820 protein-coding genes, 10 tRNA genes, 4 rRNA genes, 42 pseudogenes and 2 CRISPR repeat arrays (2 of these 878 running past the window's edge) are annotated in these 922,746 nt (G+C 39.6%); of the genes and pseudogenes, 423 read left to right on the top strand and 453 right to left on the bottom strand.

What is annotated here, in order from left to right; translation table 11 throughout:
• The 10 genes from MBUR_RS06050 to MBUR_RS06005 form a co-directional block, all read left to right on the top strand.
• Positions 1 to 472, top strand: partial view of a DNA-directed RNA polymerase subunit A' gene (locus tag MBUR_RS06050; protein ID WP_048063563.1) — the 3' end only. Its footprint begins 2,174 nt before the window's first position; only the last 472 of its 2,646 coding nucleotides appear in the window; its start codon lies beyond the left edge, outside the window; it ends in the stop codon at positions 470 to 472.
• Positions 472 to 1,632, top strand: coding sequence for a DNA-directed RNA polymerase subunit A'' (gene rpoA2 / locus MBUR_RS06045; RefSeq protein ID WP_011499245.1), 1,161 nt, complete (start codon positions 472 to 474; stop codon positions 1,630 to 1,632). The genes MBUR_RS06050 and rpoA2 overlap by 1 nt, the downstream gene beginning before the upstream one ends.
• Positions 1,633 to 1,722: 90 nt before the next feature.
• The gene (locus MBUR_RS06040) at positions 1,723 to 2,010 is read left to right on the top strand and encodes a 50S ribosomal protein L30e (RefSeq protein ID WP_011499244.1); all 288 of its coding nucleotides are present in this window, start codon (positions 1,723 to 1,725) and stop codon (positions 2,008 to 2,010) included.
• A gap of 16 nt (positions 2,011 to 2,026) precedes the next feature.
• The gene (locus tag MBUR_RS06035; protein WP_011499243.1) at positions 2,027 to 2,452 is read left to right on the top strand and encodes a NusA-like transcription termination signal-binding factor; all 426 of its coding nucleotides are present in this window, start codon (positions 2,027 to 2,029) and stop codon (positions 2,450 to 2,452) included.
• 77 nt (positions 2,453 to 2,529) lie between these two features.
• Positions 2,530 to 2,958 carry a 30S ribosomal protein S12 gene (locus MBUR_RS06030; protein WP_011499242.1) on the top strand — a complete coding sequence of 143 codons (429 nt, stop codon included), beginning with the start codon at positions 2,530 to 2,532 and terminating at the stop codon, positions 2,956 to 2,958.
• A 4-nt stretch (positions 2,959 to 2,962) separates the two neighbouring features.
• Positions 2,963 to 3,523 (top strand): 30S ribosomal protein S7, encoded by a 561-nt coding sequence (locus MBUR_RS06025; RefSeq protein ID WP_011499241.1) that lies wholly within the window; start codon positions 2,963 to 2,965, stop codon positions 3,521 to 3,523.
• Positions 3,524 to 3,571: 48 nt separating this feature from the next.
• Positions 3,572 to 5,764, top strand: coding sequence for an elongation factor EF-2 (locus MBUR_RS06020; protein ID WP_011499240.1), 2,193 nt, complete (start codon positions 3,572 to 3,574; stop codon positions 5,762 to 5,764).
• Between the two features lie 119 nt (positions 5,765 to 5,883).
• The gene (gene tuf / locus MBUR_RS06015; protein WP_048063277.1) at positions 5,884 to 7,155 is read left to right on the top strand and encodes a translation elongation factor EF-1 subunit alpha; all 1,272 of its coding nucleotides are present in this window, start codon (positions 5,884 to 5,886) and stop codon (positions 7,153 to 7,155) included.
• Positions 7,156 to 7,186: 31 nt separating this feature from the next.
• Positions 7,187 to 7,498: a 30S ribosomal protein S10 gene (gene rpsJ, locus MBUR_RS06010; RefSeq protein WP_011499238.1), complete on the top strand. Its 312-nt coding sequence runs from the start codon at positions 7,187 to 7,189 to the stop codon at positions 7,496 to 7,498.
• 177 nt (positions 7,499 to 7,675) lie between these two features.
• On the top strand, positions 7,676 to 7,870 hold the full coding sequence (locus tag MBUR_RS06005) for a winged helix-turn-helix domain-containing protein (protein ID WP_011499237.1): 195 nt from the start codon (positions 7,676 to 7,678) through the stop codon (positions 7,868 to 7,870).
• A gap of 169 nt (positions 7,871 to 8,039) precedes the next feature.
• Here MBUR_RS06005 and MBUR_RS06000 read toward each other — a convergent pair whose 3' ends face one another.
• Together MBUR_RS06000 and MBUR_RS12985 are read right to left on the bottom strand one after the other, a co-directional pair.
• A complete protein-coding gene (locus MBUR_RS06000; RefSeq protein ID WP_011498778.1) occupies positions 8,040 to 9,521 on the bottom strand; it encodes an IS66-like element ISMbu5 family transposase in 1,482 nt (493 codons plus the stop codon).
• A gap of 145 nt (positions 9,522 to 9,666) precedes the next feature.
• Entirely contained in the window at positions 9,667 to 11,190 is a 1,524-nt protein-coding gene (locus MBUR_RS12985; RefSeq protein ID WP_011499236.1) for a sensor histidine kinase, read from the bottom strand.
• Between the two features lie 432 nt (positions 11,191 to 11,622).
• On the opposite strand from MBUR_RS12985, the gene MBUR_RS05990 reads away from it, so the two are divergent.
• Positions 11,623 to 11,697: transfer RNA gene (locus MBUR_RS05990), tRNA-Arg, on the top strand.
• Positions 11,698 to 11,720: 23 nt separating this feature from the next.
• Here the strand turns inward: MBUR_RS05990 and MBUR_RS05985 are convergent.
• Positions 11,721 to 12,128: a hypothetical protein gene (locus tag MBUR_RS05985; protein ID WP_011499235.1), complete on the bottom strand. Its 408-nt coding sequence runs from the start codon at positions 12,126 to 12,128 to the stop codon at positions 11,721 to 11,723.
• Positions 12,129 to 12,492: 364 nt separating this feature from the next.
• Between MBUR_RS05985 and MBUR_RS13815 the strand changes: the two genes are divergently transcribed.
• Positions 12,493 to 12,645, top strand: a complete 153-nt coding sequence (locus MBUR_RS13815) for a hypothetical protein (RefSeq protein WP_157196659.1) — start codon at positions 12,493 to 12,495, stop codon at positions 12,643 to 12,645.
• 181 nt (positions 12,646 to 12,826) lie between these two features.
• Here the strand turns inward: MBUR_RS13815 and MBUR_RS05980 are convergent, their stop codons facing one another.
• From MBUR_RS05980 to MBUR_RS05965, 4 genes are all read right to left on the bottom strand, one after another.
• Entirely contained in the window at positions 12,827 to 13,009 is a 183-nt protein-coding gene (locus MBUR_RS05980; protein ID WP_048063276.1) for a hypothetical protein, read from the bottom strand.
• 40 nt (positions 13,010 to 13,049) lie between these two features.
• Positions 13,050 to 13,811, bottom strand: a complete 762-nt coding sequence (locus tag MBUR_RS05975; protein ID WP_011499233.1) for a hypothetical protein — start codon at positions 13,809 to 13,811, stop codon at positions 13,050 to 13,052.
• Positions 13,808 to 14,662 carry a DUF488 family protein gene (locus MBUR_RS05970; protein ID WP_011499232.1) on the bottom strand — a complete coding sequence of 285 codons (855 nt, stop codon included), beginning with the start codon at positions 14,660 to 14,662 and terminating at the stop codon, positions 13,808 to 13,810. Before MBUR_RS05970 ends, MBUR_RS05975 begins: the two co-directional genes overlap by 4 nt.
• Positions 14,663 to 14,817: 155 nt before the next feature.
• On the bottom strand, positions 14,818 to 15,345 hold the full coding sequence (locus tag MBUR_RS05965) for a hypothetical protein (protein ID WP_011499231.1): 528 nt from the start codon (positions 15,343 to 15,345) through the stop codon (positions 14,818 to 14,820).
• A gap of 81 nt (positions 15,346 to 15,426) precedes the next feature.
• Here MBUR_RS05965 and purB point away from each other — a divergent pair, with 81 nt between their 5' ends.
• Together purB and MBUR_RS05955 are read left to right on the top strand one after the other, a co-directional pair.
• Entirely contained in the window at positions 15,427 to 16,767 is a 1,341-nt protein-coding gene (gene purB / locus MBUR_RS05960; RefSeq protein ID WP_011499230.1) for an adenylosuccinate lyase, read from the top strand.
• Positions 16,768 to 16,776: 9 nt separating this feature from the next.
• A complete protein-coding gene (locus tag MBUR_RS05955; RefSeq protein WP_011499229.1) occupies positions 16,777 to 17,361 on the top strand; it encodes an FmdE family protein in 585 nt (194 codons plus the stop codon).
• A 47-nt stretch (positions 17,362 to 17,408) separates the two neighbouring features.
• Here the strand turns inward: MBUR_RS05955 and uvrA are convergent, their stop codons facing one another.
• Positions 17,409 to 20,234, bottom strand: coding sequence for an excinuclease ABC subunit UvrA (gene uvrA / locus MBUR_RS05950; protein ID WP_011499228.1), 2,826 nt, complete (start codon positions 20,232 to 20,234; stop codon positions 17,409 to 17,411).
• Between the two features lie 476 nt (positions 20,235 to 20,710).
• Between uvrA and MBUR_RS05945 the strand changes: the two genes are divergently transcribed.
• The 5 genes from MBUR_RS05945 to MBUR_RS14560 all read left to right on the top strand — a co-directional run bounded on the left by MBUR_RS05945 (position 20,711) and on the right by MBUR_RS14560 (position 25,476).
• Positions 20,711 to 21,760, top strand: a complete 1,050-nt coding sequence (locus MBUR_RS05945; protein WP_011499227.1) for a hypothetical protein — start codon at positions 20,711 to 20,713, stop codon at positions 21,758 to 21,760.
• Between the two features lie 2 nt (positions 21,761 to 21,762).
• Positions 21,763 to 22,488, top strand: a complete 726-nt coding sequence (locus MBUR_RS14120; RefSeq protein WP_011499226.1) for a hypothetical protein — start codon at positions 21,763 to 21,765, stop codon at positions 22,486 to 22,488.
• Positions 22,489 to 22,503: 15 nt separating this feature from the next.
• A complete protein-coding gene (locus MBUR_RS05935; protein ID WP_011499225.1) occupies positions 22,504 to 23,727 on the top strand; it encodes a PD40 domain-containing protein in 1,224 nt (407 codons plus the stop codon).
• A 21-nt stretch (positions 23,728 to 23,748) separates the two neighbouring features.
• Positions 23,749 to 24,999 carry a PD40 domain-containing protein gene (locus MBUR_RS05930; protein ID WP_011499224.1) on the top strand — a complete coding sequence of 417 codons (1,251 nt, stop codon included), beginning with the start codon at positions 23,749 to 23,751 and terminating at the stop codon, positions 24,997 to 24,999.
• Between the two features lie 351 nt (positions 25,000 to 25,350).
• A complete protein-coding gene (locus tag MBUR_RS14560; protein ID WP_269479037.1) occupies positions 25,351 to 25,476 on the top strand; it encodes a hypothetical protein in 126 nt (41 codons plus the stop codon).
• A 63-nt stretch (positions 25,477 to 25,539) separates the two neighbouring features.
• On the opposite strand, the gene MBUR_RS05925 is transcribed toward MBUR_RS14560, so the two are convergent.
• A complete protein-coding gene (locus MBUR_RS05925; RefSeq protein WP_011499223.1) occupies positions 25,540 to 26,388 on the bottom strand; it encodes a TatD family hydrolase in 849 nt (282 codons plus the stop codon).
• A gap of 163 nt (positions 26,389 to 26,551) precedes the next feature.
• Positions 26,552 to 26,686, bottom strand: a complete 135-nt coding sequence (locus MBUR_RS14115; RefSeq protein ID WP_198003804.1) for an ATP-binding protein — start codon at positions 26,684 to 26,686, stop codon at positions 26,552 to 26,554.
• A gap of 373 nt (positions 26,687 to 27,059) precedes the next feature.
• Here MBUR_RS14115 and MBUR_RS13455 point away from each other — a divergent pair.
• From MBUR_RS13455 to MBUR_RS05905, 3 genes and pseudogenes are all read left to right on the top strand, one after another.
• Positions 27,060 to 27,763, top strand: a pseudogene (locus MBUR_RS13455) (IS5 family transposase); the annotation flags it as partial.
• A 1-nt stretch (position 27,764) separates the two neighbouring features.
• Positions 27,765 to 28,346 carry a DUF134 domain-containing protein gene (locus tag MBUR_RS05910; protein ID WP_048063561.1) on the top strand — a complete coding sequence of 194 codons (582 nt, stop codon included), beginning with the start codon at positions 27,765 to 27,767 and terminating at the stop codon, positions 28,344 to 28,346.
• A 71-nt stretch (positions 28,347 to 28,417) separates the two neighbouring features.
• The gene (locus MBUR_RS05905) at positions 28,418 to 29,398 is read left to right on the top strand and encodes a radical SAM protein (protein WP_011499221.1); all 981 of its coding nucleotides are present in this window, start codon (positions 28,418 to 28,420) and stop codon (positions 29,396 to 29,398) included.
• Between the two features lie 263 nt (positions 29,399 to 29,661).
• Here MBUR_RS05905 and MBUR_RS12980 read toward each other — a convergent pair whose 3' ends face one another.
• The 5 genes from MBUR_RS12980 to MBUR_RS05880 form a co-directional block, all read right to left on the bottom strand.
• A complete protein-coding gene (locus MBUR_RS12980; RefSeq protein ID WP_011499220.1) occupies positions 29,662 to 31,173 on the bottom strand; it encodes a protease inhibitor I42 family protein in 1,512 nt (503 codons plus the stop codon).
• 20 nt (positions 31,174 to 31,193) lie between these two features.
• A complete protein-coding gene (locus MBUR_RS05895) occupies positions 31,194 to 31,523 on the bottom strand; it encodes a hypothetical protein (protein WP_011499219.1) in 330 nt (109 codons plus the stop codon).
• A gap of 34 nt (positions 31,524 to 31,557) precedes the next feature.
• Positions 31,558 to 32,040 (bottom strand): YbaY family lipoprotein, encoded by a 483-nt coding sequence (locus tag MBUR_RS05890; RefSeq protein ID WP_011499218.1) that lies wholly within the window; start codon positions 32,038 to 32,040, stop codon positions 31,558 to 31,560.
• 150 nt (positions 32,041 to 32,190) lie between these two features.
• Positions 32,191 to 32,988 carry an ABC transporter permease gene (locus MBUR_RS05885; protein ID WP_011499217.1) on the bottom strand — a complete coding sequence of 266 codons (798 nt, stop codon included), beginning with the start codon at positions 32,986 to 32,988 and terminating at the stop codon, positions 32,191 to 32,193.
• A complete protein-coding gene (locus tag MBUR_RS05880; RefSeq protein WP_011499216.1) occupies positions 32,989 to 33,618 on the bottom strand; it encodes an ABC transporter ATP-binding protein in 630 nt (209 codons plus the stop codon).
• A gap of 422 nt (positions 33,619 to 34,040) precedes the next feature.
• Here MBUR_RS05880 and MBUR_RS05875 point away from each other — a divergent pair, with 422 nt between their 5' ends.
• Positions 34,041 to 34,427, top strand: coding sequence for a TfoX/Sxy family protein (locus MBUR_RS05875; protein ID WP_011499215.1), 387 nt, complete (start codon positions 34,041 to 34,043; stop codon positions 34,425 to 34,427).
• A gap of 51 nt (positions 34,428 to 34,478) precedes the next feature.
• Here MBUR_RS05875 and MBUR_RS05870 read toward each other — a convergent pair whose 3' ends face one another.
• The 3 genes from MBUR_RS05870 to MBUR_RS05860 all read right to left on the bottom strand — a co-directional run bounded on the left by MBUR_RS05870 (position 34,479) and on the right by MBUR_RS05860 (position 38,600).
• Positions 34,479 to 37,526 (bottom strand): FAD-binding and (Fe-S)-binding domain-containing protein, encoded by a 3,048-nt coding sequence (locus MBUR_RS05870; RefSeq protein ID WP_011499214.1) that lies wholly within the window; start codon positions 37,524 to 37,526, stop codon positions 34,479 to 34,481.
• Between the two features lie 108 nt (positions 37,527 to 37,634).
• Positions 37,635 to 38,252: a 4Fe-4S binding protein gene (locus tag MBUR_RS05865; RefSeq protein WP_011499213.1), complete on the bottom strand. Its 618-nt coding sequence runs from the start codon at positions 38,250 to 38,252 to the stop codon at positions 37,635 to 37,637.
• Positions 38,253 to 38,600 (bottom strand): MarR family transcriptional regulator, encoded by a 348-nt coding sequence (locus MBUR_RS05860; protein WP_011499212.1) that lies wholly within the window; start codon positions 38,598 to 38,600, stop codon positions 38,253 to 38,255.
• Between the two features lie 522 nt (positions 38,601 to 39,122).
• Here MBUR_RS05860 and MBUR_RS14735 point away from each other — a divergent pair.
• The 3 genes and pseudogenes from MBUR_RS14735 to MBUR_RS14370 all read left to right on the top strand — a co-directional run bounded on the left by MBUR_RS14735 (position 39,123) and on the right by MBUR_RS14370 (position 40,388).
• The gene (locus MBUR_RS14735; RefSeq protein WP_083754996.1) at positions 39,123 to 39,326 is read left to right on the top strand and encodes a pentapeptide repeat-containing protein; all 204 of its coding nucleotides are present in this window, start codon (positions 39,123 to 39,125) and stop codon (positions 39,324 to 39,326) included.
• 24 nt (positions 39,327 to 39,350) lie between these two features.
• Positions 39,351 to 39,656: pseudogene (locus tag MBUR_RS14730) on the top strand (pentapeptide repeat-containing protein); the annotation flags it as partial.
• Between the two features lie 72 nt (positions 39,657 to 39,728).
• The gene (locus MBUR_RS14370; protein WP_011499211.1) at positions 39,729 to 40,388 is read left to right on the top strand and encodes a hypothetical protein; all 660 of its coding nucleotides are present in this window, start codon (positions 39,729 to 39,731) and stop codon (positions 40,386 to 40,388) included.
• 91 nt (positions 40,389 to 40,479) lie between these two features.
• Here MBUR_RS14370 and MBUR_RS13800 read toward each other — a convergent pair.
• Positions 40,480 to 40,611, bottom strand: a pseudogene (locus tag MBUR_RS13800) (ISH3 family transposase); the annotation flags it as partial.
• A 384-nt stretch (positions 40,612 to 40,995) separates the two neighbouring features.
• Here MBUR_RS13800 and acs (MBUR_RS05850) point away from each other — a divergent pair.
• The 6 genes from acs (MBUR_RS05850) to MBUR_RS05820 all read left to right on the top strand — a co-directional run bounded on the left by acs (MBUR_RS05850) (position 40,996) and on the right by MBUR_RS05820 (position 49,765).
• Positions 40,996 to 42,885: an acetate--CoA ligase gene (gene acs, locus MBUR_RS05850; RefSeq protein ID WP_011499209.1), complete on the top strand. Its 1,890-nt coding sequence runs from the start codon at positions 40,996 to 40,998 to the stop codon at positions 42,883 to 42,885.
• Between the two features lie 1,008 nt (positions 42,886 to 43,893).
• The gene (locus MBUR_RS05840; RefSeq protein WP_011499207.1) at positions 43,894 to 44,352 is read left to right on the top strand and encodes a pyridoxamine 5'-phosphate oxidase family protein; all 459 of its coding nucleotides are present in this window, start codon (positions 43,894 to 43,896) and stop codon (positions 44,350 to 44,352) included.
• A gap of 45 nt (positions 44,353 to 44,397) precedes the next feature.
• Positions 44,398 to 46,335 (top strand): hydantoinase/oxoprolinase family protein, encoded by a 1,938-nt coding sequence (locus tag MBUR_RS05835; RefSeq protein WP_011499206.1) that lies wholly within the window; start codon positions 44,398 to 44,400, stop codon positions 46,333 to 46,335.
• Positions 46,336 to 46,470: 135 nt separating this feature from the next.
• The gene (gene iorA / locus MBUR_RS05830; protein ID WP_011499205.1) at positions 46,471 to 48,276 is read left to right on the top strand and encodes an indolepyruvate ferredoxin oxidoreductase subunit alpha; all 1,806 of its coding nucleotides are present in this window, start codon (positions 46,471 to 46,473) and stop codon (positions 48,274 to 48,276) included.
• The gene (locus tag MBUR_RS05825; protein ID WP_011499204.1) at positions 48,273 to 48,863 is read left to right on the top strand and encodes an indolepyruvate oxidoreductase subunit beta; all 591 of its coding nucleotides are present in this window, start codon (positions 48,273 to 48,275) and stop codon (positions 48,861 to 48,863) included. Before iorA (MBUR_RS05830) ends, MBUR_RS05825 begins: the two co-directional genes overlap by 4 nt.
• Before the next feature lie 62 nt (positions 48,864 to 48,925).
• Positions 48,926 to 49,765: a DNA-3-methyladenine glycosylase family protein gene (locus tag MBUR_RS05820; protein ID WP_011499203.1), complete on the top strand. Its 840-nt coding sequence runs from the start codon at positions 48,926 to 48,928 to the stop codon at positions 49,763 to 49,765.
• Between the two features lie 25 nt (positions 49,766 to 49,790).
• On the opposite strand, the gene cca is transcribed toward MBUR_RS05820, so the two are convergent.
• From cca to cas6, 9 genes are all read right to left on the bottom strand, one after another.
• Complete coding sequence (cca, locus tag MBUR_RS05815; protein ID WP_011499202.1) at positions 49,791 to 51,131, bottom strand: CCA tRNA nucleotidyltransferase; 1,341 nt, start codon at positions 51,129 to 51,131, stop codon at positions 49,791 to 49,793.
• A 118-nt stretch (positions 51,132 to 51,249) separates the two neighbouring features.
• Positions 51,250 to 52,614: a CRISPR direct-repeat array (repeat unit 30 nt; unit sequence GTTTCAATCCCTCTAAGGTCTGATTTTAAC).
• A 192-nt stretch (positions 52,615 to 52,806) separates the two neighbouring features.
• The gene (gene cas2, locus MBUR_RS05810; protein WP_011499201.1) at positions 52,807 to 53,070 is read right to left on the bottom strand and encodes a CRISPR-associated endonuclease Cas2; all 264 of its coding nucleotides are present in this window, start codon (positions 53,068 to 53,070) and stop codon (positions 52,807 to 52,809) included.
• A gap of 1 nt (position 53,071) precedes the next feature.
• Complete coding sequence (gene cas1b, locus MBUR_RS05805; protein WP_011499200.1) at positions 53,072 to 54,073, bottom strand: type I-B CRISPR-associated endonuclease Cas1b; 1,002 nt, start codon at positions 54,071 to 54,073, stop codon at positions 53,072 to 53,074.
• Positions 54,074 to 54,115: 42 nt separating this feature from the next.
• A complete protein-coding gene (gene cas4, locus MBUR_RS05800; RefSeq protein WP_011499199.1) occupies positions 54,116 to 54,715 on the bottom strand; it encodes a CRISPR-associated protein Cas4 in 600 nt (199 codons plus the stop codon).
• Positions 54,716 to 54,820: 105 nt separating this feature from the next.
• On the bottom strand, positions 54,821 to 57,463 hold the full coding sequence (locus MBUR_RS05795) for a CRISPR-associated helicase/endonuclease Cas3 (protein ID WP_011499198.1): 2,643 nt from the start codon (positions 57,461 to 57,463) through the stop codon (positions 54,821 to 54,823).
• Positions 57,453 to 58,247, bottom strand: a complete 795-nt coding sequence (gene cas5, locus MBUR_RS05790) for a CRISPR-associated protein Cas5 (protein WP_011499197.1) — start codon at positions 58,245 to 58,247, stop codon at positions 57,453 to 57,455. The genes MBUR_RS05795 and cas5 overlap by 11 nt, the downstream gene beginning before the upstream one ends.
• On the bottom strand, positions 58,248 to 59,108 hold the full coding sequence (locus MBUR_RS05785; RefSeq protein WP_011499196.1) for a type I CRISPR-associated protein Cas7: 861 nt from the start codon (positions 59,106 to 59,108) through the stop codon (positions 58,248 to 58,250).
• A 24-nt stretch (positions 59,109 to 59,132) separates the two neighbouring features.
• Entirely contained in the window at positions 59,133 to 61,010 is a 1,878-nt protein-coding gene (locus tag MBUR_RS05780; RefSeq protein WP_011499195.1) for a hypothetical protein, read from the bottom strand.
• A gap of 45 nt (positions 61,011 to 61,055) precedes the next feature.
• Entirely contained in the window at positions 61,056 to 61,781 is a 726-nt protein-coding gene (cas6, locus tag MBUR_RS05775; RefSeq protein ID WP_011499194.1) for a CRISPR-associated endoribonuclease Cas6, read from the bottom strand.
• Between the two features lie 324 nt (positions 61,782 to 62,105).
• On the opposite strand from cas6, the gene MBUR_RS05770 reads away from it, so the two are divergent.
• The 3 genes from MBUR_RS05770 to MBUR_RS05760 all read left to right on the top strand — a co-directional run bounded on the left by MBUR_RS05770 (position 62,106) and on the right by MBUR_RS05760 (position 64,573).
• A complete protein-coding gene (locus MBUR_RS05770; protein WP_011499193.1) occupies positions 62,106 to 62,636 on the top strand; it encodes a ferritin in 531 nt (176 codons plus the stop codon).
• Between the two features lie 6 nt (positions 62,637 to 62,642).
• A complete protein-coding gene (locus MBUR_RS05765; protein ID WP_011499192.1) occupies positions 62,643 to 63,002 on the top strand; it encodes a carboxymuconolactone decarboxylase family protein in 360 nt (119 codons plus the stop codon).
• Positions 63,003 to 63,427: 425 nt separating this feature from the next.
• Entirely contained in the window at positions 63,428 to 64,573 is a 1,146-nt protein-coding gene (locus MBUR_RS05760) for a C39 family peptidase (RefSeq protein WP_011499191.1), read from the top strand.
• 192 nt (positions 64,574 to 64,765) lie between these two features.
• On the opposite strand, the gene MBUR_RS05755 is transcribed toward MBUR_RS05760, so the two are convergent.
• Positions 64,766 to 66,247: an IS66-like element ISMbu5 family transposase gene (locus MBUR_RS05755; protein WP_011498778.1), complete on the bottom strand. Its 1,482-nt coding sequence runs from the start codon at positions 66,245 to 66,247 to the stop codon at positions 64,766 to 64,768.
• A gap of 158 nt (positions 66,248 to 66,405) precedes the next feature.
• Here MBUR_RS05755 and MBUR_RS05750 point away from each other — a divergent pair, with 158 nt between their 5' ends.
• From MBUR_RS05750 to MBUR_RS05735, 4 genes are all read left to right on the top strand, one after another.
• Positions 66,406 to 67,941 carry a right-handed parallel beta-helix repeat-containing protein gene (locus MBUR_RS05750; protein ID WP_048063273.1) on the top strand — a complete coding sequence of 512 codons (1,536 nt, stop codon included), beginning with the start codon at positions 66,406 to 66,408 and terminating at the stop codon, positions 67,939 to 67,941.
• Positions 67,942 to 67,988: 47 nt separating this feature from the next.
• Positions 67,989 to 68,171 (top strand): hypothetical protein, encoded by a 183-nt coding sequence (locus tag MBUR_RS05745; RefSeq protein ID WP_048063272.1) that lies wholly within the window; start codon positions 67,989 to 67,991, stop codon positions 68,169 to 68,171.
• Positions 68,172 to 68,515: 344 nt separating this feature from the next.
• Positions 68,516 to 69,133: a hypothetical protein gene (locus tag MBUR_RS05740; protein ID WP_011499190.1), complete on the top strand. Its 618-nt coding sequence runs from the start codon at positions 68,516 to 68,518 to the stop codon at positions 69,131 to 69,133.
• Positions 69,134 to 69,224: 91 nt separating this feature from the next.
• On the top strand, positions 69,225 to 69,656 hold the full coding sequence (locus MBUR_RS05735) for a hypothetical protein (protein WP_011499189.1): 432 nt from the start codon (positions 69,225 to 69,227) through the stop codon (positions 69,654 to 69,656).
• A gap of 103 nt (positions 69,657 to 69,759) precedes the next feature.
• Here MBUR_RS05735 and MBUR_RS05730 read toward each other — a convergent pair whose 3' ends face one another.
• A complete protein-coding gene (locus MBUR_RS05730; RefSeq protein WP_011499188.1) occupies positions 69,760 to 70,572 on the bottom strand; it encodes a helix-turn-helix transcriptional regulator in 813 nt (270 codons plus the stop codon).
• 516 nt (positions 70,573 to 71,088) lie between these two features.
• Here MBUR_RS05730 and MBUR_RS05725 point away from each other — a divergent pair.
• From MBUR_RS05725 to MBUR_RS05705, 4 genes are all read left to right on the top strand, one after another.
• The gene (locus tag MBUR_RS05725) at positions 71,089 to 72,294 is read left to right on the top strand and encodes a C39 family peptidase (RefSeq protein WP_011499187.1); all 1,206 of its coding nucleotides are present in this window, start codon (positions 71,089 to 71,091) and stop codon (positions 72,292 to 72,294) included.
• Positions 72,295 to 72,529: 235 nt separating this feature from the next.
• Positions 72,530 to 73,777: a YncE family protein gene (locus MBUR_RS05720; protein WP_011499186.1), complete on the top strand. Its 1,248-nt coding sequence runs from the start codon at positions 72,530 to 72,532 to the stop codon at positions 73,775 to 73,777.
• A 692-nt stretch (positions 73,778 to 74,469) separates the two neighbouring features.
• Entirely contained in the window at positions 74,470 to 75,183 is a 714-nt protein-coding gene (locus MBUR_RS12975; protein WP_011499184.1) for a DUF6973 domain-containing protein, read from the top strand.
• 71 nt (positions 75,184 to 75,254) lie between these two features.
• A complete protein-coding gene (locus tag MBUR_RS05705; protein WP_011499183.1) occupies positions 75,255 to 75,788 on the top strand; it encodes a hypothetical protein in 534 nt (177 codons plus the stop codon).
• Between the two features lie 201 nt (positions 75,789 to 75,989).
• Here the strand turns inward: MBUR_RS05705 and ahbC are convergent.
• From ahbC to MBUR_RS05675, 6 genes and pseudogenes are all read right to left on the bottom strand, one after another.
• Positions 75,990 to 77,192: pseudogene (ahbC, locus tag MBUR_RS05700) on the bottom strand (12,18-didecarboxysiroheme deacetylase).
• Between the two features lie 39 nt (positions 77,193 to 77,231).
• Positions 77,232 to 78,032: a uroporphyrinogen-III synthase gene (locus tag MBUR_RS05695; RefSeq protein WP_011499182.1), complete on the bottom strand. Its 801-nt coding sequence runs from the start codon at positions 78,030 to 78,032 to the stop codon at positions 77,232 to 77,234.
• Between the two features lie 30 nt (positions 78,033 to 78,062).
• A complete protein-coding gene (cobA, locus tag MBUR_RS05690) occupies positions 78,063 to 78,815 on the bottom strand; it encodes a uroporphyrinogen-III C-methyltransferase (RefSeq protein WP_011499181.1) in 753 nt (250 codons plus the stop codon).
• 208 nt (positions 78,816 to 79,023) lie between these two features.
• Positions 79,024 to 79,422 (bottom strand): DUF1699 family protein, encoded by a 399-nt coding sequence (locus tag MBUR_RS05685; protein ID WP_011499180.1) that lies wholly within the window; start codon positions 79,420 to 79,422, stop codon positions 79,024 to 79,026.
• A gap of 104 nt (positions 79,423 to 79,526) precedes the next feature.
• Complete coding sequence (hisD, locus tag MBUR_RS05680) at positions 79,527 to 80,807, bottom strand: histidinol dehydrogenase (protein WP_011499179.1); 1,281 nt, start codon at positions 80,805 to 80,807, stop codon at positions 79,527 to 79,529.
• Positions 80,808 to 80,884: 77 nt separating this feature from the next.
• Complete coding sequence (locus tag MBUR_RS05675) at positions 80,885 to 83,167, bottom strand: ATP-dependent DNA helicase (RefSeq protein ID WP_011499178.1); 2,283 nt, start codon at positions 83,165 to 83,167, stop codon at positions 80,885 to 80,887.
• Positions 83,168 to 83,284: 117 nt separating this feature from the next.
• Here MBUR_RS05675 and nth point away from each other — a divergent pair, with 117 nt between their 5' ends.
• A complete protein-coding gene (gene nth / locus MBUR_RS05670; protein WP_048063270.1) occupies positions 83,285 to 83,896 on the top strand; it encodes an endonuclease III in 612 nt (203 codons plus the stop codon).
• A 60-nt stretch (positions 83,897 to 83,956) separates the two neighbouring features.
• On the opposite strand, the gene MBUR_RS05665 is transcribed toward nth, so the two are convergent.
• Positions 83,957 to 85,261, bottom strand: coding sequence for a TrpB-like pyridoxal phosphate-dependent enzyme (locus tag MBUR_RS05665; RefSeq protein ID WP_011499176.1), 1,305 nt, complete (start codon positions 85,259 to 85,261; stop codon positions 83,957 to 83,959).
• 183 nt (positions 85,262 to 85,444) lie between these two features.
• Positions 85,445 to 86,014 carry a hypothetical protein gene (locus MBUR_RS05660; protein WP_011499175.1) on the bottom strand — a complete coding sequence of 190 codons (570 nt, stop codon included), beginning with the start codon at positions 86,012 to 86,014 and terminating at the stop codon, positions 85,445 to 85,447.
• A 443-nt stretch (positions 86,015 to 86,457) separates the two neighbouring features.
• Between MBUR_RS05660 and hmgA the strand changes: the two genes are divergently transcribed.
• From hmgA to MBUR_RS05640, 3 genes are all read left to right on the top strand, one after another.
• On the top strand, positions 86,458 to 87,702 hold the full coding sequence (hmgA, locus tag MBUR_RS05655) for a hydroxymethylglutaryl-CoA reductase (NADPH) (protein WP_011499174.1): 1,245 nt from the start codon (positions 86,458 to 86,460) through the stop codon (positions 87,700 to 87,702).
• Positions 87,703 to 88,233: 531 nt separating this feature from the next.
• The gene (locus MBUR_RS05645; RefSeq protein ID WP_048063268.1) at positions 88,234 to 88,539 is read left to right on the top strand and encodes a hypothetical protein; all 306 of its coding nucleotides are present in this window, start codon (positions 88,234 to 88,236) and stop codon (positions 88,537 to 88,539) included.
• Positions 88,540 to 88,548: 9 nt separating this feature from the next.
• Positions 88,549 to 89,400 carry a right-handed parallel beta-helix repeat-containing protein gene (locus MBUR_RS05640; RefSeq protein ID WP_083754948.1) on the top strand — a complete coding sequence of 284 codons (852 nt, stop codon included), beginning with the start codon at positions 88,549 to 88,551 and terminating at the stop codon, positions 89,398 to 89,400.
• Between the two features lie 313 nt (positions 89,401 to 89,713).
• On the opposite strand, the gene MBUR_RS05635 is transcribed toward MBUR_RS05640, so the two are convergent.
• The 7 genes from MBUR_RS05635 to MBUR_RS05605 form a co-directional block, all read right to left on the bottom strand.
• Complete coding sequence (locus tag MBUR_RS05635; protein ID WP_011499173.1) at positions 89,714 to 90,502, bottom strand: ABC transporter ATP-binding protein; 789 nt, start codon at positions 90,500 to 90,502, stop codon at positions 89,714 to 89,716.
• A 1-nt stretch (position 90,503) separates the two neighbouring features.
• A complete protein-coding gene (locus MBUR_RS05630; RefSeq protein ID WP_011499172.1) occupies positions 90,504 to 91,625 on the bottom strand; it encodes a FecCD family ABC transporter permease in 1,122 nt (373 codons plus the stop codon).
• Between the two features lie 99 nt (positions 91,626 to 91,724).
• Positions 91,725 to 93,005, bottom strand: coding sequence for an ABC transporter substrate-binding protein (locus MBUR_RS05625; protein ID WP_011499171.1), 1,281 nt, complete (start codon positions 93,003 to 93,005; stop codon positions 91,725 to 91,727).
• Positions 93,002 to 93,616 (bottom strand): hypothetical protein, encoded by a 615-nt coding sequence (locus MBUR_RS05620; RefSeq protein ID WP_011499170.1) that lies wholly within the window; start codon positions 93,614 to 93,616, stop codon positions 93,002 to 93,004. The genes MBUR_RS05625 and MBUR_RS05620 overlap by 4 nt, the downstream gene beginning before the upstream one ends.
• Before the next feature lie 36 nt (positions 93,617 to 93,652).
• A complete protein-coding gene (locus tag MBUR_RS05615; RefSeq protein ID WP_011499169.1) occupies positions 93,653 to 94,417 on the bottom strand; it encodes an adenylyl-sulfate kinase in 765 nt (254 codons plus the stop codon).
• Positions 94,414 to 95,265, bottom strand: coding sequence for a class I SAM-dependent methyltransferase (locus tag MBUR_RS05610; protein WP_011499168.1), 852 nt, complete (start codon positions 95,263 to 95,265; stop codon positions 94,414 to 94,416). Before MBUR_RS05610 ends, MBUR_RS05615 begins: the two co-directional genes overlap by 4 nt.
• 41 nt (positions 95,266 to 95,306) lie before the next feature.
• Complete coding sequence (locus MBUR_RS05605) at positions 95,307 to 96,497, bottom strand: S-layer protein domain-containing protein (protein WP_011499167.1); 1,191 nt, start codon at positions 96,495 to 96,497, stop codon at positions 95,307 to 95,309.
• 545 nt (positions 96,498 to 97,042) lie between these two features.
• Between MBUR_RS05605 and MBUR_RS05600 the strand changes: the two genes are divergently transcribed.
• Complete coding sequence (locus MBUR_RS05600) at positions 97,043 to 97,249, top strand: hypothetical protein (protein ID WP_232222102.1); 207 nt, start codon at positions 97,043 to 97,045, stop codon at positions 97,247 to 97,249.
• Positions 97,250 to 97,517: 268 nt separating this feature from the next.
• On the opposite strand, the gene MBUR_RS05595 is transcribed toward MBUR_RS05600, so the two are convergent.
• The 4 genes from MBUR_RS05595 to MBUR_RS12970 all read right to left on the bottom strand — a co-directional run bounded on the left by MBUR_RS05595 (position 97,518) and on the right by MBUR_RS12970 (position 101,737).
• Positions 97,518 to 99,221, bottom strand: coding sequence for an ATP-dependent DNA ligase (locus tag MBUR_RS05595; protein WP_011499166.1), 1,704 nt, complete (start codon positions 99,219 to 99,221; stop codon positions 97,518 to 97,520).
• A 43-nt stretch (positions 99,222 to 99,264) separates the two neighbouring features.
• Positions 99,265 to 100,260, bottom strand: coding sequence for a homoserine dehydrogenase (locus MBUR_RS05590; RefSeq protein ID WP_011499165.1), 996 nt, complete (start codon positions 100,258 to 100,260; stop codon positions 99,265 to 99,267).
• A gap of 13 nt (positions 100,261 to 100,273) precedes the next feature.
• Complete coding sequence (locus MBUR_RS05585) at positions 100,274 to 100,780, bottom strand: amino acid-binding protein (RefSeq protein WP_011499164.1); 507 nt, start codon at positions 100,778 to 100,780, stop codon at positions 100,274 to 100,276.
• 84 nt (positions 100,781 to 100,864) lie between these two features.
• Positions 100,865 to 101,737 (bottom strand): helix-turn-helix transcriptional regulator, encoded by an 873-nt coding sequence (locus MBUR_RS12970; protein WP_011499163.1) that lies wholly within the window; start codon positions 101,735 to 101,737, stop codon positions 100,865 to 100,867.
• A 404-nt stretch (positions 101,738 to 102,141) separates the two neighbouring features.
• Here MBUR_RS12970 and MBUR_RS05575 point away from each other — a divergent pair, with 404 nt between their 5' ends.
• The 3 genes from MBUR_RS05575 to htpX all read left to right on the top strand — a co-directional run bounded on the left by MBUR_RS05575 (position 102,142) and on the right by htpX (position 105,038).
• Complete coding sequence (locus MBUR_RS05575; protein WP_011499162.1) at positions 102,142 to 103,557, top strand: hypothetical protein; 1,416 nt, start codon at positions 102,142 to 102,144, stop codon at positions 103,555 to 103,557.
• 2 nt (positions 103,558 to 103,559) lie between these two features.
• On the top strand, positions 103,560 to 103,814 hold the full coding sequence (locus MBUR_RS05570; protein ID WP_011499161.1) for a hypothetical protein: 255 nt from the start codon (positions 103,560 to 103,562) through the stop codon (positions 103,812 to 103,814).
• Between the two features lie 366 nt (positions 103,815 to 104,180).
• Positions 104,181 to 105,038 (top strand): zinc metalloprotease HtpX, encoded by an 858-nt coding sequence (gene htpX, locus MBUR_RS05565; protein WP_011499160.1) that lies wholly within the window; start codon positions 104,181 to 104,183, stop codon positions 105,036 to 105,038.
• Between the two features lie 4 nt (positions 105,039 to 105,042).
• Here htpX and MBUR_RS05560 read toward each other — a convergent pair whose 3' ends face one another.
• Positions 105,043 to 105,489 carry a DUF488 domain-containing protein gene (locus tag MBUR_RS05560; RefSeq protein ID WP_011499159.1) on the bottom strand — a complete coding sequence of 149 codons (447 nt, stop codon included), beginning with the start codon at positions 105,487 to 105,489 and terminating at the stop codon, positions 105,043 to 105,045.
• Positions 105,490 to 105,655: 166 nt separating this feature from the next.
• Positions 105,656 to 106,027, bottom strand: a complete 372-nt coding sequence (locus MBUR_RS05555) for a hypothetical protein (protein ID WP_052286213.1) — start codon at positions 106,025 to 106,027, stop codon at positions 105,656 to 105,658.
• Between the two features lie 370 nt (positions 106,028 to 106,397).
• Here MBUR_RS05555 and MBUR_RS05550 point away from each other — a divergent pair, with 370 nt between their 5' ends.
• The 3 genes from MBUR_RS05550 to MBUR_RS05540 are packed head-to-tail and all read left to right on the top strand — an operon-like array spanning position 106,398 to position 109,569.
• Complete coding sequence (locus tag MBUR_RS05550; RefSeq protein WP_011499157.1) at positions 106,398 to 107,051, top strand: thymidylate synthase; 654 nt, start codon at positions 106,398 to 106,400, stop codon at positions 107,049 to 107,051.
• The gene (gene aroA, locus MBUR_RS05545) at positions 107,052 to 108,335 is read left to right on the top strand and encodes a 3-phosphoshikimate 1-carboxyvinyltransferase (protein WP_011499156.1); all 1,284 of its coding nucleotides are present in this window, start codon (positions 107,052 to 107,054) and stop codon (positions 108,333 to 108,335) included.
• A gap of 34 nt (positions 108,336 to 108,369) precedes the next feature.
• Complete coding sequence (locus tag MBUR_RS05540; RefSeq protein ID WP_011499155.1) at positions 108,370 to 109,569, top strand: geranylgeranyl reductase family protein; 1,200 nt, start codon at positions 108,370 to 108,372, stop codon at positions 109,567 to 109,569.
• Positions 109,570 to 109,574: 5 nt separating this feature from the next.
• Here the strand turns inward: MBUR_RS05540 and MBUR_RS05535 are convergent, their stop codons facing one another.
• The gene (locus MBUR_RS05535) at positions 109,575 to 110,078 is read right to left on the bottom strand and encodes an amino acid-binding protein (RefSeq protein ID WP_011499154.1); all 504 of its coding nucleotides are present in this window, start codon (positions 110,076 to 110,078) and stop codon (positions 109,575 to 109,577) included.
• Between the two features lie 355 nt (positions 110,079 to 110,433).
• Between MBUR_RS05535 and MBUR_RS05530 the strand changes: the two genes are divergently transcribed.
• Positions 110,434 to 111,711, top strand: coding sequence for a homocitrate synthase/isopropylmalate synthase family protein (locus MBUR_RS05530; RefSeq protein ID WP_011499153.1), 1,278 nt, complete (start codon positions 110,434 to 110,436; stop codon positions 111,709 to 111,711).
• Between the two features lie 216 nt (positions 111,712 to 111,927).
• Entirely contained in the window at positions 111,928 to 113,115 is a 1,188-nt protein-coding gene (locus MBUR_RS05525) for a mechanosensitive ion channel family protein (RefSeq protein WP_011499152.1), read from the top strand.
• Positions 113,116 to 113,234: 119 nt separating this feature from the next.
• Here MBUR_RS05525 and MBUR_RS05520 read toward each other — a convergent pair whose 3' ends face one another.
• A complete protein-coding gene (locus MBUR_RS05520) occupies positions 113,235 to 114,248 on the bottom strand; it encodes an isocitrate/isopropylmalate dehydrogenase family protein (protein ID WP_011499151.1) in 1,014 nt (337 codons plus the stop codon).
• 248 nt (positions 114,249 to 114,496) lie between these two features.
• Between MBUR_RS05520 and MBUR_RS05515 the strand changes: the two genes are divergently transcribed.
• Positions 114,497 to 114,970, top strand: coding sequence for a hypothetical protein (locus MBUR_RS05515; RefSeq protein WP_011499150.1), 474 nt, complete (start codon positions 114,497 to 114,499; stop codon positions 114,968 to 114,970).
• 110 nt (positions 114,971 to 115,080) lie between these two features.
• On the opposite strand, the gene MBUR_RS05510 is transcribed toward MBUR_RS05515, so the two are convergent.
• From MBUR_RS05510 to MBUR_RS05495, 4 genes and pseudogenes are all read right to left on the bottom strand, one after another.
• The gene (locus MBUR_RS05510) at positions 115,081 to 115,317 is read right to left on the bottom strand and encodes a hypothetical protein (protein WP_011499149.1); all 237 of its coding nucleotides are present in this window, start codon (positions 115,315 to 115,317) and stop codon (positions 115,081 to 115,083) included.
• Between the two features lie 68 nt (positions 115,318 to 115,385).
• Positions 115,386 to 116,043, bottom strand: a pseudogene (locus MBUR_RS13440) (IS5 family transposase); the annotation flags it as partial.
• Positions 116,044 to 116,307: 264 nt separating this feature from the next.
• Positions 116,308 to 116,829, bottom strand: coding sequence for a gamma carbonic anhydrase family protein (locus MBUR_RS05500; protein WP_011499147.1), 522 nt, complete (start codon positions 116,827 to 116,829; stop codon positions 116,308 to 116,310).
• A gap of 27 nt (positions 116,830 to 116,856) precedes the next feature.
• Positions 116,857 to 117,186 (bottom strand): annotated as a pseudogene (locus MBUR_RS05495) (flavodoxin family protein); the annotation flags it as partial.
• 79 nt (positions 117,187 to 117,265) lie between these two features.
• Here MBUR_RS05495 and MBUR_RS05490 point away from each other — a divergent pair.
• Positions 117,266 to 118,390, top strand: coding sequence for an IS256-like element ISMbu6 family transposase (locus MBUR_RS05490; protein WP_011498484.1), 1,125 nt, complete (start codon positions 117,266 to 117,268; stop codon positions 118,388 to 118,390).
• Between the two features lie 32 nt (positions 118,391 to 118,422).
• On the opposite strand, the gene MBUR_RS05485 is transcribed toward MBUR_RS05490, so the two are convergent.
• The 5 genes from MBUR_RS05485 to MBUR_RS05465 form a co-directional block, all read right to left on the bottom strand.
• Positions 118,423 to 118,692, bottom strand: a complete 270-nt coding sequence (locus MBUR_RS05485; RefSeq protein ID WP_083754946.1) for a flavodoxin family protein — start codon at positions 118,690 to 118,692, stop codon at positions 118,423 to 118,425.
• Between the two features lie 18 nt (positions 118,693 to 118,710).
• Entirely contained in the window at positions 118,711 to 118,980 is a 270-nt protein-coding gene (locus MBUR_RS05480; RefSeq protein WP_011499146.1) for a ferritin family protein, read from the bottom strand.
• Between the two features lie 14 nt (positions 118,981 to 118,994).
• Entirely contained in the window at positions 118,995 to 119,228 is a 234-nt protein-coding gene (locus MBUR_RS05475) for a hypothetical protein (RefSeq protein ID WP_011499145.1), read from the bottom strand.
• 210 nt (positions 119,229 to 119,438) lie between these two features.
• A complete protein-coding gene (locus tag MBUR_RS05470) occupies positions 119,439 to 120,875 on the bottom strand; it encodes a TrkH family potassium uptake protein (protein WP_011499144.1) in 1,437 nt (478 codons plus the stop codon).
• 266 nt (positions 120,876 to 121,141) lie between these two features.
• The gene (locus MBUR_RS05465; RefSeq protein WP_011499143.1) at positions 121,142 to 121,792 is read right to left on the bottom strand and encodes a YggS family pyridoxal phosphate-dependent enzyme; all 651 of its coding nucleotides are present in this window, start codon (positions 121,790 to 121,792) and stop codon (positions 121,142 to 121,144) included.
• Positions 121,793 to 122,060: 268 nt separating this feature from the next.
• On the opposite strand from MBUR_RS05465, the gene MBUR_RS05460 reads away from it, so the two are divergent.
• Complete coding sequence (locus MBUR_RS05460; protein WP_011499142.1) at positions 122,061 to 122,693, top strand: hypothetical protein; 633 nt, start codon at positions 122,061 to 122,063, stop codon at positions 122,691 to 122,693.
• Positions 122,694 to 122,910: 217 nt separating this feature from the next.
• Here MBUR_RS05460 and MBUR_RS05455 read toward each other — a convergent pair whose 3' ends face one another.
• Positions 122,911 to 123,276, bottom strand: a complete 366-nt coding sequence (locus MBUR_RS05455; protein WP_011499141.1) for a VOC family protein — start codon at positions 123,274 to 123,276, stop codon at positions 122,911 to 122,913.
• A 126-nt stretch (positions 123,277 to 123,402) separates the two neighbouring features.
• Between MBUR_RS05455 and MBUR_RS14555 the strand changes: the two genes are divergently transcribed.
• On the top strand, positions 123,403 to 123,531 hold the full coding sequence (locus MBUR_RS14555) for a hypothetical protein (RefSeq protein ID WP_269479036.1): 129 nt from the start codon (positions 123,403 to 123,405) through the stop codon (positions 123,529 to 123,531).
• 143 nt (positions 123,532 to 123,674) lie between these two features.
• On the top strand, positions 123,675 to 124,370 hold the full coding sequence (locus MBUR_RS05450) for a 4Fe-4S binding protein (RefSeq protein ID WP_011499140.1): 696 nt from the start codon (positions 123,675 to 123,677) through the stop codon (positions 124,368 to 124,370).
• 462 nt (positions 124,371 to 124,832) lie between these two features.
• On the opposite strand, the gene MBUR_RS05445 is transcribed toward MBUR_RS05450, so the two are convergent.
• The 3 genes from MBUR_RS05445 to purD form a co-directional block, all read right to left on the bottom strand.
• A tRNA-Leu gene (locus MBUR_RS05445) sits at positions 124,833 to 124,920 on the bottom strand.
• Positions 124,921 to 125,279: 359 nt separating this feature from the next.
• Positions 125,280 to 126,185 (bottom strand): ornithine carbamoyltransferase, encoded by a 906-nt coding sequence (argF, locus tag MBUR_RS05440; RefSeq protein WP_011499139.1) that lies wholly within the window; start codon positions 126,183 to 126,185, stop codon positions 125,280 to 125,282.
• Positions 126,186 to 126,207: 22 nt separating this feature from the next.
• A complete protein-coding gene (gene purD, locus MBUR_RS05435) occupies positions 126,208 to 127,506 on the bottom strand; it encodes a phosphoribosylamine--glycine ligase (protein ID WP_011499138.1) in 1,299 nt (432 codons plus the stop codon).
• Between the two features lie 390 nt (positions 127,507 to 127,896).
• On the opposite strand from purD, the gene MBUR_RS05430 reads away from it, so the two are divergent.
• Positions 127,897 to 128,190 (top strand): hypothetical protein, encoded by a 294-nt coding sequence (locus MBUR_RS05430; RefSeq protein ID WP_157196658.1) that lies wholly within the window; start codon positions 127,897 to 127,899, stop codon positions 128,188 to 128,190.
• Positions 128,191 to 128,260: 70 nt separating this feature from the next.
• Here MBUR_RS05430 and MBUR_RS05425 read toward each other — a convergent pair whose 3' ends face one another.
• The 4 genes from MBUR_RS05425 to MBUR_RS05410 all read right to left on the bottom strand — a co-directional run bounded on the left by MBUR_RS05425 (position 128,261) and on the right by MBUR_RS05410 (position 131,607).
• Positions 128,261 to 128,575 (bottom strand): cupin domain-containing protein, encoded by a 315-nt coding sequence (locus tag MBUR_RS05425; RefSeq protein WP_011499136.1) that lies wholly within the window; start codon positions 128,573 to 128,575, stop codon positions 128,261 to 128,263.
• 66 nt (positions 128,576 to 128,641) lie between these two features.
• Positions 128,642 to 130,261 carry a hydroxylamine reductase gene (hcp, locus tag MBUR_RS05420; protein WP_011499135.1) on the bottom strand — a complete coding sequence of 540 codons (1,620 nt, stop codon included), beginning with the start codon at positions 130,259 to 130,261 and terminating at the stop codon, positions 128,642 to 128,644.
• A gap of 231 nt (positions 130,262 to 130,492) precedes the next feature.
• The gene (pyrE, locus tag MBUR_RS05415; RefSeq protein WP_011499134.1) at positions 130,493 to 131,041 is read right to left on the bottom strand and encodes an orotate phosphoribosyltransferase; all 549 of its coding nucleotides are present in this window, start codon (positions 131,039 to 131,041) and stop codon (positions 130,493 to 130,495) included.
• 17 nt (positions 131,042 to 131,058) lie between these two features.
• The gene (locus MBUR_RS05410) at positions 131,059 to 131,607 is read right to left on the bottom strand and encodes a CDP-2,3-bis-(O-geranylgeranyl)-sn-glycerol synthase (protein WP_269479040.1); all 549 of its coding nucleotides are present in this window, start codon (positions 131,605 to 131,607) and stop codon (positions 131,059 to 131,061) included.
• Positions 131,608 to 132,209: 602 nt separating this feature from the next.
• Here MBUR_RS05410 and MBUR_RS05405 point away from each other — a divergent pair.
• Entirely contained in the window at positions 132,210 to 132,785 is a 576-nt protein-coding gene (locus MBUR_RS05405) for a flavin reductase family protein (RefSeq protein WP_011499132.1), read from the top strand.
• 45 nt (positions 132,786 to 132,830) lie between these two features.
• Here MBUR_RS05405 and MBUR_RS05400 read toward each other — a convergent pair whose 3' ends face one another.
• The 6 genes from MBUR_RS05400 to MBUR_RS05380 form a co-directional block, all read right to left on the bottom strand.
• Positions 132,831 to 133,583, bottom strand: coding sequence for an ABC transporter ATP-binding protein (locus MBUR_RS05400; protein WP_011499131.1), 753 nt, complete (start codon positions 133,581 to 133,583; stop codon positions 132,831 to 132,833).
• Positions 133,583 to 134,674 carry a FecCD family ABC transporter permease gene (locus MBUR_RS05395; RefSeq protein ID WP_157196656.1) on the bottom strand — a complete coding sequence of 364 codons (1,092 nt, stop codon included), beginning with the start codon at positions 134,672 to 134,674 and terminating at the stop codon, positions 133,583 to 133,585. Before MBUR_RS05395 ends, MBUR_RS05400 begins: the two co-directional genes overlap by 1 nt.
• 77 nt (positions 134,675 to 134,751) lie before the next feature.
• Positions 134,752 to 135,876, bottom strand: a complete 1,125-nt coding sequence (locus MBUR_RS05390; protein ID WP_232222100.1) for an iron ABC transporter substrate-binding protein — start codon at positions 135,874 to 135,876, stop codon at positions 134,752 to 134,754.
• A gap of 590 nt (positions 135,877 to 136,466) precedes the next feature.
• Entirely contained in the window at positions 136,467 to 137,234 is a 768-nt protein-coding gene (locus tag MBUR_RS05385; protein ID WP_011499128.1) for a hypothetical protein, read from the bottom strand.
• Between the two features lie 17 nt (positions 137,235 to 137,251).
• Positions 137,252 to 137,491, bottom strand: coding sequence for a hypothetical protein (locus MBUR_RS12950; protein WP_157196655.1), 240 nt, complete (start codon positions 137,489 to 137,491; stop codon positions 137,252 to 137,254).
• Positions 137,492 to 137,504: 13 nt separating this feature from the next.
• Positions 137,505 to 137,789, bottom strand: coding sequence for a hypothetical protein (locus MBUR_RS05380; RefSeq protein ID WP_052286208.1), 285 nt, complete (start codon positions 137,787 to 137,789; stop codon positions 137,505 to 137,507).
• Between the two features lie 203 nt (positions 137,790 to 137,992).
• Here MBUR_RS05380 and MBUR_RS05375 point away from each other — a divergent pair, with 203 nt between their 5' ends.
• From MBUR_RS05375 to ccsA, 4 genes are all read left to right on the top strand, one after another.
• The gene (locus MBUR_RS05375) at positions 137,993 to 138,484 is read left to right on the top strand and encodes a rubrerythrin family protein (RefSeq protein ID WP_011499127.1); all 492 of its coding nucleotides are present in this window, start codon (positions 137,993 to 137,995) and stop codon (positions 138,482 to 138,484) included.
• A 182-nt stretch (positions 138,485 to 138,666) separates the two neighbouring features.
• Positions 138,667 to 139,200, top strand: a complete 534-nt coding sequence (locus MBUR_RS12945) for a cytochrome c-type biogenesis CcmF C-terminal domain-containing protein (RefSeq protein ID WP_052286207.1) — start codon at positions 138,667 to 138,669, stop codon at positions 139,198 to 139,200.
• Between the two features lie 36 nt (positions 139,201 to 139,236).
• Positions 139,237 to 139,653, top strand: a complete 417-nt coding sequence (locus MBUR_RS12940) for a hypothetical protein (RefSeq protein ID WP_052286206.1) — start codon at positions 139,237 to 139,239, stop codon at positions 139,651 to 139,653.
• Positions 139,650 to 140,747: a cytochrome c biogenesis protein CcsA gene (gene ccsA / locus MBUR_RS05365; protein ID WP_011499126.1), complete on the top strand. Its 1,098-nt coding sequence runs from the start codon at positions 139,650 to 139,652 to the stop codon at positions 140,745 to 140,747. Before MBUR_RS12940 ends, ccsA begins: the two co-directional genes overlap by 4 nt.
• Before the next feature lie 23 nt (positions 140,748 to 140,770).
• Here ccsA and alaXM read toward each other — a convergent pair whose 3' ends face one another.
• From alaXM to MBUR_RS05315, 10 genes are all read right to left on the bottom strand, one after another.
• Complete coding sequence (gene alaXM, locus MBUR_RS05360; protein WP_011499125.1) at positions 140,771 to 141,475, bottom strand: alanyl-tRNA editing protein AlaXM; 705 nt, start codon at positions 141,473 to 141,475, stop codon at positions 140,771 to 140,773.
• Between the two features lie 53 nt (positions 141,476 to 141,528).
• Positions 141,529 to 142,584, bottom strand: a complete 1,056-nt coding sequence (endA, locus tag MBUR_RS05355; RefSeq protein WP_011499124.1) for a tRNA-intron lyase — start codon at positions 142,582 to 142,584, stop codon at positions 141,529 to 141,531.
• Positions 142,581 to 144,050 carry a Ni-sirohydrochlorin a,c-diamide synthase gene (cfbB, locus tag MBUR_RS05350; RefSeq protein ID WP_011499123.1) on the bottom strand — a complete coding sequence of 490 codons (1,470 nt, stop codon included), beginning with the start codon at positions 144,048 to 144,050 and terminating at the stop codon, positions 142,581 to 142,583. Before cfbB ends, endA begins: the two co-directional genes overlap by 4 nt.
• Before the next feature lie 14 nt (positions 144,051 to 144,064).
• Positions 144,065 to 144,859 carry a Ni-sirohydrochlorin a,c-diamide reductive cyclase ATP-dependent reductase subunit gene (gene cfbC / locus MBUR_RS05345; protein ID WP_011499122.1) on the bottom strand — a complete coding sequence of 265 codons (795 nt, stop codon included), beginning with the start codon at positions 144,857 to 144,859 and terminating at the stop codon, positions 144,065 to 144,067.
• A gap of 16 nt (positions 144,860 to 144,875) precedes the next feature.
• Positions 144,876 to 145,988 carry a Ni-sirohydrochlorin a,c-diamide reductive cyclase catalytic subunit gene (gene cfbD, locus MBUR_RS05340; RefSeq protein ID WP_011499121.1) on the bottom strand — a complete coding sequence of 371 codons (1,113 nt, stop codon included), beginning with the start codon at positions 145,986 to 145,988 and terminating at the stop codon, positions 144,876 to 144,878.
• 53 nt (positions 145,989 to 146,041) lie between these two features.
• A complete protein-coding gene (cfbE, locus tag MBUR_RS05335) occupies positions 146,042 to 147,406 on the bottom strand; it encodes a coenzyme F430 synthase (protein ID WP_011499120.1) in 1,365 nt (454 codons plus the stop codon).
• 14 nt (positions 147,407 to 147,420) lie between these two features.
• Positions 147,421 to 147,816 carry a sirohydrochlorin nickelochelatase gene (cfbA, locus tag MBUR_RS05330; protein WP_011499119.1) on the bottom strand — a complete coding sequence of 132 codons (396 nt, stop codon included), beginning with the start codon at positions 147,814 to 147,816 and terminating at the stop codon, positions 147,421 to 147,423.
• A 377-nt stretch (positions 147,817 to 148,193) separates the two neighbouring features.
• On the bottom strand, positions 148,194 to 148,817 hold the full coding sequence (locus MBUR_RS05325; RefSeq protein ID WP_011499118.1) for a DUF2150 family protein: 624 nt from the start codon (positions 148,815 to 148,817) through the stop codon (positions 148,194 to 148,196).
• A gap of 76 nt (positions 148,818 to 148,893) precedes the next feature.
• The gene (locus tag MBUR_RS05320) at positions 148,894 to 149,346 is read right to left on the bottom strand and encodes a UPF0179 family protein (protein WP_011499117.1); all 453 of its coding nucleotides are present in this window, start codon (positions 149,344 to 149,346) and stop codon (positions 148,894 to 148,896) included.
• Positions 149,347 to 149,469: 123 nt separating this feature from the next.
• Complete coding sequence (locus MBUR_RS05315) at positions 149,470 to 150,543, bottom strand: NAD(P)-dependent glycerol-1-phosphate dehydrogenase (protein ID WP_011499116.1); 1,074 nt, start codon at positions 150,541 to 150,543, stop codon at positions 149,470 to 149,472.
• A gap of 92 nt (positions 150,544 to 150,635) precedes the next feature.
• Between MBUR_RS05315 and MBUR_RS05310 the strand changes: the two genes are divergently transcribed.
• The 5 genes from MBUR_RS05310 to MBUR_RS05290 all read left to right on the top strand — a co-directional run bounded on the left by MBUR_RS05310 (position 150,636) and on the right by MBUR_RS05290 (position 154,318).
• Entirely contained in the window at positions 150,636 to 151,487 is an 852-nt protein-coding gene (locus tag MBUR_RS05310) for a DUF63 family protein (protein ID WP_011499115.1), read from the top strand.
• Positions 151,451 to 152,140 (top strand): stage II sporulation protein M, encoded by a 690-nt coding sequence (locus MBUR_RS05305; RefSeq protein ID WP_157196654.1) that lies wholly within the window; start codon positions 151,451 to 151,453, stop codon positions 152,138 to 152,140. The genes MBUR_RS05310 and MBUR_RS05305 overlap by 37 nt, the downstream gene beginning before the upstream one ends.
• Before the next feature lie 98 nt (positions 152,141 to 152,238).
• Positions 152,239 to 153,396: a formate--phosphoribosylaminoimidazolecarboxamide ligase family protein gene (locus MBUR_RS05300; protein ID WP_011499113.1), complete on the top strand. Its 1,158-nt coding sequence runs from the start codon at positions 152,239 to 152,241 to the stop codon at positions 153,394 to 153,396.
• 210 nt (positions 153,397 to 153,606) lie between these two features.
• The gene (locus MBUR_RS05295) at positions 153,607 to 153,813 is read left to right on the top strand and encodes a DUF5371 family protein (protein WP_157196653.1); all 207 of its coding nucleotides are present in this window, start codon (positions 153,607 to 153,609) and stop codon (positions 153,811 to 153,813) included.
• 28 nt (positions 153,814 to 153,841) lie between these two features.
• Complete coding sequence (locus MBUR_RS05290; RefSeq protein ID WP_011499111.1) at positions 153,842 to 154,318, top strand: type IV pilin; 477 nt, start codon at positions 153,842 to 153,844, stop codon at positions 154,316 to 154,318.
• A gap of 85 nt (positions 154,319 to 154,403) precedes the next feature.
• Here MBUR_RS05290 and gatD read toward each other — a convergent pair whose 3' ends face one another.
• From gatD to MBUR_RS05235, 10 genes and pseudogenes are all read right to left on the bottom strand, one after another.
• Positions 154,404 to 155,651 carry a Glu-tRNA(Gln) amidotransferase subunit GatD gene (gene gatD, locus MBUR_RS05285; protein WP_011499110.1) on the bottom strand — a complete coding sequence of 416 codons (1,248 nt, stop codon included), beginning with the start codon at positions 155,649 to 155,651 and terminating at the stop codon, positions 154,404 to 154,406.
• A 31-nt stretch (positions 155,652 to 155,682) separates the two neighbouring features.
• On the bottom strand, positions 155,683 to 157,158 hold the full coding sequence (gene argH / locus MBUR_RS05280) for an argininosuccinate lyase (protein ID WP_011499109.1): 1,476 nt from the start codon (positions 157,156 to 157,158) through the stop codon (positions 155,683 to 155,685).
• Positions 157,159 to 157,289: 131 nt separating this feature from the next.
• Positions 157,290 to 159,185, bottom strand: coding sequence for a PAS domain S-box protein (locus tag MBUR_RS05275; protein ID WP_011499108.1), 1,896 nt, complete (start codon positions 159,183 to 159,185; stop codon positions 157,290 to 157,292).
• Between the two features lie 155 nt (positions 159,186 to 159,340).
• The gene (locus MBUR_RS05270) at positions 159,341 to 161,512 is read right to left on the bottom strand and encodes an ATP-binding protein (RefSeq protein ID WP_011499107.1); all 2,172 of its coding nucleotides are present in this window, start codon (positions 161,510 to 161,512) and stop codon (positions 159,341 to 159,343) included.
• Between the two features lie 69 nt (positions 161,513 to 161,581).
• Positions 161,582 to 162,264 (bottom strand): annotated as a pseudogene (locus tag MBUR_RS13435) (IS1 family transposase).
• Between the two features lie 352 nt (positions 162,265 to 162,616).
• Positions 162,617 to 164,056: a dicarboxylate/amino acid:cation symporter gene (locus MBUR_RS05255; RefSeq protein ID WP_011499106.1), complete on the bottom strand. Its 1,440-nt coding sequence runs from the start codon at positions 164,054 to 164,056 to the stop codon at positions 162,617 to 162,619.
• Between the two features lie 195 nt (positions 164,057 to 164,251).
• Positions 164,252 to 164,934 (bottom strand): annotated as a pseudogene (locus MBUR_RS13430) (IS1 family transposase).
• Between the two features lie 198 nt (positions 164,935 to 165,132).
• The gene (locus MBUR_RS05245; protein WP_011499105.1) at positions 165,133 to 165,960 is read right to left on the bottom strand and encodes a metal ABC transporter permease; all 828 of its coding nucleotides are present in this window, start codon (positions 165,958 to 165,960) and stop codon (positions 165,133 to 165,135) included.
• A 13-nt stretch (positions 165,961 to 165,973) separates the two neighbouring features.
• Positions 165,974 to 166,723 carry a metal ABC transporter ATP-binding protein gene (locus MBUR_RS05240; RefSeq protein ID WP_011499104.1) on the bottom strand — a complete coding sequence of 250 codons (750 nt, stop codon included), beginning with the start codon at positions 166,721 to 166,723 and terminating at the stop codon, positions 165,974 to 165,976.
• 12 nt (positions 166,724 to 166,735) lie between these two features.
• Positions 166,736 to 167,668 carry a metal ABC transporter solute-binding protein, Zn/Mn family gene (locus MBUR_RS05235; RefSeq protein ID WP_011499103.1) on the bottom strand — a complete coding sequence of 311 codons (933 nt, stop codon included), beginning with the start codon at positions 167,666 to 167,668 and terminating at the stop codon, positions 166,736 to 166,738.
• 302 nt (positions 167,669 to 167,970) lie between these two features.
• On the opposite strand from MBUR_RS05235, the gene budA reads away from it, so the two are divergent.
• Positions 167,971 to 168,798: an acetolactate decarboxylase gene (gene budA, locus MBUR_RS05230; protein WP_011499102.1), complete on the top strand. Its 828-nt coding sequence runs from the start codon at positions 167,971 to 167,973 to the stop codon at positions 168,796 to 168,798.
• 136 nt (positions 168,799 to 168,934) lie between these two features.
• Positions 168,935 to 170,092, top strand: coding sequence for an LL-diaminopimelate aminotransferase (locus MBUR_RS05225; RefSeq protein ID WP_011499101.1), 1,158 nt, complete (start codon positions 168,935 to 168,937; stop codon positions 170,090 to 170,092).
• A 159-nt stretch (positions 170,093 to 170,251) separates the two neighbouring features.
• Here the strand turns inward: MBUR_RS05225 and aroC are convergent, their stop codons facing one another.
• Together aroC and MBUR_RS05215 are read right to left on the bottom strand one after the other, a co-directional pair.
• On the bottom strand, positions 170,252 to 171,352 hold the full coding sequence (gene aroC, locus MBUR_RS05220) for a chorismate synthase (protein ID WP_011499100.1): 1,101 nt from the start codon (positions 171,350 to 171,352) through the stop codon (positions 170,252 to 170,254).
• A gap of 26 nt (positions 171,353 to 171,378) precedes the next feature.
• Positions 171,379 to 172,248, bottom strand: coding sequence for a cation diffusion facilitator family transporter (locus MBUR_RS05215; protein ID WP_011499099.1), 870 nt, complete (start codon positions 172,246 to 172,248; stop codon positions 171,379 to 171,381).
• Between the two features lie 146 nt (positions 172,249 to 172,394).
• Here MBUR_RS05215 and MBUR_RS05210 point away from each other — a divergent pair, with 146 nt between their 5' ends.
• Positions 172,395 to 173,180, top strand: a complete 786-nt coding sequence (locus tag MBUR_RS05210; protein WP_011499098.1) for an AAA family ATPase — start codon at positions 172,395 to 172,397, stop codon at positions 173,178 to 173,180.
• Complete coding sequence (locus MBUR_RS05205; protein WP_011499097.1) at positions 173,170 to 173,529, top strand: cupin domain-containing protein; 360 nt, start codon at positions 173,170 to 173,172, stop codon at positions 173,527 to 173,529. Before MBUR_RS05210 ends, MBUR_RS05205 begins: the two co-directional genes overlap by 11 nt.
• A gap of 23 nt (positions 173,530 to 173,552) precedes the next feature.
• Here MBUR_RS05205 and MBUR_RS05200 read toward each other — a convergent pair whose 3' ends face one another.
• Positions 173,553 to 174,128, bottom strand: coding sequence for a YbhB/YbcL family Raf kinase inhibitor-like protein (locus MBUR_RS05200; protein WP_011499096.1), 576 nt, complete (start codon positions 174,126 to 174,128; stop codon positions 173,553 to 173,555).
• 106 nt (positions 174,129 to 174,234) lie between these two features.
• On the opposite strand from MBUR_RS05200, the gene MBUR_RS05195 reads away from it, so the two are divergent.
• Positions 174,235 to 174,915, top strand: a complete 681-nt coding sequence (locus MBUR_RS05195) for a 4Fe-4S binding protein (protein WP_052286205.1) — start codon at positions 174,235 to 174,237, stop codon at positions 174,913 to 174,915.
• Positions 174,916 to 174,958: 43 nt separating this feature from the next.
• Here MBUR_RS05195 and MBUR_RS05190 read toward each other — a convergent pair whose 3' ends face one another.
• From MBUR_RS05190 to MBUR_RS05180, 3 genes are all read right to left on the bottom strand, one after another.
• Positions 174,959 to 175,330, bottom strand: coding sequence for a class II SORL domain-containing protein (locus MBUR_RS05190; protein WP_232222098.1), 372 nt, complete (start codon positions 175,328 to 175,330; stop codon positions 174,959 to 174,961).
• A 148-nt stretch (positions 175,331 to 175,478) separates the two neighbouring features.
• On the bottom strand, positions 175,479 to 176,516 hold the full coding sequence (mtaA, locus tag MBUR_RS05185) for a methylcobamide:CoM methyltransferase MtaA (RefSeq protein ID WP_011499093.1): 1,038 nt from the start codon (positions 176,514 to 176,516) through the stop codon (positions 175,479 to 175,481).
• A 306-nt stretch (positions 176,517 to 176,822) separates the two neighbouring features.
• Positions 176,823 to 178,163, bottom strand: a complete 1,341-nt coding sequence (locus MBUR_RS05180; protein ID WP_048063261.1) for a tripartite tricarboxylate transporter permease — start codon at positions 178,161 to 178,163, stop codon at positions 176,823 to 176,825.
• Between the two features lie 243 nt (positions 178,164 to 178,406).
• Between MBUR_RS05180 and MBUR_RS05175 the strand changes: the two genes are divergently transcribed.
• The gene (locus MBUR_RS05175) at positions 178,407 to 178,928 is read left to right on the top strand and encodes a DUF6141 family protein (protein WP_332244249.1); all 522 of its coding nucleotides are present in this window, start codon (positions 178,407 to 178,409) and stop codon (positions 178,926 to 178,928) included.
• Positions 178,929 to 178,967: 39 nt separating this feature from the next.
• Here MBUR_RS05175 and MBUR_RS12935 read toward each other — a convergent pair whose 3' ends face one another.
• The 4 genes from MBUR_RS12935 to acs (MBUR_RS05155) form a co-directional block, all read right to left on the bottom strand.
• Positions 178,968 to 179,822 carry an HD domain-containing protein gene (locus tag MBUR_RS12935; protein ID WP_011499090.1) on the bottom strand — a complete coding sequence of 285 codons (855 nt, stop codon included), beginning with the start codon at positions 179,820 to 179,822 and terminating at the stop codon, positions 178,968 to 178,970.
• Positions 179,823 to 179,976: 154 nt separating this feature from the next.
• Positions 179,977 to 181,086: an adenosylcobinamide amidohydrolase gene (locus tag MBUR_RS05165; protein WP_011499089.1), complete on the bottom strand. Its 1,110-nt coding sequence runs from the start codon at positions 181,084 to 181,086 to the stop codon at positions 179,977 to 179,979.
• 70 nt (positions 181,087 to 181,156) lie between these two features.
• Positions 181,157 to 181,804: an orotidine-5'-phosphate decarboxylase gene (pyrF, locus tag MBUR_RS05160; RefSeq protein ID WP_011499088.1), complete on the bottom strand. Its 648-nt coding sequence runs from the start codon at positions 181,802 to 181,804 to the stop codon at positions 181,157 to 181,159.
• 68 nt (positions 181,805 to 181,872) lie between these two features.
• Positions 181,873 to 183,822 carry an acetate--CoA ligase gene (gene acs / locus MBUR_RS05155; protein WP_011499087.1) on the bottom strand — a complete coding sequence of 650 codons (1,950 nt, stop codon included), beginning with the start codon at positions 183,820 to 183,822 and terminating at the stop codon, positions 181,873 to 181,875.
• Positions 183,823 to 183,947: 125 nt separating this feature from the next.
• On the opposite strand from acs (MBUR_RS05155), the gene MBUR_RS05150 reads away from it, so the two are divergent.
• On the top strand, positions 183,948 to 184,283 hold the full coding sequence (locus MBUR_RS05150) for an ATP-binding cassette domain-containing protein (RefSeq protein WP_232222082.1): 336 nt from the start codon (positions 183,948 to 183,950) through the stop codon (positions 184,281 to 184,283).
• A gap of 251 nt (positions 184,284 to 184,534) precedes the next feature.
• Here MBUR_RS05150 and MBUR_RS05145 read toward each other — a convergent pair whose 3' ends face one another.
• Entirely contained in the window at positions 184,535 to 184,984 is a 450-nt protein-coding gene (locus MBUR_RS05145; RefSeq protein ID WP_198003802.1) for a hypothetical protein, read from the bottom strand.
• 694 nt (positions 184,985 to 185,678) lie between these two features.
• On the opposite strand from MBUR_RS05145, the gene MBUR_RS05135 reads away from it, so the two are divergent.
• The 3 genes from MBUR_RS05135 (at position 185,679) to MBUR_RS05125 (ending at position 189,102) form a co-directional block, all read left to right on the top strand.
• Positions 185,679 to 186,161 (top strand): winged helix-turn-helix domain-containing protein, encoded by a 483-nt coding sequence (locus MBUR_RS05135; protein ID WP_011499084.1) that lies wholly within the window; start codon positions 185,679 to 185,681, stop codon positions 186,159 to 186,161.
• A complete protein-coding gene (locus MBUR_RS05130; protein ID WP_048063258.1) occupies positions 186,161 to 186,577 on the top strand; it encodes a hypothetical protein in 417 nt (138 codons plus the stop codon). Before MBUR_RS05135 ends, MBUR_RS05130 begins: the two co-directional genes overlap by 1 nt.
• Positions 186,578 to 187,083: 506 nt before the next feature.
• The gene (locus tag MBUR_RS05125; protein WP_011499083.1) at positions 187,084 to 189,102 is read left to right on the top strand and encodes a sodium-translocating pyrophosphatase; all 2,019 of its coding nucleotides are present in this window, start codon (positions 187,084 to 187,086) and stop codon (positions 189,100 to 189,102) included.
• 296 nt (positions 189,103 to 189,398) lie between these two features.
• On the opposite strand, the gene MBUR_RS05120 is transcribed toward MBUR_RS05125, so the two are convergent.
• A complete protein-coding gene (locus tag MBUR_RS05120) occupies positions 189,399 to 189,860 on the bottom strand; it encodes a DUF523 domain-containing protein (RefSeq protein WP_011499082.1) in 462 nt (153 codons plus the stop codon).
• Between the two features lie 226 nt (positions 189,861 to 190,086).
• On the opposite strand from MBUR_RS05120, the gene MBUR_RS05115 reads away from it, so the two are divergent.
• On the top strand, positions 190,087 to 190,992 hold the full coding sequence (locus tag MBUR_RS05115) for a hypothetical protein (protein WP_011499081.1): 906 nt from the start codon (positions 190,087 to 190,089) through the stop codon (positions 190,990 to 190,992).
• 53 nt (positions 190,993 to 191,045) lie between these two features.
• Here MBUR_RS05115 and MBUR_RS05110 read toward each other — a convergent pair whose 3' ends face one another.
• Entirely contained in the window at positions 191,046 to 191,954 is a 909-nt protein-coding gene (locus MBUR_RS05110; RefSeq protein ID WP_011499080.1) for a TIGR00269 family protein, read from the bottom strand.
• 550 nt (positions 191,955 to 192,504) lie between these two features.
• On the opposite strand from MBUR_RS05110, the gene MBUR_RS05105 reads away from it, so the two are divergent.
• From MBUR_RS05105 to MBUR_RS05095, 3 genes are all read left to right on the top strand, one after another.
• Complete coding sequence (locus tag MBUR_RS05105) at positions 192,505 to 193,293, top strand: HD domain-containing protein (protein ID WP_011499079.1); 789 nt, start codon at positions 192,505 to 192,507, stop codon at positions 193,291 to 193,293.
• Positions 193,294 to 193,961: 668 nt separating this feature from the next.
• Positions 193,962 to 194,444, top strand: coding sequence for a DNA-deoxyinosine glycosylase (locus MBUR_RS05100; RefSeq protein ID WP_011499078.1), 483 nt, complete (start codon positions 193,962 to 193,964; stop codon positions 194,442 to 194,444).
• A 182-nt stretch (positions 194,445 to 194,626) separates the two neighbouring features.
• Complete coding sequence (locus MBUR_RS05095; protein WP_011499077.1) at positions 194,627 to 195,232, top strand: hypothetical protein; 606 nt, start codon at positions 194,627 to 194,629, stop codon at positions 195,230 to 195,232.
• A gap of 341 nt (positions 195,233 to 195,573) precedes the next feature.
• Here MBUR_RS05095 and MBUR_RS05090 read toward each other — a convergent pair whose 3' ends face one another.
• From MBUR_RS05090 to MBUR_RS05070, 5 genes are all read right to left on the bottom strand, one after another.
• Positions 195,574 to 195,768 (bottom strand): hypothetical protein, encoded by a 195-nt coding sequence (locus MBUR_RS05090; protein WP_232222079.1) that lies wholly within the window; start codon positions 195,766 to 195,768, stop codon positions 195,574 to 195,576.
• A 299-nt stretch (positions 195,769 to 196,067) separates the two neighbouring features.
• Positions 196,068 to 196,361: a hypothetical protein gene (locus tag MBUR_RS05085; protein WP_011499076.1), complete on the bottom strand. Its 294-nt coding sequence runs from the start codon at positions 196,359 to 196,361 to the stop codon at positions 196,068 to 196,070.
• Between the two features lie 113 nt (positions 196,362 to 196,474).
• Positions 196,475 to 197,173 (bottom strand): ABC transporter ATP-binding protein, encoded by a 699-nt coding sequence (locus MBUR_RS05080; RefSeq protein ID WP_011499075.1) that lies wholly within the window; start codon positions 197,171 to 197,173, stop codon positions 196,475 to 196,477.
• A 1-nt stretch (position 197,174) separates the two neighbouring features.
• On the bottom strand, positions 197,175 to 198,383 hold the full coding sequence (locus MBUR_RS05075) for an ABC transporter permease (protein WP_011499074.1): 1,209 nt from the start codon (positions 198,381 to 198,383) through the stop codon (positions 197,175 to 197,177).
• 15 nt (positions 198,384 to 198,398) lie between these two features.
• On the bottom strand, positions 198,399 to 199,463 hold the full coding sequence (locus MBUR_RS05070; RefSeq protein WP_232222078.1) for a COG1361 S-layer family protein: 1,065 nt from the start codon (positions 199,461 to 199,463) through the stop codon (positions 198,399 to 198,401).
• A 515-nt stretch (positions 199,464 to 199,978) separates the two neighbouring features.
• Between MBUR_RS05070 and MBUR_RS05065 the strand changes: the two genes are divergently transcribed.
• From MBUR_RS05065 to MBUR_RS05045, 5 genes are all read left to right on the top strand, one after another.
• Positions 199,979 to 200,707, top strand: a complete 729-nt coding sequence (locus MBUR_RS05065; RefSeq protein WP_048063543.1) for an ABC transporter ATP-binding protein — start codon at positions 199,979 to 199,981, stop codon at positions 200,705 to 200,707.
• A gap of 12 nt (positions 200,708 to 200,719) precedes the next feature.
• Complete coding sequence (locus MBUR_RS05060) at positions 200,720 to 201,394, top strand: heme exporter protein CcmB (protein WP_011499071.1); 675 nt, start codon at positions 200,720 to 200,722, stop codon at positions 201,392 to 201,394.
• 63 nt (positions 201,395 to 201,457) lie between these two features.
• Positions 201,458 to 202,165 carry a cytochrome c biogenesis protein gene (locus MBUR_RS05055; protein WP_011499070.1) on the top strand — a complete coding sequence of 236 codons (708 nt, stop codon included), beginning with the start codon at positions 201,458 to 201,460 and terminating at the stop codon, positions 202,163 to 202,165.
• A gap of 55 nt (positions 202,166 to 202,220) precedes the next feature.
• Complete coding sequence (locus MBUR_RS05050) at positions 202,221 to 203,303, top strand: NADH:flavin oxidoreductase (protein WP_011499069.1); 1,083 nt, start codon at positions 202,221 to 202,223, stop codon at positions 203,301 to 203,303.
• Between the two features lie 71 nt (positions 203,304 to 203,374).
• Entirely contained in the window at positions 203,375 to 204,052 is a 678-nt protein-coding gene (locus MBUR_RS05045; protein WP_011499068.1) for a S4 domain-containing protein, read from the top strand.
• Positions 204,053 to 204,174: 122 nt separating this feature from the next.
• Here MBUR_RS05045 and MBUR_RS05040 read toward each other — a convergent pair whose 3' ends face one another.
• From MBUR_RS05040 to MBUR_RS13425, 4 genes are all read right to left on the bottom strand, one after another.
• Positions 204,175 to 205,161, bottom strand: coding sequence for a hypothetical protein (locus MBUR_RS05040; RefSeq protein ID WP_157196652.1), 987 nt, complete (start codon positions 205,159 to 205,161; stop codon positions 204,175 to 204,177).
• A gap of 139 nt (positions 205,162 to 205,300) precedes the next feature.
• Complete coding sequence (locus MBUR_RS05035) at positions 205,301 to 206,251, bottom strand: hypothetical protein (protein WP_011499066.1); 951 nt, start codon at positions 206,249 to 206,251, stop codon at positions 205,301 to 205,303.
• 2 nt (positions 206,252 to 206,253) lie between these two features.
• Complete coding sequence (locus MBUR_RS05030; RefSeq protein WP_157196651.1) at positions 206,254 to 207,024, bottom strand: hypothetical protein; 771 nt, start codon at positions 207,022 to 207,024, stop codon at positions 206,254 to 206,256.
• Between the two features lie 82 nt (positions 207,025 to 207,106).
• A protein-coding gene (locus MBUR_RS13425; RefSeq protein ID WP_157196650.1) for an IS1 family transposase occupies positions 207,107 to 207,789 on the bottom strand; the annotation gives its coding sequence in 2 pieces (ribosomal slippage) (positions 207,107 to 207,463 and positions 207,466 to 207,789; 681 coding nt in all).
• Between the two features lie 91 nt (positions 207,790 to 207,880).
• Here MBUR_RS13425 and MBUR_RS05015 point away from each other — a divergent pair.
• Both MBUR_RS05015 and MBUR_RS05010 read left to right on the top strand, forming a co-directional pair.
• Positions 207,881 to 208,195 carry a Sec-independent protein translocase subunit TatA/TatB gene (locus MBUR_RS05015; protein WP_011499064.1) on the top strand — a complete coding sequence of 105 codons (315 nt, stop codon included), beginning with the start codon at positions 207,881 to 207,883 and terminating at the stop codon, positions 208,193 to 208,195.
• Between the two features lie 157 nt (positions 208,196 to 208,352).
• Positions 208,353 to 208,934 (top strand): DUF2119 domain-containing protein, encoded by a 582-nt coding sequence (locus MBUR_RS05010; protein ID WP_011499063.1) that lies wholly within the window; start codon positions 208,353 to 208,355, stop codon positions 208,932 to 208,934.
• Between the two features lie 19 nt (positions 208,935 to 208,953).
• On the opposite strand, the gene thsA is transcribed toward MBUR_RS05010, so the two are convergent.
• The gene (gene thsA, locus MBUR_RS05005; RefSeq protein WP_011499062.1) at positions 208,954 to 210,567 is read right to left on the bottom strand and encodes a thermosome subunit alpha; all 1,614 of its coding nucleotides are present in this window, start codon (positions 210,565 to 210,567) and stop codon (positions 208,954 to 208,956) included.
• A 167-nt stretch (positions 210,568 to 210,734) separates the two neighbouring features.
• Between thsA and dph5 the strand changes: the two genes are divergently transcribed.
• From dph5 to MBUR_RS04980, 5 genes are all read left to right on the top strand, one after another.
• Positions 210,735 to 211,538, top strand: a complete 804-nt coding sequence (gene dph5 / locus MBUR_RS05000) for a diphthine synthase (protein WP_011499061.1) — start codon at positions 210,735 to 210,737, stop codon at positions 211,536 to 211,538.
• Positions 211,539 to 211,638: 100 nt separating this feature from the next.
• Entirely contained in the window at positions 211,639 to 213,312 is a 1,674-nt protein-coding gene (locus MBUR_RS04995; RefSeq protein WP_011499060.1) for a helicase HerA domain-containing protein, read from the top strand.
• A 48-nt stretch (positions 213,313 to 213,360) separates the two neighbouring features.
• Complete coding sequence (locus MBUR_RS04990; protein WP_011499059.1) at positions 213,361 to 213,642, top strand: DUF357 domain-containing protein; 282 nt, start codon at positions 213,361 to 213,363, stop codon at positions 213,640 to 213,642.
• Positions 213,643 to 213,718: 76 nt separating this feature from the next.
• Complete coding sequence (locus MBUR_RS04985) at positions 213,719 to 214,063, top strand: DUF555 domain-containing protein (RefSeq protein WP_011499058.1); 345 nt, start codon at positions 213,719 to 213,721, stop codon at positions 214,061 to 214,063.
• A gap of 13 nt (positions 214,064 to 214,076) precedes the next feature.
• The gene (locus tag MBUR_RS04980) at positions 214,077 to 214,979 is read left to right on the top strand and encodes a carbohydrate kinase family protein (protein WP_011499057.1); all 903 of its coding nucleotides are present in this window, start codon (positions 214,077 to 214,079) and stop codon (positions 214,977 to 214,979) included.
• Between the two features lie 187 nt (positions 214,980 to 215,166).
• Here MBUR_RS04980 and ppdK read toward each other — a convergent pair whose 3' ends face one another.
• Together ppdK and MBUR_RS04970 are read right to left on the bottom strand one after the other, a co-directional pair.
• Positions 215,167 to 217,821, bottom strand: coding sequence for a pyruvate, phosphate dikinase (ppdK, locus tag MBUR_RS04975; RefSeq protein WP_011499056.1), 2,655 nt, complete (start codon positions 217,819 to 217,821; stop codon positions 215,167 to 215,169).
• Between the two features lie 327 nt (positions 217,822 to 218,148).
• Positions 218,149 to 219,273 carry an IS256-like element ISMbu6 family transposase gene (locus MBUR_RS04970; RefSeq protein ID WP_011498484.1) on the bottom strand — a complete coding sequence of 375 codons (1,125 nt, stop codon included), beginning with the start codon at positions 219,271 to 219,273 and terminating at the stop codon, positions 218,149 to 218,151.
• A gap of 359 nt (positions 219,274 to 219,632) precedes the next feature.
• Here MBUR_RS04970 and MBUR_RS04965 point away from each other — a divergent pair, with 359 nt between their 5' ends.
• From MBUR_RS04965 to MBUR_RS13420, 7 genes are all read left to right on the top strand, one after another.
• Complete coding sequence (locus tag MBUR_RS04965; RefSeq protein WP_048063252.1) at positions 219,633 to 219,893, top strand: H/ACA ribonucleoprotein complex subunit GAR1; 261 nt, start codon at positions 219,633 to 219,635, stop codon at positions 219,891 to 219,893.
• Between the two features lie 69 nt (positions 219,894 to 219,962).
• Entirely contained in the window at positions 219,963 to 220,976 is a 1,014-nt protein-coding gene (locus tag MBUR_RS04960) for a transcription initiation factor IIB (RefSeq protein ID WP_011499054.1), read from the top strand.
• 100 nt (positions 220,977 to 221,076) lie between these two features.
• Positions 221,077 to 221,688 (top strand): LysE family transporter, encoded by a 612-nt coding sequence (locus MBUR_RS04955; protein ID WP_198003800.1) that lies wholly within the window; start codon positions 221,077 to 221,079, stop codon positions 221,686 to 221,688.
• On the top strand, positions 221,681 to 222,709 hold the full coding sequence (locus MBUR_RS04950; RefSeq protein ID WP_332244245.1) for a class I SAM-dependent methyltransferase: 1,029 nt from the start codon (positions 221,681 to 221,683) through the stop codon (positions 222,707 to 222,709). Before MBUR_RS04955 ends, MBUR_RS04950 begins: the two co-directional genes overlap by 8 nt.
• 52 nt (positions 222,710 to 222,761) lie before the next feature.
• A tRNA-Thr gene (locus tag MBUR_RS04945) sits at positions 222,762 to 222,833 on the top strand.
• Between the two features lie 283 nt (positions 222,834 to 223,116).
• The gene (locus tag MBUR_RS13795) at positions 223,117 to 223,281 is read left to right on the top strand and encodes a hypothetical protein (RefSeq protein WP_157196649.1); all 165 of its coding nucleotides are present in this window, start codon (positions 223,117 to 223,119) and stop codon (positions 223,279 to 223,281) included.
• 27 nt (positions 223,282 to 223,308) lie between these two features.
• Positions 223,309 to 223,476 (top strand): tyrosine-type recombinase/integrase, encoded by a 168-nt coding sequence (locus MBUR_RS13420; protein WP_083754945.1) that lies wholly within the window; start codon positions 223,309 to 223,311, stop codon positions 223,474 to 223,476.
• A 344-nt stretch (positions 223,477 to 223,820) separates the two neighbouring features.
• Here MBUR_RS13420 and MBUR_RS04940 read toward each other — a convergent pair whose 3' ends face one another.
• The 5 genes from MBUR_RS04940 to MBUR_RS12930 all read right to left on the bottom strand — a co-directional run bounded on the left by MBUR_RS04940 (position 223,821) and on the right by MBUR_RS12930 (position 230,670).
• The gene (locus tag MBUR_RS04940) at positions 223,821 to 224,507 is read right to left on the bottom strand and encodes a peroxiredoxin (RefSeq protein WP_011499051.1); all 687 of its coding nucleotides are present in this window, start codon (positions 224,505 to 224,507) and stop codon (positions 223,821 to 223,823) included.
• A 346-nt stretch (positions 224,508 to 224,853) separates the two neighbouring features.
• Positions 224,854 to 226,545 (bottom strand): sensor histidine kinase, encoded by a 1,692-nt coding sequence (locus tag MBUR_RS04935; RefSeq protein WP_011499050.1) that lies wholly within the window; start codon positions 226,543 to 226,545, stop codon positions 224,854 to 224,856.
• 6 nt (positions 226,546 to 226,551) lie between these two features.
• A complete protein-coding gene (locus MBUR_RS04930) occupies positions 226,552 to 227,598 on the bottom strand; it encodes a uroporphyrinogen decarboxylase family protein (protein ID WP_011499049.1) in 1,047 nt (348 codons plus the stop codon).
• Positions 227,595 to 228,239: a cobalamin B12-binding domain-containing protein gene (locus MBUR_RS04925; protein WP_011499048.1), complete on the bottom strand. Its 645-nt coding sequence runs from the start codon at positions 228,237 to 228,239 to the stop codon at positions 227,595 to 227,597. Before MBUR_RS04925 ends, MBUR_RS04930 begins: the two co-directional genes overlap by 4 nt.
• A 133-nt stretch (positions 228,240 to 228,372) precedes the next feature.
• Positions 228,373 to 230,670, bottom strand: a complete 2,298-nt coding sequence (locus tag MBUR_RS12930) for a PAS domain-containing sensor histidine kinase (RefSeq protein WP_011499047.1) — start codon at positions 230,668 to 230,670, stop codon at positions 228,373 to 228,375.
• A 442-nt stretch (positions 230,671 to 231,112) separates the two neighbouring features.
• Here MBUR_RS12930 and larA point away from each other — a divergent pair, with 442 nt between their 5' ends.
• From larA to MBUR_RS04895, 5 genes are all read left to right on the top strand, one after another.
• Positions 231,113 to 232,363, top strand: a complete 1,251-nt coding sequence (larA, locus tag MBUR_RS04915) for a nickel-dependent lactate racemase (protein WP_011499046.1) — start codon at positions 231,113 to 231,115, stop codon at positions 232,361 to 232,363.
• Positions 232,364 to 232,375: 12 nt separating this feature from the next.
• Positions 232,376 to 233,800 (top strand): FAD-binding oxidoreductase, encoded by a 1,425-nt coding sequence (locus MBUR_RS04910; protein ID WP_011499045.1) that lies wholly within the window; start codon positions 232,376 to 232,378, stop codon positions 233,798 to 233,800.
• Positions 233,801 to 234,898, top strand: coding sequence for a (Fe-S)-binding protein (locus MBUR_RS04905; RefSeq protein WP_011499044.1), 1,098 nt, complete (start codon positions 233,801 to 233,803; stop codon positions 234,896 to 234,898).
• Between the two features lie 262 nt (positions 234,899 to 235,160).
• Entirely contained in the window at positions 235,161 to 235,862 is a 702-nt protein-coding gene (locus MBUR_RS04900; RefSeq protein ID WP_011499043.1) for a PAS domain S-box protein, read from the top strand.
• A gap of 57 nt (positions 235,863 to 235,919) precedes the next feature.
• Positions 235,920 to 237,110 (top strand): PAS domain-containing sensor histidine kinase, encoded by a 1,191-nt coding sequence (locus MBUR_RS04895; protein WP_011499042.1) that lies wholly within the window; start codon positions 235,920 to 235,922, stop codon positions 237,108 to 237,110.
• Positions 237,111 to 237,112: 2 nt separating this feature from the next.
• Here MBUR_RS04895 and MBUR_RS04890 read toward each other — a convergent pair whose 3' ends face one another.
• From MBUR_RS04890 to MBUR_RS04875, 4 genes are all read right to left on the bottom strand, one after another.
• Positions 237,113 to 237,520, bottom strand: coding sequence for a fasciclin domain-containing protein (locus tag MBUR_RS04890; RefSeq protein WP_011499041.1), 408 nt, complete (start codon positions 237,518 to 237,520; stop codon positions 237,113 to 237,115).
• Positions 237,521 to 237,587: 67 nt separating this feature from the next.
• Positions 237,588 to 238,124 (bottom strand): KH domain-containing protein, encoded by a 537-nt coding sequence (locus MBUR_RS04885; RefSeq protein ID WP_011499040.1) that lies wholly within the window; start codon positions 238,122 to 238,124, stop codon positions 237,588 to 237,590.
• Positions 238,125 to 238,165: 41 nt separating this feature from the next.
• On the bottom strand, positions 238,166 to 238,960 hold the full coding sequence (locus tag MBUR_RS04880; RefSeq protein WP_011499039.1) for a serine protein kinase RIO: 795 nt from the start codon (positions 238,958 to 238,960) through the stop codon (positions 238,166 to 238,168).
• A 211-nt stretch (positions 238,961 to 239,171) separates the two neighbouring features.
• Positions 239,172 to 239,687 (bottom strand): ArsR family transcriptional regulator, encoded by a 516-nt coding sequence (locus tag MBUR_RS04875; protein ID WP_011499038.1) that lies wholly within the window; start codon positions 239,685 to 239,687, stop codon positions 239,172 to 239,174.
• Between the two features lie 368 nt (positions 239,688 to 240,055).
• On the opposite strand from MBUR_RS04875, the gene MBUR_RS04870 reads away from it, so the two are divergent.
• The 15 genes from MBUR_RS04870 (at position 240,056) to MBUR_RS04800 (ending at position 258,142) form a co-directional block, all read left to right on the top strand.
• Complete coding sequence (locus MBUR_RS04870) at positions 240,056 to 241,177, top strand: ISNCY-like element ISMbu11 family transposase (RefSeq protein WP_011499037.1); 1,122 nt, start codon at positions 240,056 to 240,058, stop codon at positions 241,175 to 241,177.
• 463 nt (positions 241,178 to 241,640) lie between these two features.
• Positions 241,641 to 243,116 (top strand): 16S ribosomal RNA (locus MBUR_RS04865).
• A 107-nt stretch (positions 243,117 to 243,223) separates the two neighbouring features.
• Positions 243,224 to 243,296, top strand: a tRNA-Ala gene (locus MBUR_RS04860).
• Positions 243,297 to 243,442: 146 nt separating this feature from the next.
• A 23S ribosomal RNA gene (locus MBUR_RS04855) occupies positions 243,443 to 246,370 on the top strand.
• A gap of 70 nt (positions 246,371 to 246,440) precedes the next feature.
• A 5S ribosomal RNA gene (gene rrf, locus MBUR_RS04850) occupies positions 246,441 to 246,561 on the top strand.
• 192 nt (positions 246,562 to 246,753) lie between these two features.
• Positions 246,754 to 246,825 (top strand) — tRNA-Cys (locus MBUR_RS04845).
• A 122-nt stretch (positions 246,826 to 246,947) separates the two neighbouring features.
• Positions 246,948 to 247,068: ribosomal RNA gene (gene rrf, locus MBUR_RS04840) — 5S ribosomal RNA — on the top strand.
• Together the 16S, 23S and 5S rRNA genes with 2 tRNA genes alongside form the textbook arrangement of a ribosomal RNA operon.
• 245 nt (positions 247,069 to 247,313) lie before the next feature.
• Positions 247,314 to 248,357, top strand: coding sequence for a permease (locus MBUR_RS04835; protein ID WP_011499036.1), 1,044 nt, complete (start codon positions 247,314 to 247,316; stop codon positions 248,355 to 248,357).
• A 38-nt stretch (positions 248,358 to 248,395) separates the two neighbouring features.
• The gene (locus tag MBUR_RS04830) at positions 248,396 to 248,629 is read left to right on the top strand and encodes a thioredoxin family protein (protein ID WP_011499035.1); all 234 of its coding nucleotides are present in this window, start codon (positions 248,396 to 248,398) and stop codon (positions 248,627 to 248,629) included.
• Positions 248,630 to 248,646: 17 nt separating this feature from the next.
• Positions 248,647 to 249,027, top strand: a complete 381-nt coding sequence (locus MBUR_RS04825; RefSeq protein ID WP_011499034.1) for a putative zinc-binding protein — start codon at positions 248,647 to 248,649, stop codon at positions 249,025 to 249,027.
• 100 nt (positions 249,028 to 249,127) lie between these two features.
• On the top strand, positions 249,128 to 250,579 hold the full coding sequence (tgtA, locus tag MBUR_RS04820; RefSeq protein WP_011499033.1) for a tRNA guanosine(15) transglycosylase TgtA: 1,452 nt from the start codon (positions 249,128 to 249,130) through the stop codon (positions 250,577 to 250,579).
• 54 nt (positions 250,580 to 250,633) lie between these two features.
• On the top strand, positions 250,634 to 251,575 hold the full coding sequence (locus MBUR_RS04815) for a UbiA prenyltransferase family protein (protein ID WP_011499032.1): 942 nt from the start codon (positions 250,634 to 250,636) through the stop codon (positions 251,573 to 251,575).
• Between the two features lie 15 nt (positions 251,576 to 251,590).
• The gene (locus MBUR_RS04810) at positions 251,591 to 252,748 is read left to right on the top strand and encodes an NAD(P)/FAD-dependent oxidoreductase (RefSeq protein WP_011499031.1); all 1,158 of its coding nucleotides are present in this window, start codon (positions 251,591 to 251,593) and stop codon (positions 252,746 to 252,748) included.
• Between the two features lie 4 nt (positions 252,749 to 252,752).
• Positions 252,753 to 253,898, top strand: coding sequence for a radical SAM protein (locus MBUR_RS04805; protein ID WP_011499030.1), 1,146 nt, complete (start codon positions 252,753 to 252,755; stop codon positions 253,896 to 253,898).
• Positions 253,899 to 254,086: 188 nt separating this feature from the next.
• On the top strand, positions 254,087 to 258,142 hold the full coding sequence (locus MBUR_RS04800) for a S8 family serine peptidase (RefSeq protein ID WP_011499029.1): 4,056 nt from the start codon (positions 254,087 to 254,089) through the stop codon (positions 258,140 to 258,142).
• A 187-nt stretch (positions 258,143 to 258,329) separates the two neighbouring features.
• On the opposite strand, the gene MBUR_RS04795 is transcribed toward MBUR_RS04800, so the two are convergent.
• The 6 genes from MBUR_RS04795 to MBUR_RS04770 all read right to left on the bottom strand — a co-directional run bounded on the left by MBUR_RS04795 (position 258,330) and on the right by MBUR_RS04770 (position 262,721).
• Positions 258,330 to 259,187, bottom strand: coding sequence for a coiled-coil protein (locus MBUR_RS04795; RefSeq protein ID WP_011499028.1), 858 nt, complete (start codon positions 259,185 to 259,187; stop codon positions 258,330 to 258,332).
• A gap of 71 nt (positions 259,188 to 259,258) precedes the next feature.
• Complete coding sequence (gene serB, locus MBUR_RS04790) at positions 259,259 to 259,876, bottom strand: phosphoserine phosphatase SerB (protein WP_048063537.1); 618 nt, start codon at positions 259,874 to 259,876, stop codon at positions 259,259 to 259,261.
• Between the two features lie 313 nt (positions 259,877 to 260,189).
• Positions 260,190 to 260,522 carry a P-II family nitrogen regulator gene (locus MBUR_RS04785; protein ID WP_011499026.1) on the bottom strand — a complete coding sequence of 111 codons (333 nt, stop codon included), beginning with the start codon at positions 260,520 to 260,522 and terminating at the stop codon, positions 260,190 to 260,192.
• 99 nt (positions 260,523 to 260,621) lie between these two features.
• The gene (locus MBUR_RS04780; RefSeq protein ID WP_232222075.1) at positions 260,622 to 261,245 is read right to left on the bottom strand and encodes an ammonium transporter; all 624 of its coding nucleotides are present in this window, start codon (positions 261,243 to 261,245) and stop codon (positions 260,622 to 260,624) included.
• A 185-nt stretch (positions 261,246 to 261,430) separates the two neighbouring features.
• Complete coding sequence (locus tag MBUR_RS14365) at positions 261,431 to 261,790, bottom strand: methyltransferase family protein (RefSeq protein ID WP_232222072.1); 360 nt, start codon at positions 261,788 to 261,790, stop codon at positions 261,431 to 261,433.
• A 481-nt stretch (positions 261,791 to 262,271) separates the two neighbouring features.
• Positions 262,272 to 262,721: a hypothetical protein gene (locus MBUR_RS04770; RefSeq protein WP_048063249.1), complete on the bottom strand. Its 450-nt coding sequence runs from the start codon at positions 262,719 to 262,721 to the stop codon at positions 262,272 to 262,274.
• Between the two features lie 321 nt (positions 262,722 to 263,042).
• Between MBUR_RS04770 and MBUR_RS04765 the strand changes: the two genes are divergently transcribed.
• From MBUR_RS04765 to MBUR_RS04755, 3 genes are all read left to right on the top strand, one after another.
• On the top strand, positions 263,043 to 264,782 hold the full coding sequence (locus MBUR_RS04765) for a hypothetical protein (RefSeq protein ID WP_011499023.1): 1,740 nt from the start codon (positions 263,043 to 263,045) through the stop codon (positions 264,780 to 264,782).
• Between the two features lie 540 nt (positions 264,783 to 265,322).
• Entirely contained in the window at positions 265,323 to 266,144 is an 822-nt protein-coding gene (locus tag MBUR_RS04760) for a F420-dependent methylenetetrahydromethanopterin dehydrogenase (RefSeq protein WP_011499022.1), read from the top strand.
• A 36-nt stretch (positions 266,145 to 266,180) separates the two neighbouring features.
• Positions 266,181 to 266,405 carry a hypothetical protein gene (locus MBUR_RS04755; protein WP_011499021.1) on the top strand — a complete coding sequence of 75 codons (225 nt, stop codon included), beginning with the start codon at positions 266,181 to 266,183 and terminating at the stop codon, positions 266,403 to 266,405.
• Between the two features lie 40 nt (positions 266,406 to 266,445).
• Here the strand turns inward: MBUR_RS04755 and MBUR_RS04750 are convergent, their stop codons facing one another.
• Positions 266,446 to 267,039, bottom strand: a complete 594-nt coding sequence (locus tag MBUR_RS04750; protein ID WP_011499020.1) for a pyruvate kinase alpha/beta domain-containing protein — start codon at positions 267,037 to 267,039, stop codon at positions 266,446 to 266,448.
• A gap of 170 nt (positions 267,040 to 267,209) precedes the next feature.
• Here MBUR_RS04750 and MBUR_RS04745 point away from each other — a divergent pair, with 170 nt between their 5' ends.
• Together MBUR_RS04745 and MBUR_RS04740 are read left to right on the top strand one after the other, a co-directional pair.
• Positions 267,210 to 267,956 (top strand): proteasome assembly chaperone family protein, encoded by a 747-nt coding sequence (locus MBUR_RS04745; RefSeq protein ID WP_011499019.1) that lies wholly within the window; start codon positions 267,210 to 267,212, stop codon positions 267,954 to 267,956.
• A gap of 6 nt (positions 267,957 to 267,962) precedes the next feature.
• Positions 267,963 to 268,352 (top strand): DUF473 domain-containing protein, encoded by a 390-nt coding sequence (locus tag MBUR_RS04740; protein WP_011499018.1) that lies wholly within the window; start codon positions 267,963 to 267,965, stop codon positions 268,350 to 268,352.
• A 1-nt stretch (position 268,353) separates the two neighbouring features.
• On the opposite strand, the gene MBUR_RS04735 is transcribed toward MBUR_RS04740, so the two are convergent.
• From MBUR_RS04735 to MBUR_RS04725, 3 genes are all read right to left on the bottom strand, one after another.
• On the bottom strand, positions 268,354 to 268,971 hold the full coding sequence (locus MBUR_RS04735) for a DUF169 domain-containing protein (RefSeq protein ID WP_011499017.1): 618 nt from the start codon (positions 268,969 to 268,971) through the stop codon (positions 268,354 to 268,356).
• Between the two features lie 20 nt (positions 268,972 to 268,991).
• Positions 268,992 to 270,611 carry an O-phosphoserine--tRNA ligase gene (gene sepS / locus MBUR_RS04730; protein ID WP_011499016.1) on the bottom strand — a complete coding sequence of 540 codons (1,620 nt, stop codon included), beginning with the start codon at positions 270,609 to 270,611 and terminating at the stop codon, positions 268,992 to 268,994.
• A gap of 216 nt (positions 270,612 to 270,827) precedes the next feature.
• A complete protein-coding gene (locus tag MBUR_RS04725; RefSeq protein WP_011499015.1) occupies positions 270,828 to 271,103 on the bottom strand; it encodes a UPF0147 family protein in 276 nt (91 codons plus the stop codon).
• A 113-nt stretch (positions 271,104 to 271,216) separates the two neighbouring features.
• Between MBUR_RS04725 and MBUR_RS04720 the strand changes: the two genes are divergently transcribed.
• Positions 271,217 to 271,693, top strand: coding sequence for an Sjogren's syndrome/scleroderma autoantigen 1 family protein (locus tag MBUR_RS04720; RefSeq protein WP_011499014.1), 477 nt, complete (start codon positions 271,217 to 271,219; stop codon positions 271,691 to 271,693).
• A 71-nt stretch (positions 271,694 to 271,764) separates the two neighbouring features.
• Here MBUR_RS04720 and MBUR_RS04715 read toward each other — a convergent pair whose 3' ends face one another.
• From MBUR_RS04715 to MBUR_RS04695, 5 genes are all read right to left on the bottom strand, one after another.
• Positions 271,765 to 274,041 carry a DEAD/DEAH box helicase gene (locus tag MBUR_RS04715; protein ID WP_048063536.1) on the bottom strand — a complete coding sequence of 759 codons (2,277 nt, stop codon included), beginning with the start codon at positions 274,039 to 274,041 and terminating at the stop codon, positions 271,765 to 271,767.
• Between the two features lie 79 nt (positions 274,042 to 274,120).
• Entirely contained in the window at positions 274,121 to 275,866 is a 1,746-nt protein-coding gene (gene glyS / locus MBUR_RS04710) for a glycine--tRNA ligase (protein ID WP_011499012.1), read from the bottom strand.
• Positions 275,867 to 277,110: 1,244 nt separating this feature from the next.
• Positions 277,111 to 278,052: an IS5-like element ISMbu1 family transposase gene (locus tag MBUR_RS04705; protein WP_011498552.1), complete on the bottom strand. Its 942-nt coding sequence runs from the start codon at positions 278,050 to 278,052 to the stop codon at positions 277,111 to 277,113.
• A gap of 496 nt (positions 278,053 to 278,548) precedes the next feature.
• Positions 278,549 to 279,340: a 2-amino-3,7-dideoxy-D-threo-hept-6-ulosonate synthase gene (locus MBUR_RS04700; RefSeq protein ID WP_011499011.1), complete on the bottom strand. Its 792-nt coding sequence runs from the start codon at positions 279,338 to 279,340 to the stop codon at positions 278,549 to 278,551.
• A gap of 81 nt (positions 279,341 to 279,421) precedes the next feature.
• On the bottom strand, positions 279,422 to 279,772 hold the full coding sequence (locus MBUR_RS04695; protein WP_269479039.1) for an ATP-binding protein: 351 nt from the start codon (positions 279,770 to 279,772) through the stop codon (positions 279,422 to 279,424).
• Positions 279,773 to 279,950: 178 nt separating this feature from the next.
• Here MBUR_RS04695 and MBUR_RS04690 point away from each other — a divergent pair, with 178 nt between their 5' ends.
• Positions 279,951 to 281,432 carry an IS66-like element ISMbu5 family transposase gene (locus tag MBUR_RS04690; RefSeq protein ID WP_011498778.1) on the top strand — a complete coding sequence of 494 codons (1,482 nt, stop codon included), beginning with the start codon at positions 279,951 to 279,953 and terminating at the stop codon, positions 281,430 to 281,432.
• Here the strand turns inward: MBUR_RS04690 and MBUR_RS12925 are convergent.
• Both MBUR_RS12925 and MBUR_RS12920 read right to left on the bottom strand, forming a co-directional pair.
• The gene (locus MBUR_RS12925) at positions 281,363 to 282,991 is read right to left on the bottom strand and encodes a hybrid sensor histidine kinase/response regulator (RefSeq protein ID WP_052286202.1); all 1,629 of its coding nucleotides are present in this window, start codon (positions 282,989 to 282,991) and stop codon (positions 281,363 to 281,365) included. The two genes, MBUR_RS04690 and MBUR_RS12925, sit on opposite strands and share 70 nt — an antisense overlap.
• Before the next feature lie 19 nt (positions 282,992 to 283,010).
• Positions 283,011 to 285,986 carry a histidine kinase dimerization/phosphoacceptor domain -containing protein gene (locus MBUR_RS12920; RefSeq protein WP_011499010.1) on the bottom strand — a complete coding sequence of 992 codons (2,976 nt, stop codon included), beginning with the start codon at positions 285,984 to 285,986 and terminating at the stop codon, positions 283,011 to 283,013.
• 78 nt (positions 285,987 to 286,064) lie between these two features.
• On the opposite strand from MBUR_RS12920, the gene MBUR_RS04675 reads away from it, so the two are divergent.
• Complete coding sequence (locus MBUR_RS04675) at positions 286,065 to 287,006, top strand: IS5-like element ISMbu1 family transposase (protein WP_011498552.1); 942 nt, start codon at positions 286,065 to 286,067, stop codon at positions 287,004 to 287,006.
• A 244-nt stretch (positions 287,007 to 287,250) separates the two neighbouring features.
• Here the strand turns inward: MBUR_RS04675 and MBUR_RS04670 are convergent, their stop codons facing one another.
• The 3 genes and pseudogenes from MBUR_RS04670 to MBUR_RS13415 form a co-directional block, all read right to left on the bottom strand.
• Entirely contained in the window at positions 287,251 to 288,453 is a 1,203-nt protein-coding gene (locus tag MBUR_RS04670) for an FIST signal transduction protein (protein WP_011499009.1), read from the bottom strand.
• Positions 288,454 to 288,937: 484 nt separating this feature from the next.
• Positions 288,938 to 289,450 (bottom strand): deoxyuridine 5'-triphosphate nucleotidohydrolase, encoded by a 513-nt coding sequence (locus MBUR_RS04665; RefSeq protein ID WP_011499008.1) that lies wholly within the window; start codon positions 289,448 to 289,450, stop codon positions 288,938 to 288,940.
• Positions 289,451 to 289,568: 118 nt separating this feature from the next.
• Positions 289,569 to 290,203: pseudogene (locus MBUR_RS13415) on the bottom strand (IS5 family transposase); the annotation flags it as partial.
• A 288-nt stretch (positions 290,204 to 290,491) separates the two neighbouring features.
• On the opposite strand from MBUR_RS13415, the gene trmY reads away from it, so the two are divergent.
• The 9 genes from trmY to MBUR_RS04620 all read left to right on the top strand — a co-directional run bounded on the left by trmY (position 290,492) and on the right by MBUR_RS04620 (position 299,647).
• Positions 290,492 to 291,100, top strand: a complete 609-nt coding sequence (trmY, locus tag MBUR_RS04660; RefSeq protein WP_011499007.1) for a tRNA (pseudouridine(54)-N(1))-methyltransferase TrmY — start codon at positions 290,492 to 290,494, stop codon at positions 291,098 to 291,100.
• Between the two features lie 23 nt (positions 291,101 to 291,123).
• The gene (locus MBUR_RS04655; RefSeq protein WP_048063246.1) at positions 291,124 to 292,416 is read left to right on the top strand and encodes a tRNA pseudouridine(54/55) synthase Pus10; all 1,293 of its coding nucleotides are present in this window, start codon (positions 291,124 to 291,126) and stop codon (positions 292,414 to 292,416) included.
• Positions 292,417 to 292,481: 65 nt separating this feature from the next.
• Positions 292,482 to 292,775, top strand: coding sequence for a 50S ribosomal protein L21e (locus tag MBUR_RS04650; protein WP_011499005.1), 294 nt, complete (start codon positions 292,482 to 292,484; stop codon positions 292,773 to 292,775).
• A gap of 150 nt (positions 292,776 to 292,925) precedes the next feature.
• Positions 292,926 to 293,279 (top strand): RNA polymerase Rpb4 family protein, encoded by a 354-nt coding sequence (locus tag MBUR_RS04645; protein WP_048063533.1) that lies wholly within the window; start codon positions 292,926 to 292,928, stop codon positions 293,277 to 293,279.
• Positions 293,280 to 293,357: 78 nt separating this feature from the next.
• Positions 293,358 to 293,954 carry a DUF655 domain-containing protein gene (locus MBUR_RS04640; RefSeq protein ID WP_011499003.1) on the top strand — a complete coding sequence of 199 codons (597 nt, stop codon included), beginning with the start codon at positions 293,358 to 293,360 and terminating at the stop codon, positions 293,952 to 293,954.
• A gap of 18 nt (positions 293,955 to 293,972) precedes the next feature.
• Entirely contained in the window at positions 293,973 to 294,785 is an 813-nt protein-coding gene (rsmA, locus tag MBUR_RS04635) for a 16S rRNA (adenine(1518)-N(6)/adenine(1519)-N(6))-dimethyltransferase RsmA (protein WP_011499002.1), read from the top strand.
• 4 nt (positions 294,786 to 294,789) lie between these two features.
• Entirely contained in the window at positions 294,790 to 295,398 is a 609-nt protein-coding gene (locus MBUR_RS04630) for a HemK2/MTQ2 family protein methyltransferase (RefSeq protein WP_011499001.1), read from the top strand.
• Positions 295,399 to 295,548: 150 nt separating this feature from the next.
• Entirely contained in the window at positions 295,549 to 297,474 is a 1,926-nt protein-coding gene (locus MBUR_RS04625) for a hydantoinase/oxoprolinase family protein (RefSeq protein ID WP_011499000.1), read from the top strand.
• Between the two features lie 241 nt (positions 297,475 to 297,715).
• The gene (locus tag MBUR_RS04620; RefSeq protein ID WP_011498999.1) at positions 297,716 to 299,647 is read left to right on the top strand and encodes a hydantoinase/oxoprolinase N-terminal domain-containing protein; all 1,932 of its coding nucleotides are present in this window, start codon (positions 297,716 to 297,718) and stop codon (positions 299,645 to 299,647) included.
• Positions 299,648 to 300,426: 779 nt separating this feature from the next.
• On the opposite strand, the pseudogene MBUR_RS04615 reads toward MBUR_RS04620, so the two are convergent.
• From MBUR_RS04615 to MBUR_RS04600, 5 genes and pseudogenes are all read right to left on the bottom strand, one after another.
• Positions 300,427 to 301,264: pseudogene (locus MBUR_RS04615) on the bottom strand (ISH3 family transposase); the annotation flags it as partial.
• On the bottom strand, positions 301,264 to 301,404 hold the full coding sequence (locus MBUR_RS13790) for a hypothetical protein (RefSeq protein ID WP_157196648.1): 141 nt from the start codon (positions 301,402 to 301,404) through the stop codon (positions 301,264 to 301,266). The gene MBUR_RS13790 and the pseudogene MBUR_RS04615, both read right to left, overlap by 1 nt.
• 288 nt (positions 301,405 to 301,692) lie before the next feature.
• A complete protein-coding gene (locus MBUR_RS04610) occupies positions 301,693 to 302,382 on the bottom strand; it encodes an ABC transporter ATP-binding protein (RefSeq protein WP_011498997.1) in 690 nt (229 codons plus the stop codon).
• Between the two features lie 2 nt (positions 302,383 to 302,384).
• A complete protein-coding gene (locus MBUR_RS04605; RefSeq protein WP_011498996.1) occupies positions 302,385 to 303,587 on the bottom strand; it encodes an ABC transporter permease in 1,203 nt (400 codons plus the stop codon).
• The gene (locus MBUR_RS04600) at positions 303,577 to 304,746 is read right to left on the bottom strand and encodes a COG1361 S-layer family protein (RefSeq protein ID WP_011498995.1); all 1,170 of its coding nucleotides are present in this window, start codon (positions 304,744 to 304,746) and stop codon (positions 303,577 to 303,579) included. Before MBUR_RS04600 ends, MBUR_RS04605 begins: the two co-directional genes overlap by 11 nt.
• A 1,113-nt stretch (positions 304,747 to 305,859) precedes the next feature.
• Between MBUR_RS04600 and MBUR_RS04595 the strand changes: the two genes are divergently transcribed.
• A complete protein-coding gene (locus MBUR_RS04595; protein ID WP_011498994.1) occupies positions 305,860 to 306,858 on the top strand; it encodes an ISH3 family transposase in 999 nt (332 codons plus the stop codon).
• 11 nt (positions 306,859 to 306,869) lie between these two features.
• Here MBUR_RS04595 and MBUR_RS14620 read toward each other — a convergent pair whose 3' ends face one another.
• Positions 306,870 to 307,079 (bottom strand): hypothetical protein, encoded by a 210-nt coding sequence (locus tag MBUR_RS14620; RefSeq protein WP_332244244.1) that lies wholly within the window; start codon positions 307,077 to 307,079, stop codon positions 306,870 to 306,872.
• 265 nt (positions 307,080 to 307,344) lie between these two features.
• Entirely contained in the window at positions 307,345 to 307,803 is a 459-nt protein-coding gene (locus MBUR_RS14355) for a hypothetical protein (protein WP_232222068.1), read from the bottom strand.
• Positions 307,804 to 307,878: 75 nt separating this feature from the next.
• Here MBUR_RS14355 and MBUR_RS14725 point away from each other — a divergent pair.
• The 4 genes and pseudogenes from MBUR_RS14725 to MBUR_RS04575 form a co-directional block, all read left to right on the top strand.
• Positions 307,879 to 307,989 (top strand): annotated as a pseudogene (locus MBUR_RS14725) (IS5/IS1182 family transposase); the annotation flags it as partial.
• 218 nt (positions 307,990 to 308,207) lie between these two features.
• Positions 308,208 to 308,579, top strand: a complete 372-nt coding sequence (locus MBUR_RS04585; RefSeq protein WP_011498993.1) for a VOC family protein — start codon at positions 308,208 to 308,210, stop codon at positions 308,577 to 308,579.
• Positions 308,580 to 308,623: 44 nt separating this feature from the next.
• A complete protein-coding gene (locus tag MBUR_RS04580) occupies positions 308,624 to 310,348 on the top strand; it encodes a 2-oxoacid:acceptor oxidoreductase subunit alpha (protein ID WP_011498992.1) in 1,725 nt (574 codons plus the stop codon).
• Between the two features lies 1 nt (position 310,349).
• A complete protein-coding gene (locus MBUR_RS04575; RefSeq protein WP_011498991.1) occupies positions 310,350 to 311,204 on the top strand; it encodes a 2-oxoacid:ferredoxin oxidoreductase subunit beta in 855 nt (284 codons plus the stop codon).
• Positions 311,205 to 311,231: 27 nt separating this feature from the next.
• On the opposite strand, the gene MBUR_RS04570 is transcribed toward MBUR_RS04575, so the two are convergent.
• On the bottom strand, positions 311,232 to 311,879 hold the full coding sequence (locus tag MBUR_RS04570; protein WP_011498990.1) for a LysE family transporter: 648 nt from the start codon (positions 311,877 to 311,879) through the stop codon (positions 311,232 to 311,234).
• A 106-nt stretch (positions 311,880 to 311,985) separates the two neighbouring features.
• Positions 311,986 to 312,819, bottom strand: coding sequence for a hypothetical protein (locus MBUR_RS04565; RefSeq protein ID WP_157196647.1), 834 nt, complete (start codon positions 312,817 to 312,819; stop codon positions 311,986 to 311,988).
• A 106-nt stretch (positions 312,820 to 312,925) separates the two neighbouring features.
• On the opposite strand from MBUR_RS04565, the gene MBUR_RS14550 reads away from it, so the two are divergent.
• Together MBUR_RS14550 and MBUR_RS14345 are read left to right on the top strand one after the other, a co-directional pair.
• Positions 312,926 to 313,057: a hypothetical protein gene (locus MBUR_RS14550; protein WP_269479035.1), complete on the top strand. Its 132-nt coding sequence runs from the start codon at positions 312,926 to 312,928 to the stop codon at positions 313,055 to 313,057.
• Positions 313,058 to 313,573: 516 nt separating this feature from the next.
• Positions 313,574 to 314,188 carry a PEF-CTERM sorting domain-containing protein gene (locus tag MBUR_RS14345; RefSeq protein ID WP_048063245.1) on the top strand — a complete coding sequence of 205 codons (615 nt, stop codon included), beginning with the start codon at positions 313,574 to 313,576 and terminating at the stop codon, positions 314,186 to 314,188.
• 194 nt (positions 314,189 to 314,382) lie between these two features.
• Here the strand turns inward: MBUR_RS14345 and MBUR_RS04555 are convergent, their stop codons facing one another.
• A complete protein-coding gene (locus tag MBUR_RS04555; protein ID WP_011498987.1) occupies positions 314,383 to 317,046 on the bottom strand; it encodes a cation-translocating P-type ATPase in 2,664 nt (887 codons plus the stop codon).
• Between the two features lie 309 nt (positions 317,047 to 317,355).
• Between MBUR_RS04555 and MBUR_RS04550 the strand changes: the two genes are divergently transcribed.
• Complete coding sequence (locus tag MBUR_RS04550; protein WP_198003798.1) at positions 317,356 to 324,966, top strand: PGF-pre-PGF domain-containing protein; 7,611 nt, start codon at positions 317,356 to 317,358, stop codon at positions 324,964 to 324,966.
• Between the two features lie 60 nt (positions 324,967 to 325,026).
• On the opposite strand, the gene MBUR_RS04545 is transcribed toward MBUR_RS04550, so the two are convergent.
• The 4 genes from MBUR_RS04545 to lonB all read right to left on the bottom strand — a co-directional run bounded on the left by MBUR_RS04545 (position 325,027) and on the right by lonB (position 330,575).
• Positions 325,027 to 325,848 (bottom strand): ATP-binding response regulator, encoded by an 822-nt coding sequence (locus MBUR_RS04545; RefSeq protein ID WP_011498985.1) that lies wholly within the window; start codon positions 325,846 to 325,848, stop codon positions 325,027 to 325,029.
• A gap of 177 nt (positions 325,849 to 326,025) precedes the next feature.
• Positions 326,026 to 327,336 carry a TldD/PmbA family protein gene (locus MBUR_RS04540; RefSeq protein ID WP_011498984.1) on the bottom strand — a complete coding sequence of 437 codons (1,311 nt, stop codon included), beginning with the start codon at positions 327,334 to 327,336 and terminating at the stop codon, positions 326,026 to 326,028.
• Between the two features lies 1 nt (position 327,337).
• Positions 327,338 to 328,669 carry a TldD/PmbA family protein gene (locus MBUR_RS04535; protein WP_011498983.1) on the bottom strand — a complete coding sequence of 444 codons (1,332 nt, stop codon included), beginning with the start codon at positions 328,667 to 328,669 and terminating at the stop codon, positions 327,338 to 327,340.
• Positions 328,662 to 330,575: an ATP-dependent protease LonB gene (gene lonB, locus MBUR_RS04530; RefSeq protein WP_011498982.1), complete on the bottom strand. Its 1,914-nt coding sequence runs from the start codon at positions 330,573 to 330,575 to the stop codon at positions 328,662 to 328,664. The genes MBUR_RS04535 and lonB overlap by 8 nt, the downstream gene beginning before the upstream one ends.
• A 370-nt stretch (positions 330,576 to 330,945) precedes the next feature.
• Between lonB and MBUR_RS04525 the strand changes: the two genes are divergently transcribed.
• Complete coding sequence (locus tag MBUR_RS04525) at positions 330,946 to 331,665, top strand: RAD55 family ATPase (RefSeq protein WP_011498981.1); 720 nt, start codon at positions 330,946 to 330,948, stop codon at positions 331,663 to 331,665.
• A 199-nt stretch (positions 331,666 to 331,864) separates the two neighbouring features.
• Positions 331,865 to 332,728 (top strand): methanogen output domain 1-containing protein, encoded by an 864-nt coding sequence (locus MBUR_RS04520; protein ID WP_048063531.1) that lies wholly within the window; start codon positions 331,865 to 331,867, stop codon positions 332,726 to 332,728.
• A gap of 45 nt (positions 332,729 to 332,773) precedes the next feature.
• On the opposite strand, the gene purE is transcribed toward MBUR_RS04520, so the two are convergent.
• From purE to MBUR_RS04480, 8 genes and pseudogenes are all read right to left on the bottom strand, one after another.
• Positions 332,774 to 333,163 carry a 5-(carboxyamino)imidazole ribonucleotide mutase gene (gene purE, locus MBUR_RS04515; protein ID WP_011498979.1) on the bottom strand — a complete coding sequence of 130 codons (390 nt, stop codon included), beginning with the start codon at positions 333,161 to 333,163 and terminating at the stop codon, positions 332,774 to 332,776.
• A 12-nt stretch (positions 333,164 to 333,175) separates the two neighbouring features.
• Positions 333,176 to 333,463, bottom strand: coding sequence for a chorismate mutase (locus MBUR_RS04510; RefSeq protein WP_011498978.1), 288 nt, complete (start codon positions 333,461 to 333,463; stop codon positions 333,176 to 333,178).
• Positions 333,464 to 333,478: 15 nt separating this feature from the next.
• Complete coding sequence (locus MBUR_RS04505; RefSeq protein WP_011498977.1) at positions 333,479 to 334,342, bottom strand: shikimate kinase; 864 nt, start codon at positions 334,340 to 334,342, stop codon at positions 333,479 to 333,481.
• A gap of 403 nt (positions 334,343 to 334,745) precedes the next feature.
• Positions 334,746 to 335,886: pseudogene (locus MBUR_RS13405) on the bottom strand (ISNCY family transposase); the annotation flags it as partial.
• Positions 335,887 to 336,548: 662 nt separating this feature from the next.
• Positions 336,549 to 337,733, bottom strand: a complete 1,185-nt coding sequence (locus MBUR_RS04495; RefSeq protein WP_011498976.1) for an argininosuccinate synthase — start codon at positions 337,731 to 337,733, stop codon at positions 336,549 to 336,551.
• A gap of 25 nt (positions 337,734 to 337,758) precedes the next feature.
• Positions 337,759 to 340,986, bottom strand: coding sequence for a carbamoyl-phosphate synthase large subunit (gene carB, locus MBUR_RS04490; RefSeq protein WP_011498975.1), 3,228 nt, complete (start codon positions 340,984 to 340,986; stop codon positions 337,759 to 337,761).
• A complete protein-coding gene (carA, locus tag MBUR_RS04485) occupies positions 340,986 to 342,083 on the bottom strand; it encodes a glutamine-hydrolyzing carbamoyl-phosphate synthase small subunit (protein WP_011498974.1) in 1,098 nt (365 codons plus the stop codon). Before carA ends, carB begins: the two co-directional genes overlap by 1 nt.
• Before the next feature lie 268 nt (positions 342,084 to 342,351).
• Entirely contained in the window at positions 342,352 to 343,473 is a 1,122-nt protein-coding gene (locus tag MBUR_RS04480; RefSeq protein WP_011498973.1) for an ISNCY-like element ISMbu11 family transposase, read from the bottom strand.
• 173 nt (positions 343,474 to 343,646) lie between these two features.
• Here MBUR_RS04480 and MBUR_RS04475 point away from each other — a divergent pair.
• Positions 343,647 to 344,771, top strand: a pseudogene (locus MBUR_RS04475) (ISH3 family transposase).
• A 202-nt stretch (positions 344,772 to 344,973) separates the two neighbouring features.
• On the opposite strand, the gene MBUR_RS04470 reads toward MBUR_RS04475, so the two are convergent.
• From MBUR_RS04470 to MBUR_RS04460, 3 genes are all read right to left on the bottom strand, one after another.
• A complete protein-coding gene (locus tag MBUR_RS04470) occupies positions 344,974 to 345,180 on the bottom strand; it encodes a hypothetical protein (RefSeq protein WP_048063240.1) in 207 nt (68 codons plus the stop codon).
• Between the two features lie 159 nt (positions 345,181 to 345,339).
• On the bottom strand, positions 345,340 to 345,858 hold the full coding sequence (locus MBUR_RS04465) for a pentapeptide repeat-containing protein (protein WP_048063530.1): 519 nt from the start codon (positions 345,856 to 345,858) through the stop codon (positions 345,340 to 345,342).
• A 147-nt stretch (positions 345,859 to 346,005) separates the two neighbouring features.
• Complete coding sequence (locus tag MBUR_RS04460; protein ID WP_011498970.1) at positions 346,006 to 347,487, bottom strand: IS66-like element ISMbu5 family transposase; 1,482 nt, start codon at positions 347,485 to 347,487, stop codon at positions 346,006 to 346,008.
• 631 nt (positions 347,488 to 348,118) lie between these two features.
• Between MBUR_RS04460 and MBUR_RS04450 the strand changes: the two genes are divergently transcribed.
• Positions 348,119 to 354,316 carry a cobaltochelatase subunit CobN gene (locus MBUR_RS04450; protein ID WP_011498969.1) on the top strand — a complete coding sequence of 2,066 codons (6,198 nt, stop codon included), beginning with the start codon at positions 348,119 to 348,121 and terminating at the stop codon, positions 354,314 to 354,316.
• A gap of 45 nt (positions 354,317 to 354,361) precedes the next feature.
• Here MBUR_RS04450 and MBUR_RS04445 read toward each other — a convergent pair whose 3' ends face one another.
• The 7 genes from MBUR_RS04445 to cdhA form a co-directional block, all read right to left on the bottom strand.
• A complete protein-coding gene (locus MBUR_RS04445; RefSeq protein WP_011498968.1) occupies positions 354,362 to 355,306 on the bottom strand; it encodes an alpha/beta hydrolase in 945 nt (314 codons plus the stop codon).
• Between the two features lie 71 nt (positions 355,307 to 355,377).
• On the bottom strand, positions 355,378 to 356,784 hold the full coding sequence (acsC, locus tag MBUR_RS04440) for an acetyl-CoA decarbonylase/synthase complex subunit gamma (protein ID WP_011498967.1): 1,407 nt from the start codon (positions 356,782 to 356,784) through the stop codon (positions 355,378 to 355,380).
• 3 nt (positions 356,785 to 356,787) lie between these two features.
• Entirely contained in the window at positions 356,788 to 358,107 is a 1,320-nt protein-coding gene (cdhD, locus tag MBUR_RS04435) for a CO dehydrogenase/acetyl-CoA synthase subunit delta (protein ID WP_011498966.1), read from the bottom strand.
• A gap of 40 nt (positions 358,108 to 358,147) precedes the next feature.
• A complete protein-coding gene (locus tag MBUR_RS04430; RefSeq protein WP_011498965.1) occupies positions 358,148 to 358,900 on the bottom strand; it encodes an AAA family ATPase in 753 nt (250 codons plus the stop codon).
• A gap of 12 nt (positions 358,901 to 358,912) precedes the next feature.
• Positions 358,913 to 360,325 carry a CO dehydrogenase/CO-methylating acetyl-CoA synthase complex subunit beta gene (gene cdhC, locus MBUR_RS04425; RefSeq protein ID WP_011498964.1) on the bottom strand — a complete coding sequence of 471 codons (1,413 nt, stop codon included), beginning with the start codon at positions 360,323 to 360,325 and terminating at the stop codon, positions 358,913 to 358,915.
• A 48-nt stretch (positions 360,326 to 360,373) separates the two neighbouring features.
• Entirely contained in the window at positions 360,374 to 360,889 is a 516-nt protein-coding gene (cdhB, locus tag MBUR_RS04420) for a CO dehydrogenase/acetyl-CoA synthase complex subunit epsilon (protein ID WP_011498963.1), read from the bottom strand.
• A gap of 2 nt (positions 360,890 to 360,891) precedes the next feature.
• Positions 360,892 to 363,300, bottom strand: a complete 2,409-nt coding sequence (gene cdhA / locus MBUR_RS04415; protein WP_011498962.1) for a CO dehydrogenase/acetyl-CoA synthase complex subunit alpha — start codon at positions 363,298 to 363,300, stop codon at positions 360,892 to 360,894.
• A gap of 393 nt (positions 363,301 to 363,693) precedes the next feature.
• Here cdhA and MBUR_RS04410 point away from each other — a divergent pair, with 393 nt between their 5' ends.
• The 3 genes from MBUR_RS04410 (at position 363,694) to MBUR_RS04400 (ending at position 365,740) form a co-directional block, all read left to right on the top strand.
• Positions 363,694 to 364,572: a rhomboid family intramembrane serine protease gene (locus tag MBUR_RS04410; protein ID WP_232222064.1), complete on the top strand. Its 879-nt coding sequence runs from the start codon at positions 363,694 to 363,696 to the stop codon at positions 364,570 to 364,572.
• 86 nt (positions 364,573 to 364,658) lie between these two features.
• On the top strand, positions 364,659 to 364,991 hold the full coding sequence (locus tag MBUR_RS04405; protein WP_011498960.1) for a hypothetical protein: 333 nt from the start codon (positions 364,659 to 364,661) through the stop codon (positions 364,989 to 364,991).
• A 197-nt stretch (positions 364,992 to 365,188) separates the two neighbouring features.
• Positions 365,189 to 365,740, top strand: coding sequence for a TIGR00288 family NYN domain-containing protein (locus MBUR_RS04400; protein WP_011498959.1), 552 nt, complete (start codon positions 365,189 to 365,191; stop codon positions 365,738 to 365,740).
• Between the two features lie 79 nt (positions 365,741 to 365,819).
• On the opposite strand, the gene MBUR_RS04395 is transcribed toward MBUR_RS04400, so the two are convergent.
• The 7 genes from MBUR_RS04395 to MBUR_RS04365 form a co-directional block, all read right to left on the bottom strand.
• Positions 365,820 to 366,989, bottom strand: coding sequence for a homocitrate synthase family protein (locus MBUR_RS04395; protein WP_011498958.1), 1,170 nt, complete (start codon positions 366,987 to 366,989; stop codon positions 365,820 to 365,822).
• 71 nt (positions 366,990 to 367,060) lie between these two features.
• On the bottom strand, positions 367,061 to 367,897 hold the full coding sequence (locus MBUR_RS04390) for an NAD(+)/NADH kinase (RefSeq protein ID WP_011498957.1): 837 nt from the start codon (positions 367,895 to 367,897) through the stop codon (positions 367,061 to 367,063).
• Between the two features lie 4 nt (positions 367,898 to 367,901).
• Complete coding sequence (locus MBUR_RS04385) at positions 367,902 to 368,702, bottom strand: bifunctional fructose-bisphosphatase/inositol-phosphate phosphatase (RefSeq protein ID WP_011498956.1); 801 nt, start codon at positions 368,700 to 368,702, stop codon at positions 367,902 to 367,904.
• Positions 368,703 to 368,723: 21 nt separating this feature from the next.
• Positions 368,724 to 369,731 (bottom strand): type II glyceraldehyde-3-phosphate dehydrogenase, encoded by a 1,008-nt coding sequence (locus tag MBUR_RS04380; RefSeq protein ID WP_011498955.1) that lies wholly within the window; start codon positions 369,729 to 369,731, stop codon positions 368,724 to 368,726.
• A gap of 143 nt (positions 369,732 to 369,874) precedes the next feature.
• The gene (locus MBUR_RS04375) at positions 369,875 to 370,063 is read right to left on the bottom strand and encodes a CooT family nickel-binding protein (RefSeq protein WP_011498954.1); all 189 of its coding nucleotides are present in this window, start codon (positions 370,061 to 370,063) and stop codon (positions 369,875 to 369,877) included.
• A gap of 130 nt (positions 370,064 to 370,193) precedes the next feature.
• Positions 370,194 to 371,069 (bottom strand): damage-control phosphatase ARMT1 family protein, encoded by an 876-nt coding sequence (locus tag MBUR_RS04370; protein WP_011498953.1) that lies wholly within the window; start codon positions 371,067 to 371,069, stop codon positions 370,194 to 370,196.
• Between the two features lie 338 nt (positions 371,070 to 371,407).
• Complete coding sequence (locus MBUR_RS04365; RefSeq protein ID WP_198003796.1) at positions 371,408 to 371,725, bottom strand: helix-turn-helix domain-containing protein; 318 nt, start codon at positions 371,723 to 371,725, stop codon at positions 371,408 to 371,410.
• A 255-nt stretch (positions 371,726 to 371,980) separates the two neighbouring features.
• Here MBUR_RS04365 and MBUR_RS04360 point away from each other — a divergent pair, with 255 nt between their 5' ends.
• From MBUR_RS04360 to MBUR_RS04255, 20 genes and pseudogenes are all read left to right on the top strand, one after another.
• Entirely contained in the window at positions 371,981 to 372,634 is a 654-nt protein-coding gene (locus MBUR_RS04360) for a methyltransferase cognate corrinoid protein (RefSeq protein ID WP_011498951.1), read from the top strand.
• Between the two features lie 17 nt (positions 372,635 to 372,651).
• A pseudogene (locus tag MBUR_RS13400) lies at positions 372,652 to 374,028 on the top strand (monomethylamine:corrinoid methyltransferase).
• A gap of 451 nt (positions 374,029 to 374,479) precedes the next feature.
• Positions 374,480 to 374,623, top strand: coding sequence for a hypothetical protein (locus MBUR_RS14340; protein WP_232222044.1), 144 nt, complete (start codon positions 374,480 to 374,482; stop codon positions 374,621 to 374,623).
• 306 nt (positions 374,624 to 374,929) lie between these two features.
• On the top strand, positions 374,930 to 375,715 hold the full coding sequence (locus MBUR_RS04340; protein WP_011498950.1) for a helix-turn-helix transcriptional regulator: 786 nt from the start codon (positions 374,930 to 374,932) through the stop codon (positions 375,713 to 375,715).
• Positions 375,716 to 375,731: 16 nt separating this feature from the next.
• The gene (locus tag MBUR_RS04335; RefSeq protein ID WP_011498949.1) at positions 375,732 to 376,514 is read left to right on the top strand and encodes a helix-turn-helix transcriptional regulator; all 783 of its coding nucleotides are present in this window, start codon (positions 375,732 to 375,734) and stop codon (positions 376,512 to 376,514) included.
• A gap of 33 nt (positions 376,515 to 376,547) precedes the next feature.
• Positions 376,548 to 378,731 carry a histidine kinase dimerization/phosphoacceptor domain -containing protein gene (locus tag MBUR_RS04330; protein ID WP_011498948.1) on the top strand — a complete coding sequence of 728 codons (2,184 nt, stop codon included), beginning with the start codon at positions 376,548 to 376,550 and terminating at the stop codon, positions 378,729 to 378,731.
• 12 nt (positions 378,732 to 378,743) lie between these two features.
• A complete protein-coding gene (locus MBUR_RS04325) occupies positions 378,744 to 379,151 on the top strand; it encodes a response regulator (RefSeq protein WP_011498947.1) in 408 nt (135 codons plus the stop codon).
• A 350-nt stretch (positions 379,152 to 379,501) separates the two neighbouring features.
• Positions 379,502 to 380,155 carry a methyltransferase cognate corrinoid protein gene (locus MBUR_RS04320; RefSeq protein ID WP_011498946.1) on the top strand — a complete coding sequence of 218 codons (654 nt, stop codon included), beginning with the start codon at positions 379,502 to 379,504 and terminating at the stop codon, positions 380,153 to 380,155.
• Positions 380,156 to 380,170: 15 nt separating this feature from the next.
• Positions 380,171 to 381,547, top strand: a pseudogene (locus MBUR_RS13390) (monomethylamine:corrinoid methyltransferase).
• 254 nt (positions 381,548 to 381,801) lie between these two features.
• Entirely contained in the window at positions 381,802 to 383,172 is a 1,371-nt protein-coding gene (locus tag MBUR_RS04305) for an APC family permease (protein ID WP_011498945.1), read from the top strand.
• Between the two features lie 15 nt (positions 383,173 to 383,187).
• Positions 383,188 to 383,457, top strand: a complete 270-nt coding sequence (locus MBUR_RS04300) for a hypothetical protein (RefSeq protein WP_011498944.1) — start codon at positions 383,188 to 383,190, stop codon at positions 383,455 to 383,457.
• A 13-nt stretch (positions 383,458 to 383,470) separates the two neighbouring features.
• Positions 383,471 to 383,719: a hypothetical protein gene (locus MBUR_RS04295; protein WP_011498943.1), complete on the top strand. Its 249-nt coding sequence runs from the start codon at positions 383,471 to 383,473 to the stop codon at positions 383,717 to 383,719.
• Positions 383,720 to 383,805: 86 nt separating this feature from the next.
• A complete protein-coding gene (locus MBUR_RS04290) occupies positions 383,806 to 384,279 on the top strand; it encodes a class II SORL domain-containing protein (RefSeq protein WP_157196646.1) in 474 nt (157 codons plus the stop codon).
• Between the two features lie 119 nt (positions 384,280 to 384,398).
• Complete coding sequence (locus MBUR_RS04285; RefSeq protein ID WP_011498941.1) at positions 384,399 to 384,803, top strand: response regulator; 405 nt, start codon at positions 384,399 to 384,401, stop codon at positions 384,801 to 384,803.
• Between the two features lie 98 nt (positions 384,804 to 384,901).
• Positions 384,902 to 385,426, top strand: a complete 525-nt coding sequence (locus MBUR_RS04280) for a VIT1/CCC1 transporter family protein (protein ID WP_011498940.1) — start codon at positions 384,902 to 384,904, stop codon at positions 385,424 to 385,426.
• A gap of 72 nt (positions 385,427 to 385,498) precedes the next feature.
• Positions 385,499 to 385,954, top strand: coding sequence for a universal stress protein (locus MBUR_RS04275; RefSeq protein ID WP_011498939.1), 456 nt, complete (start codon positions 385,499 to 385,501; stop codon positions 385,952 to 385,954).
• Between the two features lie 30 nt (positions 385,955 to 385,984).
• Positions 385,985 to 386,929: a calcium/sodium antiporter gene (locus tag MBUR_RS04270; RefSeq protein WP_011498938.1), complete on the top strand. Its 945-nt coding sequence runs from the start codon at positions 385,985 to 385,987 to the stop codon at positions 386,927 to 386,929.
• A 136-nt stretch (positions 386,930 to 387,065) separates the two neighbouring features.
• Entirely contained in the window at positions 387,066 to 387,482 is a 417-nt protein-coding gene (locus MBUR_RS04265) for a hypothetical protein (protein ID WP_011498937.1), read from the top strand.
• Between the two features lie 196 nt (positions 387,483 to 387,678).
• Entirely contained in the window at positions 387,679 to 387,957 is a 279-nt protein-coding gene (locus MBUR_RS04260) for an ACT domain-containing protein (RefSeq protein ID WP_011498936.1), read from the top strand.
• Between the two features lie 14 nt (positions 387,958 to 387,971).
• Positions 387,972 to 389,333 carry a PFL family protein gene (locus tag MBUR_RS04255; RefSeq protein ID WP_011498935.1) on the top strand — a complete coding sequence of 454 codons (1,362 nt, stop codon included), beginning with the start codon at positions 387,972 to 387,974 and terminating at the stop codon, positions 389,331 to 389,333.
• A gap of 21 nt (positions 389,334 to 389,354) precedes the next feature.
• Here MBUR_RS04255 and MBUR_RS04250 read toward each other — a convergent pair whose 3' ends face one another.
• Positions 389,355 to 389,876, bottom strand: coding sequence for a shikimate kinase (locus MBUR_RS04250; RefSeq protein WP_011498934.1), 522 nt, complete (start codon positions 389,874 to 389,876; stop codon positions 389,355 to 389,357).
• 197 nt (positions 389,877 to 390,073) lie between these two features.
• Here MBUR_RS04250 and MBUR_RS04245 point away from each other — a divergent pair, with 197 nt between their 5' ends.
• The 7 genes from MBUR_RS04245 to MBUR_RS04215 all read left to right on the top strand — a co-directional run bounded on the left by MBUR_RS04245 (position 390,074) and on the right by MBUR_RS04215 (position 397,623).
• Positions 390,074 to 390,301, top strand: coding sequence for a hypothetical protein (locus MBUR_RS04245; RefSeq protein ID WP_048063233.1), 228 nt, complete (start codon positions 390,074 to 390,076; stop codon positions 390,299 to 390,301).
• A 169-nt stretch (positions 390,302 to 390,470) separates the two neighbouring features.
• Positions 390,471 to 391,577: an MFS transporter gene (locus MBUR_RS04240; RefSeq protein WP_048063232.1), complete on the top strand. Its 1,107-nt coding sequence runs from the start codon at positions 390,471 to 390,473 to the stop codon at positions 391,575 to 391,577.
• Positions 391,578 to 391,717: 140 nt separating this feature from the next.
• Positions 391,718 to 392,332: a response regulator gene (locus MBUR_RS04235; protein ID WP_011498932.1), complete on the top strand. Its 615-nt coding sequence runs from the start codon at positions 391,718 to 391,720 to the stop codon at positions 392,330 to 392,332.
• A 24-nt stretch (positions 392,333 to 392,356) separates the two neighbouring features.
• The gene (locus MBUR_RS12915) at positions 392,357 to 393,358 is read left to right on the top strand and encodes a DUF835 domain-containing protein (RefSeq protein WP_011498931.1); all 1,002 of its coding nucleotides are present in this window, start codon (positions 392,357 to 392,359) and stop codon (positions 393,356 to 393,358) included.
• Between the two features lie 12 nt (positions 393,359 to 393,370).
• Positions 393,371 to 394,498: a hypothetical protein gene (locus MBUR_RS04225; RefSeq protein WP_011498930.1), complete on the top strand. Its 1,128-nt coding sequence runs from the start codon at positions 393,371 to 393,373 to the stop codon at positions 394,496 to 394,498.
• 62 nt (positions 394,499 to 394,560) lie between these two features.
• Positions 394,561 to 395,259, top strand: a complete 699-nt coding sequence (locus tag MBUR_RS04220) for an RAD55 family ATPase (protein ID WP_011498929.1) — start codon at positions 394,561 to 394,563, stop codon at positions 395,257 to 395,259.
• 678 nt (positions 395,260 to 395,937) lie between these two features.
• On the top strand, positions 395,938 to 397,623 hold the full coding sequence (locus MBUR_RS04215) for a PAS domain-containing sensor histidine kinase (protein WP_394295779.1): 1,686 nt from the start codon (positions 395,938 to 395,940) through the stop codon (positions 397,621 to 397,623).
• Between the two features lie 211 nt (positions 397,624 to 397,834).
• Here MBUR_RS04215 and MBUR_RS14545 read toward each other — a convergent pair whose 3' ends face one another.
• The 13 genes from MBUR_RS14545 to mtaA (MBUR_RS04150) all read right to left on the bottom strand — a co-directional run bounded on the left by MBUR_RS14545 (position 397,835) and on the right by mtaA (MBUR_RS04150) (position 414,998).
• Entirely contained in the window at positions 397,835 to 397,966 is a 132-nt protein-coding gene (locus MBUR_RS14545; protein ID WP_269479034.1) for a hypothetical protein, read from the bottom strand.
• 195 nt (positions 397,967 to 398,161) lie between these two features.
• Positions 398,162 to 399,307 carry a GTP-binding protein gene (locus tag MBUR_RS04205; RefSeq protein WP_011498926.1) on the bottom strand — a complete coding sequence of 382 codons (1,146 nt, stop codon included), beginning with the start codon at positions 399,305 to 399,307 and terminating at the stop codon, positions 398,162 to 398,164.
• Positions 399,308 to 399,452: 145 nt separating this feature from the next.
• Entirely contained in the window at positions 399,453 to 401,369 is a 1,917-nt protein-coding gene (locus tag MBUR_RS04200; protein ID WP_011498925.1) for a hydantoinase/oxoprolinase N-terminal domain-containing protein, read from the bottom strand.
• Positions 401,370 to 401,408: 39 nt separating this feature from the next.
• Positions 401,409 to 401,741 carry a cation transporter dimerization domain-containing protein gene (locus MBUR_RS04195; RefSeq protein ID WP_198003795.1) on the bottom strand — a complete coding sequence of 111 codons (333 nt, stop codon included), beginning with the start codon at positions 401,739 to 401,741 and terminating at the stop codon, positions 401,409 to 401,411.
• Between the two features lie 324 nt (positions 401,742 to 402,065).
• Positions 402,066 to 402,257, bottom strand: coding sequence for a hypothetical protein (locus MBUR_RS04190; RefSeq protein WP_048063229.1), 192 nt, complete (start codon positions 402,255 to 402,257; stop codon positions 402,066 to 402,068).
• Positions 402,258 to 402,366: 109 nt separating this feature from the next.
• Positions 402,367 to 402,921 (bottom strand): acetate uptake transporter, encoded by a 555-nt coding sequence (locus MBUR_RS04185; protein ID WP_048063523.1) that lies wholly within the window; start codon positions 402,919 to 402,921, stop codon positions 402,367 to 402,369.
• A 382-nt stretch (positions 402,922 to 403,303) separates the two neighbouring features.
• Positions 403,304 to 404,689 (bottom strand): methanol--corrinoid protein co-methyltransferase MtaB, encoded by a 1,386-nt coding sequence (gene mtaB, locus MBUR_RS04180; RefSeq protein WP_011498923.1) that lies wholly within the window; start codon positions 404,687 to 404,689, stop codon positions 403,304 to 403,306.
• Positions 404,690 to 404,702: 13 nt separating this feature from the next.
• Positions 404,703 to 405,473, bottom strand: coding sequence for a methanol--corrinoid protein MtaC (gene mtaC, locus MBUR_RS04175; protein ID WP_011498922.1), 771 nt, complete (start codon positions 405,471 to 405,473; stop codon positions 404,703 to 404,705).
• A 797-nt stretch (positions 405,474 to 406,270) separates the two neighbouring features.
• Positions 406,271 to 407,659, bottom strand: coding sequence for a methanol--corrinoid protein co-methyltransferase MtaB (mtaB, locus tag MBUR_RS04170; protein WP_011498921.1), 1,389 nt, complete (start codon positions 407,657 to 407,659; stop codon positions 406,271 to 406,273).
• Positions 407,660 to 407,665: 6 nt separating this feature from the next.
• On the bottom strand, positions 407,666 to 408,430 hold the full coding sequence (gene mtaC / locus MBUR_RS04165) for a methanol--corrinoid protein MtaC (RefSeq protein ID WP_011498920.1): 765 nt from the start codon (positions 408,428 to 408,430) through the stop codon (positions 407,666 to 407,668).
• A gap of 120 nt (positions 408,431 to 408,550) precedes the next feature.
• Entirely contained in the window at positions 408,551 to 411,901 is a 3,351-nt protein-coding gene (locus MBUR_RS12910; protein ID WP_011498919.1) for a PAS domain S-box protein, read from the bottom strand.
• Between the two features lie 326 nt (positions 411,902 to 412,227).
• Positions 412,228 to 413,835, bottom strand: coding sequence for a methylamine methyltransferase corrinoid protein reductive activase (locus tag MBUR_RS04155; RefSeq protein WP_011498918.1), 1,608 nt, complete (start codon positions 413,833 to 413,835; stop codon positions 412,228 to 412,230).
• Between the two features lie 146 nt (positions 413,836 to 413,981).
• Complete coding sequence (mtaA, locus tag MBUR_RS04150) at positions 413,982 to 414,998, bottom strand: methylcobamide:CoM methyltransferase MtaA (protein WP_011498917.1); 1,017 nt, start codon at positions 414,996 to 414,998, stop codon at positions 413,982 to 413,984.
• A 669-nt stretch (positions 414,999 to 415,667) separates the two neighbouring features.
• On the opposite strand from mtaA (MBUR_RS04150), the gene MBUR_RS04145 reads away from it, so the two are divergent.
• The 7 genes from MBUR_RS04145 to MBUR_RS04115 all read left to right on the top strand — a co-directional run bounded on the left by MBUR_RS04145 (position 415,668) and on the right by MBUR_RS04115 (position 425,290).
• On the top strand, positions 415,668 to 417,050 hold the full coding sequence (locus MBUR_RS04145) for a sulfatase-like hydrolase/transferase (protein WP_052286200.1): 1,383 nt from the start codon (positions 415,668 to 415,670) through the stop codon (positions 417,048 to 417,050).
• Between the two features lie 47 nt (positions 417,051 to 417,097).
• Positions 417,098 to 417,952 (top strand): prephenate dehydratase, encoded by an 855-nt coding sequence (gene pheA, locus MBUR_RS04140; RefSeq protein WP_011498915.1) that lies wholly within the window; start codon positions 417,098 to 417,100, stop codon positions 417,950 to 417,952.
• A gap of 59 nt (positions 417,953 to 418,011) precedes the next feature.
• Entirely contained in the window at positions 418,012 to 418,908 is an 897-nt protein-coding gene (locus MBUR_RS04135) for a DUF7502 family protein (RefSeq protein ID WP_011498914.1), read from the top strand.
• A 156-nt stretch (positions 418,909 to 419,064) separates the two neighbouring features.
• Positions 419,065 to 420,039, top strand: coding sequence for an AAA family ATPase (locus MBUR_RS04130; protein ID WP_011498913.1), 975 nt, complete (start codon positions 419,065 to 419,067; stop codon positions 420,037 to 420,039).
• A 60-nt stretch (positions 420,040 to 420,099) separates the two neighbouring features.
• Entirely contained in the window at positions 420,100 to 420,981 is an 882-nt protein-coding gene (locus MBUR_RS04125; RefSeq protein WP_011498912.1) for a DUF58 domain-containing protein, read from the top strand.
• Positions 420,981 to 422,852: a DUF7408 domain-containing protein gene (locus MBUR_RS04120; RefSeq protein WP_011498911.1), complete on the top strand. Its 1,872-nt coding sequence runs from the start codon at positions 420,981 to 420,983 to the stop codon at positions 422,850 to 422,852. Before MBUR_RS04125 ends, MBUR_RS04120 begins: the two co-directional genes overlap by 1 nt.
• Positions 422,849 to 425,290, top strand: a complete 2,442-nt coding sequence (locus tag MBUR_RS04115) for a VWA domain-containing protein (protein WP_011498910.1) — start codon at positions 422,849 to 422,851, stop codon at positions 425,288 to 425,290. Before MBUR_RS04120 ends, MBUR_RS04115 begins: the two co-directional genes overlap by 4 nt.
• 114 nt (positions 425,291 to 425,404) lie before the next feature.
• Here the strand turns inward: MBUR_RS04115 and MBUR_RS04110 are convergent, their stop codons facing one another.
• A complete protein-coding gene (locus MBUR_RS04110) occupies positions 425,405 to 426,520 on the bottom strand; it encodes an RNA-guided endonuclease InsQ/TnpB family protein (protein ID WP_232222041.1) in 1,116 nt (371 codons plus the stop codon).
• A gap of 376 nt (positions 426,521 to 426,896) precedes the next feature.
• Here MBUR_RS04110 and ppsA point away from each other — a divergent pair, with 376 nt between their 5' ends.
• Complete coding sequence (ppsA, locus tag MBUR_RS04105; protein ID WP_011498908.1) at positions 426,897 to 429,302, top strand: phosphoenolpyruvate synthase; 2,406 nt, start codon at positions 426,897 to 426,899, stop codon at positions 429,300 to 429,302.
• Between the two features lie 95 nt (positions 429,303 to 429,397).
• Here the strand turns inward: ppsA and MBUR_RS04100 are convergent, their stop codons facing one another.
• Genes MBUR_RS04100 through pscS form a run of 3 tightly spaced genes read right to left on the bottom strand, consistent with a single transcriptional unit; the run spans position 429,398 to position 433,552 of the window.
• Positions 429,398 to 430,864 (bottom strand): homoserine O-acetyltransferase MetX, encoded by a 1,467-nt coding sequence (locus tag MBUR_RS04100; RefSeq protein ID WP_011498907.1) that lies wholly within the window; start codon positions 430,862 to 430,864, stop codon positions 429,398 to 429,400.
• A 2-nt stretch (positions 430,865 to 430,866) separates the two neighbouring features.
• On the bottom strand, positions 430,867 to 432,162 hold the full coding sequence (locus tag MBUR_RS04095; protein ID WP_011498906.1) for an O-acetylhomoserine aminocarboxypropyltransferase/cysteine synthase family protein: 1,296 nt from the start codon (positions 432,160 to 432,162) through the stop codon (positions 430,867 to 430,869).
• Positions 432,163 to 432,172: 10 nt separating this feature from the next.
• Positions 432,173 to 433,552 (bottom strand): O-phospho-L-seryl-tRNA:Cys-tRNA synthase, encoded by a 1,380-nt coding sequence (gene pscS / locus MBUR_RS04090; RefSeq protein ID WP_011498905.1) that lies wholly within the window; start codon positions 433,550 to 433,552, stop codon positions 432,173 to 432,175.
• A 477-nt stretch (positions 433,553 to 434,029) separates the two neighbouring features.
• Between pscS and MBUR_RS04085 the strand changes: the two genes are divergently transcribed.
• Entirely contained in the window at positions 434,030 to 435,154 is a 1,125-nt protein-coding gene (locus MBUR_RS04085) for an ISH3 family transposase (protein ID WP_011498768.1), read from the top strand.
• Between the two features lie 43 nt (positions 435,155 to 435,197).
• Here the strand turns inward: MBUR_RS04085 and MBUR_RS13385 are convergent.
• Together MBUR_RS13385 and MBUR_RS04080 are read right to left on the bottom strand one after the other, a co-directional pair.
• Positions 435,198 to 435,777, bottom strand: a pseudogene (locus MBUR_RS13385) (IS5 family transposase); the annotation flags it as partial.
• Positions 435,778 to 435,863: 86 nt separating this feature from the next.
• Entirely contained in the window at positions 435,864 to 436,949 is a 1,086-nt protein-coding gene (locus MBUR_RS04080; RefSeq protein WP_011498903.1) for a PD-(D/E)XK nuclease family protein, read from the bottom strand.
• A gap of 255 nt (positions 436,950 to 437,204) precedes the next feature.
• Between MBUR_RS04080 and MBUR_RS04075 the strand changes: the two genes are divergently transcribed.
• The 7 genes from MBUR_RS04075 (at position 437,205) to MBUR_RS04045 (ending at position 443,533) form a co-directional block, all read left to right on the top strand.
• On the top strand, positions 437,205 to 437,825 hold the full coding sequence (locus MBUR_RS04075; protein ID WP_011498902.1) for a magnesium transporter: 621 nt from the start codon (positions 437,205 to 437,207) through the stop codon (positions 437,823 to 437,825).
• Entirely contained in the window at positions 437,822 to 438,382 is a 561-nt protein-coding gene (locus MBUR_RS04070; protein ID WP_011498901.1) for a magnesium transporter, read from the top strand. Before MBUR_RS04075 ends, MBUR_RS04070 begins: the two co-directional genes overlap by 4 nt.
• A 139-nt stretch (positions 438,383 to 438,521) precedes the next feature.
• Positions 438,522 to 439,727 carry a potassium channel family protein gene (locus MBUR_RS04065; RefSeq protein WP_048063228.1) on the top strand — a complete coding sequence of 402 codons (1,206 nt, stop codon included), beginning with the start codon at positions 438,522 to 438,524 and terminating at the stop codon, positions 439,725 to 439,727.
• A 488-nt stretch (positions 439,728 to 440,215) separates the two neighbouring features.
• Complete coding sequence (locus tag MBUR_RS04060) at positions 440,216 to 440,653, top strand: hypothetical protein (RefSeq protein ID WP_011498899.1); 438 nt, start codon at positions 440,216 to 440,218, stop codon at positions 440,651 to 440,653.
• A gap of 132 nt (positions 440,654 to 440,785) precedes the next feature.
• Complete coding sequence (locus MBUR_RS04055; RefSeq protein WP_011498898.1) at positions 440,786 to 441,535, top strand: phosphocholine cytidylyltransferase family protein; 750 nt, start codon at positions 440,786 to 440,788, stop codon at positions 441,533 to 441,535.
• 232 nt (positions 441,536 to 441,767) lie between these two features.
• Positions 441,768 to 442,883 carry a pyridoxal phosphate-dependent aminotransferase gene (locus tag MBUR_RS04050; RefSeq protein WP_011498897.1) on the top strand — a complete coding sequence of 372 codons (1,116 nt, stop codon included), beginning with the start codon at positions 441,768 to 441,770 and terminating at the stop codon, positions 442,881 to 442,883.
• A complete protein-coding gene (locus MBUR_RS04045; protein ID WP_011498896.1) occupies positions 442,883 to 443,533 on the top strand; it encodes a CDP-alcohol phosphatidyltransferase family protein in 651 nt (216 codons plus the stop codon). Before MBUR_RS04050 ends, MBUR_RS04045 begins: the two co-directional genes overlap by 1 nt.
• A gap of 244 nt (positions 443,534 to 443,777) precedes the next feature.
• On the opposite strand, the gene MBUR_RS04040 is transcribed toward MBUR_RS04045, so the two are convergent.
• Both MBUR_RS04040 and MBUR_RS13380 read right to left on the bottom strand, forming a co-directional pair.
• Positions 443,778 to 444,719 carry an IS5-like element ISMbu1 family transposase gene (locus MBUR_RS04040; RefSeq protein ID WP_011498312.1) on the bottom strand — a complete coding sequence of 314 codons (942 nt, stop codon included), beginning with the start codon at positions 444,717 to 444,719 and terminating at the stop codon, positions 443,778 to 443,780.
• Positions 444,720 to 444,849: 130 nt separating this feature from the next.
• Positions 444,850 to 444,990: a helix-turn-helix domain-containing protein gene (locus tag MBUR_RS13380; protein WP_083754940.1), complete on the bottom strand. Its 141-nt coding sequence runs from the start codon at positions 444,988 to 444,990 to the stop codon at positions 444,850 to 444,852.
• A gap of 126 nt (positions 444,991 to 445,116) precedes the next feature.
• Between MBUR_RS13380 and MBUR_RS04035 the strand changes: the two genes are divergently transcribed.
• Entirely contained in the window at positions 445,117 to 446,379 is a 1,263-nt protein-coding gene (locus MBUR_RS04035; protein WP_011498895.1) for a hypothetical protein, read from the top strand.
• Between the two features lie 219 nt (positions 446,380 to 446,598).
• On the opposite strand, the gene MBUR_RS14110 is transcribed toward MBUR_RS04035, so the two are convergent.
• Genes MBUR_RS14110 through MBUR_RS04000 form a run of 7 tightly spaced genes read right to left on the bottom strand, consistent with a single transcriptional unit; the run spans position 446,599 to position 450,492 of the window.
• The gene (locus MBUR_RS14110; RefSeq protein ID WP_011498894.1) at positions 446,599 to 446,817 is read right to left on the bottom strand and encodes a metal-dependent transcriptional regulator; all 219 of its coding nucleotides are present in this window, start codon (positions 446,815 to 446,817) and stop codon (positions 446,599 to 446,601) included.
• Positions 446,798 to 447,139 carry a hypothetical protein gene (locus MBUR_RS04025; protein WP_011498893.1) on the bottom strand — a complete coding sequence of 114 codons (342 nt, stop codon included), beginning with the start codon at positions 447,137 to 447,139 and terminating at the stop codon, positions 446,798 to 446,800. Before MBUR_RS04025 ends, MBUR_RS14110 begins: the two co-directional genes overlap by 20 nt.
• On the bottom strand, positions 447,136 to 447,468 hold the full coding sequence (locus MBUR_RS04020) for a FeoC-like transcriptional regulator (protein ID WP_011498892.1): 333 nt from the start codon (positions 447,466 to 447,468) through the stop codon (positions 447,136 to 447,138). The genes MBUR_RS04025 and MBUR_RS04020 overlap by 4 nt, the downstream gene beginning before the upstream one ends.
• A gap of 9 nt (positions 447,469 to 447,477) precedes the next feature.
• Positions 447,478 to 447,918 carry a hypothetical protein gene (locus MBUR_RS04015; protein WP_011498891.1) on the bottom strand — a complete coding sequence of 147 codons (441 nt, stop codon included), beginning with the start codon at positions 447,916 to 447,918 and terminating at the stop codon, positions 447,478 to 447,480.
• A gap of 21 nt (positions 447,919 to 447,939) precedes the next feature.
• Complete coding sequence (gene feoB, locus MBUR_RS04010; protein ID WP_011498890.1) at positions 447,940 to 450,006, bottom strand: ferrous iron transport protein B; 2,067 nt, start codon at positions 450,004 to 450,006, stop codon at positions 447,940 to 447,942.
• A 3-nt stretch (positions 450,007 to 450,009) separates the two neighbouring features.
• Entirely contained in the window at positions 450,010 to 450,237 is a 228-nt protein-coding gene (locus MBUR_RS04005; RefSeq protein ID WP_011498889.1) for a FeoA family protein, read from the bottom strand.
• Between the two features lie 6 nt (positions 450,238 to 450,243).
• Positions 450,244 to 450,492 (bottom strand): FeoA family protein, encoded by a 249-nt coding sequence (locus tag MBUR_RS04000; RefSeq protein ID WP_011498888.1) that lies wholly within the window; start codon positions 450,490 to 450,492, stop codon positions 450,244 to 450,246.
• Positions 450,493 to 450,714: 222 nt separating this feature from the next.
• Between MBUR_RS04000 and MBUR_RS03995 the strand changes: the two genes are divergently transcribed.
• From MBUR_RS03995 to MBUR_RS03985, 3 genes and pseudogenes are all read left to right on the top strand, one after another.
• Positions 450,715 to 451,206, top strand: coding sequence for a metal-dependent transcriptional regulator (locus MBUR_RS03995; RefSeq protein ID WP_011498887.1), 492 nt, complete (start codon positions 450,715 to 450,717; stop codon positions 451,204 to 451,206).
• A 466-nt stretch (positions 451,207 to 451,672) separates the two neighbouring features.
• Positions 451,673 to 451,861 carry a FeoA domain-containing protein gene (locus MBUR_RS03990; protein ID WP_011498886.1) on the top strand — a complete coding sequence of 63 codons (189 nt, stop codon included), beginning with the start codon at positions 451,673 to 451,675 and terminating at the stop codon, positions 451,859 to 451,861.
• Positions 451,862 to 451,892: 31 nt separating this feature from the next.
• Positions 451,893 to 452,790, top strand: a pseudogene (locus MBUR_RS03985) (IS5 family transposase); the annotation flags it as partial.
• Between the two features lie 169 nt (positions 452,791 to 452,959).
• Here MBUR_RS03985 and rpiA read toward each other — a convergent pair.
• Positions 452,960 to 453,655: a ribose 5-phosphate isomerase A gene (gene rpiA / locus MBUR_RS03980; protein ID WP_011498885.1), complete on the bottom strand. Its 696-nt coding sequence runs from the start codon at positions 453,653 to 453,655 to the stop codon at positions 452,960 to 452,962.
• 45 nt (positions 453,656 to 453,700) lie between these two features.
• Positions 453,701 to 455,032 (bottom strand): aspartate--tRNA(Asn) ligase, encoded by a 1,332-nt coding sequence (gene aspS, locus MBUR_RS03975; RefSeq protein WP_011498884.1) that lies wholly within the window; start codon positions 455,030 to 455,032, stop codon positions 453,701 to 453,703.
• 481 nt (positions 455,033 to 455,513) lie between these two features.
• Between aspS and MBUR_RS13370 the strand changes: the two genes are divergently transcribed.
• Complete coding sequence (locus MBUR_RS13370; RefSeq protein ID WP_083754939.1) at positions 455,514 to 455,693, top strand: UvrD-helicase domain-containing protein; 180 nt, start codon at positions 455,514 to 455,516, stop codon at positions 455,691 to 455,693.
• Here MBUR_RS13370 and MBUR_RS03970 read toward each other — a convergent pair.
• The 10 genes and pseudogenes from MBUR_RS03970 to MBUR_RS03925 all read right to left on the bottom strand — a co-directional run.
• Positions 455,665 to 456,087 (bottom strand): annotated as a pseudogene (locus tag MBUR_RS03970) (DUF6444 domain-containing protein); the annotation flags it as partial. The gene MBUR_RS13370 and the pseudogene MBUR_RS03970 sit on opposite strands and share 29 nt — an antisense overlap.
• Positions 456,088 to 456,490: 403 nt before the next feature.
• Positions 456,491 to 456,640 carry an SMR family transporter gene (locus MBUR_RS13365; RefSeq protein WP_269479038.1) on the bottom strand — a complete coding sequence of 50 codons (150 nt, stop codon included), beginning with the start codon at positions 456,638 to 456,640 and terminating at the stop codon, positions 456,491 to 456,493.
• A gap of 17 nt (positions 456,641 to 456,657) precedes the next feature.
• Positions 456,658 to 457,206: pseudogene (locus MBUR_RS14335) on the bottom strand (GNAT family N-acetyltransferase).
• A gap of 163 nt (positions 457,207 to 457,369) precedes the next feature.
• Entirely contained in the window at positions 457,370 to 457,975 is a 606-nt protein-coding gene (locus MBUR_RS03955; RefSeq protein WP_011498883.1) for a hypothetical protein, read from the bottom strand.
• A 233-nt stretch (positions 457,976 to 458,208) separates the two neighbouring features.
• On the bottom strand, positions 458,209 to 459,360 hold the full coding sequence (locus MBUR_RS12900) for a sensor histidine kinase (protein WP_011498882.1): 1,152 nt from the start codon (positions 459,358 to 459,360) through the stop codon (positions 458,209 to 458,211).
• Positions 459,361 to 459,553: 193 nt separating this feature from the next.
• The gene (locus tag MBUR_RS03945) at positions 459,554 to 461,044 is read right to left on the bottom strand and encodes a small ribosomal subunit Rsm22 family protein (RefSeq protein WP_011498881.1); all 1,491 of its coding nucleotides are present in this window, start codon (positions 461,042 to 461,044) and stop codon (positions 459,554 to 459,556) included.
• Positions 461,045 to 461,144: 100 nt separating this feature from the next.
• A pseudogene (locus MBUR_RS13360) lies at positions 461,145 to 461,517 on the bottom strand (transposase); the annotation flags it as partial.
• 72 nt (positions 461,518 to 461,589) lie between these two features.
• Positions 461,590 to 463,320, bottom strand: a complete 1,731-nt coding sequence (gene ltrA / locus MBUR_RS03935) for a group II intron reverse transcriptase/maturase (protein ID WP_011498880.1) — start codon at positions 463,318 to 463,320, stop codon at positions 461,590 to 461,592.
• 1,374 nt (positions 463,321 to 464,694) lie between these two features.
• Positions 464,695 to 464,871: pseudogene (locus tag MBUR_RS14720) on the bottom strand (IS5/IS1182 family transposase); the annotation flags it as partial.
• Between the two features lie 390 nt (positions 464,872 to 465,261).
• The gene (locus MBUR_RS03925; RefSeq protein ID WP_232222109.1) at positions 465,262 to 465,609 is read right to left on the bottom strand and encodes a hypothetical protein; all 348 of its coding nucleotides are present in this window, start codon (positions 465,607 to 465,609) and stop codon (positions 465,262 to 465,264) included.
• A 221-nt stretch (positions 465,610 to 465,830) separates the two neighbouring features.
• Between MBUR_RS03925 and iorA (MBUR_RS03920) the strand changes: the two genes are divergently transcribed.
• From iorA (MBUR_RS03920) to MBUR_RS03910, 3 genes are read left to right on the top strand one after another with little or no spacing between them, the layout of a single operon-like run.
• Positions 465,831 to 467,717, top strand: a complete 1,887-nt coding sequence (gene iorA, locus MBUR_RS03920) for an indolepyruvate ferredoxin oxidoreductase subunit alpha (protein WP_011498878.1) — start codon at positions 465,831 to 465,833, stop codon at positions 467,715 to 467,717.
• Positions 467,714 to 468,313, top strand: coding sequence for an indolepyruvate oxidoreductase subunit beta (locus MBUR_RS03915; RefSeq protein WP_011498877.1), 600 nt, complete (start codon positions 467,714 to 467,716; stop codon positions 468,311 to 468,313). The genes iorA (MBUR_RS03920) and MBUR_RS03915 overlap by 4 nt, the downstream gene beginning before the upstream one ends.
• Before the next feature lie 34 nt (positions 468,314 to 468,347).
• Positions 468,348 to 469,664 carry a phenylacetate--CoA ligase family protein gene (locus tag MBUR_RS03910; RefSeq protein WP_011498876.1) on the top strand — a complete coding sequence of 439 codons (1,317 nt, stop codon included), beginning with the start codon at positions 468,348 to 468,350 and terminating at the stop codon, positions 469,662 to 469,664.
• 202 nt (positions 469,665 to 469,866) lie between these two features.
• Here MBUR_RS03910 and MBUR_RS03905 read toward each other — a convergent pair whose 3' ends face one another.
• Positions 469,867 to 470,046 carry a hypothetical protein gene (locus tag MBUR_RS03905; RefSeq protein WP_048063224.1) on the bottom strand — a complete coding sequence of 60 codons (180 nt, stop codon included), beginning with the start codon at positions 470,044 to 470,046 and terminating at the stop codon, positions 469,867 to 469,869.
• 714 nt (positions 470,047 to 470,760) lie between these two features.
• Here MBUR_RS03905 and MBUR_RS03900 point away from each other — a divergent pair.
• A complete protein-coding gene (locus MBUR_RS03900; RefSeq protein ID WP_198003793.1) occupies positions 470,761 to 471,387 on the top strand; it encodes a DUF1614 domain-containing protein in 627 nt (208 codons plus the stop codon).
• On the opposite strand, the gene MBUR_RS03895 is transcribed toward MBUR_RS03900, so the two are convergent.
• From MBUR_RS03895 to MBUR_RS03885, 3 genes are all read right to left on the bottom strand, one after another.
• Positions 471,364 to 472,269 (bottom strand): RAD55 family ATPase, encoded by a 906-nt coding sequence (locus MBUR_RS03895; protein WP_011498874.1) that lies wholly within the window; start codon positions 472,267 to 472,269, stop codon positions 471,364 to 471,366. The two genes, MBUR_RS03900 and MBUR_RS03895, sit on opposite strands and share 24 nt — an antisense overlap.
• Before the next feature lie 70 nt (positions 472,270 to 472,339).
• Positions 472,340 to 473,707: a dihydroorotase gene (locus MBUR_RS03890; protein ID WP_011498873.1), complete on the bottom strand. Its 1,368-nt coding sequence runs from the start codon at positions 473,705 to 473,707 to the stop codon at positions 472,340 to 472,342.
• Positions 473,708 to 473,965: 258 nt separating this feature from the next.
• Positions 473,966 to 474,907 (bottom strand): IS5-like element ISMbu1 family transposase, encoded by a 942-nt coding sequence (locus MBUR_RS03885; RefSeq protein WP_011498552.1) that lies wholly within the window; start codon positions 474,905 to 474,907, stop codon positions 473,966 to 473,968.
• Between the two features lie 170 nt (positions 474,908 to 475,077).
• Between MBUR_RS03885 and MBUR_RS03880 the strand changes: the two genes are divergently transcribed.
• Positions 475,078 to 475,650 (top strand): acetate uptake transporter, encoded by a 573-nt coding sequence (locus MBUR_RS03880; RefSeq protein WP_011498872.1) that lies wholly within the window; start codon positions 475,078 to 475,080, stop codon positions 475,648 to 475,650.
• 189 nt (positions 475,651 to 475,839) lie between these two features.
• On the opposite strand, the gene MBUR_RS03875 is transcribed toward MBUR_RS03880, so the two are convergent.
• From MBUR_RS03875 to MBUR_RS03865, 3 genes are all read right to left on the bottom strand, one after another.
• Complete coding sequence (locus MBUR_RS03875; RefSeq protein ID WP_011498871.1) at positions 475,840 to 477,603, bottom strand: ATP-dependent helicase; 1,764 nt, start codon at positions 477,601 to 477,603, stop codon at positions 475,840 to 475,842.
• Positions 477,604 to 477,605: 2 nt separating this feature from the next.
• Entirely contained in the window at positions 477,606 to 479,390 is a 1,785-nt protein-coding gene (locus tag MBUR_RS03870; RefSeq protein ID WP_011498870.1) for an AAA family ATPase, read from the bottom strand.
• A 206-nt stretch (positions 479,391 to 479,596) separates the two neighbouring features.
• A complete protein-coding gene (locus MBUR_RS03865) occupies positions 479,597 to 479,842 on the bottom strand; it encodes a hypothetical protein (RefSeq protein ID WP_157196643.1) in 246 nt (81 codons plus the stop codon).
• A 227-nt stretch (positions 479,843 to 480,069) separates the two neighbouring features.
• Here MBUR_RS03865 and MBUR_RS03860 point away from each other — a divergent pair, with 227 nt between their 5' ends.
• From MBUR_RS03860 to MBUR_RS03835, 6 genes are all read left to right on the top strand, one after another.
• On the top strand, positions 480,070 to 480,927 hold the full coding sequence (locus MBUR_RS03860) for a PstS family phosphate ABC transporter substrate-binding protein (protein WP_011498869.1): 858 nt from the start codon (positions 480,070 to 480,072) through the stop codon (positions 480,925 to 480,927).
• A gap of 35 nt (positions 480,928 to 480,962) precedes the next feature.
• Positions 480,963 to 481,856 carry a phosphate ABC transporter permease subunit PstC gene (pstC, locus tag MBUR_RS03855; protein ID WP_011498868.1) on the top strand — a complete coding sequence of 298 codons (894 nt, stop codon included), beginning with the start codon at positions 480,963 to 480,965 and terminating at the stop codon, positions 481,854 to 481,856.
• The gene (gene pstA / locus MBUR_RS03850; protein ID WP_011498867.1) at positions 481,853 to 482,713 is read left to right on the top strand and encodes a phosphate ABC transporter permease PstA; all 861 of its coding nucleotides are present in this window, start codon (positions 481,853 to 481,855) and stop codon (positions 482,711 to 482,713) included. The genes pstC and pstA overlap by 4 nt, the downstream gene beginning before the upstream one ends.
• 22 nt (positions 482,714 to 482,735) lie before the next feature.
• A complete protein-coding gene (gene pstB, locus MBUR_RS03845; protein ID WP_011498866.1) occupies positions 482,736 to 483,503 on the top strand; it encodes a phosphate ABC transporter ATP-binding protein PstB in 768 nt (255 codons plus the stop codon).
• Between the two features lie 4 nt (positions 483,504 to 483,507).
• Positions 483,508 to 484,158 (top strand): phosphate signaling complex protein PhoU, encoded by a 651-nt coding sequence (gene phoU / locus MBUR_RS03840; RefSeq protein ID WP_011498865.1) that lies wholly within the window; start codon positions 483,508 to 483,510, stop codon positions 484,156 to 484,158.
• Between the two features lie 612 nt (positions 484,159 to 484,770).
• Positions 484,771 to 485,397, top strand: a complete 627-nt coding sequence (locus MBUR_RS03835; protein ID WP_011498864.1) for a YkgJ family cysteine cluster protein — start codon at positions 484,771 to 484,773, stop codon at positions 485,395 to 485,397.
• A 290-nt stretch (positions 485,398 to 485,687) separates the two neighbouring features.
• Here the strand turns inward: MBUR_RS03835 and MBUR_RS03830 are convergent, their stop codons facing one another.
• The 8 genes from MBUR_RS03830 to MBUR_RS14325 form a co-directional block, all read right to left on the bottom strand.
• The gene (locus tag MBUR_RS03830; RefSeq protein ID WP_048063220.1) at positions 485,688 to 486,296 is read right to left on the bottom strand and encodes a hypothetical protein; all 609 of its coding nucleotides are present in this window, start codon (positions 486,294 to 486,296) and stop codon (positions 485,688 to 485,690) included.
• Positions 486,297 to 486,329: 33 nt separating this feature from the next.
• Entirely contained in the window at positions 486,330 to 486,638 is a 309-nt protein-coding gene (locus tag MBUR_RS03825; RefSeq protein WP_011498863.1) for a hypothetical protein, read from the bottom strand.
• Positions 486,639 to 486,917: 279 nt separating this feature from the next.
• Complete coding sequence (locus tag MBUR_RS03820; protein WP_011498778.1) at positions 486,918 to 488,399, bottom strand: IS66-like element ISMbu5 family transposase; 1,482 nt, start codon at positions 488,397 to 488,399, stop codon at positions 486,918 to 486,920.
• Between the two features lie 120 nt (positions 488,400 to 488,519).
• Positions 488,520 to 489,389 (bottom strand): hypothetical protein, encoded by an 870-nt coding sequence (locus MBUR_RS03815; RefSeq protein ID WP_048063219.1) that lies wholly within the window; start codon positions 489,387 to 489,389, stop codon positions 488,520 to 488,522.
• 18 nt (positions 489,390 to 489,407) lie between these two features.
• Complete coding sequence (locus MBUR_RS12895) at positions 489,408 to 489,869, bottom strand: hypothetical protein (RefSeq protein ID WP_011498862.1); 462 nt, start codon at positions 489,867 to 489,869, stop codon at positions 489,408 to 489,410.
• A 93-nt stretch (positions 489,870 to 489,962) separates the two neighbouring features.
• A complete protein-coding gene (locus MBUR_RS03810) occupies positions 489,963 to 490,352 on the bottom strand; it encodes a hypothetical protein (protein ID WP_011498861.1) in 390 nt (129 codons plus the stop codon).
• A gap of 215 nt (positions 490,353 to 490,567) precedes the next feature.
• Positions 490,568 to 490,876: a BREX-1 system adenine-specific DNA-methyltransferase PglX gene (locus tag MBUR_RS14330; RefSeq protein ID WP_232222031.1), complete on the bottom strand. Its 309-nt coding sequence runs from the start codon at positions 490,874 to 490,876 to the stop codon at positions 490,568 to 490,570.
• A gap of 87 nt (positions 490,877 to 490,963) precedes the next feature.
• Complete coding sequence (locus tag MBUR_RS14325; RefSeq protein WP_052286196.1) at positions 490,964 to 491,338, bottom strand: hypothetical protein; 375 nt, start codon at positions 491,336 to 491,338, stop codon at positions 490,964 to 490,966.
• A 302-nt stretch (positions 491,339 to 491,640) separates the two neighbouring features.
• Here MBUR_RS14325 and MBUR_RS14320 point away from each other — a divergent pair, with 302 nt between their 5' ends.
• Both MBUR_RS14320 and MBUR_RS03800 read left to right on the top strand, forming a co-directional pair.
• Complete coding sequence (locus MBUR_RS14320) at positions 491,641 to 491,871, top strand: hypothetical protein (RefSeq protein WP_232222027.1); 231 nt, start codon at positions 491,641 to 491,643, stop codon at positions 491,869 to 491,871.
• Positions 491,872 to 491,887: 16 nt separating this feature from the next.
• A complete protein-coding gene (locus tag MBUR_RS03800) occupies positions 491,888 to 492,712 on the top strand; it encodes a hypothetical protein (RefSeq protein WP_232222019.1) in 825 nt (274 codons plus the stop codon).
• Positions 492,713 to 493,026: 314 nt separating this feature from the next.
• Here the strand turns inward: MBUR_RS03800 and MBUR_RS03790 are convergent, their stop codons facing one another.
• Together MBUR_RS03790 and gpgS are read right to left on the bottom strand one after the other, a co-directional pair.
• Entirely contained in the window at positions 493,027 to 494,148 is a 1,122-nt protein-coding gene (locus tag MBUR_RS03790) for an ISNCY-like element ISMbu11 family transposase (protein ID WP_048063217.1), read from the bottom strand.
• A 161-nt stretch (positions 494,149 to 494,309) separates the two neighbouring features.
• Positions 494,310 to 495,524, bottom strand: coding sequence for a glucosyl-3-phosphoglycerate synthase (gene gpgS / locus MBUR_RS03785; protein WP_011498860.1), 1,215 nt, complete (start codon positions 495,522 to 495,524; stop codon positions 494,310 to 494,312).
• A 237-nt stretch (positions 495,525 to 495,761) separates the two neighbouring features.
• On the opposite strand from gpgS, the gene mpgP reads away from it, so the two are divergent.
• Genes mpgP through MBUR_RS03770 form a run of 3 tightly spaced genes read left to right on the top strand, consistent with a single transcriptional unit; the run spans position 495,762 to position 498,370 of the window.
• Positions 495,762 to 496,580, top strand: a complete 819-nt coding sequence (gene mpgP / locus MBUR_RS03780) for a mannosyl-3-phosphoglycerate phosphatase (protein WP_011498859.1) — start codon at positions 495,762 to 495,764, stop codon at positions 496,578 to 496,580.
• Positions 496,581 to 496,610: 30 nt separating this feature from the next.
• Positions 496,611 to 497,141, top strand: a complete 531-nt coding sequence (locus MBUR_RS03775; RefSeq protein WP_011498858.1) for a hypothetical protein — start codon at positions 496,611 to 496,613, stop codon at positions 497,139 to 497,141.
• Between the two features lie 5 nt (positions 497,142 to 497,146).
• Complete coding sequence (locus tag MBUR_RS03770; RefSeq protein WP_011498857.1) at positions 497,147 to 498,370, top strand: glucoamylase; 1,224 nt, start codon at positions 497,147 to 497,149, stop codon at positions 498,368 to 498,370.
• Positions 498,371 to 498,513: 143 nt separating this feature from the next.
• Here MBUR_RS03770 and ade read toward each other — a convergent pair whose 3' ends face one another.
• The 17 genes from ade to MBUR_RS03680 form a co-directional block, all read right to left on the bottom strand.
• Positions 498,514 to 500,256 carry an adenine deaminase gene (ade, locus tag MBUR_RS03765; RefSeq protein ID WP_052286195.1) on the bottom strand — a complete coding sequence of 581 codons (1,743 nt, stop codon included), beginning with the start codon at positions 500,254 to 500,256 and terminating at the stop codon, positions 498,514 to 498,516.
• Positions 500,257 to 500,321: 65 nt separating this feature from the next.
• Positions 500,322 to 503,156: a DEAD/DEAH box helicase gene (locus MBUR_RS03760; RefSeq protein WP_011498855.1), complete on the bottom strand. Its 2,835-nt coding sequence runs from the start codon at positions 503,154 to 503,156 to the stop codon at positions 500,322 to 500,324.
• Complete coding sequence (locus tag MBUR_RS03755; protein WP_011498854.1) at positions 503,153 to 504,016, bottom strand: metallophosphoesterase; 864 nt, start codon at positions 504,014 to 504,016, stop codon at positions 503,153 to 503,155. The genes MBUR_RS03760 and MBUR_RS03755 overlap by 4 nt, the downstream gene beginning before the upstream one ends.
• A gap of 2 nt (positions 504,017 to 504,018) precedes the next feature.
• The gene (locus MBUR_RS03750) at positions 504,019 to 504,417 is read right to left on the bottom strand and encodes a hypothetical protein (protein WP_011498853.1); all 399 of its coding nucleotides are present in this window, start codon (positions 504,415 to 504,417) and stop codon (positions 504,019 to 504,021) included.
• A 546-nt stretch (positions 504,418 to 504,963) separates the two neighbouring features.
• The gene (locus tag MBUR_RS03745) at positions 504,964 to 505,644 is read right to left on the bottom strand and encodes a cohesin domain-containing protein (RefSeq protein ID WP_011498852.1); all 681 of its coding nucleotides are present in this window, start codon (positions 505,642 to 505,644) and stop codon (positions 504,964 to 504,966) included.
• A gap of 328 nt (positions 505,645 to 505,972) precedes the next feature.
• Positions 505,973 to 509,236, bottom strand: coding sequence for a putative Ig domain-containing protein (locus MBUR_RS14315; RefSeq protein ID WP_232222017.1), 3,264 nt, complete (start codon positions 509,234 to 509,236; stop codon positions 505,973 to 505,975).
• A gap of 497 nt (positions 509,237 to 509,733) precedes the next feature.
• On the bottom strand, positions 509,734 to 509,949 hold the full coding sequence (locus tag MBUR_RS03730) for a hypothetical protein (RefSeq protein WP_048063214.1): 216 nt from the start codon (positions 509,947 to 509,949) through the stop codon (positions 509,734 to 509,736).
• A gap of 431 nt (positions 509,950 to 510,380) precedes the next feature.
• Positions 510,381 to 511,817, bottom strand: a complete 1,437-nt coding sequence (locus MBUR_RS03725) for a flippase (protein WP_011498850.1) — start codon at positions 511,815 to 511,817, stop codon at positions 510,381 to 510,383.
• A 14-nt stretch (positions 511,818 to 511,831) separates the two neighbouring features.
• On the bottom strand, positions 511,832 to 512,953 hold the full coding sequence (locus tag MBUR_RS03720) for a glycosyltransferase family 4 protein (protein WP_011498849.1): 1,122 nt from the start codon (positions 512,951 to 512,953) through the stop codon (positions 511,832 to 511,834).
• A 144-nt stretch (positions 512,954 to 513,097) separates the two neighbouring features.
• Positions 513,098 to 514,141 (bottom strand): glycosyltransferase family 4 protein, encoded by a 1,044-nt coding sequence (locus MBUR_RS03715; RefSeq protein ID WP_232222012.1) that lies wholly within the window; start codon positions 514,139 to 514,141, stop codon positions 513,098 to 513,100.
• A gap of 117 nt (positions 514,142 to 514,258) precedes the next feature.
• Positions 514,259 to 515,374 (bottom strand): glycosyltransferase family 4 protein, encoded by a 1,116-nt coding sequence (locus MBUR_RS03710; protein ID WP_011498847.1) that lies wholly within the window; start codon positions 515,372 to 515,374, stop codon positions 514,259 to 514,261.
• A 5-nt stretch (positions 515,375 to 515,379) separates the two neighbouring features.
• Positions 515,380 to 516,933, bottom strand: coding sequence for a hypothetical protein (locus MBUR_RS03705; protein WP_011498846.1), 1,554 nt, complete (start codon positions 516,931 to 516,933; stop codon positions 515,380 to 515,382).
• Entirely contained in the window at positions 516,911 to 517,795 is an 885-nt protein-coding gene (locus MBUR_RS03700) for a glycosyltransferase family 2 protein (protein WP_011498845.1), read from the bottom strand. The genes MBUR_RS03705 and MBUR_RS03700 overlap by 23 nt, the downstream gene beginning before the upstream one ends.
• Before the next feature lie 105 nt (positions 517,796 to 517,900).
• The gene (locus MBUR_RS03695; protein ID WP_011498844.1) at positions 517,901 to 518,350 is read right to left on the bottom strand and encodes an acyltransferase; all 450 of its coding nucleotides are present in this window, start codon (positions 518,348 to 518,350) and stop codon (positions 517,901 to 517,903) included.
• Positions 518,351 to 518,396: 46 nt separating this feature from the next.
• Entirely contained in the window at positions 518,397 to 519,431 is a 1,035-nt protein-coding gene (locus tag MBUR_RS03690; protein WP_011498843.1) for a DUF354 domain-containing protein, read from the bottom strand.
• Positions 519,432 to 519,474: 43 nt separating this feature from the next.
• Positions 519,475 to 520,476, bottom strand: coding sequence for a lipid II:glycine glycyltransferase FemX (locus tag MBUR_RS03685; protein WP_011498842.1), 1,002 nt, complete (start codon positions 520,474 to 520,476; stop codon positions 519,475 to 519,477).
• A 15-nt stretch (positions 520,477 to 520,491) separates the two neighbouring features.
• Positions 520,492 to 521,292 carry a hypothetical protein gene (locus MBUR_RS03680; RefSeq protein WP_011498841.1) on the bottom strand — a complete coding sequence of 267 codons (801 nt, stop codon included), beginning with the start codon at positions 521,290 to 521,292 and terminating at the stop codon, positions 520,492 to 520,494.
• A gap of 281 nt (positions 521,293 to 521,573) precedes the next feature.
• Here MBUR_RS03680 and artC point away from each other — a divergent pair, with 281 nt between their 5' ends.
• Positions 521,574 to 522,407 (top strand): archaeosortase C, encoded by an 834-nt coding sequence (artC, locus tag MBUR_RS03675; protein ID WP_011498840.1) that lies wholly within the window; start codon positions 521,574 to 521,576, stop codon positions 522,405 to 522,407.
• A gap of 8 nt (positions 522,408 to 522,415) precedes the next feature.
• Here the strand turns inward: artC and MBUR_RS14105 are convergent, their stop codons facing one another.
• Together MBUR_RS14105 and MBUR_RS03665 are read right to left on the bottom strand one after the other, a co-directional pair.
• Complete coding sequence (locus tag MBUR_RS14105; protein WP_048063213.1) at positions 522,416 to 522,649, bottom strand: hypothetical protein; 234 nt, start codon at positions 522,647 to 522,649, stop codon at positions 522,416 to 522,418.
• Position 522,650: 1 nt separating this feature from the next.
• Entirely contained in the window at positions 522,651 to 523,466 is an 816-nt protein-coding gene (locus tag MBUR_RS03665; protein WP_048063212.1) for a M48 family metalloprotease, read from the bottom strand.
• A 614-nt stretch (positions 523,467 to 524,080) separates the two neighbouring features.
• On the opposite strand from MBUR_RS03665, the gene MBUR_RS03660 reads away from it, so the two are divergent.
• The 10 genes from MBUR_RS03660 (at position 524,081) to MBUR_RS03615 (ending at position 536,213) form a co-directional block, all read left to right on the top strand.
• Complete coding sequence (locus tag MBUR_RS03660; protein WP_011498838.1) at positions 524,081 to 526,405, top strand: DUF1616 domain-containing protein; 2,325 nt, start codon at positions 524,081 to 524,083, stop codon at positions 526,403 to 526,405.
• Positions 526,406 to 526,599: 194 nt separating this feature from the next.
• Positions 526,600 to 527,103: a PEF-CTERM sorting domain-containing protein gene (locus MBUR_RS03655; RefSeq protein WP_011498837.1), complete on the top strand. Its 504-nt coding sequence runs from the start codon at positions 526,600 to 526,602 to the stop codon at positions 527,101 to 527,103.
• 91 nt (positions 527,104 to 527,194) lie between these two features.
• Positions 527,195 to 527,731 carry a hypothetical protein gene (locus MBUR_RS03650; RefSeq protein ID WP_011498836.1) on the top strand — a complete coding sequence of 179 codons (537 nt, stop codon included), beginning with the start codon at positions 527,195 to 527,197 and terminating at the stop codon, positions 527,729 to 527,731.
• 115 nt (positions 527,732 to 527,846) lie between these two features.
• Entirely contained in the window at positions 527,847 to 528,899 is a 1,053-nt protein-coding gene (locus MBUR_RS03645; RefSeq protein WP_011498835.1) for a M42 family metallopeptidase, read from the top strand.
• 511 nt (positions 528,900 to 529,410) lie between these two features.
• On the top strand, positions 529,411 to 530,895 hold the full coding sequence (locus MBUR_RS03640) for a (R)-citramalate synthase (protein WP_083754935.1): 1,485 nt from the start codon (positions 529,411 to 529,413) through the stop codon (positions 530,893 to 530,895).
• Positions 530,896 to 531,041: 146 nt separating this feature from the next.
• Positions 531,042 to 532,733, top strand: a complete 1,692-nt coding sequence (locus MBUR_RS03635) for an acetolactate synthase large subunit (protein ID WP_011498833.1) — start codon at positions 531,042 to 531,044, stop codon at positions 532,731 to 532,733.
• The gene (gene ilvN / locus MBUR_RS03630; RefSeq protein ID WP_011498832.1) at positions 532,730 to 533,215 is read left to right on the top strand and encodes an acetolactate synthase small subunit; all 486 of its coding nucleotides are present in this window, start codon (positions 532,730 to 532,732) and stop codon (positions 533,213 to 533,215) included. Before MBUR_RS03635 ends, ilvN begins: the two co-directional genes overlap by 4 nt.
• Positions 533,216 to 533,258: 43 nt before the next feature.
• Positions 533,259 to 534,266, top strand: coding sequence for a ketol-acid reductoisomerase (ilvC, locus tag MBUR_RS03625; protein ID WP_011498831.1), 1,008 nt, complete (start codon positions 533,259 to 533,261; stop codon positions 534,264 to 534,266).
• A gap of 71 nt (positions 534,267 to 534,337) precedes the next feature.
• On the top strand, positions 534,338 to 534,871 hold the full coding sequence (locus MBUR_RS03620; RefSeq protein ID WP_011498830.1) for a nitroreductase family protein: 534 nt from the start codon (positions 534,338 to 534,340) through the stop codon (positions 534,869 to 534,871).
• A 499-nt stretch (positions 534,872 to 535,370) separates the two neighbouring features.
• Positions 535,371 to 536,213, top strand: coding sequence for a nuclease-related domain-containing protein (locus tag MBUR_RS03615; RefSeq protein ID WP_048063211.1), 843 nt, complete (start codon positions 535,371 to 535,373; stop codon positions 536,211 to 536,213).
• Between the two features lie 115 nt (positions 536,214 to 536,328).
• Here MBUR_RS03615 and MBUR_RS03610 read toward each other — a convergent pair whose 3' ends face one another.
• Positions 536,329 to 538,671: a DNA topoisomerase I gene (locus MBUR_RS03610; RefSeq protein ID WP_011498828.1), complete on the bottom strand. Its 2,343-nt coding sequence runs from the start codon at positions 538,669 to 538,671 to the stop codon at positions 536,329 to 536,331.
• Positions 538,672 to 538,821: 150 nt separating this feature from the next.
• Positions 538,822 to 539,268 (bottom strand): universal stress protein, encoded by a 447-nt coding sequence (locus MBUR_RS03605; RefSeq protein ID WP_011498827.1) that lies wholly within the window; start codon positions 539,266 to 539,268, stop codon positions 538,822 to 538,824.
• Positions 539,269 to 539,481: 213 nt separating this feature from the next.
• On the opposite strand from MBUR_RS03605, the gene thiC reads away from it, so the two are divergent.
• Complete coding sequence (gene thiC, locus MBUR_RS03600) at positions 539,482 to 540,771, top strand: phosphomethylpyrimidine synthase ThiC (RefSeq protein ID WP_011498826.1); 1,290 nt, start codon at positions 539,482 to 539,484, stop codon at positions 540,769 to 540,771.
• Positions 540,772 to 541,014: 243 nt separating this feature from the next.
• Here the strand turns inward: thiC and MBUR_RS03595 are convergent, their stop codons facing one another.
• Complete coding sequence (locus tag MBUR_RS03595; RefSeq protein ID WP_011498825.1) at positions 541,015 to 542,277, bottom strand: serpin family protein; 1,263 nt, start codon at positions 542,275 to 542,277, stop codon at positions 541,015 to 541,017.
• 173 nt (positions 542,278 to 542,450) lie between these two features.
• Here MBUR_RS03595 and MBUR_RS03590 point away from each other — a divergent pair, with 173 nt between their 5' ends.
• Genes MBUR_RS03590 through MBUR_RS12875 form a run of 5 tightly spaced genes read left to right on the top strand, consistent with a single transcriptional unit; the run spans position 542,451 to position 546,747 of the window.
• Positions 542,451 to 543,176 carry an ABC transporter ATP-binding protein gene (locus MBUR_RS03590; RefSeq protein ID WP_011498824.1) on the top strand — a complete coding sequence of 242 codons (726 nt, stop codon included), beginning with the start codon at positions 542,451 to 542,453 and terminating at the stop codon, positions 543,174 to 543,176.
• A 9-nt stretch (positions 543,177 to 543,185) separates the two neighbouring features.
• Positions 543,186 to 544,421: a COG1361 S-layer family protein gene (locus MBUR_RS03585; protein ID WP_011498823.1), complete on the top strand. Its 1,236-nt coding sequence runs from the start codon at positions 543,186 to 543,188 to the stop codon at positions 544,419 to 544,421.
• A 35-nt stretch (positions 544,422 to 544,456) separates the two neighbouring features.
• Positions 544,457 to 545,671, top strand: coding sequence for an ABC transporter permease (locus MBUR_RS03580; protein ID WP_011498822.1), 1,215 nt, complete (start codon positions 544,457 to 544,459; stop codon positions 545,669 to 545,671).
• 36 nt (positions 545,672 to 545,707) lie between these two features.
• The gene (locus MBUR_RS03575; RefSeq protein WP_011498821.1) at positions 545,708 to 545,932 is read left to right on the top strand and encodes a PLDc N-terminal domain-containing protein; all 225 of its coding nucleotides are present in this window, start codon (positions 545,708 to 545,710) and stop codon (positions 545,930 to 545,932) included.
• 59 nt (positions 545,933 to 545,991) lie between these two features.
• A complete protein-coding gene (locus tag MBUR_RS12875) occupies positions 545,992 to 546,747 on the top strand; it encodes a sensor domain-containing protein (RefSeq protein ID WP_011498820.1) in 756 nt (251 codons plus the stop codon).
• Between the two features lie 63 nt (positions 546,748 to 546,810).
• Here the strand turns inward: MBUR_RS12875 and MBUR_RS03565 are convergent, their stop codons facing one another.
• On the bottom strand, positions 546,811 to 547,092 hold the full coding sequence (locus MBUR_RS03565; RefSeq protein WP_011498819.1) for a MarR family transcriptional regulator: 282 nt from the start codon (positions 547,090 to 547,092) through the stop codon (positions 546,811 to 546,813).
• A 149-nt stretch (positions 547,093 to 547,241) separates the two neighbouring features.
• Between MBUR_RS03565 and MBUR_RS03560 the strand changes: the two genes are divergently transcribed.
• From MBUR_RS03560 to MBUR_RS03545, 4 genes are all read left to right on the top strand, one after another.
• Positions 547,242 to 547,754, top strand: coding sequence for a response regulator (locus MBUR_RS03560; protein ID WP_011498818.1), 513 nt, complete (start codon positions 547,242 to 547,244; stop codon positions 547,752 to 547,754).
• Between the two features lie 33 nt (positions 547,755 to 547,787).
• Positions 547,788 to 549,566: a sensor histidine kinase gene (locus tag MBUR_RS03555; protein WP_011498817.1), complete on the top strand. Its 1,779-nt coding sequence runs from the start codon at positions 547,788 to 547,790 to the stop codon at positions 549,564 to 549,566.
• Positions 549,567 to 549,575: 9 nt separating this feature from the next.
• On the top strand, positions 549,576 to 550,043 hold the full coding sequence (locus MBUR_RS03550) for a DUF3887 domain-containing protein (RefSeq protein ID WP_011498816.1): 468 nt from the start codon (positions 549,576 to 549,578) through the stop codon (positions 550,041 to 550,043).
• A 552-nt stretch (positions 550,044 to 550,595) separates the two neighbouring features.
• Positions 550,596 to 550,669: transfer RNA gene (locus tag MBUR_RS03545), tRNA-Val, on the top strand.
• Between the two features lie 210 nt (positions 550,670 to 550,879).
• Here MBUR_RS03545 and MBUR_RS03540 read toward each other — a convergent pair.
• Positions 550,880 to 551,533 carry a hypothetical protein gene (locus MBUR_RS03540; RefSeq protein ID WP_011498815.1) on the bottom strand — a complete coding sequence of 218 codons (654 nt, stop codon included), beginning with the start codon at positions 551,531 to 551,533 and terminating at the stop codon, positions 550,880 to 550,882.
• A gap of 826 nt (positions 551,534 to 552,359) precedes the next feature.
• On the opposite strand from MBUR_RS03540, the pseudogene MBUR_RS14715 reads away from it, so the two are divergent.
• The 3 genes and pseudogenes from MBUR_RS14715 to MBUR_RS13340 form a co-directional block, all read left to right on the top strand.
• Positions 552,360 to 552,536 (top strand): annotated as a pseudogene (locus tag MBUR_RS14715) (IS5/IS1182 family transposase); the annotation flags it as partial.
• A 1,374-nt stretch (positions 552,537 to 553,910) separates the two neighbouring features.
• Entirely contained in the window at positions 553,911 to 555,641 is a 1,731-nt protein-coding gene (gene ltrA, locus MBUR_RS03525) for a group II intron reverse transcriptase/maturase (protein ID WP_011498814.1), read from the top strand.
• 72 nt (positions 555,642 to 555,713) lie between these two features.
• Positions 555,714 to 556,108: pseudogene (locus MBUR_RS13340) on the top strand (transposase); the annotation flags it as partial.
• Between the two features lie 7 nt (positions 556,109 to 556,115).
• Here the strand turns inward: MBUR_RS13340 and MBUR_RS03520 are convergent.
• The 5 genes from MBUR_RS03520 to MBUR_RS03500 all read right to left on the bottom strand — a co-directional run bounded on the left by MBUR_RS03520 (position 556,116) and on the right by MBUR_RS03500 (position 560,392).
• Complete coding sequence (locus tag MBUR_RS03520) at positions 556,116 to 557,141, bottom strand: DUF21 domain-containing protein (RefSeq protein ID WP_011498812.1); 1,026 nt, start codon at positions 557,139 to 557,141, stop codon at positions 556,116 to 556,118.
• Between the two features lie 184 nt (positions 557,142 to 557,325).
• A complete protein-coding gene (locus MBUR_RS03515) occupies positions 557,326 to 558,372 on the bottom strand; it encodes a succinylglutamate desuccinylase/aspartoacylase family protein (protein ID WP_011498811.1) in 1,047 nt (348 codons plus the stop codon).
• A 3-nt stretch (positions 558,373 to 558,375) separates the two neighbouring features.
• Complete coding sequence (gene rimK, locus MBUR_RS03510; protein ID WP_011498810.1) at positions 558,376 to 559,281, bottom strand: 30S ribosomal protein S6--L-glutamate ligase; 906 nt, start codon at positions 559,279 to 559,281, stop codon at positions 558,376 to 558,378.
• Complete coding sequence (locus MBUR_RS03505; protein ID WP_011498809.1) at positions 559,278 to 559,760, bottom strand: ATP-dependent zinc protease family protein; 483 nt, start codon at positions 559,758 to 559,760, stop codon at positions 559,278 to 559,280. Before MBUR_RS03505 ends, rimK begins: the two co-directional genes overlap by 4 nt.
• Positions 559,761 to 560,059: 299 nt before the next feature.
• Positions 560,060 to 560,392, bottom strand: coding sequence for an META domain-containing protein (locus tag MBUR_RS03500; RefSeq protein WP_011498808.1), 333 nt, complete (start codon positions 560,390 to 560,392; stop codon positions 560,060 to 560,062).
• 273 nt (positions 560,393 to 560,665) lie between these two features.
• On the opposite strand from MBUR_RS03500, the gene MBUR_RS03495 reads away from it, so the two are divergent.
• Both MBUR_RS03495 and MBUR_RS03490 read left to right on the top strand, forming a co-directional pair.
• Positions 560,666 to 561,445: a TIGR00266 family protein gene (locus MBUR_RS03495; RefSeq protein WP_011498807.1), complete on the top strand. Its 780-nt coding sequence runs from the start codon at positions 560,666 to 560,668 to the stop codon at positions 561,443 to 561,445.
• A gap of 22 nt (positions 561,446 to 561,467) precedes the next feature.
• Positions 561,468 to 562,121, top strand: coding sequence for a metallophosphoesterase family protein (locus tag MBUR_RS03490; RefSeq protein WP_011498806.1), 654 nt, complete (start codon positions 561,468 to 561,470; stop codon positions 562,119 to 562,121).
• A gap of 45 nt (positions 562,122 to 562,166) precedes the next feature.
• Here the strand turns inward: MBUR_RS03490 and MBUR_RS03485 are convergent, their stop codons facing one another.
• Positions 562,167 to 562,919 carry an MBL fold metallo-hydrolase gene (locus MBUR_RS03485; protein ID WP_011498805.1) on the bottom strand — a complete coding sequence of 251 codons (753 nt, stop codon included), beginning with the start codon at positions 562,917 to 562,919 and terminating at the stop codon, positions 562,167 to 562,169.
• A gap of 184 nt (positions 562,920 to 563,103) precedes the next feature.
• On the opposite strand from MBUR_RS03485, the gene MBUR_RS03480 reads away from it, so the two are divergent.
• Positions 563,104 to 563,188: transfer RNA gene (locus MBUR_RS03480), tRNA-Leu, on the top strand.
• Positions 563,189 to 564,067: 879 nt separating this feature from the next.
• Positions 564,068 to 564,184: a tetratricopeptide repeat protein gene (locus MBUR_RS14100; protein WP_198003792.1), complete on the top strand. Its 117-nt coding sequence runs from the start codon at positions 564,068 to 564,070 to the stop codon at positions 564,182 to 564,184.
• Positions 564,185 to 564,239: 55 nt separating this feature from the next.
• Here the strand turns inward: MBUR_RS14100 and MBUR_RS03475 are convergent, their stop codons facing one another.
• The 4 genes and pseudogenes from MBUR_RS03475 to MBUR_RS03465 all read right to left on the bottom strand — a co-directional run.
• Positions 564,240 to 565,964, bottom strand: a complete 1,725-nt coding sequence (locus MBUR_RS03475) for a thiamine pyrophosphate-binding protein (protein WP_011498804.1) — start codon at positions 565,962 to 565,964, stop codon at positions 564,240 to 564,242.
• Positions 565,965 to 566,252: 288 nt separating this feature from the next.
• Positions 566,253 to 566,399, bottom strand: a complete 147-nt coding sequence (locus MBUR_RS13780; protein WP_157196642.1) for a hypothetical protein — start codon at positions 566,397 to 566,399, stop codon at positions 566,253 to 566,255.
• Positions 566,400 to 566,598: 199 nt separating this feature from the next.
• Positions 566,599 to 567,350, bottom strand: a pseudogene (locus MBUR_RS13335) (IS1634 family transposase); the annotation flags it as partial.
• A pseudogene (locus MBUR_RS03465) lies at positions 567,326 to 567,772 on the bottom strand (ISH3 family transposase); the annotation flags it as partial. The pseudogenes MBUR_RS03465 and MBUR_RS13335, both read right to left, overlap by 25 nt.
• Before the next feature lie 78 nt (positions 567,773 to 567,850).
• Here MBUR_RS03465 and MBUR_RS13330 point away from each other — a divergent pair.
• Positions 567,851 to 568,796, top strand: a pseudogene (locus MBUR_RS13330) (IS5 family transposase); the annotation flags it as partial.
• Positions 568,797 to 568,881: 85 nt separating this feature from the next.
• Here MBUR_RS13330 and MBUR_RS03450 read toward each other — a convergent pair.
• The 5 genes and pseudogenes from MBUR_RS03450 to MBUR_RS03435 form a co-directional block, all read right to left on the bottom strand.
• The gene (locus MBUR_RS03450; protein WP_048063207.1) at positions 568,882 to 569,109 is read right to left on the bottom strand and encodes a hypothetical protein; all 228 of its coding nucleotides are present in this window, start codon (positions 569,107 to 569,109) and stop codon (positions 568,882 to 568,884) included.
• Between the two features lie 99 nt (positions 569,110 to 569,208).
• On the bottom strand, positions 569,209 to 570,408 hold the full coding sequence (locus MBUR_RS03445; protein WP_011498802.1) for a UPF0228 family protein: 1,200 nt from the start codon (positions 570,406 to 570,408) through the stop codon (positions 569,209 to 569,211).
• Entirely contained in the window at positions 570,405 to 571,367 is a 963-nt protein-coding gene (locus MBUR_RS03440; RefSeq protein WP_198003790.1) for a HEAT repeat domain-containing protein, read from the bottom strand. Before MBUR_RS03440 ends, MBUR_RS03445 begins: the two co-directional genes overlap by 4 nt.
• Positions 571,368 to 571,625: 258 nt before the next feature.
• Positions 571,626 to 571,679, bottom strand: a pseudogene (locus MBUR_RS14710) (hypothetical protein); the annotation flags it as partial.
• 176 nt (positions 571,680 to 571,855) lie between these two features.
• The gene (locus tag MBUR_RS03435; RefSeq protein ID WP_157196641.1) at positions 571,856 to 572,164 is read right to left on the bottom strand and encodes a hypothetical protein; all 309 of its coding nucleotides are present in this window, start codon (positions 572,162 to 572,164) and stop codon (positions 571,856 to 571,858) included.
• 352 nt (positions 572,165 to 572,516) lie between these two features.
• Here MBUR_RS03435 and MBUR_RS03430 point away from each other — a divergent pair, with 352 nt between their 5' ends.
• From MBUR_RS03430 to MBUR_RS03390, 9 genes are all read left to right on the top strand, one after another.
• Positions 572,517 to 573,812: a COG1470 family protein gene (locus tag MBUR_RS03430; protein WP_011498800.1), complete on the top strand. Its 1,296-nt coding sequence runs from the start codon at positions 572,517 to 572,519 to the stop codon at positions 573,810 to 573,812.
• Positions 573,813 to 573,865: 53 nt separating this feature from the next.
• Positions 573,866 to 574,450 carry a hypothetical protein gene (locus MBUR_RS03425; RefSeq protein WP_011498799.1) on the top strand — a complete coding sequence of 195 codons (585 nt, stop codon included), beginning with the start codon at positions 573,866 to 573,868 and terminating at the stop codon, positions 574,448 to 574,450.
• Between the two features lie 14 nt (positions 574,451 to 574,464).
• Positions 574,465 to 575,670 (top strand): PLDc N-terminal domain-containing protein, encoded by a 1,206-nt coding sequence (locus MBUR_RS12860; protein WP_011498798.1) that lies wholly within the window; start codon positions 574,465 to 574,467, stop codon positions 575,668 to 575,670.
• Positions 575,671 to 575,934: 264 nt separating this feature from the next.
• Positions 575,935 to 576,207 (top strand): hypothetical protein, encoded by a 273-nt coding sequence (locus MBUR_RS03410; protein ID WP_011498797.1) that lies wholly within the window; start codon positions 575,935 to 575,937, stop codon positions 576,205 to 576,207.
• Positions 576,208 to 576,210: 3 nt separating this feature from the next.
• Positions 576,211 to 577,923, top strand: a complete 1,713-nt coding sequence (locus MBUR_RS03405) for a NosD domain-containing protein (RefSeq protein WP_011498796.1) — start codon at positions 576,211 to 576,213, stop codon at positions 577,921 to 577,923.
• A 16-nt stretch (positions 577,924 to 577,939) separates the two neighbouring features.
• Positions 577,940 to 578,077 (top strand): hypothetical protein, encoded by a 138-nt coding sequence (locus MBUR_RS13775; protein ID WP_157196640.1) that lies wholly within the window; start codon positions 577,940 to 577,942, stop codon positions 578,075 to 578,077.
• The gene (locus MBUR_RS03400; RefSeq protein WP_011498795.1) at positions 578,067 to 578,993 is read left to right on the top strand and encodes a hypothetical protein; all 927 of its coding nucleotides are present in this window, start codon (positions 578,067 to 578,069) and stop codon (positions 578,991 to 578,993) included. Before MBUR_RS13775 ends, MBUR_RS03400 begins: the two co-directional genes overlap by 11 nt.
• Positions 578,986 to 579,168 (top strand): hypothetical protein, encoded by a 183-nt coding sequence (locus MBUR_RS03395; protein ID WP_048063204.1) that lies wholly within the window; start codon positions 578,986 to 578,988, stop codon positions 579,166 to 579,168. The genes MBUR_RS03400 and MBUR_RS03395 overlap by 8 nt, the downstream gene beginning before the upstream one ends.
• Positions 579,165 to 581,516 carry a DUF3160 domain-containing protein gene (locus MBUR_RS03390; RefSeq protein WP_011498794.1) on the top strand — a complete coding sequence of 784 codons (2,352 nt, stop codon included), beginning with the start codon at positions 579,165 to 579,167 and terminating at the stop codon, positions 581,514 to 581,516. Before MBUR_RS03395 ends, MBUR_RS03390 begins: the two co-directional genes overlap by 4 nt.
• Before the next feature lie 203 nt (positions 581,517 to 581,719).
• Here MBUR_RS03390 and MBUR_RS03385 read toward each other — a convergent pair whose 3' ends face one another.
• The 7 genes from MBUR_RS03385 to MBUR_RS03355 all read right to left on the bottom strand — a co-directional run bounded on the left by MBUR_RS03385 (position 581,720) and on the right by MBUR_RS03355 (position 587,010).
• Positions 581,720 to 582,160, bottom strand: a complete 441-nt coding sequence (locus MBUR_RS03385) for a hypothetical protein (RefSeq protein ID WP_157196639.1) — start codon at positions 582,158 to 582,160, stop codon at positions 581,720 to 581,722.
• Positions 582,161 to 582,246: 86 nt separating this feature from the next.
• Positions 582,247 to 583,455 (bottom strand): ISL3-like element ISMbu4 family transposase, encoded by a 1,209-nt coding sequence (locus MBUR_RS03380; RefSeq protein WP_011498400.1) that lies wholly within the window; start codon positions 583,453 to 583,455, stop codon positions 582,247 to 582,249.
• 64 nt (positions 583,456 to 583,519) lie between these two features.
• Positions 583,520 to 583,834 (bottom strand): ATP-binding protein, encoded by a 315-nt coding sequence (locus MBUR_RS03375; RefSeq protein WP_048063203.1) that lies wholly within the window; start codon positions 583,832 to 583,834, stop codon positions 583,520 to 583,522.
• Complete coding sequence (locus MBUR_RS03370) at positions 583,834 to 584,073, bottom strand: hypothetical protein (RefSeq protein ID WP_157196638.1); 240 nt, start codon at positions 584,071 to 584,073, stop codon at positions 583,834 to 583,836. Before MBUR_RS03370 ends, MBUR_RS03375 begins: the two co-directional genes overlap by 1 nt.
• A gap of 274 nt (positions 584,074 to 584,347) precedes the next feature.
• Positions 584,348 to 585,985 (bottom strand): AMP-binding protein, encoded by a 1,638-nt coding sequence (locus tag MBUR_RS03365; RefSeq protein ID WP_048063201.1) that lies wholly within the window; start codon positions 585,983 to 585,985, stop codon positions 584,348 to 584,350.
• A 22-nt stretch (positions 585,986 to 586,007) separates the two neighbouring features.
• Positions 586,008 to 586,421, bottom strand: a complete 414-nt coding sequence (locus MBUR_RS03360) for an acyl-CoA thioesterase (RefSeq protein WP_011498792.1) — start codon at positions 586,419 to 586,421, stop codon at positions 586,008 to 586,010.
• 10 nt (positions 586,422 to 586,431) lie between these two features.
• A complete protein-coding gene (locus tag MBUR_RS03355) occupies positions 586,432 to 587,010 on the bottom strand; it encodes a helix-turn-helix domain-containing protein (protein ID WP_011498791.1) in 579 nt (192 codons plus the stop codon).
• A 145-nt stretch (positions 587,011 to 587,155) separates the two neighbouring features.
• On the opposite strand from MBUR_RS03355, the gene MBUR_RS12855 reads away from it, so the two are divergent.
• The 4 genes from MBUR_RS12855 to MBUR_RS03335 all read left to right on the top strand — a co-directional run bounded on the left by MBUR_RS12855 (position 587,156) and on the right by MBUR_RS03335 (position 590,235).
• Positions 587,156 to 587,620, top strand: a complete 465-nt coding sequence (locus MBUR_RS12855; RefSeq protein ID WP_011498790.1) for a hypothetical protein — start codon at positions 587,156 to 587,158, stop codon at positions 587,618 to 587,620.
• A 30-nt stretch (positions 587,621 to 587,650) separates the two neighbouring features.
• Positions 587,651 to 588,811 carry a tRNA (guanine(10)-N(2))-dimethyltransferase gene (locus tag MBUR_RS03345; RefSeq protein ID WP_048063495.1) on the top strand — a complete coding sequence of 387 codons (1,161 nt, stop codon included), beginning with the start codon at positions 587,651 to 587,653 and terminating at the stop codon, positions 588,809 to 588,811.
• 140 nt (positions 588,812 to 588,951) lie between these two features.
• Positions 588,952 to 589,521, top strand: coding sequence for a MarR family transcriptional regulator (locus tag MBUR_RS03340; RefSeq protein ID WP_232222001.1), 570 nt, complete (start codon positions 588,952 to 588,954; stop codon positions 589,519 to 589,521).
• A gap of 24 nt (positions 589,522 to 589,545) precedes the next feature.
• On the top strand, positions 589,546 to 590,235 hold the full coding sequence (locus MBUR_RS03335) for a DUF2110 family protein (protein ID WP_011498787.1): 690 nt from the start codon (positions 589,546 to 589,548) through the stop codon (positions 590,233 to 590,235).
• Positions 590,236 to 590,372: 137 nt separating this feature from the next.
• On the opposite strand, the gene MBUR_RS03330 is transcribed toward MBUR_RS03335, so the two are convergent.
• The gene (locus tag MBUR_RS03330) at positions 590,373 to 591,107 is read right to left on the bottom strand and encodes a V4R domain-containing protein (RefSeq protein WP_011498786.1); all 735 of its coding nucleotides are present in this window, start codon (positions 591,105 to 591,107) and stop codon (positions 590,373 to 590,375) included.
• Between the two features lie 223 nt (positions 591,108 to 591,330).
• Here MBUR_RS03330 and MBUR_RS03325 point away from each other — a divergent pair, with 223 nt between their 5' ends.
• Positions 591,331 to 592,344, top strand: coding sequence for a class I SAM-dependent methyltransferase (locus MBUR_RS03325; protein ID WP_011498785.1), 1,014 nt, complete (start codon positions 591,331 to 591,333; stop codon positions 592,342 to 592,344).
• Positions 592,345 to 592,450: 106 nt separating this feature from the next.
• On the opposite strand, the gene MBUR_RS03320 is transcribed toward MBUR_RS03325, so the two are convergent.
• The 4 genes from MBUR_RS03320 to MBUR_RS03305 all read right to left on the bottom strand — a co-directional run bounded on the left by MBUR_RS03320 (position 592,451) and on the right by MBUR_RS03305 (position 594,948).
• The gene (locus tag MBUR_RS03320; RefSeq protein ID WP_011498784.1) at positions 592,451 to 592,924 is read right to left on the bottom strand and encodes a DUF2124 domain-containing protein; all 474 of its coding nucleotides are present in this window, start codon (positions 592,922 to 592,924) and stop codon (positions 592,451 to 592,453) included.
• 58 nt (positions 592,925 to 592,982) lie between these two features.
• Entirely contained in the window at positions 592,983 to 593,945 is a 963-nt protein-coding gene (gene mch / locus MBUR_RS03315; RefSeq protein ID WP_011498783.1) for a methenyltetrahydromethanopterin cyclohydrolase, read from the bottom strand.
• 158 nt (positions 593,946 to 594,103) lie between these two features.
• On the bottom strand, positions 594,104 to 594,418 hold the full coding sequence (locus MBUR_RS03310; RefSeq protein ID WP_011498782.1) for a hypothetical protein: 315 nt from the start codon (positions 594,416 to 594,418) through the stop codon (positions 594,104 to 594,106).
• 110 nt (positions 594,419 to 594,528) lie between these two features.
• The gene (locus MBUR_RS03305) at positions 594,529 to 594,948 is read right to left on the bottom strand and encodes a class I SAM-dependent methyltransferase (protein WP_052286190.1); all 420 of its coding nucleotides are present in this window, start codon (positions 594,946 to 594,948) and stop codon (positions 594,529 to 594,531) included.
• Positions 594,949 to 595,282: 334 nt separating this feature from the next.
• On the opposite strand from MBUR_RS03305, the gene MBUR_RS03300 reads away from it, so the two are divergent.
• The 3 genes from MBUR_RS03300 (at position 595,283) to MBUR_RS03290 (ending at position 598,428) form a co-directional block, all read left to right on the top strand.
• Complete coding sequence (locus tag MBUR_RS03300) at positions 595,283 to 595,945, top strand: molybdopterin-dependent oxidoreductase (protein WP_048063199.1); 663 nt, start codon at positions 595,283 to 595,285, stop codon at positions 595,943 to 595,945.
• Between the two features lie 198 nt (positions 595,946 to 596,143).
• Positions 596,144 to 596,728: a PEF-CTERM sorting domain-containing protein gene (locus MBUR_RS03295; RefSeq protein ID WP_048063198.1), complete on the top strand. Its 585-nt coding sequence runs from the start codon at positions 596,144 to 596,146 to the stop codon at positions 596,726 to 596,728.
• 218 nt (positions 596,729 to 596,946) lie between these two features.
• Positions 596,947 to 598,428, top strand: a complete 1,482-nt coding sequence (locus tag MBUR_RS03290; protein WP_011498778.1) for an IS66-like element ISMbu5 family transposase — start codon at positions 596,947 to 596,949, stop codon at positions 598,426 to 598,428.
• Positions 598,429 to 598,869: 441 nt separating this feature from the next.
• Here MBUR_RS03290 and MBUR_RS03285 read toward each other — a convergent pair whose 3' ends face one another.
• Positions 598,870 to 599,502, bottom strand: a complete 633-nt coding sequence (locus MBUR_RS03285) for a mechanosensitive ion channel family protein (protein ID WP_198003788.1) — start codon at positions 599,500 to 599,502, stop codon at positions 598,870 to 598,872.
• A gap of 643 nt (positions 599,503 to 600,145) precedes the next feature.
• On the opposite strand from MBUR_RS03285, the gene corA reads away from it, so the two are divergent.
• The 4 genes from corA to MBUR_RS03265 all read left to right on the top strand — a co-directional run bounded on the left by corA (position 600,146) and on the right by MBUR_RS03265 (position 603,621).
• Positions 600,146 to 601,207: a magnesium/cobalt transporter CorA gene (gene corA / locus MBUR_RS03280; protein ID WP_011498776.1), complete on the top strand. Its 1,062-nt coding sequence runs from the start codon at positions 600,146 to 600,148 to the stop codon at positions 601,205 to 601,207.
• Positions 601,208 to 601,726: 519 nt separating this feature from the next.
• Positions 601,727 to 602,197, top strand: a complete 471-nt coding sequence (locus tag MBUR_RS03275) for a metal-binding protein (RefSeq protein WP_011498775.1) — start codon at positions 601,727 to 601,729, stop codon at positions 602,195 to 602,197.
• A 354-nt stretch (positions 602,198 to 602,551) separates the two neighbouring features.
• Positions 602,552 to 603,172 carry a VTT domain-containing protein gene (locus MBUR_RS03270; protein WP_011498774.1) on the top strand — a complete coding sequence of 207 codons (621 nt, stop codon included), beginning with the start codon at positions 602,552 to 602,554 and terminating at the stop codon, positions 603,170 to 603,172.
• Positions 603,173 to 603,273: 101 nt separating this feature from the next.
• Positions 603,274 to 603,621, top strand: coding sequence for a hypothetical protein (locus MBUR_RS03265; RefSeq protein WP_157196637.1), 348 nt, complete (start codon positions 603,274 to 603,276; stop codon positions 603,619 to 603,621).
• A gap of 227 nt (positions 603,622 to 603,848) precedes the next feature.
• Here the strand turns inward: MBUR_RS03265 and MBUR_RS03260 are convergent, their stop codons facing one another.
• A complete protein-coding gene (locus MBUR_RS03260; protein ID WP_048063197.1) occupies positions 603,849 to 604,085 on the bottom strand; it encodes a hypothetical protein in 237 nt (78 codons plus the stop codon).
• 84 nt (positions 604,086 to 604,169) lie between these two features.
• Between MBUR_RS03260 and MBUR_RS14540 the strand changes: the two genes are divergently transcribed.
• Positions 604,170 to 604,304 carry a hypothetical protein gene (locus tag MBUR_RS14540; RefSeq protein WP_269479033.1) on the top strand — a complete coding sequence of 45 codons (135 nt, stop codon included), beginning with the start codon at positions 604,170 to 604,172 and terminating at the stop codon, positions 604,302 to 604,304.
• A 126-nt stretch (positions 604,305 to 604,430) separates the two neighbouring features.
• Here MBUR_RS14540 and MBUR_RS03255 read toward each other — a convergent pair whose 3' ends face one another.
• The 3 genes from MBUR_RS03255 to MBUR_RS03245 all read right to left on the bottom strand — a co-directional run bounded on the left by MBUR_RS03255 (position 604,431) and on the right by MBUR_RS03245 (position 606,595).
• Positions 604,431 to 604,688 (bottom strand): hypothetical protein, encoded by a 258-nt coding sequence (locus MBUR_RS03255; RefSeq protein WP_011498771.1) that lies wholly within the window; start codon positions 604,686 to 604,688, stop codon positions 604,431 to 604,433.
• Between the two features lie 6 nt (positions 604,689 to 604,694).
• On the bottom strand, positions 604,695 to 605,084 hold the full coding sequence (locus tag MBUR_RS03250) for a hypothetical protein (RefSeq protein WP_048063196.1): 390 nt from the start codon (positions 605,082 to 605,084) through the stop codon (positions 604,695 to 604,697).
• Between the two features lie 140 nt (positions 605,085 to 605,224).
• The gene (locus MBUR_RS03245; protein WP_011498769.1) at positions 605,225 to 606,595 is read right to left on the bottom strand and encodes a PAS domain-containing sensor histidine kinase; all 1,371 of its coding nucleotides are present in this window, start codon (positions 606,593 to 606,595) and stop codon (positions 605,225 to 605,227) included.
• A 152-nt stretch (positions 606,596 to 606,747) separates the two neighbouring features.
• On the opposite strand from MBUR_RS03245, the gene MBUR_RS03240 reads away from it, so the two are divergent.
• The 3 genes from MBUR_RS03240 (at position 606,748) to MBUR_RS03230 (ending at position 610,411) form a co-directional block, all read left to right on the top strand.
• On the top strand, positions 606,748 to 607,872 hold the full coding sequence (locus MBUR_RS03240) for an ISH3 family transposase (RefSeq protein WP_011498768.1): 1,125 nt from the start codon (positions 606,748 to 606,750) through the stop codon (positions 607,870 to 607,872).
• A gap of 811 nt (positions 607,873 to 608,683) precedes the next feature.
• Positions 608,684 to 609,808, top strand: coding sequence for an IS256-like element ISMbu6 family transposase (locus tag MBUR_RS03235; RefSeq protein WP_011498767.1), 1,125 nt, complete (start codon positions 608,684 to 608,686; stop codon positions 609,806 to 609,808).
• A 189-nt stretch (positions 609,809 to 609,997) separates the two neighbouring features.
• Positions 609,998 to 610,411, top strand: a complete 414-nt coding sequence (locus tag MBUR_RS03230) for a DMT family transporter (protein ID WP_011498766.1) — start codon at positions 609,998 to 610,000, stop codon at positions 610,409 to 610,411.
• Between the two features lie 428 nt (positions 610,412 to 610,839).
• On the opposite strand, the gene MBUR_RS03225 is transcribed toward MBUR_RS03230, so the two are convergent.
• Genes MBUR_RS03225 through MBUR_RS03215 form a run of 3 tightly spaced genes read right to left on the bottom strand, consistent with a single transcriptional unit; the run spans position 610,840 to position 614,179 of the window.
• Entirely contained in the window at positions 610,840 to 612,147 is a 1,308-nt protein-coding gene (locus MBUR_RS03225) for an ABC transporter permease (protein WP_011498765.1), read from the bottom strand.
• A 26-nt stretch (positions 612,148 to 612,173) separates the two neighbouring features.
• Positions 612,174 to 613,433 carry a COG1361 S-layer family protein gene (locus MBUR_RS03220; protein ID WP_011498764.1) on the bottom strand — a complete coding sequence of 420 codons (1,260 nt, stop codon included), beginning with the start codon at positions 613,431 to 613,433 and terminating at the stop codon, positions 612,174 to 612,176.
• Positions 613,430 to 614,179, bottom strand: coding sequence for an ABC transporter ATP-binding protein (locus MBUR_RS03215; protein WP_048063490.1), 750 nt, complete (start codon positions 614,177 to 614,179; stop codon positions 613,430 to 613,432). The genes MBUR_RS03220 and MBUR_RS03215 overlap by 4 nt, the downstream gene beginning before the upstream one ends.
• A gap of 100 nt (positions 614,180 to 614,279) precedes the next feature.
• On the opposite strand from MBUR_RS03215, the gene MBUR_RS03210 reads away from it, so the two are divergent.
• The 4 genes from MBUR_RS03210 to MBUR_RS03195 all read left to right on the top strand — a co-directional run bounded on the left by MBUR_RS03210 (position 614,280) and on the right by MBUR_RS03195 (position 619,214).
• Entirely contained in the window at positions 614,280 to 615,056 is a 777-nt protein-coding gene (locus MBUR_RS03210; protein ID WP_011498762.1) for a hypothetical protein, read from the top strand.
• A complete protein-coding gene (locus MBUR_RS03205) occupies positions 615,053 to 615,334 on the top strand; it encodes a winged helix-turn-helix domain-containing protein (protein ID WP_011498761.1) in 282 nt (93 codons plus the stop codon). The genes MBUR_RS03210 and MBUR_RS03205 overlap by 4 nt, the downstream gene beginning before the upstream one ends.
• Positions 615,335 to 615,553: 219 nt before the next feature.
• Positions 615,554 to 615,850: a carboxymuconolactone decarboxylase family protein gene (locus tag MBUR_RS03200; RefSeq protein WP_011498760.1), complete on the top strand. Its 297-nt coding sequence runs from the start codon at positions 615,554 to 615,556 to the stop codon at positions 615,848 to 615,850.
• A gap of 286 nt (positions 615,851 to 616,136) precedes the next feature.
• Positions 616,137 to 619,214 carry a tetratricopeptide repeat protein gene (locus MBUR_RS03195; protein ID WP_048063195.1) on the top strand — a complete coding sequence of 1,026 codons (3,078 nt, stop codon included), beginning with the start codon at positions 616,137 to 616,139 and terminating at the stop codon, positions 619,212 to 619,214.
• A 124-nt stretch (positions 619,215 to 619,338) separates the two neighbouring features.
• Here the strand turns inward: MBUR_RS03195 and MBUR_RS03190 are convergent, their stop codons facing one another.
• On the bottom strand, positions 619,339 to 620,601 hold the full coding sequence (locus MBUR_RS03190) for a diaminopimelate decarboxylase (protein WP_011498758.1): 1,263 nt from the start codon (positions 620,599 to 620,601) through the stop codon (positions 619,339 to 619,341).
• Between the two features lie 194 nt (positions 620,602 to 620,795).
• On the opposite strand from MBUR_RS03190, the gene MBUR_RS03185 reads away from it, so the two are divergent.
• Positions 620,796 to 621,533, top strand: a complete 738-nt coding sequence (locus tag MBUR_RS03185) for an NAD-dependent protein deacylase (RefSeq protein ID WP_011498757.1) — start codon at positions 620,796 to 620,798, stop codon at positions 621,531 to 621,533.
• A gap of 53 nt (positions 621,534 to 621,586) precedes the next feature.
• Positions 621,587 to 622,999, top strand: a complete 1,413-nt coding sequence (locus tag MBUR_RS03180) for a TIGR00297 family protein (RefSeq protein WP_011498756.1) — start codon at positions 621,587 to 621,589, stop codon at positions 622,997 to 622,999.
• Positions 623,000 to 623,098: 99 nt separating this feature from the next.
• On the opposite strand, the gene MBUR_RS12850 is transcribed toward MBUR_RS03180, so the two are convergent.
• On the bottom strand, positions 623,099 to 624,247 hold the full coding sequence (locus tag MBUR_RS12850) for an ISNCY-like element ISMbu2 family transposase (RefSeq protein WP_011498755.1): 1,149 nt from the start codon (positions 624,245 to 624,247) through the stop codon (positions 623,099 to 623,101).
• A 121-nt stretch (positions 624,248 to 624,368) separates the two neighbouring features.
• Here MBUR_RS12850 and MBUR_RS03170 point away from each other — a divergent pair, with 121 nt between their 5' ends.
• Positions 624,369 to 624,773, top strand: coding sequence for a hypothetical protein (locus MBUR_RS03170; protein WP_011498754.1), 405 nt, complete (start codon positions 624,369 to 624,371; stop codon positions 624,771 to 624,773).
• A gap of 14 nt (positions 624,774 to 624,787) precedes the next feature.
• On the top strand, positions 624,788 to 625,195 hold the full coding sequence (locus tag MBUR_RS03165; RefSeq protein ID WP_011498753.1) for a Mov34/MPN/PAD-1 family protein: 408 nt from the start codon (positions 624,788 to 624,790) through the stop codon (positions 625,193 to 625,195).
• Positions 625,196 to 625,504: 309 nt separating this feature from the next.
• Here MBUR_RS03165 and MBUR_RS03160 read toward each other — a convergent pair whose 3' ends face one another.
• Positions 625,505 to 626,206 (bottom strand): DUF169 domain-containing protein, encoded by a 702-nt coding sequence (locus MBUR_RS03160; RefSeq protein WP_011498752.1) that lies wholly within the window; start codon positions 626,204 to 626,206, stop codon positions 625,505 to 625,507.
• A gap of 178 nt (positions 626,207 to 626,384) precedes the next feature.
• On the opposite strand from MBUR_RS03160, the gene MBUR_RS03155 reads away from it, so the two are divergent.
• The 7 genes from MBUR_RS03155 to MBUR_RS03125 all read left to right on the top strand — a co-directional run bounded on the left by MBUR_RS03155 (position 626,385) and on the right by MBUR_RS03125 (position 632,637).
• A complete protein-coding gene (locus MBUR_RS03155; RefSeq protein ID WP_011498751.1) occupies positions 626,385 to 626,846 on the top strand; it encodes a NifB/NifX family molybdenum-iron cluster-binding protein in 462 nt (153 codons plus the stop codon).
• A 23-nt stretch (positions 626,847 to 626,869) separates the two neighbouring features.
• Positions 626,870 to 627,241 (top strand): NifB/NifX family molybdenum-iron cluster-binding protein, encoded by a 372-nt coding sequence (locus tag MBUR_RS03150; protein WP_011498750.1) that lies wholly within the window; start codon positions 626,870 to 626,872, stop codon positions 627,239 to 627,241.
• Positions 627,242 to 627,276: 35 nt separating this feature from the next.
• Positions 627,277 to 629,196: a Coenzyme F420 hydrogenase/dehydrogenase, beta subunit C-terminal domain gene (locus MBUR_RS03145; RefSeq protein ID WP_011498749.1), complete on the top strand. Its 1,920-nt coding sequence runs from the start codon at positions 627,277 to 627,279 to the stop codon at positions 629,194 to 629,196.
• A gap of 63 nt (positions 629,197 to 629,259) precedes the next feature.
• Positions 629,260 to 630,495 (top strand): cation diffusion facilitator family transporter, encoded by a 1,236-nt coding sequence (locus tag MBUR_RS03140; RefSeq protein WP_011498748.1) that lies wholly within the window; start codon positions 629,260 to 629,262, stop codon positions 630,493 to 630,495.
• Between the two features lie 28 nt (positions 630,496 to 630,523).
• A complete protein-coding gene (locus MBUR_RS03135) occupies positions 630,524 to 631,378 on the top strand; it encodes an ATP-binding protein (RefSeq protein ID WP_011498747.1) in 855 nt (284 codons plus the stop codon).
• An 18-nt stretch (positions 631,379 to 631,396) separates the two neighbouring features.
• Positions 631,397 to 631,729: a CGGC domain-containing protein gene (locus tag MBUR_RS03130; RefSeq protein ID WP_011498746.1), complete on the top strand. Its 333-nt coding sequence runs from the start codon at positions 631,397 to 631,399 to the stop codon at positions 631,727 to 631,729.
• A 35-nt stretch (positions 631,730 to 631,764) separates the two neighbouring features.
• Entirely contained in the window at positions 631,765 to 632,637 is an 873-nt protein-coding gene (locus tag MBUR_RS03125) for a 4Fe-4S binding protein (protein ID WP_011498745.1), read from the top strand.
• Between the two features lie 39 nt (positions 632,638 to 632,676).
• Here MBUR_RS03125 and nadA read toward each other — a convergent pair whose 3' ends face one another.
• Entirely contained in the window at positions 632,677 to 633,597 is a 921-nt protein-coding gene (nadA, locus tag MBUR_RS03120) for a quinolinate synthase NadA (RefSeq protein WP_011498744.1), read from the bottom strand.
• Positions 633,598 to 633,831: 234 nt separating this feature from the next.
• Between nadA and MBUR_RS03115 the strand changes: the two genes are divergently transcribed.
• Both MBUR_RS03115 and MBUR_RS03110 read left to right on the top strand, forming a co-directional pair.
• Positions 633,832 to 634,035 (top strand): heavy-metal-associated domain-containing protein, encoded by a 204-nt coding sequence (locus MBUR_RS03115; RefSeq protein WP_011498743.1) that lies wholly within the window; start codon positions 633,832 to 633,834, stop codon positions 634,033 to 634,035.
• 85 nt (positions 634,036 to 634,120) lie between these two features.
• The gene (locus MBUR_RS03110; RefSeq protein ID WP_011498742.1) at positions 634,121 to 636,949 is read left to right on the top strand and encodes a heavy metal translocating P-type ATPase; all 2,829 of its coding nucleotides are present in this window, start codon (positions 634,121 to 634,123) and stop codon (positions 636,947 to 636,949) included.
• A gap of 101 nt (positions 636,950 to 637,050) precedes the next feature.
• Here MBUR_RS03110 and MBUR_RS03105 read toward each other — a convergent pair whose 3' ends face one another.
• Positions 637,051 to 637,533, bottom strand: coding sequence for an S-layer protein domain-containing protein (locus MBUR_RS03105; protein ID WP_011498741.1), 483 nt, complete (start codon positions 637,531 to 637,533; stop codon positions 637,051 to 637,053).
• Positions 637,534 to 637,824: 291 nt separating this feature from the next.
• Between MBUR_RS03105 and MBUR_RS03100 the strand changes: the two genes are divergently transcribed.
• The 10 genes from MBUR_RS03100 to ftsA all read left to right on the top strand — a co-directional run bounded on the left by MBUR_RS03100 (position 637,825) and on the right by ftsA (position 649,636).
• Positions 637,825 to 638,265, top strand: coding sequence for a hypothetical protein (locus tag MBUR_RS03100; protein ID WP_048063194.1), 441 nt, complete (start codon positions 637,825 to 637,827; stop codon positions 638,263 to 638,265).
• Positions 638,266 to 638,697: 432 nt separating this feature from the next.
• On the top strand, positions 638,698 to 640,089 hold the full coding sequence (locus MBUR_RS03095; RefSeq protein ID WP_011498740.1) for a COG1470 family protein: 1,392 nt from the start codon (positions 638,698 to 638,700) through the stop codon (positions 640,087 to 640,089).
• A gap of 174 nt (positions 640,090 to 640,263) precedes the next feature.
• Positions 640,264 to 640,818 carry a helix-turn-helix domain-containing protein gene (locus MBUR_RS03090; RefSeq protein ID WP_011498739.1) on the top strand — a complete coding sequence of 185 codons (555 nt, stop codon included), beginning with the start codon at positions 640,264 to 640,266 and terminating at the stop codon, positions 640,816 to 640,818.
• Between the two features lie 52 nt (positions 640,819 to 640,870).
• Entirely contained in the window at positions 640,871 to 642,475 is a 1,605-nt protein-coding gene (locus MBUR_RS03085) for an AMP-binding protein (RefSeq protein WP_011498738.1), read from the top strand.
• A 208-nt stretch (positions 642,476 to 642,683) separates the two neighbouring features.
• Entirely contained in the window at positions 642,684 to 642,905 is a 222-nt protein-coding gene (locus MBUR_RS03080; RefSeq protein ID WP_011498737.1) for a 4Fe-4S dicluster domain-containing protein, read from the top strand.
• Positions 642,906 to 642,927: 22 nt separating this feature from the next.
• Complete coding sequence (locus MBUR_RS03075; protein ID WP_011498736.1) at positions 642,928 to 643,989, top strand: 3-methyl-2-oxobutanoate dehydrogenase subunit VorB; 1,062 nt, start codon at positions 642,928 to 642,930, stop codon at positions 643,987 to 643,989.
• A 2-nt stretch (positions 643,990 to 643,991) separates the two neighbouring features.
• Complete coding sequence (locus MBUR_RS03070; protein ID WP_011498735.1) at positions 643,992 to 645,425, top strand: 2-oxoacid:acceptor oxidoreductase family protein; 1,434 nt, start codon at positions 643,992 to 643,994, stop codon at positions 645,423 to 645,425.
• A gap of 729 nt (positions 645,426 to 646,154) precedes the next feature.
• A complete protein-coding gene (locus MBUR_RS03065) occupies positions 646,155 to 646,346 on the top strand; it encodes a TRAM domain-containing protein (RefSeq protein WP_048063487.1) in 192 nt (63 codons plus the stop codon).
• Between the two features lie 289 nt (positions 646,347 to 646,635).
• On the top strand, positions 646,636 to 648,267 hold the full coding sequence (locus MBUR_RS03060; protein ID WP_048063192.1) for an ABC1 kinase family protein: 1,632 nt from the start codon (positions 646,636 to 646,638) through the stop codon (positions 648,265 to 648,267).
• Positions 648,268 to 648,280: 13 nt separating this feature from the next.
• Positions 648,281 to 649,636, top strand: a complete 1,356-nt coding sequence (gene ftsA, locus MBUR_RS03055) for a coenzyme F390 synthetase (RefSeq protein WP_011498732.1) — start codon at positions 648,281 to 648,283, stop codon at positions 649,634 to 649,636.
• 80 nt (positions 649,637 to 649,716) lie between these two features.
• On the opposite strand, the gene MBUR_RS03050 is transcribed toward ftsA, so the two are convergent.
• From MBUR_RS03050 to MBUR_RS03005, 10 genes are all read right to left on the bottom strand, one after another.
• On the bottom strand, positions 649,717 to 650,094 hold the full coding sequence (locus tag MBUR_RS03050) for a DUF5684 domain-containing protein (protein ID WP_048063191.1): 378 nt from the start codon (positions 650,092 to 650,094) through the stop codon (positions 649,717 to 649,719).
• 208 nt (positions 650,095 to 650,302) lie between these two features.
• Positions 650,303 to 650,482 carry a VOC family protein gene (locus MBUR_RS14095; RefSeq protein ID WP_048063190.1) on the bottom strand — a complete coding sequence of 60 codons (180 nt, stop codon included), beginning with the start codon at positions 650,480 to 650,482 and terminating at the stop codon, positions 650,303 to 650,305.
• Positions 650,483 to 650,509: 27 nt separating this feature from the next.
• A CRISPR array of direct repeats spans positions 650,510 to 654,442; the repeat unit is 29 nt; unit sequence CGGTTTATCCCCACATGCATGGGGAACTC.
• A gap of 105 nt (positions 654,443 to 654,547) precedes the next feature.
• Positions 654,548 to 654,829 (bottom strand): type I-E CRISPR-associated endoribonuclease Cas2e, encoded by a 282-nt coding sequence (cas2e, locus tag MBUR_RS03040; RefSeq protein WP_011498730.1) that lies wholly within the window; start codon positions 654,827 to 654,829, stop codon positions 654,548 to 654,550.
• Positions 654,810 to 655,721, bottom strand: a complete 912-nt coding sequence (gene cas1e / locus MBUR_RS03035; RefSeq protein WP_011498729.1) for a type I-E CRISPR-associated endonuclease Cas1e — start codon at positions 655,719 to 655,721, stop codon at positions 654,810 to 654,812. The genes cas2e and cas1e overlap by 20 nt, the downstream gene beginning before the upstream one ends.
• Before the next feature lie 12 nt (positions 655,722 to 655,733).
• Positions 655,734 to 656,408 (bottom strand): type I-E CRISPR-associated protein Cas6/Cse3/CasE, encoded by a 675-nt coding sequence (gene cas6e, locus MBUR_RS03030; protein WP_011498728.1) that lies wholly within the window; start codon positions 656,406 to 656,408, stop codon positions 655,734 to 655,736.
• A 9-nt stretch (positions 656,409 to 656,417) separates the two neighbouring features.
• Positions 656,418 to 657,152, bottom strand: a complete 735-nt coding sequence (gene cas5e, locus MBUR_RS03025; protein ID WP_011498727.1) for a type I-E CRISPR-associated protein Cas5/CasD — start codon at positions 657,150 to 657,152, stop codon at positions 656,418 to 656,420.
• 20 nt (positions 657,153 to 657,172) lie between these two features.
• Complete coding sequence (cas7e, locus tag MBUR_RS03020) at positions 657,173 to 658,276, bottom strand: type I-E CRISPR-associated protein Cas7/Cse4/CasC (protein ID WP_011498726.1); 1,104 nt, start codon at positions 658,274 to 658,276, stop codon at positions 657,173 to 657,175.
• A gap of 21 nt (positions 658,277 to 658,297) precedes the next feature.
• Positions 658,298 to 658,747 carry a type I-E CRISPR-associated protein Cse2/CasB gene (gene casB, locus MBUR_RS03015; protein ID WP_052286253.1) on the bottom strand — a complete coding sequence of 150 codons (450 nt, stop codon included), beginning with the start codon at positions 658,745 to 658,747 and terminating at the stop codon, positions 658,298 to 658,300.
• Between the two features lie 102 nt (positions 658,748 to 658,849).
• Positions 658,850 to 660,436, bottom strand: a complete 1,587-nt coding sequence (gene casA, locus MBUR_RS03010; RefSeq protein WP_011498724.1) for a type I-E CRISPR-associated protein Cse1/CasA — start codon at positions 660,434 to 660,436, stop codon at positions 658,850 to 658,852.
• 14 nt (positions 660,437 to 660,450) lie between these two features.
• Positions 660,451 to 663,216, bottom strand: a complete 2,766-nt coding sequence (locus tag MBUR_RS03005; RefSeq protein WP_011498723.1) for a CRISPR-associated helicase/endonuclease Cas3 — start codon at positions 663,214 to 663,216, stop codon at positions 660,451 to 660,453.
• Between the two features lie 602 nt (positions 663,217 to 663,818).
• Between MBUR_RS03005 and MBUR_RS03000 the strand changes: the two genes are divergently transcribed.
• Positions 663,819 to 664,544, top strand: a complete 726-nt coding sequence (locus MBUR_RS03000) for a DUF429 domain-containing protein (RefSeq protein WP_011498722.1) — start codon at positions 663,819 to 663,821, stop codon at positions 664,542 to 664,544.
• Positions 664,545 to 664,678: 134 nt separating this feature from the next.
• A complete protein-coding gene (locus MBUR_RS13770) occupies positions 664,679 to 664,816 on the top strand; it encodes a DNA alkylation repair protein (RefSeq protein WP_011498721.1) in 138 nt (45 codons plus the stop codon).
• 58 nt (positions 664,817 to 664,874) lie between these two features.
• Here the strand turns inward: MBUR_RS13770 and MBUR_RS02995 are convergent, their stop codons facing one another.
• On the bottom strand, positions 664,875 to 665,456 hold the full coding sequence (locus MBUR_RS02995) for a DNA-3-methyladenine glycosylase I (protein WP_011498720.1): 582 nt from the start codon (positions 665,454 to 665,456) through the stop codon (positions 664,875 to 664,877).
• Between the two features lie 68 nt (positions 665,457 to 665,524).
• On the opposite strand from MBUR_RS02995, the gene MBUR_RS13320 reads away from it, so the two are divergent.
• The 5 genes from MBUR_RS13320 (at position 665,525) to MBUR_RS02980 (ending at position 667,237) form a co-directional block, all read left to right on the top strand.
• The gene (locus tag MBUR_RS13320) at positions 665,525 to 665,866 is read left to right on the top strand and encodes a class I SAM-dependent methyltransferase (RefSeq protein ID WP_083754931.1); all 342 of its coding nucleotides are present in this window, start codon (positions 665,525 to 665,527) and stop codon (positions 665,864 to 665,866) included.
• A 12-nt stretch (positions 665,867 to 665,878) separates the two neighbouring features.
• Positions 665,879 to 666,088: a hypothetical protein gene (locus MBUR_RS13315; RefSeq protein WP_083754930.1), complete on the top strand. Its 210-nt coding sequence runs from the start codon at positions 665,879 to 665,881 to the stop codon at positions 666,086 to 666,088.
• Between the two features lie 117 nt (positions 666,089 to 666,205).
• Positions 666,206 to 666,538, top strand: coding sequence for a hypothetical protein (locus tag MBUR_RS14310; RefSeq protein ID WP_232221998.1), 333 nt, complete (start codon positions 666,206 to 666,208; stop codon positions 666,536 to 666,538).
• On the top strand, positions 666,480 to 666,911 hold the full coding sequence (locus MBUR_RS14305) for a SagB/ThcOx family dehydrogenase (protein WP_232221989.1): 432 nt from the start codon (positions 666,480 to 666,482) through the stop codon (positions 666,909 to 666,911). The genes MBUR_RS14310 and MBUR_RS14305 overlap by 59 nt, the downstream gene beginning before the upstream one ends.
• 65 nt (positions 666,912 to 666,976) lie before the next feature.
• A complete protein-coding gene (locus MBUR_RS02980; protein WP_011498719.1) occupies positions 666,977 to 667,237 on the top strand; it encodes a helix-hairpin-helix domain-containing protein in 261 nt (86 codons plus the stop codon).
• Between the two features lie 105 nt (positions 667,238 to 667,342).
• On the opposite strand, the gene MBUR_RS02975 is transcribed toward MBUR_RS02980, so the two are convergent.
• Positions 667,343 to 667,747, bottom strand: coding sequence for a pyridoxamine 5'-phosphate oxidase family protein (locus MBUR_RS02975; RefSeq protein ID WP_011498718.1), 405 nt, complete (start codon positions 667,745 to 667,747; stop codon positions 667,343 to 667,345).
• A gap of 151 nt (positions 667,748 to 667,898) precedes the next feature.
• Positions 667,899 to 669,020 carry an ISNCY-like element ISMbu11 family transposase gene (locus MBUR_RS02970; RefSeq protein ID WP_048063189.1) on the bottom strand — a complete coding sequence of 374 codons (1,122 nt, stop codon included), beginning with the start codon at positions 669,018 to 669,020 and terminating at the stop codon, positions 667,899 to 667,901.
• 1,092 nt (positions 669,021 to 670,112) lie between these two features.
• Between MBUR_RS02970 and MBUR_RS02965 the strand changes: the two genes are divergently transcribed.
• Together MBUR_RS02965 and MBUR_RS02960 are read left to right on the top strand one after the other, a co-directional pair.
• On the top strand, positions 670,113 to 671,054 hold the full coding sequence (locus MBUR_RS02965; RefSeq protein WP_011498312.1) for an IS5-like element ISMbu1 family transposase: 942 nt from the start codon (positions 670,113 to 670,115) through the stop codon (positions 671,052 to 671,054).
• Between the two features lie 439 nt (positions 671,055 to 671,493).
• Positions 671,494 to 672,273 (top strand): 4Fe-4S double cluster binding domain-containing protein, encoded by a 780-nt coding sequence (locus tag MBUR_RS02960; protein WP_011498716.1) that lies wholly within the window; start codon positions 671,494 to 671,496, stop codon positions 672,271 to 672,273.
• A gap of 59 nt (positions 672,274 to 672,332) precedes the next feature.
• Here MBUR_RS02960 and cas1 (MBUR_RS02955) read toward each other — a convergent pair whose 3' ends face one another.
• From cas1 (MBUR_RS02955) to MBUR_RS02945, 3 genes are read right to left on the bottom strand one after another with little or no spacing between them, the layout of a single operon-like run.
• A complete protein-coding gene (gene cas1 / locus MBUR_RS02955; RefSeq protein ID WP_011498715.1) occupies positions 672,333 to 673,538 on the bottom strand; it encodes a CRISPR-associated endonuclease Cas1 in 1,206 nt (401 codons plus the stop codon).
• Between the two features lie 6 nt (positions 673,539 to 673,544).
• On the bottom strand, positions 673,545 to 673,883 hold the full coding sequence (locus MBUR_RS02950) for a hypothetical protein (RefSeq protein ID WP_157196636.1): 339 nt from the start codon (positions 673,881 to 673,883) through the stop codon (positions 673,545 to 673,547).
• Between the two features lie 39 nt (positions 673,884 to 673,922).
• Positions 673,923 to 674,447 (bottom strand): hypothetical protein, encoded by a 525-nt coding sequence (locus MBUR_RS02945; RefSeq protein WP_048063187.1) that lies wholly within the window; start codon positions 674,445 to 674,447, stop codon positions 673,923 to 673,925.
• 61 nt (positions 674,448 to 674,508) lie between these two features.
• Here MBUR_RS02945 and MBUR_RS14090 point away from each other — a divergent pair, with 61 nt between their 5' ends.
• The 4 genes from MBUR_RS14090 to MBUR_RS02930 all read left to right on the top strand — a co-directional run bounded on the left by MBUR_RS14090 (position 674,509) and on the right by MBUR_RS02930 (position 678,370).
• Complete coding sequence (locus MBUR_RS14090; RefSeq protein ID WP_198003786.1) at positions 674,509 to 674,658, top strand: hypothetical protein; 150 nt, start codon at positions 674,509 to 674,511, stop codon at positions 674,656 to 674,658.
• A complete protein-coding gene (locus MBUR_RS02940) occupies positions 674,655 to 675,293 on the top strand; it encodes a hypothetical protein (protein WP_011498714.1) in 639 nt (212 codons plus the stop codon). Before MBUR_RS14090 ends, MBUR_RS02940 begins: the two co-directional genes overlap by 4 nt.
• A gap of 16 nt (positions 675,294 to 675,309) precedes the next feature.
• Entirely contained in the window at positions 675,310 to 675,513 is a 204-nt protein-coding gene (locus tag MBUR_RS14300) for a hypothetical protein (RefSeq protein ID WP_232221987.1), read from the top strand.
• Positions 675,514 to 675,895: 382 nt separating this feature from the next.
• Entirely contained in the window at positions 675,896 to 678,370 is a 2,475-nt protein-coding gene (locus MBUR_RS02930; protein ID WP_011498711.1) for a DNA-directed DNA polymerase B, read from the top strand.
• A gap of 6 nt (positions 678,371 to 678,376) precedes the next feature.
• Here MBUR_RS02930 and MBUR_RS02925 read toward each other — a convergent pair whose 3' ends face one another.
• The 5 genes from MBUR_RS02925 to MBUR_RS02905 all read right to left on the bottom strand — a co-directional run bounded on the left by MBUR_RS02925 (position 678,377) and on the right by MBUR_RS02905 (position 683,181).
• Positions 678,377 to 679,666: a HEPN domain-containing protein gene (locus MBUR_RS02925; protein ID WP_011498710.1), complete on the bottom strand. Its 1,290-nt coding sequence runs from the start codon at positions 679,664 to 679,666 to the stop codon at positions 678,377 to 678,379.
• A 238-nt stretch (positions 679,667 to 679,904) separates the two neighbouring features.
• Positions 679,905 to 680,405 carry a Shedu anti-phage system protein SduA domain-containing protein gene (locus MBUR_RS02920; protein WP_011498709.1) on the bottom strand — a complete coding sequence of 167 codons (501 nt, stop codon included), beginning with the start codon at positions 680,403 to 680,405 and terminating at the stop codon, positions 679,905 to 679,907.
• Between the two features lie 75 nt (positions 680,406 to 680,480).
• Positions 680,481 to 680,945: a hypothetical protein gene (locus MBUR_RS02915; RefSeq protein ID WP_157196635.1), complete on the bottom strand. Its 465-nt coding sequence runs from the start codon at positions 680,943 to 680,945 to the stop codon at positions 680,481 to 680,483.
• Between the two features lie 140 nt (positions 680,946 to 681,085).
• Complete coding sequence (gene cas1, locus MBUR_RS02910) at positions 681,086 to 682,282, bottom strand: CRISPR-associated endonuclease Cas1 (protein WP_011498707.1); 1,197 nt, start codon at positions 682,280 to 682,282, stop codon at positions 681,086 to 681,088.
• The gene (locus MBUR_RS02905; RefSeq protein ID WP_011498706.1) at positions 682,282 to 683,181 is read right to left on the bottom strand and encodes a hypothetical protein; all 900 of its coding nucleotides are present in this window, start codon (positions 683,179 to 683,181) and stop codon (positions 682,282 to 682,284) included. The genes cas1 (MBUR_RS02910) and MBUR_RS02905 overlap by 1 nt, the downstream gene beginning before the upstream one ends.
• A 134-nt stretch (positions 683,182 to 683,315) precedes the next feature.
• Between MBUR_RS02905 and MBUR_RS14085 the strand changes: the two genes are divergently transcribed.
• Genes MBUR_RS14085 through MBUR_RS02890 form a run of 4 tightly spaced genes read left to right on the top strand, consistent with a single transcriptional unit; the run spans position 683,316 to position 687,098 of the window.
• Positions 683,316 to 683,453, top strand: coding sequence for a hypothetical protein (locus tag MBUR_RS14085; protein WP_198003785.1), 138 nt, complete (start codon positions 683,316 to 683,318; stop codon positions 683,451 to 683,453).
• Entirely contained in the window at positions 683,450 to 684,091 is a 642-nt protein-coding gene (locus MBUR_RS02900) for a hypothetical protein (RefSeq protein WP_011498705.1), read from the top strand. The genes MBUR_RS14085 and MBUR_RS02900 overlap by 4 nt, the downstream gene beginning before the upstream one ends.
• A gap of 12 nt (positions 684,092 to 684,103) precedes the next feature.
• Entirely contained in the window at positions 684,104 to 684,436 is a 333-nt protein-coding gene (locus MBUR_RS02895) for an HNH endonuclease signature motif containing protein (protein ID WP_011498704.1), read from the top strand.
• Entirely contained in the window at positions 684,429 to 687,098 is a 2,670-nt protein-coding gene (locus tag MBUR_RS02890) for a DNA polymerase (RefSeq protein WP_011498703.1), read from the top strand. Before MBUR_RS02895 ends, MBUR_RS02890 begins: the two co-directional genes overlap by 8 nt.
• A gap of 325 nt (positions 687,099 to 687,423) precedes the next feature.
• Here MBUR_RS02890 and MBUR_RS02885 read toward each other — a convergent pair whose 3' ends face one another.
• The 3 genes from MBUR_RS02885 to MBUR_RS02875 all read right to left on the bottom strand — a co-directional run bounded on the left by MBUR_RS02885 (position 687,424) and on the right by MBUR_RS02875 (position 690,701).
• Positions 687,424 to 687,963 (bottom strand): hypothetical protein, encoded by a 540-nt coding sequence (locus tag MBUR_RS02885; RefSeq protein ID WP_198003783.1) that lies wholly within the window; start codon positions 687,961 to 687,963, stop codon positions 687,424 to 687,426.
• Positions 687,964 to 688,384: 421 nt separating this feature from the next.
• Positions 688,385 to 689,326, bottom strand: coding sequence for an IS5-like element ISMbu1 family transposase (locus tag MBUR_RS02880; protein ID WP_011498312.1), 942 nt, complete (start codon positions 689,324 to 689,326; stop codon positions 688,385 to 688,387).
• Between the two features lie 433 nt (positions 689,327 to 689,759).
• Positions 689,760 to 690,701, bottom strand: a complete 942-nt coding sequence (locus MBUR_RS02875) for an IS5-like element ISMbu1 family transposase (RefSeq protein WP_011498312.1) — start codon at positions 690,699 to 690,701, stop codon at positions 689,760 to 689,762.
• Between the two features lie 361 nt (positions 690,702 to 691,062).
• On the opposite strand from MBUR_RS02875, the gene MBUR_RS02870 reads away from it, so the two are divergent.
• On the top strand, positions 691,063 to 692,031 hold the full coding sequence (locus MBUR_RS02870; RefSeq protein ID WP_011498702.1) for a PIN domain-containing protein: 969 nt from the start codon (positions 691,063 to 691,065) through the stop codon (positions 692,029 to 692,031).
• A gap of 25 nt (positions 692,032 to 692,056) precedes the next feature.
• Here the strand turns inward: MBUR_RS02870 and MBUR_RS02865 are convergent, their stop codons facing one another.
• The 4 genes from MBUR_RS02865 to MBUR_RS14080 are packed head-to-tail and all read right to left on the bottom strand — an operon-like array spanning position 692,057 to position 695,855.
• Positions 692,057 to 694,729, bottom strand: coding sequence for a DNA polymerase (locus MBUR_RS02865; RefSeq protein ID WP_011498701.1), 2,673 nt, complete (start codon positions 694,727 to 694,729; stop codon positions 692,057 to 692,059).
• Positions 694,722 to 695,054 (bottom strand): HNH endonuclease signature motif containing protein, encoded by a 333-nt coding sequence (locus MBUR_RS02860; RefSeq protein WP_011498700.1) that lies wholly within the window; start codon positions 695,052 to 695,054, stop codon positions 694,722 to 694,724. Before MBUR_RS02860 ends, MBUR_RS02865 begins: the two co-directional genes overlap by 8 nt.
• A 16-nt stretch (positions 695,055 to 695,070) precedes the next feature.
• Positions 695,071 to 695,709 (bottom strand): hypothetical protein, encoded by a 639-nt coding sequence (locus MBUR_RS02855; protein ID WP_011498699.1) that lies wholly within the window; start codon positions 695,707 to 695,709, stop codon positions 695,071 to 695,073.
• On the bottom strand, positions 695,706 to 695,855 hold the full coding sequence (locus MBUR_RS14080) for a hypothetical protein (RefSeq protein WP_198003782.1): 150 nt from the start codon (positions 695,853 to 695,855) through the stop codon (positions 695,706 to 695,708). Before MBUR_RS14080 ends, MBUR_RS02855 begins: the two co-directional genes overlap by 4 nt.
• 61 nt (positions 695,856 to 695,916) lie before the next feature.
• Here MBUR_RS14080 and MBUR_RS02850 point away from each other — a divergent pair, with 61 nt between their 5' ends.
• A complete protein-coding gene (locus MBUR_RS02850) occupies positions 695,917 to 697,035 on the top strand; it encodes a hypothetical protein (RefSeq protein ID WP_011498698.1) in 1,119 nt (372 codons plus the stop codon).
• Positions 697,035 to 698,243 carry a CRISPR-associated endonuclease Cas1 gene (cas1, locus tag MBUR_RS02845; protein WP_011498697.1) on the top strand — a complete coding sequence of 403 codons (1,209 nt, stop codon included), beginning with the start codon at positions 697,035 to 697,037 and terminating at the stop codon, positions 698,241 to 698,243. Before MBUR_RS02850 ends, cas1 (MBUR_RS02845) begins: the two co-directional genes overlap by 1 nt.
• Before the next feature lie 70 nt (positions 698,244 to 698,313).
• Here the strand turns inward: cas1 (MBUR_RS02845) and MBUR_RS02840 are convergent, their stop codons facing one another.
• The 5 genes from MBUR_RS02840 to MBUR_RS02820 all read right to left on the bottom strand — a co-directional run bounded on the left by MBUR_RS02840 (position 698,314) and on the right by MBUR_RS02820 (position 701,915).
• Complete coding sequence (locus MBUR_RS02840) at positions 698,314 to 699,018, bottom strand: hypothetical protein (RefSeq protein ID WP_011498696.1); 705 nt, start codon at positions 699,016 to 699,018, stop codon at positions 698,314 to 698,316.
• 333 nt (positions 699,019 to 699,351) lie between these two features.
• Entirely contained in the window at positions 699,352 to 699,606 is a 255-nt protein-coding gene (locus MBUR_RS02835; RefSeq protein ID WP_048063183.1) for a helix-turn-helix domain-containing protein, read from the bottom strand.
• Positions 699,599 to 699,985 carry a recombinase family protein gene (locus MBUR_RS02830; protein WP_011498694.1) on the bottom strand — a complete coding sequence of 129 codons (387 nt, stop codon included), beginning with the start codon at positions 699,983 to 699,985 and terminating at the stop codon, positions 699,599 to 699,601. The genes MBUR_RS02835 and MBUR_RS02830 overlap by 8 nt, the downstream gene beginning before the upstream one ends.
• 265 nt (positions 699,986 to 700,250) lie before the next feature.
• Entirely contained in the window at positions 700,251 to 700,748 is a 498-nt protein-coding gene (locus MBUR_RS02825; RefSeq protein WP_011498693.1) for a hypothetical protein, read from the bottom strand.
• Between the two features lie 384 nt (positions 700,749 to 701,132).
• Positions 701,133 to 701,915: a hypothetical protein gene (locus MBUR_RS02820; protein ID WP_157196634.1), complete on the bottom strand. Its 783-nt coding sequence runs from the start codon at positions 701,913 to 701,915 to the stop codon at positions 701,133 to 701,135.
• Positions 701,916 to 702,146: 231 nt separating this feature from the next.
• Here MBUR_RS02820 and MBUR_RS13765 point away from each other — a divergent pair.
• Positions 702,147 to 702,302 (top strand): annotated as a pseudogene (locus tag MBUR_RS13765) (IS5/IS1182 family transposase); the annotation flags it as partial.
• A 317-nt stretch (positions 702,303 to 702,619) separates the two neighbouring features.
• Positions 702,620 to 702,799, top strand: a complete 180-nt coding sequence (locus tag MBUR_RS13760) for a hypothetical protein (protein ID WP_157196633.1) — start codon at positions 702,620 to 702,622, stop codon at positions 702,797 to 702,799.
• A gap of 85 nt (positions 702,800 to 702,884) precedes the next feature.
• Here the strand turns inward: MBUR_RS13760 and MBUR_RS02810 are convergent, their stop codons facing one another.
• From MBUR_RS02810 to MBUR_RS02800, 3 genes are all read right to left on the bottom strand, one after another.
• Positions 702,885 to 704,195, bottom strand: a complete 1,311-nt coding sequence (locus tag MBUR_RS02810; RefSeq protein WP_011498690.1) for a 4Fe-4S binding protein — start codon at positions 704,193 to 704,195, stop codon at positions 702,885 to 702,887.
• Entirely contained in the window at positions 704,188 to 706,548 is a 2,361-nt protein-coding gene (gene hdrA2 / locus MBUR_RS02805; protein WP_011498689.1) for a CoB-CoM heterodisulfide reductase HdrA2, read from the bottom strand. The genes MBUR_RS02810 and hdrA2 overlap by 8 nt, the downstream gene beginning before the upstream one ends.
• A gap of 100 nt (positions 706,549 to 706,648) precedes the next feature.
• Positions 706,649 to 706,939 (bottom strand): hypothetical protein, encoded by a 291-nt coding sequence (locus tag MBUR_RS02800; protein WP_011498688.1) that lies wholly within the window; start codon positions 706,937 to 706,939, stop codon positions 706,649 to 706,651.
• Between the two features lie 161 nt (positions 706,940 to 707,100).
• On the opposite strand from MBUR_RS02800, the gene MBUR_RS02795 reads away from it, so the two are divergent.
• The 4 genes and pseudogenes from MBUR_RS02795 to MBUR_RS02780 all read left to right on the top strand — a co-directional run bounded on the left by MBUR_RS02795 (position 707,101) and on the right by MBUR_RS02780 (position 711,586).
• Positions 707,101 to 707,177: transfer RNA gene (locus tag MBUR_RS02795), tRNA-Val, on the top strand.
• Between the two features lie 1,094 nt (positions 707,178 to 708,271).
• Positions 708,272 to 709,396: pseudogene (locus MBUR_RS02790) on the top strand (ISH3 family transposase).
• Positions 709,397 to 709,472: 76 nt separating this feature from the next.
• On the top strand, positions 709,473 to 710,930 hold the full coding sequence (locus MBUR_RS02785) for a TrkH family potassium uptake protein (RefSeq protein ID WP_011498687.1): 1,458 nt from the start codon (positions 709,473 to 709,475) through the stop codon (positions 710,928 to 710,930).
• On the top strand, positions 710,927 to 711,586 hold the full coding sequence (locus tag MBUR_RS02780; protein ID WP_011498686.1) for a potassium channel family protein: 660 nt from the start codon (positions 710,927 to 710,929) through the stop codon (positions 711,584 to 711,586). The genes MBUR_RS02785 and MBUR_RS02780 overlap by 4 nt, the downstream gene beginning before the upstream one ends.
• Positions 711,587 to 712,600: 1,014 nt before the next feature.
• On the opposite strand, the gene MBUR_RS02775 is transcribed toward MBUR_RS02780, so the two are convergent.
• The 3 genes from MBUR_RS02775 to MBUR_RS02765 all read right to left on the bottom strand — a co-directional run bounded on the left by MBUR_RS02775 (position 712,601) and on the right by MBUR_RS02765 (position 713,503).
• Positions 712,601 to 712,676: transfer RNA gene (locus MBUR_RS02775), tRNA-Gln, on the bottom strand.
• Between the two features lie 76 nt (positions 712,677 to 712,752).
• Complete coding sequence (locus tag MBUR_RS02770; protein ID WP_011498685.1) at positions 712,753 to 713,154, bottom strand: hypothetical protein; 402 nt, start codon at positions 713,152 to 713,154, stop codon at positions 712,753 to 712,755.
• A gap of 28 nt (positions 713,155 to 713,182) precedes the next feature.
• Entirely contained in the window at positions 713,183 to 713,503 is a 321-nt protein-coding gene (locus tag MBUR_RS02765; RefSeq protein WP_011498684.1) for a DUF2551 domain-containing protein, read from the bottom strand.
• A 115-nt stretch (positions 713,504 to 713,618) separates the two neighbouring features.
• On the opposite strand from MBUR_RS02765, the gene MBUR_RS02760 reads away from it, so the two are divergent.
• From MBUR_RS02760 to MBUR_RS02745, 6 genes are all read left to right on the top strand, one after another.
• Positions 713,619 to 714,134, top strand: a complete 516-nt coding sequence (locus MBUR_RS02760) for a hypothetical protein (RefSeq protein ID WP_011498683.1) — start codon at positions 713,619 to 713,621, stop codon at positions 714,132 to 714,134.
• A gap of 3,784 nt (positions 714,135 to 717,918) precedes the next feature.
• Positions 717,919 to 720,030, top strand: coding sequence for a thioredoxin domain-containing protein (locus MBUR_RS02755; RefSeq protein ID WP_011498682.1), 2,112 nt, complete (start codon positions 717,919 to 717,921; stop codon positions 720,028 to 720,030).
• Positions 720,031 to 720,087: 57 nt separating this feature from the next.
• Positions 720,088 to 720,216, top strand: a complete 129-nt coding sequence (locus MBUR_RS14535; RefSeq protein WP_269479032.1) for a hypothetical protein — start codon at positions 720,088 to 720,090, stop codon at positions 720,214 to 720,216.
• Positions 720,217 to 720,225: 9 nt separating this feature from the next.
• Positions 720,226 to 720,375 (top strand): TlpA family protein disulfide reductase, encoded by a 150-nt coding sequence (locus MBUR_RS13755; RefSeq protein ID WP_157196632.1) that lies wholly within the window; start codon positions 720,226 to 720,228, stop codon positions 720,373 to 720,375.
• Positions 720,362 to 720,601, top strand: coding sequence for a hypothetical protein (locus MBUR_RS02750; protein WP_011498681.1), 240 nt, complete (start codon positions 720,362 to 720,364; stop codon positions 720,599 to 720,601). Before MBUR_RS13755 ends, MBUR_RS02750 begins: the two co-directional genes overlap by 14 nt.
• Before the next feature lie 16 nt (positions 720,602 to 720,617).
• Positions 720,618 to 721,148, top strand: coding sequence for a DUF2115 domain-containing protein (locus MBUR_RS02745; protein ID WP_048063485.1), 531 nt, complete (start codon positions 720,618 to 720,620; stop codon positions 721,146 to 721,148).
• Here the strand turns inward: MBUR_RS02745 and MBUR_RS02740 are convergent.
• Positions 721,138 to 721,317: a hypothetical protein gene (locus MBUR_RS02740; RefSeq protein ID WP_011498679.1), complete on the bottom strand. Its 180-nt coding sequence runs from the start codon at positions 721,315 to 721,317 to the stop codon at positions 721,138 to 721,140. The genes MBUR_RS02745 and MBUR_RS02740 overlap by 11 nt on opposite strands.
• A 236-nt stretch (positions 721,318 to 721,553) precedes the next feature.
• Entirely contained in the window at positions 721,554 to 722,723 is a 1,170-nt protein-coding gene (gene tnpC, locus MBUR_RS02735; RefSeq protein WP_011498678.1) for an IS66 family transposase, read from the bottom strand.
• Between the two features lie 172 nt (positions 722,724 to 722,895).
• Between tnpC (MBUR_RS02735) and MBUR_RS13310 the strand changes: the two are divergent.
• Positions 722,896 to 723,861 (top strand): annotated as a pseudogene (locus tag MBUR_RS13310) (ISNCY-like element ISMbu2 family transposase); the annotation flags it as partial.
• Positions 723,862 to 724,050: 189 nt separating this feature from the next.
• Here the strand turns inward: MBUR_RS13310 and MBUR_RS02725 are convergent.
• A complete protein-coding gene (locus MBUR_RS02725; RefSeq protein WP_011498677.1) occupies positions 724,051 to 725,586 on the bottom strand; it encodes a thiamine pyrophosphate-dependent enzyme in 1,536 nt (511 codons plus the stop codon).
• Entirely contained in the window at positions 725,583 to 726,491 is a 909-nt protein-coding gene (gene mmp11, locus MBUR_RS02720) for a methanogenesis marker protein 11 (protein WP_011498676.1), read from the bottom strand. Before mmp11 ends, MBUR_RS02725 begins: the two co-directional genes overlap by 4 nt.
• Positions 726,492 to 726,654: 163 nt before the next feature.
• Here mmp11 and MBUR_RS02715 point away from each other — a divergent pair, with 163 nt between their 5' ends.
• Positions 726,655 to 727,776: an ISNCY-like element ISMbu11 family transposase gene (locus MBUR_RS02715; RefSeq protein ID WP_011498675.1), complete on the top strand. Its 1,122-nt coding sequence runs from the start codon at positions 726,655 to 726,657 to the stop codon at positions 727,774 to 727,776.
• A 76-nt stretch (positions 727,777 to 727,852) separates the two neighbouring features.
• On the opposite strand, the gene MBUR_RS14615 is transcribed toward MBUR_RS02715, so the two are convergent.
• From MBUR_RS14615 to MBUR_RS02670, 10 genes and pseudogenes are all read right to left on the bottom strand, one after another.
• Positions 727,853 to 727,963 (bottom strand): JAB domain-containing protein, encoded by a 111-nt coding sequence (locus MBUR_RS14615; RefSeq protein WP_332244240.1) that lies wholly within the window; start codon positions 727,961 to 727,963, stop codon positions 727,853 to 727,855.
• Between the two features lie 42 nt (positions 727,964 to 728,005).
• The gene (locus MBUR_RS02710; protein ID WP_048063181.1) at positions 728,006 to 728,377 is read right to left on the bottom strand and encodes a hypothetical protein; all 372 of its coding nucleotides are present in this window, start codon (positions 728,375 to 728,377) and stop codon (positions 728,006 to 728,008) included.
• Between the two features lie 668 nt (positions 728,378 to 729,045).
• Entirely contained in the window at positions 729,046 to 729,606 is a 561-nt protein-coding gene (locus MBUR_RS02705) for a hypothetical protein (protein ID WP_011498673.1), read from the bottom strand.
• A gap of 27 nt (positions 729,607 to 729,633) precedes the next feature.
• Positions 729,634 to 730,842 carry a C39 family peptidase gene (locus MBUR_RS02700; RefSeq protein ID WP_011498672.1) on the bottom strand — a complete coding sequence of 403 codons (1,209 nt, stop codon included), beginning with the start codon at positions 730,840 to 730,842 and terminating at the stop codon, positions 729,634 to 729,636.
• A 290-nt stretch (positions 730,843 to 731,132) separates the two neighbouring features.
• Entirely contained in the window at positions 731,133 to 731,396 is a 264-nt protein-coding gene (locus MBUR_RS02695; RefSeq protein ID WP_048063180.1) for a hypothetical protein, read from the bottom strand.
• Positions 731,397 to 731,443: 47 nt separating this feature from the next.
• Positions 731,444 to 732,568: pseudogene (locus MBUR_RS02690) on the bottom strand (ISH3 family transposase).
• A gap of 577 nt (positions 732,569 to 733,145) precedes the next feature.
• On the bottom strand, positions 733,146 to 734,381 hold the full coding sequence (locus MBUR_RS02685; protein ID WP_232221983.1) for a serpin family protein: 1,236 nt from the start codon (positions 734,379 to 734,381) through the stop codon (positions 733,146 to 733,148).
• A 586-nt stretch (positions 734,382 to 734,967) separates the two neighbouring features.
• Positions 734,968 to 735,324: an anaerobic ribonucleoside-triphosphate reductase gene (gene nrdD / locus MBUR_RS12840; protein WP_052286187.1), complete on the bottom strand. Its 357-nt coding sequence runs from the start codon at positions 735,322 to 735,324 to the stop codon at positions 734,968 to 734,970.
• A 483-nt stretch (positions 735,325 to 735,807) separates the two neighbouring features.
• Positions 735,808 to 736,446 carry a MarC family protein gene (locus MBUR_RS02675; protein WP_011498670.1) on the bottom strand — a complete coding sequence of 213 codons (639 nt, stop codon included), beginning with the start codon at positions 736,444 to 736,446 and terminating at the stop codon, positions 735,808 to 735,810.
• Positions 736,447 to 736,898: 452 nt separating this feature from the next.
• The gene (locus tag MBUR_RS02670) at positions 736,899 to 738,836 is read right to left on the bottom strand and encodes a glycoside hydrolase family 15 protein (protein WP_011498669.1); all 1,938 of its coding nucleotides are present in this window, start codon (positions 738,834 to 738,836) and stop codon (positions 736,899 to 736,901) included.
• Positions 738,837 to 739,401: 565 nt separating this feature from the next.
• Here MBUR_RS02670 and MBUR_RS02660 point away from each other — a divergent pair.
• The 3 genes from MBUR_RS02660 to MBUR_RS02650 all read left to right on the top strand — a co-directional run bounded on the left by MBUR_RS02660 (position 739,402) and on the right by MBUR_RS02650 (position 743,410).
• Positions 739,402 to 740,373 carry a glycosyltransferase family 4 protein gene (locus MBUR_RS02660; RefSeq protein WP_048063178.1) on the top strand — a complete coding sequence of 324 codons (972 nt, stop codon included), beginning with the start codon at positions 739,402 to 739,404 and terminating at the stop codon, positions 740,371 to 740,373.
• Between the two features lie 288 nt (positions 740,374 to 740,661).
• Positions 740,662 to 741,510 (top strand): EamA family transporter, encoded by an 849-nt coding sequence (locus tag MBUR_RS02655; protein WP_048063177.1) that lies wholly within the window; start codon positions 740,662 to 740,664, stop codon positions 741,508 to 741,510.
• Positions 741,511 to 741,895: 385 nt separating this feature from the next.
• Positions 741,896 to 743,410: a catalase gene (locus tag MBUR_RS02650; protein ID WP_011498667.1), complete on the top strand. Its 1,515-nt coding sequence runs from the start codon at positions 741,896 to 741,898 to the stop codon at positions 743,408 to 743,410.
• A 214-nt stretch (positions 743,411 to 743,624) separates the two neighbouring features.
• On the opposite strand, the gene MBUR_RS02645 is transcribed toward MBUR_RS02650, so the two are convergent.
• Together MBUR_RS02645 and MBUR_RS02640 are read right to left on the bottom strand one after the other, a co-directional pair.
• Entirely contained in the window at positions 743,625 to 744,077 is a 453-nt protein-coding gene (locus MBUR_RS02645; protein WP_011498666.1) for a hypothetical protein, read from the bottom strand.
• 418 nt (positions 744,078 to 744,495) lie between these two features.
• Positions 744,496 to 745,284, bottom strand: a complete 789-nt coding sequence (locus MBUR_RS02640; protein ID WP_011498664.1) for an NYN domain-containing protein — start codon at positions 745,282 to 745,284, stop codon at positions 744,496 to 744,498.
• A gap of 184 nt (positions 745,285 to 745,468) precedes the next feature.
• Here MBUR_RS02640 and MBUR_RS14530 point away from each other — a divergent pair, with 184 nt between their 5' ends.
• On the top strand, positions 745,469 to 745,594 hold the full coding sequence (locus tag MBUR_RS14530; protein WP_269479031.1) for a hypothetical protein: 126 nt from the start codon (positions 745,469 to 745,471) through the stop codon (positions 745,592 to 745,594).
• 17 nt (positions 745,595 to 745,611) lie between these two features.
• Positions 745,612 to 745,734: a hypothetical protein gene (locus tag MBUR_RS14525; protein WP_269479030.1), complete on the top strand. Its 123-nt coding sequence runs from the start codon at positions 745,612 to 745,614 to the stop codon at positions 745,732 to 745,734.
• An 85-nt stretch (positions 745,735 to 745,819) separates the two neighbouring features.
• Here the strand turns inward: MBUR_RS14525 and MBUR_RS02635 are convergent, their stop codons facing one another.
• A complete protein-coding gene (locus tag MBUR_RS02635) occupies positions 745,820 to 746,101 on the bottom strand; it encodes a hypothetical protein (RefSeq protein ID WP_048063176.1) in 282 nt (93 codons plus the stop codon).
• Positions 746,102 to 746,790: 689 nt separating this feature from the next.
• On the opposite strand from MBUR_RS02635, the gene MBUR_RS02630 reads away from it, so the two are divergent.
• Positions 746,791 to 747,777: a hypothetical protein gene (locus MBUR_RS02630; protein WP_011498662.1), complete on the top strand. Its 987-nt coding sequence runs from the start codon at positions 746,791 to 746,793 to the stop codon at positions 747,775 to 747,777.
• 265 nt (positions 747,778 to 748,042) lie between these two features.
• Here the strand turns inward: MBUR_RS02630 and MBUR_RS02625 are convergent, their stop codons facing one another.
• Positions 748,043 to 748,405, bottom strand: a complete 363-nt coding sequence (locus tag MBUR_RS02625; protein WP_011498661.1) for a hypothetical protein — start codon at positions 748,403 to 748,405, stop codon at positions 748,043 to 748,045.
• A 276-nt stretch (positions 748,406 to 748,681) separates the two neighbouring features.
• Here MBUR_RS02625 and MBUR_RS02615 point away from each other — a divergent pair, with 276 nt between their 5' ends.
• Positions 748,682 to 749,317 (top strand): CDGSH iron-sulfur domain-containing protein, encoded by a 636-nt coding sequence (locus MBUR_RS02615; RefSeq protein WP_011498660.1) that lies wholly within the window; start codon positions 748,682 to 748,684, stop codon positions 749,315 to 749,317.
• Positions 749,318 to 749,460: 143 nt separating this feature from the next.
• On the opposite strand, the gene ribC is transcribed toward MBUR_RS02615, so the two are convergent.
• The 5 genes from ribC to MBUR_RS13295 form a co-directional block, all read right to left on the bottom strand.
• Complete coding sequence (ribC, locus tag MBUR_RS02610) at positions 749,461 to 749,925, bottom strand: riboflavin synthase (protein WP_011498659.1); 465 nt, start codon at positions 749,923 to 749,925, stop codon at positions 749,461 to 749,463.
• Between the two features lie 15 nt (positions 749,926 to 749,940).
• Positions 749,941 to 751,083 carry a pyridoxal-phosphate-dependent aminotransferase family protein gene (locus MBUR_RS02605; RefSeq protein WP_011498658.1) on the bottom strand — a complete coding sequence of 381 codons (1,143 nt, stop codon included), beginning with the start codon at positions 751,081 to 751,083 and terminating at the stop codon, positions 749,941 to 749,943.
• Between the two features lie 331 nt (positions 751,084 to 751,414).
• A complete protein-coding gene (locus tag MBUR_RS14295; RefSeq protein ID WP_011498657.1) occupies positions 751,415 to 752,437 on the bottom strand; it encodes a PEF-CTERM sorting domain-containing protein in 1,023 nt (340 codons plus the stop codon).
• Between the two features lie 238 nt (positions 752,438 to 752,675).
• Positions 752,676 to 753,233, bottom strand: a complete 558-nt coding sequence (locus tag MBUR_RS02595) for a CBS domain-containing protein (protein ID WP_011498656.1) — start codon at positions 753,231 to 753,233, stop codon at positions 752,676 to 752,678.
• Positions 753,234 to 753,300: 67 nt separating this feature from the next.
• Complete coding sequence (locus tag MBUR_RS13295; protein WP_394295785.1) at positions 753,301 to 753,492, bottom strand: ATP-binding protein; 192 nt, start codon at positions 753,490 to 753,492, stop codon at positions 753,301 to 753,303.
• Between the two features lie 316 nt (positions 753,493 to 753,808).
• Between MBUR_RS13295 and MBUR_RS02590 the strand changes: the two genes are divergently transcribed.
• From MBUR_RS02590 to MBUR_RS14610, 5 genes and pseudogenes are all read left to right on the top strand, one after another.
• The gene (locus MBUR_RS02590) at positions 753,809 to 755,710 is read left to right on the top strand and encodes a sensor histidine kinase (protein WP_011498654.1); all 1,902 of its coding nucleotides are present in this window, start codon (positions 753,809 to 753,811) and stop codon (positions 755,708 to 755,710) included.
• 160 nt (positions 755,711 to 755,870) lie between these two features.
• On the top strand, positions 755,871 to 758,627 hold the full coding sequence (locus tag MBUR_RS02585) for a type I restriction-modification enzyme R subunit C-terminal domain-containing protein (RefSeq protein WP_011498653.1): 2,757 nt from the start codon (positions 755,871 to 755,873) through the stop codon (positions 758,625 to 758,627).
• A 160-nt stretch (positions 758,628 to 758,787) separates the two neighbouring features.
• Positions 758,788 to 760,305 (top strand): restriction endonuclease subunit S, encoded by a 1,518-nt coding sequence (locus tag MBUR_RS02580; protein WP_232221981.1) that lies wholly within the window; start codon positions 758,788 to 758,790, stop codon positions 760,303 to 760,305.
• Positions 760,302 to 761,753, top strand: a complete 1,452-nt coding sequence (locus MBUR_RS02575; protein WP_011498651.1) for an RNA-binding domain-containing protein — start codon at positions 760,302 to 760,304, stop codon at positions 761,751 to 761,753. The genes MBUR_RS02580 and MBUR_RS02575 overlap by 4 nt, the downstream gene beginning before the upstream one ends.
• Positions 761,746 to 763,237, top strand: a pseudogene (locus MBUR_RS14610) (N-6 DNA methylase). The gene MBUR_RS02575 and the pseudogene MBUR_RS14610 overlap by 8 nt, the downstream one beginning before the upstream one ends.
• Before the next feature lie 107 nt (positions 763,238 to 763,344).
• On the opposite strand, the gene MBUR_RS02565 reads toward MBUR_RS14610, so the two are convergent.
• On the bottom strand, positions 763,345 to 764,466 hold the full coding sequence (locus MBUR_RS02565; protein WP_011498650.1) for a hypothetical protein: 1,122 nt from the start codon (positions 764,464 to 764,466) through the stop codon (positions 763,345 to 763,347).
• A 440-nt stretch (positions 764,467 to 764,906) separates the two neighbouring features.
• On the opposite strand from MBUR_RS02565, the gene MBUR_RS02560 reads away from it, so the two are divergent.
• A complete protein-coding gene (locus tag MBUR_RS02560; RefSeq protein WP_011498649.1) occupies positions 764,907 to 765,752 on the top strand; it encodes a metallophosphoesterase family protein in 846 nt (281 codons plus the stop codon).
• Positions 765,753 to 766,378: 626 nt separating this feature from the next.
• Here MBUR_RS02560 and MBUR_RS02555 read toward each other — a convergent pair.
• From MBUR_RS02555 to MBUR_RS02545, 3 genes are all read right to left on the bottom strand, one after another.
• Positions 766,379 to 767,251: a glycine betaine ABC transporter substrate-binding protein gene (locus MBUR_RS02555; protein WP_011498648.1), complete on the bottom strand. Its 873-nt coding sequence runs from the start codon at positions 767,249 to 767,251 to the stop codon at positions 766,379 to 766,381.
• Positions 767,252 to 767,330: 79 nt separating this feature from the next.
• Positions 767,331 to 768,161, bottom strand: a complete 831-nt coding sequence (locus tag MBUR_RS02550) for an ABC transporter permease (RefSeq protein ID WP_011498647.1) — start codon at positions 768,159 to 768,161, stop codon at positions 767,331 to 767,333.
• Between the two features lie 3 nt (positions 768,162 to 768,164).
• Positions 768,165 to 769,241 carry a quaternary amine ABC transporter ATP-binding protein gene (locus MBUR_RS02545; RefSeq protein WP_083754928.1) on the bottom strand — a complete coding sequence of 359 codons (1,077 nt, stop codon included), beginning with the start codon at positions 769,239 to 769,241 and terminating at the stop codon, positions 768,165 to 768,167.
• Positions 769,242 to 769,967: 726 nt separating this feature from the next.
• Between MBUR_RS02545 and MBUR_RS02540 the strand changes: the two genes are divergently transcribed.
• The 8 genes from MBUR_RS02540 (at position 769,968) to MBUR_RS02500 (ending at position 777,905) form a co-directional block, all read left to right on the top strand.
• A complete protein-coding gene (locus MBUR_RS02540; protein WP_011498645.1) occupies positions 769,968 to 771,056 on the top strand; it encodes an ABC transporter substrate-binding protein in 1,089 nt (362 codons plus the stop codon).
• 47 nt (positions 771,057 to 771,103) lie between these two features.
• Entirely contained in the window at positions 771,104 to 771,760 is a 657-nt protein-coding gene (locus MBUR_RS02535; protein WP_011498644.1) for a class I SAM-dependent methyltransferase, read from the top strand.
• A 3-nt stretch (positions 771,761 to 771,763) separates the two neighbouring features.
• Entirely contained in the window at positions 771,764 to 773,506 is a 1,743-nt protein-coding gene (locus MBUR_RS02530; protein ID WP_011498643.1) for a radical SAM protein, read from the top strand.
• A gap of 37 nt (positions 773,507 to 773,543) precedes the next feature.
• Positions 773,544 to 774,608, top strand: a complete 1,065-nt coding sequence (locus tag MBUR_RS02525; protein ID WP_011498642.1) for a FecCD family ABC transporter permease — start codon at positions 773,544 to 773,546, stop codon at positions 774,606 to 774,608.
• Complete coding sequence (locus tag MBUR_RS02520; RefSeq protein WP_011498641.1) at positions 774,605 to 775,375, top strand: ABC transporter ATP-binding protein; 771 nt, start codon at positions 774,605 to 774,607, stop codon at positions 775,373 to 775,375. The genes MBUR_RS02525 and MBUR_RS02520 overlap by 4 nt, the downstream gene beginning before the upstream one ends.
• A gap of 377 nt (positions 775,376 to 775,752) precedes the next feature.
• Positions 775,753 to 776,028, top strand: a complete 276-nt coding sequence (locus MBUR_RS02515) for a DUF5830 family protein (RefSeq protein ID WP_011498640.1) — start codon at positions 775,753 to 775,755, stop codon at positions 776,026 to 776,028.
• 607 nt (positions 776,029 to 776,635) lie between these two features.
• The gene (locus MBUR_RS02505; protein WP_011498638.1) at positions 776,636 to 776,971 is read left to right on the top strand and encodes a DUF1622 domain-containing protein; all 336 of its coding nucleotides are present in this window, start codon (positions 776,636 to 776,638) and stop codon (positions 776,969 to 776,971) included.
• Positions 776,972 to 777,482: 511 nt separating this feature from the next.
• Positions 777,483 to 777,905, top strand: coding sequence for a hypothetical protein (locus MBUR_RS02500; protein ID WP_157196630.1), 423 nt, complete (start codon positions 777,483 to 777,485; stop codon positions 777,903 to 777,905).
• A 53-nt stretch (positions 777,906 to 777,958) separates the two neighbouring features.
• Here the strand turns inward: MBUR_RS02500 and MBUR_RS02495 are convergent, their stop codons facing one another.
• Complete coding sequence (locus tag MBUR_RS02495; protein ID WP_048063173.1) at positions 777,959 to 778,177, bottom strand: hypothetical protein; 219 nt, start codon at positions 778,175 to 778,177, stop codon at positions 777,959 to 777,961.
• 401 nt (positions 778,178 to 778,578) lie between these two features.
• Between MBUR_RS02495 and MBUR_RS02490 the strand changes: the two genes are divergently transcribed.
• From MBUR_RS02490 to MBUR_RS02465, 6 genes are all read left to right on the top strand, one after another.
• Positions 778,579 to 779,328: an ABC transporter ATP-binding protein gene (locus MBUR_RS02490; RefSeq protein WP_011498636.1), complete on the top strand. Its 750-nt coding sequence runs from the start codon at positions 778,579 to 778,581 to the stop codon at positions 779,326 to 779,328.
• Positions 779,307 to 780,530, top strand: a complete 1,224-nt coding sequence (locus tag MBUR_RS02485) for a SufB/SufD family protein (RefSeq protein ID WP_011498635.1) — start codon at positions 779,307 to 779,309, stop codon at positions 780,528 to 780,530. The genes MBUR_RS02490 and MBUR_RS02485 overlap by 22 nt, the downstream gene beginning before the upstream one ends.
• A gap of 205 nt (positions 780,531 to 780,735) precedes the next feature.
• Positions 780,736 to 781,662, top strand: a complete 927-nt coding sequence (locus tag MBUR_RS02480) for a glycine betaine ABC transporter substrate-binding protein (RefSeq protein ID WP_011498634.1) — start codon at positions 780,736 to 780,738, stop codon at positions 781,660 to 781,662.
• Positions 781,663 to 781,743: 81 nt separating this feature from the next.
• A complete protein-coding gene (locus MBUR_RS02475) occupies positions 781,744 to 782,874 on the top strand; it encodes an ABC transporter ATP-binding protein (RefSeq protein WP_011498633.1) in 1,131 nt (376 codons plus the stop codon).
• Positions 782,867 to 783,535: an ABC transporter permease gene (locus tag MBUR_RS02470; RefSeq protein ID WP_232221975.1), complete on the top strand. Its 669-nt coding sequence runs from the start codon at positions 782,867 to 782,869 to the stop codon at positions 783,533 to 783,535. The genes MBUR_RS02475 and MBUR_RS02470 overlap by 8 nt, the downstream gene beginning before the upstream one ends.
• Complete coding sequence (locus tag MBUR_RS02465) at positions 783,529 to 784,140, top strand: ABC transporter permease (protein ID WP_011498631.1); 612 nt, start codon at positions 783,529 to 783,531, stop codon at positions 784,138 to 784,140. Before MBUR_RS02470 ends, MBUR_RS02465 begins: the two co-directional genes overlap by 7 nt.
• Before the next feature lie 128 nt (positions 784,141 to 784,268).
• On the opposite strand, the gene MBUR_RS02460 is transcribed toward MBUR_RS02465, so the two are convergent.
• Entirely contained in the window at positions 784,269 to 785,036 is a 768-nt protein-coding gene (locus tag MBUR_RS02460; protein ID WP_011498630.1) for a hypothetical protein, read from the bottom strand.
• A gap of 309 nt (positions 785,037 to 785,345) precedes the next feature.
• Between MBUR_RS02460 and MBUR_RS02455 the strand changes: the two genes are divergently transcribed.
• The 6 genes from MBUR_RS02455 to MBUR_RS14075 all read left to right on the top strand — a co-directional run bounded on the left by MBUR_RS02455 (position 785,346) and on the right by MBUR_RS14075 (position 792,985).
• Entirely contained in the window at positions 785,346 to 788,165 is a 2,820-nt protein-coding gene (locus MBUR_RS02455) for a DEAD/DEAH box helicase (protein ID WP_232221973.1), read from the top strand.
• Positions 788,166 to 788,319: 154 nt separating this feature from the next.
• A complete protein-coding gene (locus MBUR_RS02450; RefSeq protein WP_011498628.1) occupies positions 788,320 to 790,026 on the top strand; it encodes a type I restriction-modification system subunit M in 1,707 nt (568 codons plus the stop codon).
• 41 nt (positions 790,027 to 790,067) lie between these two features.
• Entirely contained in the window at positions 790,068 to 791,495 is a 1,428-nt protein-coding gene (locus MBUR_RS02445; protein WP_011498627.1) for an RNA-binding domain-containing protein, read from the top strand.
• Positions 791,496 to 791,532: 37 nt separating this feature from the next.
• Positions 791,533 to 792,024, top strand: coding sequence for a toll/interleukin-1 receptor domain-containing protein (locus MBUR_RS02440; RefSeq protein WP_011498626.1), 492 nt, complete (start codon positions 791,533 to 791,535; stop codon positions 792,022 to 792,024).
• 31 nt (positions 792,025 to 792,055) lie between these two features.
• Entirely contained in the window at positions 792,056 to 792,433 is a 378-nt protein-coding gene (locus tag MBUR_RS12835; RefSeq protein ID WP_052286184.1) for a hypothetical protein, read from the top strand.
• Positions 792,434 to 792,589: 156 nt separating this feature from the next.
• Positions 792,590 to 792,985 carry a hypothetical protein gene (locus tag MBUR_RS14075; RefSeq protein ID WP_198003781.1) on the top strand — a complete coding sequence of 132 codons (396 nt, stop codon included), beginning with the start codon at positions 792,590 to 792,592 and terminating at the stop codon, positions 792,983 to 792,985.
• A gap of 61 nt (positions 792,986 to 793,046) precedes the next feature.
• Here the strand turns inward: MBUR_RS14075 and tnpC (MBUR_RS02430) are convergent, their stop codons facing one another.
• On the bottom strand, positions 793,047 to 794,216 hold the full coding sequence (gene tnpC / locus MBUR_RS02430; protein WP_011498625.1) for an IS66 family transposase: 1,170 nt from the start codon (positions 794,214 to 794,216) through the stop codon (positions 793,047 to 793,049).
• A gap of 144 nt (positions 794,217 to 794,360) precedes the next feature.
• Here tnpC (MBUR_RS02430) and MBUR_RS13750 point away from each other — a divergent pair.
• The 3 genes and pseudogenes from MBUR_RS13750 to MBUR_RS02425 form a co-directional block, all read left to right on the top strand.
• Positions 794,361 to 794,441, top strand: a pseudogene (locus tag MBUR_RS13750) (IS5/IS1182 family transposase); the annotation flags it as partial.
• Between the two features lie 213 nt (positions 794,442 to 794,654).
• Complete coding sequence (locus tag MBUR_RS13290) at positions 794,655 to 794,813, top strand: mechanosensitive ion channel family protein (RefSeq protein WP_083754927.1); 159 nt, start codon at positions 794,655 to 794,657, stop codon at positions 794,811 to 794,813.
• Positions 794,814 to 794,944: 131 nt separating this feature from the next.
• A complete protein-coding gene (locus MBUR_RS02425; RefSeq protein WP_011498624.1) occupies positions 794,945 to 795,379 on the top strand; it encodes a phosphate-starvation-inducible PsiE family protein in 435 nt (144 codons plus the stop codon).
• Positions 795,380 to 795,456: 77 nt separating this feature from the next.
• Here MBUR_RS02425 and MBUR_RS02420 read toward each other — a convergent pair whose 3' ends face one another.
• The gene (locus MBUR_RS02420) at positions 795,457 to 796,296 is read right to left on the bottom strand and encodes a mechanosensitive ion channel family protein (RefSeq protein ID WP_011498623.1); all 840 of its coding nucleotides are present in this window, start codon (positions 796,294 to 796,296) and stop codon (positions 795,457 to 795,459) included.
• The gene (locus MBUR_RS02415; protein ID WP_232221933.1) at positions 796,293 to 796,943 is read right to left on the bottom strand and encodes a DUF432 domain-containing protein; all 651 of its coding nucleotides are present in this window, start codon (positions 796,941 to 796,943) and stop codon (positions 796,293 to 796,295) included. The genes MBUR_RS02420 and MBUR_RS02415 overlap by 4 nt, the downstream gene beginning before the upstream one ends.
• Before the next feature lie 305 nt (positions 796,944 to 797,248).
• Here MBUR_RS02415 and MBUR_RS02410 point away from each other — a divergent pair, with 305 nt between their 5' ends.
• Both MBUR_RS02410 and MBUR_RS02405 read left to right on the top strand, forming a co-directional pair.
• Entirely contained in the window at positions 797,249 to 798,211 is a 963-nt protein-coding gene (locus MBUR_RS02410; protein ID WP_011498621.1) for a mechanosensitive ion channel family protein, read from the top strand.
• Positions 798,212 to 798,439: 228 nt separating this feature from the next.
• Entirely contained in the window at positions 798,440 to 798,655 is a 216-nt protein-coding gene (locus tag MBUR_RS02405) for a hypothetical protein (protein WP_011498620.1), read from the top strand.
• Positions 798,656 to 798,680: 25 nt separating this feature from the next.
• Here the strand turns inward: MBUR_RS02405 and MBUR_RS02400 are convergent, their stop codons facing one another.
• Together MBUR_RS02400 and MBUR_RS02395 are read right to left on the bottom strand one after the other, a co-directional pair.
• The gene (locus tag MBUR_RS02400) at positions 798,681 to 799,205 is read right to left on the bottom strand and encodes an O-acetyl-ADP-ribose deacetylase (RefSeq protein WP_011498619.1); all 525 of its coding nucleotides are present in this window, start codon (positions 799,203 to 799,205) and stop codon (positions 798,681 to 798,683) included.
• Between the two features lie 44 nt (positions 799,206 to 799,249).
• Complete coding sequence (locus tag MBUR_RS02395) at positions 799,250 to 800,506, bottom strand: GntP family permease (RefSeq protein WP_011498618.1); 1,257 nt, start codon at positions 800,504 to 800,506, stop codon at positions 799,250 to 799,252.
• A gap of 48 nt (positions 800,507 to 800,554) precedes the next feature.
• On the opposite strand from MBUR_RS02395, the gene MBUR_RS02390 reads away from it, so the two are divergent.
• Complete coding sequence (locus MBUR_RS02390; protein ID WP_011498617.1) at positions 800,555 to 801,640, top strand: (Fe-S)-binding protein; 1,086 nt, start codon at positions 800,555 to 800,557, stop codon at positions 801,638 to 801,640.
• A 38-nt stretch (positions 801,641 to 801,678) separates the two neighbouring features.
• On the opposite strand, the gene pyk is transcribed toward MBUR_RS02390, so the two are convergent.
• On the bottom strand, positions 801,679 to 803,112 hold the full coding sequence (gene pyk, locus MBUR_RS02385) for a pyruvate kinase (RefSeq protein WP_011498616.1): 1,434 nt from the start codon (positions 803,110 to 803,112) through the stop codon (positions 801,679 to 801,681).
• Positions 803,113 to 803,201: 89 nt separating this feature from the next.
• Positions 803,202 to 803,459: a hypothetical protein gene (locus tag MBUR_RS02380; protein ID WP_011498615.1), complete on the bottom strand. Its 258-nt coding sequence runs from the start codon at positions 803,457 to 803,459 to the stop codon at positions 803,202 to 803,204.
• 364 nt (positions 803,460 to 803,823) lie between these two features.
• Between MBUR_RS02380 and MBUR_RS02375 the strand changes: the two genes are divergently transcribed.
• Complete coding sequence (locus MBUR_RS02375; RefSeq protein WP_048063172.1) at positions 803,824 to 804,021, top strand: hypothetical protein; 198 nt, start codon at positions 803,824 to 803,826, stop codon at positions 804,019 to 804,021.
• Between the two features lie 205 nt (positions 804,022 to 804,226).
• A complete protein-coding gene (locus MBUR_RS02370; RefSeq protein WP_011498614.1) occupies positions 804,227 to 805,621 on the top strand; it encodes a multiheme c-type cytochrome in 1,395 nt (464 codons plus the stop codon).
• Positions 805,622 to 805,707: 86 nt separating this feature from the next.
• Here MBUR_RS02370 and MBUR_RS02365 read toward each other — a convergent pair whose 3' ends face one another.
• Together MBUR_RS02365 and MBUR_RS02360 are read right to left on the bottom strand one after the other, a co-directional pair.
• Positions 805,708 to 806,403, bottom strand: a complete 696-nt coding sequence (locus MBUR_RS02365; RefSeq protein WP_011498613.1) for a diphthine--ammonia ligase — start codon at positions 806,401 to 806,403, stop codon at positions 805,708 to 805,710.
• Between the two features lies 1 nt (position 806,404).
• Positions 806,405 to 807,880 (bottom strand): asparagine synthetase B family protein, encoded by a 1,476-nt coding sequence (locus tag MBUR_RS02360; protein WP_048063171.1) that lies wholly within the window; start codon positions 807,878 to 807,880, stop codon positions 806,405 to 806,407.
• A gap of 235 nt (positions 807,881 to 808,115) precedes the next feature.
• Between MBUR_RS02360 and MBUR_RS12825 the strand changes: the two genes are divergently transcribed.
• From MBUR_RS12825 to MBUR_RS02335, 5 genes are all read left to right on the top strand, one after another.
• Positions 808,116 to 808,733 (top strand): tetratricopeptide repeat protein, encoded by a 618-nt coding sequence (locus MBUR_RS12825; protein WP_011498611.1) that lies wholly within the window; start codon positions 808,116 to 808,118, stop codon positions 808,731 to 808,733.
• 66 nt (positions 808,734 to 808,799) lie between these two features.
• Positions 808,800 to 809,384, top strand: a complete 585-nt coding sequence (locus tag MBUR_RS02350) for a CDP-alcohol phosphatidyltransferase family protein (RefSeq protein WP_048063170.1) — start codon at positions 808,800 to 808,802, stop codon at positions 809,382 to 809,384.
• Positions 809,385 to 809,537: 153 nt separating this feature from the next.
• The gene (gene purS, locus MBUR_RS02345) at positions 809,538 to 809,786 is read left to right on the top strand and encodes a phosphoribosylformylglycinamidine synthase subunit PurS (RefSeq protein ID WP_011498609.1); all 249 of its coding nucleotides are present in this window, start codon (positions 809,538 to 809,540) and stop codon (positions 809,784 to 809,786) included.
• Positions 809,787 to 810,482, top strand: coding sequence for a phosphoribosylformylglycinamidine synthase subunit PurQ (gene purQ, locus MBUR_RS02340; RefSeq protein WP_011498608.1), 696 nt, complete (start codon positions 809,787 to 809,789; stop codon positions 810,480 to 810,482).
• Positions 810,483 to 811,047: 565 nt separating this feature from the next.
• Positions 811,048 to 812,169 (top strand): ISNCY-like element ISMbu11 family transposase, encoded by a 1,122-nt coding sequence (locus MBUR_RS02335; protein ID WP_011498606.1) that lies wholly within the window; start codon positions 811,048 to 811,050, stop codon positions 812,167 to 812,169.
• A gap of 88 nt (positions 812,170 to 812,257) precedes the next feature.
• Here MBUR_RS02335 and MBUR_RS02330 read toward each other — a convergent pair whose 3' ends face one another.
• Entirely contained in the window at positions 812,258 to 813,382 is a 1,125-nt protein-coding gene (locus MBUR_RS02330; protein WP_011498605.1) for an ISH3-like element ISMbu7 family transposase, read from the bottom strand.
• Positions 813,383 to 813,668: 286 nt separating this feature from the next.
• Between MBUR_RS02330 and thrC the strand changes: the two genes are divergently transcribed.
• Positions 813,669 to 815,012 (top strand): threonine synthase, encoded by a 1,344-nt coding sequence (gene thrC, locus MBUR_RS02325; protein WP_011498604.1) that lies wholly within the window; start codon positions 813,669 to 813,671, stop codon positions 815,010 to 815,012.
• 259 nt (positions 815,013 to 815,271) lie between these two features.
• Here thrC and eif1A read toward each other — a convergent pair whose 3' ends face one another.
• From eif1A to MBUR_RS14275, 4 genes are all read right to left on the bottom strand, one after another.
• Positions 815,272 to 815,592: a translation initiation factor eIF-1A gene (eif1A, locus tag MBUR_RS02320; RefSeq protein ID WP_011498603.1), complete on the bottom strand. Its 321-nt coding sequence runs from the start codon at positions 815,590 to 815,592 to the stop codon at positions 815,272 to 815,274.
• A 320-nt stretch (positions 815,593 to 815,912) separates the two neighbouring features.
• The gene (locus tag MBUR_RS02315; RefSeq protein WP_011498602.1) at positions 815,913 to 816,287 is read right to left on the bottom strand and encodes a hypothetical protein; all 375 of its coding nucleotides are present in this window, start codon (positions 816,285 to 816,287) and stop codon (positions 815,913 to 815,915) included.
• 50 nt (positions 816,288 to 816,337) lie between these two features.
• Positions 816,338 to 816,634, bottom strand: coding sequence for a pirin-like C-terminal cupin domain-containing protein (locus MBUR_RS14280; protein WP_232221932.1), 297 nt, complete (start codon positions 816,632 to 816,634; stop codon positions 816,338 to 816,340).
• A complete protein-coding gene (locus MBUR_RS14275; RefSeq protein WP_232221931.1) occupies positions 816,631 to 817,206 on the bottom strand; it encodes a pirin family protein in 576 nt (191 codons plus the stop codon). The genes MBUR_RS14280 and MBUR_RS14275 overlap by 4 nt, the downstream gene beginning before the upstream one ends.
• 257 nt (positions 817,207 to 817,463) lie before the next feature.
• Between MBUR_RS14275 and MBUR_RS02305 the strand changes: the two genes are divergently transcribed.
• On the top strand, positions 817,464 to 818,288 hold the full coding sequence (locus MBUR_RS02305; protein WP_011498601.1) for a nitroreductase family protein: 825 nt from the start codon (positions 817,464 to 817,466) through the stop codon (positions 818,286 to 818,288).
• Positions 818,289 to 818,343: 55 nt separating this feature from the next.
• Here the strand turns inward: MBUR_RS02305 and mtaA (MBUR_RS02300) are convergent, their stop codons facing one another.
• A complete protein-coding gene (gene mtaA, locus MBUR_RS02300) occupies positions 818,344 to 819,381 on the bottom strand; it encodes a methylcobamide:CoM methyltransferase MtaA (protein WP_048063169.1) in 1,038 nt (345 codons plus the stop codon).
• Between the two features lie 293 nt (positions 819,382 to 819,674).
• On the opposite strand from mtaA (MBUR_RS02300), the gene MBUR_RS02295 reads away from it, so the two are divergent.
• Entirely contained in the window at positions 819,675 to 819,869 is a 195-nt protein-coding gene (locus tag MBUR_RS02295) for a hypothetical protein (protein WP_048063168.1), read from the top strand.
• Between the two features lie 103 nt (positions 819,870 to 819,972).
• Positions 819,973 to 821,139 (top strand): annotated as a pseudogene (locus MBUR_RS02290) (IS91 family transposase).
• A gap of 112 nt (positions 821,140 to 821,251) precedes the next feature.
• Here the strand turns inward: MBUR_RS02290 and rnhB are convergent.
• From rnhB to MBUR_RS02275, 3 genes are read right to left on the bottom strand one after another with little or no spacing between them, the layout of a single operon-like run.
• The gene (gene rnhB / locus MBUR_RS02285) at positions 821,252 to 821,893 is read right to left on the bottom strand and encodes a ribonuclease HII (RefSeq protein ID WP_011498599.1); all 642 of its coding nucleotides are present in this window, start codon (positions 821,891 to 821,893) and stop codon (positions 821,252 to 821,254) included.
• 45 nt (positions 821,894 to 821,938) lie between these two features.
• Positions 821,939 to 824,089 (bottom strand): type II secretion system F family protein, encoded by a 2,151-nt coding sequence (locus tag MBUR_RS02280; RefSeq protein WP_011498598.1) that lies wholly within the window; start codon positions 824,087 to 824,089, stop codon positions 821,939 to 821,941.
• Between the two features lie 17 nt (positions 824,090 to 824,106).
• The gene (locus tag MBUR_RS02275; RefSeq protein WP_232221930.1) at positions 824,107 to 826,503 is read right to left on the bottom strand and encodes a type II/IV secretion system ATPase subunit; all 2,397 of its coding nucleotides are present in this window, start codon (positions 826,501 to 826,503) and stop codon (positions 824,107 to 824,109) included.
• A 217-nt stretch (positions 826,504 to 826,720) separates the two neighbouring features.
• On the opposite strand from MBUR_RS02275, the gene pheT reads away from it, so the two are divergent.
• The gene (pheT, locus tag MBUR_RS02270) at positions 826,721 to 828,343 is read left to right on the top strand and encodes a phenylalanine--tRNA ligase subunit beta (RefSeq protein ID WP_011498596.1); all 1,623 of its coding nucleotides are present in this window, start codon (positions 826,721 to 826,723) and stop codon (positions 828,341 to 828,343) included.
• A gap of 83 nt (positions 828,344 to 828,426) precedes the next feature.
• On the opposite strand, the gene MBUR_RS02265 is transcribed toward pheT, so the two are convergent.
• Positions 828,427 to 828,522: transfer RNA gene (locus MBUR_RS02265), tRNA-Arg, on the bottom strand.
• 245 nt (positions 828,523 to 828,767) lie between these two features.
• Here MBUR_RS02265 and MBUR_RS13285 point away from each other — a divergent pair.
• Positions 828,768 to 829,424: pseudogene (locus MBUR_RS13285) on the top strand (IS5 family transposase); the annotation flags it as partial.
• A 23-nt stretch (positions 829,425 to 829,447) separates the two neighbouring features.
• Here MBUR_RS13285 and MBUR_RS14270 read toward each other — a convergent pair.
• On the bottom strand, positions 829,448 to 830,188 hold the full coding sequence (locus MBUR_RS14270; RefSeq protein ID WP_011498594.1) for an endonuclease NucS domain-containing protein: 741 nt from the start codon (positions 830,186 to 830,188) through the stop codon (positions 829,448 to 829,450).
• Positions 830,189 to 830,506: 318 nt separating this feature from the next.
• Between MBUR_RS14270 and MBUR_RS02255 the strand changes: the two genes are divergently transcribed.
• Both MBUR_RS02255 and MBUR_RS02250 read left to right on the top strand, forming a co-directional pair.
• Positions 830,507 to 831,166 carry a hypothetical protein gene (locus MBUR_RS02255; RefSeq protein WP_332244260.1) on the top strand — a complete coding sequence of 220 codons (660 nt, stop codon included), beginning with the start codon at positions 830,507 to 830,509 and terminating at the stop codon, positions 831,164 to 831,166.
• Positions 831,167 to 831,454: 288 nt separating this feature from the next.
• Complete coding sequence (locus MBUR_RS02250) at positions 831,455 to 832,588, top strand: hypothetical protein (RefSeq protein ID WP_011498592.1); 1,134 nt, start codon at positions 831,455 to 831,457, stop codon at positions 832,586 to 832,588.
• Positions 832,589 to 832,717: 129 nt separating this feature from the next.
• On the opposite strand, the pseudogene MBUR_RS13740 reads toward MBUR_RS02250, so the two are convergent.
• A pseudogene (locus MBUR_RS13740) lies at positions 832,718 to 832,942 on the bottom strand (transposase); the annotation flags it as partial.
• A 207-nt stretch (positions 832,943 to 833,149) separates the two neighbouring features.
• On the opposite strand from MBUR_RS13740, the gene MBUR_RS02240 reads away from it, so the two are divergent.
• Complete coding sequence (locus tag MBUR_RS02240; protein WP_011498591.1) at positions 833,150 to 833,698, top strand: hypothetical protein; 549 nt, start codon at positions 833,150 to 833,152, stop codon at positions 833,696 to 833,698.
• A gap of 275 nt (positions 833,699 to 833,973) precedes the next feature.
• Here MBUR_RS02240 and MBUR_RS02235 read toward each other — a convergent pair whose 3' ends face one another.
• Positions 833,974 to 834,327 (bottom strand): hypothetical protein, encoded by a 354-nt coding sequence (locus MBUR_RS02235; protein WP_011498590.1) that lies wholly within the window; start codon positions 834,325 to 834,327, stop codon positions 833,974 to 833,976.
• Positions 834,328 to 835,162: 835 nt separating this feature from the next.
• Positions 835,163 to 835,294 carry a hypothetical protein gene (locus MBUR_RS14520; protein WP_269479029.1) on the bottom strand — a complete coding sequence of 44 codons (132 nt, stop codon included), beginning with the start codon at positions 835,292 to 835,294 and terminating at the stop codon, positions 835,163 to 835,165.
• Between the two features lie 265 nt (positions 835,295 to 835,559).
• On the opposite strand from MBUR_RS14520, the gene MBUR_RS13735 reads away from it, so the two are divergent.
• Positions 835,560 to 835,727: a hypothetical protein gene (locus MBUR_RS13735; RefSeq protein ID WP_157196627.1), complete on the top strand. Its 168-nt coding sequence runs from the start codon at positions 835,560 to 835,562 to the stop codon at positions 835,725 to 835,727.
• A 156-nt stretch (positions 835,728 to 835,883) separates the two neighbouring features.
• On the opposite strand, the gene MBUR_RS02225 is transcribed toward MBUR_RS13735, so the two are convergent.
• From MBUR_RS02225 to MBUR_RS02195, 7 genes are all read right to left on the bottom strand, one after another.
• Positions 835,884 to 837,866, bottom strand: a complete 1,983-nt coding sequence (locus MBUR_RS02225) for an amylo-alpha-1,6-glucosidase (protein ID WP_011498589.1) — start codon at positions 837,864 to 837,866, stop codon at positions 835,884 to 835,886.
• A 44-nt stretch (positions 837,867 to 837,910) separates the two neighbouring features.
• Positions 837,911 to 839,854 carry a glycoside hydrolase family 15 protein gene (locus tag MBUR_RS02220; RefSeq protein WP_011498588.1) on the bottom strand — a complete coding sequence of 648 codons (1,944 nt, stop codon included), beginning with the start codon at positions 839,852 to 839,854 and terminating at the stop codon, positions 837,911 to 837,913.
• Positions 839,855 to 839,876: 22 nt separating this feature from the next.
• The gene (locus MBUR_RS02215; RefSeq protein WP_011498587.1) at positions 839,877 to 841,079 is read right to left on the bottom strand and encodes a glycoside hydrolase family 57 protein; all 1,203 of its coding nucleotides are present in this window, start codon (positions 841,077 to 841,079) and stop codon (positions 839,877 to 839,879) included.
• Entirely contained in the window at positions 841,076 to 842,206 is a 1,131-nt protein-coding gene (locus MBUR_RS02210) for a glycoside hydrolase family 57 protein (RefSeq protein ID WP_011498586.1), read from the bottom strand. The genes MBUR_RS02215 and MBUR_RS02210 overlap by 4 nt, the downstream gene beginning before the upstream one ends.
• A 59-nt stretch (positions 842,207 to 842,265) precedes the next feature.
• Entirely contained in the window at positions 842,266 to 843,435 is a 1,170-nt protein-coding gene (locus tag MBUR_RS02205; RefSeq protein ID WP_011498585.1) for a glycosyltransferase family 4 protein, read from the bottom strand.
• Between the two features lie 61 nt (positions 843,436 to 843,496).
• On the bottom strand, positions 843,497 to 844,486 hold the full coding sequence (locus MBUR_RS02200) for a galactose-1-phosphate uridylyltransferase (protein WP_011498584.1): 990 nt from the start codon (positions 844,484 to 844,486) through the stop codon (positions 843,497 to 843,499).
• A gap of 75 nt (positions 844,487 to 844,561) precedes the next feature.
• Positions 844,562 to 846,367, bottom strand: a complete 1,806-nt coding sequence (locus MBUR_RS02195; protein ID WP_011498583.1) for a glycosyltransferase — start codon at positions 846,365 to 846,367, stop codon at positions 844,562 to 844,564.
• Positions 846,368 to 847,247: 880 nt separating this feature from the next.
• Between MBUR_RS02195 and MBUR_RS13730 the strand changes: the two genes are divergently transcribed.
• Complete coding sequence (locus tag MBUR_RS13730) at positions 847,248 to 847,415, top strand: hypothetical protein (protein WP_157196626.1); 168 nt, start codon at positions 847,248 to 847,250, stop codon at positions 847,413 to 847,415.
• Between the two features lie 416 nt (positions 847,416 to 847,831).
• Entirely contained in the window at positions 847,832 to 850,495 is a 2,664-nt protein-coding gene (locus tag MBUR_RS02190; RefSeq protein ID WP_048063164.1) for a cation-translocating P-type ATPase, read from the top strand.
• Between the two features lie 66 nt (positions 850,496 to 850,561).
• On the opposite strand, the gene MBUR_RS02185 is transcribed toward MBUR_RS02190, so the two are convergent.
• Positions 850,562 to 851,608, bottom strand: coding sequence for a calcium/sodium antiporter (locus tag MBUR_RS02185; protein ID WP_011498580.1), 1,047 nt, complete (start codon positions 851,606 to 851,608; stop codon positions 850,562 to 850,564).
• A gap of 152 nt (positions 851,609 to 851,760) precedes the next feature.
• Between MBUR_RS02185 and ribH the strand changes: the two genes are divergently transcribed.
• Positions 851,761 to 852,177, top strand: coding sequence for a 6,7-dimethyl-8-ribityllumazine synthase (gene ribH / locus MBUR_RS02180; RefSeq protein ID WP_011498579.1), 417 nt, complete (start codon positions 851,761 to 851,763; stop codon positions 852,175 to 852,177).
• Between the two features lie 49 nt (positions 852,178 to 852,226).
• Positions 852,227 to 853,369, top strand: coding sequence for a pyridoxal phosphate-dependent aminotransferase (locus MBUR_RS02175; RefSeq protein ID WP_011498578.1), 1,143 nt, complete (start codon positions 852,227 to 852,229; stop codon positions 853,367 to 853,369).
• Between the two features lie 38 nt (positions 853,370 to 853,407).
• Here the strand turns inward: MBUR_RS02175 and MBUR_RS02170 are convergent, their stop codons facing one another.
• The 4 genes from MBUR_RS02170 to MBUR_RS14605 all read right to left on the bottom strand — a co-directional run bounded on the left by MBUR_RS02170 (position 853,408) and on the right by MBUR_RS14605 (position 856,583).
• A complete protein-coding gene (locus MBUR_RS02170) occupies positions 853,408 to 853,839 on the bottom strand; it encodes an adenylyltransferase/cytidyltransferase family protein (protein ID WP_011498577.1) in 432 nt (143 codons plus the stop codon).
• 84 nt (positions 853,840 to 853,923) lie between these two features.
• Positions 853,924 to 854,733 carry a DUF1638 domain-containing protein gene (locus MBUR_RS02165; protein ID WP_011498576.1) on the bottom strand — a complete coding sequence of 270 codons (810 nt, stop codon included), beginning with the start codon at positions 854,731 to 854,733 and terminating at the stop codon, positions 853,924 to 853,926.
• A gap of 134 nt (positions 854,734 to 854,867) precedes the next feature.
• Entirely contained in the window at positions 854,868 to 856,460 is a 1,593-nt protein-coding gene (locus MBUR_RS02160) for a sodium:solute symporter family protein (RefSeq protein WP_011498575.1), read from the bottom strand.
• Between the two features lie 3 nt (positions 856,461 to 856,463).
• Complete coding sequence (locus MBUR_RS14605) at positions 856,464 to 856,583, bottom strand: symporter small accessory protein (protein ID WP_332244238.1); 120 nt, start codon at positions 856,581 to 856,583, stop codon at positions 856,464 to 856,466.
• A gap of 534 nt (positions 856,584 to 857,117) precedes the next feature.
• Between MBUR_RS14605 and MBUR_RS02155 the strand changes: the two genes are divergently transcribed.
• Positions 857,118 to 858,038 (top strand): mechanosensitive ion channel family protein, encoded by a 921-nt coding sequence (locus tag MBUR_RS02155; protein ID WP_011498573.1) that lies wholly within the window; start codon positions 857,118 to 857,120, stop codon positions 858,036 to 858,038.
• Positions 858,039 to 858,297: 259 nt separating this feature from the next.
• Here MBUR_RS02155 and pdxT read toward each other — a convergent pair whose 3' ends face one another.
• From pdxT to MBUR_RS12820, 5 genes are all read right to left on the bottom strand, one after another.
• Entirely contained in the window at positions 858,298 to 858,894 is a 597-nt protein-coding gene (gene pdxT, locus MBUR_RS02150; protein ID WP_011498572.1) for a pyridoxal 5'-phosphate synthase glutaminase subunit PdxT, read from the bottom strand.
• A 36-nt stretch (positions 858,895 to 858,930) separates the two neighbouring features.
• Positions 858,931 to 859,827, bottom strand: coding sequence for a pyridoxal 5'-phosphate synthase lyase subunit PdxS (gene pdxS / locus MBUR_RS02145; protein ID WP_011498571.1), 897 nt, complete (start codon positions 859,825 to 859,827; stop codon positions 858,931 to 858,933).
• A 67-nt stretch (positions 859,828 to 859,894) separates the two neighbouring features.
• Positions 859,895 to 862,387, bottom strand: a complete 2,493-nt coding sequence (gene gyrA, locus MBUR_RS02140) for a DNA gyrase subunit A (protein ID WP_011498570.1) — start codon at positions 862,385 to 862,387, stop codon at positions 859,895 to 859,897.
• A gap of 10 nt (positions 862,388 to 862,397) precedes the next feature.
• Positions 862,398 to 864,296, bottom strand: a complete 1,899-nt coding sequence (gene gyrB / locus MBUR_RS02135) for a DNA topoisomerase (ATP-hydrolyzing) subunit B (RefSeq protein WP_011498569.1) — start codon at positions 864,294 to 864,296, stop codon at positions 862,398 to 862,400.
• Positions 864,297 to 864,564: 268 nt separating this feature from the next.
• Positions 864,565 to 865,173, bottom strand: a complete 609-nt coding sequence (locus MBUR_RS12820; protein WP_011498568.1) for an ASCH domain-containing protein — start codon at positions 865,171 to 865,173, stop codon at positions 864,565 to 864,567.
• 508 nt (positions 865,174 to 865,681) lie between these two features.
• Between MBUR_RS12820 and MBUR_RS02125 the strand changes: the two are divergent.
• Together MBUR_RS02125 and MBUR_RS02120 are read left to right on the top strand one after the other, a co-directional pair.
• Positions 865,682 to 866,805 (top strand): annotated as a pseudogene (locus MBUR_RS02125) (ISH3-like element ISMbu7 family transposase).
• Between the two features lie 191 nt (positions 866,806 to 866,996).
• Entirely contained in the window at positions 866,997 to 867,929 is a 933-nt protein-coding gene (locus tag MBUR_RS02120; RefSeq protein ID WP_011498566.1) for a nucleoside recognition domain-containing protein, read from the top strand.
• A gap of 38 nt (positions 867,930 to 867,967) precedes the next feature.
• Here MBUR_RS02120 and MBUR_RS02115 read toward each other — a convergent pair whose 3' ends face one another.
• The gene (locus tag MBUR_RS02115) at positions 867,968 to 869,347 is read right to left on the bottom strand and encodes a hypothetical protein (protein ID WP_157196624.1); all 1,380 of its coding nucleotides are present in this window, start codon (positions 869,345 to 869,347) and stop codon (positions 867,968 to 867,970) included.
• 219 nt (positions 869,348 to 869,566) lie between these two features.
• On the opposite strand from MBUR_RS02115, the gene epsC reads away from it, so the two are divergent.
• The 4 genes from epsC to MBUR_RS02095 all read left to right on the top strand — a co-directional run bounded on the left by epsC (position 869,567) and on the right by MBUR_RS02095 (position 872,654).
• Positions 869,567 to 870,538, top strand: a complete 972-nt coding sequence (gene epsC, locus MBUR_RS02110) for a serine O-acetyltransferase EpsC (protein WP_052286182.1) — start codon at positions 869,567 to 869,569, stop codon at positions 870,536 to 870,538.
• Positions 870,539 to 870,589: 51 nt separating this feature from the next.
• Complete coding sequence (gene cysK / locus MBUR_RS02105; protein ID WP_011498563.1) at positions 870,590 to 871,519, top strand: cysteine synthase A; 930 nt, start codon at positions 870,590 to 870,592, stop codon at positions 871,517 to 871,519.
• Positions 871,520 to 871,619: 100 nt separating this feature from the next.
• Entirely contained in the window at positions 871,620 to 871,766 is a 147-nt protein-coding gene (locus MBUR_RS13725; RefSeq protein WP_157196623.1) for a hypothetical protein, read from the top strand.
• A 312-nt stretch (positions 871,767 to 872,078) separates the two neighbouring features.
• A complete protein-coding gene (locus MBUR_RS02095) occupies positions 872,079 to 872,654 on the top strand; it encodes a reprolysin-like metallopeptidase (protein ID WP_048063161.1) in 576 nt (191 codons plus the stop codon).
• A 101-nt stretch (positions 872,655 to 872,755) separates the two neighbouring features.
• Here MBUR_RS02095 and MBUR_RS13275 read toward each other — a convergent pair.
• From MBUR_RS13275 to MBUR_RS14600, 4 genes and pseudogenes are all read right to left on the bottom strand, one after another.
• Positions 872,756 to 873,438 (bottom strand): IS1 family transposase gene (locus tag MBUR_RS13275; RefSeq protein ID WP_157196622.1). Its coding sequence is split into 2 segments (ribosomal slippage): positions 872,756 to 873,115 and positions 873,118 to 873,438, totalling 681 coding nucleotides; the frame shifts between segments, so codons are not numbered across the junction.
• A gap of 36 nt (positions 873,439 to 873,474) precedes the next feature.
• Positions 873,475 to 873,891: a C39 family peptidase gene (locus tag MBUR_RS02080; protein WP_011498561.1), complete on the bottom strand. Its 417-nt coding sequence runs from the start codon at positions 873,889 to 873,891 to the stop codon at positions 873,475 to 873,477.
• Between the two features lie 692 nt (positions 873,892 to 874,583).
• Positions 874,584 to 875,048: pseudogene (locus tag MBUR_RS02075) on the bottom strand (sodium:solute symporter family protein); the annotation flags it as partial.
• Between the two features lie 3 nt (positions 875,049 to 875,051).
• On the bottom strand, positions 875,052 to 875,171 hold the full coding sequence (locus tag MBUR_RS14600) for a symporter small accessory protein (protein ID WP_332244237.1): 120 nt from the start codon (positions 875,169 to 875,171) through the stop codon (positions 875,052 to 875,054).
• 572 nt (positions 875,172 to 875,743) lie between these two features.
• On the opposite strand from MBUR_RS14600, the pseudogene MBUR_RS02070 reads away from it, so the two are divergent.
• Positions 875,744 to 876,972, top strand: a pseudogene (locus MBUR_RS02070) (ISL3 family transposase).
• A 373-nt stretch (positions 876,973 to 877,345) separates the two neighbouring features.
• The gene (locus MBUR_RS02060) at positions 877,346 to 877,948 is read left to right on the top strand and encodes a carboxymuconolactone decarboxylase family protein (RefSeq protein ID WP_011498558.1); all 603 of its coding nucleotides are present in this window, start codon (positions 877,346 to 877,348) and stop codon (positions 877,946 to 877,948) included.
• 126 nt (positions 877,949 to 878,074) lie between these two features.
• Here MBUR_RS02060 and MBUR_RS02055 read toward each other — a convergent pair whose 3' ends face one another.
• A complete protein-coding gene (locus MBUR_RS02055; protein WP_048063158.1) occupies positions 878,075 to 879,196 on the bottom strand; it encodes an ISNCY-like element ISMbu11 family transposase in 1,122 nt (373 codons plus the stop codon).
• 308 nt (positions 879,197 to 879,504) lie between these two features.
• On the opposite strand from MBUR_RS02055, the gene MBUR_RS02050 reads away from it, so the two are divergent.
• Positions 879,505 to 879,798: a hypothetical protein gene (locus MBUR_RS02050; RefSeq protein WP_011498556.1), complete on the top strand. Its 294-nt coding sequence runs from the start codon at positions 879,505 to 879,507 to the stop codon at positions 879,796 to 879,798.
• Between the two features lie 328 nt (positions 879,799 to 880,126).
• Here MBUR_RS02050 and MBUR_RS14705 read toward each other — a convergent pair whose 3' ends face one another.
• Entirely contained in the window at positions 880,127 to 880,348 is a 222-nt protein-coding gene (locus MBUR_RS14705; RefSeq protein WP_394295784.1) for a KTSC domain-containing protein, read from the bottom strand.
• Positions 880,349 to 880,861: 513 nt separating this feature from the next.
• On the opposite strand from MBUR_RS14705, the gene MBUR_RS02040 reads away from it, so the two are divergent.
• Both MBUR_RS02040 and tnpC (MBUR_RS02035) read left to right on the top strand, forming a co-directional pair.
• Positions 880,862 to 881,074: a hypothetical protein gene (locus MBUR_RS02040; RefSeq protein ID WP_048063156.1), complete on the top strand. Its 213-nt coding sequence runs from the start codon at positions 880,862 to 880,864 to the stop codon at positions 881,072 to 881,074.
• 59 nt (positions 881,075 to 881,133) lie between these two features.
• On the top strand, positions 881,134 to 882,303 hold the full coding sequence (gene tnpC / locus MBUR_RS02035) for an IS66 family transposase (RefSeq protein WP_011498555.1): 1,170 nt from the start codon (positions 881,134 to 881,136) through the stop codon (positions 882,301 to 882,303).
• A 296-nt stretch (positions 882,304 to 882,599) separates the two neighbouring features.
• Here the strand turns inward: tnpC (MBUR_RS02035) and MBUR_RS12810 are convergent, their stop codons facing one another.
• The 3 genes from MBUR_RS12810 to MBUR_RS02020 form a co-directional block, all read right to left on the bottom strand.
• On the bottom strand, positions 882,600 to 883,910 hold the full coding sequence (locus tag MBUR_RS12810) for a PAS domain-containing sensor histidine kinase (protein WP_011498554.1): 1,311 nt from the start codon (positions 883,908 to 883,910) through the stop codon (positions 882,600 to 882,602).
• A 15-nt stretch (positions 883,911 to 883,925) separates the two neighbouring features.
• Complete coding sequence (locus tag MBUR_RS02025) at positions 883,926 to 886,406, bottom strand: chemotaxis protein CheB (RefSeq protein ID WP_157196621.1); 2,481 nt, start codon at positions 886,404 to 886,406, stop codon at positions 883,926 to 883,928.
• Between the two features lie 267 nt (positions 886,407 to 886,673).
• The gene (locus tag MBUR_RS02020) at positions 886,674 to 887,615 is read right to left on the bottom strand and encodes an IS5-like element ISMbu1 family transposase (protein ID WP_011498552.1); all 942 of its coding nucleotides are present in this window, start codon (positions 887,613 to 887,615) and stop codon (positions 886,674 to 886,676) included.
• A gap of 452 nt (positions 887,616 to 888,067) precedes the next feature.
• Between MBUR_RS02020 and MBUR_RS02010 the strand changes: the two genes are divergently transcribed.
• Both MBUR_RS02010 and MBUR_RS02005 read left to right on the top strand, forming a co-directional pair.
• Positions 888,068 to 889,129, top strand: a complete 1,062-nt coding sequence (locus MBUR_RS02010; protein ID WP_011498551.1) for a glycosyltransferase family 2 protein — start codon at positions 888,068 to 888,070, stop codon at positions 889,127 to 889,129.
• A gap of 284 nt (positions 889,130 to 889,413) precedes the next feature.
• Entirely contained in the window at positions 889,414 to 890,178 is a 765-nt protein-coding gene (locus MBUR_RS02005; RefSeq protein WP_011498550.1) for a GTPase, read from the top strand.
• Positions 890,179 to 890,224: 46 nt separating this feature from the next.
• On the opposite strand, the gene MBUR_RS02000 is transcribed toward MBUR_RS02005, so the two are convergent.
• Complete coding sequence (locus tag MBUR_RS02000) at positions 890,225 to 890,422, bottom strand: YwbE family protein (RefSeq protein ID WP_011498549.1); 198 nt, start codon at positions 890,420 to 890,422, stop codon at positions 890,225 to 890,227.
• Between the two features lie 223 nt (positions 890,423 to 890,645).
• A complete protein-coding gene (locus MBUR_RS01995) occupies positions 890,646 to 892,184 on the bottom strand; it encodes a SulP family inorganic anion transporter (RefSeq protein ID WP_011498548.1) in 1,539 nt (512 codons plus the stop codon).
• Between the two features lie 457 nt (positions 892,185 to 892,641).
• Here MBUR_RS01995 and MBUR_RS14700 point away from each other — a divergent pair.
• Positions 892,642 to 892,860: pseudogene (locus tag MBUR_RS14700) on the top strand (hypothetical protein); the annotation flags it as partial.
• Between the two features lie 51 nt (positions 892,861 to 892,911).
• Here the strand turns inward: MBUR_RS14700 and MBUR_RS01990 are convergent.
• Positions 892,912 to 893,976 (bottom strand): TolB family protein, encoded by a 1,065-nt coding sequence (locus tag MBUR_RS01990; RefSeq protein WP_011498547.1) that lies wholly within the window; start codon positions 893,974 to 893,976, stop codon positions 892,912 to 892,914.
• A gap of 8 nt (positions 893,977 to 893,984) precedes the next feature.
• Positions 893,985 to 895,886: a Glu-tRNA(Gln) amidotransferase subunit GatE gene (gene gatE / locus MBUR_RS01985; RefSeq protein ID WP_011498546.1), complete on the bottom strand. Its 1,902-nt coding sequence runs from the start codon at positions 895,884 to 895,886 to the stop codon at positions 893,985 to 893,987.
• A gap of 1,059 nt (positions 895,887 to 896,945) precedes the next feature.
• Between gatE and MBUR_RS01975 the strand changes: the two genes are divergently transcribed.
• From MBUR_RS01975 to MBUR_RS01955, 5 genes and pseudogenes are all read left to right on the top strand, one after another.
• Complete coding sequence (locus MBUR_RS01975) at positions 896,946 to 897,929, top strand: ATP-binding cassette domain-containing protein (RefSeq protein ID WP_011498545.1); 984 nt, start codon at positions 896,946 to 896,948, stop codon at positions 897,927 to 897,929.
• Positions 897,930 to 897,933: 4 nt separating this feature from the next.
• A complete protein-coding gene (locus MBUR_RS01970; protein ID WP_011498544.1) occupies positions 897,934 to 898,683 on the top strand; it encodes an ABC transporter permease in 750 nt (249 codons plus the stop codon).
• Positions 898,684 to 898,851: 168 nt separating this feature from the next.
• A complete protein-coding gene (locus MBUR_RS01965; RefSeq protein WP_048063153.1) occupies positions 898,852 to 899,190 on the top strand; it encodes a winged helix-turn-helix domain-containing protein in 339 nt (112 codons plus the stop codon).
• A gap of 240 nt (positions 899,191 to 899,430) precedes the next feature.
• Positions 899,431 to 900,200 (top strand): annotated as a pseudogene (locus MBUR_RS13265) (hypothetical protein).
• Positions 900,201 to 900,498: 298 nt separating this feature from the next.
• Positions 900,499 to 900,906 (top strand): hypothetical protein, encoded by a 408-nt coding sequence (locus MBUR_RS01955; RefSeq protein WP_048063151.1) that lies wholly within the window; start codon positions 900,499 to 900,501, stop codon positions 900,904 to 900,906.
• Between the two features lie 67 nt (positions 900,907 to 900,973).
• Here the strand turns inward: MBUR_RS01955 and MBUR_RS14695 are convergent, their stop codons facing one another.
• The 3 genes and pseudogenes from MBUR_RS14695 to MBUR_RS14685 form a co-directional block, all read right to left on the bottom strand.
• Entirely contained in the window at positions 900,974 to 901,261 is a 288-nt protein-coding gene (locus MBUR_RS14695; protein ID WP_394295783.1) for a hypothetical protein, read from the bottom strand.
• Positions 901,262 to 901,562: 301 nt separating this feature from the next.
• Complete coding sequence (locus tag MBUR_RS14690) at positions 901,563 to 901,778, bottom strand: HNH endonuclease signature motif containing protein (protein ID WP_157196619.1); 216 nt, start codon at positions 901,776 to 901,778, stop codon at positions 901,563 to 901,565.
• 353 nt (positions 901,779 to 902,131) lie between these two features.
• A pseudogene (locus MBUR_RS14685) lies at positions 902,132 to 902,350 on the bottom strand (ATP-binding protein); the annotation flags it as partial.
• Here MBUR_RS14685 and MBUR_RS12800 point away from each other — a divergent pair.
• Positions 902,330 to 902,668 (top strand): hypothetical protein, encoded by a 339-nt coding sequence (locus MBUR_RS12800; RefSeq protein WP_157196618.1) that lies wholly within the window; start codon positions 902,330 to 902,332, stop codon positions 902,666 to 902,668. The pseudogene MBUR_RS14685 and the gene MBUR_RS12800 sit on opposite strands and share 21 nt — an antisense overlap.
• 32 nt (positions 902,669 to 902,700) lie before the next feature.
• Here the strand turns inward: MBUR_RS12800 and radC are convergent, their stop codons facing one another.
• Positions 902,701 to 903,390 (bottom strand): RadC family protein, encoded by a 690-nt coding sequence (gene radC, locus MBUR_RS01945; protein WP_011498539.1) that lies wholly within the window; start codon positions 903,388 to 903,390, stop codon positions 902,701 to 902,703.
• A gap of 131 nt (positions 903,391 to 903,521) precedes the next feature.
• Here radC and MBUR_RS01940 point away from each other — a divergent pair, with 131 nt between their 5' ends.
• The gene (locus tag MBUR_RS01940) at positions 903,522 to 904,346 is read left to right on the top strand and encodes a molybdopterin synthase (protein WP_048063150.1); all 825 of its coding nucleotides are present in this window, start codon (positions 903,522 to 903,524) and stop codon (positions 904,344 to 904,346) included.
• 84 nt (positions 904,347 to 904,430) lie between these two features.
• On the opposite strand, the gene MBUR_RS01935 is transcribed toward MBUR_RS01940, so the two are convergent.
• Positions 904,431 to 905,138 (bottom strand): sensor histidine kinase, encoded by a 708-nt coding sequence (locus tag MBUR_RS01935; RefSeq protein WP_011498537.1) that lies wholly within the window; start codon positions 905,136 to 905,138, stop codon positions 904,431 to 904,433.
• A 443-nt stretch (positions 905,139 to 905,581) separates the two neighbouring features.
• On the opposite strand from MBUR_RS01935, the gene MBUR_RS01925 reads away from it, so the two are divergent.
• Both MBUR_RS01925 and MBUR_RS01920 read left to right on the top strand, forming a co-directional pair.
• Positions 905,582 to 906,574, top strand: a complete 993-nt coding sequence (locus MBUR_RS01925; RefSeq protein WP_011498536.1) for an aspartate-semialdehyde dehydrogenase — start codon at positions 905,582 to 905,584, stop codon at positions 906,572 to 906,574.
• A 310-nt stretch (positions 906,575 to 906,884) separates the two neighbouring features.
• Positions 906,885 to 907,259, top strand: a complete 375-nt coding sequence (locus MBUR_RS01920; protein WP_011498535.1) for a hypothetical protein — start codon at positions 906,885 to 906,887, stop codon at positions 907,257 to 907,259.
• A gap of 79 nt (positions 907,260 to 907,338) precedes the next feature.
• Here MBUR_RS01920 and MBUR_RS01915 read toward each other — a convergent pair whose 3' ends face one another.
• Together MBUR_RS01915 and MBUR_RS14515 are read right to left on the bottom strand one after the other, a co-directional pair.
• Entirely contained in the window at positions 907,339 to 907,551 is a 213-nt protein-coding gene (locus MBUR_RS01915) for a MoaD/ThiS family protein (protein ID WP_011498534.1), read from the bottom strand.
• Complete coding sequence (locus tag MBUR_RS14515) at positions 907,548 to 907,673, bottom strand: hypothetical protein (RefSeq protein ID WP_269479028.1); 126 nt, start codon at positions 907,671 to 907,673, stop codon at positions 907,548 to 907,550. The genes MBUR_RS01915 and MBUR_RS14515 overlap by 4 nt, the downstream gene beginning before the upstream one ends.
• A gap of 139 nt (positions 907,674 to 907,812) precedes the next feature.
• Between MBUR_RS14515 and MBUR_RS01910 the strand changes: the two genes are divergently transcribed.
• The gene (locus MBUR_RS01910; RefSeq protein ID WP_011498533.1) at positions 907,813 to 908,454 is read left to right on the top strand and encodes an HAD family hydrolase; all 642 of its coding nucleotides are present in this window, start codon (positions 907,813 to 907,815) and stop codon (positions 908,452 to 908,454) included.
• A 3-nt stretch (positions 908,455 to 908,457) separates the two neighbouring features.
• Here the strand turns inward: MBUR_RS01910 and MBUR_RS01905 are convergent, their stop codons facing one another.
• From MBUR_RS01905 to MBUR_RS01870, 8 genes are all read right to left on the bottom strand, one after another.
• Positions 908,458 to 910,368, bottom strand: a complete 1,911-nt coding sequence (locus MBUR_RS01905) for a beta-CASP ribonuclease aCPSF1 (RefSeq protein ID WP_011498532.1) — start codon at positions 910,366 to 910,368, stop codon at positions 908,458 to 908,460.
• A 102-nt stretch (positions 910,369 to 910,470) separates the two neighbouring features.
• Entirely contained in the window at positions 910,471 to 911,103 is a 633-nt protein-coding gene (gene psmB / locus MBUR_RS01900; RefSeq protein ID WP_011498531.1) for an archaeal proteasome endopeptidase complex subunit beta, read from the bottom strand.
• A gap of 128 nt (positions 911,104 to 911,231) precedes the next feature.
• A complete protein-coding gene (locus MBUR_RS01895; RefSeq protein ID WP_011498530.1) occupies positions 911,232 to 911,738 on the bottom strand; it encodes a TIGR00295 family protein in 507 nt (168 codons plus the stop codon).
• Positions 911,739 to 911,740: 2 nt separating this feature from the next.
• Positions 911,741 to 912,238, bottom strand: a complete 498-nt coding sequence (locus MBUR_RS01890; RefSeq protein ID WP_011498529.1) for a transcription factor — start codon at positions 912,236 to 912,238, stop codon at positions 911,741 to 911,743.
• Between the two features lie 220 nt (positions 912,239 to 912,458).
• A complete protein-coding gene (locus MBUR_RS01885; protein ID WP_011498528.1) occupies positions 912,459 to 913,331 on the bottom strand; it encodes an ATP-grasp domain-containing protein in 873 nt (290 codons plus the stop codon).
• Positions 913,332 to 913,627: 296 nt separating this feature from the next.
• Positions 913,628 to 914,689, bottom strand: coding sequence for a 60S ribosomal export protein NMD3 (locus MBUR_RS01880; protein WP_011498527.1), 1,062 nt, complete (start codon positions 914,687 to 914,689; stop codon positions 913,628 to 913,630).
• A 126-nt stretch (positions 914,690 to 914,815) separates the two neighbouring features.
• Positions 914,816 to 916,042: an NAD(P)/FAD-dependent oxidoreductase gene (locus MBUR_RS01875; RefSeq protein WP_011498526.1), complete on the bottom strand. Its 1,227-nt coding sequence runs from the start codon at positions 916,040 to 916,042 to the stop codon at positions 914,816 to 914,818.
• Positions 916,043 to 916,876: 834 nt separating this feature from the next.
• Positions 916,877 to 917,254 (bottom strand): winged helix-turn-helix transcriptional regulator, encoded by a 378-nt coding sequence (locus tag MBUR_RS01870; protein WP_011498525.1) that lies wholly within the window; start codon positions 917,252 to 917,254, stop codon positions 916,877 to 916,879.
• A gap of 208 nt (positions 917,255 to 917,462) precedes the next feature.
• On the opposite strand from MBUR_RS01870, the gene fae reads away from it, so the two are divergent.
• Entirely contained in the window at positions 917,463 to 917,945 is a 483-nt protein-coding gene (fae, locus tag MBUR_RS01865) for a formaldehyde-activating enzyme (protein WP_011498524.1), read from the top strand.
• A gap of 93 nt (positions 917,946 to 918,038) precedes the next feature.
• Positions 918,039 to 918,617, top strand: coding sequence for a hypothetical protein (locus tag MBUR_RS01860; protein ID WP_011498523.1), 579 nt, complete (start codon positions 918,039 to 918,041; stop codon positions 918,615 to 918,617).
• Here MBUR_RS01860 and MBUR_RS01855 read toward each other — a convergent pair.
• The 5 genes from MBUR_RS01855 to MBUR_RS01835 all read right to left on the bottom strand — a co-directional run.
• Positions 918,577 to 919,743 (bottom strand): IS91-like element ISMbu9 family transposase, encoded by a 1,167-nt coding sequence (locus MBUR_RS01855; RefSeq protein WP_011498522.1) that lies wholly within the window; start codon positions 919,741 to 919,743, stop codon positions 918,577 to 918,579. The two genes, MBUR_RS01860 and MBUR_RS01855, sit on opposite strands and share 41 nt — an antisense overlap.
• A gap of 122 nt (positions 919,744 to 919,865) precedes the next feature.
• Positions 919,866 to 920,678: a CheR family methyltransferase gene (locus MBUR_RS01850; RefSeq protein WP_011498521.1), complete on the bottom strand. Its 813-nt coding sequence runs from the start codon at positions 920,676 to 920,678 to the stop codon at positions 919,866 to 919,868.
• On the bottom strand, positions 920,669 to 921,331 hold the full coding sequence (locus MBUR_RS01845; RefSeq protein ID WP_011498520.1) for a chemotaxis protein CheD: 663 nt from the start codon (positions 921,329 to 921,331) through the stop codon (positions 920,669 to 920,671). The genes MBUR_RS01850 and MBUR_RS01845 overlap by 10 nt, the downstream gene beginning before the upstream one ends.
• Entirely contained in the window at positions 921,328 to 921,930 is a 603-nt protein-coding gene (locus tag MBUR_RS01840) for a chemotaxis protein CheC (RefSeq protein ID WP_011498519.1), read from the bottom strand. The genes MBUR_RS01845 and MBUR_RS01840 overlap by 4 nt, the downstream gene beginning before the upstream one ends.
• A protein-coding gene (locus MBUR_RS01835) for a chemotaxis protein CheA (protein WP_011498518.1) crosses the window boundary here: on the bottom strand, positions 921,923 to 922,746 show its 3' end. It continues 1,870 nt past the right edge of the window; the window shows 824 of its 2,694 coding nt (coding positions 1,871–2,694); its start codon lies off the right edge, out of view; its stop codon occupies positions 921,923 to 921,925. Before MBUR_RS01835 ends, MBUR_RS01840 begins: the two co-directional genes overlap by 8 nt.

Raw genomic sequence — 922,746 nt, 5'->3', positions numbered from 1 at the left:
GGTTATAATGGCAAGGTCTGGTGCTCGTGGTTCTATTTTGAACTTGACACAGATGGCGGCTTGTGTCGGTCAGCAGGCGGTTCGTGGTGAGCGTATAAGAAGAGGTTATGCAGGAAGGACTCTCCCTCACTTCGATAAGGGTGACCTTGGTGCTGATGCTCACGGTTTCGTGAAAGCAAGTTACAAGAGCGGATTGAATCCTACTGAGTATTTCTTCCACGCAATTGGTGGTCGTGAAGGTCTTGTGGATACTGCGGTCCGTACTTCTCAGTCAGGTTACCTTCAGAGGCGTCTTGTGAATGCGCTGCAGGACCTTGAGGTGCAGTATGATGGTTCTGTGCGTGAGACGAGAGGTGTCATTGTACAATTCAAGTACGGTGAAGATGGTATCGACTCCACAAAGAGTGATTATAGTAAGCCTGAAGCAATACACCGTGTTGTCAGGTCTGTTACAGGTAAGGAGGTGGCATAATGTCCATCAGTGAAGCTACTATCGATTCTATGATAAGCGGTCTTCCGCTTCCAATGACGACACTTGCTACGTTAAGAAAGGATGTAGTTGGTGTCGGTGTCACGAAAAAAGAAATGGAAGAGATCATCGAACGTGTCATGGCAGACTACAATTATGCATGCGTTGAGCCATGTGAAGCGGTTGGTGTGGTCTCTGCACAGTCCATTGGTGAACCTGGCACTCAGATGACCATGCGTACTTTCCACTACGCTGGTGTGGCTGAGATCAACGTTACGTTGGGTTTGCCACGTCTTATCGAGATCGTGGATGCAAGGAAGACTCCAAGTACTCCGATGATGACCGTCGCTCTTGCTAAAGAGCACGCTGCAGACAGGGACTTCGCAAGGAAGGTTGCATGGGAGATCGAAGCTACTCATATCGAGCATCTGGCGGACGTTACGACCGATCTTGCTAACATGAACCTTATCCTCGATCTTAACGAGAAGATGCTCTTGCAGAGGGACATTGATGTTGATGCCATTGCTGAGAAACTCGCAGAGGGTCTTAAAGTAAATGTAAAGATCCCCAGTGAGGTTGCAAATCAGATCATTGTGATCCCGAAGGAACCTCTATACAGGGATCTGCTCCAGCTTGCCAAGAACATTCATGGTATCACTTTGAAAGGTATTGAGGGTATCAAGAGGGTAGTTATCAGAAAGGATGGTGATGAATACACTCTTTACACTGAAGGCTCCATGCTTAAGGAGATTCTCGAAGTCGAAGGTATAGACCTTTCAAGGACCTCTACTAACAATATTGGTGAGATCTATGAAGTGTTCGGCATTGAAGCTGCTCGTTTTGCCATCATTAAGGAAGCCAGTGACACTCTGCGTGAGCAGGGTCTTACTGTGGATATCCGCCACCTCATGCTTGTGTCGGACATCATGACTTGTGATGGAGAGGTAAAGCAGATCGGTCGTCACGGTATTTCCGGTGAGAAGGCCAGTGTGTTTGCCCGTGCAGCGTTCGAGGTTACTGTTAATCACTTGCTTGATGCCGGTATGCGCGGTGATATCGATGAACTTAATGGTGTTACTGAGAACATTATTGTCGGTCAGCCGATCAAGCTCGGTACTGGTGATGTTCACCTGGTTGCAAGAAATCCTCTCAAAAATCTTTAAGAGCATTGGGCTGCAACCAGAAAGTAGATATAAGGATTCAGATATTAGAATACAAATCTCAAATTGACAATATAGATGGGTTGATGTAAAATGGATATTAATATTGATAAAGCACTTATCAAAGTTATCAGGACAGGTACTGTTATCATGGGTGCGAACCGCACTATTGAGGCAGCAGTTAAAAACGAAGCAAAGATGGTAGTTCTTGCATCCAACTGCCCTGCAAACATAAGAGATCAGATAGAGGCAACCAGCGTACCTATTTTAAATTATGCTGGTACAGGTGTTGATCTAGGTCCTGTATGTGGTAAGGCATTTACCATTGCTACCATGGCAATCATGGATGCAGGCGAATCCGATATACTTGCAGTTATTTAATCAGGAGTTGTATCATTTGGGTGAGATCAGACTTTCAACAGAATGTATCAGATACATTGCACTGTTTGAAAGTGTGACTCACGCTTCTATTAAGGATTGCATTATCGATGACGATAGGGTCATTTATGTCGTAAATACTGGTGACATGGGTGCAGCTATTGGGAAATGTGGGGATAATCTCAATCGGGTGAAACTGTCCGTTGACAAACACATTGAACTCATCGAATATTCGGCCGAACCGGTTACATTTATAAAGAATGCTTTCGGTACTGTGTCTGTTAGGTCTGTCAGAATATCCAGTAAAGGCGATAAGAATATTGCCTATGTGGATGTGGCAGCAAATGAAAAAGGACTTGCTATAGGGCGTAACGGAAGCAATATCGATAAGATTAAAAGGGTAGTAGGTCGCCATCACTATATCGATGATGTCATCTTACAGTGAACTGCTGTTCACACAAATGATCAAATTCAACTGATTTATTACGAAAATTTACGGAAAATTAATTGGGAGGATAATATATGCCAAATGGAAAGTATGCAGCTCACAGACTTCAGCAGGTTCGCAAAGATGCTAGGTGGAAAGACACCGGGTACAGCAGGCGTACCTTAGGTCTGGATATTAAATCTGACCCTCTAAGTGGTGCGCCACAGGGTCGTGGAATAGTACTTGAGAAGGTAGGTGTCGAGGCAAAACAGCCTAACTCCGCTATCAGGAAATGTGTTAGGATCCAGTTGATCAAGAACGGTCGTCAGGCAACAGCTTTCTGTCCCGGTGATGGTGCTATCAATTTTATTGATGAGCACGATGAAGTGACCGTAGAAAGAATAGGTGGCCGTATGGGTGGTGCAATGGGTGATATTCCTGGCGTGCGCTTCAAGGTCATTGCTGTGAACAATGTATCATTGAGAGAAATGGTCATTGGCAGAAAGGAAAAACCAAGGAGATAATTCCATGTACAAGTTATTCGGAAAGTGGGACCTTACAGAGGTCGAAGTCGCTGACGCTGGTATCAAGAGATATGTCAACCTCGATCCTGTTATCGTGCCACATACATCAGGTAAACACGCAAGGCAGCAGTTCAACAAGTCCGACATTACAATCGTCGAGCGTCTTGTGAACAATGTAATGCGTAATGCACAGAACACCGGTAAGAAGCAGATCGCTCTTCGTATTGTGGATGAGGCTTTTGACATCGTTAACTCGAAGACAAAGAAGAATCCTGTTCAGGTTCTCGTAGAAGCTGTTTCAAATGCTGGTCCAAGGGAAGAAGTTGTCAGACTTAAATACGGTGGTATCTCTGTACCAAAGGCAGTTGATACAGCTCCACAGAGGCGTGTTGACCATGCATTGAGAAATATATCAATAGGTTCTAATCAGACAGCTTTCAAATCAAAGCGCTCTGCAGCAGAATGTCTTGCATCCGAGCTCATCGCAGCTTCTAACCGTGATGCAAAGTGCTTTTCCATCAACAGAAAGGATGGAAAGGAAAGAGTCGCAAAGGCAGCACGTTAATCGTGTTCCTTTTTTATTTTATATAATTATTCAATTGTAGGTTTTATCATGGGACGAAGGAAGAAAATGGTTGAGCGTGTTACAGCGCTGATGAGCAATCCATTAATGATCAGGAACATCGGTATTGTAGCTCACATCGATCACGGAAAAACAACTCTTTCAGATAACCTCCTCGCAGGCGCTGGGATGATCTCCAAGGAGCTCGCAGGCCGCCAGTTGTTCATGGATTCTGACGCAGAGGAGCAGGAAAGAGGTATCACGATCGACTCCTCTAACGTGTCAATGGTGCACGAATATGAGGGCAAGGAATATCTTATCAATCTTATTGACACACCTGGTCACGTTGACTTTGGTGGCGATGTAACCCGTGCAATGCGTGCAGTAGATGGCGCTGTAGTTGTCATCGATGCTGTTGAAGGTACAATGCCTCAGACCGAAACCGTTCTGAGACAGGCACTGAAAGAGCACGTAAAGCCGGTACTTTTCATTAACAAGGTAGACCGTCTTATCAACGAGTTGCAGGTCGATGATCAGGAGATGCAGATCAGGCTCGGAAAGCTCATCGATCACGTAAACAAGCTTATCAAAGGTATGAACGAAGAGCGCTATAACGCAGGCTGGAGAGTAGATGCAGCTGAGGGTACTGTAGCATTCGGTTCCGCTCTTTACAACTGGGCTATCAGTGTCCCTATGATGAAGAAGACCGGTGTAAGCTTTAGTGAAGTTTTCAATTACTGCCGTGAAGAAGACATGAAGTCACTTGCTGAAAAATGTCCACTCCACGAAGCAGTTAACGATATGGTTATCAGATTCCTTCCAAGTCCTATCGATGCACAGAAGGGCAGGGTCGGAGCTATCTGGCATGGTGACCATGAGTCCGGTATCGGTAAGCAGATGTCTGTTGCAGATGCCAAGGGAGATGTTGCTTTCATGGTAACTGATATTAGCATGGACCCACACGCAGGAGAAGTTTCAACAGGTAGACTTTTCAGCGGTTCACTTTCCCGTGGTATGGAAGTTTACGTTTCAGGTGCATCAAAGACGAACAGAATCCAGCAGGTCGGTGTTTTCATGGGCCCTGAGAGGCTTGAAGTTGATGCGATCCCTGCAGGTAACATTGCAGCGGTAACAGGTCTCAGGGATGCATTTGTAGGTGCCACAGTAACCACACTTGAAGGTATGGAGCCTTTCGAGAGCATCAAGCACGCAAGTGAACCTGTAGTTACTGTTGCAGTCGAAGCAAAGCACATGAAGGACCTTCCAAAGCTCGTTGAAGTTCTTCGCCAGGTCGCTAAAGAAGACCCAACACTCAAGATAACTCTTGATGAAGAGACCGGTGAGCACTTAATGGCTGGTATGGGTGAACTTCACCTTGAGGTCATTGCTCACAGGATCGAGCGTGACAAAGGTGTGGAGATCACAACAACACCTCCACTTGTCGTATATCGTGAGACCATCACAGGTACAGCAGGTCCTGTGGAAGGTAAATCCCCTAACAGGCACAACAGATTCTATGTTATCGTCGAGCCACTGGAGCCAGAAGTCCGTGAGCTTATACGCAATGACGAGATCTCCATGAGGATGCCTGAAGTTGAGAGAAGGGAGAAGCTCATGGCAGCAGGTCTTAATAAAGATGAAGCAAAGAAGATCGTAAATATCTTCGAGAGCAATGCTTATTTCGATATGACAAAGGGCATTCAGTACCTGAACGAAACAATGGAGCTTATCATTGAGGGATTCACCGAGGTCATGAAGGCTGGACCACTTTCCAAGGAACCATGCATGGGTGTCAAAGTAAAGCTCATGGATGCAAAACTCCATGAGGACGCTGTCCACAGAGGCCCTGCACAGGTAATTCCTGCATCAAGACAGGCAATCCAGGCTGCAATGCTTATGGCTGATGATACGCTCTTTGAACCATATCAGAAGGTATTCATCCAGGTCCCGCAGGAGCAGATGGGTGGAGCAACCAAGGAGATCCAGGGCCGTCGCGGTGTCATTATAGACATGACTTCCGAAGGGGATACAACCGTCATCGAGTCCAAAGCACCAGTTTCAGAGCTATTCGGATTCGCTGGTGATATCAGATCCGCAACAGAAGGTCGAGCAATGTGGAGTACAGAGTTCGCAGGTTTCGAACCACTTCCAATGAGTCTCATGACCGAAGTTGTTACAGGTATCCGCAAGCGAAAAGGACTCAAGGCAGCTTTGCCACAGGCAGAAGACTTTATGAGCATGTAAGGTGGATGTAAATCCATCTTTTTTCTACCTGAGACAATTCGCTGGAAAGGTTTAATAGTAGAAACAACCATTATGCTCAAAATTACAGATTATACCAATTAAAAATAAAGGAGAATATTATCATGGCTGATAAACCACATATGAACTTAGCAGTTATCGGACACGTTGACCACGGTAAATCAACATTTGTCGGAAGGTTGATGTTCGAGACAGGCGCAGTACCTGCACACCTTATCGAGAAATATAAGGCAGAAGCAAAAGAGAAGGGTAAGGAATCCTTCGCATTTGCATGGGTCATGGACACACTCAAGGAAGAGCGTGAGAGAGGAGTTACCATCGATATCTCACACAAGAGATTCGATACCGACAAGTACTACTTTACAGTAGTTGACTGCCCAGGCCACAGAGATTTCGTAAAGAACATGATCACTGGTGCTTCCCAGGCAGATGCAGCTGTTCTTGTAGTTGCAGCACCTGATGGGGTAATGGCACAGACAAAGGAGCACGTTTTCCTTTCCAGGACCCTTGGTATCAACCAGCTTATCGTTGCTATTAACAAGATGGACGCAGCTAAATACAGCGAGGACAGATACAACGAGGTCAAGAAAGAAGTATCACAGCTCCTCGGTATGGTAGGATTCAAGGCAGACGATGTCCCATTCATTCCAACTTCCGCATTCGAAGGCGACAACATAACAAAATCAAGCGCTAACACTCCATGGTACACTGGTCCAGCATTGCTTGAATGCCTCAATAATCTTACAGTGCCAAGTAAGCCAGATACACTTCCACTCCGTATCCCAGTACAGGATGCATACACCATTTCCGGTATCGGTACCGTTCCAGTAGGTAGGGTAGAGACCGGTATCATGAAAAAGGGCCAGAAGGTCACCTTCATGCCAAGCGGCGCAACTGGTGAGGTCAAGTCAATTGAGATGCACCACGAAGAATGGGATCAGGCTGTACCTGGTGACAACATCGGTTGGAACGTAAGAGGTATTGGAAAGAACGACGTCAGGAGAGGTGACGTATGTGGTCCTGCAGATAAGCCACCATCGGTAGCTGATGAGTTCACCGGACAGATCGTTGTCCTTCAGCACCCATCCGCTATCACAGTCGGATACACACCGGTATTCCACTGCCACACAGCTCAGACTGCCTGTACTCTCATGGCCATCAACAAGAAGTTGGATCCAAAGAGCGGTCAGGTCAAGGAAGAGAACCCAACCTACATCAAGGCTGGAGATGCAGCTATCGTTACGATCAAGCCAACAAGGCCAATGTGCATTGAGCCTGTAAGTGAGATTCCACAGCTCGGCAGATTCGCTATCCGTGATATGGGTATGACGATCGCTGCGGGCATGTGCATGAGTGTTACACAGAAGAAATAACACTCTTCACTTTTTTTTATAGGAGGAAAAAATGGCACAGAAAGCAAGAATACGATTATCAGGCACAAGTCCTGTAAACCTCGATGGTGTTTGCGACCAGGTGAAAGCCATTGCAAACCGCACTGGAGTAAGCATATCCGGTCCAGTTCCACTTCCAACAAAGAAGTTGGTAGTTCCTGTAAGGAAGAGCCCAAGTGGCGATGGTACAGCAACATGGGACCACTGGGAAATGCGTGTCCACAAAAGACTTATTGACATTGCAGCTGATGAGCGTGCACTTAGACAACTCATGAGGATTCAGGTTCCAAAAGATATCAGTATTGAGATCGTACTCCAGAATTGAGCACGATTGAAAAACGACTTGAATTAGTTACAGATATTTATCTGTAACATTTCTCCTCCTACTTTGCTTACTTCTCATTTTTTCTTACTTATTTAAGCTTATATTTTTATAGTAATAATTATAAAACAGTGTTTGTTGTTCTATATTCAAATGTTTAGCATTTGAGAGGTAATTATCATGACCAATGCTTTAGATACAAATGAAGAAATGATTTTAAAAGTTCTGGAAGATTCTGAAGAGCCATTAAGACCTGGCGATGTTGCAGAAGCTACTGGCATTGACAATAAGCTGGTTAGTAAATCACTCGCCAGTCTCAAGAAAAAAGGTCTTGTATGCTCTCCAAAAAGATGCTATTATGATATTACGAATTAAAAAATATTAATGTTACACGATTATTTGTGTAACATTTTTTAGTTATACTATCACTGATTCGATGGTTTTGTTGGAATTGCAAAAGTGAATGAGCTACCTTTTTCGTAACTATTCAGCCTACCTATAATCAATCCTGTATGACCAACCTTTACACAAAAAGATTAGAAGCTCAAACAATTGTTGGAATAAATGGCATTCCAGCAATTGCATTTCGAATTGCATCCATCACAGGAATCTGATTCTTCTTAACAGTAGAAATGTAACTTCTTACCCGCGAGAAAATTAATGCTCCTTGCATACTTCGGAATGTACCCGATATCTTCTGCTGTACTTTCATCATTCTCACATCCCTTTCTGCAAGATTATTCTCAAATGGAACTTTTAGATCATGCATAAACCTGAGAATATCATTTTTATAACCAATAAACCGATCCAGCAGATTTTTTGCTGTGGTTTGTTTAGTTCTTCCTCGCTTCTTTGATTTGGCTTGAAGTTGAGGATTTTCTTCTATCCCAATATGAATAATCTGGCCGTACCAATCTTCAAACTCTTTAATTCTCTCTGGTTTCATACAACCAGACATTCCTCGGATCTGGTCAACTGACTTTTTGACATCAATAAGTAGAATATTCATAGCTTTTGACCACAATTGATTATCGTTCTCGCTTACACTTGTTAATTCTCGCAATAGATGAGCATTACAGATCGAATGATCACAATCATATTTGTAATATGATTTCCAGAAATCATGAACTACTGTACCATTGAAATTTGGTAAGATTCCCATCGCATTCATTGCGTCAGAGCCTCTTTTTTGATGAGGATAATAACATGTCATTTTGTTTGTAGAAGCAACATGTAACCACTGTCGTTTTCCTTCTATCCTCATACCAGTTTCATCACAATTTATCACAGGAGATTCTATTAAGAAGTTCTTGATCTGCTGTTCGAAATCTTCAAGTTTTTCAAAACATGTCTTTTCTGCCCTGGCCAAAGTAGCGGGACTTATTTCACATCCACAAACATCAGCTAGCAATTCACAGCTGCGTTCATAAGGAAGTAATTGATAATCATGTAAGTAGACTGCTAATGATGCAAGACGCAAGCCATATTGCGTGGGTTGTTTAACCTTTTCTGAAAAAGTAGCTTTGTTCTTGCAACCGCAGTGAGGACAGGACTTGATTTCAGCACGATGTTCTGTTACTTGAAGTTTAATGGGAGGTATGTCAAATACTTGCCTTTTTTCATGATCTTTAACTTCTATATCTTCAAGCGATCTTTCACAATTGCTACATTTGTGTACTTTGTGAATTATAACTTCGTCAGGAACATCTACCATTCTGAGAGTAGTTCCAGGATGGTCTTTCTGACCACCTGGTTTCTTTCCACTCTTTTTTCGTCTGCTTTTTGTTTTTGGTTTCTCATTAATAAAAACATCAGTTGAAGGTGGTTTACTGCTGTTTCGGCTGTTTTTTTTGAGTTGCTCTTCCAATTTTTTAACTCGTTCTTCGAGTTCGGTTATTCTGGCAGCTTGTAGTTCTATGATCCTTTGTTGTTCAGCAATGATGTCGTACAATGTAGTGACAAGAGTGACAACTGCTTCGGGACCTTGTTCATAAACTGCTAGGATTTCTTTGCGTTTCGTGTTCATTCACCTCCTGTTTGGCAAAACCAATTGATTTTTTGGGTGTGAACTTAAATAGAATGCTACTACTTACTTTTTTCGTAAAAATCCATGTCAGAAGATGAAATAAATTGAGGTGGGGGGATTTTAGCACGCAAAGGTGGCTGAATAGTTACCCTTTTTCTAACTCACTTTTTATTGCAAGGCCACCGCCATGTAATTCTGCAATCTTTTTTATAATGTATAATCCTATTCCCAACCCACCGTAAACGCGGGTGGAAGAGGCATCCAGCTGATTAAATGGCTTGAATAACCTCTTGATATCTTCTTCTGTTATCCCTATTCCTCTATCTGTGACCTTGAATGCTATCATTTCATCAACAGACTCAAGACTTACTTCCACATGCTGGGTTTTATCTGAGAATTTAATAGCATTCTCTATTAGGTGAAGTACTGATTTTTCGACCTTGTTAATATCAACTATAATATTTTCGATGTTCGTTAATATCTCAAAAGATACCATTTCAGCTTGATCCGGAAGTTTTTCTTTGATATCTTCCTTTAAGTCCTCGATTAAGTCTCCAAGGCTGATGGTCTTATAGTTTATTTCAATATTTCCTGATTCGATCTTTGATATCTCGAGTATTGAATTGATAATTTCCAGAAGCTTTTTTCCACTTATAAAAATATTGTTCAGATATTTATCCTGTTTATCATTTAAATCTCCAAACTTTTTTTCAATAAGGATTTCCGAAAAACCTATAATTGCATTAAGAGGCGTTCTAAGCTCATGGCTCATATTTGCTATGAACTCACTCTTTGTCCGATTGGCATCTTCCGCCATATGCTTAGCATTTAATAGAGCTTCCTCCACCTGTTTACGTTCCGTAATGTCTTCTCCGGCCAGTATGTAGCCATTCGTGTTCCCATTCTCATCCTTCAATTGCGTGCATTTCCAGGAGCATAACTTATTCTGTTTTTCTTTTGTATTTATGGCACATTCAAATGGAGTCGATAAAGCATTTTCAGAACACGAAAATGTAAATGTTTGAGCTACAGAATCACGTATTTCTTCTGGAACTACCATTTCAAACCAGTTTCGATTGAGCAACTCATGTTCTTTATATCCCAGAAGTCCACAGGCTTTTTTATTTACAAGTGATATTCTGTGATCATTGTCAATGACGATTATCGCAACCCCTGCTACATCCAGATAATGCTGAGCTTTTTCTTTTTGTTTCATGAGCTCGAATTCGATCACCTTAAGTTGAGCAATATTAACCATTATTCCATTGATCCCAACAACCTTTCCATTCTTTAGAATACCTCTTGATGAAGTATGTACATAGGTTATGTTGCCTGTTTTTGATACTACTCTGAACATATACGGTTTGTGTTCACCTTCGAGGGTAAGGTCAATATCCTGAAGCAATCCTGGAAGATCATCTGGATGGATGTACTGCATAAAAGAAGTGCCCATTACTTCTTCCGCTCTGTACCCTGTAAAATCTTCAATAGCAGGGCTAATGTATGTGAAATTACCTTGTTCATTGATGCTGAATATAACATCATTGAGATTTTCAATGTGCAATTTATTGAACTCTTCTATCTCTTCTATTTTTTTGTTAGCAAGCTTGAGTTTTGTTCGGAGTTCATCAGCCTCATCGAGTTCATTTTCCTTTTTTGAGATCTCCATATTTGATACCGCTATGTTGCTTTCACTTATGATTATTTATTAGCACTATATGCAAATCTTAATATAAGTACCTTTAACTGTTTTTCATCGACTACATTTAATTAATACAATTCTATATTAATATGTTTTTAATACTTATTTTATGTCAATGAGATACTGTTAGGTGGATACATTACTCTTAATTTTAGTTTATGATCAAATTCCGGTGGCCATATTTTGGAATTTATCCAATTGGTTGTAGTGGAGAATCAATAAATTCAAAGTTCATTGATATTTTTGCTTTGACCCTTATCTAAACCTATTATTTAATATAGTTAATTTTACATGTAGTGATTATGTTCGGAATTATAAGCATTTTGTTGATCGGATGTCAATATGGTGTTGATCTTGTATCCGAATATTATTATTCAAAGCAATCCAAATTCATTTAATGGGCTCGTAGTGTAGTGGATATCATTTTAGCCTCCGGAGCTTAGAACCCGGGTTCGATTCCCGGCGGGCCCGCCACGGACTCTTTTTAGCATCTGGAATTATTTTCTATAAAGTTTTTCAAGATAACTTTTGATCCTGCAATAAATGAAGTTCCTGTATCCTGCGTTATCAGGGATATCGAATGTAACTATTCCTTCTACATTCCAGAATACATTTTTGACGAGCTTCTTCTCTTCCATATCATCCACAAAGAACCGGACTTTGCTAAAATCATCCACTGCCTGTCTCCAGTCCCCTGCTCTCATTTTAGACGAGTCTTTACTGCAAAGCACTTCAAATTGCTGTAATCCGAACGCATAGGTTTCAAACCATTGCCTGTCTTCCTTTGTCAGTGCAATGATCCCCTGTTTCGCATCATCTGTCATCTGTTTAACAAGTAGGTCTATGTCCTGACTTGTAAACTCATTCCTGTCAAGTTTCTTAAAGAACACATGTAATTTTTCCACAATTTTTCCCCCTACACTAAATAATTATGTTCCCTATCAGTAGATAAACATTCCCTTTATTTTTTCACAGATTATTGGCATCATATTGTTAAGTTGGCGGTATTATCCAGTTATATGGCAAAACTGGAATGAGAAGAATACACATTATCTCGAGTTGTCCTTATGTTGCCGCCTGGTTGGAAATACATCCACACAGGGGCGATTCAGATAGTTATGTGTGTGAATAAAGGCAATATCAAAAAAGGGCAACACATGCAATATATGGGCTGCCTTATGATCCTTAGAAGATTGGCTAAAAGTCCAGGTATTAATAAGAGGATTCATCCACATCTTTTCAGGCATTCAAGAGCGTCCTCTGGAGGATATGGCTCCAGAATATAAAGTGCCACCAGTAGATGAAGCTCCTGTAACCGGGGACAATGATACCCAGGATGAGGATGTTGTAAGCTCAAAGATGGTAGAGGACTTCCAGTTCAAACCGCAGACCATATTTCCAACCTCTCTCACATGTGCATGAGAGTCAAAGTTTTATCATTTTTAGAGGGGAAAATATGATTAATCTCGATTTCTCTTGGAGTTTTTGAAAGTCAATTTCGAGCATGTTCGAGCTGAATGTCTCAATAGTGAGACATAGTCCTTAAGAGTGTACCTAAGGGAACGGGGTAAAAAATGTTGTTGTTTTATTAATATGACAGGATTTATCTAAGATCTTCGACCGTTTCTTTGAATGAGCAGGAATCCCCATCCTCATATCCATTGCATGGTTTACCTGACAAACAGATATGACCGTTCTCAGTCATCCGATCAAATGTACACCATTCGTTTTGTGAGTGTACACACTTCCATTCACCTTTTAATGATCTCATGCGTTCTTCATCCATTTTATATCTCCCACATATTGCACAATGTCTTTTTTACGTTTCAGAATTCAAAAAGTTTTTTTTGTGATTTATCAATTTTGTCTGGATAAAAAATACCAATAATCATCCAAGTTTTGTATTGAAAATGAGTTCCTAGTATAAGATAAAGCTCTTTTTTTGCCATATAATCAATCATCTTGTACCTAATTTTTTCTTTAATTGATTTAGGATCTTTATCTTTTTGCATAATATTTCGCACTAATTCATTTATTTCCCAATCAAGAACTATTATTTTATGACCGTTGCAAGTTGTTTCTCCTTCACATTTGAATAGATATCGCACCTCAACAGGCATCTTTACTCTTTCTCTACCTTGAGCGGAATACTCTCCTGCCTGAGTAAAAAATGCTTGTTTATCCATAATATCTGTGCTATTAATTATGACTTCAACGTCTTCTATAATTGGTCGTACAATGCCTAAACTTGCATCCTCGACATTCAATTTTTCAATTGATGAGATGAGTGGGGCAATTCGATCTAAGACTTCTTCGTCATTAAGAGGAGAAAATAAATTTTTGTGACTGGAAGCTTTCCTGCTCTCCCTTCTCATATCGCTATCGGGATTGGTAATATTAACTTCAATTACATCTTTCTTTTTGAATTTAATCAAGCGATCCCCATAATTAAATCTAAAAGGATATAATCTGCGTAGCTCATTGTTTTGATTTACACCTGCAACACAAACAGTATGTCCATATCTTTTACTTTTTTCTGGAGTTGCGCGAACTAAAACCAGAACTTGCTCAATTGTATTTGGGTTCAAATATCTACGACCTCTATCCCTTTACTATTTGCAATTGATTTTGCAATAACACCTCTATGACACATATCTATATCAGCTTCAAAGCACATCATAGCAACTCTATTGCTTTGGCTCAATTCATAAATATAATCAAGGTGTTCTTTATTTCTTTTAAGTGTTGAATCAGCATATTCTTTAAATAAATTTTGGTAGTCTGTCATAGAATTTAATTCTTTTCGATCATCACTTTCTATGCCCAAATCTGGAATATGAATGTACTGTATACCTATTTTTTCAAGATAGGTACTTAATTTCTTTTTTGTAAAGCTAAACTTCATGCTAAAAGGATTTTTTCTGACATCAGCAAGAATATTTATGTTATTTTGAATTAACAAATTAAGAAATTGATCAATGTCCCTTCCTTCGTAACCAATTGAAAACAAGCCCGGAATCAACTGCTTTTCTTTGTTATCAACCAGCTTACTTTTCACGGTGAATTCTGGATATTTTTCATATACATATTCACGAATTTGTTTATCAGAACTAAATTTATTAGCAACTCTCCTAATTCGAAATATCGCTTTCCGTTCAGTTTTTGTTGATACGTCTTTTCCTTTTTCAGTTAACTCTAAGTGATGATCATTTTCTATAATTAATCCATCACTTTGAAGTTTTGTTATATCTGCATAGTATGCATTTGAAAAAGGTCCGTAATGATAAGGGAAAAAATGATAGAATTTTATTACTTTACCTATATTTTCTTCAACTGATAGTAAAAACAGATTTTTGACAATCATAAACTTCGTGGCATTGCCTCTTTCATTTAATCGATCTATTACAGATAGAAGTGCTCTTTGTTTATGGGTAATCATGGGCTTCACTCGTCTTCATAGTAATTAGTATTTCTGCTTGATATATATAGTTATGATGAGCTTGTTGAAAGTAATTTATAAATCAGCTCATTCCTAAGTTTTACATTTCATTCAAGAATGTCAAACTTAATTCACCGCTTTTCGATAGCTACCGCTCACCCAATCACCCGACTATACCTCATAGTATTGTGAGTAGACAGAACAGAAGCACGCTTGTTAATTCCAAGCTCCTTGAACTCCTTGTTAAGCTGTTCAGCTTCTCGGATGGTCTCAACGACTATCTTTTCAAACTTTGGATTTCTTGATTCCTTTTTCTTTATCGGTTTCAGGTTTTTCGTCCTGTCACGATAACGGCGAATCATACCGGAATCAATGAAATACTCTCCATTGATCTTCTTAAGACCTATATCCAGAGCTGTGACTATTGCAAGCAATGGGTCCCGGAGTTGTTCCCATACTGAACGTTTCTTGAAGAATACACAAGTATGGTAGCTTCTGCTAATGTCAATCAATCCTTGTTCTCTTAAAGAACTGATATAACGCCAGAGTGTACTTTTTTGAATGTCAAGGTTATCTAATATGTCCTGGAAGTCTGCACTTCCTTCGGATTGTAATCCGATGTATGCAAGGACCTTCAAGGCTCTGAAATGATTATCTTCCTGGGCTTCAAACTTGACAAACAAAGTCTATTTATGGGTTTGTTGTTTATTTACCCACTATAGTTCATTAGTAAATCAATTCCACATCAAAGGAGACCAAAAGACATGGCAATCCATCCTATCGAATACCGTTACGGTACTGACGAAATGAAATATGTCTGGAGCGAGGCAAACCGTCTTGAAAAGCTCTTAAAGACCGAAGCAGCACTCTCAAATGCCGAAGCAAAGATCGGTATGGTGCCTGCTGAAGCTGCAGCAGAGATCGAGAAAAGCATAGCTCATGTAAAGATCGAGAGAGTTGCTGAGATCGAGGATGAGATCCACCATGACATGATGGCCATTGTTATTGCTATTTCTGAGCAATGTACAGATGATGCTGCCAAGTGGGTACACTTTGGTGCAACTTCCAACGACATCCTGGACACAGCTACTGCTCTTCAGATGATGGATGCTGTTGCTATCCTTGAGGAAAAGACAAGAACACTTCTTGATGTACTGCTCACAAAAGCGGAAGAGCACAAGAACACTGTCTGTGCCGGCAGGACACACGGTCAGATCGGTGTGCCGACCACATACGGCCTGAGGTTTGCTATCTGGGCAAGTGAGGTCGCAAGGCACCTCGAACGCTTAGCACAGCTTACACCACGCCTTCTGGTAGGTCAGATGACAGGCGCTGTGGGTACACAGGCAGCATTCGGTAAAGATGGTATCGAGATCCAGGCACACGCAATGGAATATCTCGGTCTTGGCAGTGTTGATGTTTCAAATCAGATCATCCAGCGTGACCGCCACGCAGAATTCGTCATGTGGATGGCAAACACAGTAACCACCCTTGACAAGATCGCTGTGGAGATACGCACCCTCCAGAGAAGCGAGATCGCAGAAGTGGAGGAAAGCTTCCGCAAGAACCAGGTAGGTTCATCCACAATGCCTCACAAGAGGAACCCTATCAAATCAGAACAGATAAGTGGTCTAGCACGTATCGTTCGTTCAATGGTCGAGCCGGAACTTCTGAACAACACCCTCTGGGATGAACGTGACCTCACTAACTCCTCCTGCGAAAGGATAGTTTTCCCTGAAAGCTGTGTCCTTACAGACCATCTCTTAAAGCTCGCAATAGGCGTTATAGAGAATCTGAGATTCTATCCTGAGAACATCCGCAAGAACCTCGATCTCTTACGTGGTCTTAACATGGGTGAAGCTATCATGATCGATCTGGCAAAACGCGGTGTTGGCAGGCAGGAAGCTCATGAGATCGTGCGCAGTTCCGCAATGGAAGCCCACGAATCAGGAAAGCATCTCAAGGATGTCCTCCTCAGCAGACCGGACGTTACAAAGTATTTGAACGAATCTGAGATCAACGATCTTCTTGATCCTGACATGTACATCGGTACCGCAGTAGCTCAGGTCGAGAACGTTGTGGCAAAGCTCAGGGCTCAGTTATAAGGTGGTACAATGGATCTGAAAGACGCAATAGAGTTTCACGGTCACCTTTGTCCGGGACTGGTTATCGGTTACAGAATAGGCACCTATGCTGCTGAGCAGTTCAAGGACCGTTCAGAGGATGAAGAATTAGTAGTTGTCGTAGAGAACAAATCATGCTCTGTCGATGCTATACAGGTCATCAATGGTTGCACATTTGGAAAGGGCAATCTTGTCTTTAAAGACCTTGGCAAGCACGTCTACACTTTCTTCAAGAGAGGAGACCGCAATGCTCTGCGAATATCCGTAAATCCCCGTAAACGGAGCAACGATGAAAAGTACAATGAACTTTTCCCAAAGGTAAGAAATGGAACTGCCACCGCTGAGGAGCTTGAGGAGTTCAGAAAAAGACATGCTGAGAATGCCTATGCCATCCTCGACATTCCAGATGAGGATTTGTTCACCGTTACGAACGTTGAAACAGAACCGCCGGAAAAAGCAATGGTCTATCGTTCCATAGCATGCGCGGAATGTGGCGAGGAAGCCATGGAAACACGTCTGCGTGTAAAGGAAGGTAAGATTGTCTGCCTTTCATGCTTTGAAGGACATGATATCTGACCTGTGGGTCAGATATCAATTAAACTTCATTCCTTTCATTTTTCTCATTATTTCTTGAGTGCTTTTTTCAGGAACTCTCCTGTATAAGAGCCTTTGACCTTCGAGACCTTCTCAGGCGTTCCCTTTGCGATAACTTTGCCACCACGTTCCCCTCCTTCAGGTCCAAGATCGATGACCCAGTCAGCGGTCTTGATGACATCGAGATTGTGCTCGATCACAATAACGGTATTTCCTGTTTCCACCAATCTTTGAAGTACGTCAAGCAGTTTGTTCACGTCATCAAAATGAAGTCCTGTGGTCGGTTCATCAAGGATAAATACCGTTTTTCCGGTGGAACGGCGACTAAGTTCGGTCGCAAGCTTCACACGCTGGGCTTCTCCTCCAGATAACGTTGTTGAAGACTGTCCCAGTTTTATATATCCCAGGCCGACATCGAAAAGGGTTTGTAGCTTATTCCTTATCTTCGGTACATTCTCAAAGAATCCCAGGGCTTCCTCAACGGTCATATCAAGGACATCAGCGATATTTTTGTCCTTGTAATTCACTTCCAGTGTCTCATGGTTGTACCGTTTTCCGTGACATACCTCACACGGCACATAAACGTCAGGCAAAAAGTGCATCTCGATCGTTATGGTCCCGTCACCTGAACATGTCTCACATCTGCCGCCACGAACATTGAAGCTAAATCTTCCGGGCTTGTAGCCACGTGTCTTTGCCATCTTTGTCTGTGAGAACAGTTCTCGTATGGGTGTGAACAGATTGGTATATGTGGCGGGGTTTGAGCGCGGTGTTCGTCCTATTGGCGACTGGTCGATAGTGATGACCTTATCCACCAGTTCAAGACCTTTTATATCCTTATATTTGCCCGGTCTCTCGCGGGAACGATTCAATTTCTGTGACAGGACCTTGTTCAATGTCTCATTGATAAGCGTACTTTTTCCGGAACCTGATACTCCGGTAACACAGGTCATTACTCCAAGCGGGAAATCTACATCGATCCCCTTGAGATTGTTCTGTGAAGCCCCTACAATAACAAGTTTCCCTGTGGGTTCACGCCTTTTTTCCGGTATGGCGATCTCCAGTTTACCACTCATGTATTGTCCGGTACGTGAATCTGGATGGGCCATTATCTCTTCAGGAGTTCCTTCTGCGACTATCTCCCCACCGTGTATGCCTGCCCCTGGTCCCATGTCAACAACATGATCGCAGTTCATGATGGTCTCTTCATCATGCTCAACCACTATGACGGTATTTCCAATATCTCTCAGATGCTTTAACGTGTTAATGAGCCTGAGATTATCTCTCTGATGCAGACCGATACTCGGCTCGTCAAGAATGTACAGAACACCCATAAGGCTGGAGCCGATCTGTGTAGCAAGCCTTATCCTTTGGGCTTCTCCGCCCGACAGGGTGGCTGCTGAACGGCTCAGGGTAAGGTAATCAAGTCCCACATCCATCAGGAAGCCCAGTCTTGCCTTAATTTCCTTGAGTATGAGTCTCGCAATGGAATATTCGCGGGGTGTGAGCTTTGTTTCAAGTTCTTCGAAGAACAATAGGGCAATCTCCACGGACATACGGGTGACCTTGAGAATGTTCTGTTCATTAATAGTAACTGCAAGACTTGCGGGTTTTAGCCTGTCTCCATTGCAGGATGTGCAGGGTTTGGTGGTGATGTACTTTTTCAGGGTATCTTTTCTATTCTCGGATTCTGTGCTATTGTATATCTTTGATATATTGGCGATGACCCCATTGAACTTACCCTTGTGTTTCCACATCCCGCCGTTCTTACCGATGTGCACATAATCGATCAACCCGCTGGCACCGTTAAAGATTATATCCTTGTGCTCAGGTGCAAGGTCCTCAAAAGGCACATCCATGGAGAACCCATAGCGCTGCGCAATGGATCCCAGTGACTGCATGTAGTACCCATCTTTCTTGCCCCAATGTTCGATGGCTCCTTCATGCAATGAAAGGGTGGTGTCGGGTACGATAAGTTCAGGATCGAACTCCATGGAGGTTCCAAGGCCATGACATTCCTCGCATGCTCCCTGGGGGCTGTTGAACGAGAATGCCGATGGCTCCATGTCCTCAAAACCAATTTCACAATCGGTGCATGCCAGATTTTCACTGAAGACCATTTCCTCTTTGTCAAGCACATGAACTACCAGTGTGCCACCGCTTTTCTCCAGTGCGGTCTCAACGGCATCTGTCACTCTTTCCCGAATGTCGTCCTTTATTACGATCCTGTCCACTACGGCTTCGATATTGTGTTTGTTATAACGTCCCAGCCCAATTGTCTCTGCATCCTCAAGGGCTATTATCTCGCCATCGACCCTTGCACGTGCAAACCCTTCTGTACGAAGTTCGGCGAGCAATTTTTTGTATTCCCCCTTACGTTCCCGCACAAGAGGTGCAAGGATATGTATCTTAGAGCCTTCCTTTATCTTCAATATACTATCGACTATCTGGTCAACGCTTTGAGGTTCGATAGCCTTGCCACATTTAGGGCAGTGTCGTATTCCTATTCTTGCATAGAGCAACCTCAGGTAATCATATATCTCTGTGACAGTACCGACCGTGGAACGCGGATTCTTGCTGGTTGTTTTCTGTTCTATAGAAATTGCAGGGGAAAGCCCTTCGATGTATTCAACATCCGGTTTTTCCATGAGCCCTAGAAATTGCCTTGCATAAGCTGACAATGATTCCACGTATCGCCTCTGACCTTCTGCATAGATGGTATCAAAAGCAAGGGATGATTTTCCTGATCCGCTGAGTCCGGTTATGACTATCAGTTTATCACGCGGGAATGTAACGTCTACATTCTTGAGATTGTGCTCTTTAGCACCTTTTACGATTATATTTTTCAGGGACATGTTTTTGTGGGTATTTTTAGATTAAGTCGAATAAAAGATATTTGAGTGAGAGGATTAAAGGTTTGCTGTTGGGTTGAAATGTGATTGGAATTTAATCCGTACTTATGTACTTGAACATGTTGTCGCTTTGCAGTATATCATGTAACACGCGTTTAAGAGTGCTTTTTCCGATTTATCCCGAGATTCAGTTTCCATAAATTGTTAATAAAAGTCCTTTTCAACTTTTTTTCAAAAAATGCAAACATAAATCATATAGGAATTAAGAGTCAGTATGAGGAAAATCATGTAATTCTAATTAGTGTTACGCTGTATTATTGATGACATATCAAATCCGGTTTTAACATCTTGAAAACCGTCCTCCTTTTTATAGGATGTCACATTATGATCTAAAATGGTAACACACATAATCAAAAATTATAAATAGATTTGATATGTTTTTTTAGCCAATCAGTCAAATAAATTAGGGGGATCCTCATATGGATGAAAATCAAAATCAAATCTATGTCCTTGCATCGCCGTGTGAGCAAGGAAAAACTACAACAGCGCTTCTGCTTGAGAAAGAGTTCAAATCGAAAGGTCTGAAAGTGGCATGCCTGCAAACTATGAAAGGACAGTATGATGTTGGAACTTTTCTACAAAATGGATGCTACCATTATACTCTTCCCCTAGAGGCTGCCAAAAGTAAAGAAGCACTTGAACAATGGATACCTGAAGGATATGACAGGTATATCCTTGAAGTGACGCTTCCACATGGGCCAATTGGTGCCACATATATCGACCTGTTCCACAACATCAATGAAGTTGTTTCCTATGAGGTGAAAGATAACTGGAAAAAGTTTGTCTTAGGAATAAGTCCTACTTTTTCAGAATTCTGGGATCAAATTAATGAGAAGAATGTCCAGAATATTATCACAAAAGTTCCTTCAAAAATTGATTTCCCCTGTGTTGACACCTCTTTCAATCTCCATCATGCAGAAGAAATTGTATTTGATACAATTAACCCAAAAATGACATTCCCAAAAAGCGATAAAAAAGTAATTGCTGTCGGTGCTTTTCCAGCTGAATTCTGGGACATCTTCCCAAATCTGAAATGGTATGGGTATGAGTACCTAAAATTTATGAAAGATTACCGGAAAGAAAAATACGATCTCGCAATTGTTGGTTCCTGTCTTGATGAAAGTTTGAAATTGCTCTACAAACCGGCAAAAACCCCCGTGATATGTTATCAGCCATCATGTTATCTGGAAACAGCACCCAAATCTTGTGAAGACCCACATACTAGCGCACGTATGAAAAGTAATCCACACAATATATACCTAAAAATAAAGAAAGAACCTGTTGGAACTCCCATAGGAGAAGAGGGCTGTTTATATGAAGTTTACAACAATAAATTTTGGACACCGGATTGTGACATATGGTGGGAAAATCGAAATCATCCGATACTCAGTAAGGAGGATAATATGATATTTTGCAATGGTTGGATTTTACCACAATACCTGATTAAAGAAGGATACCTGGAGGTGTAATTATGGGAGGCGGAGGCACACCTGATCTTGAAATTACATTGATAAGTCCGGAATCACCGATTTCTAACTATGCTGGCGAATCAAGAACATTCAAAGCAAGTGTTAACCTGAATTGCAACGTTCTAAGGTGGAAGCTAGATGGTGTCGTGGTTCAGACAAACAATTATCCAACGGCAAATACTGATTATACCTACATCGACGATGCTGTATTTGGAAGCCATGAATTAAAAGTGGAGGCAGAGAAAGATGGCGTTGTAGTGTCAAAGTCGTGGATTTGGAACGTTGATGAAATAGCAGGTACTGGACAATCATCCCCTGATACCAATTCTGCTACAGAAAATGCATCAATTGAGATTGACAATTCAATTTTGTATCACAAATTTGATGGAACCTACTATATAGAAATTCATTGGTCATCGCTTGTATGTGAAGGATATAGAGCTCAAAACCATACTATTGTTACATCCTGCGATCAATCCTTGCAGTTTGTTATCACTTGGCAAGTAATTACATATCCAGAAGATCCTGAGCCAGCACACTTTGAAAGAGAAATTGAAGTACATAACTACTGTAATGGTGAAGGAATTGAGGTAATTGATTTGCCTTCACATTTTATGGATAGCTCTACAAGTGTAAGAATTAATCTAACTGCTGAGTGTCATGCGCTGATATATTGGATTCCAACAACACTTTCTGGTAGTGCATATGTTACTTGTGGCATAGATTAAATCTGCGGGGAATACATGTCAAATATTAGCTTGATTCTGATAATTTTAGTACTATTTGTCTCAATCACTCACGTAAGTGCAAATGAGACTATAGAGTTAACAGACGGAACCGAATCCAACGGATTTCCTCAATGGTCTCCTGATGGAGAAATGATAGTATATCACACACTTTCTGAGGTAGGAGCTATTGGAAACACAAAAACCTGGATGATGGACATCGATGGAAGCAACAAAACACAACTTACGTCCGGCAAATCATTAGGACCTCTTTTTTTAATCTCTGGTTTTAGTCCTACTGACAATCCATGGTCTCCTGATGGGGACAAACTCCTTTATGGCTCTCTGTTGGGAGTGGAAATTATTGGCGATATTCCAGTTTTTCTAAAAACCGACATACAGATTATGAATGCTGATGGAACAAGCAAAAATAAAGTTAAAGGCAGCTCAAATGCGGAATACTATGGTTGGGCTCAAAACACAACTAAAATATTCATGGTGGACAAATCCAAAAAGTTATGGCTCCTTAATCCCGATGGAACAGAAAAAGTCCTAATTACTCAGGGGGATGAAAATGATTCCCAGTTTTTGTGGCAACCTCATGGAAACAAAATAGTTTTTCGTTCAGATCGTGGTGGATATCCGGATATATGGGTAATGAATTACGATGGAACCGGAAAGTTACAATTATCCAATTCCGAGGAAAAGGAATTGGATATCAAATGGTCAATGGATGGTACAAAGATCGCATATGTTTCACCCAGTGTCCTTAATACTTCTAACCTTTCCACTTTTTTCAATTCATCGCATTCAATTTGGGTGATGAACTCTGATGGAAGTGATAAAAAAAAATTAACTGGCAGGCACGATAGGTGGGATGCACGGCCGGAATTCTCCCCGGATGGGGAAAAGATTGCATTTGATACCACGTACAAAAATGAGTCAGATCCGAAAATCATTGTAATGGACGTGGATGGGACAAATGAAACCGTTTTAGCGAAAGGATGGATGCCACAATGGTCCCCTATGGGTAACAAAATTGCTTTTACGGGAAAAAGTGGCAATAATTCAGTTGTATCAGTGATTGCTCTTGATGAAAAATTCAAATCTGAACCTGCAATTCCTATGGAATATGTACCAGAGGACATTCAACATCCAGAAGAAAAAACACCGGGATTTAGTGCTGTTATTGCAATGCTTTCGTTCTTTATGCTTGGTAAAAACATAAATAGAAGGAACTGATAGTTTCGTAAAGGTGTATTTATGAAAACAAAATTACTCCTGATCTTCTTTCTTTGCTTTTTTTCAGCCAACATTGTCAATGCAAGTGAAATATTGCAACTTACTGATGAAACAGAATCCATTGGATATCCCCAATGGTCTACTGATGGTGACAAAATCATTTACACATCATCAGATCTCGAAAACATAACGTCAGGAGATTGGGTTGTAGACTTTTGGATGATGGATGCTGATGGAAGTAACAAAATTCAACTCGCTTCTGGAGATAGTATGCTCGGACTTGGATATAATAGTCCTTTATCTCCTGATGGAACAAAACTCCTATTCGTTTCAAATGCTACAGGCAATCATGAACTTTGGATTATGGATATCGATGGTTCAGATAAAAGACAGTTAACTTATGGAGCACACCTTGAAAACAATCTGCTTGGTTTGGCGGGCAGATGGGGCATTTCATGGAGTCCAGGCAGTTCACAGATCGTTTATGTTTCTGCATCTTCTGAAAACAGGAATGTTTGGGAAACCGTAGAAATAAATGGCAAAAAAGAACAAATGTTCAACATTTCTAAAGTCTCTAAAGATTACGATATCTGGATTGTCGATCACGATGGTAGTAATAATCTAAAGCTCACCACCAGTAGAAAAGATAACATCGGGGCAACATGGAGATCAGATGGAGAAAAAATAGCTTTTGTATCAAATGAATCCGGCAATGGTGGAATCTGGATCATGAACAAAGACGGATCCGATAAAATACAACTTGTAGATGGATCTGCTTACAATATTGACTGGTCGCCTGATGGTACAAAAATAGTTTATGTAAAGGGAGATCATGAAAATTACACATCCAGCATATGGGTAATGGATACTGATGGTAGCAATAAAAAACCTCTTACCAATAATTCCAAGTATTTTGTATCACAGTCTTATCCAGACTGGTCGCCTGATGGAAGTAAAATTGTTTTCAATTCCGGGAACATTGGAGAATATGAAATCTGGATCATGAACAGTGATGGAACTGACCAGATTAGAATTGATGAAGGTTTGATGCCTCAGTGGTCACCCAAAGGGGATAAAATTGTAACTATGGCAATCAATGGTGACAAAATGGCAATATCAGTGATCAACCTTGATGTAGAACTTACATCTGCACCTTCAACAACTATGAAGTCTGAACCTGCATCTACTCCTGAGGATACACCTGGGTTTAGCACATTTATTGCAGTTCTCTCGATGTTCATGATTTTCAGAAATATGAAGAAAAGGATTTGAGATTTCGTAAAGGTGAATCTATGAAAACGAAAATACTCCTGATAATCTTTCTTTTTCTTATGGTGGGATGATTATATCCATGAAATTCCATAAAAACATCCCATTCATGCATACGATCTATCCTAATAACATTAAAATCACAGTCAAAAGGTTCATTAAATCTTTTTTCGACTTACTTATATCCCCTACTTTGTTGTGTGAGGGCTTAGATTTGAACTTCTCATACTCCTCGCACATTTATCGTTCTCTCATCTACTCATATCATGGTATACCCCTCTTCGAAAACAGTGCAATTAATCTTTCAATTTTTGCATAAGGAATGTGCTGATGAAATTGTTTTGTTTATAAACAATGACGGATGAATCGGATTTTCAGACATTTCTTGAGAATACAATCTGGGTCAGAACATGGGAAGAGGAAGAAGACGAGGAAGGAGAACTCTTATCTTATGAAGTTATGACATTTGAGGAAGCATGAATTTTGTCTAATCATAATGGCTTGGTTGTAATTGCTCCTGACAGGTCGTTGAACGATCTGCTTTTACAATTCGATCTCCACCTCATAGACCTCTTCCACATTCTCCTTGTGAATTTTCCAGAATAGTTCTTCCCCATACTCTTCTACCAGTTTCAATGTCCTTCGGGGAATGGTCTTTGGTCCAAGGACAGCTCCTGGTCTTTCAGGATCATCGATGTAATCGGTCTCCATCATGAAGCGAGTGCCCTGCTCAAGAGCTTCTTCAATGGCTCCTTTTCCTGCCAAGACACCCGGGAAGATGCCAAGCCTTTCACAGACATTAACAAGCGGTGGGGCGTAATGCTTGACCACTCTATTGAGCTGAATGCCGGTCCTTTTTGCTCTTTCAGTGATGTCTATCAGTTCCGGTTCCCCAACGCTTTCAGTATGCAACTGGATGGCACAACCGGCACCCTTTGCCAGTGTGAACCCATGTTCCATGATAGTATTGGATGCATCCCATATCTCTTCTGACACCGGGTAGTGCGGTCTTCCACTTTTAAGCCCCACTGCAAGCCCTTCTTCAACGTACTCTGAAGCGATCTCAAGCCCGCCTTTCATAAGCTCCACTGCCTTTTCAAGTTCCATACGTTCGTTCAGTTTGTTTATCTCCGCAGGATGAACTCCAAGGACCGGGAATGCTGTGACACCGGTCTCGTTGATCTGGTTGGCAAGGTCAACGGTCTCATCAAACACTATCTTGTAATCCTCCGGTCTTGTAACTTCCACTCCTATGGTCCACGTTGGTTTTGTTACAAGGATGATGTGAGTTCCGCCTGCATTCTGGAACTCTTTGACCGCTTTGAGTCCCTTTGCACGTGGGTCAATGTGCATGTGTTCATCGGTGATGGGAATCTTTGGAGATGTGTTCATGTGGTAGTTGATGTTTTTGAGGTTGAATAATGTTATTGTTTGTTTTGACCATGATCAAAGGTTTCTTTGGAATCGTAAATTTAAATATACTACATTTCCTTTCTTCACTCTCAACTTGAATATTTCCACCGTGTAATTCGATCAGTTGTTTAGATATGGAGAGTCAAAGTCCGGTCCCACCAAAATTTCTGCTAAGCGAAGAATCGACTTGTTTGAAAAGATCGAATATGATGCCAAGTTTATCATTCGGAATTCCAATACCATTGTCTTTTACATAAAACCCAAGTTTGACAGTCAAAATTAATATAAATTTTCTTAGTTTTGTTTGAATCGACAAAAATGTAAACCATGCTAAGAACATACGAAATAGTTCCTAATACCAATATATCCTTTCCGATTAGAACCATCCTGAGCGTTGAAAAACTGTATGTGCCCTTAATTTTCCCACTGTTTTGGTAAACACAATAAACATGGTATTGACATCAACAGTCTATTGAAAGCTCTTGTGAGCTATAAGCTCACAGACAATTTCAGTATCAAAAAAGGGCTCTGTAGAAATCCTCTTTTCTAACTTCGACTAAGCCACTCATTTTTACAATAATAAGTCCCATGTGATTGTTCTCCAACAAAAAAAATAAGGGGATGATTGTGTTTGTTCCAAATTATAAATCTGGAACACATTTCAGAAATTTGTTACTCGTACGTATTCTGTTGTTTTGGATACTATCTTTAGGAAAACACTTGACCGATTATATAAAAATAGAGATTCAATTGACATTAATGCAATTGATTCCACTGGGTTCACAAGTGGTTATTGTAGCAATTATTATTCCTGGCGAATTAAAAAGTGGAGGCGAAGTTACGTTAAAACTAGCATTTCAGTTGTTGTTAGTAAATTTGTAATCACTGGTTACAAGATATCTGGTAAATCTGTTCATGATGCAAAACATGCAAAGACATTGCTATTGCAATGTCATCGCAATAGGAGATCTATATATTATGTGATGGATAAAGCCTATGATTTTGAAAACATCCACGAATTAGCAAGGGGGAAACTTGGATCAATAGCAATTGTTCCACTAAGAAAACGTGAACGAAAGTGAATCAAAGAAAGATATCGTAATAACATGTTACGGGAATTCGATAGCAAGATATACTCTATGCGAAATTTGAGTGAAACGATGTTTTCGGTTTTGAAAAGAAAATATGGAGAAAACTTGCGTGCGAGAAAGTATAGAAATCAAGTAAATAAGTGAAGTTCAAAGTGATATTGCACAATCTTGACAGATTTATCAAGACTGTGTTTTTAGTTTGGATGAGGATTTCTACAAAGCCGAACGTTAAGTTTATGTATGTTATGCATTATAATGCATAATATGGGACGGCCAAGAAAACGAAAAATGGTTAATTTCGACTACAATACAAGGCATTTCAAGCCATCTGGCACTTGTCTGAAAGATATGGAAGAAGTGAACATAACCATTGATGAACTGGAAACCCTCAGACTGAGCACTCTTGAAAAAATGAAACAGGAAAATGCAGCTCAGACGATGCAAATACACCAGTCCACATTTCAAAGGACGCTCCAAAGAACATTGCAGAAAATAGCAGATGCATTAGTAAATGGAAAATCAATACGAGTAGAAGGAGGAGATTATACAATGCCAGGAAAGGATGGAACAGGACCTAGAGGTCAAGGACCGATAGGAGGACAGAATCAACCTAGAGGTCAAGGACCGATAGGAGGACAGAATCAAGGCAGAGGTCAAGGACCGATAGGAGGTCAGAATCAAGGCAGAGGGCAAAGGGGATTCCGTGCTGGTAACGGAAATAATGTTGTAGGAACAGGGGGTGTATGTAAATGTCCGAACTGCGGTTATGAACAAACTCACCAGCCAGGTACCCCTTGTGCTCAGGTAATCTGTCCCGAATGCGGAAAACCTATGATCCGAAAATGATTAAAACGGGCAATTAACGGCAGTTTCTACACAAAACAGAATCAAGGTAAACATCAACAAATGTGATCAAAATGAGCTCAAGGATCATCTACGGACCAATCCTTTCAAGAAGACTTGGAAGGTCGCTTGGAATTGATATCATTAAAAAAAGTGACTTCCGGAAGAACTGCAATTTCGATTGTGTCTACTGCCAGCTTGGACATGTGGACTGGAAAATATCGACACCATCAGAAGCAACAGATCTTGTAACAACTGAAGAAGTGATCGACAGCCTTGCTAATTATCACAAGAAAGTGGATGATCTTGATTACATAACATTTTCAGGGACATGTGAACCTACATTGAACCTGGAACTGGGTAACATGATCGAACAGATAAGGAACATAAGCAATGTTCCCATTTGTGTAATTACAAATTCATCACTCGTGAACAGAGAGGACGTCAGAAATAACCTTTCAAAGGCCGATCTTGTAGTCGCTACACTTGTGTCAGGAAATGAAGACACATTTCAGGCTATCAACAGACCTGCAGAAGGAATTGAACTTCAGGATATAATCAAAGGACTAAAACAACTGCAGAAAATGAAAGGTCCAAAGGTTGCCATAGAGATCATGCTGCTTGACTCAAATAATGGTTATCTTACAAACTCAAGCGATCCGGAAATCGATAAACAGATCGAAGTTCTCAAGTTCATCGATCCAGATGAGATAGAGATATTGACCATAAGCCGACCACCTGCTGAAGATTTTATCATCCCGGTAACTGAAACAAGGCTCAAAGAGATTGCACAGAAGTTCGATGAGGAACTTGGAAGGGAGAGGGTAAGGCTGGTACTCAAAGGTCTGAAAAGAAAGAGATCGAATATAGAACACGAGAACCTTACGGACGAGGTATATGATCTCATACTTCGGAGACCCTGTACATTTGATCAGGTAGTTCAATCTCTTGATATTGATAATGAAGAACTCTCCCCGACAATCGAAGGACTGGTGGATGATCAGAAGATCATCGGCATAAGCTCAGAGAATGGAACGTATTACCGGGCAGTATAACTAAAAAATAGTAAAAATGGGATGGAAATTACATCCCAATCTGTTCTTTTTCAGAACCATGTGTGCCAGTAGTATCCGTGCGTAATACCCGGTTTTTCGGTCATGGGGCATCATGGGGCAAATACAGCCTTTTTCCTTGTAATACAACTACTTTTCCAATTGCAGGGTAACAAAATGCTCCCATTACCCCCTATTTATCTTTTATACGATCTTTGGACCATTCATATGAATATCTTAGCTCCATTGAAAGTTAATTATAAATATCAAAGGACCTTGACCGTAAGGTCAAAAATCTGTTCATATCCAGTAATGTCAACCTTTTGTTTCATATTTATGGCAGAGATATTCTGTTCACCAGCTGCAATAGCCTCGATCTTCCACTCATGTTTTCCATAGAGGGAGCCCTTTGACTGTGGGATAAACTGGTCCCTTTTAAGCTGGAGCCCGTCCGTCAACGTCATGTTCCATGCATATGTATCCGCTGTAGATTCGAACAGTCTGATGAGCATCCACTCGCCTTGTTCAAGCTCGATCGCATCATCATAATAGTAGCCATCCACAACAAATGACGGATACAGTTCATTGTCACCTTCCACTATCAAGGTCATCTCAAAGTCGCTCGGAACAGATGTCTGGTCATTCCATGAATTGTATTCTAACATAATCGATTTCTCACCAATGGACGGAGTTTCAAAAGTCCATCCATAGACAGAATCATCGTCAACAGGGCTGTATGATGATGAATATCCATAGCCTTTTTCATTTAGGAACAGGTCATCTCTCCCGGAAAGATACCAGTACCCTTCCGAAGGTGCATCAAGATCGATACGCACAATACTTCCAGCATTAACCGATACAGTACTTCCATTATCCTCTTCTGTGAAAACATGGTCAGCTGGTATTTTCTCGATCTCAGGATAAATGAATTGGTCATCTTCTGTCGGAGCCATTCCCACAGAAAGTGCAGCTACCACAACACCAACAAGCATCAACGGCAGAATGTAGCGTTTTACGGACCTCTTTGTGGAACTGCTGGCATTGTCATAATAACATCCTTTTAACATCATCAAAATGACTGCAAAAAGACATCCCAGGAAGAACCAGAGCCCTATGTTATCTGAAAGGTTCGAAAAGAATGTCTGTATACTGTCCACTATCTGAGGACCAGCTGCTTCAGGAACTACCTTTGCAACTTCGCCCACGGCCTCATCAGAAGCAAGTGAAGGGGCCATATCCATTGGTGCATCACGGAGAACTTCAGATTCCATGGCAACATCCATCATTACAGGTTCGAAAGTACCCCCATTCTCTATTGGAACTGGTCTTGACAGATACTGAATACCTGCAGCACCAAGGAATGCAGCACCGATAACACCGATGTACTGTTGAAGCATACTAATTATGGAGGCCCTGCTGACATTCATATTCCCCGGAGCTACAATGATCAATTTCTGTACCGGTTCATAGAGCTTGACCTCACGCCCTTTGGCACTCCATTTGATCCTGTGTACCTTGATAAGGTCAGCTTCCAGCAAACTGTCAATGTTGTACTTGATAGTAGTAATGGAAAGACCGAGCTTTTTCGAGATATCCGTTGCAGACATCGGCTCTTCGGATAGAAGATCCAGTATCTTCAGGGATTTCTCATTGGAAAGCGTCTGAGTGATCTTCTTTGAATCTTCGTTGAGCGGAAGTACAACTATATTTTCCGAACTATCCTGATCCGTATCATCAGGTTCATTCTTGTTCTTATTTTCAACGTCTTTAGTGACCATATTTGCACCAGGGATTGATCTCATACAACCGTAGTATTGTCTTCAGAAGAGAATACAATGAACCTATTGGAAGGTCCGTAGATATATTTTTCCTCTTCCAGACCGGAGGATATGCTCTTTCTCTCTACAAGATCAGACTCTACCAGAGCCATGATCTTATTTTCAACATCCACAAAAGGAAGTCCGGTCTTTCGGGAAATCTGCCGGAGAGAAAGTGGATCTTCCGAAAGCACTTCCAGTATCTTGAAAGAACCCTCTTTTGAAAGTACTTCAGTTACAGTCCTTGACCCTTCAGCAATAGGAAGGATCAGGAATTTCTCGATGTTTACGGGATTTACTGCACAGTCCATAAAGATATTCCCCTTTTTACTTTAGATTTAATGATCAGATCATTTCCACATGAACATCAAGATCGTGCATGCCTGATTCTGTAGGTACAGGGTTGTGCCAGGTGCTGTAATAATCACCATTTGAGAGACTTCCATCCCCATTCACGTCCACATGGACTGAAAGGGAATAGGTCATTCTTTCATCAAGTTCAGGGTGATATATCAGATATGGTACTGTCTGAATATCATCTGCATCCATGGATACACTACTAATGAAGTTCTCGGAAATGGTCACAGAGGATACGTCCTGGAGGCTTACGTCCTCTACTTTCAGATAGATGGTGGCATTTGAGAAGGACTCTACAGGTTCATCAAAGATGATATTTCCCTGAACACCATCGCCTGTAAATGCTGGTCCACCTGCATCCACTCCAGTGTCAGCATCGGATTCCGTAGCGTTGTCAGTACAACCCATTGCAAACGCGGATGCAATGAGGATCAGTAATGTTACTCCTAATATGAGAGATCTATTTTTCATGATGATCGGTTCCTTATATTATCGATTTTATGAAGGTATAATATAAACAAATAGCTCGTAGATATAAAGTCTTTATTTAAGCTACAAAATAATTCGTAGCCTTAAGAAGCAAGAAATTCATCAAAAAAGAAAAGATAAATAATGGTATGTTCAGTCAATTGTTGACTTGAATATGTCTTCTTTAAGAATACCATAATCGTCAAAACTTGAACGGGTAGTCATGAATATACCAATGGTGACCGTCATCACAGTGGAAACATATATTCCGACCATTATGGCCATCTGGTACTTGATAGCAAGGATCGGGCTGGAGCCTGCAATTATCTGACCGGTCATCATTCCCGGCAATGAGACTATGCCTACAGTTGACATGCTTGCTATAGAAGGTTTTAATGCAAGCTTGATACTTTTTCGGGCATAGGGAAGTATGGCTTCAGACTTTTTCGCACCCAGTGACAAACTGTAGAGATAACGATTCTCGTTCCTCCTGATAGTATCATAAAAGTTGCTTATACTTACGAGATTGCCACGAAGGGAATTTCCAAGGAACATTCCGAATATGGGGATCAAATATCGGGCATCGAAAAGGTTCTCAAGGTTCACCACGAATGTATTGAAGTAAAGTAATATCAAAAAATTTCCTACTATAAATGAAAATATTGTTGGTAAAAGTAACTTCTTTATATCAAGTCCGATATCGTTTATTGTAGCATAGGTTGCCATGAGGATCATTACGAATAACCACAAAAGATTCACAATGGAATTGTTCAGATCAAATAACACTGTCAGGAAAAATCCCACGAAAATAAGTTGCAAGATCATCCTTGAAGCCGAAACAACGGTTTCGCGTATGATCCCAAGTTTAAGGTAGTGACTCACTAAAAGTGGAATTGCAAGCAAAAGAAAACATGCTACCAGGGCCAGATAGCTAATATCATAGGCTTCCATTCAAACACCCACCGGTACGACTCTGACATTTTCCTTATCCCACACATCATCATGGGAAATTATCACAAGTGTCCAATCTTTGCGTTCCAGAAAATAATTAGCGACCTTTTCCTTCAGTGCACTATCAAGAGATGAAGTGATCTCATCAAGCAAGTAAATATCCTTCCCAATGAGCACTGACATGATTATGCCTATTCTCTGCTTCTCGCCACCGGACAGGTCCTCAAAATCCATATCAAGAACGTCCTTCTCAAAACCCAGATAAACAAGAAGCCTTCTAAGTTTTATCAGGTCCAGTTTACCTTCATTGGATGAATAGGAAAAAACCTCCTCGATAAATTCATTAACAGACCCTTCATAGATATCAAGGTCCTGAGATACATAAGCAATCCTTTTTCTTGCATCCCATACAGTATTGGAATCAAGGAGCTTGTTATTATAATAAAGACTGCCACTTGTTTGATGGGCAAAACCAATGGCCATCTTCAAAAGTGTGGATTTGCCTGAACCTGACCTGCCTTTCAACAATATGCGATCTCCTTTTTTGATGTCAAGGTTGAAGTGAGACAAAACTTCCTTCTCGCCATACCTAAGAGAGATATCCTTATACTTCAAAAGTTCTGAATTCATTAGCTGTTAGATTCCTTCTGATGTGGAATAGGTTTATGAGAATATATTAATCAGAATAGCATGGTTATCCCTTAAGATACCATACAACTCCCTTTTAGTAAAGGATTTTGAATACTATTCCACACGAATGATATATGAAAGTATTTATTTAAAAATAATACTTTTTACATATTTATTAATAAATCGTTATTATTTTGTGTTATTTAAGATATTTCAAAATAACATGAATTGTTCCAAATACACAACATATATCTGACAGAAATAAAGGATAATAAGATTAAATTGGGCTTACTTAATTATAAATGTGGGATGTTTTAGCTTGAAAACAATAGCTTAATACCCTCCTGTGAAGAATACAAAATATTAAGGTCAAATAATTCCTGACGTTATCTATATATCTTATCTTCCTGATAGTTTTTAGTATGAGAAAATGGAAAAAGGCTTCTGAAGAACTTGGGGAACTGGTTGGGGAATACGTAGCAGAATACGATGCTGAGTTCAGGAAGATGTTCGGCAGTCCAGTTCATTTTGTGAAGGGAAACATGTTCGTGGGCGTTCATGGCGATGGCATAATGCTGCGCCTTAAAGAAGAGGACCAGCAAAAATTGTATGCTGAACACGATGAAGCAACACCTTTCACACCAAATGGCAGGCGAATGAGAGAATATGCAATCCTTCCACCATCTGTTTACGATGATGAGATGGAGTTAAGGAAATGGCTGGATATATCCTATACTTATGTGAGTTCACTTCCAAAAAAAGAGAAAAAGGAAAAAACTTCAAAGAAAACAAAAAGGACGAAAGATTGATGCGATCTGCATTATCCCCATCCTTTTTTATTCATATATTCCTGTTTTAACTTACATATCTTCCTTGATGTACTTGATCATCCTCGGAGTCAACAGCGGAACGATCTGTGGAAGCATGTTAGGCATCAGGTTCCCCATCGCTTCTGGCATGAGGTCAGGCATCTGTTCTCTCAGATCATCGGACATCTGAACACGCCTTCCCACAGCTTCGAGCATCTCTGGCATGACCTTTGGCATTATGCCTGGCAGAAGCATTGGCATCATGATAGGCATCATTGGCTTCATCATGAGGTCCATGCCTGGTACATACTTTACCATCTTCATCATACCACGCAGCGGAGCAGGCATTGCAGCCATCATCTCTGGAAGCAGCTCTACCATCAGGTCGGTCATGTTCTCAGGTCTTAGCAGATGGATCATCTGGTCGAACGTTAACCAGGCTGTGAGTGCAGCGTTTGTCGTGTCAGGTATATCATACCCAAGACTACGGGCAACCGTTGCCGAAAGATCCTGAACGTCCACCGGACTGCCACTGTTCTCGGCAGCTATCCTCAACTGTACCTGACAGCATGGACAGGCTGCAACCATGATCTCGGCACCGATATCCTCGGCTTCCTTCAGTCGCATGTTACCAACAACACTCGCAACTTCCGGATTAGCGACCAGTGTGAGCACTGAACCACAGCAATGACCGTTCTCCCTGTTGTGTTCCATTTCACGGAAATCAACGCCGGGTACTGCTTTAATAAGGTTTCTTGGGGGTTCGTAGATTCCGCCTGCACGACCCATGTGACATGCATCGTGTATGGTCACTACCTTATCGAGTGGCTTGACGAACTTCTCCGAAAGCACATCGAGCTTGTCCTCCAGCACCTGTGAATAGTGTTTGGCCTCGAAGTCGTATTCAATACCGAGCTTCTCCGCCCACTGGCGATAGAATGTGTCCCATACCAACCAGCATGCAGGACAGGAAGTGATAACGGTCTTAACACCTTTCTTCTTCATGTTCTCGATGTTCATCCTCATGATCTTTTCGAAAACATCCCACTTACCAGCTGCAAGCATAGGGATACCACAACATGACTCTTCCTTGCCGAGATATGTTATCTCCAGACCTGCATCTGTGAGCAGACGGACTGAAGCCTCAGCAATATCCTTCTCCACAAAGGATGCAGTACATCCTGCGAAGTAGGCGTATTCGGCCTTGTCCTTGATCTTTGGCTTAAGGTCTTCAGGGATCCATTCTTCCCTATTCTTAAGATATTCTCCCCAGATATTTCGCTCTTTGAGCAAACTGGAAGCCATTATCTCGAATGGCGGGATGGTCATCTTGCCACGGTTCAGTACCAGTTCTTTCCTCAGGGTCATCCAGGAATCATTTATTGGAAGGTCGAGCTGGCATCTGTGGTCACAAAGCTCACAGGTAGTACAGGCAAGGAAAGTGTCCACCTGCTCCTGTGTCATCTTGTCCCTGCCGGCGAGGTATTCCTTGATGAAGAACCACTTGCCTCTTGGAGACTGGGATTCCCAGCCACGACCGTAGTACTGGTCACATTCCTCGACACAATAACCACATTGAGCACAGGTGTAAGCATGAGAAACAATGTCGGCTTCAATGTCCTTCTGTTTAGTGAACTTCTCAACCCCGACACCACTACGGTTACCCACGAACCTCATCATTGGCTCGAATGCTTTTGATAATGTGATACCGGTCTTGAGAATTCCTTTACCCGTAATTGTTTCAGGGTTCATTATGTCAGCAGGATCGACCTGTTGTTTGAGGTCAAGCATCTTCTTGAGACGGTTACCATAGACCTTCTCTGCCTCTTTTGCAAAGTAAAGACCTGAAGCGTATATCCTTCCGCCGTTATCCTCAGCGATCTTGACGATACTGATACCCAGGGTGAAAGCGAGGTTGAACTTGAACGACCTTTCTGAGTGAGGTATGAAACAAAGCAGTATGACATTGCCGTCCTTTGCCACCATACCTTCCATAAGTACAGGAAGATCGATCTTCTGCTTGATCTCACTGACAACTTTGCCCACCTTGTCCAGAGGTACGATTATCTCTGCAGGAATAAAGGAAGGACCGAGCCTCTTTACCTTCATGGAACGGAACCATTCTCCAGCTTCATGTTTGGAGATGGCATCAGAAAGGACTTTTCCACCATTGCTGGTGATAATATTTTCAAGGGCACTAACATCCCTTGACTCAGGATAAATGAAGTTACAAATATATGACTTGGGTAATTCCGGTCTGTCCTCAACAACCGGTTCGCTATGATGGGTAGAAAACGGCATTTCATTTTTCATGCCTGCCCAATCGGGATTTATAAATGCAATAGACCACAGCGGCACTTTTGCTTCTTTTACCGCCTGGAGAGATTTCTGCATGGATGCCGGATCAGCAAATTCCGCAGAGATTATAGCGGTGTCTTCTTTGTTTCTTATATTAAGGGTGATCTGAGTGATGATGCCTATAGTTCCCATACTTCCAATGAGAGCATCCATTTCATCACCTGAGAAATCCCTGATCTCACCGTTTGGCAATACTGCCCTTGCAGAGATCATTGTATCCTGGGACCAGCCATATTCATAGCTGCCATAACCGATACCGTTCTGTGCAAGCCAGCCACCGACCGTTGCTGCCGGAGCACTTGAAGGCATGGAACATACAGAGAGGTTCTCTTTGTTGAGCTTTCTTTCAAGACGTTCCCAAATGATACCAGCTCCAACGGTAACTGTCATGTTCTCAGTATCGATGGACACAATGTCGTTCAGCAGATTAACGTCTGCAACGATACCACCTTTTGTAGGAATGACACCACCATAACCGGATGATGCACCTGCACGGGGGACGATAGGAATAGAATATTTTCGCGCGAATTCCATCAGTTTGACAATATCATCCTCGGTACGCAATTTTACAATCGCAGCAGGATCTGTATTGCCTAACATCATCTTTGCCATTGACGGCAACGCACCGACATCGTGACAATAGAAGTGTCTTTCTCTTTTGCTTAAGTTCACACGATCGCCAAATATGGCGGTAATTTCTTCCTGCTGAGAGGAATTCAGATCTGCTGTGTTTCTTGCCATATGTTCTCCCCCTTATAGGTTGGGTAGTCATTCAATATAAAATTATTAAGTGTAGTTAATGTAGATTCCAATTTAAAAAAAATGAAATTGGAAACCGATCATCTCCATTCAGAATGAAAGTGCATCTTTGGGACAAACGTCAATACATCGACCACATTTGATACAGTCCGGGTTGTTTCCGATATCACGAACTTCAAGTTCCATTGGGCAGACCTTTTCACAGAGTTTGCAGTCAACACATGCCTCATGGTCCATCTTAAGCTGGTATTTCTTACCGCCGATGATCCTCTGCATAGTTCCCATTGGACAAGCGTTGCACCAGGACCTTGTGTTGAAGTAGCTTCCAAGTAGTGTACCAATGATCGTGGTCGTAAGACACATTGAAACAAGGATGACACCGATGAGTTCGAAGGTGTTCTGTGCTGCAAATGTCACTGAGATGCGGTATATCATGAGGGTCATCATGAGAGTGAATGCAGGTATCCTTACCCACATGCTTGACAGGATCTTGGGGATCTTTCTTTTCTTTGAGATCTTGATGATACCGTAATCGAAGTAGCTCCCACGTGGACAGAGATTTCCACAGAACCAACGTCCTCTGAAGATGCTCGTTACGAACAATGTGCCCATGACGATTAGCATAAAGTAACCAAGTATCGGATACCAGAGACCGGCAATGGAAACGATCACTACCAATGAACCAAGATAAGGTGTTATTTTAAGCATTTACCAATCCTCCAGTTCCTGTTCTACTTTTGCCGCCCATTTGCTGACAATTCCCATAATCAGTTCCTTGATCTCTTTCTTGTTGTTGATTTTGTAAATGAATGAATAACCGCCCCCATCGAGATTGTTCTGTGATCGTGTAAGTATTTTCTTTTCATGCAGCTTCTTGACAGACCTCTGGACCGTTGAGAGATCGAGTTCCATATGAGTTGCTATACGTTCCGTTTTGCTCCAATTATCGGGTTCTTCAAAGAAGTACTCCAATACTTTCATGTCAGCCCTTGTCAGGTTCAGAGCACATTTTATCACATCTTTAATTTTGAATTCTTTACATGCGAAGTCTATCATTGAATCACCGCCATTAATTGTCAGTACTGCTACATTATCACAGCCTTATATAAGCGTGGTTAAGTACTGAGAAAGGAAGGATGGTTTTGGCAGTACCGTGGATAACTGTGGTGTTTTGGCAGTTTTTCAAATGCATTAGTTATTTAAATTTGAATTGAATTTATATAAAGTGCCTCAAAAAATAAGATTATGCATCAGGAAGTTATCCTAAAACAACTCATATTTTCCTTACTATTCTGAAGCCATATACCCCACTGAATATCTTAAATTAATGTCACAAAACCTGTTTTCGGTTTTTAAATCAACAAACATCAGGATGCTGAAAATTCCAATTTATAAAGAATCACTAGACCATAGCGAGATTTTTAAATAGTTAGAATCTTATAGATAATTGGGGGTATTGAAATAAACATTCAAGTTTATTTGGATTGTGATTGTGAAAAAAAGTCTTTAGAGACTAAACGCATCGAAAATAAAGATTAGTCCGAAACAGATGTAAATGGGTGTGATTTCTCAGATTACATTATTAAAAATGTAATCTTTTCTAAGGAAGGTCAGCAAGGTAGAATACTTGATAATGTTACATTCAAAGGCGCTCAACTTGAAAATGTAACATTTGACAATGCAATTATAAAAAACTGCAATCTTGATTCATCAAAGATTAAAAATGTAACATTTAGAGATGCTCAACTTGAAAATGTAACGTTTGAAAACGCAGATATATAGGACTGCAATTTTACTCTATCGAGTATTAAACATGTTGCATTTAAAGATATATACCTTGAAAATGTATCATTTGAGGGCACACATATCAAAGAATGTAACTATAGCCCATCACAAATATATGATGTTGTTTTTAAAAATGCTCAACTTGAAGATGTTACATTTGAAAAAGCACTATTAATAAACTGTAATTTTGATTTATCCATACTTAAAAATATTAATTTTAGAAGATGTAAACTAATTGAATCTAGATTTCGTAAGGCTAAGATTTCATGGAGTGATTTTAAATATTCTGATATTAATCTGGCAACATTTCAAGACTCAACTATTAAATATTGTGACTTTTACAGAACTCTTTTCAAGGGTGTAGTCGTTTTTCGATATTGTAAAATAAGCAATAGTAGCTTGCATTATACGTATTTTAGCGAAGGTGCAACTATAAGAAAAGAAAACCTTAAAGATGAAAGAATCCTACAGCAAGATGAAGATTCTTACAGAGACTTCCTGGAATATTCAAAAGAGAGTGGTATAAAAGGCAGAGATTGGAAGCCAGAAGAATCTTTAAATGACAGATTTACAGATGCAGAAGATATCTTTAGATATCTAAGTGGGTTTTGGCTAACTAAAGGTTATATGCAAGATTCCAATTGGGCTTATGTGCAAGCCAAAAGGATTGAGCGCGAACGATTGAAAAATGAATTAGAGATAAAGAAAAAAAACTCAAATTATATATCATATTATACAAAATTTAAGATTTCGTTCCAAATATTTTTGAGTTATCTTGCCGATATTTTATGTAAATATGGTGAAAGTTTGACAAGAATAACACGAACTTTATTTGCTACATTCCTACTTTTTGCCATCATCTATTACTTTGCGCTATCCTTAACATCCATTTACCAGGCATTATGGATAAGTTTTCAAAGAATGGTAACGATTAATCCCGAAGAATTGACAAATGTACCTAATCGAATTCAGTTTATTAGTCTATTACAAACAATAATAAGCATATTATTGATCGGATTACTTGGATTTATTTTAGGTAATAAAATAAGACATCAATAATTATAGAAATAGGTAGTAACAACAAGAATCATTAAATCCCTAAATTCAGTGCTTCACTAATATTTCCGCCCCCCCCATAAAATCCTCATATTCACCTAAAACACTTAACATTTAGCTTTGCTTTCAACTTTCTTCTCACCCATTCCACAATTAAATGAACAAACTGATCAAATCTAAACATATCATATTCAATCGTCTTTGGTCCTCTTTTTACTTCATGAAATACATTCTCAGTCCCCATCCTTGCAATGCCTATTGATTCTGGTTGTTGGGGTTTACATGATCAAAATGTTATTGGGAAAGTAAATCAAGTACATTTCCCCTGAAATTCTTTTTCAGCGTTCTTTTAAGGTCACGTTTTCTTCATTTCGATCCAGAGACCACAACAGGCATATACATCTTTCATTATTATTCGTGATGGATGGGAACTATTGACCTATGGTTTCATTATCTCTTCCTTATTTGGTTCCATGAACATCCATATCAACCGGCTTAATTTTTGCCTGGTGGAGTTTATTCTATGGTTCCAGAGATGAGTTCAATTGATCTGAAACTAGGTCAGGTCATGTGAAATATATAATGAATAATAGTTAGGAACAGATAGAACATGTCTGAAAAATTTGACGTTAAGCTGGATAGTAAAAGCTATTTTCCTGATCCATCGGTAAAGGAAAATTCCTGGATGCAGGATTATGAAAAGGTTTATAGTGAATCTCTCAAGGATCCTGAAAAACACTGGGAAAATGTTGCAGAGGAACTTGAATGGTTCGAAAAGTGGGACAAGGTGATGGAATGGGACCATCCCTATGCAAAATGGTTCACCAATGCCAAAATGAACATCACCCACAACTGCCTTGACCGCCATGTCTTCAATGGGAGAAGGAACAAAGTTGCAATGATCTGGGTAGGTGATAATGGAGAAGAACAGGTTATCACATATCGTCAGCTTTACCGCGATGTCATGAGATTTTCCAATGGTCTCAAATCTTTGGGCGTTGGGAAAGGTGACACGGTATGCATATACATGCCACAGGTCCCTGAGCAGATCGTGGCCATGCTGGCATGTGCACGTATCGGTGCGATCCATAGTGTCGTGTTCGGAGGCTTTGGTGCTAAAGCATTGCATTCCAGGATAAAGGATGCACAGGCAAAAGTCGTCATTACTGCAGATGCAAGCATTCGGCGTGGTAAGCGCATTGACCTGAAGTCCCTTGTGGATGAAGCTGTGGTTAATGCGTCATGCGTTGAGAAGATAGTGGTCCTGAGAAGAATGACACCTCAAATTGAACTCTTTTCTGAGATAGAGGTTGACTTCTATGAGATAATGGAAGATGTGGAGAAAGAGTGTGAGCCTGAAATAATGGATTCCGAGGACCCATTGTTCATTCTCTACACCAGCGGAACAACCGGTCCGGCCAAGGGGATAGTTCATACTTGCGGTGGCTACATGGTAGGCACATACTACACCACAAAGAACGTTTTAGACCTCAAGGATAATGATGTCCTGTGGTGTACTGCAGACCCTGGCTGGATCACGGGTCACAGCTACATTGTCTATGGTCCCCTTTCCATGGGTGCAACGATCCTCATTTCTGAGACAACACCTGACTACCCTGATCCGGGAGTCTGGTGGAGCATGATAGAGGAGTTTGATGTGAGCGTCTTCTATACGGCACCAACAGCGGTACGCATGTTCATGAGGATGGGAGAGGAATGGCCTGGGAAATACAATCTGAGTTCCCTGAGAATACTAGGTTCTGTTGGCGAACCACTGAACCCAGAAGCGTTCAAGTGGTATTATCGTGTGATCGGCAAAGAAAAATGCCCTGTTCTGGATACCTGGTGGCAGACGGAGACGGGTATGCACATGCTCACCACAGCGGTTGGAGAGCCCATGAAACCGGGATTCACAGGAAGACCTGTACCAGGTGTGGTTGTTGATGTTGTAGATGAGAATGGTGACCCGGTGCCTGCAGGAACAGGTGGTTTCCTTGTAATAAAGCAACCCTGGCCTTCCATGATGAGGACCGTTTATGGTAATGATGAAAGATATCGCCAGTATTGGACAACTATCAAGAATTACTACAGTGCAGGTGATCTTGCCGTAAAGGATGAGGATGGTTATATCATGATACAGGGACGTGCCGACGATGTCCTTATCGTTGCCGGTCACAATATTGGAAGTGCAGAGGTAGAGAGTGCACTTGTATCCCATGAAGCTGTGGCTGAAGCTGCTGTAATAGGAAAACCTGATCCTCTTAAAGGGGATTCCATCAAAGCTTTCGTCATACTTCGCATGGGCTTCAACTCATCCGATAAACTGAAGCTTGATCTTTTGTATCATGTAAGGATGAACCTGGGTCCAATTGCAATGCCTTCTGAGATCGAATTTGTTGACTCGCTGCCAAAAACCCGAAGCGGGAAGATCATGAGAAGGTTGCTTAAGGCACAGGAGCTTGGAATGGATCCTGGGGATGTGTCCTCATTGGAGGACTGAGTTCCTCCAGCCAGATCTTGCTTCTGGATTGTGAAACGAGGTGATGAGCGTACCTCATCACCTCACTGGCAGCAGATCTCCACAAAAATTAATCATTTGAGACAAGTTATTCTCATTGTTCAAAGCGTTCTCTTACATGAGCATTGAGAATAAACTGTTTACAACTCTCAGCAATACCAACTCTCTCGCTTCGTTCAGGCTTATGAGAAAGTAGACAACACCTGATCTTATTCCGATTTCATAATAATGAGTAGTATGACTTCAAAAGTATATTCGATAAGTTAATATAAGATTAATTGATTAGTGTATATTAAGAGCTATGTGTTATTCACGACTCCGGTGGTACGGTCTGAAAGCACGAACGCTGTGGTGGTGGTGGTTCGACTTAATATAATATTGGGAGTGGGGATGTCAATCCTCCTTCATCCCCTCTGTTTTTGAAAGCTTCAATTTCTGTCATAGATAAATTTAGGACGCTTCTTCAGGCATTAATATTTCTATTTCATATCAATTTTAGAGAAAGCTATCAATTACTTTCTTTATCCCTTAGTATTTAGACTATAATCCCCATTCCCCAACTCTGTCCTTCAGTTGTTTCAACGTACTCCTGTGTTCAATCCCCCCTTCCCGAACATCATCGAGAGTCAGACAAAGCACCCATTCATGAAATTTCTCAATATTCAAGTATAATCCAAACCTATCCCCTTCAGGCTTCTGCATATCAATATTGTTTGTCACCTTGCCATCAAATTTATGTTCTGGATGTTCCACATACTGCCTTATTGGTTCTGAACAATTGTCAAAATATAATAGTGATAGAGCATTAATCGCATCCCCCTTCTTTCAGATAAAGGTCTAAATTTGAATATATTTTTAAAATGGCATATATACTAACACTACTGGAAAAGGCACATGCCTTTGGAAAATACCAATAGCTTAGGTATATATAAAGAAAGAGAGTAATTTTCTTATTTGTAAAATTGTATTAGAGAAAGTGGATTTGGTATAATGGGTAAAAAAATAAGAGATAACAAAGCACTTGAAGACATACTTTTAGATGCACAATACCTAAGGTTGGGACTTTGTAGTAATGAAAAGCCTTACATCGTACCAATCTCATTCGGATACAAGGATAATACCATATATTTACATAGTTCCCGAAAAGGTACTAAGATCAACCTTATAAAACAAAATAAAAATGTTTGTTTTGAAGTGGATACTTTTTATGAAACTCTTCCATCAGATGAACCCTGTTCATATTATATGAAATACCAAAGCGTTGTAGGCTACGGAACTGCAACAATTCTGGAAGATGAAAAAGAAATAAAAGAAGGTCTTAAGATCATTATTGATCGCTACCACAATAAAGAATACAGTATTGATGATCTAGACGTCAAGGGAGTGGCAGTCATACGTATTGACATAGATGATTTGCATGGCAGACAATATGGAATGAATGATGAATAATCAGATAAAGCCAATTGTTTTTATGAAGAAGGAATGGGGGACAGTATGAAGTACGGACTTGGAATTGATGCCGGTGGCACATACACCGATGCTGTGATCGTGAGAGAAGACGATGGCAAAGTAATAGACAGTACAAAATCACCCACTACATATCCTGATCCACTTCCTGGAATTCAGAATGCTCTTGATTCTTTGAACCCTTCTTATTTGAATAATGTATCAAAGATCTCTGTATCTACAACTCTTGCAACAAACGCCGTTCTTGAAAATACTGTGTCGGAAAGATCATCAGGACATGATGTTGCACTTATCATGATAGGTGATGTAATTAAACCTACAGATTCTAAAATTCCTTACACCATTAATGTTCAGGGCGGTCATAGCTCAAATGGAATGGAGATCCATTCTTTAGACACTAAAAACATCAGGGATTTTATTCTCGAAACAAAGGACAAAGTAGCAGCTTTTGCGGTTTCTTCTCATTTCAGCATCAGGAATCCGGATCATGAACTAAAAACTAAAGAGATCATAGAAGAAATGACAGGATTGCCTGTAGTTTGTGGACATGAACTTTCGCAATCACTGGGATCCTATGAAAGAGGAGTAACAGCTTACATTGATGCCCAGTTGGTCCCCATTTCCACGAAATTCATGAATGCAGTGGTTTCAGAGATCGAAAGGCGTGGAATCGATGCTAAAATCATGATGCTAAAATGTGATGGTTCTGTTGTGGGTATTGTTGAGGCCCTCAAACATCCGATCGAATCTGTATTTACAGGACCGGCCGCAAGCCTCGTTGGTGCATCATATCTTTCAAAAATGAAAGATTGTATCGTCATCGATGTTGGCGGTACCAGTACTGATGTTGCAAAAGTGACTGATGGAATCCCAGAGATCACGGATGAAGGGGCTGTCGTTGGTGGATGGAAGACGAAAGTGAAAGCTATACGCATGGAAACTTCAGCAATGGGGGGCGATAGTCACATCTGGATCAAAAATGGAAGAATAAGTGTTGGACCACGCAGAGTTATCCCAATTTGTATGGCTGCAACAAAATGGCCTGCAATAAAGGAAAAATTAAAGAGAACATCTATTCCTTCAAAAATACAATTATGCGAAAATATACAGCCAACTAAATTCTATGTACGAGCAGGTCACAAAACCGACAGGATGAGCAAAACCGAAAAAAAATTGTTTGATCGCATCGGTGATGAGCCAACCTCAATCAATGAAATTTTCACTGATGGGCTGCCATCATCTGTATTTCTAGACCTTTTGATCAAGAAAAAAATTGTTCATGCAATTGGATTTACTCCAACCGATGCTTTACATGTTCTCGGGGATTATACGGAATGGGATTGTGAAGCTTCCAGAATTGCAGCCGGAATTTTATCCAAAATGACCCATTCAGATCACACAACATTTTGTGAGGAAATTAAAAATGTTTTTGGTGAAAATATGGCTGCTTATGTCATGTCATACCTGTTGAGAGAAATTGATCATGTCCATATCAAAAAAATAATTGAGAATAAAGATCAATACATCACAAAGTTCAAGGTAGGAGTGCCAGTGGTCTTACTTGGAGGTCCAGTTCAGGCTTACGTTGATAATATACGGGATGCAATTGATGCAGAGATTATTTTACCTGAATATGCAGAAGTTGGAAATGCTGTTGGTGCTATAGTAGGCAAAGTCACTAAGAGAGTTGAAATACTTATTCGTAACGTGTATGAGGGGAATAAATCAATCACAATGATGTTTACCCCTACCGGTAGAAAGCGATTCCGAACTTACTCCCAGGCTCTTGAGGAAGCAGACATTGAGGGAAATCGGCTTGTGATGGAGTACCTGAATAATTCCGGTCTTCAGATAGAGGATCATAAAATAGAGGTCATAAAACAGGATATCAAAATGAATGATGCCGATATTTTTCCGATGGAAACTAACCTTGTTTTCGTAGGGGTGGGAGATGTCGAAAATTGATAATTAAAAATATGAGATTATAATTACATATACAACAACGTACAACATCAGACATCCCAAAAAACAAGCTCCTGCCGGATCCCACCCACATATTTATTAATAATGCCTATTTATGAGAATGGCAGGAGATAAAATATGAGCACACGCGAGTATATGCTTGGGAACGTAGCGATCGCACGCGGTATCGTGGAAGGAGGAGGACGTGTCATTTCCGGATATCCGGGTACGCCTTCTTCTGAGATCGTCGATACGTTGTCCAAAATGAAGGAACGCGACTTTTATGTCGAATGGTCCGTTAATGAAAAAGTTGCAATGGAAGTTGCTGCAGGAGCTGGCATGACTGGTGTGCGTTCTGTAGTTACCATGAAACACGTAGGTCTGAACGTTGCAGCAGACCCTCTTATGACACTATCCTACATGGGAGTCAAGGGCGGAATGGTCGTCATTGTAGCTGACGATCCCGGATGTCACTCATCCCAGAATGAGCAGGATTCACGTATATATTCAGAATTCTCACTTATGCCATGTCTCGACCCTTCCACTCCACAGGAAGCAAAGGACATGATACCTTATGCCTTTGAGCTTTCCGAAAAGTTCGAGCTTCCGGTAATATTCAGACCGACCACCAGAATATCACACGGCAAGGCAGATATCGAACTTGGTGAGATCACTGACCACAGAGTGGAAGCCAAGTTCGAGAAGGACCCATCCCGCTGGGTAATGGTCCCAAGCAATGCGGTTGTCAGGCATCCACACCTTCTTTCAATACAGGATGGTATCCAGGAAGAGCTTGAGATATCTCCGTGGAACGAACTTACCATCAATGAGGCCTCCAGGATCGGAGTCATCGCAGCAGGTATCGCTTCGGTCTATGCAAAGGAAGCTATTGATAACCTTGGAGTATCTGCATCATACTTGAAGATCGGTGCATACCCGGTCCCTGAAGGACTTATCAAAAGGATGTACGAGCAGGTCGATACCGTTCTCGTCATCGAAGAACTTGAGCCTATTGTGGAAGACCGTTGCAAGATCATTGCAAAGGACATGGAAAGCAGCATTAAGATCATCGGAAAGACAGATGGTACTGTCCCAAGAGTTGGCGAACTTAATGTTGACCATTGTGTAAAGGCCATCGCAGATGTTTTCAAAATCGAATCCGGTCTGCCGGTGATCAAGGAGATCGAAATGGAACTGCCACTAAGGCCACCTGCAATGTGTGCAGGATGTTCACATAGGGCTACCTACTATGCAATGAAAAAGGTATTTGGCAAGAACGCGGTCTTCCCAGGTGATATTGGATGTTACACACTGGGCATACAGAATGGAACCGTGGACACCACCTTGTGTATGGGAGGAAGTATCACCGTTGCATCAGGCATCTATCACTCTGGCGAAAAGCAGCCTATCTGCTGTTCCATTGGAGATTCAACGTTCTTCCATACCGGAATGAACGGATTGCTCAATGCAGTATATAATAAGGCGAACATCACAGTTGCAATTCTGGACAACCGTATCACTGCAATGACCGGTCACCAGCCAAACCCCGGCATGGGACTGACATCTACAGGTGAGACCACAAAGGAGATCGACCTTGAGCAGCTCTGTCGCGGACTCGGTGCCGAGTTCGTCGAAGTTGTCGATTCCTTCGATGTGAACGCAACGGTCGAAGCATTCAAACGTGCAAAGGATTACGAAGGCACATCAGTGATAATATCAAAACAACCCTGTATCATCTACGCACGCAGAACCGGTATCAGGCTGACACCATTCAAAGTAGACCATGACAAGTGTGTAGGCTGTAGGATGTGTGTGAACCTTGGTTGCCCTGCAATTGAATTTGACAAAGAGAACAAGAAGTCTACGATCAATGCAACGTGTACCGGATGTGGACTGTGTGCAGAAGTATGTAAATTCGATGCGATAAAGGAGATTCAGAAATGAGCAGTAAAGCATCTAAGTTCGATCTCGTAATATCAGGTGTCGGAGGACAGGGAGCAATTCTCGCTTCAGACATCATCGGAAAGTCCGCAGTGCTTGAGAACTACGGAGTTCGTGCAGCGGAAACTCACGGAATGGCACAACGTGGCGGTTCAGTGGTCAACCATATACGTATAGGCTGTGACCTTGGGTCCATGATCCCTCTCAAAGGTGCAGACTGTCTTCTTGCACTGGAACCGGTAGAAGCACTACGCTATATAGATTCACTTGCAGACGATGGTGTTGTCATCATGAACACTGAAGCAGTTTATCCGGTTACAGTTAACACTGGAAAGGCAGAGTATCCTGATGTTGAAAGCATCGTAGCGGAACTCAAAAAGACCCACAGAGTAATCGCGTTCAACGCGACCGAGAAAGCGGCAGAGGCCGGAAGCAGACAGGCTATGAACGTGGTCCTTGTAGGTGCAGTCTCCAACTTCCTGCCCATCAAGACCGAAACACTACTGAACCGTGTAAAAGAGATGGTACCTCCAAAGACCATCGATACCAACGTGAAGGCCTTTGAGATGGGGAGAAGTATGGTCGAATAAGACCATAACTTCACATTTTATTTTTTCATATATTTACTATAACAAGTGGCAGTTGTTCACAGATGTACACAATCAAAACAGAAGATCTCAACCTTGAATATACACTGGACTGTGGTCAGGTATTCCGCTGGGACAGGGACGGTGACTGGTGGACAGGCGTTATCAATGGTGTTGTTGCACGCATAAGCCAGAGTCCAGAGACAGGTGACCTTCTGGTAGATTCCTCTCTTGATGAGGACTTTTTTCATAGGTATTTCAGACTGGATGATGACTTGCCGGCAATATTCAAACAGATAAACAAGGATGAGCACATGGATGTCGCCATCAGCAAATACAGAGGATTGCGACTTATACGCCAGGACCCCTGGGAATGTCTGATCTCCTACATGCTCGCAACCGCTTCGAACATCCCCCGTATAAAGAAGAACATATACATGCTGTCAGCACTCTTCGGGGAAGAACTTGAGAAAGGTCATTACAGTTTCCCAAAAGTTGAAGCTCTCGCAGCATCCAGTTGTGATGATCTTTGTGAATGCAAGATGGGATTTCGCACAGCAAGAATAATTAAAGCTGCGAATGCTGTCATCAATGGCGATATTGTGCTCGATGAACTGTTCAGTCTCGACTATGGCGAAGCCAAGAACGAACTGATGAAGCTGGAGGGTATCGGGGAAAAGGTGGCTGATTGCATACTGCTGTTCGCTTTTGCGAAAATGGAAGGGTTCCCTGTGGATACCCATGTCGAGAAGATAGTCAAGGCCTATTACGGAAACGACCCCTATTTTGAAGGCAATGCCACAAAAACAAAAATAGGAAAATGGGGAAGACACTATTTCGGTGAGTACTGTGGTTATGCTCAACAGTACCTGTTCTACCAGAAACGGCTTGAAGGCCTGGTCTAATTCCAGATATAAGTTTTGTTTCAGCTCACAACCAGCTTTTGAGGTAGCTTCTAAACCCATCTTCTTTCAGTTCAAGCACTTGCTCACCTTCGAGAATTTCAAAGCCCTCTTTTACACTTTTGGAAATGTGTTTTCCAAGGGAACAGTTCGCAAGTTCTTTTTTAAGAAGCTCTACAGCTGAGATATGCTTTCGTGGAATTTCAGCCACATAGAAACCATCCTTGATCGTAAATGAGTAAGCATCCTCATTGTCAACGTATTTGTCCCTGAACTTCTCGGCATGATCACGTACCCATACCGGAGGACCTCTGTGCATTTTGACATTCGGCAAAGTGCCTGACATAAGTTCCAGCATCACAACAGAATCCTCACCACTCCATTTTCCAGCTTTGAGTACGGTAAATTCGTTCTTATCGAGCATTGGGACCACCGAGTTCTCCATCTTAGCGAACTGGGGATAGAATATATCATCGACCACATCCGGTGTCTTGAAGACGATGGCCAGTAGTGAGGAACCTTTCTTTTCCAGCCGTTCAACTATCTCATTATCAGATATTGGTGGGATCAAAGATGAGAAGAACATGCTTTCGTCCGGATTGCAAAGGAAACTGCGAGCCATATCAACAAATGTGCAGAACTTGTCCAGAGAGAGTGCAGCCGCTACATTCCTTTTCGGGTCTGTGGGGTCTATGACGACCAGAGGGTCCTCGAACTTCAGTTTTCCGTGTTCCAGAATATCGAGAAGCAGACCCGGTCTCCAGTTAGATGCTGCTTCCAGTACCTTTTCGAATGAGCCGTAATTGATGACCAGAAGCTCGGTCAGATAGCCTGAAAATCCTTCGGTCTTGAGCTCTGAGCCATAAACTCCAGTCCCTCTCATGAACTGCTTGAGAAGCAGAACCTCATCCTCAAGACCGTTCAGATTTGCCTTGATAAACTCGTTGTGGAAAGGTGTCCTGTCCACTGCCGAAATAATAGAACTGGCACTGGAAACGCTATAACAAGGGACCAGATCCACATCGAAACCCTTGTATCGCATCTTCACGTATGGATGTTCAGCATAATGTTCATCCCAATGTTCCGCCTCCTTTGCCACCTGTCTGCCAACTGACAGACCATAGCTTTCAAGGTCTTCACGGCTGGTATCATCCGGAAATGTGATGAATATGTCAAGGTCATGTGTGCCGGATATCCAGGTACCTCTTGCAGCGGAGCCTACAAGCTGTGTTTTTACACCTACCAGACCGACCTTGAATGTAAGGCAATCTATCTTGTACATCAGCTCATCGGCCACTTTGGTCAGGTGTTCCCTTTCCTTTTCAGTTGGCTTTATCTTTTCCAGAATGCTTTTTTTGAGGGATTCCATGTTTGTTCTCTCGATAATCGTGTTCTTAGGGGTAATAGGTGGCTCAATATATATTTCAATTTCTCCAATTTCAATTTAGAACTGCGTAGAATATAAAATAATGTTAAAGTACAATGATATTTTAATCCCTCTAAGGTCTGATTTTAACATATGGCCCAATGCGCCGTCGGGGTCAACAAACATGTTTCAATCCCTCTAAGGTCTGATTTTAACGCCAACTGCATCGTCTGTCCTTGGTTGGATGTTAGTGGACGATTGAGAATCCCGTTTCAATCCCTCTAAGGTCTGATTTTAACCATTGAACTGTGGGCTAAAAGCGGAGAAGCAACATAGTTTCAATCCCTCTAAGGTCTGATTTTAACTATTATCTCAAATCCAATTCCAAAGTTTTATAATCTGTTTCAATCCCTCTAAGGTCTGATTTTAACTTGGAGGTAGCTCTGACCCGATAGATTGCATCGTCGTTTCAATCCCTCTAAGGTCTGATTTTAACAGTCCCACTTGAGATGTCCGAACCTGCCAATACATTGTTTCAATCCCTCTAAGGTCTGATTTTAACTATAATCTATCATGATTAATCATGTCCAGTGGAAGCGTTTCAATCCCTCTAAGGTCTGATTTTAACTTGCGTGTTGTGCATTTCTGTTATGGGAACGTGTGAGTTTCAATCCCTCTAAGGTCTGATTTTAACATTTAGCCACCAGCGCACCCAGAAGCGAAGTTGTGAGTTTCAATCCCTCTAAGGTCTGATTTTAACCACCATCCCAATTTCTAAAAGAGGTGTTCATGCTATGTTTCAATCCCTCTAAGGTCTGATTTTAACTCGAAAAGGACATTCACTACAATGAACATCACCACAGTTTCAATCCCTCTAAGGTCTGATTTTAACTTGGAGATGGTGATACCATTGAACTGTGGGCACAATCGTTTCAATCCCTCTAAGGTCTGATTTTAACCTAGGAAGGCTCGGTGGGAACAGATCGAAGAACTGCGTTTCAATCCCTCTAAGGTCTGATTTTAACCACTCATCAAATATACATTATACCCATATTTCCACGTTTCAATCCCTCTAAGGTCTGATTTTAACCAAGATGCTTATCTTTGCTACCTTGGTTTGACAGTTGTTTCAATCCCTCTAAGGTCTGATTTTAACATTTTGTCCACCCCTTGACACGGATTACGTCAGCGTGTTTCAATCCCTCTAAGGTCTGATTTTAACTTTGGATGTAGCGACAGCTACCTGATTCCCGTCAATGTTTCAATCCCTCTAAGGTCTGATTTTAACGTGACTGTGTGCTGCAAGTTCTGCTATTGTTAGCGCGGTTTCAATCCCTCTAAGGTCTGATTTTAACCATGACCCTAACCTCACATGTATTTCGGCATCGTAGTTTCAATCCCTCTAAGGTCTGATTTTAACTTGTATTCCCATATCGCACCTCGTTACAATTGCTACGTTTCAATCCCTCTAAGGTCTGATTTTAACCAAGCAAAAATATCCACATATTAAGAACATACATCTGATTTTAAAAAATCATAAATACAATTCTTGATTGCGATTATTCTTAATTATAGTCAGGTATTATACTATAAAAAACAACTCATTATAACCATAAAATAAAGACTTGTATTTGTGGATGTCTCATTTAGAAGAGACTATATAAAGATCCACGAAAAATTAGATAATTGTATCGATTTCAATGGGTCTGGTTCCTAATTCATCAAATTCAAGATACTTATAATCTTTTACCCGATAAATAAAAATGCTATCTTCGTCTTTATTTATGAGTTGTTTTAAATGAGATTGTATTTTAAAATACTCCGCTTTTGTAAGTTCCCCTTCCAAAACACTATTTTGAACCCAATTAAGATATTGCTTCAAGAAGATACGTACTTTGTTCAATCGTTCCACACCAACATCGTAGACAATTATCACATACATATTACCACCACATCACAAGAGGAACATATTCTTCGTCTTCAATCACATGCTTTGATAATTTATAAAGTTCCAGCCTAATTAGCCTTTTATAAGAAACATTTCGCTTTAACCCTTTGTGTTTAATAGTAGTACTTAATTTAGAATTATATTCTTGTAAGAATATCTTCTTGCCTTTTTCACTCAACAGCATATCACCGATCTCACCCATAAAACAATTATCATCTAACATATTCTTATTAACAAGTTTAAGAATAATTCGATCAATTATTATGGGCTTAAATATTTCGCTCACATCAAGAGCAAGAGAAAAACGTCGTTCAAAAGGTTCATGAAGATAAGAAATAGTTGGATTTAATTGAGTATTATAAATCTCAGAAAGAACAGTCGTATACATCAACGAATTTCCAAAACTAATAAGAGTATTCATTTTATTTCCAGGAGGACGTCTTGTTCTTGTCACAATTCTATAATCTTCCGGAAATATCTCATCCAATGCATTGTAATAGATATATCTCATACGCCCTTCAACATTCATCATTTTAGGAATGGAATCCGCATTTGGTAAGCGACTTAATTCCGATTCTATCGAACTAACATAGGAATTCATCGCATCTTGACAATCCTCCTTTGTTCTTGAATAATACTTTAAATTCTTAAGAATGTTACCACATGCACCTTCAATGAACTTTCCTGCCAAAAGCATCCTTTTTTCACTATCAAGATAATGAGATGCTTGATGAATTACAAGATCGCCACTAATGAGCGTCTCTCGTGGATACATGCTTCCTTCATAAAAACCATAATAATTAAAAAAATGTATCGGAATACCATTTTTTGAAAGGTATGAAACTACACCTGATGAAAAGGATAACTTACCGTATGCATAAATTGAATATATTTTATTGATAGGTAAAACTCTCTTCTCATCCTTATTCACAAAATAGACCGTATTTTCCTTTCTCTTTAAAATCCCATCCTGCAATATGTAATAATCTGCTCGCATTGGATTCTCCCCCATTCTAATATTTATAACCAAACCGCAATATCAATCATCATCCACTTCGCCACAAAAACAAAACTCAAAATATGCACACTTTGGACAAATACGTATGCGTTTAGGGTGTGGCATTCTGCCTGTGATAATCTTCTCGATATTTATGATATCATCCTCGATCTTCATTTCATCATCACTTGTTAGCACCACTTCCCGAGTCTGATTTAAAAGAGGATAATTCATAACCCCATATGAATCAATCCCCCTTTTCTTTAAATAATAAATATAGTAAAGCATTTGCTGTAAATGAGCATCTTCCATACTCTTAGTCTTTTTAATTTCATGCAATTCAAGAATATCATCACGTTTCTTCACAAAATCGATGCTGATCGTATTATCAATTGTAATCTCTTTTTTATTTTTACTATAACTATCTTCATGAATCTGTTTGCCGATATTGACATTTTCGTTTTCATGTTCAAGAGCTATATTGTGAGAAAAAAGCCACAGCTTAGTGTGGCAGATGTGGTAGTAGTTGATCTTAACACCGGTTATTTTAATAAAAGTATTAAGCAACACATCATTTGACACATCTAGTGAATTCGTGGTTTTTGATGGATTTTGAAAGGAATCAGTCATAAAAATCATCATAAAAAGGTTGATACTGATACTATATAAATATATAGCATTAGTTAATTATAAGAGATTTATTGCTTTTTGTACCCTATTGTCAAAAAGAAACAACAAATAAAACAATTATAAAATTACACCCATTGATCGATTATTAATTGCTTCCTTAATCTCATATGACTTAAGACCATCATCAAATGAATAGTACTCTAAAAACTTCGGAGTTGATAAAACAACATCAAAACGCTCATCCACCTCAACAAATCCCTCAGTTTGAAGAAAATCAAATAAATCCGAATCATATGCATTATTTTTGATATTAGTAATTGAAATAACAAATTGATTAAACAAACTCGTTATTTTTCTTCTAATATACACATCTTCAAATTTATTAGTCGAACTAAGAATCTCCTTCCAGACCACATAAACATTGCTTGAAATTATAACATCATCAATTATAATTTTAGCATCTTTTTCTGCATTCACAATTCGAGGATCATTTATCAATGCCCTAATCTTTTCTCGGTCATACTTGGATAAATTATTAAGCGGAATCTCATCACAAATGAAAATATCAACTTTTCCAACCTTAGTATCAATTACATCCAATTCATTATTTATAGATTGATACTGTAAATTTGCAATTTTGCCCTGAATTGGTTTAAAATTATCCCTTGCAATTTTCTTAACTTCCTCAGACAACTTGCCATAATATGTATCAAAATGTTTTGTCGAAAGAATTTCTTCCTCCATCCCATCTTCCATATTATTCAATATTTTATATCGCTCTTGATTACCATATATCTTTTTAGAATCGGCTGTATCCCCATCTTTGTATTTAATCACAAATAATTTAGAAATATCTGCTTTTTGTGCATCACACTCTCGATTAATACGTCCAGATATTTGCTCGATACTATCCAAAATAGAATAATCACGAATTCCAAAATCACAGTCAATATCCACCCCTGCTTCAATGGATTGTGTTGACACAATTATAATACGCTCACCGTTCGGACATTTTTTTATATTTTCAATTATTTTTTTCCTACGCAAAGTTGAAGTTGTACTATTTAGAAGATAAAATGAAAAACCATTAAAATCATCATCAATTCTCAATTCATCAAAAACTCTTCTAGAAGTATCAACCACATTTAAAGTAATAAGAACCTTTACGCCTCCAGTGGCATAATTTACTTTAATCTCTTCAATCAACAACTTCTTTATCGAATCAATATCGTTAGAATTCTTCTTGAAAATTATTGAATTACGCTTAAAAATTGGATGGTTATAATATTTAAGAGGATTATTAATTACCTGAGGAATAGTAACATTATCTAAAAAATAATTAAAATCTGGTAATGTAGCACTCATAATTATATAATAAATATTTAGCGATTCACTAGTTTCTTTTATAAAATTATAAAATGTCCGAATATTTTTATCGCTCAATGTTTGTATTTCATCAATAACAACAACACTATTACACATATTTGCAATCTTATAACGATTATTGCCACCATTTTTAATAAACGAATTGAAAAAATTAACATTGGAAATAACATTAACACAATTATTCAAAAAATTATCATTTTGAATTAATAACATCTGCTCTAACTTAAAATCAGAATCATCTGTATCAGACATATTTTCGTATTTATTTACATATGCACGTGAATAAATATCTGAAATCAGACCTAACTTATTTGGAAAATAACTATCATTAAATAACGTATTATCAATTGATTTATAATTTTGCTCAATAATATTTATGAATGGAAAAACATAAAAAATACGTTTCAACGAATTATCATGTTCAAGAATATTCAAAACCAATTTCATAGAAATATTAGTTTTTCCGCCACCTGTTGGCACAGACAACATAAATATTTTATTGCCATCCTTTACCAGTCTCTTCATATTATCATTGCATTCAACTAAAATCTCTTTGCGTAACTCATTGATATTGTTACAGCTAGAAATATCACCTGAAGTGATATCATCAATATTTGCATTGTATGAAACTCCAGAATATGACTTAATCATTTTTTCACGAATTTCAGAATCAATAACATTTAGAGGATGCATTGATTTCATAGAATTAGCATAATGCATTGATGAATATGAATCACTCAGTACAAGTAAAGAATAAAAAAGCTTCACAAAAATAAAGATTTTATCCCGACTATAATTATCAGAATAAAAATCAAATTTCTCATCCTTAGAAATCTCTTTTATTTCAAGTCCTGTATCCTGAATAATTTGTTGAATAATTTTAATTTCATCTTGGCTTTCATCATAATCCTTTATACTAAAATCTCTTAATTTTGTATGATGTAACGAAACAACAGTTCCTATCAAATAAATAATCGATTTTTGATTGGGAAATTCATTCAGCAAAAATGATGTAAGTACTTTTTCCGAAAAAATACTATGGTTACTATTGCTGGATGATTTTTTACTATTCACTTTCACCTTTTGAAAATTAGAATTTATTTTACCAATATCATGGTAATAAACAGCAAATAACAGAATTTGTTTTATACTCAACAAATTATTTTTACCAAATAAGTCAATAATCAAATTATCAATTAAAGGTTCAAGTTCCAAATTCTCAATAAAATAAAGAAAATAATTCCCACAAAGTTGAGAATGATCTTCCAATAATTCTATACCACTTTCATTTCTATGAGCAGAATAATAGCTTTTTGGAACTATTAATCCCTTATAGAGATTATCATATAGTTCCTTAAAGCTATCAGAATACATAATATACACTACCCTCTGAAGCAATATAATTGTCTGAATTTTTTAATGAAACATTACATTTTTCGCTTGGTATTGCCATCAAACGATAAATATACTTAAACATATCATCAAAATCAACAGGCAATAATTCTAATTTCATATTTCGTGTATTCACTGATTCCACTTCTTCAAAAGGAAATATGCTACAACACTTATTACTTTCAGAATTATCATACTCAAAATCCTTCAAATGTCCAAATTGCACATTCGCAAAAAATTCATTTTTGCCGAAATAAATGGGAAATACACCACAATTCATCCTTATTTTATCAATTATTTCGAGATGGAGAGGATTATTTTCATTAACTACAATTCCAACTTCATAATCTGGGTCTAACAACACTTGCTCCTTAATGATAACATTTGGAGAACCAGAATCGATTCTGTTGTTTAAAAAACTATTAAGACTATTGTAAGATAATGTGAATTTCTTCTCACTCAAACTATTACATTTGATAAATACCTTTAAATCACTCAATTTTGAATAAAATTCAGGACTCACTGCGGCATTCTTATAACCACTAAGCCCTACAATTGAGCCAATCAATCCAAGAAGCTGTGGCTTTGGAATAATTGAATACGTATTCCTAAAGCGATTGCTAATAGGTTGATTAAAATGAGCAAAACTCCCATACAATCGGAAAGTAAGGAGTTTTTCGGATTGTGCAATATTTTCCTCAAAGGAAGAAAATGATTCAATCGTTGTATCCATTGTATTCGCCTGAATTAATTTGCTTGCAGCCATTTAATTCTCAAAAACAATCTTGTTCTTCACTTTATTACTATATTCTTCAATTGTACTTTTATTAATAGCCCCTTCAATCAATTTAGTAACTTTTGAATAATCAACTAAAACATCACCATCTTCTTCATAGACATCTACCAGTGAATTAAGATTATTAAATATCCGATCATCACTATTTTCAAACCAGAGCATACTTACAGTTTCACAGCCAAACATGGTCGTAGAATTCACTTCACCGACAGAATATTTGAGTGCATTTTTCAATTTGGTAATATCTTCATCTGAAATTTCGATCTCCTGTTTTTTAGCAGAATTCATATTCAAACAAATATCATATACATAATAAACATCATCAGCCCTTGATTCCTCACCTATTGTTGTCTGCTGAACATCCTTACTTTTCTCATTTGAATTTCGATAAGGAGATAAGATTTCAGAAGAGAATATACTGGAATTCTTAAACCTATTGACACCATAGTTTATTTGACAAGGGCCGGTCATTGAAATATTATTGCCCTTAACTGCAAAAACAACCCCAAACAAACGAACATCAATAAAACTTTTAAGATCTTCAATGACAGCCATCTCATCTTTTGGAATTGATTTTTTATTGCATTTTTCCAAATAATTTTCATCTAATGTCAGATGACGCTGCACAATTGCACCTTTAATTGTATCTTCCTTTTTCGTCCTTTGTACAAACACAGTCTCATTTTTTGACAAATAGTCCCTTATGCAGTATTTTAAAGCTTTATCAGTAGCAAATATTTTACCATTTGGCAATCTTCTTGGAAGTCCATCAAAGCCTGCATTAAAACTTGCATTCTTTGCATTTACTACTACTATCCCATTGTAATTCATTTAATTTACCTCCATTACTAAAAATTAAGCATCTTCATTTTTCTTTGAATATAAATAATTGTCATCAAAATAACCAGTGTACAAAGGAATCTTATTATCCTCATATGATTTAGTAAATTCAAAAGCTAATACACTCTTAATCATATTGTGGAATTTTCGATTTGTATCCAGATATTCATTATGAGAATATTTTTCAAGTACTAAAACCAACTTCTTTTTCAGCATATTCATATCATGAACATTCATAGTAGATTTTGTAAAAAGGTCTAATTGGTTTTTTCCTTGATACACGCCAAGCAAATAGTAAAATACCTGACCTAAGCAATAACTTGCTTCAAAATCATTTTCAATTTCAAAACTATCAGACCCATCCATTTTCTTTTTCAGTTCCATGTATTCCGTAATAGTATCCCCTCCATCAGGTTCCAGATATAAATATTTATAATAAATTATAAAAAACAATAAAATTTTCTTAGTTCCAATTTTCATATCATCACGAAGATGAGAATTTGTCACCAACTCCGATAAAATTTCACGGAACATTTTAGTATAAACACCATCTTCAAAATATGAGAAATCTTGGAAATAAATAAAATTTCTAATAATTGCATTATATTCAATTATTTTCAATTTCATAAACGAATTCAAATATTTTGGAAAATTTTTCGGACTTGTTTCAAACAAAGAACCAACTAATGTATTATTGAATAGTAAATTTAATTCTTGTAAAAAAATCGATTTGTTTCTTTCATTTTGTATATGAATTTTTTCCCCTTCCTTTCCTTTGGAAGAACGATCTTTTAATTGGCCATAAAGGGGAAGATCTTGTACATTAACCGCTGTATCTTCGGTTAAAAGTTCGTAGTTGAAATTGTTCACATATCTGAATTCAATGTTTTCCAACTTCGGATCTGCAAGCATCATAACATAATCAAATTCTTGGAACTGATTATTATTATAAATCGATTTCAGCATTTTTAAAATTCCAATTGGATTTGAAGAATAATCACTATAATCAGTGCAGTTTAATTTAATAGTAGTTGGAAATACATATCTATAAAATTTATATTTTTTAATATATTCAAAGAAATCATACGATTGTTTAGCACATCTTTTACATATATTAAAATTTTCAGGACTACTTTTTGATTCCAAATTTGTTTTATACCTTGTAGGATGCCTGAATAAATATTTACGACCTTTTCCAATATCAAATAAATTCCCTTGCGTCAACATATATAATTGATCAAACTCACCACAACTATCGCAATTTCCATCAAATGATTTATATTTTAATATTTTCTCAACCGTGTACTCCGATACAGCATTATAATAATCATCAATATCAGATTCATTGACAATAAATACAAGATAATCATTTTCAGATAAACCAAAAACATTTTCAGGATTTATACCATCAAAATTTCTCAAAAAATCTTCAACTTGAGAACAAAGAGTAGGAAATTTATCATGATACAATGTTTTTTGTACAGCACTTTTGAATAAATCAATTTTATCTGATGAAATTGTTATAACATCATTTCCATTTGAATATTGTTTATTAGTACCATCTTCGTTTTTACTAAAAAAAGCAGTTGTAATTTTGTAATGAGTAGGTGAATGGCTCAGCAATGCAGAAGTACTTCCAATATTATTACTTGATTTATGAGTTGGCAAAATAAAATAATCATGCATAAAATATTTCTTCCCCAATCGTTTTAACCAAGGTTTACTATCAAACTCATCATCCAAATTTGAATTATTAATAACAAATGACTCTTCAGAACCATCAAGTGGCACAAGCAATGTTTTAGCTTTCCCTGCTTTTGAATTAGATTCACTATCATTCAATAGTTGACCGTATTCTTCAGCAGTAAACAGATTCACTATAAAGTTATACATGCCCCCTCCAATCCCATAGCTACGTTTTATCCATACAATTAATATTCACTTAACCAACTCCAAACACCCAAACCCCATAGCATTTTTCTCCCCCAATCCAGCGTCATACGCAAATTTAATAAGCTCTGGACTTGCCTCAAGCTCTAGCTTCATTAAACTGCATCTCCTAAAACTATTTCCTATCGAAACACGTTTTGGTTTAAAGTCTTTCACTTCCAGCACATCAAAATAATCATGTTCAACCTTGTGACCGTAGTACTCCTCGTATCGTGCGGTGAGGTTCGTATGAATATTTTCATAAAATTTTGAATCCTTGGGATAGAGATCTATCTCTACAAGTTTGTCGTTCTTTTTCCTCATCGTCTTCACGTATATGGGTGAAAGAGTCGTAAACTTACATGACTCAGAGATTTCTAAATTTGGCATTATTTCGATACGTTCGATAATGAAATTAGCTTTCTTATCTCTTCCAAGGAAAAACTCAGGTTCAAGAAGCAAACCTTCTGTAAAACTGCGAATGAATTCCAAATCAGGAGAAGATATAAAAAAATGTGCTTTATTGAAATCCAACCCACGTTTGTTTGGAATCCAATCTTCAATAATCAGATTTGAAAAAGTATAAAACTTGAAACCTTGATGGCTATGAATCTCATTTGCCAAGGTAATATTAGCATTGGCAAGTCGAGCATATAACATTGATGCTAATCCGTATTGGTAGTCATAATGAATATGTGAATTTGTTGTTTTTAGAATAGTTACTTTGCATCTCACCTATTACATGACAACACAATATAATTTATATGTTTCGAAAATATAATACATACGTATAAGTTTAGCTTGTGCTTTTTAACAACAGATAGAATAAATAAATTCAATTTGATTTCGCAAACACGAATATATATAGAAACGATTTTCAAAAAACCACTCCACTCTTCCTCACAGATAACCATTTATACAGACGATAACTAATATTCTACTGTTAGCCACAAAGCTAAAAACAACTACCCACAGGCTTTTATGGGGAATTAACCACATTAATTGTGGAGCCTGTTTATCGGATAGTAATTCTATTTACATAACAAAGGAGTGAATCACATGATCAGTGAAAGAATGGTTAAAGCATTGAATGGTCAGATCAACAAGGAGATGTATTCCGCTCATCTTTACATGGCAATGTCAGCCTACAGTTCGAATATCGGGCTTAGCGGATTTGCTAACTGGTTCATGGTACAGTATCAGGAAGAGATGTTGCATGCCATGAAATTTTACAACTATATTGTTGATCAGGGAGCAAAGGTAGAGCTTCAGGCAATTGAAAAGCCGGCACAGGAATTCGGCACCACCCTTGAAATGCTCAATGCGACCCTTGGACACGAGAAGTTCATCACACGTTCCATCAACGACCTGGTAGACCTTGCTATTGAAGAAAAGGACCATGCGACCAACATCTTCCTCCAGTGGTACATTACCGAGCAGATAGAAGAGGAAGGCAATGACAATGCGATCATTGACAAACTTAAACTTGCAGGCGAGAAAGGAAACGGGCTTTTCATGATCGACAAGGACCTTGCTGCAAGAGTGTTCAACCCTCCGGTAAACGTACCAAACTGGACACAGATCAGGTGATAATAAATGACAGAAAATATAGAAAGCGTTAAGCAAGTAAAAGGAACCATGCCAAAGGCCATCAAAATGGCCAAACAGATGGATGATGACTTCGGTCAGGGAGTTGCAAGTTTCTACAAGGCCATCTGGAAGGACAGGGAAGACGGACTTTCAATGAAGAACAAGCACCTGATGGTCTTCGCCGTAGCATGCTCAAGGAACAACACCAACAGTGCAAAGAAGATCCTTGTGAAACTTAAAAATCACGGTGCAACGAGAACAGAGGTCCTGGATGCAATGATGATGGCAGCATGGACCGGTGGCATACAGAACTTTACCGACATCAGCAGTGACATACTGCCGGAAATGGAACTGATCGGATTTTAAGGCTTGAATTAAGCCTTAATTTATTTTTTTGTGGTCGCAAAAAACTTTGTGACTTAATGTTGTATATGATGCAATACCCGAGATCAGCAGATTTGTGAATAAGTCATGATTTTTTTGTTTGCTATAAATGCTATCCGCTGAAACTATCAGGATCATCATGAAAAATATCCCGGAATTATCCTGTTTCTGACATTAATCAGAATGATTAATGTTAATCGGACTGATTAATATTAACCGGATCGATGAATATTCATCACAGTAATTAATGTATATGATAAAGGTAATAGAACTTTCTGGAGTGGGGCTCAACCAGATTTGGGTAGAAGCTGAACCCCACGTGCCCGGAGGCGAGATTAGGTTGACTTTGATAGCGTTTAAAGTTTACGTAATCTTGCCTCATGAGTAATGGAAATGAGGTAAAGTAAATGCAAAAATCGAAAACAACGACTGTTATTGCAATAATGCTGCTAATATTGGTGGCATTTGTACCAATGGTAAGTGCCCAAGAAGAAACGCTCCCTGATAGTTCTAGTAATAAACAAGTTACCATCGAACTAAATCAAAAGGATGGTGTTCTGATAATACCTACAGAAGACAAAAAGATTACTGACTTGAGCACAACTGCCACCACGGAAAAACCAGCAGTTGCATTCTTGTCTGGTACCATCGATGAAAATAATCTTGTAGTACTCAATGGTGTAATTACACTTGATGGAAAAGCCCAGAAGGTTCAATTGTCAGGTGAAGCGACCCAAGTATTTATTGGATGGGATGTACCAGAAGGAGCAAAACCAATCTATAGTACTGTCGGCGATGAGAAGATAGGTTTTGCAACCATAACCAGATATGAAGGCGCAACAAAGAAATATGCAACGCATATAGAAGTGCAAGATGAAAGCGATAAATTCAGCTTTCATGGTGAATTCTTCAAAGATGGACATGGTGGATTAGTTGGAACTATGATAATTGATGGAAAGGAATGCCAAATTGGGCTCCTTGGCAACTCAATTAGCCTATATGAAAACGTAAGTCCAAGTTCCAGTACCAAAAGTGCCTACATAGACGTTCCTCACAGAAGCCAATGGGAACTATTTTGGGATCTACATGGTTATGCCGCTGCCAGCACTGCATGTGGGGACACCGTTGCTGCAATGCTGGAAGAATATTATACAGGCACAAGTCCTGATATTTGGGATATATATTTGATATACGGTTCAATGGGTGCATCAGAAGCAGAAGACTACTTGCAAGATCAAAGCATAAATGCAGATAAAAGAAGTCATACAGGATCATTATCTTATGTAATTGACTGCGCTCAGTATTATATAGATACGGGTCGCCCATTTTATTTGATCGAAGAAAGTAATTCTGGGGAACTGCATGCCGTCGTTTTAAGGGGTTACAGTGATGCCTACGACTACTTTGTACTAAATGATCCAAATACATTATCCGGAACTGAACAGATGTATTGGTACGATTCGGATGACCCTTCATTCAACTTTGAAGAAAATGTCTACGAGAATATTGGAGGCGAAGACTCGTATTCAAATGGTATGGTTATTGTAGTATAAGCTGCCGACACACATATTGAATTAAAAGCCATCATGATAAATGATGGCACATTTTTTAAAACTTATTTGGAAGATGGTATTTTATGAAAATGATAACTATTTTTCTTGCACTAATCCTACTTTATTCGTAACTATTCAGCCTACCTATAATCAATCCTGTATGACCAACCTTTACACAAAAAGATTAGAAGCTCAAACAATTGTTGGAATAAATGGCATTCCAGCAATTGCATTTCGAATTGCATCCATCACAGGAATCTGATTCTTCTTAACAGTAGAAATGTAACTTCTTACCCGCGAGAAAATTAATGCTCCTTGCATACTTCGGAATGTACCCGATATCTTCTGCTGTACTTTCATCATTCTCACATCCCTTTCTGCAAGATTATTCTCAAATGGAACTTTTAGATCATGCATAAACCTGAGAATATCATTTTTATAACCAATAAACCGATCCAGCAGATTTTTTGCTGTGGTTTGTTTAGTTCTTCCTCGCTTCTTTGATTTGGCTTGAAGTTGAGGATTTTCTTCTATCCCAATATGAATAATCTGGCCGTACCAATCTTCAAACTCTTTAATTCTCTCTGGTTTCATACAACCAGACATTCCTCGGATCTGGTCAACTGACTTTTTGACATCAATAAGTAGAATATTCATAGCTTTTGACCACAATTGATTATCGTTCTCGCTTACACTTGTTAATTCTCGCAATAGATGAGCATTACAGATCGAATGATCACAATCATATTTGTAATATGATTTCCAGAAATCATGAACTACTGTACCATTGAAATTTGGTAAGATTCCCATCGCATTCATTGCGTCAGAGCCTCTTTTTTGATGAGGATAATAACATGTCATTTTGTTTGTAGAAGCAACATGTAACCACTGTCGTTTTCCTTCTATCCTCATACCAGTTTCATCACAATTTATCACAGGAGATTCTATTAAGAAGTTCTTGATCTGCTGTTCGAAATCTTCAAGTTTTTCAAAACATGTCTTTTCTGCCCTGGCCAAAGTAGCGGGACTTATTTCACATCCACAAACATCAGCTAGCAATTCACAGCTGCGTTCATAAGGAAGTAATTGATAATCATGTAAGTAGACTGCTAATGATGCAAGACGCAAGCCATATTGCGTGGGTTGTTTAACCTTTTCTGAAAAAGTAGCTTTGTTCTTGCAACCGCAGTGAGGACAGGACTTGATTTCAGCACGATGTTCTGTTACTTGAAGTTTAATGGGAGGTATGTCAAATACTTGCCTTTTTTCATGATCTTTAACTTCTATATCTTCAAGCGATCTTTCACAATTGCTACATTTGTGTACTTTGTGAATTATAACTTCGTCAGGAACATCTACCATTCTGAGAGTAGTTCCAGGATGGTCTTTCTGACCACCTGGTTTCTTTCCACTCTTTTTTCGTCTGCTTTTTGTTTTTGGTTTCTCATTAATAAAAACATCAGTTGAAGGTGGTTTACTGCTGTTTCGGCTGTTTTTTTTGAGTTGCTCTTCCAATTTTTTAACTCGTTCTTCGAGTTCGGTTATTCTGGCAGCTTGTAGTTCTATGATCCTTTGTTGTTCAGCAATGATGTCGTACAATGTAGTGACAAGAGTGACAACTGCTTCGGGACCTTGTTCATAAACTGCTAGGATTTCTTTGCGTTTCGTGTTCATTCACCTCCTGTTTGGCAAAACCAATTGATTTTTTGGGTGTGAACTTAAATAGAATGCTACTACTTACTTTTTTCGTAAAAATCCATGTCAGAAGATGAAATAAATTGAGGTGGGGGGATTTTAGCACGCAAAGGTGGCTGAATAGTTACCTTTATTCAATGATTCCTGCATCTGCGGGAGTTATCACCGTAGGATTTAAAGATGCAGATTATAATTCAATCCAGAATGCAGTCGATAACGCAAGTATTGGGGATCTAATTGTTATTCAAAGCGGCATTTATTCTGAAAACGTGCTAATCAATAAACCATTGACATTAAAAACTGTAGATAACAACTCACTTAGTACAATTATCCAATCTACAAACTCTTCTAATCATATATTTCACATAATATCATCAAACACGAGCATAATTGGTTTCAAACTGACCGCCAAAGCAGAAAACCGACCCCTATCTGGAATTTATATTGATGATGTTGATCATTGCCTAATTCAGAACAACACGATTTCAAATGTTGAGGATGGAATTCTCCTTTCTTCTTCTCATGAAAATGAAATTGAAGGAAATTCTTTGTTTTCAAACAATTTGCATGGAATTAGCATATCTAACTCCAATAACAATACCATAAGTGAAAACAAACTTTTCAGCAACCGTTATGGAATAATTGTGCAATCTTCCAGCTACAATACAATTTCCAATAACAATGCAAGTGCCAATGAAAACTATGGAATAGCATTATTCAATGCAAATGGTAGTGCTGTTAAGGAGAACATTGCTACAAAAAATAAGTATGGCATTTGTTTAACTTCAGCATTTGACAATAAAGTAGAAAATAACAATGTTGTGACTAATATATTTAGCGGAGCAATTTTGTGGAAGTCAGAAGATAACACCCTTGAAAATAATAATCTGAGTTTCAATAGAGATTCGGGTCTTTCTTTTGTCACTCAAAACAGGAACAATGAGATTTTGAACAATGAAATCTCATACAACAACAGGTATGGAATTTTTCTGAATTCTAATGAAGGCAACATAATCAAAAACAATACTTTGATAAATAACGAAAAAGGAATTCAAGTAAAGAAGGCGGCAGATAACCACTTATCAGCAAATACAATAAATGACAGGTTAACTTTACAGAAGCTGATGTACAGCTTTCTGATTCTAATTAGTATCGGAATGGCGTTTTACCTAAAAAAGAAATCCTTACTATTAAAATCCATGGTAATTCTAACCATTGTAGCTCTTGTAGTGTTTCTTGGAATTATTGCATGGTATTTCCCATTTGAATCAGGTATCAGAGATAATGTTGAGATAACTAACTTCCAATGGGTCGCTTCTGAAACTATAAATGAGAATTACACAAGAGGAAAGCTCTCAATGGATCTGGTCTATAATAACAAAGACGCATATCCCTTGATACTCGGAAACACAGTCCCGATTGACATTCGCATAAGCTCAAGGGCTGTAAATACATCAGAGGATTTTTCTTTGTTGTATAAGAAATCTCTCACTTTAGAATATCTGGAAACATATCGGTATAACCCTCTCCTAGATTTTAAAAATGAAGAGCAGAATGTACTTGTTGAAATCTACACAAAGCGATACTACGAATATCCAAATCCGGTTTATGGGGACACAAGCTGGGAACAAATTGGGATGGCAGTAGCAAATATCAACCCCAACAGATCCTAACTTCAAACTTCCTCTTGCAGTTAATATCAAGAAGCAAGAGAGAAATCATGAAACTTAATCAAATGTTTATATTGGTTTTAATAGTGTCAAGTGCAACATTTGTGGCTTTTGCATCAGAAGATGTGGTAATATTCCTCACAAAAGAAGATGCAAGCCAATCAAAATACACCGATGACTTGGCCAGATTTACAAAAAATAGAAACAAGCAAACCACAAATAGCAATAACTAATAATTCCAAATAAGGCAATTTCGATGTAAAGATACCTTTTGTAAATATAGTTTTAATGATATTGACAAAGCATGTTTACATGAAAATTGGTGATAGTTGGTATAAGGTTTAATTGAGTATTGGCTAATTATTTAATCAGTCATTTTTTATTTGTGATAAATTGCTATAAACGTACTCGGTGGAGTTGTGGCTAAAAATGTAGTGCATGACCACCAGTTAATCCAAATATTTCTGGGGGTGTATTTTCTTATTGGATTTCTTACCTACTGGACAATTGTTAAGTTGGGAATTCAATAAGGAGAATTTTGCGGATATTCTGTTCCTAACCATTGAAGGTGCAATAAGTGAACAAAAAAGCAATTCTGTTGGTACTTTTTATAACTACTGTTGGAGTATGGTTTATTCTTGACTCCATTACGATTGGTCCAGGTCTCCCCCCTTCTGAATCCATGCCAGACTGGTATGTCTCAAAATCAATCACTGATAGTAAACAAGAATGTACTCCATTCTTTCCAAAAATCTCAAAATTTTGCAGTTATGGGAATTATACACGAAGGACGATGTTAGCTGTATGGTACTTTGATGATGATAAAAAGTTCCTGCAATCAAAGAATGAATTGAACGAATATTTATCAGAACATGGAAAAGTTTCTACTGTACAATTAGATATAAGTGAAGAAATAAATGAAGAGATCAAAAGACTTGAAAGTAAGAATGTCTGGCAACCAACACTAGGTCCAAAACGTTTCGATGCCACCAAATATGAAAGTGAAATAACATCCGGATATTTTGTGGTTTATAAAACCCCATTCCTTGAAAGCAGAGAAGACTACTTTATAGTTTACTATGGAACCAGAGAATCTGTAAATCTCTCAGAACAAACACCAGTATTAAAAAAGCTGATTGCAAAGTCATATTATATGGCTAATGAAGATGGAACAGTAGAGGGTTTAAAAATATGATGGGAAAGCTACTGTGATAAATGAAAATTGAATAGTATTCAGGGGTGGTTCAATCCACCTTTTTATTTTTCAGAACATTGGTGGAAAAATAATGAACATAAAAAAATTAATACTCCCAATTACCATATCTTCAGTGATCATCGTTGCTACAACTGGAGTATTCTATTTTGAGCAGACATTAGATACGACAATTGGTAGTTCATTGACATCTCTGATTGAAATTCTGGGCTTATTTCTTCTGGCACTCGCTCCTATTACGTATGGATTAATTACAAGGGACAAGATCGGATCCGTTATTATTGGAGTGATACCTGTGATCGGACTTTACCTTTATTTCGATTTGAGTTCAATCATATCGGGAGACTTTACCAGTATGGAGACACTTGCTTATTTCGGAGTTCTGGCCATCCTCGGTGCTTTGGAAGGCTATTTTGCATCAATAAAAAAAATAGAGTACAACATTCTTGCGATATGTTGTTTTCTGTTCTGGGTGGTAATTTTTATCAGAGGATTTGTTGATTGAACCCAGCAACATGCCATTTACTTGGAGGTCTGGTACGTTGGAAGGGTAAGTTGTGTACTGTCAAACAAAAGTAAATCAGTTTCAAGAACAAAGTGCATTGGACTCACATTTTTATAACCTTTGACTGCTCTTTATAATACTCAAAGAGCCTCTCTCCCCACACAACCGCCATGGGATCAAAGCTGAATATGCCACTTGCGATGTCATAGGTCACACCGTCTTTTTTGTACAGGCCCAATGAGAGGCATTTATCGGTGACAATGAGCCCCACTCTAATATTTCCATCCATGACCATTAATTTGAAGTTTTCATAATCTTTCAGTGCATTGATCTTTTCCACATAAGGCTCCTGCTTCAATTGTTCCGCAACATCCATAGGAACTATAAGTTCGACAGGTATTCCTTCACATACTTTTTCTGATATGGAATCCGCATATTCCTTGGTTACGACGGATGATACACCGACTACATGCCCGGCTTCTTTTATGATTTTCAGATTAGTGCGGTATACATTAAAAAGTTCTATATGGGTATCGCTGATAATTTCGGAATTGTAGAGGCATCCGATCTCTTTTAATGATGATATGGGGATGTCTTCGAGGCAATGGTCTGACCAGAAAAGTTTGTGCTTATTGATCGTTCCAATTGTACTGAAGGAATCTGCGATCCTAGATGCTACAATCTTTCCCAGCCGGGTCAGGCAATATCCATCTTCCTTTGCCTCTACCAATTGACCAGACTCCAGTCTCCTGATATTTGGTATTATTGACTGGGATGAGCTCCCGCTAATTTCACGCAGTTGAGAAAGCTTTTTACTGCCTTCATTTAATGACAGCAGTATCTCAATTGTGAGCCCGGACCTGTATATAGCCTGGACATCATCTCCGTCTTTTCTGTAGATCTCAAGGAAGTCCATGTTCTTGTACCATTCTGAAGATTCATGCAGATGAACTGCTCATGAAGATCAATCAACATTCTACGTATTTTGCTTGCCTGAAGTAAAGTTTAGTTAAATCCCTAACTCTGCCCTTGTTTAAAACATGAGGTACTGTTTTAAGTAAGTTACTTAATAGAAAATTATAGTGAGGATATAAAGTATATGAGTGAACTAACAATAAAAAGTATAGTACGTGTAACAGATATTAAATTTGTGCTTCAATGTTGCACATAGTACAATCCCCGGAACCATCAAAATTAGGGATTATCTTGTTTTTGACATTAATCAGAAAGACGAATATTAATCGGACTGATTAATGTTAATCGGATTGATGAATATTCGCCACAGTAAGAAATGTATATGATGAGAGTAAGATATATTTACGGAGTAGGGTTCAACTGTATCCTGCAGAGCCGGCTTGAACTCCAAAACGCCCTAAAGCAAGGTTATGGTTGGCTTTGATAGTGTATAAGTACAGAAACGGGAGTAAGACAAATGATTAAGAACAAAATTGAAATTGGAACGCTAATTTTAGCAATATTGCTAGTGAGCATGACATTGATACCGGCCGCAAGTGCACAGGAAGAAAAAGATTATTCTGTAACTGTTGAGGAAGCTTTTAAGCATGCTAATGCGCACATGATAAGTTTTATAGCAGCCGACGCACCGGGATTTGAAAACTGGACGGGGGCATCTATTGATACCAAACCACTGGAGCTTTACGACATAAGTGGTCAGAAGTTGTTTTATCAATTCTCAGTGTATAAAGAAAATGAATTGATAGGTACAATCGATGTTTGTGCCGAGAAAACACAGGGTCCTTCCATCTATGATATTAAATTTGATCCAGAGCCTTATAGTGTGGATGAAGCCATGACGAAGGCAAAAGAAATTGCCAATACTAAATATCCTGATGGGAAGATCAAATCAACGGTCATGGTAGTATACAGTTATCCGAAAGTAGGGGCAATGACCACAGTAAAGGACAAAGCCACAGGGGAAGAATATCGGATATTTGTAGATGCATATTCTCTTGAAGAGGTACAAGATAATCCTATAAATAAAACTAGATTTGGAGATTTGGGAGTTTGGTCACTATATGAGACAATGCTAGAAAATGACATGGAAGAAAACCTAGCTGCATGGCAAAAAAGTGATGAGTTCACTAAATCTATAGAGGAAATAATAACCAATGAAGGAATTAACAACAGTGCAACATTAACTGAACAGGATATTAAGAAAATTAGTAGTGATGTAACGATAAAAACAGTAACAAGTAAAACGCTTTCGGTTCCTGCTTACACACAAGAAACGGATTATTATTGTGTACCCACATCTATCCAAATGCTTTGTGAGTACTTTAACGATCCAAGTACTACCCCTACACAGACGTACATCTTTAACTATTTGGGCGGGCTAGAGGACTTTGGCCTTTCATATAGTGACATAGAAGAGTGGGTTGAAGATGTATGGGATAAAACACCAACTGTTAGAACTTCTGGACTTTATAACATTGATGTTGTTACCGAAATTGACAATAACAGACCCTTTTTCAGTATGATTTCTGGTCATTGTCGTGTTTGTCGGGGATACTTAAATAGTGGGTATTTCTATGAGTATATTAATGATCCTTTGACTGGTTCTGCGGCTTATGAAAGTACCTACGGTGGTCCAGAGACTGGACGTGTATATGTGAGGTAAAATCCGTATGGAGTTCGATATCGTTATGGTTTTAACAGCTTATTTATAGCTTATTTACATATCGTAAGCTAAAAGCGGAGTCTATCGAACTCCTTTTTTTTTGTTTAGATCTTGAGCCAATTCAAGCGTTTTGCGAGGATCATGATTACATCACTTATTTTGGTATGAATAATATTTTCATGAACAAGAATTAAATATTTAATATAAGGAGTATAATCCTTTAAGGAGATTTAGAATGGAAGTAATAGCATTCGATAAAGCATTTCAAAAGAATATCCTCCTAAGAGTCTGTGTAATAATGATGCTTTTACTTGTAGTAAATGTATATACTGCAGGTGCAGCTCCCTTTGCATATGTAATGAGTTCGGGGGGAAATGTCTCTGTAATAGATACCGCAACAGATTCCATTGTAACAACGATGAAGATAGAAGCTTATTCTGGTGAAGTTGCAGTTACACCAGACGGAAGAAGAATATATGTAACGGACTCAGCTATAGACAGGACCACTGTTCCTATAATCGATACAGTAACAAATACAGTTCATTCCACAGTGAATGTTGGAGGTAGTTCTTGGGGAGCTGCCATTAACCCAGCAGGAACAAGGGTATATGTGTCGATCCGTGATAGTACCAATATCTTAGTAATTAACACAGCAACAAACAGCATAACATCAAAAGTTGACGTGGGGTGGGGTCCTGATAGAATTGCAATCACTCCCGATGGAACAAAACTATATGTTACAAGCCATAAAAATGATATTATTTCTGTGATCGACACGGTTACAAATAGTGTTATAAGCACTGTAAATGTGGGAGAGATACCTTGGGATGTCGCAGTCACTCCAGATGGGACTAAGGTATATGTTACTAATTCAAGAGGCAATAATGTCTCTGTAATTGATACATTTACAAATAATGTTACAGCCACTGTAAATGTAGGAGAGTATCCCTGGGGAGTTATAGTCAATCCAGATGGAACAAAGGTATACGTAACGAACTGGAAAGACGATTCGGTTTCTGTAATTGATACATTTACAAATAATGTTATAGCTACCATTCCTGTAGGAATGCATCCGTCTGGAGTGTCAGCCACCCCGGATGGAACAAAAGTATATGTGGCAAATTACGACGGCAATAGTGTATCTGTAATTGACACGGCCACAGACAATGTCATAGCCACTGTAGATGTAGGAGATCATCCTGTTGAAATTGCCTTAGGGCACTTTATAGATTCTAATATGACTGATCAAAGCACAGGGACAAACTCTAATATAACTGAAGATACAGGAATTAAAGATAATGTATCATCATCTGAAGAAAAAAACGCTGTCGAAATCAATAATTCAAACAATAAAGATTCTGAATCTGATAATGGTAGTGGCTCAGGTGGAAATGAATCAAGCAAAAATAACTCTACACCGGGCTTCAGACTATTGGGAAGCTTGACCTGCCTGTATGTAGGGTGGAAATTCAGGAAACAGTGATACAGGATTGAAGTCTATCGGATCTATAGCGGTTTATAATAGCGCAAAAATGCACGGATTTCACTCCCACCCTGATAAGTTTGATGATCTTATTGTTACTAACATTTATTAGATTTTCACAGCTAGGTCAGGATTTATTGTGCCCTTCAGGCAAGAAAAATCCTTAACCGATGACCTCAATGAAGGTTGCTTATTATTCTTTATACAAACAGCCAAGTTATAAGGTTTATCGAATCATCTTCATTTTTAGGTGTTGGAATGAGGAAAATCAATAAAGAAATCGCGATTTTTCTTGTTTTTCTAATTCTTGTGGTGCTTTGGGGTTTATTTGCAAAAGTGCCAGTAGAGGATACGAAAACACTAGACTGTGACTTTCAGTTCCTCTTTTTTGAAATTGAGATCCAAACAGCTGATTTTACAATTCATGAAAAATATTCAGGAATTATCCTGTTTCTGACATAAATCAGAATGATTAATGTTAATCGGACTGATTAATATTAACCAGATCGATGAATATTCATCACAGTAATTAATGTATATGATAAAGGTAATAGATATTTCTGGAGTGGGGCTCAACCGGATTTGGGTAGAAGCTGAACCCCACGTACCCGGAGGCATGGTTACATTTTAACCTTTGTACTATATAAGCGTAGCTTTGCCTCCTGGAATGAATAAAGCAGGAGATAAAATAAATGAAAACAAACAGGAAATTTGGGATAGGTGCGATGCTTGCGGCAATGTTGCTGATAAGCATGGCGTTTGTACCTGCTGTAAGTGCAGGGCAGGATAAAATATCCGAAGAAAACATAAAGGAATCACAGATGTTACAATACATTGACATTGAAGAACTATATACTGAAGTAAATTCCTACATAGAAAAAAATCCGGATGCCACGGATAAACAAATTAATAATTACACTCTACAAAAAATAAGGGAATTGTATGACGTCTCCAAAAGCGATAGAGATGGCTCATCAAGAGTTAGTTATCCTGGTTATTACTTAAATGATCAAGAAGCATTATTATTTACAGAGAACCCATGGAAAGGTGCTAAATCTTGCTTTTATGGTCTCAGCTCGGAATCTGAAACAGTAAATGTTTTTGGTTTCAATGGGGCCAATGATGCAAGTGATGCATTCCGACATACTTATTGGAATGCTTTAATGGTCAGGCACATTGATTATACATGGGCATATAGATGGGCAACAGCTCACGAATACTATTCGTCGGGTCTTCCAAAGACGATGGATCTCTGGAACAACATCAAAGGAAGACAAATTGGAAGTAACAATCCTTCTGCAAGCGATAGTACGCTTTCTAGCAAAGTTGTAATTGCGCTAAATTCAGGAAATCAACTAAAGAAAATAGTAAATAACAACTTAGTATATACATCTAATGAAATCTGAATAAGTACTACGAAGTTGTGTTCATGTCTCGGATTATCCGAGATATTTTTTAATTACAAAGGAAGAAATACATGACAAACAGAAAAATCATCTATTTTAATCTCATAACCGTTGTCCTTTTGTTGCTTTATATGGCCTTACATTTATTCATAGTCGACTTCGAGATATCTAATGCTCAATCCAGCGGGGGAGGACTTTCATATGCAAAAATTGGTTTTTTTGGACCTCATATTATTGACATTAATGGACAGGAATCCGGCAGTATTATTTCTCCTTCTATTGTGATGACGATACTATTATTTTTTAATTTAATATTTCTAGTCAAAAATCGGTTTGACAAACATATTGTCCTGAATATAGCTCTTCTGATTGCAACATTATTGATTTATCACTTGTTTTTAAACAACATTAATTCAACTCTGGAACTTGCTACAAAATTAGATTCATTTTATTTTAGTAGGATGAACATATTCGGACATGAATTTATCTATATTGTAGAAAAAATAATCATTAAAGGGTATAATTACTCCGTAATCCCCATTATAATTTCAATAGTCTATAATGCTTCAAAATTGATTTCACAGAGTGATGCAAATCATGATTAATTTTTTGCTATAGAAATTAGGAGAAAAATTGACATGAGGTAACTGCTAATTTTTTGTAGTCAATTGAAAGTAAAGTAGAATAGAATAGAATAGAAATCAATGAATAAGCCCATTTATAGGCAATCATTTTAATATTGGATTTTTCAATCCAAGAATGCTTGAAAGATGGAATTTAAAATGAGAAACTTGAAGAGTGATAACTCACTCTTCTTCATCATAACCTATCTCTTCTTTTGTGAGATAACATGCAGGGTCATCTGCCCAGACATTGCCATACACGGCTTCAGCCCGTACACGGAAATTAGCGTTGCAGACATCGAACCACTTGCACTTTGCACATCTGTCAGCATTCGCTTTGATGAGGGGTTTTCTGTCCTTGAGACCTGCCATGAGCTCATCGCTCAGGTCTGTCCATATCTCACTGAACTTCCTGTCCTTCACATTACCAAAGGTGTAATGTCTCCAGAACTGATCAGGGTGAACTGCGCCATCCCATGAAACACAACCAAATCCAATGCCAGTGGAATTACCACGGTTCATCTTGAGAAGCTCATAGACATCTTCTGCACGTTCGGGGTTCTCTTCTGCAAGTCTCATATAGATGTATGGACCGTCGCAGTGATTGTCCACGGTCAGAACTTCCACAGGCATACCATTCTCATGAAGCTGCTTTGTTCGGTCCATGATAAGATCAACTGTCTTGCGGCTTTCCTCATGGGAGAGGTCCTCTTCCACAAGTTTGGTTCCGCGTCCGGCATAGACCAGATGGTAGAAGCAGATTCGTGGAATATCCTCTTCCTCGATCATGTCGAAGATAGCAGGAATATCAGCCACGTTCTGTTTATTGATAGTAAATCGAAGTCCGACCTTGATGCCTTCTTCCCTGCAATTGCGAAGCCCTTCCATTGCAGCATCGAAAGCTCCCTCGACAGCCCGGAACTTATCATTGGTCTCTCGCACACCATCGATTGAAATCCCTACATAGGACAGCCCGATTTCCTTGAGCTTCTTTGCCATGGGTTTATCGATAAGCGTACCATTGGTGGAGATCACCGCACGCATCCCCTTGGAGATCGCATACTCAGCAAGTTCCGGCAGGTCCTTGCGCATCAGCGGTTCACCGCCGGAGAACAGCATCACAGGAGAACCGAACTCTGCCAGGTCATCGATCAGTTCCTTGCCCTGCTATGTGGTCAGTTCGTTCTCGAATTTCATGTCCTTTGCGTGTGCGTAGCAATGTATACATTTAAGATTGCAGCGACGGGTCACGTTCCAGACGACTACCGGTTTCTTATCCTTTGAGAATTGAAGCAGGTGTGACGGAAGTTTTTTTGAATCACGCCCGTAACGAAGAGCATCCGATGGCTCAACAGTTCCGCAATAGAGTTTTGAGATTCCTATCATAGTTTTCCTCCCGCATGTATAGTTTCGCTTTTTGATGTATCAGTTTTCAAGAGCCGCTTTTGCGACCCTCAGTATCTCTTTGAATGTGTACTCATCAGGAGTAACATTCACTTCCACACCATATTCCTTCAATGTATTGGCAGTTGGGATTCCGATGGCAGCCACAAGGGAATTCTCAAGTACTTCCCGTATTGATTTGCCTTCACAAAGAGCCTCAGCACGGTCGAAAAAGCTCCTGACCATCATGGAACTGGTAAATGCAAATACATCTATCTCGCCGTTGACACTTTTAGTAATAAGCTCATCCTGCAATGGCCCTTTTGGCAGTGTCAGAGTGTAGACCTTGGTCTCAAGCACGTTAGCACCACAATCCCTTAAACCTGAGATAAGAAGAGAAGAACCGTAAGCACTCCTTGCAGTATCTATCTGTTTACCTTTTACATCGGGACAGAGATATTCCACCAGCCCTTCTGAACTGTAAACGCCAGGCATACCCATTACACCAATTCCAATACCTTCAAGCTGCTTGCGTGTAGTCGGACCGATAGCTACCACATTTGTATTGTTAAGAGCATCGATGAACTTGCTGTGCCTGTCCGGGGTTATCTTGGAAAGAGTATGGTCGATTCCATTGGCACTGGTGAATATAACATAATCGGATATTCCAGAGAATATGTTCTCTGCAAATGCATCGAAATATTCATCCTTCATACCTTCAATTTCTATCATTGGGATAGCCACAACTTCAAAACCAAATGATTCTGCAAGTTCACGTGACTTTACCACATAACTCTCAGGCCTCATTATAGCTATTACAGGCTTCTTTCCGTTTTGATCCATCTTATCACCATCAATAAAATAGCAATTTCATCAGATCTGGGAACCCAATATCTCATGAAGCTTGACAACATCGCCGATAACAGTAAGTGCCGGAGCCTTTACCCCTGCATCCTTTGAGATCTTTGCGATGGTCTCGACAGTACCAATGGTCACGCGCTGATCCGGGCGTGTTCCCCTCTCTACCATTGCAACCGGGGTCTTGGGGTTCTTTCCGTATCTCATCAGCTCGCCCATGTTACGTTCGAGCATCTTGACACCCATGAAGATAACGATGGTACCTCCAAAAGCAGCAAGTGTCTTCCAGTCAAGGGCAGTTTCCTCTTTTGTAGGGTCTTCATGACCTGTTATAAAAGTGACCATTGAAGCATGGTCCCTGTGTGTAACAGGAATACCAGCATAAGCCGTAGCTGCAAGAGCAGATGTGATGCCCGGAACTATCTCGAACTCGATACCTGCTTTCACCAGTTCTTCAGCCTCTTCGCCGCCACGTCCGAACATATAAGGATCTCCGCCTTTGAGACGGACCACAATCTTGCCTTCCTTTGCTTTTTCCACGATAGCATCGTTGATCTCACTCTGGGTCAGAGTGTGGTCCCCTGCATGTTTACCTGCATCGATCTTCTCTGCAGCCTCAGGCATGGAAGCCAGTATCTTTTCCCCTGGAAGCTGGTCGAAGATGATAACATCAGCAGTGTCAAGAAGTCTGCGTGCTTTCAAGGTCATCAGTTCAGGGTCTCCGGGTCCGGAGCCTACAAGATATACTTTTCCGTATTGTTGAGCCATATTACCAGATATCCTCAATTAGTGTTTTGGTGATGTAATTACCTGATATAATAAATAGATTGATATATGTGATTTCTGCCATCTTAAAAATGTCCATAAAGAAGCAGTCAAAGAAAATGTAATAACGATAGATAAGACACTAGGAAAAAGGAATGCACTTAAAAAAAGAAGAAATGTTGCCAGATCACAAGCAACAACTGTTCCATGATCAGCCCTGACTTAGAATATAAAAGAGCATTTCCTTGTTCAGCTTTCCTTCGCGTGAAAGTTTATCAGCTATAACATCATCCGAAATTCCTTCAGATCTTAGATCAGTGATCCTTCCAGCAATAGCTGTGGATATTGTATAATATTCATTGATATCTTTTCTGTGACCCCAGACATCCCCCTCGATAAGCTTGATGTTCTGCATATCCAGGAACATTTCAATTGATTTGGATACAGTACGCCTATATGATGTCGGTATCTGAATGACCTCAACATCTTTGCACTTCTTTACGAGATTAAAGACATCTTCATTAGATGGTCTGAACGCAAGATGGATGATCTTTTCATTTGCATCAAGTTTATCAATTTCTTCCCTTTTACTAACTATTCTTATTTTCATAGTGTACCCTCAGAATGTAGATCCCTTTAGAGATGAACTTATCAAATTAATTATATCAGAGTTACCTTTTAAATAATTATCGATTGAGAATCTGGTCGTTACTTTCAAGACATAAGACGAGACTTAACAGAATCAGCATGTGCCTGTAAACCCTCTTTTTCAGCAAGGGCTATTATCGTATCTCCGATGGAGCTTAGGCCTTCCTTCGTGATCTTCTGTATGGTGGAATATTTCAGGAAATGGTGAATATTCAAACCTGAATATATCTTAGGATAACCGGCTGTTGGAAGTACATGGTTTGTACCCGATGCATAATCACCTGCTGCAACCGGAGCATAATTACCGACAAAGATAGAACCTGCATTCTCGATCATATCGAGAACCGCATCATCATCTTCAACCATGATCTCGAGGTGTTCCGGTGCAAAATCATTGGAGATCCTGATACATTCATCCATGGAATCTGTCACGAGAATAGCTGCATTCTCAAGAGATTGCTCAATGATCTCCCTGCGCACAGCAATAGCAGCCTGCTTTTTGACCTCGTTGTTGGTCTGTTCTGCCAGTTCAGAGGATGTTGTCACAAGAACTGACACCGATTTTGGATCGTGCTCTGCCTGTGCAAGAATATCAGATGCGATCATAGCAGCATCCGCAGAATCATCTGCAATAATAAGCACTTCACTTGGACCTGCGGGGAAATCGATCTCCGCTTTATCCCGAACCATCATCTTGGCAACGGTCACAAAGACATTCCCAGGTCCAACGATCTTGTCGACGCTTAATACTGATTCAGTACCGTAGGCCATTGCTGCGATCGCCTGAACTCCACCGACCTTATAGATATGATCTGCACCAGCCACTTTGCCTGCTACAAGAGTAAGTGGATTTACCTTCCCATCAGAACCGGGAGGAGTGCACATCACAACATTCTTTACCCCTGCGACCTTTGCAGGGATTATGGTCATAAGTGCAGTTGAAGGATAAGAAGCACGACCACCCGGAACATAGGCACCTACCGATGCTAGTGGAGTGGCCATCTGACCAAGTTTGATCCCGGGAGACGGTTCAATGTACCAGGTCTTCTGTGGAAGTTGTGCTGTGTGGAAGTTCCTTATGTTCTCCGCTGCGATCTTAAGATGTCTGAGAAGTTCTGCATCGACCTCTTTCATTGCCTGCTCGATCTCCTCAGAACTTACCTCAATGGTATGAATATCGGCCTTGTCAAACTTCAAAGTATATTCACGCAGGCCTTCATCGCCTTTCTCCTGCACATCCTTTAGAATTGATGAAACAGTACCAGCAACGTCCATCATATCTCCAGTGCGGCAGAGGAGCTTCTCCATCTCTTCGTCAGTGACTTCCGATAGGTGTTTATACAGCATATGATCATCTCGTTCTAACCGGTGACAAAGCACAACATAATTGAATCGCGAACTGAACTAAAATCAATAGTTCAACATCACTGGAAATCATTGAATGTTTTTTGATTTTTGTCCAGTAATGTATCTAGAGTATTTGAACTTATAGGTGCACTATTAAAGTGCTTATCATTCACCCGAACACCGATACCGGACAGTATATTGTAAGCCACCTTAGGCCCTACCAATTTTGATAGAACCGAGATATCAGCACCTTTAAGCTTTGCGACCGAAACAAAGCCCGCATTGTACAACTTGCGTGCTCTAACACGCCCCACGCCCCGGATCCCGACAAGTTCCATCAGATCAAGACCTGATCCATATCGTATCCTTTTTTCAAGACTGTAAGCATGTGAAGAATATTCCACACCCAACAACTCCGCCAATTTTGCAGCAGCATGCATCAGCCATTCCGAAGTATCAGCAAGGGCATGAATATCCCCTTCCCCCACATTGAAATGCCGGGTGATGTCCTCAGCAGATACTTCGGTGACCCACTCTTCAAGAAGCATAGCGGTCTTTACCTCACCCATGAACCACTCATAATCAGTCTCCTTTAACTTATCTGGAATCTCATGGAATTCATCACTATGAGCCACGATATATTCATTCACAATTGTATAATCTGTATTGCGAAGGTAAAGCTGCCTCATGTCCGGAGTACTGCAAACAAGGTGTAAAAGGGTCATATCAGTCACAGTAATGTCATCGCCTTTATCATCTTCAAGGCTTCCCATGTTACCCCCTGTACTTTTGCCAATATCCTTGAAGCCATCGACTATCTTTGAACCAGAAAGCGGGTCAATATAAAGCATGGATACAAGACTGCCAAGGCGAGTACCTCTTAAGAACAACTTACTTGCATCTTCAATATCCTCAGTTTCACTTACCATAGCCTTATCGATAAGGAATTCCAGACAGTCATTGATGACCTCTTCCAGCATCCATTTGTCCTGCTGGTATGCAAAAAATGTAGCTCCAAAAAAATCGAACAACTCCTGCCTCGTAGAAGCAAAACCATTCACGATCGTGGACAGAACATGCGTTCGCAATGCATTTTCGGTCCCAAGCTTTGACCATATATCCTCTGCATCAGCTTCAACATAGTTCTCCATCAGCTGTGCAAACTCATCATAGGTCTTTGCAAGCAAAACTGATTCACCGTACGGATCGAGATGAGGCCTGCCTGCTCGTCCTGCCATCTGTTTATATTCAAGAACTGGTATAGGCTGCATGCCAAAATTAGAATCGAACCTGCGATAGCTCCTGATGATGACACGTCTTGCTGGGAGATTCAACCCTGCTGCCAGCGTGGGTGTACTGGAGATCACCTTTATGAGGTTTTGCCTGAACCCATTTTCCACAAGCTTCCTGTGATTCGAGTTCAATCCTGCATGGTGGAAAGCAACACCCTTACGAATGCAATTGGCAAGTACGATAGCAGTGTCAGTTTCACCTGTGGATTCCACCTCTTCAGCTATCCCTGCCAACTTGATCATTATATCATTATCGAGTATTTTTGCAACTTTTGAAGATGCGGTCTTTGCAAACCCTGCACAATTTCGCCTGCTACTTTCAAAAACAAGGCACTGCCCTTCTGCTTTGATAGTATCAAGAACAAGGTTCACAGCATCATCCTTCTCCAAACGGTCAATTTTCTTCTGGCTTCCTGGGAAATTTATCGCATCCCCAAAAAGCACACCTTCGTGAAGATCAGTAGGTCTCCATTCACTCAACACTAGGGCAGCACCCAGCCAGTCTGCCATCTCCCGTGCATTTCCCACAGTTGCAGAAAGTGCCACTACCTGTACATCAGGATTTAGTCGCATCAACTTAGTGATAGTAACTTCAAGTGTTGGACCGCGGTTCTTAGAATCCAACAAATGTATCTCATCAACAACAACAGTTGTTATCTCATCCATCCATGAAGTACCATTACGAAGAAGGGAGTCGGTCTTTTCGGAGGTAGCAACTATGATATCGTTAACTCCGAGCCAGTCGGCCCTTGAATCAAGATCGCCTGTGGAGATCCCAACCTTAATACCAAAAGGTGCAAGTTCCTTGAAACGCTCGAACTTTTCAGATGCCAATGCCCGAAGGGGAACAATATAGAGAGCTTTACCACCTTCACGAATAGCCTTTATCATTGCAAGTTCCGCAAGGAGCGTCTTACCTGAAGCTGTGGGTATGGCTGCAAGGAGATTCTTCTTTTCGAGCAGACCCATCTCTATTGCTTCAGCCTGAGGGGGATATAACTCCTTAATACCGGAATCCTCATAAAATCCAATAATATCCCTTGGAATGTCAAGCTCTCGTATCATCATGGAAAATTCACATCACTGTTTAGAACGTTTGCTGCAGTATTGTATAAGTAATTTCTTAAAACTGGAAAGGACCATCTATTACAAAAGGTTAAATAATCTGGGATTTTACGCTATTTGATGTACGTCGAAGAGATTATATCCCGCCTTAAGAAGTTGTACCCTAAGGGCTATTTCCAAATTAACAGAGACCCTTATTATATTCTTATTTCCACTGTATTATCCCAGCGCACCCGGGACGAGGTCACGATACCGACAACCCAGAAGCTCTTTTCAGTTTTCGATACACCTCCGAAAATGGCAAATGCTGATGCGGATGAAATACAGGAACTAATAAGGAATGTTGGATTCTATAGGGTCAAGTCACATCGCTTAATAGAGATATCCCGTATGCTCCTTGATGAATATGACGGGATAGTTCCTGATGATATCAACGAGCTTGTTAAACTGCCCGGGGTAGGCAGGAAGACAGCCAATTGCGTACTGACCTATGCTTTTGACAAAGATGCCATTGCTGTGGACACTCATGTACATCGCATATCCAACAGGATGGGACTTGTTAAGACCACTACTCCTGAAGAAACGGAAATTGAACTTGGAAAAGTGGTCGAGAAGGAAATGTGGAAAGATATCAACGGGTTGATGGTATTATTCGGTAAAAGCACATGTAGGCCAGTATCACCAAAATGTGACGAATGTATTATGAATGACATTTGTCCGAAGCTGATCTGAAGATCACATTTTTTAAAAAGAAACTATGAGGAATGCGGCTTTAAAAGCCGCTTTCCCGGATCATTCGTTGCTGAGTCCACCACTGAAATACTTGTCGTAGGAATACATATCGAAGTGACCGTGTCCACTAAGGCAGAACAGAATGGTCTTCTCTTCTCCGGTCTGCTTGCACTTGAGAGCCTCATCAATAGCGCACTTAATAGCATGGTTTGACTCTGGTGCTGGTGGAATACCTTCACTGCGAGCGAACATGACTCCTGCTTCGAATACCTCGATCTGATGATAGCTGGTAGCTTCCATGAGTTTATCTGCCGTCAACTGACTGATTATCGGTGAGCAGCCGTGGTATCTTAAGCCTCCTGCATGGATGGCAGGTGGCATGAAATCATAACCGAGTGAATACATCTTAAGGAGTGGGGTCAGTTTTGCCATGTCGCCATAGTCATACTGGAACTTGCCGTCACAAAGTGTTGGACATGCAGAAGGCTCGACAGCAATGATACGCGGATCATGAGTACCTTCGATCTTATCCTTCATGTAGGGAAGGCTGATTCCTGCAAGGTTACTTCCACCACCACAGCAACCGATGACTATATCTGGATATTCCTCTACCTTATCAAGCTGTTTCTGGGCTTCAATACCTATAACTGTCTGATGCAACATGACGTGGTTGAGCACACTGCCAAGAGCATATTTAGTATTGTCGTGCTTCACGGCATCTTCTACAGCTTCACCTATAGCAATACCAAGACTGCCTGCAGTGTCCGGATATTTTTCAAGTATGTGACGTCCGAACTCAGTATCAGGACTTGGCGAAGGTACTACTGTTGCACCCCAGAGATTGATCAGGGATTTACGGTATGGTTTCTGCTCGAAGCTTGAGCGTACCATGTAGACCTTACATTCGATATCAAAATAATTACAGCTAAGTGAAAGTGCACTTCCCCACTGACCAGCTCCGGTCTCGGTAGTTATCCTCTCAGTGCCTTCTTTCATATTATAATAAGCCTGTGCCACAGCAGTATTTGGCTTGTGACTGCCAGCAGGACTTACTCCTTCATACTTATAATAGATCTTTGCAGGGGTGTCAAGCATCTTCTCAAGCCTGTGTGCACGGAATAAAGGAGCAGGTCTCCAGAGCTTGTATATTTCAAGAACTTCTTTTGGAATGTCAATGTATTTCTCACTGCTCATTTCCTGTTTGATGAGCTCCATTGGGAAAAGAGGCGCAAGGTCCTCTGGTGCCAGTGGCTCATTATTTGCAGGATTAAGTGGGGGAGCCAATGGAGTGGGCATATCCGGAAGGATATTATACCATTTTTTAGGCATCTCGTTTTCATCAAGTAGGATCTTAGTCTGTTCCATAGATATTCCTCGTATAATGCACAAATAAGTACTATGATGTAGATTAAATTATGATATATAGATGTTGTGTTCTGAATTGTACAAATAATTACAACTTACAAAATAAAACAAAAGTACTTCAGACCGCTCTGTCACCTACCGTTATAATTTAAAAAAAATAGGAGCGTTGAAGCATAATTTAAGCTAGGGTTTGCATCCAAGTGAGACACGTTCTTCTGGAGTCAGATCAAGATAAAAATCGATTATCTGCATATCATTGAAATCCTTATTATGTAAAGCATCAAAGAACCTGTCAAGAACGACCATTGTATTCTTGTCAATTGGCTTTAAGGACAAAAGTTCTTCAGCCTCATTCGCAAGACCGATCTTCTTCAAACTTGTAGCCAAACCTTCGATCGTTTCCCGGTCATGTTTGATGAACTCTTGTCTAATGTGATCAAGATCAACATACCCAGATGAAATTGACAAGTTCGTACTTTTCGACTGATCCATTTCAAGTTCCCTGCAATCCCTTGCAGTTATATCGGAATATAGATGATTATATCTGCGAGTCAGGTCTTTGTGTTTTTCAAGATACCATGACCAGAAACCATTCGTAATCTTATTATCAGCAGCATATCTATGATCATCTAACTGTCTAGTCTTCGCATTTTCAACAAGCCACTCTTTACGCCACATATGAAATTCCTCTTTTGTAGAAGCAGAGCTCAACTTAAAAACATGATGTCCCGTTGACCTATTCACATTCATCATACAATACCACCCATTTAATCCGGTTTTAAATTACCGAATATGATACACAAATGACAGTAAGATCGTTCCTGAATGATAACTCAAGACCATTCAAACAGATACGATTTCCTAATATTCCACCACTGTCATATATGTGAATACAATAAAAGAATTGGTATTGTTATATTTAAGCTTATCTCCAAAATTTCAGATAGTAATCATAATAATAAGGAGTCACTCCGACTCTTATTTACATTGATAATTAATAAAAAATAAAAATCCAAACGAATACAGATATTATTTGCAATCACCCATATATAAGTGCCACCAAAGCATATAAGCAGGAAGCAACATAGAGGATTCAAATACACCTTTCCACACCAGATTTTTGTTAAAGTTCAATACTACTTGTAATTCATCAAACAATTAATACATTATAAAAAATAAGATCGCAGGGAAGATTAATGGCATCAAAAACCGAAACCACAATGAAAGAAGATGAATTGCTTGAAAAGGTCGTCTCAGGAGAAATGCCACTCCGGAAAATAGATGCATATACCGACACTGATACAGCCGTAAGGGTTCGAAAATGTGCTATTGAGAAGATGAATGGAGTTAAGTTCGAACACATACAGAACTATACGATCGATGCTGAAGCAGCTACCAAGCGCAACATCGAGAACATGATAGGCACGATCCAGATCCCACTTGGTGTTGCAGGTGCTATAATGGTTAATGGAGAATATGCTAGTGGAGAGTTCATGCTTCCCCTTGCAACCACTGAAGGAGCACTTGTGGCAAGCGTCAACCGTGGATGTACAGTGATCACAGCTTCCGGCGGTTCAAATGTAAGGATATTCCAGGACCTCATGACCCGTGCCCCGGTATTCAAACTGGAGAATGTGAATAAGGTAAAGGAATTTGTGGATTGGGTCAAGAGAGAAGAAACTTTCACAAATATGAAAGAGAAAGCAGGCGAAACCACACGTTTCGGAGAACTGCTCAGTGTAGATCCATTCATCACAGGGAACACTGTATTCCTAAGGTTTGCCTATGACACCAAGGACGCAATGGGAATGAACATGGTCACCATTGCCACCGATGCTGTGCTCAACTTTATCTCAGAGGATTTTGGAGTTTACCCGATCTCACTTTCAGGCAATATGTGCACCGACAAAAAACCGGCTGCCATCAACAATATACTTGGCAGGGGAAAGACCGTTGCTGCAGACGTTACAATTCCAAAGGAGATCGTGGAGAAGAAACTGAAGACCACCCCGAAGATGATGGAAGAGGTCAATTACAGGAAAAATCTTCTGGGTTCAGCAAGGGCAGGTGCCCTTGGATTCAATGCCCATGCAGCAAACATTATCGCAGCACTCTATCTGGCATGCGGTCAGGATGCTGCCCATGTTGTAGAGGGAAGTAGTGCCATAACAACAATGGAAGTAAATGAGAACGGAGACCTTTACTGTTCCGTCACCCTCCCGTCAATACAGGTCGGAACCGTTGGAGGCGGAACAGGTATAGCCACCCAGAGAGACTGCCTTAACCTGCTGGGAGTTGCAGGAGCAGGAGAGGTGCCCGGGCATAATTCGAAGAAACTGGCAGAGATAATCGCCGCTGCAGTCCTTGCAGGTGAAATATCACTGATAGGAGCACAAGCAGCCGGACATCTGGCAAAAGCACACGCAGAGCTGGGGCGTTAACTCAGCTTAACTTTTTTTAAGAGGGAACATCGGCTTTGTAGAAAACCTCTAAATCTTGATTTCCCTGTAGTTAATTTAGGTAAGATTTCTACAGAGTCGAAATACAAAAAACTTAAATTGCAAATGAAACATAACATAAATTATGAATGTGAAAGAATTTATTAAGCCAACAAAACAAAAAATATATAGTTTCATTATTTTAATAATAGGTTTGAACATTTTCCCCATCCTTATTAAATTATTTTTCACAATTTATTTCGCAAGGACGCTTGGACCAGTAAAATATGCAGATTTCTTGATTTTTAAAAGTATTAATATTCCATACATTCTAACTACAATTGTAACTTATTTTGTATGGCTTTATTTAATTACATCTATAATTGTAAATATCAATAAAAGGAAGGCTCTGTAAAAAACCTAATTCATATTTTATTTTTAAACTAATTCATACTTAGAATATTAAAAAGGTATTAGGATTTCTACAGATACAAAATTTTTATTGTTTATTGATTTTGGGTATGAGGAACTGGAATGAGAATTAAACACAACATGCTAATTTACATAAGCATATCCATCATTTTTCTGATTGCAACCGCAGGCATTGTATCAGCTAATGATATCCATGTATATCCTGAAGATTCAATACAGGCTGCTATCAAAAATGCTAATTCTGGTACTACAATTATTGTATATCCTGGAATCTATGCAGAGAACATAGAGGTTAACAAATCAGTATCTATAAAATCAAAATCTGGAAATCCCAATGACACAATTATCAGAGCTGCAAATCCGAACAATCATATATTTCATGTAACTGCAAGTAATGTTACTATCTAGGGTTTTACCATAGCAGGTGCTTTTGGAGAACCAGAGAGGCGTTATTTCCCACATGCCGGCATTAATGTTAGTACTTTCAATAACACAACAGGCAAGGATGAAGTTGTCTATTCATCAGAAGGGCAGTGGACCTTTATACCTAAAAACTGGGCAGGAATTTATGTTGATGATACTGGTAGCAACATAATCAATAACAATATTTTTTTGGAAAATAATCAAGGCATTTTGATTAATTCATCAAACAATAATATTTTAGAGAATAATACTGCAATTAATAATGATGGTGCAATTTCAATATGGTACTCCAGTGATTTCAATATTGTTAGAAATAATAAAATAAGTGCAGATGAAAAATGTTTGATGGATAAATATGGAATTAGTTTGATAGAATCAGATTGCAATGATGTTTATAATAATAATTTATTAAAACTTGATTCTATAACATTGCTTCGATCAGATGCTAACAAAATAGTCAATAATATAATAAATTTTGGAGGAAGAGGAATAACTCTTATCGAATCCAACAATAATAAGCTTAGCTGTAATTCCATATCTAAATCTAGCAACGGTATATTTTTACGAGAAAATTCCAATTCCAATACATTAACTGATAATACCATATTTGATAACTCTGTGGGCATTAAACTAGAATCATGTAGCAACAACAATACAATTTTCGAGAACATATTAAAAAATAGTAAGGACATTTATTTTTCAGATGGCAACAACAATAATAGCATTTACAAAAATAAAATTGACTACAGTAAATATCTTAAAAGACCATACATAAGCGATATTATGATGATATCCATATCTGTGATTGTCATGATTTATTTATTTATTTTACGGTTTCGAAAATAATGGTTCTGTGGATATTCTCAAATAATCTATTCATGTAATCTAGATATATACGTTCTTCAATTACTGAAGAGGGGAAAGAAAATCTATAGATGGTATCAACTTTCTCGAGCAAAAATCATGTAAATAGTGATGCACGCTCGTTTTATTTCCCTGCGATGCGGGTTCAATGAATCCATGCTCGGAAGGGATAAACAATTTCCATAGTTTTGGTTTATTCTTGCTGATGCGTAGAATCACTTGTCCGTTTGACAATGAGAACCTATATCTGTTGTTGAATTGTAGGATTTCTACAGAGCCCAAAAAACATTCTATTTTATGTAATTTCCCTCATACCAAGTTGCTTAAGAGGCATAACATAAGGCGTTTCTCCATAGTTGTGTACATGTGCTTCAACTTCGTAGACCTTTGCTATGTTCTCAGTAGTAAGTACCTGAGCAGGTGTTCCTGCAGAAACTACTTTACCATCCTTCATCATCAAGATCTGATCTGAATATCTGGAAGCCAGATTTAGGTCATGTACAGCCATTATAGCTGCAACCTTTTTTTCTTTTACAAGTCTTTGCACATTCTCCATAACGTCCAATTGATGCCATATATCCAGATTACTAGTGGGTTCATCAAGAAGAATAGCACCTGTATCTTGTGCCAGTGCCCTTGCAATGAGGATCTTTTGTTGCTGTCCCCCGCTCAATTCATCGAAACTACACAATGCAAGATCCTCAATTCCCATCTCCTCAAGGACCTGCCAGACTTTTTCGATATCTTTTTCATTACTGAACCAGCCAATATGTGGCCTTCTTCCCATTAGAACCGTTTCGAAGACCGTCGTGGGAAAAACCCTGTTCGAACTCTGAGGTACGTAAGCAATATTCTTGGCAACTTCTATCCGTTTCATGTTCTTTAAATTATATCCATCAATGTGGATATCGCCGGAATCCGGCACTAATATTTTGTTGATACATTTGAGCATGGTTGATTTACCAGCCCCATTAGGACCCACAATGCTCACAAAACTTGACCCATAGATATCAACCGATACATTTTCCAATATTGGTGTACTGGCATAGCCAAAACACATATCCTTGATCTTTATCTTCACCATATTACCAGAACTCCTTCTTTTTCTTTTTAAGTATAAGATACATGAAGAACGGAACTCCAAGCAGAGAGGTCATAATGCCGGTCGGTATCATTGTGGGCCTCAATATGTTCAAACCAGTAGCATCTGCTGATATCAGTATGAGAGCTCCAAGTATTCCAGAGGCAGGGAACAGATATTTGTGGTCCGAACCTACTACCATACGTGCCATGTGGGGTGCAACCAATCCTATAAAAGCGATCGTGCCTGTAAAGCAAACAACAGTAGCTATCAGAAGACTTGCAAGAAGCATAGTGAACATTCTAACCCGATTTGTATCTATACCAAGACTTTTTGCATTTTCATCACCTATCGCCATTATGTTGAGATCATTTGCCTTCAGATAAAGTAAAGGAGTACAGAAAACAAAGACACCAAGCAAAATTGAGAAATTACTCCATGAAAAAGCAGAAAGGTCCCCCATACCCCAGCTGACCATTATTCTCAACTGTTCATCCGTAGCGAAATAACGGAACAAGTCACTGAGAGAGCTGAATAGATAGTTTATCGCAATTCCTGCAAGTATCAGGGTTTCAGAAGTTGCACCTTTAAAATTTGCAAGAGCAATTATGAACAATGCACACAGCATTGAAAAAAGGAAGGCATTTCCCACCAGCAGATATGGACCTCCTATTACACCCACTCCCATTACAGCTGCGACAGCTACACCGAAATTAGCACCTGAAGAAATACCAAGAGTGAATGGACTTGCCAGTGGGTTTTTAAGAACAGCCTGCATTACACATCCGCATACTCCCAAGCCGAACCCCGCCATTATACCCGCAATAATACGTGGAAGACGGATATTCCATACGATTTGTGAAGTCAGTCCTTCATTAGTGAAATAACCTGGGAACAAGCTGGAAAGTAATATTTTATAGACTTCTGCAACTGATATCTCGAGTGGACCGATCGTAACGATAAAAGCTGAAAGAAAAATTACCAGAACTAACATTGAAATAAGGAAAAACAGTTTTTTCCCGACATAACGCTGGTAACCTTCCCTTGCCGGAGTATTCTTGTTCGTCCCGGAACTTTCAATATTTTCTGACTTGATATTCTGTTGTTTTTTAAAAGGATTTTGCATATTATCACCTTTTTGGGAAAAGGAGGTTCTGATTGCTGAAACTTCAAAAGACACAGCCACATAGCCTCCACAAGTCCATGTTCCAGTAAACAGGCTGTATCAATTTACTTCCTTCAGGAAAGGCTGATATTCTGCCAATTCTGTATAAACACCATCAATTCCCAGTATTTGCCTATATACCTCATTTCCTTCTGCTTCCAGGTCAAGGGCACTGAACTCTTCTGGATGCAGGCATTTTGCCATGTACATCATATTCAAAAGGCTCCTGTCCAGAGGTCTACCTCTGCAGTATGGATAGATGCAGGCATAGACATCATTGTTGCGTACAGCAGGGATCTCTGAAAGTTCAGCAGTCTCCATTACAAAATCGACACCGTTTGGTTCACCCAACGATGAAGTGGATGACCATGCGACAAAGATATATTCCGGCTCCCACGCAACTATCTGCTCTGCTGGAACATTAATATTCTCGCCTGTGCAATCTTTTGCAACATTTATGCCACCTGCAATGTCCAATGGCTCATAAACTGCTTCCGTACGAGTAAAATCCCTTCCTTCAACAGCGTCATAGAAACCTTTCTTAGCACCTCTGGGTGCGAAATAGACTATTGGTTTTTCACTATCATCGATCTGTGATGTCACGGATTCGATCATATCAACTTTTGAACGGACATAATTCTCCAGTTCATCAGCTCTTTTCTGCTCATCCAGAACATTTCCCATCAACTGAATGTGCTCATAGCTTTCTGTAAAAGTGAAACCTGCGCCTGCAACAACACATGGACACCCGACCTTCTCCTCGATCAGATCCCCTCTGTTGTACCAGGTTGCATCGAAAATGACATCTGGTTTAAGGATCGCCATGGTTTCATAATCGATCTCTTTGCGAGTATTTGTCTCCGGAAAATCATCGAGCTGACCTCCATCATATATCTGGAGAGCTTCCCATGCATTCTCAGCTATTTTTTCATCATTTTCGTCTCGTGGCAATATACATCCGGAACGTGTACATTCATCAGTAGCAACTATTTTGTCAAGGTCACCAAGAGCAATTATCATTCTGGAATTATCGGGGTTGGTGGTGATAATTCTCTCTATGGGTCTGTATAAAGTAACTTTCCGTTCATGAGCATCAGTTACTGTTTTTGCTTTACCATTCCAGAAAGTAAGCATGTATGAAGCATCGCCTACATCATCGAGTGAATAAGAACTGTCGTCGAGCATGTAATCACATACTGTATCTGAAACCTCTTTTTCAGTAAGTATGCCATCACCGTTGTCACATGGAAGAATTGAGGGTAACGCTGCTGCAGCCATGACAGAAACAAGTAAGCCTGCAAACATTAAGATCCCAGCTAAAACCATAATTTTAGGTCTCATTCCTTATCACCTCGGGAATTATCTCTCCTGAAAACAAGCAAGCAGCCAATAATTGCCAATGAAGCCAGAAATACTCCAAAACCCGGTGCTTTTGAAGTAGAAACGTAATCTACCTCTTCTGAAGCAGATGCAATGCCGGATGAGGCAGTAATTGTAGTTGAAGCGGCATTCGGATCTATGAGGGGGATCCATCTTTCCTTACCTTCGTTAAGTTCCTGGGTCTGGAAAAGCATATCAACCCAATATCCCTCAAAGGCACTTCCTTCAGTTCCAGAAGGGATCACTCTGTATGTGAGTTCATCTTCATCACTCACAGAAAAAGCGATTTTGCCGGTATTTCTGTCAACCCTGAAAAATCTTGCATCCGAAACATCAGGATCGTCTTCAGGAAAAGAGAAATCTTCAGGTATAGTCTCTACAATACCAACCATAAAAGGAATCTCGCCTGTAATTTCCAGTGTTATTTCAACGGCCTCTCCGAATGATAAGCTGGAAGGAACGTTGCGTGTAATCTCCATAGTATTCCCATCCATAGCAAGAGCAACGGGTGAGAATACAGACCCTGCAAGCATGAGCAGAGCTAAATAGATAATCGATATGTTTACTTTCATTGGAATTCTCCAAAAGTTATACAGAATTTTGAAACTTTATTTAGATTTATGTTCTATCAAAAAATCAGCGACCATCTTCACCTCAGGAACAAAGATATGAAACTCATCTCCGAGAAGACCGGCTTTGAAGATAGACTCATAGATGGGAACAGTAGAGATTACCCTGTCTTCGGATATACCGCAAGATAATATCTCCCTGCTTGCTCCTTCGGCCCTGTTCAGTATATAGTAGAGCGGTTTTCCGGAATTGTCTGCAAGCTTACTAATCTTTTCAGAAAGACGTATGGATTCATAGGAAGGATCTGCTACCATGAAAAGAACGTCACAGCCTTCTTCCACACCCCGGCCAAAGTGTTCGATCCCAGCTTCAGTATCAACAAGAACAAAATCATTTTCACCTAGTTCGATGTTCTGTATCAGTTGTTTTGCAAGAGCGCCCATCGGACATGCACAGCCCTCTCCGAATTCATGGATCTTTCCAACTGCTATCAAAGAGAGATTTCCTTTTCTGGTGACATAACCTTCCGGTATAGTTGATATTTCCCATTTATGATCGAACAGGCTGAGCTTTTCACCCTTTGGAAAAGCTTCCATCATTTTCCCGACAAGGTTTTTCTTTCCCCCTAAGAAGTTCAAGAAATCATCTGGTAATTCCAGACCCATTTGCATGTGCAGACCGAAATTGGATTCATCGTTATCTATAACTAGGACATTGCAACCCCTTTCAGACAGGGATTTTGCAATTAAGGCAGTAAGCGTGCTTTTGCCACTACCACCTTTTCCACAGAGCAGAGTTTTCAATCGATCACTTCCTTTTCCCACCAGATCTTTACTCTGGTAGAATGACCATGGTCTACAAACAGCCCGTCCTGCTGCTCCAGTGTTTCCTCCAGATAATTCCTGAGCATTATTTCTTGTTGTTCTGTCTCGATAGTATAGCGGGATCTAAAATAATCGATGGCTTCATCCATTGAACCAAAATCATTAGTGAATTCAAGTGGGAATACATGCATATCCGGAAAGATACCCATACTATAGAGCAGATTGTAAAGTACATCACACTTGGGACCGGGACTATATTCCATTCCATACATGGCCGGCCACAGATTGTAGGAATGGGCTTCCCATGGTGTTTCACCTGCAAACCAATAAAGGCATACATGCCCTGAAGACGCACTTTGCATTTTTTCGATTGCATTCCTTATATCAGGCATACCAAGTGAAAAGGAGGCAATTACAATATCATAAGGACCTTCCAGGTCATCTTCAACATTCAGGTCTTCCCACCTCTTGTTGACACAGCCAATATTGTTTATTCCATACTTGCTTATATTTTCCTGCAGAAGTTCCATCATACCTTTTCCAGGCTCGACAGCAGTTACATGGGCCACTTTCTCTGAAAGAGGTATTGCCAGACTTCCGGGACCAGACCCAATATCCAGCACTCTGGAGCCTTTCTTTAGAGGAAGTTCTTTCAATGTCTTTTCGATCCTTCCCTTATTTTTCTGAGATCTCTTCCAGAAGCGTTCTGCATTCTCCCTGCTATCCCATAGTTTTGCACAGTCACCACGTTCCTGATGGTCTGCCTTCTGATTGGCCTGCATCATTTCTGTCCAGACCATATTCCAATCAACCGAATTATTTTTCATAATATCACACCACTGATTTTAGAATAAATTTATGATAAAACTCAATCCACCCTACATTTTAAAATGAAAAGAGCAAACACAAGACTCGCGATCGCGGTCATTGATAAAAAGCCAGGAATACTTGCACTGGATCGGATCTCTTCTGCAGGCTCATAGTTCGCACTATTTGCACCTATAGAAGAAGACTCGGGTGCTGCATCCTCTATGACAGCTGCTTTTGCCTGTGAAGCAGCTTCATTCACTAATTCAGGATCACTTTCAGGTGAAGAAGAGAATTCTACGACATTTTCGTTTTCCATCTCAAATATTACTTCCATTGCAGGGTAGAACAGGTATCCTCCGTTTGTCCCCTTACTTGCTTTTGAGGTTTGGAAATACCAGTCATCAGTAAAATATACAGTATTATCCATTTCCAGAGTGATGACAACATCATTGGACATATTTATCCAATTTTCTGAAACATCCTTACATTTGAGAAGACCGAATTTGTCTCCTTTTTTAATGGTTATGACATTATCTTTGTCTATCAACCAAGTATATTTGAGTATAGCAAAAGACTCGGAAGTGCTTTTGAATGTATTTTCAAGATATGTAACAAAATATACCAGATCATCTATTCCTGCAAGATCGTCTTTTACAATGAAAGCCCGGTCATCATCTGTGCCATCCATGTCAAGCACATCTGAATCCAGTTCAATCCCGTCCTTATAGAGAATAACAAAGGCTTTGCCTGCATCTGCATCCAACTGATTTAACTTCAGGCTATAATCATTACCCAGATCCCAGGATTCACCTTCTTTCAGGGTCTTTTCGGCACCGCCACCCTGTTCTTTGATGAGCGTTGTCATTTTACTTGCATCATTATTAACGGCAATGTATTTTTTACTGAACAAAGGTATGACAGAATATGTAGAGACTGCATTGGCATCAGTTTTTGCACTCAGTTTATATTTTTTATGGTATGTATGAGTTCTATAGATGAGTTCTTTTTTATCAATAATATTGTTATCAGGTGTTACGCCAATTGCAGGATTTTCAGGATCAATATTCTCATAGCAAAGTGATTCCGTATTAGAACCTACATCATTCAATGCAAAATAAAGAGCATTCCAGTTAGAACCATCCCATGCGATTGAAGATACATTTCCACTGTCAAGAATAGTTCCACGTACTTTAACCGAGTCTGCAGAGCAGATGCCGGCAACAAGAATAAGCGATATGAACACTAACATTGCGATATTTGCCGTTTTAGCTAGTTTAATCTTAATATATCATTCCTCCTTTTTTAATAAGTACACATTTAGTAATACCGATAAGTAATATTTTTTTAAATAATCGTTGTTTTTAGTGTTACTTATTTGTTAAAACGTAATACTAAATAAATTAAATATATACTTTTGTATTAACACTGTGACGCTAGAAATTTGTAGAATAGGTGATGCAGCGAAATGAAAACATTTAAAATTTGTTCAAATAGGTATGAAAAATTATATACATAAATATATATTCAAGAACCACAGAGCATTCGCCCATACTTCAATAGAAATATAATCAAAATGTTGAGGTCAAGGAAACTCATAAAACAAACATGCACTTTTGGAATTCTGCTTCATATTATGCAAAGTACTATTCAAGAAAAGCATGTTTCTTACGATCAACAAAGACAATATATACTATTTTATGAGTATTTATGTTTGCCAACTGATGAATATAATACTAATTATATATATGAATATGTCAGAGAAATCATATATTCGCTAATCGAATTTAGATTCTATTGGCGGTTTTAAAAATGTGGAGTTATTCAAAAATAAACATCGACAATCTGAAAGCTATCACTGATCTAGAAAGCAAATTCGGTATAACCTTAATTGCTTTTTCAGGTGAAAAAATAGTGTATGCAGACTTAAATAAAGATGCTGCTAAAGAAGTAAAGGATCTGGAAAAGAAACTGGGTCTTTCACTGGTATCTCTTAAAACATAATAAAATAGTGGATTGCAATATTTTGCACCCACTACCTTTTTTTCAATATCAATGATTTCTACGTTAAAGTAATGAAAATACCTTTACTCATTGAATACTTTTGTATTTTCGGCTCTGTAGAAATCCTCAACATTCGGACAATAATCAAATTTAAAAATATTATTGAATGTGTTGCAAGATATTGGATTATAATCTCAATTTCAGTATAAGAATGTGGATTTTGAGACGTTTTCTACAGAGCCAAAACATCCTTTTTTAAAAAAAGGATTTAGCCCCTCTGTGATAAATAGATGCTCTCGATACGATCTATCGTTTCAGCCTCTTCCGGAGATTTATCTTCCCTCACATTTACAAGTCGAGGGAAACGGAGAGCATATCCTGAACCATAGTTCGTACTTTTCTGGATCTCCTCGAATGCGATCTCGAACACCACATCAGGTTTAAGTTCGATCTCCCGACCGGATTCACCAATAATAAGCTCGGAAAAGACCTCAGTAAGTTCAGCAAGCTGCTCATCTGAAAAACCTGTAGCTACTTTGCCGATCGGAAGGAATTTTCCATCTTCCGGGTCAAAACATGCCAGAGCATAAGAGCCGATAAGATTTGCACGTTTTCCATAACCCCATTCCGCAGCAATGACAACGAGGTCGAGCGTCTCCATGATAGGCTTCTTCTTGAGCCAGTTCTTACCCCGCTTGCCGGGAGAATACGAAGCTTCCGGGTTCTTTAGCATGACCCCTTCGTGCCCACCGTTAAGCGCAGCAGCATATATATCGTTCACAACATTCACATCATCTGTGAGAACCTGCTCATCCACCTTGATGCTATCACAGTTCTCCACACATGCGACCAGTTGTTCCCTTCTTCTTAAAAGAGACTGGTCCATCAGTACATCCCCATTCAGATACAGAATATCGAAAAGGTTCAATGTCAAAGGTATCTCACGAACCATTGTTTCAACATCATACTTTCTCCTGAAGCGTTTGAGTATATCCTGGAAAGCACGAGGAGCCCCATTTTCATCGACCGCTACAGCCTCACCTTCCAGAATTGCGGAATCCGCCTTCACATGAAGCTTCACTGCCTCAACGATATCCGGCAGAGATAATGTCACATTCTCAAGCCTTCTCGAAAAGATGTTGATCGAATCCCCTTTCTTATGAATTTGAACCCTTGCCCCATCGAATTTCCACTCGACAGCCAGCATACCAAGATCCTTGATCGCAGCTTCAATACTAGGCGTAACCTGTGCCAGCATCATCTTTATCGGACGATCAAGCTCCATCCTGAGCTTTGATATCTCCTCAATACCACCCTCTTTTGCAGCAACTGCCACAAGACCCAGATCGTTCGTTAACATAAAACCACGTTCAATATCCCCTGCCGGAACATCGAAAGCTTTTGAAATAGCATCACGAACGATACCTTCACCGACACCAATACGAAGGTCTTCGATAGTCAGTCGGGCAAGATACCGTGCTTCTTCGGAGCTGGAAGAATTGAAAAGGAATTGAAGGTTCCTCATCTTAGAACTCTGCGAACCTGCACCTGAATATCTGGAAATATCAAGGAACCTTTCAAAGACATCCATTATGGAGATAGAGACAGAAGCTGCATCCTCCGAAAAAAATGAGAGCGATGCTTGATTCTTTTTCTTATTCTTTTTCTTCTTACCAAGTGCTGCTACCGCTGTCTCCCCTATATCACCGGTGGAACGGACAAGGTCCTCAATCTCTTTCAGGGAAAGACCGGATGATTCCGAAAGGGCACTATACAAAAGACTCGTACCCACCCCAAGCTGTTCAACACTCCATGCAGGAAAAACGTCCCCCATCACAAAATGGGTCACAACAGGAAGTTCCTCTGTCGATATCGACTTTAACATATCCGAGACAACATCTGTCATTTCCAGTGAACTTGAGATATGTTCTATCTGTTTACAAACATCAGCGAATTCCTTGAAGTCGGTCATTAGTAGATCTCCCTGCCATTCCTATCAAGTAACCAGATAACTATCAGTCCTTATAGATAGACACAATGTCACTCAAGACAGCACTTGCAGTTTCAATAGAACCTGCGCCTCTTCCTGTAACCGTAATGGTTCCTGCAAGATCGGTACACACCGATGCAACGTTCAGTGTCCCACCGACAGCCAGCGGATGGGATGATGGTACAAGGCGTGGTGAAACGCGAAGACGGTCCTTCTTGACCTCTCCTATAAGTTTGATGACATAGCCTTCATCATAAGCAAGAGAAAGAGATTCCAGAGTTACCTTGGTAATTCCGGTAACGTCCACATCCTGATAAGTGGCATTCTGATCGAATATGGAATTTGCAAGAATGACAAGTTTACATGCCGTGTCAATACCTTCCACATCATAGGTAGGATCGGTCTCAGCAATACCAAGCTCCTGGGACTCTGCAAGCATCTGGTCATAAGAAGCATGCTCTTCCATCATACGTGTCAGAATGTAATTACATGTGCCGTTAAGGATGCCTTCCACACTGAGTATTTCATTTCCGGCAAGTGTATCCCTCACAAGATTGATGATAGGCATCGCACCGCCGACAGTGGCCTCAAAAAGCAACTTACGGTCAGCTTCCTTCGCAGCTTCGGCAAGCTCCCTATATTTCAATGCAAGAGGACCTTTATTGGAGGTCACCACATGCCTGCCACATTCAAAAGCAGCAAGCATGTTCACAAGACCACAGCCACCGGTCTCTATATCAGTTGGAGTGGTCTCAATAACAACATCATGGTCAATATTTTTGATAATATCTTCGCCAGTCAGATCATCGATTGCAACAGTACCGGATTCCCGCTTTCTGCCAAGTGTAGCTTTAAGGTCTATACCAGCAGGATTCACCTCAGCGCCTTTGGAATCAGCGATGGCCACAACATCGAGGTCGATACCAAGAGACTTTAAATAACCATCCTTTCTCAGAAGGACCTCTGCAACACCCTGTCCAACCGAACCAAATCCAATAATGGATGCACGTACTTTTCTCATTGAAATATCACCTTTATGCAATTTCAGCTTCAATCGGTTCTATCACCAGAAGATCTTTCTTGATCGCAACCTGCCTCAGGATCGAGATTGCCTCATGAAGCTCTGTTTTGCCCACAGCATCTATCTTTAAAGAAGCAGAAGAACGCATGGCGATCTGTGGCATTGAAAGCGAAATGTTCACGACCTCTGCATAACCAGTCTGATCAATAGTGTCAATGGTATCCTGTATATCGGTATGAACTATATGACCGATCAGGAGGACAGCACCATGTTCTGTGAAACGCTTCTCATCAACCCTTGCAACACCAATTCCATTCTCTTCAAGACGAACTATAAGGACCTCAAGATTGGCTGGTTCGATCTCAAAAACAAGCTGTACCGGAATGGTACTTCTTGGAGTTCGTTCTTCATGATGATGCACGATCGATTTCAAGTTCCCTTTTAGCTCCGAAATCGGATTCAAAGCCAGAAGCAATTGTCCTGGATTGTCCTTTAATTCAATGTCCATTGAAACTCTCATGTGTTCCCTCTTAGGTATTCTTCATATAAATGTATTGATAAGAGACATCTCCAATTCTTAATATCGGGCATAAGCAAAACCAACTTATTTCTTGTCATCGGGAATTATAATAATATTTCCCCTCCCCTTCTTGAACTTGTCCACAAGTCCGCGGTTTTCCAGATCAGAGACAATCAAACTTACCTTCGCTTCGGAATATCGTAATTTCCCACGCAAGTCCTTTTGGGTTATCCGTCCACCATTGTCAATAACAATATCCAGAACTTCCCGAAGATCATCAGGCAGAACATTTGTTTCGGCCCCATTGGCAATATAAATAGGCTCCACATCGTCAACAGTAATGCTATCAGAACCATCCTCCCCCCCATCAACAGAGAGAGACTCGTCTGGCAAACTAGCACTATTAACCCAATTCGAGGAAGCATTTACTAAAAGGTCCTCATTCGCCCCTTTCTTGTTTGAATAAACATATGCTGACAAAACAAGTACAAAAACGAGTAGCAGAATTGCCAGATAGGTCATATATGGGCTTTCCTTATCATCCTCTATCATCTGGGAATCGGCTTCAAACGCTTCGCTTAAATTGGTTATTTCAGCATCCTCAAGGCCCTCATTTTCATAAGAAGGAAGAAGTAGAAGGTCTATTATGTAATCACCATCATCGCTTATTGTTATCGATTCCTGTGTTGACGCTACGAGAATATTACCAGTATAATAAGTGGCAACTATCTCATAGTCACCTGGAACTAGGTCCAGGGAATATACACCATACTTTGCAACTATAGACTGTGGTGGAGTGGAATTTACCTCAATTAAGACATTTTCAAGAGGTTCAAAGGTGTCCCACTCATAGATAGCACCGTGTATCGTTGCAGTTCCAACAGCTCCTACCGGAACAATAAAAAGTATTAATGCTAGAATACAAACAAGAAACCAAAATAATGACCTGACTTTCACAGTATTATATTGCCGGGTTCCACTTTTATAGTTTTTTATTAACCAATTCGCATTATTGAAGTTACTGCCAATCTCTGCAATAATAATTAATGCTCCACCGAAAATATTGAATAGCTGAACAGTCTAAAATAAAAGAGAGGGGGGAATTTAAGATCAATACGTGGTATTTAAGATTATATTGGAAAATAATTTAATTTTGCATCTTAATGGACAAAATAGTTCAATATAAAGTATTATAAAGTAAAATAATGCTTTATATTGCCCTAATAATACTTTAGAAATTCTAAATTCTGAAAATTATTTAAAGTAAGCTTATATCCCACCTATCCAAAGTTGAGCTTGTAAGTTCATTATATCGATCATCAAGATCGTATCACATATCAAACAAAGGAAGGTAACCAGTTATGAAGAACAAAACAATGAAGGGGTTTGCACTGATCGGTGCTATATTGATGATATTCAGTCTTCTTCCTGCAACAGCTTTGGCTGCTAACCATGGAGATAATGGTGTTGGAGTCATGGATACAGACAGGATAAGATTACAGGAACATAAAGATGAGAACATCACACCTGAGCTTATCCAGGAAATGGAAATGAAGAATAACCGGGCAAGGAGCAAAGTTCAGCTTTCAAAGGCAGGCTATGAAGAACTAAGAGGAAATTTCCAAAACGCTAAAGCATTGCAGGCAAAAGGTCAACTAAATACCACAGAAGCACTGGATGCAGCAAAAGAATACCTGACCGGCACCATCGAGTATATGGTTACCCGTCTTGAAACTATCAAGGAAGACGGAAGCTATTCAGAGGATGTCAATGCGACAATTGACACATACATCAATAGGCTTGAAGCACAGAAAGATGATGTGGCTGCTGCAGATACCAGAAAAGACCTCTCCGAAACAACAAGGGACATAAGGAAGATATGGAGTGATGCTCAGAAAGACCTGAACAAGATGAGAGCACAGAAGATCAACAGTGGCCTTGTTAACTATCTTGAGAAAACAGATGGTGTTTCAGAAAGACTCCAGAATGAGATCAACAGTTTGACCGAGGAAGGCGAAGATACTGAAGAACTCCAGGAAATGCTTGATGACTACAATGCGCTTATCGAGGAAGCAAAACAAACGCATGAAAGTGCAAGAGAAGCTTACCAAAATGGGGACGAAGATGCTGGAGAACAGCTCCGTAAATCCATAAGTATGACAAATGAAGCAAACATCAAACTTAGAGCACTTATCCAGGAAATGAAAGGATTCAGACATGGCTATGTGACACTGGCAGGCGAAGGATTGATCGATGCTGAGGGTAATGGAACGATCGTACTTTCAGGAGAACTTGAGGTTGAGTTTACCGCAACCAATGCCATGATCGTCATCAAAGACCTTGCTGGTGATGCAGAAATTGACCTAAAGGGAGATTATGAGCAGGTAAATGAGGACAGGATAGGAGATGGAAGCTACGCACTCGTTTACCACAATTTTACCGGAGAAGCAAAAATTGAAGGTTCCCGTCTTACAGTTATGGTCCGTGGGGAGGACATTACCATCAAAGCAGAAGGAACAGGCAGTACATCCCTTTCAGGAGAAGGATTTTACAAGATCGAGAAAGATGATGAAAGCACTGAACTTGAATGGGCTGCTCCAAAGATGAGTGAAGAGGACGATGAGGACAGTGCTGATGAAGAAGAGGATGAATTTGAAGACAACGGCACAGAAGAAATGGATGATGATGATTTAAATGGCGATACGGATGAAGAAGACTCTGATGACAACGATGAAGAGGACAGTTCCGATGACAATAACTCAACAGGGGCGGTCTGATCATGGTGAGCATTAAACATCTGGGAATTGTTGTCATCCTTCTCATGGGACTTATGCTCTCCGGTTGCGTAGGGGAACCTGCTGATACTGTTACAGAAGAAGATACAGCCACTACCGCTGCAGATGAGATACTTGCAGATGAAGGAATTGAACTGACGGATTCTGAAATCGCAGACCTTGAGGACGATCTCGAGGAATTTGAAGCTATGATATCCGAGATAGAAGAAGATACAGAACTGATAGTCGAAGAAGTATGAAAGTTGAGTCATTCGACTTGATACTTTCTTTTTTTATTATTTAGCCTACGAATAATAGTTTTAGAGGGAAGGATTTGCAAAGACCATTATGAGAATATTAGTTTTGCATCAAATGTCCTGATGATATATTTTCAATTAAATCCTCAAAGCATCCTTTTTTAAGTGTCATGATGAAAGCAATTATACTTGGATAATATATTGGTTGTCATTCATATCGTGAGGGATGTAAAAATAATAGCGCCCTCAGAATTACCCAATTGGTTTATATAGAACTACAAATCAATAGATGTGTTGGTATGTGTATATATCTATAATATACAGATTTTTCAAAGAAAAAAGGATACATACGCATTACTGAGGTAAAACATGAAGAACATGCTTAAGACCACATTATTACTTGCATCCTTAACAGGACTGCTTATCATTGTAGGTCGTCTTATCGGCGGAACTACCGGAATGTTCATCGCATTTGCATTTGCACTTATGCTGAACTTCGGCAGTTATTGGTATAGCGACAAGATCGTCCTGAAGATGTACCACGCTAAAGAAGTGACAGAATCTGAAAGTCCGCAACTTTACGATATTGTGAGGAATCTTGCAATGCGTGCCCAACTCCCAATGCCCAAGGTTTATATCGTGGAGACATCGATGCCAAATGCATTTGCCACTGGCAGGGATCCAAAACATGCAGCAGTAGCTGCGACTACCGGGATAATGAACATCCTCACAACAGAAGAGCTTGAGGGTGTGCTTGCTCATGAACTGGCGCATGTAAAGAACAGGGACACACTGATCAGTGCTGTTGCTGCGACAATTGCAGGAGTTATCACAATGCTTGCCACCTGGGCAAGATGGGCTGCCATCTTTGGAGGTATCGGAGGCAGGGATGATGATGGTGGCGGAAATATTGTTGGATTCATAGCACTTGCAATAGTGGCACCGCTGGCAGCAACTATCATACAGTTTGCAATATCACGTTCACGAGAGTTCGGTGCAGATGCAGAAGGAGCACGCATTTCACAAAAACCATGGGCACTTGCCAGTGCACTCTCAAAACTAGAATCAGGGGCACAGAACTACAAGCCAGGAAAGAACGATGTTCAGCCATCCCAGAACACAGCACATATGTTCATCGTCAATCCTCTGAGAGGAAGCTCACTGATGAAATTGTTCAGTACACATCCAGCCACAGAGGAAAGGATACGCCGCCTGGACGAAATGTAATCACTTAGAACATGAAAAGATCTACCTGACCAGGATCGGTCAGGTGTATTACTTTTATCCCGGAAGATTCGAGAACCTTTGATAAATGGTATCGATGGCAATCCTTCGGATTTTTTTCAGCACACATTAGAACGATGCCTGAACCCGCATTATTGACAAATCTGATTTTATCAACTAACAAAGAGTAATATTTACTGAACTCATCGGTCTTTGTATAATCCATATAGCTCCCATCCCTCAAGCCTCCGAGACCGGGACAATGAGAATAGACAATATTGTTCTTAGGAAGCATTCTCTCGAGATTCTCCTTATTGAAATCCTCGCGTACCGAATGCGGATAACTACGAATATCCATTAAATAGCTGATGTTGAAACTTTGCACCATATCAATAAGGTATTCAAGAGACCTGTTACCATAACCTATGGTATAGCAGAAACTAACATCTTCCATTATGGTCACTGAAGAGATTAGAAGTTTATTATCTTTTCTGTTTTGAGCGCTTTGTCCGAAAAATCAATATGACCAATAATTCGGCAATTTGACTAGAAATTCGTATATTTGACCGAAAATTATATTGAATAATCTGATACAATTTAAGCAGATATATTTAGGATGATTATTCAACTGCCACCACTTCCACCGTGATTGGAGTCACATTTCCTGTATAATCTTCATAATATAGCCCTATGCTGACCATTGTATGTGGATGTGGCACTTCTACATTATATGTTCTCATAGTTTTGTTATCCACATTGACATTAAACACAAACTCACCTTTTGATAGTGGCAACTTTAATCCCAGAGGTCTTTTTCGGAAAATATTGCTCTTAGGTCCTAATTCATAAGTTTCTGTTATTATGGAAATGTTGCGTGAACCTAATACGTCGATAACTACAGAGTGGTCATTTACATCATGGTTCTGGACTACAAAAAAATGAGAAGCAGGTCCAGAGACTATAAATGGCATGAACAGGATGGCGGCGGTCAACAAAATGAATGTACAAAATACTGTTACAAGAATTATTTTGTCTCTTGTTTCGATAATCTCACATCCTTCACAGTTCTATTCTAAATTACAGTCTTTATAAATAAATTCGATTGTACTGTTATTTTACCAAAAAGTTGATATGAACGAAAAATCAATTTGTCCGAATATTCATGATTTTGACTGGGAAATGATTTCGTTGACCGATAAATAGAATATTTTTCGGACAAAACGTGGTTTGAGCTGTTAACCTACGTTTTTTGAACCGATTTTATAGACATTGGATGCATATCAATGAACATTATTGAACATTGAACAGATACCTATATTAGAAGGATAATGCTTATTTAAGTTCATTAGTGGAGAATTTGTCATGACGCATGATGCTGCAATTGGAAGGCTCATAAAAGCCCGGACTATAAGCGATGCATGGTATCGAGGACTCAATGTCATATGGAACCATGGAAGTTTAATTACAGATGAGCGTGGAAGCCAGATACGTGAATTCATGAACCTTATGGTTGTTATCGAGGACCCATACAGTAACGAGATACCTGAGGATAGCGCCTGGAACCATGAGAGGCTGGAAGAATATGCAAAACAGCTTATTACAGGCGAAAATGCACAGGATTTCGAATACACCTACGGCCAACGGCTCAGGAATTGGGATGGTAAGGTCGACCAGATAGAGTATGTCATTGAGAAACTGACAAACAACAAAACTACACGCAGGGCCACTGCTGTCACATGGGTACCAACGATAGATACCAAAGTGGATGAAGTGCCATGCATGATAATTGACGATTTTAAAATAAGGGATGATACAGTTCATCTTACAACATTATTCAGAAGCCATGATTTTGCCGGTGCATATCCTGCAAACCTCTATGGGCTTTCAAAACTCCTCGAATATGTTGCAGATAAAGTAGGACTTGCACCAGGAACGATAACGACCATGAGTGTTTCCGCACATATATACGACCATGACTGGGATAAGATCGAGAAGATCATTAAAGGGGTACAGTAAATGAAAGTTACAGTGGGAAGATCGGGAGTACACGGAGAGATCTTTGCCCCCGCTTCAAAAAGTTACACTCATCGTGCCATCACAGTTGCAGCACTCTCAAAAGAATCCATTATTCACAGACCTTTGATATCTGCAGATACTCAATCAACAATAAAGGCATGTGAGATGCTAGGTGCATATATCGAGAAGGATGGAGATAAATTATTGATAAGCGGTGTTGACGGAGAACCACAAACTCCTGACAACGTTATCGATGTTGGCAATTCCGGAACAACGCTTCGTTTTATGACAGCTATTGCGGCTCTTGGCCAGGGAACTACCGTCCTCACAGGAGATAATTCCATAAGATCAAGACCTAACGGGCCACTGCTTCAGGTATTGAATGACCTTGGAGTTCAGTCCATATCGACACGTGGGGACGGGTGTGCACCTATTGTGGTCACCGGAGGATTAAAAGGTGCTATCGCAAAGATAGACGGCTCCATAAGTTCACAGTTCATATCAGCCTTGCTGCTTGCATGTCCACTGACAAAGAACAGTACAACGCTTTCAATAAAGGGAGAACTGAAATCCAGACCTTATGTCGATGTCACATTGGACATTCTGGAGAAAGCCGGTGCCGAAATATATTTGGAAGATAATCAGAACCTTAAGTTCATAATACCTGGTAATCAGAAATATAGACTCAAGGAATATACAGTACCAGGAGACTTTTCTTCAGCATCATATCTTCTTGCAGCAGCTGCAATGACAGATACGAAGATCAAGGTCAATAATTTATACCCATCTATGCAGGGAGATGCTGCCATCATTGATATCCTCAAGGAAATGGGTGCCAATATATACTGGAACAAAGAGGAAGGTACAGTGGAGGTAAATGGTGGTAAGCTTCACGGCATTACAATGGATGCCGGTGCAACACCTGACCTCGTACCTACGGTCGCAGTTCTCGGTGCAGTTGCAGAAGGTGAGACTGTCATTACAAATGCAGAACACGTCAGATATAAGGAAACCGACAGGCTTCATGCAATGGCTGTAGAGCTTGACAAAATGGGAATTTCCACAAGTGAGGAAAAGGACAAACTCACCATCAAAGGAGGAGAGCTTAAAGGTGCAGATGTCCACGGTTGGCACGACCACCGCATAGTGATGTCGCTGACACTTGCCGGAATGATCGCAGGTGATACGACCATCGATACCGCGGAAGCCATCTTTATCTCATATCCGAACTTCTTCGATTCAATGCGTTCCATTGGAGCGGATGTGATCCTAAGCGAACAGTGATGAAGAAGATACATATTATTTCGGTCAACTTCCAATGATATACGATGTAGTGGTTGTCGGTGCAGGACCAACGGGCTCTACCGCAGCACGTTATGCAACAATGGGCGGTGCGAAGGTGCTTATCATCGAAGAGCATTTTTCCATCGGATCTCCCGTAGAATGTACAGGATTATTAAGTACGCGTGCTGTTTCGGAATGTGATGTGCGCCCTGAAGATGATTTTGTACTGAACAGTGTCCGCGGGGCTTTCGTTAATTCTCCTAACGGAACCTGTTTGCCTATTGATGGAAAGCGGACAAAGGCCTACGTAGTTTCCAGGAAGATATTTGACCGCCATCTTGTATCACTTGCAGTTGATACCGGAGCAGAGCTTATGCTTAAGGGCAGGGTCACAGGGATTCAACAAAAGGACGGCATACAACTTCTTTCAGTAATCCACATGGGAAAGATGATAACCGTCAGATCTAAAGTTGTCATCGGTGCAGATGGTGTCAAGAGCAACGTTGCCAGATATACAGGGCTTGGGAAAGTTGATAGGATTCTTTCAGGAGTACAGATCGAAGCCGTTTATAGCTCAAATGACACTGATTTTGTGGAATTGTTCGTTGGCTCACAGGCACCCGGATTCTTTGCATGGACAGTACCCGTAAATGAAAGGATATCAAGGATAGGACTGGCAGTAGAACCAGGTAATGAACACAATGCAATAAACTACCTGAGGAAAATTGTGAACAAGAACAAACATCTTGCAGGCAATTGCACCAACAATATGCTAGACCTTGTTGTTGGGGGAATACCGATCGGTCCGCTCAAGAGAACATATTCGGATGGTATTCTCATTGCAGGTGATGCAGCCGGACAGGTTAAACCGACATCAGGGGGTGGCGTATATACGGGTGCAGTTTGTGCAAAGATGGCTGGACAGGTTGCAGCCGAAGCTGTTAGTGAGGAAAACTTTTCGGCAAACCGACTGAAAGAATATGAAAGCAGATGGAAATCAGCTCTTGGTCGTGAACTTAGAACAGGAATGAAGATACACGATTTTGTAGGCGGGTTGACCGATAAAGAGCTGGATGACCTTATCGGCTCAATGAACAATAATGCGATTCTTGAACTTATCACAAAATATGGAGATATGGACCATCCATCCATACTCCTCAAGAAACTACTGAACCCTATGAACTCACGTCATCTGATCGGGGTTTTCAGAGCATTTGCAAAAGCTGTTCTGTGAAAGGATCAGTAGATACTTACGCCTTTTACGCCGGGGAGTTGTAAGATCTCATTTACAATATCCCCCGGTACTTTGGAATCTGTGATTATGGTCAACATCGCTTTGCTGTTGAAATACGGGTCATCGGATACCGCTTGCCTGATACTGATGTTGTGGTTAGATATCACCTGTGATACGCTGAACAGGATACCAACGTTCGCAGCATCATCAGGAGTTATTATTATTACACCAAGACCGAGAGCTGGAGCCACATCACGAAGGAAAGGTATGGAAGTGACGTTCTGGAATATATTCTTCAAAAGTTCATCCGAGAGTATGGTCTCAGTGGTTGCATCTACCACCCTTCGATCTACACCTGCTTCTTTTGCAAGCTGAGTATGAGGGATCTCAATTGAGCCTGATGTTACTTTGCCATCGCCATTTACCTGAAACCCACGTTCGAAGAGTAACTTGATTACCTTCTGCTGTGCAGGGTGTTTTTCGAACTTATTGAGTACTGTGCTCCACATGATGATCACCTTTGGTCTAAAATTATAAGGATATAAGGGTTTGTAACCATATAAAATGAGCTTAATAAAGCTTCCGTTAAAGCACAGGAACATGCAAATATAATTTGACATAATTAATAATTATTAGCATAATTAATGGCACAAAAAAGAAAGACATTTTAAGGATAACGTCTTACAGATACTAAATCATAGCGTTAATACACAGATCAGGTTATGTTTTCTCTAAGTGGTACAATTGCGAAAAACAGACTATTGTTACCAGTTTTATGAAATTATATTGGTGGAATGCACACAGATAATACTGATTCCAGATAACAATAGTTGAGACAGTCGATTACATTCAAGGAGGTATTTTATGAAATTATACAAAACTTATGAAGATCTTCCAAAGATCAAACTTCCGAAGGGACAGGAAGTAAGCATAAGTGATAGTACCCTACGCGATGGGGCTCAGATGCCCGGTATTGTATTAAAGGTAGATCACAAAGTGAAGATCTATGAGTATCTGCACAATATCGGAATTGAAAAACTTGAGACATTTGTGTATAATGACCGTGACAGAAACGCCATTAGCATGATGTTAGACAGAGGTTATGAGTTCCCAGAGGTCACCGGTTGGGCAAGGGCTGCCACCAGTGACATTGATCTGGTACTGGATATCGGTGCTATCGAAGAGACAGGAATATTGATGTCCGTATCAGATGTACACATATTTGATAAGATGGGACTGCCAAGCAGGGAAGCTGCCGAGGAAAAATACCTTGATGCATTACAATATGCGGTAGACCACGGGCTTAGGACACGTGCACATATTGAAGATATGACACGTGCGGATAACACTAATTTTGTCTATCCAATGATCAAGAAGATCCTTGAGATCGATCCAAAATGCACCATCCGTCTTTGTGACACCATTGGGTTCGGAATTCCTTTTGTTGATGTTGAAGAACCATTCGGCATACCCGAGATGGTCAGACATGTCAAGGAAGAGCTAAAAGCTGTCAATATCGAGACCCATTGTCACGATGATTTCGGTCTTGCTGTGGCAAATTCCATCGCTGGGTACTGGCACGGTGCTAACTGGTCAAATGTGACTTTCCTCGGCATCGGCGAACGTGCAGGTAATGCTGAATTGGAGAAGTTGTTGTTATTCCTCGAAAGGAGGATAGAAGGCTTTGATAAGTACGATCTCAAATCCCTTTTCGAATTTGCTAAATTCATGGAAAGAGAGATAGGTATCAGGATCCCAAGGAACAAATCCATTGTAGGAAACAATGTCTTTGCACACGAATCCGGTATCCACACAGCAGGCGTCATCAAGAACCCATTCACCTATGAGCCCTATCCACCGGAAGTAGTTGGAGGAAAGAGGGCTTTCCTTATAGGCGATTCATCGGGTATTGAAGTTCTGCGTTTCAAGGTAGAGGATACACTTCATGATCTTCTGGACGTAAAGATCAGTGTTGAAAAGAACGATCCACGTCTCAGGGCTATCCAGGCGGATATACAGAACCTTTACAACAATGAGAAACGTGTTTCATGCATTTCCGATGAAGAGATACAGGCATACGTTGAAAAATACTTCCTCTTCGAGCCTATCGTTGAGAAAAGTATGGGAAGAAAAACCCTCTGAAAGCTTGTTTGCTAATATGCGGATAAGCAGCATTCTTTTTTTAAAATTCGATGATCATAACATATATATGATCGAACAGTGATAGCTTTAGATACATCGCTCCATACAATACCAAAAGCATGATCTCAATAGTAATTGAACAGACTTTTATAGATAGAATTACAAAATTGCTTTCGTTCTTGAATTAGTAAGTTTTGGATCCCAGGGAGTGAAAGCATGTTATTTGGAGAATATCAACTAACAATCTATACAATAATTGCATTGTTCGTTCTTCTTACATTATTAAGTTACATTCTACGAAAAACCGCCATATTCACCCGGGACAAAATGATAAAACAGATCATAATTTCCGTAGCCACCCTTCTTGGAATTGTTCTGATATTGCTCACATTACCAATAACAGACAATTCAAAACAAACACTTTTGAGCTTTTTAGGAATACTGCTAGGTGCCACCATTGCACTGTCATCGACAACATTTGTTGCAAACGGCATGTCAGGCATGATGTTGAACATTATCAAACCATTCAAAACAGGTGACTATATAAGAATAGAAGACAAATTTGGGAAGGTCTCGAGCATAAAAATACTTCATACACAGATACAATCCATTGACCGTGATCTGATAAACATACCGAACCTGAAACTCGTCTCAAATCCACTGGTCACAATAAGCACATCGGGAACAATTATTTCTGCAACCGTTTCATTGGGATACGATACACCATGGAAGCATATCGAGAAAAATCTGATAAGGGCAGCAGAAAGGACAAACCTTGAAAGTCCATTTGTACATGTCACAGAACTAAACGATCATGCTGTAACATACAAGGTAGGAGGCCTTCTCCGGGACATATCAGGACTGATCACAAAAAAGTCAGATCTGAATAAAGCGGTTATTGATGCCCTTCATGAAGATGGTATTGAGATCGTTTCACCCACATTCATGAACCAGAGAGTATATGAGAAAAATGCTGTATTCATACCATCATGCCCGATATGCGAGACGAAGGAAAACATCCATGCACCCTCTGATGAGTATGTGCCAAAGATGTCAACTGAATACATAATATTTGACAAAGCCATAGGTGCAGAACTTGTCAAGAAGATAAATATGACCATGGAACGTCTTGAGGTAAAAAGTGCAGACTTCAGATCTCTTTTCAATACAACCTCAAATGCTGATATGTTCGTAACAGAACAAGAAAAAACAGAATACATCGAGAAACAAAAGGCAGAACTGGAAAGCTCATTCAAGATCATGAAAAAAACCTTTGAAAAAGAAGATGATAAAACTCCTGATGCTATAAAACTTAAAACGCTTCAGTATGTCGATTCAAGATTAATAGAGATGGACAATGAGATGGAAAAACTTCTTGAGAAATTGAAAGGAAATATTGACTAAATTAAAATTCCTCATTTCGTTAATGGAGAACTCACAATTAAAAGATGGTGCATAAGGCGTTAAGCCTTATGCGAAAAGTCTCATTCTCGCCAGAGCCGGACTTACGTATAATTTTTAATTTACAACTTTGAGATGATAGCGTCGGTCATCTCGCTAAGAGATGCCTTTCCACCAAGATCATAGGTGAGATGCTTGCCTTCTGAAATGACATCCTCTGTTGCCTTGAAGATCTGTGCAAATTTGTCGCTTTCACCAAGATAGTCAAGCATCCATGCGCCTGCAAGAATGGTTGCCACAGGGTTTACCTTGTCCAGACCTGCATATTTTGGTGCTGAACCGTGTGCTGGTTCGAACATTGCGAAGTTGTCACCGATGTTTGCGGAGTAGATAAGACCGATACTGCCAATAAGTGCGGAACATTCCTCACTGATAACATCCATGAACAGGTTGGTTGAAAGCAAGATCTTGTTGTTGAACAACTGGGGGTTCTTGATAAGCTGTTGTGCAATGTTGTCAACGTGGTATTCCCATACATCGATACCAGGATAACCTTCTGCGACCTTCTCAACTTCTTCAAGGAAAGTACCACAGGTCATTTTCAGGATGTTGCTCTTGTGGATAGGAACAACTGTATCGTAGCCCCTTTTCTTTGCTTCTTCGAAAGAGTAGGTTGCAATGTTCTTACATGCAGGGCGTGTGATCTTCCTTATAGCAATGTAAACATCATCTGTAAGTTTGACTTCCTCACCGATGTACATTCCCTCTGTTCCTTCACGGACACAGACAAAGTCTACATCCCCAAGAGGATTGTTGGTGTTCGGGAATGTCTTGATAGGACGAACGTTTGCATAGAGATTGTATTTCTGCCTGATGGATACTGCCACACTTCTTGGTGATCCTGCTCCACCAGGGGTTGTTGTAGGACCCTTGAAACAAGCATCTGCTTCATCAAGAAGAGCCCATGTCTCATCAGGAATCAGTGTTGCACCACCGTTCTTTTCCCACCACTGTACACCTGCTTCACATTTCACGAACTCTACATTGGTACCAACAGCTTCTGCCACCTTTACCATAGCGTCCACAAGTTCAGGTCCAACCCCATCGCCTTCAATTACTGCTGCAGTTTTACTCATGTTATTAGTTCCTTATTATTTTAGAATAGTATTGATCAAATGAATTGTGTGACATGTTCACATATTGTATGGGTGCATCTTATTCTTACATAGTATATATAGAATATGATGAGGAAATTACATAACATATATAAAAATTGTAAAGAAAAGATAGTAACTATTATTTGCGATTAATAATCTTCAGGTAGCATAATTGTATATTTACCAAACTCGTTTAGTGACATATGAATTTGCGAAAGGTGTAAAAAATGTCTAATAATGCCGAATTTCAAGAAGATGTAATGAAACTTTTGGATTATTTTGAATGCCCTGAAGGATGTGAGAAGTGTAAAAATGTCAGTGAGAAGAACAGTGTCACGATGGACATGTTCCCTTTCTGGATCCAGAATAAAGAGAATTCTGATAAACTAGCAATAGCTCCTTGTGATAAGGGTATAAAAATTGTGCAGGCTATGGCAGAACAGAAGAAGTCATTGTTTGCACACATTGTTGATGCTGGACAAATGGATGAGCAAGAGGCTGTGCAATTGTATGCATCATTTCTTGGAAATCTCGAATTATTAAAAGAACAAAGTAAGACATTTACTGGAGCAGAAGAAAGCTATGGTAATTTGATAGTTGATATAAAGGATGTCTATCTGCTTTTGTCATATATGAGTTATGATGAAAACAATCAAGAAGAAACCCACAAATATTTTAATAAGGGATTAGGTTTGAGCTAATCCTCGCATAGAAATTGGGGATCAGGGAGATTAAGAAAAGGAAGCCACCTTCAACGGCTTGTTCTGATGTATAAGTATAGACAACTTCACCAAAAATATCATCCATACTATCACATCTCCCTAGGGATTGCTACAACAAAGGTTGATCGATCAGTTGCAATAACAACAAAGCAATTATCATTATATATCATTCCTGCAATGACGCCTATACGTTTGGCATCAGACAGGACTCCTGCTTCTTCAAGTGTCAGTATTTCATAGAATAGGATTTTATCGTCCACATCGTCCAATGTTTTGTCCCATATTGCATTCTCAAGAAATGTCTTAATATCAGATTCGGTAGTCATAATTTATCACCGAAACAATTTATTCTAGATATAAGTAACATCGAAAAATGCCACTGTATAAATGTCGGCTTTGTAGAATGCCTCATCCAAACTATAAACACAGTCTTGACAAATCTGTCAAGAGTGTGCAATATTACTTTGAACTTCACTTCTTTTACTTGATTTCTGTACTTTCTCGACGTAAGTTTTCTCCATACTTTCTTTTCAAACGAGAACATCGTTTCACTCAAATTTCGCATAGATTATATCTCACTATCGAATTCCTGTAACACTTTTTCGATATCTTCCTTTGATTCGCTTTCGCTCACGTTGTCTCAATGGAACAATTGCTATTGATCCAAGTTTTTCCCTCGTCAATTCGTGTATTTTTTCAGAATCGTAGGCTTTATCCATCACATAATATCTTGATCTCCTATTGTGATGACATTGCGATAGCAATGTCTTTGCATGTTTTGTATCATGAACTGGTTTTCCAGAGATCTTGTAACCAGTGATCACAAATTTACTAACATCAACCGAAATGCTGGTCTTCACATAACTTCGCCTCCACTTTTTAATTCGCCAGAAATAATAGTTGCTACAATATCCACTTGTAAATCCAGTGAAATCAATTGCATTAATGTTAATTGAGTCTCTATTTTTGTAAAATAAGTCAAGTGTTCTCCTAAATATAATACCCAAAACAACAGAATACGTACGAGTAACAAATTTATGAAGTGTGTTCCATATTGAAAATCTGGATCAAACACAATTATCTCCTTGTGTTTAGTGAGTAAACGTGTACATGGGACTTATTCTTATATAATTAATAAGGCGTTAGTTGAAGTTAAAACAGGATTTCTACAGAGCCTAACGTTCATATTCTAAATAAACATGTAAAACAAATTCCGATCTTTTCCAGCTCAAGTCATTTTTGGAATTCGATGCTGCAAGAAAAGAAACCGTATAAATAGAAATGCCATGTGACATCAATTCACCAAAAAAAGTATATTATGAATGAAATGCACTGTGCTGCTTGTATTCGGTTGCCAGTCTGACATACTCAGCTGCATTTTCAGCTATCATCTGTATGTCTTCAACGGTCGCTTCTCTTCTAATCTTCCCAGGAACTCCGGTTACAACACTGTTCGGTGGGATTACCTTTCCAGATGGGACAAGGGCGTTGGCACCAATGATGGAGTTCTCCCCGACTTCTGCACCATCAAGAATAGTTGAGTTCATTCCCACTAAGACATTGTTACCTATCGTGCAACCATGGAGAATAGCTCCATGACCGATGCTTGCATTGTCTCCGATCGTTACTTTAAAGGGAGGGTCGGTGTGGACAACACAATTGTCCTGAATGCTGCTTTTTTTACCGACAATAATCTCATCCTTGTCTCCTCTGATGGTCGCATTGAACCAGACACTTGAACCTTCTCCAATTTTTACATCACCGATGATATCTGCGGAGTCTGCAACAAATGATGTTTCTGATATCGAAGGTTCTTTGTTTTTGAATTTTAATATCATCATATCTCCTGAACGATCTTGTTCACCTTAATCATTCAGCTTTTTCAAAAGCCATGCCATATTCTGTCCGAGTGTTTGCATTGTCTGTATCCCTTCCATATCGGATTCAACATCTACCGGTAAAAACCCGATTCCAATGTTCCAGTAGCTTGAACCTGGAATTATCATCTGGGAGATTGTGAATAAATGATTGATCGAATCAAAGGCATGAATTGCACCCCCACGCCTGGCAGCGACAACAGCAGCACCGACCTTGCGTTTGAATAGCTCATCGTTAGCTTTTGCTACAAATCCTGCTCTTTCTATAAGGGCTTTAGTTTCTGCACTAATATCTGCAAAATACGTAGGTGATGCAAGATAGCGTCACTAAATTGCTGTAAATTATAATTAGTCCTGTACCTTTGTTAGGTTTACAACAACAAAAAGGAACAGGACAATGGAATTATACGATTTAATATCAGATTATCTTAACGACAGCAACGTTTCCTTGAAACCCCTCATAACATACTTCTTAAACGAAGTTATGGAACAGGAAGCAATAGAACAATCTGGTGCAGGAAAGCACGAACGAAGCATAACAAGAACAGCTCATAGGAATGGGTATCGTGATAGGTCACTGACAACAAGACATGGAGAACTTACACTCAAAAAACCACAACTAAGAGACTTTCCGTTCACGACCCAAGTATTTGAAAGATACTCTCGAACTGAAAAAGCAATCGAAAATGCCATTGTTGAATCATATGTTCAAGGTGTTTCAACAAGAAAAGTTGAAAAAATAATTTCACAATTAGGAGTGGAAAGTATCTCAAGATCACGTGTTTCAAGGATTGCTCAAGATCTTGACAAAACTGTTCATGGATTTATGAACAAGCCTATTGAGCATGAAATTAAGTATCTTTATGTTGATGCTACTTATCTAAAAGTTAGAGATCGAGTACGATATGTAAACAAAGCAGTGTTTATTGTTGCAGGTGTAAAGAATGATGGATATCGTGAGATATTAGGTGTTAAGATTGCTGACAGTGAAGAGGCTATGTTTTGGGAGGAAATGTTTACCGATCTGAAAGAAAGAGGATTAAGAGGGGTAGAACTAGTCATTTCAGATGGGCATAAGGGTATCCAAAGAGCTGTTGAAAGGCAATTCTTAGGAGCAAGTTGGCAAATGTGTATAGTACATTTGGAAAGACTCATTTTAAAGAAATTACCAAGAAAACATCACAAGGAAGCGATGGAATCATTTAAAGAAGTACAGGATGATCAAACAAAACTCTTGGGATTGATGGTTGAATGGGATAGACCTGGATTTGAGAAAGCAGCAGAAACAATTGAGAGATTTCAGCATGGATTGACCAATTATCAAGCATTTCCAAAGGAACATTGGAAACGGATAAAGACAACAAATATGATTGAAAGATTGAATAAAGAGGTCAAAAGAAGATCGAAAGTTGTTGGAGCGTTTCCAAATGATGAATCATTGATGAGATTAGTGATTGCAGTATTGATCGATCAAAATGAAAATTGGATTACGGGAAATAGATATTTAACGATGGAAGACTAAGCATAGAGGGGTACAGGATAAAGTTACAGCAATTAAGGGACACTACCTGATGCAATGATCATACCATCTGCTTCTATCATTTTTTTGATACAATCATTTACTATATCACTTTTTATGACGCATTGTTCGTCTTTGTTCTCAAAACATTTCATGCAGGCAGTACATCCACTTATTGTATTGTTACCTATCTGTATTATTTCAGTTTCAATACCTTCGTTCTCAAGTTCAGTAAGGACATGTTTGAGTAAAAGTGATGTATTTCCTTCTTTTCTTGGACTTCCATTAAATGCAACAACTTTCATGATCTATCTCCTGATTAATTAATTTCTTGTGAGTGAGTAATCTGCGAGAACCTTGAGATACACGCTATCAACTTCCATTAATACTGTTTCGAACATGGCGATATGTACCATTTCCTCCCTGGCCACTTCCAGAAGCACTGCTTTCAGGTCTTCATCCTTTGTAAGGGGGGTCATTTGTTTATAGAAATTGACAGCATCCAGCTCGGCTATCATACCAATTCTGATAAGTTCCTTGTCGAGATCTTCCTTATTAACATTTTCAGGTATGATCGGCATTTCAGACATCATTTGCTTTTTCCCCTTTATTTTGTCATCTCATCAATTTCAAGTTTACCTTTTTCCATTTCCTGTACCTGCTGTTCATCTTCTCTTAACAAGAGTGTCTGGAATTCTCCTACATGCGTTTTCTCTTTCTTTGCGATGTCCAGAAGTACTTCTTTCACTTCTTTGTTATCTGTCAGCGCTGCCATCTGCTCATAAAGATTTATCGCATCCAGTTTTCGATAGCATTGACTTACATCTCCATTTATTTTCATTTGTGGGGATCTGTAAGATATGGTCTATGTCAATAAGATGATCTAAACTCCCCAATAACATTCATCGTTTCAATTATTTATATGTTAAGGAGTTGAGGGTAAAGTTTGTACCTTGAATAAAAGGACAAATCATAAGATCGGATCATTGTATGGGGATAATTTAAAAAATTAATGAGATGTGAATCCGAATTAATTTAACTTATTCATATCTCAACGTTTCCAAAAAGCTGGTGTTAACAGCACTATTACTGTGAATACTTCAAGTCTTCCGATCCACATATTAGCGATAAGGATCAATTTGCCTGGGTCCGGAATAGCATCAAAATTAGCCATCGGGCCTACAAGGCCGAGACCAGGACCAACATTACCAAGGGTTGCAATGGAGGCACTCAGGGAAGTAACAAAATCCATTCCCATTAGGGCAAGCAGGGTCGAGCTGGCAAAGAATATCAGGAAATATATTATCATAAAAGAAACTATCGAATGTATTATGTCTTCTGGAACAGTTTTATTGTTAAAACGGATCGGTACGATAGCTTTTGGATGAATTACCTTGAAAAGCACCTTCTGTGTGTATTTTAGTAGAAGAAGGAAACGTACTACTTTCAAACCGCCAGAAGTAGAACCTGCACAACCTCCTATGAACATCAGTATAAAGAGAATGAATCTGGAAGAATCCGGCCATATATTGAAATCCACTGTTGCATAGCCCGTGGTTGTGAGAATAGATATCACATGAAAACTACTGTACCGGAAAGCATCAGGAAGTGAATAAACTTCGGTCCTGAATAGCACATAGGCAAGAACAAGGGTACCTATCACGATTATTGATAAGTAGAACTTGAATTCCTGATCTTTTATCAGGCTTTTTTTGTCAGAATATATTGTTTTGTAATGAAGGGCAAAGTTCGCTCCTCCAAGAAACATGAACACCATAATGATACCCTCGACCAGAGGATCACTAAATGCTGCTATGCTATCAGAATAAGGTGAGAACCCGGAACATGATATGGATGTAAATGTATGGGTGATGGCATCGAAAAAGGATAGTCCTGCAATCAGAAGGATGGTAAGTTCTACAACTGAGAGTATGATGTAAACGAGCCACAGGATCTTTGCTGTTTCTCTTATCCTGGGTCGTAGTTGTTCTTCCTGAAGTCCGGGAACTTCTGCACGGAACATTTGCCGTCCTGCAATGCCGAGCTTTGGCAGGATCGCAATGAATAACATGATAATTCCCATGCCACCAAGCCATTGCGTCATGCTTCTCCAGAAGAGCAGGCTTTTTGTATGACTTTCAATTTCAGTAAGGGCAGTTGCTCCGGTAGCTGTTACTCCTGACATGGACTCAAATAAGGCATTTATCGGGGGTACACCCTCGAGCATGTATGGAAATGAATAGAATACTGCTGCAATAAGCCATCCCATTGCAACAATAAAAAACCCTTCCTTTAGATCCCATTCTTCGTCTCTTCTTTTAAAGAAAAATGAAAATATGGAAGCAACAAGGACTGTGATCGCTAGTGGAATGCCAAAGGTCTGTACTGGTTCCCCATAATAAATAGCGACAAATAATGGTATGAACATGAATCCGGCAAGTAGCCAGAGAATAGAACCCAATACACCCAGAACGACATTATATCTCAATTTTTCACACCATCTTTGTATTGGTCTTAGGATCCCTGAACACAACAATGTGGTATGAGGGTGTAGATATTTTTCAAGCGATGATGAAATGGCAATATCGAAAAAGGCCTTTCTACTAGCTGTATCAATATTCGTTGTTGTCTTATTTATGCTCTGTGTTCAAGTTTAACACATATTTTCCAATAAAACAAATTACTATCAACAATAGAACTGTTTAAGATGTGTTGATAATTCAAATATAATTTGTGGTACTATTGATGGTATGTTCAGTACTTCCTATTCCCGAATATTGCAGAGCCAACGCGTACCATTGTAGCCCCTTCCTCGATGGCAACCCTGTAGTCATTGGACATTCCCATTGATAGTTCCTGGATATCGATGTTATCCTGATCCACCTGCTTCAGCTCATCAAAAAGTGCTTTCATCTTCTTGAAATATGAACGTGTTTGTTCAGGAGATACAAAAGGGGGTATACACATGAGTCCTTTCACATGAACATTCTTAAGTGATTGGATCTGCGTTATTACCTGTCCGATCTCATCTGAGCCAAAACCGAACTTTTGTGGCTCGTTGCCTATGTTGACCTGAAGGAAGACCTTCTGTACTTTGTTAATGGCTTTGGCTTTTTTATCAATATCCTGTATCAACTTCAGGGAGTCAACTGACTGGATCACATCAAAAAGATGAACGGCTTTTTTAACTTTGTTCGTCTGTAAATTTCCTATAAGGTGCCTTTCACAGGGTAAGATATCAGCACATTTATCCTCGAATTCCTGAACTCTATTCTCCCCTATAATGGTGGCTCCAGCTCTGATGGATTCGTTAATCCTCTCAGTGTCGATGGTCTTGGTGACGCAGACAAGTTTTGTTCTTCCAAGTTCGTTAAAGATCCTTTTTATATTTTCATCGACTGTCATTCATATTCCCAAAATGATTTTATTAAATGTATAATGACTTAAGTAGCTGCAATTATGGTCTATATTGACAAATGCAATGAGTTTCATATAAAACGTTTGTTTGTTTGAGCAGATCATTGTTACTTTTATCTTGAAAAAATGTATTTCAATGAATATATTTTGCTAATATTTCTCTTTTTGACTATAACGCTGATGTGGGGGAAAGGTTGAAAGGTGGGGATAACAAAGTTTCTGTGATACAATAAGCGACCAAAAAGGATGTGATATCTTGAAAAAAGTTGACGTGCAAGAACTATATGATCAATTTTATGTTGATAATGATTTAGAGAGGGCAGATCTATTTCAATCCCTGAAACTTAAATTTAATATCAATAGTGTTCTCTATCCCGGATGTTTTGCCCATATCACTCCATCCTTTTTCTTTTCTGAAGTTGTTTATGTGGATACTGATAGGAGAGCAAAGAAGTTCTTTGAACAAAATATTTCAGTTGCTGATTTGATATCAAAAAGAAAGACGTATTATCTGGATGCTGTGTTTAATTTTATACTGTCTGATTATTCTAAACCACTTGATCTTGATGAAATGAGTTTTGATCTACTTATTTCCCAGTATGCGGGTTTCGTTTCACAGGCATGTAAAAGATATCTGATGATTGGTGGTATCCTACTTACAAACAATAGTCACGGGGATGCTGGCATGGCATCTATAGATGATGATTATGAATTCATTGCAGCTGTTTATGTAATGAATGGAAAATATAATATCACAGATGGGAACCTCGAATCTTATTTTATTCCAAAAAAGCAGATCAAAGTTACAAAAGAATATCTTGAGGAACTTGGTAAAGGAGTAGGTTATACAAAAACAGCAAATTCTTATATTTTCAAAAGAGTTTCTTGAGATATTTGTATAATTTATGAGATTCTGTTGATGTGTGAATAATGGATGATTCTAATCGGTTTTGAAAAATATTCTGGATGTACCCTATGTTGAATGAAGGGAAAATTAAAAAGTAGGTGTGCCTTCAATTTCTGCAAAGTGATATCAGTTCAAATGAACTCGATCTGAGTTCCGATCAATCTTTACTAATAGCACTTTCATCCATGTGGAAGATTGCTCAAATATGTCCATTAAGATCTTCAAAACTGCGTCCGTACATCCAGCCATAATCCTGTGGCTCTCCTTCTTCTAAACCACCTGCCTCTTTGGCTTTGTTTACCAGTTCATCTACTTTTACCCTGCTTTGAGCAGGCAGGGATATCGCCACATCTGTGCTTTTTTTAGCATCACATATTTGTTTTGTAGTGAACATTTTGAAAAAACTTTCAGTTAATAACATTACAAAACTCTCTTTGTTCACGATCATGCAGGTCCCCTTCTCATCAGATAACTGCGGATCAAATTCGAAACCAAGTTTAGTAAAGAATTCAATTGATCTATCGAGGTCTTTCACAGGCAAATTCACAAATATTTGACTGTTCATAATCTTAGTATCGAATTTAAAGATTATAAATTATTCTATAAGTTATAATTTGTTAGTAGGCGTTGTTTCAATATCTTATATTTCTCATGTGTATAATTTTCTCTTGATGAAGGGGATATGGGCTAGATGAAATGTAGGCATATTTATGCTGATTCTGTTGTTTACATTGGTAAGGAAGCTAACAACATTGATAATCAGAAATTAGATGTGAAGAAGGCTCAGATATTTGCTGATGTAGAGGTAATCAAGAGATAGATTCTTGGGAAGTTGGAAAGATGTGTGGATATCAATTATTACTTAATCGAGATAAATAGAAATAATTATATGTATTAAACGAGTTCAATTTTTGCAACCAATTTTTACAAATTCGAACAGGCACTTTTCAAAAGGAGATATAAATGATAGAGAACAATATTACAGGAGCTTTGAAAAACATGGCCTTTGAGTTAGGTATTGATTTTATTGGTATAACTAATAAATCTTGTTTTGAAGATTCAGATTATACTGGAAACAAGCCCCAAGATGTGATGGATGATTTACAATCAGTAATAGTCCTAGGGGTTTCTGTACCACGAGGAGCTTTTGAAACGTTGCCCAAAGGCAGAGGTGAATATACAAACACACTTATGGCAGCTACAGCCACATTGAGGATCATTGCATTCCAGCTAGCTAAACTTATTGAAAAAGAAGGCTATATGGCAACGATTGCTCCGAGTGAAGGAAGTGAGTACGGTTACTGGTATGCCAATCGTGAGACACTTAAAGCAGATTTATCTTTCAAATATACTGCTTATCGTGCAGGAGTGGGAAACTTTGGCATGAATCATCTTTTAATCACAAAAGACTTTGGACCTAAAGTACGTATGACTGCTATACTAACGGATGCACCATTAGATACAGAAGAAAAAACTGAAATGCCATTTATCAATGATGCATGCAGTAAATGCATGAAGTGCATCGAGATCTGTCCAGTTGATGCCCTTACATCAGAAGGGGTCATTCATAGGGAAAAATGTGCTGATTATATGTTTAATGTTCTTGGTGGACTTCGATGTGGACTATGCATAAAAGTGTGTCCTCTGAATAATTTTTAATTAATTCAAACTCCAGACATAGTGCGATGAGGCTTAAATGTGCTTCATTGTGATCAATAATTTTATCTCTTTCTGCTTTGTACATCTCTTCATCGCAAAATATATATTCCACAACTTGAACTATATTTATTGAGCATTAGTATTGGCACTCCCTACTCGTAACCATACAATTTTGAATTATTTTTGCTGAATTATTGATCCCTATGTGAACAAAAATATGGAATATTTGGGAATGTGATATCTAGTCTCAATCTTTATTAATTTAATTTAACTCTACTTAGGCTAAAAAATATCTATAATTTTTAAGAGTTATTAAATGGTAAGAACAAAAAGCGTAGTGTTTTTTCTACTTACCTATATCCCTACACTATTGTGATAGGGAAAAGATTCGAATTCATAACAAACTCGAAAATTAAAAAGAGTATCCTCATCCAATCTTTAAATATCCATCAAAAATAGTCTTGGTGCGAGAGAAGGGATTCGAACCCTCGAACTCCTACGAGACTAGGCTCTGAACCTAGCGCCTTTGGCCAGGCTGGGCAACTCTCGCTCCGCGATATTAGCCAATAGTAGCGTTTTTCATTATTAAGGATTGTGGTGACGTTTGTAGAGGACCAAGTCTTCTAGAGTCTTTAGTGGGCCCGAAGGCCCTGACAAAAATAGGTTTTGGAGTCTTTGAAAATGGTTGTAAAGGAGTCGATCAAGAGAAGAAGAAACAGGAACTCTTGATCTAATTTATAGATTGTTGATGTTGATATATAGCATAATCTCTTTCGAATTGGCGACCGATGTGGAAATTGTGAAGCAGGTCTAAAAAGTACAATGGCTTTGAAATTGTACAACGCCATTATAACGGCGATAAAAATAATATAAGAAATGCTGAAAATGAATAGAAAAAACCGATGGGGGTTATGCCATCAGCTTCATAAGAAGTGCTTTCTGGGCATGCAGGCGGTTCTCTGCCTGATCGAAGACGACTGAATGGGGCCCGTCCATTACCTCTGCAGAGACCTCCTCGCCTCTGTGGGCAGGCAGGCAATGCATGAAGATCACATCGGGCTTTGCAAGTTCCACCAGATTGGAATTGATCTGGTAGTTTTCGAGGTCGCTAAGCCTTTTCTCTCTTTCTTCTTCATCACCCATTGACACCCATACATCGGCATAAAGGACATCAGCATCTGCTGCTGCTTCTTCAGGATCGGTGGTTATCAGTATATCACCGCCAAGCTCTCTTCCCTTCGCTACGATCTCAGGGTTTGGCATATAGCCTTCCGGACATGCAACAGCTATTTGCATGCCGACCAGAGCACAACCCAGTATAAGTGAATTACATACATTGTTACCGTCACCGATCCATGCGAACTTCAATCCATTAAGACGGTTCTTGTATTCGCGTATCGTCAGGAAATCTGCAAGGATCTGGCAGGGATGTTCAAGGTCCGATAGTGCATTGATCACAGGAACATTTGAGTGCTTAGCAAGATCTTCGACCGTCCTGTGGCTGTTAACCCTTGCGGTGATTCCAGCGACATAGCGGGAGAGGACCTGTGCAGTATCGGAAACGGTCTCACCGCGACCGATCTGTATGTCCCTTGAATTCAGATAGATCGAATGTCCCCCAAGATCGCTCATGGCAACCTCAAAAGATACCCTTGTTCTTGTCGATGATTTCTCAAAGATCATCGCCAGGCTTTTGTTCTTCAGCAGATCGGTCATCTTACCGCGAAGTCTTTTCTCTTTGAGGTCCTCAGCCATATCGAGGATCTCAATGATCTCTTCCTGTGTAAGATCTGTCATTGATATTAGATGTTTCATGTTACCAGCTCATATCAGATAATTATCTACGGATCTGCTCCATGTGAGTGACCCTTCTCTGGACAAGTTCAGGTGTACCGATATCCCTTCTGAAATGAAGGTCTCCGGTAATGTTCTCAAGTGCGTTCTGTGCGATTACTTCAGCATCTGTGATGCTGTTTGCCACACCCACAACCGCCACTGCTCTGGAGCTGGTGGTGTAAACTTTGCCATCCTTCTCATAAACACTTGAATAGAACAGGAGTGCATCACCGATATTGCCAACAACGACCTCTTTGTCCTTTGACGGCTCATCAGGGTATCCTGCTGGCACAGCGTACTTACAGACAGTTGCACGTTTTAGGAACTCCACATCAAGCTCGTCAAGGGTGCCGTTGACAACAGCTGACATCACATCGATCATATCCGTCTTAAGAAGGGGAAGCACGTTCATTGCTTCAGGGTCTCCGAACCTGGCATTGAACTCGATTACCTTAGGCCCGTTCTTTGTAAGGATGAACTGACCGTAGAGCATACCCTTAAATGGTGTTTCGGTCGCTCCGAGGGCTGTGATGGTTGCTTTCATTATCTCCCTTGCATGGTAAAGATCATCAATGGTTACAAATGGCAAAAGTCCATCTGAATCGGAATATGAGCCCATGCCACCGGTGTTTGGTCCGAAGTCGTTCTCAAAAGCACGTTTATGGTCCTGCACGCATGGTGTGAACGCAAGGTTCTTTCCATCCACGAATGCCTGTACTGTGAACTCCTCGCCCACAAGGTTCTCCTCAACGACAACATTGTCCCCATCAAGAAGTGACACAGCATAATCATAAGCTGCACCGGTGTCAGGAAGCTGGTCTCCCATTACCTTTACACCCTTACCGCCTGTGAGTCCGGCTGGTTTGATGGCCACGCTACCCAATTCCTCAATATATTCCTGAAGACCTTCCTTGTCGGAGAACACCTTGAAAGCAGGGGATCCCTCAATGTCGTTGTCCTTCATAAAATTGCGAGCCCATGCCTTGTCGAACTCGATACGTGCAACATTCTTTCTGGGTCCTACAGCTCCGATGCCTGCATCCTCAAGTGCATCAGCAAGACCGACTGCTAAAGGCGCTTCCGGTCCGATAAAGACCATTTCGATGCCCTTTTCTCTGGCGTATCCCACAACCTTTTCAACATCTGTTTCTTTTGCCAGAAGAAAATCTTCGCACAAAGCTGCAATGCCAGGGTTCTTCTTTGCCATAACTGCGAAAAGGGCAGGGTTGCGTTCGCTTCTTGCAATGGCATCTGCAATAGCGTTCTCTCTTCCGCCTCCACCAATGATTAGAACATTCATATTATTAGCCTCGTTCAATTGAAAAGAAATATATTGATAATATACCAGTTTATTTTTAGAAATAACGTTGTCTAATGTTAGAGAGCTAAATCTCATACTATTGAATAAATACTTTTCCAATATTAGGGGTTATAGTATAAGTATGAATATCTCATAAATGACTGTACAGTAGAAATAAAATATGCGGATATATAAATAATATATCATTGAGTATCAACTATTATATGATGAACGCATCTGTAATTTCGTTCTTATGTTCTTAAATTGAAAAGAGTGGATGGTATGGACAAAAAACTAAAGATCTGAATTGTAGTTCTTGCACTGATCATATTGCTATTTCCCTATTGGTTCACATTTTTCATAGCAGGTCCACCCACCCCGTTGTTCTCAGTGCGTAATTCCGATAATGTTGCACACGTTGTTACCGTGGAGATAATTGGTTCTGAAAATAACTCTATCTTTAGTTCAACAAAGGAATTGCAACCTGATAGTTCCTGGTCTCAGGAAAAGTCTTTTCGAATGCTTTCAGTATCATTATTTGATTGGGCAGGGGTAAGTTATGTTGTGCATGCCACACTCGATAACGGTTCATCGGTCAATCTGAGTATAAAATATCATCACTGGAATACAGCTTCTGTATCAATACGGGAAGATGCTATCGAAATTGAGGAGATTACAGTTTAAAACAGTTCATATTGTAAAATAATTAAAAAAAAGAAATGCAGGATGTCAAGGATGTCCTGCAAACATTCGTTCACTCTTTCAGCTTTACAACAAGGAATCTGAAAAGGCCTTCACTCTCATTCCTGAGCAGATGAGGGATCCCTTTCGGGCTTTCAATAAGCATGTCCCTTGAAACGCTTTCTTCCTCATCGCCGATCACAACGATGCCTTCACCTTCAAGAACATAGAATAATACGTTCATAGGTGTCTTGTGCAGCTTGAGAGCTTCTCCTGGCTTAAGCTCTAGGTGAACGACCTGTGTCTGTTCAGTGTCATAGAGCTCTTTAGCAATTACGTTATGAGAATTCTCTTTTTCAGGTGCTTTGCTTAATTCTACGATCTTCATCTGTGTATCTCCATTGTTTTAAGGTAATTGTCTAAGGTTCATGATATCAAGGTAATTCCAAGGCAGTTATTTCAGCAGCCTCTCCATATCCTCTTCGACTGTGGTGTTCGGTGTGATATTGAACTTCTCTACCAGCACGTTGAGGACATTAGGTGACACAAAGGCCGGAAGCTTTGGTCCGAGGGTAATATCCTGTATTCCCATTCTTAACAGGGCAAGCAACACAATGATTGCCTTTTGTTCGTACCATGCGATATTGTAAGAGATCGGTGCTTCATTAACATCCGTAAATCCAAGTCTGGCCATAAGTCCTTGTGCAATGATGACCAGTGAAAATGAATCATTACATTGGCCTGCATCCAGCACCCTTGGAATTCCATCAATGTCTCCAAGGTTAAGTTTATTGTAGCGATATTTTGCACATCCGGCAGTCAGTATGACAGTATCCTTTGGGAGTGCTTCTGCAAAATCTGTATAATACTGTCTGTCCTTCCGGCGTCCATCACACCCTGCCATTACAATGAACTTCTTTATCTTGCCTGCTTTGACGGCATCAACGATCTTGTCTGCAACAGAGAGGACGGAATTGTAGGCAAAACCGCCCATGATAGTTCCCTCTTCAAGTTGGACAGGTGGTTCGCATTTCTTAGCTTGTTCAATTATAGCTGAGAAATCCTTTTGTCCGTCATTTCCGGTAAGATGTACAACCCCATCAAAACCAACAGAACCGGTAGTGTATATTCTGTCAAGATATGTATCCTTTGGAGGTATGATACAGTTACTTGTCATCAGTATAGGGCCGTTGAAGCTTTCGAACTCCTTTTTCTGATGCCACCATGAGCCACCGTAGTTGCCTACGAGATGCTCGTATTTCTTAAACTCAGGATATGAATTTGCAGGCAACATCTCACCGTGAGTATAGACATCGACACCGGTACCTTTAGTCTGGTCCAGCAGTTGTTTCAAGTCATTGAGGTCGTGACCGCTTACGAGAATTCCGGGATTACCTCTCGTTCCGATATTGACCTGGGTGGGTTCCGGATTTCCGAATGTAGAGGTATTTGCCGCGTCAAGCAGTGCCATCACATCAAAACCTTTTTCCCCACATTTCAGTACAAGCGAGATGAGTTTCTTGTCGGTAAGGGTATCATCTGTGGTTGCCACCAGTCCCTCTTCTATAAATGAATTAACTTTTTTATTGGTATGCCCAAGCACCATTGCATGATGTCCGTATGCTGCAATTCCTTTGATACCGAAGATTATCAGCTCTCTTAATGACCGGATATCTTCGTTCTCTGTTGCAAGTATGCCGGTATTCCTGTCCTTGAGGTTTTCCGGGCTCACAGTTGCGATCTCAGGCAGTTCGTTCTCATCGAGTGCATTGTTATCCAGAAGTTTCTGCTTAATCTCACCCTGGATCTCAAATCCTCTGTCAATGCGATCCTGAATTCCTGTTGCTCTGAAATCGGTATTCGTTATAGTTGAGAACAGTGCATCGAGCATAAAGTCATCAGTGCTCTCTTCAGAAATGTCTGCCTTTCTTGCTTTCTGGTTGTAGAATGCAACGCTCTTAAGCACATAGATCAGATCGTCCTGAAGGTCTGCAACCTCCCCTTTCTTCCCACATACGCCGTTTTTTGTACAGCCTTCGCCGTTCATTGTTTCTTCACACTGGTAGCAAAACATATTATCACCTTTTAATGTAGGTCCTTCAGCACTATTCATCAATTACTAACTACAAGCAAGTATATTTTGTATATTGTATTTATAGAGCCAGTTTCATTTTTGATACCGGTATTATAAAAAGTCTGAATTCCCACTCCTACATATTCTATGAGCTTTCAGCTATTTAAAAAGAGGGGGATAGAGATAATTAATAAATAAAAAAAAGGTTAGGCGCAGTTATATTTGGCCTTTTCATAAATTACATTTTTCTAAAAGCTCGCTTGCACGTACAAGAGGTATCAGTTGCACATCTAGCTCTGCAAGATTTTCGGTAGCACCATCTTCGCGGTCTACGACAGTTATCACTTTTTCAATGATACATCCGGCTTCACGAATTGCTCCAATAGCCTCAATAACGGAACCTCCGCTTGTGGTTACATCTTCGAGCAGGATTATCCTATCATCTTTGGTCGCATCACCTACAAATCTTCCTCCTGTGCCATAGTCTTTAGTAGCTTTGCGAATAAGCAAAAGTGGGAGCCCGGTCTCAAGGGATACCGCTGTGGCTATAGGAACACCACCAAGGGCAACTCCACCGATAAGGTCTATGTCTATTTTTTTTATCATTGAAGCTGCCTGTTTTGCAATGAGCTTCAATGTGGAAGGGTTGGAACTTGCTTTTTTAATATCGATGTAGTATTTGCTTTTCTTTCCTGATGTAAGGGTGAAGTCTCCGAATTTAACTGCACCACAACCCTCAAGACTCTTTATAAGTTCATTCTTGTCATTTGATGATATCATTGTAATTTCTCCTTAGTTTACCACGGTTCTTTTTTCACTCCTATAAAATAACCGACAACATTTGTTGCAAGGTGAAGCAGGGGTGTTATAATCAGGATTACAGCAATGACCTTGAATGTGAACTGCTCAGCGAACCACACAGGTGATGCAAGATATGCGAATATCAATGCTCCAAGTACGAAATCGAGTTGGTCGATAACCGGCAGTGGTGCTCCGCGTTTAAGTCCCATGCGGCGTTTGAAGAAACTCATGAACATGTCACCGAAAAGAGAGCCGACCGCAAGTGCGAATATTAGTATGGTAGTATTTGAACCGCCTGTGCCGAATGTTGGGAGCTCCACACCGAAGAGTACTGGGTACTTTTCAAGAAGTTGCATTTGCATAAGTCCTGCAAGTGCTCCGAATATGAGTCCTACAAAAAAACCACGGTATGTTTTTCCATCTCCAAGTATCCGTCTTCCGTCTGACATCGTTTTTCCATTGTCGATGGGCCTTCCTCCTCCGAAAAGTGCTGCGAAAGGATTTGGCAGGTATGCCGGAAGCATTAGCCATAATGCAAGAACAATTATCTCGATCGTGTTATCAACTCAGTAGTTTTGTTCTAGTCTGCTTCATTGATATATAAAATCAACTATAATATTGGCCTTGTCCAAAAAGTCAGATCGACTACAAAATTGGGCATTTGACCACAAAGTATCCTGTTTGACTATATATTCAAATATCAGTACATACAAAGCTTTCAATTGCTCGAAAATAGTACAAAAGTCAAGTATTTTTCAACAAGGGATACCACAGCTACATTTATGGTTTTTGATGCAACCTTTACACCTAATAGTTATCATACTTTCTTTATGAGTCGAAAAGAGGAATGCAGGCGATTGACTGTAATATGATTAGGTTCGATCGTTTCATTCATTTGATCGTGAAAAGGGTTAAAAGGAAGCTGAAAGTCAGATTCGCAGTTGAATTTTTAGGTAAACATCTAATTATTATGTGGTGTGGATAAATTTTAATCCACGACTGTTCTCATTTTTTCAAAATCGTGGCAATATGTAAATAAATTCCATGTTTTAATACGATATGATTAATCTATCCAAAAGGACACGTTTAGTAAAACTTAATTATTATAAAGTATTACTATATTTAAGCAAACATTTAAAGTGATCATATGAAAATTGCACCACGAAAAAGAGAACAAATATTTCCATTGCCTGTAGCATTGATATCTACTGTCTCTAATAATGGGGTGTTGAATGTGGCTCCCTGGTCTAACATAACTCCAATACTTAGGCCTCTTGAAGAGGTTGTGATGGCATCATGGATCAAACGTGATACTCTTGATAACATAAGAGATACAGGAGAATTTGTCATCAATATTCCTCCAGTAGAAATGTCTGAAAAAGTAATGATAAGTTCAAAGAATTTCCCGGCAGATGTAGATGAGTTCAAAGAAGTCGGTCTTTCTCCCAGACGATCTTCTATGATAGCTCCTCCCGGAGTTGAAGGATGCCTGGCATGGGCAGAATGCTCTTTTATTGAAGAGATTGCAATGGATAGATTCTCTCTTATCATCGGAAAGGTCGTAAATCTTGAAGTAGATGATAGGTTCTTCAACGATAATGGAGAGATGGATTATGAAAACGCAAAGCCTATGTCATGCATTCTTGGTGCAAAAGGACTGGAGTTCACTTATCCTGCAAATAGTGGTAAAAAAGCAAGTTATTCTGAGATGATGCTTAAATGATAATCTCATCAGCATCATCCTTTTCATATTTTAGAACAGGTGCTATTACTCATGTGGGATAACCACATGAAAACCATTAAATTTTTCAACACTTGTGGCAACACCATAGACCTGCTTGATGGTTTCAGGCACAACGATCTCGTTACCTCCATGTGCAAAGACCTTTCCGTCCTTTAAGAATATATAATTGTCAGCAAACCGTAGTGCGAGGTTTAGATCATGCATGGTTATCACTGCCGAGACCTTATTATTTTCTACCACTTGTCTGACCGTGCGTAATATTTCCAATTGCTTTTTAAGATCAAGGCTGCTGGTCGGTTCATCAAGTAACAACAGTTTTGGTTCCTGTACCAGAGCTCTTGCAATAGCTACTCTCTGAAGTTCTCCTCCACTCATCTCATTGATGTGCCTAAGGGCCAATTCTTCCAGTCCAAGTTTTTTGATAACTGATTCTACAACACGTCTATCTTTTTCTCCAACATTCCAGCCAATATGTGGCTTTCGGCCTAATAATATTGCATCATAAGCTGTAAGTTGTCCTGCTTCTGAGCGCTGTGGTACATATCCCACTCTCTTTGCGATCTCATGTTTTTCAAGGGCTAATACTTCTTCTCCGTCAACTATAATTGTACCTGTTTTAGGTGGATGAATTGCATTGATACATCTGAGAAGAGTCGATTTTCCAACTCCGTTAGGACCAAGAATGGCTAATATCTTTCCTGGCTTAAGTTCGAAATGTATCTGGTTCAGAATTTCTCTGTTATTATAGCTAAAATCAAGTTCTGTAACGCTTAACATTAGTGTTGATACCCCCTGATAAGCAAATATAGGAAAAGTGGTGCACCCATGAATGCAGTAAGAATGGCAACCGGAAGCTCATGAGGTGCAAGCATAAGCCTTGCTGCCGTATCTGCTCCAAGTAACAGCAGAGCTCCGGTAAGGCAGGATGCCGGTAATAGAAACCGTTGTTCATCCCCTACGAACCGGCGTGCCATGTGGGGGCACACTAATCCTACAAAACCGATCACTCCCAGGAAAGAAACAATAAAAGCGGTTACAAGAGATGCCACAAGCATACCCCACAATCTTACTTTTTCTACGTTGACCCCAAGTCCTTTTGCAGTCTCATCTCCTGCATCGATCGCATTATAGTTCCACCGATTCATAAAGAAATAAAATACTGCCGGCACTGTCAAAATGAACAATATTGTCAGGTCATTCCAATCTGCTCTCCCGACATCACCAAATGTCCAGAATACAACAGCTGCAAGTTGTACATCATCAGCGAAATATTGAAGGAACATCGTACCTGCAGTAAAAAGAGATGCTAATGCAACTCCTGTTAATATCATCACTTCCGGAGATGAATTTCTATATTTTGCAATAGCAATTAGAGTGAATGTTGCTATAAGCGAGAAGCAGAAAGAGACCGCTGTTGTCATATATGGATTGTTCAACATGATCGCATCTGCACCTGTACTTCTCATTGTGCCACTACCAAGCACTATTACAGAAAAGGCCGCACCGAAAGCACATGCATGGGATATTCCAAGAGTGTAAGGTGAACCAAGAGGGTTTCTCAATATTGATTGCAATGCAACACCGGAAACTGAGAGCCCGACTCCTGCAACAATGGCTACAAGTGCTCGTGGAAGTCGAATATTCCATATAATCGTGGAAGCACTGCCTTGACCATATCCGAAAAGGGATAATATTACGTCTGTAAATGCTATGTTTGTTGCACCAACGGCAATTGAATATATTAGCAACAGGAATAGAAGGATGGATGAAATGACCATGAAGGCCATTTTCTTCCTTATATATCCTGAGTATGCTAAAGCAATGGGGTTACTTTCGATTCCATTTGTTTCTTTGTCTGTAAAGCTCATATTATCCATCCATTTCGCAAATCGTTGAGATCATTATGGAATGTTCCTGACAATATTTTATTGAATATTTTGATCGTTTAGAATTGACCATCGAGTGATATTTTCCCAAAACCGCTGGTAAATCCATGGGTCAGATTCTCATAAACGGCATCTCCCAGAAGAAACATGTATATCTCATCTGCTTTTGTGGCCGGGTCAATATCACTAAATCTCTCCGGATGGATCACTGTTCCTGCATAATATGATGCTGCAAGGACAGAACCCTGATTGGAACTATACCAGTTATATGGAAGAATTCCGTAAACGTTCCCGTTTTTAACAGCACTGAGCGATGTGTATGCAGGGTCACTTTTCAGTTCATCAATTGCCGAGGGTGTGGTCATTAATGTTGAAAGATCAACAAATAGAATATCTGCATCCCATTCGATTATCGCTTCCTTTGAAACATCAGCGTGTGTTGTTCCAAGTGAAGACGCTACATTGTTTGCACTTATAAATTCGAAAGGAGGATAGGTTGGTTCAGTAGATTGGAATCCATGAGGGCCACTGTATGCTATACCACCAACATAGACGTTTTTTGGATCATCATTAGCAGTATCTTTTGTCCTATTCTCAAGGTTTCCAATGTTCATTTCAAAGAATCCAATGACCTCTTCTGCCCGTTTGTTTTTGTCCATAACATTTCCCATTATACGAAGGCTTTGGTACATGTCATCACGATAGACTCCAAGATTTCCGTAATTTAAAGCTACAACAGGAATTTCTGTCTTTGCCTGAAGTTCATCTGCATCTTTAGCAGACTGAACATAGGTCCAGAATATGACATCCGGGTCTACACCAACTATCTTTTCCGGATCGGTATTTCCTCGGTGTTCACCGATCAGTGGTAAGTTTTGGAATTGGGGATTTGCAATAGCATAAGGTCTTCGGTTCTCATTTATTCTCAGTTCTACGTCTTCGACACCGACAATTGCATCCTGTGCTTCAAGGTAGCAAATATAGCGAAGTGCTCCAGCTCCCTGACATACTATCCGTTCCGGGTCTGTAGGAACGGTTACAGTTCTACCAAGACCATCTGTTATTGTGCGTTCTGAAACAGTCTCTTCATTTAATTTATCCGAACTTGAAATACAGCCCAGCCCAAAAGATGCAATGATAATTAAAAAAATTGCAATTGATCCTATATACATTCTTTTTTTCACACTATAAACTCCAATTCAGTTTTTCCTAGGTTAGATATGTTGAATATTTCATATTGTGTGGAATAAAGATGTAAGGGAAAAAGAATGCCCTGCACCTTTAGTAATAGTTGGTTGTGTACTATCGACCAATTCTATTTTTGAAGAATTTAAACCAACAAATTCACACGAATAAATACTATCGTAACAACTAGTCACATTGAATTTAAAGTTTGTGTTAATAGTGTTAACAATTTGAAAAATATTTTATTCGAATATTTCTTCGATTTTTGATAGATACATTTGGTTGAGGGGTTGTATTGAGCTTCATTTCCCCATTTATCAATTTTCCATCTCGAACTCAGGTTTTGTCATCCTGCAGGTGGATTGAAATTCTTTGGAGGTTCTTCAAACTCTGGAAGTTTCACTAAAGGTCCAGATTTGAGTATGTGTTGTGTCAGAACAGCCCTGACGATTATGCTACCTGTATCATTCCCTTAAGTTCATTTCCACAAGCTATACTTCAATAATGACATTAATATCAATAGAACAAAATCATACAGTACATACTTATTTTTTCTAGGTGCCGAGTGTGATAAATGGATTCGGAATTATTACTTTTCCGTAGATTCTCCAATTATCTTATTGTAATGCTTGATATACAAAATACCCAGGATAGGCATCAATAGGAAATATCCCATATATGATATGTTAAAGAATATTTTAATCCAGAAAAATTTAATCATATTCTCATCGATTAATCCCAGCCCCATTTGAACTGCCTGTAGAATCACTGGGATAATAGCACAAAGCAATGGCAACAATACAATTAACTTCATTTCTCCTGTAATTTTTCTTATATCATAGTCTACCGAAGGTAGTAAGTAAATAAACAGGCTGACGGGAAGAATGACAACAAAGATTATGATCAGTGGTAATGTGTTATACGGAAAGCTCATATCGAATATTTCACGAGTTATAGGATCTATTGCAATTTCCACGAGTCTCTGAATTGGAAGCAGCAAGTTATAGATCAACGAATCATGGGGAAATGTAGCTGTCACAATACGAGTATGTCCAATTATAACTATTATAGTATGAAACATACCACAAATTAGCAAAGGTATATAGTACAAAACCTTTCGAATATCTCTTCTGTTCTTTACAATATTCTGACCAATGGTGGCTATCGGTACTAAAAATAGGATAAATAATCCAAGTGTCATTACTAATGCATATATCCTTAGATCAGACTGGCTTTTTGTAACTATCATCACAAACATTGTCAAAAGAATAACCGTTACCCAGATATGAGCCATAAAGAAAAGAAGGGCATCTAACGGCATTTTCTTTCTAAATTTTAAGATGAGATTATTGATCAAAAGTTATTCCTCCGGATTCATTTTTGAGCTCTTCCTAACACGAAACCCACGCACGCAAAAACAAGTACCAATCCAATGCTCTCAATAAACGGAGTTGTATTATCGGATTCTGTTGTTAGCACAATCTCACTTTTGTTGGATTTTCCCATTGATTCAAGTTCACTTATTATTTCATCTCTATCGGTAGTAAGATGCTTCCCAGGTTCACCGATAGTTACTTTGAATCTGTTATCAGCTACGTTTATGTCCTGAAGCATCAGTATTACCGATTCACCAGTAAAATCGAGGTTCATTATTGTTGATAGACATAGAACCTATTTCCGAAATCACCTCAATTTCATTCGATGGAAGTGGTCTCATCAGCCATTCATCTACTTTTATCGTTACTACAGAGTATTTGAGATGTTCCTGGATATTGGTTACATTCCCAACAGCGATTCGGTCAGAATCATTGATCTGATATGAGATCATGCCTGCTTCTGAAGTAAATGATGCATGTGCATTTGTTGCAGCAATCAAAAATAAAAAAATTGTGAGAACGAATATTTTTTGCATTTTAAGCTCCTGCACAGTACATATAAGTTTATCTGCATATAAAATTTTCTAATTTATGAAGGGGTTTGCCTATATAAAAAGGGACTTTATGAGCACCTCATCCTTTCATCCTCATTCCTTTTTCATTGTTTCTTTCCATTAACCATATATTTGATATGTCCCCAGTTATCCTGCAATATATCAAAATAATGTGGAGGAATATCATGAGTACGATTGAAAATTTAAACGAAGCGTTTGCCGGTGAATCAATGGCAAACAGGAAATATCTTGCTTTTGCAAAAATGGCTGACAAAGAAGGTTTCGGACAGGTAGCCAAATTGTTCCGAGCTGCAGCTGCTGCGGAAACAGTACATGCTCATGCTCATTTGAGAGTTCTGGGAGGCGTCAAGAGCACTGAAGAAAATCTTCAGGAAGCAATAAGTGGCGAGACCCTTGAATTCAACGAAATGTATCCTGCTTTTATAGAAGAAGCAGAAAAAGAAGGTAATAAGCAAGCTGTCCGTAGCTTCGATATGGCAAATCAGGTCGAGCAGATTCATGCTGGACTTTATACGAAAGCCCTGGAAAATATCGGCAGCAATGAAGAAGTCGATTATTACGTCTGTGATATCTGTGGAAATACTGTAGAAGGCGAAGCACCTGAAAGATGTCCGATATGCGAAGCTGTACATTCAAAGTTCCAAAAAGTAGACTGAAATTAGATCATTAAAGGTGGAAACTTTACCGCCTTTTAGTTTTTTTTCAGATATAGGCAATAAGATGGAATCGCTTTTGGTATTTCGGTGTCACATTTTCTAAATTTGTATATATTACTCATATCAGGACTTTCAAACTAATACCGATACATATTTTAATATAAATAACGATTGTGAATCCAATGAAAGAAAGCAAAGACATCATAAACAGCAGTAACATCATGTTGGCAAGTGTGCTGACAATGCTTCTGCTTGCTGCTCTCATCACTCTGGGGATGCTGACACCACTTGTCGTGAAGCTCACCACCGGTAATGAGATCAGCATGGGTGCTGAATATTTCAATGACAGGAGTGCAATACCGACAGCAGCATTGGTCGTACTGCTCACTACATGTCTGCTTTATGGTTACTTTGGTGCAAAGAAGGCTCTCTTAGTTGCGGGTATTACTGCCCTTATCTCTCTGGTTTTCGCTTTCATCTCACCTTTTGGGAACCTTCCGCTCGATGTCACAGTTCCATTAACAGGCATGGCGGTTGTAGCTACATTCTATAAGATGTACATGGCAATGGAACGTGGATCATGGATACTGAAGCTCAAAGGCATAAGTGCTCATGTGATACATCTTGGCATTCTTTTCATTCTCATAGGTATTGTTGCCAGCTCGAACATGCAGGTAGAAGGCTCGGATATCGTGACCGTTGACTCGCCCGGATAGTTCGAAGGACAGAACTACATAGTTTCTGTAACAGACATGCATTCTGTTTTCGAAGGTTCTCCATATAAACAATATCCGGGTTCTTCCTACGCAACCCATGTTACCTTCGATGTCTATAAGAAAGGTGCTTATTTTGATAGTGGTCAGGTCAAATACATAACAGATTTCAAATGGGGTCAGACATTCACTACCACCTATGTTGACCGTGGTATTTTTGAAGAGCTGTTCATAGCTCCAAAGGCATTGAATGAAAGCAGTGGTGAGGTCAGTCTGTATGTCAGAACAGTTCCATTCATAACATTCATCTGGGGTGGTCTTTTCCTTATGGTTGCCGGGATCATCTCTCTTGTGCTCGTGGACCGTTCACTTGAAAGCAGCAGCTTAAAAGCAGAATTTTCTCTTAATGGTAAACGAAATAACGGCTCTAAAGTTCGTAAGGGGGCTAAAAAATGAACTTTGGTATGATATCTATCTGGTTGGCCTTTACTCTTGGTACAGGTTCAGCAGGTTTGGCTATCATCGGCCTTTTGCGAAACGATGAACGCTTAATTTCCCGGTCAAAACAGTTCGAGCTATGGTGTAGTGTTCTAACAACATTTGCAATCATGCTGCTGACATATTATCTGTTCACAGTATCGGCATCTTATGTCTATGTCTACCTGCATTCCAGCATAGACCTTGAGTGGTTCTATCGCTTTTCTGCCCTCTGGGCAGGTCAGGAAGGTTCGTTCCTGCTCTGGACATGGTTCACGCTTATGATCCTTCTGTTTATTCGATATACAGGAAACACGAAAGAGATTGCAGATACGAAGTTAATGAATATTACAAGGGCTGTCTGTCTCACAATAGTAGCTTTCTTCCTTCTTCTTCTTGTCTTGAAGAATCCGTTCGAGACCTATTACGCTGTTTTCGGAGGAGCTATCGAAACCTCCAACTGGAATCCTTTTGTTACGGTCTATCATCTCATCGATGGTCAGGGTATGAATCCGCTCCTCAGGAACCCCTGGATGGCAGTCCATCCACCAATACTGTTCCTGGGGTATGCTGCATTCACGATACCCTTTGCAACAGCATTTGCATCACTGCTTATCGATGACGAAAGATGGATAAAACTGACAAGGAACTGGATGCGTCTGGCATGGCTTTTCCTCACAGCAGGTATAGGTCTTGGTGGATTTTGGGCATACGAGGTTCTCGGATGGGGAGCATGGTACTGGTCCTGGGACCCTGTCGAGACATCTTCCCTGATACCCTGGATAACAGCTACCGCATTCCTGCATTCGGCAACAAGGGTCCGTGATGGTGAATACCGTTTCCTTGCTCCAATGCTGGCAATAGTTTCGTTCATACTGGTAATATTCGCTACCTTCGTGACACGCAGTGGTATGTGGGTATCCGTACACTCCTGGCAGGACCTCACATTTGAAGGAACATTGATCGCGTTCTTCCTGGCGATACTTGTTGTTTCAAGTCTTGTGTTGCTGGCGAGAAGGTACTTTGAAGAGAACGATGGCAGCGATCAAGGTAGCCAGAGTAAAGGCCAATAAAAAAAGAATTGTTCAATAAATGATCAGAAGAATCTGAAATAGATCCTCCTGTTATTCTTCCCTTTGTTCTCTGCCTTGAATATCTCAATATGTGGTATTTCGCCCGTATTTGCAACATGGGTCCCACCACATGCCTGGTCATCTACATCCGGTATCCGTATGACCCGTATCTCTTCTATTTCCGGCGGGAATGCATCCTTAAGCTTCACCACAGAAGGTATCTTCAGGGCTTCATCTCTTGGGAGGATCTCTATCTCGACATCGATTTTTCGGTCTATGATCTCATTGACCTTCGCTTCATAGGATCCTATAAGTTCCCTGTCGAAGTCCTCAAGATTAAAATCAACTCTTGTCTTCTCTTCCGCGATCTGATTACCGGATATCTTCGCACCGGTCTCACTATGGATCATGGCACTGAGAATATGGGCAGCAGTGTGGTATTTCATGAAAAGGCTTCGTCTGTCCCAGTCAATAGTACCTTTTACTTTATCTCCTGCTTTCAATCCAGCCTCGGAGACTTCGTGACTTATCTTGCCGTCAAATTTACCCACAAATGTGACGGGATACTCTTTGCGGTCACAGACCAGTTTCCCGGTGTCATGTGGCTGTCCTCCTGAACTGGGATAGAAAGCCGTCCTGTTAAGGACAACGAACCTATCATCGGTCACGTCGAGGACATTAGCCTCGAATTCTTTCATCTGACTGTTTTTAAGGTAGAGTGTTTCCATAATGGGAAATCAGGAATATCCTTAATAAATGTTTTTCATTCAAATAAGGATATTCACATCTTTAATCTGCCAATATCGATGTAATCGACACCATCATCTGTGAGGATCGCATAAAGCATCCTCTTTCTTACACTGTTGGCAAGCCTTATGGCCCTTGACATGACAGGGAGTGTAAATTCATGGTCCATTGGTATCGAATGTATGAGATATTCGGAATGCGGTATCTTTGTTGGTGATTCCACCTGTGAATAAACACGGAAATGACTACCGAACTTGAAACCTGTCTTTGGTACGACCCCTTTATCTCGAAGATCTGTGTAAACACTGCTCTTCAGATTGAACTCGGGTTCAATCTCCGAAGCCATCTTTGAAAAAGCATCCACATCCATGGATTCATCCTGTCTGTTGTTGATATTGAGGACACCCTTCTCAAGGAGATATCGGGACTCAACAAGTGAAAGCTGCAATCTCTGGCTATCCAATGGTTTCCCGTAAAAGCCATTCTCAAAAAGGGTTTTCGAAGCTTCCTCATCCCATACGACAACCCTGTCCTCAAGGAAAGTGGCATCTGCATTGATGTCTGGGTAAAGGGGTTCCTTCATCTCGCCTTTTAAGCGTGGCCTTTTCACATCGTAGAAAGTAATGTCACTCTCTTCATCTACAATGGCGAGTACCATCTGCTTTCTAACGTTTTCGGCTGCTGCAAGGGAACGCAAGAGGTCCCTCAGTGGCATTGGTGCTCTTTCTGACCTTACATAGATGAACTGCTTTGCCGCTCCCTTTCCGGGATGGCTGCCACGTGGGTATACGCGGAAATCGGTCACACCGGGTTGTACGTAGAACCCTCGTTCTCTCAGGTCCTTGTAAACGATATATTTAAGCTCGAAGGAGGGCTGCAAGATGGAAGCTTCCTTGAAAAGATCGGAAAACTCCAGGACCTTTCCTTCATGTTCCACCTCTATCTTCCCGCGGAATGCCAGATATACAGCTTCGATAAGTGTGAGCTCAAGCCCGCTCGATTTAGGCCTGCCGTAGTACCCATTATTGTAAAACTCATTAATAGCTTTTTTTTCTACAAGTACACGGTCCTTTACTATCTCTGCTCTCATTCTTTATTACCTCTGTATTTGATGGCGGAATCCACGAAGGATGCTGCAAATTCTTTATAAGATGCTGCTTCCAGATGAGCGTATGCACCAAGGGTATTGTTCTTTACCAGTCCGTCCCATCCGTCACGTATTCCTGTTCCGCGGGATAGCTTTATTGCAAATTCAGCATCTTCCGGTAGTTCGGTCACTTCTGAATGATGGAACTCATGTCCTATGAACGAATTTCCTTTACTGCCGATCACTGTATCTTCATCGAGCTGGCCTATATTGTAACTGACCACACGTTTGTGCCCCATTAGCGAGTGTCCCGGAAGTGCTCCGACCATTTCATGGGTGGCTTCCGGCATTTCTGCCATGTGGTATGTTCCTTTTCCTTTCACACCGGTAGTGATCCTCTCGGTCAGGTACATAAGTCCCCCACATTCGCCGTATATGGGTAGTCCGTTCTCTGAGGCTTTCCTTATGTCCTCCCTCATGCTTTCATTTGCTTCCAGCTCAGCAGCATAAAGTTCGGGATAACCACCACCCAGATAAAGTCCATCTATATTCGGCAGTCTCTCATCATGGATGGGGCTGAAATATTCAAGTTTCGCTCCTGCAAGTTCCAGAAGCTCAAGATTGTTATGATAATAGAAATTAAAAGCCTCGTCAAGTGCAATTCCTATCACAGGTCTTTCACTTTCAAGCTTTCTGTGTATGAATATGGTGTTCTCTGCTTTCTTTAAGGGCTGTGCCTGTTGAGCTATCTCAATGAACTTGTCAATATCGATGCCTTCCGATACCCTTTTCTCTATGGCTGCAAGACGTTCATCAAGATCATTGACCCTGCGTCTTTCCTCGATCGCGGGAACAAGTCCAAGATGACGCATGGATATCTGCATGGCATTGTCCCTTGGGATGATGCCGAGTACAGGAAGTTTGGTAAAATGCTCAACAGCTTCCTTCGCCTTTTTTGCATGCCTTATGCCACCGATATTGTTGAGTATGACACCTACGATATTGACGTCAGGGTCAAAGTCCTTATATCCATTGACAAGTGCAGCGGCGGAGCGTGTGATACTTCGGGCATTGATAATGAGTATCACCGGACATTTCAGCATCTTTGCTATCTGTGCGGTGCTTCCCATATCCCCAATGCTTTCCAGTCCCTCAAAAAGCCCTCTCACACCTTCGATAACAGCGATCTCGGCTCTGCCATCCACTTCACATGCATGTGCGAACACATCAAGGACCCCATCCTCTCCCATGAGGTACCCATCAAGATTACGTGCTCTCCTTCCTGTTATTTCGGAATGGTAGCTCGGGTCTATATAATCAAGGGCTACCTTGAAAGGCTGTACATTATAGCCTCTGGTCTTAAGGGCTGCCAGCAATCCGGCGGTGATGGTGGTCTTTCCGGAAGATGACCTGTCAGCAGCAAGGAGCACTCTTGGAATATTGAATTCTTTATTATCTGCGGATGGCATGATGATATCTCTTTTTATCTGGTAAGCTCTCTGAGACGTTCATCGTCAAGAGCAACAGGCATAACGGAAGTATCGCGTTGCATGATGGCCTTCGCAAGGTCACGATAAACTTGTGCAATGCTGGAGTCTGGTGCTTTTTCCATGACCGAGAAACCATCCCTTTCGCAATCCTGCACGATCTGTTCCTTTGGTATGAACGCCATAAGGTCGGTTCCTATCTCACTTGCGAACTTGGTCACTATCTCTTTTTCACGGCTCACACTGCGGGAATTACATATGATCCCGCTGAGGGGAGTGTTTATCTTTGCCAGTCCTCGGCAGATATTGTTCGCTGCATAAAGGGGCATATATTCGCCGGAAGTCAGGACATATGCTTCCTTTACAAGTCCCTTGCGTATAGGTGCTACAAAGCCACCACATACGATATCTCCAGGGACATCGTAGATGATAAGGTCCATTTCGTTCAGCGTTTTTGATATCTTCTTAAGTGTCTGGATGGCCACGATGATCCCACGTCCGGCACAGCCGATACCTGGCTCGGGTCCGCCCACTTCCACACACTTCACGCCATTGTAACCGGTAAATACGACATCTTCCTCTTTCACATCCTTTTCCTTACGCAGAAGATCAAGGATGGTCGGGATGCGTTTTCCTCCAAGAAGGGTGATGGATGAATCGCTTTTCGGGTCACAGCCAATTATCATTACCGTGTATCCCTCATCGGCACATGCGGCTGCAACGTTGGATGCAGTACTGGATTTTCCGATGCCACCTTTTCCATAGATAGCTATTCTTTTCTGTACGCTCATCTGCGAATGCTCCGTTTTATAATGATTCTTTTGCGACTTCTCTCAGTGTTGCACCGAACTCGGATTCTACGATGTGGTTGACACCGAGTGTCTTTGGATGCAGGTCTATTTCGACGATCACATGTTCGTGTCCCATTTCCTTAAGGGGTAATACCTGTCTTGGTCCGTTGGTAACGGATATCAGTTCCATATTGGAGATGTGGTCCATTGGTATTGCATGCGGGACCCCGCTTATCACGGCAAAATCGAAGTCTATGTACTTGTCCTTTATCAGCTGGTCAACAGCATTCCCTGCAATAGGATACTCGTCAAGTCCGCCAATGTTCTCGTGGATGACAACGTCCCTTTCCTTCAGGTCGTTCGCGATGCATTCTGCATGGTGGCGAACTCTTGGAAGTCCCAGCTTCTCATCGATATTTGCCATATTGATAATATTGTCTGCTTTGCCAAGCTGCTCAGCTACTTCGTTGATCGCAACTGTGATGTCTGCGAACATATATCCTGTCTCTTTTTTGGCGTTCATGATGACAAGTCCGCGCTTACCTTCCTTGAGCAGCTCGATTATCCTCTGTGCAACCTTATATTTCACATCGCCGCGTGAAGGCGCAAGATATTCCCGGCTTGCAGCACCATGTTTTAGTTCGACATTGGTCGCTTCTTCGAGCAGGGCACGCTGTCTTTCGAACTCTGTCTTGTCAATAACACCTACATCGAGTGCGGATTCAAGTGCAATGATCACACCTTTTGTATTGTTCCTGTAACCTGCGTGCACTTCCACTTCTATCACCGGCACATCAAGGTCTGCTTCCATGACCGGTTCATGCATTTCCTCTCCGATTATCATGCTGGCACAGGTGCCCACAACACCGATTAGCTTCGGTTTGAACATCTCGTTCACTTTATGGAGCACATTCACGAGTGCATCATGCCCTCCAAAAACGAAACCGGTTTCATCAAGGGCAGTTGTAACTACATGTATGCCGTCCTCTTCCAACAATCTCGCATGCTTGAAAGAACATCCAGGTGGTCCGTGCAGTACTGCAACATCGACATTCAGGTCCCTTAAAGTGTACAATGCGGCCACGATGGAACTTGGTCGTGGGTGTATGATCGTAATATTCTTGTCCATGCTCGTTCCTCATTTATGATAGTGAATTTTATTAAATATATGATGATACGTTTTTATCTGAAACATTTGACACACGACAATATAATGTCGCAAGCGGTAGAATTTATCAGGGCGGTTTCTATTCCTTCTTCAAGTGAGCGCACATAATATGCGTTATCATATTTTATATCACGCATACGGGTTCCAACTAAAATGACTTTGTCTATCATTTTTCCCCTTCTATGAAGGAGGTTCGCCACATTCTCAGGCGGAAGGCCTTCACAAACCTGTTCTGCTTCTTCACCAAGTACGATAACAACCTTTCCCTCTTCAGATGTCAGGGCATAATCAAGTGCTTTTTCTACGGACAATATGTCCATTCCTGAATTGGAATTATCTATTAGTATTCTGCTTTCAAGTTCGCTCTTTGTCATCCTTCCGGTAAGGCCCTTAAAATCATGAACTGTTCCTGATATATCATCCTCATCAACCCCTAACGCAATTGCTATTGCAGAAGCTGCGGCGATGGCTATGGTATAAGCAGAAACGTCGAATCCTTCTGTTGTGGTCGTTCTGATGGTGGAATTTGGTCTATGAATGGAAACCTCATGTCCTTTTATCATTACGTTCACATCGGCAACATTGTCAGCTTCATCGCTAAAAGTTATCGTGTCGATATTCTTTTTCCGGGTAGATCCTATAGCTTTTTCTGCGTTTGAACTGATCAATAGAATACTGTCAGCCTTTGCATTTTCTACCATCTGCAATTTTGCATCACTTGCCCATGCAGTGCCCGAGGCTATCCTGTAATCCAGTTCCAGTGATGTTATAACTCCAATATCCGCACATCCGGTGCCTCCAATGGATGTTTCAAAAATAATTACGTCAGGTCTGAGCCTTTCCTTTTCCATGATCTCAATGGCCATGAGGATGCTTCCGGGTGCAATGCTCAGTCCTTTGTGGATGACTGTGGCAATACCCTCTTTCCAGTATTCAAGTCCTCTGGATGTATGAAGTAGCACTGTCTGTTTCCTTGAAATAATATCTGCCAGGAGGGATGCAGTACTTGTCTTGGCCTTTGTACCCGTGATCTCAATGACCTTTTGTCCGGCAAGACGTTCACTTTCATTGATAAGCTGTCCGACCATTTTATGATGGGTAACAACAGGGTTCCTTTTTTCTCTTGCACTTTTCAGTACTTGGAAATCCGGGTCAAGATGAACTGGAGCTACAACAGTTTCTGTAGGTTTTAGCTCAAATTCGTCCTTTGAAGAAAGAACTGGAAAAAACATTTGCAGATCAGATATTGTCGCATCGTCCAGTGTATCATAGACATCGATGGCACGGACATTATATCCAAGCCTTGCCATCTCTTTTGCAACAGAAATTCCGGCGTGCGTCAGGTCGAGCACGACCGCATCCTTCTGACCTGCGTTCATAGTTATTGGTCTGTTTACATTACTTCCATTGCTCTCTCGAATACGAGATCTGCAAGAAGTTCGTGGTGTCCCAGTGGTTTTCCAAAAGTGACCGGGATCTCGTTTCCATCCACTGTGATCTTTCCTTCATTTGTCTCAGGGTCGAGCTTGAGTATTTCCGGAATATCTTCTGTGATGTGAACTCCTGATGCAAGGAATACAGGTACAGCTATGATCTTTGTAACGCCTGTTCCATCGAAATCAGCAAGTGCTTCCATCACTGTTGGAAGGGTGTTCTCCATGAAACCTGCTTTTATCACATAGTCAGGGTGTTTTTTTGCAATTGTAGCTGCTATCTCTGAAACAACTTCTTTGTTGTAAGGCAGTCTGCTTCCGTGGCCAATGGCTAAAATTCCTATCTTTTCGCTCATTTATTATACCTCTAATGTGTTGGATTTTAATTTCAAACTGTTTCACTTTTCGATGAAAAGGAATGCAAGACAACCAATGTTCATCTGATCATCCCATTTTTCGAGAAGTTTGAATTTAGCACGGTGTTCATACGTTTGTACACCGTTTGTGTTACTCATATGATATTGTGATTACATAAAAACAATTCGGGTTTGTTCTTGTCAATACTATGCACAACTTATAAAAGCGAAACTTATGTGGACGCAAATTCTGTAAAGAAAATATGAAGTAAACCAAAGTGAAAAATAGCGATTAAAAATAGTGAAATCAATATCAGGAACGCAAGTAGGCGATATGGTCAATAAAATAAGATACAGAATTTCAATATAAAAAAGAATCAGGAGCCGTCGTCCTCTCCGTCATCCTGTTTGTAACCATCAGCTCCGATCATGGCAGCTTCAACGGAATCAATACCATCGAGCCACTCTGCAACAAGGCCGTATGGGAGATCTTCCATTGCAGCTTCTGGCAGACTTTTACCGTCCAGTATAAGTGCTCCGACCTGTGCAATGCATGTTATGGCTGAGTCAATATCTTCTGCTTCTTCATATTCGATCGCTACTGCAATGAGATCTTCGATGCTTGATTCTTTATCAAAGTCGCCTGCTATGTAGCACTCACATGCTGCGAAGCTTCCTGCAAGGGCTGTCTGTACAGACTCGAGCATCATATCAATATCCTCGGATACAGTTTCGACCTCTTCGAGTGTAATATCTCTGATATCCTTGATTATCGCGATCGCATCATCTAAAGGAAGTGTCTTATTCTCGTATTTTGCAATGACCTTCAGGCATGCGAGAATGATGTCATCTTCCATAGTGACAAAAATCGCACCTTCTTTCCCGGAGTTATCCTCTTCTTCCTTGAACTCGAATCCGCTTTCTTTCACTTGACCTAGCCAGTTGCTCCAGCGCTCTGTTGTATAAAATTCATGGTCGATTTTTTCATGTGTGTCCGACATTTTAGTACCTCTTTCAATTTTCACTTATTAGGTATATCTAGGACATGTTCCGGTATTAATATAAAAGACATTCGAGTCAGGGTAATAGCTCGACCTTCTTCAATGTAATTGAAGGGTCAGCTTCCATCTCTACAGTGCCCATTACTTTCAGAACGGTACACCTTTCTCCGTTGCGAAGCCCTTTTGGATAGCAAAGCTCATATGTTTCAGCATCCAGTTTCTCATCACATTTTGGTGCCTGATATCTTATCTTTGAACCTTCGATAGCCTTTTTTGAGTCAAGTAATGCAAAGATCGGTGCTTTAACAACATCGACGACCATCGCTCCTTTATCATGGACAAAACACTCATGAAGGGTATTGTTCCTTACCTTTACTACCCTGTACTTCTTTCCTTTTTCAAGGCTCATGCAGGTGTTTTTCAGTTTGCACTGCTCGCATTCCGGCGTATCTCCATCGAAGAAGAACTCTACACCTTCTTTTGCGAGTCTGGTTCCAATGAGCGTTATAGTGGTATCCATGTCCTCCATTTAATCACCTTGTGTTATGAGATCGTAATGACCTTAATAATATATGATAATTTATGGGTTTATCAAACCCGCTCTTCTTATAGAGATATAGATATACTGATAATCCCTGAATTCAGACCTTTTTTAGGATATGACCTTTGTCTTCCTTGCGACTATTTCAGCGGCATCGGGTGTCAGCCCTGTTCCAAGTATGGTATACCTTTCTGGTCTGATAGTATGTGAGAGTACAAGTGCTTCTAATATATACTTATCTTCAATACCCAGCTCTTTGGCAGTCGTGGGTGCCCCTATCAGCTTTAAAGCATCACTTATTTTTTTCCAGTCACCGCCATGAAGGTACATCATCAATATTGTACCAACCCCGCATTGTTCCCCGTGAAGTGCCGGTTCATCTGCTACCCGGTCAAGTGCATGGCTGAACATATGCTCGGAGCCGGATGCAGGTCTTGATGAGCCGGCAATGCTCATTGCGACTCCGCTTGATACAAGTGCCTTAACGACCATTCTGACAGAGCTTTCAAGTTCGGGTTTTATCGAATCTGCTGAATCGATAAGTATTTGTGCGGTCATACTTGCGAGCGCAGCGGCATATTCACTGAACTGCACATTCTGGAGACGGCTTGCGAGTTGCCAGTCAAGCACTGCGGTACAATTCGAGATAATGTCTCCACAGCCGGCTGCTAATAATCTGTAGGGTGCATTGGCTATGATCTCAGTATCTGCAATAACTGCCATTGGTGCATTAGCCTGGACCGATGTAGTGGTCTTCCCATCCTTTATGGAAGCTCTCGAAGAAACGATACCATCATGTGAGGCAGCTGTTGGGACACTTATGAACGGCACTTCCAGATCAGTGGCAGCAAGTTTAGCAACATCGATAGTTTTACCGCTACCAACGCCCAAAAAGTATTTGGTGCCGGATTCAATTGCATGCTTCCTTATCCTTTCAACTTCTTTCATAGATGCTGATTCTGATATTACGAGTTCTACATTCTGGCCCGCATCCTGCAATGAATCCTGAACTATCTCACCTGCTATCCCCTTAGTACTCTTTCCTGTGACCACTAATGCGTTGTCGATAAGTTTCAGGTCTGTGCAGACATCTCTGACCTCGTTGATGACACCATTTCCTATCACAACATTTCTTGGTAGCTGCATCCATTTCTTCTGTCCGTTCATATCATGCGTCACATCCATGTGTATATGTTTATCTGTATTTCTGACACCATATATTATTAAGCATTAGTGTTATTAGGTTATTCCTACAGCTTTTGCAACAGTGAGAAATAATGTGCCCTTATGTAGATAAGATCTTGGAATTTGTGAACCGTTATTATCTTGAACCGATCTTTCAGGATAGTGGATACAATGTAGTGAATACCCTTACCTGGGCACTGATATTGGGAATTTGTGTTTTTGCGGTTGCCTGGTTGCTTGAGAAATGGAATGTCGAGGTTGATGACAAGTTTGTATTTTCCATCATTCCTTTCATACTCGCAGGCTCATCTTTAAGGGTGATCGAGGATGCGGGTGTTTTTGATGCACCTTTGAGCTATCTGTTCATCACTCCCAATATCTATTTCTTTGTGTTCGTTGTCACAGTGTTCTGTCTGTTGTTGTCCAGATCGATAGCTTCTTCAGAAAAGGTCTCTGACTGGAAAGTGCCTTTTGCGTTACTTGGTTTATGCTGGTTCGCAATCAATATCATTACTCTTCTCGTAGTGGAAGATATCACTCGCCCGTTCATTCTTGTTGCGATCGTTTTACTGGGAACGGTCCTTGCAGGGTCAATATATCTTGCTTTTAATAGGGCAGGTGTGTCCTTTGTAAAGGATCCTTTGAACATGATGATAATCTGGTCTCATCTTCTGGATGCCTCGTCCACTTTTATTGGTGTTGATATCCTTGGATACTATGAAAAGCACGTTGTTCCTGCTTATCTGATCGATCTGACCGGTACTGCGCTTGTCATGTTCCCTCTGAAACTCGCCATCTTTCTTCCGGTGATCTACATTATAGACACTCAATTCGTTGCTGATGAGGAATCAAAGAGGTTGAGGACGTTCGTCAAGATGGTGATAATCATCCTTGGTCTTTCACCTGCATGCAGGAACACTATCAGAATGGCATTCGGGATATGATAAAAATGGATGTGAACAACGATATTTCTGTTGATGTAGCTGGGATAACTACTCGCAATGGTGGCTGCAATGTGTGTGAGTATCTTCGTGGTCTTATGCCGGAAATATGTATCATTGTACTATTGTTCATTATCTCTGTTATTGTCGGTTATGCTCATACGGCATTTGATCCTTCTTCTTCCACCCTGTCCCTTGAAGGCTTGGAGGAACTTGTGGAATTTATCAAGAGCCTGAACGTTTTTGAAATAATGCTTTTCATTTTTTTCAACAATGCCATAAAAAGTCTTATTGCGTTCGTATTCGGATTGGGCTTTGGCATAATTCCTTTGGTGTTCGTGGTGTCGAACGGTTATGTCCTTGGCGTGGTCACCTATCTTGAATCAATGGATAATGGTCTTGTTTATGTTGGCATAGCAATTCTTCCTCATGGTGTGATAGAATTGCCCATGATACTGATCTCGGCTGCAATGGGGCTCAGGATGGGTTTGCTTGTGTTCAATACACTTACCGGTAAGGATGTTGATCTCAAAAAGGAGTTATTGCAGGGTCTGAATATTTTCTTCCGTTTTGTAGCTCCTTTGCTTTTGGTGGCAGCAGCCATTGAAACTTTCATAACTCCCTTATTGATCGCATTGTTCATCGGGTCGATCTGATCTTTTCGTCGTCTTTTAGAATAATGGTCTTATTCTTAAGAATAAGTCTTTTATAACGACTGTGCCATTGTATCACAAAAACCCGGAGAACAAAAATAATGATCGACAGGAAAGAGATTATTGAGATTGCGGAGAGCTATTATACTGATGACATAAAGATCGGTACAGTTGCTTCTCATTCAGGATTGGATGTATTTGACGGTGCCATCGAGGAAAATTTCGAGACCTTTGCAATATGCCAGGCGGGTCGTGAAAAAACATATACCGAGTACTTCAAGTCAAAAAGGGATGCCAATGGCAATGTTGTGCGCGGTATCGTTGATGATCATGTTGTATATGATAAATTCAATGAGCTCATGCTTCCAGAGAACCAGCAGAAGCTTGTGGACGACAATGTTCTTTTCATACCTAACAGATCCTTTACTTCTTACTGTGACATCGATGAGGTCGAGAACGATTTCCGTGTACCAATGGTCGGAAGCAGGAACATGCTCCGAAGTGAGGAGCGCGGTATGGACCAGGATTATTACTGGCTTCTTGAGAAGGCTGGTCTCCCATTCCCTGAAAGGATAAACGATCCTGAAGACATTGATGAGCTTGTAATGGTAAAGCTCCCTCATGCAGTAAAGAAACTTGAGCGTGGGTTCTTCACTGCCGGAACTTACAGTGAATATGTGGAGAAGTCCGAGTCCCTTATCAAACAGGGTGTAATTACAAGGGAAGCCCTTGCGGAAGCAAGGATCGAGCGCTATATTATTGGTCCGGTCTTCAATTTTGATATGTTCCATTCTCCTATCGAGGAAGAAATGAACAAGACCGAGATCCTTGGTGTTGACTGGAGGTTCGAGACAAGTCTGGACGGTTATGTCAGGCTTCCGGCACCACAGCAGATGAATCTCGCAGAGCATCAGTTAACTCCTGAGTACACAGTATGTGGTCACAATTCTGCAACACTTCGCGAGTCTCTCCTTGAGGAGGTTTTCAAACTTTCAGAAATGTATATCAAAGCATCCAAGGAGTTCTATGACCCCGGGGTCATTGGTCCTTTCTGTCTTCAGACATGCATTGATAAAGATCTGAACTTCCACATTTATGATGTTGCTCCACGGGTTGGCGGTGGGACGAACGTTCACATGTCTGTTGGCCATCCATATGCTAATACATTATGGCGTAAACCTATGAGTACTGGAAGGCGCGTTGCCTTTGAGGTACGTCGTGCTATTGAATCCGGGCAATTAGATAAGATCATAACATGATCCGGACATTTTAAGCTCCGTCTGAGCTTCTTTTTATTTTTATTTTTGTATTAAATTATTTGTTTTCAAGACCAGTTGGCTTCATTTTAATATTGTGATCCCTTCTCATTTTAATGGCGAAAGCGTTATATACAATACGTATTATAATTATAATTATGATGAGGCAGTAATATGTTTATTCATATTGCTATACTATCAGGAGAAGTTCTCATGAAAATAGTACATGCACAAACTGTGCTTACTGAGGACCAGCTTGAAGAACTCAAGAAAAAGACAAATGAACCATCCACAAAGGAAGCTTTGAGCGTGGCGGTCCAGCATTATCTTGAGTGCGAGTACACTGAAATGAATGATGAAATGTGGACTCGGAAGCTTGAAAAAGTAGTGCAGAAGAAGCAACAATCTTATACAAAATAATTAGTAACGATATATGGAGGACAATAATATGTTAAAGATGAATAGAAATGAAGATGCAGTGTCCCCGGTCATTGGTGTTATCCTGATGGTCGCTATCACTGTCATCCTTGCTGCTGTCATTGCAGCATTCGTGTTTGGAATGGGTGCACCTGAGACTGCACCACAGGCAAGTGTTAGGGGAGCTCCAGCTGAACTTGGTGGCAATAATGTTCTCAAGCTTGAGCATCAGGGTGGAGACATGGTAACTTTTACTGACGCAAATACGCGTGTTACTGTGAACGGTAATGCTGTAAATCTATATGCTCTCGATGCTGTAAACGAATCATTTGAAGCTGGAGACTCACTTTATCTTTATAATCTTAGTGGAGTTTACTATCTTGATGGCTCTAACGCAACGGGTGTTTATAATGGTAATAACCTTGCACCATCTGGAACAACTGCAAATATCAAGATGGTTGATGTTGCAAGCCAGCAGATGGTTGCTGATATGGATGTAAGGTTCTAAGACATTTAAAGAAACTGGCGCATAATTGCGCCAATATCTTTCTTTTTTTAAATTATTATTCTAAAAAAAAGTTGAAGCAATATTTTCACTTCAATGTGCTATCGGTCATTTCATGACCAATGTTTGATCTCATTATCTCTTTAATTTCGTCGACATCATTGCTCTGTCCCAAAGCCCACATAAGTTTTACCAATGCGACCTCAGGTAGCATATCCTCGCCTTCGATTGCACCTGCTTTTAGAATATCCCTTCCGGTATCATATACTCTGTCGCAGACACGTCCACTTATACACTGTGATGTCATTATTACCGGGATTCCATTCTCAGTGGCACGTTTTATGTTTGGGATCCAGTCGGTTGAAACATGTCCCAGCCCGGTTCCTTCTATGACGAGGCCTTTGTATCCTGAATCAATGTAGTAGGAAAGAACATCGGGATTGGCACCAGGGACGAACTTTACAAGGCTGCATTTTGGTTCGAGGGTGTTCTTTAGTTCAAGTTTTTGGCTATCACGTTTCGAAAATGGGAGTACAGTCTCTATCTTATGGGTCGAATGGTCGATGTAGCCTATAGGGTCCGAGTTGATGGATTGGAAAGCATCCCTTCTCGATGTGTGCATTTTCCTGACCTTCGTTCCGAAATGGATGGCACATCTGTCATCGCTGGTGGTGTCGTGCATGACAACGCATACTTCTGCAATATCACTGACAGCAACCTTTGTTGCACATATGGCGTTCATTGCATTATCACTGCTTGGTCTGTCTGCACTTCTCTGGGACCCGACAAAGACTACCGGCACTGGGGTCTTCAACATAAAAGATAGTGCTGCTGCTGAATACATCATGGTATCAGTACCATGTGCGATGATTATGCCATCTGCACCATTCTCTATCTCCTGTGCTACAGCTCCTGCAAGTTCTGTCCAGTACTCTGCCTTCATGTTTTCGGACAGGATGTTGTAGAGTACCCTTCCATTGATATCTGCTATCTCGGTCAATTCCGGTATCGCATCAACGATGTCGTCTGCGGAGAACTGTGCAGTAACAGCACCTGTACGGTAATCGACCTTGCTGGCAATGGTGCCGCCGGTGGAAAGTATTGTCACCTTGGGCAACTTTTTTTGTCCTTTTGCTTTGTCAGGCTTAGCCTTTGGAGCATTTTTTGGACCTGCTTTCTCTAGAAGCGTTATGCTCGCTCCTTCAGGGTCAACTCCTGCATTATAGCCGCTTACCATCTTTACGACAATATGGTCAGTATTCGAAGGCATCACAATGCCTTCATAGGTATTCCCGTCCTTTTCTATCCTTATTCTGTCACCAAGTTCAAAATCCATTATGATCACTCATCAAAATAATTGTAATATATCACACATCGATGCATTTTTCAACTTCGCAAAAGAGGCTTTCTATTGCGTTGTCCCTGTTAGCTATAAGGGATTCGAGAATCTCTGTATTGTTGGCTATTCTTTCCCTTGAGCTTTCTATGAGACGTTCCATGCTTTCTGGAGATGGGCCACCAATAACACTTCTTTTACTGACATTGAGTATCGGATCAAGTGCTTCCTTTACCATCTTTTCCGTAAGGCCTCTGGAACTTAGGCTTTCACCTATCACATTGTGTGCGACCGCATCTATCTCTCCGAGAGTTGGTTCCCCACTCCCGCGGGCAAGCACGCCTACTATCTGGTGTGCGGTCCTGAATGGTATGTCACATACACGTACCATTGTATCTGCAAGTTCGGTAGCTGTTGTAAATCCTGCAGTCGCAAGGCCTGCCATATTTTCTTTGTTTATGCTCATGGTGGCTATCATGCCGTTCATGATCCTGACCGATGCTCTTGTGGTCTCAAGGGATTGCATGATGTTCGGAGTGGCTTCCTGGAGGTCGCGATTATAGCTTAAAGGCAGTGCTTTGCAGATGGCCAGAAGTGACATTAAGGATCCTATTGTAACCCCGCTCTTCCCACGCAGGAGTTCAGCGGTGTCAGGGTTCTTCTTCTGTGGCATTATGGATGAAGTGGATGCATATCTATCATCCAGCTCGATGAATGCGAACTCCGAGGTGGACCATATCACGATCTCTTCTGCCACCTTGCTCAGGTTTATCATAAGATTTGCAAATACCGATGCTGATTCTATAAGGAAATCCCTTGAGCTTACCGCATCCATTGAGTTCTCGATCAGGCCATCGAAACCAAGGAGTTTACATGTTCTTTCCCGGTCGAGGTCAAAGCCTGTGGATGCAAAGGCAGCTGCACCAAGAGGGCTCAGGTTCACACGCTTATAGCAATCCATCGTACGTTCGAGATCACGGCCTATGGCATTTGCATGGGCGGTCAGGTGATGGGCGAGGGTAGTTGGTTGTGCATGCTGGAGGTGCGTGAATCCCGGCATAAGTGTATTGAGATTTTCTGATGAGGTATCGTTAAGCGTATTTCTTAGAGCGATAAGTTCTTCCATGAGCAGCAACAGATCATTTCTCAACGTGAGTCGGATACATGTCGCAACCTCATCATTTCGTGAGCGACCGGAATGCATTCTGCCACCTGTATCTTCCCCAACCATATCAATGAGCCTTGATTCAAGTGAAATATGGATATCTTCATAAGTGTGGTCAAGTTTTTCGATACCTTCCTCTTTTATCGTGAGCAAACCTTCCAGTATCTTCTTGCAGTCTTCTGCTTTGATGATCTTTCTCTCTTTGAGCATGATCGTGTGTGCAAGATCTACCAGAATATCCGCTTTGAAAATCCATTTGTCAGCGTTCATCGATGAAGTGAAATTAATTATCTCTTCATCAGGAACAGATGCAAGTCGCCCTCTTCTTAAAATATCGCTCACTTGAATACCTCTTAATTATCTTTAAAATAAATGGAATCCACTAATTATGTAGCGTGGTATGCCACAAAACCTTAAAAACGAATCGGTTTCTTTAAATATTCCATATACTGAAATGGAAAAAAGAATGATGCTTATTTAGGTAACTGGATGTGCATCTCCGTACCTTTGTTCTCTCCTTTGCTTTCCACCCAGATCTTCCCTTTGTGAGCGGTGACTATCTCTTTGCATATATAAAGTCCAAGTCCTGTGCCACCATATTTGCGGGTCCTTGAAGCATCTATCTGATAGAATCTCTGGAATAGCATAGGAATCATGTCGGGTGGAATTCCAATACCATTGTCCTTTAACACAATATGGATGAATTCATCTTCTTCCTTGATGGTAAATTTAAGCGAACCGCCTTCTGGTGTGAACTTTATAGAATTGTCCACCATATTGGTTAGCATATCTGTGAGTTTATCCCTGTCTCCGTTGATGGTTGGAATATCATTTGGGATGTCCTTCTCAACTGCTAGTTTCTTCTCTTCTATCTGGATCTTAAGGTCTTGTAATGTCATCTCTACAATTTCTACGATAGAAACTGGTTCGAACAGATATTGAACATTGCCTGATTGTGCCCTGCTGATATAGAGGAGTGAATCAACAAGTCTCTTTAATCTATTTGCATTTCTAAGGACTGTTTTTTCTACTTCCTTTTGCTGTTCGCTCAAAGTTCCAAGCGATTCGTCATAAATGAGTTCAGTATAACCTTTGATGGATGTAAGTGGTGTTTTCAGTTCATGGCTGACATTTGAAAGGAACCTGTCTTTCATCTGGTCCAGGCTCTTTAGCTCCTCGTTGGCAATAGCAAGTTCTTCTGCATATTTTTTCAATGCTTCTTCTGATTCGATTCGGGTTGTGATATCTTCAATGATGCCGATCCCACCAAGGATACTGCCATCTTCCGCTATGTTCGGGCTATAATCTGCTTTGATGGGTGTGACCTTTCCGCTGAGTGCTGATACGCATTTACCTTCATAATGACCGGTCTTTCTTGCAAACACCGGTTTAACAGCGTCTGTCATTTTTTTGTCTTTGATACTTCTCAATATATTCAATCCAATGATCTTATCCATTGAAGCACCCATTATCATTGCAAAGTTAGTGTTACAATGAGTTATTATTCCGTCTTTATCAAAAGTGAAGATGCCAAGTGGTGAGTTCTCAAATATTAGCCTGAACCGTTTCTCGGTCTCCAGTAATGCCTGTTCCGCCAGTTTTCTGTCGGTCACATCGATAATTATTCCCTGGTAGTAAGATGGTCTCCCATCTTCATCAGGTACCATTAAAGACCTTTCAGCGACCCATCTAGGTTCTTCTGCTCGTGTCAGTATCCTATATTCCTTTGAGAAGAATTGACGACCTTCAATTTCAAGTCTTGTAATGTCATTACGTACAAAATCAAGGTCATCAGGGTGTACTATATCACCATATATCATATTCCCTGAAGTAAAATCCTCCGGCGTGTATCCGAACTGTGTAATGTTGTCGGAGACAAATTCCACTGGCCAGTCCTTTTCAGCTGTCCAGAGAAAAGCAACTACCGGACTGTTCTTGTATATCTCTTCAAGTTCCTTCTTTGAAGTTATCATGTCCTTGAAGGTCTTTTCCCGGATCTTTTGTTCTGATACACTTTCCACGGTGCAGATCAATCCCGTATATTTATCAGACCCGTTAAGCATTGGAATTATATGCCCGCTAAGCAGGTTGAGATTTCCTTCAGGTGTCAGGAATGAAAGGGAGTGGTATCTGGTAGGTTTTAATTTGTCTTTTGCCTGCAGGGAAAGCTCAGTAAAATGTGTTTCGTCACCAACGCATAGTTGTGCAACTTCCATGAAATCCTTAATATCTTTACCGATTATCCTTTCTTCTGAAATACCGGTAATGTCTTCCATCCCTTTGCTAAAGTAAATGAATTTGTTATTTGCATCAACAGCCCATAGCCCTTTGTACAGATTACTAAGCATTTTGTCAAGTGCATTTTTCATTTTTGGTGCCCCCATACCCATTCATTTTATAACATCCAATCCTTTAAGCCCGATGCTAGTCATATTGGCAGTTTTGAAATATATCTGTAAAATCCAATCTCTACAATTAGTCCCATATTTAGTATCTAACTGCTCAAATTAATAAGTGTTGGCAGTTATTCGGAGGATATTTCGGGCAATTTGTTCAATCTAACCCAAAAAACAGTGCCATGGCCTTCGGGATTATCCCTTACTTCGACCTCTCCTTTGTGTAATTCAATGGTTCTTTTGACAATGGCAAGTCCAAGTCCTGATCCTTTTACACCGGACTTATTGACTCGTTCGAAACGGTCGAATATGGTCTTTTTATATGCGTTGTCAACACCTTCGCCAAGATCACTGATCGTAATTTCGGTGTGTTCAACGTTCTCTTTTATCTCGACAATGACCTTTGATCTCTCTGGGCTGTATTTAATAGCGTTCGATATAATATTTGTGAAAACAGTTTCAATGATATTGTTGGCGAGAACGAAATGTTCTCGATCTTCAATAAACTCTATCTCGATGTCTTTAATAGCTGATTGAGTTGCCAAAATCTCTATGGAATTATTGATCACTTCTACAATTTCCAGCGACTCGAGTTTGAGGTCCTCTGACCTCTCAAGTTTTGCAAATTGTGAAGCCGATTGGATCATTTCGATAAGTTGGTAATTGCTTTTCCAGATCTTTTTGAGGTATCTCTCTGTTTTCTCATCCCTTTCTGTCATCAGGAGCACTTCTGTAAAACCTTTAACGACTCCTGCTGGATTGAGTAGGTCATGTCGCATGATGTCTGTGAACATGTCCTTTAGCTCATTGGATTGCTCAAGTTTCTTCGCATATTCTTTAAGCTCTTGCTCTGTTCTCTGCTGATTTACACTTGCTCGCTGAAGAGAATGTCGTGTCTGTTCAATACCATCTGTCAAAAGTTTGAGGTCACCATGACCATGTACGCGGAGATTACGGGTAAAATCCTCTTCTTTCATTGCAGATAGAACCTGATTTGAATCGTTGATGATGAGGTCGAGCACCTTTGCGAACACATTCATAGAATCTGCTAGTTTTCTGAACTCTCCTGCGTATTCACCTTCAAAACGTGTTTTAAGATCTCCCTTTGAAAGATGTTCAGCAACTCGTATGGTTTCTTCAAAGGGTACCATTACGCCATCGAGAATATGGTTAAGACCTTCCGGTATTTTCTTAAAATCCTCGTCGATATCAGTGTTTGCACGGATGTTAAGTTTTCCTTCTGCAGCAGCATCTGCCATGTCCTTGAAATCATTTACGATATCATCTATAGATGATGTTACTGAACGGGATGCTACGTATGCTGCAAGTCCCATAAAGAAAACAGACAATATTCCAATTCCTATGAGTTTGTCCCTTAATGCAAAAGTCCCGGCTAGCATTTCATTTCTTGGGACTACAAGGAAAAATCCGTAATTTTTCGATCTTATCGGTTCATAGAAAACAACAACTTCTTTTCCTGTTACCGGGTCGATGGTATTTACATGACCGCTTTTTTTATGATGGATGTCCTCCGCAGCCTTTGATAATTCTTTATTATCATAATCATAGATGGTTTTATACCCGATCCAGTCTTTGTTATACGGTTGTGAGAGTATTGTGCCAGAACTTCCGGTCATAATAGCATACCCTGTATCGAATGCTTTGATCTGGCTCACTACATCATCTACGTACTTCAATGATACATCTACACCTGCCATGCCTAGAAATTCATCGTTTTTTATGATCGGTGCTACATAACTCACCATAAAAATATCTTCGTAGTAGTATGGGTCGGTAATGAAGGAGTCCTTGAATACCTTTGGATATACATAATATTCTAAAGTGTCATAATCCATAAGCGGCTTTAATTCGATTTCCCCTTCTATCTTGTTCCAGAATGGCATGAAACGTCCCGATGCATCATGTCCTTCAGCATTGATGAACTCGCTGTCCCTACCATCAAAAGCGTTAGGTTCATACCCCACATAAGTTCCAATAATGTGGGGATTATCTTCAAGTATCCTGTGCAGCATCCGGTTCACTTCGTCCCGGTCTGATGAATTATACTCGCTCATACTGGAACTAATAGCACGTACTAGTGCCATATTGGAGCGCATATCCCCATCGAACTGGTTTGCATAACCTTTCGTGATCTCAATGGATTGCTGGTACGCAAGCTCTTCCTGCACGGATATTTGGGTGGTAATTGTAACGGTGGTTGCTAGGATCATTACTAAAAGAACGCCTGTAACGGCAGAAAGTACAAGTTTTGATCTAAGTGATACCTGTTTCCAGTTCATTTGACTCCTGCTTCCAATGGCTGGTTATCAAATATTAACATTTCTAAACATGTGTAATATTTGACATTGTTAGCTAAAAATAGCTATCTCTTTATTTATGTACTTCATCAAAAGAAGAACAGAGTACTTCAGCATTTTAAGACTCTTGGTATAACATTTTGACTCTCTTCTCAATCTTGCCAGAAAGTGCCTAATTATGCTGTTATATCCTTCAACAGTATATGTTTCAGCTTTGGATTGAGTGTGAATTTTCTCTGGAACAAACTCTGCATATGCCCTCCAGTGATCAGTCATCACTTCTCCAATCTCCTTCCCCTTTATTTTTTTCCAGAGTTTTAGTCCTGTTTCCGTTCCCCTGCTACCAAAAGAGCAGTCGATGAACCTTTTTCCATCTCTATCAACAGCAATCCAGATCCAACAATATTTTTTTTGTTCCCGATATAAGTGTGCATTTCGTCTAATTCAACGATCGATATTTCATTTTCGCTCTTTAGATCCTCTAATTCACGACCAAACTTCTTTATCCATTTTTGGACAGAAACGTGGCTAACTCCTAAAAAACGTCCAATTGAACGAAATCCTAAACCTTCAAGATAGAGTTGTAAAGCCTGCCGTTTAACAGACATGGGTCTAGCAGTTGATTTAATCTCCACTAACTAGTTATACCCACAATCATGGCATTTGTAGCGTTGAAATCTATTGATTTTACCGTTTTTTTTATGATTGGAGCTCTTGCACCTGGAACAGTTCATGCATAAATATAGGCCCTGATAACATAAAGCGCTTCTTAGATACCAATATCCTTTTTTGTATCTCTTCAATATCGAGTGGCTAACTAAATTTATTTATATCTACCTTTCAATCGTCATGGAATTCAAAGAACGAATGCAAATCACAATCGAATGAGCAAAAATACCACATCACAATTAAAGGATTGTGCAGGGAGATGATCTAGAATCATGAACATTTGCTTGGAGGACGTTATAATTACCCACTCGATGTTAATGAGACCCTCTTTTTTTAATATTCACAATACCTGTTCGTTGCGATCAAACAGACTTATCTCGTAAAGGGCCTCAGCAAATGTTATTGTTAAAGACAGGATCACGCATCGTGTGAATTAACGAGAACATCTTCTCCCAGGACATTTCTTTCTGTTTCACGTTTTGAGTGCTCGAAACGTTCTTGCATTGCTGGTTTCTTGCCACCCACCCATTTGTCCATAATAACACAGGTAACAAGGTCCCCGGTGACGTTCACGGATGTGCGGCACATGTCAAGGATCCTGTCCACTCCAATTATAAGTGCTATACCTGCAGTGGGGATACCGACATTGCTCAATATCAAAGCAAGAATAACGATACCTACACCAGGAGTAGAAGGAGTACCTATGGAAGCACCTACCACGGTGACCATAAGCAACAGAAGAGCACCAAAACCAAGCTCCACACCAAATACCTGTGCCAGGAAAACTGCTGCTATACTCTGATAGAGAGCTGTTCCATTCATGTTTATAGTTGCACCCAACGGGATGACAAATTGGGAAATGGAAGGTCTCACACCTAATTTGTCCTCAGCGGTCTTGATTGACAAAGGCATGACAACAGCAGAGCTGGATGTTGAGAACGCAAGCAACAATACATCCCTTATAGATCTCATGAAATCAATCGGCCCCCTTCTTGAAACAATGAAAACTACCAGCAGGTAAAAAGCAAGTAGCAACAGGAGCCCTAAAAGTACAGTCCCTACATACACCAGCATTCCCATAAGTGCAGCTACTCCAAGGTTCAACGTGAACTTGCTGATAAGACCAAACACAGCAAACGGAGCAAGTAACATGCTCCATCGTACGACGGTCATGCTTACTTCCTGGAGTGAACCCATCAGGTCAAGCAGAGGTTTTGATTGTGCAGGTGATATGGATACCAGAGCCAGACCTATTATGACAGAGAAGACCACCACCTGAAGCATCTGTCCTGTAGCCAGGGACCCGAGCGGATTGGTAGGTAGTATGTTCGTGACCATACCAGGAACATCTGCAATGCCAGGGGTTGTGGTACTGATCTCATTGACCTGAGTTATTTCCGATCCCATTGTGCTCTGGACCAGTTCACTGCTGATATAGCTACCCGGATTTATAATTAAAGCAAGTGTCAGACCGATAAGTATGGCAATTGCCGTGGTCGCGAGGAAATATGCAACCGTACGCAACCCTATCAATTTGAGCTGCTCCATATCCTCACCTGAAGCTATACCCCGGATGATAGATGCAAAAACAAGAGGAACTACTATCATCTGCAATAGTGCCAGGAAAATATAGCCAGGTAGCGCCAGCCATTCACCAATTGTATATGAGACAGTTTGATCTACCAATCCTGTCGATGGTCCGAGTACCAGGCCGACAATGATCCCAAGAAACATCCCGATCATGATCTTTAGCCAGAGTTGTCCCTTAACTAACGACTGCAGCTCGAAGCTAAGGTGTTTCAATGAACGTGGATGTATCAGAGTAAGTGGTTCGGGAATATGGTATCTTTTTGTCATGTTGGCAAATTTAATTGTCTGTTTCGTTTTTTAGATATTAGTTATACGCACATGGGGAAATATTCGTACTTAAATAGTGATTTATCTCTTTATGCACCCCTCTAATAAATAGTTATTTTGTATAATTTAAAGTTTTTGAATTAAAAAACAACTGTAATTCAGTAAAGCATGAAAAGAAATAAAACAAGGATATTGTTAATTAAACATAGCTAACTCTTTATTTCTGTACTTCATCAAAAGAAGAACAGAGTACTTCAGCATTTCAAGACTCTTAGTATAACACTTTGACTTTCTTCTCAACCTTGTCAGAAAGTGCCTAATTATGCTGTTATATCCTTCAACAGTATATGTTTCAGCTTTGGATTGAGTATGAATTTACTCTGGAAGAAACTCTGCATATGCCCTCCAGTGATCAGTCATCACTTCTCCAATCTCCTTCCCCTTTAACTTTTTCCAGAGCTTTTGTCCTGTTTCCGTCCCCCTGCTACCAAAAGAGCAGTCGATGAACCTTTTTCCATCTGTATCAACAGCAATCCAGATCCAACACTATTTTTTTTGTTCCCGACGTAAGTGTGCATTTCGTCTAATTCAACGATCAATATTTCATTTTCACTCTTTAGATCCTCTAATTCACGACCAAACTTCTTTATCCATTTTTGGACAGAAACGTGGCTAACTCCTAATAAACGTCCAATTGAACGAAATCCTAATCCTTCGAGATAGAGTTGTAAAGCCTGCCGTTTAACAGACATGGGGCTAGCAGTTGATTTAATCTCTACTGAATAGCTATACCCACAATCATGGCATTTGTAGCGTTGGTGTCCATCGATTTTACCGTTCTTTTTATGATTGGAGCTCTTGCACCTGGGACAGTTCATGCACAAATATAGGCCCTGATATCATATAAACTCTACTTAAATACCAATGTCTTATATCTTATTATATTAATGCCCATTATGCTTAATCATATTAGCTAGAAAAATAACATATCTCATCTATTTCTATGGATATTGTGCTAAAAAGAGACAAATAATGATCACTCATCATTTATTCTTGATGTAACTAACTTGAAAGCTTTATATGTCAAATGGCTTTTCCGAAATAGTTCTCCATTTTTTGATAATGATGTTGAGCAAGTAAAAAGAGGACATCACAAGGATAATTGTCGCACCTGATGCTATGTCAAAGTAATAGGATAGCATGAGGCCAATTATTGTAAAGGCAGCACCGAAGAAGATCGATAAGAACATCATCTTCCTCATGTCGTTTGTAAATTCCCTGCTCAATGCGGCAGGAATTGTCAAAAGAGCAATTACAAGTATAAGTCCCACCACGCGTATCATCACTACAACTGTCAAAGCAATAAGACAAAGCAAAAGCAGGTATAGTTTTTCAACAGGTATTCCTACAACGGTGGAGAATTCCTCATCATAGCACAATGCCATGAACTCTTTATAGAGTGCATACACCACCAGGATTATAATGGCATCCAGTGCTAGCATCATCGTGATGTCTGACTGTGGGACTGTAAGTATATTCCCGAAAAGATATGTCATTAGATCAGGTGCATAACCCGGGGTCAGGCCTATGAATATAATCCCGATGGCCATACCCATTGACCAGAGTATTCCTATGATAGTATCTTCTGCAACATCTGTACGTTTGCTGAAAGTACCTATAGTAAGTGCTGAAAGCAGGCTAAATGGCAATACTCCCATTATGGGGTTTATCCCAAGAAAATAGCTGATGCCTATTCCGCCAAAAGATGCGTGTGCAATTCCTCCGCTGATGAGTGCTATCCGTTTTACAACGACATATACTCCGATCATCCCGCATGCGATACTTGCAAGAATACCTGCTGTGATGGCATTGATCATAAATTCATATTGTAATATTTCCAGCACTTTAATCCCCTCATCAGTGTTTGTGCAATACCCTGTGCGGTACGCCATGGGCTATCAATTCCACAGGACAGCCGTAAGCCTGCTCGACGTCTTCAGGGACAAGTTCCTTTGAACCGTGGTAATGTAGTTTCCCGTTAAGGCATGCTATCTTGTCCACGAGTACGGAAACTGCACTGATGTCATGTGAGACCATTACTATTGTGACCCTGGACCTGAGCTTCTTAAGCAGTTCATAGAATTCCATTTGCATCATGGTATCAATACCTGTGACCGGTTCATCCAGAATAAGCACCTTTGGTTCACTCACAAGGGCACGTGCTATGAAAACCCGCTGCCTCTGCCCTCCGGAGAGTTCTCCTATCTGGCGATCACTATATTCGAGCATTTCCACGGTCTTAAGGGCTTTCTTGGTCGCAGCATGGTCTTCTTCTGTGTATTTTTGGAACAATCCTTTCTTTCCCATTCGTCCCATAAGCACAACTTCTCTGACATTAATTGGAAAATCGAGGCTAGAAGGGTTGTATTGGGGTACATAACCGATCAGATGGCGTGCTTTCTCGGGGGTCGTACCGAGTACTTCCACGGTTCCCCTCTGTGGTTTTATCAATCCCAGAATGACCTTCAATAGTGTGCTTTTCCCGCCACCGTTCGGTCCTATTATTCCAAGGAAATCCCCCTCTTCGATGGAAAGGTTCACACTTTCCAGCACTGTCAGGTCCTTGTACCTTAACCATACATCTTTAACATCGATCACATTCCCCATCCGAACACCTCATTATGTGGTCATGCCTTCTGAAAATGCTTCGGTTATTATCTCTAAGTTCCCCACATAGTCCTTTGCAAGAGGGTCAACCACCACCACTTTTCCGTCTATTGCAGAAGCGATGGTCTCAGCACTCTGTTTGCTGAACTGTGCTTGTACAAAGATGGTCCTGATGTTCTTTTCCTTTGCCTTATCGATGACCCTTTGCATATCCTGGGGGCTTGGTTCCTTCCCCTCGTTCTCGATAGTTATCATATCGAGCCCGTATTCTGCTGCAAAATAACCCCACGATGGATGGTATGTCATGAAGCTTCTCTCTTCCCCTTCCATCAGTTTCTCCCTTATCATTGCATCAGCATCATCGAGCTCTTTTAAGTAGTTCTCTTTGTTGTTCAGGTAGATGTCCTTGTTCTCAGGGTCTATCTCTATCAGGCCAAGATAGGTGTTCTCTACCATCATTTTAGCATTAATGGGGGATGTCCATATGTGGGGGTCTGATCCTTCATGTGCATGATCTCCGTCTTCCTGGAAGTTTTCATCAATATTTTTCAAATGGGTGTTCTCTTCCGTTTCAGTGCCTATAATGTTGATCCCTTTTGAACAATCAACAATAAGCATGTCTTTGTTAATTCCTTCAATTTTCCCAAGCCATACTTCTTCAAAAGGTAATCCTGATCCAACTATGAAAAAAGCCCTTGCTTTTGTAAGTTCTCTTAGCTGCCCCGGGCTTGGCTCATAGGTTGCAGGGCTGGCACCTGGCGGGATCATGAGTATGGTTTCAACATTATCTCCAGCTATCTTTTCTACAAACTCCTGCTGCGGAAGGATGCTAACGGCAACGATAATTCGATCATCCCCCGATGCGCTCCCCCCGTTATCTATACAGCCAGTTGCTGATAATGTAAATATTAACATTATTAGTGTGAGGATATTAATCGTTCTCATAAGTGCTCTTCCATCCTTTTTAAAAAGATCAGGAGATATTTGATTCAAATATATTTTATAGTATGTGTTCGGAATATTATTTTTGGTATGATACCAAATTTAACGTTTTATCCGAATTTATACGTTGTACATTTTTAAATGATTTATATGTTCAGTCGGTCTTACACAAATTGGTGGTATATTTTATTTAATAATTTTGCTCAATGCCAACTTTTATGTCTGACAATAAAGAATACAAATATTTAATACTATAATTTATATTCTTATTCAGTATTTATTGTAGTTATTCGGGAGATATACAAATGGCTAAAAGGACCTTATTGATGCTATCTATCATTCTATTGACATGCTCTCTTCTGTTCTCCGGATGTTTAGGGCAGAATAACAATGAGCTCAATGCTGTGCATACTAGCATGCAAAACGATGTGCTCTATCAGGTATCGACCATCGATGCCCTGCTTGAGGGACTTTATGATGGTGAGGTCACGATCAAAGAGCTAAAAGAAAAAGGCGATACAGGTCTTGGGACCTTTAACACACTCGATGGTGAGATGATAATGATAGACGGTGAGGTCTATCAGATAAAGACCGATGGTCTTGCATATCTGGCAGATGACACCATGCGTACACCCTTTGCAGCGGTCACTACTTTTGAAGCAGATGAAGCCATTGTCATGCAAGATACGGTAAATTCTTCAGAGGTAGCTTTTATGCTGGAGCAGGTATTGCCTTCCAAGAATCTCATGTACGCTATTAGAATTGATGGTAATTTCAGTTCGATGAAGGTTCGCAGCGTTCCTGCGCAGGAAAGGCCATATCCTTTACTTGTGGATGTGGTTGCAAATGAACAGGCTGTGTTTGAACATGAGGATGTGGAAGGCAGCATCGTAGGTTTCTGGCTTCCCTATTATGTAGAGAGTATGAACGTTCCTGGATATCATTTCCATTTTATCGATTCAGAACGTACCGAAGGTGGACATGTTCTCGATTATACGCTAATCGATGGTACTGTGAGCATAGATCGCACAACAGGTTTTGAACTGCTGCTTCCAGGTGATGATGATTTTCTTTCCGCCGATCTTCTAAGGGACAAAGGGGAAGAGCTGAGCGTTGTAGAAAAGGATGATTGAGGTGGCGATATATATGCCATTCTCCTATCAACCTATAAACACTGATAATTTTCAGCTCACCCATGATTCTTAAATAGGTTTGTAGCAATAATGCGCTAAAAACGGAGATTATTATCCCATATAAAAAGGTGAATATATGTACGCAGATAGAATCAATTCATTACCCCCTTATTTATTCGCAACTATAGATGAAGCCAAAGCTGTTGTAAAGGCAAAAGGCGTCGATGTGATCGACCTTGGTGTCGGTGATCCTGACATGCCTACTCCTGAACACATCGTTGAGTCCATGTGTGAAGCTGTCAGAGACCCTGCAACCCACAGATATCCTTCATACACCGGTATGATCGAGTTCAGGGAAGCTGTGGCAAACTGGTGCAAGGATACACGCGGTCTCGAGCTTGATGCTGCAACGGAGACATTGACACTTATAGGCTCAAAGGAAGGTGTTGCACACATCCCTCTTGCTTTTGTCAACCCTGGTGATGTGGCATTGATCCCTGACCCAGGATATCCTGTTTACAAGATTGGAACCCAGTTCGCAGGCGGAGAACCGCATGTCATGCCTCTTCTTGAGGAGAATGGCTTCCTTCCTGACTTTGACGCAATTCCTGCGGACAAGCTTGCAAAGGCAAAGCTCATGTTCCTGAACTATCCGAACAACCCAACATCCGCTACTGCTGATGTGAAGTTCTTCAAAGAGGTCGTTGAGTTTGCAAAGAACAATGACATCACCGTTGTTCACGACAACGCATATTCTGAAATGGTCTATGATGATTACACCGCACCAAGCTTCCTCAGTGTTGATGGGGCAATGGATGTCGGTATGGAACTTTATTCCATGTCCAAGACCTACAACATGACCGGATGGAGACTTGCATTCGCTGTTGGTAACAAGGACCTCATTGCAGGATTTGGGAAGGTAAAATCCAACATCGATTCCGGTGCTTTCGATGCAGTCCAGAGAGCAGGTATCACTGCAGTCTCAAGCTCACAGCAGTGTGTTACTGACATGAACAGCATCTATCAGAAAAGGCGTGATGCACTTCTCAAAGGTCTCAGAGGCATTGGTCTTGACGCAAAGGCACCAAAAGCAACATTCTACATGTGGGTTCCTACTCCTGATGGATACGATTCCATGGGATTCTCAAAGCTCCTGCTCGAAGAGTCCGGCATTGTTGCAACTCCGGGTGTCGGCTTTGGTGAATATGGTGAAGGTTACATAAGGTTCGCTCTTACACAGTCTGTAGAGCGTATCGAAGAAGCTGTGGCAAGAATGGACAAGCTGACCATCTAAGGTCATGCAATAACCGTTCCACAAAAATAGATCAAAAGTACAACTGAATAAATAATTGAACAGTGCCACCATCTCGGTGGCTTCATGTTCTTTTTTAAAACGATTTCTTTTTTTAAAGATTATTTTCAAACAATGGTATCTGTTTCAGCCGAAGGCATATCATTGTTTCAAAAGTGAGTTCGGATGAATATGACCGCTTCTTATCATGTGGTCGACAAGTACCAATGCCATCATGGCTTCTGCAACGGGAACCATTCGTGGCGGGATGGTTGGGTCATGGCGGCCTTTGATGATTATATCGCTGTTCTTCATCTCTTTTGTATTGACAGTGTGCTGCACTTTTGATATGGATGGTGTGGGTTTGACACTTGCACGGCAGATTATGGGCATTCCTGTGGAAAGTCCTCCGAGTATCCCGCCTGCATTATTGGTCTGTGCGATTATCTTCCCGTCTTCCAGTATGAAAGGATCGTTCATCTGGCTTCCCTTCATCTGTGCTGCCTCATTTCCAATCCCTATCTCAACACCTTTGACAGCACCGATGCTCATGATAGCTTTTGCTATATCTGCATCAAGTTTATCGAAAACTGGCTCTCCTATTCCCGGTGGCAGGCCGATAGCTATTATTTCGACAACACCACCAATGCTTTCATGTTCTTCCCGTGCTTTGCCAACCTTTTCGAGCATCAATTGTGCCGCTTCCAGATCGGCACATCTGACAGGTGTCTTTTCAAGATGTTCCTTTATTGTATCAAAAGGCATCTCTTTTGCACGAATACCGCCAAGTTCTGTGACATGTGCAATGATATCAATACCAAAAATTGAAAGTATCTCTTTTGCAACAGCTCCTGCTGCAACTCTTCCAATGGTCTCACGTGCGGAAGAACGTCCTCCTCCCCGATGGTCACGGATGCCATATTTTTCCATGTATGGGTAATCGGCATGCCCCGGTCTGGGGAGGTCTTTGATATTGTCGTAAGAACTCGAATCAGCATCCTTGTTCCATACCATCATGGAAATGGGTGTGCCGGTAGTTTTTCCTTCAAATATCCCTGAAATGATCTCCACCTTGTCTGTCTCTGAACGCGGTGTGGATACAGCGCTTTGGCCGGGACGTCGTCTGTCAAGCTCTTTCTGTACTATCTCTGTGTCAAGGGGAAGTCCTGCGGGTACCCCGTCAATAACGACTCCCAATGCACGTCCGTGTGATTCTCCCCAGGTTGTTATCCTGAAAGAATGGCCAAAGGTATTTCCGGGCATGTTTATCTATTCTATTTGATGCTATTTTATTTTTGTTCTTTCAGAGGGTCCACATGTACCATAACTTCAGAAACACCTTTTATTTTGGATTTAAGGTGTTCCATCACTTTATGAGATATTGCATGTGCATCGTAGAGCGGCATATCCGGCCTTACCATTATATGAAGGTCGATATGGATCTCTCCGATGCATCCTCTAGTCCTTACATTATGGCAGTTCTCCACACCTTCTATCTCGTAGACAAGCGAGCATATCATATCTTCTTCAAGCTGGGCTGCATCACAGAGTGTCTTGCTGCTGCTAAGGATTATACTAACTCCGGCCTTTACAATGACCGCTGCTATGATGAGTGATATCAGGGGATCGATTATAGGGTAACCTGCTTTTATGGCTACCAATGCTACCAGAACCGAAAGTGAAACGAATATATCGCTTCTGGTGTGTATCGAGTCTGCAAGCAGGATATCACTGCTTAGCTGTTCCCCTTTTCGGCGTTCATATTCGGTGACCATCATGTTAATGGCCATTGTCCCTATCATCACAAGGAAACTCAGGTTCGTTACATTCGGACTTATGTTTGAAGTGAACCTGTCAATCGAATTGTGAAATATTTCGAAACCCACGAAGATGATAAGGATTGCAATGATGATCGATGCCAGGGTCTCAAATTTCTGATGTCCGTAAGGATGGGTCTTGTCTGGAGGTTTGGCTGCCACGAAAATAGCGATAATACCGACGATGTTGGATATTCCGTCAAAGAGGGAATGGTATCCGTCTGACTTCATACTGAGAGTATTTGTAAGTGTACCATAGACTATCTTTACAAAAGCGACCAGAAAATTCAGTACCAGTATAACTGCCAGTATCTGCTGGATTTTTATTGAGCGTTTGTCCATGGTATATCGAAAATATATTCTTGGGCTACATATAAAGGTATGTTGGGGGTTCGGAGCAGTTTAAATAATTATATTGCGTTAATATTACGTATACATCTTGTTAATAATCAAATATTCATAGTTGAAACATTCATGAGGGTTGACCAATGGTAAAGATCGCAGTTACAGGTAAAGGGGGCGTGGGCAAGACCACATTGTCTGGTACGATTGCAAGATTGCTTGCAAGGGATGGGTATGATGTGCTTGCTATTGATGCAGATTCGGATATGAACCTTGCATCTTCATTAGGAATTGCCGAGCCGCCATTGCCACTTACTAATTATAAGGAAATGATCGATGAACGTGCAGGTGAGGCTGGCGGGATGTTCAAGTACAATCCAAAGGTCGATGATATCACAGACAAATATGGTGTCACTGGACCTGATGGTGTGAAAATGCTCGTCATGGGCACGGTCGAACGTGGCGGAAGCGGTTGTATGTGCCCCGCATCTTCTTTTTTAAGAGCGTTGCTAAGGCATGTGGTCCTGAAGGATTCCAGTGCACTGATCATGGATATGGAGGCAGGCATCGAACATCTGGGCAGGGGGACCACACGTGGTATCGATCTTATGATAATAGTCGTGGAGCCTGGAATGCGGTCCATAGAAACCGCAAGCAGGATAAAGGACCTTGCATCCGGCATTGGTATAGAACATCTTGCTGCTGTTGTTAATAAAGGAACTTCTTCGGATATCAAGCCTAAGCTTGCAGAACTTGGTATCACTGTACTTGGGGAGATCCCGTTCTCTGCTGAGCTTATGAACGCGGATTTTGAAGGTAAGGCTCCTCTGGATTCGGGACTTAAGAATATCGCTCCATTTGTTGAGATCAAGGACAGGATGCTTGGGATGATCGAAGGCTTCAAAGACGAAGAGACTAAGGATGAGAACTGAATATGCTAATATTGAGCCGTTCATCACAAAGGACGGTTCTATAATAAGGGAGCTCATGCACCCTGATGGAGGTGGAAGTGAGAAGCAGAGTGTTGCGGAAGCTATAGTTCCCATGGGCAGCTCGACCCTTGCACATCGACATCCGGTTGCGGAGGAGATCTATCATATAACAACCGGTAGTGGTCGCATGACCCTCGATTCAGACGTTTTCGAGGTCAATGCAGGTGACACCGTACTAATCAATTCAGGGGTTTCCCACAAGATCGAAAATACCGGGAGTGAAGACCTGAAGATATTGTGTTGCTGCTCCCCTGCCTATTCGCATAAGGATACTGAACTTCTGGAATAAACTCTTTTTCTTTCTCTTCTTTTTTAATCACTGGAGTAGGTTCCCATTAGCTCTCCTTCTGCAATGATGTGTTCCTGCATTGCTTCTTCCAGAGTTGTTCTCGTGGAACCTGATCCAATGTCAAGCATGGTGTCCAATGCGTAGAACCTGAAAAAGTACCTGTGTGTTCCCGAAGGTGGACATGGTCCTAAATAATCTGTTCCTTTAGCACCATTAAGTCCCTGTATTCCCGGAACTGTGTTCTCCTCGATAATTGAGCCCGGTGCAATGTTCCATACTATCCAGTGGGTGAACGTTCCTATTGGAGCATCGGGATCATCGACTATCAGGACAAGGCTTACGGTATCTTCAGGCAGGCTGCCGGGAACGAGTTCCGGATTGATGTTATCCCCATCACAGGTGTAGCGTGAGGGAATTTCCCCGTTGTTCTCAAAGGCACTGGTCGAGATCAGGAATATCTCCTGTTCAGGTACATTATTCTCATCCTCAATTATTTCCGGTATTGGCTCAGGTTCATCAGTATCAGTGGTCGCGCAGCCCGATACTGCTATGGTCAGTATCATTGTGGTCAATGCAACGATCTTCATCAATGTACGCATTTCAATTACCCCATCTTACATTTGGCTCTAATATTAATAAACTATATATTGAATAGGAGTTTTTCAACCACATTGTTCGATATAGTCCTAACAATCATTGGAGTCAATGCTGTTGAAAGTGGCAGGGAATATCATATCAAGGTCGAAAAAGATCACAAGGGTTGAGTGGTTCAGGTTGAGCCTTCAGCTTATTGGCCTTGCCATCTTCATCTATTTTGGCTCACAGTCAACATTCTATGTTGTGCTACTGTCCGTTCCTGTTGCTCTGTTATTTGGTCCGGTCTATTGCGGCTGGGTGTGCCCAAGGGGTATGTTCCAGAACATCATTGGTTCAATGGGAAAAAGGGTACTCGGTAAAAGATACAACAAACTCATCCCAAAACGCATCCATAAGCCGTTACTATATTTCCGCTATGGAGTATTGCTCTTCTTACTGACCGCTCTGGTGATGTATGAATTTCAGCTCATTGATGATACCATCATGGAATCCGTGGTAATAGATGGTCTGCTACTGATCATGGTGGTTTCGATACTGCTTTCTTTTTTCGTGGACAGGGCTGCATGCAAGTATTTCTGCAAAGAAGGAGCAGCAGCTTCATTGACTAATCTGGTAAAGATAAGGAAGATAAAGCGTGATGATTCGCTTTGTAATTCATGCGGTATATGTGACAGGGTGTGTCCCATGTGGATCGATGTGTCAAAGAAGGATGTTGTCAGGGATACTGCCTGCATCAGTTGTATGAAGTGTGTTCAGAAGTGTCCTGTGGATGCGCTTAGGGTTGAGTGAAGTTAAATAATAGTAAAAAGTGAGATCAGGTATTAGATCCTGATCATACCTCTACGCAGTTTTCCCACAGACCGTGGATGTTACAATATCCAAGAGCACAGAATGCCTTATATTCACTAATATTCTCAAGTTTGAACCAGCAGTCAGGCTTCGTATTACCCGGGCTGAAGTTTACTCTTCCAAGGTTCACAACTTCTCCACCTGTCTTTTTACCGTAAAGTTCTACCCAGGCAATATGATGCTCAACGGTATTTGGATGTGCGGTCTCTTTACCTACAATGACTCGAATGAGGTCTGCTTCTGTTCCACCATGCTTTTTAAGGATCTCAATGGTAGGTACGTGTTTTTCCTTCATTGCACTTTCTGCTTCAATGTCCTTTCCTTTTACTAATTCACCAAAATTCAAAATAATCACTCCTTTGCTGTATATTCTATATTATTTATCATCGGTTGAGGTATATGCATTTAGTGGTTGAGTATACTGGTGCTTCATCGTTGTTGTTGAAAATGTTTTCTTCTTATGCTGCGTTAAATCTTCGTAAAAATTGATACAGTTCGTGAGGTCACAGGATTTCCTCATCCAAATAATATTCATCCCTTGCAGCTACGAATGCTTTCATGTTCTTTAATGGGGTATGCGGTGCGATTCCACAACCGGGTGCAAGAATACCGACTCCATCTCTGATACACTGCATAGCTTCCCTTTTCACATCTTCTGGGGTTTTACTTAGGAGTGTTGAGGAAGGTGAAACATTACCTATAAGGCATGCTCTGTCTCCTATAATTTCCTTGGCACGTTTTACTTCCACTTTTTCTTCGATGCTAATGCCATCAAATCCTGACTTTAACAGTGGTTCAAGAATAGATGTAGAATCCCCACACATATGCAATATTTTCAGTCCATTGACCTTTTTATTGATCTTTTTGTATTCTGGAAGCACGAATGATTCGAACATTTGAGGGGAAATAAGGGCTGGTCCGCCTTCAGGGTCAGATATGGTGACAGCATCAACTCCGTGTTCAAAGAGGGCATTGGAATATTCTATACAGACTTCAGTTCCAATTCCAATAAGATCTTTTATCAGATCCGGTTTTTTAATTAACCATATGAAATAATTCTTTTCACCCGCAAGATGAAACGCAATTCCAGCCGGACCGATCATTCCTGCAATGATCGGAATGTCATCATCCACTCTTTTTTTCACGATATCTGTAGCTTTTAAAACAGTTGCAATCCTTTCCCTCTCAAGAAGATCTGATGGGACACTGATATCTTTTACATCCTCTTTCCGGGCACATGGGACTCCTTCTTGATGTGGCTGAGCATCAGATGTTCCTTCCATTATTGTGCAACCAAGGGCCTGTGCAATGACTGTAACACAAAAAGGGTATCTTACAGCTTCCAAACCTGCAACTTCATTACCTGCAATGGCAAGGTCTGCCATCTTTTCTGCATCATAGTGAGCCTGTGGCCAGTATGCTTTGCTGCTTTTCATTAGTTCAGTTGTTCCTGTCTGAGTAACAGAACAGACGGGAACTTTGTCCACAGTCTTTCCTTTAAGTGATCGTATAAAACGCTTTTTTGGTGTAAGGTCTGCCAATAAAAATCCTCCCTTTTTCTGTATATATGAAAGCAGAACAAGTAAAGATCAAAGATATCAGATGGGTGATCTTGCTTGTAAGAATCAATCAATTTAAAACACTGTTAAATATTTTGGTTCTTTACTTCGATCTGAAACTTCCTTTATATTGAAATCGAAATAAATCGATATGAATATTTGTACGATCATCAAACAAGGGTTTTAGATCAAGAAATGGGGGGAGAGATTAAATAGACTGGTTTGAAGCTTAGCTATATTGTAATATAATTTGAATATCTTATTCTGAATCACTAGTTAGTTAGTAGATCACAAAAAATACAATATCACCGGCAACAATATCACTCCCATTGCATGTGATCTTCGTATCTTCATAAAAGATGCTGACATGCCAAGTGGTATCGATATCATGAATATCATCAGGCCGAAAAGACCGGTAAATAGCAGGCTCATCAATGTAAGTCCTGCAAGGACTGTGATACAAATCTTAGAGTAATCAAGCTTTGCGAGGAATCTGTGTATGTTGTTTCCTATCTTGATGGTCGAAAAATATGATAGGAATGCCGTAAGGGATATTACGATAAGGAAAAGGATGATGAACTGTTGGTCTAAACTGGCCGCATCGATTATCTCGTTGATAGCAACCATTGCTCCACTACGTGTTTTTCCTATTACTGCAAGGGCAAATAATCCGAAAATTGCATTTGCAGTGTTTACCCCTGATACTGCTATGATGAATTCCTTCGAACCTTCCATCTGTTCATCGAAGTCTTCGTCTTCAGCTACTGTCTCTTTTTCAAAATCACTTCTTATGAACAATCTTGCAAGAACTGCGGCTATGGATGAGGATATTCCGGGAAGCCATGCTACAACAGAGCCGGCTGCACTTCCGGTTATCACTCCCCTGATTATCCTTTTCACAGGAAGTTCCATCTTCGAGTATTTCTGTGGAGGGATACTGGAACCTGAGAACAAACTGATAATAAGTTGAGATGCACCGAAAAGCCCACTGAGGAGGGGAAGCAGTATCGACGAAGATCCAATGTCGATCAGTGGGTTCATATTGCTTTCCATTCTGAATGCAAAGGTTCCTAATATTCCTGTGAGAAGGAAGAGAACAAGGGCGTATGCCTTGTATTTGTATTTTACAAGAGATCCCTGGTTTATCACCTGTTCTCCTTTTTCCGTCATGATGAGGGCTATGGATATAAGCAAGAGTAGCCAGCCAAGGTAGGATTGCAGGACAGGGTAGAGAATGCTGAAAGCAAATGCTAATGGGACCGCAAGTAAGAGTGAAACAACAACAGAACCAGCACTTCCCAGTGCTGACAGGCGGATTGCTTCAGAGCCGTGCCCTTCGAGCAGCAATCTATGTCCCGGGAGGACTGCCAGCGCCATGTCATCATTTGGAGCACCAAGATATATTGCCGGGATGATGTCATGAAAACTATGGGACAACGAATTTGCAACTATTGCCACTGCTATATATGCCGGGGGAATGCCCCAGTCCATGAAAATGGGGGAGAGAGCTACCAGCATAAGTGCGAAATTGTTCGTGTGTATCCCGGGTACAAGCCCAGAAAATATCCCAAGCGTATATCCGGTGAGTACGGATAATAATAGCATTAGAATGGAGATCTCAATATCCATGTATTTCTTTAATGGAGTACTTATTTGGTCTTATTGTAGCGAATTAAAAATCTCGATTGCTTTTATTCCTTTGAACCTTTGGTTTTGCTCTTTATGTCCTGATTGCATCTTTATTGATATAAACATTTCACTTTTTTTTAATTTAGAAATAATTTTATTATCAACTATCTTTATTTGAATAATAGATTTATTATTTATACATTTGACTATAATTAGAAATATATTACGATTTATAATAATAACATGGGTATCAATATGTTTGAAAATATGACTCTATTTAGTGAAACACAAAAATTCAGACAATATTGGCTCATTGTGATATTGTTAACTCCGTCAGCCATTACATTTTATGGAGCTTACCAGCAGCTGGTCCTTGGTATTCCATTCGGGAACAACCCCTCCTCTGACAATATGGTCGCTTTGTTTGCGGTAGTTTTCGGTTTTTTGTTTCCTGCTCTTATATTTTCAATGAACCTCAAAACAGAAGTTCGGTACGATGGTCTTTATTTGCGTTTCTTTCCTTTTCATCTCTCATTCAAAAGGCTCGAATTCGATGACATTGCCAGTTATCGTATTATTACCTACAATGCCCTCAGGGATTATGGTGGTTGGGGAATTCGCTATGGAAAAAAGGGAAAGGCATACAATGTCAGTGGCAATAGTGGCATAATGCTCGAGTTCAAAAATGGTAAGAACCTTATGATAGGCTCACATGATCCGCACGGATTCCTGGATGCAATGAATAAAGCAACCAGAACTGCCTGATATTTCCAGACAGTTCATTCATTTTTTCAGTCTATATGTTTAAAACAGTTGTTCAACACATTTTTTATACTCTTTGTAAACGAAAGTGTCGGTAATGTTCTGAGGACCGTTTGCAAATGCTTCGAGCATTGATGTATAATACCATTTCTGCTCTTCCTTTGGTGCATTGAACATCTCCCACGCACTCTCTCCTTCCTTTTCAAGATACTGTATGAGATCTCTTAGATTTGCAAGTTTATCAGCACATGAAAGTATCTTCACTTCGGAGATTGCCTTTGAGATCGACCTTATTATGTATTCTTTGCGTGCTTTCCAGCTTTCTACATCATCGCCTTGTTTCAGTTCTTCAGGTTCTGTGACAGCACTTACATAATCGGCAACAGTTGGGCCATACCTTCTTCGAATATCTGCGTTGGTTAATCCGGCATCTTCAACAACATCATGTAAAAATCCTGCAAATATAAGGTCTGAGGTTGCATTCTCTTTGATTAGTATGGAAGCCACGTCCATTGGGTGTGTAATAAAAGGGGTTCCTGACTTCCTTTTGTTCATTCGGTGGGCATGGTTCACAAAAGCGAACACGTCACCAAGCTCGGTAAGGTCCTTCTCTATCTTCTCGCCATACATTTCATCTAGTTCCAGCAACTGTATACGGTAACCTGACATCCTTATGTGTTCATAAACGGTGAACTTCCCTTCCTCCTCTATAACTACCATTTGATGGACATCGCTTCTCCATATCTTTCTTGAAGGCTCTTCAGACCAGTCGTCAATATACATGAACAATTCCGGCAATTCGATATCTTCTGAAGGATGACCAGAGTGAATTAATAATCCGTTACCTTTTTTCTCAGTATTATCACAATATTTGATGATGATCTCTCGTATTTTCATGAACTGAACTCCGTTTTCTTATCTACTGATCATCTATAAGGACTGACAACTTACAGTTAAACATTTCGAATATTCAGTAAATGGGGGGTTGAAATGATGAGGGTAAAAAATAATGTCGGAATTAAAAATAAAATGTATGTCCCAAAGTGACAGGTTAACTGTTCTTTATAACCCAGGATGTTACTCGTATCCAATTATCAAGAATGGTATCATGATCGTTCAATATATCGTTAAAAGGTAGATCCATATCAATATCGAATATTGAAGGCAATTCTCTCATAATGGAAAAAGCTGCTTTTCTTCCGGCATTTTCTGGTATTAATCCCCATGATACTTCATCTATGATGTGAAGCACTGACGCTGTTAGGCTTACCAGTGTCGGGTCTTTTGCAACTCTGCGTAGTTTCTCTATAAATATTGGCTTCTTGTTCTCGCCTTCAAGAGTGGATGCCACTTTCCAGTACATTGCTTCATCCACTTTGAACCTTTCAAGCCTGACAAGCATATCCCGTTGTGTAATGGCTGTAATTCCCGATTGCATTCCTATGGACTTGATGATTGCTTCCATCATGCATTTTCCTATAAGCTCCCCTAATTTGGAATGCTTGCCTGCATCCGTAAGTCTGATATGGCTTGTGCTATCTGCCACAATTATCATCATGTCGGTTCCGGTACCTGTGGCTATGCCACTGGAATAGCGGCTGGGTGCCATAAGCTGTTGCAGTGCAGCACTCTTGGCTTCAGTTGCAGTGATCATAGCTCGTGCCATGGCATAGTCGGGAAGGTCTGCATTGATCAGCAAAATTGCGTTTATCGTTCCTCCGACAGGTTCGAAGTGCTCATCTTCCTGATAATAGGAGGCTTCATCTCCGGCACGTCCACCATTGATCTCCACTCCTCCGGTAACAATGGCAGTGACCTCAAGACCTCTATACGAATCCGATACGACAACCGCGTTCTCCATGCTTGCTGTCGTGAGCATTCCTGTGGAACTATCGGGCTCAAGCCCAAGCCTTTTTGCAACTATCTTCAGATACTCTTTAACGTTTCCACCTTCAAGGTCGGAAGTACCATGGCTTCGATTGTCGATAGTATGGTTCAGAACGTATTCTATATTGTTGTGGTATCCACCGTTAAGCCAGGAAGTGCTAAGTGTCTTTCTCCCTTTTGGTAGTTCTACGAAAAGAGAACTGTCTTGCAGATAAACAACTTCCTTTCCGGAAGTTTTAAAAAGTATCTTTCTTTGCATCATATCATTGCTCATTGTATCGCCTCAGTACTCATAGGGCTCATCATAGGTTCAGTGCAGTTCATCATCACAGGCGGATACAATATCAACAATTCATTTCATCGCATATCTTCTTTGCAGCTTCTGCCGGAGAATCGGAATTATAGATGCTTCGTCCGACTATCACCCAGTCAGCACCTGCTCTTATAACATCGGCAGCACTGCCTCCCTGAGCTCCCACGCCGGGTGAGATAATGCTAAGTTCCTCTCCGATGATCTTGCGTATGTCTTTTACTCTTTCAGGTCTTGTTGCAGGCGCTACAACTCCGGAGGCTCCTGCTTCCACTGCCATACTGGCAATATCCTCGGCAACCGGGCGGAAGAACTCCACACCACCCGGGTGGCTCATCTCTGTGACCACATAAACGTCAGTCCCAAATTCATTAGCAACCTTTACACAGGAATCAAGGCTGTCGCGACCTGTGAATCCGTGGGTGATTATCCCGGCAGCTCCGGCATTGAACACGTGTTCACAGATAAGTCGGTCAGTATTTGGTATGTCAGCAACCTTGAAATCAGCGATAACTGGTGCAATTTCCACAAGTTCCTTGACTATACTAAGGCCTTCCCCAAGGACCAGCGGATATCCTACCTTTATAGAATCCACATAGTCGGAAACTTCATTAGCGATACGAAGGGCATTCTCTCTGTCAGTTACATCCAGAGCAAGGATGAGTCGGTTCTTTTTTTCCATTGGGTAACTCCTTTATGGTCCGGTATCTCACCAGCCGAACAAAAATAGCTGGTCTGTTTTATTTTAGTTCATTGTTCCCCTATTTCATTAACCTTTCTTTTCAGATCTTCAACAACTGCCGGATCCTGGAGTGTGGATATGTCCCCTATCTCCGTTCCGTTCGTGATGGCCTTTAGAACACGCCTCATTATCTTGCCACTTCTCGTCTTTGGCAGCTCCTCGGTGAAGATGATCATCTTTGGGCGTGCGATAGGTCCGATCTCATCTACCACATGCTGCTTCAATTCATCTTCAAGGATTGAACATTGGTCGTCACAGGATGATTCGAGGATCACATATGCACAGATGACCTCTCCTTTTATCTCGTCCACTTTTCCGTCAACCGCAGCCTCGGCAACCGAGGGGTGTGAGACAAGTGCACTTTCTATCTCCATTGTTCCGAGTCTGTGGCCTGATACCTTGATGACATCGTCCAACCTTCCAAGTATCCAGAAGTTGCCGTCCTCATCCTTACGTGCACCATCACCGGTAAGGTAGGTATCGGCCCCCCACTTGCTCCAGTATGTGTCAATGAATCTCTGTTCGTCTCCGTTTATGGTCCGTATCATGCTTGGCCAGGGGTTCTGAAGAGCAAGGTAGCCTCCTGATCCCATTGGCACTTCATTGCCTTCATCGTCAAGGATATTGGCTTTTATTCCCGGAAATGGTCGGGTTGCAGTGCCCGGTCTCATTGTGGTGATGCCCGGTAATGGGCTTATCATTATCATTCCCGTCTCTGTCTGCCACCAGGTATCAACTATGGGGCATTTAGATTTGCCTATGGTCTCATAATACCAGAGCCATGCTTTTGGATTGATAGGTTCGCCTACACTTCCCAGAAGTCGCAATGAGGACAGATCATATTTTGCAGGGATCTCATCTCCCCACTTCATGAAAGTGCGTATTGCGGTCGGTGCTGTATAAAATATTGTCACGCCATATTTTTCAACAATATCCCAAAATCTACCCTTGTCCGGGTAATCAGGCGCTCCCTCGTGCATTACAATTGTCGCACCATTAGAGAGGGGTCCGTAAACAAGATATGAGTGTCCTGTGATCCATCCGACATCTGCAGTACACCAGAAAATATCATCATCCTTTAGATCGAAGATCCAGTTGGATGTCACATTTGTACCGACCATGTAACCACCGGTCGTGTGAACAACTCCTTTTGGTCTGCCGGTAGTTCCGCTGGTGTACATGATGAAAAGAGTGTCTTCTGAATCCATGTGTTCTGGTTCACATTCAGAATCTACGTTATGAATTAGATCGTTCCACCAGATGTCCCTTTCCTCTTTCATCGGAATAATGTTTGCAGCATGATCGACAACAATAACCTTTTCGACCGCCGGAGCATTTTCAAGCCCTTTATCGGCTCTTTCTTTTTGTTGTATGAGATTTCCTTTGTGGAAGTAACCATTACATGTTATGACAAATCTGCTATGTGCATCTTCCACCCGTTGTGCCAGTGCTTCTGATGAGAAGCCAGCAAATACGACACTGTGAGGTGCACCTATCCTTGAACATGCAAGCATGGATATGACAGCTTCTGGTACCATCGGAAGGTAGATGGTAACGACATCTCCTTTCTTCACACCAAGCTCTTTCAGGCCTGCAGCAAAACGAGCAGTTGCATCCCTGAGTTCCTTATAGGTGTAGGTTTCGGAGTTCTCCATCTCACCTTCCCAAATTAGTGCAGGCTTATCACCATGTTTTTGGACATGACGGTCAAGACAGTTGTAGGATGCATTCAATTTTCCACCGCTGAACCATTTTGCATGGGGGGGTTGCCAGTCAAGGACAGTGTCCCATTTTTTGAACCAGTCAATATTCCCGGCCAGTCCCTCCCAGAAACCTTCGATATCAGCCTCAGCCTTTTCATATATGTGAGGGTCGTTCATATTGGCTTGTTTGACAAAATCTGCTGATGGGTGGAATTCTTGCTGTTCTTTAAGTAAAGATTCTATTGTTTCTGTCATATTTCCCCAGTCCATATTTTTTGTTAATGTCTTGTACAAACGTTAACGATTAATCAGGTAAATAGGTAGTGGTCTCTATATAACTTTTAAAAATAATTATAATCAACGCCGATCTTTCAATGGATATGATCATAGAAAATGTGGATGATCTCATTGAACTTGTCGGGTTACGCAGGGAACATTTGACACGTTACCCGGGTCAGTTGAGTGGTGGTGAGATTCAGCGAATTGTACTTGCCCGTATTATTTCCATCGACCCTTCGTTCATTGTTGCAGACGAGGTTACTTCAATGTTGGATGTGTCTGTGCAGGCACAAATATTGAGACTTATGGAAAGGATACAGGAGGAAACAAATGTTTCCTATTTGCTTATCTCGCATGATATAGATCTACTGAAAAATGTCTGCGACAGGATAGCTTATCTTGAGAATGGATCTATAGCAAGGATTGAAGAAATTTAATATAGTAAGCGCAGGCACTAAAAAAAATTTAGGGGCATGGGGAGTGTGGTGGTATGTTTAGCAATTACCTGCGCTGTTTATTCTTTTGGTCCCACCATTATAAATAAATTGCGAATGTTAATTACTTCTTATTTATATTAAGCGCTTTTGGCAATGTCAGGTAGTTAACATAGTCTTAATTGAAATATCCGGATTGGCTGCACTCATGGAACTTTTCTAGCTCGGATGTTTTTTGAAATTATGGATAATTTTCAAACCTGCTGGTAGAATATATCAGGTGTTGCTCTGACATCGGTAATAGTTTTTGTCTGCCCGTTTGGATAGATGACCTCTATGGACTGTACGTTTGTGTCGAGATCACGGCCGTCATGGAGGTAATAGCTATCACTGGCCCTTGATACATCCTTTATCGATAGCTTAACAGTGTCATATCCTACTTCCTCTATCTGTATATTCTCGTACTTTGAGAATATGTCTATGAATGAGGATTCAAGATGTCTTGTACCAAAAGCAAGAATGTACATCCGGGCAAAGAAATTGAGGTTATATGTGACCACCACTGTGGTATCGGTCTTGTCAAAACGCATGACCACTTTCTCAATATGGATAATATCATTGTTTTCCGGCATAGCGTAGGCGCATATGGGCAAAAATGTGGTAAATAGTACCAATAGTAATACTATGAAAGAAAATAATCTCATATTTAACTGAATTGTATTTACTTTACATCCGTGGTTAACCTTTTCAGACATGTGTTATTTTGCACCCATTTGGAGACAATTATACAAAGATATGGTTAGTAAGGATTTATATTAAACGGGTATTTTTTATCTTTCATTTGTTCTGAAATATGCTAGATTTGGATCTCAGTGTCCTGAAGTATTTGAAGAGATTGATGAGTAAAGTGGACATAGTGAAAAAGTTAGATTAATATATCAAGAAAATGATTAGAATCTATGAGTTGTGATTTGTCAGACGAGGCAATATTTCTTTTAAAGATACTTTATAGTCAAAGGTGTCTGACAAGCTCAGCTGGTTATAATTGCAATCTACTAAAAAAAAGATTAACCCAAAAAAATAAGTCTGTAAAATTTAAAAAAGTAATTCAGGAACTTTTAAATGACGGACTTGTTACAAAGATATCTAAAAAGGATGATAAATACTATATATCGGATATGCCTGCTGCGAGCTTCGCGTTGCAATCACATGGACATAATGTTACAAAAGGGCATGAAAGAAGATTGTAATATTTATTTTACACGCATGATTAGTTAAATTTACAAACGTTTTTATAGTAAAGGTAATTATACGTTATATTTAGACATCTACAATTTACATATAGTGAATTATAGTCGTGTCAGATTTAGAAGATGAAACAATAAAGGAGTAATACGAATGAAACCCTTTGAAGGTTTGCTAGGAAATAGCTGTGAATTGCGGCTACTTGAATTTTTATTGCCATTAGAAGGTCTTGAATTCAACATTTCCGAATTAGCAGAAGAGGTAAACATTTCGAGGCCTACTCTAACAAAAGTGGTACAAATGTTTTCTGAATGGGGACTATTGTTGTCCTCCAAAAATGGCAACATAACAACATACAGCATTAATATGAATTCTTCCATTGTTGCAAGCATCCAAGAATTCAACAATATGTTAATTGAAACAATGCTCGGAGAAGAGGCATTGTTTGAGATACATGATTACTTGGAAGAAAAGCGTCCACGTTTTGAAATGGATGGCTTAACAGTCGATGAAATGATTCCAGGAATCTGCACAACCCGTGAGATTGATGCACCTTATCTCAAAAATGGTTGGTTCTCAAACCAGTCAAAAACCATGGCATTAAAACCAAAATATTCGATGTGGGAGAGCATATAATGGCTCAAGATTTATTTTTTAAAAAGGAACTTATCAAAGAGTTGCGAAGAATTGTAACAATGATGAAAAAGGAAGAAAATCTTGATAAGAAACTCTACCTTTTTTCCGCAGCATACGGGATTGCTGCACGAACCTATCGATACAGTTTTTCTGGAGATTACTTGATATCGGAGTATGTTCTGAATACTAGTTACGGTGTAATCCGTGAACAAATCAAAGGTATCAAATCCGGCGATAGCTGCGTTGAGATAAATAATCTACATTTTGAAAAGATACAAGAAGGACTTGGGTTACTCGCCGACGCGTTTGAAAGGGATGAGTCAATTTTAGAACCACTTGAAAAAATACTAATAGTAGCTTTCAGCACATCTGGAGCAGGGAACTATCTAAAAGAAAAAGGGATGCTTACTCTCTAATATGGGGGAGGGTCCTTTTCTTTATTTTAACCTCCTTCCCCTCTTCATCCCCCAAGGATGCATTACATTTTTATATGTCCCATCACTGACCAATCATCTGGCATTGCAAAGATCATATCGGTCTGTGGTTCAACTAGCCAAATGAGTCTATTTGTACCAACTAGCCAGTTAATTGCATGACTTCCTCAATCTCCACGCTTTACCCATATAGTACCAAACGCAATATCAGAATCCCACCGTGTAACATCACCCATCAATATATCTGTGATTTCATCAAATTAATTAGTACAGTATGTGCAAAATACCTGTAAATTAAACCCGGAAAGTAACAGTTCAATATTTTGCAATCGATACATTCATATCTTGTGTGTTCTATTTCAACCTGCTTTTAACATTATATATAGTTGAACGGTTCGTTCTTTCAATAGAGCGTAATTTAGTAATCTTTATTATGTGTATCATATTGATCAAATAATTCTTAGATCTAAACAAAAAGGAGTATGAATATGGATAGTTTAATTTACCTTGCCCCTCTGGCAGGTATCGTAAGCTTGGCATTTGCTGCATTCTTTGCTTCCGGTGTTCTTAAGGAAGGAACCGGTACAAAGGAAATGCAGGATATATCACTTGCGATCCAGGAGGGTGCTATGGCTTATCTGAACCGTCAGTATAAGACCGTAGCTGTAGTAGCAATTATTCTTGCTGCGCTTATGTTCTTCCTTCTGGGAGACGACAGTGGCAAGATAGTAATAGGATTCATCGTTGGTGCAGCTGCATCCGCACTTGCTGGATATGTTGGAATGAATGTATCGATCAGGGCTAATGTCAGGACAGCACACGCAGCTTCAAAGAGCTTGCAGGAAGCAATGTCCGTTGCATTCCGCGGTGGAGCTGTGACAGGACTTGCAGTAGTAGGTCTTGCACTGCTGGGTACCAGTGGTTTCTATATTCTTTTCGGTGATGTTGACCTTGTGATCGGATTTGGTTTCGGTGCAAGTCTTATCAGCCTTTTCGCAAGGGTCGGTGGAGGTATCTTCACAAAGGCTGCCGATGTCGGTGCTGATCTTGTAGGCAAGGTCGAAGCGGGTATTCCTGAGGATGATCCAAGGAACGCTGCTGTCATTGCTGACAACGTAGGTGACAATGTCGGTGACTGTGCTGGAATGGGTGCTGATCTGTTCGAGACATATGTCGTTACCGTTCTTGCATCAATGCTTCTTGGATCCCTGATCCTTGAACAATTTCCAAATGCTATCCTTTACCCACTGATCCTCGGTGCAGTGGCTATCTTTGCTTCCATCATCTCTATGTTCTTCGTGAAGGTAGGTAAAGATGGAAAGATCATGAAAGCGCTCTATAAAGGTGTTGCAGTATCAGCAATCCTTAGTATGATCGCATTCTATTTCGTGACTGATTCCCTCATGGGCGACGTTAGATTGTACTACGCATCCCTTGTGGGTATTATCATAATGGTATTGATGGTAATATTTACAGAGTACTACACTTCCACAAGCTTCCGTCCGGTAAAGACAATTGCCAAGGCATCCGAAACCGGTGCAGGTACAAATGTCATCTCCGGTCTCGCTATTGGATTTGAGAGTACTGCACTTCCACTTATCATCATCATTGCCGGTATCCTTGCATCCTTCTTTGTAGTAGGCGGTGCAACTGATCCTTCAATGGGTGTTTACGGTATTGCTATTGCAGCAGCAGCAATGTTGTCAACGACCGGTATGATCGTGGCTCTTGACTCATACGGTCCTATCACCGACAATGCTGGTGGTATCGCTGAAATGGCAAAGATGCCTGCGGAAGTACGCAAGATCACCGACGCACTCGATGCGGTTGGAAACACAACAAAGGCTGTAACAAAGGGTTACGCAATAGCTTCTGCAGCACTTGGTGCACTGGCACTTTTCGCAGATTACAGGCACAAGGTTAACCTCGAAGCAGGTTCACTCAGTCTTGAAAACCCTATTGTTCTCGTTGGTCTTCTTATCGGTGCGCTGCTCCCATTCCTGTTCACTGCTGTCACAATGAAAGCAGTAGGAAAGGCAGCATTCGCTATTGTTAACGAAGTTCGCCGCCAGTTCAGGGAGATCCCTGGTATCATGGAAGGCACCGCAAAGCCGGAATACGGTAAGTGTGTGGACATCGTTACTGCAGCAGCTATCCGTGAAATGGTAATTCCAGGTATCCTCGCAATCTTTGTTCCACTTTTAGTTGGAATTGTGCTTGGTCCAGAGGCTCTTGGTGGATTGCTTATCGGTATCATCGTTTCAGGTCTTCTCCTTGCTCTCACAATGAACAATGGTGGGGGAGCATGGGATAACGCAAAGAAGCTCATCGAAGATGGCCAATATGGCGGAAAAGGATCTGACGCTCACAAGGCAGCAATTGTCGGTGACACAGTCGGTGACCCATTCAAGGACACATCAGGTCCTGCACTTAACGCTCTGATCAAAGTAGTGAACATGATCGCTATCCTGTTCTCTTCTCTGTTCATCGGCAAGGGATTGTTCTAATTCGAACAATTTAAAAACGAATTTCGGGTCGGGAATATCCCGGTCCATTTCTTTTCTTTTTTTCTAATTTCAGTTTAATTTCATTGCTTATAGCATATTTTTGAATGCCAAAGCTTAAGCTCTTCATACTATCGTTCAGAATAATGGGGATGGCTGACGTTTATTAATGGGGCTAGTGTATTTGGAAGAATGCCTCTTCCTGCCAGCCAATTTTACTAATAATTCAATATATATATGGATGGCCAATCACTGCTTCACGGCTTAAACGAGACATGGATTCTTTTGATCGCCGAATTTCAATATCGAGCATCCTCCATCTCAAAGAGAACTCCACGCCGTGTCAGCTCTTCAGCTATCTCTTCATAGAATATTCCGGTGCCTGGGACGTTGTCATGTGTAAACACCTCCACCCGTCCTGCAGGGCCGCCAACTGTTGTCGTCTGTGCACCACACGAGGGACTCTTGGGAACTCCCAATACTTTAATGCTATAACCTTCCTGATAGAACTGTTCGATCATGTCTGCAAAGGGTTCAAAGAGTGAATGACAGAACCTCCTGTAATTTGGATTTTCAAGCTGGTCTCTGGTAATTTCCCTTCGGGCTTCACCTAGATAGATCAGTTCCGGACATGGTAATTGTACAATGTTCTTTCCCTTTGTATCGACCAATGGAGGCCCTTTTATCCCTTTGAGCCTTGAGCTTACATTTGCAAGACAGTGCCCGATAACCAGTATTTCCTTACCCCTATTTTCCTCCACAAGAACTCCTCCCCACTTATTATTATTAAATTTCTACTATAATTGAAGCTGTAATAATGTTGGTTGTATTAACATTGGATACTAAAATGTTAAATTTATTGATGTTGGATATGTTAAATGCTAATTTGGTGATGTTAAAGCGATCCGAACATCACAGATACTATATCTATGTAATATTTATATAATGTCAGCTACGGTTTAAGCTTGTCTCAAGGAGCTACTAAAAATGAATGAAGATCTCGGAAGAATATTGAATAAAGGGTTCAGCACCTGGTCACATAATTATGGAATTGCCGTTCCTTACTTTTTGAACATGATGGCATCGGTTTTCATTTTAATGGTGGCAGTTTTCATTATTCCGTTCATTGTAGCTGCAACGTCAATGTCTGAGATCGGGGATGCCTCTTCACTTACAACAGAAGAAAGCATGGAGCTTCTCATATCGCTGTTCTCTGATAATATTGTTATAGTGCTGGTGCTTGGTCTGATCGCATTTTTAGCCATTGCATTTGTCCAATCCTATTTTGAGGCAGGGGCAATAGGAATGGCACAGGCGGCATCAGCATCAGGTCATACGACCTTTGATGACATGTCCCGTGCAGGAAAAGAACATGTGTTCAGTCTTTTCCTTACAAAGATCTTCATCTCGCTGATCTTCCTCGCAGGAATTGTGTTTATAATTCCAGGCATGCTCGTCATGGGTGACTTCAATTCATTTATTGATAATCCTGAAAATGCCCTTCTTACAAGTATGTTATTACTCTTCGGGTTCTTACTATGGGGTCTTTACGTTCTGATAATCGATATTATCTTCAGTATTGTCAGATTTGGTCTTGTTCTGGACAATCTCGATCCCATGGAAGCCCTTGAAACTGGGTACAGGTTCTTCATGAACAACAAGTTAGTCGTGTTTCTAATGTACCTGGTAGTGATCGGAATTTCGATAGCGATCAATATGATAAGTGAACTTATCAGCTATGTGGGGGTACTTGCGAATATATGGATCTTCCTAAGTTTTGTTCTATCATTTGCAGTTATACAGCCTCTTGTGACCGTATGGTGGACTCGCCTTTACATGAATAGGACTGGAAAAGAACTCTATGACATAAGCGATCTGCTCGAATATCCCTGAGAGCCAGCTTAAAAAATAGGTAGTAGAAGAGATAATTAATTATAATTCTGTATTCAACTGCGTCCAAGCAATTTACAGGCCTGACATAATGTTGCTGTGCAGGTCTCACCACATATACGGCATTTTGAGAGTTCAGCCTGGGGGTATTCTTTAGCGATCAATCCCACAGTTTTATCGAACCCTCTCATTATGGAATATTTAGTTCCGGGGTGCCTTACCTCGAACTCATTTATCATATCCCTTACCTCACCCCTCAGGGCTTCATGGGCATAAGGACATTCGCTCATATCGAATGGCAGTTCATTGACGATCGCATAGAGGGCCACTTCCTTTTCGGGAACCTTTCGCAGAGGTTTTGCACGCAGGACAAGCCCTTCGATCTCCCGTGGAGGTGAGAGCCTTATCATTCTATCGACATCTCCTCCAAGGTGGTTCATCATTATCGTCTGTGCTTCATCGTCAAGGTTGTGACCGGTGGCAAGTTTATTGGCACCTATTTCATTCGCTATCTTGTTCATGAGCGATTTTCTTAAAACACCACAATAACTGCATGCACCCAGTTTTCTTTCCTGTGCTGTCAGTTCATCAAGTGTCTTATCATATTCATCCTTAAAAGAGCGGACAATATGTCTGATACCAAGCTCGGATGTCAGCTTTCGAGCCTTTGCCAGAGTTTCCTCTCGATATCCGGCTATCCCTTCATCAATGGTAAGGGCCACGATCTCAATATCCCTTCTCACGCCGAATATCTTGTGTAAAAGGTATAACAGTACAACGCTGTCCTTTCCTCCACTCAATGCCACGGCAATGATGTCACCTTTTTCTATCTTATACTGCTTTCTGATGGTGAGTTTCACCTTACGTTCAACATCTTCGATAAAGTGTCTCTTGCATATGTGCATACCGGAGTATTTCTGGAATATAATGGCGTCCCTGTTACATTTCATGCATTTGATAGGCATTGGGAAGAGCTCCTTTCCTTCTCAAAAGGAACTATGATATTAGAACTTTGGGGTAATGGGTAAGTTGCAAAAATTCCCCTCTATTAAAATTTGGATGCACGTGGTTTCGAATCTTACCCCTCGCATGGGGCGAAGGGGATACATACAAAGAAAAATATGGCAACGCGGCTGTGCAAACATTACACATGACCACACTTAAAACATCTTAAAACAAACCGAATTCTTGAAAATTATTGTTTGCCCTATCAAATCATAATATGTTAAAATGAATTATTAGTTCTGAACAATTGTCAATATATAATAGTGATAGAGCATTAATCGTGTCAGCTCCCTTTTAGCTAAAGGTCTAAAATGAGCAATTTTTTTTTAGTTTTCAAGGTATTATTAAATTAGTAATTATATATTTTTGTTTTGTAGTTCTAAAATGCCTTATTTTAATAATCCATCTACATTATTTTCCCGGTAACAATATAAAATAGCATCTGCGGCTTAGCATGTATATATTTGACATGCATAAAACCTAATACTCAACAAAACATTTAGCCATTAAATGAAAGAAAAGGAGTTTTTGAGTTTCAGGGACTGGTTTCACCGCTACGTCAGCTCTTTCTATACAGATGACGATTTTATCCAGCAAAACGTCATGCTTAAGGAAGGACATAGTGTCAGGGTATGTGATAATGCCTCTCTCATCACAAAAGCTGAAAAACTGGCTGATGATGACTTATATCTTGCAAAGACCATTGCTCTTTTTCACGACATTGGTCGTTTTGAACAAATTAATAAGTATAGGACCTTCAGGGACACGGACTCGGAAAACCATGCTCTTCTGGGAGTAAATATCTTAAAAACAGAAGAAGTAATTTCAGGTCTTAAAGATGAAGAACAGAAAATAATCCTTACAGCAATCAGAAACCACAATGTGCACATTTTGCCGTCCCTTCCTGACAGAAGAACTCTCCTTCACTGCAAAATCATAAGGGATGCAGATAAACTGGATATCTATAAGGTTCTAACAGATTATTTTATCGTAAAAGCAGACTTTCCAAACCCGGCACTGGATCTGGGACTGCCTGATTCATCAGAATATTCCCGTGATCTTTTACAGGATATATTGAATAATCGGGTTGCAAGTACAAAAAATGTTAAAACCTGCAATGATATGAACCTTACCCGGCTGTCGTGGATCTTTGATATGAATTTTATTGAGACCATAAGGCTTGTCCGGGAAAGGGATTATATCGGGAAGATAGTGACTGCTTTGCCACAAAACTATGAAATTGCCGAGATCCGTATTTATCTGGAAAAGTATATGAATACGATTCTGGAAGGAAGGTAAAACTATACCGGGCCTTTTAAAGAACATAGCATTCAATGTAAACGGCTTATCACTCTTGGCATTCTGTTTCATGTAATGAAAAGTACTCTTCAAGAAAACAATCTTCTTCCATCAGTGTAAGGCATGTCAATGATTTTCTTCCTTATCTTATCATTTTTTTTATATTTTGTATAAGATTCGTACCAAAAATTCTCTCCATTGATAATAATTTCTTCATTTCATTATTAATTTCTACATTATTCTTTAATTTTCGTACAAGAATCGTATACGAAATTATATTTATTGTTACTGGTTTTGTAGAAAAAGAACAATGATATTGATTTATCCGTTAAGTTAAATCTTGGATTATATGCAAACCAAATACTTTAGAAATTAAATTAATTATTCACTTTTTGAAATGATTTAACTTAAATTCGCATCAACAGTAAATTTAGAATATTCGGATTTTGACTATGTGTGATTGTGCACGATATGCACAACTCCCCCGTTGCCATATTTTCTTTGTATATATCCCCGCACGGGTTGAAGGGAATATAGGTAACTAGAAAAAACCGAACTTTTAAAATTAGATATGGGGGTCATAGCTTAATTGACTCATCCTTTTAGTCTTTGAGTCAATTGAAACCCAAATAGAAATATTTATAAAGTCAGGTGTAGTGAAAATATTTATGGTGAGCTTAAGAAGTAAAGGTTTAGATCAAATCGTAAATGAAGAAACAGAAATTTTGATTACAGGAACTTTTCCTAGTGAAAAATCAAGAAATCAAAAACAATATTATGCCGATTCTCGAAACCAATTTTGGAATTTGATGAGTTTTGTTCTTGGCATTGATTTAAAAAAAATAGAATATAATAATAGAGTCAGCATTTTGAAGAAACACAAGATTGGACTATGGGATACGATAGAATCTTGTGAAATTGGTGGAAGTTCAGACAAAAATATATGCAACCCACAGTATAATGATTTTTCACATCTCACTCAGATAAAGAAAATTGTCTGCAATGGAGGAAAGGTGGAAGAAACATGTAATAAACATTGCAATGTTCTTGATGGTGTTCAGGTTGTAAGAGTCCTTTCTTCAAGTTCAGCTAATAATGGTGCAATCGGTAGACCTGAAGAATGGAAAGAAGCGATAAACATTCTACTTTAAGCTTCTATTTTCCATCGTTCCAAAACAGGTGTTGAAATATAGGTAAGTCTGAAAACCGAACTCTTGGAATTTGATTACTAAAAGTGGGTGTTATTAACAGGACAGTTAAAGTAATTTAGCCATAATAGTTTATTTCTTTATTATTAAATACCATATAAATCATTGTCACGCTTAATTCGTTTATGTATAAAATAATTGAATTGTTCTTCTTGTGTATAGTGATAAGTTTGATTGCTTTATCTGGTTGTATCGAAGAAGATTCTAACATTTTGAGTATTAGTGATACTGGATTTACTGGAGATTCTCTTGAGATAAATGTAGTTGATTACAAACTAGTTGATTCGTTTGAAACAATGAATGTTCCCAACAAACCTGTTTATTATTATCCACCCGAAGGAGCTCAATTTTTACTTGTTTATTTAGAAGTCACAAATGTAGGAACTGATAAAACTTCAAGTGATACCATTACTCTTAGTAAAGACCTTATCAGTTCTTCAAATGGTGACACTCCAATACTTTCATATTCTGGAAATAACCTTGAAGCTAATGATAACATTATAGTTTATCGTTCTTCGGACTCATATTCAGATATAATATATAGTATCTCATCAATAAATACGCATTATTTATTTTCATTGGTTGATAAAAACCATGAGCCTAAATTTAAAGGATATGAAAATGTTTATCCAGAAGTAACCAAAGAAGGATGGATTGCATTTTTAGTTCCACATAATATAGATTTAACAGAAATATATATTAAAGTCCATGGGTTAACATGGGCTTTCTGATTTTTTTAAAAAAATAACAGCATTTATACAAAATTTTCCAACCTATACCTAACATAGTCATTGAGAGTAAATGATTTATCACTCTTAGCCGTCTACTTCATTCAATAGAAGTACTCTTAGAGAATCTAATCTTCTTCGTTTGTTTCTTTTCACTTGTCGCAAATATCTACTGAAGTTGTAGTTTTTGTTTCCTGGAATTGTCGTTTAATTTTCATTGAAAAACGACAAGGGGCGACATACAAAAGAAGATACTTAGCATTTCATATTCTTTTTAAAGAAATAGATTCTTTGATATTGGATAAAATAAAAAAAGAAGTGGGGGTAGAAAGTTACCTCCACATTTAAGCTGTTTCAAGAGCTACGAGAGAAAGACCTAATTTCTTTTCAAGTTCCTTTACTTCTTTAACAGCGTCATCGCTGAGAGTTGCATATTTGGTGCCCTCTTCTGAAAAAGCAATAAGGGTTACACCAAGCTTTCCTTCTGTAGCACTGACTGCATCCATATTTTCTTTACTTAATTTTGAGAATGTCCACATAATTTATCACCACTTATATAATATACCGATTGACTAATATGGTTTTCCTTCTTTTTAGACAGTTGGTTGATTTACTAATTTATATATTATCCATTTGATACTAAATGCCAGCATATCCAAAAAGATTCATTGGTACTTTCAGAAGGAAGCATTGTAGTTAGAAGTTTACCATCCCAGTTTTCCAGTTGTTTCCTTACATAAGAATTTAGACTAAACGCTTTGCCTGATTTGGTATTCTGCTTCATTTAATTCAATGTCAGTACTTCTCTAATTTTGTCGAAGTTTTGTTCTTATTCCCATTAACTTATCTCAAACACCCCACCACCAACAGAACCCTCAATTTTTCCGAAGTTCTCCTTTATTAAGAGAACGAATATATCAAACCTTAACTTATCCCCAACAATGATCTGTGGTCCTTGTTTTACTTTCTTAAAATGCTCTTTCTGAAGATATAGCCACACATTTCTTAGTAGAAATGATATCAATGCAAAAAAACATCTTCTCGTAATATTTCTTGTAGAAGTTCTTGGAATTGGGAATTTGAAATGACATATGGCGGCATTTTTGCCGCATATATAGCGATTAACTGCCATTATTTCATATTGATGGTAAAATTAGCGAAGTACTGAATGTACCTTATGAGAACCCCATCTTCTTCCATCCTACATAAGGCATGTCAATGATCTCCTTCCTCAACAGATCAGTATCATTTCTCTTCCCCACTTTCTTCCATCATCTCATCGCTAACTAAAACACCATCTTCTAGAGTGATCACTCTGTCAACATACTCAGTATGCCACGGTTCATGTGTTACCATCACAATTGTTTGTCCATAATTGTCATTCAGATCTTTGAACACATCCAGTACTTGTTTTGAGTTGTTGGTGTCCAGGTTTGCACAGGGTTCATCGGCAAACATTATGTTGGGCTTTTTGGCTATGGCTCTTGCGATCGCCACTCTTTGTTTTTCTCCACCAGACAGTTCATCAGGGATCCTGTCCTGTTTTCCCTTTAGGCCAACCTTTTCTAATGCTTCAAGGGCGGTCTTATAGGATTCCTTTTTTGAGTTTCCTTCCATCATGGAAAGCACATAAACATTTTCGGCAGCACTCATCTCATTAATGAGTGCATAGTCCTGAAAGACATAGCCGACCTGAGTTAGCCTGTAATAGCTTCTTTCGGCTTCAGGCAGGCTGGAAACCTTTAATCCCCGGATGGTGTATTCCCCGGCGGTTGCATCGTCCAACAATGCCAGTATCCTCAACAGAGTTGTTTTGCCACTACCGGATGCGCCCATAATGGCTACAAATTCCCCTTTCTTTATTTCGAACGAAACGCCATTGAGAGCTTTTACAGCAGTTTCCCCTGACCCATAATATCTTTTCAGGTCTTTCACAACGATCATATCATCTTCCCCATATGGCTTTGAGTATGCTCTCTTTTGATACACTCCAGGCAGGAAGTGTCCCGGCTATCACTGATAGTGTAAGCATGGTTACTATGCTTTGAATAAGCAACATAGGATCGATCAGGGGGCTTATTTTCATGGTTTCGTAGAATACTACTGGATTTGCCTGGAAGTAAAGCATAAGTGAAAAGTATAAAACTAATCCTGCGAGTATCCCTAAAGAAACATAGAATGTGCTAAGGAATGCATAGGACAATACTATTGATCTTGGAGTAATTCCCACTGCTTTTAAAATACCGATCTCTTTTTTTCTATTAAGTATGTTGATATAGATGATTATAAGGATCAATGCTGCAGCTACGACCAAACTCACGAACTTTGACATGATATCTATAGCACCTATGCTTTGCATTGCCTGCTTTATGAGGGTCTCTGATTTATCCGACCATGTGAAGACCTGCTCATTCACCCCTGCGTCTCTGATCTTACCCTGAACCTGTTCTTCAGTCCCTTGCTTGTTAACCCTTACAACTACACTGGTAGCTTCGCTTCCTTCCAGACCATATACATCTTCTATCTCTTTGTAGTGAACTAAAGCATTAAGATCAACAAGTTCAAGTCCACCTGTCATGATGCCTTTGACCTTATAGGTTTTCTTTACGCCATTGCTGTACGTTACGTCAACAAGTGATCCTGGTCTTACTTCACCCAGGTTATCATATATCTCTGATCCAAAACCTGTACCTGCGATCATAGCACCGATGATGATCTCGTCCCGGGAAAGCTCCCCCAGGAAATCTCCTTCGCTAATGATGTAGGGGTATCGTGAAATATCATACTCTTCTGTAGGAAGCAAACCTGTAATTGATACTCCTACAACTTTTTGTTTATATTCAATAGATGCTCCTGCGTCCAATCGTTTTGTTGCAGCTCTCACACCTTCCACAGCTCTGACTTTTTGCAAGACGCTATCAGCGTTGTTGATGTAGCTGTTGTCGCCTGTTGGTTCAATGACAATATCTCCGTAAGGATAGTCTTGCATCATACCAGTAAACAGACCTGTCATTCCGCCTAGCATCGATGGAAGGAACACTAAGTTCATAAAGATGAGTGAGAGAACAAAAACTATGAACATCAGTGTTTTTTTGTTCCCTCTTTTTACACTGCAGTATGCAATGAGGCTTCCCACTCTGATATCGTTGATCATGTTGGAGTCCTCTCATTATTTTTTGTTATTAGCAGAGTTCCCGCTGCCTTCCATTAACTGCTTAATTATCTCATCTTTTGACTTTTTTGTTCTATAATTATTGTAAATTAATCCTCCAATAACTCCGAGGACAAGCAAAACAATTGCAGCTGTTCCTGCTCCACTATTACTTTCCAGGACTATAAGATTGATCTTTGTTTCAATTTGATCTTCTCCAAAATCATCACTATACGTTATGGTCACAGGGATCTCATATTCTCCTGCCTGATCAGCTATAAAAGTAATTACTACAGGTCCGTCTTCATTTGGATCAAGAGTTCCTATGAAGGATTCTTTTAATCCTTTGAATGGATGGTCAACATAGACCCTTATTGAATTTATTGTCCTTTCACCAGAGTTTTCGATCCTCATGGTCAATTCTACAGTATCACCCATGTAAGGAAGTACAGGATCGACCTTTACAGATGCAAGATTCAAACTCCCTTTTTTGTCAAGCACGGTTATTGTAATGGCATATTCATCCTTTTGCTTGCCAAAATCATCCTCATACTCTATAATGACAGGTATCTCAAACTCTCCTGACCTGTTTGCCTTGAATTTGAACAATGCAGTTTGAGTGCCATTCATGCCAATAGTTCCAATTGTAGAATTCTTAATTCCTTTAAACTCATGCTCTAAGCTAACCGACACAGATTTTGCAATTGCTTCCCCAAAGTTTTCTATGCCTAATCTTAAGTCAACTGTATCTCCCTCATAGATATATTCAGGATTGGTTTTGACAGAAGATATTCTTGGTTCAGCGTCTTCGCCTATTATACTGATCTCAACTTCATAATATTTTGTTGTTTCCAATTCTATATTTGGATATGTTAATCTCATCTTTATGATATGGGGGCCAGGGTTGGCATCAGTAGTTGTCCTCATGTGATATGTCAGATGCCTTTCACTTGTACTATAAGATAATTTAGGAATTTTGGTAACAAGATCTTCTGTAATTATGATGTCCGAAGGTATGCTGATTATCTCAAAGGTAATGTCTTCAGGAGCTTTAGAACCGCAGCTCTCAATATTAATTCCCAAGGTGAACTCTTCATCGATACCTATTGAACTAGGACTTATTTCCTGTACCTCTACATTTACACATATCTCACCAGAAGTTTGTGCTCCAGCAGTAGAGATCCCTGTTAAGATAACTACAAAAACCAATAAGAGCAAATATGTCAGTCTTGTATGCTGATTCATTCTTTATTCACCTCGATTCTAATTTTTTAGGCAGGCACAATATGATCTTTGAAGATCAAGCCTAATGTAGCCAGTTGCCGGTAATAATATTCGATTTTTTTGAACATTTCTTAACATATACTCTTCCAACATTATATATAAAATATTACTGTAATTGTTTATGATGTATATTGGTGTCGATTTCTTTATCTTGGGCCAAAAGTAGGCTACTTCATATTCAAAGTTTATAATAGCAAGCTTACACCCGTTTGGTGAATTATTCAGTTCGATATGTTTGATAGATGGTGTCATCCATCGACTTAAGAGGTGTTTTCATCAAAACGTTAATTTATACAGAAAGTAATCTTATTCCGATGGATACTATACTGTCTCTAAATAATGTCTCAAAGAAGTTCGGCAACATGCCTGTACTAAAAGACATTGATCTGGACATAAAGAAAGGGGAGTTCGTAGCTTTGCTGGGTGCTAACGGAGCAGGCAAAACAACCCTTGTAAAGATCATGTCAGCTCTATCCTCTCCTTCTGAAGGTACTGTAATGGTCAATGGCAATGACATTTCAAACGACCAGGGTTCATTGAGGGGTATCATAGGTGTCATTTCCCATGAAACCTACCTCTACAACGACCTGACCGCAGTAGAGAACCTGCACTTCTTTGGACAGATGTATAGTATTGCCAGTGAGAATCTTGAAGCTCGTATCAATGGACTACTGGAAGAGGTCGAGCTTGTTAAAAGAGCAGATGATCGTGTATCCACATTTTCCAGAGGTATGAAGCAGCGACTTTCCATCGCAAGGGCACTTTTACATGAGCCTTCAATTCTTTTTCTGGATGAACCTTATACAGGACTTGACCAACACGCAGCCCACACATTTGAAAAAGTGTTGCTGGAACTTGACCCAAAGGACACCACAAGACTGATGATAACCCATGACATCAACAGAGCGTACCACATGTGTGACCGTGTTATCATACTTGACAAGGGAAGTATTGTCTTCGACAGCCTTATGTCTCAAGTGGTCTCTGCGGAAGAACTGAGGGACATATACTCATCACACGTGGGTGACTATGATACTTTTTGACATGGGATCAACATGATACGCATTCTTTATATTGCAGCAAAGGACCTCAAAGAGGAGTTCCGCACCAAGCAAATGCTCAATTCAATGGTTCTTTTCTCATTGCTTGTCATAGTAGTGTTCAGTATCACATTTGCTCCGATACTCGGCTCTTCTCAGGATGTGGCAATGGTCGCTCCGGGTGTACTCTGGATAGCCTTCATCTTCGCAGGTTCCATAGGTCTTTCACGCTCCTTCGTGGCAGAACTGGAAAATGGCTGTCTCGAAGGTTTGAAATTATGCCCCATAAGCAGGAGTGCCATATACACTGGAAAGATGGTGGCGAACCTGTTGCTGATGCTACTGGTCGAGATCATAACTGTCCCTCTGTTTGCCATCATGTTCAATTACAGCATAACAGGATATTTCTGGCTTGCTATCATAATATTCCTTGGTACTGTGGGTTTTGTCTGTGTAGGGACACTGCTTTCAGCTCTGACAGTGAACACAAGGACTCGGGAAATATTACTTCCTGTGCTGTTATTGCCTCTGTTGCTTCCTGCCCTTATCCCTGCTGTGATGGCAACCGGAAGTATTCTCATAGGTGCATCTTACGGGGATATCACTCAGGAATTACGGCTTCTGCTTGTGTATGACATCGTTTTCTTCCTTGTGGCACAGCTTGTGTTCGAGTATGTAATACAGGATTAAAACTTATATATCGGGGGAGATGTACTACTTACATCGTTCCTAAGTTGATCATCGAGGTTTCCAATGTCGGAGAGTTTTTTAAGAGATAAGTTCCTGCCAGTTCTGTCCGCAACGACCATGTTGCTAGCCATTGGCATGATTATTTTCTACCTTCCTGATATGAAAGGTGCCTCTGGGGAAACCCTTGATATGAGCTTTAGGATATTCTATTTCCACATGCCTATAGCCATAACTTCCTATCTGGCCTTCACGGTGATATTCTTTTCCAGCATTCTGTTCTTGAGGACCGGTAAGTATGGTTATGACATCCTTTCCCGCTCGGCATCTGAGGTTGGTGTCATTTTCGCGTTCCTTGTTCTGGCAACCGGTTCCATCTGGGCCAGGGCTACCTGGGGATGGTACTGGGTATGGGAGCCAAGACTTACGACATCTCTTGCACTTTTTCTGGTCTATGTTGCTTATATTGTGCTTCGGCAGGCAGTTGATGGTGTGGACAAACGTGCACGTTTAGCTTCTGTTTTCGGAATACTAGGTTTTATCTCAGTTCCGTTGAGCTTTTTATCCATACGCCTGTGGCGTTCAGCTCACCCGTTGATGTTCGGTGACACTTCAGGTTCAGGCGGTGGAGGGCTTGAAGGTACTTCTCTGCAACTGACATTACTAGTGAACGTGATCGCATTTACCCTTCTTTTCATTACTCTCGTGGTGTACAAGATGCGAAACGAGCAGATGGAAGAAAGGGCTGATGAGATCAGGGCTTCACTTGACTGAACGACTGACCCTGATTTAGCAAAACATATAAACGAATGGTAGCTGATTAGAATACATGCTTTTTGAACCTATAACTATGGCAGGACTGACTGTAAAGAACCGTTTCGTGCGTTCAGCGACCAATGAGGGAATGGCTGAATTGGATGGGACTGTGACAAAAGGGATAGGTGACATGTATGAAGACCTTGCCCGGGAAGATGTCGGTTTGATAATTACGGGTTATTCATACGTGGATGTCAAAGGACAAAGCGATGAAAGGCAGCAGGGTATCTATGATGACAGGTTCATCGGACCTTATAGGGAAATTGTCTCAAGGGTACACAAGTATGATAGCAAGATATTCCTACAGATCGTCCATGGAGGCAGGCAATCCATCGTAAAGGAAGGAGTTGCTCTTTTAGCACCTTCGGCAGTCGAAGACCCAGCTTCCGGTAAGGTTCCTGTGGAAATGACCGAAGAGGATATCTTTGATACCATTGAGAACTTTGCAGAGGCTGCAAGACGTTCAAAGGAAGCGGGATTCGATGGTGTTCAGATACACTGTGCTCACGGTTTCCTGTTAAGCAGTTTCATCTCTCCTTATACGAACCACAGGACCGATAAATGGGGTGGTTCTGTAGAAAATCGGGCAAGGATAGTCACTGAGATAGTTAAAAGAATTCAGGAAAAGGTCGGAAAGGACTTCCCTGTCATGGTGAAAATGAATGCCACAGATGGGTTTGATGTGTTCTCAGGTAAGATCGGCCTTGATGCTCCCGAATGTGTGGAGATCGCCAGCCTTCTTGAAAAGGCCGGAATATGTGCTATCGAGGTAAGTGGCGGGATATTCGAAGCAGGCCCGGTCATGTCCCAGAATGGCATTGACTCTGAAGATAAAGAAGCATATTTCAGGCGTTATTCCAAAATGATCCTTGATACGGTGAAGATACCTGTCATACTGGTGGGCGGAATTCGTACAAAGGCCGTTATGGAGTCTATATTAAGGGGATATGCTGATATGATCTCGTTAAGCAGACCATTTATTGCCGAACCTGACCTTGTCGTGAAACTTAAGGAAGGGAGTGACCGGGTGAAGTGTGTGTCATGCAATGGGTGTTTCAGGACGGATGGGGTTTCCTGCACTTATAATTTTGACTAACCCCTTCATTTTTCATTATTTTTCTCTTTTTCTTTGTTACCTTTTTATAGTTGTCTTGCCTTCATTTATTTATGAGGCTCGATGCATATCTTGTTGAAATGGGTTCTTTTAAGTCCCGTGGTCGCTCTAAAAAGGCTATAGTTGATGGTCATGTGAAAATTGATGGTTCTGTTGTAACAAAGCCGTCAAAAGATGTTTCTATTGATGATGATGTCAAGGTGGATGAAGGACTTGATATGCCAAAGGGATATTTCAAGTTAAAAGGAATACAGGATGAGACCGGTCTTATCAAAGAGGGCGATTCTGTTCTTGATCTGGGTTCAAGTGCAGGCGGTTTTATTGTATTTGCATCTGAGATCGCAGCTGATGTGAGGGGTCTGGAGTTCAGCCGTGATTTCAGGGAAGAGCTTGGTCAGATAGCTCATGAAAGAAGTAATGTTTCGGTCATGTTCGGTGATGTTTTTACCTTCCCTCTCGAGACCATGGCGCCGGAGCCCGTTGATGTCATCCTGAGTGATATGACCCTTGAACCGGAGGATTCACTAGCAGCCCTTAAGCGTGTGCTCCCATTGCTTAAATTGGATGGGCAGTTGCTTCAGGTAATAAAGATGTCAAAAAGGATTAAGAGGGAACCTCTGCTTAGTATAATGGAAGGGCTTAGCCTTGAAATTCAGAACGTGCTTGAATCCGAGAAGCAGGAGATATACGTTGTTGCACGCAAGATCGGTGAGGTCGAGGATACTGATTGATTTGTTGGTCGTTAGTTGCTATGTTTGAGAGTTTTAGTTTCCATTTTTTGCAACAATGGCTTTAATTACCTCTTCTGCAACTAATCAAACATATTTATTATATTTCATCAAAAAAGTAGTGATTAACTTCCTTTCCCGCTATAATTTCCACTTACATTCTCCAGCCAATCCCCCTTTTCAACTATCGTTATAACAGGTGTATGGTATTTCCTTCCATATTTGTCCTCAATACCATAACTTTTCAGTTCGTCTTCTGATAATTCATCAGGATGCGGTGGTGAAAAAAAGATTACCCTCCAGCCCTGTGCTGCTAATGATGTGCATTTTATATCATTGCACTTCTGGAAATCTAAATCTACATCAAAGACTACCGTCTGTTTTGGTTGTGCCCTTAGTTCCAATTTGTATGAATAATCTACAGATAAATTGGTTTTTTGTGGACAAATGATTGTAGCACTTTGTACGCCGTTTCTTTGTTCACTGTCATAAGAAATTAAGTTGTTATTGACATCATTGGAAGAGACGTAAAATGGATTTGTACTGGGATCGTGGGAAAGATGAAATCCACCATCATTAAGAAAATCTGTGATTTCCAAATAATAGTTAAAGGTATCTCTTTTGTTTGCAGATAAACCAGATTTGGATTTTATGGATTCTTCACCTTCTATTCTGAAGTGATACAGCCATTCCTGTGATACAGATAAAAACGGTGCAGCAAAGCTTTTCATCGATAAAAGGGAATTAATGAAAAAATCGCTATTTTCTGTCGATACGTCTTCTTTAATTGCCAATGACCATGAATCTATGCCTAAATAATCATCTTCAGCATTTCCAACAACAGTCACCGATTCGTTGCTGATATTGATACAGAATATATATGTATCCCCTTCTGCCATTATATCGCTCAGGGATTCGGATGTGTTTTCAGGATTGTTGCTTACAACATAGGTGGTTTCCACATAGCTTTCATTATGAATTAATTCGATCAGTTTGAAATGACTTTTCCCGGCCACAAGTTCATTTACTTCCTGATCCACCATCAATATCCTGTTTGATTTGGACTGTAAATTTTGGATATGTTCCAGTTCCTCTAAATTTTTTATCTTCATCGCTTTCTGTTCTTGCAGTCCCTTTTTTTCAAGTGTTTCTGTACTATAAATCCCTAGTACAACTATCAGTATGATAAAAAGAAAAATGTATTTTATTCTCATGTTAACACGCATTAATTAAAAAATGCTTCACATAATGTTATTTTTTAACGTCAACATCGTTTGAAAGCATTTTTTTGCCACTTTTAGATATTGATGTTTCAACAGTCACATTGGGTTTAGCAATTACATAAAGCGGCTCATCAAAGTCCATATGTTCCCGAACTCTTTCAGTAGACAAATTAAATTCAGATGCATGCTTTTCTATGCTATTAACAGGAATTTCTATTAATCCATAAGCTTCTTTTTCTGCAGATGACATTTGAGAAGGTGGTGGCGGAGTTACAAGAATCCAGGTACTATTATTTCCGACATAATATATCCAAGGACTACCCATAAGCTCAATACTGTTGAATTCGTAATTTAATTTAAATCTTACAACATCATTACCTTTAGCTCGCATTTCCCAAGAATACCAACAACTGCTTTCAGGAGACCATGCGCCGTTAATTGGTACATCTGATGAATAGTGATATTCTGCGTTTAAATATTCTGTAGTATTATCTGTGTCATCAGGTATTCCACAGAGAAGGCCTATTAACTGTGCTGCTGTTAGTCCATAGCTTACATATTGACTCATCTGGCTTATGGCCGCTGTAGTAAGGAGAGCTATGATCTCGTTCACTGTATCATAGTTTGCATGATTGCCACTGTGAGGATAACCACCTAAATTTTCTACACTTGTATCGTAGGTGAAGCTAAATGCAGAGTCTCCACTTTCCACTTTCTCAAGTTTAATAAAACTACGGTAAGATCCCCAACCAAGCTGGAAAGGTGGTGATCCAGAGTTTAATCTCACTTTTCCAACTGATTTAAGCCTGCATTGATACAACCATGTACCACTAAATGGAAGCCATGTTACCTTAATCACTTTCACTACCAAAGCTGCAATTATTTCAGTATATTCTCCAATATAATTTTCTCTAGTTTCCAATATTTGTGGCACATCACTCCAATCACCATTCCAATCCCCCCAATCGATCCATCCCATATTTACACCTCCAGAACTTCTTCACGTATCAGATGTTGTGGTAAAACCCATCCATTGCAATATATTATGTTATTATCTGCAGTAATAGTATCCAAATTCGTGAATTCATGTTTAATCCAATATTTGTTGTTAAAAGCTTCATAACGACAACCATCTATTCCCAAAGAAGTGCCAACATTTGCTGTTCTTACAAGGGATAATATTTCATTTTTATCTGTCAATGCTGATGCCTTTGGAAATGTTTTCAAATAATCGATATATACTGTTGGTTTGTAACAAATAACAGGCTTATTTGGTCTAAAAGAAAGTTTCATCTCATCATTTTTACAATCGCCAATTATTGCAATATCATATTCTTCTCCTTTGTACATATTATAGAATTCAGGATAGTCATACTCATACCACTTCAAATTTGGGTACATATTCCAAAATTCTGCAGGAAAAGCACCAACAGCAATAACCTTTTTATCACTTTTTGGAAGCATCATTTTTGGTTCAACTTCATCATAGACAAAATCATCTATATTATGAACTACAAAATCAGTGTCTATAGAAGCACAATTCATTTTATGAGGCGATTTAGTTATAACCGGTTTTACGTTTCTGTTTCGAACAACATCTAAAAAAGGAAGATTTTTATATTTTTTCACAAGGTTCTTGTCCCAATCATCACTCATATCATAAGGCATTAGTTCATTTATGTTATCAAATAAACTAATTCTCGCTGCTGATATTGGAAATACATAAGCTGAACTCAGCTCTAATATAAACACATCATATCCATAAGGCAACCACTTTTCTAATGTTTCTTTACTTTTTGTAGCTTCAATTGGAATACTAAAATGATGGGCATTGTTAATTAAACATAGCTAATTCTTTATTTCTGTACTTCATCAAAAGAATAACAGAGTACTTCAGCATTTCAAGACTCTTAGTATAACACTTTGACTTTCTTCTCAATCTTGCCAGAAAGTGCCTGAATATGCTGTTATATCCTTCAACAGTATATGTTTCAGCTTTGGATTGAGTGTGAATTTTCTCTGGAACAAACTCTGCATATGCCCTCCAGTGATCAGTCATCACTTCTCCAATCTCCTTCCCCTTTAATTTTTTCCAGAGTTTTAGTCCTGTTTCCGTTCCCCTGCTACCAAAAGAGCAGTCGATGAACCTTTTTCCATCTCTATCAACAGCAATCCAGATCCAACAATATTTGTTTTGTTCCCGATATAAGTGTGCATTTCATCTAATTCAACGATCAATATTTCATTTTCGCTCTTTAGATTCTCTAATTCACGACCAAACTTCTTTATCCATTTTTGGACAGAAACGTGGCTAACTCTTAAAAAACGTCCAATTGAACGAAATCCTAATCCTTCGAGATAGAGTTGTAAAGCCTGCCGTTTAACAGACATGGGGCTAGCAGTTGATTTTAGCTCCACTGAATAGTTATACTCACAATCATGGCATTTGTAGCGTTGACGTCCATCGATTTTACCGTTTTTTTTATGATTGGAGCTCTTGCACCTGGGACAGTTCATGCACAAACATAGGTCCTGATAACATATAAACTCTACTTAAATACCAATGCCAAAAATATTAATCATAAATGTAGATGGGGGATGATAATCAATGATCGGTTCAATGGAAATTATTGTATCTAGCCTTGTAGCACTGCTTCTCTTTGGTCCAGATAAGTTTCCAGAATTTGCAAGATCTCTGGGGAAAGCAGTCGGTGAATTTAAGAACGAGCTACGTAAGGCAGAAATATCTGTGGACAACATGGAAGAATTTGCCAAGGCGGATCACAATCAGGATATAGATAGCCACATCAGAAAACTTGCAGAAGAGGGTGGAATTGAGACCAAAGGGAAAACTACAAATGAAGTTTTAGAATCTCTCTCAGATGTTTTCAACAAGATGAATGAGATAAAATTAAAAAAATGAAATACTAAGCATAGGGAGGTACAGGATAAAGTTACAGAAAATAGTGCCACTACTCACAAATATGAACATTAACTGCTCGATCAGCTAAACTTTTCGTTTGCCGAGTAATCTTTAATTAATGTGTTGGAGATACTATAAAGAATGAAGGGGGTCTTCAATGCTTCTCAAGATATATGGGAAAGGTCGTCCATTTCGTCTTTTTGTTGCCGGGCTTCATGGGCAGGAATGGCAGGATACTTCAGATGTACTGTTGAATATTGAGCGTCCATCATCAGGCACTCTTGCTATACTGCCTGTGGTCAGCAGGGGAAAATATATTTCCACACTGGACGGGGATTTTTATAAGGGCATGGGGAAGCTGATCGTTGATGTGGTGGAGGAATGTCAGCCGGATATCTACGTAGAGTTGCATTCCTATTCTTCGGAAAATTTTCATAAATTGGTATCAAGCACAAGGATAAATGAAATAGGTGTGCCGGGATTCAGTGTTCTGGAAAATAATGTGTTGATGGGTTCGGTTTCCCCTCATATTAGGAGAGATCATTTTCCGGTGGAAGCTTTGTGTCTGACATTTGAGATCGAAAGGTTGGATCAGAGCTCGAAAGAGTTTGCTGCTAAGATGCTTCGCGTTGTAAAAGAATGCCGTTCAAGGGATGGTTTCATCGAATATATGATGGAACGCTATCCCAATGTGGCTAAAAAAGCAATAGAAGACTATAAAAAATTCTATGGATCGTAAGGTTTCCCTTACTATCCATTTACATTCCTTCGTAGTTGTGGATGTTGTGTTCAGGGTTCACATCCATCATCTCCTGCCTTCTTGCTTTGAGCATGTCGTCAACACGTAATACCATGTTGGCAACCTCGGAAGCGGATTTGATGGCTTGTTTCTTTACCCTGAGGGAATCAACAATGCCTTTTTCGAAAGTGTCAACGATCTCGGTCGAGTAAACATCAAGGCCAGCATTCTTTATCTCAGTGTGTTTTGCACGAAGTGCCAGAATTGTATCGATACCGTCCATACCTGCATTGATTGCAATTTCCCTTGGAATGCTCTCGAGTGCTTCAGCAAATGCTGAGACTGCGAGCTGTTCGCGTCCTCCTACACTGGTTGCATATGATTTGAGTCCCTGTGCGATCTCGATCTCGGAAGCACCGCCACCTGCAACGATCATGCCATCTTCGATGGTGTTCTTGATCACGTTGAGTGCATCATCCATTGTACGTTCAAGGTTATCGGTGATATGTTCCGTACTTCCTCTGAGGAGGATGGTGATGGTGTTCGTGTTCTTGCAACCTCTGATGTATGTCTTACCAAGGTCGAATGCACCGATCTGTTCAACGAGATCTGCGGTTCCAAGGTCCTTCTCGGAGATGTCCATGATATTCTTTACAATGTGTGCTCCGGTTGCTCTTGAGATCGCTTTGATGTCGTCTTCATTTACACGTCTGATCGCATAGACTCCTTTCTTCTGGAAATAGTCCATTGCGACCTGGTCAATGTTCTTTGTACCAATAATGGCGGTTGCTCCGGTATCAAGTATCTTGTCGAGCATTGCTTCGAAGTCCGCTTTTTCCTGCTCAATGAACTCTTTCATCTTATCAGCTGAATCGATCTGGAGAGATGCTTTGTTCTTTGTCTTCTTGACAGAGATGTCTGAAGCAAGAATAGCGATCTTTGGATTCTCAACCTTTTCGGGCATTGCTGAATGGAGACGTGCCTTGTTAACAACGATGCCTTCAAGGAACTCTGTATCATCTATCTGTTGTCCAGGGTCCTGTGTAAGCATTATATTATTGAGGTCGACCTTTCCATCTTCCTCTACTTCAAGTGCAGCATCAACACAAATGTTTGAGATATGGTCTGCAAACGCTTCTGAAGACTTGCCTGCAATGGCGGTCTTTGCAATGTTCACAAGGACGTCCCTGTCCTCCTTTGTGACCTGTACTGCGTAATTGTCAAGTAATTCCATTGCCTTGCTAGAGGCTTCCAGGAACCCTTTGATGATAACTGTAGGGTGGATTCCGGTGTCAAGGAGCTCTTCTGCTTTCTCAAGAAGTGCGCCGGCAAGAACGACAGCACTTGTTGTGCCGTCTCCTGCAATATTTTCCTGGGTCTTTGCAACTTCAACGATCATCTTAGCGGTTGGATGTTCGATCTCCATCCCTTTTAAGATCATTGCGCCGTCGTTGGTAAGTACGATGTCACCCACACCATTGACAAGCATCTTGTCCATTCCTTTTGGACCAAGTGTTGTCTTTACTATATTTGCAACTGCTTTTGCTGCTGCAATGTTCATGTGAAGTGCATCCTTGCCCTGTGTCTGTTCCTTTCTTGGATCTATAATTGTTGGCTGACCTAGTCCTGCCATAGAATCTGAACCTCCTGATAGTCTTAATTATAAGAATTGGTATAGTGGTTTTATTAAGTATGAATGAAACTAACTGTGTATGGTTCTATAAATACGTTTCGAATGATTCCATTGTCTTTATCCTATATATTCAAAAACTTTAACATACAAGCTGATTTTTACCATATATGCTTGATTTTGTAGGACTTGGTCTGTTCGATGAAAAGGACATTTCGTTAAAAGGTCTTGAAAAGATACACAACGCTGACAAGGTCTATGTTGAGTTCTATACTTCCATTCTAATGGGGACTGATCTTGAAAAGATGGAAATGCTCTATAAAAAGAAGATCACCGTGCTCTCAAGGGAAGATGTGGAACAACATGCTGAGGACTGGTTGGTTGATGCGAAAGACAGTAATGTCGTTTTTTTGACAGGCGGAGATACCATGGTTTCCACAACACATGTGGACCTGCGTCTGAGGGCAGCGGATATGGGTATCAAGACGACCCTTATACACGGAGCTTCCATCGCATCTGCAATATGCGGGCTTTCCGGCCTCCAGAACTACCGTTTTGGCAAATCCGTTACCATACCACATCCTTATGTTAGCAATCGTGGGGTAAGGGTGGTATCTCAGACTCCTTATGACACTATTAAGAATAATATCGAAGCGGGACTTCATACGGCTGTTTTCCTTGACATCGACAAGGACAAAGGCTATATGACCGTCAATCAGGCAATGGAGATACTGCTTGAGGTCGAGGGCAAACTTGGTGAAGGCGTTATGGTCGATCGTCTCGCCGTGGGTATTGCTCGTGCTGGTTCACCATCTCCTGTGGTGAAAGCAGACTATATTGAAGCTCTCAGGGACTATTATTTAGGGGGACCGCTTCATATCGTTGTGATCCCGGCAGAGTTGCATTTTGTCGAGGCAGAAGCACTTGTAAAGCTTGCTGGCGCGCCTGAAGGGATCCTTGAGAATATTGATTGATGTTCTATCACTTTCTCCTTTTTAATTTTATCAATATCCGGCTGTCCATAAAGCACAATAGATATAAATCGTAAGCACCTTTTTCCGTGAGAGAGTGACAATGCACGGTTCAGTAGGAATTATTTCAGGAGAGACCGGTTCGTTTGGTTTTAACTTCCTTATTTCAGATAGTACTGCTGTTAATCGAGGGGAATATGTAAAGGCATGGCACGAGTCGGATGGCTGGGTGCTTTGTCAGGTGTTATCCATCAAAAGGTCAAGTGATGTAGCCAATAACAAACATTCTTTCGATGAGGCAAAAAAGGTCTTCGATGAACTGAAAAAGGAAAGTAAGACCAACAAAAGGTCAGATCGTATAGTTGCAGAGGCTACGGTTATAGGAAGTCGTGACCCATCCGGTCTTCTTAGGTCCCCTAAGACCCCGTTCAGCCCTGGAGATGATATTTTCCCGGCAGACAATGACCTTATAAGCTCAGCATTAGGTCTTTCAGGCAATGAGATGTACATCGGCATGCTGGATGGTACGGACATTCCTGTTCATCTTAGTGTGAACAGCCTTGTACAGAAACATGTCAGTATACTTGCAAAGACCGGTAGTGGTAAATCATATACTGCTGCTGTACTGCTCGAGGAACTGCTTGATCGTAAGGTTCCTCTTCTGATAATCGATCCTCATAGTGAATATGCTTCAATGAAGGATGCCTCTCCGAAAAATGATGGTTTTAAGAAATTTGGCATATCCCCTAAGGGCTATGGTTCTAATGTTACTATCTATACTCCTGCTAACAAAGTGATAAATCCTAATGCTGATGAGCTTTTCAGACTGAATGGTAACAATCTGACGGCAAAGGACCTGACTGCGATCTTTCCTGATAACTTCACGGCAACTCATATTGGTATTCTCTATGAGGCCATACAGAAACTGCGGGCTGAGATGGAAACCTATACGCTTGATGATATTATCTTCGAGGTCGGGAACAATGAGAGCAAGGCCCGCTGGAATGTTATGGGTGTACTAGAGGATATTCGTGATTCTGATATTCTTTCTTCTTCTCCTACTGAGCTTACTGAGCTTATGCACAATGGTAAAGCATCGGTCATCGATTTTAAGGGTGTGCCTCCGGAACTTCAGAGCATGATAGTTGCACGTCTTTGCAGTGCGCTTTTCGAGGCACGTAAGATGAACGCTATCCCTCCGGGTATGCTTGTGGTGGAAGAAGCCCACAATTTCGCACCGGAAAGAGGATTTAGCAAGACTGCAAGTTCCGAGGTGTTGCGTACTATTGCATCGGAAGGAAGAAAGTTCGGTCTTGGGATGATGGTGATATCTCAGCGTCCGGCAAGGATAGACAAGAACGTCCTCTCACAATGTGGTACGCAGATTATTATGAAGGTCACTAATCCAAACGACCTAAAATCCATTAGTAAGGGTCTGGAAGGTGTCAATTCTTTCGTGGAGGACGAACTTATGCGATTGCCACCAGGTGTCGCTATGTTGGTCAGTAACGATATTGAAAGACCGGTCCTTGTGGACATCAGGGTAAGAAAGTCAAAGCATGGCGGTGAATCTGTGAATGTCTTGAAGAGCTCGAAAAAGACACCTTTTGAACCTGTTAAACGTGCTTCTAAAAAAGCAATTCCTCCTTCTCCGAAGCCTGCATCTGTGGAGCAGAAAGTTTCCTCGAACACTCCACCTCCTAAAAGGACACCTACCAAAGATGTGGGGAAAGAAGGCGGTGGTCTTTTCAAGAAGATATTTGGTTCGGAAAAGTGATGTCTCAACGGATGGGTTTATAAAGGCAGTACTTATAGTGGTGTAATTGTGGCAGCAGATCTGAACGAAAAGGTCGAAAGGTATGAACGGCTATTGAGTGAAGCTCTTGCTAAAGCCGATATAAGCCCTATCGAGAATTCACATATGCGTACGGTGGCTGAGGATTACAAGAATATGGCCCGCTCCTATTATGAGGATGGTATCCATTTTATCAGGTCTGAAGATCCAGTGAATGCGCTTATATGTTTCAGTTATGGCCATGCGTGGTTGGATGCAGGTGCACGTTTGGGCGTGTTTGATGTTGATGATGCTGTGTTGTTCACAATATGATGATAGTTCAATAATTTTATTTTAAATAGAAAACAATGAATGTTTTAAATATAGAGTATTTGGAGAGAATCAAACGATGACAAATTATCATGTTACACTTGAAGCGGCTTGGTTGGTAAGAGATGTAGAAACAGCGGATGATGCCATTGGGGTAGCTATCTCAGAAGCTGGAAAAAGATTGAACCCTAAAAAGCTTGATTTTGTAGAGGTTGATGTAGGTACTACTTACTGTCCTGCCTGCAGTGAGCCATTTGGTAGTGTTTTCATTGCAGCTAATACAGCGCTCGTTGGTCTCGTTCTTGAGATGAAGGTGTTCGATGCTGAAAGTGATGAACATGCTTCAAGGATTGCGAAATCAGTTATTGGAAAGGCACTTACTGATGTACCTTTGAACGTTGTGGATGTTGAAGAGTTCGATTGAGTGGAGTTTGAAGATGTCTGATTCCATCTCTGTTGTGGGCCACGCAGCGATAGACTTTCTTTTTGATGTGGAAGGTATTTCAGGTCCCAATGAATCAAATCCTATTGTGGACTATCAGCGTTTTTATGGTGGTGGGGCGGCTAATATCGTTGCAGCTATCTCTATCCTTGGGGGAAGATCCCAACTGATCTCTGCTGTGGGTGATGATTTCTCAACATCTGGCTATGAGAGCTACCTTGAGTCTTTAGGTGTCGATCTTTCACTGCTTTTCAGGCTTAAAGGTGAAAAAGGAACGGCAGCATATGTTTTTACTGATCCTTTTCATAATCAGTCCACTTACTTTTATTGGGGTGCTTCTGCAAAACTGAAAGAGCTGGAACCCCCTGAGGTGGATTTTGTCCATTTAGCTACTTCTGAGTCTAATTTCAATGCAAAGATCGCGAAAAAAGCGAAGTTCGTGTCTTTTGATCCGGGACAGGACCTTGTGACCTATACAAGGGAGAATCTTGAAATTGTTCTTGAGAACACTGATATTCTTTTCACTAACAAGTATGAGATAAAGCGGGTATGTGAGATGACCGAAAGCACTTTTGAGGATATCAGGGCGCAAATCGATGTTGTCGTTGTCACTTATGATGCTGATGGTAGCAAGATATTCACTGCGGATGCCGAACATGAGATTCCTATAGTTCCTGTAAACGCACTCGATCCTACAGGTGCAGGAGATGCTTATCGTGCGGGTTTCCTTGTATCTTACAGGCGCGGTTATCCTCTGGATTCATGTGGCAGGGTAGGTGCAACGGTTGCTTCCTTTGCAGTAGGGTCAGTTGGGTGTCAGACCGATCTTCCGACATGGGATGATATGGTTGTCAGGTACGAAAGTCATTTTGGAGCATTTCCATCTTTGGATGGTTAAGTTCATTTCAGTATCTTTTTTTCAACAGATTGTTGTTTTTCTGAACATAGGGTTATTTTTTAATACAGTTATTTTTTAAAAACTGTCTAGTATAAGTCCACGTTATCCTATGACCAAAGTTGAATTGATCCGATATAATAAAAAGTTAACAATATCGTACATTTTAACACGATATTGTCAATGTTGTTTATTGTTTGTTCTCAAGGACTGCGTGTGCAGCTGCAAGCCTTGCAATAGGCACACGGAATGGTGAACAACTGACATAGTCCAGTCCGACGTTGTGTCCGAACTTCACGGATTTTGGTTCTCCGCCGTGTTCTCCACAGATTCCTATCTTGATGTCCGGTCTTGTTGCCCGTCCTTTTTCGATTCCTATCTTCACAAGCTGACCGACACCATCCTGGTCGAGCACTGCGAATGGGTCATCTTCAAGGATACCGCTTTCAAGGTAGAATGGCAAGAACTTACCTGCATCATCTCTGCTGAATCCGAAGGTCGTCTGTGTCAGATCGTTAGTCCCGAAGGAGAAGAACTCTGCTTCCTTTGCTATCTGGTCAGCGGTTAGGACTGCTCTTGGCAGTTCTATCATGGTACCTACCATATAGTCGAGCTTAATTCCCATTTCTTCCATCACAGATTCAAAAATAGAAGTGATGTGTTTCTTGACGAACTCAAGCTCCTTTACATGGCTTACAAGAGGTATCATTATCTCAGGTACTATCTTCATACCATCCTTTGAGAGCTCGCATGCAGCTTCGATGATAGCCTGTGCCTGCATTTCATATATCTCGGGATATGTGATACCAAGGCGGCATCCCCTGTGTCCGAGCATTGGGTTTATCTCTTTCAGATATTCGATACGTTCACCTATCTTCTTTACCCTATCCATTTCTTCCTGTGATGCATCAGAAGATTCGAGCTCCCAGAGTTTTTCCATGACCTCTTCATGGTTTGGCAGGAACTCGTGGAGTGGTGGGTCGAGTAACCTGATAGTTACCGGGAATCCTTCCATTGCTTTGAAAATACCGATAAAGTCCTCTCTCTGCATTGGCAGGAGCTTCTTAAGAGCCAACTTTCGGGATTCGATATCCTCTGCCATTATCATCTCACGTACAGCAGGGATTCTGTCCTCTCCGAAGAACATGTGCTCTGTTCTGCACAATCCAATTCCCTCTGCACCGAAGTCACGTGCGACCTCTGCATCATGAGGCGTGTCAGCATTTGTCCTTACTTTAAGGGTGCGTACTTCGTCAGCCCATGTGAGTATGGTCTCAAGTTCGTCTGTAACTCCTGGGAGGATAAGGTCGACCTTTCCTAAAATGACATTTCCTGTGGAGCCGTCAATGGAGATAATGTCGCCTTCTTTGACGGTGTAATCACCGACATTGAATACTTTCTCTTTAATATCGATGGTTATCTCACCGCATCCCGCAACACATGGTTTCCCCATGCCTCTTGCGACCACTGCAGCGTGTGATGTCATTCCACCTCGAACTGTCAGGATACCTTCAGAGGCGTTCATGCCACCGATATCTTCAGGGGATGTCTCTGCACGTACAAGGATGGTCTTTTCACCATTTTTTGCCATCTCTTCAGCATGTTCGGCTGTGAACACTACCTCTCCGACAGCTGCTCCTGGCGATGCGGGAAGTCCTGTTGCCATTACTTCATATGCTGAGGTTGGGTCGATGTTCGGATGCAGAAGCCTGTCGATCTGTTCAGGCTCGACCCTTAAGAGTGCGGTATGTTTATCGATAAGCCCTTCTTCGACCATTTCAGTAGCTATTTTAATAGCTGCTGCTGCTGTTCTCTTTCCGGTCCTTGTCTGAAGCATGAAAAGCTTGCCTTTCTCGATAGTGAACTCGATATCCTGCATGTCTTTGAAGTGATCTTCCAGTTTCATGTAAATATCAACGAGCTGGTCATAGACCTTAGGCATAGTGTTCTTGAGAGCTTTGATCGGTTGTGGTGTTCTGATGCCGGCAACCACATCTTCGCCCTGTGCGTTGATGAGGTATTCACCGAAGAATCTCTTCTCACCTGTAGCGGGATCTCTTGTGAACGCAACTCCTGTTCCGGAGGTTTCACCCATGTTACCATAGACCATGCTTTGTACATTGACCGCGGTTCCCCATTCTCCTGGGATGCCGTTCAGTTTTCTGTATGTTTTAGCACGCTGGTTGTTCCATGAGCCGAACACCGCATCGATGGCCATCTGGAGTTGTTCCCTTGCATTTTGAGGGAACTCCTTTCCGGCCTCATCTTTGATGATCGTCTTGAACTTCTCAACGAGTTCCTTAAGATCTTCCACTTCAAGGTCGTTGTCCTGTTTTACATTTTTGTCTTTCTTCATTGCAGAAAGCGTGGACTCGAACTTTTCATGGTCGATATCAAGCACAACGTTAGCAAACATCGTGAGGAATCGTCTATAACTGTCATAAGCGAATCGTTCGTTTCCGGTCTTAGCAGCAAGTCCGACCACCGAATCATCGTTAAGGCCAAGGTTGAGGACCGTGTCCATCATTCCCGGCATAGATACACGGGCACCTGATCGTACTGAAAGGAGAAGTGGGTTCTTTAAGTCCCCAAAATTCTTCTTTGTTGTACTTTCAAGTTGTTTGATAGCGTTATCGATATGCTCTTCAAAGCCTGGGGGGTACTGCCCGTTCTTAAGATAGAGCGTACAGACCTCCGTTGTGATCGTAAAGCCAACTGGTACTGGAATTCCCAGATTTGACATTTCTGCGAGGTTGGCTCCTTTGCCCCCAAGCAGGTCTTTCATACTGTTTTTGCCTTCAGTTTCGTTGTTTCCGAAAATGTACACAAATTTATTATCTGCCACTAAGTTTTCCTCCCACTGGAAGATATTTGATTAAGGGTTTGGATAGCGTTTAATGCTTGCAATTATTATGTCATTTGAATGAAATTCTTTTTATTGCCCGAAGTTATTCGGACATGAATCTCATTGACACATCTAGACGACATTGCCGTTTATTGTGTGATTATTCTTAAGTGTTGTCGTTGATATCATCGGTTTACTGTGTTTGCGTGATATGTGTGGATAAAAACATCTGAAATTTATCCTTAAAATCCAAATTATTTGCATTTTCAGGACAGTGTTCGGTAGTGTCCCTTAATTGCTGTAACTTTATCCTGTACCCCTCTATGCTTAGTCTTCCATCGTTAAATATCTATTTCCCGTAATCCAATTTTCATTTTGATCGATCAATACTGCAATCACTAATCTCATCAATGATTCATCATTTGGAAACGCTCCAACAACTTTCGATCTTCTTTTGACCTCTTTATTCAATCTTTCAATCATATTTGTTGTCTTTATCCGTTTCCAATGTTCCTTTGGAAATGCTTGATAATTGGTCAATCCATGCTGAAATCTCTCAATTGTTTCTGCTGCTTTCTCAAATCCAGGTCTATCCCATTCAACCATCAATCCCAAGAGTTTTGTTTGATCATCCTGTACTTCTTTAAATGATTCCATCGCTTCCTTGTGATGTTTTCTTGGTAATTTCTTTAAAATGAGTCTTTCCAAATGTACTATACACATTTGCCAACTTGCTCCTAAGAATTGCCTTTCAACAGCTCTTTGGATACCCTTATGCCCATCTGAAATGACTAGTTCTACCCCTCTTAATCCTCTTTCTTTCAGATCGGTAAACATTTCCTCCCAAAACATAGCCTCTTCACTGTCAGCAATCTTAACACCTAATATCTCACGATATCCATCATTCTTTACACCTGCAACAATAAACACTGCTTTGTTTACATATCGTACTCGATCTCTAACTTTTAGATAAGTAGCATCAACATAAAGATACTTAATTTCATGCTCAATAGGCTTGTTCATAAATCCATGAACAGTTTTGTCAAGATCTTGAGCAATCCTTGAAACACGTGATCTTGAGATACTTTCCACTCCTAATTGTGAAATTATTTTTTCAACTTTTCTTGTTGAAACACCTTGAACATATGATTCAACAATGGCATTTTCGATTGCTTTTTCAGTTCGAGAGTATCTTTCAAATACTTGGGTCGTGAACGGAAAGTCTCTTAGTTGTGGTTTTTTGAGTGTAAGTTCTCCATGTCTTGTTGTCAGTGACCTATCACGATACCCATTCCTATGAGCTGTTCTTGTTATGCTTCGTTCGTGCTTTCCTGCACCAGATTGTTCTATTGCTTCCTGTTCCATAACTTCGTTTAAGAAGTATGTTATGAGGGGTTTCAAGGAAACGTTGCTGTCGTTAAGATAATCTGATATTAAATCGTATAATTCCATTGTCCTGTTCCTTTTTGTTGTTGTAAACCTAACAAAGGTACAGGACTAATTATAATTTACAGCAATTTAGTGACGCTATCCAGTGTTCTTAGCAAAATATCTCTTGTACGAAAATTTATACATATAATGGGGATTACATTCAATTGTTTGTAATTGATGCATTCTTTGTTTATCTTACTTTGATCGTGTTTGTTCTTGCAAAGATGTGGTAGTTAGGGCATGGTTTTCAAAAAAATTATGATGCTTATCTTTTTATGAACTGAAATTGGATTATTAAAGAGATTGCGAAAACTATTTATATTAGGTAGTATATGTATATATATCACCTAATTAATTTATATATTAATGGTAAGAAGCATATGAAACGACTTGGAACTGTTGTGCAGACCGTTGCACATAATGGGTTACTTGTGAGAGGGGAAAACATTGGACCGGATACGCCTTTAAATAACCTTCCACGTATCAATTTATTCGTTGTGGATAAATCTGTCAGACGTATAGGTAAGGTCAATGGTGTTATCGGCTCTGTTAATTCTCCTTATATTAGTATAAAGGTCATGGGTGATATCAGCCCGTCAGATCTTCGAAAGTATCTAAATGAAAAGGTGTATGTGAAATAAATCATATTGCAGTTTGACACAAGTGATTGATAATTAATATTTTTTTGGTAAAATCGAGGCAATGATAAAATGGTGGAAGTTGAAAGAGTAAGACATTCTGATACTTCAGAGAGAGAGAAGATACGTGCTATGATCAAGGCACGTAAGGAGAAAGAAAAGACTACAGAGGTCGAGAACAAGGTGGTCGAGTGTCCGGAATGTGGCAGTCGTAGCCTTGAACAAGACTATGAGCGCGCTGAATTGGTCTGTGCTGACTGTGGTCTTGTAGTGGATGCTGAATTCGTTGATGAAGGTCCTGAGTGGCGTGCTTTTGACCATGATCAGCGTATGAAGCGTTCTCGTGTTGGTGCACCTATGACCTACACGATCCACGACAAAGGTCTCTCTACTATGATCGACTGGAGGAATCGGGATTCTTATGGTAAATCAATTTCTTCCAAGAACCGTGCACAACTCTATAGGTTGAGAAAGTGGCAGCGTAGAATTAGAGTAAGCAATGCTACTGAAAGGAACCTCGCTTTTGCACTATCCGAACTTGACCGTATGGCATCTGCATTAGGTCTTCCACGTACTGTTCGTGAGACCGCCGCAGTTGTTTACAGAAAAGCAGTTGACAAGAACCTTATCCGTGGCAGGAGTATCGAAGGTGTTGCAGCAGCTGCGCTTTATGCAGCATGTCGCCAGTGCAGTGTACCTCGTACTCTTGATGAGATCGGAGAGGTTTCAAGGGTAAGCAGGAAAGAGATCGGAAGGACATACCGTTTCATCTCCCGTGAGCTTTCGCTTAAACTTATGCCAACTTCCCCTATAGATTATGTTCCAAGGTTCTGCTCAGGTCTGAACCTTAAAGGTGAAGTGCAGTCAAGAGGTGTGGAGATCCTTCGTCAGGCATCTGAGAAAGAGCTTACTAGTGGCCGTGGTCCAACAGGTGTGGCTGCAGCAGCTATCTATATCGCTTCCATTTTGTGTGGAGAGCGCAGAACGCAGCGTGAGGTTGCAGATGTTGCCGGAGTTACCGAGGTTACTATCCGTAACAGATATAAGGAACTAGCAGAAGAATTGGACATTGAGATAATTCTCTGATATTGTTTTACAGAAACTGCAAAGGTGCTGGTGTGGCCTTTGTAGTTTTATTTTTTTCTATGTCGTTTTGCTTATATAGGACCATTGTATCTCTATGCTCATGCTAGAACTTTTCAAGATGCTTTCCATTGGTTTTATTGTAGGACTTACTGGTGCTCTTGTACCAGGGCCTATGCTTTTCGTGACCATTGATGGAACTCTTAAAAAAGGCTGGAGGGCAGGACCTGAGGTATTTCTTGGACACGCTATAATTGAAACTGTGGTGCTCGTTCTCATTCTTTTCGGACTTACCGCTCTTATCGGTGAGTCGGAGATGGCATTTATTTCAGTAGCCGGTGGTCTGGCATTGGTAGTTTTTGGTGTAATGACCATCATGGGTGCACGAAAAACCTCTTATGATCCAAAGACACAGGATAAGGTGCAATCGAACTCACTGGTTGCCGGAATTGTCACATCTGCATCAAATCCTTATTTCTGGATATGGTGGTTGGCGGCAGGGAGTGCTCTTGTCCTTGAAAGTTATAAAATTGGAATGGTTGCGGTGTTATTCTTTATCATTGGTCACTGGCTCGCAGACCTTGGCTGGTTCACTGCCGTGTCGCTTTCTTTTAGCAGGGGGCGAGGAATGTTCTCTCAAAGGGCCTACAAACAAATTCTTGTAGCATGCGGGATATTCCTGATACTGTTCGGTGGCTGGTTCGCTATTGCATGATACGTTAATCGTAGGAGATATGGCTTTGAAACATCCGTGTATTTTGATCCCGAAGAATAAAGGTGAACCTGCTAGAAAGGTAATTCTTGAGCTTGACTTGCTCGATAAGGGTCTGAAGATCGTTTCCGTGGATACTGATATCTTTCTTCCACTTTTCAGGAAGCTCTCATCTGAGGAGATGGCACTCTTGCCGGAAGATGCACGACAGGACGAGCGAGAGTTTGAGTCCCATGACAAGTTCCTGACGCTTGAGGACATTCTTGGTTTTACTCCTTCCTATGAGGTGGTGGGTGATATTGCTCTTATCGAAGCTGATGAACCTGCTGCTGAAAATATCGGTAAGGCTCTTCTGGAGGTCCATCACCACGTTAAGACCGTTCTTGGCGCAGCCTCAGCAGTTGAAGGTGAGTTCCGAACCCGTAGGTTCACAGTGATAGCCGGAGATGGCCGTACTGATACTGTACACAAGGACCATGGCTGCAATTATCATGTAGATCTTTCGCGTGCGTATTTTACTCCTCGTCTTTCAACAGAACGCCAGCGCATTGTTTCACAGATAAATGGTGAGGATGTGGTGGTGGACATGTTCGCAGGCGTTGGGCCTTATAGCATCCCTATTGCAAAAAAGTGTAAGATGGTGATCGCTATGGATAAGAATCCGGATGCAATTCATTTTTTGAAAGAGAACGTAATTCTTAATTCGGTTGATAATATCGAGGTCATTGAAGGTGATGCCAATGAGATCGTAAGGAACTACGAAGGCATGGGTGACCATGTGATAATGAACCTCCCTCATAGTGCTGATGCTTTTCTTGATGCTGCTGTTTTTGTTACTGCTTCAGGAGGTGTTATCCACTATTATGGAATGACCCACGAAGATGACCTCTATGATGGTTCTATCAAGCTGATCTCTAATGCTGCTGAGAAAGCAGAACGCATTATAGAAGTTCTGGAATGCAGGACTGTGAGATCTTATGCCCCACATCAGTATAATGTGTGTATCGAGGTCCGTGTTAGCTGATCTGGGCGAAATGGTTATATCGTTAAATCCTTATTATGTGTAAGTTCAGTACGCCGTCGTGGCTTAGCGGTATAGCGGCTGATTCGTAATCAGCAGGCCGGGGGTTCAAATCCCCCCGACGGCTTTAAATCGGTGATTCAAGGTAGCACCTGTCTTGTCAGGAACAGGACAGGTGTTAAAAATGTCTTTATACGAAAAAAATAGCATTTAATGTCTATGGAAGCACGCATCAAAAATGCGTCTTATTCTGGAATGACAAATAACTCATTTTTAGTTATGAATCTGAACTTTTTGTAAGGAACCTTTCTGCAATTCGTGTTCTCAAGTATCTGGGTCAGCTACATCGAGTTCGGAATTAGCTTGGTGTTAATTTTCAAGAAGCAACTGAACAGGATATAAAAAATCGTGTGAGTCTGATTCAAAGAAGAGATGATCTGGTAGCTCCGACAAAAAACGACTACAAAAGAAGTATTAGGCAGTTCTGCCAGTGGTTGTATCAAGATGAAGACTTCTCTCTTGTGAATTGGATCGATGTCAGGCAAAATATTGGTAATTCAATACTTCCTAAGTAATCAATGACAGAAGATTAAGTAACAAAAATGATTGTTTCTGCTACTAATCTATGCGATAAGGCATTCATTGCAACCCTCTATGAAACTGGTGCAAGGATAGGTGAAATGGATTCACTCCAGATTAAGAATATCAGGTTTGATGATCTTGGTGCAGTTTTGATGGTAAATAGGAAAACGGGAATGAGGAGGGTTTGAGTTATTCCTTGTGCGCCTTCTCTTTCTTCTCGGCTCAATATGCATCCAAATAAAAATGAGCCTGATTTTCCTTTGTGGGTTGGAGTTGGTGCATGAGGATATGGTAAACAGCTTAAGTATGCAACATATAGGCAGATTGTAAAAAGAGCTGCTAGGCGAGCTGGGATTAAATAAAGAATTTACCTTAACCTATGTCGTCATTCTAGGTGTACTGAGCTAGCTAAACATCTCACTGAAGCTCAATTAGAGGGGTATAGGATAAAGTTACAGCAATTAAGGGACACTAAAAAAAGAACTGAAGCCATTAATAAATAATGGCTATGTAGTTTTAAATTTAGTTTAATTCAGGAATCTTTTCTGAGACACATAAACCAGTCCAGACAATATTTGCCTTCTTCTTCTGATTCAACTCTTTCTTTTGCAGCTCCACATGATCCAGGTGGTGGGATTATAACATCATCACCAGGATTCCAATTTGCAGGCGTTGCAATATTTTCTTTATCTGATTTTTGCATTGCAATAATCATCCTTTTGATCTCATCCATGTTCCTTCCATTTGATAATGGATAGTAGAGTATTGCCCTTACCTTTGCTTCTGGATCCATAATGAATACTGCTCTAACTGCCTGATTATCAGAAGCGTTTGGCTGAACCATCCCAAACATTTTAGCAACTTCCATTTTGATATCTGCAATTACAGGGAATAAAACTTCAACATTCTTCATACCCTTGTACTCAATCTTCTCTTTTATTGTCCTTAACCAGGCAATATGTGCATATTTACTATCAATGGACAAACCTATTAGTTCAGTATTAAGTTCACGGAAGTCTTCTTGCATACTTGCAAATGTCATGAATTCTGTGGTGCATACAGGCGTAAAGTCTGCAGGATGACTGAATAATATTACCCACTTTCCTTTGTAATCTTCTGGGAAACTAATCTCTCCCATAGTTGTATCGACTTTAAACGTCGGTGCAATATCGCCTATTAGTGGCATGGTAATTCGTTCTGTATTTTCGGTTTCGCTCATTGTTGATTAACTCCAGTTTGGATAAGGAATATATTAAAAATTCAGATATTCCTATAAATAACTTATCGATATAATTAACGATGTTAACACTCGCACTAATTTCATTCACTACGTAATAATAAATTATCAACACATGACTTTTAGGGATAGATAACGGAAAAATAAACTTTTGTAATATTGGTATAAGTATAAAAACAAAGTTACCTGTTTCCCCTTCATTAGTAAGGTTACATACAAAGAAAAATATGGTAACGGTGTTATGTAGGTTACATGCACAAACATGTTCCTCACATTCATTAAAATAAGTACTTTATATTTGGTTTGTGGGTAATAATCACTTATACCATTACATTTTGTATAGTTGAATCGATGGTAATTCTATTACAAAAGTAGCACCTTTTGGTTCATTATCTTTCACATATATGGTACCTTGATACCTTTCAATGGTTTTTTTGACAATATAAAGACCAAGACCAGTATTACCAGAATCACCATACTTGAATCCTTCATCAAATATTTGTGTTTTTATCTTTTCAGGTATCCCAACTCCATTATCTTTAATGTTGATAATGCAATTGGCTTTATTGTCTTCAATAATAATTTGAACATTGTCTGCCTTGCCATGAATCTGTGCATTCCTTACAATATTTTCAATAGTTGAGGGAAAAGCACTGTCTGCCATTATTAGTGCATTGCCTTCAATATTACTAAGAATATCGAAATGGGCACATGTACTTTCAATTATATTGTGGACATGGTATGGCAGAAGGCCTTGTTCATCTGAGAAGAGATGTTCTTCCATATCTTTGATGTTCCTGATGGTCTCTACACTTCTATATGCAGACTGCTGTGCCATTTCGAGGAATCGTTCCTCTTTTCTAAGATTATATAATTCAATCCCATTTATTTCGACGTTAAGGTTATTTGCAATATCATGTCTTAAGATCTTGATCATTACCTTCAACGTATCGGTAAGGTCATGTTGCTGTTTTTGAGATTCCATAAGTTCCTCATATCTCCGAATGTTTGATACAACAAGGGATGATGCCTTCGAAATAAGAATAGCTGTATTCAGGTATTCGGTTATATTCTGGGGATAAGATACTTTTTGAACTTCAATGATTCCCATAACCTCAGTTTTATCATTAATTTTTAGGATGAATCCATCCAGATTATCATAAATCAAATACTTTTTGTCAGTTTCCAATAACTCTCTGTTTCGATCTGTATCAATATCAGAATTTGTAGATATTTGTGATTGAACAACTCCATTCTTCAATGAAATATAACTGACTTTCTCTGGTGCAAACAGGACATAATATAGTTGTGTTATTTTCTCTACAACGTCTTTTTCAGTATTAAGCTCCGCAAGTTCCTTTATGATCTCAATAGACATAGAACTAGATGCGTTCCTTTCATTTGACTCTTTTAAACTTTCAGTTTTGCTAATGCAATCATGTTCATGAACAATATTCTCGAGTCGCATCTTAATAAGGTCGATATCCACTAATAGTGTCCTGAACGGCTTTCCAGTTATTTCTGAGAGCTTCTCTATGTTGCTAGAACTGCCTTCGTAAAATCCAGTTTCAAGATAAAGGATAGAGGTGTATGATATCTCAATATATTTTCTGATTCTTTCCTTCTCCAGTTCGTCATTTTCTGCATGTAAGAGGAGTTTCTCAAGCCATCCCGATGAGATGATGAATTCATCTTTATGTTCTTCCAGTTCTCTAACACTTAACATCAGTTCATATAAACTTTCCATCCCATGTGTATGAAGTATTCCTTTGCATTCTGGGGACTTTATGATCGGAGGACATTCAGAACCATGTATCAGTAAAGCCCTGTAGAAACATTCAGAGCTCTCAAGTGATTGTTGGATTGAACCACAGTTCACACAATCACAATTTTGTTCAAGCAGATCAGTGAAAGGTATCGAGATCACATTGACATTTTTAAAAAGAGCATTGCTATCTACAATGTACTCTGTCTCTCGAATTATACCCTCGGGAACAAGTAAACACATCTTGTCTATCAATCGTTTTCACCTGTCAATTGGATAATTTCCATACTTTCGGACTGCATTAGAAATGGCTATGAGGACTTCATCTGGTACCTGATATGGAATCTCACCATGATTATCTGAAAGGATGAAACCTCCTCCTTTTGCAGCCTTATCTATAGCTTCCTTTACTTTATTTTCTGCTGTTTCAGCAGTCCAGTTTCTCATCTCAATACCATTTAGATTTCCAAGTACAGACATCCTGCCTTTACATGCTGCTTTGACTTCTGCAAGGTCTTCCATTGCACTGGTACAGACAACTGCAGCTCCTGCATCTGCAATATCATCTATTATCGGTAAAGCGGTTCCTGATGCAAGGTGAACTGCAGTTGGGCCATTAAGGTTGGAAATTACATTCTTTTCGATCTTGTACCCAGTTTCCTTGTATAATTCTTTTGGAACTAATAAGGGAGACGAAATTGGGTCAAAATAACAAATTATTGTGGCACCTGCTTCTATTTGTGCATTTGACCATTCGATACAAAAATCAGTATTTACTTCCATGAGTTTATCGAATAACTCGCGATTTTCGTACATGATATCGAAATATTTGCTAAAACCAAGCTGCATAGGTGGTGCAGAAAATGGTGATATCACAACACCTATTATCGGTACATCTTCTCCTGCATGTTCTTTCAACATTTCTGTTGTTTTCAGGACTTTAAGAAGCTGAGGACTATCCCACACACTGGGAGCTTCAAGGCTTTCTATGTCTTCTATGTTCTTGATGAACGGTGCTCCTGCGTTTGCGGGTCCATCTTCATAGAAGATAGTACTTCCACCCCAGGCTTCAATCTCAAGTGATGCATAGCAGAAGGGAGTGTAACAATCATGACCATACTTTTCCCTCAATCTTAGCTGGCCTTCAACCACATTCTCAGAAGTAGAGAAATATTCCTTGATAGACATCCCCAGTTCTTTCGCACCATGCATGTTCGGGAAAAGGAAATAAGGTACCCTGTCAGGCTCTTCCTGCCCAAGCGTTGTCAGTACGCGTTCCATAGACGTCATTTCTTCTTTGATCATCATAATTCCCCCATAAGTTCCTGAGCTATATGCAGACCTTCCACAGCAGTCTTAGCCATTGCAGTAGCATTGACCTCTTTCCATAATCCATCATCAAAAAGGAAAGGTGCACCACCTACTATGACCTTTGTATTGGTTTTTTCTAGTTCTATAAACTCAGTTACTTCTTTTATTGTGAGTGCTTGGTTCAGCATAAGGGTGGAAATGAAAAGAACTTCGATATTATCTGACTTTATTTTTTCTTTGATATTTTCGATAGATATACTACCATAATCAGTGAGGTTAAAGCCTGTTGAATTAATGAGACTTCTCAATATCTGTTTCCCAAGCATGTGCTGGTCTTCAAGGGTAGTAATTCCGATTTTTGGTTTTGAATTTCTTTGTGGATTATCAAGTGGCAATATTTCATTAATAATTTCTTCTGTAATCTTACTTGCCATATATTCCTGTGAGAGTGCAATGTCTCCATTTTCCCATTTATGTCCGATACTTTCAAGTGCAGGTGAGATTATGTAATCTATAATATTAAAAATATCTACTTGCGCATCAAGTAATTCTTTTTGAACAATATTTTCTGCTGTAATTTTATCAATCTTAAGTAAGGCATTTTCAAAATCAGATGCTATTTTTATATTGATTCCCATATTTATACCTTTGAATTATACCAATGATACAACATTATGTAATTAATATATTTTGTTAGATCGGAACTGTATTTATGTGCATCGATTCAATTTTTAGTCATTTAGTATGAAAAAGTCATTGATCGAATAAGGATCATACCCTTTTATTAATGGAAGTACCTATTTCCATTGGACACATTGGAAGTGTGAATGTAAACGTACTGCCCTTACCCAACTCACTATCAACCCAAATGTCACCACCTTGAAGTTTCACATATTCCTTTACAAGCATGAGTCCTAATCCAACACCATCATATTGACGAGTTGTTGAACTATCTACCTGTAGAAAAGGTCTAAAGATAATACCGATATCACTATGTGCTATACCAATTCCCGTATCAGTAACTGATATTTGTACATAGTCGTCTTTCTGTATGGCATGGATGGATACATGGCCACCAGATGGTGTGAACTTTATAGCATTTTCAATTAGGTTGTACAGAATCTCTCTGGTCTTGGTTTTATCAGCAACAATTTCATTCAACTCAGGATCAATATGTAAGTCTAACAGTATTTTTTTTTTTAATGCAATACTATTCAGCAGATCTTTAGTTTCTATAATCATTTCTATTACCTTGAAACAATCACATTTTAGATCTAACTTTGAGATTCTAATATTACACATATCGATAATTCTGTTTACAATTGTTAAAAGCTTAGATCCATTTTGTTTGATATTCAAAGCATACTTTTTCTGTTTTTCATTAAGTTCGCCCGCTACCCCACTAACCAAAATGTCTGAAAAACCAATTATGGGATTCAGTGGGGTTCTTAGTTCATGGCTTACATTAGCAAGAAACTCCGTTTTGGTCCTGTTCGCTTCTTCAGCTGTAAGCCTGGCATAGATCAATGCTGCTTTTGCTTGTTTCCAATCGGAAATATCCCTTAAAATAGCCATCGTTGCCAGAAGACCCTGATAATTAATAATGGAAACACTGAGATCTACAGGAATCGTTCTATCATCATTTGCTTCAATCTCGATTTCATAATGACTTGGAATATCTTCTCCATTTAATCTTTTTTGATAGCGATCCTTGACTATCTCGATATATTTAGGTGAAACAAAATCAATAAAAGGATTTTCAATTAATTCTTCATGAGAATATTCTGACATCTCTATCATCTTACGATTTGCATATTTAATCAAACCATCTTGAATAATGATAATACCATCATTTCCATTTTCCACAAGGCTAGAATATTTTTTCTCACTTTCATATATCCGATCTTCAATATTTTTTAGATGTGTGATGTCAACTGCTGAAGCAGATAGGTATTGAGGGTTTCTACCTTCATCCTTCATAACTACAGCACTCATTAGCATTGGAAATGTAGTGCCATTTTTGTGAGTATGCCAAATTTCAATGTTTGTATAGCTACCATTTTCCATCAGCTCTTCATTAACCCGATGTACTTCTTCGAGCTGTCCATCGCTGTGGAATATTGAAAGGTTTTTTCCAATTAATTCATCTGGAGAGTAACCATGAAGATAAGCAAAATAATCGTTAATATAAGTCACATTACCATGAAGATCTGTTGTAGCACTCCCATAATTAGCTCTGTCTGATATCGATTTAAATTTCCTGAGATTTATTTCATATTGCCTTTTTTCAGTTACATCTTCACCGATACAGCTTATACTTAAAATCTTGTCATTTTGATCCTTATTGACCACATTATTCCAGGCGATAATCTTTTTTTCACAATTTTTTGTTAGAATCTCATTTTCATAGTATGTGGGATATGAATTGTTTTTGATTGTAGTCCGAAACATATCATTAATTTCAGATTTAATGTCATGGGAAACAAATAGCTCAAACCAATTCTTATGAATTATCTCTTCTTTTTTCCATCCAGTTATGTTCAGGAAGTATTCATTACAAAAGATCAAGTTTCCAATCGTATCCAGTGTAATACTTATAAGTCTTATATTTTCCAGAACATTACGAAATTGTTGTTCAGAATTCTTTAATTTAATTTGTACTTCTTTACGGTCAGTAATGTTTATGTGTTGTAATAGAACATCGGTTGGGTACACTTTCGAAAGAGGTGTGGCTTTCAGTAAAAACCAGCGTTTTTCATCAGGACTATGGCATGGATATTCGATTTTATAAATGTCTTTATTCCCGTTTATGACATCGATTATACCTTTTGCTTCAATAGAAGCTCCAGTTGCATGTTCACCATTTGCTTCATCACATATCTTTAAGTAATTCGTTCCTTCACTGCATTTGGATGGGTCTAAACCATTGTCCTTTGCAAACGATTCCCAATTTTTATTTGTATAAGTTATGAAACCATCAGGGTTTATAATTACTATGTTGTCTTCCCAAAGATTAAACATCGATGAATTACAAATATTTATTATAAAATCACCTTCATTTATAAACATAAATAATATAAACTATAACTGTATAATAATTTCAGAATATACTTATAATCTATAATATAATATGATCATAATATTATATATAGAGTCACCTAAATATTTTATGCTATCAATGAATGCCTCTGTAGAAATCCTATCAAAATCCACATCCTTAGACTGAAATTGAGATTTGAATCCAATATCGTACAGCCCATTCAATAATATTTTCAAATTTAATTATTGTCCGAATATTGAGGATTTCTACAGAGCCGGGAAATCAAATATTAAATTACCCACTCAATATTGAGGGGATACATCTTTTTTAAATTAGGTTTTGTAGAAATTCTTTGCCTAAAAATTCGATATCCAATTGTTCTTCATTTCCCTAGTATTTTTATACTAAATTCACTTACAATGGTTCATATATGACACAAAGTTCTGAAATATTATAAAAGGAGCAACAATAATGAATGTAAAGATCCCCTATGGAAATGATTTTGTTGATATCGATGTGACCATTCCTCATGAGGTCTTATCCCCCAACGAACCGGAAGTAGGGGATGAGTTAAGCATAATTTTAGAAGCTCTTTCAAACCCTGTTGAAAAGGAACCCTTCGTAGAATTTGCGAACAATGCCGATAAAATCCTCGTTATAGTAAATGATGCTACACGACCTACGCCTACTGCTCGGGTTCTTGAGGAAGTGCAGGATACCTTACGTTCCCATCCCGATGTAAAGTTCATAGTCGCCACAGGTGCACACAGGGGACCCACAGAAGATGAGTTCAGATTCATTTTCGGAAACCTGTATGATGAGTTCAAAGATTCTATCTATGTCCACGATGCAAGAAAAGATGAGGATATGGAATATCTTGGCGTCTCCTCTAATGGCACAGAGATATACCTCAATAAAATGGTAAGGGAAGCCGGTAACATCCTTGTTATCGGTAGTGTCGAACCGCATTATTTTGCAGGTTATACCGGAGGCAGAAAAGCCTTTCTTCCCGGAGTGGCTGGCTTTAAGACGATCGAGATGAACCACAAGCATGCTCTTTCAAATAAGGCCCAGTCCCTCGCTCTTGAAGGTAATCCTGTGGCAGAGGATATGACCGATGCCATGGCAGTTCTTAGTGACCTCAATATATTTTCCATACAGACAATACTGACTGCGGACCATGGACTTTATGCCATGGCAGCAGGTGACCTTTTCAAGTCATTTGATGCAGCTGTGGAAAAGGCAAATGAGGTGTTCTGCACCAGTGCCACTAAAAAAGGTAATATCGTACTGACTGCTGCTCCGTATCCAATGGATATCGATCTTTACCAGTCGCAGAAAGCTCTTGAGAATGGAAGGCTTGCTCTTGAGGAGGGTGGCATTATCATCATGGTATCCAAATGCCGCGATGGGGTGGGAGAGGACACTTTCCTGAACCTGCTAAGTTCATCTGCTACATGTGAGGATGTCATGGAAAAGACCTCACAATGCTATAAGCTTGGTTTCCACAAGGCTGCAAGGATGGCACAGATAGGTACAATGGCGAAGATGTGGGCGGTTTCTGACCTTGATGACGAAATACTGCTCCGGGCAAAACTTGAGCCTCAGGAGAGTGTCCAGAAGGCTTTTGATAAAGCGGTGGCTGTTATAAAAGCAGACAAAAAAGAACCTTATGCGATCATTCTTCCTCAGGGAAGTCTTACTATTCCACTTATTGAATGAACTGGAGTTACAATGGACCAACATATCATCGACAGACTGCGAGAGATTGTGGGAGATGAGAATGTCCGCACGACCACAGCGGAACTATATGCATATTCCACAGATGCCGGAATACACCGAAGTATGCCGGATGCTGTTCTCAGACCAAAGATCACTGAAGAGGTGGCGGCAGTAGTGAAACTTGCAAATGAGCTGCTCTTTCCTGTGGTGCCAAGGGGTGCGGGGACCGCTCTTTGCGGACACTGTGTGCCTGTTGCAGGCGGAGTTGTCATGGACCTTCAAAGGATGAATGTTATCAAGGAACTTCATATTGAGGATCTTTATGTGGTTGTTGAGCCAGGAGTTATTCATAAGGACTTGAATGCTAAACTTAAGGAATATGGTTTTTTTATACCGGGTCCATCAAGTGGTAACGTTGCAAACATTGGTGGTATGGTAGCCACGAACGCTTCCGGTGGCAATGCTGTGAAGTATGGCGCTACACGGGACTATGTTCTTGGAATGGAAGTTGTTCTTCCTACAGGGGAAATTGCACGGTTCGGGTCAAGGACATTGAAGAACTCTGCCGGATACCAGCTCGAAAAGCTGATGTGCGGTATGGAGGGTACACTTGGTGTTATTACAGAGGTCAATCTCAGGATCACTCCTCTTCCAGAAGCTACTGCTGTTGCAGTGGCTGTGTTTGAGACACTGGAAGATGCGGGTCGGTGCGTTTCTAATATCATTGCTTATCCTGTCATTCCTTCCGGGCTGGAGCTGATGTCCCGTGTTTGCATTGAAGCGGTGAACAAGGCTGTATGTCTTGGGCTTCCTGATGAAGAAGCAATACTGTTGATAGAGGTCGATGGCAGTTCCCATGATGTGAAGGGGCAGATCGAGAAAGTGACGGATGTCTGTAAGAGATCCGGTTCCCTTTCTGTTGATTTTACTTTCGATGCTGAGAGGAAAGAGGAATTATGGAAAGGCAGGAAAGCGATGATACCTGCTTTGTCAAAGTATCATGATGACCTTGTGACAGTTATGCTTGCTGATGATATGGCCGTGCCCATGAGCAAAGTGCCGGAAGCTGTGAAAGCTTTTCAGGCAATTTCTGATAAATATGATATTATTATTGCAAGTTATGGCCATTCCGGGGATGGTAATCTGCACACGAAGGTTCTGATGGACCCGACAAGGCAGTCTCATTGGGATCAGGCAGAAAAGGCAGTCTCGGAGATATATGAGAAGGTCATGGACCTTGGTGGTACGATAACCGGTGAGCATGGTGTTGGGATGACGAAGGCCCCGTTCTTCCTTAAGGAAAGAGAATCAAGCCTTGGGGTGATGAAAGTGATCAAGAAAGGGCTTGATCCGAACAATATTATGAACCCATACAAAATAATGGACTGGGAAGAGAATTTCATTGCGCGGCTGCGATATCATGTGGAGAATGAGTGAATGCGAACTGATAATCTGGACAAGTGGAAAAAGGAATTGATCAATTGCACTCAGTGCGGATTTTGTAAAGATGTATGTCCGATATTTGCTGATGTCGAGTGGGATTCTTCGGTGGCAAGGGGTAAGATGGCACTTTGCTATGGTCTGTATTCAGGCGATATCGAGCCGGATGAGTCTGTTGTTGAGAGGCTGTACCAGTGTACTACCTGTGCAGATTGCACTCGCAGGTGTCCTTCTTCAACAGATGTTGTGGGGGTTGTGGAGGCTATAAGGAAGGACCTTGTGGCTTCAGATATTATGAGTCCTACTCATCGCAAGATCTCAGAATCTATTGCAATGCTGGGTAATCCTTTCGGGGAAGAGAAGAGCCGGATCGAGATATTTGGTGAAAGGCCACATAATGCCAAGATCGCTTATTTTACTGGCTGCAGTGCAGCCTATAGGAATAAGGAGATTGCAGAGGCAGGTATCTCTATATTAAAAAAACTTGGTGTGGATTATACGCTGCTTGATGAGGTATGCTGTGGCAGCGTTCTTGGAAGGCTTGGTTTTTCTGATGACAATATAAAGCGACAGGCGGAGGTCAATGTTAAAGCGATAGAAGCGACTTGTGCAGAAATAGTTCTGTTCTCCTGTGCAGGGTGTTTGAGGATGTTCAGGAAAGAGTACCCGCAATTTATGGAGTTGCCGTTCAAGGCCCTGCATTTCATCGAATGGTTGAGTGAGCAGGAGTTGCCCCTTAAGCCTTACGGGAAAACGGTAACATATCATGACCCCTGCCATATTGGCCGACATCTTGGTATCTATGATGCACCTCGGGATGTTATCAATAATATTCCTGATATTGAATTTGTGGAGATGGCTGATAGCAGGGAATCTGCACGCTGTTGTGGCGGCGGCGGCGGTGTGAGGGCACAGTTCCCGGAAATTTCCGGAAATATAGCTTCTAAGCGTGTGGATCAGGCTGAGTTTGCCGATGTGTTGTTAACAACATGTCCGTTTTGTGTCAATAATCTCGCTCTTGGGATTGATGAAGAGTCTGATCTGGTGGTGAAGGACCTTCTTGAATTGGTAGATGAACTTCTTGAAGATATATGATCTTGGTTGATGGCGGCAAACTTCTTCGGAGGTCTTGTCATCAATATTAATTATTTACAATAAATTCTAAATAATTTTTATAAAATTTGAATAAACATCTTTTTTGATTGCTTATTTATTTGGATGTGACTCGGATATAACCAAAAGGTTGACATGTGCTTAGGTATTATTGACGCTGTGGTAAGTACGATATGGACTCTAATACAAATTTAATGACTGGTTTACATCTGGTCGTGACCTAAAACAAAAATGTGGATTATGAATGTTTTCTGAAAGGGAAGTAAAGCAGAAATCAGATGTGGTGTTCGATCGTATTGATCGTGATTCTGATCGTGCGGAGCGATGGCTTTCTGATGGGTATGTTGGAATGGATGTTTATCCGCAGATATTCAATGAAATGGTTTGTGCATACGCTTTACATGAGATAATTTGTAATGATGATGGAGTTCCAATTAATTATTGTTTTCTTAATGTGAATCCGGCTTTTGAGAGAATTGTAGGTCTGAAGAAAGACGATGTTATCGGAAAATGTGTTCTGGATATTTTTCCTCATATGGATGTCTCATGGGTTGAAAAATATGGCAAGGTGGCATTGACTGGGGAAAGTGCTTACTTTGATGATTATTCGCTCATGGGTGATCGTTTTTATGAAGTTAATGCCTTCTCCTCTTCTATTGGCGTGTTTGCGATGACATTTTTTGATATCACTGAACGTAGGTGTGTTTGTGATGTTCTGGAAATGCAGACGCATGATCTGAACAAACATGTATGTGATCTTGAATGTTTGCTTAATGTTTCAAGTATTGTTGATGATCTTCCTTCTCTGAATGAGGGATTTCAGAAAGTAGTTGACAGCGTTTTTTCTGATCTGAAGGATCGATCAGTTACAGGCTGTTGTCTAATTTATGAAGGCAATATATTTCAGTCCGAATGTTTCGTTGATTCGATTTGGGGATGTAGTTAGGATATAATTGTTGATAATGTTGTACATGGGAATTTCGAAGTCCGGTATGCTGAAGACATGTCTGATGGGGATGGCGATCGTTTCCGGGATAATGAGGGTTTTGTAGGTTCGGTTACTCATTATCTGAGTAAATTCGTTGAAATGAAGCTTGTTGAGAATGATCTGAATATATTCAAGTCTATATCCTATAAGGCAAATTATGGGATATCTGTACTTGATATGGATGGAAATATCATTTATGCGAATGAAGCATTTTCTCAACTTCATGGCTATTCTGCTGATGAGCTTCTTAATATTAATTTTTTGATGTTCTATCATGAAGGGCAAGTTCCGCACTTGAAACGTCTTCTTGATAAACTTTTAAGTTCTGATGGCTGTGAGAATGAAGATGTGTGGCACATGAGGAAGGATGGAAGTATCTTCCCGGCGATCCTTGAATGTAATCTCATCCTCGATGGCGATAATGAGCCTTCTTATATCTTTGTTGCACTGCGGGATTTAACTGTTACTAAAAAAGCGGAGGATGCTTTAAAGCGTGCAATGTCGATAGCTGATGCAGCAAATTGTTCTAAGAGCGAGTTCCTTGCCAATGTAAGTCATGAACTTCGAACTCCATTGAATTCCATTGTTGGCTTTTCAGAAATATTGTTGGATGGGCGGTGTGGGGGTCTGAATGATGTTCAGAGGAGATATGTTCAGAATGTTTCAAATAATGGAAATCATCTTTCAGAGATCATAAATGAGATCCTTGAAATTTCAAAGATCGAAGCAGGAAAGGCAGAAGTAAATTTGGAAGATTTTTGTATCTTACCTTCTGTTATGGAGGTAAAAGAGTCTCTGATGCATTCGATTTCATTAAAAAATATTTCTTTTGTTTGTGATGTTAATCCCGAACTACATCCGATAAGGTTAGATAAAACAAAGTTCAAACATATATTGCATCATCTTTTAATAAATGCTGTCAAGTTTACTTCCGATCATGGATCGGTTGGTATTCATGCAAGTGCTATTAGCGATATGATGCATATTGTGATATTTGATGATGGTATTGGAATCCCCAGGGAACAGTTACCGCATCTTTATGATAAGTTCTATCAGGTCGATGGTTCTACCAAACGAAAGTACGGCGGTACAGGTCTTGGACTTGCACTTACTAAAAAGCTGGTAATCCTCAATAGCGGTCAGATGTGGGTAGAAAGCGAGGTAAATGTAGGTACAAAGGTCCACATGATGTTGCCTTTGGCATGAGTTTATGGTATGAGGATCTCTTCAATGGCATGTATGATACCATTGGAACATTCGATATCTTTCTTTTTTATTTCGATACCGTTGATCAATAACTTTTCATTATTTGATATGTCGAGTGTTTTTCCATTGAGTGCAGTGATAATCTGGATATCTTTAAGATCATATGTGAAATACTTCCCTTCGATGATGTGATAATTTACAATGTCCATCAGGTAACCTTGGTCATCAAAAGCTTCATCTATCACACTATCTGGAATTGGTTCAAATGCTTTTTCTATAGGTGCAAAAATTGTGTATGGGCCTTCTTTGCTGAATTTATTAGTTAGGCCAAGCTTTTTTGCGGCACTTACAAGCGTTGTGAAATCCCCGATTTCAATTGCCTTTTCAATGATGTTCTTTTGTTCAGTCATGGATACCTCCCCCGTATTCCAAGAAAGATAATATGGATGATCACCATTGGTATCATCCGCTTAGTTTTTAGTATGAGTCAAGCTGTGAACGCATAAGGTCTTGTTTCTTCTTCTCGAGGAAACTGTATACTGCACCATGGGTTGCGCCACCGATGAGCATATCCATAGCAGTCCTTACAATGAGTATCTGGTCTGGATGACCTATTGCACTTACTGTCTTTCCATAAACGGACATTTTAACCCCTATGAGACTTTCTATTATTTCTCTTGTCTTTCCACCTTTTCCAATTATTCTGCCTTTGAGGCGTAGTAATTCCTTTGGAGTGGATGCGGTCTGGGAAAGATCAATTATTTCAAGCATTATAAGGTCGTCATCAAAGAATATGTATGTTTTTTCGGGGTTGAATCCTCTGCCTATTGCCTGAATGACATCAGCTGCTCTCATTGCACCTACAGGGTCATCTCCTGCTATTACTTCTACTGTGCCGTTTTCACTGTCGATGTCAAGTGTTGCAGTGGTTCTTTCTTCGATTATCTTTTTGACGCTGCCCTGTGGGCCAATTATTGCGCCGATTCTGTCCTGGGGTACTTTGATATGGCTCATATGGTCTACCTGCTGATTATTGTAATTATAGTTTGCGCTTTTTAGTTTTCGTTCCCTGTATTTTTTATGCGTTTGTAAACGCTTTCGGGAGTCTCATCAATTTTGAAACGCTTAAAGTATCTTAGTATATTTTCAATGTCCCTTTTTAGGAATATGTCTGCTCGTGGATGTTCCAGGGTAACTGATTGCCCCATATCGATCATGATGGGCGTTAGGTCATTGGTGTCGATGAGTATGTTGTATTCGCTAAGATCTCCATGTACAAGATTAGCTTTAGTGTAGAGCTTGTGCATGTCATCTATGATAGTTTCGAATATCAGTTGACCATCTTCGAGTTCGAGCTTTATATCTTTTAAAGCGGGGAATGGTTTTTCATTCTTACCCATGAACTCCATAATAAGTATGTTCCTTTCTGTGATGATGGGTACTGGTACGCGTATGCCAGCTTCGTTTGCACGTATGAGGTTACGAAACTCCTTTTTGGTCCATGCAAAGATGATGTCTCTTTTGTTGTGTCGGATGTTCGTGAAGCGTGGGTCTCCGAGAATGTAGTCTTCCATTGATCTGAATGTACTGGATGATATCCTGTATATCTTTATGGCAATGTCGTGTTCTTCTCCTTCGCCGAGGAACACATTCGCTTCTTTGCCGGTGCTTATGGATCCTCCAAGTGCTTCTACTATTCCTTTATTGGAGAGTGTGTATAAGGATTTTAAAGTTGCATCATCGAATACATTTTCAGTTACTTTCAGTGTATTGCTGTCTTTGCGTTTTATACGCAATTTGTCAACAGCGGTATCAAGACGCTTTACTTTTGTATCCAGTATTTTTTTCATGGTCAACCTTTTATGAATCCTTTTTCTCACCCTCTTTACCTAGGGGGTGTTTTACATATTATACCTGTTTTTATATCATGCTTCGTTTATTGTTAAAGGTTGCGTCTCTGCCAGCTTTTGTGCTCAAATGTCTTGTGTATGTGTGAGATATTGCAGCATATCTATGGGGCAAATTGTTGGTGAAGCAATTGCTTTTCTTAAAAACAGGAGTTTATTCTTTCACATGAATGTCAAGTTTTATCTTTGTGACTGGTTCCAGTTTCTTCCACTCGATAGTGGTGTCTTTTTCAAGAACACAGTTTTTAACAGATTTTTCAGAGAATTCACCATTTATTTCATAGACATAAAGACCCTCTTCGCCATCAGTCGAAACGATAACTTCACGATCTCCTTTTTTCTGAACCTTGATGGCTGCTACTCCGCGAAGGGCATCAAGTAATGTTGTACCTTTTTCTACTTCAATCGATTTTGTTGGTGCGAATGCGTTCATTGCAATATAGATATTTTTCCTTTTAGGCTTTAACACATGTGTTTTTCCAAAGATCCTCCTATCGATAAGATCTGCCTCTTCCAATATATTGACATGTTTTGCAGCGACGGGTACTGAAATTCTCAATTCTCTTGCAAGTTCGGAGATATGATGTTCTCCTTCGTCAAGCAATTCAAGTATCTTTATACGTGTATCGCTTCCAAGGGCATGAAATACTTTATTATTCAATTGACTCATATTTGTAAAGGCGAATTGTTGTTATATATACATATTGTTAATGTTCTATCAGTAGAATAGGTAATATTTGGTATAGGATGCAGATCTTCCAATGGTATGATATCTCGTTTCAGTTGATCACTTTGTTCATTTGATGAAATATATGATCGCATGGATGTTGAATGTGTATTATGATGGTGTTAACTATTAGGAGTTCTCGCAAGGCGGGTGAATGAGCAAGGCTGCATTGATGCAGATATTGCTTTTCAACTTGTTGTTGTGAGTTGAGATTATCAAATTAGCTTTTCGCTTTAAAAACGTAACTCTTTTTTCAAGACTACTGGCACCACTCTGAGCATAGCTTATGCATTACATTTATATTGTAGAAAATGTACCAGTCCATGAAATATTATTACGATGTTTCGGACGGAATCTGTACCAGAGATTCAATTGCTAACTATCTGAACACAGATAATGCATCAATATGCCAATTTTTGTATTTCTTAGATATCGATGACATTGCTTCTTATGTTGAAAGTAGCTATTATACCGATAAGGACTGGCACTTTCGGTATAAGGTTTCGTCAATGATAAAGCTCATCGTTGTGAAATGTTATAGAAACCTCTCATTTGAGAAAACAATATCGACCTTAACAAAAGAAGAAGCGCAGCTTCTTTCTTTTGAAGACAATAACGGCATTATGAATCTTCCATCCCCTGCAACACTGCATCATTTTGTAAAATACAGACTTGGAAAAACTGGACTCGATGAAGTAATGTTCAAAATTGGAAAGAATATCTCCAAAAATACAAAGATTAGAGATGCGAAAACAGATCCAACTCCACTTGAAGCATCAAGATATGACAAGTATGCAGATTACAATCCGCATTATAATTGTAAGATGGACAAAGCTCACATCACCATGATTGGAACACTTCCAATCTACATGACTCATACAAAAGGTGCTTCTCACGATTCTCCTGAATTGAAGAAACATATTGATGCATTGGTAGAAATGGGAGTTGACATTGACACTTATGCATTGGATGGAGGTTATGATTCATTCAGGAATCATGCAGATATCTGGTATAAGTTGAATGCAAAACCAGTGATTGCATACTCTTCGGATTCTAAAGTTCAATACGAGGGAATGATGGAAAGAATTGATCACTGGGTTAACAAAATGTGGAAACTTGGTGGATCTATTCATATGAAATATGAAGAAAAACTTCATTTCCTCTATGAAAATGGAAGAGAAAAACAGGTAGGTATGCACTTGCGAAACAAGAATATCAAAGATGATGGATTCGATGAAGATTATTCGCACAGGGGTGAATGTGAACGAGTACACAATCATATTAAGTTGACTGTAAAGTTCGACATCAGAGGAATGAAAAATGGCAGTAAGAAACTGTATTCAGTTATGAATTTCGTTGCATATCAATTGCTTGTAGCTACAAATTTGCAAAATGGAGTTAAAGAAACTAACTCATTTGCAAATTATGTATGAGGTAATGTCATCAAATTAGAATGGGAGGATTTATGAGCTAATTTGATAATCTCGAGTTATGATATGCAAAGTATCAAAACCCTTATATATAAGAGTTAACTATTAGGAGTTCTCTCAAGGCGGGTGAATGAGCAAGGCTGCATTAATGCAGATATTGCTTTTTAACTTGTTATTGTGAGGTATGGGGCATCAAAACCCTTATATATTAATAAAACATATTAAGTGTTCCACTCAATGGGTGGACTTTCAATCACCTTCAATTTAATATTATTTAGTGGAGACCGGAGCTTTTTCGGTCTGACGTTGAATTTGGCAGTTCGATTAATTCTGACTGATAGTGTAAATCTATCTATCGAGAACTAATCGAAATTGTGCATGACTAAGTAACTCTCTAATTCACTTTAGAGTGTTCTTTTCCGACAATTTTTAAGTTTAACTTCCAATTAGTGTGCTTTAACAACAAACTCTGGTTGATCCTGCCAGAGGTTACTGCTATCGGTGTTCGACTAAGCCATGCGAGTCATATGTTCTTCGTGAACATGGCGGACTGCTCAGTAACACGTGGATAACCTGCCCTTAGGTTTGGCATAACTCCGGGAAACTGGAGATAATTCCGAATAGGTCAAATATGCTGGAATGCTTTTTGATCAAAAGACTTCGGTTGCCTAAGGATGGATCTGCGGTCTATCAGGTTGTAGTGGGTGTAACGTACCTACTAGCCTACGACGGATATGGGTTGTGAGAGCAAGAGCCCAGAGATGGATTCTGAGACATGAATCCAGGCCCTACGGGGCGCAGCAGGCGCGAAATCTTTACAATGCGGGAAACCGCGATAAGGGGACACCGAGTGCCAGCATTTATGTTGGCTGTCCACATGTGTAAACGGCATGTGTTAGCAAGGGCCGGGCAAGACCGGTGCCAGCCGCCGCGGTAACACCGGCGGCCCGAGTGGTAATCACTTTTATTGGGTCTAAAGGGTCCGTAGCCGGTTTGATCAGTTCTTCGGGAAATCTGACAGCTCAACTGTTAGGCTTCCGGGGAATACTGTCAGACTTGGGACCGGGAGAGGTAAGAGGTACTACAGGGGTAGGAGTGAAATCTTGTAATCCCTGTGGGACCACCAGTGGCGAAGGCGTCTTACCAGAACGGGTCCGACGGTGAGGGACGAAAGCTGGGGGCACGAACCGGATTAGATACCCGGGTAGTCCCAGCCGTAAACGATGTTCGCTAGGTGTCAGGGGCGGTGCGACCGCTTCTGGTGCCGTAGGGAAGCCGTGAAGCGAACCACCTGGGAAGTACGGCCGCAAGGCTGAAACTTAAAGGAATTGGCGGGGGAGCACTACAACGGGTGGAGCCTGCGGTTTAATTGGACTCAACGCCGGAAAACTCACCGGGGGCGACAGCAAAATGTAGGTCAAGCTAAAGACTTTACCTGAATCGCTGAGAGGAGGTGCATGGCCGTCGTCAGTTCGTACTGTGAAGCATCCTGTTAAGTCAGGCAACGAGCGAGACCCGTGCCCACTGTTGCCAGCATGTCCTTCGGGATGATGGGTACTCTGTGGGGACCGCTGGTGCTAAACCAGAGGAAGGTGCGGGCTACGGTAGGTCAGTATGCCCCGAATCTCCCGGGCTACACGCGGGCTACAATGGTTGGGACAATGGGTTCCTACACCGAAAGGTGATGGCAATCTCCTAAACCCAACCGTAGTTCGAATTGAGGACTGTAACTCGTCCTCATGAAGCTGGAATCCGTAGTAATCGCGTTTCAACATAGCGCGGTGAATACGTCCCTGCTCCTTGCACACACCGCCCGTCAAACCACCCGAGTGAGGTATGGGTGAGGGCACGGACTTAGTGCCGTGTTCGAACCTAAATTTCGCAAGGGGGGTTAAGTCGTAACAAGGTAGCCGTAGGGGAATCTGCGGCTGGATCACCTCCTAAGCAAGATCCGCACAAAGCGGATCACCGCTATCAGTCAGAAATCGATAAACTGCCAAATTCAACAAACCACTTTCAATGAACTGAGATTCGCTGGAAAGTTCTCAGGGGCTTGTAGATCAGTTGGAAGATCGCCGCCTTTGCAAGGCGGAGGCCTAGGGTTCGAATCCCTACAAGTCCATTGGATCAATTAAGATTCACAATCATCAAGTGCACCGAGCAAGTAATGTTGCTTGGGAAGGATGGATGTGCCTGATACCCCATATCAGGTACTATGAGATCATGTATACATATTACATATCAGACGCTCACTGGACAAAGTGAGATGGACTCTGGTAATTATGCCGTCAGGTGGATGGCTCGGCTCAAGCGCTGATGAAGGACGTGCCAAGCTGCGATAAGCTCAGGGTAGGTGCATGGAACCTATGAACCTGAGATTTCCTAATGAGACCTCTTAGCACATTTGTGCTGATCAGTAATGATCGGGAACGCCCCGAATTGAAACATCTTAGTAGGGGCAGGAAGAGAAATCGAAGAGATGCCGTTAGTAATGGCGAATGAACACGGCACAGTTCAAACTGAATCCCTCCAGTAATGTGAGGGAGATGTGGTGTTATAGGAACTTTCTAAGATTCCTATCTTTTCTTAGCTGAACTTTTCTGGAACGTTAGACCATAGAGTGTGATAGTCACGTAAGCAATGAAAAGAGGAATTGGAAATGTTCCTGAGTATCGTGTGTTGGAAATCACGCGAGAATTTGGGAGGCACCAACTTCCAAAACTAAATACGTCTTGAGACCGATAGCGAAATAGTAGGGTGACCGAAAACTGAAAAGTACCCCCAAAAGGGAGGTTAAAAGTGCCTGAAACCTGATGGTGATGGAGCGATATGGCATGAAAGGATCTTTAGTTCGAAGGAATCAACCGCGAGGTTGTAGTACGAGTTCTAATGCCGATGTCATATCATACGTTTTGAAGAACGGGCCAGGGAGTGTAACTAAGTGGCGATGGCTAACCTTTTATCTGGGAAGCCGAAGCGAAAGCAACATGCGTGCAACCTTTACGGGTGAGACGCGGCGTATACAAGTGCGTGGAGTCACTAAGTTACGACCCGAAGCCGGGTGATCTAGGCGTGGGCAGGTTGAAGCGTGGCGAAAGCTACGTGGAGGACCGCAAGCGGTATTGATCTGCAAATCATTCGTGTGACCTGCGTCTCGGAGTGAAAGGCTAATCTAACCCGGCATCAGCTGGTTCCTTCCGAAACATGTCGTAGCATGACCTAACTGGAGATAGTCGGTGGAGTAGAGCACTGATTGATGGCCCTGGGGAAGAAATTCCTCATCCGTCTGTCAAACTCCGAACCCACCGTCGTCGTAGAAGGTTGGAGTCCGGACTACTGGGGTAAGCCTGTAGTCCGTAAGGGAGACAACCCAGCCCGTGGTTAAGGTCCCTAAGTGTCGACTAAGTGTTAATACTAAAGGGCGTCCCAAGCCCTAGACAGCTGGAAGGTTAGCTTAGAAGCAGCTATCCTTTAAAGAGTGCGTAACAGCCCACCAGTCGAGGTTTGGGGCCCCGAAAATGGACGGGGCTCAAGTCGACCACCGATACCACGGAGTACCGTAAGGTAATCTCGTAGGAAGGCGTTGCGTTTGGGTAGAAGCAGGGCTGTGAAGTCCTGTGGACCGAGCGGAAACGAAAATCCTGGTAATAGTAGCAGCATAGTTAGGTGAGAATCCTAACCGCCGAAGGGGCTAGGTTTCCTCGGCAATGATCGTCAGCCGAGGGTTAGTCGGTCCTAAGTTGTACCGTAATTCGAGTACATCAAAAGGGAAACAGGTTAATATTCCTGTACTATTCAACAATAAAACTGACGTTTTGGGGCAGGCTGAGCGGCGCTGTCGCGCCGTTTAAGCATCTAAATCTGTGGAGAGCCGTAATGGCGAGAAGCAGACGAATATGTTATGACGAAAGTCGGCTGCACCCCGGAACCCGTGAAAAGGGAGTTGAATATCCGTACCGAGATCTGACACAGGTGCCCCTAGCTGAAAAGGCTAAGGCGTGTCGGAATAATTTGGCTAAGGGAATTCGGCAAATTGGCTCCGTAACTTCGGGAGAAGGAGTGCCTGCCGTGAAGACGGCAGGTCGCAGTGACCAGGGAACTCTAACTGTCTAATATCAACATAGGAGATCGCAAACCCGTAAGGGCTAGTACGATCTCTGAATCCTGCTCAGTGCAGGTACCTGAAACTTCGGTTCAACGGAATGAAGGGCCTGTAAACAGCGGGGGTAACTATGACCCTCTTAAGGTAGCGTAGTACCTTGTCGCTTAATTGGCGACTTGCATGAATGGATCAATGAGAGTTCTACTGTCCCTAGCCAGAGTCCGGTGAAGCTTACATTCTAGTGCAGAGTCTAGAGACCTCTAGGGGGAAGTGAAGACCCCGTGGAGCTTTACTGCAGCCTGTCGCTGGGTTGTGATTTTGGATGTACAGTGTAGGTAGGAGACGTCGAAGCCGGTGCGCCAGCATCGGTGGAGTCGCAATTGGGACACTACCCTTCCAAGATTACGACCCTCACTCCGTGAGGAGGACCCCGATAGGTGGGCAGTTTGCCTGGGGCGGGACGCCCTTGAAAAGATATCAAGGGCGCGCAATGGTTAACTCAAGTGGGTCGGAAACCTACTGAAGAGTGCAAGAGCATAAGTTAGCCTGACGTGATTCAGCACAGTAGTGGATCACGAGACGAAAGTCGGTTCTAGCGAACCTTTATGTCCCGCTTGGTGCGGGCTAAAGATGACAGAAAAGTTACCCCGGGGATAATTGAGTCGTTGCCGGCAAGAGCACATATCGACCCGGCAGCTTGCTACCTCGATGTCGGTTCTTTCCATCCTGGCTGTGCAGCAGCAGCCAAGGGTGAGGTTGTTCGCCTATTAAAGGAGATCGTGAGCTGGGTTTAGACCGTCGTGAGACAGGTCGGTTACTATCTACTAGAGGTGTATGTGGTCTGAGGGTAAGTTGCTTTTAGTACGAGAGGAACAGAGCAACGGCGCCACTGGTCGATCGGTTGTCTGACAAGGCACTGCCGAGCAGCTACGCGCTAAGGAATAAGAGCTGAATGCATCTAAGCTCGAAATCTAACCTAAAAAGAGACCACTTTAAGGGTTCCGGTAAAAGACCGGATCGATAGGAATGGGATGTAAGCACCAAGGCAACGAGGTGTTCAGTCCGCATTTACTAATATCCGTGCCTCATCCTTCTCGCTTTGTCCGGGCGAAATCTGATATGTAATATGATCATACATGATTCCATTCCATTAATTTGAATGAGTATGGCGGCCATAGTGGTAGGGCAACTCCTGTTCCCATCCGAACACAGAAGATAAGTCTACCTACGTTGTTTACTGTACTGAAGTACGAGAGTCTTCGGGAAATCTGCATCGCTGCTATGCTCACTCTATTCAACTTTTTTCTTGACTGATCTTTAACTCAATAGTTGTAACTCTGTCTGACAACATTTACAATGGTAATTGATCTCATTCTAACAGACATCATGTCTATCAGAATCACTTCGCAGTACCTATATTTGTCACAAGGTAAAAGTTTATATGCATGTTTTACCTACTAGGGAATACATCCCAATTGCCAAGGTGGCGGAGCGGCTACGCAATCGCCTGCAGAGCGATACCATTCCGGTTCGAATCCGGACCTTGGCTTTATTCATTAAAATAAGAGGGTCTGACTTAAAATCCTGACCTCTTGAGCAAAGCTCAAAGGTCGCGCGCTCCAGAAGCGCTAATCTGGATTTGGACCTTGGTTTTATTCATTAACATAAGAGTATGGCGGGCATAGTGGCAGGGCAACTCCTGTTCCCATCCGAACACAGAAGATAAGTCTGCCCACGTTGTTTATTGTACTGAAGTACGAGAGTCTTCGGGAAATCTGCATCGCTGCTATGCTCACTCTTATTAAGTTGCTTTTCTTATTGCTGTTCAATCCTTTTTGGAACTATTTATTTCATCTCCTACATACAAAGTTCTTGTTTTAGATGTTATTTTGTTAACAACTGTTGTATATGTGATTCTACCTGATGGACTTCTGATCATTGCTCTTAGAATTAAGTGAAAGATATCTTTACACACCATCAATTCAAAAATCATTGAAATAGATACGCTTAAATAGTATTTCAACATTGCTTGAAATTATGTCATCCGAATATTTGCTATATCTAATGGATGCTGGTGTTCAGTCAGTACAAAATTACCTTGCACTCCATGTATTGCTTTGTCTGATACCTGCATTCTTTCTTGCAGGTGCAATAGCATCGCTCTTCTCAAAAGAATCGGTTTTGAAATATTTTGGCTCAGATGCTCCTGGCTATGTCTCATATACTGTTGCTGCTGTGTCAGGATGCTTGCTAGCAGTTTGCAGTTGTACGGTTCTGCCTTTATTTGCAGGCATTTACAAACGAGGTGCAGGTATCGGTCCCGCAAGCACTTTCCTGTTTTCAGCACCTGCCATTAATATCCTTGCAATTGTGTATACCGCGAAGATACTTGGATATGATCTCGGTGCTGCACGTGCTGTAATTGCCATTCTCTTATCTATTGTAGTTGGTATCTCAATGGCATTTATATTTGAAAGAAAACAGCAAGAGATTAAGAAAGGAATAAAGACGTTCGGTGACGATGAACACAAGAAAAGTGCTTATCTTTTCATCCTCCTACTGGCAATACTAATAACACCTGAAATTATCTCAAATGGTCGTTTCCTTGGTGTTATCATGTTCGCACTCATTTTGATAACCGCTCACTTCTCAAACAAGTGGTTCACAAAAGAAGAACTTAAAGAATGGATGGGTGAAACATGGTTCCTTATCAAACAGATTACCCCTCTCTTACTCGTAGGTGTATTCTTTGCAGGCATTATTGTAGAAATACTTCCAAAAGAATATGTTGTTGAATTCGTTGGTGGTAATACACTCTCTTCCAATTTCATAGCAGCGATATCTGCAGCACTTATGTATTTCTCAACACTTACAGAAGTACCTATTATAAGTGCACTAACAATATTGGGGATGGGGAAAGGTCCATCACTTGCAATGCTCCTTGCAGGTCCGGCACTAAGTCTTCCAAATATGATAGTCATAAGCCGAATCATGGGTGCTAAAAAAGCATCAGTCTACATATCCCTGATCGTCATTATTTCCACTATATCAGGGTTTGCTTATGGCATGTACATAGCTTAATATTAATTAACCTTAAACAAAATAAACGAGGCAATAAAATGAAAATAGAAATTCTTGGTTCCGGTTGTGCAAAATGCAACAAATTGAAAGAACTGGTTGAAAAAGTAGTTAATGAAAATAGCATAAATGCCGAAATAACCAAAGTCGAAGACATAAACAAAATATTGGAGTATGGTGTAATGATAACTCCTGGACTTGTCATCGATGGCGATGTAAAGATCGCAGGTAAGATCCCTTCAGAAGACAAAGTAAGGGAATGGCTAACTCAGTAATTGAGGTGGTGACAGGAATGGCGGAAGAAACAAAATGTGCATGTTGCTCCGGTAACGTCGGACTATTCTCATGCTCCGGTGCTTCTAATGTAGGTCAACTTTCCAATCAGGTAGTTATCGAGCTAAATGACAGGGAAGTTGGAAAAATGATGTGTGCAGTAGGTATTGGTGGAAAAGTATCTGGTCTCATAAGGTCTGCAGAAGGCTGTGACAGAATAATTGTAATAGATGGGTGCCCGCTGGAATGCACTAAAAAGTCTCTTGAACTTTCAAACATAAACATTGATCGTCACATCATACTAACAGATCTGGGTATAGCCAAGAACAAATCTCTGAAAGTATCAGAATCCGATGTGTCAGAAGCATTTGAAATAGTTTCTGAGATAATTTCAAATTGAAATCTATTGAACGTAACGAGCTTTAATTAGATACTGGCAAATTTTATCTAAAAAGTGATGAAATACAAATATATAACATCAGCCAATATCTAATGCTCAAATGTCATCAATATTCGAGATTACCCACAAAGATGCAGCAGGACGCATTGGGAAACTAAGAACACCACACGGAACTGTGGAAACCCCCACCGTCATGCCTGTAATAAACCCGAACCTTCAGGTCATAAAACCTTCTGAAATGAGGGACTTCGGTGCCCAGATGTTAATAACGAATTCCTACATCATATCACGCAGGGACAAGCTTCGGGAAAAAGCCCTTAAGGACGGTCTTCATTCACTTCTTGATTTTGATGGCCCTATAATGACCGACTCCGGTTCTTTCCAGCTTTCGGTCTATGGTGACATAGAGGTAACCAATGAACAGATAATTGAGTTCCAAAAAACGATTGGATCTGATGTTGGAGTTCCTCTTGACATACCTACCCCTCCAGACGTACCTAGGTCACGTGCGGAATCCGAAATGGAAACCACCATTGAACGTCTCATCGAAGCACGCAGTATGGTAAATGACGAGATGCTTCTTGCAGGCCCTGTTCAGGGTTCCACATATACTGACCTACGTGAAAAATGTGCCAGCACTATTAGTGAACACAAATTCGATGTATATCCACTTGGTGCAGTCGTTCCTTTGATGGAATCCTATCGCTATGCAGAGCTTGTTGACGTTATCGTCTCATCTAAAAAGGGCCTTGACCCCACCGTACCCGTTCATCTGTTTGGTGCCGGTCACCCAATGATGTTTGCTCTGGCAGTGGCACTAGGTTGCGATCTTTTTGATTCCGCAGCTTATGCACTCTATGCAAAGGACAGGCGATACATTACTTCCAAAGGGACCTATCATATTGATAACCTAAGCTATCTTCCATGTTCCTGCCCAATATGCGTCTCACACACAGCAGAAGAGGTTAAAAAAGCCGATAATTGCAGTGATCTTCTGGCAAGGCACAACCTCTATGTGACATTTGAGGAAATTCGCCTCATAAAGCAATCTATAAAAGAAGGCAACCTGCTGGAACTTGTGGAAATGAGATGTCGCAGTCACCCAAGAATGCTTGAAGCATTGAAACGGATGTACTCATATTCTGACTGGATCGAGAAATACGACCCTGCCTCCAAATCCACGTTCTTCTACTGTGGACCTGAATCATCACAAAGGCCGGAAGTCTTAAGGTTCTCCAAAAGGCTTGAGCGCTTCACCATAAAAGGCACTGCTGTGATCAGACCGTTCTCAATGAGGACCTATCCTGAATCTGACAATGACCTTATGTTCAAACCACCATTCGGTACATTCCCTGCTGAACTTTCTGAGGTATATCCTTTCAATGCGGAAGTTATCGAAGACACCGATATTGAATCGTTGGGCAAGGCCCTTGAAAATACTATAAGGCTCATCGAATTGAATCCCGATGCAGAGTTTACTTTCATAAAGGGAAAAGAGCTTGAACATCCTCTATTTGAAAAACTGGAAAAGATCGCGGATGTCAAAGAGTAACTCATTGATGTTCATTAAAAACGATAATTAAAGATCTCATCATTGGTGATTCATTTGGTATCTACAACAGGATCAAAAACGCGCAACCCCTACTTAGAACTGCTAAGGCCGGAGATAGCGGATATGGACTTTGCCCTTCCGGCATCGAGTGCACTGCTGGCATCTTATCTTGCCACATCTGCACTTCCTCCGCTCATTCCCTTCATAATTGCTGTCATAGGTGGATATGCTGCCATCACAAGTTCCTATGTGTACAATGATTGCTGTGATGTGGATATCGATAAGATAAACCTACCTGACAGGCCGCTGGCATCTGAAACGCTATCCCGGAAAAATGGATTGACTTATTCACTCATCCTTTTCTTCGTAGCAGCAGTGGCAGCATTCTATCTGAATCCTGAATCCCTGTTCATACTTGTCATCGCAGTAGTGACCATTAGCATATATTCAATGTTTGCAAAGCGGATGACCTTTTTAAGCTTCATACCCGTGGGAATAGCTTATGGGCTTGTTCCGGTCGGCATCTGGCTTGCTTTCGACCCTGCGGGCATACTCAGGGGGAATGATGGTGTAATATTGCCATTGCCGGCAATATTCTTCTTTATTATGATGTGTGTTGCTGATTGGGGCTTCACCCTTTCTGGAGTATGCAGGGATGTTGAAGGTGACCGTGCAAAAGGTGCGCCCACATTCCCGGTGACATTTGGGGTACCCCTGACATCCAAATTCATTCTTGCATGCTGGGTAATTGGTATCCTCGCATCAATGGCCATTGGTATAACCGCAAAACTTGGCCCTGTCTTCTTTACAGGTGCCATACTTTCGGGCATATGGATGCTATCAAAAGCACTTTATTTTGTAAAAAATCCTCTTCCTGAGCGTGGAGGTAAGTTGTTTCTTCAAGGTTCTCGGTATAGGGGTGTAATGTTTGGTTCACTAATTCTTGATGTGATCCTTTCGATTGGTATTTCTTCCTATGCAGGAATTCTTTGGTGATCGGAGGTAATAGAAATGGATGCTGATGTTATTGTGATCGGTGCATCTCCTGCAGGACTTATGGCTGCACGTAATGCTTCCAGAAAAGGTGTGAAGGTTCTTCTTCTTGATAAAAAAGAGATTATCGGCCATCCCACACACCCCGCGAATACTTTCTTCAAAGGAATGTTCGACAGGGCAGGCGAAACGGTGGACCAGAGCTATGTTCTTAAGAATATGAATGGAGCATATTTGATAGCACCATCTGGTGGCAGGGTTGCCATAGAAGCTCCTGCTTATTTCCTTGATCGTCTTAAATTCGATGAGTTCTATGCCAAACAGACCCAAGATTCCGGTGTTGAGATGCGTATGGGTGTCGATGTACATAACATCTTAAGGAACAGCAATGGGATGTCGCTCAGTACGGACGATGGGGTGCTTACCTGTAAGATGGTCATCGTCTCAGATGGTATAAACTCAAAGCTTGCAGGTCTTCTCGGGCTTCAGCCTATGAAGTATTCTAACGATATCGCATGGGCAATGGAAGCGTTCGTAGAGGCAGATGGTATAGGCGAGCCGGATATGTTCGAATATTATGTTGGCAATCACTGCCCTGGCTGGAAATCAACATATTCTCCATGTGGCAAGGACCTTGCTACTCTCGGGGTCTATGTTAGAAGAAATGGAAAAGATGTAACTTCATTCTTTGATAGGTGGGTGGATAAATTCAAGAAAATTAAAGGCATAGATGATCTTGTGATCCATGAAAGGGCAGTTGGTGGAGATCCCATCGTCACAATGCCAAAACAGATGCATACTGATGGTGTTATGCTCGTGGGGGGGGCTGCAGGCCAGTCCGGTATTGGCTATAGTATGCATGCCGGTCAGATGTGTGGTGATGTTGCCGCTGATGCCATTGCTAAAGGCGATGTTTCGGCTAAGGTCCTTTCTGAATATCGGAGTAAGTGGAACACTGAATACAGGGCTGAATACATTCTTGGTCGTATAGGTCTTGAGACCCTTCGCAAGATGGAGGATCGCGAGATCGATAGGTTAATGAAAACATTTGAAGATGAGGACTTTTCCTTCCTTTCAGGTAATTCTACACACAAGTGTATGCAACTTGGACTTTTCATGTTGAAAAAAGACCCTCATTCCTTCCTTTCTTATAAGGCACTTTTTAGGAGCAAGTAAACTTATGACTTCTGATAAAAGGTATTATTTCTACAAGAACCCGTTCTTTAAGGTCTATGCAACAGTAGATAAAGGTCTTGTAAAAATGCACACTTCAGGGGTTGCATCAAGGGCTATAAAACCGCTTACTTCCAATATGATGGACCTATTCGATGGTAAAAAGCCTGCAGTTATAAAAGAGGCTGAACTCATCTTCTCCACATGGATGCCTCCTATTCCAAGCAAAGCCTTTGATCGGCTTGTGTCAAGCCAGATGGGATATATAAGGGGGAAAATGCTTCCTGAGCAGGTGACCATTTCAATAACGGAGGAATGTCCCAATAAATGTCTCCATTGTGCTCTCCCTGATACGAAGAACAAAGCCACTTTACCTGTTGAAACAGTAAAGAACGTCATTGATCAGGTTCTTGACTTGGGTTCAACCTTCATTGTCTTTGATGGTGGTGAACCGCTGACCTATGATGGTCTCGAAGAGCTCATCGAATATGTGGACCGGGACAGGGCACTCACGGGTATGTTCACATCAGGTGTCGGGCTAACGCTTGAGAAAGCAATGTCCCTAAAGGAAGCCGGTCTTGATATGATCAGCGTCAGTCTTGACAGTGCAAATGAAGCAGGTCATGATTCAATGCGTGGCCGTTTGGGTGTTTTCAACTCTGCCATTGAAGGGATAAAGAACTCGCTGAAATCCGGGTTGCTTGTAAACATGTATGTTGTTATCTCTCCTGACAACATTGATGAACTGGATGATTTCTACACTCTGGCAACTGAACTGGATGTACATGAAATCTCGTTCTTCGAGATAGTTCCTACTGGAAGGTGGATGGACCGTTCGGATGGCCTGATGACCTCAGAAGATCATAAGAAATTTGATTATTTTGTAGAAAAAGCTGAAAGAATGGATGGTCCAAAACTGTTCCCTATTCCGCATGTCCTTAAGAAAATGGGTTGTTTTGCAGGTCGAAAATGGTTGCATATTACACCTGAGGGGGATATTTTCCCATGTGCATGTCTGCCTTTATCGTTTGGTAATATCGATCAGAACAAAATTGCTGATGTCTGGCGAAAGATCCGCAAAGATTCTACTTATAATGGGGGTATCTGTCTAATGAGGGACCCTGAGTTCAGGAAAGTGCATAATTTTGATTGATTATCTTGTGTTTATTTTATGTTTGCTTTCTCCTTCTTTTTTTGATTTTTATATTATATTTCATATATTTTAATAAATATGGGTTACTTATATATTTATATAATTAAATATATATGTTATTTCACAATCAATTTATCTCACAGTCATCAACAGTTGTTTCACACTTTGCTTGTAAGAGGAATAGGTCAATGTCCAATTTTAAAATATCCGTTCTATCCATCATTTTAGTCTTGGTATTCTCGATATTTTCATTATCTATCATTGCATTGTCGCAACCCTCTGAATCATCCCTCACAATGGGTGATCTGGTTTCTGATCAAGATCTTCATATATTGCTTAAAAATTCACAGTTTTCTACGGGAAGTATCTCTGAAACTGAGTTTTCTAGTTCTATATTTGTTAGTTCTATCTCATCACAGAATATAGAGAATTATTATATTGTTCAGTTCAAAGGACCTGTTCTCGAAGAATGGAAGCATGATGTTGTAGATACTGAAGCTGTAATATTTGATTATGTTCCAAACAATGCTTTTATTGTACGAATGAATATTTCCGTAAAAACAAAAGTTGAGGACCTTGATTCTGTGGGATGGGTAGGTTTTTACGAGCCATCATATAGTATTAGCTCATCTCTTTCTTCAACGCCTGAGCTGACCGGATCTGAAGACGTTATAGTAATGCTTTTTGATCCTACTAAAAATGAAATGATCTCAAATAAGGTCACACTTCTTGGTGGTGAAATTCTTGAGAATAGTGGAAGCATACTCAAGGTAAAGACTGATCGTTCCTTGATTGCTGATATTGCTTCTATTAATGGTGTAAGCTGGGTTGATCTATACGTGCATCCAGTCCTTTTCAATGATGTTGCATCAGGAATACTTGGAGTTCCTGCTGTTGACAATAAGCATGGTCTGAATGGTAGTGGTCAGATAGTTGCGGTTGCAGATACTGGGTTAGATACTGGCCTTAACGATGAAACAATGCATGATGATATTGAAGGGAGGGTCGTAGCATTACATGCATGGTGGACAGCAGCTCACAATCTCAGTGCTGATTATGGTGATTCTGGTGCAGAGGATCTGAATGGACATGGAACACACGTTGCTGGTTCTGTACTTGGGAATGGTAATCGTTCTTCAGGTTTGTATTCCGGAACAGCACCAGGGGCAAAACTTGTTTTTCAGGCATTGCAGTATGAAGGGATCCAAACAGCAAATAATGGTCGTCTGCTAACGCCGTCAAATTTGGAAATTCTTTTCCAAGAATCTTATGATAATGGTGCAAGGATTCATACTAACAGTTGGGGTACCTCAGATTCATATCCTGAATTCTTTGGAAACTATTCTCCTAAATCAGTAGCAATTGATACATTTATGTGGGATCATCCAGAAAGCCTTATTCTTTTTTCTGCCGGAAATAGTGGTTCGGGAGCGACTACAGTTTCAGACCAGGCAAGTTCTAAAAATATATTAACCGTTGGAGCTTCAGAAAATAACAGACCGTATAAAGGCACTTCATCAGATAACATTAATGAAATTGCTGACTTTAGTAGCCGTGGTCCTACCTTGGATGGGCGTATAAAACCAGACGTCGTTGCTCCTGGTACATTTATAAATTCCACTGCTTCTTCACTCGTTTATAACACTAATTACACTTACATGAGTGGTACAAGCATGGCAACACCACTAACTGCGGGAACAGTTGCTCTTGTTAGGCAGTATTATACCGATATCAAATCAACAACTCCCAGTGGTGCACTTTTAAAAGCAACCTTGATAAACGGTGCTACTGATCTGGGGTATGCCTCTTCTGCGCAGGGATTTGGTCGAGTGAATGTTTCGGAGTCTCTTTTTCCAGATTATCCTAAAGTCTGGATGTATGCTGATAATACAACTGGTCTAAGTACAAATGAGTTCTGGAATCGTACTTATGCTGTCTCAGATATATCTGACCTTAAAGTAACGTTGGTATGGACTGATTACCCAGGGACTGCTTATGCAGCTACTTCTCTGGTAAATGATCTCGATCTTACAGTTACTGGTCCAAATGGGACTTCATATGGAAATGGTGCAGTTGATTCTATTAATACTGTAGAACAGGTTTCTATTAACTTACCAAGTGTGGGTTATTATGATGTGAAAGTAAGTGCTCCTAATGTTCCAAATGGGCCTCAGCCCTTTGCGGTAGTTATCTCTGCCAATTTTTCGGATTTCACTCCACCGGGAAATGTATCCAACTTAAATGCAACTGTTGGGGAGCGCTGGATCACATGGACATGGGACAATCCATCGGAGGGGGATTTCTCACACACCGAAGTTTATTTGAACGGTAGTTTTCAAGAAAACATATTTGTAAATTCCTTTACGGCTCTTGATCTTATTCCTAACACCACGTATGTACTCAGTACACGTACGGTCGACATCTATAATAATATCAATTTAAGCTGGTCGAATAGTTCAATTAATACAACTCCTGACACAACTCAGCCACTTGATGTTAGTAACTTAGACTATAGTGCCGGTGAGAGGTGGATTAATTTAAGCTGGACAAATCCGGATGATCCTGATCTATCTCATTCCGATGTATATGTCAATGGTTCTTTCCGGTCTAATGTGACTGGTAATTCTCATCTCGTATCGGGTCTTGATCCATCCACTAATTATAGTTTCAATGTTTATCCGGTCGATGTTTTCAATAATACTAATACAAGTGGTAATGCTCTTCTTGCAAACACAACTTTTGATACAACTCCTCCACTTGATGTTAGCGACCTGAGTTTTACTGCCGGCGAGAGGTGGGTAAATCTAATTTGGACAAATCCCGATGATCCTGATCTATCGCATGCTGATGTATATATTAATGGCTCTTTCCTGTCTAATGTGACTGATAATTTCTATCTCATATCTGGTCTTGATCCATCTGCCAGCTATAGCGTCAATGTCTATTCAGTAGACGATTTCAATAATGCCAATACAAGTAGTAGTGCTTTTCTTGCCAATACAACACCTGACATCACTTCTCCTTTTAGTGTAACGAATTTATCAGCTGAAGCCGGAGATCACTGGATAAATTTAAGCTGGATAAATCCTAATGATATTGATCTTTCTTCCATTGATGTTTATGTTAATAACTCTCTTTTAGGTAATACCAGTGGTAACTTCTTTTTTGTTAACTACCTTGACGCTAACGCTAGTTACAATTTAAGCACACATACGGTTGATACAACAGGTAATACAAATTCTACGGGTGTCTATGTTATAATGAATACTACAGTTGATAACACACCACCGGGGAGTGTCTCCAGCCTGAGTTCGTCTTCATCTGAAAGTTCGATAACGTGGAGCTGGTTAAACCCTTCAGATGTCGATAATTCCCATGTGGAGCTTTATCTTAATGCCATCTTCCAATCCAGTTCCAATGGTACTTCTTATTCTGTTGTCGGTTTGAATTCAAGTTCTGTATATAATCTTAGCACACGTACTGTTGATACCTCTGGCAATGTAAATTCCAGTTGGGTCAATCTCAGCAGTAGTACAACTGCACCGGCATCAAATCAAAGATCCGGAAGTAGCAGTAATGGTGGTGGTGGAAGTACGACCAATGAGTATTTTGAAAATATCTATCATAAAGAAGTAGTTACTGAATATGTTTCCCGTGATGTTGAAACTACATTCATGTTCAGTGAAGATGCACGAATTGAGTATGTAGTCTTGTTAGCGGATTCAAATGTTGGTTCTGTCAAAGCCATTATTGAAGTGCTTGTTAATACTTCTACGTTGGTTCCGAATAAACCTGATGGTGAGGTATATCAGAATCTGAATATCTGGGTGGGGAACTATGGATTAAAAAAGAATATTGTATCTTCCAGTGTGGGCTTTAAGGTACGGAATGATTGGATCGATGAAAATGGAATTGAGGCGGATTCAATTTCGATGAAGATGTACTATAATGATGTATGGGTGGCTTTACCTACTAAGATTATTGGTAAAGATGATGGTTTTGTCCATTATGAAACAGATACGAGTGTTGATATTCTGGCTCCTTTTGCAATAGTTGGGCATTTTCCTGTTGATGGGCCAGATACAAGAACATTCTCTTTCGACCCTGATCAAATGGCTGGAACATCAAGTTTGGATAATGGTTCCTCAACTGTATCTGATGAAGGCAAGGGGCAGATCTCCAATTTCCTTCAGGGATTTGTTGATCGTATAATTGACCTTTTCAGCAAGCTTTTTGGTAGTTAATATTGCTTATCGGCAGACATGGGCGGCTTGCCTATATTTATCTCGATCCGAATTCTAAATTTTTGATATATGAGATCGCAAGCTAATTGCTAATTTAGATCACAGAAACGTGGCAAAATAAGGATAAAACAGTCGATAATAAAATTGAGGGCAAAATAGCCCTCATTAGTCAATTTACTTTTGTTGATCAGAGCATGCCGGACTTCTGCAGTGTCATAAGGTTCTCTGTGGTGAGCTTCTCACCAGATTTGAACTTCTCAAATAGTTCTGCAGCATCTTTCCTGACATCTTCCATTGATGCGACCTTCTTTCCGTCGGTCTCTCCTTTCCGCATCTTGCGAACTTCTTTGTCAATATCCCTGATCTCTTTCTGTGCTGAAATGAACAGTTTGTGCTGTTCGTCAGCTTTCTCCTGGAACTCGACAAACTGCTTGTGAGCAGCATCAGATTCTGCACGCATCTTGTCAGCTTCTTTGAATGTGGAGATCATCTTGTCATGATACTCCTGAGCTTTCTGTGCGTACTCTGAAAGGACATTGTGGAATTCGGAAGCCTCATCACGAATCTGTTGTGCTTCATCTAACAGGTTCTTAAGCTCGGTATTGCTCTCGAGCTGGTCCTTCTTGACAACATATTGTTTCTGAAGTTCTGTTATTTTGCTGACAAGATCCTTCTCCTTTGCAGGAGTGAGTACTTCTGTCTGCTGTGTGAATTCGAGACGGTCGATCTCCTTTCGGATATCCTTTATGGATGGACCTGTAAGATTACTTGCAGCACGCAGCGCATCGACTTTTGCGAATACTTCGTTAGCCTTTGCATTGATCTCGTCACGTTTTGCTTTGTTCTCTTTTACCTGCTCATTGTTCTCATCACGAAGCTTCTTGTATTCCTGTGCTTCATTGATAAGTTCTTTTGTGCTTTTGTTGAGATCATTGCGCTTCGCTGCTAGAGTGCTTGCTTCTGCGTTCAATGCATTTCGTTTCTCTTTGTACTCTTCGGACGCAGCTTTTAAATCCTGCTTCTTTGTGTTCAGTTCTTTCATCATGCTCTATGAATCCTCCCGCTCCAGCAAAAAAGCTGGCATTTCATGCATTTCTAATGCACGATACGCAGGGCTTATTCCAAGTCAAGTGAATCTATTATTGGAATAATGTCCCTGAGGTGTTTTTGGGTAATGACCGCATCTGCGTATTGACGCAAAATTGGTTTTGGATTAAATGCAATTGCACATCCTGCTCTCTTAAAGATGCATATGTCGTTAGCACCATCGCCAACAACAATACAGTTTTCAGGGTTCAGACCATTCTCCTCTGTAATCTGTTCAAAAGCCTGTTCCTTTGAAAGATTTTGTGTCATTGGTCCGGAAACCCTGCCTGTAAGACACCCGTCTTTGATCTCCAGTATATTGGAGAATACATAATCCATTTCAAGCAACTTTGCAACTCTGTCAGTGGAAAGTGTAAATCCACCTGATAGTATTGCGGTCTTGAATCCTAGGGATCTTACATGTTTGACGAGCTCTTCTGCTCCAGGCATTAGGGGCATGGAATCCATTGCTTCCATTGCGGTTTCAAGTTTCAATCCTTTTAGAAGTGCAACTCTTTCTTTTAGAGCTTGATTGTAATCGATCTCTCCGTTCATTGCTTTTTCAGTTACAACGGATACCTTATCCATAACACCGGCAGCACGCGCAAGCTCATCAATGCTTTCCGCATCTATGAGGGTGCTGTCCATATCAAAAACAATCAGCTTTGAATAAGTTCTCTTAGAAATGTTGTTGCTGGAATTCACTTGACCATACCTGATACTTTAAGGTACTGATTACGAATCAGTAATAATGGAATGTACTGAGATTGGAGTACAATTAATTACATTACTTTTAACCTTTTCGGGTAGAGACCGGCTTCTGAAAAAGATTTTGATTATTTACTGTCATATTGTTTGTCTATGGCTTGAAAGTTCCTGTCATGTCATTGAAAATAAGTCAATCATTTATAATATTTCTAATAAGGATAAGGAAGGTCTCACTTAGGAATTCCCCATTTATTCATTCTGTAATACATTCTCCCGTCCTTATTCCTATCATCATTTCCACAGGGGGACCAAATATTTTGCCGTCCCCGATCTTTCCGGTACGTACAGCATGTTTAATGGTCTGTATCACAGTTACGACTTCATCATTCTTTACAACGATATCGATCTGTATCTTGGGTATCATGTCGATAAGGTTCCGTTTGCCTCTGAACTGGAGGCAGATCCCTTTCTGTTCACCTCTGCCTTTAACGTCAAAGATAGTCATTGCGTTTAATCCTGCAGTAACAAGCTCCTCCTTTACCGTTTCCAGTTTACCCGGTCTTATAATGGCTGTTATTTTCTTCATGATATCACCTTATATCAGGCCATTGACCCCGCCAATTGCTGCGACCGCAAATATGCCTGTGGCAAGTGCTCCGAAAAGCACTCCTACGCCATGAATTGGTCATGCATCGAGGCTTTCATCGAATTTCTTGTAGATACAGAAAAGCAAAGTTCCATAACATAAGATCCCTGCTGAACCTCCAATGATTATGGCTGCCAGAGGTCCTACAAATCCACATGCCGGGGTAATAGCCACAAGTCCTGCAATAGCACCACTGTTCATTCCCAGTGAACTTGACTTGCCTTTGATCCATGAAGCTCCCATCCATGTGAGGGCTCCTGATGAAGCAGATATCAGTGTGACCACGAAAGCATTTGCTGCAAGTGCATTTCCTGCATTGAAAGCAAACCATCCGAACCATAGCAATGCTCCACCAAGCAAAGTGGTGGTAATGTTCTCAGGTTCCATGCTATACTTGCCGAATCCAATTCTCTTGCCTATAACAAATGATAATGCTAGTGCTCCAAATCCTGAACTGATGTGGACCACTGTTCCTCCTGCAAAGTCCAGTGCTCCCATACTACCTACCCAGCCGTCTCCCCATGCCCAGTAAGCAAGTGGATCATATACAAGGGTGGTCCAGAGAAGCCCGAATACGATAAATGAACTGAGCTTTATCCTTTCTGCTACTCCGGATGTCAGGATTGCCAGTGCTATGGCTGCGAATACAATCTGGAATGCCATAAAGAGCATATCCTATATCCCATCTCCATCCATTCCCACGCCCTTTAGGCCGATGTGGTCCAGGCCACCGATCAGGACCGTACTTATCCAATTCAATCTTCATCTTCTGAATAAGATCACAGCAATTAAAAAAATAATACATGAAGATTTATCGAATCTGCATCTTTCATGAAACTTTAATAATATCAATATTTGCTGTTAAAAGTAGGAATTAATCGATGAATATTTTTTTGATACTCTTTATATTCATCACCAAATTGTTTTACTAGCCTTTTTTCCATATGTAAAGATCCAATATACATGTATATAGCTGCTATAATGTATACAATTAATAAATTAACAGTCATAAATGGTGTGAATATCATTATTATGTATCCTGATGCTGAAAATGGATCTCTTACCAACCGATATACTCCGCGAATGTTTAAAGGTTGAGATTGAGTAGTTTTTGGTTTTGCCAGCTGATACTTCAAATTTAACCGGTGTGGAGCATCAACAATAGCTTTTGGTGTGACTAATACAGCAATGAATTGAACTGCAAGCATGACCTAACACAAAGGGAATGAAATTACATATAGTGTTTCACCAGGGTTTGTATATACAAAATATGCTACTGGAGCAAGAGTGACTATAGCAACTAGATTGTAGGCATGAAGATAATATGTATCCACTTTTGATCCCAAAACTCGTACAACAATTTTTTTGAAATAAAAGCTAGCTGTAATGCTATGAATAATTGCAAATGCTAAAAGACAAATAATTATAATACCTGTAGAATCGTTCATGTTTTTTGTCCTGCAATACTTAAATCCTTTAATTTGAATTCTTGATGGCTATTACTAGTTTTGGGCTCTGTAGAAATCCTCAATATTCATACAGTAATCCAAGTCTAAAATATTGGTATATGTATTACACGATGCCATAATAATATCTTATTTCAGTCTATTGATGTAGATTTCACGAAGTTTTCTACAGAGCCGATTTACAAAATACAAATGCTGTCTGTCAAGACAATACATGTCCAACTCAATAGTTACCTTGATTCAATCTCGCACCATCAACTTTTCTACCATTGTCAGAAATAGCCTTTCCTAATTCGACAATACCAGACAAAACCAGTAAATCTATAATATGGGGTGCTGTTTTTGTATCCGTTGATTTACCGGATTTGGCTTTTGCTATTTCTTTTAGTTTGCCTTCAATTGAATTAAGATGATAATTTTCAGATATACTTGATCCAATTGGAATAAAATTAGGACTATCGATAAATGAAATTGCTTCTTTTAGTCTCCAGTATTCGATTGGCAAAATCGTTCCAGATTGGAATTGAACTTTAATTCTATTCATAGAACTATCCACATCTATTACGTTGAAATTCTGTGGAACTCTTTTACGTTGAAATACTCTTCTCGGAGATTCAAACTCTATACCGATATTATCTTTTAGAAAATCAATTAGAATCTTAAATTTATCCAATGGTACCACCTTTTACTTCAATTCTATAATCTTATAAGCAACATATAACAAAAAGATGAATCTATATAAGATTATTGAAATGTGGTCGAATTTGAAATATAGCCTCTCACAAAATATAGTCGTTGTCTATCCGGGCAGTACATATCCGATTAAATTTTCATGCGTTGAACAAAGATACTTCCAGCATTAATTTATAAGCGTTAGTAACTATACTTCTGTTTAGCTTTTTAAACGGTGATCATTATGAATTTAAGCTATACATATTTGAAAATATATAGATACTCGACAATTCTTATTATTTCTATAGCTCTTCTTTCTTCAATGACCTTTGTTGCCTCGGCAGCTACAACGTTTGATGTTCAGGATCCCGAGGGGAAATATACTTTCAAGATTACTTTCCCTAATGGGGAGGGAATCGGATACGAGCCCGGGTATCATGTTGAAAATAGAGGAGATTATGTCAAAATATCCATTGAAGAACCCTGGGATCATCAGAACTCAGTTGATGTTAAAATTGAAGTTGAAGGGGTAGACATAAAAGAATGGGAGCTCTTCGAAAAAGGCTTCCCTATTAAAAGAAACTATGAGACTAATGACGAATTCACATTGCACTTTAGTTCGGGTTGTACCCAACTTAAATATTGTGGCGTGTTTTACACCGTGCACTTATTGAGTAAAGCACCCAAAGGTTCTGCAAATCTTCCTTTTATTTTAGTGGCTGAAACAGATGAAACAGATGACTTTTTCATTACTCCTACTTATCAAGAGATCGAATACGGTAAAACTATCGATTTCACTCTGAAAAAAGAAAGAAATGGCATCTATTCAGAGATAGATCACAATGAAGTTAAATGGATTGTTGGACAATCCAAATCACTTAGTGAATTCAGAGACAATGTAATTATAGGAACAATTGATAGGGATGGTGTTTTCACATCACAAGAGATCGGTACTTGCACTCTTTTTGCCAGAATGGATGGAGAGATCAAAGACCAGGCCGAAGTGATTGTAACATGTCCTTCTGACAAGAAAGCAGATCTCCAGGAGGTTATCCGCCTCTACCAGCTTCGCATTTCTGAAGGGCCATATCAAAAGGATCTTAAAGCAGGAAACGAATGGACTACTTTTGGTCTTGGTCCGGGTAGTATCACGAACCTTTATTCTAACTTAGATGATGAATACGGAGATTTTACTTGTGGATCATATCAATATAAAGTTCTAGTATTTCTAAGCAAAATGCAGTCAACTCCTGGAGAGTGCCACCTTTTGAACGGATATGATTTCGGACCTATAGAAGGCTCATACAGCGGACACCACGCGACCGTTGTATACCCCATAGGGACTGACTGGAAGAAGACCGGAATGGTCTTTGATCCATGGCCTCAGCAAAAGCCGGAGGTAATGCCCATCAGTGAATGGGAAAAAACCTTCTCACCGATAGCAGGTGACACTTCTCCGGGATACCGGTATGAATACAATACTACCAAAGACCCAAATGATTACCAATATGCTGCATGGACCGTAGCCAGTGATCTTGTTTCTGAAACGGGTGACCTGATTGGGGATATGGGTGCATTAGTGGGCTTTGGCCAATGTCCGGTAAACATTTTGATCACTGACAGTAATGGTCGTCAGCTGGGTACTATTGATGATAGTAACATGGTTTTTGAGATCCCGGATGCTTTCATTACGAGAATGGGTGATGGGGAAGGGGGCTATTCATGGTATTTCATTCTCCCGAATACAGGTGAATATGATGTTGACATTACAGCATTTGATGATGGTGATTTTGAGTTCTTCGTCATGAATACCAATACAGAACAACTGCAAAACTATGGGGAGCAAGCCATAAAGAATGGTGAGGTCGCAGAGGTTGAACTGAGCTCACAGGATCCGACGACACCTATGACACTACCTGATGGCTCTGAAGTGATTCCAATCTTGGAAGAACCTGTAATTCCAGAGAGCACTGTGCCGACCGAAGAGAAAGGACTTCCGGGTTTTGAACTCTGGATGACTGCCTTTGTGATCTTCGTGGTTATGCTGTTCAGAAGGTCATAAGTTCACAAGTTTTAATGTGGCAAGTGATATTTTCTTTTTCCAAGCCACTAACCTTCTTTTCTGTTTTTATCTATTTTTGATATTTAGTTTTGTTTCTGTAAACCATTGATGTCAACAATATCATCAACAGGTATTCTCGTTTTCAGTGGATCGTGTAAAGACAAGAGTGCACATAATTATAAGTAAATAAATAATAAAAAAATTAAGAACCTGCTTCAATGGATGGAGGGGTAAATCCCAGCTATGAATCCATTTTTTAATTGAAAATTTTGTAACATTATTTTTTTCGTATCATAGAATTTATGTATTCATTTGTAATTTTGATATTCGAACTTGGTGTTGCAGGAAGTATTTGTCCTCCCGTCTTTGATATTTGTTTTTTGTCTTATTTATTTAATCGCTTTTCATTGTTTTTAAATCGGATTCAGTAGACATGATTCATCACAGTATATATATTCTGTCTGGGAAATGTATCTGTTATGTTACTGATTATACAAAAATATTATATGCTACCCCGTACTTGCAGTAATGTGATCTACTATGGCAAAAATAGGATTTATTAAGTTAGGCAACCTCGGCATGAGTCAGGTCATTGACCTCGTACAGGATGAGATAGCAGCAAGAGAAGGTATCAGTGTTCGTGTATTCGGAACTGGTCCTAAAATGGGCAAAGATGAAGCTGCAGAAACAGCAGCACTTAAAGAATGGGATGCTGATTTCTATGTAATGATCAGCCCTAACTCAAGTGCACCAGGTCCAACCGCTGCACGTGAGATCTACAAAGATGTTCCATGCATCGTTATCTCTGATGGTCCAACCAAAAAGGACGACAGACAGGCACTCGAGGACGCAGGTTTCGGTTACATTATCATGACCGTGGACCCACTCATCGGCGCAAAGAGAGAGTTCCTTGACTCCGTGGAAATGGCATCCTTCAACTCTGATGCAATGAAAGTTCTCTCCACCTGTGGTGTTGTAAGACTTATACAGGAAGAGCTTGATATCGTCACTGCACAGGTTGATGAAGGTAAGGAGATCGTCCTTCCACACATTCTCGCAAAGCCAGAGAAGTGTATCGAACGTGCAGGTTTCAGCAACCCATACGCAAAAGCAAAAGCACTTGCAGCACTTCACATGGCTGACAAGGTAGCACAGATCAACTTCCCAGCATGCTTCATGATGAAGGAGATCGAGCAGGTAACACTCACAACCGCAACAGCTCACGAAATGATGCGCGCAGCAGCACAGCTCGCTATCGATGCACGTGAGATCGAAAAATCAAACGATACAGTCCTCAGGCAGCCACACGCAAAGAAAGGCAACATTTTGTCAAAGACTGCATTGTACGAAAAACAACAGTAAGTGTCTTTTTGACACTTCTCTTTTTTTAATATTTCCATGGACACACTTACAACCGTTGCGATCGCAATTGCCGTATTTCTGGTCCTTATTGTACTAACTGCAATGGAGCTCAAGACTGCTTCATATATGCACACAGAAAAGAATAGTTTATCTCCACCAGGCAATAATGGGGAGAATGGATGCAATACTGACAAAGATGACTGCAATACTGGTGAAAAGGAATGCAATGATGATGAACGCGATACTGTAATTCAGGATTAATTTAAATAAAAAAGGCATCCCTTAAGGATACCATCTGAATTTACTTCGGCTCTTCTTTTTCGCGTGGCATTGCCAGTATCTCACGTACCTGCATGTTGAAGAAATTCTGAGAATGTGCTGGTCTTACAACAAGTGCTACATCTGCACCCTGACGTGTACCACCAATGGCGATAACCTCTGTATCCTTTGATACGGGTATATAACCTGAATCTGCAGCCATCATAACAACTTCCAGGGCTACCTTGAAACCTTTGCCAAAGACCGCACGCAGCGTGTCAGAGATCACATCTGCACGACTTGCACCGCCCAATCGATTTGAAATGGCACGCTCTACACCTGAGAACATATGTGACTGGGTTGTAACGATCACTCCCATTTCCTGAAGTTTTTTTAAATTTTCCTCATCCATCTCCCATTTTCCATCCTCTCGGAGTCCATACTGATGGGTGATGGCAATCACCTTCACGTTCTTTCCCTTTACTGCTTCTGCCATCTTCAATGCAGTATAACCTTCAGTGCTTGATAGTACAATATATTCTATCTCGAGCTCTTCTGCCCGGTTGGCTGCTACTTTCACAACATCATCGGTATTCTGCTTACCAACATCATCAAAATATAGTATAGATCTTTTCATATTATTCCTCCATTATTCATATGCTTTATTTGTTATTTGCATCAATTTCGTTATTATTTGGTTTAATTCTATCGTTTTCTTCTTTTCATAGTACGATGTACTTATCTATGAGTATCCTCTATTCATATAATAAGTAAATTAAGGGTTATTATTCACATTGGGTGATTCTTTTGTCAGAAACAGATTACGACGCTATCGATGTAGATATCATAACAAGGCCAGTAAAATCGAAGGATCCTATCCTGATAGAAGGTTTCCCGGGTATTGGCCTTGTGGGCAATATTGCCAGCCAGCAAATAATTGAAGAATTAAATATGGAATATATAGGTTCCATTGAGTCTCGCTATTTCCCACCAATAGCCGTTCTGTATGAAGGGTTGGTGAACATGCCTGTACGGATATATGAAAATGTGGAACACAACACTATTATGGTGGTCTCGGATATTCCTATCAATCCTTCGGTTTCCTATGATGTCAGCAAGGCACTTGTCGGATGGGCAAAATCAATAGGTGTGAAAGAAGTTATTTCGATTGCAGGCATTGCTACCATGAGTGACGAATACAAAGTGTTCGGAGCTGCAACAACTGAAGAAATGCTTGAGAAGATCAAGGATCAGGTGGAGATATTTCAGATGGGTACGATCTCCGGTATCTCTGGCAGCGTAATGGCAGAATGTTTCATGCAAAATGTTCCGGCGATCAGTCTACTGGGTGCTACAAAGACACAAAATCCAGATCCAAGGGCTGCAGCAGTTGTCGTTGATGTCCTCAATTCTATGTATAACTTTTCGATAGATACAGAGGATCTTATCGAACAGGCAGAAAAGATCGAGATCGAAATGCAGAAACTTGCTGAAGATGTAAGGTCAAGTGAACAGGCACCAACTCCAAGAAAGGAATATCCAATGTACGGGTGATCTGGTATGGAATACGCCGCACTTACGGGGATATCGGATACTGTTATATCTGAATTAAAGGGCCATCTATTGCGCACTATTGAGATTAGAAGTCCTCAGAACTTTTTCACATCACTGGACTTCGATGTGAATGATCATATATTTCTGACCCGCACCTCTGCGCAGGATATTATGCGTGGGACTTCGGGTGTGGTGGCACAGGTTGTAAAACACCATGTATCAACACACAAAATGATCACAGGAAATGACACTTTTTATGAAGAGTATGAATCCATGATTATCCGGCTTCAACTGAAGCCCATTGGGGTAGCTCGCATAAATAATATAATTTCTAACGAGTTAGGAAAAGTTACGCTTGTGGATGCCGAACAGATATGCTTCTATGAAGCACGCTGATTCAGTATCGGGTTTTGGGGATATTCTTTAATCCCTTCTCTATTTTCTTTGCATTATCAAGATCGATACCAATGGGTATCTCATTGTCGCTGTATTCGCTATGCTTGCGTGAACCTTTGCAACCGTAAGACAATCCAATCCCATTCTCAATAGCAAGCGCAGTACAGTCACCGCAAATAGATGCTGCACCGAATGTGTCGATACTTACTCTATCTCCATTGTTATATGCTAATGCCTGCACTACCCTCATAGCTATCTCAGGCTTTAGGTAAAGGATGATCACATCGAACTCGCCATTGTTCTTTGACAATGGTTCTATCCTGATATGTCCATATTTTTTCTTTATTCTCGGAAGGGCCAATACTGCCTTTTGTGCAGTTTCTGCATCGATGTAGCGTCCTGATGCCAAATAGTATCTATCCGGCTTATCTTCAGATTTGCTCAGAACATATTTGCCCGGGGGGCAGCTTTGGGAGGCAGCAAGGAAACTCTCACCCTTGCGTGCTTTTGTTATCATCTCACAATAGAGGAGCTCATACTCCTCTCCGATATCGCCTTCCTGAAAGGTAACGCAAACAGCGCCTCCATCATCCATCAGTTTAGCTATCTCTGTGAACATGTGCCATCCCTGCAATTGATTTACTCTATCTCTGCTCTTACTGTGGTGAACACAGGTCCTCGAATGTCGATCTTCTGCTTCTTCCCGGTTATATATCTCTGAGCAAGAGGGTCGAGTTTGATGTTTATCTCGGAAGGTACCTTGACTATCCTTACTCTTGTCTCACACTCCTTTTCCCCTTTCTCCACGGCCTCCTCGATCTCTTTTGCTGCTTGTGCTGCAAAAGCTTCGATAAATCTCACGCCGGTCCTTGCAGAATGGTTCTCAAAGGCCTTTTTCCACTTTTTGTTGTTAGGGAGGCCAAGAACATCGTTTTCATGGACAAGAACCTCATTGTAAGCTGCCGGACCACAAAGTTTTGTGTCTTCTTCAGGCTCTATCACGGAAACCTTCACTTTCTTACCCTTAAGTATGCCTTCCCAGGCAACGAACTCGCATGGGCTTGGCTCTGAACCGTGCATGTCACATTGCATGACTATACCTTCCAGTATCTCCTGTCCTTCAGGCGTTTCCGGAAGTTTGTCAACGAATATCATTCTTGCCAGTTCATTGTCCTTTAGCTCCCATTCTGCGTATTGTGGCAGCTGTGGATAGGTCATACCTCTTAGGTCGGTAGAATCATGGAGTATCATGGCAAGCCTTTCAACACCAAGTCCGAGGTTCATGACCGGGCATGGGATGTTGTATTCAGCAAGTGCGGTTGGTGAGTAGATCCCAAATGTTGCGATCTCTATCCATCCGTCAGAATATTTGGTATTAGAACCAACAAGTTTTGGATGGTATGCAAAGACCTCTATCTGGGTATCAGGTACGTAATACTTGCTCCTTTTCTCGTCCGGACGGAACATGAACTTCTCAAAACCGAACTGTGCCAATAATCCTTGAGCGACGGCCTTTCCGTGATCAACAGTGACATCTTCATCCATTATGACACAGGACGCTGAATAGTATGTCATAAGGCGTGAAGCATCTTCCTGCTGTTCTCTTCTGAAAGAACGGTCGATAGAGAATAAGTGGAATGGCGGTCTGGAACGTTCAAGAATGCCTGAGAGTGAAATGAACCAGCCTGATGTCATATGGCTTCTGAGCGTCTTGGTGGTGGCTTGCGGGGTAAGTTCCTTGAATTCCGGGAACACCTTGTCTATCATTTCGACCACAAGTGCATCGGATACGTTAAGTTTAAGCGCTATCTCGGGGACAAGGTCGTCTCCTTCAACTTCACCTTTTTTGTAAGAATGCAGCACTTTCCTTATGGTCTCGATACCTTCATCATCGATACCTCCAAGCATTTCCTTTATTTTTGCAATGCGTTGATCGGAGATGCCTACATTTGGTCTTGGTAGCCCGGCAAGATAGTAGCAACGGTCAAGGACTGCCAGTGCTTCATGGCCGAATTGTTTGTAAACCTCTTTCTCATCAACGATGAGTGGATTCATCATCTCATCAAAACCCATGCGAAGATAAGCTTCTCTGAGCTTTGCGATGGTATCATAAACAGGATGTGCTTTTCCGAAGTGGAATGATGTGTGTGGGTACTGCTGGTTCAGACCTGTTTTTTTAATAAGGTCTTTGCCACTTGTCCATGCAGAATCAAAGTCTTCCTTAGCAGCTTTCTTTATGGATTCAGGATCGAATTTCATGGTAAAATCTCGTTATTTTTAATGGTGTGCTCGTAAATCGTTAGCTCAGATATAAAAATGTATCAACCCATTTTATAGTTACGTTCGATGATCGGCCTGTCCGGTCATTAAAGGTTTTGTATCTATCAAAAATAAGTGTGCTGAATATCTATAAATAAAAATATAAGAAAAAATCTGGTCGGAATACCAGAATGTTCTTTGTTGGATCGTAATCGATCACTCATCAACAGGGATCGTTTCAAGCTGACTTGCTACATTCCATATAAGTGTCCTTGTATGTAATGGAATGTTTGGGTCGTTGCTGATATCTTCCAATATGGATATACTGGATGATGTTCTCAGAAAAAGGGGTTCTGCTTCGTTTTTCAAAGTTGCAAGTATGTCGTTTGCGGAACGTCTGATATTCCTTGGTACGGAATTGTCGTTCGCTATATGTTCTAACACCTGTGTGCATTGTTTAATGACGTCTTCAGGTTCGCTGGCACCTAACATTTGGATCACCTTAATAATGGTTTAATGATAAAATAAGAAATTATGTTATATTATCCCTTACTATTATATCCTATAAAAAGACTTTCATTAATGCAGTGATCAAAGGTGAAAAAATGAGCGATAGTGACGATAAAATAAAACAGATATCAAGATTGCTGGAAATGGGCGGTACTATGCTTGCACAGCATTGTGCTACATGTGGTGCTCCAATGTTCAGGTACCAGGGAGAAGTACTTTGTCCAATATGTCAGGACAGCAATGCGAATTCCGGTCAACAGCAAAATGCAGGACAACAGGTTGCATTGGCAAGAAATGAAATAAAAGAAGTTCCTCATGCAGGTGGCATTGCCAGCTCTCCCGAAGATCCTGTACGACAACCGATGTTTCGTTCTGAAGAACTTTCTCATAATAATATGCCAGGGCAAATATCGGCAGCAGTTCCTATCGAAGGTCTGAATTCAGTTGCAGAAAGCCTGAAATTAAAAATTGGGCACATTGCCGGTCTGCTTCAGGTCGAGACCGATCCTCGCAGGATGGAGGAATTTCTCGATATTATGGATAGATGTCTTGACATCCTTGAAAGACTTTAATAAGCTTTTTAAAAACAGAAATCTCATAAATCGATAGTAGAAAACCGGTATTTCCGTTTGCTCTTTCTTTTTCAATTTTTATATTTGCTGCTAAGTATTTCCCGCATCTTTCCTGCGGTCTTCGGTCCAATGTTCTTTACTTCCTTTAATTCATCTAGCTCTGCTTTCATAACATTTTCCACGGTTCCGAAGTGGTCAAGGAGATTCTTTGCAGCATTCGGTCCGATGTTACTGATGGATGATACGATATATTCCTGCTGTTGTGATAGCATCATTGAAGATTTTTTTCCGTGGACACTGGTACTGCGTTTTTCATCGATCTGTTCTCTCTTTGCCAGTATGCCGATCAGGGATGCAGTGTCCTCTGCATCTCTTGTGTGAAGTATTGACACTCCAAAATCCAGTGATAGTGAAGCAAGCATTCCGTGTATGGCGTTTGGGTTCACCATCCTTGTGGTGAACAAACCTTCTCCTTCGATGATGAGTATGGGTTTTTCATAGGCTCCTGCAAGATCGGATATCTGTCTGAATATATGGCGATCAAGTAAGGAATTGACAAAGTCTTCGGTACTCTTGCGCTCGATAGCCACCCGGTCGCTTACAATATAATCTCCTACTTCAAGTGTTTTTACAACGATGTTGAATCCAAGTTTCTCAAGACTGCGTGCAACGGTGCTTCTGATCTCTCTCTGGTCGAGGATTACCGTCACTTCCTCGTCAGAGAAGTCTGAAAGCCCGGTCTGTTGTTCCTCCTCACTCCTAAACTCACTTGCAATGTCGGTCTTGTCATTTTCATTGTTTGCTCTATTCAACTCTGACATATTCTCCTGCCATTGCTGCATATTGCTTTGCATACGCTTTTCTTTATGTGCACAGCTCCAGTAATATGCTTCGTCCCGGGTTCCTTTTGTAACAAGTACTACGACACGTCCTTCATGCTTCCTTCCTGTCCTGCCTTTTCTCTGTATGCTTCTGATCTCGGAGGGGACCGGTTCATAAAAAACTACCAGGTCGGTAGCTGGGATATCAAGTCCTTCTTCTGCAACGGATGTTGCCACAAGGACATTATATTCTCCGGCCTTGAACTTCTCAATGATCTCAACCTGTTGCTTTTGGGTAAGCCCCTTGTCCTTGAACTTGGAACTTTGTCCCACAAATTTGACAGGCCTTATATCTTTTATTTCGGAAAGGGCGTTCGTCACCATTTCAGAGGTATCGCGATAGTTCGTAAAGACGATTACACGGGAGTCGGGTTTGCCATTTAGTTCCTTTGAGACGATATCTTTTACAACGGCAAGTTTCGGATGTTCTGTGGTGCATTCCTCGAGCCTTTTGTATAACTGTCTCATATAGAGGTCATCAGAAAGCCTTTTTGAAGCTTTACTTCCTGTTCTGGAGGTGGCTTCGTTCTCAAGTCGGGCTGTATATTTTTTAAGTGCTTCGATGCCCTGTGTTTCTACTATCTCCACAGCATGACTTACCTTCATAACCTCTGCAAGGATCGATAGGGCGCTGTAGACTGCAGGTTCGGCCATTTCTCTGATCTGTCCCTGTAACTTTTTCTGAAGTCCGAGCAGGTCCATTTTTGAAGCTTTCTTGCCGTATTGGATGGAATATCCAAGTTCTGTTAGTTTTTGGAATCTATCCTCAAGGACCTTTTCCAGAAGGTCTTTCAACTCCCTCATCTCAGAAGGCAGTATCACATGGTTCCATTCGACCTCTTTTTTATGGATATAGGGTGTTACGTCAGGGTCTGTTTCTGTTTTTATCGCAACCGATCTGATGTAGAGGTTCGTGCATACCTCACTTATCTTCTCATCAGAACTTCCCGGACTTGCAGTTATCGCAAGGCAGTGTGGTTTTTTGGCATCCTCAAAGTATCTTTCGGCTATATATGTATATGCATAATTGCCAACAGCTCGATGAGCCTCATCAAATGTAATGTGAGTGACATCCTCCAGGCTTATGCGCTTGGTAAGTATATCGTTCTCAATGACCTGCGGGGTGGAGATGATCACTTTTCCCTTCTTCCAGAGCTCTTCTCTCTTGTCAGGCGCTACTGCACCTGTAAAGGTCAGTATCTCATCTTCGGGGATGTTCAGTGTGGACCTTAAAAAAGCGGCATGTTGCTCTACAAGAGGTTTTGTGGGGGACAGTATGAGTGCTTTCCCGCCTGTTTTTTGCAGGCGTGAAGCTATTACAAGAAGGGCGACTATCGTTTTTCCAAGACCTGTTGGCAGCACTACCAGTGTTGGTGCTGATAGTGCCTTTCCGGCAAGGTCAAGCTGGTACAATCGCTGCTCGACTGTATTGGGTTTGACCAGTGGGTGCTTAATGTGTTCGCTCATATTTACTATAGGTTCAAAATTTGCTTGAGGCATTACTGTTCTTAAACCTTTTAAATATGAGGCAAGTGGGGTGAAAGTATTAGATGCTCACGCCCGTATTTTCAAGGTCCAGTTTTCCATAGACTAGGTCGTAGATCGAGTTCTCGATACCCTCGACAGATGCTCTAACCTGCTTCATCGTATCTCGATCCCTTATGGTGACGGAATTGTCTTCAAGGGTGTCATAATCGATGGTGATGGAATATGGAGTTCCAATCTCATCGTTCCTGCGGTAGCGGCGACCAATTGCCCTTGAATCATCGTAGGCAACGAGTAAACCTCTTTCACGAAGTTTCTGTGCTATCGCCTTTGCAGGCTCGATAAGCTCATCTCTTGTAAGGAGGGGGAGGATAGCAACCTGTACAGGTGCAACTTCGTTCCTGAACCTGAGGACCATCCTTTCCTCTTCCTCCTCGTCTCCTTCAACTTCCACCTTTTCTTCATCGAACGCATGTTCCATTGTACAGTACAGTATCCTGTCGATACCGTATGATGGCTCGATGACATGGGGTACTATCTTTTCACCGCTGACTTTTACGGTCTCTTGTGCATAGCTGATTATCTCGGAAGGTACTGTGAATTTTTCTCCATTGACAATTACTTTGATCTCGTCCTTGCTAAGTTCATCTTCACTCAATTCCCTGAGTGCATCAGCAACAGCTTTTGCCTTTCCTTTGAACAATGGCCCGAGCTTACCCATATCAGGCTTCACAACGAATTGTTCGACCATTTTCGGCTCATCATATTCGATATGTATCTCAAGTTTGGTACCGCTTGTCTTTGCATGTGCTTTCAGGTCGAAGTCTGTCCTGTCCGCAATGCCGACCACCTCTATCCAGCCGAATCTGTCGGTGAGTATCTCGGCATCCCAGCAATCGATGGCGTAGTGTGCCATCTCGTCCTTCTGGTGCTGTCTGAACCTTAGCTTGTCCGCAGCAATTCCAACGCGCTGGAGGAAGTGGTTCGTAAGGGCAATATGGTATGCAAGGAACTCATGTGCAATTATATCATTCTCAACAGCTTCCCGAACCGTCATCTGCTCGATGGCACCCTTCTCCTGTGCTTCATCGGAGTACAGGTTCAGGGTGACCTCTGCAAATCTTTCAAAGTTTGGGTGCCCTTTCTCTTTAGGATGGGTGAATATTTCCGCTTCAGCCTGGGTAAATTCCCTCAGCCTGATGACTCCTTGTCGGGGTGAGATCTCATTACGATAGGATTTTCCGATCTGGGTCGCACCAAAGGGTAATTTGTCACGGTAATATCTGGAGAGCCTCTGGAAGTTAATGAACATTCCTTGTGCGGTTTCCGGACGCATGTAACCTTGCCTTCCAGTGCCGGGGCCGATATTTGTTTTGAACATGAGGTTGAACTCATATGCTTTTCCAAGCTTGCCTCCACATTCAGGACAGCCGATATCATTCTCCTTTATGAGCCTGTCAAGTTCTTCATTGCTTAACGCATCTGCGACCTCTACTATCTTATCGACAAGATGATCTGCTCTGAAAGCTTCCTCGCATTCCTGGCATTCGCAGAGCGGGTCTGAAAAGCCTCCTACGTGGCCGGATGCGACAAAGACATCCTCTATTCCTACGGTTGGCGTTTCGATCTCCATGAACCCTTCGTGTATCACATAGAGTTCACGCCAGATCTGCTCGATCCTTCTCTTTAAAGTGCATCCAAGGGGTCCATAATCATAGAATCCGGCAGCGCCGCCGTAGAGTTCAAAGGAATTCCATAAAAAGCCTCTTCTTTTTGCCAGTTCAATTACTTGTTCATATCTGTCCATAATAGATCCTCTTAGAGTCATGATCATATCGATCTGTGAATATTAATTATGATACATTCGATATTTACATTGCATTTAATGTTATCGTGGTATTATTCTTTTTAGTATCAATACAGTCGAAAGTACCTCATTATAATAATGATGCAATGGATACCCTTATATACCGAGTAACATATAGTATGATATAAGCAAGACCGAAAAAATCATATCGTACCACCACCACCACAAACTGATTTTTTTAGTCATTCCATCAAGGTCTTGCTATTATTCTTTTCCTTTTAACTTTTCATTCCTTCATGCCTTGTTTTTATTGTTGTGACTTTTAACCTGTACTCTCAGTTTCTTGTCCTATCAATGTAGATCATGAGCTTTGCTTAAGGATATTCTATTTATTAAGGATCTAAGAGAATTTGTGTAATATTCTTGTGGTGGTAATGTGTGAGACTTTGGGTTGTTATAGCTCTGCACTTCAATCGTCCGAATAGTATCATCATAATGATAATAATGCATCGAATATCTTTATATACTGGGTAGAATATAGTATAATATAAGCAAGACCAAAAAAATCATATCGTACCACCACCACCACAAACTGATTTTTTTAGTCATTCCATCAAGGTCTTGCTATTATTCTTTTCCTTTTAAAAGTTAATTCCTCTATATCGTGTTCTTATTTTACTGACTTTTACTCTGTACTCCCAGTTTCTTGTCCTATCAATATAGATTATGAGCTTTGCTTAGGGATATTCTATTTATTAAGGATCTAAGATAATTTGTGCAATATTCTTGTGGTGGTAATGTGTGAGACTTTGGGTTGTTATAGCTCTGCACTTCAATCGTCCGAATAGTATCATCATAATGATGATAATGCATCGAATATCTTTATATACTGGGTAGAATATAGTATAATATAAGCAAGACCGAAAAAATCATATCGTACCACCACCACCACAAACTGATTTTTTTAGTCATTCCATCAAGGTCTTGCTATTATTCTTTTCCTTTTAACTTTTCATTCTTTCATGCCTTGTTTTTATTGTTGTGACTTTTAACCTGTACTCTCAGTTTCGTGTCCTATCAATGTAGATCATGAGCTTTGCTTAAGTATAGAGAATTGCGATTAACTGCTGATTTTTTTCAAAGCAAATTTTTCCAGCTAAAATTTTGAGCTTTTCTCTCTATTTCCAGCAGTTTGCTAGTATCTATTTATATACTTTCCAACTTTTTTGAATAGCTACCGCTATTCATCCTAATGATTTTCTTCTTATTGTCCTCAATTGATAGAGATTATAGCTGAATGCTGTAATCGCCATTTTGACATTTACTCTTGCCAACGTTGTTACTCTTACAAATCCTGACGTAAACACATTTTTGATAACAGCATAAGGTCTTTCTCCCTTTGCTCTTTTCCTGCTTATTCTTTTGTTTCTCATCTTATCCCTAATACCAATAGGATGACCTCGCACGCCCCTTTGCATAGTTGCATCATATCCTTTTGAAATTGCACCAAAGTAACCTCTATCTCTGTAAACAACTTCGCCTTCTTCAGAAAGATCCACCTGACTATCATGAACTGAGGCAGTAGTTGTCCTATATCTCCTTATCAGATCATATTCGGTATCTTCAATGGTATGTAGTTTATATCCAAAATGTGACTTAGATGCCTTTTTTGTCCATGTACCGTCCTTACATCTTCTGGTCTTTGCTTCATTTCCACGAGGAGTATCAAGATTTGCATGTCCTGGATCAGCATGTATAAATGTTGCATCCTGAATCATACCTTGTTTGATCCTCAAACCTTTCTTATCAAGTTGTCTTTGCATTTCATTCCAGATTTCATCTTCTTTTCCTGATTGAGCAATTCGTTCTCTAAATGCCCAAACAGTAGTATGATCTGGAATTTTTGCAGGAAAGCCCAAGAATTTCCTAAAGGAAATTCTGTCAGTAGCTTGTCTTTCAAGTTCAGGGTCAGATAGTCCATGCCATTGTTGCAATACTAACATTTTGAGCATGACGATTTCATCAACGTTTGGTCTGCCACCGAACTCTGTTTTATTGATATACATCTCTGCTATAATTGGACGAAATGGTTTCCAATCGATGAGAGATTCAATTTCAGAGAGCTTGTCACCGAGATTTTCAAGACGTTTGTACTCTTCTTTAAAAGCAAAGTTTGTTAAGGACATAATACAAAATTATTGTAATATATTATAAATATTGCGTCTGTTTCCGAGGTTTATCGGAATTCTCTATATTCTATTTATTAAGGATCTAAGAGAATTTGTGTAATATTCTTGTGGTGGTAATGTGTGAGAATTTGGGTTGTTATGGCTCTGTACTTCAATTTCTTCAATATGCTCATTATAATGATGATGCATACGGATATCTTTATATACCAGGTAGAATGTAGTATAATATAAGCAAGACCGAAAAAATCATATCGTACCACCACCACCACAAACTGATTTTTTTTAGTCATTCCATCAAGGTCTTGCTATTATTCTTTTCCTTTTAAAAGTTAATTCCTCTATATCTTGTTCTTATTTTACTGATAAGGTCATTTGGTTAGGACTATGCTTCTACTGTTGCTCCTAAAAACAGCACTTCAATTTTGATGCAATAACTTATCTACTAATAAAAAAGTGCCGGATTACCCGGCATTTATTTCTAAAACTACGCAGATCAATCTTCCAAAGCTTCATCAACGGTCATTTCACCATGGATGACCTTTGAGAGTAGGTTGACAAGTCTTGTGGGGTTGTCTGCCTGGAATACATTTCTTCCCATTGCCACACCCTTACAACCCACACTGAGTGCATCGGAAACCATCTGGAGGATCTCTCTTTCAGTATCCATCTGAGGACCCCCTGCGATAACGACAGGTACGGGACATCCATCAATTACTTCCTTGAACGACTCAGGATCACCAGTATAACTAGTTTTGACAATATCTGCGCCAAGCTCTGCACCAATCCTTGCAGCGTGTTTAACATATTCTACATCATGCTCGGAAGGAACTTTTGCACCTCTTGGGTACATCATGGCAAGGAGGGGCATTCCCCATTCGTCACATTTTTTAGCGACAAACCCCAGATCTTTCAACATTTCAGCTTCGTCTTCAGCACCAACATTGATATGCACAGAAACTGCATCTGCACCAACTTTAATGGCTTCTTCCATGGTGGTTACCAGTACTTTGTGGTTGGGGTCAGGTCCAAGTGATGTTGAACCGGAGAGGTGAATAATAAGTCCTACATCCCTGCCGTAGCCTCTGTGTCCGTGTTTCGCAAGTCCCATATGGCCAAGTACTGCATTTGCACCGCCTTCTGCTACTTTGTTGACAGTTGCAGGCATGTCTATAAGGCCTTTGATAGGCCCTGCACTTACGCCGTGGTCCATTGGGATTATAATTGCATTTCCAGTATTTCTGTCGAATATACGCTCCATCCTGACAGATTTGCCAATTTCGCTCATGCTATGGGAGATGGTGTATGTATTACATATCTTTTCTGGTGGCTATAAAAGTAAATAAATTGAACTGGCGGATGAATAAGTTCAGTAATTGAGTGGTATGGTAAACCCAAATGTACTTCCTTTTCCTAATTCGCTTTCTAACCACACCTCTCCATTATGCATTTCAACAAATTGCTTGACGAGGGTAAGGCCTAGTCCATTACCTCCATGTGTTCTGGTAGTAGATGAATTGAGTTGTGAAAATGGCTCAAAGATGATTTCCTGATCCTCTCTGGCAATACCAATTCCAGTATCACTTACCATAACTGAGATCAAATTACCTTCATCTTGAACTTCAACTGCCACAAATCCCCCATTGTCAGTGAACTTGATGGCATTTCCTAGTAGGTTGTATAGTATCTGTTTGAATTTGACCTTGTCAGCCTTAACTATCCGGTTTTTTGAATTTATATTAAAGGATAGTAACTATTCAGCCACCTTTGCGTGCTAAAATCCCCCCACCTCAATTTATTTCATCTTCTGACATGGATTTTTACGAAAAAAGTAAGTAGTAGCATTCTATTTAAGTTCACACCCAAAAAATCAATTGGTTTTGCCAAACAGGAGGTGAATGAACACGAAACGCAAAGAAATCCTAGCAGTTTATGAACAAGGTCCCGAAGCAGTTGTCACTCTTGTCACTACATTGTACGACATCATTGCTGAACAACAAAGGATCATAGAACTACAAGCTGCCAGAATAACCGAACTCGAAGAACGAGTTAAAAAATTGGAAGAGCAACTCAAAAAAAACAGCCGAAACAGCAGTAAACCACCTTCAACTGATGTTTTTATTAATGAGAAACCAAAAACAAAAAGCAGACGAAAAAAGAGTGGAAAGAAACCAGGTGGTCAGAAAGACCATCCTGGAACTACTCTCAGAATGGTAGATGTTCCTGACGAAGTTATAATTCACAAAGTACACAAATGTAGCAATTGTGAAAGATCGCTTGAAGATATAGAAGTTAAAGATCATGAAAAAAGGCAAGTATTTGACATACCTCCCATTAAACTTCAAGTAACAGAACATCGTGCTGAAATCAAGTCCTGTCCTCACTGCGGTTGCAAGAACAAAGCTACTTTTTCAGAAAAGGTTAAACAACCCACGCAATATGGCTTGCGTCTTGCATCATTAGCAGTCTACTTACATGATTATCAATTACTTCCTTATGAACGCAGCTGTGAATTGCTAGCTGATGTTTGTGGATGTGAAATAAGTCCCGCTACTTTGGCCAGGGCAGAAAAGACATGTTTTGAAAAACTTGAAGATTTCGAACAGCAGATCAAGAACTTCTTAATAGAATCTCCTGTGATAAATTGTGATGAAACTGGTATGAGGATAGAAGGAAAACGACAGTGGTTACATGTTGCTTCTACAAACAAAATGACATGTTATTATCCTCATCAAAAAAGAGGCTCTGACGCAATGAATGCGATGGGAATCTTACCAAATTTCAATGGTACAGTAGTTCATGATTTCTGGAAATCATATTACAAATATGATTGTGATCATTCGATCTGTAATGCTCATCTATTGCGAGAATTAACAAGTGTAAGCGAGAACGATAATCAATTGTGGTCAAAAGCTATGAATATTCTACTTATTGATGTCAAAAAGTCAGTTGACCAGATCCGAGGAATGTCTGGTTGTATGAAACCAGAGAGAATTAAAGAGTTTGAAGATTGGTACGGCCAGATTATTCATATTGGGATAGAAGAAAATCCTCAACTTCAAGCCAAATCAAAGAAGCGAGGAAGAACTAAACAAACCACAGCAAAAAATCTGCTGGATCGGTTTATTGGTTATAAAAATGATATTCTCAGGTTTATGCATGATCTAAAAGTTCCATTTGAGAATAATCTTGCAGAAAGGGATGTGAGAATGATGAAAGTACAGCAGAAGATATCGGGTACATTCCGAAGTATGCAAGGAGCATTAATTTTCTCGCGGGTAAGAAGTTACATTTCTACTGTTAAGAAGAATCAGATTCCTGTGATGGATGCAATTCGAAATGCAATTGCTGGAATGCCATTTATTCCAACAATTGTTTGAGCTTCTAATCTTTTTGTGTAAAGGTTGGTCATACAGGATTGATTATAGGTAGGCTGAATAGTTACAAAGGATATATCAATATTCTTTCCCATGCAAAGTGGCAACATCGTATGATTTGTTTCTTTGATGACATCATTGATCAGGAATTCTTCCCTCTTGATTTCCATTATTCCAGCTTCGAACTTTGACAGGTCCAGGATCCCATTGATTATATCCAATAGATGTTTTCCACTTTTAAGAATGTTGAATGCGTATCTTTTCTGATTTTCATTTAATGGTCCATAGCTCTCGCTATGTATAATGTCTGAAAAACCAATTATTGAATTAAGGGGTGTTCGCAACTCATGGCTCATATTTGCAATGAACTCGCTCTTTGATTTATTGGCAGATTCAGCAGCAATTTTTGCATTCATTATCGCAAGTTCGGCGTTTTTGTGATCAGTTATATCATGCAATATTCCACTAATTGAAACAACACCTGTCTCTTTTTCAATCAACCATGTAACGTGGTTTTCCACCCATCGTAATTCTCCGTCCTTTCTCCTTATTCGGTACTCTAAAACACGATTTTCAAGGCTTGTCTGCATTTCTCCATATGCGGAAAAGACCCTCTCTACGTCTTCTGGATAGATGGACTTCTCCCATAGGCATGGGTCACTGAGCCATTCGTCAACACTATATCCAAAAATGTTTTCAACAGCTTTATTGCAATATGTATTTTCAAAAGTTTTGTGATTGGCGCTGTAGATCATTTCAGCAATATTTTCAGTTAGATCGCGGAATTTTTGTTCAGATCTCATCAAAGCAGCAGTTGCTTTCTTGCTCTCTGTTATATCCCTTATGATTGCCATCTCTGCCGGTTTACCTTTGTATTGGATGTAAGATTCATTTATCTCAACCGGGATATATTTTCCATCTTTTGTCAGTATCTCAATCTCATAATTTGGTTGAATGGCTTCTCCTCGGATTCGTTTTTCATATCTGTCCTTTACGAGATCAATATGGTCCGGTGACACAAAATTTACAAAAGGAAGTTCATTTGCTTCATCAAAGGAAAATTTGGTCATGTCCAGCATCTTCTTATTCACATATTTGAGTACGGAGTCCTGTATGATAATTATCCCATCATTTCCTTTTTCGACAAGGGTGGAATACTTCTCTTCACTTTCTATTAATTTATTCTCCATTTTGTGTTTGTAAAGGGCTATTTCTATGATGGTATGTAATTCCTTTTCTTCAAAAGGCTTGAGTAAATAACCAAAAGGACCTGTTATTTTTGCCCTATGTAATGTATCGTTGTCGGCATAAGCGGTAAGATAGACTACTGGGATATTAGAATGAGCATGTATCTGTTCAGCTGTCTGAATTCCATCCATGTCCCCTTCCAGCATAATATCCATCAGCACCAGATCTGGGGAAAACTCTTCTACTTTTTCGATGGCTTCTTCTCCGGATGCAACTGTGGCAGGGACTGAATATCCGAATCCTTCCAGTATATTCTTTATGTCCATTGCCGTAATAAGTTCATCCTCTACAACCAAGATCTTGGAACTTGTCATTTAATTTCTACCCCCTCACTCAATATTCAAAAGTTATCACAAATTTAGTTCCATTACTTCTGTCAAGTTCTATATTACCATGAATTTGTTTCACAAGCGTTGTTACTAGTTGCAAGCCCAGCGAATGTGTATTTTTATAGTCCAGGTATTCGGGTATTCCTTCTCCGTTGTCGCTGACAATAAGGGTGATCACATTATTTTCAAGATGGAATTTTATATTGATTTCCCCTTTTTTCTCTGATTTATAAGCATGCTTTAAGGAATTCGAAACAAGTTCATTGATTATCAATCCAAGGGGAATAGTTTTTTCTATTCCCATGTAAACGTTATCAATGTCCAGTTTAAGTTTGATGGCACGGTTGCCTACTCTGTACGTCTGGAACAGGTATGTAGTCAGATTTTTAATGTAATCGCCAACTTCTATACTTGCCAGATCATTTGATTGGTACAGTTTCTGGTGAGCAATAGCCATTGATCTGACGCGGTTCTGACTTTCCATGAATGCAGCAATTACTTTTTCATCATTGAAATTCCGGGATTGAAGGTTGAGTAGACTGGAAATTACCTGGAGATTATTTTTAACCCGGTGATGGATCTCTTTTAACAGGATATCCTTTTTCTGAACTTCTTCTGCTTGTTTACGTTCTGTGATATCAATAAAGCTCTCTATCAGATGCAGGCGTCCATTAAGATTTACAGAAGCTACATTCTTAAGGATGGGGATCTCTTCACCTTTGACATTTAACAGTACGCGTTCGGATCTGTCTATGTTTTGTTTGAGGTCGCTGATAGGACATTCTCCCTTCTCGGCCGTACAGATAAATTTGTGGCATACTTTGCCAACGATCTCCTGTTTTGGTGCACCAATACTTTGAACTGCGGAAGGATTTGCATCAACGATCATATGTGTTTCTGCATCGATTATTACAACCCCTGTTTGGATCGATGCAAGTATACTCTTTACTTTTTCTTCGTTTTCCTGCAACACTTCCTCCGCACGGTTGCGTTGAATGGCTGCACCAATGGCATCAGCTGCGGCTTTGAGTGCATCCTTCTCTACGGTAAACCATTCTCGTTCATTAGTACAATCATTGAAACAGATGAATCCCCACCAATTTTCTTCCACCTGTATTGGAACTGCTGCGATAGATAATGCTTTGCATGCTTTCAGGATAGGATATTCGATTTCGGGGAATTCATGAATGGGTCCTGCTATCACATTTCCTGCCTTCAATATTTTGATCCAGCGTTCATAATCATCCTCTGTGTACGATATACGATGTGGCTCAAAACTATCGTTCAGGTCATTTATCCCTGTAATCTTCCACTGATTGGTCTGGTATGCTCGAAGTATTCCATCTTCACCGACCACGTTTTTAAAAATGTATGCTTGATCTATATTTGTTGCCTGTCCCAATCTTTCAAGAACCGTTTGTATTGCATCTTCTAAAGGGTACGGTCCCAGTAATTTTTCAGCTGCGAAACTTACAGCCTCAAGTATCGCATCGCGACCTTTTAGAGCCATTTCTGCCTTTTTTTGTTTGGTAATATCTTCTACAACACAGATTCCTCCAAGTGGAGATCCGTTATTAGAGAAAACAGACCGTGCTTCAGCTTTGATCTGTGTCTTTTTGCCACTGATAACGGAAATATACTCACCTTCAAAAGATCCTGTGTTTTTAGAAAGCGTTTCTTTAACAACCTCTGATACGTGAGCATTTGTTTTTGAGTCCAGTATATTAACACCGATAATCTTTTCTGCTGGTGGTCCAATGATCCTTGCAAAACTACTATTACAATGGGTAATAATTCCATCCTGATCATAATGGAAAATTCCTACCGGGGAATTTTCAAATATCATGCGATACTTGTTATCGGATTTCACTAATTCTTCTTGTACCCATTTACGCTTTTCCTCCACTGCTATTGCCGTAGCAATGACCCCTATCATCCATTTATCTTCTTTAGTAGGTACTATATCTTTTTGGAATACACAGCACAAGGAACCAACGAAGCTTTCTCCGAGCTTAACACCTGTTCCTATATAGGTCTTTAATGCATATGGGATCACATTTGGGTCTGTCTGTGCATATGCTGTTTCGGAAAGGTTCCTGACTACCATCAAATGATTATCTGCACGCTGGATCACATCATAACAAATATGTCCTTCTGGCTCATCCAATGGGTTATAGTCAGTTGGTGTTTTCCATTGTCCCCATGAATAGAGTATACCATCATCTAATCGGTTGTAAAGTGCACAGGTAGCTCCCATCAATTCCCCGAAAAGAGCTGTAAGGCTATTGATGTTCTCGAGTGGGTCTGCCCCAAAATTTAAAAAACATTTGTTCATCCTTTTGATGCGATCTTCTGTTCGTTCACGTTGTTTGATCTCTCGTTGGAGCTGTTCATTGGAAATTGTCAGCTCTGATATATTATGTCGGATAATTTCCCGTGATTCAATATTGTATCGCAATGCATCCATCTGCTGAACAAACACCCTGAAAGACGGTTTGATCTCTTCATCGATCGTATCATAGAAATCCTTCTTTTTTGTGGTTATTCCACCTAGGACAAATCCATGCAGCTTCCCATTTTTATAATAAGGTGCGTAAATTACCTGGCATAACCCCAGCGATCCCCACGGTTTTGATGGTTTCGATCCCTCGATAAAGACTCCTTCCTTTGCGTTAATTATATCTTCGGAAACGATCCAATCCATGACCAATGGGTGCTTCTCCTCTAAACCATAATTCTCCACAATAGCTAAGCTATTATTAGTTGCATCGTAAGTGAAGATCGCCCCACATTCAACTTCAAAAACCTCAACTATGGATTCTACTGTTATTGAAGCAAGTTCATCCAGACTCGTAGCCTGAATAGCTTCTTTGTTGTAGGACTGGATCGATTTAAAGCGCCCCAATTCCCGATCAAGGAGATCTCCTGTATTGACAAGCTTCTGCTCGATCGCAGAAAAACGGGTTACCTGCTTTTGCAACGCGTTATACTTAGGAGAATTCCGATAAACCCCTCAAACAGAAGCAATATTTATAACCTATTACAATAATTTTGTATTATGTCCTTAACAAACTTTGCTTTTAAAGAAGAGTACAAACGTCTTGAAAATCTCGGTGACAAGCTCTCTGAAATTGAATCTCTCATCGATTGGAAACCATTTCGTCCAATTATAGCAGAGATGTATATCAATAAAACAGAGTTCGGTGGCAGACCAAACGTTGATGAAATCGTCATGCTCAAAATGTTAGTATTGCAACAATGGCATGGCCTATCTGACCCTGAACTTGAAAGACAAGCTACTGACAGAATTTCCTTTAGGAAATTCTTGGGCTTTCCTGCAAAAATTCCAGATCATACTACTGTTTGGGCATTTAGAGAACGAATTGCTCAATCAGGAAAAGAAGATGAAATCTGGAATGAAATGCAAAGACAACTTGATAAGAAAGGTTTGAGGATCAAACAAGGTATGATTCAGGATGCAACATTTATACATGCTGATCCAGGACATGCAAATCTTGATACTCCTCGTGGAAATGAAGCAAAGACCAGAAGATGTAAGGACGGTACATGGACAAAAAAGGCATCTAAGTCACATTTTGGATATAAACTACATACCATTGAAGATACCGAATATGATCTGATAAGGAGATATAGGACAACTACTGCCTCAGTTCATGATAGTCAGGTGGATCTTTCTGAAGAAGGCGAAGTTGTTTACAGAGATAGAGGTTACTTTGGTGCAATTTCAAAAGGATATGATGCAACTATGCAAAGGGGCGTGCGAGGTCATCCTATTGGTATTAGGGATAAGATGAGAAACAAAAGAATAAGCAGGAAAAGAGCAAAGGGAGAAAGACCTTATGCTGTTATCAAAAATGTGTTTACGTCAGGATTTGTAAGAGTAACAACGTTGGCAAGAGTAAATGTCAAAATGGCGATTACAGCATTCAGCTATAATCTCTATCAATTGAGGACAATAAGAAGAAAATCATTAGGATGAATAGCGGTAGCTATTCAAAAAAGTTGGAAAGTATATAAATAGATACTAGCAAACTGCTGGAAATAGAGAGAAAAGCTCAAAATTTTAGCTGGAAAAATTTGCTTTGAAAAAAATCAGCAGTTAATCGCAATTCTCTTAGTTTTAAGCTCATCGTAGCTCAAATTTTTTCCAGTCATGTTTTAGGGATCTGCCTTTATTCATTTATGCTGTGTGAGGTATCTGATGTGAATATGCTGAGAGCACATCAGTCGTTGCGCTTAACAATGACATAAAGAGCGGTTGTGTAATTGTGGAAATGGTTGCGTCCTCCTAATCTTGCAAACTCACCCAGGCCGTACATTCCCAACCACGGTATATCTTCACCGTTACAGAGAGGGTACTGCATCCTGGCCACAATTTCATCTTTAAGGATGCAGTTTAACATCCCCCTTCCTCTTGCGACACAGTCTGCGTGGAACACAGCAACGGGTCTGCGACCATCACATCTTTCAACGATCTGCCCGACCATCTGGTCAAGTCCATCAAATATTCTATCTTCATCTCTCTTGGTGAGGCAGAGTTTTGTGCCCTCTGGACAATCAACCGGCATATAGATGCTACCATCTGGTCCTTTCTTTGCTATCACACGAAGAATGTGTGTGTTTCCATATTCTTCCTGTAAACTCTCTGGCAGTTCTTCAGCAAGTGCTCCAATTGGGATCGTATCCGCAAGTTGCGCTGTTTCTGGTAGTCCAAGATTATCTGTCAGACACTTCCAGGCCGGCTGTCCATCAAGCTCGAACACACGGTTCGACTCAGAACGTGTTACTTCAAAAGGCATTTCTATTATTTCAAAACCGTGGGAAGCTTGTGATATAACTTCAAGTGTGGGATCTGCAAAACCAATTGCTAATGCACCTTTTTCAAGTATCTGGCCGTCAACGAACTGGAAGTTATTAATGGCTTTCATATTATCAGAAGAGGTAGCTCCAAATATCGGAACATCGGTGCCAAACACGGATTCGATACCTTCCAACGCTTTGTCGGCAGCAATATCGATGCCAGATGCCAGAAAATGGATCATGTTGACGTTTGGATTCTTGTTCTTAAGGTCCTGAGCCAATTGAGCACTGACCTCATATGAATTGGGTCCTGTAATGTTGTCCTTAATGACCACGGAAAATTCATCATTTCCGCCTTTTACTGTCATGATCGCCAGACTCCTCATTGCTTCATTTGGTCCCTCTTTGCCAATAATTCCAGAGCAGGTACAGCCCACAACCTTTGCACTGGGTGCAAGTTCATGCGCTTCACTTATAATATCATTCAGATCATGGCCGATGGTAGTATAGATCACCACAAGATCACAATCAATGCTCTCTTCATCAACGAGTGCATTTTCAAGACATTCTGCGATGGCTTTTTTTGAGTTAACAACTCTTGTACTACTGGATGAAAATTTTAACATATTCCCTCCACTTTGGTTATAACTTTATGGTTTCAACAATCTGCAAAACCTGAGGATAGTTTTCTGTGAATACTGACACATCTCCTGCTTTATCATAAGAATATTGACATTTTCAAATATATATACATTTGCCATCATAATTCAGCAATCTTATTTTTGTGTGTCAGATGGAATACAGATTGCATAAAAGAGTGATCAAACACAATGCATGAGTAAAACTGTCTGAAATGATATGGAGATCTTGCACATATCTCTATTAGATGCCTAATATATTGTGGGACCAAAATGGTCGGTGTGCAAGTAAAAAATAATATATTACATATCTATATATTTTATCGATAGTCTCCCTTTCGATCGCATGCTTTTTTGCTCTGTCGTTGGTTTTCTGTTCGGGATGATGGCTGTAGCTAAAGCTCATATAAAATAATGTCTGAAACATTAATGATATTGTATTCCAGTAAATGTAATTGTAAACTTCAGAAGTTCAGATGTTCTCATTCTGATAACTTCCACTATAGCCTTCTTCTACTTCTGTGTGAAGGTGGTAGAAAAGAAGCTGCATTATCCGTGCATCCTTTTTTAGATCGAAACCGTCCTTGTTGTGAACAACTATCATACATTCACTTCTTCCCGAGTACCCGGCATCCCATACAGCAGTCTCAAGGGTTGCTCCACACCTTATCAATGTAGATCTTGGTTTTGCTATTGCTGCAAGGTCCTTTGGTATGTTCACTATTTCGTTCAAAAGTACCTTGTATACCCCTGGATCGAGGTGTATCCACCCATCCTCATTGAACTCGATCGTATCGCCCTCAGACAATCTCCTGCCAGAGTTATCAAAATCGACTGCACCAGGACTTTTAATAGTTCTTATTTCTTTAAGTGTCATCTCAACACCGTTTGGCTGAAGCTGGGTATCCATATCGATCATATTCTCGACAAGTGGCGGGTTTGCAAGTACAAGTTCTCTTAGTTCATTTTGGGATAAAAGGGTCATGGGGTAGGGATAGTGTGTATTGGTTATTATCATTTCGGAAGACTATAGCTAAGATAAGATCTAATAAATTGATTATATTATCTTTTTTCGAAATATTACTAAACAAAAGGCAGAAGGGCTTTGTAGAAATCCTCATCCAAACTAAAAACACAGTTTTGATAAATTTGTCAATATTGTGTAATATCACTTTGAACTTTACTTCTTTTACTTGATTTCTGTACTTTCTCGCACGTAAGTTTTCTCCATACTTTCTTTTCAAAACGAGAACATCGTTTCACTCAAATTTCGCATAGAGTATATCTCACTATCGAATTCCTGTAACATTTTCTTTCGATATCTCCCTTTGATTCGCTTTCGTTCACGTTGTCTCAATGGAACAATTGCTATTGATCCAAGTTATTCCATCGTCAATTCGTGTATGTTTTCAGAATCATAGGCTATATCCATCACATAATATCTGGATCTCCTATTGCGATGATATTGTGATAGCAATGTCTTTGCATGTTTTGCATCATGAACTGTTTTTCCAGAAATCTTGTAAACAGTAATCACAAATTTACTAACATCAACTGAAATGCTAGTCTTCACATAACTTCGCCAAGAATAATAGTTACTACAATAACCATTTGTGAATCCAGTGGAATCAATTGCAGTAATATCAATTGAGTCTCTATTTTTATAAAATAAGTCAAGTGTTTTCTTAAATATGGTGTCCTAAACAACAGAATATGTACGAGTAACAAATTTTTGAAGTTTGTTGGAGAACAATCGCAGGAAACGTCTTATTATAAAAGAAGTGGCTTAGTTGAAGTTAGAAAAGAGGATTTCTACAGAGCCGAAATAATGAATGCTTTTAATTCATGTTAATTGTCAGCATTCAATATTGATCAGAGTAGATATGTTTTTATTCTATATTCTTTATTATGAACCATTCCACAGTACAAATTAACTAAATAAAAAAAGGCTTTGTGTTATCCAAGGGTGCATTTAATCTAATAACACATGGTAATCACCAAAAAACAAGACAGGATACTGAAGAAAATGCGAAATTTTGTGATAATTGCTCATAAGGCTTTGACAACAGGTGACTTTTCCCTGAATGACCTCCCTGGTTCAGCAGGACGCATGGATATTCTTTGCAGGTGCATCAATTCATGCCTGTTCCTTTCACATGACCTTAGGCGGGATGTTCAGGTACATCTGTTACTTCTTGGAGAACCGGAGCCCGGAAAGATCATACGCTTTGACAGTGAGCATGTCAGATATCTCAATCCGGATGAAAGGAGTGCCGGCTCACTTATCAAGAAAGCATTACAGAAGACTGCCGGGGAATATGAAGTACGCTCAACTCCGGGTGTTTTCATCAGAAGCGGGAATCTTGGGACGTTGCTTAATGAGTTCAAAGATGCAGGACGCAGGCTCATTTATCTGCATGAAGATGGTGAGGATATCCGCGAGCTTTCTGACCTTACGAACAATGCTGTTTTCATTCTTGGTGACCATATGGGAGTTACCGAAGAGGAAGAGCAGCTAATAAAAGAACATGAAGCTAAGACCATCTCTCTTGGTCCGATACCGCTACATGCCGACCATTGTATCATACTTATCAATAACGAGATAGACCGGAATTTGTCAGGTAAATCCCAGTAAAACAGGAAGAAGGAAGTGATCAGTTGAACGTGCTCGATATTGCAAAAAAGATCGTCCGTGAAGGACCGATATGTGACCATTGTATGGGAAGACAGTTCGCAAAACTCTCTACCGGACTTACCAATGACAAACGAGGGAGTGCAATCAAGCTCGCCCTTGCTATGGAAGGAGACCGCATTAACAAGGACGAAGGTGACAAGGAGATTCTGGAAGACCTTAGCCCTTCAAGTGTGAATGCACGCAAATCCCTTAGACTTAAAGGCGAAGGCGAAAAATGCTGGGTGTGCCTTGGTCTTTTCGAAAAGCTTGACACATGGGCGGAAAGAGCAGAGACTGCATTGAAGGACTATGAGCATTCCACTTTCCTTGTCGGAACGAAGATGAGCGGGCTTTTGAGCGAAAACGAGGAGATCATCTGGACCGAATCCGGGACCACCTATGCGGAACAGTTCAAATCCGAGATGAACCGTGAGGTTGGAAAGCTCATTGCAGAGAGGACTGGCAAAGAGGTCGAACTCGAAAATCCAGACATTCTTGTAACGCTGGATCTTGCCGAAGAAACAGTTCATTTGCAGGTGCGTTCGATCTATATTCTCGGCAGGTACCGGAAAATGGTGCGTACCATCCCACAGACACGCTGGCCATGCCGGACATGCAGAGGAAGGGGGTGTGAGACCTGTAACTTCACAGGAAAGCAATATCCCGAATCTGTTGATGAACTTATCAAGGACCCTGTCGTGGAAGCTCTTAAGTCAAAGGATACGAAGTTCCATGGGGCAGGGCGTGAGGATATCGATGCCCGGATGCTCGGATCCGGTAGGCCGTTCGTGGTCGAAGCGGTTGAACCCATGCTGCGCACATGCGATCTTGCAAAGGTTGAAAAAGAGATAAATGAGCGTGCAGGTGGAAAGATCGAGGTGGAAGGGTTAACATTCACCCCAAAGGCCACTGTTGAGACCCTTAAGACTGTAAAGGCGGATAAGGTTTATAAACTTAAAGTTACATTTAAAGAGCAAATTCCAGAGGATAAACTCCGGTCTACCATCAATGAACTTATTGGTGTGCAGATCCAACAGAGAACACCACAGCGTGTTTCACACAGAAGGGCCGATCTGGTTCGTAAGCGAACTGTTCACGACATGAAGCTTAACGAATTAACAGATGACTACGCAATGCTCGAAGTTCATTGTGAAGGTGGCCTGTATGTAAAGGAACTGATATCCAGTGACGAAGGAAGGACCATACCAAGCCTTACAGGGCTTCTCGGTTCACAGGCTTTCGTTACAGAACTGGATGTTGTCGGGGTCGACATATAAGTTGCCCTAATATCAAATTTATCAAATACAGGTCTATCCATGACCTGAAATAACGGAGGAAAACAATGCCAACATCACACGGTGAACGTAGCTGTACTAGGTACAAATTGAAGAAGACAGTAAGGGAACGAGGTCTCTCCCCTATAAGCAAGGCAATTCAGGATTTCGAAGAAGGCCAGATGGTCCACATCGATATCGATCCAAGCGTACAGAAAGGAATGCCAAACGCAAAGTTCCAGGGCAAGACCGGCAAAGTACTTGGAAAGCGCGGAAGGGCTTATCTTTTACAGGTAACAGATGGAAACTCTAAGAAAGAGGTCATCTCCCTGTCACAGCACTTGAAACCACAGAAATACTAAACTCAACACCCAGGCTAGTAATAGCCTGGAAGTGACCTTTTATTATCGATAATTATATCTGTACGGAAGTCCATCTGGCAGATAGCATCTGCTATTGCATTAGCAGGTGGAAAGATGTTAAACATATCTAATTCCAAAGAGTGTATTTTAATGATTGTCAAACACATTCAGAGCGAAGAATTATTGACCGTTCCTGAGGTCAAGGAAATACTTAACAAAATTATGGAAGAGCGCGTGGCACGTGAAGAAGAGCTTGGATATGAACTTCGCAAAGCTATCAACCATGCAGACATGTTTGCAAAGATGGATGCAAGCAGATCCAGAGAACTTGTTGGCAAGCTCCTTGAGATGGGGAAAATGAAGCCTGAGATCGCAATACACATTGCTGACATTGCTCCTCTGACAAGAGATGAGCTCAGGACACTCTATGCAAAAGAGAGATTTACATTGACCGAAGAAGAGCTGGACGCAATATTAGATCTTGTGCTCGAGGCAATGGAATAAATTTACATCTAATACTTTACTTTTTTGATGCAAACAGTTAGTTTTCAACATTAATCCATAACATACTGGAGGATATCTATGAGTAAGAGGGGAACGTTGCCTGAGAAAGAGGATTATGCATGGGTTCTTGACTACCTGCCATACGGAAGCAATACTGACAAACGTCCAGCATATCAAAAGAAACCTCTTGTACAGGCAATTGGTGACAAACACTTCGCTCTTGTGGAACTGGTTCCAAAAGAAGGGGTCTCCCCTGAGATCCAGTCAAAGGTCTATATCGGCGATGGGGATCGGGATGTCATTGATCACGTTAAGCACAGGGTCCACTTTGATGATCTAAGCCATGGAGCACAGCTCGAACTGCCTTTTGTTCTTGAGATATGTGTCAAAGATCGAGAAGAAAAATTCGTTAAATTCTTCAACGATGCACATCCAATAACAACAAGATTGCACATGCTTGAGCTTCTGCCTGGTATCGGAAAGAAGCTTATGTGGGCTATCATCGATGAACGCAAGAAAGGTGAGTTCAAAGATCTGCAGGATCTCCATGATCGTGTGGGTGGTGTACATATTCCGCAAAAGATCATCGTAAACCGCATACTTGAAGAGCTTAAAGATGATAATATCAAATACAGGCTCTTCACAACAGTAATGCAGCACCAAAAGCGTGACTGATAATAAGGTGTCATTAACTTGGTACGAAAAATATTACAAAAATATGGCATCCGTGGTGGATGTCATGACCAACATTTTTTGATCGATGAACGATCACTTGATTCTATTGTCGACCAAGCAGAGCTTTCTGAAAAAGATGTCGTACTGGAGATCGGAGGGGGCATAGGAAATCTTACTGAACGTCTTCTTGAAAAGGCGGGTAAGGTATACGTCATCGAACTTGACCCTGCACTTGTACATGTCCTCAAAGACCGCTTTTCTGATAATGAGAAATTAGAGATAATTCCGGGCGATGTCCTGAAATTAGATCTTCCTAAATTCAATAAGGTTGTAGCAAATCTTCCCTATTCGATATCATCTCCTATAACCTTTAAGCTCTTTAAACACGAGTTTGAATTGGGAATACTAATGTATCAGTATGAATTTGCACAGCGCATGGTGGCTAAAGCAAACACTGAAAACTACAGCAGGCTTTCAGTGAACACGCATTATTTTGCTGATGCAGATATTATCATGAAGATACCACCATCTGCATTCTCACCGCCTCCGGAGGTCTGGTCTGCCGTGGTAAAAGTAGTTCCAAGACCATCTTCTTTCCACACCGAAGACCCTCAGTTCTTCCTTGATCTGGTAACCGCAGTATTTCTCCAGCGTAGGAAAAAGCTAAGGAATGCCATTGTAAAAGGAAATCATCTGTTAAACGTTCCGAATATCAAGCAGATAGTGGCTGAACTGCCTGAAGAGTTCATGTCCAAGAGGGCTGAAAATCTTGAACCGCACGAACTGGCGGAGATCGCGAACTTTATCTTCAAAATGAGATCTACTTCCTGATAGCATGGTCACCATAACATATAGGGATGCAGACATCGAACTTGATGAGAATGTCTACGATCCTGCAGAAGATTCATACCTTCTTGCAGACGTTGCAATAGACGTGGCACAGGATGGAATGCACGTGCTAGAAGTCGGTGCAGGCACTGGTTTTGTCTCTGCGGTCCTTCAGACCAATGTGGATGTCGACCTCGTTGCCACTGAGATTAGTCCCTTTGCGGCCGAATGTGCCAAACGCAATAGTGTCGAGGTCATCCGGGCAGATATGTTTGGATGTTTCGGATCAGATACAAAGTTCGACCTAATTCTTTTTAATCCTCCCTATCTTCCTACAGCAGAAGATGAAAAGATCCCTGGCTGGCTGAACTATGCCTTCGACGGTGGTATTGATGGCCGCGAAGCGGTTGATCGATTCCTTGAAGAGTTTCCTCCCTACCTAAGTGACGGGGGAATTATCCTTGTATTGATATCATCACTTACCGGTATAGATAAAGTGAAAATGCATATGCAGGGGCGGGGGCTGGATGTCGAGGTCTGTAATATTGACCGAGATTGCTTTTTTGAAGAATTGATTGTCCTGAAAGGTACTTTTAAAGCGTCAGAGCAGCTTTAAAGTAAATAAACAGGTTTTGCACAAACATCACACAACTCTTATATACAAGCCCTGCTCATCTTATCTTAAGAAGAAGGTAGTTCTCAATTGATCTCCCTATCTGATATATGAATTACGATTTTAAAGAGTTGTGACAAAGGAGTGATAAGAATGCAATACAGCATGGGCATTGATGCCGGTGGGACATACACTGACTCGGTTATAATAAGGGACTCTGATGGTGAAATAGTAGATTCTAATAAAGCACTTACGACCTATCCGAACCTTCTCGAAGGCATAAAGAACTCTCTGGATGGTCTTGATCAGTCATATCTGGTAAATGTTAAGCTCGTCTCCGTATCAACGACTCTGTCAACCAACACTATTCTCGAAAGCACCGGTTATCCAGTTGCACTCATCATGGCAGGCGATTATCTCATCCCTGACACTCATTCAATTACTAATTACTTCGTTGCTGAAGGTGGCCACGGTCCTAATGGTGAAGAAACAAGTCCATTGGATATTAATGGTATCAAGGACTATGTCCTTCTGAACAAAGACAAGGTATCAGCTTTTGCGGTATCCTCATATTTTAGTATCCGTAATCCGGATCATGAACTTCAGGTAAAGGAACTGATTAAGGACCTCACGGGTCTTCCTGTAGTTTGTGGTCATGAACTTTCTCAGGACCTGGGTGCTTATAATCGTGGGATTACAGCATATCTCAATGCACAACTTATTCCAATAACAGATCATTTTATCGAGACCATTATCAATGAATTGGGACGAAGGCAGATTGAAGCAAGGGTCCTTATGCTCAAATGTGATGGTTCCGTTGTGGGTATCGATGAAGCTAAGGAAAAACCAATTGAATCTATCTTTTCCGGACCTGCTGCAAGTCTTGTAGGTGCAGCTTATTTGAGTAAGTCTGATACTTGTGCCGTGATCGATGTCGGTGGTACGAGTACGGATGTTTCAATGATAAACAATGAGCTTCCTGAACTCTGTGATGAGGGGGCCATCGTTGGTGGCTGGCAGACAAAGGTCAAAGCAATCCGTATGGAGACATCGGCTATGGGTGGTGACAGTCATATATGGATAAAGAACCAACGCCCTAACATCGGCCCTAGAAGGGTAATTCCTTTGTGTGTTGCCGCTTCAAAATATCCTGAGCTGCTTGATAAATTGAAAATGGCAAGGATTCCTTCAAGGATGCTCTTAAGTGAAAATATTCAGCCAACCAAATATTTCATCCGTACGGGAAGAGAGCCTCAGAACGAACTCAGTCACTCTGAAAAAGAGATATTTGATAAAATAGAGGATGCACCTGTATCTATCAATGAGATCTTCATAGACCGACTTCCATCACCAGTATTTCTTGACCTGTTGATACAAAAACGTCTCATACAGGGAATTGGCTTCACTCCAACAGATGCACTGCACGTTCTTGGTGAATACACCGAATGGGATTCCGAAGCTTCCAATATTGCTGCTAAGACACTTGGAAGAATGACCCATCAGGGTAAAATAGAATTTTGCCAGACAGTAAAGAAGGAAGTTGCAAAAAACATGGTCATCTATCTGATGTCCTACCTGCTTGAAAATGTACATCCGGATGAGATCCGGAAGGTAATTGAAGGAAATTATCACACAAAGTTCAAGCTCGATATCCCTGTGGTGCTTCTGGGGGGACCTGTCAGGGCATATGTGGATGATGTCAGAGAGCTACTCGATGCTGACATTATTTTGCCGGAGCATTCCGAGGTCGGAAATGCTGTCGGTGCTCTTGTAGGTAAGGGGATCAAGCGCATAGAGATCCTTATAAAGAACGTAAGGAAAAGGACTAAGGCAAACATCACGGTGTTTGCACCAGGTGAGAGAAAGGTCTTCATGACCCACCCTGAAGCTCTCGAATATGCTGATACCCTTGGTAGGGAACTGGTGCTAAGTTACATGGCCGAAGCAGGACTTAATGCAGGCGATGTACGTCTTGAAGTTACCAGGAATGACATTGCTATGCATGGTGACAGCTTGCCAATTGAGACAAAGCTCATCTTTGTAGGTATTGGCACTCCAATAAGAGAGGTCAATATCTAATTTTAATATTGGATTGGTGTTCGTTCTCATGGGCTGGATGATGTATTGGTTATAAATGTCTAATGCACTTCCTGCATTGCAGAACAAAATCCTAATGTTCATATACATTTACTTTAATCCTAAAGGCACATGAAGCGATCCACGATGGCCATTTCATAAAAACCATCATATCATCATCGTTCAACAGAATCGGATAATAACTATCCAAAATATCAAAATTTACCCATAAAGGAAGCATATTATGAAATATAGCCTTGGTATTGACGCAGGGGGAACTTATACAGATGCCGTTCTTATCAACGATGGGGATGGAAGTGTAGTCGGAGCCACAAAAGCACGTACGACCTATCCGGACTTGCTTGTGGGGATACAGAATGCTCTTGACGGGGTAGATCAGGAAATATTGCAACAGGTAAAGCTTGTTTCAGTTTCCACTACTCTTGCAACAAATACAATTCTTGAGAAAACGGGATACCCTGTGGGTTTGATACTTGTGGGCAATGCTGAGATACCCAAAAATTCCGCCATAAAATATTCCATTTCAGTAGATGGTGGTCACAGTTCCGGTGGAAATGAGACTGCGCCACTCGACATTGATTCAGTAAAGGAGTTTGTTGAAAGTGTAAAGGCAAAGGTCTCAGCTTTTGCAGTATCCTCATATTTCAGTGTGAGGAATCCGGAACATGAGCTAAAGGTAAAAGAAGTCATCACAGAGCTTACCGGAATGCCTGTCATTTGCGGACATGAGCTTTCCCAATCACTTGGTGCTTACGATAGGGGGATCACTGCATTTCTGAATGCACAGTTACTTCCTATCGCCAATCAGTTCATGAATACCGTCGTCTCGGAAATAGAACGCCGTGGAATTGATGCCAAGCTTATGATGCTCAAATGTGATGGTTCTATTGTAGGGATAACGGAAGCTCTCAAACATCCTATAGAGTCTATTTTTACTGGACCCGCAGCAAGTCTTCTTGGTGCTGCTTATTTGTCGAAGGAGCCGACCTGTGTTGTTATTGATGTAGGTGGTACAAGTACTGATGTTTCATTGATAGTTGATGGATTGCCACAGATATCAGACACCGGTGCTGTTGTAGGGGGATGGCAGACCAAGGTCGAAGCTATAAAAATGGAAACATCGGCAATGGGCGGAGATAGTCATGTATGGGTGCGTAACCATGTGATAAGTATTGGACCAAGAAGGGTAGTTCCGCTTTGTGTTGCTGCTTCAAAGTACCCGATGATCATAAAGAAGCTAAAACATGGGCAATCCGTTACACGTAATCAGCTTGGAGAAAATCTCCAGCCTACCAAGTTCTTCATCAGGACAGAACAGAAACCCATTGAGATCACACAAAGGGAAGAAGAACTTCTCAACAGGATCGGCGATGAGCCAATCCATGTAGCTGACATATATTGGGAAAGCAGGAAGATGCCTTCTCCTATGCTCCTTGATATCCTCATTCAGAAGCGGCTTATTCAGGCGATAGGATTCACTCCAACCGATGCACTGCATGCTCTTGGGGATTATGATGAATGGAATACTGAAGCAGCTATCCTGGGTGCCGAGCAGATGTGTATCTTCGCTGATATGGAAGTAAAGGATCTGTGTCTTGATATTAAGAAGAAGGTTGCAAAGAACATGGCTCTGAATTTGTTATCATACTTGATGGAAAACGTAGCTCCTGCTGAAATTGAAAAAGGTCTTGACGGTGATTATCGTGCAGGGTTCAAGACAGACGTGCCTGTGGTGCTGCTTGGTGGCCCCGTACGTGCATATACTGAAGCTATCAAGAAGTTCGTTGATGCGAATATCCTTCTGCCTGAGTATGCAGAGGTCGGCAATGCTGTGGGTGCGCTTGCAGGAAAAGGTGTGAAGAGGATCGAGATACTCATCAGGGTCACCTTCGGTGAATCGAAATACAACCTGAAACCTACTTCTATAAGTGTATTTTCACCACAGGGCAAGCATGAGATGGTAAATTATGGGGAAGCCATCCAATTTGCGGAAAAGCTTGGTAATGATCTTGTCATGCAGTACATGAAAGATGCTCAGCTTGATGATGGGGATATAAAGATCGAGGTCAGCAAGAGGGAGATAAATCCGATGAACACTGGTATCCCTCTGGAAACAAAATATGCGTTTTTGGGCATTGCTGAACTTAAAAGATAAGCCATGTCTTGAAAGCTAAAGTTGCGCGACTTTCACCTCACATGGTAATATTATATTATTAAACCATGTGAAGGGGTTAGTATGATTTACGATCTTAAACGTCAAGTTGAATGTGCTTAAGATAGGATTGAGCAACTGGGATATATGTAAACGATGGTGTTGCGACAAAGGAACTCTGCAGCATTTTGTACAAATATTTCAAAATATTGCATCTCGTCGCTGTGATTTAATTCCGAAAATAAAAAAAGTTATGGACAGCACTTGTATTTTGTAAACACTTGATGTATTAATAATCAATTCTAATATATAATTTAATATTTAGTAGGATTTATATAATAATTTGCGAAGCAATCGTTTTTGGGCACTTAAGCAATTTCATTATGATATCTCTAAGAAACATATAAGTCAAGTGCCTAACTCTAAAAATATTTATCCAAACACTTGTGACCAACTAGTTAATAAGTATACTACTTAGAAAAACACCATTTTAATGCTTTTTTTGGTAAGAGCAATGTACAAAGCATTATCGGGAATTATTCAGCAAACAAAGGTTATGATTAGACAATTTCAAAACTAAGTGATGAATTTATTAATTATTTTAATGTTCAGCATTTTACAGTGGAAGATGCTGAACAAATATTAAGTGATTTTCTTCAGATATTAGATACTGAAATTTAAAAAAATATTTCAGTAATGGAATATCTTGTAAGTATCAAGAATGATACTAACTAACTTCAGTACTTCACTAATATTAATTTCCTCCTATAATATTTCCACATTCACCTAAAACACTTAACATTTAACCTAACTTTCAACTTTCTTCTCACCCATTCCACAATTAAATGAACAAACATATCAGATTCAATCGTCTTTGGTCCTCTTTTCACTTTCATGAAATGCATTCTTTGTATTGACACCCATGCATTTTTGAAAAGAAACGATATCAACGCATAAAAATATCGTAACATAGGGTCTTTAGAACACGTTTTAGGTTTTACCACATTTCGCATCCTATAAGAGGATTCTATAGCAAACCTTTTCCTGTAAGTGTCACTGACTTTTCTTGAATCCCAATCAATCCCATAAACAACAAACCCTAGATTCTCACAACCATTCTTCCCCCTCCTTACGACAGGAGTGATATGTGGAATGTCATTTTCCTGTAAAAAAAACATCTCTGGAATAGAATTCCCTGTCCAAACAAAGAACATTGATCTTGAATTTAATCTGTTTTATCTGGTCTATAAAATATTTGAGATAATCTGTCTTGGAGTTTCCTTTTTTCACAGGAAGCACAGAAATTGTAACTCTTTCATCTTTGTCAATAATGCAAAGCGAGATGTAGGAATAGAATGAGTTCGTTGATTTTTTGGCTTGACCTCTAATCACATATCGATTATTGCTATCATCTATGCCTCCATAGTATGGATTATTCGTATAATCAATAGAAAAGTCATGCTTTTTCTTTTGTTTGAGAGTTTTAAGTGATGATTGTAAGAGTATTTTTGTATTGTGTTCAATAAGTTGATTCAACTCTATCTTTTGTAAATGGCATCTCATTGATGTTTCACAAGGAGTCTTATGATACTGTTTATGAATTGAATGAATTGAACGATTCATGTTGCCATGCCAAGAACACTGGCAAATAGATTTTTGCAATTGAGATAACCATTGATTGGAATTTGGATATTGTCGAGAAGAGGCTGTAAAGCAGTTTTGATGCAGCGAGTTGGTGTTAGTTCTAGTCGAGGTAACATGGAGGGGAAATTTAGAACCGCATATAAATGTGCCGCTTGACCTGGATTTATGGGGTTAAGCAAAAATTAGAGAACTACTGAAATTAAATTCAAGATATTAGTGCATAACCTTGACAGATACGTCCGGGTTATTTTTATTATTCAAATGAGGATTTCTACAGAGCCAATTATCTTTTATTATAAAAAATAATTTATGCGTAATAACCTTATATAAAAATCAATCATATAAGACATCTTATCTATAGATTATGCTATATCATAATCTCTAAACCCAGCATTATTGATACTTTATTTTATTTTATCTTTATCTAACAAGCCATCCTTTACCCAAATGATCCGATCTGCTTTTAGGCCTTCTTCTTCTTCGTGAGTTACCATAACTATTGTCTGACCAATTTCTTTATTGAATTTCCTAAATAGATCTATTACTTCTTTGGAAGAATCTGTGTCCAGATTAGCAGTAGGTTCATCTGCAAATAGTATTTTTGGCTCATTTACCAATGCCCTAGCTATGGACACCCTTTGCTGTTGCCCTCCTGAAAGTTCAGAAGGATAATGATCTATCCTGTTTCCTAACCCTACGGCTTCAAGGATATCTTTTGCTTTTTTTTCATACTTTTCTTTTCCCAAACCTCTAGCCATATCTGTAATATAAACATTTTCAAGAGCTGTAAGTTCGGGAATTAGATTGTATGATTGAAAAACATAACCTAATTTATCAAGTCTAAACTGTGTTTTCTTTGCATCAGAAAGATTTATGATATCATTATCATCTATGGTAATTTTTCCATTAGTTGGCGTGTCTAAAAGACCCAGTTGATGCAATAAAGTACTTTTACCACTTCCACTTGGCCCCATAATGGCTACAAACTCACCTTCATATATCTCCACACTGATATCTTTCAAAGCGTATGTTTTTACTGGACCTGTAATGTATACCCTCTCAATATTTTCAGTTTTTATTATAACACCTTTCATGCTCATCCTCCAAAAATAGCATCCAGTATATTTTCATCAGCTGCTTTCTTAGAAGGAAAAATACCTGCAACTAATGATGCTAATATGAGTGTGAAAGTTGTTGTTATGATCCTATCTTTTGTCAAAATGGGTACAACATCCCCAATAGGCATGCTTAGGGGATGAATTGACAGAATTGACAATAGCACTTGCATAAGGAGATTTCCAATTATGACACCGGTGACCCCATAAGTTAATGATTGAAGAACATATGATCCAAGAATTATCTCTTTTTTTATCCCTACAGCTTTTAATATTCCGATCTGTTTTCTTTTATTTGTTACATTTATGAAAATAATTATGTATATTGTTGCAAAAGCTGTTAGAAGTCCTATTGTTCCAGTAATTTTATTTGTTATCTGAAGACTTCCAACAAACTGATTTACAGCTCCCATCTTCGTCTGCCAATTATTTATTTGTTCAGTTACACCAAGATCAATTATCTTGGTTTTGTATTGTTCTTCCATTCCCCTCTCTGGCAGCCGTACCAATATATTGGATGCAATGTTTTCAGATGAGCCAAATATTGATTGATATTCATCGAAATTAACAATTAATTTATCATCACTAAATCTTGATCCTGTTTTATATATGCCTTTTATTTTATACTCTTTAACAACCCCATTGCTAAAACTTAAAGTAATTTTATCCCCAACATTTACATCCAGTCTTTTTTGTGTATCATCTTCTTGTGCATAAGATTTTACCAGATCTGCACCTATAAGAAGCTCATCTGAGTCTTTTTCAGAAATATATTCACCTAAAATGATACTATCCCAGTAAGCAGAAACCTTTCTTTCATTTTGAGGTTCAATAAACAGCATTGGAATGCCCATTTCTACACTTTTATGCCTTGCCACAACACTGGCATCTAATCTTCTTGAGACTCCAACTACCCCTGGGATCCTTCTTATATTTTTCATTAAATTTTCAGAATTACTTATATATGGGTGATCTTCTTGAGGCTCTATCATAAGGTGTCCCGTTTGGCCTTTGATCATCCCTTCTTCAAATTCATAACCTAATCCATCAATAATTGATGCAAAAAATGTAATTGAAAGAAAACTCATTGCCAGAACGGCAACAATGACCATGAAAGTGGTTTTACTTTTAACTAGATTTTTATATGCTAAAAATACCATCACTTTGATGTCATTATTGTTCATTTTCCGGCTCCTTCTTTTTCATGTAGCCAAAATAATAAACTATAGATACAGCTATCAATGCAAGAAATCCAAGGATCAATGCAATGTTTGTCTTTGGTCTATTTACCTCTATTTCAATCGTATTGTCGATCCGATGAGGTCCAAAATCATCATTATAAGTTATATTTATATTGAATTCTTTTGACCCCGCAGATTCAGGTGACAGATCAAAATAGAAAGGTGCATCATCATCTGATTTTAGCTGTCCGATAAATGATTTATGATTTTCATCTTCTGATATCAATTCAACGATTACGTTTTTTGCATCACCTTTGCCAGTATTCTCCACCATCCCTTGAATGTGAATCTCATCCAAAGGAGTAATCTGGCTGGGTTCTATCTTGATATTTTGAATTCCAATATCTGCTTTATTTAGTACGTTTATTCCTACATAATAACTGTCTGAATAATAATTTCCTTGTTCGTCAAGATATTCTAGATCGATGGGAAACTTGTATGAATCTGGATCAAGGCTATCCTTAACAATAAAATTACACTCGATACTTGAATTATCATTAGGTTCTACATTTTTGATTACTTTAAGATTAGATCCTAACATTAAGATATCATCAGATCTGGGAATTATTTTAATATTTTTTGCAATTCCAGTTCCAACATTTTGTACTTCTATTTGTAGTGGAAATGTTTCCCCAGGGGATAAAGTGGAATTAATGTTTGTTTTCAGAGTAAGGTCTGGCTTTCCAACTACTTTGATGTATACATTATTATCAGAAGGTTTCAGGATCACATCGTCTACATGAATCTCAAATTCAAGCTGATATATGCCTGATTTTGCATCAGTATCGACAATCAGATAATAAGTATTATCGATTGATGATCCAACACTTAATGTCCTTTTTTGATTAAAGTTATTAGATTCACTTTTAAGATAAAATGGATAATTAGCATCTAATTTTACTACAAAGTCGTCTATTGTCTGAACCCCTTCATTGCTAATTCTTATCTTAACAGTAACATCATTTCCAGGTTCTACCAATTGAGGTGTTGTTTCTAAAGTGGTGACCACAATGCCATTAACACTCGATGAACTAGCCAGAGGTATGGTAGTTAATACTAAAATAACACTGAGCAAAATTATAGCTTTCAAGACAATTTTCATAAAACTCCCCACATATAGTTGAATTTTGGTATTGATAATATTTATGTAAGTCACTTGAAATTACAGAAGTATAATCGGAATATTTGTTCACATCTACATTATGTGAATCTCTCTTTACGGGCACCGATCTTACATCTATTATATTCATATTCTCAACATTCAAATTAAAAATATGAAATTCAAGTACCATATATAATTCTATTATCTACAAAGCTTTATTAAGTAGCCAGTTTCTATATGGATACTTCTTTAAATAGAAATGTTTAATCTCAAATAAATAATTTTCTTTAACCTTATGTGAGTAATTTTACAACTATACAAAAAATATTTTTAATCCAGGATGATTCTCCTACACGATGCTTTGATTGTGATCCTGGATTCCGAATTGAGACTTCTGTTTTGCTGTCAGTGAGGTGTTGAGCGTAGCGGATCATCTCGTTTCGAACTCAATAAACATGATTTAGGTGTGTTATCTCCTCGGGCTCACAGGTTTATTTTCTTCTTCTCCTGACAACGATTTATGATTTAACGTTCGTTGTTTTTTGGTGCCATCGAAGTGCTAGGTAGAGTGATTAACATCGCCCTGCGCAATGGAGGATTTAGCTGGATCTGCGAGAGTGGTGGACTTGATTGATTGCGATTTCTGCAAGAGTGATAGTTGGGTTTCCAAGGATCGAAGTCTTGATTCGATATATGATGTAGGTTGTATAACTTCTAGGGTGGGGGTTAATTAATCATCCAAGGAGATCACAAACAAAGGTTTGCCGTTGTTGTCGATTTTGAAAATTTGAGCGGTTTCGTCTACTAGATATGCATGTGGCTGTGGTAGTCGAACCAAAGGGTATTCTATGTTTTTCTAGTCGAAACCTTGTGATTTATGATATCGATGTATCTCATGGTAACCAGATCTTAATAGAATTTAATGTTGTATAATTTTAGGCTCTGTAGAAAACCTATCAAAATCAACATAGATAGACTGGAATTGGAATTATATTCCAACAGCGTGCCATAGATTCCATAATCGTTTCAAATTCAGTAGTTCTCTAATTTTGGCATAATCCACTAAATCCAGGTCAAGCGGCACATTTATATGCGGTTCTAAATTTCCCCTCCATGTTATCACGACTAGAATTAACACCTGCTCACTGTATCAAAACTGTTCTACCACCACTTCTGGACAACATCCCTATTTCAATAAATGGATCACTCACTCCTAAAGACCTCTTCATTAATATTCTCGGAATGTCTACCGATAAACTTTCAATCCATTCGATTGGTAAACAATATCATAAGACTCCTTGTGAAACATCAATGAGATGCCATTTACAAAAGATTGAGTTGAATCAACTTATTGAACACAATACAAAAATACTCTTACAATCATCCCACGAAACCCTTGATTCAAATAAAAAGTATGATTTTGCCATCGATTATACAAATGATCCATACTATGGAGAAGTGAATGCTACCAATGAGAACTATGTGATTCGAGGACAAGCTAAGAAATCAACAAACTCATTCTGCTCTTATATTTCTCTTTGCATCATAAACAAATACACAAGATTTACAATTTCCATGTTACCTGTAGAAAAAGGCAAAACAAAAACAGATTATCTGAAATATTTCATAGATCAAGTTGATAAAATCAATCTCAAAATAAATATTCTTTGTTTGGACAGAGAATTCTATTCCAGAGATGTTTTTACATTTTTGCAGGAGAATGACATTCCACATATCACTCCTGTCGTAAGGAGAGGGAAGAATGGTTGTGAGAATCTAGGGTTTGTTGTTTATGGAATTGATTGGGAACCCGGAAAGATTAGTACGATCTACAGGAAGCGATTTGCGATTGAATCATCATATCGAATGCGGAATGTGGTGAAACCGAAAACATCCTCAAGAAATCCAATGCTACGATATTTCTATGCGTTGATATCATTTATGTTGAAAAATGCATGGGTATCAATCCAGAGAATGCATTTTATGAAGGTGAAAAGGGGACCGAAAACAATAGAGGAAGATGTTTTCAGATTTGATTTATTTGTTCACTTTGTTGAGGAATGGGTGAGAAAAAGGTTGAAAGTGAAGTTAGTAGTGAAATGTTATAGGTGAGATTGTATGATTTATTTAGTGGAGGGAATATTAGTGAAGTACTGAAATTGTTCTTTTTGAAGCTTCTCTGAGAAATAAAAATAGTTCACACTACTCAGTTTAGTTCTTTTAATCCCATAAACTCCGTTTTCTGGATCAATTAGCTCAGGACAATATTCATCAAAATTTTCAATGATCTTATCATCGCTCTTATTGAGTTTTTTTGCAGTCATGTACTGCATTTCATCTGCCCTGACGAATGCAACATTTGTTATGCTGTTTGCACCCTTGTCAAATACAACAAGGGAACCTTTCCGAAGTCTCTTGTTAACCTGATGATATGTCTTCTTAAAATGAGTCTGATCATTCAGGTTACCTTTCTCTACAGTGAATTGGAAGATTAATGGAATCAGCGAGTTCGCTGATCCCTATGGTTATTTGCTTCTTATCAGGTCTATGATCACGACTATAACCATATTGTTGCAGATTAGAAATCTGCAACTCCTGTTAAATCTTTGATTTAACACGATTACCAAGTGGAGCTTTATCGCCATGAAGAACAACACTGGTCCAATCCATATTTATGTTGGTATGTTCGAAATCATACCTTTTGAACAGGCTATCCTGGATATCTGAAATGATCTCATCTCGATTTGCACTAATCGTTTCAAGAACTCGATAAAGAGTTCTTTCACTGAATTGATCAAGATCAAATAGTTCAAGCACCTCATCATTATTTATCCATTCATGTGCTTTTTTGATGCTAAAATTATCTGTGAGCTTATAGCTCACAAGAGCTTTCAATAATCTATTGATGTCAATGCCATGCTTTTTGTGTTTACCAAAGACAGTAAGAAAATCAAGGGCATCATAGAGTTTTTCAACGGTCAGGATAGTTCCAATCGGAAAGGATATATTGGTGTTAGGCACTATTTCGTATGTTCTTAGTTTTGTTTGTTTTGTCACGATTCAAATAAACTAAGATCACTTATATTAATTTTGACTGTCAAACTTGGGATTCAAATGAGGTTTTCTACAGAGCCGAGAAAATATAGAAATCAAATACAAGATGTGAAGTTCAAAGTAATATTGCACAATCTTGACAGATTTGTCAAGACTGTGTTTTTAGTTTGGATGAGGATTTCTACAAAGCTCATTTTTGAAAGAACTAAAGGCAAAAATACAAAAAACAAGAAAAGGAATCGCAGATCTCCCATCTACTAACTACATAATTAAAGCTCCAATGATAAAAGAAAGATAATTAATAGGTCGATATTTTCAGTTCATTTTTATTTTATTATTGATACGATTTAATCTACCCAAACCTTAAATCAATTAACTGTCATATTAAATTTGGGAGTGATCGAGTTATGCCAGCTATTGCACATTTGGACTTACCCGCAAACGATATTGACAGGGCAAAAGAGTTCTATACCGAACTGTTCGATTGGAAATTTGAAAAAGTACCGGGACCTATGGACTACTATTTCATAGAGACAGAATCCCTCGATGGTGAGAAAGGAGTTGCCGGAGGCATGGGACTTCGTAGAAGTCCTGAACAAAGAATAACCAATTTCATCGAAGTTGCATCGGTTGAAGACTATTGCACTCGTGTTGAAAAGCTCGGAGGGATAGTGCAACAACCAAAGATGCCTGTTCCAGGTTGGGGCTATCTTGCAGTTTGCATGGATACCGAAGAGAACACCTTCGGATTGTGGGAAATTGATGAGAACACAGCATAGAGAAGTTTCTGATCGAAACGATCTTATTATCAAAGGGGGAAAATATGAACACAGACCTTGTGATAAAAGTAGGCGGTGCCGCAGGCCAGGGTTTACAGACCATCGGTGTGGTACTTGCAAAGACCTTCAAGAAAAGTGGTTTCAACGTTTTTACTACTCAGTTCTATCTTTCAAGAGTAAGAGGTGGACACAATACATATCAGGTACGTATAAGCAATGAACCTATAAGGGCAATGACCGAGAAGGTCGATATCCTAATAGCTCTTGATGAAGCATCCATCAACGAGCACCTGAAAGAGATATCAGATGGTGTTGTAATAGTTGACACTGATGTTATCAAGATAGAACAGATGAATGAATCTATTTTTCATGTTCCAATGCTGAAGATCGCAAAGGATGTTTGCGGGAACAAGATATATTTCAACTCTGTTGCGATCGGTGCTGCACTGGGCCTTATGTGCTTTAATTTTGAGTATCTCGAAAGCGTATTAACTGCGACCTTCCAGAAAAAAGGCGACGAAATAATTGAGAATAACATCAAGGCAGCACGTGCAGGTTATGATCACGCCAAAAAGAACTGCCCGTCAGCATTTAATTTTGCCGTAAAAGAGCCTCTTGAAAAGGATGGGAGGATGCTCATTGCAGGCAATGATGCCGTTGCTCTTGGTGCTCTTGCAGCAGGCGTTCAATTCCTGGCAGCCTATCCCATGACACCTTCAACGGGTGTTATGACCTATATAGCTGCAAAGGCCGATGAGTTCAATGTCGTCGTAGAACAGGCAGAAGATGAGATAGCTGCTTTGAATATGATACTTGGCGCATCATATGCAGGTGTAAGAGCTATGACCACCACATCAGGTGGAGGTTTCTGCCTTATGGCCGAAGCACTGGGCCTTGCAGGGATGACTGAAACACCTGCAGTGATATTCCTGTCACAGAGACCGGGACCTGCCACAGGTCTGCCTACAATGACCGAACAGGGTGATCTCCAGTTCGTTCTGACAGCTGCTCAGGGCGAGTTCCCGAGATGCATACTGGCACCAGGAACACCTGATGATTGTTTTTATCTGACGGCAAAAGCGTTTAATATCGCAGAGAAGTTCCAGATCCCGGTATTTGTAATGAGTGACCAGTACCTTGCAGATTCTCTTTTCACCTGTAAGAAGTTCGACACTTCGAAGATAGAGATAGAAAGGCATATGATGGCTGATGATGAACTTAAAGGCAAGAATGAGTACAACAGATATGAATTAACACCCACCGGCATATCCCCACGGGCGATTCCAGGTCAGGCAGGATTTACTGTTGTTGTTGACAGTGATGAACATAATGAGACCGGTCATCTTGACCAGACGATCGATAACCGTATCCTGATGAACGAGAAGAGAATGAAGAAACTAAAGTTTCTGGAGAAGGAAATGGAAGCTCCACAGCTTTATGGTAATAAGAAAGCCGATATCACTTTGATCGGTTGGGGTTCTACATACGGCCCTCTTATGGAGGTTGTGGATATCCTCACAAGTGAAGGACATTCGGTAGACCACTTGCATTTTACCCACGTATATCCTTTGCCAGTGGATGCAATAAAAGATATGATGACTGATGCTGGAAAGATAGTTTGTGTGGAGAACAATGCAACAGGACAGTTCGCAAGGCTCTTCGAGTGTGAGACCGGATTGCGAATTGATGAGAATGTATTGAGATCTGACGGGAGACCATACACTCCCGAACACATAATACGAGCTCTTGAACAGAAGAAGGTGATCTGAGATGGTAAGTGTGGAAGATTTTGGTGAGTACGAGACCGAATGGTGCCCAGGTTGCGGTAATTTCATGATTTTAAAAGCGATCAAGCGTGCTCTTGCAGAGCTTGGGAAAGAACCGCACGAGGTTTTGTTGACGTCAGGCATAGGGCAATCGAGCAAACTCCCGCATTATCTTAAATGCAACGTTTTCAACGGCCTTCATGGAAGGTCTCTCCCCCCTGCCATTGGTGCAAAGGTCGCGAACCATGAATTAACCGTTCTTGCTGTAACCGGTGACGGAGATTGTTATGGAGAAGGGGGGAACCACTTCGTTCACAACATACGGAGAAATCCAGATATTACCCTCATTGTACATGACAATCAGATATATGGTCTGACCAAGGGCCAAGCATCTCCCACCAGTGAGTTGGGCATGAAGACAAAGATCCAGAACCATGGGGTCTTCAATACACCTTTAAATCCCCTATCACTCGCAATCTCTCTTGATTGCTCTTTCGTGAGCAGGGGATTTGCAGGGGATGTAGAACATCTTACGGAGCTTATCAAAAAAGCGATACAGCACAAAGGTTTTTCCTTAGTGGATGTTCTACAACCATGTGTTTCCTTTAATAAGCTGAACACTTTCAAATGGTATTCGGAAAGGGTCTATAGAATGGAAGAGAAGGACCATTCACCCAAAGATCGTGTTAAAGCGTTTGAAAAATCTCTTGAATGGGGTGAAAGGATACCTTTGGGTGTTTTTTATGTAAATGAAAAACCAACATTCGAGGACCATCTGGACGTTCTTTCTTCAGGATCTCTTGTAAAGAACAAGGCAGATCCTAAAAAGGTCGATGAGCTACTGGATAGCTTCATCTGACTTTTTTCTTTTTTACCCCATCTGGATTTACACAAATGAAGATATGTTGTTGTAGTTCGATACAAACCATACACCGAATATCATGAGGAAAACACTGCAAAAATAGAGTATCTTTCTATGTGTTTTTTCAGAGAGAAGGTCTTTTCCTTTAACTGTCGATGATGCAACGGTCAAAAGGAAGGTGAAATCTGCAAGCCAATGACCAATAAGGAATGCGACGATCGCAAACATACCTAAGAGATATTCTTGCAATATAATTGCACTTCCGGCAGTGAGCCACCATAGAATAAATGCAGGATTCAGAGCAGTGGTCAGTATGCCTGCAGACACCGGGCCTACTGAACCTTTGAATTTTTTGGCAGATTCAGCGATATTGATATTTGAAACGCTTTTAGCACTTTTTAGAAGAACAAGCCCAAAAATGATCATTACAATACCACCCAATATTGATACGTAGCCAATAGTGGAATCACTTATGAAAGAGGATGCTCCTGCAATGACCAAAAGGATCACTGTTAGTTCCACCATTGAGTGGCCAAGGAAGACGAACGGACCTGTACGCCAGCCTTTATTTAGTGAGATGCCAGCAGTAGCAAACATCATTGGACCCGGGATAAGTGCAGCTGAGATACCTATTGTAAATCCCAGGGCCAGTGCTTTGAGAAGTTCTATCATGGCATCACCCTAAATAAAGCAAATTATATAATATACTGATAAATATAATATATCTACTATATCAGTTGCATGCCATATTAAGCTGTTGTCATCACATTATAATGTTTCATGTTCGTATCTGTTTATCTACGAATATCACCTTGTAAAGACCGATACTTATCACTATGATCCAAATAGGAAGCCAGAGCTCGCTAGCAGAAATAGATAGCAGAATCAATACAGATACGCTGAATACAGCCAGTATCTGCGTTGCTTTTACCCTCTGACCATCCAGCCTTTTTCCTGTTCTATCACCGATACTAATGACAGGGGTTTTGCTATTTACCAACGGAAAAGCAAGTAAGATCATCAGCATGAAGGCAACGATTTTCAAAAGGGATACATCCATTATACCATCAATATTTTCATTAATTAGAGTAAGACCAGAATAGAGGAGTAATAGTAATGCTGGTATGCGATGAACTCTGTATGGGGAAGATAGCCTTCCATCAAGAAAAAAACCGAGTGATGAGATCATCCCAAATACCCAGCTTACCTGATATGTAAGGAAAGCGCCAATGGTAAGAATAGCTATCGAATCAAGAACTCCAGCCTTTACCCCTGTAGATCTGTTGACCAATCTTAGTACCAATAAGAACCACAATAAATGAAACAGAGGGTGTAAACCAAAAATGATCACATGCGGCAGGGAAAATATGACTGGAATGAAAGCTGCCACCTCATGGTCAGGATCAATTTCCCTTGAGATCGCCCAGAGCAGAAATGTTGAGATCCCTGCTTTTATGCCATAGACAAATGAAGCAGAAATATATTTGTTAGTAATGACATCGAATATAAGGGCTGAAATTGTTACAAGAGTTGCTAACTGAATTATCAGACGGTTATTTGGATATCCCAGGTCAAGTTTTCTACCAATTGTAGTGATCGCATATTTGTTCACATTCGATAATGCCAGTTTTTTACTTATAAGGTTTCGGAATATTAGACACTTTTTAATTATCATCTGGCATCATTTTATATAGTATTGGCTTCAAAAAAGAGCTTCTATGGCAATGTCTAAGAAGGATATAGCAAGGAAAAGTGGCAAGAAAAAAGAGAAAATGGAAGGACTTGAAGCAAAGGCATCTTCAGGCGATGCTGCTGCAAAGAAGAAACTTGCAAAACTAAAGAAAAAGTGATTCGCTTTTTTCAGAATTATTGAGTAGATGGTATATTAAATAAATTTTAATGCCATCCTCATTTTCTGCTACTTAACTATACTTCAATCCCCTTTAACTCGAATTTGACAGTTTATAAAAATTAATGCTAATTTATGTGGCATTTTGCTTATTTTCCATCAATATTTGCCCAATCTGTAACTAAAATAAGAATATCTCACAAATTATAGTTTTTACATAATATTAATTAACATAAATTTTTAACTTAGTAACAACTGTCAAATTATAAAAGGCTAAAAAATAGGACTGTCAAACTTGGGTTTTAATATTTACCTACTATTTTAGATTTGTCACATCTTCAATTATATTTAACGAGTTTTCATCTTTTATTTTTATTAACCCCTCGATGATTTAGCATTTATGTGCTCATAATGATTAGTATAACATAATTAATATTTGAATAATGTTTATATATCATAACATAATAACTTCAAGTATAACTAAATTAATAATAATATAATTCAAATGGTGATAAATGTGGTAAAAAATAATGTTATGAAACTTGTACTGATAACTGCCTTAGTTATCAGTATGATAGGAATTGGATCCGCTATTGCATACCCCCCCCTGAATGATGGTGTTTGCGAACCCGATGTTTGGATCTATGCCGATCCAGGCTATCTACAACCAGACAATGATGCAGATATTGCAATAAATTCTCTTGTTGGCAGCTATTGGAGAGGATACGATGGAAGACTTGCTCTTTTACATCTCAATGGTAACAGCCAGATGGAAGTAAGCATTGCAGAGCCCACAGCCTGCCTTTATGTCCAGTTTGCAAGTGACCGTAACGATGGAATGGCCAGCATCTATGTGGATGGTGAACTTATATGGGAAGGAAACACATGGGCACCTAATGCACTTGGCAAGCCTCTTGATATGCAGCAGATGAGATATCTCAAAGTTACAGGACTTGAACCAACAGCTCATACGATCAAAATTCTGACCGGAGAACAGGGTCATGTTACAATTTATCAATTCGGCTATGATAGATGCACATCAGAAGAGATCCCTGAATTTCCAACAGTTGCACTTCCAATAGTTGCAATAATTGGCCTTACATTCATCTTCCAGCGCAGGAAAGAGGAGTGATAATTACATTGAATGCAGGATTTATATCCTGCCTCATTTTTTATAAAAATACTAGTATGATATGAATTAAAATGTTGCATATTAAATTATTCTTAAGCATGATCATTATTTAGCACCGGATAAATGCAAGTAAATATTTCATGCATTCACTGCGTTAATGAGGATTAATGGGGTCAAAAGCCCCTTGTATTTTATTATTTATTGATATGTTTCTTGCTCCTCTTTTTCGTTATGAACTTTTCAAATTCAATTAAAACAAAAATCGAACTTGTAGTTAGTATTATAACAACCCAATCGACCAATCGAATAGGGCTTGTCCTCATTATTACGTTCATTGCAGGATTGTAAGTGATGAACATCTGCAACCCGATCACAACAGATATGCCAAGAAGCATATATTTATTTGAGAACAGTTGTCCAATGACATTCTCATTGATCGATTTACAGTTGAAAAGATAGAATATCTCGAAAAATACGATAGTATTCAAGGCTATTGTCTGCGATGTACTGACATCCATACCATTATTGATATTGAAGAGATATAGCAGGAAAGTGGCAGTGACCATTAGTAATGCAACGGTGATTATCCTTCGTTTAATAACTGGAAGAAGGAGTGGCTCATTTTGTGGTCTTGGGGGCCTATTCAGAAGTCCTTTCTCCATCGGCTCGACCGTCATAGGCACTCCAAGACCCAATGCTGTTACAGTATTTATCCAAAGGATGTGTAATGGTAAAAGTGGCAGAGCTGCAAATCCCAGTAGGACAGCAGCTAAGATCGCCAATCCTTCTGCAGCATTAGTAGGTAATGTCCAGAGAATCACCTTTTGTATCTTGCTATAGACGTCCCTGCCTTCTTCTACTGCATTCACGATGGATGAAAAATTATCATCAGCAAGAACCATGTCAGCTGCATCTTTTGCGACTTCGGTACCAGATCGTCCCATTGCAATACCGATATCTGCATTCTCAAGTGCCGGTGCATCGTTGATACCATCTCCTGTAACTGCAACAACTTCGCCTTCCTGTTTTAATAGACCGACTATCCGGGATTTATCTTCGGGAGATGTTCTCGCAAAAACAGAAACTGATCTTAATGCTTCTATCAGTTCTTCATCGGTCATTGATCCAATATCACTACCTGCCAATGCCCCTTCAGTCCGTATCCCAAGCTGTCTTGCAATGGTGTGAGCAGTTTTTATATGATCACCTGTGATCATAATCACTCTTATGCCTGCATTATTACATTTGAAGATCGATTTTTTCACATCCTCTCTTGGAGGGTCGATCATACCCTGCAATCCGAGGAAGATAAGTTCATCGACATCAGTTTCTTCAATTTCCGTTTTCCCTCTTTCGAGCTTCCTGTATGCAGTTGCAATGACCCTTAGCCCTTCAGATGCCATATCTTCGGCAACAAGAAGTACCTTTTCAGGTTCCATTCTTGAAAAATCCTTTCCATTGAATTGCATGCTGGAAAGTTTTGAAATTATCTCGGGAGAGCCTTTTGCATATACCCACGAATTGCCAGCATCGTCCTGATGAAGTGTTGCCATAAATCTTTTTTCTGATTCGAACGGAACTTCATCTACCCTGGTAATGTAGAAATTGCCAGCTTTTGCAGCTGAAACCAGAAGCGCCCCTTCAGTGGGATCACCATCAATGCCTCCCTCTTCACGCAGGTAAGCATCATTACAAAGTGCACCTGCTTTTAACGTTTCAAGCAAGGCCCGATGATCAAAGGGATCTATTTTCTTACCATTAAGTTCAATATCCCCCTTTGGATCATACCCCTGACCTGTAACAGTGAACATACCTTCATCCGTGTATATCTTCCGGACTGTCATTTCATTTTGAGTAAGTGTGCCCGTTTTATCCGAACAGATCACCGTTGCAGATCCAAGACTTTCGACCGCCGGCATTGTCCGAATAATCGCATTCCGGCTTGCCATTTTCTTTATTCCGATAGCAAGTGTGATCGTAATGAGTGCGGGCAATCCTTCTGGAATTGCTGCAACCGCCAGACTTACAGAAGCAAAGAAAAGATCAAGGTCATCAAGTCCCCGAAGTTTACCAATTGCAAATGTCAACATTGCAACCAAGACAATGACGAAAGCAAGTGTCTTCCCCATATGATCGATCGTTCTGACAAGAGGCGTGGAAAGCTTTTTTGTCTTTTTTATCAACTCTGAGATCTTTCCGATCTCGCTGTTGGCAGCTGTTGCCACTACTACACCTATACCATTTCCCTTAGTTACAAGTGTGCCTGCAAAAGCAATATTTTTTTGTTCAGCGATTGGAACGTTCCTGGCTTCAATAACATCTGTATTTTTCTCAACAGCGATGGATTCTCCGGTAAGCATTGATTCATCGATACGAAGATTTTTTTTGTATATGAGTCGGAGATCAGCAGGGACCCTGCCTCCAGTTTCCAATAAAACAATATCACCTACTACAAGTTCCCTGCTGGCCACGATAAGTCTCTGCCCATCCCTTAATATGCTTGTCTCAGGGACCAACATTTTTGCAAGAGATTCAAGGGCATTTTCTGCTTTTCTTTCCTGAATGAAACCAATGATAGCATTTGCCAGTACCACTCCGATTATTACTGTCATGTCAGCATATTCCCGGAGTAAAAAAGTGACAAATGCTGCTATAAGCAGAACATAAATAAGGGGGCTTGCAAACTGTCTTACAAACCGATGGATCGAACTTTCCTTTTTTTTCAGTTCAACCTCATTGAAACCAAATTTAGAAAGGCGCAACTGCGCTTCTTCTGCAGAGAGCCCATCTCTATCGGTCTCAAGTAGTGCAAGTGCTTCATCCACAGAAATATGCTGCCATTTGACTTCCTCACTCATAACTAATCATGTGTGTTTATCATGTAATATCCTTTTTGGTTTTATTTTAGAAAATTTAATGAATACAATTAGGTGAGATTTTATGATTACTTAATACAATCTGTATACATTCAAGAAGAAGTATATAAATTAAAATATAAAATATCATTATGATTATACTCATCTGTGTACATTTTTATAGTAAGTTATATATATGAAATTGACTATATAAGTAATTAGTTAAGAACACTAATTTTTGATCAATATAGAAAAACTTCAAATATGTGTGACAAAGGTCGAAGGCTAAAATGTGGTGTTAATTTGTCTGGCATGATCATAAAAATTATAATCGTTACGATAATTACAGCAATGCTTTCAGTTTCAGCATTGGCACTAGATGTATCTTTGCAAGAACATTCCAGCGGAGATCATATCTTACTTAAGAATGCACAATTCAGTACAGATACACTACCTTCGTCCTCACATTCAACTTCAAGCATCAGTTCAATTGAATCATCATCCAATGAAACGGAAGACTACTATATTGTTCAGTTCAAAGGATACATTCTTGAAGAGTGGAAAAGAGATGTGAGCAGGACAGGAGCTACTCTTTTCAGTTACGTCCCGAACAATGCTTTTATCGTACGAATGAACACTTCAGTAAAAGCAGAAGTAGAAACTATAGATTCCGTTCAATGGATCGGTCCCTACTCCCCTTCATACTGTATAAGTTCTGCCCTTTCTTCTGATTCTGAACAAAGCGGTCAAGAAGAGATTCTAATAATGCTTTTCGATTCCGGAAGTAACGAGTATGTTTCAAACGAAGTTAGATTTCTTGGCGGAGAAATACTTGACAATGGTGAAAGCATACTCAAGGTCAGGATAAACCGTTCTTCGATCAATGATATTGCAGCTATTAATGGTGTAAGCTGGGTGGATAGATATGTGCAACCCGTTGTTTTGAATGATGTTGCAGCAAGCATAATTAATGTGTCAACTGTACAGAACACACATGGTTTGACCGGTAGTGGCCAGATAGTTGCTGTTGCTGACACAGGTCTCGATACTGGTTTCAATAATGCATCAATGCATGATGATCTTGAGGGAAGGATCGATGGATTATACGCATGGTGGGGATATTTAAACGATACTGGTGCGGAAGATAATAATGGGCATGGTACACATGTTGCAGGTTCCGTTCTTGGAAATGGCAATCTATCTTCTGGTTTATATGCAGGAATGGCACCTGAAGCAAGGCTTGTTTTTCAGGCATTACAATATGATGGCCCGACTCTGACATCTGGTGGGCTTTATACACCAACAAATCTTGATACACTTTTTCAACAAGCTTACGATACAAATGCAAGGATACACAGCAATAGTTGGGGTAGCAAAGATCCCAGTCAGTACGGAAACTACACCGATCGTTCACAAAATATTGATAGTTTTATGTGGGATAATCCGGACTTACTAATCGTTTTTGCAGCCGGTAACGAAGGGGGTATTAATAATACATTAACCCCTGCTGCGACAGCAAAGAATGCATTGACCGTTGGAGCATCAGAGAATTATAGACCGGATAAGGGGATACCATCAGATAATATTGATGATATCGCCTATTTCAGTAGTAAAGGCCCAACCGATGACAATCGAATTAAGCCTGATGTTGTTGCACCTGGCACATATATAGTATCCACAAGATCGAAAATGCCAAATGTCAGTTATTCGTGGGGCACCGTTGATGATTTTTATGCATACAACAGTGGCACAAGTATGGCAACTCCTTTAACGGCCGGAACCGCAGCTCTTGTAAGACAATATTACGTTGATAATGAATCAATTAATCCAACTGCTGCCTTACTGAAAGCAACATTGATCAATGGTGCAGCTGACCTGGGCAAATCCAGTGATGCACAGGGTTGGGGACGTGTCAATATTGAAGAATCTCTTTTCCCATCAACACCACGAACAATGCAGTACCATGATAATATCAGTCTTGGTTATACAGATCATTGGAATGCCAGCTATCACCTGAACAATAATTCAGTCCCTTTTAAAACAACTCTGGTGTGGACAGACCAACCCGCTACAATCTCTGCAAGTAAAAGTCTGGTCAATGACTTAGATCTTAGTATTTCAGGCCCTTATGGCACTTATTTAGGGAATGGTGGAGATAATACAAACAACGTTGAACAAGTAGAACTCTTATCCCCATCAACTGGCTGGTACACAGTAACAGTGACCGGTTCAAACGTTCCTCTTGGACCACAACCATTTGCAATTGTTTTATCCGGACCTTTTAGTAATGATGAGATTGCACCACTCAGTGTAACTGATCTTGCTACATCAGACAGAGGAACAACATGGATAAATTGGGCATGGAACAATCCAATTGACCCTGATTTCAATCATACAATGCTTTACCTTGACAATGTGTTCAGGACAAATGTATCTAACACGACCAAATTCTATAATGTAACAGGACTTACTGCTAACACAACATATGAGCTCAGTACTAAAACAGTTGACCTGACTGGCAATATCAATTTATCGTGGACAAATGATACAGCAAATACAATTGTTGCCCCTGATGAAATTGCACCCTTCAGCATAACCAACCTATCAGAATATACCGCCGGACCTACATGGATCAACTGGACGTGGAGTAACCCACTTGATAGTGACTTCAGCCACACAATGGTCTATATGGATGGAGTGCTAAAAGCAAATGTGACCGGTACAGCGTACAATGCTACAGGATTTATCGACAATACAGGCCATATTATCAGTACTCATACTGTGGACAATGTCGGAAATATAAATTTGACCTGGATAAATGATAGTGCCAGCACAATGAACACTCTTCCTCCAGCCAGTGTGACCAACCTCACCACATCAGACAGAGGAGTTACATGGATCAACATGACATGGAACAATCCAATTGACCTTGATTTTAATCATACAATGCTTTACATTGATGGTGTATTTGAAAAAAATACATCTAACACGACCAATTTCTATAATGTGACAGGACTTACTGCCAACACAACATATGGGTTCAGTACTAAAACAGTTGATATTGCAGGTAATCTAAATGGATCATGGATCAATGCCATTGAGACCACTCTTGTTGCTCTGGACATTACAGCACCTGTTATCACGGTAGATCAGCCAGAAAACAATGCAATTTATACTACAGATAAAGTTCCACTCAATGTTACTGGTGACGAAACAGTAGCTAACTGGTGGTATAAGATCAATGGAACAGAGATTAGATCGTTCACAACAAATACAACATTACCAGCACTGCCTGATGGAGATCACAATATAACCATCTATGCTAATGACAGTCTGGGTAATGAAAATTCATCAATGTTGATCAATTTCAATATCGATACTACAGCACCTGTTATCACGGTAGATCAGCCAGAAAACAATGCAAATTATACTACACATAAAGTTCCACTCAATGTTACTGGTGACGAAACAGTAGCTAACTGGTGGTATAAGATCAATGGAACAGAGATTAGATCGTTCACAACAAATACAACATTACCAGCAATGCCTGATGGAGATCACAATATAACCATCTATGCTAATGACAGTCTGGGTAATGAAAATTCATCAATGTTGATCAATTTCAATATCGATACTACAGCACCTGTTATCACGGTCAATCAGCCAGAAAATAATGCAATTTATACTACAGATAAAGTTCCACTCAATGTTACTGGTGACGAAACAGTAGCTAACTGGTGGTATAAGATCAATGGAACAGAGATTAGATCGTTCACAACAAATACAACATTACCAGCACTGCCTGATGGAGATCACAATATAACCATCTATGCTAATGACAGTCTGGGTAATGAAAATTCATCAATGTTGATCAATTTCAATATCGATACTACAGCACCTGTTATCACGGTCAATCAGCCAGAAAACAATGCAAATTATACTACACATAAAGTTCCACTCAATGTTACTGGTGACGAAACAGTAGCTAACTGGTGGTATAAGATCAATGGAACAGAGATTAGATCGTTCACAACAAATACAACATTACCAGCAATGCCTGATGGAGATCACAATATAACCATCTATGCTAATGACAGTCTGGGTAATGAAAATTCATCAATGTTGATCAATTTCAATATCGATACTACAGCACCTGTTATCACGGTCAATCAGCCAGAAAATAATGCAAATTATACTACACATAAAGTTCCACTCAATGTGACTGGTGACGAAACAGTAGCTAACTGGTGGTATAAGATCAATGGAACAGAGATTAGATCGTTCACAACAAATACAACATTACCAGCACTGCCTGATGGAGATCACAATATAACCATCTATGCTAATGACAGTCTGGGAAATAAAAATTCATCAATGGTAAATTTCACGATCGATACTATTACACCAACAATCACCATTGACATACCCGAAGAAAACCATAATTATATTTCTAAGATGATCTGGCTTAATGCTACTGTTGACGAAGATATTGCAAAATGGTGGTATAATATAAACAATACCGGCAATAGCATATTTAGTGGAAACCGGTCACTAACACTACCAGATGGAAATCACAGCATAACTATAATAGCACAGGATCTGGCAGGGAATAATGCATCAGCAATGGTAAATTTCACGATCGATACTATTGCACCAACAATCACCATTGACATACCCGAAGAAAACCATAATTATATTTCTAAGATGATCTGGCTTAATGCTACTGTTGACGAAGATATTGCAAAATGGTGGTATAATATAAACAATACCGGCAATAGCATATTTAGTGGAAACCGGTCACTAACACTACCAGATGGAAATCACAGCATAACTATAATAGCACAGGATCTGGCAGGGAATAATGCATCAGCAATGGTAAATTTCACGATCGATACTATTGCACCAACAATCACCATTGACATACCCGAAGAAAACCATAATTATATTTCTAAGATGATCTGGCTTAATGCTACTGTTGACGAAGATATTGCAAAATGGTGGTATAATATAAACAATACCGGCAATAGCATATTTAGTGGAAACCGGTCACTAACACTACCAGATGGAAATCACAGCATAACTATAATAGCACAGGATCTGGCAGGGAACAATGGTTCATCAATGGTAAATTTCACGATCGATACTATTACACCAACAATCACCATTGACATACCCGAAGAAAACCATAATTATATTTCTAAGATGATCTGGCTTAATGCTACTGTTGACGAAGATATTGCAAAATGGTGGTATAATATAAACAATACCGGCAATAGCATATTTAGTGGAAACCGGTCACTAACACTACCAGATGGAAATCACAGCATAACTGTAATAGCACAGGATCTGGCAGGGAACAATGGTTCATCAATGGTGAATTTCACGATCGATACTATTGCACCAACAATCACCATTGACATACCCGAAGAAAACCATAATTATATTTCTAAGATGATCTGGCTTAATGCTACTGTTGACGAAGATATTGCAAAATGGTGGTATAATATAAACAATACCGGCAATAGCATATTTAGTGGAAATCAGTCACTAACACTTCCAGATGGAAATCACAGCATAACTGTAATAGCACAGGATCTGGCAGGAAACAATGGCTCAGCAATGGTAAATTTCACGATCGATACTATTGCACCACCTAGTGTAACAAATTTATCAGAATCTAATAACGGCTCTACATGGATCACATGGACATGGATAAAGCCACATGATGATGAATCATACTACACGATGGTATATCTGGACGGAGCGTTTAAAGAAAATGTGACCGGCACAGCGTACACTGCTATAGGACTAATTGACAATACGGACCATATGATCAGTACTCATACTGTAGACACTGTTGGAAATATAAATTCTGCCTGGATAAATAGTAGTGCCAGCACAATGAACACGCTTCCTCCAGCCAGTGTAACCAACCTGTCAGAGTCTGCCAGAGGACCCACATGGATCTCATGGACATGGACCAATCCAATAGATAACGATTTCAATCATACTACAATTTATGTCAACAATGGATTCCTAGCTAATGTGTCAAAGGATACAACATTCTATAATGTTACCGGACTAACTACTAACACAGCCTATGAGTTCAGTACTAAAACAGTGGACATTGTAGGCAATATAAATTTATCATGGACAAATGATACAGCAACTACTAGAAATCCTCCAACTGTAAATTTCACATCAAATGTAACTTCAGGTAAACAGCCATTAGATGTGCAATTTATTGACACATCAACCGCAGCTGGAAGTTGGGTATGGATTTTTGGTGATGGTAATGATTCAAATGCTCAAAATCCTCTGCACACTTATGCCGAACCAGGTAAATATTCTGTAAGTCTGACAGCAATCAACAGTGATGGTTTCGATACTATCACTAAGAGCAATTACATCGTTGTCGTAGCACGTGTTCCCCCAGTTGCAGCATTTTCATCAAATATAACTACGGGTACAGAACCGCTATCTGTGAAATTTGAAGATTTGTCTTCCAACGCACTTACATGGGAATGGGACTTTGGCGAAGGAAACACTTCAACAGAAATTGATCCAGTTCATACATATACAGTTCCAGGCACTTACAACGTTTCATTGAACGTGTCCAATTATGATGGATCAAACTATGTCCTTAAAGAAAATTTCATAACAGTCATTGCTCTTTCAAAGCCGATCGCCAGCTTTATAGCGACTCCAATGACCGGAAGCTACCCACTAGAAGTATCCTTCACGGATAGATCTATAAATGCCACCGAGCGGGTCTGGAACTTCGGGGATGGTAACACTTCTTCAGATCGTCATCCATCCCATACATATGTAGCTGCAGGAACTTACACTGTATCTCTGAATGTTAGCAATGCTAAATATGACAACTTTACCTCTATTTCAAACTTCATCACAGTATCAACACCTACTACCGATACAACCAGTTCGAGCAGCTCAGGCGGAGGAGGTGGCGGAGGTGGAAGCAGTGTCACCAGTGAGAGTTATGAGAATATCTTAGAAAAAGCTGTTACAAGCATGCATATCATTAAAGATGTGGAAAAAAGCTTCACATTTACCAATGAAATGATAGACATTACTTACATCAATGTCACAGCTGATCTGAACGTTGGTAATGTTAAGGCAATAGTTGAATCACTTAATACAACCTCAAGTCTCGTTTCCAAACCACCAGAAGGAAGAGTATATAAGAATATCAATATCTGGTTAGGAGATTTCGGATTTGAAAAAAGGATCACTGATTCATCCATTGGTTTCAGAGTAGAGAGATCTTGGCTTAAAGAGAACAGTGTACCTGAATTTTCAGTAAAGATGAGCGTATTTAAAAATAATAAATGGGGTATTCTGCCTACCGAAAAAATAGGTGAAGATGAAATATATGTCTATTATGAAGCTACACCTTCCGGAGAAATATTTTCGTCATTTGCAATAATCGAACCTGTTCAAAAAGGAACAGCCCTTACAGATACTCAAGCTTCTTCTTTAACTGAAGGAAACGTTGCATCCGATGCAAGCAAAGCCTCCCCATCACTTGAAGTTTCAGATGGTGTAGAAGGTACTTTGTCAGTCGTCGAGACTGAACCAGAAGGCTCTTCTGTTAAATTCCTCTTATTTGCAATACCACTCCTCATTCTGATCTCACTTTCCTATGTTGCAATTAAAAGAGGTTATCACATCGAAACAAAAACAAAGGTATCAGTCTTAATCGAAGAAATGAAGGCAGAAAATATCAATGATGTAGGAAATGGCAGAGGGGGATCAACAATTGCAAATCGCGCTTCAAACCGCTCAGCAACTGAACCCCCCATTCCTAAAGTAGAGACAACAAGATCAGATGTCTCTGCAAAAATAAAGAAATTGGAAGAATCCGGCATTCTTTCAAATGTGGATAAGAAAGAGAGAAAGTAACGAACTTGCCAAAAAATAAAAAGGGATATTAATCCCTTTTGACATATATTATAACTAAAATTAGAAACCAGACTCTGATGCTTTTGAATAAATAAGGTTCTCAATGCGTTTTCTATCAGAGATATCACAGAAAGTTATCAGTATTCCCATAACATTTTCATTCTCGCCTTTTATCGGAGAACCAATGATATCAACAGGAACTTTAGTATTATCTTTTGTAACAAGAAGCGTCTGATTTGCGAGTCCATAGAACATACCTTCACGGATCACTTTCTTCACAGGATCATCGACAATAGCTCCGGTTTCCCCACTTTCGACACAAAAAACATCATTCAGTGGCTTACCAAGAACATCGATCAGATTCCTGCCAAGAAGTGCTTCTGCAAAGGGATTGATAAATTTTATCAATCCGTCTTTGTCAGTTGCGATCATAGCATCGCCAGTATTGTTCAAGATCGCAGTAAGCCATTTTTGGCTTTCTTTAAGCTTGCTTTCCATCTTATGCTTATAAAGTGCAATCTCTATGTTCGTACGGAGTTCGCTTTCCTCGAATGGTTTGAGTATATATCCAAAAGGCTCTGTTAACTTTGCCCTTTGCATAATATTATCATCGGCATAAGCTGTGATATAGACTACAGGGATGTCATATTTGAGATGTATCTGGTTAGCAGCTTCCACTCCATCCATACCATCCTTTAGCATGATATCCATCAAAACAAGGTCAGGGTAGACTTGATCGGAATTTTCCAGTATTTGAAGAGCTTCGTTCCCACTGTATGATGGAACTATATCGTAATCATACGATAGATATGCAGTAAGCAATTCTACATTATCAGGTTCATCGTCGACTACGAGTATTCTTATTCTGTCATTCTCAGCCATATTACCACCTTAGGAGCAGAACATCTGCTTGCTATCTTCAATATTGGTCATATCATCCCTACCAAACTATATCGATTACCGGGTAAATAAAATTTAAGTTATCACTTCATTATTGTAATGATGAATATATAATGATTACTATAGTATTTAAGCACACTTCTGTGATCAACATGTATTTTAACCTACAATGCTCATTCCAGCTATTCTCAAAGACGGCACCACAGTACCTCCCACTTTACGGACATCACTTCCTGCACCTGTGATCTTGTTCAGCATCTCGAATATATTGCCTGATAACATCAGGGACTTTATAGGCTTATCAAGCTGCCCATCCTTGATCGTAAATGCATTTCTGGCCTCGACCGAGAAATCTCCCGATATCGCATTTGCCGTATGTGCTCCGATGACCGTATTAATGAAAACACCCTCATCGGTATCTGCAATTACATCACTTGAAGGATATTCCACGATAAGGTTTCTGGGGCCTACCGAAGGAGACGATACATAAGAATGCCTCATTCCGTTTCCTGTGCTGGAAGTATTGTCTTTTCCTGCCGTATAATTATCATAGAGGAACGACTTGAATATACCATTTTCAATTATAGGGGTCCTCTGAGATGGAGTTCCTTCTTCATCGGATATGGAGGTTTCAATTCCACCCTCAAGCAATCCATCATCAATAATGTTCAGATCCGATGTAGCAATGGTCTCTCCTTTCTTGCCTATTAGTGAAGAGCGTTCTTTTTGCATATTATCTGCATCTATAGATGGTTCGAATGTGTTCTCAAAAATATCGGAGAACGCAAATGGATGCAGAATGACGTTCGTCTTCTTCGGTTCTATGGAAATACCGTTCTGTGATCTGATGGCAAGACTTGAAGCACTTGCGCCTATGCCAAAAACATCGATATCAAGTGATCTCGAAACTTCAAAATCATAAGCTGTTGAGAGATCTCCTTTAGTAGTGATGACATCCACAAATCCGGAAACTCCCGTTCCTTCATCAACGATCTCAACACCATTCGTATTCATGATGAGGTGCTTATTGTATGATGTTGAAAAGCTTCCGGAGGTTGTATTGACATCAGGTACCGATAATGCACCCTCGATCATCTTTCCTGTAAGACCTATACAATCGTCCAGTCCGATCTCACTTATTTTTTTGTCATATGTACCTGAGACTGCAGGATATTTTGCATTTGATGGGAGTGATGTCCATTCAGGATCACTTTCCCTAACTTTTGCAGAAGAAACAGAGATATTTACTATATCCTCGATACGACTTACGTTGTTCGTACTTGCAAAACCAACCGCACCATTGATTATCGAACGTATACCAATACCCTGACTGACATTCTCTTTTGCCGATTCGATGGTATTCTTCCTGATATCTGCAGAAATAGAGTGATTATAGGAAATATATACTTCTGCTTCATCAGCACCCAGTTTTTCAGCAAGCTCAATAGCTTTCTGTGCATGTTCGAACATATCAGACTCCCCCTACCAATGCCTTTGTGATCGATATATGAGGCGAACCATCCGATACCGGTGCAAGCTGACCACCCTTTCCACATCTTCCAGAGTGCATCTTGAGATCATTACCGACCAATGCAACATTGTTCAATATCTCAAGTGTCTTGCCCGAAAGGGATACATCACGGAGTAATCTTGTAACTTCCCCATTCTCAATAAGATAACCTTTCTCGGCATTGAACTGGAAGATACCCTCTCCAGTGTTCACCTGACCGCCTCTTGAGCCTGTCAGGTACATCCCATTGCCAATCTCTTCAAGCATTTCATCAAAATTCGAATCGCCATTATCAATGTAAGTATTGCTCATTCTAACAACAGGTTCAGAATAACCCTGTGCCCTACTGTTTCCCGGAGTTCCACCAAGGGCCTGTGCTGTCTCCCTTGAGTGCAAATATGAATTGAGTACTCCCTCCTTTATTATCGTGGTCTTTGAAGACATGACACCTTCGGAATCAAATGGATAGTATCCATATTCATGTAATGTAGGATCATCAATGATATTGACTAAAGGGGATGCTATCTGTTCTCCCAAACGGTCTGCTAGAATAGAACTTCCTTCTAGCACAAGATCTGCCTCTGATGCATGGCCTACTGCCTCATGTGCAAATACGCCTGCAAGTTCGGGGTCAAGTATGACCGGCAATGTGCCTCCCTTCGCCTGTTCAGCCTCAAGCAGTTCAACTGCGGTCTCACCGGCAGATCTTGCAAGTGCAAGAGCATCGTTCTTTTCAAAAAGTTCAAAACCACATACTCCAAAGCGGCTTTCCCTTCCAACCTGATATGAACCATTTTCAGTAGCAACAGCGCTTATTGCAAAGCCGGTTCTGATAAGACTGTATTCGCAATCGATCCCTTCGGAACTGATATAATGAACTTTTACAGAAGCTTCGGAATAGACTGCTGAAGTACTGCTGACACCATCCATCTTTGCATGGTCTTCAATATCCTTCAATAACTGTACCTTTTCCTCAATAGGAACATCTGCAGGATCGATCTTTGCAATAGGGATGTTCTTTATAACAGGCTTTTCCACGGGCTTAAGCTTTACTTCATCCTTTGGAGAAATACTATTCATCTGTGCTGCAAGTTCTGAAGCGGAATCAATTGTTGCTTTCAGATCGAACTCGCCTTCTGCAGTTGTAAAGCCCCAGGAACCACCACATAAAGCACGAGCACCGCACCCTTTGCTGTAATTGACCGAGATTTCCTCAATATTGCCATTGTCAAGGATGATCGATGTAGACGTTCCATCGATCATTCTGACATCGTAAAACCCAACTTCAGACATCGTCACTACCTGCAACCTTCTTGCTCCTTGCTGCATAATCGATTTTTTTGTTGCTCATATTCTTGAGCTTTTCAACAATACCGGCCTTATCCTCTCCCACAAGACTGTGTTCGATTACTTCTGCTATTGTTGTAACTGGGATTATCTCGACCTTATCCTTATAGTAATCCTCGATAAGGACATCCGCTTCATTGGACTTAGGTATGATCACTTTCTTGATACCTGCTTGAACTGCTGCTTCTATCTTGTAGGTAGCCCCACCGATAGGAAGTACATCGCCTCTTACGGATAGTGAACCTGTCATAGCGACGGTTTGGTCAATTGGAATATTTTCTAGTGCAGATATAACGGCGGTTGCGATCGATATCGATGCACTGTCACCTTCCACACCTTCATATGTGCCTATGAACTGTATGTGGATATCATGATTGGAAATATCCTCACCGGTCACTTTCTTGATAACAGCTGAAACGTTCTGGACAGCTTCCTTTGCAATATCCTTCAACATGCCTGTTGCTATCACATGACCTCCGGCGGAAGATTGCGTCGGTGTCACTTCAGCCACAATTGGAAGGACGATACCGGAATCACCACCCATGACAGCAAGACCATTGACCCGTCCAACAGCAGCGCCCAGCTTGCCAAAAAGCTGGTAATCCTTTCGCCTTTCGAGATAACTGTCTGCAAGCTGCTGTTCGATGGAACGTGCTATCTTCTTTGCTGCAAGAACATGTGTTGCAGTAGTGATCTCCGCATTCTCGGAATGGGCAATGTCTCCAGCAACCCTTACAAGACCACCAAGGTCACGGAACTTCAGAGTAAGATGACCTTTCCTGCCTGCCCTTCTTCTCGATTCCCTGATAACCTCTTTCACTGCGCCCTTATCAAATGGCGGGATGTGGCCATCACGTACGACCTCCTGTGCCACGAAACGGACGAGTGACTTACGGTTCTCAAGTGTATCTTCCATGGAATCGCGCATGAATACTTCATATCCATATCCCTTAATACGTGAGCGAAGTGCAGGATGCATTTTCTCCACTGCATCAAGGTTACCTGCTGCCACCATGATAAAATCACATGGCACAGGTTCGGTCTTTACCAGAGCACCTGAACTGCGTTCTGACTGCCCTGTGATAGCATACTCCTTCTCCTGTAATGCTGTAAGAAGGCTCTGCTGGGATTCAAGCCTCAGGGTATTGATCTCGTCAATAAAGAGAACTCCCTTGTGTGATTTGTGAATATCACCGCTCTCTACCCTGTCATGCGCAGGTGTTTCAAGACCACCTGACTGAAATGGGTCGTGCCTTACATCGCCGAGTAGTGCACCTGCGTGTGTTCCGGTCGCATCGATGTATGGAGCGTGCTCTTTCTGATAATTGGAAACAATGAGCTTTGGTATCATGAGCTCTTCTTTTGGCATGAACTGTCGCGTTAGCATAAGTATCATGATCGCAGCGATGATACCCCACAGTAGCTGCCCTACGTAGAACGAGTACATGACGATACCCAGCACAAGGAACATCATCATCATATTACGTGACTGAGCCTTTTTGCGAGCCTCCATCTTGTGAGCCAAGACGATCTCCCTTCCTTTTCCGGCAGGCACTTCCCTTATCTTTGGGTTGTTATTATCCTCCAGATTGGGGTATGTCATTATATCTTCAAGCTCTTCCTTTGGTAAAAGTTCAGCCATTGCTTTTGCTAGCATTGATTTTCCAGTACCTGGAGTACCTATCATCATGACATGACGTCTCTGGCTGGCTGCCTTTTTCACAACTTCGACAGCATGCTCCTGCCCGATGACCTGATCTATCATAAGTTCAGGTACATCTATTGAACTTGTAGTGTTAAAATCATCACCGAAAAGTTCGGTTTCTTCCGTAGCAGTCATTTCGTCTTCCATGGTTTACTCACATTTAAACAGTATGATATGAAGTCTTTACATGAATTAATTTATAATCCGATCTTCGAGATTTTTATTTAATACTACACTAGAGGCATTCAACTAAATATATTTAACTATTTTCGGTCTATCCGATAATACTATGGACCACTTTTAATATATCGATATTAATAAAATTATATCTATTCTAATTATATCAAACATAAATGATAAAGAAGAGCTAGAAGTAGCTGGAAATAAAAATATTATTTGAGGATCAGTTTAGACCCAGATACTTAAGATCGAGATATAGATATTTATACTTATATGCCTAATATTTCGTTAAATCAAATATCTCGGATTTAATTTGTAATAGGAGTTATTGGGTCACATGGAAAGAATCTCAACTGGAATAAAATACCTTGACGATAAACTTGATGGAGGCTATCCAAAGGGAAAAGGGATCTTAATTACAGGTGTTCCCGGTTCAGGAAAAACCATCTTTGGATTACATGCTTTAGATCAGGGTTGTATTGATGGTAAAAAATGTGTGATGGTAGCGACTGAAGAAAGCCCAGAAGACATACTTGTTCAGGCGGAAATGCTAGGACTGGACCTTAAGAGCCATATGGATAATGGAAATCTGGAAATATTGCGCGTTCTTGAACAAAGGACCCGAGATATAGCACAGGCCTCTGAAATGATAAAAGGTTTTAGCATAAGAGAGATCAATATGATAGGTATCATCGACCTTATTCCAGACGATACCGAATTTGTCGTTATTGACAACATTGGCGTATTTGCCATTGGAATGGAACCTAAGGAATTCAGAGATAAATTTGATGTGCTTAATCTTCTAATTTCACAGAAGAACTTCACCACACTTTTAGTAATGGATGAAGCATCTTACAACCTAACTCATCGGATAGCAGATTATTCCACATATGGATGCCTAAAGATATCCATAAAAGAAAACCCATATACAGGAAATATGGAACGTTACCTTCTTATTACTAAAATGAGGAGTACAAACATCTCACTGGATGCTAATCGTTATGACATAACATCCCAGGGGATAGAATTCCATGGTGGAGGGTCAGGTAATGTCTGATCAGGAACTTATTTTAGAAAAACAATTTGTTTAACATAATGGCTCTGTGATAATATCACGCCAAAGTTGATCCATAATACAAATTTGAACCAAAAATATAAAGCATTAAGAAGATATTGTTGATTCTAGTTATTATAGTAGTCCATCTGGACGAATGCCACAATCGATAGATGAATTGTTTTTGAGTAAGAGTGTTTTTATGACCGAAGAGAAAAGATCCACCATACTCATTGTAGATGATGAGCCTAACAATGTTGAGCTTCTAGAAGCGTTACTTTTTGTTGATTATGAAATTATGACCGCATCTGGAGGTCAAGAAGCACTTGATATTATCAATAAAGAGAACTTAGACCTTGTTCTTCTGGATGTTATGATGCCAGAAATTACAGGTTATGAGGTTTGTGAACATATAAAATCCTCTATAAAAACGCAATTCCTGCCTGTAATAATGGTCACCGCGTTGACAGAAAGAGAAGATCGAATAAAGGGTATTGAGGCAGGAGCAGATGATTTTCTATCCAAACCTGTCGACCGACTGGAGTTAAACACCAGAGTTAGATCCCTTATTCGGATCAAGCAATTGCAGGATAGCCTCGTTAGCGAGCGAGATCAACTTGAAATGCAGAACGAGGTCCGTTCCATTATGACAAACATTGTTCCTACTCTTTTGGCGAACATACCCATGGAGCAGAAAAAGATAATTGTCCATCAGATGGTTGATATGGTAGAAACAATAATCAAGGGAACTAAGCAGGGCTATGTAGCTGAACTTAATAGTATATCAGATGCCGCACAACTTTGCTGTGATACAATGAACCAACTGGGGGGTTCTTATTATATTGATAGGACAGATGATGAAGATATATGCCTCATCAAGGCCCGGAAATGTCTGTGGGGTAAGGTAGAAGCTCATTTAAATCCGATAATGTGTAATCTCACAACAGGTGTTTTTATGCGTATCATCAACCAATTTTTCCCTAATAGCAATGTGAAAGTGCAAAAAACATTGGGTAATGGCGATCAATACTGTCATTTTGAGATACTAAAGGCTTTAAAAAAATAAACTAAAAATTAAAAGGAAAAAGGTAATCCCTTTTCCAGTATTTTTTTAATTAAGAAGATCAAGTATCCTTATGGCTAGTTTTGCGGCATTAGCACCATTATCTATACCAACACTTGCGACAGGAACTCCTGGTGGCATCTGAACTATGGATAAGAGTGCATCAAGTCCACCGAGTTTTGCACTAACCGGTACACCAATAACAGGTTTTATGGTCTTTGAGGCAATGACTCCAGGAAGTGCTGCAGAAAGGCCTGCGATCGCAATGAAGACATTTGCATCGCTCTTAGCAATGTATTCATCAAGTTTTTTAGGATCACGGTGTGCTGAGATAACTTTCACTTCAAAGGAGTAGTCGGTATCCTCAAGGACACTCGTAACTCGGGTTGCTATTGCATGATCTGATTCAGACCCCATTAATATTGAAATATCTACCATTTTTAATCTCCTTCAGGGAAGATTTCCTTCCCCGCTAAGTTCATGTTGACGCTCAATGCTCATTCTAATCAGGATCTCGAATATTTCTTTAACAGCCCCTGAATCAAGGCTCCTTTCGGTTGCTGAATTTGTGGCTCTGTCGAGTACCACATGGTTCTGCGTACCATCATTGATGGACATATGCTCTTTCTTTTTAACAGCAAGAACATCAGTCGCACAATCGATACGTTCTTCGATAAGTTTTATAATCTCATAGTCGATCTGTTCGATCCTATTGCGGACTTCTTCTATTGCGGTCATGGTTTCCACTGCAAATTAAAGTTTAGTTAATCCATCATTATTAATCTTGGTATTTATCACTTTTCCGCTCGTTCCAAGATTTTCCCAAACTTTCGTAAGAGTGTCTGCCATTTTCCTGTCAACAAGAGCAGAATACGCAGGACCAGTACCTGATAAACTGACCCCCTTAACTCCGCATTTCAATGCTTCCATCATGACATCAGTACTAAAACCAAGAGCACCGCAATATAGGAAACCGTTAAGCGTCATAGCCTTTTCATATTCCCCATCAAGTGCGAGATCGTATGCCATATCAACCCAGGGAGCCAGCAGTTCTGAATTATGCACATTCGTCTGTGAACTGAAGGATTGCCTGTCCGGTGCAAAGATAACCACATCCATTTCCTTTTCAGTGCGTTTGACCAGCTCGTTCGTCCGGTTGTCCGTTACAACAATCCCACCAAAGAATGAGGCACATGCATCATCAAAAGCCCCGGTGATGGTAACACCAGCATCCTTTGCAGCCCTTACTCCCATTTTAACTGCATCCAGCGGTTCAAGGGTTTCACCAAGAGCATCCAGCGTAGCCAGAATAGTAGCATTGGCAGCAGCACTACTGCTCTTCAAACCGCTTGCAAGGGGCACCTCACTCCGAGTAACAACGGTCCCACCCATTTCGATGCCAAAGTGCTCGAGGACAAGGTCCATGGACCTTTCAATAAGCGTAGTGTCCCCATGTGGTACACCTTCAATAGTGCCTATAAAGGAAGAACTCTCTTTCGTCAGTTCAACATCAGCAAATGTTTTAAGGTCAACTCCAAAAGCCGCCCCTTTCCAGGTAGCGATGGCGTTTATGACCGTTCCGGCACCTAGTGCATAAGCTTGTCCTGTAAATGTCATATCAAATTCCCGATAGTATATATGGGAATTTGATATTTAAGAATTGACTTACTTTTTTAACCTGGATATTGAAGGTCAAAGTTATCAGCACTACACACTGTAATAATTTAATAGATTACACTCTTTATTAGACAAGAATTGTTTAAGCAATTGATGGTATTTCGATTCTAAAACCTGATTTATCGAAATACCAATTGTTATGGTAAGTGCAAACACTATAATGATAAACCGGCTGTATAGTGAACCTTGCTTTTGAATTTATTTAATTAAATGTAGTAAAAAAATGTCTCCTACATTTAAACGTATTGAATTAATGGGGCTGTCAAAAACTTTGATGTTAAACTTTATTTGATATGTTACCTTCCCAGTATTTCTTTTTTACAGCCAAATAATTCAACACTCCTTCGGGTGTTTTAAATATTCTTTTTAGCTGATTAGGTAATGTTTGTCTGTAATAATTTTCGATTGGATTTGTTGTTTTAGAAACAAATCCATCTACCATAAACAAAGTCAATCTATTAAAATCTCTAGTGATTTTGTCTATTGATCTATAAAGAGCATATGGAATTTTCTTAATACCGTCTATTAAATTTTGAAGCCTATTGATTGCGATACTTACATCATATGTTCTAAATATCTCTTTTATTTCTGTAAATGTTAAACACATGTTTATCTTTTCACAGTAACTAACAAATTTTGATTTTAACTTTTTGAATACATCGTTTCCAATCAATTTATACAAATGAAATATGCAAAGTTGATGTTTTATCTCAAGTTTATCCATTATCTATTTGTACTTTATCCGATGATCAGTAGATATTGCATAAATTGGTCTGTTTGATGTTGCTTTTTCAATAAAATCCTTTACTGTATCATATTCAAGATTAGTAACGATCATTTCTTCAACTGGTTTATTGAATATTGAATCAATCAAACTGAGCCTATAAAATCGTCTTCCATTCAATTTTAAATATTGTTCATCATAGCAATAATAACCCGAGTATTCTTTTGTAGCTTCTGAAGTCACTTCTTTGTTTGATTTCCTTATCCAGTTATAGATGGTTTGATGGGATGGGGAGCAATCATAAAGTGAACTGAATATTTTTTGTAAATGTCTAAATGAACAATATCCTGTTTCATAACCTTCAATATACTGTTCATATGTTCTGGCATATTGATGACCTTTTTTAACAATTGAGTCGGGGTGTTGTAAATCTTTTAGAGCATTTTTTGCAATAATATCTTCGTACGTGGATTATTTGACTTCCAAATTCTGCTAACTTTAACTTACGCGTATAATACTCTTGTTTATTTATTTTATTGGAACCACATACGGGGCACTGAGGATGTAAAAGATCAAAATGGTTGTCAGCATGCAAAACAAGTTCCTTCTCATTTCGAATGTTCCTTTTTCCAGTTGAACTAAAATGGGATATGATTGCTTTTTCAAAAGTTGTAATGCCTGAAAAACAATCAGTTAATTTAAGTTGTATTGAGTCAATGTGGGATGCGAAAGTGGATGTTATATTAGGTGTCATAACCATTCATCCACTTTCATAATATATATTCATTGTGATTGATTAGTTGTAACTTTCTAACACCAAAGTTTTTGACAGCCCCCAAAATATATGCAATTCTTCCAAGATTATTTTGTGGAATTACCTTTCAGAACCATTTTTCATTTGTAATTAGTTTAGTACGGCATCCCTTATAGTTTGAAATTAGCTCTGATCTCTACAACTGTATTCATTTGAATATGCTTTAAACAAAATCTCGTTAATTAATAGGATTTTTATTCGTCCTTTTACAATACTCTCGACAAGACTGAATGAGTTATGCCCAGTGGGTGTAGTAGTTTCACGAATAACCATCTTTTATAAATTATTTATTTTTGCTTTTATAGCTCAAAAATGAAATGCTATATAATTCGATAATAAAAAGGTTATAAATTGATTTACCGAAACATTCTGAATTATTGAGTATCTATTTTCTAAGATACCTATTACTCTTTCTTTTAGTACGGGGGATAGATTCGAACCCTTTTATTTAGTACGGTGCAACATACCTTAAATATGGGGTATGTTTTTACCCAAGAGTTTTAACAGCATGAATGGTCTGGAATTAAATTTAGAACAATCCGAATCAAATTAAGAGCAAAAAAAGAAAAAAGAAGCCCGTATGTGGAATCCGCACACGTGTAATATGATTAGTTCTTAACTACGAATTTTCTGTACAGGCGTGCCTGGAATCCGTGATATTTGGCAAACCCTTCAGCATCCTTCTGGTCGATGCTTGTGCCATCAAAGGATACGAGCTCTTCTGAGTAAAGGGCATACGGGGATGTCCTTGCAAGAACGAGGACGCTACCTTTGTAGAGCTTCATTGTTACTGTACCTGCGACACGTTCCTGTGTCTTGTCAATGAAAGCATTGAGGTCATCGTAGAGGGGTTCATCCACGAGGCCGTAGTATGCAAGCTCAGACCACTGGGCGTCGACCGTTGCCTTGAACTTGAGCTCTGCACGGGTAAGCACGAGCTTTTCGAGGTCTTTGTGTGCCGCAAGCAGAACTGTTGCTGCAGGATGTTCGTAGTTCTCACGTGCCTTGAGTCCGAGGACACGGTCCTCGATCATGTCGGTACGACCTACGCCATGTGTTCCTGCAATGATGTTCATCTTCTCGATAAGTTCGACACCGCCCATCTTCTGACCATCAAGGGATACCGGCACACCGTTCTCGAATCCGATCTCGATGATCTGAGCGTCAGGTGCATCTTCCGGAGCTGTTGTCCATTTGTATATCTCTTCAGGAGGGATATATCCAGGGTCTTCGAGCTTTCCGCCTTCGATGCTTCTGCTCCAGATGTTCTCATCAACGCTCCATGGCTTTGCAGTGGTGACTCCCACAGGTATGCCATGTTCTTTAGCGTATTCGATCTCCCATTCACGGGTGAGGTTCATCTCTCTCATAGGTGCGATGACATCCATGTCGGTGAGCCTGAACACTGCCTCGAAACGAAGTTGGTCGTTGCCTTTGCCGGTGCAACCGTGTGCGAGTGCAACTGCGCCTTCCTGCTCTGCTATCTCAACTACCTTCTTGGCGATGAGCGGGCGTGCAATGGATGTGCCCATTACATAGCCTTCGTAGTCGCCGTTGGCTCTTATAAGCGGGAAGATATAGTCGTTCACGAACTCTTCGCGAACATCAAGCGTGAAATGCTTGTCACTGATCTTCTTTGCTTTCTCTTCTGCCTGTGCGACATCTTCCTTTGGCTGTCCCACATCGACTGCTACTGTAATTACTTCATCGTATCCGTATTCTTCCTTGAGGAGAGGGATACAGATAGATGTGTCAAGTCCTCCGGAATACGCAAGTGCTACTTTCTTTGACATGATATTGTTTCCTTGTAATTGATGATCAGTTGTTGATTTCTTTGTGATATTCATTGATGGACTTGATGGTTATCTCACCTGTTTTCATGGATGTGATAGCATCAGCGGCTGCTCTTGCTGCCTGTACCGTGGTGATGTATGGCACCTTGAAGTCCACTGCAGCACGGCGGATCTGGTAACCGTCCTTTCGTGACTGGCTTCCTGTTGGAGTGTTCACGATAAGTCCTACCTCATCCCTGCGCAACATGTCTATGACGTTAGGACTGCCTTCGTGCAACTTCATGACCGCTTCCATGTTGATACCTTTCTCTGCCAGGTAGTTCGCAGTCCCTTTGGTACCTATGAGCTTAAGACCTGCATCCTGCATCTTCTTTGCGATCTCTACAAATTCTTCTCTGTCTGCTTCCTTAATGGACATGAAAACATATCCGCTAAGTGGCAACAGGTTGTCTGCACTGAGCTGTGCCTTGAAGAACGCACGTCCGAAATCATAGTCTATGCCCATTACTTCTCCGGTACTCTTCATCTCCGGACCAAGGACAGGGTCTGCTCCAGGCAATTTGTCGAATGGCAAGAGTACTTCCTTGACGGAATAGTGCTCGACATGTAACTCGTCCTGCTGTGCATATCCCAGTTCCTCAAGGGAGTGACCTATGATGACCTGTGCAGCGATCTTGGCAAGTGGAAGTCCCACTGCTTTTGATACGAATGGAATGGTTCGGCTGGATCGAGGGTTCGCTTCAAGCACGTAGACCTTTCCGTCCTGCTCTGCCATCTGGATGTTGATAAGTCCTATAACGTTGAGTGATAGTGCTATCTTGCGTGTGTAGTCACGTACTGTATTAAGGGTCTCTTCTGACAGATACCGTGGCGGGATGACACAAGCTGAGTCACCGGAGTGTACACCGGCCTCTTCGATGTGTTCCATGATAGCGCCGATAAGTACGTCCTTGCCGTCACAGACCGCATCCACGTCTATCTCGACCGCAGCTTCAAGGAAGTCGTCGATAAGTACTGGCTGTTCAGGGGATACTCTTACTGCTTCTCTCATGTAGCGTTCGAGATCATTTTGCTCATAGACGATCTCCATTGCACGTCCGCCGAGTACGTATGATGGCCTGACAAGTACCGGATATCCAATACGGGTGGCTATCTCGATGGCATCTTCCTGTGAGGTCGCGTAGCCGGCTTCAGGCTGTGCAACACCGAGCTTGCTCATCATCAGGTTGAACTTTTCCCTGTTCTCTGCCATATCGATGTCCTCAGGGGATGTACCCATGATGATAGTGTCGAGATCAGTACGGCGTGCAAGTTCCTTCTGGAGAGGTAGTGCAAGATTGACAGAGGTCTGTCCACCGAATTGCACCAGTACACCATATGGTTTCTCACGCTCGATTATGTTCATGACATCCTCGAGTGTAAGCGGTTCAAAGAACAGCTTGTCAGAGGTGTCGTAGTCAGTTGAAACGGTCTCAGGGTTGTTGTTCACGATATGTGCTTCGATCCCATCTTCACGGATAGCTGTCACAGCATGGACAGTACAGTAATCGAATTCGATACCCTGACCGATGCGTATAGGACCTGCACCGAGGATGAGGATCTTTTTCCTGTCGGTTGGTACATCCTCGCACATCGTTTCATAGCATGAATAATAGTAAGGTGTCTCTGCAGCGAATTCCGCAGCACAGGTATCGACCATCTTGTAGGTCGAGATTACATCATTATTGCGGCGCAGATCGTTGATCTCTTCACGGCTCTTTCCTGTCATTTCCCCAATTCGTTCATCTGTGAATCCCAGGCGTTTCGCTTCTGTTAAGAGAGCAATATCAGGCTCGCCTGCGAAAAGTTCTGCTGCAAGCTTCTTTTCCATCTTGACGATGTTGTCAATCTTCTCGATGAAGAAGACATCAATGCCACTGAGTTCGGAAACTTCCTCTATGCTCATTCCGGTATTAAGGGCATGAAAGATAACGAACAGCCTTTCGCTTGTCGGGGTCTTCAAAAGGGTGATGATCTCTGCCTGTTCCCATGTCTTGTTACCGAACTTCATATCAATATCTAGGGACCTGACAGCTTTCTGAAGGGATTCTTCGATGGTACGTCCGATGGACATTACTTCACCGGTACTCTTCATGGCGGTGGTAAGGGTCTTGTCAGCGGTGACGAACTTGTCGAATGGCCATCTTGGGATCTTTGTTACAATGTAATCGATGGTAGGTTCAAAGGATGCAGGTGTCTTCTTGGTGACATCATTGAGAATCTCGTCAAGTGTCATTCCAATTGCGATCTTTGCTGTGACCCTTGCGATAGGATATCCGGTTGCCTTTGAAGCAAGAGCGGATGATCTTGAAATACGTGGATTTACTTCTACGATCCTGTATTCTCCGTCCTTGGCAGCGAACTGGATGTTACATCCACCTTCAATGCCTAAAGCACGTATGATCTTGATGGCTGCTGTACGAAGCATCTGGTGTTCGATGTCGTTAAGCGTCTGGGAAGGTGTCACTACAATGGACTCACCTGTGTGAACACCCATCGGGTCAAGGTTCTCCATGTTACAGATAACGATACAGGTATCGTTGGAGTCACGCATGACCTCGTATTCGAATTCTTTCCATCCAAGAACGCTTTCCTCGATGAGGACCTGATTGATCCTGCTTCGGCGCAGGCCTCTTTCGGATATCTCGAGAAGCTGTTCTTTTGTGTATGCGATACCGCCGCCGGCACCTCCAAGGGTGTATGCTGGGCGTATGATAAGGGGTAATCCGAGTTCATCGATAATCGCTTCAGCTTCTTTGAGTGTGGAAACTGCCACACTTCTGGGCACTTTCTCGCCGATGTCTTCCATCTTGTTCTTGAAGAGCTCACGGTCCTCGGTGTTCTTGATGGCTTCAAGGGATGTCCCAAGCAATTCCACATTGAACTTCTCGAACACACCCATCTCGGCAAGTTCACTTGTGAGGTTAAGACCGGTCTGACCGCCGATACCTGCAATGATGGCATCTGGTCTTTCCTTCTCGATGATCTTAGCGATTATCTTTGCTTCAAGCGGCTCGATGTAAACGGCATCTGCCATTTCCGGATCTGTCATGATGGTTGCCGGGTTGGAGTTTACAAGGACTACCTTGTATCCTTCTTCTTTCAATGATCTGCAAGCCTGAGTTCCGGAGAAATCGAATTCTGCTGCCTGCCCTATCATTATCGGACCGGAGCCTATGAGCAGGATCTTCTTAATATCGTTTCGTTTTGCCATTATACCCTGCCTCCCATAGCTTTCATGACCTTTCCAAAGAAGATCTTCTCTGTATCTCTCGGACCGGCATGTGCTTCCGGATGATACTGAACACTGAATATATCGAGGTCCTTCTGCTCGATACCTTCCACGGTCCTGTCATTGGTATTGATCTGTGTGACAATTACATCAGTGTCATCGAAGGAATCTCCTTCCACAGCGAATCCGTGATTCTGTGAAGTTATGTGTACAATTCCTGTTTCAAGGTCCTTGACCGGCTGGTTTGCTCCGCGGTGTCCGAACTTGAGCTTGTATGTGTCAGCTCCAAGTGCCCTTGCAATGATCTGATGACCAAGGCATATTCCTGCAATAGGAACAGTTCCTGCCATTTCTTTTACTGCGTCTATGGCTGCGTTTGCATTTTGTGGGTCACCTGGTCCGTTGGACAGGAATAAAAGATCAGGATCAAATTCCTGAATTACAGAAGCGGGTGTGGTAGCTGGTACCACTGTAACATCAATGCCTCTGTTCAATAGACTTGTAGAAATATTCTTTTTCATACCGAGGTCGATAAGTACGACATTTTTCTTGTCATCGGTATTGACCTGACTTTTTATGATGTAGGGTTCTTTGCAGGTAACCCTTGAGATCAGGTCGAGACTGGATATATCCGGCTGTGCTCTCGCCAGCCTTACAGCCTCTTCACCATCGTCACTGCCATTGATAAGTGCAGCACGCATGGTACCATGCTCTCTAGTACCGATGGTGAGCATACGAGTGTCAACTCCGGATATTCCGGGCTTTCCCTCATCTTCCATCAGCTTGTAGATATTACGCATGGATTGGTGGTGACTTGGAGACCGACATGCTTCCCTTACAACAAGGCCCTCGACCTTTACACCGTCGGACTGAAAGGTCTCATCATTGACCCCATAATTTCCGATAAGAGGATATGTGAACATCAAGATCTGACCGCTGTATGAAGGGTCTGTCAGTGATTCCTCATAACCTGTGTACTGAGTAGTGAAAACAAGCTCTCCGCAAACGATACCTTCAGCACCGAAACCGGTACCTTTTAAAAACGTTCCATCTTCTAATCCTATTACTGCATCCATCATCCGAACCTGCCATTAGATATCATGAATGGTTTATAAGGGTTATGATGGATGTGACTATTTATAGGTGTGTTGTGTGACATTTTGTTCAGGGGTGTGGGAAAGATGAAATATTTATGTGTCTCGATGATCTTCGAATTGTATTTTTAGGCTCTGTAGAAACCCTATTCTCAAGAGGATTCATATTAATCCTTTTAAAAATTTATCTAAAGGATGATGAGATTATCAAATTAGCTCATAAATTCTCCCATTCTAATTTGATGACATTACCTCATACATAATTTGTAAATGAGTTAGTTTCTTTAACTCCATTTTGCAAATTTGTAGCTACAAGCAATTGATATGCAACGAAATTCATAACTGAATACAGTTTCTTACTGCTATTTTTCATTCTTCTGATGTCAAACTTTACAGTCCACTTAATATGATTGTGTACTCGTTCACATTCACCCCTGTGCGAATAATCTTCATCGAATCCATCATCTTTGATATTCTTGTTTCGCAAGTGCATACCTACCTGTTTTTCTCTTCCATTTTCATAGAGGAAATGAAGTTTTTCTTCATATTTCATATGAATAGATCCACCAAGTTTCCACATTTTGTTAACCCAGTGATCAATTCTTTCCATCATTCCCTCGTATTGAACTTTAGAATCTGAAGAGTATGCAATCACTGGTTTTGCATTCAACTTATACCAGATATCTGCATGATTCCTGAATGAATCATAACCTCCATCCAATGCATAAGTGTCAATGTCAACTCCCATTTCTACCAATGCATCAATATGTTTCTTCAATTCAGGAGAATCGTGAGAAGCACCTTTTGTATGAGTCATGCAGATTGGAAGTGTTCCAATCATGGTGATGTGAGCTTTGTCCATCTTACAATTATAATGCGGATTGTAATCTGCATACTTGTCATATCTTGATGCTTCAAGTGGAGTTGAATCTGTTTTCGCATCTCTAATCTTTGTATTTTTGGAGATATTCTTTCCAATTTTGAACATTACTTCATCGAGTCCAGTTTTTCCAAGTCTGTATTTTACAAAATGATGCAGTGTTGCAGGGGATGGAAGATTCATAATGCCGTTATTGTCTTCAAAAGAAAGAAGCTGCGCTTCTTCTTTTGTTAAGGTCGATATTGTTTTCTCAAATGAGAGGTTTCTATAACATTTCACAACGATGAGCTTTATCATTGACGAAACCTTATACCGAAAGTGCCAGTCCTTATCGGTATAATAGCTACTTTCAACATAAGAAGCAATGTCATCGATATCTAAGAAATACAAAAATTGGCATATTGATGCATTATCTGTGTTCAGATAGTTAGCAATTGAATCTCTGGTACAGATTCCGTCCGAAACATCGTAATAATATTTCATGGACTGGTACATTTTCTACAATATAAATGTAATGCATAAGCTATGCTCAGAGTGGTGCCAGTAGTCTTGAAAAAAGAGTTACGTTTTTAAAGCGAAAAGCTAATTTCAGTAGTTCTCTAATTTTGGCATAATTCACGAAATCAATACCATTCGGCACATTAATATACCTTTAAAATGCCCTTTCCATGTTATCACGACTAGAATTAACACCTGCTCACTGTATCAAAACGGTTCTACCACCACTTCTGGACAACATTCCCATTTCAATAAATGGATCACTTACTCCTAAAGACCTTTTCACTAATGTTCTCGGAATGTCCACCGATAAACTTTCAATCCATTCAATTGGTAAACAATATCATAAGACTCCATGTGAAACATCGATGAGATATCATTTGCATAAGATTGATTTCGATCAGCTCATTGAAAACAATGCAAAGATTCTCTTGCAATCATCCCACTAAACCCTTGATTCAAATAAAAAGTATGATCTTGCAATTGATTATACAAATGATCCATACTATGGAAAAGTGGATGCTATCAATGAGAACTATGTGATTCGAGGACAAGCTAAGAAATCAACAAACTCATTCTACTCTTACATTTCTCTTTGCATCATAAACAAATACACAAGATTTACAATTTCCATGTTGCCTGTAGAAAAAGGCAGAACGAAGACAGATTATCTTAAATATTTCATAGATCTAGTTGATAAAATCAATCTTAAGACCAATGTTCTTTGTTTGGACCGAGAATTTTACTCCAGAGACGTTTTTGCATTTTTACAGGAGAATGAGATTCCACATATTACTCCTGTTGTAAGGATGGGAAAAAGAATAAAGGATCTTCTTGATGGAAATAAAAAACGTTATGAGAAGTACGTTATGAAGAATAAGAAAGGAGATGTAGAACTTGATATTGCTATTGATGTTAAGTATCTGAAAGGAAAGAGAGGGAAAAATGGTTGTGAGAATTTAGGGTTTGTTGTTTATGGAATTGATTGGGAACCAGGAAAGATTAGCACGATCTACAGGAAACGATTTACTATTGAATCATCATATCGAATGCGGAATGTGGTGAAACCGAAAACATCTTCAAGAAATCCAATGCTACGATATTTCTATGCGTTGATATCATTTATGCTGAAAAATGCATGGTTATCGATTCAGAGAATGCATTTTATGAAGGTGAAAAGGGGACCGAAAACGATAGAAGAAGATGTTTTTAGATTTGATTTATTTGTTCACTTTATTGAGGTATGGGTGAGAAAAAAGTTGAAAGTAAAGTTAGTAGTGAAATGTTATAGGTAACCTTGCATGATTTATTTAGTGGAGGGAATATTAGTGAAGTACTGAATTTGATAATCTCTAATATATACTGGCATGGTTATCCCGTTAAAATATTAGAAGTTTTAAGGACTTACGAAATACAAATGCTGTCTTAATCATATTATCAAGTCCTGACAAGAAGGTGAGAAAGAATCGATCATTCAGCCCTCACCTTTTTGTGTTGTCAGTCTTCGACTTCCAGTGCATTTACTATATCGTTTATATTAAGCTCCCCTTTGACAGCTCTTTTTACCATTGGATAGATATGTGAGCAATCGTCTATCGCTGCCCAACGCTTCTCCCCTACCTGTCGGATGATCTGTTCCATTACCTCTTCACAATCTGTACAATAGGTTTTGTTAGTTTCAACTCCACATACATTGCATTGCATAGTGTTACCCTCCACTATTAACATTGGATTTTGAGGATATGAAGTTTTTGTTTTTTAAAAAGGAGGAGGAATTTATGTGGAAACTCGTGTTTGCTGGCAGTGGTCACATGAAAATAAATACGTGTACACCAAATCATCCAGCCCGAAACTAAATACTATTCAATCCAATTCAATATCAAATCCATTCAAAAGAGAAATCACCTCAGGAACAGAAAATATTGTTTTCCTTAAGAAATTATTATTTGGGTCTATATCATAGTTCTTTGCATTCTTGAACGATGCAAAACTTAAGTTCGTTTTTTGAAAAAGACTGTTCTTAAGATCCGAATTTTCAAAATTCGCATTTGTCAGGTTGGTATTTACAAGATCACAGTCATATATCTGACAATTACTGAAATTCGTGTTTTCTAAATTCAGATGAGAGAACACTGAGAGGGAAATAAATGAGTCTTCAAATCCAACAGTGAGAATGAAGTCATTACATTTCGTAAGGTCAAATCCAAGGATCTTAGAGTTCTTAAATTTAGTGTCCTGGAATCTTGTGTTATCCAGATCTACATTTGATAAATTGCATTCCTCAAAAACACAATCGATGAACTTTGAATTTTTAAAAGATATGCCAGAAAGGTCAATATCCTTAAAAGTTTGAGATTCAAATTCTTTGTTCTGATATTCCATGACCAACAGATATTGTTTCTGCATTATATGCATATCCATTTTGTAGAGAGATCAGAACATCACACTATTAGTTACCTTTATAGTAACTATTCAGCCTACCTATAGTCAATCCTATATGACCAACCTTTACACAAAAAAATTAGAATCTCAAACAATTGTTGGAATAAATGGCATTCCAGCAATTGCATTTCGAATTGCATCCATCACAGGAACCTGATTCTTCTTAACAGTAGAAATGTAACTTCTTACCCGCGAGAAAATTAATGCTCCTTGCATACTTCGGAATGTACCCGATATCTTCTGCTGTACTTTCATCATTCTCACATCCCTTTCTGCAAGATTATTCTCAAATGGAACTTTTAGATCATGCATAAACCTGAGAATATCATTTTTATAACCAATAAACCGATCCAGCAGATTTTTTGCTGTGGTTTGTTTAGTTCTTCCTCGCTTCTTTGATTTGGCTTGAAGTTGAGGATTTTCTTCTATCCCAATATGAATAATCTGGCCGTACCAATCTTCAAACTCTTTAATTCTCTCTGGTTTCATACAACCAGACATTTCTCGGATCTGGTCAACTGACTTTTTGACATCAATAAGTAGAATATTCATAGCTTTTGACCACAATTGATCATCGTTCTCGCTTACACTTGTTAATTCTCGCAATAGATGAGCATTACAGATCGAATGATCACAATCATATTTGTAATATGATTTCCAGAAATCATGAACTACTGTACCATTAAAATTTGGTAAGATTCCCATCACATTCATTGCTTCAGAGCCTCTTTTTTGATGAGGATAATAACATGTCATTTTGTTTGTAGAAGCAACATGTAACCACTGTCGTTTTCCTTCTATCCTCATACCAGTTTCATCACAATTTATCACAGGAGATTCTATTAAGAAGTTCTTGATCTGCTGTTCGAAATCTTCAAGTTTTTCAAAACATGTCTTTTCTGCCCTGGCCAAAGTAGCGGGACTTATTTCACATCCACAAACATCAGCTCGCAATTCACAGCTGCGTTCATAAGGAAGTAATTGATAATCATGTAAGTAGACTGCTAATGATGCAAGACGTAAGCCATATTGCGTGGGTTGTTTAACCTTTTCTGAAAAAGTAGCTTTGTTCTTGCAACCGCAGTGAGGACAGGACTTGATTTCAGCACGATGTTCTGTTACTTGAAGCTTAATGGGAGGTATGTCAAATACTTGCCTTTTTTCATGATCTTTAACTTCTATATCTTCAAGCGATCTTTCACAATTGCTACATTTGTGTACTTTGTGAATTATAACTTCGTCAGGAACATCTACCATTCTGAGAGTAGTTCCAGGATGGTCTTTCTGACCACCTGGTTTCTTTCCACTCTTTTTTCGTCTGCTTTTTGTTTTTGGTTTCTCATTAATAAAAACATCAGTTGAAGGTGGTTTACTGCTGTTTCGGCTGTTTTTTTTGAGTTGCTCTTCCAATTTTTTAACTCGTTCTTCGAGTTCGGTTATTCTGGCAGCTTGTAGTTCTATGATCCTTTGTTGTTCAGCAATGATGTCGTACAATGTAGTGACAAGAGTGACAACTGCTTCGGGACCTTGTTCATAAACTGCTAGGATTTCTTTGCGTTTCGTGTTCATTCACCTCCTGTTTGGCAAAACCAATTGATTTTTTGGGTGTGAACTTAAATAGAATGCTACTACTTACTTTTTTCGTAAAAATCCATGTCAGAAGATGAAATAGATTGAGGTGGGGGGATTTTAGCACGCAAAGGTGGCTGAATAGTTACAATATTTTTAAGAATATTGGACATGAATAAAGTCTAAAACGCAGTAACAGACCAATGATGAATAAGATGACTAACGCAATGCCATCTTATATTATCTTTTAAGATCATATATATAATCCTAAAACTTATATTTATGTACTTTGTACTGTTTGAGTATTGAAAATAGTTAATGCAGATTGTGAATTGGCAAATAGATGATAAAATATAATTTATGATCTATTTTCTTGGTGTGGTACAAATGAGTTATAGAAGACATAGAGAATTCCCTATTTCAGCACTTAGGGAGAATAATTATCTGAAGCTTGAGACGAAACTCTATCGCTATAACACTAACGAAATTGTAAAAGCAGAACGAGCAATGCATACAATAACTTCGTTCTTTTTTAGACCACTTATCAATGCCAATTCATCTCTCTTTTTTCGCAATTTAAGACAAATCAAGTTTATACAAAACAATGAAAACGAATTAATGTGGTGTAGTCATGAAAAATAAAGATACGATATATAAAAAAATCAAATTTATATTAACAGCATTGATGCTTTTGATATTCCTTTGTGGAATGCCGGCAGCAGCTTCTTCCTATGAACTTGTTGCAAACACGACCAGTGATGAGAACGGAAATTTTGTTTTTGAAGGCGTTCCGAATGGAGATTATTCTATTGCTTCTATGAACTACCTATATTCTGCAATGGCTAAAGAGGATATGTGGTTCTGCAACACAAGCAACATAAATATTGAAAGTTCTGATATTGTCATTGATCCAATAATAAACAGACTCGACACTTCAGTAAATGTTGACAAAGTTCTTGGGATGCTTGAAAAAAATGAAATTTCAGGCACTACATTTAAGGAAGGAAGAAAAAGCAATGCTCTCATCAATGCTACTAGCCTTGTTTTAATTTCAGACACGGGAGAATATATTGCAAACACAACCAGTGACCAAAACGGTAGTTTTTGTTTTACAGACATCCCAAATGGGAATTACAATATTGCAGCCCTCAACTATCTTTATTCATCGATGAGCAAAAAAGACATATGGTACACTAATACAACCTCCCTGGAACTAACAAGTTCTGATATTATCATAGACCCTGTGATCAGCAGTACCGATGAAACAGTAGATGTTGATGCAGTTCTTGGACTGCTTGAGAGAAATGCTATCTCAGGTACTACATTTAAAAAAGGAAGAAAAAGCAATACTCCTATCAATGATACCACCCTCGTTTTAATTTCAGACACAGGAGAATATGTTGCAAACACAACCAGTGACCAAAACGGTAGTTTTTGTTTTACAGACATCCCAAATGGGAATTACAATATTGCAGCCCTCAGTTATCTTTATTCATCGATGAGCAAAAAAGACATATGGTACACTAATACAACCTCCCTAGAACTGACAAGCTCTGATATTATCATAAGCCCTGTGATCAGCAGTACAGATGAAACAATAGATGTTGATGCAGTTCTTGGACTTCTTGACAGAAGCGAGATATCAGGATTTACTCTTCAAAAAGGAAGAAGGTTAAATACTCCTGTAAATGACACAATTGTTATCCTGTTAAAAGAGAAAAATGGTTTACTAGTACCAACTGCTAATTTTTCGATAAACAATGCATCTGGCAATTGTCCGTTGACAGTTGAATTCACCGATCTGTCTGAAAATGCTACTTCATGGCACTGGGATTTCGGTGACGGCTCCAATTCAACAGACCAAAAACCCATACATGTCTATGATAGCGTTGGATCATTTTGTGTAAAACTTACTGCAAGTAATGCTCAAAATAGTGATATTGAGAGGAAGATCGATCTTGTAACCAGTTATTTGCCAGAGGAAAATAAAACAAAAAGTATGTTATTCCTTGTTCTTGGTGCTGAAGAAACGTACATGACAAAGCAAGCTGTCAAAGATATGGGAATGGAAGACTATGTCGATGTTTATGGCAGTTATCGTGAGAACAGGGTGGAAATATTCTACTCACCATTTGAAGAAAATATCAGCATGGAAAAGTATGATGTAGTTTTCGTTAGCTGGAAAGGTGGTATGAGTTTCTTAGGCACAAACCTCAAACCTCAGATATGTGAAATGATCAATGAGTCCAAAACAGGGACATTCGTATATGACCAGAACTTTGACCTTGATGAACTCAGCACTATAGAATACATTAACCATACAGAACATCCATATCTTGAAGATTACTGGATGGAACAATATGACAATAACATCATTCGCTTGATAACATATCTATCAGTAGTTGATCTCTCAGCCCCGTTCACAGAATATAATGGAATGATCAGGATCGAAGAACCATCGATAACACCAACCAATGGTATTGTTCACCCTGATGCAGGTTATGAAATATTCGATGACCTGGTATCTTATCTTGAATGGTACTGCGAGGATGATGGAAAACACCATATCTATAACCCTGAGAACTATACTGTCGGTATAACCTTCTTTGAAGGACATGATGGTGATCTGTGTGACGGCGTTACCGAAGCACTCATCAATGAACTTGAATCAAGAGGAATAAATGTAATACCAACATTCCGCCCAGCCGTCATTTACGAGCTGGATGATGCTGAAATCTACTTCAAAGCAGATAATGAATGGAAAGCTGATGCATTCATTGATGTTGGTATGGGTGTTTCAAGTATGTCCTCTTTCGTATGGCAGAACGAAGCACTTCAGGAAATGGGAGTACCTGTGATCAATGGTATCCAATATCAGGGCACTATCGAAGAATGGGAGAATTCTGTAAGTGGCCAGGATGGAAGATTCCAATATCAGATCCCGATCATGGAGATCGGTGGTGAGATCGAGTCCATTGTAATCGGAGGTAAAGAATATGATGAAGATATGGAAGCCTGGACTTTCCAACCGATCGATTATCAAATGAAATGGATGGTAGACCGTACAGTTGGCTGGATCGATCTTCAACACATCAAGAACAAAGACAAGAGAGTTGCCATAATTTATTACAACCATGGTAAACAGGGTGCTATGGTAGCTGCAAATCTTGATGTTGCACCAAGCATACCTAACATGCTGACTGCAATGAAAGGGGACGGCTATGATCTGGACGGAAAAGACATCAATCGATCTGAATTTATTGAACTTGTACTTCAACAGGGCAGAAATGTTGGAGTTTGGGCCCCTGGTGAATTAAATTACATGGTCGAGAACTATGATGTTGAACTTTTACCTGTGGAAACATATCTTGAATGGTTCGAAGATATAGAACCTGCTGCACGCCAGAGTGTAATTGGCACATGGGGCGAAGCTCCTGGAAAGGGTATGGTCTATGAGAACGAATCAGGTAAATACTTTGTATTCCCGAAGATCGAAGTTGGAAACGTGCTCATTGCACCACAACCTCCAAGAGGTCTTACGATCAACGATACAATGCTCTATCACGACCAGTCAGTCCCACCATCACACAATTACATTGCATTTTATCTTTGGTTGAACAAAGAACAAAATGAAGGTGGTTTTGACACAGATGCAGTTGTCCATTTCGGAAGACACGGTTCCGAGGAATGGTTGCAGGGTAAAGGAGTAGGACTTTCTGTTAAAGAATGCTGGCCAGCTCTCCTTATTCAGGATATGCCTGTGATCTACCTATATGATGTTGGCGGTATCGGAGAAGGTATTACTGCAAAAAGAAGAGGTAATGCCGTCATGGTGGACCATCTTACTGCACCAGTAATTAATTCAGGATTATACGGAAACTTAACACAGCTTCACGATGCAATGCATAATTATGAAGAAGCGGAAGGTTCTCTAAAACAGGAATACAAAAGATCAATAATTAACTATTACGAAGATCTTAATCTTGAACATGAACTTGGAAATTCATCAGATGATCTCTCTGCAATGGAAAATGAAACGTTCGAGAATTTCGTATTACATGGACCTGTTCATGATTATCTGCATGAGATAGCATCTTCATACATGCCTTACGGCCTTCACATACTTGGCGAGGACATGAGCGAAGAAGGACTTACTGCAATGGTCAAGTCAATGCTCGGAAATGACTTTAGGAAGCATGTTAATGCAACCGGTCTCTGTGAAGATCCCGATATGTTGAGCCCTGCTCATTCGCCGAATGTTCTGGATGAAATACTAACAAAGGTTCTGATCAATGGAACTGAACCAATGGACGTTGTTATCGATCAATTTAATATAGACTACACATATGGACATTATTACTCAACTGTTCTTTCCAATACATCAGGATCTTATGATGCTGAATTTGTGAAAGATGGTAAATATACTATCTATGCGTTCAAAGAAGTTTCAGATGGATGGATAACCGGAAAAGACTATACAACTATTCAGAATGGAGAAACTATTGGTAATATCGGCATAACACTTTCAAAGAATGCAACAGGAACAACAGACTCAGAACTTGAATATGTTCTGAATATGCTTAATGATGTGCCTTCAATTGGAAGTGGGGCTGGTGTAATCTCTGGACAAACCCGTTATCCGGGAATGGATGGAAGTATCAAAGCCAGAATAAATTCCACGGTGGTCTTACAAAGAGATGGTAAGGCTATAGATATGTGTGTCACTGGTGATGATGCAAACTATACTTTTACAGATATTCCTAATGGTGAATATGTAATAGCTTCTATCTATCAAAGTATGATCAGTGGAAGCTGGTACTTTGATTCTGAGAACATAGAGATAACTGAGAATGGATCAAGTAATGTCATACTGGAAATGGAAAAGGACAATACTAATGCTCAGGCTATTATTTCACTACTTGGAGAAGTTTCCGGTACAACGATCATGAATGGATCATTAGTAGCTGAAGACGGATGTAATGTTGTTATTATAACACGTCTTACTGATGTTCAATTAACTGTTGCTAACGATCTTTATGCTGCACTGGACTATTCTAATGCATTAAAGGAGTGTAAAGATGCTGAGATCAATGGTATGATCGATGCACTTAATGGTAAATACATTCCACCGGCATTAGGTGATGATCCTACAAGAAGTCCCGATGAAGTATTGCCTACAGGAAAGAACTTCTACGCATTTAACCCGAATATAGTCCCTACAAAAGAATCATGGGAAGTAGGAAAACAACTTGTTGATGACTTCCTGAATGAATGGAAGGATGGTCATGATGGACAATACCCTGAAAAAGTTGGGTTTGTATTATGGTCTTCCGAATCCATGAGACACAAGGGCGTCATGGAAGCTGAAGTGATGTATCTGCTAGGCGTAGAACCCGACTATAGCTCATCCGGTAAAGTTGAGGGAGTAAAGCTCATTCCTGAAGATGAACTTGGAAGACCCAGGATCGATGTGTTAGTCACTATGACAGGAGTCTACCGCGATAACTGGAAATGGCAGGTTCAGCTTATGGACAGAGCAGTAAGACTTGCAGCAGATGCTGAAAGCAATGCCTATCCTAACTACGTCAACGAACATTCTGAGGCAATATATGATGCTCTAATGGAAACAGAGAACTACACTCCATCTGAAGCCAGAGGGCTTTCAATGTGTAGGCTATTTGGACCGGATGATGGAAGTTGGGGCATCGGTGGCCTAACCAATTCGGTAGATGCAAGTGGTACCTGGACAGAGGAGGAAAAGCTTGCGAACCTATACATCAATTCTATGAGTTACGCATATGGTGATAAGATCTGGGCTTTCAAGGATACGGAAGTCTTCAAAAAGGCACTTGCAGATACTGATGCTGTGTTGTTCAGCAGAAGTGGTAATTCCGGTCGTGGAAGTAGCAGTGTGATATTTGACCATACATACGAGTTCTTCGGCGGATTTGGAATGGCGGTCAGGCATGTTTCAGGCGATACTCCTGACATGTTCATTGTGAACCTGAAAGATCCAGCTCAGGCAATGACGGAAACACTTGGTGCTTTCCTTTCAAGGGACCTGCGTTCAACGTACTGGAATCCGACCTGGATCGAAGGTATGATGGAACATGGATATGTAGGAGCCAGTGAAATTGATCGGATGCTGGAAGATTTCTGGGGGCTTAATGTAATGCTGCCAGATGAAATAAATAATGATATGTGGAACGAGTTCTATAATATTTACGAAAATGATAAGTATGAACTTGGACTGGATGAATGGTTCCAATCTGAGAATAGCTGGGCAAAGCAATCAATGGAAGCAAGGATGATCGAAGCTATTCGCAAAGGATATTGGGATGCACCGGATGAAGTTCTGAAAACACTTGCTCAAAAGTATCAGGAGTCAGTTGTTGAAAATGGTGTTTCATGCTGTCATCACACCTGTGGGAATCCACTTTTGCATGAGTATGTTAAGGGACTTGCTTCCGTTACAGGATATACGGATGTTGTTGATGCTGCTACAAAAACGACTACCCTTTCCGAAGTAACTGAGACAAGATCAAAATCAGGAAGTGGAACGAAAACTGAAGCAAAGATTGTAGACACAAGCACCGGAAACCAGACACAATCAATGGATGGAGGTGTCGGTTCTGATATGACAAATGATCCAAAGGCAAAGCAGTCAGTGGATGATAACTATGTTGAAGGTTATGAGATGACAAAAGAGAAAAATATTGATACTGAACCTTCTTCCAGTGGTTTTTCAGGAGCTGATATGCTTGGAACGGCCATTGTATTCCTTGTAGTAGGAATCATATTCTATGGTTTCCGCAGAAGGGGGTTCTAAAATAAGAACATCATGGCATCCTTAAACAGATGCCAAATTCATTTTTTATTCAAATATCAGTTCAAGTCCTTCTTTAAGATCCGGATGCATCAGACCGGTATAACCGTGACTTGTGCTGTCAATGGTTACAAATGACTTAGGTTCTTCTGCTTTTTTAAATGTTAACTGTGCTGAACCATAAGAGATCACACTGTCATTAATTGAATGCAGCATCACAAATGGACGTGGTGATATTTCCACAAGGTAATTGTCGGGGTCTATCGACCTGAAGAATTCGTAAGCTAATTTATCGGTAACCTGAGCAGGATCAATAGCAGAAGAATCGTATCCACAGGTGCTGATGGCGATAACTCCGGAAAGGGAATCATCAAGTGCTGTTGCGATAATGGCAGGTCTGCCTCCATTGCTTGAACCCAGCATTGCTACCTTTGATGCATCTATCTCCGGCTGATCCCTCAGCACATCAGAAGCTTTTAAAGCATCATAGATTATGAGGTACTGAACCGACTCAACACCTGTCTTGAACATCTCAATATCCGAGTCGAGATCAATTGCCCCAAGATCCCGCTGGTCAATTATGATCGAGGCATAGCCCATATCAGCAAGTATTACTGATAGACCATGTTCGTTCTCTTTTGTGACTCCAGCACCCGGAAGTACAACTATAGCCGGAATCTGCGAATCGGTTGTTGTTCTTGGAATTGTCAAAAGTGAAGGAACAATTCTGCTCCTGCTCGTATATTCGATTGTGCTGACAGTGTAGTTCGAATTAGAGTCGTCGATATCAATAATAGAATATTGGATAGCATCACGTTCCGGATACGAGAGCAGGCCCTCTTCAGTAACTGACCACTCATCATCTTGGTTAAATATTATCCCGAAAAGACCTGAGAGGATCAAGAGTATGCCAATGACCAATACAAGGTTATTGCTTTTCAGGATCCTTTTCATTTTCAAAGCGTCTTTCTTCTTCGATCTGTTCTTAGCCATGGCTAAAGGAACAGTGGTGAAATAAAAAAAGATTTCCGTGTCAGGTATAGACACGGAGGATATAGATAGAATTATTTCTGTGGTGGCCAGTTCTGTTCCATCCAGCCAGGCAACCTGCCTGAATCTGCCGGACCGATCATTACTCCTGCACCGGTCTCGTCTTCCACATCGCCCTGCAGACGTGCTGCAAGTCCAGGAAGCACAATGACCTTATGGGTCAGCTTTTCCATATCAAAGCCTGCATCATCAAGTCCTTTCTTGATCTTTGCGGCTGTAAGCTGTCCTCCTGCCACAGCAGCCTCTACACCGATACCATCAGTGTCGATAGCTGTGAGGTAACAGTCCACACCATTAGATGAAAGGTCACTCTCAACTGTGTAGTATGTGAGTGCGAAGTTGGTGGTTACAAGCAAGGGTGAATCTGCCGTTGGTGAACCGATCTCATAGACTGCAGGATCGACCGTAACAGGCTTCCTTGGGTCAGTGTACATCGTATCACGTATATGCAACTGTGGCATCAGTGCATAAGGTTCGATGCTATGCATGATCATGATATCACCGTACTTGATAGTGAATATGGAAGCTACAACGGTTTCCCAGTATGATGCGCTTACTTCGTCATCATGTGCCATCCACGCTGTGAACGGAACTGCCATGATCGGGAATGCGATATCACGGTCACCATTGATGCTTGCTCTTCTGATCTTCAGGAAATTGTTGAGGGTCGTCTTAAGACCTTTTCCTGTTGGGAATGTTCCCGGATCGAGTACAACATCTTCAATGGCATTGTCTGCAAAGGTCTTTGCCATTGACTTGAGAAGATCAAGGTCATTTGGTGCAAAGACAGTTACAGGGACATTGAATTCCTGTGCCAGAGCTGCGACTTCCTGCCAGTTATCCTTGTTAGCTGCATAAAGAAGCGGCCTTTTTTCAGCTGCAACCTCAAGGCCTGCCCTTAGAACAGCAGGCTCGAACGAGCAGAGGATCATTGGGAACTCAGTGGTCTCCATTACCTTCTTTACAGTCGCTGCGAACTTTTCAGGGTCATTTGATACACTGCGGACAGCTATCATGTCAAGGGTGAGGTAATCACCGACATAGAACTTCTTGAAATCCTGTATCTTATTTACTCTTTCAACAAGGTCAGTCTCTTCCATGGTGTCCCAGACATCATAGGCAAGAGCTGTCTTGTTGAAGAAAGTAAGCTTATGACGATGCAATACATCGTCTCCACCGATACTGATAGCGTTATCTCCGACACCGATGACAACTTCCCTTATCTCAGGAGCAAGGAGAGTTACAAGTTCATCATATTTCTTCTTGTATTTGCTCTCATTGACAAGAGGTGTACAATCGGTTGCTTTTAATGATCTGTCGATAAGATGGGAAGCAAATGCCATGCAGGATGTTTCACCACATTCACCACAGTTAGTTCCAGGAAGGAACTTGTATGCTTCAAGAGGGCTGTTTATTTTCATTTATCACACCTCCGCTCCGATCCACTTAGTGATATCGATCTCTTCTGCCTCAATTGAACCATAGAGTGTTTGTGTTATTTCTTTGAGCACCTGAACGGATGTTGGGTGCATCATCATGAACATATCATTACCTGCAAGTGAAAGTGTCAGACCTGTGATGATCTCCCAAATAGGACCTCTGTACTCACGTGGACCCCAATCAGAATCCTGTTTGAGTGGAGATTCCTTCATCCATGATTCACGTGCACCCCATGCATTGGTAGTACCAGAAGACATTGGGAATGTCAGTTCATCATCGCCCATAAGACCTGCAAGTCGAATACGTTCCATGTTAGTGTATGCGTAATCAAGACCATAACCAAGCGCTGCTGTGGTTGGGTCCATGACAATGCTATCCCTTGGGACATTACACTGTTTCATGAGCTTTCTGTTAAGTTCTTTTTGTGCATTGATCTCAAGCTGGGTCCATGAAAGTACTGCATGACCGTGGTCAGTAGCAGCTTTTGCAACTCTTTCATAATCAAGGTTTAGACTTGCAGATGCTAAGAGAACACGTTCCCCCTCTGCAACTTCAGCTGCCCTTTCGAGAACTTCAGGATCTTTCTTAGGGTTACCTGAACCACCGATGACAATAGGTACCTTGACCGCCTGAAGAACATCCTCTACGACCTTTGCAGCTTCCCTTGCCGGAGTATCGTTGATGAGTGGATCTGTTGAGATAAGGTGAATTGTTACCATATCTGCATTGAAGTCCTTTACGACCTTCTTTGCCCATTCGGCAGGATCGTTGATAACATCACCATAGTTCTCTTTGACAGATTTTGCCATGCTTATCGGCATGTCAAAAACATCCATTGTAACATAATTACGGTGTGGCATTTCTGCATCAAAGTAATAAGGAAGTGCATTTTCTCCACCAAGAGTTACAGTGCTCTTACGGGAACCGCCATCTGCTGATGTTGCACCAAGGGTAACTTCCTGAATAGGTGTTGCCCATTCGCTCATCTTTGAGACATCGAATTTAGCAGGAAGGAGTTCTGGTATCCTTGATGCACCTGCAACAGGTGCCTGCTGTGGAACTCCGCCCATTGATGCTGCGAAAAGCTGGTCAACAGGGTATCCTAACATTCGTGCAATATTAGCAACATGCATTGATATCTGAGCAGCTTCGTGCCCAAGTGCGTAGGCTATTGCAGGATTTAATCCGCCGCCTCCGGAAATATCGAGCTCGATGTCACCTTCAATTGTCACTCCTTCGAGTGACTGGACATCGAGGTCTTTAAGAATATCAGTAAGACCTGATAATTTCATCTTGTTTGACATATGAATTCACCATTTTACTTATGTGAAATAATGACAGTGATCAAAGACCAAGTTTCTTTGCGATCTTATCAACTTCCTGAACTGCAACGGAATCGTCAGGAAGATCAAAAAGAGGGATCCCTTTGAGGTCTCTTTCCGCAATGATACTATCCATTGGAACTGTTCCTATCAATTCAAGGTTCAGTCCTTCTGCTGTGCTCTTGATCTCGGCCCTATTTGCATCTGTGACCTTATTCGCAACAACGACTATATTCTTTATGTTGGTGTCAAGTTCCTCAGTCAGATCCCTTATTCGTTCTGCTGTACGCAGTCCGCGTCTTGAACCATCTGTAACGACAATAAGCTCATCAACGTCCCTGATCATTTTACGGCTAAAATGCTCAAGTCCGGCTTCGGTATCGATGATAACAACATCATAGTTCTTGACAAGCTTGTCCATTATACCACGAAGCAGATTGTTCACATAGCAGTAACAACCAGAACCTTCTGGACGACCCATTACAATAAGATCGTACTTTGGCATTTCCTCCAGAACCTCATAGAGCTTGGATTCAAAAATAGACTGTTTATTCACATCAGGAGGAAGATTATCTCTCTCATCCTGCATGAACTGCTTCATGTCACCAACTGTCTTTGACACTTCACAACCAAGTGTTTCCGGTAAATTTGTATCCGGATCAGCATCGATTGCAAGGACAACCTTATTAGTCTTTGTAAGATGGCGAATGAGAAGACTGGTTATAGCAGTCTTCCCTGTTCCACCCTTACCTGTTAATGCTATAACTTTTGTCACAGAAAACCTCGTTTACTCCTTTTTCTGAATGATCACTTTCTCAATGCTCACTTTAGCATTCTTAAGAATTATCTTAACGCCACCAGTACCTGATGAAGATGGCATCATCATTGGCATACCCTGCATTGGCATAGTGTTCTGCATCGTTGGAGGTGCTGCGAACATTGTTGCTTCCTGAACTTCCTCTTCAGCTTCTGGTTCTTCCTCAGCTTCTTCTTCCCATCTCTGAACGATAGGATGATCCTTCTCAGTAAGGAAGTTCTTAAGGGAATCAAGGTCTGAAGCATCTTCTTCGGTTGCAACCTTATCTGCAATATTAGCTGGAATGTCAGCTAATACCCGGTCTTTCAGATGCTTTGGCATCCATACAACCCGGTCCCAGCCACCATCTGCCTGAATGAACTTTGGTGACCTGAAATAGTTGATACCAATACCAAGGAAACCAACAACCTGCTTTCCACCGCCAGTCTGACCAGCCATTGTTGAAAATGGAAGACCATTTGGTGCAACACCTGTAAAGTCTCTGTCAACCCATCCGATACCATCTACCTCAGGGATATAGAAACCTACTACCTCGAAACAGCCACATGATGTATGTGGATATTCGAAGAAGGAGTGAAGGTTGATACGATCATATTCACCGCTTGAGAGTGATTTTGCAAGATCATTAACACCGGAATACTCACCAGCTACTGCATTGATCGTATCACCTTTAGGAATAGCGAACTGCGGACCTTCAGGGTCAACCTTTGCAGCTGCACGACCATCGAACCAGTTGATAGCACCACAGAGTGATATCCTGTCCGGTGTGATCACACAAACGTTAGAAGGAGCAAATGATTGACAGAGGGTACATCCGTAGAAGGTGTCAACATCCTCATCGTGGAGGTCACGTGTCCTGTCATCCCTTGACTTGTAGATGGCCTTTACATTATCCATCTCTTTCTCGATCTCAGCGAGATCTGTTATGTAGACAGCTTCGACCTTCTCTATGAATGGAAGCTCGTTCTTGAACAGCATCATAACGGCCTGAGCAATAGGCTCAAAGGAAGTAAGACCTTTTGCCACAGCATCCTTGCTTACACGGATCCATACATCATATCTCTGGTTCAAATGCATTAAACCCTGAATGTAGTTCTGGAAATCGTGGTTCCTACGCTCTACAATAGACTCAAGGTCTTCTTCTACAAGTTCCCCTGCGATCTTGTAGATCATTGCGAACGGGTGTCTTGAGCCTTCTTCCATTTCAGAAATATCGGGACCGATAAGTGTGAACTTACCGTCCTCGATCTCATCCATTGAAGTAGCTCTTACAAGCTCATAACCTTTCGATTTCGGTCCTGAGAGCTCAACGTGCATGCCGTCTTTCCTAATCCTCTCCCCTTCGAACATCGGTGAGATCTCGAAAGGATATTCGTCTGCCATATTTTGTCCTCCGTAATATAGTCAAAGTATTCGTGATAATGTATCAGATCATAAGTTATCTATAAGTTCATCCAGCGCTTCAATATGTACAGCAGGAGTTATGTTTCCAAAGGACATAGTAGCGTTCTGAATATACTCTCTTTCGATCGCGATCGACTTAAGTTTTGAAAAGCTTTTCAAACCGGAAAGTACCTGATCGATATAGTATTTAAAATGCCCCAGTACGATGATAGTATCATACTGGCCCTTACCATCAAGACCGGTCCAGTTAGGATCACAAAGATAGGTTGCCAGTGCATGTACATTGATATATTTTGCATTAACACCCTGATCGACAAGACCACTCATGGAGTGACCGGTAGCAGCTACCGGCAGATCTGCTTTCTTTGCGATCTCGATGGAACGTTTCAACAACTCTTCATCCTTGAGTATCTGTGATCCAACAATGAACAAAGGACGCTTTGCCTTTGATATCATCTTTCCGGCAACATCTGGCTGCACTGCCTTTGAGCTCTTGCAACCATATGTGCAATGTATCTGAGTATTCTTAATGACATCAACCATGATTAAGCCTCCTTACAAAGTCTCTTGAGGTTTGTCGGCTGTGCTGAAACATCGGATTTCATCGTTGGTCCTGAAAGGATCTTCTTTCTCTTCCAGTCGATCTCCCAACCATGCTCCTCTTCCAGTATCTTAAGCAGTTTTTCACGCTTTGCAAGAGGAAGATCGGTCTCAGTTCTGACGAACTTGTACCAATCCTCTGGCATGATACCAAGATATTTCTGGCTGAGCTCCATGTAATGCGTCAGCTTGATCATCCTGCCCATGTTGTTGTCACTTGGACGGATGCAGCTCTTCGCAAGCATAGGCATCATTTCCTCAACTGTCTCTGCGGTTGTAAGCAGATAGTCCGGAGCTGCAGGGATCTGCATCTCACTGCCATTTCTCGCATCGTAAACCTTCCACTTTTCTTCCTCATATGGCTTTGCAATAAGTGCCCTGCGGTACTTTGAGCCATGCGGACCGAGAATGACCGGAATACCAAGCCTTGAGCAGCCTGTTCCGATGGATGCTGCCTTCTGGGAATATGCACCCCATGCAACACCAACAGCACCAACACGATTGAGTGTGTAATCTGCGATTTCTTCGTAGTTTCCGGAGATGTTCTTCTGTGCAAAGATGGATGCGACCTTGATTACCGCACCTGTAATATGTGCGTTAGATACACATGACCCTGTGTTAAGCAGACCTCCACTCTTGAACCTTGAAGGATACTTCTCATAAAGGGTCAGTCCGTCTTCGCCCTTGTACATACCAAGGTCCATTGCAGAACAACCTGAGACCACAACAATGTAACTCCTTCTGAGCATCTCATCTGCGATCGTGAAAAGGTCTTTCGTACCATCCGGATAGTTGGAACATCCGACCAGTGCAACAATACCCGGAGTTGTTCCGAGTACGAGGTTGACTCCCTCTTCCCTGATCTCTGGGTCACTGATAGGCCCTCTACCGACACGAACCTTCCCAACCTCTTCGCTTATAACACGCTGTGAGGACTTTTCGATAACATTGACGATATCAATATCCTTTGGACATGCATATTCGCAACGACCACATGCGATACATTTGTCATGTAGCAGCTCGAACTTTGAAAGGTCACCTTCGCTCAGAGCGGTCATTGCCTCGCTGATAGGCAGGCTATTAGGACATGCAACTTCACATTTAAGACAGTGAACACAACTGTCTGCAAGCTCCTTGAGCTCTTCATCTGTTGGAAGTGCCTTGATGCCCTTCTGCTTCCTTATCTCGGACATCATCATAGTAAGACGAGGTGCAAGTTCTCCAAGCTTCACGTAATCGAACATTAAAGCGCCTTTTTCCTTTCCGGTAGTAAGGTCTTCGAGGATGTCCTCAATACTATCATTGGAGCGATCTTTAAGTCCATACATGACTTTATCATTTGTCGTGATAACAGGTATCATGAGCTTACTTGCTTCTTTGAGGACATCGGCCCTTATACACTGTTCATCGACAATGATAACATCAGGTATCCCTGATCTGATGGTCTTAAGTTCTTTTGCAAGAGTGCCAACGACCTTTGCCCTTGGAAGGGTTCTGTCGCCGGTCTTGTAACGAGTCATATCAAGAGCGGTACAACAAAGCCCACCAAGCTCGATCTTATCGTTAAGACCCTTGTCTTCCATATAATCGATGATATCAGTGACTGCTGCAACGTTGTGCCCGATGACTATCAAAGTAGGCTTTGAAGCATCCAGACATCCCATACCAATGTCTGCAAGGGGTGCCTCTTCATCTGATTTAGGGAAGTCAAGACAGGATATCTGTGCAATATCTGAGATCTCCATACCAACATGATCGATCATACCGCCATGAAGTGCTTTCGACTCAAAGTCAATTGCTGCTCCTTCCTGACCTACATGAATAGCTGCAAGCAACTGTGTGATCTGTTCTTCGACATAGCTGAGAACAGAATCAAGATCACCAAGTGTCTTTGGCTGTACCCCTGTGACAAGCTGGACATTTGGAGCTATAATATTAGTAGCACCAACATCAAGTGGATGGTCCTTACCATACAGACCGATCAAATGGTGAAGGAGATGTCTTCCGTGTCCTGAATGTGCTGCTGCTCCTGTGATCACACGCAGCATGAACTCACGTGCATTATGGCCTTCCAGGTTGATACCACAGGCACCTTCTTTATTTCCACTAAGGTCACATGGTCCGAAAGTACAGTAACAACACTGGTCACACATTGGAGTATAAACTGGATTGTACCTGTCAAGAATATTATGGTCCCAATCCCTCAGTGATGAAACTCCGGGCTTGACCGTTGGCCCCATCTCAACATCAATGTCATCTGATTGTTTTTCAATAGCACCTACAATGTTATTGATGGTGATCTGAACATTATCAAGGTCGCTGATAGAAAATCTACCTGTAGTTAGCTCACTCATATATTTTATGCCCTCCTGGATTTAACTTCTTATAGTTAGACTGGAATATTAGACTATTTTCCAAGTGTTACGAATTGAATAAAACTTAATAAACACATAGCAGTCTTTGGACTGTTGGATGTAGTATGCAAAACCAATATATAAGCATTTTGGCAATTTATCATGATTATACCAGATAAATTATTTGGTTTGTTTACACCGTTACACAAATGAAATAATGACCTTCTTGCATACCACGCATAAAAGCATTGGCCTGATTTAAATTATCGAACTATCGGAATGTAAAAGTGTTGCTTTATTTGGACATAACGAATCAATTATTGGAAATCATTTTATTAGATAGCAGATATTAACTTAATGAATACACTCCAATATAGTGTTTGGGAGGATACCTTGGATAATAAATGCTGGATATGTGGTAAACAAGAACCTATGATGTTCACCTGTCGCTTTTGTGGAAAATCGTATTGTTCAGATCACCGACTTCCTGAAAGACATGCATGCACAGGACTTGACAGGGATACCGGACAATACAATGATCATTCTGATAATAATTACCGCAGTGATCATAACAGTTCGGGACAAGTGCCCGGTACCAACATGGATGAACTCGTGAAGAACATGATGAAAGAAGCGGCAAAGACCGCAGCAAAAGGGGCCGCATCCCAAGCTGCCCGCAGGACACGTTCATCAATAAAGACAAGCCCCTCGATGGCGATCATATTCATTTGCATCGTTTCGTTCTTCCTGAAAATTATTCCGGGCTATGTAGCATCATTCCAGCTACTGCCAAGCCTGATGTTCTTAAAACCATGGACGCTTATCACACACATGTTCCTTCATGCCAGTTTCGGACACCTGTTCTTTAATATGCTGGTTTTGTTCTTCTTTGGCAGAGAACTTGAAAAACGTATAGGAAAAGACCTTTTCCTTTATGTATATTTCATATCAGGAATAATTGCAGCACTCGGATATTCAATAACCAGTGCAAACAATGTCCCGATCATAGGGGCTAGCGGTGCGATCATGGGAGTATTTGCAGCACTTACAATACTTGCACCAAACATGGAAGTATATGTGTATTTCATCCCGATGAAAATAAAATACGCACTCTTATTGTTCGTACTTCTTGACTTTATGCTATTGAATGCAAATGATATGGTAGCCCACACTGCCCACCTTAGTGGTGTCCTGGTAGGAGTAATCATGGGATACAAGATCAAAAAGACAATTGTACCGCGCAGTCAGAATTCCTACGGTTTTCGAAGGTGATCTGACTGAAAGATAAAAGGTCTCGTCTTGCAAGCTACCGCCCACGACCTGAAAGCGGAGAAGAGATACCCATCCAGTTCATAGAGATGGAGGAAAAACTTGCAGGATGGGCACCTGGATTAAAAAAGACCATATATCTGGACAAGGAGTCAGCATATGATCCTGAAAATCTAAAAAGGGTCAGAGAAGTATTTCTCCTAAAAGTCTATAATTGGTTTCTTGATGGCATCAGTGTTATTGAACTAAAACCAGAAGAAAGGATACAATTTGAAGATATATTGAATGACCATCTCCTTTACGGAGGGGAAATTCGTTACACACGGAAAAAACAAGGCAATAAGATACAAAATTGTTTTTTGCTTGTAGAAGCCCCGATTACTGTCCGTGCAAAAAGAATTGCTCTGGCAGAAATATTATAAAACGGACAGAAAAAATATATATATAATATCCCCTCATTCATTTATTGGGAATTGACTGAGGGATTTTAGCATAGAATTATGTAAATGGGGCTGTATTAGACTGTCAATTAATGTTTGAAAAAAGAAAATATTAATTTGAATGTGGACATGTTTATCGATTTGTATATTTAGTATTCTAAGAAAAGGTTGAGGAAAACATGCAGAATGTTAAAACCGGATTAAACTCCATTGTCAAGTATCTTAGTACAAAGAAGGAAACCGGCAGGAGAAGCATTGGTCTTTTGGTAGATGGTCCTAATGTATTACGCAAGGAATTCAACGTCAACCTTGAAGAGATACGTGATGTACTAAAAGAATACGGCAACGTGAAGATCGGCCGAGTGTTCCTGAACCAGTATGCATCAGATAAACTTGTAGAAGCTATTGAGAACAATGGGTTCGAGCCGATCATCTGCTCCAGTGATGTTGATGTTCGTCTTGCAGTAGAAGGGATGGAACTTGTATATAACCCAACTATCGATACAATAGCACTTGTCACAAGAGATGCTGATTTTAAGCCTCTTCTGAACAAAGCCAACGAGCATGGTAAAGAGACAATATTATTTGGTGTTGAACCCGGATTCTCAACAGCACTTCGAAATTCAGCAGATTATGTGATCATACTTGAGAACAATCAAATGAACTACCATGCTGAAGAAACAACTGAAAATAAGAATGAAAGGAGCTTCTTCAAGCATTCCTTAAACTAAACAGAGTATTCTGCATGATAGCATACGCTCTCGTTTTATATCAGTATTTTTTTGTGATTCTAAGATATTTGTCAGAACATCAATGTGACTGCACATTGCGGATCATTTCCTCAAGCCTTTCCCTTGAAATACCTTTTTTTACCTCAGTACAGTTCTTTACTTTGTTAATCAATTCGCATAATTCATCATTGTCAAGCTCATATCCAAGATCATTTACAATACCTTTCAAAGCCTTTTTACCAGTATGTTTGCCAACAACAAGATTGCGTTTGCCACCAACCATCTCAGGAGTGAAAAGTTCATAGGTCCTTGGTTCTTCAAGAATTGCCATTACATGAATACCAGATTCATGTGTAAACGCATATTTTCCAACAACAGCTTTATTAACAGCTGTGGGAAGGCCTGAATATTCCTCGAGTTTCCGGGAAATGCTGTTCAGTTTGGTCGTATCATACGTTTCAATACCATGCTGTACCCTCAATGCCACCAGCAGCTCCTCAAGAGATGCATTACCTGCACGCTCACCGATGCCGTTAATAGTTGTATGTAATTGTTTTGCACCAGCTTCAGCAGCAACCAGCGTATTTGCGGTCGCCATCCCAAGATCATTGTGGCAGTGGATACAGATAGGTGTATGAACGACCTTCTTGATCTCACTGACAAGATAGTGTGTTGTAGCCGGACTCAATATACCAATGGTATCAGCAATGCTCACATAGTCCACATGATAATCTTCTGCTGCCAGAAAGGCCCTTTTGAGGGTCTCAATATTAGTCCTTGTGGCATCCTCAGCGGCAAACCTTACCTTGAGACCGTGATCCTTTGCATGCTCGATAGCACCCATCGCGCAACTGAAAACATCAGCACAGCTTTTGTGGTATTTGAACTTTAAATGAAGATCTGACATAGCAATGAATATGCTGACAATATCAACATCGCAATCGATAGCTGCATCGACATCATCTATGACAGAGCGTGCAAGGCAGCAGATGCTGGCATCAAGTCCCAAATTGCTGATCTCCTTGACAATATCTTTCTCCGAAGTCGAGACTACTGGAAAACCAGCTTCAATGACCTCAACGCCGATAGAATCAAGTTCAAGGGCAAGGTCGATTTTTTCATCTCTTGTAAAAGCAACACCAGGAGTTTGTTCGCCATCTCTTAATGTAACATCACATATCTCGATATCAAGAGGACTCTGATCAATGAAGTTCATTAGTTCATTTTTAGAATAATCAGTATTTGCCATAATATTGATTCCCGTTCGAGTGTTTGAAAGGACACTATATAAATATGTAGGTTTTGTCTCTAATATATCAATTATCTAAGCTTGTTCTGCACTCTTTCATAGAAACCACTGGCAGATATCTCTACAAATCTGGCAGGCATACCTGACATTGTTAATGTTACCACATCGCTCTTCTGGATCGTGTGCGTATACTGGCCATCGACAACAAGTGCAGCTTCCTTTTCCGGCACGATCATTTCTACTTTGATAATACTGCTTGCAGGAACAACCCAGGGCCTTGCTGATAATTTAAATGGTGCAAGTGGTACGATCAATGTCGCATTCACTGCAGGATCGATCAGAGGACCACCTGCGCTCATAGCATAAGCAGTAGATCCGGTAGGAGTTGCAATAACAACACCATCAGCACGCATCTCCTCTGCTTTTTGATCATCTATGGTTATTCTGAAAGTCAGTATCTTTGCAGGTCTTGCGGTCGTTAGCACAACCTCATTGGTAGCAGCAGGAATGGATTCCCCATTAAGATCAATAGCCAACCTGGAACGTTCGGAATATTTGAAACCTTCAAGGACTTTTTCAATGGTACTTATCGCTTCGGACGGATTGACCTCCACAAGAAAACCCACTGTACCCATATTAATTCCAAGTATCGGAAGAGGGTCCTCCATACGGGCAATATTTCGAAGAACAGTCCCATCTCCGCCAACAGAGATCAGCAGTTCAACACCATGTTCCCTCATCAGCTCAACAGGTATGACCTCCACACCTTCAAGCTTTAAAGGGAGAGCTGTATTGGGGGATAATGCTACTTTCACTTTTGACCCGAAATTATCAACTATACTGCTGACCATCTCAAGTGCATCCGTGTGGTCACATCTTGATACGATCCCGATCTTTTTGATAGCCATCTATTCACCTCATCACAAGCTTTAATATGTCTGAATGAGCACAGCCGTTTGATGCTACCATATATACAGGGTTTATCACACTATCTTTTAATTTGAGAGTATTTCCATCCCCATCAGTAACGATACCACCCGATTCTTCTATTATCAACTTACCAGCTGCAACATCAACAAGACGAAGAGAGCCACGGACATCCACAAAAGCATCCAGCCTTCCGGATGCCACATAGCACAATTCCAGTGAAACGCTGCCAAATATCCGTATCCTCCGAACGTTCTTGCATAGATCCACCGTTCTCTCCACATTTTTGCGATACCCATAGAGGCTTACACAGAAATCATTTAATGAAGAACATTTGGAATGGGAGATCCTTTTATCATTGAAATATGCACCTTTCCCGGATTCCGCATAGAACGTATCTCCGTTTGCAAGATTTCTCACATATCCGAAATAGGTGGAAGATAGATCAGGGGTGCCTATAGCAATGGAAATTCCATAAAACGGGATATCGTTGGCAACATTGTACGTTCCGTCAATAGGGTCCAGTATTATGGTGAACTCCGGATCATCACCAAACACAACCTCACCCAATTCTTCACTCAATAAACGGATCGAACGACCATCCGCCTTTAAAATTTCAATGATAGCTTTCTCAGAAACATCATCTATCAGTTTAGTGTCGGTCCCATCAGCTCCGACATATACAGTCCGGAATGCTTCTTCAGTGCCTACAATATCGGAAATTGCATTTGATGCAGACTCCGCAAGAAGATCACAGAATTCCAGTATTTGTTGAGATACCGACATGATCAAAAGAAAATTAGGGCATCAGATGCCCATTGTTTTATTTGTTATCTCTATGGACCTTGATGCATCGGATTCGAGTTCCATCATTGCACGAATTGCATCAATATTCTCAGGAATTACATCTGATTCCTGATGGATTGCCTGGAAGAAATAAAGTTCTCCTTCGTACATCGTAATGGATTCATTCCAGATGCAGTTCTCCCACATGTCGCCCCTTGACCTGCCAAGGTCCTTTGCGAGCTCCATTATCTCTGCTGTGGATGTGATACCCTGTCCCACGAACCTTACACGGCTCTGTTCTGCAAGGACACTCTCAACATCTTCAGCAGTGCATTCCTTTTCAAGCTCAAGGTTAATAGTATGCAGGTGCATGAGTGTTGTAGGGAGCTTTACAGCAGTAGTTGCAATATCGATGTTAGGAATAACGGTCTTTACATCAGGACCATGGTGGGATGGAAGCTTGATGGGGTTTGGAACGATCGCATTGATAGGACCGGTCTTAATATCCCCAGGATCAGCAGCCCTTCTAAGAAGGGTCACGCGTGCTTTTTTAACCCCAAATTCCTTATCAAGTGGTGATAAAACACGGCAAAGACCAGTGGTATTACAGGAAACTACCCTGACAAAGTCCTTTCCAAGAGCTTCATCGTAGTTGGTCTCAGCATTGAATGAACAACCTGTAAGTGTGTGGGCTTCACCCCCCTGCCAAATGGCCTTGATGCCTGCCTTCTCATAAAGGTCCTTGTTAGTAGCACCGACCTTTCCGGGAGTACAGTCAACTACGACATCTGCTGCTTTGATCATTTCCTCAACCGTACCGGAGACCTCGATACCTTCCTTTTCCATAGCTCCTACCCTGTCAGCGAGGGTATAGACATTGAACCCTTTATCCTTTGCCATTACGGTCTCAAAGTTAGGACGGGTCTTTGCAATACCGATGATCTCCATATCATCCTGAAGTGCTACAGCATCTGCCACTCTTTTCCCTATAGTTCCATATCCGTTTATTGCAACTTTAACTTTTGTCATTTAATGCACCTTCCATCCTGTATTTGACAAATAAGTATTGTATAAAATATTGAAATGATAAACATCTGTAATGCTGAACCACGATCACATGACTGACAGGAAGTAATCCTGTGGGTAACCTGTGATATATATGCCCTGTTAATTCAGTTTCCAATAATTATAGTTTCCCCTTTTGAGAAGTCGATCTCTTTTATAGTGCCAAAGATTATCGTCTTTTCTCCGAATATACCAGTCAGTTCAATGGAATCTCCATCAACCAACATTTTAGTGACAGACTCCATCACCAGTTCCTTTTCATCGCCTTTTACTACGATCACATTAAGTTCGCACATTTATACACCTGTTTTTATGGCATTCTGTTTTATAAAATGCCCTTTTGGGGGAATTCGATCCAAACCAAACTTGCCCTAAATACTTTTAATATGTCCTTATGTTAGATAACTACTTTCACATCAATTTAGCTCATTTGACAAGCTGTGCTACGGAATAACCCATTTCAAGCCCCATGTCCTCGGCAACCGCTTCACATTTTGTGCGAAGGAGATATGCTATGGGACCAAATGACCTTTCGGACATTGTTTCATAGTTAGCCATTCCTTTGCTTATGATCAGACTTGCATCTTCAAGGGCTTCGAGGAACTCCGGAGGTGCTTCATCAAAACTTACGCCTACTGCATTACAACCGGTGGTCAGGACACGGTCGACCTTCTTATCAAGTTCGTATTTTCTTACATCATCCATGGTCACATCTGTAAGCATAGGAGCACCCCTTACTACAAGAGTTATCTTACCGCCGACCTTTCGGATAATATCTAAGACCAGTGTATCGAGGATTATCTCCCCGCAGTTGTCTACGACATAGACGACATTATCAAGCAGATCGAACATCTCAGGAGTATCATCCACATCAAGTCCTTTACGGAATATATCTGCAAAGGTCTTGTCAAAGACATCCTCCCCCACATCGAATCCCATTATGCCGAAATCGAAGAAATTACCTATTACGGATGCAAGCACTGCCCTTCTGAACATCTCCAGGTCAGAAGGTTCGCCTTCATGAACAAGAGAATGAGCATAAGGATAGACCTTTTCAGCGATCTCATTGCTTAATATCTTAAGATCGAGATAAGGATCATTATCATTGAGCACTTCATATGCTTTCCTGTGGATCGCTGTCGAGACTACACCTGCCGGAACACCAGGGATATAAGTATCTTTAAGAACATCGATACCCGCAAGCATTGTCTTGTGAATAAGGTCATCATCGTTTGTGGAAAGTTTTGCTTCGTAGTGAACTCTCGAAAGAAGGCAATATGTACATCTAGCATCCATTTTCATTGTTTTGATCCTTCTAATTATAGTGAATATATGGCCATTGGAACTGGCCAGAGATCAGATTGTCATACCAAACAGACGCACCATAAATAAATATAACGAAATGTGCCCCAAGTTCAATATAAAAACAATTATTCAGTAAACCATATTCAAAGTATGCTACACAAGATTTAAAAAACCACTGAAATATTTACCTTAAAGAAATATTGATAAGAGGTACGTGCGAAGAGTTTACCCACTCCGTTACATAAATGATAAGAATGCCGAATGATATGTTAGTACATATAATTAAGTACGAAAATTTGCCGAAATCCCCATGGCGAACCAAACTAAATACCCTTTTAATCCATCCCTTTCATAATAACTCTTACTTGTTTTAGAGAATAATCCACGCCAAATTTGTCACGAATTAATTCCCTGACACGGGCAGTGGTCCAATTCTCCTGCATTCTCAGATAGAACTTAAGATCACTCTTTTGGTCGTCTGTCAGTTTGGAAGGACGACCACCTGCGTATCGCGGTAATAATCCGGCATATCCATCACGATTCCATCTTTTTTGCCATACATAAGCAACTCTTTTGGTCACTCCCACTTTCCTTGCAGCCTCTTCGACAGAATCACCCATATATCTGTACCTGACAAAGTATAATCTATCCAATATTTTAATAAGGATCTCAATATATCTAATTCTTTTATTTAGTTCTTCATAAGTCAACTTTTTTTGAATAGGATACATTTCGGTTTTAACCATGTCAACTGACTATGATTTAAAAGTATATATAGTTTAGTTTCAATTCTGCAAATGCTTATATAAGATTATCCTCAAGGAATGTTGGCAATTAAGCAGGACAAACGACCGGTTGAATAAATTATTCGAGCGGGCTGCAAAATTGGTATATTAAAGGTGATGAAGATGGGAAATCAAGAAATTTTCGACAAACTCAAAAACGCAATAGTGAACCAGGATATCAACGGTTGCCCTGTAATAACACAGGAAGCTCTTGATGCAGGAATTACTGCTTTCGACATTATCAACGAAGCACTTGCACCAGGAATGAAGATCGTAGGCGACAACTTCGAAGCAGCAACTATCTACCTTCCACAGATCATGATGTCTGCAAAAGCAATGAAAGCTGCAATGGAGATCCTTGAGCCAATTCTCGCAGAAGAGAAAGGCGAAGACGAGGGTGTAGGCATGGCAGTAACTTTCGTGCAGGAAGGAGATATTCACGATATCGGTCACCGTCTTGTTACAACAATGCTCGGTGCAAACGGCTTTGAGATCCTTGACCTTGGAACAGATATTCCAAATGAGGATGTAGTAGAAGCAATTGCAAAGAACAAGGGTAAGAAAATGCTCCTTGTCGGTTCCGCACTGATGACAACATCAATGCTTGGCCAGAAAGATGTAGTAAGGTTACTCGAAGAAGAGAACCTCAGGGATTCTGTTAAGATCATGTTCGGTGGCGCACCAGTCACAGATGCATGGATCGCAGAATGTGGTGCAGACGGCACAGCCGAAAATGCAGCAGAAGCAGCACGAGTAGCACTTGAACTTATGGCATAATATTGGGGGAACTTAAAATGACATTTACAAAATCAGTTACATGCTTTGACTTCTACGACCGAGCACAGAAAGGTGAGAAATGTACCCAGGATGACTGGGATCTGATGACAATTCCAATGAAGTCAATGGAACTCAAGCAGAAATACAACCTTGACTTTGGCACCGAGTCCGTTCCAACCGACAAGGACCAGATGGAAAGACTCTTCAAGGCAGGTTTCGAAATGCTCCTTGAGTGTGGTATCTACTGCACAGACACAAAGAGGATCGTCAAATACACAGAGGACGAGATCTGGGATGCTATCAACAACCCAATGCCAGCATTCCAGCTCGGTACCGGCAGAGATTCAGTACAGATGAAGAAAAGGACAGTAGGCGACAAGAGAAAGCCTATAGTACAGGGCGGTCCAACCGGTTCACCAATTTCCGAAGATATGTTCATGCCAATTCACATGAGCTATGCACTCGAGAAGGAAGTCGACACAATTGTTAACGGTGTCATGATGACGATCCGTGGTAAGCCACCTATACCAGGCAGCCCATACGAGATCCTCGCAGCAAAGTCCGAAACAAGGCTCATCAGGAACGCAGCAGCAATGGCTGGCAGACCAGGTATGGCTGTTTAGGGACCTGAGACTTCCCTGTCCGCTCAGGGAAACATCGCTTCCGACTGTGTCGGTGGTCAGGTAACAAGTGACAGCCACGAAGTATCACAGCTCAACGAGCTTAAGATCGACCTCGATGCAATCGCAGTTATCGCACACTACAAGGGTAACAGCGACATCATCATGGATGAACAGATGCCTATCTTCGGCGGATACGCTGGTGGTATTGAGGAAACAACCATTGTAGACATTGCAACCAGTCTTAACTCCATGGTAATGAGCAGTGCAAGCTGGCACCTTGATGGTCCTGTCCACATCAGATGGGGATCCACCAACACCAGAGAAACCCTCCAAATCGCTGGATGGGCATGTGCAACTCTCAGTGAGTTCACAGACCTTATGACCGGTAACCAGTACTATCCATGTGCAGGTCCATGTACCGAGATGTGCCTCCTCGAAGCAGCAGCACAGTCCGTAAATGACACAGCATCCGGCCGTGAGATTCTCTCAGGTGTCGCAGCAGCAAAGGGTGTCATCACCGACAAGACAACCGGTATGGAAGCAAGGATGATGGGAGAAGTCTCACGCGCAACAACAGGCATGGATATCGACTCCGTGAACGCTGTTATCAACAACATCGTCAGCTCCTACGAAGGCAACTACGCAAATGCTCCTGAAGGCAAGAGATTCCAGGATTGTTATGACGTTGCAACCATCACACCAACTGACGAGTATGTCAAGGTCTACGAGGGTGCAATAAAGAAACTCGAAGACTTCGGTCTTACCTTCTAAGATCAAAACATTATATGATATCTTTTGCCAGCATGCGTGCTGGCATTCTTTTTTACTTATTTTACCACATAAGCACTTTATAAAGCACCTATATATTACTGCAAGGATCTTATACGAGATTCAATTCTACGGAAATTACACACAGTCCTAATCATTACAAGGACACCATTGCATCCACCATACCGCATGCAGTACTGCACTACACGAGCCACATATTGTATACAGAGGCTAACCAAACGATTTACGAGTATACACATCGTCATCAAATGCTGTGAAGGCCTCCAGTCCTTACACTCAGAAATATTTTATTCAAAATATTCAATACTGTCCAGTATACCTCTTGTTCCTGGCGCTCCTGCTTGGGATCTAGACCATCGGTTGCATCACTGTGTACAAATCCATCAAGGAACACATGTATGACTTTAACTATTACGACTAAGGAGATGGAAATATGGCAAAATCTGAAGTAAAAAGTAGTATGATCATGCAGATCGCAGATATCCTGTTCATCTTCGTTGTCGCAGGTATTTGTGTAATAGCTCCCGTAATAATACTTGGAGGGGGAGTTGATGCCGGACATATGGTCTTTGAATGAAACCCTTTCGAATATTTTGGTCTGCTGGCAGTAATCCTTGTATTCTTTACTGTGATCCTGCACCACTCACTTAAGAACTATATTTACTAAATTGACTCCAATTAGTTGTGGTTTAACTACCACAACTTCTCCTTTTTACCTTTTTACTGTCATTTGAACTTAATTTTTATAAGATATTTCCAACTGAACTTCAGTTGTATTTTCAATTAATAAATAGAAACCTTCATATCTAACAAACAATCATTATACCGTTACAAATAAAAGCTGAAATATATCAGCAACAGTATTTTGGGGTAAAGGAGTATAATGAATTCTTCATTAACAGATAATGTCTGGCTTTCTGAGAAAAGGACAAACCTGCTGTTGTTACTTATGGAAGGACCAAGAGACATAGAACAGATCAAGGTCTCACTTAATGTGACCTCTCGTGGAATGATGCCACAGATAAAAAAGCTAAAAGAAAAATGTCTCATCGTTGAAGAAGATGAGACTTATATACTTTCCAATACTGGCAGACACATAGTCAGAAACATGCTCCCTTTGATTAACACACTGCGAATGATAAACGAGAATCGAAGTTACTGGGAACAGCATGACATTAACATACTGCCCCCACATCTTTTTAAAAGACTTCATGAACTTGGTAACTATCTACTTCTTGAACCCGATCTGAACTATACTTTTGAGATACCAAAAGAGTTCACTGAGAACTTACTAAGATCAAAAGAGATAATGTCCATCATTTCATTTTTCCGTCCGGAATATCCGAAGTTCTATTCCCAACTTGCAGAAAAAGCAGACAGTCTTACACTCTTACTTTCAAGATCTGTTTTTAAAAGAATGGAAAAAAATTGTGCGTCAGAGCTGAACTTTCTGCTTTCGTCAAAAAACACAAGATTGTATCTCTATAAAGGAAAAGGGCGACCACCAGCTATCGATGTTTCTGATTGGTTCATGTATGTCAGTTTTTTCAATGAACAGGGACGTTACGATCACAGAGATATAATGAGCTTTGATAATACCGCCTTGAACTGGGGAAAAGAACTTTTTCAATATTATTGCGACCAGTCAACAGAGATAACAGAGCTATAACAGGAGAGAATTCAAAATGCAAATGGAACTGATTGAAACTATTTTTCTCTCCGAAAAAAGAGAAAATCTTCTCCTCATGCTGCTTAACGATCCTGCTGACATCAAAACAATAAATTCGACCCTTACAGTTACCTCTTCATCCATACTCCCCCAGATAAAAAAACTGAGGAATGTAGGTTTCATAGATAAAAATGAAAGCGGATCATATGTGTTGACCAGCATCGGAAGGCTGGTCGTCGAGAATCTGAAACCACTCTCAGGAATGCTTAAGGTTTTCGATATTTCCTGTGAATACTGGGATCAAAGAGACCTAACTACAATTCCAGATAATCTTCTGGATAACATCGGGAGCCTTGGTAATATCCAATTAATAATACCGGACCTTGACCACATGTATGAACTTCAGGACGAGTTTCTTAAAAACATGCGAGCATCAAGCAAAGTATCATCTGTACTTTCCCTTTACCACCCGGATAACCTTGAACTTCTTAATAACATGGAAGCTGCTGGGACAAAGATACAGATTATATTAACAGAATCTGTACTTGAAAGAATGCTAAACGATTCCGAGAAAGAGATGGAAACACTTCTAAGTTCAGATAACACTACGATCCTTGTTTGTGAAGATACAATAAAACCACCCTCATTCAGCGTAACCGATACTTTTCTCTACATGAGTCTTTTCGATATCAACGGCAGATATGATCATCACGACATCATGAGCTTTGAAGACAGTGCATTAGAATGGGGGGAGAGGTTGTTCGAATATTATCAGAACCTATCCAGCCCTATTGAATAAATTAATGAGAACATCTTACGGAAGTGAAGCGTAATGAAATGGAAAGATATATCCTTAAAAGTAAAACTTGTACTATATATTGTGACAGGGGTCTTTCTGATATTATCCGCTTCTACTTTCATTGTTATCACCACCGTTACCGAACAGGAAGAACAACTTGCATACCATGACTCCATTCAAAATGCGAAAAGTTTTGCAAACTATTACAACGCCGATATGAAAGCGAATATGGCAGTTGCACAAACTCTCGCAGCACTTCTGGTCAGATATGATAATGCAGACCGTGATGAAATTAATTCTATGCTGGAAGAATTACTACTGGAAAATCCAGACCTTCTTGCTTCCTATGTTGCTTTCGAACCAAACGCTTTTGACGGCAAGGATGCTGAGTTCATCAATGCTGACACAGCCCACGATGAAACCGGTCGTTTCATCCCTTACTGGAACAAGATCGGTGGAGAAATGTTCGTAGAACCACTTGTAGATTACGATACCCTTGATTATTATCAGCTTACAAAACAACTGGAACAGGATATCATAACAGAACCCTACCTCTATCAGGGTGCTCTTATTGTAAGTTATGATGCACCCATTGTCAGAGATGGAGAGTTCATAGGCATTGGCGGGGTCGATGTGGAGCTGAACTATGTCGATGAGACCGTAAGCAGCGTAAAAGCATTTGATACTGGTTATCTGTTCATGGTAAGCAACACTGGAGTATTGTTATCCCACCCAACAAGAAAGGACTGGATCGGTATGAAATCGATGACCGAATTTGAGATCCCAATGATAGAAATAGTTACAGAGGACATCAATAATGGAATTGGAGGGCACATTGATACCATCGACCCGTTGACTGGAAAAGAAGTGGTAATGTTCTACGAACCCATAGAGACAGGTAAATTCGCTATTGTACTAGTTGTTCCTACCGAAGAGATGTTAGCCGGAGTGGAATCATTGCGTTCCACTCTTATCACTATATATACATTCTCCATCATTTTCATGGGTGCCATGGCATACTTAATAGCAGCTTCATTTACAGACAGGATCAACGAGATAGTTGTTGATTTTAAGAAGATATCAGGAGCTGCAATAAAGGGAGATCTCAATGCCAGAGCCAATACGGATGTCGAGATCGACTTTAAGCTCATACCCGAAGGTATGAACGAAATAATGGATGCTTTAACTGTTCATTCCAAAGAATTACAAAACTCATACGAATTGATAAGAAAAATGGAATCAGCAGTAAATACCAGCAAAGTTGTAGTATTTTGGTGGAAATTTGACCATGACTATCCTGTTGAATTCGTTTCCGATAATGTTGCTCAATTTGGCTATTCATTGGAGAACTTCATGTCCGGAAATCTGTTGTATGGTAATATAATTTACAAAGATGACCGTGATGAAGTTTGGTCCGAACTAAAAAGATCGGCTGATGAAGGTCACGATCATTTCCATAAAGACTATCGGATCATTACCAAAAGTGGAGAAATGCGCTGGGTACATGAGGATACGTTCATACAACGCAATGAAGAAGAGAAAGTTGAATACTTCCAGGGAACGATACTTGATATTACCGAGCGTGTTGAAGCTGAGAATGCACTGAAAGAAATGGAGGAGATAAGGACAAAAGAGATACATCATCGTATTAAGAACAATCTTCAGGTCGTTTCCGGAATGCTCTATCTGGAATCGCTTAACTTCCGTTATCAAGAAGTAATCGATGCATTCAGGGATAGTGAGAACCGCGTACGTTCCATAGCACTGATCCATGAGAAACTGTATCAATCAAAGGACCTTGTTAGCCTTGATCTTGCTGACTACATAAAGGACCTTACAGACCATCTTTTTCACTCCTATAGGATAGATGAAAAAAATATAGAACTTATACTCAACGTAGAAGATGTCTTCCTGGGAATGGATACTGCCGTACCTCTTGGGATAATTATAAACGAACTTACATCCAATGCCCTTCAACATGCTTTTGGAAACGGTATCGGAGGTGAGATCGAAATTGATTTTTTCAAAAGGGATGAGATATTTGAACTTACCATTAGCAATACCGGAAAACATTTTCCGGAGGATATTGATTTTAAGAACACTGAATCTCTTGGATTACAGCTTGTAACGAACCTCGTTTCCCAAATTGAGGGGGAAATTGGACTTGATACAACCGACAAGACTACATTTACAATAACTTTCCGCGATGATAAATAACAAGGTGTCACTATGAAAAATACCAGGATATTAGTAGTTGAGGATGAAGCCATCGTAGCAATGGTGATAAAAAAGAGATTGATGGGCCTTGGTTATGTCGTCTCAGGAGTCGCAGCTACCGGAACAGATGCTATCAATAAAGTAGAAGGAACCTTTCCAGACCTTGTGCTTATGGATATTATGCTGAAAGGGGAAATGGATGGTATTGAAGTTGCTGATGAGATACGAAAGAGATTTTCAATTCCTGTGATATATCTTACAGCACATTCCGATGAAAAAACCCTTGAAAGAGCTAAACTGACCGAACCTTATGGGTATATACTCAAACCGTTTACAGAAAATAATCTAAGCACCAATATTGAGATGGCTATCCATAAACACCTGCGTGAAATGGAAAAAGATAATCCAGAACCTCTTTGAACATTTCTTTCCATTTTTTTATGTCATATATGTTGGCAGTCCCAACAATACCCATTATTTTTCATATTCAACTTTTCAATGCTATTGTCGATTTTAAAGCCATTGTCATTTTTCATTTCTCTTTCTAATTATAGATAAATAATACATTTTACAGCAGTGTTCAAACATACCCATCCATATCAATTTGTTTAGAGCCTGCAAGTTCAAACTGCATCGTGATATTTTAATATGTAGTGCAAAAACGCTAACGGCTAGGTTATATATTTTTGAAACTGATGATTATTCGGTGGTGCCCATCCTAAGTGAGCATTGACTAGACAATATTGCGTAATACAAGAAAGGTGAAATAAATGGGAAATCAAGAAATTTTCGACAAGCTGAAAAATGCAATAGTGAACCAGGATATCAATGGCTGCCCTGTAATAACACAGGAAGCCCTCGATGCAGGAATTACTGCTTTAGACATTATCAACGAAGCACTTGCACCAGGAATGAAGATCGTTGGAGACAACTTCGAAGCAGCAACTATCTACCTTCCGCAGATTATGATGTCTGCAAAGGCAATGAAAGCTGCAATGGAGATCCTTGAGCCAATTCTCGCAGAAGAGAAAGGCGAAGACGAGGGTGTAGGCATGGCTGTCACTTTCGTGCAGGAAGGAGATATTCATGATATCGGCCATCGTCTTGTTACAACAATGCTCGGTGCAAATGGCTTTGAGATCATGGACCTTGGAACAGATATTCCAAACGAGGATGTAGTCGAAGCAATTGCAAAGAACAAGGGTAAGAAAATGCTCCTTGTTGGTTCCGCACTGATGACAACATCAATGCTTGGCCAGAAAGATGTAGTAAGGTTACTCGAAGAAGAGAACCTCAGAGATTCTGTTAAGATCATGTTCGGTGGCGCACCAGTCACAGATGCATGGATCGCAGAGTGCGGTGCAGACGGCACAGCCGAAAATGCAGCAGAAGCAGCAAGAGTAGCACTTAAACTTATGGCATGAGCGGGAGATATCAAAATGACATTTACAAAATCAGTTACCTGCTTTGACTTCTATGACAGAGCACAGAAAGGCGAGAAATGCACCCAGGATGACTGGGATCTGATGACCATTCCAATGAAGGCAATGGAACTCAAGCAGAAATACAACCTTGACTTTGGCACCGAGACCGTTCCAACCGACAAGGACCAGATGGAGAGACTCTTCAAGGCAGGTTTCGACATGCTCTTAGACTGTGGAATCTACTGCACAGATACAAAGAGGATCGTCAAATACACTGAGGACGAGATGTGGGACGCTATCAACAACCCACACCGAGAATTCCAGCTCGGTACCGGCAGAGATGCAGTACAGATGAAGAAAAGGACAGTAGGCGACAAGAAGAAACCTATAGTACAGGGCGGTCCAACCGGTTCACCAATTTCCGAAGATATGTTCATGCCAGTTCACATGAGCTATGCACTCGAGAAAGAAGTTGATACAATTGTTAACGGTGTCATGACCACAGTTCGTGGCAGGCCAACTATTCCAGGCAGCCCATACGAGATCCTCGCCGCAAAGACCGAGACAAGGCTCATCAGGAACGCAGCAGCAATGGCTGGCAGACCTGGCATGGCTGTTTAGGGACCAGAGACTTCCCTGTCATCTCAGGGTAACATCGCTTCCGACTGTGTCGGTGGCCAGATGACAAGTGACAGCCACGAAGTATCACAGCTCAACGAGCTTAAGATCGACCTCGATGCAATCGCAGTTATCGCACACTACAAGGGTAACAGCGACATCATCATGGATGAACAGATGCCTATCTTCGGCGGATACGCTGGCGGTATCGAAGAAACCACCATTGTAGACATTGCAACCCACATCAACTCTATGGTAATGAGCAGTGCAAGCTGGCACCTTGATGGTCCTGTCCACATCAGATGGGGATCTACCAACACCAGGGAAACCCTCCAGATAGCAGGATGGGCATGTGCAACCATCAGTGAGTTCACAGACCTTATGTCCGGTAACCAGTACTATCCATGTGCAGGTCCATGTACCGAGATGTGCCTCCTCGAAGCAGCAGCACAGTCCGTAACTGACACATCATCCGGCCGTGAGATCCTCTCAGGTGTCGCAGCAGCAAAGGGTGTCATCACCGACAAGACAACCGGTATGGAAGCAAGGATGATGGGAGAAGTCTCACGCGCAACAACAGGCATGGATATCGACTCCGTGAACGCTGTTATCAACAACATCGTCAGCTCCTACGAAGGCAACTACGCAAATGCTCCTGAAGGCAAGAGATTCCAGGATTGTTATGACGTTGCAACCATCACACCAACTGACGAGTATGTCAAGGTCTACGAGGGTGCAATAAAGAAACTCGAAGACTTCGGTCTTACCTTCTAACCCTAAAACTAGTGGTGACGTTTTTACCAGCGAGAGGTCGCTGGTTTTTTTTATAACGTCATTTGTCACTATTTGATGGAATAAATATTCATTCAAAATAAAAAGCCAAACAAAATACTAAGGGGGCATTCAAAATGGATCCATGGACCTTAATAAACGGGGTAATTTACCTCATATGTTTTGCCTTGATCGGCTGGATGTTGTTGGACGCAAGCAAAGTATCCAACAAGTAATGCTACAGGAGGAGGAGGATAATGTCAGAAAATTCAAACGAAGTTGACCTGGTAAAGTCACTGCGTCCATATCATGTATGGGCACTTGGTGTCGGTATCGTATTGGTCGGAGAATACATGGGTTGGAACTTCACAGTTGCAAAAGGTGGTATACTAGGTTCACTCTTTGCATTGTTGGTTGCCGGTACAATGTATGTAATGGTTTCATTGTGTGCCAGTGAACTAGGTTCATCCACTAAACTTGCCGGTGGACCATACGATTGGGCACGATTATTTGTAGGACCCGGTGCTGCGGCCATTGTAGGTCTTGCTGTTTATATGGAATATATTGCCTTGGAAGCTGCTGACGCTATTGTTGTAGCATCCATAGCACAATCGATCTTCCCGGAAATACAAACATTCCCGGTAACTTTGCTCGTTATCGCGGCCTTGACATTTATGAATTATCGTGGAGTTGTAGCAGCCCTTAATCTTAACTTTGCTCTTACATTCACAGCATTGATAGCAATTATAGCATTCTTCTTTATGAATATTAGTGGAATTGGCGGAACATGGCATCCGGAATACCTTATTTCAGGAGCTATACCTAACGGATTTATCGGAATTTTTGCCGCATTGCAGTTTGGACCATGGTTCTACCTTGGTATCGAAGGAGCAGCAATGTGTGCTGAGGAATGTAAACACCCAACAAGAGCTATTCCTCTTGGACAACAGGCAGGTATGATCACCCTTCTTCTCGGTTCAGGTATGACACTCTACGTCTGTTCAGGTCTCATTCCAACCGCAGAACTCGGTGTTTCAGTATACCCACTCTTTGAAGCAGCAAACCGGAGCGGTGTTAAATTCCTGATTGCATTCCTTGCAGTAGGTACCCTATTCACCTGTCTTGCAAGTGCCAACGGTACTGTTTGTGATTCATCAAGGTCTTGGTTTGCTCTGTCACGAGATCATTTCCTGACCAACTGGTTCGCTGCAGTACACACAAAGTACAGTACGCCATACAGGGCAGTCATTTTCACAATGCCAATTGCTGTCGCCTTTGCATACAGTGGTTTCTTGGACCAGGTCATTACTTTCTCCATCACATCAGGACTGGTATGCTATGTAATGATCCCATTCTCCCTGATACGCTTCAGGAAGATGTTCCCGGAACACACACAAAAGGTACGTCCATTTGTCGGACCACTACAGCCTTATCTAGCATATTTCACAATATTGCTGGCGATCGTGATCATGTCCACACTTAACTGGGGATACAGCTACAACCTTATCTTCGGACTTGTCTTCTATGTAGTAGCCTACTTCTACTTCTCTTGGAGATACAGGAGCATAGACGCAAAACACGATTGGGGAGAAGACCTTGGATGGCCTGAACCTGCACATAAGAGGTGAACAGGAGGAAATATCATGGCAGATGAAGCATTATACAATAACAAGCTGAAACAGGATGCAGGAGTAATTATGCTGCTCCTAGGATTGCTGTATTTCTCTGAGACGTTCATCGTCTATAGGATAATCTCCACCATATGGAGATCAGGAGAAGTACCTGAGATCACAACAATACTCCCATTGTACATAATTTTCATAGTACTCTTGCTTGGGATAGAAACGATCGGATGTATCAGAGTGTACAAGTCCATTAAGAGTCACATGTACGACTTTAAGTATTACGACTGAAGGGGAGAAAGACATGGCAAGCGAAATGAAGACAGAAAGAAGCATGTTCATGACGATATTTGATATCCTGTTCATATTCATATTGGCAGGTATCTGTATCGTAGTCCCGGTGATCATTCAGGGTACGGTCCTTGTGGGCTGGGAAGGAACAGGAACCATGCAATTCGTCTGGGATCCAGTACAATACTTTGGATTGCTGGCAGTAATTCTTGTATTCTTCTTTGTGGTACTTTACCACTCGGTCAAGAATTACAGGTTCTGAACATGTGAGAAAGGTTGTCAGTATTTTTGCTGACAACTTATATATTTTCAAATATAGTATATAACAATGAAGTAATGGGTGATCTTATGAGTGAACAAGTAATCAACCGACTTAAAGACCCGGAAAACATCACCGAAACAGAACAGAAACATGTGCCTGTTATCGAAGCCGATGAAGTGATGACCGCAGAAGGTTCATTCGAAGTTACTGTAAAAGTGGGGGAATTACCACACGTTATGCAGGACGAACACTATATAGAGTGGATCGAACTCTCGCTCGGGGATATGAAGATCGGCAGGGTAGAACTATCACCTTCCGATGAGAAAGCTGAAGCAACATTTACTGTTGAGCCAACAGAAGAAATTGTAGGTATCCATGCCTATCAGGTATGCAACATTCATGGTGTAAATGTTTGTGGGAAATGTGGCAGCAAATCTGTTGTAATGAAGTTGGATGCGCTGATAAGCTGCAACGTTCATGGGTTGTGGGAGTCAAAGAAGGAAGTCACGATCATGTCAAGTCATGAGGGCGAAGGAAAAGCCTGTGCCTGGCATAAATGATCGTTTAAAGTGTTGATGTATGGGGGTACGTCATAACTACTAAACCCGGAGTTGATACTCCGGATCTTTTTCTTTTTTGCAATGAATTTACAATTTTCAGTCAGTTTAACTGTGGTAATATGAAAGAAAAGAGCATCCTGATAGTCGAAGATGAAATGATAGTCGCCATGATGATCAAGCTAAAACTTCTTGAGATGGGATATAAGATAGCAGAATATGCAGTGTCGGGAGAGCAAGCACTCATAATGGTAAACAAAAAAGTGCCGGACCTTGTCATAATGGATATTCATCTTAAAGGAAAGCTTGATGGCATCGAGACAGCAACAGAGATGGAAAGTAGATATTCAATTCCAATTATATTCTTAACTGGAGATTCATTCAATGAAAAAACTGCAAGATCATCCTTTGCAAATCGTGCAGGTTATCTACAGAAACCTTTCATGGAGAAAGAATTAGAATATGCAATTCGATCTGCCATACACAAACATATTGACCCGGCAAGAAACGCTGTTATTGCAAATTGATCATGCATCATGTTTTTAGTAATAGTATGACATTATTTTAGTACTATTATAACATTATTTTGCATATAAAACGTTCAAATTATCCACGGATATGGAACATGAAACTTGATCACGAACAGGGAAGATACATTATTTTAGGAAGTATTGATGGGATACTAGCGGTGCTTGGTGTTGTTATAGGAACATCACATGTTGTGGATGATCCTTCGATCATTATCAATGCTGCCCTTGGTGGTGCTGTTGCCCTTGCGTTGACTAACGGTATAGGTTCATATCTTGCTGAAAGTGCAGTAGAGTACGGAAATCTTGCAGAACTGGAAAAGCCCCTTCTTCGAAGCCTTGGATCCACAACCATAGAACGTGACACAAAGAAAAAGATATGGAATGATTCCATAACACATGGCGGATCAAGCTTTATTGGTTCTCTTGTACCTATAATGCCCTTCGTATTATTTGATAGTTTTTCACTTGAGATAGCGATCATACTAAGCATATCTGTTCTTGCAATACTTGGAATATATTCAGGTAAGATCGCTAAACAAAGTCTCATAAAACATGCCGTTAGAATGGTAGGACTGGGAATACTGATAGTTCTAGCTGTGACTTCATTGGGACTTCAATGATAGAACGATGATGATCATATCAGTGACAATGATTTAATGATCAAAGTAATAAATATCAAAAGGTGAAAGAACATGGAAGAGATCGCTTATAAGAACATTCTTGTTCCTATTGATGAAAAGCAACTTTCAAAAAGGGTCATAGATCACGCATTACATGTCGCAGATAAAGAATCAGGCAAGTTGATCATTGTTTACGTGGAAAGGAAAAAAACTCTTGAATGCATCTTTCCGAAAGAACTTGCAAAAAAAATGATGGTGATCGTAAAGGAAAATATCGAATCCAACATGGAATATGCACTTGAAAATGCAAAAATATCAGGTATTGCGGTTGAAAATATCATACTTGACAATGATGAAATTGCTAAAGACCTTATTCGAATATCCGAAGAAAAGAGTGTAAACTTAACAGTAATGGGTTCCGAATCCTTAAAGGCCCGATCCCCTTGGGAGTATCACCCGATGGCTTATCGCAGCAGATATCGGACCTGTTCTTGTCATCACCGAAGAAGATTGATACACGCATTTTAAATCAAATGGAAAGCTATAGGGTTGAACACTATGCTAGATACCCTATTATATTTCCTGTTAAGTCTTGTCCTGATCACCAAAGGTGCAGACTGGTTCATTGAAGCTGCTGTAGCCATCTCCGCCAAAAGTGGTTTACCAAAGATGATAATCGGAGCTACTATCGTGAGCTTTGCTACGACAGCTCCTGAATTTACAGTTTCTGCAATGGCTGCATACATGGACCATACTGATCTGACGATTGGCAATGCAGTCGGTTCTGCTATCTGCAATATAGGGCTTGCGCTGGGAGTGGTAATAGCCGTAAAGGCAATACCTGTGGAGGGTGACTCTTTCCTTCATAAAAGTGCTATCATGCTAATAGCAGCGCTCACACTTGTGGCACTAACATTGGATGGGATATTAAGTTCATTCGATGGTATTATCCTACTGATCATATTCGTTGGTTTTCTCTACTATAACTATCGTCTGCAATCTGCCATATTCGATGGCAATGAGAAAAAAAGGGATAAACTATCTTTAAGCGAAATGCGGTCAGATATCTTCTACTTTTTACTTGGAGCAACACTTGTAGTTATTGGAAGCCAAATCCTTGTGAAAACGGGTATCGCGATAGCAGAATGGATTGGTATTCCTGAAATGATAATAGGACTGACCCTTGTAGCACTTGGAACATCCCTTCCTGAGATCATAACAGCAATATCTGCAACTCTAAAAGGGCATCAGGACCTTTCTATCGGAAATATTCTCGGTGCGAACACCATGGATATTGCACTCATACTGGGATTTTCCTCACAAATAAGAGAAATTAAAATACAGCCACAATCCCTTATGTATGACTTCCCATTCATGATCGTTATCATGCTTTTGCTTGTTATTTTTGGGATCACTCGAAAACGGCTTGATAGATGGGAAGGAGTAGTTATAATACTGGTTTATTTCAGTTATATTGCAGGTCTTTTCCTGTTTTATAATTAATTTTTTTTAGAACTATCTATTCGTAAAAATAGCCATGTTACTGACTTCATGTTAAAATTCACGTAAAGCTTAAATCATGACAAATAAAGTATTCTTAGAGGTTCTAAAATGAGATAAATGTTGATATTGATCTTTTATGGTAGCAGCCCTTATCACTGCAGGGTGTGTTGGAGATGATACAGAAACAACAACTTTTACTGATGATGGCATGGAAGTGACGACTACTATGCCTGAAGGTGCTGAAGACCAATGGTGTCCTGTTGGTACCACATGGGAAGCTGTGAATCCACAGACAGGAGAATCAATGACCATGGAAATAACAGGAACCGAAACTGTCAACGGCATAGAGATGTGTAAAGCGATGGTAGAGATAGATCCTGTTGTAGATGGCATTGCAAAAATGGGATATCTGTGGACAGAGGGTGGAGAATCAGTTATCTGGACAAACTATAATAAATCAGGAAATGTTTATTCAAAAGTATCAATGCTCGATGGAAAGATGTCCATTACTGCTGAAAATGGGGAAGTAATGGAATTTGATATGACAGAATAATTTCCTTTTGTATTATAAGCAGGTAAATACTGCTTATCCATTGTTTTTGTTAACTGTTAATGGTTACTGTATCAGGTCCATAAACCAATCTTGTTCGAATTTCCTTCGATCAAGGTAAAGAACTATAATAAATCACATCTTATACGTGACAATTAATTCTAACTAACTATCAAATCATTGAAAGAAGGATAAAAATATGACATCAACCCGCTTCATAATCACTGTTATTGGTATCGACAAAATAGGTATTGTTGCCAGCATTACAAAAGTGATGGCAGATTTTAATGTGAATATCGTTGATATCAGCCAGACCATAATGGAAGACCTGTTCACAATGATCATGTTGGCAGGCGTGGATTCCGAGAACTTTGATCTTGCATCATTCCAGAAAGCAATGGTTGAGGAAGGGGAAGAGCTTGGTGTTGAAGTGCGAGTACAGCACGAAGATGCCTTCCGTTTTATGCACAGGATTTAAAACAGGTGATCAAGATGCTTATTCATCCAGAAGAGATACTTGAGACCATCCACATGATCAAAGCTGAGAACTTTGATATAAGGACAGTTACCATGGGCATAAATCTTCGTGGTTGCTGCCATAGTGACATCGATGTCTTCAATAAGAATATCTACAACAAGATAACTGGTTACGCAAAAGAACTTGTAAGAACCACAGAGGAAGTTCAGAACCTTTACGGCATCCCCATCACAAACAAACGAATTGCTGTCACCCCTATTGCCATCGTTGCTGAAAGTTGTAACACTGAGGACTATGTTTCAATAGCAAAGACCCTTGACAGAGCTGCTGAAGATGTAGGTATCGATTTTATTGGAGGTTTTAGTGCCCTTGTACATAAAGGGATAACTCCAGGGGATATGAAACTTATCAATTCGATTCCGCAAGCCCTTGCCAGTACTAAAAAAGTATGTGCATCCATCAATGTCGCAACTACAAAGGCAGGGATAAACATGGATGCAGTGGCAATGATGGGACATATAGTCAAAAAAACAGCGGAAGCAACTAAAGATGCTGATGGTATCGGATGTGCAAAGCTTGTTATCTTTGCAAACGCACCTGAAGATAATCCTTTCATGGCAGGTGCATTTCATGGAATAGGAGAACCGGATTGTGTCATTAATGTAGGAGTAAGTGGACCCGGTGTAGTAAATTCAGCTGTACGCGAACTGAAAGACCCGGACCTTGGAGAGATATCAGAAGCCATCAAGAAAACTGCATTTAAGATAACAAGGATGGGAGAGATGGTAGGAAGAGAAGTTTCCCGCCGGCTCAATGTCGATTTTGGAGTTCTCGACCTATCCCTTGCACCGACCCCGGAAATAGGCGATAGTGTTGCAGCCATCCTTGAAGCCATGGGACTCGAGACCTGTGGAACCCACGGAACAACTGCAGCTCTTGCCCTTCTTAATGATGCTGTGAAAAAAGGTGGTTCAATGGCCTCGTCCTATGTGGGAGGTCTAAGTGGTGCTTTTATTCCGGTCAGTGAAGATGCGGGAATGATACGTGCAGTTGAATTGGGTGCCTTGAGTCTTGAAAAACTGGAAGCTATGACCAGTGTCTGTTCTGTGGGACTGGATATGATAGCAATTCCAGGAGACACATCTGCAGCGACCATTTCAGCCATCATTGCCGATGAAATGGCTATTGGGATGATAAACAAGAAAACTACAGCAGTACGCCTTATACCTGCTCCGGGTAAAAAAGTAGGGGACAGCGTGGAATTTGGAGGATTACTTGGAAGAGCACCTGTTATGAAAGTATCCGAATTCAGTTCAGAAAAGTTTATAGCACGCGGTGGAAGGATACCAGCCCCCATTCAAGCACTTACGAATTAAAATATGAAAAAGGGATGTCTTTCAGACACTTCTGGAAGTAGAAACGTCATCAGGGCATAAAGCGATGATGCGTTCTACAATATCCCTTTTTGTCTCCCCTTTTTTTATTTTGATCCGAATATCCATATAGTGCTCATATAATTTTTTACGATCATTATACAAGTCTCTCAACCCTTTATCTTTAAAGCCGACAAGCCCCCTTTGGGAAGGAGAGATGCGCTGAGCGATCCGAATAAAAGGCACATCCAGATAAACGATTGTAGAAATATCCTTTAAGTGTCGTATCGCGGTTTCCGAATAAACAATGCTACCACCAGTTGCAATGATATGATCATCCATTGAATGAAGTCCAATAACGATCTGTTCTTCAAGTCCAATGAACTCATCGTCACCGTAAGTATCTATGAATGTTTGCAGTCCGGTACCGATCTTGGCGCGTATTAGATCATCAATATCTATGAACTTGTAGCCAAGTTTTTTTGCAAGCTGTTTTCCAATCGTGGATTTGCCCGCCCCAGACATACCAATAAGTGTAATGTTCATGCTTTTTCCTGATCCTTCTTACCTTCATTTGTTAACCTGGAATAAATACTATAGTATGAACTCTGATCAAAATAAAGATATAAAATACAATGAGCACAACTAGTATGACTGATTAAATATATGATATTTAACATAATTAATAATATCGGCCAAGTATATAAACAATGAATTACCCATTATGATGAGGGAGAGATTTAATGAGTCGATCAAAGAAAGATCTGCATACAAATTCCCCTTCAAACGATGAAAGTATACAGAAAACACCGGTCGGTCATGCATTAAGAATGGCTGCCGATTTTAGCATAAAGACCCCAAATGGTACATTACAGGGGAAAGCCGGAGATTACATCATAAAACATCAATCCGGAATGGTATCTATAGTTGAGAAATATACTTTCAATAAAAGGTATGAGATTCTTCACTAACAATGTCTGGACTGCAGTAAGAAATGGATTTCCAACACATGCATTAGTTCATACTTTGTTCTTATCATGACAATTTTCTATTTTCAGAGCAAAGTATCTTGGGCATTATTAAACATTATTTTCTCAAGACACAAAGATGTATCTACCTTCCATCGTCTTATTCGCTATTATGGATAATGACAGGTTCTTGATCTATTCATCTGCTTTAGTCATAATGGGACTTTCAAATGCTGTCATACCTATCCTGCCAGAGCTTTCTGCCACTGGACAGATCTACGGCATAAATTCCTCAAGTTTGGTATATTCTTCATTCTTCCTCGGAGCATTAAGTACCATGCTTCCATTTGGAATATTAAGTGATAGAACTGATAATCTGAAATTGGTTAGTCTTGGTCTTCTGCTGTCATTTATATCAGGGCTATGTATGATCTTTACTGATAGCTTCATAATATTTGTATCAGCACGTTTCATTGAAGGGGCTGCTTGTGGTGCATTTTTCCCTGCAGCATATTCAAGACTGGCTCGTTACACAAAGAGAGCACGTTATATGGGAGAATTCAGCTTTCTAATCAATGCCGGACTAGCTGCTGGTGTTGCAGTTACCGGTTATTTGGTTCACTCTAACATCAAAAATGGAATTATTCTTTTTTCAATTTTGACATTCTTAACAATAATATTTGCAATCTATCGTTCTATAGTTTCTTCAAACACTATAGCAACGATTACCTCACAAAAAAAGATAATTGAAAGAGAACACCCGAGTTCACATATATTTACATCAAAGGATACTCGGGGGATATGGATCATCTCATTTATACTTGCAGGATCAAGTGGTGTCCTTATATCCCTTTATCCTGAATATGGTACAGATACACTCTCAAAGACAGAGCTAGGTATATCGATCTCACTTCTCTATGTATCTACAATGATATCATCTCTTGTAACATCTTATGTAAATATCGGGTATGCAAAACTCATAAAAATAGGAATAATGATAGCAACAATTGGCATACTCGTTACAATTAATAGCTCAATGGCAGGTTTCTTCATAATTGGTATTGGTTCAGGTCTGATGCTTGTAGGACTTCCAATAGCTATTGCATCCATGAATATTGAAAAAGGCATGGCAATGGGTATCTACAATACCTGCATCTATGCAGGACTTGCGTTAATGCCCCTGATAGCTGGAGTACTTGCAAATAGTCTAGAGGTAAAGACCATTTTTTTCATAACGGCCATTCTTTTCGGCCTCACTATTTTTCTAAACCGAGATTGAGCTGAGCTGAATATCATACATTTTATAGTAACATATTTATTTAAGTAATGACAAATTAAACCTAAAGTTTCCTTAAACCAGCCAAGGAAAATGGACCAAAAACGTTTCAGAAATACCTTTACTTTTTAGGAGTCTGCCATATGAGTGAACCGTTTCCAAAAATACTTGTTGTCGATGATGAACCATGGAACCTTGAATTAATGGAAGCATATCTTTCAGGTGACTATGAAATTGCATTAGCCTCTGATGGTGTTGAAGCCCTTGAAAAAGTAAAGGATTTTGACCCTGACATAATCCTTCTCGATGTCCGAATGCCGAAAATGGACGGTTACCAAACCTGTGAAAAACTCAAAAATGATGAGAGAACTAAATTCATTCCAGTAGTTCTTGTTACAGCATTATCCGAAAAGGAAGACAGGATAAAAGGTATTGCAGCAGGAGCTGATGAGTTCCTTTCAAAACCTGTGGATATGCTGGAACTAAAGACAAGAGTACATTCTTTGTTGAAGATAAAACAACAACATGATACGATACGCAAAGAAAGAGATACTGCCCATAAATATTTCGATGTCGCAGGAATTATGATAGTTATAATTGACAATGAACATAATATTGTCAATATCAATAAAAAGGGGGGTGAAATACTCGGATATTCCAAAGAAGAATTGATCGGCAAAAATTATTATGATAATTTTGTTCCTGTGGAAGAAAGAGAGACCTTAAAAGCACACTATAAAAAATTACAATGCCAATAGAAAGATGAATGCAATGCGTTCGAAATGAACATCATTACAAAGTCAGGACAGAAAAAAGTGCTTTCATGGAATGTTATAAAGCTAAAAGATAATAATGGAAAAACAACCGGAATAATCTGTTCAGGAGAGGACATAACTCCCCGTAAGATTGCAGAAGAAGAACTGAAACACGCCAATGATTACCTTAATCTTCTTATCCGTATAGCACCAATTGCAACTATTGTACTTGACAGGGAACAAAATATAGTTACTGCTAATGAGAAAGCTATGGATCTTCTTGGCTATGCTAATGACGAAATTATCGGCAATCCGATATCTACCATAATCAGCAACAACGAATTACTCGAATTTACAGATAAGAACGACCTTTCTATAGAACTGCTAAAAAAGGACGGAGAATGTATCGATGCGAACATTGCAACCTCTGCCATAATGGATAACAACAATCATAAAGGGCTTATTGTTACACTTCAAGATATTTCAGAGCTTCGCGGACTTTTGATAGCCCCTTCTATAGAAGAAAATACAGAGAGAAAGGATACTCTGGAGCTTGAGGGAAGCTATACATACATACAAGATAGTGGTGATCTGAATGCATCTTACGACATATTTTCCACCATGGTCAAGCAAGGAAGACCAGGGCTTTGCATTACAAGAGAAAATCCTGCAAAGATAAGGAGCAAATATAATATTACAAAGACTCCTATAATCTGGCTTACGAAGACCAAAACTTCTGAATATCCCTCAATTGATCCTACTGAATTGTTCAAACTTCATCCTACTATCGAAAATTTTATTAAAAAAGTAAATGATGGTATTGTACTGATAGATGGACTTGAATACCTCATACTTGAAAATGATCTCAAGTCAGTTATTAAGTTCATGGAACAGACCAATGACACCATAATGGTATCAGATTCAAGATTAATTCTTCAGATCGATCCTTTGATCTTTGATACAAAGGATCATCATCTGTTAAAGAGATGGATGAGATCACTTACAGATGAAGATACCTATAATGATTGAGGGGGGGGATATATGGAAGTGAAATTATCATACGTTATCGATCTGCCACAGATTATGACTAATATGAGTAGTCATAGCTTAGCATGGAAACATGATGTTGTAGCTTTTACAGAGAATGAAATTTGGTTTCCCTCAAGTTCTGGTTGGAGCATGGTCCCCTACCGATCGATCGAAACTGTGGACCGGAACATATCAGCTTCTGTGAGAAACGATATCAGAGCAGATACAGGATATATTGCAGAGTTAGCTATTGATTATAAGAAAAATTCAAACTTTGGTTCTTCCTACATCAACCATACAATGATATTTGCGGGAAAACCTGAAGATATAGAAAATATAAGAGATCATTTGCTTGAAAAGATCGGTTTCAGAGCAAATACGGATTTTGAAGGGTTAAAGGAAGAAGAAACAAAACTTTTAAGTCTTCTTGCAATGGGAAGAAAAGACATCAGTAAACACCTCCCACTTATTTCAAATGATATGGAGGTAATCAAACGTGCTTTTGGAACCTTAAAGATACGAAAACTTGTTGATGCTAATGCACAATTGACACAACAGGGTCATTATTACCTTGAAACTATCAAGGAAGGAAAGGATGGAACATTAGATGATACTCCAGCATTGCCACTTTTGTTCTCATTCGGTGAGATCTCGAACACATTCACACCAAAAAACAATATTGTTAGATTTACCAAAAAATTTGAATACTCATCTGTATCAGGGACTGTCTTTATTGAAGATCTCTGGTATTTTGTCCTGTCCCCTGAAATAAGGGATATCAGTCTTAGTAAGATTAATATTACTGATCTGGAGCTCCAGTTGCGGAATCTTTCAGGCGCGACCATATTGATAGAATCGGAAGATAATGTCCTTCTTCTGGCATTATCCAGAATACTCAATATGAATGAAAATTTACATACAAGAATATTGAATTGTCTTTATGTTGGCATTAAGGAAGAAAAGGATATGGCCAACCTTCTGTACATTGATCCCCATGAACTTGAGATCTCAATGAGAGAAATGATGGAAAATAAAGACATAACCGCTGAAAATACTCTTACTGAAAGAGGTATTGAAACGGTAAAACATACCCTTAAAATCGAAAAAATCTCCAGACAGGAACAAACAGCTTTGCAGTGACATACGCATCAGAGCATAAATAGAGCATTAACATACAAATTTATTAAGAGTGGAGGAATTTGATGAGATTTATTGATACGATTGATGGACTTGATGACATATTCAGTACAGACATACCAAAAGGAAGTGTGATTCTAATAACGGGGGTTCCCGGAAGTCTTAAATCTGGAATTACTTTTTCGATCCTTTCAAAATATCTCGAAAATGTCGGAGAGTTCGGGACTTACATTACTCTTGAACAAAGCAAGGATAACCACCTTGCAAACATGAAAAGTATGGGACTGGAACTTTCAGATAATCTATCAATATCTGATTTTAGTGATTACCGCCTCCAATACGATGAATTTTCAGGCGATCTCCTAACCCTTATAGAGACAAATATACTGCAATACAAACAAAAGATGGGGGATAAGTTCACATGTGTAGCATTGGACTCACTTGGTGCCCTTTATTCACTCCTCGATGTTGAACCTCGTGATATGAGAAAAAGACTTTACCATCTTTTCGAACCACTAAGACGTGAAAATCTTACAACTTTTATGATACTTGAAACAAGTGAGTCACTTGGACTGAATCATGCAAATAACTTTGAAAATTATCTTGCAGATGGGATTATAGAACTTGGACTTCACATGAAAGACAATACAACAAATCGTTATATACAGGTCAAAAAAATGCGTGCTTCAGAACACAGCATGGACCCCTTCATTCTTACAGTCTCAGATGAGGGACTTAAGGTGTATAGAGGAAATATATTCTGACAATTCAAATACCAGATATTAAGCAAACCCCACGCCCACGAATATAAGTTTAGTCTCCATCGGAGGATGATTCCAACCTTCCGGTGAGAGGGCTTCTTCTGTACTTTTTATACTTACTTTGTTCTTCATAATCTCCTTAGCGATCAGCTTTGCTCTATCGATATCTGTGTTGCCTATGATATTATATTCTGCAGCATAGGTTACAACACCTGATGCGTCAATGGAGTTTTCTGTTTCCTACTCATCCCTGATGAATTCCATATCTTTTTTGCTGACAAAGGATAGGCCATTTGCAGGAGCAATGGATGTTTTACCCATTTCTTTTGGCTTCGTCTCATGAACTTTAAAATCAAGAGACCTATCAAGCAATTATTCAGGAAATGTGTCATCCGATCCAAAAATGAAAAAAGCATTTCAATTATTTGTTTGTTTATTGCTTGTAACTGGAATGTTGAATTGCCAGAATGATCTTCAAGGCACAACAATCTATAAATAGAACTCAATCTTAAAATTAACTTAATAGTATCCAAAAGTGGGGGAACTATCAATGGGGTCATATCCCATAGATGCAATCGGTAACGATGCTTAACTAGTGATATAGTTCAGAGATATATAATTAGTTTAAATTATCGTTTTTCTTTTTCAAGGATAAGTAATGATAATTACAGTACCGGGGGAATAAGAATTTCCGAAGATATTAGCAAAAATGAAAAGACAGAAGAGCTATTTCAGGATTCGGAAAAGAAATACCGTCTGATCTTTGAGAATTCTCCTCTGGGAATTTTCCATTTTGACCATAATGGGATGATAACACATTGCAATGATAAGTTCCTTGAAATTATCTCTGCCTCAAGAAAAGATGTCATTGGCTTTAATATGGCAACCTCCATCCGGGATGAAAAGATGAGGGATGCTGTCAAAGCGGTTCTTTCAAGAAAACCAGGTCACTATGAAGGAAAATATTGCACTGTAATCAGTGGTAAAGTTATTTTTATAAAAGCTGATTACAACCCAAATATATCGGAAGAAGGCACTCTTCTGGGTGGCATCGGTATCTTTGAAGATATCACGAGACGCAAAGAAGCTGAAGATGCCTGGAAGCTCGATGAGTACCGTCTCGAAACACTTTTGCAACTTAACCAGATGACCGACAGGTCAATGCAGAAAATCGTAGACTTTGCTCGTGAAGAAGCTGTCCGGCTTACTCAGAGCCAAGTTGGTTATATCGCATTCGTAAACGAAGATGAGTCCGTTCTCACAATGCATTCATGGTCCCAAGCTGCAATGCTGGAATGCAAAATAAGAGATAAGCCTATAGTTTATACCCTGAAGACCACCGGACTTTGGGGTGAAGCGCTGAGACAGCGAAAACCCATTATTACAAATGACTACAATGTTCCAAACCCCTTAAAGAAAGGATATCCAAAAGACCATATGAAACTAACGCGTCACATGAACATCCCGGTGTTTGATGGTGAAAGGGTAGTTGCAGTAGCAGGGGTAGGGAACAAAGATGAAGAATATGATGAATCCGATGTTCGCCAACTGACATTACTTATGGAAGGTATGTGGAGAATAATCCAAAGAAAGCAATCAGAAGAGGCACTTCAAAAATATGCAAATGAACTTTCAGAGGTGAACAAAGAACTGGAAAAGGTAAACGACGATCTCAAATCCCTTGATGTGATGAAGAATGAGTTCTTGTCTAACATAAGCCACGAACTTAAAACACCGCTTGTTTCCATCAAGGGTTATGTAGAACTCGTTTTTGATGGAAGCCTGGGAACACTTAATGAACAGCAAAAAAAGGCAGTCAATATAGTTTTGAGAAATTCAGAGCGGCTCAGACGCCTGATAGAATCGTTATTATTTATCAGCGGACTAGAATCCAGAGCTATTCAATATCATATAGAGAAGGTACGGATTGCAGAGATTATAGACAATGTAGTAAATGACGTCAATTTGCAAATTGAAGATAAAGGATTATTAATTGAAAATAATGTGCCTGAAAACTTACCTCTAATAAATGGTGATAAAGCTAGGCTTTCCGATATGTTGACCAATCTTGTTGATAATGCAATTAAGTTCACCCCTTCGGAAGGCAGGATAATCCTGAATGCATATGAAGAGGAAGATGATCTGCATATCGAGGTTAAAGATACAGGGATTGGTATACCAAAGGAGCTTATACCAAACTTATTTCAGAGGTTTTACCAGGTCGATGCCTCAATCAAACGCAGATATGGTGGAACCGGAGTGGGGTTGTATATTTGCAAGAACATTGTTGAAGCGCATAAAGGAAATATCTGGATCGAGAGTGAGGAAGAAAAGGGGACCACAGTTCACATTAGATTACCCCGGTAAAAATGAGTTACACTTTTTTCTTTTTCATCTCTCTAGAACAAATTATTTTCATCAATAAGTTGTAAGGTCGATGAACAATATAACATACCGGATCGGGGATATGGGTGGTAGAATCCCGGATACATGTATCCGGAACAATATGAGCCACTAATAGATTCGAACATTATTACGGATTTTTCATCGAATGGAGAAATGATCTATTGCACCGGTTTTAATGAAGATGAGCAGCAAATCCCGGTTGGTGGTGTTCCTCATTGGTTGTATGCTCATGGTAGAAGTTCTGTAAGTTGAGATTTTCAAGACGCTTGTACTCTTTTTTAAAGGCAAAGTTCGTTAAAGACATAATACAAAATTACTGCAATTTGTTCTAAATCTTGATTTTATTGGAAAAGTTTATCGGAATTCTCTTAATATTGTCACATTGGTTTGTATTTTAAATTACATGTATTTGTCAAATTCTATGCGTATCATGCAAAAAAAAGAGTTGCTTCAAAACTAAAAATTAGTAAGGAGCATACTGAAATTGTAAGTAACCGTCTCAATGATTGTGCTCATGATGCGTTCCAAGCTTTTCAATCTCAATTCCATAACGTTTGCACACATCTGTTGCGAAGGTATCGACGATCTTCACAAGTTCTTTTTTTTCCATGTTCGAGATCGCTGAAAGTATCTTTAACTTAAGGATATCATTATTTCCTGTTTCGATCACTTCCAATTGTGGATCTTCGAAGTATGCAGTTACATTCATTTTTACTGTATCTGCATTAGAATCTAGGAACATCTTGATATGACCAATGAACTCGGGGCTATGTTCCATAACTTCAGCTTTTATGTTCTTCATGATCTCCTTAGCGATCAGCTTTGCTCTATCGATATCTGTGTTGCCTTTGATATTATATTCTGCAGCATAGGTTGCAACACCTGATGCGTCAATGGAGCTTTCTGTTTCCTGCTCATCCCTGATGAGTTCCATATCTTTCTTGCTGACAAAGGATAGGCCATTTGCAGGAGCAATGGATGTTTTTTCCATTTCTTTTGGCTTCGTCTCCTGAACTTTAAGATCAAGAGACCTATTAAGCAGTTCTTCAGGAAATATCATGTCCATAAAACTATAGAACTTCTCATCGTTATTATTTGCAGAGATCCGTATTACCTTTGCTTTTCTATTGAGCTGCTGGACAGATTCTTCTATAATAGGTATTTGTATCTTGTCCATAAGGTCGATCTTATTGATGGCAAGAATTTCTGCATCCTCTATCTGGCGGGTGGAGAAATTCTTCATCTCTTTTAATATGTGTTTGAATCTGCTACCATCGATAAGTGTCACAAGAGGTGCGATCTCCGCACCTTCTCCAAGGTCCATCAGTTCTATCTCTCTTTTGATCAAATTTGGGAATGCAATTCCGGTAGGTTCGATTATAAGGACATCCGGATTGTAAGAATTAAAAAGTGTTATCACAGTTGAGCGAAGTCCCATCTTGAGTGAACAACAGATACATCCGTTAGTTATCTCTTTTGTATCGAAACCGAACTTCTTGATTATGTCGCCATCGATCCCAATCTCTCCAATCTCGTTGACAATAATAGCAACCTTGTACCCCTTGTCCACAAGGTACTTCCCCGTATTGATTATCGTGGTAGTTTTCCCGCTTCCAAGAAAACCGCCAACTATAAGTGTTAACATTTTATTAGCTCCTCTTTTTTTTATAAACGCATCATCTGATCAAAAAGCAATACGTTCGTTTCTTTTTGTATGTTCAATAATTTACTGACGGGCAATTCTGAAGGTATATTGAGTTAATATATTCAGACATTTCAAATACCATGGCTTAAAAGACTCCCACTCCCACAAATATAAGTTTAGTCTCCATCGGAGGATGGTGCCAACCTTCCGGTGAGATGGCTTCCTCTGCAACTGTTACACTTACCTTGTTTTCCATGATCCCGCACTCTGCCATATAGGAATATATCAAGTCCCTCCCATGTTCATTGACAAATTCAAGTGCTTCTACATAAGTATTGAACTTCTCTCTCCCCCCAGGTGAATAGACAAAGAAATCTTTATCAGGCTCGCTAAGCGATAATGGCCTTATCATTATTTCCAGACGTTTGACCCCTTTACCAAACAAAGCTCCTGCTGCATTCCCCACATCGGAATATTTAGGAACTATGATGTCCGCTTTGATAAATGAGCTCACCTCATCCCTATAAGCAGACACCGGACCTCCAATAAATACTACAGGGATCTCTACATCGAACCTCGCTTTGAACTTGCGATCAACGATCCCACCGATGCTCTCGGGATCAACACCTGGCAACAGGTACGACATCAGCTCGAATGCCATATTTCTCGCAAAACGTTTTTTGAGAAGAGAGCACATTTCATATTTACCCATAGTGTTCAATTTAGCCAGAACATCGGCGACCAGTTTTGAAGCTTCTTGATCCCATTGATCATATTCCCCCAGAACATGCAATACATCAGTAGGAGTGAAACCAATAGCCTGCACAAGCCTTTTACTTATCAGAGAACTCAAAACAAAAGGAGAAGGTGGTTTTTTAAGCATCATTGAAATATCATCAAATGAGAGTGGATCATCTCCAATAACAGATAGTATCATATTTTCATCTTCATTTAATTCCATAGGTTCTTGTCTGGTCCTTACAAAGAACTTTGTAGGTTGGACATTTTCATCCAGCAGTTTGCGCGAGATCCATTTAATGTTCTTAAGTTTTTCAGGAAAACCAGGATATTTGACTGCTGCAACACAGATCGGTTCCACTCTTCTGGGACCAATGAACAGATCATTATCTTTTGTCCATATGTGGCTGTCACCCCCCATTGCTGATGTTTCCATGTGGATCGCTTTTACACGCGTTTGCCATTTTCCAATAACTGCACCCGCTTCGCTAATATCCGGCACGCCCTCAGAGAGCATTGATACATCTGTACTTGTACCGCCGACATCTATCACAACGCAACTTTCAAGACCTGAAAGAAAAGAAGCGCCAATAAGACTTGCAGCCGGACCTGAAAATATCGTTTCGATAGGTCTTTCAAGTGCGTCCCTGATACCAACGACAGAACCGTCACATTTGAGCATAAGTAATCTTGCATCCATATCACGCCTTTTTATCTCAGAGATCATCGCTTCTATGAAATTCTCACCGACAGGTAAAAGCTGTGCATTAAGGTATGCTGTAACTGCTCTTTCGTAAGCACCAATATCCTGTGTTAGCTCGTGCCCACAAACGACTGGCATTCCCGTAAGCTTTGATATGAGCTGTTTTGTCTTTAGCTCATGCTCAGGATTCCTTATACTGAAATGGGACGATACCGCAAAAGCAGATACTCTGCCCTTTGAACCAAGGACGAAATTCTTTATAGCATCAACATCAAGCGGCTTTAATTCATCCCCCATGTGATCATGACCTCCTGCTACAAAGATGATATCACTTGTCGGGAAATTCTTATTGAGAGAATGATCCCCTATGAGAATAAGACCCACAGGATAGCCAGTATCTTCCAGCACAGTATTCGTTGCAAGTGTGGTTGAAACCGATATGACATCTACATTTTTCAGATATTTTTCATCGATCCCGTCAATTGCATTCCGTATTCCTTCAATATGATCAGGATAGGTGGTCAATGCCTTGTTGGACATCACTACAGACCTGTCACTATCACTTATAAGAATTGCATCAGTATAGGTTCCACCTGCATCAATACCAAGACTATATTGCATTATTTCACCATGGTCCTAATAAAATTGTATTCAATTGTTTCATCGTCTCTCAGGAGGTTCGATGTGTACTAGTACATCCGATATCCCTGTAAATGTCCTTTTAAGTTCTCTTTCAATACTTACAACTATCCGATGAGCTTCCATAACATAGAGATCAGAATCCACTTTTACGTGAATATCTACAAACAGATCGTCCGGTGAACCGTGAGTTCGCACTTTATAGCAATTCTCAATTCCTTCAATGGACCTTACAAGACATTGAACATTGCTTTCATCAAGCCAGCATGCATCGCATAATACGTTGCAGGACATGATCACGATCGATATGCAATATTTCATAAGTACGAGAACTAGCAACACTGTTTCTAACATCAGAACGGTTGGACTGACTTGAATAAACAAGGTCAGAGCGATCAAAACTGAAAACATAACATCTAATTTAAGTGCAAATGAGTGGGATATCCCAGCCTGATCAAATTCATCCAAAGAGCAATATTTCAGAATAGCTACTGATAGAATAACAGACATTAAAAGCAAGATATAGATGGAAGTATCCGGCAATAGAGAGTTACTTCCATTAACGGTAGAGTGAACTTCAAAGAGGATATACAGACTTGCCAGAATAAAGATGATCGCAATGAATAACGATGCCAGAGAACTGTATTTTTTGTAACCATATGGATGGACATGGTCAGTCTAATGTGAGATTATATTCGGTACGAAGTGATGAACTAAGGCAATAATACCGATAAATAAGGCAAAATATCCCGTAACCTGCACAGCAAGAATATCAGAATAGCTCCCTGCGAATATCCTTAACAGAGCTATTTCGATAAAGACGGAAAGAGCAAGATATCCGGTTCCGTTCTTTCTGGTAGAGGTCCTCAATTGTTACCACCTGATCTTTTTATTTTCGTTTTTAAGGAGGGGATTGACCGACCATATGGACGGTCACGATCTGAATATTACATGCCTGACATTCTAGCCCGATCTTACATTAAAGTGGAGCTACCATCTTTCCATAAACTGAATTTGTTACAAGCGCCAGAGATGTGTACAGAGCTGAGATCCCAAGTAACAGGGCCATATAACCTGCAAGTGAACCAACGCCCATTCCGAAGTTTGCCGCTGCGTTAAGGAAAAATGTCAGAGTAAGAGTTATGAAAACGATGGTTATCGCCTTAACACCGATCTTGAGTGTTACAAACAGCAGCACAAGGGAAACAAGCCCCCAGATGAAGAGGTAGTAACCTACTGAAATTGCACTGGCTGCCCCAAGGACTCCGCTTGCAATACCTGAAGACATCAAGATGAATGCAAAGGAGAACCAGAACAGACCAAATGCTGAAAAAGCAGTTGCACCGAATACATCTCCTTTTTTCCAGCCCTCTATGCCCGCGAATACTTGTGCAAATCCTCCAAGGAAGATCGACATTGAGACGACCATTGTAGCGTCTGTGAAAAAACCTGAACCCATCATTCCCAGCATTATAGCTGCAAAACCAAGACCTGCAAATCCGAGTGGTGCATGGTCTGCTGTTTTATCGATCATGTGTAATCCATCCGTAGGATTACATAAAATACAGTTCTCTGGTATCTCTTCATTATTTGTCAAATATGATCACTTCCGTCAGTTCGATTAATAAATTTTATAAAGTACAATAAAATAAAATTACAACTCGACACATACAAATGATTTTTAAATGTGATTCGGGGCAAACATGCACCCATTAATAAATATCAAAAAAACATAAAGGAGATAAAGGAGTTTTAAATGTCTGAATGTCACCTCCCGTATTATGTTTTAGAAGAAAATGTTTGTGATTATAAGGTCAAATATCAAATATCGTGCAATACACATTTTCAAGGTGATGGGAGTAGCCCCGAGCAATACGGGGCTACAGTCCACGTTTGGAGACTTCGATGCTAAATGCTTAGAGACCGTAGTTCTCTGGGAGGAAGACCTTAACTTCTTCCTTGTACTTGGTCATGCAATCGCTCATGAAAGTATCCTGGTCGTCTGTGAGTGCCATAAGTGCAGCTTTTGCGTCTGCAAGGGCGCCCTTCTCGAACTTAGTGAGTTCGAGCTTGCCAGCTATTCCTTCTTCCATGATCTCTACTGACTTGAGTGCAGCGTTCTTTGCACGGAGGTAAATGTCATTACCGTCCTTGACAATAGCTTCACCCACGCGGTATGCGTTGTCATATGCAAGAACATAGCCCTGTGGGTCCCTGTACTTATCAGAAAGCATAAAGAGGTCCCTGAGAGTTTTTTCCTGACCTGTTGCAGTTGCTGTGTTCATCAAAGCACAGTCATAAGCAAGGGATTCTCCCCAGCACTGTACAGAGGTACCACCGAATTCTGCGTGATATTCGACAGATTCATTTGACCAGAGGTCACAGCACTGCATGACAAGGTTACCCATGACATCCGAGTGTGCACATGTGGAGGATTTACCTTCCTGTGCGATAGGTACACCGGAGATAGCTTTTATGATGGTGTTCTCATATCCACAGTCCTTACCTGGGCCAACTGCACCAGCTTCGTATGCAGCAAGTGATCTTGGTGCAGAGATAGCCCTTGCGATGATAGCAAGTGTGTGTGCAAGGTTCTTATCAAGAAGACCGCCACCAATGAACATTGCAGTGTTTGCTTCGGAACAGTCAGTGTCACCTGCGGAAACTACTCCGTGCTTCTTTGCAACAGAGCTGATCTCCTGCCAGATGAAATCCATATCTATGGTTCCAAGGCAGCCAATAGCATAGAGCATACCAGGAACATCGTTCCTCAGGATAGCATAATCGAATACTTCCTTACCGCCCATTGATTCAACTGAAAGCATGTCAGCTCCATTTGATGCAATTTCTTCGAATGATTCCATCATGACATTGAACTTGTCACCTCTAAGATCAAGGAAATCACGATTTTCACGGATATCACCTGGGGTGTGTCTTAATGCGCATTTGATGCCGTATTCATCGTGGAACTCTTCCATGATGGTCTTCTGTGCGTGTGCGACCTCTCCTCCCCATGTTGGGTTGTTGGTCATCTGCTCGACGTGTTCTGTCTCAAGGACAACAGCAGGGAAACCTACCTGGACCATACGGTTCATGATATCTGTGGTTATCTTCTGGTATTCTTTGACGAGCTTCTCTTTTGATGCACCGGCTTCAGGCCTTGGTGCATAGTTAACTTCAGGTATAGTGTATCCGGCACCTATCTCGAGTCCAAGTCCTGCTTTTACAGGGTGCTTACATTTACCAAAGATCATGTCATCTGCACTGTCATACGCCATTTTTGTATATCGGTTGATTGCCATTTATCTCACCTCTTCAGTGTTTGTGGAATTCTTCTTTCAGTGCGCTAATGCTAGATCCTGCAAGGATCTTGTCAGCGATCTTAGGTGCGTCAGCAGCTTCTTCTCCATAAATACCCAATTCATAGGTAGATACGAAGTCCTGGTTCACAGCTCCACCACCACAGGCGAATGGAACATTAAGACCTGCTTCAAGCAGCCTGTCGTTGACAGCCTTGAAAGCATACATTGTTGTGGTCATCAGTGCAGTACCTGTAAGCAGTATAGGTTTCTCTGCCTTGACAGCGTCAATGACCTCATCTACAGGAACATCACGGCCAAGGTCAACTACCTCATATCCGTTTGCTCTGAGAAGTGCAGCGACGATAGATTTACCGATATCGTGAACATCTCCTTCTGCAACATGGCAGACTACCTTGCCTTTAGAAACAGGAGTTTCATCGGACTGTGACTTGCAGAACTCGATACCGTCGAGCATTGCATCTGCGGACATCATTACGTTTGGCAGGAAGATCGTTCCCTGATCATACAGATCAGTAACTACTTTCATACCAACCATTAGAGCATCGTCGATCAGAGCAATTGGATTCTTTCCTGCTTTGATGGCTTTTTCAAGGCCTTCGATAACGTCATCTTCTTCGCCGTCAAAGATTGCTACTGCAATTTCCCTGAACAGTGCATCCTTAGGATAAAGTTCAGCTGCAGCATCTTCAGGCGTCATTGCCTTTTCCAATTTCACATTGTATCTTACCAGAATTTCACTGGGGTCTATATCCAACCTGGTCATGTTTTGCTTCCTTCCTTTGTTTTTTTTAATAATAATTGAAGTGTCATTCTTCTTGGGAAGAATACCACCCTTGATCCAATCATAGGATTTCGTTCTGAAAACCTATTCAAACGTCTCTCATACCAGTATATAAACATTTGTTTTCAAATGATTTTATATATAAGCATTACTATTTGATTAAAAAAAGATACAAAGATAAGATTGAGTATAAATAAGGTTTATTGATATCGAAATTGTATGATAAAATTAACAATATCGAAAACAAACAAAACAAATTTAGTAAATATGTTTATATAATATAGTTAAATTCGCTTTAAAAATAACTAGTATATAAAATAAATGTGAACGAGAAATCTTTGATCGATACTGACAATATAATATAAAGGCTGTTGATACTTATTTTTAAACATATCAATTGATTTTATAGAAATATATACATTTGAGAGTAGAATCTTATAAATATGAAATACCATTGCACTATTTTGGTTAAATAAAAAGAAAACGACATCAATAAAGGGATTAATTGAAAATGACAATTCAAGATCATTTTATTATATCAACAAAATAAAACAATAATCTGTATATACACAAATTATTAAATAATAAGTATATATACATATTAATTTCGATATTTTCGAATAATACAAAACATTTAAATACTACATATCGAGGCATCAAAGATCCAATCCAGAAAATGGAAATAGATGACTGAAGATTTCATTGCACGATAATCGTAACGAAAAGAAAAAAAGAAAATGGGGCGTAAGATGGAGAGATGAAAGATAAAAATAAAAACTTCAGTAACCGTAATTTTCAGATCTGAAGCTCTCCATCGTTGAAAGTTTGTTCAGATTCTCTTCAATGAACACATCCTTTTCATCAGTAAGTGAATGAAGGGACTTGATCGCCTTTGCAAGAGAAGCTTTCTCAAAGCGTGAAAGTTCAAGCTGTCCGCGAGAACCTTCATCAACGATATTACATGCCTCTATCGCAGCATTCTTAGCACGTAGATAGATATCATTACCATCCTTTACGATCGCTTCACCTATCCTATAAGCATTATCGAATGCAAGTATGAATGCCTGAGGGTCCCTATATCTGTCGGAGACCATGAAAACATCCCTGAAGACCTTCGCATAGCCAGCCTCTATTGCTGTATTCATCATGGAACAATCATAAGATAGGGTCTCCCCCCAACATTGAACACTTGTACCGCCGAACTCACCACGGTACTCCACAGATTCATTAGACCAGAGATCGCAGCATTGCATAGCTAGGTTACCCATGACATCAGAGTGAGCACAAGTTGAGCCCTTTCCTTCCTGCGAGATAGGGACACCAGCAATGGCCTTGATTATAGTGTTCTCATACCCACAATCTTTACCAGGACCAACAGCTCCTGCTTCATATGCAGCAAGTGAACGCGGTGCTGAAACCGCCCTTGCCACAACAGCAAGGGTATGGGCAAGCTTTCTGTCAAGCAGACCACCTGCAATGAACATTGCAGTATTGGCCTGAGAACAATCAGTATCCCCGGCAGCCACAACATCATGTTTCTTTGCTATCTTGCTAATATCTTCCCATATGAACTCTACATCAAGAGTGCCGAGGATACCTATTGAAAAAAGAACACCTGAGAGATCGTTCCTTATTATTGATGAATCAAAGACGCTCTTACCACCAAGTGATTCAATGGAAAGCATATCGGCTCCATTGGAAGCAACCTCTTCAAACGATTCCAGTAATATACCATAAGAGTCGCCCCTAAGATCTAGGGCTTCTTTTCCGCCCCGAATATCAGCAGGCGTATGGCGCAATGCACATTTGATGCCATATTCATCATAAAACTCTTCCATGATGGTCTTCTGTTCATGTGCTATCTCAGCACCCCATGACGGATTGACGGTCATTTGTTGCACATGTTCCGTTTCGAGAACCACAGAAGGGAAACCGACCTGTACCATTCGTTGCAGGACATCAGTTGTGATCTTCTGGTATTCTGCAATAAGTTTCTCTTTAGACTCACCAGCTGCTGGCCTGGGTGCATAATTAACTTCCGCCGAAGTATATCCCGCTCCGATCTCCAGATCAAAACCGGTCTTAATTGGATAGATAGAATGTCCAAAGACCATATCTTCGAAGTCATCATAAGCCATTTTATTATAACGTTTTAAACTCAAACCCATTCCTCCTCAGTGTTTATGGAACTCCTTCCTGAGCTGGCCAATATTCAAGCCGTTGATGATAGCATCTGCGATCTTCGGTACGTCAGAAGCTTCTTCACAATAAAGGCCAAGTTCATACTGGGACACAAAATCCTGTGTCACCGCACCGCCTCCACACACAATAGGTACATTGATGTCACTTTCAAGCAACCGGGAATTCACATCCTGGAAACCAACCATCGTTGTCGTCATTAACGACGTTCCCGTAAGCATAATGGGTTTTTCCCTTTTGACAGCCGCAATGACCTCTTCCACACAGACATCCTTTCCAAGGTCTACAACTTCATACCCCTTCGCCCTGAGAAGAACGGTCACGATCTTCTTACCAATATCGTGGATATCCCCTTCCACGACATAGGAAACGATCTTACCCTTGTATTCATGCTCCTGATCGGATCGTTCTTTGCAATATTCAATACCTTCGATCATTGCCTGCGCCGAAATAATGACATCCGGAAGGTAGAGAACACCGTCATCATAAAGAGTGGAAACTATTTCCATACCCACCAACAGTGCATTGTTAATAAGGTTCAGTGGATCAAGTCCATTATTGATCGCATTCTGGATACTTTCCACAACCTCATCTTCATCTCCTTCAAAGACGGCTTTCGCGACCTCCCTTATATTCTCTTCCACAGGGAATAATTTCTCAGCCACCTCCTCAGGGGTCATTTCCTTTTCCACTTTTACATTATATCGTGTTAGTATACGTTGAGGATTAATATCGATCACAATTTAGCCCTCCATTAAAATAATTAATATAAATGCCTACAACTATTCCGATGTGATAAGACAAATGCAAACATGTAATAAAAACATTATTTGCCAGGCAGACACAACATACAGGTCCCTTCAATTTATGCCAACCTCCCGACAGATAGCAATGATCGCATCCTGACGATTCCATTTACCCTTTTGCAATCTTGTTTCCACAGACATAAGCATGCCAGTACCGGTAACCAAAGGTAACCTGAACTCGACCTTATTACCTGCAAGTGCATCCCCAAAGAGCTTTGCTGCTTCAAGTACCTTATTATGAGGATGCATTTTTATGAAATTCATGCCAGTTATCTCTTCTTTTGAGTGAGCTAGTTTTTTCGAGACTGCCTCATTGCTGTAGAGTACACAACCCTCACTATCCAGAACAAGGATCAGATCATCAATACCATCAACGAGTGATTTAAGGTCGTTCTGGTTCTTTTGCATATCGACTTCTGATTCAATGCGACCGATGATGGATCCCATCTGTTCAGCAACTGTTTCTACTGATGTACGAATATTGTATAGCATTTCATATTCAGTACGCGATGCAAGGAAAAGAACAGCCACTTCTTCCTCTTGATATTTCACCGGGATCACAGCTGTTGCCAGCAGTCCTTCATCTACCCTGTTATCACGCTTTGTCACAGGATAGATATCGGAATACATTTTGTAGAGCGGATAACCCATCATGAAAAATCGACTCTGCATGGAATCTGCTGCGTAGTGAGAATTATTTTTTACAAAATCTTGCGAAAGCCCTTTATGGGATATAAGGTTCAATCCACCATTGTTCTTGTCTATCAGATAGAGACTGCCAGAATCGATACTATCTATATGTAAAGCAAATTCCAGAAGCTGGTCAAAGGTTTCCTGAAGGTCCCCTGAAGGAGTGAAGAAATTACCTACCTCGGACTCAATATTCAAGAATTGATTGATCTTTTTACGCTCAGTGATATCCATGATGATACCCTGTATATGGACAAGATCACCCTCCTCATCATACTGCGGAGTGGATCTTTCGACAACCCATCGAACATCATCAGACCTGGTGATTATTCTGTATTCGAGACGATATTCGGAAGCATTTTCTGCAAATTTCCGGGCAAAATAGCTGTGCACTCTTTCCGCATCAGAAGGGTGAATAATGTCACCGTATTGTAGTTTTCCAGAAAGAAAATCCGACGGAGAATATCCAAATGTATCGATGTTCTCAGAAACAAATTCAACTGGCCATCCCGACTGAGCATTCCAGAAAAATACAATTGCAGGACTGCTCTTGATAACCGTTTGCAATACCTTTTGTACTTCCAGTGAATCAAGCAGTTCCTGTTCTTTCTTTTTCTGCTCAGTTATGTCACGTATAATAGCCATTACAGCAGGCTTACCCTGATCATATATGCGTGACGGACTGATCTCAACAGGAACAGTTTCACCCTTACGGTCAAGCAGATCCACCTCGAATTTATTAGAACTGCTTTTCTGTTTTTCCAGTATCTTCGAGAACTGCTTAGTCACCATTCGCCGATATTCAGGTGACAGATAAGAAGAGAAACTGGAGTTATGTACCTTTTGGGGACTGAAACCAATGATCTCACAGAACATTGAATTTACAAATTCCAACACATCATCACGAATTATGATAATGCCGTCATTCCCATTCTTAACGAGATTGGAGTATTTTTCTTCCGACACACGCAAAGCTTCATCAGCTTCCCTATGCTCGATCAGTTTTTTCATTTCCTGGATCAATAGTGTAAGGTTACGAGTATCAAGATCATCATAAGGAGAATCTTTGTTGCCAACTCCCAGAACGAATCGTTCACCTTCTTCATTGGAGATGGGAATATCAAAATGACGTTTGATAGTACCGTTCACATCATAATTATTTTCTATTTCAAAAAGGTCATTTGGGTAATTTGAAAGCAAATATTTCCCACTTGAGTTCACTTTGATGGCCCTGCTGGAAATGTCAAGCGGATACTCGCCCAGGTCCTTGCTCAGTTTGTATTGACCAATTTCATCTTTTAAAAGGAGGAAGATCATGTCAAAAGAATTGTCTTCACGGACACTGACAAGATAGCCGATATTGCTCAGAGTGAGTCTTGCAGCAGCCTCCAAAGTGAAATTTAATATATCTTCAATGGATTCATCGGACATCTGGTTGAGTTCAAGAAGCGTCTCAAGATGAGACTCGTTCAGCTGGAGAGAACGTTCACCCATTTTCCTCAGGGTGATGTCTTCAAATATCCCCATCCCACCCTGCAATGATCCATCTACGATCAAAGAACTGAAAGTGACATGCAGGATAGAATTATTGTCATTTACAATTAGGTGAACATCACCCTCATAGTTCCTTATCTTTCCCGAGACCACATCACTTATATCGCTACGAAAATCTGTGTCACTAAAAAGATCGAGGACATTATAGCCTGTGATCACATCACGTAAGTGATCGAATATCTCATTGAATACTTCATTTGAATTCGTTATAATTCCTTTCCGATCAAAACGAACTATACCTATGGGAGATTTTTCAAAGATTATCCTGAAGTTCTTCTCAGTATCAACAAGAGCTTTCTCTGCTTTTCTTTTTTCCCTAATGTCATTTAAGTTCAGCATTACCGCAGACTGTCCTTCGTATTCAATGTAGGAATTAGTCATCTCCACAGGAATTTCACCTTCAATAAGCGAAACAATATTTGCTTCATAAATATTGGAGTCATTCTTCTTGCTTGAAAGACATTTATTGTATTTTTTGGAAACCATTCTGCGATATTCAAGCGAAATATGATCAAGGAAAGGAGAACCAATGATATCGTCTTTTGAAGATCCTGTCAGTTCGCAGAATTTCTTATTCGTATACCGTATTTCATTGTCAAGGACAACAATTATCCCTTCATTGCCTTTTTCGATCAACGTTGAATATTGACCTTCATATCGGATAGTTCCCTCATCCAGGGCTTTCAATTCGTCAATATATTCAAAGGTAACAAGAGCAACACAGCCGCCATCGTATCTGATCGGCCTCCCGTTGATCAGCACAGACCTTGTACCGGCATTGATAAAAGGATAGGTTAGTCCAAAGTCCTCAAGTAAGAAACCTTCTTTACAAACTCTGCTAAGTCTGTCGAATAGTTCAGGTGAATTTTTCTTAAAATCAACAAATATATCAGCATCATTTCCCAAAACATCATCAGGTTTGACATTGAACATTTTGTAGAATGAATCGTTCGCATATATCAGGTTCAGATCCGGATCAAGTATCATGAGAGCTTCTTTTAAAGATGCTACTATAGCCTCGAAATAGTTTCCAGGATCATCGGAAAAAGAGAAAGAACTACAGCTATCAGATTCTGATATTTCATCAGATACAACTTTAGATGAAGTCTTTTTGACAGATATATCACCGGTCTTTTCCATGGAATTGTATATCTTATACATCTCCCGATTTTGCGTTTTTTTGCTTAAACGATCTTTTGTTTTTAATAATGGAATTTGTTTGTTTCAATTATATATTTGTTTTGAACCCTCTTATAAGTGGACAACTCATGATTTATACCTTATCTTCCACAAAGATAGAATCTCCATATTTTGAGGACCTTTCTGAACGAAAGAATTATCTTAAATCAATGAATAAATAAAATTGCTCACATCTAAGATCTATAGTAGCTTCCTTCGATCCAATCTGTTTACTTTTCAGATCTATATCCAGTACGTCAGTACAACAGGTGTGAGCAAATAATTAAATGTTCACCTCATGAAAGTTATTATACTACCTTGAGAAAATGCCAGTCGAGGACATTTTCCGGGCATGAATGAATACATTTCTGGCAGTGTGCACCATCACAAAGATCAGTTCTTATTCTCACTGACCGATCCTCCTGTTCCAATGCATCATTTGGACACACATCAACACATTTCTTACAGTCGATACAGCCTTCCATATCGATTTCCAGAAATGTACCTATCTGGTCAACCACATGAAGCCCTTCGCCCCCAAGATCAGGAATATCCTTCTCGACGCGCTTTTCGATTTCCGGCACCTTAGTTACTTCATCGATTGTAGGAAGACCTTTTTTCTTAAGATATTTTTTAAGTGTCTTGAAAGGCATACCCTCGTTCCAATAGGAAAGTTCAAGAATATAAGAATCCTTGAATGCTTCATCCATTGCAAACATTACATGTGTGCCAACTATCTCCACTGCGATCTCCTGAAGGTCCCATAATCGTTCTTCTGAAAGTAGTATCTCCCTTGCAACGATAAGAGAAGTGTTCCCTATCTGACAGATCTTTGAGACATTGTAAGGTATCATGCCAATACGATGAGCTTTTATCGCATCCATATAGGTACCGGCAGCACCGGCCATGTATGCGACCTCCACATCTTCCATTGCGACATTAGCAGCATTGCATAATGTCACATGACCGGCACGTATGGCACCGATAGCCCTTCCCGCTTCAGCAAGATCTTTTTCTGTGAAATGTAGACCATCCTGAAGGTAAAGTTTTTTATCAGGCGTATTTATATTTGGTAATTGGATGGTTCCATTTTTTATGGCCTCATCGATAAGTGCAATAACACCGGTACCTGTGATGCCGATAGCATGCACATCACCATTTTTGAGAACATCACCGTTTTTATAGTTGACAAGGGAACCACTGACAGTGTTCATTTCCTTATCAAGAACGTAATTCAATACATCCCCATTGTTAAATTCAACATCTGAGATCACAAATGGGCGTGCAATACTTCCGTCCCCGATCTCCTGACCTTCAAGTGCAGGACCGGCTGCTGCAGAACCTGTGAAGATGACATTACCGACCTTTAACGCCATTTCCGCATTGGTACCATAATCAGTTGCAATGGCTATCTTATCAGATTCAAGCATTCCGGACTTTACTATCAACGCAAGAGCATCTGCACCGACCTCGTGTTTGATAGCAGGTGGAATAACTACTTTACAATTAAGGAATTCAAGGCCTTTTACCTGAGTGCTGTCAATTATACAAGCATTCCTTTTTTGCTCCTCAATATTCATCAACTTCTTTTTTCGCTCTCCTGCATAGGCAAGGTCATCGATCGGAATCCCCTGGAACAATGATAATTGTATAGGATTTCCACATACAGCGATCCTCTCAACAAGTCCTCCTTCCGGTTCAAGTTCATTAAGGATGTGAATGAAAGCATTGATCACAAGGTCATGAGCTTTGTCCTGACCATATGTCATGGCAAAATCCAGATGATCCATAACGTTCGCACCGGGCAGAGGATTTCTCATTGTGATGACTGTTCTCTGTATCTCACCTGATCCAAGGTCTATTTTTTGTGCCCTGAAACCACTTGTACCAAGATCTATTGCAATTCCTGTTCGCATAGTATTACCTTCCTGCCTAATCGATCAATGTGATAGACAATTATTGACAGATGATCAAAAAGAAATAAATGAAAGGTCCTGCACAACAAGACCTTTCCGATTGGATGTTAAGATTTTTGTATATATATATTTCGTTTCTACAGATATTATGCAATGTATTCGTCCCTTGCTTCGACAAGGGCTTTAACATTCTCCACAGGAGTATTTGGTGCAATACCACATCCAGGAGAAAGAACTGCAACGCCACCTTCAAGAGCATCCTTTGATTCTGCTTTGACCTTTTCAACATCACCAGAAAGTAACGTGAACGGACTGGACACATTACCAACGATCACAGCCCTGTCTCCGACAGTTTTGATAGCTCCCTTAAGGTCTGCTACTTTTTCCTCAATGCTAAGTCCCTCGAATTTGCAGTCTGCCATCATATCGAGAATAGGAGTCACATTTCCACAAATATGAAGCACCATCGGACATTTGACCCCTTCTGCAAACCTTGCAAGTCTTGGCTTAAGCATCTTGTCAAATGTTTCAGGGTTCAGAAGGTCAGGGGATGCTACAGGATCAGGCACACATATTACATCTGCACCAGCATCTGCCAGTGCATTTGCATACACTATGCATGCATCTGTGGCAAAGTCAAGGATAGTCTCTAAGTCATCTGGTTTCTTGATAGACCATTTCATGAACTTCTTTACACTTACAAGATCGGATGCAAGGGTTACAGGCCCTTCCATGCCAGCTACCAGAGGAATTTTATCTCCAACTTTATCGATGATTATCTTTGTTGCTTCAAGCACAGCAGGTATTCTGCCATTGCTAAGAAGGTCATCGGGCATTACGAGATTGTCAACGTCTTTATATGGGTGATCAGTTACAGATGGTTGTCTGTTCTTTGTTCCCATATTAACTTCACAACCCATAGCTTCTGCAAGAACTGTCAGACAATATGGATACCTTACAGCTTCAAGACCTGCGATCTCGTGTGATGCTACGGCGAGTGTTGCCATCTTCTCTGCATCTGAATGAGCTTCAGGCCACTCTGCACCGGTCTGATCCATAAGATCAACTATAGCGGTCTGTGTTACAGAAACTACCGGGACTTTATCAACTGGTTCGCGGTTTAACGCGTTCAATAATCTTTCTTTTGGGTTTAAATCGGTCATTTCGATCACTCCTTCATAATTAAAGACCCGGTGCATCCGGATGCTGATGTTTTTTGATCGTCGTTCACACCATCCAATCAATCCAGGGATGGAACAACTGATATTAGGTAGTTATACCCAAATTTCAAACTGGAATAATCATATATAAACATTTGTATGTTTAATATTTAGTATAAATAGGTTACTATATGGCACGTATTTTAATCAGCATTATTTATTGAAACTATAATATCGATTGATAGCTTTTTTACTAAATAAAAGATTTTCTAAAAAATTAACATATAATTTAATACCAATATACTTATATATAATACTTAAAAATTTGAAAAATAAAACTAATATAAAAACAAAGCTACTACTAAAAATCTATAATTAAATAGATAAAAATAATAAACGATACCAATAAGCATAATTTATAATAATCAGAATTAATTATTTAAAAAATAGATATTTGATAGTCGAAAAGTACATATATAAAATTATGAAATACCTGACATTATTAGAGGAAAAAAACAAAAAACAAGATCTATTTTAAAAAATTCTCAAAGAAATGAAATATAATTAATTATATTAGTCTAAAAAAATATTGCATTGGTCGTGAAGAACGTATCTACATTAAACCATAATTTAAAAAGAAGAGCGATCTTAGTTCTATTTTGTCTTATAATAGTGCAACTTTCAACTCCTGTTGTGGCACTCACAACAATAGATATCCAAAACATAGAAACCGATCATGGTGCAGTCATACTGATCACAGATGGCCTCGGTGCAAACTATATAAATCCGGAAAAGATCCCTTATGCACTTGATGGCAATCCTTTGGAAAAACCAGATGTAAAGAATATTTCAGCATTTGCAAAAGATGGACTTCAAGCATTTAGTGTTCTGATCCCATCCACAAAAGGCGAAAACGGACATTCGGTGATCGTTACAGGAAATCCCGGAGCCACCACTGCGATGATAGCATACAATGATGCCACAATCTATGATATTGCCCGTGATAATGGATATATCATGTTTGCAATATTGGAAAAGGGTGACACTGCCGAACTTATTGATAAACAAGATATTACTATACATGATAGCACCACATCGATAAATGATCCACAAATGAAGGTTGTGCTCAATAACTTTCCCGACCAGCCTGACAACGATATGATCCTCGATGTTGAACAGATATTCAAAGAATATGCCATTCTGGCCCCAACTTACATTCAGCAGTATAAGGAAGGGGAGATCGAGCGCTATAATGCTTACAACCTCTGGGGGATCGAAACATCTCTTAAGGTAATTGAGATGATGGAGCAATATCCTGACCAAAAATACATACTGACGACAAATATCGGTGCTATTGATGCTGCTGGAATCTATCGCCGAAATGAGGGCTATGTTGAATGTATTGAAGCACTCGACATTATGGTCCAGCCCCTTATTGAAAGAACGGAAGATAACGACCTTGCATTCATATTGACTTCCGATCACGGGATGGCCTTCCAGTCAACGGATGGACGTGGTGGCAGTAAATCCGGAAAATATGCAACTTCTCCGGAAGTGCTTCAGATACCCTTCATTGCAACATCATCCAATATAGAAAGAAAGTTCATTCGAGAACAGATCGGTCAGGAAGATATTGCACCTACTATCCTAAGTATCCTTGACCTGCCAAACGAACTACGATTTTCAGCAGGTGATTCATTTGCCAGTAAAAGATATGTGAATTTCAAGATATTGCTTCCGGAAAACGGCAGTGTCAGTATCTCTTCAAAGGAGATCGTTCTAAAAGCTGAAGATGATAGCGAATACATCTTCTACGGACTCGAACCAGATAAGGAATACAGCATCACCGCTGAACTTTCTGGAAATGATGAACAGGTATATGAAAGGACTGTTTTTGCAGATTCTGATAAAATTATCCGATTCAACGAAGATAAAGAGACTGGCGAAAAAGAGAACATGATACCAAAAGGAACAAGAAGGACCATTGGATCGATCTTTATTATAATTATAAATATGGCAGGGCTTGTGATGATATTCAGGGTCATTAAAAGCTAAAGTTTGCCATCACAAACTATTTTTAGCAGGCAAACCCATCTTTACCGATGATCGTTGGCGTACTCGGGCCTGCCGGATCCTACTCGGAAAAAGCAGCAAAAGGCTGGATAAGCAAAGAATCAAAGTCTGAGGGGACATCCCTCGTCTATTATGATGACATAAACGATACTTTTACATCCGTCATCAATGGAGATTCGGACATTGGAATAGTCCCAATAGAGAATTCAATAGAGGGGTCCGTTGGGATCACACTTGACCTATTGCTTGAGAGTGAGATAACTATAATTGGGGAGATCGTTGTACCCATTGGGCATTGCCTCCTCTCAAAAGGAGAGATAAAGGATATCAAGATAATAATGTCACATCCTCAGGCACTGGGCCAATGCAGCAAGTTCATAAGGGAACATTTCAAGAATGCAGAAATTCGTACCACTGGAAGTACGTCCCATGCTGCTAAGCTTGCTAATGAGTTCTGCGAGATGGCAGCAATCGCATCAAAGGAATCTGCCAGAGAATATGGATTGAAGATACTTGTTCCGAATATTCAGGACTGGGAGAAAAACCATACACGCTTTATCATCATAAAACAGGGCAAGTGGAAGGAAGATGAAGCATGCGTACCTGAAAATGATACGTGCAAGACATCTATCATTGCTGATATTGATGAGGACAAACCTGGTTCACTGTATGAGATCATAGGTGAATTCGCAAAGAGAGACATTAATCTGACACGTATAGAATCAAGACCATCGAAGCGCTCTTTGGGAGATTATATGTTCTATATTGACATAGAAGGAAGTACAGGCGATGCAGATATAAAAGATGCTTTATATTATATAAATTTAAAAGTATCTATGCTAAAAGTCCTTGGTTCCTACAATGGATACAAGCTGGATAACTAAAAAGTGTTCATATAAGGGATGAATGTTCATTCAAGTTTGCTTTAGAGGGGATAGTGATCATGGATATTGATAATTTTGTAGAAAAACAGGAAACGACGGTCAATAAATACCAGCGGATCTACAAGATCATAGATCTGACCATAATTACACTGACCCTATTCACAATTCTAAAGCTACTTAATATAGACTTATTTATCCTTACATTCAGAGCATTGGAACTTTATGCCGATTCTACCTACGGTCCTTCAGGGATGATCTCGGCTGGAGGACTTTTGCTTGCGGCTATTTCTATATTGTTTGCCATCATCCTTACCTTTGCTTTCCATTACAGGGACAGGAAAGTTCTGTTGATACCATTCATAGAGGAACGTTTCCCAGCACTTCAGGAAAGGCTCAGGACTGCCTTTGATAACAGAGATGTGCACAATGTAATATCAGACGACCTGATGGGAAATGTACTGGATGTGGCCTCGAAGATCGATAATTCAAAGCTTATTGAAAAGAAAAGACTCAAGAATAGCATGTTTCTTCTGCTAGCAGTTTTCATTATGTTCACCACCATAAACGTACTGGATTACCGGACAGATGTCACACCCGAGGACATCAATGACCTGATAGGTGAGATACCAGGGATATCATCAGGAGAAAATGAAACATCTCCTGATGAACAGTTTCCACTTGAAGGAGAAGAAGGAGATTCAGGAGGTAACAGTGAGGACCTTGTCGGAGAAACGGCTATAATCGTGGTCGAAGGGGAAGAGGTCGACCTCTCATTGCCACCGGGAGCAGGAACAGGGTTTACTGAAAGTGGAGATGAGGAATCCCTCCCGCCTGATTTTGAGAGCTCATCGGAATATGAGAGGAAAATTATGTCATCACCTGCTTACTATGAGCAACTGCCGGAAGGGTATGAGAGTATCATAAAAGAATACTTTGAGCAGATGGCTAATAACTGACCCCTGATCACTACATTGTTACAATAAATATATCAATGAATTTATTAATATATCATAATCATTAAATTAACATCGATGTTCATCGATAAATTACATTAACAGATCAATTTATACCACCAACCAATTTCACCAATTGCAATATAAGGAGAACACCACATGAATTCCAATGATGCAAGATCAGGAGACCTTGAACAAACTTACAGAGGTGCTAGTGATGCATTTACAGCACTTTTCAATGAGATCTCTAAGGTTATAGTAGGACAGAAAGATACGGTAGAACAGATAATCATTGCCATCCTTTCTAACGGACATGCACTGATGGAAAGTAACCCGGGTCTTGGGAAAACACTTACGGTATCTACTATTTCCAAGACACTGGACCTTTCATTCAGCAGGGTTCAGTGTACTCCTGACCTTATGCCGGCAGATATCACAGGCACACACTTTATTGAAGAGACGGGAGGGAAAAAAGAGTTTAAATTCGAGCCAGGACCCGTCTTTGCCAACATCGTCCTTGCCGATGAGATCAATCGTGCGTCCCCAAAGACACAATCTGCATTGCTTGAAGCCATGCAGGAGAAACAGGTCACGGTAGGTAACGATACATTTATCCTTGACAAACCTTTCTTCCTGCTTGCAACCCAGAATCCTATAGAAATGGAAGGAACTTTCCCATTGCCGGAAGCGCAGCTTGACAGGTTCCTTTTGAAGATCGTTCTGGACTATCCCTCATTTGAAGAAGAAAAAGAGATTGTCAGACGCTACACCAAGTCTGACGAACCGCATGTAGGTAAAGTGCTTGACAAGAATATGGTATTACAGCTCCAGCGTCTTACAAGGGACATGCCAATTGCGGATGATATTAAAGAAAGGGCTATCAAGATAATTATGGCAACCCGCACATGGAAGGAATACATTGAGTTCGGAGCTTCCCCCAGAGCATCCATCGGCCTTATTCTGGCAGCAAAGGCTCGCGCATTGGTAAGAGGCAGGAACTTTGTAAGTGTTGAAGATGTTGACGCAATGGCATATCCGGTATTAAGGCACAGGATCATCCTCACTTTCGAATCTGAAAGGCGTGGAATATCACAGGATCATGTGATAAAGGAAATCCTTGCCAAAGTTAAATGATACACGCATTGGTAAGTCTGAGAAGGAAAAGCCTACGAACACCAATATGATGCTTGAACCATGAGTGACAGAAAACACCGTATAGATGTGGATTTCTTCCGCCAGCTTGACCGCTTTACTTTTCTGGTAAGGAAGCGGGTATCCAGTGCTTATGCAGGAAGCAGACGCTCCAACAGGAAGGGTCAGGGACTCGATACGATGGGGTATACGGAATACCACCCCGGAGATGACCTCAAGTCCATTGACTGGAATGTCTATGCAAGATCCGAAAAACTCTATGTCAGGGAATTCGAGGAAGACAAATCAGTAACCACACACATACTTCTCGATTCAAGCAATAGTATGGACTATACCCTTAACACTATCACAAAGTTCGAATATGGTGCTATGCTTGCCGCCGGCTTTGCATATCTTGTCACAAAGGATAACGATAAATTCGGCATATCTACCTATTCTGAAGATATCGCCATATCCCAGACGCACAGAGGAAGACGTCATTTATTAAGGGATATCGATAGACTTGCGGAAGTAGAGCTTAAAGGACAGACAGCTCTTAGCCACTGTGTCCAGCTATATGAAAAAATGATAAAGTCACGTTCCCTCGTGATCATCATCTCAGATTTCATGGAAGACCTCAAATCCATTGAATCTGCGATCTACAGACTTTCAAACCATGACCTTATTCTCATACAGGTGCTTGACCCTTCCGAGAGCGATCTGTCAATGCACGGTCATGTCAAGCTGATGGACCTTGAGACCAATGATGAACTGAAGACATATCTCAGTAATAATTTCAAGGACAAGTACCAGGAAGAGCTACAGGCACACATCGATGGCATACAGAATATCTGTAACCACGTCGGTGCTGACCTATATACATTCACGACTGATACACCCATCTTCGAGGCATTCTTCAATGCCATCAACAGGAGGCACATGTAATGCCTTTTGCGAACATACTCGGACTTGCTGCTCTGGCAAGTATAATCCCACTTATCATATTGTACCTGTTACGCCCAAAGCCTCTGGAACTGAAGATACCTTCACTCATGTTCCTGATGCTTGCAGAAAAGAAAAAGAAGAGATTTGCATCATTGAGACGACTTATAAAGGACCCTATATTCCTTGCCCAGCTACTCATTTTGATACTGATATCCGTTGCAATAGCCGGACCTTTCTATAGTACTGAAGAGGAACTTAGCGGTGAACATACGATATTCGTTATCGATGCTTCTGCTAGTATGAACACTGATGGCAGGTTCGATAGTGCCACTGATATTGCTAAGACATACATCAGTAAGAAGAACAGCATAATACTTGCAGAAAACATTCCGGTGAACGTGCTCGAATCCGGTGGTTCTTCCGCTACTAAGAACTCCCTTGACAGCCTTACTCCGAAAGGCTCTGTTGCAGACCTCTCAAGTGCAATTACCAATGCCATGAGAACCCTTTCTAATGAAGGAGGAAGGATTGTGGTAGTATCAGATTTCACTAACTGGCAGGGAGAAGACCCTGTATCAGCCATGAGACTTGCTGAATCCTACGGATTGAAAGTTACCTTTGTAAGAGTAGGTTCACCAACTGACAATGTAGGCATAATTCAGGGCTGGATCGATGCCGATGAAGAGGGTTACACCTACAATTGTGTTCTCAAGAACTACATGGAAACAACACAGAACGTCGAAATGATCATCGATACACCGGGAAGCCAGAACAAAAAGAAGTTTCAGCTTGATATAGGACCGTTTTCAACTAAACAGTTCAAGCTGACAGACCTTGGGACCGGTATTACAGAGGTCACTATAGACAGAGAAGACAAACTTGCAGTTGATAATGTCGCTTACATATCAATTCCGGCAAATGTGCAGAACGAACTGCTTCTTGTTACCGATGTTAAAAGATCACCTTCGTCAACTGCCCTTTCACTGTTGCCGAACATAAAGGCCATTCAATCCAATAACGTGCCTGCTGACCTTAGTGATTATAAGGTCATTGTTGTCGATACACAACAAAGGGCAATAACCTCTGAAGAAGCTGCAAGGCTTAGCACTTTCATTAAGAGTGGTGGGAACGTGCTTGTTATCGCCTCGCCCACACTTGACCCGAAGAATGCGAACATCGACCTCATGCAATTGCTTCCTGTAAAGATCATCACCACCTCCGAGAGCAGTAAAGGTGTGGCATTGAAGGTAGAACAGGAAACGAGGCTCACAAAAAAAGTGAAATTCGAGGATATAGCAGTCTACACTTATCTGAATTCGACCATCAGGTCTGATGCAGTTTCCCTTGTTGATACTCCTTCGAATGTACCGATGCTTGCATATTGGAATGTAGGTGACGGTACTGTCATGTACCTCGGATTAAGCGATATGCTTGGAGAGGAAGCATGGAACAACTTCCACAACCTTCCGGAATATCCTGTTTTCTGGGCAAAGGTTATCGCATGGCTTGGAGGTACTGGCGACATAGGGGATTACAATGTCCAGACCGGTGCCGTTTCAGCATTGTCAAAGGAGCAGGAGGTCACAACCCCTTCAGGTACTATAACCACAAGCAGATTGCTCTATGATGAAGTGGGTGTCTATGAAGTAGCTGGCAAAAGAATAGCTGTGAACCTTTACGATGATATGGAATCCGATACCACGATAGACTCCTCGAACGTTCTCGAAAGAGCAACATCGAATGAAGGCGGCGATATCATCAGGCAGACCACATATACTGCAAATAAATACGTTGATATCTACTTTATCATCATTGCTATGCTGCTGGTAGTCCTTGAGATCCTTATCATTAGAAACCGGGGTGAACTATGACCTTCACGTTCGAACAACCATTGATGTTTGCATTGATACTGCCTGTAATAATAGGAGGACTTTTCTTCTTAAGGGAAGGAGCAAGAAGACCAATTATCATCTCACGCATGATAGTGCTTTCACTTCTGGTCATCGCACTTGCCTCTCCCACTGCTATTGTTAGTGATGTGACAAGTGACGAGAACCCGAACCTTGTGGTGATCTCTGATGAGACCGCCAGTATGAGCCTTTTCGAAGAAGGTGTCGGAATGAACGTATATGAGTCACTTACAGCCAATACTCCGACAACATTCATCCGCCTGACAGGCGAGAGCACGTCCCTTGGAGATGCCATCGAGCAATATTCCACCGGCGACAACCAGATAGTGCTAGTCAGTGACGGTAACAACAATTTCGGAAAAGACATCGATGAATCTCTCCAGTATGCAAAAGAGATGGGTACGACTGTTTACTCCGTTGCACCAGACCTCGAAAAGAACGATATCAGTGTCCAGATGCTTGGGGACAAGACCGTGGTCATCGGGAACGAGAACCAGTTCGATATACTGGTATCCCAGGCAGAAGAAGGAGAGATCAGATACAGCTTTGAAATCTATGCAGGGAACACCCTCATCAGAAGTGGTACATTCTCACAGAAAACACGCACAAGGACAATTCGTGTTCCATACGCTTTCAAGAAACTGGGTGCTCAGGAGATGAGAGTGGAACTCACACCACTTACTGATGATAAAGATAATATCAACAACGTGTACTACAAATCCGTCTACGTTGTTCCAAAACCTAATATTAATCTGATTACGAGCGATACAGGTGCACCCCTTGGCAATATCCTGTACAATCTCTACGATGTATCGAATTCAAAGGAATTTACCGATCTTGACAATAAGAAAACTGTCGTGCTTGATAATGTCAACATGAGAGAAATATCGGAAAATAATATTAATAAACTAAAGGAGTACGTGTCTCAAGGCAATGGACTTGTCCTGGTAGGTGGCGAGGCTTCGTTCGATCGTGGGAACTATCTTGATTCTTCCTTAGAAGAATTACTTCCTGTAGCTTCAAGACCTACTGACTGGAAAGGTGGCAGAAGCATTGTCCTCATACTTGATGTATCCCAAAGCACAGCTGCTCATGAAACGCTTTCTGATATTCTAGGGTATGCCACAAATCTACTTAGGAGTGATGAACTAAAAGATGCATCCGCCGGAGTTATCGCATTCGGTAGCGAAGGTGAAGATGTTTCCGGCGGTTTGGTATATCTTGGAACACATTCAAATCTGGAAAAACTTGAAGAAAGTATCAGTTCACTTGCTCCGGGTGCTACAAGTGAAACATCTCTTGACCAGGGTCTTTTAATAGCACAGGAATGGCTTGAGACCGAATCCGGAGAACTTGACATTATAATAATATCAGATGGTGGTTTCGCGCAATCATATGATGAGAGCCTTAAAGTCGTAGAAGAGATACATGATGAAGGGATCGATTTCTACTTCATCCATGTACATGAACAGGGTGCTCCTTCACAGTATGACCAATTCGGAGAAAGTTATGCTGATAAATTAATGACTAGTGTGGAAGGAGAATATCAACTTGTCGAAAAAGGAGAACGACCAAAACCCATCTTCGAGGATCAAGAGATCCCTGATGAAGAGACAGAAGATGATCCACAATTAACATCCTTCCCACTTATAGAATACAATCCAAATCATTTCATTACCCGCAACATCGAGATCGAAGGTAACATCACAGGCTATAATGACGTTACCCCAAAACCAGGTGCAGACAGAATCATCATTACAGCCACCGGTAAACCGGTAGTAACCACATGGAGATACGGGCTTGGCAGGGTAGCAGCCATAACTACGGATAACGGTAGAGGTGGGCAGAACACATGGGCATCCCAGATGTATTCGGGTAACAATTCAAAGCTCATCTCATCTACCATGAACTGGGCTATCGGCAATCCACAGGTCGAGGAAGGCACTGTTGTTGAAGCTGAGGATACGTGGTTCGGCACCCCTGCTACGCTTTACATAACCCATTACGGTGGGAACACACCTGTATTGAGATACAAAGGGAATACCCTTGAACTTGCGGTCACCGGAAGGAACACCTATGAAACCACGATCGACCCGAAGAACATTGGATTCCACGATGTTTCAGGCTATCCGATAGCTGTGAACTATCCCATAGAATACCGGGATGTCGGCGTGAATGAAGATCTTCCGGTGTTCATCAAAGCAAATGGCGGCAAGACATACACCGAGAATGAGGCTCTTGCTCTCCTGTTAAAGGATGCAAGAGGAAATTCCCTTAAGAGTGTAGAAAGGTCCGAAAGCCAGAAGCTCTACTTCCTGATCGCTGCTTTATTACTGTTCCTTGGAGAAATTGCAGTAAGGCGTATAAGGGAGATAAGGGAATCGAAAAAGGGCGATTAAAGGCGGAGTCAATCTGCCTTCTTTTTTTTAAAAAACGCATTCAGAAGACTACAAATTGAACTGTAGTTAAAGTAGTCAACTGCCCCCATCTGACGAAGGGGGCTTGTAAGTAAATCATTGCACTGTATCTTGTACAGCACTCATCCCTACATTCGGCTGGTTGACAGACAGCCTACTCAGGCAGGATATGCCTGCTTGAGCTATGTTTCGAGCAGCATTGAGGTCAGCGTGTATCTGAAATCCACAACTACGACAACGGTAAGAACTACCATCCCGATTCCCTTTGTAAGTGTGTCCACATTTGGAACACTTCTGACTGGAAAATCTGGGATCAACCGAGACAACCTGCTTGCCCAGAGCTTCCGCTTTGTAGCGGATAAACTGTTCAAGTTGGTAGAAACTCCAATTATTGAGTTTCCGATTGAAGTTCTTGCCTTTACGTTTCTGGACTCTGATACTTGTAAGATCTTCAAGAGCGATCACATCGAAGGGCATATTGACAATATCTTTGGCAATACAATGGTTAACATCCGTCACAAACCGTCTTTCCTTTCTGCTCATCTTCTTAAGAAGACGTTTAGCAGACTTGGTGCCTTTGGATTGGAGTTCCTTCCTCAGATATGCATATTTAGCTCTTGCATTCTTGACCTTGCTGTCATTGAAAAAGACATTATTAGAACAAACTGCGACATTGACAATCCCTCGGTCAATACCAAGAACAGTATTACCGGATGGTTTAGGAGATTCTGTTCGAAGTGTAACATGCAGATAGAACAAATCATTTCTGCTGTCATAATTCAGAGTAGAACTTCGAACCTCCCATCCAAGATACTGTTCATAGTATTTGGGAATTGTAAAGCAAACCTTGACTCTGCCATTAACTGACGAAACAGAAGCATATCCATGTTCGAAAACAATACGGATTGTATTCTTGTTGTATCTGATTGCAGAGAAAGGGATACTCTGTGGAAGTCTCTTAAGTTTGACACCCTTAAGAGCTTCACATGCAACATCACGAGCACCCTGAACATGAGAGGAATTAAGTTCGGGGTGCCGTTCACGAATGTCATAATAAGTAGCATGGTGGATAGAAACTTTGGAATAAGTATGATTCTCAAAACCATACTTAGCAACCTCGTTGAAAACTTGGTTGAAAAGTACAACTGTCTGCCTGAGATTTTCTTTGCCTTCATCCGGCATCTCTAGCTTAAGTTTAATGGTTCTATCCATGTACATATATACGCACGGATAGGTTAAAAGGATAGTTAATTTGAATATACAAGAAGTGATAACATGAACAAAAATAAGATAACCACTCCATCCCCTCCCAGCTTACGCAAGGAGTTCCCGGAGGGAATTTGATGGACCAATGGTAACAGCAAGTTTACTGCCACAAAACGGAACCTTGAAGATCGTGGTTCTATCAGAGTGAAATTAGAATAGCAATTACATGGATATTAAAAGTGATCAGCTTTTACTCCATGCCTCTTCTTTCAGGATAAAATCTATCAACTACCTCCATTTCTCCAAAAACTCTAATACCTTTAAAAATTAATCTTATTAACAGTTAAAAGGAAAATTCATTCTGATAGCTGGGGGTTAATTAATGAGAAATAGTAAATACATTCGATGGTTCGAAGAGATACGTATAGAGGATATACCTTCTGTAGGAGGTAAAAATGCCTCACTGGGTGAGATGTATAGGGAACTGACAGGGAAGGATATTAAGATACCAAACGGTTTTGCGGTCACAGCGGATGCTTACTGGCATGTGCTGGAATCTGCAGGTGTGTTACAAAAACTCAAGGACAGTCTGGAAGGACTTGATACAAACGATGTCACTGACCTTGCTGAAAGAGGGAAAAAAGCAAGGAGCATAGTACTCGATGCAGGGATACCGGATGATCTCTGGGAAGAGATCAAAGAAGCTTACGACAAACTGAGCGAAGAGTACGGATCTGAGACCGATGTGGCAGTTCGCAGTTCTGCAACAGCAGAGGACCTTCCTCATGCTTCATTTGCAGGGCAGCAGGAAACCTACCTCAATGTACACGGCTACCACTCCCTGAAAGATGCATGTAATCGTTGCCTGGCTTCTCTTTTCACAGACAGGGCGATATCCTACCGTGTGCACCATAAGTTCGATCACTTCAAGGTCGGCCTGTCAATAGGCGTCATGAAGATGGTACGCTCAGACCTTGCATCCAGCGGGGTAATATTCACCATAGACACCGAATCCGGATTCGAGGATGTTGTATTCATAACCGGTGCTTACGGCCTTGGGGAAAACATCGTGCAGGGACTTGTCAATCCGGATGAATTCTACGTCTTCAAGCCCACCTTAAAAGAAGGCTACATCCCTATAATCAAGAAAATGATGGGCAGTAAAGAGATAAAGATGATATACGGACGTGGGGATTCCCGTATTCTTACCCGTAATGTGGAAGTTCCACTTGCAGACCAGAGAAAGTTCTGCATCAACGATGATGAGATACTCCTGCTTGCAAAATATGCTGCCACCATTGAGGACCATTATTCTAAAAAGAAAGGTCAGGCCGTACCCATGGACATAGAATGGGCAAAGGACGGCAACACCGATGAGCTGTTCATTGTACAGGCAAGACCGGAGACTGTGCAGTCAAGGAAAAGAAAGGATGTCCTTGAAACATATTTCCTCGATGAGAGGTCGGATGTTCTCGTCACTGCCAGAAGTGTAGGTGACAAGATAGCAACTGGTGCGGTGCATGTGATCGATGATGTTTCCAAGCTTTCTTCTTTCAAACATGGGGAGATACTGGTGGCTGATACGACCACTCCTGACTGGGAACCTATCATGAAACGTGCGGCTGCCATCATCACCAATAAAGGGGGGAGGACATGCCATGCAGCTATCGTCAGCCGTGAGCTTGGAGTTCCGGCAGTAGTGGGTGCACAAGATGCTACTGAAAAACTAAATAACGGGATGGATGTCACAGTCAGCTGTGCTGAGGGAGATATCGGCAGGGTCTATGAAGGCATACTGCCTTTCCACATAGAGACCGTTGACCTCAAGGGCCTGGGAAAAACAAAGACCGAGATGATGATGAACCTCGGCAACCCGGAAGAGGCATTTTCCCTTTCCATGATACCGAACGATGGTATCGGACTTGCAAGACTTGAGTTCATCATTTCGAGTTACATCAAGGTCCACCCAATGGCACTGATCCATCCTGAAAAGGTTGAAGATGAAAGTGTGCTTGAGGAAATTGAGAAACTCACAGACGGGTACAAGAGCAAGGAAGACTATTTTGTGGAAAAGCTTTCCCAGGGTGTAGCGACCATTGTGGCCTCATTCTATCCGAAACCTGTAGTTGTGCGTATGAGCGATTTTAAATCGAACGAGTATGCAAGCCTGATCGGCGGGAAATATTTCGAGTTCGAAGAGAGCAACCCCATGATAGGTTTCAGGGGAGCATCCCGCTATTATGATGAACGCTACAGGGAAGGATTCGCACTCGAGTGCAAGGCCATGAAGAAGGTTAGGGATGAGATGGGACTTACAAACCTTATCCTTATGATACCTTTCTGCAGGCGTGTGGAAGAAGCGGAAAAAGTTATCGCTGAAATGAAAAAGAACGGTCTGGAAAGAGGGGAGAACGGACTGCAGGTATATGTCATGTGTGAGATACCAAGCAATGTACTGTTGATCGATGAGTTCAGCAAATACTTCGATGGTTTTTCCATCGGCTCCAATGACCTTACCCAGCTGACCCTTGGAGTGGACAGGGATTCTGAGATACTGGCCTCATCCTTTGATGAAAGGGATGAAGCTGTGAAGAAAATGGTCTCCATGGCAATTCAGGGAGCAAAAAGGAATGGCAAGCACAGTGGAATTTGTGGTCAGGCACCCAGTGATTTCCCCGAGTTTGCAGAGTTCCTTGTGAGAGAAGGTATCGAATCGATCTCGCTCAATCCGGATTCTGTGATGAAGATATCATTGAAGGTCCTGGAAACCGAAAAAGAGATGGAATGAATTTATTATTATTCATTCATTCTTCTTTTTTTTTTCAGAACTCATCCTGCAGTAGATTAAATAACTGTAATAGTTAAAAAATAAAAACAAAAGGATCAACCTATCAGTCGGTTGATGTCCTCACTATCGATGATACCAATAAGTCTGTTCTTCTCGTCGACTACAGGCAAAGCTGAGATGCTGTGGCGCTCCATCCTCTTGGCAGCAGCTACTATAGGTTCATCAGGGAAAGCCGTCAGAACATCCCTGGTCATTATATTCTCCAGTTTGCTACACTTTAATGCAACCGCTTTTGAGATATCCCAGGAAGTGACGATACCAACAAGACAGCCGTTCTCATTAACGACAGGCAAATGAGTAAGGGCCTCCTCGAACATGACCTTTGCAGCTGTATCTATGCTCGCGCCTTCCCTGATGGTAGCAACCTTTTCGGTCATTACATCAGCAACGGACGTGTGAGTCAGGAAATTGTGGATGACATAATTGATCTGGCCGCTTTCGAGCAGGAAGGCATCGTGTCCATAACTGGATTCGATCTCACGATAACTTACATCATGCTCCTTTACAGTAAGACCTTCGACTATCTTTTTTGAATGATATGGCGAATACAGCCAGTCGGAAGTTATCGATATCACCAGCATCTTTGCCTGTACATATTTCAGGCCTTCTGCCAGAGAACCGTTCATTGAAAGGTCGAAATAATCCACAGCTTTTGTAGCATAAAGATAGGAATTGGCATCGAACCTGCCGGTAAATGTGTCTCCCTGATATTTCAGATAGCTCCCCACCTGAAAATCATTGGACATATCGAACTTGTAGCTTTCACCCTGTTGCAATCTCCGTCCAAACTTTTCATGCATGGAAGCATCGCTTAGATATGTGATGTGAGCGATCATCCTTGCTGTGGAAAGACCATTAACCGGGGGTTCACCCTCGTAATAGTCTCCCCCATTCCAGTCAGGATCAGAGATAATGGCATTCCTGCCAACCTCATTGAAAGCTATCTGCTGCGGAGATGAGACTGCCGTAGAAGCAATGACCACGGCCTTCTTTACAAGCTCAGGATAGGCAACACACCATTGAAGCGTCTGCATACCGCCCATGGAACCACCAACTACTGCAAAGAGAGTGGTGATTCCCATATGGTCTATCAGCCTTTTCTGGACATTCACCATATCTCTAATCGTTATGACCGGAAAAGTGATACCATATTGCCGCCCCGTGTCAGGATCAAGGGAAGCCGGTCCGGTAGTACCCTTACACCCTCCCAGAACATTGGAACATAGCACGAAGTACCTGTCAGTATCAAGGGCTTTCCCGGGACCGATGATGTCATCCCACCATCCCGGTTTTTTGTCATCGTCACTGTGCCTGCCTGCTGCGTGTGCATCGCCTGTTAGAGCATGGCAGACAAGGATCGCATTACTTTTCTCCTTATTGAGATTACCATAGGTCTCATAGGCCAACCTGATGTTCTTCAGGGTATGACCGCCTTCTAACTGGAACTCACCTTCTATGGTATGGTAGTTCGTTGCCACAATGCCTACAGACCTTTCACTCATATTTACTGCGACCTCTCCAATGCCTGATCGATATCAGCTATGATGTCATCTATATCCTCTAATCCGACAGACATCCTTATAAAATCATCTGTTACACCGGTCTGCTCACGCTCTTCCTTTGTAAGCTGCTGGTGTGTGGTTGATGCAGGATGGATCACAAGTGTCTTTGCATCCCCGATGTTCGCAAGATGTGAAAGTAGCTCAACGTTCTCAATGAACTTCTTGCCTGCTTCAAGTCCGCCTTTCACACCGAACCCAAGAATAGCACCATAGCTACCGTTAAGATACTTCTGTGCAAGCTCATGGGAGGGATGGTCTTCAAGGCCCGGATAGTTCACCCATTCAACAAGCGGGTGTGAGTTAAGGTGTCGGGCAACCGCCAGAGCATTCTCACCGTGTCTTTTCACACGTAAAGATAGTGTTTCCACGCCCTGTATGAACTGGAACGCATTGAATGGGCTCATTGCAGGCCCCAGGTCACGCAAAAGTTGTGTGCGTACCCTCAGGATAAAAGCAAGGTTTCCCATTCCGGGAATATTGCCGAATGATTCCCAGAACTTCAGACCGTGATAGCTGGGGTCGGGGTCGGTAAACTCAGGGAACTTGCCGTTGTCCCAGCTGAAATTTCCGGAATCAACTATTATACCACCAATGGAAGTACCATGGCCACCGAGGAACTTGGTAGCGGACAGGACCACGATGTCAGCACCATAATCGATAGGTTTGACAATGCCCACACCTACGGTGTTGTCCACAATGAGGGGAATACCAGCATTGTGAGCGATCTCAGCTATCTTTTCAAGATCAGGGATATCCAGCTTTGGGTTTCCGATTATCTCGACATAGATGGCACGGGTCTTCTCAGTAATGGCCTTTTCGAAATCGTCCGGTTTTGTTGAATCTACGAAATTTACTTTCCTGCCAAGTTTGGGGAAAGTGTGATTGAAAAGCTGGTACGTGCCACCATAGAGATTATTTGCAGAAACTATCTCATCCCCGAGCTGTGTTACCGCAAGGGCTGCAAGAGTGATGGCAGACATGCCTGAAGCTACACCTAATGCACCTGTACCACCCTCAATGGCAGCTACCCTCTTTTCAAGAACATCGGTGGTAGGGTTCATCAGGCGTGTGTAGATGTTCCCGAATGCCTTCAGGGCAAAAAGGTTAGCTGCGTGCTCAGCATCGTTGAAAACGTATGCTGCTGTCTGGTAGATGGGAACAGCTCTTGATCCTGTTGCATCTGGCTCATGACCTCCGTGTAATGCTATTGTATCTAATCCATAGGTTTTGTCAGTCATTATTTACACCTCAGTTAATATTAATATCGTATTTATCGGCTATCTCAATGAAAGAATTGGAGAGATAGTGTATCTGATCCCACGAAAGTCCGTATGTGCTCATTTTCCAGCTTCTTGTAGCACCCGGGAACTCGCCTGCTATTCCGCGTTTCTTCAGTTCGTCACTGAAGAAGTATCCCTTGCGCTTGTGTGTTTTTGCTACCTTGTCGAAGCTTCCGGTGGTATCCACCTTGGAAAGAGCATGCTTTCTCGGGAATTCGCTAAGCACTTCATTTCCTTCGATCCTCAGGAACTCGTTAATGAAATAGTTGGACTTTTTGACTTCCTCGTCCCAGTGCTTTGTCCTTTCCTTCACATGCGGGAACGATGCCATCATTGACAGCAATGGAGCTCCCATCAGTGTGCATCCAAGGAACTCGACCTCTTTTATACCGAATTTTCTTCCGGTGACATCTCCGACCATTTGTGTGGTCCTGAATATCTTGTCAGCCCATTCTTCAGTGGTCGCCAGCACTCCTGAAGGAGCTGCTGATGCCATGCTCTTATGACCTGAACCTACCACGAAATCTGCCCCTATCTTTTGGCCATTTACCGGCATGATGCCCACAGTGTATGCACCATTGTAGAGGAATGGGATGCCGTATTCCTGTGCCACCTTTCCGATACCATAGATGTCGTGTTCATTACAGAACAGGTAGTCGAAGTGATCGATCATTATGAGAGCTGGAAGTTTTCCGGTCTCTCTTTTCACTTCATCGATCTTGTGAGCAACTGATTCAGCCGTGAGAATGTTATGCTCGTTCACAGGAGCTTCCCTTACGATACCTCCGGCACCTTCTACGGCAAGGAACTCAGTATAATGAGCAAATGTCGATACGACCACAGTATCACCTTTTTCAATAATTGATGAAGCAACAGCCTGAAATCCCCTTCTTGCACCGGGAACCACACGTGCCTGGTCCATTCCTACAAACTCTGCAAGGTCCGTGTGGAAGGTTGATATAGAAGGTTTTTCGATCTTATCAAGCCTGAACGGTTTTCGGCAGTTGTCACAGGTAGAGTATCCATCCCCATAGGCTATGACCGCTTTACGTGCTTCAGGGGTAAGTCTTCCTCCGGCCTGGATAGGCTGGATATTTATGAACTCCTCTTCCCTTGTCCGGCACATAAGGTCACCCACGATCTTTACAGGTTGTGTTTGACCATTTTTTTTACCAAGATCCTCAAGAAGGCCGCCAAGACCAGATACGATCTCATCGTAGTGTTCAGACTGATCATTGCTCATACCCGTAGGTAAAGATTGCCTGACTATCTCCCTGAGATCTTCCAGTGCAAATTGGGTTTCAAATAATTTGTTGGCGAGATATTTTTTGTTCATCTGTTCATCCAATTCAGTTACCACCTGTTCGTTCGGAATATGTGAAATTTAAAAACTGCAAATTCCCATCGCGTTTGGCTCTTTATACATGTACCGGCAAGATTGTCCGGCTCTGATGCACGGTTAACGGCGTTAACACTCTATCACTTTACTTCAGTTTTTATTTATATTTACCGATCGTGACAATATATATAAATTGCAGGAGTTTCTCCGCACTCAAATCAATTTAGTCTTCCATGATATATAAGAGCAATTTAATTGAGAGGGCTGTATCATTATAAGTGCCAATAGCAATAAAATAGAATTTAACGCACCAGAAGTTTAGACAATAAAATGGTCTTTGTAGAAATCCTCATCCAAACTAAAAACACAGTCTTGATGAACTTATCAAGATTGTGTAATCTCACTTTCAGTAGTTCTCTAATTTTGGCATAATTCACGAAATCAATACCATTCGGCACATTTATATACCTTTAAAATGCCCATTCCATGTTATCACGACTAGAATTAACACCTGCTCACTGTATCAAAACGGTTCTACCACCACTTCTGGACAACATTCCCATTTCAATAAATGGATCACTTACTCCTAAAGACCTCTTCACTAATATTCTCGGAATGTCCACCGCTAAACTTTCAATTCATTCGATTGGTAAACAATATCATAAGACTCCATGTGAAACATCAATGAGATATCATTTGCATAAGATTGATTTCGATCAGCTCATTGAAAACAATGCAAAGATTCTCTTGCAATCATCCCACGAAACCCTTGATTCAAATAAAAAGTATGATCTTGCCATTGATTATACAAATGATCCATACTATGGAGAAGTGGATGCTATCAATAAGAACTATGTGATTCGAGGACAAGCTAAGAAATCAACAAACTCATTCTACTCTTACATTTCTCTTTGCATCATAAACAAATACACCAGATTTACAATTTCCATGTTGCCTGTAGAAAAAGGCAGAACGAAGACAGATTATCTTAAATATTTCATAGATCTAGTTGATAAAATCAATCTTAAGACCAATGTTCTTTGTTTGGACCGAGAATTTTACTCCAGAGATGTTTTTGCATTTTTACAGGAGAATGAGATTCCACATATTACTCCTGTTGTAAGGATGGGAAAAAGAATAAAGGATCTTCTTGATGGAAATAAAAAACGTTATGAAAAGTACGTCATGAAGAATAAGAAAGGAGATGTAGAACTTGATATTGCTATTGATGTTAAGTATCTGAAAGGAAAGAGGGGGAAGAATGGTTGTGAGAATTTAGGGTTTGTTGTTTATGGAATTGATTGGGAACCAGGAAAGATTAGCACGATCTACAGGAAACGATTTACTATTGAATCATCATATCGAATGCGGAATGTGGTGAAACCGAAAACATCTTCAAGAAATCCAATGCTACGATATTTCTATGCGTTGATATCATTTATGCTGAAAAATGCATGGTTATCGATTCAGAGAATGCATTTTATGAAGGTGAAAAGGGGACCGAAAACGATAGAAGAAGATGTTTTCAGATTTGATTTATTTGTTCACTTTATTGAGGAATGGGTGAGAAAAAAGTTGAAAGTAAAGTTAGTAGTGAAATGTTATAGGTAACCTTGCATGATTTATTTAGTGGAGGGAATATTAGTGAAGTACTGACTTTGAGCTTTACTTCTTTTACTTGATTTCTATACTTTCTCGCACGTAAGTTTTCCCCATACTTTCTTTTCAAAACCGAGAACATCGTTTCACTCAAATTCTGCATAGAGTATATCTTGATATCGAATTCCCGTAACATTTTCTTACGATATCTTCCTTTGATTCGCTTTCGTTCACGTTGTCTCAATGGAACAATTGCTATTGATCCAAGTTTTCAATTCGTGTATTTTTTCAGAATCATAAGTTTTATCCATCACACAATATCTTGATCTCCTATTGTGATGACATTGCGATAGCAATGTCTTTGCATGTTTTGCATCATGAACTGTTTATCCAGAAATCTTGTAACCAGTGATCACAAAATTATGGACATAAACCGAAATGCTGGTCTTTACATAACTTCGTCTCCATTTTTTAATTCGCCAGGAATAGTAGTTACTACAATAACCACTTGTGAATCCAGTAGAATCAAGTGCATTAATGTTAATTGAGTCTCTATTTTTACAAAATAGGTCAAGTGTTTTCTTAAATATGGTGTCCAAAACAACAGAATATGTACGAGTAATAAATTGTTGAAGTTTGTTGGTGAACAATCACAGGGGACTTCTCATTATAAAAATAAGTGGTTTAGTTGAAGTTAGAAAATAGGATTTCTACAAAGCCATTAAACAAGCCATTGTAAATTATTATAATTCTTCTTTATAGTTTCCAACTCATTTAATAGTTCCAAGAAATAGTTTTGAAGAGCTGTAATGTGATCTTCTTGATTAAGAAAATAATCAAGGCTTTTTGTTTGAGAAATTACAGCCCAGTTATTTGCCTCGTTGAGGTCATAACCTTTCCATTTATCAGAACTGGAAACAATTTTCTTCATTACTTCCATTATTTGTATTCTTTCAGAAGCTTTTGGAGAAAGGTTTATTGATATGCCAACTTTTGGATAGGATTCAATCGTTAAATTGTTCATGAAATATCCCAATATAAGTTGAAATTTATCATTTTGTTCCTGAAGATAAACATACCGATTATGGTCTTTTAAGTCATTTAAAGCTGTAGAATGTCTTGGATTATTAGCACCAGTTATATTTTCAAACCTTTTAAAAACATCTCCACTCATAGTTTCTTCCATCATTTTTCTCACACGTGGAAAGTTTGTTATTGTTAAAATATCAATACTTGTAAACTGATTGCTTCCTGACAAACCATTTTCCTCCATAAAGTTCAATGTCTCAGATATTAGAATATTATTAATGTCTTTGTTGAATAGTGATAAGAATTGGTAAATTTGATACCACCTGAACTGTTTAAATGTGAGACTCGATTTATTTTTACAATTCATGAAAATATACTTTTGATTTTTTGCATCAAAATCTCTTGTAATGTAAATAAGAGATTTTTTGTTAATATTTTCTATGTTGTCTAAATGTTCTGCGTATCTTTGTAATTGATCCTGACCTTCTTCAGACCCAATTTTACATTCTATAAAAATAAGTTCCTTTTCAGTATCATTTGACAATTCAATAAAAATATCCGGCCTACTTCCAGAAAAATGATTATCTAATGCATCAAATGATTCCTGTGTACTTACAAAAGAGTCATTGAAATTAATATTGGATATGTTGAAATCCTGAATTAATTTTGAAAATAAATCACTATCTGATTTTAGCAAATGTGTAAAAATTTCAGTAAAAAAATCTTCTAAAGGAATTTGATTTGGGTTTAATTTTAATAAATTTGTAAAAAGTGACATGGATGAACCTATGAAATATTTACTACATATTTAATATTAAAAAGAGTCACTACACTATAAAGTTATGTATATGTTCCGATTTTGGATTTTTAAGCGTACACTTTTTCACGTTACCTATATCCCCAACTTTCTATGCAAGGGATAAGATTCTAACTCAATGAATAATCAAAAATTTCTAATCAAAACCCACACATTACTCAACATAATCCCCCACCCGCGCAAATCGTTTAATACTAAAAGTGCAAATACCAGACTATGTCCTACAGATCCCATGCTGATGAGGACGACGATGTCGAGATCAAAGAAGAATATCTGGGAGATTATGCCAGTGTTCGGTCCATAGTCAAAGAAGCATTGCCGTTCCAGATACTTGCAACCATCGGTGGAGCAGTAGCTGGTTTTATTTTTGCGGGAATGACCAATGAATTACAAATGATACCGGGTCTGATCGTGATAGCACCTGCAGTATTGGGAATGAGAGGAAATATATCATGCACCCTTGGTTCACGCCTTGGTAGTGCTATTCACATGGGTCTAATAACAAAGATCGAGAATAATCCGGAACTTACAAACAATATCTACGGGTCATTGCTGTTGGGGCTTATAATGTCCATCGCTCTGGGAATTATCGGACATACAATGACAGTTCTGCTTGGATTTGAAAGTGCAGGTATTCTGGCACTTACTTCAATAGCAGTTCTTGCTGGCGTTTCATCAGGCATTATATTATCTGTCATAGCAGTACTCCTTGCTCTGGGTATGTTCAGGTTCGGATTTGATCCGGATAATGTTGTAACACCTTCTATAGCTACTATCGGTGATATCGTATCCATGCTCATGCTTTTCCTTTCTGCAAAGGTGGTGCTTATGTTATGAGTTATTATACCGTTCGCGGAATTCTGTCAAGAGGGATGCCTATCCTTTTTTTCACATCTGTGCTTGGGATTGTTACGGGTCAGATACTTAACTCGGAACTTGATAATCTCATATCAGTTCCAACTATATTGCTACTGGTACCTGCGCTCATTAAGATCGGCGGAGACACAGGAAGCATACTCGGTGCAAGACTTTCATCTACTTTCCATATGGGTATCGGAACGACCCACATACACAAGAATCCGGTTGTAAAAAACAGTGTGATAGCAGCATTCATTGTCGGGATCACTGCGTCTGTGGCATTAAGCGTCATTGCATGGATGATGTCCGGGTTTGGAGACAGTCCATTGGGATTCTTTACGCTTTTTAAAATATGTACGATCTCCGGAACGCTCGAGCTTCTGGCTGTCTTCTCTGCCACTATAGCTATTGCTTTTGCATCCCACCGGTTCGGAATTGATCCGGATGACACGGTCATACCCGTGATAGCAACATTGGGAGACCTTGTAGGAATAACGGCCATATTTTCAACATTGTATTTGTTCAATGTAATCTGAAATTCTAAAAGAGAGCTACAATGAAAAATATATAAGAGATATGTGCTAATAGTTAAAAACGAATAATTAAAAACGTTAACAATTATAATATATAATAAATCATATTTAATAAATGCGGATAACATGCGGAACACAAAAAATGAGTCCAAAAGTAATTAGGTACATCCCAAGGAACCTTAAGGATCTCCTTATCGAAATGAAAGATACATCTGAACTGATGGTAGATCTTGCATATTCCGCAATGGTCTATGACGATGAGGATATTTCAGGGGAAGTTCTCGATCTTGAAGAGAAGATGGATACACTCCACTATCATATGAAAATGGCAGCTATGCTGAGTACACGCAGGATAGAGGAAGCCGAAGATATGGTGGGCGTCCTTCAGGTAGCAGCTTCTGCGGAAAATATTGCAAACGCCGCCGGAGATATTGCTAAAATAATCGAGATGGATATGGGAATTCCACTTGAGCTTAAATTAGCTCTCAGGGAAGCCGAAGAGACCATTATACGTGTCACGATCAATGAAAATTCCGATATGGTGGGTTCCACACTTGGGGATCTCGAGCTTGAGGTCGAGACCGGTATGTGGATAATAGCTATTCGAAGACACACCGACTGGGTATATGACCCACACCACGATACCCGTATCCGTGCTGATGATGTGATCTTTGCAAGAGGACATGATGAGGGTGTGCCTCTGCTTGTTGAACTTGCTACTACACAAAAATACATTCCTCGAAGGGTTGAACATGAGAAGGGATTGAACGATCTCGATAAAGCGGTCGATATCATTGTTGACATGAAGAACACAGCAGAACTCGCCGTAGGACTTGCTTATTCTGCATTGCTTTTTGATAATACGGATATTGCTGAGGAAGTGAAAGCCCTTGAACGAGAAATGGATGAGATGAAATACGATCTCCAGCATTGGGTACTTGAAACTGCTAAACATGTTGCCGATGTCAACGAGCTGAGAGGGCTGCTACATCTTGCAAATGCATCAGAATCCATTTCCGATGCTGCTTACGGGATTGCAGATACGGTCCTTCGAGACATAGACCTTCACCCCGTCATCACCATCGCTGTGCGTGAATCAGATGAAGTGATAACAAAGCTTCGGGTCGAAGGCTGTTCACCCATCATTGGAAAGTCATACCGCGAACTGAAGCTGGGCACTGAGACCGGGGTCCATATCATGGCAGTAAAACGTGCTGAACGTTGGGTATATAGCCCAAGTGCCAAAACAACAGTTCAGGAAGGCGATATTCTGATAGGCCGTGGTTCTCATATCAGCGAGGAAGCATTGCTTGAAATGTGTGCCTGTCCGATAAGAGGAGATAGCTGATTTTTAGCTCTGTAGAATTCTCAACTAAATTGAATACATAACCTTTACATCCCTATCAAGGTTATGTATCATATCGTAAATTTTATTTTTTATACTTGATTTCTGTACTTCCTTGCACAAAGATTCGCCCACACATTCTTTCAGGATTGCAATAGCAATGTATTTGGATTTTTTGCAAGATGAATTGGTTTTCCAGATTTAATCGGTACTTGGAATGAATGAAATTTGAATATTTTCAAGGCAAATATTAAATTTTACAAACATTTACCATAATCTTTATGATAGTAAATGTACTTTTATCATAAAGTTGAACTCTGCGAAGTCTGGCAGGAACAGCTAACCACATACCAAAAAGGCAAGATATATTTGTTTTAATTTCAGTTTAAAGCTTTTGTGATTTTGCCTCTGTTGTAAATGAAGTGAGAATATGATAAGAAAAGATGGATTTCCACAGAGCCTGATTTTTAGTAGTGGGGGGGTTTTGCTAAATGGATAAAGCAATTGTATATGGCCTGCTTATACTTTTTTTAGGAATAGCAATTGGGTACAGTATCAGTGACATGGCAACTATCGAAGAGTCCCCAGGTGGTATGAAAGTACCGGTAATGTCAGTCAGCTTTGGCTCCATTGATGAGAACAATACTGTCAGTCACAGACTTAGTTACAATATCCTTTTGTATAATTCCGGGGATGAAGATGTATACGTAAATTCAGTAGAACCAATTTTCGGTGAGCATATCTCAAAAATGGTAGTGACCGAAAACAATACTATAGCTGTGGACAGAACTATAAACGCAAACTCTTCGGTCGAGATTAGTGGTCAGGTAGAATTGAAATCCACCGGTTTAAAAGCCGTAGGATCCATCATAGGATACAACATATCTTCAACGGAGACCATCTATAATCAGTTCAACAAGTTGAAATGATTTGATTATCTCAGCATATCCATCTTTAAATTAATATAGCAGCTGAGGCAGAATTGGCCGATGTTAACACCACCCCCCTTAAGTAGTAACAACTCCTTTATATAGGATGGAAGAAAAACAATCGGATTTACAATGAACTCAGACCACAGTAATAGTGGTAATGGGGCCATAACTACAGCATTACTATTGGCAGCCGGAAAGGGCAGCCGTCTTTATCCTCTGACACAAAACTCACCGAAATGCCTCACAATGGTTCATGAGGCGTCTATTCTTGAACGACTTGTCATCAATTTGAAAAAGCAAGGGTTCAAACGTCTTGTTGTTGTCACTGGATTCCAGGAAAAATGCATTCGTGACTTTTTAGAAACGCGGGCTTGCGGCATGGAAATTGAATTTATTATAAGCCCCCTTTATGCTACCACCAATAACATCTATTCACTCTGGATGGCACGTGATATTATTAATGAGCCGTTCTTACTTATTGAAAGTGATCTTGTTTTTGATGAATCCCTTCTGGATGAAATGCGTTCTCCTGATAAAATTGCCGTTGCACGCATGGAACCGTGGCTGAATGGTTCCACTGTCACGGTCAATAGCTCCCAAAATGTTAAGAAATTCCATACCGGGATTGCAGAAGCTCTTGATGAGATCAGATACAAGACTGTTAACATTTACAGTTTTTCACTCTCTTCATGGCATCGTATTACAGAAAGACTAGATAAGTACATTTCTGCTGGCAGAGTAAACGACTATTATGAAACCGTATTTGCAGAAATGGTGGCTGATGATAGTCTCGATCTTAAAACAGTCTCATTTGACAGCAAAAGATGGTATGAGATCGATACAGTTGCAGATCTGGCAAAGGCTGAGACACTATTTTAGGCGGACAAATACGAAACAATAATTCCTTACGAAACCAAACCGCATATCTCTGGAAGATCAAGGCAGTTTTTCCAACAATCAAAGTGCGGGTTGAAAGGGAGGATCGTTCGGTCACTTTCCGGTTTAAAGCCATTACCTCAGTCCAACTCTTTAAATTTAAAGCCAATTCATGATGTCAGGGCTTTAAAAAATGAAGTGCCACATCAAAATCATTTAAGGGAAATAATTCCTGATGCAAAATTATTACAAAACTCAAACTGAAAAATACGAATTCGTTTCTGGACAGCATGGTGGTTACTATCGCCATGACTTTATTGATCATGCTTATCTTTACAATCTGTATTTCCCGCCAGAGGCCGTTTTTACAACCCTTAAAGATCAAATCCACGACATTGTCCTTAACTATCCGATCGCACAGGATGCACTTGCCGGTCTTATAGGGGATGTGATCCACCAACCTGCTGAAAGGATTGTTGTGGGAAATGGTGCTGCCGAACTTATCAAGATCATCTCCGGCCACATATCCAACAAGCTAATCGTTCCAGTGCCCTCGTTCAATGAATATGCGAATGCAGCACCTGCAGACCGAGTATTTGAATTTCCTCTTGAGTTTCCATCCTTTCAATTGGATGTGGATAAGTTTGCTGCTGAAGCGATCAGGATCAAAGCAGATGTTGCTGTCGTGGTAACACCCAATAATCCAACATCTATGCTGGTTCCCAAGTCCGATCTGATATCTCTTGCACAAAAACTTGCAAAACATGACTGTATGCTGATCATCGATGAATCCTTCCTGGATTTTGTACATGACCCGGATCAGACAACTCTGGAAAATGAGCTCGAACGTTATCCAAATATAGCGATCCTCAAAAGCATGAGCAAAGCCTATGGTATCTGCGGTATCAGGATAGGTTATATGTTGACTGCAAATTTAGCATTTGCTGAATCTGTAAGGGAAGGTGTACACATATGGAATATCAACGGATTTGCCGAAGAGTTTTTGCGGATATTGCCTGATTACAGACAGGAATTTGTCGAAAGCTGCAAGCAGGTACGTATCGACAGAGACAATCTGTATAAAAAACTGTGCGCTATCCCGGGAATGACGGTTTACAAACCCGATGCAAACTTTATTTTCTGCCGCTTGCCAGATCACGCACAGAGTGGTCCTGAGCTCACACGTAGATTGTTCATTGAGCATAACATGTACATAAAACACTGCCAGGACAAGACTCTACCTGACTCTAGCCGTTATGTCCGTATCGCCAGCCGTACTGAAACCGAAAATTGCAAATTAGTTGAAGCATTGGTAGATATCATTGACTTGAAAAAAGTGGAAGTATCCTGATGAACAGTCCAGAGAATCAACGATCACCTCAGACAGGAATGCTTACTTTCGCCCGTGATCTTCCAAATATTTGTTCACTTGCAGGGTTGTTGTGTGCAGTCCTTAGTATATACTATGGTATATTAGGCAATTTTCCGCTTGCTATAATTGGAATGATATGGGCAGTTGTTTTTGACTGGGGTGACGGACTCATTGCTCGCCGGATGAAGGGGCGAACTGATGAATATCGAGCTTTCGGGGGACAGCTTGATTCATTGATAGACATAGTAAGTTTTGGCATTTGCCCTGCTGTATTTCTCTTGAGCTATGGAGAATTCAGTCCTTGGTTCCTACCCGGAGCGTTCGTGATCATCGCCGTCAGTGCAATACGGTTGAGTTATTTCAATGTTTTCGGCCTGGTCGATGATTCGACATACATGGGATTGGCACTTGATAACAATGTCCTGATTTTTGCTTTTGCCTTTCTGTTCAACAGTTTTTTCAGCCAGCCTATTTTTTTAGTTGTTATGTATGCACTGTTTATAATCATGGCTATCTTTAATATAGCACCAATTCGAACACCTAAGTTTTCCGGCAGTTGGTTTTCTGTTCTCTTGGTTTATGCTTTGGTGTTAACAGTCATCTATAGCTGGATGCTGTGGAGCAAGTAATAGTGCTACCACCCATTAAAATAGGTGGCTTCCTGCTTTTTTATAGCCCAGACCAACGTCCGTGACTTCACAGGCTCTCTCCTTAGTCCCCACGGTGCATATATTTAGAGAGAATTGCGATTAACTGCTGATTTTTTTCAAAGCAAATATTTCCAGCTAAAATTTTGAGCTTTTCTCTCTATTTCCAGCAGTTTGCTAGTATCTATTTATATACTTTCCAACTTTTTTGAATAGCTACCGCTATTCATCCTAATGATTTTCTTCTTATTGTCCTCAATTGATAGAGATTATAGCTGAATGCTGTAATCGCCATTTTGACATTTACTCTTGCCAACGTTGTTACTCTTACAAATCCTGACGTAAACACATTTTTGATAACAGCATAAGGTCTTTCTCCCTTTGCTCTTTTCCTGCTTATTCTTTTGTTTCTCATCTTATCCCTAATACCAATAGGGTGCCCTCGTACTCCCCTTTGCATAGTTGCATCATATCCTTTTGAAATTGCACCAAAGTAACCTCTATCTCTGTAAACAACTTCGCCTTCTTCAGAAAGATCCACCTGACTATCATGAACTGAGGCAGTAGTTGTCCTATATCTCCTTATCAGATCATATTCGGTATCTTCAATGGTATGTAGTTTATATCCAAAATGTGACTTAGATGCCTTTTTTGTCCATGTACCGTCCTTACATCTTCTGGTCTTTGCTTCATTTCCACGAGGAGTATCAAGATTTGCATGTCCTGGATCAGCATGTATAAATGTTGCATCCTGAATCATACCTTGCTTGATCTTCAGACCTTTCTTATTAAGTTGTCTTTGCATTTCATTCCAGATTTCATCTTCTTTTCCTGCCTGGGAAATTCGTTCTCTAAATGCCCAAACAGTAGTATGATCTGGAATTTTTGCAGGAAAGCCCAAGAATTTCCTAAAGGAAATTCTATCAGTAGCTTGTCTTTCAAGTTCAGGGTCAGATAGGCCATGCCATTGTTGCAATACTAACATTTTGAGCATGACGATTTCATCAACGTTTGGTCTGCCACCGAACTCTGTTTTATTGATATACATCTCTGCTATAATTGGACGAAATGGTTTCCAATCGATGAGAGATTCAATTTCAGAGAGCTTGTCACCGAGATTTTCAAGACGTTTGTACTCTTCTTTAAAAGCAAAGTTTGTTAAGGACATAATACAAAATTATTGTAATAGGTTATAAATATTGCTTCTGTTTGAGGGGTTTATCGGAATTCTCTAGAATATTAATAGCGGCATTGTCCTCCCTATCAAGCTCAATTCCACACTCGGGACATTTGTGAACTCAAAACGATATACCTTTCATGACGATGTTCCCACAGATGCTACATTTTTGTGATGTGTTGTATGGGTTAACCAATTCTACATACTTGCTAGCCCCCTGTTCTTTGGTCGGGTACAGACGGAATTTGTAGGATTTCCGCATATTGCAACATACGTTTTAATACTAATAATAATATCAGAAATAGGAACAAATAATTGTTTACGCAATAATAGTGGTCTTCTTGCTGATGAATTATAAAAACTACTTATCTAAAAAATGGAATATTAAATGTATGAATATCAATCACTCAGAAAATGTATCTCAAACAACGACAATGAGCTAATAATTTACGGAGCAGATCGTTTTTCACAGTTCCCGCGCCGTGATGCATCCGTTAATTCAAAATGCGATAGAGCGCTTCCAATCGCTCGCCATGATGATGTGGTAGTTCTACGCGGAAAGCTGGATCAAGAGTATCATAAATGGCTGCGTTCCCATGGTCTGGGATCGGATCATATTGTTGAATATAATTCTCCTTCAAAAAAGATGTCACTCTCAGAACTCATCGTTAATGATCCCGAACCAGTTAAAATATATATCAGGCAGAGCGGGAAAAAACCTGTATATGTACCATGGTTTTCAGGGAGGATGGAAACTGAAGCTGCAAAAGTTCTTGATGCTGATCTTTATGGAGCAACTGAAACTGCAACATTAAAATATAATGATAAGTCCGTTTTTAAGACCGTATGCAAACAATTGGACATAGCTGTTGTTGAAGGCAGTTCATTTGAAATGAATCCTGAAGACAATGAAAATTGTACAGATATGAAAAACATCATTAACGGATATCTGTCAACCTGCGAAACTGTTATTATTCGCGGAACTTTGGGTGAAGCCGATATGTCGTTGTACAAAACTAAAGGCAATGATATTTCTGAAATATATCATGAAATTGCAGTTAGCGGTGAAAGATTTGTTATCATTGAGCCTTTTCTGAATGTCTCATCTTCTCCGAATGATCAGTGGGTGATCAGCAGAGAAGGTAATATAAACTCTCTTGGTATGCGGGATCAAATATGCGAAAGAGGGATGGTACACATTGGTACACTCAAAGGAGATGATCACTCCCCAGAAATTTCAAATTACATTGCAAAAACATCTGCAAAAATTGTAACTAATATGGCTAAATTCGGATATAGGGGTGTAGTCGGTATCGATTATATTGTATCAGATGATGGCATATTTCCGGTTGAAAATAACGCTCGTTTTAATGGTTCCTCCTATGTGAGCATGATCGTAGATAATATTGAAAAATTGATATCTCCCATTCCATACTGGAAATTTATAAAGATCAAGACAGCTGCATGTTCATTTCTTGAGCTCACTGAACGTATTGGGCCACTACTCTATGATGGCAAAAAATCAAATTCCGTATTTCCTTTTAGCTGCGATACATTGCCGTTGTCTGGTGATTTTGCTGTTATACTCTTAGCCGAGAATATGGATGAGATCTTCAAGATGGAAGGATCATTGAAAGAAATGGGTATTTAAAGGGTTTGATCAACCTTATACATCAATAAATTCTCGATTAAGAACAACAATGAAAAGTCTTCATCGTTTGTGTTAAAGATACACAAAAATACAGATGAAAGGCCTTTTCTAACGTCGTAATCATTTAGCTCATGCTCCATTGTGCATGCATCCTTATCTGTGATCTCCCGGGTATGTTTATGATCTCCAGGAAAGCTTTTAAGGTATGGTGGCGGTCTTTTATGACCGGTGCGATCTTCTGCCCTTCCCGGTCAGTGTCACACCCTCATATCTCCTGCATACCACATAACCCAGACTGTCAAGTTTCTGTACCATTTCAGTAACATTCGGCGGCCTGAGGTCCAGTGAAACAGCCACGTCCTTTATCCTTGCATATCCTTTATCATTTGTGATATTAAGGATAGCTTCGAGATAATCCTCAGCTTTCCGTGACAGCATGACCAATAGCCTGGTTCACTCTTTGCACATGGTGTTCCGTTATGTTACGACAAACCTCCACTCCCTTCTCTGTAAGGAGGTATGTCACCCCGCACGAATAGACCGAATTACTGTCCAATGGTTTGCTTACCATTGAACAGCAGGAGCTGTTTTTGGGGTCACAAACGGATCTGATATAACCTCTGTGTACCATCAACTCCAGTAAAAATTCCAGCTCCTTATGGGTTATTCCCAGTTTACAGGCTATCCGGTCAAAGGTCGTGTTCCCCTGTGATACGAGGTCCAGTATTCTCCTTGAGATGGTTGGGAATCCGTGTATCATGGACGTCCTCCTTTTCGATCTTCCTTTTCGAAACTGTGTTGTTCACAGCATACCTTTCTCCCATTCTCGGTAAGGCGATATGTTCTTCCTATTCCAAGATTCGTTCCCGGACAGGCGTGCCCCATGCCACAACCTGCACAACTGGTTGTGTCAGGAGGCGGACTCATGCAGGAGATCTCTATATCACCTTTACGTTCCATGGTCTCAAGAAGCTCCTTCAACTCTTTCGGACCCAGGTTAAGCCTTCGGGAAAGTTCCCCGAAGGTTATGTTGTCCTGAGACAGAATCGTTGCGACCTCCTTTAGCATGTATCGGTAGCCTATCATCATCTGCTCACCTCAAACATTTGTCATCTCTGTGGTGAATTTGTCCTTCCAGGAGAAGTACCCGATAAGGGACAGGAGCCCCAGATAGATGCCAGGTCTCATGCTGTCAATAATGCGCCATCCTTCGTAGTCCTCGCTCTTTACTACGTAGAACATAAGGAGGTCTGCCCCCATGACCAGGAGGTAGACTGCCATGAACACCAGTGACATCAGGATGCCGACATAGACGTAGGATACGCCCATGTACACCCCTGCACTCAGCTCTTTGACCGCGTACAGGAACACAGCCCCGATCACGACAAAGCAGAAACCTCCGAAGAAATCCCCTGGGATCAGCAACGATTCAGCCAGACCGGTCTCAATTCCGAATCCTTCCAGCATCTTCAGGATGCCGAATACTACATAGAGTATTCCTGCCACCATTGCAAAGATCATTTTATTTGTATTTGCCATTAATATCACCTCAATTCAAGTTCATAATCCCCATCCTATGGCTGTACCTATGCGGTAGATGAGGAACGCAGCTATCCATGCCAGTGTTGTTCCATAGGCCATCATAAAGAGCGTCCATTTCCAGCTACCGGTTTCCTTCTTTACCACACCAACACATGCAATGCATGGCACGTACAGGAGTGTGAATACCATCAGTCCAAGGGCTGTCAGCGGGCTCATAGCTCCTGCTGTTAATATTTCAGCAAGGGCATCTTCGTCCTCCCCGGTGCCGTACAGCACCCCCATGGAACCTATCACGATCTCCTTGGCAATGAATCCAAAGACCAGGGCTACTGCTACTTTCCAGTCAAACCCGAGAGGTGCGACAAGAGGCTCAATTATGTGTCCCAATACACCTACAAGGGAGTCTTCTGTTCCGAGGATCTCCTCGGACGCGAACGCTGCATCCACTCCCGGAGCCGGGATGGCTGACAGCAACCACACAAAGACAACACCAGTCAGGATGATAGTACCTGCCTTTTTCAGGTATATGGAACCTTTTTCCCACATGTGTATCGCGCTTGCTTTGGGCGTAGGGAGCCTGTATGGCGGCAATTCCATGATAAAGGGAGATGGTTTGCCTTTTAACACTGTTCCACGTATCAATTTTGCAGAGAGTATGGCAACAATTATACCTAATATGTATATACCAAAGATCACTGAGCCTGCCTGTCTTCCAAAGAACGCACCTGCCAGCATGAGATATACCGGCAATCGTGCACCGCAGGAAATAAATGGATTCACAAGAATTGTCACCAGTCTGTCCTTTTCGTCCTCGATAGTCCGGGTGGCCATGATCGCAGGTACATTACAGCCGAACCCCATCAACAGTGGAATGAACGACCTTCCATTCAGACCGATCTTGTACATGAGCTTATCCATGACGAACGCGGCTCGTGCCATATATCCAGAATCTTCCAGCAACGAGATCATGAGGAACAGTAACAGGATATTAGGGAGGAATATCATAACAGCGCCCACGCCTGCGACGATACCATCGCCCAGCAGGGAGCCAAGCACAGGATTTGTGATGCTCTCTGCAACCACTCCAGCCAGCCAGCCAAAGAACATATCAACGAATTCCATGAGCGGGGTTGCGGCCGTGAACGTCACCTCGAACGCTGCCCACATCATGGCTAAGGATATAGGTATTCCAAGATACTTGTTGGTGACCGCCCTGTCGATCATATCCGAGAATGTCACCTCTTTGACACACTTGACGCAGACTTGTGGAAGCACCGTATTGATGGTCTCGTATCGTTTCTCTGCCATGGCTGCTTCATAATCTTCCTTTTTGATTGCGCTGAGTATACTGTTGACCTGGGCAGCCACTGAACTTCCCTCGATCTTTTTCAGGATGTTTTCATCGCCGTCCAGCAGCTTCACGCTCAACCATCGCACCGGATACTTGCCTGACAGTGCGCTGTCTTTACTAACAATTTTTTCCAGCTCGATGATCTTTTTCTCGATATCATTACCGTAGCTTACCTCGTGTTCGTGGTGTTCACCCTTGTTAGCTTCCCTGACGACCTCTTCCAGCAAAGCGTCGATCCCTTCTGCCCTTTTAGCAACTGTCTTTACAACAGGGATCTCCAGGAAATCTTCCATCTTTCTTGTGTCTATTTTATCTCCCCTGGACTCTGCAAGGTCCCACATATTGAGGGCTATGACCACCTTGGAACCAAGTTCCATCAACTGTGTGGTGAGATACAGGTTCCTCTCAAGGTTCGTGGCATCCACGATCTGTACCACCACATCCGGTTTCTCTTCCACCACATAGTCCCGTGCCACGACCTCGTCAATGGAGTATGCCGTGAGACTGTACGTCCCGGGAAGGTCCACGACCTCTATCTCCGTATCCTTGTACGTCCTCTTTCCGGTCTTTTTCTCCACCGTCACCCCTGGCCAGTTCCCCACATGCTGTCTTGCACCTGTAATGGCATTGAACAAGGTGGTCTTTCCAACATTGGGATTACCTGCCAGGGCGATGGTTATTTTTTTCTTTTCCATATCTATCCAATCCTGATTTCCAACTTCATTTAATTTCATTTGTCAATCTGACACCATTATCTTTGTAGCCATACCTTTGCCCAGGGCGTATTTGGTACCGTTCACAACGACAACCAGGGCACCCCGCTCAGACCTGTGGACCGTGACAAGACTGCCATCGCAAAACCCCATCTCGACCAGACGTCGTTTCAGGCCCTGACCCGCGTTGATCGAGACAACTTTTCCCTCTTTTCCTTCAGGCATCATTGTCAGAGGTAGAACATGGGCCATAGCAGTTCACGCTCCCAGGGGCTGGACCACGATAAGTTCAGCTTCGGCTTTTCTCAGGGACAAATTGTAGCCTTTGACAAGAAACTCCAGAGGGTCTCCCATAGGGGCTTTCCTTATCACCTCGATCTCGGCTCCAGGCACCATTCCCATGTCAAGGATCCTTCTTCTGGCAGAACCTCTGCCAGTTATCTGTATTACTTTTGCTTTGCTGCCCGGTTCGAGCAGGTTAAGCGTAGTTTCGTTCATTTCAGTCATTTCGATCAAACTCCTTTTTGTTAATACAATAAAACGTTTGTATACCAAAAAGGAATGGTCATATTTAAAAGTTTCGTGGAACCTAAACATCTGGAAGAGATGTGTGTAGATCCACCACATATATGTATTTTAGTCATCCAGCAGCAGACCAACGCTATGTTTATATATGACAACCACCGTATTCCAAATATATTTTGGCAAACCAAAACAGGTTGATAAGGTATGGCGACAGAAAGAACTGAAGATTATTTGAAAATACTGGATTCAATTATAAAGAAGAAAGGGTATGCGAGGGTGAAGGACGTTTCTGAGATCATGGGACTGAATCCCTCCAGTGTCACAGGGATGTTTAAAAAACTGAACAGGGAAGGTTACATCAATTACGAAAAATACGGTGCCGTCACCCTGACCCCCAAAGGAGAGGAGATCGCCAGGGCAACCGAGGAAAAATACGATGTCCTGCAGGAATTCCTCCAGATACTGGGAGTGGATACTAAAACAGCCGATGAGGACGCTTGCAGGATAGAGCACGGTCTCACCCACGAAACCCTGGACGTCTTCACGAAGTTCATTGAGTTCATCAATAAGAAAGAGGGATTACCGCTGTGGTTGGAACATTTCAGATATTTCTATAATACCGGGGAATACGTTGAATGCACTCCTGCAACACAGGATAGCTGCCCCGTACATGGGAAAAAGAAGACCAGCGAATGAACTAGATGGCGCTGCTGGACACAAATCTTGCTACTGTGGATGGAATTGTCATATGTTTGGCAAATTATTATCCATTGCCATAAAATATGGGGATGAGCACTGATGCTTTCTGGTCTGCTTTCAGGGATGGTGGTGATGGCGGCAAGCCTCCATATGCTGGGGTGATACATTTCGCACATACTTTCCGTACGAAGTACGCGTTTTGGATATTACTATACAGGACCTGCCGTCGTATCAAAAAATAGGTTATTCTGCTAAAATCTAACCTGTTTCATATTTTTATTAAAATCCTAATATTGTTAGGGCATATTATTCATATGCCTAACGGCTTTCGTAGCAATGTCCAGTCCAATTTATTATCAGGAGTGTGAAATGCGATGCCACAAGAATTGCCTCTGGCCATGATGTCTGAAGGAAAGGTGGTCAGTGTGTCTCGATTAACGCAGGTCACGGTCTAAAGCGACACTTGCTTGAAATTGGATTTACCGAAAACTCCGTTATCAAGGCTAACAGGGTTTGCGGTGGTTCTTTGATTATTTATCTAAACGGAAACAGGTATGCACTGGGAAAAGGCATGGCCAAGAAAATTGGCAGCCCTTTAAAAACAGGAAACATTATAGTTATGAGAATTCTGATACCCACCCAACAGAAGTAATAATTATATCCTTTTGCAATAATTTTGCATTATGCCCCTAACCAACTTTGCACTTAAAGAAGAGTACAAACGCCTTGAAAATCTTGGTGACAGACTTTCCGAAATAGAATCTCTTATCGATTGGAAACCATTTCGTCCAATCATAGCAGAAATGTATAACAACAAAACAGAGTTATGCGGCAGGCCAAACCTTGATGAAATCGTCATGCTCAAGATGTTAGTATTACAACAATGGCATGATATATCTGATCCTGAACTTGAAAAGCAAGCTACTGATCGAATTTCCTTTAGGATATTCTTGGGTCATGTTAAATCAGAGATTTAACAGGAGTTGCAGATTATCAATCTGCAACAATTTCCTACAAAAATTCCAGACCATACTACTGTTTGGACATTTCAGGAACGAATTGCTCAATCCGGAAATGAAGATAAGATGTGGAATGAACTGCAAAGACAATTTGATAAGAAAGGTTTGAAGATCAAGCAAGGTATGATTCAGGATGCAACATTAATACATGCAGATCCAGGGCATGCAAGTCTTGCCACTCCTCGTGGAAATGAAGCAAAGACCAGACGATCTGAAGATGGGACATATCGCAGATCAGAAATCTGCGAGAGTTCCAGATGTACCATCTGGAACATGGATAAAAAATGCATCCAAATCGCATTTTTGATATAAATTGCACACAATTGTAGATACTGACTACGATTTAATAAGAAGATTTAAAACAACCACTGCTTCAGTTCACGATAGTAAGATTAATCTTTCTGAGAAAGGAGAAATTGTTTATAGAGATAGGGGGTATTTTGGTGCAACCTCAAAAACTTATGATGCAACTATGCAAAGAGGAGTGCGAGGACATTCAATTGGTATTAGGGACAAGTTGAGAAATAAAAAGATAAGCAAAAAAAGATCAAAGGAGGAACGACAATAGCAATAGCTATAAATAAAAAAGAAAACTGCATATAAAGAAAAATGAACTGATTGCAGAAAATATAGAAAGATGGTCAAAAATTACCACAAGTTTTGTACTATGCGAAAAAATCAGCAGTTAATCGCAATTCTCTTTATTTTAAATAAATATCAGTTATTTCAGTTCAGTTAATTATCTTAACTGAACCGTCTTTCATACCAACATAGACCTCGTCGGTATTCAGGAAGATACCATGTTCTACAACACCCACGCAAGTGGAAAGCTTTTGTGAGAGCTCAGCAGCATCTTCGATCACACCGAATTCGACATCAATGATGACATTACCGTTATCGGAGATCACAGGACCATCCTTGCGGGAAGCCAGGCGTATCTGTGGTTTACCACCAAGTTCGATGAATTGTTTCTTTGCAAGTTCCCTTGCATATGGAAGCACTTCAATTGGTACGAAGTGATCAAGTTCTTCGCTTATCTTTGATTCATCTACGACTACAATGAAGCGTTTTGCTGAATGGGCAACAACCTTTTCATGTGTATGTGCAGCTCCTCCGCCTTTGATGACGTTCAGTTTTGCATCCACCTGGTCAGCACCATCTATCGCAAGATCAAGAACCGGATGCTCTGCAAGGCTTGTCAGTGGCACTCCAGCTTCAATGGCAAGCATTTCAGCCTGATATGAGGTGACAACAGCTAATACATTCAATCCTTCTTCACGTACACGTCTGCCAACTTCTGCAATTGCGAAAGCCGTTGTTGAACCGGTACCAAGACCGATTATCATACCATCTTCCACAAGACTGGCAGCGGCATTGCCTGCAGCTTCTTTTTCAGAGCTTGATGCATTTGCATTTCTTTCTTTCATGAATATCCCTTCCATTAAAAATGAAATATGGGAGTTGTCCCCACATCAGGGAGACAATCGTTTCCTGTCCCTTGGGAACAGAACAGTGTCACGGATATTCTCTACACTGAGCATTGTCATAACAAGACGTTCGCAGCCAATACCCCATCCTGAGTGTGGTGGCATACCATATTTGAATGCACGCAGGTAGAAATCGAAGCCATCGGAATCAAGTCCCTGTGACTCGATCCTTGCTTTTAGCATATCATGAATGTGGATACGTTGAGCACCAGATGAAAGTTCCATTGTCCTGTGCATCATATCGAATGACTTGGAGATGAGTGGGTTGTCTTCATAAGGCATTGCATAGAATGGCTTGATCTCTGTCGGCCAGTCAGTAATGAAGTAGTGGGATTCTCCGGTCTCTTTGAAAACATGCTCACCGATGGTGTGTTCTGCAACTGTTCCGAGGTCTCCGCCCCATTCGACCGTTTCCTCGCTCTCAGCATTGACGATGTCAATAGCCTGGCTATATGGAACTTTCATGAATGGTGTCTTTGGCACACTAAGTTCGATATCGAGTGCCTTAAGGGAAGCTGCTTCGTTCTCAATGACCTGCTCATAAACATAAGCGACCATGTCCTCAAGAACTTCCATGACATCGAAATGGTCAAGGAAGCTTGCTTCAATATCGATGGATGTAGCTTCATTGAGATGTCTGCGGGTATCATGCTCTTCTGCCCTGAAGATTGGACCGATCTCGAATACCTTGTCAAGTCCACCTGACATGAGTATCTGCTTGAAGAGCTGAGGACTCTGGTTCAGAAAGGCTTCCCTGTCAAAATATGTGATCGGGAAAAGAGACGTACCTCCCTCTGTAGCTGTTGCAACTACCTTTGGACTGCATGTCTCTATGTAACCATCCTTTGAAAGGAAATCCCTGACAGCCCTGAGGACCTCATGTCGTATCTTAAAGATGGCAGTAGTCCTCTCACGTCTTAAGTCCATGAACCTTGAGTCAAGACGTGTGTCAAGTTCAGCATCCACCTTACCGGTAGTATCCATTGGCAACGGGGATTCAGCTTCATTGAGAACGACTATAGACTCAGGGATGATCTCATAGCCATTAGGTGCTTTACCTTCCGCTTTTGCTGTACCTGTGACTGCTACTATGGACTCACGTACCAGTTTCCTTGCAGCATCGAAGATCTCTTTGTCGATCTTCTTCTTTACAAGTGTGATCTGGGCTCTGCCTTCACGGTCACGTACGACCACGAAACAGATACCACCAAGGTCTCTTACCTCGTGTACCCATCCGCAGACGGTAACTTTGTCATCACCGATCTGCTCAATGTCGATCTGGGATGTATAATGTGTTCTGGGGGTTTCTAATGACATATGTTTACCTTCCAAAGTTATCAAAATGATATGTATAGCGCTTAATGACGCTTTTGATAAGCCTGTTAGTATACAAGCTATTCTTGTACTCTAAATTGCATTAATGTAAATATATTTTGCTGTACCACATTTTATTTTGTGATACGACAATCTGTAACTGTTCTTTCAAGTATTAAGCAAAAGGATATATCATTTATCCTTAAAAAAGAGTTACCTGTTTAGTCTTTGGTATGCTTTCCCTCTCAATCTTATTTTAACCCGATATAATAATCATTGATATAGAGGCCATAGGAAACGGCGGAGGAAGGACACCATGCAAGTATAATCTATTTAGCTATATAAGAGAATCAAATACGATCTCAAAAAATAGATGTTCTAAATAAAAATATAGAAACAATTAAAGCATATAAACACATTTGCAAATAATTATTATATTAATTTAATTTATGTGAGAAAAATCTAATTATTACGAGGCAGACTAATGACAAACACAGACCTTGATCCACAACAAACCAAAGCTGTCACCTATACTGATGGACCCCTCCTAATCCTCGCAGGTCCCGGCTCCGGAAAAACCTTCACCATCACAGAAAAAGTGTTCGATCTCATTGAAAAAGGTCTGTCTCCTGAAAGAATACTTGCCTTTTTTCATGATCTTTAACTTCTATATCTTCAAGCGATCTCTCACAATTGCTACATTTGTGTACTTTGTGAATTATAACTTCGTCAGGAACATCTACCATTCCGAGAGTAGTTCCAGGATGGTCTTTCTGACCACCTGGTTTCTTTCCACTCTTTTTTCGTCTGCTTTTAGTTTTTAGTTTTTCATTAATAAAAATATCAGTTGAAGGTGGTTTACTGCTGTTTCGACTGTTTTTTTTGAGTTGCTCTTCCAACTTTTTAACTCGTTCTTCGAGTTCGGTTATTCTGGCAGCTTGTAGTTCTATGATCTTTTGTTGTTCAGCAATGATGTCGTACAATGTAGTGACAAGAGTGACAACTGCTTCGGGACCTTGTTCATAAACTGCTAGGATTTCTTTGCGTTTCGTGTTCATTCACCTCCTGTTTGGCAAAACCAATTGATTTTTTGGGTGTGAACTTATATAGAATGCTACTACTTGCTTTTTTCGTAAAAATCCATGTCAGAAGATGAAATAGATTGAGGTGGGGGGATTTTAGCACGCAAAGGTGGCTGAATAGTTACGAAATTAGTTCAATAAATAAAGTGAGTGAGATCTAGCTCCCCCTTTACTGACTCGCAAATACAAACCAGAAACATTGGAATAACTAAGTCCATAGAAACTTTCAGGCATACATTAAATTGTATCTGAACATGTCTGAAATACAAGAGCAAAGCAGTTGCGATAGCTCATTAGCTAAAATTGAAGCAATATCACTGGGGAGTAACAGAACCTTAAGGCACATTATCCCAATCGCTATCAATGATATGCAAAACAATCAGACAACATACATGGATTCATTGAAAAAGAAGATTCCCAGCAAAGTAGTACCGAGGATACCTATGTCCATCCGAACCGCATATCCGGCACTTACAGGAATAACACGAAGTGCCTTTTCCAGAAGGGGTATGCTAATCACAAGAAAGATTATTGCATCAGAGATTTTTAAAGTAATTTATTCTGATCATCTTTTCTGATTACGAACTGCACGTGTGCTTCATCGAGAGATTCAATATCAACAATACCATTGTTGACCATCCCTATTTTTAATGCAAGTTTTTCAGATGCTATATTGTCAGGATGGGAATAAGCGGTCAGCGTGTCTAATCCAAGAGTGAAAAAAGCATATTCCAGAAGTTTTTTAATAGCTTCACTGGCATACCCCATTCTCCAATATTCAGGAAGGATCAGCCAGAACATTTGATATTCCTAACATTTTAGATCCGGACCAAGCCCGATAAAACCAATGAAATATCCATCGACTTTGTGCTCAACTACCAGAGCATATATCGGTTCTTCATTATCATAATTTGCAATAATCAGATCCAGCAGTTCTTTAGTACCTCCAAATGTCTTCTGCTCAGCAGTGAACAGAAGGTATTTAGTAGCTTTTTCATCAGACATGAAACTGCAGAGACCATCAAGGTCATCCTCTTTGAAAGGACGGAAAAGAGTTCTTCCTGTTTTAAGTCTTTCAGGCACTGCTAAAGCCATAGATTACAATTGGTTGATAAATTAATAACAATAACGGTCTTAATAGAATTAATAAAAATAGTATTGAGGATTATCTGAATTACTAGATAGATAAATAATATTTGGCATTTCTAAGGAGAAAGGAAGTGAAAATAAATTTGACATTCTTTCCTTCACTCTCTAATCAATAAACACTGCCCTTTAAAGAAGCAGTTACTAAACTACTGGTATATTCCAGGGTTTTCAAATTGAAGCCCAGAAGGAAAGAACCAATGTGGACCGAATAGTCATCTTGAGAAAGAGATCTGATGTATTCATCTGATGCCCTTGAAGGAGAAGCAATGACTGCACCTGAAATTCCATAGACCACTTCAATAGAAGGGAAGGGATGGGCATTGATGACCATATCTATCGGATCAGTTGATGACTTTACTTTCAGGAACTCTTCATAGAGTATTACAATATTACCTAAAACACAATATTTAGGATCATCCTGATACCCCTTCAGTTCCACAGGATCGCTCACATCTTCACCGATGAGCCTTCCACCGTGCATCAATTTGATATTATGTTTAGGCCACTGGAACTCATTGTTGGTCAAAAAACCTATCATCATATCACAGCCAAGGACTTGATGCATCCCAACATTGCTTTTTTTGCCACACAGAATTAGTCCCTTTTGTACATCCTCCATTTCAAGCTCGATTATCTTCTTTCGGTCAGTTTCATCAAGGAACAGAACTGAACCAATCCCTTTTGATAATAGAAGTTCTGTTCGTACCTCATTCATAATATCTTTGTTTGTAATTTAATAAACCCCCACTAATGTTAACTGATCGATCAAGATCAACTAAATCAATGTATTTTGTTATAACTCAATATTACTTAAGTTTTATTGAACTACTTATTGGTACACATAAAGATAGCAGCAATTACCTGATAAAAATAGATCTAGCTATAAACAAATTATAAAAAATATATCAAATCAGTGATACTTGCTTGGGCAAAATATACACTTGATCATTAATTTAAATTATAAGGAATTGTAAAAGTGAAAGTACTTCCATTTTCAGGTTTAGATTCGATCCAGATAGCACCTCCATGCAATTCAACTATCTTCTTGACAATTGGTAACCTCAATCCGGTTCCCTGATATTTTTGCACATGGAAATTTCTTACATTTATAAAAGGCTGAAAAACGTTTTTCAGCTCTTCTTCTGGAATTCCGACTCCAGTATAATGGATGGTAACGTATAAGTCACTTTCATGAACAGTAGCATAACATCTTATTGTTTCATCATCTGATACAAAATTAATAGCATTATTAATAAGATCATACAAGACATCTTTGAACTTGGCTCGATCTGCCTTTATACTTCCAACATCAGACCTTACATTGCATACCAGACTAATGTTTTTTTCTACTGTACGAGGTTCCAACAGAACCTTTACCTCTTGAATAACTTCTGATACATCAACATCTTCGACCTGAAGTTGTACTTTACCACTTTCGATTTTTAAAAGTTCCAACAGACCATTAATGAGTTCAAGCAGCTCCTTTCCACTTGTAGAAACGTTTTTTAGATATTTTAATTGCTTTTCATTAAGCGGCCCGATCTCTTCAGTCCTTAGTACATCAGAGAAACCGATTATCGAATTAAGTGGCGTACGTAACTCATAACTCATACTCGCAAGGAAATCACTTTTGACATGACAAGCATCATCCAGATCTATTTTTGTTTCAATTAGTGTTCTTTTAAGGATCTCACTCTCATATGCATGTAAAGCAACTAACAGATCGGTTTCAATAACTTCCTTAAACTCAAACATTAACTTGTTAGAAGAAATTTTTGATGTAGGGGATATTTTATCCAGAACACAAATAGTACCAAAGCTTTCACCATTTGGCCATTTGATAGGAAGACCAGAATAATATTTCATTCCTAACTCAACATCAAGATTATGAGGCCACTCCGAATCAACTGACTCACCCATTCGGTATGGATTGTCTTTTGATTCACTTGACACGAACACTTCAAGATGTTGATATCTTACTCTCATAATAAGACCAGCAGGAACATGCAAGACCTCAGCCATCAAATCTACAATTCTTTGCCATTTCGCAATTGTACTATCATTAATTTTGATCTCATCAATATAAGAAGATACGACCAATATACCACCCCATTGGTTATATGGAGTTTATTCTTAAATAGATATCATCATAAAAAAAAGAGCGAATATATTTAATTGAACTAAAAACTAAACAACATTTAGTCCTGATATACCAATATACACAGCTTCAGGTCAATAGCTCGGATTTCACAGTCCCATAATAAAATAAAAAGTGAATGCTTCAGCTCGAAGCTCATTCCACTTTTTCAACAGCACTCATCTTACCAAGAATTAAATTATACGAGTCCTTTTCCTCATTATATTTAACAAGGACGTCATATATCTTTATAATCCCGCCATACTCCACTTCTTTGATAGCATTATTTTCCACATTCATATTATGGAATGGTAAAATTACATATACCTGCTTTCTTGAAGTGCCGTCACATACTTTGTAAACACTATACTGATTGTCCCCAAGATCACCTGACATCAGAGAACAAACGATATTTATGCGTTTGGCTGCAAATTTATCGATCGTTGAAAGCCTTGCAAATTTCGATTTTAGAGGCACCTTGAACTTGATACGTGTCTGCCTGTCCTTTCTGAGGATCACGTAGGAATACTTGATATCAGTGTTCAAATAACGGAACGGCTCATCACAATCTGCAAGTTTCTTCATCAAAACTGGTGGATTGATATCATTTTTCTGCTCAAAGCTCCAGCATTCATCCGGTTTGCATCCGGCACACCAAATGAACGAGCAGGGACTGTAAACATTAAGCCCTGAACCTTTAAGAGCGAACATCAGCCTTCTTAGTTCTGTAGAATTCGCTTTGTCAGCAGGTTCGATCAGAACGATATTCCCATCATCAACGAGCTTTTTAGATAATTCCTTAAGAAGAGCTGCCTTTTCATCGAGTGATAGCTCACTTATTTCATTGAGCACGTTCGAGAAAACCATCATATCCACTTTATCAGGAAGATCGTCAGCTGTAAGGTCTTTAATATTTGCCTTAATGATCTCCTCGATCTTCACATTCAGATCATCCTTTGCATATTCAGGGACAATATGCTTATATGCTTCGATGTTCTCATCATAGAGCTCCACACTGTGGATATCGACTTCTGCATTTTCCAATCGCATGTAATGGTCTGCTATTGCAGCAGGAACGGTTCCCGGACCGGTACCGAAGTCAACTATTTTCATTCTCGTCTTGAGCAGGCCATCAAGCTCCATGCTGTAGAGGATATGCTGGAACTGGATGAAATAGACAGGGAACTGATAAGCAAGGTAACCAAGGATACTGTAACCTTTTTCATAACTTATCTTCCTTGCCTTACCCTCTTTCCAGTAACCGGCCTTTTGGGATTGTATCGCCCATCTTATTTTCTCCAGGACTATAGGATCATCCCAATCTTTAGAGGTCTTCTCACCGATATACTGTTCAATGAGCCTTTGAAGCTTCTTCGGCATCGTACTGAACTTTAAAAATGAACTCATCAGTTCCTTATCTTCAGGACTGAGCACAAGGTTTTCTTTCCCAGGAGCTCTTATTATTCTGAAATCATTTCCCATCGGTACAGCATTGAGCCTAAGGTCGAACAGAGATGATGAAACCTCATTATAAATGGATTGTATAGACATTTCGTCTTCAACATGATTCTTAAGCTCAGAGAGCATGAACTCCTTTTTCATACGAGAGACATATTTTAGGACAGAGAGTACTTTATTAGCAGGCATCTTGTGGAGTGGAACGATGCCAAATGATAAAAGCATTGTTAGAGAAAAATTGAAAATTATTATATTGAACCTTCTCTTTTAGAAGCAAAACAAATATAGGCTCTGTAGAAATCCTCATCCAAACTAAAAACACAATTTTGACAAATCTGTCAAGATTGTGCAATATTACTTTGAACTTCACTTCTTTTACTTGATTTCTATACTTTCTTGCACGTAAGTTTTCTCCATACTTTTTTTTCAAAACCGAGAAAATCGTTTCACTCAAATTTCGCATAGAGTATATCTTACTATCGAATTCCTGTAACATTTTCTTACGATATCTTCCTTTGATTCGCTTTCGTTCACGTTGTCTCAATGGAACAATTGCTATTGATCCAAGTTTTCAATTCGTGTATTTTTTCAGAATCATAGGCTTTATCCATCACATAATATCTTGATCTGCTATTGTGATGACATTGTGATAGCAATGTCTGTCGGCTAAGTCAGAGAGATTACTCCCTCTTTCTCGCCTAAGAACCGTGCGTGAGACTTTCACCTCACACAGCTCAAGCATCTCTTAACCCTTGTCGGGCAACAGTTATTTTTGGATTATTTGCATGATATTGTCTATGACAATATACATGTGCATAAACTAAGTTTGTTATTCCATTATCGTCATGATTTCCATTTTTATGATGTAAAGGGCATTCCTCTCCACCGTTGTTAATGTCAATCAATAGATTACAAAACGGACATTTGCCTTTTTGATTCTTCCATACGGTTTTAAACTTTCCTGATAACTTTTTAGAACCTTGATTGAGCTTGCGTTCAACAAAGTATTCGGTGTCAGTGTAAGGGTTCTTATCCAGTTTTATTTGTGGGTTTCGAACTATCATTTTATCTGACATTAATTTAAGTTGGTTTTTCATTGTTGAAAATACCCATTTCCTCGTTCCTTTGGGATGCCAGTATTTGTGTGCAATCCAAGTTCTTGATTTCATGGGGTGTCTTCTCTTAGCCCATTTCCAAAGTATATTCCATATCTTAAAATCAATTAAGGAGAATGTTTCTTTGGAAGCCACTCCTTGATGATAATTTGACCATCCAGTTATGATAGGGTTAAGTTTAGAGATTAAATCTTCTTGTGTCCAAGTTTTTCCATCTTTGATAGTATTACTGATTTTTTCAGTTACTTTCTTGATAGATTTCTTAGACGGTTTTATGAGAAGTTTTCCTTTGTATTTTCTGACATTCCAACCTAAAAAGTCAAAACCATCATCGATGTGAGTAATAAGGGTTTTTTCATCAGATAGTTCTAAACCTCTATCCGTTAGGAAATTCTTAATCAATTCTTTTGCTTCTTCTGCTATTTCTTTAGTCTTTGCAGTAACAATAAAATCATCTGCGTATCGCACAAAATTAACTTTGTGTTTTGCACGTTGACGAGTTGTTATTTTACCGCTTACACCTCGATGATATTTGTCAGCCAATACACCTTCAATTCCATCTAAGGTCATGTTGGCTAATATTGGTGATATAATACCGCCTTGTGGTGTTCCTGCTTTCGTTGGAAATAGAGAATTTTCATAAACAAATCCTGCTTTGAGGAATTGTTTAAGAATTGATTTATCCATTGGGATATTGTCAATTAACCATTGGTGACTGATGTTGTCGAAACAACCTTTAATATCGCCTTCCAGTATACATTGTGCAGAATCCTTTTTGCTTATTGTTCCAAAAATTTGACTGCAAGCATCATGTGTACTTCTGAATTTTCTGAATCCAAAAGAACGTTTATCTGCTGTTACTTCTGCAATGGGGTCAAGTGCTAATGCATATAATGCTTGCATAGCTCTATCGTACATGGTCGGGATACCTAAAGGTCGCTTCTTATCAGAACCATATTTCTCAATAAAGATTCTTTTTAATGGTTTTGCCTTATATCTTTTATCAGATAGACTTCGAGCCGCATTCACTTTGGAAACTGGTGTTGACCAGAATTCTCCATCGATTCCTGCTGTTCTTCTACCCTTATTTCGAATAACCTTTCTGACAGCTAACAGTTTAGCATAGTGAGAATGGGTTAGCAAATAACTTAGTCTTTTTACTAAATTCCAATTTTTGTTAATAACTGCTTTCGTAATTCTGACTTGTATTCTATTAACATGTGATTCAACGGAACTCCAATTGATGAAATTCCAGTTGAGCATATCTGTAAGCTTCTCACCATTTAATTCAGCATGACCACTAAGGGCTTCTGCTTCATTATTTGGTGTATTTGAAATTCTTACATTCATAGTTATACCTTCATTCATACGTTTTGATACCATAGAGTAAGTCTGCATCCTTTCGGATTAGGGCAAATTCTGAACCCCTATATAATTCATTACAAATTATCATTCGCTTTCTACTCCTTTCCTTTACCCTCTATGTCATTGTCCTTCCTTACGGAATTCCTACCCCGAAGGGAACATATAGGGCTTACCAAGTTCTATAACATGAATAATTGCGAATACCTTAGAAGCCATCTATAAACCGAGAATCATATGTCCATTTCCTATAATGTATGCAAAACCATTATAGTCTGATTCTATACCTTTTTAGTTCAAGCGTATCAATCTAGTTTCGCTTGTTGCAATTCACGATTCTTACAATGGTTCACTTTTACGTTCTTCTTAGTATTGTCGGCTAAGTCAGAGGGATTACTCCCTCTTTCTCGCCTAAGAACTGTACGTGAAAGTTTTCTTTCATACAGCTCAAGCATCTCATAACCTTTTCAGGCAACAGTTATTGTTTTTGGAATTAATTGCAAATTCCAATTTTCTTCAATAACTGCCTTCGTAATCCTGACTTGTAGCCTATTAACATGTGTTACATGTCTGTAAGTTTCTCATCGTTAAGTTCAGCATGTCCACTAAACAGTGTTTTTGCTTCATCTTTTGATGTATTTGAATAGCTTACATTCATAGGTCATACCTTCCTTCTTACGTTTTGATACCATAGAGTAAGTCTGCATCCTTTCGGATTAGGGCAAATTTTGAACCCTTATACACACCATTACAGTTTGTCATTCGCTTTCTACTCCTTTCCTCTACCCTCTATGTCATCGTCATTCTTTGCAGGATTCCTACCCCGAAGGGAACATATAGGGCTTACCAAGTTCTATAACATGAATAATTGCGAAGACCTTAGAAGCCATCTATAAACCGAAAATCATGTGTCCATTTCCCATAATGTGATAAGAGCCATAATGGTCGGATTCTGTACCTTTTGGTTCAAGCGTAATCAATCTAATTTCGCTTGTTCTGCTTTACGATTCTTACAATGGTTCAACTTTCGTTTCTTCTTAGTGTTCTTATCCTAGTGGATGTTTCGAATTAGACTTTCGAGATTCTCCACATTGTCCTATGAGCTTCATACCCCAACGTTACCATTGGCGCGTGTCATAGTAGGATTAACCCAAATGGAAGGGATAGCGTTGCCGCAATTCATGTTATAACTTCTTGTCGCACCTTATCCTAGCAGATGATTCAGATTAGACTTCCGAATTTCTCCACATTGTCCTATGAGCTTTACACCCCAACGTTACCATTGACGCATATCATAGTAGGATTATCCCAAATGGAAGGGATAGCGTTGCCGCAATTCATGTTTTAGCTTCTTGTCGCACTTGCATGTTTTGCATCGTGAACTGGTTTTCCAGAAATCTTGTAACCAGTGATCACAAATTTACTAACATCAACCGAAATGCTGGTCTTTACATAACTTCGCCTCCACTTTTTAATTCGCCAGGAATAATAATTGCTACAATAACCACTTGTGAACCCAGTGGAATCAATTGCAGTAATGTCTATAGAGTCTCTATTTTTATATAATCGGTCAAGTGTTTTCTTAAATATGGTATCCAAAACAACAGAATACTTACGAGTAACAAATTTTTGAAGTTTGTTGGAGAACAATCACAGGGGACTTCTCATTATAAAAGTAAGTGGCTTAGTTGAAGTTAAAAAAGAGGATTTCTACAGAGCCGAAATTTCCTCTTCGTAATCAATGTCCTAGATGGCAAATAATCACCTTTGAGACTATCCAAATACTTTGTGTAAGCCAGAGTCATACAACTTTTGAGACCTTTGCATCATCAACAATAGCTTTCCGTATTTTCCAGTTATTTGATTCATATTTCGGCCTTGTGTTTTGATCGTAGCTATCGTTTTTTCAAAAAATAAAACTTGATAGGATCAAATGTAATATTCAATGTGGAACCTGTAAACAACCCTTAACTCATCCATTTCATTGTATTCTACTTGAAAGTTACCTTCATCTGCAACATATGTCAGATCATCAAGGTCTTTGAAGATAACCTCACAATTTATGTTCTCTGGCATTAATGACCTGAAACTGTCACATTTTTTGGTGATCTCATGTATCATCCTTTTTGTTTCAGCGGAATTAAATGACCCATCCTTATCCGGACTATATATTATTTCGGTAGTTAATGTTTCTTTGTCCAACAATGTCATCCAGAATCCATTTATTTGTGAATCATTTATGGCATAATCATTTATCTCAAAACTTTTGTTAATCACATTCTTCAATTTTGAACACCATTTATTTGATTGAGTTCAATGTCATAAATCAGTTTTCATGCTGTTCCCGCGCTTGAAAATAATTTTTAAAAACAAAACGTTTATATCGAATCAATTCGCTTCATCAAACCGCATCAATGTATAAATATATGCAATGTCTCAGGTGCAATTTATGGATCTACTGAATTATTATCTTTCATACCCATCACTATTTAAGAGGAATGAAATTGACCAGTAAACGTATATTAATGGGCAACGAAGCGATCGCTTTTGGAGCAATGAAAGCCGGTGTTCAGATAACAAGCGGTTATCCGGGTACACCTTCGACCGAGGTGATGGAGACCATCATCTCCCATGCAAAAAAATATGGCATATATGCCGAATGGGCTACCAACGAAAAAGTGGCTCTTGAAACGGCGGTTGGAGCTGCTTATTCAGGTGCCAATACCATGGTAACCATGAAACAGGTGGGACTTAATGTAGCATCTGACCCCCTCATGAGCCTTTCCTACATAGGTATCAAAGGGTCACTTGTCATCCTTGTCTCCGATGATCCCGGACCCCATTCCTCCCAGACAGAACAGGATACGAGGTCCTTTGGACACTTTGCAAATATTCCTGTCCTGGACCCGTCCACACCCCAGGAAGCTTATGATATGACAAAGCTGGCCTTCAAGCTATCACATGAGATGGAGATACCTGTGATACTCAGGACAACGACACGTTTATCCCATGGCTGTGCTGATGTGATGATCGAAGATATAGACCCGGTCTCCCGTAACATCGAAGGTTTTGTAAAGGATCCTCGCTGGATAATATTCCCGGAACTGACGGCTCAAAGACACCCCTGGCTCGAAGAACTTCAGATAAGGCTGTCAGACCGCTTTTCAGAATATTTCACAGAGAGCTCATTTAACTTAATATCAAAAGGAAGCAGCAAGATCGGTATTGTAGCCTCTGGTGTTTCCTATCTGTACGCAAAAGAAGCTACGAAGGATAGCTCTGCAACCTTCTCTCTTTTCAAGATTGGTACAGTTTATCCTTTCCCTGAAAAAGCAGCCCTTGATTTCCTGACCCATATCAAAGACCTCATCGTTATCGAAGAGCTTGACCCATACCTTGAGGAGCAGTTCCTGCAATTGATAGGCAAGCATCATCTCGATACGAACGTACATGGAAAGAAGAACGGTCATTTCTCAATAAGTGGAGAATATAATGTTGATGTAGTGATCGATGGGATCAACAGCTCACTTAAAACCATCAATACAGACATTTCTGTCCTTCACCACTCATCTCCTGTGGTCGATAAAGAAAAGATACCTTCACTTCCCGTAAGACCACCGACATTATGTGCAGGTTGCATGCACAGAACAGTCTTTTACGCATTCAAAAAAGTAGCTGGGAAATTAAAAACCGAAAAGATCAATACCATATTTTCAGGAGACATCGGATGTTACAGTCTTGGAAATGCCAAACCTCTCAACATGGTGGATACATGTCTTTGCATGGGAGCAGGGATAAGCATAGCAGCAGGGCTATCCCATACACATCATTATCAAGAAGACAAAAAAGCAAAACAGGTGGCATTTATCGGTGACTCCACGTTTTTCCATTCCGGGGTAGCTGCCGTTATAAGTGCAGTGTACAACAATGCTGACATCACCATTGCAGTCCTTGACAATAGGACCACTGCTATGACAGGTCATCAACCTCATCCGGGCATTGGCCTGACAGCCACAGGCGTTTCCACAAAGATCATCGATATTGCCGAGGTCCTCAAAAGCTGTGGAGTTGACCTTGTCGAGACCATAGATGTCAATGACCTTGGTGAATGCATAGACACCGCAAAAAGAGCCATGGATTTTGAAGGCCCTTCTGCTGTCGTATTCAAAGGAAAATGCGTAGGCATCACAAAAGGAGCCGGGCAATATGTGATAGATGAGAATAAATGCACACGTTGCAGGGTCTGTGTCACTCAACTTGGATGTCCTGCCATATTCTCGCCATCCAACAAACCTCCGGTCATACAAGACAACTGCACAGGTTGCAGTTTGTGTGCACAGATCTGTCCATCTGATGCTATTGTTCTGAAGGAGGATCTACAATGAAATTCGATATAATCATCGCAGGTGTAGGCGGACAGGGCGTTGTACTTGCCTCCCGACTTCTTGCGACTGCTGCCATGAATGCTAGCTTTCATGTCACCACCGCTGAGACAATAGGCATGGCCCAGAGAGAAGGATCAGTTACCAGTCACGTAAGAATAGGGGACGAGGTATGTGGCTCACTTATCCCCTCAGGAAATGCTGATCTCATTATCGGACTTGAGCCTGCGGAAACTGCAAGGAACCTCCATTTTCTGGGCAATGGTGGCAGCATTATTGTAAATGAGCATGCTGTAATGCCATCTGTAAACGGATCTGTCAAATACGATCCTGAACAGGTGCTCGAATTTCTGAAAGCTAACTGTCAGGAGATCATATCTTTCGATTTCACACAACTTGCAAAACAGGCAGGAACCTACCGGGCAGCAAATGTTGCGATGCTGGCAGCAGTTGCTGGTACGGACCTACTTCCATTCACTCCGGATGATCTATGGAATGTACTTGAGAAGATGGTGCCTGAAAAGTACAGGGATGTGAACAGGAGGGCTTTTGACATGGCTTTCGAAAGGGTCTCCAGTATAAAGAAACCTGAACAATAGACTATTGATATCTGATATTCCAGAGGTGATATAAATGTGCAAGATTTGTGCGAAAAATGATCTTAAAAAAACTGCTTCTGACTTTGGTGATGAATACTCCAGGTTTGATAAAGAAGAGCAAACTGTTAAGCTCAAACAGCTTCTCAAAAGAGTTGTGTTGGGAAGTTCCTTTTATCAGAGAAAGTTCGAAGCAGCTGGAATAGATGTCGATGCTATCAAGACCCTGGACGATATTTCAAGGCTTCCGTTAACAACTAAAGAGGAATTGCGGGATGCCTATCCACTGGGTCTTCAGGCTGTTCCCGATGAAGATATTATAAGGATACATTCATCATCAGGAACAACCGGCAGTCCCGTCATCATTCCATATACACAGAGGGATGTTGATATATGGGCAAATATGATGATGCGCTGCTACCAGATGGCAGGTCTTACCAAAAATGACAGGATACAGATCACACCCGGATATGGACTTTGGACCGCAGGTATCGGTTTTCAGGCAGGTGCCGAGCTTCTCGGAGCAATGGCAATTCCGACAGGACCAGGAAACACAGAAAAACAGTTACAGATGCTGCTCGATCTCAGATCCACAGCCCTTGCCAGCACATCATCCTACGCCCTCCTCCTTGCAGAGGAGATCAATAAAAGGGGGTTGAAGAAAAATATCGATCTGAAGATCGGTATCATCGGTTCCGAACGCTGGAGTCCTAAGATGAGAAAACGTATCGAGCAAGAGCTTGGAATTGAGACCTTTGATATATTCGGTCTCACTGAGATATATGGACCCGGCATTGGCATAGATTGCTACATTCATGACGGACTTCACTACTGGTCAGACCATCTGCTATTTGAGATCATCGACCCCGTCACAGAAGAGAAATTGCCCGATGGCACTCTTGGGGAGCTTGTCATAACAACCCTGACAAAGGAAGGTGCCCCCCTCATACGCTACAGGACGAGAGACCTTACACGAATCATCCCCGAACCCTGCAAATGTGGCTGTCTCTTCCCACGCATAGACCGTTTGTTAGGACGTACCGATGACAGGATAAAGATCAAAGGTGTAAACGTCTATCCGGGACAGATCGAAGATGTTATACAGAAGGTTGAAGGTGTCAGCAGTGAGTACCAGATCGTTCTTGAAAGAAAACAGGGCAGGGATTCAATGTTATTCAGGGTCGAGATAGATGGTGCAGATGACCTTGGGAACAACAGAAACCGAGCAGGGTTATTAAAGAAAGCCTTCAGGGACTTTATAGGTATCAGTGTAGATGTGGAATGCGTCAAGATGGGGGGGCTTCCCCGCAGTGAGAAAAAGAGCAAGAGGGTTCTTGATAACAGGGAAATGTGAGGTGACACCATTCTTTATCCAAACGCAGGATCGTTGTAGGGAGTTGTCATATTCAGAATTCAAAATAAACAATGAGGGATAAAATCCTTACATAATACTCTTTGCAAGCAGCTCTGAGATATCATTCATATTAATACCCCTTCCCCTCTCTTGCACGCTCTTCTATGATGCATGCAAAAAGGACAGCAGTTTGGCATTAACTTCACGAACTTGCTTCCATTGTATCGATCGCTTTCATCATGCCCAGTTTGGCCTTAAACATTTCCCTGATCGATATCATGCTCAGACATTCCCTGCAACAGTAAAATGTGTTCAATCCTATCATTTGTCTCTCAAGCTCCGTGTTGCAATTTCGACATCGCAGTTTTTCTTCATTTACCATATATTCCCCTCCAATAATTTTTGCACCATACCAACATTTATTGCTTTCTGATTTCTGTACTTATTTGGCTAGGAGGCCGCCTAGCATGAACCTATAAATGTCAAGCTCTTCAGCATTCAGATCGTTCCTAACATGTCCTCTGATCACTGATAATTATCTACCTAAGCCGTTTTCCACAAGATGCTGTTTTTTGTGATTTGAATATTATTCATCAGCTTTTCTTTTTTTGAATTTTTACTTTATTTTGCTCTGTTCTTGGGTTACATTTGATAATATACAGTTGCAGAATATATAGTATTCGCACTTACTTTATATATAACTATGTAAAATATATACAATATTTATTTTCTCTATGGATCTTTTCTGATTCAGTTAGAGGGGATTAAATCAGTAAGAGGAAATACGATCATTGCAAACATCAATCAGTTTAATAACTATGATATTATGGACAAAATAATCGATGAAGGTCTCATGGAAATAGAATCAAGATATCCAGAAATAGAGATTTGTGCTGATTTTTTATGAACAATTGAACTGATCTTTAAGTAAATTGAAGTTTAAGGTGAACTTACATCCATCAGTCTCTTAATTGAATATTCTTTAGAAATACTTAAGAACTAAAAAAGTGCTAATTATAAAAGAGAATAAATGAGAGGCCATATAAATAATTCGGAAATACGCATGTTTTTGCTATTTGGCTTTATGCTTTTGCCTATGGCGGTACTATGCTATCAACAGGAACTATCTTTGAGCATAATAACCTCTTTACCATTGTTTTTAATTCTGGTAATGATGCTTGTTACTGCTAATATAGACATTCCGGTAAGCTCCATTAAAACAAAGAAGGTCCAATCGCTTGATAGGGATGCACTTATCCTGGAAGAGTTGTTTTCAGTCCCACTTGTAAAAGAGCTTTCCTACAGCAGTAAACAAGCTTTTAACACGGTGGTCTCCTTGAACTTAGGCGGATTTATCATACCTTTCTTTGTATTGATATTTCTGATAGTATTCCAGGCTGATTTTGTTGGAATTGAATTGATGTTGATAATGATGCTCGCAGTGATCTTCTTATCTGATTTTAGAAATGGTATCGGTGTTGTTGTGCCTGATTTTATAGGCATACTTGCGATTCCTTTTGCACTGATATTCTCTCCTGATAACTTAGCATCCGTTATATTCATCTCTGGTATTGGCGGGATACTTTTAGGAAGCATGGTCACTCTTTTGATGGTTGACAGAGAAAAAAAGGGAAGTGCCTTAATTGACGTTGGCGGAGTTGGAACGTTCAAGGCAATATATGTTACAGCGATCCTGGCTTCACTGGTATCGTGGTTCCTCTGAGGAAGAACTGCGAGCCACATCCATTCTTTCCTGAAGTTTGTTTGCCATGAGGTTAACAGTTCTATATTTTGAAATCCCTTTATCTGTAAATCGGAATGGCTGAGGCGTTGTATCAACTTTTGTAGCTCTCATTTTCTGGACTGCAAGAACAGGTGTTAAAGTTGGTTCGACTTCGTTTATCTGCATCTTGTCCAGGAAAATGATTCCATCGCCTACAAAATCATATTTGTCATATACCTTTTTTTCCATACCATTTTCCTTTTCAGTAACAAGGAATGTGGTTATGTTCAACTTTTTGAGAAGTTTATGCAAAGAACGCCAGGAAATGGATTTACGGAACTCTTCTGGATCGGTAAAAACATTTAGTGAATCGAAAACTATCCTTTGTGGTTTGTAGGTCTCGATTATCTCGCCGATCTCTTCAAAAGTAAGCATGGACATTCCGAAGATCTCAAGATAACCATCATCGATATGACTTCCAAGGTCCCATCCAAATCGCATGAAATGCTGGATAAGTTGTGGAATGCGTTCTTCAAAAGAAAAGAAAAGACACTTTTCATCAGCTTTTACGCCTTCCATTAAAAATTGCATACAAAGAGTTGTTTTGCCTGTGCCGGGTGGGCCTGTGACGATTACGGAGGAACCTTTTGGAACGCCACCTTCAAGCATGTCATCGAGTCCAGCTACGCCTGTGCTTACCCTCTTGATTACTTTATCAATATTATTTATATCGATCTTGGATTTAAACTTGGTACTATCAAGTGACAACAAAGCTTTTTCAAGAACAAGATTCTTGGCTCCAAGTTCCTTTTCATACCTTTCGAGTATCTTAACAGCTTCAGAACTTAATGTCGTGTGAACAGGGAACTTATTTCGCGCCATAATATTAAATTGTCCACTAGCTACTTAAGGATTTACCTCTTCGTGTTCATAGATATAAAGTTTATGTTCATCATTCATCCTCAAGACATCCACAACCTTCAAGGAAACTTCCACGTCCCTTTTCGGCAATGAGTTCACCATCCCAGATAACCTCACCCTTTGAAATGGTCATTTTGGGGAATATAGCATCCATGTTCTCAAATGGGGTCCACCCGGCTTTACTGTGAAGCTTGTCTGCTTTTATGGGGGTAGCTGTGTGTGTATCCACAATGATCAGATCAGCATCATACCCTTCAGCAAATACGCCCTTTGAATGCTTTGTATCAAGACCAAAGATACGAGCAGGATTTCGGCTTGTTACCTCTATCATCCTGCCAATTGGAAGCAGGTTCTTCTTGACGGCCATGAGCATAAGTGGCATAAGTGTCTCCACACCTGGCACACCGGAGGGTGCGCTTCTGATGTCAAGGTCCTTATCAAATTCGGAATGCGGTGCATGATCGGAAGCTATCGCATTAACAGTTCCATCATTTATGGCATTCATCAGCGCTTTTACGTTCCTGCGATCACGCAGTGGAGGGTTCATCTTCCCAAAAGTACCAAGCCTGTCCCAGTCCCTTGTGGAAAGGAAAAGGTGGTGTGGTGCCGTCTCACAGGTGACTTTGCTCTCACGTCCTTCATTTTGAGCCACATATGCCTCTTTGCGTATCAGACCCAATGCATCAAGTGTACTGATGTGACAAAAGTGTGACCTTGTTCCCTTTTCTGCGATGGTCTCAAGCGCATTCTGGACAGCAATTCCCTCACACAGATTCGAGCGTATCCTGGAATGTGAATTGGGAGAAAGATCATGTTTTAACAATTTCTCATTCTCAAGGCGGATGTTCTCATCCTCTGCATGGATACAGGCGACAGCATCAAGTTCCTTGATTATCCCAAGAGCTTCTGAAAAGTCCTTCTCATCTATATTCAGCCCGCCTGTGGACTCGGCCATGAATATCTCACCAAACGATGTGACTCCCAATTCCCAAAGAAGGGAAAGTGACTCAAGGTTCTTTGTTACACCACCATTGATGCCGAAATCAATTATCGATTTGCGGTTTGCGAGTTTAAGTTTTTCTTTGAAGGATGATTTGTCAATGGTAGGTGGAATGGTGTTCGGATGCTCGACAACAGTAGTAGTACCACCAGCAGCCGCTGAACATGACCCTGTGTACCAGTCCTCTTTTTTTATCATTCCAGGCTCCCTGAAATGCACATGTACATCGATACCCCCAGGAATAGTTAATGCTCCCTTCGCATCGATAAGAAGGTCCGGGTCTGCTGAAGTGATATTCTTTGCTATCCGTTGGATTTTTCCGTCATTGATCTGAATTTCACCGGGCTGCAGAATATTGTTGTAGAAGACCTTTGTGTTTGTGATGAGGATATCGGTCATGGTTTTGGATCTCCGATGTTAGTTTGGATAATATATGATGTGTGAAAAGATATCTGAATTTAGATGTTTATGAGTTATAAGATTGTCCATTTTTGATGAAGGCATCCAATTGATCACATATTAGAGAATTGCGATTAACTGCTGATTTTTTTCAAAGCAAATTTTTCCAGCTAAAATTTTGAGCTTTTCTCTCTATTTCCAGCAGTTTGCTAGTATCTATTTATATACTTTCCAACTTTTTTGAATAGCTACCGCTATTCATCCTAATGATTTTCTTCTTATTGTCCTCAATTGATAGAGATTATAGCTGAATGCTGTAATCGCCATTTTGACATTTACTCTTGCCAACGTTGTTACTCTTACAAATCCTGACGTAAACACATTTTTGATAACAGCATAAGGTCTTTCTCCCTTTGCTCTTTTCCTGCTTATTCTTTTGTTTCTCATCTTATCCCTAATACCAATAGGATGACCTCGCACGCCCCTTTGCATAGTTGCATCATATCCTTTTGAAATTGCACCAAAGTAACCTCTATCTCTGTAAACAACTTCGCCTTCTTCAGAAAGATCCACCTGACTATCATGAACTGAGGCAGTAGTTGTCCTATATCTCCTTATCAGATCATATTCGGTATCTTCAATGGTATGTAGTTTATATCCAAAATGTGACTTAGATGCCTTTTTTGTCCATGTACCGTCCTTACATCTTCTGGTCTTTGCTTCATTTCCACGAGGAGTATCAAGATTTGCATGTCCTGGATCAGCATGTATAAATGTTGCATCCTGAATCATACCTTGTTTGATCCTCAAACCTTTCTTATCAAGTTGTCTTTGCATTTCATTCCAGATTTCATCTTCTTTTCCTGATTGAGCAATTCGTTCTCTAAATGCCCAAACAGTAGTATGATCTGGAATTTTTGCAGGAAAGCCCAAGAATTTCCTAAAGGAAATTCTGTCAGTAGCTTGTCTTTCAAGTTCAGGGTCAGATAGTCCATGCCATTGTTGCAATACTAACATTTTGAGCATGACGATTTCATCAACGTTTGGTCTGCCACCGAACTCTGTTTTATTGATATACATCTCTGCTATAATTGGACGAAATGGTTTCCAATCGATGAGAGATTCAATTTCAGAGAGCTTGTCACCGAGATTTTCAAGACGTTTGTACTCTTCTTTAAAAGCAAAGTTTGTTAAGGACATAATACAAAATTATTGTAATATATTATAAATATTGCGTCTGTTTCCGAGGTTTATCGGAATTCTCATTAATAATTCAAAATTCAAGCACTAATTATTGAGAATGATTATATCCACATTACCCATAAACTTTATTGTAAGTGACATGATAATTAATATGGGGGAATTATGAGATGGATGAAAGTGTGACCAAGATCACGACAGCAAATCCGGCACCATTGGGATTAATGGGGTTTGGAATGACCACGGTGTTACTTAATTTGCATAATGCTGGATTCTTTGGACTGGGAGTAACGATCTTAGCCATGGGCCTATTTTATGGAGGTATTGCTCAAATTATAGCAGGGCTCATGGAATGGAAAAATGGTAATACTTTTGGGACAACAGCATTCACGTCATATGGAGCATTCTGGCTCACGTTAGTGTTCATACTAATCGCACCAAAATTGGGCATGGGAGACACTCCAGGCGCAATCGAAATGTCAGCATATCTGTTCATGTGGGGATTGTTCACCTTCGGGATGTTCATAGGTACTTTCAAAGCTAACAGGGCCTTGCAAGTCGTCTTCGGATCATTAACATTGCTATTCCTATTGCTGGCCATATCCGATCTCACAGGAAATGCAGCATTGAAGCAATTCGCTGGCTACGAAGGGATCTTTTGTGGCCTTAGTGCAATATACCTGGCACTGGCTGAAATAATAAATGAAAAGTTCGGTAGAACGATCTTACCAATAGGTGAATAATAAGATTTTGTATTTGCTTTACCATCTGGTAGTTTTGCTTGATGGAATTCAAAGTTACAAAGCAAACAAAAAAGGAAAAGGGATTTTAAAGTCACTTTTGAGATGGACTTAACTGAATGAGAAATTACTTAAAAAACGAGAGATTACTCTAGTTTTAGAGCTACCCCAAGGCATCATCCTCTCTTGTGGCTAGGTTACATATAAAAAGCGCTTTGCTCGGGTAAAAGCAACATATAAATTATTTTTTTCTTGTATCAGCTCGATACCCCCGCTTCGAACAGCACGATAATCAGGAAATGTCTCATCATCCATGCCGATAATAAAGACAATATCAAACTCCTGTCCTTTCATTGTATGCACGGTACTTAGTGTGATACCGCTATGTTGTGTTAGTGGATGAGTTTTTCCTAAAGCCATAGCATTTTTAAATTGATGCAATGATTTGTTATCTGTTTTCTTAGCATAATTATGCCAATGGTTTAATATTTCTGTAATGTCATTGAAAATCATATTCTTTTCGTTTTCATCATTGACAGTCAGCGTATCTCTGAAACTTTCCAATTTCTGCTTTATGTTACTTCCATCATCATGTAATTCCGTAACTAGTAAGATAAGATTTTGAACCAACTCATCTGGCACTAATGGAATCATACTTTCCAAGTTCATATTTTCGGAATTTTTTATATTTAGATAATTTAGCAACCTTTGCTTATGTAAATCGTCCAATGGGTTTAACCTTACTCTTAATGAAAGATCAAATATTTTCATTAAATCAGACTCAAAACGAATCATTCCTGGAGTCATTTTGTAGTAAAAAGGAAGATTGTTCTCTGTTAAGAGATTTTCTAATTGATTAAAGATATATTTATTTCTTGCAAGAACTGCTATTTTTTCAAGGGTAATTTCACCTTCAATATCATCATGTGTTTTTGCAGTAAGTAGTTCATTTATCTTATCAACAACCCACTGGGCTTCATCGTGTTCATTTTTCAGACAATGTATTTTAAAAATGCCTTCCTTAACTGTTTCTGAAATATCAGATTCATCCGGAATTATTTTTTTTGCAGCTAATAATACTTCTTTTGATGAACGATAATTTTCATTCAATTTTATAACAGCAACGGGGTCAAAATCATGTACAAACTGTTCATCCATATATTTCGGAGATGAACCATTAAAGTTGTAAATTGATTGATTCGAATCGCCTACCATTATGATATTATTAAATTCACCATTAACCAAAGCAAGTAAAAGTTGATATTGGGCATTATTCAAGTCCTGTGCTTCATCTATGCAAATCGCAAAAAAACTCCTGCGGTACAAAGCAGCTGTTTTGGGATAATTAACCAGCAAGTTATGCGCAAGAAACAAAAGATCATCGAAATCGATGGCATTTTGATTATCCAAAATCTCCCGATAGTTATGATAAATCAAAACTAGATTATCATCAGTTGTATGTTGTCCAAGTTCACTGTCAGAGATTAATTCTCGTTTAACTTTTGAGATAAAACTTAATACACTATATCGATAATCAATCTGATTTTGTTTAGATTTATTTTTGTATATTTCTGCATATGAAGGGGTTTGCATAATCGCCTGTTCAACCAATTCTAACCTGTCTGATTCATCTTCAAAAATATGCGGCATTTGCGCCCGACCAATCAAATTACCATGGTTTTCCAGTATAGATTGACAAAAACTATGAAAAGTCCCCACAAAAACACGATTGTCTATTTCTGATATGTCGCTTAATCGTTCCTTAATCTCTTCCCCCGCCTTGTTAGTAAATGTCAGAGCAAGTACTTTTTTATTGGTTTTATCTAATAGATATCGTACCCTTTCAGTTAAAACACGTGTTTTTCCACTCCCAGCACTAGCTTTAACGTAGATGGCACCATTTTCAGCAAAGACAATTTCTTCCTGCTTTTTTGACAATTCAACTCGGGGTGTCATGCTTATATCTCCTTCCTTTTTAAAATAGCATCTATCTTCCTAAATAGATTAATTACTTTAGGAGGTAAATCTTTATCGGTTTGTATTATCTTTTCAGCAATAACAGGACCATATTGTGTTTTACTACCCATTATGATCGTATACAACTTTTTGTCATCATACTTTTCGATTTCTTTTTCTTTTGCTTTTTTATGTTGTCCATTCATATAATTACATGAAGAAGAAATGGCACTTTTAATCTCAACACTAAAATTATCAGCGATAAGCTGTTTTTCAAAATCATTTCCATCATCAAGGAAAACGACACAATTGATATCACTCTTTTTAGAACTACACTTCGAAAATTGTGAAAGAACACTTTCTTTTGTAGAAAGTTCTGCATCACTTAAAATAAGCCAAGGAATATTTAATGCCTCTGCAAAACGTAAAAATGGTAGATATTTTGGATGGCCACCTACACCAATAAAATCTAGTCCTATTTCAACAGGGGATTTTTTAAAATATTTTTCTGCAAAAATTGGGAGTGCCTGTTCTTCAGTTTCACCTTCAACAAAGACAAGTACCTTTGAGAAAAATATTTCTCCTCTTGTATTGGTAACTTGACGATTTATTTGTCTAATATCTTCAGGTTCTAGTTTATCAGTTTCAATCTTGCCACACGTCACTTTTTCATTTTTATAAAAGTTACGGATTTGGCTTAACCTAGCTGCTGAGGTAATAGAAGGCGAATGTGTTGAAATGATTTTTTGGCCTACTATGGAATCAATCTGCTCATAAAGTTTTTTTTGTGCATTTGGGTGTAAATGTGCTTCAGGTTCCTCAATCGTAAGAATAGGAAAAAATTTAGTTCCCTTTTCCATTGCATTGTTAGAAAGTAGAAAAACAAATGCCTTCAATGCCAACAAAGATGACCAACTTCTTGTTCCCATGCCATGATTTTCCATAGGAAATGATTCGTTTTGATCGTTATAATAAATCGTTAAACCTTTATTTAAATCTCTAATCTTTTTAGTAAAAGGTGTAATTTCAATCCCTTCACCATGAGAATCCATTGCAGTATCCAGTTCTTTTAGATTTGTTTTAAGAATGGATAAAATTGGACTGCTGCTTACAGCTTTTTCATTCAGTGTTTTAATTTGGGATTCAATTTCATTAATGTCATCATCGGAATATTTAATTTTTGATAACATCTTGCCAAGATTAGAAAATCTTAATTTAATATCCTCTAAAATATCTCTCTGTGCATCCATATAAAAAAACGGAATTTCATCAAAGTGAAAATTAGACTTACTGCTATCACCAATATCTTTAACCTCATACCAATTAATATCTTTTTGTTCACTGCCGGGAACATCAAATTTCTTTATCAGTTCAGGCCAGAATTTTAGAATAAATTGCTGAGTCTTATAATTGTTATTTACCTCATCAAAAGTAATGACTGTTCTAAGTGGAACGAAAGACCTGCCAGCATCATCATTGCGTACTCTTTCAATCGTGAACAAAGTTTCCCAATCTGGGGAAAAGTCATCACGCTCGTCACCATCACCATTAATTGGAACAATCAATAGGTCTACAATTATTTCTTTAGATACAAAATCACCCTTAATAAAAAAATCATCCTGTGAGACAAATTGACGATTGCCCAATGCCAATTGCAAAGCCTTGAGAAAGGAAGTTTTTCCCGTATTGTTCATGCCTGTCAAAATCGTGGTTTGCTCAAGTTCGACTTCAATATTTTCCAATCCTCTGAAGCCTGCAATACGAACGGTTTTTATTAAAATACTCATGTTTTTACTCCCTTGTCATATTATATGCAAATTTCACCATTTCGAAGGTATCTTTGAGCTTTACGAGAGTGTACATTGACTTCATCTCAAGCTAGAAATTAATATAAATATTTTTTTGCTCGGTTTGAATTAATTAAAATAAAACTAAGATCTTGCGACATTACTATACACAATAATATATACATTTCTATTATTTTGACTATAGCTCACCTTTTCGCTTTATGGTCACTACAAATTCGTGCCCACCAATCCTTATATAATTCACCAGTCTCTTTTTCATGTCTCGCTTTATAGTGAGCATCGATTCCATCCCAACCATTTCCCTTAAAAATATAATCGCAGATCGGGCATATTCTCGGATGAGTAATGTTTTTCCCCCAACATGGACAGTTTTCATTGCACATAATTTTCACTTCCTCTAAAATAAAGAACATCTTTTGTTCTTCAGACATTGGTATGACTTTCTATACTTAACTCTTCTCATTTATTTATTTCACAATGTCATTTAATTAACACATCATGAGTGAAAATATATAGAATATATAGGACTATTGATTCTATAATGCTATATGTACTTCACTATATAATATACTGAGAGACTATATATGCATTTCAACTCACTTGCACCTTTATAGGACTGGTCCACCAGGCAAAAAGGATAGGTTCAAGAAGGTTTAAAATGTCCAAAAAATCAATCTCATATATTATCACGCTCTTGCTGGTCACTTCACTTGCTCTTTTCGGAGCAGGTTGTGTTGGTAATGACGGTAGTGAAGCAGAAATGCAGTCGATTATGATCAAGGGATCAGATACAGTTCTTCCACTTGCACAGGCTGAAGCTGAAGTATTCATGATGGAATACCCTGACACGAGTGTATCCATCATCGGAGGAGGGTCCGGTGTAGGAATCGCAGCACTCATTGATGGCGAGATAGACATCGCAATGACATCAAGAGAAATGAAAGGATCAGAGATCGAGAATGCACAGGCAAATGGCATCGATCCTGTTGAGCAGACAATTGCATGGGATGGTATCTCTGTTGTAGTGAACCCGGAAAACCCAGTATCTGAAATGACATTCGAGCAGATCAAAGCGATCTATGTGGGAGACGTATCCAACTGGAATGAGGTCGGTGGCGAAGACCGTGAAATAGTAGTCCTTTCACGCGACAGCAGTTCCGGTACTTACGAATACTTCAAAGATGAAGTACTGGAAGGCAACGAATACAGGGCTGATGCACTTATCACTCCATCAACCGGAGCGATCATCCAGACCGTATCACAGAACCAGAACGCTATCGGTTATGTCGGTGTTGCTTACCTTGATGGTACTACAAAAGCACTTGCAGTGGACAATGGCAGCGGTGCTGAGGAACCAACCTCCGAGAACATTCTCGCAGGTACGTACCCGCTTGCAAGACCACTTTACTTCTACACCAACGGTGAACCAACAGGCCTTGCACTTGAGTTCATTGAGTTCATCTCCAGCGAGACCGGAGAAGAAACTATCTTTGAAGTAGGGTACTTCCCTGCTTAACTTTTTTAATACCCTCTAAGGATCAGGGATAGATCATGATGCATAGAAAAAAGAAGGAAAAAGCAATTGAATCCACGCTCTTAATGGTAAGTGGAATTACAGTTGTAGCCCTATTCCTTCTTTGTTTTTTCCTTTTTAGAGAAGGATATCTTTTGTTCGGTGATTATTCCATCATTTCGTTCTTAACCGAAACTTCCTGGTATCCATCATCATCACCGGCAAAATTCGGATTGTTGCCTCTGTTGACAGGATCATTGATCGTAACAGCTGGCGCCATTGTCCTTTCAGTGCCTCTTGGAATTGCTTCTGCTATCTATATATCAGAACTTGCAGACCCCAAAATAGCACAATTGATCAAACCATTTGTTGAGATCCTCGCAGGCATACCTTCTGTTGTTTATGGTTTTTTCGGACTTATCGTAGTAGTTCCATTATTACAGGACCTGTTAGATCTTCCCACGGGACAGACCGCACTGGCAGGTTCTATCATGCTTGGAATGATGGCATTGCCTACAATTATATCAGTGTCAGAGGATGCCATTAATTCAGTTCCCACTGCACTCAAGGAAGGTTCCCTTGCCCTTGGAAGTACCAAATGGCAGACCATATACAGGGTAGTATTACCGGCAGCACTATCAGGAATATCTGCAGCCGTTATGCTTGGTATCGGAAGAGCTATCGGTGAGACCATGACCGTCATGATGGTCACAGGAAATACTGCGATCATACCCGGAATTCCCGAAGGTCTTTTTGATCCGGTAAGGACCATGACCGCGACCATTGCCCTTGAAATGGGAGAAGTTCCACAGGGAAGTGAACATTTCCATGCCCTGTTCGCAGTAGGCGCAGTACTTTTCCTAATAACATTCATCATCAATCTTATCGCTGACAGCGTAAAGAAGAAATACAGACTTCAGGAGGGAGTATGATGTTCTTAAGACCAAAGACATCCGAGAAGCTGGCATTTGCTACGCTAAGGCTCTCCATGGCACTTGTACTCGCTTTCGTATCGATCATTGTGATCTACATCACTGTCAACGGATACAGTGCACTCAGCCTTGATTTCATAACCCAGATGCCGATGAAAAGAATGACCCAGGGAGGCATTTATCCGGCTATAATGGGAAGTCTGATGCTTATAGGACTTTCAATGGCCTTTGCTATCCCCCTTGGTATACTCTCAGCAATTTACCTTAATGAATATTCAACTCCGGGACGTGCTTCCTGGGCAATTGAGATGGCGATCAATAACCTTGCAGGTACACCATCCGTAGTGTTCGGTCTTTTCGGACTGGCATTGTTCGTCAAGTACTTTGGATTTGGAGCTTCGCTCCTGTCAGCCTCCCTTACATTGGCTTTGCTAATAGTACCCGTGATAATCCGTGCAAGCAAGGAAGCATTGATGACAGTACCACAGGAATACAGGGAAGCTTCCCTGGCCCTTGGCGTCACTAAATGGCAGACAACAAGAAAGGTCATACTTCCTGCAGCGATCCCCGGAATGATGACAGGCATAATCCTGAGTGTCGGCAGGGTTGCAGGTGAAACAGCACCCATACTGCTTACAGGAGCAGCATACTTCCTGCCAAGGATACCGGATTCAGTATTCTCCCAGTTCATGGCATTGCCATACCATCTTTTCGTGCTGGCAACCTCAGGTACGAGTATCACGCAAACACGTCCGATACAGTATGGAACAGCATTGATACTGCTCTTGATAGTTGTTATGATGAACAGCATCGCAGTTGTGATAAGAAGACATTACCGGAACAAATTGAACAGGTAAAAGAGAATTCGAGGATTATCTTATGTCTAAAAATGAAATTAATACGAATATCAATATTAAAGATCTCAATCTCTGGTATGGTGAAAAACACGCACTCAAAGATATTTCACTTGACATACCGGAAAAAAGCGTTACTGCTTTGATAGGTCCTTCAGGCTGTGGAAAATCCACTTTCCTCAGATGCCTGAACCGTATGAACGATCTGGTAAAATCATGCAGCATAGAAGGAGAAGTACTTGTTGATGGTGAGAACATCTATGATAAGGATGTGGATGTCGTTGACCTGAGGAAAAATGTCGGGATGGTCTTCCAGAAACCAAACCCTTTCCCAATGTCCATCTATGATAATATCGCCTATGGTCCGAAGATACATGGTTGTTCTAAGTCAGAGACCGAAGAAAGGGTACACAAAGCACTCGATGATGCTGCCCTTATGGGAGAGGTACAGGACAGGCTTGGAGATCAGGCATTTTCGCTTAGTGGCGGACAACAGCAAAGGTTGTGCATTGCAAGAACACTTGCAGTCAAGCCTGAAATATTACTGTTCGACGAACCATGCAGTGCTCTTGATCCCATATCCACATCCAAGATAGAGGATCTTATTCTTGAACTTAAAAAGGATTACACCATTGTCATTGTGACACACAATATGCAACAAGCAGCACGTATTTCCGACCATACAGCGTTCTTCCTGCATGGAGAAATTATCGAGTTTGGAAAGACAAAGCACATATTTGAAGATCCGCAGATGAAGAGCACCGAGGATTACATAACAGGAAGATTCGGTTGATACCATGGTCAGAGTAAAATTTAGTCAGCGACTTGAGGATCTCAGGTCGGAAATTCAGGAGATGGGAGATATATCCCAAAAAATGCTGGTGAATTCTATACAGGCATTGGAATATCTTGACCTTGAACTTGCAAAGAATGTCATTGAGATGGATTCCATTGTTGATGATCTTGAATATGATGTCGAGAAAGCTACCGTGCACTTGCTGGCCTTACAGCAACCAATGGCAAAGGACCTTCGTTTGATAACCGCTTCCTACAAGATAGCCATCGACCTTGAAAGAATGAGCGATTTTGCAGTGAATATAGCAGAACTCGTCAGTAAGATCGAAGGCGAACATGTCATACCATTGGCAGAGATTAACACGATTGCATCTATCACACAAATGATGATGGAAAATTCAATGAAAGCCTATGCTGAAAATGATGCTGAGCTTGCAAGGGCTACTGCTGAAGAAGATAGTCAAGTTGACAGATTGTTCTATTCCACCTGGCAAAAACTGGTGAACCTGATGATAGAGGATGCGGCCCTGATCCCGAATGCTGTCGATCTTATCTTTGTTCTCAGATATCTGGAACGCATTGCTGACCATGCATGCAATATCTGTGAGGGAGTTGTTTATATTGCAACTAACCAGAGGGTCAACCTGAATTAAAAAAATGTACATAAGGTTCAATGAGCCTTATCGACATCATTTTTTTCTTTTATTTTTTTATTTGTCGGGACCTCACATACCTCTGGGGAAGGGGAAATTGGATGGATAATGAAACTATGAAATTAGCTTACTTGTATTGGTCCAACTAATTTGTTCCATGGTTCATAACAGACAAAGAACTAAAGAAGGACAATTTAAGACCCGAAAAAGTCCGAATATTCATATAGCTATTTTCATTTCATTTTCAAGAATATCCAGATTCATTAAAGCTTTATTTTCTAAAAATTTAATCTTTAATTTATTAATAAACAAAATAAAGCTCTTAATGGCTCTGAATTGATATCGAATTATAATTAATATTTTAAAATCGATTATTTTGATTAATTATCTATTTATATCTTCAAAAAGTAAAATTTGGACTTTAAAATCTTATTTTTATTTTCTTATTCTGTTTTTTAAAAAATAGAGCTATTATTAATAATTATAAACGAAAAAAACGTATTTTATCTGTTTTTAATAAAGCAAAGTCTCTATATATGTGCTACATCCTTATTGAAGATACTTCTAGTTTTTAATTTACAAAATAATTTCTAAAAATGGAGATTAACGATTTTGAACTCTGTTATGATGGTAAAAAAAGCTATTCACTACAATGCAATACAGAATATTCTGCAATACTATGAATGTCCCGATACATGTAAAGCAGAATGTTGTAGAAATGGTCGAGTCCATATATTCGAAGATGAGTTCAACTTTTTAAAAGAAAATCATCCTGAAAAAGCGAAGGATATTAAAAGCGATATTCTTGTTCCGTCCCTTTATGTTATGACCAGCCCATGTTCTTTTCTGAACCCGACTAACAGATGTGAGATCTATGAAAAAAGATTAACTGTTTGTGGTATGTACCCATTCAAAGTGAACGATTCAGGAATATCATTGGGATTACAGCCATGTCCATTAGGTTTTCTGATAATTAAAGACATATCATCCTGGGCAATGGACACAATCTCGATAGCAGATATTCCTGCTGCTGAAAAAGTTGAAAAACTGCTGCAATGGGAGATAAGCCTTGAGTCTTATGCAATGGAGGCTTCGGATTTCTATTCCAGAGAGTCCCTGCAAGAAATGCAGATACCTTACGATGAACTTGAGATGCTGTCCATTTTCCTGCGATCTAAAAATGCATTGAAGAAGATCAATGATATATCTGAGATACAGGAAACCCATTGTTCAATGTGAACTACCACCCATTAAAATGAGTGGCTTCCTGCTTCATAGCCCAGACCAACGTCCGTGACTCCACAGGCTGCTCCCCATAAGTAACCTTTTATTTTGCTTTCAAGCTCATGAGAATTTACCATAATTAACCTCATTTTGTTTAGAGAATCTTTTATTTTATTGAAGATCGGATGGTTGTATTAATTTCACCACCCTTATCGATCAAACAAAGAAATCTTCAAATAAACAACGCCTTATGCACAGCATCTATAGGTTCGTCATAAAATGCCAGCTGGAACTTGCTTAAAAGCTCAGGTGGCACTGTTCCCAATTTCACAGTAGCTGCTGCGGGAATCAATACCTTCTTCGCGCCTGCAATAGATCAGCCCGATTTTCAGTGACTGTATTGCCCCTCCAATTGTCATTGTACCCAAGATCACTGTCTGCTCTGTCACAGGTTTTCCAAGAGCACCAGAGCATAAAGCAACGAAAGCAGCAAGATTTGCTCCTTCTGCCATTCCTACTCCATAAATATCCTGTACGTTCAGGAAGTAATCCCTTTCTTTAGGAGTGATAATGAAACTCAGGAATAGCTTTTTAAGTATTAGAACTTCGGAACCATACCCGAAATATCGTTTGATCAGATTCCATAAATCACGTTCAAGATCGAACTTAGTGATATCAGCCCAGATCTTGTTATGTTCCTCTTGAAGAGATGATTTTAACAGATTTCTCAGGATCTCACGAATATCAACTGACTGGGAGCTGGAAAATACAGCCAAGAAGCCCTGCAAGAATTCTTCTTCCTCCCAGTCTACCTGATACCAGCGCAAAAATGAGTCTGTCCTCTTTTTACTGACGAAGAACTTGTATCTCTTTTCAAGGAATTCGTCAAGATCATACCCATCTATTTCCAGCACACTCTTGATATCCGATATCCTGCTGTTCTCGAATCATCCGGAATACATCTGAATATCCAGAAGCCAGTTGTCCTCAGGACCTCTTTCTTCATCCTGAGAGTTGATCAAATAGTTCGAAGCAGTATCTTCAACCTCCAGAAACTTCTTGACCTCATAAAAGTTGTCAGCAAGTACCTTTATTTTGATATCATGCTTTGCAAGCTCCTCTTCTATTTGAGCAAAGCTATCTTCATCTGCCGTTTCATCCTTTTCATACCAAAAGACTATCTTCCGTTTTTCATAGTCTTGCTTTTCGGCAAATTTCCTGAGAAGCGTTTGGTTTGTTTTCTCTACGTTAACCATATTGATGCGTCCGGAGGGTATATTGAAATCAACTGTCCGTTTTTATGAATTGAATTTCTGAATAGTTTCGATTATTCTGTGAACTTGTGTAGATGGATTGCTTTTTGATTATTCTGATAATACCAATTTTGCATATTCTTCGATGTCCTTTTCATCCTCTAAGCATAAGAGTGCCTTCTGATAATATTTTCTGGCAATGTTATGATATATTTTTGTAACTATTCAGCCTACCTATAATCAATCCTGTATGACCAACCTTTACACAAAAAGATTAGAAGCTCAAACAATTGTTGGAATAAATGGCATTCCAGCAATTGCATTTCGAATTGCATCCATCACAGGAATCTGATTCTTCTTAACAGTAGAAATGTAACTTCTTACCCGCGAGAAAATTAATGCTCCTTGCATACTTCGGAATGTACCCGATATCTTCTGCTGTACTTTCATCATTCTCACATCCCTTTCTGCAAGATTATTCTCAAATGGAACTTTTAGATCATGCATAAACCTGAGAATATCATTTTTATAACCAATAAACCGATCCAGCAGATTTTTTGCTGTGGTTTGTTTAGTTCTTCCTCGCTTCTTTGATTTGGCTTGAAGTTGAGGATTTTCTTCTATCCCAATATGAATAATCTGGCCGTACCAATCTTCAAACTCTTTAATTCTCTCTGGTTTCATACAACCAGACATTCCTCGGATCTGGTCAACTGACTTTTTGACATCAATAAGTAGAATATTCATAGCTTTTGACCACAATTGATTATCGTTCTCGCTTACACTTGTTAATTCTCGCAATAGATGAGCATTACAGATCGAATGATCACAATCATATTTGTAATATGATTTCCAGAAATCATGAACTACTGTACCATTGAAATTTGGTAAGATTCCCATCGCATTCATTGCGTCAGAGCCTCTTTTTTGATGAGGATAATAACATGTCATTTTGTTTGTAGAAGCAACATGTAACCACTGTCGTTTTCCTTCTATCCTCATACCAGTTTCATCACAATTTATCACAGGAGATTCTATTAAGAAGTTCTTGATCTGCTGTTCGAAATCTTCAAGTTTTTCAAAACATGTCTTTTCTGCCCTGGCCAAAGTAGCGGGACTTATTTCACATCCACAAACATCAGCTAGCAATTCACAGCTGCGTTCATAAGGAAGTAATTGATAATCATGTAAGTAGACTGCTAATGATGCAAGACGCAAGCCATATTGCGTGGGTTGTTTAACCTTTTCTGAAAAAGTAGCTTTGTTCTTGCAACCGCAGTGAGGACAGGACTTGATTTCAGCACGATGTTCTGTTACTTGAAGTTTAATGGGAGGTATGTCAAATACTTGCCTTTTTTCATGATCTTTAACTTCTATATCTTCAAGCGATCTTTCACAATTGCTACATTTGTGTACTTTGTGAATTATAACTTCGTCAGGAACATCTACCATTCTGAGAGTAGTTCCAGGATGGTCTTTCTGACCACCTGGTTTCTTTCCACTCTTTTTTCGTCTGCTTTTTGTTTTTGGTTTCTCATTAATAAAAACATCAGTTGAAGGTGGTTTACTGCTGTTTCGGCTGTTTTTTTTGAGTTGCTCTTCCAATTTTTTAACTCGTTCTTCGAGTTCGGTTATTCTGGCAGCTTGTAGTTCTATGATCCTTTGTTGTTCAGCAATGATGTCGTACAATGTAGTGACAAGAGTGACAACTGCTTCGGGACCTTGTTCATAAACTGCTAGGATTTCTTTGCGTTTCGTGTTCATTCACCTCCTGTTTGGCAAAACCAATTGATTTTTTGGGTGTGAACTTAAATAGAATGCTACTACTTACTTTTTTCGTAAAAATCCATGTCAGAAGATGAAATAAATTGAGGTGGGGGGATTTTAGCACGCAAAGGTGGCTGAATAGTTACATATTTTTAAAATAAAGTCTCCGACAGAGTCATATATCTCAAATGGGTCTGCACATTTTTTGCAGAACTGTTCCGCCAGTTCCTGAGCAGTTCCAGAATCTCCGTTCTCTTCAAGAATAAAAAGGTATGCTGCGAGAAAATCAGCATTATCAGGACTGTTTTGGATCAGGTAGTCAAATTTCTCTTCGTCAGTATTTAATGAAAATTCATCAATACGAGCTTCTTCTTCTGGAGTGTATATTTTCTGAAAATCGCTCTCGCATCCATCATCATGTACAAATTCATGATAGTTTTTATGGTAGTTCATGTCCTGATCATCGATCTTGACAAAAAGATCTTTAACTATGCCATCAGGAATTCCCCTCCTCTTCACATATTGTTTAATCTTCTTTACATAGCTGGCTTCTTCTGCTTCTGTATTAAGACCAACAAAATAATTAATCCACTTTAGATATGCCTGCTTATCTGGGATCCATGACCTGTTCTCAATTGATGTGAGCAGATAATCGATCACCATAGTAAGTTCATGGGCAGTGATCGGTTTATATTCAAGTGCTTCTACTAAACTACTGATGATCTCAAAACCAAGTTCAGTATTATTATATTTGAACGTATTATTATAATCACTTGAGATATTTACTAATATGGCAATAACATCTCTGTCCTTCAGATTCTTGTTACGGTAATTGTAATATTCAGCAATTGTATCTTCGATTGCACCAAGATATAATGAGTATTCTTCTTCCTTACCTTCAATACTTTTAATTTTCAGAGTATCTGTCTCGTCTTTTTTAAGCAGATCTGAAAATTTTATCTTAGTATCATCATTAAAATCGTTCATACCAATTACCGTTGATCGTTAGAATAATGTATAATCTTCAGAAAACATCTTATCACACAATCTAATGTCCTCTTTGATGGATTCAGCTATATCTTTTTTCATCTCATCTGGTATCAGTTCTACTTTTTCCAGAGATGAAATTGCACGGTTATAGTATCCTTTTGAGATGTTTGGATCAAAGTGCAGGAAATAGTCTCCGATCTTCATGTGTAATGAGAACATTTCACCAAATCTCTTACTTGCTCTTTTTGCAAGTTTTATTGCAATATCGATATTTCCGTTACTCTCAAGTTCTGAAAGATATGCCAGAAACAGGTTAAAGTCATTGGGTGCATTTACTGCTAAGTATTCATACTTTTCATCATCATTCATTGCGATAAATTCACTGTTAAGTGTTAGTGGATCGGGTGCTTCTCCCCAGATTAAATCAGGGAATTTTTCTAAAAGATCATCAATTGCTCCCGGAGGCATGTCATACATTTTTGCTAGTCGTTCGACTCGTTTTTCGTATTGTCGATCTTCTTGTTCTGTTGTGATATCAATATAGTAACAGATCCATTTCAAATATGCCTGTCAGTCTGACATCCATGAGTGATTCTCGATGGATTCAAGGACATAGTCTATCACAAGATTAAATTCATGAACGGTAATATTTTCCTCGTCAAATATTTCGATCAGATTATCGATCAACAATGCTCCAAGCAGATGTTGGAAATAGTTCATCTTCTTGTCAAGATTTGCTTTTATATCTTTTAATAGATTAACTACTTCTTTATCAGTTATTTTTTTGTCATTATCGTGGTAGTAATGGGCAATGGTAAATTCAAATGTACCAAGGAACATGCTATATTCTTCTTCTTTACCTTCAATACTTTTCAGTTTCAGTATTTCGGTATTGTCCAGCTCAAACAGGTCTAATAAAGAATATTTATCGATATCAATAATGTTGTTTTTATCATTCATATTTACCACACTCTTTTAACCAAGTAATTTTCACTAGCAGGCAGATCATAGGATATACTATAGATCAAGCTATTAAATAATTCTTCATCGAATAAAACAATCTTAACAATTTCTATTCTTAATGATATTTTCTTACTTTTTGAGAAGCTTGTCTCTTATCGTGTTCGAAAATTGCATCATTTTAGATTTATCCATGATCACAACTCACCCAATGGTCACAGCTTCCCAACCAATCCTTCAAACTTCCTATAATTGACCTTGACCCCATCATCAAGATCGATCTCCACATAAGCATCTGCCTTGTTCTTCAACAGCTCATCATAAGCCATGATCTCCTCAATCTTCGAACTCAGCTTCGCCTTCTCTTGAGCATCCTTGCTACTATCAAGCATCTCCCTCTGTGCATCGATCTTAGCCTCAAGCTCCAGCAAATAATCCATCCTCATCTTAGCAAGGGTCGTCTTGTCATACTGATGCATATAAACCAGAGCATTGAACGCCTTCCCCTTAACCGACGTGAACATCCAGTAATCGGTCGCTTCTTATACATCTTCAGATGATCCTTGTAGAATTCCTTGATAACGTAATCCCGAATGACCTCCTCAGACCCCTTATTTCCCTTCTTCGACAACACCTTGGCAATAAAGTCCAGATTCTCTGATAGCGGTCTCCGCTCCAAAGGTTAATTTCAGGAAGTCCTTGAACCTGCCCATAATGTCATCTGAGAAATACTCCCTATAAAGCACCGGAATAATATTATCTTCGTCTGGAAGGAAACCTGCATCTGGCATTTTTGCCTTGAAGTCTGCGAGCTTTTCTCCGTGGTTTGCAAAGATCAGTCCCGGCTTTTCAGGTGAATATCGACCAAACATGCAGCCTAAGGCGTAGGAAATTAACTGCTTCACAATATCTTCCTTCTTGAATACCAATTCATCATCCTTGATTTCCGACTCGGTCTTGAGGATAGTTATCTCCTCCAGTAGCACATCAGGTGTGAGTTCACCCTCAAGGTCGTAGATGTCAATAAAGATTCGGTTAAGTTCTTCCTCGTTTCTATAGAGCTGATAGAACTTCTTTTCCCAGTATGTGCAGTAATTGTTATATGCGTCTTCTGGTCTGGACGTCGTTTTATGATGCAGAAGTTCGTTTATCTTGAAATCCCATGAGTTTTCTCGGGAATCACATTCTTCGCGGGATATGTCGATACATTGTTGTGTGAGAATATCTATATGGAATTTTCATTGAGCTTAATCCTGAAGATAAGAAAAGTGATATTCAAGTTTATGGCTTGGATGATTTCAATACTTCTGAGAACAGGTTTGAGAAAGCAGGTAACTATTTTCATCCTTTACTTGCTGTCATGATTACAGCAGGATCTAAATTGTTCTTGGCAATGGCAGAAGCCAAATTAAAAGATCTTGGTTCAGGTCATGCGTATATGGATACAGATTCTATCTTTGTTCCTCCTGAACATGCTCAAGAGATTATTGATTATTTCCAACCTCTTAAATCCTTATAGCCTTGATATTGATCTTTTGAAGCCTGAGAAAGAAGACATGTGGTTTTATGGGATTTCTTCAAAGCGTTATGCTCTTTACACTTATGAGAATGAAGAAATAAAGTTCATGGAAGGAGAGAGATCATTCAAGTTGCATGAACTTGGGCATTTAACAAATCCATTTCCAAAAGATGTTGAAGATTGGCAGGCTGAAATATGGGAAGATATTCTCAAGTTGCATTATGGAACAATCTCTGAATTGGATAATGAAGAAAAGTATTCAAACATGTATGCTATTTCAAGGCTTACAGTTTCAACTGCAAATGTGTTGCATAGATTTGATACTATTAACAAAGGGAAGGAATGGAAATGCCAGATAAAACCATTCAATTTCTATCATGTTGGGTTTCAAGTTGCTGAAGAAGATGGTAAATCAGTCAAGCCATTAGCTCCTTTCTCGAATGACCCTCAAAGTATTGTTTATGAGGCATTTATTGATTATGGAACTGGTGAAATTAAACAAGGATCTCATTATTTCAAACCATTAAGCAGGACAATAATGCAGTATGTGGAACATCTTGAGCATAAGTTTGATGGTGAGATTGGAGTACTTGAAAGGAAACATGTTCATGCTGATGGTGTTGTTTACATTGGCAAGGAAGCAAATAATATTGATGAACAGGAATTAGATGTGAAGAAAGCTCAAGAGTTCATTAATAAGCAAGAGATAATGGAGAATATTCTCAACATATCTCAAAAGGAAGCTGAAGCTTTGGGTGTTTCTAGGAGTCGATCTCAGGGAATCAAACAAAGAATAAGGGATGGAAATCTTAATCTGAATACTCCGGCGGTGAGAAGATAAATCAATAACTAAGTTCCCCAAAAAAAAGATAAATTAGAAGTAATAACTTATAACTTTTTTAGTACAAGTTTCTATTTTTATTTAACCAAATCGTCTAACTGCTTCATTAAGCATTTTATATTCGAGAACACCATGAAAAAAACCTTTAAAAATAAATCTACATGGGCTTTATCTTCCAGTGATATGTCAAATCCTGTATCTTCTGGATTCTTACGTATTGGGTTACATATAGTTTTATTGTAACTATTCAGCCTACCTATAGAGATTATCAAATTAGCTCATAAATCCTCCCATTCTAATTTGATGACATTACCTCATACATAATTTGCAAACGAGTTAGTTTCTTTAACTCCATTTTGCAAATTTGTAGCTACAAGCAATTGATATGCAACGAAATTCATAACTGAATACAGTTTCTTACTGCTATTTTTCATTCCTCTGATGTCAAACTTTACAGTCCACTTAATATGATTGTGTACTCGTTCACATTCACCCCTGTGCGAATAATCTTCATCGAATCCATCATCTTTGATATTCTTGTTTCGCAAGTGCATACCTACCTGTTTTTCTCTTCCATTTTCATAGAGGAAATGAAGTTTTTCTTCATATTTCATATGAATAGATCCACCAAGTTTCCACATTTTGTTAACCCAGTGATCAATTCTTTCCATCATTCCCTCGTATTGAACTTTAGAATCCGAAGAGTATGCAATCACTGGTTTTGCATTCAACTTATACCAGATATCTGCATGATTCCTGAATGAATCATAACCTCCATCCAATGCATAAGTGTCAATGTCAACTCCCATTTCTACCAATGCATCAATATGTTTCTTCAATTCAGGAGAATCGTGAGAAGCACCTTTTGTATGAGTCATGTAGATTGGAAGTGGTCCAATCATGGTGATGTGAGCTTTGTCCATCTTACAATTATAATGCGGATTGTAATCTGCATACTTGTCATATCTTGATGCTTCAAGTGGAGTTGAATCTGTTTTCGCATCTCTAATCTTTGTATTTTTGGAGATATTCTTTCCAATTTTGAACATTACTTCATCGAGTCCAGTTTTTCCAAGTCTGTATTTTACAAAATGATGCAGTGTTGCAGGGGATGGAAGATTCATAATGCCGTTATTGTCTTCAAAAGAAAGAAGCTGCGCTTCTTCTTTTGTTAAGGTCGATATTGTTTTCTCAAATGAGAGGTTTCTATAACATTTCACAACGATGAGCTTTATCATTGACGAAACCTTATACCGAAAGTGCCAGTCCTTATCGGCATAATAGCTACTTTCAACATAAGAAGCAATGTCATCGATATCTAAGAAATACAAAAATTGGCATATTGATGCATTATCTGTGTTCAGATAGTTAGCAATTGAATCTCTGGTACAGATTCCGTCCGAAACATCGTAATAATATTTCATGGACTGGCACATTTTCTGCTATATAAATGCAATGCATAAGCTATGCTCAGAGTGGTGCCAGTAGTCTTGAAAAAAGAGTTACGTTTTTAAAGCGAAAAGCTAATTTGATAATCTCAATATTTAAGGATGGCTTTATGTCATTCGAAAAAGTAAATATATTAAGGAGAAGGATATCACTTCTTTTCACAATACTCCTTGACATCAGCAATACATGCTTCGTATAATTTTTCCCTGAGATCCGGTACAGCAGAAAGGGCCCGTGTCCAGTCCGGCATCAGTACGTCAGAAGGATCATGTCTGTAATCATCACCAGCCTTTCTTATCACACGGGCGAACATATCCACATATATTTCTTCCTCATGCCTGTTATAATAAAGCCCATTGCAAAGAGCATCCGCATGATATCTTCGGATAAGGTCCTGACCTAATCGCTTATACCTGACATGTATCCCATGGAGATATGACTCTGAAATGCGGTTATCCGTAGACTCTGTCACAACGCGCATAAATGTCGTGAAAATATCACTCACCATCTTACAAAGACCTTCTGATCTATTTACACCCAGTTCCTGATGTTTGTGGTCATAATAACCCAGATCGATCTGACATATCTTTTTTGTTGTAGCGTTCCTGTAAACCTCTGCAAGAAGACCAACTTCAAGCCCCCAGTCAGCAGGAATGCGTATGTTCATGGCAAGGTCACTGGTCATAGCGAACTCCCCTGCAAGAGTATACCTGAAAGCGAGGAAATATCTCAAAATATCTGCATTAGACTCGGATTGCAGAGTATCGAGCAAAGGACGGACAAAGAGCCGGAAAACACGACCATGCATGGTCATAGAATCCAGATTAATCCTTGCATAGTAGCCTTTATTGAAAAAGAAATTAAGTTCGGTCTCGACAATAGGATAAAGGAGCTTTGCCGGAAGATCCACCGAATAGGTCACAATGTCCGCATCGTGGTAAGCAATGGCATACGATTCAAGAGTTGCTATGCCAGTAGCTATCCAGACATCTTTTCCCTTTCCTTTAAAAGATGTAAGATCGATACCTTTCTTTTTCATATCGAAAATGATCTGCTTTATCCGTGGACCATCGCACCATACAACAATATGGGGAAGTTTAAGGTCTTTAAAATATTCGACCACATGCACGTACTGCTCAGTGGTTTCAGCCGCCAGAGCGATCACAACCTGACTTAGGTAAGTGCATTCATTAAGGTCTGTGATTATCTTTTTGAGAGGCGGGTTCTCAACTTCCTTATAAAGAATAGGAATGATAAGTGAAGCAGGTCTGCTGACCTTTAGCCCCTCTATTCTTTTAACAAGCTGTTCTTTGTCGATACAAAAATCATGAATCGTTGTAATGTATTCTTGATAAAAATCCATTTAACTCCCCGAATAGCGAAAGCACCCATAATTCAAGAGTTAACTCCCATGTAACCCTTTATAAGGATGCCAACCCCCACATTGACGATATTAAGGAATATAATGTTAATGACTAGAGTATCTATATATAGGACATACAATATAAGCTTTTATAATAAAGGGAATTTCAAATGATATTATACAGTATAAGCAGCAGCAACAGAAACTGTATACATAATATTTGCCGGGGGGCGTATTTTGAAACACATCATCTTTACAGATCTTGATGGCACGCTGATAGACCATGACACATACTCATACGATGCTGCAAGACCAGCACTTGATCTCTTAAAAGAGAAAGAGATACCATTAATATTCTGTACAAGCAAGACACGTGCAGAACTTGAAGTATATGTTGATGAACTTGAATGCCACCATCCGTTCATATCAGAGAACGGAGGAGCAATTTTCATACCAAAGGATCATTTCAGTATTGAACTGAAAGATGTACATGAAATTGGTAACTATAAAGTTATAGAATTTGGAACATCTTATACCAGGATCAGGGGAGTGCTTGAAGATATCCGCAAGAAGACCGGTTTTAAGATCACAGGATTTGGTGACCTCGATGCTGAGGGTGTGAGCAAGGACACAGGCCTTGACATCCGATCTGCAAAACTTGCCAAACTGCGAGAATATGATGAAGCGTTCAGGCTTGAAGAAGATGAGAATGCGACTGCAAAGGTCATTGAACTGATACACGCTGCCGGACTGAATTATACAAAAGGGGGACGCTACTGGCATATTATGGGAGACAATGACAAAGGAAAAGCTGTCAGGGCTTTGACTGAGATCTACAGGCAACAGTTCACAGAAGTTGTCACAATAGCACTCGGAGACAGCCTGAACGACCTTCCAATGTTAAAAGCCGTGGATATCCCATTCCTTGTGCAAAAGCCGGATGGTAAATATGATCCATCGATAATACTGACAGAGATAAAGCATGCTGAAGGTATCGGGCCTGTCGGCTGGAACAATGCGATAATGGACCTTATTGGAAAAAACAATAATATTTGATCATACTTGAGAATAAAGGGGGGTAATTAATTGATACGCGTTGAAAATATGATATCAAAGGCCTTTTTGCTGGGCATCATCGGGATGGTTGACAAAGACGGGCTGGAAGAAACAACTGACTGGCTCCAAAAGATAGGTATAAAACTTGCAGAGATAGAAGGACCTGGCTTTGAAGGTGCACGTGAAGATGATGTCAATTATATACCACTCTGCCCGTTCTCCAACATGCTTTTGGATTTCCTCCAGATGTATGGCGAGCGTCCTTCACAGTTCATCGAACTTGTAAATCTCTCCAACCGGAAAATGGAGGAAGCTGAAGATGGATGGAAATATCCGGCACTTACATCCGTTACCGGAATCCTTTATCACAGTTATACCACAAAGCGTGCTGAGCTCGCTGGTGTCGAACTTCTTAATGTAGGCGCAAAATGTCCTCGAACACATAACAATGTGTATAACGAAAAAGCCCTTGAAAGAGCCGGGATGAATAAAGAAGAAGTAGATAAATACCTCGAAAGATCGTATTACGTTTGCAAGATCCAGAATCCTGACAAGGAGTGAAAACATTGAATCTGATCGAAGCAGAAAGACTTTACGAGAACAGCGTGAAGATACTGAAAAACAACCAGCATGAGAAAGGAGGATTCTATGCAAGTCCTCCAGGAACACGTTACCCTTTCATTTACCCCCGGGATCACTCTGTAGATATTCTGGGATGTATTGCAGCAGACATGATGGATGAAGCAAAGAAAGGACTTGAATTTGTACTTAATTCACAAAAGCCTCTTGGAGAATTTTCTCAGAGATATGACGTAGATGGAAATGATGCCAGTTATAAAGACCTTCAGATAGATGGAAATGGTTTGGTCCTTTATTCCATGGGAAAATATTTTGAAGCTACTGGCGGGATGTTCTTTGAAAAACTGGCAGACAAAAAATTTGTTGAAAAACACTGGGACACCATTTCAAAAGCAGTCGAATTCATTCTTATGAACAAGAACGAAGAAGTGGATCTTGTACATACCATAAACAGCATTCACGAATATCCGGCATACGAGCACGGATTCGAGATATACGCGAATTGCGCCTGTTGTGCCGGAATACAAGCTGCAGTGAAAATGGGGGCAGCGTTGGGTAAGGATGTTACTACATGGGAAATGGAAGCTGAAAAGATAAAAGAGGCGATCCTCACCCGAATGTACAGCCCGAGAAGGCGAACGTTCATCAAGTGCATACGTGTAAAAGAAAAGAACAGCAATCCTATCGGTTACGATGCTTTTGCATCTACTGTCATTGATGTAGATGTAGTTGAATACGCTCCTGCTTACTTTGGCATCATTGAACAACAGGACATAAAGAACCGTTATACTGTCAGGAGGATCCATGAAAATCTCTGGGATAAAGAAATAGGCGGATTGAACCGTTACCCTGAGATGTGGGGGAGGAACAATGGTGGATATGGACCATGGTGCCATTTTACCTGCCAACTGGCAAGCCATTACATTGCTATTGATGATCAGGACATGGCAGAAATGTATCTTGGTTGGGTGGTCGATATGGCACACAACTATCTCCTGCCTGAACACATTTCAACCATAGAACGTTTCGAGATGTGGTTAGAGGATTATACCAATGCAAAGATCTTAAGAGATAGTAAACTAACGATGATAGAGAACGTGCGTAACCACCCTAAATGGAAGGATGGTATGGCTTATGTCACCATTCCGCTTATCTGGCCACACGCAGAATATATCAGAGCCTACAAAGACTACATTGAAAAATTCGGATAAGACATTTTAGCAAATGGCATGCTCGCATTAATTTAGTATATGATATGTTGCATGCCACTTTTTTTGTATGAGGTACGAAAGGACTATTTAGCCCGACCTTTCTACAGCCCTCACATTTTCAGATATTTACCATGAGATAAAGTTCACTCCATGACCTCATCTATTGGGGATACAAGACTGAACTTATCCACATCAAAAAGCCCCATGTCAGTAAGCCGTAAAGAAGGTATTACAGGAAGGGCTATGAAAGAATGTGTAATAAACGGAGCAGGAAGAGCACAACCTATCTCTTTTACTGCTTTATGAAGATCAGTGAGTTTTTTTTCAACCTCTTCCGCAGGCAATGTGCTCAACAACCCTGCAAACGGAAGCTCAAGCTGTTCCACAACCTTACCATTACTGACCACACAGATCCCACCATTCATGCTACGTATCGTATTGGCACATAATGCCATGTCCGAATGGTCTACACCCGTAACGACCACATTATGACTGTCATGACCAATGCTCTGTCCGATAGCACCGTTCCTGAGACCCATTCCTTTAATGAAACCTGTACCAATGTTCCCGTTTTTCCCATGCCTTTCAATAACAGCAACTGAAAGCACATCATTTTCAACATCCGGCATTAATATCCCATGTCGATCAGAATGCAGAACAAAGGTCTCATTCTCTGTCACGATAAGGTCAGGAACTACTTTGATGACCCGTACTCTATGATCTTTATCCGCATCGGACATTATCTGTAGGTCTGTGGCAGTAACTGCATCAAATTTCACAGTATTGAAAACTGTGTCCGGATATTCGTACGAAGGAACAAAACTTTCCACCGGTCTGCCAGATGCATAGACCGAATCTATAATGAATTTTTCAAGATCTTCCAATACGATAATGTCAGCTTTTCTTCCCATGGAAAGCGAACCGACAATATGGTCCACACGATAATGTTTCGCAGCATTGATGGTACACATCGAAATAGCATCCAGAGGTGAAAGTCCCAGTTCTATCGCCCTTCTGACGATCACATCCATATAGCCTTTTAACAGGTCAGATGGGTGTTTGTCATCCGTTACAAAGAACACATTTTCAAGGGAAACACCATCCCCGATCAGGCGGGGAAGGAATTTATCAAGGGCTTTTGCAGCCGAACCTTCCCGTATCATAAGTTTCATCCCAAGACGCAGCTTTTCAAGAGCTTCTTCATACTCGATGGATTCGTGGTCAGTTGATATTCCGGCACACATATAACCGAATAGCTGTTCTCTGGAAAGTGCAGGACAGTGGCCATCAACGACCAACCGCTCTTTGAGGGCTGTCCGTATCATTGAAAGCTTTGTCTCATCACAAAAGACAACTCCGGGATAGTCCATCATCTCGCCAAGTCCGACAACGTTCTCATTAGCTATCAGGGATACAATATCATCAACATCGATGGAAGCTCCAGCAGTCTCAAAGGAAGTTGCAGGGACACAGGAAGAGACAGCAACAAAAGCATTTAGCGGAAGAGTAGCTGCTTCATCGAGGACAAGTTCAATACCACCTCTGCCAAGAACATTAGCTATCTCATGAGGATCTATAACGACCGAAGTGGTTCCGTGTGCCAGTGCCGGTACTGCGAACTGACTTAAGGTCACCATACTGGATTCAAAGTGAACATGACCATCCATTAGCCCGGGACAAAGATGCTTGCCGGTCACATCGATCATTTCGGTCTCATCACCTTTAAGGGAAGAAACATCCCCGATGCCAACGATATAGCCCTCCTTTACCGCAATATCCCGATACAACATCTCTTTTGTGTTGACATTGATCAGAAGACCGCCGAAAAAGATAGTATCGGCTTTGACCTTACCGGTAGCTGCAAAGACCTTGTCCCTTATATCCATAAAGAAATTCATGGCTTTGCAAAGTATAAGTATATTGTGGCGAAAATAAAAACAAAAAAAGCATTTTATTTCCAGAACTGCTTGTTCTTGGCATAATTCCTTTCAGCCGCCATGATATCCCTGTAAAAGGTTTCCTCATCCACCCGCATCTTCTCGATGACCCTTGAAGCTGTCTCAGGACCTATACCCCTGCTTGCAAGAGCAATGACAGCAAGTTTTCCACTGGCCATTACAATGTGAGAATTACGATAGACCCTCTGAATACGTTTCACGTCCTCTTTTGCGGTCACCTTATCCTGTTTTTTGACCAGCTTTATCTCATCCTCTTCCCATGGTTTGAGAGCAGCTATCATTTTTGAATCACATACCGGACATATGATCTCATCAGGTACGTTCATCACTTTCCTTCGGGACACCCATTTCTTGCAATTTACACAGAAAAGGATGATCCGGTCATGCATTATCCTGTCCTTTAATGCAAGGACGATGGATCGGTCCGCTTTTTCCGGTGCCACAAGATCACGTTTCATTGCAAATCCCGCACCTCCGATAGGAGTTGGTACAGGACTTGAAAGTATGACCATTTCCTCGGATGCTATCAGTCCCAGTACCTCAGAGGCTTTATCCACATCGAGCATGTTGTGGAATATCTCACGTATGACCTCATCATACATGGCCGTCCCCTTGTAGATCTCGAGGAGCTTCTTCATACTGATACGATCATAATCGATCTCACGACTTAATGCACCGAACTTCCGTGCCACATGAACCATTTTCCATTTCATGACCGAGGTGTTCTTAAGGGTCATCTCGATTATAGGTTCAATATGTTCAGGCTGAAGATCATAGATCATCTCCTGAATATGCAAGGCTTTCATGCGTCTTGGAAGCTGCAATCTGATCCTGTATGGATCGACCTCCTGTCCAACACTGCCCCCAAACCGGGCAGCCAGAAGAGAAGTGATAACCTTTCCAAGCGTCTCGTTGACATTGTGTCCGAAACAGGAATTGATTATTACGGCTTCACCTTCGTCTTCAACTACAATTGTATCATTATCAGGAAGAGGGCAGCCTTTTGAGATGTGTTCACGCACCAGCTCGATGATCGTAAGAGCACTGGGAACATCCACCGGATAGTCTTTCATTAGGTCTTCAACGATCTCAGCATCATCTTTTCCATCATGAATAAGGAACGATATCCTGAATCTGATCCTACCTACTTCCTGTGCAACATCGAACGGAACAGGGATCTCCTCACCGACCCAGCTTGGGATCTCGCCCATGGCCTTTATGGGCTCGACCTTTATCCTGTCCCTGTCGGTGTTCATCTCGATAACACGCCACATTTCGCCTTTAGTTATGAAGACCGCACCGGGAGATGCGAAGTTTACTACAAAGGCCTCATCAAGCACTCCGACAGACCTGCCGGAGACAATGTCGAATATCTCGAACTTCCTTTCATCCGGTATCATGGAAAGGTTGTCATAATAATACTGCCAGCTTTTCTTTCTCCTGCTGATAGTGTTAGAACCTTCCTCACGCCAGACCATGCGATATTCGGTGATCTGTTCGATGACACGTTTTAGCTGCTCAAGAGAAAGATCGCGGAAAGGATATGTGCGATTCAGGATGGAATGGATCTTTTCGATCTCGACATCCCCGAAATCGATCACCATCCCGGATATCTGGTTTGCGACAACATCAAGGGAGCCTGTGTGCGGGATTATATCCTCAACTTCCCCCCGCAGAGCTGCTTTGGCTATGGCCATACTTTCCGCAATATCATCGGTTCCCATTGTGAGGATCGTACCCCGGGATATTTCGTGTATTCTGTGGCCTGCACGCCCCACACGTTGTAACAATCGGGAAACCTGTCTGGGGGAACCATACTGGACAACGTGGTCAACTTTACCGATATCGATACCCAGCTCCATTGATGAAGTACATATGAGTCCCCGAAGGTCACCTGCTTTGAAGGATTCTTCGGCTTCTATACGGGCATCCACTGAGAGAGAGCCGTGATGTACACCAACGGATGCTCCGAGCAATTTGAATCCTGATGCGAGAGCTTCGGCGCTTTGTCGTGTGTTCACGAAGATGAGGGTAGATATATGGGTTTCAACTATCTCCCTGATGGATCGAAGGTGGGATGCAAATTCCGGTTCGCATCCGAGCTTCTTTCCGATCTCGATGTCTTCATCTGTGACTTGCGGATATATAATATTGAACTCAAGAAGGCTTAGCATGGAAACCTGTACGATTGCAACTTCCCGTTTTGCACCTGCAAGAAAATGAGCAACAACATCGGGGTTCCCTACTGTAGCTGACAGGCCGACCCTCTGGAACTCACCGGATATTTCGACAAGACGCTCAAGTCCGACTGAAAGCTGAGCGCCTCGCTTGGAAGAAGCAAGCTCGTGTATCTCGTCAACAACAACATAACTTACACATTCGAGATTTTTCCTCAAACGTGAACCTGTGAACATTGCCTGGAGAGTTTCAGGAGTTGTTATCAGAAGATCCGGCGGATTTTTGGATTGTTTTTGCCGCTGATACGGAGTAGTATCTCCATGACGTACCTGCACATCAAGCCCCAGCTCTTGTCCCCACCACTGGATACGTGTCAGCATGTCCCGGTTGAGTGCACGCAGCGGTGTAATGTAAAGAGCAGACATACCGACACGGTCCTCTTCGCTCTTGCGAAGAATATGATCGAACATCGGCAACACTGCTGATTCGGTCTTTCCTGAGCCTGTTGGGGCTATGAGGAATGTGTGTTCACCTGCAAGGATGTGAGGGAAGGACATTTCCTGAGGCTGCGTAGGTGCTTTGAATCCCTGTTTTTCCAGAGCTGCCTGGATCGCAGGGTGAAATTTGTTGAACATATTGTCAAAGCTCATTTGCCACCTCTGACCGAACGTTTTTTCCTTGACCACTTTTTGCCGGTCCGTGGTTTCGTTTCATCAAGTTTCCTTATATTTTTCAGTATTCCGAGAAATGTCCCATCAAGCATGTATATTTCGGAATCATCAAGCTCGACCGCTCCTGAAGAAAAAATGGGACCGAGGAGGTCATCACGCACAGATTCATTAAATGCCACACCACCACAAAGCTCGTTGAATGCTGGTATTACCAGAACTTCAGGATCAGACCAATTCCCACTTTCCTCATCAAGGAAAGAGTTTTTGAAGTGGTCCACAAATACTTCCTTTTTGAAGTGTGTCTTTAACCAAACCTGTTCGACCACTGAATAACCCATTGCATCAGTAAACCGTACCGTGGGGTGATTATGAGCTACAATTACTTGTTCTGCAGATAAGATCTCGATCGATGGCCACGTGTGGCCATGAAAATATCCCACCCCATCGATGATGGCACCCCTTGGAGAATGTAGCTTTACATCACAACCTTTGGGAAGTAAGAATTCTATCCCTCCATCATGATTACCGGGGAAAATATCAACTGTTGCTCGCTCTGCAAGGGTACTGATGAAATAGGGGATCTCATCCCTCTCCTGCCACGAGACCTGCGGAACGTTGTGCTTGATGTCACCGAGAAGAATTATGTGATCAGGAGATGTCTGCTCAACAAGGCCCATTATGCGTTCAAGGCGTTGCTCTATCTGGCTGGGTATGGAAAAACCACTCTGATAAAGATCCCACTCGATCCCCAGATGGATGTCAGCCAGTACAAGAGATGTGAACTCTCCGGATACTACAAGTGCAGGCTCATCAATAACAGGGTCTATAGAGATCACCATTTTTATTTGTCCCTGGTCAAGGTCCCAACTTGTTCCTGAAGATCATCGATCGTGCTTTGCATCTGATGCATTTCCTCATGCATCTGCACAAGTTTGTCATACATCGGGCTTCTACCGTCTTTGATAGCCTGTTCCTGCGAGAACTTCTGTTTACTAGGAAAGATATAGACATAGGTTAGCCACATGCCGATAAAAGCAACAACTATCATCCCTACAAGGAAGAACGTGTATTCAGGAAATAGTGTCCTGAACAACGTATCGTTCGAACTGTAATACTGGATACGGGTTATCATAAGGAAGTTCAGGAGAGAGAAAAGGAACATGGTCTCACCTACGAGTATGAGGAGACCGCCAAGGCGGGTAGAAGTTGCTTTTTGTTGGGGGATTAAGCGATCGAGCATTGTGTCACCTTTGTGTTGTTCTTGTGGTGTAAAAGAGAAGATTTGATATTAAGATCCAGATAATAATAGTTTGGATTACATTAATAATAACTTTACCCATTACTCTACCCAAGGTAGTATTGCTAAACTGCTCTAAATTATAATGATCACATTCTTCCTTAAATTGTTAACAACTTAAAATAATACAGAATAGGCTCTGTAGAAATCCTTAATATTTGGACAATAATCAAATACAAAAATATTATTGAATGTGTTGCACGATATTGGATTATAATCTCAATTCCAGTTTATGTATGTGGATTTTGATAGGCTTTCTACAGAGCACAAAGTTGCCATACTTAATGGATTAATTCCTATTGCAGAATTCCTACTTAGGAATAGTGACAATTGTAAAAGGTTGAAAATGATATATTAACTTTTGTGATTATATTCAAATCTTGAAATAAAGAAATATTTAGAAAAACTAATAAACTAAAAAATTTGATGGTAATAAATATTCATTCAAAATATTATGAATATTCTATCCGAATATTCAAGATTGCAAAGTCATGTTCCGGGTACAGTTCCAGGCACAGTTATTGACCCGGGAATCACGTCGGAATTCTCCTGAACTCTATCGAAATCATTGTATTCGACCACATGCTCCGAAGAAATATCGAAAACCAGGATGGCAACTTCTGTGTTTAATATTCCAACATTAACAGCATTGCCTTTTGGATCACTGACAATAACATCTTTTAAGATGAACGCTGATCTTCCACTTGCATGTTCATTTGCTGTAATTGTGATAGTGGCAAAGTTTGCTGGTGTTAAGACAGCTGCATTACCCAGAATACAACCGTAGGTATTATCGAGTAAACCCGGTGTTACAGACGCAGCAACAAAAAAAGTACCCATTCCACTTTGTTTGAACAGGTTCCCTTCAGTTACACTGTCGATCTGGAACTTGGAACTATCAAAAAGCAGATCGAACTGCATTCCTGCAATATCAACATCCGGAGAAACGAAGACATCGACATTGAAAGTCTCGCCAGGTGCAACATTTAAAACTTCACCTGATGAAACAGTAAAAGCCATGCCCGGTGAAGAAGTACCAGCACTTCCAGGTTCATTTATCTGTGACGATGGATTCAGAATTACATCTGTAGAAGCTGCAGAAATATTGCTTAAAACTACCACCAATGCGATTATAGCAACTATTGAGAGGACTTTTCTTATGCTAAACATATTTTATCCCTTATTGAAATGTGCTGATAACAGAATTATGATCACCACGGATCAAGATATTTGAAATCCCTAATGTGTTGGTGCCATATAAACATTGTGAGATAAACATGACTGTTATTAACATAATTATAATGAGATTTATCCTTTACCTGCTCGATCTTCAATGATCAGGATCAATATATATTTGACCTACTAAACTAAATTCAAAAAACAGTATAATCTTATGCAGTAATATTTACTTTGAGATTAAAATTAAAAGAAATATGTATGGAAAACAGCCTTCGAATTAGTAGACCATAACGAAAAAAAGAGATGCACTCTCTGCATCTCATTCTACTGTTTCGCCAAAGTGTTGGGCTACCAGAGTAAGATCCTGGATGTTCACTACACCATCCTGATTTACGTCCTGATCTGTACCTGCACCATCAGTTCCAATCTTCTGACTCACCAGAGTAATATCCAGAATATTCACTGCACAATCCCTGTTAATATCCCACCTTGGATGTGATTTTACAGCGATACTAATGGTTTCTGAATCTGTAAGGTAGCTATCACTCACTTCAAAAGCAATGGCATAGGTACCTTCCTGACCCTCTGAAGGTGTCCAGCTGAATGCACCTGATGCAGTATCAAAGCTTGCACCAACAGGCAGACCTGTAGCTGAGTATGTAAGGCTATCACCGTCTGCGTCCGAGGCACTGGTCACAAAGGTCAGTGCGTTTTCCTCATCCACGGTCTTATCACCGATAGAATTCAAGACAGGTGCAGTATCGATAACGACCATTGTATCAGTGACAGTATAAGGAGTTCCTTCTGATCTTGCATTACTGATCACTACATCTGACAAGCTAAATTCTGCAACTCCGGCAGTATTGCCTGCAGTAAAAGCAATTGTTGCCATAGTTCCTTTTGATGATACAGGGGCTGCACCTATGATAGAGCAGTAGATATCTGTAATTACTCCACTGTCGCCTATCGTACCACTATTGAACAGAGTAGATGCACCATTCAGATTAAACAGGTCACCTTCTATTGTACCTTCTGCAGATACCAGTTGTTCATCAAAGAGGAGGTCTAATTGAGCACCTGAGACAGGTTCAGATGGGTCAATAGAGATCCCGATGCTGAAAGGTTGTCCCGGAGAAACGATCTGAGCTGAAGAGGACATAACTACTGGAGTAACTCCAACATCAACAATATTCTGTACAATGATAGTATGTTGGTCTGTAACCTGTTCAACACCATCACTCACAACAACTCCAATTGTATGAGCACCTATGTTCGAACTATCAGTAGTCCACACATAACCAGAGGTTGTACTGACAGTAGCACCATCGACCTTCAGAAGATAAGTGAGTTCATCTCCATCTGCATCAGAAGCGATTACACCAATATTTATAACGTTTCCTTCCTGGAAGACCGTATTGTTAGCAGGTCCGAATGTAGTAATGACAGGTGCGTTATTTACTGAGAGATCATCACTTAGGATAGGAGCACCTTCATTAGAAACCACTTCCCATGATCTAGAGACCTCTCCATTATCATTTGAAGCAGTAAACCTGATATTATAAGTGCCCGGTTCATTCCAATCAACTGTAGTACTCATAACACCATCTGCAATGACAGCATCATTCTTGTACCAGACCATAGAGGTCATGGATTGATCAGCAGTTACACTGAAATCAGTGGAACTGCCAAGCTCCTGAGATCGTGAAGAAGTTCCCGGAAATGCGCCGGTAATGGCTGGCAACACACTTCCTGAGCCGCCATTGATGTCCCACGTTTTAGTTATTATGCCATTCGCATTGGTACCTTCAAATATGATAGTGTGTCCATTCTCATCCGGTACTGTCCATGCATATTCAAGAGAAGTTGATTGCTTTGTTTCACCATCAACGATCCATTTCATTGATGTCATATCCTCATCAGACCATACCTGGAATTTTTTAGTGTTACCAATGTTGAAAGGATTACTTTCACTTGGTGCAAACCCTGTGAGGTGGGGTCCTGCAGATTCATCTGGCATTATTGCCGTTATGGAATAGGTTGGCGTGTTTGGATCTGGACGATACCATGATGAATCTGGAGTGATATTTGGAAGGGTGAGAGTTTGCCCATCTTGAGTAGTGATGGTAGCTGTGTGGGAGAAAGTCTGAGTTCCAGCCGAACTTTTATAATATTCAGGCATAGCAGGAGATTCACTACGATTCTCATTTGGTAATTCAGTATGACCATTCGATGTAGTTAAAAACATGGACTTGTCATTACCAAAACCATTCAAACTCGAATGTGACGAATCTACTGTATTTTCAACTGCAATAGTTGCACCTGCTGCTGGAATATCATTTGAATATGTAACAAATAAATCAGAATAGTAATGTGTAACATGATTTTTATGATAGGTGGTTTGATATTCAGAATTTATCAAATTAATCCTTCTATCCGCAACTACATTTAAGTGATAAAATGATGTATCAATTAAATTACAATTTGTATTTTCAAATCCAAATGAATCATAAATACTTACTTGAGCATCACTATTAAGAGATGCAAAAGTTGCATTAATTAGTGTAAAATTTTGAACAGAGATTCCCATACCATCTCTATCACCTTCCTGATATATATTAGCTAAATAAATATCCGAAACATTTTGCTGAGAGACAATACCCGAATTTTTTGAATAAACATTTGTAATTGTGATATTTTCAGTTGAAGGACTATCTGAAAGACCCGCGGTTAATAGGATATTATTACTAACACTATCATAAACATGTACATTATTTATTATCGTATTTTTGATGTTGTGCAAATCGATACCATTGTGTCCAGAATTAAGTATAGTTAAATCCGACCAATTACCATAATTGTTTCCTGGTGCAAAACTACTCCACCCAGTATCATTTATATAAAAATCAGATCCAGTGTTGTAGGACGAGTCATACCAATATAATCCCCCACCTGAGCCAGGCTTCAAATAACTGCCTATTCTTTCGATTACAAAATCATAGAATAAGCTGTGGCTTGTTCTTGTGAACCTAATGGTTCCAATAGAGTGCACGTCCTTTACTGTAATATTATGAAAAATAAAATTTTCAAGATCATAAGTGTAAAATCCCGAAGTATTATAAAGTGCAATCTCATGAACTGTACTATTGTTACCGTCTGCGATTTCAAGTGAACCCGAAGTAGATTCCATTTCAATATTATTTATATCAGTATCATATACATTGTAAAGTTTTAGTGTAGACACATTCTTAAAAACCGAATTTGAAACATGACCTTTGTCAATATTAATCGATTTTTTTGAAACCGTGTTGTCAGGCATATTAAAATCTTTTAGCCAACCAACAATAGTAACATTTTCAATAATATACCCTTTACCATCACTACCAGTAGAAGTTCCATGCAAATGTACTCCTGTAGACCCACTTACCCTTAATTCAGTCACTTCTGGAGAAGTAATATAGACCGTAGACCTATCAACAAGTAGTGTCTTATTTAAGTACCAAATCCCATTTCCAGCATTTGAAATAAGCTGATCACCATATGTTGGATACAAAGCATCATAAATATCTGTTAAATTAATAGACACTTCGTCTTTGACTAAAATTTGATTATAATCAGAATTATACGAAATCGATGCAGAACCAATATCAATCGTAGCTAATAACAACCCTAATAAAAAGAATAATTTTGTAACCTTTTTCATATAATCATTCCTCCAAAAATGTTTGAACAAATAATTAACCGTTTGACCACACATATAAGATGAATGATTACATAAAACGGATTTTTGAACATATTATGGACACATGGTATTATAATACTATTTATTATTGTATATTTATTAAACATTTTTTAAGCAATCCATGCATGGCCAAATACAAAAGGCTTTCTAAAGATTACTTTTAAAATATATATTTTAATATAAAAACAGATATTTAGAGAGATACAATGATATTTTTGATGCCGGGTAAATTGAGGTGTCGGCTAAGTTAGAGGGATTACTCCCTCTTTCTCGCCTAAGAACTATACGTGAGACTTTCACCTCATATAGCTCAAGCATCTCTTAACCTTTTCAGGCAACAGTTATTCAATAACTGCTTTCGTAATCCTGACTTGTATTCTATTAACATGTGATTCAACTAATTTCCAATCGATGTGATTCCAATTGAGTTGTTGCATGTCTGTAATTTTCTCATCATTTAATTCAGCATGAACACTAAAGGCTCCTGCTTCATTATTTGATGTCTTTGAATATCTTACATTCATAGTTATACCTTCATTCTTACGTTTCGATACCATAAAGTAAGTCTGCATCCTTTAGAATCAGGGCAAATTTAGAACCTTTATACAATTCTTGTGAATACCTTAGAAACCATCTATAAACCGAGAATCATTCGTCCATTTACCATTACGTTGGATAGGCCATAATGGTCTGATTCTATACCCTTTGGTTCAAGCGTGCCAATATATTTTCGCTTGTTCATCGTAACGACTCTTACAATGGTTCAACTTTCGTTTCTTCATGGTATTCGTATCCTAACAGATTGTTTGAATGGATTTCCGAACTTCCCTCTATTGTCCTATGAGCTTCACACATTGACGTCACCATCAATGCATGTCATAGTAGGATTATCCCAAATGGAAGGGATAGCTTTTCTGCAATTCACATTATAGCTTTCTTGTCGCACTACCCACTCAATGTTTAAAAAAAAACCTAAAAACAAATTGAATTATAAATAAGTTTTTAGGTGGTTGATCACTTTTATTACGAAGTTTTTATCATCTGAATCAATCCATCCTGTGCCATAAAGTACACCAATATAGATTAATATTGATACTGCACAAAGAATAAAATTATTAACATATAATTTGAACATTGTGTAAAATAACAGTATTATAAGAACACCAATCAAGGGATAAACACCCTCATTAAACAAACTTTTATGGCAAATGTTTTTGTTGATCCAATATATTCCAAATACCATTACTACAAGTTCAGTAATCATAGTCGAAATTGCTGCTCCATTGTAACTGAAAGATGGAATGAATATGAAATTTAATGCTATATTGAAAAACGCTGCAAAAGCTGTCAACTTTGCCATTACACCCTGGTTTCCACTTGAGATATACGTAAAGCTAAGAAGAATATTTATAAACATAATCGAAGTTGCCCATATCAAAATTTGTAATGCAGATATCGAACCACTATATTCTAATCCATACACTTTTAAAATAATGACATCAGCCAGGAAGGATACTATGATTGCAAGTATCAAACCGGAAGCAAAGAGGTACTTAAAGGATTTGACATATGAATAAACAAATAGATTAAATGATTCTTTGAAATATTTCGACATTAATGGAAACATTGAAGTCATCAATATAGAAGGTACAAATATGAAAGCTTCCGTAAAACGGTAGGCAGCACTGTAAAGTCCCACATCAACATCATTTTTTAAAAAAGATAACATTAATATATCAACTCTAAAATAAATCATAACAAAAACACTAGCCAATGCTATCGGTAATGCTTCATGTAAAATCTGTTTAATTAGTTTGTAATCAAAATTAAATTGTACATTGACGAACCTTTTTGAAAACACAACCATTAATATGTTATGTACAAAATCAGCTGAAATCGAGGCAAATACAAAAAAAAGTAAAGTTGAGTTCTGGAGGACACCATAAAGAACCAGCATTAAGAAAATTATCCTACTCGTCACACTAAAAAGTGCTGAGTACTCCATTCTGAGCTTAATTTCATATATAATTCCAAATGCACTCAGATTGGTAATTAGTAATCCAATCGAAGCTAAGTATAACGCATTTTTTGTAGAAATAGGATAATCCATTAAATTTATTGTGAAAAATGCCAGAAAAATAGCGATTAACGAAAGTACTATTTTTATTGCAGTAGCATTTCCTATTAATATGCCAGCATTTGCCGGTTCCTTTGCAGCTTCACGAACAAGTATATTATGAATACCTAAATCTGGGATGAAAGCAAAAAAGTATACAAATGCAAAAACAAACGAAAATTTTCCAAAATCGTCTGGGCCTAGATAACGCGCTATATAAAGCAAAATAAAAAAACTAATAATTTTAGTCGATAACCTACCTACAAGTAAAAAACTAGTATTCTTTACAATATTTTCAATAGTAGACATTTGAAACCTGGCAATTACAGAAGCGATAAGTACACTTCAATTGTTCTTTTTGCAATATCATCCCATAAATAATCTTGTGATCTTTGTTTTCCAGCATAACTCATTTTTTTCCTTATATTTGAATTATTAAAAATATATATTATTTGTTGTGCTAATTCTTTTGGATCATTAGGTTTCACTAACATCCCATATCTTCCATTATCTAACATTTCAGGAATGCCACCCACACTTGATGCTACAACTGGACTACCAGATGATAAGGCTTCTAACGCGACCATACCAAAACTTTCGTATCTCGAAGGAACAACAACCAAGTCAGTTGAAGCAAACATCTGGATCATTTTAGATTTCGCGATGAAATTTAAAAATGTAATATTTTTTTGTAAATCTAATTTGAAAGTTAATGACTGAAGATACTTATATTGATCACCATCTCCAGCAATATATAAGTGTATATCAGGAATTGATAATTTAATAATAGGTAAAGCTTTGATGAGAACATCAATACCTTTCATTTTAATAAATCGACCAGCACAAAAGATAGATGGATGAGTAATATCGTTAATAACATCTGGATTGGTATATTCTTCATAATTAATACCATTTGGTATGTAAACTGTTTTTTGATTAGGACCAATCAGTTTTTCCACTTCATTTTTCATATATGTAGATACTGCAATCACTTTCCCCACCTTTTTGAGTGCTTTTTTTTCAAAATAAGGTCCAAGAATGAAAAAAGGAGACAACTGACTTCTTTTTGAATGTGCTCCTTTAATTCGAAGAGAAACTAAACCATGAGTAGTGACTACAGTAGGAATAGGCAAGCGGCATATAAATGAATAGGGGGGATAAGTAAAATGCAAGTGAATTAAATCAGGATTAATTTCAACAATCTTTTTTTCTAAAAGCTTAGGAGAGTACCAATATTGAGAAGTTGGAAAGATACAATTTTTTACTAAATGAATAGTATAGCCCTTTTGATGTTTAGTTTCATTTTTATTTCCAAATGAAACAACATGAATTTCTATTGGATACTTATATTTTAAAATAGTATTAATTAAATTATCTAAAACCGTGAAAGCACCACCTGTTAAGGGGTTCCAATCTGCAACATATACTAATTTAATAGGTTTCATACCAACACCACGATAAAATGTAAAGTGTAATTCAAATTATGAATCTAGAAAGTTAATCACAACATAATTGATAGGATATCATGACCAGTAAACTATAGATAATTATTGTTAAGAACTTACTGTGAGAATAAATGCCAAATGACATTATTTTTTTAATATTTCATCATATAATTGCATGTAATTATAAACACATTTATCAAGAGAATAATTACTGCCGACATATTGCATCATCACATTATTATTAATATTATTCGTTTTAAGACATTTAATTATTTTCTGAGATAATAAAGTATAATTTTTTGGAATCAATTGATCTAAATCATAAAGAACTTCCCGAAGTGCACCCGAATCAAATGCTATTACTTGTGTTCCTGCAGCCATTGCTTCTACTGCAACAAAACAAAATGCTTCTTCAACCAACGATGAAACTACTACACAGGAAGATATTTGGTATATACCCGATATATCCACCATATTACCTGTGAACACAACGTAATTATTTAGCTTGAGGTTATCTACCATTCTTTCTAAATAACTTCGGCATTCACCTTCACCCACCAAAATAAATTTAGTATTCGGCATAGATTTTATGATATTTGGTATAGCTTTAATTAAGCAGTTCACACCTTTGTCAGCCCTTAGACCTACAGTTGAAACCACAAATTCATCTTTAATATTCAATTTTTCTTTTAACTTTGTTGTATCTATATTTTGTTGGAACTTTCTTAAATTAACCCCATTGTAGATTACAAGTAATTTACTAGAATGTATATTATATTCTTTGGAATATTTCAATTTTATATAATTCGAAACGCAAACGATTTTATCAATACCACAATTGAACAAAATAGAGTGGGTTTTATAATATAATTTTCGAAGTGCTTTTTTAAAAGGTGTTTTTAGTTCTCTACTACCCATATGATCAGTATATACAATTTTGATACTGAAGAAAAACTTCAAATAATTGAGACTTGAATAAATTGGATAAAAATGAAAATGTACAATATTTGGGCGAATTTCTTTTAGAATTTGATATAATTCCATAAAAATATAAATATTTGATCTTGTTGGCTTCAATATTTTTATTTCTGCATTAGATGCTAAAAGAGTATCCTCTACGCATTTTATAGGCCTATCTCTGAATATAATAACATGTTTAAATCCTTTTTTATTTAATTCATCAGTCATTACGACTAAAAAATCCTCAAATGAACCAAAACGAATTGGGGATATATCGCAAATCGAAAGAACACAATTTTGAGACTTTTTATGAAGCATATTTATCGACCCATACTTTGAATGAATTTAATTAGCATGATACATTTCTCGATAAATCGAGATATAATAATCTATGACAGATGTCCAATTATATTTTTCAGCAAACTTTTTCTGATGCTCAATTATATTATCGTTTTTATTTGACTTTTCGAAAATAGAACTAACTATGTTTGATATATTTTCGACATTCGGTTCAAATGCACCAAGTACATATCCATCATCAATAATAAAATCATAAATACCAGCTTTTTTTGAAAAATATACAGGACATTCTGCACAAGCAAAAGCTTCTAAAATAGCTAGAGCAAAAGTATCCAAAATCGATGGATAAATGGCAGCATCAACCTTTTGTAAGTATTTTATAATCATTTTTTGGTTGAGATTCCCCAGAAAAATCACATTGTCAACTATATCTAATTGTATTGACAATGCTTTTAAATATTGCATCTGTGGACCGTCTCCTGCTATATAAAGGTAAATTTTAGTTGAACCCGACTTTGTAGATAAAAATAACTTTAATCCCTTAATTAGCAAATCAACTCCTTTTTCCGGAGATAAACGTCCATGGTAAAATATTTTGATCGAATTATCACTTTTTTTAATAAATTCATGTCTTTTCAAAAACCAACAATTATCTATAGCATTTGGTACAACCTCTATATTACCAAGCCCATATCTATGTTTAAATATATTTGCAAGTGAATATGAGTTTACAATATTTTTGTTTGAACTAAATAATAAAATAGGTAGTAAAATACAAGTCGGTATTTTAGAAAGCTCTAATTTATGATCATATTTGTATCTCAAAACAAGTTCTTTACAAATATCCCCATGATAATTCAAAATTAATTTATTTTTCTTAATTTTTGCAAAGACATGAAGTAAAAATTTACTGTTTGGAAAAACTAAAGGAGTTGTCGGGATATGAACAATACTGTTTTTTATTTTAAGAATATCTTTACCAGTAAAGATTTTTATATCACTATATTTTTTACCCAATATGACTTTATTTTTATTATTCGTATAAAGGATAATTTCATCAAAAGGTAATTTATCTTTTTTGGCAATTAACGCTTCAAAGACGTTTCTTGCAACATTAGAAGGGGCACCTTTTGACATAGGGTAGTAATAAACAAGCTTCATCCAGATCACTTCCTTTCAACATCTATTTCCCACAATGCAATACGGGTAGCATCATATATTTTGTTAGACTCTGAATGAATAATATTTACTATTGGTTTGTAATAATACTTATCTTCTACAAAATAAGTATATTCTTCTAAATCCTCTATATTTTTTCCGTACTGTCTCAACCATTCAACGCGACCAGAGTAAGTACTCCCCTTCGATGAATATGGACCATCAAAATAGTACTGTTTGCTAAACGGTGAATTTTTTGTATATTGTATATCATTTTTGTCAATAAATCCATATGCAAGATTACCCGGGCCAAGTGATGGAGTAATTGGGTGACCTTCAGAAATAGCAAACAATCGCCCTGTTTCAAAAGCTGTATCCAACCCATACGAATTGTCCGGAATATAGTTCTTACCCCATATTCCTGCAGTATATGTTTCATGTGGCATATACCAATAAGATTCCGAATCTCCCGTTCTATTATGGTTATAAAAGCTAGAAAATGCTACCGAAAAAACAATGATAGAAATGACAAATAAAGCAAACAGCTTATTTTTATGAATAGCCAGTGAATTTAATATGTTACCAAATGAAATAGATGCTAAAAAAACAATAAATAAAACTAAAAAATACGGACCGTATGTAAGAGAATATATTGTGGGTAGAAATAGTATTAATAACGAAAGAAATATGATTTCGTTGAAACTTTTCTTTTTTTGCAGTAAATATACCAACCCCCCAAATGCCAAAATCAATGCTGGACCTGTGTATCTTATATTTGTAATTAAAGCATCAATCAACCATGCATATCTCGAACCAGATTCTACCAACGAACGTTCAAAAAAAGGAACAAGAATAAGTGCAATTATTGCAAATGAAAATATGTAATTCAGATGATTTTTTTTGAAATGTGGAATATTCACTTTTTTCAATATATTGAGTGAAAAATATACTACAATAACAGGAATTAAAAAATAAGCATAATGATGTGTTGCAAAAAGCAAAACAAAGCAAATTGTTAATAAAATATATTTTTTGATTGTTTTATCAATTCTTAGCAGTAAGTAAATAAAAAATGGGAATAATACAATGAATAAACCTCTTGTACTTACTTCCCAAGTAGTAAAAACCATAACTCCTGGTGCTAACGAGAAAAATAATGACATAATATACTTAAATTTGAAATCATTGTATATCTGCCCAGCTAAAAGATATGAAGTAAACATTCCAAGCAAGCCAGCTATTATGCAATACACCAAAATTGCTTTTTCCATTTCCAGCCCAGTCATCTGTGCAATTTCTGAAAGCATAAATGGAACCGCACTTGCATAGGAATATGGATATAAACCAAACACAGATAACCAATTGATCCACCATTCACAAGTGCCATTAATAGTAATTGAGTTAGCCAGTGTATGAATGAAAAAAGAATCATATCCTTTTTCATGAGGTATGCTCGGAATCCTAATTACAAAATTCAGCAGTAAGAGTAAACTAAGTAAGGTTGCTTGAGTTTTTTTTGAAACTAATAAACTTACATCATTAGCTATTTTTAAATTTTTCAAAATAATACCTCATGACCTCAATATGCTTATTCCTATAATATGATCTGATTTCAGGATTATCCAATTTATTCTTAACGCAAGCAATTCCATTAATGTACCCAGACAAATAAGCAACTCCAGTATAAAAGGGATAGCTAAGAGAATACTTCAAAAACTTGAACAGGACATAAATTGGATGATAATCCCTGAAATAATCAGATGTTCCTTTTACTCCATAGCCTTTCCAAAGACCTTCTGCACTACTTGTTCTTCTGGTCTGAACCCCAACAACATCATCATATTTCTTGGTTTCCCACCCATGCAACATCGCTGATACATTTGATACCGAATCTGCAGAGTAACTTTTCGGGAAGCCACCAGTGTCATAATAGCATTTTTTGCTCCACATACGCAATCCACCAAGTGGATGATTGGACCGACCTTTCTCAAGAACTTTTATGCCATTATTAAGATAAGCTACCGTTCCACTACATATTCCAATTTTAGGATTGTTTTCAAATCTAATTAACATTTTTTCAAAAAAATCCAGATCCAATATCATATCTGCATCAATTAAACCGATATATTCAAAGTCTATATTATTGTTGTCGCATTTATTGATAGCATATCGAATCGCATATTCAACTATATCAGAATAATGGAATCCAAGATCACGTTTTGAAATTGCACCTTCAAGCCCTTTTATCCATGCATGCGATCCTTCTAAATTGGAAATAACATCTCCTGTCGAGTCAGTACTCCCATCATTATAAATTACCCATAGAACTGGATGAATTGTATTTTTAATTATAGATTGTGCAAGATGTGGCAAATTTGCTTCTTCATTTTTGCACGGAGTTACAACAATATAATTAGAGTTCATCAATAAGCATTCCTTATAGTTCTAATCATTTTAGTATACTTATACAAATTAATACTATTTATTATATCGTAAAATGTGTATGAGAACCAACAATCAACACAATAATTATTTCAAAGATATTAAACCAATTATTTTTGCCGGAACCCCAGCAACTTTAGTAAATGCTTCAACATCTTTAGTCACAACAGCACCAGCACCAACAATAGCTCCTTCTCCAATTGTAATATCAGGCAAGATTATTGCACCTGCCCCAATCCATGCATCACTATTAATAATAATTTTACCTCGTTGAATTTTTACAGAATCCCAAATTTTTGAAAAATTTGGATCAGATGAAGTGACCAAAATAACATTGGGCCCAATTGCAACCCTGTCATCAATACGAAGATTATCCGAATCTTCTAACTTTTCAGCAATTGTTAAACCTTCTGCAATGTATACCTGTTTACCAATTGAATAGCCACAACTTTTGTACATCCGAATTCTTAATTTATAAGAAGGGAGATTTTTTGCAAAATATTTCAGTATTTTTTTTTTAAATTTGCGTACTATCATTGATCTCACCAATCTAATAAATATGAATGAATTATAATTGAATAAATTAATTTGGAGATGAAACATGAGATAAGGTTTTTTCTATAATAAATTCAACTATATCATCAGTATTCTCGAGCATATTCTCTTTTTTAAGTCTCCAAATATCTTTAGTAGATACTTCATTTAACAAACTTATTGCTTTTTTCAAAGCTTTTTCCCGATCAGGAATATTATAAACAAGGCCATACTCCATCTCTAATTCATTCAAGTACCCTCTTTCAGTATTTGAAACATATATCGAAGGAATTCCTAGCACTGCAGCTTCTGAAGCCATTGTGGCACCTTCACTCAAACAGATGGATGCGCAATCGATAAGATCATGCAGATCATCCGGATCGAATTCTAGCTGGTAATCTTTAATTGTATTCCAATCCGACTTTTCAGAAGAAATAATTACTTTACCATATTTCTCTAAAGAAGAAATATAATCCTTTAGATCATCCTCAGTCTCAAAGTTAAAGCCACTTGCATGAAGATCATGATGAGAAGCAAGTGCAGATAATCTTAATAGAATGTAGCCTTCTTCCAGACCATATTTATCTAAAATATTTTTATTGGGTTTGAAGTACTTTGGATGGAGATAAGCCAACTCATAATAACCTTTAAAGCGTTCCTGCTTAGGACCAAGGTCAAGATAAAATGATGTTGAAGTGTATATCTTATCTGTAAAAGGTAATGTCAACATAGTGACAAGACCGGCAATTTCAGTATCAGAAAATGCCAAATGGGGTCTCCTCATTAAAGTACTTACATGAGCAGAATATGGGGATCCAGGACTGATAAATACATCTGGCTTGAACTTTCTAGCAATTTTATAAAGGCGAAGATCGTTAGCAAAAATTCCTAATGCTTTTCCAGCCATACTTTTATAATAAGGGCATACATCATACTCAAATCCTGCATCATCAAGCATTCTTTTAGTGCTTTCTTTTGCACGCACAAAAATCTTAACTGTATGACCCATCTCTTCAAGTGAAATAATGACATTTTTAAAGACATTAAAATCTTTGGGATGACCTATATCAAGAAGTATCTTCATTGTTTGATACCACCATTGTCAACATATACAGAAATAATAAACATCACTTCAATCCCCTATAAACTCCATATCCAACCTCAGCCATCTTACCCCTAACTTTCCCATGCACCTTCTTATACCTACCATAATTCACCTGTTCCCCACCAAAGCGCCTCTTAAATTCCCTGACACCATACGGCTTATCAGGATGACCGGCACCACCGAAATCGAACACTTTATATTTACCAGCGTTCTCACTCAGTATCTTCCATACAAGTGCTTCATCTACATAAGGGACATCTGCCAATGAGCCTGCATACCAATCATATACAAGGTCTTTGTAATTAAGAGTTATACGTGCACCTACAGGGATATCGTTCTGCAGGGCAATGAAGAAGTCAGCCATATCCTTTGGAACGAACTCATCATAGATTGCTTTGAAAAGTGAAAAATCAGCAACCGGCATTTTCACATTTAGATAAGTTTGATGGATCAGATCATAAGACGCTTGCAGTTCGGCATCATTTTTTACTTTTTGGATGATGATACCGGACTTTTCTGCGCGATTGACACCTTTCCGGCGGGATTTACTTATATCAGACCATATCTCTGCTTCGTCCCGGTCCAGATCAATAAGGAAATCCAGATGTTGATCATACTCATATCCGTATGACAAAATAGTCTCTTTGATCTCAGATGTATCCCTTATATTCCTCATCTGCGAATAGACCACTTTGCTTTTGACTGAACTATTGTACTCTTTCAGTAAAAGAGACAATGCTTCATTTCCCCTTTTCCCATCCTTCACAAGGGGACCACCTATAATGACACTCCTGCCGGTAAAGCTTCCTGCAATACCACTCAGCTCACTTATGATGGATGCCTGTAAAATGGCCAGAACTTCACCATTACCAGGATCAATCGCAGCTAATGAGAGTGGGACATAGTTCTTAGCCTGTCGGTAAACATTAGCCATAGAAGATGTCTGGAAGATATTGCCATGAGGGTGCTCATAGACGAATTCATCCCATACTTCAGGGTCAAGTGAATCAGTTATCTCGATCATATAATTATACCGTGTTCAGACCTCAGGTTTTCGGCCTCTGTACCAGACAATGCCAGCTTTTCCGACATTCTTCAGATTCTGCATAAGCAATTCCTTTGTCCACCCAATACTCCCATCACACCAACGATTTGGATGTGCAAGTATACACATCTGAGGTATTTCTTCTTTTCTAACAAGATCGATAACATCATCTGTTGTAGCGATAGAACCACCAGAATATGAAAGAGTGTTGGCTACATCGTCCAGAACATCCTTTACCCTGATCTTCTGATCTGCCCAGGTTCTTCCGGTATCCGTCAAATAGAGAACCTTGCTATAATCGATGGATAAATAAGGTTCTGCCACGATCCCAAAATCCTTTATGTCATGATCTTCCCAAAGATCACGATTTGACCATGATGCCAGAGGATTACCATGCATGCATGCAGTCAGTATAGGCTCAATTTCCCTTAGTTCACGAAGCTCATCCTCAAATATCCTGATCGCTGCAGAAGTATCACCCTTTGCCTTATCCATAACTTCATAGTGAAAACCTACCTCATGACCAAGATCTGCAATTTTGTGCATGAACTCAGGTTTGAACACATCAGGAGTATGCCGGAAATAATAGGTCGAACGAATGCCATATTCATTTTCCAGTCGGGCCATATCCAGAGATCGCTGCACAACCCTGTCCACATCATGCCTTAAAATGATGCATTTGTTATCCACCCGGCCAGAATTAAAATGATCAATTACAGCGATTGGCTCATATTCCGTATCTACTATTGTTTCAAGAAGTTCCCTGTATTTAGATAAGGTAAAATCACGGATCATTTTCACCACCAACGTTGTAAACATTCGTTTTATTATAAGCATAAGGCATTTGAAATTAGATTATATACTGTAAACATAATAAGCATTAGTATCACATATATAATATTCAACCCATATAATTATTGCGTTATGAAATGTTACAACCTAAATATTAATATAACAATATAACCAAGGTAGAGAGAGGGGAGCACCAAGATATCACAGAGGGATACTTGTTATTTACACACTTATGTTAATTAAAGTATACATGCTCAACTATAAAATGATCAAGTGATAAAATCATGATAAAAAGCGATAAAACTTTACTCTTCATCCTTTTGACACTTGCACTTTTCATAGGTGCCACCATAGAACTTAGTGAAGGGTCGACAACCATAGGCGTGATATTGCTTCTGGCTGCTGTTGCTGCGATCACACAGATACGAATGTCAGAAAGAAAGGACATTCGAGCTTCAAAATTTTATATACTAATTGGAGCACTGATCGTCTTTGCGGATCTGTTCTACAATTTCAGAGCAGGCAGCGATCTTGGCACTCTCGATTCAATGACCTTCTTCTTTGGAGCATCACTTGTAGCATATGGAACTGACAGACCACAACTTCGACACCTCGGAGAATTTGGTGCTTATATTTCAGGCGTATTCACCGTACTGTACCTGATCTTTTACTCCTTGTTCGGGATGTTGGACATTGGATTTCTCCATGTGTTCGATCACTATTTAGTATTGATACCAACAGTTACGATCATTCAGTTGTTCGGAATACCAGTTGATGTTGTAGGCATTGAAACGGTCTATCTCGCCGGAGTTGAAGATCTTACAATAATTATCGGAGGTCCATGCTCCGGACTTTATTCCATGTTCCTTCTGATCGGCATAGTCGCTGGCTACAGCCGAATGGAAAAAATGAAACTCGGTCAAACACTCAATCTACTTGGATTTGCAATAATTGTATCATACATTGCAAACCTTGTGCGTGTTACAATCCTTTACCTTGCAGCATATTACTACGGACTGGAAGCCATGCGGGTCGTCCACACACATCTGGGATGGATCATATTCGCCATCGTAGCAGGTGCGATCATGTACATTATGGATATAAAAAGCAGACGTTGAGTAAAATATCATACCCTGCTATTCAATTTTTTTCTGAATATGATGAAACCGACAGCTAGCATTGTAACTACAATACCCATATAGCCACCAGTGATCAGCCCTACTTCCACAGGATCAAAGTCCCGTCTTCCAAAGACATCTATTACAATAATGAAGAAAAGTACTGCCGAATATGAGAAAAAACTGAACAAAAGTGATAGCTTCCAGGTACTGAACTTTTTCATCAGGATCGTTTCGATCATCTTAATTCACCTTACTCATAATTTGTTTTACCCTTATATCCACATCAGGATGAGTATTGAAAAGTGACAGATGCATATCATAGAATTCTTCCATAGACAGCAAGTTCAATGGAAATAGATGTGCATGTCCCGGATTAAGTGACATTGGGTAGTGTCCAACATACTTCTGCATATACTCCAGCGTGTCAGCAAGCAATTTCGGTTCTTTCGTAAGTTCTACAGAAACAGCATCCACCATTATTTCCCGTGAAGGAGATAATGCAAGTTGTGCTATCAGAGCCGAAGGAACTGCGACAAGTCCCATACCAAGAAAGCGAATAAATCTTGGTGCAGGGTCATAATCCTGCCCAAATCCGCCCAACAAGGCGCCCCATAATGCAAAAGTGGATACAGAAGCAAGTGAACCTGCAAATAAAGCAACCATAGTATTCATTGGAACATCATTATTTAGAATATGCCCGATCTCACGAGCAAGCATGACTTCAAGTTCCGATGCATCAAATAGACCCATAGCGCCACTCGAGACAGCAATATCGAATTTCCCCCTTGTTCCTGCTGTGAAGATCATTGGTAGATGGTGATCGAACATATACATGTCCGGCGTGACCACACCCGCCTTTACTGCAAGGTTTTCCAATGAACCTACCTTTTTAGCTTTGTACCATTTAAGCAATATCTTGCCACTATAACTGTATAGAACATAACTTAGCAATATAAACAAAGCAAGCGTGGCTACAAAGCCAACCGGACCTAGAAGCAAAAACGCTATCACAGGAGCAGGAATACTGATCAATGCAAAAAGAAAGATTATCTTCAATTTGTTCTTAATGAATATCCCTCACTGTACCGATGATAATATAATGTCCATAAAGTACCTCATGGTTTAAAAAGTTTCTAATCGATATAGGAGAGAACGACAATATTTGTGAAGCTAAAATCTAATCATATTAAGATCAAGTCTGTTCAAAATATGTATGAATGGAGCTTAAGCATAAACGAAGCAAAATCCACGGGTATATCTGTGTAGCGGTCGATATGAATGAAATCCATAGACCGACATGAACATTATTATTTTATGCGTGCCTGTTGCTAACCCTTTCAAACATGTACTCGAACAATATCAGCTCACAAACGAATAGCTCAGCTTACGAAAAAGAAATTGCAGCCTTTAAAGTTGATGATATCAAAGTGAAAACTCAGGGTTGAAAAAACAGCTCTGTAGAAATCCGATTAAAATCCACATTCATAAACTGGAATTGAAATTATAATCCAATATCGTGCAACACATTCAATAATATAATTATATTTGATTATTATCCGAATATTGAGGATTTCCACAAAGCCGAAAAAACAGTATAATACAATTCATCAAACGACTCATATCATAAATGTAGAAAACAGTTATATCATTTAAAAGAATAGAGTCAAAAGATGTTCAAATCGGATAAATGCCTTTATACGCAGGATCTCATAGCAACTGTAGTTTTTGCAATGCTTGCAGTGATATTCATTCTTGTTCCGCCACTGAATGAAACACCGCTGCGAATATTTTTTGCCTTACCCCTGATATTTTTCATACCAGGTTACACATTTATCGCCATGATGTTCCCCAAAAAGGGAGACATCAGCAACATCGAGCGTTTTACGTTAAGTGTTGGTTTCAGCATTGCCATCACTGTATTTGATGGTTTTGCGGTGAGCCTCACGCAATGGCTCTTCCGCCCAAACTCAATATCAATATCATTACTTCTGCTAACAGCCATTTTTGCATTACTTGCGTATATTGCCAGACGAAGGCATCCGGAAGAAGACCAATTCACATTTTCAGTTCACGGTTTCATAGAATCGATCCGGTCAGATGATGAGAATATTCCAAAAAAAGACCGCATCCCGCCCGAGATCGAGAAAGCGCTGATAATAGCCCTTGTGGGGTCGATCATAATAGCATCAGGGATGCTCGTTTATGCAAAGGTCACACAAGAAAAAGAACAGTTTACCGCATTATACATACTCGGACCTGAAGGGATGGCTGAGAATTACCCCACGAACGCCTCAATTGAAAATCCCCTCAAAGTTACCGTTGGGATCGAGAACTATGAGAAACAGGATGTAGACTACATCCTTCAAATGCGGCTTGACGGTAAGGTTCTTCAGACTCTGAACATCACTTTATCTGATGAAGAAAAATGGGAAGATGAGCTGACATACAAACCTGAACAGATACGAGTTGGCAGGTCTAAACTTGAATATGCTCTTTTCAAAGAAGAGATATCATTTAATCCATATCGTTCCGTACATCTGTGGATCACACATGACTATCCAGTCGGATATTTGCAGGAACTGGCAGAAGAAGAGGAAAAAGGATCACCAGATAATCTTCAGATGCTCGGGAATTATGACATGGAGCAAAACAGCAGTTGGATCTTTAAGACCACTGATACGAATATCAATGGGGCATACCTTGAAGGAAAAGGAATATATGATTCCCGGGCAGTAGTTTTCAAGCTTCCATACGAAAGAAAATTACCATTCTATAATGACCAGTATTATGACATATCTCAAAATATCATATCCAATAAAAAAGGAACTGTTGTACTTTCCCTTTTTGTGAAAGATACGTACACCCAAACCATTGAAAACAATGCAGAGACCCAACTTAAACAAATATTGATCAACAATATTTTAGTATGGGAAAATGGGATTGGCGGAGATGATGATTGGCAACACGTCCATTTACCAGTTATATTGAACGAAGGAAACAATCTCATAACATTAAGAGCTATGCAGAAAGGTAATACTGACGTTCATCCTGTGGAAATAATATGGGACGAAGTAACAGTTCTTTCAATATCAGAACTTTCACCTTATGTCACAGGGGATGGACTTCTTGAGTTTGACCTCCCGACATCCGAAATGGTTCCATTGCCAATACGAATAAATACAACCGATTTTGAAGTTGAATGGAATGGCACCGACATTGGAAGTGGCATTGATCATTTTTATGTGGAATATAGTAATGACGGAGTTAACTGGCAGGCATGGTTACCCGAATCAAAAGAAACTTCCGCAGTATTCACAGGCATTGAAGGAAAGAATTATTATTTCCGAACCCAGGCGATCGATGGAGCAGGAAACTGGGAAATTGCCCATACCATACCTGATACGAACACCACAGTTGACCTCACTGAACCGGAATTTGATTTGGAGATCTCACCAAATCCTTCAAATGGACCAACATTATTTGTTGTAAAGGCGGAAGAACCATTAGCCGGAATTGAATGTCTGATAGCACCTGATAATGAGAATTTCCAGTATCAGAAGTCAACGGTAAAAATGAGTTCTACTGATTCATACAACTGGTCAGGCTATTATGTAGCAAGTGCTGACAACACATATAAGTTGGAAATGACTGCAACTGATCTTGCATATCATCAAAAAACAGTTCTGGACTATCTTACTGTCGACACATCCCTTGAAGATCTGATATTAGAGATCTCTGAAAAAGAAACTGCGGACAATGTGAAAATTATAATAACATCGTCTGCCGGCCTAAAGGAGAATCCGACTGTCAAAGTCGTAAGAGATGATAAACAGATATTGCTAACTGGACCAGAAATAAAAGATAATACTTACACATACCAGACCAGAATCAATAGCTCTATAAAAGATGGTAAAGCCTATGTTTATGTTACGGCTTATACAGTAAACTCTGAAAAGTTGACGATCACAGACGACTTTAGCATTAAACGCAGTTAATTTCGAGATATTAAGTTGTTGATATCGAAATATCAACTTTTGTTTTTTTTTAAGACTATTACACAAACATTTTGCAGTTATACAAATTGATGTGCATCATCATAATGATAATCATCACTGTCACCAGTTATTCACAATGTTTAAATACCATACAGTACAAAGAACAACTGTAGTAATAGAGAGGTGGTACAATCATGAAAAGTAAAATATTAATATATCTATTAGTAGCAATTATTGCTACAGCTGGCACAGCAATGGCATATGATGGGAACCTTTATAACGCTGCAGGAACAGCTGCAGCACCAAACCCAATGATAATCCAGCCAGGAGAGACAGTAACGCTGAGTTATTACATGGAGAACATGAATCCTGCTGACCTGAATAAGACGTTCCCATACAGCTATTCAGTAGTTGTAAAATCAGGAACAGGGTCACCAAGTGATATTGCAGTAACAGTACCAGCAAGCGTGATACCAACAACAAATCCATATACTGACGTAGGCATTATAACCGTTACCAAGGATATAAATGCACCAATGGACACTGTATACACAATAAAGGTAGTTGCAGGCGACAGTTCAGTAGAAGTTGACTCTGCATCAAGAACAATCGAAGTACCGGAATTCCCAACAATCGCACTCCCTGTAGCAGCGATCATTGGTCTGGCATTCTTCCTTCAGCGCCGCAAAGAAGAGTAAGCTTACTCTTCTTACATACTTTTTTATTTTCTTTGATATAATTTCTGAAACTTTGTAGAGTGGGTTCAATAGTCACTGTGTGGTGGAGTGAATGAATACGATTGATACAATAAAAGCAAAAAGCTGTTATGCCCCAATAGCGGAGTATGATGAGAATTTTCAAATAATTGTCGAGCAAAACGGTAAACTATGTCGAAAATATATTTCAATTAAACCAAAAATAGAGGCTAAAGCAACTCGGATAAATATTGACAATGAGTTAGTAGCTTATAATCTGGGATACGAAATTTATATAACTAAGATAATGGAAACCCTCACAAATGATGATTTTACGGTATCACTTTTATCAAAATCACATACTACCATCGATAATGTCCTCCATGTTAAAAAGGAAGGTATCGATTTTTTCATTCGAAAAAACGAATTCAATGATATAGAAGGAATTAAAAATTTCTTCTCCGTAATAAAAAACATCGTCAATTATCAGTCTAATAAAAATTATGTATTATATGCTGAAATTGAAAAAAATATCAGAGAATATATTGGATTTAACAACAAATACGAGTCCATTATTTTTTCAAAAATTTGCAATGCGTTACGTCAGCGTGGCATTGAAATAAATGTGTAAATAATTGTTTTTTTAAATTAGCACAATCCCCTGAATCCATTTATTAATTCTACACTATTCAGCTTTCCTACTCAAACCTTTATATTCTCGAAAGCCAATCTACCAGCGATCAGCTATGGAACTTGAGAAACTACTTGAAAAATTATCTAATGCACATGGAATATCAGGGTATGAGAATAACGTCAAACAGATAATGGAAGACGAGATCAGACCATACGTTGATGAGACCAGAACAGATAAGATGGGAAATCTCATCGCCACAAAAAAAGGTGATGGACCTACGGTCATGCTGGCAGCACACATGGATGAGATCGGCCTGATGGTGCAATATATTGATGACAAGGGATTCCTGCACTTTGTGATGATCGGCGGCTGGTTCGACCAGACACTACACAGCCAGAGAGTCATAGTCCACGGAAGCAATGCCCAGCTTACAGGTGTTATCGGCTCAAAGCCACCACATGTGATGAAAGAGGAAGACAGAAATAAACCGGTAAAGGCAGAGGACATGTTCATTGATATCGGGGCAAAGGACAAAGAAGATGCCATGAAGATGGGAGTGGATGTAGGAACCGCCATATCAATGGACAGGGATTTTGCAACCCTCGCCAACGGCCTGGTCACATGTAAAGCATTCGACAACAGGGCAGGAGTAGCAATGCTCATTGATGCCATGAAGCAGATATCCGAAACAAAAGTAAATGCGACCATATATGCCGTAGGGACAGTTCAGGAAGAGGTCGGGCTCAAAGGTGCACGCACATCTGCCTTCGGACTTAATCCGGATGTCGCCATTGCAGTAGATGTAACATTCCCCGGAGACCATCCCGGAATAAGCAAGAACGATTCTGCACTGGAAATGGGAAAAGGTGCCGTCATCACAGTCGTTGATGCATCCGGCAGAGGACTTATTGCGGACAAAAACGTAGTAAAATGGCTAAAAGAGACCGCTGAAGAGAACGACATACCATACCAGCTCAATGTAGGTTGTGGCGGAACGACCGATGCGACTGCGATACATCTCACAAGAGAAGGTATCCCCTCAAGCACAATTAGCGTACCTACAAGATACATCCACTCACCTGTGGAGGTCCTATCCCTTGAAGACCTGAGATCCTGTGCCGATCTCATAGCAAAAGCTGTTCAGAACATTGACAAGTATTTCTGATAAATATCAGAATACTTCCTCCTGTTTTTTAAAATAATAATTTACTTTGGGTCTCATTAACATCGAGTGGGTAATTTTAACGTCCTGCAAGCAAATGTTCACAATTCTAGATCATCTTCCTGCACAATCCTTTAAATTGTGATGTGGTATTTTTGCTCATACGATTGTGATTTGCATTAGTTCTTTGAATTCCATGACGATTGAAAGGTAGATATAAATAAATTAAGTTACCCACTCGATGTTGAAAAGATCCTTCACTTTTTATTTCATTGGAATTTACGCACAGAAATATTGCCGGATTTTCTAATATTAAAAGATATGCAGGCAGCCATATCGCATATGAGAATTTATTCACACCAAAAGGACTAAAAGCAATAGGAGTATTATTTTGGCTGTTATAGTCAGCGGCATGCATCCGTAAATAATATCTTTATTATTAGTGATGAATATGCAGGTCACTGATCAGAAATAATCGATAATTAAAACTGAAAATTAAAAAATAAACTGAGGGATTGCATTATTTGAAAATATCCGGTTTTTGGACACAACATTAAGAGACGGCGAACAGACACCTGGTGTCGCACTGAAAACAGAAGAGAAGGTATGGATAGCACGCAAGCTTGATGAGCTTGGAGTAGACATTATCGAAGCTGGTTCAGCAATTACTTCTGAAGGTGAGCGAGAGGCCATCCGTGCTGTAGCCGCAGAAGGACTGGACGCAGAGATCTGCAGCTATTGCCGTATCATGCAGCAGGATGTGGATTTCGCATTAGAATGTGATGTGGATTCAATTCACCTGGTGGCACCAGTATCTGACCTACATATTAGTGTGAAGCTGAAAAAAGACAGGGAAGCATTGAAAGAAATGGCATTAAGTGCCGTGGAATATGCAAAGGACCATGGTCTTATAGTGGAGCTTAGCGGAGAGGATGCTTCAAGGGCAGACTTAGACTTCCTGAAAGACCTGTACAAGTCCGGCGTTGAAGTAGGTGCTGACAGAGTGTGTTTCTGTGATACTGTAGGATTGCTTGTGCCTGAAAGAACAACCGAGATATTTAAAGATCTATCATCATCAATTGACGTGCCAGTAGCTGTTCACTGCCATAATGACTTTGGTCTTGCAGTCTCAAATACAGTAGCAGCGCTCAATGCAGGCGCAAGGGAAGCACATATGACCATAAACGGCATTGGCGAAAGAGCAGGGAACGCAGCACTTGAAGAGGTTGCCATGATCCTTGAATGGCTCTATAAGCGTGAGACCAGTATCAAGACCAATGAACTGTACAAGGTCTCAAGGCTGGTTAGTCGCCTTACAGGGCTTGCCGTTGCACCAAATAAGTCACTGGTCGGTGGAAATGCTTTCACCCATGAAGCAGGCATCCATGTTCACGGTTTGCTCGCAGACACTTCCACCTATGAGCCGATAACTCCGGAAAGTATCGGCCGTGAAAGACAGATAGTGCTTGGAAAACATGCAGGAAAGAGTTCAGTCACACTTGCACTGAAAGAACAGGGACTGAACGTGGATGATTCACAGCTCAATGAGATCGTCTCACGTGTGAAGGAATTAGGCGACCACGGAAAACGTGTTACAGATGCAGACCTCCAGACAATTGCGGAAACTGTGCTTGACATATACCGCGAGTCAAAGGTCAAATTAGAAGATTTAACTGTCGTATCCGGGAACAGAGCGACCCCAACTGCTTCTGTAAGACTGATAGTCGATGGGAAGGAAATCGTTGAAGCTGCTACCGGAGACGGACCTGTTGATGCAGCCTTTGAAGGGATTCGCAAAGCTGTCTCTGGTGTCGCTGACATCCATCTTGAAGAGTACCATGTCGATGCCATTACAGGTGGCACAGATGCACTCGTCGAAGTGCTGGTTAAACTTTCAAAGGATGGAAAAATGGTCACCTCAAGGGGTGCACGAACAGATATAATAATGGCATCTGTAGAAGCTGTTATAAACGGTATCAACCAGTTAATACAGGATTAAGAACAGATAATTTATTGATAATTAAAAGATTTCAATATCAAATTGATAGTCAGTATTGATGATAGCTATTTGAATAGCAGTTCTTAACACACTTAACGAACACATATCGATCATATCTTACCGATCAATTAAAAGGAAAAGATAGAATGACCGGAAAAGCAGAAAGAATGACAGGCGCAAGAGCATTTGTCGAGTGCCTGTATCGGGAAAATGTTGAAGTTATTTTTGGATATCCGGGTGGCGTGCTGCTCCATATCTATGATGAACTTTATGATGCACATCTGCACCATCTACTCGTCAGACACGAGCAGGCAGCAGTCCATGCAGCCGAAGGATACGCAAGAGCCACAGGTAAAGTAGGGGTGTGCCTCGCGACATCAGGCCCGGGAGCAACGAACCTTGTAACAGGTATTGCAAACGCATACATGGATTCAGTTCCAATGGTAGCATTCACCGGACAAGTACCAAGCTCAATGATAGGTAATGATGCCTTCCAGGAAGCTAACATTACTGGCATTACAATGCCTATAACAAAACACAATTACCTCGTACAGGATGTAAAGGACCTGCCAAGGATCATCAAAGAAGCATTCCATATTGCTTCCACAGGCAGACCCGGACCAGTGCTCATAGATCTTCCAAAGGATATTACCACAGACGAAATTGATTTTGTATACCCTGACACAGTCGAACTGCGTGGATATAAGCCAACATTCAAAGGCAATGCACAGCAAATAAAGAGAGCTGCAGCCGTCCTTAAAGATGCAAAAAGACCTGTGATCTATGCCGGAGGCGGTGTGATCGGATCTGAAGGAAGCAAAGAGCTGCTGGCATTTGCCGAGAAGCTCAAAGCACCTGTTACGACGACACTTACCGGTATCGGAGGATTTCCGAACGATAATGAACTTTATCTCGGAATGCCTGGAATGCACGGTACGAAATATGCGAACTATGCAATTCAGGAAAGCGATGTTCTCATAGCAGTAGGCGTACGTTTCGATGACAGAGTAACCGGAAAGACAACATCTTTCGCACCAAACGCAACAGTTATCCACATTGATATCGACCCTGCGGAAATATCAAAGATCATAAAGGTAGATGTCCCCATAGTCGGTGATGCAAAGCAGATCCTGGGTGCACTGCTTAAACATGTTTCCGAATGCGATACCAAAGAATGGCTAGACAAAATTGCTACATGGAAGAGGGATTTCCCATTGTTCTATGTAAACAGAGATGATGTCATCAAGCCACAGTATATACTCGAACAGATAAATGAAGTATGTCCTGATGCGATCATCGTCACCGAGGTCGGACAACACCAGATGTGGGCTGCCCAGTATTTTAACTACACCGAACCACGTACATTCATATCCTCAGGTGGACTCGGAACAATGGGCTATGGATTTCCGGCAGCTATCGGTGCCAAGATCGGCAGACCCGACAAGGTCGTATTCGATGTTTCAGGTGACGGTTCATTTCAGATGAACTCACAGGAAATGGCAACCATTGTCCAGAACAATATCCCAATAATCATTGCAATTTTCAACAATGGTTATCTTGGAATGGTCAGACAATGGCAGGCATTGTTCTTCGAACACCGCTATTCACACACCACCATTGAGAACAGTGTTGACTTCGTCAAGCTGGCAGAAGCATACGGTGCAATGGGAATACGCGTAACAAAGCCATCCGAAGTGAAAGCTGCCATCGAAAAAGCGGTTGAGGCCAATGCGCCGGTACTTATCGATTTCATCATCGAGCGTGAGGAGAATGTATCCCCTATGGTCCCGGCAGGTGCTGCAATAAACGAAATACTCGATCTGGAGGACATACAATGAGACACACGCTTGCAGTTCTGGTGGAGAACAAATACGGAGTACTGGCAAGGGTTGCCGGACTCTTTTCACGCCGTGGTTTCAACATTGACAGCCTTGCAGTAGGGACAACTGAAGACCCGACCCTCTCAAGAATGACCATCATTGTTAGTGGTGATGATCACGTGCTTGAACAGGTCATGAAGCAGCTTAACAAGCTGATAGATGTCATTCGTGTGATCGATCTCAGTTCCGAGGAATTCGTAGAAAGAGAACTTGCCCTCATAAAAGTTAATACCGATGCCAGCAATCGTGCAGAGATAATACAAATAGTCAATATATTCAGGGCAAGGACCATCGATGTCGCTTCAAAGTCATTGACCATTGAAGTTACCGGCGACGTTGAAAAGATAAAGGCTATTCAGACATTGCTTAAGCCATTCGGAATCAAAGAACTGGCAAGAACAGGAATCGTAGCACTTAACAGAGGCTCAAAGAGCCAATAAACGATCATTCATTTTAATCTTTTCAGAATCAGGAGAAATAAACATGGTAGAAATGTTCTATGACAAAGACGCCGATCTTGGCGCACTTAAAGGTAAAATAATTGCTGTAATGGGCTATGGTAGCCAGGGTCATGCTCAGGCACAGAACCTGCATGACTCCGGCCTTGATGTCGTTATCGGCCTCAGAGAAGGAAGCCGCCGCTGGAAACAGGCAGAAGACGATGGCCTTAAGGTCATGACCGTAGCAGACGCTGCAAAAGCTGCAGATGTTGTCCAGATCCTCCTTCCTGATGAGATCCAGTCAAAGGTATATTATTCAGAAATAGAGCCAGGACTTGAAGCAGGAAACTCCCTTGTGTTCTCACACGGATTCAACATCCACTACAACCAGATCGTACCATCAAAGGACCTTGATGTCTACATGGTAGCACCAAAGAGCCCAGGTCACCTTGTAAGAAGAACATACAAAGAAGGAGCTGGCGTTCCAGGTCTTATCGCAGTCTATCAGGACGCAAGCGGAAATGCACTTGAAATGGCACTTGCACACGCAAAGGGTGTCGGATGTACAAGAGCCGGTGTCATCGAGACAACATTCCGTGAAGAGACAGAGACCGACCTTTTCGGAGAGCAGGTTGATCTTTGTGGCGGTGTCGCAAGTCTTATCAAGACATCCTTCGAAGTTCTTGTCGAAGCAGGATACCAGCCGGAGATGGCATATTTCGAGACACTACACGAGCTCAAGCTCATTGTCGACCTCATCCACGAGGGCGGTCTTGAGAAGATGTGGTATTCAGTATCCAACACCGCAGAATATGGCGGTCTTACAGTAGGCCCACAGATCATCAACGAAGAGTCCCGTGAAGCAATGTATGTTGCACTCGAGAGGATCCAGAATGGTGAGTTCGCACGTGAGTTTGTCCTTGAAGGACAGACAAACCATGCTGTACTTACCTCCATGGAACGCCTTGAAAAGGAACACCCTGTAGAGGTCGTTGGTAAGAAGCTCAGGGCAATGATGCCATGGCTTAACAGCGAACTCAACGAAGAGTAAGCTTATAAATATAAACTAAATACTTTTTCAGGGCATTATGTCCTGAAAAACCTTCTTTTTTTGTGATCCTTATGTCAACTACCATAGAAACCATTCTTAGCCGTCGAAGTGTCAGAGAATACACCGATGAACCGGTCAGTGAAAAAGATATCAATACCATCCTTGACTGTGCCAGATGGGCACCATCGGGTCTTAACAACCAGCCCTGGAAATTCATTGTCATACAAGATGAGAACACCATCAAGGACCTGGCACAATGCACCCATTACTCGACCATTGTACTAGGCTCAAAACTATTGATCGCAGTTTATCTTGATAATTCCGAAATGTACCACCATGACAAAGATGTGATGGCCATCGGAGCATCAATACAGAACATGTTGCTTGCATGTGTCGAACTTGGACTTGGCTCGGTATGGCTTGGTGAAATACTCAAACAGGCGGAAAAGGTCAATTCTATCCTTGAGGTACCGGAAATTTATGAGCTTATGGCAGTGATAGCTATTGGAAAACCAGTGAAAAAGGAAAGAACGTCCAGTAGGAAAAGTGTTTCAGAGCTTACTTTCAAAAACAAATTCGATAATAAGTGGACAGGTTCTAACTGAACCCTCCACAGATATCTTCACTTCCAATATAAGAATGATGGGGAAATTACTCAACATATATAGAAATTGTAAAAACGAGAAGAATGATGAATTAATTAGTTTTTATTTTATGAATATCATTGGTATTGTTTTCACTACTCCTAAATGACAACAGAATAAAACTTAATACAGAAATAAACATCAATAATAAAAGCAAATGAAATTTTGGCAGATGTCATATTAGTAATCAATTTCTGTGTTTAAAAGTTATTTCAGGTGAACAAGTTTGGTAATTCAATAGGGAAAGTCAGGGGCGTAGAAGGATTTAATCAATTTTGCAAGAGACATAGGATTTCGTATAACAGATTTAACTGAAATTGATAATCTTTTAGAGGAGATTCAAAATCAATATGAGGAACAAAAGCCAATTATTTGTGCTCAAATTAAATCAGAAATCAATAACCTTCATATAGAAATTGAAACTGCTGAAAACACTATAGAATTAAAAAAATCTAAAATATTGAAAGAAATTGAACTCGAATCTGAGAACTTAATCGATGAAATCGAAGATTTGTATTCAATCAAAATTAGTGTAACGCACCTGCTTCAATATCTTTCAAGTAAACTAAAATTACGTCGTCATAATAAGAGATTATACTACCTAACGCAAGATATACATATTGAATTAAATAAGCGACTTGAAATCGAAAAATCTTCGTTTAAAATGTTGAAACATAAACTTGATAGGCTCGAAAATAATATTGATGTGGAAGCAGAATCAAGGTTATCTCACTTAGTATCCCAACTTAATAAATTAGAAGATTTAAAAAATTCAAATGAATACAAAGGAGCATTGGGAGAAATAGCTGTTATAAAAAAACTAACTGAACTTTCTGATGATTATTTTCAATTCAACGATGTATATCTTGAATTAAACGAATACATAAAGTTTAACGGTTCCTCTTTAAAATCTGCTCAAATTGATCATCTTGTAGTTGGCCCTACAGGAGTATTTGTAATTGAAACAAAAAATTGGAGTAAAAACTATACTCAAACTGTTTTTAATGAAGGTTCATATACACCGTATGACCAAATACAGAGAAGTAGTTACATTGTATATCGGTATTTGAACGATAACAAATATGGTAATGCAATTCAAAAAACATACCACAACCTTGCAAATAGTGAAGTTAAAGTCAAATCAATACTTGCAATAACTGGTTCTACTATTCCCTTCGAAAAACATAGATTTGTTAGAGTAGCACGTTACAATCAAATTCCATCACATATTGAAAAGAGTAAATGGTTGTTAACTACTGCACACATAAATAAAATCGCAAGCAAACTATGCAGTAAGTACTGAAATATCTTAGGAAAAGAGAATAGCTAAAACTTTGTCAATAATCTTCAGGTAGCATGATTGTGTACTTGCCAAGCTCATTTAATGATATTACTATCAAGCAACAGTATTTGCCAGCTTATTTTTTCCTGTAACTGCTTCGCATCTGTGCAGCAACCTCACATTTACGATTGGCACAATATTCCTTCGCATCCTTGCCCTGCTCTTTGACACGCAATAATCGCCATCCACATCCTTCACACACCTTATCGGTGATGGTCAGCCTGCCGTTCTTTGGAACAGACTGAGTATGACCACAACGTTTTGTACAGCCAAGGAAACGTGAGTCCTTGGTAGTGATCAAAAATGTCTGACCATCACAGGCAGGACACTCACCCACAATTTCCGGTGGATAGCATTCCTTTTCCATATCGCATGAAAAGCAAGGTCCTATACCCACAGCCCAGAAATATTTACTCCCCACCTTCAAAACAGCCGCTCCGCCTTTCTTGCAAGTACGTGACCTCTGCACGGCCAAAGCACCTGTTTTCGGCAAAGGGAAAGTGTTCTTGCACTGTGGATAACCTGTACAGCCTACAAAACGCCCCTTATCCGTACTGACGATACGAAGCACCCGTTCGCATTCATTACATTTACCAATATGGCTCTTCTTATCCGCCTCGACCGCTTCATCTGTAATGGTCCCTGCTATACGAGTGACCATAAGATCACGATTGCTCAGAAGCTGGGAATACATCTCCTTGATAAGCGAAGTACCTTCTTCAAGGGCCAGCTCGAACTTCTTGTTGCCGTCCTCAACATCCTGTATGAGAGATTCTATACTTGAACGAATATCAGGTTTGACAAGGATGGGAACGGAACTGTTCAGCGCATCCATCAAAGTAAAACCAGTATCCAGTATGGCAATGGTCTTTCCCTTGACCTCGAAATAACCACGTTTCTTGTTGGTCTCTATGTGACTCGGAGCAGTTGCTTTGGTGCCGATACCATGCTTATCCATAAGCGTAAGGAGTTCGGCCTCAGTTAGCCTTTTCGGAGGTGTGGTCTGTGACTTTATATTAGTGATCTTCTTGACATCGAGAACCTCACCCAGATCAAGAGCAGGTAATATCTTGTCCTGTGGCTTCTCAAAAGGATAAACAGCAAGCCATCCGGCGTTCTTCTGTATCGAGCCCGTAGAATCGAACAGTTCATCCTCCATGGTGATCTCGAACCGTGTCTTTTCAAATACCGCCGGCGGAAGTAAGTTCGCAATGAAATGTCTTACAATAAGATCATATACATCCCATGCACGCGGCATCTTGATAGCTCTTTCGACCTCCATGCGTGAACCTGCCTTGATAGGATGTATAGGCGGGTGGTCATGACCGTCCTTTTTACCATTACGGGGAACTATGGCCTTTTGTGACAGTAGTAGCAATGCAAAATCCTGATAATCCCCTTTAGTAAAGCCTTTGAGTATGCTGGCAAAATCCATGTCATCAGCATACATGTTCGTCTCTGTCCTCGGATAGCTGGTAAAGCCTGAAAGATAGAGCTGTTCAGCGATCTCCAGAGCCTGATCAGGACTCACACCCAGATATTTCGATGCACGTTTTAGGAACTCATTGGTGTTGAGCGGGAAAGGAGGATTTGTATTCATCTCCTTTACTGTCTTTTTAGAAATGACCGCAGTCTTGCAACCTTTCAGTTTCTTAAAGATAGCAGCTGCTTTTTCTTTATCATAGATGTGACCACCGCGGTGCACACCTATAATATCAGCACCCTTTCCAGTGAACACTCCCTCTATCTTCCAGAAATCCCGGGAATCGAACTTACGAATGGCAAGTTCACGTTCATAAACAAAACCACATGTCGGGGTCTGACATGGTCCGATGGAGAGAACACCCTTGGTCCTTGCTCTTTCCCGCACCGAAAGGGTCACAAATCGAGTAAAGGATGCACCCATCTTGAGATCAAGGATCTGCCTTGCCTCTGCGGACATCGCCATGTTCTCATCAGGCTCCACAAGGTCATTAAAAGCCTTTTCGATCTCACTTTTAGAGAGGGAAGAAAAACGTGCACGTTTAACTGTTGCATCGGATACTTTCTCTGCAATGGACTTCGCCTCGAACCCTATATTCTCCCCTTCCCTATCAAAATCGCAAGCAAGCACAAGAAGATCTGCACCCTTGGAGATCTTCAGGATAGCACTGCCAAACGATGCTTTGTTGATCTGCTTCACAGGATCGGTATCCAACAGAGCAGCAGGGTCTACATCCCTCCAATTGTGAAACTCCTCAGGATAATCATACCCCATGATATGACCTGCAAGTCCCATGATCTTCCAGAGAGAACCGTCCCTCTGGAACTCATATACAGAAACACCATCCACGATGCTTCTTTTTGCTGAACCTCCGGACAGGATGGTAGATATCTGTGCAGCGGCCTTGTTCTTCTCGGTGAATACAACTGTGGTCATGGATAATCGAGTGGATAAATTGGTTCAAATCGCGATACTGTTCCTAAAAAAGGTATGACATTACATATCGCTAACACTACATTAAAGTTATCTGAGATTAAAAATGAGGAAAATAGAGAAAACAAATAAAAATAGAGGTGAACAAAAGGTTCACCTTACTACCAGAACTTCCACAGGAGAATGACGTAATACATTTTCCGCCACACTTCCAAGAAGCAATCGTGTCAGACCAGTCTTGCCGAGAGTTCCCAGTACGATCAGGTCGATATCATTATCCTGTGCATATCTGAGGATCTCTTCAGAAGGATGTCCTTCAAGCAGAACAGGTTCTGCATCCACACCATTTATTTTGGCGTGTTCGACAACCTCGTTCACTGCCTTTGTACCTTCTTCCCTCATTACATCAAATGGAATTTCCCATCGCATCATCCTTGAGCCTATAGGCATGGAAGAAGCGGGATGTGTCGGAAGGACACAAACTGCATAGATCTTTGCTCCAAGCAGCCCTGCCAGGTTAATTCCTGAAAAAATAGCATTCTTTGCATTATCAGAACCGTCGGTAGCTATCAATATTTTCTTATAACTTTTACCTGCCATTTAATACCCCCAGTAATACATAGGTGCTCTTTGAAAAGACATTCACCCAAGTAAAATATACTTTTCAATAGTATATCATATTTACTAAAATGTCCTGAGAAAGTTCGGCCACAGGAATATGAAACATATATATGCACCTGTGCTATATTGCAACTACAAACGAGACTTGAAATCATAATATCTTAAGGTACAGACTATTTTGCCGGAGTAACTATGACATTAATGGAAGATGCAAGGAAGGGACTGATCACCCCTGAGATTAGAAGTGTTGCCGAACTTGAAGGGATAGATGTAGAGCTTGTAAGGTCCTGTGTTGCAAAGGGACTTGTGACCATCCCGAAGAACATAAAAGGTAAATCCCGTGCATTCGGCATTGGGAAATATATGAGCGTTAAGGTAAACGCCAATATCGGAACCTCAAGGGATTTTGTGAATATCGATGAAGAGGTCGATAAAGCAAAAGCAGCGGTAAAATACGGAGCAGATACCATTATGGACCTGTCCACCGGAGGAGACCTCGACCTTATACGTTCAAGGATAATGGATGCAGTGGATGTTCCTATTGGAACCGTGCCAATATACCAGGCAGCAGCATCTCATAAGACTGTGGTCGATATGACATCTGATGACATGTTCAATGCTGTTCGCAAACATGCTGAAGATGGGGTTGATTTTGTCACTATCCATTCAGGTGTCAACTACAATGCATTGGAAAGGCTCAAAAAGGGAGACCGGATCACAAACGTTGTCAGTCGTGGCGGCTCTTTCACCATTGCATGGATGATACACAATGAACAGGAAAATCCATTCTATTCCGAATATGACTACCTTGTGGAGATCGCTAAGGAATACGACCTGACAATAAGTCTTGGCGATGGTATGAGACCGGGCTGTATCCATGACGCATCCGATGCACCAAAGTTCATGGAGTTCATAACTCTCGGAGAACTTGTCAGCAAAGCAAGGGAATCAGACGTGCAGACCTTTGTGGAAGGTCCTGGACATGTACCTTTGAACGAAGTCGAACTTAGCGTAAAGGCCATGAAGGAATTGTGCCACGGTGCACCCCTCTACTTGCTTGGCCCTCTTGTGACCGATATTGCACCAGGATATGACCATATAACAGGAGCTATCGGAGGCACACTGGCAGGAATGTACGGAGCGGATTTCCTTTGCATGACAACACCGGCAGAACATCTTGCATTGCCAACCGTAGATGACATACGCGAAGGTGCTATTGTCACAAATATCGCTGCACACGCTGCCGATCTTACTCGCGAGGGACAGAAAGAAAAGGCACGTGAGCTGGATGACAGGATGGCACATGCCCGAGCTGAACTCGATTGGGAGACACAATTCGAAGTTGCCATTGACAGTGAAAAGGCACGCAAGATCAGGGAAAGCCGAAACACCGGTACTGATGCGTGTTCCATGTGCGGTGAACTCTGTGCCATGAAGATAGTCAAAAGTGCACTTGAAGAGAGCAGGCAGAAAGACAATTGATCTTTCTGTAGATCTTTCTTTTTTACAATTACTGAGATAGAATAACTTTATGCTTTTTTTTGAAATATTGCCAATTTTATAGGACCTGTTTGTCAAAATGTCCGCTTTGATCGATAAATAGGGTATTTTTCGTTTAACCACTTGAATTTTCGGTCAGCGATATGAATTATTGGTCAACGAATGAAAGAATGAGATTTTGAACTGAATACGGAGGAAGTGAGAAAGATATTGGAGAAAATGCCATTATGACATTTCCTCAGATTCAGGACTTCCAACTTTTCCCATAAAAAGTATGGAACCTGTTCTCTTATCTTCGATGAAGAACATGAAAGGATGATCGGCCTTGAATTCCATTATCTGCCCAGGCATCGGTGCACTGTCAGTTGCTTCAATAGCCGTTGCTGCTGCTGCCTCAGTACCTTCTTCATTCACATCGATGTATGCCTGATGAATTACTTCAGATATGGATAGATCACCGCGGGTACTGATACTTGAGAAATTTGCGTTACTCGTAAAAGCTTCTACTATTCCCATATTTCTCAATGTGTTTGATAATTCGTTTTTTGTATTAAACTTGAATTTAGGCAACCAGATCCTTACATCCTTTTCTGATTCCATGGATGACTTGAGTTTGTTATAATAAGAGAGAGTAAATCTGTTTTCAAAATCATCAATGTTATTTTCTTCAGGAAGAACAATATACATACATAAATCATTGCCCTTGTAAGGCAGTTCAACGATTTTTGCATCTTCGCTCTCACCGTAATTAAAATACTGCCTTGTATACATCATGTCTATGAGAGTTCCTTCATCGTTTGAAGATGAATTATAGAAAAGTTCCTTTTGAGTATTTTCTATGTCAAACTCATTAATCCATTTTCCTTTAAAGTAAATTGCATTTGTAATGATTATGGCTGTGTTGTAGGGATCTATCATTTCATCCGAGATTATGTCCTTAATCTTGCCATTGGTGTTTGTTGAAACCCATTCATTGATGATGTCTTTAGACTTTTCTGGTTCATTTCTAAAATCTACATTTGTTACATTTCCATCATAGTAAATCTTCAAGTTATGTGCAAACTGTTCATTCAAAGGATAATTCTTTCGTATCCAGAGAGCATTGGCTGTTTTTAGATCATATTCATCATTAGCAGAATTAATTGTATCTATCATCTCTTTTGAACTCTCTTCAAGAACAGGTTTGCTTAAAGGATAGTAAAAAACATTTGAAATCTGCTTTTTTGTAGAACCTTCTGCACCATCATAACAAATAGCCATTGCAGTGAATATACTGTACGGTGAGAAGAAAATATTTTCATCTTCGCTTTCAATCATTGAATACATGTCAAAAGCAAAAGCATTGTTTGCTGTTGCAATATCATACTCTTCAACTGAATCTGCATTGATTGTATTCTTTGTGTTTACAGTTGAATCTTCAATACAACCTAGAAAAAGTGATGAAACTATGCATAATGTAACTACCAACAAAGTTTTTATTTTTTTCATAATCTTTAGTAGAAGTGCATGTATAAAAAATTTGTGACGCTCTTGTAATCTGCATTAAAATGTATCGGAAAATTTCAAAGTATTTATCGGACAAATCGCAAAATGTCGGAAAGTATATATAGAAATATGAGCATAGTCAATCCCGTCGATAAATAGACAGGATCGTGTATCACATGGAAGAACAGGCATTTATCAACCAGACCAAACAAAAAATGAAAGGCATACCTGATAAGGTCATGGAAACCATTGGACTGAAAAAAAGTTATTATCTGTCCGACACGGAAGTACCGATCCTTCATGATATCAATATCACTGTCAAAAAGGGTGAGTTCATTGCAATTATGGGACCATCGGGTTCTGGCAAAAGTACTCTTATGAACCTGCTTGGATGCCTTGACAGACCAAGTGAAGGACAGGTCCTTGTCATGGGCAAGGACATCAACAGTATCTCCGAGACTGAACTTGCAAAACTTCGGGGATTAGAGATCGGTTTTGTTTTTCAGAACTTCAACCTTGTTTCAAGACTTACAGCTTTACAGAATGTCCTATTACCAACACATGCTAACCGCAGAACGGATATCGATGTGAACGAACGTGCGAAACAGCTTCTGGGACTGATGGGATTGGATGACCGTATGGAACACAAACCCACTGAGCTTTCAGGTGGACAATCACAGAGGGTCGCTATTGCAAGAGCCCTCATTAACGAACCTGCCATCATACTGGCAGATGAACCTACAGGGAACCTAGACTCGAAGACGAGTGTTGAGATCATGGAACTTTTTTCCGGGCTTCACAAAAATGGAAGCACAATAATAATGATAACACATGATCCTGAAACATCAGCATATGCTGACAGGACCATCCACGTAAAAGACGGCTATATAGAAAATAATTAAGGTGATAACATGGGAAATTATAGTTCAGAAATTACAAAGGAAATAACGGTCTTTGCAGTTATGATAGTCCTTTTAATAATGGTAATGCCTACCGTATCGGCACAAGAGAACAGCGTAACAAGTCTGGATATCAGCATTCAGAAATATGAGCCATTTCCCGCAGAGATAGGACAATATGTAGATGTATGGGTAAAGGTGGAAAACTTCAGGTCAGGACAGTCCGATGACGTAACAATAAAAATTGTCCCTGAATATCCTTTGTCCCTTGATTCTGAAAAAAATGCTGAGAATAATATCGGTATACTTTCACCAGACAGTGCATCTGTACAGGAGTTCCGCCTGTATGTAGATGAAAATGCAAAACCCGGAACAGCTTCTTTTGATGTATATTACAGAGGGACGGATAACAGTCCCTGGATAAAGGACACATTTAAAATAAAGGTAGGATCCACCACTTTTGATAGTAAAGGTACTCTTGAACTTACTGAGACCACATCAACCCCAAATATGTTCAGTCCCGGAGATAAAGGCACCATAAGTTTCAAATTGACAAATACTGCATCAGAGAATACGATCAATATTGATGGGGAGGATTACGACACTAATGCACGTATCCAGTCGGCAAGTCTTACAGGTGCTGACAGCATCAAGGTCACCAGCGGAGTTCAAGAAGCCGGGATAGTCGGACCAGGTAATTCGGTCACCCTTACATTCAATGTAGAGGTTCCGGAAGATGTCCAGGAAGGAACATACTATCTGGACCTTGCGATAATTGGTAATTCATATTCTTATAACACCATCTGGAGAGTACCGGTCACTATTGACAGTTCATCCCTCAAGATGATCCCCTCAAAGTCCATGATATTAACTAACAGTGAAGGGAAGATACAGTTCGATATTGCGAATCTTCATCAGAACACGATATCTTCAGTGAGTGTCAGACCAATAGCTGAAGGAATCAAATTTTCCCCTGCAGAGTATTTTATCGGCTCGATGAAACCGGACGAACTTTTTACAATTGAATTTAGCGCTGTTGCAGAAGAGGAAATAGAACTAACTCCACTCACCCTTGAAGCAGAATACAGGAATGGGTTTAACGATCACACAACATCTGCCGATGTAGGCGAACTTGAGATAGTTGAAGAGAAAACAGATACCAAAGCTGGCAGTTCAACTATTGCTTTCGTACTTTTGATAGTGGCAGCAGCAGGGATCTTCATTTACAAGAAAAGGAAACAGGATTAAGTGAAATCAGGTGCACTATTAGAAGGAGATATACAATGGTCGATCTGAAGCAGTCACTTGAAATTGCATTTGGAAGTATTTTTAGCTCCAAGCTTCGTTCCACGCTTACAACTCTGGGGATCGTCATAGGAGTAGCTGCTGTTATTGCCAATGTTTCCTTAGGTGCGAGCTTTAATCAGTATTTTGATGAAGAGATAGGAACGATCGGCTCGAATTTCATCTATGTGAGTGCAAATGAACCAAACACGTTCTTTGATAACGAACTGGAGGTTGTCAGGAAAACCCCGGGAGTACTGAGAGCTTCACCTATCAATGAACAGGTAGCTGAAGTCACTTATATGTCAGATTCGCGGAGAGTATCAATTACGGGGGTCACAGGCGACTATGATGAGGTCGCAAACATTGGACTTAGTGAAGGGAATTTCATCAAAGACAATGATCAGTATGTAGCAGTGATAGGTTATGATGTATCTGAAGATACTTTTGACCGGAAGTTATCGAATAAGAATTCGATAGAGATAAATTTCCGAACACGTGATGGAGAAGAAATAACACAGACATTCCAGGTCAAAGGTATTGTTCAAAAATCAGAACCAAGCTTCATATCGGGAGGAATGGTCCCTGATAAAAGGATATTCATTCCAATACCCACCATGAACGAGATCCTCTCGGTCAGTGATTATTCCACCATCTTCGCCGAAGGGGAATCAATTGAGACAGTCACAGAAACATCCGGGGAGATAGATAAGAGACTCGGAAGATATATGGGGATCTCATCAAGGGATATGGAGGAAGATGACATCAAGCCGTATTTCATCATGGACCAGCAGGAATTACTTGAGAATGCAGGCTCCCTTTCAAGTGCCCTTTCCAGACTGCTGACAGCAGTTGCATTCATTTCACTTGTTGTAGGTTCCATCGGGATCATGAACATCATGCTGGTCACCGTTACCGAACGTACGTCGGAGATAGGTTTGATGAAATCCATAGGGTATTCTAATTTCGATGTCCTTACGATGTTCATCGTTGAATCAGCGGTCGTGGGAACTATCGGTGGCATCCTTGGAGTGATACTTGGTTGTGCCGGAGCATATGGGGCTGCAACATTCATGAACCTTCCAGTCGTACTTCCTGCATCGAAGATATTTGCAGGCTTTGTTGTATCCATATTCGTTGGCCTGATCGCCGGAGCATATCCTGCGAACAAAGCTGCTAAGATGAAACCGGTCGATGCATTGAGACATGATTGAAAGAACTAAAATATAAAATGCAAAGGAGAAAATAATATGTTCGATGGCTGGATGTTCTTGCCGGTAAATTGTTTGCTGTTCCTGCTGTTTGCAGGGATTGCAATAGGGAGTACTATTTTCTGGACATGGATGCTTATCGATTGTGTTATGAACGAGCCATCGTATGGAAATGATAAACTTATATGGATCATTATTATAGTATTTGCACAATTATTAGGTGCACTGACATACTTCATTTTCAGAAGACAAAAACGCAATTAAGTTTCACATAAAGCGGATTTATGATGTGAAGTTTATTATCATAAAGGAGAATGTTCCACATGGATCTAAATGACATAACAAAATGGATACGTGATTTCTTCGGAGTGGTCACTAAAAGACAGACCTATCTGAATCTGACGTACCTTTTGTTCACATTCCCCCTCGGAACAGCCTATTTCATTTTCCTTGTGACCGGACTTTCCATGGGATTAGGTCTATCCATAACCCTAATCGGACTACCGATCCTTATTCTGATGCTAGTTGCATGGTGGGAACTTGCCGCTTTTGAAAGACAGCTTGCGATCTGGCTTCTGGGAGTGGATGTACCACCTATGGAGAATCGCGGGATAAAATATCAGAAGAACTTTGAGAAAATAAAAGGCTATATACTGAATCCCGTGACATGGAAGGGACTTGTTTTCCTTTTCATTAAGTTCCCATTAGGGATATTCACATTGATAGTTTCCTTCACATTGATAGGGATCACTCTTGTTTTTATTGCAACACCATTTGTATATAAGCTTACTGAAATCGGATACAGTAGTGGGACCAGCACGTTCGTCATCGATTCTTTAGCCGGTGCTTTGATGATGATGTTCTTTGGAATGATCTTCGGAGTCTTTTCATTGCATATTATGAATTGGATGGCAAAACTTTCAGGAATTCTTGCAAAGAACCTGCTTGGAAATACAAGATCCGATATGACCAATGAAAATAATTACACCAGTTTTGATGATATTGAACTGGATGAAGAAAAAAGTATAGGATGCATTGAAAAAGTTGTACCCATTGATACAGAGTATATTGAAGAATAAGACAGCTATATGCAATGTGAATAATGAATGTTGAGTTGAAAATAGAACGAAAAAACGAAAAAATCAGAGTTTCATTTTTTCAAGTCGTCCATAGAACTCAAGGATATGATGAGTGAGTTCACTTTCAAGATTAAGGCTGAAGGTGCGTATCTGTTTCCCAAGACGCTTTTCGATGACAATGTTGGATTTGAGAAGGGGCTCAATGACCCTGGCAACACTCGAGTGAGAGAGACCAGTCTCTTCTGCGATACCGGAGAGATAAGTAGATTCCCCTTTATGCTGAATTAGGTTCTTTAGAACCGTTATCTGTGCAGTCTTTCCAAATATTTTCTCAAGAGCGTCCATTGATATCACCGTTAAATATACGATAATAATTTATAAGGCTTTCTCATAATTGGCTATTTGTACAATATATGAATAGACTTTATCATATTTAGAAAGGCTTTAATAATATCATCCATTTATGTTTAGATACATTTGAAGTTGTGGTATATATGGAAAGAGAAAAGCTTGAAAAAGACATAATGAGACTTCTCGAACAGCAGCCTGAGATCAGTGCAAAGGGGATAGCAGATCGACTTTCGGTTTCTGAGGACATAGTGACCAGGACCATTGAAAGCCTATCAGATACAAGACATAAGGTCCTTATTGTGGATGATGAGCCAGATGCTGTCATTGCTACCAAGAGAGCCCTCGAGGCAGACGGATACAATGTCATTGAAGCAAACAACGGAACTATGGCATTTGATGCACTTAAGTCCGACATACCCGATGTGATCCTTCTTGACGTTATGATGCCTGACATGGATGGCTTTGAAGTATGCAGAAGATTGAAAGAAGAACCTCTCTATGAGAACATACCTGTGATCATGCTCACAGCAAAAGGAGAGATCAATGACAAGGTTGAAGGCCTGGATATTGGCGCTGATGATTACATGACCAAACCGTTCAATCTGAAAGAACTGAAAGCAAGGATCAAAACTGTGTTGAGAAGAACACAGGACTAACTATTTTTAACGCACTTTTCGTGCTGACCTCATATGTTTGCCACAAAAAGCAGATGGAACGTCATTATCGTTGTAATGGTAACGATGCTTTTCATTTCTTCGATCCTTTTTCTGGGAATCAGGGCAAATACAGAGGTCGAAGATCTTTTTGTTGAGATGTTCACACGGGAACAGACCAGCCAGGCACAGCAAATATCGACCGGTATCACCACATTCCTGAACGAAAAGATTACAATGCTTGAGATAATCTCAAGGAACCATAACAGTATCCCCGATGATAATTTCAATACCATTTTTTCGATAGTATATAATGAGTCGGAAGGCTTCCATGCTATCGAATACATAAACAGCACCGGCATAATCGTCTCGGGATATCCTGAAGAGAATGTGCCTTTCGGATACGACCTTTATGAAAAGGATAAGGCTGCTGTTTTTGAGCAAATAAAAGAGACAGGTGAGACCCATATCACTAATCCACTCACTACTTTAGAAGGGAAACTTGCAATTTTTGTGTGGATACCTTTTTATCTTGAGAATGGCAGTTTTGAAGGGGCCATAGTTGCTGTAATCGAGATCGATGAGATAACGAAACAGACCATAAAAACGGAATATGAATCGGGATATATTTATCTGATCGATGATAATGCAAAACTGCTTTACGACAGTTCCGATGATCACCTCGTAGGACAGAATTATTTCAATATTATAAACGAACCTGATCACAGGCGTCTTGATATCATCGGCATGCAGACAGAAGGACTTTCGGGTAGCGGACAGTTCTCTGAGAGGAACACCAATGGTTTCCTCGAAGAGAAGATAATCTCCTATGTGCCTGTGAACTGGTATAACCAGCAATGGTCCGTAGGTGTTGTTACCCCGTTGTGGTATGTTGGATCACTTATCCAGTCAGTCTATGTCAAACAGGGCCTTTTTGCGATGATCTCCATTGCATTCATTCTCTTTATCAGTGCATTCATCGCCCTGATCCTGCTCTCATGGAACAAGACCCTTGAGGATGAGGTCAAAAGCAAGACCTCGGAGCTGGAAAGATCGAACGATTATCTCCAGAACGCGAACAAGAAATTAAAGGAACTTGACCGCCTGAAAAACGATTTTGTTTCAATGGTCTCCCATGAACTAAAGACACCGCTGACAGCTATGAAGACATCAAGTGAGTTCTTGAGGGAAAGCGAATGCAGCAGGGAGATCAAGGAAGAGATGCTGGACCTTATTATCAGAAATATTGACAGACAGGCGAGAATGGTCGATGACCTGCTGGATATTTCCCGCATAGAATCAGGAAAGATGAAATTCACACCTGAAGATGTGAACATCAAAGAGATAATTGAGATATCCCTTCATAATGTGACAAAACATGCAAAGGATAAGAGCATAAAGATCATGGTGAACTGTCCGGATGACGTGCCGGCCATTAGTACGGATAAGGACAAACTCATAAGGATTTTTGTGAACCTGCTGACAAATGCTATCAAGTTCACACCGGAAGAGGGAGAAGTGACGGTCATCGTAGAAGATCATGAAGATTATTTACAGACCAGTATAAAGGATAATGGCATCGGCATTCTCGAAGAAAAGCGTGATAAGATATTCGATAAGTTCTATCAGGTGGACAGCACTGCTACAAGGAAAGCAGGAGGAACAGGGCTTGGGCTTGCAATAATTAAGGGCATCATCGATGGACAGGGTGGGAAAATATACCTTGAGAGCGAGACAGGCAAGGGCAGTACATTCACTTTCAGATTACCTAAAGAGCTGAAAGAGGACGATTTCACCGAGATAGAGGGAACTTAAGTGAGAAACATGAAAGTAAGAACAGCATTATTGATGAGCCTTGTTGTTTTAGTAGTGATCATTTGCAGCGGATGTGCATCCATTAAGCTTGAAGGATCGAGCGTTGAGGATGATGGCCTGACCGAATATGCAGAGCCGATAGCAGAAAATACACTTCAGGGCCTTAATGAGAATAACTATACCAAATTCTCTGCTAATTTTAACCCAACTATGAAAAAAGCCATAACAGAAGACCTGTTCCTGGAACTTACAGCCATTGTTCATGAGGAAGTTGGAAATTATACGTCAAAGGAACTTGCCGAGATCACTGTTACTGACAGACATTCAGCTGTTGTATATAATGTAGCATTCGAAAAGGAACCGGAAGGTGCAATTTTCCGATTGATATTCATAGAGGATCAGGATGGAGAAAGAGAGCTTAGAGGTATGTGGATCGATTCTCCAAAGATGCGAAAACGATTAGCCCTTGAAAGATAAGGCTCCTCACTTTTTCTTGAAGATCGTCCTGTCCTCTAATTTCATTTGATAGATTTTCTTTTTTTAGCATGAAATATCATGCCATGTGTTTCAAATTCCACATCTGATATTGCTCTATCCTTACAAAGCTTATTTTCAATACCAATCAAATAAGATGATATTAAGAATAAATGTCAAATTGAAAAGGACGAAATTGAAGGTCGAGTTTACACCCTGCCTCAAAACACGAAGGAGGAGTTGAATGTCCACCAGCGAGAACTTTGGACTGGAAGGGAGTATGGTGGTTTGTGTGTGGTTCAAGGGGTAGTAACTTATCTGATTCAAGAAACTGCCCAAAGTTCTCGTCCAATGTACAATTCTCTAAATACATGAATAATACTTAAACCTTTCTATATATAGGCAGGTTCTTTCATATATTGATTATATAAATACTAATACTTTAATAAATCTACCACAGCCCCCCGTTAAACTTATAGCCCATCAACTCTATTTAAGCCCTATAGCACCTGAAAATCGGTTAATATTTCCTCAGGTACAATTTTATTTCAATATGGGCTCGTGGTCTAGCTGGTTATGACGTTGCCTTCACACGGCAGAGCTCCGGAGTTCGAATCTCCGCGGGCCCATCTGGCATTTCTGAGTCGATGCATGGCGGTTTTTCTAATTCAATGATCCTTTGTTCCAGCGAAGCTAGGCGTTTTTCGAGATCTGAGTTAGTGTTGGGTTGTACAACTACACTGCTATCAAAGTCTTCGTCTAAAGAGATCACAAACAAAGGTTTTCCGTTGTGCTCTGTTTCAAAAACGTGTGCAACCTCGTACTCAAAAACATGAATATCATTTTCTGAACAGATGCGGATTCCGTTCGATGAACTTTCTTTCAGCTTTCTCGAACAGATGGACATGAATCTCTTTCTTCAAATACAAGTATCCCAGTGTAGACACCAACAATGCACTCAGTGTTTCAACGATAAGATCCCACATAGTGTCAACCAACCCTGACGTTTGCATATTGAGCCCGAATACCACATCCATTGCATATTCAAATATCTCCCATATCGCCCCAAATGCCACCGCAATGCTGAATGAAAACAGTGCTACGAAAAAAGGGCTTAGATTTACCTTATGTTCAGAATTCAAAACATACACCAGTATAAAACCGAGGCTTGCAATGATTATGCCTAAGAATGTGTGTAGGAATACATCCCACCACCAGAATATTTCGAAATACCCCCCATATTCACCCAACATGAGAGATGCATAAATATAGAGCATGATCAGTACTTCGAACTCACTGGGAAACTCGAACCTGTACTTTTTCTCGATCATACTTGGCAGGAAGGTCACGACCAAGACGTACATGAAGAAACCTAAGTGTATCCAGTTCCCTGTCAATATTGCTACTACACCGCCTATGACCACCAGCAGTCTGAATATTGAAGATATCCAGAATTCAAGCTTGTCAACTCTATCCATCTCAGCCCTGTTCATGAGTATCCCTTTCTAATCCCTTTCATTGTGTCCTGAATGCTCTTTCTCAATATATATATATCATATAGCAAAGACTCCCTCTAAAAAGAGAGGTCGTAAAGTTATTACTCGTCTGATTTTAATCCAGTACGACTACGTCGCCTATAAAGCAGACCTGCAGCAACAACGACTACAACCTCTACGAACAGCCTACGATCATTGTGCCATATTTCCGATCTGGTTTTTCTGATTTTTCTGATTTTTCTGATGTTTTTTTCGGCTCTATTTTTTGTCAAATTATAATAAATCAATTTCAGAATTTCATTTGGGATATTTTACCTCCCTTCAACAAAAACCTGAACATGAATAACAATTTCCCCCAATCCAAAACCACGCTAATTGCCACATCGAAGTTGGGAAAAAGAAATTTGCCAAAATTATCTATTAGATGGCTTAAACCTGCAACTATCAACAAGATGCCCAGAACTCCGGGAATGTAGTCTTATCTAAAAACTAGATAGCCAAGGAGTATAAAATGAAGGCCAAAAAGTACTAAACCAATGGCCATCCATCACTGAACGCATCGAAAAATAGCATCACCTGCGCATGCAACTGATCGGTTTCAAATGCTGTCAAGTAGTCAGCGCCACTTAAATGTAGCAAAACAAGGCTGTAGAAATCCTCTTTTCTAACTTCAACTAAGCCACTTACTTTTATAATGAGAAGTCTCCTGCGATTGTTCTCCAACAAACTTCAAAAATTTGTTACTCGTACATATTCTGTTGTTTTGGATACCATATTTAAGAAAACACTTGACCGATTATATAAAAATAGAGACTCTATAGACATTACTGCAATTGATTCCACTGGGTTCACAAGTGGTTATTGTAGTAACTACTATTCCTGGCGAATTAAAAAGTGGAGGCGAAGTTATGTAAAGACCAGCATTTCGGTTGATGTTAGTAAATTTGTGATCACTGGTTACAAGATTTCTGGAAAACCAGTTCATGATGCAAAACATGCAAGTGCGACAAGAAGCTAAAACATGAATTGCGGCAACGCTATCCCTTCCATTTGGGATAATCCTACTATGATATGCGTCAATGGTAACGTTGGGGTGTAAAGCTCATAGGACAATGTGGAGAAATTCGGAAGTCTAATCTGAATCATCTGCTAGGATAAGGTGCGACAAGAAGTTATAACATGAATTGCGGCAACGCTATCCCTTCCATTTGGGTTAATCCTACTATGACACGCGCCAATGGTAACGTTGGGGTATGAAGCTCATAGGACAATGTGGAGAATCTCGAAAGTCTAATTCGAAACATCCACTAGGATAAGAACACTAAGAAGAAACGAAAGTTGAACCATTGTAAGAATCGTAAAGCAGAACAAGCGAAATTAGATTGATTACGCTTGAACCAAAAGGTACAGAATCCGACCATTATGGCTCTTATCACATTATGGGAAATGGACACATGATTCTCGGTTTATAGATGGCTTCTAAGGTCTTCGCAATTATTCATGTTATAGAACTTGGTAAGCCCTATATGTTCCCTTCGGGGTAGGAATCCTGCAAAGAATGACGATGACATAGAGGGTAGAGGAAAGGAGTAGAAAGCGAATGACAAACTGTAATGGTGTGTATAAGGGTTCAAAATTTGCCCTAATCCGAAAGGATGCAGACTTACTCTATGGTATCAAAACGTAAGAAGGAAGGTATGACCTATGAATGTAAGCTATTCAAATACATCAAAAGATGAAGCAAAAACACTGTTTAGTGGACATGCTGAACTTAACGATGAGAAACTTACAGACATGTAACACATGTTAATAGGCTACAAGTCAGGATTACGAAGGCAGTTATTGAAGAAAATTGGAATTTGCAATTAATTCCAAAAACAATAACTGTTGCCTGAAAAGGTTATGAGATGCTTGAGCTGTATGAAAGAAAACTTTCACGTACAGTTCTTAGGCGAGAAAGAGGGAGTAATCCCTCTGACTTAGCCGACAATACTAAGAAGAACGTAAAAGTGAACCATTGTAAGAATCGTGAATTGCAACAAGCGAAACTAGATTGATACGCTTGAACTAAAAAGGTATAGAATCAGACTATAATGGTTTTGCATACATTATAGGAAATGGACATATGATTCTCGGTTTATAGATGGCTTCTAAGGTATTCGCAATTATTCATGTTATAGAACTTGGTAAGCCCTATATGTTCCCTTCGGGGTAGGAATTCCGTAAGGAAGGACAATGACATAGAGGGTAAAGGAAAGGAGTAGAAAGCGAATGATAATTTGTAATGAATTATATAGGGGTTCAGAATTTGCCCTAATCCGAAAGGATGCAGACTTACTCTATGGTATCAAAACGTATGAATGAAGGTATAACTATGAATGTAAGAATTTCAAATACACCAAATAATGAAGCAGAAGCCCTTAGTGGTCATGCTGAATTAAATGGTGAGAAGCTTACAGATATGCTCAACTGGAATTTCATCAATTGGAGTTCCGTTGAATCACATGTTAATAGAATACAAGTCAGAATTACGAAAGCAGTTATTAACAAAAATTGGAATTTAGTAAAAAGACTAAGTTATTTGCTAACCCATTCTCACTATGCTAAACTGTTAGCTGTCAGAAAGGTTATTCGAAATAAGGGTAGAAGAACAGCAGGAATCGATGGAGAATTCTGGTCAACACCAGTTTCCAAAGTGAATGCGGCTCGAAGTCTATCTGATAAAAGATATAAGGCAAAACCATTAAAAAGAATCTTTATTGAGAAATATGGTTCTGATAAGAAGCGACCTTTAGGTATCCCGACCATGTACGATAGAGCTATGCAAGCATTATATGCATTAGCACTTGACCCCATTGCAGAAGTAACAGCAGATAAACGTTCTTTTGGATTCAGAAAATTCAGAAGTACACATGATGCTTGCAGTCAAATTTTTGGAACAATAAGCAAAAAGGATTCTGCACAATGTATACTGGAAGGCGATATTAAAGGTTGTTTCGACAACATCAGTCACCAATGGTTAATTGACAATATCCCAATGGATAAATCAATTCTTAAACAATTCCTCAAAGCAGGATTTGTTTATGAAAATTCTCTATTTCCAACGAAAGCAGGAACACCACAAGGCGGTATTATATCACCAATATTAGCCAACATGACCTTAGATGGAATTGAAGGTGTATTGGCTGACAAATATCATCGAGGTGTAAGCGGTAAAATAACAACTCGTCAACGTGCAAAACACAAAGTTAATTTTGTGCGATACGCAGATGATTTTATTGTTACTGCAAAGACTAAAGAAATAGCAGAAGAAGCAAAAGAATTGATTAAGAATTTCCTAACGGATAGAGGTTTAGAACTATCTGATGAAAAAACCCTTATTACTCACATCGATGATGGTTTTGACTTTTTAGGTTGGAATGTCAGAAAATACAAAGGAAAACTTCTCATAAAACCGTCTAAGAAATCTATCAAGAAAGTAACTGAAAAAATCAGTAATACTATCAAAGATGGAAAAACTTGGACACAAGAAGATTTAATCTCTAAACTTAACCCTATCATAACTGGATGGTCAAATTATCATCAAGGAGTGGCTTCCAAAGAAACATTCTCCTTAATTGATTTTAAGATATGGAATATACTTTGGAAATGGGCTAAGAGAAGACACCCCATGAAATCAAGAACTTGGATTGCACACAAATACTGGCATCCCAAAGGAACGAGGAAATGGGTATTTTCAACAATGAAAAACCAACTTAAATTAATGTCAGATAAAATGATAGTTCGAAACCCACAAATAAAACTGGATAAGAACCCTTACACTGACACCGAATACTTTGTTGAACGCAAGCTCAATCAAGGTTCTAAAAAGTTATTAGGAAAGTTTAAAACCGTATGGAAGAATCAAAAAGGCAAATGTCCGTTTTGTAATCTATTGATTGACATTAACAACGGTGGAGAGGAACGCCCTTTACATCATAAAAATGGAAATCATGACGATAATGGAATAACAAACTTAGTTTATGCACATGTATATTGTCATAGACAATATCATGCAAATAATCCAAAAATAACTGTTGCCCGACAAGGGTTAAGAGATGCTTGAGCTGTGTGAGGTGAAAGTCTCACGCACGGTTCTTAGGCGAGAAAGAGGGAGTAATCTCTCTGACTTAGCCGACAGACATTGCTATCGCAATGTCATCACAATAGGAGATCAAGATATTATATAATGGATAAAGCCTATGATTCTGAAAAATACACGAATTGAAAACTTGGATCAATAGCAATTGTTCCATTGAGACAACGTGAACGAAAGCGAATCAAAGGAAGATATCGTAAGAAAATGTTACAGGAATTCGATAGTAAGATATACTCTATGCGAAATTTGAGTGAAACGATGTTTTCGGTTTTGAAAAGAAAGTATGGAGAAAACTTACGTGCGAGAAAGTATAGAAATCAAGTAAAAGAAGTAAAGTTCAAAGTGATATTACACAATCTTGATAAGTTCATCAGACTGTGTTTTTAGTTTGGATGAGGATTTCTACAGAGCCAATATTTTCAACAAAACAATGAAGGGAATTCATCTTACCCTGTAAACGATGCCTCTGAACAGGCGACCAAGTATATCAGAACCCGTTATGACTATTTTTTCAGGGTCATCATCATTCCAGTAAAGGATAAGGTCATTATCTATGACATCATCTTCGGAGTCTACAGGATAAACCTTCAGTTTATGGAGGACATCCCCTATCTTTACATTAGGACTCTTTACGATTAGCGGAGTATGGCAATATATTAATGGATGAAAATTATTTTTTTTGTAGATAGCATCTCTTATGAAAGAGGTAGAATCTATTGCCACAACCGGATACCTGTTCTTATCGACTGCTATTATCCATTTTTTTGCTGGAACTGCGATCTTATGAAGCAATATCTCAAAATCAGGAGTACCGACTTCCGGAAAAACCGGTCGGTTGTTAATTGTATCAATTTCTATTATGGTCTTCTCGTCTATGAGCGAACCTTCCTGTTTTATACTAAGATCATCCAATGACAAGAAATTAAGAGCACCAAGTCCTTCCATTTTATCAATATCACTTGCATCTGATTTCATGTGTTTCTGAAGCATTATCCTCAGGGATGTTTCTTTGAAATACTCAAGTTTCTCTTTACCAAGCCATCTGTCAAGGATCATTGCAGAAGGTTTTGTAAAAGGATACAATAGCAGTATGTACAATTTGACAAGAGGTGTTAAGGAAGCACCCATCTTTAAAGCATTTCTTGTGAAATATGCCTGAGGCATTATCTCTCCAAAGCAAGTGATGAATACTGTTGAAAATATGAATGCAGCGCTACCGACCATAACTGAATCGGTTAAAAGGGTAATCAGTACATTGACACACACATTACCCCATAATAAGGTAGAAAGGAGCAAATGTGGATCATGCCTTAGTTTCAAGACCTTCTGTGCATGTATGTTATTAGCTTCAGCTTCGATCTCAAGCCTGAGACGGCTCAGTCCAAAAAGACCAATTGTCAACCCGGAAAAGATACCTGATTGGATCAGACAAAGAGCGATAAGTATCCAGATGATAATATTATTCATAAATTATTGACCTACTCAAAGTAAAAAAAATTACTAAATAATAAAAAGGGAACACTAAATAAAACAATTTCTATGTAATTGGGGATCTTTAATGCCCACAACAAACGATCATGTTGAATAATTGAATCTCCTAAACACTTTTAAACTATAATTTTAATCATACTAGATACTAAAATCCAACTTATCATACCAGGGGATGTTCCGTGCTTCTTACCTCATCTGTCAAGGGGTCAAGTTCATCCTGATCTGTTTCGATGTAATTGAAGACCTCTTCAGCTTCCGAAAATTTGGCGATATGGAATATAGCTTCACCTTCATGTGCAAGTGGTAGGTTCGTTTTTCCAATGACGATACCAAATGCTGAGCTCAGTACTTTCATTTCACATTCACCTAATGGGTCATTTATATAGGCTAATATATCACCTACTTTAACCAGAGTGCCTAAAGGAACAATTGAACGTAGCATCCCACTTTCCGGAGCTCGAATCCATTGTGTTGATCTGGAAATAAGGGTATCAGACTCTTTTTTCTTTCTGCTTTTTGGCCTCATGCCTAAATGTGACATGACTCCAAGAATACCCCTTACACCTGCCCGAATAGCAACTTCATTAAATCGTAGTGCTTCACCTGCTTCATATAATAGGACTGGGACATTATTTTTACGGACCGCTTCACGTAATGACCCATCGCGCAGTTCAGAATTGATTATGACCGGTACACGGAAAGCACGGGCCATAGCTTCTGTTTCGGTATCCCCCTTCAAACATGCACGTATCTGAGGAAGATTTTCCCGTGCAACAGCTCCTGTATGAAGATCGATAACATGAGTACAGTGGGATATTATCTCAGTCATCAGGATATTTGCCAAACGGGATGCCATCGGCCCTGTTTTTGAACCAGGGAATGATCGGTTCAGATCACGTCTGTCGGGCAAATAGCGAGACTGTGAGACAAAACCGAACACATTTACAAGTGGAATGGCAATAAGTGTACCTTTTAGGTTATTAATCGTTTTATGTGCAAGTACGCGGCGAATAATCTCCACACCATTGATCTCATCTCCATGGATCGCAGCACAGATGAGCAAGCAAGGTCCCGGTTTGCTTCCATGTACAACATGAACTGGCATTGATGCTGATGTATGGGTATAAAAGCTGGGAATGGGCACTTCTATAGATCTCCTTGTTCCCGGCTGAATGGTCATACCGGCAATCGTGATAGGTGGTCGCATGTATCAACCTTTTCCACGAGTTTTTGTCTTACCGACTTTGCCACTCTTTTCAATATATTCAATGATCATGCCTGCAATATCTTTACCTGTTGCAGTTTCTATACCCCTCAAGCCCGGACTGGAGTTGACTTCCATTACTACAGGTCCGTGATTGGAGCGTAAAAGATCAACACCCGCAACATTGAGCCCCATTATCTTTGCAGCACTTACAGCTGTCGAGCGTTCTTCAGGTGTGATCCTGATGACCTCTGCCGACCCTCCCCTGTGCAGGTTCGACCGAAATTCACCATTTGGTGCCTGCCTTTTCATGGATGCCACTACTTTACCGCCGATAACAAAACAGCGAATGTCCGCACCGTTGGCTTCTTTGATGTATTCTTGAACTAGAATATTGGCTTTTACACCCATGAAACCTTCTATCACACTTTCTGCAGCCTTTTGTGTTTCAGCCAGTACTACACCAATACCCTGCGTACCCTCAAGGAGTTTAACAACAAGGGGAGCACCACCGACCATCTTGATAACATCTTTAATGTCATCAGGTTTGCTTGCATACCCTGTCACAGGCATACCTATACCCTTGCGGGAAAGTAACTGTAAAGAGCGAAGTTTGTCTCGGGAACGGGTAATTGCAACCGATTCGTTCAAAGGGTAAACCCCCATCATCTCAAATTGTCGCAAGACAGAAGCACCATAGAATGTCACAGATGCACCAATGCGAGGAATGACCACATCGAATCCCTCAAGCTCTTCACCTTTATAGTGAATGGAAGGCTTGTGAGAAGTAATGTTCATGTAAGCTCTCAATACATCTATTACTTGAATTTCATGCCCTCTTTCTTCGGCTGCTTCAATTAAGCGACGAGATGAGTACAGCTTTCTGCTTCTTGATAATAAAGCTATTTTCATTTGTTAACCTCATGTTTCAGACCATATAGTGAGTTTGCATCAAGTTTTCCATTTATGAATGATGCACCTGGATCAACTATTGCTATATTTTTCATTGCGCTACGACCCAATAACATCCTGAAACGCATTGTATCGCGGTCTGTAAGTGTTAATTCAATTGTATATCGTTCAGATGCTATCACAGCATCTGTTTCGATAACATAACGAGTTTCTTTGTGACCACCGGAATCAGTTACCTGCCGTCGGTCCTTTAGGGGTGCTATGCATTCGATCTGGAAATCTTGATCCCTTTGTATCGGATGGACCAAAAATCTAACCATCTCAACGCCATTTTCCCTGTAAAGCTCTACATTAAAAGCATGTAGTGCTGATGTCTTGGCTCCGGTATCCACTTTTACTTTGATAGCATGTATGCCCAGCTCGGGCAAAGCAACCCATTCCCTCCAGCCAAGTATCAATTTCTGATCTTCTTTACTCATAGGACCCTTCAAAGTAGATTATCTTGGTTTTGATCTATCTATAAATAAATTTCTATGAAAATTTATTCACAATGAATAAAACCGGTTCATTTTGCATAAGTGAGAGATGAAAGTCTCAATGTTGTACAAAATTCAGTGCGCCACCAACTATCATTCTGCTATATATATCTACTATTTTATAAGTAGCATGACTTGAATTTAAAAAAGAACTTTTAAGTATAAATTGAATTTGGTAGGAGGAAGAGAACTATATGCCTTTCATCCCATCAAATTCAAAATAATATGTCTAAACAAATGTTTCACTGCTCAAATACGTCTACTTTTACAAAAAGCATTTTCTCACCATTCTCCCTGATGCCGAGAACAAGCTGATCATTTTCCATTGAGACAGTTGTTACATTGCTCAGCAGGGAGAGATACTGACTATCCTGCGAATCTGGACTAAAGTATGCAAGCGTCATTGGACCTGATGCTAATGTAAGTTCACTTCCATCCAGTGTGTGGCCCCCGACACCATGATTGCAGTCTGTTTTTATTGAGTAGGTTCCATCCAAGTTAAAAGTAAGTTTGTAGTTTTCCGGACCAGGAACTACTGACTTGCTAGCTGGAAGTACCTCAGTCAACCCAGACAAGTGCCATTAGATATCGATTATCTCTTTACGGATCTTCTAAATGCAAATATACCAAATTCCTATTTATATGTTGTTTGATCCATAGTTAAGTTTGAAGCCTAATGATGTTGAATTTAGAATAGATGTAGATATACATGGACACGATAGAGGAGAACTTCATCTAAAAAAAGTATTTGTGTTTAGTTACAATACGTTTATGTGCTGTTAAATGCAATATTTCTGCAGAGAGAGTTTTACAGGTCGAGTAGCCTGTTCCGCAGAGGAGTAATAGTAATGGCAGATGATATTGATTATAAAATACACGGAAACGAAATGCAACTTGTTGAGATAGAACTTGACCAGGGTGAGACAGTAAGGGCCGAAGCAGGTGCAATGATGTTCATGGGAGATGGCATTAAGATGGATACGTCCACCGGAGGAGGGCTGCTTAAAGGTCTGAAACGTGCATTCTCAGGTGAGAGCTTTTTTATAACTTCTTTTACCCAGAACGGAAAAGGCAAGGGTACAGTGGCATTTGGAGCTCCATACCCGGGTAAGATCATACCGATAGACCTTGCATCAGAAGGCGGCAGTTTCCTCTGCCAGAAAGACGCATTTCTATGTGCTGCCAACGGTGTCGATATTACCGTGGCATTCTCGAAAAAGATAGGTGCAGGTCTTTTCGGTGGAGAAGGTTTCATCCTCCAGAGACTCAAAGGAAACGGTCTCGCATTTGTACATGCGGGCGGTACGATAATCAAGAAAGAACTTGCTCCGGGAGAAACACTCCGGATAGATACTGGTTGTCTGGTGGCATTCTCAGAGAGCGTGAACTACGATATAGAGTTCGTAGGTGGTTTCAAGAATGCACTTTTTGGCGGTGAAGGTATTGTTCTGGCAACAGTCTCAGGACCAGGTACGGTATATCTTCAGAGCTTGCCGTTCTCACGCCTTGCTGACAGGATAGCAGCAGCCATCGGTCCCAATAATTCAAGCAGGGGCGAAAAAAGTGGTATTGCCGGCATGGGTGAAAATGCACTAGGCGGTATTCTCGGTGGCGACAGAAATTTCTAACGGCTTAGATGAGGTGCAATGAATGAAAATACTTGCAATTGCTGATATACATGGTAACTTTTCCCATCTGGAAGATATTAAAGATAAGGCTGGTGAGATCGATGTAGTAGTCATCAGCGGAGACATTACAAATTTTGGCCCTTCAAGCCAGGTAGATAACTTGAAAGGTATTTTTGACGTACCGGTCTTTGCAGTTCCTGGTAATTGTGATAAAAGGGATATTCTCGAAGTACTTGATAATTCGGAAATAGTAAATTTACACAAGAATACCGAGAAAATAGGAGAGTTCACGTTCGTTGGAATAGGAGGTTCCAGTCCAACCCCATTCAACACTCCTTTCGAACTTGAGGAACAAGAGATCGAAGATGCTCTTGAACCTATGTTCAATGCCTGTGAAGGTGATTGTAAAGATTGTAAAAGCACTATTGTGCTGGTGTCACATGCACCACCAAAGGGACTTCTGGATTCTATTTCAGGGGATAATGTCGGCAGTGTATCGGTTGCTAAGTTCATTGACCGCTCAAAGCTGGTGATCTGTGCACATATCCATGAAGCAAGAGGATTTGCCAGATCGGGAGATACGTTCCTTGTGAATCCCGGGATGGCAGCAGAGGGATATGCGGCTCTTATCGAGCTTGAGCAGGACAATGTGAGCGTATCCTTTATTGAAGCTTAATGAGGACAAACCGACATTCACATCCATTCGTGATCAGTTTCGTTCTCAAAGCTCTACCGTCATGAGGTCGGAAGCAATGTGTACTTCCCCCTCATACTTTTCTTTTATGTATTCGAGAGTCTCTTTTTCATGCCCCTGCATATGAGGATAAAGATGGGTCAGGTATACCTTTGAGATGTCGGAATTTTCAAGATATGGTCGCAACATGTCAGGTGTGGCGTGATTGGTCATCGGAAAATCCAGCGGGAACGAGCATTCATGAATGAGCATATCGGCACCTTGTGCCAGCTTCATGATGCTATCACACGGCTCAGTGTCTCCTGAATAGACAACAACCTCACCATCATGCTCCACCCGATATCCAAGCGAAGGCACACTGTGTATCCCGTCAGTACATCGGACGTTGCACCCCTGTGAAAGTTCAAATTCCTCACCTGCTACAACTTCCCGAACCTCGACATTGACCTTTACTTTCATGTAGGGATAGATAGCCATCAGCCTCCCCAACCATTCCTGCGTCCCCACAGGCCCATAGATAACCGCATCAAGCTTCTCACAAAGCCAGTTGGCTTTAAGCAAACACATGACATCTGCTACATGGTCAAGGTGCAAATGTGAAAGTACAATGGTATCAATCTCCGTATGCAATACCCCACTTTCGAATATCCTATTGAGAATACCACCCCCGCAATCGAAAAGCACCTTATTTTCCCCATACTCGATCAGTACACCCGACTGTACCCTATCTTTCTGTGGTATCGCCACACCAGTTCCAAGAAATGTAATCTTCATGTCCATTAGAATAAGGCTTAAGTAACTTAACTTTAATTATGGGGTGACCAATAGCATAAGGCAGCCGTTTTAATTCTCATGCGGAGGTCGCCCAGCCAGGTCAAAGGCACCAGACTTAAGTATGCTCTACTGTGCCAAACAAAATTTCATATAGCATGAAGATGCTGAAAGAGAATCAATACACAAAATTGCGAGGGTCGCCCAGCCAGGTCAAAGGCGTCAGACTTAAGATCTGATAACGAAGGTTTTCAAGGGTTCGAATCCCTTCCCTCGCACTAAATAATTTTATAATTACCCACTGTTTGATTACTTTTTTAGTAGTGTTGAATATATCCCTGATAAAGCTCCTTTTATACCGCCCTAAAGCCAAGCCAGTACAGGTTTACAGAACAGGCTTGGAATCTTACAACACGAGATGCTGAAATAACCATACTGCACCATGACGTGAATACTAGGTAATCAAAATCTCAAAGTCGTTTTTCAAAAATCAGAAAAGCAAAGGGATGGGGTAACAACAATAATACATACACACCTCTGGTATTTTGATGCGAGTTATCAGCTGTTATTTAAAATTCAATTTGTCCTCCACTCAACTGCCTAGTTCTGAATACATTGCAGCATCTTTGGGGAAAGGGTGCTAGCATCACACTCAACGCAGACCTGCGTTTAGTGGCAGTTCCTAAGAGAAGCAGTTATGCAATGTACTGGGTCGTGTTGTACGAATAAAATGAACAATACGCTACATAAGGCCTTGGAACTGTATCCATTGCTTCTTTCTTGAGCGTGGGACTTCTTTAAGTCGAGCTGAGCATGCTGGTATGTGTAATAATCGCAGATGGCGTGTAATAAGAGTGGATGACGTACATTACTTTGATAGAGCTAGGGATCTCAGATGCAGATGGACAGCTAGTAAGTGTTTCATCGCGATGTTATTCGGTCTGAGTAGCTCAAGTGTCCTACTTGACATCATCGATAGGTCTTTGGGAATATGTAGAGGGGATTGTATCCCGCGGGCTATCGGCCCATTAATTCAAGATAGAATCTCACATTTCGCTCATGCGCTGAGGTGTCGGCTTGCCTGTGGGCAGAATTTTAAGAGGGTCTAAATCCTGCGTGTGCTGCATGTAGAGCCCGTCTCCCATGAGGAACGAGTAGTGTTTAAGATTATCACTTCAATGCGTATTGCATTATCAAGACTTGGAGATCAGCCAGCTGCTATAGCCTCTTTTGATGAGGCTTTGAAGCTCAAGCCTGATGATGTGAAAGTGTAGGAAATGAAAAAGAAGGCGATTGAGTTACAGAAATGAATATTTCTGCTCTCATTACTTAATCATTTATTTCTATCTGTTTTATGTATGGTCCCAGTATCATGTCCTTATAAGCTCCACCTGCTGGAACTTTCGGATAGAGAACTTCTTCCCGGTCTGTGCAAACTTCCAGGAAACACGGTCCTTCTGAGTTTAGGAAATCTTCAAGTCCCTGTTTCAAATCATTTCTGTCGCTGATCCTTTTTGCATAATTAAAGCCAAAGGAGTTTGCAATATCTGCAAAATGAACGTCCTTTTGCCGCTGGGTAGCTGTCCTAATCCCATCATAATTTGCATCCTGAAGATTTTGAACCATACCATCGCTTTGGTTATTTAGCAGGAGTATCTTGACAGGCATATCAAGGGAAGCTATAGTGTGGAGTTCCCCAAGATTCATTTTCAGGCTGCCGTCACCGTCTATTGATATAACTCTTGCATTAGGGTTCGCATAGTGAACACCAATGGCCGCTGGCATGGAGAATCCCATTGTTCCAAATGATCCGGAGCTCATGAATGACTTTTCCTTTTGCATGGATAGATGTTGAGCTGCAAGCATTTGCTGATTACCGACACCAGTTGTTATCCTTGTATTCTCATCAATGTACTTTGCCAGCAGAGCCATTACCTCAGCAGATTGGATGTATTCAGATTCACGATTATAGTCCAGAGGCCATGAGTTTTTAAGGAATCTGGCACGCTCCTGCCACTGTTTGATATCCAGACTGATATTTTGCTTTTTAGCATAACTCATGAGGTCACGAATAGCTGTTGGTGCATCGCCTATGAATGTGAATTTTGGAGCACGCTCGATCTTTATCTGGTGCATCTTTTCGGGATTGATGTCAATGTAGGCTACATCGGTGCCTATCGCAAAACCTACCTTTTCAGCAACCCTGTCATCCCATCTTACTCCAATGGCGAAGAAGAAGTCGTTTTCCTGAATTAGCATGTTAGCGTATGGAGTGCCGAACATTCCCAACATTCCCATGTTGATGTCATCTCTTTCGTCAACTACACCCTTTGCCATTAGTGTATTAACTGAAGGAATTCCAAGCTGCTCGTTAAGCTCCCTGATGGCATAGCTTCCTGCTTCAGAGTTGAGACCGCCTCCAAGATAAAGCAGAGGTTTGCTGGATTTTGTCAGAAGCTGGAAAAATTCTTCGCATTGCTCATCACTGAGATGGCGGTCATCGTGATAGCTTTCCTCGAATCTCAGGATATTCATGCCCATATATTCATGGAGCTTCTGCTGTTTATCCAGAGGAACGTCTATGACAACAGGCCCGGGTTTTCCTGATCTTGCAAAGTAGTAGGCATCCTTGACTATGGATTCAATGTCGTCGCCATTGGATAGTTGAATTACTTTTTTAGCTGCATCCCCGAAGATGCCTTTGACATTGATATGCTGGAATGAGTCGGTGCCTATCTTGTGCTCTGGAACCTGACCTGCAAATACAAGCAAAGGAATGCTGTCACCATAGGCATCAGCAACGCTTGTGAGAGTGTTGGTGATTGCAGGTCCTGATGTGACTATGGCTACACCGACCTCATTGCTTGAACGGGAGTATCCTGCTGCACTAAATGCACAGGACTGTTCGTTGGAGTTTACTACTATCTTAATGTCGCTCTTTTCAAGGGCGTGGAATACCGGAAGTATTGCCGCTCCCGTATATCCAAAGATATGTTTGACCCCAAGGTCTTCCAGACATTTTACAAGGACTTCTGCTCCATTCATTTCTTCCATTTCAGATCACCGTGGAAAGAAACATCCAGCACAGGATACACTAATCAGTAAATTAACCAAAAACAGTGCACTTGAGCCAGAATATTTCTTTGCTCAAGCTAATAACACTACCACTACTACAGGCACATTGCGTAAACTGTGAGTTGTGGTAAAGTATGACATTATAGTGACTGAAGGCGGAGGTGGTATTTAAGGATTACTGGTCCTTTTGCCAAATTCTTTGTAAAAAGCTTGGAATAACTCCTACTTGTGATTATATTAGATGATATATGAGGGGAAAACAATTGATTAAATACCATACTTGTGCTTTCTTTTTTCAAATGCTTCTTTTCCTCCCTCAAGTATATTCTGCACATGAACTTTTATTATGTTATCGTCTATAACCCCTCTTTCACTAATAAAACCATTTTTTCCATTTGAATTCATTACTATCATAAGTTCCGAATCACCTAAAACAGGAATATTTGCATTATGTGTTGCAACAATAAGTTGCCTTTTATTTTTAATTTTTCTTATTAACCAAGTTTGACAGTTTCAATCCATTTCTAAAGAGAATGTCTTCTATTTTTTCATATTAGTCAGACAAACCTATTTGACAGTTCTAAAATATTCACATAATCTCTCATGAAATAGCTCAATTATGCCCTAAAATCAACCTATTTATCCAATCAAAATTGGAATAAATGTGCTTTTTTGACTTCCTTTGACATGAATCTACCGTAACTGTCAAATTCGATATGGATTTTTTTATAGAGGTTTTCGATTAGAAAATCTCGATGAATTTTGTTGATGTTTTCTTTAACTCCACAAACTCATACATCAAAAGCGAGATAAACAATTGTGCAATAAATCCAATGATCATCGCACCATAAATGCTATCATCCGTCCATACTCTCAATGGTTTTATCTCTATTTCATTCTTAAGAAAATTGATTATTTTCTCAATTGAATCCTTTTTTCGATATGTCTGAAGAGCTTCAATTACTGTCAAATTCTTACTCGATTTTAAGCAGAAAAATCCTCTCTTCCAGTAATGATCTTCTCTTCAAGAAGCTTAACAGCTTCATCCTCACTGAGTTCTTTCAGTTTGGTCTGGAATGAATAAGTAACATCGATCAATCCATTATTGATCTTAAAATGCTTAGGAATCTTCTTATTCTTGTCAATCGCTGCTTGTAACGTCTTTGCTTCTTGAATCTGTCTTACAATTTTTTCAGAGAAGTTGTAGTAATTTATACTGCTAAGCTTTGGTTTCTTAAACCCATATATTCCATTTTGTTCATCAATGACTTTTGGAGAATATGATTTAAAATTAGCAATGATCATATCATCACTTTTATTGAGTTTCTTTGCAGTCAAGTACTGTATTTGTTTATAATGCAAAGAGAAATATAAGAGTAGAATGAGTTTGTTGATTTCTTAGCTTGTCCTCGAATCACATAGTTTTCATTGACAGAATTCGCTTCTCCATAGTATGGATCATTTGTATAATCGATGGCAAGATCATACTTTTTACTTGAATCAAGGGTTTTGTGGGATGATTGCAAGAGAATCTTTGCATTGTTTTCAATGAGCTGATCGAAATCAATCTTATGTAAATGATATCTCATTGATGTTTTACATGGAGTATTATGATATTGTTTACCAATTGAATGGATTGAAAGTTTAGCGGTGGACGTTCCGAGAATAATAGTGAAGAGGTCTTTAGGAGTGAGTGATCCATTTATTGAAATGGGAATGTTGTCCAGAAGCGGCGGTAAAACAGTTTTAATACAGCGGTCATGTGTTAATTCGAGTCGTGACAACATGGAGAGGGCATATTAATGGTATATAAATGTGCCGAGTGGTGTTGATTTAGTGGATTATGCCAAAATTAGAGAACTACTGAAGTAACAAGATATTCACGTTTTCCACTCTATAGTTGTAAATATTCAAAACAAACTTACACGCAACATCAGCTATTGATACTGATTTTGTTTAAGGAATATTTGGGCGAAGATTATCGAGATTTTGTTGATCTCGTAGAACTGATGGATCCTGTCCAATCAAAACTAAAGCTAAACAAGGTACCGCATTTTACTATTCCATTAAATCATAGATTTAATGGGAGTTCCAGATTTTCAATCTGGAACACACTTCAAAAATTTGTTACTCGTACATATTCTGTTGTTTTGGACACCATATTTAAGAAAACACTTGACCGATTTTATAAAAATAGAGACTCAATTGATATTAATGCAATTGATTCTACTGGATTTACAAGTGGATATTGTAGTAATTATTATTCTTGGAAAATCAAAAAATGGAGGCGAAGTTACGTTAAAACGAGTATTTCGGTTGATGTTCATAAATTTGTGATTACTGGTTACAAGAGTTCTGGAAAACCAGTTCATGATGCAAAACATGCAAAGACATTGCTATCGCAATGTCATCAATAGGAGATCAAGATATTATGTGATGGATAAAGCCTATGATTCTGAAAAAATACACGAATTGACGAGGGAAAAACTTGGATCAATAGCAATTGTTCCATTGAGACAACGTGAACGAAAGCGAATCAAAGGAAGATCTCGTAAGAAAATGTTACGGGAATTCGATAGCAAGATATACTCTATGCGGAATTTGAGTGAAACGATGTTCTCGGTTTTGAAACGAAAATATGGGAAAAACTTACGTGCGAGAAAATATAGAAATCAAGTAAAAGAAGTGAAGTTCAAAGTGATATTGTACAATCTTGATAAGTTTATCAAGACTGTGTTTTTAGTTTGGATGAGGATTTCTACAGAGCCGAGCTTTTTGATGTGGATAATTACTCATTATTCCATTTCTTAAAAGATAGTTGCACTGCGTGTAGTCTTCGTTTGATTTGTTATTATCATCCATGTGATTATCAGGCAAATACACCACGTATTGATTATTATCCAGGATTTCCTGGGAATATCTTTATCGTATATCGGATTATTCCCACATCTTCCCCAAGCTGGACCTTCTCAATAGTTTCAAGTCCTTTTTGACACTGGATATGGTCATTGTTTGCCTTCCAGAGCCTCGAACTATTCGGTAGCGTCCCTATTTTGCTGTAAATTACCTGTACCCATTCCTCATTAATCCTTAAAGTTTCCTGTAATTGATAGATCCAATCCACCAGTTGTCTATAAAAAATCGCGTTCCATCCTTGAAATGAATCAATACTTCCCTTTCTTATGTCAGCCCATCTTATCTACAACTCTATTCTTTCAGATAATTACCCTTCTGGACAATCGAGGTACACCTTCAGGATCATCTCGTGTCCTTCCAGCTCCTTCTTTATCCTGCTTGCATTTGCTTCATTGAACTGTTTCTCGGTCCCACTTCCATACTCAAGATAGCACCATACGAATCTTTTCACCGGCAGATCATAAATGTTCAATATCTCACGAACCTCCTCACGTCCTTCATAATCGCCTTCATCTTCAAAATCATAGTCTTCGATGACATGCTCTGAGATCTCAATGTAGTACCGGTCCCCTTTCCTGATAGCTGGTCCCGCATCGATCCAATTCTCTGTCTGCTGCAGCCGTTGTTTTACCGATGTGAAATTGTTCTCATCCACGCAGACATATGAACCGGGGCCGAAATAATCTACATCATATTGCAGTTCATATCCATCCCCCAGATCATACATCCCAAGGATTTGTTCTGCTTCCGTCTCACTCATACCATCCTCGAACATGATAGCAATACCCCCGATCATGGGTTCATCTTGCTCGGTCTTCCTCCACAGACCCGTCCTTTCATCAAACTCCTGCACCACTGATTCAAAGACATGCTCCGGTGTGACAAATACCCTGCTCACCAGATCATTGGCATCGTTTCTCACGTTCAGCATCCATGCCTCATGACCTTCGATTTCGTAATACACGAGCACGGGTTCGTCCATCCTGCAATCAGTATAATTCATGGTGATCCCTGCAGCCATGGTCATCACATAGTCTGCACTCATCTCCGGCACCATTAATGGTACGTGGTCCAGCGTATCAGGATCATCGCAGTACGGACCGTACATACCGAATGCCTGTATTTTCCCATCACCGCTCACATCTATAAAACCAATGATACGACCCCCATATTCAACAGGTACCAGCCAGTATGCAGAATTTCCGTCAATATCCGTGATGAGCAGAGGAGTACCCGGGGTTCCGGCTTTCCAGAGATCCCTGTTTCCCACAGGAAGATCGGACTCAATGGTTTCGTTAAAAAGCTGATCTGCTGCACCGAAGGCATCATCTGAAGATGGAAATGATGTATCCAGGCCGGTTGCTGATGCTGAGGTCGTGTTGGCTGTCGCTTTGGTAGATAACGAGCCGCCGGTTTCCCCTTCACCGTTGACCGTATACAGCACCGACGCTCCTAAAAGGATCAGGATTGACAACACAATGCATATAACCTTTTTATTTGCAGTCATATCTTCCCTCTTCTTTCAAGAAAATCAGCTGCGCTGTCTCTCATATAACCGGATTCATTTTCATCGTCCATCACCTGGGTGAGGGATTCCATTGCTTCCTCACTCCCGATCTTGCTGAGAGAGAGTGCTGCAAACCTTCGGACGATATCACGCTCGTCCCTGTCCTTCATCACCTGAATGAGAGGCTCTGCCACCCGGTCATCTCCCGTGGTACCAAGGGCATAGGCAGCGGTCTTTCTGATCATTATCTCCTCATCCTCCCGCATCACCAGGATCAGGGAATCTACTGTTTCGTCATCGCCTATCATGCCAAGAGCAACTGTTGCACCCTTCCTGACCTCCAAATCTTCGTTTTCATCACACATTAGCTGTATAAGTGGGTCCACTGCAATCTCATCCTTGATCTTGCCAAGGGAATAGGCTGCATGCCATCGAACGTTAGTGGATTCATTTTCATCATTAATTAGTTGAATGAGTGGATCAACTGCCCTTTTGTTCCCGCACCTGCCAAGAGAGCAGACAGCAGCATCTCTGAGGAATTGATCTTCATCACTTATTGCCTGGATCAGGGGATCCACTGCCTTTCCATCCCCTATCTTGCCAAGGGCGTATGCAGCACTTCTTCGAACGATCCTCTCTTCGTTTTCATCAGTCACCACCTGGATGAGAATATCTACTGCCCTTTCATCTCCTATCTCACCAAGTGCATAGGCAGCACTTCTTCGGACGATCGCCGCCTCGTTCCCGTCAGACACCACACGAATTAACGGGTCCATCGCGTCCTCAGTACCAGCAAGAGTCCATGCTGCACGTTCTCTGACAAAAGGGTTTCCATTTTTATCCTCGATCACATGGATAAGAGATCCCTCTTTTTCATCACTAATGCAGCCAGCGCATAGGCTGATCAGCAACAGAGCAGTTAAAAGAGCTATGTTTGACCTGCTGGCTTTTATGCACATATCACACATTTACTGAAAGAATCTTATAAATGGTTTATGTCCATTTCATCGAACTGTTCCAATTCAACTTGAAAGAACTGTTACGTATTTCTGCTCCACCTGATATATCATGAACACAAGGCATCAGCAGGCATAAGCCTGATCAGTTCCGGTTCAATCTGAGGGTTTCGAGAATATCGCCTATATTTTCCATCCTTCTCTGCCTTGCAGTATTTCGCTTGTAACCAGTTTGCTTACGTGACATGAGACTGTACTCTTGCTAAGGTTCAGGGTTCGGGAGATCTCGTTATTTGTTATACCAGGCTTATCCATGACAGTCAGCAGTATGCATTGATGGTGTGTTTTGTGCAAAAAAGGCGCTATTATTTGAGTTCGCTTGCTATGGACCGAATTGTTCTGAAAGAACCTTAGAGATTTTCCATGATTAGTAACCGTGATTTTGTTTTCATTGTGCAGTTTTCTCAGGTGGTACTTTACCGTCCCTCGGTTTAGGTCAAGATCCCGGAATATCTCACCACACTGCATCCCGGATTGCTTACGATATACTCAAAAATGCTTTCCCTATTCCTGCTTTTAGATATTTGTTTTATCTTTGCTAACAATAAAGGGGAAAATTTGAATATACTGAAAGTTCCTAACAAAAGTCCAATAATAGCACTTATTTTTATTCTTAATGGAAATTCCCAGAAAGTATAGGTAAAATCCGCATCGCTGTTGTCAATATACGGACTATCCTGAATAGTTCCATTGGCGGGGGTTACAATGTATCCGCTCTCGTCTGCATGAGCATTGGTCACAAACAGAAGGCAATTAGGAAAAGAAATAACAATTTTTTCATATGGCAGCTCTAATACTTTATACAGCAAAAAACGTTTGATTTTTTTGTTGGTACGAACTGCAAAAGGAATTGGATTCAACAGGTAATCTTCGATTGATGTTCAGTTCGATGAAATGGACATAAAGCACTTATAAAAAGTTCACAATTACATTGAATGCAAACATTGTAAAAATGTGAGGTGGGGGTCCAGCGTAATCTACCAGGAAGAGCTGAAGCCCCAGATACTGCCCGAAGGCAAATTTGTGTTGACTTTAACAATACTTAAAGATTGCTGGCTTTGCTTTCGGGAGACATACAGGAGAAAAGAAAGTATGATGGAAAGCAAAGGAATACAAACAAGAGGGCTAATTGTTGCAATGGTGCTTGTGAGCATGGCGTTCATGCCCGCTGTTAGTGCGATGGAAGTTGAGATGTATGCAACTTCAGAACAAGATATGATCATGGTTGATGATGTAGCAATGCTTGATCCATATATGGATTTTGCAAAACTCAAGATAAACCCGCGTCATTCAAGCACCCAGTTAAAACCTGGAAGCAGCGACAAAATTACTGTGACTGTCACTAACAAGGATAACAAAACCATTACAGTAGAACCTAGGGTTGTGGCATCCCCGTACGAGGAAAACATCTTCGAAGAAAGCTGGATCACTGTAACACCTGCCAGCAAAAACATCGAGCCAGATGCCAAGCAGGAATTTACCATTAAGATGAATATCCCACAAGATGCTGATATCGGGAACTATGGAACTGAGATCGCATTCACCGATGATGTGATGCCAACACCATATGCAACCCTCTATCCCAAGTATATCAATACCATGCATCTTTATGTCGATGTCTGGACCCCTCCAAAGATCCAGATCCAGACGCCATATCTTGGTGACCGTGTCGAAGCAGGGGATGAATATGACTATGAGATCAAGCTCAAGAACGTAGCTGACAAGGATATTGCTATCGACCCGAAAATAAGTGATAACAACCGATGGAATCATTATGGTCCATACGGCATGATAGGTCCTGCATTTGAAGATGATGCAATCACCATTACCGCACCTTCCACTGTAAAAGCAGGCGAGACAGCTGTTGTCAAGTTGCATCTTGAAGTTCCTGATGATGCAAAAGGCGGATACAACGGAGCTATTAATCTGAACATTAATGATCCATCTATACGTGAATGGGACGGTCAGGTCGAAATGAATTTTGAGGTCTGGACACAGCCCAGTGAGCCGTACACAAAGATGTTCACCACTAGGACCGACGATCCCATTACTATTGAAGTATCGTCCAATGACCACAATTATGGTAGATGGATGGGTGCAGGCAGTCAGAATGAGAAAAGCGAGGCATCCTTTGACCTGGCACTAGAAGGTGAATCAGGTAAGGTCGAACTGAATCAGGTTAAAACGACCTACAGCGGTACTGTCAGTCTTGGAGCATCCGACTTCCCTCCCTGGGAGATGGATGGCGCAGGGATCTATCATGATGCTATTGAAGTCTACGTGGAGACCTATGAGGCACCTGGTGACATCGGAGAATGGACGCTCGGTATACTTCCGACAAATACGGAGCGGTTCGACTATTCGATAACAATCGGAACTGTCGAATGAACAAACGTATATGGGCGTAGTAACGCCCAGTCTTTCTTTTTCAGGTGATATTTATGGACCATCTATCAAAATTGTTCATGGCTGCATTGATCGTAATGTTCTTCATAGCTGGTGTTGCATGCATCAACGGCTCTGAAAAATCGTCCTCTGGTTATGAGATCACATGGGTGGGTACACCACCGGCAGAGAGTGCTATGATCGAGACAATGATCAACCAGCAAATAAGTCCCTACCCTGGCATGGAATACGATAATATCACGCTTAGCGCATCGAGAGAAAATGAGAAACTCCGCATACATGCGATCGCCGAGTCTTCAGGTTCCAGGTATCCTGACATATATGACTTCACATACCGTGACGATGACTTGATACGGGTTGGATATCTCCTTGAAGCTATTCCGGAATCTGTCCGATCTGAAGCTATTGACGTGGCTATGCAAAGTGAAAGCATTGCGAACACTCTGGGTTCTGGCACGAATGCATACGGAGTTTCATCCGTAAAACGGATACTACCCGAGACATCAGAGAAGTTCCATGCCAGAAAGACCCTGATCAGTGTGACCTGGCTGGATCATTCGATATCCGCACTGGTTGACATGGACACACGGGAAGTGGTCCAGGTGTGGAACGGACAATGAGATGAGGTGTTGATTTGAGTAAGAAAATCTCAGAATGGACAATAACTGGACTTGTAATGGCATTTGTAATACTTGCTTTATCATTTTACGTGGGTCAGTTTTTATGGGGCATTGTTGCAGTTGTCTTTGTCTTCTGGCTCTGGATGTTAAGCGACTGTCTGCAAAGACCTACAGAACATTTCCCCAACGCAGGGGAGTATGAAAAGTTGATATGGTGCCTTGTCATAATCGTTGTGAACTTTATAGGTGCGGTGCTGTATTACTATCTTGTCAAGAGAAAGGATCAAGATGAAAAAGAAAGCATTGATTTGAACAATATCTCTCAGAAGAAAGTGATTATTAGCGTGCTAATCTTCTTTTTGAGCTTAGCAATATTTGTCTATCTGGGTCAATTCTTTTTGTGGATGATAGCAGTTGCACTGTTGTTAATTATTTTTCTGATAGTATCGATGCTGGCAGTATATCTGATCAAAGAAAGTTCGATGACACAAACAGGAAAACGTATGAAACAGTCCTTAAAAGCGCTGTTTACTCCAACGGTTACATCCATTAAAAACTCGATAAATCCTATTTTTAGTTATTCTTTCATAGTGGTTGGGCTCATGATATTCATACCTGCGGTATTCATATCGGTTAGCCCGGGATTTGATCCTCTATTGAATTCTGTAGCTCATGTTGATAAGCCGCTTTTGTCTGATGATATCATAGCTCAAGCGAACTATTTCTACGAAGAGGAATTGCTGCCGAACCAGCAGAACTATCAGGGAAATTATAATTCAACCATATATTCTGCTATGCGTTACATAAACAAAATGGGTTATCCTCTTTCAACGGCGAAAGTAGAGACGTGGGGAGAGGAGTATGTAAGGAATAGAATACAGTTTGTAGAGGATACTGTATTTGCTGCACTGAGTATTTCTTCAGTGGCGATGCTCATAGGAGGATTACTGGCTTTTCAGAAAAAAGCACTCATGGAAAGATTCCTTCTATCGACTACATTTGATTCCGTATCATTACTTTTGGGATCGGTAATTCTGTTAATCAGTATAAATTACGGAATTCTTGCAGATCCCAGTCTGCTTTGCAAGGCAATCAGTTCCGGGACATTCCTATTAAGAAATCTAATTGGTGTGCTCTTATTAATAACGTTCTCTTCATCTGGTTTGTTTGTCTACTTGAGAACAAAGAAAAAGGAACAAGTCTTTCAATCGGATATTTAACAGTATTCCATAGGATTTAGAACCGACTATGAAAGGAAATAAAGGTGATAGGATGGAAATATGAAAAAGAAGTGTATTGGCCGTCGCCATATAGGAAATCCTTAAATCCAAAAAAATCTATAGAAATTAGTAAAGATAATTTGCGGAGTTCAATCTTAAGAGCTAGCATAATATTAGTACCGATTGTTATCGTAATAGCCGAAATATTATTTTGGATCATCGGTCTGTTGAAGATTCATAGACTTAAAAGAGAAAAAGCCAAGTTTGAATGAAAAGAAAGGTCTTAAGATGAAAAAATGGAATACAGGTGCATTGGTCGGGATTGTATGGGGTGCAACGAGCCTGATAACTCTTGAGTGCGGGATATGGTGTCATCCTCTGATAGCCTATACCTTTGGACTTCCAACCAGTATTGCCTTTCCAATTGCTGACATATGGGATAGCCACGTTGTACTTTTCTTGTTAGCACCCGCTATTGGTGCTCTGATCGGTGCAGGATTTGGGTACTTAATCGACAGATCACAAAGAGCGGGTTAATGAATGATGACAACTAAACAGAGCAAAATAAATCTTGTTGCAATTACCCTGGTTTTTATAGTAATAACTATTGGGACCGTTAATGCAGCTACTGTCATAGTAGATGACAGTGGTGGAGCAGCCTATACTACGATACAGCAAGCTATAGATAATGCAACTGCTGGCGATACAATCATTGTTAACTTTGGGACGTACACTGAAAAAATCCATGTCAACAAATCATTAACAATAATTTCGAAATCAGGAAATCCGGGAAATTCCATTGTTCAAGCCATAGATTCAAGTGATTCTGTATTTCATATAACTGCAGACGAAGTAAAGATCAACGGTTTTCATGTGAAGGACAGCGTTGAACGTTACTGGGAAGATTCCGTACCTGGAATCTACCTCGATGGAGCTCATAATAGTGTCATTAGCAACAATCAATTCTCCAACATTTATTACGGAATCGTTCTTGAATCATCCGGCAATAACACCTTGAGTAACAATATTGCAACATACAACATTGGCGGCATCCATCTTATTGATTCAAACAACAATATACTGGATAATAACACTTTGTTGAACAACTCTGAGAATGGGATCTTTTTTGAACATTCTATATACAATCATCTGATCAATAATACTGCCTTTAACAGTGTTGATGGGATTCGCCTTACCAAATCCCAAAACAACTTTCTGAATAATAACATCGTATCAAACAATAGTTGTGGGATCTATCTTGAGACATCCGATGAGAACACCTTGGACGATAACATTGCATTGAATAATTTTTGTGGGATCCGCCTTATAGGATCAAGCTACTGCATATTGAAAAATAACACCGCATCAAATAACAACGATGGTATCTATCTGCAGGATTCCTGCAGCAACAATACCCTGATCAATAACAATGCTTCGAATAATCATGCTGGTATCTCCTTGAGAGTGTTTAACAAAAATAACACTTTGAGTTATAACAAGGCAAATTCAAATAACGAACACGGGATACTTCTCTTTTCTTCTAACAATAACATATTGAGAGGTAACACTGCATCAAACAACGACATAGGCATCTTCCTTAAGTACTCTAATAGAAATCTTCTGGAAAATAACACCGGATCGAACAAGAAATACGGAATATATCACAGTGATTCCAAGTACAATACTTTGAGCAATAACAAAATCAATGGCAACGTTTTCTTGAAGCTACTGGCGTTTAGTTCCTTGCTAATAGTAATCATGTTCAGTACCTCATATATACTCTGGAATAAAATTGACAAGAAGAGATCAATTCTCTCAACATCGATGATACTGTTACTTCCACTCCTGCCTACATTGATAGGAGTGATGCATGAGCTACATTTGCTGGAAACAATAATCTCTATTCACCCGTGGAATTACATGTTGATAAGGATCTTGGAATTCGGTCTGCCTGCAGCAGTCATAATTTTTTATGGATACACAACGGGGGACAAGATTTTTTCGACACTTTCAGGAGTATTTCTAATTCCCTTGTTCTCCATATATGCAGAAGTCCTTATGGAAATGCTGAATCCTTATTTTATTCTAAACCTTGGACATTGGTTGCGCTGGAATGCAATCGTTGCTATATTCCCATTTATGGTACTTTACGGATTAACAGGTTATTTTGGAGCAAGAAGAACAAAAGTATCCCTTATAATTTCAATTTGTATTGCCATATTCATTCTTGTTATAATCAGCGGAATCGATTGAAAGGGGTTATTAATAGATGAAAATAAAAATCTGTTTTTTGGTTGCATTGATTTCTTTGATAACGGTCACAGGAATTACATCAGCAAAAACAGTTTTGAATGAACTCATGAGTATGGCAATAGAAAATATTGGGGGAATGCTTAATGAAAGATAAAAAGCCCATTTCATTCATTGCTTTAAAAATATTTAGTGGAATTATAATAGTCAGCATAATCCTTACCAGTGGATGTGTTGATCTCGGAGATAAAGCAAAAGATGTGATAGGAGTTAAGATATATGGATATACTAATGTATATCCTTCATCAACTATTAATGCCAACTTCGAAGGAAACAATCAGACTTTTAGAAATGTGAGTACGCTGGCATCGCAATACTATTCTGTTGAAGATGTTTTACCGACTGAGGGTATACCTCCCGAAGATGCTGGTATATTGCTTTCACAATTTGAAAACAACTCTACTATTTACCTTGTAAAGGTACTGGTACCCCATGATAAAAAAATGTTTGATGATGAATACCCGGAATATCTAACATTCTTCATTCATCAGAACAGTACTGACATGGCGTGGTCTGCAATTCCTTGGAGTACCAGAAATTATCCACAGGACTTTGTTGCTGACATTGTGAAGCTATCATTCAACGTATCTGATAGGGAGGGTGATCAATATGCTGAAATATTCGGTGAAAAAATCTCAACAGTATCCATTCCACATCAACCTGAAGTCAGAGCCATCGTTGATTACCTGAACGAAAGTGGAGATCCGAGTATAAAGCCTCTTGGAAATGGAAATTATCTGATCGAATTTTTTAATGATTCTCTGCCTTATGGATATAAAACTGCAGGAAGCATTTTTGTTCATACTGAATACTTAAAAATAACCCATACCACAGAAAGTGCCAGGTATGAGATCATGATTGACAGGTCGGGAAACCTAAACACAAATATCAAGACATGGCTCGATGGTGTTTCACTTGAAGAGGGGAAGGTGGTGCTGAAGGGTATGTTCGAAGATATTGGACTGGATACAGAACTTATAGATGAATTTGAATTCGAGGTGTACGTTGTCTGAAACAGACACACTTATTGATCGCCCTGCTGCTGAGATTAGCATCAGCAACTATGCCAGTGGCTGCGTTAGTAGTCGATGCGAGGAGCAGTGCTACAGTCCGGGCGATGGTGAGGATGAATATTATGAGGTCGGGTCACGACTGCATGAGGATGAATTTAATGGAGATGCAAAATGAAAAATAAGTATGTAACAATATTGATATTGCTAACGATCATAACACTTGTTCTGTCCGGTTGTATTGAAGATGGACAAAACGATGGAACGGTTGCAGGTGAATACAGTACTGGAACACTAAAGACCCAGGCAATTGATTTCTCGGAAGTTGACGATGAGAAAATGCCCCTTGTCAAATATTACAGCTTGGAACCACTGGACATTGAATTGAAGGCAGCCCAGTATGACCTGCCTCTGCAAATGGATGAAATATCAAATTATGATAGCTTTTCAGGAAAGGTCCGAATGGATGATAGTGCAGTGGAACAATTGAGCGAACATGGTTTTGTGGTTATCAGCAATCCATTCAACCCAGTAGAGGAATCAATCAGCGATGTTTATGGTTCACTGGAAGACAAGGCAATCCCTAATTTCATCACATCCGATTCCATACTTCATATCTACCATATCCAGTTCGATGAGACATTGAGACAGATCGAAGAGGATGTATTCTATGATGCCATCTGGTCCATTGACTCCGCACTGCTGGACAGATCGATGGAGGATTACAATAGTTCTTCAGGTGACATGAAGGAAGCTGCAAAGAACAATGTGGCCTATTTCTCCGTTGCTCTGAGCCTGCTCAAACCTGTTCCAGAACAGCTGCAAATAAAGGAATACGATCAATTCGAATGGGGGGGTAGTGAATCACATGATGGATACTTTACAAAGGAGGAAGGAGATAAATTCCAGTTCGAGATTCCCGAGATTGTCAGGGAAGAGGTCGAAGCAGAACTGGAGCTGATCAATAAGCACAGTGGTTTTTCCATATCCCCCGTCTTCAATTATCAGGAAGATTACTCACAGTATGTGCCACGGGGACATTACACCCATTCCGAGAAACTGAAGAATTATTTCAGGACATTCATGTGGCATGGAAGGATGAGCATGTTGTTGAAAGGGGATCTGATCGAATCAGCAGATCCTGAAAAGGATGCCAGGATACAGACAATGAGTGCCAGTTTGATTGCATCCCACATGACAGACAAGGAGATCATGGAAAAATGGGACCGGGTATACGGCATAACAGCCTTTTATGTGGGTCTGTCCGATGATCTGGGACCCTATGAGTATCAAGAAGCATTGAACAGTGTGCTTGGAAACGATCCCGACCCTGTGAATCTCAACAACGAAACCATCGGAGAACTGAAGGCAAAACTGGCTGAATGCAGAAGTCCCGAGATATATGGGGGAACGGGCAACTGCGTGATCCTGCCTCCATATACGCCGGAGCAGGCAGACCAATGCCTGAAAGATACGAAAGGGTTCAGATTGATGGGACAGCGATTCATCCCGGATTCCTATATGTTCTCGAATCTGGTAGGTACCCATACAGGCGACTACCTTGGAAATAGAAAGCCTGAACCATTTACTTATATTGATTCTGCTGCTGGTCCGGTCAGAGGGTTCCCGCAGGGACTGGATATGATGGCGCTTCTTGGATCAGAGAGGGCAAAGGTGTTACTGGATGAGTCGGACGATTCCAATTATGAAAATTATGACCTACAGTACAGGAAACTCGAAAAGGAATTTGATTCGTTCAGTGATGCCGACTGGAACCAAAACCTCTACTGGTCCCAGCTATATACATTAAAACCCCTGTTGAAAGAGTATGACAGTGGTTATCCAACATTCATGCAGACGCAAAACTGGCAAGATAAGGAACTGAACACTGCTCTGGCTTCATGGACCGAACTGAGGCATGATACAATACTCTATAGCAAACCGAGCTTTACTGGATTTTTATATAATATGGGATCTACGCCTGAAACGCCAGATCCGATTATGGGTTACGTCGAGCCGGTTCCAGAATTCTATAACAGGTTACTGGCACTGACAAGGATGACACGAAACGGTCTCAATGAGATAGATGCCATCGACAAAAGTGCAGAACAGAGGCTGGAAAAACTTGAAACGATACTTCAAAGACTTACGAACATATCCAGAAATGAGCTTGAGAACAAAGAGCTAACAGAAGAGGACTATGAATTTATCCGAACCTTTGGGGATGAACTCGATGTTGTTGTCGCCGGTGTGGATGAGCGATCTCAGAAAACCACGATCATCGCTGATGTGCACACCGATCCCAACACCGGGAATGTTCTGGAAGAAGGTGTCGGTTATGTGGATCTGATCGTTGTTGCCTACATGGCTCCTGACGGCAGGATTCTGCTGGGAGCCGGCCCGGCTATGAGCCAGTATGAGTTCAAACATCCCATGAACGATCGACTGACAGATGAAAAATGGAGGGAAATGTTGAGAACAGATCCGCCTGAGCGATCGGGCTGGACTGATTCTTTCATTTCTTAATTTTTTGGATTATAGAGTTAGGGCATCTATATGACCCTTATTAGCCAAATGATTATTTGCTTATTTCTGCTAGGGCTTTTTCTCTCAGCAATCTTCCAGCTTCCCGCGCTCGTTGTTGGCACGGATTGGATTTATGTTTATAGACTGTAAATGCAGTGAACAGTTCTTTGCGGTTGTATGAATTCGTTATATTTCATCGGATGCTATGTTATAATTTTTTTACATAGTTCATGAACAAATAATCTTAGAGAATTCCGATAATGTTCAATAGCAGTTTTTATGTCAGCTGCGGAAATCTCATCCGTTACGATAGAATAGTAAGGCGTGAATTTATACCACCTCTTTCCGGATTCAATATACAATTGCGCATTCAAATCACGATAATCTTTATTTTGCTTCTGATTCACAATAAAATACAATGGCAGCAGCGGGGCTATTGCGATAATTACTTTCCATTCTTTTAACATTACTGCATGCACAAGTAGCGTAAAAGGAACTGTAAACGCTATACCTTTCGATGCGATGGAAGTCTTCTTTGAATGTTTTATGAGTTTGTAAGAGGTGATGGACTTGATTTCTTTGTAGTTTAATGTGATATCTTTCAGCCCGAAGGACTTTAAACGCACACTGGCATCATCACTCAAGATACTTGCCTGAAAGCTTTTGACCACAATGAAATAACATGAGATATATACATCACTGAAAGAATTATTAATAAAATTGGTTCTCTTTAACATCGTGTGGGTAAACTCAGTTTCCCTGCCATCAAGAATATCATTTTATTCCTGTACACTTCAGTCTTCAATCCATACGATCTCTTAAAAGCAGTCTTGATCTTGTTGTTCAATCCTTCAACAACACCATTGCTAATATTTCCCTTAATTGATTCCAGAATTCCATGAGAATTTCTTTTTATCATCTTTGCTAATGTGATAACTTCCTTAATGTTGCTATGTGTTCCCCAATAATGCCATTTTTCAATATACTCTCTTGCTACATCCATATTTTTGATTTCCCATAATCGCTGGAGTGCAAGTTTAAACTTGTACGCTTTAGCAGTTTTAGTATCCAAATCCTTGATCGATTGTATTTTAGCGATTTCTCTATCTGATAAATTTTCAGGATTTTTCAACCACATGAATCTGGTTTTACCAAGATCTTTATTTGATTGATACTCAGATCTTCGAACTTTATCAATAGCATCATTCATCATTTTTACAATGTGAAACTTATCATAAACGATCTTAGCATTTGGAAAATATTCTCGTGCCCCTCCTTTGAAAGCAGGGTACATATCCATCGAGATATACTTAATGTTATCAGGATCAATCTTCTTGGAAAGATATTCTCTAAACTTTTTGAACACACTTCTTTTCTTTCCATTTTCAATATGAATTATTCTTGATTTATTGAGATCATAGAACAAAGTCACATAACTGTGACCTTTTTTGACAGATATCTCATCCACTCCAATTGTATCAAGACCAGACAGGTCCATCTTTGCTGCTGCTTTGTTAACATAATGAGTGAGAATTCTCCATACTGAATCTTCATGAATGTTAATCATTTCAGCAATAGCAGACACAGTCATTTCCTTGGATATAGCAACAATTAATGCTTCAAAGAACAAGGTAAATCCAGTGTTTTGTCTTGTCCAGGGAACATTGACAAGCTTTACACCATGTTCATTACATTTTGTTCGAGGGACTCTGGCATGAAGGTATGTTTCATAATGAAAAAAGTCGAGGTGTCTCCACACCTTTTTTTTTGTATCATGGAGTTCACTTAATTTGTTGCAAACAGGGCATGAGAATTTAGTACCCTTGGAAAAATCAAGGTAGATGTCCATCCTCCTTTTAGAAGTATTGAGATCAATGTCTTTTACAAACCAAGGGGATAATAAGCCAAGGGTAATTTGAATGAGTTCTTTATCTTCCATAATGATTGAATTGGAAGAAACGAATATTAAATTACCCACTCAATGTTGAGGAGATCCATTTTTTTCATTTATTTGTAGGAATTGTGAAAGTAAATGTACTGCCTTTTTCCATCTCACTTTCAACCCATATATCTCCACCGTGTAACTCCACCAGCTTTTTCACAAGAGCAAGGCCAAGACCTGTTCCTGCTTGTTCCTTTGAGACAAAGTCTCCTACTTGTATGAATGGTTTGAATACCTCATCGATATGGTCCTCTGCTATCCCAATCCCTGTATCTTTAACACTGACATGCAGTTTCTTGTCTACTGACCACACGTTGATGGTAATGCTACCTTTTTCAGGTGTGAATTTAATGGCATTGCTTATTAAATTGTACATTATTGTTTGAACTTTGTTTTGTCAGCATTTGCAGTTTTGACATTGTCGGCAATTTCCCTATCTCCATATATGTACCCCTCCATTGTGCTGGCAATACCCCTTGCAATTGCCATGTTGGCCCTCATCTCGGAATCAAAATGGGTGGCATAATTTTTCATAAGAGAAACAGCTTCTTTATGTATCAGTTCTTCATGCTGGTTAGTTGTCGTAGAAATGATGAGGAACATGGTGAATTTCATAACTATGATGGGTGCCGGTGATTATGTATAATAGAAGCTTTGAAACCATGGCACACTTTTAAAGTTAATATATTCCGGCTCTGTAGAAATCCTCTATATTCGGACAATAATCAAATATAATAATATGATTGAATGTGTTGCACGATATTGGATTATAATCTCAATTCCAGTCTAAAGATGTAGATTTTGATAAGATTTCTACAGAGCCATTTTTTTAAAAACAAAAAAAAGGGTGGAGCTTTTAGCTCCGGATATGTTGTTCAGATATGTTCGGTCAGTTTTCCTCCATCAACTCGACGGCCATTTCCCTAAGCTTGAACTTCTGAACTTTTCCACTTGCTGTAAGTGGATATTCATCTACGATAAATATGTGTTTTGGCACTTTATAGCGTGCTATCTTTGTGATGCTGAAATCCCTGATATCTTCTGGTGTGAGCTTTGAACCTTCTTTGAGCACAACAAAAGCCCCTACTATCTCACCGTATTTTTCATCAGGTATTCCAATTACCTGTGCATCTTTAATTCCTTCGATGGTGTAAAGGAATTCCTCTATCTCCCTTGGGTAGATATTTTCTCCGCCACGGATGATCATATCCTTTATCCTTCCGGTAATGCGGTAATAACCATCCTCATCAACGGTAGCGAGGTCTCCGCTGTGCAGCCATCCATCCTTGTCGATGGCCCTATTGGTCATTTCAGGCATCTTGTAGTACCCTTTCATGACATTGTAACCACGACAGCATATCTCTCCCTGCTCGTTTGGTCCTACAATTTCACCAGTTTCGGAGTCCACTATCTTTACATCGATATGTTCCAGTGATGTTCCTACCGTGCTCACACGGCGTTCAATGGGATCATTTGTGCTTGTCTGGGTAAATACAGGAGAAGCTTCTGTAAGGCCATAAGCTATGGTGATATCCTTGCAGTTCATTTCATCGATAACTTTTTTCATGGCCTCTATAGGGCATGGTGACCCTGCCATGATACCTGTTCTCAGTGATGACATATCGAACATTTTGAACATCGGGTGTGAGAATTCTGCAATGAACATTGTGGGAACTCCATAAAGGGCAGTACACTTTTCTTTCTGTACTGCGGCCAACACCAGAAGCGGATCAAAAAGTTCTATCATTACAAGCGTACCGCCATGTGTGAGAGTTGCAAGAACTCCAAGTACTATTCCAAAACAATGGAACAATGGGACGGGGAGACACAATCGATCATCTTCTGTGAATTTTTGTCTTTCTCCGATGTAATATCCGTTGTTAAGGATATTCTCATGTGTCAGCATAACACCTTTCGGGAATCCGGTGGTTCCTGATGTGTATTGCATGTTGATGACATCTTTGCAGTCCAGTGTTCCTTTGAGGCTGTCAAGTTCTTCACTTTCAGAATGCTTTCCAAGTAGAAGCATTTCTGCTGTGTTGTACATTCCCCTGTGCTTTTCCTGACCGATAAAGATAACACTTTCAAGTTTTGGATACCCTTTACTGTTAAGGTTCCCTCTTTTACATGTTTTTAGTTCGGGTACCAGCTCATAGATCGTTTCCACATAGTCAACATCCCTGAACCTATCAACAATAGCAATTGCCTTCATATCTGATTGCTTCATCACATATGCAAGTTCATGGCTTTTGTATGCAGTATTTACGGTAACCAGTACCGCACCGATCCTTGCTGTTGCAAAAAGGAAGGTCAGCCAGTCAGGCACATTTCGTGCCCAGATCCCAACATGATCGCCTTTTGTGATGCCGATGGATATAAGTCCATTCGCAAGATCATCGACCCTATCATTGAATTCACTGTACGAGAATCTTAAATTTCGATCAGGATAGACGATAAAGTCTCGGTTTGGGTCCTTTCTGGCCTGTTCTTCAAAAAATTCTCCAATGGTAGCTTTAGTAAATGGCATTGACATCAGAACCTTTGTAATCTTATTCGTTCTTCTCTTCAGGGATCAGGTGTTCTGCCAAAGTTTCCTTTATGTCATCAGCTAAAGTTTTTGACCTCTTATTGACAAAATCATAGCCCACCAGTACCGCGTCTCCTTTTGTCTTAAGCTCTCCTCTTTGCCATGCTTCGTGATGCAACGTAAAGGACTTGTTCCCTAATCTCTTTACATATGTTCTTATTTCGACATCGCCATCGAAGAAAATCTCACCAAGGAAATCAAAATCGATCCTTGCCATTATCAGTCCCCATTTCTCTGGACTCAGGTCAAGATCTGGCTCGAACATACGGAATATTGGGTTTCTTGCAAGTTCAAACCATCCTGGCAGGACTGTATTGTTCACATGCCCCAAACCATCGATATCGCCGAATCTTGGAGTAACAGTTGTAACGAACATTTCTTCTCCTTTAGAGTGGGGTATAGACAATAGCAAGTATCTTTGATTCCTTACCTGCTGCGTGGAGGTCATGAGGGACAATGGAATCATAGTAGATACTATCACCTTTTGTCAGGGTGTGTTTATCCTTTCCATAGGATAGTTCGATGTCTCCCTCAAGCACATAAATGAACTCTTCACCTTCGTGAGATGACAATACCGGTCCCTTTGCATCGTTGCAGGGGTGCACATCTATTATGAATGGCTCCATATGCCTGTCCTGCTTGTCTGCGGCAAGTGAATAAAAATCAAGTGTGCTTTCTTCACAGGATGCACATTTGCCTGAAAAGCGGACCACATTCTTTGCTTCTCCACTACGGTTTACTATAGGGCCTTTTTGAGGCGTATCGTCAAGGAACGTTCCAAGTCGCACTCCCAGAGCACGTGCTATCTTTAAAAGAGGTGTTAATGACGGGATTAGCTCTCCCTTTTCAAGCTTTTCGATCAGTTCCACATTGCTCTGACTCTCATTTGCCAGCTCTTCCACTGTCATACTACGGTCTTCACGGAACTGGCGGATATTTTCTCCAACACTGTTTTTTTCAGTCAATTCATTTCACCTCTTTTTGCATATATGTAACATCAAATAATGATCAAAAGGATTTTCGAATTGGTATTGCAACTTAAATAGATATCTGCGTTACTGTGTGGCTACCTTTATAATTCTTGAAAACAAAATATGAGTGTGAGGTAAAATGAATAATAAAATGCTAATATTATTATTGGCGACCATGTGTATTCTTGTGGCAGGTTGCATAGGCGACAGTGGCGATGATGTTAATGGTGAGGCTAGCAATGATTCTGATGATCTTGTCTCCGAAAATACCACGGATGAAAATGTCTCTGATGGCATCACTGATGACATCACTGAAAATGTTTCTGAGGAAATAATCGAGCCAAGGGCCTATTCTATCATACTTGATCATTATTTGTCAAGACCTGCTTTACTTGAGATCAATAAAGGAGATGCCGTTTTTTGGAACAATAGGCAGAATAGCGGTGATAGGAAACGGTTCACTCTTGTCAGTGAAGATGGATTGTGGGAAGACCGTTCCATAAACTATGGAGTGCCTTTCAATTATACTTTCACTGAAGAAGGAACATACAATTATAGCATACTCGGCCAGCCAAGAATGAGTGGTACCGTTATTGTTAAATGATGTCATTTTGTTACAAGTTCCAATATGCAAATGTTGAGCACTAAAGTCACAGAGGGTAGTACGACAGTTTCTGTACCGGTTCCTCCGGAAGGGGTTCCATTTCCTCCTTCTGAAGCACCGGTCTTCTACAATCCTCATATGGAATTGAATCGGGATATCTCGGTTGCAGCAACCTCGGCCTGTGCCAAGCGTATTCTTCTTAAGAAGGATATGGAACTTAAGGATATTACTTATCTTGATGCGATGTCTGCATCAGGCATCAGGGGATTGAGGATCGCTAATGAGGTGGGTATTACTTCGATATTGAATGACTGGAGTGATGATGCTTATGGACTCATTCTTGAGAACATTGGCCTCACTGGGGTTTCTGACATTGCAGAAGCTACCTGCAAGAATGCCAATGTCCTGATGCATGAGCGGCGTTTCAATATAGTTGATCTTGATCCTTTTGGAAGTCCGACCCCTTACCTTGATGCAGCTACAAGGTCAGCAGTTCATTTTTTGGAAGTTACTGCGACGGATACAGCTCCACTTTGTGGTGCTCATTTTAATTCCGGGATGAGAAAATATGCCGCTGTGCCGTTGAACAATGAATTCCACAGTGAGATGGGAGTTCGTATCCTTCTTGGCAAGATCGCTAGAGAACTTGCCAAACATGACAAAGGTATGACCCCCTTGCTCTCTCACGCTACAAGGCACTATGTGCGCACTTATCTCCAAGTTAAAAAAGGTGCTAAACTGGCAGATAAAGCGTTTAAGGATCTTGGATTCCTATCACATTGTGAACATTGTGGGCACAGAGAGATCTTTCATGGAATGGCCATATCGATAAGTGATCATTGTAGCTCTTGTGGAAATGATGTCTATATAGCAGGTCCTCTGTGGTTAGGGCAATTACATGAACCTCAGTACTGCGATGAGGTTCTTCTGGAGCTGGAAGACAGATCTCTTGGAACGAAAGAGCAGGCAAAGAAGCTTATTTTGGCATGTAGGGATGAACTGGATATTCCCTTCTTCTATGATCAGCATGTCATTTGTAAGATGATCGGAGTTTCGGCACCTGCAATGGATATGTTCATTGCCGCTCTTAGGGAAACCGGAGCCAATGTCTCAAGGACACATTTCACTGGAATCTCATTCAAAACCGATGCAAAGATCGATACTATCAAAGATGTCTTAAGGAGTCTTTAAGTTCTAAGCTTTGACCATTTTATTATGGTCTGAGTTTGATCCATGTTATAGAAAGTAATATATATCAAATTAGATAATGTTAAATTAAATATAATCTATTATGAGTTTTATATATTTTTGGGGGTATTTGTCTGTCAAAAGTGAGTCCTGAGTATTTGTTCCTTCAAGAAAAACCAACACTTGTTCTACTTGCGATATGGTTCTACGGTAGGACCTATGCTTCAGTGATCACAAAAGAGATCAATTCAACATTTGCCCACACGACCAAGGTCCTTTCAAGAATGGAGGAAGATGGACTCGTTCAATTTTCATTCGAAGGGCGTATCAAATATGTCGAGTTGACGGAAAAAGGGACCAACGTTGTGTCGATCCTTAAGGACCTCATAATTTCTCTTGATGGTGAACTTCCTGATGAATATGATGTTGAAGGGCGTCATGATGTAAGTGGTTCAGAACTTGACACAGCTTCTGCCGAGATATTTGATATTGTCAAAAAGTTACGCTTTAAAATAGAAAGTATCTATAAAGAACTTATAGACTCTGGTGCGGATGCGGCTACTATCAAGAGGAAGCTTGGGCCATTTAGTCGTGATATGGCAATGATAGGTGAAATGATCAATTCTTCAGAAACACCTGTAGATACCGAGGTCATCAGGGCTTATGACACTACAAGGGATGTTTTTTCTTCCCTTCTGAACAAAAACGGTTAAATGCTTGCTATTCAATGAGTACTCATGGAAACCGCAATTTTGACTATCAAGATCTACGGCAATGTAGAACGCTCATTAAGCTCTGCTTCCTTTATGCTGGAAAATGAATTGAAAGACCTCGATGCGAAAGCCGAAGTATCGCTGGGTCCGGATGGATGGCTTCAGGTAGCTGCTACTGGAGACGATGGTGAGTTCGCTATTAATTTCCTTAAAGAAAAGTTTGGCACCCCGGTGACCTACGTAGATGATAAAGCGGTTTATAGGGGTTTTATTTCTTCTATTAATGAGGATGGCATAACTGTAGATATCGGTATCACTTTAAAGATAAAGTCTTCTGAGCTCAGTGTCCTTGGGGCTGGCACTAGTCCACAGATAGCATCGAGGTTTGGTCTTATACCTCACCTGCCGGTATATATCAGGGTATTAAAGCAGGAAGATGGTACGTTCGCTTCTTTTACGAAAAAGCAGGTCGATCTTTTCTGGAGCTGGAAGAAGTTTCCAACCGACCGACTGGTAGTGAATTCAGTCACACGTTCCGAACTTAAGAGTGCTATTAAGAAAAAAGGGCATGGCAGGGATATTTATGGCATTGAAAGGCTTGGTCTGCTTGAGAATCTGGTTGTATGTCGTGAGAAAACGGATGGTCCTGGCATCGTGGCAGAGATCGGTCCTTTGCTGAATGCAGAAATTGGTGTTATCAAAGGAACTCGTTAAGTTAATTGGCAGACATGTTATTTTGGTGATCTTGTCTGATCTTGCCTTTTTCAGCACTTTTCTAATAATTATTGTATGATATGTATGATGGAAAACTAGAGGACTATTGTCCATTCATTGAGCATTTGCAGGGATAGTTATTGCATAACAAATAGGCAGTGTCCATGACCTGTTCCGCAGCATTCTGTTTCCACGATGTTACATTGCAGGTTCATTTTATTTAGGATAATTCCCTGAAGTATGCCTTCATTAAAAGAACATAATGTCTGGCCTATGTTCTTTGTACCTTCGCAGATAAAACTGTCCTTTATATTAATAATTAGCGGATCATAGGATCTAACGGTAAGTTTACCCATTTCATTCTTTTGCCAATAATCAGTAACTTCTTCGAACAATCCTTCGATATAAGTTGAAGTGAACGTTTCGGCAATCTTCATTCCAATATCCTGTCCGATATTTTCCATGATTGGTGTTTGATTAAATCCATTTGCATGAAAACCACTTTGTACTGTCCGGAACATTGACCGGAGAAGTCCTCCTTCGCTATCGAAGCTTGTGGTAAATTCTTCCAGGTTCTTCCTGTAATGGTCGAATACTGGCTTTTGTGAGCAGGCAGTATATTGTGAACACATGACATATGTCTTTTTACGCCTGTCATCCGGATCGACATGTTCTTCTAGTAAATTGCTTGCTTTCAGGTCTTTCAGGTGTACGGATATCGTTGATTTTGCTTTTCCTGTGTGTTTTACTATATCATCAAAAGATTGTGCAGTCTCGTACAATAACTCCATTATTTGAAGCTTGACCGGACCTTCAATGGCAATAATGCCATTTTGGGTTGAAAATAGTGCAGTTTGTCCATCAGGCTCCATATAGAACAATTAAAGCATGAAATATATAAAAGTTCGCCATGTAACGAATAATAAACCTCTAATTTGTATTGATCCCTTAAAGTGTTCGAAAGGTATTTTGTTTTATTTACTAAAAATTTGGTGCAAATTTGAATTAATTAGCAGTTTTTGAGCACTTTTCACTATATTTTTCCAATTTTGACCGTTAGTTTATTTTTACTTTAGTACAGATTCAGACCGTTCTATGAAAGCTGTTGTTGTACCTATTGGATCTGTTGAAGCTATAATGGCTAAACTTGCAGAGTCAAATGTGTTGGATAAGGCTCGGAAGATAGTGGTAGTTGATTCGCTGGAAGGTAGGATGGCTGAAATTCCCATTCTTTGCGATGTTTCCGATTTTACTGTCGTGAAACAAAATATTCCTGAATTCTATCGTTTAGCTGTTTCATTGAAAGACCATCTAATAGGTATAATCCCCGATGAACTGCTGCAATACGTTCCTTCGGGTTGGCATTTAATAGGTGATGTCATAATAATCCATATTCCTGCTGAAATTCAAAATTACAGGACTGAGGTTGCGGAAAAACTTCTTTTGATGAATCCCCGATGTAACTGTGTTGTGCGTGATCTTGGAATAAAAGGACCTTTCAGGGAGCCTGAACGTGAGATAATCATTGGCAACAAGACAGAGACCATGGAGAAGGAGAACGGATGCCTTTTTAAGATCGATGTGATGAAGCTAATGTTCTCAAAGGGCAACCTTGCTGAGAAAAAACGCATGAGTAAGCTCGGAAAGGGTGATGTGGTAGTAGATATGTTCGCAGGTATCGGATACTTTTCCATACCTCTGGCAGTCCACGGTAATCCTAAAAAAGTATATTCCATTGAACTGAATCCTGTTTCATATGGCTATTTGCTCGAGAATATAAGGCTGAACCATCAGGAAGATGTGATCGAAGCTATCAATGGCAATTGCAAAGATGTAACACCTGTGGGCATTGCCGACCGTGTGATCATGGGATATGTGGGAACCACTCATGAGTATCTCCGGCAGGGAATCTCTGCTATAAGAAAAGAAGGTGGCACTCTGCATTATCATGAGACTACACCTGAATGTCTTGTCTTTGACCGCCCCGTCCAGAGAATAAAAGATGCAGTGGCATCGCTTGGTAGAGATGTTGATATCATGGGATGTTATCGCATCAAAAAATATTCGCCAGGGGTATGGCATGTTGTTGTGGATGCATTTATCAAATGAGCAATAATTCCTTATTTTATGGGTCAATGATGGGTTATGACAATGGAATATGAACATTAAAAAAGAAAAATAATATATGTGCTTAATTGCCAGATCTTCTTCCAATTCATGCTTTCAATGTCTTGATCGAAATGTCGGAATCAATAATGTGGTCGAATTCTATCGGTCCTATCCAGCACTGGTTCTCAAAAGCTGACTGGAAACATACCCCGATGGTCATTCCCTCATCAGTGTTCTCAAATACTTTTTCCATTGTCTCTTTCACGGCATTGAGGTTTATTCCCATCTTTGGCATGGAAAGTCCGCCAAGAAGGACAATAGTGTCTGCATGATAGTCGATATTGTCACCTATCTGCATTCCGAAAGATGTTTTGACGATCTCCCTTGCTTCTTCAGGACTGGTCTCTGGAATGAATCCGATCTCTATATTTGTATTACGTATGCCATATGCCATAAGTTCTGCAAATGGTGTGCAGAATCCGGCAGTTCCAATGAACATAATTTTGTTTGAGTCTTTTACAAGCTTTCTAAAAGATGTTAAAAGTCCTCCGACTCCACTGGAGTTGTCTATTGTTTCCATTTATCCTCCTAAAAAAGAAATGATACAGCCATAGTTAATGGCTGCATGTATTGTTATTTTAAACGTTCTTGATGCCGAATGATTCTAGCAAAATTCCAGGGTTAATGCGACCGCTGGTGAATGACTTCTTTGACTTGAGGTCGTTGATGGTTATCTTTGCAGGTGCGAACATTCCTGCGTCAACCTTGAAGAAGTCGAATCCTGCTTCCTTGAATGTTGTGTAGAATGGCTTACCAAAATCTCTTGATGTTGAGGATGGTGCTTTCTTAACGAAATCTTCGAGTTCTTCTGCATTTCCGTCTTCTACGGTGTAGTATGTTTCACCACAGTAGATGATACAGTCGTTGGTAGATCCCATGCATTTAGTATCGTCTCCTACAATAGGTGCAATAGGTGCAACACCGAATCCGCTCTTGATCTTGTTGATGTCATATCCAATGGATTCGAGTTTGTGAATGCCTGTTTCAACAACTCTTGCGGAGATCTGTACTGATCCTGCAATTGATGAGGTTGGTGCAACAGCGATGAATACATTCTGTGGCTCTACACTGCAATGTTTTGCGATGTACTCGACGATCTCCTCGGTTGGAAGTTTGTCGGATTCCATTACAAGAACTGCTGCATCAGCCTCGTCTTTGTATCCTATCTCTTCGTAGAGCTCTTTTGGTTTAAGTCCGAGACCTCTTGCAGGACCTGATCCCATTCCAAAGTAGTCGCCGACTGCAATTCTCCAGCCTGCATACTGTGATGCCATGCATGCGATGGTAGGATGGTCTGTTGCGATCTGAATTGCAGGTACTGCTAATCCCTCAAGATCTACTTTTGTGTAGCTGATCTCAGCAAGGTCTGCGAGGCAGAGGCGTGAAAGATACATACCTGCATCGTATCCACCTTCTACATTGACACCACAGTCGATGATAGTTGCGCCGTTTTCCAGCACTTTTGATTCTATCTTTACGTCTTCTTCCCAGTCTAACATCTCATCGATGATCGCAAGTCCTTTTTCATTGACACTTATCATGGTTATCACTCATTATTATTAGTGTCTTTGATTAGCTCGGGAAGAATATAAAAGTGCCGATTGCACGAAGCCAGTCCAAATAGTACTGAAGATAGCTAAAAGTTAAAAAAGGGAATATGGCAGTTCAACTGCCTTAAGGCCGACTTGATGGTATGTATTTATTCTTTATGGCTCTTGATAGAGGCCAGCATATCAACACCGCTATCTGTCAACCTGAATAGATCCTCTTTGATCACAACGATATTAGCATTTTTCAGAAAGTCCATGTGATACTTCAATGTATTATCATCGGTCTCAACTTCGGCTTTTATGCCAGCTTCCGCTTTGCCGAATACACCGATGGATATTACGATCTGTCTTCTAATCGGGTGGGACGCAGCTTTGTCAAGCATTTCGTGTTCCATCCTTACTCTATCTCCTTCTGAAGGCTTTTGCATTATAAGATCATCAAGTTCATCGTAGTCTTCTTCCATTGTATTCTCCTCTTTTTGTTGTGTATGAATAGTATCCACAACGATTAATCATTTATAATCATATCGGTAAAAATTATAACATTTTTCCATTTTTTAGTAAATTTATGGCATTATTTGTTCGGTTTACTTATGATAAACCTAAAAACATCGAAAAATGCTAACTTGTGGTCTTCGACAACACTTGCTCCTCCTGCTTCGATATTACTTCTTGTATATCTATTTACATTGAATCCGAAGAATCCGCTGGTTATCGGGTTTATCAGTTCTTCCATAAATGAAATTATCTGGTATTTGCTGCGAACATGTTCAAGATTTATTATCTTACCTTCAGGTTTGCAGACCCGCACGTATTCTTCCACTCCTTTTACAGGATCTGGAACTGAACAAAGTACAAATATCATTACGACCGAATCAAAAACGTTATCTTTGAATGCAAGATGCTGAGCATCCATTATCACCATTTCAACGTCTGATTTTGCTGCTCTGATCTTAGCCTTTCCTATCATTCCGGGTGAATGATCGATAGCCACGACTTGAGCATTTTCAGGATAGTTATCAAAGTTTTTTCTGTGCTAAACCCAACTTAAAGACATCTTCCTCCAACTTTTGAGAAAACGACCTTCCGCTATTTTTTGAAAGCAATATGTTCCATCATCCATTCAAAAAGATCATGGACATGTGAATAGCGGTGATATTTCTATTGTGTGTATTTTGTTGTGTTCAATCCTTATTCCCCAACTATAAGTTCTGTTTGTTTAATATATGTAATTTTTTCATAAACATTAACAGGGCATGTGGGTGATAGGTAGTGCTATGAATAGCTATTTTATGTATCAACCTCAATTCTTATTCGGGGTTATTGCAATGAAAATGATCAGTGTCTTTATCATCTTGTGCTTCTTCATGTCAATTTCAGGCTGTACTTCTTATTATCAAGATGGAGATGGCGTAAGTTTGTATGGGGATGAAGTTGAAACTCTTGAATATCAGGGTGTCGAACTGACTCCCATCAGTGAGCAGAGGAATAATGCAATTAAAGGAACCCAGAGAATAATTGAAGATACTTATCTGTTGAAGGTTGATGGTATTGTCGATGAACCCTTAGATCTGACGTATGAGCAGATCACTTCTTATCCTAATGTCTCAAAGCTCATCGATCTTAATTGTGTCGAAGGCTGGGATTTCACTGGAAAATGGACTGGTGTGCCAGTTTCTACATTGCTTAATGAGGCGGGTGTTCAGGAAGGAGCGACAACCGTTATTTTCTATTCTGCTGATGGTTATTCTACTTCCCTCAATCTGGACTACCTTATCGAAAATGATATAATTCTGGCTTACAGGCTCAATGCTGTTACCCTTCCACAAGATCGAGGTTTCCCGCTGCAGCTTGTTGCTGAAAGCAAATATGGGTACAAGTGGGCAAAATGGATAACCGGCATTGAGGTTATTAATGAACCGTATGAAGGATACTGGGAAAGCAGGGGATATAGCAACAATGCAGATTTTGGTGGCCCAAGATCTGGATGACTCTGGCATATTTTGTTATATTCTATAGATCACCGGCTTCTAAACATTCTGAATTATACTTATATTTATATACTTCATCCACTCTTTAAGTATAACTACGGTGGTCGTATATGAAAAATATCAAAATAATATGTGGTATAGTTGCTACTTTAGTGGTAGCAGTCTCGTTAATGAATACAGCAGTTGCATCTCCTTTCGATGGTGGACCCTTTTGCTGATAATCTGGTCATTAGTGGTTTAAATCCTTCTGCAACCCCATCTTTGATCATGGGCCAGCCCGATGGTATGACAGTTGACTTTAATGTGGGTGACTCTATGGTTGTTGAGTTTACCGATAACATGTTGATCCCATCATCGACCACTGCTCCTGATCTGCTCATATATTTCCCAATGATGAGCCCTGAACAAGCTGCAATGGTGGAAATAAGTTCGGATAATGAGAATTGGATACCTTTAGGCATGATTCCTGTGGATTTTGCAGTTAGTCCATATCCTGCATTCTCATCCTCATCTTATAGGGCATTGATTGATATTGATTTTGCTAATCTCGATCCTGAAATTAACTATAAATTTGTAAGAATTTCAGATATGTCCATACTACCTACTTCTGTAACTCAAGTGTCTCCGGCTTATTCTGTCATGCCTGGTGTCATGATAGATGCAGTTGAAGCAAACCCGATGCATCCAGTCAACACTGAAGAGATCCCTGAATTCCCAACAGTTGCGCTTCCAGTAGCTGCAATAATTGGTATTGCATTCTTCTTCCAGCACAGGAAAGAGTGAATAATTAAATAATAATACAAGTGTGCTGCCCGACAGCATGCTTCTGTACTTTTTTTATTAATATTTATTGTAACTATTCAGCCACCTTTGCGTGCTAAAATCCCCCCACCTCAATTTATTTCATCTTCTGACATGGATTTTTACGAAAAAAGTAAGTAGTAGCATTCTATTTAAGTTCACACCCAAAAAATCAATTGGTTTTGCCAAACAGGAGGTGAATGAACACGAAACGCAAAGAAATCCTAGCAGTTTATGAACAAGGTCCCGAAGCAGTTGTCACTCTTGTCACTACATTGTACGACATCATTGCTGAACAACAAAGGATCATAGAACTACAAGCTGCCAGAATAACCGAACTCGAAGAACGAGTTAAAAAATTGGAAGAGCAACTCAAAAAAAACAGCCGAAACAGCAGTAAACCACCTTCAACTGATGTTTTTATTAATGAGAAACCAAAAACAAAAAGCAGACGAAAAAAGAGTGGAAAGAAACCAGGTGGTCAGAAAGACCATCCTGGAACTACTCTCAGAATGGTAGATGTTCCTGACGAAGTTATAATTCACAAAGTACACAAATGTAGCAATTGTGAAAGATCGCTTGAAGATATAGAAGTTAAAGATCATGAAAAAAGGCAAGTATTTGACATACCTCCCATTAAACTTCAAGTAACAGAACATCGTGCTGAAATCAAGTCCTGTCCTCACTGCGGTTGCAAGAACAAAGCTACTTTTTCAGAAAAGGTTAAACAACCCACGCAATATGGCTTGCGTCTTGCATCATTAGCAGTCTACTTACATGATTATCAATTACTTCCTTATGAACGCAGCTGTGAATTGCTAGCTGATGTTTGTGGATGTGAAATAAGTCCCGCTACTTTGGCCAGGGCAGAAAAGACATGTTTTGAAAAACTTGAAGATTTCGAACAGCAGATCAAGAACTTCTTAATAGAATCTCCTGTGATAAATTGTGATGAAACTGGTATGAGGATAGAAGGAAAACGACAGTGGTTACATGTTGCTTCTACAAACAAAATGACATGTTATTATCCTCATCAAAAAAGAGGCTCTGACGCAATGAATGCGATGGGAATCTTACCAAATTTCAATGGTACAGTAGTTCATGATTTCTGGAAATCATATTACAAATATGATTGTGATCATTCGATCTGTAATGCTCATCTATTGCGAGAATTAACAAGTGTAAGCGAGAACGATAATCAATTGTGGTCAAAAGCTATGAATATTCTACTTATTGATGTCAAAAAGTCAGTTGACCAGATCCGAGGAATGTCTGGTTGTATGAAACCAGAGAGAATTAAAGAGTTTGAAGATTGGTACGGCCAGATTATTCATATTGGGATAGAAGAAAATCCTCAACTTCAAGCCAAATCAAAGAAGCGAGGAAGAACTAAACAAACCACAGCAAAAAATCTGCTGGATCGGTTTATTGGTTATAAAAATGATATTCTCAGGTTTATGCATGATCTAAAAGTTCCATTTGAGAATAATCTTGCAGAAAGGGATGTGAGAATGATGAAAGTACAGCAGAAGATATCGGGTACATTCCGAAGTATGCAAGGAGCATTAATTTTCTCGCGGGTAAGAAGTTACATTTCTACTGTTAAGAAGAATCAGATTCCTGTGATGGATGCAATTCGAAATGCAATTGCTGGAATGCCATTTATTCCAACAATTGTTTGAGCTTCTAATCTTTTTGTGTAAAGGTTGGTCATACAGGATTGATTATAGGTAGGCTGAATAGTTACTATTTATTTTAGTTTTCTGAATTTATTTGTGCTTAGTATCCTTGCACGTAAAAAATATTGTTGCAGCATTAGTTTCATATTAAGTCCGGTAAGAATCATAATAATCCACGAAAATTTAAGAAATGGTAAAGGATCTGGGCAGATCATCCTTTTCTTTAGTGCCTGTTTTTCCCTTTCTTATCCTTTTATTCCTTTAGTAAAAAGTTTTTACCGCTGCTTTCCATTCCTGAATACTTATTATTCAGTAAATGAGGTTCATATTATTAAATTGGTTAAACAAGACCTCTCGTATGGCAACAACTCTGTTTTAGCAGAATATAACCATTTAGTTGTTGAAAGTCGATGTGATCTATTCCCGGGATCCCAAAACAAATTATTATTGTTCTTCACCTACATGCTCTGGTTGAAGGATATTAATTCCTTCAAGAATGATACCTATCAATTTGTGCTTTATATTTTCTCTTTCATGGAATGTGGACCTGTAATATGCTGTAAGCTTTAAACCATCACAGTCGGAGTCCAACTTCAATTTAAGATCAATACCTTCTGTTATATTTGTTCTTTCAACAATTTTATCGATACGATCGCTGAGGTCTCCGGGTATCTCCTTGATATAATAGTCGAAGAATGATTCGAAAAGTCCGGTTCCATAGTTTTTAATTGGTTTTTCCAGGAAGACCTTGTTTGGTATCTTATAGAATTCTTTATGTCTGGTAGGAGAAACTACAACATAAAAAAGTCCGATGTGTTTCACTAATCCCTCTTCCTCTCCTATGCATATGTAATCTCCTATTTTGAAAGGTTTTTTAGTGAGTAGTATGAACCAGATGAAATAGGAGAGAATGATCTCCCTGATCGCAAAAGCGAAACCTGTTGCAGCAAGACCTAAGAATATCACAATATTCTGTGTATCGATGCCAATCTGCCAGAACATCACTGCACTTGTGAAGGCATAGACAAATCCGATGTATATCTTACTTAAGAGGATCTTTTCTTCTTTCTTGCTCACACTTTCAAACATCTTTAGAATTATATTCACTGTAAATTTGAGGAATATTGTGGCAAACGTGTAGGTAATAATGATTGTATAGACCAGTTTTAGGAAATTAATAATTATTACCGGGATAATTATCCAGCTTTGATGATCAACAAAAAGTATTGCAGATATCGGTAGTATGAAGAACAAGAAGATGATTATTATGTGGTTTAACGACTGATTAATAATCTTGATTTTGAAATGCTTTTTCTTAAAATTTCTGTTACTTTCTTTTTTTTCTGGCATTTTATTTTGTTCCATAGCCTTTACCTTTTTTTGAGAAACTCATTTTTAATAAAAGTCATTAAGGCAGTTATTTGTTTTCTTTTTAAAAAAATTTCAACATATGCGTTTTGTCGAATAACTAACTTTGTATGGCCTTAAGAGTAGCACCTTTGTCAACTAATATTCATACTCAACAAAACATTCTCTAACATGATATAGCAGACGATGATCATTGCTACAGGTTCCGAAAAATTATGTTTATTTTCTTCAAAGGCTTGATTATCAATTTTATGAGTTGCATTTTTACTAGCTTTTTATGAAAATGGACTAACAGGTATCTGCAAAATTTGAAATAATAATACTTTTATAGTTATAAGTGGCAGAGGTATTAATGACTAATATCTTTAAAAGATCGTCTAAAGCAGGTCTCCCACCTGGTTCTCTTATCCATGTAGGTGAGGTGAGGGAAGGGAGGGTCAGATTTACTATTTTTGATTACGATAAAAGCCACTTTTCGGAAAAAGAAGTGGAAAACGTAGAGGAATGTTTTCGTTATACTGATAACAAAACGGTTACATGGATCAATATAGATGGCATACACCAAGTTGATGTCATAGAGAAGATCGGACTCAATTTTGGTTTAACTTCCCTTGTGCTGGAAGATATACTTAACACGAATCAGCGTCCAAAATTAGAGGATTTTGAAAATTACATATACGTTGTAATGAAAATGATTTCATTTGATGAAAAGGTAAATGAATTAACAACAGAGCAGGTTAGTTTTATTTTAGCACCAAATTTGGTCATATCATTCCAGGAGAGAATCGGCGATACCTTTGATCCGGTCAGGGGGAGGTTGAGGGCACCAAAGGGTCGTATCAGGAAGATGGATGCGGACTATCTTGCTTACGCATTAATAGATTCCATTGTCGATAATTACTTTATTATACTCGAAAAGATCGGGGAAAAGATCGATTTTATAGAAGAAGAGCTGGTAACCGATCCAACTCCAGATACTTTGACGACGATCCATGAACTGAAAAGAGAAATGATATCCCTTAAAAGATCGATCTGGCCACTGAGGGAGATCCTTAATAGTCTGAGAATGATGGAATCGTCACTTATAATGGATTCCACTCACGTATATCTCAAAGATGTGCATGACCACATAATTCAGATAATCGATACAATAGAGACGTATAAAGAGATGCTTTCCGGAATGCTGGACATATACCTCTCAAGTTTGAGCAATAAAATGAATGAGGTAATGAAAGTTCTTACATTGGTTGCCACGATATTCATACCCCTAACATTTATAGCTGGGGTATATGGAATGAATTTTCAGCATATGCCCGAACTGGGCTGGAAATGGAGTTATCCAGTGGTGTGGCTCATCATGATCTCGGTGGGAATGTCGATGGTCCTTTATTTTAAAAAGATGAAATGGATCTAAAATAGGACATATCCTACAATAAATGGTCTTGGTATGTTGTGTATGGCACCTTTTGTGGACAAAGATCAGTTCATATCTTATTTCCAATACCCTTCTACATAGGATTCAGTCTGCTGGATGATTCATCTATATTTATTAATTGGAGATATTTCGGCTCTGTAGAAATCCTATCAAAATCCACATATATAGATTGTAATTGAGATTATAACTCAACATCGTGCAGCATATTCAATAATATATTTATATTGGATTATTGTCCAAATATTGAAGACTTCGACAGAGACGAATTTTCATTATTGTCCATTTTTACGATTTCTTCTTTAAATATTAATATAGTTCAAACTTTTGAAAATATATGTATTATTTGATATAGCAATACGCATATAATAAGGATGAACTTTTAATATTTTCACTTATATATCGATAAGGCACCTACATAAAAACAGTAGCATTATGCAAAAATATGACATCTCCCATGCCACTAAAGATACAAATTCATATTCATGAGGTCGATAAACAATGCCAGGCGGAAAAACACATGATACGATAAACATTGCAGTGCTAATAATTATATTGGCAGGTATTTTCTATCTTATAATGGGAAATTTAAGTGAGATGGCTGCCAGATATCTGGATATTTACACGATATCAGTCCTTTCGCTATCATATATATTCGCAACATTCTTCCTTAGTCCAGACCTCGATATAGAAAGCAAACCCTACAAGAGATGGAAAATGTTCAGGATACTCTGGTGGCCTTATAAGGTCATATTCAAACACAGGGGTCTCTCCCACAATCCTATCATAGGTCCCCTATCCATTGTGATCAACCTTGCATTGATAGTCGCCTTATTGCTGCTATTTATGGGGGTTGAGTTACACCAGGGGCACTCAAGATATATTATAGCAGCTACGACCGGGATGATCCTGTCAATGGAGATCCACATAATATCGGATTTCTTGATCTCAAAAATGAAAAATTTGTTTTGAGAATTCAGCTATTCCGATTTTGAATTTAACAAATAGGCGGCTACTCTTACAAATGTTATATTTTTGGGTGTTACATTCCCCTCTATAGTGCAGGGCGAATCTCTGTCTAAATTAGAAAATTCGAATCAGTGTGGCCTATAGCTAATTATCATTCGCCCCATTTCAATTCATTTTCCTGATCGTTCTACTAAATGATATGCTTTTGATGTCGTTTAAAGTGTTTTATTGTTCTTTCTCATGAATATAAAAGCCATACCAACTTCTAATAAAGAATAAGTTCTGATCTTTAAGCCATGTTATCAAGGAAAGGATTTTAACCTAGGAATGTTCAAGTCATTGAGAGGTTTAATACAGGTGAAAAATGAAAAACTGTTCCCATCAAAAAAAGTGGATCATGAAATGGGTGTATGTCCTTATAATAATGGGAAAAGGAATATACTGATCCTCAGTCTAATTGCTCTATTCATAGTTACATGGACGATTCTACTTTTTTACCATCCTCCGGGAGAACTGGTTGAAAGACTGGGTGTACGTAATGTCTACCTTTTGGTCTTTATGTTAGCGATTATAGGTGGGATCTCTGCATTTACTTCTACCACATTCTATACTGCTCTGATCGTAATATCCCTGGGGGGTGTAAGTCCGATAGGAATTGCTTTATTCGCAAGTTTGGGTCTTACTTTTGGAGATTTGGTCTTTTACTATTTGGGTATGAAAAGTAAGCAGTGTATTAAGGGAAGATATGCGAATAGTGTTTTTCGCCTGACAAAATGGATGGAACAGATAGATGACAGATTAACTATGGTGCTGATATTTTTTTACTCATTGACCCCTCTTCCTAGTGATATTATTGCAATAGCACTTGCAATAGTAGGTTTTCCATTCAGAAAGATGATCATTCCATTATTTGTGGGCAATTTTACCCTTATCCTTATTCTAGTGGAGATCTCTAAATTAGGATATCGTTTGATCTGAAGTGTTGAAAGGACTTGTAAAGATCACTCTGATTGGAGATATGTATCTTTTATCCCACTGATATGCAACTCTTTCTATTTCATAAAGCGAACTTTCACATCATGGCATATGCTGGTGTCCAGAGAGACTACCAAAGTGTTGCAGATGCACTGATACGAGAGAAGTTCGGAGACAAGGCTGATACTGCTCAGGTCAAATTCGTTCTTGAGACTGGTGATGTTAAGGAACTATTGAAGATTGCTCAGGCCAAATTGACTGATGCAAAGAGATTGCAGGTAGCAAGACTGATGTTCAATCTGCAGCAGAACAGGCTGGCTTTGGATCACTTGAACTGGAGAATTTCGATACTGCAACTGCACCTGCGAATGTGGGAAGCATTGTCAGTTCAGGAAAGGAAGATCTCAAACCATCTGATGAAGATGGTGATAAGTTGGCTAATGATTTACTGAAGGCTTATGTGGATGCTCAAGCGGCTGTCGGGGATATCCTCGGGGAGTAAAAATGCCGGATGTCGATGAATACAAATTAGAATCCTTTGATTATGAGTATGGATATGCTTGACTGGATAACGCTTTAGTTTAAAAAGGAATGTGATGAACATATGCAATTATGCATAGAGTGCAGCAAGTAATCCAGTCGTATGAGGAGTTTTTGCTCTCATTACAAAATTTAAAACTTAACGATTTTGTTTGTCCCCGTTCAGGTTAGGATAAGTTTTGTCATAAAAATCAGGATATAAAGCTTGTTTGGCAATGTTTGGGAAATCACGGGGATAGATCTCGTTTAATTCTTTGAGTCCAAGAGGTGCTGGGATATTATTGGCTTTTAAATCTCTTACTTTTTCATTATATTCAAGACATCGAATCTTCAAATTAATCAATTGCAAATCTTGTTTAAGAATTTGATTAATCATTAACTCAAAACGTTGCCTTTTTCCTGAACTTCTGATAATCGCAAATCGTTAAATCCTTTATATAATAAAATAAAACCAATAAAAATGAAAACAACTATGAAAATAAATAAGAATAATACCATTGTTGAACTCGGAATTGTCAGTAAGAAAGCAAACAACAATGCACCAGTTATGCAAAGAACAAGCCCCATTGACATTAAAAAACGAGTTGTGCTTTGATAATCTATTTTAGAATTCATACTCTATTATAGTCACTTATTTCTTTTTAAATTGCTTCAATGGAAATATGCCGTATTGTTCGAAGAATTGTCAGGAAGATCATCGGAATACATTGGAATAAATTGTTTACAGGCCGTTTTGTAGTCCGGTGGTCAAATTTTCAATATCATTCTCTATAATATTTTCCAGATTTTGGGATACATCAAGTAGTTCACATACTGTAATCATATTTTTTTTAGCAATGTTATCAAGCAATTCACTGAAAAATTTATATGAGTTTTTGTTAGAAAGGTATACTTTTCTTTTTATATCATCGACTTCTCTATTGCGGTTGACAACGGTTATTTGTATGATTTTTGCTTCTTCTTGGTCAGTAGAACTCATATTTTTCTAACCAGCCACTATATGTTCAATATAATTTACAGATGTGCCATTGGTTTGAAATCCTGTTTCATTGTCACCGAGTGGAAAAAAAGCGAGCTCCTTATATATTTCCTTCATCGGTATGTAAAAATCATCCAATTGTTTTTGGACAATGGATACCTTTCTCGTTTGTTGACTGTCTTTTAGAATCTCTGCTGTGATAATGACATATACTAAGGTGATTATTACTAATGCGCTGTCTAAAACCGTGCTAATGAAGTTATGGATCAGAGTCAACATTTCATCTTCTAATGGGATTATTTTACTCATTGCTCCGATTGTAATCAATGCATCTATTGCAATTATTGAAAGTATACAACAGCCAAAAAAGATGGCCCATTTAATTTCACTTTTCATCTATTCACCACTTTATATTTTTTTTAATATGATTAATTATATTTCAACTTTCCTTTTTCGAGGAACAGAAGAAAAAGGCCCGTCTCATGTGGGATGAAGATCAAGAGAAGTGGGCATTCCGCAAATGATCCAATGATATTTTAAAAGTCCGAATTCAGAGGTTTTGTTGGTATTATAAAGGTAAACGTACTTCCTTTTCCAACTTCACTTTCGACCCAAATCTCTCCACCATGCATTTCAACAAATTTCTTCACAAGTGCAAGGCCAAGACCGGTGCCTCCATATTTTCTGGCATTTGAAGAATCTAACTGAAAAAAAGGGTTGAACAGTTTATCCTGATCCTCTGGTGAAACACCGATGCCACTGTCCTTTACAGAAATATGCACAAGGTCATCTGATATTTTTCCTCCTATTGTCACTGATCCTCCTTGATCCGTGAACTTAATGGCATTATGCACAAGGTTGTAAAGAATTTGCTTGAATTTGATCATGTCTGTTTTAATGGTAGGCATTCCAATGTCGATATTGCATGTCAAGTCAATATCCTTCTCTGATGCAATAAGTATCATCAATGATTCCACTTCATCAATAGCATCGGACACAATGAATTCATTAATATGAAGTTCCATCGTTCCGGTTTCGATGTTTGAGATGGATAAGATGTCGTTGATGATATCCAAAAGATGCTTTCCATTTCTAAGAACATTAGATGTATATTTCTTCTGATACTCATTCAAAGGACCGTGACTTTCATTGTACAGTACGTCCGAGAAACCAATGATCGAATTAAGAGGCGTACGTAGTTCATGGCTCATGTTTGCAAGGAATTCACTTTTGGCACGATTGGCAGACTCGGCTTCTATTTTGGCTTCCAGTATTGCTTCCTCTGCCTTCTTGCGTTCGGTGATGTCACGGGCAATGCTTAGGATTGCTGTCTTTCCACCATATTGAATAATTTGAGAACGCATCTGACCATAAGCAGTGGAATCATCCTTGAGAATAGAAGCTGACTCGAAACTGGTGTATCCTTTCTTGTATAATTCTTTCACTTGTTTTTTGTAATCAATTTCAGGAAAGCCCATGTCCTTATATGCCATTTGCAGCATTTCATCCCGACTGTAACCCGTTTGTTTACATGCCATAGCATTTACATCAATGAAACGACCATGAAGATCTATCAGATATATCCCATCATTAGCCTTGTCAAATATGGTTCTGAATTTTTCCTCAGATTCTTGCAGAGAATGTTTAAAATCCCTGTAGCTGCCGATTTCTTGATCCGTTTCATTGTAGCTACGGAGGCCATATATCGCAAGACCGGACATCAAAAATAAAAATCCAAAAATGGGTGCATGTACCACTTCATGTGCTTGAAACCATTCACAAAACATCTGGATTCCGCCAGATATTATCGCTAATATTGTCACGATAACGGTTGCAACTACGATTACAACTACTTCAAAAAATGCGCGGTTTGTTTTAAACTTATTAATCTTCCAAGATTTCTTCATATGCTTATACCCACTGAAAATATGAGGTTGGCCCTTACTAGTTTTGTTATTTTGTACTCCCAAAAACCAAATTCAGTAGTTCTCTAATTTTGGCATAATTCACGAAATCAATACCATTCGGCACATTTATATACCTTTAAAATGCCCATTCCATGTTATCACGACTAGAATTAACACCTGCTCACTGTATCAAAACGGTTCTACCACCACTTCTGGACAACATTCCCATTTCAATAAATGGATCACTTACTCCTAAAGACCTCTTCACTAATATTCTCGGAATGTCCACCGCTAAACTTTCAATTCATTCGATTGGTAAACAATATCATAAGACTCCATGTGAAACATCAATGAGATATCATTTGCATAAGATTGATTTCGATCAGCTCATTGAAAACAATGCAAAGATTCTCTTGCAATCATCCCACGAAACCCTTGATTCAAATAAAAAGTATGATCTTGCCATTGATTATACAAATGATCCATACTATGGAGAAGTGGATGCTATCAATAAGAACTATGTGATTCGAGGACAAGCTAAGAAATCAACAAACTCATTCTACTCTTACATTTCTCTTTGCATCATAAACAAATACACCAGATTTACAATTTCCATGTTGCCTGTAGAAAAAGGCAGAACGAAGACAGATTATCTTAAATATTTCATAGATCTAGTTGATAAAATCAATCTTAAGACCAATGTTCTTTGTTTGGACCGAGAATTTTACTCCAGAGATGTTTTTGCATTTTTACAGGAGAATGAGATTCCACATATTACTCCTGTTGTAAGGATGGGAAAAAGAATAAAGGATCTTCTTGATGGAAATAAAAAACGTTATGAAAAGTACGTCATGAAGAATAAGAAAGGAGATGTAGAACTTGATATTGCTATTGATGTTAAGTATCTGAAAGGAAAGAGGGGGAAGAATGGTTGTGAGAATTTAGGGTTTGTTGTTTATGGAATTGATTGGGAACCAGGAAAGATTAGCACGATCTACAGGAAACGATTTACTATTGAATCATCATATCGAATGCGGAATGTGGTGAAACCGAAAACATCTTCAAGAAATCCAATGCTACGATATTTCTATGCGTTGATATCATTTATGCTGAAAAATGCATGGTTATCGATTCAGAGAATGCATTTTATGAAGGTGAAAAGGGGACCGAAAACGATAGAAGAAGATGTTTTCAGATTTGATTTATTTGTTCACTTTATTGAGGAATGGGTGAGAAAAAAGTTGAAAGTAAAGTTAGTAGTGAAATGTTATAGGTAACCTTGCATGATTTATTTAGTGGAGGGAATATTAGTGAAGTACTGAAATTGCAAAATGACCCCTAATTCAAATTTTGAAATATCCTTACCTTCAATGTGCATTTCATAGTATATATATTTATATAACCATGTCTAAAAATGTTAAATGTTGAGACTTTTGAGTAGAGCTTTTGGCGAAAATTTCTCCAAATAATACAGATTTAAAATTTCGAGGAGTTCACTTTTCAAGATACGTTTATATCCAACAACACTTGACATTAAAATTCAGAGTTCGGGTTTTCGTCTTAACGACATACCGAAATATTACGCGAGAGGTAAGATTCAAACCTTTAAATAATTCAAGCTTTCACAAAATACAAATGTTGCCTGTCAGGACATACTTGTCTAATAGAATTTCTGCTATTTGTACAAATGAAAAAAATTCAATACAGATAAGTACCATTAAAACTTCCACTTGTTAAAAGTAATTATCTCAGCGGTGGTAGTTATCGGTAAACAATGGAATTTAATTAAAGCTTATTTTTTGAATTTATTATATTTATTTAAATCCTTCTTTGTTGACTTTACTAGCCTTACAAGAGAGTTCCTTTTAAATTTAAGAGTATAAATATGTCAAATTCAAAAAATAAAATTGATCATAAAATATTCGAAAAGTATCCAATAAAATATGAAAATAAAACATTAGGTTTTACTTTGAGTTTGCTTGGTTTTTGTATTATTTTAAATTTCGGCGATAGCGTCACTAAATTGCTGTAAATTATAATTAGTCCTGTACCTTTGTTAGGTTTACAACAACAAAAAGGAACAGGACAATGGAATTATACGATTTAATATCAGATTATCTTAACGACAGCAACGTTTCCTTGAAACCCCTCATAACATACTTCTTAAACGAAGTTATGGAACAGGAAGCAATAGAACAATCTGGTGCAGGAAAGCACGAACGAAGCATAACAAGAACAGCTCATAGGAATGGGTATCGTGATAGGTCACTGACAACAAGACATGGAGAACTTACACTCAAAAAACCACAACTAAGAGACTTTCCGTTCACGACCCAAGTATTTGAAAGATACTCTCGAACTGAAAAAGCAATCGAAAATGCCATTGTTGAATCATATGTTCAAGGTGTTTCAACAAGAAAAGTTGAAAAAATAATTTCACAATTAGGAGTGGAAAGTATCTCAAGATCACGTGTTTCAAGGATTGCTCAAGATCTTGACAAAACTGTTCATGGATTTATGAACAAGCCTATTGAGCATGAAATTAAGTATCTTTATGTTGATGCTACTTATCTAAAAGTTAGAGATCGAGTACGATATGTAAACAAAGCAGTGTTTATTGTTGCAGGTGTAAAGAATGATGGATATCGTGAGATATTAGGTGTTAAGATTGCTGACAGTGAAGAGGCTATGTTTTGGGAGGAAATGTTTACCGATCTGAAAAAAAGAGGATTAAGAGGGGTAGAACTAGTCATTTCAGATGGGCATAAGGGTATCCAAAGAGCTGTTGAAAGGCAATTCTTAGGAGCAAGTTGGCAAATGTGTATGGTACATTTGGAAAGACTCATTTTAAAGAAATTACCAAGAAAACATCACAAGGAAGCGATGGAATCATTTAAAGAAGTACAGGATGATCAAACAAAACTCTTGGGATTGATGGTTGAATGGGATAGACCTGGATTTGAGAAAGCAGCAGAAACAATTGAGAGATTTCAGCATGGATTGACCAATTATCAAGCATTTCCAAAGGAACATTGGAAACGGATAAAGACAACAAATATGGTTGAAATATTGAATAAAGAGGTCAAAAGAAGATCGAAAGTTGTTGGAGCGTTTCCAAATGATGAATCATTGATGAGATTAGTGGTTGCAGTATTGATCGATCAAAATGAAAATTGGATTACGGGAAATAGATATTTAACGATGGAAGACTAAGCATAGAGGGGTACAGGATAAAGTTACAGCAATTAAGGGACACTACCGATTTTAGTCACAGATTGGGCAAACATTGATGGAAAATAAGCAAAATACCACCTAAATTAACATTAATTTTTATAAACTGTCAAATTCGGGATACTTAACGGAAAATTCAACCTTGCACTTAATCCTCATGGTGATTTTCTAATGTTCGGTTCGGTCTTTTCATGGGTCTTCTACACTACCATTATAGATAAATTCAGGTCGAAGGATATGGTCATCCTTTCCCGTGACATCACTATGTTCGGTACGATATTCCTGTTCCCATTTGCACTTTTAGAGGCAAGGGACATGAGGGTCGACATTGTTTCCCAGTCTGATCTTGTAGTAGCGATTGTTATCCTCATGTATTTGGCTATTCTCGGCTCTGCTCTTGGATTCCTCTTATGGAACAAAGCAATAGACCTCGCAGGCTCAAGCACAACTACCAATGGTCTTTACTTTGTTCCTCCAATCGCGATTTTTGGTGACAGCATAATTCTTGGAAACCTTCCTAATCTATACGTTCTTGTAAGTGCGGTATTGGTTTTTGTGGGTGTTTATCTTTCCGAAAAGGCATAAATGTATTATATTCACTTTGAATATATGGGTACATTTATATAATATAAAAACTAATTACAAAGTCCTCATAGGGATGAGTGTTTTGACTATGGTTACTTTCAGCTACAATGGAGGTAATACCATGGAATCAGTAACAAAACAAACATTTAATGGACCATTTGTTTTATTCGTATCAATACTTTTGGCAGCTTTTGCAGGATTTGCAATACAGATGTATTGATCATCTTTTTTTTTAACGGTGGGGCTGTTTTTTGTTTGGAATAAAGTTATGTCTACATCAATTTACTGAATTAAATGTAACATTTTAAGATGTTAAGAATAAATTAAATTCTATACTTGAACTGGGATACAAAATAAAGGACTTGCCAAAAAAAGATATGAGAACTGAATAGCCTCGTTTTTCAGTTCTCATCATTAATTTATCGATCTCATTCATATCTTAAAGCATCTACCGGATTCAACTTCGCTGCACTTTTTGCAGGCATGAAACCTGCGATTAGACCAACTCCTATGGAAACCAGAGTAGCCACAACGGTAGCCTTTACGCTTAATGTGAATACGAACGGTATCTTCAATTGCATCGATATCAGGTATACTATCACTTGTACAAATGCAGTTCCAAATAGAATTCCTATTATACCGCCTACAAGTCCTATCAATGCTGCATTGCAGAGGAATATCAGAAGAACATCCTCATTTCTGGCACCGATGGCTTTCATAATGCCTATCTCTTTAGTTTTTTCAAGCACGGAAGTGAACATTGTATTGGCAATACCCACAGACCCTACTAACAATGAAATGCCTGCAATGAACGCAAGGAATGCGGTCAGGCCGGATATCAGTTTATTTGTGCTTTCCATCATTTCCTGCTGTGAATGTATGTAGAAATCTTTTGTGTCCTCATTAACACGTCTTGATAACTTGAGCTTTTTATCCATTTCATCAAGTGCAGGCTGTAGCTCCGCATTCTTGTAAAGTTTAACTTCTATGGAGTCATAGACGCCTTTTTGTAGAGTAGAATATTCATTATCCTGATCCATTACATACATGTCCTCAAATGGCATGAATACACTGCTGCCGAAAAGCCCTCCCATTCCACCAAGAAGACCATCGCCCTTTGCGAGAATACCAACTACGCGATAGGATTTTCCGTTCAACAGAATAAGCTGATTAAGTCTTATCTTCTTATCCTTGAATGCCTCGTTGGCAAGGTTGTCAGAGATAACGACCACATTTTTGTCACCTGCTTTAAGCAATCGTCCTTCACCTATGTCCTCGGTGGTCATTTTTGACCAGACCTTCGGGTCAACACCACTTACATGTACCGATGTTTCTTCATTGCCCATGCTCAACATGGGAAAAGATTCAACTTTTACATTGATGTGTTCGATAGCTGATATTCTTTCAAGGGTCTGCACATCTTTTTTTGTCAATTGTGCTTGAGATTCAGAACCGGGATCATCAATGAACTGGTTAGTTTCCTTATTCTCGGTCACAGGTTCGCCAACACTCTCCTCTTCGTTCATCATGAAAGGAACGGAAGCAACAATAGTGATACCGTCTCCTCCGAAATCTTCAAGCGTCTTCGTTACTTGATCCTGAAAATATTCACCGGTAGTTACAACTGTCATAACAGAGGCTATACCGATAACAACACCTATGATGGTCAGCCAACTGCGTAATTTGTTGGCTTTGACCATATTCAGTGATATTTTGAATATTTTTTTCGGTTTCATTTTATGCACCTCTTAAACCGGAGATCTCAGAGCTTTTTCTTTTTATAAAGGACAAAGCCTGCGCCAACAAGAAGTGCAAACGTCAGAAGAACTAAATTGTTGTTACTTCCTGATGAATTACTCTTTACAGCGCTTTGTGATGTATCAGTTCTCGATGCATAAACTGATAATTCTTTGTCCTGTATCTCTCTTTCACCGTCACTTGAAGTATAGGCTATCTGGAACTTCAAAGGCAAGGATTCTCCATAGCTGCCAGGGACCAGGCCAAAGTCTGCAAGGGTATAATCACTTTTCTGGAGGCTTCCCAGAACTACAGAATTGGAACCGTCACTTAAGCTCCATCTTTCTTGTTCAGGAATGGATACAGTAACTGAGCTTGCCTGATTATTACCTATATTTGATATTGAGAAGGAATAGTCTCCATTCATGGTCCTTTCAACGAATACTATATCGAAATCCGTTCCACCGCCAATGTAGATACCTGCTTTACTTTCAATGGTCTTGCGCTTCTGGTTCTCAAGTGTTCCAGCCTGGGTTATTGTCTTCAGTTCTTCGACATCATCATAAGTAAGTGTCATATCGAGCTTGTACAATCCGGGTTTAGTGTTCACATTGGTTAACACCTGAAAATCAACTGTTGCGTTCCCATCGATATCAATAAAATTGATATATTTTACATTACTTGAACCAACAGGCAAAACAAGGTCGCTTGTGCTTTCCCAGGAGAACATTGCGTTCTTTAATGGAGAATTACCAACATTCTTTATTACAAATGACAGATTCGTTTTCTTGCCCGGGACAAGTTTTTCAAGACTGATGGATTCGATCTCAGCATTTGATTCACTATCAACATCGATATAGAACTCTCGGGTAATGCAGACATTATCTTTGTTGCCTTGTTCATAGACCAGAACTTCCAGTGGATACTGACCTGCATTGACATTGTTATCAACAAGCAGCTCAATTTTAACTACCTTGCTTCTATCATCTTCATAACGCCTTCCCAATTTTCCGATATTTTCAATAAGGTTTGAGCCTGATACTTTCCTGAATGGATATTTTGGAACCACTTCAACAACAAGGTTTCCTGTTTCACTTGAACCTGTGTTCTGGATGGAATACCTTACTTCAAGTATATCGCCAGGTTTTACCGGATCTGGTTTCTGGTTGAGCATATCGACCATTATTCCTTTATCAAGAGTATTTATTGCCATGGCATTTTGCCCGAAGGGAACTGTAATGACCATGCATAATATCATTATTTTAAAGATATATTTTAATTTCATACCAAAGACTCCTTTTTTGGAATATTATTATTTTGATCTTCGTTTTTCGAAGAATTATCATTTATTTCATCGCGGACTACCATCCCGTCCTTTAGAACGATATGTCTTGCAGCGTATTGTGCAAGATCCATGTCGTGAGTTACCATCACTATGGTCTTTCCTTTCTCTTTCCATAAACGATAGAGTATTCCCATGACATCACGCCCGGTCTTACTATCCAGAGCGCCAGTGGGTTCATCCGCAAGAATAAGTTCGGGATCACAGGCCAATGAACGTGCAATTGAAACACGTTGTTGCTGACCGCCCGAAAGCTGGCTTGGCCTGTTGCTCAGTTTATCAGACAAACCTACAAGTTCAAGGGCTTCTGTTGCTTTTTCCAGAGCAATGTCATCTTCAACTTCCTGTATCTCTAATGGCAGGAGGACATTCTCAAGAGCTGTCATTCCGGGAATAAGGTTGTACTGCTGGAAAACAAAACCGATGGTTTTGCCCCTGAGAGTAGAAAGATCAGACTCGGTCATGTCTGCTATATTTCTGGACTTTAAGAAAATATCACCTTTTGAAGGAACATCAAGGCATCCTACAAGGTTCATCATTGTGGATTTACCGCTGCCGGAAGGTCCGATAATGGCAGTGAACTCACCGTGTTCTATCTCGATACAAACGTTTTTCAGGGCATCTACCTGTACTTCACCCATTTGGTATATCTTCCAGACATCACGAAATTCGATCAGCGTTTCTGTCATATCTTGCATAATAATGTTGCGTGTATAAAAGCAATGGGTAGTTGAAAAATATAGTTCAACTACATTTTCTTTATATATTACTCAGAATATAGTGACACTCATGGATCTAAGTGTTCTTAATTCAACAATACCACAAGAGCTATTGGATCTATCTACTGAGATAAATTCAAGCTATACTGCAACAGATATTGTACTTGATCTTATCTCCTATCCATTGATGGCTATTCTTGCACTGATGATATATTTGGAGATCTCGAAGATTTATTCTATCAGTCAGTATCAGGGACTTAAACATTTCAAGAACGCTTTTTTATTCTTTGGAATCGGGAACCTTTCATTCCTTACAGTTGTGATCTCATTTATAATGTTGAAATTTTCCATTTTAATAGGAACATATTTTTTTCTTATTGTGGGAGTACCTGCATTGGTCCTTGCTTTATTTGGATTCTGGATAGCCAGATCTGAATTACTTTACACAATTACATGGAGGCATCTTGATTCTGTCTCGACAAAGAGGACAATCAAAGTATTATTTTTCATAGGTCTGATGTTCTTTGTATTCATTGATCTGATAATCTATAGTTTATTGAGTGAAGCATATGGATTTGCAGTGGGAATGGTCTATAAAGGTTTAATTTTTGCTTTGATACTATTATTAATTAAGAGCAATCTTCGGTCTTCCGGAAGGTTGGGTTCAATAAAAGATCCATATTATCTAGGGCTGATCATGCTTTTTACATTGAATTTTTTGGGGATTTTTGCAGACCTCATAGCAGAGTCAAGCATTGCAACAATTTTTATAAATGGGCTCACAATTACTGCTTATATAATTATCCTTAAAGGTATTAGAAAATGGAGTCGCATTCTAACAATATGAAACCTTTCCAGAAAAGAAGCCGTCTGGAGATTATAAGGGATATTCTTAAAGTTATACGCGAATCTAATAATTCGATTAGTCCAACAAAACTTCAAAGGTTCTCTAATCTTTCTTTCCAGATGTTCGAAGAATATGTGAAAGATCTTGAAAAAAAGGGACTTATTGAAGCTAAGCCTTACAAGGAAAAAAGGAAGATATATTCACTTACAGACAAGGGGAGAACTTTTCTGGATAAATATCAGGATTTCGTAAATTTTCTCGCAGACTTTGGTCTCTGAATTGTAGTTTACCTTTTTTCTAAAATGGTTTTTATATCCTATGTTCATCCGCCTTCAAAAAACTAAAACATGGAAGTATATTAGTGTTAGGGGTAAAATATTCGTTCCAGTTTTTTTTAAACTCAGATGAGTGGAAAAGGCTATGTATAAGTTCTATGTAAAATCATACATTCACAGCGAAAAAGCAGACTTTAAATAATTATAATTGCCGAGGTACACATGACATTTTTAGATGATAAAATGCCCGAAGCTGCAAAAGCTTTTGGAGACTTGCGATCTGCTATATTCAGGGCAAATGCGCTTGATATAAAAACAAAAGAACTTATTGCGGTCGCATCGGCAGTACTTATGCGCTGCGAAAAATGTGTTAAGATACATTCTGAAAGGGCAAAACAGAACGGTGCAACTGAAGAAGAAATAGCTGAATCTATCGCCATTGCAACGTTCATAGCAGCAGGGTCACAATTGCACTGGACAAATGCATATGACGAAATACTTGATGGCACTGATGAGTGATTATTAAAAATAGATCGACCATACTTTTAATTGAATTGTTAAGTTTTAGTGGACATATCTGGTTGGGTTGAACAATTCGAATCTAAAGTCAACAATAAACATTACGAGTCTATTGCATTATATTTTAAAGTATGGGGAGATTTGATTGGGATTATATTTATATATAAAAATGTAATATAATATTATTATTTATTTTTAGCTTTGGGTAGGTACAATGAGTAAGTCGGCATTTAGTCTGCTTCTAATTTCTTTTATAATATTGGCATCGAGTTTTCCTGCTCAATGTATGGGATATGATGCCAGGTCCTTCAATGAAGAAGGAGTAGCTCTGATGCTGAATGGGACTTATGATAAGGCTATTGAGAAATACGATCTAGCACTTGTTTCTGACCCAAATTACCGAATTGCTCTTGAAAATAAGGCAGCAGCTCAATATCTTTATGGCGATTATGATGAGGCGATTGCCACTTACGATCATATTCTAAAGTTGCAACCCGGATCCCCGTTGATCTTTACTAAAAAGGGTATGGTATTGGCAAAAAAAGGTGATTATGAGAATGCTATCAAAACATATGATAAAGCCCTTATGTCCATTTCAAAATATATTTTAGGCAACACTCTGAATGATACAAGTGAATTGAATGGATCAACTTCTACAGCTTACATTATAGAAGAGCTTGGAGTTGACGAATCAATGATACTTTATCATAAAGCCAAGTCACTTGAAGGACTTGGAAGGAATGAGGAAGCAATTCAACTTTATGAAAAATTTCTTGAGATACAACTTGAGCATTCAATGACTCTTTATGAAAAAGGTCTTGATCATGCAAGGGACGGTAAGTCAGAAAGAGCCATTGAACTATATGATGAAGCACTACAGATAGACCCTGATAATAGAACTATTTGGTATTCAAAGGGGCAGGCATTTGATAGTCTTGGCCTCTACGAAGAAGCTATCGAGTCCTACAACAAAGCGATAGAGTTCGATTCCACTGATGTGAAAGTATGGTGGAACAAAGCACTTGACTATGACAAGCTCGATAAAAAGGAAGATGCGATCATCTCTTATAGGGAAGTACTTGTTCTTGATCTTTACAATGCAGAAGCATGGTTTAACCTCGGGGTTGCGCTTGAAGGTACTGGTAATTATTTCGAGGCAATAAACAGTTTTGAGCAGGTTCTATTGCTTGATCCCGATAATATTGATGCATGGCACAAAAAGGGACTTGTTCTCAATAAAATCGGGCGGTTCGATGAAGCACTGGTTAGTTATGATAGTGCACTGAAGATAAATCCGGATAACATTGCTAAAATATATACGTCCAATCCAGCAATAGCAAGTTTGAACACCAGTCAGTTTTCGGAGTGTTATGCGGCAATTCCTTCATTTAACAGTGATTCTGCAAAGATATGGTATGACAAAGGTACTCTGTATCTTGGATTAAGTGACTATGAAGAAGCGGTCCTTAGTTTTGAAAAGGTTCTTGAACTGGATTCAAAGCACGCTGTTGTATGGTATAAAAAAGCTCTTGCACTTGATAAATTAGGAAATTATAATGAAGCCATTATATGCTATACAGAAGCATTGAGGAGAGATCCATCTTGTCCAAATGTATGGTATCTGAAAGGTTATGACCTTGATACTACTGGAAGATATAAAGAAGCTGTTTCATGTTACAGGAAAACTGTAGAACTTGATCCTCAGTTCACTCTTGCATGGTATGCACTTGGTTTGGACCTTGCTCATATGGATGAGCACAGTGAAGCCATTGCTGCATATGATCAGGTCATTGAACAAAACTCTGATTTTTCAGATGCTTATTATAGAAAAGGAAGGACCCTTGATAAACTTGGTCTGTACCAAGATGCGATCGAAAGTTACAGAGTTGCTATATCATTGGATAGTTCCAACTCCGCTGCAAGTTTCCAGATGGAAGCAGATATCAGCAGAGTAGAACGATTAAATCATTCATCTGCCATCCCCTCACAGAACATAGGTCCGATTTTTGATATTTTCGAGATCATTAAAGGTATGACGGGTATTAGCGATTACAATGCAGCTATAATGGAACAGAATAATGTCGATCTTATCGGTGTTGTTCCAGATGGATATGATGCGTGGGTTGCAAAAGGTGGCTCATTGTTTGTAAAGGGGAGCTATGAGAATGCTCTGCTATCATATAATAAAGCTATAATGATCAAACCAAACTCCAGTGTTACCTGGTACATGAGAGGGCAAACATATGAAATGCTTGGGGATAGGTCTAGTGCAATAAACAACTATGAAAAGGCCGTTGATCTCGATAGCAGCTACAAGGATGCATGGTTCGCTCTTGCACAGAACGTCTACAAGTCAAGTAATTATTATTATGCGATCCAGGCGTATGATGGCCTTTTGAATCTCGATCCGGAAAACAAGACTGCATTGCTCCAGAAAGGTCAAGCTTATGATAAGATCGGTATTTATAGAAGCTCACTTGCTTCTTATAATAAACTTTTAAAGGTTGATACAGATAATACAGAAGCATGGTATCTTAGGGGTTTGGCTTCTTACAATCTCGGAAATTTAGAAGATGCCGTATATTCCTATGACAAGGTCCTTAGCTCAGATCCACAGAACATTGATGTTTTACTTGCGCAGTCTCTTGTACTTGAAGATCTTGGACTGTTTGAAGATTCGATCAACAACTACGATAAAGTATTGGAGATGAAAGTAGATGATCCATCGGTGCTTATGAAGAAAGGCAATGTTTACGAAAAGCTTGGGCTTTACAAGGATGCGAACGATTGTTACGATATTGTTCTGATAAATGAACCAGCGAACAGTCTTGCATTGAGCAGGAAAGGTTTCAATCTGTACATGCTGGGTGATTATATCGGTGCAATGGACCAATACGACTTGGTCATTGCCAAAAATCCATATGATGCTGCAGCATGGTATAATAAGGGAAATGTGGCATATCTGACAAGTAGCTATGCAGGTTCAACACAGTTCTACCTCAAAGCTGTTGAATTGCAACCAAAAAGTATTACTGCATGGTATAATCTCGGATATATTGCTAATATACGCGGAGATGTGGACACTGCGATCACATACTACGAAAAGGCTCTTGCGATCGATCCAAATGCAGCTTCTGCACTGTATAACAAAAGGTTTGCACACTATAGGGTAGGACAATCGGTTTCCGCAGAAACTGAACGTAAGAAACTAGATGTGATCGATCCTGAATTTATAGTAGCGCTTGATGACAGGGGAACAAAGTTCTTTACACCGGATGAATATGATCCAGCAATTGTTTATGAGCTACCAAGCAGATGGTATGATGGTGAAGACATGCCGGGAACAACTTCAGTAAAGGAATGACTCTTTGAGTTCGATCCTTTTTTTTATAACAAAAAGTACCCGCTTTGATGATTAAAATAAAAAGGATAAAAAAGAAAAGTCTATCCTGAAATTGAGTTTTCAGAAGATCCATTCCTCTCTAAGTTCAGCTGAAATCCACAAGACCATCAAGGTCAAGAGTTACAAAGTGATCTTCAATTGTTTCTGCTCTTCGGATCTGGACAACGCTGCTGTCTTCCCTTAACAGTAATTCAGCAGAACGGAGTTTCCCATTGTAGTTGAATCCCATTGCATGGCCATGGGCACCGGAATCATGGATCGCAAGAATATCGCCACGTTCTACTTCAGGGAGCATTCTATCAATTGCGAACTTATCGTTGTTCTCACAGAGTGAACCTGTAACATCATACAGATGGTCTTCCGGCTTGTTCTCCTTTCCAAGAACGGTTATATGGTGATAAGCACCGTAAAGTCCTGGTCTCATGAGATTTGCCATGCATGCATCGGTACCGACATAATCTTTATAGATATGCTTAAGGTGTCTTACTTCAGTGACAAGATATCCATATGGTCCTGTGATCGTCCTGCCACATTCAAGGTAAATTTTCAATGGGTCGAGACCGTTTGCCTTGATGCTCTTCTCATATTCGTCACGGACACCTTCTGCAATGACATCATAAGGAACCGCTTCCTGATCGAGTCTGTAAGGGATGCCGATTCCACCGCCAAGATTGACGAAATCGAATCGAATATCAAGCTCATTTGATATCTCAACTATAACTTCAAAGAGCAGTTTTGCTGTCTCAACAAAGTATGATGGTTCGAGTTCGTTCGATGCTACCATTGTGTGAAGGCCAAAACGCTTGACACCTTTTTCCTTTAGCATCCTGTAACCTTCAAAAAGCTGCTTTTTTGTAAATCCATACTTTGCCTCTTCTGGATTTCCAATGATGGCATTACCTTCTTTCAATGGTCCGGGATTGAACCTGAAACAAACAAGCTCGGGAAGTTCTGCTTCTTTCTCAAGGAATTCGATATGACTGATATCATCAAGATTAATGATTGCACCAAGTTCTTTAGCTTTTACAAATTCCTCTGCAGGAGTGTCGTTAGAACTGAACATGATATTCTCGCCAACAATACCTGTCTTTTCTGCAAGCAGAAGTTCAGGAAGCGAACTGCAATCAGCACCAAAGCCTTCACTTTTTAGTATTTTAAGAATGTATGGATTTGGCAGTGCTTTGACTGCAAAGAATTCCTGAAAGCCTTCTACTATACTGAACGCATCTTTGAGTTTTCTTGCATTGGTTCGGATGGCCTTTTCATCGTAGATATGGAATGGGGTTGGAAACTGCTTCTTTATTTCCAGTATCTGTTCTTTTGTGAATGGAAGTGTTTTTGATACCATAATATTTAGGTCTCCTTTAGTGTTTCTGAATCACTCTACTAACTTTAAAGTTAATACTATTTTCGATAAGGAAAATTGCTTCCGGTCAAGAGGGAAATGCAAGAGAATAACATGTATTGGTTCTATACTGGTTCTATACTGGTGCTATAATGGTGCTATAATGGTTTTTATATAATGAAAGTTGCAATCTATTTATGAAAGCGCTATTTAGCCTTCTGGAAAACTCAGAGTATTGTGTTGTTCTTACAGGTGCAGGTGTATCAACATTTTCAGGCATACCCGATTTTCGGGGAAGGTCCGGGGTATACAATAAATTTGATGCAGACCTTATTTTTTCGATAGATCACTTCAACAAAGATCCGGCATATTTTTATGCTCATTCAAAGAGTTTCATCTACGACCTTGAACACAGGCAACCAAGTATCGTGCATAGTGTGCTCTCTAAACTTGAAGAGAAAGGGATAATAAAAGCAATCATAACCCAAAATATTGACATGTTGCATCAGAAGGCAGGTTCAAAAAATGTTATTGAAGTACATGGTTCTCCACAAGAACATGTCTGCCTTGCTTGTGGTAAGAAATATTCTTATGAATATATTGCAGAGTTGCTTAAGGCAGAAGGGTTTCCTCTCTGCAATGAATGTGGAGGACTGGTAAAACCTGACATCGTTTTTTATGGTGAAATGCTGAGGCAGGACACAATTGAAAAAGCTATACAGGAAAGTTCAAAGGCTGATCTCATGTTGGTCCTTGGATCAACTCTGGTGGTCCAGCCAGCTGCCAGCTTACCCCTTTATACGATCGAAAATGGTGGGGAACTTGTTATTGTGAATGATATGAAAACACCCCTTGACGGATATGCAAAAAGGCTATATGATGACCTTGGAGATGTGTTTATCTCCGTTGCAGAATATTTTGATATTGACCCTTGATATAATTTTAATCAATAAACTATAATAATATACCTGCAATATATGAATCAAAGATGAACTTGATACCGGATTTTATCAAACGGAACGATCCATGTGCACACGGACAGTTGATACTGTCTATGATCTTCATGTTCACGTTTTTTGCATTCCCTTTCGTTGGCGTGAATGTTTTGATAATCATATTTATGGTCATACTTATTTCACTCAGGTATCTTGAAAGCAGACCACATTTATTAAAAAGACTCGATCCGATGCTCAGAACGAGATCAACACAGGCATTTGTTGCTTCGATCTTGATACTGTTCCTGGTGAGTTTTGTGCTTGACTCCTTTGCCTGTAACTATCCAATATTCGTTATAGGACAGGTTGTTGCCATCTCAACAATAGGGCTAGGTTCTGCAACGTTGGTTCGTTGTCATAAGGGATCATCATATGCGTCTCTTATGAACAGTGATTATCCTGAAAGGGAATTCATAAAAGATGAGACGAGGATAAATTTTATACCCTCAAGTATCACGATGTTAATAATTGGAATTCTCTTTGCATCAATTGCCGGTCTTTGGATAGTCTACTGGCAGGGTGCGAACATATCCTATAATATGATATTTTTCGTAGCAGTGATAGGTTCAATAACTGCCGGATTGTTCGAATCGATCCCTTCAAAGATAGATAAGAACATATCCATTCCACTTGGTTCAGGTATGGCAATGTGGTTGTTCTTCTCATTTGGATATTCGATCCCAACGAACCAAATACTGTTCGCACTTCTCTTTTCGATGTTCCTTGGTTATCTTGCATATTGTGCAAAGATAGCTGACATCTCTGCTTCCCTTAGTGCAACTCTTATCGGTGTACTGATAATCGCATTTAGTAACATCTACTGGTTCATACTTCTTCTGACATTTTTTATTCTTGGTGGCATGTTCACCAAATATAAGTACAAGCTCAAGGAATCGATGGGCATCGCAGAAGGAAAGGATGGGGTTCGAACATACGAAAATGTGTTCAGTAACAGCACAGCTGCCCTTATACTTGCTATTGCGTATGGTATCTATCCTCAGTATGGTGAACTGATAATCTTTGCATATCTTGGCACGGTAGCAACAGCTGCTGGTGATACTCTTGCAAGTGAGATCGGTACGACTGCACAACAACAGCCAAGGATGATAACAAGTCTGAAACCCGTGAAAACTGGAGTCGATGGCGGGGTGACATTACTTGGTGAGCTCTCATCGATTGGCGGGTCGGCAATAATTGCAATTTTTGCAATCATGTTCGCAATGGTCGATAGTCTTTATGCAGCCTTGGTCATAACGGTTGCCGGAGGTTTTTTAGGTACGAACATCGACAGTCTTCTTGGTGCGACACTGCAGAATAGGGGATTATTGACCAATAGTGGTGTAAATTTTGTTGCTACCTTTGCAGGTGCAATTATTTCTGCAGGATTGTACCTGTTATTATTCTAAAGTGATCTATATACGAGGCTGTCAAAAACTTTGATGTTAAACTTTATTTGATATGTTACCTTCCCAGTATTTCTTTTTTACAGCCAAATAATTCAACACTCATTCGGGTGTTTTAAATATTCTTTTTAGCTGATTAGGTAATGTTTGTCTGTAATAATTTTCGATTGGATTTGTTGTTTTAGAAACAAATCCATCTACCATAAACAAAGTCAATCTATTAAAATCTCTAGTGATTTTGTCTATTGATCTATAAAGAGCATATGGAATTTTCTTAATACCGTCTATTAAATTTTGAAGCCTATTGATTGCGATACTTACATCATATGTTCTAAATATCTCTTTTATTTCTGTAAATGTTAAACACATGTTTATCTTTTCACGGTAACTAACAAATTTTGATTTTAACTTTTTGAATACATCGTTTCCAATCAATTTATACAAATAAAATATGCAAAGTTGATGTTTTATCTCAAGTTTATCCATTATCGATTTGTACTTTATCCGATGATCAGTAGATATTGCATAAATTAGTCTGTTTGATGTTGCTTTTTCAATAAAATCCTTTACTGTATCATATTCAAGATTAGTAACGATCATTTCTTCAACTGGTTTATTGAATATTGAATCAATCAAACTGAGCCTATAAAATCGTCTTCCATTCAATTTTAAATATTGTTCATCATAGCAATAATAACCCGAGTATTCTTTTGTAGCTTCTGAAGTCACTTCTTTGTTTGATTTCCTTATCCAGTTATAGATGGTTTGATGGGATGGGGAGCAATCATAAAGTGAACTGAATATTTTTTGTAAATGTCTAAATGAACAATATCCTGTTTCATAACTGTCTTCAATATACTGTTCATATGTTCTGGCATATTGATGACCTTTTTTGACAATTGGGTCAAGAGGTGTTGTAAATCTTTTAGAGCATTTTTTGCAATAATACCTTCGTACGTGGATTATTTGACTTCCAAATTCTGCTAACTTTAACTTACGCGTATAATACTCTTGTTTATTTATTTTATTGGAACCACATACGGGGCACTGAGGATGTAAAAGATCAAAATGGTTGTCAGCATGCAAAACAAGTTCCTTCTCATTTCGAATGTTCCTTTTTCCAGTTGAACTAAAATGGGATATGATTGCTTTTTCAAAAGTTGTAATGCCTGAAAAACAATCAGTTAATTTAAGTTGTATTGAGTCAATGTGGGATGCGAAAGTGGATGTTATATTAGGTGTCATAACCATTCATCCACTTTCATAATATATATTCATTGTGATTGATTAGTTGTAACTTTCTAACACCAAAGTTTTTGACAGCCCCCTATATACAATAAACTTATATTCTAAGCAAACCCATTTTTTCATAATGGGTGGTAAAGGCGATATATCGATTTTTCAATTTCTTTGGGAGATACGTTTTATATTTTTGTTCTATATCGTGGGTGATGGAATCACTACGATGGTAGCTCTTGGATACGGACAGGAGGCGAATTTTTTCCTTGAAGGCATAATGCTTGATTATGGCATCTACACTATATTCCTGCTTAAATCTCTTTATATTGCTATCATTTTCTATAATTATAAAGTACTGGTTAGTTTGAATCATGTTTATATGCCTTACATATGGAAAAGTATCAAATATTCGATTGGAACACTCGGATTAGTATTAACTGTAAATAATCTCATGGTGATCTATTTGAACTGGAGTTTTGTCCAGTCTTTTACATCAAGGATAGTAGTGTTCATTCAGCAAACTTCAAATATCTTCTGAGACAACTTCTTATTATGAATATAAAAGGGATTGCTTCTGATACACTGGATTTTATTCTCAAAGTAAGCGAATCCACCTCCCCTAATGAATTTGCTGGTCTGTTACAGGAAAAGGATGGCATTATAACAGAAGTTCTCATACTCCCCGGAACCGAATCAAGTGAGATCAATGCTGTTATAAAGCTCTTTATGATGCCTAATGTTTCATCTGTCGGCTCGGTTCACAGTCATCCGGGACCGAATATAAGGCCATCAAATGCAGACCTGAGACTATTTGGCAAAACCGGAAATTGTCACATAATCGTTGGCCAGCCATACGATGAGAGCAACTGGCAGTGCTACAATGCAGATGGAGAACCTATAGAACTTCCAGTGCTGGACGTTAAAATCGAAGACGAATTTGATGATGAAGATCTTTTATGATGCCTTACAACAATTGATGTTGTAATGTGCTATAATTTATTTGTCTTTTTATTTATTTCATTGTTCGATCCCATGCTTTAATATTAGCATATATTAGGGCTCTGTAGAAATCCTATCAAAATCCATATCTATAGACTGGAATTGAGATTATAATCCAATCTCGTGCAACACATTCAATAATATTTTTATATTTGATTATTGTCCGAATATTGAGGATTTCTACAGAGCCAAAATAACAAAGAATATTAAGGTATTTGATATCCCTGTAGAGAAAATACGTGTTCTACAGGGCATCATCATGCTTGATTATTATGATCTCATCCAGTCATTCCAGACTCCTGCTTTCATTTTCAGGATATTAGTAATGTCCTCAAGCTGTTCTTCCGGAATACCGATAACCATTTCATCGTCCTTGAGTCCTGCATTCTTGGCAGCGCCATCACAACCAATAGAGATGTTAACTTCTCCGGTGATGTATGGTGAACCGGTAGCATCGGCACATGTGGACTGGATACCTGCAAAGTTTGCAGTCATACGACCACCACGTCTATAGATCACAGAATGTGCGATCCTTCTGGCTACAAGGGTGTTTCCGATCACGATAATAACATCAGGTCTTGTTGGTGTGTTGTCCAGGGGAGCAACGATCGTTGCAACGGTTGATCCGGGAGCAGGTCTTGGCATGTTGTCTACAACACGCTTAGCAACACTCAGGGATATTTCCTTTCCAAGTTTATCGAAATATAATTCCCCACTTTTGATCTTGTCAGGATAGTCCTGTAATCCTATAGCTGCAGCACCACCTTTGCAGGCATGCTCACCCATGGTAGCAAAAGTGACCGTATCATTGAACCTGGCATCCTGAAGCATCTGGCAATATCTTCTTGGGATCTCTATCTTTTGTAAGTCTTCAGGAATATCGATTTCCCTTTTTAATAATGATATTGCTACTGGTTTTCCTTTAAGCTTTAGTGTTTCAATCAGCGTCTCACTCATTTTTGTATAATCCATGTTATTACCTCTGGAATTTGTACCTATATCAGGGATAAAAGTTAATTTATCTCTGTTAATTGTATATCCAGTAACATCTCATATGAGAATATATATATAAGCATTATGGATAATCTATATATACATACTCCCATGTGAGTATTATATAATAATTACTAACTATGAATGAGGAAATTATATGAAGATATGTGTAACAGCTACAGATAAAAATCTTAATGCAGCACTGGATTTACGTTTTGGAAGATGTCCCTACTTTATCATCGTAGATTCGGAAACTATGGAATTCAAAGCAGTTGATAACTCGGCAGCTTCCGCGGCAGGCGGAGCAGGTATACAGGCTGCTCAGAACATTTCTGACAAAGGGATCGATGTCCTCCTTACCGGTAGCATCGGTCCTAACGCCTTCCCGATCCTTTCTGCAGCCGGAATTCAGGTAATGACAGGAGCCAGTGGTTCAGTTACAGATGCGATCAGTCAGTACAAAGAAGGTCAGTTGCAGGAAACTGGCGGCCCAACAGCACAGGCACATGCGTCCATAGCTCCACCCGGCAAAGGGGTGGGTGGACGCAGATCGGGCGGCTCCGGCAGAGGCATGGGAGGCGGCGGTGGAGCTGGCAGAGGCGGAGGAATGAATCGTTAAATTCAGGACTATGGGGTGATAAGATGAAAATATGTGTACCTTCAAGCGGTAAAGGCGGACTCGATGATCTCGTTGGCCAGCATTTTGGTAGGGTCCCGACCTACACTATAAAAGACACTGAAACGAATGAAATTAGAACGATTGAAAATAAAAGTGAACATATGGGAGGAGTAGGGCTTCCTCCAGAGCTCCTGTCACAGGAAGGAATTGATGTCATGCTTTGTGGGGGACTTGGGGACAAGGCTGTACAGCAATTCGAACAGTTTGGTATGGAAGTATATGTTGGTGCCAAAGGAACAGTGGAAGAGGCTATAATGGCATGGGAAGCCGGCAAACTCCCAAAGGCCACGAGTGAAAATGCCTGCCAGACCCACGACCACCATCACAACCACTGAAAATAAAGCGTAAAAACTAAAATGAGGTGAGACCAATGTCAGAAGAATATAAATGGTTCTTAAAAGATGCAGTTGTAGATACCGGAATGTGTACCTTATGCGGTGCCTGTGCTGCGGTTTGCCCCTATGAGATAATCGAATTCGATGAGAACGGACCAAAATTAAAGGAAGAATGCTACAGGAATGGAGAAGGCGCCTGTAAGGATGTTTGCCAGCGTGTCATGACAGATGCAGCTCGCATCTCAATGAACGTGTTCAATTTCAAATCACTGCCACCATCACTTATCGGCCAGTACCAGAAGATCGTTTCTGCAAGGGCCACAGATCCTTCAATCGCTGAAAAAGGACAGGATGGAGGAGCAGTGACCGCTCTCCTTGGATACTGCTTTGACAATGGTCTCATTGATGGTGCTGTTACTACTGCAGGTTTTACAAAACCGGATTCCTGCATCGTTGCGAGCAAAGAAGAACTCCTGGACACCCAGGGTGCCAAATATTCAGCAGTTCCTGTGATGGCTGCACTACGCCAGAGCAAGGATGAACTGAAAAATGTCGCAATGGTAGGTGTTCCATGCCAGACATACGGAACCAGAAGGACACAGTTCTTCACAGGTCTGAACGTTCACCCGATGGAAGTCGGAATGAATGGTGAAAAAGCTGACATTCCAAATATACCATATACGATCGGTCTGTTCTGCATGGAGAACTTTAACTACGAAAAGTTATCCGAGCACATGAAAAGTATAGGTATCGATCTGGACAAGATCAGAAAATATGCTATCAGACTTGATGTGATGATCGTAACTACCGATGACGGGGAAATTGAGATCTCCCTGAAGGACATCGCTGACTGTGTATGGGATGGATGCCGTATCTGCAGGGATGCTGTTTCCAAAGTTGCAGATATATCAGCAGGACATGTTGGCTCATCTACCGGATGGACCACTTTAATAGCCCGCAATGATAAGGGCCTGGAACTTCTTGAAGCAGCAGAAAAAGCTGGATACATAGAGACCGTCGATGATGTCGATATCAGTATGATAGAGGACTTTGCAGCTATCAAGATGAGAAAGTTCAACAAAGAGCTTGATAAGCGTCTTGATGGTGGAAAGAAGGTGAACTTCTACTGGGTACGTGATTATCCCGGCGTAAGACCAGAGGCGAATGGTACGAATTTTGTGAAGATCAAAACCAACTCCGGTATCGTACAGCATGATTACATTGCCAGGGTTGCTGAACTTGCAGAGAAGTATGGAGATGGCAGCCTTGAGCTTACCTCAAGGAAGAGTGTTGAGATACAGGGTGTCAAAGGCAAAAATGTCGATAGCCTGATGGCCGATGTCTATGGTAGTGGTCTCAAGACCATTGGAATGGGTTATGCTAATGCCTGTCCGGGAATGGACTACTGTCCCGAGGGACTCGTTACTACTAAAGATCTTGCAAATGAACTTACAATGCAATTCGCCCAGAAGCTCACTCCACACAAAATGAAGATCGGTGTGGCCGGATGTCCGAACAGTTGTGTAAGGGCAGAGAGTAATGACATTGGTATTGTAGGTCAGCTCCGGCCGAAGGTCGATACGGAGAAATGTACAGGATGCGGAAGATGCAGTGAATTGTGCAAACTGAATGCTATCTCTGTGATCTCAGGAAAAGCTGTCATTGACAGGGACCTCTGCATCAACTGTGGATGGTGTGTCCGGGGATGCCCACACGAGGCTGCGGTTGAAGATCAGAAAGGTTATTCTGTCTGGATCGGCGGGAACGATGGAAGAAGGCCAACTAATGGTGTTCTCCTAAAAACATTCTGCACAAAAGAGGAGATTCCATCCCTTGTAGATAAGGTAGGTAAGACCTTTGTCAAATATAGAACTAAACCCGGAAAGGAACGACTTGGTAACATCATTGAACTGGTAGGAGAAGGTCAGTTCATCAGTGAAGTTCTGAAAGAATAAGTGGAATGAAAGACCCCTATGGGGGATCTTTTTTTTGCTTGTTGTTTATTGGGTGAACCAGATATGGCTGTAAAAGAAAAACTCCGATTGGGTGCAAGTGCTTCAAAGAACTCTACCATTGTACTGGTTTTTCTTGCAGCAATAAAAGGTACCGTGGGGTTCTATTCAGGCAGTTCCTCCCTTATCGCAGATGCTATTCACACATCAATGGATATCTTTACATCCCTTGCAGTGTGGATCGGGCTAAAGCTAAGCTTGAAAAGTAGCGGGGAACAATTCCATTATGGTTACTACAAAGCAGAGAACCTTGTGGCTCTTTTTGTCTCAGTACTCATTTTATTATCCGGGGTCGAACTTGTCCGTGGGGTCCTGAAAAGTATAAAGGACCCTGTTGAACTGGAACATCAGGGACTGGCGCTTGGAGCGGCTGTGTTCTCTGTAATTACTATTTATGCCCTTTCACAGTATAAGTTCAAAATAGGAAGACAGATAGGTTCACAGGCATTGATCGCAGATGCTACTCATTCGTATACAGATGTATTTAGTTCCATTGTCGTTGTTGTTGCTATTACCGGTTCGATGTTTGGTATACACTGGCTTGACGGTGTCGGGGTTCTTGTTATATCATTGATTATCTTCAAGCTTGGGATCACAACAGCAAAGGAATCAGCACTGACTCTGATGGATGCATGGCTGGACAGTGATTCTCTCGAACGTATCCGGCGTTCAGTGAACCATATCCCCGGTGTTAACAAGGTTGATGATATCAGGCTCAGAAGATCCGGTCTTGTGGTCTTTGGAGAGATGCAGGTAGAAAGTGCAGGAGAATACGACCTACAAATCGTGGAAATGCTTTCCGTTGAGATAGAAGAAGCGGTTAAAAGTGAGATCCCAAATCTGGAACATATTTCAGTCGATGTAAAACCCGGAAAAATATCCGTGCTCAAAGTCGCGATCCCTATAATGATACCTGAGGGATTACAGTCGAAGCTATCCAGACATATTGGAAAAGCTCCCTATTATATTTTCATCGAGCTGAAAGACAACAAAATAATGAGCTGGGATATTGGTGAGAACCCTGCTGCTGATCTGGATCGAAAAAGAGGTGTAAAGACAGCGGAATACCTGGAAGAACAGGATGTTAATATTGTTATAGTAAAGGACATCGGTGGAGGTCCATTCCACAAATTCCATGACAGCTTTATCAAACTGTTAGAGATGCCGGATGATGTGGAAGATGTTGAAACACTTATTGGGAAGATCCCTGAGTTGAGTATGATCACCGCTCCTACAGAGTAATATAATTTAAGAATCGGAGAACCTGAAAATGAAAATTGCGATAGCAAGCGGAAAAGGTGGAACAGGCAAGACTACAGTAGCAGTAAATCTTGCACTTTCCTTAAAGGATGCACAACTGTTCGACTGTGATGTGGAAGAACCTAATTGCAACCTGTTCCTTGGATATGATCTTGAGAAAATAGAGGATGTGAATGTTAAGACACCAGTTGTTGATAAGAATAAGTGTGACCTTTGCGGCAAATGTTCAGATTTTTGCCAGTTCAATGCCCTTGCCATTTTACCTGAAGATGTAATGATCTTCCCAACACTCTGTCATGGATGTGGTGGATGCACTATTGTATGTCCGAATAAAGCTATCAGCGAGGTGGACAGGAAAGTCGGAGTCATCGAAGGGTCGGTAAATGGAGAACTTGCGTTCTGTCAGGGACTGTTGAAGATAGGGGAACCCATGACATCACTTGTGATCAAGGCCCTGCAGGAGCATATCGATAAGAATGCGACTGCCATCATCGATGCACCTCCGGGTACTGCCTGCCCGGTCATTGCTTCGGTGAAGAATGTCGATTACTGTATCCTTGTGACCGAATCGACACCTTTTGGGTTCCATGACCTGAAGCTTGCTCTTGATGTTATGAGGATACTGGGAATACCTTTCGGTGTGGTGATAAATCGATGCGATATCGGTGATAATAGGGTAGAAGAATACTGTATTGAAGAGGGGATCCCGATCTTGATGAAGATCCCTTACGATAGGGAGATAGCAAGATTGTATTCGAAGGGCATTCCCTTTGTCAATGAGATGCCTGAGTGGAAAGACAGATTTCTCAGGCTTTTCCGGGATGTTACCTCACTGTCTGAAATGAGAGATCGTCCTGAACAATGATCAAAGGAGTTGATATTAATGGTAAAGATCGGATTAGTAAGATGTGAAATAGCCTCTAGGTCCTGTCCGGGCACTTCCTGTTTTAAGGCGATAAAGAATGGGACAGGTACACTTGAAGAGTTCAAGGATGAGGAGATTGACATCATTGGCATGGTCACATGCGGAGGATGCCCAGGAAGAGATTCAATTAGGCAGATCAGGGAAATGATAAGGAGAGGAGCTGAAGTGATATTCCTCTGCACCTGCATGATAAAACCAATCCCTAACCCCCCGAAGTGCCCTTATGCTGAAGAACTTGCAGAAGCGATCAGGGATATTTGTGATGTCAGGGTCATCATGGGAACACACTGATGTTTCCCGAGATATTTTGAGATTGGAGAAATAACATGAAACAGCTTACTATAATAAGCGGAAAAGGTGGCACAGGAAAGACTACTATTGCAGCAGCGTTTGCTTCGCTTGCAGAAAACGCTGTAATAGCTGATTGTGATGTGGATGCAGCTGATATGCACCTGATATTGAATCCGGAGATAATTGAAACAATCGACTTCTATGGTCTGAAGGAAGCCTATATTGATGACTCTTTGTGCATCCAATGCGGCTTGTGTAAAGAAGCCTGCAGATTCGATGCAATTACTGATAATATCAAGGTCGATAGCTTCGAATGTGAGGGCTGTGGAGTATGTGCTCACATCTGTCCTGAAGGAGCTATAACGTTGGTCGAAAGAAAAGCAGGAGAAGCCTATCTTTCTGAAACCAGATTCGGACCGATGGCACATGCAAAGCTCAGTGTAGGAGAGGAAGCAAGTGGTAAACTGGTAGCGTTTGTAAGGGAAAAGGCCAGAGACCTTGCTGATAGATATGACAAAGAACTAATAATCATCGATGGTCCTCCTGGAACAGGGTGCTCTGTTATTGCTTCCATTACCGGTGTTGATATGGTTGCAGTCGTAACCGAACCCAGCGTATCAGGAATTCATGATCTTGAACGGGTTCTGAGCGTAGCCGGCCACTTTAATATTCCGGCTGTGGTCTGCATAAACAGGTACGATATAAATGAAGAGAACACTCGCTTTATTGAAGATTATTGCAGGGATAATGGGATCGATGTTGTAGGAAAACTTCCTTTTAGCAGAATTCCGACCGAGGCAATGATCCTGGAAAAAACGGTGATGGAATATTCAGGTAATGAATTGTCAGGTGAGTTTTCAGAAAAACTAAAAGATATGTGGGAAAAAGTTATGAGAAGCCTGAACTGAAACATGGTTCATGCTTCAGGCTATGCTTTCATATATACATCACATAGTACGTTTGACCGCAAGCATCCTGTCAAGGGCTTCCTTTGCCTTAAGCCTTGTATCTTCAGGTACAGTGATAACATACTGCATGTTCTCAAGAGCATCGAGGACGGATTCAAGAGTTGTTATCTTCATGTTCGTACAGATGGTGAACTCGGAAACATAATATAACTTCTTTTCCGGATTCTCTTTACTCAGCCTGTGAAGGAGTCCGTTCTCCGTACCTATGATGAATTCCTTTGCATCGGACTTCTTTGCATAGTTCAACATACCGGTTGTGCTCAACACCTCATCAGCAAGGTCCAGAACTTCTGTGCGACATTCGGGATGTGCCAGGAACAGTGCATCAGGATGTTCCTCTTTTGCTTTAATTACGTCATGGCCACGCATCTGGTGATGTGTAGGACAGAAACCATCCCATGAGTAGATCATCTTATCCGTGAAACCTGCAACATAGTTTCCGAGGTTCTTGTCCGGGACAAAGATCACCTCATCTTCCTCGAGAGAGTTCACCACATCGATGGCATTGGCTGAGGTGCAGCAAATATCACTCTGTGCTTTTATCAGTGCAGATGAGTTCACATAGCACACAACAGCAGCATCAGGATGTTTCTTCTTTTCGTCATCAAGTGATATGACATCGACCATTTCAGCCATGGGGCAGCCTGCATCCTTTTCCGGAAGGAGTACTATCTTTTCCGGACTTAGAATGGCCGCACTCTCTGCCATGAAATCAACACCACAGAATACGATAACATCTGCATCAGAATTGACAACTTGCTGGCTTAATCCAAGAGAATCGCCTGTAAAATCTGCAATGTCCTGTACTTCAGGACGCTGATAGTTATGAGCAAGAATAACTGCATCAAGTTCCGTTTTTAAAATATTGATCCTTTCAATGATCTTTTTCATGTCCTGCATCTTCTCACCATGTAAATATCTCTTATTGAGCTATATCAATCTTACCTGATTTTTATAAATTCTATTCAATTTTATCGTTGTATTCTACTTAAGTAAGATAAGCGATAATACTTCCTGTTAACGCTGTTATCATGCGGTTGTAAATATTTGTTGCTTTAAGTAATTAACGGCAGCTTAAAATGTTGCATAAGTATAAATTAATGTAAAACCCTCTTAATTTAGGGAGTGAAATAAATGGTAGAGACCAAAATAAAAGTTGACGGCATGTCATGTGGACACTGCAAGATGCATGTTGAAAAAGCAATATCCGGAGTTGCAGGAGTTTCATCCGTAGATGTCGATCTCGACAAAGGTGAAGCTAAAGTCTCCTATGATGAAAATGCAACGGACATCGATGCTATCAAAAAAGCTGTGAACGATTCCGGATACAAGGCTTAAGGCCTTACCCTTTTATTATTTTTTTATGCTACACGGTAAGCAGTATTTTCAGACAGAAATATCCTATTAACAATGGTGCAACAACATGGAAGCTAAGATAGATGTTCTTGGAATGACATGTATGCATTGTCACGAGAGGGTTACAAAAGCCATCTCTGCGCTTAAAGGCGTGGAAAGTGTCGATGTAAGTCTTGAAGAGAACAATGCGACCGTCATTTTCGATCCTGAAAAGGTCAGCCTTGAAGAGATCGAACAGGCAATTCTCGGTTTAGGTTATGAGGTAGGGAAGGATGACAATTCTGGAATCCCGGATGATCTGACAGAGGACACAGAAACGATCGAGGTGGGGGACACGGTCGATGCAGAGGGAAAAAGCAACTCACATCCAACACCCGTTGAGCTTCTTCAGGAGAATGGTGAGAAAGTAACTCAGAAAGCAGATAAGGAGCCTGTGGAAACTACGTTGAAAGTTACAGGCATGACCTGTGCTGCCTGTGCTATTCGCATAGAGGATGCCCTTAAGAAACAATCTGGTGTGCTATCTGTAACGGTCAATCTTCCCCTTGAGAAAGCTTCTGTCACTTATGATCCACAGCTATTCACAACGGAAAAGCTGGAAAAAACAGTTGAAGATACCGGTTATGGGATACTGAAAGATGAGATGGCATTTGATGTCGGGGGTATGACATGTGCTGCCTGTGCCACAAACATTGAACGTGCCCTGAAGAAGCTTGATGGCGTGAGCGATGCAAGTGTGAACTTCCCCATGTCCACTGCACGTGCCAAATATGATCCCGACAAGGTTTCAGCAGCAGATATGCTCAAAGCCATTGAAGAAATAGGTTATACCGCATCTGTGAAAAAGGAAGGAAGTCCTCTTGACCGCGAAAGGGCTGCAAGAGATACGGAGATGACACATCAGAAGAACAATCTGATCATTGCCGTTCTGCTTACCATCCCGATCGCCCTTGGAGGAATGAGTGCAGGATTTCCCCAGTATCTCTATTTTGTTCCACCCATACTTGCCGACAGGATGGTACTTTTCATCCTTACGACCATCGTTATGGCCTTCCCGGGACGACAGTACTTCGTTGGTGCCTATAAGGGTCTAAGACACAGTTCCGCTGACATGAACCTGCTAATAGCTACCGGTACCGGTGCTGCATACACTATCAGTGTGGTTACCAGTTTCATTGATCTCGGTCCAGGATACCAACACACCTTCTTTGAAACGGCTGCCATGTTGATCACTTTCATAACATTCGGACGCTACCTTGAAGCAAAGGCAAGGGGCAGAACATCCGAAGCTATAAGGAAGCTCATAGGGTTGCAGGCAAGGACTGCACGTGTGATAAGGAACGATGAAGAGGTCGAAGTGGCTGTGGAGGATGTTGTTGCAGGTGACATCGTAGTTGTCAGGCCCGGTGAAAAGCTTCCAGTAGATGGTATTGTTGTGGAAGGAACATCTTCAATAGATGAATCCATGATATCCGGTGAGAGCATTCCCGTGGAGAAGAATGCCGGAGATACTGTAATAGGTGCAACGGTAAATGCAACTGGTTCTTTTAAGTTCAAGGCTACTAAGGTGGGCGCTGATACAGCACTTGCACAGATCATCAAGCTTGTGGAAGATGCACAGACATCAAAGGCACCCATTCAAAGAGTAGCGGACTTTGTGGCCGGGAGGTTCATCGTTACAGTAATTGCGATCGCTGTCATCTCATTCATGTTCTGGTTCTTTATCGGGTACGGTCTATATGATGTTGCCCAGTATTCAGTGATATCAAGCCCATTCCTGTTCTCACTTCTTATCGGTATAACAGTACTTGTGATATCCTGTCCCTGTGCTGTAGGGCTTGCAACGCCTGTGGCTATCATGGTAGGCACCGGTAAAGGCGCTGAGAACGGTATTCTCATCAAAGGCGGCGAAGCGCTTGAGGTAACCCGGAAGATAGGTACCATAGTGTTCGATAAGACCGGCACCCTCACCGAAGGAAAGCCGGTGCTCACAGACGTGATTACATTTGGCGATCACTCAAGAGATGAGGTCCTCTCTCTTGCAGCAACGGCTGAAAAGGGGTCGGAACATCCACTTGGTGAGGCTATCGTAAATGGAGCTGTAGACAGCAATGTTGACATACTGGATACAACAGCATTTGATTCAATTCCGGGTCATGGAGTCACTGCTACCATCGATGGACGGAAAGTACTTCTTGGTACTCGCAAGCTCATGGCCGATAATAATGTCGATGTATCAGGTATGACAGACGCTCTTGAAGAACTTGAACTTCAGGGCAAAACTGCCATGCTGGTCTCAGCCGATGGTAATGCTATTGGTATCGTTGCAGTTGCTGATACGCTTAAAAGAAACTCAGTTCAAGCTGTTTCCAAACTTAAGAGTATGGGAATTGAGGTTGTGATGATGACCGGTGATAACAGCAGGACAGCATCTGCTATTGCATCGGAAGCTGGTATAGACCGTGTTCTTTCCGAAGTGTTGCCTGAGGACAAAGCTGCTGAGGTGAAGAAGCTTCAGAAAGAGAACAAGATCGTCGCAATGGTCGGTGACGGCATCAACGATGCTCCTGCACTCACGCAGGCAGATGTTGGTATTGCCATGGGTGCCGGAACAGATGTAGCCATGGAATCCGCTCAGATAGTGCTTATCAGGAACGATCTCCTTGATGTTGTGGCTTCATTGAAGTTAAGCCGGCTTACCATGAGGAAGATCAAGCAGAACCTGTTCTGGGCTTTCGGCTACAATAGTCTTGGTATCCCAATAGCTGCAGGAATTCTGTATCCTGTGTTCCATCAGGTGCTTGTCACTCCTGCAATGGCAGCAGCGTTTATGGCAATGAGCTCGGTCTCGGTCGTGACGAATTCCCTGCTGATGAAGAGAAGCAGAATAAAATAATTTACTTTTAAGAAGAGGCATTCGCAGCAACACTTTTGTTGTTGTAGAAATGCCTCTTCATGCCATTATTTAATATTTGGTCTTTCCGGGATGTATCGGTTTCACACCATTTCGATATGTACCACGCATACACTTTCTGTTGAAACACTGTCGATCTTGTTTTGATATACATCGTGCAGATATATCCTGAACATCAACTGATTCCCATCTTCTGAATACACATCCCAGCCTGATCCCAGATCATCTGAGATAGTCAAGACCTGATCGTCTACGAAATCACCGTTCCTGGAAACCTCCAACCACGCCCTTCTGCCTTCTATATCGATCTGCTTTGGAATGAGATTATAATTATCCGGCAGTTTGAATGTCTCACCAGTACTTAGAACGTAACTATCGGAGAAGGAGAATGTCTGCTCTCTTAATACTTCATGTGGAATGATCTCTTCATCAGGATGTTCAGAAAAATCATTCAAATATTTTGATGGGACAAAGTTTGCTGAAAGTATCAGTGATGAAATTAATATAACGATGAGAACAGATGTTAATATTAGTACATTCGCCATTTTTTTTGAAGTCTTGTCCATGATTGTAATTGAACCCCCACAAAATATACTTTAATCGTACTTTGTAAAAACGTACATCGTGGTATAATAATATTTTGGAAACATGAATTGTTACAAAAAATAAGATACTATTAAAATAATGACCAAAATAGAGGACAGTGACATAAAAATAAGCCCCGTGATTTCGTTCCTTATATCTGACATTTCTGCATTAGGGGTGTTAAAGATAGAATAACGTCGGTTTGCTAACTTTAGATATTTATACTGTCAAAACCAATTATAATTGGAATTATAGTAAAAAGGATTAATATTATGATTAATTGGAATGTTGTCGAAACAGGAAGTAATATCGTTTTAACTGCTGCTTTAGTTGGTATTACTGGGTACTATGCAAACCAAGTGAAAAAACAGGTTGGTTTTATTGAAAATGATAGGTATTGTAAAGAAATGGAATGTCTTGTTTCACCCTTATATGCTAAAAAAGACAATCATATAATTTTTATGAAAGGGGTACCAGGCTATAGAAACAGTGCTGATAGAACACATCAAGAATATTTTGAATTTTGGGATAGCATTAAGAAATACATGTATTTGGGTTCTGACGTATTACGAAATAATTTACATGTGTACTTTGACTGTAAATCAAATACAGTCAGAGATAGAGAAGAAGATGAGGACTATATAATAGCCAAAAGAAAACTAATCGAATCAATCACAAATAGGTATGAAGAACTAGAAAATAAAATAAATTAATCCCATACTATCAACTCCTTATCCCTGTCCTTTATGTGTAAAAGGTTAAATTAAGTTTTTAAAGAAATTAAGTCATATTATCAATACGATTGATAATCAGGAATGTGTGTATGTCCGGAAATTAGCCCGGATAAACGAAAAGGAATCATACTGCGTATTTTGATGCTAAATTTAGATTATGGGTAATGTCGGTAGCAGTGATCATAAAACTCCTCTGATCGTTTTACTAAGTTCTGGTAACCGTCTAAAAGCTATTTTTAATTGCCAGTCAAACTGGCTAATGCTTCTTTTTTTCAATTTTGATCCGGTACTCCAAATATCCTGATAACTACGGATTGATTCGAAGTTTAGACAATTCTTTAATAAGTGTAGCTCATATTGGAACATGTCGAAAGACGCTCACTATTACCAAATCACAAAAGGAGAATCGATATGAAAAAATATTTTGCATTTATGTCAATTGGCCTGTTGTTGCTCAGTATGACAGCAATAACAGTTGCCATTGCTGCCCCTGAAACTACAGCAGCAGAACCGGAATTGTTTGCCGAACCCATGTTAATAGCAGAACCTGTATTGATATCTGAACCTGCACTGATAGCTGAAAAGATCTCTGCAGATGGATATTATCAGGACATGCTATATCCTGAGATTGAAAGAGAGATAGTTCCTCTACTCGTTGACCCTGGATATTCATATCTTAGAATTAAGCCGGGAGAGTCAGATGAAATGACCGTTGTGCTTTTCAATCACGGTAAAGAACCACTGACACTTGAACCTCATGTTGCACCGAAGGTATTCAGTGATAATATGCTTGACGAGGACTGGGTTACTATTTCACCTGCAAAGGCAGAACTGAGATCAGGAGAAAAGCAGGAGTTCACTATCAAGGTCTCAGTTCCTGAGGATGCTGAACTTGACAGTTATGATGCAAACGTTTTCTTCAGCGATCTCGAAGGGGATGTTTCAGCTCTGTATCCTGGTTACAATGGTGCACTTGAGCTTTCAGTGAACGTCTGGTTGCCACCAAATATACAGATATTCAATTCATACATAAATGACCGTGTGGAAGCAGGTTTAGAGTATGAATATGTTATCAAGCTCAAGAATGTTGCTGACAAGGCAATTTCTATCAACCCTGAATTCGAAGTAAGTGAGAATGAATGGTATGGATACAGTGCACAGGTCTCTCTTGATGAGAAGGACGTTACCATCACAGCACCTTCTGTTATCAAGGCAGGAGAAAAGGCTACTGTAACAGTAAAGGTCAGAGTTCCAGCTGATGCGGAAGGAAATCTCAATGGCAGGATCAACCTGAACATCGATGACAGGACCATGAATGAATGGAGCCAGAAAGTGAACATGAACCTCGATGTCTGGCAACAACCAGAAGACCCGTTCACAACAGGCTTTGTTGCAAGGACAGATGATCCGGTAACCCTCAGGATAATCTCAAGGGACTATAATTATGGTGGCAGCAGCACATCTTCTACAGCACCCACCTTCGATGTTGTGTTGAAGAACGCTGATGGTCAGGTCAAGTCGGTCCTTATCAGTACAGGCCACAGTAGTATTGTCAGTCTTTCACAGCAATCTCCTATCTATTCTGGAATTGCAATGGATGAGGCAAGAGGTGGAGCTATGAGTGGTATGGTTGTTTCAAAAGAGAGCGCAGACGAGGAACAATTCAATGTTTATCAGCAGGGTTCAACAACATATATGGAAGTCTATCTTGCTGATGGTGCTGTTGGGGAATGGACACTTGAGATAATGCCTCACAACACAGAGAATTTTGAATATTCTGTCAACATCGGTCCGGTTGATTGAATCTATTCCAATTATGTCATATGTTAACATGGCACGCAATGCCTTTTTTTACTTCTTCTTTTAACATCACAGCAGATAATGATATAATATATCAATGCTGAAAGTTCAGTGCTTATATTAAAAGAATTGTCGTCTTGCAAGCATTTTTTGTAACGGCTCTAATAAGTTGATAACATGCAGGAAAAAATAATCGAAATCGCATCACGTATATCCGAATTGCGCGAATTATCCGACATAGGTCTTGAGACCATGGCAGAGAAGCTTGGTATCTCTGTGGATGCCTACAAACAATATGATTCCGGGGAATCTGATATTCCTGCAAGCATGTTGTTTGAGATATCACAGATACTCAATGTGGACATGGGACTTCTTCTGACAGGAGAGGAACCGCGCATGCATATCTTTGCGGTCAACCGAAAAGGCAAAGGTACTGAAGTGGAAAGAAGGGTGGATTACAATTATCTGAACCTTGCATCGAACTTTATTCATAAAAAGGCAGAACCTTTCATTGTCAGTGTGGATCCGCGTTCAGATGCTAATTTCCCTTCCATGAACTCCCATCCAGGACAGGAATTCGATTATGTTATAAGCGGTACGCTCAAGGTCTGGATACATGACAATGAGATCATCCTTGAGGAAGGCGATTCAATTTATTTCGATTCCAATTTTGCTCATGCAATGGAAGCGGTTGGAGATGAGCCGGCAAAATTCCTTGCAATGGTTCTCTGATAGTTTTGCTATCTGAACCTTATTTATTTTTATATAGAAAACGGGTGTAAATATGTCATCTTTATTGGAAGAATATGTCTCACGTACAGATTTTGGATCATATGAGGACTTTAAGAAAAATTTCAAGATCAACATTCCTGAAAATTTCAATTTCGCATACGATGTCGTCGACAGATATGCAATGGAACAGCCTGATAAAAGAGCACTTGTCTGGTGTGATGATAACGGCAATGAACTGGTCTATACCTTCAAGGACCTGAAACACTATAGTGACAAAGCTGCTAATCTGTTCAAAAAATACGGTATCGAAAAAGGCGATGTTGTTATGCTGACCCTTAAAGGTCGATATGAGTTCTGGATATGTATCCTTGCTTTGCATAAGATCGGTGCGGTAGCCCTTCCTGCAACACATATGCTGACCACAAAGGATGTCACATACCGCATCGAACTTTCCAATATAAAGATGGTAGTCAGTGCGGATGATGAAGGGTTGATGGGATATATTGATGAAGGTCACAAAGGCTATGAGGATATCCTGCTCCACAAGGCATCTCTGAATGGAGGACGTGAAGGGTGGCTGGATTTCACAAAGGAACTGGAGGAAGCTTCTGCTGACTTCACACGTCCGGAAGGAGAAGCTGCTACAAAGAACGAGGAAATTGCGTTGCTTTATTTCTCCTCAGGTACCACAGGACTGCCAAAAATGGTGCAGCACGATTTTGCATATCCTCTCGGTCATATCATCACTGCGAAGTACTGGCAGAACGTCCGCGATGATGGTCTGCACCTTACAGTTGCTGATTCCGGCTGGGCAAAGTGTGTGTGGGGTAAGCTCTACGGGCAGTGGATAAGCGGGACTGCGGTCTTTGTCTATGACTATGAGCGTTTTGATGCTAAGAACATGCTTGAGTTTGCAAGCAAGTATGGGGTAACCACCTTCTGTGCACCTCCGACGATATATCGTTTCCTGATCAAGGAAGACCTTTCACAATATGATTTCAGCAGTCTCGAGTATTGTGTTGTAGCAGGCGAACCTCTTAATCCTGAAGTTTATGAGAGGTTCCTGGAGTTCACCGGACTTAAGCTCATGGAAGGCTTCGGTCAGACCGAGAGCATTGTAAGCATTGCTACTTATCCGTGGATGGAACCTAAACCCGGTTCAATGGGCAAGCCTTCTCCTGAATACGATATCGAGCTTTTGAACCTTGATGACGAAGTCTGTGATTTCGGAGAAGAGGGCGAGATCGTCATCAATACCTCAAAAGGAAAAACAGTAGGTTTGTTCGCAGGATATCGTTCTGATGAAAAGAAGACTAACGAGGTATGGCATGATGGTTATTACCATACCGGAGATATGGCCTGGAAGGACGAGGATGGTTATTTCTGGTTCGTTGGCAGATCTGATGATATCATCAAGAGCTCCGGTTACAAGATCGGACCTTTCGAGGTAGAGAGCGCTTTGATAGAACATCCTGCTGTACTTGAATGTGCTATCACGGGTGTTCCTGATGCTACAAGAGGGCAGATAGTCAAAGCTACGATCGTTCTTGCAAAAGGCTATGTAGCAAGTGAGGAATTGAAGAAGCAACTTCAGGACCACGTCAAGAAAGCTACTGCACCTTACAAGTATCCACGTGCTGTGGATTTTGTTGATTAGCTTCCCAAGACCATCAGCGGTAAGATCAGGCGTGTTGAGATACGCGACCATGATGAAGGAAAGAACTGATAAAGATCATAGAATGTTTCAGGCTCACAATAATTCCTGAAACATACTTTGATACTCGAATAATTCAATGGATAAATTTTTTAATTTAGAGTTTATCTATTTACTACAGGTTGATATCATGTCTGAAAATAGTGAAAATATGAAACCTTATCCGCAGCTTAACAATCTTGAATGTAAGGGCTGTGAAAGATGTATCCCTGCATGTCCAAAAAGTGTTCTGTTCATGAGCGAGAACATCAATGAACGCGGCTATCGTTATGTTGAATACAAGGGTGAAGGCTGCACAGGATGTGGAAATTGCTACTACACCTGTCCTGAGACACTGGCTATTGCAGTGCACATCCCTATAAAGGAAAAATAAGCCCGGAAAGTGAGGTAAAATTATGGCTACACAATTGATCAAAGGTAACTCAGCTGTCATTATTGGCGCATTATATGCTGGATGCGACTGTTATTTCGGTTATCCGATAACTCCGGCAAGTGAGATCCTTCATGAAGCTTCCCAGACATTCCCGAAGCTTGGAAGGAAATTCGTACAGGCGGAATCAGAGGAAGCCGCTATTAATATGGTCTATGGAGCAGCATCTGCCGGCCATAGGGCGATGACCGCATCATCAGGTCCGGGTATGAGCTTGAAACAGGAAGGAATCTCATATCTTGCAGGAGCTGAACTGCCCAGTGTCATCGTTGACATTATGAGAGCAGGTCCGGGCCTTGGTAATATCGGTCCTGAACAGGCTGATTATGCTCAGGTAGTAAAAGGCGGAGGACATGGTAACTATCGCAATATAGTACTTGCACCTAATTCTGTTCAGGAAATGTGCGATCATACGATAAAGGCTTTCGAACTGGCAAGCAAATACCGTAATCCTGTTGTCGTTCTAGCCGATGGTGTGCTTGGACAGATGATAGAACCCCTTCATTTCCCTGACAAGGCTATAACACCTGTCATAGATGAGTCCTGGGCTGTATGTGGTACGAAGGAGACAAAGGAGAACCTTGTCACGTCTATATTCCTGGATTTCGATAAACTTGAGGATTTCAACTATCAACTTCAGGAGAAGTATGAGACGATCAAGAAGAACGAAACCGTCCATGAAGAATATATGACAGATGATGCTTCTATTGTTCTTGTTGCGTATGGTATCAGCAGCAGGATCTGTCATTCAGCTGTAGAGGTTGCAAGACGGGAAGGTCTCAAGGTAGGATTGTTCCGTCCTATTACATTGTTCCCATTCCCTGAAAAGGAGCTTAAAGGCATTGCTGATTCGTATGACTGTACTTTCATCTCAGTCGAGATGAGCAACGGTCAGATGATGGAAGATGTAAAACTTGCTATCGAGTGTAGCAAACCTGTTGAACTGGTCAATCGCTTGGGTGGAAATTTAATAACACTGGATCAGGTCATGGAAATGATCAGAGAAGTTGCTTCAAGGGAGGTATAAAAATGGCAGAGAAGATCATTGGAAGACCGGCAGCGATCTATGAAGAGTTCTCAAGAAAGGGAGGAGCTGCACCGAGTGCAACACACTATTGTCCGGGATGTGGACATGGTATCATTCACAAGCTCATCGGTGAGGCTATGGACGACCTTGGAATTCAGGACAGGTCTGTCATGATAAGCCCAGTTGGGTGTGCTGTATTTGCTTATTACTACTTTGATTGCGGAAACCTTCAGGTAGCACATGGACGTGCACCTGCTGTGGGTACTGGTATGTCAAGGGCACAGGACAACGCGGTGGTCATCTCATATCAGGGCGATGGTGATCTTGCTTCAATTGGTCTTAATGAGACCATGCAGGCTGCGAACCGTGGTGAGAAGATGGCAGTATTCTTCGTGAACAATACTGTTTTCGGAATGACCGGCGGCCAGATGGCACCAACCACACTTATCGGTGAGAAGACCGTCACGTGTCCGGATGGAAGGGACCCAAGGTTTGCCGGATATCCGCTTCACATGTGTGAGATCCTTGATAACCTGAAAGCACCGGTGTTCATCGAGCGTGTATCCATTTCCGATATATCACATATCAGGAAGGCAAGAAAAGCTATTAGAAGAGCTCTTGAGGTGCAGAGGGACGGAAAAGGATATGCATTTGTTGAAGTGCTTTCCACATGTCCTACAAACCTTAAGCAGAATGCACAGCAGAGCACCGATTTCGTGAATGACATGATGGAGAAGGAATTCCCACTCCAGAACTTCAGGGACAGATTCGATGAGGCTGAGCCATTGTGGAGGGATGAAAGCGATTTCTCCAAGTCTGCCATTGATAAGCTTTACAGCCTTGAGGATAATGCTTCACCTGAGGCAGTGCCGGACAAGGATTTCAAGATCGCTTTAGTTAAGATAGCCGGATTCGGTGGTCAGGGTGTTCTGAGCATGGGACTTACCCTTGCACGTGCAGGCTGTCGTGATCAGCGCTATACATCCTGGTATCCGTCATACGGACCTGAACAGCGCGGTGGAACTTCCAATTGTTCTGTGGTTATTTCAGGAGAATCCATCGGCTCACCGGTTGTGTATGAATCAGATGTGCTCATAGCTCTTAATCAGCCATCACTTGAGAAATTCGCAGGCGATGTGAAAAAGGGCGGTGTTATTCTCTATGATTCTACTATAAATGCAGTGGATATTCCAATTCCGGAAGATGTCAGAGCTATTGCAGTTCCTGCTACGCAGATAGCAAAGGATGCAGGTTCTGTTAAAGCAGCTAATACTGTTATGCTTGGTGTGATGATGGAACTGGGAGATACAGGTCTTCCTGAAAAGGTATTCAGAGAAGCTATCGAGGATACCTTTGCAAGCAAACCAAAGCTTATCCCGATGAATCTCGAAGTCCTTGAAGCTTCAGCAAAGTGGGCAAGAGATAATATTAAATAAATCACATTGTATCCGGCACTGTAACCGGATACATTTTATGTTTATACATTTCTTGTTTTGTATTATCTGGAAATTTGCTGAGCTACTGATCTCTTTTATGGTATTTGCAACAGTGGCAATTGCTGTTACCGATCTGGTTCATGATCGGATATTCTTCTCTGTTTTTATTAGACTCCCAGCATCATATTTGTCGGACTTATGACCTTCGTGCATTTTAAGTGGAAGAGCATGGGACATTGAGTTCAGGCTCGATGTACAAAGTGTTAATAACTCAATTTTGACAGTCAAATTTGGGTTACAGACAACAATACAAAGATCAGTTTAGAGTTAATATTTTGACCACTATTTTCCGATTATTAACAAGTAAGAGAAGAAATAATCAATAAATTGCTCACTGAGTATTTAGTTATTTAATGTGAAAATTAAAAAGTTCATTGACATGAATACATAGCAATTGTCAAATTGTTCGTATCCAATTATTGTTTCAAATATAAACTTATAGCATGTATTGTGATAAGTTCCTTTTTTGTATAAATGTAAGTAGTTGATACAACATCTTTATATAGCACACATTACATTGTATCATTGCTTTTAAAGGCAAAAATCACTTTGATTAATTATAGGTCTAGATGGTATATCCTTAACTGTATTTACTATTTTTTCATATATTTACTTCTGGTTATTATCCTTTTAAGCACTTTAAAGGAAGTGAAATATTTGTTCAACAACATGGAATCAACTGCTCCAGTAGAAGCTGGCGAAACATACGACGTGACAATTGAAGATATCGCAAGAGAAGGCGACGGAATCGCAAGAGTAAGCGGTTTTGTAATTTTTGTACCTGAAGCCTCCGTTGGCGACGAAGTAACAATCAAGGTAACAAAAGTAATGAGTAAGTTCGCATTTGGCGAATTAGTTTAATTACTATAATCAATTAAAAACATAATTGGAAGATCAATTATTTGATCTTCCATTTTAATTTTCTTATTAATTTATTATTTTTCTATTGAATATTGCTTTCTATTTTAAATTTAAGTATTTGAGACTCGTCAATTCAGTTGGTCTTGACGTTCATGTTGGTTTCTTGCATAGATAAATCAGAGCAAGTATAGTCATGCTTATGAACTTCAAGAGCCGTTCAGGTTCATTGTTGATCTTGCTTTCAACCACCCTTACATTTATTAACTAATACATGCAATATATTGTATTAATGTTCAAGAAACTTAGAAGATATTTTTCAATTCTAAAAGTTTTTATTCGATATAATTTGTTCAGCTTGCTCTATAGAGAGATACAGAATAATTATGTTTCCAACAAGAAGATCACATGTTCAGTAGATCGGGAAGCACAGAAGAATGCACGCAAGCTCAGACTTGCCTTTGAAGATCTTGGCGTGACATTCATCAAGTTCGGACAGATTATGAGCAAACGTCCTGACCTTATTCCCTTTAGTTATGTGCAGGAGTTATCCCAACTTCAGAACAAGGTCGGGTCAATTTCATTTGAAGAAATGACCGCATCCTTCGAAGGTTTTAATTGCGATTGTCAAACCAAAGATGTGTGTGATATCTCTTCAGGGTCAACCACTTCATTTATTTCGCAATTCGATGAATTTAATAAAAAACCTATTGCAAGCGCTTCTATTGCACAGGTATATGAGGCTGTATTGAACGGTCAAAAAGTAGCAGTTAAAATAGCACGGCCTAATCTGATTGACCTGATAAATGTCGATCTTTCAATCATCAATGATCTGAAGCCACTTTTAGTAAGGATGGGAGGCTTTGGTAGCAACTTTGATATTGATAGTTTTCTTGATGAATTCAAAGAACTTCTGAACAAAGAAGTGGACCTTCGTAATGAAGCTCGTAACATCATGAGATTTGGTGAAATATTTAGATCTTCAAAGGACATTCATATCCCGAACGTACATGAAGCTCTCTGTACAGAGAGCGTTCTTGTAATGGATTACATGGAAGGTGTGCTTGTAAAGGACCTTGATGATAAGAACCAAAAATTGCGTTCAAAGTATGCACATATAATCAGCTCAAGCTATCTGGAACAGGTATATGTACATGGATTTTACCACGCTGATCCGCATTCAGGCAACATCCTGCTTCGAGAGGATGGAATTGCCTTCATTGATTTTGGTGAAGTGGGGATAATTGATTCTGAACTCAAGCGGAATATGTTGAATCTGTTCTATGGCATCTATAAGAAAAATGTGGATATTGCGTTTGAAGCATTTCTTAAAATAGCCAACATCAATAAAGATGACATCGATGTTCATAAGTTCAAGGTCGATCTAGATTCATTGATATCCCTTCAGAATTTCGCACTTGGTGAACGTCAGAATGACAGTTATGCAAATCTGGCACTCAAATATGATCTAGCCCTGCCAAGTGATTTTTCAACTCTTGAGCGTTCCCTGGTACTGGTAGAAGGTGTCTGCCTTGAACTTGACCCTAAATTTAATCTCATCGAAGATGCAAAAACATTGATATCCATGGTCATGATGAAACGGTATTCACCAATTAATGCAGCAGAATATTTCCTTCTGGAGGGCGACAGGTATCTTGAGATCTTCAAGAACCTGCCACAAGGGATCAATGATGTTATCGAGACGATCAGAGGTTATCGTTTTGAGAAACTTGAAGAAAAGACCAAAGAGATCAAACACGATAAAATAATCGATTCTCTCTCAAAATATGTTTTCCTTTCAATAATACTTGTTTCTTCCGCCTATCTAGCAACACAACAGGATACTAATCTGGCAAATCTTGGGATTGTCGGTTTCGTTGTCGCATTGTTCCTGTTCGGGGTATTGTTCCTGAAACATCAGTAAGGAGGTTAACCGATTGAGTGGGGAGTATTTTAACAAAGATATAGAGACCATGGAAAGAGGAGAACTTGATTCCCTCGTTGAAGATAAATTGCGTTACACGATAGATTATGCTGTGAAGCATTCTCCTTTTTACAGAAAATGGTTCGAAAGAAATGGTGTTTCCCCTTCAAGCATTCAAAGTCATGAGGACCTGCTGGAATTGCCACTCGTCTCAGGTGAGCTTATACGAAAGAACCAGCCACCGAAGACCGATGATTTTCAATTCATGAGTGCAGATTGGACTGATATCTACACAATTCATGAGACCAGTGGCACTAGCGGAGTCCCAAAATCGTTTTTCCTCACCTGGCATGATTGGTTACGTTATGCTAAAAAATACGGACGTAGCTTTTGTTCACAGGGATTCGGACCGGGGGACCGGATGGTCATGTGTGCCTCCTATGGAATGAACATAGGTGCAAATACAATGACGCTTGCTGCAAGGGATGTCGGCATGGCGGTCATTCCTGAAGGTAAATGCACTTTCCCCACACGTATCTTTGAAACCTATCGTCCTACCGGTATTGTTGCTAGTGTCTTCAAATTGTTGAGGCTTGCACGCAGGCTTAAGAACGAGGGAATTGATCCGAAAGAGACGAGCATCAATAAATTAATCGTAGGTGGAGAGAGCTTTGCCGACCAGAGTCGTAGTTATCTTGAGGAAGTGTGGGGCTGTCCTGTTTACAATACCTATGGAAGTACTGAAGGAACAATGTGTGGAGAGTGTGTCGAGCAGAATGGCCTCCATGTTCCGGAAGACCTTGTTCATCTTGATGTCTATGACCCATATCGAAAGGAATTCCTCGAGGACGGGGAATGTGGCAGGATAGTATTAACGACCCTTTTAAGTCCCGGGGAAAAGTGTGGCAGCCTCTTGATAAATTATGATACAGAGGACACTACCGTTGTGCATTCCCGTGATAAATGTGCCTGTGGCAGGACCCATATGAGAATTTATGCTCCTGAGCGTGAAGCTGAAAGTCTCTGGGTATCAGGTTCACCTTTTAATCGTGTGGATGTCGAACAGGGTGTTTTCCAGAGGGAGAACATGGATCATCTGACCGGTGAATATGAAGCATTCTTGGATAAAAATAGTGTTGGTAAGGCTGTTCTAAAGGTGAATCTGGAATGTCTTGATGAGAATAACTGCGACAGGGATAGTATTCAGGAGAATTTCCTGAAGGGATTCCTAAATCCATATACAGGCACTTTGAACCTTTATGAGGAAGGGGGTTTGGATGTTGATATTAATTTTGCCGGCATGGGTGAGCTGGAAATATTCAAGTTAAAAGGAAGGCCAAAAAGAGTGGTCGATCGCAGAAAAACCTGACTCCGATAATATCTGATTTACTTTTTGATAAAATGAATAAGAAATGAGATGTAAATTAAAAAATAAGGGGAATAAGCAGATCACATATCTGCATATTCAGCATCATAACCATTTCTATTTACATCTGCATCTGTGAAAGCAAAATAGCCCGACAGGACAAGATTGAGCACAGGTATGAGGAAGAGTACTCCGAGCCATTTTGAGCGGTTAAGTCTTCCTGCTACTTCACCCCAAAGATAAGCTCCCATAAGGAAATTGACGTAGGGGATGAGGAATATGATGGCATGCCAGAGGGATAATCTTGCTACTCTGAACATAAGGAGTATATTGAGCAAGGGTATCCACGCCATCCAGGCATTTGCAGTTGATGTCTTGATCGCAATTTTCTGTAAACAGAATGAAGTGTAGATATAACCAAGTAGCACAAATATCAGGGCTATTATTGTATAAGTTTCCAAAATGATCACCAAGTATAATTATGTTCAAATTCCATAGGTCTATTTCTAAAAACAACCCAATCGAAATTTAGACAATATCAATACATGGTGTTTTGGATAGTACTTATCGATATATAGTCAAGCTTTACTAATATTTGTGATAATTAAACAGCAAATTGAAAAATGTAGCAGGCTTCTCCTGCCTATTAACATAATATGATATAGTTATCTAATACCATAAGGTACTCTGCAGGGCATTCAAGCTGAATGATATATCAAATTTCAGTTCATATGGAAGTTTTCCCCACAGGCCTATAAGGTTGTCTTCAGTATCAATTATCTCAGCATAGTATCCAATTTCCATCACAGTTTCTTTCTGTCTCACCACTTTACCGCCGGAAATCTTCATGGGCGCATAGACGCGCTCAATGAAGTTCGGTTTATCCCCACATGCATGGGGAACTCGGTGTTGGTTCTTAAAGTGTGATGTGTGTTGGCGGTTTATCCCCACATGCATGGGGAACTCTTTTGATTTGGTGAGCTCCTCGTGTTTGCTTTCGGTTTATCCCCACATGCATGGGGAACTCATGATTACCCAAATCAAGATAATCACCAATACCGGTTTATCCCCACATGCATGGGGAACTCAACAGTATTTGTAGCCAACAATGAACAATTACCGGTTTATCCCCACATGCATGGGGAACTCTTGGCCCATTTGATCTCAGAGAAGGTCAGGGTCGGTTTATCCCCACATGCATGGGGAACTCCGATTGAGTCCGGGCGTATGTGTTTATATCGACGGTTTATCCCCACATGCATGGGGAACTCAGCACCACCGTCATACTTGATATCGCTGATATCGGTTTATCCCCACATGCATGGGGAACTCCCCGCTGAAACTATCGTCGAAGCAGAAGATGACGGTTTATCCCCACATGCATGGGGAACTCTACCCGGACATGCCGAGGGTCAGCTTTTACAGCGGTTTATCCCCACATGCATGGGGAACTCAGAACCTTCCTCTCAAGGACCTAAAACAGGATCGGTTTATCCCCACATGCATGGGGAACTCTAGTGCCGATTCTTTCCGTCACCTCGTTCTCCCGGTTTATCCCCACATGCATGGGGAACTCCCGATACAGTGCGATAGTTTTCGTGATTTTTACGGTTTATCCCCACATGCATGGGGAACTCTTGTGCCACCAGATACGATGCTGTTCATCTGTCGGTTTATCCCCACATGCATGGGGAACTCTCCTGCGTAGGTTCAAGATGTATAGAGTTTGGCGGTTTATCCCCACATGCATGGGGAACTCAATGAAAGAATTCGGATGTTGAAAACGGTTCCCGGTTTATCCCCACATGCATGGGGAACTCGTCTTGTTTGTTACCGGAATATCTTTCACAAACGGTTTATCCCCACATGCATGGGGAACTCTTTACTGTCTGAAGGTTTTAACACTTCTCTATCGGTTTATCCCCACATGCATGGGGAACTCAATAAATACTGGCTGGGTAGATATTTCGGGGGCGGTTTATCCCCACATGCATGGGGAACTCATCATTCCTCAGCTATTCCGTGACAAACTAAGCGGTTTATCCCCACATGCATGGGGAACTCATAAATGGTCGTGATAGTTCATGGTTCTTCACCGGTTTATCCCCACATGCATGGGGAACTCCTAATTCATCTCAAGGTGACGTTGTAATAAAGCGGTTTATCCCCACATGCATGGGGAACTCAATACTGAATAACAACACTGACACAATTTTAACGGTTTATCCCCACATGCATGGGGAACTCTGTTATGAGCGATGCTGGAGAAGAAATCAATACGGTTTATCCCCACATGCATGGGGAACTCAAGTGTATTCCCGTATTGTATTTGATAATTGTCGGTTTATCCCCACATGCATGGGGAACTCTTTTATAAACGCCCAGTCAGAAAACGAATAGTCGGTTTATCCCCACATGCATGGGGAACTCCATTCGTTGGCGCGCTGCATTATATACATCGACGGTTTATCCCCACATGCATGGGGAACTCCAAGGACATATTATCAGGAGAATCTTGTTTAACGGTTTATCCCCACATGCATGGGGAACTCGTGACGGTGTACGACAGTGAGAATGATGTGTACGGTTTATCCCCACATGCATGGGGAACTCGATGGATATATGTACCCAGTTGGCGGTTCTTACGGTTTATCCCCACATGCATGGGGAACTCACAGCTCTTATATCAAAGAGAGCTGAAAAGGCCGGTTTATCCCCACATGCATGGGGAACTCGACAGATGTTCTGATTTTTTTATTACTGCTACCGGTTTATCCCCACATGCATGGGGAACTCGACAAACACAACAAGGAACAATAGACGATTGGCGGTTTATCCCCACATGCATGGGGAACTCATACGCAAGGGGACCCCCGATAAGGACCGTATCGGTTTATCCCCACATGCATGGGGAACTCAATGCCTCAAATAAAGATGCATGGATTGTATTCGGTTTATCCCCACATGCATGGGGAACTCATCGGTATACTGTGAGCTATTCTAATGCGTCACGGTTTATCCCCACATGCATGGGGAACTCCGTGTGCTTTAATAGCTCCTGCCGAATGGTTTCGGTTTATCCCCACATGCATGGGGAACTCGCTGCGTGATGGTAACGTAATCGCGGAGATTACGGTTTATCCCCACATGCATGGGGAACTCACGACCTTTGAAGCTCCAGCTTCAATAAGTGGCGGTTTATCCCCACATGCATGGGGAACTCAGAACTATCCACGCTATCAATGCCTGATACAACGGTTTATCCCCACATGCATGGGGAACTCAAAGCAGGGACAAAACGAACAACCGGAATAACCGGTTTATCCCCACATGCATGGGGAACTCCCTATCAAAATATCGCTGCCAATTCTCATAGACGGTTTATCCCCACATGCATGGGGAACTCTTAAAAAGTTGATCCATTTTTAATGAAGGGGTCGGTTTATCCCCACATGCATGGGGAACTCATGGATGCGGTAAGGCAATTAGATTTATTAAGCGGTTTATCCCCACATGCATGGGGAACTCCTGACCGTTGGCATTTTGCACTGATTGGGTCACGGTTTATCCCCACATGCATGGGGAACTCGTCCGGGATCGAAACAGAATGTTAATGATAACCGGTTTATCCCCACATGCATGGGGAACTCTTCGGTCTCGTTTACTTCAATCACCCCATTATCGGTTTATCCCCACATGCATGGGGAACTCACTTAGAAACTGAACGTTTATACTTTGGGGGCCGGTTTATCCCCACATGCATGGGGAACTCTGCTGCTTTGTTTATAGTGATCTCTCTCACTACGGTTTATCCCCACATGCATGGGGAACTCTTAGAGCATGAGATCCAGGAGGTTATCTAATGCGGTTTATCCCCACATGCATGGGGAACTCTAACCATTTGATATATTGAGGGTCCATTCCTGCGGTTTATCCCCACATGCATGGGGAACTCTGTTTGGCCGAAATATGTTAAGATGAAAGAAGCGGTTTATCCCCACATGCATGGGGAACTCATGTTTCCGATGATTACGCCCTGTGCGCCCGCCGGTTTATCCCCACATGCATGGGGAACTCTCATACACTAGAGGACCTGAAAAACTTAGTGTCGGTTTATCCCCACATGCATGGGGAACTCTGCCTATGTGATACAATAGCACCACTGGAGACCGGTTTATCCCCACATGCATGGGGAACTCACCCCTACGGAGAGAACTCAATACAACTGTCCCGGTTTATCCCCACATGCATGGGGAACTCATTCGTTTATGTTGCAGACATGCGAGGGTATTCGGTTTATCCCCACATGCATGGGGAACTCCCATCATCAAACGGGTTTCGGAGTAAGTGTCCCGGTTTATCCCCACATGCATGGGGAACTCTATTCTGCGAGTTTCCTCTTAGTATCCAATGTCGGTTTATCCCCACATGCATGGGGAACTCGTGGTGCTCATTCGAATACAATGATGTACAGTCGGTTTATCCCCACATGCATGGGGAACTCACTACTATCGGTGACATCAATGCCGGAGGAAACGGTTTATCCCCACATGCATGGGGAACTCACAGAATAACATCAGCAATATTGCACTTAGTACGGTTTATCCCCACATGCATGGGGAACTCAAATGGAGTCTTGCATACAATGTCCACACGACCGGTTTATCCCCACATGCATGGGGAACTCATATTTACTCCGAAACCCGTTCGATGACGAGTCGGTTTATCCCCACATGCATGGGGAACTCACCTTTATCTTTTTCAGGTGTAGATAGCCAGTCGGTTTATCCCCACATGCATGGGGAACTCTGTTCCATATATATGGAAACAATACACCAATCACTTACCGGCATCCAAAGACTAAAAACATATTGCAATTATCCTGATGAACGATTGGTGCATTGAAGACTGGATTCATATATCTGGTAAGAAAGATATTAACTTAACCCCATCCATCTCCTTTGGAATGCGTCTATTCTCACCAAATGTTAAAAAATCATACCCTTGTTCGTTTGGACAACTCCACGCTACAACTGCATTTCCATCTTCCAAACCTTTTTCAAGATTCTCCAGAATCATTTCTCTGACCTTTACCGAATAATCCCCCACATAAACACCTGCGCGTACCTCCAGAAGCCAGACAGCAAGTCGACCACGTAATCTGGCAGGTGCGTTCTCAAGCACGATGACCAACATCGCCAATACCTCTTTCATTAGGGATAGCAGGAGGGAGAGTATCCTTTGCTGCAGAAGGTAGATCAATACCACCCGCTGAAAGCATCTCCTCAATACTTGGAATGATCCTTTTCAACAATCGAGTTTGCCTAAATGCATCTCTACAAGCAAGTCTCACGGCTCTTTCATAATTGGTATGTTTCTCAGAGGCGATCCTAAATGCAATGGGAACAACGGTCTCGAACTTGAATATATCAGCAACATCATACACGAAGGAACGTGGCTTACCCGTATGAATGAAACCAACTGCAGGAGAATAGCCTGCAGCAAGAATTGCAGCCTCTGCAACTCCATATATACAGGAAGTTGCAGAACTTAGACATCTGTTCTGAACATCCCCGGCATCCCAGTCATCGACATCATAATTTCGCCCTTTCCACTCAATACCATATTGCTGAGCGAATATCTTATACATCTTCTTAACACGTGCAGCCTCCATACCCCGCATCTGTTCAACACTATAACCCTCAGATACTGGTTCATTGAACCGCATCTCATACATATTACGAACGACCTTAAGCCGAAGTTCCTCATCTAACGCAAGCTTTGCCTGATACAACAAACGATCGGCACGAGCACCCCCTGGCTGCCCTGCGGAATAAAGACGTACTCCTGCCTCTCCTACCCATATAAGCAGACAGCCAACACGAGCAGCAAGAGATATCGCTGCATGTGATACTCTCGTGCCTGGCTCCAGCATCAAACAAGCAATACCACCTACTGGTATCTGTGAACGTATTCCATTCTTATCCACAAGAACAAAAGCACCATCGATTACATCAAGTTCGCCCTTTTCCAGAAACAACAAAGACAATCGTTCCTTAATTGCAACAGGTTTTAACTTTGGAAGCATCCCTGGACCACCTCAACGTAAAGGCCTGACAAGAAGCATACCGCAACCGAACCCTTTTGCAGGTCCAATTCCCTTAAACAAAGCATCTCTGAAAATATCTGGATCAGTAACAGTTAAAGTACCCACAATATCAACAGTGCTGAAGCTAACATGGTGCTTACCTTTTGGTTTGAACAACTTATGGTTCTGATAAGCATCTACACGAATCTGTTCAGCATTGATCGAGAATCCGTTCATGTCACCCTTTCTTAGCAACCACTCAGACCCCTTTCTCTGTACAATGTCTGGCATATTGGGTTCAATATCCCCACCATTTTCCATCTTCAAACGGAACTTTTCATCCATGACTACATCATGTCGGTGTTGTTTATCATTTTCATCTCTTTTTGAAACAATTGGGTTGGCACGAAGAGAAAATGCAAGTTTCTGACCAGACTTCAATATAGGATCATATTGTTTCACATCAATGTCCCAAACATTGAGCTCATCAATTGGTTCATTTTCAGACACTAAATAGAAAGATGGCAAGCTACCCATCGAATCCTGCCGATAGATAAATTTTCTCTTATCATCCTCATTCACTGGAAATAAAGACCACACCAGACGGTGAACATTATGCTCGTTCCCCATATTGCCCCGTATAGCCTTGCTTGACATGGCTTCAGGAAGCAATTTTGCTCGACTCATATACAAAGTTCATCCCTCCAAACTAACCATTGCATAGTACTCATTCCGTTTCGAAAACTGCCACCTTTTACGGCTCAACAGTTTATCATACCTGGATATAGTATGCTCACAGGTCATCGATTCCTTAGGATCATCCCAATAAAGTCTGTAAGGACTCTTCATCTCGATCTTCTTTACAAGTCCTTCCTCTCCAGGATCAACACTCTGCAAAGCTTCCTTTATATTGGAAGCAGACACTATTTTTGGATTGATTGGAAGTGCCAAAGGACATGACTTACGGCCTAGATAAAGACAAAATGAAGGTTCTTTCAAACTGTTGCCGAGAAGCTCCAGAGAATATGGGGGAGTATCTGTCTTACATGACAGTATGACCGTATAAACCCCATCGCAATAATAATCCCTTGTGGAAAGAACCGTGTTAAGCTCCTCTTTTGGAACTGCAAGCTCATCCTTTCTGGTAGCAAATGTCTTTCTGTTCCTGCCTGTTCCAGCAGAAGGCACCTGTGAAGTATGGTAATCACGAAGCAATTTCCCTGCTGAATTAATAAGAGTGCCATAGCTATAAGCATTTGAAAGTTCCAAATGCCTCTCTTCCTCATCCCTACGTATTCCAAGAGCAGCCGCTATCAATCCGAAAATTGCAGACTTCGATGGGTGGTCATAGGTAGGCCTATGCTGACCTACTGCAATATCACCCCATGAAGCCATTGGACCATACAGGCGAAAAATCAAATATTCTTTCACACCGATCAACTCCTGATCGCTTAATTAGTAACGAAATCAAGCATCTTGGTCAAGGTACCTTCACCAGTGTATGCATTCATCTCAGACCTATCCTCACAACATGGACCATAGACCTTCTCCATGTTCTCATTTGTCTGCTTGAGGCCTTCAATTGCATCCTTCAACATGCTTTTCCCTTTAACCGCTTCAAGATAAGCGACAGAAAGCGAACGTGGCTGTTGTTTTCCTTTCTCGATCATCATGTATGATGCGTATGCTCTTGAAGCAAAACTGTTCTGCTTACCCGTAGGTGATACCTTGGCCATTGCTTCGACCAAAGCACGCACAGACTTATCTGCAAGCTCCTTATCCCCGCCGAGATTGCTTTCCAAAAGTTCACGGTCAACACAGATATATGTATAGAAAAGTCCGGATGCAAACTCAGTCTCACCAAGATGCCCTGAACCCATATCCTCTTCACCTCGGTTCAGATCATCCACAGCAGTGAAGAAATCATCCTCTACTGCAACTTTATTTACTGTGATCGCATGGGAAACCTGTACAGCAGCTTCGGTATTGAATTTAGTATTTGATGCAAGCATCCTTCCGAACATAGCGATATCCACAGCAGTATGATCCTTTCTCAAAAGATCGAGGTCATCCTTTGAAGGAGCAGTACCACTGGCAGCTATTTTTGAAACCAGTTCATCGATTGCAGTTATCTCTTCTGGACTGAAGTGTGTCAATTGTTCGATCTCGAGCCCGGTAAGTGAATCCTCAGTGTCTTTTTTGGACTTGCCGAAGACTCCAGCAATCATTTTTGCCCATTCCTTAGCAATCTTCTCTTCTACTAGTTCATTTACCACAGGTGCAGTTACGTTGTCCAGTACATCCTTTAATCTGCTACCTTCTGTCAATGCCTTGAAAATGCTCACACCCATACCTTTGGTACGAATGCCTATGTGGTCCCCAAGAGCTTCTTTGAACACATCTGACGTTCTCCATGCTCTCTTCAAGCTCTGTGAAGACACTCTCAGCCTCTGAGTGTCACCCATTACGGCAGTCTTTGGTCTTCCCAGGTCATCGCGGTTCAAATTCGATGGTGGGTATGAAACGAGTGTGTGTATTTGTATAAATTTTGTCATATTATTATCTCCCCTGAAATTTTAACTATTGTTCCTTGGTGCTTTCTCATAATAACTGAAAGCCCATTGCTTCTTTGTGATATCGTTCCACCAGTACAGACTGTTTGCAAGGTTGCAAATGTTCACATTTCCATCCATGAGTTTGACAACACGAACAATTGAACTGAAAAGTTCTGCCTTTTCTTCGATCTTCAACAGTCTCTTAAAGCGTAATCCACTGACCTGGGAATTAGAACCACCGTTCAGACTTGCCATTTGAGCAGCAAACGATTCTCCACCCTGATTATTTTTAACATGAGCCAATACTCCTGCTATCAATGCAACTGAATCCTTATTTCCAAACCCGATCTTGTTCAGCTCTGACCATAGTCTGTGATAGGTCGGATTGAACACCACTTCTACAACATTGTGGCATCTACGAAGATCTGCTCGATCACCCCTTTCATTTTCCATATTTTTCCACCATGCCATTAGGACCTTGCATGCATCCGAATTTTTCTCCAACGAAGTACTTCCATTTATCACTTCTATTCACCCCTTTTAAATCTCAACGAACATGAATTGAACATCATTTCACTTTTTCTTTTTATCAGGCAAACCTAATGTTTCTCTTATCTTTTTACCTCCGTCTGAGTTGAACTTTCTCAGGTCCTTGTGGGCTAAAGCCGCACGTTCAGGGTCTATGACACTGAATTGCATCGACTGAGAACTATCATCAAAGAGCTTCTCCGAGATTCGGGATAATTCCTTATGCCATTTCATTTTCAGCTCAAGGACCATTGCTTCATCGTTCACAACATCAGTTAATTGATTGAGAATATTGTAAAACTCGGATTCAGTATCATGCCAAAATCTGGAATCGATGAAAGAAAGATCTCCCCTAGGCGTATTATCACCGAACAATGCTTTTTTGACACAGCTTCGGGTGTTGTATGCTATGATTTCAGCAGTTTTTACAAGTCGGGATACGATCTGTTCGTAACTCTGTCTCAACTCATCAGCAACATTGAACAGTGGCATAGTACTTTCATACCAGCAGCGAACTTTCATGTTATCAAAATCGTATCCGAAAGCCCACAATTGCGGTGTATTTTTGAATACATCGCCCAGATCGCTTAGGTCCTTCTGTTTCTGAACAAATCTCTCAAAAGCTAAAGATGAATATAATCCCTTATCCGGATCGTGTTGGACAAGGCCTAACCAATGACGATAAGTTATACCGCCTGGTTGAGGATGTCTTGGTAAGAGCCCATTTTTATTCTCATTATGTGGTGATAACACATGGCACCATCCACCATCATAATTGTATCCATAATTCTTTGTTACATAATTTGAAACCAATTTATCTGACTCGCACCCGCAAACATCACAAGCTCCTTCTATTAGATCATCAAGATCAAGACGTATCCTACGAGGCATTCCCCAATACATTTGTTTTGGATTCACATCCATGGGAGTTGTCATTGCATTTTTCTTTTCACTTGTACGTGTGGGTCCCATCCAGGGATAAATATCACTAATTTCACAATTGTCAACATCACCAAGTCCTTTGAAGTTTTCATCCGAGATAACATTCAACCATATGGTCTGCCATAGGTTACTGCCCAGAACCAAAGTTGTTAACGGACCTCCTCCTCTGAGTGATGTCCTATGCCCCTGTCCTCCTGCAGGTGCATTTAATTGTAAATTGAATAATGCAGTGACACAACATGGCAAGCACATCTGTGTCACAGTATCTCTTTTCTGAAAATGATCGGCATTATGTTTGAGGGTTTGAACACCCGGCATTTCCATGAGTAGAGCATCTACGCGGTTTTTAGCACCTTCTATATGCTCATGGTCCTGCATAAATCTCTCATCATCCCCATCCAGATCAAACACATGAGCCACCTTCTCAAAAGTTTCTAACAACTCTTCCGGTGTAGGTGGACTGATAAAACGTTTTCTCCACTTCCCATCACTTTTTGGAGACATAGTGGTCTGTACAAGTCCTATCAAAAACTGTATCATTGAGCCATTGAAATCAGGACGTGGCTCATCCAGAGAGATAATTGGATTCGATCCAATCTCATCTGTGATCTGCCAGGGAGCTATCATACTCCTTGTGCCATCCTGTCTCTGTACCCATATCCACTTTTCATGGATCAAATTGAATGTCATATTCTCAACTCCTTTTATTTATTGCACATCCTAAGTCCGATCCGTGCATCATATGCAAGATCGACACGATCGTTGTGTTTGTTCTTCGCATTACCTGTCCAATTAACGCCATCATCAGACCCCATAGGGATCAATACACTCCATTTACCCTTATCTCTCATTGAGACCTGTGCCTCTTCTATGCATTTATTCAACTCTTCGCCATGATCATCCACAAATTTAACACGCCCTCCGCTTATGCTTAATTGACTAAGTTCCCATGAAAGATCATCAGGACCTCGCAAAGGAACAAGTTTCTGACCTTCGAACTGTGCAAGGCGTACATTCACAGATTCACCAAGGCGGGTCGGGGTTATGGTATCATCAACCCATTGTGAACCAGAGCGTTCATAACCCTGCAATAGATTCAATGATCGCCAGTTAGCCATCGATCTGTCAGCCATTGCTTCACCCTGTGCCTTTTCATCACGTGCTCTTAGTGGAGCCGGCACAGTTTCATTTGCATTTTCGCCAAAAACATATTCAATAAAAGATCGGCTGTCCTTTGGAATACTGAAACGGCCATGTTCAAAAAGCAAATTAGCAGTAAGCCACAACTTCCCATGGGAAGGATACACATACGCTCCACCTTTGAACATGTCTGAATACCAGTTCTCAGTAACATCCTTTGATAATTCAGGAGCCAATATCCCAAGAAGTGGCCTCCCTCTTTCATCATTTTCACTTATAGAACCCTTCTTATCGCGTGGATGACGCTGTAATCTTCCTGCTCTTTGGAATAGCAGGTCCATAGGCGCAAGATCGCTGACCATATAATCAAAGTCAATGTCCAATGATTGTTCCACGACCTGTGTGGCGATCAGTACCTTTCCCTTACGGCAGTTTCTGTCACTTCTTTTCCCAAAAGTTTCGAGAACGTCATTTTCGATCTTTAAACGGTCTCCCATGGCAAATCTTGCATGGAACAGAAGTACATTGTCATTGCCCAATTCGGATACGATCTTTTCGTAGGCTTCGATGGCATCATCGACGGTATTGCGTATCCAGCAGCAGCATTTCCCTTCCTTTGAACATTTGATCAACTTGTCTTCAACAGATGGTTCATCGTGCAGGAATTCCACATTGACAGTGCGTTCAGTGCCGGGACGTGTTCCTATGGGAGTTTCAGATATCTCGTTTTCAGAAACATGAGTTACAAGTGCATATTCTTCATTGGATGCACTCATAGTCGGACTATCCAGCCCCTTACAAAAATGAGATATTAGTCCTTGACGATGTTTCTGTGGCAATGTAGCAGAAAGAAGGATAGCACTGCCACCAAGGGATACATGAAATTCAAGAAGGCTACAAAGTAACGTATGCATATATGGGTCATAAGCATGAACTTCGTCGACTATGAGCACATTACGTGAGAGACCTAACAGCCTTAACGATTGATGATTGGATTGAAGGATCGCCATCAATGCCTGGTCAATAGTCCCAACACCCACATCTGCAAGCAATGCTTTCTTCCTATTGTCAGCGATCCATGCAGAGCATTGTGCCTGAATAGTCTCATCACCTGAAGATCCATCTCCGTAATAACCATTTTTTGAATTTTGAAAGCCAATCGAGCTTCTAAATGCATCAGACAGATAATTTTGACCATGTGCAAGTACCAAAGATGGTCTTTCGCCTTTGGCATACATCCTTTGATATGAATTACCCAGCCTTTCATACATTGCATTGGATGTAGCCATGGTGGGTAACCCCACAAAAGCTCCCTGTGCAAGTCCTTTAGCCATCAACCGATGTGCTAAACATAACGCAGCTTCTGTTTTTCCACTACCGGTAGCATCTTCCAAAATAAACAATTGTGGACCAGCTGCAACATCACAGTTCGAAACATGCTCTTGCATGGGACTGGGAACAACGATGTCCGGGAACAATTCATCCATGCCAGTTATTGTAGAAGGTGTAGATGGATAGATACCCGCATCTTCCAATGCCTTTTCAGCATTTGGTAAAGCATATTTATCCAAATATTCTTTAAGTGGTATTTCGGAAGAGATATATTCAAAATGCTCTTCAGAGGAACCTATCCAATCACTGACGATGGCAAGACCCGCGATAAGCCATGACGTTCTTTTAAAAGCCAGGATCATATCGTCAATATCATATGCCTGTTCTTCAGAACATGAAGTGAACTCGAATGCATCACTTAATGCATCACTTAGTAGTAACGAAGCTGCTTCTTTTACAAAGGAACTTGCCATTTCAATATCTTCGTCTGTGAAAAGATCACTTGAACTTATAGTGATTCCATTGTGCACATATTCCGGAGGTTTGCCATGATGTCCGGTCACTGAATTCATCCAGGGGCCGATAAGGTCATTCCAATCGAATTTATCATAGATCTCCTTATCCAGGCCAAGCCAATTTTCATCAAATGCAGTTGACCAGATCTCTTTCCAAAGATGTAGTCCCATGCTATCATGGCGTACTGTGTAGCTCTTGTCACTGTCATGATCTCTTAGATCGTTCAACAGCTCTGGCTGAAGGTTTTGAAAACGCTCTGAGAATTTGCCGATGTCATGAACTGCAAGACAAAACGAGATCAACGAAATGGTCTTTTCCTCATCAAGAGAAATTATGTCTGTGAATTTTTGCAATAATAATTTATCTTTTTGCAGAATTGTCCTGCCCGTGGCTGCAACATCCAGACCATGATAAACTAATAAGTGATAATTAGAATTATCATATTCAGTTGCACTTTTTGACTTTCCCCAGTTTCGATACATAATGTTACCCAACCATTATTACATTAAGAATACTATTTAACCTATTTAATAAATTCATATAAAGTGGATCATCGTAGAAGATGTGCTTCATTAATATATATTTATTTATCTATTTCATTTTTAATTTATTTAATGTCATAATAAGAACCATTTGACCATCGTCTCGTTTTTTGACTCCTTTTTGTTATTTCAATGAATTCGCATCACCAATAAATAATTAATAATGATACGCATCTAACACCCGCTTAACACATATCTAACATATAGATGGCACACACTATTGCTAATGTGTGTATTGTGTGTGTATTATGTGTGTTTCATATACTGATGTTAGTTTCATCTTCAGAAGCAAAATGAAGATGAATATACTTAATGAATTGAAAAGTGCAAAGACACCTACTCAAGTGTCCCAGGCAATTGATACTCGAAGATCGAACACGAGTCGAGCCATCCTATAACTCGAAAAAAAAGGATTTGTAATTTGTCTAACTCCAGATGAAATAAGGGGCAGATTCTATAAAATAACCGATTTAGGGGAAAAAGTGTTTCAAAAAATTGAAAATGAACTTATTTAAGTTCCGGATAGGACAATAGGTGGGAAAATGAACTTTGTAGGCGTTGATGGTTGCAAAAGCGGTTGGTTTGCAATTGAACTTAATGAAACCAATAAGTTTAAGATAGAATTATTTGCAAATATTTCTGACCTCTGGCAAAAATACAATGAGAACTCGATCATATTGATCGATATTCCTATTGGATTAAGAGAGAACTATCCAAAAGGTCGTTCATGTGACCTAGAAGCCCGTAAAGTATTAGGAAGTCCACGTCGAAATTCAGTATTTCCGGTCCCATGCAGGCAGGCTATCTATGAGCATACTTATGAATCCGCCTGCACCGTCAATGAAAAGCATTTTGGGAATAAAATATCAATTTTTGCATGGAGAATTGTACCTAAAATAAGAGAAGTTGATGCGTTTCTACTCAAAAATGAATCAGCCAGATCTCAGATACTGGAAATACATCCGGAGTTATGCTTTTGTAACCTTGCCGGCAAACCAATGCATTATTCGAAAAAGAAAAAGGATGGAATTGCAGAACGTTTAGAGGTGCTTAAGCAGGTCTGCCCATCAACAAATGAGATATTTAGTTCCTCTTTATCACGTTACAAACGTAAAGAGGTTGCCAGAGATGATATTTTAGATGCCCTTTCTGCAGCAGTTACAGCAAAACTGGGTCACAAGCATGGATTTACATCGATCCCAGAGAATAGCGAGTTCGATCCAAAGGGCTTACCTATGCAAATGGTTTATTTTAGCAATCGTATGTGATAATATTGATCATGGCATACCGGTTGAAACATACTAGTAAAAGGATAACATAAGCCTTCTATACCAGAGTAACAGCGATATTGAGAAACAATTAATATCAGCTTATGTTCCAGGTCTACTAGGAATAGGCTGAGATGGAAGGAAGCAAATCTTTTCAAAAAGAGGTGTTCGATTACCTCATGAAAAATAAAGAAGTAATGCCGAGGATCACCTTGCGTTATGCTTCTGAAAAAATGCCTGAAAAGATGAGAGTAGAAATTATGAAACGATAATTGCCGTTTGTGGATTCAACCTTGATCTTATTTTTAGCTTACTTCCGGTCAATTCTATTCATTTCTCAGCTAGTTTCCTGCATTCTTCATGCCTGAAACACCCTACCTCATGATCATTGACCATTCCAACCGCCTGCATGAAGGCATAAATTATGGTTGGGCCCACAAAAGAAAATCCTCTTTTCTTTAAATCCTTGCTCATCATTTCAGATAACTCGGTATTTGCAGGCATATCATTTATAGATCTGAAAGAATTCTGTATCGGTTTGCCATCCTCCAGAAATTTCCATATATACTTGCTAAATGATCCAAATTCATCTCTTATTTCTATGAATGATCTGGCATTCTTTATTGAAGAAAGGATCTTCCTTCTGTTCCTTATGATGCCACTGTCCTGCATCAATTTCTCTATCTTCAGATCATCATAGGATGCGACCAAATTGTAATCAAAATCATCGAAGGCCTTTCTATAACCATCCCTTCTTTTCAGAATAGTGCCCCAGCTCAAACCTGCCTGTGCACCTTCGAGTATCAGGAATTCGAAGAGGTTCCTGTCATCATGTACGGGTACACCCCACTGCTTGTCATGGTATTCTATTTCAAGTTCGTTCACATTTGCCCATTCACAGCGAACTTTCATATATCCCAGACAGATATCAAGGCTTTTATAGTTTCTTTTGTAAAATCATACATGGGGTATGAGAGCATATGAAAAGAAGCGCTTTTAACATCCATACATGGAAATATGATCTCTGGTACAACAAGAATTCAGCAGTCTATGCATCTGAACTGGAGGCCATCAGGGAGCTTATGCCATCGAAAATAGCTCACAATAGTATCGAGATCGGAGTTGGCACAGGCAGGTTTGCATCAGAATTGGGAATCACTTACGGACTTGATCCCTCTGCCCGGATGCTGAAAATTGCAGAGTCGCGTAAGGTTGAATGCATAAAAGGAGTTGGTGAGTCACTTCCTTTCAAAGGATCTTCAATGAAACTTGCGTTGATAGTTACAAGTCTCTGTTTTATGGATGCTAAAAAGGTACTGTAGGAGGCATATCGCATGCTTGCTCCGGAAGGATATCTGATCGTTGCTTTTGTTGAAAGGAATAGCCTTCTGGGAGAAGAATACCGCAAGGAAGCATCAGAAAGCAGTTTTTTCAAAAACATTGAATTTCACACCAGAGAAGAAGTCCTGTTGATGTTGAAGGAACACGGATTTGAGGATATGCATATCAGACAAACTCTTTTCAAGCCTCTGACCAAAATATAGGATCTGGAAAAACCGGAGAAGGACTTTGGAAAAGGTTCCTTTGTTACCATAAGGGCAAGAAGTATAAAGTACAAATGAAGACCTTTCTTAAAGGGGTATTATGGGAGGTTTATTATTTTGAACGAAATTGGCAGAGAGTTTATGGATAGAACAAAATTCCAGTATGCAGAAAGATCAGATCAGTCAATGGGCTATCCGCAGCCTCCATTGCAGAAAGGTGCTGGTGGAAGGGAGGTCATTGAGCTTCCTGCGCCGGGAGAAATAAATGTCAAGAAGATAGACCTGAGAGAAGCCATAGAAGGACGTTCCAGCTTTCGAAATTATTCTCAGGAACCGTTCTCTCGGAGAGCTTTCATACCTGCTCTGGTGTACTCAGGGAGTGAGGGAATTAATGGGAAATGCAGCCACGCTGAGGAATGTACCCTCTGCAGGTGCAAGACACTCCCTTGAGACATACCTACTCGTAAACAACGTGGAAGGCCTTGAAGAGGGGATCTACATTTTCCTGCCCATTGAACACAAACTGGCTAAGATAAAAACAGGTTCCTTTGCTGCTAAAAATATTACTGCTGCATGTCTGGACCAGTCCTTCATAAGATCGAGTGCTGTCACGTTCATATGGACAGCGGTGATCTACAGGATGAAGTGGAGGTACGGGGAAAGAGGATACAGGTACATAAACCTGGATGTAGGTCATGTGTGCCAGAATCTTTACCTGAGCGCGCAGTCTATCGACTGTGGGGTATGTGCCATTGGAGCCTTCTTTGATGATGAACTCAATGCTGTGCTGGGAATAGATGGCGAGGATGAATTTGTGATCTAAAATGCCACGGTGGGCAAGAAATGACTCTATCAAAAAAAGAAAAGGCATTGGAAGAACTGATGTAAATGCCAGGTTTCGGGAAGAAATCAGCTGAGCAACTGAGGGACCTGGGGATATATTCTATCTCCCAACTCAAAGGTGAAGATCCCGAGCTGATGTATCTTAAATTAATTGATCTGAGGGGAATGCACATGGACAGATGTGTGCTCTATGGTTTCAGGGAGGCAGTCTACTATGCATCCCACAAGAACCATGACCCTGAACTGCTCAAATGGTGGAACTGGTCCGATAAAAATATGGAAAAAAGAAAGAAAGAAGAAAAGTAATGCTAATGATAAATTCATCTCCTCATTTTTAATTTACCTTTCAGGCATGAATAAAGAGGGTCAAATAATCATTAGCTAAATATCTAATAGATTAATCTGTTGTGATCAAACTATCTTCTTTCCTGCATCATCCCCAGACTTACATTCGAAGACATCGGTGATCTTCATGACCATAAGCGCCTTTGCTGGGAATTTGTCTCCTATTGCTTTTGCTCCGGCATAGGCTTTGTCATAGTCATCCCCGCTGGTCTTGACCTCTACATCTCCTTTGATCTGGAAACAGCCGCCAACTTCAGGTCCCCACACAAAAATAGATGCCACTGGGTTTTCATCCAGGTTCTGGCGGGTCTTAAGGAAATAGTTATCCGTTACCCAGATCGTTTCATCATCTACCAACTTGCACATACCTATAGGGATTACATTTGGAACCCCTGCTTTTGATGCTGTCGCAAATGGGAATATCTTTACTTTTGAAAATGCTTCTTTCATATCTTTTGTGAGTTTAACCATCTCGATCACTGTTCCATTGATAAATATCTCTTATGAGACCTAAAGAGAGAACACTCTAAACCTTTATAAGAATTTCTTATTTATTCTGCTATCATAGTGAGATTATCAAATTAGCTCATAAATCCTCCCATTCTAATTTGATGACATTACCTCATACATAATTTGCAAATGAGTTAGTTTCTTTAACTCCATTTTGCAAATTTGTAGCTACAAGCAATTGATATGCAACGAAATTCATAACTGAATACAGTTTCTTACTGCCATTTTTCATTCCTCTGATGTCGAACTTTACAGTCCACTTAATATGATTGTGTACTCGTTCACATTCACCCCTGTGCGAATAATCTTCATCGAATCCATCATCTTTGATATTCTTGTTTCGCAAGTGCATACCTACCTGTTTTTCTCTTCCATTTTCATAGAGGAAATGAAGTTTTTCTTCATATTTCATATGAATAGATCCACCAAGTTTCCACATTTTGTTAACCCAGTGATCAATTCTTTCCATCATTCCCTCGTATTGAACTTTAGAATCCGAAGAGTATGCAATCACTGGTTTTGCATTCAACTTATACCAGATATCTGCATGATTCCTGAATGAATCATAACCTCCATCCAATGCATAAGTGTCAATGTCAACTCCCATTTCTACCAATGCATCAATATGTTTCTTCAATTCAGGAGAATCGTGAGAAGCACCTTTTGTATGAGTCATGTAGATTGGAAGTGTTCCAATCATGGTGATGTGAGCTTTGTCCATCTTACAATTATAATGCGGATTGTAATCTGCATACTTGTCATATCTTGATGCTTCAAGTGGAGTTGAATCTGTTTTCGCATCTCTAATCTTTGTATTTTTGGAGATATTCTTTCCAATTTTGAACATTACTTCATCGAGTCCAGTTTTTACAAGTCTGTATTTTACAAAATGATGCAGTGTTGCAGGGGATGGAAGATTCATAATGCCGTTATTGTCTTCAAAAGAAAGAAGCTGCGCTTCTTCTTTTGTTAAGGTCGATATTGTTTTCTCAAATGAAAGGTTTCTATAACATTTCACAACGATGAGCTTTATCATTGACGAAACCTTATACCGAAAGTGCCAGTCCTTATCGGCATAATAGCTACTTTCAACATAAGAAGCAATGTCATCGATATCTAAGAAATACAAAAATTGGCATATTGATGCATTATCTGTGTTCAGATAGTTAGCAATTGAATCTCTGGTACAGATTCCGTCCGAAACATCGTAATAATATTTCATGGGCTGGCACATTTTCTGCTATATAAATACAATGCATAAGCTATGCCCAGAGTGGTGCCAGTAGTCTTGAAAAAAGAGTTACGTTTTTAAAGCGAAAAGCTAATTTGATAATCTCAATCTAGTAGCAATTTCTAATGACAAAAGATAGTTCAATAATATATTAACAATGTTAGTGAATGTATCAGTTTGATACTTTATAGCCAAAGATTTCTTTAATCAATGGTAAACAGATGTATATGCCTTTTTTAGGCGAGTGATATTTTTACAAGATAATTACAACTCCCTCTCTTTATCTCTGGGACATAGATACTTAATAAAATTGATAATTAGTTTGTCTCAAAAATCATATTAAAATTGAAGGATTTTTGGAGTGGATTTAAAATACAAGAAAATAAAAGAGTTAATTACATTTTATTCACTGTTCCAATTAAGAATGATGAATAATTTATGTACATTATTTCTAATCAATTTTATTCTTTTTCAAATTTAAGTTCCAATTTTTACAATTCTGTGTATGAATATAAAAAGTTGATAGTAGTATACAAAATCCATAATTCGGTGTGTTCACAATTTGAGTTGCAGTTGTGCAATGAGTGTACACAACACCGTACAAAAAAATAGACTTACCTATATCCCCGACTTGTTATGAGGGGATATAGTTAAGTCAAAAAAACCGAACTCTACAAATTTTATTTAGTTCTCAAATCTAAGTAGAGTTGAATTCTATCAAAAATTGAACTCTTAAGTATAATTCTGAAATTTGGGTGTTTTTATTTGTTACATGTACATATCATTTTGATTACCCTGTTATAATTGATCCATATGAAATAACTCCATTATCGGTGATATTTCATTTTCTTGGATGTCCAAATCCACTCCAAAAATCCCTTTCAATGTGATTTTTGAGATGAAGGGATTAATAATTTTACTAGATACCTATATCCCAGAGAAAAAGTGGAGAGTTGTAATTATCTCGTAAAAATATCACTCACATAAAAAAGGACTCTGTAGAAATCCTAATAACTGCTTAATATTCTAAGGAGAATTCCGATAAACCCCTCAAACAGAAGCAATATTTATAACCTATTACAATAATTTTGTATTATGTCCTTAACAAACTTTGCTTTTAAAGAAGAGTACAAACGTCTTGAAAATCTCGGTGACAAGCTCTCTGAAATTGAATCTCTCATCGATTGGAAACCATTTCGTCCAATTATAGCAGAGATGTATATCAATAAAACAGAGTTCGGTGGCAGACCAAACGTTGATGAAATCGTCATGCTCAAAATGTTAGTATTGCAACAATGGCATGGCCTATCTGACCCTGAACTTGAAAGACAAGCTACTGATAGAATTTCCTTTAGGAAATTCTTGGGCTTTCCTGCAAAAATTCCAGATCATACTACTGTTTGGGCATTTAGAGAACGAATTTCCCAGGCAGGAAAAGAAGATGAAATCTGGAATGAAATGCAAAGACAACTTAATAAGAAAGGTCTGAAGATCAAGCAAGGTATGATTCAGGATGCAACATTTATACATGCTGATCCAGGACATGCAAATCTTGATACTCCTCGTGGAAATGAAGCAAAGACCAGAAGATGTAAGGACGGTACATGGACAAAAAAGGCATCTAAGTCACATTTTGGATATAAACTACATACCATTGAAGATACCGAATATGATCTGATAAGGAGATATAGGACAACTACTGCCTCAGTTCATGATAGTCAGGTGGATCTTTCTGAAGAAGGCGAAGTTGTTTACAGAGATAGAGGTTACTTTGGTGCAATTTCAAAAGGATATGATGCAACTATGCAAAGGGGAGTACGAGGGCACCCTATTGGTATTAGGGATAAGATGAGAAACAAAAGAATAAGCAGGAAAAGAGCAAAGGGAGAAAGACCTTATGCTGTTATCAAAAATGTGTTTACGTCAGGATTTGTAAGAGTAACAACGTTGGCAAGAGTAAATGTCAAAATGGCGATTACAGCATTCAGCTATAATCTCTATCAATTGAGGACAATAAGAAGAAAATCATTAGGATGAATAGCGGTAGCTATTCAAAAAAGTTGGAAAGTATATAAATAGATACTAGCAAACTGCTGGAAATAGAGAGAAAAGCTCAAAATTTTAGCTGGAAATATTTGCTTTGAAAAAAATCAGCAGTTAATCGCAATTCTCTAAGGATAAATTCGTTTAAAAAGAAGTTATCCAAATTGATACTTTATAACATCAACAAATATGTTAGTTACAGATTTGTATTAGTTTATAGAGGATTTCTACAGAGACTAAAAAAAGTATATACACCTGTTTAGTTTGATTCAAAGTGGATCTTTGGCTATAAAGTATCAAAAGGATAAGTTCAATAAGATTGCTAATCTGACTTATTGAAAATGGCTTTTACCATTGGAAATTGCTACTTGCATAAGGTTATATATATTTGACACAAAAATCCTCTTGATATAGTTTTAAAAGGGAGGATAAAATGAACTTAAAAGACGAAATTCAGGAACGTGCTTTCCAAGAAGGTTTCCAACTTTTTGGTGTTTCAGATATCGAAAAACTGGAAAAGGTTGATTTCCCGACTGATAGAGGGATGGTTAGGCCCTCTGAAGTAATGCCTGAAGCTAAATCTGCATTTGTAATGGGTTTAGTTCTCTGGGATGAAGGCCTAAATACAGCGATAGCATCTGTAAGTACGGGGGATTTCTCTGGAGGGGAAGCTGACTATTACAATTTGTACTACGAAGTAACCGAAACCCGTGCATGGCGTTTGATTTCTTGGTTAAATGAAAAAGGATACAAAGCGGTTCCATCTCATGCAGTTCATGAAAAGGTTGCTGCATATCTTGCAGGATTGGGATTTATAGGACATAATACTCAGGTCATAACTCCTGAATATGGGCCAAGAGTTAGATGGGTAACAATATTGACAGATGCAGAACTTGAGCCCGATGAACCTTTTGAAAGGGATCTGTGTGCAGAACAACCACTTTGCCAGGAACATTCGCTGTGTGTCAAAAGTTGTCCCTATCAGGCGATCATTCCCGGCCCTTCCCAAGGAGTAGAACCTGGAAAGAAAGTCATTTATGACAAATGTGTAGTTTCCCATGAATTTGACAAAGACGTTTCTCCTCAAAATGAGAAACATATACGTCGTATAACAGAAAGGGGATTCATGGAGTGTACAATATGCAATCTGATATGTCCCTATGGAAAAACAGTGGAAGGAAGCATAATTCCTGATAAAAGAGGACTTGATTGAAGAGGAAGTACTATTTCTTTTCTTTTTTTTAACGTCCTATTTCACAAAATATATTTTCTTCAATAACATCTCGTCCAGTTCTCCAACCTTTCCCTTACATGAGCATTGAGAGTAAACGGTTTATCACTCTTGGCATTCTGCTTCATATAATGTAAAGTACCCTTTGAGAATCCCATCTTCTTCCAGTCAGTATAAGACATATCAATTATCTTCTGCCTTAAAGAATCAGTATCAACTCTCTTGTCAACATAAACGGGTTTGCTAAACTCAACTATTTTTCTCTTCCCAACAAGCTGATGGCTTAACTCCCTTGCTTTAACTAATAAGACAGAACTCCAAGAACTGTTCTTCTTCCTGTACTCAACCTTTCCATTCATCATAGCATTAAACTCTTCAGTAACCTTCCTTGCTCCAGTTGGTCTAAGCCTAAGTGAAAAGCTCTCAGTCCTAATAAAGTCCTTATTATTCATAACTCCCTTTTCAATCAAGTTCATTACAGCAAGATCAACAATAAACCTGAACGGTTCTTGGAGATCGTAGGCTAAACTATTTTTACTTGGATTCATCTCATGCAAAAACCCAACATGAGCATCAAGACCAACTGAATTTATAGCTCTCATACATTCAGATTCAAGTAATGCATAACCATAATTGAACATTACATTGATTTTATCTCCTGAGTTAGAAGCTCTGGCATTATTATCAGTTCTTGCTCTGAAATCATATTCTTCAGGAATGGCTTTAGCATACTCATTCCAATACTTCCAAGCAACTCCACCTTCAACACCCAAGATATCACGAATAGAATTAGCTTTCTCAAGTTTAGCCTTATCATCAGAGAAATCATACTCAATTTCAGGATCTCTTTGTTTCAAATAATCAAGAACAGCTTCAGATTTAGAGAACTTAGCCTCAATGAATTTCTTTGCAAGCTTCAGTCTTACATCTGAATCTTCATAAGCATGGTATTGAGCAAACTTGGTTTTTACATTGGTACTTTCAGAAGGAAGCATTGTAGTTAGAAGCTTTCCATTCCAATCTAACATAGTAATCTGTACATTGTGTTTAATCAACCATCTAATAGCTTCAAGGCTTAGAGATCCACTTCTTCCATATACAACAATACTATCAATATCCATCCTCTTTGGAGAGAATACGTACTCCTGAGGATCTTCAGTTGTTGAGAATCTTCCATCTTTGATATGGAGTTTAGCACCATCAACATGCATGTTAATTCCATGACCGTTTAGAAGTAACAGTTTCATTCGAAATCACCAATCCTTAACATCGCTTTTGAAAGGATTATCTTTCAGTCCAAGATCAATAAGAGCAGTTGCACGAATTTCAGCAATAAATTGAGCTTCTTCAATCTTATTTTCAAGTCTCAATTTTTCTTCAAAATCATACAATTCCTCCCTGTGTTCTTCAATTATGTTAGCGGCTGTTCCTAATTTATATTCTTCTTTAATTTCATGAAGATGATCTAATGTTACAGCATCTTTTTTAAGTCGTTCAACAACAGCAGGATCATTATAAAAACCAAGCAAATATATGATATGGGATCTTAAATTACTGTGCCTAGATAGTGGTTCAGGGATTCTTTGTATCAATGATCTAAGGGTATCAATAGTCTTAGATTCATTTGATGGCTATATTTTCTTGTATTCAACATAGTTGTAAATAATCCTTAATACATGGTCAAGTAAATCACTATCATCAGTTTCTAGAATAGATACAAGTATATCTAATTGTTTAGGATTTAATGCATAATGTTTTTCATAATTTTCTATTTCTTTTAATGCCATTTTTTGTTTAATTGGATTATTTGATTGAAGTTTGTTAATGGCAGTATCTAGATGAGAAGCTCTTTCTTCAGTCCTTCTTAGTGTAACGTAAGTAGAACGTTTATCGTCGTCTTTTATTCCATAGTTTTGAAGAAACTCATATTTAATTACAAGTAGAATGCCTGCGCCCTGCATTTCATAGAGTTTCTTTTGAATATTTTCAACGCTATAGCCTCTGGTTTTCTTAAATTGAGTTCTTAATTTTTTGATGAGATCCCGTTTTCTCATAAATGGAATCTCTTGTAAAATAGAAGTTGTATTATACTCAAACTCATTCGTATTCTTATAAGAATTATAGTTATTCTTATCTGTATTTATACTTAAATTCATACTTAAAATTATACTTAAATGTGATATAAATCTGTTGCAAGCCTATAGTATATTGATTAATATGAACTCAATAGACTATAAACCAAAAGTTCTTGTGACTCTCTCCCCTTACCTCAAGGAGAAGCTAGTACAGATGTCAGATAAATTTGGATGCTCTCAGGCAGAAGTTGTCAGAATGGCATTGTTGAAACTCTGGGAGGCTGAGAAATGACTCTCAAGCGATTTTCAAAGGATTATAAGAACTATGGAGATTGGCTTAAAGCTCAGCCAAGAACTTCAGAGTATGCTAAAAGAGTAATCAGGTTTCATGAAAGGTTTCCAACTCTCAATCTGAATGAATTGAGAAATACAAGACTCAAAGATCATAACCTGAGTACAACTTCATGGAAGATACTGAAAGCACCACAAAAGAGAGATAGAAATCTATCTCTTCAAATTCTCAGGCTTATGAGAAAAGGAGTTCCATTTTCAAAAGCAATTGAACAAACAGGAGCTAACAAAAAAAACACTATTATCAATCTTGGAAAATATCTTTACAAATCTAAAGGGAAATGGACAGTTACAGTTTTAGATAGAATTGAATCTGAGATGATGTTCTATGATCGAGATGAAGGATTAATCTCAATCGTTACAACAAGATCAAAAGATAGAAGCTTAATTGCTGAATATTTCAATGCTGTTAATAAAGCTTTAAAATCTGGTGATACAAAGTGCTTGAAGAAATTTGATAATGCTATTGTCATTGATGCTGATGGTAAAGAGCATTATTTTGTAACTGATCTTGAAAGACTCTATGAGATTCTGGATGCACAGGAAGAGCCTGAATTCTTTGAATTATATGTTTAATGGGAGAGTGGATACTATGGATAAAGAAAGTTACAAGAAAAACATAAGAAAAAACAAGAAATGTTTAAGAAATGAACAAGAAAACATAAGAAATGAACAAGAAAATACAAGAAATAAGAAGAAATGGAAGAAACCACCCATTGCATGTTCGGTTTGTGGAGAAGATGATGAAAATGTAATTGAGATGCATCATGTTGATGGAAGAAATAATTCAGATTAGGTAAAGCCTCTTTGTAAGAATTGTCATACCAAAATAACAACAGAACAGAATCAACTTAGTCCAAAAGTAAGATCTAAAAAAGCATCCTCAGAAAATCTAACAGCCTTCAACATTATTTCCATTGGAGCTTTACTAAGAGAACTTGGACAGCGATTAATCAATGTCGGAATGGAGATGACCGTAGATGTCTAAGATTGTTGTAAGAGGATATACTCAGAAGATGAAGAAATCTTCAGTTAATCCTTTTTACAAACCAAAGGATGTTCCATTAAGACATGATAGAGTATTTGTTTTTGATACTGAGACTACAATAGACCAATGCCAGAATTTCAAGATAGGACATTTCCAAATATACCAAGATGGGTAGATCCAGCATGAAGGTATGTTTTATGATATTTCAATGCTTACTGATGCTGAAATTAAAGTATGTGAAGTATATACTTCTAAATTGGATATACCACTCTATACCCTGAATGAGTTTCTTGATGAGGTTTTTTATACTGAAGTATTTTATTTGAAAGCCCTCTGTGTTGGTTTCAATCTTTCTTTTGACATTAGCAGGATCTCTAAAAGAGTTGGAGATTCAAGAGGTAGAAATAAAGGAGGGTTTACTTTTACTCTTTCAGAAAACAGGTTTAATCCTCCTATTATTGTTAAGAAAATGGGAGATGCTTATAATTTTAAATTTACATCAACCAAGATAAACAAAGGCAAAGATAAGTTTTCAGGTTATTTTCTTGATGCTCAAAAGTTAGCTGAGGTATTGCTTCAATCAAAACATCTTTCTTTAGATAAAGCAGGTCAAAAGCTCAATACTAATGTTAAAAAAATGAAAGGAATTGAGCATGGAAAAGTAACTGAGAGATATATTGATTATTTAATTGCTGATGTTGAAACAACATATCAGGTTTATGAAAAGTTGATTGATGAGCTTGATCTTTATCAGATAAATATCCCACCAACTAAGATATACAGTTCAGCTTCAATTGGAAAATACTCTCTTAAACAATTAGGGATACAGTCATTTTTAGATCTTAATCCTGAGTATTCTTCAGAAACCATTGGAAACAACATGACTTCTTACTATGGTGGAAGATGTGAATGTAAGATCAGGAAAGACCCTACTAAAGTTACAGTTCTTGATTTTACTAGCATGTATCCAACTGTTACAATGGAGATGAATCTCTGGAAGTTCATGATAGCTGAATCTCTTGAATCAAAGGATGTTACTGATGAAATTAAGAATATGTTAACTAATCTTAACCTTAATTATCTTCAAAATAAGGATAACTGGAAAGAGTTTGTAGTAATGGTAAAGTTACAGCCTGACTATGATATTTTACCTGTAAGGATGGATTATAAGGGTAATAATACAGGGTATAATGTAGGTGTTAATTACCTTACTTCTGATAATGAATTATGGTATGCTTTACCTGATGTTATCGCTTCAGTTCTTTTAACTGGCAAAATTCCTGAGATCATTGAAGCTATCAGGTATATTCCAAAAGGTGTTCAGAAGGGATTGAGGAAATCTCAAATACTTGGAATTGATGTAGATCCAACTAAAGATAATCTTGTTCAGGTACTTGTTGAGGAAAGGCAAAATCTTAAAATTCAAATGAAGGGTATTGATAAGGAAAAGCCTGAATATCAACAATTGGACAGTAGAGCACAAGCTATTAAGATTTTAGTTAATGCTATGAGTTATGGAATATTCATTGAACTAAATCCAGAAGATAAGAAAACTGATATTCAAGTTTATGGCTTGGATGATTTTAATACTTCAGAGAACAGATTTGAGAAAGCAGGTAATTATTTTCATCCTTTGTTAGCTGTTATGATTACAGCAGGATCTAAATTATTCTTAGCAATGGCTGAAGCTAAAGTAAAAGAGCTTGGTTCAGTCCATGCATACATGGATACTGATTCAATCTTTGTTCCTCCTGAACATGCTCAAGAGATCATAGACTATTTCCAACCTCTTAATCCTTACAGCCTTGACATTGAGCTGTTGAAGCCTGAGAAAGAGGATATGTGGTTTTATGGCATATCTTCAAAGAGGTATGCTCTCTATATTCTTGAAGATAAACAGATCAAGTTCATGGAGGGAGAGAGATCTTTCAAATTGCATGGACTTGGACATTTAACAAATCCATTTCCAAAGAATGTTGATGATTGGCAGGCTGAGATATGGGAAGATATTCTCATGTTGCATTATGGGTTGATATCAGAGTTGGATATTGAAGAGAAGTATTCAAACATGTATGCTATTTCAAGACTGACTGTTTCAACTGCAAATGTGTTGCATAGGTTTGATGCTATTAATAAAGGGAAAGAATGGAAAGACCAGATAAAACCATTCAATTTCTATCATGTTGGTTTTCAAGTTGCTGAAGAGGATGGTAAGGCAGTCAAACCATTAGCTCCATTTTCAAACGATCCTCAAAGTATTGTTTATGAACCGTTTATTGATTATGGAACTGGAGAGATTAAAGAAGGATCTCATTATTTCAAACCATTAAGCAGGACAATAATGCAGTATGTGGAACATCTTGAGCATAAGTTTGATGGTGAGATTGGAGTACTTGAAAGAAAACATGTTCATGCTGATGGTGTTGTTTACATTGGGAAAGAAGCTAACAATATTGATGAACAGGAATTGAATGTGACGAAGGTTCAGGAGTTTATTAATGTTGAAGAGATCGAGCAATTGATTTTAGGTCTCACTCCTAAAGAAGCAATGGTGTATGGAATTAAACATAGAAGTGATTTGATAAGACTAAAAAAGAATGTGGTGGAAAGAAAGTTGAATTTTAAGACTAAGTTAATGAGGGAGTTAATGAATAGAGCGATATAAATTCACTCAAAATCTTAACAAAATAGACATTTTTGCATCCTCAATAGTATCTATGATAACTTTGATAAAATCATCATAATTTGGATATTTGTCTATTATTTTTGCTATATTAATTATACATGCTTGTGTCTCAATTAATATTAATCTATAATCATGTTTATTAACTTCAGACTGCCCTTCATGAACTAAACTATTTCTATGTTTATAAAGAGTGGCAATCTTAGTTTTTATATCCACACGTTTCTGCTTTTCTTCTAGAAATTTATCTCTGTTTGAAATATCAAATAATGGATAATTGACGAGTGCAACTCTTTCACCCAGATTAATACTTTTCGAATCCTTTTGTGTTAACAATAGTATTTCTAAAACTGTGAAGAGTTTAATTATATTTTCAGGATTTTCAGGATTAGTTAGTACACTCCCAAAAGTGTTAATAGCTCTAATCAATCTTTCTTCTAAGCTAGCAACGTCACCTTTATACAAATCTCTTCGATCAACAATTTTTTTAATATTAGTATAACCATCGTTCTTGATATCCTTTAGAGAGTCTGAACTTATATCGGCATCAAGCCACATGTTATGACGGTGGGTACTGCTTTGTACTGTTTTATTTGGCATAGAGATTATTGCAGATGTGCTATAAGAATTGAGGCTTCCTTTAATTCCAAAATTTGAATCAATAGCGTATAGTCTAAATATGCTCAATGCATCTTCGATTTTAGCATCCGTTTTTTGCAAAGCCTTATCATTATCTCCAGCTTCTATATGAGCTACTGCAACACAATTAACATCTTCATCATCATTATATTTAAGCACGGCTTCAATAAATTCATCTTTTTTGCTACTCGTTGTCATAGAAGCTAACAAATTCTTGTAGGAAGATGTTGAATATTTGAGCAACGAAACATTACCAATAGCAATTTCAGAATCGATATTTAAATTTTGGACAAACCTAATTATAGTATATTTTTCAATATTTGGAAATAAAACAGTCGAATTGAAAAACGAATCAATTAATTTAGGTTTATCTGTTTCTGGATTTGTTTTAAGATCTGCTATAAATTTATATATTCGTCTTTTGATGATTTTTCTGCTATAATTATTATTTATATGCTTATCAGTAAAAAGAAAAGTAACCAATGCATTTAATTTGTAATCATACCCACTTTTAATTAAAAACTTTTTATTATTTATAAAATCATATTCTACACTGTTTACATCTTCTTTGCTCAATGGTTCAATTAAATTTAACAGTTCAAAGCAACTATTTCTGAATATTTCAATATCTTTAACCATTAAATCTTAAGGATGTAAGGCTAACATTTAAATTTTGTTCTTGAAATGTATAATGTTTAATTCTTTTTTCAAAAAAATAAACCGTAGTGTTTTTTCGACTTACCTATATCCCCGACTTGTTATGAGGGGTAATAGGTAACGTGAAAAAACGGAACTCCCTATGCTTTTTGTTAATGACAATATGTTCAATTGTCAACATAAAATAACCTAAAATAATAAAGACGATGAAGATAACATTTCATTCTTCATCATTGGTTTCTAATCTAGATTTTAGAAAACCCACGGTATTTTCCGCAAATTGAATTAAGTCATTATACGTTAGAATTATTATCGAGGAATTCAACTTTTCCTTTCTTCGAATTTTATCTCTCTCTTCGTGTGTTAGATTATATCCAATAAGTAAATAGCATTTTGGATTTTCAATGTTTAGTCCTTTGCTACGTCTTAAATAATCCTTATTCTCCCTTGCAAAATCTAAGTATCTTTCAATTTGATTCCAAGAATCGTTGAACTCAGATGAGAATACCCCATTTTTACGAAAGAGATTCAAAAAAGGTTGTTTTATTTCGAAAATATCTCTAGAATTGTCATGGACACGAACAGCAGTAAAATCAGGTATATTTTCATTATCAAATTGTGTGTGGCGTTGCACAAGACTATATTGTAAGCCCAATATCCAAGGATATTTTTCAATCCATTCTTGATATCTATGTTCTGTCTCTTCCCCATCTTCTAACATTTGTATTAGTTCATTAATTGGTACTTTTAGATTAGGGGATGTGATGCGTTTACTTTTTTATTTAGTTCATTTGCATCATCGATGGTGATGATATTGATAAGCAAATGGCTTTGAAAGTTCTTCTCCATCTTTAGCATCACGAGCAGCAATTGCATATCTTGCTTCTTTATTTCTGTACAACCCAATAAAACCTAAAAACGGTTCTTTTCCTTCTAAAAACATTACACCATCATCATACCACTGTATGTGATTTGGAGAAACAAATGCTTCGTGTCCATTTTTAGATCCTTTAAAGCTGTAATTGTGTGTAATTACATATCTGATGTGTGCTAAAAATTGTGAACGGTGCTTATTAGTGAGTAAAAATTCAGCTATATTTGGATGCGTGCTGACATTACTAGGGTCAAGAATTGATACAAAAAGAGAATCCATCTCTTCAAAAAGTTTTATATCATCAAAGTCTTCATCAGAGAATTCTTTAAATGCCCTCTCCAATTCCCCTATTAAATGAGATATCTTTTCAATTTTTGAATAACTCATGTGATTACCTTCTCCATATAATATAGGAACATTCCCCATAATACAAGATAAACATTTTCCGAACCTCCAACCATAAATATATAGTGTACCGAGTTTAGGTTATTTTAGCAAAATAAAAAATGTTTAATGCAAATCATTTGTTATTCCCAATTCTCCAACCTTTCCTTCACATGACCATTGAGAGTAAACGGTAAATCACTCTTGGCATTCTGCTTCATGTAATGGAGAGTACCCTTTGAGAAACCCATCTTCTTCCATTCAACATAAGGCATGTCAATGATCCTTTTCCTCAACAGATTGGAATCATCTCTTTCAACCACATAAACAGGCTTACTAAATTCAATTGTTTTCCTCTTCCCTACAAGTTGATGGCTTAACTCCCTTGCCTTAACCAAAAGAACAGATCCCCAAGAACTATTCTTCTTCCTATACTCAACCTTGCCGTTCATCATAGAATTGAATTTATCAGTAACCTTCCTTGCTCCAGTAGGTTTAAGCCTCAATGAAAAACTCTCAGTCCTGATAAAATCCTTACTATCCATAACTTCCTTTTCTATCAGGTTCATAACAGCAAGATCCACAATAAACCTAAATGGCTCTTGGAGATCATAGGCTAAACTGTTCTTACTTGGATTCATCTCATGAAGGAAACCTACATGAGCATCAAGACCAACTGAATTGATGGCTCTCAGACATTCAGATTCAAGCAAAGCATATCCGTAATTAAGCATAACATTGACTTTATCGCCTGAATTAGAAGCTCTGGCATTATTATCAGTCCTTGCTCTGAAATCATATTCATCAGGAATAGCTTTAGAATACTCATTCCAGTACTTTGAAGCAACTCCACCTTCAATCCCAAGTATCTCTCTTACAGATTTGGCATTTTCAAGTTTACCCTTATCAACGGAGAAATCATATTCAATCTCAGGATACCTTTGTTTAAGATAATCAAGAACAGCTTCAGATTTGTAGAACTTAGCCTCAATGAATTTTCTTGCAAGTTTTACTCTTGCATCCTGATCTTCATAAGCATGGTATTGAGCAAACTTTGTTTTAACATTGGTACTTTCAGAAGGAAGCATTGTTGTTAGAAACTTGCCATTCCAATCTAACATAGTAACCTGTACATTGTGTTTAATCAACCATCTGATAGCTTCAAAGCTTAGAGATCCACTTCGACCATACACAACAATGCTATCAATATCAATCCTCTTGGGAGAGAACACATACTCCTGAGGATCTTCAGTTGCTGAGAATCTTCCATCTTTGATATGGAGTTTAGCACCATCTACACGCATGTTAATTCCATGACCGTTTAGAAGTAGAAGTTTCATTAGAACTCAGCTCCCTCAATGTTATTATTTCTTATAGGAACATCAGACATTCCAAGATGAGCCATACATTTTGTTCTGATATTTGAAATAAATTGAGATGCATCATGCTTCCCTTCCCTCATCAATTGTCTTTCAACCTCGAAGAGCTTTGATGGGTTATTAATAATAAGTTCTGCAATTTCAGATATATCATAATCTTCTTCTGCTTCATGAGGATTGTCTAAAGTAGTTGCATCTTTGATAATTTGGTCAATTATGCCTTCATCTTTATAATGGCTCAACAAATTTATAGCAACGTTTCTAACGTTTCCACTCTTGCCCTTTGGTTGCTCATATTTATCTAAAACAGATCTAAGAGCTTTTAATAAAGCATCTTTATCTGTTGGTTCTTTTCCTTTTTTGATAATATAATCATAAAGAGTAACCAAGAATTTAGTGGTTAAGTCTGCATTAACAGAAGTTAGATTTTTTACAATTAAATCCAACTGGCTTTCATCAAAAGAATACAGTTTTTCATACCGGTTAAGTTCTTTCAAAGCCATTTGCTTATCAATATCATCACCTGAGGATAAAAGTTGGAGAACATTGTCAATATGTGTTTTAACTTTTAGTCCTTCCTCAGTAAAAAGATATGTTGCACGTCCATCATCTTCCAGAAAACCATAATTTTGAAGTTGATAATGATATAAACGTATAATTTCACCAGATACAAGCATTTCTTTGAGCTTTCGATTAATGGTTGGTTTACTATAACCTGTATCTATAAATTCCTCTCCTGTTTTGTATGTTTTTGTATGTTTTTGTCTGAGTTTTTCAATCAATTGTTCTCTTCTCATTTTACCATTTTTGTTTAAATACTGAACAACTTCCTCCTCAAATTTGATATCATTTTCAATCATTTTTACTATCTCCATATATCTAATATAATATCATATTCGTTATTCTTTATATTGTTAATGGTTATTTTTAGTATCAAAGTTAATATCATTGTTAATATCACTAATGCTGCCCTATAGGGTATTGGTGATGTACCATGACTAGTGAAAAAATACTAACAACAATCTCCCCTTATCTCAAGGAGAAAATCGTACTGATGTCAGATAAATTTGGATGCTCTCAGGCAGAAGTTGTCAGAATAGGCTTGTTGAAACTCTGGGAGGCTGAGAAATGAGCCGTAAAATATTCTCAGCTAAATTCAGAACCTATGGAGAATGGCTAAAAGCTCAACCTAGGGATACCCGATATGCAAAGGATCTCATCAGGAAACATGAGAGATTTCCAAATATGAACCTGAAAGATCTTAGAGATCTAAGATTGAAAGATCATACACTAAGGGATCATGCATGGCAAACCTTGACATCCAGTCAAAAGAGGGATAGAACTCTATCCCTCAAGGTTTTGAGATACATGAGAAAAGGTGACTCCTTAACAAAAGCAGTTGAGAAAGTAGGGGTAAACAAAGACTTTGCTGTTAAGCACCTTGGAAAAGCTCTCCATAAATCAAACGGGAAATGGAAAATAAACGCCACCGATAATATCGAAACGGAGATGTTAATCTACGATAGAAACGCAGGTCAGATAACGATAATAACGACGAATTCAAGAGATAGAAGGCTAATCGGCGAATACTTTGCTGCCGTTCAAAAGGGGTTAAAAGACGGCGATGATACTTCGTTAAAGAGATTTGACGGCGTTAAAATCATTGATGCTATCGGCGAAGAACATTCGCTAGTAACAGATCTTGATCAACTGTATGATATTGCAGAAGCACAGGAAGAGCCTGAATTTTTACAGATATATCAAAGTTAAGGAGTGGATACTATGGAAAAAGAATCTTATGCGATTTATCTAAAGAAACAAAAGAAGGGAAAGAAACCACCGATTGCATGTGCTGTATGTGGAGAAGATAACAAGAATGTCATTGAGATGCATCACGTAGAAGGAAGGAATAATTCAGATTGGATCAAACCTCTTTGTAAGAATTGTCATTCTAAAATAACAGCAGAACAGAACAAACTTAGTCCTAAAGCAAGATCAAGTGAAGCCTCCTTACAGAATAAGAGAGCTTTCAAGATCATTTCAATTGGTACTTTACTAAGAGAGCTTGGAGATTGTTTGATTAATCTTGGAATGGAGATGACTGTAAATGTCTAACATTGCTTTAAGGGGATATACTCAGAAGATCAAGGAATCTTCAGGTAATTCCTTTTTCAAACCAAGAGAAGATCCATTAAGGCATGATAGAACTCTGGTATTTGATACTGAAACTACAACCGATCAATATCAGAATGTCAAGATAGGATATTTCAAGATATGCCAGGATGGGTATATTCAGCATAAAGGTATGTTTTATGATGCTGCTATGCTTAACGATAATGAAAAAAAGGTATGTGAAGTATATACTTCAAAGTATGATATACCTCTTTATACCCTAAATGAATTCATTGATGAGGTATTTTATCCTGAAGTCTTTGGTTTGAAAACTCTTTGTGTTGGCTTCAATCTTCCCTTTGATATAAGCAGGATCTCTAAAAGAGTAGGAGATTCAAGAAAGCAGAATAAGGGAGGCTTTACTTTTACACTTTCAGAAAATAAGTTCAATCCTCCTATTATCGTTAAGAAGATGGGAGATGCTTATAATTTCAAGTTTACTTCAACCAAGATAAACAAAGGAAATGATCATTTTACAGGCTATTTCCTTGATGCTCAGAAGTTAGCTGAGGTACTGCTCCAATCAAAAAAGATCTCTTTAGATAAAGCAGGGCAAAAACTCAATACCAAAACCAAGAAGATGAAAAATATTGAGCATGGGAAAGTAACCAAGAAATACATTGATTATCTAATTCAGGATGTTGAAACCACTTATCAGGTCTATGAGAAGCTAATTGAAGAATTAGATCATTATCAGATAGACATCCCACCAACTAAGATATTCAGTTCTGCATCTATTGGAAAACATTCTTTAAAGCAATTGGGCATTGAATCATTTTTAAGTCTTAATCCTGAGTTTTCTCATGAGATGCTTGGTAATATCATGACTTCTTACTATGGAGGAAGATGTGAATGTAAGATTAGGAAAGAGCCTGTTAAAGTAACCACTCTTGATTTTACTAGCATGTATCCAACCATTACTATGGAGATGGATCTCTGGAAGTTTATGATTGCTGAATCACTTGAGATGAAAGATATTACTGATGAAATTAAGGAGATGCTCTCAAAAGTAAATCTTGCATATCTTCAGAATAAGGATAACTGGAAAGACTTTGTTGTTATGGTTAAAATACAGCCTGATGAGGATATAGTGCCTGTCAGGATGGATTACAAAGGATCTGGAACGGGCTATAATGTAGGCATCAATTATCTTAGTTCCGATTCTGAATTATGGTATGCTTTACCTGATGTTATAAATTCAGTTATTCTTACTGGCAAAGTTCCCATAATCATTGAAGCAATCAAGTTTATTCCAAAAGGGATTCAGAAGGGTTTAAAGAAATCACAGATACTTGGAATTGATGTTGATCCTACAAAAGATAATCTTGTTCAGGTACTTGTTGAAGAAAGGCAGAATATCAAGCTTCATATGAAGGATATTAGCAAAGATGATCCAGAATATCAACAATTGAGTAGCAGAGCACAGGCTATCAAAATTCTGGTTAATGCTATGAGCTATGGGATATTCATTGAGCTTAATCCAGAAAATAAGAAAAGCGATATTCAGGTTTTTGGCTTGGATGATTTTAATACTTCAGAAAACAGATATGAGAAGGCAGGGAATTATTATCATCCTTTGCTTGCTGTTATGATCACAGCCGGATCTAAACTATTTTTGGCTATGGCAGAAGCAAAAACCAAAGAACTTGATTCTGTTCATGCGTATATGGATACAGATTCAATCTTTGTTCCTCCTGAACATGCACAGGAGATTATAGACTATTTCCAACCACTGAACCCATACAGCCTTGATATTGATCTATTGAAGCCTGAGAAAGAAGATATGTGGTCTTATGGCATTTCATCAAAAAGATATGCTCTTTACACTTATGAAAATGAAGAAATCAACTTTATGGAAGGAGAGCGATCTTTCAAATTGCATGGACTTGGACATTTAACAAATCCATTTCCAAAAACTATTGGAGATTGGCAGGCTGAGATATGGGAAGATCTCCTTCAGTTGCATTATGGGATTCTTACAGAGATAGATATTGAAGAGAAGTATTCAAACCTCTATGCAATCTCAAGGCTTACTGTTTCAACTGCAAATGTCCTGAGAAGGTTCAAGGGATTCAATAAAGGCAAGTCATGGGCTGAGCAGATCAAACCTTTTAACTTCTATCATGTAGGGTTTCAGACCATTGAGGAAAACGGGAAAGCAGTAAAGCCACTAGCTCCCTTTTCAAATGATCCTCAAAGTATTGTTTATGAGCCTTTCATTGATTATGAAACAGGAGAGGTTAAGCAAGGATCTCATTATTTCAAGCAACTGAGTAGGACAATAATCGAGTATGCTAATCATCCAGAATCTAAGTTTGATGGAGAGATTGGAGTACTTGAGAGAAAGCATGTTCAGGCTGATTCTGTTATTTATATCGGCAAAGAGGCTAACAGTATTGATGAGCAAGCTCTTGATGTGAAGCGTTCTCAAGAGTTCATTAACAAGCAAGAAATTATGGGAAATATCCTCAATATGTCACAAAAACAGGCTGAAGCATTGGGAGTTTCTAGAAGCAGATTTCATGGGATTAAAAAAAGGATAAGGGAAAATGAAGATTTGAATTTGAATACTCCGGCGGTGAGGAAGTTAGTTAAAAAAGCTTAAAGGAGAGTGATAATGCAAATTTCAATCGAATAATCAAAAAGTCTTACATAATATCAAAGGTTCATGTGTGGGGTGCTTTAGAGTTACAAATGTTTGTTTGTAAAATACTAGATTTCCACCCAAAGTTTAATGAGAAATATTAGTATAGATGAAACTGCTAACAGATTCTGGTGTATTACTATTACTATCTTTGCATCTCAGTTCATAATATCCAAAATCTTGTTCAGACATATTCATATAAATTTGATATTTACCATTGTTCATATAATTTCCAAAAAAAACATCACTGCTAAATAAATGTGTAGAGTTATGGATTGGTTCTATTTTAATGGCGTCTATTTTTTCCAAAAAGTAATACATTTTTATAGCTTTCAATCATATCAGTAATGTCCTCCTTTGAGGATATTAACATTATATTATAATTCCCCATATTCTTAGCAATTTGAATTTTTTTGAGTTGCATATTACAGAACAAAATAAGATGTATTTTTATTAAAAAATTAAGCTTCCTACTTCTTTTTTGTCCGAATTTCAAACGGAGAAATAATAACTGATATTCAGAATACAGTTTTAATGCATACATGTAAGGAATTGATATTGTTGAGAAAAACACAGGCATCATGAAATCTTTTAATGTGCTAATGTTTCCAATTGAGTGAATATCACTTAATACTCTATACAAAGAATACGTGAACAAACTAAGTCCAATAAGTCCCAAAACGATACCAGTAATTTTTGCAACAAATCCTATATTTTTAGTAGTTGCAATCGTGTCGCATATCACAATGAGTGCTATAATTGGAAGTAGAATAACTTCTAATATTAACGGAAATGTGACCGAACTAATAATGAATGTTACGAACACTACTAACTTTAAATTATTCAATATCAGATTTTTCCAAAAATGAGATTCCGTTTTGTTTTCAACAACAACAAAACCAATTGGGAGACCTGAAAATATGAACCATATTGAAGTACTTTTAAAGTAAGACAAATTCCACAATTCAAAATAATATAAAGAATAAGTTATCAACGACAAATAACATAAGTAAGTTAAAAAATAGAAAATGATGTGTCTATTCAAAGCAGCCTTAACAATATTGAATAATGAAGACTGATATTCGGACTTGCATAATAAAAATAATAATATAGAGAATTGCGATTAACTGCTGATTTTTTTCAAAGCAAATATTTCCAGCTAAAATTTTGAGCTTTTCTCTCTATTTCCAGCAGTTTGCTAGTATCTATTTATATACTTTCCAACTTTTTTGAATAGCTACCGCTATTCATCCTAATGATTTTCTTCTTATTGTCCTCAATTGATAGAGATTATAGCTGAATGCTGTAATCGCCATTTTGACATTTACTCTTGCCAACGTTGTTACTCTTACAAATCCTGACGTAAACACATTTTTGATAACAGCATAAGGTCTTTCTCCCTTTGCTCTTTTCCTGCTTATTCTTTTGTTTCTCATCTTATCCCTAATACCAATAGGGTGCCCTCGTACTCCCCTTTGCATAGTTGCATCATATCCTTTTGAAATTGCACCAAAGTAACCTCTATCTCTGTAAACAACTTCGCCTTCTTCAGAAAGATCCACCTGACTATCATGAACTGAGGCAGTAGTTGTCCTATATCTCCTTATCAGATCATATTCGGTATCTTCAATGGTATGTAGTTTATATCCAAAATGTGACTTAGATGCCTTTTTTGTCCATGTACCGTCCTTACATCTTCTGGTCTTTGCTTCATTTCCACGAGGAGTATCAAGATTTGCATGTCCTGGATCAGCATGTATAAATGTTGCATCCTGAATCATACCTTGCTTGATCTTCAGACCTTTCTTATTAAGTTGTCTTTGCATTTCATTCCAGATTTCATCTTCTTTTCCTGCCTGGGAAATTCGTTCTCTAAATGCCCAAACAGTAGTATGATCTGGAATTTTTGCAGGAAAGCCCAAGAATTTCCTAAAGGAAATTCTATCAGTAGCTTGTCTTTCAAGTTCAGGGTCAGATAGGCCATGCCATTGTTGCAATACTAACATTTTGAGCATGACGATTTCATCAACGTTTGGTCTGCCACCGAACTCTGTTTTATTGATATACATCTCTGCTATAATTGGACGAAATGGTTTCCAATCGATGAGAGATTCAATTTCAGAGAGCTTGTCACCGAGATTTTCAAGACGTTTGTACTCTTCTTTAAAAGCAAAGTTTGTTAAGGACATAATACAAAATTATTGTAATAGGTTATAAATATTGCTTCTGTTTGAGGGGTTTATCGGAATTCTCTATAATTATAACCCAAATAATTGTTGCTATTTCTCTAGTTGTAAAAATATTTAAATTCAAAAAATAAACTCCCAAGCCATATAATCACAAGTATTAATTATTGGCTTAAGTACTTTACGAATTTGTTTTGAAATATAGCCTATGAATACTTAAAATAATATTTTATGTTGAAATCTAAAACATTATGTGATGAATTATTTTTTTGTAGTGGGTCTGATTCAAATTATAAGTATGGAGAATTGCGATTAACTGCTGATTTTTTTCAAAGCAAATATTTCCAGCTAAAATTTTGAGCTTTTCTCTCTATTTCCAGCAGTTTGCTAGTATCTATTTATATACTTTCCAACTTTTTTGAATAGCTACCGCTATTCATCCTAATGATTTTCTTCTTATTGTCCTCAATTGATAGAGATTATAGCTGAATGCTGTAATCGCCATTTTGACATTTACTCTTGCCAACGTTGTTACTCTTACAAATCCTGACGTAAACACATTTTTGATAACAGCATAAGGTCTTTCTCCCTTTGCTCTTTTCCTGCTTATTCTTTTGTTTCTCATCTTATCCCTAATACCAATAGGGTGCCCTCGTACTCCCCTTTGCATAGTTGCATCATATCCTTTTGAAATTGCACCAAAGTAACCTCTATCTCTGTAAACAACTTCGCCTTCTTCAGAAAGATCCACCTGACTATCATGAACTGAGGCAGTAGTTGTCCTATATCTCCTTATCAGATCATATTCGGTATCTTCAATGGTATGTAGTTTATATCCAAAATGTGACTTAGATGCCTTTTTTGTCCATGTACCGTCCTTACATCTTCTGGTCTTTGCTTCATTTCCACGAGGAGTATCAAGATTTGCATGTCCTGGATCAGCATGTATAAATGTTGCATCCTGAATCATACCTTGCTTGATCTTCAGACCTTTCTTATTAAGTTGTCTTTGCATTTCATTCCAGATTTCATCTTCTTTTCCTGCCTGGGAAATTCGTTCTCTAAATGCCCAAACAGTAGTATGATCTGGAATTTTTGCAGGAAAGCCCAAGAATTTCCTAAAGGAAATTCTATCAGTAGCTTGTCTTTCAAGTTCAGGGTCAGATAGGCCATGCCATTGTTGCAATACTAACATTTTGAGCATGACGATTTCATCAACGTTTGGTCTGCCACCGAACTCTGTTTTATTGATATACATCTCTGCTATAATTGGACGAAATGGTTTCCAATCGATGAGAGATTCAATTTCAGAGAGCTTGTCACCGAGATTTTCAAGACGTTTGTACTCTTCTTTAAAAGCAAAGTTTGTTAAGGACATAATACAAAATTATTGTAATAGGTTATAAATATTGCTTCTGTTTGAGGGGTTTATCGGAATTCTCTATGATTTATTATATGTAGGACTGATACTCTAAATTTCAAAAGTTCCGTTTTTACACGTTACCTATTACCCCGACTTGTTATGAGGGGATATAGGTAAGTCTGTTTTTTTGTACGCTATATCTTAAGGTTATTTTTAGCTAGTATTATTCCAATTAATGAACAATTAAAAATCTTATTGGATTTTTGATAATAAGTTCCGTATATTAAGTATAAATATCTATTAATGATAAATCGAATATTTTATATAGTGCCTGATTGACTATGATTATATTTCATTATAATGGTGGATAATATCTATGGTTAATATATTCATTGATACAAATATATTTTTAGGATTGTATGAATCAAATAATAACAAAGTATCTCAGATTTTTGACGATATAACAAAATTAAAAAAACGATTAATTATTCCAGAGCAAGTATATGATGAGTTTTTGAGAAATAGAGATTCAGTACTACAAAAACAAATTAACTCTAGCAACAAAAATAAAGTTGAAATTCATACTACAGCATTGATTCGACATATGGAAGAATATGATAATCTAAAGACTATAAAAGATGATTTCGATGAGAAGAATAAGCTTTTAATTCAAAAGCTAAAAGATTTACAAACTCACTCTGATGACGATCCTATATTAAATGGTTTTCTTGACATCTATAACAGTAAAGATGTCAAGAAAATTAAAAGAACAGAAACAATAATACAGAAGGCAAAAGATAGGATGCTTATGGGTAATCCTCCCATTGATAAAAAGAAAGGAACAATTGGCGATCAGATAATATGGGAAACATTGCTTGAAAATCTGAATGATGATGTCATTTTTGTAACCGAAGATAATACATATGTAAATCATAAATTATTTATTGAGAATGAATTTTTGAATGTTGTTGGTAAAAAAATATTCATCACTGACAGAGTTTCAGTTGCATTAAAGCAGGTTAATGAAACACCATCAGAAGCTCTAATAGAATTTGAAAAAACAAAGAAGTCCAAGGATTTCATTGAAGAAGATGAAATTAAAGATTTACTAGCTCATTTCGAAACTGAAGGAATTGATATCTCTCCTAATTTGCTATTTTTTCTTTTTAAGTATTCAAAGGATAATTATAATGTATTTAAAGAAGAAATTGGAATTACCTCCGAGATTGAAAAACGATACCAAAAGCCTTTTCACTCCATCCACTCTGACTACATTACAATATATAGAAAATATTTTAACCCCGAACATTCTCCTTATATGAAAAAAGAAGATAACAAAAGTTGATTTTAATACCTTCCTTCACTTTTTATTAATTTGAAGCAGCTGCTATTCTCTTCACATTTTTTGACTTAAAATTCAACTTCCCCTCCTTTGCTTTTTTCTTCAAATAAGCTAAAGCACTTCTATGCTTAATTCCAATATCCCTAGCTTTCTCAGGAGTAAGCTTCAGAATAAGATCATAAACTAACTTTTCATCAATAAATTCTTGAGCCTTCTTTACATCCAATTCTTGTTCATCAATATTGTTAGCTTCTTTTCCAATATAAATAACAGAATCAGCATGAACATGCTTTCTTTCAAGAACTCCAATCTTTCCATCAAACTTATGCTCAAGATGATCAACATATTGTATAATTGTCCTGCTTAACGGTTTGAAATAATGAGATCCTTCTTTAATCTCTCCTGTTGCATAATCAATAAATGGATCATAAACAATATTCTGAGGATCATTTGAGAAAGGAGATAAAGGCTTTACTGCCTTACCATCTTCTTCAGCAACCTGAAACCCAACATGATAGAAATTGAAAGGTTTGATCTGATATATCCATTCTTTCCCTTTATTGATAACATCAAACCTATGCAACACATTTGCAGTTGAAACAGTCAGTCGTGAAATAGCATACATGTTTGAATACTTCTTTTCAATATCCAATTCAGAGATTATACCATAATGCAACTTGAGAATATCTTCCCATATCTCAGCTTGCCAATCTTCAACAGCCTTTGGAAACGGATTTGTTAAATGTCCAAGTCCATGTAATTTAAAAGATCTCTCCCCTTCCATGAACTTAATATTCCCATTCTCATAAGTGTAAAGAGCATATCTTTTTGAAGATATGCCATAAAACCACACATCCTCTTTCTCAGCTTTCAACAGATCAATATCAAGGATGTAAGGATTTAGAGGTTGGAAATAATCTATAATCTCCTGAGCATGTTCAGGAGGAACAAAGATAGAATCAGTATCCATGTATGCATGAACTGAACCAAGCTCTTTTACTTTAGCCTCAGCCATTGCCAAGAACAACTTTGATCCTGCTGTAATCATAACAGCTAGTAAAGGATGAAAATAATTACCTGCTTTCTCAAATCTGTTCTCTGAGGTATTAAAATCATCCAAGCCATAAACTTGAATGTCAGTTTTATTATCTTCAGGATTTAACTCAATGAATATCCCATAACTCATAGCATTAACAAGAATCTTGATAGCTTGTGCTCTACTTTCCAATTGTTGATATTCAGACTTATCTTTATCAATACTCTTCATTTGAATTTTGAGATTTTGCCTTTCCTCAACAAGTACCTGAACAAGATTATCTTTAGTTGGATCTACATCAATTCCAAGTATCTGAGATTGATTCAAACCTTTCTGAACACCTTTTGGAACATACCTTATAGCTTCAATGATCTCAGGAACTTTGCCAGTTAAAAGAACTGAAGCGATAACATCAGGTAAAGCATACCATAGCTCATTATCAGAAGTAAGGTAATTAACACCTACATTATACCCAGTATTATTGCCCTTATAATCCATCCTTACAGGTAAAATATCATTGTCAAGCTGTAACTTTACCATTACTACAAACTCTTTCCAGTTATCCTTATCTTGAAGATAATTAAGGGTAAGAGTGTTTAACATCCCCTTAATTTCATCTGTAACAACATTCATTTCAAGAGATTCAGCTATCATGTATTTCCAGAGATCCATTTCCATAGTAATAGTTGGATACATGCTTGTAAAATCAAGGACTGTGACATTTGTAGGTTCTTTCCCAATCTTACATTCACATCTTCCTCCATAGTAAGAAGTCATGTTTGTCCCAATGGTTTCTGAAGAAAACTCTGGGTTAAGATCTAAAAATGATTGAATCCCCAATTGCCCAAGAGCATACTTTCCAATTGAAGCTGAACTAAATATCTTGGTTGGTGGGATGCTTATCTGATAAAGTTCAAGTTCATCAATAAGTTTCTCATAGACTTGATAAGTTGTTTCAACATCATCAATAAGATAATCAATATATCTCTCAGTCACTTTTCCATGTTCAATTCCTTTCATTTTTTTAACATTGGTATCGAGCTTTTGACCTGCTTTATCTAAAGAGATCCTTTTTGATTGGAGCAACACTTCAGCTAACTTTTGAGCATCAAGGAAATAACCTGAAAAATGATCTTTTCCTTTGTTTATCTTGGTTGAAGTAAGTTTGAATGTATGAGCATCACCTAATTTCTTAACAATAATGGGAGGATTGAATCTGTTGTCTGAAAGAGTAAATGTAAATCCTCCTTTGTTTCTTCCTCTTGAATCTCCAACTCTTTTTGAGATCCTGCTTATGTCAAAAGGAAGATTAAAACCAACACAAAGAGTTTTCAAACCAAACACTTCAGGATAAAATACCTCATCAATAAATTCATTTAGGGTATAAAGTGGTATATCATACTTTGAAGTATATACCACACATACCTTATTTTCATTATCAGTAAGCATTGAAGTATCGTGAAACATACCTTCATGCTGAATATACACATCTTGGTATATCTTAAAATACCCTATTTTGAAATTCTGATATTGATCTATTGTTGTTTCGGTGTCAAAGACCAGTACTCTATCATGTCTTAGTGGTACATCTTTAGGAATGTAAAAAGGATTACCTGAAGATTCTTTGATCTTCTGAGTATAGCCTCTAACAGCGATCTTAGACATTTACAGTCATCTCCATTCCAATATTGATTAAACGGTCTCCAAGTAGTTTTAGCAAAGCACCAATAGAAATGATGTTGAAAGCTGTTAGATTTTCTGAGGATGTTGTTTTAGATCTCTTTTTTGGACTGATCTTATTCTGTTCTGCTGTTATCTTAGCATGACAATTCTTGCATAGTGGTTTTACCCAATCTGAAGTATTTCTTCCATCAACATGATGCATTTCAATTACTTCTGAATTATCTTCCCCACATACTGAACATGCAATAGGTGGTTTCTTCCCTTTCTTATGCTTGCTAATATTCTTCCTGTAAGATTCTTTATCCATAGTATCCACTCTCCCATTAAACGTATAATTCAAAGAATTCAGGCTCTTCTTGTGCATCCTGAATCTCATACAGTCTATCCAAATCGGTTACAAAATAATGCTCATTGCCTTCAGCATCAATGACTTTTGCATTTTCAAATTTCTTCAAAAACTTAGAATCACCAGATTTCAAAGCTTGATTAACAGCATTGAAATATTCAGCAATTAAGCTCCTATCTTTAGATCTTGTTGTAACAATCGAGATCAGCCCCTTATCTCTATCATTGAATGCCATCTCTGATTCAATTCTATCTGAAGCTGTTACTCTCCATTTCCCTTTTGATTTGTACAGGTATTTTCCAAGATTGTTAATTACGTTCTTCTTGTTAGCTCCTGTTTTCTCAATAGCTTTTGAAAATGGAACTCCTTTTCTCACATTTCTAAGAATTTCAAGGGATAGTGTTCTATCTCTCTTTTGTTGTGAATTCAAGAGTTTCCATGAAGTTGTACTCAGGTTATGATCCTTGAGCCTTGTATTTCTCAAGTCATTCAAGCTGAGAGTTGGAAACCTTTCATGAAACCTGATGACTCTCTTGGCATATTCTGAAGTTCTTGGTTGAGCTTTAAGCCAATCTCCATAGTTCCTGTAATCTTTTGAGAATTGCTTGAGAGTCATTTCTCAGCCTCCCAAAGCTTCAATAATGCTATCCTGACAACTTCTGCCTGATAGCATCCAAATTTGTCTGACATCTGTACTAGCTTCTCCTTGAGGTAAGGAGAGAGAGTTGCAAGAATTCTTTGTGTATCTTTGATTGATTTCATATTCATCAAATTACTATTGGCTTACAACAGATTTATATCACATTTAAGTATAACTTTAAGTATGAATTTGAATATAAATACAGATAAGAATAACTATAATTCTTATAAGAATACTAATGAGTTTGAGTATAATGTGATTTCTATCTTACAAAGCACCCCTTTTATAAGAAAACGAGATCTTATTAAGAAATTACAAACGAATTTTCAAGAAAACAGAGGCTATAGCCATGAAAATATTCAAAGAAAACTCTATGATATGCAGGGCGCAGGCACTCTACTTGTAATTAGATATGAAGATCTCCAAAAATATGGAATAAAAGAAGAAGATAAGCGTTCTACTTACGTTACGCTAAGAAGGACTGGGAAAATAACTTCTCATCTAGATGTTGCTATTAACAAGCTCCAATCAAACAATCCAATTAAACAAAAAATGGCATTAAAAGAAATAGAAAGCTATGAAAAACATTATGCATTAAATCCTAAACAATTGGATATGCTTGTATCCATTTTAAAATCGGATGATACTAATTTACTTGACCACGTTTTAAGGATTGTTTACAACTATATTGAGTACAAGAAGATAGATCCATCTAATGAAACTAAAACAATTGATGTTCTTAGATCACTGCTGAAAAAGTATCCTGAACCATTAAGAACACATACAAATCTAAGATCTCATCTCATCTTTTTACTTGGATACTATAATGATTCTGCTGTTGTTGAAAGAGCTATACGAGATGCTGAAACGTTAGATAACCTTCATGAAATCAAAGAAGAATATCAATTAGGAACAGCAGCTAACATAATTGAAGAACACAGAGAAGAATTGTATGAGTTTGAAGAAAAGTTAAGGCTTGAAAATAAGATAGAAGCAGCTCAATTTATTGCTGAAATTCGTGCAACTGCCCTTATTGATCTTGGATTGAAAGACGATCCCTTCAAAAACAAAGATAATAATGAACTGGAGATGGATACATTAAAATCTCAAATGTTTCTGAGTAATGATGAAAAGAAAGAGAGGATTCTTAATATTTCAGAGAAAGAAGCTGATAGACTTGGTGTTCCAAAAAAGATGTTAGATAAGATCCAGTGGAAGATTCGGAACGGAGATAAAATTAATTGGAAAGCAAAGAATGTGTGTAAACTGCTCAAACAAGACCTGAAGGAGAGTGATTTCTAATGAAATTGTTATTGCTAAATGGTCATGGAATCAATATGCGTGTTGATAGTGCAAAACTCCATATCAAAGATGGCAGATTCTCAACAACTGAAGATCCTGAAGAGTATGTGTTCTCTCCTAAGAGGATGGATATTGATAGCATTGTTGTGTATGGGAGAAGTGGATCTCTAAGCCTCGAAGCTATCAGATGGTTGATTAAACATAATGTACAGATTACTATTTTAGATTGGAACGGTAAGCTTCTAACAACAATGCTTCCTTCTGAAAGTACCAATGTAAAGACAAAGTTTGCTCAATACCATGCTTATGAAGATCAGGATACAAGAGTAAAGCTTGCTAAGAAGTTTATTGAAGCCAAGTTCTCCAAATCTGAGGCTGTTCTTGATTATCTTAAACTAAGGTATCCTGAGATTAATTATGATATCTCCGTTGATAAGGGTAAACTTGAGAATGCTAAATCTGTAAGGGAGATCTTAGGTGTTGAAGGTGGAGTTGCTTGGAAGTACTGGAATGAGTATGCTAAAGCTATTCCTGAAGAATATGATTTCAGGGCAAGGACTGATAATAATGCCAGAGCATCTAACTCAGGCGATAAAGTTAATGTCATGCTGAATTATGGGTATGCTTTGCTTGAATCTGAATGTTTGAGAGCCATTAATTCAGTTGGTCTTGATGCTCATGTAGGATTCCTTCATGAGATGAATCCAAGTAAGAATAGTTTAGCCTATGATCTCCAAGAACCGTTCAGGTTTATTGTTGATCTTACTGTAATGAACCTGATTGAAAAGGGAATTATGGATAGTAAGGACTTTATCAGGACTGAGAGTTTTTCATTGAGATTGAGACCTACTGGAGCAAGGAAGGTTACTGAAGAGTTTAATTCTGTGATGAATGGTAAAGTCGAGTATAGGAAGAAGAATAGCTCTTGGGGATCTGTACTATTGCTCAAGGCAAGAGAGCTGAGTCATCATCTTGTTGGGAAGAGGAAAACGATTGAGTTTGTTAAGCCTGTTTATATCAATGAAAGGGATGATACTGATCTGTTGAGGAAGACGATTATTGATATGCCTTATACCGAGTGGAAGAAAATGGGGTTCTCAAAGGGTACATTGAACTATATGAAACAGAATGCCAATAGTGAGAAGCCGTTTACATTAAATGTCCATGTAAGAGAGAGGTTAGAGAATTGGGGGAGTATTGTTGAATGATACTAATTTGCTATTCTAAAATATTCTAATAGTAAGCAGTATTATTTATTTCATCTTTATATAACTCATATTATGTATTAAATAAAAATATTTTTTCAGTATGTAGCGATACATTTTGAATTTTTGACATCCCGTTAATTTCATTTATATTTTGGATAAACTCTGAGGTGGGTAAAAAAGTATCTGAGTCAGAGAAATGATATTCATAAGGTAATCCTCTTTCACATACGAATTCAATTAGATTTATTCCATATTTATTGAAATCATTTGAGAAAATTTGAGCTGAATTTATATCTTGTTGACTTGGTCTAGAGCAATCGAGGGTATGAGGATCAGAGTTTGGATGATTATGAAATATAAGGACAGTTGAGTAGTTATTATCTTTACATTTTGCTATAATTTGTTCGGTTGATAAGAAGATTGAAACCGTTTTTTTATTTATCCCTTTATTAGTCCACATAAGTTGAATGGTTTTATTTTTTTCAAAAGCAATAATTGCCCATTCATGTTTCTTATATTTTAGTAAACCAGCCGCAATGGATGGAAATAGAGATAAATCTTCATTGATTAAATAATATGCTCCCGTTGATTTCATTCCCTTTTTAAAACCTTTATCGACTGATTTTTCCTTTGTACTATAATTATAATATGTTTTTATTGCTCTAGATCTTCTCTTGTCTGCTAGCTTTAATATTTCTTTTTCATTAAGAGGATGAAGGTGGGTGATTACATACATTATAATAATCAGAAAAATAACGATTAACAACTCATACATACTTTAGAGCTATACATTTACATATTATAAATATATCTATAATTTTAGGATTTTTATGATAAGTAATTATTATATCGAATCTTACACAAAAAAATATTTGGTTCTGTAAATTAAGCATTATGAATTAATTTAGACCCCCTTAATCAAAATAGTTTTATAAATATTTATTCTAAATTTTTAAAGAGTTTCTAATTAATTTTTATGCATGTAGTTATGCACATAACATACACAACACCGTACAAAAAAATCAAGTTACCTATATCCCCGACTTGTTATGAGGGGGGTCATATTCGAACCCCAAGCTTTAACAAAATACAACTGTTGCCTTTGATTTCAACCCTCAACACCTCTAACCTTCTCCTCCCTACTCCGCTCTTCCCAGATGTCCCTGTACTTATACAACGTGCTAGCAGGAATGTTCAGCACCCGTGATATCTCAGCCCACGTCAACCCTTTCTTCCGATACTTCATGACCTCTTTCTGATCAGGCTCTTTGGTAGGTCTACCCCACTTATCATTCTCTTTCTTGTACCGTTCAATACCGACCTTGATACGTTCCTGCAAAATCCGTTTTTCATTCTCAGCCACCCATCCAAACAAGCGATGTCAGTAGCCTCCTGTAATGCGAATCCTCAATGGTAGACCACGATTCACTGGGACTCAGTGAAACGACCCTGATGCCTTTATCTTCGAAGTCCATAACCAAATTCAATGTATCAACAAACGTCCTTCCAAGTCTTGATATTTCAAAAAGATAGATGGTATCGATATCGTTCGATTCAATACATTTCAGTAATTGTTTGAACCCAGGTCTCTTTTCAGCAGGAACACTTCCACTGACACCCTCATCAAAGAATATCTGTTCAGCAACTATTCCCTTGTTCTTCAATTGCAATATCTGGGTTTCGATGTTCTGGTCTTTGGTGCTAGTCCTAGCGTATCCAACTGCGTTTTTCAATTCTTCCATAAAATATATTATATGTTACACAGTATATATATCTTTAGCACCCATATAATATGGGACGAAATACACCTGTATCATGTGATGGGAATTTTTGACTATTCTTGTAATATCTGTAGAGTATTTCGACAAAGCTTGAATTTCGGTCATTTTTTTAGCTTATATTCAAGCTTCATCGTGTCAATCAATTGTCGACTTAATAAAATTCGACCTCTATGCTGTCACTGAGTATATGATATGATCCTTCTGCTATTGTGTCTCCGTTAGCATCCTATATGTAGACAGTGTGACCATTTACCGTCTCCATGTTACGTATGCCTTTTACCATTCCTTTTGTGATTGATTCGACTTCATAGTAAGACATCGAACTGTAAATGTAACAACATGCGAGTCCAGTTGGATCGATGTAAATGTCTGCTGTATAACCATTGTCTTGCAATATCCCTTCCATTTCTGTTTCGAATGAATCGATTTCTTCAGCTTGAATGCGTTCATTTTCAGCCTTAATGCGTTCCTCTTCGGCTTTAATCCGCTCTTTTTCTGCCTTTTCAGCTTGCTCTGCCAATTCCTGTGCTTCCCTTGCTGCAATTTCATCATCTGAATCAGTTACTAAATCAACGCATCCATATGCAATGAAACTGAACAATACCAGCAACACAATCCAGTTTGTCCTCTTATTTTTTCTTCGTTGTTCATCACTAGGTGGGTTAGCTTTCGCTTCATCGAGTACTTTCTGTATTCGCTCAGTTCGTGTCAATTTCTCCGCCATTTTAGTACATCCGTTGTAACAATATTTGTGCTTTGGAACACAGTCATTTGATATCTTGGAGTAAATTATGTATGTTGTATGTAACCAAAGTAATAATTCTATAAAAAATATTTGATTTCATTTCAACAAAAATATATGCTTACTCAATTTGATGTTGCTTAAGATCATATCCGAAAGAGATTCTCTTTGATGCCACTCATTTTTATACATGGTTATGATGCCTACCATGGACAAACGGAAAATTCTGATGCCACGCATGAACAAGCAAGAAAAGCATCTATAGATAAGCCTACCATAGTCAGAAGTGAATATATGGAATGATATGCAGAAATGAATTATTAACCTATATCGTGTGGTAAAAAATGTTAAAGAAAAAATGCATGGTCAATAGACCATAACATCAATCTGATCCGTCCAGTCAATGTAATATCCATCTGCTATCAGTTGATCCGCGTCATTATAAATAGCTACTTTAGCCATTTGATCTGGTAAATGTCTCACCATAATCTTAACGCATTTTTCTGACATTGTATGGAGATCTGAATCTGTTACTCCTTTTGTGTGGAAATAAACCAACATCCCTCTTTGGCTAATTTCAACATCAGCATCGAATCCATATGAATCAAATAGTTCTTCTGTGGTTTTTTTAACATCTGGGTATTTTGCATACTCGTAAATGTAAATTATTGTTCGCTCATTAGAATCTGTATATCTCCCAAAAGCAATTTCTTGATCATCGCCATCATAAAACGATACATGTACTCTCTGATTTGGTAAATAATCAGTCATGGTATTGAGACATTCGCTAACCATTGTATGAATATCTGTTTTTGTAAATTTTGTTGTATCAAAATAGACATTCATATTATTTTCATCTATATTGACATCTGCTTCGTATCCAGTCGATTTTACAAAATCGTCTGTTTCCTGTTCCGTTTTTTGAACTATGTCAATATCGTTTGTATTCTCCGTATCATTTGATGTAGCTGGTGTTTCTACTACTTCCTCGTCCTCGGTTAGTGAACTTGGTTCGGGGACATCCGTATCATCCGTGTCCTGTATAGTTCCCCCATGATTGGTACTTGTATCTTCACTTACACACCCAAAAGCAAAAGATAGGAGAACTATGATTATAATTATTTTATATCCGAATTTCATATTTTTCACAACTTTTGTTCAATTCCCCTCTATATACATTTTTTGTTTTTATGGCTCTGTAGAAATCCTTTTCTCTAAATTCAGCTAAGCTGCTACAATTTTAATAATAAGAAATCCCCTGTGTACGTTTGCACCACAAACACAAGGGGATGATTGTGTTTTGTCTAACAAGTGCTTAAAATTTATCGATATAGCTATGCAAGTAACGGGAAACTCCTGTTTCCCGCTTTACAGTTATAAATATTCAAAACGAAATATGCGGAAAGTCTCTGTTCAAGGAAGCATAGAAACCAAGTAAAAGAAGTGAAATTCAAGGTGTTGATACACAATCTTGACAGGTATGCCAAGATTATGTGTTTAATTTGGTTGAGGATTTCTACAAAGCCGAAAAAATAGAATAACATCATCGACGACTTGCTGTGCGAGGGAGAATTCGAACCTGTGAAAACACAAATGATTGTTTGATAACTGGCAAAGGTCTGATTGCGGTGGAAAGTTCTTTGATCACTTTCAAGATATCAAATACAATACTTCTTTCATACTTTTACCGATAACATAAATTTCACATCTTGTTACAGTGGAAATGCTATGTGTTAATAATTTCATTTTTTACGTCTAATGATGTTTATTTAGACTTCATTTCCGCTGTAAATGTAGACACATATAGAAATAGTTCCCACAAGGTATATATTATTAAAAACCAACATTTTACTATGATACCAAAGAAACCAGAAGATACTGAAGAGTATGTATATGAAACCGTGTTGTATGGTGGTGGTAAAGTAGAATACATTAAGTATCCAAGAAAGGAAGCAGAAGAAAAATGGCGAAAATCATTTGATGAAACCTATCAAAAGAATAAATGGTTGTTCGATGAATTGGCAAAGGTCTGAACGTGATACGAAATTCATATCAATATCATACATTTTCAAATCTTCATAGGAAATAAAAGTATTGTTTCGACAATAAAGTTAAGGGTTAGAGTTTCCCTTTTCCCTTCATTTTCTTCATAGCCTTGTGAATGTCATCGACTTCCCCCTTATTAAGTGTCCTTCTGGTCCTGGGGTCATTAAGAGCATCCTTTGCAAGCTCAAGTTTTTTCGAGACCGCTTCCATCATCTTTTCATCGACCTCAGGGAACTTGATGTCCACGTGTTCTTTCATGGGTCCATTCTCGACCTCAATGGTCCTTGAGAGGTCAGGGTGTTTTCTTTCCTCTGTCAGCAGGGAACCTATTGCATTCTTCCATTCATTAGCCCAGGGACTTTCAGGGATCTTGGTATGGCTTACTTTTGTGCGGAAGACCTTCATAACATCTTCAGGGCATGCATTAACGCATGCTCCACAGTAGGTACACAGGTCATATACAGCCGCGATGTTCTTTCCGTCATCAGGCACATACCAAAGATGGGACGGGCAGATGTTGAAGCAGGCATGACATCCTTGTGCATCGCATTTTTGGATATGGCTCTCGACAAGCATAAGCTCACCTTCAAAAGGTTTGAGCATGTCCACTGCATCATAGGGGCAGACCGCATCACACCAGCCACAACGGGTACATTTAGCATCATCCACAGTGACCTTTCCTGATACTTCAGGGGCTTCGCATGGTTTCTCCCCTTTGACCTTGATAGCATCCTCGGGACAGATATCCTGACAGAGCGTACAGTAGTCACAGCTGTCCTCATCTATTATTAGCTGTTCAAAAGGCATGGGGTCGGTTGCGGTAGGTTCCTTTTCAAGCATCAGGAACGCATCACAGAATCGAGCACATATCCCGCAGAGATTACACTTATCATTATCTATCTCTATTTCGCCTTCCGCATTTTCTTTCAAAGGTGCGATATCCTCTTTCTTCGGGAATGTGTATTCCAGTTCGATGGCATCTTCGGGACAAGTTGCTTCACAAAGCGAGCATGGCACACACTTCTCGTTCATTCTGACGAACTGTTCCAGGCGTGGATATTGGTCCTCTTTAGGAAAGTCCCCTTCGCTTCTCATCTCCAGTGCGTTAACCGGACAGAAGTTTACACACATCGAGCAGAATGTGCATTTATCGAGTTCCATCATCACCGGTGGTGCATCAAGTCCTGTGGCTATCTCTTTCATCGGCCCAAGCTCAAGGGCCCTGGTGGGACATATCCTTACGCAGATGCCACAACCAACACATCGTTTGTAATCATAATCGAGTGTCTTTGAAGACCTGTCGGATATCAGTTTGTAGAGCACATGAGTTCCTTCGATGTCCATTTCCTTTGAAACGGTCATGGATTTTTCTTCATCACTCATCCGGATCTCCTCCCTGAAGCTCTGAACCTACCGGTCCGAGTTCTGTCAGCTCATCCACGTAATCCTCGATGGTCTTTGCAAACCTCTCGCCTTCGGCGGCTGATATCCATTCGACACGAAGTCTTCTCTGGTCGAGTCCGATTTCCTCCAGTACTTCCTTGAGATTGTCCATCCTGTGCTTTGCATCATAGTTCCCGATGATGTAATGGCATTCGTCAAGGCGACATCCTGCAACGATGACACCATCAGCACCCCCTTGCAATGCCTCCAGTACGAAGTCGGGATCAACACGACCTGCACACATAACTTTAATTATCCTCACATTGGTGGGGTATTGTATCCTTGATGTTCCTGCAAGGTCTGCTGATGCGTAACTGCACCAGTTGCAAAGGAAGGCTATGATAAGCGGGAATTCATCCTTTACCTCAAGGGCCGCCCTTATCTGTGCTTTTATCTGGGCATCGGTGCTATGGGGCATATCGATGGCATCTACCGGACACGAGGCACTGCATGACCCACAGGTCTGGCATGAGATCTCATCTACCACTGCTTTTCCGTCAATGACTTTGATGGTGTTGAAATTACAGGTGTCTTCACACATCCGGCAGCCGATACATTTTTCAGCATCTACGCATGCACTGAAGGGGTCGTTCTCGAGTTCACCTCTTGCAAGCAGGCGTGTGGAACGTGCTGCAGAGGCACTTCCCTGCGCAATGGATACTTGTATCTCTTTTGGTCCTGAAGCACAGCCGGCGATGAACACTCCGTTTATGTGTGCATCCACAGGTCGCATCTTCGGGTGTGCGATGGAAAGGAACCTGTCAGTTCGTTTTGTGAGATTCAGTGTTCTGGCAATAGGTTCGGTCGTGTTGCTGGGTTCCATTCCGGTTGCGAGCACCACAAGGTCATAGTTCTCTTGGCACAGGGTGCATTCAAGGGTATCCTCATATCTCAGCAACATTTTCCCTTGTGTGTCTATCTGTATCTCCGCTACTTTTCCGCGAATGAAGTCGATACCCATCATTTGTGAACGCACGTAGTATTCTTCGTACATCTCACCGGCGGCACGTATGTCGATATAGTGAATGGTGACCTCGGTGTCAGGATAGCGCTCTTTGATCATCTGTGCGTTCTTCATGGAGGACATGCAGCAGACGCGTGAGCAGTAAGGATTCCCAACGGTCTCGTCCCTTGAGCCTACACATTGTATGAATGCGACTTTTTTAGGGGTCTCTTTTGTCGAGGGTACGACCACTTTTCCACGTGTTGGGCCGGAAGCATTGAGCAATCTTTCCAGTTCCATGTTGGTGAGGACATCGGGGAACACTCCATAGCCGTACTCTTCTTTGCGCTTTGCATCGAATCCCTGATAACCGGTTGCGACTATGACCGCTCCCACGGTGAAGGTGAACTCTTCTGCCTTCATGTTAAAGTCAATTGCATCTGCAGGGCAGGCCTGTTTGCAAAGCCCGCAACCCACACAGTAATCGCTGTTGATAAATGCTGTTTGGGGGATGGCCTGCGGTATGGGCATGTTGATGGCCTTTGTTTTCCCCAGACCGCTGTCGAAGGGGTTGGATATGTCCACAGGGCATACCCTTGCGCATTCATCGATACAGCCTTTGCAGTTGTCTATAATCACATATCTGGGATTCTGAATGCCCTTTACTGTGAAGTTGCCAACCGAGCCGGAGATGTCTTTGATCTCGGAGTAGGTGAAAAGGTCGATGTTCGTGTGGTTCTGCACATCTGTCATCTTTGGTGCGAGAACGCATATGGAACAGTCATTTGTCGGGAACACTTCATTGAGCAATGCCATTTTGCCGCCAATGGTAGGTTCCTTTTCGACCATATAGACATGCGTGCCGGAATCTGCCAGCGTGAGGGCAGCTTCTATTCCGGCGACACCGCCACCTATGACGAGAACGTCCTTGTTCGCTTTTATCTTCCTTATCCGCAAAGGTTCCAGTAAGCTGAGCTTGGCAACCCCCATTTTGATGAGGTCGAAGGCTTTTTGGGTTGCCATGTCATGATGGTCCATGTGCACCCATGAGCACTGCTCCCTGATGTTTACGATCTCAAGAAGATATGTATTAAGTCCCGCCCGTTCCAGCACTTTCTTGAACGTGTTCTCATGAAGCTTTGGAGTACATGCTGCAACGAGTACTCTGTCGATGTCGTGCTCTTCAATATCGTCCATGAGTGCATCCTGTCCGACATCGGAACACATGAACTGTATGTCCTTGACAAGTTCGACACCCTTCATCTGTTCTACTTTTTCGTGTAGTGCATCCATATTTATGACACTTGCGATATTCAGTCCGCAGTGACAGATGTAAACTCCTATCCGCATATGAGATACTCCCTCGTTGGCTTTTGAATTTAGTAAAAATATAACTTATATGCTAATATATAATAGTGATCTGTTGGAATTTTATGTGTTGAGTTGAGATTTATTTACAGATTTTTCCAAAGCCCGTTCTGGCGAACAGGTCCTTTATCTTCTGGGTACCGTCAAGGTTTTCATAAGCCTCTCTGCCCTCTTCAACATTATGGTGCATCTCTACAAAAACACATTCAAACCCTTTATCTTTGTCCTTTGCGATAACCCTCATCTCATGTTCTCCCTCAGGCATCCATATAGCGAGCTGCCCCATCTGTGAATTATAGTTTAGATCTACCTTGAACTCCTCTATCTGCTTACTCTGAGTGTTTATCTCCTCTGTTCCATTGTTATCGGTCATGCTTCATCATAATACACTACTATTTATTAATGGTTGGGATTAATTCACGCACATCCCTCTCTGCTCACAAAAAAGTTATATACTCCTAATGACATTAAGGAGTTGCACGTCCCTCTTAATGCTCATATGCGAAGGGATAATGATGTGTTAATTGCACAAATGGGCCCGTGGTCTAGTTGGTTATGACATCGCCTTTACACGGCGAGGATCATGAGTTCGAATCTCATCGGGCCCACCACACTTCATTTTACTGTCTTCTGATTGTGTTTTTAATTTGTTTTTTGAGTGTGATTTTGTATCATTTTCTTGGTCTAAAGTAGAGATATCCTCGCCTACATCTTCACTTGATATAGCTAGTTCTTCTGAATCCGCAGGGTTTGAGGTGTCTGCTAATAGTGGCTCTCGCATTGACTTTAGCTGTTTTTCTAATGCCATTATTCTTGCTTCGAGGTCTGAAGTCGCAGGTTGTATAACTTTGACAATATCATCAAACTCTCCATCAAGGGAAATTACAAACAAAGGTTTTCCATTGTTGTCGATTTCAAATATATGGGCAGTTTTACCTGCTAGGTGTGCATGTGACTGGGGTAATCGAAGTAACGGGTATTCAAAATTCTTTTTAGGTTTAAGCCGACTGATCTTTGATTTGCCAATATATTTTATTCATATCATCCTAAATTATCCTATGGTTGTTTAAATTTATAAAACTTTGTTGTATAACGGTTGTATAAACGTTTTATAATTCACGGCACGTGAAATGGAACAATTAACTAAAATATCCTGAGTAAGATCCAATTGCAGACACAATGATTGGAGTTATGCCTGTGTCTGAAATATGTCTTATTTGCCAGAAGCTGTAATGTAACATTTGATCTGTGTTCTCAATGTATGGAATAATTGGTGATATGGATCGAGAATACATTATTGGTGTATAGGTATTGTAAAATAGCCTGAAGTCCTGAATGTTGGATATTTTGATACGAATTGAGAATAATACCGAATCATTCGATTAATTTGATACGGACTATTTGTAATGGAATAAATTCGGGATGATGCCTGCAAGATAAGAATCAAAATTGCGACACACGTGTAAGGGGTAATAATCTCATGATTACGTGAATTTATCATCCACTTTTTTTTAATGATTGATTCCTCTTTGGTAGGTGCTAGACAATCTATAGATATTATTGACACGCTTCTCAGTGGAAGGATGTTTCATGAACAAGAATAAATTGAGCAATAAACTATAATTTCAGTAGTTCTCTAATTTTGGCATAATTCACGAAATCAATACCATTCGGCACATTAATATACCTTTAAAATGCCCTTTCCATGTTATCACGACTAGAATTAACACCTGCTCACTGTATCAAAACGGTTCTACCACCACTTCTGGACAACATTCCCATTTCAATAAATGGATCACTTACTCCTAAAGACCTTTTCACTAATGTTCTCGGAATGTCCACCGATAAACTTTCAATCCATTCAATTGGTAAACAATATCATAAGACTCCATGTGAAACATCGATGAGATATCATTTGCATAAGATTGATTTCGATCAGCTCATTGAAAACAATGCAAAGATTCTCTTGCAATCATCCCACTAAACCCTTGATTCAAATAAAAAGTATGATCTTGCAATTGATTATACAAATGATCCATACTATGGAAAAGTGGATGCTATCAATGAGAACTATGTGATTCGAGGACAAGCTAAGAAATCAACAAACTCATTCTACTCTTACATTTCTCTTTGCATCATAAACAAATACACAAGATTTACAATTTCCATGTTGCCTGTAGAAAAAGGCAGAACGAAGACAGATTATCTTAAATATTTCATAGATCTAGTTGATAAAATCAATCTTAAGACCAATGTTCTTTGTTTGGACCGAGAATTTTACTCCAGAGACGTTTTTGCATTTTTACAGGAGAATGAGATTCCACATATTACTCCTGTTGTAAGGATGGGAAAAAGAATAAAGGATCTTCTTGATGGAAATAAAAAACGTTATGAGAAGTACGTTATGAAGAATAAGAAAGGAGATGTAGAACTTGATATTGCTATTGATGTTAAGTATCTGAAAGGAAAGAGAGGGAAAAATGGTTGTGAGAATTTAGGGTTTGTTGTTTATGGAATTGATTGGGAACCAGGAAAGATTAGCACGATCTACAGGAAACGATTTACTATTGAATCATCATATCGAATGCGGAATGTGGTGAAACCGAAAACATCTTCAAGAAATCCAATGCTACGATATTTCTATGCGTTGATATCATTTATGCTGAAAAATGCATGGTTATCGATTCAGAGAATGCATTTTATGAAGGTGAAAAGGGGACCGAAAACGATAGAAGAAGATGTTTTTAGATTTGATTTATTTGTTCACTTTATTGAGGTATGGGTGAGAAAAAAGTTGAAAGTAAAGTTAGTAGTGAAATGTTATAGGTAACCTTGCATGATTTATTTAGTGGAGGGAATATTAGTGAAGTACTGAATTTATAAAGTAATAAGTATCATTATAAACTATGTACGAGCTACACACTCCTGTTAACCACAAAGCTGTAGCAAAGTACATTGGATATTACCTCATAGCTTTTACGTTTGTATTGGTCGTTCCGACAATTGCTGCACTCGTACTTGGAAATGTAGATGCGGCCATCGATTATGGAAGCACTGCTGTTGCAGTGTTCATCATTGGCTCTTTGATCTATCGTGCTCTTCCGGACTATGACCTTGAAACGAAGGAAGCACTCATCATCGTTGCACTGGTTTTCCCGATCTCAGCATTCCTGAGTGCTGTCCCAATGTCACTTACAACAGGAATGCCTTTTATTGATGCTTATTTTGAAAGTGTGTCAGCTGTTACGACAACAGGACTCAGTGTTGCACCTGCAGACGTAGGACCCGTTTTCCTGTTTGCACGTTCCTGGGGACAGTGGGTGGGCGGAATCGGAATAATTCTTGTGGTGCTTTCTGTCCTGATACGACCCGGAACCACAGCATCCAGGATGTACAAAGCCAACTATGGGGATATGAAGATCAAACCAACTGTAATATCCACCACCCGTACCCTTGGAAAAGTCTACATTATCATAACATTGATCTCCTTAATACTGCTTTTAATGAGTGGTATGTCCCTGTTCGATTCGATTTGCCACGCCCTCTCTTGTGTATCCACCGGTGGATTTTCAACACGTCCTGAAGGTATAAGAGCATATCAGGGAAGCCTTATACCCACTGCAATAAGTATATCGTGTCTTCTGGGAGCAGTCAGTTTTGTACTTTATCCTCACCTCTTCAAGAAACCGGAGAAGATCTTCAAAAATCTGGAACTTCGGTATTTCCTGGCCTTCATCGCCATAGGATCAATTGTTTTTGCTTTTACTCTTGAAAGAGGAAATACGGACTATGATCTAATACAGGACAGTCTTTTTCAGATAATTAATGCAATCACTACTGCGGGTTTTTCTACGATAGACCTTTCCATTTTGTCTGAAGCTTCAAAAGCAGTGTTGATATTTATGATGTGGATAGGAGGTAATGTTGGATCCACTGCAGGTGGGATCAAAGTATTAAAAGTGATCTTGCTCTTAAAAGTGGTTCATAATGTACTGTTGAGATTGTTCCTGCCCAGAGAGACCATTACACCGATAAAGATAGAGGACCACGTCATAGAAAGTGACGAGATCTACAATCTTGTGACCTTTATGTTGCTTTATACGTTGATCCTTATCGTATCATCATTCATTTTCATGCTTTACGGAACGAATATGAGTAGTTCCGTGTTCGAGGTATCGAGTGCTTTGAGCACTGTGGGACTTTCCGCAGGAGCAACCAGTGCGTCAATGCCTGTTGTCCTTAAGTTAGTGCTAATAATTGACATGTTGTTTGGAAGGATAGAGATAATTCCATTGATATTGCTATTCATGCCGGGAACGTGGATAAAAAGAAAATGGGCAAATAAGAGGAATGTGAAAACATGAGAGTTATTGTAGTCGGAGCCGGTTCACTGGGAATACATCTTACCAGGAACATGATCGCACAGGGTAAAGAGGTCATACTTATCGAGAAAGATGAAGCTATAGCTAAAGAGCTTGCAGAAACCATGGATTGCACGGTGATAAATGCCGAAGGCACAAGACCTGATATCCTTGAAAAAGCAGATATCGATAATGCAGACGCAGTTGTTGCTTGCACAACCAATGATCAGAACAACATTCTCATCGGATTGATAGCCAGAGATGCCAAGGTTGGCAAAGTTATTCTCAAGATAGAGGACAGGCAATTCATGGATATCGCAAGCAAGCTTGGATTCTATTATATGATAAACCCATCCAGCATATCTTCCAGCTACATATCAGATGTCCTCAGAGGAATAAATACAATTGAACTGAGTAATCTGGTACGTTATGATGTGCGTTTTATGGGCGTGATGGCTACTGACAAGATAATTAATATGAAATTGTCCGAGATCTCACTACCACAGAATAGTGCATTCATAGGCATCTACCGTAAAAGCGAATTCATCCTTGCGGAAAAGGATCCTAAATTGTATGAAAAGGATGAACTGATCCTTGTCACAAAGGCCGATATGATAAGCACTGTGAATGAAGTTTTGGGTAGAAATATCGAGACATGAAGTAGCTCTTAAATGAGATATAATAATTATAAATATAAAAACATAAAAGATACATACCAATGCTACATGAGATCAAAAATATCATAAAAGGGGTTTCAGGCTTTCAAATATCTTCTTTTTGAGTTCCTTTTCAACTTTTATAATGGTATCCGAAATAGATATGAGCTTTTCAGTATCCTCTGCAATTTCATTCAGGATATTTGCTTCAACCCAGATCTTTGCACTAAATTGATGCCCCCTGGTTTTACCTCTACAAAATAACGGGTCGAGCCAAGTGGTTCTAAAATTTCACTTAATTTAGAATGTATCTGCTTTTCCAGTAGTATTGAACGTTTCATATGTCTGATTTCCTTTATTTATTTTATAGCGGTTTAGACAGAGTCTCTACAGAGTCCTTTTTATATTTATTAAATAAAATTCTCTTTATATCCCAAGTTTGACAGTTCTATTTTTTAACCTTTTAGAATTTGACAGTTGTTACTAAGTTAAAGATTATACATTAAAACTCAGTTGATAGTATTGAGATTGATCCTGAGGGGTATGAAGTGACCCAGATGAAGCACACTATGCATCTATGTCAGATGAAAAAGGTCAATGATCATTAATAATGAGTATAGGAGCCTTTAATCTGAAAATGTCACCTTTCAATGAAAGGTCGCCCCCACAAGTTCCCCAACTCGCTTCATACCATATAACCCTCATACCCAAGTACTACATTGGTTTGTAGGTTAAAATTGCTCTGTAGAAATCCTTAATATTTGGACAATAATTAAATACAAAAATATTATTGAATGTGGTGCACGATGTTGGATTATAATCTCAATTATAATATATGTATGTGGATTTAGATAGGATTTCTATAGAGCCGTTAAAATAATTTATTATATAGGCAAAATGTGTAATTATTTGATGAAGAATTTCGATTTTACCAAAATTAAATGATATTTTTAAAATGAAAATCGATTGAAACAATAGTAAAATCAGCAATAAATAATTTGACTTCCAAAATAAATTTGGTAGCCCGGCACGGATTCGAACCGAGGTTGCGGGATCCAGAGTCCTGCATGATTGACCACTACACTACCGGGCTGCTTATGATTACAGCACCTACATGGTAAACCTAATTAATAAATCTATCGCCCGGTGCTTATAATCCTTGAGCAAAATTAAGCATCGTCGGGATTTTCCCCCATGATAGCAGTTTGCCACCACCTTGCAAGATCCATTAGATCACGACTAAACTGGCCGGAGAGGCGATACTCATTGTTTCTGTTTGAAATAAGACCGGCACCAAGAAGCTTATTACGCATTGAATAGAACGAAGCGCGACCCACATCGAGATCATTTATGATATCCTGCCACTCGCTGGTCTTGACCGGATTGCCACTTTTCTGTCGCTCTTCAACCATCATCAGAAATTTCTGCCCACGCATAGCAGTGGCATCTTCCTGAAATAATCGCCTCATGAGACTGAAATAAGGATCCCTTGAACGAGTTATGCGTGCATTTGCATCGGAACGTATAACTATAGTTGTTGAGGTTCGAGGCGCATCCTTAACTGATACCATGATCGATCAAAACTGACTGAGCGAATGATCAGGATGAAATTATCCCTTTAGATGTGAGCTCAGATTTCAAGAGATCTGCATATTCTTCCTTTAAAGAATAGACAATTGGGGTCTTATAAGACTCCTTGTGAGATCGCAGAATACCAAGCTTTGAATGAATATATCCTACCATAGAAGCTACTGCACTCCTGGAAACATCGTATTTTTTAGCGATAGCTTGGTGCAATTCATCGATTGTAGATTTCTTAACACTCAGAAACACAGATAGAACATAGCTCCGAAACCCATTTACATCCAGCTCAATAAACTTATTAAGCCGCTCTTTAATCCTAGATCGAATAGATGCCATGATAGTATTCTCCCCAATAGAACAGTAAACCTATTATGTTAATGACACTATATATATGTTTGCAAACTGATTACCCCCATACGAGTGACTAAAAAATCCGTAGTGAGATAACACCATGAACATACCGGCCACAACGAAATACACTTACGACCTTAAGAAGAAAACACTTCACATCGAGCATCAGATACTAGCTGTTGACTCCGAAGAAAATGAAGTAGGTACCTGTTCTAAATGCAGATCGCCCATTGTAAGCCTGAGCTATCATGCCATTGACAAGGAATTCATAATCGTAGGTAAATGCACTAAATGCGAAAAACTCACTGCAAACATTTACGATCAGGACTGGAATTGGGTAAGCGAAATACCTAACTCTCACTTTTCCAGGTATGTTGCTAAAGCAGGAACATCAACCCCTATGAAAAATGAGGTAGAAGTGGATCAGAAACTATCAGGCCTGGCGCTGCTTGAAAGTATTCCAGAAAAACAATTACATTCAGTTTTTTCAGCCACAGAGATCACAGCAATGTTCGCACGTGCAAAAGGAGAAAGCTGCGTACGACAATACCTCTATAATGCAAGGAAGAAATATCAGAAATTCGAGGATATTTTTGGATTTATAATCGAAGTATAATGTTTAGTATATACTTATAGTAAACTTATTTTATTACATAAATTTAAATTCGTTTGTGTGTAATATTTTTTAATTACACAAATTGAATATGTTGAATAAATAAATATATACTAAGTTATTATTTAAAAATTATAACTCAATATATATAAATAAAATACATTTTAAAATGTGCCGTTGCATGAATAAAATAGTATAAAATATATTTAAATTGTTTTTTATTTGAGTGACAAAATAAATAGAAATAATATCAATAAACTTGTTATTTGAACATGGATAACTAGTGCAAAAAAGAACCTATAAGAAGTTAAGAGTTTTCAAACCTCCACCCATATACCAGTTAGAAGTTAAAAAATGCATGAAACGTATAGCAAATTGAGAATAAAAATACATAAATCAATAAAAAAAGTGGGAATAACATAAAAACAGTTGCAAATAATCAAAAAAATAAAACTATATCAGAAATAGCTCGACTTTTACCAAGATCAAAATATAATCTCGAAGTTGTAACTCCATTTAGTAAAGCCAAATTGTTATTACAATGACTATGTGCACAACCGACCATAAAATATCAAATATGCATTCCTTGATATTTTTTTGTGTGGAATGGGGGGGTTGGAAGTTGTAAAAGGGGTATTACTATAGAGTTTGGAATAGACATGTTGACAAAAACATAGCATTTGTGCAGAACTTGCAACCCAATTGTATAGTATATACGAATGAGTAAAATAACCGTTAATTAAGAGAATGATCGAATCGAGGGGTAAAATACATCCATATATTAAAGAAGTTAAGCCGATTGGGTTTATAACTATGAGTAATAATTACACAAACATTAATAACTTCAAGTAATTATGGCACTATGTGTACTATCCCCCTTTAGAGCTATGACCTATACACTCAGTACGTTGAAAATGCCATAAAACACATAGGCGGAATTTACATAATATTTTTACAAAAGTAATATTTATCAAGCAGAAAAATTATATTTGAATTAATTAAAGTCGAATTATTAATAAGCGTTTATATTGAGAAAGGATTATTTTAATGTGTAGGTGCTTTGTCAATTTTTCTGAAAATAAGACCACCATTCCAGAAATAACCGAGATAATCAAAACGGCTACTTCCCAATAAAAGCACTTATGTAATTAGTTAATATTACGAAATCAGACGATTTTGAGCAAACTGAGAGCCCAACATAAAAAGAATTATTAATAATAAATAAACCTTTTTTTGTGAATGCTGCTTATTACAACACTTCGATCACCCCTTAATCGAGTCATGGTTGTTTGCAATTCATCACATATTTCAACTACCACATCTAACAGTACAGCTCCATGAGAACAAAACCTAATCTATTAAGGCCTACCCCCGTTAGGTCACGTTCAACTTCCAATAGATTGTTTTTATCGTGCCTGATATCCCCCATACCAGACCAACCCATATATGGATTTTTAAGGAATTGATTGTTTTAACACGGTCAAGATCAAACTGCAACCCGATAAAATGATAAAATTCCATTCAGTAAAAGTATCCATCAGGCTTCCGAACTTCAGAGGAGTAACTTGATTGTCAAAAGTTGCAATTTACAGACCGTAAAGTGCCGCCCCGATCTTAATTCAAAAGACCAGAAGCAAGGCCGTAAGTCCCGCATACTGCCCAGGATATCAATCAACTTTATTTTTTTGCGCCTATTAAGTAACATTGGGTAAAATGCTTACCCATGCACCAATGCGGTTAGAACGCGGCATCTTAACGATTGTTGAACCATCAGAATCCTCAACATATCCACCTTCAGCAACCATAGCCCCCGTCCAGCGACCCGTTTAAGCCATATTGCCCTTTATTTTGCCAATATAATTCATGTCACCGAATAAAACCGATAGCATAAGCAACAACGGATAGAAGAGATCGTTACAGATTCTTCAGTTTTTGGCAGTTACATTCCACAGGTCAGGGCTTCACGACTCATGCATAATAGTCATTTTTATATTGCAGGATAATAAATTATGCCGTATTGCAAACCATATATGCACCCATTGATTTGAGAATTATTACGTTATTTTTGCCTCATTGTGTACATGCCAGGAAAAGAACACCGAGACACCTGGAATATATCAACCAACAAATGACACAACGAGGATAATCGAATGATTATCCTTGCATCGAGAACTACCAGGAGACACAAAGAAGAGGTGATATAGAGGGATTAATGCGAACTGTCCATTTAGTCCACCCCCACCCACCATGCCAGCCAATTTATCAAGATCTGACCGACTTTATGCCAGAACACCAGTTTCCTAGTTTGCCAGTATTACATCATGGCAGACCATGTGGCCCCCGGAATGAGATTAATCACATTACAATACTAACATTGCACCACGAGAACATTTAACCACGCCCATATTGAGATCCATAAACTCACTTTGTAATTTAGATCGTTTCAGTATTACACACACCTGTAACAGTAATACTGTCAGGATGTCCACAGACAACTCAGCCCTCACAAATACTCTATATTGAGTCATATAACTTGCTAGCTTGTACAAAAATGCTTAGAGATCCATAGGCAATTTCACAAATATTTCCATAGCATCCCACATACAAGTATGCCATATAATAAGTAGTTGATAATATATAATAGATAATGCATAAAGAAAAAGTAATAATTATATATGATTATTAAAAAGGACATAACTAAAAGGATATTTGATATATTGTACTTTAAAATATTAATAATGAGTAATAAAAATAAATGATATATTTATGACTAAATTGAAAAAATAGTACCACCAGCATTACAAAAAAATAGTGATATTTTGCTATGCGAATTGATATATTTTTGATGTGCCACTTATACACTATACGAACAGAAAATGAATAGAAACATATAGCCATTTTTCCAGGATTTTGTTAAGCATGATACGAACCATTGAGATTATGATCTCAATTATATTAGAAAATGGCTTGATCAAAGTAGAAGATTTTAAAAAAATGTAGGTGCATTTTTATATAAACACGAATATTATATTTAAATTTATACTCGCATTTTTATAAATTTGCATTAAAGCATATTGTTAAATGTCCATTAGCAAAAGAACATATTCTAAAATTCATATTTAATAATATTGCAGCTTTGGTTAATTTGATATTCATGTATAAAAATATACTTTTAAAAATAGATAGTTAATATGGTACTATATGATATAGTCAAAAAATAAAATATATCATAATGACTAATAATAATTAGACATAAATGCAAATATATAGTTAATAATATATATTTGATAATTTTTGAAATGGAAATACATAGAAATGTCTTGCTGAAAAAGAGTGTAGATACATAATTGATACTCGATAACACCCAATAGGAGCCCCCTACAAGACTCATTTCAGGAAGCTGATAAAAGACCACAACCCCATACAAAACCTTTCATAACAGCAAGGAACTCACTCAACTCAAAGAGCAAGAACGGAAGTAGTTAATTGAACATAATCCGAGACTTCATCATTAGAGCCACAGCAACCTTTTATTGACCAGCAGAAAGTGAAAACCCTGTATCTTTTAGATAAAACTCCCAACATCATTTATGACATCAGTACATCAAGAGATACAACAAAGGTTACAAACAGAAAAACAGAAATTAATGCACTACTTCTTAATGTAATTACTGGCCCACACATTTAAATATCGTCCACAGGGATAAACCAATATAGCGATAAGTCAACATTCATTTAAGGATTCTTTCTAAAAGATAGAAGTAAATTAAAATGATTTGGGGAGATCATGACAAACAATGATAAGGGTACTAAGAATAGATTGATCAATGAAAAAAATCCATACCTTTTACAGCATGCTAACGATTCTGTGGATTGGTATCCATGGACAGAAGAAGCATTTGAAAAAGCAAAAAATGAGGATAAGCCAATATTCCTCTCCATTGGCTATTCAACATGCCATTGGTGCCATGTGATGGCAAAAGAATCCTTCAGGAACAAAGACGTTGCTAAAATGATGAACGACACGTTTGTCAGTATCAAAGTGGACAGAGAGGAACGCCCAGATATCGATTCAGTATACATGGACATCTGCCAGAAAATGAACGGCAGCGGAGGATGGCCCCTTACCATTATAATGACCCCGGAGAAGGTACCTTTCATTGCAGCCACATACATTCCCCTTAAAAGCGGGTTTGGAAGAAAAGGAATGCTCGAGATCATACCATGGATAGAACATCTCTGGAAAGAAGAACACAACAAAATAGTCGAACAGACCGAGCTGATAAAAACGGCCTTATCCGAAAAAAGTGAGAACTCGCATAACGAAGAAGTAACTGAAGAGATAATTCATAGAACTTACACATATCTTGCAAATAATTTCGATAACGAAAATGGGGGATTCGGAACCTCACCGAAATTCCCATCCCCCCATAACATATCATATCTTCTACGCTACTGGAAAAGAACAGGAAACCCAACAGCCCTGCAAATGGTCGAAAGAACATTACAGGCAATGAGAAAAGGTGGAATATATGACCACATCGGATTTGGATTTCACAGATATTCCACTGATAGCTCATGGCTTGTCCCGCATTTCGAGAAGATGCTGTATGACCAGGCATTGCTTATCATTGCATATACGGAAGCCTATCAAGCCACTAACAAAGAAGAATATTCGAATACAGCAAATGAGATCATTGAATATATCCTACGAGATATGACCTCACCTGATGGCGGATTCTATTGTGCTGGAGATGCTGACAGCGAGGAAGTAGAAGGTAGGTTCTACACATGGGAACTTTCGGAAATTGAGAGTATATTGAATCGTGAAGATCATCCTATCTTCAGAGATGCTTTTAATGTTCGACCTGAAGGCAATTTCCTCGAAGAAAGTACGCATCGGCCTAACGGAAAGAACATACTACACCTGGAGAAAGACCTGGAAAGCATTGAAAAACAATACAACATAACACGCAAAGAAATAGATCACATAATAGAACGATGCCGTAAACAACTATTTTCTACACGTGAAAAAAGGATACATCCTTCAAAGGATGATAAGATATTAACAGACTGGAACGGACTGATGTTAGCAGCACTCTCGATCAGTGGTCGCGTAATGGGCAACAAAAGATACATTGATATTGCAAAAAGAAACGCCGACCTGTTAATATCCGAGCGTATGAAAGAAAATGGTGAGCTCTACCACAATTATTCCAGCAACAAAGAGCCAACGATTGGGTTCCTCGATGACTATGCATTCTTTACATGGGGACTGATAGAGCTATATGAAGCGACTTTTGAGGTCACTTATCTCGCAAAGGCTCTGCAACTCACAGATTATATGATTGAGAATTTTAAAGATACGATAAATGGAGGGTTCTTCCACACATCCAATAAAAGTGAGACTTTGCTTTTCAGAAAAAAAGAAGTATATGACGGAGCTATTCCAAGCGGAAATTCAGTAGAAATAAACAACCTCCTCAAACTTTCAAAGCTTACTGGCAATCCCGAATTAAATAGTGAAGCAATAGATACGTCAAATGCTTTCGCATCCACAATATATGCCATGCCATTTGGTTACACACATTTCATTGCAGGTCTGGATCTTGCATTAGCCCCCTCTGTGGAAATTGTGATAGCAGGAGAGCTTGATTCCGAAGACACACAGCTTATGCTAAACAACATCAATGAAGAGTTCATTCCCGGTAAAACAGTTATTGTTAAAAGCGAAAAAAATGAGAAGGAACTGGAAAGAATAGCACCATACACATCCACACTTAAAACACAAAATCAAAAAGCAACTGCCTATGTCTGCCAGGGTCATGAATGCACGTTGCCCACAACTGATCCCCAAATAATAGTAGAGATCTTAAAGAAGATCCATAATATCCAGTGATGGTCCTATTAGAAACGTTTATTTAAAAGCAGACCACACATTTAATAGGGGTAATAAATGTACGATATTAAACATTCCTATGGACTATTTATTGCATTTATCATTACTTTGGTCCTGATATCAGGATGTGTTGGAACTGAGATCAACGAGGATACTGTAGCTGAAGTAAATATTAACTGGAAATAAGTAGAACTAATGGATACCATAACTGGTGACACTTTTAAAATAAGCGATTTTGAAGGACAAACGATAATATTAGAGACTTTTGCAGTCTGGTGCCCAACCTGCTTACAGCAGCAAAAAAAGATGGAAAAGCTTGCAGGAATAGAACTTGGACACTGGTGAAGAAATTGCAAAAGAAAGGAATTTCTGGTTTGCATGTTATACATTCCATCCGGAAACTACGATATATCTTCCAGAAGGTTTCGAACCTGAGCTTCCGGAAGAAAAAAGCACATCTCTTGGAATTGTGCCACCAGTAGCTGCCATATTATTTGCATTGGCAGCCAGCAAGAAAAAAACTGATAAAGAGATAAAACTTATCGAACAGAGAAAATATATCAATGAATAAGTCAAAAAAGGTGCCTATGGACACCAAAGAACTTCTTGCATCCCTGGAAAAGGATGCAAGAAGAATATCGAATAACGACATTATGAAAGCACGTTCATTCATGCTCAATTACGTTAAGTTCCTACCAGAGAAATATAAAAAAGCCTATTCGACAGAATTATTTAGTTATTACTATGAGACTTTTATGGAAATAAAGGGCTTAAGATCGAATCCTGTGATCGAAGAGATAGATATCGAAACATACAACGAACTTGTTAAAAATTACAGCCAGCAATTCAATGAAGATCCCCTTGAAAGCTACTTTCAGAGATTTATGAGTGTAGTAACACCATACTTGATATTCATAACAAAAAAACCACTACACCCCGTAGGTATGATCTTGCCCGGGGGAATGACAATAATGGAACCAAATGGTGAATATTACTGCCCGATCAAAAACAAGCAAACGGAAGTAGACATTGCCCTCTGCAAATATTGTATTTGCAAGGACAACGAAGAAGTTGTAAAAACGGATAGATATATGTGTGGTAAAAGCTTTAGATATTAGCTCCATCCAATAAACGTTTGAAATATCCAGTCGTTTTTCCAGAACTATCGAGTTGACCATCAAACTTGATTAACTCCCAGCCATCAATCCCAAGTGAATTTAGATCTTCTTTAGTAGTATCGATCTTGTCCATTCGAATCATCTTAATATCATATTCCCAGCAAGCCATATGTTTTACCTCTTATTTTAGGAGTATTGGTTACAATAAAAAGACTGCTTTGATGCTATATAACAGTTTTTAAAAATTAGATTTACCTATAACTCAAGCAAACTTGATATATCCGAGAGAGATTTCAATAATATTCAATTCAGATACGTATGAATAATTAATAGAAATTAGGTAACTATTCAGCCTACCTATAGTCAATCCTGTATGACCAACCTTTACACAAAAAGATTAGAAGCTCAAACAATTGTTGGAATAAATGGCATTCCAGCAATTGCATTTCGAATTGCATCCATCACAGGAACCTGATTCTTCTTAACAGTAGAAATGTAACTTCTTACCCACGAGAAAATTAATGCTCCTTGCATACTTCGGAATGTACCTGATATCTTCTGCTGTACTTTCATCATTCTCACATCCCTTTCTGCAAGATTATTCTCAAATGGAACTTTTAGATCATGCATAAACCTGAGAATATCATTTTTATAACCAATAAACCGATCCAGCAGATTTTTTGCTGTGGTTTGTTTAGTTCTTCCTCGCTTCTTTGATTTGGCTTGAAGTTGAGGATTTTCTTCTATCCCAATATGAATAATCTGGCCGTACCAATCTTCAAACTCTTTAATTCTCTCTGGTTTCATACAACCAGACATTTCTCGGATCTGGTCAACTGACTTTTTGACATCAATAAGTAGAATGTTCATAGCTTTTGACCACAATTGATCATCGTTCTCGCTTACACTTGTTAATTCTCGCAATAGATGAGCATTACAGATCGAATGATCACAATCATATTTGTAATATGATTTCCAGAAATCATGAACTACTGTACCATTAAAATTTGGTAAGATTCCCATCGCATTCATTGCGTCAGAGCCTCTTTTTTGATGAGGACAATAACATGTCATTTTGTTTGTAGAAGCAACATGTAACCACTGTCGTTTTCCTTCTATCCTCATACCAGTTTCATCACAATTTATCACAGGAGATTCTATTAAGAAGTTCTTGATCTGCTGTTCGAAATCTTCAAGCGATCTCTCACAATTGCTACATTTGTGTACTTTGTGAATTATAACTTCGTCAGGAACATCTACCATTCTGAGAGTAGTTCCAGGATGGTCTTTCTGACCACCTGGTTTCTTTCCACTCTTTTTTCGTCTGCTTTTTGTTTTTGGTTTCTCATTAATAAAAACATCAGTTGAAGGTGGTTTACTGCTGTTTCGGCTGTTTTTTTTGAGTTGCTCTTCCAACTTTTTAACTCGTTCTTCGAGTTCGGTTATTCTGGCAGCTTGTAGTTCTATGATCGTTTGTTGTTCAGCAATGATGTCGTACAATGTAGTGACAAGAGTGACAACTGCTTCGGGACCTTGTTCATAAACTGCTAGGATTTCTTTGCGTTTCGTGTTCATTCACCTCCTGTTTGGCAAAACCAATTGATTTTTTGGGTGTGAACTTAAATAGAATGCTACTACTTGCTTTTTTCGTAAAAATCCATGTCAGAAGATGAAATAGATTGAGGTGGGGGGATTTTAGCACGCAAAGGTGGCTGAATAGTTACATTATTTTTTTGATTAAAAGGCTTATGATCTTTTACATCCTCAGTGCCCCGTATGTGGTTCCAATAAAATAAATAAACAAGAGTATTATACGCGTAAGTTAAAGTTAGCAGAATTTGGAAGTCAAATAATCCACGTACGAAGGTATTATTGCAAAAAATGCTCTAAAAGATTTACAACACCTCTTGACCCAATTGTCAAAAAAGGTCATCAATATGCCAGAACATATGAACAGTATATTGAAGACAGTTATGAAACAGGATATTGTTCATTTAGACATTTACAAAAAATATTCAGTTCACTTTATGATTGCTCCCCATCCCATCAAACCATCTATAACTGGATAAGGAAATCAAACAAAGAAGTGACTTCAGAAGCTACAAAAGAATACTCGGGTTATTATTGCTATGATGAACAATATTTAAAATTGAATGGAAGACGATTTTATAGGCTCAGTTTGATTGATTCAATATTCAATAAACCAGTTGAAGAAATGATCGTTACTAATCTTGAATATGATACAGTAAAGGATTTTATTGAAAAAGCAACATCAAACAGACTAATTTATGCAATATCTACTGATCATCGGATAAAGTACAAATCGATAATGGATAAACTTGAGATAAAACATCAACTTTGCATATTTCATTTGTATAAATTGATTGGAAACGATGTATTCAAAAAGTTAAAATCAAAATTTGTTAGTTACCGTGAAAAGATAAACATGTGTTTAACATTTACAGAAATAAAAGAGATATTTAGAACATATGATGTAAGTATCGCAATCAATAGGCTTCAAAATTTAATAGACGGTATTAAGAAAATTCCATATGCTCTTTATAGATCAATAGACAAAATCACTAGAGATTTTAATAGATTGACTTTGTTTATGGTAGATGGATTTGTTTCTAAAACAACAAATCCAATCGAAAATTATTACAGACAAACATTACCTAATCAGCTAAAAAGAATATTTAAAACACCCGAATGAGTGTTGAATTATTTGGCTGTAAAAAAGAAATACTGGGAAGGTAACATATCAAATAAAGTTTAACACCAAAGTTTTTGACAGCCCCGATAGCGTACACTTTTTTCACGTTGTATATATCCCCGAAAGATTATGCAAGGGGCATGAATCAAACCGTCAAAAAAGCCATCCAAATTCCCCATCTCCGATTCTTCACCTATACAGAACACAGTCAGCCTTGACATAAATAACAGAAACCCCATCAACGGTAAGCCTGTCCTTCACAAGCTCTTCAAGTTCCTTTATCCTGCTACCAGCAAGCTCCGGATCATTGAACTCAAAGACAGTGGCATCATCACAAAGCGCTTTTACAGCTTCCGTAAGGTCAGGTGTGGATTGTCCGCCTGTCATTGCTGCTGTCCTGTTGTCCAGCACCATGACGAGCACGTCACGTTTTGTCTCGACAGCATTTATCAGACCTACGATGCCGGAATGTGACAGTCCGAAGTCACCTATGACAGCAACGGACTTTTTATCGAAACCTGCAGCTGTGGAAATGGCAGCACCAAGTGCAAATCCGACATCAACGGCTTCAAGGGGTGCAGAGGCACTGCGTATGGAGCAGCCCATATCACCTGCTATGAAAATATCCAGATCATGAAGCATTCTGTAGACCGGCAGGAAAAGACAGTCCTCGCACAAAGAACGTGAACCCCTTTCCCCAATGGTCTCAATAAAAGTATATTTAGTTACCTTATCTTTATCGATGTTCTCGATCGCAAAACCGATCTGCTCTTTTTCAATGCGACCATATGGGAGATGCCCGCTCATCTTTCCCAGTACGTTCTCGCAAATATTTATGTGGGATTCGATAAAGGCTTCACTTTCCTCAACAACGAGAACTTTTTTATGGTCGGATATGAAATCTCTTAATTTCCTGACAGGAAGCGGAGATACAACATTAAGTGAAAGATGCGAAACCTCAAGCTGTCTTTCGGACAATAGCTCATCTACAAGCAAAGAGGGATATCCAGAAGAAATTATGCCTGTCTTGCCTGCTTTAACATGTAGTGTCAGAGAAGTATTCTCTGCTTCATCCACAAGCAATGGCTGTACATTTATGTGAAAATGCTGGTGCTTGCCACGCATTGTCAGCTTCCAGACAGACCTGTCAAATGTAGCTTCTGTTTTCTTAATATCCTCTGATCTTGTGACAGGACCTGTGGCTTTTTCCAGACGGTCTGTTATCCTGACTATAACAGGGGTCTTTGTACTTTCGGAGAGTTCGAATGCTCTGATAAGTGACCTGTATGCAGCATCAGGGTTCGACGGGTCGAACACCGCGACCTCTGCCACCTCACCGTACCATCGTGAATCCTGCTCGTTCTGGGAGGCTTTAACCCCCGGATCATCGCCTGCTATTATTACAAGTCCCGCGCCGATCGTATGTGTGACAGAGGTTATGAGAGGGTCGGAAAGGACATTCATGCCCACGTGTTTTGTGATGGTAAGTGCCCTTCTACCTGAAACGGAAGCACCGAGTGCGGTCTCCAGGGCAGCTTTCTCATTGGTCATCCACAGAATGGTCACTTCAGCAGGAGAGTTCTTTTCAAAATGTTCGATCACGGCTGTCGTGGGAAACCCGGCAACTGCAGTTATCATCTTTACGCCACAGTCCATGGCTGCAGCATAAAGGGCTTCAAGCCCCGTGACCTCCACAGGTCCATTCTGACCCTCAGGATCGTTCATAGCTTAGCTTCCAGATCGATCGATTCATCAGGACGGGCAAACCATGCAAGGGATGCCAATGCACCTATCACGCCATTGCCATCGAGCCAGATTTCAACACCATTCTTCTGTGCATGTTCCATTGCAATGTCCTTGGTCAGCTCACCGCTGCGACACATGGTGCTGTATTCTTCCATATGGGATGCATCGAACGAGGAAAGTGCTACCATGCCGGTCTCCTCGGATACGCTGTATTTGAGAAGTGCATTTTTCAGGTCTTCAAGGAGCTCTTCCTTCGCTTCCTCGCTCACACAACCAAATTCAAGCACTGTGGATACGCAGTTCTGTGTTTTAGCCGAGACCGGGAACAATTGAACAAGGGAATGGGAAAGATAGACGGATTCATTGCTATTAAGTGCCGTAGCAATGTTGTGTGTCATTGACCACGTAGCTCCCTCTTCCTTCGTATCTGTATCATCTATCCCGATAAGCACACGCTGCCGCCTTGGAACGACTATGGTGCCCTTGGCAGCCTTTCCGCCACCTGAGTCACCCACATCATAGCGTAGTACTCCTTGGGCAAATGCCCTGCATTTAGTGGCACCCACGCCCCCGCCTCCAAGACCTGCATAGGTGATGGATACCTCATCCCCGTCAACCACAACAGATTCTATCCCGGCAGCAGCCACTGATGGCTTAAGTGTAAGATCGCAAACATCAACTTTCACAAGGTAGCGGCTCATGTTGCCAACTGCACGTGCCTTTTGTACAAGGGGTGACCGGGCATAATGGAAGCGTGACCATGCAGCACCACTATAGCAATTCGTATGCTCGATGATCTCTGCATACTCGTTATTTTCATCACAGACCGCATAGATACCCCTGTAGGGGATCGTATAGGGATCGGTAAGTTCTACTTCTTTCATCTGATTGGATGAATTATGGGTAATGGTTTAAAGCTTTTGTTAAAAGCTCATCATAAGTGTGAGATTATCAAATTAGCTTTTCGCTTTAAAAACGTAACTCTTTTTTCAAGACTACTGGCACCACTCTGGGCATAGCTTATGCATTGCATTTATATAGCAGAAAATGTACCAGCCCATGAAATATTATTACGATGTTTCGGACGGAATCTGTACCAGAGATTCAATTGCTAACTATCTGAACACAGATAATGCATCAATATGCCAATTTTTGTATTTCTTAGATATCGATGACATTGCTTCTTATGTTGAAAGTAGCTATTATGCCGATAAGGACTGGCACTTTCGGTATAAGGTTTCGTCAATGATAAAGCTCATCGTTGTGAAATGTTATAGAAACCTCTCATTTGAGAAAACAATATCGACCTTAACAAAAGAAGAAGCGCAGCTTCTTTCTTTTGAAGACAATAACGGCATTATGAATCTTCCATCCCCTGCAACACTGCATCATTTTGTAAAATACAGACTTGGAAAAACTGGACTCGATGAAGTAATGTTCAAAATTGGAAAGAATATCTCCAAAAATACAAAGATTAGAGATGCGAAAACAGATTCAACTCCACTTGAAGCATCAAGATATGACAAGTATGCAGATTACAATCCGCATTATAATTGTAAGATGGACAAAGCTCACATCACCATGATTGGAACACTTCCAATCTACATGACTCATACAAAAGGTGCTTCTCACGATTCTCCTGAATTGAAGAAACATATTGATGCATTGGTAGAAATGGGAGTTGACATTGACACTTATGCATTGGATGGAGGTTATGATTCATTCAGGAATCATGCAGATATCTGGTATAAGTTGAATGCAAAACCAGTGATTGCATACTCTTCGGATTCTAAAGTTCAATACGAGGGAATGATGGAAAGAATTGATCACTGGGTTAACAAAATGTGGAAACTTGGTGGATCTATTCATATGAAATATGAAGAAAAACTTCATTTCCTCTATGAAAATGGAAGAGAAAAACAGGTAGGTATGCACTTGCGAAACAAGAATATCAAAGATGATGGATTCGATGAAGATTATTCGCACAGGGGTGAATGTGAACGAGTACACAATCATATTAAGTTGACTGTAAAGTTCGACATCAGAGGAATGAAAAATGGCAGTAAGAAACTGTATTCAGTTATGAATTTCGTTGCATATCAATTGCTTGTAGCTACAAATTTGCAAAATGGAGTTAAAGAAACTAACTCATTTGCAAATTATGTATGAGGTAATGTCATCAAATTAGAATGGGAGGATTTATGAGCTAATTTGATAATCTCAGTGTAAAAAAATAATTCAGTCATTAGTTTATGTAGCCTTCCTCTTTCAAACTGATATACCTGCCATCCCCGATGATCACATGGTCGAGAACATGAAGATTGAACTGGATATGTATTGTCCTGATAAACAGCATTTGTATTTCGTTAGGGCCTGAAATAATAATTTTGCCAGATAGTTATGCAAAAGAATATTTCAATCTAAGGGTCTCATCAGAACGTGTCGAATTCTCGTCATAAATTTCAACAGTAAGATGGCGTGGAAATGATCTATGCACATTTTGCTCTTTTGTGATTTTATTATCCATTGTAACAATATATTTGTAAGATCCTAACGCAGAAGCACTTATGGGAACATAGATTCCTGTGCTTGGACCGCTTAAATATGTCTCAGCAAATATCATGTCGCTGTCATCATTAAATATTTTCACTTCAATTGTATGATTATCATTGCCATGATTTTCGATGGCAAAGACTAGTGAATCAGAATAGTGGATGGATGCAATCATTCCTGTCATTACCAAAAGCAATCCAACTAAAATTATTGTCATATTTCTACTAGCCACATAACAAGATAATTTTTAAGATACTTATAATTTTTGGAGAAAGCTGTATACTAATTCTTTCAATCACGTAGAATAAAGACCCATTTAAAAAAAATGTCATAGGGAATAAAAAATAAAAAAAGGAGGGATGATCACCTTTTAATTACTGACAATGTACTGATTTTTTATCAGCCCATGTAGTAATTGTCGGTATAATCAGTAAAGTATGTAACTAATGGAGGAATTGGAATCAATCGCAAAACAGTGCTGTGAACTCCCTGTACAAAATAATAGTGACCACTTGTGATGGTTGAAGTGATATAATTTGAACCTACCAGGAATGCAGCTGCTAGACGTAAGGATATATCTGCGGCTTGAGTCAGATTGATCGGATTGATAAGCTGATCAATCTTCGATTCAACTTCTTCAATGAGAATGGATGGTTGGAGTAGAGGCACATGCAAGGTTTAGCAGTAGGTTATAAAAAGGAAAGTTGAAATAACATTAGTACACGATTAATCTTATAGCTGTTAGAATATTTGTTCTTATGAACTGGATGGGGGAAATGTTCAACTATTGCAGGTCATCTTAAATTTACTTCATTGTTTTACCCATTATTATTCGAAATCAACTAATTCTAATTTATGATATTATAGACCAGTTCTTGAATAGTATTAATTCAGTGAGGTTACCTTTCCTGAATTACTATAATATGACTGAGAAATTAATTTCATCAAATCTCTTTCGTGGTCTGAGAAATTATGTGTTTCAGTTGTTCCGTGGTATACTATAAAAAAATCATCTCTTGTCTCAAGAAATGGATTTTCGTAAACTACGAAGTAACCAGCTGTTTTCTTTCCTTCATATTTGGTTGCATTGACAGTTGTATCCAATTCTTTTGTAAAGTCAAGTTGCATATTTTCTGTTTTACCATTTATTATCAAATAATCATGTAGAGTTTTTTTTGCTTCTTGAAACAATAATTCTCTTTCGAAATACCAAACAATTAGGACTAATGAATCCGAATGGCTTTCTGATGCTGTGTTAATTGAAATAAATGGGAACAACGAATCATAGGTATTCGAGTCAATTAGATACCATTCAGGCATACCTTCAGCAGGGGGAAGTCCAGGTCCTATTCGGTAAAAAGAGCTAAATATAAAGATAGATCCAAAAACCAAAAAAGCAACAAACAATAAAATCAATAGCTTTTTATTCTTGATATGCTCAAACATTGTACCTCCTAAAAAAATAAAGGTGGGTTAGGGTCTAACCCAGGTAGCAACAGCTACTCCCCAATTCCCAAATATCAGATAATGATCATCAGTGCCAGACCAACCGTCGTGCAATATTACATAATCAGTAGTGGAATCTAGATAACCAGTACATGCAACGCTGTGTTGTCCATACGCTTGAGTTCTCCCACTTGCCAATCCTCCACTATTCATATTAATCATAAATGGTCGACTGCTATCAATTTCAGATTTTACTTCGCTCCACGATAAGTAATAGTCATTAGTTGCATCAAAGTTATTGTATCCATGATTACTACAAACATCTTCAATACCATCATCAATTAATGGAGTGTATGTAACCCCATCTGAATCAGTATACATTTCAGTTGCTAATTCAGAAATCAATGTATCTCCTTCAGGTAAAGATGAATATGATCCTCCTTCCCAATATCCCAATACATTTGCAGCTGCAGTAGGGGTACATCCTAGATAATAATCATAGTAAGGAACGCCAGCAATTTTATGGTCCATTACAGAATATGTTAGATAAGAGTATGAATTTAATGCACTTGAACTAATTTGTGCATCTAATTCCTCCCACATAACAGTTATTTCTTCTTTATCGCTATATTGCAAAGATTCATCGTTTTCATTAGAGAACAAATCTAATTCATCACTAGAAATTGCTTCCCCTGTAATTAGGTCAACTATAATTTTGTTTTTAGTCATACCATTTCTATCTTTCAGGTCATATTCTTCGAGATAGTAAGTTCCACCTAAGTATAATTGCTTTGGGCTTTCATACTCAATTGTATCTTTTGACATATATTGATTAGCACTATCTATTGATTTTTTCTTCATTTCAGAATTTTCAAATGGAATTTCATTTTTAGTAAATGCTAAAATTGGATAGTTTCTTTTAGATGCAGATATCAACATATAGCCCATATATTGCTTCTTGTCAGAAACTTCGAATGCATATACAGTCGGATTTCCTTCAAGATCATACAAAGTTGATGAGCATTCAATTTTTGCATTTTCCCAGTCAGAAAAATCAGAAACCGATGTTTGAATTTGTTGTTTGTAATGAGAGGCGATTAACTCTGCACTATCAATTGTTACAAAAAATGGGTCCAGATTGTCTGTTTTTTCAAACTGGTTTGCACTAACATTAGCCGTTAACATAATGCCAATGCACAAAACCAATAAAATACTTAATATATTTGTTCTGTTCATTTCATGTCTCCTTTATTATTAGAATATACTCCCACACATTAAACCCATTTTAAGTATTAATAACTATTTTTGTATAATGTTGGCATTGTGATATAGTTTTATACAATTCAACAAAAATTATACTGGTTGTCAAAATATTTTTGCATATTTTTTATGATCTGATAGTCGACGTGAAGATACCAATACTACATTGAATACCAAAAACATTCCATTAAACACCGAATATCACAACAAAAGCAACCGGGATAATGATTGAAACAATCCAGTTGACCACGATGATTCCCACAGCATTACTCTAGCATGTCACCCACAGCTGCTTGAGCATCGGCGTAGGCCTTGAGAAGATAATCCGCAAGCTTGTCGCCGTCTTCATCGGAAGGTTTGAGATCATCTTTTCCTGAACTGACAATGCTGCCCACATTCGCAGGTGCAGCTGCAGTATCGAAATTCTCCAACTCAAGTGATCCAAAGCCAGCCTGTTCAGCAGCTGATTGAACATCAGTCTTAATGCCACCGATCTGTTTGAGGACCTGCAATCTCTTTGCATTAGTCAATTTCAGTACTTCACTAATATTCCCTCCACTAAATAAATCATGCAAGGTTACCTATAACATTTCACTACTAACTTTACTTTCAACTTTTTTCTCACCCATACCTCAATAAAGTGAACAAATAAATCAAATCTAAAAACATCTTCTTCTATCGTTTTCGGTCCCCTTTTCACCTTCATAAAATGCATTCTCTGAATCGATAACCATGCATTTTTCAGCATAAATGATATCAACGCATAGAAATATCGTAGCATTGGATTTCTTGAAGATGTTTTCGGTTTCACCACATTCCGCATTCGATATGATGATTCAATAGTAAATCGTTTCCTGTAGATCGTGCTAATCTTTCCTGGTTCCCAATCAATTCCATAAACAACAAACCCTAAATTCTCACAACCATTTTTCCCTCTCTTTCCTTTCAGATACTTAACATCAATAGCAATATCAAGTTCTACATCTCCTTTCTTATTCTTCATAACGTACTTCTCATAACGTTTTTTATTTCCATCAAGAAGATCCTTTATTCTTTTTCCCATCCTTACAACAGGAGTAATATGTGGAATCTCATTCTCCTGTAAAAATGCAAAAACGTCTCTGGAGTAAAATTCTCGGTCCAAACAAAGAACATTGGTCTTAAGATTGATTTTATCAACTAGATCTATGAAATATTTAAGATAATCTGTCTTCGTTCTGCCTTTTTCTACAGGCAACATGGAAATTGTAAATCTTGTGTATTTGTTTATGATGCAAAGAGAAATGTAAGAGTAGAATGAGTTTGTTGATTTCTTAGCTTGTCCTCGAATCACATAGTTCTCATTGATAGCATCCACTTTTCCATAGTATGGATCATTTGTATAATCAATTGCAAGATCATACTTTTTATTTGAATCAAGGGTTTAGTGGGATGATTGCAAGAGAATCTTTGCATTGTTTTCAATGAGCTGATCGAAATCAATCTTATGCAAATGATATCTCATCGATGTTTCACATGGAGTCTTATGATATTGTTTACCAATTGAATGGATTGAAAGTTTATCGGTGGACATTCCGAGAACATTAGTGAAAAGGTCTTTAGGAGTAAGTGATCCATTTATTGAAATGGGAATGTTGTCCAGAAGTGGTGGTAGAACCGTTTTGATACAGTGAGCAGGTGTTAATTCTAGTCGTGATAACATGGAAAGGGCATTTTAAAGGTATATTAATGTGCCGAATGGTATTGATTTCGTGAATTATGCCAAAATTAGAGAACTACTGAAATTGTCTTGTAAAATACTCCTGATACTTTTTTCTCTTTACGAATTCATTAAAAATATATAAATGAATACTGGAAATTATTGCATATTCTACCGCAACCGGTTTTAATCGACATGCCAATTTATAATCTGGGAGAAGGGAGAGGATTTCCGTCAGCGGATTGTGATTGGATTAATTACCACCTTTAATAATTTCTCACCCATCTCCTTACTAACATTTGTACTATTTTGAATAATAACTTTAAGAAAATATATTTAATAATTTTTGTATGATCGATACCCTTTTTAGACTCTAAACCAATGTACTACATGGGTGTGGAAGCCGTATTATTTTAAGCGAGTTTGGGGATTCGACGTGGGGGATCCACGATATGTGGATTTAGTATTATGGTTCCCATGCCAATTGTTACAGTAATCCTTTACCTCTGTTCAAAAGGGATATATGTGTAATCTCTTTTGTAAATTTCACACAAACTGGAAAATTAAATTGAAGAATGTATCAAACCGATACTTCTTCATAATCTGGATTTTCAACTTTTCCCATAAAAAGAATACATTCTGTGTTTCTGTCTTCAATAAAAAACATGAATGGATGATCTGCTTTTAATTCCCAATTTGGTGCAGAATAGCCCATAAAGAAAGATACCAATGTTGCTGCTGCTGCTTCGGTTCCCTGTTCATTTACATCAATAACTGCCTTGTGATTAATCCCGGATATTGCTAAGTTTTCTTTTTGGTATTTTTCACTATTATATAATCCAGAAAAATTTGCAGTCATAATGTTAAAAGCATCGGTCATACCTAAATCCTGCAAAGAAGTTACGAGTTCAGAATTTGTCGAATACGTAAATTTGGGAAGACATATTTCTCCTTGCTGTTTTGACATATTATACTTCAATTCAGTATACTTATCTATGGTAAAACTACTTTCAAAATTAGAAATATTATTTTCTTTTGGAAGTACGATGTACATACTAATATTATTGTCCCGATATGGCAATTCCACAATTTTTGCACTATGATCTTCTGCGCAATTGAATACTTCATTGGCAGTCATGAAGTCAACTGTTTTACTCTGGCCATTTGAAAGATAGAATTGCTCTTGTTTTGTATTGCGTGGTTCAAATTGATTATACCATGTTCCATTGAAATAAACGGTATTGGTAATCATCATAAGTGTAGCTGGACTTATTCCACCTTCTGTAACCATTTCATTTATTTTTCCACTGGTTTTCTCTTCTACCCACAAATTAATGGTATTTCTGGAATCTTCCGGTTTATTTATAAAATCGAGTGGTTTGACTAATCCTCCATAGAATGTTTCAACGTTGAATACATATTGCTCATTCAAAAGATAATTTTTTTTAATCCAAAGTGCATTTGCAGTTTTTAAAGCATTGTTCTCATCTTCAAGATATAGCTCATTCATCAGTTTTTTTGAATTTGCTTCAAGAACAATTTTCTCTAAAGGATAACCAAATACATCTGCAATTTGTTTCTTTGTTGATCCTTCTGCTCCTTCATAACAAATTGATATTGCACTGAATATGCTATATGGTGAAAAAAGAACATTCCCTTCATTTTCATTTTTAGAGATTGAATACATATCAAATGCAAATGCATTGTTTGCAGCTACAAGATCATATTTTTCAACTGACTCAATATCTATGATTTTCTCTTCAGTTACAATTGAATTTTCAACACATCCCACTGAAAACAATACAAACGTGCTCAATATGAGTACAAAAATAATTTTGAATTTGTGCATGTTTATACTAAAAGTAGCTGCTATATAATCTTTTTTAATTTAGATTAAACTATAAAATACATACATACATACATAGTAATGAAATAGTTATTCAACAAGTAATTGTTAACAAAAGGAAGGCAGAGGAAAGACTCCCTCTTTAAACCCATTGTAAAACAGTGCAGCATAAGGTTCTTTAACCACAGTAACCTGATCGAACCAGAACTGTATGACTACAGCATGAATCTTGTTATCAGTGACTGGTTGAAGTTGAATCCAAAGTTTGGAACACTGCGAGTTGTCTTCCTGCCATCAACAATAGTCGGATAGCTGATTTTCTGAGTAGAGTGGCGTGGACTGTTGTTGTAGTAGATTGTCGTATTGACTTGTTTCGGGGAGTGCACCTACTGACTATGTTGCAGTTGCTTTCTTATCAGGTTTTGGAGAAAATGAGAAAATGAGAAAATGAGAATAGGAGATCGATGAAGCTCATGTATGGAAGTGAGCGAGTTGAGTATAAAAAGAAAAGTTGGATTACTTTGATTCCTAATAATCCATTAGCATGTAAATCCCATCATTTCATATCAGATCGCACACGGTCTTTAAGTTCCTGCTTTTTTGCAGCATTCCATCCACTAACATTGGATATATATCCAGTTACTCTTGAGAGTTGGTGGACATTGTGATTCATACAATCCGGGCACGCAGGTTGATCGCATATGGGACACTGTGCAATGTTGGCAACGGTCTCATGAGCGCATTTCTTTCCATTAAGTGCTACCCATGCGTGAACCGGGCATGGATTATCTTCATTTGTTTTCATAGGTTGTCCATCATTGAACTCATTGCACCATTCTTTGCACCTGTTAATGAATTCATTCTTTGGGAGTGCAAAAAGCTCTTCTGTTGACATTGTTTGTGAATTTGACATGTTTCATTTCTCCTGTGTTATGATATATTCTTGAAAGTTGGTTTATTGATTGATAACGGTTTTTGACCCCATGATTGAATACTAATATATCTAAATTGGTAACAGAGTTGATAACATATGCCAAAAATATTCATCAGATTCTCAACCAACTGTTCAGGAGTTGTATGGTCCCTGTGTTTCTGCACTCTTTTACTGTTTTCTTCTATCTGGTCCTTCAACAAACATCTTATCGATAAGTTCCCAGACATTGTGCGTATTTTCTAAAGCATAGCTTCTAAGCTGAGAATGTATCTTTTATGTTATCAACCCCTTTGAGTAAATTTATGGATCATACATTTTTGTATATGTCCTAATTGGTTATTCAGTGGGGTAACTTTCGGCTATATGAATGAAAGTTGAAAAATAATTCTTAATATTGGTGAAAGAAAAAGATTCAGGATAGAAATCAACATCGATCTCTCCAAAAGATTTTAGTGGTTATACTTATAGTGGATTCAGACTCAAATAAAGTCCCCAGATCCCACTGGCGATCATACTCACTGAAATTGCACCCAGGAACAGGCCAAACAGTCTGGTAAGTACCAGCATTCCATTGTATCCCATTTTTTTGTGTATTCTTCTGGAAAATAGAAATGTTACCAGGGTTATTGAATAAGTTAGTACCAATGCGAGCATAATGAGCGTTTTTTGCTGAACTAATCCAGCAGTCTCTGTAAGAACTATGACTGTTGTTATTGTGGCAGGCCCTGTTAGTATAGGCATGGCAATTGGGAATATCCAGATATCTTCACGTTTAGAAGATTCATCCATCTCTTTATCAGTAATGCTTTCTCTTGAGGTCTTAGCTTGCATCATTTCAAAAGCTATCATGATCAGTAACAGACCACCAGCAACTTTCAGTGAATCAAGACTTATCCCAAGAACATCCAAAATAATGTTTCCCGTAAACATGAAAATTACGGCAATGACAAAAGCCAGAGCAACCGATTTTTTTGCAATTACATTCTTTTCATCCAGAGTCAGACTATTGGTGAGCGTTATAAATGTAATTACTGCGGTAATAGGGCTCACAATGACGAGCAATGTGATAAATGAATAAATAAAATAACCCACAGAATCCATTGATTAACATATGTTTACATTGCTTAATAAATATACGCATGTAATATTTTCTTGAGATGATTTTAGGTGCAAAATGGTACTTCCATTCAAATTTTTGAAATTTTAAAAAGGAAATGGGGGCATTTTCTCTTCACTATCCACTACTGTTTTCAAGCAATCATTTCATTTTAATTTCGAATATAGTTACAAGAAGATAACTAACTTTTAAAATAATTAAGCATTTTATCGTAATTGCTTTTAACCTATAAACCAATATAGTAAATGGGTGTGGGAGTCTATAATGCAAAGCGAGTTTGGGGACTTATGGGGGACGAGAATTACCGAAAAAGTGGTATTCTCTTATAATTGGCTCCTATGCCCTTATTGAAATGATCCTTTATCTCTTTTATTTCTTTGTTATTAATCATAATATCATCTTGCATAGTATATCGGAAATCGATGTTTAACTATGTTTACTCCAGTGATCTTGCTTTCTCGACAAAGGCCATGACAGTTAGTACAAAAGTGGCATGTGCCCAAGTAAGAGGACTTACGCTTAAAGGACTCCCATCAAATGGATTCAGCTGTTCTGCCAACATCCCGGTTTCTGTAGCCCTCTCTGTGGTCCATAGTATTATCTCCCTTGTTTTTTGCAAGTCGTCGATGCTCTTTGCCATCTGTATATGCCACTGCGCTACCCATAAGGTACATATGAACCAGGGATTGCCTGGAATGATCTCCGGATCGTATTGTGCAACTTCTTGATATTTATCCTTATAGAAGCGAGCGATGCCTCCTACCTCAGTCTTCACTGACAGTATGCTTTCTACACTTTTCATAGTGCTAACCACTCTGGCATCGTCGGGGGGGAGCACCCCGAACTGAGATACGGCGTAGAGACTGGCATCTACGGTTTCATCCCTCGGGCTGATGCTTCGCAGGAACCTTCCCAGTTCCTTATCATACAGGTGATTCTCGATCCCCTTTTTTATTTCCATGGCAGCCGTGTTATAGCTCTCTGCGAGGTCATTGTCTCCATACATTGCTGCAAAGTTGGCAGCGCATATGAGTCCCGCATACACTGTCGAACATGTATAGCTGTGAACCGCTCTTTTGTCCTCCCACAGATTATAACTGGGTTTTGGGAGTCCAGTAGAAGGATCCCTATACTTGATCATGAACTCGGCAGCCGGTATTATCAGTGAGTGATAAACCGGATCGATGTTCTCGATAGATTTTGTAATTTTATAATGATTCCACAAAGCCACGATAATAAGTGCTGTACTATCTTCCTGTATCGGAAGTTGGATCTTTCCCTCAGGTGTTAGCCAAGGCATCCAACCACTTGCAAGGGTACCTGTGGGATTGTATTTTTGCAGGAAATACCCGTTTTCATGGATAAGTCCCTGGCAGTATTCAAAGAATTTCTGTACAGTTCCGGAGTAACGTGTTATGTCCAGTGCCATGGCGATATATGCACTATCACGCGGCCACATATAACTGTATGAATCCATGTTGAACCTTTCAAGGATATCACTGTCATTGGCAGCTATGATCGCGCCATCGTAATCGATCTGCGACTTTATAATAAGCAGACTGTGTTTGAATAAGTCTACCACTTTTGGTGGAAAATCAAACAAATCGTACTTTTCCTTGTTCACCCATGAATAATAGTACTGCCCTGCTTCACTCATCATCCTTTCAGGTGTTGTAGTAAGGACAAGTTCGTTGAGCCGCTTGACTTCAAAGAAAGTTTTCCCTGCTGCGATCCAGTAATATATTATTTTTGTTTCTCCCGCTGCCAGATGCTGGGAGAAACTTATTAAACTTTTCACTGCCCCAACCTGAATGGAATTCATGTTAAGCCCTCCAGACTTGATAGCACCAGATTCATCAGTCCCTTTTGGACCTACTTCATACTGGTCAAAGTATGGTGAACCACTAATAAGGAAGTAGCGCGAGTCCTGATAATGTATTATGGATTGCAATGCAGGGTCAAAGATAGCCGTATCACCATTCGGGTTCTCGTAAAGGGCAATATCATGGCTGAAAAGTAGCTTCATGTCCACATCTATAGTGTTGGTATTGGTTATTGCTATCTTTCGAATGAATACATTCTCATGAGGGTGTACACATTCGTTGAACCTCAACTCAACTTCAAGATGATCATTGCGATAGTAGCTATCAGTTACCAACCGATCTTTCTGGTAACCAAGTTTGTGGATCCAATCATCCCCGATCAGAGAGACCATACCAAGATTTTTCCCATCTACTTCTACCCCTATTCTACAATGTCGCCCGTTCACATGGTTCTCATTTCCTATATGGGGGAAGTACATGTCCCGGATGCTTGCATTCATATCAAGATTCACCAGCAGTGATCCGTTTCCAACAACGAGTGGTTTAGGCATTTGAGCGTCACCTTTAATGTATATTCTCACGTATACATGTGTATCATGAGCTAAAGTAGTTTCCTGCTTTATCCCGAATTTGACAGTTTATAAAAATTAATGTTAATTTATGTGGTATTTTGCTTATTTTTCATCAATATTTGCCCAATCTGTAACTAAAATAAGAATATATCACAAATTGTAGTTTTTATATAACATTAATTAACATAAATATTTAACTTAGTAACAACTGTCAAATTCTATAAGCTAAAAAATAGAACTGTCAAATTTGGGCTTTATGGGAAACGAGAAATGACGCCATTAAATTATCGGGGTTCTAATTTTAAGGGTCAACATATTTAATTGGCTGTGATATTATAACGGAATGAAGTGTGGGGGTATAATTACGGCTTTCAGTCTAAAAAAGACCGACTCTGGTGCGAACATAGGAATTCTTTCTTATGAGTATCCACCAAATTTTTATGGTGGAGTGGGCATTCATGTAGGGGAGTTAACCAGAAGTCTTGCAATCAGAAATTATCATGTACATGTGTTTACAGCCAATATGTAGGAATCGAATGAACAGTTGGTCAAAAATGTATGTGTGCATGGACCAACAGAACTTCGTTATCAGGCATCTAATGATTTTAGTGCGGCATATAAAAAGATACTGACCAACATCAATGTGGCTGCGATGGTGAAGAAACAGTTTTTAAATGGCAGTCTGGATCTATTGCATTCGCATGGTGGTTTAATCCAGTTAGCTGCTAGATTATCAAAGCAGAGTACCCAGTTGCCACTGGTGATGACAGCTCACAGTATAGATGTCAATAGAACGAAGCCAGACGGTCTGAGTGTTATGATGGAACAAAACGTGGTGGGTATGGTGGACAGGTTCATTGCAGTATCAAAGTCCATACAAGGAGAACTGGAACAAACATTTGGAATCGAACCTGATAGGATCACGATCATTCCAAATGGTGTGGATGCTGAGGCATTCAAACACCAAAATGCGGATGACCTCAAAAGAAAATACAAACTTGATAACCGATTCGTTGTGCTGTTTGTTGGAAGGAATGACCCACAAAAGGGCGTAATGTATCTGGTTGATGCCGTGCAAAAGCTCCAGAGAGACATTCCAGAGATAATGCTGGTCATGGTCGGCCAGCCGGATATATATCATGAAAAGCATATCCTCTGCCTTCCGCATGTGGGGAAGCATGAACTCATTAAATTATACTCTCTCTCCAACGCGTTCGTGCTACCAAGTATCTATGAGCCTTTCGGTATTGCGCTCATAGAAGCCATGGCATGTGAGACCGCGTGCATTGGGACACGGGTCGGAGGGATACCAGATATCATTGACCACAACAGGACCGGGCTTCTGGTGGAACCGGAAAGCGGTGCAAGTATCGCAGAAGCAATCGATAGATTATATCATGATCCGGAAAAGAGATGCCTAATGGGGAAAAAAGGGCGTGAGAGGGTTATATCCTCATTTGACTGGCAAGATATAGCAAAGAAGACTGGAGAGGTATACCGGCAGGCGCTTAGTTAAAACCAGTTTCTGCTCTGAATGTGCTCAATGTTAACCTATCAGGTATTCGCACATATGTTTCAGTATTCACTCTTTGTGTGTTGCATGCAAAATACAGGTATTCCGATCACACTTGCACCTTCTTTGAATCAGATGTGGTTGTCATACAAGTCCAACATAATCGTAGTTAACCTCGAGCATGAGTCATATTGTTGCTGAACTAATTGACAGAATTTTATCCAGACAAAAGAAAGAGTATAAATTCAAGCAGATCCAATACAATATGTTTATTTTTGGAAAATGAGATCTATGATACCTGTTGAATTCCTGGTGGTTTTTTTTGGTCTTATGTCAGCCATATGCTGGGGTGCTGGGGATTTCAGTGGAGGATTTGCATCAAAACGTGCAAATGTATATAGTGTTGTTCTGATAACCCAGATAGTCGGTATCTTCCTTCTTGCATTTTCAGCCCATTTAATGGCAGAAAAAATGCCACCCTTTGGTGGTATGCTCTGGGGGGCCGTTGCAGGAGTTTTCATAGGTATTGGGCTTCTGGCACTTTATCGTGGTCTTTCACAGGGGAACATGGGGTTTGTCGCACCTGTTTCGGCAATAGTTGCAGCTTCTGTACCGGTCATCTACAGTGCATTTTACGAAGGATTACCTGCTTTTCATCAAATTATTGGGTTTGCTTTTGCACTTGTAGCAGTCTGGCTCATTGCAGGTGGTGGAAATGGGAACAGTAAAATTGAACGCACCGACCTGATACTTCCGCTGATAGCTGGAATGGGGTTTGGACTGTTCTTCATATCCATCGACAAAGTGAGTGATACGGCGGTGCTCTGGCCTCTTACTGCTGCAAGGATAGCAGCAGCTATAACATTGATTATATTTATCACACTGAAGAGGCAGGTGTACATTCCACCCAAAAGCGTCTTTCCCATCATCTTCATTGCGGGAATATTTGACACTGGAGGAAATACATTTTTTGCGTTTGCATCTCAGGCAGGTCGACTCGATATCGCATCGATTACTTCCTCCCTCTATCCTGCAGGAACAGTATTACTTGCATGGTTGATACTCAAAGAAAAGCTTTCTTCAAAACAATGGTTAGGCTTAGCTACTGCTTTGCTAGCGATCATATTTATTTCTGCTTGAAAGTGTGTGCCAATTTTATTTCATATTTACTTAGGCCATTGTCTATCATATGCTGACAGATCAAGGATGAAACAAATATTGTATGATCGATTGAGTAATTCTTTGAAGTTCACATTTACAATCCCAGTTGATTCTGAAACTGCATCCTTTTAATTTATCTTAGCTTGAATATTACTTTTGTTATTAGACAGTATTTATATTTTTTAAATAATTAAAGTTTTAATTTTATATCCATCTTTATATCTCTAACCACATGTGAATCTATTTATAGGCTAAAAACAAAATTAATCATGGGTTTTGGTGGGTCTGATCAAGAATTGATTTTAGTTATTACTTGATCAGTTTCTTTAATTACCCTATATATAAAATGGAGGAGTATAATTTTATGAGTGATGAGAAAACTTCCAGTTTAACTACTGCTTTTGGAATTCCAGTCGGTGATGATCAGAATAGCCTCACGGCAGGAGAGCGTGGACCAGTTCTCATACAGGACGTTCACCTATTGGAGAAACTTGGTCATTTTAATCGTGAACGTATACCTGAGCGTGTTGTGCATGCTAAAGGTGCAGGGGCTGGCGGTTATTTTGAAGTGACAGCTGATGTGACCAAATATACAAAAGCCAAATTCCTTTCAGAAATAGGCAAACGCACTGAGGTCTTTGCTCGCTTTTCCACTGTAGGTGGGGAAAAAGGTTCTGCCGATGCAGCAAGGGATCCACGTGGTTTTGCTATAAAGTTCTACACTGAAGATGGTAACCATGATCTCACGGGCAACAACACACCTGTGTTCTTCATTCGAGACCCTCTGAAGTTTCCTGATTTCATTCATACACAGAAGCGAAACCCTGCTACAAACTGCAAAGATCCAAACATGTTCTGGGACTTTCTGTCTCTCACTCCGGAATCAATTCATCAGGTCACGATCCTTTTTTCAGACAGGGGTACTCCTGCAACTTTCCGTAATATGAACGGATATTCAAGTCATACTTATAAGTGGTATAACGATAAGGGCGAATACTTCTGGGTGCAGTATCATTTTAAGACTGATCAGGGTACAAAGACCCTTACACGTGAGGAAGCAGAAAAATTAAGTGGGACTGATCCGGATCATGCTGTTCGGGATCTCTATGATGCTATAGAAAAGGGGGATTATCCTTCCTGGACCCTTGAGATGCAGATAATGACCCCGGAGCAGGCTGAAGAATATCGCTTTGACATTCTTGATATAACCAAGGTCTGGCCACATGGTGATTTCCCTACCATCAAGATCGGTAAAATGGTGCTTAATAGGAATCCAACCAATTATTTTGCTGAAGTGGAACAATCTGCTTTTAGCCCTGGTAATCTGGTACCGGGTATTGATATATCTCCAGATAAGATGTTACAGGCCAGAGTTTTCTCATATCATGACTCTCATGTTCATCGTTTGGGTCCCAATTATCATCAGATCCCTGTGAATGCTCCTAAAAATGCACCTGAAACCAGCTATCAGCGTGATGGGTTCATGCGAATTGATGCCAATGGAGGAAGTGGACCAAATTACTGGCCAAACAGTTTTGGTGGTCCTGCCCCGGACCCTGATGCTCTGAAGCCACCATTCGAAGTTTCCGGTAAAGCAGATCGTACGCCTTATGTCCACTCCAATGATGACTTTGTGCAGGCAGGTAACCTGTATCGTGACGTAATGGATGATCAGGCTCGTGAGAACCTTGTGGGTAATATTATTTCACATCTCTCGGGTGCACAAAAGCGTATTCAACTCAGACAGACTGCTCTGTTCTTCAAAGCCGATCCCGATTACGGAGGGCGTGTGGCTGATGGATTGGGTTTGGATGTAAAAGAAATTGAGCGTCTTGCCAATATGACCCAAACGGAACGTGTAAAAGCTACAGAAAAGTAAGATCGTATTGTAGTAAAATATTAATATTCTGCCGTAGAACTGAAATGAAATGGTTCTACGGTGGATAATTTGAAGTTTTTTGTGCCCTTTAATAGACGTTGTGCTTTTGTTCAAATCTGCCATTTCTTTATATAATTTTGATTTCAGAATTTTTAAAAAATAGAAATATATGTGATTTATTCTGTATTTATGAGATCATCTGATCCAATCGCACTCACTTTCTCTCATACTCAAAATAACTACATACATCCCCATCACACCTTATCACCCTCCCCTTTACCTTACCATCAAATATGTCAAGTTCTATGGCGCTGGGTTCAGCAACTCCGGGCACTATCGCACTGCCCGGGGAGAGCAGAAGTACCTCATAATCCTCGATGATCGGATGGTGGAAATGCCCGAAGAGGAATTCAAAGAATATTGTCAGGCGCAGCCAGATCAGCCCAACATAAATGAACTGCCTGGATGTCCCGGAAACACCTGAAGATTTCATGAAAAAATAGGTAACTGCAAATATGACCATGCAAAAGATCACCGAACTTATCTGGTGGGTAAGAAGTTCATCTGTATAGGGTGCATAGATCCCTGTTGATATACCATTTAATATGGCAGGTATGATGAACAGCACCCATACACCCAGGGAATAAAAGTAAAGTTTCGGTATCACATTAGTAATTTTGAGTTTTAGTGTTAAAAAGTTATTCTTTTATTTAAAAATTAATATTGAATGTTTGTAGATGTAATTGAGCATTTTTTGTTATTCTGTTTTATTTAAGGCTGTGTAGATGAGTTCAATGAGTGGGATAAAGAAACGTCTGTTCATATTGATGAGCTTGAAGTCTGTGATTCAGTAAACGAAGAAGAGTTTGCCAGGTGCATTCTCCGGGAGCTTGAAAGCTACGTTTACGATGGGATGACTACTGGGGAATTCTGTAAGTTACTGAAAAAGAACTTCGGTGTTGCTGCCAAGTATTGCTGTGATCTTATTCAAAGGATGAAGATTGAATTGGATATGTACTGTCCTGACAGGCAGAATCAGTATTTTGTTAGAGGGTTAGATTGCTCTTCAACCCTCACAATTAGATTTACTTCTTCTTTGAGCGGCTATCTTTGATGTGTATATGGCTATTTTTCCCTCTTTTTTCTATTTCAAAAAGGTCAATAGCTTCAATCAAATCACTTAATTTCTTATAACCATAATTTCTCGAATCAAAATCTGATTCTCTGTTCATTGCATTTTGTCCAACATTTCCCAGTGATGCCCATCCATTATCGTCTGCAGAATCTTCAATTGCACTTCTTAAGAGGGTCACAAGGTTTGTATCCATTTTTAGTTCATTTGTAGGGATTTTTGTATGGTTTGTCGAAATTGTAATACTTCCTTCCTTTTCTTCCTTTCCTTCCTTTCCTTCAGTCTCTTCTTCCTCTTCTTTTCGGAGATTTTCTACATAAATAAATTTATTGCAGGCAGCTCTAAATGCTTCCGGTGTTTTTTTCTCACCAAATCCATAAACAAAAGCCCCAGATTCACGTATCCTTTGACATAGTTTGGTATAATCACTATCACTTGAAACAATACAAAAACCATCTAGATTTCTTGTGTATAGCAAATCCATTGCATCTATTATCAGTGCACTGTCGGTTGCATTTTTTTTCGCGGTATAACTAAACTGTTGGATTGGTTGAATTGAGTATATGTGCAGGTTATCTTTCCAGTTAGATAATTGAGGCCCTGTCCAATCTCCGTAGAGTCGTTTTACGCTTGCAATTCCATATTTTGCAATTTCATCAAATAATCCTTTTATGATTGATGAGTGTACATTATCAGCATCAATCAAGACTGCTAATTTATCATGTGATTCATTTGTTTCCATGGACTACCTCCACTTACGTTTGATAAACACATTTTTTGTCATTTACCAAAAGTGTGATTTTATTATTATCACTCTTATTTTAAAACATTAACCTTATATTTAGTAATAAATTAAATTGTTTAGGGGTTTGTAGGAAATAATCTCGTAAAGTACAACAAAATAAAATAATCGGAGGTGAAATAAAATGAGCAAAAAATCAGACGATGATAATCACTCAAATCAGTGCAATTCGAACAACGACGCCTATTGGCAAAGTCGTGGGGAAGATGAAAGGCCAGATGACCACGAATCAAAAGATGAAGACAAATAATAATGTGGAGGAATAAAATGACAGAAAAATCAATGGATCAGAAAGCAGCTTCAAGAATACAGTCAAATGCAGATAAATCCAGAAATAATCAGGATTTTAAAGCACGTGCTCAGTCTGCAGCTGCTAAGAACAAGAAATGAGTGGGGGCTATTGTGCCCTCTTTCTTTAGTACTGTTTCCCGAGCCATTGGTATATTGAATCAACAAATGAATATGACGATTGATTTTATTTATTGGACTGAGCTCCTTTTCCATGATATAAGTGATGTATATAACGAGTTGCTTCATCGTTAATTTTGTAAATGCTAAGTGGTGCATTTAATGATTTTAAAACATCTTCATCGATCTGTGACCTTTCTACAGTAGTCTCCCATTTTACTTTGCGTATGTTTCTAACGTTGTACTCAGCATATTCTCCAGGTATATATTCATAATTCCTTTTGATTCTTCCGATAACAATACTTTCTTCTTCGTAACGAGGTAGAACAACAAACTGATCAATTTCCATCTCACCTAAGAAGCACTGTATTCTACCCATAGCATGAAAGATTTGACGTGTGTTATTATCTGGGTATAATTTTTCAAGATCATGCCTTAGCATTTCTTTGTTATCTATATATTTCGAAAGATTGCCTAATCGGTTCCATCCAATTGCAATTAATTCCTCTTCAAGGAAAAAAATTTATTGGAGTCCTTTGATACCAATACTTGCTCTAATGACCCACACTGGAATTAGCTTACTCTTCATTTTTTTATCCATAAAACCCAAGTTTGACAGTTCTATTTTTTAGCTTATAGAATTTGACAGTTGTTACTAAGTTAAAGATTTATATTAATTAATGTTATGTAAAAACTATAATTTGTGATATATTCTTATTTTAGTTATAGATTGAGCAAATATTGATGGAAAATAAGCAAAATACCACCGAAATTAACATTAATTTTTATAAACTGTCAAATTCGGGATAAAAGATTGTCATCGTAATCACTTATAAGAGTTTTGATCTGTATTATATTCTTTGTAAAGTTTCACAATATAGTTACGATTTCATTCAGAAAATGAAAATAGAATTGGATTACTGTCCAGATAGGCAACATCTATATTTTGTAAAAGCTTGAATCTTTTATTGATTCCATAGCAAATTAATTTGCAAAAGTTAATATACAAAAACCAACCACCTTCTTCAGGTGGTAGTTATGGAAAAAAGTGAATTGGTATTATATGCAATTGAATCCGATATCATTAAAAAATGGCATTGGTTTAAGTATCATTTTGAATTCTATTCAGAAAATAGAGAACATCCTTTTGCAAAATCAATTATAGACTCTTGTTTGGTTTGTGAAGATTTTATACCAGGTTATGCTAAAAAGTTCATTGACGATATAAGTCAAATATCTGGTATTGATAAAAAAACAAATGAAAAACAATCACTTAAACATTATCAACAATTATTTCAAAGGCTTGCTGAATTACTTATAATCAAGCAAGTTGTGACTTATGAATGGCCAGAAAATACTAAATTTTTTTATGAGCCAACATCTGGTAAGAGCAAAAAGAATCCTGAGCTAGTTGTTGAATTGAATAAATTCAAGATTGGAATCGAAGTAAAGGCACCATCATTACTTGATCATATTCAAAAGCGTAACAATAATAAAATACAAGCCACTGCTAGAAACGGCTTAACTGATAAGTTCAAAGAAAATGAAGAAGTTACACTTCCACGGGATAATCCAGTAAAAGATTTCTTAATTAGTGCAGATCAAAAATACAATAGCTTTAAGGAAAACGAAAAGTGTTTTTATGGAATATTAGTTATTGTTTGGGATGATTTTATTTATGAACCAATTACTACTCTGACTGATAAATTTTCAGGACTATTTACACAAAATTCGTTTGCCAAAAATTCAAATGATGAAACATTAAAATTTGAAAACGTTGATAGTGTAATAATTGTTCGTCATCTTCATCAATTTGGGAATGCAGCAGGAGAATGCCCATTAATAAATAATTGTATGGATGCAATGGATTTTGGATCAGAAGGACGATCTCTTCCAAATGTATATGTTAAGAACCCAGCAAGCAATGGGGTTCCAGAAGGGATATTGGAGTGCTTACGGGCTTATTCTCCAGATGAAAAAATGGGTGCTGAATACATGCCTCAAGATATGGTAATCTGGTTGTAATGCAATTGTTTGAAGCTACCTTATAAACTTTAATAACAAATTTTTAGATGATTTTATCGGAATAATAAGTATTATTTCAGAAAAGCAGCTTCAAGAATTTAATCAAATGCAGATAAATCCAGAAATAATCAGGATTTTAAAGCACGTGCTCAGTATGCAGCTGCAAAGAACAAGATTCCATTAAGATATTGGATGTATTTTTTACTTTTATTGAATGAAAAACGTCAAAAGCGGATGTATTTTCATTCAATTAGATTTGTATTGGTTAAAATAGTATTTCTTCAATATCCTTAGCTAAGTGGTCTTGGAATTTTTCACCAGTTCCCATTGGTTTTTTTGCATTAGTGGTCTTCTTAATCTTGGATGTCTGAGAAATGTATAGGATGGCTCCATACTGGTTAAATTCAGCGTGTTGATGCGACAAGAAGCCAATGCACCAACTTCGCATACCCGAGTCAGCCAGAACAGCTATCATTGCTTTGTCCCGGGGATGACCACAAGCATTCATGATCTTATCAAGTTCTTCTTTTGTGTCACCATTTCCCAGGACTCTGAAGAACTTCTTTACCATTCTTTTGTAGGTTCGGATAGTTCCTGGCTTCAGACCGTGATCATCTACAATCTTCATAGTAAAAAAATCAAAATTATCCTGTATGATGTCTGTGAGGTTTCGTGGGCACAGATCTTGTCCTGTTCCTTGGCTCCGATACAATCATCCTTTTGGCAGAAATCTTCTTCTACCTTGCCCAAGACATTGCCACAAAAGCCATAAAGCGGAGATTGGGTAAAGAGAAATTTGACCGAATACCTTTTCAGCTTCTTTCACTGATTTTGTTACAAAAGCTGTTCCTTACAAAAACTAGAAATCCGATGCACACTGATTTCTTTCTATAGGGGTGTTTCAATGGAGAAAGAAGTCAGACCTTCAATAAAAGTATCAACAAATGGACCATATATTGTGAAAGACGTTAAGACACTCAGGAATTCAAAGGGTGTTTTCATCGAGACTAAACATGTTATGTCACTTTGCAGATGTGGGGGATCGTCAAATATGCCATTTTGTGATGGAACACATTTAGGGAACGATTTTTCCGGGGAAAAAGAAAAGGATCGTGTTGCCGACAGAGTTGATACTTACGTCGGCAAATATATTACCATTCATCGTGACAGATATGTGTGTTCTCATGTAGGACATTGTATTCGCAATCTACCTTCTGTTTTCAAAAAGGGTAGAGAACCCTGGGCAGATCCGGATGCTGCAGACCCAGAAGAAATAGCAAAACTCATCAGGACCTGTCCTTCTGGCGCATTGAGTTATACTGTTAATGGAAAATTGTACAAGGATTATTCACATGGGCCGGAAATTTTTGTTCTGAAGGATGGACCTTACAATGTTACAGGAGTCAGGCTTGATGACTCTGATGGTTCAGTACCCGAAACCCAAGACCATTATGCTCTCTGCAGATGCGGCGCATCTCGAAATAAGCCATTCTGTGACGGCCGGCACTCCAATGTTGAATTTGAGGATGGAAAGAATTGAATCATTGATCTATTCCACTTGTTCTCACTGTTACTAAAAATTCATAAATGTATGATGTGAGAACTGTTTTGTGGAGGTACAATGTTGAGTTCCACAAGGACACTCCTCATAGCTATCTAAAAAAAAAGAATAAAGAAAATACCTTAATGTTTCAAAGTCCCAACATCCTCAAATCCCTGTCTTTGACCAGTACCGGCCTGCTTGACAAGTTTTTCAGGGTGGAACAACATGTTGACGACATTTAAAGCGTGCTCGCGGGAGCGCATTTCCATGAGGAATGCGAGTTCCTTTTCGTCCTTTCCCTCGTCCTCATGTACAAACACTTCTATGATGTGGGTGTTCGTCATGAGTTGGGCCTGGATGATGCCGGTGGAGGCTTCGTGGGCACAGATCTTGTCCTGTTCCTTGGCTCCTGGCATTCCAAGAGCTATTACTATGTCGCATCCTTCTTCTTCTATGAGCTTCTTAGATGCTACCGGCAGGTCCTTGACACCGGGAACGGTTATCCGCTTGATCTTAGCGGATACGTTCTGCTGGATCTCATCGACGGCTGCACTTCCCATATTGAAACGTGCAAAGGTCGTATCAACAATGCCTATAGTTTTCATGTATTATACTATGGTTTATAGTGTGTCAAATACTTTGGCAGCAGCTTCGGTACCTGCACCCATCTCATTAATGACATTGAGGTTCCTGAACACGAGTTCAAGGTGCTGGATCGTCATCATGAGGTCCTTTGGAGCAACATTGCCCATACTGCCTATCCTGAAGATCTTACCGCTGAGTCTGTTCTGACCGCCTGCGATAATGATGCCCTTGTCCATCATTCCATTCTTGATATCGTTACTGTCAACACCCTCAGGTGACTTCATTGCGGAAACGGTACTGGAATAAGCACTGGTTGCGTTAAGCTGTGGGAACATCTCGATGCCAATTGCATCCATAGCTGCACGGACAGCAGCAGCACCGGTTGCCTGCCTCTTGATCCTTGCATCCATCCCTTCTTCCATAACGATCTTCAAAGCTTCCTGAAGACCGAAGAACAGAGGCACAGCGGGTGTATATGGTGTCTGTGACTTGGCTGCACTCTTCTGGTATGCCTTAAGGTCAAGATAGTATGGGAGATTCTCCTTGTTCATAGCCTCAAAAGCACGTTCGCTTACAGAAAGCATGGAAAGTCCCGGTGGTGCAGCAATGCACTTCTGTGAACCGACAACAGCGATATCAACACCCCATTCATCCACTTTCACATCATCTCCACCGATGGAGGTCACGCCGTCCATGATGAACAATGCACCGTACTTCTTTGCAAGCATACCAACTTCAAGAGCTGGATTGCGAATACCTGCTGAGGTCTCGTTGTGTACCATGGTAACAGCCTTGGCACCCTCGGCAAGCTTCTCCTCTACAACATCGAGGTCAACAGAGGTTCCCCATTCGCACTCTACAGGAACTACCTGTCCGTATCGGGCTGCGATATCCTTGAATCTCTCTCCGAACTTACCATTCTCGATAGTGACGACCTTGTCGTCTTTATCAATAGTGCATCCAAGAGCTGCTTCCATGGAAGCTGTTCCTGAACCGCTGATGGTGAAAAGATCGTTCTCTGTCTGGAAGATCTCTTTCAGCATTGTGGTACAGTCATCGAACATTGCGGAAAATTCCTTGCCCCTATGATTGATCATAGGTCTTGACATTGCCCTGAGCACGCGAGGTGCAACAGGAACAGGGCCAGGCATCATAAGTAGTGTGTCTTCAAGGTCCATGTAATATCTCCTGCTAAATCAATAAATAAGCGATTCTATTAGTATTTATTTCTATGAATAATCGCTTTCAATAATAAATAATTGAGCTACCTAATGTAAATCTACTATATAAATCGTAACGTGAAGTTATAAGGTTCGCCACCCTTTCGTATTATGGCATTTTTAACTTTTTAAGTTCTTTGTTCTACAAAACAAAAATGTTCTCGATCAGGACAATACATATCCAACTCGCTTTTCATCCTTTGAACAAAAAAGCAAAGCACAACGTCTGTTTTAAAGACATCAAAAAATAGAAAGTGTGAAGATCTTATTGATCTTCACTAATTATTGTTTAGTCTTTCCTACGCTGCATGAAGAATGCAAGTCCAATTATTGCAGCAACTGGAAGAGCAATTGTTGGGAACTCTGGAATTTCTTCTTCCTGGCAAGTCCTTACAATCACTGGGAATTCGATTTCAGAGAATGTCTGCGCTCCATAGATGTCTGTAGCAGTTACTCTTACTTTCCATTTATCATCGATCTGAGTGTCTGCTGCTGGAACAGTAGTGCCAGTATGATCCCCTCTGTCAGCAAAGTCATCATCCAAATAACCTGTGCCAATGTCAACAAACCAGCGGTATGTATAGATTACAGCATCTCCGTCAGGATCAGCTGGATTGGGCCCCATAACTGTTACTACAAGAGCACTATCGTTGGCAACACAAGTAGGAACAGATAATTCTGGTGCATATGGTGGAACATTTCCTCCATAGCTATAGGTTACAACAAGTTTGCTAGAGTCAAGGGTTGTAGCCCATGTGTCTTCGTTATGATTCATATCAATGTCAATAAAAACATTCATATTTCCATCTGCAATGAGAGCAGGTGCAACATCAAATTCTGTAATACTCCACTGGCTACTTGTACCTTGAAGATAGACTGGATCAAAGTCGACTCCATCTCCAGTAATGTGATCAAATTCACCATTTGCAACGTTTGAATCTACATCCCATGCTTTAATGATCAACTTTACAGAATTGATTGTTAGGTTTGCATCGGTTGCATTGGGGAATGTGTGCATCCATCCATAATCTTCATTCCACCAACTGTAATCTCCAAAACCATAGCCATTAGGGGCTATGTAGTGGGGTGTAGTACTACTCTCATCTACTTGCTGTGTAAATGTAAATGTTCCATCTCCATTGTCTACAGACCCTTCATTAGAAGCTGCCATTATTGAAACAGATCTAATAGAGCTTGGATATGCGAGACTTGGATCTTCATTAAGATCATTTTCTTCTGATGCTGCAGCGATACCTGTTAAAAAAAGACAGGCTACAGCTAATGCCATTATTATTTGTGTTCTTGTTTTCATCGTACCACCATCTGGAACTTTGGATTTTAATTGGTTGTTATAGTGCATATTATTATGTATTCTGCTCATAAAAATAGGTTTATGAGCGAATAGATTAAACAGTCATAATATATCACACCACAGTGTAGTACTCTATTTAATAATATTTAAATATATCACAGACTCAAATATATTATATATTGATTATAAATATAATGTTTATTATTTAAGCAAATATAAATATGCTTTCAAGTCTATTTTAGCCATGCAATAGCTTGATCACATCATGTTTTGTAACGAATCCTGTAGTAACTCCTTTCTCAACTACAAGGACTGCCGGATTTCTCTCAAGCATATGTGATATCTCATTAAGTTCAGTAGTAGGTGAAACTGTTGGAAATGCATCACCCATGATATCTCTTATCCTCATCTGGGAAATATCCGATGCTTTTCTGTCGGTCATGACCTTGATAATAGTATCCTCGGAAATACTGCCTACAGGAACTCCCTGGTCGATGACCGGTACCTGTGAAAAACCATTTTCTTCCATCAGATGCACAGCGGATTCGACCGAATCCTCAGAAGATACAAAAATAACAAGCGTGTGCATGATATCTCTTGCCAGCACTTTTTTCTTCTCTACTTCTTCAAAAGCAGTACATATCTTCCTAAGTGTCGATAACCTTGGATCGACATCACCTGCTTCAATACGTGCAATAAGAGGTTGACTGACACCGGCACGCTTTGCAAGCTCGCTTTGAGTAAGGGCCAGATCGAGCCTTTTTTGCCTGAGCCTTTCAGGTGTTGGAAGTTGCATAATATTACTGATAGTAATTATAGTATTTAAGGAATTTGACCCGTTAACAATCTAATAATATTACTTCTTACTCGGTCTCGCTTTTCAAATGAATAGTGAACGTAAAATTACTACCTGCATTAACTTCAGATTTCACCCATATTGAACCACCATGCATTTCTACAAAACGTTTTACAAGTGTAAGACCAAGCCATGTTCCTTGCTGAGCCTTTGAAGACATTTCTTCGAGCTGTTTGAAAGGACTAAAAATAACTCCAATATTTTCTTTAGCAATTCCAATTCCCGAATCTTTTACACTAACATAGAGCAGTTCATCATTTATCTTGGCTGATTAACGATATATCCATTATCAGGTGTGAATTTATGTGCATTGCTTAACAGATTATAGAGTATCTACTTGAACTTTGAAGTAATTCCACTGACAAAATATTTATACTTCTGATAACAAAAATAAAATCGATATTGTGGATTAGTGTGATTACCCTCAAAGTATCGCTTATTTCGTTGAGATCCTTTTAGAGCAGTGTTTCTGGTATATCTTTTCTTTAAATTAACGAGATGGCATTGGCATAAAAATGGATGAAGTACCGTTAAAAATAAAATTGATCATATACATAGGATTAAGCGTTCTTTTAGTAATGGCTGCTACCACAGCTATCATTATTTCTACCAGCACATCCCAGCATGAAGACCTTGCATATAAGAAGTCTATTGAGAAGGCAAGCAATTATGCAAACAAGTTCAACTCAGATATGCAATCTAACATGGCAATGGCAAGAACAATTGCAAGTACGCTGACAGTTTACAATTCCTCTGACAGGGAAGAGGTCAATGATATTCTAAAGGAAATACTCATTGATAATCCCAATCTGATCGGTACCTATACAGCTTTTGAACCCAATGCGTTTGATGGAAAGGATGCTGAATATGCCGGTACTGAAGGTTATGATTCCACAGGTCGGCTTGTGCCATACTGGAACAAAATTGGTGGTACCATATTCATGGAACCCCTTCTATACTATGAAATCTCTGATTATTATCAATTGCCAAAACAGCTTGAGCAGGAAGTACTGACAGAGTCATACCTGTATCAGGGCGAGCTTATTGTGAGCTATGTGTCTCCAATAATAAGGGATGGCGAGTTCATTGGTATTGGAGGTGTTGATGTATCCCTTAACTATATTGATGAGATAGTATCAAATGTTACTGCTTTTGAGACTGGTTATGCATTCACTACAAGCAATACTGGAATGCTATTATCCCATCCTGTGCATAAGGATTGGATCGGTAAAAAGACCCTTAATGATCTCAATGACTCTGAAATAACGTTTATGGCGGATAATATTCGTGTTGGGCAAGGGGGACATATAGAGACAGTTGACCCGACCACAGGGGAAGATGTGATCATATTCTATGAACCGGTACGTACAGGCAATTATTCTTTTATTCTGGTGATCCCGAAAGAGGACATGCTTGCAGATGTCAGAGCCCTGCGGAATGAACTTATACTCATCTCATCGATTGCACTTATTTTTATGGCCGGTGCAGCCTATCTCGTTGCGATATCCATAACCCGTCCGATAAACGAGATCATTTCCAATTTTGAAGATATCTCTAAGTCTGCCCTGAAAGGTGATCTGAACAGAAGGGCTGAGGCTGATGTGGGAGTTGATTTCAGGAAGATTCCCTCTGGCTTGAATGACATCCTTGATTCGCTACAGATCTATTCGAATGATCTGGAAAAAGCAAATAAGGAGCTCAAATCACTGGACCAGATGAAGGACGTTTTCCTCTCAAATGTCAGCCATGAGCTAAGGACACCGCTTACCAGCATCAAAGGCTATACTCAGAATTTGTATGATGAGTCCCTGGGTGATATCAACGGCTCACAAAAGACATCCCTTGAGACCGTACTACGCAATGCAGACAGACTCAGGCGTTTGGTAGATTCCCTGCTATATATAAGCCAGGCACAGGCAGAGATCATTGAATACGACTTTAAAGAATGCTATATAGCAAAAATAATAAGCAACACCATTATGGATACCATCATGCTCGTTGAAGAAAACGATCTCCATATCGAAAAGAAAATACCTTCAGATCTCCCTACCATCGAAGCCGATGAGGCCCGCCTGGTCGATATGCTGAACAACATCGTTGATAACGCCATCAAGTTCACTCCTCCCGGTGGTATGATCATCCTTGGAGTATTTGATGACGAAAATTATCTTCACCTCACTGTCAGTGACACTGGCATCGGCATCCCCAAAGAACTGATCCCGAACCTGTTCAAGAAGTTCTACCAGATCGATTCGTCCATAAGACGAAAATACGGCGGAACCGGTCTGGGTCTTTACATCTGTAAAAAGATAGTGGATGCTCATTCCGGTGAGATCTGGATCGAGAGCGAACCCCATAAGGGGACCACTGTTCATATCAGGCTTCCAAAGGTTAGGGATGGTGAGGAAGTTGGTTGAAATGAGGAATGAGCTTTTTTAATAAGTCCTTTTGAAAATATAAATGAAATGATTTTTATATCAATTAAGACTATAAAACTGTTACTAGAATGAGCGAATGTGATTATAAGTAGCTTGATCCCAGATAATAAGAGCTAAAAACTCCAGTGAGCAGAAGTTTATGAGTGATAATCAGAATCCGGAACAGAAAGCCAGGGATAGTATCGATAAGAAACTCACAGATTCTGGCTGGAAAGTTTTGAATAAAAATGAGGTTGATTGGAATGCTTCCCGTGGCATTGCTGTTAAGGAGTATTCGACCGAGGTGGGACCGGCTGATTATGTACTTTTTGTTAACAAAAGACCTGTTGGTATCATTGAAGCTAAAAAGAATGAGGAAGGTCACCATCTGACCGTTGTTGAAGAGCAGGCAGGTGAATATGCTACGAGCAAACTGAAATACCTGAAAAATGATCCGCTTCCTTTTATTTATGAGAGTACTGGAAAGCTGACCAGATATACTGACCAGCGTGATCCTAAACCACGGTCCAGACAAGTTTTCTCTTTCCATCGGCCGGAGACATTCGCTCCCTATCTTAAAAAGGAGATTTCATTAAGGGAAAGGTTACTTTCTCTACCTGAATTGAAGACCGAGGGTCTGCGTGATTGCCAGATAATGGCAATTGAAAATCTGGAGAGGTCCTTCAAGGACAATCGACCAAAGGCTTTGGTACAGATGGCGACAGGTTCCGGGAAAACCTATACTGCTGTCACTTTCATTTACCGCTTGCTAAAATATGCGGATGCTAAAAAGATACTGTTCCTTGTTGATACCAGAAATCTGGGGGAGCAGGCAGAGCAGGAATTCATGGCCTATATGCCAAATGACGATAATCGTAAATTCACTGAGCTGTATAATGTGCAGCGTTTACGTTCAAATTATATCTCTTCGGACAGTCAGGTGTGTATTTCCACCATCCAGCATTTGTATTCCATCCTTAAGGGTGAGGAGCTGGACGATGAAGCCGAAACGCAGAATCCTGCTGAGAAGGACTGGCAGAAAAAGGAACCGCTTCCGGTTGTCTATAATGAGAATATTCCTATTGAGGAGTTTGATTTTATTGTGGTTGATGAGTGCCACCGTTCCATCTACAACTTGTGGCAGCAGTTCATTGATTATTTCGATTCGTTCCTTATCGGCCTGACAGCGACCCCGGATAAGCGTACCTTTGGTTTTTTCAATGAGAATGTGGTTAGCGAGTACGGTCATGAAGAAGCGGTGGCCGATGGCGTGAATGTCGGCTATGATGTGTACACCATTGAGACCGAGATAACTAAGAACGGTTCTCAGATCAAAGCCAAAGAGTTTGTGGACAGGCGGGAGAAGCTTACCCGCAGGAAGCGCTGGGAACAGCTTGATGAGGATTATACATATGCTGGCAATAAGCTTGACAGGGATGTTGTCAACCCAAGCCAGATACGAAATGTGGTCAGGACCTTCAGGGATAAGCTGCCTGAGATATTCCCGGGAAGAGAGGAGGTTCCAAAGACACTGATCTTTGCCAAGACCGATAGCCATGCGGATGATATTATACAGATCGTGCGGGAAGAGTTCGGGGAAGGTAATGCTTTTTGCAAGAAGGTGACCTACAAGGTCGAGGAAGACCCGAAGTCGGTGCTGTCGCAGTTCCGTAATGATTACAATCCAAGAATTGCTGTGACGGTGGATATGATAGCTACCGGTACGGATGTTAAGCCGCTGGAATGTTTGTTGTTCATGAGGGATGTGAAAAGCCGGAACTATTTCGAGCAGATGAAGGGTAGAGGCACGCGGACCATGGGTTTCGATGACCTTAAAAAAGTGACACCATCGACAATTTCGGCCAAGACGCATTTTGTGATAGTGGATGCCGTGGGCGTTACAAAGAACATCAAGACCGACAGCAGACCGCTGGAGCGCAAAAAAGGAATTTCCCTGAAGGCCCTGCTGGAAGCGGTAACGTTTGGTGCTCAGGATGAAGACCTTTATATTTCACTTGCAAGCCGTTTGGCAAGGCTGAACAAACAGATCACCGAGGATGAGAGGGCAACTTTTGCTGAAAAGGCCAACGGAAAGGATATCAGTGCGGCTATAAGGGACTTGTTCAGTGCCTACAATCCTGACATAATCGATGCCAGAGCTGCCGGTATAAAGCAGCAGCAACCCCAGATGCCTGAACAGGAGTTACAGGAGCAGGCACAACAGGAACTGATCGATGTTGCCAGATCGACCTTTTCAGGAGAGCTTAACGAGTATATCGAGAATGTACGCAGGGTGCATGACCAGATAATCGATACGGTGAATCTCGATACAGTTCTCAGGGCCGAGTGGGACAAGGACGCCGTTGTAAAAGCAGATGAGCTTATCAGTGATTTCAAAGCCTATATGGAAGCCAACAAGGATGAGATCACAGCCCTCAACATCTTCTACAACCAGCCCTACCAGCGCAGGGATGTGACCTTCAAAATGATTAAGGAAGTGCTGGAGAAACTAAAGCTGGAAAGACCCCACATCGCACCCTCAAGGGTCTGGCAGGCCTACGAGCAACTGGAAAAGGTCAGCGGCAACTCCCCCAAGAACGAGCTTACAGCCCTCGTATCCCTTATCCGCAGGGTTACCGAGATCGACCCCGTTCTCACAGCCTACGACCTGACCGTGAACAGGAACTTCCAGGACTGGGTATTCAGCAAACAGGCCGGAACCCTCAAGTTCAATGAAGACCAGATGAACTGGCTCCGAATGATAAAGGATTACGTATCCACCAGTTTCCACCTGGAACTCGAAGACCTCGATTACACCCCTTTCGATGCTATGGGAGGCCGTGGCAGGATGTACCAGCTTTTTGGTAATGAGATGAATGTGGTTATTAGTGAATTGAATGAGGCATTGGCGGCGTGAGGATGTATGACTGTGGGGAAAACTGTGGTAATACTGTGGGGAAAACTGTGGGGTAAAGTTCGGAGAAAGGTTCGGAGATAAGTACGGTGTAAAGTTCGGAGAAATGAACTTACAAAACTACAAAATATGTTTCTGCTGAAAGATGAAAGTGAAGAATCGGTTGGGTGAAAAGTTGGGTGATGATTGGGTAAAAGGAGTTCTAAGCGATTTTGGTCAGGTCGTTTCTGGAGGGACACCAAAAACAAAAGTTCCTGAATATTGGGGCGAAGATATTTTGTGGATAACTCCAGCTGATTTATCAGGATACTCTGAAAAGTACATCTACAAAGGGAGAAAAAGCATAACTCATCTTGGTTTGAAAAATTCTTCTGCCAGACTAATACCCAAAGGAAGCGTGTTATTTTCTTCAAGAGCACCTATTGGTTACATAGCAATTGCAGGAAATGAATTATGCACAAATCAAGGATTTAAAACTCTCATTCCAAGTGAAGCTCTAAACCGTGATTTTCTGTATTACTATTTAAAATCCATAAAACAACTTGCAGAAGGAAGAGCAAGTGGCACTACTTTTAAAGAATTATCAGGCAAGGCTTTTGCCGAGTTGCCTTTATGTGTCCCACCACTCCCCGAGCAGCGTGCCATAGTCTCCAAGATCGAGCAACTCTTCAGCGAGCTGGACAACGGCATTGCCAACCTCAAATTAGCACAGCAGCAGCTCAAGGTGTACCGGCAGTCGGTGCTGAAAAAGGCTTTTGAGGGGGAGCTTACGAGGCAGTGGCGGGAGCAGCAGACCGATCTGCCGGATGCAAAGGCTTTGCTGGAGCAGATTCAGGTGGAGCGGGAAGAAAGTTATAACGAGAAGCTGGATGAGTGGAAGAGGGCGGTTAAAGAGTGGGAAGATGCAGGGAAGGAAGGTAAAAAACCCACGAAACCCAAAAAGCTCAAAAAAATTGAACCATTTACAGAAACCGAGCTGGCTGAACTGCCAACGTTGCCAAATGGATATGGATGGACTAGGTTAGGCGAACTTCATCATTTAAAGTCAGATAAACATACTGGTTCAGGTGAATCTTTATTCTACATCGGTCTAGAACATATTAGCAAAAATCAAGGAACTTTGACAGATGAAGTTAAGATTGATGTGATTAACACCGTAAAGAATAGTTTTAAAAAAGGAGATCTTCTTTATGGGAAACTCCGACCTTATTTGAATAAAGTTTATTTAGCTAATGAAGATGGAGTATGTTCTACAGATATTCTTGTCTTTGAATCTATTCCTTCTTTAGACTTAAATTATTCAAAATATTATTTCTTATCATACAAATTTGTTAATGATATGACACATAACTCAAGTGGAGTGAATCTGCCAAGAGTTTCAACAAAATATTTACAAGAATATCCTTTCCCATTATTTTCCCTCGAAGAACAACAAGCTATCGTCACCGAAATCGAAACCCGCCTTTCAGTTTGTGATAAGGTCGAGCAGGATATCGAAGACAACCTCAAAATAGCCGAGGCACTGCGGCAGAGCATCTTGAAGAAGGCATTCGAGGGGAAGTTGCTCAATGAGAGGGAGCTGGAAGAAGTGCGCAGTGCTCCGGATTGGGAGCCGGCTGAGGTTTTGCTGGAGAAAATTCGAGCGGAAAAGGCGGGCAGTGGTAAGAAGGGGAAAGCATGATCTCGGAGCAATTGAAAGGCATCATCAGGGATGGTGAAGGGCTTACTGTGGAATTTAAGGAGTGCAGGAACAAGCTGAACAAGGATGTTTATGACAGCGTTTGTGCATTCCTGAATCGCAGTGGCGGGCATATTGTTCTGGGAGTTCGGGATGATGGAATCGTTACGGGGATCGATGAGGATGCTTTGCCACAGATCAAAAAGGATCTGGTAACTGCGCTGAACAATCCGCAGAAGATCAACCCGCCTTTGTATATTTTGCCGGAGACCATTGTCATTGATGAGAAGTTCGTTCTTTATCTTAATATTCCTGAAAGTTCTCAGGTCCATCACTGTAACGGGAAGATATTTGACAGGAATGAAGATGGAGATATGAATATAACGAATCAGTCGGATTCTGTGGCTCATTTGTATATTCGTAAACAGAGTTCGTTCTCAGAAAATCGCATTTATCCTTATGTTAGAATAAATGATCTCCGAAGTGACCTTTTCCAGAGGGTAAGGAAAATGGTTCGTGCTGAAAATCCAAATCATCCGTGGGGTGTTATGAGTGATGAGGAGATCCTGAGCAGTGCACGTCTATATCAACGTGATTACCAGAGCGGAAAGGAAGGATATACTCTTGCAGCAGTCCTGTTGTTTGGGAAAGATGAAGTGATCCAGAGCATACTGCCTCAATATCGTACCGATGCCATTCTCCGAAGGGTCAACCTTGACCGCTATGATGATAGGGATGACATCCGCACCAATCTGATCGAAAGTTATGATAGGCTGATGGCTTTTGTTGCAAAACATTTGCCAGACCCGTTCCATCTTGAAAAGGACCAGAGGATCAGCCTGCGTGATAATATTTTCAGGGAAGTTGCTGCAAACATACTCATCCACAGGGAATACCTGAACAATTTTCCTGCAAAATTCATCATTGAAAAGGATCAGGTCGTAACGGAAAATGGGAACCGTCCGCATGGTCATGGTTTGATTAATCCTTCTAATTTCACACCCTATCCCAAAAATCCGGTAATTGCCCGCGTTTTCAAAGAGATCGGAAGAGCTGAAGAACTGGGTTCAGGAGTTCGCAATCTTCATAAATACACAAGGATATATTCCGGTGGCAACGATACACAATTTATAGAAGGAGATATTTTCAAGACGATTATTCCTGTTACCCCTCAAGCTACCGCGCAAGCTACCGCGCAAGCTACCGCGCAAGCTACCGCGCAAGCTACCGCGCAAGTTGAGAAACAGGAATTGATAATCGAATTTTGCGAAGAGCCTAGAACAACCAGCGAAATTATGGAGCATTTGCAATTAACACATAGGGAGTATTTCAGGAAATTTATTTTAAAACCTCTTCTGGAATCTGGTGTTCTTCATATGATAATTCCAGATAAACCAAATAGCCCAAATCAAAAATACTACTCACATATCAAGGATCAAAAAAATGTCTGAAAATACATCATCCATTGTCTCCAAGGTCTGGAGCTTCTGTAATGTCCTGCGTGACGGGGGAGTGAGCTATGGCGATTATCTGGAGCAGCTGACATATCTCATATTCCTGAAGATGGCGGAGGAATACAGGAAGCCGCCTTATGATCGGGATATCGGGATACCTGAGGAATACAGGTGGGACGTGTTGAAGCAAAAGCGTGGGGCTGAGCTTGACACTCATTACAAGATGCTGCTGGAGGAGCTGGCGAAAAAGCCGGGGATGATGGGGCAGATATTCCTCAAGGCACAGAACAAGGTCAGCGATCCTGCCATGCTTTACAAGGTCATTGACATGATCGATAAGGAAAGCTGGGTGATGATGGGTGTTGACACCAAGGGCGAGATCTACGAGGGGCTTTTGCAGAAGAACGCAGAGGATACCAAAAGCGGAGCCGGGCAGTATTTCACTCCGCGAGCGCTTATCAGGACGATGGTGGAATGCATACGTCCTGAACCCATGAAGACAATAGGTGACCCCTGCTTGTGGTACAGGTGGGTTCTTTTTGGCAGCCTATGACTTCCTTACATTGCATAATCAGATGGACCGGGAGCAGAGCCGGTTCCTGAAGAACAAGACCTTTGGTGGCAATGAGATCGTTGCTGGAACTCGAAGGCTGGCACTGATGAACTTGTTCCTGCACAACATCGGGGAGATCGACGGAGAGCCTTCGATATCCAATTCTGATGCACTCATAGCTGATTCAGGGGAACGTTACGATTATATTCTTACCAATCCACCATTCGGCAAGAAGAGCAGCATGACCTTCACCAACGATGCAGGAGAGCTTGAAAAAGAAGCCCTCACCTACAACCGACAGGATTTCTGGGTGACCACAGGTAATAAGCAGCTCAACTTTGTGCAGCACATCCACACCATCCTCAAAGCAGGCGGTCAGGCAGCAGTGGTCCTGCCGGATAATGTTCTCTTCGAAGGCGGTGCAGGGGAAGTATTGCGCAAGAAGCTCCTTGAGACCACCGACCTGCATACGATCCTTCGCCTGCCCACAGGCATCTTCTATGCGAATGGTGTCAAGGCGAACGTGCTTTTCTTTGAAGCAAAACCCGCAGCTAAAGAGCCGTGGACAAAGGAAGTATGGATATACGACTACCGGACCAACGTACATCACACGCTTAAAAAGAACCCTCTGAAATTCTCCGATCTGGAAGACTTTATCCAGTGCTACAATACTGAAGACCGCTTCGATCGTCAGGAAAGCTGGAGCGAAGAAACTCCGGAAGGAAGATTCCGTAAGTTCGCCTATGATGAGATCGTGGCAAGGGACAAAACGAATCTGGATATATTCTGGCTCAAGGATGCAAGTCTGGCTGACCTAGATAACCTGCCTGATCCGGATGTTCTCGCGAATGAGATCATCGAGAATATTGAAGCATCACTTGAAAGCTTCAGGGAGATCATGGTAGTGATCAATGGGGACTGTGAGTGAGGGTCTGATGATGTTGTCTGCTTATGCAGACAGCCCTTTTTCTGGTAGAAATTGATTTTCACGATCAAGTCGGATTGTGTAAAAAAGTAAAAAGTACGTCCCCTGCATCAATTCTTCAATGCAAAGTACATACTTCCCATTGCTATCAGTGTAACCAGAAGACCAATGAGTCCGCCTATAAATGGTAGTTCTGTTAATATCAGTACTATAAGGAGCCCAAATGCCAGTGTAGTCCATTGGTTATACTTGAACCCTGCTTTTTCGAACGATGCCTCTCCGATCCACATTGCAGTGTATATCTTTGCTATCATCAGAACAATGGCTAGCAGCAATAGCAAAAGAAGTGCAATTGGGATCCCGATGATGGTTATTAACAGGACGATTATTCCCATGAATGAGCCTATCAGTATCAGCAGTCCTACTGCGATCTTCTTCAAAGGTTCTTTCTGTATGTTCTTTGCGATCTTTTCGGTCTTTTGTGGGAAGACCAGAATGGAAATTACACCCAGGGCGAACAGGATGGAATAATATGCGATCTTTCCAATGATGGCTATCCCTTTGAACACTCCATCAGCATCGGACCTGTCACCGCGTTCTCCTCCTCTGTCAAATTTGATATCTTCCCCTACAGTACCGGTAGGTATTGGTATTTCTTTGGGAGCAGTGTATTCCAGATTACCTTTTACGCTTGAATCAGGTTGTATCGTTATATCGGCCGAATCCAGTTTTGCATCTCCTTCGACATTACCGGAAAGTACCAGTGAACCTGCTGAGACCTCAAGTAAACCTCCGAAGTTTCCTCCAAGATCTGCATCGCCACTTCTTATGGTCGTATCACCACCAATGTTTGCAGTCTCAGTTGTGGACACTGTGCCGGCAGCTACCAGAAGATCGTCACCTATCTGGCCGCTAAGTTCGAATGTTCCACAGGCGACCCTTACATCATCGCCGATAATGCCGGTAATTGTCACATCACCTGCAGTAACAATGAGATCCCCGGAAACGTTCCCGGTGATCTGCAGAGTACCTCCGGCAGCCACAACATCTCCAAGGACATCCCCATTCACTATCAGGGTGTCCCCCGCAATGTAAACATCATCTTCGACAGTTTCATTGATGATTACCAGGCTACCACTTTCGAACATACTGGATGCACTTGCATTAGATGTTAAAGATAACAATAATACTACAATAACACATATCATCCATAGACTATCTTTCAATTTCATATGACCCCACCTTATAATTTTTAATGTAAAGTTTGATATTAATGACTATTAAATGTTTCTGAATTTTGAATAACTTATTTAAAAATTGGTGGAGTGTAAACAGATGCATCTGATCTGGAACATTTCGGGATACTAATCATTCCATTTCAAAACTCTAAATACTACTTCATACAATTATCTGTATGGGGTATTAATGAAATTTGAAGAACTTTCCGATTTATAATGGGGACTTATTAAATCATTTTTACCGCCACAACCAAGTACTGGTAGAAACAGAATTGATGATTGAAATATCGCCAATGGTATTCTTTGTTTATAAAGGATATAGATGGGGCTCAAAATACTGGTTATTAGGCTATTATCTACGTGAACATAATTAGCATAAGTGAATATGTCTTACTATTAGTCCATATTTATAACAGTTATAACAGGGGGATTAAATGAATATTTTGCACATTTCGGACCTGCATTTCGGTCCCCGACATTGGGATGGAGACGATAAGATCCTGCTGGAGATGATAAATTCATTTGATGCCGATATCGTCATCAATACCGGGGACAATACAACAGATGGCCTAGAAGATGAGTGCGCTGAAGCGGGTCGTTTTTTAAAGGCCATTAAGTGTAAAAATGTTATCTCCACCTGGGGTAATCATGACAAACGAAATATGCGATCTCATGAATTCTTCCGGAAATATATTGATAATTCCGAGATTATCTCTATTTCTGAAACGATAAAAACACGCAAGAAAAACATTTTTTTAAACCGGGAAATTACCAAGGTTAATGAGAATTTCACCGATATAAATTTCATCAAGCCCATTTCGATAAATGGAAAAACTGTATTAATTATCAGTATCGACACCAATGAACTATACAATGATAATGGATATGTTGAAAAAGAGATCCTGAATGCTGTTTCAAAAGAAATTGAACAGATAGAATATGATCTGCCTTTGTTGATCACCCATTATTCGATTTTGGGTACTGACGAGTGTCCTCTGACAAATTCCGCAGACCTGATTGATTTTGTACAAAAACATAAAATTCAATATGTTTTTTGTGGACATACCCACGAACTGGAAATTATGCGAACTAATGATCAATATCATGGATTTTCCTTTACCCACTTTATGTGTGGCAGTTTGTCCTCTAGCAATCATCCCAAAGATGATAATATGTTCTTGTATTATGAAAATGTGGGTAGCGATGATATGCATCTGCATCTGATACGAATTTTTTTGGAGATGGATAAGGTACATTTCAAACAGGAAAAGGTCTTTTAAAATAAATAGTACAGTGAGAGGAACAGTGTAAGACCGTTTTTTGGATGGTTAAATATGGAATTTAGAAATGGGTTTAATAATTAAAGATAGTCCATACATTGTAACCAATTTGTTCTATTAATTGATAATCGATGAAAAAAATGATCTGGTAAGTTGTTGATGTATCAGCATGCTGAAATTTTTAAGTTTCAGACATCAATACAGTTAGCTAGCAAGACTTTTCAACCCCGAAAAATTAAGGTATTTCGGCAATATTGTTTTGGGTCAAGAGAAACGGCATAAGTCTTGATCTTCACTTATTGTATAAGTTTTTTAGTACTTAATGTAAACGTCGTTAACAAAATATTTATTTTTAAGTAAAATTGTAAAAAATAAAGCTCTGTAGAAAACGTATCAATATCTATATATCCCAAGTTTGACAGTCAAAAACCAATATATCCTTTCCGATTGGAACTATCCTGACTAAAAAATGAAAAAATTATGACAAAAGAGAAGACATTCTCTTTGGAAATGGATTGAAACTGTCAAATTTAGGTTGAATAATATTATTCTTTACCAGAGACCAATATCAGTAATGAATAATGGTCTATTACACAAATAAAAAAGAAATGAAGAAGAATATATATTTATTCTTCTCCCAACCATTCATTTACTTTTTCAGAATTGTTCTCAATCCATTTTGCTGCTGCATCCTCAGGAGCCATTCCACTCTCCATATCACTCATCACTGACTGTATGTCTTCATGGGTCCAGTGGAATCTTGTAAGTACATCATATACCTCTGGCATATCTTCTTCAAGACCTGTACGAGCAAGGGTCTCTACATTATCTGCCTGACCAAATACTCCCTCTGGATCATCAAGGTACTTCAAATCCCAGCGACCAAATGACCAATGTGGAGACCAGAGTGTAACAACAACGGGTTCTTCATCATCGATAGCTTTGCGAAGCTGTGCGGTCATACCCGCGGTACTGCTTGATATCAGCTTGTAATCCAGACCATAGGCCTCGATCGCATTTTCGGTGTTCTGCATGATACCTGCTCCAGGGTCTATACCAATGATCTCTCCATTAAACATTTCTTTGTTGTCGTTGAGCTCTGCGATGGAGTCTATCTCCACATATGCTGGTACAACAAGTCCCAGAGGACAGTTCTCAAGGTTGTTTCTGACACTGACCAACTGGTCTCCATACTGATTCCAGTAGTTCTCCTGTGTCACGGGTAACCATGCAGATGTTGTGAAATCGAAATCTCCCTGTGCGACTCCCAGATAAAGGGCCCCTGCATCCACTGCAATGATCTCAACATCATAGCCCTTTTTCTCAAGAACCTGCTCGATCACATTCGTGCTTGCTATTTCGCCGTCCCAGAGAACATATCCTACAGTTACTTCCTTTGATTCTGTATCAGTTCCATCTTCCTGCTGGACACATCCTGCACCAACAAGGCTTATTGCAATTAGCAATACCATTAATAACGATTTTATTTTTCCATTCATTATATCACAAACACTAATTTTTTATATTTATGGGGTAATATGCGGTAGTTCCGCAATAAAAAGTAAAGAGGTGTGCATCTCATTTTGGTGTAAGATGCTGCGTGAACCTGTCAAGTATGATCGCTATGATCACAATTCCAAGTCCTGCTTCAAATCCCTGGCCTATATCTACCCTCTGAATTCCGATGAGTACCTGATATCCCAGACCTCTTGCACCGATCATGGCAGCTATTACCACCATTGAAAGGGAAAGCATGATGCACTGGTTTACACCGGCCATTATACTTGGCAGAGCAGTTGGCAGTTCCACCTTGGTTAGTTTTTGCCAGGGTGTTGATCCAAATGCGTCTGCGACCTCAGTAAGTTCCTTAGGCACCTGCTGAATTCCCAGGGTGGTAAGTCTGATCGCAGGAGGCATTGCAAAAACAATCGTTGCAACAAGTCCCGGAACATTCCCAAGCCCAAAGAATATGACTGCAGGTATAAGGTAAACAAACGATGGCATTGTTTGCATCAGGTCAAGCAGAGGTTTGATGATGTGGTATGCAAATTCATTCTTTGCTGAAACGATTCCCAATGGTATTGCGATAAGCAATGCAAGGGATGCCGATGTGATGACAAGGGAAATGGTCTCCATGGATAGTACCCATAGTCCCATATTATCTATCAGAAGCAGGCCAACTGTACTTCCTATAGCAAGTTTTAAATCCTTCCTGCCGATGAAATATGCAGCGATACCAATTATCAATGCAAATACAATGGGATGAAATAAGAGCAGGGTATCATTAAAGCCGGATATTATGTAATCTGTTACATCGCTAAATATATCCAGCAATATTCCAAAATCATCTTCGATCCAATTGACCACTTTTTCTATACCTTCTCCAATTGGTAATTTTGGTATAGCCATTGATCACACCTCCTCGATCGCAAGTGCACCAAGTACACTTCCTCTTACAATTACGCCAAGGAGTTTTCCATCATCCTTTGTAACTGCAATAGGTGAACTGTTTTCGATTATCGGTATAAGTTCGTTCAAAGGTGTATCTGGGTGAGTAGTTGTGACATCGCTTGTCATGACGTCTTTTATGGTCTTCCCAACCTTTCTTACTGCATCATCAACTGAAATGATACCTTTCAGATGTTTTTCCCTGTTCACGACGAATATGGATGATATGCCATGTTCTCTCATCAACTGCAGGGCTACTTTTGGACTGGAGTTCATTGATACCACAGGATCAGCACGTTTCATGACCGTTTCTGCAGTGAGGATCTTTGTCCTGTCCACACCTGCTACGAACTTAGATACATAATCATCAGCAGGTTTTGTAAGGATATTTTCCGCAGTGCCGATCTGTGCGATCTCTCCATCATGCATGATCATGATCCTGTCGCCCAGCTTTAGGGCCTCATCTAGGTCATGGGATACGAAAACGATCGTTTTCTGCATCTTCTCTTCCAGTGCGAGCAATTCGTCCTGCATCTCGCTTCGTATAAGGGGATCAAGAGCACTGAAGGCTTCATCCATTAGCAGGATGTCAGGATCAGTTGCAAGGGCCCTTGCAAGTCCGACCCTCTGCTGCATCCCTCCACTTAGCTGGGATGTTTTGCTATTTTCATAGCCTTTAAGGCCAACTGTTTCGATAGCTTCCTTTCCTTTAACATCTCTCTCTTCTTTTGATATGCCCTGTATCTCAAGACCGTATGCAACGTTATCAAGGACAGTTCTGTGATGAATGAGTGCAAAGTTCTGAAACACCATGCCCATTTTTTTCCTGCGTATCTCTCGCAGTTCCTCAGAATTTGCTGTGGCCACATCTTCACCATCGAGAATTATGTGTCCGGCAGTTGGTTCTATAAGGCGGTTCAGGCACCGCAAAAGAGTGGATTTTCCTGAGCCGGAAAGACCCATTATTACAAAAATTTCGCCTTCATATATATCAAAATTAACGTTGTAAAGTCCAACATTTTGTCCGGTCCTTTCAAAAATTTCATATTTAGAGGATCCGGTTTCAATGAGAGAAAGTGCTTTCTTGGGTTTTTTCCCAAAAATTTTAGTTAAATTTCGTACTTCAATTTTTTTTTCCTACTTAATATTAAAATCTCCAGTTAACATTGGATACTAACCCAACGCTGGGTAAAACAGATTTTATGTTTAAATTAGAGTGGCTCTAATCAGTGATACCATGTGTTATAATATTTGTGGCTTAAATTTGGTTTGAATATGTTTGATCGATGGCTATTTTAAAAAACAAAATATATAACTCCTAAAAAGTCATTTTGTAGCGAACATAATAATTTATGACTAAATATAATTCGTTTGTTAATTTTCTTAATTTAATCAAACTCTATCGTTGAAGTCCAATGTTAAATTTGTGACATTTAGCTGGTTTAGCATCTAGATTTCACATCAATATGCTTTTCTCTTTTTTACTTCTCCAAACAGGTTCTTTTATTCAATTTTAAAATCATCTGCTGTAAGGTAAAACTTGTAATTGTAAATGCCTTTTTCTTTCGCTTATGATCAAGCAAACACATGACCATAAAATGGTGTATTTTTACTGCTCCAATAAACTCGATCCTGCCACGATATTCAATCCACCGATTGAACTATTTCTATTCCCAATTCCCATATCGATTTAGAAAGCTTTATCTACCGTTATGTTCATCCGAACATAACGGTCCTTGCAAAAAAATCACAATACTGAGGAATTGGATGCATAAAAAAATAACCTATTGTCTTTTAATGTTAATGATCTTACTTGTGTTAAGCACAAGTGCATGTGTTGACCAAAGGAAAACAGAGGATCAACAAAATTCAAGAAATATATCTGATATGGCCGGAAGGACGGTTGTAATTCCAAATGATATCAACAAGGTCGTTGCCACTTCTCCTCCAACTACCATGCTTATTTACATGTTAGCTCCGGAAAAATTAGCAGGATGGAATTTTGTGCCAGAAGAACCGGATAAATATTTAACACCAGAATACTCCACTCTTCCTGTAATAGGTGGTTGGTTTGGTAAACAGGATGGAAATTATGAATCCATTATTTCAATATGTCCTGATATTATTTTTGAAGGATATAACAGTGGGGAAGATATCGATTCCACAATTAATGCCAGACAGGAAAAATTTGGCACAATTCCGGTCGTGGGCATTGAATCAAACATTGATGTAATGACTTATGAAGATTCCATCGAATTTATGGGGGGAGTATTGGGAGAGGATGAACGAGCAGAGCACTTAATACGTTTTTATAAAACCTCACTCAACACCGTTACTACAAAGGTCTCAGAAATTCCTCTAAATGAAAGAAAGCGAGTATATTATGCTGAAGGCACTGCAGGGCTCCAAACAGATTCTAAAGGTTCATCTCACAGTCAATTAATAGAAGTATGTGGAGGCATCAATGTTGCAGAATGTCCTTTTCTTGAAGGGTATGGGAGAACCGAAATATCCATCGAACAAATATTAAAATGGAACCCTGATGTCATAATCACTGGTGATAGCACATTTTACAACAACATATATTCTGATCATATTTGGCAGAATATCACTGCAGTAAAAGATCACGAAATTTATCTAGTACCCAATGCACCTTTTTGCTGGTTTGACAGGCCACCTGGAATAAACAGGATAATTGGTATATCTTGGACAGCTAAAATTCTCTATCCTGAAAAATTCAAAAATATTGACTTAAACGATCTTATTAAAGAGTTCTATTCCGAATTTTACCATTACGAATTGACAGATAATGAGATCGACAAAATGCTATTTCCGGATTGCATTTCCGAACAATGAATGCATTCTGATCTACAATATTAAGAAAATAATAGGGGTATGAAATAATGAAAACTTTTAAAAGTTTGACTGGTCAAAGTTCATTCAATAATGATGCAAAAGAATTTGATGATATTGCAACCAATGTCTTTGCTCCCATATATCCGGTAATTTCACAACAAATAGTACAACGATGCAACATCAACAGCGGAATTATTATTGATGTTGGAAGTGGGACTGCAGCTCTGGCAATTTCCCTTAGTCATCTCATAGATGGAAATATTTATACACTCGACATATCCGAAAAAATGTATGCCATAGCAAAAAAAAGGATCGATCAAAGCAACTTGAGCGATAAAATAACTCCTATACTGGAGGATGTTCATAACATGCCTTTTGAAGATGGCTATGCGGATCTGATCGTAAGCAGGGGCTCTCTTTTTTTCTGGCAGGATGTAGCCACAGCATTCAGACAGATATATCGGGTACTGAAACCCGGAGGTTTTGGGTATATAGGTGGAGGATTTGGAACATCTGAATTGAAATCAAAGATTTCAAATGAAATGGTAATCAGAGACAAAGGTTGGATAGAAAATGTCAATAAGAGACTGGAACGTTCCAATCTTGAAAGTTTTGAAAAAGCACTAAAAACGGCCAAAATTAACGATTATGAGATAATCGACGATGAATCCGGTTTTTGGATACTTTTTAAAAAGGTGGAATAAAAAATGAAATGCAACATTTGTGAGATCGGTTGCGATCTGGTGGAAGGAAAACACGGCCAATGTCGTATGTACACTAATGAAAAAGGTGTAGTTGTAGAGAGATTCCCTAATAACTATTTTACTATGCTACCAATTTCGATTGAAACAATGCCTCTACTCCATTTTTATCCAAATAGTAAATTCCTGCAGGTTTGTACTATTGGTTGTAATTTTAATTGTGAAGGCTGTATCTCAGAGATCCTTGCATCTGAAATGGATACATTGGGCCGAAAAAAAGAAATAACCAACGACCAGGTCATCAAAAAGGCTTTCGATGAAGATTGCATAGGGATCGTTTTTTGTCTAAATGATCCGATCGTTTCATTTTTTACGTTCAAGGACCTTGCAGAAAAAGCTAAAGAAAATGATTTATTAATAGGTTGTTCAACAAATGGCTATTATACAGAAGCGGCACTGAAAGAGCTAATTCCATTAATTGATTTTGTAAATCTTGGAATAAAAGGCTATTCTGATGAAAGATACCTTTCATGTGGTGCTAACAGCTCTACCCCTGCCTTTAGAAATTTAAAATTATTACATGAAAGTAATGTTCATGTAGAGGTCTCTACTATTTACTTAAAAGGTTTTGAGGATGAGGTCATAAATACTGCAAAATATGTTTCTTCTCTTTCAAAAGACATCCCGTTCCAGGTTATGAGATTCGTACCGTTTGGGGATGCTGCCCCTGACCTTGAGCCAACAATAAAGGATTCTGAAATATTATGTGACATATTGAATACAGAACTTGATAATGTATATCTTTTCAATTCTCCAGGCACTGAATATTTGAACACGACATGTAAGAACTGTGGGAAGATTGTTTTTCAAAGGGAATTTTTTGGACCCATGGGGGCTCATACGACAAGATGTTTGAAAGATGGTTTCTGTGAATGTGGCATCTCTATAAGAATTAAAGGAACTATAAGTAAAAATGAATTTCAGGAACCTGGATTTATGGGAGGATATCGACCCACCAGAGCTTTGGAAATGGTTCATGCAATCCTGACATGTCTTGGGGTAAAGGACGATCAGAAACTTGCTGAAATATGGATGAACGTAATGGAAGCTGACTATCTTCAAGAGCTTCATCATGATGTGCAGAAACTTGATTCATATTTTGATGTTATAAGGCATTTCGCAACGCTTACAGAGAAAGAAGCGGAAGGTATGGAACTTATAGATTACATGAAGACAAAACTGGACTTTATACGTTCAGAAGTAAAAAATCTAAAAAGACCACGAGTTTACTATTCAATGGGTTACCCACTTTTCTCAATTAATGGTGAGAGGATCGAAAACAATCTTGTTGAAGCTGCTGGAGGAGATAGTGTTAATAGATGTATCGAAAGGGAAGGGAAACCCGGAGTCAACATTTCAAGTAGGGAATTTATTGAAATGAACCCAGAGTTTATCTTCATCTCCGGTCTTTTTTCAAGTCCTGTTTCTGATTCATATGAGTATTGCAGAAAAAATGCTCTTTTAGTTGATGCTGTAAAAAATGAAAATATATATGGACTTCGTCCGTCCTGGGATTTTGGAAGTCCACGCTGGATATTGGGTTTGATGTATATTGCAAATAAGATACATTCGGATATTTTTAATTTTGACATTGATAAAGAGGCAAATGTTTTTTACGAAAAGTTCTATGGAGTTCCTTTCACCCCCTCCAGCCAGAATCGTTCGTTCTATAATATTAGCCTTAAATAATTTTTAATATACTGCTTTTTTGAAAAAGAGGAATTATATGGGATCAAATGTTGGAAAAAATATAATTGATCATGTATGGAGTTCAACTCATAAAATATTTGATAGTAGCAAGAAAGAGATACTCATATTACTTTTGATGATTCTCCTGTTCATTCTATCGCTTTTTGTTGGAAGATACTCAATATCCCCAGTTTCAATAATGGGCTTAATAGTTTCAAAGTTTATCCCAATAGAACATACGTGGTCTCCAAATATTGATACTGTAATATTTCAGATACGTATGCCACGAATTATTGCCGCAATGGTGGTTGGAGGTGGATTATCAGTGGCAGGGGCTTCTTTTCAGGGCTTATTTCGTAATCCACTTGTTTCCCCATATATATTAGGAGTGGCAGCAGGTGCAGGGTTTGGTGCTTGTTTAGGGATACTCATTAGCGAAAATATAATATTAATCCAATTGTTAGCATTCTCTTTTGGAATATTTGCAGCTTTTCTTGCTTATAATCTTGGTAAGGTCTGTAATCAAACATCTACATTAATCCTTGTACTTTCAGGAATAATTATTGGGGCTGTGTTCACTGCTTTGACCTCATTGATCAAATATATTGCAGATCCATATGATAAACTCCCAGAAATGGTCTTTTGGTTAATGGGTAGTTTGTCTTCTGTCCGGTGGGATGATCTGTTTTATGTAGCACCTGCAATGATGGTCAGCACACTTGTTCTTCTTCTGATAGGATGGCGTATAAATGTACTTTCTTTGGGAGAGGAAGAAGCAAGGTCCTTAGGAATCGATACTAAAAGAATGACACTGTTAGTGATCATTTGTGCAACTTTGATAACTACTTCTGCAGTTAGCATAAGTGGACTTATCGGCTGGGTAGGTCTTATTGTGCCTCACATTGCAAGAATGATCGTTGGACCAGATTACAGAAAACTATTACCAATGTCAATTTTTCTCGGTGCGTCTTTCCTTGTAATTGTAGATGATCTTGCAAGGACAGTGAGCAGCACAGAGATCCCTCTGGGGATACTTACAGCATTGATGGGTGCTCCGTTCTTTGCTTATCTTTTACATAACAGGAAAGTTGGTTGGTCATGATATTTAGCTTAAATAATGCTTCATATTCGTATGATGGAAAAAAGAATGTATTTGAGAACATTTCCTTTTCTTTAAAAAAAGGTGAAACTTTATGCATACTTGGTCCGAATGGGATTGGGAAATCAACTTTGATAAAATGTATTGCTAATGTGTTTAAATTGAAAAATGGAACCATTTTGATCGGAAATAAAAATATCTCGTCAATGAGCAGAACAGAAGTTGCTCAAAGGATCGGTTATGTTCCACAGGCAGACATGTCAGTTTTCTCTTTTTCAATTCTGGATTTTGTTTTGTTGGGTAGGGCTCCACACCTCCCTTTCTTTTCTTCGCCAAGTGAGAAAGATATAATAATAGCTGAAAATGCTATTATTAATGTAGGTATTTCTCATCTAATGGATAGACCTGTCACTGAAATAAGTGGTGGAGAAAAACAATTGGCTTTGATAGCACGGGCTCTTGCCCAGGAACCAGATATATTATTATTAGATGAACCGACATCTCATTTAGATTTTGGGAATCAGGTACGCATTTTGAACCTTATTGATAAGCTCTCTAGGCAGGGCACATCTGTTATCATGAGCACACATTACCCTGACCATGCTTTTATGAGCCAAAAAAACGTTGCTATTATGCTTGAAAATGATTTCATAGCCCAAGGGACTGCTGAGGAAGTTATAACAAAAGAAAATATGTCTCTTGCATATGGTATTGAGGTTGCTATCGATCATGTAAGTTCTGTAAAGCGAAAGGTTTGCCTTCCACTTTGAGATCTACACATTTAACCTCCAATTTGGTAATATGGCTAAAATATAATTTATCATGTGAAAGTCGTTTATTTATTGACTCATTATCTTTCCAAAATTCAATAATCATGTAAATATTTAATAATAAAAAGTCCCTTATGTATGTTTGTATCAGATATACAAGAAAATTGATCTCAAAACAGTTAACCATCATCTGTATTTCTAAATGGTGTCGTGAGATTCACTCCGTTCTATATGGCAAATGGATAAAGGGATGAAATGAAATATTCAAAGACTGTCCAGAAAGGACTGGACTATATTTCAACAATATGTGCAACTGAACTATCTCCACTTGAGATCAGAACATTATTGTCCAAAACAGTGACAAAGAACTATATGTTGTGCACGATATAATGAAAGCTGCCAGAACAGAAGGAATTGTTGAAAAGAGAGATGACACTTACCATTTCTGTCGTGAATCACATGATCTGGAATTCTACAAACCTAAAATTGTTTTTAAAAAAGAAAGTAGCAAATGTCGATGTTGTGGCAGGAGCATGAACGAATGCTGGTATATCGAACTAAAGTCTGGAATAATTGGTCCATATGGTTTCACATGTGTCAGAAAGCTGTACCTTGAACACCTATTTGAAGAAGAATTATCTTCGGCTTTGTAGAAAGCCTTTGATCCTTGATTTCCCTGTAGTTGATTTAGGTAAGCTTTCTGCAGAGTCGAAATACAAAAACTTAAAATTAAATGAAACATAACGAAAATCATGAATGTGAAAGAATTTATTAAGCCAACAAAACAAAAAATCTATAGTTTCATTATCTTAATAATAGGTTTGAACATTTTCCCCATCCTTATTAAATTATTTATCACAATTTTTGTCGCAAGGACGCTTGGACCAGTAAAATATGCAGATTTCTTGATTTTTAAAAGTACTAATATTCCATATATTTTAACTACAACTGTAACTTATTTTGTATGGCTTTATTTAATTACCTCCATAATTGTAAATATCAATAAAAGGAAGGCTCTGTAAAAATCCGAATTCATAGTAATTTGTAAACTAATTCATGCTTAAATATTAAGAAGGTATTAGGATTTCTACAGAGCCCGATCTTCAATTATTTTTAAGTGGGTCCAAATGAGTCCCATGGTCTCCATTTTTTGTGAAGGTTTTAATCCCCACAAATAATGGGTTTGATTAGACTCAAAGTCCATTAAACTTTAAGTAGAAATGGCGACATATCTTTAATTATTAGAAAGTGGGGGATTAAGTGGATACATATACGATCGTAGAGATCATCTTAAGATTAATTGCCAGCTTATTCACGATAGTGGGAACGGTCTTAATAACCTATGGTGGCTTTATATCAACTTATAAGCTGATCATGCTTGAGATATTTAAAAAACCATGTGAATATAATGAGATTCGAAGGGATCTAACTAATAGAATAATATTCGGACTCGAATTTTACATAGCAGCTGACATTCTTGAGACGGTGTTAGCTCCCACAACTGAAGAACTTATACTTTTGGGTGCAGTCGTAGGTATCAGGACTGTTTTGGGATATTTTTTGGGTAAAGAAGCAAAAGAGTACCCTTTGGATTAAATCAACGAAGTTCGCATGTATCGAACTCTATGGTATAAAATAGGTAGTAGGTACAGTAAATCTGGTCCGGTAAGCTTTAGTACAGGTAATAATGCATCGGGCGTTAGTATCAAGGTTTAACACATTGAGCGTTTAGCCATTCTGTGAATTTACATACTGTAACGTTCATGGTGTACGGGAAGTAATTCTGTATCAAAGTAATCTCGAATTAATGCTTTTTTGATAGTAAAAGTTATTTTTGTGAATATATTAGGGCTACCTTCAGTAAAAGTAGGATATTTTAATATTGTTTTCATTCATTTTTTAGATAAATTAGAAACCCTTTTCTATAAGCTATTTAATTTATTACTTCTACAATAATATATATGGAGATTCAAAAAGAATGATGTCTTTCGAAATACGCAGACGTTTATTACTATTGTTTCTCGTTTTTTGCTCTGCAACTCTGATATATGCTTATCTTCCTTTTGATAATGGTTCAATGATCATCTCCGTGCAACAGGAAGATCAAATGATCGAAAATATCCTGTTTGATGAAATATCATTGGCACTTAATAATTCTGATGTTTGCATAACCGGAGTGAACTATTATGAAGATCTCAACTCTATTGTTATCGGATTTGAACATAGATGGTTATATACAAATTCGAATGTAAAAACTTCACTGGTTGATTCTGTTTTCATCGCAAATTCGGTGATTGTTACACATCAAGATGAATTTGCTGGTAAAAAGATTGTTTTCACTGGAAGTGCACCAAAGCGAAATGGAAAGGGAGATCAAAAACTAGTAAAAATATTTCAGACCGAGATAGCATTTGATGATGCTCTTTATGTTAACTGGGATGAGCTAAATGATCAAGGAGGACAAAACAAGCTTAATAGTACCAGTTTTGAATATGTGTGGTGGCATTCGGATCTTTTTAATAGAATATAAATTGGATATCATGTTGACGTTTTGTTTTTTTCTAAAACACAAAAGTACTGATCTTATTGACTATTGGCAAATCCGTTCATTCCAACTAATTTGAATACCATGAATCCAACTAAAGTGGTTAAAATGAGAAAAAGAAGTCTTTCTGTGATTGAAAACGGTGCAAAGCTCGATAAGAGTGTGCCGTTTACTAAAGTGTTGTGAATTTTTGTGAATATGGCCAAAGCAAAGTAAGATAATATTATATTCCCAAATATGTATAATTCTATTTTCATGTACGGTACCCCCACAATAGTTTAATATCTTCCTGCATATTATTATTCCACTAATAATTTTAATATGTCAATAAACAGTTAACAAAATTTGTTTAATACATTATAAACGTTTCGAATCTATCCTGAAATTTTGGTATGTTGGCAATTAATAGCCTTTGATCGTGAAAGATAAATTATATATCTTATCAAGCGTAATTTCACGCTGTTAACAACGATTCAAAACCTTTATGTTGAATGTGTTTTAAGTCTAAACTGTAATTATTGTCGATAGACGTAAGTATTAGACATGTATTCTGATTTGTAAAACAGTCTACATTTATTATTTGTTAACAATCAACTAAATATGGAATTCTTGTACTTCAAAGTGAAAAGGAAATCTCTTCAAAACGATTGGAGGAAATATGCTCGAGATAAAAGATCTTACAGTAGAGATTGGCGGAAGGATGATCCTTAACAAGGTCAATCTTAAAGTAGAACAGGGCAGCACGACTGTCCTTTTTGGCCCTAATGGTGCCGGCAAATCTGCTCTTCTCATGACTTTAATGGGATTTAGTGGTTATGATATTGTGGGTGGCCAGATATTGTTTAAGGGGGAGGATATCACACATCTTTCAGTAAATGAAAGGGCTGAGCGTGGTCTTGGGATCATGACACAGAGGCCACCCAACCTTACCGGTGTCAAACTTAAGGATCTGGTCAAGGTCATAAGCAATGACCACAACTTTGACACAGAAACTGCTTCTAAGAAGCTGGATATGGATCGCTTCATGGACAGGGATGTAAATGTCGGTTTTTCCGGTGGTGAGATCAAAAGGTCTGAATTGTTGCAGCTTTCCGCACAGAATCCATGCCTTTACCTTCTCGATGAACCAGAATCCGGTGTAGATCTTGTGAGTATAGAAGAGATCGGCACGACCATTGATGGGCTACTCTCAAGCAGATCGAAATGCTCCGTTGACCATTACAAGAGAGAAAATTCTGCACTTATTATAACACATACAGGTCAGGTTCTCGATTACGTTGAACCGGACGTGGGATACATACTCTGCAATGGTACTGTCATGTGCAGAGGCAACCCACGTGAAATGCTCAAGGAAATAAAAACACATGGATATAAGGAGTGTATAAAATGCAAACGGGCAACTCTTTAAAGGAAAAGGCTGAGAAGGCCATTGAAAAATCTGCAATGTATGGAGAGGATTTCGATCTTAACAAATTCGAGATTGCTGCACAGGAAGTGCCTCAAACAGACGACCTTGAGAACCTTGATGATGATTTCAAGAAAACACTTCTGAACGTTGGTGTGTTGACAGATGAAAAGGATCGCTCAGGCAGTTTCCTGATGCTTGATAATGGAGTTTCTCATTCTTCACTTAAGGACCCCAACATCGAGTTGATGTCACTTCATGAAGCTTTGGAAAAGCATGATTGGCTCAAGGATTATTCCTGGAAGCTTGTGTCAGTGGATGCTGACAAGTACACTGCAAAGAGCTATCTTGAAGATGCTAACGGTTATTTTATCCGTGCACCTGCCGGACAAAAAAGTTCTATGCCTGTACAGACCTGTCTTGTGATGGGACATAAGGACGTTGCACAGACTGTTCATAACATCATTATCGTGGAAGAGGATGCAAAGCTCGATGTCATTACAGGGTGTACTACCAAAAAAGGTGTTGAAAGGGCAATACATCTTGGTATCTCTGAAATATATGTCAAGAAAGGTGGTATTTTGAACTTTACTATGATACACAACTGGGCAGGTGATGTCGGTGTCAGACCAAGGACAGTTATCCATCTGGAAGAAGGAGCATCATTCGTTAATAATTATATCCTGCTAAAACCTGTAAGGTCCATTCAGTCCTATCCGACTGCTATACTTGATGGAGAAGGAGCTTTTGCAAGGTTCCATACCATAGCTGTTGCTCATCCCGGGTCAGAGCTTGACCTTGGCAGCAGGGTTCTGTTCAATGCACCCAATACAAAGGCCGAGCTGATCTCAAGGACTATCACAACAGGTGGTAAGGTCATTGCCAGGGGCGAGATGGTGGCAAATAAACCGCATTGTAAGGGTCACCTTGAATGCCATGGTCTTGTCCTTAAGGATGGAGGTACACAGCTTGCCATTCCGGCCCTTGAAGCAAGCGTGGCAGATGTGGAACTCACTCACGAAGCCGCTGTTGGAAGGATAGCCAGAGAACAGGTCGAATACCTGATGGCACGCGGTCTTTCAGAAGAAGATGCAGTGGGAATGATAGTACGTGGTTTCCTCGATGTTGGCATTACAGGTCTTCCTGATGAGTTGGCAAAGGACATCGATGATACTATTGCACAGATTGGAAAGGATGCTGTTTAATAAGCATTCTGTTCTTTTTTATTTATGTCCTGTCTACAAGTTCCGTTCCTTCTTTTTTTAGTTTTTTTGAAAACATCGTTGACATTAATTCAACTATTTTTATTATTTTGATGAATTGATCCATTTTTGGTTGATGCATAGTGAAAAAATAGCTGGCAACCAAATGTATAAATATTCTAAAGTTCACTTTGTAAAGGGGTAGAAAATGAATTGGAAAATTCTAATTGCAACATTCGTTGTTTTAGCTGTTATCCTTAGTGGATGTACAGAACCTGCTTCTGATGATACAGAAGTAGAGAAAGGAGAAGTGGTCATAGGTTCAAAATTATTCCAGGAGTCATACATTCTGGCTCACATGGCCGGTATAATGCTTGAAGAAGCAGGATATGAGGTCGATGTAAAGGAAGGTCTTGGAGGAACTTTCGTAAACTATGAGGGTCTGAAACAGGGCAGTATAGATGTATATGTTGAATATACTGGTACTGCATACAGCCAGATACTTGAAGAGCCTGCTCTTGAAGTGTGGGATCCGGAAGTTGTTTACCAGAAAGCCGAAGAAGGTCTGAAGGAAGATGGAGTACTGGTTGTAAGCAATCTTGGTTTTGAAGATGCCTATGCACTTGCAGTAAAAAAGCAGTGGGCAGAAGAGAACAATGTTGTTGCCATCAGTGATCTTGAAAACCATGCATCCGATCTGATTATCGGAACAGATCCTGAATTTGCACTTCGTGAAGATGGTCTTCCACGTATAAGCTCCCTCTATGGATTTGAGTTCAAAGAGGTAAAGCCAACAGTTGCTACACTCATGTATGAGGCTATCAAACTCGATGAGGTGGATGTCATCTCAGCTTATACTACTGATACAAGGAACGAGTTATTCGATCTTACGATCCTGGAAGATGACATGAACGCATTACCACCATACGATGCAATCGTTGTAATGTCTGCTGAATTTGCAGAAGCAAATCCTGATGCTGTTACAGCTCTTGAGAAACTGAATGGTCAGATCGATACAGAGACCATGAGGGGCCTTAACTACCAGTTCGATGTCGATAAACGTGAAGCTGAGGACATCGCCAGGGACTTTTTAATAGAGACTGGATTGATCGAAAGTGAATTGGCAGAGGAATAACTTCCCCTTCAATTTATTTATTTCGCATCATCTTTATTTTTTTTAATCGCTGCAAAACAGCTCTTTAATGTGAGATCAATTATGCCATCCAAAAGGTTATTCGACAGAATCGATTCGATAAAACTTCGCGGTGTGACGAAGAAATATGATGACAGGTTTGCTATCAATGATGTTTCTATTGATATTGAAGGTGGGGAGCTGGTCATTTTCATAGGCCCCAGTGGGTCCGGGAAGACCACAACACTGCGTATGATCAATCGTTTGATAGAACCCGATTCAGGGACTATTCTCATCAATGACCAGAATGTCATGGAACTTGAGCCGGTTGCCCTTCGCAGGAACATAGGTTATGTTATACAGAGTATCGGTCTTTTCCCTCACATGACCATTGCCGAGAATATTGGTCTCGTGGCCAAACTGGAAGGCTGGAATGAGAAAAAGATCAAAGACAGGGTAGAATACCTCCTTGATTTTGTTTCCCTTCCGTCTGAGATGTTCATGGATAGGTATCCTCATCAACTAAGCGGTGGACAACAGCAAAGAGTTGGACTCGCAAGGGCACTTTTGATGGACCCTCCCCTTTTGCTCATGGACGAACCCTTCGGTGCACTTGACCCGATCTTAAGGAAACAACTTCAGGAAGAGTTCTACCAGATAAGGGAAAAACTGGGTAAGACCATAATATTCGTGACACACGATATCGAAGAAGCTTTCAAGCTCGGTGACAGGATCGCAATAATGGATAATGCGAAACTTGTTCAGATAGGCACAGCTGAAGAATTGATATTTCATCCCGCAAACGAAATGGTGGCAAGCATTGTAGATTCCGGTAAGAAGTTCAAGCACCTTGATACGTTGAAAATAAAGGACCTCATATCCCCCCTTGAATGCATGTATGTCCACAATGGATCACTTGACATCGAGAGTGCTATCAGTTCCATGATAGAGAAGAACATCGAGATCGCTGTGGTTTCTAATGGTTCGGGTCCGCTGGGTATTGTAAAGCTTATTGATCTATTGCGTATGGATGATAAGGACAGCAAGATTGCAGATCATGTTGTTGAGATCCCTTCATTTTCCAGAAATGAACTGCTCTCATCCTCACTGAAAATAATGCAGAAGAATGGTCATTCGATGGCCTTTGTCATGACCGATGAAGAACTAAGCGGATTCCTGTTTCCAAATGATGCTTTCAGTCAGGTAATTGGATAAGGAACATAGAAGGGGTGATTCTCTGTTATTATCTACTCTTATTGAAGTGTGGGAAACGAACTCTTTGACATTGCGTACGATCGAGCATCTGACGATGTTCGGCATTGCCATAGTTCTGGCTTCCATCATAGGTGTTTTTCTTGGATTGTTCCTTTACTCCAGGCCAAAAATAGCACATCCTATGCTCAATCTTTTAAATCTTGTAGAGACAATACCCGATATTCCACTATTGGTACTGCTATTGCCCATATTCGGTCTTGGAAGTGGTCCTACTATTGTAGCATCAGTACTTTATTCCCTTTTGCCGATTACACGAAATACCTATACCGGTCTTAAAGAAGTGGATCTCAAATATGTTGATATTGCACGTGCAATGGGACTATCCGAAAGGGATATCCTGTTCAAGGTCAGGATACCTCTTTCTTTGCCGATGATCGTTGGAGGTTTGCGTATAGCTCTTGTATTTACCATGGGCGTTGTAACACTTGGTGGTCTCATTGCTGCCGGTGGACTTGGGGCAGCTCTTATTGCCGGAATACAGCTCTATAAGATAAATACGATCCTGGTGGCTGGTCTCTGGACAGGTTTGCTCGCTGTTATCTTTGACGGACTTGCCGGAATTGTTGAGAAACGTCTTCAAAAGAGGTATGGTATATGGTAACTCTTGAGACGATACTCAGCCATACTGCTGACCACCTGGTATTGGTGGTTCTGACACTGATCATAAGCATTTGCATATCCATGCCTCTTGCATTTGGTTCTCTTTACAACAAGCGCTTTGGTTATGTGGTGATCAAGTTTGCAAATCTTGCACAAGCGGTCCCAAGTTTTGCAGTTGTTGCTATCGTTGTCCCTCTTATGGGAATTGGTTTCTATCCTGCAGTGGTGGCAATATTGCTTCGTGCTTTGCTTCCGATAATCAAGAACACGTATATTGGGCTTTCAACGGTCGATCCGTCAATGCTTGATTATGCGGACGGTATCGGGCTGAACGAGTGGCAGATACTTCGCTATGTTAGGTTGCCAAATGCTTATCCCGCTATTTTTGCAGGCATTAAGTTCGCTTTCATACTCATCAACAGCATTGCTATTCTCACGGCGTATATTGGAAGTGGTGGCCTTGGAGAGCTGATATTCCAGGGACTTGTTGCATTCAATAATGAGAAGATCCTCGCAGGTGCTATTCCAGCCATTCTGATAGCGATAGCATTTGATATTATATTTACCAGGATCGAAAAGAAGCTCACACCGCAATACAGGAAATAAGTTTGAGGTCATCAAATTAGCTTTTCTCTTTACGAGTTTACCTATGAAAACTGAGGCATAATAAAAATATTTATTCTGGAACAAAATACTGTCATTTCCTGTTATGATCAGTATTTCCTCCTATAATTTTACAACTGACTCCGTCGATAAGAAGCTATAAACAGAATCAATAGACAATAAAAGGATCCAATTCCTGGAATATATTTCTTAGTATCATTCTTATTAGGAACACTTACATTTGAGGTTTCATTTTTCTCTGTAGTTTCGTTTATTACTATAGTTTCGTTTATTACTGTAGTTTCGTTTATTACTGTAGTTTCGTCTAGAAATGGATAGTCAACATCAAAATATCCAATACATCCCGTATGATTTGTAAGATGAAATACCACAGGTATACTATTCACCCCACACTCATTTGCCTGATTTTTTACAACATCATAGATATTATTAATTGCTGCTTCAGAATATATTATCTGCCCATCATTACTATAAAGGTCAATTGCAAAATACCCTAACATTGTATTGTATCCATAGAGTACAATAGGGCCTTCGGAATACAAAAATGGGCTTATTTCATCATAGGATTCATCTCGCACTTTTCTTAGAGATTTAATATATTTTATTAATTGACTGGCATTTTCAATCTTAGGGAGTTCTCCATAAACTTTGATTACATTTGGACTGTAGATCCCACTATCAGGATTTGTGAGATTCATAATGGTTTCATGTTCCAATTCTGAAAAATATGATAATGCCATATCAGAAGTATAATAATGTGTTGTGTACTCAATATTTTCGAATTCGTCTTCTGCACTAACAAGTGGAACAAACAACATGTTCAACAGTAGCATCATCACAAGTAGCTTTCTTATTCCTAATCTCTTCTTTGTAATCATTTCTTTACCTATGTTGTTTTATTCCAAAAGCTATGGTCAAGTAAACCTTAAATTTTTGCAAAGGTAATATAATCGTGCCTTTGGGAACATGGAGTTCAAATGAGTTTGAAATGTCCATTTTGACTTTAGAAATTAATTAATGTCTTGTCCATATATGATTTATGTATATATATTATATTGTAAAAAGATACCATGAATTAGAATTGCTGAAATTACAGTCTAATCTGATAAGTTCACTTTTTAAGATCTTCCTTTCCTGAGATTTTAAGTATCATCAAGTGTTGTTACGGTTGGTTTTAATCAATGGATATGTCAGGAATTATCAAGATCATCAGTTCTTCACGTGGCTATGAAGGTCAGATAGTTCACGTAGAGAATATTTTACCACGGGATGCGGAATTCGGTTCGGTCGAGCTTAAACCTTTGATACGATATGCTCTTGCTGAGAAAGGCATCGAAGAACTTTATACTCATCAGGCTGATGCTGTTAAGGAGGTGCTGGACGGTAAGAACATCGTGCTTTCTACCAGTACTGCCAGTGGGAAATCGTTGTGTTACATGCTTCCTATCTTTGAGACGTTGATGGATGATCCTAATGCCACTGCTCTTTATATTTCTCCTTTGAACGCTCTTGTGAACGACCAGCTTGAGAGCTTTGAGAAGTTCAGGGATAGTATGGGGCTTGACCTCAATATTAACAAGTTCATCGGAACAATGCCTCCTGAGGAGAAATCCGCAGTGAAGTATGGGAATCCACGTATCCTTTTTACAAATCCCGAGATGGTGCATTTGAGCTTTTTACAGTGGAAGCAGCAGTGGAAGAAGTTCCTCTCGAACCTCAAATATATAGTTCTTGATGAGAGCCACACGTATAGCGGTGTTACAGGTATCAATATGGCCAACCTTCTGAGGAGGCTCAACCGCATTTGTGATCATTATGGTTCAAGTCCGCAGTATATCTGCTGTACTGCAACCATTGGAAATCCAGTGGAACATACTTCGGCTTTGATAGACAGGGATGTTACGTTAATAGATAATGACGGTTCCGGCAGGGGTGCTCAAAAGTTCATGTTCTGGAACCCGCCTCTTTATTCCCGATCAAAGAACTTCACTGTTCGGAAAGCGAGCTTTGGTGATACTGTCAATATCTTCACGACCTTTGTCCAGAACGACCTTCAGACCATTGTCTTTACAAGGGCGAGACAGAAGGTCGAAAAGATGTTCGTGGAAGCAAGGAACCAGCTTGAAGGTAGGGGTGTCAGAAAGACCATCAGCTCTTACAGAGGCGGCTATTATGGTAATGAGCGTGAGGCTATCGAGAAGGGATTATCAAAAGGCGAGATCGCAGGTGTCATTTCGACCACGGCCCTTGAACTTGGTATTGACATCGGAGGTCTGGATGCCTGTATTATCGATGGATTCCCGGGTACTCTGATGAGTGCCAGACAGCAGGCAGGCCGTGCGGGTAGGGGCAGCAGTGAGAGCATTGTTGTTCTGGTTGCAGATTCTAATGCTCTTGATCAGTATTATATGAGAAATCCGGGAGAATTCTTTGTTAAGGAGTGCGAGCGTGCTGTCATCAATGTCTCGAATAGGAACATCCAGGCTGACCATTTGCTCTGTGCAGCAAAGGAGCTGCCTTTAAGGGATGAGGATGAGCGTTATTTCGGTGAGGAGTTCAAACGAATAGTCGCTGCCCTTGAGGAAGAAGGCTTACTTGAAGGCGGTTTTGAGAAGCGTTCCCTGGATGGCGGGACACATATGCGGGTCCATATCAGAGGCACTGAGAGCAATGGTTATACTATCTTTGAGAAAGGTTCCCGCAAGCCTCTTGAGAAGGATATAGACAGGCTGCGTGCTTATCGGGAGGGCTTTAAAGGTGCTATTTACTTCAACCAGGGTACTCCGTATTGTGTGACGAAACTGGACCATGAGAAACGTATCATTCAGGTCGAGAAGGCGAGAGATGCGTATCATACCAGGGCTCAGGTAACTTCTGATATTGCTGTTCGTGATGTAATCGATAGCAAACCTCTTTCTACTTTTGATGGGGTCAGTGTTGGTTTCGGGTATGTCGAGGTCATACAGCAGGTAACGGGATACAGGAAGCTTCAGCTTCGTTCTGAAAATGAGCTTGGAAGGTTCGAACTTGATATGCCGGAGTTCAGCCTTGAGACCGAAGCTCTCTGGCTTGAGCTGCCTGATGGGCTTGTTGGTCTTGTGGAGGAACACGACAGGGATTTCAATGGCGGTATCCATGCCATCGAGCATGCTCTGATCGCTATGTATCCATTGCATTTGCTTGCTGACCGTAATGATGTGGGCGGTATTTCAACCCCCGAACATGGGGATATAGGCAATAGAAGCGGTATCTTCATCTATGATGGTCATGCTGGTGGTGTGGGCTATGCTGAAGCCGGTTATGCAAAGATCGAGGAGATGCTTGAGGTCACATTGAAGGCCATAGAGGGCTGTCCGTGCAAGGGTGGATGTCCTTCATGTATCCAGTCCCCTAAATGTGGCAATAATAATGAGCCTCTGGACAAGGATGCTGCGATAATGATCCTCAGGAAGATGCTTGGCAAACCTGCGTACATCCCCCAGAGGACCCATCTGTCCGAGGTCGCAAAACAGAGGAGCAGTGCTGTCCATGGTCGTGGAATTTCCAGACCTGCCAAAGCCGGTGATAGTCCTGCTGAGGCCTTGAACAGGGCAAAGAGGAAGCTTAAGAAGCAGGGTTCAGGTAGCGCTGGTGAGTGGGTAAAACTTGGAATTGCTGCCGGCAGGGATGAGAAGGACCATAAGAAGGCCTGCTATTGCTTTGATAAGGCTTTACAGCTGGAGCCGGACAATGTCACTGCTCTGTTCAATAAGGGCATCACCTATCTTCAGATGAAGATGTATCCTCTGGCTTTGGAGTGCTTTAACCGGTTGCTGAATATTGGTTACAGGGATAATGCCAAGGTGTGGAAGTGTAAAGGGGATTGCTTACGCATGCTCGATAACCGTGCAGATGCCATTGAATGCTATAATGAGGCCTTGAGATTGAAGCCTGATGATGTTAAGATCAAGCAGGCACGGGACAGTTTGAGAAAAATGGATAGGGCTTTGTATCCTGATGATATGTGAGATATCGATCTCACATTCTCTGTTTTTTCGATATTCAAATCAAAATCAATAGTCATAAATAGTATTATTTTTAATAAGTATTTGAAATGGTTTAGTTTTGGAATTTTATCATTCATTTATTCACTTAATATTTTATTTATAGAAGGCATTAATTATGACTGATATTGAACAGGAATTCTTTAAAGAGTTTGAGACAAAGCTCTGGAAAGCAGCAGATAAACTTCGTTCTAACATGGATGTGGCTAACTACAAGCATGTGGTTTTGGGCTTGATCTTCCTTAAGTATGTGTCTGATGCTTTCGAAGAGCGCCAGAACGAACTTGTTGAGCTGTTCAAAAAGGATGATGATGAGAATATATATTATCTGCCTCGTGAGGATTATTCCAGTACTGAGGAATATCAGCATGCTATTGCTGAGGAGCTGGAGATAAGGGATTATTATGCTGAGAAGAATGTTTTCTGGGTGCCAAAGACTGCACGCTGGGATATTCTTAAGGAAAAAAGTGTCCTTTCATTGAATACTGTTATATGGCAAAATGAACAGGGCAAGGATGTTAAGCTAAAGTCGGTCTCCTGGCTGATAGATAATGCTTTAGATGAGATCGAGAAAGCCAATCCTAAGCTTAAAGGCATTCTTAACAGGATCGGTCAGTATCAGCTTGATTCCGAGAAGCTTATCGGGCTTATCAATAATTTCAGTAATACCCGTTTCCATCATCCTGAGTTCAACGATAAGAAGCTGAACCTTAAGTCAAAGGATATTCTCGGTCATGTGTATGAGTATTTTTTGGGTCAGTTCGCACTTGCTGAGGGCAAACAGGGTGGCCAGTACTATACACCGAAATCTATTGTTACTCTGATCGTTGAGATGCTGGAGCCTTACAAGGGTCGTGTTTATGATCCTGCCATGGGAAGTGGTGGTTTTTTCGTTTCCAGTGATAAGTTCATTGAAAACCACGCTAATGTGAAGCACTACAATGCTTCCGAGCAGAAAAAGCAGATCTCCGTGTATGGTCAGGAGTCAAATCCGACCACGTGGAAACTGGCGGCCATGAACATGGCTATCCGTGGTATTGATTTTAATTTCGGTAAAAAGAACGCCGATTCATTCCTCGATGACCAGCATCCCGATCTGCGTGCTGATTTCGTGATGGCTAACCCTCCTTTCAATATGAAGGAGTGGTGGCATGAGAAGTTGGCAGATGACCCACGCTGGAAATATGGCACTCCTCCTAAAAACAATGCTAACTTTGCGTGGATGCAGCACATGCTACACCACCTTGCTCCAACCGGGAGCATGGCCCTTCTTCTTGCTAACGGCTCCATGAGCAGTAATACCAATAACGAGGGCAAGATACGTAAAACACTTGTAGAGAACGATATCGTGGAATGCATGGTCGCACTGCCCGGTCAATTGTTCACTAATACGCAGATTCCCGCTTGCATTTGTTTCCTTACCAAGGACAAGGCTGCAAAGGATGATAAAAGGAACAGACATGGTGAAATTCTGTTCATCGATGCACGCAATCTTGGGTTTATGAAAGACCGTGTCCTGCGTGATTTTAAGGATGAGGATATACAAAGGATAGCGGATACTTTCCACACCTGGCAACACAATTGGTCAGAAGACAAGAATGAGCCTGGCTTTTGTTTCTCTGCAAACCACGCGACCATCGAAAAGCACAATTTCGTTCTAACTCCCGGTCGCTATGTAGGTGCAGAGGCAGAAGTGGATGATGGCATTCCCTTTGACGCAAAGATGGCTTCTCTTACGAGCAAGTTGAAGACACAGTTCGAGGAAAGTGACAAGCTGGAAGAGCAGATCAGGAAAAATCTGGCAGGTTTGGGTTATGATATTTAATGCCTGATCGAAGCTGGATCTTTTAAATAGGTGTACTAAATATGGATAAAACTAAACTGTTCAACAGGCTGGATGATCTTGAGTGGGAAGATTTTGAGGTCAAGGAGGCGAAGTCTTCTATTCCAAAAAGCAGTTTTGAGACAGTTAGTGCATTTTCCAATACAAATGGTGGCTGGCTCGTTTTTGGAGTTGAGCAACTGAACAAGGATTTTGAGATCACCGGTGTTGAGGATGCTGAACGGATCGAGCAGAATTTCACCACGGCTCTTCGGGGGGACAAGTTCAACCAGAAGATCAGGGTGAAGAGCACTAAGTATGATTTTGATGGAAAGATCGTGCTTGCTTTTTACGTTCCTGCGTCTGAACAGAAGCCTGTTTATTTCAATTCAAGGAAAAACACGTTTATACGAACTGGTAGCGGAGACCAGCGGGCAACGGATGTTGAAATTGATGCGATGTACAGGGATTCTTCGTTTGGCCTGAAGGATAAGGAACTGACCGGGTTTACTATTGATGATCTGGATGAGAGAACGATCTCAGATTACAGGACCTATCTTGAGAATGTGAACCCTGAACACAGGTATAACAAATTATCAATGAAGGAATTGCTGGAGAAGTTGCAGGTTGTGGTCGATGGCAGGATCACGATAGGAGGTTTGCTGGTCTTTGGCAATGAGGATAACATCAACCGGATGCTTACTGATTTTCGGATCGATTATCTTGAAATTATGGGTACTTCCTATTCTGATGCTCCGACCCGATACAATTACAGGCTTTATGAGGAAGAGAATCTGTTCCGGTTCTATTTTAGCATTTTTGAACGCCTGATGAAGAAGATCGACCTCCCGTTCACCCTAAGGCCAGACGGCTTTGCAACTGACAACCAACCACAACTTACCGCTATCCGTGAAGCTCTTGTGAATCTTCTGATGCACTCCGATTATTTCAGCCCTATGAAACCAAGGATCAGGGTTTTTCTTGACAGAATAGAGTTCCTAAATCCCGGCAGTCTCCCAAAAGATATCGAATCCATCATGAAAGAAGATTTCACAATGCCAAGAAACCCTATTATTACGAGAATTTTCAGGGTCATCAAACTCTCCGAAAATGCCGGTTCCGGCTTTGACAAAATGTTCACCGGCTGGAAGTCCTATTACGAAACCGAACCTGTGGTTTCAAACGATATAGATTTCTATAAGATCACTTTCCCACTGGTCAAAGACACCATTTCCGATAAAGCGTCGGAGGAAATGTCGGAGAAAACTAGGGGGAAAACTAGGGAGAAAACTAGGGAGAAAATACTAGACATTATGTCCCAGACTCCAAAGATAACAACTGCTGAACTGGCTGAATTGACAGGCATTACAGCCAAAGGTGTTGAATGGCACATCAAGAAACTAAAAGATGAAGGATTACTAAAGAGAATCGGGGCAGATAAGGGCGGAATGTGGGAAGTGGTTAATAGATGAGAAAGCAGATTGTGATGAATTTAACAGGGGTTTGGGTATGAGCTTTAAAATATTTGTGAGTTACAGTACAAAGGATGTAGAAGAAATAAAGCCTATTTTACAGCAAATTCAGACCATAAAAGATACCGAGTTTTTCTTTGCTGATGAAACATTGAATCCAGGAGACCACATAAGCCAAAGAATTATCAATTACATAACTAATTGTGATGTTTTTATTTTTTTTTACAGCAAATTTGCCTATGATTCAACTTATGTTCAACATGAAATCGGTGTTGCTAAAGCTAATGATAAATTAATCATACCGATTTTACTTGATGAAACAAAACCAGATGGTATGTTACAAGGTATAAATTATCTGAATTTCTATAACCAAAATAAAAAGCAGCAGGAATTTGTAAGATTATACAACTACATTAATCAAAATGTTCAACGAAAAAATCGAAATTCTGCATTGTCTACATTGGCATTGTTAGGACTCGAATATTTCTTGCTGAAATCCGATGATGAGCAAGAAGAAGATGTATTCTAATATCAATTTTTAAAAATGGAGGGATTGAAATATGAGTTATGACAAAGTAAAATTGAATGACTTTATAGATTTTAATCCTAAAAGAATGATTAAAAAAGGAAGTGAAGCTTCATTTATTGAAATGGCTGGGATTACTCCAAATATTCGAGATATTGAATATACTCTAAAAAAAGAGTTCAAAGGCTCTGGAAGTAAATTCAAAAACGGCGACACTCTTTTTGCACGAATTACTCCTTGTCTTGAAAATGGGAAAACTGCAAAAGTTGGTTGTTTATCTAAAAGTGAAATTGCGCATGGTTCAACCGAGTTTATTGTTCTAGCTGCAAAAGAACCTGAATATGACGAAGATTTTGTTTATTATTTCTGCCGTTGGAATAAATTTAGAGATTTTGCGATATCTAGAATATAAGGGACATCTGGCAGACAACGAGTTGATTGGAAATCCTTAGTAGATTCGGAATGGAAGTTACCAAACAAAGAAATAAGGAAAGATATTGGACACTTTCTTAAAAAAATGGACGACAAAATCAAACTCAACCACCAAATAAATCAAACCCTCGAAGCCATGGCGCAAGCCATCTTCAAAAACTGGTTTGTCGATTTCGAGCCTGTCAAAGCTAAAATAGCCGCCATTGAAGCAGGCGAAGACCCTGAAAACGTAAACCGTGCCGCCATGCGTGCCATCTCCGGCAGATCGGATGATGAGCTGGATAAGATGCAAGCCGAACAGCCGGATGAATATGCACAGCTCAAAGGCACTGCTGAGCTGTTTCCGGCGGCTATGTGGGACTCGGAATTGGGAGAAGTGCCGGAAGGGTGGGCTGTTTCTAATTTTGGAAAAGTGTCTGCATGCTTTGATAAAAATCGGATACCACTTTCAAAGATGCAAAGAGAACTAAAAAAGGGTTCAATTCCATATTATGGTGCTACATCAGTAATGGATTATGTAAATAAATCGTAACTATTCAGCCTACCTAGAGTCAATCCTGTATTACCAACCTTTACACAAAAAGATTAGAAGCTCAAACAATTGTTGGAATAAATGGCATTCCAGCAATTGCATTTCGAATTGCATCCATCACAGGAACCTGATTCTTCTTAACAGTAGAAATGTAACTTCTTACCCGCGAGAAAATTAATGCTCCTTGCATACTTCGGAATGTACCTGATATCTTCTGCTGTACTTTCATCATTCTCACATCCCTTTCTGCAAGATTATTCTCAAATGGAACTTTTAGATCATGCATAAACCTGAGAATATCATTTTTATAACCAATAAACCGATCCAGCAGATTTTTTGCTGTGGTTTGTTTAGTTCTTCCTCGCTTCTTTGATTTGGCTTGAAGTTGAGGATTTTCTTCTATCCCAATATGAATAATCTGGCCGTACCAATCTTCAAACTCTTTAATTCTCTCTGGTTTCATACAACCAGACATTTCTCGGATCTGGTCAACTGACTTTTTGACATCAATAAGTAGAATATTCATAGCTTTTGACCACAATTGATCATCGTTCTCGCTTACACTTGTTAATTCTCGCAATAGATGAGCATTACAGATCGAATGATCACAATCATATTTGTAATATGATTTCCAGAAATCATGAACTACTGTACCATTGAAATTTGGTAAGATTCCCATCGCATTCATTGCTTCAGAGCCTCTTTTTTGATGAGGACAATAACATGTCATTTTGTTTGTAGAAGCAACATGTAACCACTGTCGTTTTCCTTCTATCCTCATACCAGTTTCATCACAATTTATCACAGGAGATTCTATTAAGAAGTTCTTGATCTGCTGTTCGAAATCTTCAAGCGATCTCTCACAATTGCTACATTTGTGTACTTTGTGAATTATAACTTCGTCAGGAACATCTACCATTCTGAGAGTAGTTCCAGGATGGTCTTTCTGACCACCTGGTTTCTTTCCACTCTTTTTTCGTCTGCTTTTTGTTTTTGGTTTCTCATTAATAAAAACATCAGTTGAAGGTGGTTTACTGCTGTTTCGGCTGTTTTTTTTGAGTTGCTCTTCCAACTTTTTAACTCGTTCTTCGAGTTCGGTTATTCTGACAGCTTGTAGTTCTATGATCCTTTGTTGTTCAGCAATGATGTCGTACAATGTAGTGACAAGAGTGACAACTGCTTCGGGACCTTGTTCATAAACTGCTAGGATTTCTTTGCGTTTCGTGTTCATTCACCTCCTGTTTGGCAAAACCAATTGATTTTTTGGGTGTGAACTTAAATAGAATGCTACTACTTGCTTTTTTCGTAAAAATCCATGTCAGAAGATGAAATAGATTGAGGTGGGGGGATTTTAGCACGCAAAGGTGGCTGAATAGTTACGTTCAAAGTAATATTGCACAATCTTGACAGATTTGTCAAGACTGTGTTTTTAGTTTGGATGAGGATTTCTACAAAGCCTATTTCTAAAAAACGTTTAAATACTAACATATTAAATAATAGTATCGAGAGGATTTGGGGGTATATCTCAGTTTTTAGCATCTCTTCTACAAAAATAAATAAATATTTGGAGGCATATATTATAGTAGAATCACCTATACTGACAAGTTTATTTGGAATGGTGGATTAGTTCATTGCATCTATTCCGACACTTCTGGCAGCTTCTAATATCATGGGACTGGATGTTGTATATAATTTCCTGGCAGCTGTACTCAATTACATACCCAGCTTATTTGCAGGTGTTCTCATATTGGTAGTTGGACTATTGGTACTTGACCTCCTTACAGATTACCTAAAAGATATAATGGAAGTAGAGGGAAGTAATGTTTGAATCCACTACTCAAGGGATTCTTTGCACTTATGGCATATGCCAAAGAGAAGAAATAATCCCCACTTTTCATTTTTTATTTTTAAGGTAAGTTAGAAGCTTCTTGTTGATCAACCTTTCAATGGAGGAAGTAAATGTTAACTCATGACAAAATATTTGATATTGTGATACGTTATGTCACTACACTCATCCTTTATATACTGCTACTAGCGGTAATTGTAGGAGTGTTAAAGATCTTTGCGAGTCTTGGCTTAATTGTAATAGGGCTTTTTGATGGCAATTTGATTCAGATAAGTTTTACAAACATAGTCTTTAGTGTTCTCACAGTTTTTGTTCTTATTGACTTTTTCAAGGCTTTTATTGATTATCGTGAACATGAACGAATCAGACTTACATATATAACAGATGCTACGATTTTGATTGTCATGCGTGAGATCGCAATTGGAATTTATGACCAAAAAATTGAATATGAATTTATGTTAAGCCTATCTGCAGTGCTACTGGTATTGGGTGCAATAAGAGTCCTGGCTGTCAAATATTCACCCAAAGAAGACCAGAATATCTCCTGAAAACAAGTATCAAATGATGAAATCAAGAAATTAAACTTTTTTAAACCATACATATAAATTTAATATACAATAAAAATTTACTCAGGATCAGCAATCTGCTGATCCTTTGATTCATTGGCAAACCAAACCACACGCTGTGGGAAGGCGATCTCAATTCCATTCTCTTCTAGGGTCTTTTTTATCTTCCAGAGAAGTTCTGTTTTAAGAGCATACCAGTCTGTTGAAGGTGCCCATATCTTCACAGTGATATTAACTGAATTGTTCCCAAGTTCACCAACAAAAACAACCGGTTCCGGGTTCTTCAGAGCAAAAGAATGCTCTTCTATAAGGTTCTTGATTATGCCTATGGCCTGATCGGCATCATCACTGTATCTTACTCCAACGACATACTCAAACCTTCTTGCAACATTAGCCACATAGTTTGTTATTGTGGTTGTGAATACGTTCTCATTCGGAATTCTTACATAGAGTCCATCATAGGTCCTGATTATGGTTGAGATCAGGCTGATATCTTCTACAATCCCCACATTCCCATCGATATTTACCTGATTGCCCAGCTTTATTGGTCTCTCGAAGATCAGGAATAGGCCAGAAATAAGGTTGCCAACTATGCTCTGGCTGGCAAAACCTATTACCAGTCCAAATATACTACCTGCAACCAGCAGACTTGAGGTTTCAACTCCCAGAATTGGGAGAATGATAAATACGAAAGTTATTGCGACTATGCCATAGTATGACGCATTTAGAATAATGACCAGATGGCTTTTATCCATTTTTTCCTTGAGTGACCTTCTCAGGTATAATGCCAGTATTTTACCTATAAATACAGAAAGCATTAAGACCACAGCAGCAGTGACGGTATTAATAATTAATGCACCACTCGCAAAAAATAAATCCGATATTTCAGAAATGATCAAAAGCCCGCCTCCATGATACATTTTGTGATGTTTGCATAAATCCTTTTGGCAGTATAGAGCTCCATTGACTTCTCCATCCCATATCTGATAGGAGAATCAATTAAATCCGTTTCTGCAATAATAGAATTTATTATTTTCATGTTGGCTTTCATGGATACGAGATCATGATCATAGTAAATTTTCATACCATTAGCATTAAAAACAGATTGACTAACCTCCACCCAACGGTTCGTACTATTTATAATGGACAACTCCATAATTCCTTCGTACATTGGATCTGAAGAAGGGATCGTGGAATATACCTCACTTTTCCAGTACTTACATATCATCCCGTCACTTGGATTTCCATAGAGGGTGAACTTATTCTTTGCAAGTGTCAGGATATCTATTATTTCGACCTCATCTTTATCTGAAATGAAGATCCCCATCTCCACCGGAAATTTTATGTAAACCTTTACTCTTGCCATCGGAGCGATGGTTACAGTTTTATCAAATTCTATAAGTAGATTAGAGGTTATCTTTTTGGGCTTGTTCAAAGGCTCAATTGGGTTTATGAGGACCTTCCCATCGCAAGTTACCAGGAGCTTCTCCAAAGTCTCATCGAGAAATTTACTTCTATATAGATATGACTCCCCTTCTTTCTCCACTAATATTTCCACCCCTTCTTTTTCTAATCTAAAAGGAATAGTATGTGATCCGTACATGACGCTCCAGATTTATTAAACAATAATTTTGTAGAATATGATTTTGTAGAATATGATTTTGTCCTTATTATTTCTACCTATTAAAGAACGTTGTCCTGCTTTTAAATCATTTATTTCCTTCACTAATGGGGATAAAGGTTCCAGATAGTGAACTATCAGTTTGATTGTTGTAAATATCTGGATCTCACTTATGTGATCAATTCTTCAGACAAAAGGATTAATATGGTTGCGGCTCATGAAATTATCATATGGGGTTTTTGAGAGGGTTGAATATAGTTGTTTTGCTATCCATAGCAATATTCATCGCATATATCAATTATTTTACAGACCATCTGATTGGTTATGAGACCCTGTTGACAAAGTTACTGCATTCTGTGATCATTGTCCTAGTATTCTACGTAATAAAAAACATTGCAGAAGACATTATTAAAATAAAAGTACATGATAACAAGGAAAGATACACGTTACGCAAAGCTGTCTCAATAATAATCACATTCCTTGTACTGGCATCTCTTTTTGCCGTGTGGTTCAGAGAGACCACAGGCCTGATAGTAGCCTATGGGATACTAAGTGCAGGTGTTGCTATAGCACTTCAGGACCTGTTAAAAAGTATAGCTGGCGGGCTAATTATTTTTATATCCCGTCCTTTCAGAGCTGGTGACCGGATAGAAGTGGGAGATATAATCGGAGATGTGATTGATATAAAGAATTTCAGTACCACCATAATGGAGATCCGTGAATGGGTTGATGGGGATCAGTACACAGGAAGGATTGTTCAGCTACCAAACAGTTTCATCTTAAGTGGTACAGTTAAGAATTACACTAAGGACTTCTCTTTCATTTGGGACGAAGTACAGATCATGTTGGTATACGGAAGCAACTGGAAAAAAGCAGAAGAAATTGCAATAAAGGTCACAAAGGATGCCATATATGATTTTGAAGATTCTGCAAAAAAAGAACTATTGAACATGAGTGAGAAATATTTCATCACCTCCTATGACGTGGAAACCAAACTATACATGACAACTCGGGATAACTGGATAGATATGCGTGTCAGATATGTAGTGGACCCTCGCCAGCGAAGGAAAATAAAACATATGCTGGTACAGAAACTTTTTCAGGCCTTCGAACCGGAAGAGGACATTATTTTGGGCACTGCAGTAGGTATTGACATAATGAGATCTTCGCAAATAACAGTTAATAGGTCGTAACTATAAAGGTTAAAACCACTTTTTCCTTTTATAAGACCCCATTTCATTCGTTATAGCTATCACTCTTATAGATCTCTTATTTTTGGAAGAGACAGTAAAACTTAATATCGGCTAAATAAGTGATCACTGCCTTACAACTAACAAATGGTGATTAAAACCATCATAGCAAACAACAGATATTTATGACAATGAACAATATATGCCACATATTTTTAAAATATAATAAAGGTGATTATTATAAGCGATAATAGAAAACACGGAGTTCCGGCATTACTATCATTTTTGGTGCCAGGATTAGGTCAGATCATAAAAGGAGAAATATTCAAGGCTATAGGTATATGGGTAGCACTGGGTATCAGCGGACTATTAACATTTATTGTTATAGGCTTTGTACTTGCACCTATAATCTGGTTATGGCAAATATATGATGCATACAATAACTAATTGAGGGGGTGGATTATAACCTCACTCATTTCCCAAAAAAATCTTCAAGAGCATTCGAATAACTCCTGAAAGCTTCCTCATTGAAACAAACCATCAATACCTTCTCAATGCTTTTATTCTTTTCAAGAAAAGCAGTTATCTCACGCATAGCTATCGTGGCTGCCTTCTCCACAGGAAAACCATATGCACCCGTACTTATAGAGGGAAAAGCTATTGTTCTTACACCGTTCTTTACAGCGACTTTCAGAGAGTTACGGTAACATTTTGCCAACTTATTGCCCTCACCTGAAGCGCCTTCTTTCCATATCGGACCGACCGTATGGATAACATATTTTGCAGGAAGATGATATCCTGAAGTTATCTTAGCCTCACCTGTCAGACATCCATCGAGATATTTGCATTCCTCAAGAAGTTGCGGTCCTGCAGCCTTATGGATAGCACCATCAACCCCACCGCCCCCAAGAAGGGAATTGTTGGCAGCGTTCACAATGGCATCGACCTTCAGTTTTACAATATCATCTTTAGTGACCACTATTTTTTCCGAAAGCATGTATCATTGTTGGAGTTTGTGTGGATTTATAGTTATCCTTAAACTCATGCGAACATGAACAATACCATCGCACAGCAAAATATAAGGACGCCAGCGCCTGCAAGTGGCAGAGTGAACCTGCGTACAACGGTTGGTATACTGTCACCTGTGGAACGCTGTATCAGCCAGAAATAAGGGTCACTGACATAGGAAACTATCAGAGTACCGGCACTTATCATAAGGATAAGCGGAACTGTTGGAACAGATGTGACAATATCAGTTCCTGCAACGATGGTGGACGTTATTACTGCTGTAACTATACGCGAACCCTGTGCCGTCTGGATCAAAACCGCCAGAACGAATGGAACGATAACAACAGGGAACACACCATTGATAAGAGCAAAAACATCATCCGGAAAACTACTGGCAGCTATCACAAAACCAAGTGCACCTGCACCGCACAGATCAAAGAGAATTATACCTGCATTCTTAGTTCCCTTCTCAAGTGCGATCTTGCGAGGCTTTTCCTCAACAAGCAACAGGGAAACGAACACGGATATCACAAGAGCAATATTGACATCGCTGATAATTGAAAGCGGGGAGAACAGATAGCCAATAGATATCAGGATTATTGGTAATGCTATGGGCAACCAGACCTTCCACCTTGGCAATGAAAGCATCGCAGGTTCGACCAGACCTGAAAGTTCCGGAAGAAGATGTTGAGAACCCCCTGAAAGTCTTTTTGCGACCACATAACCTGTACCCAGGAGGAACAGGGAAAGGGGGACAGTGATCAAATTGATACTGAAAGTATCCGAATTGGAAACTCCGAATGCCGTGGTCATGCTATAAACGACCGGCAATGGCAATATAAGCACAAAGGACAGCACACTTCCAAATGCTGCCATGTAGAAAAGTCTCCCGCCTGAAGACTGTTCCTTTTCCATCTGTTCGATAAGAGGGAGCATTACCACATAGGTAGTAAGACAGCACATCAAAGGAATGGAAAGAAGGTAACCGACAACTCCGGCTGCCAGGTCAGGAGCCTTGATGGTGTGTTTTACATCTTCGACTATCTTTTCTATGAAATGCCCATGCCTTAGTAACTGTGCAATGACCGCACCACAATAGATGGGGATACCCAGAAGTGAAAAGATACGTCCTGCTCCACCTGTTACATACTGTATGAGCCAGTCCATTCCGCTGAAGGTCCCAAAAAGAAAAGCTGCTGCTATAAGGGTCAGGAACGGAGTGATGTGATACCGAATGGTGAGGACACTGATGAAAACAATTGTGAGAACAAATAAAAGCAAGGATTCCATACGATATTTGATGTATCAGGACATATATGATAGCATCGGAGCAATATTATGGATGAAGACCTGCTTGCCGTTAGTTATTGTATAGACTGTGGGAAATGTTATGATGTCTGTCATATCGCAAAGGTCACGGACAACAAATATACACCCCGATCGAAGATAATGCTTTTACAGAAACTTATCGAGGGTGATGAACTTGATCAGGACGAGGTGGACGATGTTTATCTTTCCACCAGATGTGGTGCCTGTGACGATGCATGCCCCATGAACATTCCAATAACCGATATCATTCAGAGAGAAAGGACGATACTGGCAGAACAGGGAAAGGAACCTGCAAGAACATCACAGATATGCAAGAACATCATCGAAGCCGGAAGCCCCGGAAGAAAGGATGCCACACTGAGGAACTCCTGGATAAACGATGAGATCGAACTTTCCGAAACATCTGATGTTGCTTACATGACCGGTTGTTGGATAGCATTCGCACATCAGGATATCGCCCGCTCTACCATCAAGCTACTCAACAAAGCAGGTATCGCTCCAAGAGCTATACCCGAAGAGAAATGCTGCGGTCTTTTCCTCATTGACAACGGTCATATGGAAGAAGCAAAGGAATACGCCAAAGAGTATGTCGAATATCTTGAATCCCTCAGGATCAAAAAGATAATAGTTTCATGCCCTGGCTGCTATATTGTCCTGAAGGAAGAATATGCCAGGCTTTTCAGGGAACCTAAATTCGAAGTGGTCTATTCTCTTGAATTGTTCAGAGACCTGATACAGGAAGGTAAGCTCGTTCCGAAGGCATTGGACAAAAAAGTAGCTATACGAGATGCCTGTGCCATTCTGGAGATGTCAGACATTCCAAGAGAGATACTAAGGTCCATGCAAGTCGAGATCAAGGAGATGTTTGGTGGTAAACACGGATGCTGCGGAGGACCTGCAGGTGTGAAACCGAACTTCCCGGAGATCTCATCAAAGGTCGGCATGATAACAATAGAAAAAACAAAGGATTATCCTGATGGCGTTGTCTCTTACTGTCCGTTCTGTTATCATCATCTTGAGGACGTATGCCGACAAGAAGAAAAAGAGTTCAGGATAAAGGATATTACTGAACTGCTTTTGGAGAGCGTTCTTTAAGAACACATCTCCCCCAGGCAGATCAAACAATCGAATGATCACTCGACCAACTGATCAAGCTCTATTATTTTCAGTAGATTGGTGCCGCCGGAAGAGCCTTGTGTCAGAACGATCGTGTTGCCGGACTTTCCAATCCCTCTGGACAGGAGGGCACCAAGCATTTTCTTTTCAAGATCTTCACTGCTATCAGATACAGAAATTGGATAGACACCATAGGAATATGCAAGTTGTTCACAGGTAAGCTCAACATGGCTCATGGCTATTATCCAGTTATCCGGCTTAAAACGTGAAATACGTCTTGGGGTAGCCCCGGAGTGAGTGGGTGTCACAACGAGTTCTATGGATAATTTACGAATAGCATCATATACCTGCAATGAAATGACATCACTTATACCCATCTCAGTCTCACCAATGGCGTTCCTGATGTTGCCCATTCCGTTACCTGTACTATCACGCCATGCTTCAGTCTTCCTTGCGATCCTGACCATCGTATGAACGGCCTCCAACGGATACTTACCAACTGCGGTTTCTCCGGAAAGCATGATAGCATCGGTGCCATCAAGAATAGCATTTGCAACATCCGTAGCTTCTGCACGTGTTGGTCGCACGTTATCGGTCATGGATTCGAGCATGTGCGTAGCGGTTATCACCGGCATTCCACGAAGATTGGCCTTATGTATCAGTTCTTTCTGTACGATGGGAACTTCCTCTATTGGAATTTCCACTCCAAGATCACCACGTGCTATCATCAAGGCATCGGTAGCTTCCATGATGTCATCGATATTCCCAACCGAATGACCTCTTTCGATCTTCGCCACAAGGAATACTGACCTTCCCTTTTTAGTAGCATGGTCCCTTATCTTCTGTATGTCGGAACCCTGCTCGATGAACGAGACACTGAAGCAGTTCACCCCCTCATCCAATGCAAAATCCAGGATCTTAAGGTCCTTTTCGGTGACGGGGTCAAGTAAAAGATCGATACCGGGAAGATTCACGCCCTTGTGAGATGAGAGCTGACCACCTACGATCACTTCACATTCAGCCTCATTGCTACAAATGCCACTGCACCTCATCTGAATGAAACCATCATTGAAATAAACATCAGATTTTTTGGCGATACAGTAAGGAAGCTTATCAAAGTCCACCGGAATAAGGTCCTTTGAACCTACGATCCTTTTAGTGGTCAGTTTCACCTTATCCCCCTTCTGTAAATTTATAGGGGAATCTTTTATCTCGCCTACACGAATCTTTGGTCCCGGAAGGTCTGCCATCACCGAAACAATAACGTTGAGCTCATCACACAGCTTTTTAATCAGCCGGATAACTTTACTATGGTCCTCGAAACTGCCATGCGAGAAGTTGATCCTCGCCACGTTCATTCCTGCAAAGATAAGCTCACGCAGCATTTCTTCCGAAGAAGAAGCAGGTCCTATAGTACATACGATCTTGGTCTTGTGGTCCGGCAGATTCATTTATCTCACTGCTCAATTATTGACCGGCTGACTTAAAACATTACCTTTTTTAGAAGGACTACAAAAAAAGAAGGGAAAAACAAATACGGTTATTTCAACTCTTCAGTATCAACAGAATAGACAATTGAATCGCGGGCGTAAATACCCCGCTTTTGTGAAGGATTTGCATCGAAAAGCTGGTTCATCTCATCAGAATGCCCTGAAAATCTCTCATTAAGCATATTGATATAACTGGTCAGCTCAATGATCTGTCCATCCAGATCCACTATCTTTTCATCCTTCTCATCCAGCTGGCGCTTAAGCTCATCTATCTGCTTCTGGATCTGCTTGAATGGGTCATTTTCCATATAGTATACCTCTTAAGAAATTATGAACGATAGATATCGTAGTATCGTGATTTAATGGCTAGTGAACTGATAAAGGTTATGTATAAATTAATCAACTTGCATTTCATATACCTTTTCATAATTGAAATAGATACATTTCTTTAAGCACCACATATATTTTAAACAGAAGCCACAATAAGCCTAATAGAATCAGGATTTTTGTTACATCAATGCTTAAATCTACCATCTCGATCAAAGAATTGGTCTTTTGGCTTAAATGACTACTGTTCGTTTGAGATAGGTGTATTTGATATATTGGTAACTGCAATATCAAAAACCAGTAAATATTTCAACTTCCTTTAGATATAGTAAATGGGGGCTATCAATGAAAGACAAAAAAGACAAAAAGAAAGAAGAGATCGAATTACCTTCATTGGATGATGAGATAGAAAGCTGGTGTGAAATATCCACTGAAAATTCCGATAGCAAAAGTGCTGATGACCTTGTGATCGATGAATGGTGCAAGGGTTCAGAAGGCGAAACTGATACAAAAAAAGCAACTGAAAAGAAAAATACAGAATAAAGCCTGTTGAACTTTTTTTATTACCCTTATACAGAAATTCATATTCTTATTTTTTTAACTATCCACCCTTAACAAATTTGAGTTTTCAAGATCGCTTCAATTCTTACAAAAGGTCTTACAAATCCTTTTATTGAAGTTTGATGCATTATAAAAGGGAATATTACCGTTTTACCTTGCATTGTAATTACGATCCGAGTGGTAAAAAATGAAGAATGGGCACATATTAAAACTAACTATTATAGCAATATTGATATTGATAATTGTTCCAGTATCAGCATCTGCTGCTGTATCTGACAGTTGTCTTGACTGTCACAGTTCCATGAACAAATTTCCAGCAGTCATCGATGACTGGGAGAACAGTAAGCATGCTGAAGCGGGCATAACATGTGAGAACTGCCATACTGCTGAAGCTGACGACCCGGATGCCATAGCACATATGGGACTTTATATGACCCCGGTAGTTTCGGCTGCTGACTGTGGAAATTGCCACGTTGCTGCATTTGAGGAGAATACAAGAAGCCTGCATTCCCTTGGTACTCTTTACTATGAGGTAGATTTTGACGGTCAAAAACTACCATCTCTTGAAAGCGAGATCACACTTGATGAATATACCACCGCCAGTCATAATGCAACTGTCAACGGCTGTCAGGCATGCCACGGTACCAATATGACCGGAAAAAGTACAGATGATCCTGACGTGTGGCCGAACAATGGGATTGGAAGGATAAATCCCGATGGTAGTTCTGGATCTTGTGCTTCCTGTCACACACGCCATGTATTTTCAGTCGAGGAAGCACGAAAGCCTGAAGCCTGTCAGCAATGTCATCTTGGGCCTGACCATCCACAGACCGAAATATACTTTGAATCAAAACACGGAAGCATATACGGTACAGAAGGTGATGACTGGAACTGGACCGAGGGGGACTGGAAAGCCGGAGAGGATTATCGTGCACCTACCTGTGCCGTATGCCACATGTCAGGAACAGATGAGCTAAAGGCCACCCACGATGTAAGTTCACGGCTTTCATGGGAACTTGAACCACCTGTATCCAGGCATACCGACAACACGGCTAACATACTGGGAACTCCGATCAGCGACGGAACCACTTGGCAGGAAAAGCGTGAGAGGATGACTTCCGTTTGCGAACAATGCCACTCAGAAACATGGGTGAACAACTACTACGAAAATGCAGATGCCACTGTAGAGCTCTATAACAAAAAATATGCAGATTCAAGTTCTATAGTCGACAGCCTGAGGAAAGACGGCTTGCTTACAGAGCAGGACTTTGATGAACCTGTTGAATTCAAGATATATGAGTTCTGGCACCACGAAGGCAGACGTGCAAGAATGGGCGCATTCATGATGGGACCGGATTACGTACAATGGCACGGATTCTACGAACTTCTAAAAGACAAAGCTGAAATTGTGGAAATGGCTGAACAGATCAGGCTTAACGCAGATATAGAAGCGAATCTTGGTATCGATGTAAGTTCTGAAAAAAGAGAAAATGATGCAAAGACAACTCCCGGATTTGAAGCTTTGGTCTTGTTATCATCGGTCCTGAGCGTAGTAATGATTATGTCAAGAAAAGGAAAGTAATGGAAAATACCTCAATTCGATCTTTCGATAAGATGGAATAGCACAATGTGACATTGTGCCGCCATCTTTTGTTCATTAGACTCAGATCATTCAACTGCCTTATCCACAAGCACAGCATCCTCGATAATAACCTTCGCCGTATATTCATCTCTCTCCACAAGATCATACTTGTTTATCTGTATCTTCTTTTTGAACATTGGTGCATCGATGACAAAACTCTCGAACTCACCGCCTTCCCCTGCAATGTTCAAGCCTATCTTTTCATTGAGCCTTACGAGTTTATCCACTTCAGAAGTAGTAATTTCCTTTCCTACCCAGCCACTGTCAAGACCATAGGCAGCTATGCTGCTGAAAATGAACCTGAATCCGTTATCAAGCAGGTCCCGCATTTCCTGCTCCTGGTCCATATGCCACAACGGTGAGAACACATCGAGACCAAGCTCATCACATATCTTTTCGATCCTATCCTTCTGATAATTGGAATACAGTGCACCTGTCACGATCCCTTCGAGACCGTATTTCTTCTGTGCTTCCAGAATGGCATTCTTCAGATCATCAAGTTCAAGCTCTTTCTCCCCCTCTGTAAACGTTTCCAGAAAAGGAAATCCCATGGCTTCTGCCTGCAACCTTGACATATCGATGTTAGGTGTGTGGAACATATAAGAATCAGGATTTTTGCTTTTTATAGTGATCAAACACTCAATTGAATTCCCTTTTTCCTGCATGATATGCAATGCATAACAGGAATCCTTGCCTGAACTGAAAAGAACGCCGAGTTTCACTTTATCTCCTCTCCTGAAAACTATTGATATAATCGGTCTTATTCGCAAAACCTGCTCTTTTTGCAAGCTTTTTTAAAGCCTGATCGAAACTGCTACCATACTGAGCAGCCTTTTTTCCCCGCTCGACCACATACTTTGGCAACCCAAGTTCCTCACCTGCCTTTCGCAGGACTATCTTGTTCATCTCATCGGATATTTTATACTCTTTTGGAATGGCAAGGGCATATTCCACAAAGTTCTCATCAAGATAGGGATAACGCACTATGGTTCCCGTAAATGCTGCAACTGTATCATCGCGATATGTGTTCACTTTATGCATTTCCATTATATCCCTGATGCAATCCTCATTTACCGATTCCGAACTTTTGAACCTGTTATATCCGGCAAAAAGTTCATCCGCTCCGGCACCTGCGAACAATACATTTATGCCATCCTCTTTTGCCGCCCTACAAGCTGCATACATTGTCAATGCAACGCCTGTTTTCGGAACGGTCGCATCCTCTATCAAAGGGACAACTGTACTTAGATACTCTTCCACAGTATCGAGACCGATCTCATGCACATTTAATTCAAGTTCAAGCTCATCTGCCAGCTTTCTTGCACAGGCGATATCCGGTGACGGGACCTGTCCTGAAAGTCCCACCGTATAATAATTGCATTTTACACCTTTAGCTTCAGCAAATCCTTTGCAAAGCAGAGCAAGGATAGTGGAATCAATTCCTGCTGAGAACATTACACCAAAATCCTCATCCGGCACACGTTTAGAGACCGCTTCTTTAAGCAAAGAAAGAAAACCATTCCGGATCTCCACGAAAGATCCCTGATGTTCTGCAAGTCCCTGCAAAAATTCCCTGTCGTATGACTTTATAATATCGTTTTCAAAATCGTAGCACAGGATATGCCGAGGATCAAGTTCCACCACTTCATGAAGCCCGGCCATCTCTAAGAACTTCTTTTCCGAAGCGAATGCAAAACCGGAAGATACGTCATACCAGAGAGATTTTACACCGATCAGGTCCCTTGCGAGAAACACTTTATCACCTATATGACAAGCAATTGCATAAACCCCGCGAATAGCCTTCAATGAACTATCAAAACGTTGGAACATCTCATCATCACTACATTTTTCGAGGCCGAAAGTATCCTGCAAAAATCGTGTCAGAATTGACATGTTCTCCACATTCCCACAATGAAATTCACATGCAAACTCATCAGAATTGTAGATATCAATATCTCCAACAAGTTCAAATTTATCTGATGATGAACTCAATGGGGATGAAGCTTTCAAACTATCAAAGCCGATCATGGCATCATTGAGTGATATGAATTGTATTTCAGAAGCAGAATGCACATTATGAATCGTATCGCCTGTATAGATGATAGCTTCATATTCACCACGAACTTCCATTTCATTAAATATCCTGATTTGACTGATGGAAGAAGGAGATAAATTGAAGAAACCTGCGATTCTGCCCATGTAGTTTGAACACTTGTCGACCATATATTTATGTATCGGAAATTTGTGCATTAATATGTATTAAGCAATAAAATAGAATGATGCTTATTTAATAATGAACCACTGATTATATATTCAAATAATGCCCTAATAATTAAAGTCCTTTGGGAATTAAAAAACCATAAAAACGTTATACATTTGATAATAGGTAGAGTTTTATCTTTTGGATCAAAAATAAAAACGGAGTTGGATTTTAGTGGAAGGGAAAGGCAAGACAGTAGAACAACTATTCCATATGGGATTCTATGCAGAATACCCGGATGAGAAGATCGAGTATTATTCTGCAGTACTTGAATCCGGATCAAAGGATCCTCTTTTATGGAGTGAAGAAGCTATTGCATTAGTCTGGACCAACACCGGCATTGCATATTGCGACCTGAGCAATTATGAGAAAGCTATCTACTGTTTTGAGAGGGGACTTGAGCTCGACACCGATAATCCTGATATATGGTACAACAAGGGTATCGCCCATTCATATGTTGGTGACCATGAAGAATCGATAATATCTTATTCAAAAACTCTTGATATCGACCCAAAATATGATAATGCGTGGATAAATAAGGGCATTATATATGACATCCTTGGCAGATATGAAGAAGCTCTTGAATGTTATGAGAATGTACATAGCACCATGGAGCTTAATTCAAAATACACTATTGCATGGAACAAAAAAGGTGTCGCCTACCACCACCTGGATAAATATGAAGAAGCTATAACATGTTTTGCAAAAGTATTGAATGCAGACCCAGATTATGAGGATGCAAAGAATAATCTGGCTGCAGCAATGGGAAAACTAAAAGGCAATAAAACATAATAATTCGATCCACCTTCTAAATTGTACAGTCGGACAGATGATCCTTGATCGAATGAGGGATAAGCTATTTTCAATGAACTGAAGAACACAATCAGAACACTTGTATTACCAATTGCAAAAAAGATTCCGATCTCACCAAACGTACTGACCGTGATGGGACTTGGTATTAGTTTTCTGGCAGCCATTGAATTTGCCGCAGGGGATCTGATAATGGGAGCTGTCCTTATAATGCTAAGCGGTATATTCGATGTCCTTGATGGAGCTGTTGCAAGATCGTCAGGAATGATGACACCTTTTGGAGGAGTTCTTGATTCAGTATGTGACAGATATGCTGATGCAGCCATCTTTGCCGGGATCATTTATGGTTCAATAACAGGCGTGATACAAACTACCACATTTTTTCAGGCACCATTGTGGTTATTATGTGTCATCGCACTTATCGGTTCTTACATGGTAAGCTACACGCGTGCTCGTGCCGAAGCTGCAGGTTCTACAGCAATGAACATTGGCATCGCAGAAAGGTCTGAGCGCCTGATCATACTAGTACTGGGAGCACTTACTTATCAGATAATGATCGCAGTAGTACTTATTGCAATACTCACACACATAACACTTCTGCAAAGGATATGGAAAGCTAAACAAACCTTATAAATCTATATATAAGAATCATGTTTAAAGGTACAAATATTATCCGATAATGACTATATTACATTGAAGTAGAAGATCATTATCAAAGCGATATTTTTAATTGCTTGATGTCCATTAATGGCACTATCACATCATAAATAAACACAGAGGAAAAAAATGCAATACCGTGCAGAAGTAACCATAGAACGTAAATCAGGAATGCTGGATCCTGAAGGCACTACTATTAAAAGAGCACTTGAACATCTTGGCTACCACACAAATGATATCAAGACCTCAAAGAGATATATCATCTATCTCGAGGGAGAGTCTCCAGAAATGGCAAAGACCAAAGTTGATGAAATGTGCCAGAAACTTATTGCAAATCCGATGATCCATAATTATACGATCGACTTGAGGGAAGCTTAAATGACTATCGCCATCATTCAATTTGGTGGAAGCAATTGCGATCTTGACGTTCTGCATGTACTGGAAGATGTTGTCGGAACAGAGGCAGAACTGGTCTGGTACAAGGAACACGATCTTGATAAGTACGATGGCGTTATTATCCCCGGAGGATTCTCCTACGGCGACTACCTGCGCGCAGGTGCTATCGCGTCACGAACACCGATTATGGACTCCATCAAGAAGATGGCAGACGAAGGGAAACCTATAATGGGAATTTGCAACGGTTTCCAGATACTCACTGAATCAGGTCTCTTGGATGGTGCACTTACCACCAACGAATACCCAAAGTTCAGATGTGAATGGACAAATTTGAGGGTCGAGACAAATGATTCACCTTTTACATCCGCATTCAAGAAAGGTGAGGTCATCCGCATACCCATAGCTCACATGGAAGGTAATTTCTACGCAGATGAAGCAACCCTTTCGAACATGGAAGACAATGATCTCGTCGCGTTCAGATATGTCGATAATGCGAAACATGTTACTGATGATGTAAACCCTAATGGTTCTCAGGAGAACATTGCAGGAATACTCAGTGGGAATAGAAATGTAATGGGACTTATGCCCCACCCTGAAAGAGCATCCGAAGAAATTCTCGGTTCCAATGACGGAGTCAGGATGTTCGAATCAATGATAGAGTATATTTCAAACAGGTGAACACCTGTTATACTCACATTTTTTTGTATTCTTTTTTGATATATTCAATAATCTGTTGATGTCAATGCTATGCTTTTTGTGTTTACTAAAGACTGTAAAAAAATCAAGGATATCATAGAGTTTTTCAACGGTCAGGATAGTTCCAATCGGAAAGGATATATTGGTGTTAGGCACTATTTCATATGTTCTTAGTTTTGTTTGTTTTGTCACGATTCAAATAAACTAAGAACACTTATATTAATTTTGACTGTCAGACTTGGGATACATATCAATTTCAGCATAGGTATCTTCTGCGATGGCAGCAAATATCTGATTATCTTCATATTTTATTTTTATTTTTTCAAGCATCAATTTTGATCATCAGATACAATAGATGATTGTTTCAATCTAGAGTAAACTTGTGTGTAGTGAAAAGATGAAATCGAACTATTCTAATTGTCTGCATCATTGAGGTAGCACTATGAGATTATCAAATTAGCTTTTCGCTTTAAAAACGTAACTCTTTTTTCAAGACTACTGGCACCACTCTGAGCATAGCTTATGCATTACATTTATATTGTAGAAAATGTACCAGTCCATGAAATATTATTACGATGTTTCGGACGGAATCTGTACCAGAGATTCAATTGCTAACTATCTGAACACAGATAATGCATCAATATGCCAATTTTTGTATTTCTTAGATATCGATGACATTGCTTCTTATGTTGAAAGTAGCTATTATGCCGATAAGGACTGGCACTTTCGGTATAAGGTTTCGTCAATGATAAAGCTCATCGTTGTGAAATGTTATAGAAACCTCTCATTTGAGAAAACAATATCGACCTTAACAAAAGAAGAAGCGCAGCTTCTTTCTTTTGAAGACAATAACGGCATTATGAATCTTCCATCCCCTGCAACACTGCATCATTTTGTAATATACAGACTTGGAAAAACTGGACTCGATGAAGTAATGTTCAAAATTGGAAAGAATATCTCCAAAAATACAAAGATTAGAGATGCGAAAACAGATTCAACTCCACTTGAAGCATCAAGATATGACAAGTATGCAGATTACAATCCGCATTATAATTGTAAGATGGACAAAGCTCACATCACCATGATTGGAACACTTCCAATCTACATGACTCATACAAAAGGTGCTTCTCACGATTCTCCTGAATTGAAGAAACATATTGATGCATTGGTAGAAATGGGAGTTGACATTGACACTTATGCATTGGATGGAGGTTATGATTCATTCAGGAATCATGCAGATATCTGGTATAAGTTGAATGCAAAACCAGTGATTGCATACTCTTCGGATTCTAAAGTTCAATACGAGGGAATGATGGAAAGAATTGATCACTGGGTTAACAAAATGTGGAAACTTGGTGGATCTATTCATATGAAATATGAAGAAAAACTTCATTTCCTCTATGAAAATGGAAGAGAAAAACAGGTAGGTATGCACTTGCGAAACAAGAATATCAAAGATGATGGATTCGATGAAGATTATTCGCACAGGGGTGAATGTGAACGAGTACACAATCATATTAAGTGGACTGTAAAGTTCGACATCAGAGGAATGAAAAATGGCAGTAAGAAACTGTATTCAGTTATGAATTTCGTTGCATATCAATTGCTTGTAGCTACAAATTTGCAAAATGGAGTTAAAGAAACTAACTCATTTGCAAATTATGTATGAGGTAATGTCATCAAATTAGAATGGGAGAATTTATGAGCTAATTTCAGTACTTCACTAATATTCCCTCCACTAAATAAATTATATAATCTCACCTATAACATTTCACTACTAACTTCACTTTCAACCTTTTTTTCACCCATTCCTCAACAAAGTGAACAAATAAATCAAATCTAAAAACATCTTCCTCTATTGTTTTCGGTCCCCTTTTCACTTTCATAAAATGCATTCTCTGGATTGATACCCATGCATTTTTTAACATAAATGATATCAACGCATAGAAATATCGTAGCATTGGATCTCTTGAGGATGTTTTTGGTTTCACCACATTCCGCATTCGATATGATGATTCGATCGTAAACCGTTTCCTGTAGATCGTACTAATCTTTCCGGGTTCCCAATCAATTCCATAAACAACAAACCCTAGATTCTCACAACCATTCTTCCCTCTCTTTCCTTTCAGATACTTAACATCAATAGCAATATCAAGTCCCACATCTCCTTTCTTATTCTTCATGACGTACTTTTCATAGCGTTTATTATTTCCATCAAGAATATCTTTTATTCTCTTTCCCTTTCTTACAACAGGAGTGATATGTGGAATGTCATTCTCCTGCAAAAATGTAAAAACATCTCTGGAATAAAATTCTCTGTCCAAACAAAGAATATTTATTTTGAGATTGATTTTATCAACTACGTCTATGAAATATTTCAGATAATCTGTCTTCGTTTTGCCTTTTTCCACAGGTAACATGGAAATTGTAAATCTTGTGTATTTGTTTATAATGCAAAGAGAAATATAAGAGTAGAATGAGTTTGTTGATTTCTTAGCTTGTCCTCGAATCACATAGTTTTCATTGACATAATTCACTTCTCCATAGTATGGATCATTTGTATAATCGATGGCAAGATCATACTTTTTATTTGAATCAAGGGTTTTGTGGGATGATTGCAAGAGAATCTTTGCATTGTTTTCAATGAGCTGATCGAAATCAATCTTATGTAAATGATATCTCATTGATGTTTCACATGGAGTATTATGATATTGTTTACCAATCGAATGAATTGAAAGTTTATCGGTGGACATTCCGAGAATATTAGTGAAGAGGTCTTTAGGAGTAAGTGATCCATTTATTGAAATGGGAATGTTGTCCAGAAGTGGTGGTAGAACAGTTTTGATACAGTGAGCAGGTGTTAATTCTAGTCGTGATAACATGGAGGGGGCATTTTAAAGGTATATAAATGTGCCGAATGGTGTTGATTTAATGGATTATGCAGAAATTAGAGAACTACTGAATTTGTTAAAATTATGAATATTGGTATAATAACGATTCTGGTACACTTCTCGAAATGATCGGATGATCAGGAATTTTCGAGGCATATTCAAATGATTATCACGTTCCCATCGAAATATTAATTATAAAGGAAGCTTTTCATACTTCATACACCTTTAAAGAACAAAAGAACATAATGTTCGCCAATCAAATTGATATCTGATCAACATGAAACTCTATAGTACCAATCTCAAAGCAGACGAAGTATCTTTCGAAACTGCTCTTATTACAGGTCTTGCTCCGGATAAAGGCCTTTATATGCCCAAAGATCTCCCTCATTTCTCAGAGGAAGAGCTTAGTTCCCTAAAAGATGAACCATATCCCGAGATAGCCTTTAGGCTGCTCAGCAGGATCCTTGAAGGTGAGATCGATGAAGCATCATTGAAAGAGATAACATATGATGCTTACGATTACGATGTTCCTCTCGAGGAAGTGGATGAGAACACTTATATAATGAGACTTGACCGTGGTCCCACTGCTTCATTCAAGGACTTTGCTGCTCGCATGATGGCAAGGCTGATGCAGTTCTATCTCAAAAAAGAGAACAAGAACCTGACAATTCTAACGGCTACTTCCGGAGATACCGGCAGTGCTGTAGCTCATGCATTCTACGATCTTGACAACATAAAGGTGATCGTTCTATTCCCTGAGACTGAAGTATCAGAACGTCAGAGAAAGCAGATGACGACCCTGGATGGCAACATCTCTGCCATTGCAATGGATGGGAAGTTCGATGACTGTCAGGCATTGGTCAAACAGGCTTTTGCAGATCCTGACCTTAAGCATCTGAACCTTTCATCAGCAAATTCTATCAACATTGGCAGACTTATCCCCCAGTCGATCTACTATTTCTATGCTTACCTTAAGCTTAGAGAGTTCCCGGAAGAGATCATCTATTCCATTCCTTCTGGAAATTTCGGTAACATGATGGGATGTGTGCTCGCAAAGAGAATGGGAGTGCCAATCAAGAAGATACTTGCTTCTGTGAATGAGAACGATGAGGTGCCTGTTTTTTTCAACACAGGTGAGTACTCCAAGATCGAACCTTCAAAAAACTGTATCTCAAATGCAATGAATGTCGGTCATCCAAGCAATCTTGCCAGATTGGTGACAATATATGGTGGTGAGATGGATGAGACCGGCCACATAACTAAGATGCCTGATATGGATGTTCTCAATAATGATATCTTCTCTACATCAGTTACCGACGAAGAAACAACGGCTATTGTAAAGGAATTCTATGAGGATTATGGTATTTTCATTGAACCCCATGGAGCAGTCGGAATAAAGGGACTTCTGGATTACAGGGCAGCTTCTAATGACGATACACTGGCTGTAACACTCGAGACCGCTCACCCGGCAAAGTTCCCTAAAGAAGTGATGTCTGCAATAGGTGTCGATCCTGAACCACCCCAGACACTCAAGGATGTCGAGTCAAGAGAGGAATTTATGGAATCTATGGGAGCTGACTATGAGCAGTTCAAGAATTACCTGAAGGAAAAGCTTGACTAAGCTTCTCCTTCGGTTATCATTTCCTATTTTTGTTATTTTTAGGGGTAGAACCTTTCTGGATCGCCTGGATTCCACTATGTTCTAGCATTTTTTTATACATACCAGATATTGATGTATCCAGATCAACGGGTTTAAAAATATGCTATCGAGTTTAAATGAACGTCTTCGTACCTCGAAAACAATAAATTCAAAATATACTCAAAAATAGATTCAAGAAAAAATAAGATGATATGAAAAGCAAAAATTGCTATTCATATACTTATTTCAGGAAACCCTTTCTCTCAAGCCACTCGACCTGTGGTCTTGTGTATTTCCATATTACTTCTGCTTTTGAATCCTGGAAGTCCCATGGTGTGATAATAACAATATCGCCTTCACGTACCCACATTCGCTTTTTCTTTGAACCAGGGATTCGTCCCATTCTTACGATACCGTCCATACATTGGAGGGTAACTCTTTTTCCTCCGAGGAGGGCACTTACGGTTGCAAGTATCTCATTGTTCTCTCTTCGTGGAGTCCTAACTCTTGTGACAGCTGGAGCATCTGTCTTGCTACCACGACCTCCATTATTTTTTTTCATATTACTTCTATAATTGGCCAGATTAATTCCTCTTTATTTTAATGATAATTTTGAAAATTTTTGACACATTTCACTCAGACAATAAGTGCAATACCTCAAAACATTGTGGTCATCTTCCCGCCTTAAGTCCATTTTCGATCTTTAAGGGCCCATACAATTCATTATTAAAAATGAGATGATTTTAAATAACAAATCATAATCGTACTTTTTAGTTATAAACTCCATTCAATCTATATAAAGTCAATTGAAGAAGTTGTATGATTCATCTTTCATCTCATGATATTTAGCTATTTTGTTGATATCAAAGCACATTTTTTGGCTCAAACCCATCCTTCTTCCTCATATATTTTTATACCTTTATCCATTAATTGTCTGATATCTTCAAAAACAGCGGCATTGAACCTTTTTATGTGGAAACAGGACTTGCCTTTAAGAAGATGTAATAGTTCTTCAGTAGCATCATCAAATCTGTCCTTATGCGTGTATATGGGGGAGAAATAGAATCCAACGTGATATTTCTGTATGATGATGAAAGCAAAGAACATATCTTTCTTCTTTGTCCTTCCGATCTGTACAGGTTTTGTTCCGTAAATATCGTATCGTCTGCTCTCATCTATTTTTACAGAGAGGGGTGGCACATAAGAAGAAAGAATAAACCTAAGTCCATTGAAGATATTTTGCTTTTCATCTTCCATATTGAACAATTGATCATTTTCTAAATAAATATGTTTACTAATTTTTAATCTCAGGATCTTATAAATGTCCCTTTCCTATATTCTTCAAAAGCTATCTCTAACTCTTCCTGTGTATTCATCACAATAGGGCCATACCATGCAACCGGTTCATTGAGTGGTTTTCCTGAAATGAGCAAGAAGCGAACACCATTATCTCCAGAAGTGACTGAGATATGGTCACCGTCATTGAACATAATAAGATTTTCGGAACTAATGAATGATGAATTGTCAAGGTCTGAATAGTTAGTACCGTCCACTTCATAAGCATAGGTGCATTCATTTTCATCAAAAGAACCGTTTCCCTTCATTGCATATGCAAAGACGGTATGTCCCATTTAAGTAGGGTGCGTGAATCTATATTAGCTGGAATTGTCACATCAAGATATTCAGGATCAGTCACAATGTCCTGTACAGGGCCTTTATTTCCTTCGATTTCACCGCAAATGACCTTTACACGAACATTGTCATCTAATACTACTTCCGGGATCTGCTCACTTTTTATTTCCTGATACTTTGGCTCCATCATCTTATGGGATGCTGACAGGTTAGCCCACAACTGGAATCCCCAAAGGCTGCCATCGGATTCACCTTTGGGCATTTCCTGATGAATTATTCCGCTTCCGGCGCTCATCCACTGCACATCTCCTGAATTGATCACTCCTGAATTGATCACGCCTGAATTTCCCAGGCTATCACCATGCTCTATTTTTCCTGAGAGTACATAGGTTATAGTCTCTATGCCCCTGTGCGGATGCCAGGAAAATCCCATTAAAAATTCATTCGGATCGTTCGAATGGAAGTCATCAAGCAAGAGAAAAGGATCAAGTTGAGGTGGCTGGTTAAAACCAAAACATCTTTTCAGGTACTCCTGCTCCTTCAAGGGTCGGTCTGCTCTTTATTATTTTATTTATAAATCTTGTAGTGCCCACATAAATTCCCCATAATGTATGTTTGTCTGATACTATATGTTGTTAATGCAGAGCAGATTGATTGCCAAAAATAATATATTTGAATTGTTTTGATCAAAGGTCTAACTGAAATGATCATATTTAAATTTGGAAATTGGCAGATGAAAAGTTTATACACTTCTAAGATCAACATTAAACGAATATATATTCTATAATCTTAGGTGATAGTATGCAAGTGATCTCTGTAAACCCTGAACTGTGCACCAATTGTGATGTATGCGTAGAACTTTGTCCGATGTCGATAATACTTCCTTCAGAGGAAGGTGGAACTCCTTACAGTCCAGAAGAAGCAACTGTATATTGTTCAAAATGTGGACACTGTGAAGTGTTCTGTCCCGAGGGTGCAATTTCTACTTTGTTTGACTCAACTTACTATCAATTTCAGGATGATAGTCCTTCCTCTCTTACGCCATCAGAGATCGGAAAATATATGGTAATGCGGCGCTCGGTCAGAAACTACAAGGATGAAAAGGTGGAAAAGTCTACAATTGAAGAGATACTTGATATTGCACGTTATGCTCCTTCCGGGATGAACAATCAGCCTGTACATTGGACCATTGTCCACAACCCGGAGGAAGTTAAGAAGATCACTTCTCTGACCATTGACTGGATGCGAGAGGTAGTGGCCGATGATATTGAACATCCTCTCAAGCCACTGATGCCAACTCTGATCTCAGTTTATGAAAATGGCAGTGATCCGATATGCAGGGGAGCACTTCATTTGGCTTTTGCTCACGCTGAGGCTGAAAATCCGACTGGCTATACTGACAGTATCATAGCGCTTTCATGGTTCGAGCTTGCAGCACAGGCGTTCGATATCGGGGCATGCTGGGCTGGTTTCCTTGCCATTGCGGCAACATCCTACCAACCACTCATAGATGAGCTTGACCTTCCGCAAGAGCATGTGGTGCAATACAGTATGATGTTCGGTCATCCTGATCATAAGGTCAATGGCATTCCGGGAAGGGAGCCTGTGAGGGTAAATTGGAAATGAGTGTAAATAATACAAAATAGTTTATAATTATAAGGTAAATAGTTGGAGAATGGACTCACAGGAGTCCTTTCTCCAAATAATATTCATCCCTTGCAGCAACGAATGCTTTCAAATTATTCAGGGATGTATGTGGTGCCAGTCCACAACCCGGTGCGAGAATATCAACTCCATCCTCTATGCACTGTTTTGCTTCTTCTTTCACCTTTTCGGGCTTCATCCCAAGAAGTGTATGCACAGGTGATACATTCCCTATCAGACAGGCTTTGTCACCGATGGCACTTTTTGCATATTGGACATCTACCTTTTCTTCTATGCTTATACCATCGAAACCAGAGATCGCAACTTTCTCGAGGATATCGGCAGAATCCCCGCATATGTGGGCTATGGTCTTTCCTTTTATCTCACGGTTAAGTCTTTTGTATTCCGGGAATATCATCGTTTCAAAGAATTCCGGTGGGATCAATTCTGGTCCTGCTTCCGAATCAGGTATGCAGACAACATCAGCCCCGCGTTCTAGGAGTGCATTTGAATATTCTATGCAAATATCAGTACTGAAAGTTATCAGTTCCTTGATGGTATCGGGGTGTGAAATGAACCACATGAGGTAGTTCCTTACACCAACAAGTGATAATGTAATAGCAGCCGGCCCGAGGTGACCTGCAATTATTGGTATATCTTCATCAGCTCTCTTCTTGATGATCTCTGTGGCATCCAGAATGGTCTTGATCCTTTCAGACTCAAGGAAATTCTCAGGCACTGTCAGATCTTTCACATCCTCGATGGTCTCAAAAGGAAAATCGTGAATGGAAGGTTGTGTGTCATAGGTCCCTTCTCCCATCGTACACCCTAATGTCTGGGCAATAGCAGTTCCATCGAATGGATAACGAATGCCTTCCAGGCCAGCGATCTCATGTCCTGCAATGGCGAGTGTAGCCATTTTCTCTGAATTAAAATGTGCTTCCGGCCACTGTGTGCCCGAAGCTTGCATTAGATCAATAGTCCCTGTCTGTGTAACTGAACAAACGGGTACTTTGTCTACTTCTTTCCCTTCAAGCGATCTGATGAATCTTTCTTTTGGTGTGATATCTGTCAGGTGAAACCCTCCTTTATTCGATCTGAGCTAACATTCCTATGTAAATAGTTCAATATAGGCTGATATATCTGTTTATTAGTTCTATACAATTTCAGTATCTGAACTACTTTAAATTTGTGATTCAGAAGTTAGCTGTAATAGCTTAATATTCCATCTTGGTAATGGGTGAATCTCAGAGGGTTGCAAACCAATGAATTCTGTGCAGGAACATTTAGTTAATATATAATTGGAGGCACTATCCGAGTAAGTCCACAATTATTGAATTGAATAAAGAAATATGATGGTGATTTGAAATGAGTGAATTAGATGCAATATCGACGGAAGCACCTGAATGCATGGTGTGTAAACACTTCATTGAATCGATTGGTATGCCCGCATGTAAAGCGTTTCCATATGGTATTCCATCAGAGATATGGCATGGCTTCAAGAAACACAATGGATCATACGAAGGTGACCATGGCATTCAGTTTGAATCAATTTCCAAGTAAACAAATGATTGACTAAAAGGTTTTTTCATTTTTGTATATAATCTATAACTTTTCGTACCTATAAGCAATATTTATATTATGGTCTAAGCCAATTCATTTCATATTGCAAACTACTACTTATGCATCCAATCAGCTTCTTACTGTCAAACGTATCTTCAAAGACAATAATAACTAGGATCAATTTTGCATTGACCATGAAGACATTCTTCGCAATGTTGAGATTGAAGAAGTCAACAAGATGTTATCTTGCAAAGATAAGAGTCGTGGTTTCTTCACTTATCAATGTGAAAGTTGTGGTAATTACAAAACGGTCTATTTTGGATGTAACAGTCGTATCTGCACAAATTGTGGTCTAAATCATACTGAAAAATGGTCTAAATCTCTCAAACGTGCAATGTTCAATGTAGTTCATAGGCATGCTGTTCTTACAATCCCGGATCTTCTGTGGGGTTTTGTTAGAAAGAATCGTTTTCTACTAAAGGTTTTGATGGATGCAGCAATTGTAGCAATTAATGACACTATTTCATTCAAGCACAGGAATGGTCGTTTGCTTGCGGGTGCTATTGTCGTTCTACATCCATTTTCCAAAGATATGGGTTTTAATCCTCATCTTCATATTCTTCTAACTGAAGGTGGATTTGATATGTATGGTAAATTCATTCACCAAAAGTTCATTCATTTTAAGACCATGCGAAAAACATGGCAATACCAAGTGCTTACGAGATTCAAAGATGCCCTCTCTAAGGTTCAAGCATTCTCCCATCTTGTAAATCAACTTTTTAAAGAATATCCTGATGGATTTTATGTTCATATGCCAAAAAACTCAAGAATCACTAACAAACAAAGGATGGCACAGTATGTCGGCAGGTATATCAAGCATCCAGCTATCGCAAATTCAAGGTTGTATAGTTATGATGGAAAATCCGTTACTTTTTGGTATAATGATCATGAAGGAGTAAGGCATTTTGTGACAATGGAATTGCAGGAATTTATTAGAGCGTTAATTCAGCATATTCCTGATCGAAATTTTAAAATGATACGGTATTATGGTGCATATAGTCGCAAAGTCAAAAAGAGATATTCAAAGTGCTTACAGAGAAGTATAAGGCAGACAAATCTCAAAGACTTCAGAAAAGTGTTGAATAAGTGGGCGCCACAGTGTTTATTTTGTGGTGGCAAAATGAAGTTTGTTTGGTATGAGAAAAAACCACCTGGGGAAATTGCGGAAGTTAATGGCAATATAAATGATCGGGGTATAGTGATGGGGTAGTCGTACCTACAATAAATTTGCACCCGAAGGGTGCTTTCTTGTATTATTGCATTTACCTACTGGATTGTTACCTATTTTTCATAGAAATTGCTAAATTTATTCCATTTATTTATCACTGAATGAACTTCTGTGCTGTTTTCCATGAATGTCTTACAATATCGGGAAAGGAGCTATTCTCACGGTACCAATTCTCAAGGAACTTCTTGGTCTTAGGATCTGATGGATAACCACTGCCGATATCCACGCCCATGTCCACCTTTATCTTCTCTATAAGTTCATCACGCCTGACCTTTGCTAATATAGATGCAGCTGAAACAACTGGAAATAGATCGTCTGCCCCATGTTTTGAGATAACTTCCGGAGGTGATACATCTGGATGCTTTTCCATGTAATTGTCAAAAAGGCGCTTCCCAAAGCGTTCCTCCTTCACATCTGCTGCATCCGCATAGATCTTGTCAGAAGGAAGTTCCTCAATGACCGAACCAAAAGCAAGCACCATAATATCATTCATGCTCATCAGTTTTCGAAGCTCATCGATCTGATTAGGAGATACCTCATAAACGAACCATCCATCTGCATATTTCTTTATCTGAGCGGCAAGATGTACTCGCCTTTTTGGGGAAAGCTTCTTGGAATCCGCAACTCCCAGATTCTTCAGAGCATTGCTTTTATCCTCATCGATCCTCACACCGCCTATGCACATCGGCCCGATGACCGGACCCTTCCCTGCTTCATCAATTCCAATTATTTTCATTGAGATCTTCCCTGACATGATTACCGTTGTCCTAAAGCATACTACTCATACGAACACAGTAAATATAAGGTAGCCGATTCCCATCATAATAATTGAATGCTTAAGTCCTGACATCACACTACCTTCCCCCATAGCACCTGCCATAAGTCCTGAACTTAAACCCTGAATGAGAGAAGCATGCATGAAAAGACGGGTATATCCTTCAAGATCGAAACTACCCAAAAATCCACCCGCACCACCGGATTCGGTCATCTTTTCCCCAGCAGCTGCCATCTCCGCAAGAAATGTCGTAGAAATAACATAGATAACGCCTACGAACACAAGGAAGGAAATATAGATGATCACGATATAGATCATCATGCTCATGGCACGTTCTCGTTTCATTGACTGTTCGGAAGCAGCATCGCGAGCTGCCACCAGAAGCACTTCACCAACATCACCACTTGATTCATTGGCCTTTGTAATAAGCGTCAGTGACCGTGCAATTACCTGTGTCCGAAGCCTGTTGGCAAATCTGATAAGAGAATCATTGACATTCATACCCCATGAGATATCTGCCCATATCATCCGGATCTCATTTCCAAGATGTCCGGATTTTGATTTTGCCATCAGCTTTATAGAATCACGAAGTGTCATCCCTGTTTCATTTGTACTTGCAAGCTTCTTCAAAAAATCTGGAAAATTCCTTTCAAGATGCTTTTTCTTACGGGACATTATCTCATGGAAAAGTGCCATTGGGACTATGGCAATGAACAGTGCAAGCACGATATAGTCATCAATAAATCCAATTTTTTGTGCTGTTGTCACGAGACTTCCGATATTTGACCAGAAAGGTATGACAAGAACCAGAATTGCTATAGGGATAGTAACAGCAAGAGAATAAAGGGGATTGTGCATCAAAAGATCAAAAGGGTTTTTCGCGAATTTCCTGACAGAAAGTAATTTTTTGGCTTTCGCAAAATTCAGATAATATTCCCTATCACGCACATTATCTTCAGTATCATTGATAAGTTCCCCTGCATCATCATAAACTGGTTCCAGATATGAAGGAAGAACAGGAATACCATGCTCAAGTATAGTCCGGGTAGGCAATAGTTCAGGTTCACCCATTTCGCTCGGAGTTATGATACTGATCATTACCACGAACATAAGGGAGCCTATCGGCAGAACAGCATATATGATAGCATAGACCATTACTTCCGATCCGGAACCCATGACCGCCATCATGACGCCCATGATTATAATGAACAAAGGACCAGCAACGAATGCGGTCACATACGACTCTGCAAGTAGTCCGAGGGTCTCCAAAAAGCCTTTCTCGTCAATAGATGTTTTTTGAAGATACTGTTCGGCTTTATCTTGAAAATAGCGTGGAATACTGCCACCACTATCGATAATTGTAATAAGATTATCCATTAGTTCATTGAATCTATCAGAAGGGGATCTCTCACTTATGTTAGAGATCGCAGTCTTCATGTCATATCCAAAATAGTCCATTTCACGGATAATGGCATTGATCTCTTTCGAAACTTCCCCATAAGTACTGCCGGAGCGTGAAAGCAGTCTGAACACCTCAATTATGTTCATTCCACCTTTACTAAGTGCATACATAAAAGTGACTGCGTAAGGAAGCTGTCTGTCAATATCACCTTTCCTTTCACTCGCCTGAAACTTGGGATAAAGCATGAACATCCCATATATTCCACCGCCAAGAGAAGCAGCAAAGAAGAGCATTATCAGAAAACCTACGAATATACCCTTAAATTGCAATATCCATGCACTGGACTCAGAGAACTCCAGTTTTGTGATGGCTTCCGGTAGTCCGACTACATAGATAGAGATATACGCAACAAAAATACCAATTATCAAGCCGAAGACACAACTTAGTAACGAATAGAATATTGCATTTGAGACATACATCTCATAAGAGAGTGGTATTCTTGCTTGGAAAAGCTTTAACTGGAGATTTTCATACTTATCTTTCCTCTCTTGAACATAATCACCAAGTAATGTAAAAGGTAATTTTTTGAGAATATTTAAATATGTACTGGCCTTCTCTTTGGAATAACTCGTACCGTTACTACTGACAGAGAACTTGCTCTTTAGCCTTGTAAGTAATGAAGATTTCTCAGCATTGGAAGAAACTATAGCTTCATCATGCTCATTTTTTATTTCCAGAGAGTTTTTTTCGGACACGTTTTCACTCCTGAGGATCAGAGCAAATTCAGGTGCTTCAAAATTCTATTTGGGTTGGATTGATATGTGTTGATTATGGTCGATATCTGCTTGAAGTCCTTGATGTCGTTATCTACCATGTATTCAAGGACAAGCTGGCGATTCTTTAGTTCATTATTGACATCCATAGCATTCCAACCCCTCTGAATACGTATATCCATTAGGGCTTTCGATTCACCGGTCCTGTGAAAAGTATCTGTATTAGAATCCCATACAAATACATCGTTCGTCCTGATATTATGCGTGTTAGGGTCAATATCGATGATCTCCACAAGTTTCAGATTTCTTCTGACACGTTTACCATTTGAATAGGTCTGTGCCTGAATACACATGATGTCAAGAGCCTGTATCATGTTACGCGGAACACTGATCGGAGGATTTTCCAGTCGGTGAATTGCCGATGGAACTGAGTCTGCATGCATTGTAGAAAATGTAGTGTGGCCTGTGGACATTGCCTGAAAAAGAGTGAGAGCTTCCTTACCTCGAACTTCACCCACGAGAAGATATTCTGGGCGTTGACGAAGTGCAGCTTTCAAAAGATCGTACATGTCTACTGCACCCCTCTCATCTGACGTGAACGAATCCCTTGTTACCCCAGGTATCCAATTCAGATGAGGTAACTTCAATTCCCTTGTATCTTCAAGGGAGATTATCTTTGCTTTTTCAGGAATAAAAAGAGAAACTGCATTCAGTGATGATGTCTTCCCTGATGCAGTCCCACCTGCATAGATAAGGCTCTTATTGTTCTCGATGCACAACCAGAGATATGCCATAGCTTCCGGTGAGAAAGTGCCCCATTTCAGAAGATCTACAGGGGTTATTGGAACTTCATTGAACTTCCTGATAGTGAAAGTACTGCCATGGGTGGTAACACTCGTACCTAACGTCATTTGTATCCTTGAGCCGTCCGGCATGGTAGCATCCACCATCGGATCAGCAACAGAGATGTGTTTGCCACTCCTCTGTGCAAGCTGTATTATAAAAGAGTCCAATTCCTCTTCATCAAAAATAATGTTCGTAGCAATGTTCAGGTACGTTTTATGGTACAGGAATATAGGTTTGCTGTGACCATTCCCTGAAATATCCTCAAGGGAATCATCGTTCATCAAAGAATCTATCTTACCAAAATGTATGAAATCACGTCTGGTGTAATACAATATCTTTTCGAGCATGTCAGGAGTTATCCCGATAGCATAATCCTTGATGATATCCCTTATTACTCTCCCAATAACCTCTTCCTTGTCATCATCCTCACCTATCTTTTTTACAAGAAGTATATTGCGCAGCCTATCCTGTACTTCAGCCAGGAAAACAGTCTCAAAATCAGACATTGAAGGCTCAACAGCATAATAGAGATGATTATTACTATCGTCGTTGTAAAGGATGACAATGAAAACATAAGGTTCATTGACCCAGTAACGGTCAACTTCTTCATAATTATCAATACCGTCAAAACAAGAAAGCAAACCGTGCAATTCTGGATCGTATGCCTCGATCTCTTCATTTTCATTATGAAATAGATTTTTGATCTTCTGTACAAAGCCAATATTTTCAGCAGAAACACGCTTTAAGTCAGTATCTTTAGGCTCTTCATCAGGTTGTTCATCGGTTGATTCATCTGTTCCTGCGACAAGTTGTTTAGTAAGTATCTCATTGAATTGCTCTTCAGCGTCCCCATCAGTCAAATCGTCTGATAAAGCGTCTTCGGAAGGCTCATCCGGCATATTGTCCTTAATTTCAAGAACGTTATCCGAAATCGTATCTACATCAAGGCTTTCATCTTGGACATCGGGAATATGAGTTTCCGAATTCACTGATTGGAGTGCCAATTCCTCTTCGGAAACTGTTGTGATTGGCTTAAACCTTTCATGATCACTCACATTCGGGATCCATTCTTCGGTAGGATCTCGACCAGGAATATTAGTACCAAACTTCTCAGACCTTGGCAGAAGTATTCCGAATTCATTCTCCATCTCTCTATCTTCAGGAGGTCTTTTCGAAATATTCACAGGGGAAGACATGCCGCGTGGTTTCAGTATTACAGCATCAAGGTCTTCTTTATCAATATCCATACCATAAACAGGTTTGAATATTTTTGGTTCTTCAAAGCCAAACCGATTAACAGGCGATGATGTTGAACCACTCTTGGGTTCAAAGACCTCTGGTCCTTCAGGTTTTGGAGAGGAGGATGCAAAAGTCTCATTTCGGTTTTCGGGAAGTATTCCTTTTGCAATCAAATTATCAGAGCCTGATAGTTCCTCCCCTTTATTGTCTAAATGATCAGGATCGTTCTTGAAAGCAGGTTTCCGACCGGAATCATCCACTGAATCTGAACCAGCTTCCTCTGTTTTTTCGTCTGCTTTTTTAACCATCATTACACCGCAATGGTTCATTTGAAGCCAATACAAGCTATATAGTAACCAATAATTATATTATTATAATTATGATTACTAATTATTATACTTATTGTTGCTATTTCTCCATTTAATGAAAAGTAATGAAAAATATTAAATCTAAAGCTATACATGTTCGTTCTATTACCGGTTCAAATTGCAATCTGGTCATGAATAAATGACCATGGAGATAACCCCCATGCCAATAATTACCTTACAATACGAGGATCTGGAATCACTCACAAAAGCAGACAAGGATACGATCATAGACCGTGTACCAATGATAGGTGCGGATATAGAACGTATTGAAAAGGAAGCCATCGACATCGAGTTCTTCCCCGACCGACCTGATCTTTACAGTGTAGAGGGAGTAGCAAGAGCAATGAGAGGTTTTATGAACATCGAGACCGGCCTTTGCCAGTATGAAGTAACGCCATCTGGTGTTCATATAGAACTCGACGAAAAAATAAAGGAAGTGCGGCCTGTCCTTGGATGTGCTATTGTAAAGGGTATCAATTTCACATCCAGTTCTATCAAGTCATTGATGGATCTCCAGGAAGATCTGCACTGGGGTCTTGGAAGGAACAGGAAGAAAGTGTCTATCGGAGTTCACGATATGACAAACATCGAACCACCTTTCAAATATCAGGCAGTCAGCCCGGACTTCGAGTTCGTACCCCTTGATTTTACTGAACCGATGACAATGGATGAGGTACTTGAAAAGCATCCAAAAGGTGTTCGCTTTGCAAATATACTAGAAGGGATGGAGAAATATCCTCTGATAACTGATTCTGAAGGAAAGGTGCTTTCATTCCCACCAATAATCAATGGAACCCTTACAAGGGTCGAGGAGAGCACTACAGACCTTTTCATTGATGTTACAGGTCTTGGAGATGCAGTATATACCGCACTTAGCATCGTAGTAAGTGCACTTGCTGAGAGGGGCGGAAAGATAGAGTCAGTAAAGGTAGTATATCCTGATGGGACCGAGAAGGTCACACCGGACATGACACCAAGAACTCTCAATGTACCACGCTCAGATATCGATTCACTCATCGGCATAAAGCTTACAGATGACGAGATCATCAACGAACTAAAGAGAATGAGGTTCGATGCAAGCGTTCTTGAGGATGGAGATATGTTCGAGATCAGCGTCCCGACATACAGAGCCGACATCCTCCATAATTTCGACATCGTTGAAGATATTGCCATTGGATACGGCTTTGATAAGATAAAAAGCGAATTCCCAAAAAGTGCAACCATTGGATGTGCACACCCGATCTCTGTTACAAGAGGTGTCATGCGTGAGATAATGGTGAGCCTTGGTTACTCCGAGGTCATGCCATTTACACTTACAAGCCAGAAGGTACATTTCGAATGGATGAACAGGGAGGAGACAGATGATGTGACCTTCGTACTTCATCCCATAAGCGAAGACCAGACAATGGTACGTACCACCATTTTGCCGAACCTTATTGAAATATTTTCCCTGAACCAACATCATGAACTACCACAGCGCCTCTTTGAAGTAGGTGAAGTAGTCGTTAATTCAAAGAACCGCCTGCACCTTGCAGCAGCCTCCATACACGCTCAGGCTAACTTTACAGAGATAAGAGAGGTCCTTGATGCGGTCATGAGGGAACGAGATATCGAATATGAGGTCGTTGTATCTGAGGACCCGGCATTTATCGAAGGCAGGCGTGCAGATATTCTTGTCAACGGTGAAAAGGTCGGAATGATGGGAGAGCTCTATCCTGAAGTGATCATTAACTTCGGCCTTGGACAACCTATCGTTGGATTTGAGATTGACCTTACAGAATGAACCCTTTTCTATTCCCGGAAATATCCGGGAAAAATTCTTTTTTTAATTGATATGATTAAAACTTAGAATTACGATAAAAGATACGGGCCCGCCGCGATTCGAACGCGGGTCAATGGGTGTCTTCGCAGCATATTACTACATCGAAGCCCATGAGGATGTCCTGGCTACCCTACGAGCCCTCTTTCAAAATTACGATGCTATCATTGTAATTGTTACTATTAAACCTTTCGTCACAACTTCCACTTGTGGCTACTTATTTTATCACAAATGTGTTCATATATTTAAACGAATATAGGCTCTGTAGAAATCGTTATTATAACTTCAACTAAGCCATTCATTTTTATAATAATAAATCCCCTGTGATTGATCTCCAACTTAAATACAAGGGGATGAATGTGTTTGTTCCAAATTATAAATCTGAAACACACTTCAAAAATTTGTTACTCGTACATATTCTGTTGTTTTGGATTCGATCTTTAAAAGAACACTGGACCTATTTTACAAAAACAGAGACTCTATAGACATTACTGCAATTGATTCCACTGGATTTACAAGTGGTTATTGTAGTAATTATTATTCTTGGAGAATCAAAAAATGGAGACGAAGTTACGTTAAAACTAGTATTTCGGTTGATGTTCATAAATTTGTAATCACTGGTTACAAGATTTCTGGAAAACCAGTTCATGATGCAAAACATGCAAAGGCATTGCTATCGCAATGTCATCACAATAGGAGATCAAGATATTATGTGGTGGATAAAGCCTATGATTCTGAAAACATACACGAGTTGACGAGGGAAAAACTTGGATCAATAGCAATTGTTCCATTGAGACAACGTGAAAGAAAGCGAATCAAGGGAAGATATCGGAAGAAGATGATACATGAATTTGATAGCAAGATATACTCTATGCGGAATTTAAGTGAAACGATGTTCTCGGTTTTGAAAAGAAGGTATGGGGATAACTTACGTGCGAGAAAGTACAGAAATCAAGTAAAAGAAGTGAAGTTCAAAGTGATATTACACAATCTTGATAAGTTCATCAAGACTGTGTTTTTAGTTTGGATGAGGATTTCTACAGAGCCCTTTTTTCTAATGTTCTTATGTCAATCCAGCTTTTCCAGCTTCAACCTGAAAACTTCAATACCTGCACCACGACACGCCGTCATTCTGCTACTATCAATATCTGCACAGACGATGCCCAGGCGTATATCTTCGACATCCACTCCGTACTTTTCAGCATAAGGAAGCTTGAACCTCTGGACCTGTCCGATGTCATTATCTCTTGCATTGATCTCTATCTCTATCAGGAAATGTTTGTCCTGTGAATCAGTAAAAACAGCATCTATCCTACCACCTTCGACCTCCACCTCGACTTCGTGGAATGTCAGTCCGGGTTCGATAAGCTCGGGGATGCTGGATATCATCCTTGATATATCATCTTCGGAAATATGTTTTGACTCAAGGGCATCTTCTACATTTGGTGATCTCATTATCAGATTCAGGTATTGAATAGCAGTCGTCATCTTGTTGTTCTTCACATTCGGATAAACGGCGATGTCCTTTCCATCTCTGGAATGGACGAGTATTCCAACATTGCTGAGATTCTTTTTGCGTGATATTGGAAGGGAACCTCTACCTTTGCTAACAACACCTACCGTATTTCTTCTACTTAATATTCGTATAGTTTCCCGGATTGCTTCTTGTTCATCTTCTGAAAGATCCTCAATTGCAACGATGGAATAATCACATTCATGCTCTTCTTTTATGGTTTGAAGTGTTCTCAACACAGATTCGGCAACTTCTACTGCGGTGTCATCTCTTACATAATATCTAAAATTATCCATTTTATCACGCTTTTCAACTTCGCAGTAAAGTAACGAGAAACACTTCTCAGAAAGTGGTTATTATTTTTAAGCTGCCTTTCAAAAATTTAACACATTATCTATTGATTGTTATATTTAAAGATGCTGATTGTGGAAGGGTAGAACTAAAATACTATTTTTAAAAATGATCTAATATTTCAAATATAAGCTCAAGTGGCTAACTCTAGCTTATAAAAAGTCAAAGAAGAATGTAGGTTCACCTGGTGTGGTTGAAGTTGAAGCCCACGAAAGTGATTCAAGTGGTAATGATAATGCAATAGTATCCCCAAGCAATCCTAAATTAGTAACAGTAAAGTTGCAGGACAGTATGAAGGTGTATTCTCATCATGGACAATAATAGATGTTCCTTCCTTTGAAGATAACCTTATTGCAGGCATTGAAGCCCTGGCAGGAGCTTTCATCCGCCCGAACATGTTACTTCTGACACCGCCATTATCTAAAGAGTGGGAAGAAGACATTAGTAGACTAGTTCAAAAGGCATTACAGAACCGAATAGGTATTGTGATATATGCAGCTCACCCTAAATCCGGTCTTGAAAGGCATAAATCAATTAACCTCTGGATAGATGACAAAAGTCCGGAATGGGAGATCAGCATGGATCTTGGAAATATGGACCTTGCAATTCTGGTTGGGTACAAGCTCAAAAGAAAATGGAAAGCTTCAATGAACCTCATAACCGCGGTTGATGATGAAGAACAGAAAAAGAAAGCAGTAGAATATACTCAGACATTAGCTGAGCTGGCAAGACTTCCAAATGTGAACCACTTTGCACTAATAGGAAGTATTGAAGGCATAGCCCATGAAGCACCCCAGGCAGCTTTGAACATATTTAACCTGTCCAATGAACCGGACTTTGAGTTAATCCGTCGAATGGTAGAGCTGACAGGTTCATCCTGCCTCTTTACAATAGACTCAGGAGAAGAAAATGCTCTGGCATGATGGAACAATAAGATCTTTTTTCAGCTACCCTTCAAATATTAAAGTCTAGCCGAAAATATGACTTTGCTATCGATCAAAGTACTAGTTCATATTATTAACAAATGATGTTTCCATTCAGGATATGATACGAGGACAAGCAAAAAAGTCAACAAACTCATTCTATTCATAAGTCTCACCTTGCACTAGTTTTTTTGAATATCTTTATAGAGCTGAACCATAATACTTATATCTCGAAATTGTAGTGTATATATGGGTATATCTTATTAATTTCTTATAGGGGGTTATAATATGAACTATACATATCAGGATTCTACTGAACTATCGATACAAGTGGATTTTATCCAGGATCTACAGAATTTCATGAAGGTTTCGAAGGAAGTCATACCTCTTGAAAAGTCTGCAACAAAAATAAAAAAAGAAAATAAAGAAGACGTCGTGATCTTGGAGAATATAATTCAGGAAATTGATAAATTCCAAAAAGACACAACCGATTTTATAGAAAAGATCACACAAGGAATTGATTCAAAACACATTCTTGAAATTAGGGATACGATCCTTGATACATGTTCATCTGTATCTTCAAGCAAAGATAATGAGATAGTTGAAAAAATTGAAGAGAAAACTAAACTTGCCCAGCATGAGGTAAAAGATCTTGAATCAAAAATGCTCTCGATTCTGAGTCCCTTTTTTGAAATTAGCGTATATGATGCTGATAATTCATACTCTGCTTTTTTAGTAGATAAAAGAATGATTGGAAAGCAGTTTAGTTCTATCAACAATATGCAATATGAATTTGATCTGACCTTCACTGATGATCTGATAAAAGTTGAAGATCTGCAAGAACTCACATTACCTATCTGGTCTATGAGTGGTATATTGCATAAAGAGAATAAATTAAAGAAGATAAATGTCTCTGACTTCTATGTTAAATCCATCGATTATGAAGGTGAGAACCTGAAAGCGGTGATCGAAGACAAAGATTCTGAACACAAATTCACAATATCAGGAGATGAGAATACTTACATAATTCACTATGGTGAATATGATATAACAGGTGATAATGTCCTGGCAGATTCGATAAACATGAATTATGTCGATATAATTGCAAAAAAACTCAAGAAAATGTTCTCAGGATCTGTGGAATCAAAGAAACTTACGCGTATCTTACTTGATAACAAAAATGCTATGGACGATAACAGGATACTGGACTGTCTCAAAATTATCGCCAATAAATATGGTGAGATCATTAAGGAATGCACTGACAGAGGATATGCAAAAGAAGAGGTCACAATAAAGATAGAGCAGCCCGATGGTACAAGAACTGAAAAATTTATTGCAAAATCAGATATTTTTAGTCAGCTTTCGGCGATCGGCAGCGAAGGAATTGAAATTGCAAAAATATTTGGGGTTGCAAATAGATAACTATTACGGGTGAAGGGGCAGGCCCCATCTCAAATAAAATGGAGATATAGGGGGATGTAATTTTTGCAGAAGCAACAACTCTATCATCCCTTTTTGGTCCCTGGTAGCTGAACTGGGATTTGCCGGCCAAACATTTCCAGAATTTGTTTTAGTGGAAAGGAAATCCCTATATTTCCTAAACACATCCTTTCCTTTTCCATTTTCAATATGAATAACTCGAGCTTCATTCAAATCATAGAACAAGGTTACATAGGTATGACCTTTCTTGACAGAGATCTCATCTACACCAATTACATCAAGATTTGAGAGGTCAGTTTTTCCCATTGCTTCCTTAGCATAATGACTAAGGATTCTCGGCTCTGTAGAAATCCTTAATATTTGGACAATAATCAAATACAAAAATATTATTTAATGTGTTGCAAGATGTTGGATTATAATCTCAATTCCAGTCTATGTATGTGGATTTTGATAGGATTTTAACAAAGTCATTATTTTAGGTAAGTATATATGCATTCCAGATATGTTCCTTCCTGTTAATTATTATATTCAGGATGTGGTATATTGGATTATGAAATAGCTTTAAAGAACTCTTGGAATGTTGTGAAAGGTAACCTCGTAACATTTATAGTTGGTTTATTGATAGCCGTTGTAGGCTCAATATTTATAGTTACCATTGCACCTCTTGCCTATGGATTTATTTCCATGGCAGTAAAAGGAGCAAGGGGAGAACAAATCGAGATATCTGATGTCTTTGTAGGTTTCAACAAGGACGATTTTATCAGAAGTTGGACATTCATGCTGATCTATATAGTGATCGCCACAATACTCGGGCAGATAGCATCCATACTCAGCACAATTGTAGGAATACTTTTCATGTTTACAATGCCATTACTTGTCATTAAGGGATATAATGGCATTGAAGGAATAAAAGAAAGCATAGAGATTATAAAGAAAGCCCCTGTTGAATGTGTAATCGTTTATGTAATCATGCTTGTTCTCAACCTGATTGGTACACTCCTTTTAGGAATTGGTCTGCTTGTGACAGTACCTATCAGTTCAGTATTTTTGGCAAACGCAACATTCGAGCTTTCTGGAGAATCAGTTAAATAATGTGACCATATAAATGCCAATCGATTTGACCATAAAGTGCCTCCTACGATCACTAAATAGGGGTTTTATGGTCAAAGTATATTTAGCCTATTAAATTTCATTTTTTAAGACCACTATATGATATGATGATGAAACTTTTTTGTTAATATTACAGTTAACTCTTTTTACAATTATAGATTAATATTGCTCAAAGTAATTGACTATACTGAATTATTAATAGAGTTCTATTTTTCGTGTTACCCATATCTCCGATTTTCTATGAAGTAAGCTTTATTTTATTTCAATAATTCCTCTAAAACCTCCAAATCGTCCCCACTTTTTATCGCGATCTCAACAGATGCATTATCCTTACAGCAAAATATATTTTCGTCCCTCTGTACCACAAAAAACCGAATCTCATTGTTCTTTTCGCCAAACTTTCCACTGGTCAAAGAAGCATTTTTAATGATGCTATCTCTATTTTTGATCAAAATCTTTGCTTTTGGAGAATATTCGCTGTTCCCCCGTATCTCTATACAAGGATCTCCCCAATATATCTCAAAAGCCTCCATAACCTTCAAAAATCTTCCTTCTTCTATCCCAACGTTGATGATTTTAAATTCCTTATATTTGCTCAACAATTCTCTCATATCCACACTCTCCTCACACCGAAATATATTAATCAAAATTTCCAGACTCACTTAACATTTTGATTGTATGATTTGTTCCAGTATTCTTGTCACTATTCCAACTATTTTTTATGCAGGGTAAGATTTGAACCTCAAGATTCAACTAAATATAAGTGCTGACGATTGGTACACTACATATCCAACTCGCTTTTCATCGTTTGAACATTATAAATTATTATTAATAATAAGAAAAGTCAAATAATTATTAAATTATAGTTGTATTTAGCAACATTTTTATTATTTACACACAGCTGAAAAGAGACCACTGGATATAATATAAGACATATGATATAAAAATATATTGGCTTCGGTAAAAATCTCATCAATCTATATTAATGGACTGAAATATAAATATTATTGCGAACTCGGAATAGATATGATTTTAGACTTGAACTTTTGTCCGAATATGGAGAATTTCTGCAGTGATACTTTTGGTTGTAGACATTCAAACGATACAGAAATTCATACTGATAGTTTACAGAAATATATGTATTCGTTTTTCAACCAATTGGTCAATGATCGACCAGTTAGCATCTACACTGGCTTAATTATTCTGTATTGAGATGTTTAAGATGCTTCTGGATTCATTTGCTAAGACCAATTCATTCTTTCTTTACTACTTTAAGCAACTTTACGATCATATCTTCATCTATCTCATTCAGGGAAAATACCTTGATATGCTTCATGGTTTTTCCTGTGCATCGAAGAGTCCCTTCTCATTTTCTGTCAGACCATCAATTGAAAAACCCAGGTTCACATGGTTTTTTAAAGCAACAATATAATATTTTCCTTCATACTAGGGAACACTCATTATGAGCTCTTCTTTAATATCAGGAAAAAACGTTAGGATCATTTCTCTTAATGCTTCAACTATCTCTCTTTGTGGTGTTTCTTGTTTTTTGATATATGCCTGAACTTTTGTATCCATACTTCCCTTGTCCCCGGTTATCAGGATCATTTGATCAGGATATAAGATTGGAATGAAGAATTATATAGCTGAGCATTTCGGAATGTAGAAAGATACTGCAGGTCGATCTGAGTGGTTGATAATTCCAATATGTCTCACATCTCTCATTTTTTCTAATACATCATCTGTACTCCGAAACATTAATAAACGATTAATCATTATAGATATGTATCATGATTAATCGTGATGCACACTGATTGCTTATCAAAATCGGAGGAAAGAAGAAATGGACAAATACTACGCAAGTTCCACAATGGATGAAGAAGACGGTATCCTTGAATGGACAAACAGAGGACTTAAAATCGATGGCAACGGGGCATTCATTGCCACACTTGCAGTATCCATTGCTCTGATGGCCTTCCTCAGACTTTCATCTTATGCTAACCTCTTTTAAAGTAAAGGAGCCTTCCGCAAGACCCGGAAACTCCTTTACTTTATTGGCTTTTTATTATATTCATATTACAAATTTATGATAACAAGCGACTGATACCAATTCTAGCCTTTTTATCTTCAAGCTCATTTTTATGAGTTATTTTATTTCCAACCAGTGTTAACTTTGAATATTCACATCTTCGACACAAGCCCGTAATATTTCAGCAACACTCCATGCTTGGGAAATGCATCCATCTGGCCTGTGCGGGGTATCACCATCAAATATCTCGGAAATCGTTCCTATGCCAGCCTCATCAAAATGGGGTCCAAAATTGAGTAACAATTGCCTGGAATATTCCAGACTTGAGGGAGATCTGTTGTGCACCTTTGTGTATGCAGTGACAAATGGCCCGAGTAGCCAGGGCCAGACCGTGCCGTTATGATATGCACGGTCCCGGGAATCCCGGTCACCTCTGTATCTTCCGATATACTGGCTGTCAGCCGGTGATAAGGTCCTCAGACCATAAGGAGTTAGGAGCTCTTCAACTACCTTTTCAACTATCATTTTTTCCTTATCAGGATTAAGCATAGTGTAGGGCAGTGATACTGCAAAGATCTGGTTAGGCCTGATGGATGCATCTTTAATGACAGCCATATCCTCATCTACAGAAACGCAGTCATAAAGGCACTTGTCTGTTGAATTCCAGAAAGTATCAACGAAGTTGCTTTTGGCCAATCGAGATATTTCAAGATACTGTTTTGTGTCTGCACCTATCAATTCCCCAAACAAGTTGGCAATACAGAGGGAATTATACCACAAAGCGTTTATCTCGCATGCTTTTCCAGCTCTTGGTGTGATCTCCCTATCACCAATCTTTACATCCATCCAGGTAAGCTGACCTTTCTGTTCAATTAGTCCATCATCGTCCATACGGATTCCGTATAAGGTCCCTTCTATGTAATTGTGGAGAATTGACCCAACTGTATCCCACATTTTTTTAACAAATTCGATATCCCTGGTATATGAATAATATCGCTCAAGGGAATGGATAAACCAGAGTGAAGCATCAACTGTATTGTAATCCGTAGGAGAAATCCCGTCATCTGAAAATCGGTTTGGTATGAGGCCTTGTGAACACTGTTCAGAAAAGGTGGTCAGAATAGCTTTTGCATCATTGAACCTTCCTGTTACAAGAGTAAGTCCCGGAAGCGAGATCATCGCATCCCGTCCCCAATCCGCAAACCAGTGATAACCTGCGAGGATGCTTTTAGAAGCGGTAGAGTTGCGATGCACAATGAAAGCGTCTGCAGCATTGACAAGCTTCTTTGCGAGATCGTCAGTCAAATTGCAGCAGTCCTGCAGAGATCTGTATCTTGAAAGTTCCCTTTCATATTCAGAATTAACAAGTTCAAGGTCAAATTCCATATTTTCTGAAATAGGGGTCGAAGCTACAACATATAGTTCACTCACTTTATCCAGAATATGTCTTTCAAAATGACCAGGGTTATAGAGATCTTCCTGATAAGCTTCCCCTCGCTCACGTTCAGTATCATATTCTAAATTATAATACCAGTGTGGTTCCTGAACAAATTGCATATTGGACCGCAGTTGCAGAACACCATCAACAGTTCTCAACTGAACTCCTGAAGCATCATGCCTTTCACTAAAACTGATCGCATCTGCCCTTTTAAGCTGGTGGAAATCCCTGTTTGTCACAAGAGGCAATATACGGAAAACAAGGTCCTCATTATCAGGATTTATTAGTTTGTACCTGACAATTGTGGTGTTCTGCCCATGGATCATGAAGATATTCTTTTTCAGCTTAATGTTCCCAATACTGTACTCAAAAGTTGGTAGCGGAGAAGCAGAAAAACGCTCGAGATATTTGAAACCTGAAGGATACAATGTATCGGGATACCTGTGGGCTGCAAGATGATATACTTTATTTCCAACAATGATCTCTTCATCAAGGGAAGAAAGCAACACCCTACGGTCAACCGGAGGATTTGCAGAAGCGATCAGAAGACCATGGTATTTTCTTGAATTATCACCAATAATAGTAGATGATGCATAGCCTCCAATGCCGTTCGTGATAAGCCATTCCCGGAAAATTGCGGATGTAGGATCAAATTCACCATTATATGTTGCATGGAGGGACATAAGAATTACACCTTAAAATATATTCAGTTCTAACTCAAACTCTTTCATGCTTTTTTCAATTCATTCAGAAGCAGAGCATTCTCTATAAATAGTGCACAGCTCCAGCCTAATGGTCTGGCCCATGCAGCTTGCCCGGTATTTTTATCAACCTGCTCGGATAAGAGCCCGGTGCTGGTCGTACTTCTAATTGTCCATTTTATGTATTCAATTGCCTTATTCACCAGCAGGTCATATTTATCATCCCTTTTCTCCAGCGAGAAAGCAAGAGTGAGCAAGGCACGGGAAAGCCATAATGTTGTCACAACCCACGGATTACCATCTATATAGTTGTCATTTTCATAACGTTTGATCCCAAAATATTCATTGACCGGAATCCTGAGAGCCCTTTCAATATGCTCTATCATTGAGAGTATCATGGCTTTTTCATTAGGATCGTTCGGTGAAATAAGAGCAAAAGGAATGAACGTGCCGATCATGCTAGAATCCACGGTCCTGTGGATATTGTTGTCAATAATACCCCGGGAAAAATAGCCTTCCTCAAGCCACAGTTTCTCAATGGTTTCCTTCCTGACCAGTTCAGCCCTGTCTGACCATTTTTTCGCAAGCACCGGTTCACCATTATTCCTGGCCAGATGAGCAGCACCTTTCAGACCGGCATAGATAGCAGCATTTGTATAACTGAATATGCCTTTATCGGATTCCCACAGGCACCTGCATGGATCGTGAAGCCCCTGGACAGTCCTTCCCATGAGATATTCTGCACCCCCACGCACCGTTTCCCACATGTTTTTAAGAAATTCAGATCTTTCAGCTACTTCCAGTTTTAGATAATAGTGATCAATTGCATAAAGCGTTGAACCGGTCTCATCTATCTGCGTGGAATCATCAAAATTACCCCAGGAAGGAGCTTGTTTTCCATCAAGCCAGTATCTCTGGAACCACGAACCATTTGGAAGTTGGGTTCTTTTACACCATTCAAAGAACTTTGCCGCAAATTCAGGATAACCAGCATTCAATAGAGCAAGAACGACTTCTACAGAGTCCCGGTTCCAGCAGAACCCATATCCCCCACACATCTCAAAAGCAGGGTCGAACTCCGGAGAAGCTACAAATGATCCCTCATAAGGATCATTCAGTAAGTTCAAAGAAAGTAATGAACGAACGTATAAGCCATGGACCTCATTTTTGAAAAGGGGATCTTCTTCCAGTGCAGATAGGTCTAAAGCTCGCTTTTTTGATAACCATTGGACTGAGCTAGCTTCAGACCCATGCATTATGTCAGCAGGGGACTGTTCCAGAACATCACCCAGCAGGTCGTGTATCAACTGTCTTTCTGAAGAGATACCGATAAAAAGTGTGATAGTGGTACTTTCACCAGGCAAGAGATCAAGCTCCCATCCGATCGAACTATCCAGATCACCGATCTCTTCAACATTTCGCTGGAGATTACCATCTTCCATATCGCTTCTGGCACTTGTCACCCACCCATTCTCCTGTATCTTACCAACCTGCCACTCCTCGAATTTAGGAGCACTTGATATGCCAATGTAGAAGTTCTGCATGTATTGAACAAGCAGACCTGCATCCTTATCACAAAAAGCAGAGTTTCTCCGATGGGTTTCTCCAGCCTGGAAATTAGAATAATAATAGAATTTGCCATTGATATACTCTTTTGATGTGATCTCATACTTTCGTACAAGGACCGGCATTTCCTCATGCATAAAGTCATGAATTGATACTTCAACACCGGAAAAATGGGACAGATGGGTTGTGATTACATCTGTACCATCCACATATTCCTGTTTTGACTTCCATTCAGGAGAATCCGTCCATAGTAGATCTACACCTGTGTAAATGCAGGCTTTGGATTCTACAAGATGTTGAGCCCAATCTCTCCTTGGGTATAAATATCCCAGAAGATTGCCTTTCTCACCCATTGATACGAGCAGTTTATCATTGCCGAGTATAGCATTTAGATGCCTGATCAAATATATTCCTCCTTTTCAAGGATCATTCTTTGTTCATTTCAGCCAGTTTCCTGAAAACACAGGTTTTGAAATCCAATAATGCTGCAATGAAATTTATGGCTGCATCATAGGGTGATGTATGGATACTGAAATAAGAATGTACATCTCCATCTCCTAACCATTTTGTACTCATGTAGTAATAGTGATCGGATGTAAGAAGATGTCTCCATATGTTGATGAGTTTCGGATCATTCGTTCTTTTCACATAAGGTCCAAGCAGTTTTGCCTCTTCAAAGCATCTGCGCTGCATGTCGTTACCAAGCCATGCGCTTGTATCCCTCTCCATATCTGCCCATGAGATCGTGTTAAAGTCCCCGACATCTACCTCTCCTACCGGTTCGTACTTCTCGACGATCTCAGAAGGAGTATTGAACTCAAGACCTTTGCCAAGAACCTCACCAGGTAAAGCCCTGAGGAAATCAAAGATTCCGGAGTCGGACCATTGATGCTCACCAAAGGTCTCGTAATCCATGAAGATGTTCATACAATCCCCTTGTTCCGTGGACGCCCAGTTTGCCCACTTGTCAGCAGTTAATGGATACTCTTCCCACCATCTCGCTGAGAAACGATAACCTATGTCATCACTCATCTTATAGTTCCTGAGAAGAACGGGCAGACCACAATCCTTTGCTTTGTAAACATGATTCGGAGATCGGGAATCCAACAACTGATCAACCCCTTCTGTAAGTATGGCTTTGTAACCCATGGATGAAACGGTTTCTGCAATACTGTTATTGTAAAGGAGTTCTGTGTTCCTGAAAACCTGTGGTTTTACACCAAGCAAATCTGAAGTAAGCTCATGATGTTCCAGGATCTGTTCCCGAAACTCATTCTTGTCATCGAAAAGACCTGCAAGGGAATGATAATTGGTCTCATCGATAAATTCTACCCGTTTAGAGTCTGCAAGTTGGGTGAAAATATCAAGGACATCAGGATTCCATTTTTCGCACTGGCTTAGAAGAGTTCCGGTTATTGAAACACTGAACTTGAAATTGCCTTCGTGCTGGTCAACGAGTTCTGCCAGAAGGGTCGTGGCTGGAAGATAACACTTACGGGCAACCTTCTCGAAAATACTCCTGTTTATTGCAACATCGAAATACCTTTCAAACCCTTTAGAATCATCCGGCCAGAACCACTTCAAACGATACGGCTGATGGAGCTGGAAGTACATGCATACGGATCTCATACCTTCACCTCCAGTATTGCGCGTTTAAAGTCCGAAAGTGCGGAGAAGATATTGACTGCCTTTTCATAACCGATATTCTGGTTATCAGACCCCATCTCCAGCAATATTTCGCTTTGCTGCAAGTATCGATAGATACAGTTCAGTTTATCATATTCAGGAGCACTTTTTATGGACTGGAGGATCTCACCGATGCTTATCAGTTCATGCAAGTACAGATGCTGTGGGTGATTGCCCATCAAATTATGCATTCCATATCGAGAAGTGGACTTGTTCATGATGGATGGAAGTTCCTTTGTCTTAAAGTTTTTCAAAGCTTCTTCAGGTGTTATCATGGAAATTCCATATTTCTCAAAACTTGCCGGAAGATCTATGAGGAATTGAAGTATATCACTTCTGTTATGCTGATGGGAAAGGATAGAACTGTATTTGAAATGTAATGTGGTTACATCGCCTTCCATGTTAGCTATCCATGAAGCAAATTTATCAGCTATCAAAGGATAGCTTATCCATTTCTGATCTGAAAAGCGGATCTCTATATCTTCACTTAAGGGTATGTGACGCAACAACGTTGGTATATGATTATCATAAACCTGATTTGGATCGTTTCCATACAATAGATTCTCCGAACCTTCTGAAATAAGGCACTTGAACTTCATCTCCTTAAGGATCGCACTGAGCTCCTTTGTAAGGATCAGTTCAGTATTGATGAAGGTCCGGGGATTGACATTGAATATCTCCTTGATCTTATCCCGATGCATGGATACCTGTTCCTTAAATTCCTTAGTATCAGGAAAAAGGGATGATATGGAATGATAATAAGGTGATGCTGAAAACCCGGCACCCCTGTCTTTTAGCTCCTTGAATGATTCTATTACAGCAGGATTCCACTTACATTGATCTAAAAAGATGCCGGATATATCAAAAGTATACTTTGCACCGTTATCTATGGAATCCAGCAAAGCTTCATTCGTACGGATTATTCCCGGGACATTTTTTTCTAAAGCAGAGTACATTTTGGACTGATCAAAGTATGTTTCGAATTCCGGAGAGCGATACCCCTCCGATGGCCAGTACCATTTTAGCACACATGGTAGATGTACTTCTGAACAGATGCAAACCGACTGCATTCCCAAGCCTCCTATTTTATGATATTATCGATGGCATCAGTATTATTGATCACCATAATTTAGTTTTTGAGAGCATTAAGGTATGCTTCACTTGTATTTTCTGCGATATTGATCCAGTTGTACCTAGTCTCAATAAGTTCTTTACCGGCCTTTCTCATGCTACTATTGGAAAGGTCATCAAGTACATAATTTATGCCCCATGCAATAGAATTCGGATTTTTGTAGACAAGGATACCATCAACAAAATTATTGATTATTTGGACAGCATCTGTTGCAACGATGGTCCTTTCAGCATCCCACCCTTCAAGAACAACAATCCCAAAAGGTTCGTTCCTGCTTGGAATACAGAGAATATCACATGCATTTATCCAGTCCCTGGCCGTTTCATCATCCACATATCCCAGAAAATGACAATTATCTGAAATTTTTTCGGCATTTGCAAGAGCTTCACAGGGAGGGCGCATTTCACCTTCCCCGATGAAAACAAATTTTGTGTCCCAGCGATGATCTATCACTTCAGGGATAGCTTCAACAAGCAGGTCCGGACCTTTTTGGTAGCTCATACGTCCTATGAACAGAACAACCGGTGCAAGAGGATGGATACCAAATCTATTTTTCACTTCACCGGCATCAACATCCTTTTTTATTTTTCCATGGAAAATACCATTTGGAATGATAGATATCTTCTTATCGGGTATCTGGTACAGGAACTTGATCTCATCTGTAAGTTGCTGTGATGTAGATATGACCTTCACAGATTCATATCCAGCTTTCCATTCCCGGTGGGATATTTCTTCGGCTTCCCACCAGTTTCCATGTATGTTACCGTTCCGTCCCCATTCGGTACTGTGATATGTGAACATAAAAGGAATACCAAATTCATATTTGATCCTTGAAACCGCATTAAAAGGATGCCAGTCATGTGCATGTAATATATCGAACTTGCCATATTCCTTCGTAACATCAAGGAATCTCGAGTACATTGAATCACACATGCTATCCATTTGCTGAACAATGCCTCCTGAGAGAGAATGATCTACCCGATGGTAGTGAACTCCATTAACCTCTCCATATGGTTCCAGTCCATTATTTCTGGTAAATATGTGGACTGAATGTCCTGTCTTCGCAAGAGCTTCAGCAAGTTCGGAAACATGCGGAGCTATACCACCCACTTTTATCGAATGTAAACTCTCCCAGGAGAACATACCGATCTTTAAATTATTCCCCATTTTCTTTCAACCCAAATAGTTTATAGTATTCGTCAAATATTTAGATTAGTGCTAAAAAGTATCATTCAGGACCGTCCTGAAAATTACCCTGAAGATATTTGACCGCAGTTTCCGGAGGCATTGTATTAATGTATACTTCGGTATTTTTCTCAAAACCCGCGGTCTTCGTTGTAACCGGTTGAAGTTTCAAGTTAAAGTGATATTCAGGTTCATCTCTTAGCTGATAGAACATGTAATTATAAGGTATCTCACCCATATTGTCCCGGAGACATGAGAGAGCAGAACGTATTGCTATTCCCAGCGAGTCCAAATGGTCCTGATCAAAGCCTGAGATATGATTTATATGTTCCTTAGGTAGGATCCACAACTCATATGGGACCTTTGAACAATAAGGTGCTATAACCATAAAATGCTCATTTTCATATAAGAGCCTCTCACCTTTGCTTTCTTTTTCCACGATGTCACAATAAGGACATATTGAAAATGATCCTATGATCTTCATCTCTTCCATTAATAGTGGAGGTTTAATGGGCATCGCTATTAGCTGGGAATGGGTATGTTCCAAAGACGCACCAGCCTTTTCTCCCCAGTTCTTAAACAATGAAACGTATTCGATCTTATCAAAGGTTTCGTAGTGAATTACACGATCCCGATAGACTTTCATAAGTAATGACATCTCTTCATCTGAAAGATCAGGGAGCATGTTCTCATGCGTAGGTGTTTCAACTATAACTTCATGAAAACCATAACCTGGGAATACCTCATGATCTGAATTGACTTCACCTGCATCCGGAGCAAGTGCAGGATAAAGATTTGGCATACACCGCACATCCCATCCTGTTACTCTTGAACTTTCGGAATCTTTCAGAATACTTCCATTTTTATAAACAGCAGTTGCAAGAGGTGTTTTATCTTCTTCCCCTGCACAAAAAACACATTTATTGGAGTCCTTTTCTTTCTTTTCTGCTTTGAACACTGAAGGTCTTTTACTTCTTCCTGGTGCTATTATGCAATATTCATCCAGAAAATAGTGCTTGCGTATCTCTGACATATTCCCCATCATCCCCAATATAGATATATTCAGTTTATTTTCATAAGAACAATACTTTTTCAATAGGTACAGATCTTATTTTAATTTTGTACCTGTAAGCATCTCGTAGTATTGCTTAGTAGGCTCCTTCCAGTTCATATCCTTAGCAAGGAGATTTGCTTCCTGACAGAGGAAGTTGTATTTTGTCTTGTCATCAGTGTAAGTGTCTATGAAATAATCCATGGCAAGTGCATAATCTGCTATCGTTTCAAGATATGCAAGATCTATATTATCAACCACCAGTACCCCACCCATTCCCATCACCAGACGCTTGGCAGTGCTTAACGCATCACTGAATCCACAAACCTTGCTGACAATGCTGGGGGTTGCTTCCTTTCCAGCTTCAAGACCAGTTAACAGGAAAGGCTCGTATCTTGAAGGGAATATGCCGGCAATACAACCAGCCATGAATTCATCGACATTCATGTTGAAACCGCCATCATGATCTGACAACCACTGGGGGTAAAGAACGGCGGAAACATACCTGTCACCATTTGGAAGTTTGGAACATTCAAGTCCCCTGTTCTCGATCATATTTTGGATCCGTAGTTCTTCACCGATCAGTATATCTTCATTGAGCATGATCGGGAAATTTTCCGGCAGATTTGTTTTTGGACCATGGGCAGTTATGATGAAACACACGACCCTGTAATTCTTATCAAGCCTACCCGCTTTGATCTCGATCCTTACCATCCTGTCAAGAAGAAGGAGTGAATCCAGTAGGTCAGGATAACCTTTATTTTCAATTTCGATCCGTGATATAGAGAATATAGGAATTATCTTTTCCGGCAATAGCTCTACACTGTGGTGCGTATTATAAAGTTTACTGGCAGTTAATTCCTGGATCTTAGTACGACATTTAAACTTTTTATCCAATAATTCATCGATGTCCTCGATCTCAAGATCGATACCATTCCTTACAACAATGGAATCAATGCCATAGAACAATTTGATCTCTTTTTTTGTAGAATCTCCTACTGCAGTTACAACATCTGCATATGAGGACAACGACTCAAGAGTTACCATATTCTTTGGAGTTCCGTTACCCAATGAACTATCGTTTTCACGTATTTTTTTAATAGAAAGATGTCCTGCAACCCTTCCTGGAATAGTTGCATGATATGTTGCAACTGTATTGATCGTAACACCGATCTTCTTGAGTCTGGCAATTGCATAAAATACCCCGAACTCGTGGCAGTGCAGTGAAACATACAATGTAGGCATCAAAGAACTGGCAAATTCGGATATCAGTTTATCTTCATAGGCAACGGCAGTCTCTTCCCTGAGAGATACGAGAGTATGAACAAATTCAGATATTGCATATGATAGATTAAGATAATGTGCATATTCGGTCCTGTTCCCCAGATTTTCAAAGGATAAGGAATCAAGGCCAATGAGGTCATAAGCTTCAGCCTTGATCTTATTTTCCAGACAAATATGTTCGCCTTTATATTCAACGACCACTCTACAAAAATCATTGGTCTTGAACATCAAGTAAACAATTTCTATCTCTTTGATCTTTATTGCCCCAACAACAATTTCAATGCCTTTTACCTTGAGTTCTTCAATGATCATTGAAAGTTCCTCATCGGGAACAAAATCATCAAATTCAGTCATGTCTGTGATACGGTTCAGACCTTTGTTCCAATCCGAACCACTATGCCCATAATAAGAACCTACAACGAATATCCTTGGAACCAATTCCTCTTCAATGGTACCGTCTTCAAGCATTTGAGCAAGATTCTTTACTTCCGCATCAATAACATTCCATATACCGCCCATCTTATTGGATTTAGGACCAGCTTCTTCACCAGCGATAATAATACATTTACGATCGATCACCCAGTTACCCCCGAATTTATTAATTATCTATAGGATTAGCAGGAACACTATATTAGGTTTTGTAAGAATATCAGCTTTGTAGTGATCTAAAACCAAAATAAAAACACGACCTGACTAAAAAAACTAAATTAAAGCTTAAAAATTACAATATTAATTTTGAATAGAACATTAAATTTTATCTGCAAAAGTCATAATTACTAGTATAGTTCCCAAACTTTATTTGTATTCCTTTGGGCTCTGGTTGCTTTTCATAGTACCTGCCATATTAAATGGTATATCAAGAGGGCTTTATGCACCTTATACGGGTGAAATTCTTGCCCACCAGATAAGTTCGGTGAACTTCAGTGCGGTCATATTTATAATTACCTATATTTTTCTGAAATATTCAGGTGTTTCGGGGACATCGATGCAGTTCATTTATGTTGGCCTTATATGGTTGTGCCTGACAATGTCCTTTGAATTCCTCTTCGGACATTTTGTCATAGGCCACTCCTGGCATCGCCTGTTATATGATTACAATATCGTCGAGGGACGCATCTGGTTACTTGTGCTTATTGTACTAGCAACATCCCCCTGGACTTGCCAACAAAATGCAGTCCTAAGGTCAGGCAGGAGCCTGAGATCACATATACTTTTATTGGGCTTATCAGGGAATATAGTATATTGGTCCATTATTTTTTTACTACTTTGAGCAACTTGAAGATATATTCTTCATCTATCTCTTTTATGGAAAACACCTTGATACACTCCATTCACCTCACTTTTTCTTACACATCATTATTAAATCCGAAACATTAATAAACGATTAATCATTATAAATTTGCACAATGATTAATCGTGATGGATACTCATTGCCCATAAAAATAGGAGGAAAGAAGAAATGGACACATACTACGCAGGTTCTACAATGGATGAAGAAGACAGTATTCTTGAATGGACAAATAGAGGACTTCAAATTGATGGAAATGGGGCATTCATTGCCATCCTTACAGTATCCATTGCTCTGATGGCCTTCCTCAGACTTTCATCTTATGCTAACCTCTTCTAAGTAAAGGGGACTTCCGTAAGACCGGAAACTCCTTTAATCCATTGCCTTTTTATTAGTCTCGACTTTATAAATTTATAATCACAAGTACCTGATACCAATTCCACCCGAAAATATTCAAATATTTTTCATGAACTTGCACCTTTACTATACTATAAGTTTATTGCATTAGCTGCGTTTGGACTTGTTTATTTGTTCCTGATAAAAACAGCTACGGTTTTAAATTGAAAAGCTGATTTGCTGGAAGCTTTCCTCTTTCTAAAAAATGCCCTGAATATTTTAGCCCTGCAATTTGAACAGATAGGATAATCTATATCCTATTATTACATTTATATCTACAAATATGTTGAGAGTAAGGGGGTAACATTATACTCAACGGTAAAAGTATTGATTGCGAGACAAAAGGCGATGAGCATAGCATTTCTCTGGAAGATTTTCTCAAAAGGTTTGATGCTGGCATCGAAGGATTGGCAACAAGTGGAGCCTTAGAAAGGCTGGAGATCTGTGGAAGGAATATTTTTGAAAATATAGGGAGCGAATCAGCTCTTAAAAAGTATTTTAAGCAATTCCACAATTTTTTCTCGTTCCTGCTTATCGCAGGGGCTTTACTTTCATATGCATCAGAATTGCTGGATCCTGGAAAAGGCAACTTGTACATCGCCATTGCGCTTTTTGGAGTTGTCATCCTCAATGCCACGTTCACTTTTATACAGGAATATCAGGCAGAACAGATAATGGCGAGTTTTCGCCAACTTATACCCCCTGTTGCCAAGGTCCTGAGGGATGGGGAAATAAAAGAAATATTGGCACCCGAACTGGTTGTCGGGGATGTCATATTCATTGAAGAAGGAGACAAGGTCCCTGCTGATGGCCGGCTCATTGAAGAGAATACCTTGAAGGTTGACAATTCATCATTGACCGGTGAGGCTGAGCCACAGTTACGCTCCCTTGAATGCACCCATCCAAATATACTCGAATGCAGGAACATGGTATTCTCAGGAACACTTGTATTGACAGGTAACGGAAAAGCTGTTGTTTATGGAACCGGCCAGAATACACAGATGGGAAAGCTTGCAACCCTGACGGAACGGACAACATCAGTTGAAACACCCCTTCGCAAAGAGCTCAATAATTTCATCAGGATCATCTCAATAATTGCAATATTTCTCGGAATATCATTCTTTACGATCGGCTTTGTAACACAGGACCTATTCCTGTTGAATCTCATTTTTGCAATCGGTATCATAGTTGCCAATGTCCCTGAAGGATTGCTTCCTACTGTGACACTATCCTTAAGCCTGGCTTCAAAAAGAATGGCAAAAAGGAATGCACTTATCAAACGGCTCGAATCTGTGGAAACCCTTGGATCGACCACGGTCATTTGTACGGATAAGACCGGAACACTGACCCAGAATAAGATGGCCATACATTCAATGACCCTGGGCTTTGAGCAAATTGATGTGAGCAACGGGGAAGTTCCACCGGACATTCTAATGAAAGTAGCAGTACTTTGCAATAATTCAAGGCTCGTTGAAGGACCTTCGAGATATAAGGGAGACCCCACTGAAGGTGCTTTGTTGATGTACGCATCCAAGTTTACTGATATTGATCTGATGCGGGAAAATAACACTCGCTTGAAAGAATATTCTTTCGATTCCCTAAAAGAAAGAATGCAGGTCATTTACCATACTGATCCGGGTGAACAGGAATCCTACCTGAAAGGCGCAACTGAAGTTGTTATTAAAATGTGCGACCATGTCCTGATGAACGGGGACGAAGTACCTATTACCGAAGATGACCGGAACAAGCTCCTTGATATGCATTTGAAGATCGCTGGAAGGGGTGAACGTGTGCTTGCTCTTGCATATCGCAGGGCAGAAGAGGAGATCGAATACGACACAGGTTTTACATTTATCGGTTTTGCCGGCGCGGTCGATCCTCACAGACCTGAGGTCAAAGATGCTATTCACAAATGTCATCAGGCAGGAATTAAAGTAGTGATGATAACAGGAGATCATCCGGTAACTGCCCTTTCCATTGCAAAGAACGTTGGTTTTAGTAGCAATGGCAATGAACCGGTGATGATCACAGGTGCTGAGCTGGACAAATTATCAGTTGATGAACTTTCAAAGAAACTGAAGGCTCCGTACATTATATTTGCACGAACATCCCCGGTTCAGAAATTGAAGATAGTACAGGCGTTTCAGTCAAGGGGCGAGATAGTGACCATGACCGGGGATGGTGTAAATGATGCTCCTGCAATAAAGAACGCAGACATGGGTGTCGCCATGGGAAGCGGTACGGATGTTGCAAGGGAGTCTGCTGACATGATACTTCTTGATGATAATTTCGCCACTATCGTCAATGCGGTGGAAGAAGGAAGGACCGTCTTCGATAACATCAAGAAGTTCATTGCCTACATCCTTACAAGCAATATTCCGGAAATACTGCCATTCATTGCATTTGTCCTCCTTTCGATACCCCTGCCCATGAACGTGCAGTTGATCCTTGCCATCGACCTTGGTACAGATATACTTCCGGCACTGGCACTGGCTGTTGAGAAGGGGGAAGGGGATATAATGAAGCGTCCTCCCCGCTCAAAATATGAAAGGCTCCTGACACCACAGATACTTTTAACATCCTATGGAATGAAAGGACCCATCGAAGCCCTGGCAGGCTTTACCTGTTATTTTGCAGTACTTCTGGATGGAGGCTGGACATGGGGACAGGCCTTGCTAAGCAATGATCTTCTTTACAGACAGGCCATTATGGCATTTTTTGCTGCGGTCATAGTCTGCCAGATAGCAAATTTACTTGTATCCCGTACAAGAATTGAGTCTGCACTATCCCGGAATATGTTCACAAATAAAATTATACTGCTGGCGGTAGTGAGTGAATTAGTGATACTTTCCATGATAATGTTCCATCCATTTGCGAACAAGATATTTGGAACAGCACCGATCTCAATGGAATATATTGTACTTGCAATGCCTTTTGCAATATTGCTGTTCGTTCAGGATGAGATCAGGAAATATTACATCAGAAAAGGATCACTGCTTGCAAAGACTTTCCTGAAATGGTGATCATGTCAAACTATACTTGTTTGACCGATCGACCAATTATTGAAAAGTTAATTGATGGTTCACGGTTTATAAAGCTACACCGAAACTGAATAGCAGTAATAGGAAGATCACATAAAGCAAGATCAATGCTATTCCTTCTACCCTCCTGATCTCCCAGTGAGTGTGGATGAACCATAACAGAACTACACTGATCATTATCATGAATGGGATCGTTAACATGATGCTAAGCCCGGTTATTTCAAGAGGGAACACGAATGCAGAGAGACCCAGGACCAAAAAGATATTAGTGATGTTGGAACCGATCACATTCCCAATTGCAATGTTCCCATAACCTTTACGTGCAGCAGATATGGTCACCATTAGTTCGGGAAGGGAAGTGCCTATTGCAACCAGTGTAACACCAATGAGAGTGTCGGGAAGTTGAAAGAATTGGGCAAAGAATATTGCTTCCTCAACAAAGTATTTAGCACCGAATATCACTGCCGTTCCACTAAAGGCAAGAATAAGGAGATCTTTGTAGATATCAATACTTTCCTTTTTATTTTCTTGTTCTTCTCCAGAATTGTGGTTATTTATCCCCGTTCGTATGCGCTGGTTCATAGACTTTACATATTTGAATTTGACAAAATAAGTTATAAATTCCTTAAAGTAGAATTTGCCTTCGTATTTTGCTGTATCTTCGAACAAAAAGAAAATATAAGCTATATAAAAAAGGACAAGAATAAATGCTTCAGTTCTCGACAATTGTAGATCAAATGCGAAGAGGAAGAAAAGAGTTGAAGCAAAAAGCATTATGTAACCATCTCTTTTTAGCATATCTGATTCGGTCTTCACCACCGAGATGATCGCAGCACATCCAACTATAAGAGCTATGTTTGCAATATTAGAACCTACAATATTGCCAATCACTATTCCGCTTGAATGTGAAAGTGATGCAGCTATGGAAGAAGCAAGTTCAGGTATGGAAGTTCCAATCGCTACCAGTGTCAAGCCAATGATGAACTCCGAAACTCCAAGTTTTTTTGCAATGGAAGATGCTGAACTGACAAAAATATCCGAGCCCTTGACCAGCAATATCAGACCGATAAGCAGGATAAAAACATTTGATAACATCAACTGTTACTTGAAATTATTCATATTTATCGTTGTGTATGATAATTTTAAATAAAAGGAACTTGATGCTATAATAGCCTATACGTATATTTATATGCAAGATAGTGTTTAATGAATAAGATAATTTAGTCATAATAAAGGAGTTTAATGCTTTGAGTGATAGTGAAATTATTAGATTGGGATTTGTAGTAGCTGAATTTAACAGAGACCTGACTTACCAGATGGAACTTATGGGAATTGAACACGCAAAGTTCCTTGGTGCAGAAGTCACAGAAACTATCCTTGTTCCTGGTGTTTATGATATGCCTCTTGCTATCAAGAAGCTTTGTTTGATGGATGATATTGACGCTGTGATAACCATTGGGATCGTTATCGAAGGTGCCACCAAACATGATGAGATCGTTGTACAGCAGGCAGCAAGGAAGATAATAGATCTTTCACTTGAATATGACAAGCCGGTGACCCTTGGAATTGCAGGGCCGGGAATGACACGTATGGAAGCACATCAGCGTGTGGATTATGCCAAGCGTGCCGTTGAAGCTGCGGTGAAACTAGTCCGACGTCTGTGATATTAGAGTCATCCTTTAATTAAAAACGAACATTAAAGAGTGATCTGAAATGCCATCCTCCAGACTTGAACGTGTTGAAGAATCGGAAACGATTAAAATCGCCAATGCTGCAAACAAGATGAAAAGTGAAGGTATCGACATCATTAGCTTTAGCCTTGGTGAGCCTGATTTCAACACACCTGACCACATCTGCAAAGCAGCAGCAGATGCCATGTATCGTGGTGATACCCATTACGCACCTTCCACAGGGATACCTGAACTGAGGGAAGCTATCGCAAATAAGTTGCAGACAGAGAACAAACTGGAAGTGACCTCCGATGACGTGCTCGTCACACCTGGTGCAAAACAGGCTATCTTCGAGGTCATGATGTCAGTTCTCGATGATAACGATGAAGCTATCCTTTCGGACCCGTCATGGGTATCCTACAGCCCCTGCATAAAATTCGCAGGTGCAAACCCCGTATGGGCACCAACTGATCCTGACAACGGTTTTATGCCATACGGGATCGAGGAGCTGATCACGAACAAGACTAAGCTCATTGTTGTGAACTCGCCATGCAATCCAACAGGAGGAGTATTTGACAACGAAATGCTCAAAACAGTAGCAGACCTTGCCGTCGATCACGACCTTCTGGTACTTTCAGATGAGATATATGAGAAGATCATCTACGACAAAAAGCACATCAGTATGGGTTCACTTGACGGCATGCATGAGCGTACCATAACGGTCAATGGATTCTCAAAAGCATACGCAATGACAGGCTGGAGACTTGGCTACGTAACAGCAATACCTGAGCTTATGAAAGGCTTCAAGAAGATACATTCACACTCCGTAAGCAGTGCGACCACTTTTGCACAATTTGGTGGTGTAGCTGCCCTTGAAGGTCCACAGGAACCTGTCAATGATATGCTAAAAGAGTTCAAAGCCAGACGGGACATCCTCATCAATGGACTGAATACCATTGGCATCAAATGTAAAAGACCGGACGGAGCATTCTATGCATTTGCCGATGTCAGTGAATTCGGGGACGGTGACGCAGTAGCTGAAAAACTGCTTCAGGATGCACATGTAGCCGTTACACCTGGCTCAGCATTCGGACTCAGTGGAAAGGATTTCGTAAGAATATCCTACGCGACATCACAGGAAAGGATAAAACAGGCACTTCAGAGGATAGAGGAAACACTCCTTTAACCCTCACATATTTATTCCATATATTTTAGAGAGAACATTCATTCCTCATTCTGCCCATACCTTTCAAGTACCCTTTTAATAATTCTTCCACTACTGCAAAGTTCACATTTCATCGCATCATCGATGCGTACTACCTTTGCTTTAAAGCCCCTCTCACCCAAATTTTTCTCAAGCTCACCGGTATCGAAGAACTGGTCATGTCCCAGAACGATGATATCAGGATTGATCTCTTTTAAAGGCTCAAAGATATCACTCTCGCTTCCAAGAAGTGCCTTGTCCACAACCCCGAAAGCACTTATCATCTTAAGTCGTTGCCCTTCAGGAACAATAGGTTGTGCCTTGTGCTTTATCATCGAATCCCTTGCAACAAGGACATAAAGCTCATCTCCAAAACTGCGTGCCTGTCTCAAGAAAAAAACATGTCCCGGATGTAGAAGATCAAAGGTTCCCGTAGCAAGTACTCGTGTCAAAAAATATCACCATATTTGAAGATAACTTTATTTTGCTTTAACCATTGACAATATCCTTAATAACAGTATGCAAAAGAAGAATGCTCAATCGAGCTTTTCATGATGGCCTTCAAGAATTTCATCCCTGAAATCACGATAACATCTCTCCACAAGGTCAAGGGTACCCTCGATGTTCAGAATATCGAACTCAAAGATATTGGCAAATTCCTTAACGATATTATCGAACTCCTTTTCGTAATGCAGACCGGTATTCAATTTCGCAACTTTTTTGTAGCCAATGGAATCGAAAACCCACTTTGAGGTTTTAACATCAGTAGGGTCTTTACCAAAACCTCCGGCAACGAGCATATCTCCCCAATTGGCTGCCCACATAGGAGTAAGGAAAAATGTACCTACACCCTTGAAACTCTTAAGTTGTTCAAGATATGCATCCCTGCCACCAAGTACAGCTCCAATACAATCATCAACGATCTCGCCATTCTCTTCCTTAAGGATACAGATCCTGCAATCCAGATCACCAAGCTCTTCTTCGACCTTGCCAAGAACATTTCCACAAAGCCCGTAGAACAACAAGATACCATCCGAAAAGTCGGCCATGTCCTCAACTGCCTTATATACCTCAGATTTAAGGTTTTGAGGTATAGCATGCAAAGCAAACTCAAGGATATTGATGATAAAACAGTATTTATCCTGACAATTGCCCTTGTAAGCGGAGTTCAGGGATGTTTCAGGAACAAGTTTGTAGGAGATCCCAACATCATCAAGCTTTTCCATTAGACGTGAACAATCCTTGTTCTCCACCACAATAAGCTCATCTATAAGCGGTTCGTTCTCCACCAGATGAACTATCTCATCCTCGAACATCCGGCATCCAATAAGACTCATTACAGGCATCTGTTATTCCTCATACAATAGCTGGATAATGTTGATTATCAGAACTATATAAGGATGTTCATCATTTTAAAATGGTAAAAAAAGAAAGAGGCAGCTAAATGCTGCCCAATGTCATAGATTTCAATGAACTGATATCAGAACTTCTTACCATAACACGTATTGAGGTGTTCCTTTGATGGCTGTTTTGTCATAAGACTCACACTCACTGCAGCTATCGTTGCAAGAGGAAAAGCAATCAGAATTGGGTCAACGACTGTCCAGGTACCTGTAAGTAAAGTATCGGTTCCAAAAAGAGCCTTGCAGATGCCAAGAGGTGCTGCTTCTTTTATATGCACGAATGCCAGCCAGAACAGGCTACTAAAAGTACCCACAACAAGACTTGCAATAGCGCCTTCCTTTGTCATCCTCTTCCAGAACAATGCACCAATATACATCGGAAGGAAAGCTGCTGCACAAAGTCCGAAGAAGATAGCAGTTGCCCTTGCAATTATGCTGATCGGTAGAATGTATGCGAGTATTACACTGAATATAATGGTCACAATTATACCAAATTTGGTAACCGTAACTGTATTGCCCGCATTTCCTTTCATAAGGAACTCACGGTAAAAATCATGGCCGATAGCTGTTCCCATTGTGTGGAACTGTGAACTTAATGTGGACATCGCCGCTGCAAGCAAAGTTATCATGAAAAAGATAACGAACAATTCAGGCATTGCACTGTTAATGTATTCAGGCATGATAAGATCGAGATTTCCTTTTGCAACATCAATGGAGATCATTCCCACCGTATTGAAAAAATGGACGTTTGAAAGGCCACCTACAATGTATGCTACGCCCGCCATCATAAGAATGAACGGACCGCCTGCGAAAACTGCTCTATTCAGGGATTTCTTACTATCGACTGTCATGAACCTGACAGCAAGTTGTGGCTGTGCCAATACACCAATGCCAACACCAAGAATAATGGTTGAGACCATTGTCCACCAGATCGGAGAACCAAATACGGGCATTGCAGTCCAGCCCTGATGACCACCTGCTGCAAGAGATTCAGGAACCAGTGGAGCAAGGTTCGTAAGTGCCTGATGAGCTTCTACCACACCACCGAGCTTAGTATAGGTCAATACCAGAAGAATTGACATCCCAACGAACATCAAAGTTCCCTGAAGTGCATCTGTGTACATAACAGCAAGCAGACCACCCGTAATAACATAAGCTGCTACGATGACTATCAGAATAAGTACTGCAATATTGTAATCTATTGAAAGTGCGGTTTCCATGAACCTTGCACCGCCAATAAGGACTATACCGGCATAAAGAGGCATAAAAAGAGCAATGAGAGCACCAGAATAGCCTTGAATGAAACGAGACTGGAAACGCCTTCCGATAAGTTCAGGGAAAGTTACAGCACCAAGGTTCAAACCTATCCTTCTGGTCCTTGCACCAAATACCACGAACGCTATAAAGATACCCACAAAGATATTCATGAACACAAGCCAGAGAGTTCCAAGACCAAGTGTTCCCGTCACTCCTCCAAACCCGATTATAGCCGCTGTACTGATGAAAGCAGCACCATAGGAAAGAGCAAGAATATAAGGATTTACCTTCCTTCCGGCAAGCATGTAGTCTTCTACATCCTTCGTCCTTTTGTAAGCCAACCAGCCACAGTAAAATACTGCGAGAAGATATACAAGAACGAAGATACCAAGTGTTGAAGTATTTACTGCCACTTATTACCACTCCTCGCTTTCCTCTTCATTCCACTTCAAAAGACCATAGACCATACATCCCAATGCACTAACAATGCACAATATATATGCCAACCAGATTTGAGGATCATCAATTCCTAACATAGTTATCACTTGCCATTTTTTTGCCTGGTATATGCTACCACATAACACGCACTAATGCTGACATCTGTTAACAAGTACCATACATTAATGTTTCGAAGTTATTCTTCTAAAATGATATAATTGAATGACTTAAAAAAGACATCAATGAAAATAAAAGTACATACATGATTTAAAACGAACGGTCTCGTATTGCAAACATATCACAAAAGGAAATGGAAGTAAATAATCGTGTAAAGAACTTATATTCTAATTATAACATCATTTTTTGTTAAAAGTACAAGTTATGCAAACTTTTCTTTTTTGCCTTATAAAGATTTCTACAGAACACTGGAAAGACCAGCTCTTGATTCAAAATGATTATCCTATTTTTAATATATTTTGTGTTAATTACTGTATGATATATTATAGGCAGAAGCCTTAAATACAAACATGCCAAATTTAAAGATGGAGTGGTGTATGAGAGATATCTGAGTTTAGAATATTTCTTCTACATAATGAATAGAATAAATAAATAAATAGATGGGGGAATATATAATGGTAGAATCACCGATACTGGGAAGTTTATTTGGAATGGTGGATCAGTTCATTGCATTTATTCCGATACTTGTAGCTGTCATCATGTTGATGATAGTAGGAATGTTTGTCGGAAAAATCCTTGGAAAGATCGGAGCAAAGGTCCTTGATAAGATAGGTCTGGATGACCTCATCGATAAAACATTCTTAGGCGGCATGATCGAAAGAACTGGATCTACCACCGTTGCAATGTTTGGTAGCATAATCAAATGGTTCGTCTATATCATATTTGCTGTGATCATTATAGACATACTGAAGATACAGATTGTGGCAAATTTCCTCGCACAGATCATATTATTCCTGCCTCTTGTAATATCTGCAGCGGTAATTCTTATAATTGGGTTGCTTATCGTTGATTTCTTGACAGGGTTCATAAAGACGATCTTGATTGCATCTGGTATTGATGAAAAGATACAAAACAGTGGAATCGGAAAAGGACTTGAAGCGGCAAACTTGAAAATTTCGGGAATTATTGCAGGTATCGTAAAAGCTTTTGGATACTTGATCTTTATTCTGGCAGCTTCTAATATACTGGGATTGGATGTCGTATCTAAGTTCTTAACAGACATACTCAATTACATACCCAGTTTATTTGCAGGTGTTCTCATACTGATAGTTGGGTTATTGGTACTTGATCTCCTTACAGATTACCTAAAAGGTATCATGGAAGGAATGGAAGTAGAGGGAAGTAATGTTTGGATTCCATTACTCAAAGGGTTCCTTGCACTCATACTGGTATTGCTTGCACTTGATACAATGCTCATCGATACGAGTATCTTCTATCTGCTTATGGGACCACTTGCATGGGGATTCGCTGTTGTCGTGGCTTTCAAGTGGGGTATCAAAGAAGCACTTGTGGCATATGCCAAAGAGAAGAAATAATCTCCACTTTTCTTTTTTTATTTTTAAGATAAGTTAGAAGATCCTTGTTGATCAACCCTTCAATGGAGGGAATTAATATTAACCTGACATAATATTTGATATTGTGATACGTTATGTCACTATATTCATCCATTACAAGTTTGACAGTTTTGAGCATTTTCTAATGAAAATTGATTGAAACTGTCATATTTGGGATGTATGGGGAATGTCCTGATGATTACGGATATGTCTTCTACAGAATGCAATAAAATAAAACAGATCAATTGAATAACTTGTCAAGGAAATACTGGTGAACCCTCATATCATCGGTCAGCTCAGGATGGAATGCAAATGCCAGCACATTATCCTGCTCTGCAGCAACGATCTTGCCATCGATGGAGGCAAGGACCTTTACACCCTCTCCTGCTTCGGTAATTGCAGGAGCTCTGATAAAGACGGCATTGTATGGGGAATCGAGGAATGATATTTCAAGCCCGACCTCGAACGATTGGAACTGTCTTCCAAAGGCATTTCTGTTGACCTTTATATCCATAAGTCCTAACAGATGCTGGTGTGTCTTCTCTACCTGTGAATCGCCTGCTTTTGCGGTCAGGATGAGACCTGCACAGGTTCCCATAATGGGAATGCCTTGTTCTTTTGCATCCTTAATCTCTGCGTCAATACCTTCCCTTAAGATGAGGCGACCAAGTGTTGTACTTTCTCCGCCAGGAAACACAAGTCCGTCACAGGTGGGAACGATGCCCTTGTGCTTGATATTAACTATTTCAGCAGTTGCTCCGCGTTCTGCAAGAGCACGCTCAAGAGATTCAACATGTTCAGAAACATCGCCCTGAATAGCGATAACGCCAATACGCATAATTAACACCAATAAAAAGAAGTAAAAAAGGAAAGGTTACCAGCCACGAGTCTGGAGAACCTGATCCTCTGGGATTGAATCTACACTGATACCTTTCATACCTGCACCGATACCTTTTGATACCTCAGCAAGTACTTCAGGATTGTTGTAGTTGTTAACAGCCTCAACAATAGCTTTTGCCATTACTTCCGGCTTCTCTGCCTTGAAGATACCTGAACCGACAAAAACACCGTCAGCGCCAAGTCTCATCATAAGAGCTGCATCTGCAGGAGTTGCAATTCCGCCAGCTGCGAAGTTCACAACAGGAAGACGCTGCATCTCTGCAGTTTCCATAACAAGCTCAATAGGTGCTTCGATGTCCCTTGCAGCCATGATAAGCTCTTCCTTTGTCATTCCCTTAAGTGTCCTGATCTCGCCCAGTATCTGCTTCATGTGGCGTACAGCCTCTCTTACATCTCCGGTACCAGCTTCGCCCTTTGTGCGTATCATAGCTGCACCCTCGTTGATCCTTCTCAGTGCTTCACCGAGGTTACGTGCACCACATACGAAAGGAACGGTGAACTGTGTCTTATCGATGTGGAACTCCTCATCTGCAGGTGTAAGTACTTCAGACTCATCGATCATGTCGGAGCCAAGTGCCTGAAGAATCTCAGCTTCAACGAAATGTCCGATCCTTGCTTTTGCCATTACCGGAATTGTTACAGATGCAATGATGTCAGCAGTTACCTGTGGGTCTGCCATCCTTGCAACGCCGCCTTCCTTTCTTATGTCTGAAGGGACTGCGTGGAGTGCCATAACTGCAACAGCTCCTGCCTCTTCAGCGATCTTTGCTTCCTCAGGGGTCGTAACGTCCATGATAACGCCGCCTTTCTGCATCTTTGCAAAGCCGCGTTTGATAAGTTCTGTACCGTGTCTTAATTTTTCAAGTTCCATAATGATCATCCTTTAAGCTGATTTAGTCTAGTAAATATGGTCAATATTTAAAAGTGTTTAGTTTGTGTCATTCCTCATTTTTAATTCTTGCAACACCCACAACCTTGTCGCCGGGGCGCACATTCATAATTTTGACACCCTGTGTGTTTCTTCCCTGTGCACGTATATCCTTCACAGGAATTCTGATGAAAATTCCTTCAGAACTTGTCACCATGACCTCATCTTCCTCTTTAACGGCCTTTACATTTATTACAGGACCGTTCCTGAGACTTGTCACTATGGTGATCACACCCTGTCCGCCACGTTTCATTCCACGGTACTCGTCAAACGTTGTACGTTTTCCATATCCGTTCTCTGTGATGGTGAGTAGTTTTGTGCTCAGGTCAACAATATCAAGACTTACCACAATATCATCGCCGGTAAGCCTCATTCCACGAACACCTCTTGCAGTACGACCCATTGGACGGACATCCCTTTCACAGAATCTGATGGCCTTTCCATGTCTTGAGACCATCATTATTTCCTTGGAGCCGTCCGTGAGTGCCACATTGACAAGCTCGTCCCCTTCATCAAGTTTGAGCGCAATGATACCGGCCTTTCTCACATTACTGAAATCCGACAATGGGGTCTTCTTTACAGTTCCCATTCGTGTTGCCATAAATAAGAACTTATCCTCTTCGAATTCCTTCACTGTTATTGTTGCAGTAACGGATTCATTCTCAGCAAGATCAAGCAGGTTTACAACAGCCTTACCCTTTGACTGACGACTTCCTTCTGGGAGACCGTAAACCTTTTTCCAGTGGACTTTTCCGCGGTTGGTGAAGAACATCAGGTAATCATGAGTGGATGATATAAAGATATCTTCAACGACATCCTGTTCCTTTGTTTCCATTCCAATGACTCCTTTTCCACCCCTGTGCTGCTGACTGTAGGTATCCACAGGCATCCTCTTGATATAGCCGCTATTGGTGATCGTAACGATAACCTCTTCTACAGGGATCAGATCCTCATCCTCAAATTCGACATGTGAACCTGTGATCTCTGTCCTTCGCTTATCTGCAAACCTTTCGCGGATGGCATGTAACTCTTCCTTTATGATGCTATATTTCCTTTCATCACTTTCAATGATGTCTTTCAGGTCCTCGATAAGCTTGACAAGCTCTCCATGCTCATCCTCTATCTTCTGCCTTTCCAGTCCTGTCAACTTCTGCAAACGCATATCCAGGATGGCCTTTGCTTGAACTTCATCAAGCCCGAACCTGGTCATTAGCCCTTCCTTGGCCTCATCCACAGCATTTGAACCGCGAATCAGAGCTATGACCTCATCGATATGGTCAAGAGCGATCATTAATCCCTTAAGGATATGGGCTTTCTCATCAGCCTTTCTCATATCGAACATGGAACGTTTGAGTATGACATCGATCCTATGCTCAAGGTATATCTGAAGCAGTTCCTTAAGGGTCAATTCCCTTGGAATATTATCGACAAGTGCAAGGTTGATGATACCAAAAGTCGTCTGCATCTGGGTATGCTTGTAAAGCTGGTTCAGTATAACTTCAGGATTTGTGTTCCTTGTAAGTTCAATAGAAACGCGGATACCATCACGGTCAGATTCATCACGAAGGTCTGAAATGCCGACTATCTTCTTTTCCCTTACAAGAGCAGCAATGTTTTCGATTAATCTTGATTTATTGACCTGGTATGGCAGTTCCGAAACAACGATACGCTTCTTGTCGTTCTTCATTTCTTCTATAGAGGTAACCGCCCGTATCTTGATAGGCCCTCTTCCAGTCTCATATGCGGACTTTATACCCTGATGACCAAGGATAACTCCGCCTGTTGGAAAATCAGGACCTTTGACTATTTCCATTAGACTGGAAATGGGGGTCTCAGGATCCTCAATAAGCATTAAAGTGGCATCAATGACCTCCCCAAGATTGTGTGGTGCCATATTGGTGGCCATTCCCACTGCAATTCCTGTAGAACCATTGATAAGAAGATTTGGTAGTCTTGCAGGAAGTACGGTCGGCTCCTTTAGAGAACCATCGTAGTTGGGCCTGTATAGAACTGTCTCCTTATCAATATCTGCGAGCATCTCGTTGGAGATACGGTCCATTCGGGACTCGGTATATCGCATAGCTGCTGCGGAATCACCGTCAATTGAACCGAAGTTACCCTGACCATCGATCAAGGGATATCTTAGGGAAAATTCCTGCACCATTCTCACAAGAGAATCATAAACTGCAGTATCGCCATGTGGGTGATATTTACCAAGAACGTCTCCCACCACACGGGCAGACTTCTTGTATGCTTTATCATATGTCATGCCGGCTTCTTTCATGGCATAGAGTATACGCCTGTGTACCGGTTTGAGACCATCACGTGCATCTGGTAAAGCCCTTCCAACTATTACGCTCATTGCATAATCGATATAGGAATTCTTCATCTCATCCTGAATCAGGATAGGGACGATCCTTTCACTGGTATCTGTGGGCTTTATATCCAGAGGTTCATCATTTGGCTGTACATCGCCAGGTTCATTATTCATGTTATCTGCCATTTATATCACCTCATAGATCCAGATTAACGACTTCCTTCGCATATTTCTGTATGAATGCTTTACGTGGTGCAACTTCATCACCCATAAGAACAGAGAACATCTCATCAGCAGCGGCTGCGTCATCCATGGTGACCTGCAACAATGTCCTTGTATCAGGGTTCATTGTGGTCTCCCAAAGTTGTTCTGGGTTCATTTCTCCAAGACCCTTATAGCGCTGCACATAGGTATTATTCTCACCGATCTCTTCAAGCTTTGCTGCAAGTTCCCTGTCAGAATATACATAATGTTCGGCTTTGCCTTTCTTTATACGGTAAAGCGGGGGTTGTGCAATGTAAACATATCCTGCATCAATAAGCGGAGCCATGTACCTGAAAAAGAATGTAAGGATCAGTGTACGAATATGAGCACCATCAACATCAGCATCGGTCATTATTATCACTTTGTGATAACGTGCCTTTTCAATATTATAATCTTCAGCTATGCCTGTACCCATGGCAGTAATAAGTGAGAGGACCTCATTGTTCTTCAGGACCTTTGAAAGACGTGCCTTTTCGACATTGATGATCTTACCCCTGAATGGCAGGATCGCCTGGAATCTACGGTTACGTCCCTGTTTAGCTGAACCGCCTGCAGAATCTCCTTCCACAAGATATACTTCGCTTACAGATGGGTCCTTCTCGGAACAGTCTGCAAGTTTACCTGGCAGAGTGCCGATCTCAAGGGCACTTTTCCTGCGTGTAAGTTCACGTGCCTTCTTAGCAGCTTCCCTTGCACGTCTGGCATCCAGTGCCTTCTGGAAGATGATTACTGCCACTTTCGGGTTCTCTTCCATGTATTCGGAGAGACCCTCGGACACCATGGAATCAACGATCCCTTTAAGTTCACTGTTACCAAGCTTTGTTTTGGTCTGACCTTCGAACTGTGGTTCTGTCAGCTTAACACTGATGATGGCAGCGAGTCCCTCGCGGATATCCTCACCTGTGAGCTTCTCATCGCCTTTGACCACATTGTTCTTCTTGATATAATCGTTAGCAACACGCGTTAATGCTGTCTTGAACCCAATAAGGTGAGTACCACCTTCATACGTGTTGATGTTATTAGCAAAAGAATATACATATTCACCGTAGCTGTCGGTGTATTGCATAGCTATCTCGACGATCGTTCCTTCCTTTTCACGCTCGAAATAGATAGGTGTCTTGTGAAGAGCTGTCCTGCTCTGGTTCAGGTGTTCAACGAAAGAGATTATACCGCCTTCATATTCGAAAACGTCTTGCTCAAGTTCTTCTTCACGTGAATCTGTAATAGTTATTCTGATACCTTTATTCAGGAAAGCCAGTTCCCTGAGTCTTGTAATCAGTGTCCCGTAACTGAATTCGGTCGTTTCGAATATTTGGGAGTCAGGCATGAACGTGCTTTTTGTTCCTGTGCCTTTTGCATCCCCAATGACCGTTACATCGGATGTAGGTGCTCCGCGTTCATAGCGCTGGTAGTATAGTTTTCCATCACGCTTGACCTCGACTTCCATCCATTCGGAAAGGGCGTTCACAACGGATACTCCGACTCCGTGGAGACCACCGGATACTTTGTAGTTGCTCTTGTCGAACTTTCCACCTGCGTGGAGAACGGTCAGTACGACCTCAAGTGCGGATTTCTTATATTTTGGATGATTGTCGACAGGGATTCCACGACCGTCATCTACAACGGTGACAGAACCATCTGCATTTATCGATACGTCTATATTTTTACAAAAACCGGCAAGTGCCTCATCAATACTATTGTCAACTACCTCATATACGAGGTGATGAAGTCCTCTGGTATCTACACTTCCAATATACATGCTGGGTCGTTTGCGTACTGCTTCCAGCCCTTCAAGAACTTGAATGTGTGTTGCATCGTAATCGTCACTCATCGCGATTTTCTCCATGGAATACTGTTATTTGAAGTTAAATAAAATCCTTTAATCTGTTTAGATAATTTCAGATCAAAAGTCAGTTCAAATTAATTTATTTTCGATTTAACAGATATTGATTTTATCTCTTTAATTTGCTTTGTATTATGCAGTACATGTATATAAAGATATAATTTTAAATTTGATATATCAATTAGATCGGCTCATTCCAATGCCTATACATAATTCATAACTAATCGGATAGAAAAATAAAAACACTTTCAAGATCTTAAGTAGTTTGCTGAAGGATATCAGTATTTGCCAGACTCCAGACAACTTCTCCATTGAATTTGTAATTGACAGGTTCTATCGGACGTGGAGACTTTAAGAACCATCCTTTTATGTTCTTGGAATAACTCTCTTCCGGATTCAAATGTCGTCTTTGGTCAAGCTTAAAATGAAAATCCGATTCATATTCTTTGCATTCAACAAGGTTCACTGTTCCGATTATCATTCCTGTAGGCAGATCATCAAGCTGTTCAATGGGGATATCATAGTTCTCGTTCACCAATTTCAGGTCTTTTTTCCGAATAATTGATCTGCTTGCATAGATGGCTATCGTTCCTCGAACATAAGTGTTCTTTGAACGTACTTCTATATTCTTCAGACCACGAATGATAAGTGATGCCCAAGGCTGTCTTATTGCAAGTACACGTATTTTTGGGTGTGGTAAAGCATATTCATCCCCCGGGTCAATACCACATTCTGTCAGCGTAGTCTGCTGGTGTGTAGTAGGTAAGAAACGATCAAAATAGGTTGGTTCTTTTGGAATAACAGCAACATCCCATTTATCAGGTAGACTGATATCTGCTTTTGTGGGTGTTGTGTCTTGAACCATCGTATTCACCTATATCGATCTTTACTTAAATAATTTCATGTAGATTCTTTGAAGTATATATTATTATTTATAGGGGGTTTGTTGTTGTTTTTGAGTGGATCAGTGCAATCATCAATAAGTGATGTATCTAATACTTAGTACTTCTGCTACTAGTTTTTATATTTATTCTTTGATTAGCAATCCATTATCAGCTTTAATATTATTCGAATATATGAAGACAGTATAAATTAATAGCTCCGATCAAAGTTCAAATTTCCTTTAATGATGGTGGATACCTAAATGGGTAAGACATAATTTCAATAGTTAGCTATATTTGTTTTATTGTCACTGAGGATTACTGTATGATCTCAAAGTGAATATCTCATGTTTCATCCACATTATTTTGTGGCTTCTACAAAAAAGGCCTTATGATTACGAAATTATCAAATTCAGTAGTTCTCTAATTTTGGCATAATCCACTAAATCAACACCACTCGGCACATTTATATACCTTTAAAATGCCCCCTCCATGTTATCACGACTAGAATTAACACCTGCTCACTGTATCAAAACTGTTCTACCACCACTTCTGGACAACATTCCCATTTCAATAAATGGATCACTTACTCCTAAAGACCTCTTCACTAATATTCTCGGAATGTCCACCGATAAACTTTCAATTCATTCGATTGGTAAACAATATCATAATACTCCATGTGAAACATCAATGAGATATCATTTACATAAGATTGATTTCGATCAGCTCATTGAAAACAATGCAAAGATTCTCTTGCAATCATCCCACAAAACCCTTGATTCAAATAAAAAGTATGATCTTGCCATCGATTATACAAATGATCCATACTATGGAGAAGTGAATTATGTCAATGAAAACTATGTGATTCGAGGACAAGCTAAGAAATCAACAAACTCATTCTACTCTTATATTTCTCTTTGCATTATAAACAAATACACAAGATTTACAATTTCCATGTTACCTGTGGAAAAAGGCAAAACGAAGACAGATTATCTGAAATATTTCATAGACGTAGTTGATAAAATCAATCTCAAAATAAATATTATTTGTTTGGACAGAGAATTTTATTCCAGAGATGTTTTTACATTTTTGCAGGAGAATGACATTCCACATATCACTCCTGTTGTAAGAAAGGGAAAGAGAATAAAAGATATTCTTGATGGAAATAATAAACGCTATGAAAAGTACGTCATGAAGAATAAGAAAGGAGATGTGGGACTTGATATTGCTATTGATGTTAAGTATCTGAAAGGAAAGAGAGGGAAGAATGGTTGTGAGAATCTAGGGTTTGTTGTTTATGGAATTGATTGGGAACCCGGAAAGATTAGTATGATCTACAGGAAGCGATTTGCGATTGAATCATCATATCGAATGCGGAATGTGGTGAAACCGAAAACATCCTCAAGAAATCCAATGCTACGATATTTCTATGCGTTGATATCATTTATGTTGAAAAATGCATGGGTATCAATCCAGAGAATGCATTTTAGGAAAGTGAAAAGGGGACCAAAAACAATAGAGGAAGATGTTTTTAGATTTGATTTATTTGTTCACTTTGTTGAGGAATGGGTGAAAAAAGGTTGAAAGTGAAGTTAGTAGTGAAATGTTATAGGTGAGATTATATAATTTATTTAGTGGAGGGAATATTAGTGAAGTACTGAAATAAGTTGATCAGTTTACTCCAAAATGAAGGTATGACTCTTGACAGTCTCCTGGATAATTTTGCAGAAATGTGGGACCTTAAGAAAGTCAGAAAAAAGGATTGAATGCGTAAAGCTCTTAACTAATATGATCAATTGTCCCGCAAATGTGGATAGATGCACTTTTTCTCGCGTTCGAATATCTTATAAAGGTCCTCCCTCCGATAGTTATAGGAACACTTGCCATGGCCATTCTGGTTGAAATGGGATGGGTCAATAAGTTTGGATTCCTTGCATCCCCTTTAATGCACTATGGCCATCTAAGACAGGAAATAGGGCTTAGTTTCCTCACATCCTTTGGATCTTCCACAGCGGGAAACTCGATGATAGCTAAATTACATTATGATAAGCACATAGACCGGAAAGAGACCATCATTGCAACAATGGTAAATTCATTTCCTTCGAGTATAGTGCTTTCAAGAGATCTTCTCCCCATAATGGTCGCACTGCTGGGAACAACAGGATTGATCTATCTGGGAATTGTAGTGCTCATAGGGTTTGTGAAAACACTAATAGCTTTAGTAGCAGCACGCTTGTTCCTTACACCCAGAATATCGGGCATACTTCACACTGATATTGAAAAGAAAAAGTTAAAAGAAGCGTCATTGATTGCGCTGAAAAGATCAAAACGAACGATAATTAGGATGATATTGACGACAACAATCGTATCAATTGCTATTTTCCAACTGATGGAAACAGGGATATTCGATATGATCGCCAATATTATGAAAAGCTCTTTTCTTGTCAATTATGTGCCACCGGAAGCCCTGCCGATAATTGCAGGATGGTTTGCCAGTAATATAGCTGCATATACGATCGCGGGAAATTTACTTTCAGCTCAACTACTTAGTACAAAGGATATCATTCTTGCTCTTCTGATAGGGAGAGTGCTGGCAAGCGTCCCAAGAATAAAGAGCATGCTTCCATATTACACAGGAATATTCCGACCAGAGCTGGGTTTGAAGATCATGGCAATCTCCCTTATCATGCAAAACGGTATCATGCTAGCAATTATAGGTATTATCCTATTTTTCTGGTAAGTCTTAAAAAATATGTTCTTCACTTGATACCATCTTTTTTAAGAGGATCTCCATTCACTATAGATATATTCAGAATTCACGTTCGACCCCCATCCCGTGATACCCACGCGATAACTTTCACCATCGGGTACTTTCAGTCTGGAAACTGAGTAAACAATGCTACTTTCCGGAGCGATTTCAGGTATAGTATCACTTTTTATCTGATCCCAGACCATCCCTTCATCTGTGCTTTCAAGAGCTGTGTATATCACCACGTCTTCAGCAGTAATTGATCCTACATTCTCGATCACAATCTCCAGATCGACATATATCCCATAGTAATTCTCCTCACCAGTGCCGGTAAATGTAAGACTTAATTCAGGAGAACCTATCCCAATAGGTTTTATGGTGGCTTCTTCATTTGTGTAATCACCAGGAATGACACCCACACCCCAGCCGGAAGCTGTAGTTTCCAGATAATAGTACTTTACCCCGTTATAGTTGTAATAGCTTCCAGAAAGATCATCTTCTCCTTTAACGCCTACAGCCATGTGTCCGGGAAGTTCGATCAGTGCTACACCATATCCCATATCATAGAGTAAGGATGCAAGGAGGATCGAAGAATCTTCACAATCACCACCGCCATGATAGAGTGTTTCGAATGGGAACCTCGGGTATTCATCATAACCAGCTGACGCACTATCGCTCACATATGGAAGCGATTGCACAAAAGCCATGGTGATATAGGGAATATCATTTTCCCCATAGCCACCATCATATGCCATCTTCTCCACCTGGGAAGTAAGTTGGGATATTAATGTATCATCATATGTGTCTGTTACGAACTGATCAAAATCACGGGTTCGGCTTCTTTCAGAATATATCCCATAGTTGTCTTTGTAATACTCGGCTGTCATACTGAATTTAGTACTATCGTATTCCCACTCATAATTTCGGGAGATAGTATCAATGCCAATGCTAACTTCAGGCACCTTCTGTTGATCAATATCTAAAACCGGAACCTCTAGAGAGATGGACGACTTTGTCGTATAGGTCAGGTCGATGAGAAAACTGTTATCGTAGATCTTATCCACAATTACAGAATAGACAACGAATTCATCATTCGGATCTTTTATTGCATAGTTATTACCAGTCAATAATTTAGAGGTCAAATACTCCTGACCATCCTTTCTAAAGGAGAGACGAACAAAATTCTCTTTCCTATTTATTTCCAACAACTTAAGAGAATAACCGTTGTCAATATCAAGAACTGCCGTCTTTTTGAGACTTACATTGTAGGTTTCAACATCCGGATCAGAAAGAACTTGATCAGGGTTTTGGTCATAATTATTTGTTGAACTATCATCTGAGACACAACCTATGCATAAGATGAATAACAAGATCAATAAAAAATATGAGAACGAACGCTGAAATTGCATAGTTTCAGAAATAGACTTCCAGCTTATAAATATTCTGGAACTGTTTTTAAACGCATTTAGAAAAGCGGCAAGATATGTCATAATGCTTAAATCAAAGTATACCACATTAAATAATGGGGCATAGGTAACAACTTGAACATTCAAGTATTTCAGTTTAGTTTATTCCAAATTAAATTTTATTTTAAAACATATTAAACCTATGAGATATTTGAGGAGTGGATGCGGGATATGTTAGACAAAAGAACGAAACGATGTTCGATGCAATATTCAATTATGGGAATGAGTTATCGTTCAAAATTACCGGAGATCATCGATTCCGTTGCAAGTAGCTGCTCAGATAAAGGCTGCTTTGAACATATTGATTCAGCGGTCATACCTTCAAGGGAATCAATTGTTGAGATCATAGACCTTTTTAAGGATGTGCTTTTCCCGGGTTATTTTGGAGATCAAACGGTTGAAAGGAGCAATCTGATATATCATATTGGAAATGAGATCAACGAACTTTTTGAAAAACTGTCAAAACAGGTGACGAACAGTATTCTTCATGAGTGTCGTCGCACGGAAGAGGATTGTGCCGAATGTATTGAAAAAGGACAGGAAGAAACAGTTATGCTGTTAAGGAAGATACCACAGATAAGGTCACTTCTTGCAGCAGATATTATTGCAGCCTATGAGCATGACCCGGCTGCAAAAGGGTACGATGAGATCATTTTCAGTTATCCGGGAATTTTTGCTCTTATGGTCTACAGGATAGCTCATGAGTTGAATGAACAGGATATTAAGATCCTTCCGCGTATTATGACCGAATATGCCCACAGCGTAGTTGGAATCGATATCCATCCGGGTGCAAAGATCGGAAAAGGATTTTTTATCGACCATGGTACAGGGGTGGTCATAGGGGAGACTTCAGAGATAGGAGACAATGTAAGGATATACCAGGGGGTTACCCTCGGTTCACTTAGTTTCCCAAGGGGTGAAGAGGGACAGATACTTCGTGACCTTAAAAGACATCCCACGATAGAGGATGATGTCGTGATATATTCCAATTCAACGATCCTTGGCGGTGATACCGTTATAGGAGCGCGCTCCGTTATAGGAGGTAATGTCTGGTTAACGAGATCAGTACCAGCAGATACTAAAGTACTGATAGAAGAACCAAAGCTGGTTTTCAAGGATAGAACATCTTCCTGAAAGTGCAGCTATATTTTTAAGCATTTCAGGAAGTTATATTGGGGTTTATACATGGAAAATATTTACGAAGATATAACAAAAACTGTTGGAAAGACACCGCTTGTACGGTTGAACAGAATAACTGTAGGATGCTATGCTACTGTCCTTGTGAAAGTGGAGGCTTTTAATCCACTGGGTTCGATCAAAGACCGTATTGCCTTGAATATGATAGAGACCGCAGAAAAGGACGGAATGCTCAAAAAGGGAGCCATCGTTATTGAGCCAACTTCCGGAAACACAGGTATCGGACTGGCTTTTGTTTGTGCTACTAAAGGTTACAGGCTGATATTGACAATGCCTGAGACCATGAGCGTTGAGAGGAGAAATATATTGAAGGTCCTTGGAGCTGAGATCGTGCTCACCCCTGGCCCAAATGGTATGAAAGGAGCTATCGAGGAAGCGGAAAGAATTGGAAAGGAGACACCTGATTCTTTTATCCCGCATCAGTTCATGAATCCGGCAAATCCTGATATCCACCGCTGCACTACAGCTGGGGAGATATGGGATGATACCGGAGGAAAGGTCGATATACTGGTAGCAGGCGTTGGGACCGGAGGAACTATTACGGGTGTTTCAGAAGAACTAAAGTCTCGTAAGCCCGGGTTTAAAGCAATAGCTGTGGAACCAAAGGATTCAGCTGTACTTTCCGGCGGCAGTCCGGGGCCTCATATGATACAGGGGATTGGTGCCGGTTTCGTGCCGGATGTGCTGAACGTGGATATTATTGATGAAATTATAACGGTCAGTAATGAAGATGCCTTTGAGACGACACGTGAACTTGCCAAAAAGGAAGGGATACTCGCAGGCATCTCATCTGGTGCAGCTCTTTTTGCGGCTTTGGATGTTGCAAGACGGAAGGAGAATGAAGGAAAGATGATAGTTGTTGTCCTTCCAGATACAGGGGAGCGATATCTTAGTACAACAATTGTGGAAAAGGAGTGATATTTATGGATAAGGAATTTACAAAGGATCTAAGTGAATTGATGCAGTTCCCATCAGAAAGAATTATCTTGTCAACCGATATCCCGATATAAAGATCAGCATGCTTCTGAACAAATACAAAACTGTAAATGAATTTTTTATTGACAAAAATGCAGTATCAAAATTAAAAGAACTCTTCCAGAAACCAGCAAAGAAAGAAGGTACCAATACTCTAGAAGAATTAAAGAGTATATCTTCAGAAGACTAATGCTATTTCTGTAAATATGCCCACAAAGCTTGAAATGGTTAAGGTCATAATCATTCTATCTTTGAGTTTATTCCCTTTTGCTACTGGATCATTAAACAAGATTTGGATGCAACTTGCTGCTAATATGAGATAAGCTAATGAAGCTAGATACAGGCATGGAATACATATTGCACTATACAATAAAAGTATCAATGGCATTGGTATTAAAAAACTGCAAACAATTGCTGCATCATGAACCCCAATCTTCAAAGGAAGTGAATTTATATCTCCCTCCTATATCTTTGAAATCTTTCATAAATGTGAGGGAAAATATTGACACAAACACGTAAGCAGCGACAATTAGACTATCTGAAGTCAATGGAGAATACACACTCCAAAGTCCAATTGATTCAAGTGCAAAACAAACAGCCATATCCACATTACAATTCCAGCCAAGCTTTACATTTCTTTAAAGACGATATTCCAGCATATAGGGATATAACCGATAGTGATTTGGCAATGCTTCTCTATGGAAAAGATTTTACTGGAGCTAATGGAAATGAAATTGGAAGAGCCTACGTTTACAATGGAAGTGATGAACGTGCATATTCTGTTGTTCAGATGAAATCAGCGGGCTTACTCAGCAGTTATAGTGGCTCTTATAATGCTAGGTGTGTGTTGATAGCTCATGAATTTGGGCACAATTTTGGAGCAACTCACAATGCAGCATATTCATGGGGAATTTACACACTACACCAAACAATAATGACTGCTGTGTTTAATGACCAATATCCAAATTACATGGACCTCCAATACTCAGATTTATCTCGTCAAGGAGATAGTACTCATAACAACATTTTATTAATCGCAAATAACAAAAGTACTATCGAAGGATTTAGAACTCCTTAATCAAGTAAGGAGAGGATTAATATTACCTCTCTTTTTTCCTTTTTCAGGTGATTAGTATGAAACGACAAAATCCAGTTTATACAGTAATAATTCTGGCATTGTTAATTAAACATCGCTAATTCTTTATTTCTGTACTTCATCAAAAGAAGAACAGAGTACTTCAGCATTTCAAGACTCTTAGTATAACACTTTGACTTTCTTCTCAATCTTGCCAGAAAGTGCCTGAATATGCTGTTATATCCTTCAACAGTATATGTTTCAGCTTTGGATTGAGTGTGAATTTTCTCTGGAACAAACTCTGCATATGCCCTCCAGTGATCAGTCATCACTTCTCCAATCTCCTTCCCCTTTAATTTTTTCCAGAGTTTTAGTCCTGTTTCCGTTCCCCTGCTACCAAAAGAGCAGTCGATGAACCTTTTTCCATCTCTATCAACAGCAATCCAGATCCAACAATATTTTTTTTGTTCCCGATATAAGTGTGCATTTCATCTAATTCAACAATCGATATTTCATTTTCGCTCTTTAGATCCTCTAATTCACGACCAAACTTCTTTATCCATTTTTGGACAGAAACGTGGCTAACTCCTAAAAAACGTCCAATTGAACGAAATCCTAATCCTTCGAGATAGAGTTGTAAAGCCTGCCGTTTAACAGACATGGGGCTAGCAGTTGATTTTAGCTCCACTGAATAGTTATACTCACAATCATGGCATTTGTAGCGTTGAAGTCCATCGATTTTACCGTTCTTTTTATGATTGGAGCTCTTGCACTTGGGACAGTTCATGCACAAATATAGGTCCTGATAACATATAAACTCTACTTAAATACCAATGCCGCCAAAAGTTATGTAATGGTGGTCTTCATCGTCCCATGTGTCGTGTAGGAATAGATAGTCAATCGTACCTTCAGAATATCCCATACATGTAACAGAATGATTATTGTATGGATTGGTATACCCACTTCCAAGTCCACCATAAATCATACTCAAAACAAATGGATTGCCTGCATCAATTTCAAACATTGTTTCAGACATGAATAAATTGTCATCATTTACAATTGTAAAGTCTGAGTATCCATAATAATCACATACTTCTTCAATACCATCATCAATATGTGAGATCTTGGTACCATTGATACCATTTTCATTCGTGCCCATTGCATCGGCTAATTCTTCAATTAGGGTGTCCCCATATGAGAAATTTGAATATCCATTTTCATCCCAGTATTCAAGAACCATAGCTGCTGCAGTAGGAGAACAGCTTATGTACCATGCTTCAAAGGAACATCGAATATATAACCAAGACTACTTCTTGTAGCTATAGGTGATGCTGAATATTTGGTGTCAGTCATACTATACTCTAAATTTGTCCATGCTTCTTGGATATCTTCATTTTCAAGTATGGTATTTTTCTCCACATTATCCAATGGTTTAGCATTAGTTATATCTATTACATTCTTTGAAAAACGATCAACTAAAATGGTTTTTTCGGATTTATCTCTACTGTCCACCATTTCATATTTATCATAATAGAATGTTGCACCCGCATAGATCGGTGTGCTTTTTTCGATAGATAAACGATTTTCGGATGCATAATCAGTTACAAGACTTTGTGTTCCATCTTTAATATCTGAATCCATGTGTGGCAATTTGCCCTTTGAAAATTCAAGTATTGGATAATTGTCCTTTGTTGCAGAAACTAAAATATATTCCTGGTATCTATCATTCTTAACCACATTAAAGGTATATGCAGTTATGTCCCCGTTAAAATTGTAGTACGTAGTTTCATGTTCTACTGACGAACCTTCCCAACAAGCAAGTTCAGGGAATGTATTTGCCAATTCCATAGTATAGAATGATGCAATTTTAGTCCCATCTTCTATATTTAATGCGGTATCAGTTGTTCCTGCAAAAGCAATATTTGACATGCATAATGCGGTTTCCATGAACCTTGCACCGCCAATAAGGACGATACCGGCATAAAGAGGCATAAAAAGAGCAATGAGAGCACCAGAATAGCCTTGAATGAAACGAGACTGGAAACGCCTTCCGATAAGTTCAGGGAAAGTTACAGCACCAAGGTTCAAACCTATCCTTCTGGTCCTTGCACCAAATACCACGAACGCTATAAAGATACCCACAAAGATATTCATGAACACAAGCCAGAGAGTTCCAAGACCAAGTGTTCCCGTCACTCCTCCAAACCCGATTATAGCCGCTGTACTGATGAAAGCAGCACCATAGGAAAGAGCAAGAATATAAGGATTTACCTTCCTTCCGGCAAGCATGTAGTCTTCTACATCCTTCGTCCTTTTGTAAGCCAACCAGCCACAGTAAAATACTGCGAGAAGATATACAAGAACGAAGATACCAAGTGTTGAAGTATTTACCGCCACTTATTACCACTCCTCGCTTTCCTCTTCATTCCACTTCAAAGGACCATAGACCATACATCCCAATGCACTAACAATGCACAATATAGATGCCAACCAGATTTGAGGATTATCAATTCCTAACATAGTTATCACTTGCCATTTTTTTGCCTGGTATATGCTACCACATAACACGCACTAATGCTGACATCTGTTAACAAGTACCATACATTAATGTTTCGAAGTTATTCTTCTAAAAGGATATAATTGAATGACTTAAAAAAGACATCAATGAAAATAAAAGTACATACATGATTTAAAACGAACGGTCTCGTATTGCAAACATATCACAAAAGGAAATGGAAGTAAATAATCGTGTAAAGAACTTATATTCTAATTATAACATCATTTTTTGTTAAAAGTACAAGTTATGCAAACTTTTCTTTTTTGCCTTATAAAGATTTCTACAGAACACTGGAAAGACCAGCTCTTGATTCAAAATGATTATCCTATTTTTAATATATTTTGTGTTAATTACTGTATGATATATTATAGGCAGAAGCCTTAAATACAAACATGCCAAATTTAAAGATGGAGTGGTGTATGAGAGATATCTGAGTTTAGAATATTTCTTCTACATAATGAATAGAATAAATAAATAAGGATCTCATCAACATTGAGTGGGTAATTTAATATTCATTTCTTCCAATTCAATCAGTATGGAAGATAAAGAACTCCTTCAAATTGCACTCGGATTGTCATCGCCTTGGTTTGTAAAAGATATTGATCTTAATACTTCCAAAAAAAGAATGGATATTTACCTTGATTTTACCAAGGGAACGAAGTTCCCTTGTCCCATTTGTAACAAATTGAGTGAATTGCATGATACTAAAGAAAAGGTATGGAGACATCTCGATTTCTTCCATCATGAAACATATCTTCATACAAGAGTGCCACGAACAAAATGCAATGAACACGGTGTAAAGCTTGTAAATGTTCCCTGGACAAGACTAAATACTGGATTTACTCTTTTCTTAGAAGCCTTATTTGTTGCATGTCCAAAAAAATGACAGTGTCTGCTATTGCTGATATGGTAAATGGTCATGAAGATTCATTATGGAGAATTCTTAGTCATTATGTTAAGGAATCAATGGTGAAAACGGATCTATCGAATCTTGATATAATTGGAGTGGATGAGATTTCTGTCAAGAAAGGTCACAGTTATGTGACTTTGTTCTATGATTTGAATAAAGATAGGGTAATCCATATTGAAAATGGAAAGAGAAAGGATGGGTTTAGGAAATTTAGAGATTTCCTATCTACAAAAACAAATCCTGATAACATAAAATACATATCAATGGATATGTCTCCTGCTTTCAAAGGTGGAGCAAAAGAATATTTCCCGAATGCGAAGGTTGTTTTTGATAAGTATCGTGAAGACGTTGGTAAATTCCATATTGTTAAAATGATGAATGATGCTATCGATAAAGTTAGAAGAAGTGAATATCAATCGAATAAAGAACTTGGTAAAACAAGATTCATGTGGTTGAAGAATCCAGAAAATTTAACTGATAGAGAAATTATTAAAATAAAATCCATCAAAGATTTAGATACTAAGACTGCTAAAGCTTACAAGTTCAAACTTGCATTAAAACGATTCTGGGAAATCAAAAACATAAGAGTTGCAAGGGAATATCTGGAAAAATGGTACTACTGGGGAACTCATAGTAATATTAAAGAGATCATTACATTGGCAAAGATGATAAAAAGAAATTCGTATGGAATTTTGGAATCAATTAAAGGAGATAACAGTAATGGGGTTGTCGAAGGATTGAACAACAAGATCAAGACAGCTTTCAAGAGATCATATGGATTGAAGACTGAAATGTATAGGAATACAATGATATTCTTGATGGCGGGGAAATTGAAATTACCCACACGATCTTAAAGAGAATCTCTATTTATTGAAATAGGGATGTTGTCCAGAAGTGGTGGTAGATCAGTTTTGATACAGTGAGCAGGTGTTAATTCTAGTCGTGATAACATGGAGAGGGCATATTAATGGTATATAAATGTGCCGAGTGGTGTTGATTTAGTGGATTATGCCAAAATTAGAGAACTACTGAAATTAATGAACAAACGAACTACAGAAAGGGAGTGTTTTATCATAATCTATACTGAACCGATTACTGTTGAGGAACTAATTCAGCGCATCGAGAAGAGAAACAATCTTGGTATGGACATAGGTATTTTAATCTAATATATGTACTATACATGTAAAAAAACAACCACCTAATACTTAATGTTAGGAGTGTAAAGATATGAAAGATAATTTTGGAAGGAAATTGTACTCATTAGGAGAATTTTATAAAATAACTTATCTAGCCTTTTTTTCAACCTATGATCTTCTATATGCTAAGAAAAATGAGCTTTTAAGCCAGCATTTCCTTGAGCGTATTATGCTTGCTGTAACAGAGGTAAACGGATGTGAAGTATGTTCATATGCGCATACAAAGATGGCACTTGAAGCAGGTATGTCAAATGAAGAGATTCAAAGTATGCTCGCAGGAATAAGTGATGATGTACCTGAAGAAGAAATGTCTGCAGTCGTATTTGGTCAGCATTACGCTGATTCTAGAGGATATCCTTCTAAAGAATCCTGGGAACGAATTATAGAAATCTATGGACTTCGAGAAGCAAAAGGCATTCTTGCGTCGATAAGAATTATGATGCTTGGAAACGCAGCTGGAATCCCTTGGGGTTCTTTCGTTAATAGATTTAAAGGAAAACCAGATAATAGAAGCAGTTTGCCATATGAGATTGGTATGATTCTATGCACTATAATTTATCTGCCTATAGCTCTTATACATGCGCTTTTAGCAAAATTATTTAATAGGTCCACTATTAAGTTTAAAATTGTATAAATAAATCAATTTTTAAGTGTAGTATATGGAGATAGTATATTTCTATTTTTGCTAAAATTGATTTGTCATATTTGAGATTATCAAATTAGCTCATAAATCCTCCCATTCTAATTTGATGACATTACCTCATACATAATTTGCAAATGAGTTCGTTTCTTTAACTCCATTTTGCAAATTTGTAGCTACAAGCAATTGATATGCAACGAAATTCATAACTGAATACAGTTTCTTACTGCTATTTTTCATTCCTCTGATGTCGAACTTTACAGTCCACTTAATATGATTGTGTACTCGTTCACATTCACCCCTGTGCGAATAATCTTCATCGAATCCATCATCTTTGATATTCTTGTTTCGCAAGTGCATACCTACCTGTTTTTCTCTTCCATTTTCATAGAGGAAATGAAGTTTTTCTTCATATTTCATATGAATAGATCCACCAAGTTTCCACATTTTGTTAACCCAGTGATCAATTCTTTCCATCATTCCCTCGTATTGAACTTTAGAATCCGAAGAGTATGCAATCACTGGTTTTGCATTCAACTTATACCAGATATCTGCATGATTCCTGAATGAATCATAACCTCCATCCAATGCATAAGTGTCAATGTCAACTCCCATTTCTACCAATGCATCAATATGTTTCTTCAATTCAGGAGAATCGTGAGAAGCACCTTTTGTATGAGTCATGTAGATTGGAAGTGGTCCAATCATGGTGATGTGAGCTTTGTCCATCTTACAATTATAATGCGGATTGTAATCTGCATACTTGTCATATCTTGATGCTTCAAGTGGAGTTGAATCTGTTTTCGCATCTCTAATCTTTGTATTTTTAGAGATATTCTTTCCAATTTTGAACATTACTTCATCGAGTCCAGTTTTTCCAAGTCTGTATTTTACAAAATGATGCAGTGTTGCAGGGGATGGAAGATTCATAATGCCGTTATTGTCTTCAAAAGAAAGAAGCTGCGCTTCTTCTTTTGTTAAGGTCGATATTGTTTTCTCAAATGAGAGGTTTCTATAACATTTCACAACGATGAGCTTTATCATTGACGAAACCTTATACCGAAAGTGCCAGTCCTTATCGGCATAATAGCTACTTTCAACATAAGAAGCAATGTCATCGATATCTAAGAAATACAAAAATTGGCATATTGATGCATTATCTGTGTTCAGATAGTTAGCAATTGAATCTCTGGTACAGATTCCGTCCGAAACATCGTAATAATATTTCATGGGCTGGCACATTTTCTGCTATATAAATGCAATGCATAAGCTATGCCCAGAGTGGTGCCAGTAGTCTTGAAAAAAGAGTTACGCTTTTAAAGCGAAAAGCTAATTTGATAATCTCGATGATAAAGCAATTTAATTCAAAATAAAGTATTAAATGATTTATTTTGCCTGAATGTATACATAAAAGTTTTCATGAAATAAAGTATGTTTATATTTTCCCCTGATAATATGGAAATTGCAGTTTCAGGCCGGATGTACCACCAGATAAACAAGAAGCTAGAACCTTGAGATATGCAAATAGGAATATAATATGAGGTAAAATAATGAAAATAAGAACATTTAGTGTGATTGCTGTGACATTCATGTTGGTCAGTCTTTTAGCAGTATCTGCCATAGCTGCAGGCCAGGAAAGGGGAGCAGGCATGAATTCTTTCATAGGTGCAGATGTCGATGGTCGATGTAACAATTTCATAGATGGTGACGGTGTATGTGATAACTTCATAGACGAAGATGGTGATGGTATCAATGACAACTCCCTTGGACTTGGACATGGATCTAGAGATGGCAACGGAGACAAGAAGCAAAAAAGAAAAGGAGACAGGACGTGTATTGAGTAAGGACACAATGAAATAAGTGAGACAAAAAACCGCATCGAACAATTAAAAGTCGGGTTCAATCAATAATCTGGACCTCTATATAGCCTATTTTTGATCGAATAAACATAACTAAGTTTATTATGATCCTCGAACTGAACATATTAAGTAATGGATCTGTAGAATTCTTTTTCCGAATTTCAAGTTTGACAAAAAAGATAAAATGTTAAATTTAAACGACTTCCGGTTAAATTTAAGCTAAAAATGAAAATAAAAGTCAACAATAGAACAACTATTAAGTTTGATATTTCTATATTAGGAATGTGAAAATTAAGTAACCTTCACGATTAAATTATTTTTTGATGCAACTGTGTTTGTACTTATATATCTTGTTTTTCAAAAATCTTCCTTTTGAAGAAGCATTCATTAGCCGATTATAAAGCTTAAGAGGAACCCCATGGTAGTGATAAATAGAACTTTTGTTGAACTCTACTTCCAATATACAAGCATCTTCATCATATCCTATTGATTTTATATTTGAGGATCTAACAGATTTTCTTTCCAAAAATATCACCTCCCTTGTTAAAAAAAATACATCAATATTTTTAGATCGTACCACTCATTTTCCTTCCTATTATTTACATTTAGTGCACAATTGCAAATCTCTAATATTTGACACTTTTGGAAGGAATGTAAAACATTAATACTTGTATAGATTTGTGGTTTCAAATCCAATTCCCCACATAGTAAGCAGGGGATATAGGTAAGTCTATTTTTTTGTACTGGGTGGTGTAAACCTTTTGCACAAACAACTTTTAAATTTAAAAATATATTATTAAGCTTTTATACTAAAATAAATGTTTTAATTAATACGACGTTACAATAATAGATCATGTTATTTTCGGCTCTGTAGAAATCCTATCAAAATCCACATACATAGATTAGAATTGAGATTATAATCAAATATCGTGCAATACATTAGATAACATTTGTAAATCAGATTATTGTTCGAATATTGAGGATTTATACAGAGCCTAATTTTCATATCTGTTATAAGTGAAAGAACAAAGTTAATGAAATTGACATCATGGATGATATGAATTTGAAGATTTTATTGGAGCTCTATTCTAAAAATGAATATAATGTAAAGCAAACATCACTTTCAGGAGCTCAAAGAGCTGATTTAATTTTAGTAAAAGATAGAATAAAAGTAACTATTCAGCCACCTTTGCGTGCTAAAATCCCCCCACCTCAATCTATTTCATCTTCTGACATGGATTTTTACGAAAAAAGCAAGTAGTAGCATTCTATTTAAGTTCACACCCAAAAAATCAATTGGTTTTGCCAAACAGGAGGTGAATGAACACGAAACGCAAAGAAATCCTAGCAGTTTATGAACAAGGTCCCGAAGCAGTTGTCACTCTTGTCACTACATTGTACGACATCATTGCTGAACAACAAAGGATCATAGAACTACAAGCTGCCAGAATAACCGAACTCGAAGAACGAGTTAAAAAGTTGGAAGAGCAACTCAAAAAAAACAGCCGAAACAGCAGTAAACCACCTTCAACTGATGTTTTTATTAATGAGAAACCAAAAACAAAAAGCAGACGAAAAAAGAGTGGAAAGAAACCAGGTGGTCAGAAAGACCATCCTGGAACTACTCTCAGAATGGTAGATGTTCCTGACGAAGTTATAATTCACAAAGTACACAAATGTAGCAATTGTGAGAGATCGCTTGAAGATTTCGAACAGCAGATCAAGAACTTCTTAATAGAATCTCCTGTGATAAATTGTGATGAAACTGGTATGAGGATAGAAGGAAAACGACAGTGGTTACATGTTGCTTCTACAAACAAAATGACATGTTATTATCCTCATCAAAAAAGAGGCTCTGAAGCAATGAATGCGATGGGAATCTTACCAAATTTCAATGGTACAGTAGTTCATTATTTCTGGAAATCATATTACAAATATGATTGTGATCATTCGATCTGTAATGCTCATCTATTGCGAGAATTAACAAGTGTAAGCGAGAACGATAATCAATTGTGGTCAAAAGCTATGAATATTCTACTTATTGATGTCAAAAAGTCAGTTGACCAGATCCGAAAAATGTCTGGTTGTATGAAACCAGAGAGAATTAAAGAGTTTGAAGATTGGTACGGCCAGATTATTCATATTGGGATAGAAGAAAATCCTCAACTTCAAGCCAAATCAAAGAAGCGAGGAAGAACTAAACAAACCACAGCAAAAAATCTGCTGGATCGGTTTATTGGTTATAAAAATGATATTCTCAGGTTTATGCATGATCTAAAAGTTCCATTTGAGAATAATCTTGCAGAAAGGGATGTGAGAATGATGAAAGTACAGCAGAAGATATCAGGTACATTCCGAAGTATGCAAGGAGCATTAATTTTCTCGCGGGTAAGAAGTTACATTTCTACTGTTAAGAAGAATCAGGTTCCTGTGATGGATGCAATTCGAAATGCAATTGCTGGAATGCCATTTATTCCAACAATTGTTTGAGCTTCTAATCTTTTTGTGTAAAGGTTGGTAATACAGGATTGACTCTAGGTAGGCTGAATAGTTACGAATAAAATTGTATTCAAACAAAAATAAATGCATCATAAATTTCAAATCTGCTGTACGAGAAGTTGTTGTATCCAAAACATATTTTGTATAAAGGTGGAAGTTATATCCCACATTACGGCCATCAATTTGTTTTTTAAACTGCCTGTTTTTATTTATTTTTTGTCAACAAAACATTATCATAGGCATGATTGATGCATATGTACGAGTCCATATAACATTCAAAGCAAAAGTCAAACGTTTTTTGCAATTATAGGAATTTTAATGTTAAACGTAGTTCCTACTCCTAATTCGCTTTTTACCCAAATTTGTCCCTTGTGCATTTCAACATACTTTTTGGCAATGGAAAGGCCAAGCCCTGTTCCCTCGTATTGTTTAGTAAGGAGCATATCTGCCTGATTAAAAGGTTCAAAAATTCTGTCGTAATTATATTTAGCTATACCGATTCCATTATCGGAAATTGATATATTTATATTTTCTTCATCCACACCCACAGTTAACATTATTTTGCCACACGCGGGAGTAAATTTTATAGAATTATTCAAAAGATTCAAAAGAATTTGTTTTATTTTTGTCCTATCAGCATGTACCCCTATGTTTTTATGCTTTAACGTCATCTCCAACTCAATTGATTTTTTATTGGCAAAGGGAGCTAAAGATTCAACAACTTCATGAATCAACAGATTCAGTTTAAATAACTCAGGTTCAAATCGGGCTTCACCTGATTCTATTTTTGAAATGTCGAGAACATCGTTAATCAGTGCTAAGAGATGTTTACCACTAATCTCTACATTAGAGCAATATTTGAGTTGGTTCTCAGTTAAATTATTCTCATTGTTTTCTTTTAGTATGTGAGAGAATCCTATAATCGAATTAAGAGGAGTTCTCAACTCGTGACTAACATTTCCTATAAAATTAGATTTTATTCTGCTAGCATTTTCCAGTATATCTTTACTCTTTAACAATGAAATTTCTGCCATCTTACGATCAGATATGTCCGTAATAGCAAGCAATAGAAGTTTCGAAGAGTTTAAATTTAATGAAGAAGTTAATGCAACACTGTCTTCTATTCTTCCTGTTAATTCACAATAAATAAGCCCTACATTTTTGTTGAAACGAATCTCCATTTTCTTGTTAGTAGGATTTTCAAAAAATGCACGATATCGGCTTAAAAATATTTGTTTATCAAGATCATAAATAAAATCGGATAAGCCCTTAAATAAAACTTTATCTATCTCCTTAAAAATCATCTTAGAAAATGTTTCATTCATTCTGATTATCGATGCATTCACATCTAACAAAACATATCCAACTGGAATTTTATTAAATAATGTGAAATATGCCTCTTTTTGTGCAAGTAACTCGATTTGAGATGTTTTTAGCTCTTCGTTTTGTATTTCAAGTTCAATTTGGTGTATTCTTAATTCTTCTACAATTTCTATGATATCGTTTTTTGTAAACGATTCAAAGCGTGCATAGTTATCTAAAGGAGTTAGTTTTTTTGATGCAGATTTCCTTAATCTTTCTAGATCATTTTCTAACATCTTACCACCATATTTTTATTTGCAAGTCTTGTCAAGAGCAGTAATCATAACTCCCGAATAGTTGTTTTGTCCGATATCATAAGGAATTATCTTTAATTCAAATTCTATTCCATCTTTTGTTTTAACTTCTATTTCTTGAGATTTTATAGTTTTGTGAACCTGTACGAATTTATTTACTAGATCTTCAACAGTCGTTTTATTTTTTAGGTTATAGATAGATTTGCCAATATCACTGTTATCAAGAGCAAATAAATTATCCATTGGTGCTGTAAATTTTCTAACATTTAAATTTTCATCGAGGAAAAGCGTACCAATCTGTACAGTTGAAAGAAGATTTTTAAAATCATTGTTAAGTTCTGTCAATTCAATTATTTTTAATTGATATTCTGAATTTACATTATGCAATTCTTCGTTTGTACTTTGAAGCTCTTCGTTGCTGGCAAGCAATTCCTCATTAGTTGACTGTAACTCTTCGTTTGAAGTTTCAAGTTCTTCAATAGCTGCATGAAGTGTCTCTTTGGTAAGCAGTAGGTCTTGTTCAAGATCATTTATGTGCTGTTTCGTTTCCCTACCAATATCATATTCTAAATTAACGTCGTTGAAATTGTTACCCTTGTCAGAGTTAATCTCTTCAAAGAAAACTGCAGCGAGTGCTTCTTCACCAAATTTATGGGGAAGAAGTTTCAGATTCAACTTTATGTACTGAGTATTATTTTTCGATTTAAAGTGTATATTGTTATAGCTCAAGTCTTCTTCATTTTGGAATACTTTTTTAAGGCCTGTTGACAGAGGAATTATTAGTTCCTTAGGTACCATTTTAGTTATGTTATATTCCAATTTGCCAGCTGGTAATTTGAAGTAATCTTCAGAGTTGCCTACCAAATACCGGAGAGTCATATCACTTCCGACAACAGCAGTTAAAGGTAAATATTTATCCGGCAGGATTGATAATAACCTTTTAATAAGTTTGTCTTCTTGCATATAAGAAGAGTCTTTATATATATTTATAGAAACTTGTTTTTCTTTATCCGGAAACGTGATTGTTTTTGCATACATCCTTTTTGCATCAATTTGTTTTGTACGTCCTTTTGAACTATAGATTTTCCATTTGCTACTTAAGGTTTCAAAGTACTCGACAAGTGCTCCGGACGTCTCACATGATCCCAAAAAAAGTATACCTTTTTTCTTTAATGAATAATTTAAAAGATCAAGAACTTTTGTTTGAAGTACAGGTTGCATATAGATAAGCATGTTACGGCAAGTGATCATATCTATATTGTTAAATGGTGGATCTTTTATTATATCATGTTGTGCAAATATAACCATTTGCCTGATATCTCTCGAAATCTGGAAACCTGAGTCCTTTGGAACAAAATATTTCGATAGCCTTTCACTAGAGATGTTACCAAGTATACTTTTCGGAAAAAAACCAACGGAAGCACTATTTATGGCTTCTTGATTAATATCAGTTGCGAATATTTTAACATTAAAGTAGTTATTCAACTTGTCCATCAATTCTTTTAGTACAATTGCAACGCTATATGCTTCCTCACCTGTAGAACACCCCACGACCCATAGTCGAAGATTTTTGTCCTTTTTTTCAGAAAACAAAATAGGTAGCCATTTATTCTGTAACTCGTCAAAAGCACTTTCATCACGGAAAAAGCTTGTAACACCTATCAAAATCTCTTTGTGAAGAACCGTTGCTTCACTTGGATTATTTTGTAAGATCATAATATAATCTTTTAAGTTGGTAACCTGATTCATTATCATTCTACGCTCTATTCTTCTTAAGATCGTATTTGATCGATATTCACTAAAGTCGAAATTATTTCTATTACGGAGTATAGATAAAATAATATCGAATTCATTTGGAGATATTAATAATAAATCCTCATGATTATTATTAGTTACAGGTGGATGGTCTATAAATGAAATTAATTGTGATGGCATTTGTGCTGGTGTAAGTATAAAATCAACAAGCTCTGTGGATATTGCATTTTCTGGCATTCCACTTAACTTTGCTGATTCTGGATTTTGTACTATTACAATTCCACCATTCTCTTTGATGTGATGAATACCAAGAGAGCCATCGCTCCCTGTTCCTGATAAAATTATAGCTATAGCTTTTTCAGCCTGGTCTTGTGCAAGAGAACGAAACAATATATCGACAGGATAATTTGGCAGAGTACTGCTACTTTGTTCGATTAAAAGTCTTTGATTAAATATTGATAGGTTCTTTTTGGGTGGGATTAAGTATACCTTATTAGGTTCAACTAGCATTCCTTCTTCTGCACGAAGAACTTCCATTTGCGTATGTTTTGAAAGGATCTCTACCATTAAGCTCTTGTAGTCCGGTGAAAGGTGTTGAACTACAATAAATGCCATTCCGGAATTGTGAGGCATGTTCTCAAAAAACTCTGCAATCGCCTCAAGTCCACCAGCAGAAGCCCCAATGCCAACAATGTGAAATGTCATATTATTATCGCCTTCCAAATTTAACTTTTAGAATTTTGTAGAATGCATTATATCGTTATTGAGAAAGTACAGAAAATCTTCTCAAAAAATACTTAGTAAAAACATTAATAATAACATATGTACTACATTGATAATAATGTTTGTACTACAGAGAATTGCGATTAACTGCTGATTTTTTTCAAAGCAAATTTTTCCAGCTAAAATTTTGAGCTTTTCTCTCTATTTCCAGCAGTTTGCTAGTATCTATTTATATACTTTCCAACTTTTTTGAATAGCTACCGCTATTCATCCTAATGATTTTCTTCTTATTGTCCTCAATTGATAGAGATTATAGCTGAATGCTGTAATCGCCATTTTGACATTTACTCTTGCCAACGTTGTTACTCTTACAAATCCTGACGTAAACACATTTTTGATAACAGCATAAGGTCTTTCTCCCTTTGCTCTTTTCCTGCTTATTCTTTTGTTTCTCATCTTATCCCTAATACCAATAGGATGACCTCGCACGCCCCTTTGCATAGTTGCATCATATCCTTTTGAAATTGCACCAAAGTAACCTCTATCTCTGTAAACAACTTCGCCTTCTTCAGAAAGATCCACCTGACTATCATGAACTGAGGCAGTAGTTGTCCTATATCTCCTTATCAGATCATATTCGGTATCTTCAATGGTATGTAGTTTATATCCAAAATGTGACTTAGATGCCTTTTTTGTCCATGTACCGTCCTTACATCTTCTGGTCTTTGCTTCATTTCCACGAGGAGTATCAAGATTTGCATGTCCTGGATCAGCATGTATAAATGTTGCATCCTGAATCATACCTTGTTTGATCCTCAAACCTTTCTTATCAAGTTGTCTTTGCATTTCATTCCAGATTTCATCTTCTTTTCCTGATTGAGCAATTCGTTCTCTAAATGCCCAAACAGTAGTATGATCTGGAATTTTTGCAGGAAAGCCCAAGAATTTCCTAAAGGAAATTCTGTCAGTAGCTTGTCTTTCAAGTTCAGGGTCAGATAGTCCATGCCATTGTTGCAATACTAACATTTTGAGCATGACGATTTCATCAACGTTTGGTCTGCCACCGAACTCTGTTTTATTGATATACATCTCTGCTATAATTGGACGAAATGGTTTCCAATCGATGAGAGATTCAATTTCAGAGAGCTTGTCACCGAGATTTTCAAGACGTTTGTACTCTTCTTTAAAAGCAAAGTTTGTTAAGGACATAATACAAAATTATTGTAATATATTATAAATATTGCGTCTGTTTCCGAGGTTTATCGGAATTCTCTACACTAATATTTTTTGCACAAATAACTTAGAGTTAGTCAACAGTAATACTATAATATCCTTATATATTCTCCTTATGTTATTTCCTTCCTGACGGCTCCATTTAGTGATTATATTCGAGTCTTTACCACACACTGGACATGTGGCAAATGGATTTTCTTTCTCATCAACGATACAGGGGATCTTTAAATAATCATAATCTGTAAGAGATACCTGGTACTTTGGACAAATGTAAGTCATAGTTTTCACTCCTAAGGTTTACATTTCATTCAATTTTGTCATCTAAGAATAAATCCAAAAAAACAAAAACAATTATACTTCATCACCTTATAAATCACCGTAAATATTATTAGTATTCAAACAAATTAAATATCAGGGGATACATAATTTTGAAACTAACAATGGTCATTCCCAGTTACTGGGGAAGAGAAAGTAGCATAGGCTGGCTTGAAGGTGATGCTGTATATGATCATGCCACGCCTTTAGACTCTGAGGGTACGCTTGGGAGAGCTATCGAGAGTCTGGTAATACTTGAAGATACGGATTTTGAACTGGTGGTGCTGGTGGCTCCAAATAATATGGAGATCGCGGAACAGGTCGAGCAGAAGGTAAGGGATGTCATCAGATCCTCTTCGAATGCCGATGTCAGGGTTCACATGTTCGGGCCATCGCATCTGGAAAAGTTGCATGAGGTCCTGAAAAAGGATGGCATGGGGGAATACTGTGATCTGCTTTCACTCACAGGATATTCCAACATAAGGAACATGTGCCTTTTTGTTCCTCACATAATGGGTTCAGATGTCGCACTCCTTATCGATGACGATGAGGTCTTCGAAGACCCGCAATTCATATCCAAGGCAAAGGAATTCATAGGGAAATACCATGAGGGCAGGTTCATCAATGCGGTTGCAGGGTACTATCTCCAGCCTAACGGGGATTATCATGTCGAAGTTCCTGAAAATCCCTGGACTAAATACTGGGATAAGAATATCTGCATGAACGAAGCTTTTGATGAGATCATAGACACATCTCCAAGGCTCAAGGAGACTCCTTTCGTCTTTGGCGGGAATATGGTGATTCATCGGGACCTGTTCATGAAAGTTCCTTTCGACCCGATGGTTTCACGGGGTGAGGACATCGATTATCTTATCAATGCAAGAATGTTCGGGCATTCCTTCCTCCTTGACAATGAGCTTGCCATCAAGCACCTGCCTCCTGCCAAATCCCATCCAACGTGGAAAAGGGTGAGGGAAGACATTTACAGATTTGTCTATGAGCGGGCAAAGCTCATGAGCCAGAAAGAGACCGATGGAATGATCATGCTGTCTGCGGAAGATCTGAGCTGTTATCCTGGAAGTTTCCTTGGTGACGATCTTGAAGAAAAGATTGGTAAATCCTGTCGTTTGCTGTCTGAAGAATATCTGAGTAAAGGTGATAGTGTTGGAAGCTAGGAAGCTCTCAGGAACATAGAGCTTGTAATTACTGATGCAATTCCTGACATTGATCCCTTTGAGCACCTATGTAAATTACAAAAGAGGTGGAATGAATTGATGCTATACTCGGCTGACAAGAACGTTTCTATCTTTGTTTTGTGAGATGAGATTGTGAGGTGTGGGGATTGAAGTGTGATCAAGCGGTATGATGTGAGGTCATATCTACCATTTGCTACTCCAAAAGCAGGATAATTCCTGAACCTCTCAACACATCCTTATAGGCTCATGTTGTAAAACATGTAATGGCAAGTTACAAGTTGATGGTAAAGGATGTCATAAAGCAGGCCGATATCCTTCTTGAGGTCGTGGATGCTCGTTTTCCGGATGAGACTAGAAACCTTGAGGTCGAACGTGATGTTAAACGTTCGGGTAAGCCACTGATAATAGTTCTCAGCAAATGTGATCTTGTATCAAAGGAAACTCTTCAGAAAGCCAAATCCCGATTATCAAAGGTTGCACCAACGGTCTTTGTTTCCAGTAAGGAACGGTATGGTACGACCATGTTGAGGCATAAGATCCTTGAGATCGCTGACATTCAGGGGCGAAATATTTTGATCGGTTCCCTCGGTTACCCAAACACCGGAAAATCTTCGGTCATCAATGGAGTGGCCGGAAAGAACAAAGCAGGTACGTCTTCAATATCCGGACACACAAAGGGAGTGCAAATTGTGAAGGCCGGTTCCCGAATAGTTTTCATTGATACGCCTGGTGTCATACCTTTTGGTGATAACGATGAGTACAGGCAGGGTCTTCTTGGAGTTAAAGATGCCACTCACCTGAATGATCCCATAGGAGTGGCCATGAAGATCATTGCACACATCTGTGATAATAATAAGTCTGTACTTGAAGAGTTCTACAATATAGAGATAAAGGAAAATAATCCCGAAAAGGTCTTAGAGCTCATAGGTCTGAAGGGAAATTGCCTTAAAAAGGGTGGGGAAGTGGACGAAATGAGGATCGCTATTAAGATCATCAATGATTGGCAAAGAGGGAAGATGCTGATATAAGTTACTTATGTAACTTATCGATCGGATCAATTCGTTGGTCTGCTTTTTAGTTATTGATCTCTTTTACTCTTCCAACCTGACCATCTTCCAGTTGAACCTTTATTCCGTGAGGGTGAGTGGAAGACTTGGTTAGAATTCTCTTTACAACGCCTTGAGTTATTTTACCGGATCGTTGATCGTTCTTTAAGACGATGCCTACATTTGCTCCAACTTTGATATTTGCTCTGGTATTACCTGCACTCATGGTGGAATGAAAGTTCCTAAAGCTATAAACATATACCTTTCTTAAAAGTTCGAACTGCTTGAAATGACTTTGCTGAATAATAATAGCGATAAAATAAGAAAAGAGGTATTCCGATTAGCAGTGTAATAATTGAGCTGATATAATTTTGATCGGAAGGCCGAAATTGAGCCTTTATCTATTTTTTTTAGTATAGTGTGGGTAAACTCAGTCTACCCACCACGTCTTATCCCAGTATATCGGAAGGCACTTTATAATGTGGATCTTCCCAGTGATTGACGTCAATTATGGCAGATGCATTGTCCAACAATACTCTGCAATCTTCGCTTAAATGTCGCAGATGTACCGTTTTACCAACCTTAGCGTAGCGTTCAGTGATCTTGTTCAATGCTTCGATAGCAGAGTGGTCAGCAACCCTTGATTCCTTAAGGTCGATAATTATCTCGTCAGGATCGTTCAGCACATCGAACTTGCTTTGGAATTCTGTAACTGAGCCAAAGAACAACGGGCCAAAGAATTCGTAGTGTTTGATCCCATTGTCATCTACTATTTCTCTTGAACGCACGAGTTTAGCATGTTCCCATGCAAACGCCAATGCAGAAATGATGACACCCGCGATCACTGCTGCTGCAAGATTGTGATAGATAACGGTTATGCTTGCAACGACTACCATCACAAGGACATCTGTGATTGGTACTTTTCTGAATATCTTTAATGATGCCCATTCAAATGTTCCTATGGCAACCACGAACATCACACCGACCAATGCTGCCATTGGTATCTTTTCGATAAGAGATGAACCTACTAACACGAAAAATAACAGACCAAGAGCTGCAACGATACCTGATATCCTGTTCCTCGCGCCTGAATTTATGTTGATGAGGCTCTGTCCGATCATTGCACAGCCGCCCATGCCTCCAAAGAACCCACAAACCAGATTTGCAACACCTTGTGCAACACTTTCTTTATTTCCCCGGCTTCTGGTCTCGGTCATTTCATCGATAACAGTAAGTGTCAATAGACTTTCGATCAATCCCACCAGTGCCATTATGAGCGAATATGGGAAAATTATCTTTATTGTCTCTAAATTCAGTGGTACCTTTGGCAAATGGAACTTCGGAAAACCGCCTGCAATAGATGCAATATCTCCAACAGTTCTTGTCTGTATCTGGAAATAGATTACGATGGTTGAGACAACTATTATTGCAGCCAGTGAAGCGGGAACTGCCTTTGTGAACCGTGGCAACAAATAGATGATGGCCATGGTCAATCCTACAAAACCTAACATGACCAGAAGTGCCTGTCCACCTAACCAGTGCTCGATACCATTAATGTCAGTGACCTTGAACTGGGCAAGTTGTGCCATGAAGATCACTATAGCCAGTCCATTTACAAATCCAAACATCACAGCATGTGGAACGAGCCTAATGAATTTACCCAATTTCAAAGCTCCAATGATCATTTGGATAATTCCCATTAGAACTACGGCAGCAAAAAGATACTCTACTCCATGTTGGATTACCAGAGCCACAACCACAACTGCGATTGCACCTGTAGCACCTGAGATCATTCCCGGTCTGCCGCCTAATATCGCAGTTATTAGTCCAATGATGAATGCAGAGTATAGTCCGACCAATGGACTGACATTCGCTATAATTGAAAAAGCTACAGCTTCAGGCACGAGAGCCAATGAAACTGTCAGTCCGGATAGGACCTCGTTTTTGAAGTTTATTTCGTCACTATTTAGTTTTTCTATAAATGCCATAATTATCCCATTTTAAAAATTACTATCTACTTGTAATTTTCACAAATTCTCGAAAGAAGTCCCAATAACATAAATAGGGTGGAGTTTTACGAAAAACGTAAATCCAGATGATGAAAACTTGTGAATATTCATGTGGAAATGAAATGCTTTGAATTATCAATGGAAAAACAAGCATACATCCAATTATGGCCTTATAATGGCCTATCAACACTTTCAAGACCGAAGCCATTACAAAGACAATTGGAAATATCACAATTATTACAAACCCTGCTCAAAACACTTGATAACTTTCCTTAAAGTGCTCTATAGTATTGTTCTTTAATTCCATTCGATACATTCTTGTGACATATCTTGTTAATGTTAGCTGAGCTTCGTAAAGAAACTGTCAGTATATAAATGTACTTGTATTCTGTAGATTGGTGGGTTTTATCTCATCTGGTTATGAGTACGTGAGAATAAAGAGATAACTTTCGCATTTCTTGGGGCTATCACTCTGTTCCTATATCGAATAGTACCAACCTTTCAGCCATCTCATTTCTATAGGATATATGCAAAATATGGTAGGGTCTTTGTAGCGATGTCTCTATTATGTGGTTGGATATTTGATAGCACTATTCCTGATAAAGCTATAATAAATATCGATTTGATCAAAAAAGTATTGAAAAGAATAATATGAAACACTAGTAAGCAGCAATAAGGTCATAAAAAAGAATGAGGCGAGTTGTCCTTACAACCCTTTCATGAAACTCTTAGTGATCATAATTACTAGCGCAGAACCCAGAATAAAAGCTCCTATAAATACTCCTAATGGTGATGATCTTGCAAGATCCTCCAGTTTTTCAATGATGAAATTATTTTCTACCAGATCGTCCTCATCTTTATATTCAGGATCATGAGGAATGGTTGCTTCGGTCATTGAAAGTTCCATTTTCCATATGTTGAACTCACCAGCTTTATTTGAGGAATATGCTATACTTTTCCCATCAGGACTCCATGCAGGGTCTATCTCATCTTGATCTGAAAAAGTAAGCTGCTTCGTTCCCTTCCCATCAGCATTCATTATCCAGATGTCCTTTACCCCATTTGTTTCTAAAACATAAGCTACCTTCGTTCCTTCTGGATTGAATACGGGGTTGTAGCTAGTATAGTAATTCTCTTTCAGGATGCTCGGGACCTTCGGTCCTATGTTGACCTTCCAGATATTTCCCTCTAGTGAATATATGATATGTTTTCCATCAGGACTCCATGCAGGTACACCTTCATCGATATCAGAGTCTGTTATCTGTGTTTGATTGCTTCCATCGATATCCATTACCCATATTTCATAGTTTCCAGAAAGTTTTGAAAGGTATGCTAGTTGTGTACCGTCAGGACTTACAGCGGGTGCTCTCATATCAGCATTTTTAGTGATCTGTGTGCGATTCAGTCCATCAATGTCCACAACATGGATACTTATAAATTTAGCAGAGTATGGATTGACATGTTCCGATGCAAAATAAAGTCTATCACCATCGGTATTGAATACAGGTTCTCCATCCCATACTATACTATCATATATCTCATTTTTATTTGTTCCATCGGAATTCATTGTCCAGATGGTCTGCTCAGAAGAATATACTATCCTATCGCTATCAGGACTCCATGCAGGAGCTACCTGATTGATACCTTCGGTAAGCTGGTAATGATCAGTTACTGTGACTGCTCCTGCAAGAGGAAGTGACACTAATGTTACAAGAAGTATCACTGCTGATCTGATTATTAAATTCCTCTTAATATATGTGGAATTTATCATAATTAGTATTATGTGTTAAGGAATTCATTAATCTTTTGTTTCAAAAGTTCGCTGAGAACTTTACCATCCACTTTACCGCGGAATTCTCCCATGACTAATCCCATGAGAGGTCCGACAGCTCCAGGTCCCTTTTCTGTAATGAAATCCTGTCTTTCTTCCACAAGCTTTTCAATGAAAGCTTCAATTTTTGTGGTATCAGTGCCTGTAAGCCCAAGCTCTTCCAGTAAATCCCTCACAAAGGTATCCGGCCGTTGAGCAACATGGCGTAGGATCTTCTCAATTGCCTCTTTAGCAACCTCTCCTGAAGATATGACTTCGAACATCTGCTTAAAGTGTTCATCAGTGATCTTTTCGACATCAACACCATCACGTTTAAGTTCGGAAACTGTGCCTGTGATAGTTCGAACGATCAGAGTGGCTGTAATGATCTTGTCAGCACTGAATCGGGAGATGAGCTCTTCGAACAGCGTCAGGTCTTGTGAATATACGATCTTTTGCGCTAGTTCTTCGTTAAGCCCATATTCCTTGCTGAAACGCTTTGCTCTTTCAGTAAGCAATTCCGGTACAGGGATCGACTCGAAATATTCGCGGCTTATCTCCACTTGTGGTACATCGGTTTCAGGATACATCCTTGAAGCACCTGGAAGTGGTCTCATATAAGCGCTGTTCCCGTCAGGCAATCCCTTCCGGGTCTCTTCAGGAATGAATTCAAGTGCTTCAGCGGCACGGATCAGTACACTTTCCATTGCACCCCTTGCGCGCTTTTCCTTATCTGCTACCATTATAACAGCATCATTTTTACCGGCACCAACGAATTCACGCAGTGTTGTGACCTCGTCCTCAGTAATGCCATAGTTGGGCAGCTCATCGGTATGGAATATACCTCCGACACCGGATGTCTTTGCACGGTCGGAGAATTCAGTGCCAAGACGTCTTCCTGGCTGTACTTCCATTCCGACATGTCCGGCAAAACCAGGTAATAGAACAGCAAATACCTTCCCTTTCTTGTTGCTTCTCTTGATGACCTTCGACTCTGTGCCTTTGAAGAGCTCGGTCACATCGAATATCTCGTCATGAACACTGGCATTCCTTTCATTGAGGGACCTGCGTATCTCAAGGAGATTGACCTGCCTTTCCACTTCCCTTTCCACAATGGTTTCGATGAGGTCGAGTGCCTGGACACCTTTTATCTCAACCCTTGCTCCTTTTGCAATGGAGATATTAACATCCTGCCTGATGGTTCCTATTCCTCTCTTGACCTTTCCTGTGGAACGAAGTAGCATGCCAATCTTAGCTGCGGTTTCTCTGGCATGGGAAGGGGAGATTATGTCTGGATTAGTAGCTATCTCTACAAGAGGGATACCAAGTCTGTCGAGTGAATAAATTATGGAATCGCCAGCATCTTCTATCTTCTGTGCAGCTTCTTCTTCTACACAGATCACATCGATGCCCACCGTACCTTCGGAAGTATCCAGATTCCCGCCATTTGCCAGGAATGCTGTCCTCTGGAATCCGGAGGTGTTCGAGCCATCCACAACGATCTTCCTCATCATGTGAAGTTGTTCCACTGGAACCATGTGCAGGAGTTTTGAGATGGACAGGGCGATGTCAAGCACTTCCCTGTTCAGTTTCCTTGGTGGTTCCTCATCATTTTCAATAAGGCATGTGGTATCGTAGGCCTTGTAAATGTACTTCCTGTTGACCTTTGTCTGCTCAAGTGCTGCTTTGTCTGTCTCACCCATCTCGCTTGCAGTCGGTCTCAAATAACGGAAGAACTCAAAGTTCGACTCATCCGTGTTGCGGATCGTAGTGGGGCATTTACAGAACATTTTTTCCTTAGAGTCAAGTTGCTGATGAATTTCAAGTCCGCATTTTAAGCCAAGTTCACGGTAGTCGATCTTTCTGCTCATAAAAATATCACCAATGATCATGTAATAACAATGTAATAATGATGTAATAATCTAGACAACAAAACGTGTAAGGCGTTATAAAAGTAACGGCAATCTACAAATAGAGTATATTCCAGTTTTATTATTTTAAAACATATATAAATGTGAATTAAGAGTTAATTCATAATTCTTAATCTTTTATTTCATTTTCATTAATAATAAAGGATTTGTATCCATTTCTCTTTCTGCCCATGTTACAAGTTCTGTCGTCATTGTGATTTCCATTTTAATGGTGTAGAGGTCTTTCTTCTCCACCATTATCGATGTCAATCAGTAGATTACAAAACGGACATTTGCCTTTTTGATTTTCCCATACTGTCTTAAACATTCCTGATAGCTTTTTAGAGCCTTGTTTGTACTTGCGTTTAGCAAAGTATTCGGTGTCAGTGTAAGGGTTTTCGTTTAAGGTTAGTTTTATATGTCTAACTATCTTTTCATCTGACAAACATTTCAGTTGGTTTTTCTTTGTTGAAAATACCCATTTCCTCTTTCCTTTGGTATGCCAATATTTATTGACTATCCAAGATTCTTTCCTTGAAAGATGGTATCAATTCAGGCACCGTGAAGCTGATATCCTCTGGGGATAACTTGCAGTTAATGTAAGTCTTGGGGGTTTAAACCCTTCGGCATCTACTGAGTTTCTAAATACATTCTGTTTATATAACAAAATTAAAGTTATATCGAATGTTGAAGGAATAGGTTCTTATGGATGCTACTATTGCTCATACGTTGAAGTCTGCAAGGTAGGGGGAAACTATACTAAAAATGAACCTAACTGTCCAATAAATGAGGATACAATTCCTGATGTTACAGAGGATAAAAAAGTGATGTTTGCAGCTGAACAGGTGGGTAAAAAGCTTGGTAGGTAACTGCGCTCTGCTAATTACAACCGTGAGAAAACAGCACAGGAAGTTATGGAAGCTCGTCAGAAAATGCAACTATAGGGATGAATTGGTACTTACCAATCATGTCCCTGCGGAAAAAAGAAACATGATGCTGGAAGGCACTGGTGCAGGAAAAATGTTTGCAATTAAAGTTGAAGGTCTTACTAAGAAATTTGGTGGTTTTACCGCTGTAAACAACCTTTCCTTTAGCATAAAGCAAGGAGAGGTATTTGGTCTGCTTGGTCCCAACGGGGCCGGGAAGACTACTACTATGTCTATGCTTTCGACCATGCTCAAACCAAGCTCTGGAAAAGCATCTGTCAACGGATTTGACATCCAGACAAATGAAGATGATGTTCGCAAGTCCATTGGGATAGTATTCCAGGACCAGAGTCTGGACGAAGAACTTACAGCCTATGAAAATATGGATTTTCATGGAAGACTTTATCGTATTCCTAAGAACATCAGGCAAGAGAAGATAATGGAACTCCTTGAACTGGTGGAATTGGATGGTAAAAAGGACAATATTGTGAAAACATATTCGGGTGGCATGAGAAGACGCCTGGAAATCGCAAGGGGACTATTGCATGAACCAAAGGTCCTGTTCCTGGACGAACCAACCCTCGGACTTGATCCGCAGACAAGGAATCACCTCTGGAAGTACATAGAGAAATTGAACAAAGAAAAAGGTATTACCATAATTCTCACCACGCATTATATGGAAGAAGCTGACAAGCTATGCCATCGGATTGCCATCATGGACAAAGGTGGAATAGTAGCCCTGGATACTTCTGATAAATTGAAAAATGATGTAGGTGGGGATATAATCACTATAGTTTCTTCTGAAAATAATAAACTCTATTCAGTTATTAGGTCCTTACCAGAAATCAAAAACATTGAGCTTCATGATTCATCTCTCACCATTGACTTACAAAATGCGGAAAAGCATGTTGCACAGATCGTTACTATGGCTTCTGATAATAGTATTCCTATTGATTCTATCTCCATTCATAAACCAACTCTTGAAGATGTGTTCCTGTATTTTACAGGCAGGACCATCAGAGAAGAGGGAGCTAATGGGAAGGAACGGATGCGTATGGCTCAAAGGGTAAGGAAGTGACGGAATGGACATAATTTATACTATCTGGTTAAGGAACGTGAAGCGATATCTTCGTTCAAAAAGCAGACTTTTAGGTAGCCTGGGTATGCCAGTGTTTTTTCTGTTAGTCCTTGGATTTGGTCTTAATTCCGTAGTTGTTCTTCCTGGTATGGAGCAGGGATACATAGGCTTCATAATCCCGGGGATCATTTCCATGAGCGTTCTTTTCACTTCGGTATTCTCAGGTATGGAAATAATATGGGACAAGCAGTTTGGTTTTTTGAAAGAAACATTGGTTGCACCAGTCTCAAGAACTGAGATCATGCTTGGTCAGACTTTTGGAGGGGCTACCACAGCCGTCATACAGGGACTTATAATCTTTATTCTGTCAGTGTTCATGGGGCTTAAGATAAGCAGTATTCCTGGATTTGTTATAGCCATTGTTTTTATGGTGCTCATCGGGCTTTCGTTCGCAGCTTTTGGAATTGCCATAGCTTCAAGGATGGAGGATATGCATGGCTTCCAGCTTATAATGAACTTTGTCATATTCCCTATATTTGGATTATCTGGCGCTCTATTCCCGATTGACAGCTTGCCGGCAAATATGAGGTTCCTTACACTGCTGGACCCTCTTACGTATGGGGTTGAAGGTATCAGGTATGGTCTTCTTGAAAGTTCCCAGATAGACCCTGTCATAAGTTTTGTAGTTCTTTCAGGATTTACGATATTGATGGTAGTAATAGGTTCCTATCTGTTCAGGAAGATAAATATTTGAACAGAGAAACAAGAATGAACAATTTCAGACAAGTTTTGTAATTATTCCATTAGGTAATCTCGCTGATGAAGTGGCTTAGACATACTAAAGATGTTTAATTGTCTGTAGAAAGTAAGTGACACCAAAAAAGATATAATTAATAATGATTATTCATGATGGATGATGCGTATGGATTTAGATGAAAATAACCGAAAAAAACAGAAACTCATCGAACAGATGAAAGAAGCAGGGAAAAAACGAAACCCTTCAGAAGACCATGCCGTTGCTTTGAAAATCCTTCAAAACCCAACACGCAGGAAAATAATCGAATTTATGAAGGATGGTCCGAAAAGTCTTGACCAAATAAAAGACAAATATGATCTAAATAATATGCAAGCAAGACTTAATCTCGATATGCTGGAAGATTCATTCTATATTGCTAAGACCGATTCATCTGATAAGATCAACTATGAACTAACGATCAGAGGGGATGCATTCTTAGAGAATGTTAGAACAGGTGGGAAGTAAGTGAGCAAAATAAGTGTTGATCAAAATATTGGATCTTCGGCCAGCAAGCGATTGCAATAAATTACTGAAAATCTACTAAGGAAAAAATCATTGATATGCCTTATTCTGAATGGAAGAAGATGGGATTTTCTAAAGGTACTCTCTATTACATGCAGTAGTTCCGAATGACCATAGTTCCGATTAACTAAGCCTCTTTTATATTTTTCAGTCATAATTCTCAAGAAAAGTTATTACAAAAACATGGAATTGTTGTGTGTGCACCACAACAATAGCTCCATGAATTTTGAAAACACTGCCAGTTTACTGGCCGTATCATCAGAACTGTTTAGTAAAAATAGTATAATAACTTTGCCATTCAGTGCGAAATTTGATTATCAAGATGTTATAACAGTATTGTTGCATGCCGCAACATCCTCTGCTAATTCTCTTGAATCAGCAAGTAATGCATTAAAATCAAAGGATTCAAATTTGAAAATACTCTCCTCTGACACTATTTTCAACTACATCAACCATAATAGCTCTGAACATATTCTTCATGAATTTAGGAATATATGTTTTGAGATCTACAAAAGGGAGGGCCTACATTTAATATTGTTGCACTCTACAACAAAGATAAAGGATATTCTCTATTTGCAACGAATAAAAATACCTCCTCATGTGAAGAATTCATCAATAGCATTCCGAAGGAATATAAGAAAAGGTGGAACATAGAAACCGGATACAGAGTGAAAAACGAGTTCAAGATCAGAACATGTTCAGTATCACCTGTAGCAAGAACACTGTTTTTTGTAATTCAATGTGTATTGTACAATATTTTAAACATGTTAAAATCGGTTCTGAAAATTACAGCATGTGAGTTTAAATCAACTATCAGTGAAGATATTTCTACGATTCTTTCAGATGGATATAAATCATTATGTGTAATTCCAGTTCAAACATTTTTGAATAAGTTAAAAACATACAATTGTGAAAGAAATCGAGTGCTACGCACGCGATTAAGAAAACGATAATTTCAACTTGGTTATCAAAAAAATGTAAATCGATTAGCTTTGTCTATGTAAAATCAAATGACTTTGTGAAAAATAAAAGTAAAAGTCATGGAGTGGTTTGGAAAAATCAGGTATTTACAAGAGATTTATAATGATTTCTAAAAATGAAGGATTGTAAAATATGACAAATTGATCAAGTCATTCGGAAGTATGGATAATCGGAACTACGGTAGAAACAGCAACAGATCCAGAATTAAAAATTTCAAATGTTGGATATGAACTCGGGCATGAATCAGTTGGTAATACTGAATACTTGAATTTGCAACTAGAAATCACCGTTTATAATACTGAACGTTCTGATTTCCCGGCTACGTTATTCCCACCAACTCATCAAATTATCAATTGTGATAGTCTTGAGATTGTTTCCGATCGGAGAGGTGGCCTTGAGACAAAAACCGTTCTTTCAGGTGAAGCTGTCACACTAAACAATAAGATATCTATGAAGCTTAATCGTTCTGGGAACTATACATTGCAGACAACTGTGTGGCATCTGGATGTCAAAAATGATGAAGTAGAGACACTTGAATTCTATCGGGATTTCCATGTTAATCCAAACGATGGTGAAGATAGTACCCATTATCCTTACATTACTCGGTATCCTATATTTGATTTTGAAAATACACCTTGGACTATGGGTAACAAATATAACTTGGTGAAAGTGGAGTAGTTTGATCCTTATGTTCATTGGGAAAATATAATTTATATAGACCAAAACAAACAGGCAGCTTAACTTATCAGACTCTTAACCCACCACTCACACCAAATCCCCCACTAAACCGAGGCAAAGGTTTCCCAGGCTTCTCCGGAGGAAGTAATTCCGTCAAGGCCCACACAAGTGCATCGCAGTTGTGGACTAAGATCCCGTTCGCAAAATACTCGTTACACTCTTCAACTGTCAGATTGTACACTTTCCTTTTGCCGGCGCCGTATGACCCAAGCACACTTACGTGAGCATGTTGCCTGCTTTTTTGACTTCTTGACTTCGAACTCTGATCCACATACCGGGCAGATTCGCTTCTCATAATATTTTTTGGTCTGCTCATTGTATTGGTTAATACATTTGCGAGAACAGAATCTGATATCATCCCTAGCGCACTTTGTTTCATATTCGCGCCCACATTGCTCACATACCCTTGTCTTGATGTCACGAGTTTTCCATGTCCGCTTTCCATGCTCAACATGCCATTCATGACCCTCGCCCGAAGCATGCCACTCCTTCGTAAGTGGGCGTACTTTGTCGAGGTGTTCCCTCTGTGTGTCGCTACATCCGTCGTTGTGGCGCTCAGCGTGTTCCTTTTTCGATAGACATTCGAGGTTATCAATCTAATTGTTGGAAGGGTTGCCGTCTCTGTGGTGGATATCGTACCCATCGGGTATCTCCCCGTTCGCATCTTTCCATATCTCTTGGTGAAGAGCTTGGATTTTCGTTCCGTTCTTTTCTTTGATGAACGGATAGAAGTATCGGCTGCGGGATATGCTTTTAGACGTCGGATATCTTGCAAACGTGATTCCTTTATATTCGACAAGTTCTCTTCGCATGTTATCACCCTATCATACCATACTAATGCATCTATATTAGTAAACCCTTTCCCCTCCACATACACAGGATGGTTTCCGGTACCGTTCAACGTTACACCGTTCGAAAAATGAACAGTCATTGTATCGGATGACGAACTCGTCTGTCCAGCAGCAAGTACCCGCTTGTATCCCTCACGAGTCAAAACAAACATACCCTCTCGGATATTCTCAATTGGGATACCTCCAACATCTGTCATGACCATGGTCCCTTCTGCTAGACATCGGTCAGGAGATCTTCCTTCCCCCGGAATCCAATCACACATCTGATCCTCAAGAGCCGGGAATGTACCCACATGATGGATACGCCCCTGCTCATAGTAAGACGATATCGGTTCAGCTCTGGTCTGCTTCCCTCGGCTTGCTCTGACAGCCTTGTAGGGAATTGATGGATCTACTGATCTCAAGTTCGCTTCTACAAGATCACCACCATTGTTCACTTCGCCAATGACACGGTCACCCTGATGCTTCTCAAACGCTGCAATTGCTTCAGCTGCCCATTTGCGTGGCGTAGTGTGACAAGTGTAATCCCCCAGGACATACCCATGTTTCTTCTTGTCAATTCCAGCAACTACGATGCCAGTATCATCCGAGCCATCCTTTTAGGTCACTGCGGGATCCACACCAACAACGATGCGAACCATATCTGGAATCTTCGATACATGATGATCTTTAAAGATATATCCATTCCACAGGCACCATATATTGCAGCTATCAGTTCTACCCAGTATAACTTTGATACAGTCTTGATGGTCATCCACACTGATCCAAACGAGGTCACAGAAGAGATTAACGCACTGGATAATGTACTCACTTATCTCAGTCCATTTATACAGAAGAAAATAGCTTTGTGATAATGAGTGATTTCAATACAGAATTTCACCCATCAGCTTATGTAGCCTTCCTCTTTCAAACTGACATACCTGCCGTCCCCGATAATCACATGGTCCAACACACTGATGCCAAGGATCTTGCCGCCTTCAACGAGCTTTTCCGTTACGGCTATGTCCTCCCTGCTTGGTGCAGGGTCGCCTGAGGGGTGATTATGCGTTAGTATGACTGACGCTGATGATTCCATGAGAGCTGATTTGAACACTTCACGCGGATGCACGATGTTTGCGTTCAGGCTGCCAATGGAGATCACCTCTTCCTTGATGATATTATTCTTAGTATCAAGATAAAGGGCTGTAAGATGTTCTTTTTTCAATTCACGATGTCTGGGATAGAGCAGAGAATATACATCGTTTGCCGAGCGTATCTTCCTTTTCGGATCATCTGTGAAGATCTCCAGTTTTCTTGCAAGTTCGAAAAGAGCTGCTATCTGGGAAGCTTTAGCAGGACCGATACCACGTATCTTTGTGAGCTGGCTTATGTTCGCCTGGCTCAACTGTTTCAGATTGTATTCCGAGAGAATACGACTGGACATGCTGACCACATTCTCATCCTTTGACCCTGTTCTAAGGATCACCGAAAGCAGTTCTGCATTGGAAAGAAAACCGGGACCATGTTTCAACAAGCGTTCTCTTGGCCGATCTTCCGATGGCATGTCATGTATTCGTACCTGATAACCGCACATAGAACACAATAATATTCTTTATAAATATAAAGTAATCCATATTTAAGTTTCTGATATATATTTTTAGAAAGAATAAACTTTTTTCATCCTTTCACCGTACTTATTTATATAAGTCATGAATAGAAATGAATATGAAAGTCATTTCAGTCATAGGCTACAAGAACACAGGGAAAACGACCTTCGTTACCCGAATGGTAAAGGAGCTTTTAGAACTTGGTCGTGTGGGAACGGTCAAACTGATGCTTGACCATCGTCTTGATGATCCGAATACTGATACCGGCAAACATTTCGATTCCGGTGCCGACATGGTAACTGCCGTCACGGACAGGGAACTTGTGACAATAAGTCGTAACCCCTCTTTTGAAAAAGCACTGGATGAACTTGCTGATGCAGGAATGGATTTTGCCATCGTTGAAGGTGCAAAGGACAGTGAGGTTCCAAAGGTCGTTCTCGGGGAAATGGATGAGGACGTTTCTAATGTTATTGCAAGACTTCCTGAAAAGGCCGACTGGAACCTTGAAAATATCGTCTCAATGCTAATGGAACAACCGGACCACGTTACGCTCAATTCCCTTATAGAAAAGGTCAGATCAAATCCAGAAATTGTAAAAGCAGGTGGAATTGGTACTTTTATCGGTATCGTAAGGACTGATAATGAAGATTACGAGACCCGAATGCTCGAATTCGAGAAATATGATAAGGTCGCAGATGCCAGCATCCAAAAGATAAGGGAAGAAATGATGCAACAGGATGGTATCATCGATGTTCTCATTCATCATAAAGCCGGAAGGATAATGCCACTTGAAGATATCGTATATATCGTGATAGCAGCAGGCCACCGCCAGCAACTGTTCGCAGCTCTTAGTGAGACATTGGATCGAGTGAAATCAGAAGTGCCCATATGGAAAAAAGAGATAACCATCGATGGTAATTTTTGGGTACATGATCATGCCTGAAACTTTGAAAATATAATATAAATTTTGAAATGATGTTTGATTCGTTAGTAAGGCATCGACCCACATCCATTCAAAGGAGATATCTTAGAGATTATCTGGTATGCTGAATCCAAAGGTGCTTCCTTTTTCAACTTCACTTTCGATCCAGACTTTGCCACCGTGTATTTCCACAAATTTTTTAACGATGTTAAGCCCCAGACCAATGCCACCATATTTCCGGGTAGTTGAGGAATCTACCTGGTAAAATTGCTCAAACAATTTGATCTGATTAGTTGGTAAAATACCAATACCTGTATCTTTTACAAAAAAGCACATTGATTTACCGCATTTCTTTGTTTCAATCGTAACATGTCTACCATCGGGTGTGAACTTAATGGCATTATGTACCAGGTTATAGAGTATATGCTTGAACTTGAACTCATCAGCATTCATAATCGCATTCTCAACATCAATAATATGAGTTAAAATTATACCTTTTTCTAAAGCAAAGGGCATCATTGAAGTTTCAATTTCAGAAATAACATTGCTTATTAAGAATTTTTTTGGTTGGAAAACCATTGCCCCAGATTCTATTTTTGAAATGGCAAGGATCTCATTGAATATCTCAAGCAAATGTTTGCCATTGAACAATATATTATGGAGATATCTTACCTGAGATTCATCCCGATTGCCGGGCTTGTCGAGCAAAACACTTGAAAACCCTATTACTGAATTTAAAGGTGTCCTTACTTCATGGCTCATGTTCATTATAAACTCGGATTTCGATAGATTTGCATCCTCCGCCAGTGTCATTTTATGGACAATGAACAATTAAAAATTATTAGTGGATGATGATATCCACTTCTTTCTTTAGTCATTGATGCAAGTTTTGCACAGAGAAGGAACTATTATTGTCTATTTAGATCAGAGCCATCCAAATAACAAACATTCAATGAACCAAAAAAACAAAGCTATTATCAAAATGAGAATTATTTGCCTGACCTCAACTTTTAAAGATATCCAATCGCCTCTATTAAATATGAGCATATTTCGATATAAGGATGGTCTTTGCCGACATGGTCTTATATATAGCGGCGGTGAGAGATTCGTCAGAATAATTGAAATGGTCAACAGAGGAAGCTTTAGAAAATAGCTTTTGTCAATAATGAATTTTTCAGCATTAGAACTTGAGTTGTCGATAGGTTTTTTAAGAATTGGGATTCTATGAACTTCCAGCAACTAAGGGATGAACTAAAATGAGCTACAATGTAGGAATTATGGGTGCTACTGGTGCAGTGGGTAAGGAAATTATAGAAGTACTACACGAAAGGAACTTTCCTGTAGAACAACTAAGGCTTTTTGCATCTGAGCGAAGTGCAGGCAAAACAATAGATACTCTTTTTGGATCTATTACTATTGAAAATGCTGATATGGCAGATTATTCACAACTGAATATTGCATTTTTTGCAATAAGTGGTGACTGGAGCAAAAAAAATGCAGAAAAGGCAACAAGTGCCGACTGTTATGTTATCGATAACAGCAGTGCTTTCAGATATGATGATAAGGTTCCGTTGGTAGTACCTGAGATAAACGCTGATGCTATCGGAAATTCTAAGCTTATTGCCAACCCGAACTGCACGACTGCCATTGCAGCGATCCCTTTGTATGCACTTCACAAAAAATATGGATTGAAGAAGGTTATTATCAGTACTTACCAGGCGACTAGCGGGGCTGGAGCAGCTGGCATGAGTGAACTGACCGAAGAGACGAAGAACTATCTTGAAGGTAAAGAAGTTAAGAATAAGGTCTTTGCACACCCCATCGCTTTCAATACGATACCACATATTGACAGCTTCCAGGAAAACGATTACACTCGTGAGGAAATGAAGGTAGTATGGGAAACAAGGAAAATATTTTCAGAGCCTGATATCCCAATAAGTTGTACATGCGTAAGGATACCCACCATGCGAGTTCATGGGGAGAGCATTGTCATAGAAACAGAAAGATCGATCGATCCTGTCGATGCAAAGAAATTATTAGGACAGGTCGAAGGTATTGAGTTAAAGGATGATATTGAGCACAATATCTACCCAATGCCATTGAACGCTACTAAAAAGTATGATGTGGAAGTTGGCAGGATAAGACAGAATCTTGTATTTGGGGACCATGGTCTTGAGTTCTTTGTCTGTGGGGACCAGATCCTTAAGGGTGCTGCTCTGAACGCGGTTCAGATCGCTGAAAAACTCTGACATCGCAATAAGATTAATTTAAATGGATAGAGAGCAGCCTGTGGCTTTTATCCATTTCTTTTTTAGGCCCTAATATCATTTATTGTCACATAACAGATTAAAAATTTATATATTTATATTAAATATTAATCGAGTATAGAAATAATGTTTGGATTATGTGTGATTTATTAAGAAAGGTTATATATATTGTTGCATATCTCATACCAAAACCATAGTAATGATCTATGATACATATGGGTTTAAATATAATAATCACATAACTTAAATGGGTACTTAATGTACCACTTACATAAATGGTACGGTGATGGACATGATTAGCACTGGTGGAAAGCTATTAGATGATTCCAGCGAAGAAATTATCGATTCGTTGAAGAGTTTAGGAATGACGCGCAACCTTGCAACTACTGTTGCATATCTTTCAAATGTGAGTGAAGCATCCTCACAAGAGATTGAAATGAAAACTGGACTTCGTCAACCCGAAGTTAGTGTTGCAATGAGGTCAATGCGCGAGCACGATTGGATTTCGATCCATAATGAAAAGGTTACAGGCAAAGGTAGACCTACAAAGATCTATACTTTAAAAACGCCTTTTGATAATATTGTAAAACACTATGAATCAAAGATTCGAGAAGAGAACGAAGCAAGAATGCGTATAATCGATAAATTGAAGGATCTTGCAAAATAAAGGATATCCCTATATAAGGATATCCAACTTATTTAAGCCGTTACTTTCAGGCTAGATCATATTATTCAGCTTTTTGCTTTTAACCGCCCGATATAGCTTTGAGTATGGTAACTGTGCCTTCGATAACAACATCATCGATTGGGACAGCTTTTCCATCATTCAACAAAATGACAAGTTCCTGATTGATATCCATCACATTTAGAAGGTCTTCGTAAGTAGATCCATCAGGAACATTTATTGCCTGCCCATCCGGGGTATCAGGAAATATCTTGACTTTAATTGTTGTGCTCAATCTAGTACTTCACCACCTTCTCCTTTGAGATCATCGAGGTTTTCGTGTATTAATTTATCATCCAACAGTTCAACTTTTTTTATACCCTTCCGTTCAGAATCACGTTTGTTAAATTTAGACATACATTTCACCTCATCAAATATGTTGTACCGTATAGTTATTAATCTTTTCTGATACTGAATAAACAGAACTGTTTTTAAATCCTTATAAATAAATGTTTAAGCAATAATCTTTAAGTCCTATAATCCCGAATTGATAACTATGTTCAACACCTTGATCTTTGATGCAGATGGCGTTCTTGTGAACTCCATGCCGTTTCATGCTGATGCATGGATACAGACCTTCTCGGAAGTTGGAATTGACGTGATCAGACAGGATATCTATGATATAGAAGGTTCAAACTTCGTAGGAATAATTGAGCTCATTTTCAAAAAGGCAGGAAGAGACGCAGATCCCGAACTGATCGAAAAATTAAGAGTTCGAAAACGTGAGCTTTTTTTTAAATACGAAAAAGCAACTGCCTTTGAAGGCATGTATGATTTCCTAAATGAGAAAAAGGACAAGTACAATTTAGCTGTTGTTTCAGGCTCAGACCGCCCCATAATTGACAAAATGTTCAATAAACTCTATCCGGATATATTCGACCTACTCATCTCAGGCGCTGATGTAGCTCATGGAAAACCCCACCCAGAACCATACCTTAAAGCTGTGGAATATTTTGGTGTAGATAAAGAGAAATGTCTTGTTATAGAGAACGCGCCACTGGGGGTGGAATCTGCAAAAAATGCAAGCCTTTATTGCGTTGCTGTTTCAACCCATGTTAACCCAAAAGGGCTTGAAAAGGCAGACAAGGTATTCAATAATCACAGTGAACTTCTGGAATTCCTAAAACAGTTGGTGTGAGTATCACACCAGCCTTATAGTTTCAAGGTTTGTAAGCGCCCGGGTCTCCAGACGATATTTTTTATGTAATGAGCTTGCAAGATCGATGCATGAACGTTCATCACCATGCTCTGTGAAAACACGTTCTGGTTGTGGTTTCATCTTCTTGAAGTACTCCATTAACTGTTTTCTATCCGAGTGACCGGAGAAACCATCAACGACCTCAACGCCCATATTCATCTTTACAACTTCAGTCCCACCCTTGGATGAAACAGGTATCTCTTTCCAGCCTTTCTGGATACGTCTTCCAAGGGTGCCATCTGCCTGGTAACCAACAAAAACAAGCGTGTTGTTAGGGTCAGGTGCAAAAGCCTTGAAATACTCCATGACAGGTCCTGCGTTCATCATACCTGAGGTAGAAAGGATGACACATGGATGGGGGTCCTCTATGATCTTCTTTCTAAGATCGTTCGAATCTACCGGTTTGAAACATTCTGCAAGGAATGGGTTCTGGCCTTTCTGAAATATGAGCTTCCTTAAATTATTGTTTAAATATTCCGGATATGTCGCATGGATTGCCGTTGCTTCCCAGATCATACCATCGAGATAAACAGGAACATCATCGATGATCCCTCTCCTGATAGCATCTTCAAGAACTATCATAACTTCTTGGCTTCTTCCCACAGCAAAAGCAGGGATCAGCACGATACCTTTGTTATTGAGGGTATTCTTTATGATCTGTTGAAGGTTCTTCTCGGCTTCCTTTAGGGACGGCTGTACTGCTGAGGCAGCTCCGTATGTAGATTCGGTAATTACAGTCTCGACACGTGGGAACTTGTTCACTGCAGGATCGAAAAGCCTGGTAGGGCCATACTTGTAATCACCAGTGACAACTACATTATGTAATCCATCACCTATATGGAAATGTGATATTGCGGAACCGATAATGTGTCCTGCATTATGGAATGTCAGCTTGACATCAGGAGCAATGTCTGTAACTTCTTCATAATCAAGTGCAATAGTATGTTTGAGTGCATCACGCACATTTGTGGATTCGTACGGAGGCTTTTTACCCTCCTTTGCAGCAACATCGATGAAATCAAGCTGCAGAAGTGTCATGATATCCCTTGTAGGAGATGTACAATAGATAGGACCTTCGTACCCGTATTTGTAAAGCAGTGGAACAAGTCCCTGATGGTCAAGGTGTGCATGTGTAATCACAACAGCATCTATCTGGTTAAGTGGCTGAACTTCCGGCAGATAGAGGTATGGTGTCATATTATCATCAGAACCAACGTTCACACCACAATCGATCATTATCTTGGATTCAGGTGTTGATAATAAGAAACAGCTCCTGCCAACCTCTTTACATCCACCAAGGGAAGTCACTCTGACCCAGTGGTCCTTGGAAGTACATTCCCTGTGAATGTTACGACCTACGGCTTTGAGTATTTCCTTCCTATCTTTATGATTAGTACGCATGAACTCTCTGATGTTCTTCACGGTCCTTGATTTAATTGGAGGTGTACGAACTACCTTAGGGGTCCAACCGATCTTTTTCGTGATCTCACGAAGTGTCTCACCGTGCTTACCTATTACCAAACCCGGTTTTTCCGCTTCGATAACAACTTCCCCCACATCAGGGTCAAAATGAAAATTAGATAGAACAGCATCCTTTGGAACAGTATCCTTTATCTTCCCAATTGCTTCTTCAGGAGATACCAATACTTTAGGATCTGGACGAACAACGATCCTTGTACGGAGGGTTTTCGCGAGAGTTCTCACGATCTGGCCATTGTCTGCAAAGTTCTTTGGATCCTCAGTATAAACAACGAGTTGCGGTCCTTCAAACTCAACACTGGTTATGGTTGTGTTGTCTGGGACCTTTTCTTCAATTTTCTTTTTCAGATCCGCTAATACGTCTTCTATTGCCATTAAACAGCCTTCCTATTTCAAAAACGTCAAAAAAATGTTATAGTATATTAAAAAAATGTATGAATTGGACCATACCTCGAAAGAGTAATGGTCCTTTTAAGATCAGTTCAATAGTTCACGTTTTTTCATAACTGCTTCAGGGTCCAGTCTTTCATACTTGTCCTTTGTGATCACAACAACATCAATGTTTTCGCCTGATGCTGAATCTCTCTTCATAGCATTGTGAAGAGCACGGATGGCAAGATCAACACCTTCCACTACGGTCATATCCTCGGTGTAGCGATCTTCAAGAACACCGTAGGCCATTGGAGAACCGGAACCTGTTGAAACCGCCCTTGTTTCCTCGATATTGCCTCCGAGAGCATCGAGGGAATAGATAGCAGGACCGTTCTTATCAACGCCGCCAATAAGCAACTGGACCATAAGAGGATAATATCTCTGACCACTAAGCATATTCGAAAGAAGAGTGGTAATGCCTTTGATAGTAATTGATTCCTGTCTGCGCATCTTAAAAAGCTTGGATTCCACACTTATAATACGTACAATCTGCTGAGCATCGCCTACAGAACCCGCAGTTGTCATTCCAACCAGATCATCGATTTGATAGATCTTCTTTGCGGTCTTACTTGCGATAAAGTGACCCATGGTTGCCCTCTGTTCAGTAGCAAGAACTACACCATCAGTGCAGACTATACCTACAGTAGTTGTACCTTTTAAATGCTTATCATTATCCATTAATTATACCTCATAACAAAAAACGAGAAAATCAATAGGTAAAAATGTGTTTGCTTCCCGCAATACAAACCCTCTTTAGCGATTTTATTATATAACTGTTTCTATCAATGACCGCAATATACTTTCGATCAGTAATAGTTAAACTCATCAGCAAGAGCCTGCACCCTTTGGATAGCTTCCTTGCTAATATTCCTATCATGCATTCGCCGTATACACCTTGCAAGCGGGACACGCTTATCCCCCATTACAAGATTATCAGCATGAGCTACGATCTTCTCTTCGGTGCTTATTGGAAGATGATCAACTTCAGGAAGACCCATGACCTTTGCTTCCTCAGAAGTTATACCTGCACCAATATGATTTTTTATGATCTGGATGATACGGGGGTCAAGATCAAGCTTTTCAGCAATTGAAGCACCTTCAATGGCATGCTTTATACCATGTGTGCGCGACCTTCCGAGATCATGCAATAAAGCACCTACCTCAACAAGTTGAATATCGACCTTCTGTCCTTTCTCCTGAAGCTCACATGCAATGCTTACAGCAGTTTCTGATACGACCTGACAGTGTCGAATAACGTTGTCTGCACAGCCTTCATCTTTAAGGAGTTTCAGTGCATCAGAACCTGATAGCATCTTTAGCTGCTCGCTTCAAGTGCATCAAGCCTGTCACGCAGTTTTTTAACCATGACGGAATTGTCTTCGAACATCATATCCTCACCGCAAGCCGGACACATGAACTCACACTTACTAGCTTCTTTGAACTCGAACCTTACGCAGCCTTCCGGACAAGTGTAGAATACACTATCGACCTCAAAATTATATCTAATTTCAAGGTTCTTGGTTATCCTTTTCTTTTCCTTCACCAGATGTGATTCAATATCACTAAGATCCAACTGCCAGAGGTAAGTAAGCCATCCACTGCTGGAATCCCTTTCCCTCCTGCAAACGGCAAGATTGTTCTCGTTCATAATGAAAAGGGTCCTTCTGACGATATTGAGCATTACACCAGAGGCTTCAGCGATCTGTTCATCGGTGACCTCCCCTTCCGGCATATTCTCTATCATCTCTATCCCCTCTTCACCTATCAATTGCAGTAGATAGCCCCGGACGACTGGATCATTTGAATCTGTCACTAATATCACCTTGTAAATAAGATAGCATGAATAGATAAATATGTTAAGATTAGGTTTCTTAGGTATTTTGTTATTTATAGCTAATCCACGAAAACACAGATAAGCATTTTTTTAGCCTATTTTCATACTTTAATAGTATCTGACAGCTTCGTAGTAGGACCCAGTTTTATTATTGGGATCTAGTCCATAATTTACTATTAAAGCTTGACAAATTAGCAGTTCACTGAAATATATCCTTTAAAGTGCTACGCATAATAAGCGTCTTTTCCATGACATCTTCACGCGTACCACCACTGCAAAGAATAGAGGTCAGAGGATCATCCGGGAGGGCATTATAACCCGCAGTGGGAATATCAGCAATAGACATGTCCTTTATCTTTTCACATATTGGCTCATTGATACTAACTGCACGATCAGCATACATGACCACCCTCATGGCATATTTTAGAATATCAGGCGTACCTGTGGGAAGGATACCATTGAAAGACTTGACATGCATATCAAAAAGATTGAGACCAGTAGCTATTTCCACTGAATCAAGACTGCCCTGGAACCTTGCATTCAGTTCGATCACGAAAGGACCTTTATCTGTCAGCAAAAAATCCACCCCATTAGACCCGACAAGCCCAAAGTTCTCTGCAAGCTTCTCCGATATCTCGTACATCTGACTAGTATATGGTGTCCTGTAAGGAGTGATATTGCCACAATATGAGAACGGTAAACTGGAAAGCCATGGCACGCCTATGAGCTGTTCATTGACAGCTATAGGAACTGAACATTTCCCATTGGCAATAAGCGAAACACTTGCAGGAAATCCGGAAAGGAATTCCTGTATCATAATATCATCAAGTTCTAATGTAGGATCCATAACAGGCAATTCTTCAAGAACAGTGTTCAATTCAGATTCGTCCTGAACTACCCGATTCAACCTTCCCCCACCTGCACATTTTGGCTTGACCATTAGAGGATATCCAATATCTTCCGCTTCATCTACAATACCGGAGACCGGATGCGGTATCCCCATAGACTCCATATCTTTTGCAAAGGAAGATTTGTCAGATACCTGTTTCATAACAGCAGGAGCATTGTTCAATATCCTGCAGGAAAGACTGGAAAGATCAAGTTCTTCAAAACCTGATCCTAGAACAATAGCATCAGGAAAGGTATCGAAACTTTCGATAAGTTCGATAATGACTTTCCTATCAATATTTTTTATGTCGATATCTTCACATGATAGAAGTGCTCGGGAATCAACTGTATTCTCCTGAAGGTCCTTATCACAGAATGCATCGATGGCATAGACATTATAACCTGCATTAGCTGCCGAACAAGCAATATTTCGGCTGCTATATCCGATAATAAGTACATTCTCCAGAAGCGGACACCACCTTAGAGTTTATGCTCACTATCCTCAGGCAATGCGAAAAGCCCTTGCTCAGTGCTTATTACAGGTATCTCACTGCCTGCAGAAGATGAAAAGAACATTGGTTTTTTCAATGTGACCGTAAGATATGTAGTTGGATCCAGTACCATAATATCATCACCCTCCACGGCCACAAGGACCGCAGCCACTGCATCTTTACGGTTAGCGATAAGTTTAGCCCCTTTCAGACCACTCGTTTCGATCAGGAATCGTGAACCTGTTGACAGAGAAATACCTTTTGTATTCTTACCTGAGTTCTTGATCTCAATAACATCGCCCTTAAAAAGAATTATATCACCAGACATGAATTCCGGCAACCTCATTGCATAGGTCATTCTGTATATGTCCTTGCCTTCCTTGTGACTATGCAAAGTAGCTGATTCTGTAAAACTGCCACCAAGCTCATTGGAGATGCTCTTGCATATGTGCCGGCATGCGTTACATGAACCAAGATAGAGATCAGCCCCATCCTTTGAATCGCTACTGTTGGTTATAAAAGCAAGCCTGTCCCCCTTCTTCCATAACTTTTCTACCATCACAGCACAGATCATCTTGCAGGAATCTATCTCTTCTGCTGTCGGGACCCTGTTGGTCGCCCGTATTTGTAAAATACCTTCAAAATAACCGCCTGCCATGCGACTACATCGGTCACATGCTCCACGTATCACACGCACTTCGGCCCTAAGATCCTGATGGAGTGATTCACCTTCCACCATGGCATCGACCTCTACCCTCACCTTGTAAAAATGAGGGGTCATCTGGTGGGGGTTGACATATATCTCGACATCCTTAGCTTCGTTGTGTATCAAAAGAGCATCTTCCACAGTCCTGATGACTATCTCATCCAGGTCACCCACATCCCTCCATTTGTTCCTGTCGAATCGTGCGCCACATTTGGCACAGATATTTGCATGAAGGACAAGTGGAAGCTCAGCTAAAGTAAATGATTTTAAAAAGCATTCCCTACAAGTGTTCTTGTAGAGTTTTTCCGTTTTCACCCCACATTTTGGGCATATGATCTGACTCATCAAAGGTCTGAATGGTTAGTAGTTGGATATTAGTCTTTTGTACACTAAAGTGCTCGTATGTCAGGTACATTAACTTGAGATATTACTCTAAAAAATGAATTTGGATATTAAATATAACATCCATACTTACCTTTTGAATTTTGTCAATCCAGAGAACTTCTGCTTTAACTTCTGTGTGAACAACGGTCGCAAGTTCCAGAGAAGCTTCTTGTTAGCCTTGAAAAGTGCTGCTATGAAATCGATCAGGTCCATCTTCTTGAAATCGACATCCTTTATCGATAGTGCAAGTGAATCAAGGTCTTCATCAGAAAGACTGAAAAAAGTCTCCTTCACGATCAGATTATTGGCAATTTCATTACCAAAGGACCCACGCCAGCGTTTTTCGTATTTCTGAAGTATCTTTTCAGACACATCATCCTGAGCAATAGCCTCGGCTGCAACCTCACCGGCATACAGCCCGGCATCCATTGCATTGCTAATGCCACCACCTGTGAATGGATCAGATTGCCTTGCAGCATCCCCGACAAGCATCAGACCATTTGCAATGGTCTTTTCGATGGGACCACTTGCAGGAACCGCACCCGCAACTTGCTCAATGATAGAGCCGTTCGGATAGTTTGCCTCAACGAAATCGGTCAGGTACTCAATGGGCTTCTTTTCTCCGGCACGACTGCCGAGAATACCAATACCCACATTTGCCATGTTATTACCTTTCGGGAACACCCAGACATACCCACCAGGTGCAACTTTGTTGCCCATGTAAAAATAACAGGAGCTTTGGTCAATATCAACCCCACTAACAAGGAACTGAGCACATGTTTCAATATGAGATGGTTTTAATGACGTGTCAATACCTGCCCATCTGCCCACCTTGGATTCTACACCATCGGCACCGATGACAAGCTTAGAGCGGATTGAATAGGTCTTGCCAAGATGCATCATCTCAACACCACAAACAGTATTTTCCTCAATGATAAGACCGGTAACCCTTGCCTTTACCATGATATCCACACCGGCTTCACCACTCAGTTCCACAAGGGTACGGTCAAATATCTTACGATCCAGGACATAACCAACCTCAGATCCGGCATCTTCCTCAGCCATTGTTAGGGTTGTACCGTTGGGTGAAATAATCTTGGCACTACTAACCTCACCACACAGCCATTTCTCATCAAGTTCAATGTGCTGTCTCAACCTTTTTTTACCAACACCTTCAGCACATCTTACAGGTTCCCCTATCTCCTGCCGCTTCTCGAGCATAAGGACAGAGAGTCCTTTTTTAGCAGCGGTTGTCGCTGCGATCGAACCTGCGGGGCCGGCACCTACAACTACTAGATCATATTGGTCTTTCATCATTCACCCTAAAAAGGTCAATTAATTGAATTCAAGCTTCGATAAGATATGTCCTGCTCCCATATTCAAACCGAATAAAGCTCACAAGCGGTAATACAAACAGTTATTTTATTTAAAATATTGTACACATATCGTTATGTTACGCACAGGTTTTAAAATAAAATAAAATGAGCTTCAGGTATCCTTAAAACATCGTAGCTATTTAATCTTTTATCTACAAGCATAACAGAGTTTGTTAGTTAGGAGTTGCTCATCCAAATTAAATGAGTCGGATTAAAAATCCGATTTAGAAGGAATTCGTGGTTTCGAATCCCTCCTGCATAAATTGAGAGGATATAGGTAACTCCATTTTTTTGTACGGGTTTGTAGAACATGCTCGCACAACCCATGCCCAAACATCAATTTATTAAAGTTTAGTATAGATGCGTGCTAAATAATCCCATAATTATCTAAAAAATATAGATTATTTAACTTTTAAATATGGATCTCTTCAACATCGAGTGGGTAACTAAATTTATTTATATCTACCTATCAATCGTCATGGAATTCAAAGAACTAATGCAAATCACAATCGAATGAGCAAAAATACCACATCACAATTAAAGGATTATGCAGGGAGATGATCTAGAATTGTGAACATTTGCTTGCAGGACGTTAAAATTACCCACTCGATGTTAATGATACCCTTAAATATAAATTTGGCTCTTTAGAAATCCTCAATATTTGGACAATAATCAAATTTAAAAATATCATAGGATGTGTTGCACGATATTGTAATATTATCTCTATTCAACCCATAGATGTTGATTTGGCTATGTTTTCTACAAAGCCTTTTCAATCCTTTATGTTTAGTATTTCTTTAGTCAGCTTATAGCTATGTTCTGTACATCCATGAGTGGATTCATCAACAAACTCCTCATATGCGAATCCTGAGATCTCATAAAGCAGTTTGTTTAAATTCCTACCCTTACTTGTTAGATGATATTCTATAGACAAAGGTGTCTTGGAAACAATTAACTTTTCTATTAGATCGTCTTGTTCTAGTTGACGTAATTTATCTGATAAAACTTTACTACTGAGTTTAGGATTACTTTTTAAAAATTCATTAAATTGTTTCTTGCCACAAAACATGTCCCTGATGATGTTAAGTGTCCATTTCTTGCTTATTATTTTGATTGCTTTATCTATAGGGCTGTGGTTCAATTGTCCCATGATTTCTCACCTGATTACCAATTGGTTAGCTTAAGTATTTAAATTACTATTGGTAATTAGAAGCTGTGAACATAGCATTGTAGAAAGCCCTCAAGATCTGCTACAAAAAACTAAGATAAGGTTTTTAATCACCTAAATTCAGGTATTCAACATGGCATTTCTACAAAGTTCAAATGGAGATATAAACATGGCAAAAATACCATAAAGTATGATTGGTGAAGCGTTAGTAGGAGAAGGACCAGAGGTTGCTCATATCGATATTGTAGTTGGTACAAAGGGAAGTGCAGTTGAGACTGCATTCATGACCTCACTTGCATCACCAAGACAGGGCCACTCACCATTGCTTGCAGTGCTTGAACCAAATGTACTACCAAAACCTGCAACCCTTTTAGTGAACAAGGTAACTATCAAAAATGCAAACCAGGCTATCCTTATGTTCGGACCTGCCCAGGCATCCATTGCAAAAGCTGTAATGGACAGTGTAGAAGAGGGAATTATTCCTAAAGAAGAGGCAGAGTATTTACTGATAATCGTTTCAGTGTTCCTCCAATGGGATGCAACAGACAAAGCTAAGATTTACGAGTACAACTACGAAGCAACAAAGCTTGCATTAAAGCGTGCTATCGAAGGAACACCTACTGTAGATGAGGCACTTGCAAAGAAGGACTCTGCAGAGCACCCATTTGCTTAAACAAAGACTTCCTGCGAGCAAGATCGCAGGACATGTTTATCTTTTTGCATTCAATCAATAGTTCAATTTCGAATTATTAATTTAGGAGCTACTATGAAAATTAACCATCGAATATCTTATGGAATTTATGCCAGACTGATTTTAAGCGTCACGTTATTTGTGCTTTTAGGACATTTGATGGATTATGGTGGATTACTTAATGGATCTTTAATAACCAATGATGTTTGGTATTGGTTTTTTAGTACAGTAGCGCAGAGTTTTGTAGCAATCGTTAGTGTTCTGGTGGTTGTTTATACTTTCAATAAGGATAGTATTAAGTATTCAAATGAAAAAAATTATCTTGAAACGATTTTTTCATTTTCAATGTTGGTTGGATTTTTTATAATCTTTTTCTCGCTTATGTTAATTCCTTTTGCATCAATTCCATTTGGTAACACCTACAACATAACAATAAAATTGATTATAATTCATGGATTTTTAGGTCTATGTTTTTTCGATATAATTTATACAATAAAATTTATCCACAGTCTCTGTACTACCTCTTCTGATGAAATAGAGACTCTTTCGGAAATAAATGAAAATGTATCTGACAAGAAAGCACCCTTCGGGTGCAAATTTATTGTAGGTACGACTACCCCATCACTATACCCCGATCATTTATATTGCCATTAACTTCCGCAATTTCCCCAGGTGGTCTTTTCTCATACCAAACAAACTTCATTTTGCCACCACAAAATGAACACTGTGGCGCCCACTTATTCAACACTTTTTTGAAGTCTTTGAGATTTGTCTGCTTTATACTTCTCTGTAAGCACTTTGAATATCTCTTTTTGACTTTGCGACTATATGCACCATAATACCGTATCATTTTAAAATTTCGATCAGGAATATGCTGAATTAACGCTCTAATAAATTCCTGCAATTCCATTGTCACAAAATGCCTTACTCCTTCATGATCATTATACCAAAAAGTAACGGATTTTCCATCATAACTATACAACCTTGAATTTGCGATAGCTGGATGCCTGATATACCTGCCGACATACTGCGCCATCCTTTGTTTGTTAGTGATTCTTGAGTTTTTTGGCATATGAACATAAAATCCATCAGGATATTCTTTAAAAAGTTGATTTACAAGATGGGAGAATGCTTGAACCTTAGAGAGGGCATCTTTGAATCTCGTAAGCACTTGGTATTGCCATGTTTTTCGCATGGTCTTAAAATGAATGAACTTTTGGTGAATGAATTTACCATACATATCAAATCTACCTTCAGTTAGAAGAATATGAAGATGAGGATTAAAACCCATATCTTTGGAAAATGGATGTAGAACGACAATAGCACCCGCAAGCAAACGATCATTCCTGTGCTTGAATGAAATAGTGTCATTAATTGCTACAATTGCTGCATCCATCAAAACCTTTAGTAGAAAACGATTCTTTCTAACAAAACCCCACAGAAGATCCGGGATTGTAAGAACAGCATGCCTATGAACTACATTGAACATTGCACGTTTGAGAGATTTAGACCATTTTTCAGTATGATTTAGACCACAATTTGTGCAGATACAACTGTTACATCCAAAATAGACCGTTTTGTAATTACCACAACTTTCACATTGATAAGTGAAGAAACCACGACTCTTATCTTTACAAGATAACATCTTGTTGACTTCTTCAATCTCAACATTGCGAAGAATGTCTTCATGGTCAATGCAAAATTGATCCCAGTTATTATTGTCTTTGAAGATACGTTTGACAGTAAGAAGCTGATTGGATGCATAAGTAGTAGTTTGCAATATGAAATGAATTGGCTTAGACCATAATATAAATATTGCTTATAGGTACGAAAAGTTATAGATTATATACAATAAAAAAGAAGGAGAGGCTGATTAAAAAGAGTCGATGCAAAGATCAGCCCTCAGATTTTCATGTATATCTTGTCCCTTACGCTTACGGTTTCAAATAAACTTCTCACTTCAGGAGGCAATGTTTCGGATTTGCCTATTATGAGATATCCGCCTTTTGTGAGGGATTCATGGAAGTTGCTTATCATTTTTACTTTTTGACCTTCATTGAAATATATCATCACATTTCTGCAAAAAACAGTATCAAAATGTTTTGAAACCGGGCTATCATTTGTCAGATCATAATTTTTGAATCGATATGAGAGGTTTTGGATATTTTTTATTTTAAAATTATCCTCGGATCTTTCAAAATATTTGTCCTTGAGAATAGGATCAAGTTTTTCAATTTTGTCCTGGCAGTACACACCTTCTGAAGCATTTTTCAGACATTTTACATCTATATCAGTAGCATATATCGATATATTCCAATCTTTAGGCAATGCCTCTTTTGCACATATACCAATAGAATAGGGTTCTTCTCCATTGGAACAACCTGCACTCCAGAATCTAACAAGTTTGCTTTGTGATGATTGTTTTCGTTCTATTATATCTGCGATCAATTTGTCCTTAAAATATACGAACGGAGTTTTGTCTCGCATAAACTCGGTCACATTGACAGTAAGAGTATCTATGAGTGCAGCTAATTCATCTTCATTCTTATCCAGAAGTTGTGAATAATCTTTATAGTCACTGACCTCTATAGCCCTCATTCTCAGGTCAATTCTTCTCTTCAGATATGAGTCTCTATAACCATCGAGTATTATGCCCGATGATTTCGAGATCTTTTTTGTAAGAAGATTAAAGGGATCCATAGTACTTACATCCATAATAACTCCCCATTGCTATACTTAACAATTAAGCTTCCATCGATCGTATTGAAAAGAACATTTCTCCCCATATCTCCCCCTACATCTGTGGCTAATATTTTTATTTTCTCTTTTGCCAAGGTTTCCTCAACCGATTTTATATTTCGATCCCCTATCTTAAGTATGTCCAGACTCATATGCTTAAATATCTGGGCACCACCTGCAAACTTTGCACAAATATGTCTTCGTCTTGCTCCATTGCTTACCATGTCTTCAAGCATCGTTGTTATAGCAGTTTCAGCATGCTTGGTCTTTCCGTCGCTTGATGCTCCGGGAAGCAACACGTGTGCAATACCGGCCATACGAGTTGATTGGTCGTAAAGCACCACCCCTACGCAAGAACCAAGTCCCATTGCTTTTAAAAGGACATCTTTCCCCATTTTGTATTCTCCAATGCCGGCACTTAATTCTCCTTCTAATAATTTCACATTGGGACCGATGGAACTACCATTTAAGTGATTCTTGGCTTCCATGATCAATTCACACCCCATATTACAGGAGCCATATGCACATCTACCATTCATAGAACAGTATGAACCCACTACTGTTTTATTTCTGCCCAAAACAATCGCTTTTGCGCTTGCTGTTGAGACAAATGCGATATCGCAGGTCATAGTCCATCCAGTAGATTCATAATGTTCTTAAATAGATCGTCTTCAGGTAGCAATGCCAGATTTATTTCAAGATCTGACTCGGAGTTAAGCGAAGTCTCAAACATAATTAGATTGTCACTTTTTTGTGCCATCTGGGAAACAATTCCATCCACAACTGCAGTAGCCATATCAACTGCATAGTTTGGTGGGGAAGGTAACAGTATTATGTCCAGAAAGTCAGCTGCTGCATCACAAAATGCTGAAGAAAGTATGTTCCCGGCTTCCATTACTGCAGAAGCATACATCTCATCATCAACGTCATCTGTCCCATACATTTCTTTTACAAGTATATCTGCAGATTTTACAGGTAGCATGACATATAGGTATCCAGAGTTGACCCCTTCCAGATCCTCTAATGCTATAAGGACACCAGCTACAATTTCATCATGCAATTCATCATGAAGATCTGCTATATTTATGATCTTTACTTCAGGAACAGTCATTTCAATATATTTATTTAACAATTTTGAAAGTGAAGTAGCTGCATGTCCGGTACCAATATTACCAAGTTCTTTTAAAACTTCTACTTCCATTTCACTAAGACATTCTAATTCAGGCATCTATATCCCCTCCTACTAGTGCTGATACATCCAGGATCGGTATGACTTTACCATCACCAAGAATTGTAACTCCGATAAATCCTTTAACTTTTGACAAAATACTTCCCAGTGGTTTTATCACAATTTCCTGCTGATCGATTATTGAATCAACGAGTAACGCAACTTCTTCATTCTCCCTCTCTACTATAATACCAACTTCTTTTTCCAATTGTGTTACATGTTCTCCAATGTCAAAAAATTCTTTTAGCCTTATTGCAGGTAGCAGCTTTTCCCTTACATAGAGCAACGGCTGATCACGTATAAGTTTAAAATTATCTTTATTGACATCGAGTGCTTCAACTACATTGGAAATTGGGATTGCATATATCTCATTTCCGGATTCAATAATGAGCGATTTTATTATTGCAACTGTGGGAGGGAGATTGATTCTCATCTTAGTGCCTTTTCCCTTTTTGGAGTATATTTTTATTTTACCCCCCAGCTTTTCAACAGTTGTTTTTACGGCATCCATCCCGACTCCCCTTCCTGAGATCTCAGTAGCATTGTCTTTTGTGGATAGTCCTGACGTAAAAATGAGGGAACTTATTTCATCTTCACCAAGTTTATCCAATTCAGCCAGTGAAAGTATTCCCTTTTCTAGAGCCTTGCTTTTGATCCTTTCCAGATCCAAGCCTTTACCATCGTCTTCAATTTCAATGATGACGTTATTTTTCTCTCTTTTTGCTGAAAGTTTTATGTGTCCTGTTTTACTTTTTCCGGCTTTTGCTCTTTCTTCTGGACTTTCGACCCCATGATCTACACAGTTCCTAACAAGAT

Origin of the sequence: Methanococcoides burtonii DSM 6242 (assembly GCF_000013725.1) — an archaeon.
GTDB lineage: Archaea > Halobacteriota > Methanosarcinia > Methanosarcinales > Methanosarcinaceae > Methanococcoides > Methanococcoides burtonii.
This window is presented reverse-complemented; position numbering and strand designations above follow the sequence as displayed.

Bases quoted from the DNA above. Each gene is read 5' to 3' on its own strand.
- rpoA2 (WP_011499245.1), top strand. From the start codon at position 472: ATGTCCATCAGTGAAGCTACTATCGATTCTATGATAAGCGGTCTTCCG.
- MBUR_RS06040 (WP_011499244.1), top strand. From the start codon at position 1,723: ATGGATATTAATATTGATAAAGCACTTATCAAAGTTATCAGGACAGGT.
- MBUR_RS06030 (WP_011499242.1), top strand. From the start codon at position 2,530: ATGCCAAATGGAAAGTATGCAGCTCACAGACTTCAGCAGGTTCGCAAA.
- MBUR_RS06025 (WP_011499241.1), top strand. From the start codon at position 2,963: ATGTACAAGTTATTCGGAAAGTGGGACCTTACAGAGGTCGAAGTCGCT.
- MBUR_RS06020 (WP_011499240.1), top strand. From the start codon at position 3,572: ATGGGACGAAGGAAGAAAATGGTTGAGCGTGTTACAGCGCTGATGAGC.
- rpsJ (WP_011499238.1), top strand. From the start codon at position 7,187: ATGGCACAGAAAGCAAGAATACGATTATCAGGCACAAGTCCTGTAAAC.
- MBUR_RS06005 (WP_011499237.1), top strand. From the start codon at position 7,676: ATGACCAATGCTTTAGATACAAATGAAGAAATGATTTTAAAAGTTCTG.
- MBUR_RS06000 (WP_011498778.1), bottom strand. From the start codon at position 9,521: ATGAACACGAAACGCAAAGAAATCCTAGCAGTTTATGAACAAGGTCCC.
- MBUR_RS12985 (WP_011499236.1), bottom strand. From the start codon at position 11,190: ATGGAGATCTCAAAAAAGGAAAATGAACTCGATGAGGCTGATGAACTC.
- MBUR_RS13815 (WP_157196659.1), top strand. From the start codon at position 12,493: ATGGCTCCAGAATATAAAGTGCCACCAGTAGATGAAGCTCCTGTAACC.
- MBUR_RS05980 (WP_048063276.1), bottom strand. From the start codon at position 13,009: ATGGATGAAGAACGCATGAGATCATTAAAAGGTGAATGGAAGTGTGTA.
- MBUR_RS05970 (WP_011499232.1), bottom strand. From the start codon at position 14,662: ATGATTACCCATAAACAAAGAGCACTTCTATCTGTAATAGATCGATTA.
- purB (WP_011499230.1), top strand. From the start codon at position 15,427: ATGGCAATCCATCCTATCGAATACCGTTACGGTACTGACGAAATGAAA.
- MBUR_RS05955 (WP_011499229.1), top strand. From the start codon at position 16,777: ATGGATCTGAAAGACGCAATAGAGTTTCACGGTCACCTTTGTCCGGGA.
- uvrA (WP_011499228.1), bottom strand. From the start codon at position 20,234: ATGTCCCTGAAAAATATAATCGTAAAAGGTGCTAAAGAGCACAATCTC.
- MBUR_RS05945 (WP_011499227.1), top strand. From the start codon at position 20,711: ATGGATGAAAATCAAAATCAAATCTATGTCCTTGCATCGCCGTGTGAG.
- MBUR_RS14120 (WP_011499226.1), top strand. From the start codon at position 21,763: ATGGGAGGCGGAGGCACACCTGATCTTGAAATTACATTGATAAGTCCG.
- MBUR_RS05935 (WP_011499225.1), top strand. From the start codon at position 22,504: ATGTCAAATATTAGCTTGATTCTGATAATTTTAGTACTATTTGTCTCA.
- MBUR_RS05930 (WP_011499224.1), top strand. From the start codon at position 23,749: ATGAAAACAAAATTACTCCTGATCTTCTTTCTTTGCTTTTTTTCAGCC.
- MBUR_RS14560 (WP_269479037.1), top strand. From the start codon at position 25,351: ATGACGGATGAATCGGATTTTCAGACATTTCTTGAGAATACAATCTGG.
- MBUR_RS05925 (WP_011499223.1), bottom strand. From the start codon at position 26,388: ATGAACACATCTCCAAAGATTCCCATCACCGATGAACACATGCACATT.
- MBUR_RS05910 (WP_048063561.1), top strand. From the start codon at position 27,765: ATGGGACGGCCAAGAAAACGAAAAATGGTTAATTTCGACTACAATACA.
- MBUR_RS05905 (WP_011499221.1), top strand. From the start codon at position 28,418: ATGAGCTCAAGGATCATCTACGGACCAATCCTTTCAAGAAGACTTGGA.
- MBUR_RS12980 (WP_011499220.1), bottom strand. From the start codon at position 31,173: ATGGTCACTAAAGACGTTGAAAATAAGAACAAGAATGAACCTGATGAT.
- MBUR_RS05895 (WP_011499219.1), bottom strand. From the start codon at position 31,523: ATGGACTGTGCAGTAAATCCCGTAAACATCGAGAAATTCCTGATCCTT.
- MBUR_RS05890 (WP_011499218.1), bottom strand. From the start codon at position 32,040: ATGAAAAATAGATCTCTCATATTAGGAGTAACATTACTGATCCTCATT.
- MBUR_RS05885 (WP_011499217.1), bottom strand. From the start codon at position 32,988: ATGGAAGCCTATGATATTAGCTATCTGGCCCTGGTAGCATGTTTTCTT.
- MBUR_RS05880 (WP_011499216.1), bottom strand. From the start codon at position 33,618: ATGAATTCAGAACTTTTGAAGTATAAGGATATCTCTCTTAGGTATGGC.
- MBUR_RS05875 (WP_011499215.1), top strand. From the start codon at position 34,041: ATGAGAAAATGGAAAAAGGCTTCTGAAGAACTTGGGGAACTGGTTGGG.
- MBUR_RS05870 (WP_011499214.1), bottom strand. From the start codon at position 37,526: ATGGCAAGAAACACAGCAGATCTGAATTCCTCTCAGCAGGAAGAAATT.
- MBUR_RS05865 (WP_011499213.1), bottom strand. From the start codon at position 38,252: ATGCTTAAAATAACACCTTATCTTGGTTCATTGGTAGTGATCGTTTCC.
- MBUR_RS05860 (WP_011499212.1), bottom strand. From the start codon at position 38,600: ATGATAGACTTCGCATGTAAAGAATTCAAAATTAAAGATGTGATAAAA.
- acs (WP_011499209.1), top strand. From the start codon at position 40,996: ATGTCTGAAAAATTTGACGTTAAGCTGGATAGTAAAAGCTATTTTCCT.
- MBUR_RS05840 (WP_011499207.1), top strand. From the start codon at position 43,894: ATGGGTAAAAAAATAAGAGATAACAAAGCACTTGAAGACATACTTTTA.
- MBUR_RS05835 (WP_011499206.1), top strand. From the start codon at position 44,398: ATGAAGTACGGACTTGGAATTGATGCCGGTGGCACATACACCGATGCT.
- iorA (WP_011499205.1), top strand. From the start codon at position 46,471: ATGAGCACACGCGAGTATATGCTTGGGAACGTAGCGATCGCACGCGGT.
- MBUR_RS05825 (WP_011499204.1), top strand. From the start codon at position 48,273: ATGAGCAGTAAAGCATCTAAGTTCGATCTCGTAATATCAGGTGTCGGA.
- MBUR_RS05820 (WP_011499203.1), top strand. From the start codon at position 48,926: ATGTACACAATCAAAACAGAAGATCTCAACCTTGAATATACACTGGAC.
- cca (WP_011499202.1), bottom strand. From the start codon at position 51,131: ATGGAATCCCTCAAAAAAAGCATTCTGGAAAAGATAAAGCCAACTGAA.
- cas2 (WP_011499201.1), bottom strand. From the start codon at position 53,070: ATGTATGTGATAATTGTCTACGATGTTGGTGTGGAACGATTGAACAAA.
- cas1b (WP_011499200.1), bottom strand. From the start codon at position 54,073: ATGCGAGCAGATTATTACATATTGCAGGATGGGATTTTAAAGAGAAAG.
- cas4 (WP_011499199.1), bottom strand. From the start codon at position 54,715: ATGATGATTTTTATGACTGATTCCTTTCAAAATCCATCAAAAACCACG.
- MBUR_RS05795 (WP_011499198.1), bottom strand. From the start codon at position 57,463: ATGTATTCTGATAGCTTTAAGGAACTATATGATAATCTCTATAAGGGA.
- cas5 (WP_011499197.1), bottom strand. From the start codon at position 58,247: ATGGCTGCAAGCAAATTAATTCAGGCGAATACAATGGATACAACGATT.
- MBUR_RS05785 (WP_011499196.1), bottom strand. From the start codon at position 59,108: ATGAATTACAATGGGATAGTAGTAGTAAATGCAAAGAATGCAAGTTTT.
- MBUR_RS05780 (WP_011499195.1), bottom strand. From the start codon at position 61,010: ATGTATAACTTTATAGTGAATCTGTTTACTGCTGAAGAATACGGTCAA.
- MBUR_RS05770 (WP_011499193.1), top strand. From the start codon at position 62,106: ATGATCAGTGAAAGAATGGTTAAAGCATTGAATGGTCAGATCAACAAG.
- MBUR_RS05765 (WP_011499192.1), top strand. From the start codon at position 62,643: ATGACAGAAAATATAGAAAGCGTTAAGCAAGTAAAAGGAACCATGCCA.
- MBUR_RS05760 (WP_011499191.1), top strand. From the start codon at position 63,428: ATGCAAAAATCGAAAACAACGACTGTTATTGCAATAATGCTGCTAATA.
- MBUR_RS05755 (WP_011498778.1), bottom strand. From the start codon at position 66,247: ATGAACACGAAACGCAAAGAAATCCTAGCAGTTTATGAACAAGGTCCC.
- MBUR_RS05750 (WP_048063273.1), top strand. From the start codon at position 66,406: ATGATTCCTGCATCTGCGGGAGTTATCACCGTAGGATTTAAAGATGCA.
- MBUR_RS05745 (WP_048063272.1), top strand. From the start codon at position 67,989: ATGAAACTTAATCAAATGTTTATATTGGTTTTAATAGTGTCAAGTGCA.
- MBUR_RS05735 (WP_011499189.1), top strand. From the start codon at position 69,225: ATGAACATAAAAAAATTAATACTCCCAATTACCATATCTTCAGTGATC.
- MBUR_RS05730 (WP_011499188.1), bottom strand. From the start codon at position 70,572: ATGGACTTCCTTGAGATCTACAGAAAAGACGGAGATGATGTCCAGGCT.
- MBUR_RS05725 (WP_011499187.1), top strand. From the start codon at position 71,089: ATGATTAAGAACAAAATTGAAATTGGAACGCTAATTTTAGCAATATTG.
- MBUR_RS05720 (WP_011499186.1), top strand. From the start codon at position 72,530: ATGGAAGTAATAGCATTCGATAAAGCATTTCAAAAGAATATCCTCCTA.
- MBUR_RS12975 (WP_011499184.1), top strand. From the start codon at position 74,470: ATGAAAACAAACAGGAAATTTGGGATAGGTGCGATGCTTGCGGCAATG.
- MBUR_RS05705 (WP_011499183.1), top strand. From the start codon at position 75,255: ATGACAAACAGAAAAATCATCTATTTTAATCTCATAACCGTTGTCCTT.
- MBUR_RS05695 (WP_011499182.1), bottom strand. From the start codon at position 78,032: ATGGATCAAAACGGAAAGAAGCCTGTAATAGCTATAATGAGGCCTGAG.
- cobA (WP_011499181.1), bottom strand. From the start codon at position 78,815: ATGGCTCAACAATACGGAAAAGTATATCTTGTAGGCTCCGGACCCGGA.
- MBUR_RS05685 (WP_011499180.1), bottom strand. From the start codon at position 79,422: ATGAAAATAAGAATAGTTAGTAAAAGGGAAGAAATTGATAAACTTGAT.
- hisD (WP_011499179.1), bottom strand. From the start codon at position 80,807: ATGCTGTATAAACACCTATCGGAAGTCACTGACGAAGAGATGGAGAAG.
- MBUR_RS05675 (WP_011499178.1), bottom strand. From the start codon at position 83,167: ATGATGATACGAGAGCTTGACATTCCAAGGGATATTATTGGATTTTAT.
- nth (WP_048063270.1), top strand. From the start codon at position 83,285: ATGTACGTCGAAGAGATTATATCCCGCCTTAAGAAGTTGTACCCTAAG.
- MBUR_RS05665 (WP_011499176.1), bottom strand. From the start codon at position 85,261: ATGGAACAGACTAAGATCCTACTTGATGAAAACGAGATGCCTAAAAAA.
- MBUR_RS05660 (WP_011499175.1), bottom strand. From the start codon at position 86,014: ATGATGAATGTGAATAGGTCAACGGGACATCATGTTTTTAAGTTGAGC.
- hmgA (WP_011499174.1), top strand. From the start codon at position 86,458: ATGGCATCAAAAACCGAAACCACAATGAAAGAAGATGAATTGCTTGAA.
- MBUR_RS05645 (WP_048063268.1), top strand. From the start codon at position 88,234: ATGAGAATTAAACACAACATGCTAATTTACATAAGCATATCCATCATT.
- MBUR_RS05635 (WP_011499173.1), bottom strand. From the start codon at position 90,502: ATGGTGAAGATAAAGATCAAGGATATGTGTTTTGGCTATGCCAGTACA.
- MBUR_RS05630 (WP_011499172.1), bottom strand. From the start codon at position 91,625: ATGCAAAATCCTTTTAAAAAACAACAGAATATCAAGTCAGAAAATATT.
- MBUR_RS05625 (WP_011499171.1), bottom strand. From the start codon at position 93,005: ATGAGACCTAAAATTATGGTTTTAGCTGGGATCTTAATGTTTGCAGGC.
- MBUR_RS05620 (WP_011499170.1), bottom strand. From the start codon at position 93,616: ATGAAAGTAAACATATCGATTATCTATTTAGCTCTGCTCATGCTTGCA.
- MBUR_RS05610 (WP_011499168.1), bottom strand. From the start codon at position 95,265: ATGAAAAATAATTCGGTTGATTGGAATATGGTCTGGACAGAAATGATG.
- MBUR_RS05605 (WP_011499167.1), bottom strand. From the start codon at position 96,497: ATGTTAGTGTTCATATCGCTTATTCTTGTTGCCGGCATCTGCTCTGCA.
- MBUR_RS05595 (WP_011499166.1), bottom strand. From the start codon at position 99,221: ATGACCGACTTCAAGGAATTCGCTGATGTTTGTAAACAGATAGAACAT.
- MBUR_RS05590 (WP_011499165.1), bottom strand. From the start codon at position 100,260: ATGAGAAAAGTACGTGCATCCATTATTGGATTTGGTTCGGTTGGACAG.
- MBUR_RS05585 (WP_011499164.1), bottom strand. From the start codon at position 100,780: ATGAGAGTTTCAATGGACATTGAATTAAAGGACAATCCAGGACAATTG.
- MBUR_RS05575 (WP_011499162.1), top strand. From the start codon at position 102,142: ATGAAGAACAAAACAATGAAGGGGTTTGCACTGATCGGTGCTATATTG.
- MBUR_RS05570 (WP_011499161.1), top strand. From the start codon at position 103,560: ATGGTGAGCATTAAACATCTGGGAATTGTTGTCATCCTTCTCATGGGA.
- htpX (WP_011499160.1), top strand. From the start codon at position 104,181: ATGAAGAACATGCTTAAGACCACATTATTACTTGCATCCTTAACAGGA.
- MBUR_RS05560 (WP_011499159.1), bottom strand. From the start codon at position 105,489: ATGGAAGATGTTAGTTTCTGCTATACCATAGGTTATGGTAACAGGTCT.
- MBUR_RS05550 (WP_011499157.1), top strand. From the start codon at position 106,398: ATGACGCATGATGCTGCAATTGGAAGGCTCATAAAAGCCCGGACTATA.
- aroA (WP_011499156.1), top strand. From the start codon at position 107,052: ATGAAAGTTACAGTGGGAAGATCGGGAGTACACGGAGAGATCTTTGCC.
- MBUR_RS05540 (WP_011499155.1), top strand. From the start codon at position 108,370: ATGATATACGATGTAGTGGTTGTCGGTGCAGGACCAACGGGCTCTACC.
- MBUR_RS05535 (WP_011499154.1), bottom strand. From the start codon at position 110,078: ATGTGGAGCACAGTACTCAATAAGTTCGAAAAACACCCTGCACAGCAG.
- MBUR_RS05530 (WP_011499153.1), top strand. From the start codon at position 110,434: ATGAAATTATACAAAACTTATGAAGATCTTCCAAAGATCAAACTTCCG.
- MBUR_RS05525 (WP_011499152.1), top strand. From the start codon at position 111,928: ATGTTATTTGGAGAATATCAACTAACAATCTATACAATAATTGCATTG.
- MBUR_RS05520 (WP_011499151.1), bottom strand. From the start codon at position 114,248: ATGAGTAAAACTGCAGCAGTAATTGAAGGCGATGGGGTTGGACCTGAA.
- MBUR_RS05515 (WP_011499150.1), top strand. From the start codon at position 114,497: ATGTCTAATAATGCCGAATTTCAAGAAGATGTAATGAAACTTTTGGAT.
- MBUR_RS05510 (WP_011499149.1), bottom strand. From the start codon at position 115,317: ATGACTACCGAATCTGATATTAAGACATTTCTTGAGAATGCAATATGG.
- MBUR_RS05500 (WP_011499147.1), bottom strand. From the start codon at position 116,829: ATGATATTAAAATTCAAAAACAAAGAACCTTCGATATCAGAAACATCA.
- MBUR_RS05490 (WP_011498484.1), top strand. From the start codon at position 117,266: ATGGAATTATACGATTTAATATCAGATTATCTTAACGACAGCAACGTT.
- MBUR_RS05485 (WP_083754946.1), bottom strand. From the start codon at position 118,692: ATGAAAGTTGTTGCATTTAATGGAAGTCCAAGAAAAGAAGGAAATACA.
- MBUR_RS05480 (WP_011499146.1), bottom strand. From the start codon at position 118,980: ATGATGTCTGAAATGCCGATCATACCTGAAAATGTTAATAAGGAAGAT.
- MBUR_RS05475 (WP_011499145.1), bottom strand. From the start codon at position 119,228: ATGAAAATAAATGGAGATGTAAGTCAATGCTATCGAAAACTGGATGCG.
- MBUR_RS05465 (WP_011499143.1), bottom strand. From the start codon at position 121,792: ATGACAGTCGATGAAAATATAAAAAGGATCTTTAACGAACTTGGAAGA.
- MBUR_RS05455 (WP_011499141.1), bottom strand. From the start codon at position 123,276: ATGAACAGTCAAATATTTGTGAATTTGCCTGTGAAAGACCTCGATAGA.
- MBUR_RS14555 (WP_269479036.1), top strand. From the start codon at position 123,403: ATGAAATGTAGGCATATTTATGCTGATTCTGTTGTTTACATTGGTAAG.
- MBUR_RS05450 (WP_011499140.1), top strand. From the start codon at position 123,675: ATGATAGAGAACAATATTACAGGAGCTTTGAAAAACATGGCCTTTGAG.
- argF (WP_011499139.1), bottom strand. From the start codon at position 126,185: ATGAAACATCTAATATCAATGACAGATCTTACACAGGAAGAGATCATT.
- purD (WP_011499138.1), bottom strand. From the start codon at position 127,506: ATGAATGTTCTAATCATTGGTGGAGGCGGAAGAGAGAACGCTATTGCA.
- MBUR_RS05425 (WP_011499136.1), bottom strand. From the start codon at position 128,575: ATGAAGATCGTAGAATTAAGCAAAGCACCTGAAAAAGAGAATTCTCAT.
- hcp (WP_011499135.1), bottom strand. From the start codon at position 130,261: ATGTTTTGCTACCAGTGTGAAGAAACAATGAACGGCGAAGGCTGTACA.
- pyrE (WP_011499134.1), bottom strand. From the start codon at position 131,041: ATGATATCATCAAATGACAAGAATGAACTTATAAAGAGTCTTGAGGGT.
- MBUR_RS05405 (WP_011499132.1), top strand. From the start codon at position 132,210: ATGAAAATTGCACCACGAAAAAGAGAACAAATATTTCCATTGCCTGTA.
- MBUR_RS05400 (WP_011499131.1), bottom strand. From the start codon at position 133,583: ATGTTAAGCGTTACAGAACTTGATTTTAGCTATAATAACAGAGAAATT.
- MBUR_RS05395 (WP_157196656.1), bottom strand. From the start codon at position 134,674: ATGAGCTTTACAGACAAAGAAACAAATGGAATCGAAAGTAACCCCATT.
- MBUR_RS12950 (WP_157196655.1), bottom strand. From the start codon at position 137,491: ATGCTTCAGGACATAAACGTAGCTGATAACAGATTCAAAGTAACTATC.
- MBUR_RS05380 (WP_052286208.1), bottom strand. From the start codon at position 137,789: ATGCAAAAAATATTCGTTCTCACAATTTTTTTATTTTTGATTGCTGCA.
- MBUR_RS05375 (WP_011499127.1), top strand. From the start codon at position 137,993: ATGAGTACGATTGAAAATTTAAACGAAGCGTTTGCCGGTGAATCAATG.
- MBUR_RS12945 (WP_052286207.1), top strand. From the start codon at position 138,667: ATGAAAGAAAGCAAAGACATCATAAACAGCAGTAACATCATGTTGGCA.
- MBUR_RS12940 (WP_052286206.1), top strand. From the start codon at position 139,237: ATGCATTCTGTTTTCGAAGGTTCTCCATATAAACAATATCCGGGTTCT.
- ccsA (WP_011499126.1), top strand. From the start codon at position 139,650: ATGAACTTTGGTATGATATCTATCTGGTTGGCCTTTACTCTTGGTACA.
- alaXM (WP_011499125.1), bottom strand. From the start codon at position 141,475: ATGGAAACACTCTACCTTAAAAACAGTCAGATGAAAGAATTCGAGGCT.
- endA (WP_011499124.1), bottom strand. From the start codon at position 142,584: ATGAGAGCAGAGATAGTAAAGGACCGTGTACTTGTAGAAAAAAAAGCT.
- cfbB (WP_011499123.1), bottom strand. From the start codon at position 144,050: ATGCCATCCGCAGATAATAAAGAATTCAATATTCCAAGAGTGCTCCTT.
- cfbC (WP_011499122.1), bottom strand. From the start codon at position 144,859: ATGAGCGTACAGAAAAGAATAGCTATCTATGGAAAAGGTGGCATCGGA.
- cfbD (WP_011499121.1), bottom strand. From the start codon at position 145,988: ATGGACAAGAATATTACGATCATACACCCACGACCAAGTTCCATCGTG.
- cfbE (WP_011499120.1), bottom strand. From the start codon at position 147,406: ATGAACGCAGGTCAGAAGGATGCGGTCGTGCTCGACCTGACGCACGCC.
- cfbA (WP_011499119.1), bottom strand. From the start codon at position 147,816: ATGAGCGAAAAGATAGGAATTTTAGCCATTGGCCACGGAAGCAGACTG.
- MBUR_RS05325 (WP_011499118.1), bottom strand. From the start codon at position 148,817: ATGTCGGACACACATGAAAAAATCGACCATGAATTTTATACAACAGAG.
- MBUR_RS05320 (WP_011499117.1), bottom strand. From the start codon at position 149,346: ATGGAGGACATGGATACCACTATAACGCTCATTGGAACCAGACTCGCA.
- MBUR_RS05315 (WP_011499116.1), bottom strand. From the start codon at position 150,543: ATGGATGTGACGCATGATATGAACGGACAGAAGAAATGGATGCAGCTA.
- MBUR_RS05310 (WP_011499115.1), top strand. From the start codon at position 150,636: ATGTGCCCTTATGTAGATAAGATCTTGGAATTTGTGAACCGTTATTAT.
- MBUR_RS05305 (WP_157196654.1), top strand. From the start codon at position 151,451: ATGCAGGAACACTATCAGAATGGCATTCGGGATATGATAAAAATGGAT.
- MBUR_RS05300 (WP_011499113.1), top strand. From the start codon at position 152,239: ATGATCGACAGGAAAGAGATTATTGAGATTGCGGAGAGCTATTATACT.
- MBUR_RS05295 (WP_157196653.1), top strand. From the start codon at position 153,607: ATGAAAATAGTACATGCACAAACTGTGCTTACTGAGGACCAGCTTGAA.
- MBUR_RS05290 (WP_011499111.1), top strand. From the start codon at position 153,842: ATGTTAAAGATGAATAGAAATGAAGATGCAGTGTCCCCGGTCATTGGT.
- gatD (WP_011499110.1), bottom strand. From the start codon at position 155,651: ATGGATTTTGAACTTGGTGACAGAATAAGGATAGAAAAGGACGGGAAT.
- MBUR_RS05275 (WP_011499108.1), bottom strand. From the start codon at position 159,185: ATGAAAAATGCACTTGACAAAATGCTTAGTAATCTGTACAAAGGGCTA.
- MBUR_RS05270 (WP_011499107.1), bottom strand. From the start codon at position 161,512: ATGAACTGGAAACAGGTATCACTTAGATCAAAACTTGTACTTTCTGCC.
- MBUR_RS05255 (WP_011499106.1), bottom strand. From the start codon at position 164,056: ATGACAAAAAGATACCATATTCCCGAACCACTTACTCTGATACATCCA.
- MBUR_RS05240 (WP_011499104.1), bottom strand. From the start codon at position 166,723: ATGGGGAATGTGATCGATGTTAAAGATGTATGGTTAAGGTACAAGGAC.
- MBUR_RS05235 (WP_011499103.1), bottom strand. From the start codon at position 167,668: ATGAGAACGATTAATATCCTCACACTAATAATGTTAATATTTACATTA.
- budA (WP_011499102.1), top strand. From the start codon at position 167,971: ATGGCTAAAAGGACCTTATTGATGCTATCTATCATTCTATTGACATGC.
- MBUR_RS05225 (WP_011499101.1), top strand. From the start codon at position 168,935: ATGTACGCAGATAGAATCAATTCATTACCCCCTTATTTATTCGCAACT.
- aroC (WP_011499100.1), bottom strand. From the start codon at position 171,352: ATGCCCGGAAATACCTTTGGCCATTCTTTCAGGATAACAACCTGGGGA.
- MBUR_RS05215 (WP_011499099.1), bottom strand. From the start codon at position 172,248: ATGGACAAACGCTCAATAAAAATCCAGCAGATACTGGCAGTTATACTG.
- MBUR_RS05210 (WP_011499098.1), top strand. From the start codon at position 172,395: ATGGTAAAGATCGCAGTTACAGGTAAAGGGGGCGTGGGCAAGACCACA.
- MBUR_RS05205 (WP_011499097.1), top strand. From the start codon at position 173,170: ATGAGAACTGAATATGCTAATATTGAGCCGTTCATCACAAAGGACGGT.
- MBUR_RS05200 (WP_011499096.1), bottom strand. From the start codon at position 174,128: ATGCGTACATTGATGAAGATCGTTGCATTGACCACAATGATACTGACC.
- MBUR_RS05195 (WP_052286205.1), top strand. From the start codon at position 174,235: ATGCTGTTGAAAGTGGCAGGGAATATCATATCAAGGTCGAAAAAGATC.
- MBUR_RS05180 (WP_048063261.1), bottom strand. From the start codon at position 178,163: ATGGATATTGAGATCTCCATTCTAATGCTATTATTATCCGTACTCACC.
- MBUR_RS05175 (WP_332244249.1), top strand. From the start codon at position 178,407: ATGGGTATCAATATGTTTGAAAATATGACTCTATTTAGTGAAACACAA.
- MBUR_RS12935 (WP_011499090.1), bottom strand. From the start codon at position 179,822: ATGAAAATACGAGAGATCATCATCAAATATTGTGATAATACTGAGAAA.
- MBUR_RS05165 (WP_011499089.1), bottom strand. From the start codon at position 181,086: ATGAGCAATGATATGATGCAAAGAAAGATACTTTTTAAAACTTCCGGA.
- pyrF (WP_011499088.1), bottom strand. From the start codon at position 181,804: ATGGAAAAAAAGAACCGACTCATCCTTGCTCTGGATGTAACTGACAGA.
- acs (WP_011499087.1), bottom strand. From the start codon at position 183,822: ATGACAGAAACAATAGAATCTTTACTTAAAGAACAGCAAGAATTCCAC.
- MBUR_RS05150 (WP_232222082.1), top strand. From the start codon at position 183,948: ATGATCATAGAAAATGTGGATGATCTCATTGAACTTGTCGGGTTACGC.
- MBUR_RS05145 (WP_198003802.1), bottom strand. From the start codon at position 184,984: ATGAGATTATTTTCTTTCATAGTATTACTATTGGTACTATTTACCACA.
- MBUR_RS05135 (WP_011499084.1), top strand. From the start codon at position 185,679: ATGAAACCCTTTGAAGGTTTGCTAGGAAATAGCTGTGAATTGCGGCTA.
- MBUR_RS05130 (WP_048063258.1), top strand. From the start codon at position 186,161: ATGGCTCAAGATTTATTTTTTAAAAAGGAACTTATCAAAGAGTTGCGA.
- MBUR_RS05125 (WP_011499083.1), top strand. From the start codon at position 187,084: ATGGATAGTTTAATTTACCTTGCCCCTCTGGCAGGTATCGTAAGCTTG.
- MBUR_RS05115 (WP_011499081.1), top strand. From the start codon at position 190,087: ATGAATGAAGATCTCGGAAGAATATTGAATAAAGGGTTCAGCACCTGG.
- MBUR_RS05110 (WP_011499080.1), bottom strand. From the start codon at position 191,954: ATGCCTATCAAATGCATGAAATGTAACAGGGACGCCATTATATTCCAG.
- MBUR_RS05105 (WP_011499079.1), top strand. From the start codon at position 192,505: ATGAAAGAAAAGGAGTTTTTGAGTTTCAGGGACTGGTTTCACCGCTAC.
- MBUR_RS05100 (WP_011499078.1), top strand. From the start codon at position 193,962: ATGGTGAGCTTAAGAAGTAAAGGTTTAGATCAAATCGTAAATGAAGAA.
- MBUR_RS05095 (WP_011499077.1), top strand. From the start codon at position 194,627: ATGTATAAAATAATTGAATTGTTCTTCTTGTGTATAGTGATAAGTTTG.
- MBUR_RS05090 (WP_232222079.1), bottom strand. From the start codon at position 195,768: ATGTGGACATTCTCAAAATTAAGTAAAGAAAATATGGATGCAGTCAGT.
- MBUR_RS05085 (WP_011499076.1), bottom strand. From the start codon at position 196,361: ATGGCAGTTAATCGCTATATATGCGGCAAAAATGCCGCCATATGTCAT.
- MBUR_RS05080 (WP_011499075.1), bottom strand. From the start codon at position 197,173: ATGATCGTTGTGAAAGACCTGAAAAGATATTATGGGTCAGGGGAAACT.
- MBUR_RS05075 (WP_011499074.1), bottom strand. From the start codon at position 198,383: ATGATCAACGATATCAGAGTGGGAAGCCTCATTGCATACTGCAGTGTA.
- MBUR_RS05065 (WP_048063543.1), top strand. From the start codon at position 199,979: ATGGATACTATACTGTCTCTAAATAATGTCTCAAAGAAGTTCGGCAAC.
- MBUR_RS05060 (WP_011499071.1), top strand. From the start codon at position 200,720: ATGATACGCATTCTTTATATTGCAGCAAAGGACCTCAAAGAGGAGTTC.
- MBUR_RS05055 (WP_011499070.1), top strand. From the start codon at position 201,458: ATGTCGGAGAGTTTTTTAAGAGATAAGTTCCTGCCAGTTCTGTCCGCA.
- MBUR_RS05050 (WP_011499069.1), top strand. From the start codon at position 202,221: ATGCTTTTTGAACCTATAACTATGGCAGGACTGACTGTAAAGAACCGT.
- MBUR_RS05045 (WP_011499068.1), top strand. From the start codon at position 203,375: ATGAGGCTCGATGCATATCTTGTTGAAATGGGTTCTTTTAAGTCCCGT.
- MBUR_RS05040 (WP_157196652.1), bottom strand. From the start codon at position 205,161: ATGAAGATAAAAAATTTAGAGGAACTGGAACATATCCAAAATTTACAG.
- MBUR_RS05035 (WP_011499066.1), bottom strand. From the start codon at position 206,251: ATGGGATGGATCGATTGGGGGGATTGGAATGGTGATTGGAGTGATGTG.
- MBUR_RS05015 (WP_011499064.1), top strand. From the start codon at position 207,881: ATGATCGGTTCAATGGAAATTATTGTATCTAGCCTTGTAGCACTGCTT.
- MBUR_RS05010 (WP_011499063.1), top strand. From the start codon at position 208,353: ATGCTTCTCAAGATATATGGGAAAGGTCGTCCATTTCGTCTTTTTGTT.
- thsA (WP_011499062.1), bottom strand. From the start codon at position 210,567: ATGGCAGGACTAGGTCAGCCAACAATTATAGATCCAAGAAAGGAACAG.
- dph5 (WP_011499061.1), top strand. From the start codon at position 210,735: ATGCTTGATTTTGTAGGACTTGGTCTGTTCGATGAAAAGGACATTTCG.
- MBUR_RS04995 (WP_011499060.1), top strand. From the start codon at position 211,639: ATGCACGGTTCAGTAGGAATTATTTCAGGAGAGACCGGTTCGTTTGGT.
- MBUR_RS04985 (WP_011499058.1), top strand. From the start codon at position 213,719: ATGACAAATTATCATGTTACACTTGAAGCGGCTTGGTTGGTAAGAGAT.
- MBUR_RS04980 (WP_011499057.1), top strand. From the start codon at position 214,077: ATGTCTGATTCCATCTCTGTTGTGGGCCACGCAGCGATAGACTTTCTT.
- MBUR_RS04970 (WP_011498484.1), bottom strand. From the start codon at position 219,273: ATGGAATTATACGATTTAATATCAGATTATCTTAACGACAGCAACGTT.
- MBUR_RS04965 (WP_048063252.1), top strand. From the start codon at position 219,633: ATGAAACGACTTGGAACTGTTGTGCAGACCGTTGCACATAATGGGTTA.
- MBUR_RS04960 (WP_011499054.1), top strand. From the start codon at position 219,963: ATGGTGGAAGTTGAAAGAGTAAGACATTCTGATACTTCAGAGAGAGAG.
- MBUR_RS04955 (WP_198003800.1), top strand. From the start codon at position 221,077: ATGCTAGAACTTTTCAAGATGCTTTCCATTGGTTTTATTGTAGGACTT.
- MBUR_RS13420 (WP_083754945.1), top strand. From the start codon at position 223,309: ATGATTGTTTCTGCTACTAATCTATGCGATAAGGCATTCATTGCAACC.
- MBUR_RS04940 (WP_011499051.1), bottom strand. From the start codon at position 224,507: ATGAGCGAAACCGAAAATACAGAACGAATTACCATGCCACTAATAGGC.
- MBUR_RS04930 (WP_011499049.1), bottom strand. From the start codon at position 227,598: ATGATGATCAAAGAAGAAATGACGTCTATGGAACGCGTACTGACAACG.
- MBUR_RS04925 (WP_011499048.1), bottom strand. From the start codon at position 228,239: ATGGGAATCAATATAAAAATAGCATCTGATTTTGAAAATGCCTTACTT.
- MBUR_RS12930 (WP_011499047.1), bottom strand. From the start codon at position 230,670: ATGTTTATAAATGAAGGTGATTTTATAATAAATATTTGTAATTCATCG.
- larA (WP_011499046.1), top strand. From the start codon at position 231,113: ATGAATGTAAAGATCCCCTATGGAAATGATTTTGTTGATATCGATGTG.
- MBUR_RS04910 (WP_011499045.1), top strand. From the start codon at position 232,376: ATGGACCAACATATCATCGACAGACTGCGAGAGATTGTGGGAGATGAG.
- MBUR_RS04905 (WP_011499044.1), top strand. From the start codon at position 233,801: ATGCGAACTGATAATCTGGACAAGTGGAAAAAGGAATTGATCAATTGC.
- MBUR_RS04900 (WP_011499043.1), top strand. From the start codon at position 235,161: ATGTTTTCTGAAAGGGAAGTAAAGCAGAAATCAGATGTGGTGTTCGAT.
- MBUR_RS04895 (WP_011499042.1), top strand. From the start codon at position 235,920: ATGTCTGATGGGGATGGCGATCGTTTCCGGGATAATGAGGGTTTTGTA.
- MBUR_RS04890 (WP_011499041.1), bottom strand. From the start codon at position 237,520: ATGACTGAACAAAAGAACATCATTGAAAAGGCAATTGAAATCGGGGAT.
- MBUR_RS04885 (WP_011499040.1), bottom strand. From the start codon at position 238,124: ATGAGCCATATCAAAGTACCCCAGGACAGAATCGGCGCAATAATTGGC.
- MBUR_RS04880 (WP_011499039.1), bottom strand. From the start codon at position 238,960: ATGAAAAAAATACTGGATACAAAAGTAAAGCGTCTTGATACCGCTGTT.
- MBUR_RS04875 (WP_011499038.1), bottom strand. From the start codon at position 239,687: ATGAGTCAATTGAATAATAAAGTATTTCATGCCCTTGGAAGCGATACA.
- MBUR_RS04870 (WP_011499037.1), top strand. From the start codon at position 240,056: ATGTACCAGTCCATGAAATATTATTACGATGTTTCGGACGGAATCTGT.
- MBUR_RS04835 (WP_011499036.1), top strand. From the start codon at position 247,314: ATGTCATCCGAATATTTGCTATATCTAATGGATGCTGGTGTTCAGTCA.
- MBUR_RS04830 (WP_011499035.1), top strand. From the start codon at position 248,396: ATGAAAATAGAAATTCTTGGTTCCGGTTGTGCAAAATGCAACAAATTG.
- MBUR_RS04825 (WP_011499034.1), top strand. From the start codon at position 248,647: ATGGCGGAAGAAACAAAATGTGCATGTTGCTCCGGTAACGTCGGACTA.
- tgtA (WP_011499033.1), top strand. From the start codon at position 249,128: ATGTCATCAATATTCGAGATTACCCACAAAGATGCAGCAGGACGCATT.
- MBUR_RS04810 (WP_011499031.1), top strand. From the start codon at position 251,591: ATGGATGCTGATGTTATTGTGATCGGTGCATCTCCTGCAGGACTTATG.
- MBUR_RS04805 (WP_011499030.1), top strand. From the start codon at position 252,753: ATGACTTCTGATAAAAGGTATTATTTCTACAAGAACCCGTTCTTTAAG.
- MBUR_RS04800 (WP_011499029.1), top strand. From the start codon at position 254,087: ATGTCCAATTTTAAAATATCCGTTCTATCCATCATTTTAGTCTTGGTA.
- MBUR_RS04795 (WP_011499028.1), bottom strand. From the start codon at position 259,187: ATGATGAAAGAACTGAACACAAAGAAGCAGGATTTAAAAGCTGCGTCC.
- serB (WP_048063537.1), bottom strand. From the start codon at position 259,876: ATGGACAGCACCCTCATAGATGCGGAAAGCATTGATGAGCTTGCGCGT.
- MBUR_RS04785 (WP_011499026.1), bottom strand. From the start codon at position 260,522: ATGAAGAAAATAACAGCCATTATAAGACCGGGTAAACTGGAAACGGTA.
- MBUR_RS04780 (WP_232222075.1), bottom strand. From the start codon at position 261,245: ATGGCATTCCAGATTGTATTCGCAGCCATAGCACTGGCAATCCTGACA.
- MBUR_RS14365 (WP_232222072.1), bottom strand. From the start codon at position 261,790: ATGCTTGCAGTTCAATTCATTGCTGTATTAGTCACACCAAAAGCTATT.
- MBUR_RS04765 (WP_011499023.1), top strand. From the start codon at position 263,043: ATGACCTTTGTTGCCTCGGCAGCTACAACGTTTGATGTTCAGGATCCC.
- MBUR_RS04760 (WP_011499022.1), top strand. From the start codon at position 265,323: ATGGCAAAAATAGGATTTATTAAGTTAGGCAACCTCGGCATGAGTCAG.
- MBUR_RS04755 (WP_011499021.1), top strand. From the start codon at position 266,181: ATGGACACACTTACAACCGTTGCGATCGCAATTGCCGTATTTCTGGTC.
- MBUR_RS04750 (WP_011499020.1), bottom strand. From the start codon at position 267,039: ATGAAAAGATCTATACTATATTTTGATGATGTTGGTAAGCAGAATACC.
- MBUR_RS04740 (WP_011499018.1), top strand. From the start codon at position 267,963: ATGGAATACGCCGCACTTACGGGGATATCGGATACTGTTATATCTGAA.
- MBUR_RS04735 (WP_011499017.1), bottom strand. From the start codon at position 268,971: ATGTTCACAGAGATAGCTAAACTGATGGATGATGGAGGCGCTGTTTGC.
- sepS (WP_011499016.1), bottom strand. From the start codon at position 270,611: ATGAAATTCGATCCTGAATCCATAAAGAAAGCTGCTAAGGAAGACTTT.
- MBUR_RS04725 (WP_011499015.1), bottom strand. From the start codon at position 271,103: ATGTTAGGTGCCAGCGAACCTGAAGACGTCATTAAACAATGCACACAG.
- MBUR_RS04720 (WP_011499014.1), top strand. From the start codon at position 271,217: ATGAGCGATAGTGACGATAAAATAAAACAGATATCAAGATTGCTGGAA.
- MBUR_RS04715 (WP_048063536.1), bottom strand. From the start codon at position 274,041: ATGAGCGAACACATTAAGCACCCACTGGTCAAACCCAATACAGTCGAG.
- glyS (WP_011499012.1), bottom strand. From the start codon at position 275,866: ATGGACAGATATGAACAAGTAATTGAACTGGCAAAAAGAAGAGGCTTT.
- MBUR_RS04705 (WP_011498552.1), bottom strand. From the start codon at position 278,052: ATGTCCTTAACAAACTTTGCTTTTAAAGAAGAGTACAAACGTCTTGAA.
- MBUR_RS04700 (WP_011499011.1), bottom strand. From the start codon at position 279,340: ATGAGCGAAATTGGCAAATCTGTCAGGATGGAGCGTATATTCGACAGA.
- MBUR_RS04690 (WP_011498778.1), top strand. From the start codon at position 279,951: ATGAACACGAAACGCAAAGAAATCCTAGCAGTTTATGAACAAGGTCCC.
- MBUR_RS12925 (WP_052286202.1), bottom strand. From the start codon at position 282,991: ATGACAAGTTCCAAGATCTTGGTTGTAGAGGATGAACTTATTACGGCA.
- MBUR_RS04675 (WP_011498552.1), top strand. From the start codon at position 286,065: ATGTCCTTAACAAACTTTGCTTTTAAAGAAGAGTACAAACGTCTTGAA.
- MBUR_RS04670 (WP_011499009.1), bottom strand. From the start codon at position 288,453: ATGTTAAAATTTTCATCCAGTAGTACAAGAGTTGTTAACTCAAAAAAA.
- MBUR_RS04665 (WP_011499008.1), bottom strand. From the start codon at position 289,450: ATGACCCTTTTATCCCAAAATGAACTAAGAGAACTTGTACTTGCAAAC.
- trmY (WP_011499007.1), top strand. From the start codon at position 290,492: ATGCGAAATTTTGTGATAATTGCTCATAAGGCTTTGACAACAGGTGAC.
- MBUR_RS04650 (WP_011499005.1), top strand. From the start codon at position 292,482: ATGCCAACATCACACGGTGAACGTAGCTGTACTAGGTACAAATTGAAG.
- MBUR_RS04645 (WP_048063533.1), top strand. From the start codon at position 292,926: ATGATTGTCAAACACATTCAGAGCGAAGAATTATTGACCGTTCCTGAG.
- MBUR_RS04640 (WP_011499003.1), top strand. From the start codon at position 293,358: ATGAGTAAGAGGGGAACGTTGCCTGAGAAAGAGGATTATGCATGGGTT.
- MBUR_RS04630 (WP_011499001.1), top strand. From the start codon at position 294,790: ATGGTCACCATAACATATAGGGATGCAGACATCGAACTTGATGAGAAT.
- MBUR_RS04625 (WP_011499000.1), top strand. From the start codon at position 295,549: ATGCAATACAGCATGGGCATTGATGCCGGTGGGACATACACTGACTCG.
- MBUR_RS04620 (WP_011498999.1), top strand. From the start codon at position 297,716: ATGAAATATAGCCTTGGTATTGACGCAGGGGGAACTTATACAGATGCC.
- MBUR_RS13790 (WP_157196648.1), bottom strand. From the start codon at position 301,404: ATGTTACCTCGACTAGAACTAACACCAACTCGCTGCATCAAAACTGCT.
- MBUR_RS04610 (WP_011498997.1), bottom strand. From the start codon at position 302,382: ATGAAAGGTGTTATAATAAAAACTGAAAATATTGAGAGGGTATACATT.
- MBUR_RS04605 (WP_011498996.1), bottom strand. From the start codon at position 303,587: ATGAACAATAATGACATCAAAGTGATGGTATTTTTAGCATATAAAAAT.
- MBUR_RS04600 (WP_011498995.1), bottom strand. From the start codon at position 304,746: ATGAAAATTGTCTTGAAAGCTATAATTTTGCTCAGTGTTATTTTAGTA.
- MBUR_RS04595 (WP_011498994.1), top strand. From the start codon at position 305,860: ATGTTATCACGACTAGAATTAACACCTGCTCACTGTATCAAAACTGTT.
- MBUR_RS14620 (WP_332244244.1), bottom strand. From the start codon at position 307,079: ATGCAGTACATGACTGCAAAAAAACTCAATAAGAGCGATGATAAGATC.
- MBUR_RS04585 (WP_011498993.1), top strand. From the start codon at position 308,208: ATGCCAGCTATTGCACATTTGGACTTACCCGCAAACGATATTGACAGG.
- MBUR_RS04580 (WP_011498992.1), top strand. From the start codon at position 308,624: ATGAACACAGACCTTGTGATAAAAGTAGGCGGTGCCGCAGGCCAGGGT.
- MBUR_RS04575 (WP_011498991.1), top strand. From the start codon at position 310,350: ATGGTAAGTGTGGAAGATTTTGGTGAGTACGAGACCGAATGGTGCCCA.
- MBUR_RS04570 (WP_011498990.1), bottom strand. From the start codon at position 311,879: ATGATAGAACTTCTCAAAGCACTGGCCCTGGGATTTACAATAGGTATC.
- MBUR_RS14550 (WP_269479035.1), top strand. From the start codon at position 312,926: ATGGCAATGTCTAAGAAGGATATAGCAAGGAAAAGTGGCAAGAAAAAA.
- MBUR_RS04555 (WP_011498987.1), bottom strand. From the start codon at position 317,046: ATGAGTGAGGAAGTCAAATGGCAGCATATTTCTGTGGATGAAGCACTT.
- MBUR_RS04550 (WP_198003798.1), top strand. From the start codon at position 317,356: ATGATCATAAAAATTATAATCGTTACGATAATTACAGCAATGCTTTCA.
- MBUR_RS04545 (WP_011498985.1), bottom strand. From the start codon at position 325,848: ATGGCTGAGAATGACAGAATAAGAATACTCGTAGTCGACGATGAACCT.
- MBUR_RS04540 (WP_011498984.1), bottom strand. From the start codon at position 327,336: ATGTTCGAACATGCACAGAAAGCTATTGAGCTTGCTGAAAAACTGGGT.
- MBUR_RS04535 (WP_011498983.1), bottom strand. From the start codon at position 328,669: ATGTCTGAAGTTGGGTTTTACGATGTCAGAATGATCGATGGAACGTCT.
- lonB (WP_011498982.1), bottom strand. From the start codon at position 330,575: ATGGAAGACGAAATGACTGCTACGGAAGAAACCGAACTTTTCGGTGAT.
- MBUR_RS04525 (WP_011498981.1), top strand. From the start codon at position 330,946: ATGGAAAGAATCTCAACTGGAATAAAATACCTTGACGATAAACTTGAT.
- MBUR_RS04520 (WP_048063531.1), top strand. From the start codon at position 331,865: ATGACCGAAGAGAAAAGATCCACCATACTCATTGTAGATGATGAGCCT.
- purE (WP_011498979.1), bottom strand. From the start codon at position 333,163: ATGGTAGATATTTCAATATTAATGGGGTCTGAATCAGATCATGCAATA.
- MBUR_RS04510 (WP_011498978.1), bottom strand. From the start codon at position 333,463: ATGACCGCAATAGAAGAAGTCCGCAATAGGATCGAACAGATCGACTAT.
- MBUR_RS04505 (WP_011498977.1), bottom strand. From the start codon at position 334,342: ATGACATTTACAGGACAAGCTTATGCACTAGGTGCCGGAACGGTCATA.
- MBUR_RS04495 (WP_011498976.1), bottom strand. From the start codon at position 337,733: ATGTCAAAGAAAGTAGCACTTGCGTATTCCGGAGGACTTGACACATCT.
- carB (WP_011498975.1), bottom strand. From the start codon at position 340,986: ATGGCAAAACGAAACGATATTAAGAAGATCCTGCTCATAGGCTCCGGT.
- carA (WP_011498974.1), bottom strand. From the start codon at position 342,083: ATGATGGATGCAGTAATAGGATTAGAAGATGGAACGTTTTTAAAAGGT.
- MBUR_RS04480 (WP_011498973.1), bottom strand. From the start codon at position 343,473: ATGTACCAGTCCATGAAATATTATTACGATGTTTCGGACGGAATCTGT.
- MBUR_RS04470 (WP_048063240.1), bottom strand. From the start codon at position 345,180: ATGCAATGCAATGTATGTGGAGTTGAAACTAACAAAACCTATTGTACA.
- MBUR_RS04465 (WP_048063530.1), bottom strand. From the start codon at position 345,858: ATGGAATATCAGAACAAAGAATTTGAATCTCAAACTTTTAAGGATATT.
- MBUR_RS04460 (WP_011498970.1), bottom strand. From the start codon at position 347,487: ATGAACACGAAACGCAAAGAAATCCTAGCAGTTTATGAACAAGGTCCC.
- MBUR_RS04450 (WP_011498969.1), top strand. From the start codon at position 348,119: ATGAAAAATAAAGATACGATATATAAAAAAATCAAATTTATATTAACA.
- MBUR_RS04445 (WP_011498968.1), bottom strand. From the start codon at position 355,306: ATGGCTAAGAACAGATCGAAGAAGAAAGACGCTTTGAAAATGAAAAGG.
- acsC (WP_011498967.1), bottom strand. From the start codon at position 356,784: ATGAAAATAAACAGCCCTCTTGAAGCATACAAGTTCCTTCCTGGAACT.
- cdhD (WP_011498966.1), bottom strand. From the start codon at position 358,107: ATGTCAAACAAGATGAAATTATCAGGTCTTACTGATATTCTTAAAGAC.
- cdhC (WP_011498964.1), bottom strand. From the start codon at position 360,325: ATGGCAGACGAATATCCTTTCGAGATCTCACCGATGTTCGAAGGGGAG.
- cdhB (WP_011498963.1), bottom strand. From the start codon at position 360,889: ATGGTTGATGTCATTAAGAATACTCAGATACATTGCACATATGGTTGC.
- cdhA (WP_011498962.1), bottom strand. From the start codon at position 363,300: ATGAGTGAGCTAACTACAGGTAGATTTTCTATCAGCGACCTTGATAAT.
- MBUR_RS04405 (WP_011498960.1), top strand. From the start codon at position 364,659: ATGGAGGAAAAACTTGCAGGATGGGCACCTGGATTAAAAAAGACCATA.
- MBUR_RS04400 (WP_011498959.1), top strand. From the start codon at position 365,189: ATGCAGAATGTTAAAACCGGATTAAACTCCATTGTCAAGTATCTTAGT.
- MBUR_RS04395 (WP_011498958.1), bottom strand. From the start codon at position 366,989: ATGGCAAATACTGATTATTCTAAAAATGAACTAATGAACTTCATTGAT.
- MBUR_RS04390 (WP_011498957.1), bottom strand. From the start codon at position 367,897: ATGGCTATCAAAAAGATCGGGATCGTATCAAGATGTGACCACACGGAT.
- MBUR_RS04385 (WP_011498956.1), bottom strand. From the start codon at position 368,702: ATGTCGGTATCTCAACAAATACTGGAATTCTGTGATCTTCTTGCGGAG.
- MBUR_RS04380 (WP_011498955.1), bottom strand. From the start codon at position 369,731: ATGACAAAAGTTAAAGTTGCAATAAACGGATATGGAACTATAGGGAAA.
- MBUR_RS04375 (WP_011498954.1), bottom strand. From the start codon at position 370,063: ATGTGCGAACTTAATGTGATCGTAGTAAAAGGCGATGAAAAGGAACTG.
- MBUR_RS04370 (WP_011498953.1), bottom strand. From the start codon at position 371,069: ATGAAAATGGATGCTAGATGTACATATTGCCTTCTTTCGAGAGTTCAC.
- MBUR_RS04360 (WP_011498951.1), top strand. From the start codon at position 371,981: ATGGGAAATCAAGAAATTTTCGACAAACTCAAAAACGCAATAGTGAAC.
- MBUR_RS14340 (WP_232222044.1), top strand. From the start codon at position 374,480: ATGGCAAAATCTGAAGTAAAAAGTAGTATGATCATGCAGATCGCAGAT.
- MBUR_RS04340 (WP_011498950.1), top strand. From the start codon at position 374,930: ATGAATTCTTCATTAACAGATAATGTCTGGCTTTCTGAGAAAAGGACA.
- MBUR_RS04335 (WP_011498949.1), top strand. From the start codon at position 375,732: ATGCAAATGGAACTGATTGAAACTATTTTTCTCTCCGAAAAAAGAGAA.
- MBUR_RS04330 (WP_011498948.1), top strand. From the start codon at position 376,548: ATGAAATGGAAAGATATATCCTTAAAAGTAAAACTTGTACTATATATT.
- MBUR_RS04325 (WP_011498947.1), top strand. From the start codon at position 378,744: ATGAAAAATACCAGGATATTAGTAGTTGAGGATGAAGCCATCGTAGCA.
- MBUR_RS04320 (WP_011498946.1), top strand. From the start codon at position 379,502: ATGGGAAATCAAGAAATTTTCGACAAGCTGAAAAATGCAATAGTGAAC.
- MBUR_RS04305 (WP_011498945.1), top strand. From the start codon at position 381,802: ATGTCAGAAAATTCAAACGAAGTTGACCTGGTAAAGTCACTGCGTCCA.
- MBUR_RS04300 (WP_011498944.1), top strand. From the start codon at position 383,188: ATGGCAGATGAAGCATTATACAATAACAAGCTGAAACAGGATGCAGGA.
- MBUR_RS04295 (WP_011498943.1), top strand. From the start codon at position 383,471: ATGGCAAGCGAAATGAAGACAGAAAGAAGCATGTTCATGACGATATTT.
- MBUR_RS04290 (WP_157196646.1), top strand. From the start codon at position 383,806: ATGAGTGAACAAGTAATCAACCGACTTAAAGACCCGGAAAACATCACC.
- MBUR_RS04285 (WP_011498941.1), top strand. From the start codon at position 384,399: ATGAAAGAAAAGAGCATCCTGATAGTCGAAGATGAAATGATAGTCGCC.
- MBUR_RS04280 (WP_011498940.1), top strand. From the start codon at position 384,902: ATGAAACTTGATCACGAACAGGGAAGATACATTATTTTAGGAAGTATT.
- MBUR_RS04275 (WP_011498939.1), top strand. From the start codon at position 385,499: ATGGAAGAGATCGCTTATAAGAACATTCTTGTTCCTATTGATGAAAAG.
- MBUR_RS04270 (WP_011498938.1), top strand. From the start codon at position 385,985: ATGCTAGATACCCTATTATATTTCCTGTTAAGTCTTGTCCTGATCACC.
- MBUR_RS04265 (WP_011498937.1), top strand. From the start codon at position 387,066: ATGGTAGCAGCCCTTATCACTGCAGGGTGTGTTGGAGATGATACAGAA.
- MBUR_RS04260 (WP_011498936.1), top strand. From the start codon at position 387,679: ATGACATCAACCCGCTTCATAATCACTGTTATTGGTATCGACAAAATA.
- MBUR_RS04255 (WP_011498935.1), top strand. From the start codon at position 387,972: ATGCTTATTCATCCAGAAGAGATACTTGAGACCATCCACATGATCAAA.
- MBUR_RS04250 (WP_011498934.1), bottom strand. From the start codon at position 389,876: ATGAACATTACACTTATTGGTATGTCTGGGGCGGGCAAATCCACGATT.
- MBUR_RS04245 (WP_048063233.1), top strand. From the start codon at position 390,074: ATGAGTCGATCAAAGAAAGATCTGCATACAAATTCCCCTTCAAACGAT.
- MBUR_RS04240 (WP_048063232.1), top strand. From the start codon at position 390,471: ATGGATAATGACAGGTTCTTGATCTATTCATCTGCTTTAGTCATAATG.
- MBUR_RS04235 (WP_011498932.1), top strand. From the start codon at position 391,718: ATGAGTGAACCGTTTCCAAAAATACTTGTTGTCGATGATGAACCATGG.
- MBUR_RS12915 (WP_011498931.1), top strand. From the start codon at position 392,357: ATGAACATCATTACAAAGTCAGGACAGAAAAAAGTGCTTTCATGGAAT.
- MBUR_RS04225 (WP_011498930.1), top strand. From the start codon at position 393,371: ATGGAAGTGAAATTATCATACGTTATCGATCTGCCACAGATTATGACT.
- MBUR_RS04220 (WP_011498929.1), top strand. From the start codon at position 394,561: ATGAGATTTATTGATACGATTGATGGACTTGATGACATATTCAGTACA.
- MBUR_RS14545 (WP_269479034.1), bottom strand. From the start codon at position 397,966: ATGTCTTTAACGAACTTTGCCTTTAAAAAAGAGTACAAGCGTCTTGAA.
- MBUR_RS04205 (WP_011498926.1), bottom strand. From the start codon at position 399,307: ATGTTAACACTTATAGTTGGCGGTTTTCTTGGAAGCGGGAAAACTACC.
- MBUR_RS04200 (WP_011498925.1), bottom strand. From the start codon at position 401,369: ATGCAATATAGTCTTGGTATTGATGCAGGTGGAACCTATACTGATGCA.
- MBUR_RS04195 (WP_198003795.1), bottom strand. From the start codon at position 401,741: ATGTTAGAAACAGTGTTGCTAGTTCTCGTACTTATGAAATATTGCATA.
- MBUR_RS04185 (WP_048063523.1), bottom strand. From the start codon at position 402,921: ATGATCGATAAAACAGCAGACCATGCACCACTCGGATTTGCAGGTCTT.
- mtaB (WP_011498923.1), bottom strand. From the start codon at position 404,689: ATGGCAATCAACCGATATACAAAAATGGCGTATGACAGTGCAGATGAC.
- mtaC (WP_011498922.1), bottom strand. From the start codon at position 405,473: ATGACCAGGTTGGATATAGACCCCAGTGAAATTCTGGTAAGATACAAT.
- mtaB (WP_011498921.1), bottom strand. From the start codon at position 407,659: ATGGGTTTGAGTTTAAAACGTTATAATAAAATGGCTTATGATGACTTC.
- MBUR_RS12910 (WP_011498919.1), bottom strand. From the start codon at position 411,901: ATGTATAAGATATACAATTCCATGGAAAAGACCGGTGATATATCTGTC.
- MBUR_RS04155 (WP_011498918.1), bottom strand. From the start codon at position 413,835: ATGCGAACAGGAATTGCAATAGATCTTGGTACAAGTGGTTTCAGGGCA.
- mtaA (WP_011498917.1), bottom strand. From the start codon at position 414,998: ATGACCGATTTAAACCCAAAAGAAAGATTATTGAACGCGTTAAACCGC.
- pheA (WP_011498915.1), top strand. From the start codon at position 417,098: ATGATCGTTGGCGTACTCGGGCCTGCCGGATCCTACTCGGAAAAAGCA.
- MBUR_RS04135 (WP_011498914.1), top strand. From the start codon at position 418,012: ATGGATATTGATAATTTTGTAGAAAAACAGGAAACGACGGTCAATAAA.
- MBUR_RS04130 (WP_011498913.1), top strand. From the start codon at position 419,065: ATGAATTCCAATGATGCAAGATCAGGAGACCTTGAACAAACTTACAGA.
- MBUR_RS04125 (WP_011498912.1), top strand. From the start codon at position 420,100: ATGAGTGACAGAAAACACCGTATAGATGTGGATTTCTTCCGCCAGCTT.
- MBUR_RS04120 (WP_011498911.1), top strand. From the start codon at position 420,981: ATGCCTTTTGCGAACATACTCGGACTTGCTGCTCTGGCAAGTATAATC.
- MBUR_RS04115 (WP_011498910.1), top strand. From the start codon at position 422,849: ATGACCTTCACGTTCGAACAACCATTGATGTTTGCATTGATACTGCCT.
- MBUR_RS04110 (WP_232222041.1), bottom strand. From the start codon at position 426,520: ATGGATAGAACCATTAAACTTAAGCTAGAGATGCCGGATGAAGGCAAA.
- ppsA (WP_011498908.1), top strand. From the start codon at position 426,897: ATGAGAAATAGTAAATACATTCGATGGTTCGAAGAGATACGTATAGAG.
- MBUR_RS04100 (WP_011498907.1), bottom strand. From the start codon at position 430,864: ATGAGTGAAAGGTCTGTAGGCATTGTGGCAACGAACTACCATACCATA.
- MBUR_RS04095 (WP_011498906.1), bottom strand. From the start codon at position 432,162: ATGACTGACAAAACCTATGGATTAGATACAATAGCATTACACGGAGGT.
- MBUR_RS04085 (WP_011498768.1), top strand. From the start codon at position 434,030: ATGTTATCACGACTAGAATTAACACCTGCTCACTGTATCAAAACGGTT.
- MBUR_RS04080 (WP_011498903.1), bottom strand. From the start codon at position 436,949: ATGTCACTTTTTACAAATTTATTAAAATTAAACCCAAATCAAATTCCT.
- MBUR_RS04075 (WP_011498902.1), top strand. From the start codon at position 437,205: ATGTCCTACAGATCCCATGCTGATGAGGACGACGATGTCGAGATCAAA.
- MBUR_RS04070 (WP_011498901.1), top strand. From the start codon at position 437,822: ATGAGTTATTATACCGTTCGCGGAATTCTGTCAAGAGGGATGCCTATC.
- MBUR_RS04065 (WP_048063228.1), top strand. From the start codon at position 438,522: ATGAGTCCAAAAGTAATTAGGTACATCCCAAGGAACCTTAAGGATCTC.
- MBUR_RS04060 (WP_011498899.1), top strand. From the start codon at position 440,216: ATGGATAAAGCAATTGTATATGGCCTGCTTATACTTTTTTTAGGAATA.
- MBUR_RS04055 (WP_011498898.1), top strand. From the start codon at position 440,786: ATGAACTCAGACCACAGTAATAGTGGTAATGGGGCCATAACTACAGCA.
- MBUR_RS04050 (WP_011498897.1), top strand. From the start codon at position 441,768: ATGCAAAATTATTACAAAACTCAAACTGAAAAATACGAATTCGTTTCT.
- MBUR_RS04045 (WP_011498896.1), top strand. From the start codon at position 442,883: ATGAACAGTCCAGAGAATCAACGATCACCTCAGACAGGAATGCTTACT.
- MBUR_RS04040 (WP_011498312.1), bottom strand. From the start codon at position 444,719: ATGTCCTTAACAAACTTTGCTTTTAAAGAAGAGTACAAACGTCTTGAA.
- MBUR_RS13380 (WP_083754940.1), bottom strand. From the start codon at position 444,990: ATGCGGAAATCCTACAAATTCCGTCTGTACCCGACCAAAGAACAGGGG.
- MBUR_RS04035 (WP_011498895.1), top strand. From the start codon at position 445,117: ATGTATGAATATCAATCACTCAGAAAATGTATCTCAAACAACGACAAT.
- MBUR_RS14110 (WP_011498894.1), bottom strand. From the start codon at position 446,817: ATGCTGTCACGGAAAGCTGAGGATTATCTCGAAGCTATCCTTAATATC.
- MBUR_RS04025 (WP_011498893.1), bottom strand. From the start codon at position 447,139: ATGATACACGGATTCCCAACCATCTCAAGGAGAATACTGGACCTCGTA.
- MBUR_RS04020 (WP_011498892.1), bottom strand. From the start codon at position 447,468: ATGATGATAGGCTACCGATACATGCTAAAGGAGGTCGCAACGATTCTG.
- MBUR_RS04015 (WP_011498891.1), bottom strand. From the start codon at position 447,918: ATGGCAAATACAAATAAAATGATCTTTGCAATGGTGGCAGGAATACTC.
- feoB (WP_011498890.1), bottom strand. From the start codon at position 450,006: ATGAAATTAAATGAAGTTGGAAATCAGGATTGGATAGATATGGAAAAG.
- MBUR_RS04005 (WP_011498889.1), bottom strand. From the start codon at position 450,237: ATGGCCCATGTTCTACCTCTGACAATGATGCCTGAAGGAAAAGAGGGA.
- MBUR_RS04000 (WP_011498888.1), bottom strand. From the start codon at position 450,492: ATGACTGAAATGAACGAAACTACGCTTAACCTGCTCGAACCGGGCAGC.
- MBUR_RS03995 (WP_011498887.1), top strand. From the start codon at position 450,715: ATGGCGACAGAAAGAACTGAAGATTATTTGAAAATACTGGATTCAATT.
- rpiA (WP_011498885.1), bottom strand. From the start codon at position 453,655: ATGAAAGAAAGAAATGCAAATGCATCAAGCTCTGAAAAAGAAGCTGCA.
- aspS (WP_011498884.1), bottom strand. From the start codon at position 455,032: ATGTCATTAGAAACCCCCAGAACACATTATACATCCCAGATCGACATT.
- MBUR_RS13370 (WP_083754939.1), top strand. From the start codon at position 455,514: ATGACAAACACAGACCTTGATCCACAACAAACCAAAGCTGTCACCTAT.
- MBUR_RS03955 (WP_011498883.1), bottom strand. From the start codon at position 457,975: ATGAATGAGGTACGAACAGAACTTCTATTATCAAAAGGGATTGGTTCA.
- MBUR_RS03945 (WP_011498881.1), bottom strand. From the start codon at position 461,044: ATGCCTGCTAATAAAGTACTCTCTGTCCTAAAATATGTCTCTCGTATG.
- ltrA (WP_011498880.1), bottom strand. From the start codon at position 463,320: ATGAATGTAAGAATTTCAAATACACCAAATAATGAAGCAGAAGCCCTT.
- iorA (WP_011498878.1), top strand. From the start codon at position 465,831: ATGAAATTGACCAGTAAACGTATATTAATGGGCAACGAAGCGATCGCT.
- MBUR_RS03915 (WP_011498877.1), top strand. From the start codon at position 467,714: ATGAAATTCGATATAATCATCGCAGGTGTAGGCGGACAGGGCGTTGTA.
- MBUR_RS03910 (WP_011498876.1), top strand. From the start codon at position 468,348: ATGTGCAAGATTTGTGCGAAAAATGATCTTAAAAAAACTGCTTCTGAC.
- MBUR_RS03905 (WP_048063224.1), bottom strand. From the start codon at position 470,046: ATGGTAAATGAAGAAAAACTGCGATGTCGAAATTGCAACACGGAGCTT.
- MBUR_RS03900 (WP_198003793.1), top strand. From the start codon at position 470,761: ATGGCGGTACTATGCTATCAACAGGAACTATCTTTGAGCATAATAACC.
- MBUR_RS03895 (WP_011498874.1), bottom strand. From the start codon at position 472,269: ATGGCGCGAAATAAGTTCCCTGTTCACACGACATTAAGTTCTGAAGCT.
- MBUR_RS03890 (WP_011498873.1), bottom strand. From the start codon at position 473,707: ATGACCGATATCCTCATCACAAACACAAAGGTCTTCTACAACAATATT.
- MBUR_RS03885 (WP_011498552.1), bottom strand. From the start codon at position 474,907: ATGTCCTTAACAAACTTTGCTTTTAAAGAAGAGTACAAACGTCTTGAA.
- MBUR_RS03880 (WP_011498872.1), top strand. From the start codon at position 475,078: ATGGATGAAAGTGTGACCAAGATCACGACAGCAAATCCGGCACCATTG.
- MBUR_RS03875 (WP_011498871.1), bottom strand. From the start codon at position 477,603: ATGACACCCCGAGTTGAATTGTCAAAAAAGCAGGAAGAAATTGTCTTT.
- MBUR_RS03870 (WP_011498870.1), bottom strand. From the start codon at position 479,390: ATGAGTATTTTAATAAAAACCGTTCGTATTGCAGGCTTCAGAGGATTG.
- MBUR_RS03865 (WP_157196643.1), bottom strand. From the start codon at position 479,842: ATGTCTGAAGAACAAAAGATGTTCTTTATTTTAGAGGAAGTGAAAATT.
- MBUR_RS03860 (WP_011498869.1), top strand. From the start codon at position 480,070: ATGTCCAAAAAATCAATCTCATATATTATCACGCTCTTGCTGGTCACT.
- pstC (WP_011498868.1), top strand. From the start codon at position 480,963: ATGATGCATAGAAAAAAGAAGGAAAAAGCAATTGAATCCACGCTCTTA.
- pstA (WP_011498867.1), top strand. From the start codon at position 481,853: ATGATGTTCTTAAGACCAAAGACATCCGAGAAGCTGGCATTTGCTACG.
- pstB (WP_011498866.1), top strand. From the start codon at position 482,736: ATGTCTAAAAATGAAATTAATACGAATATCAATATTAAAGATCTCAAT.
- phoU (WP_011498865.1), top strand. From the start codon at position 483,508: ATGGTCAGAGTAAAATTTAGTCAGCGACTTGAGGATCTCAGGTCGGAA.
- MBUR_RS03825 (WP_011498863.1), bottom strand. From the start codon at position 486,638: ATGGTTAACGTAGAGAAAACAAACCAAACGCTTCTCAGGAAATTTGCC.
- MBUR_RS03820 (WP_011498778.1), bottom strand. From the start codon at position 488,399: ATGAACACGAAACGCAAAGAAATCCTAGCAGTTTATGAACAAGGTCCC.
- MBUR_RS03815 (WP_048063219.1), bottom strand. From the start codon at position 489,389: ATGAACGATTTTAATGATGATACTAAGATAAAATTTTCAGATCTGCTT.
- MBUR_RS12895 (WP_011498862.1), bottom strand. From the start codon at position 489,869: ATGTATGACATGCCTCCGGGAGCAATTGATGATCTTTTAGAAAAATTC.
- MBUR_RS03810 (WP_011498861.1), bottom strand. From the start codon at position 490,352: ATGAATGATAAAAACAACATTATTGATATCGATAAATATTCTTTATTA.
- MBUR_RS14330 (WP_232222031.1), bottom strand. From the start codon at position 490,876: ATGTTCACGTCGGTTAAGGGGAAGGCGTTCAATGCTCTGGTTTATATG.
- MBUR_RS03790 (WP_048063217.1), bottom strand. From the start codon at position 494,148: ATGTGCCAGTCCATGAAATATTATTACGATGTTTCGGACGGAATCTGT.
- gpgS (WP_011498860.1), bottom strand. From the start codon at position 495,524: ATGGATTTTTATCAAGAATACATTACAACGATTCATGATTTTTGTATC.
- ade (WP_052286195.1), bottom strand. From the start codon at position 500,256: ATGGATATAAGGGACAAGGTCTTTGCAGCTACCGGTAAGGTCAAAGCC.
- MBUR_RS03760 (WP_011498855.1), bottom strand. From the start codon at position 503,156: ATGAGCTTTGACAATATGTTCAACAAATTTCACCCTGCGATCCAGGCA.
- MBUR_RS03755 (WP_011498854.1), bottom strand. From the start codon at position 504,016: ATGGTGATCTCTATAGACCCTGTTATTGATGAGCCTGCACTTGTAGTA.
- MBUR_RS03750 (WP_011498853.1), bottom strand. From the start codon at position 504,417: ATGCTCGATCGCTTAATCCCCCAACAAAAAGCAACTTCTACCCGCCTT.
- MBUR_RS03745 (WP_011498852.1), bottom strand. From the start codon at position 505,644: ATGTTTAGCATAAGAAAAGTCCTCTCAATAGTTGCTATAATCGCATTG.
- MBUR_RS03730 (WP_048063214.1), bottom strand. From the start codon at position 509,949: ATGGTATCGAAACGTAAGAATGAAGGTATAACTATGAATGTAAGATAT.
- MBUR_RS03725 (WP_011498850.1), bottom strand. From the start codon at position 511,817: ATGTCTACTATTGAAAATATTGTAAAGAATACTAGTTTTTTACTTGTA.
- MBUR_RS03720 (WP_011498849.1), bottom strand. From the start codon at position 512,953: ATGAAACCTATTAAATTAGTATATGTTGCAGATTGGAACCCCTTAACA.
- MBUR_RS03715 (WP_232222012.1), bottom strand. From the start codon at position 514,141: ATGACTGATGAATTAAATAAAAAAGGATTTAAACATGTTATTATATTC.
- MBUR_RS03710 (WP_011498847.1), bottom strand. From the start codon at position 515,374: ATGAAGCTTGTTTATTACTACCCTATGTCAAAAGGTGCCCCTTCTAAT.
- MBUR_RS03700 (WP_011498845.1), bottom strand. From the start codon at position 517,795: ATGAACTCTAATTATATTGTTGTAACTCCGTGCAAAAATGAAGAAGCA.
- MBUR_RS03695 (WP_011498844.1), bottom strand. From the start codon at position 518,350: ATGATAGTACGCAAATTTAAAAAAAAAATACTGAAATATTTTGCAAAA.
- MBUR_RS03690 (WP_011498843.1), bottom strand. From the start codon at position 519,431: ATGAAGATACTTCTTGATATAGGTCATCCCAAAGATTTTAATGTCTTT.
- MBUR_RS03685 (WP_011498842.1), bottom strand. From the start codon at position 520,476: ATGATCGAGATAACTGATTCACTTGACCCTGAAGTATGGGATGAATTC.
- MBUR_RS03680 (WP_011498841.1), bottom strand. From the start codon at position 521,292: ATGATCCGTGATTTTACCTTATCTAAATACAGGGAACTTCTTGAAACA.
- artC (WP_011498840.1), top strand. From the start codon at position 521,574: ATGATAAAAAGCGATAAAACTTTACTCTTCATCCTTTTGACACTTGCA.
- MBUR_RS14105 (WP_048063213.1), bottom strand. From the start codon at position 522,649: ATGATCGAAACGATCCTGATGAAAAAGTTCAGTACCTGGAAGCTATCA.
- MBUR_RS03660 (WP_011498838.1), top strand. From the start codon at position 524,081: ATGTTCAAATCGGATAAATGCCTTTATACGCAGGATCTCATAGCAACT.
- MBUR_RS03655 (WP_011498837.1), top strand. From the start codon at position 526,600: ATGAAAAGTAAAATATTAATATATCTATTAGTAGCAATTATTGCTACA.
- MBUR_RS03650 (WP_011498836.1), top strand. From the start codon at position 527,195: ATGAATACGATTGATACAATAAAAGCAAAAAGCTGTTATGCCCCAATA.
- MBUR_RS03645 (WP_011498835.1), top strand. From the start codon at position 527,847: ATGGAACTTGAGAAACTACTTGAAAAATTATCTAATGCACATGGAATA.
- MBUR_RS03635 (WP_011498833.1), top strand. From the start codon at position 531,042: ATGACCGGAAAAGCAGAAAGAATGACAGGCGCAAGAGCATTTGTCGAG.
- ilvN (WP_011498832.1), top strand. From the start codon at position 532,730: ATGAGACACACGCTTGCAGTTCTGGTGGAGAACAAATACGGAGTACTG.
- ilvC (WP_011498831.1), top strand. From the start codon at position 533,259: ATGGTAGAAATGTTCTATGACAAAGACGCCGATCTTGGCGCACTTAAA.
- MBUR_RS03620 (WP_011498830.1), top strand. From the start codon at position 534,338: ATGTCAACTACCATAGAAACCATTCTTAGCCGTCGAAGTGTCAGAGAA.
- MBUR_RS03610 (WP_011498828.1), bottom strand. From the start codon at position 538,671: ATGACCACAGTTGTATTCACCGAGAAGAACAAGGCCGCTGCACAGATA.
- MBUR_RS03605 (WP_011498827.1), bottom strand. From the start codon at position 539,268: ATGGCAGGTAAAAGTTATAAGAAAATATTGATAGCTACCGACGGTTCT.
- thiC (WP_011498826.1), top strand. From the start codon at position 539,482: ATGACATTAATGGAAGATGCAAGGAAGGGACTGATCACCCCTGAGATT.
- MBUR_RS03595 (WP_011498825.1), bottom strand. From the start codon at position 542,277: ATGAAAAAAATAAAAACTTTGTTGGTAGTTACATTATGCATAGTTTCA.
- MBUR_RS03590 (WP_011498824.1), top strand. From the start codon at position 542,451: ATGGAAGAACAGGCATTTATCAACCAGACCAAACAAAAAATGAAAGGC.
- MBUR_RS03585 (WP_011498823.1), top strand. From the start codon at position 543,186: ATGGGAAATTATAGTTCAGAAATTACAAAGGAAATAACGGTCTTTGCA.
- MBUR_RS03580 (WP_011498822.1), top strand. From the start codon at position 544,457: ATGGTCGATCTGAAGCAGTCACTTGAAATTGCATTTGGAAGTATTTTT.
- MBUR_RS03575 (WP_011498821.1), top strand. From the start codon at position 545,708: ATGTTCGATGGCTGGATGTTCTTGCCGGTAAATTGTTTGCTGTTCCTG.
- MBUR_RS12875 (WP_011498820.1), top strand. From the start codon at position 545,992: ATGGATCTAAATGACATAACAAAATGGATACGTGATTTCTTCGGAGTG.
- MBUR_RS03565 (WP_011498819.1), bottom strand. From the start codon at position 547,092: ATGGACGCTCTTGAGAAAATATTTGGAAAGACTGCACAGATAACGGTT.
- MBUR_RS03560 (WP_011498818.1), top strand. From the start codon at position 547,242: ATGGAAAGAGAAAAGCTTGAAAAAGACATAATGAGACTTCTCGAACAG.
- MBUR_RS03555 (WP_011498817.1), top strand. From the start codon at position 547,788: ATGTTTGCCACAAAAAGCAGATGGAACGTCATTATCGTTGTAATGGTA.
- MBUR_RS03550 (WP_011498816.1), top strand. From the start codon at position 549,576: ATGAAAGTAAGAACAGCATTATTGATGAGCCTTGTTGTTTTAGTAGTG.
- MBUR_RS03540 (WP_011498815.1), bottom strand. From the start codon at position 551,533: ATGAACAGGGCTGAGATGGATAGAGTTGACAAGCTTGAATTCTGGATA.
- ltrA (WP_011498814.1), top strand. From the start codon at position 553,911: ATGAATGTAAGAATTTCAAATACACCAAATAATGAAGCAGAAGCCCTT.
- MBUR_RS03520 (WP_011498812.1), bottom strand. From the start codon at position 557,141: ATGAATAATATTATCATCTGGATACTTATCGCTCTTTGTCTGATCCAA.
- MBUR_RS03515 (WP_011498811.1), bottom strand. From the start codon at position 558,372: ATGCGACCACCTATCACGATTGCCGGTATGACCATTCAGCCGGGAACA.
- rimK (WP_011498810.1), bottom strand. From the start codon at position 559,281: ATGAAAATAGCTTTATTATCAAGAAGCAGAAAGCTGTACTCATCTCGT.
- MBUR_RS03505 (WP_011498809.1), bottom strand. From the start codon at position 559,760: ATGAGTAAAGAAGATCAGAAATTGATACTTGGCTGGAGGGAATGGGTT.
- MBUR_RS03495 (WP_011498807.1), top strand. From the start codon at position 560,666: ATGGCAGATGATATTGATTATAAAATACACGGAAACGAAATGCAACTT.
- MBUR_RS03490 (WP_011498806.1), top strand. From the start codon at position 561,468: ATGAAAATACTTGCAATTGCTGATATACATGGTAACTTTTCCCATCTG.
- MBUR_RS03485 (WP_011498805.1), bottom strand. From the start codon at position 562,919: ATGGACATGAAGATTACATTTCTTGGAACTGGTGTGGCGATACCACAG.
- MBUR_RS03475 (WP_011498804.1), bottom strand. From the start codon at position 565,964: ATGGAAGAAATGAATGGAGCAGAAGTCCTTGTAAAATGTCTGGAAGAC.
- MBUR_RS13780 (WP_157196642.1), bottom strand. From the start codon at position 566,399: ATGATAGTAATGAATTCAAATGGAAAAAATGGTTTTATTAGTGAAAGA.
- MBUR_RS03445 (WP_011498802.1), bottom strand. From the start codon at position 570,408: ATGACTGCAAATAAAAAGGTTATATGCATTGTGTTGTCAATCCTGATC.
- MBUR_RS03440 (WP_198003790.1), bottom strand. From the start codon at position 571,367: ATGTGCATAAAAGCCAGCAGGTCAAACATAGCTCTTTTAACTGCTCTG.
- MBUR_RS03430 (WP_011498800.1), top strand. From the start codon at position 572,517: ATGATGGAAAGCAAAGGAATACAAACAAGAGGGCTAATTGTTGCAATG.
- MBUR_RS03425 (WP_011498799.1), top strand. From the start codon at position 573,866: ATGGACCATCTATCAAAATTGTTCATGGCTGCATTGATCGTAATGTTC.
- MBUR_RS03405 (WP_011498796.1), top strand. From the start codon at position 576,211: ATGATGACAACTAAACAGAGCAAAATAAATCTTGTTGCAATTACCCTG.
- MBUR_RS13775 (WP_157196640.1), top strand. From the start codon at position 577,940: ATGAAAATAAAAATCTGTTTTTTGGTTGCATTGATTTCTTTGATAACG.
- MBUR_RS03400 (WP_011498795.1), top strand. From the start codon at position 578,067: ATGAAAGATAAAAAGCCCATTTCATTCATTGCTTTAAAAATATTTAGT.
- MBUR_RS03390 (WP_011498794.1), top strand. From the start codon at position 579,165: ATGAAAAATAAGTATGTAACAATATTGATATTGCTAACGATCATAACA.
- MBUR_RS03380 (WP_011498400.1), bottom strand. From the start codon at position 583,455: ATGGAAGATAAAGAACTCATTCAAATTACCCTTGGCTTATTATCCCCT.
- MBUR_RS03375 (WP_048063203.1), bottom strand. From the start codon at position 583,834: ATGTACAATTTAATAAGCAATGCCATTAAATTCACACCTGAAAAAGGT.
- MBUR_RS03370 (WP_157196638.1), bottom strand. From the start codon at position 584,073: ATGAAATTCACCATGTTCCTCATCATTTCTACGACAACTAACCAGCAT.
- MBUR_RS03365 (WP_048063201.1), bottom strand. From the start codon at position 585,985: ATGCCATTTACTAAAGCTACCATTGGAGAATTTTTTGAAGAACAGGCC.
- MBUR_RS03360 (WP_011498792.1), bottom strand. From the start codon at position 586,421: ATGTTCGTTACAACTGTTACTCCAAGATTCGGCGATATCGATGGTTTG.
- MBUR_RS12855 (WP_011498790.1), top strand. From the start codon at position 587,156: ATGAATAATAAAATGCTAATATTATTATTGGCGACCATGTGTATTCTT.
- MBUR_RS03345 (WP_048063495.1), top strand. From the start codon at position 587,651: ATGTTGAGCACTAAAGTCACAGAGGGTAGTACGACAGTTTCTGTACCG.
- MBUR_RS03335 (WP_011498787.1), top strand. From the start codon at position 589,546: ATGGAAACCGCAATTTTGACTATCAAGATCTACGGCAATGTAGAACGC.
- MBUR_RS03330 (WP_011498786.1), bottom strand. From the start codon at position 591,107: ATGGAGCCTGATGGACAAACTGCACTATTTTCAACCCAAAATGGCATT.
- MBUR_RS03325 (WP_011498785.1), top strand. From the start codon at position 591,331: ATGAAAGCTGTTGTTGTACCTATTGGATCTGTTGAAGCTATAATGGCT.
- MBUR_RS03320 (WP_011498784.1), bottom strand. From the start codon at position 592,924: ATGGAAACAATAGACAACTCCAGTGGAGTCGGAGGACTTTTAACATCT.
- mch (WP_011498783.1), bottom strand. From the start codon at position 593,945: ATGATAAGTGTCAATGAAAAAGGACTTGCGATCATCGATGAGATGTTA.
- MBUR_RS03310 (WP_011498782.1), bottom strand. From the start codon at position 594,418: ATGGAAGAAGACTACGATGAACTTGATGATCTTATAATGCAAAAGCCT.
- MBUR_RS03300 (WP_048063199.1), top strand. From the start codon at position 595,283: ATGAAAATGATCAGTGTCTTTATCATCTTGTGCTTCTTCATGTCAATT.
- MBUR_RS03295 (WP_048063198.1), top strand. From the start codon at position 596,144: ATGGTGGACCCTTTTGCTGATAATCTGGTCATTAGTGGTTTAAATCCT.
- MBUR_RS03290 (WP_011498778.1), top strand. From the start codon at position 596,947: ATGAACACGAAACGCAAAGAAATCCTAGCAGTTTATGAACAAGGTCCC.
- corA (WP_011498776.1), top strand. From the start codon at position 600,146: ATGACTAATATCTTTAAAAGATCGTCTAAAGCAGGTCTCCCACCTGGT.
- MBUR_RS03275 (WP_011498775.1), top strand. From the start codon at position 601,727: ATGCCAGGCGGAAAAACACATGATACGATAAACATTGCAGTGCTAATA.
- MBUR_RS03265 (WP_157196637.1), top strand. From the start codon at position 603,274: ATGGCATATGCTGGTGTCCAGAGAGACTACCAAAGTGTTGCAGATGCA.
- MBUR_RS03260 (WP_048063197.1), bottom strand. From the start codon at position 604,085: ATGATTAATCAAATTCTTAAACAAGATTTGCAATTGATTAATTTGAAG.
- MBUR_RS14540 (WP_269479033.1), top strand. From the start codon at position 604,170: ATGAAAACAACTATGAAAATAAATAAGAATAATACCATTGTTGAACTC.
- MBUR_RS03255 (WP_011498771.1), bottom strand. From the start codon at position 604,688: ATGAGTTCTACTGACCAAGAAGAAGCAAAAATCATACAAATAACCGTT.
- MBUR_RS03250 (WP_048063196.1), bottom strand. From the start codon at position 605,084: ATGAAAAGTGAAATTAAATGGGCCATCTTTTTTGGCTGTTGTATACTT.
- MBUR_RS03245 (WP_011498769.1), bottom strand. From the start codon at position 606,595: ATGAAGAAATCTTGGAAGATTAATAAGTTTAAAACAAACCGCGCATTT.
- MBUR_RS03240 (WP_011498768.1), top strand. From the start codon at position 606,748: ATGTTATCACGACTAGAATTAACACCTGCTCACTGTATCAAAACGGTT.
- MBUR_RS03235 (WP_011498767.1), top strand. From the start codon at position 608,684: ATGGAATTATACGATTTAATATCAGATTATCTTAACGACAGCAACGTT.
- MBUR_RS03230 (WP_011498766.1), top strand. From the start codon at position 609,998: ATGTTCGGTTCGGTCTTTTCATGGGTCTTCTACACTACCATTATAGAT.
- MBUR_RS03225 (WP_011498765.1), bottom strand. From the start codon at position 612,147: ATGAAACCGAAAAAAATATTCAAAATATCACTGAATATGGTCAAAGCC.
- MBUR_RS03220 (WP_011498764.1), bottom strand. From the start codon at position 613,433: ATGAAATTAAAATATATCTTTAAAATAATGATATTATGCATGGTCATT.
- MBUR_RS03215 (WP_048063490.1), bottom strand. From the start codon at position 614,179: ATGACAGAAACGCTGATCGAATTTCGTGATGTCTGGAAGATATACCAA.
- MBUR_RS03210 (WP_011498762.1), top strand. From the start codon at position 614,280: ATGGATCTAAGTGTTCTTAATTCAACAATACCACAAGAGCTATTGGAT.
- MBUR_RS03205 (WP_011498761.1), top strand. From the start codon at position 615,053: ATGAAACCTTTCCAGAAAAGAAGCCGTCTGGAGATTATAAGGGATATT.
- MBUR_RS03200 (WP_011498760.1), top strand. From the start codon at position 615,554: ATGACATTTTTAGATGATAAAATGCCCGAAGCTGCAAAAGCTTTTGGA.
- MBUR_RS03195 (WP_048063195.1), top strand. From the start codon at position 616,137: ATGGGATATGATGCCAGGTCCTTCAATGAAGAAGGAGTAGCTCTGATG.
- MBUR_RS03190 (WP_011498758.1), bottom strand. From the start codon at position 620,601: ATGGTATCAAAAACACTTCCATTCACAAAAGAACAGATACTGGAAATA.
- MBUR_RS03185 (WP_011498757.1), top strand. From the start codon at position 620,796: ATGAAAGCGCTATTTAGCCTTCTGGAAAACTCAGAGTATTGTGTTGTT.
- MBUR_RS03180 (WP_011498756.1), top strand. From the start codon at position 621,587: ATGAACTTGATACCGGATTTTATCAAACGGAACGATCCATGTGCACAC.
- MBUR_RS12850 (WP_011498755.1), bottom strand. From the start codon at position 624,247: ATGGTTATGACACCTAATATAACATCCACTTTCGCATCCCACATTGAC.
- MBUR_RS03170 (WP_011498754.1), top strand. From the start codon at position 624,369: ATGGGTGGTAAAGGCGATATATCGATTTTTCAATTTCTTTGGGAGATA.
- MBUR_RS03165 (WP_011498753.1), top strand. From the start codon at position 624,788: ATGAATATAAAAGGGATTGCTTCTGATACACTGGATTTTATTCTCAAA.
- MBUR_RS03160 (WP_011498752.1), bottom strand. From the start codon at position 626,206: ATGGATTATACAAAAATGAGTGAGACGCTGATTGAAACACTAAAGCTT.
- MBUR_RS03155 (WP_011498751.1), top strand. From the start codon at position 626,385: ATGAAGATATGTGTAACAGCTACAGATAAAAATCTTAATGCAGCACTG.
- MBUR_RS03150 (WP_011498750.1), top strand. From the start codon at position 626,870: ATGAAAATATGTGTACCTTCAAGCGGTAAAGGCGGACTCGATGATCTC.
- MBUR_RS03145 (WP_011498749.1), top strand. From the start codon at position 627,277: ATGTCAGAAGAATATAAATGGTTCTTAAAAGATGCAGTTGTAGATACC.
- MBUR_RS03140 (WP_011498748.1), top strand. From the start codon at position 629,260: ATGGCTGTAAAAGAAAAACTCCGATTGGGTGCAAGTGCTTCAAAGAAC.
- MBUR_RS03135 (WP_011498747.1), top strand. From the start codon at position 630,524: ATGAAAATTGCGATAGCAAGCGGAAAAGGTGGAACAGGCAAGACTACA.
- MBUR_RS03130 (WP_011498746.1), top strand. From the start codon at position 631,397: ATGGTAAAGATCGGATTAGTAAGATGTGAAATAGCCTCTAGGTCCTGT.
- MBUR_RS03125 (WP_011498745.1), top strand. From the start codon at position 631,765: ATGAAACAGCTTACTATAATAAGCGGAAAAGGTGGCACAGGAAAGACT.
- nadA (WP_011498744.1), bottom strand. From the start codon at position 633,597: ATGCAGGACATGAAAAAGATCATTGAAAGGATCAATATTTTAAAAACG.
- MBUR_RS03115 (WP_011498743.1), top strand. From the start codon at position 633,832: ATGGTAGAGACCAAAATAAAAGTTGACGGCATGTCATGTGGACACTGC.
- MBUR_RS03110 (WP_011498742.1), top strand. From the start codon at position 634,121: ATGGAAGCTAAGATAGATGTTCTTGGAATGACATGTATGCATTGTCAC.
- MBUR_RS03105 (WP_011498741.1), bottom strand. From the start codon at position 637,533: ATGGACAAGACTTCAAAAAAAATGGCGAATGTACTAATATTAACATCT.
- MBUR_RS03100 (WP_048063194.1), top strand. From the start codon at position 637,825: ATGATTAATTGGAATGTTGTCGAAACAGGAAGTAATATCGTTTTAACT.
- MBUR_RS03095 (WP_011498740.1), top strand. From the start codon at position 638,698: ATGAAAAAATATTTTGCATTTATGTCAATTGGCCTGTTGTTGCTCAGT.
- MBUR_RS03090 (WP_011498739.1), top strand. From the start codon at position 640,264: ATGCAGGAAAAAATAATCGAAATCGCATCACGTATATCCGAATTGCGC.
- MBUR_RS03085 (WP_011498738.1), top strand. From the start codon at position 640,871: ATGTCATCTTTATTGGAAGAATATGTCTCACGTACAGATTTTGGATCA.
- MBUR_RS03080 (WP_011498737.1), top strand. From the start codon at position 642,684: ATGAAACCTTATCCGCAGCTTAACAATCTTGAATGTAAGGGCTGTGAA.
- MBUR_RS03075 (WP_011498736.1), top strand. From the start codon at position 642,928: ATGGCTACACAATTGATCAAAGGTAACTCAGCTGTCATTATTGGCGCA.
- MBUR_RS03070 (WP_011498735.1), top strand. From the start codon at position 643,992: ATGGCAGAGAAGATCATTGGAAGACCGGCAGCGATCTATGAAGAGTTC.
- MBUR_RS03065 (WP_048063487.1), top strand. From the start codon at position 646,155: ATGGAATCAACTGCTCCAGTAGAAGCTGGCGAAACATACGACGTGACA.
- MBUR_RS03060 (WP_048063192.1), top strand. From the start codon at position 646,636: ATGTTCAAGAAACTTAGAAGATATTTTTCAATTCTAAAAGTTTTTATT.
- MBUR_RS14095 (WP_048063190.1), bottom strand. From the start codon at position 650,482: ATGAAGATTTCCGGCGGTAAAGTGGTGAGACAGAAAGAAACTGTGATG.
- cas2e (WP_011498730.1), bottom strand. From the start codon at position 654,829: ATGTTGGTCATCGTGCTTGAGAACGCACCTGCCAGATTACGTGGTCGA.
- cas1e (WP_011498729.1), bottom strand. From the start codon at position 655,721: ATGCTTCCAAAGTTAAAACCTGTTGCAATTAAGGAACGATTGTCTTTG.
- cas6e (WP_011498728.1), bottom strand. From the start codon at position 656,408: ATGAGTCGAGCAAAATTGCTTCCTGAAGCCATGTCAAGCAAGGCTATA.
- cas7e (WP_011498726.1), bottom strand. From the start codon at position 658,276: ATGACAAAATTTATACAAATACACACACTCGTTTCATACCCACCATCG.
- casB (WP_052286253.1), bottom strand. From the start codon at position 658,747: ATGGCATGGTGGAAAAATATGGAAAATGAAAGGGGTGATCGAGCAGAT.
- casA (WP_011498724.1), bottom strand. From the start codon at position 660,436: ATGACATTCAATTTGATCCATGAAAAGTGGATATGGGTACAGAGACAG.
- MBUR_RS03005 (WP_011498723.1), bottom strand. From the start codon at position 663,216: ATGTATCGAAACTGGGGAAAGTCAAAAAGTGCAACTGAATATGATAAT.
- MBUR_RS03000 (WP_011498722.1), top strand. From the start codon at position 663,819: ATGAACTTTGTAGGCGTTGATGGTTGCAAAAGCGGTTGGTTTGCAATT.
- MBUR_RS13770 (WP_011498721.1), top strand. From the start codon at position 664,679: ATGGAAGGAAGCAAATCTTTTCAAAAAGAGGTGTTCGATTACCTCATG.
- MBUR_RS02995 (WP_011498720.1), bottom strand. From the start codon at position 665,456: ATGAAAGTTCGCTGTGAATGGGCAAATGTGAACGAACTTGAAATAGAA.
- MBUR_RS13320 (WP_083754931.1), top strand. From the start codon at position 665,525: ATGAAAAGAAGCGCTTTTAACATCCATACATGGAAATATGATCTCTGG.
- MBUR_RS13315 (WP_083754930.1), top strand. From the start codon at position 665,879: ATGCTTGCTCCGGAAGGATATCTGATCGTTGCTTTTGTTGAAAGGAAT.
- MBUR_RS14305 (WP_232221989.1), top strand. From the start codon at position 666,480: ATGGGAAATGCAGCCACGCTGAGGAATGTACCCTCTGCAGGTGCAAGA.
- MBUR_RS02980 (WP_011498719.1), top strand. From the start codon at position 666,977: ATGCCAGGTTTCGGGAAGAAATCAGCTGAGCAACTGAGGGACCTGGGG.
- MBUR_RS02975 (WP_011498718.1), bottom strand. From the start codon at position 667,747: ATGGTTAAACTCACAAAAGATATGAAAGAAGCATTTTCAAAAGTAAAG.
- MBUR_RS02970 (WP_048063189.1), bottom strand. From the start codon at position 669,020: ATGTGCCAGCCCATGAAATATTATTACGATGTTTCGGACGGAATCTGT.
- MBUR_RS02965 (WP_011498312.1), top strand. From the start codon at position 670,113: ATGTCCTTAACAAACTTTGCTTTTAAAGAAGAGTACAAACGTCTTGAA.
- MBUR_RS02960 (WP_011498716.1), top strand. From the start codon at position 671,494: ATGAACTTAAAAGACGAAATTCAGGAACGTGCTTTCCAAGAAGGTTTC.
- cas1 (WP_011498715.1), bottom strand. From the start codon at position 673,538: ATGAAACTGTTACTTCTAAACGGTCATGGAATTAACATGCATGTTGAT.
- MBUR_RS02945 (WP_048063187.1), bottom strand. From the start codon at position 674,447: ATGAATTTAAGTATAAATACAGATAAGAATAACTATAATTCTTATAAG.
- MBUR_RS14090 (WP_198003786.1), top strand. From the start codon at position 674,509: ATGAACTCAATAGACTATAAACCAAAAGTTCTTGTGACTCTCTCCCCT.
- MBUR_RS02940 (WP_011498714.1), top strand. From the start codon at position 674,655: ATGACTCTCAAGCGATTTTCAAAGGATTATAAGAACTATGGAGATTGG.
- MBUR_RS14300 (WP_232221987.1), top strand. From the start codon at position 675,310: ATGGATAAAGAAAGTTACAAGAAAAACATAAGAAAAAACAAGAAATGT.
- MBUR_RS02930 (WP_011498711.1), top strand. From the start codon at position 675,896: ATGTTTTATGATATTTCAATGCTTACTGATGCTGAAATTAAAGTATGT.
- MBUR_RS02925 (WP_011498710.1), bottom strand. From the start codon at position 679,666: ATGGTTAAAGATATTGAAATATTCAGAAATAGTTGCTTTGAACTGTTA.
- MBUR_RS02920 (WP_011498709.1), bottom strand. From the start codon at position 680,405: ATGTTAGAAGATGGGGAAGAGACAGAACATAGATATCAAGAATGGATT.
- MBUR_RS02915 (WP_157196635.1), bottom strand. From the start codon at position 680,945: ATGAGTTATTCAAAAATTGAAAAGATATCTCATTTAATAGGGGAATTG.
- cas1 (WP_011498707.1), bottom strand. From the start codon at position 682,282: ATGAAACTTCTACTTCTAAACGGTCATGGAATTAACATGCGTGTAGAT.
- MBUR_RS02905 (WP_011498706.1), bottom strand. From the start codon at position 683,181: ATGATTGAAAATGATATCAAATTTGAGGAGGAAGTTGTTCAGTATTTA.
- MBUR_RS14085 (WP_198003785.1), top strand. From the start codon at position 683,316: ATGACTAGTGAAAAAATACTAACAACAATCTCCCCTTATCTCAAGGAG.
- MBUR_RS02900 (WP_011498705.1), top strand. From the start codon at position 683,450: ATGAGCCGTAAAATATTCTCAGCTAAATTCAGAACCTATGGAGAATGG.
- MBUR_RS02895 (WP_011498704.1), top strand. From the start codon at position 684,104: ATGGAAAAAGAATCTTATGCGATTTATCTAAAGAAACAAAAGAAGGGA.
- MBUR_RS02890 (WP_011498703.1), top strand. From the start codon at position 684,429: ATGTCTAACATTGCTTTAAGGGGATATACTCAGAAGATCAAGGAATCT.
- MBUR_RS02880 (WP_011498312.1), bottom strand. From the start codon at position 689,326: ATGTCCTTAACAAACTTTGCTTTTAAAGAAGAGTACAAACGTCTTGAA.
- MBUR_RS02875 (WP_011498312.1), bottom strand. From the start codon at position 690,701: ATGTCCTTAACAAACTTTGCTTTTAAAGAAGAGTACAAACGTCTTGAA.
- MBUR_RS02870 (WP_011498702.1), top strand. From the start codon at position 691,063: ATGGTTAATATATTCATTGATACAAATATATTTTTAGGATTGTATGAA.
- MBUR_RS02865 (WP_011498701.1), bottom strand. From the start codon at position 694,729: ATGTCTAAGATCGCTGTTAGAGGCTATACTCAGAAGATCAAAGAATCT.
- MBUR_RS02860 (WP_011498700.1), bottom strand. From the start codon at position 695,054: ATGGATAAAGAATCTTACAGGAAGAATATTAGCAAGCATAAGAAAGGG.
- MBUR_RS02855 (WP_011498699.1), bottom strand. From the start codon at position 695,709: ATGACTCTCAAGCAATTCTCAAAAGATTACAGGAACTATGGAGATTGG.
- MBUR_RS14080 (WP_198003782.1), bottom strand. From the start codon at position 695,855: ATGAAATCAATCAAAGATACACAAAGAATTCTTGCAACTCTCTCTCCT.
- MBUR_RS02850 (WP_011498698.1), top strand. From the start codon at position 695,917: ATGAATTTGAATATAAATACAGATAAGAATAACTATAATTCTTATAAG.
- cas1 (WP_011498697.1), top strand. From the start codon at position 697,035: ATGAAATTGTTATTGCTAAATGGTCATGGAATCAATATGCGTGTTGAT.
- MBUR_RS02840 (WP_011498696.1), bottom strand. From the start codon at position 699,018: ATGTATGAGTTGTTAATCGTTATTTTTCTGATTATTATAATGTATGTA.
- MBUR_RS02830 (WP_011498694.1), bottom strand. From the start codon at position 699,985: ATGGAAGAATTGAAAAACGCAGTTGGATACGCTAGGACTAGCACCAAA.
- MBUR_RS02825 (WP_011498693.1), bottom strand. From the start codon at position 700,748: ATGGCGGAGAAATTGACACGAACTGAGCGAATACAGAAAGTACTCGAT.
- MBUR_RS13760 (WP_157196633.1), top strand. From the start codon at position 702,620: ATGATACCAAAGAAACCAGAAGATACTGAAGAGTATGTATATGAAACC.
- MBUR_RS02810 (WP_011498690.1), bottom strand. From the start codon at position 704,195: ATGAGTGATGAAGAAAAATCCATGACCGTTTCAAAGGAAATGGACATC.
- hdrA2 (WP_011498689.1), bottom strand. From the start codon at position 706,548: ATGCGGATAGGAGTTTACATCTGTCACTGCGGACTGAATATCGCAAGT.
- MBUR_RS02800 (WP_011498688.1), bottom strand. From the start codon at position 706,939: ATGACCGATAACAATGGAACAGAGGAGATAAACACTCAGAGTAAGCAG.
- MBUR_RS02785 (WP_011498687.1), top strand. From the start codon at position 709,473: ATGTACGAGCTACACACTCCTGTTAACCACAAAGCTGTAGCAAAGTAC.
- MBUR_RS02780 (WP_011498686.1), top strand. From the start codon at position 710,927: ATGAGAGTTATTGTAGTCGGAGCCGGTTCACTGGGAATACATCTTACC.
- MBUR_RS02770 (WP_011498685.1), bottom strand. From the start codon at position 713,154: ATGGTATCAGTTAAGGATGCGCCTCGAACCTCAACAACTATAGTTATA.
- MBUR_RS02765 (WP_011498684.1), bottom strand. From the start codon at position 713,503: ATGGCATCTATTCGATCTAGGATTAAAGAGCGGCTTAATAAGTTTATT.
- MBUR_RS02760 (WP_011498683.1), top strand. From the start codon at position 713,619: ATGAACATACCGGCCACAACGAAATACACTTACGACCTTAAGAAGAAA.
- MBUR_RS02755 (WP_011498682.1), top strand. From the start codon at position 717,919: ATGACAAACAATGATAAGGGTACTAAGAATAGATTGATCAATGAAAAA.
- MBUR_RS14535 (WP_269479032.1), top strand. From the start codon at position 720,088: ATGTACGATATTAAACATTCCTATGGACTATTTATTGCATTTATCATT.
- MBUR_RS13755 (WP_157196632.1), top strand. From the start codon at position 720,226: ATGGATACCATAACTGGTGACACTTTTAAAATAAGCGATTTTGAAGGA.
- MBUR_RS02745 (WP_048063485.1), top strand. From the start codon at position 720,618: ATGGACACCAAAGAACTTCTTGCATCCCTGGAAAAGGATGCAAGAAGA.
- MBUR_RS02740 (WP_011498679.1), bottom strand. From the start codon at position 721,317: ATGGCTTGCTGGGAATATGATATTAAGATGATTCGAATGGACAAGATC.
- tnpC (WP_011498678.1), bottom strand. From the start codon at position 722,723: ATGAACACGAAACGCAAAGAAATCCTAGCAGTTTATGAACAAGGTCCC.
- MBUR_RS02725 (WP_011498677.1), bottom strand. From the start codon at position 725,586: ATGAACGATCCTGAGGGTCAGAATGGACCTGTGGAGGTCACGGGGCTT.
- mmp11 (WP_011498676.1), bottom strand. From the start codon at position 726,491: ATGAAAGAAGTAGAACTTACCGATCCCTATACGATCCCCTACAGGGGT.
- MBUR_RS02715 (WP_011498675.1), top strand. From the start codon at position 726,655: ATGTACCAGCCCATGAAATATTATTACGATGTTTCGGACGGAATCTGT.
- MBUR_RS14615 (WP_332244240.1), bottom strand. From the start codon at position 727,963: ATGCTGTTTATCAGGACAATACATATCCAGTTCAATCTTCATGTTCTC.
- MBUR_RS02710 (WP_048063181.1), bottom strand. From the start codon at position 728,377: ATGACAATAATTTTAGTTGGATTGCTTTTGGTAATGACAGGAATGATT.
- MBUR_RS02705 (WP_011498673.1), bottom strand. From the start codon at position 729,606: ATGTTTGAGCATATCAAGAATAAAAAGCTATTGATTTTATTGTTTGTT.
- MBUR_RS02700 (WP_011498672.1), bottom strand. From the start codon at position 730,842: ATGAACAGAACAAATATATTAAGTATTTTATTGGTTTTGTGCATTGGC.
- nrdD (WP_052286187.1), bottom strand. From the start codon at position 735,324: ATGTCAAATTCACAAACAATGTCAACAGAAGAGCTTTTTGCACTCCCA.
- MBUR_RS02675 (WP_011498670.1), bottom strand. From the start codon at position 736,446: ATGGATTCTGTGGGTTATTTTATTTATTCATTTATCACATTGCTCGTC.
- MBUR_RS02670 (WP_011498669.1), bottom strand. From the start codon at position 738,836: ATGCCTAAACCACTCGTTGTTGGAAACGGATCACTGCTGGTGAATCTT.
- MBUR_RS02655 (WP_048063177.1), top strand. From the start codon at position 740,662: ATGATACCTGTTGAATTCCTGGTGGTTTTTTTTGGTCTTATGTCAGCC.
- MBUR_RS02650 (WP_011498667.1), top strand. From the start codon at position 741,896: ATGAGTGATGAGAAAACTTCCAGTTTAACTACTGCTTTTGGAATTCCA.
- MBUR_RS02640 (WP_011498664.1), bottom strand. From the start codon at position 745,284: ATGGAAACAAATGAATCACATGATAAATTAGCAGTCTTGATTGATGCT.
- MBUR_RS14530 (WP_269479031.1), top strand. From the start codon at position 745,469: ATGAGCAAAAAATCAGACGATGATAATCACTCAAATCAGTGCAATTCG.
- MBUR_RS14525 (WP_269479030.1), top strand. From the start codon at position 745,612: ATGACAGAAAAATCAATGGATCAGAAAGCAGCTTCAAGAATACAGTCA.
- MBUR_RS02635 (WP_048063176.1), bottom strand. From the start codon at position 746,101: ATGGAAATTGATCAGTTTGTTGTTCTACCTCGTTACGAAGAAGAAAGT.
- MBUR_RS02630 (WP_011498662.1), top strand. From the start codon at position 746,791: ATGGAAAAAAGTGAATTGGTATTATATGCAATTGAATCCGATATCATT.
- MBUR_RS02625 (WP_011498661.1), bottom strand. From the start codon at position 748,405: ATGAAGATTGTAGATGATCACGGTCTGAAGCCAGGAACTATCCGAACC.
- MBUR_RS02615 (WP_011498660.1), top strand. From the start codon at position 748,682: ATGGAGAAAGAAGTCAGACCTTCAATAAAAGTATCAACAAATGGACCA.
- ribC (WP_011498659.1), bottom strand. From the start codon at position 749,925: ATGAAAACTATAGGCATTGTTGATACGACCTTTGCACGTTTCAATATG.
- MBUR_RS02605 (WP_011498658.1), bottom strand. From the start codon at position 751,083: ATGGACCTTGAAGACACACTACTTATGATGCCTGGCCCTGTTCCTGTT.
- MBUR_RS14295 (WP_011498657.1), bottom strand. From the start codon at position 752,437: ATGAAAACAAGAACACAAATAATAATGGCATTAGCTGTAGCCTGTCTT.
- MBUR_RS02595 (WP_011498656.1), bottom strand. From the start codon at position 753,233: ATGCAACTTCCAACACCTGAAAGGCTCAGGCAAAAAAGGCTCGATCTG.
- MBUR_RS02590 (WP_011498654.1), top strand. From the start codon at position 753,809: ATGGATGAAGTACCGTTAAAAATAAAATTGATCATATACATAGGATTA.
- MBUR_RS02585 (WP_011498653.1), top strand. From the start codon at position 755,871: ATGAGTGATAATCAGAATCCGGAACAGAAAGCCAGGGATAGTATCGAT.
- MBUR_RS02575 (WP_011498651.1), top strand. From the start codon at position 760,302: ATGATCTCGGAGCAATTGAAAGGCATCATCAGGGATGGTGAAGGGCTT.
- MBUR_RS02565 (WP_011498650.1), bottom strand. From the start codon at position 764,466: ATGAAATTGAAAGATAGTCTATGGATGATATGTGTTATTGTAGTATTA.
- MBUR_RS02560 (WP_011498649.1), top strand. From the start codon at position 764,907: ATGAATATTTTGCACATTTCGGACCTGCATTTCGGTCCCCGACATTGG.
- MBUR_RS02555 (WP_011498648.1), bottom strand. From the start codon at position 767,251: ATGAATGGAAAAATAAAATCGTTATTAATGGTATTGCTAATTGCAATA.
- MBUR_RS02550 (WP_011498647.1), bottom strand. From the start codon at position 768,161: ATGGCTATACCAAAATTACCAATTGGAGAAGGTATAGAAAAAGTGGTC.
- MBUR_RS02540 (WP_011498645.1), top strand. From the start codon at position 769,968: ATGCATAAAAAAATAACCTATTGTCTTTTAATGTTAATGATCTTACTT.
- MBUR_RS02535 (WP_011498644.1), top strand. From the start codon at position 771,104: ATGAAAACTTTTAAAAGTTTGACTGGTCAAAGTTCATTCAATAATGAT.
- MBUR_RS02530 (WP_011498643.1), top strand. From the start codon at position 771,764: ATGAAATGCAACATTTGTGAGATCGGTTGCGATCTGGTGGAAGGAAAA.
- MBUR_RS02525 (WP_011498642.1), top strand. From the start codon at position 773,544: ATGGGATCAAATGTTGGAAAAAATATAATTGATCATGTATGGAGTTCA.
- MBUR_RS02520 (WP_011498641.1), top strand. From the start codon at position 774,605: ATGATATTTAGCTTAAATAATGCTTCATATTCGTATGATGGAAAAAAG.
- MBUR_RS02500 (WP_157196630.1), top strand. From the start codon at position 777,483: ATGATCGAAAATATCCTGTTTGATGAAATATCATTGGCACTTAATAAT.
- MBUR_RS02495 (WP_048063173.1), bottom strand. From the start codon at position 778,177: ATGAAAATAGAATTATACATATTTGGGAATATAATATTATCTTACTTT.
- MBUR_RS02490 (WP_011498636.1), top strand. From the start codon at position 778,579: ATGCTCGAGATAAAAGATCTTACAGTAGAGATTGGCGGAAGGATGATC.
- MBUR_RS02485 (WP_011498635.1), top strand. From the start codon at position 779,307: ATGCAAACGGGCAACTCTTTAAAGGAAAAGGCTGAGAAGGCCATTGAA.
- MBUR_RS02480 (WP_011498634.1), top strand. From the start codon at position 780,736: ATGAATTGGAAAATTCTAATTGCAACATTCGTTGTTTTAGCTGTTATC.
- MBUR_RS02475 (WP_011498633.1), top strand. From the start codon at position 781,744: ATGCCATCCAAAAGGTTATTCGACAGAATCGATTCGATAAAACTTCGC.
- MBUR_RS02465 (WP_011498631.1), top strand. From the start codon at position 783,529: ATGGTAACTCTTGAGACGATACTCAGCCATACTGCTGACCACCTGGTA.
- MBUR_RS02460 (WP_011498630.1), bottom strand. From the start codon at position 785,036: ATGATTACAAAGAAGAGATTAGGAATAAGAAAGCTACTTGTGATGATG.
- MBUR_RS02455 (WP_232221973.1), top strand. From the start codon at position 785,346: ATGTCAGGAATTATCAAGATCATCAGTTCTTCACGTGGCTATGAAGGT.
- MBUR_RS02450 (WP_011498628.1), top strand. From the start codon at position 788,320: ATGACTGATATTGAACAGGAATTCTTTAAAGAGTTTGAGACAAAGCTC.
- MBUR_RS02445 (WP_011498627.1), top strand. From the start codon at position 790,068: ATGGATAAAACTAAACTGTTCAACAGGCTGGATGATCTTGAGTGGGAA.
- MBUR_RS02440 (WP_011498626.1), top strand. From the start codon at position 791,533: ATGAGCTTTAAAATATTTGTGAGTTACAGTACAAAGGATGTAGAAGAA.
- MBUR_RS12835 (WP_052286184.1), top strand. From the start codon at position 792,056: ATGAGTTATGACAAAGTAAAATTGAATGACTTTATAGATTTTAATCCT.
- MBUR_RS14075 (WP_198003781.1), top strand. From the start codon at position 792,590: ATGGCGCAAGCCATCTTCAAAAACTGGTTTGTCGATTTCGAGCCTGTC.
- tnpC (WP_011498625.1), bottom strand. From the start codon at position 794,216: ATGAACACGAAACGCAAAGAAATCCTAGCAGTTTATGAACAAGGTCCC.
- MBUR_RS13290 (WP_083754927.1), top strand. From the start codon at position 794,655: ATGGGACTGGATGTTGTATATAATTTCCTGGCAGCTGTACTCAATTAC.
- MBUR_RS02425 (WP_011498624.1), top strand. From the start codon at position 794,945: ATGTTAACTCATGACAAAATATTTGATATTGTGATACGTTATGTCACT.
- MBUR_RS02410 (WP_011498621.1), top strand. From the start codon at position 797,249: ATGGGGTTTTTGAGAGGGTTGAATATAGTTGTTTTGCTATCCATAGCA.
- MBUR_RS02400 (WP_011498619.1), bottom strand. From the start codon at position 799,205: ATGCTTTCGGAAAAAATAGTGGTCACTAAAGATGATATTGTAAAACTG.
- MBUR_RS02395 (WP_011498618.1), bottom strand. From the start codon at position 800,506: ATGGAATCCTTGCTTTTATTTGTTCTCACAATTGTTTTCATCAGTGTC.
- MBUR_RS02390 (WP_011498617.1), top strand. From the start codon at position 800,555: ATGGATGAAGACCTGCTTGCCGTTAGTTATTGTATAGACTGTGGGAAA.
- pyk (WP_011498616.1), bottom strand. From the start codon at position 803,112: ATGAATCTGCCGGACCACAAGACCAAGATCGTATGTACTATAGGACCT.
- MBUR_RS02380 (WP_011498615.1), bottom strand. From the start codon at position 803,459: ATGGAAAATGACCCATTCAAGCAGATCCAGAAGCAGATAGATGAGCTT.
- MBUR_RS02375 (WP_048063172.1), top strand. From the start codon at position 803,824: ATGAAAGACAAAAAAGACAAAAAGAAAGAAGAGATCGAATTACCTTCA.
- MBUR_RS02370 (WP_011498614.1), top strand. From the start codon at position 804,227: ATGAAGAATGGGCACATATTAAAACTAACTATTATAGCAATATTGATA.
- MBUR_RS02360 (WP_048063171.1), bottom strand. From the start codon at position 807,880: ATGGGCAGAATCGCAGGTTTCTTCAATTTATCTCCTTCTTCCATCAGT.
- purS (WP_011498609.1), top strand. From the start codon at position 809,538: ATGCAATACCGTGCAGAAGTAACCATAGAACGTAAATCAGGAATGCTG.
- purQ (WP_011498608.1), top strand. From the start codon at position 809,787: ATGACTATCGCCATCATTCAATTTGGTGGAAGCAATTGCGATCTTGAC.
- MBUR_RS02335 (WP_011498606.1), top strand. From the start codon at position 811,048: ATGTACCAGTCCATGAAATATTATTACGATGTTTCGGACGGAATCTGT.
- MBUR_RS02330 (WP_011498605.1), bottom strand. From the start codon at position 813,382: ATGTTATCACGACTAGAATTAACACCTGCTCACTGTATCAAAACTGTT.
- thrC (WP_011498604.1), top strand. From the start codon at position 813,669: ATGAAACTCTATAGTACCAATCTCAAAGCAGACGAAGTATCTTTCGAA.
- eif1A (WP_011498603.1), bottom strand. From the start codon at position 815,592: ATGAAAAAAAATAATGGAGGTCGTGGTAGCAAGACAGATGCTCCAGCT.
- MBUR_RS02315 (WP_011498602.1), bottom strand. From the start codon at position 816,287: ATGGAAGATGAAAAGCAAAATATCTTCAATGGACTTAGGTTTATTCTT.
- MBUR_RS14280 (WP_232221932.1), bottom strand. From the start codon at position 816,634: ATGAAGGGAAACGGTTCTTTTGATGAAAATGAATGCACCTATGCTTAT.
- MBUR_RS02305 (WP_011498601.1), top strand. From the start codon at position 817,464: ATGCAAGTGATCTCTGTAAACCCTGAACTGTGCACCAATTGTGATGTA.
- MBUR_RS02295 (WP_048063168.1), top strand. From the start codon at position 819,675: ATGAGTGAATTAGATGCAATATCGACGGAAGCACCTGAATGCATGGTG.
- rnhB (WP_011498599.1), bottom strand. From the start codon at position 821,893: ATGAAAATAATTGGAATTGATGAAGCAGGGAAGGGTCCGGTCATCGGG.
- MBUR_RS02275 (WP_232221930.1), bottom strand. From the start codon at position 826,503: ATGATGGTTAAAAAAGCAGACGAAAAAACAGAGGAAGCTGGTTCAGAT.
- pheT (WP_011498596.1), top strand. From the start codon at position 826,721: ATGCCAATAATTACCTTACAATACGAGGATCTGGAATCACTCACAAAA.
- MBUR_RS14270 (WP_011498594.1), bottom strand. From the start codon at position 830,188: ATGGATAATTTTAGATATTATGTAAGAGATGACACCGCAGTAGAAGTT.
- MBUR_RS02250 (WP_011498592.1), top strand. From the start codon at position 831,455: ATGAACTATACATATCAGGATTCTACTGAACTATCGATACAAGTGGAT.
- MBUR_RS02235 (WP_011498590.1), bottom strand. From the start codon at position 834,327: ATGAGAGAATTGTTGAGCAAATATAAGGAATTTAAAATCATCAACGTT.
- MBUR_RS14520 (WP_269479029.1), bottom strand. From the start codon at position 835,294: ATGGATACAAAAGTTCAGGCATATATCAAAAAACAAGAAACACCACAA.
- MBUR_RS13735 (WP_157196627.1), top strand. From the start codon at position 835,560: ATGGACAAATACTACGCAAGTTCCACAATGGATGAAGAAGACGGTATC.
- MBUR_RS02225 (WP_011498589.1), bottom strand. From the start codon at position 837,866: ATGTCCCTCCATGCAACATATAATGGTGAATTTGATCCTACATCCGCA.
- MBUR_RS02215 (WP_011498587.1), bottom strand. From the start codon at position 841,079: ATGAGATCCGTATGCATGTACTTCCAGCTCCATCAGCCGTATCGTTTG.
- MBUR_RS02210 (WP_011498586.1), bottom strand. From the start codon at position 842,206: ATGCAGTCGGTTTGCATCTGTTCAGAAGTACATCTACCATGTGTGCTA.
- MBUR_RS02205 (WP_011498585.1), bottom strand. From the start codon at position 843,435: ATGGGGAATAATTTAAAGATCGGTATGTTCTCCTGGGAGAGTTTACAT.
- MBUR_RS02200 (WP_011498584.1), bottom strand. From the start codon at position 844,486: ATGTCAGAGATACGCAAGCACTATTTTCTGGATGAATATTGCATAATA.
- MBUR_RS13730 (WP_157196626.1), top strand. From the start codon at position 847,248: ATGGACACATACTACGCAGGTTCTACAATGGATGAAGAAGACAGTATT.
- MBUR_RS02185 (WP_011498580.1), bottom strand. From the start codon at position 851,608: ATGTTATCAAATGTTTTTATCCTGCTTATCGGTCTGATATTGCTGGTC.
- MBUR_RS02175 (WP_011498578.1), top strand. From the start codon at position 852,227: ATGCCATCCTCCAGACTTGAACGTGTTGAAGAATCGGAAACGATTAAA.
- MBUR_RS02165 (WP_011498576.1), bottom strand. From the start codon at position 854,733: ATGCCTGTAATGAGTCTTATTGGATGCCGGATGTTCGAGGATGAGATA.
- MBUR_RS14605 (WP_332244238.1), bottom strand. From the start codon at position 856,583: ATGTTAGGAATTGATGATCCTCAAATCTGGTTGGCATATATATTGTGC.
- MBUR_RS02155 (WP_011498573.1), top strand. From the start codon at position 857,118: ATGGTAGAATCACCGATACTGGGAAGTTTATTTGGAATGGTGGATCAG.
- pdxT (WP_011498572.1), bottom strand. From the start codon at position 858,894: ATGCGTATTGGCGTTATCGCTATTCAGGGCGATGTTTCTGAACATGTT.
- pdxS (WP_011498571.1), bottom strand. From the start codon at position 859,827: ATGGAACTTGAAAAATTAAGACACGGTACAGAACTTATCAAACGCGGC.
- gyrA (WP_011498570.1), bottom strand. From the start codon at position 862,387: ATGGCAGATAACATGAATAATGAACCTGGCGATGTACAGCCAAATGAT.
- gyrB (WP_011498569.1), bottom strand. From the start codon at position 864,296: ATGAGTGACGATTACGATGCAACACACATTCAAGTTCTTGAAGGGCTG.
- MBUR_RS12820 (WP_011498568.1), bottom strand. From the start codon at position 865,173: ATGGTTCAAGACACAACACCCACAAAAGCAGATATCAGTCTACCTGAT.
- MBUR_RS02120 (WP_011498566.1), top strand. From the start codon at position 866,997: ATGTGGATAGATGCACTTTTTCTCGCGTTCGAATATCTTATAAAGGTC.
- MBUR_RS02115 (WP_157196624.1), bottom strand. From the start codon at position 869,347: ATGCAATTTCAGCGTTCGTTCTCATATTTTTTATTGATCTTGTTATTC.
- epsC (WP_052286182.1), top strand. From the start codon at position 869,567: ATGCGGGATATGTTAGACAAAAGAACGAAACGATGTTCGATGCAATAT.
- cysK (WP_011498563.1), top strand. From the start codon at position 870,590: ATGGAAAATATTTACGAAGATATAACAAAAACTGTTGGAAAGACACCG.
- MBUR_RS13725 (WP_157196623.1), top strand. From the start codon at position 871,620: ATGCTTCTGAACAAATACAAAACTGTAAATGAATTTTTTATTGACAAA.
- MBUR_RS02080 (WP_011498561.1), bottom strand. From the start codon at position 873,891: ATGGTTCTTGAATACTGGGATGAAAATGGATATTCAAATTTCTCATAT.
- MBUR_RS14600 (WP_332244237.1), bottom strand. From the start codon at position 875,171: ATGTTAGGAATTGATAATCCTCAAATCTGGTTGGCATCTATATTGTGC.
- MBUR_RS02060 (WP_011498558.1), top strand. From the start codon at position 877,346: ATGAAAGATAATTTTGGAAGGAAATTGTACTCATTAGGAGAATTTTAT.
- MBUR_RS02055 (WP_048063158.1), bottom strand. From the start codon at position 879,196: ATGTGCCAGCCCATGAAATATTATTACGATGTTTCGGACGGAATCTGT.
- MBUR_RS02050 (WP_011498556.1), top strand. From the start codon at position 879,505: ATGAAAATAAGAACATTTAGTGTGATTGCTGTGACATTCATGTTGGTC.
- MBUR_RS02040 (WP_048063156.1), top strand. From the start codon at position 880,862: ATGGATGATATGAATTTGAAGATTTTATTGGAGCTCTATTCTAAAAAT.
- tnpC (WP_011498555.1), top strand. From the start codon at position 881,134: ATGAACACGAAACGCAAAGAAATCCTAGCAGTTTATGAACAAGGTCCC.
- MBUR_RS12810 (WP_011498554.1), bottom strand. From the start codon at position 883,910: ATGTTAGAAAATGATCTAGAAAGATTAAGGAAATCTGCATCAAAAAAA.
- MBUR_RS02020 (WP_011498552.1), bottom strand. From the start codon at position 887,615: ATGTCCTTAACAAACTTTGCTTTTAAAGAAGAGTACAAACGTCTTGAA.
- MBUR_RS02005 (WP_011498550.1), top strand. From the start codon at position 889,414: ATGGCAAGTTACAAGTTGATGGTAAAGGATGTCATAAAGCAGGCCGAT.
- MBUR_RS02000 (WP_011498549.1), bottom strand. From the start codon at position 890,422: ATGAGTGCAGGTAATACCAGAGCAAATATCAAAGTTGGAGCAAATGTA.
- MBUR_RS01995 (WP_011498548.1), bottom strand. From the start codon at position 892,184: ATGGCATTTATAGAAAAACTAAATAGTGACGAAATAAACTTCAAAAAC.
- MBUR_RS01990 (WP_011498547.1), bottom strand. From the start codon at position 893,976: ATGATAAATTCCACATATATTAAGAGGAATTTAATAATCAGATCAGCA.
- gatE (WP_011498546.1), bottom strand. From the start codon at position 895,886: ATGAGCAGAAAGATCGACTACCGTGAACTTGGCTTAAAATGCGGACTT.
- MBUR_RS01975 (WP_011498545.1), top strand. From the start codon at position 896,946: ATGTTTGCAATTAAAGTTGAAGGTCTTACTAAGAAATTTGGTGGTTTT.
- MBUR_RS01970 (WP_011498544.1), top strand. From the start codon at position 897,934: ATGGACATAATTTATACTATCTGGTTAAGGAACGTGAAGCGATATCTT.
- MBUR_RS01965 (WP_048063153.1), top strand. From the start codon at position 898,852: ATGGATTTAGATGAAAATAACCGAAAAAAACAGAAACTCATCGAACAG.
- MBUR_RS14695 (WP_394295783.1), bottom strand. From the start codon at position 901,261: ATGAGAAGCGAATCTGCCCGGTATGTGGATCAGAGTTCGAAGTCAAGA.
- MBUR_RS14690 (WP_157196619.1), bottom strand. From the start codon at position 901,778: ATGCGAAGAGAACTTGTCGAATATAAAGGAATCACGTTTGCAAGATAT.
- radC (WP_011498539.1), bottom strand. From the start codon at position 903,390: ATGTGCGGTTATCAGGTACGAATACATGACATGCCATCGGAAGATCGG.
- MBUR_RS01940 (WP_048063150.1), top strand. From the start codon at position 903,522: ATGAAAGTCATTTCAGTCATAGGCTACAAGAACACAGGGAAAACGACC.
- MBUR_RS01935 (WP_011498537.1), bottom strand. From the start codon at position 905,138: ATGACACTGGCGGAGGATGCAAATCTATCGAAATCCGAGTTTATAATG.
- MBUR_RS01925 (WP_011498536.1), top strand. From the start codon at position 905,582: ATGAGCTACAATGTAGGAATTATGGGTGCTACTGGTGCAGTGGGTAAG.
- MBUR_RS01920 (WP_011498535.1), top strand. From the start codon at position 906,885: ATGATTAGCACTGGTGGAAAGCTATTAGATGATTCCAGCGAAGAAATT.
- MBUR_RS14515 (WP_269479028.1), bottom strand. From the start codon at position 907,673: ATGTCTAAATTTAACAAACGTGATTCTGAACGGAAGGGTATAAAAAAA.
- MBUR_RS01910 (WP_011498533.1), top strand. From the start codon at position 907,813: ATGTTCAACACCTTGATCTTTGATGCAGATGGCGTTCTTGTGAACTCC.
- MBUR_RS01905 (WP_011498532.1), bottom strand. From the start codon at position 910,368: ATGGCAATAGAAGACGTATTAGCGGATCTGAAAAAGAAAATTGAAGAA.
- psmB (WP_011498531.1), bottom strand. From the start codon at position 911,103: ATGGATAATGATAAGCATTTAAAAGGTACAACTACTGTAGGTATAGTC.
- MBUR_RS01895 (WP_011498530.1), bottom strand. From the start codon at position 911,738: ATGCTATCAGGTTCTGATGCACTGAAACTCCTTAAAGATGAAGGCTGT.
- MBUR_RS01880 (WP_011498527.1), bottom strand. From the start codon at position 914,689: ATGAGTCAGATCATATGCCCAAAATGTGGGGTGAAAACGGAAAAACTC.
- MBUR_RS01875 (WP_011498526.1), bottom strand. From the start codon at position 916,042: ATGAAAGACCAATATGATCTAGTAGTTGTAGGTGCCGGCCCCGCAGGT.
- MBUR_RS01870 (WP_011498525.1), bottom strand. From the start codon at position 917,254: ATGGGACAATTGAACCACAGCCCTATAGATAAAGCAATCAAAATAATA.
- fae (WP_011498524.1), top strand. From the start codon at position 917,463: ATGATTGGTGAAGCGTTAGTAGGAGAAGGACCAGAGGTTGCTCATATC.
- MBUR_RS01860 (WP_011498523.1), top strand. From the start codon at position 918,039: ATGAAAATTAACCATCGAATATCTTATGGAATTTATGCCAGACTGATT.
- MBUR_RS01850 (WP_011498521.1), bottom strand. From the start codon at position 920,678: ATGGATGTAAGTACTATGGATCCCTTTAATCTTCTTACAAAAAAGATC.
- MBUR_RS01845 (WP_011498520.1), bottom strand. From the start codon at position 921,331: ATGACCTGCGATATCGCATTTGTCTCAACAGCAAGCGCAAAAGCGATT.
- MBUR_RS01840 (WP_011498519.1), bottom strand. From the start codon at position 921,930: ATGCCTGAATTAGAATGTCTTAGTGAAATGGAAGTAGAAGTTTTAAAA.